Below are 917,677 nucleotides of genomic sequence, written 5' to 3'. Positions count from 1 at the left end.
GCCCGGCTGGCCGGCCTCATCGAACTGCACGGCGACACCGCCCGCCCCGGCTGGCGGCTGCGCGCCTGGGACCGGGACGACTCCGCCGTGCTGCGCGGCTGGGTCGCGCTCTTCGACGCCTGGTCGCTCGTCCACGCCGCACCCGAGGGCATCGAGGCCGGAGCGGTCGCCGAGGCCGTCGAGGCCGTGCCCCAGGTGCTCTCCCTCCTCCAGCTCTCCGCGGGCCCCGTCGCCGTACCCGCCCTCCTGGACCTCCTCGCCCAGCGCATCGCCGAGCTCCAGGAGGAGCGCTGCGAAGTGCCGTACGGGGCGGGCCGCGCACCCGCCGAGAGCGCTCCCACCGCCCGCCGCCCCGCGTCCGCCCGGGACCGCGGCGCCGACCTCGACGCCCTGCTCCTCGACTGGGCCCTGGAAGGCCTCGCCGCCGTCGGCGCGCTGACCCTCGGCAACGGCCACGCCACCCTCACCCCGCTCGGCAACTGGGCGGTCTGGGTCAAGCTGGAACAGATCTGCGTCGCCGCCCAGAGCCCGGCCGGGAACATCGAACAGTCCGCCGCCGACATGCTCCTCGGCTGCGCACGGCTCACCCCCGGACCGGCCCGCGACGAATACCGCGCCTGGCTCGCCGCCCGTACGGTCGGCAGCGCCGTCGCCGAACTGCTCGCCGTCGCCCGGGGGAGGACGCGCTGCTGCGCGGCCTGGCCTTCGAGGCGCTGCGGGTCGTCGGCGCCCCCGCCGAGCCCGAGGTCCGCGCCGTGGTCACCAACCCGTCGCTGCGGCCCTACGCACTGCTCTGGCTCGCCGAGTACGAAGGGGCCGACCCGGACGACGCGCAGGAGATCCTCAGCCGTGAGGAAGCCACCTGGCTCTGGGTCGACACCGCCGCCGCCGTCGCCGACCACGGCGAGACCGGCCTGCTGGTGCGCCACCTCGACTCCGCCGTCCAGGGCACCGTGCCGGCCCTCCTCGACGAGGTCAGAGCCGTCGGCCACCCGCGCACGGTCCAGGTCCTGGTCGCCCTGGCCGCCGCCCACCCCGACCCCGCCCTGGCCAAGGCCGTCCGCCGGGCCGCGTTCCAGGTCCACACCGGCGGAGTTTGAACCCCGCGCCGCCGCCGGGGCCCGCCGGACCCGGGGGCGCCCGGCGGGCCAAGGCCGAACACCCCTACCCGGCTGCCCCCGGCGCGTACGTACCGAAGCTCCACACATTGCCCTCGGCATCCCGCGCCATGTAGTCCCGCGAGCCGTGGTCCTGGTCGGTCGGCTCCATCAGGATCTCCACGCCGAACGCCCGGGCCCGGGCGCAGCGCTCGTCCACCTCGTCCACCACCACGTACACCCCCGCCGGACCCGCACCCGCCATCGCCCGGGCGAAGACCCCGTCCCTGCCCTTGGAGCCGAGCATCACCCTGCCGTTGCCGCAGGAGAGCTCGGCGTGCACCACGCTGCCGTCCTCGTCCTCGTGTACCGCTTCCTCGGTGAAGCCGAAGCCCTGCGTCAACGTCCTGATCGCGGCCTTCGCGTCGTCGTACAGAACCGTCGGATACATCGTCGGGACACCCTGCGCCGCACCCGCCATCGCACTCACCTCTCCTGTGATCTGCGTCTCAGTCTTCCACCGGGCGCCGACCATGCCCTCCCGAAGGCGTTCGCGCCGGTCGGGAGGGGTGCGGCTCAGGCGAAGGTGTCGCACTGCCCCATGTCGCCGCTGCGGAACCCGGTGGAGAACCACTGCTGGCGCTGCGCGGACGAACCGTGCGTCCAGGACTCCGGGGTCACCCGGCCCTGGAACCGCTCCTGGATCCGGTCGTCACCGACCGCCGCCGCCGCGTCCAGGCCGTCCCGGATGTCCGCCCGGGTCAGCTCCGTGATCAGGGGCCGGCCCGTCGACCCGTCCGGTGTCGTCGTCGCGTGGTGCGCCCAGACGCCGGCGTAGCAGTCGGCCTGGAGCTCCACCTTCACCGCGTTGCTGTCCGCGCCCTGCCGCCCGTCCTGCGACCGGCTCAGGGTTCCCATCTGGTTCTGCACATGGTGGCCGTACTCGTGCGCCACCACATACGCCTGGGCGAACGGGCCGCCGCTGGAGCCGAACTTCGTCCGCAGCTCGTCGAAGAAGCCCAGGTCGAGATAGACCTTCCGGTCGCCGGGGCAGTAGAAGGGCCCCACCGCCGAGGTCGCCGACCCGCACGCCGTGCCGACCCGTTCGCTGAACAGGACCGTCGGAGCGGCCCCGTAACTGCCGCCCCGCCGCTGGAACTCCTGGCGCCAGAAGTCCTGCACGCTGTTGACCACCGCCACCGTCCGGCAGTCGTCCCGGCTGTTGGCGTCCTGGCCCTTCCGGCAGCTCTCCTGCACCTGCGCCGCCGACGAGGAGGCCGCACCGGGCTCCGTATCGCCGGAGGAGAGGCCCAGCTGGTCGGGGCCGACGCCGAAGAACAGTCCCAGGAGCAGGGCGATCACGCCCACGATGCCACCGCCCACGGTGGCCCGGCCGCCCGGGATACGGCTGCCCCGCACGTCCTGGACCTCGGATGTGTCCAGATCGGCGTCGTCGTCGAACTGCACAGGTGTACCTCCATCGCTTGGGCGGGGACCGGGGCGGCACCCTGCGCCGAGTATCGGACGGTTACCCCCGGCGGGCATGCGGAAAAGCAGTTGCACACCGCCCGTAGAATGGGGGCTATGGCCCTTCTCCTTGTGCATTAGCGGCGTCGAGAGACCTCCGCCCTCGTCCCTCCGCCGTCCAACCTGCCCTGGAGTTTTTCCGTGATCACCGCCTCCGGCATCGAGCTGCGCGCCGGCGCCCGCATCCTCATCGAGTCCGCCTCCTTCCGTATCGCCAAGGGCGACCGCATCGGCCTGGTCGGCCGCAACGGAGCGGGCAAGACCACCCTCACCAAGTGCCTGGCGGGCGAGGGCACCCCCGCCGGCGGCACCATCACCCGCTCCGGCGAGGTCGGCTACCTCCCGCAGGACCCGCGCACCGGCGACCTCGACATCCTCGCCCGCGACCGCATCCTCTCCGCCCGGGGTCTCGACGAGATCCTGCGGAAGATGCGCGAGAACGAGGAGCGGATGTCCAACGGCAAGGGCGCCACCCGCGAGAAGGCGATGAAGAAGTACGAGCGCCTGGAGACGGAGTTCCTCACCAAGGGCGGGTACGCCGCCGAGGCCGAGGCCGCCACCATCGCCGCCGCGCTCAGCCTGCCCGACCGGGTGCTCGGCCAGCCCCTGCACACGCTCTCCGGCGGTCAGCGCCGCCGTGTCGAGCTGGCCCGGATCCTCTTCTCGGACGCCGACACCCTGCTCCTGGACGAGCCCACCAACCACTTGGACGCCGACTCGATCGTCTGGCTGCGCGAGTACCTGAAGTCCTACCGCGGCGGCTTCGTCGTGATCTCCCACGACGTCGACCTCGTCGAGACCGTCGTCAACAAGGTCTTCTACCTCGACGCCAACCGCTCCCAGATCGACGTCTACAACATGGGGTGGAAGCTCTACCAGCAGCAGCGCGAGGCCGACGAGAAGCGCCGCAAGCGCGAGCGCCAGAACGCCGAGAAGAAGGCCGCGACCCTCAACGCGCAGGCCGACAAGATGCGCGCCAAGGCCACCAAGACCGTCGCCGCCCAGAACATGGCCAAGCGTGCCGACCGGCTGCTCTCGGGCCTGGAGGCCGTACGGGTCTCCGACAAGGTCGCCAAGCTCCGCTTCCCCGACCCCTCGCCGTGCGGCAAGACCCCGCTGATGGCGGAGGGCCTCTCCAAGTCCTACGGATCGCTGGAGATCTTCACCGACGTCGACCTCGCCATCGACAAGGGCTCCCGCGTCGTCATCCTCGGCCTCAACGGCGCCGGCAAGACGACGCTGCTGCGCCTGCTCGGCGGCGCCGAGAAGCCCGACACTGGCCAGATCATCGAGGGCCACGGCCTCAAGCTCGGCTACTACGCCCAGGAGCACGAGACCCTCGACCCGGAGCGCACGGTCCTGGAGAACATGCGCTCCGCCGCCCCCGACCTCGACCTCGTCGCGGTCCGCAAGACGCTCGGCTCGTTCCTCTTCTCCGGCGACGACGTCGACAAGCCCGCCGGGGTGCTCTCCGGCGGCGAGAAGACACGGCTCGCGCTGGCGACCCTGGTCGTCTCCTCCGCCAACGTGCTCCTCCTCGACGAGCCGACGAACAACCTCGACCCCGCCAGCCGCGAGGAGATCCTCGGCGCGCTCCGTACGTACAAGGGCGCCGTCGTCCTCGTCACCCACGACGAGGGCGCGGTCGAGGCGCTCCAGCCGGAGCGCATCATCCTGCTCCCGGACGGCGTCGAGGACCTCTGGGGTGCCGACTACCGGGACCTCGTCGCCCTCGCCTGACCCTTCTCCGCAGGCAGACCCGGCAGGGGGCGGCGCCCCTTCCGGCCGGGTCCCCGATCCCCTCCGGATAGATCATTCGGCCTACGCGTGATCCACCATCTGCGTGAGGGCGTCTCGTACCTCGGTGGTGCGCCTGGCACTCACCCGCCGCGCGCCCCTTTCCGGGGCCTTGTTCCCCGTACGGCCCTGACCTGCCGGTTCTCCCGCCGGTAGACCCCGTATGCCCTCATGACCTGCCGGAATGCGGCATTCCGTTCGTGTCCGGACGTTCTCCGGTCCGGAATCCGGTCGCACCGACCTTGCCGAATGGGTGGCCAGGAAGCGCGGGAGGGGTGATCATGAGAGTCCAGAGCGCACTTCCCATAGAGGAGGCACGGGTGGCCGAGACTCTGAAGAAGGGCAGCCGGGTGACCGGCGCCGCGCGTGACAAGCTCGCGGCAGACCTGAAGAAGAAGTACGACTCCGGTGCGAGCATCAGGGCGCTGGCCGAGGAAACCGGTCGCTCCTACGGGTTCGTCCACCGGATGCTCAGTGAGTCCGGAGTGACGCTGCGAGGTCGCGGCGGAGCCACACGAGGCAAGAAGGCCGCTTCGGCCTGAGTGCCCCTGAGGCGTCGAGGGCTCATCGGAATTCGGGGTGGCCACCCGGCTGACCATGAGGTCGTCCGGGTGGTTACTGTTCAGTCACTTAGTTTCTGAGTGCTGACCGCACCCGATCCGGAGGCGCCCCATGACCTCGCTCGACCCTGTTCTCGACAAGGACGGCGTACGGCTCACCGTCGAAGACGCGGTCGCCACGGTGACGCTCACCAACCCGGCCAAGCGCAACGCCCAGTCTCCCGCTCTGTGGCGGGCGTTGACCGAGGTCGGGCGGGTGCTGCCCGGCGATGTCCGCGTCGTGGTGCTCCGCGGCGAGGGTAAGTCCTTCTCCGCGGGCCTCGACCGGCAGGCGTTCACCCCCGAGGGGTTCGACGGCGAGCCGTCGTTCCTCGACATGGCGCGCGGCCCGGCGGCCGAACTCGACGCGACCATCGCCGAGTACCAGGAAGCGTTCACCTGGTGGCGCCGTAACGACCTCGTGTCGATCGCGACCGTCCAGGGCCACGCCATCGGCGCCGGCTTCCAGCTCGCCCTCGCCTGTGATCTGCGGATCGTCGCCGAGGACGTGCAGTTCGCCATGCGCGAGACCAGCCTGGGCCTCGTCCCCGACCTCACGGGCACCCACCCCCTGGTGAACCTCGTGGGGTACGCCCGCGCCCTCGAGATCTGCGCCACCGGCCGGTTCGTCCACGCCGAGGAGGCCGGGCGCACCGGCCTCGCCAACCTCGTGGTCCCCGCCGACCAGCTGGACGCGGCCGCCCGCGACCTGGCCGCCGCACTGCTCTCCGCCCCCCGCGACGCCGTCGTGGAGACCAAGGCCCTGCTGGGCGGCGCTCTCTCGCGGACGTACGAGGAACAGCGCACCGCCGAGCGCGCCGCCCAGGGCCGCAGGCTGCGCGACCTGGCGGGCATCACCGACTAAGGGGTGCCGGCCGGCACCTCCACCACGTCGGTGACCAGCACCGACACCGGCAGGCCGTCCGCCGCGGCAGCCGACACCGCCGAGCGCACCGACCGGGCCACGTCCAGGGCCCGGCGGTCGCCGGCCGTCGCCACCTCGACCCGGATGTGGTCCTCGGCGGTGTGCACCGCCGGGCCCATGACCCGGGTCAGCGAGACGACACCCGGCACCGCGGCGGCGGCCTCCGCCACCGGCCCCGCGGCCTCCGCGACCGGGACCGACGGGGAGGGCGCGTCGGGCTCCGTCACCTGATCGGGTGCATCGTCCTCAAGCAATGCCGTCACCCGCAGGTCCACCTCCGCGACCTCCAGCCCGAGCCGGGTCACGGCCGCCGAGACGAGCGCCGCGCGCAGGTCGGCCGCCACGTCGGGCAGCGGGCGGTCGCCCGCCGCGCGGAACTCCGCCTCGATGCTCACCGGCCCGGGCGGCAGCGCGCTCGGCGGCGCCGGCGGCACGGCCGGGCCCGCCTCGGCGGCGCCGCCCGGCTCCGCCCGGGTATCCGTGCCGAGGGCCGCCCGGGCCGGCCCGATCCGCAGGCTCCCCAGCACCGCGCCCTCCACGGCCGCCCCGCGCAGTACCGAGGCCGCGGCCGTCTCCGCGATCCAGGCACCGTCCACGGCACCACCCAGGGGGAGCAGTCTGCCGAGGCCCAGGCGTTGCCGTACCGCAGCTGTCCATCCGTCGGCCCTCTGCGGGCTCCGCTCCGTCGTCATTGCCCCAGCCTGCCCCATCCACGGCGCGGGACCGGGCAAGCGCACTTAACGTGGGCAAAGGAAGTCCCCACCCCGCCCCGAAGGGAAGAGCGGCGATGACTGAGACACCCCAGCGCAACAGTCCCGACAGCGGTTCGGGCAAGTCCCCCCTGAGCAAGCGCGGCGGAGGCGATCCCGGCACCCGTGGCCGCACCACCATCGCCGACGGCGTCGTCGAGAAGATCGCCGGAATGGCCGCACGCGACGTGGTCGGCGTCCACGCCATGGGCAGCGGCCTGTCCCGGACCTTCGGCGCGGTCCGCGACCGGGTGCCCGGCGGCGGCAAGTCCGTCACCCGCGGTGTGAAGGCCGAGGTCGGCGAGTCCCAGGCCGCCCTCGACCTGGAGATCGTCGTCGACTACGGCGTGGCCATCTCCGACGTGGCCCGCGACGTGCGCCAGAACGTCGTCGCGGCGGTGGAGCGCATGACCGGCCTCGAAGTGGTCGAGGTCAACATCGCGGTCAGCGACGTCAAGCTGCCCGACGAGGACGACGACGAGGACGACGGCGATCAGCAGCAGCGCGTCCAGTAGGTTCCGGGTTCCCGCCGAAAGGCAGTTGAGGAGAGACGATGAGCATGGCTGTCGCCGGTCTGTTGACCGGCATGGCACTGGCCTTCGCCGGATATTTCGGCGGGTTCGGAGCCTTCGTACTGGTGGCCGCGCTGGGCGCGGTCGGCTTCATCGCCGGCCGTTTCCTGGACGGTGACCTGGAACCCGGCGACTTCTTCCGGAGTCGCGAGCGCGGCGACCGGCGACGGTGACGGCGGTGACCGGGCGAGTCACCGCCGCCGAGCGGGGCGAGACCCGGATCGCCGACCGGGTCGTCGCCAAGATCGCCGCACAGGCGGCGAAGGAAGCCGTCGACGATCGGCCCCCGGACGGCGCCTCCCCGCGCGCCACGGTCACCGTCCACCGGGACGCCGCCCGCGTGCGGATCACCCTGGAGCTCGGCTACCCGGGCGACATCGGCCGCCAGTGCGGCGCCGTACGGAGCAGGGTCGCCCAGCGGGTGCGGGCGCTGGCGGGCATGGAGGTGCCCGAAGTGGCCGTCCAGGTCGAGCGGCTGCACCCGGCCGCGAGCGGAGCACAGGGGAGGGTCCGATGACCGAACCCGGCGACCCCACCGGCTCCACCCGGCGGATGCCGACGGTGGACCAGGCCGACGGCGGGCCGCGCCCGCCCGAACCCGGCACACCCTCCACCCCCGACCGGGTCCCCACCCTGGAGCAGGGCGGCGGCGGCCGGGCCGGCCGCTTCTGGTCCGCACGCCGCGTACCGGCCGCCCTGCTGGCCCTGGTGCTCCTGGGCGCCGCCGGGCTGTTCCTCTACGACATCGCCGCCGTCCGGGCCGGGCACCCGGCCATGCAGTGGCGGCGCTCCCTCGCAGACGGCCTCGCCGAACGGCACCTCGACGATGTCGCGGTGCTCATCGGGTCGGGGGTCGCCGCGCTGATCGGCCTCTGGCTGCTTCTGCTCGCCCTCACCCCCGGGCTGCGCGATCTGCTGCCGATGCGCCGCGACCGCGCCGACGTACGCGCGGGACTCGACCGCACCGCCGCCGCACTGGTCCTGCGGGACCGGGCCGTGGAGGTGCCCGGGGTGCAGTCCGTCCGGGTCCGGATGGGTCGGCGCAAGGCCAAGGTGCGGGCCCTCTCGCACTTCCGGGCACTCGACGACGTACGCGAAGACCTGGACACCGTGCTGGCCAGGGCCGTCGGGGAGCTGGGCCTGGCCAAGCCGCCCGGCGTCTCCGTCCGGGTGCACCGACCGGCGAAGAAGGGATGAGCGGTATGCGCTCCACCGTCAACCGGGTCCTGCTGGCCCTTGCCGGGCTCGTGCTGATCGTCGTCGGCGGCGCGGTGCTCGCCGTCGGCCTCGGGGCCTCCCTGCCGTCCTGGTGGCCCTGGGACGGCAAGAACGATGTGCTGCTCAGCACCGCCGACCGGGGCCGCTGGCGCGACGAGGGCTGGTGGTGGCCGACCGTGATCGCGGTCCTCGCCGTCCTGGTCGTCCTCGCCCTGTGGTGGCTCCTGGCCCAGCTCCGGCGTGGCCGTCTCTCCGACGTCCTGGTCGACAGTGGCGACGGTGAAGGCGCGCGGGTACGGGGCAAGGCGCTGGAGGGCGTGCTCGCCGACGAGGCGGGCGAGGTCGACGGGGTGGCCCGCGCCCAGGCGGCCCTGACCGGCCGCCGGACCGCGCCGCAGGCCCGGATCCGGCTGCTGATGGAGCCGCACGCAGCCCCCGGGCAGGCGCTGAACGCGGTGGCCGACGGAGCGCTGGCCCACGCCCGCGAGTCGGCGGGCCTGGACGAGCTCCCGGCCGAGGTACGGCTGCGGGCCGTCAAGCACCGTGCGGAACGGGTGTCCTGACGGCCCGTGGACCTACGGGAACGACCTGCCCGTGGACGTACGGGAAGGCAGACGTAGTGGACGTAGGGGAATGATCTGCCCGTGGGCGTACGGGAGTGACCCCGGGCGCTCAGAACCCGCGCCGCGACCCGCCGTCCACCGGCACCATGATCCCCGTCAGGTACGAGGCGGCGGGGGAGAGCAGGAAGGCAGCGGTCTTCCCGAACTCCTCCGGCGTCCCGTAACGCCCCAGCGGGATCCGTGCCTCGTTGGCCGTACGGGCCGCCTCGGCATCGCCCGAGAGCGCGTCCAGCTCGCGGACCCGGTCGGTGTCGATCCGGGCGGGCAGCACCCCGACGACCCGGATGCCGCGCGGCCCCAGCTCGTCCGCGAGCGACTTGGCGAAACCGGCGAGACCCGGGCGCAGCCCGTTGGAGATGGTCAGTCCGCCGATCGGCTCGTGCACCGAACCGGAGAGCACGAGGCCGATGACACCGCCCTCGCCCAGTGCGGCGGCGGCCGTCCGGGCGAGCCGGACCGCTCCGAGGAACACCGTTTCGAACGCCGTCTGCCACTGGTCGTCGGTGTTGTCGGCGGCGAGGCCGGGCGCGGGCCCGCCGACGCTGATGAGTACGCCGTCGAGTCGCCCGAACCGCTCCTTGGCCGTGTCCACCAGCCGCTGGGCGGCGGTCGGGTCGGCGTTGTCGGCGGCGATGCCGGCGGCGTCCGGCCCCAGCTCGGCGGCGGCCTCCTCGACGCTCTTCTCGTCCCGGCCGGTGATGATCACCTTCGCCCCGTCGGCGGCCAGGGCGCGGGCCGTGGCGTTGCCGAGGCCCCGGGTCGCGCCGGTGACGATGTACACGCGGTCCTTCAGTCCAAGATCCATGGCCCTATCCTGCCGGGTCCACCCCGGCGAGGTCGACAGCGGAGTTGACCAGTCCGATATGGCTGAACGCCTGGGGGAAGTTGCCCAGCTGCCGGCCGGCCGCGACGTCGTACTCCTCGGCCAGCAGCCCCACGTCGCTGCGGAGCTCCAGCACATGCTCGAACAGCTCCCGTGCCTCGTCGTGGCGGCCGATCCGCTGCAACGCGTCCACCAGCCAGAACGAGCAGGCCAGGAACGCCCCTTCGTCGCCGGGCAGCCCGTCGACGGAGACGCCCTCGGTGCTGTAGCGGCGGACCAGCCCGTCGCTGCCCAGCTCGTCGCGGACCGCGTCGACCGTGCCGATGACCCGGGGGTCGTCCGGCGGCAGGAACCCGGTCCGGACGATCAGCAGCGTCGAGGCGTCCAGCTCCTTGGACCCGTAGGACTGGGTGAAGGTGTTCCGGACGGGGTCGTACCCCTTCTCGCAGACCTCGGCGTGGACGGCGTCCCGCATCGCCCGCCAGCGGTCCGCGTCACCGGGGAGTTCGGGGTTCTCCTCCAGCGAGCACACCGCCCGGTCGGCGGCGACCCACGCCATCACCTTGGAGTGCACGAAGTGGCGCCGGGCGCCGCGGATCTCCCACAGCCCCTCGTCCGGCTCCCGCCAGGTCGACTCCAGGAAGCCGAGCAGGCTGAGCTGGAGGTTCCAGGCGTGCGGCTTGTCGTCCAGACCGGCCACCCGGGCGAGCCGGAGCGCGTCGATCACCTCCCCGTACACATCCAGCTGGCGCTGGCGGACGGCCGCGTTACCGGTGCGCACCGGGCGGGAGTTCTCGTATCCGGCGAGCCAGGGCAGCTCCATCTCCGGGAGCCGGCGCTCGCCCGCGAGCCCGTACATGATCTGGAGGTCCGCCGGGTCCCCGGCCACGGCCCGCAGCAGCCAGTCGCGCCAGGCCGCCGCCTCCTCCAGATAGCCGGCCGACACCATCGCCCCGAGGGTGAGCGTGGCGTCCCGCAGCCAGCAGAAGCGGTAGTCCCAGTTCCGTACGCCGCCGATCTCCTCCGGCAACGAGGTGGTCGGGGCCGCCACGATGCCGCCGGTCGGGGCGTACGTCAGCGCTTTGAGGACGATCAGCGAGCGCAGCACCGCCTCGCGGTACGGCCCCTCGTACGTACACCGTTCGGTCCACTTCGCCCAGTCGTGCAGCGTGTGCTTCAGCGCCTTGTGCGGGTCGATCAGCTGGGGCCGCGGTGAGTGCGAGGGGTGCCAGGTCAGGACGAAGGCCACGCTCTCGCCCTCGGTGACGGTGAACGAGGAGCAGGTGCTGAACTGCTGGCCCCAGGTCTTGACCGGCGGTTCGCTGCGCAGCCAGACGGAGTCGGGCCCGGCGACCGCGACCCGGTGGCCGTGCGACCGGCGCACCCAGGGCACCACCGATCCGAAGTCGAAGCGCAGTCGCAGCACGGAGCTCATGTCGACGGTGCCGCTGACGCCCTCGACGATCCGCATCACATCGGGGGCCTTGTCGCGCTGCGGCATGAAGTCGATGACCTTGACCGTGCCGGTCCGGGTCTCCCAGAACGTCTCCAGCACCAGCGAATCACCCGCGTAGCCGCGCCGGGTGCAGGTGTCCGTCGGCCCGGCGCCCTGCGGGGCGATGCGCCAGTGGCCGTTCTCCTCGTCGCCGAGCAGGGCCGCGAAACAGGCGCCGGAGTCGAAGCGGGGCAGGCAGAGCCAGTCGATCGAACCGTTCCTGCCGACGAGCGCGGCGGTCTGGAGATCGCCGATCAGGGCGTAATCCTCGATGCGTGGGGTCACGTTCTGGCGTGTTCCCGAACCGGGCCCTCGTCAACCAGCCCTTCGGTGTGCCGGAGCTCTCAGACCCCCAGGCCCGAGGGCGCTCAGGCGCTCGCGGGTGCGGGCTGCCCGGAGACGTCACCGGCCGGTTCGCCCTGTGCGGCGGCCTCCTCGCGATCGCGCTTCTCCCGCCGTACGAGGATGATCCAGCCGACCGGTACGGCGGCGACGAACAGCCACCACTGGACGGCGTACGCCATGTGCGGGCCGATGGAGCTGTCGTCGGGGTCGGCGATCTGCTCCGGCAGCCCGCCCGCGGGCTGGGGGGCGGTCTGTTCGATGTATCCGCCGAGGACCTCGCGGGAGAGCAGATGCGCCTGCTGCTCGCTGTTGATCAGCATCACCTGCCGGTCCGGCAGCCCCGCCAGGTCCTTGATGCCGCTGCTGCCGGTCGTCTCGTCGGCCTTGAGCCGTCCGGTGACGGTCACTTCGCCGCGGGGGGCGGGCGGCACGTCCGGGTACGACGTCTGGTTCGGCGCGGCGGGGACCCAGCCCCGGTTGACCAGGACGGTGCCGCCGTCCCGCAGGTCCAGCGGGGTCAGCACATGTACGCCGATCTTGTCGTCCTCCGACGTACGCCGACGGACCACCACCTCGTGCTCGCTGTCGAACGTGCCGGTCGCGGTCACCGCCCGCCAGTAGTCGGCGCGCGGGACGGTGTGCCCCGGGGAGGTGAGATCGGCGACCGGGGCCGGATCGGCCTTCAGGTTCCGCGAGATCAGCTCGTTCTGCGCGACCCGGTGCTGATGGCGGTGGAACTGCCAGAACCCCAGCTCGACCATCGTCGGCATCAACACGAGAGCCAGCAGGGTGAGGATCACCCACTGCCGGGTCAACAGGAAGCGGTACACCCCATGACCGTACAACCGGGGTCATGGGGTGCGGCACTCAGGGGTGGGCGCCGGTCCTGCCCGGCAGTGGGGGTTTCCCTCACACTTTGTCCACGATGCCCGCCTTCCCCTCGGCGCGGGCGCAGTGGGCGCCGCAGTACCAGCGCCCGTCGGCCTCGACGCCCTGGCCGATCACCTGGACCCGGCAGTGCTCGCAGATCGGCGCCATGCGGTGGATGGCGCAGGAGAAGCAGTCGAAGACGTGCACCGCGCCCTGCGCGTGCACCTCGAAGGACATGCCGTAGTCGTTTCCGCAAACCTCACAACGTGCCATGCGCCACAGGGTGGGACGCCCGGTGGCGACGGGCGAGCGGACTCCGGGCGAGTCGCGCCCGGTTCACTCCGATGACGGTGGCGGCGCCTGGTGCGGAAGGACGGCCCCGTCGGCGGGCGCCACATCGCGCAGCAGATGGGTGAAGGCGCTCTCCTCCAGGATCGGCGTGCCGAACGACTTCGCCTTCTGCGTCTTGGACGTCGCCGCGTCCGGATCGTTGGTCACCAGCAGACTGGTCAGCCGCGACACGCTGGTCGCCACATGCAGCCCCGCCTCCACCGCCCGGTCCTCCAGCAGCTCCCGGTCGACCGAGGTGTCCCCGGAGAACGCCACCCGCATCCCCTGCTTGAGCGGCTTCTCCTTCTCGTACCGCCCCGGGTTGGGATACGGGCAAGCCGGCCGCTTGCGCGAGGGCCGCCAGCTGTTCGGCTGCCGGAAGGTCTGATACCCGACGCGCGGGGCGACGGGGGAGTCCGACCACTCGGTGAGCGGCCGGCACTCCAGCAACGGCAGCCGCACCCCGCCCCGGGCCGCCGCGTGCAGACTCGGCCGGAACGCCTCCGCCAGCACCCGGGCGTCGTCCAGGGCGTGGTGCGCGTGCTGCTGCACGACGCCGAAGTGCGCGGCGAGCGAGGCCAGCTTGTGGTTGGGCAGCGGCAGCCGCAGCTCCTTGGCGAGCGCGATCGTGCAGAGCCGCTGCTCCACCGGGGCGACCACGGAGGCGCGGGCGTACTCCCGGGCGATCATCGACCAGTCGAACGCCGCGTTGTGCGCGACGAGCACCCGGTCCGCGAGCCGCGCCGACAACTCGGCGGCGACCTCGGGGAAGAGCGGCGCACCCTCCAGCACATCGCTGGTCAGTCCGTGGATCCAGACGGGACCGGGGTCCCGCTCCGGATTCACCAGCGTGTACCAGTGGTCCTCGACATTGCCCAGGGCGTCCAGCCGGTAGACGGCGGCGGACACGATCCGGTCGTCCCGGGCGAGGCCGGTGGTCTCCACGTCGACGACCGCGTACCCCTGGGGGTAGGCGGTCGGCCACGGTGCGGCTGTCTGGCGGTCGTCGAGCATGGTCACAGAGAATACGGGCCGGGACTGACAGGGCCCTATTCGGTGGCGCCTGGTGGTGGGTCAGGGGAGGCGGATGAGCCTGCGGTTCAACAGATGCGCGAAGTCCTGTTCGGGGGCGCCCCGGACCTGGGACATCGCCCGCAGTCAGTCCGTGAGCAGGCCCACCGCCTCCTCCTGCCGCGCCTCGACCAGCCCGTTGCGGATCAGCCGGTACGCCAGCCGCTGGAGCAGGGCTGTCTGCTCCTCACGGGTCAGGTCGACGCCCTCCCCCTCGACGACGCGCGTTCCGGAAATCCTGCGGCCCGGTCCATTGGCAGAAGGTGCCAAAGACTGCTGACACCAGATCTCGCATACTTGTGGGTAACAACGTCTAGCCCTCGCCGACCGGCGGCCCTACGGTGCTCGCATGGAGCCGAACCTGCCCGATGTCGTGCTGTGGTCAATACCGGCCTTCGTGCTGCTCACCGTGATCGAGATGGTCAGCTACCGCCTCCACCCGGACGAGGACGCCGCCGGGTACGACACCAAGGACGCCACCACCAGCCTCACGATGGGACTCGGCAGCCTCGGGTTCGACCTGCTGTGGAAGATCCCCATCCTCGCCATCTACATGGGCGTCTACGAGCTGACGCCGCTGCGGGTGCCCGTGCTGTGGTGGACCGTCCTGCTGATGCTCCTGGCCCAGGACTTCTTCTACTACTGGTCCCACCGCGGCCACCACGTCATCCGGATCCTGTGGGCCTGCCATGTGGTCCACCACTCCAGCCGGAAGTTCAACCTCACCACCGCGCTGCGCCAGCCCTGGACCTCCGCCACCGTCTGGCCCTTCTACCTGCCGCTGATCGCCTGCGGGGTACACCCGGCGGCGCTCGCCTTCTGCCAGTCGGCCAACCTCGTCTACCAGTTCTGGGTGCACACCGAACGCGTCGGCAAGCTCCCGCGCCCCTTCGAGTACGTGCTGAACACGCCCTCCCACCACCGCGTCCACCACGCCTCGCAGGGCGGCTACCTGGACCGCAACTACGGCGGCATCCTGATCGTCTGGGACCGGATGTTCGGCTCGTTCGCTGCCGAGACCGAGCGGCCCGTCTACGGGCTCACCAAGAACATCGCCACCCACAACCCGCTGCGCGTCGCCACCCATGAGTACGCCGCCATCGCCCGGGACGTCCGGGCCGCCGGGAGCTGGAGCGAGCGCGCCGGGCGCGTCTTCCGGGGGCCGGGCTGGCAGCCCGCCCCGAAGGCCGGGGCCCTGGCCACGGGGGCCGCCGGAGCCGTCGTGCCCGTGCCCGCACCCGAGCCCGTACGCGTCGGAGCCCCCGCCGCCCCCACCTCCGTACCCGCTGCGGCCCCTGCCCCCGCCCCGGAACACACCCGATGAGCGCCACCGCGTCCCGCCCCGCCCCGTCGGGGACGGCAAGGTCCGGGCGATTCGCTCGGCCGCTCCTCGGCGCCTTCCTGCTCGCCGCCGCCGTCGACCTCGCCGCGCTCCTCGCCGGTCTCGACACCGTCCACCTCGTCGCCAAGCCGCTGCTGATGCCGCTGCTCGCCGCGTACGCCGCCGTCCGGGGCGGGCCCCGACTGCTCATCGCCGCCCTGTTGTTCGGGTGGGGCGGTGATGTGTTCCTGCTCGCCGACAACGACCTGGCGTTCCTCCTCGGCATGGGCTCCTTCGCCGTCGGCCATGTCTGCTACCTGACGCTGTTCGGGCGGGGCCGGGCGCGTGGGTCGCTGGCCGCCGCGGTCGCGTACGCCGTCGTGCTCGTCGTCTTCCTCGTCCTGATCTGGCCCGACCTCCCGGCCGAGCTGCGCGCCCCGCTGACCGGCTACAGCCTGCTGCTCACCGCGATGGCGTGGCGGGCCGGTGTCCTCGGCCGGTACGCGGCGGCCGGTGGGGCGCTCTTCCTGCTCTCCGACGCCCTCATCGCCACCGGCATCGCCGAGTGGCCGCAGCTGCCCGCCCCCGGCTTCTGGGTGATGCTCACCTACATCGCCGCACAGCTCCTGCTGGCCCTCGGCGTGCTCACGGCGGGGGCGAGGGGCGGGGCCGTGGGGACCGGGGCGTACCGTGACCGGGGTATCAGCACCTGAAGACCGGCAAGGACCTCCCCGTATGCGCGCCACCGTGATCCACGCTCCCCACGACATCCGGGTCGAGGAGGTGCCGGACCCGGCGGTCCGGCGGCCCACCGACGCGGTGGTGCGGGTCCTCAAGGCCTGCATCTGCGGCAGCGACCTGTGGGCGTACCGGGGCGAGGCCGCCCGGCAGCCCGGCCAGCGCATCGGGCACGAGTTCCTCGGAGTCGTCGAGGAGGCCGGGTCCGGGGTCGAGGGCTTCGCCGTCGGGGACCTGGTCGTCGCCCCGTTCGTCTGGTCCGACGGCACCTGCTCCTACTGCGCCGAGGGCCTCACCACCTCCTGCCCCGAGGGCGGCTTCTGGGGCTCGGTCGGCTCGGACGGCGGGCAGGGCGAGGCCGTCCGCGTCCCGTACGCCGACGGCACCCTGGTCAAGCTCCCCGCCGACGCCGCCTCCGACGGCCGGCTGCTCACCGCCCTGCTGGCCCTCTCCGACGTCCTGGGCACCGGCCACCACGCCGCCGTCGGCGCGGGCGTCACCCAGGGCTCCACTGTCGCGGTCGTCGGGGACGGCGCGGTCGGGCTGTGCGGGGTGATGGCCGCCAAGCGGCTCGGCGCCGAGCGGATCATCGCGCTGGGCCGGCACACCGCGCGCACCGACATCGCCCGCCGTTTCGGCGCGACCGACGTGGTCGCCGAGCGCGGTGAGGCCGCCCTCGCCGCCGTACGGGAGCTGACCCGCGGCGAAGGCGCCCACAGCGTCATCGAGGCGGTCGGCACCGAGCAGTCGATGCGCACCGCGCTGGACATCGTCCGCGACGGCGGTTCCATCGGCTATGTCGGCGTCCCGCACGGCAGTGCCTCCGGCGTGGACCTGGGCGTGATGTTCGGCCGGAACATCGCCCTGCGCGGCGGTGTCGCCCCCGTGCGGACGTACATCCCCGAGCTGCTCCCCGATGTGCTGGACGGCACGATCGACCCCTCGCCCGTCTTCGACCTGTCGATCGGCCTCGACGAGGTGCCCGCAGGCTACGAGGCGATGGACGCGCGGACCGCGCTGAAGGTGCTCATCACCCCGTAGCGCCCGACGCGCCTCCACGTCGAGGGCGCATGGCGAGGGCCCGGGGAGAACGTCCCCGGGCCCTCGTGCATCGCCAGGTCATCCGCCTACCAGCGGACCGCGTCCAGCGCGTCGACCACTCCGGCCCCGTAGAAGCCGTTGTAGTTCTTGCCGCCCTCGCAGACCGCGTCGATGACCCCGTCACCGTTGTAGTCGTACGGCTCGCCGCACGCCTTCGCGTCCGCCTGGAGGCCCAGCAGCACCTTCACCGCGGCCGGTGAGGCGTAGGGGTGGCGGGACTTGATCAGAGCCACGACGCCCGCGACGTGCGGGGAGGCCATCGACGTACCGGCCTTGTAGCCGAACTTGCCGCCCGGCAGCGTCGAGAGGATCAGCCCGTTGACGGCCGGCGGCTCGGGGGTCTGGTAGATCGTCGAGTCGCCGCCCGGGGCCGCGACGTCGATGACGCCCTTGCCGTAGTTCGAGTACGAGGACTTCAGACCCTTGGCGCCCGTCGCGGAGACGGTCACGACGCCCGGCAGCATGGTCGGGATGTCGGGGCAGACCCGCGGGTCGATGGTCCGCGTGACCGCCTCGCCGTCGTTCGGGCTGGTCCGGTCCTCGATCGCGCGGGACGACAGGTCGTGGCGGGCGTTGCCCGCGGCGGCGACGTTGACCGTGCCCTTGCGCTCGGCGTACTTGACGGCGCGGGTCAGGGACTCGACCAGCGCGCCCTGGTCCGGGTCGTTCTTGCAGGCGAACAGCCACGGGTCGGTGTAGTAGCTGTTGTTCGTCACGTCGACGCCGTGCTCGGCCGCCCAGAGGAAGCCGCAGACGACGGCCTCGGTGTAGAAGGAGCCGTCCGGGGTGGAGACCTTGATGCCGGAGACCTTCACACCCGGCGCGACACCGGTGACCCCGAAGCCGTTCTTCGCCGCGGCGATGGTGCCCGCCACATGCGTGCCGTGGTCGCTCTCGCCCGCCGCCGGCCGCCAGGAGCCGTCGGTGGTGTCCGGAGCGCCCGTGACGCAGTTGACGGAGGCGGCCCGGTCGAAGTTGGGCGCCAGGTCGGGGTGGGTGTCGTCCACGCCGGTGTCGATGACGGCGACCGTCACCTTCTTCGAGCCGAGCGTCTTCTGGTGCGCCTTGTCCGCCTTGATCGCGGGCAGCGACCACTGCAACGGCTCCAGCGGATCCTCGTCCGCCGTCGCCTGCGCGGCCGCGGCCGCCGCCTGGGCCTCGGTCAGCGGTTGCGCTATGGCACCGACGTCCTTGGTGGCCTGGGGCACGATCGGGTTGGTCCGGGTCGCCCCCGCCGACTGCACCCCCCGTACGCGGCGGATCGTTTCGCCGAAGGCCGGGTTCTGCGAGTGGGCGACGATCACGCCGATCTTGTCGTACGAGATGACGACGGTGCCGCCGGCCCGCTGGACGGCCTTCTCCACCTGCTGGACGGCGGCCCGGCCGCTGCCGGTGTTGACGACGTAACTCAGCTTCGGACCGTCGGTGCGCGGGGTCGCGGTGGCCGGTGCGCCGGTGGGCGCCGCCGTGGCCGTCGCCCCGGGCAGGAAGCCGAGTGAGGCGACGAGCGCGAGTCCGACGGGCAGCGCGAGCGCGCGGGTCCGTCTCGATGCCAGATGAGCCATGGGTTCTCCACATCATCCGTGCCGGTCGACCGGACACCTGGCGTGTTCGGTCGCGTACATGACGAGTGAAGCTATCGCCGATCTTCCACGCACATCAACGATTTGGGGCAAGTGAGTTCGAAGAGTGCACCTGTGCGGCCGAATGTGTACAGGCAACTTCAGGCCACCGGGACGGGGAGGCTTCCGGTCACCGGGATGAGGCCGAGAAGGCGAAAGATCCGGTGAACCGCTTCGTCGCGCCCTCCGTGCCGTTGTCCAGGAGGCACGTCACCGTTTCCCGGTACCGAGGCCTCCGTATGACACCCACCGTCCCCCAGATCACCGCACCCGCGTCGCGAGGAGATTCCGTGGCTACCGATGCACCGCCGCCCGAGGGCCGTTCCGACACCAGCCCGGCCCAGCCCACCACCGAGGCGTACAACGCGGTGCAGGCGAGTGCCGAGTTCGCCGACCTGCGCCGCTCGTTCCGTTCCTTCGCCTTCCCGCTCACCGTCGCCTTCGTGACCTGGTACCTGCTCTACGTCCTGCTCTGCAACTACGCGGGCGGCTTCATGGCCACCAAGGTGGTCGGCAACATCAACGTGGCGCTCGTCCTCGGCCTCGCCCAGTTCGCCACCACCTTCCTCATCGCCGTGCTCTACTCCCGGCACGCCGCCACCCAGCTCGACCCGAAGGCCGAAGCGATCAAGTCCCGTATGGAGGCCGACGTATGAGCGCCGCCCACACCCTCTATCCGACCGTCCAGCTCGCCGCCGACGGGGCGGGCGAGCACCGGCCGCTGATCATCACCCTCTTCGCGGCCTTCGTCGTCGCGACCCTCTTCATCACGGTCTGGGCGGGCCGCCAGACCAAGAGCGCCGCCGACTTCTACGCGGGCGGCCGCCAGTTCACCGGATTCCAGAACGGGCTCGCGGTCTCCGGCGACTACATGTCCGCCGCGTCCTTCCTCGGTATCGCGGGCGCCATCGCCCTCTTCGGCTACGACGGCTTCCTCTACTCCATCGGCTTCCTCGTCGCCTGGCTCGTCGCCCTGCTCCTGGTCGCCGAGCCGCTGCGTAACTCCGGCCGCTACACCATGGGTGACGTCCTCGCCTACCGGATGCGCCAGCGCCCCGTCCGTACCGCCGCCGGTACGTCCACCATCGTCGTCTCGATCTTCTACCTGCTGGCCCAGATGGCCGGCGCCGGCGTCCTGGTCTCGCTGCTGCTCGGCATCACCAGCGACTTCGGGAAGATCGTCATCGTCGCCCTGGTCGGCGTACTGATGATCCTGTACGTCACCATCGGCGGCATGAAGGGCACCACCTGGGTGCAGATGGTCAAGGCCGTCCTGCTCATCGCGGGCACCCTGCTCATCACCTTCCTGATCCTGCTGAAGTTCAACTTCAACATCTCCGACCTGCTCGGCACCGCCGCCAGCAACAGCGGCAAGGGCGCCGCCTTCCTGGAGCCCGGCCTGAAGTACGGCGCCACCGGCGTCTCGAAGCTGGACTTCATCTCCCTCGGCATCGCCCTGGTCCTCGGCACCGCCGGCCTGCCGCACATCCTGATCCGCTTCTACACCGTGCCCACCGCCAAGGCCGCCCGGAAGTCCGTGAACTGGGCGATCGGCATCATCGGCGCCTTCTACCTGATGACGATCGTGCTCGGCTTCGGCGCCGCCGCCATCCTCAACCCCGACGACATCATCGCCTCGAACAAGGCGGGCAACACGGCGGCGCCACTCGCGGCCCTGGAGATCGGCGGCGGCTCCGGCTCCACCGGCGGTGCCATCCTCCTCGCGGTGATCTCCGCCGTCGCCTTCGCCACCATCCTCGCCGTGGTCGCCGGACTCACCCTCGCCTCCTCCTCCTCGTTCGCGCACGACATCTACGCCAACGTGATCCGCAAGGGGAAGGCCACCGAGAAGGAGGAGGTCCGCGCCGCGCGCTGGGCCACCGTCGCCATCGGCATCGTCTCCATCGCGCTCGGCGCACTGGCCCGCGACCTCAACGTGGCCGGTCTGGTGGCCCTCGCCTTCGCGGTCGCCGCCTCCGCCAACCTGCCGACGATCCTCTACAGCCTCTTCTGGAAGCGCTTCACCACCCAGGGGGCCCTCTGGTCCATCTACGGCGGCCTCTCCTCCTCCGTCCTGCTGGTGCTCTTCTCGCCGGTCGTCTCCTCGAAGCCGACCTCGATGTTCCCGGGTGTCGACTTCGCCTGGTTCCCCCTGGAGAACCCTGGCCTGATCTCGATCCCGCTCGGCTTCCTGCTCGGCTGGCTCGGCTCGGTGATCGGCAAGGAGAAGCCCGACACCGACAAGTACGCCGAGCTGGAGGTCAAGTCCCTCACCGGCACCGGAGCGCACTGAGAGAGCCACCGGGAGAAGGAGTTCACCGAGCCGTTCGGTGCATCACCCACCCCCTGTTCCGGGCCGCGTCGTAGAGTCCTACGACGCGGCCCGGCCGCACCTCGTGGCAAACGGGCCCCTGCGATGTCAGCCGTCTCACGTAGGCTCGGAGGAGTCAGCATCCACGACACCGAAGGGGGGAGGAGAGCCACCGTGCTCATCGACACCTATGACAGGGTCGCCACCGACCTGCGCGTGTCTCTGACCGACAAGTGCAATCTGCGGTGCACCTACTGCATGCCGGAAGAGGGCCTGCAGTGGCTCGGCAAGAGCGAGCTGCTCTCCGACGACGAGATCGTCCGCCTGATCCGCATCGCGGTCACCACGCTCGGCATCACCGAGGTCCGCTTCACCGGCGGGGAGCCCCTGCTCCGCCCCGGCCTCGTCTCCATCGTGGAGCAGTGCGCCGCGCTCACCCCGCGCCCCCGCATGTCGCTCACGACCAACGGCATCGGACTCAAGCGGACCGCCGCCGCCCTCAAGGCCGCGGGCCTCGACCGGGTCAACGTCTCGCTGGACACCCTGCGCCCCGACGTCTTCAAGACCCTCACCCGCCGTGACCGCCACCAGGACGTCCTGGAAGGCCTCGAAGCCGCCCGCGAGGCCGGCCTCACCCCGGTGAAGGTCAACAGCGTCCTGATGCCGGGACTCAACGACGACGAGGCCCCCGAGCTGCTGGCCTGGGCCGTCGCCAACGATTACGAGCTCCGCTTCATCGAGCAGATGCCGCTGGACGCCCAGCACGGCTGGAAGCGCGACGGCATGATCACCGCCGGTGACATCCTCGACTCCCTGCGCACCCGCTTCACCCTCACCGCCGAGGACGACGAGGCCCGCGGCTCCGCGCCCGCCGAGCGCTGGACCGTCGACGGCGGCCCGCACCGGGTCGGCGTGATCGCCTCGGTCACCCGCCCGTTCTGCCGCGCCTGCGACCGCACCCGGCTCACCGCCGACGGTCAGATCCGCACCTGCCTCTTCGCCCGCGAGGAGACCGATCTGCGCTCCGCCCTGCGCTCGGACGCGCCGGACGCGGAGATCGCCCGGCTCTGGAAGGTGGCCATGTGGGGCAAGAAGGCGGGCTCCGGACTGGACGACCCGTCCTTCCTCCAGCCCGACCGCCCGATGTCGGCGATCGGCGGCTGACGCTCAGCCCGTCCCGGGCCCGGAATCCCAGTCGGCCAGCGCCACGACGTCCTTCAGGAAGCCCCGTACACCCAGGAACTGGGACAGGTGCTCCCGGTGCTCGTCACAGGCCAGCCAGGTCTTGCGCCGGTCGGGGGTGTGCAGCTTGGGGTTGTTCCAGGCGAGCACCCAGACCGCGTCCGCCCGGCAGCCCTTGGCGGAACAGATCGGGGCACCGGCGGCGCTCTCGGCGGATGTCTCGGGGAAGATCACGGGGCCCAGCCTAAGTCAGGCGCCGTGCGCACCCGACGGGCGCATCCCCGGCCGGAGAAACGGCGACGCCGGGCAGCCACGGGGGGAGCTGCCCGGCGTCGGTCCATCGCTCCGACGGGGGATGCGGAGCGCCCTCGAAGTATGTCACGGGCACCGGGGTGCGGTGCACCGGAACGTCATGATTGATCTGAGCTTTTCCTGAGCTTCGCGGGACACGCGGGCTCAGCTGTGCTCCTGTGACGGCGGCACCCGCCCGGCCCGCCCGTCGGGGCCCGCGGAGTCGGTGGAAGCGGTGGCCGGAGCGGCCTCCACGGCGGGTCGCACCGGTGCGGTGAGATACGTCGACGGCAGCGAAGGGACGTTCTCCCGGCCCGCGTTGGCGATGACCACCGCCACGTACGGCAGCAGCACCCCCAGGGCGAGCGCCACGATCGCGACATGCCGCTCCACGTTCCACAGCACCGCCGCCAGGACCACCGAGACCGTACGCACGGACATCGAGATCACATAGCGCCGCTGCCTGCCGCGCACATCGTCGGCCAGCCCCTGACGGGCCCCCGTGATCCGGAAGACCTGCACCTCGTCGCTCTTCCGCAGCATGTGTTCCACCACCAGATCTCTGTGCCGGACGCTCCCGGACCGGGCCGCATCCACGGTACGCCGGGCCCTCGCCGTAGCGAAGACCGGGGCGGCGCCCCCACCGCCGCCGGACGGCGCCCCACCCGTACGGCCCTGTCCGGGGTGCGGCCCGCCGCCGGCCGTCCAAGACTGGCCGGACGCGCACTCCGCGCCGCACGAGGAGGCGAAAATGAGCTGGTTGTGGGCAATCATCGTGGGCTTGGTGCTCGGTGTGATCGCACGGGCGATCCTGCCGGGCAAGCAGGACATCCCGCTCTGGCTGACGATCGTGTTCGGTATTCTCGGCTCCATCCTCGGTAACGCCGTGGCCGGCTGGCTCGGCGTCGGGGACACCAAGGGCATCGACTGGATCCGCCATCTGCTCCAGCTGATCGGTGCGGTGGTCGTCGTCGGGGTCGGAGACAAGCTCTGGCAGTCCATCCGGGGCAACAGAAGCAGAGCCTGACCCGAGGGACGCACAGCACAGCACCGCGGCCGGACACGCGAGGAGACGCGTGTCCGGCCGCGGCGCTGTTCAGTGCTGCGGCGCGGTGCCTCAGCCGGCCGGGACGACCTCGACCGCCGCCAGGTTCTTCTTGCCCCGGCGCAGCACCAGCCAGCGCCCGTGCAGCAGCTCCCCGGCCTCCGGCGCGACCTCACCGTCGGCGACCTTCACGTTGTTCACGTACGCGCCGCCCTCCTTGACCGTGCGCCGGGCGCCCGACTTGCTCGGCGCCAGACCGACCTCCACCAGGAGGTCCACCAGCGGAGCCAGCTCGGCGACCCGGGCATGCGGCACCTCGGAGAGGGCCGCGCTCAGCGTCGCCTCGTCCAGCTCGGCCAGATCGCCCTGGCCGAACAGCGCCTTCGACGCGGCGATGACCGCCGCGCACTGCGCCCCGCCGTGCACCAGTGTGGTCAGCTCCTCGGCCAGCGCCCGCTGTGCCGAACGCGCCTGGGGCCGCTCCTCGGTCAGCTGCTCCAGCTCTTCCAGCTCCGCACGGCTCTTGAAGCTGAGGATGCGCATGTAGCGCGAGATGTCCCGGTCGTCCACGTTCAGCCAGAACTGGTAGAACGCGTACGGCGTGGTCATCTCCGGGTCCAGCCAGACGGCACCGCTCTCGGACTTGCCGAACTTGGTCCCGTCCGCCTTCACCATCAGCGGCGTCGCCAGCGCGTGCACGGTGGCCCCCGGCTCCAGCCGGTGGATCAGGTCGATGCCCGCCGTGAGGTTGCCCCACTGGTCGCTGCCGCCCTGCTGGAGGACACAGCCGTAGCGGCGGTACAGCTCCAGGAAGTCCATCCCCTGGAGCAGCTGGTAGCTGAACTCCGTGTAGCTGATGCCCTCCTGCGACTCCAGCCGGCGCGCGACCGAGTCCTTGGTGAGCATCTTGTTGACCCGGAAGTGCTTGCCGATGTCCCGCAGGAACTCGATCGCGGACATCCCCGCGGTCCAGTCCAGGTTGTTGACCATCGTCGCCGCGTTCGGCCCCTCGAAGGTGAGGAAGGGCTCGATCTGCTCCCGCAGCCGCTGCACCCAGGCCGCGATGGTCTCCGGGTCGTTCAGCGTGCGCTCGGCGGTCGGGCGCGGGTCACCGATCTGACCGGTGGCCCCACCGACCAGGGCGAGCGGGCGGTGCCCCGCCTGCTGGAGGCGGCGCACGGTGAGGACCTGTACGAGGTGCCCCACGTGCAGGCTCGCCGCGGTCGGGTCGAAGCCGCAATAGAAGGTGACGGGACCGTCCGCGAGAGCCTTGCGCAATGCGTCCTCGTCAGTGGACTGGGCGAACAGCCCGCGCCACTTCAGCTCGTCGACGATGTCCGTCACGGTTCCGGTGCTCCTTGCGTTACGTAGGGATGTACGGGTCAGTCTAGGCGGGTCACACCCCCTGGCTGACCGAGCTCATGTTGAAGTCCGGGACGCGCAGCGCGGGCATCGCGGCCCGGGTGAACCAGTCGCCCCACTCGCGCGGCAGCGTCTTCTCCGTACGCCCGGCCTCCGACGCCCGCGACAGCAGGTCCACCGGCGACTCGTTGAACCGGAAGTTGTTCACCTCGCCGACCACCTCGCCGTCCTCGACCAGGTAGACGCCGTCCCGGGTCAGCCCGGTCAGCAGCAGCGTCGCCGGGTCCACCTCCCTGATGTACCAGAGGCAGGTCAGCAGCAGTGCTCGCCCGGTCGTCGCGGCGACCATCTCCTCCAGCGACCGCTCACCGCCCCCGTCCAGCACGAGGTTGTCGATGGCCGGGGCCACCGGCAGCCCGGTGAGGGCGGCGGTGTGCCGGGTCGTCGTCAGCCGCTCCAGCTTCCCGTCCCGGAGCCAGTCCGTCGGGGCCAGCGGCAGACCGTTGTCGAAGACCGAGGCGCTGTCGCCGGAGGAGTGGGCGATCACGAAGGGCGCGGCCTCCAGACCCGGCGCGTGCGGGTCGCTGCGCAGGGTCAACGGGATCGGGGCCAGCGTCTCGCCGAGCCGGGTGCCGCCGCCCGGCCGGGAGAAGACCGTCCGGCCCTCCACGGCGTCCCGTGCGGTGGACGACCAGAGCTGGTAGATCAGCAGGTCCGCCACGGCGGTCGGCGGCAGCAGCGTCTCGTACCGCCCGGCGGGCAGGTCGATCCGCCGCTCCGCCCAGCGCAGCCGCTGCGCCAGCTCGGCGTCCATCGCCGCCGGGTCGACGTCCTTGAAGTCCCGCGTCGACCGGCCCGCCCACGCGGAACGGGTCCGGTCCGGCGACTTGGCGTTCAGCTCCAGCGTCCCGGTCGGCTGGTCGTGGCGGAGCCGCAGCCCCGTCGACGTGCCCAGGTAGGTGGAGGTCAGCTCGTGGTTGGCGAACCCGTACAGCTCGCGTCCGCCCGAGCGGGCCCGGGCGAAGGCGTCACCGAGGGCCGGGGCGAAGTCCGCGAAGACCTCCGAGCCGGTCTCGGCGGGCGCGTCCGTGAAGTCCAGGGACGACGGCACCCCGCTCACCAGCGGCTGCGCGTCCTCCGCCGGACCCGCGCCCCGGGCGGCGGCCTCGGCGGCCCGCACCAGCGGCTCCAGGTCGTCGGCGGTCACGGCGGACCGGGAGACGACACCGGACGCCGTGCCCTGGGCCCCGTCGACGGTCGCGATGACGGTGAGGGTCCGCCCCCGGGTCACGCCGTTGGTGGTGAGCGCGTTGCCCGCCCAGCGCAGATTGGCGGAGGAGTGCTCGTCGGCGATGACCACCAGGCCGTCCGTGGTGGACAGCTCCAGAGCCCGCTCGACGATCGCGTACGGCTTGCTGACGCGGCTCATCGTCCGGCCTCCTGCGTCGTGTTGAGGATGTTCACGCCTCGGAAGAGGGCGGAGGGGCAGCCGTGGGAGACCGCGGCGACCTGGCCCGGCTGGGCCTTGCCGCAGTTGAACGCGCCGCCGAGGACGTACGTCTGCGGGCCGCCGACCTTCTCCATGGAGCCCCAGAAGTCCGTCGTCGTCGCCTGGTAGGCCACATCGCGCAGCTGCCCGGCGAGGCGCCCGTTCTCGATGCGGAAGAACCGCTGTCCGGTGAACTGGAAGTTGTAGCGCTGCATGTCGATCGACCAGGACCGATCACCGACCACGTAGATCCCGCGCTCCACCCCGCCGATCAGATCCTCCGTCGACAGCCCGCCCGGATCCGGCTGCAACGACACGTTCGCCATGCGCTGTACGGGGACATGGCCCGGCGAGTCCGCGAACGCGCACCCGTTGGAGCGGCCGAGCCCCGTGAGCTTGGCGATCCGGCGGTCCAGCTGGTAGCCGACGAGCGTGCCGTCCTTGACCAGGTCCCAGGACTGCGCCTCGACGCCCTCGTCGTCGTACCCGATGGTCGCGAGGCCGTGTTCGGCGGTGCGGTCACCGGTCACGTTCATGACGGGGGAGCCGTACGTCAACCTGCCCAGCTGGTCGAAGGTGGCGAACGACGTCCCGGCGTACGCCGCCTCGTAACCGAGCGCCCGGTCCAGCTCGGTGGCGTGGCCGATCGACTCGTGGATGGTCAGCCAGAGGTTCGACGGATCGACGACCAGGTCGTACGTCCCCGCCTCGACGCCCGGCGCCCGCATCTTCTCCGCCAGCAGCCCGGGGATCTGCTCCAGCTCGGCGTCCCAGTCCCAGCCGGTCCCGGTCAGATACTCCCAGCCGCGCCCGGCCGGCGGGGCGATGGTCCGCATCGAGTCGAACTCACCGGTCGCGGAGTCCACCGCCACGGCCGTGAACTGCGGCTGGATACGCACCCGCTGCTGCGTGGTGACGGTCCCGGCGGTGTCCGCGTAGAACTTGTTCTCATGGACGGTCATCAGGGACGCGTCCACATGCGCCACCCCGTCCGCGCCCAGCAGCCGCCCGCTCCACTCGGCGAGCAGCGCCGCCTTCTCCTCGTCCGGTACGGAGAACGGGTCGACGTCGTACGCCGACACCCAGGTCCGCTCGCCGTGCACCGGCTCGTCCGCCAGCTCCACCCGCCCGCCCGTCTCCCACCACCGCCCCTCAGCGGAAGCGCTTCGCGCGCTCCTGCCGGACCCGGCCGCCGCGATCACCTTCGCCGACAGCTTCGCCATCGCCACGGCCTGCGAGGCCACCTTCGCCGCCGCGTCCATCGTCAGATCGACGCCCGATGCGAACCCCCAGGCACCGTCGTGCACCACCCGCACCGCGTACCCGAGGTCCGTACTGTCCGAGGCCCCGGCGGGCCGCGCGTCCCGCAGCCGCCAGGTCGCGCTGCGCACCCGCTCCAGCCGGAAGTCGGCGTGCGTGGCGCCGAGAGCGCGCGCCCGCGCGAGCGCCGCGTCGGCCAGCGCGCGCAACGGCAGGGCCAGGAATGACTGATCTACCTCGTGGGGCACAGGGAGTTCCCTTCTCGATACACGACCGCAGTGAACCATGCGGAAGGCGGGGAAAGCCGGGGATATCGCCGACATGTGTGCCCGGCACGCAACCGTGTGGACTGTAGGAACCCCACAGCACCCCGGACAAGCCACTGTCAGGGCCCGATTCCTCGATCGGCGCACGGTACCGATAGGTTTTCGACGTACCAGACCGTCAAGGAAAGGGTGATCCGTTGAGCCGCTCGGTTCTCGTCACCGGAGGAAACCGGGGCATCGGCCTCGCCATCGCCCGCGCCTTCGCCGACAACGGCGACCAGGTAGCGATCACCTACCGCTCCGGCGAGCCGCCCCAGGCCCTCACCGAGGCCGGTGTCCTCGCGGTCCGCTGCGACATCACCGACGCCGAACAGGTGGAGCAGGCCTACAAGGAGATCGAGGAGAAGCACGGCCCCGTGGAGGTGCTGGTCGCCAACGCCGGCATCACCAAGGACCAGTTGCTGATGCGGATGTCGGAGGAGGACTTCACCTCCGTCGTCGACACCAACCTCACCGGCACCTTCCGGGTCGTCAAGCGCGCCAACCGCGCCATGCTGCGCGCCAAGAAGGGCCGTGTCGTCCTGATCTCCTCCGTCGTCGGCCTCCTCGGCTCGGCGGGCCAGGCGAACTACGCCGCCTCCAAGGCCGGACTCGTCGGGTTCGCCCGGTCGCTGGCCCGTGAGCTCGGCTCGCGGAACATCACCTTCAACGTCGTCGCCCCCGGTTTTGTCGACACCGACATGACCCAGGCGCTCACCGAGGACCAGCGCAAGGGCATCGTGTCCCAGGTGCCGCTGGGCCGCTACGCGCAGCCCGACGAGATCGCTGCCGCCGTGCGCTTCCTCGCCTCCGACGACGCGTCGTACATCACTGGAGCCGTCATCCCCGTTGACGGCGGATTGGGCATGGGTCACTGATCACCATGAGCGGAATTCTCGACGGCAAGCGCATCCTCATCACCGGGGTGCTGATGGAGTCGTCCATCGCGTTCCACGCCGCGAAGGTGGCCCAGGAGCAGGGTGCCGAGGTCATCCTCACGGCCTTCCCCCGCCCGACCCTGACCGAGCGCATCGCCAAGAAGCTGCCCAAGCCGGCCAAGGTCATCGAGTTGGACGTGACCGACCAGGAGCACCTGGACCGGCTGGAAGGCCTGGTCCGCGAGGAGCTCGGCTCGCTGGACGGCGTCGTCCACTCCATCGGCTTCGCGCCGCAGGACGCGCTCGGCGGCAACTTCCTCAACACCCCGTTCGAGTCCGTCGCCACCGCGATGCACGTCTCGGCGTTCTCCCTGAAGTCGCTGGCCATGGCGTGCAGGCCGCTGATGAGCGAGGGCGGGTCGATCGTCGGCCTCACCTTCGACGCCCAGTACGCCTGGCCGCAGTACGACTGGATGGGCCCGGCCAAGGCCGCGCTGGAGGCCACCTCCCGCTACCTCGCCCGCGACCTGGGCAAGGACGGGCTGCGCTGCAACCTGATCTCCGCCGGGCCGATCGGCTCCATGGCCGCCAAGTCCATCCCGGGCTTCTCGGAGCTGGCCGACGTCTGGAACCACCGCGCCCCGCTCGCCTGGGACATGTCCGACCCGGAGCCGGCCGGCCGCGGCATCGTGGCGCTGCTCTCCGACTTCTTCCCGCGGACGACGGGCGAGATCATCCACGTCGACAGCGGCGTGCACATGATGGGCGCCTGACCCGCCTACCACCCCTGCTGTACGGCCCCCGGCCGCGTGCCCCCTCCCGGTTCATCCGGGCGGCACGCGGCAGGGGGCCGTTACCGTGTGCGCCCGCTCCGGTCGAAAAGTCGGCCGATCCACCGCAGAATGTGGAGGAACCGGACTTCTGGTCAGGCTGCGGGAGGGAGATCGCTGTGCGCCCCACGCGTCGCCGCACCCGTCTCCTGCTGGCCGCGTCGGCGGCCGTCGCCGCACTCGCCGTACCCCTGGGAGTCCATGTGGCCAGTGGCGCCGACTCCGGTACGGCGGTGGCGCCCCCGGAGCCCGAACCGGCCGGCTCCGAGTGCCGCACGACGATCGAGGGCTCCCGGGCCGTCGCGTACTGCCACAACCCCTACCCCTCCACCGACCTGGTCCAGCTCCACACCGAGTGCGTCCGCTGGTGGGACGTCGACGCGGACGGCGCGGCGGTCGCGGTGGCTCCGGGCCGGACCGTACGGCTGGAGGACCGCTGCTGGAAGGAGATCGCGACGGCCTGGGTCAGCCACCGGCCGGCGCCGGTCTGAAGAGGCCGGGGGCTAGACCCGGTCCGCCAGGCAGTTCAGCGCGTGGCTCGCCGCCTCGGCCGCCGCCGTCTCCGCGTCGCCCGCCCGGATCGCCTCTACCAGTCGCGCGTGATCCATATGGTTCTCCGGGCGCAGCTCGGGTCCCACGTCACCCCGTAGGTAGTCGCGCAGCAGATCCCCGAGGTCCGCGTAGAGCTCGGTGAGGACGTCGTTGTGCGAGGCGGCGACCACGGCCAGGTGCAGGGTCGCGTCGGCCGCGACGAACGCCTCCGCGTCCCCCGAGGCCCATGCCTCCTCCCGCCGCGCCATCAGGGTGTCGAGTTGCCGCAGATCGCGCTCGGTGCGGCGGACGGCGGCCAGCCGGGCGGCCGAGGACTCCAGCGTGGAGCGCAGCTCCGCGATGTGGCGCGGGTCGGCGGCGGCGAAGCGGCGGTGCATGACCCCGGCCAGCTCACTCGTGGCGATGACGTAGGTGCCCGAGCCCTGCCGGATGTCCAGCAGCCCGTTGTGCGCCAGGGCCCGGACCGCCTCGCGCACGGTGTTACGGGCCACCCCGAGCTGTTCGACCAGTTCCGGCTCGGTCGGGATCCGCGAGCCGACCGGCCACTCGCCCGAGGTGATCTGGTTGCGCAGCTGCGCGATCACCTGGTCGGCGAGGGCCGAACGCCGTGGAGACGTGAGCGTCATGGTGCTCCTTGCTCGTGAGCCGTGAGGTCGGGTTCCGGAGGATTCTCCCAGGGGAACCGGCGGGGCCGCGGGATTGGACAACCAATCATCCCATGATTCTATGATGGCCCTATGCCGGACGACGAGACCCAGACCCAGACCCTGAACCGGGGCGGCGCCGCGCGCACCCCCGCCGGCCCGCCGGCCCCGCGGCTCCCCGGAGCCGCCGAGGCCCCGGCCCCTGGCTGCTGCGGCTGATCGCCGTCGGGCTCGTCCTGGCCGCCCTCAACCTCCGCCCCGCCATCACCAGCCTCGGCGCCCTCCTCGAAGAGGTCCGCGACGGGCTGCACATGAGCGGCAGCGTGGCAGGCGTCCTCACCTCCGTGCCGCCGCTCTGCTTCGCGGTCTTCGGGGTCATGGCGCCCCGCCTGGCCCGCCGCTTCGGCGCGGGCGCCGTCGTCTGCGCGGGCATGGCGGCCATCGCGGCGGGCCTGGTGATCCGCCCGTACATCGGCTCCACCGCCGGGTTCCTGGCCGCCAGCGCCCTGGCCCTGATGGGCATCGCCGTCAGCAACATCCTGATGCCGGTGATCGTCAAGCGCTGGTTCCCCGACCGCGTCGGCACCATGACCGGCCTCTACTCCATGGCCCTGGCCCTCGGCACCGCCCTCGCCGCCGCCGTCACCGTGCCGCTCACGAGCGCGATGGGCGGGAGCTGGCAGTCCGGGCTCGCCGTCTGGGCCGTGCTCGCGGCTCTCGCGGTGCTGCCCTGGATCGTCCTCGTACGGGACCGTACCCCGGCGCCCGGAACCCCCGCGCCGGACCGGTCCGCGCCCGGTCAGGCAGCCCGTCCCGCCGACGCCCCGGAGCTCCGGATCACCCGCAGCCGGACCGCCTGGGGCCTCGCCTGCTTCTTCGGGCTCCAGGCGACGGCCGCGTACATCACCATGGGGTGGATGCCGCAGATCTTCCGCGACGCCGGGGTCTCGGCCGGCACGGCGGGGGTCCTGCTCGCGGTCACCATGGCGATGGGTGTGCCGCTCGCCTTCGTCATCCCCCGCGTCGCCGGGCGGCTCAAGCAGCAGGGCCCCATCGTCGTCGTCCTCGGCCTGTGCGGCCTGATCGGCTACGGCGGGCTCTACCTGGCCCCGGCCGCCGGAGCGTGGGTCTGGGCGGTACTGCTCGGCGTCGCCAACTGCGCCTTCCCGCTCGCCCTCACCATGATCGGCATGCGCTCGCGGACCGGGGCGGGCGTGGTCCGGCTCTCCGCCTTCGCCCAGTCCACCGGCTATCTGCTCTCGATCCCGGGCCCGTTGCTCGTCGGTGTGCTCTACCAGCACAGCGGCGGCTGGGGGCTGCCGATCGCCCTGATGGCGGGCCTGATGATCCCGCAGATGGTGGCCGGAGTGCTCGCGGGGCGGGACCGGACCGTCGAGGACGAGTGCTGAGATGCGAGACTGGCTCCATGCCAGTGCTCGATCCGCAGCCCAAGAACGGTCAGAAGAAGCTCCTCCTCGTCTTCGGGGCGATGCTTCTCGTCACGGTGGTCATCGGTGTGATCGCCACGATCGCCTCCCCCTGACGCCCGGCGGCCCCGCCCATGGTGGTGCTGGCCCCCCTGTCCCTTAGGGGGCCAGGGTCAGGGTGAAGTGGGTGGATCACCGGATGGGACCGGCAAGGCCCGTTCCGTAGGTTCTTCGGTGACGAACCGAACACCCACGGAGGCGGACATGCCGGTCCCTGCACACCCCAGGCCCTACCGACCGGCCGCCTCCCGCCGGCCTGCGGTCCGTCCACCGGCCGCCGACCGGGTGGAGATACGGCTGCCCTGGTGGGCCGTGGCGCTTCCGGCCCTGGCGTTCGCCGCCCTGCTGATCATGATCATGAGCCCGGGAGAGGCGCAGGCCGCCACCGCCGAACCCGCACTCGGACAGCTGATCGAGCGCACGCTCCACCTGCTCGCCCCCTGATCCACTCCTCGTGGCGAACACACCCCGGACCAGCACGTCAACCTTCCGGATGAGCCCGTCAACACCCTGCGCCAGAGGCCGCGTTTCATGCGAAGCTGAGGTGTATGAGCGTCGAGACACCTCGCAGGATCGTCCTTCTCAGGCATGCCAAGGCGGAATGGTCGCAGTCCTCCGATCATGAGCGCCCCCTGGCCGAGCGCGGTCGTAAGGACGCGCCCGTGGCCGGCCGCAGGCTCGCCGACTCCGACATCGACTTCGATCTGGCGCTGTGCTCCAGCGCCGTGCGGACCCGGGAGACCTGGAAGCTGGCGGTCCACGAATTCGCCCAGCGCCCCAGGACCGTCTACGAGGAGAGGCTGTACGAGGCCTCTCTCGGCGAGCTGATCGCCCTCCTCAACGAGACCCCGGACGAGGTCCGCAACCTTCTGGTCATCGGCCACAACCCCGGCATGCACGGGGCCGCCGACGCCCTCTCCGGCTCGGCGGAGGGCGACACCCTGGCCCGGATGACCCGGGACGGCTTCCCGACGGCGTCCTACGCCGTGGTGGAGTTCCCCGGCTCCTGGAAGAGCGTGGAGCACGGGGCGGGCCGCCTCACCGAGTACTGGACGCCGAACGACTGAGCGGCGCCCCTGCCGACGTACGGCTGACCATGTGAACGCGCGGGGCCCCGGCACGGGTGGTGTGCCGGGGCCCTCTTCCGTACGCCGTCCAGACCGGCGGCCGCGCGCCGCGCGGCCGCCGGCATCAGTCGACGAGACCGTCCGCCGCCTCGACCTCCTCGCGGGTGATGCCGAGCAGATAGAGCACGGTGTCCAGGAACGGCACGTTCACCGCCGTGTGCGCCGCCTCGCGGACCACGGGCTTGGCGTTGAAAGCCACCCCGAGCCCCGCCGTGTTCAGCATGTCCAGGTCGTTGGCCCCGTCGCCGATGGCCACCGTCTGCGCCAGCGGCACCCCCGCCTGCTCGGCGAAGCTCCGCAGCAGCCGGGCCTTGCCCGCCCGGTCCACCACATCGCCGATGACCCGCCCGGTGAACCTGCCGTCCACCACCTCCAGGGTGTTGGCGGAGGCGAAATCGAGGCCGAGCCGTTCCTTCAGATCGTCCGTGACCTGGGTGAAACCACCCGAGACGACGCCCACCTGGTAGCCGAGGCGCTTCAGCGTACGGATCAGGGTGCGGGCCCCCGGCGTGAGCCGCACCTCGGCGCGCACCTTGTCCACCACCGAGGCGTCCAGCCCCGCCAGCAGCGCGACCCGGGCGTGCAGCGACTGCTCGAAGTCCAGCTCGCCGCGCATCGCCTGCTCGGTGACCTCGGCGACCTTGTCCTCACAGCCCGCGTGGGCCGCGAAGAGTTCGATCACCTCGTCCTGGATGAGCGTGGAGTCCACATCCATGACGACCAGCCGCTGTGCCCGCCGGCTCAGCCCGGCCGAGACCACCGCGACGTCCACGCCGATCTCGGCGGCCTCGGTCGCCAGCGCGGTCCGCAGCTCCGCGGTCTCCGTCCCCGACACCGCGAACTCGACGGCGGTGACCGGGTACTTCGCCAGCCGGAAGATGCGGTCGATGTTCCCGCCGGTCGAGGTGATCGTGGCCGCTATGGCGGCGGTCGACTCCGCGGTGAGCGGGTGTCCCAGCACGGTCACATGGGAACGGCCGTAACCACGCGGCCGGTTGTCACCCGTGCCCGAGATGATCTCGGCCTGCAGCTTCAGGGATTCGGCCCAGCTGTGCACGGTCGCCCGCAGATCGCCCTCGGTGGTCCCGCCCGCGGTGGGGGAGGTGACCAGGGCGCAGAGCACGATGCGGCCCCGGGTGACGACCTGCTCGATGTCCACGACGTCGACGGAGTACGCGGCGAGGGTGTCGAACAGCCCTGCGGTGATGCCGGGACGGTCCTTGCCGAAGATCTTGACGAGAAGGGTGGGTGCGTTGTCCACGAGGGAAGGGGACTCCTCGCTGTCCCGGGCGGGCTCGCCGCCGGTCCGAGGGGAGCTGGGGAGCTCGGGGGAGGGGGGAGGCTGAGGTGGCTGAGATGCGCTCATGGTGTTCCCACCGTATCGGTCCCAGGGCCGCGCCCGGCTGTCCGTCCCGAGTGCCGGACGGAGGACGCGAAGGGTTTCCGCCGGCTGTCCCCTTTGTGTAGTGATGGCACCGCTTCTCCGCTTCGGGGCCCCTCTTCACCGGCCCGACTTTCGGATAAGGGACTGCTCCTGGAATAGTTCCCCACGATGTTCAGCATCCCTAGACTCCCTGCGACGGGGGTAACACGGGGGACAACTAGTGGGGCGCGGAGTGCCGGAACTCGTACTGGAATTGAATGGCAGCACCTGGACGCTCGATCCGTCCAGGCCGTACACCCTGGGGCGTGACCCACAGGGGGACCTGACGATCGACGACGCCAGGGTCTCGTGGCGGCACGCCACGATCAGCTGGGGCGGCCGGAGTTGGTTCATCGAGGACCACGGCTCCACCAACGGCACGTATGTGCAGGGGCAGCGGGTCCAGCGGACGGAGATCGGGCCCGGCTCCGCCGTCCGCCTGGGCAACGCCACCGACGGCCCGCGGCTGAACCTCACCGCTGGTGCCGGTGCCCACGGCGGCCAGCCGGCCGCCGCCCACCAGGCCCCCGCGCAGCAGCAGCACGCGCAGCCGGGCGCGGCCTGGCCCGGACAGCAGGCACCCGCCCAGCACCAGGCCCCGCCCCAGCAGGCGTGGCAACAGCAGGCACCGGAGGCCCCGCAACAGGCCCCGTACCAGCAGGTTCCGCACCAGCAGGGCCCGGTCCGGCCGGCCGCCCCGGCCCACGGTGGCGGATCCGCCCACGGCGGTGGAGCGGGGGCGCCGCCCGTCTACGGCGACCGCAGCCCGACCACGTTCCACCAGCTGGCGCTCGGCCGGGTCATGCGCATCGGCCGTGCCCTGGAGAACGAGCTGGTCGTCTCCGACCTCCAGGTCTCCCGCAACCACGCCGAGTTCCACGCGACGCCCGACGGCCGGTTCGAGATCCGTGACCTCGGCTCGCACAACGGCACGTACGTCAACGGTCTGCCGCTCCAGAAGTCCGGCTCGGCGCTCATCGGCCCGAACGACATCGTCGGCGTCGGCCACTCCACGTTCCGCCTGGTCGGCGACCGGCTGGAAGAGTTCGTCGACACCGGCCAGGTCTCCTTCTCCGCCCGCCACCTCACGGTGACGGTCGACGGCGGGAAGCAGATCCTCAAGGACGTCTCCTTCGGTGTCCCGGAGAAGTCGCTGATCGCGGTCATCGGCCCCTCCGGCTCGGGCAAGTCCACCCTGCTCAAGGCCCTCACCGGCTACCGGCCCGCCGACGAGGGCGACGTCCTCTACGACAACCGGAACCTGTACAAGCAGTTCGCCGAGCTGCGCCAGCGCATAGGTCTGGTCCCGCAGGACGACATCCTGCACAAGGAGCTGACCGTCACCAAGGCCCTCAAGTACGCGGCCAGGCTCCGCTTCCCCGCGGACACCACCGAGGCCGAGCGCCAGGCCCGGATCACCGAGGTCCTCGCCGAGCTCAAGCTCGACATCCACAAGGACAAGAAGATCACCTCGCTCTCCGGCGGCCAGCGCAAGCGCGTCTCGGTCGCCCTGGAGCTGCTGACCAAGCCGTCGCTGATCTTCCTGGACGAGCCGACCTCCGGTCTCGACCCGGGCATGGACCGCGATGTCATGCAGCTGCTGCGCGGCCTCGCCGACGACGGCCGTACCGTCCTGGTCGTCACGCACTCCGTGGCCGAGCTGGCCATCTGCGACAAGCTGCTCGTGATGGCGCCCGGCGGCGCCGTCGCGTACTTCGGGCCGCCGGAGGAGGCGCTGAACTTCTTCGGCTACAGCTCCTGGGCCGACGTCTTCTCCGCCTTCGAGAACTACCGCGACTACGACTGGGCGGGCCGCTGGCGCGGTTCGCAGCACTACCAGATGTACGCCGCCGACATCGACGCCGTCGCCGCCCAGTCCGTCCACATGCCGCCGCCCCAGCAGATGCGGCCCCCCAAGCCGCAGAGCTGGGGGACACAGCTGTGGACCCTGGTCCGCAGATACACCTCCGTCATCGCCTCCGACAAGGCCTTCCTCGGCCTGATGGTGGCGCTGCCCGCGGTGATCGGTGTGCTGGCCGCGGTCATCCCGGCCGACTTCGGACTGGCTCCGCCCACGCCGCCGACCCAGTTCAACGGCAAGGCCGGAATGATCCTGCTGATCCTCGCGGTCGGCATCTGCCTGGCCGGTTCCGCCAGCTCCGTGCGAGAACTGATCAAGGAACGCGTCATCTACGAACGGGAACGGGCCACCGGCCTCTCCCGCTCGGCCTATCTGGTGTCCAAGGTGATCGTGCTCGGCGTGATCACCGCCTTCCAGAGCGTCATCCTCTGCGGTATCTGCTTCGCCGCCCGTGAGCTGCCGGCCGAGGGGCTGTTCATGCCTCCGGCCGTCGAGATCTGCATCTCCATCGTGGCCCTCGGGTTCACCTCGATGATGTTCGGCCTGATGATCTCCGCGCTGGTCAAGACCTCCGAGATGACCATGCCGCTGCTGGTCATGTTCGCGATCGTCCAGCTCGTGTTCACCGGGGTCCTCTTCCAGGTGTACGGGACGCCCGGCCTGGAGCAGCTGACCTGGCTGATGCCGTCCCGCTGGGGTGTGGCCGCCGCAGGCACCACGCTGGACCTGGCCAACCTGATGCCGCCGTGGGACCCGGCGAACCCGACCGACCTGGACCCGCTCTGGGAGGCCTCGGCGACCCAGTGGGGGATCAACATCTTCGTGCTGCTGGTGCTCGGCCTGCTCTGCGCCTTCGCGGTCGCCCGGCTGCTGCGCCGCCACGAGCCCGAGGTCATGCGGAAGTAGGGCACGTACGGAACCCGCGTACGGAACGACGCCGAGGCCGGCACCCCGTGGGGTGCCGGCCTCCGGCATGGGTACGGCTCAGCGGCGGAGCCGGGCTCAGTACGCGCTGTTGACGTTGTCCATGGAGCCGTAGCGGTCGGCCGCGTAGTTGCAGGCGGCGACGATGTTGGCGACCGGGTCGTACAGGTCCTTCTTGGTGCCCTTGACGTGGTACCGGTCGAAGGTCGGCTGGATCACCTGGAGCAGCCCCTTGGAGGGGATGCCGTTGCGGGCGTTGATGTCCCAGTTGTTGATCGCCCAGCGGTTACCGCTGGACTCCCGGATGATGTTGCGGTGGATCCCGTTGTAGGAGCCGGGGATGCCTTCCTTCTTCATGATCGACATCGCCTCGCGGATCCAGCCGTCCAGGTTGTTGGCGTAGACGGGCTTGCGCGCGGTGGAGCGGTTGGCGGCCTCGGCGCCGCGCTTCTTCGCGTCGGCCTTGGCCTTGGCGGCCTTCTCGGCCTTGGCCTTCGCGTCGGCGGCGGCCTTGGCCTTCGCGGCCTTCGCCTTGGTCTCGGCGGCGGCCTTCGCCTTGGCGGCGTCGGCGGCCTTCACGAGCTGCTCGGCGGTGGAGTGCTGCGCGATAAGGCTGTCCTGCACGGTCTTGGCCTGCGCGGAGCCACCGGTGAAGGCGACGGGGGCGGCAGCGGCGGCTGCCTGCGGGGAAACCTCGGCCTCGGCGTTCGACGGGACGAGAGAGAAGGTCAGGGAGGCGACGGCCAGGGCCGACACACCGGCCACGGAGATCTTCTGGACCTTGTTCAGACGACGGAGACGATCGGGGATGCGAGTCGCAGACATGTAGGGCTACCTCTTCGAATGCTCAGGTGTCCTCACGGAGGACGAGACCGGAGGCGGCGATGGCACCTCCGTCGGGGACGAGAGCAATTCTTAGCGGCAGCAAAATCTGGTGGCAAAGGTGTGACGTACGAAGCCGGGTAGTGGAACAGGGTCCCGTTCGTCCGAAATAACCCCCGCTCATGCCCACCCAAATCGCCCTTTTGGGTCCACTACGGATGTTCGTAAGTGACGCACGCCCTATGCCCGGGCTCACATCGGTGGCGCGGCAGGCTCACCGTTCGTTGCTGGAGCAATCCGGAGTGTCACGTTCCTCATCCGGCAGGATGAGGTGGACGTCCCCGAACTCGTGCCAGAGGTAGCGCCGCTCCAGCGCCGCCTCGTACCCACGGCGCAGCGCCTCAGGCCCGGCCACCGCCTCCAGCATCAGCAGGTGCGAGGCCTCCGGTTCGTGCAGCCCGGTCAGCAGCCCGTCGACCACCCGCACACCCCGGCGCGGCGTCACCACCAGATCCGTCCAGCCCGCCGCCGCCCGCACCACCCCGTCGCGGTCCGCCGCAGACTCCAGCGCCCGCACCGCCGTCGTCCCGCCCGCGACCACCCGCCCGCCCGCCGCCCGCGCCGCGTTCACCAGCCACGCCGAGGTGGACGGCACCGAGAAACGCTCCGGGTACGGCGGCTCGTGCGCCTCGGCCGACGCCACCCCCGTATGCAGGGAGAGCGGGGCGAACTGCACCCCGTGGCTCACCAGCTCCGCCACCAGGACGCCGGTGAAGGGCCGGGCCGCGCTCGGCATCTCCGCCGAACCGCTCCCGTCGGGCGTCTGGACCGCGAACACCGTCCGGTAAGCGGACAGGGGCTGGTCCCGCTCCGTGTACGCGTACCGGATCGGCCTCCCGTACCGCCGCAACAGCTCCGGCACCCGGTCCGGGACCCGTGCCCACCACAGCCGCGCCCCCACCGCGGGCCCCAGCGGCTCCTCCAGCACGAGCTCCCGCCCGCCCGGCAGCCGCACCACCGCACCGGCGGGCCCGCCCGGGCGCGGCGCGGTGGCCCCCGAGGAGCCGGGCGCCCGCAGCTCCACCGCCCACCGCCCGTCCTCGCCCCGCGTCGAGAAGTGCACGACGACCCGGTCGCCGCCCACCCGCCCGTTCACCGCGGCCGGCAACGTCGCCGATGTGTTCACCACCAGCACGTCCCCGGCCCGCAACTGCTCCGGCAGCTCCCGGAACGCATGGTGCGACACGGCCGTCCCCCTGCTCACCAGCAGCCGTACGTCATCACGCCCCGCCCCCCGCTGCTCGGCCGGCACCCGGGCCGACAGCTCCGCGGGCACCCGCAAGGCCTCCAGGGGCGAGGCCCCGGGCCCGGACGGAGCGCCACCGCCCCCGTCCCGCCCGGCCGCCCCCACCGCCGTCACCGCGCACCCCCGTCCGCCGCCACCGGCTCCACCAGCAGCGCCGGAGCCGCGAACCGCCCACTGGCCGGCCGCTCCCGCACCAGCCGCAGGAACGCGGGCACCACACTCCCGGGCGAGGGCCGGGGCTCCTCGTCGTCCGGCACGGCGGCGGCGTACAGATCCGTCGCCATGTCCCCCGGATCGACCGCCCACACCCGCAGCCCGGGCTCCTCCACACCCAGCACCGCGGCCAGCTGGTCCAGCGCCGCCTTCGACGCCCCGTAACCGCCCCACGTCTCGTACGGCTCCGCCGCCGCGTCCGAACTGACCAGCACCACCGCCCCCGCGGCCGACTCCCTGAGCAGCGGCAGTGCCTCCTGCACGAGGCCGAGCGCGGCCACCACATTGGTCTCCAGCGCCTGCCGCAACCCCTCCAGCGGCTGCGCCTCCAGCCGGACCAGCGGCTCGGCGCCCAGCACACTCGCGTTGCCCACCAGCAGATCGAGTCCGCCCAGCTCCCCGGCGGCCGCGACCAGCTCCGCCCGGTGCGCGGCGTCCGTGACATCCCCGGGCACGGCCGCCACCCGCGTCCCGTACCGCTCCCGCACCTCCCGCGCCGCCGCCTCCAGCACCCCGGAGGTCCTGGCGTCCAGCACCAGATCCCACCCCTGCCGGGCCAGCGCCTCGGCCAGCGCGCGCCCCAGCCCCTTCGAGCCACCCGTGATCAACGCGACCGGCATCGTGACCGCCTCCCCGCTCCACATCGGCTTCCACCGGGGTCGTCCCCGGCGCCCCCAACGTAGGAAGCCCTGATCACCCCGCGCCTCGCCCAGGAGCCGCACCAGCACCCGGCACTTCGGCCTAGGACCGGGGAGGACCTAGGACCTGGGACCCGGTACGGCCCGCGACCGGCCTAGGCCTCGCGCCCTCCGGCAGCCGTCCTCGGCCCGATACGGCCGCCGCACCCCCGCCGGTACGGTGATCCCATGAGTCATCGCCCGCCGTCGGCCCTCGCCGCGGTGAGTGCCGCGCTGCTCGCCATGAGCCGGCACCTCGAAGTGGGGGACGTCCTCAAGACGATCGTCGCCTCCGCCCGTGAGCTGCTGGACGCCCAGTACGCGGCGCTCGGCGTCCCGGACGACCACGGCGGCTTCGCCCAGTTCGTGGTCGACGGGGTGAGCGAGGAGCAGTGGAAGGCCATCGGCCCGCTGCCCCGGCAGCACGGCATCCTCGCCGCGATGCTGCACCAGGCGAAGACCGAGCGGCTCGCGGATGTCCGCAAGGACCCCCGCTTCGAGGGCTGGCCCGAGGCGCACCCCGACATGTCCGACTTCCTCGGCCTGCCCATCACGGACGGCGACGAGATCATCGGCGCGCTCTTCCTCGCCAACAAGATGTGCCCCAAGCCCGACGGCGGCTGCGGCTTCACCGCCGAGGACGAGGAACTGCTCTCGATCCTGGCCCAGCACGCCGCGATCGCTCTCACCAACGCCCGCCTCTACGAACGCAGCCGCGAGCTGACCATCGCCGAGGAGCGCTCCCGCCTCGCCCACGAGCTGCACGACGCGGTCAGTCAGAAGCTGTTCTCGCTGCGGCTCACCGCCCAGGCCGCCGCCGCCCTCGTCGACCGCGACCCGGCCCGTGCCAAGGGGGAGCTCCAGCAGGTCGCCGTCCTCGCCGCCGAAGCGGTCGAGGAGCTACGGGCCGCCGTCGTGGAGCTGCGCCCCGCCGCCCTCGACGAGGACGGACTGATCGCCACCCTCCGCACCCAGATCCAGGTCCTGGACCGGGCCCACACGGCTGAGGTCACCTTCGGGAGCAGCGGCGTACGCGCGCTGCCCGCCGCCCAGGAGGAGGCGCTGCTCCGGGTCGCCCAGGAGGCCCTGCACAACGCCCTGCGCCACTCAGGCGCGGAACACGTCGACGTCACCCTGACCCGGCGCTCGGCCGCGACCGTCCTGCTCATCACCGACGACGGCATCGGGTTCGACCCCACCGCCGTCCGCCGGGCCGGCCGTCACCTGGGCCTCGTCTCCATGCGCCACCGGGCCAAGAGCGTCGGCGGCCGCCTCACCGTTGTTTCGGAGCCCGGAAAGGGCGCCACGATCGAGATGGAGGTCCCCGGTGGCTGACAAGATCATCAGGGTGCTGCTGGTCGACGACCACCAGGTGGTCCGCCGCGGACTGCGCACCTTCCTGGAGATCCAGGACGACATAGAAGTGGTCGGTGAGGCGTCCGAGGGGTCGGAGGGTGTGGCCCGTACCGAGGAGCTCCGGCCCGACGTCGTGCTCATGGACATCAAGATGCCCGGCACCGACGGCATCGAGGCGCTGCGCAGGCTCCGCCAGCTCGACAACCCGGCCAAGATCCTCATCGTCACCAGCTTCACCGAACAGCGCACGGTGGTCCCGGCCCTGCGCGCCGGAGCCTCCGGTTACGTCTACAAGGACGTCGATCCGGACGCCCTGGCCGGCGCCATCCGCTCGGTCCACGCCGGACACGTCCTGCTCCAGCCGGAGGTCGCCGGCGCACTCCTCGCCCAGGACGACGCGGGGGGTGGTACGGGCCGGGGGAGCACCCTCACCGAACGCGAGCGCGAAGTGCTCGGCCTGATCGCGGACGGCCGCTCCAACCGGGAGATCGCCCGCGCCCTCGTCCTCTCCGAGAAGACGGTCAAGACCCATGTGTCGAACATCCTGATGAAACTCGATCTGGCGGACCGCACGCAGGCGGCGCTGTGGGCGGTACGCAACGGAGCCGCGGGCTGACCCGGGCTGAGATTCATACTGTCGGGTGGATGTCACCCGAACGGCGCATCCTTCTCGGCCTCACGGTGTTCTCCAGGGCATGCTGCGGCGGCTTGCCGCAGCCTCTCTAGGAGGATCCTGAAGTGAAGAACCTGAAGAAGGCCGCCGCCGTCACCATGATCGCCGGTGGGCTCATCGCCGCCGGCGCCGGCGCGGCCTCCGCGACCGGCCACAGCGGTGCCGACGCCCACGGCGTGGCCGTCGGCTCCCCGGGCGTCGCCAGCGGCAACCTGGCCCAGGTCCCGGTCCACATCCCGGTGAACGCGGTAGGCAACACGGTCAACGTGATCGGCCTCCTCAACCCGGCCTTCGGCAACCTCGGCCTGAACCACTGACACCCAGGCACAAGAGCCGGGCGCCCCCGGATTCCCCGAGGACGCCCGGCTTCCCCACGCACCAGCCCGGCTGTCCCCTCTTTCAGCCCGCTTAGCCCGCTCGGCCCTTTCAGTCCGGTCGGCCCCCCTTTCAGCTCGTCCGACGCCCCTCCCGGCCCGTGGGGCACCCCTTTGAGCCCGTCCGGCGCTTGAGGACGGAACCCCGACGAAGGGCCCCCGAGGCAACGAAGCCCCCTCGCACGGCGCATCCAGCCCATCCGGCTCCCTCCCAGCCTGTCCGGCGCTTGAGGACGGAACCCCCGCGTGGGGGCACCCCGCACCGGAACAGGCCCCCCGCCCAGGGGCAACCACCCAGCCCGTCCGGCACCTGAGGACAGAGGCCGGCCCTAGCGCCGAACCTCCCCGCCCTCCACATACGCGTTGTAGGCAGCGACAAGCGCCCGCCGAGCCACCCGCTCCACCGGCCGCAACGCCGCCCCCCGAGCCGCGATCTCCGACGCGCTCACCGCACCCCCGTGCCCGCTCTCGTACGCGACCGAGACCAGCAGCCCCACCCGCTGCGCCAACTCCAGCACCCGCACCGCCCGCGGTGGATACCCGGGCGCCAGCACATCGCGCCCCCGGCCTCCCTCCGCCCGCGCCCGGTACGCGTCCACCGCCGCCTCCGCCACCGGACCGGAACCGGCCACATCCAGCCGGGCCAGCGCCGCCGTCGCCTCGCGCAACGCCTCCGCCAGCTCCCGCTCCGCCTCGCCCAGCGACGGCACGTCCGCAGGCGGCGCCTCCCGTACCGGCAGCACCCGCCACACCACCTCGACGTGCAGATCCCCCTCCGGCCCCACCTCGCTCACCTCGGGCACCAGCCCGTACGCCACCCCCGAGACGACCACCGCCTCCTCCGCCTCCAGCGCCCGCGCGTTGAAGTCGGGCGGACCGGACAGCCCCAGCGGATGCCCCGGCACCGGCAGTGCGACCCGGAAACCCGTCGCCCCCAGCGCCCGCAGCCGCCCGAGCGCCAGCGTGAGCCCCACCGGCCCCGCCTCACCCGGCACCCCCTCGACGCGGTGTACCGCGTCCTCCCCGACAATCGCCGACGCCGCGTCGTCCGGCGAGACGAGTCCCGCCACAAGCGCGTTACCCCAGGCGGCCAACAACCCTGAACGTGGTTCCACAAGCATGGAGACAGCCTAGAGAACGGCCCGGGATCCCATCGGGGACGGAACGGGACCGGACCTCACGGCCGGACCGCTCGCGCGGTGGCGTAGGTTTTCTCCTGGGACTGTGCCCGCCGGCACGCGACGATCTCGACGAGACTGCATGGGGAGACAACGCGCTCATGAGCGATGTACTGGAGCTGGTGGACGTATCCGTGGTCCGCGACGGACGCGCTCTGGTGGACGACGTCTCCTGGTCGGTCAAGGAGGGGGAGCGCTGGGTCATCCTGGGCCCCAACGGCGCCGGCAAGACGACGCTCCTCAACCTCGCGTCCAGCTACCTCTTCCCGAGCAGGGGAACGGCCACCATCCTCGGTGAGCAGCTGGGCGGCGTCGGCACCGACGTCTTCGAGCTCCGCCCCCGGATCGGCATGGCGGGCGTGGCGATGGCCGACAAGCTGCCCAAGAAGCAGACCGTCCTGCAGACGGTGCTGACCGCCGCCTACGGCATGACCGCCACCTGGCACGAGAACTACGAGGCCGTCGACGAGGAGCGCGCCCGCGCCTTCCTGGACCGCCTCGGCATGACCGAGTACCTGGACCGCAAGTTCGGCACGCTCTCCGAAGGAGAGCGCAAGCGCACGCTGATCGCCCGCGCGATGATGACCGACCCCGAGCTGCTGCTCCTCGACGAGCCCGCCGCCGGACTCGACCTCGGCGGCCGTGAGGACCTGGTCCGCCGCCTCGGCCGCCTCGCCCGCGACCCGTACGCCCCCTCCATGATCATGGTCACCCACCATGTCGAGGAGATCGCCCCCGGCTTCACCCACGTCCTGATGATCCGGCAGGGCAAGATCCTGGCGGCCGGACCCATGGAGACCGAGCTCAGCTCCCGTAACCTCTCGCTCTGCTTCGGCCTGCCGCTTGTCGTCGAGCACACGGGGGACCGTTACACCGCCCACGGCCTGCCGCTCTCCTGAAGCCCTGGGGCGGCCGCCGGGGTAATCGCGGGGGCGCGTACCGCAGTTGGCGAGAGTTGACCACCCCTGCGCCCTGTCGGTGACGCACCGACGGTCCTACGATGACCATGTGGACATCGACGCGTGGGTGTGGTGGCTGATCGTCGCGGCGGGGCTGGGCATCCCCCTCGTCCTGACCGCGATGCCCGAGTTGGGGATGTTCGCCGTCGGGGCCCTGGCCGCTTCGGTCGTCGCCGCCCTCGGCGGCGGCATCGTGGCCCAGGTGCTGGTCTTCGTCGGGGTCTCCGTGGCGCTGATCGTCGTCGTCCGCCCGATCGCCGCCAGACACCGGGCCGGGCAGACGGGGCACGCCAGCGGTATCGACGCTCTGAAGGGCCGTCAGGCGGTCGTGCTGGAACGGGTCAGCGCCGCCGGCGGCCGTATCAAGCTCGCAGGCGAGGTCTGGTCGGCGCGCTCGCTGGACGAGGAACAGGTCTACGAACCGGGCCGTCAGGTCGATGTCGTGGACATCGACGGAGCGACGGCCGTCGTCATGTGAGCGAACCGCGCACGAGCCGGGCCGAGTTCTGCGAGACTCCAAGTCGATCATGTCGATCATCATGAGATCCGTCGGCAACCGAAGGGCACGAGAGACACGATGCAACCGATCATCATCGTCCTGATCATTCTGGTGGTGCTCGTCTTCATCGCCCTGATCAAGACGATCCAGGTCATCCCGCAGGCCAGCGCCGCCATCGTGGAGCGCTTCGGCCGCTACACGCGCACCCTGAACGCGGGTCTGAACATCGTCGTCCCGTTCATCGACTCGATCCGCAACCGGATCGACCTCCGCGAACAGGTCGTGCCCTTCCCCCCGCAGCCGGTGATCACCCAGGACAACCTGGTCGTCAACATCGACACCGTCATCTACTACCAGGTGACCGACGCCCGCGCCGCGACCTACGAAGTCGCCAGCTACATCCAGGCGATCGAACAGCTCACCGTCACCACCCTCCGCAACATCATCGGCGGCATGGACCTGGAGCGCACCCTCACCTCCCGTGAGGAGATCAACGCGGCCCTGCGCGGCGTCCTCGACGAGGCGACCGGCAAGTGGGGCATCCGCGTCAACCGCGTGGAGCTCAAGGCCATCGAACCGCCCACCTCCATCCAGGACTCGATGGAGAAGCAGATGCGCGCCGACCGTGACAAGCGCGCCGCCATCCTCACCGCCGAAGGCATCCGGCAGTCCCAGATCCTCACCGCCGAAGGTGAGAAGCAGTCCGCGATCCTGCGTGCCGAGGGCGAGTCGAAGGCAGCGGCACTCAGGGCCGAGGGTGAGGCCCAGGCCGTCCGCACGGTCTTCGAGGCCATCCACGCGGGGGACCCGGACCAGAAGCTGCTCTCGTACCAGTACCTTCAGATGCTCCCGAAGATCGCCGAGGGCGACGCCAACAAGCTCTGGATCGTGCCCAGCGAGATCGGAGACGCCCTCAAGGGCCTCAGCGGAGCCTTCGGCAACCTCGGCGGCGGCGCCCCCGGATTCAACACCGGCGGCGAGGGAGGCAACGGCGGCGACGGCGGCAACGGAGGAGGGGCCGGCGTGGTCAACCCCCGTGGCGCAGCAGTCGAACGCCGCGAAGAACCCCCGGTCTACTGACGCGCCACCACCTTCGTGCATGATCAGTGAGGCCCCTCGACCTTCATGGCGGGGAGGCATCACTGACCATCGAAGGAGATGGCCTTGTCCATCTGGGAAATACTCGCCGTCTTCGCGGCGGGCGTCGGTGCGGGCACGATCAACACGATCGTCGGCTCAGGCACCCTGATCACCTTCCCCGTCCTGCTCGCCACCGGCCTCCCGCCGGTGACCGCCACCGTCTCCAACGCACTCGGCCTCATCCCCGGCTCCATCAGCGGAGCCATCGGCTACCGCAAGGAGCTGGCCGGTCAGCGCCGCCGCATCCTCAAGTTGGGCGTCGGAGCGGCCGTCGGCGGTCTCACCGGCGCCACCCTCCTGCTCGCGCTGCCCTCCACCGCGTTCGAGACGATCGTCCCGGTCCTGGTCGCCATGGCCCTCGTCCTGGTGATCCTGCAACCACGCATCAGCAAAGCCGTGCAGCGCCGCCGTGAACGCACCGGCATCCCCGCCCGCCCCGACGGCGGCCCGCTCCTCTTCACCGGCCTGACCCTCGCCAGCGTCTACGGGGGCTACTTCACGGCAGCCCAGGGGATCATCTACCTCTCCCTGATGGGCATGCTGGTCGACGACACGCTCCAGCGCCTCAACGCCGTCAAGAACGTCCTGGCCGCCGTGGTCAACAGCATCGCCGCGCTGTTCTTCCTCTTCGTCGCGGACTTCGACTGGACGGCGGTCGTCCTGATCGCCGTCGGCTCGGCCATCGGCGGCCAGATAGGCGCCAAGGTGGGCCGCCGCCTCAGCCCCACCCTGATGCGCGCCCTGATCGTCGTCGTCGGCACCGCGGCCATCGTCCAGCTGCTGCTCCGCTGACACACGTGGGCCCGCCTCCGCACAGGGACGGGCCCACGCACACATCATCGGACGTACGCCGATTACGCCAAGCCTCTACGCGGCCGCAGCGGCCCGGTCCAGCCACTCCGGCAGCTCCGCCCGGTCACCGGCCCCCATCGCCAGCAGCATCGCCTCGGCGGGGGAGGGGACGAACGGCTGCTTCAGCAACGGCATCCCCGCCTGCTCCGGCGTCCGGGCCGCCTTGCGGTGGTTGTCCTCGGCACAGGAGGCCACCGTGTTCAGCCAGGTGTCCTGTCCGCCCTGGGCCCGCGGCACCACATGGTCGACGGTGGACGCCCGCCGCCCGCAGTAGGCACACCGGTGCTGGTCCCGTATCAGCACACCCCTCCTGGACCACGGGGCCTGTCTTCGGAACGGCACCCGTACGTACCGGCAGAGCCTGATCACCCGGGGCGCCGGAATGTCCACGGCGGCACCACGCATACGGAGCTCGGGATGCGACTGCTCGACGACGGCCTTGTCCGTCAGGATCAGGACCACCGCACGGTTGAGCGTCACTGTCGACAGCGGCTCGAAGCTCGCGTTGAGAACCAGCGTGTCACGCATCCTGCCCACCTCCCGTGTGCCGCCCGCCCCCTGGCAGGCCCGGATCAACTCTGGCTGGGCAGGCCGCGATGGACAACGCAATAAAAAATGCCCTGCTCTGATCTCTCCAAGACCAGAGCAGGGCAAACAACAGGCGAACTAATCGGCGGCCGGGGCCTCGTACTCACCGATCAGCTGAGCACGCCCCAGCGTGTGGAACCGCAGGTTGAAACCGACCACCGCGGGCGAGGAATCGCTGTCGATCCCGAGCGTCCCGGTGTCCACCGCGTAGACCGTGAACACATAGCGGTGGTTCTCCCCGGCGGGCGGCGCGGCCCCGCCGAACTCCTTCGCCCCGTAGTCGTTACGGACCTGGACAGCCCCCGCGGGCAGCCCGTCGAACGCACCGCTGCCCGCACCCGCCGGCAGCTCGGTCACCGACGCCGGGATGTCGAAGACCACCCAGTGCCAGAACCCGCTCCCCGTAGGAGCGTCCGGGTCGAAACACGTCACGGCGAAGCTCTCGGTCTCCGCCGGGAAACCCTCCCACCGCAGATGCGGCGATGTGTTCCCGGACGCAAGCACCTGAGCATCACCCAGCACGGCACCCGGTGCGACATCCTTGCTCGTCACGGTGAACGCCGGGACCTCCGGGTGGAAGTCGTGCGGCAGCGGGGCCCTCTTCGGCTCGGTCACGTCTCGTACCTCTCCTGATCGGCTCATCTGCTGCGGGCGGCGCACCGGCCACCCGCCGACAGGTCCCGGGCGGGTTCACCCCACCCGGCCCCCTCCGACCCTAGAGCCCTAGAGCCAGTTGCGCTGTCCGCCGACCTGGGCCAGCCACTGATTGAGGTACGCCGCCCAGTCGGTCTGCTGGAAGTCGTTCAGCCCGACCTTGAACGCCCGGTAGGAGTCGCTGCTCTCGCTGAACAGCCCGCCCTTCTTGTCCATCTCCAGCACCACGTCCATCTCACGGTCGTCCGCGACGAACGTCAGCTCGACCTGGTTCAGCCCCCGGTACTGCGCGGGCGGTACGAACTCGATCTCCTGGTAGAAGGGCAGCCGCTGACGCGAACCACGGATGTGACCGCGCTCCATGTCCGCACTCCGGAAACGGAACCCCAGCTGCCCGAAGGCGTCCAGAATCGCCTGCTGCGCCGGCAGCGGGTGCACGTTGATCGGGTCCAGGTCACCGGAGTCCACCGCGCGGGCGATCTCCAGCTCGGTGAAGACCCCGATGTCCATGCCGCGCAGATGCTGACCGGCGAACATCGTGACCGGTGTCTCCCAGGGGATCTCCAGACCGAACGGCACCACGTGCACCGCCCCTGCCTGTACCTCGAAGGCCCCGCCCAGCCGAACCTTGGCGAACTCGATGTTCTGCTTGGTCTCCTGGTCACCGCTCTCGACCTCGACCAGCGCCCGCAGCCCGACCGAGAGCCCCTCGATCTGCTGGGGCACCGACCCGCCCTGGATCCGCACCTCACCCTGAACGACCCCACCGGGGACGACATTCACCTCGGTGAGTTCGGTCTCCACCGAGGCACCCCCGGCACCGAGACTCGCGAGCAGCCGCTTGAAGCCCATGTTCACTCCTTCTTGGTCCTGACCCCTAGATACGCGCCATGACCGTAGCCGGTTCCCGCGTCCGCCCTCCCAGTACCCTCGGACGGCATGACCAAGGGCTCCGACCGCACACCACTGACGCGCGACTTCTTCGACCGTTCCGTCCTGGACGTCGCCCCCGACCTCCTGGGCCGCACCCTCGTCCGCCACAGCGACGAGGGCATGATCGAGGTACGTCTCACCGAGGTGGAGGCGTACGCGGGTGAGGCGGATCCCGGCTCGCACGCCTTCCGCGGCCGCACGGCCCGTAACAGCGTGATGTTCGGACCGCCCGGCCATACATACGTCTACTTCACGTACGGGATGTGGCACTGCCTCAACCTGGTCTGCGGCCCGGAAGGCCACGCCGGCGGAGTGCTCCTCCGCGCCGGCGAGATCAACGTGGGCGCCGGCCTGGCCCGCGTACGACGGGTCTCGGCCCGCAATGACAAGGAACTGGCCAAAGGCCCGGCCCGCCTCGCCACCGCCCTGAACGTCGACCGGACGCTCAACGGCAGCGACCTCTTCGCCGGCCCCGCCCCCGCACTGTCCGTGCTGCACGGCACCCCGCCCCCGCCTGACCAGGTACGCAGCGGCCCCCGCACCGGAGTCGGCGGCGACGGCGCGCACCAGCCGTGGCGCTTCTGGATCGAGAGCGACCCCACGGTCAGCCCGTACCGCGCCCACGCTCCCCGTCGCCGCCGGGCGAAGTGACGGACCATGAGCGACTTGACGGGCCTGAGACGGACGCCTAATGTAGTCCGAGCCACTTGACACGGGTACAGCTGTCGGCACGGTCCATCGGACCGGATCGAGCAACCCGAAGAGGCCAAACCACTACCTACGACTCACCCTGGCGGGTGTGAATTCGGCATGCCTGTAATTCACTCGACAGACTCGATTATGAGCTGCCAAGGGAATGGGCTAACGTAGTGGACACGCCGAAAGGCAAGGCCCTCCACAGGCCACCGGAAATCGAATTCGGACCGGTAAACGGAACGAAAAAGAGTCTGGTAAAGTTGGAACTGCCGGAAAGGGAAAACGCGAAAGCGAAGAACCTGGAAAGCAACCCGCTTGACCCGCTTCGACCGGGAATCGGACACGAAAGAGTCTGATAGAGTCGGAAACGCAGGACAGCGAGACAGAGAAACACGAGGGGAAGCGCCCGGAGGGCCCCGGTGATACGGGACCGAAGGAAGCGTCCGTTCCTTGAGAACTCAACAGCGTGCCAAAAGTCAACGCCAGATATGTTGATACCCCGGCCTGCTTCGGCAGGTTGGTGGTTCCTTTGAAAGTCCTACTGGCTCACTTCGGTGACGGTAGGCGATTACACAGCGAGGACGCTGTGAACAACGGGTCTTATTCCGACCGGTTGTTCCGCTCTCGTGTGTGTGCACCCGATTACGGGTAAACATTCACGGAGAGTTTGATCCTGGCTCAGGACGAACGCTGGCGGCGTGCTTAACACATGCAAGTCGAACGATGAAGCCTTTCGGGGTGGATTAGTGGCGAACGGGTGAGTAACACGTGGGCAATCTGCCCTTCACTCTGGGACAAGCCCTGGAAACGGGGTCTAATACCGGATAACACTCTGTCCTGCATGGGACGGGGTTAAAAGCTCCGGCGGTGAAGGATGAGCCCGCGGCCTATCAGCTTGTTGGTGGGGTAATGGCCTACCAAGGCGACGACGGGTAGCCGGCCTGAGAGGGCGACCGGCCACACTGGGACTGAGACACGGCCCAGACTCCTACGGGAGGCAGCAGTGGGGAATATTGCACAATGGGCGAAAGCCTGATGCAGCGACGCCGCGTGAGGGATGACGGCCTTCGGGTTGTAAACCTCTTTCAGCAGGGAAGAAGCGAAAGTGACGGTACCTGCAGAAGAAGCGCCGGCTAACTACGTGCCAGCAGCCGCGGTAATACGTAGGGCGCAAGCGTTGTCCGGAATTATTGGGCGTAAAGAGCTCGTAGGCGGCTTGTCACGTCGGATGTGAAAGCCCGGGGCTTAACCCCGGGTCTGCATTCGATACGGGCTAGCTAGAGTGTGGTAGGGGAGATCGGAATTCCTGGTGTAGCGGTGAAATGCGCAGATATCAGGAGGAACACCGGTGGCGAAGGCGGATCTCTGGGCCATTACTGACGCTGAGGAGCGAAAGCGTGGGGAGCGAACAGGATTAGATACCCTGGTAGTCCACGCCGTAAACGTTGGGAACTAGGTGTTGGCGACATTCCACGTCGTCGGTGCCGCAGCTAACGCATTAAGTTCCCCGCCTGGGGAGTACGGCCGCAAGGCTAAAACTCAAAGGAATTGACGGGGGCCCGCACAAGCAGCGGAGCATGTGGCTTAATTCGACGCAACGCGAAGAACCTTACCAAGGCTTGACATATACCGGAAAGCATCAGAGATGGTGCCCCCCTTGTGGTCGGTATACAGGTGGTGCATGGCTGTCGTCAGCTCGTGTCGTGAGATGTTGGGTTAAGTCCCGCAACGAGCGCAACCCTTGTTCTGTGTTGCCAGCATGCCCTTCGGGGTGATGGGGACTCACAGGAGACTGCCGGGGTCAACTCGGAGGAAGGTGGGGACGACGTCAAGTCATCATGCCCCTTATGTCTTGGGCTGCACACGTGCTACAATGGCCGGTACAATGAGCTGCGATGCCGCGAGGCGGAGCGAATCTCAAAAAGCCGGTCTCAGTTCGGATTGGGGTCTGCAACTCGACCCCATGAAGTCGGAGTTGCTAGTAATCGCAGATCAGCATTGCTGCGGTGAATACGTTCCCGGGCCTTGTACACACCGCCCGTCACGTCACGAAAGTCGGTAACACCCGAAGCCGGTGGCCCAACCCCTTGTGGGAGGGAGCTGTCGAAGGTGGGACTGGCGATTGGGACGAAGTCGTAACAAGGTAGCCGTACCGGAAGGTGCGGCTGGATCACCTCCTTTCTAAGGAGCATCTAGATCCCTTCGGGGATCCAGAGCCACTACGTCGGCAAATGTTCGACGGTGGTCAGCTCATGGGTGGAACGTTGACTATTCAGTACCGGGTGGTTCATCCGGGTCGTGAGTACTGCCCTTCGGGGCGTGGAAAGCGGACCGAGTGAATTCCGGGTACTGGGCACGCTGTTGGGTGTCTGAAGGTATGGCCGTAAAGGCTGCCTTCGACGTCGGCCTCAGTGAACTCGTCCGCAAGGACGGGGTGATGGGTGGCTGGTCGTTGCTTGAGAACTGCACAGTGGACGCGAGCATCTGTGGCCAAGTTTTTAAGGGCGCACGGTGGATGCCTTGGCACCAGGAACCGATGAAGGACGTGGGAGGCCACGATAGTCCCCGGGGAGCTGTCAACCAAGCTTTGATCCGGGGGTTTCCGAATGGGGAAACCCGGCAGTCGTCATGGGCTGTCACCCGCTGCTGAACACATAGGCAGTGTGGAGGGAACGAGGGGAAGTGAAACATCTCAGTACCCTCAGGAAGAGAAAACAACCGTGATTCCGGGAGTAGTGGCGAGCGAAACTGGATGAGGCCAAACCGTATGCGTGTGATACCCGGCAGGGGTTGCGCTTACGGGGTTGTGGGATCTCTCTTTCATAGTCTGCCGGCTGTGAGACGAGTCAGAAACCGTTGGTGTAGGCGAAGGACATGCGAAAGGTCCGGCGTAGAGGGTAAGACCCCCGTAGCTGAAACATCAACGGCTCGTTTGAGAGACACCCAAGTAGCACGGGGCCCGAGAAATCCCGTGTGAATCTGGCGGGACCACCCGCTAAGCCTAAATATTCCCTGGTGACCGATAGCGGATAGTACCGTGAGGGAATGGTGAAAAGTACCGCGGGAGCGGAGTGAAATAGTACCTGAAACCGTGTGCCTACAAGCCGTGGGAGCGTCGCTGTATGTGCTTGCACATGCAGTCGTGACTGCGTGCCTTTTGAAGAATGAGCCTGCGAGTTAGCGGTGTGTAGCGAGGTTAACCCGTGTGGGGAAGCCGTAGCGAAAGCGAGTCCGAACAGGGCGTTTGAGTTGCACGCTCTAGACCCGAAGCGGAGTGATCTAGCCATGGGCAGGTTGAAGCGGAGGTAAGACTTCGTGGAGGACCGAACCCACCAGGGTTGAAAACCTGGGGGATGACCTGTGGTTAGGGGTGAAAGGCCAATCAAACTCCGTGATAGCTGGTTCTCCCCGAAATGCATTTAGGTGCAGCGTCGTGTGTTTCTTGCCGGAGGTAGAGCACTGGATAGGCGATGGGCCCTACCGGGTTACTGACCTTAGCCAAACTCCGAATGCCGGTAAGTGAGAGCGCGGCAGTGAGACTGTGGGGGATAAGCTCCATGGTCGAGAGGGAAACAGCCCAGAGCATCGACTAAGGCCCCTAAGCGTACGCTAAGTGGGAAAGGATGTGGAGTCGCAGAGACAACCAGGAGGTTGGCTTAGAAGCAGCCACCCTTGAAAGAGTGCGTAATAGCTCACTGGTCAAGTGATTCCGCGCCGACAATGTAGCGGGGCTCAAGCGTACCGCCGAAGTCGTGTCATTCCAGCATGTACCCCCAACGGGGGCTGGGATGGGTAGGGGAGCGTCGTGTGCCGGGTGAAGCAGCCGCGGAAGCGAGTTGTGGACGGTTCACGAGTGAGAATGCAGGCATGAGTAGCGATACACACGTGAGAAACGTGTGCGCCGATTGACTAAGGGTTCCTGGGTCAAGCTGATCTGCCCAGGGTAAGTCGGGACCTAAGGCGAGGCCGACAGGCGTAGTCGATGGACAACCGGTTGATATTCCGGTACCCGCTTTGAAACGCCCAGTACTGAATCAGGCGATGCTAAGTCCGTGAAGCCGGCCCGATCTCTTCGGAGTTGAGGGTAGTGGTGGAGCCGATGAACCAGACTTGTAGTAGGTAAGCGATGGGGTGACGCAGGAAGGTAGTCCAGCCCGGGCGGTGGTTGTCCCGGGGTAAGGGTGTAGGACGCACGGTAGGTAAATCCGTCGTGCATGATGTCTGAGACCTGATGCCGAGCCGATTGTGGTGAAGTGGATGATCCTATGCTGTCGAGAAAAGCCTCTAGCGAGTTTCATGGCGGCCCGTACCCTAAACCGACTCAGGTGGTCAGGTAGAGAATACCGAGGCGTTCGGGTGAACTATGGTTAAGGAACTCGGCAAAATGCCCCCGTAACTTCGGGAGAAGGGGGGCCATTCCTGGTGATAGCACGTGCTGCTTGAGCTGGGGGTGGCCGCAGAGACCAGCGAGAAGCGACTGTTTACTAAAAACACAGGTCCGTGCGAAGCCGTAAGGCGATGTATACGGACTGACGCCTGCCCGGTGCTGGAACGTTAAGGGGACCGGTTAGTGCACTTTCGGGTGTGCGAAGCTGAGAACTTAAGCGCCAGTAAACGGCGGTGGTAACTATAACCATCCTAAGGTAGCGAAATTCCTTGTCGGGTAAGTTCCGACCTGCACGAATGGCGTAACGACTTCTCGACTGTCTCAACCATAGGCCCGGTGAAATTGCACTACGAGTAAAGATGCTCGTTTCGCGCAGCAGGACGGAAAGACCCCGGGACCTTTACTATAGTTTGATATTGGTGTTCGGTTCGGCTTGTGTAGGATAGGTGGGAGACTTTGAAGCGGCCACGCCAGTGGTTGTGGAGTCGTCGTTGAAATACCACTCTGGTCGTGCTGGATGTCTAACCTGGGTCCGTGATCCGGATCAGGGACAGTGTCTGATGGGTAGTTTAACTGGGGCGGTTGCCTCCTAAAGAGTAACGGAGGCGCCCAAAGGTTCCCTCAGCCTGGTTGGCAATCAGGTGTTGAGTGTAAGTGCACAAGGGAGCTTGACTGTGAGACCGACGGGTCGAGCAGGGACGAAAGTCGGGACTAGTGATCCGGCAGTGGCTTGTGGAAGCGCTGTCGCTCAACGGATAAAAGGTACCCCGGGGATAACAGGCTGATCTTCCCCAAGAGTCCATATCGACGGGATGGTTTGGCACCTCGATGTCGGCTCGTCGCATCCTGGGGCTGGAGTCGGTCCCAAGGGTTGGGCTGTTCGCCCATTAAAGCGGTACGCGAGCTGGGTTTAGAACGTCGTGAGACAGTTCGGTCCCTATCCGCTGTGCGCGTAGGAATATTGAGAAGGGCTGTCCCTAGTACGAGAGGACCGGGACGGACGAACCTCTGGTGTGCCAGTTGTCCTGCCAAGGGCATGGCTGGTTGGCTACGTTCGGAAAGGATAACCGCTGAAAGCATCTAAGCGGGAAGCCTGCTTCGAGATGAGTATTCCCACCCTCTTGAAGGGTTAAGGCTCCCAGTAGACGACTGGGTTGATAGGCCAGATGTGGAAGCCCTGTAAGGGGTGGAGCTGACTGGTACTAATAGGCCGAGGGCTTGTCCTCAGTTGCTCGCGTCCACTGTGTTGTTCCCGGGTTGCGAACAGTTATCGCACCGGTTGAACAGTTTCACTACTTAATTGAAGAGTGTGCTTGTTCGCTAGAACCCGATAGGGTTTCGGTGGTCATTGCGTTAGGGAAACGCCCGGTTACATTCCGAACCCGGAAGCTAAGCCTTTCAGCGCCGATGGTACTGCAGGGGGGACCCTGTGGGAGAGTAGGACGCCGCCGAACAATCTTTCAAGGACCCCTGGTCCCAGCGTTCAACGCTGGGACCAGGGGTCCTTTTGTTTTTGTCGAAGCGCGTCGGACCGTCGGCTGCGCGAGAATGTCTGTGGTACCCGAAGACAGGAGTCACACCCATGTCCACCAACTCTCCCGACGATCGTCCGGAGCGCGAGCCGCGTCGCCGGGACGGTGGTGATCGGGGCGGTTACCGCGGTGGTCGTGACGACCGGTCCGGTTCCGCAGCGCCTCGCCGCGACAACGACCGTGGCCCGCGCCGTGACGACAGCCGGCCGACCGGTGGCGGCACCGGTGGAGGCTTCCGCCGTGACGACCGGGACCGCGACCGGGATCGTGGACCGCGTCGTGATGACAGCCGTGGCGGCAGCACCGGTGGTGGTTTCCGGCGTGATGACAACCGCGGGGGCAGCTTCGGGGGCGGCTTCCGTCGTGACGACAATCGGGGTGGTGGCTCCGGTGGTGGTTTCCGTCGTGACGACGACCGTGGTGGCCGTCCCAGTGGTGGTGGGTTCGAGCGTCGTGATGACCGCCGCGTGGGCCGCGTCGTGACGATGATCGCCCCAGCGGCGGCGGATTCCCCCGTGATGACCGTGGCGGCAAGGCCGGCGGTGGCTTCCGGCGCGATGACCATCGTGGCGGTGGTTCCGGCGGCGGGTTCCGTCGCGATGACGACCGTGGTGGCCGTCCCAGTGGTGGTGGGTTCGAGCGTCGTGACGACCGCCCGCGCGGGCCGCGTCGCGATGACGACCGCCCCGGTGGCGGTGGCTTCCGACGCGATGACCATCGTGGTGGCGGCTCCGGCGGTGGCTTCCGTCGTGACGACCGCGACCGTGGCGGCAACGCCGGTGGTGGTTTCCGTCGGGATGACCACCGTGGTGGCCGTCCCAGTGGTGGTGGTTTCCGTCGCGATGACGACCGTGGTGGCCGTCCCAGTGGTGGTGGGTTCGAGCGTCGTGACGACCGCCCGCGCGGGCCGCGTCGTGACGATGACCGTCCCGGTGGTGGCTTCCGCCGTGACGACAACCGGGGTGGCACCACCGGTGGTGGTGGGTTCCGCCGCGATGACCGGGATCGTGGGCCTCGTCGTGATGACGATCGTGGTGGTTACCGCGGTGGCCAGCAGCGTGACGACAGCCGTGGTGGCCGGCCTGCCGGTGGCGGCTTCGAGCGTCGTGATGACCGGCCGCGCGGGCCGCGTCGCGATGACGACCGTTCCGGTGGTGGTGGCTTCCGGCGCGATGACCACCGTGGTGGCGGCTCCGGTGGTGGGTTCCGACGTGACGACCGCGACCGTGGCGGGGATCGCGGTGGTTACCGTGGCGGGCAGCGCGACGACCGTGGCGGGTTCCGTGGCCGGGACGACCGGGACCGGGACAGGGACCGCGAGCCGATCAAGCGGCTGCCCATCCCCGACGACGTCACCGGTGACGAGATCGACAAGGACGTGCGCCAGGAGCTCATGAGCCTGCCGAAGACCCTTGCCGAGGATGTCGCGCGCAACCTCGTCATGGTGGCCCGGCTCATCGACGAGGACCCGGAGGAGGCGTACGCGTACGCCCGTATCGCTCTGCGGCTGGCCTCGCGCGTCGCTGCTGTGCGCGAGGCGGCCGGGTTCGCCGCCTATGCGACGCAGAAGTACGCGGAGGCGCTCGCCGAGTTCCGGGCGTCCCGGCGGATGACCGGGTCCGTGGACCTGTGGCCCGTCATGGCGGACTGCGAGCGCGGCCTCGGCCGGCCCGAGCGGGCGATGGCCATGGCCGGTGAGCCCGAGGTGCAGAAGCTGGACAAGGCCGGCCAGGTCGAGATGCGGCTGGTGGCCGCCGGGGCGCGCCGGGACATGGGGCAGATCGATGCCGCCATCGTCACGCTGCAGAGCCCCGAGCTCGCCTCCAACTCCATCCAGCCGTGGACGCCGCGACTTCGCTACGCGTACGCGGACGCTCTGCTGGAGGCCGGCCGCGAGGACGAGGCCCGTGAGTGGTTCGGCAAGGCCCTGGAGGCCGACAAGGACGGGTCGACCGACGCGTCGGACCGGCTGGCCGAGCTGGACGGGGTCGAGTTCGTCGACGCCCTGGGTGACGAAGAGGTCGTGGAGACCGTCGAAACCGTCGGAACTGTCCCGTCCGTCGAGGGAGATGACGAGGGCGATGACGAGGGCGAGGATGACGACGACGAGCGTGGCGATGAGGCGGCCAAGGCCTAGCCGCTGAGCTGAGCCTGAGCAGGCGCGAGGCAGCGTAAAGGGGCGGTACTCCCGAGGGAGTGCCGCCCCTTTCCCGTGTCCCCGGTCCGGCTTGTCAGTCGATGGTCAGGCTGCGCATGACCAGCCCCGACGCCGGTTTCGGTCCGAAGGACGTCGACTTGCGGGGCATGGTGACGCCCTGCCTCGCCAGGTCCCGGACGACTTCCTCGCGTACCGGATGCATGAGCACCGCCGTGGCGCCGAGGCGTTCGGCCTGTTCGACGGCGGCCTCGGTGTCGTGGATGTAGCCGATGTGCTCGGGGGCGTCGGGGATGCGCCAGACGTCGTCGAGGAGCGCCGAGTGGAGGACCGTCGCGTCGAGTGTGCGCCATGCCTCGGGGCGGTCCGTCCGGATCGTGCGGGCGAGCAGGGCCGGGTCGGGGCGGTCCACCAGGTGGAAGCCGCCGTCGCCGGCGAGCAGGAACGCGTTGCCCTCCGCCGCCGCCCCGGCCAGGGCGTCCAGTGCGCGGGGAAGCGGGCCTTCGACCGTGCGGACCCGGAAGAGGCCCGTGAGCCCGTCGAGCGCCCGGGCCACCGGCAGGCCGCGCAGCAGTCGGTGGATCGCGCGGACCTGGAGCGGGTGGCGGGCGGTGTCGACGAGGAGGACGAGGCCGAAGTCCCACGGGCCCGGGGCGGTCTGTTCGCGCTGGAGCCGGAGGTAGGTGGCCCAGCGGTGGTGGCCGTCGGCGATCAGGGCCTGGTGGCGGGCCAGGTCTGTCTCGATCGCGGTGCGGTCGGCCGGGTCGGTGACGGCCCAGAGACGGTGGTGGAACCCGTCCTCCGTCGTGGTGGAGAGCAGCGGGGCGCTCTCCGCCGTGCGCTGGATGACCGCCGCGGCACCGTCCTCGGCCCCGTCGCCGCGGTAGGTCAGCAGCAGCGGTTCCAGGTGGGCCTGCATCGTGCGCATCAGCTCCGCACGGTCCGCGACGATGTCGTCCATGACGTCCTCGTGCGGCAGCACGATCCCGTCGGCGGCGGGGGAGAGGGCCAGGGCGCCGATCAGGCCCCGCTGGAGGATCTCCTCGTTGCGCTGCTCGTAGACGTACAGCGTGGGCGCCGGGTCCGGGGCGATCACGCCTTCGGCGAGCCAGCGCTCCAGCGTCCTCGCCGCCTGCCGGTGCCGGGCCTCGGCGGTGTCGGCCTGGGGGAGGATGAGGCGCACGATGTTGTGCGGGTCCGCCGATTCGAGGTGGTGCAGACCGTCCGGCCTGACGACCACGTCGTACGGGGGCGAGGTCACCGCGGCCAGGCTGCCGACCCGCTCGGGGACGTAACGCAGTCCGCGGAACGGGATCAGCCGCAGCCCCTGCTCGTCGGGACCTGAAGTGTTCATTTGAGCATCGTAGGTGTGCATGGGGCATGCGCGATGATCGGGGGAGAGACGTGGATGAGGAGCGGAGTCATATGAGCCAGAGCCAGAGCCAGCAGCGCGACAGGAACCGGCCCGCCGGGAGCGGCACGGCGCTGAGTGAGGCGTACGACACGGCCCTCCTCGACCTGGACGGGGTCGTGTACGCGGGCGGCGAGGCGATCGTCCACGCCGTCGAGTCGCTGTCCACCGCGCGGGACGGCGGGATGCACCTCGCGTACGTCACCAACAACGCCCTCCGCACGCCGGACGCGGTGGCGGAGCACCTGACGGAGCTGGGCGTGCCCGCCGAGGCCGCCGATGTGATCACCTCGGCCCAGGCGGTCGCCCGGCTGATGGCGGACCAGCTGCCCGCCGGGTCCCGGGTGCTGGTGGTCGGCGGCGAGGGGCTGCGGGTCGCCCTGCGGGAGCGCGGGCTGGTGCCGGTGGAGTCGGCGGACGACGACCCGGTGGCCGTGGTGCAGGGGTACGGCGGGCCGGATCTGGCGTGGGGGCGGTTCGCCGAGGCGAGTTACGCCGTCGCTCGCGGGCTGCCGTGGTACGCCTCCAACACCGACCTGACCATCCCGGGCGCCCGGGGTATCGCGCCGGGCAACGGTGCCGCCGTGGAGGTCGTTCGCATCGCCACCGGCGCCGAACCCCAGGTCGCCGGAAAGCCGTTGCCGCCGATGCACCGGGAGACCGTGCTGCGGACCGGGGCGAAGCGGCCGCTCGTGGTGGGGGACCGGCTGGACACGGACATCGAGGGCGCGTTCAACGGGGGCGTGGACTCGCTGCTCGTCCTGACCGGGGTGACGGACGCCGCCCAGCTGCTCGCCGCGGAGCCGCGCCACCGGCCGACGTACGTGGACCGGGATCTGCGGGGGTTGCTCACCGGGCAGCCCGAGGTCACGGCACAGGGGGCCGAGGGCGCGTTCCACTGCGGTGGGTGGACCGCAGGTGTACGTGACGGGGAGGAGCTGGTCCTGGAGGGCGAGGGCGATCCACTCGACGGGCTGCGGGCGCTCTGCGGCGCCGCGTGGACCTTCGCCGGGGACGGGGCGTTCGGGCTGGACACGGAGAAGGCCGTCGCCGCGCTCGGGCTGTAGCCGGCGCCTCACGGAGGCCCCGGGCTAGGCGCCCCGGAAGGAGGATAGGCTAACCTAACTTGGCGGTGGTCGGTGGTTCTTCCGGCCCTGATCCGCCGGACACCCCCTGCCTCCGGGAGAACGACCATGCAGCGCCTCACCGCAGAATCGGTGACCCTCGGCTACGACCAGCGGGTCATCGCCGAGGATCTCTCGGTCGAGATACCCGACAACTCCTTCACGGTGATCGTCGGGCCCAACGCCTGCGGCAAGTCGACCCTGCTGCGCTCGCTCGCCCGGATGCTGAAGCCGAGCCGGGGGCAGGTGCTGCTGGACGGGCAGATCATCCACCAGCTGCCCGCGAAGAAGGTCGCGCGCACGCTGGGGCTGCTGCCGCAGTCCTCCATCGCGCCCGACGGCATCACGGTCGCCGACCTCGTCGCCCGGGGCCGCTACCCCCACCAGGGGCTGCTGCGGCAGTGGTCGCCGGAGGACGAGCGGGTGGTCCGGGAGTCCATGGAGTCGACCGGGGTCGCCGCGCTGGCCGAGCGTTACGTCGACGAGCTCTCCGGCGGTCAGCGGCAGCGGGTCTGGATCGCCATGGCCCTGGCCCAGCAGACGCCGTTGCTGCTGCTGGACGAGCCGACCACGTACCTCGACATCCAGCACCAGATCGATGTCCTCGACCTCTGTGCGGAGCTGCACGAGACGCGGGGGCGCACGCTGGTCGCCGTGCTCCATGATCTGAACCATGCCGCGCGGTACGCCACGCACCTCATCGCGATGCGGGACGGGGAGATCGTCGCGGAGGGGGCGCCTTCGGATGTGGTGGACGCGCAGTTGGTGGAGCGGGTGTTCGGGATGCGGTGTCAGGTGATCGACGATCCTGAGACCGGGACGCCGTTGGTGGTGCCTGCCGCCCGGAAGGCGCGTCAGGCTGCCGCCTGAGGGTGGCGCCCTCGCCGGGCGCTCTGTCCTCGATCGCCGGACGGGCCTGATCCGTGCCGCCGCAGGTGCCGGAGGAGACGCGTGCTACAGCAGTGATCTCAGCTTCAGCAGGTCCCGGAAGCCCGCCTCCAGGCGTACGCGGCCCGAGGCCCACGCCTTCGCGAAGTTCAGGTCGCCGTCGACCAGGGCGACCAGGTCGTCGCCCGTCATCGCCAGCCGGATCGCGGCCTTCTCGCGGGGCGGGCCCTCCACCGTGTCCTGCACCTGGATCCGGCCATCGGCCAGGCGGCCGGTGAACGTGATGTCGAGGTCCTTGATATGACAGCTCAGCGAGCGGTCGAGTGCTGCGGCGCTGCGTACGTCGCCGTCGGCCGTCGCGAGGTTGTCGGAGAGTCTGTCGAGTGCGCTGCGGCACTCCGCCATGGTCGCCATCGTCCTCGACGGTACACCGGCCCGTCGCGGTAGCGTTTCGGCATGAGCGACTGGACGCCGGAGGCGGGAACCCCGCCCGTGAGCACGCCCGAGGAGCCGGACCTGCCGCAGGACGGGCCCGTGGCCGACGCGCCCTCCTTCGACCCCGCCGAGCCCGCGCCCCTGGGCGTCGAGCGCACCCCCACCGGCCGGGCCGAGGTCGATGCCCTGCTGGAGCGGCTGGCCGACGCGGACCACCTCCCGGCGGACGGGCACACCGAGGTGTACGAGGATGTACACCGTGGCCTCAAGTCCGCGCTGACCTCGCTGGACGCCCGTCCGGCCGCCGCACCCGGGCCGCCCAGGCCCGGACCCACAACCGCGTACGACAACACGCACGACCACAGGAGCTGAACCGAACGTGGCAGGAGTGGCACGTCGCCGCCTCGACGCCGAGCTGGTACGCCGCAAGCTCGCCCGATCGCGCGAGCACGCGAGTCAGCTGATCGCCGCGGGGCGGGTCACCGTCGGCCGGACCACCGCGACCAAACCCGCCACCCAGGTCGAGACGGCCGCCGCGATCGTGGTCACCGAGGACGACGACGACCCCGACTACGTTTCGCGCGGCGGCCACAAGCTGGCCGGGGCGCTCGCCGCCTTCGTACCACTGGGGCTGGCCGTCGAGGGGCGGCGGGCACTGGACGCCGGGGCGTCGACCGGCGGGTTCACCGATGTGCTGCTGCGGGCCGGGGCCCGGCAGGTCGTCGCGGTCGACGTCGGGTACGGGCAGCTCGCCTGGTCGCTCCGGTCGGATGAACGGGTCGTCGTCAAGGACCGTACCAACGTGCGGGAGTTGACGTCGGAGGACATCGACGGGGAGGCGGTCGACCTGGTGGTGGGGGATCTGTCCTTCATTCCGCTCGGGCTCGTGCTGCCCGCCCTGGCCCGGTGCGCCGCGCCCGACGCGGACCTGGTCCTCATGGTCAAGCCGCAGTTCGAGGTGGGCAAGGAGCGGCTGGGCAGCGGCGGCGTGGTGCGGAGCGAGGAGCTGCGTGCCGAAGCGGTACGCGAAGTGGCGCGCCGGGCCTGGGGACTCGGGCTCGGAGTGCGCGGGGTGACGGCCAGTCCGCTGCCCGGACCCTCGGGGAACGTCGAATACTTTCTGTGGCTGCGGGCCGGCGCACCTGAGCTGGATCCCGCGGATGTCGACCGTGCAGTGGCGGAGGGGCCCCGTTGACGACGAATATGACGACGAATGCGGCACGAACAGTCTTTCTCCTGGCGCACACCGGCCGCCCGGCGGCGATCCGCAGCGCGGAGCTCGTCGTGCAGGGGCTGCTGCGCAACGGGCTCGGCGTACGCGTCCTGGCGACCGAGGCGGCCGATCTGCCGCTCCCGGACGCCGTGGAGACGGTCACCGACACCTCACCGGCCGCTGTGGACGGCTGCGAGCTGCTGATCGTCCTCGGCGGTGACGGGACGCTGCTGCGCGGCGCGGAGTTCTCCCGCGCCTCCGGCGTACCGATGCTCGGCGTCAACCTGGGCCGCGTCGGCTTCCTCGCCGAGGCCGAGCGCGACGACCTCGACCGGGTGGTCTCGCGGGTCGTCACCCGCGACTACGAGGTCGAGGAGCGTATGACGATCGATGTCCTGGTGCACGCGAACGGGGACGTCGTCCACACCGACTGGGCGCTCAACGAGGCGGCCGTGCAGAAGGTGTCGCCCGAGCGGATGCTCGAAGTCGTCCTGGAGATCGACGGCCGGCCGGTGACCGGGTTCGGCTGCGACGGGATCGTCTGTGCGACCCCGACCGGTTCGACCGCGTACGCCTTCTCGGCGGGCGGGCCCGTCGTCTGGCCCGAGGTCGAGGCGCTGCTGATGGTCCCGATCAGCGCCCACGCCCTGTTCGCCAAGCCCCTGGTGACCTCCCCGACCTCCGTCCTCGCCGTCGAGGTCCAGCCGCACACCCCGCACGGGGTGCTGTGGTGCGACGGGCGCCGGACCGTGGAGCTGCCCGCCGGGGCGCGGGTCGAGGTGCGGCGCGGGGCGGTGCCTGTACGGCTGGCGCGGCTCCACCAGGCCTCCTTCACGGACCGGCTGGTGGCCAAGTTCGCCCTGCCGGTGTCGGGGTGGCGGGGCCTGCCCCACTGACCGTTCCGACGGCGTCCCACGGCCTCCGCGATCCCCGGGAGAGTGAATCCGGGAGCGGGGGCCGTCGCGCGTGCGCCTCGGAACCTCGTAAGGTCATGTCCGTGTTGGAGGAGATGCGGATACGGTCGCTCGGAGTCATCGACGACGCGGTGGTGGAGCTGTCACCCGGTTTCACCGCGGTGACGGGTGAGACCGGCGCGGGCAAGACCATGGTCGTCACGAGCCTCGGGCTGCTGCTCGGCGGGCGCGCGGACCCCGCCCTCGTACGGGTCGGGGCCAAGGCCGCGGTCGTCGAGGGCAGGATCACGGTGTCCGAGGGCGACGCGGCGGCGCTGCGGGCCGAGGAGGCCGGGGCGGAACTCGACGACGGTGCGCTGCTGATCAGCCGTACCGTTTCGGCGGAGGGACGTTCACGGGCCCATCTCGGCGGCAGATCCGTGCCGGTGGGGGTCCTCACCGAGCTCGCGGACGAGCTGGTCGCCGTGCACGGGCAGACCGACCAGCAGGGCCTGCTCAAGCCCGCGCGGCAGCGGCAGGCGCTGGACCGGTACGCCGGGGACGGTGTGGAGGTCCCGCACGCCGAGTACGCGGCGGCCTACCGGCGGCTGCGTGCCGTGGCGGCCGAGCTGGAGGAGCTGACCACCCGGGCCCGGGAGCGGGCCCAGGAGGCGGATCTGCTGCGCTTCGGGCTGAACGAGGTCGCCGCCGTGGAGCCGTTGCCGGGGGAGGACACCGAGCTGGCCGCCGAGGCGGAGCGGCTCGGGCACGCGGAGGCCCTCGCCTCCGCCGCCTCCCTCGCGCACACCGCGCTGGCGGGCAACCCCGAGGACCCGGAGGGCGTCGACGCCACCACCGTGGTCGCGGCCGCCGGGCAGGCGCTGGACGGGGTCCGGGCCCATGACCCGGCGCTGGCCGCGCTGGCCGACCGGATCGGGGAGATCTCCATCCTGATCGCCGATGTGTCGGGAGAGCTGGCCGGGTACGCCGACCAGCTGGAGGCCGATCCGCTGCGGCTGGCCGCCGTCGAGGAGCGCCGGGCCGCCCTCACCACCCTGACCCGTAAGTACGGCGAGGACATCGCGGCCGTGCTCGCCTGGGCGCAGGAGGGCGCGGGCCGGCTCACCGAGCTGGAGGGCGACGACGAGCGGATCGGCGAGCTGACGGCCGAGCGGGACGCGTTGCGCGCCGAACTCTCCGTGCTGGGACAGGCGTTGACCGACGCCCGTACGGAGGCAGCCGCCCGGTTCGCCGAGGCGGTGACCGAGGAGCTGGCCTCGCTCGCCATGCCGCACGCCCGGGTCTCCTTCGCCATCCGGCAGACCGAGGCGGCCGACGAGGCGTCCGGCATCGACATCGGCGGGCGGAGCGTCGTCTACGGTTCCTCGGGCGCGGACGAGGTCGAACTGCTGCTCGCCCCGCACCCCGGCGCCCAGCCCCGGCCGATCGCCAAGGGTGCTTCGGGCGGTGAGCTGTCCCGGGTGATGCTCGCGGTGGAGGTCGTCTTCGCGGGCTCCGACCCGGTGCCGACGTACCTCTTCGACGAGGTGGACGCGGGCGTCGGCGGCAAGGCGGCGGTCGAGGTGGGGCGGCGCCTGGCCAAGCTCGCCCGGTCCGCGCAGGTGGTCGTCGTGACCCACCTGCCGCAGGTGGCGGCCTTCGCCGACCGGCAGCTGCTGGTCGAGAAGACCGTGGACGGCTCGGTGACCCGGAGCGGGGTCACCGTCCTGGAGGGCGAGGACCGGGTCCGGGAGCTGTCCCGGATGCTGGCGGGCCAGGAGGACTCCGAGACGGCCCGTGCCCACGCCGAGGAGCTGCTGGCGACGGCGCGCAAGGACGGTTGACGAGATGGGCGGGGCCGGCCGGGGGCGCCCCTGACCGGCCCCGTCCGCGTATCTACGCTTCCTCCATGGGGACGAACGTGAGCAGGGCCGTCGTTGTCGCGGGTCTCGTCGGTGCGGGCGTGTACGCGGTGCTCAGCCGCCGTACGGACCCCGCCTGGCTGCGGACCAACCACGCCGGCCGGACCGTCACCCTGTACGCCGGACCCGCGGCCGTACTCGGTGGGGCCGCCGGGACCGCCGCCGCCCCGGGACCGGTCCGAGAGCGTGCGGCGGGGGTGCTCGCCGTGCTGGCCGCCGGGGGGTGCGGGGCGTACGACGACCTCGTGGGCGCCGGAGACCCACGCCGGGGGTTCCGGGCCCATCTCGGGGCGCTGCGCGGCGGCGAGGTGACCAGCGGGGCCGTGAAGCTCTTCGGGATCGGGGCGGCGGGGGTGCTCGCCGGAGTGCTGATCGAGGAGCGGGCGGTGGACGGGGTGCTGACCGGGGTGGCGATCGCGGGGACCGCCCATCTGGTGAACCTCGTCGATGTGGGGCCGGGGGCGGCCGTGGGTTCCGTGGTGCTGCTGGGAGCGGCGGCCGGGATGCCGGGGGCCGCCGCCGCGGCCGTGCTCGCCCCCGTCGATCTGGGGCAACGCACCATGCTCGGGGACACCGGGGCCCATGGGCTGGGGGCCGCGCTGGGGGTCGCCCTGGCCCGGCGCGGTGGACGTCTCGGGGGCCGTACGGGGCGTGCCGCCCTGGCCGCCGGTCTCGTGACGGCCGCGGCGAACGGGGAGCGGGTCAGCGCACTCGCCCGACGCGCCTCGGGGGTACCGCGGCGTGTGGCGGGGGCTCGGGAGCGCTGAGGCGCGGCGCTGCCGATGCCGATGCAGCGTGACGGGGCCCTGGGGGTGCCGGCTGAGTGCGGCGAGGGTTCCGGGGCGGCTCCCCCGCGCGACGGGGGTCCGGGAACGCCGGTGTTGGCAACTTCATGCCTCAGGATTCACCCTTGAGGGTGGTGCCATTCGGTCGGTTGTCTCCGCGCGCCCGGGAGCAACGTTCCGGCAGTGCCGCAACGCGCGTACGGACTGGCATCCTTGGCGCTGTACTTACCGCCGACTCGGGGACCCCGGGGAGCCAATCAACGTGTCACAGCTGCGTACGGTCCAAGTCCTGGGCGGCGGCAGTGCGGGCAGCAGCGCGCACGTCAGTTCGCTGGCCGCGGGGCTGGTGGCGCGCGGGGTGCAGGTCACCGTCTGCGCCCCGCCCGCGGTGGACCACGCCTACGACTTCGCGGCGACCGGGGCCCGCTTCCTGCCGGTGCCCCGGCGCAGCGACCCGGCCACCGTCGCCGCGCTCCGGGCCGCCTGCGCGGGGGCCGACGTGGTCCACGCCCACGGGCTGCACGCCGCCGCCCGCACCGCCCTCGCCCTGAGCGGGCGGACCGTGCCGCTGGTGATGACCTGGCACACCCGCCGGTACGCCGAGGGCGCCCGCCGCCAGATCCTGCATCTGCTGGAGCGAAGAGCCGTACGGGCTGCGGCCGTTGTCCTGGCTCCTTCGTCCGACCTGGTGGACCGGGCGCGGACGCGGGGGGCCCGGGACGCGCGGCTCGCCCCGGCCGCCGCCCCCGTGCCGCGCTCGGCCGGGAGCCTGCACGACGGCAAGGCGCGGGCCGAACTCGGCGCGGTGGAGCGGCCGTTGCTGATGGCCGTCGGCAGCCTGGTGCCGCACCACGGCTTCGGCACCCTGCTGGACGCCGCCCGCATCTGGCGCGGACTCGACCCCGTACCCCTGTTGGTCATCGCGGGGGAGGGGCGCGAGAGGTCCGCCCTGCAACAGCGCATCCGGGACGAGGAGTTGCCCGTACGGCTGATCGGATGCCGGGACGATGTGGGCGAGTTGATCGCCGCCGCCGACCTGGCCGTGCTGCCCAGCCGCTGGGAGGGCCGCTCCCTGCTGGCGCAGGAGGCGCTGCGGCAGGGGGTGCCGCTGGTGGCGACCGAGGTCGGAGGTGTGCCCGAACTCGTCGGTGAGGCCGCCGAACTGGTGCCGTTCGGCAACGCGGAGGCGCTCGCCCGTACGGTCGCCCGGCTGCTGGGCGACCCCGAGCGGTGCGCGCGGCTGGCCGAGGCCGGGCGGGAGCAGGCGGCGGGCTGGCCCACCGAGGACGACACCATCGCCCATGTGCTCAGCGTGTACGACGAGTTGGCGCAGCCGCTGCCTTCGCGTACCTAATTCGTGTGGCGGCGGGCCCGCAGCGCCAGGCTCAACGCCAGCACCGTCTGCGGGTCGTCCAGGTCCGTGCCGAGCAGTTCGCCGATCCGGGCGAGCCGGTTGTAGAGCGTCTGGCGGTTGAGGTGCAGCTCGCGCGCGGTCTCCGCCTTGCGGCCCGCGTGCGCCAGATAGGCCTGGAGCGTCGGCAGCAGCGGCGGGCGCGAGGTCCGGTCGTGCTCGCGCAGCGGACCGATCGCCCGGTTCACGAACGCCGCCAGGTCCGGGTGGTCCCGCAGCCGCCACAGCAGCAGGTCGATGTCGAGTCGCCGTGCGTCGTACCAGGGCCGGTCGTCCAGGCCCTGCGCCGCCGTCGCGGTCTCCGAGGCGTGCCGCAGCCCCGCGCCCGCCGCCGCCCAGCCGCCCGCCACACCGACCACGACCACCGGCGGCTGCGAACCCGCCCGGTCGAGGCCGGCCCGCTCCACGCCCGCCCGCAGCGCCGCCGCCACCCGGTCCGCCACCGCCGTGCGCTCGCCCTCCGACCGCAGCCCGAGCAGCAGCGGCACCCGCCCCTCCACCGGCCGTACGCCCAGCAGCACCGGTACGCCGACCGAGGCCAGCTCCTCCAGCACCGCGCGGGCCAGCAGCGCCCAGTTGCCCGACGGGGACAGCTCGGGCGCCAGTCGCATCACGACGGGCAGGAGCGGGGTGTCCCCGGGCCGGAAGCCGAGCACCCGGGCCTGCGCCGGCGCGTCCTCCGGGGTGATCCGGCCCTCCGCGAGATCGGTGAGGAAATCGCCCCGGCCCCGGGCCGCCAGCTCCTCCTCCTGCCGGGCCTGCATCAGGACCACCGCGAGCAGCCCCGCCGCCCGCTCGGCCGCCATCCGGTGCACGGTCGCCAGCGGTCCCGAGACGGCGAGCAGCACCAGCCGGGCCCGTACGGCACCGGTGTCCGGACCACCGCCCGGCACATCCACCAGGACCGCACCCACCGGCGGCGACTCCCGGGCCGCCCGGTCGCCGCGCATGCCCTCCCAGACCTGGAGCGGATCCGCGCCCACCGGACCCGTGCCCGTGGACGCCGCGTACAGGAGCTGCCCGTCCGGCGTCTCCAGGAAGACCGGGTTGGCGGTGAAGTCGGCGAGGATGCCGAGGACCTGCGGCACCCCGCCGCCGTCCAGCAGCGCCCGGGTGGCGCGCCGGTGCACTTCCTCCGCCTGCTGGAGCAGGGCGTAGTGCCCGTTGACGATCTCGGTGTGCACCTCCTCGGTCACCGCGACGAACGGCACCTCGCGGTGGAGCTGCACCAGCGGAAGCCCGGCCGCGCGGGCCGCGTCCACGATGGAGGCGGGCAGCCTGCTGAAGCGCGGGCCCAGCTCCACCACCAGGGCGGCGATGCCCCGGTCGGCGAGGCGGCGGACGAACGCGCGCTGCTCGGCGGGGCGGGTGCCGAGGCCCAGGCCCGTGGTGAGGAGCAGCTCGCCGCCCTTGAGGAGCGAGGCGATGTTGGGCACCTCGCCCGCGTGCACCCAGCGCACGGTGCGGTTCAGCCGGTCCGCGCCGGCCACAACTTCCGGGAGGCCCGCACGCAGCCCCGGCAGCTCCAGTGCCCGCTGCACGGTGATTCCGCTGTGGCTCTCCACGTACCCGGCCCGCTTTCCCCTTGTGCCACGCCCGTACCCCGGGCGGTCGTCCTGTTCAGGACGCTACCGCCAGGGGCCAGGGGTGCGCATGGCAGGGGAGGGGTGGGGACCGCTGGGCCAGGCGGCCGTGGAGGCTCCGGAGGGGATGCCGAAGGACGGGTCCGGCACTTCCGCAGGGGAGATCAACGCGCGAGCCCGGTGTCCGAGGACGGCGTCGCCGACCGGCGCCCGCGCCGCGCCAGGAGACCGGTGATCCCCGTGCGGACGAACTCGCGCGCCCGCAGAGCGCGTCGGGCCCGCCAGTCGCCGGACACGGATGTGCCCTCCGAGCCGTCCGTCCCGTATCTGCGCCGGTGGATGTCCTCCACGACCGCTGTAGGTGCTCCCAGGGAGCGCAGTTCGTCGAGGGCCTCCCGTTTGGTGATCAACCGACCGCTGCGGAGGGTCACCGACGCTCTCGCGAAGGTCAGCATCCCCAGGTCCACCCAGACGTCCTGGAGCCACAGGTCCGCCTTGGCCTCGGCTGTCACGGGCAGCCAGTAGTCCTCCAGCTCTCCACCGATGAACTCGGTCAGCTCCCGATCGCTCACCCCGGGTAGCAGGTCAACCGGTGAGGGTCCGCGCAGGACGACCGCACCCAGAGCCAGTTCGCGTCGGCTCACAGGGGTGACGGGGCGCTCGAACCACTCGTCCATGGCCCAGGTCGGATGCGCCCGCGCGGCATCGGACGTGTCCCCCCGGGGCAGGTAGGCGCAGTGCAGGGTCCGGGCAAGGGGGACGTCGTCGATCAATCGCCTGTGGACGGCCCGCAACTCCTCTTGCCGGCCGTCAGTGAGTTCCGTGCCGACCAGCGCCACCAGATCGAGATCGCTGCGCTCCACCTGATAGTCCCCGAGAGCCAGCGATCCGTGTGCCCACAGGGCCACCAGGGGCACCACGGCCTCGATGTCGGACGTGAAGCGTGTGAGCAGAGACCTGACCTCGCCGGGGAGGTCATTCATCGGGGTCCTCCAGCACTGCCTCGTCTCCGTCCCGGACGCTCTGCCCTACCTGCGCGACCACCGCTGTGCTCACGGGGCCGCCACCCCCGCGTCTCCCCAGGCGGCCCCGCCGGCCGTCAGAACGCCGGGACCGCCCCGGCCACGCACTCGGGCGCTGACCGGGGCGGTCCCGTGCACGGAGAGGGGAGCCGCCTCAGCCCACGTACGCCCCGCTCGCCGTCAGCCGCAGGGCCGTGTCGATCAGCGGGACGTGGCTGAACGCCTGCGGGAAGTTCCCCACCTGGCGCTGGAGGTTGGAGTCCCACTCCTCGGCCAGCAGACCCAGGTCGTTGCGGAGCGCCAGCAGCTTCTCGAACAGCTGGCGCGCCTCGTCGACCCGGCCGATCATCGCGAGGTCGTCGGCCATCCAGAACGAGCAGGCCAGGAAGGCGCCCTCGTCGCCCGCCAGACCGTCGACGCCCGCCTCATCACCCTCGGTCGGGTAGCGCAGGATGAAGCCGTCCTCCGTGGACAGCTCCCGCTGGATCGCCTCGATGGTGCCGATGACCCGCTTGTCGTCCGGCGGCAGGAAGCCCATCTGCGGGATGAGCAGCAGGGAGGCGTCCAGCTCCTTCGACCCGTAGGACTGGGTGAAGGTGTTGCGCTCCTTGTCGTAGCCGCGCTCGCAGACGTCCCGGTGGATGTCGTCGCGCAGCTCGTACCACCGCTCCAGCGGGCCGTCGACCTCCCCGGACTCGACCAGCTTGATCGTCCGGTCGACGGCGACCCAGGCCATCACCTTGGAGTGCACGAAGTGGCGGCGCGGACCGCGCACCTCCCAGATGCCCTCGTCCGGCTCCTCCCAGTGCTTCTCCAGATACTCGATCAGCTTGAGCTGGAGGCCCATCGCGTAGTCGTTGCGGGTCAGGCCGGTCATGTGCGCCAGGTGGAGCGCCTCGGTCACCTCGCCGTACACGTCCAGCTGGAGCTGGTTGGCGGCGCCGTTGCCGACGCGGACCGGGCCGGAGTTCTCGTAGCCGGGCAGCCAGTCCAGCTCCGCCTCGCCGAGCTCGCGCTCGCCGGCGATGCCGTACATGATCTGGAGGTTCTCCGGGTCGCCCGCCACCGCCCGCAGCAGCCACTCACGCCAGGCGCGGGCCTCTTCGCGGTAGCCGGTGCGCAGCAGCGAGGAGAGCGTGATCGCGGCGTCCCGCAGCCAGGTGTAGCGGTAGTCCCAGTTCCGTACGCCCCCGATCTCCTCGGGGAGCGAGGTGGTCGGCGCTGCGACGATCCCGCCGGTCGGGGCGTACGTCAGCGCCTTCAGGGTGATCAGGGAGCGGACGACCGCCTCCCGATAGGGCCCGTGGTACGTACACTGGTCGACCCATTCACGCCAGAACAGCTCGGTCGCCTCCAGGGACCCCTCGGGGTCGGGGAGCGCGGGCGGCTCGTGGTGCGAGGGCTGCCAGCTGATGGTGAAGGCGACCCGGTCGCCGGGTCCGACAGTGAAGTCGGAGTAGGTGGTCAGGTTCTTGCCGTAGGTGTCCGCCTCGGTGTCCAGCCAGACGGAGTCCGGCCCGGCGACGGCGACCGTACGGCTGTCCACCTTGTGCACCCAGGGGGTCACCCGGCCGTAGCTGAACCGCATGCGCAGCTCCGAGCGCATCGGCACCCGGCCGCTGACGCCCTCCACGATCCGGATGAGCTGCGGTGCCCCGTCTCGCGGTGGCATGAAATCGGTCACCCGGACGGTGCCGCGCGGTGTGTCCCACTCCGATTCCAGGATGAGGGAGTCACCGCGGTAGCGGCGCCGGTCCGCGGAGAGCGGCTCGTCCCCTTCCGGCCTCGCGGGACCCAGACGCCAGAAGCCGTGCTCCTCGGTGCCCAGCAGTCCCGCGAAGACGGCGTGCGAATCGAAGCGGGGCAGGCACAGCCAGTCGGCCGTGCCGTCCCGGCAGACCAGGGCGGCGGTCTGCATGTCTCCGATGAGTGCGTAATCCTCGATGCGCCCGGCCACGTGCGTCTCCAGTCGAACGGCCATGTCGCCCCGTCCGGGGCGCTTACTGGGGTCTAGGGGGTCGTGGGGTAAAGGGTCTTTCACCCTGGAGGAACCGACGAGTTCCCGGACCGGTAGCGGGCCAAATGGTGCCGCCGCCCGGCCGTCTCGGCAGCGAACGTCCGAGCAGGATACGACGCGGTACGAAGATCCGCGCGACGGTCCCGGCAACATCTCTGAGCTGATCGGGTGGGACGTGAAACGACTGGGGTGATGCTGTGACGCCCCTGTGCAGGGTGTGGCCGGAAGCAGCCTCCCCCCGTCGCTGTTACCCTGGTAGCCCGTGGACCGGTGGTCGTATCCGACAGCGGACGAGGCCCCCGAACCGCAGCGACGGCACCCCGGAATCCCCGGTTCGGCGGCCGGTACGCACCTCACAACCGCGACCACGGGAGCCCCCTTTGGCTATGCAGCCCACATCCACGACGACCAAGCACATCTTCGTCACCGGGGGTGTCGCCTCCTCCCTCGGCAAGGGTCTGACTGCCTCCAGCCTGGGTGCCCTGCTCAAGGCACGTGGCCTGCGGGTCACGATGCAGAAGCTCGACCCCTATCTCAACGTCGACCCGGGCACGATGAACCCCTTCCAGCACGGTGAGGTGTTCGTCACCAACGACGGCGCCGAGACCGACCTGGACATCGGCCACTACGAGCGCTTCCTCGACGTCGACCTCGACGGATCAGCCAACGTGACGACCGGCCAGGTCTACTCACAGGTCATCGCCAAGGAGCGGCGCGGCGAGTATCTGGGCGACACCGTGCAGGTCATCCCGCACATCACCAACGAGATCAAGCACCGCATCCGCCGCATGGCCACCGATGACGTGGACGTCGTCATCACCGAGGTCGGCGGCACGGTCGGCGACATCGAGTCGCTTCCGTTCCTGGAGACCGTCCGCCAGGTCCGCCACGAGGTCGGCCGGGACAACGTCTTCGTCGTGCACATCTCGCTGCTGCCCTACATCGGCCCCTCCGGCGAGCTGAAGACCAAGCCGACCCAGCACTCCGTGGCCGCTCTGCGCAACATCGGTATTCAGCCGGACGCCATCGTGCTCCGCGCCGACCGTGAGGTCCCGACCTCCATCAAGCGCAAGATCTCGCTGATGTGCGACGTCGACGAGGCCGCGGTGGTCGCCGCGATCGACGCCAAGTCGATCTACGACATCCCCAAGGTGCTGCACACCGAGGGCCTGGACGCCTACGTCGTCCGCAAGCTGGACCTGCCCTTCCGCGATGTGGACTGGACCACCTGGGACGACCTCCTGGACCGCGTCCACAACCCCGACCACGAGGTCACCGTCGCCCTGGTCGGCAAGTACATCGACCTGCCCGACGCCTACCTCTCGGTCACCGAGGCCATGCGCGCCGGCGGCTTCGCCAACAAGGCCCGCGTCAAGGTCAAGTGGGTCACCTCCGACGACTGCCGCACCGCCGCCGGTGCCGCCGAGCACCTCGGCGACGTCGACGGCATCCTCATCCCCGGCGGCTTCGGCGAGCGCGGGGTCGACGGCAAGGTCGGCGCCATCCGTTACGCCCGCGAGAACAAGGTCCCGCTGCTCGGCCTCTGCCTGGGCCTCCAGTGCATCGTCATCGAGGCGGCCCGCTCGCTGGCCGAGATCCCCGACGCCAACTCCACCGAGTTCGACGCCGCCACCTCCCACCCGGTCATCTCGACCATGGAGGAGCAGCTCGCCTACGTCGAGGGCGCGGGCGACCTCGGCGGCACCATGCGGCTCGGCCTCTACCCGGCCAAGCTCGCCGAGGGCTCCCTGGTGCGCGAGGCGTACGCCGGTGAGCCGTACGTCGAGGAGCGCCACCGCCACCGCTACGAGGTCAACAACGCCTACCGCGGTGAGCTGGAGAAGAAGGCCGGACTGGTCTTCTCCGGCACCTCCCCGGACAACAAGCTCGTCGAGTACGTCGAGTACCCCCGCGAGGTCCACCCCTACCTGGTCGCCACCCAGGCCCACCCCGAGCTGCGCTCCCGCCCGACCCGCCCGCACCCGCTCTTCGCCGGTCTGGTGAAGGCGGCCGTCGCGCGCAAGGTCGGCGCGGGCGAGTAGTCCCGAGGCATTACGGTTGGCCGGGGTACGGATCCTGTTCGCGGATGCGTACCCCGGTTTCTCGTTTTGTACGTGGTACGTGGGAGGACGCAGTGGGTATCCAGGACACGCCCGAGGAGTGGCAGGTCACCGCGACCACCACCCCCTTCACCGGCAACAAGACCAGCGTCCGCACCGACCAGGTGGTCATGCCCGACGGCTCCGTCCACGGCCGGGACTACCAGGTCCACCCCGGCTCCGTGGCGGTCCTCGCGATCGACGAGGACGACCAGGTGCTCGTCCTACGCCAGTACCGCCACCCGGTCCGCATGCGGCTCTGGGAGATCCCCGCCGGACTGCTGGACGTCCCCGGCGAGAACCCCCTGCACGCCGCGCAGCGCGAGCTGTACGAGGAGGCGCACGTCAAGGCCGAGGAGTGGCGGGTGCTGACCGACGTCTACACCACCCCCGGCGGCTGCGACGAGGCCGTACGGATCTTCCTCGCCCGCGGCCTCTCCGAGGCGGAGGGCGAGCGGTTCGCGGTCTCCGAGGAGGAGGCCGACATGGAGCAGGCCCGTATCCCGCTGCCCGAGCTGGTGCGTTCGGTGATCGCGGGGGACCTGCACAACAACTGCCTGGTCGTCGGGGTGCTCGCGCTCACCGCCGTCCGCGCGGGCGACGGCGTGGACTCGCTCCGGCCCGCCGAGGCGCCCTGGCCTGCCCGCCCGTTCGAGGTCTGACGGTCCGTCCGCTCCTCCCGGCCGCCCTCGGCCCTCCTCCGATCGGACGGTCGTAAGAAATGGCGATCGTAAGAAATGCTGATCCGATCGGGGGATGTTCCCCTCGGCTCCGCCCTGCTCCGCAGTGATCCACACCACCGCTGAACTACGCTCGAAAGGCCCCGCCGGAGTTCCGGCGGGCACCGCGTGCAGCGAAGTGGAGCGTGGCCCGTGACCGATCAGGCGGTGGACACCAGCGGCCCGGCCGGGACCGTGGGGACCGAGGAGCCGTCCGGCGCCGCCCCGCCCCGATTCTTCGGCCGGGAACGGGAGTTGAAGGCCCTGCGGGCGGATATCGCACGCGCGGGGCTGGACACCCTGGCCGGCCGCAAGACACCCCGCGCCCGGGTCCTCCTCATCGCGGGCCGCCCCGGCTCCGGCCGCAGCGCACTCGCCGCCGAACTCGCGGGCGCCCTCACCGGTACGGGCACCGCTCCGGCCGACGCCTCGGGACCCGAAACCGGAACGGGCGCGCTGCCGTGGGCCGTTCCCGGTACGGGCTCCGGCGACTACCCCCACGGGGTGCTCCGGGTCGGCCTCACCGAACCCGGCGGCGAGCCCGTCCCCACCGAACGCACCGCCGGCGAGATCCTCTCCCTGGTCGGCGTCGGCGTCCCGCCCGGCGCCGACCAGGACGAACTCTCCGAGATGGTCCGCGAGGCCCTCGCCGTACGCCGTGTCGTCCTGCTCCTCGACGACGCGGCCGACGCCGAACAGGTCGACCCGCTGCTCCCGGAGAACCCGGACTGCCTGGTCGTCGCCACCGCCACCGGCCCGCTGACCGGAATCCCCGACGTGCGGCCCTGCACCATCGGCGGCCTGGAGGCGGGCGCCGCCGTCCAGCTGCTCGCCCGCGTCATCGGCCAGGTCCGCATCACCGTCGACCCGCGCACCGCCGAGACCCTGGCCGAGGAGTGCGGGGGACAGCCCGCAGCGCTCGCCCTGATCGGCGGCTGGCTCGCCGCCCACCCCATGGCCTCCGTCGCCGACGTCACCAAGCAGCTCCACGAGCTGCCCGACACCGGTGACCAGCAGCCCACCGGCGCCCGCCCGCTGGCCCGCGCCTTCCGTCTCGTCCACGACTCCCTCGCACCGGCGGCCGCCCGGATACTGCGCCTGCTCGCCCTCGCCCCCGCCGGGCTGGCCGACGCCCACACCGCCTCCGCGCTGGCCGGCTGCTCGGTCTCGGCCGCCGAGAAGACCCTGGACGACTTCGTCCGGCTCGGACTGCTGCGGACGGACGGCGCCGCCCACCCCCAGTACAGCATCCCCGGCTGCCTCGCCCCGATGCTGCGCGCCCTCCTGGAGGACCGGGACCGGCCCGCCGAGATCCAGCTGGCTCGCGCCCGGATGCTGGAGCGGACCGTGCGCCGGCTCCAGGCCTGCCGCGCGGTCACCGAACCGGAGGGCACCACCGCCCACCGCAAGCTCGCCGGGCTGCCCCGCTCCCTGCGCTTCCCCAGCGCCGAGGAGGCGGGCGTCTGGCTCCTGTCGCGCCAGCCCGCCCTGCTCGCCTCGGCCCGCCTCGCGGTGGCCGACGGCGAGCTGGACACCCTGGCCCGCCGCCTGGTCGCCTCTCTGGTGCGGGCGCTGGCCGCGCACCGGGGCACCGAGGCCGCCGCACCCGAGCTGTACGGGCTGCACGGCCTGGTCCTGGACGTCGCCGAACGCCGCAACCTCCCCCGCGAACAGGCGGCCGCCCTGCTGAACCTCGCCGACCTGGACGCCCGTACCGGCCGTCCCCGCGACGCCCTGGCCCGCTACCGGGCCGCCCTGGACGCCGGACGGGCCGCCGGCGACCTGTACGCGACGGGCCGCGCGATGGAATCCGTAGGCAGTACGTACGCCGAGCTGGGCGACTACCACCGGGCCTCCGACTGGTACGGCCGGGCGCTCGCCCAGCGCCTCACCCAGGGGGAGCGGGCGGACGAGGCACGCCTCTACGGACGGCTCGGCGCCGTCCACAGCTACGCCGGGCGGTACGGCGAGGCGCTGCGGAACTGGCGGGCCGCCGCGGCCGGACACCGCAGGCTCGGCGACCTGGCGGCCCAGGCGCGGGCGCTCAGCGAGGCGGCCCGGGTGCAGGAGTACGCGGGGCGGCCGCACGACTCGTTGCAGACCTGCCGGGAGGCGGCCGAGCTGGCCCGTCGCGTCGATGACGTGCGGCTTCAGGCGGCGCTCCAGCTGCGGCTGGCCGACACCCTGGACCGGCTCGGCGACCCGGCGGCGGCCCGGCTGCACCGGGCGGCTGCCGACAGATTGCTGGGCGAGGAGGGTTCTGCCTACGAAATCCGCAGTGCTTCGACGGAAAGTTAATGCTTTGTAAGGCTAGACAGCGGGAAGTCCTTCATTAGACTGGCTCTGCCGCGCTCGTTCGTGGCGTCTCCATTTATGATGTGTATGTCCGGGTCTGTTCTGCCGTGCCCGGATTACCCTCCGAGCCAAGGACCGTGATCCACGTGAAGGTCGGCATCCCCCGCGAAGTCAAGAACAACGAGTTCCGGGTGGCGATCACCCCCGCCGGAGTGCATGAGCTCGTCCGCCACGGCCACCAGGTCGTCATCGAGAAGGACGCCGGTGCCGGCTCGTCCATCCCGGACCAGGAGTACGTCGCCGCCGGTGCGCAGATCCTGGGCACCGCCGACGAGGTCTGGGCCACCGCCGACCTGCTGCTGAAGGTCAAGGAGCCGGTCGCCGAGGAGTACCACCGCCTCCGCAAGGGTCAGACCCTCTTCACGTACCTGCACCTCGCCGCCTCCCGCGAGTGCACCGACGCGCTGCTGGCCTCCGGTACCACCGCCATCGCCTACGAGACGGTCGAGACCGCGGGCCGCGCGCTCCCGCTGCTCGCCCCGATGTCCGAGGTCGCGGGCCGTCTCGCCCCGCAGGTCGGCGCTTACCACCTGATGCGCTCGGTCGGCGGCCGTGGCGTCCTCCCCGGCGGCGTCCCCGGCACCCACGCCGGCCGCGCGGTCGTCATCGGTGGCGGCGTCTCCGGCTGGAACGCCACCCAGATCGCCGTGGGCCTCGGCTTCCACGTCACGCTGCTGGACCGCGACATCAACAAGCTGCGCGAGGCCGACAGGATCTTCGGCACCAAGGTGCAGACCGTCGTCTCCAACGCCTTCGAGCTGGAGAAGGCCGTCGTCGAGGCAGACCTCGTCATCGGCGCCGTGCTGATCCCCGGAGCCAAGGCCCCGAAGCTGGTCACCAACGAGCTCGTCGCCAAGATGAAGCCCGGAAGTGTACTTGTCGACATTGCAATTGATCAGGGCGGGTGCTTCGAGGACTCGCACCCGACCACCCACGCCGAGCCGACCTTCCAGGTCCACGATTCGGTCTTCTACTGCGTCGCCAACATGCCCGGCGCGGTCCCGAACACCTCCACGTACGCGCTCACCAACGCCACGCTGCCGTACATCGTGGAGCTGGCGAACCGTGGCTGGGCCGACGCCCTGCGCCGCGACGCCGCACTGGCCAAGGGCCTCAACACCCATGAGGGCCAGGTCGTTTACCGCGAGGTGGCCGAGGCGCACGGCCTCCCGCACGTCGAGCTGGGCACCCTGCTCGGCTGACGGGTCAACACCTCCCGTCAACATCGCGCGTCCGGCCGGACCTTGCCGAGCAAGGTCCGGCCGGAGGTGTATCGGGCCCTGTGAGGCCCTTGTGCAACTCGCCTCGAACGTAACCCTTTACCCGTTTCGTGCTGCGGCGAAATGTGCGGCTTGGTCGCTGTGCACCCTTGACAGCGAGGTGTTCGATTGCCGACACATCGGGCCGGGTCCGGCGGATTGTGTTGCTGCGGACGGGTGGCACGCCATAGAGTCGCCAATCGTCGGCATGGTGCCACGCTGACCTATCGATAAGTTTCCTGGTCACGTCCAAGGAGGTAAGACGACTTGTGAATGAGTCGACAATTACTCCCGGGGGTGGTCAACCAGGGATGCCTGCACGGGGTCTGAGCCCGATCGGGCTCGAAGCTGTCGGCTCCGTCGCTGTCCGCACCTTCGCCACCCAACAGCACATGACGACAGCCCCCCAGATGATGGACGGCCTACACGTGAACGCCACGGCCGGCAACGAGAGTGGCCGGAACACCGACCGCTTCGCCGACTTCGCCGAGGTGCCCGAGGGGCACTTCTACGACCCCGACGCCGAGTACGAGCCCGACCCGGAGTACGCGGCCACGCTCGCGCCCGACGCCGCGCGCCAGCGCCGCGAGCGCATCGGCCCGACCGGACGGCCCCTGCCGTACTTCCCGATCCCGGGCCCCCTGACCGACCACGGCCCCGCGAAGATCATCGCGATGTGCAACCAGAAGGGCGGCGTCGGCAAGACCACGTCGACCATCAACCTGGGTGCCGCGCTCGCCGAGTACGGACGCCGCGTCCTGCTCGTCGACTTCGACCCGCAGGGCGCCCTCTCGGTCGGCCTCGGGGTCAACCCGATGGAACTCGACCTGACCGTCTACAACCTGCTCATGGAGCGGGGCATGGCGGCCGACGAGGTCCTGCTGAAGACCGCCGTCCCCAACATGGACCTGCTGCCGAGCAACATCGACCTCTCGGCCGCCGAGGTGCAGCTCGTCAGCGAGGTGGCCCGCGAGTCCACGCTCCAGCGCGCCCTGAAGCCGCTGATGGCCGACTACGACTACATCGTGATCGACTGTCAGCCCTCGCTCGGCCTGCTCACCGTGAACGCCCTGACGGCCGCTCACAAGGTCATAGTGCCGCTGGAGTGCGAGTTCTTCGCGCTGCGCGGGGTGGCACTGCTCACCGAGACCATCGAGAAGGTCCAGGAGCGGCTCAACCCCGAACTGGAACTCGACGGCATCCTCGCCACCATGTACGACTCCCGTACGGTGCACAGCCGCGAGGTCCTGGCGCGCGTCGTCGAGGCCTTCGACGAGCACGTCTACCACACGGTCATCGGGCGCACGGTCCGTTTCCCGGAGACCACGGTCGCCGGTGAGCCCATCACCACGTACGCCTCCAACTCGGTCGGTGCCGCCGCCTATCGCCAGCTCGCCAGGGAGGTGCTCGCCCGGTGTCACGCCGAGTGAGTCTGCCGGGGGCCGACGAACTGTTCCGTACGACCGGGGGAGGGATGGGCCTCCAGTCCTCCTCCCCGGCGGACCGGCGACGCAAGGCGAACGGCGAGCCACGGGTGCCCGCACCGGCAGGGGAGAGCGACCCCTCGGGCCAGGGCGGCGCTCCCGCCGAGAGCCATGAGGAGCACGCCTCCGCCGACACCGACGGCGCCGACCCGCGCGGCCGGGGCGGGGAGGGTGACCGCCAGGCCGCCGCTGCCGCCCCCGCCCCGCCCTCCGGCGACCGGCCGGCCTCCGCCGCCCCGGCGGAGCAGTCCCCGGCCGTCCAGCAGCAGCGCAGGCGCGGTGGCGGACGCGGCGCCAACCGGCGGCCCAGCGGCCGGGAGCGACACGACGAGAAGATCACGGTCTACGTCTCCGCCGAGGAGCTGATGGACCTCGAACACGCCCGGCTCGTCCTGCGCGGCGAGCACGGCCTCGCCGTGGACCGCGGCCGCATCGTCCGCGAGGCGGTGGCGGTGGTCCTCGCCGACCTGGAGTCCCGGGGCGACGCGAGCATCCTCGTACGGCGGCTGCGCGGCCGCTGACCGGTCCCGCCGGTAGCCTGCCGGATGGGGTCCGCCCACCGGCGGGACCCGTCCGCGCCCCGCCCCACCCCTGGACCACCATGCCGCCGCCCCACGACCCCGCCGCCCCGCGCCGCCGTGCCCTGGGGCGGGGGCCGGGGGCGGTGGTGCCGCCGGCGGAGCCTCTGGAGGCGTCTGCGGAGGCGGAGGAGGCGGCTCCGGAGCCCGTGGAGGTGCCGGAAGCCGTTCCCGTACCGGAGGTCCCGGAAAGCGCGCCGGAGCCCGTACAGGCCGGGTCCGAGCCCGTACGGGAGCCGGAGGTCCTGCCCGGCCCGGAGGCCCCGCCCGAGCCCGAGGAAGCGCCGGAAGCGTCCGACGACAAGCGCTTCACCGTCCGCCTGGTGAACTTCGAGGGGCCCTTCGACCTGCTCCTCCAGCTGATCTCCCGGCACAAGCTGGACGTGACCGAGGTCGCGCTCTCGAAGGTCACCGACGAGTTCATGGCGTACATCCGCGCCATGGGACCGGACTGGGACCTCGACCAGACCACCGAGTTCCTCGTCGTCGCCGCCACCCTGCTGGACCTGAAGGCCGCCCGGCTGCTGCCCGCCGCCGAGGTGGAGGACGAGGCGGACCTGGCGCTCCTGGAGGCGCGGGACCTGCTCTTCGCGCGGCTGCTCCAGTACCGGGCGTACAAGCAGATCGCCGACATCTTCAGCGGACGCCTGGAGGCCGAGGCCCGCCGTCACCCCCGTACCGTCGGCCTGGAGGACCACCACGCGGCGCTGCTGCCCGAGGTCGTCATCAGCATCGGGCCCGAGGGGTTCGCCGAGCTGGCGGTCAAGGCGATGCAGCCGAAGCCGAAGCCCCAGGTGTACGTCGACCACATCCACGCCCCGCTGGTCAGCGTGCGGGAGCAGGCGGGCATCGTGGTGGAGCGGCTGCGCGAGGCCGGGGCGGCGATGAGCTTCCGGGTGCTCACCGAGGACGCCCCCGACACCCTCACCGTGGTCGCCCGCTTCCTGGCCCTGCTGGAGCTGTACCGGGAGAAGGCCGTCACCCTGGACCAGGACGAGGCGCTGGGCGACCTGATGGTGGCCTGGTGCGGCGGGGCGGACGCGGAGCCGGTGGTGACGGACGAGTTCGACCAGGAGCTGAACGGGACGGCCGAGCAGGAGGAGGACGTACGGGATGAGTGAGCAGCCGAGCCAGGGGGACGGCGGGAGCGCCGTCGCCTCCCTCGACCTCAAGCCCGCCCTCGAAGCGGTCCTCATGGTCGTCGACGAGCCCGCCACCGTCGACCAGCTGGCCAAGGTGGTCCAGCGGCCCCGCAGAGCCGTGGCGGACGCGCTGCGGGAGCTGGCCGACGAGTACACCGTGCAGCGCCGGGGCTTCGACCTGCGGCTGGTGGCGGGCGGCTGGCGGTTCTACACCCGCCCCGAGTACGCGGCGGCCGTCGAGGGCTTCGTCCTGGACGGCCAGCACGCCCGGCTGACCCAGGCCGCGCTGGAGACCCTGGCGGTGGTCGCCTACCGGCAGCCGGTGAGCCGCTCCAGGGTCTCGGCGGTGCGCGGAGTCAACTGCGACGGCGTCATGCGGACCCTCCTCCAGAGGGGCCTGGTGGCCGAGGCGGGCGCGGAACCCGAAACAGGTGCGATCCTGTACAGGACGACGAACTACTTTCTGGAGCGAATGGGCCTGCGCGGCCTGGACGAGCTCCCGGAACTCGCGCCCTTCCTCCCCGAGGCGGACGCGATCGAGGCTGAGACGCTAGAGGGTGTGCCGTCGTTCGATCCGGACGCACCGGACACCCCGGATACTCACGCAGACGACAAGACGGAATTTTGATGCGAAGCAGTGGCAGGAACAGCGGAAGCGGCGGCAGCGGCCGGAGCGGCGGCGGCGCGGGCGGTGGCGGCCGCAGCGGCGGCGGCTCCTTCCGCCAGGGCCAGGGCGGCGGTGGCCAGGGTGGCCGCCCCGGCGGCCAGGGCGGCGGCGGACGCGGCGGCAGCGGCCAGGGCGGACGGCCCGGAGCCTCGGGTGGCCGCCCGGGCGGCCAGGGCGGACGGCCCACCGGCCAGGGCGGACGGCCCACCGGCCAGGGCGGACGCGGCGGCTCGCAGGGCGGGCGTCCCGGCGGCCAGGGCGGGCGCTCCCAGGACGGGCGTCCCAGCTACCAGGGCAGCCGTGACGAGGAGCAGCGTCCCCGCCGTCCCCGCCCCGAGGAGCGCCGCTACGACGTGGGCAACGACGCCCCCGGCGCCCGGTCCGAGCAGGACGGCCCCCGCAAGGGCCGCGGCTCGGCGGCCCGCGGCGGTGCCAAGGGCGGCCCGAAGTCCGCACAGGGCGGCTCCGGCCGCACCGGCGGTTTCCGCCGTGCCGCTCCTTCGCGCCCGCGTGAGCTGGACGCCAAGATCGAACAGCGCAACCGCGACCGGTACGCGAACAAGCCCGAGATCAACCTCCCCAAGACCCACCCGGGCGCCGAGCAGGAGGGTGAGCGGCTGCAGAAGGTCCTCGCCCGGGCCGGTATGGGTTCGCGCCGCGCGTGCGAGGAACTGATCGAGCAGTCCCGGGTCGAGGTCAACGGCGAGATCGTCGTGGAGCAGGGCATGCGGGTCGATGTCCACCAGGACGAGATCAAGGTCGACGGCCTGACCGTCGCCGCGCAGTCCTACCTGTTCTTCGCGCTGAACAAGCCCGCGGGCGTCGTCTCCTCGATGGAGGACCCGGACGGCCGCCAGTGCCTCGGCGACTACGTGACCAACCGCGAGACGCGGCTGTTCCACGTCGGCCGTCTCGACACCGAGACGGAGGGCATCATCATGCTCACCAACCACGGTGAGCTGGCCCACCGCCTCACCCACCCGAAGTACGGCGTGAAGAAGACCTACCTGGCCGCCATCCAGGGCCCCCTGCCGCGTGACCTCGGCAAGCGGCTCAAGGACGGCATCCAGCTGGAGGACGGCTACGCCCGCGCCGACCACTTCCGCGTCGTCGAGAACACCGGGAAGAACTACCTGGTCGAGGTGACCCTCCACGAGGGCCGCAAGCACATCGTGCGCCGGATGCTGGCCGAGGCCGGCTTCCCGGTCGAGCGCCTCGTGCGGACGTCCTTCGGGCCGATCCCACTGGGCGACCAGAAGTCCGGCTGGCTGCGCCGCCTCACCAACACCGAGGTCGGCATGCTGATGCGCGAGGTCGGTCTCTGACAGCGCTCCCCAAGGCCCGCGGCCGGTTCCGTTCGGAAAGTTCGAACGGAACCGGCCGCGGGCCTTTCGCTGCCCCCGTCCGCCCTTTATAGTCAGAGTGACCATAAAGAAGGAGGCGGGCCCGTGAGCCTCGCGGACATACTCGATCCCCTGCAACAGCCCCTGGTGACCGTCCTGGACACCCCGGTCAGCTGGACCGAGGTCCTGGGATTCGGCAGCGGGGCGCTGTGCGTGTGGCTCGTGGCCCGCCAGCACATCGCCAACTGGCCGATCGGCATCGCCAACAACGTCTTCTTCATCCTGCTGTTCGCCCAGGCCGGCCTGTACGCCGACGCGGGCCTCCAGATCGTCTTCATCACCCTCGCCGCGTACGGCTGGTGGACCTGGACCCACGGGGGTGGACCAGGCTCCTCCGTCCTTCCGGTGCGCAGGACGACCCGCACCGAATGGACCTGGCTGCTCGCGGCGGGGGTGGTGGGGACCGCCGGGCTCACCCTGCTGCTCACCCGGGCCACCGACTCCACCGTCCCGTTCTGGGACGCGCTGACGACCTCGCTGTCGCTGACGGCGACGTACGGGCAGTGCAGGAAGCGGCTGGAGTCCTGGTGGCTGTGGATCGCGGCGGACCTCGTCTACATCCCGCTCTACGCGCACAAGGGGCTGTATCTGACCTCGCTGCTGTACGCCGGGTTCCTCGCGCTCTGCCTCGTCGGCCTGCGGAGCTGGCACCGCGACCTGACCGCCCGCAACGCCCGCCCGCTGGAGGTGGCCACGGCATGAAGGCTCACGAACACGGCCTGGTGCTGGGCAAGTTCTACCCGCCGCACGCGGGCCACCACCACCTCGTCCGGACCGCCCAGGACCACTGCGAGCGGCTGACCGTGCTGGTCTGCGCCGCCTCCGTGGAGTCCGTGCCGCTGGCCGACCGGGTCGCCTGGATGCGGGAGGTGCACCCGGACGTCACCGTGGTCGGCGCGGTCGACGACACACCCATGGACGTGACCGACCCGGCGGTCTGGGACGCGCACATGGCCGTCTTCACCGCCGCCGTGCCCGGGCGGGTCGACGCGGTCTTCACCTCGGAGGCGTACGGGGAGGAGCTGGGCCGCCGCTTCGGCGCCGCGTCCGTCCTCGTCGACCCCGACCGGGCCCTCTTCCCGGTCTCCGGCACCGCCGTGCGCAAGGACCCGGCCGGCTGCTGGGACTTCCTCCAGGCACCCGTCCGGGCCGCCCTCGCCCGCCGGGTCGTCGTCCTCGGCGCCGAGTCCACCGGCACCACCACCCTCGCGCGGGCCCTCACCGGCCACTACCGCGCCCGCGGCGGGGTCTGGGCGGGGACGGGATACGTCGCGGAGTACGGGCGCGAGTACAGCGAGCACAAGCTCGCCGCCCTGCGCGAGCGGTGGCCCGGGGCCGCCTGGGAGGACGTCACCTTCACCACCGACGACTTCCCCGTCATCGCCGAGGCCCAGAACGAGCGCGAGGAGGCCGCCGCCCGCACCGGCTCCCCGGTCCTCTTCTGCGACACGGACTCCTTCGCCACCACCGTCTGGCACGAGCGGTACGTCGGCGGGCGCAACCCGCTCGTCGAGGAGATCGCGGACCGCGCGGCCCACCATCTGTGGCTGCTCACCGACCACGAGGGCGTCGCCTTCGAGGACGACGGGCTGCGGGACGGCGAGGAGCTGCGGCCCTGGATGACCGACCGCTTCCGCGCCGAACTCACCCGCACCGGACGCCGCTTCATCGAGATCACCGGCCCGCCCGAGACCCGTCTCGCCGCGGCCGTCGCCGCCGTGGACGAACTCCTCGCCACCGGCTGGGACTTCGCCGCCCCCCTCCCGGAGAAACGATGAGCACCGGCGTGCCCGAGGGGTACGACCCGCACGCCTTCCCGCCGTTCGCGGTCACCGTCGACCTCGCGGTCTTCACCGTCCGGGATGCGGCGCTCCATGTGCTGCTGGTGGAGCGCGGGGAGGACCCGTTCCGGGGGCGCTGGGCGCTGCCGGGCGGCTTCGTCCTGCCCCGCGAGTCCGCCGACGAGGCCGCCCGCCGCGAGCTGGCCGAGGAGACCGGCCTCGGCCCCGACGCCGTCGGCGCCCTCCACCTGGAGCAGCTGCGCACCTACACCGACCCGGACCGCGACCCGAGGATGCGGGTCGTCTCGGTCGCGTACGCCGCACTCCTGCCGGATCTGCCCGAACCGCGCGGCGGCGGCGACGCGGCGAGCGCGCGGTGGTGGGCGGCGGGCTCCACCGGACCGCTCGCCTTCGACCACGGCCGCATCCTGGACGACGCCCGCGACCGGATCGGCGCCAAGCTCGAATACACCTGCCTGGCCACGGAGTTCTGCCCGGCCGAGTTCACGCTCGGGGAGCTCCAGCAGGTCTACGAGACGGTGTGGGGCGTCGAGTTGGACCGCCCCAACTTCCGGCGCAAGGTCCTGAACGTGCCGGGCTTCGTCCAGCCGGTCGACGGCCCGCCGCGCCGCACGGGCGGCCGGGGCAAACCCGCCGCGCTGTACCGGGCGGGCGGCACCGCCACTCTGCACCCGCCCCTGCTGCGCCCGCAGCCCGCCTACGTACCCCTCTCGCGCCCGGAAGGACGAACGCCATGACCACAGCCACCCGAAGAATCACCAAACAGGCGGCCACCGGCTCACTCACCGGGCTCGCGCTCGGCGACGCGCTGGGCTTCCCCACCGAGTTCGACGACGTGCCCGCCATCCTCGCCAAGTGCGGCCCCTGGCGGCACATGGAGCTGCCGACCCCCGCCATCGTCACCGACGACACCCAGATGACGATCGCGCTGGGCCGGGCCATCCGCACCGCCATGGACAGCGGACTGCTCACCCCGGAGCGGCTGGTGGACCCGGTACGGAAGGAGTTCGTCGCCTGGTACCACTCGCCGGAGAACAACCGGGCCCCCGGCAACACCTGCCTCACCGCCTGCCGCCTGCTGGAGACCGCCCCCGTCTGGCAGCAGGCGAGCCAGACGCGCTCCAAGGGCTGCGGCGCCAACATGCGGGTCGCCCCCGTCGGCCTCGTCCCCGGCCTCAGCGACGAGCAGCGCGCCGGCGCCGCCCAGCTCCAGGCCGCCCTCACCCACGGCCACCCCGCCGCCCTGGCCGCCTCCGACCTGACCGCCCGCGCGATCCACCTGCTCGCCCAGGGCGCCGAACCGCTCGGCCTGATCGGCCAGTTGCGCAGCTACGCCTACGAGAACACCGGCCGCTACCACACGCGCTGGCTCGGCGACCTGTGGCGGTACGCCGGGGACACCTCGCCCGAGGCGTACATCAGCCGGGGCTGGTACGAGTGCCAGGCCGCTCTGGCCACCCTGCAGGAGGCCCTGCGCACCCCGTCCCCGGAGACCGACCCGTGCGAGCGCACCGGCGACGGCTGGATCGCCGAGGAGGCCCTCGCCACCGCCCTGCACTGCTTCCTGCTCTTCCCCGAGGACCCGCTCACCGCCCTGCGCCGCGCCGCCTGCACCCGGGGCGACTCGGACTCCATCGCCTGCCTGGCGGGCGCCTTCGCCGGGGCCCACCTGGGCGCGGGGGCCTGGCCCCAGGAGTGGTCGGAACGCATCGAGTACCGGAGCGACCTGCTCTCCCTGGCGGCGCTCTGGGACGCTTGAGTCATGAGTACCTCACTCCTCACCCTGGCGAGCGCCGGTCTGCCCGTCGCCGATCTGCGCCCTGACCTCGCCCACGCCCCCGGCCCGCTGGTCTTCGCCACGGTCTCCGGCGCCCACCTCTACGGCTTCCCCTCCCGGGACTCGGACGTGGACCTGCGGGGGATCCACGTCCTGCCCGCCGAGGACCTGGTGGGGCTGCACCAGCCGGAGGAGACCCGGAGCCGGATGTGGGAGCGGGACGGGGTCGAGATGGACCTCGTCACCCACGATCTGCGGAAGTTCGTCCGCCTGATGCTCCGGCCGAACGGCTATGTCCTGGAGCAGCTGCTCTCGCCACTGGTGGTGCACACGAGCGGCCTCCACACCGAACTGGCGGCCCTCGTCCCCGGCGTACTGACCCGCAACCACGCCCACCACTACCGGGGGTTCGCCGGTACGCAGTGGAGGCTGTACGCGAAGACCGGTGAGCTGAAGCCCCTCCTCTACACCTTCCGGGCGCTGCTCACCGGCGTCCACCTGATGCGGAGCGGGGGCATCCAGGCCCATCTGCCGACGCTGCTGGGGGAGGTCGACGCCCCCGCGTACCTCCCGGGCCTGATCGCGGCGAAGGCGGAGGCCGAGCACATGACGGCGACGGAGGTGGACGGGGAAGCGGTGGCCCGGGACATCGAGGGGCTGCACCGCGTCCTGGACGAGGCGCAGGACCGCTCCCGGCTGCCGGAGACCGCGACGGCGCTACAGGATCTGCACGACCTCGTCGTACGCGCGAGGCTGGCGCCCTGACGACCGGACACCCGTCCCTTCAGACCGACGCCCGCCGGACCCGTACGAGAAAGTCCTCCACCGCCGCCCGGTCCGGCCCGGACGGCAGCGGTGAGACCGCCGCCGCCTCGTCGTTCTCCTCGGCCAGGCGGTTCATCCGGCGCTCCACCTCCGGCCAGGGCACCTCGCCGCGCTTCACCGCCAACAGCTCACCGCGCGCCGCGCCGGCGTCGATGTGCAGCTCGCCGGTGCGCAGCAGGTCCCGGCCGCTCGTCAGCAGCCGCAGCAGGTGCATCGCGTGCTTCCAACGCGGTGCTCCGTACTGCCGTACGTCGGCCTCCAGCTTCTTCCGCTGGCCCAGCGCGTAGCGGACGAACGTGGCGTGGGCCAGGCGGGAGAGGAACGCGCCACGCAGGGCGATCAGTTCGCGGCCGGTGTCGTCGGCGTACTCCACCAGCGGGGAGTGCAGGCACTCCAGCACGTTCGGGTTGGCCCGCAGCGCCAGCTCGCAGAAGCGCTCCAGCTCCCAGGAGAACTGCTCGGGGGCCGGGCCCTCGATGTGCGTCGGGGGCTTGTCCAGGTGCCAGAACAGCGGGGTGGGGGCGACGAACACCCCCCGTCGGTCGGTGTCGCTGTCCTCCGTCGCCAGACCGAAGGCGCGGGAGCCCATGACACACGCGTAGACCGTGTGGTCGCGTACGAGGGCCTCGTCGGCCGGAGTGATCATGGCCGAGAGGTTACGGGGGCGGCGGGCGGTCCCGCCCGCGCATTTCCGCCGCCCGCGCGGGAGGCCCGCCCCGGCCCTCAGCCCAGCCGGATCTCCCCGCCCGAGACGGTGATCTGCTCGGCCGGCAGCGGGCGGGTCGCCGGGCCGGCCTCGACCGCCGCGTCCGTGAGGGAGAACTTGGAGCCGTGGCACGGGCAGTTGATGGTGCCGTCGCTGACCGTCGAGACGAGGCACTGGGCGTGCGTGCAGATGGCGGAGAACGCCTTGAACTCGCCCTCCTCCGGCTGCGTCACCACCACCTTCTGCTCCTTGAAGACGGTGCCGCCGCCGACCGGGATGTCGCCCGTCGCGGCGAGTTGCTGCCCGCCGCCGGGGGAGGCCCCCGGCGTCGCCGCCTCCGACGCCGTACCCGACGCCGTACCCGTCGGCGTACCGCTCGCGTCCCCTCCGCCGCTCTCGCCGCCGGACGACCCGCAGCCGGTCACCAGGGCGGCGGCGCCCGCCGCGCCCGCCGTCAGAACAGTCCTTCGCCGTGCGTTCGCGTTCATGGGCTCTCCAGTTGTCGTGGGGTGATCCGTGCCCGCCATCGTGGTGCCGGGGAGCGCGCAGGTGAAGCAACCGGGCGGACCGGGGACACTTCCTGTACAGTCGTCCAGGAAATCGCCCCTGGGAGGCCGACCCTCATGCACATCGCAGCTCAGATCCTGGTCGCGCTCGTCGCGCTGATCCACGCCTACTTCCTGGTCCTGGAGATGTTCCTCTGGGACACCGACCGGGGCCGCAAGGCCTTCGGTACGACTCCCGCCTTCTCCCGGGAGAGCGCCACCCTCGCCGCCAACCAGGGCCTCTACAACGGATTCATGGCCGCCGGTCTGGTCTGGGGGCTCATCGCCGCCGACCCCGTCGCCTTCCAGGCGCAGGTCTTCTTCCTGAGCTGCCTGATCGTCGCCGGGGTCTACGGAGCCGCCACCGTGAGCCGGAAGATCCTCTACGTCCAGGCCGTGCCGTCCGCGCTCGCCCTCGGCGCCGTCCTGCTCGCCGGCTGAGCGCCCATGACCCCCGCGGTCACCGACGGCAGCGCCGACCCCCGCACCGCACGGACCCGCGCCAGACTCCGTGCGGCCCTGCTCGCCGCCTGCGAGCACCGGCCACTCGAACAGGTCAGCGTCGCGCAGGTGGTCCGGGGGGCCGGGGTCGGGCGTGCCACCTTCTACCTCCACTACGACGACCTGCAGGCCCTCGCGGTGGACGCCTGCGCCGAGGTCGTCACCGAGGCGGTCGACGCCCTGCACGCCTGGGACGGCGCACCGCCGGGCCCCGACGCACCCCCGGCCCCGCTCGCCGCCCTCCTCGCGTCCGTCCGCAGCCGGGCGCCCGTCCACCGCAGCCTGCTCCGCGAAGGCGGCGGCGGGCCCCTCGGCGAGCTGCTCCACCGGGAGCTGCGGCAGCGCAGCCTCGACGAGCTGACCGCCCGCCGCCCGGCGGAGACCGGCCACGACCTCACCGCGAGCGCCGTCGCCGGGATCTTCACCGGGGTGCTGGCCGACTGGGTGCACGGGCGGGTCACCGCGGAGCCCGACCAGCTCGCCGGGCGGATCTGGCGCATGCTCCTCGCGGTCCACGCCACCGCCCGTCTCACCCAGAGAGCGCGGTAACCGGGCCCGGCACCTCCCCTCTAGGGTGATCGGGAGCAGCGCTGACGTGAACGAACAAGGAGTACGACGTGGCGGTACGAGCGGTCCGAGGCGCCGTCCAGCTGGAGCGGGACGAGGCCGGACACATGGACGAGCGGGTCGGTGAACTGCTCACGGCCGTCCTGGAACGCAACGAGCTGGTCGCCGACGACCTGATCAGCATCTGGTTCACCGCCACCCCGGACCTGCACAGCGACTTCCCGGCCGCCGCCGCGCGCGGCCTCGGCATCGTCGACGTACCCCTGATCTGCGCCCAGGAGCTGGACATCGAGGGCGCCATGCCCCGCGTCGTCCGCCTCCTCGCCCATGTCGAGACCTACCTCTCGCGCGCCGAGATCAGCCACGTCTACCTCGGCGCCACCGCCGCCCTGCGCAAGGACATCGCCCAGTGAGAACCGCCCTCGTCATCGGAACCGGGCTCGTCGGCACCTCCGCAGCCCTCGCGCTCTCCGGCCGCTCCGTCCACGTCCACCTCGTCGACCACGACCCCGAGTCGGCCCGCACCGCGGCCGCGCTCGGCGCCGGTACGGACGAGCCGCCCGCGGGCCGGTCGACCTCGCGGTCATCGCCGTACCGCCCGCCCACACCGCCACCGTCCTGGCCCGCGCCATGCGCGACGGGGTGGCCCGGGGCTACCTGGACGTCGCCAGCGTCAAGGGCGGCCCCCGCCGCGAGCTGGAGGCGATGGGCCTCGACCTCACCCCGTACATCGGGACCCACCCGATGGCGGGCAAGGAGCGCTCCGGGCCGCTCGCCGCCACCGCCGACCTCTTCGAGGGGCGCCCCTGGGTCCTCACCCCGACCCGGGACACCGACACCGAGGTCCTCAACCTCGCGCTGGAGCTGGTCGCGCTCTGCCGGGCCGTCCCCGTGGTCATGGACGCCGACGCCCACGACCGGGCCGTCGCCCTCGTCTCCCACACCCCGCAGCTGATCTCCTCCATGGTCGCCGCTCGGCTGGAGGAGGCCGACGAGAGTGCCGTACGCCTCTGCGGCCAGGGCATCCGCGACGTGACCCGCATCGCCGCGTCCGACCCCCGGATGTGGGTGGAGATCCTCTCCGCCAACCCCGGCCCGGTCGCCGATGTGCTCGCCGGGGTCGCCGCCGATCTGGAGGAGACGGTGACCGCGCTGCGCGGGCTGCACTCCGCCGACGAGGAGAGGCGGCGCGCGGGCACCGACGCCATCGAGGACGTCCTGCGCCGGGGCAACGCGGGCCGCGTCCGGGTCCCCGGCAAACACGGCGCCGCCCCCGCCGCGTACGAGACCGTGGCCGTCCTCATCGGCGACAAGCCGGGCGAGCTCGCCGCGATCTTCGCCGACGCCGGACGGGCCGGGGTCAACATCGAGGACGTACGCATCGAGCACGCCACCGGGCAGCAGGCCGGTCTGGTGCAGATCATGGTGGAGCCGAGCGCGGTGCCCGTGCTCGCGGCGGCCCTGACCGAGCGCGGCTGGTCGGTCCGCAGCTGAGGCCGGTGGGGGAGAGGCGGCCGTCGTGCCGCGGCCGCCTCCGCCGTACGGGGTACAAGGGCGCGCCCGGCACTCGGTAACCTGGTACGAGGCCGTCTTCAGGCCCGTCCGCCCCCACCCCGTGTACCAGGAAGGTGTCCACCGCCGTGGAAACCGCAAGCTCCGCAGTGATCGTCGCCATCGACGGGCCCTCCGGCACCGGCAAGTCGAGCACTTCCAAGGCCGTCGCCGCCAAGCTCGGCCTGAGCTACCTGGACACGGGCGCGCAGTACCGGGCCATCACCTGGTGGATGCTGAACAACGGCATCGATGTGACCAGCCCCGCCGAGATCGCCACCGCCGCCGCCAAGCCCGTGATCGTCTCCGGCACCGACCCGACCGGCCCGACGATCACCGTCGACGGCGAGGACGCCTCCGGTCCGATCCGCACCCAGGAAGTCACCTCCAAGGTCAGCGCCGTCAGCGCCGTCCCCGAGGTGCGCACGATCATCACCGAGCTCCAGCGCTCCATCGCCGCCGGTGCCGAGGGCGGCATCGTCGTCGAGGGCCGGGACATCGGCACCACCGTGCTGCCCGACGCCGACCTGAAGATCTTCCTCACCGCCTCCCCGGAGGCCCGCGCCGCCCGCCGCAGCGGAGAGGTCAAGGGCTCCGACCTGGCCGCCACCCGTGAGGCCCTGATCAAGCGGGACGCCGCCGACTCCGGCCGTAAGACCTCCCCCCTCGCCAAGGCGGACGACGCCGTCGAGGTGGACACCACCGAGCTGACCCTCCAGCAGGTCATCGAGTGCGTCGTCACCCTCGTCGAGGAGAAGCGGACCGCCGCGTGAGCGACGCCACGGGGGCGCCCACCCTGCGCGGAGCGGCGGTCGGGCGGAGGATCGGCATCGGTCTGATGTACGGGCTGTGGAAGCCGCGCGTGCTCGGCGCGTGGCGCGTGCCCGCCGCCGGACCCGTCATACTCGCGGTGAACCACTCCCACAACATCGACGGACCGATGCTGATGGGGACCGCACCCCGGCCGGTGCACTTCCTGATCAAGAAGGAGGCGTTCGTCGGCCCCCTCGACCCGTTCCTGCACGGGATCGGCCAGATCGAGGTGGACCGTACGACCGTCGACCGCACCGCCATCAGCCACGCGCTCGGCGTGCTGGCGGACGGCGGGGCGCTCGGGATCTTCCCCGAGGGCACCCGGGGCGAGGGCGACTTCGCCTCGCTGCGGGCCGGACTCGCCTACTTCGCGGTACGGGGCGGGGCGCCCATCGTCCCCGTCGCCGTCCTGGGAAGCACCGAGCGGCGCGGACGGTTGATACGAGGGCTGCCCCCGCTGCGCAGCCGGGTCGACGTCGTCTTCGGTGACGCGTTCGACGCGAGCGCCGGTGACGGGCGGCGTACCCGCAAGGCGCTGGACGAGGCGACGCTGCGGATCCAGGCGAAGCTCACCGCCCACCTGGAAAGCGCCAAGCGCCTCACCGGGCGATAGGCGAGACTTGACCTGACTTGAGTAGTGGACCGCGGTGATCGTGGTCCATCGATGATGATGCAAAGAGGAACGGACTTCATGAACGACCAGATTCACTCCGGCGGCTCGGACCACGAGCACGGAGAACTTGGCGATGCCGAGTACGCGGAGTTCATGGAGCTCGCCGCGCAGGAGGGCTTCGACCCCGAAGAGGTCGAGGGCGCCCTCGGCGAGGCCGGTCACGGCCCGCTCCCCGTGCTCGCGGTCGTCGGCCGCCCCAATGTCGGCAAGTCGACCCTGGTGAACCGGATCATCGGCCGCCGTGAGGCCGTCGTGCAGGACAAGCCCGGCGTCACCCGCGACCGCGTCAGCTATGAGGCGGAGTGGGCGGGCCGCCGCTTCAAGGTCGTCGACACCGGCGGCTGGGAGCAGGACGTGCTGGGGCTGGACGCCTCCGTCGCCGCCCAGGCGGAGTACGCCATCGAGACGGCCGACGCCGTCGTCTTCGTGGTCGACTCCACCGTCGGCGCCACCGACACCGACGAGGCCGTCGTCAAGCTGCTGCGCCGGGCGGGCAAGCCCGTCGTGCTCTGCGCCAACAAGGTCGACGGCCAGAGCGGCGAGGCGGACGCCACCGCCCTGTGGTCGCTCGGCCTCGGTGAGCCCTACCCGGTCTCCTCGCTGCACGGCCGCGGCACCGGCGACATGCTGGACGCGGTCCTCGAAGCCCTGCCGGACGCCCCGGAGCAGAAGTTCGGCACCACGCTCGGCGGCCCCCGCCGCATCGCGCTGATCGGCCGCCCGAACGTGGGCAAGTCCTCCCTGCTGAACAAGGTCGCGGGCGAGGACCGGGTCGTCGTCAACGAGCAGGCGGGCACCACCCGCGACCCGGTCGACGAGCTGATCAAGCTCGGCGGCATCACCTGGAAGTTCATCGACACGGCCGGTATCCGCCGCCGCGTCCACCTCCAGGAGGGCGCGGACTACTACGCCTCGCTCCGTACGGCGGCCGCCGTGGAGAAGGCCGAGGTCGCCGTCATCCTGATCGACTCCAGCGAGTCCATCAGCGTCCAGGACCAGCGGATCATCACCATGGCCGTGGAAGCCGGGCGCGCCATCGTCGTCGCCTTCAACAAGTGGGACACCCTCGACGAGGAGCGCCGCTACTACCTGGAGCGCGAGATCGAGACGGAGCTCGCGCAGATCGCCTGGGCCCCCCGCGTCAATGTCTCGGCGCTCACCGGCCGGCACATGGAGAAGCTCGTCCCGGCCATCGAGACCGCGATCGAGGGCTGGGAGACCCGCGTCCCCACCGGCCGGCTCAACGCCTTCCTCGGCGAGATCGTCGCCTCCCACCCGCACCCGATCCGCGGCGGCAAGCAGCCGCGCATCCTGTTCGGCACCCAGGCGGGCACCAAGCCGCCGCGGTTCGTCCTCTTCGCCTCCGGCTTCCTGGAGCACGGCTACCGCCGCTTCGTGGAGCGCCGCCTGCGCGAGGAGTTCGGCTTCGAGGGCACCCCGATCCACATCTCGGTCCGCGTCCGCGAGAAGCGCGGTCGCAACAAGTAGCACCGACGGGTACGAGAGAGCCCCGGCACCCCCTCTGCGGGACGTGTGCCGGGGCTCTGTCGTCTATCTGCTCTCAGGACTCCCGGGAGCCCGGCGGAAGCGCCGCCGGCCGGGGGCGTCCGGCGTGCCGGCCCACCCGCTGCCAGGACCCGAGGGTCCCGGTGGTGTGCTGGCTCTGGACGCCGCCGGTCCCGGTGTGCCGGCTCGGGGCGGCCGGGGAGGGGTGGCCGCTGAGCGGCGCCCGGGAGGCGAAGAGCCCGGCGCCGAAGGCCGGGAAGCGGAGGTTCTCCTCACCGCTCCGGTCGCCCGGCAGCGCCCGGAACGAGCGCCGGTACTCGGAGTACAGCGCGTCGTAGATCGGGGTGGCGGACGTGCCCACCGATGGCTCCTGCGAGGGACGCATGGCAGGAATCTGGCTCTGGTGCTGGCGGGAGGGGTCGTATGAGTGCACGTAGGTGCCAACGACCTCGTCGCCCGTCGGATGCGGCCCCGCCGGAGAAAAGGCTGTTCGGCGGGGGTGCCCGGACGGGACGGACATGATCAGGTCCCGGCCAGCGGCATGGACGCGGCGACCAGGACCCCGTTGACCGCGGCCTTCTCCAGGGCGTCCCGGAGCAGGTCCTCGCGCGGCTGCTGGCCGATCGTCCCGGCCGGGGCGGCGAAGACGAGGACCGTCTGCGACTTGTTGACCGCCGCCCGCCAGCCGTCGGTCACCTGGAGCGGCTGGTGGGCCTGCCACCAGGCGACCGGGTTCCCGCCGCCGGAGCCCGGCTGCAGCACGGCGTGCAGCTGGCCCACGGCGAGCAGCACCGACCAGCCGGGCAGCGGCGCCGGGAGTGCGGTCAGGTCGGGGGCCGGGTGGAAGCCCTGCTCCAGCAGCAGCTGGAGGAACGCGTCGCCCCCGCTGCCGTCGGTGCCGGGCCGGGCGACCGGTCCGGTCGGTTCGACGACCAGGGCCGGGCGGACATCGTCCTCGATGAGAACGAGACCGCTGGTGATGCCGAGGACGGCCTGTTCGGGCATGCGCCCCTCCGTATTCTTCTGCTCGCTGCCGGTGATGCTGCGCACCGCGCCCTGGAGCTGGTCCTCCGCGACCTTGACGACCTGCGAGGGGATGCACGTCGCGTGGGCGAACGCGAGCACGGCGGTCTCGTCCCCGATGAACAGCACCGTGCTGGTGCGTTCCTGGTCGGAGTCGCCGGGGGTGCGGCAGGAGGTGCAGTCGTAACTGCCGGGGGTGTCGTCGCCGACGAGCAGCCGGTCGGCTTCGTCGTCGCCGATCTCGGCGCGTACGTCCTGGCTGACGTCGAGCATGCGCGGCACGGGTGGCTCCTCGAACTCGGTGCGTGGGCCGGGGGGTTCCCGGCTCATGAAGAGACAACGCGGCATCCGTGGCCGGGGTCACGCACCGGCGGGGACGGAAGTACAGACCAGGTCGACACATCGCCATATCGAGGAGTCGACTTCCGTGTCCCGGGAGGCGGTGCGGAGCGGGCGGGGTGTATTCCCGGGAAGTTTTTGCCCGGGCGCAGGCAACCTCCCGGCTTTCCTTCACGTCAAGCACCGAGGAAAGCGTCGCCGAAGCGGGTGGCGGGCAGGCGTCCGGGGAGTGGACCGGCCGCTCCCGAAACATGTCCGAACCAGCGGGCGCCGGCGGTGAAACGGATGCAGTGATTCCAGGAACCCGCTGGTCAGCCATGGTTCCGGGGAGGCGGCCGGGCCACCGGATATCGCGACGGATTCCACAGCGGAATCCAGCCGGAATCCACCTGGATTCCGGAGGCATCCCGGGGGTGAATCGCCGGGACGTACAGTCGGAAGAGACCGGCCGGACCAGGGGGAAACAGCGGAGCCATGCACATTTCATTTCTTCTGCACAATGCGTACGGCATCGGGGGAACGATCCGTACGACCTTCACACTCGCCCGTACGCTCGCCGAACACCACGATGTCGAGATCGTGTCCGTCTTCCGGCACCGCGACACCCCCGTGCTCGGCGCACCCGAGGGCGTGACGATGAGCCACCTCGTCGACCTGCGGAAGAAGAGCGCCACGTACGAGGGTGACGCCGCCGAACACGCCCGCCCCGCGACGGTGTTCCCGCGCGGCGACAGCCGGCACAAGCAGTACAGCCGCCTCACCGACGCCCGGATCGCCGCCCATCTCCAGGGGCTCGAAGCGGATGTCGTCGTCGGCACCCGCCCCGGCCTGAACGTCCACATCAGCCGGCAGACCCGCCGGGGCCCGGTGCGCGTCGGACAGGAGCACCTCACCCTCGACAACCACGGCTACCGGCTCCGGCGCGAGATCGCCCACCGCTACACCCTCCTCGACGCCCTCACTACCGTCACCCGCGCCGACGCCGAGGACTACCGCAGCCGGATGAGGCTGCCGGGCGTGCGGATCGAAGCCATCCCCAACGCCGTTCCCGAGCCCGTCTGTCCGCCCGCCGGCGGCGACCTGAAGTGGGTCGTCGCGGCGGGCCGGCTGCACCGGGTCAAGCGCTACGACCTGCTGCTGCGGGCCTTCGCCCAGGTCTGCGCGGTGCGCCCCGACTGGCGGCTGCGGATCTACGGCGGCGGGGACGCCTCCGGCAACGAGGAGGCGTCGCTGCGGGCGCTCATCGACCAACTGGACCTGCACAACCATGTGTTCCTGATGGGCTCGGTCAACCCGCTGGAGGCCGAGTGGCCCAAGGGGTCGATCGCCGCCGTCACTTCGGACCGCGAGTCCTTCGGCATGACCATCGTCGAGGCGATGCGCGGCGGACTCCCCGTCGTGGCCACCGACTGCCCGCACGGACCGGCCGAGATCATCGAGGACGGCACCGACGGCCGCCTCGTCCCCGTCGGTGACCCCGACGCCGTCGCCGCCGCGCTGCTCCAGCTGATCGAGGACGACGGGCTGCGCCACCGGATGGGCCGCGCCGCGCTCTCCGCCTCGGAGCGCTTCGACCCGGCGCGGATCGCGGAGCGCCACGAGAGCCTGTACGCCGGACTCGTCGCCCGCGCCGCCGGGGGCCGGGGCCACAGCCCCCTGCGCACCGCGCTGTACCGCACCCGGGGCACCGTCCTCGACGGGGCGTACGCCCTCCGCTACAGGGCCGCCGACGTGCTCCGCAAGGGGAAGACCGCATGACCGCCACCACCGTACGGGCCGACTGTGCCGCCGATCCGGCCGGAACGCTCACCTTCGACCTGGCCCCCGCCATCGGCCCCGAGGCCGTGCTCCTGCTACGGCGCCGGGGAGCGGCGGGCACCACGGTCCGGCTCCCGCTGAGCCGCACCGCCCCCGGCCGGCTGCGGGCGGTGCTGGAGCCCTCCACCGAACTGCCCGAGGGGCGCTGGGACGCGTACGTCGAGGAGCCCGGCTCCGACCGCACCCTGACCGTGCGGCCGGGGCTGCGGGACCTGCGCGCCCTGGTCGACCGCACCCCCGCCACCGGCACCGCCACCATCAGCTCCCGGGTGCCCTATCCCACCCTCGACGGCCGCCTCGCGGTGCGCTGCTGGTTCCGCGCCCCGCACGCCGAGGCCGGGGCCGTCCGCGTCGGCCCGTCCGGGATGAGCGCCGAGGGCGTGCTGTACGGGGTCGAGGCGGGGGAGGGGGCCGTGGTCGAGGCCCGGCTGCCGGGGAAGCCCGCCCGGGTCCACCGCGTCCCGCTCACCGCCTCCGGCGAGCCGGGCGGCACCTTCTCCTTCACCCTCCCTTACGCCCCGCTGGCCACCGGCCCCGTGGCAGGGGACCAGCTCTGGCAGCTGTGGCTCGTCCCGTCGGAGGACGCGGACGCGGTCAGGATCTCGCGCATCCTCGACGACGTCTGGTCCCGGGACAAGTCCTTCGTCTACCCGAGCCGCCCGGCGGCCGACGGCGTCCGGGCCACCCCCTGCTACACCGCCGAGAACGACCTCTGCGTACGCCTGTCGACCCGGCCCGCCAAGAGCTGAGCGACTTGCGGACAGAGACTGTCCGCAAGCCCTGGCAGGCTCGTCCCCACGTCGGAGACTTCGGCACGGCTGCTGCGCCTGCTCTCACTGCTCCAGGCCCACCGGGACTGGTCCGGTGCCGACCTGGCCGAACGGCTCGGTGTCACCCCGCGCACCGTCCGCCGGGACGTCGACAGGCTGCGCGAGCTCGGCACCCGGTGAACGCCAGCCCCGGCACCGGCGGCGGCTACCAGCTCGGGGCCGGGGCCGAGCTGCCGCCGCTCCTGCTGGACGACGAGGAGGCCGTGGCGGTCGCCGTGGGGCTGCGTACGGCGGCCGGCCACGGCATCGAGGGCATCGGCGAGACCTCCGTACGCGCGCCGGCCAAGCTGGAACAGGTGCTGCCGAACCGGCTGCGGCGCCGGGTGAGCGCGCTCGGCGCCTTCACCGTGCCGATGCTGCGCGGGGCGGACACCTCCACCGTCGACCCGGCCCTCCTCGCCGAGCTCGCCGGAGCCTGCCGGGACAGCGAGCGGCTCCGCTTCTCCTACCGCTCCCACGGCGGCTCTGACTCCCGCCGGACCGTGGAACCCCACCGGCTCGTCTGCACCGAGCACCGCTGGTACCTGGTCGTGCTCAAGGCCCCGGTCGAGGAGGCGGCCCGGCGCATCTCGCCCTCCGCCGGGGTGCTGGAGCCCGTCGACGAGCGGACCTGCCGGCTCACCGCCGGGGCGCCCGACCTGGACGTCCTGGTGATCCACGTGCTGCTCATGGGGATCGACTTCGAGGTGGTGGAGCCGCCCGGACTCGTCGAGGTGATGGTCCGTGCCAGGGACCGGCTCGACCGGGCGCTCGACGGGGAGAAAGTGTGAGGGAATATAAGAGAGGTATAAGGAAGCATGAAATTCAGGTGCTCCGGCCATTCGGGTGATGGACTGCCCGGTGGTAAAAGCAGCAGGTCACCCCGGGTTTTTCCGGATGTCGTGCACCGTCCCCGCCGCGAGCCGCTTCGAGGGCGGCCCTGCGATTTCGCACCCGCATTCCGGGAGGGCCGTTCGAGTGAATGAGCCGGGATATATGTGTGTAGGGATGCTGTGACACAAGCGTGACCGCGACGGCATACGAGGGTGCGGGGGGCGGCCCCGGGGCCCGGCCTTCCGTCCTGGTCCGCCGCCGCCTACGGTGAGGGGTATGGCCTCTGAACCGACCCCTCCCGCACAGCCGGACGATGCCCCCGAGACGTACGTCGGCCTCGGCGCCGACACCGCCGAGCAGCTGGCGAGAAGCCGTGGCTGGGACACGGTCCGGGCGGTCCCGCCGGGCGCGTTCCTGACGATGGAGTTCCGCTCCGGACGCATCAACTTCCAGGTCGAGGACGCCACGGTGACCCGCTGCTGGGTGGGCTGACCCTCGCCCGTGCCCTGATACGACCAGGCCCCGACCACCATGGTGGTCGGGCCTGGTCGTAGGACAGGAGTGCGTTCCTAGCCGCCCGTCATCGGACGCGCCGGGCTCGTGGCGCCCCGGGGCCGTGGTCCGGGTGTGCGGGCGGGCGGCGGGTGCCCGCCGGGGCCACAGGCGGCCGCTCCGGGCAGGCGGTGGGCACCGCGTGCGCCCGCGCCCGGGCCCCGGGCGCCACATGTGCGGCGTGAGCGCCCGCACCGGCCGCGAGGGCCGCCCCCTCGGCGGCGATCGCCTGGGGGCGGAGCACCGGCTGCGGCACGATCTCGTGGGTGCGCACGGGACGGCCCGCCCGGCGCCGCGCGCGCCACCGCTCGCGTACATCGAAGATGTAGCTCTCCGTCCGGGCGATCAGCGGCTCGAACCAGGGCAGCGCCAGCAGGATGAGCAGCCCCGCCGCCCAGCCCAGCACCACATCGCTGAGCCAGTGCGTGCCGATGTAGACGGTGGTGAGGCCGACGCCCAGCGAGACCGTGGCGGAGACCGCCGACAGATAGCGCCGGGCCCGGGGCGTGGTGGCCAGATAAGCGAGGATTCCCCAGGTCACGACGGCGTTCGCGGTGTGCCCGGAGGGAAATATATCGCCGCCGGCGAACATCTCGGCCGAGCCGATCTGCGTCGCGTAGTGCGGGCCGAGCCGCCCGAGGCCCAGCTTGACCGCGCCCACCGTCACGTTGAGCAGCAGCAGCGAGGTGCCGAGGACCAGCAGCGGCCGCAGCGTGTGCTGACGCCAGGAGCGCCAGCCCAGCCAGCAGGCGACCATCACCGCCGTCGGTCCGCGCTGGCCGAGCACGACGTAGTAGTCGAGGAAGGCGTGCATTTCGGGCCACTGCTGGTAGGGCCGGAACAGCATGACCTTCCAGTCCAGGGCCACCAGCCAGGACGTCACGAGCACGGCGAAGACGATGGCGAGATAGAACGCCAACGTCCCGCCGAAGAGGGCGATGCGGTGACGGCTCATCCGCGGTGCCACTATCTTCGGCGGTTCCGGCTCCCGGTCCAGGCGGGCAAAGATGTCGGTACGCACCCAATCGACGTTACAGCGAGTGAGTGTGTGTGCAGGCCAATCCGGCCGCTTTGTGATGACGATGTGATGTGGAATTTGTCTCAGGGCGGTGACTTTTTCCGGGCTCGGAGGGGAATCTCCGTGATCCCGCGTCCCATTTCCCCGGGGTTCCGTTCGGAAACATGTTTGATCTTCCGGTCGATTTCGTACACAGGAATCCGCGGGAATTGATCCGGCCGTTCGGGGAGGCGCACACCGCCGGACCCGGCTCCGGCGGGGCCCCACGGGAGGGGTGTGAGTGGCGTACGCCACACTGTGTGGCGGCCGGCGTATGAGGTGGGCCACGTGTCACCAGGTCGAACTCGCGTACGCTGACGGCGCACTCGCCCGTCGATGCCGGGCCCCGGGAGACACCACTGACCACGTCCCCGCCGGTCCGCCGAGCGCGAGGAACCCATCGGGAGGTACGTAGATGTCCGGGACGACCACGGCCGGAGTCCGGCTGCGCCGAGCTGCCGAGGGCGCCAACCGCTGGGTCGTCCTCGTCGTCCTCTGCCTCAGCCTGCTGGTGGTCGCCCTCGACGCGACCGTGCTCCATGTCGCGGTCCCCTCGGTCACCGAGGACCTGCGCCCGAGCGCCACCGGACTCCTGTGGATCGTCGACGCCTACCCCCTCGTCTGCGCTTCGCTGCTCATCCTCTTCGGCACGCTGGGTGACCGGATCGGCAGACGGCGGGTGCTGCTCATCGGTTACGCGCTCTTCGGCGCCGCCTCGCTGCTCGCCGCGACCGCCGGCACCCCCGCCGTCCTCATCGCGGCCCGCGCCCTGCTCGGCGTCGGCGGCGCGATGATCATGCCCGCCACCCTGTCGATCCTGCGCCAGGTCTTCCCCGACCGGCGCGAGCGGGCCATGGCCATCGGGGTGTGGACCGCGGTCGCCGCGGTCGGCGCCGCCACCGGACCGGTCGTCGGCGGCTTCCTGGTCGAACACTTCTGGTGGGGCTCGGTCTTCCTGATCAACATCCCGCTGATGGCGGTCATCCTGCCGCTCGGCCGCTGGCTGCTGCCGGAGTCGCGCGGTGCCGAGGACGGCCCGTGGGACGTGCTGGGCGCGCTGACCGCCGCGGCCGGGGTGCTCGGAGTCGTCCTCGGCGTCAAGCGCCTGGGCGGCGGCGCGGGCCTCCTGGACCCGGTCTCACTGGGCCCGCTGGCCCTCGGGCTCGCGCTCCTGGTCCTCTTCGTACGCCGCCAGAAGCGCCGTACGCACCCGCTGATCGACATCTCCATGTTCGCCCGCCCGGCCTTCTCCACCGCCGTCGGCTGCATCGTGCTCGCCATGCTGGCCCTGGTCGGCCTCCAGCTGATCGCCGTCCAGTACCTCCAGCTGGTGCTGGGGCTCAGCCCGCTGGAGACCGGGCTGCGGCTGCTGCCGCTGACCTTCGCCGCGATGGCCGCCGGCGCCACCGGCTCGTACACACTGCGCCGGGTGGGCCCCCGCAGGATGGTCGGCTGGGGCTTCGTCCTGACGGCCTCCTCCGTGCTGCTGCTCACCTCGATGGGCCACCACGACCGGCCCGCCCTGCTGACCTGCGCCTTCGTCGTGCTCGGCTTCGGGCTCCAGACGACGCTCTTCGGGGCGTACGAGTCGATGCTCAGCGACGCCCCCGCCGAGCGGGCGGGCGGGGCCGCGGCGATAGGGGAGACCTCCTACCAGCTCGGCGCGGGCCTGGGCATCGCCCTCCTCGGCAGCGTCATGAACGCCGCGTACGCCCCCGGCCTCGCCTCCCTGCGGGAGAAGGGCGTACCCGCCCGCGCGGGTGTGGAGGCCTCCCACTCGCTGGGCGAAGCCTACCAGGTGGCCGGGCAGCTCGGCGGTCCGATGGGGGAGCTGCTGCGCTCCACGGCCCGGCACGCCTTCGTCGGCGGGCTGCATGTCACGCTCTTCGTCAGCGCGGGCCTGCTGCTGCTCGGCGCGCTCGCCGCCCTGCGGCTGCCGAAGGCGATGGACTGCCCGCCGAAGGAGCTCTGCCCGCTGGGAGACCGCCCGGACTCCGGGCCGGAGACCTCCGAGCGCCGGGCCGCCGAGCCCAAGGCCCTCGACCGCACGCCCACCGCGCCCCCGGCCCCCGTCGCCGTCCCGGCCCCCGCGCCCGGGCGCCAGGCCCCGCGCCTGAGGCTCCCCGCGCGGCGCGAACCGGCCGAGGCGAGCGGCTCTGGACGAGCGGCACACTGAGCCGTAACGTCTCCACGACGCTCTGACTACCACTGCTAGTTTTCGGAGGGCCGCGGCCGACCCCCGCCCCTCCGGACACCGTGCGAGCCGCCGGAGGCACCCTCATGTCCAGCACCGATTCCGCGAAGCCGTCGAAGCTCCCGCCGTTCGACGCCACCGACCCCCTCGGCATCGACGATCTGCTCGGCCCCGACGACCTGGCGATCCGCGACACCGTCCGCACCTGGGCCACCGACCGGGTCCTGCCGCACATCGCCGAGTGGTACGAGAAGGGCGAGCTGCCCGGCATCCGGGAGCTGGCCCGGGAGCTCGGCGCGCTGGGCGCGCTCGGCATGTCCCTCGACGGGTACGGCTGCGCCGGGGCGAGCGCCGTCCAGTACGGGCTGACCTGCCTGGAGCTGGAGGCCGCCGACTCCGGGATCCGCTCGCTCGTCTCGGTACAGGGTTCGCTCGCCATGTACGCGATCCACCGCTTCGGCTCCGAGGAGCAGAAGCAGCGGTGGCTGCCCGGCATGGCGTCGGGCGAGATCATCGGCTGCTTCGGGCTGACCGAGCCCGACCACGGCTCCGACCCGGCCGGGATGCGGACGTACGCCGAACGCGACGGCGAGGACTGGGTGCTCACCGGCCGCAAGATGTGGATCACCAACGGCTCGGTGGCGGGCGTGGCGATCGTCTGGGCGCAGACCGACGAGGGCGACGAGGGCCGCGGCATCCGCGGCTTCGTCGTACCGACCGGCACCCCCGGCTTCTCGGCACCCGAGATCCACCACAAGTGGTCGCTGCGTGCCTCGGTCACCAGCGAACTGGTCATGGACGGCGTGCGGCTCCCCGCCGACGCGGTCCTCCCGGACGCGCGGGGGCTGCGCGGCCCGCTCAGCTGTCTGAGCCACGCCCGGTACGGGATCGTCTGGGGCGCCATGGGCGCGGCGCGGGCCAGCTTCGAGTCGGCCCTCGACTACGCGAGGACCCGGGAACAGTTCGGCCGGCCGATCGGCGGCTTCCAGCTCACCCAGGCGAAGCTGGCGGACATGGCCGTGGAACTGCACAAGGGCATCCTGCTCGCCCACCATCTGGGCAGGCGCATGGACGCGGGACGGCTCCGTCCCGAGCAGGTCAGTCTCGGCAAGCTCAACAACGTGCGGGAGGCCATCGAGATCTGCCGTACCTCACGCACGATCCTCGGTGCCAACGGGATCTCCCTGGAGTACCCGGTGATGCGGCACGCGACGAACCTGGAGTCGGTGCTCACGTACGAGGGCACCGTGGAGATGCACCAGCTGGTGCTGGGCAAGGCGCTCACCGGTCTCGACGCCTTCCGGTGACCACGACACGTCCGCAGGGGCGTGCCGACCGGAGGCGCTGACCGGAGCTGTCCGGCGAGCGCCTCGCTCAGCTCTGGTTGAAGAAGCCGTCGGTCTTGCGGCCGGCGGCCTCACCGGCGACCACCTGGGTGTCGGCCGGGGAGAGCAGGAAGACCCGGGTGGCCACCCGGTCGATCGAACCGCGCAGGCCGAAGATCAGCCCGGCGGCGAAGTCCACCACACGCTTGGCGTCGGCGGGGTCCATGGCCGTGAGGTTGACGATCACCGGGACGCCGTCCCGGAACAGCTCACCGATGGCCCGCGCGTCCCGGAAGCTGTCCGGGGTCACCGTGGCGATCCGGCGGTCCTGCTCCTCGGCCGCCTCGGCCGCCACCTGCACCCGCGGGTCGGTGACCCAGGCCTGGTTGCCCGTGCCCGTCTCCGTACCCTCGGCGTACTCGTCGTCGTAGTACCGCTCGTCGTTGTCCTCTACGAGCCCCAGCCACGCACTCGCCTTGCGCACCGATCCCATGGACGCCTCCTCTCAACCGCGGTTCCTTGGTGTTCCGCATCTCTTTCGTATCCCTATGGTCGTCCATGATGCGGATACCGCGCCAAGTGGATAGTCGCCGCACAGGTGATTCGTGACGGTACTGGTGCAGAAGATGTGGCGGTTCGTCAAGGATCCTCCTGCGTAAGGCCTGCCCCGTTGGGAAAATATGATGCGCCCGTCCGTACGGGTGACATGGGGACGTACGGGTGAACGGGTCACTCGATACGATGCACGGCGCTCAGGTGCGCGAGTGGCGCGCACCGGCTGGAACGGCTCGCGGGGGATCGTCGTGTTCGGAATCGTGAGGCCCTGTACCCATCGGCTCTCGGAAGGTCTGCGGACCGAGTGGATGGCCCATCTCTGCGGTCTCTGCCTGGCCCTGAGGGCGGATCACGGACAGTTCGCCCGGATCGTCACGAATTACGACGGTCTGATCGTCTCGGTCCTGACGGAGGCTCAGACGGGCACCACCCCGGCCGGGTGGCGCACCGCCGGGCCGTGCCCGCTGCGCGCCATGCGGACCGCCCCGGTCGCCATGGGGGAGGGGGCCAGGCTCGCCGCCGCCGTCTCGCTCGTCCTCGCCTCCGCCAAGGTGCGCGACCACGTCGCCGACCGGGACGGGCTGTTGGCCCGCCGGCCGGTCGCGGCGGCCGCGCGCAGGGTGGCGGCGGGCTGGGACCGGGCGGGCGCCCGTACGGGGGCGGCGCTCGGCTTCGACACCGCTCTCCTGGTGGACGCGGTCGACCGGCAGACCGGAATCGAGACCCTCGCCGGGCCCGGTACGCCCCTGCTGACGGTCACCGAACCCACCGAGACCGCCACCGCGGCGGCCTTCGCGCACACCGCCGTTCTCGCCGGGAAGCCGCGGAACGCCGCCCCGCTCGCGGAGGCCGGACGCCTCTTCGGGCGGCTCGCGCATCTGCTGGACGCCGTGGAGGACCGGGGAGCTGACGCCGCGTCGGGTGCCTGGAACCCGCTGACGGTCACCGGCACCCCGCTCGCCGAGGCGCGCCGGCTCTGCGACGACGCGCTGCACGGCGTACGGCTCGCACTGCGGGAGGTGGAGTTCACCGACGGCACGCTCGTCCACGTCCTCCTCGCCCATGAGCTGCGGCGCTCGGTCGACCGGGCGTTCGGCACGTCGTCCTGCTCGCACACGGGGCTCGAACTGCCGGAGGGCTCCTTCGGGCCGCCGCCCGGCAATCCGTACGGTCCCACCCCCGGCAACCCCTACGGCCCGACCCCCGGCGGTCCGGCCTCCCCGCCCCGGCCGCCGCGCGAGCGGCGCGGGCTGATCGCCGGGTGCCTGGTGTGGGCCGGGCTCGCCTGCACCTGCCAGATGTGCTGCGGGAGCTTCGAGGACCCGTGGAGCCGGGAGCGGCGGGAGGCGCCGTGCAACAGCTGCGGCGACTGCTGCGAGGCGTGCAGCTGCTGCGGCGACTGCGGCGACGGGTGCTGCTGTTGCGGCGAGTCCTGCGGGTGCGACTGCTGACCCCGCGGGACCCACCGGCCCCGGGCTACTTCGGCTCGGGGCCCTTCAGCTCCGGCGGCGAGATCCGCGATGTCTCGATCGCGGACTCGGTGGTGCCCCACTTCTCCAGGATCCGGTCGTAGGTGCCGTCCTTCTTCAGCTGGTTGACCGCCGCCTGGAAGGCCGGGGTCAGCGGGCTGCCCTTCTTGAAGGCGAAGCCCACGTCGAGGCGCTTGTACTCGTCGAGGAAGCGCAGCCCCTCCTGCTGGCTCACGGCGTAGCGCAGTCCGTTGATGGTGGACATGTTCACGTCGGTGCGGCCCTGCTTGAGGGAGAGCCAGACGGCCGTCGGGTCGGCGTACGTCTTGACCTCGTAGGGCTTCTTGCCCTTCTCCGCGCACCGGGGGAGGTTCTCCTGGAGCGTCACCTCGAAGGTGGTGCCCGCGCCGGTGGAGATGTCCAGGCCGCACAGGTCCGTGAGGTCGGTGACCTCCTTCAGCTTGCTGTCCTCGCGGACGGCGAAGCCCTGGCCGTCGTTGATGTACGTCACGAAGTCGACCGTCCTGCGGCGCACGTCGGTGACGCCGAAGTTTCCCGTACCCAGGTCGTACTTCCCGCTGCCGAGCGCCGGCAGGATCGCCTCGAAGGACGCCACCTCGCGCTTCAGCTCGATCCCCAGCACCTTGGCCACGGCGTCCGCGAAGTCGATGTCCGCCCCGGCGAGCGTGGTGCCGTCCTTCTCGTAGAAGGCGCCGGGCGGGGAGCCGGTGGCGGCGGCGATCCGCAGGGTGCCGGCCTTGCGGACCTCCTCGGGCAGCAGCTTCGCCGCGGCCTCGTCCTTCTTCACCGAGGACACCACGTCCGTGGTCGGCGTGTCCCCCTTGCCGGCCCCGCCCTTGGCAGTGCTCGCCCCGGGCTCCGCCGGGTCCGCGCAGCCGGTGAGGGCAAGTGCGGCGACGGTGATCAAGGCGAAGAGGGCGCTGTGGCGCGATCTGGGCATGGCTCTGTCTTCTCCGGGTTCGTCAGGGTATGCCGACCGGCCCCAGGCCCGGAAGGGCACGGAGCGGCGGCGACGGGTTCAGCGCTGTGTGAGCGCGGATCACTGGTGCGTGAGCGCGGGAAAGTACGGCGGAGCGAGGGGAGGGTGACGCGGTGTGGTGGAGGTGAAGTCACGCGAGGAACGGTGCTCGAACGCCTTCAGGCCAGGCGTGAGCAGGGAAAACCGGAAAGCAGAGGGTCAGCTCAACAGGAAGAGGACCACACGCGACCGAAGTCGATGTGGGAGCGGGTGACCAGCCACTGCTGCGAATGCATGGGGCCAGTGGAACAGGCATCCGGGTGCGCGTCAACTGACGTGAGACATACGGCTCAGAGTGTGGACAGGCTTGACAACGTCCCGAGTTCACCGCTTACCTCGGAGGCGGACCGGCGCTGAGGGGCCCGGTCCGCGTGTGGTTCTCCGGTGTGAAGGTACGCCCCGTGTTCGATCTCAGCATCCACGGAGCCCTCGCATGCCCCCGCAGACCGATCTGCTGCCTCCCTCGTCCTCCGCTCCGCCCCCGTCCGCAACGACGGCGACAGCGCGGTGCCCCGTATCGTCCCCGTACGCCGAACGGGCCGCTGGGCAGCGGCAGTTGCCGTCCTGGCCCTCCTCGCGCTGGCGCTGGACTCGGTCATCCGCAACGAGGCCTTCCAGTGGGACGTGGTGGCCTCCTACTTCGCCACCGCGACCGTCCTGCGCGGGCTCTGGCTCACCCTGTGGCTCACCGCGGTCGTCATGGTGCTCGGCTTCGCGCTCGGGGCGCTCCTCGCCGTGCTGCGGCTCTCGGGCAACCCCGTTCTCCAGGCGGTCAGCTGGGGGTACGTCTGGCTCTTCCGGTCCACGCCGATCCTGGTCCAGCTGCTGTTCTGGTTCAACATCGGCGCCCTGTACCCGCAGATCTTCGGCGTCTCCACGGTCACCCTCCTCGGCCCGGTCGCCATCGCCGTCATCGGGCTGACCCTGCACGAGGCCGCGTACGCCGCCGAGGTCGTCCGCGGCGGGATCCTCTCCGTGGAGCGCGGCCAGGTGGAGGCGGCCCAGTCCCTGGGGCTCGGGCCCTGGCGCCGCTTCCGGCGGATCGTGCTGCCGCAGGCGATGCGCTCCATCGTCCCGCCGGCCGGGAACATGCTGATCGGCACCCTCAAGGGCACCTCCATCGTCAGCATCATCGCCGTGCAGGACCTGCTCTACTCCGTCCAGCTGGTCTACCACCGCACGTACGAGGTCATCCCGCTGCTCCTCGTCGCCACCCTCTGGTACGCGGCGGTCACCTCCCTGCTGAGCATCGGCCAGCGCTATGTGGAGCGCTACTACGCCCGTGGCACGGCGGGCGTCCGATGAGCGCGGCACCCACCCTCGTGGTGATAGGCGGCGGTCCGCGCGGCACCGGCGTCATCGAGCGCATCGCCGCCAACGCCCTTGAGCTGTACGGGGATCGGCCCCTGGACGTCCATCTCGTCGACCCCTACCCGGCCGGCGGCGGACGGATCTGGCGGCCGGACCAGTCACCGCTGCTCTGGATGAACTCCATGGCCGAGGACGTCACCATGTTCACCGACGAGACGGTGGAGCTGGCCGGACCGGTCGTGGCGGGCCCCGCCCTGCACGCCTGGGCCGAGGACGTCCGCGCCGGGCGCGTCACCCCCGACTCCGAGCCCGCCGTCCTCGCCGAGATACACGGCCTCACCGGCCAGGACTTCCCCAGCCGGCGGCTCCAGAGCGCCTATCTGCGCTGGACCTACCAGCGCGCCCTGGCGGCCCTGCCGCCCTCCGTCACCGTCCACGAGCACCGCACCACCGCCCTCGCCGTCACCGGACCGCGCGGCTCCCGCCAGCGCGTGCGCCTCAAGGACCGCACCGAGCCGCTCCTCGCCGACCTCGTCGTCCTCACCGTGGGCCATCTGGACGCGGAACAGGAGCCGGAGCAAGCCGAGTTGAGCCGTTTCGCGGCGCGGCACGGGCTCGTCCACCTGCCGCCCGACTTCACCGCCGACACCGACCTCACCGCACTGCCCGCCGGCGAACCGGTCATCGTCCGGGGCTTCGGCCTCGCCTTCATCGACCTGATGGTCCTGCTCACCGAGGGGCGCGGCGGCCGCCACGAGAACGGCGTCTACGTGCCCTCGGGGCGCGAGCCCGTGCTGTACGTGGGATCGCGGCGCGGGGTCCCGTACCACTCGAAGATCGGCTACCCCTGGACCGGTGAACGCCCGCCCCTGCCCCGTTACTTGACCCCGGCCTGGGCCGACGGACTGCTCAGCCGCCCCGGCCCCCTCGACTTCCGGCGCGATGTGTGGCCGCTGGTCGCCAAGGAGCTCGGTCACGCCCACTACCACCGGCTGTTCACCGCCCACCCCGAGCGCACCGCCCTGGACCCCGAGGTCTTCGACGCGAAGTACGCCGCTGCCGACCCCGGCTCGCCCGAACTGGCCGACCTGGTCGCCGGTGCCGTACCCGACCCCGCCGACCGGCTGGACCTGGACGCACTCGACCGGCCGCTGGACGGGGTGACGTACGAGAGTGCCGAAGCGCTTCAGGAAGGGCTGCGCGACTACATCACCGCCGATCTGACCCGCCGTCACGACCCGCGCCACAGCGCGGATCTGGCGGTCTTCCTCGGGCTGCTCTCCGCCTACGCCCAGCTCATCCGGCTCGGCGACATCGGCGACTGGTGGCACGGCTTCTTCAGCTACCTCGCCTCCGGCCCGCCGGGACCCCGGCTGGAACAGCTCCTCGCCCTCTCCCGGGCCGGCGTCGTCCGCTTCCTCGGGGCCTCCGTCGCCGTCGAGGCCGACGAGGAGCGCGGCGTCTTCCGGGCGAGCGCCGCCACCGTGCCCGGCGAGCACACCGAGGCCCGCGCCCTGGTCGAGGCCCGCCTCCCGGACCCCTCGCTGCGGCACACCGCCAGCCCGCTGCTGCGCACCCTGTACGAGGGCGGGGCCGCCGTCACCGAGACGGGGCTGCTCTCCGTGGACCCGGGCGACAGCCGCATCGTCGACCGCGAGGGCATCCCGCACCCGCGCCGCTTCGCGCTCGGCCCGTTCACCACGGCCCGCAACAGCGGGGCCTTCACCCGCCCCCGTACCGGCGGACCCGCCTTCCGGCAGAACGACGCGGCGGCCCGCGCCGCGCTCTCCTTCCTGCGCGACCTCTCCTGTCACGGCCGCCTCGCCTCCTGAATCCGCCGCAGACCTTCCCGTACCACCGCTCCCAAGGAACCCCGCCATGTCGCTGACCAGCGATCCACCCATCGATCCAGCCGCCGGGACCCCCGACGGCCCGCCCCCCGGGAGAACCGCCGGCCCCGGCACCGACTACGGGGAGCTGACCGTCGTCCCGGCCCGCCACCCCTGGCGCTGGGTCGCCGTCGCCGTGACCGCGGTCCTGGTCGCCCAGTTCGTCAACGGGCTGGTCACCAACCCGGGGTGGGAATGGGACGTCTTCGCGCGGTTCTTCACCGCGCCGGTCATCCTCAAGGCCGTCTGGCTCACCCTCCAGCTGACCTTCTACGGCACGGTCCTCGGTTTCGCGCTCGGCATCGTGCTGGCGTTCATGCGGCTGTCGGCCAGCCCGTTCCTGCGGACGGTCGCGTACGGCTACATCTGGGCTTTCCGGTCCATCCCGCTCATCGTGCAGCTGCTGTTCTGGTTCAACCTGGCCTATCTGTACAAGGAGTTGACGTTCGGCATCCCGTTCGGGCCGGGCTTCTTCACCTTCGACACGATGAACCTGGTGGGCGCGGTCAGCGCGGCCGTCCTCGGGCTCGCCCTGCACCAGGCGGCGTACGCGGCGGAGATCGTACGCGGTGGCGTACTGGCCGTCGGCGGCGGGCAGCTGGAGGCGGCGGCCGCCCTCGGCATCCCCAAGTTCCGGCAGCTGCGCCGGATCGTGCTCCCGCAGGCGATGCGCTCCATCCTGCCCAACGCGGCCAACGAGATCATCTCGCTCTTCAAGGGCACCTCGATCGTCTCCGTCATGGCGATCGGCGAACTCTTCTACCAGGTGCAGGTCGTCTACGGCCGCAGCGGCCGCGTCGTCCCCCTGCTGATGGTCGCCACCGCCTGGTACATCCTCCTGACCACCGCCCTCTCGATCATCCAGTTCTACGTCGAACGCCACTACTCCAAGGGGGCCGTGCGATGAGCGCACCCAGCGAAGCCATGGTCGAGATCCGCTCCGTACACAAGAACTTCGGCTCCCTGGAGGTGCTGCGCGGCGTCGACCTGTCCGTGCGGCCCGGCGAGGTCACCGTCATCCTCGGCCCCTCCGGCTCCGGCAAGTCCACCCTGCTGCGCACCATCAACCACCTGGAGAAGGTCGACCAGGGCTGGATCAGCGTCGACGGCACCCTCGTCGGCTACCGCAGGGACGGCAACAAGCTCTACGAACTCCGCGAGCGCGAGGTGCTGCGCCAGCGCACCAAGATCGGGTTCGTCTTCCAGAACTTCAACCTCTTCCCCCACCTCACCGTGGTGGAGAACATCATCGAGGCGCCCGTCTCCGCGCTGCGCCGCCCCCGCAAGGAGGCCGTCGAGGCGGCGGAGAAGCTGCTCGCCCGGGTCGGGCTCGCCGACAAGGCCTCCGCCTATCCCGCCCAGCTCTCCGGCGGCCAGCAGCAGCGCGTCGCCATCGCCCGCGCCCTGGCGCTGGAGCCCAGGCTCCTGCTCTTCGACGAGCCGACGTCCGCACTGGACCCGGAGCTCGTCGGCGAGGTCCTCGACGTCATCAAGGACCTGGCGCACGGCGGCACCACGATGATCGTCGTCACCCACGAGATCGGCTTCGCCCGTGAGGTCGCCGACACCGTCGTCTTCATGGACGAGGGCCGGATCGTCGAACAGGGCACGCCCGCCGACGTCCTGGACCACCCGGCCCAGGAACGCACCAGAGCGTTCCTCTCCAAGGTTCTCTGAACCGCCCTTCCCGCCCCACCCATCCGCACCGTCCACGAGGAGTACGTACGTGTCCGTCCGCCGCAGCATCACCCTCGCCCTCGCCACCCTCACCGCCACCGGACTGCTCACCGCCTGCGGCAACTCCGACGCCTCCACCGACGTGGCCGCCGCCAAGGGCAAGAAGGACACCGGGATCAACACCGGTCCCGACCAGGACCGCCTCAGAGGCAAGAAGGTGGACGCCGTCGCCGACCTCGTACCCGAGGCGATCCGCAAGCGCGGCACCCTGAAGATCGGGGCGAGCGCGGACGCCGTGCCGCCGCTCGGCTTCTACGCCACCGACGACAGGACCCGGATCGGCTCCGAGATCGACATCGCCACCCTCGTCGCCGACACCCTGGGGCTGAAGCCGGAGTTCGAGCAGGTCTCCTGGGAGAACCTCTTCGTCGGCCTGGACAGCTCCAAGTTCGACGCCGTCCTCTCCAACGTCACCGTGACCGAGGAGCGCAAGGAGAAGTACGACTTCGCCACCTACCGCCTGGACAACATCGCCTTCGAGGCCAGGAAGGGCTCCGGCTGGAAGGTGAACGGCCCCGCCGATGTCGCCGGCAGGACGATCTCGGTCTCCTCCGGCACCAACCAGGAGAAGATCCTCGTCGAGTGGAGCGAGGAGAACGTCAAGGCCGGGCGCAAGCCCGTGGAGATCAAGTATTTCCAGAAGGAGAACGACTACTACCTGCCCCTCCAGTCGGGCCGCATCGACGCCCACCTCGGCCCGAGCCCGTCCGCCGCCTACCACGTGGCGACGGCCGGCCAGAGCGAGATCGCCGGACAGATCTCCGGGGCCGGCGGCGGCCTCCAGGGCAAGATCGCCGCGACCACCAAGAAGGACAGCGGCCTGGTCAAGGCGTACGCCGCCGCGATCGACCACATCATCGAGGACGGCTCGTACGGCAAGGTCCTGGGGCGCTGGGGCCTGACCGGCGAGGCCGTGGAGAAGTCCGAGATCAACCCGCCCGGCCTGCCCAAGGCCAAGAGCTGACCCGCCCGGGCCGCGCGGGACCGGCACCGCCCCGCCGCTCCCGCGAGGCCCGGCAGGTCTCCCTCCACGGGGCCTCGCACCGCCGATGACCAGGACCGTTCCGCGAGGCCCCCGCCCGACCGTCGACCCGAGAGGTCCCGCGATGTCCGCCCGTACACCCCTCCACCTGGCCGCCGAGATCGGCGGCCCGCCGCACTACGACGCCGGCCACTACCTCCGCCTCGCCCGGCTGGCCGAAGGCGGCGCCCTCGACTACGTCACCCTCGGCGACTCCTTCGCCCGCCCCGGCCTCGACGCGCTGGCGGTCCTCGCCCGCGTCGCGCCCGCCACCGACCGCATCGGCCTCGTCCCCACCGTCACCACCACCCACACCGAACCGTTCCACGTCTCCTCGGCCGTCGCCTCCCTGGACTGGGTCAGCAACGGCCGGGCCGGCTGGCACGCCGACGTCTCCACCACCGAGGCGGAGGCCCGCCTCTTCGGCAGACGCCCCGCCGCCCCGCCCGCCGCCCTCTGGCAGGAGGCCGGAGAGGTCGCCGATGTCTCCGCGCGGCTCTGGGACAGCTGGGAGGACGACGCGGAGATCCGGGACACCGCCACCGGACGCTTCATCGACCGGGAGAAGCTGCACTACGTCGACTTCGAGGGCGCCACCTTCACGGTGAAGGGCCCCGCCATCGTGCCGCGCCCGCCCCAGGGGAACCCCGTCACCGTCATCGACGCCGTCGGCGCGCCCTCCAAAGAGGCCGCCGCCCGGCACGCCGATGTCATCCACATCCGGGCCACCGGCCCCGAGCAGGCCGCCGCGCTCCGGGACGAGCTGCGCGCCAAGGCCTCGGCCCACGGGCGTGACCCCGACGCCCTGCGGGTCCTGGTCGCTCTCACCGTCGACCTCGGCGATGTCGAGAGCGCTCCCGAGCCCGGACTGGAGAGCGGACCCCAGCTCGCCGGGCGCGGCACCTACTTCCGGGGCGGCCCGGTCGACCTCGCCGACCTCATCGCCCAGTGGCACCGGTCGGGCGCCGCCGACGGCTTCCACCTCACACCCATCACCCCCGAGCGCGACCTCGAAAGGATCGTCAACGGCACCGTCGCCCTCCTCCAGCACCGCAGCCTCTTCCGCACCTTCCATCCCGGCGGAACCCTGCGCGAACACCTGGGGCTGCCCCGCCCCGCCAGCCGCTACGCGACCGCCAGAGCCGCTTCGAAGGAGGCCTGACCGTGGTCCGCACCATGCATCTGGCCGCGCACTTCCCGGGCGTCAACGCCACCACCGTGTGGGCCGACCCCCGCTCCCGCAGCCAGATCGACTTCTCGTCCTTCGTGCATCTGGCCAGGACGGCGGAGCGCGGCAAGTTCGACTTCTTCTTCCTCGCCGAGGGGCTGCGGCTGCGCGAGCACAACGGCCGCGTCCACGACCTCGACGTGGTCGGCCGGCCCGAGTCGCTGACCGTCCTGAACGCGCTGGCCGCCGTCACCGAACGGCTCGGCCTCGCCGCCACCGTGAACGCCACCTTCAACGAGCCCTACGAACTCGCCCGCCGGCTCGCCACCCTCGACCACCTCAGCGCGGGGCGCGCCGCCTGGAACGTGGTGACCTCCTCCGACGCCTTCACCGGGGAGAACTTCCGCCGGGGCGGCTATCTGGACCGCGCCGACCGGTACACCCGGGCCGCCGAGTTCGTCGCCACCGCCCGCGAGCTGTGGGACTCCTGGACGCCGGACGGCGAGTCGCGCCCCTTCGCGCACGAGGGCGGACAGTTCACGATCTCCGGCGAGTTCACCGTGCCCCGCTCCCCGCAGGGCCACCCGGTGGTGATCCAGGCCGGGGACTCCGGCGAGGGCCGGGAGTTCGCCGCCTCCGCCGCCGACATCATCTTCACCCGGCACGGCACCCTGGAGGCGGGCCGCGACTTCTACGCCGACGTCAAGGCCCGGCTCGCCGCGTACGGGCGGAAGCCCGACGACCTCAAGATCATGCCCGGGGTCACCGTGGTGGTCGGCGACACCGACGCCCAGGCGCAGGAGCAGGCGTACGAGATCCGCCGTCAGCAGGTCTCCCCGCAGAACGCGATCCTCGCCGCCGAGCAGCTCTGGGGCACCGACCTCTCCGCGTACGACCCCGACGGGCCGCTCCCCGCGATCGACCCCGTCATCGGCTCCGGGCTCGTCAAGGGCCGGGTCCTGCACGGGGACCCGTTCGCCGTCGTCGCCCGGTGGCGTGCGATCGCCGAGGCCAAGGGGCTCTCGCTGCGGCAGACGGTCATCGAGACGACCACCCGGCAGTCGTTCATCGGCTCGCCGCGGACGGTCGCGGCGGAGCTGACCGCCTTCGTCGAGGAGCGGGCGGCCGACGGCTTCATCCTCGTACCGCATCTCACCCCCGGCGGTCTGGACGACTTCGTCGACCGGGTCGTCCCGCTCCTCCAGGAGAGCGGGGCATTCCGCTCCGAATACTCCGGCTCCACGCTGCGGTCGCACCTCGGCATCGCGGAGCCGGTGTGGAAAGGTTGATCGCATGAGCACGGACGCACAGCAGCACCAGCAGGCCGGGGAGCCGGACGCCGTCCAGGAGTGGCAGCGGTGGCACGAGGAGCGGGTCCTCGCGGTCGCGGCCCTCTACGGCCCCCTCTCGCTGACCGGAACCCACTGGCTCTCCGATCACCCGGAAGGGCGAATTCCGGCCGTCCCGGGGCAGTGGCGCGAGGACGGCGACGAGGTGGTGCTGACGGCCACCGCGGAGGACGGCATCGTTGTCGACGGCACGCCGCTGACCGGCGAGGTCCGGCTCTCGGCGGACCGCGGCCCCATCGACGACTCCCGGGTGGCGCAGGGCGGACGGCGGCTGGTGGTGCTCCGCCGCGAAGGGCTCTGGGCGGTACGGGACTTCGACCCGGCGGCACCCTCCCGGCGCGCCTTCTCGACCATCGACGCCACCCCGTACGACCCGGGCTGGGCGCTGCCGGGGACCTTCCGCCCGTACGCCGAGGAGCGGGCCGTACGGGTGCCCAACGCGGACGGGGCCGAGCGGGGTCTCGGGCTCGGCGGGGAGATCGCCTTCACGGTGGGAGGGGACGAGCACACGCTCCAGGTCGCCGTCGAGCCGGACGGTTCGCTGTGGGCCGTCTTCGCCGACGCCACCAGCGGGAACGGCAGCTACCGCTTCCGCTTCCTGCGGCCCGGGGCGCCCGCCGGGGACGGCAGCGTGAACGTCGACTTCAACCGCGCGCTGCTGCCGCCGTGCGCCTTCGCCGATCACTTCATCTGCCCCTTCCCGCCCCCGGGTAACACGCTCACCGTGCCGGTCCCGGCGGGGGAGCGGAACCGCCTGGACGCCTGAGCCGCGCACCGCACCGGCCTCCGGCGGCCCGACGGCTGCCGGGGGCCGGTGTGCGTGGGGCGCCCGTGGCCGAAAGGGATGCTTGCGCCTCCTGTCCGGACGCCTCGATACTCCCGTCAGCGATTGTCAGGGGCACGGCAAATCCGGAATCCGGACAGGCCCCCGACTGCGCCTCACGGGCCCGCCACCCCACAGGAGGGCCCCCGATTCCCCTCGGAGGAACCCGAAGTGAGGATCAAGCGCACCAACCCCCGCCGCAACCACGCGAGACGCATCCGTACCACGGCCGTCCTCGCCGGATTCGCCGCCGTCGCGGCGTTCACCGTTCCCACCGCCAGTGCCGAACCCACCGGTACGTTCAGCGCCACCCAGCTCTCCACCGTGAGCGACGCCGTGCTCGGCGCCGACATCGCGGGCACCGCCTGGAACGTCGACCCGAAGACCAACCGCCTCGTCGTCACGGTCGACAGCACGGTCACCCAGGCGGAGATCGCCCAGATCAAGAAGGCCGCGGGCGCCAACGCCTCCGCCCTCACGATCGAGCGCACCCCCGGTAAGTTCAACAAGCTGATCTCCGGCGGCGACGCGATCTACTCCAACACCGGTCGCTGCTCGCTGGGCTTCAACGTCCGCAGCGGCTCCACCTATTACTTCCTGACCGCCGGTCACTGCACCAACGGTTCGAGCACCTGGTGGGCCAACTCCGCCCGCACCACCGTGCTCGGCACGACCGCCGGCTCCAGCTTCCCGGGCAACGACTACGGCCTCGTGCGCTACACGAACACCACCATCCCCAAGGACGGCACGGTCGGCGGCCAGGACATCACCAGCGCCGCCAACGCCACCGTCGGGATGGCCGTCACCCGCCGCGGCTCCACCACCGGCACCCGCAGCGGATCGGTCACCGCCCTCAACGCCACCGTCAACTACGGCGGCGGCGACGTCGTGACCGGCATGATCCGCACCAACGTGTGCGCCGAACCCGGCGACTCCGGCGGCCCGCTCTACTCCGGCACCCGCGCGATCGGTCTCACCTCCGGCGGCAGCGGCAACTGCTCCTCCGGCGGCACGACCTTCTTCCAGCCGGTCGTCGAGGCGCTGAACGCGTACGGCGTCAGCGTCTACTGACGGGCGCACCGGGTATCCCCACCGGCGCACGGGTTCCCCGGCCCGCGCACCGGACACGCCCGGAGCTGTCCGTGCCCACGAGCCCCCGTCCGGAACCGCGGACGGGGGCTCCCGCGCGCCCCCGGCTCCTGAGAGGACGTCACCACGACCGGTCGCACGGGAAGCGCCGACAGCAGGGGGTACCCGCTCCGTGAATCGCATCGGGATCACCGGTCACCGCGCCATCCCCGCCGGCCGCCCGGGCCCATGTGCTCGCCGGACTGCGGGCCGCCCTGTGCGGACTCGACGGCGCCACCGAGGCGCTCTCCAGCCTGGCGGTCGGCGCGGACCACCTCTTCGCCGGCCTCGCCCTCGACTGCGGTGCCGAGCTGACCGCGGTCAGCCCCAGCGGCGACTACGAGGCGGCCCAGCTGCGGAGCGAGCTGCTGGGCGAACTGGCCCGGCGACTCGGCGAGGAGCATCCGCTGACCCAGGTCGCCCGGGACGAGCGGCGCTTCCGTCGGGAGCTGGAACCGCTGGCGGTGTGAGGGCGGGCGGGGTTTCCGGCGGGTGCTTCCGGCGCGAGCCGGAACGCCGACGGGGTGAGAGCGGCCGGGGCCGTCGAGGCGGCCCCGGCCGGGCCGGCCGGGGCGTGGCGGTGGCCGGCCCGGCGCCGAGGCGGCCCGGTGCGGCCCGGGTCACCCCGGAGCCGTGGCGGGCAGCGGCTCGCCCGGGGGCTCCCGCTCGTCCAGCAGCCAGTTGAGGATGCGGGGGAGCGCGTCGAAGTGCGCCGCCGCCGGTTCCAGTACGGCGGTGGCGCCCGGGATCTGCCCGGCGAGCCAGCGGGAGCGGCCCACCGGCGAGAACACGTCCTTCACCCTGTGCCAGAGCAGCACCCGGCCGTTGATGTGGGCCGGATCGGACCCCAGGGGCTGCGGAACGCGATCGCGTCATCGATCCAGCCGTACGCCGAAGTGCGCAGCCCCTCCCTGTAGTTGCGCAGCAGCATGGATCGGATCCCCGCGTCGTTGACCACCATCCGGTCGGAGTCGGTCAGCTCCCGGCGCAGATCGGCCAGGAGCCCGGACCGGGGTCTGCCGGATCTGCGCCGAGCGGACGATGAAGGACTCCGCGAGGGAGTCCGGGTCGGCGGCGGCCGTGGAGTACGCGAGCACGTTGGACGCGGCCATCCCGTCGAACCAGTCGAGACCGGCCGCGCCCCAGGGTGCCAGGGTGACCGGAGCGGCGGTACGGGTGACCCGCTCGGGCAGCAGCGCCGCGCAGGCCAGTGCGGGCGGGGCCCCGCCGGAGCGGCCCACGACGGCGAACCGCTCCAGCCCCGGCGAGTCGGCGATCGCCCGGACGCCCTCCACCCCATCGCTGACCCGGCGTCCCCCCTGCCGGTCGCTGCCGCCGTACCCCGGACGGCCGTAGGTGATCAGTTGCGTACGGCTACCGGCGCGCCGTCCGCCGGTCCTCCGGAGGCAGGAACTGTGAAGGTCCCGAGACGCTTGTGGCGGACGATTTCCGTCTCGATCCGGACGGGTGCGTACAACATGCGGACGGTCAGGGGTGAATACCGGACAGGACTAGTCCTCACCCAGGGGCCGCCGACGGTTGCACCGGGTGTTCGCGAACGGAACCGACATGGCATGACCACGGGTAAGTGAACATCGCGCGGGCGAAGCGTCACTGTCGTGTGCACGTCCGGAAGTCGACCTTGTGTGCCCCTGACGCCCTCGGAATAGTGGGCGCCCCATCCTCCGTGTACGGGCACCCCACATGTTCCGTGCACGGCCCCACAGGAGGTCGAAGTTGAAGCATCGACGCATATCCAGGAAGCGCACGATGGTGGCCGGATCGGCCGCGGCCGCCCTGGTCGTAGCGGGTTTCACGTTCCAGAGTGCGAACGCCAGTGACGACGTGCCCCAGTTCACGGCCAAGACGCTCAACGCGGAGGCGGCCGGAAAGCTCGCCACCACCCTCGACCGGGACCTGGGCGCGGACGCGGCCGGCTCGTACTACGACAGCAGGACGAAGGCCCTCGTCGTGAACGTCGTCGACGAGGCCGCCGCCGAGCAGGTCCGCCAGGCGGGCGGCAAGGCCAGGGTCGTGGAGAACTCCCTCGCCGAGCTGAAGTCCGCCCGGCAGACCCTCACCGACAAGGCGACGATCCCGGGCACCTCCTGGGCCGTCGACCCGGTGAGCAACAAGGTGCTCGTCACCGCCGACCGCACGGTCGACGGCGCGGCCTGGAAGAAGCTCTCGGCCGTGGTCGAGGGTCTCGGCGGCAAGGCCGAACTGAACAAGACCGAGGGCGAGTTCAAGCCGCTGATCGCGGGCGGCGACGCGATCTGGGGCTCCGGCTCCCGCTGCTCGCTCGGCTTCAACGTGGTCAAGGACGGCGAGCCGTACTTCCTGACCGCCGGCCACTGCACCGAGTCGGTCACCAGCTGGTCGGACACCCAGGGCGGCTCGGAGATCGGGACCAACGAGGGCTCCAGCTTCCCGGAGAACGACTACGGCCTGGTCAAGTACACCTCGGACATCGCGCACCCGAGCGAGGTCAACCTCTACGACGGCTCCACCCAGGCGATCACCCAGGCGGGCGAGGCGACGGTCGGCCAGCAGGTCACCCGCAGCGGCTCCACCACCCAGGTGCACGACGGTGAGGTCACCGCGCTGGACGCCACGGTCAACTACGGCAACGGCGACATCGTCAACGGCCTCATCCAGACGACGGTCTGCGCCGAACCGGGCGACAGCGGCGGCGCCCTCTTCGCGGGCGACACCGCGCTCGGCCTGACCTCGGGCGGCAGTGGCGACTGCTCCTCGGGCGGCACGACGTTCTTCCAGCCGGTCCCTGAGGCGCTCGCCGCCTACGGCGCCGAGATCGGCTGACGCGACACCGCACGGCAGTGAGGAGAGGCCCCCGGCGCGCGCCGGGGGCCTCTCCTCCGGTGATGGTCAGGCGGCCTGCGCCAGGCTGCCGGAGTCCGTCCTGGCCGGGGCGATGCCGAAGATGTTCACGGCCTGGTAATACGTCCAGGCGGTGCTGTTGCACGAGTTCCGCTTCGCTCCGGAGTAGGCGGCGCACACGCGCTTGAGGTCCTCGTGGAAGGCGGAGTCGATGCGGGCCTTGTTGGCGGAGAACGTGCCGGCGGCCTTGTAGTTGCGGTAGCCGAAGTCGTGGCGGGCGCAGGCGGTCTGGAAGGGGAAGCCGAAGGGGTTGTCGGGGGAGCTGCTGCAGTAGTCCGTCGACCAGTCGAAGCCGTAAGCGGACCAGGCGCCCCGGTTGTTGCGGGCCGCGTTCCAGGAGTTGTAGCTGGAGGCGCTCGTCTGGGTCCAGGAGCTGAGCACCTGGGGCTTGTCGGCGGGGGCGGCCGAGGCGGAGGGGGCGGTGATCAGGGCGAGCGGGAGGGACAGGGCGGCTGCGGCGAGCGGAGCCATGAATCGACGACGCATGAGCGACCTCCGTGGGGGTGGGAAGGAGTTGACCTGGCCGTGCTCCTCGTCGGGTGGTACGAGGCCGCTCCAGGATGTCGTCATGCACCTGTCATGCCTAGCCGTTGCGCCGACCTGTCATCAGGAATTGGGGTGGACGTCGGACGGGGCCGCCACCAGGGCGGCCCCACGGATGGATCATCGCGGAGGAACGGGGCGAAGGGGAGGGGGCCGGTTTCAGACCGCCGTCGACCCGCCGGAGCCCGGTGCCGGGGTGGCGGCCGTGGCGGTGGTGCCCGCCGCATCGCCTTCCGCCCGGTGCCGCATCGACAGCAGCAGGGTCAGCGCCGTACCCGCGACCGCCCAGGCGGAGAGCACCAGCAGCGGGCCGGTGGCCGCGTTGCCCCGGAAGTAGGCGATCGAACGGGCCACCCAGGTGCCCGCGCCCGGCGGGAGGGCCGGGCCGATCGCCCGCCAGAAGTCCGGGAGCATCGGGAGCGGGAAGGCGCCGCCCGCGCTCGGGTTGCCCGCGATGACGATGATCAGGACGGCCAGTCCGATACCGACGATGCCGGTGAGGGCCTCCAGCGCGAGCGTGATCATGCCGACCGAGAAGACGACCAGTGCCCCGAGACCGGCCAGGCCCCAGACGCTGCCCGGCAGCGCGCCGAGGATCGGGCCGATGATGATCGCGCCGCCGATGCCGCCCGCGATCGCGTACGCCGCCATCACCATGGTCCGGATCAGCGCCCGCTGCCGGTTGGCGGGCTTGGTGCCGGCGCTGATCGCCAGGATCGAGGCGCAGAGGTAGCCGCCCACGCACCAGCCGACCACCAGGTAGAAGGATGACAGTCCGTCGAAGTCGTCGGCGGAGGCCGGTGCCACGTCCACGGTCCGTACGGTCCGCTGCTGGGGGCCCTCGACCTGGGTGAGAATCCGCTCCAGGGCGCTGGACAGGACGGTCCCGCCGCCGGAGGCCACCAGCAGGGTGTCGGTCCGGCCCTCCGGCGAGACGATCAGGGCGCCGTCGATGTCACGGTTCATGATCTGTTCGCGCGCCTCGGCCTCGCTGCCCACCGTGCGGGGGTCCAGCGGCCCGCCGGGAAGGCCGTCCAGCCGGCTGACGAGCTGCTGCGACATCTGCTGCGGGGCCACCACCCCGAAGGCCACATCCGTCGGCTTCGGCTTGTGCAGCGCGCCGACGTAGGAGGCGATGAACAGCAGCTGGAGTCCGAGTACGCCGATGACGAGCAGGGCGGCCCGTGGAGTGACGGCGTTCTTCACCTCGTCGACGAAAGTCATGCCCCCACCGTCCGGGTGGGACGGTGTTCATGCAGGCGGGGCGGGGCTGAATGGCGTAGGGGCGGGTGCGGTGCCGGTCGGGCGGGCGCGGTGCCGGTCGGTGATATGTCCCGCACACTGGATATCGTACGAATGTTCGAAGCTGGTCTATGGTGGAGAGCAGGGGGGTGGTGAGTGGCAGAACGGTCGGAACGGTCCAGGAGGTGCGCATGTCCGGTTTTACGCATCTCCATACCGCCTCCGGGTTCTCCCTGCGGTACGGGGCCTCGCACCCCGAGCGGCTCGCCCGGCGCGCCGCCGAGCGGGGGATGGACGCCCTCGCGCTGACCGACCGCGACACCCTCGCGGGGGCGGTCCGGTTCGCCAAGGCATGCCAGGAGGAGGGCGTCGAGGTCCGGCCGGTCTTCGGGGTGGACCTCGCGGTGGCCTCGTACGGCTCGTACGGGGGCGGGGCCGGCCGGGACGCCGCGCGCCCGCGCACCCCCGCGCGGGGCGGTGCCTTTGTCGATGAATCCGCACCCCGGGCCACCTTCCTCGCCCGGGACGGCGCACACGGCTGGGCCGAGCTGTGCCGTCTCGTGACCGCCGCCCACGCCCGGGGTGCCGGCTCCCGGCCGCTCGACGTCACCGGCCCGCCGCTGGCCGGGCGGGAAGCGCTGCCCGCCGACGGGCTGACCGTGCTGCTCGGGCCCGCCTCCGAGGTGGGCCGGGCGCTCGCCGCGGGCCGCCCCGACCGGGCCGCCGCACTGCTCGCGCCCTGGCGGGAGATGTACGGCGACGACCTGCGCCTCGAAGCCGTCGACCACGGCCGCCCGGGCCCCGGGGCCGGATCGCTGCGGCTGGCCGCCCGTACCCTCGGCTTCGCCGCCGACCAAGGCGTACGGGCCGTGCTGACCAACGCCGTCCGGTACGCCGACCCGGGGCAGGGCCCCCTCGCCGACGTCCTCGACTCCGCCCGCAGGCTCGTCCCCCTCGACCCGCGCCGCTCGCCCCTGGACAGCGGTGAGCGCTGGCTCAAGGGCGAGGACGCGATGCGGGAGGCCGCCGAGCGGATCGCCTCCGCCGCCGGTCTCGGGCAGGGCGCCGCAGCCCGGCTGCTGGCGGAGACCCGGCGCACCGCCGACGCCTGCCGGGTCGACCCCGCCGCCGACCTCGGCCTGAACGGCATCCACTTCCCCGAGCCCCACCTGGTCGGGGCCGGCCGGCGTACCGCCCAGCGGGTGCTGGCCTCCCGGGCCGCCGCCGGGATGGTGCTGCGCGGCCACGACCGCGAGCGCGCGTACTGGGACCGGATGCACGAGGAGCTGGACATCATCGCCCACCACGGCTTCGCCTCGTACTTCCTGACCGTGGCTCAGGTCGTGGACGACGTGAGGGAGATGGGTGTCCGGGTCACCGCACGCGGCTCCGGCGCCGGCTCCCTGGTCAACCACCTCCTCGGTATCGCCCACGCCGACCCGGTGGAGCACGGGCTGCTCATGGAGCGCTTCCTCTCCAAGCGCCGCTTCGTCCTGCCCGACATCGACATCGACGTCGAATCGGCCCGCCGCCTCGACGTCTACCGCCGGATCATCGAACGCTTCGGACCCGAACGCGTCGCCACCGTCGCCATGCCCGAGACCTACCGGGTCCGCCACGCGATCCGCGACGTCGGCGCCGCCCTCTCCATGGACCCGGCCGAGATCGACCGGCTCGCCAAGGCGTTCCCGCACATCCGGGCCCGCGATGCCCGCGCCGCGATGGAGGAGCTGCCCGAGCTGAAGGAGGTCGCGCGGAACCAGGACCGGTACGGGCGGCTCTGGGAGCTGGTGGAAGGGCTGGACGCACTGCCGCGCGGCGTCGCCATGCACCCGTGCGGGGTACTGCTCTCGGATGCCGGGCTGATGCGCCGGACGCCGGTGATGCCCACCAGTGGCGAGGGTTTCCCGATGTCCCAGTTCGACAAGGAGGACGTGGAGGACCTCGGGCTGCTCAAACTCGATGTGCTGGGCGTACGGATGCAGTCGGCGATGGCGCACGCCGTCGCCGAGGTGGAACGCGCCTCGGGCGCGGTGGTGGACCTGGACGCCGTACCGCCGGGCGACCCGGAGACGTACCGGCTGATCCGTACCTCCGAGACGCTGGGCTGCTTCCAGATCGAGTCGCCCGGCCAGCGCGATCTGGTCTCCAGGCTCCAGCCCGCCACCTTCCACGACCTGGTCGTCGACATCTCGCTGTTCCGGCCCGGGCCGGTCGCCGCCGACATGGTGCGGCCGTTCATCGAGGCCCGGCACGGCCGTGCGCCGGTCCGCTACCCCCACCGTGACCTGGAGAAAGCGCTGAGCGGCACCTACGGTGTGGTCGTCTTCCACGAGCAGATCATCGAGATCGTCGCCATCATGACCGGCTGCGGTCGCGGTGAGGCCGACCGGGTGCGGCGCGGACTCTCCCACCCCGAGTCGCAGGGGCTGATCAAGGTCTGGTTCGCCCGGCACGCGGCGGCCCGAGGGTACGACGCCGAGGTGATCGCCCGGACCTGGAAGATCATCGAGGCGTTCGGCAGCTACGGCTTCTGCAAGGCGCACGCCGTCGCGTTCGCCGTACCGACGTACCAGTCGGCCTGGCTCAAGGCGCACCACCCGGCCGCCTTCTACGCCGGGTTGCTCACCCACGACCCAGGGATGTACCCGAAGCGGCTGCTGCTCGCGGACGCGCGGCGGCGTGGCGTGCCGGTGCTGCCGCTGGATGTGAACCGGTCGGCGGTCGCCCATAGAATCGAACTGGTGTCTGATGGTGAGGGTGGGCGGGACGCCTGGGGGCTGCGGCTCGCACTCTCCGACGTCCACGGCATCAGCGAGGCCGAGGCCGCCCGGATCGAGGAGGGGCAGCCGTACACCTCGCTGCTGGACTTCTGGCAGCGGGCCCGGCCAGGCCGCCCGGTCGCCGAACGGCTCGCGCAGGTCGGCGCGTTGGACGCCTTCGGCGCCAACCGCCGCGATCTGCTGCTGCACCTCTCCGAGCTCCACCGCGCCCACCGGGGCTCCGGTCCGGGCGCCCGGGGCGGGCAGCTCCCGCTGGGGGACGGACACCGTACGGGCTCCGTCGGGCTGCCCGATCTCAACGAGGCGGAGCGGCTGAGCGCCGAGCTCGGGGTGCTGAGCATGGATGTCTCCCGCCATCTCATGGGGGATCACCAGGCCTTCCTGGACGAGCTGGGCGTGGTCTCCGCCAAGCGGCTGCGCGAGGCCCGGCACGGGGAGACCGTGCTGGTCGCGGGGGCCAAGGTGGCCACCCAGACGCCGCCGATGCGCTCCGGCCGCCGGGTCGTCTTCACCACCCTGGACGACGGCAGCGGCCTGGCCGACCTGGCGTTCTTCGAGGACAGCCACGCCGCCTGCGCGCACACCGTCTTCCACTCCTGGCTGCTGCTGGTACGCGGAGTGGTCCAGCGGCGCGGCGCGCGCAGCCTGAGCGTGGCGGGCGCGGCCGCCTGGAACCTCGCCGAACTGGCCGAACTGCGGCGCACCGGCGGACTCGACGCGGTGGCGGCGCGGCTGGCGGAGGAGGGGGAGGAGGGGCCGGAGAAGGGCGCGGACGAGGAGGCGCCCGGGCCCGGCCGTCGTATACGGATGGAGACCGGTTACGAGATGAACCCCTGGGCCGACCTCCAGCCACCCGGCGAAGGGACGCCCACCGGAAGGAAGTTGTGGCACCGGTCGCAGGGGAGCGCGGGATGACGGAAGAGCCGGGAGGAGTGCTGAGGGGGTGCGTGGTGGTGGAGGAGCCGGGAGGAGTTCCGGGGGAGCACGGGGTGGTGGAAGAGCCGACAGGCGTCCTGTACCTGCGGTTCCGCAGGAGCGCCGGCGGGCCGCCCGACAGCGCCGGCTACACCGGACTGCTCGCCCTGCTCGGCGCGTTCACCCCGCTCGTCGAGGCCGCGCCGCCCGACGGGGCGCTCGCCGATGTGGGCGGCGCGCTGCGCTACTTCGGGCGGGACGCGCAGGGCCTGGCCTCGGTGATCCGGGTCAGGGCGCTCGCCCTGCACGGCGTGGACTGCGCGATCGGCGCGGCGGCCAACCCCATGGTGGCCCGGATGGCGGCCCGGCGGGCGGCGCCCGGGACCACCTTCGTGGTGGGCCGGGGCGAGGAGGCGGCCTTCCTCGCACCGCTCCCGGCCGCGGCCCTGGACGGCGTCGGGGCCGCCACGGCGCGCACCCTGTGCGGTTACGGGCTGGACTCCGTCGGCCGGATCGCTGCCGCACCACTCGCCACGCTCCAGCGCGTCACCGGCGTACGGACCGGGCGTGAGCTGTGGGAACGGGCGCGGGGCATCGACCGGACCCGGGTCACCCCGAACGCGGCCGCCCGCTCGCTCGCCGCCGAACGCTCTTTCCCCCGCGACGAGTTGTCCCTTGAGCAGCACCGCCGCGCGCTCCTCTCGCTCACCGAGGAGCTGGGGGCGCGGCTGCGGGGCGAGGGGCAGGTGTGCCGGTCGCTGGCGGTCTCGGTGCGGTACGCGGACCGGACCGGTTACGCGACGCTGACCCGGAGCCGGACGCTGGGGGAGGCCACCGCGCACTCGGCCGCGCTGACCGGGCTCGCCTACCGGATCCACGAGTCCTTCGGGCTCCAGCGGGCCCGGGTGCGGGGGATCGCGCTGCGGGCGGAGGGGCTGGTCGACGCCGGCCGGGCCTCCCGCCAGCTGACCTTCGACCCGGCGGACGAGCGGTCGCGCCGGATCGAGGAGGTGGCGGACCGGCTGCGGGAGAGGTTCGGGCCCGGTGCGGTGAAGCCGGCCGGACTCGCGGCCTGAATGGCGCGGTCGACGCCTGTGCCCGGCCTACGGTGAGTCCGCGCCATTTTTTACCGACGCGTAACTTCCCACCCAACCTTACTCGTGCGTAATTTGGCATGAGCACACAAAGCTTGTGGTCCGGGCCACAGGGCGCACCGCCATCGCACCTCCCTTGAGCCGCAAGGAGACCACACGATGCTGCCCTGGTTCCGTGCTGCGCGCGTTCCCCGCACGCGCAGCGTCTTCGCCGCCTTCCTCCTGGCCGTGACCCTGCTGGTCGCCCCCACGGCGACCGCGACCGCGGCTGCCCCCACCGCTGCGGCGGCCACTTCCCGTGGCTGGAACGACTACTCCTGCAAGCCCTCCGCCGCCCATCCCCGCCCCGTCGTCCTGGTCCACGGAACCTTCGGGAACTCGATCGACAACTGGCTGGTCCTCGCCCCCTACCTGGTCAACCGGGGCTACTGCGTCTTCTCCCTCGACTACGGCCAGCTCCCCGGCGTGCCGTTCTTCCACGGCCTCGGCCCCATCGACAAGTCCGCCGAACAACTCGACGCGTTCGTCGACAAGGTGCTCGCCTCCACCGGAGCGCCCAAGGCCGACATCGTCGGCCACTCCCAGGGCGGCATGATGCCGAACTACTACCTGAAGTTCCTGGGCGGCGGCCCCAAGGTCAACGCCCTCATCGGCCTCGCCCCGGACAACCACGGCACCACGCTGCTCGGCCTCACCAAGCTGCTGCCGTACTTCCCCGGCGTCGAGAAGTTCATCAGCGACAGGACCCCCGGTCTCGCCGACCAGGTCGCCGGATCCCCCTTCATCACCAAGCTCACCGCGGGCGGCGACACCGTACCCGGCGTCCGCTACACGGTCATCGCCACCAAGTACGACCAGGTGGTGACCCCGTACCGCACGCAGTACCTGGACGGACCGAACGTACGCAACGTCCTGCTCCAGGACCTGTGCCCGCTGAGCCTCTCCGAGCACGTGGCGATCGGGACCGTCGACCGGATCGCCTTCCACGAGGTGGCCAACGCCCTGGACCCGGCGCGCGCGACCCCGACCACCTGCTCCTCGGTGATCGTCTGACGCACGACGTGCAACGGGGCTGAGGCCGCTGTCCGGTGGGGCGGACAGCGGCCTCAGCCCGGGTGCCATGGCCGACCACGCGTGGGTCAGCGGCCGTGACGACCGCCGGAGGCGGTGGCCCGGCGACGCTGCGAGGAGAACAGCACGGCCGCACCGACGGCGAGCGCGGCGGCCCCGCCCATGGCGAGATAGGTGCTGCTGCTCGAACCACCGGTCTCGGCGAGCACGTCGTCCTGCCCGGCGGCGTCGGCCCGCGGCGCGTTACCCTCGGCGGCGCTCTTGGGCTCGGTCTCGGCGACCGGAGCGGCGGTGTTGACCTTCGCGCCGGTGTTCGCGTCGTCGTCACCGTGCCCGTTGTGCTCCACGGAGGACTTCTCGGCGCCTTCGGTGATGGCGTCCTCGGAGGGAGCGGAGGGGGCGGGCGCGGGAGCACTTTCCTGAGGCTTGGGCGCCTCACCAACAGGCTTCTCCTCCTGGCCGCCCCCACCGGCACCGCCCGCCCCGCCGCCGAAGACCACGTCGGAGCAGGCGTAGAACGCCTCGGGGGAGTCGGAGCGCTGCCACACCGTGTAGATCAGCTGCCGCCCCGCCGCCTCCGGAATGGTCCCGTCGAACACGTACGAACCGTCCACCAGCGCCGGGTCGGTGGCCTGGGCGAAGGGCTTCGCCTCCAGATCCGACCAGGCCAGCGGCTTCGTCGGGTCGTAGCCCGGCTTGGTCAGGTACAGCTCGAAGGAGCCCTTGTGCGGGGCGGTGGCCCGGAACGTGAAGGTGTGCTTGCCCGCCTTCACGGGGGAGGCCGGCCAGTCGGCGCGCGGCAGGTCGAGACCCTTGAACTTGTCGTTGGCCGCACTGCACAGCTTGCCGTCCGGGATCAACTGCTGGTGCTTGCCCGCCGCGTTGGCGATGTTCACCCCGTTCCAGTCGTACAGAGCCTGCGTCCCGCCCGCCGCGACCGCCGCCTTGCACGCCGCCGACACCGGACTCTCCGGCCCCTCCGCGAAGCACGCCGACACCCGGCTCACCGGGTCGGTCAGCGAACCGTGGGCGACCGCCGGAGTGGCGGTGATTCCGGCCAGCGCGAACGGTGCGAAGCCGAGGGCGACGACCCCGGCGGCCTTACGACGAGCGGTCATGGAGGGTTCTCCTTCACAGCGGCACAACGGTGGGGCGCCGGGCCCTGAATCCGTCCCGGCGATCAGCAAGCTAGCCGCTCGGAAGGGCCAAAAACCCTGCTCGGACGGGGTGGAGGGGATCCTTATGGCCGCTTTAAGGAGGGGTTAGGCAGGGGCTCAGGAAGGGGGCGCCGAGGAGAGGGGCGGGTCGGGGAGATCCATCGGGACCGCTCCTGAGCGCCCGCCTCTTGGCCGTTTCCCGGTCCGCCACGCATGGAGCGCCGGCCCCCAGCGGTGCAGGGGCCGGCACTCCACGTGCCGGAGGCTACGGAGCGACGCAGCCGATCGAGCCGACCGGGAAGTTGTTGCCGGTCGATGTCGCGGTGAAGCCGAAGGTGACGCTGCCGTCGGGTGCGATGGTGCGGTTGTGGTCGACGTTCCTGACCGTGAGTGTGCCGTCGGAGCCCGTGGTCAAGGAGCCGTTCCAGGCGCTGTTGACCTTGGTGCCCGGGCCGGGCTTCCACTGCACGGCCCAGCCGTCACGCGCCCTCGTGTCGTGGTTCATGACCTCGACGGAGCCCTGGAAGCCGCCGTTCCAGGAGTTGGTCACGCTGTAGACGGCCATGCACCCCGTGTGCGGGTCGGTGGGCGTGGGGCTCGGGGGCGGGGTCGGGGTGGGCGTCGGGTTCGGGGTGCCGTTCGCGCCACGGATGCCGGTGACCTCGCCGTTGCCGCCGTCGAAGACGATGTCGGAGCAGGAGAAGAAGTTCTCCTGGCTGTCCGAGCGCACCCACTGGATGAACATCACCGCGTTGCCCGAACGGCCCGAGGGCAGGCCGAGGTTCCAGTAGTAGTGGCCGTCGTCCGTGCCGGGCCCGCCGGACTGCGGCGGGTCGGTGACGGTCCCGATCAGTTCCAGATCACCCCATCCCAGCGCGGTGCCGGGTGAGTAGCCGGGCTTGGACAGGTACACCCGGAAGGAGCCCGGATGCGCCGCCCAGTTGCTGTGCTTGACCCGGATCGTACTGCCGGACGTCAGGTGCGTACGGGGCCAGTCGGAGCGGGGGGCGTTGTAGCCGGTGAAGTTGTACGGCGACCGGTCGCCGGCGCTGCACAGCTTCCCGTCCGGGACGTAGCCCGGCCCCCGCCCGCCCGCGTTGGAGTCGAGCACGGCGAACCAGTTGTACAGGGCGTTCGCGCCGCTCTCGGCGAGTGCGGCCTTGCACGCCGGGTTCGTCGGGTCCAGGGCGCCGGTGCCCGTCCTGGCATCGAGCATGCAGAGATAGGTGCGCGATCCCGGTGTCATCGTGACGCCGTGGGCCTGCGCGTCGTTCTGGCCCATTAACGTCAGGCCGATTCCGCCGAGGAGGGTCGCGAGCACCGCCACCAGTGAGGTGAACAGCTTCTTCCGTCGGGCCATGAGGTCTCCTGTGCCTGTGTGGGGATGGTCTTCCGGCCGTGTCTCCCGCCGCCCGGGGCCCGGCGTCGGCCCGAACAGCGTCAGGCCGGCGTCGGCAGGGGTGATGAGGGGGCGGTGCACGGCACGGGGCGCGGTGACGCTCGCATGCGGAGCCTTTCTGCGGGGACGACCGGAGGGGCGGCCACGGAAGGGATGCGCCCGGCGCGCGGATCTGGGAGCGCTCCCATCCGGTGGTACTTACGGACTGTAAGAGCGTTGCCGTGACCCTGACAACCCATCGTGCGTGATGCGTCACTCGGATCGGTCTGAAGCTGGGAGCGCTCCCATCCGTCCGGCGGCTCACCGTGGGCGGAACCGGAGCCTCCGGCCGCCTCCTGCCAACGGGGGATCCGGGGCTGTCAGTGGTGGCTGGGAGTATCGACGCATGACGACGATCGACTGGGACGCGGCGGCCGGATCCTTCGACGAGGAGCCCGACCACGGGCTTTACGACCCGGCGGTGCGCGACGCGTGGGCCGGGCGGCTGGAGAGCTGGCTGCCCGCCACCCGCAGTGACGTGCTGGACCTGGGATGCGGTACGGGGAGCCTCTCGCTGCTCGCCGCCGGCCAGGGCCACCGGGTCACCGCCGTCGACCGCTCGCCCGGGATGGCCGAGCTGGCCCGGGCCAAGCTCGCCGGGACCGGCGCCGAGGTCCTGGTCGGGGACGCGTGCCTGCCGCCGGTGGGGGAGCGGGTGTTCGATGTGATCCTCGCCCGGCACGTCGTCTGGCTGCTGCCCGATCCGGCGGCCGCCCTGCACCACTGGTTCGGGCTGCTGAAGCCGGGCGGGCGGCTGGTCCTGGTCGAAGGGGTCTGGGGCGGCGTCGGCCTCCCCGCAGCCCGGATCACCGCCCTGCTCGCCCCGCACACCGAGCGCGTCCACCACGAGGACCTGGCCGGTGACGCGCGACTGTGGGGCAAGGAGGTCGACGACGAGCGGTACGCGCTGGTGGCCCGCGCCGAGCCGCCCCACCGCCACACCGAGGTCGTCGACGTCCATCTCATCCTGCGCCGGGGCCCGGACGTCCTGCTCGCCCGCCGAGCCGGCACGGGGTACGCGGACGGGCTGCTGCACATGCCTTCCGGTCATGCGGAGGACGGGGAGGACGTCCGCGAGGCGATGATCCGGGAGGCCGCGGAGGAGATCGGTGTCGCCCTGGATCCGGACGAGGTGCGGGTCGCGCTAGTGATGCAGCACCGGGGACCCGGCGGCGGGGCGCGGATGGGCTGGTTCTTCGTAGCGGAGTACGACGCGGACCACCCGCCGCGCAACGCGGAGCCGGAGAAGTGCTCCGAGTTGGACTGGTTCCCGCTCGACGCCCTGCCCGACGACATGGTCGCGTACTGCCGTGCGGGCCTCGACGGTTACCGGGCGGGTGAGCACTTCATGATCCACTGGCACGAGGACGGCGACCCGGTCGCCCACCGGCCGGACGGCCCTCGCCGGGCCGTGGCGCTGCCACCCGCCGCCGAGCGGACCGGCCGGGTGCACCACATCGAGTTGTGGGTGCCCGACCTCGCGGGTGCGGAGCGCCGGTGGGGATGGCTGCTGACCCGGCTCGGCCACCTCCCGTACCAGAGCTGGGCGGACGGCCGCAGCTGGCGGCGCGGTGAGAGTTACGTGGTCGTGGAGCAGTCCCCCGATCCGTCCGCCGACCATCACGACCGCCGCCGCCCCGGCCTCGACCACCTGGCGTTCCACGTCGCGGACCGGGCCACGCTGGACGCCCTGACGGCCGAGGCACCCGCGTACGGCTGGCGGCTGCTCCACCCCGACCGTCACGCGTACGCCGGGGGTGAGGGCCACTGCGCCGCCCGTCTGGAGGACGAGGCGGAGCTGGTCGTGGGGTCCGTGCCTCGCCCCTGAAGGCCGCCAAGGGGGAAGGGCGGTCAGGCCAGCAGGGCCGTCAGCCCCTCCGCCCGGGCCAGTTCCTCCAGCTCGTCCAGGGCCCGGGCCGCCGCACCCGCCGCCCCGGGATCGCGTGCGGACAGGCCGCTCGCCTCGAACTCGTCCTCGTCCAGCCGGAGTACGGAGGTGCCGTCCGCCGACACCCACAGGTCCAGGTCCAGATCCTCGACCGCCAGCACCCCGTCGGCCAGGACCGCCGGCCGGGTGATGTCGCAGTACCAGCCCTTCAGCTGGCCGCCGGCGGTGCGGACCTCCTTCACCGCGAACCACCGGTCCCGCCAGTAGTGCTCGGTGAAGACATCACCCGGCTCGAACCGGACGAAGCCGAAGTCCCGCACCCCGGGGGCGGCCCATGGCGCGCGGACGGTGACGCGGGTGCCGTCGTCGCGGACCAGCTCCGCCGGATACCTGATCTTGGTGCGGCCCGCCTTGGTCAGGGCGACGACCACCCCTTCGGACCGTGGGGCCCGTGATTCAGCCGAGAGTGCGGGCATGGCGGATCTCCGTAGCGCAGATGGCGTAGCCGAACCCCTTGTTGATGGCCAGCATCGGGCCGTTGTCCGTGTCGTTGGCGGTGTAGGCGTCCGTGCAGCCGGCCGCCCGCGCCCGGTGCAGCGAGTCGTTCTTCGCCAGCTTGGCCAGACCCCGTCCCCGGAAGGCCCGCAGGGTGCCGGTCATGTGGGTGGAGTACGTTCCGCTCCCGTCGGTGCCCGCCGCGCTGAACGCCGCCACCTGACCGTCCACCAGGACCACCGTGGTGAGCGCGGCGTCGAAGGTCGGGTGGCGCCAGGTGTTCGTCAGCCAGTCCTCGTAGTCGTCCAGCTCGGTGGGGATGTCGGTGGGCTCGTCGGCTGTCACCTCGGCGTCCGCCGTGAAGAGCGGCCGGGGATCGTCGGCGAAGTCGGCTCCCGACCTCAGCTCCACACCCGCCGGGACCTCCTGGAGCGGGGGCAGGGCGTCGCCCGCCAGGTCCAGGTGCTGGAAGTGGGCGGAGCGGCCCGGCCGGTAGCCCCGGGCACGGGCGAACCCCAGGCTCTCCGGTGTGTCGAGCACCCAGGCGTGCACGACCGTGGCCCCGGCCTGCGCCAGATGTTCCTCCGCCGTGCTCAGCAGCAGCGAACCCGCCCCGCGGCCGGTGTGGCCGGGCAGGACGTGCGGGGTGCAGGAGCCCTGACCCGGCTCCGTGCTCTCGTGGGCGATACCGGCCTGCGCGGTCCCGATGATCTCGCCGTCCCGTTCGGCCACCAGCAGCCGGTAGTGCCGGTCCGGATGGGCGTGGGCCAGATCGTGGGTCACCTGCTCGGGCGTGGACAGCAGGTGGGGGAGCGCCGCTCGCCGGACGCGGGTCCACGCCTCCGCATCGGACGGCCGGAACTCGCGCACAATCACAGTCATGCGGCGGAGGTTACGCGCGGCCCCGCCGCGACCGCCTCCCCTTTTTCCCGCCGTGGGCGCGCCCGTGGGGGACAATCGGCCGGTGACTGAGAAGCCCGTGACTGAGAAGATCGTCCTGGATCCGGACTCCGGCATCGCCCCGTACGAGCAACTGCGCACCCAGCTCTCCGAGTTGGCCCGTTCCGGTGTGCTCCCGGTCGGCCACCGGCTCCCGACCGTACGCGGCTACGCCGAGGAGCTGGGTCTTGCCGCCAACACCGTGGCCAAGGCCTACCGCGCCCTGGAGGCCGACGGGGTGATCGAGACCCGGGGCCGCAACGGGACCTTCGTCGCGGCCGCCGGGGGAGCGGCCGAGCAGAAGGCGGCCGCAGCCGCGCAGAGTTACGCGGAGGCCGCCCAGCGGCTCGGGCTGCCCCGGGACCGGGCGCTGTCGCTCGCCCAGGACGCGGTCCGGGCGGCGTACGCGCGCTGAGCTGACCCGCGCTTTCACGCGCCCCGCCCCCTCACGCGCCGCGTGCCCCGGGCCCGCCCCACGCGCCGCGCCTTCCTCATGCGCCGTGTGCCCCGAGCCCGCGCCCCACACGCCCCCGCGCCCGAGGGCGCTCCCGTACCGGCTGCGGACCCCGCACCGACGCGGGCCCCGAGCGCACTCCCGTACGGCGCGGATCCGGACCGGGCGAGCGCCGGTGCCAACCGCAGATCCCGCACCCGCCCCCGTACCGCCTACAGATACAGCCCAGCGTCCGCCCCCGCGTCCTGCTTCGGCACCGACGCGGGGCCGATGCCCCGGCGCAGGGCGTACAGCTCCGCGAGTGAGCTGCCCTCCCGGCTCACGCCCTCCTCCGTGCCCAGCCACGCCACCGACTCCTGGCGGGTCAGCGGGCCCACCTCGATCCGGGCCAGGCAGCGCCCCGGCCGGACGACCGCCGGATGCAGCCGCTCCAGATCCTCGTTGGTGGTGACCCCCACCAGCACGTTGCGGCCCTGGCCGAGCAGACCGTCCGTCAGGTTCAGCAGCCGGGACAGCGCCTGGCCCGCCGTGTGCTTGGCCTCGCCCCGGATCAGCTCGTCGCAGTCCTCCAGGAGCAGCAGCCGCCACCGGCCCTTCGCCGTGCCGTCGTCCTCGCCGATCGCGATGTCCATCAGATAGCCGACGTCGTTGAAGAGCCGCTCCGGGTCCAGCACGCAGTCGACCTGGCACCAGTCGCGCCAGGAGCGGGCCAGGGTGCGCAGCGCGGACGTCTTGCCGGTGCCGGGCGGCCCGTGGAGCAGGAGGAGCCTCCCCGCGATGTCGTCCGGGGTGACCTTCATCAGCCGGTCCATGGCATCGGCCACGGGTGCGGTGTAGTTGGGGCGCACCTCGTCCCAGCTGCCGGCGCTGATCTGCCGGGTGGTGCGGTACGGACCGCGGCGCGGGGAGACGTACCAGAAGCCCATGGTCACGTTGTCTGGCTGGGGCTCCGGCTCGTCCTGGGCACCGTCGGTCGCCTGCCCGAGGACCCTCTCCGCCAGCTCGGGGCTGGTCGCCGTGACCGTGACGTCCGCGCCCCGGTTCCACCGCGAGACCAGCAGGGTCCAGCCGTCGCCCTCGGCCAGCGTGGCGCTGCGGTCGTCGTCACGGGCGGCCCGCAGCACCGAGGCCTGCGGGGGCAACAGGGTCGCCGCGGCCTTGACCCGGTCGAGGGAGGAGCTGTGGGAGTAAGGCTGCTCGCCCGTCGCGAAGCGGCCGAGGAAGAGCGCGTCGACGATGTCGGAGGGGGAGTCGCTGTCGTCGACGGTGAGCCGGATCGGCAGAGCGGACTCGGGGTTGGCAGACATGGCGCCCATGATCCGGCACGGGGCCACCCCACGCACCCAGGTTTCACCGGCCCGGCATCCCCGTCCCCTGCCGACGCGCCGTCACCGTACCCACGCCGGAGGTGACGCCACGGCACCGGCGCGTCAAGGCGCGTCCGTTGAACTCCTGGGGGCGGGCGGAAGCACTCGCCAGTTATTTTTGGCATGAACACTTCCAGCGAGCCGGGTGCGCTGCTACTACGGAGTAACGCAGTTACCCCTGCTCAAGGAGTCCCCCCATGAAAATGTCCAGACTCGTGGCGTTCTCGTCCTCGCTCCTGCTCGGTGCCGCCCTCGCCCTGACCGGTGCGGGGATCGCGAACGCCGACTCCTCCGCCCAGGCCGTCGACTACGTCGCCCTCGGCGACTCGTACTCCTCCGGGGTCGGGGCCGGCAGCTACGAGAGCTCCAGCGGCGACTGCAAGCGCAGCACCCGCGCCTTCCCCCGGCTCTGGGCCAACGCCAACTCCCCCGCCAGCTTCGCCTTCACCGCCTGCTCGGGCGCCAGGACCAATGACGTCACGAGCAGTCAGCTCGGGCCGCTCAACGCCTCCACCGACCTCGTCTCGATCTCCATCGGCGGCAATGACGCGGGCTTCGCCGACGTCATGACGACCTGTGTCCTCCAGTCCGAGGCCACCTGCCTCAACCGCATCGCCACCGCCCGCGCCTACGTCGACTCGACCCTGCCCGCCCGGCTCGACTCCGTGTACTCCGCCATCAAGGCCAAGGCCCCCTCCGCCCGGGTCGTCGTCCTCGGCTACCCCCGCTTCTACCAGCTCAGCGGCGGCTGCGTGGCCGGCCTCAGCGAGAAGGAGCGCTCCGCCATCAACGGCGCCTCCGACCATCTCAACGCCGCCACCGCCAAGCGCGCCGCCGACCACGGCTTCACCTTCGGTGACGTCAGGACGACCTTCGCCGGGCACGAGATCTGCTCCAGCAACTCGTGGTTGCACAGCGTGAACTGGCTCAACATCGGTGAGTCCTACCACCCCACCGCCGCCGGACAGTCGGGTGGGTATCTGCCGGTCTTCAAGTCGGCGGCCTGACAGGCTAGTTGAAAAGAGAACCAGCTTGCTGAGCGGGAGGCCCCGGCAGCCGGGGCCTCCCGCTCCGTCGAACAGGCCATCCGAAGTGTCCGAAGTCGCCCTGGAATCGGGCGGATTCGGCAACTGGTCGTCAACCTCCGTATAGGTGTGCTGGTCCCGCAGGCGGGATACCCGTGTGTCACCGTGGGGCGATAGGGTTAACCTGCCCGGACCGGGTGCCCTCGTACGGGTGGGGAGTGACATGGAACAGATAACGGTGCGGAGCAGGCCGCGAGTGCCTGCCATCACATGCGGAAGCGGTGCGACCAGTACGCGCCTCGACCGCCATCTCGCGGTGCTCGGCGGCCCTGTCGTCCCGCAGCGCGAGTCGGCGGAGGCGACGCTGCTGATGCGCGAGCTGACCTCGCGTGATGCCGCGCACACCCGCCGGAGCAGGAGCGCCCGTGTGTCGCTCTTCGCGCCGCTGCGGCGACTGCGGCGCTCGCTCTTCGGCAGCCGCCACTGACCGGCGCCGCCTCGATCACCGGGCCGGCCCACCGCTCGGGGCGGCCCACCTCCTGAGGCCTCCTGCCGCAGGGGGTGGCTCAGGCGATCACTCCGTCCCGGCGCAGCACCGATGCCTGTTCGTCCGTCATCCCCAGGGCTCGCAGCAGCGCATCGGTGTGTTCACCCAGCGCCGGAACGGCACCCATCCGAGGTTCCGGGCCGCCCGGCAGCGTGATCGGCGGCAGCAGCGCCCGCAACGGCCCGACCGGTGACTCCACTTCCCGCCACCGGTCCCGCGCCGTCAGCTGCGGGTGCGCCGCCAGGTCGGTCACCGTGTTCAGCCGGGCGCAGGCGATCCCCGCCGTCTCCAGCGCGTCCAGCGCCTCCCGACCCGTCAGCCGCGCCAGCGCCCGCCCCACCACCTCATCGGTCCGCTTCCGGTTCGCCGTGCGCGCGGTGTTCGTCGCGAACTCCGGATCGTCGGCCAACTCCGGCCGTACGAGCACCTGCTCGGCCAGCCGCCGCCACTCCCGGTCGTTCTGCACGGAGAGCAGCACCTGCTCGCCGTCGGCCGTGCCGTAGGCGTCGTACGGCGCGATCACCGAGTGCGCGAGCCCCGTACGCGGCGGGGGCGGGGCCCCGTGCATCCCCTGGTGCAGCGGGTGCCCCATCCACTCGGCCAGCGCGTCCAGCATGGCGACCTCCACCGGCCCGCCCCGCCCGGTCGTAGCTCGCCGGACCAGCGCCGCCAGCACCCCGGAGAACGCGTACATGGCCGCCGCGATGTCCGCCGCCGGAATGCCCGCCTTCACCGGCTGATCCGCGGTGCCGGTGACGGAGACCAGGCCCGCCTCGCACTGCACGAGCATGTCGTAGGCCCGCTTGTGCGCGTACGGTCCGCTCTCCCCGTAGCCGGAGATGTCCACGGCCACCAGCCTCGGGTGCGCCGCACAGAGCGTGGCGGCGTCCAGCCCGAGCCGGGCCGCCGCGCCCTGGGCCAGATTCTGTACGAACACATCCGCCCCGGCCACGAGTTCACGCACCACCGCCAGCCCGCGCGGGTCCTTCAGGTCGACCGCCAGGGACTCCTTGCCCCGGTTGCACCAGACGAAGTGCGAGGCGAGACCGCGCGCCGCCGTGTCGTAGCCGCGCGCGAAATCGCCGCCGTCCGGGCGCTCCACCTTGATGACCCTGGCCCCGAGATCGGCGAGCTGACGGGTGGCGAAGGGGGCGGCGACGGCCTGTTCGACGGCCACCACGGTGATGCCGTCGAGGGGGAGTGGCGAGGTATTCATGGCCCCGTGCTTACCCTGTGACCGGCGCGTCTGCCACTCCCGCCCCTCACCGCACGCCCCCGGGAAGCTCAGAGCAGCGCGAACTGCCCCTCCGGCCCCTCCTCCTGGTGGCCCAGCACCGAGGCGGGCCGCCGTGCGGACGCCGGGACCGGCACGACCCCGGCCGCCCGCAGCTCCTCCCGGGAGATCAGGGGCACCTCGGCCCGCTCCAGCCGGGCCCGCAGCGCCGCCTGCCGGGGCCGCAGACCGTCCAGGAGCGTCAGCACGGAGATGAGCTCCAGCAGCTCCGAGGTCCACTCCGGGGTCCACCCGCGCGCCCCGACCGCGTCCAGCCCGTCGGCGTCCGCGCCCTCGGGAACCGCGCCCACAGCTGCCGCCGCCCGGCGCTCGAACCACAGCTCCAGCACCCGTACGCCGCTCACCGTGAACTCCCATGCCCCCGCCTCCACCGGCGAGATCCGGCCGTCGCCGATCACCAGGGCCCCGGCCTCCGCGTCGTACGCGATCCCGGTGGGCCGGACCGGGAGCGCCGCCCGGACGTAGGGCCTGCGCCCGCCCGGCAGCCGGGGCCGCTCCCCGCCCCGGGCGCCCCGCAGCTGCACCCGCGTCAGCTCCCGGCCCAGCTCCACCCCGGCCGCCCACACCTCGGCGTCGGCGGGCAGCGGGACCCGGCAGCCGGACGGGGCGGGCAGGGCGGCGGCCACGATCCAGGCCAGCACGGACTCGGGCCGCACCTCCGGCCCCAGCTGCGTACGCAGGACGTCCAGCAGGCCGGGTGCCAGGTTGGGTTCGGTGGCGTCGGGCCGCCGGTACAGCGGCCGGATCCGGCCCGGGCGGCCGGCGGGGGAGTGCCCGTCGGGGAGCAGATGGGTCACCGACAGGGCGGGCCCGGCGGTCTGGGGGACGTAACCGTGTTCGACCGCGAAGAGCTGCCGCTCGTCGCCGACCCGCCACAGCTCCGGGCGGGCCGCGTCGATCAGCCGGTGGTCGGGGAGCAGCCACTGCTCGTCGAACGGGCCGTGCAGGATGCGTACGGGGTCAGGGCAGGCGCCCGGTTTACGGGCGAAGCGGCCGGTGCCCGTGGTGGTCCCGGCGCCGCTCCCGCCGGTGGACCGGCCGGGCAGCGCGGCGGCCGGGGTGTGCGGCGTACGGGAGCGGCTCGGGCGGAACAGCCGCTCCTGCTCGGTGCCTTCGGCGGCGGCCAGGCGCTCCCAGCGAGCCCGGAGGGCGGCGGGATCGGGGCCGCTCACCCAGGAGCGGCCGGTTCTCAGGGGGCGCACCGACCACGGCATCAGCTCGTCCAGCTCCACGGCCGTGGTGTCCTCGCCCGATCCGGCCGCCGCCGTCGCCGTCCTGCGCGCTGCCACCGAGCCGTCCTCCCGTGTCCGCCGTGACCCTTCGCATCGTAACGGCGGGCGGTCCTCGCGTGGGGCCGGGTCAGTGGGCCTCCACCGTCACGGAGAACGAGAAGCGGTCGCCCCGGTAGCGGATGCGGGCCACATCCACCACGCGCCCCTCCTCGTCGTACGTCACGCCCGTGTAGTGCAGGATCGGGCTGAGCAGCGGGACCTGGAGCAGCTCTGCGGTGACCGGGTCGGCGAGCCGGGCCTCCACCGTGTCGGTGATCCGGGAGATGCGCACCCCGACGACATCCCGCAGGACCTTGGTCATCGGCCAGCGTTCGAGGTCGGCCACATCGATCCGGGCGGCGATGTCGGGGCGCACCGCGTTCTCCGCCCAGTTGGTCGGCTCGCCGCTCTCGCCGTCGCGGCGCAGCCGCCGGTAGCTGACGACCTCGTCGCAGTCCGGGAAGAACTCGGCGAGGTCGCCCGGCACCGCCACCGCCCCATGGCCGAGAACCGTCGTCGCCTCCCCGGACTGCTGCGCCACGATCGCGTCGACCGAGCCGAGCAGCCGGACCGGGGAGACCCGCCGGGCGCGCGGCTCTATGAACGTGCCGCGCCGCCGGTGCCGGCTGATCAGCCCCTCCGTCTCCAGCTCCTTGAGCGCCTGGCGCATGGTGAGCACGCTGACCCCGTAGTGGGCGGCGAGCTGCTCCTCGGTGGGCAGCCGGAGGGAGGCGTCCTGCGGGCGGCCGAGTATGGAGGCCCGCAGCGACTGGGAGACCTGGTACCAGAGCGGCAGCTTCCGGTTGAGGACGAGCGAGTCGGGTGCGAAGGCGGCCGGGTGCGCCCGGCCGACGGGGGTCACCCCGGCCTCCGCGTCCCCGGGCAGTGCCCGGTTCACCCCGGCCCCCGCCAGGGACTCCGCGTCGCCGCGCGCCCCCGCCCCGGCAGCCCGCGCCCCGGTCGTCGTCTCATGGCTCTCCGTCACGTCGTCGTCCCCGTCCCGTCCCTCCGGGCCCCTCCGGCCGCCTGGCCCGTCTCTACGGCCGGAAGTTGCGGCTCAGACCCTGCCACACGTCGTCGTAACCGCGCTGCAGATGGTCGGCCCCGGCCGCCTGCGGGGTCGCGATGACCGGCCAGCGCGTCTCGAACATGAAGGCCAGGCCGTCCTCGATCTTCTGCGGCTTCAGCTCCGCGGCGCTCGCCCGGTCGAAGGTCTCCCGGTCCGGTCCGTGGGCGGACATCATGTTGTGCAGCGAGCCGCCCCCGGGGACGAAGCCGTCCGCCTTCGCGTCGTACGCGCCGTCGATCAGCCCCATGTACTCGCTCATCACGTTCCGGTGGAAGTACGGCGGCCGGAAGGTGTCCTCGCCGACCAGCCAGCGCGGCGCGAAGACGACGAAGTCGACACCGGCCAGGCCGGGGGTGTCGGACGGCGAGGTCAGCACCGTGAAGATCGAGGGGTCGGGGTGGTCGTAGCTGATCGACCCGATGACGTTGAAGCGGCGCAGATCGTAGACGTACGGGGCGTGGGTGCCGTACCAGGCGACCACGTCGAGGGGGGAGTGGTCGTACGTCGCCGACCAGAGGTTCCCGCAGAACTTGTTGACCACCTCCACCGGCCGGTCCTCGTCCTCGTACGCCGCGACCGGGGCCAGGAAGTCCCGTGCGTGCGCGAGCCCGTTGGCGCCGATCGGCCCCAGGTCAGGGAGGGCGAACGGGCGGCCGTAGTTCTCGCATACGTACCCGCGAGCGGTCCCGTCCAGCAGCTCCACCCGGAAGCGGACACCGCGCGGGATCAGCGCGACATGGCCCGGTTCGGCGCGCAGCAGGCCCAGTTCGGTGCGGAGCAGCAGCCCACCGCGCTCCGGGACGATCAGCAGCTCGCCGTCGGAGTCGCTGAACACCCGGTCGGTCATGGAGGAGTTGGCGTGGTAGAGGTGCACCGCCATGCCGGTGCGCTGGGTGGCGTCGCCGTTGCCGCCGAGGGTCCACAGCCCGCCGACGAAGTCCGTGCCGGGTGCGGGGTCGGGGAGCGGGTTCCAGCGGAGCCGGTTCGGGTCCGGCACGGACTCGGTGAAGGGGGCCGTGCGCAGAGTGCCGTTGTCGGTCCGGGTGAAGGCCGGGTGGGCGGCGGAGGGGCGGATCCGGTAGAGCCAGGAGCGGCGGTTGTCGGCGCGGGGCTCGGTGAACGCGGAGCCGCTCAGCTGCTCGGCGTAGAGCCCGAGGGGGGCGCGCTGGGGTGAGTTGCGGCCGTGCGGCAGCGCCCCCGCGACCGCCTCCGAGCTGTGCTCGTTGCCGAAACCGGAGGAGTACGTCAGCCCCTCCGCCGTCTTCCTCGCCTGGTTGATGCCGCTCATCCCGCACTCCCGGTGACCGTGAAGCCCTTGGATCCGCCGGACAACGAATCCTATGGGACACCGTAGGAATAGGAGGCGGGCGCGTCAACGGCCTGGATCACGCCATTCGGGGTGTCGGACGGCGCCCGGGGGGCTTGCGGACCGCCCCGGGAAGGTGCACGGCATCATGGGGTCCGTGCCCCACCCGAACCCGAATCTCCGCCGCGCCCCCGTACAGCAGCGCAGCGCCGACCGGCTCGCCCGGATACTCGACGCCTGCGCCGGACTCCTCGAAGAGACCGGTTACGAGCAGCTCTCCACCCGTGACGTCGCGTTGCGCGCCGAGGTGCCCATCGGCTCCGTCTACCGCTTCTTCTCCAACAAGCGGGCCCTTGTCGACGCCCTCGCGCTGCGCAACCTGGACCTCTACGCCGAGCGCATCACCGACCGGCTCGGCCCCCTCCCCGCCGACGACTGGCGCGGGGCCATCGACGCGGTGCTGGACGAGTACCTCGCGATGAAGCGGACCGTGCCCGGCTTCGCCCTGGTCGACTTCGGGCCCCCGTCGCCCGCCGAGGACACGGCGGACGACGCCAACCGCCGGCTCGCGGGCCGGCTCACCGAACTCCTCGCCGGACATCTCGGCCGCCACCCCGGCCCGGAACTGCTGCGGGCCATCCTGGTCAGCGTCGAGGCGGCCGACGCGCTGCTCCAGCTCGCCTTCCGTACGGACCCCGCGGGTGACCCGGCGATCGTGGCCGAGACCCGGACGCTGGTACGGGCGTACCTCGCGCAGATCCTGGACTGAGGGGTCCGGGGCGTCGGGAGGCCGGAGGGCCTGGAGTGCCTGTCAAGTACCCACCCTCCAGGGCCTCCCCGACATGCGTACCGGTCGGTATGCTCACTGTGCCGTCAGCGTCGTACACGCGGTCGGCGCCGCCACCGCCGTCGCCCCGGGGAGGGCCCATGTCCCGCGCATCCCGTACCGCACCGCGTATCTGCCCCCTCTGCGAGGCCACCTGCGGCCTCACCCTCACCATCGAGGGGACCACCGTCACCGGTGCGCGCGGCGACCGCGACGACATCTTCAGCCGCGGCTTCATCTGCCCCAAGGGGGCGTCCTTCGGAGGGCTGGACGCCGACCCCGACCGGCTGCGCGTCCCGCTCGTGAGGGGCGAGGACGGGGAGCTGCGGGAGGCGACCTGGAGCGAGGCGTTCGACCGTGTCGCCGCCCGCGTACCGGCCCTGGTCGAGGCCCACGGCCCGCAGGCGGTCGGGGTGGTCCTCGGCAACCCCAACGTGCACACCATGGCGGGCTCCCTCTACCCGCCCCTGCTCCTCGCCGCCCTGCGCACCCGCAACGTCTTCACGGCGAGCACCCTGGACCAGATGCCCAAGCACGTCTCCAGCGGGCTCCTCTTCGGAGACGCCAACGCCATCCCCGTACCGGATCTCGACCGCACCGACCACCTCCTCCTGATCGGCGCCAACCCGCTGGAGTCCAACGGCAGCCTCTGCACCGCCCCCGACTTCCCCGGCCGCCTCAGGGCGCTGCGGCGGCGCGGCGGCACCCTCACCGTCATCGACCCGCGCCGCACCCGCACCGCCCGCCTCGCCGACCGGCACGTGGCGATCCGGCCGGGAGCGGACGCGCTGCTGCTCGCCGCGATGGCCCACGTCCTGCTCGAGGAGAAGCTCGCCGACCCCGGCCCGCTCGTCGAATTCCTGGAAGGCGCGGACGAACTCGCCACCGCCCTGGCCGACTTCACCCCGGACGCGGTCGCCGCCGCCTGCGATGTGGACGCGGCCACCATCACCGCCCTCGCCCGGGAGCTGGCCGCCGCCCCCACCGCCGCCGTCTACGGGCGGATCGGCAGCTGCACCGTGGAGCACGGCACCCTCGCCAGCTGGCTGGTGGACGTCCTCAACATCCTCACCGGCAACCTCGACCGCCCCGGCGGCGCGCTGTTCCCGCTCTCCGCGACCGCTCGCGCACCCCGCCCCGCCGCCCCCGGCAAGGGCCTCGTTCCCGGCAAGGGCTTCGCCCTCGGGCGCTGGGCGAGCCGGGTCTCCGGCCACCCCGAGGCCAAGGGCGAACTCCCCATCGCCGCACTGGCCGAGGAGATCGAGACCCCGGGGGAGGACCGCATCCGGGCCCTGGTCGTCCTCGCCGCCAACCCGGTCCTCTCCGCGCCCGACGGCGACCGGCTGGACGCGGCGCTCGCCGGCCACCTCGACTTCATGGTCAGCGTCGACCCGTATCTGAACGAGACCTCCCGCCACGCGGACGTCGTCCTGCCACCGCCGCCGCCCGCGCAGAGCGCCCACTTCGACTTCGCGTTCAACTCCTTCGCCGTGCACAACCAGGTCCGCTACACCCCGGCCCCCGTACCGCTGGAGGACGGGCGGCTGGACGAGAGCGAGATCCACGCCCGGCTGATCCTCGCGGTGAGCGGGATGCACGGCGCCCCGCCCTCCGCCGTCGACGACCTCGCCGTCACCACCGCGATCACCAAGGCGGGCGCCCCGGCGGAGCTGGCCGACGAGCTCACCGGCGACAGCGGCCCCGAGCGCCGCCTCGACCTCATGCTGCGGCTCGGCCCGTACGGTCTGACACTGGAGCAGCTTCTCGCCCACCCGCACGGCATCGACCTCGGCCCGCTGAAGCCACGGGTCCCGGAGATCCTGCGCACCCGCTCCGGCCGCGTCGAGCTGCTTCCCGCCCCGATCGCCGCCGACCTGCCCCGCCTGCGCCGGGCGCTGGGCGACCGGCCCGCCCCGCTCGTCCTCGTCGGCCGCCGCCATCTGCGCTCCAACAACAGCTGGATGCACAACGTCGGTTCGCTCAGCGGCGGCTCCAACGTCTGCACCCTCCAGGTCCACCCCGACGACGCGGCCCGGCTCGGGCTCGTGGACGGGGCCACCGTACGGATCGAGTCGGCGGGCGGCGGGATCGAGGCCCCCGCCGAGATCACGGACACCGTACGCAGCGGAGTGGTGAGCCTCCCGCACGGCTGGGGCCACAGCCGCCCCGGGACCCGGATGGCGGTCGCCGCCGCCCACCCCGGCGCCAACGTGAACCAGCTCCTCGACGGCACCCTCCTGGACCCGCTCTCCGGCACCGCCGTACTGAACGCCATTCCGGTGACGGTGACCCCGTCCCCATAACCCCCTCCGTAACACCACTGCGTTGACCTGGGGTTTTGCTCGTATTGCTCACGCGTCAACGTCTTGTTAACCCTTCGAGGGGGCCCCTAACGTCGTCCGGACCGCCGAGACCGGTGGGAGTTCAAGGATGAACGTTAGGTATCCCCCATGCTGACAATCCTCGGCTTCGCCATGATCGCGACCTTCCTGGTCCTGATCATGACGAAGAAGATGTCGCCGATCGCGGCGCTGGTACTGATCCCCGCCCTGTTCTGTGTCGCCGTCGGGCAGGGGGCGAAGCTCGGCGACTACGTCATCGACGGCGTCGGCAACCTGGCGCCGACCGCCGCCATGCTCATGTTCGCCATCGTCTACTTCGGCGTGATGATCGATGTCGGCCTCTTCGACCCGGTCGTCCGGGCCATCCTGCGGTTCTGCAAGGCGGACCCGATGCGGATCGTCGTCGGTACGGCGGTGCTCGCCGCGATCGTCTCGCTGGACGGCGACGGCTCCACCACGTTCATGATCACCGTCTCGGCGATGTATCCGCTCTACAAACGCCTCAAGATGAGCCTGGTCGTGATGACCGGTGTGGCGGCCACGGCGAACGGCGTCATGAACACCCTGCCCTGGGGCGGCCCCACCGCCCGCGCCGCGACCGCGCTCAAGCTGGACGCCTCCGAGATCTTCGTCCCCATGATCCCGGCGCTGGCCGTCGGACTGCTCGCCGTGTTCCTCCTCTCGTACGTGCTCGGTCTGCGCGAGCGCAAGCGCCTGGGCGTGCTCACGCTGGACGAGACGCCGGTACGGGAGCCGGAGCGGGAGACCGTCCTGGCGGCGGCGGGCGGCACAGGCGAGGACCGGCCGCGCAAGGGTTCCGCCGCCTCGGGCACCGGCTCGGCGGACCTCACGGACGACGCGGACGAGGAGGAGTTCAAGGGCCTCGACCCGAACCGGTCCACGCTGCGGCCCAGGCTCTACTGGTTCAACGCCGGTCTGACCGTCGTCCTGCTGACGGCCATGATCATGGACCTGATGCCGATCCCGGTCCTCTTCCTCCTCGGCGCCGCCCTCGCCCTCACCGTCAACTTCCCCCACATGCCCGACCAGCGCGCCCGGATCGCCGCCCACGCCGAGAACGTCCTCAACGTCTCCGGCATGGTCTTCGCCGCCGCCGTCTTCACCGGCGTCCTCACCGGCACCGGTATGGTCGAGAGCATGGCCGACTGGGTGGTCGGGGCCGTCCCCGACGCGATGGGCCCGCACATGGCCATCGTCACCGGGCTGCTCAGCCTGCCGCTCACCTACTTCATGTCCAACGACGGCTTCTACTTCGGCGTCGTCCCCGTCCTCGCCGAAGCGGGCGCCGCCCACGGCGTCTCCCCGCTGGAGATCGCCCGCGCCTCCCTGGCCGGCCAGGCGCTGCACATGTCCTCGCCGCTGGTCCCCGCCGTGTACGTCCTCGTCGGCATGGCCAAGGTGGAGTTCGGCGACCACACCCGGTTCACCGTCAAGTGGGCGGTGCTCACCTCACTGGTGGTGCTCGGGGCGGGCATCCTGTTCGGCACGATCTGATGACCCCCGTACCCCTGGACACTCCCTGATGTCATCCGCACCGCGACCCGGACCCGGCAGGGGCTGGCTGCTGCGCCTCGTCATCGCCTTCGCCTTCGCACAGGGGGCGGTGTCGATGGCGCGGCCCGCCGTCTCCTACCGGGCCCTCGCGCTGGGAGCGGACGAGACGGCCGTCGGCGTCATCGCCGGGGTCTACGCCCTGCTGCCGCTGTTCGCCGCCGTCCCGCTCGGCCGCCGCACGGACCACGGGCGGTGCGCGCCCCTGCTGCCGGTGGGCGTGGTGCTGATCTCCGGCGGCTGCGCGCTGAGCGGTGTGGTCTCCTCGCTGCCCGCGATGGCCGCGTGGAGCGGGGTGATGGGCCTCGGCCACCTCTGCTTCGTGATCGGCGCGCAGTCGATCGTGGCACGGCAGTCCGCCCCGGCCGAACAGGACCGCAACTTCGGCCACTTCACCATCGGCGCCTCGCTCGGCCAGTTGGGCGGCCCGATCGCGGCGGGAGCGCTGATCTCCGGGGAGAGCGGTGCTCTGGGGCGTACGAGCGCACTCGCGCTCCTCGTCTCGGCAGGGGTCTGCGCGGTCGCGCTCACCTCGCTGTGGCGCATCGAGCACCGGCGTACGCCCGGCGCCGGGCCTGCCACCAGGGCAGGGGCGGCCAAGGTCCCGGTCACCACGATCCTCGGCGCGCGCGGCGTCCCGGCCGGGATCTTCATCAGCATGGCCGTCCTCTCCTCCACCGACATCCTCACCGCCTACCTGCCGGTGGTCGGCGAGCACCGGGGGATCGCCCCCGCCACCGTCGGGCTGCTGCTCAGCCTGCGGGCCGCCGCCACCATCGCCTGCCGTCTGGTGATGACCCCGATGCTGCGGCTCCTCGGCCGGACGGCCCTGCTGACCATCAGCTGCCTGCTGGCCGGCCTGCTCTGCGCGGGGATGGTCCTCCCGGTCCCCGTGCCGGTGCTCGCCGTCATGCTGGCCGCACTCGGGTTCTGCCTCGGCGTCGGCCAGCCGCTGTCGATGACCACGGTGGTCCAGGCCGCCCCCGCCGAGGCCCGGTCCACGGCCCTGGCCCTGCGGCTGACCGGCAACCGGCTGGGCCAGGCCGCCGCCCCGGCCGCGGCGGGCCTGATCGCGGGTACGGCGGGGGCGGCGGCCCCGTTCGCGCTGCTCGGCGCCCTGCTGCTGGCCGCGGCGGGGCTGGGCCTGCGGAGCGGACGGGCGGCCCGGGCCTCCTCCGTACGACCGCCGGAGCCCATGCCCGTACGAGAGCGGCAACAGGAGCGGGACGACAACGCGCCCCTGGCCGACCGGAACCGCTCCTGACGCACCGCTCCACCAGAGCCCGTACGCACCCGCCCCACCTCCCCGGTACGCACCCGGCCCGCCCAACCCCGCACGCCCCACACATCTCCAACGCCCCAACCTTCGCGCGAGTCATTCCCACACCCCGCCCGGTGGGCTAACTTCCCCCACAGCCGCTCCCCACCGCGACGTACACCTCGTACACCTTCATCCCGGGGACACTCCATGACGCACGCCATCTCCCTGCACCACGTCAGCAAGAGCTACGGCCGGGACCGGCGGGCCGTCGACCGGTTCACGCTCTCCATCGACCCCGGCGAGTTCGTCGTGCTGCTCGGCCCCTCCGGCTGCGGCAAGTCGACCGTGCTGCGCATGATCGCGGGGCTGGAGGAGATCAGCGAGGGCGAACTGCTCCTCGACGGCGAGTTCGCCAACCACCTCCCGCCGCGCGAACGCGGGATGGCGATGGTGTTCCAGAACTTCGCGCTGTACCCGAGCATGACCAACCGCGCCAACATCGGCTTCCCGCTGAAGCTGGAGAACCCGCGCGAGGACAACACGGCACGGATCGAGGCCACCGCCCGGATGCTCGGCATCGAGCACGTACTGGACCGCTACCCGGCCCAGCTCTCCGGTGGCGAGCGCCAGCGCGTGGCGATGGGCCGGGCCATCTCCCGCAGGCCCTCCGTCTTCCTGATGGACGAGCCGCTCTCGAATCTGGACGCCAAGCTCCGCAACCATCTGCGTGCCGAGATCGCCCTGCTCACCAGGGAACTCGGCGTCACCACGGTGTATGTGACGCATGATCAGGCGGAGGCAATGTCCCTCGGGGACCGCGTGGCCGTGATGCGCGGCGGGGTCCTGCAACAGGTCAGCCCGCCCCGCGAGGTCTACGCGCTGCCCGAGAACGTCTTCGTGGCCGCGTTCATCGGCACCCCGCGGATCAACCTCCTCCAGGCCGTCGTGCACGCCCCGTTGGAGGGGCGGATGTCGATCGACCTCGGCCGCCAGCGGCTCGCCCTGCCCGAACCCCTCAGCCCCGACCACCAGTTGCTCCGCATCCAGCAGGGCCGCCGGATCATCGTGGGGCTGCGCTCGGAGGCGGTCCGGATCGCCCCGCCCAGCCACGCCCGCCCCGGCGAGGTGGCGCTCAGCGGGATCGTGGAGCACGTCGAGTACCAGGGGCACGAGGCACTGGTCCACCTCGACACCGGTTCGCGGGCCGCCGTCGTCCCGGATCTCGAATCGGCCCAGCCGCGCGCCATGCCCCGCCGCCGCAGAGCCGCCGCGGGCCGTTCCGGAGCTGGTGCGCAATGGGCCCTCGGTGTCCTGGACCGGCTGAAGGGGGGGGCCGGGGCGCGGATCAGCGGCCCGGTCGTCACCCTCGACGACCCCGCCCCGGACCCGGTGGCGCTCCGCACCCCCGACCGGCCCTCCGTCATCTCCGGCGACCTGGTGGTGCGCACCGGCCCCGACATGCGGCTGCGGACCGGCGGCCAGGTGCCGCTGCTGGTGGACCTGGCCCACCTGTACGTCTTCGACCACTACGGCCGCCGCATCTGCCCGCTGCCGCAGGACGTGCCCGGGCTCGACAGCTGAGGTCTCCTCGCCGGCGCGGGGGCGTGCGCCTCCCGGCGTGACGCGCGTGACCGGCGTGACGGGTGTCTCCGGAAGCTCCCTGGCGCCCGAAAACTAACGGCGCTAGTTTGGGTGGTGGGGGACAGCGCGTCGGCGCTCCGCACAGCCCGTCCGGGAGGAAACAGCCCATGAAGGCCCATGACCAGATGTACATCGGCGGCGCGTGGCGGCCCGCCGTCGGCCAGGACACGATCGCGGTCGTGAACCCGGCCGACGAGCAGCTCATCGCTCACGTACCGGCGGGCACGGCCGAGGACGTCGACGCGGCGGTGCAGGCCGCGCGCGCCGCGTTCCCCGGCTGGGCCGCCACCCCGCCCGCCGAGCGCGCCGCCCGGCTCTCCGCGCTGAGCGACGCGCTGGCCGCCCGCAAGGACGAGCTGGCCGAGACGATCACCGCCGAGCTGGGCGCGCCGCTGCCGCTCTCGCAGATGGTCCACGCCGCCGTGCCGGTCATGGTCGCCGCCTCGTACGCCGAACTGGCTGCCTCCTACGCCTTCGAGGAGAGGATCGGCAACTCCACCGTGCTGCTGGAGCCGGTCGGCGTCGTCGGCGCGATCACCCCCTGGAACTACCCGCTCCACCAGATCGTCGCCAAGGTCGCCCCCGCCCTCGCGGCCGGCTGCACGGTCGTCCTCAAGCCGGCCGAGGACACCCCGCTCACCGCCCAGCTCTTCGCCGAGGCCACCGAGGCCGCCGGGCTGCCCGCCGGGGTCTTCAACCTGGTCACCGGCCTCGGCCCGGTCGCCGGGCAGGCGCTCGCCGAACACGAGGGCGTCGACCTCGTCTCGTTCACCGGATCGACCGCCGTCGGCAAGCAGATCGGCGCCACCGCCGGAGCCGCCGTCAAGCGCGTCGCCCTCGAACTCGGCGGCAAGTCCGCCAATGTGATCCTCCCCGGCGCCGACCTCGCCAAGGCGGTCAACGTGGGCATCGCCAACGTGATGACCAACTCCGGCCAGACGTGCAGCGCCTGGACCCGGATGCTGGTCGACGCCGAGCGGTACGACGAGGCCGTGGAGCTCGCCGCCCACGCCGTGCTCAAGTACGCCCCCGGGGAGCGGGTCGGCCCGCTCGTCAACGCCAAGCAGCAGGCCCGGGTGAGCGGTTACATCCGCAAGGGCATGGAGGAGGGCGCCCGCCTCATCGCGGGCGGCCCCGACGCGCCCCTGGAGACCGGCTACTACATCAGCCCCACCGTCTTCGCCGATGTCACCCCGGAGATGACCATCGCCCAGGAGGAGATCTTCGGCCCGGTGGTCTCGATCCTGCGCTACGAGGACATCGACGACGCTCTCCGTATCGCCAACGACACCGTGTACGGGCTCGCTGGAGCCGTGTGGGCGGCCGACGACGAGGAGGCGGTGGCCTTCGCCCGCCGGATGGACACCGGGCAGGTCGACATCAACGGCGGCCGGTTCAACCCGCTGGCCCCCTTCGGCGGTTACAAGCAGTCGGGCGTGGGGCGCGAGCTGGGGCCGCACGGTCTGGCGGAGTACCTCCAGACCAAGTCGCTCCAGTTCTGATCCCCGTAACCCCGTTCGCAGAGGAGCCTGTCCGTGGTCCGCGCCGCCGTACTGCCCGCCGTCGGAGCTCCGTTGGAGATCACCGACATCGTCCTGCCGGATCCCGGCCCCGGCCAGGTGCGCATCGCGCTGGCCGCGGCGGGGGTCTGCCACTCCGACCTGTCCCTGTCCAACGGCACCATGCGGGTCCCGGTGCCCGCCGTCCTCGGCCATGAGGGCGCCGGTACGGTCCTGGCGGTCGGCGAGGGCGTCACCCATGTCGCCCCCGGTGACGGCGTGGTCCTCAACTGGGCTCCCTCCTGCGGTGCTTGCTTCCACTGCGGGATCGGCGAGGTCTGGCTCTGCGCCGACGCGTTGAAGGGGACCGCCAACCTCCACGCCCGTACGGCCGACGGCACCGGACTCCACCCCGGCCTCAACGTGGCGGCCTTCGCGGAGGAGACCGTCGTCGCCGCCAACTGCGTCCTCCCCGCCCCCGACGGCATCCCCCTCACCGACGCCGCCCTCCTCGGCTGCGCGGTCCTCACCGGCTACGGCGCGATCCACCACAGCGCCCGGGTCCGCGAGGGCGAGAGCGTGGTCGTCCTCGGTGTCGGCGGCGTCGGCCTCGCCGTGCTCCAGGCGGCCCGGATGGCGGGCGCCTCGCGGATCATCGCGGTCGACGTCTCCCCGGCCAAGGAGGAACTGGCCCGGCAGGCGGGGGCCACCGACTACGTCATCGCCTCCGCCACCACCCCGCGCGAGATCCGCAAGCTGACCGGCGGCCAGGGCACGGACGTGGCGGTGGAGTGCGTCGGCCGGCCCGCGACCATCCGGGCCGCCTGGGAGTCCACCCGGCGTGGCGGGCGTACGACGGTCGTCGGGATCGGCGGCAAGGACCAGGAGGTCACTTTCAACGCCCTGGAGATCTTCCACTGGGGCCGGTCCCTCACGGGCTGCGTCTACGGCAACAGCGACCCGGCCCGCGATCTGCCGGCCCTGGCCGACCACATCCGCGCGGGACGCTTCGACCTGTCGATGATGGTCACCGAGCGCATCGCCCTGGACGGCATCCCGGCCGCCTTCGACAACATGATCGCGGGCAAGGGCGGCCGGGCGCTGGTGGTCTTCTAGGACTCAGTAGTCCGTCGTCCGGGAGGTCGAGGCGGTCGGTCCCAGCAGCCGGGCGTCCATCTCGCCCTCCTCGAACAGCCGGGAGGCCGGGCCCACGATCAGCGGGTCCGGCACCCCGACCACCTCCGGGTCCTTGCCCGGGTAGTCGAAGCGGTCCAGGACGTGCCGCATCGCCTCCAGCCGGGCCCGCTTCTTGTCGTTGCTCTTCACCACCGTCCACGGCGCGTCGGCCGTGTCGGTGTGGAAGAGCATCAGCTCCTTGGCCTCGGTGTACTCGTCCCACTTGTCCAGCGAGGCCAGGTCGACCGGGCTCAGCTTCCACCGCCGTACGGGATCGATCTGCCGGATCATGAACCGGTTGCGCTGCTCGTTGCGCGAGACGGAGAACCAGAACTTCACCAGGTGGATGCCGTCCCGGGCGAGCATCCGCTCGAAGCCGGGCGCCTGGTGCATGAACTCCAGGTACTCGCGGGTCGTGCAGAACCCCATCACCCGCTCCACCCCGGCCCGGTTGTACCAGGAGCGGTCGAACAGCACGATCTCCCCGGCGCTCGGCAGATGCGCCGCGTACCGCTGGAAGTACCACTGGGTCCGCTCACGCTCGGTGGGCTTCTCCAGGGCCACTATGCGGGCACCACGGGGATTGAGATGCTCGGTGAACCGCTTGATCGTGCCGCCCTTGCCCGCCGCGTCCCGGCCCTCGAAGAGGATCACCAGCCGCTCGTCGCGCTCCTTCACCCAGTGCTGGAGCTTCAGCAGCTCGATCTGCAGGGCGCGCTTGGCCTTCTCGTAGTCGCGGCGCCGGAGCTTGTGCGCGTACGGGTAGTCCTCCCGCCAGGCGTCCCGGGCATGGCCGTCCGGCTCCACCAGGACCGGGTCGTCGTCGCCGCTGTCGGCCACCTGGAAGCCGTCGAGGTAGGGCCCGCCGTGGCGGGCCGCCTGTGCGGCCTCCTCGCGGGCGGTCCTCTTCCTCGCCCCGTCGCGACCCTTACGGTCGCCGTGCGCCCCGGTCTTCCGCGTCATGACGGTTTCCCTCCACCGGCCCAGCCGGATTTCCGCGTGTGGGCCCAGTCTGCTGACGGCTCCGGGAGACCGCCACCCCTGCCAGGCAGAGCAGCCCGCCGAGCACCCCGAGCGGGGTCGGCACCTCGTCCAGCAGCAGCCACGCCATGAGCACCACGATCGCCGGGACCGCGTACGTGGTGGCGCCCATCCGGCCCGCCGTGGTGCGGGCCAGCGCGTAGCCCCAGGTGGTGAAGGCCAGCGCGGTCGGGAAGACGCCCAGGTAGATCATGTTCAGCGTGGCGGACATCGGGGCGTCGGCGGCCTCGGAGACCAGCACCCCGGTGAAGGGCAGGCAGGCGACGGCGCCGATCAGGCAGCCGAAGGTGTTGATCTGGAGCGAGGAGCCGTACGCGAGCGCCGGCTTCTGGCTCACCACGCCCAGCGCGTACACCACGGCGGCCAGCAGGCAGAGCGCCACGCCCAGCACGGACGAGGTGCCGTGGCCGGACATGGCGAGGCCGACGACGACGGCGCCGGAGAACGAGATGCCCATGCCCAGCAGCAGCCGTCGGGGCAGCCCCTCGCCGAGCATCCGGGCGCCCATCAGGGCCATCAGGATCGGCCCGACGTTCACGAGCATCGCGGCCGTCCCGGCGTCGACCTCCTGCTCGCCCCAGTTGAGCGCCACCATGTAGAGCCCGAACCACAGCACCCCGGAGGTGACGATCCCGCGCCAGGCGCCGCGCCCCGGCAGCCCTTCCCGGCGTACGAGGAGGATCGCCCCGAGCACCAGGGAGCCCGCCAGCAGCCGCCCGAGGGCCAGCGCACCGGGGGAGTAGGCCTCGCCCGCACTGCGGATGGAGACGAAGGCGGAGGCCCACAGGACCACGGTGGTACAGGCGGCGGCGGTGGCCCGCCAGGATCGGGCGGGGGTGGCCTGGGCCGCGGGGGTCGTCGTCATGGCCACGACGGTAAAGCCGAAAGGCTTCGGCCCCTACCGAATTGCGCCGGACCGTCAATCGGCGGGCCCACAGCCCTTCCGGCCCGTGCGCGCCCTTCCGGCCTGTGCGCGCACTCTCATCCCGCGCCCGCTCCCAGCCGTTCCGTGCAGCCTCCCGGCCCGCCCGCGCACTTCCAGCCCGTCCGGCACCCGTCCGGCCCGTCCGGCTTTCGAAGGCGGAACCGGTGCTCGGGGCGGGCGGCGACCAGGCGTTCCGGACTCGGAAGGGGCGCACGGTGCCACCACGGCTTTGTCCTCGAACGCCGGACGGGCTGGAACAGCCCCCGGTCTCCGGCCTGAGCACGCCGGACAGCGCCGGGCCGCAGCCAGATGCTCGCCGGCGGTGGACGGACCGAGCGAGGCGTACCGGGCCGGCTGCCCGGCCGTACGGCCCGCCGGGCGCGGAGAAGGGCTCATGGGCCCGGGGTGCGTCAAGGGCGGTTCGGCGCCCGCCGAGCCTTCTCCGTGGGCCGCGCATACTCCTCGTACTGGACCGCCAGCCCGTCCAGTAGCGCCCGCAGGCCCGTCTCGAAGGCCCCCTCGTCGACCTGCCGCCGATGGTCGGCCAGCAGGTGCGCCTGGCCCAGGTGCGGGTAGTCCGCCGGGTCGTACGCGCTCTCGTCGTCCACGAACCCCCCGGCGAACGACCCCAGCGCCGACCCGGTGATGAAGTACCGCATCAGCGCCCCTATCCGGGTGGCCTGAGCGGGCGGCCACCCCGCCCCCACCATCCCCCCGAACACCGCGTCGGCGACCCGCAGCCCCGCCGGCCGCCGCCCTGGCCCGCGGGCGAGGACCGGCACGATGTGCGGGTGCGCGGCGAGGGCGGCCCGGTAGGAGAGCGCCCAGTCGTGCAGGGCCTCCCGCCAGCCGCGCGGGTCCGACTCCTCGAACATCGACAGATCGACCTGTACGGAGACGGTGTCGGCGACCGCGTCGAGGATCTCGTCCTTGTTGCGGAAGTGGTTGTAGAGCGATGGCCCGCTGACCCCCAGCACGCCCGCCAGCCTCCGCGTGGAGACCGCGTCCAGCCCTTCGGCGTCCACGAGCGCGCTCGCCGCCTCGACGATGCGGTCTCTGCTCAGGAGGGGCTTGCGCGGTCGGGCCATGCGGCTCATAGTAGGCGCTGCGGACCAGAAACTAGCAGTGCTAATTAAGTGGCGTGCTGAAGCGGCGCGCGAGAAGTGAGGTGGCGCGCGATGAACCTGGAGCTCAGCGAGGAGCAGGAAGCCGTCCGGCGGCTGGCCGAGGAGTTCGTGGCCCGCGAGGTCGCCCCGCACGTCATCGCCTGGGACCGGGCCGAGAATGTCGACAGGTCGATCGTGAAGAAGCTCGGCGCGCTCGGCTTCCTCGGCCTCACCGTCCCCGAGGAGTACGGCGGCTCCGGCGGTGACCACCTCACCTACTGCCTGGTCACCGAGGAGCTGGGCCGCGGGGACTCCTCCGTGCGCGGCATCGTCTCCGTCTCGCTCGGCCTGGTCGCCAAGACCATCGCCTCCTGGGGCGACGAGGAGCAGAAGCGGCAGTGGCTGCCCCGGCTCACCTCCGGCGAGGCGATCGGCTGCTTCGGCCTCACCGAACCCGGCACCGGCTCCGACGCCGGGAACCTCGCCACCAGGGCCGTACGCGACGGCGGTGACTATGTCGTCAACGGCACCAAGATGTTCATCACCAACGGCACCTGGGCCGATGTGGTGCTGCTCTTCGCCCGCACGAACGACGCCCCCGGCCACCGAGGCGTCTCCGCCTTCCTCGTCCCCGCCGACACCCCGGGCCTGACCCGCCGCACCATCCACGGCAAGCTCGGCCTGCGCGGCCAGGCCACCGCCGAACTGGTCCTGGAGGACGTCCGCGTACCGGCCACCACCCTCCTCGGCCCCGAGGGCAAGGGCTTCACCGTCGCCATGTCGGCCCTCGCCAAGGGCCGGATGTCGGTCGCGGCGGGCTGCGTCGGCATAGCCCAGGCCGCCCTGGACGCCTCCGTGCGGTACGCCGGTGAGCGCGAGCAGTTCGGAAAGGGCATCGCCGGACACCAGCTCGTGCAGGAGCTGCTCAGCGACATCTCCGTGGACGTCGAGGCGGCCCGGCTGCTCACCTGGCGGGTCGCCGACCTCGTCGACCGGGGCCGGGAGTTCGCCACCGCCGCCTCCCAGGCCAAGCTGTACGCCTCCGAGGCCGCCGTCCGCTGCGCCAACAACGCCATCCAGGTCTTCGGCGGCTACGGCTACATCGACGAGTACCCGGTCGGCAAGCTGCTCCGCGACGCCCGCGTGATGACGCTCTACGAGGGCACCAGCCAGATCCAGAAGCTCATCATCGGCCGCGCGCTGACAGGCGTCTCCGCGTTCTGACCGCAGCCGCAGCCGCAGCCACCCGCCCGCCGCCCCGGCTCGTACGCGTGTCTGAGTAGCCGACTGAGTACGGGCACGGATGTGGCGTGCACCACGTCGGCGGATGCTGGGCCCATGAGTGACACGACATCGGTCAAGCAGCAGAGCACCGCCGCCTTCTACGGCCAGGCCGTCGCCTCCTTCCTGGTGGCGATGGGCGCGGTGGCCCTCGGTATCTTCTTCCTCGACGCCGACGCCTGGGTGCGCGGCTTCCTCGCCATCGGGGTGCTCTACCTCGTGACGTCCTGCTTCACGCTGGCCAAGGTGATCCGGGACCGGCAGGAGGCCGGGCAGATCGTCAGCCGGGTCGACCAGGCCCGGCTGGAGAAGATCCTCGCCGAGCACGACCCCTTCCAGAAGCTCTGACATCCGTACCGCCCCCGAGCTGCCCCTAAGCGCTTGCTCAGGTTCGGGGTATGGTGTTCGTCCTGTTGACGGAGAGGGGCCCTGGGCGATGAGTACGGCGGAGGAGACGAGCGGCGACGACGCTCCCTGGGGCGAGGTCACCCCCGAGGCGGCCAGGCGGCTCCTCGTCGCCGCGGTCGACGCCTTCGCCGAGCGCGGGTACCACGCGACCACCACCCGCGACATCGCCGGCCGCGCCGGGATGAGCCCGGCCGCCCTCTACATCCACTACAAGACGAAGGAAGAGCTGCTCCACCGGATCAGCAAGATCGGCCACGACCGGGCGCTGTACGTCCTCCAGGCCGAGGCCGACCGGGACGGCACGGCCGCCGAGCGGCTCGCCGGAGCCGTACGGTCCTTCGTCCGCTGGCACGCCGAGCGCCACACCACCGCCCGCGTCGTCCAGTACGAACTCGACGCCCTGGGCCCCGAGCACCGCACCGAGATCGTCGAACTCCGTCGCAGGAGCGACGCGGTGGTGCGCCGGATCATCAGCGAGGGTGTGGAGGCGGGGGAGTTCGACGTCCCCGACGTCCCCGGCACCACCCTCGCGGTGCTGTCCCTCTGCATCGACGTGGCCCGCTGGTTCAACGCCCAGGGCAGCCGCACGCCCGACGAGGTCGGCGCGCTCTACGCCGACCTCGTGCTGCGGATGGTCGGGGCCCGCACGGCCCCGGACCCGACGTAGCGGCGGGAGAGGTCAGAAGTAGTAGCGGGACACCGACTCGGCGACACAGGCCGGCTTCTCGCCGCCCTCACGCTCCACGGTGACGCGTGCGGTGATCTGTACGCCGCCCCCCGCCTCCTCGACGTTCGTGAGCACCGCCGTGGCCCGCAGCCGTGAACCGACCGGGACGGTGGAGGGGAAACGCACCTTGTCGGTCCCGTAGTTGATGCCCATCTTCATGCCCTCGACCCGCATGACCTGCGGCACCAGCGCGGGCAGCAGCGAGAGCGTCAGATAGCCGTGCGCGATGGTCGTGCCGAAGGGTCCGTTCGCGGCGCGCTCCGGGTCCACATGGATCCACTGATGGTCGCCGGTCGCCTCGGCGAACAGGTCGATCCGCTTCTGGTCGACCTCCAGCCAGTCGCTGTGTCCGAGCTGCTCGCCCACTCCGTCGCGCAGCTCCTGTGCGGACGTGAAGATCTTCGGCTCTGCCATGTTCCGGGTCCCTGCCTTCCGGCTCGCCGCGCCTTCCGGCGCAGATGTCTAAGCGCTTGCTCAGCATCGTGGTGCGGTGGCCTCCTGTCAACGATCGGCGGCGGTCCACGGCGGGGGAGCAGTAGGGTTTCAGGAGTGCCACAGATCCCACAGACACTCCACGAACTCTCGGTCGGCCAGCTCTCGGCGCGCAGCGGCGCCGCGGTCTCCGCGCTGCATTTCTACGAGTCCAAGGGCCTGATCAGCAGCCGCCGCACCGGCGGCAACCAGCGCCGCTACTCGCGCGACGCCCTGCGCCGCGTCGCCTTCGTGCGGGCGGCGCAGCGCGTCGGCATCCCGCTGGCCACGATCCGGGACGCACTCGCCGCCCTGCCCGAGGAGCGCACCCCGAACCGGGAGGACTGGGCCCGCCTCTCGGCGGCCTGGCGCCGGGAACTGGACGAGCGGATCGAGCAGTTGCACCGGCTGCGCGACCATCTGACCGACTGCATCGGCTGCGGCTGTCTGTCCCTGGAGAACTGTGTGCTGTCCAACCCCGACGACATCTCCGGCGAACGGATCACCGGCTCGCGCCTGATGCCCGAGCGCAGGCAGGACCTGGAGGCGGAGGGGGAGCGCGGCTGATCCAGGGTGCGTCCGGCGGACCTTGACCGGGTCCGCCGGACGCACCCTAGGACGCCGCGCGCGGATCTCCGGCCGCCGTCTGCCGTAACCGCACCGCCGCGGTGACCAGTTCGGCGTTCGAGCGGGCGGGGCGGCCGTCCGGCAGCAGCGTCACGTCCTCCGCGCCGATCCGGGTGTCCAGGCCCAGCCGGAAGGCCAGCGCGGCCACCGGCCACGCCCCGCCGTCCTCCCCGTGCAGCAGCACCGGGCGGCCGTGCGCGGCGCCCACCTCGGCCAGGAGCAGCCGGGCCGAGCCGGTCGCCGTCGCCGGGTCCGTGTCGGTGACCTCGGCCAGCACCCGCAAGGCCCGGGGCGCCAAGGGCGAGCGGCGGAAAAGGCGGTGCCCCTCCGTCCCCGACCAGAGCCCCGCCTCCACGCCCACGCCCCGCTCCAGCAGCGCGGCCGCCAGCTCCTCGGCGCCCGGCTCGTGCCAGTTGACCGAGGCGTGGTCGGGCAGCACCGTCCACGCCCGCACCCGCTCCACCCGGCGCCGCGGATCCGGCTCGGCCCAGGCGCCCGTCGTCACCCCGACCGGGACGCGCACCGCCGCTCGTATCGCCGTCAGCGTCGCGGCCACCACCCGGGGCGAGAGCGTGTCCTGCCCGCAGGGGGTCCGCGGATGCACATGGATGTCGGTGGCACCGGCGGCGACGGCCTCGGCCGCCGACCGGGCCAGGGCTTCGGGGGACAGCGGCACGGCGGCCGAAGCCTCCGCACCGCGCCGGCCGTTCAGGCAGACCTGGATCATGTCCCCGATGGTGACATCCACCACTGACAACGCCACTGACAACTCCGCCGGCAACGCCATCGGCGCCATCGGTGACGTCCGCCCCGGAGAGAACGTCCTACGCCGCTGCCGCCGCGGCGAGCCTCCGGTGCCGTACCAGCCGGGCCCTCGCCAGCGTGCGGTCCGTCAGCACCGGCTGCGGCACCGCGATCCCGCACGCCGTGCACACCGGACCGGACCACGGCTCGTGCCCGCGCTCCCGCTCCTGCCGCCACTCGATCCCGGTGTCCGCACAGACCGGGCAGGCGGAGCCGGGGCCGGAGCCGAGCGCCGCGATCAGCCGGCGCAGCACCTCGGCGAGCGGCTCGCTGGGGTGGACCTCCGGGTCCGCGCAGCGGGCCACCCCGTGGCCGCCCCATGTCCGGCGGTGCCAGTCGTCGAAGGCGCCGGGCCGCCGCAGGCCCTCGTGCTTCTCGCGCCGCCGCCGCTCGGCGAACCCCGCCTCGTAGGCGAGCCAGATGGCCCGCGCCTCCTCCAGCTCCTCCAGGGCGCCCAGCAGGCGCGCCGGATCGGGGGCCCGGTCCTCGGGATCGATCCCGTGCCGGGCGCACAGATGGTCCCAGGTCGCCCGGTGACCGTACGGGGCGAACCTCTCCAGACACTTGCGCAGTGAGTACCGCCGCAGGGCCAGATCACCCAGCGGATCGCGGACCTGTCTCGCAAGACTCCGGAAACCGGCCATGCCTGCCACCTCCGTCGTTCGTCCTTCGGCGTCAAGGAGTGGACGTACGCCTGCCCGTTTCGGCTCCATCGAAAGATGGAAACCGCCCATTGGCTGAGACTCCCCATGTCGGGCGGGGGTCACGGACAGAAGCGGAACGGCGCACGGACGGGTGGTGAGAGGGCGCGCGGGTGTGCGGGGGCTTGTGCTGCCCCGGCGTCCGGAGGCTGTTCGCACCCACCGCTGACCAGGGAGAACTGGTGACTGAGCCCCCGGACGGGTGCGCTTGGCCGTCCCTATGACAGCCGCCTCCCTCCGCCTCGAAAAGGTCACGCCCGACACCGTGCTGGACGCCTGTCGGCTGGAAGTCGCCCCCGAGCAGCGGAAGTTCGTCCCGCCGGTCGCGCGGTCCTTGGCCGAGGCCTGTGTGCACCCCGAGGCCGCCTGGCCCCGGCTGATCCACGACGGCGACCGCATCGTGGGCTTCGTGACGGCCTTCTCCGACGCGCGGTTCGGCTACGACGCCGGTGTGCCGGACGCCCCGCCGCGCTCCGGCCTCCGGCGGCCCGCCGTCGCGGCCGGGGAGCGGGGCCGGGGGTACGGACGGTTCGCGGTGGGGGCGGTGAACGAGGAGATCCGCCGGCGGGGCGGGACGGTCTCGACGGTCACCTGGCACCCCGGGGAGGGCGGCCGGAGCAGTTCTCCCTTGAGCTCGGCCACCGCAAGGGGGGCCTGACGGACGACGGCGAGTACCTCGCCGACCGCGACCTCGCCGGCTGAACCCGGCGACGGGCCCCGCACTACCCCCCGTACCGCAGATACCTCCGCCGCTTCGCCCGGAACGCCGTCAGGTCCGCCTGCCACGCCGCCACCACCGCGTCCGTGTCCGCCCCGGCGTCGATCATGGTGCGGACCCTGGTGTTCCCGGTGAGCTTGTCGATCCAGTTGTCCGGGCGCCAGGCGAACCCGCTCCACGTCCGCTTCGCCGTGACCAGCAGGCCGATGCCCGTGCGCACCGGGTCGAAGACCTCCCGGTCCTGGACGTGCACCTGCACCCCGCCCACCGTCTTCCCCTCGAACTTGGAGAACGTCGGCGCGAAGTACGCCTCCCGGAAGGCGACCCCCGGCAGCCGCAGCGCGTTGGCGGCGGCCGCCCAGCGGTGGTCGATGCCCTCCGCGCCCAGCAGCTCGAAGGGGCGCGTGGTGCCCCGGCCCTCGGAGAGGTTCGTGCCCTCGAAGAGGCAGGTGCCGGGGTAGACGAGGGCTGTCTCCGGCGTCGGCATGTTCGGACTCGGCGGCACCCACGGGAGTCCGGTGGCGTCGAAGAAGTCCGAGCGCCGCCATCCCGACATCGTCACCACCTCCAGCCGCACCGGATTCTCGTGCAGGAACTCCGCGTTGAAGAACAGCGCCAGCTCCGCCACCGTCATCCCGTGCGCCTGGGCGATCTCCCGGCGGCCGACGAACGTGGCGAACGCCGGGTCCAGCACCGGACCCAGCGCCGCCCGCCCGGTCACCGGGTTGGGCCGGTCCAGCACCACCAGCCGCTTGCCCGCGAGCGCGGCCGCCTCCATGCAGTCGTACAGCGTCCAGATGTACGTGTAGAAGCGCGCGCCCGCGTCCTGGATGTCGAAGAGCACCGTGTCCACGCCCGACGCGGTGAAGATGTCCGCGAGCTCCTGCCCGCTCTTGAGGTACGTGTCGTAGACCGGCAGCCCGGTCGCCGGGTCGTCGTAGCGCCCCTCCGAACCGCCCGCCTGCGCGGTCCCCCGGAAGCCGTGCTCGGGGCCGAAGACGGCGGTCAGGTTCACCCGGGAGTCCGGGTGCATCACGTCGACGATGTGCCGTACGTCGGCGGTGACCCCGGTCGGGTTGGTGACGATGCCGACCTTCCGGCCCCTCAGCAGCCGGTAGCCGTCGGCCGCCAGCCGGTCGAAGCCGGTACGCACCCGTGTGCGCCCGTGCCCGGGGCCGCGTACGGAGGCGGTGGCCGCTGCTCCACCGGTACCGGCCGCCAGCGCTCCCAGAGCGCCTCCGGCGGCCAGCACACCACGTCGGGACAGACTCATTCCGCTACCTCCATGATCGCGCCGACTGTCATGGCCACGCACGCTAGCGCGACCGCAGGCCGCACGGAACGACCCGGGCCGCGCCGATTCCCCGAGCCGGACCGCCACCCCGCCGACCTGCCCCGGGGGCCTTCCCGGCCCTTCCCCGATCACATACCGACCGGTTAGTCTGCCGGTGCGGAGGGACCGGACGCAGGTGGACGGAAGGCGGTACGACGATGAGCACGGCGGATACGGTGCGAGGCGCCGGCGTAGTGGTCACAGGGGCTGGAGGCGGCATCGGCGCCGCCCTGGCCCGCAGGTTCGCCGAGCAGGGCGCGCGGGTCGTCGTCAACGACCTCGACCCCGCGCGCATCGAGCTGCTCGCGGAGGAGATCGGCGGGACCGCCGTCGCCGGGGACGCCTCCGGCATCGTGGAGGCGGCCCGAGACGCGCTGGACGGCACGGTGGACATCTACTGCGCCAACGCCGGACTCGCCTCGCCCGGTGACGCGTTCGCCGACGAGGAGGTCTGGGCCGCCGCCTGGGACGTCAATGTGATGGCCCACGTCCGCGCGGCCAGGGCCCTGCTGCCGCAGTGGCTGGAGCGCGGCAGCGGGCGCTTCGTCACCACCGCCTCCGCCGCCGGACTGCTGACGATGATGGGCGCGGCCCCCTACAGCGTCACCAAGCACGGGGCGGTGGCCTTCGCCGAGTGGCTCTCGCTCACCTACCGCCACCGCGGCATCAAGGTTCACGCCATCTGCCCGCAGGGCGTACGTACGGACATGCTCACCGCCGCCGGTTCGGCCGGTGAGCTGGTGCTCGCCCCCGGAGCCATCGAGCCGGACGCGGTCGCCGACGCGCTGTTCGACGCGATGGCGGCCGACCGCTTCCTGGTCCTGCCGCACCCCGAGGTCGCCGGGTACTACCAGGCGCGCGCCACCGACCCCGACCGGTGGATGGGCAGCATGAACCGCCTCCAGCAGAAGTGGGAGGCGAGCGGCGCATGACCGACGCGGGTTCCACCCCTTCCCGTTACGCGGCCAAGCCGTGGCTCGCCCTCCTCAGCGACGCCCAGCGGGCCCCGATCACCCCCGCCCCGACCGTGCTGCACGCCTTCCGGGACGCCGTCGCGAGGGCCCCGAAGACCACCCGGCCCTCGCCTACTTCGACGGGCGCCTGACCTACGCCGAGACCGACGCGCTCTCCGACTCGGTGGCCGGACACCTCGCCGCCCGGGGCCTGCGGCACGGCGACCGGGTCGCGATCATGCTCCAGAACAGCCCGCACTTCGTCCTCGCGCTCCTCGGCGCATGGAAGGCGGGGGCCACCGTCGTACCGCTCAATCCGATGTACAGGTCCGGCGAGGTCGGGCACGTGCTGAAGGACGCCGGGGTCACCGCCCTCGTCTGCTCGGACCGGGCCTGGGCGGCGTATCTGCGGGAGACCGCCGAGGCCGCCCCGGACCTCACCATCGCGCTGACCGCCTGCGAGCTGGACCTCCAGAGCGTGGACGACCCCCGTGTGCTGGGCTTCGAGCGGCTCCCCGCCCCGGCCCCGACGACCTGGCCGACGACCTGCTGACGGTCGCCCGGGCCGGCCACGCGCCCCCGGACGGCCGGGAGCTCACCGCCGGGGACGTGGCGCTGATCAGCTACACCTCCGGGACCAGCGGCATCCCCAAGGGCGCCATGAACTCCCACGCCAACATCATGGTCAACGCGGAACGCCAGCGCACCGGCCACCCCGTGGCCGAGGGCTCCGCCTACTTCGCGCTCGCCCCGCTCTTCCACATCACCGGCATGGTCTGCGAGCTCGCCGCCTGCATCGCCAACGCGGGCACTCTGGTCCTGGCCTACCGCTTCGAGGCGGGCGTCGTCCTCGACGCCTTCGCCGCCCACCGCCCGGCCTACACGGTCGGCCCCTCCACCGCCTTCATGGCCCTGGCCGCCCACCCGGACGTCACGCCGGACCACTTCGCCTCCTTCCAGGTGATCTCCTCCGGCGGCGCTCCGCTGCCGCCCGCGCTGGTGGAGAAGTTCCGCGCCGGCTTCGGCCCGTACATCCGCAACGGCTACGGCCTCACCGAGTGCACCGCCCCCTGCGCCTCGGTCCCGCCCGAGCGCGAGGCCCCGGTGGACCCGGGCTCCGGCACCCTCTCCGTCGGCGTGCCCGGCCCCGACACCGTCGTACGGATCCTCGACGAGACGGGGCGGGAGGTGCCCTTCGGGGAGCAGGGCGAGATCACGGTCCGCGGCCCCCAGGTGGTCTCCGGCTACTGGAACCTCCCCGAGGCCACCGAGGCCGCTTTCCCGGACGGCGAGCTGCGCACCGGCGACATCGGGTTCATGGACGCGGCGGGCTGGCTCTACGTCGTCGACCGCAAGAAGGACATGATCAACGCCTCGGGGTTCAAGGTCTGGCCCCGTGAGGTGGAGGACGTCCTGTACACCCACCCGGCGGTGCGCGAGGCGGCCGTCGTAGGCGTGCCCGACGCGTACCGGGGGGAGACCGTACGGGCCTATGTCAGTCTGCGTCCGGGCGCATCCGTGGAACCGGGTGAGCTGGGGACGTACTGCAAGGAAAGGCTCGCGGCGTACAAGTATCCGCGCGAGGTGGAGATCCTGAGCGAGCTGCCGAAGACGGCGAGTGGGAAGATCCTCAGGCGGGAACTGCGTTCCTCCCGTTAGAACCTCGTCGGAACAGCGAACGCACGGTATGAAAGGCAGGTGGCGGCTCATGGTCAAGGCGACGGAGCAGAACGGCACTCCCGTCCCCCAGAGGCTGCTGGCCGCCGCCACCCGGCTCTTCGCCGAGCGCGGGTACGACCGCACCTCGGTCCAGGAGATCGTCGAGGCGGCGGGCGTCACCAAGGGGGCGCTCTACCACTACTTCGGCTCCAAGGAGGACCTGCTCCAGGAGGTCTACGCCCGGGTGCTGCGGCTCCAGCAGGAGCGGCTGGACGCCTTCGCGGGCGCGGAGGCCCCCGTCGAGCAGCGGCTGCGCGACGCGGCCGCCGACGTGGTCGTCACGACCATCGACAACCTGGACGACGCCGCGATCTTCTTCCGCTCCATGCACCACCTGAGCCCCGAGAAGAACAAGCAGGTACGGGTGGAGCGCCGCCGCTACCACGAGCGGTTCCGGGCGCTGATCGAGGAGGGGCAGCGGAGCGGGGTGTTCTCCACCGCCACCCCCGCCGACCTGGTGGTCGACTACCACTTCGGCTCGGTCCACCACCTCTCCACCTGGTACCGCCCGGACGGCCCGCTCAGCCGCCAGGAGGTCGCCGACCACCTCGCGGATCTGCTGCTGCGGGCCCTGCGCCCGTAACACCGGCCTGCTCGACAGCGCCCTGTTCAGAGCCGGTTGAACACGTCCAAACGCCGATATGTGTTCGTTAATGGAACTGACATGTCCGCTTTCCGCTCTTGACGGAACACGGTCACCTCATTGACCATCGGTCACGCATCGCACCGGCCGACGGCCATGCGGTGCGCACCACCAGCTCCAGGACCCGGCCGTACGTTCCACGCGGCCGGGTGCCCCCGCACGTTCCGTCAGTCCCCGAACGGAATCCGGAGCCCCACCATGAGACCGAACCGCCTCACCCTGCGCAGATCCCCGGCGGCCGTCGCCGCCGTCGCCCTCGCGGCCCTCCTCGGGAGCGCCGCGCCCACCGCGCAGGCCGCACCGGCGACGACCACGGCGCCGGCCGCCGTCGCAGCGCCCGACATATCCCTGGCCAACGTCAAGGGCCACCTCACCCAGTTCTCGACGATCGCCGCGAACAACGGCGGCAACCGCGCCCACGGCCGCCCCGGCTACAAGGCGTCCGTCGACTACGTGAAGGCCAAACTCGACGCGGCCGGATACACCACGACCCTCCAGCAGTTCACCTCCAGCGGCGCCACCGGCTACAACCTGATAGCCGACTGGCCCGGCGGCGACCCGAACAAGGTCGTCTTCGCCGGGGCCCACCTGGACTCCGTCTCCTCCGGCGCCGGGATCAACGACAACGCCTCCGGCTCGGCCGCCGTCCTGGAGACCGCCCTCGCCGTCTCCCGCACCGGCTACCAGCCCGACAAGCACCTGCGGTTCGCCTGGTGGGGTGCGGAGGAGCTGGGGCTGATCGGCTCCAAGTTCTACGTCAACAACCTGCCGTCCGCCGAGCGTTCGAAGATCTCCGGCTACCTCAACTTCGACATGATCGGCTCGCCGAACGCGGGCTACTTCGTCTACGACGACGACCCGGTCATCGAGAAGACCTTCAAGGACTACTTCGCCGGCCTCGGCGTACCCACCGAGATCGAGACCGAGGGCGACGGCCGCTCCGACCACGCCCCGTTCAAGTCGGCGGGCGTCCCCGTCGGCGGTCTCTTCACCGGCGCCAGCCGCACCAAGACCGCCGCCCAGGTGCAGAAGTGGGGCGGGACGCAGGGTCAGGCCTTCGACCGCTGCTACCACACCTCGTGCGACACCACGGCGAACATCAACGACACCGCCCTGGACCGCAACAGCGACGCCGCCGCCCACGCGATCTGGACCCTCTCCGCGGGCTCCACGGGCGAACCGCCCGCCGGCGACGTCTACACCAACTCCACCCGGGTCAACATCCCGGACGCCGGGGCGGCCGTGACCTCCACGATCACGGTCTCCGGCCGGACCGGCAACGCCCCCGCCGCCCTCCAGGTGGGCGTGGACATCAAGCACACCTACCGCGGCGACCTCGTCATCGATCTGCTGGCACCGGACGGCACCGCCTACCGGCTGAAGAACTCCAGCAGCGGCGACTCGGCGGCCAACGTCAACACGACGTACACCGTCAACGCCTCCGCCAAGGCCGCCAACGGCGGCTGGAAGCTCCGGGTGCAGGACCTCTACCGGTCCGACACCGGCTACATCGACAGCTGGAAGCTCACCTTCTGACCTTCCGGCGCTCGGACTGTGGCCCCCTCCCCAGGAGGGGGCCACACACGGTTCACAGGTACCGCTTGATCTCCCGCCGGGCCAGCGACCGCTGGTGCACCTCGTCTGGCCCGTCCGCCAGCCGCAGCGTCCGCGCCGACGCCCACAGCTCCGCCAGCGGGAAGTCCTGGCTCACCCCGCCCGCACCGTGCAGCTGCACCGCGGAGTCCAGGATGTCCACCACCGCGCGCGGCGTGGCGATCTTGATCGCCTGGATCTCGGTGTGCGCCCCCTTGTTGCCCACCGTGTCCATCAGCCAGGCCGTCTTCAGCACCAGCAGCCGCAGCTGCTCCACCGTCACCCGGGCGTCGGCGATCCAGTTCTGCACGACACCCTGCTGGGCCAGCGGCTTGCCGAACGCCGTACGTTCCACCGCCCGGCGGCACATCAACTCGATGGCCCGCTCCGCCATCCCGATCAGCCGCATGCAGTGGTGGATCCGCCCCGGCCCCAGCCGCGCCTGGGCGATGCCGAATCCGCCGCCCTCCTCACCGATCAGGTTCGACGCGGGCACCCGTACGTCATGGAAGACCACCTCGGCGTGGCCGCCGTGGGAGTGGTCCTCGTACCCGTACACCCGCATGGCGCGGCGCACCTCAAGACCCGGGGTGTCGCGCGGGACCAGGATCATCGACTGCTGGCGGCGGATGTCGGCGCCGTCCGGGTCGGTCTTGCCCATCACGATGAAGACCGCGCACTGCGGGTTCATCGCCCCGGAGATGTACCACTTGCGCCCGTTGATGACGTACGAGTCGCCGTCCCGCACGATCCGGGTCTCGATGTTCGTCGCGTCCGACGACGCCACCTCCGGCTCCGTCATCGCGAACGCGGAACGGATCTCCCCGGCCAGCAGCGGCTCCAGCCACCGCTTCTTCTGCTCGTCGGTGGCGAACTGGAGGAGGACCTCCATGTTCCCGGTGTCCGGGGCCGCGCAGTTCAGCGCGGTCGGCGCGAGGTGCGGTGAGCGGCCGGTGATCTCGGCGAGCGGCGCGTACTGGAGGTTCGTCAGCCCGGCCCCGTACTCCGCGTCGGGCAGGAAGAGATTCCACAGCCCCTGCCGCCGCGCCTCCGCCTTCAGCTCGTCCACGACCGCCGGGGTGTCCCACGGCGAGGTGAGCAGCGCCCGCTGTTCGTGGTCGGTCTTCTCGGCCGGGTGGACGTACTCGTCCATGAAGGCGAGCAGCCTGCTCCGCAGCTCCTCGGTACGGGCGTCGAATGCGAAGTCCATGGGGTTCAGCCTTCCTGGAGAGTGGTGAGGCCGTGCTCGATGAAGACCGGGACCAGATCGCCGATCTGATCGAAGCCCGCGCCGACGGTCTGGCCGAGGGTGTAGCGGTAGTGGATGCCCTCCAGGATCACGGCGAGCTTGAACCAGGCGAACGCGGTGTACCAGGAGATCGCGGAGGTGTCCCGGCCCGACCCGGCGGCGTACCGCTCGATCAGCTCGGCGGGGGAGGGGTGCCCGGCGGCGCCGCTGGTGGTGGAGACGGGGGAGCGCGGCAGATCGAGGTCGGAGCTGTACATCACGAGGAGCCCGAGGTCGGTCAGCGGGTCGCCCAGGGTGGACATCTCCCAGTCCAGGACGGCGTTGATGCGGTCGTCCGGGCCGAGCAGCACGTTGTCCAGGCGGTAGTCGCCGTGGACGACGGTGGGCGCGGGGGAGACCGGCAGCTCCCGGCCCAGCGAGGCGTGCAGCTCGTCGATGCCGGCCAGATCGCGGTTGCGGGAGGCGTCCAGCTGCTTGCCCCAGCGCCGCAGCTGCCGGTCCAGGAACCCCTCCGGCCGCCCGAAGTCCCCGAGCCCGACGGCTACCGGGTCCACCGCGTGCAGGTCGACCAGCGTGTCCACGAGCGCGAGAACGGCGCCCCGGGTGCGCTCGGGACCCAGGGGAGCGAGCTGTTCGGCGGTGCGGTACGGGGTGCCCTCGACGTGCTCCATGACGTAGAAGGGCGCACCGAGCACCGCATCGTCCTCGCAGAGCAGCACCGGCTCCGGCACCGGCACGGCGGTGGGGTGCAGGGCGCTGATCACCCGGTGCTCGCGCTTCATGTCGTGCGCGGTGGCCAGCACATGGCCCAGCGGCGGCCTGCGGACCACCCACCGGCCGGTCCCGTCGGTGACCGTGTACGTCAGGTTCGAGCGGCCGCCCTCGATCAGCCGCGCTTCGAGGGGTCCGCTCACCAGCCCCGGCCGTTCGCGGTCCAGATGGCCGCGCAGCAGCTCCGGGTCGAGACCTGGTGGGGGGACGGGACTCATGGGGCGTACCTCCGGGGCGATGGAACGAGGCGGTCGGGCGAGGCGGTCGCCTGCTCGTGACCACGATCGCTGACCATGATGCCGACCAGTCGGTATGTCGTCCAGTGAACTCCCGTAATCGGGCGGCGGAAGTGACACCGGACTCTGGTCGGAGGTCTCATCCCTGAATAAAGTTCATGTATGCGTACCGACGTGGTCATCGAAGAGGTCCGGCTCACCCCGATCCTCGTCGCCGATCCACCCCTGCTCAACGCCCAGGGTGTCCACCAGCCGTACACGCCCCGGCTCATCGTGGAAGTGGTCACGCGGGGCGGGGTGACCGGAGTCGGGGAGACCTACGGGGACGGGAAGTACCTGGACCCCGCGGGCGCGCTCGCCCGGGCGCTTCCCGGCCGCACGGTCACCGATCTGAACGCGCTGTTCGCCTTGGCCGAGGAGGTGTGCGGCGACACACGGCAGGCGGACCTCCGCGTGGAGGCGGGCGGGCTGCGCGGGGTCCAGAGCGCCGACAAGATCCGCCTCTCCGTCGTCTCCGCCTTCGAGGTCGCCTGCCTGGACGCTCTCGGCAAGGCGCTCGGCCTGCCCGTGCACGCGCTGCTCGGCGGGAAGGTCCGCGACACCGTCGAGTACAGCGCGTACCTCTTCTACCGCTGGGCCGGCCACCCGCAGGACGGCGAACGCGACGACTGGGGCGCGGCCCTCGACCCGGCGGGCATCGTCGCCCAGGCCCGGCGCTTCGCCGACACGTACGGCTTCGGCTCCTTCAAGCTCAAGGGCGGCGTCCTCCCGCCCGACGAGGAGATCGCCGCGATCCACGCCCTGGCCGAGGCGTTCCCCGGCCGCCCGCTCCGCCTGGACCCCAACGGCGCCTGGTCCGTCCCCACCTCGCTGTACGTCGCCGAGCAGCTCAAGGGCGTCCTGGAATACCTGGAGGACCCCACCAGCGGCACCCGGTCCATGGCCGCGGTCTCCGCCGCCACCGACGTCCCGCTGGCCACCAACATGTGTGTCACCACGCTCGCCGAGGTCCCCGAGGCCTTCGCCGCCGACGCCGTACAGATCGTCCTCGGCGACCACCACTACTGGGGCGGCCTCCACCGGACCCGCGAACTCGCCGCGCTCTGCCGCACGTTCGGCGTCGGGCTCTCCATGCACTCCAACACCCACCTCGGCATCAGCCTCGCCGCGATGACCCAGGTCGCCGCCACCGTGCCGGACCTCGCGTACGCCTGCGACAGCCACTACCCCTGGCAGACCGAAGATGTGATCACCGGACGCCACACCTTCACCGACGGCCGGCTCACCGTCTCCGACACCCCCGGCCTCGGCGTCCAGCTGGACCACGACCGCCTGGCCGCCCTGCACCGCCGCTGGCTGGCCGACGACGGCACCCACCGCGAGCGCGACGACGCGGCGGCGATGCGCAGGCGCGACCCGGAATGGGTGACACCGGCGATCCCGCGCTGGTGAGGGGCGGGGAGACTCTCCGCCAGGCCTCCTCGTCCCACTTCTGCGGGGGCGTAACCGCCGCCCGGGTGGTCGAGGCGTTCAACCACCTCCCGGCCCACCTCTGGGCCGCTCCCGACGGCCGTCCCGCTCCGCGGGGACGACCAGGCCGCCCTCACACGGGTGGGCACCCTCGTACGCGACCTCGGCCACCCCCCCCTCACCGTCGGGCGGGCCGGAGCGGGCTGCCTGTCCGGAGACCACCACCGCCTTCCTGACCGGCCTCCGGCACACCGGCCACGCCCCCGCACCTGGCTGCCGTCCCGCACCGCCGTACGGCCCTGAGTTGCGACGACCCCGGCCTGCGCCGAAGGTCGAGGGATGAAGGCGATCAGCTACAGCGCGTACGGCTCGGCCGATGTCCTGGAGTACGGCGAGCGGCCCGACCCCAAGGTCGGCCCCGACACGGTCCTGGTGAAGGTGCGGGCCGCCGCCGTCAACCCGGTCGACTGGAAGGCCCGCGAGGGCTACCTCCAGGGCGGCCTCGACGCCGTCTTCCCTGTGGTCCCCGGCTGGATGTCTCCGGGGTGGTCGTGCAACCGGGCATCGCCGTCGACGAGTTCGGGGTCGGGGACGAGGTGATCGGCTACGTCCGGGAGGACTTCCTCTCCCGCGGTACGTTCGCCGAGTACGTCGCCGCCCCCGTACGCACCCTCGCCCGCAAGCCGCTCAGGCTCAGCTTCGAGGAGGCCGCGGGCCTGCCGCTGGCCGGGCTCACCGCGTACCAGGTGCTGCACCGCACCCTGAAGATCCGCGACGGCGACACCGTCCTCGTCCACGCGGCGGCGGGCGGCGTCGGCTCGCTCGCCGTACAGCTCGCCCGGCACACCGGCTGCCGGGTCGTCGGCACCGCGAGCGCCCGCAACCACGACCACGTACGGAGCCTCGGCGCCGAACCGGTGGAGTACGGGGACGGCCTCGCCGACCGGCTGCGGGAGCTGGTCCCCGAGGGCTTCGACGCCGCCTTCGACACGGTGGGCGGCGAGGCGCTGCGGGTCTCGGCCGAGACGCTCGCCGAGGGCGGCCGGCTCGCCTCCATCGCCGACAACGAGGTCTTCTCCTACGGCGGCCGCTACGCCTTCGTCCGTCCCGACGCCGCCGACCTGACCCAGCTCGCGGAGCTGGCCGAACAGGGCATCGTCACCGTCCATGTGGACCGGGTCTTCCCGCTGGAGCAGGCGGCCGAGGCGTACCGCCTCAACCAGGAGGGACGCACCCGCGGCAAGATCGTGGTCAGGGTGGACTGGGACAGCTGACGCCCTGGGGACCGGGACGGCCGACGCCCGGGGACCTGGGACGGCCGACGCACTGGGACCGGGGCTGCTGAGGCCGTGGGACCCGGGCACGCTCAGAACAGCATCGCCGCCGCGAACACCGCGAACGCCACCGTGCACAGCACCGCCGTCAGCGCCCGGCGCGGCGCGAGCGGCTCCGGCCGTGCCACGCCCATGCGCTGCACCCGCCGGTGCGCCACCGCCAGGAACCCCAGCCAGGCCGCCACGGTCAGCGCCAGGGCGACCAGCCCGGCCGGGGTCGCACCGCTGTGCAGCGCCTGCCGTCCGGCGAGCAGCGCCACCACCGTGGCGGACAACGTCGTACGCCGCCAGGCGAGCCGGGTCCGCTCCGGCTGGAGCCCCGGATCCCGGTCCGCCACCGCCGTCACCGGCCCTCCCAGCCGAAGAGGACCACCACCACCATCGCCACGGCCACGACCGCCACCACCATCCCCAGCACCGTCGGGAACCGGGAGACCGGCAGATCCTCCCCCCGCCGCATCGCCCGCTCGCACCGCACCCAGTGGTTGACCGCCCGCAGCGCACACAGCACCCCCGCCGCGAGCAGCCCGAGAGCGAGCCCGGCCCGCACGCCCCAGGCCAGCTCCGGCAGGAACTGGTCCACGGCGAAGCCCCCGCCGATCAGCGCCAGCGCGGTCCGGATCCAGGCGAGGAACGTCCGCTCGTTGGCCAGCGAGAACCGGTAGTCGGGGGTGTCCCCCTCGTCCCGGATCCGCTGCGGCGCGAACCACAGCCGTACGCTCTGCGCGATCTTGTTCACAGGGGCACCTTACGAGCTCAGAGGGCCCGGAACCCCTTGAGCCGCCGGTACGCCTCCACCCCGTCCGGCACCCACGGCCACTCGCCGAGACGCTCTTCGAGCTCCGCGTCGTCCAGGAAGGTGTGCCAGGCGACCTCCTCCGGCTGCGGGGTCACCGGAAGCTCGCAGCGCACCTGGTAGACGGCCGACCACCAGGTGTGCCGGCCGCCGGAGTAGAGGAACCGGAACAGCGGCTCGGGCTCCGGCAGCCCCGAGACGCCCAGCTCCTCCTCCGCCTCGCGCAGCGCCGCCTCGTCGTAGGACTCGCCCGCGCCCACCACCCCGCCGACGAACATGTCGTAGTGCGAGGGGAAGAGCAGCTTGTCCGCCGTGCGGCGGTGGACGAAGAGGCGGCCCCCGGCGTCGCGGGCCTCGATGAAGACGCAGCGGTGGCGCAGGCCCCGGGCGATCGCCTCGCCGCGGGGTGCCTGGCCGATGACCTCGTCGTTCTCGTCGACGATGTCCAGGATCTCGTCAGAAGGCCTCATGCGTTTCATCCAACAGCACCCGGGTGGTTGACGTGGCAGCGGCCGGTCCCCAAGATCTGACGCACGGGTAACTTGTCTCCCGGCTGCCCCTTCCCGACAGGATGGAACCCATGGCGTACGACGCTGATGTGATCGTGATCGGGGCAGGCCTCGCCGGACTCGTGGCCACCGCCGAGCTGGTCGACGCCGGCCGTTCCGTGATCGTCCTGGACCAGGAGCCCGAGCAGTCCATCGGCGGGCAGGCCCACTGGTCCTTCGGCGGTCTCTTCCTCGTCGACTCGCCCGAGCAGCGGCGGCTGCGGATCAAGGACAGCCGGGAGCTGGCCCTCCAGGACTGGTACGGCACCGCCGGGTTCGACCGCGAGGAGGACCACTGGCCGAGGAAGTGGGCCGAGGCGTACGTCGACTTCGCGGCCGGGGAGAAACGCTCCTGGCTGCACCAGCAGGGGCTGCGCATCTTCCCGGTCGTCGGCTGGGCGGAGCGCGGCGGCTACGACGCGACCGGACACGGCAACTCCGTACCCCGCTTCCACATCACCTGGGGCACCGGGCCCGGCGTCGTCGCCCCCTTCGAGCGGCGGGTCCGCGCGGGCGTCGCCAAGGGGCTCGTCCAGCTGCGGTTCCGCCACCGTGTCACCGGTCTCGCGCGCACGGCCGGTGCGCTGGACACGGTCACCGGCGAGATCCTGGAGCCGAGCGGGGCCGAACGCGGCACCGCCTCCGGACGGGAGGTGACCGGGGCCTTCGAGCTCAAGGCCCAGGCGGTGATCGTCACCTCCGGAGGCATCGGAGGCAACCACGACCTGGTCCGCTCCCAGTGGCCCGAGCGGCTCGGCACCCCGCCCGAGAAGCTGCTCTCCGGCGTCCCCGCCCATGTCGACGGGCTGATGCTGGGCATCGCCGAGGAGGCGGGCGCCCACCACATCAACCGCGACCGGATGTGGCACTACACGGAGGGCATCGAGAACTGGAACCCGATCTGGTCCAAACACGCCATCCGCATCCTGCCCGGCCCCTCCTCCCTCTGGCTGGACGCCCGGGGCAAGCGGCTGCCGGTCCCGCTCTTCCCCGGCTTCGACACGCTCGGCACCCTCGAACACATCATGAAGTCCGGCCACGGCTACACCTGGTTCGTCCTCAACCAGCGCATCATCGGCAAGGAGTTCGCCCTCTCCGGCTCCGAGCAGAACCCGGACCTGACCGGCAAGTCGGTCCGCGACGTGATCGGCCGGGCCCGCGCGGACGTGCCCGCACCGGTCAAGGCGTTCATGGACCACGGCGCGGACTTCGTCGTCGAGAAGGACCTGGACGCGCTGGTCCGGGGCATGAACGCGGTGAGTGGCGACGGTCTGATCGACGTGGAGGAGCTGCGCCGAGAGATCACCGCCCGCGACCGGGAGATCGCCAACCCCTTCACCAAGGACCTCCAGGTCACCGCGGTCCACGGCGCCCGCGCCTACCTGGGCGACCGCCTGATCCGCACGGCGAAACCGCACCGCATCCTGGACCCGGCGGCGGGCCCGCTCATCGCCGTACGCCTCAACATCCTGACCCGAAAATCTCTGGGCGGCCTGGAGACGGACCTCTCCTCCCAGGTCCTGACCGCGGACGGCACCCCGCTGTCCGGCCTGTACGCGGCGGGCGAGGCGGCCGGTTTCGGCGGCGGCGGAGTCCACGGCTACCGCTCGCTGGAGGGCACGTTCCTCGGCGGCTGCATCTTCTCGGGCCGAGCAGCGGGAAGGGCGGCGGCGAGAGCGGTTTCCTGACAGGACCCCTACGGCGCGTTCGATCTCCTCCGGCTGTGGAGGAGCGGGGCCCGGGGCGGCACCCCGGAGCCTCACCCGGCCGAAGGCGCCGCCCGCACACCGCGGGGCCTCTCACCCGGAGGAGGCCCCGTCCCCGTCCAGCCGCTCCACCACCCGGAACCGCTCGGCCACGATCATCGTCCCGTCATCCACCGTGAACGACGGATCGCCCATCGCCTCCCGCATCTCCTCCCCGTGCCAGAACGCCTCGTGCCCCGCACGCCATTCGGCCACCGACCGGTACCCCTCGCCCTCGTCCAGTGCGTGCTGGAGACCGACCTCCCCCAGCGGCAGCACCCGCACCTCGGTCAGCTCCACCACCGCCACCTCCCGCCCCTCCGAGTCGATCAGCGCGGACCGTTCGCCCACCGGCGGAAGCTCCTCCTGCTCCAGCTCGTACTCGGCCAACAGCCCGGAGGTGGACACCTTCTCGCCGGAGAGGACCGCCGCCACCAGCCGGTCGCGCAGCGGGCCGGGAAAGGCCAGGAGGAAGGGGCTCAGCGGTTCACGGGGTTCCATGCCTCCAGTGTGTCAGGCGTCACTCCGCACCCGCCCATCCCGCCCGCACGCTGCGCAAACGCCTGATCACCCGCAACGAATTCCAGTCAACTATGCGGAAGGGGAGATGAGTTGACGGCGGCCTCCCCTTGACTCGGAGCATTCCCTGCCGCTTTGCTGTGCGCGATCATCCGCTCGCACACCGCGTCGAAAGAAGTCAGCGGCATGTCCCCGCCTCCGCCGCCCCTGGGCCGCTCCCGCCGCCGGGACGGCCGCTCGGACCACGCCTTCGACCCGGCCCTGGACGACCGCGAACTGGTCGACGCGCGGAGCCAGTTCACTCAGGGGCGATGGGGTGACGCCCGGGCCCTGCTGGTGGCCACCGGGAACGACTGGGACCGCCGGGGGCACCGCCTCCTCGCCCTGGCCGAGGTCCCCTCCGCCGCGGGCTGGGCCGGTGACTGGCTGCTCGCCGAACCCGAGAGCGCGGACGCCACCACCCTCCTCGGCTGCGCCTTCGTCGTACGGGCCCTGCGCCCCAAGGCCAAGCCCGGCCATGCCGGCCGGGCCCGGCAGGCCTGCCTCGCCGCCGCCCGGCTCACCCCCGACGACCCCACCCCGTGGCTCGCCCTGCTCCTCCTGGACCGGGGCCGCGACGGTGGCGGGGACGAGACCGGCAGGCTCTTCGAGGAGGTCCGCTCCCGCCACCCCGAGCACCACCACGCCCACCACGTGATGACCGCGCAACTGGCCGAGAGCCACCCCGACAGCGGCCAGGACCCGCTCCACGAGGTGTACGACTTCGCCGCCTGGGCCGCCGAACAGGCCCCGGCCGACTCGCCGCTGGCGGTGCTCCCGGTCGTCGCCCACGCCGAGCGCTACCGCGTACTGGTGGCGGCGGGCAGCGAGCCCGACGACCCGGTGGCCTCCGGGCACTGGTCGGGGCGGCGGGCCCGGCAGGTGATGAAGGCCGCCTTCGACTGGTGGCTGGAGTGGGAGCGCGAGGACCACCCCCGCCACCGCGTCGACCTCAACTTCCTGGCCCACGCCAAGGTCTGCGAGGGCCGGACCGCCGAGGCGGCCGCGCTCTTCCACCGCATCGGCCCGCACGCCACGGCCGCCCCCTGGTCGTACGCGGGCCGCGACCCGTACACCGCGTTCACCGCGGCCCGCGACCACGCACTCGGCACCCCCTGAGCAACGGCTCGCCGGGCACAGAGCGGCTGGCACCGAGCACCGAATGACCGAGGACCCAGAACCGAAGAAGGGACCACCCCCGCCATGTCGACGGGCAGTTCATTTCCAGGCAGGACCCGGCAGACCGGTACCACCCGGCTGACGGGCGATACCGGCGGGATCAACACCTACAAGGGTGAGGAACGCGCCCTGCGGGCGAACCGCCTCGGCACCCCAGGCCTGCTGCTCTCCGTACTCGCCGCCAGCGCCCCGCTGATGGTGGTCGCCGGGGTGATGCCCACGGTCTTCGGCGTGATGGGCATCGTCGGCCAGCCCCTGCTCTACGTCATCCTCGGCGCCGTCCTGATGCTGTTCAGCGTCGGCTACGCGGAGATGAGCCGGCACGTCCACAACGCCGGCGCCTTCTACGCGTACATCGCCCGGGGCCTCGGCCCCACCGCCGGCGCCGGCGCCTCGCTCGTGGCGCTGGTGGCGTACAGCGCGATGCAGGTCGGCATCTACGGGATTCTCGGCTTCGAGGTCTCCGTCATCTTCTCCACGTACCTCGGCATCGACGTCCAGTGGTGGATACCCGCGCTGGTCTCGGTCCTCGTGGTCGGCGTCCTCGGCTGGCTGAAGATCGACCTCAACGCCAAGGTGCTCGGCGTCCTGCTGGTCATCGAGTGCCTCCTCGTCGTGATCTTCGACATCGCCGCCGTCTCCGAGCCGGGCCCCGAGGGCCTCTCGTTCCAGGCGTTCAACCCCGAGACCCTCACCGGCGCCGGGCTCTCCACCGCGCTCTGCTTCTGCATCGCCGCGTTCGTCGGCTTCGAGCAGGCGCCGGTCTACGCCGAGGAGACCAGCCGCCCGCAGATCGTGGTCTCCCGGGTGATGTTCCTCGCGGTGGGGTACGCGGCGCTGTTCCTCGCCATCAGCTCCTGGGCCCTGACGGTCGCCGCCGGACCCGGCTTCATCGCCGACACCTCCCTCAAGGAGGGCCCCGGCATGCTGTTCGGCCTGACCGAGGAGCGGCTCGGCGCCACCTTCACCGACGTCCTGCACATCCTCTTCGTCACCGGCATGTTCGCGGCGCTCCTCAGCTTCCACAACGTCGTCGCCCGCTACGCCTTCGCCATGGGCCGCGAGGGCCTGCTGCCCGCCCGCTTCGGCCGCACCAACCGGGCCAGCGGCGCCCCCGGCACCGGCTCGCTGCTCCAGTCCGTCATCTCCGTCGTGATCGTGCTCGCCTTCGCCTTCACCGACGACAACCACATCGGTGACCCCACCGTCCCCGTCCTGCGCCTGTTCACCTGGATGGGCAACGTCGGCGCGTTGGGCGTCATCCTGCTGATGGCCGCCGCCTCCTTCGCCGTCATCGCCTTCTTCGTCAAGCGCGGCGCGGGCCGCGCCCAGGCCCCGCGCCTGGTCGCCTCCGGCCTGGCCGGGATCGCGCTCCTGTCGATCGCCCTCTTCACCGTCCGCGACTTCGACGTCCTCGTGGGCTCCGGCTCCGGCTCGGTCCTCAACTGGCTGCTGCCCGGCGTGATCGTCCTCGCCCTGGTCGGCGGCCTGGTCTACGGACTGGTCCTGCGCAAGGTCAAGCCCGAGGTGCACGCCCGCATCGGTCTCGGCAATGAGGCGTTCCAGCTGGAGAAGGCGGCCGAGAGCGAGGCCACCCGCCGCTGAACACCCCGTAACCCCTGTCTCCGTACGCACGGAAGCGCCCGCCCCGGTGGACTCCACCCGGGCGGGCGCTTCTCCTCCGCGGGAGGCCGCTACAGCAACAGCGACAGCAGCAAGATGAAGGCCATCGCGACCACCGAGATGATCGTCTCCATCACCGACCAGGTCTTCACGGTCTGGCCGACGTCCATCCCGAAATACTCCTTCACCAGCCAGAACCCGGCGTCGTTCACATGGCTGAAGAAGAGCGAACCGGCGCCGACCGCGAGGACCAGCAGGGCCGCGTGCGCGGTCGACATGTCGGCCGCGAGCGGGGCGACCAGACCGGCGGCGGAGATCGTGGCGACCGTGGCCGAGCCGGTGGCCAGGCGGATCGCGACGGCGATCAGCCAGCCGAGCAGCAGGGCGGGGATCGACCAGTTCTCGGAGAAGTCCAGGATCATCTGGCCGACCCCGGCGTCGATCAGCGTCTGCTTGAAGCCACCGCCGGCGCCGACGATCAGCAGGATCCCGGCGATCGGGGCGAGCGACTTCTCCACGGTCCCGGCGAGCTTGCCCTTGGTGAACCCGGCGGCCCGGCCGAGGGTGAACATGCCGAGCAGTACGGCGGCGAGCAGGGCGATCAGCGGCGAGCCGACCACGTCCGTCACCCGCTGGACGCTGTTCTCCGGGTCGTCGACGACGATCTCGACGAGCGCCTTGAGCAGCATCAGTACGACCGGCAGCAGGATCGTCACCAGCGTGGCGGCGAAGCTCGGGCGGCGGTCCAGCTCCTCGGACGGCCGCTGCGGGATCATCTTCTCCGGCGGCTCGATGTCCACCCAGCGCGCGGCGTAACGGGCGAAGACCGGACCGGCGATGATCACGGTGGGGATGGCGACCAGCACACCGAGCGCCAGCGTCACCCCGAGGTTGGCGTCCAGGGCGTCGATCGCGACCAGCGGGCCGGGGTGCGGCGGGATGAGCCCGTGCATCACGGAGAGGCCGGCCAGTGCCGGGATGCCGATCCGCATCAGGGAGAAGTTGCCGCGCTTGGCGACGAGCAGCACCACCGGGATCATCAGCACGATCCCGACCTCGAAGAAGAGCGGCAGCCCGATGATCGAGGCGATGAGGACCATCGCCCAGGGCATCGCCCCCCGGCTCGCCTTCGCCAGGATGGTGTCGACGATCTGGTCGGCCCCGCCCGAGTCGGCGAGCAGCTTGCCCAGGATGGCGCCGAGCGCGATGAGGACGCCGACGCTCGCGACGGTGGAGCCGAGACCCGCGGTGAAGCTGGCGATCGTGTCGGCCGGGGCCGCTCCGGCGAAGGAGCCGAGCGCCAGCGAACCGATGGTCAGCGCCAGGAACGCGTGCATCTTGAGCTTGGTGATCAGGAGAACGATGACGGCGATGCCCGCCAGGACGGCGATGCCCAACTGCGCGTTGCCTGCCGAGGTGATCGGTTCGGCGGCGTCCGCTGCCAGCATCTCGACGCTGAGACTGGTCACGGTGATGGTCCTTAACTGTCGAGTCGTCGCAGAGCGGCGACGGCCCGCTGGGTGATTTCCGTAGGGGTGCCGGACACGTCGACGTCGACCCCGGCCTCATCGGCCTGGAGCGGCTGCAACGTCGCGAACTGCGAGTCGAGGAGCGCGGTGGGCATGAAGTGGCCCTTGCGGTCCGCCATCCGCTCCTCGATCAGTGCCCGGTCGCCGGTCAGATGCAGAAAGAGGGCGTCGGGCGCCCCGGCCCGCAGCCGGTCCCGGTAGGACCGCTTGAGGGCCGAGCTGGAGACGACCCCGCCGAGCCCCGCCCGCCCGTGCGCCCACGCACCGATGGCGTCCAGCCAGGGCCAACGGTCGTCGTCGTCCAGGGGGGTGCCGGCCGACATCTTCTCGATGTTGGCCGGGGGGTGGAAGTCGTCGCCCTCGGCGTACGGAACGCCGAGTTCGGCGGCGAGCAGGGGACCGATCGTGGTCTTGCCGGTTCCTGCTACGCCCATCACCACGACGACGTGGGGGGTGCTCATGGGTGCCTCGCTGTCTTCTTCGACATCGGTCCGTCGCGCTACTGAAACCCATTAGGTACGACTTATTCAAGAGTCTGTGACGTATACGTCGTACTTTTAACTCCCGGGTGCCGCCCCGTAGGCTTGCCCCATGACCGCACAGAGCCCGGGGCTGCATACCCATGTGCTGGACACCCTGGGTCTGGAGATCTCCTCCGGCCGGTGCCCGCCGGGCAGCGTCCTACGCACCGACGAACTGGCCCAGCGCTTCGACGTCTCCCGTACGGTGGTCCGCGAAGTGGTCCGGGTCCTGGAGTCCATGCACCTGGTCGAGTCCCGCCGCCGGGTCGGGGTGACCGTACGTCCCGCCGAGACCTGGAACGTCTACGACCCCCAGGTCATCCGCTGGCGCCTGGCCGGCTCCGACCGCCCCCGCCAGCTGCGCTCCCTCACCGTGCTGCGCTCGGCCATCGAACCGGTCGCGGCCTCCCTCGCCGCCCGAAACGCCACCGCCGAGCAGTGCGCCGAGCTCACCGAACGTGCCCTCGGTATGGTCGCCACCTCACGCGGCCAGCAGCTGGAGGGCTACCTCGAACACGACATCGCCTTCCACCGGATCGTCCTCAACGCCTCCGGCAACGAGATGTTCGCCCGCCTCGGGGATGTCGTCGCCGAGGTCCTGGCCGGCCGCACCCACCACCAGGTGATGTTCGAGGACCCCGACCCGGCCGCCGTCACCCTCCACGTACGCCTGGCCGAAGCGGTCCGCGAGGGGGACCCGGAGGCCGCCGAGCGCATCACCAGGGAGATCGCGGTGGGCGCCCTGCACGAGCTGGACGTGCTGGCTCCGTAGCAGGCCTCCCAAGGCGTACGGTGGTCCGCGATCGATCTTCACGAAGCGCGGGAGCAGGGAGAGCAGGGTTATGCCACAGCAGGTGCAAGCGGTCATCGCTCCAGGGAAGAACGAGCCGGTGCGGGTGGAGACGATCGTCATCCCCGACCCCGGTCCCGGAGAGGCCGTCGTGAAGATCCAGGCGTGCGGCGTCTGCCACACCGACCTGCACTACAAGCAGGGCGGGATCAACGACGAGTTCCCCTTCCTCCTCGGCCACGAGGCGGCGGGCGTCGTGGAGTCGGTCGGCGAGGGTGTGACGGACGTCGCCCCCGGTGACTTCGTCATCCTCAACTGGCGTGCGGTGTGCGGGCAGTGCCGTGCCTGTCTGCGCGGTCGCCCCTGGTACTGCTTCGACACCCACAACGCCAAGCAGAAGATGACGCTGCTGGACGGCACGGAGCTGTCGCCCGCCCTCGGCATCGGTGCCTTCGCCGAGAAGACCCTCGTCGCCTCCGGCCAGTGCACCAAGGTCGACCCGGAGGTCGCCCCCGAGGTGGCCGGTCTCCTCGGCTGCGGCGTGATGGCGGGCATCGGCGCCGCCATCAACACCGGCCAGGTCGGCCGCGGTGACTCGGTCGCCGTCCTCGGCTGCGGCGGTGTCGGCGACGCGGCGATCGCCGGAGCCCGGCTGGCCGGGGCGGCGAAGATCATCGCGGTCGACATCGACGACCGCAAGCTGGAGACGGCGAAGAAGATGGGCGCCACCCACACCGTCAACTCCCGCTCCACCGACCCGGTCGAGGCGATCCGTGCCCTCACCGACGGCAACGGCGCCGACGTCGTCATCGAGGCCGTCGGCCGCCCGGAGACGTACGAACAGGCCTTCTACGCCCGCGACCTCGCCGGAACGGTCGTCCTCGTCGGCGTCCCCACCCCGGACATGAAGCTCGAACTGCCGCTCCTGGACGTCTTCGGCCGCGGCGGCTCGCTCAAGTCCTCCTGGTACGGCGACTGCCTGCCCTCCCGCGACTTCCCGATGCTCGTCGACCTGCACCAGCAGGGCCGCCTCGACCTCGCCGCCTTCGTCACCGAGACCATCGGCCTGGGCGACGTCGAGCAGGCCTTCGCCCGCATGCACGACGGCGACGTCCTCCGCTCGGTGGTGGTCCTCTGATGGCCGCCCGCATCGACCACCTGGTCACCTCCGGCACCTTCGCCCTCGACGGCGGCGAGTGGGACGTCGACAACAACGTCTGGATCGTCGGCGACGACAACGAGGCGATCGTGATCGACGCCGCCCATGACGCCGCCGCCATCGAGGCCGCGCTCGGCGGCCGTACGCTGCGCGCCATCGTCTGCACCCACGCGCACAACGACCACATCGACGCCGCCCCGGCCCTCGCCGAGGCCACCGGCGCCCCGATTTGGCTCCACCCGCACGACCTCCCGCTCTGGCTCCGGACCCACCCGGAACGGACCCCCGACGGCCCCCTGGCCGACGGCCAGGAGATCACCGTCGCGGGCACCACCCTCACGGTCCTGCACACCCCGGGCCACGCCCCCGGCTGTGTCTGCCTCTACGCCCCCGAGCTGGGTACGGTCTTCACCGGTGACACGCTCTTCCAGGGCGGTCCCGGTGCCACCGGCCGGTCCTTCTCGGACTTCCCCACGATCATCGACTCGATCCGGGACCGGCTGCTCACCCTCCCGGGCGACACCAAGGTCCGCACGGGTCACGGCGACCCCACCACGATCGGTGCGGAAGCGCCGCAGCTGGACGACTGGATCAAGCGCGGCCACTGAGCACCGCGTACGTCACCCCTCCGGCCAGGCGGAGAGCCGCAGCCCGCTCGCGAAGCGGCGCGGCTCCCCGCTGACCGGATCGGTGAACTCCAGCCGCCGCGCCACCAGCTGGAGGGGCCGGGAGAAGTCCTCCACCGCCCCCTCCGGCTCCACCACCGGATACAGCGGATCGTGGACGATCGGCACCCCCAGAGCGTTCATGTGGACCCGCAGCTGATGCGTCCGCCCGGTGGCGGGCGCCAGCCGATAGCGCCCCAGCCCGCCCCGCCGCTCCACCAGCTCCACGTAACTCTCGCTGTTCGCCTCACCCGGCTCCTCCCGGGCGGCGAGCACCCCGCGCTCCTTCACGATCCGGCTGCGTACGGTCCGCGGCAGGACGAGCTCCGGATCGTACGGGGCCACCGCCTCGTACTCCTTGCGCACCAGCCGGTCCCGGAACAGCGTCTGGTACGCGCCCCGCTCCTCCGGCCGCACCACGAAGAGCACCAGCCCCGCGGTCAGCCGGTCCAGCCGGTGCGCGGGCTGGAGCGCGGGCACCCCCAGCTCCCGCCGCAGCCGGGCCACCGCGGTCTCGGTGATGTGCCGCCCCCGGGGTGTGGTCGCGAGGAAGTGCGGCTTGTCCGCGACCACGAGATGCGCGTCCCGGTACACGATCCCGATGGGGAAGGGAACCGGCTCCTCGGCCGCGAAGTCCCGGTGGAACCAGAGGCTCCGCCCGGCGGTGTACGGCTCGTCCCCCCGTACAGCTCTCCCGTCCGCCCCCACGAACCGCCCCGCGTCGATCATCGCCGCGACCCGCTCGGCCCCGATCGCCCCGCCGAACCGCTCGGCCAGATACTCCCCGACGCCCGCCCGGAGCCCACCGGGATCCTCCGGCAGCCGCACACGTACGGCATCGATCCCGTCCCGCTGGGGGAGAGGAGCGGCGGACGCCTTCCTGCGGCCTCTCATCCTCGCCCCTTTCCCGCTGAACCCGGTGACGCAAAAGAGCCCCACCGAAGTGGGGCTCCTGCTGGTGTCCGAGGGGGGACTTGAACCCCCACGCCCGATAAAGGGCACTAGCACCTCAAGCTAGCGCGTCTGCCATTCCGCCACCCGGACAAGGTGTCTGTCTCGCGGGCCCTCGCCCGTTCCGACGTGGAAAACCATAGCAAACATTCGAGGGTGCTCGATCACGCCCCGATGGCTGTGAACGGTGCGTGACGGGGGGTGCACGGCCTTGGGTGTGGGCCGTGGGCGCGGGAGGATGGAGGGGAGCACCACAGCGACAGCGGAAGGAAGCAGCGTGAGCGAGAGCAGCACGGGCAGCACCGTCGGCGGCGGCAACGCCGAGAGGGAGGTCGTGGACCTCTGTCGTGACCTGATCCGGATCGACACCAGCAACTACGGCGACCACTCCGGCCCCGGTGAGCGGCTCGCCGCCGAGTACGTCGCGGAGAAGCTCGCCGAGGTGGGTCTGGAGCCGCAGATCTTCGAGTCGCACAAGGGCCGTGCTTCCACCGTCGCCCGGATCGAGGGGGAGGACCCCTCCCGGCCCGCCCTGCTCATCCACGGGCACACCGATGTCGTCCCTGCCAACGCGGCGGACTGGACGCACGACCCGTTCTCCGGGGAGATCGCGGACGGCTGCGTCTGGGGCCGGGGCGCGGTCGACATGAAGGACATGGACGCGATGACCCTCGCGGTCGTACGGGAACGGATGCGCACCGGCCGCAAGCCCCCGCGCGACATCGTGCTGGCCTTCCTCGCGGACGAGGAGGCGGGCGGTACATACGGGGCCCGCTACCTCGTCGACCACCACCCGGGGCTCTTCGAGGGCGTCAACGAGGCGATCAGCGAGGTCGGCGGCTTCTCGTTCACCGTCAACGAGAACCTGCGCCTCTACCTGGTGGAGACGGCCCAGAAGGGCATGCACTGGATGAAGCTCACCGTGGACGGCACCGCCGGGCACGGTTCGATGATCCACAAGGACAACGCCATCACGGAGCTGTCCGAGGCGGTGGGGCGGCTGGGGCGGCACAAGTTCCCGGTGCGTGTCACCAAGACGCTGCGGCACTTCCTGGACGAGCTCTCCGACGCGCTCGGCACCGAGCTGGACCCGGAGAACATGGACGAGACGCTCGCCAAGCTCGGCGGCATCTCCAAGCTGATCGGGGCCTCCCTCCAGAACACCGCCAACCCCACCCAGCTCGGCGCGGGCTACAAGGTCAACGTCATCCCGGGCCAGGCCACCGCCCACGTCGACGGCCGTTACCTGCCGGGGTACGAGGAGGAGTTCCTCGCCGACCTGGACCGGATCCTGGGCCCCCACGTGAAGCGCGAGGACGTGCACGCCGACAAGGCGCTGGAGACCACGTTCGACGGCGCTCTGGTGGACGCCATGCAGACCGCGCTGGTCGCCGAGGACCCGATCGCCCGGGCCGTGCCGTACATGCTCTCGGCCGGCACCGACGCCAAGTCCTTCGACGACCTGGGCATCCGGGGCTTCGGCTTCGCCCCGCTGAAGCTGCCGCCGGAGCTGGACTTCGCCGGGATGTTCCACGGCGTGGACGAGCGCGTTCCGGTCGACGGTCTGCAGTTCGGCGTGCGGGTGCTCGACCGGTTCATCGACAACTGCTGACCGGGCCCGCACGAACCGCCGACCGGTCGGGTACGTAATTCGACCGCCTGTGCGTACGTGACCGAAAGGGTGAAACGCGGCGTTCACGCGTAGCCCCGCCCTGCCCTCCTCGTTACAAGGTTTGCGGTCCGCGGCTGGGACCGCGCTTTCCAACTAGGAGGAATCATGATCAAGAAGGTCGTCGCAGTTGCGGCTGCCACCGGTGGCCTCGTTCTCGCGGGTGCGGGCATGGCTGCCGCCGACGCGGGCGCCCAGGGTGCGGCCATCGGCAGCCCCGGCGTGCTCTCCGGCAACGTCGTCCAGGTCCCGGTCCACGTGCCGATCAACCTGTGCGGCAACACGGTCTCCGTGATCGGGCTGCTGAACCCCGCCTTCGGCAACACCTGCGTCAACGCGTGACGTTGTGCGTCAGCCCGTAAGGGCTTGAGCTCGGTCGGTCCCGGAGTGCGTGCCATGCACTCCGGGACCGTTCGGCATTCGGCTCCCGCACGGTCATGTCCGGGGGTTTTTCGGAAGGCAGAAGGCAGGAAACGAACCTATGCGACAGGTCACTCGTAAAGGCCTGATCACCATGGCGGCGGCGGGCGGGGTCCTCGCGCTCAGCGGCGGCTATGCTCACGCCGACGCCGGAGCGGCCTCCGCGGCCACCGGATCGCCGGGCGTGCTGTCCGGTAACTCGGTCTCGGTCCCGATCGACATCCCGGTCAACGTCTGCGGCAACTCGGTCACCGTCGGCGGTCTCATCAACCCGACCTTCGGCAACGACTGTGAGAACGGGTCGGCGGCGTCCGGCCAGGGCTCCGGAGCGCAGAACCGTATCGGCGGCGGCTCCTCCGACGGGGCGCAGTCCGGCAACGGGGCGCAGGCGGGGAACACCACCGCGACGGACCGGCACGGCGAGCCCGGCACGGGCCGTCACCGGGCCGGCGGCGCGGGCGCGGAGGGGGTCGCCCAGGGCTCGCCCGGCATCCTCTCCGGCAACGCGATCCAGGCGCCGGTCAGCGTCCCCGTGAACGTCTGCGGCAACAGCGTCTCGGTGATCGGGCTGCTGAACCCGACCTTCGGCAACAGCTGCTCCAACGACGCCGAGCCGCCGCCCCCGCCGCCGGAGGAGCCGGAGAAGCCCCCGGTCACCCCGGAGAAGCCGGTCGTCCCGCCGGTCGAGCCGCCGGCCAACCAGCCGCCCGAGCCGAACGTCCCCGTGACCCCGCCCGGGCCGGAGGAGCAGCTCGCGCACACCGGTGCGGGGGGCATGGAGATGCTCATCCCGGCCAGCGCCGGACTGCTGCTCGCCGGGATGGGATCGGTGCTCTACCGCCGCTCCCGCAGCGCCGCCTGATCCGGGCGCGCACACCGGGCAGCACAGCAGGACGCAACACGGACGGGCCCCGCGCCGGCGGGGCCCGTTCCCTGTCATGAGGTGGCGCGTATCCCTGTCACCAGGTGGCGCGTAGCTGACGGATGATCCGTCGGCGCAGCCGCACCCTGCGGCTGCCGTCGCGGCGCAGCGTCAGGCGGTCCAGCTCCCAGTGTCCGTACTCGGCGTGGTCGGTCAGCAGTCGGGCCGCTTCCTTGCGGGAGACCCCGCGCGGCACGTACACGTCGACAAATTCGTATTCCGGCATCGCATCTATTGTGCGGGCAGAGCCCCGGTACGGATAGCGTCTGCACTATGTCTGATGCTGCGCAGCCCACCGCTGCCGAGGTACGCGCCGCCGCCGAGGCGGTCAAAGCCGCGATCGACCGTCACCTCGACGCGGTCGAACGCCGTACCGGGGACGACGACCCCGCCGTCTACGAAGCGTTCAACTCACTGGCCGCTGCGGCCGAGGTCTACGACGAACTCCTCTACGACCGCCACGACGAGGTCACCCCCTTCGAGATCCCCGGCGCGGACGACTCCCTGCCGCCCTACGCCGGACCCGCCGAGCCCAGCGCGCTGAGCGTGCTGATCCGGCGCGACTACGCGGTCGCGGAGCCCCCGCGGCTGCTCGCCCAGGCCCAGCGCCTCGCCGGCATCGACGCCGGACCCGGCGCGGCCGGTGCCACGGCCCCGGTGGTCGGCACCAGCGTCCATGCCGCGCTCGGTGTGCTCTTCGGGGAGTACGAACCGGACGAGATCGCCTCCCGGCACAAGGAGTTCGGCCTGGAGGAGGGGGACTCCACCCTCTGGGTCTCGGCAGCGGAGGCGCTCCCCGAGCCCGGGGAGTGGCTCGGCGCCCCGTTCGAGGACGCCGACCCCGAGCTGGTGGTGTGCCGCTTCGACGTCAGCGCCGTCTTCGACGAGGAGGAGCTGGACGACGAACTCGACGAGCCGGCGGCCGGCCGCGCCTGACAGGGCAGTGGGCCCCGGCGCGCCGCGCCGGGGCCCACTGCCCTGTGTCGCTCAGGAAGCGGCGTCGGGCGTCGGGAGCGCTTCGAGGAGCGGCCGCAGCCGGGTCGTCCGCTCCTGGGCCGGAACCTGCGCCACCGCGTGCGGAAGCGCCTGGTCCACCCCGTGCACCACGGACAGATGCCGCTCGCCCCGGCCGAACGCGGTGTACACCCACGGCCGGCTCAGCCCCGCCGCCGCGTCGCCCGGCAGCACCACCACCGCGGCGGGCCAGCGCATCCCGGCCGCCTGATGGGCACTGAGCGCCCAGCCGTGCCGCACCGCCGACTCCACCCGCTCCTGCGGTACGACGACGGGGACGCCGCCGCAGTCCAGATGCAGCCCCTCGGCGTCGGCCGAGCGCACAACGCCGGGCACCGCACGACCGGGTGCGGGGACATGGATCACGCGGTCGCCCGGGTCGAACCCGCCGAACCGGCCCGGCCCCGGGTTGAGCCGCTGCTTGAGGGCCTCGTTCAGCACCCGGGTCCCGGCCGCCCCGCCATGGCCCACCGTGATGACCTGGGTCTCCGTGGCGGGGATGGAGAAGGCCCGGGGCACCGAGTCGGCGACCAGCTGCACCGTGCGGTGGACCGCCTCGCCCGCATCGCGGACCGGGACGATCACGACCTCCTTGCCGGGTGCATGCACCTGGGTCAGCTCCCCGATACCGATGCCCGAGACCAGCTCGCCGATCGGGCCGGGATCCGGCGTACGGGAGACGACCTGCGGGCACGCCCGTGCGGCCAGCACATCGGCGAAGACCCGCCCGGCGCCCGCCGAACCCAGCACACCGGGGTCACCGCTCAGCACCAGCCGCACGCCGTCCGCCAAGGCCTCGACCAGGACGGCCGCGCCCTCCACGTCCAGCTGCGGGGCGTCCAGCACGACCAGCAGGTCCAGGGCGAGCGCCCCGTCCTCGTCGCGGCCGGGCCCCTCGGTGCCGGAGAGCAGCCCGGCCAGGGTGACCGCAGCGTCCGGGGCACCGACCGCGTCCGTCAGCCGGCGGCGGCCGTCCTCGCTGTGGGTGGCGCCCAGGGCCCGCAGCCCCATGCCCTGGGCTGCCGCGATCAGGGCGGCGGGCTCGGCCCGGGCCGCCTCGCCGCCGCTGTGCGCGACGAGCCCGGCGGTGGCCGCCGTACGGATCAGCTCGGCGGCCGAGGGGGAGGGTGCGGCGGCCGCCGCCTCCGCCCAGTCAGCGCCCTTCTCGCAGGCGTTCATGAGGCGGGCCAGGCCGTCGGCGAGGCTCTCCTCGGCCAGTGCGTAGCGGTCCAGCCCCAGCAGCACCTGGACCGGCTCCGGGGTCTCGGGCTCCTCGTCCTCCGCCGGGGCCTCGGCCTCTCCGTCGAACCCGGCCTCCGCGCCCTCCTGGAAGACCAGGGCGGCACCCTCCTCCACGGCGTGGCGCACGGCCTCCTCCGGGTCGCTCACCGCACGCTCGGCGAGCGCGGCCCGGACCGCCTCGGCGTCCAGCGCCGTGTGGCCCTGGAGGGCGGCCCGCTCCAGCAGCCAGCCGACCAGGGCCGCCGTGCGGCGCTCGTCGTCCGGGCCGCACGCGGAGCCCAGCAGGGCCCGGGCGAAGCCGTCCGCCTGCTCGGGCCGCACGCCCGGCACCGCCAGCAGCTGCCAGGGGTCGGCGCGGAGCAGCCCGGCGGCCTGCTCGCCCAGGGTCCCGGTGGCGGGGCGGGCCAAGGCCTCGGGGACGCCGCCCTCGGTGAGGACCGCCCGCACCGCGTCCACGGCCTCGGGCGGGGCTGCCCGGTCCACGGCGGGTGCGGCGGCGGCCGGAGCGGGGCGCTGGGACTGCCCGGAGGGGGCCGGGGCGGGGCGGCGGGGCGCGGGTGCGGCGGCGGGGGAGTCGAAGAACTCCGTGCCCGCCTTCTCGCCGCTCTCCACAGCCCGTACCGCCGCGAGCAGGTCGGCGGCGGTGCCGCTCAGCCTCGCACCGGCGGCGACGGGGCCCTCCTTCTCGGCCTTGCGCTTCGCGATCTTCTCGCGCAGCTCACGCTGGGCGGCCAGCTCGGCCTGCGCCTCGGAGAGCGCGGCGGCGACCGGCGCGTCGCCCTCCCCGCCGGTGGACGTGTCACCGGCGGGTGCGTCACCGGCCGGCGGGTCCTCCGCAGAGACCTCCGCGTCGGAGGTGTCCGCTGCGGGCTGCCCGGAGTCCACCGGCTCCCCGGCCTCCGCGAGCCCGGCGCCGGCGGCCCCGGTCTCCTGAGGCCCGGCGTCGGGCGCTTCGGTGTGCGCGGGGCCTTCGGCGTCGGCGGCGGCCGGGGGCTCGGCGCCCTCCGGTGTGTCCGTGCCGACGGTGCCGGGGGTCTCCCCGGGAAGCGCAGTCACAGCGTGCTCCAGTCCTGGTCGGGATAGCGGTGCACGGGCGCCGACACATCGTCGAGCGCCTGGCAGATCTCGTAGGGAAGACTAAGCGCCTCCACTGACAAAGCCTCCGCGAGCTGCCCGGCGTTGCGCGCTCCGACGATCGGGGCGGCCACCCCGGGCCGGTCCCGCACCCAGGCCAGCGCCACCTGGAGGGGGCTCGTCGCAAGCCCGTCGGCCGCCGTCGCCACCGCGTCGGTGATCCGGGCCGCCGCGTCGTCCAGATACGGCTCCACGAACGGGGCGAGCCGCTCGGAGGCGCCCCGGGAGTCGGACGGGGTGCCCTGGCGGTATTTGCCGGTCAGCACGCCACGCCCCAGCGGCGAGGAGGGCAGCAGCCCGATCCCGAGGTCCAGCGCGGCGGGCAGCACCTCCCTCTCGATGCCCCGCTGGAGCAGCGAGTACTCCATCTGCGTACTGGCCAGCCTCGTGCGCACCCCGGGCGCGGCGAGCTGCCAGGTGGCGGCCTTGGCCAGCTGCCAGCCGCAGAAGTTCGACACGCCCGCGTACCGGACGCGGCCGGAGGAGACGGCCAGGTCCACCGCCTGGAGCGTCTCCTCCAGCGGGGTCTCCGGGTCGAAGGCGTGGACCTGCCACAGGTCCACGTAGTCCGTGCCGAGCCGCTCCAGCGAGGCGTCCAGGGCGGCCAGCAGATGCCCGCGCGAACCGTTGACGCGGCGGTAGGGGTCGGGGACGTTGCCCGCCTTGGTGGCGACGACCAGATCCTCGCGCGGCACCAGGCTGCCGACGAGCCGCCCGAGCAGGTATTCCGCCTCCCCGTCCCCGTACACATCGGCGGTGTCCACCAGGGTGCCGCCCGCGTCCCAGAAGGCCTTGAGCTGGTCGGCGGCGTCGTGCTCGTCCGTGTCCCGGCCCCAGGTGAGGGTGCCGAGCCCGATCCGGGACACGCGTAGGCCGGTGCGGCCGAGATGCCTCTGCTCCATGGGCGCTGAGATTACTGGCCAAGGCCCCACGGGGTGCAGGCCTGTGGACAACGGGAGGTCGCGGGGGCCTGCCGGATCGCCGCCACCCGCGCTAGAGTCCCCAGGAAGGGACGTTACTGATCAGTAAGGGGAGCGGCTATGCGGCTCGGCATCAATCTCGGTTACTGGGGCGCGGGCATGGACGGCGACAACCTCGCCGTCGCCCAGGAGGCCGACCGGCTCGGCTACGACGTCTGCTGGGCGGCCGAGGCCTACGGCTCGGACGCGCCGACCGTGCTGACCTGGGTCGCGGCCCAGACAGAATCCATCGACGTCGGCTCCGCGATCATGCAGATCCCGGCCCGCCAGCCCGCGATGACCGCGATGACCGCCGCCACCCTGGACTCGCTCTCCGGCGGCCGCTTCCGGCTCGGCCTCGGCGTCTCGGGCCCGCAGGTCTCCGAGGGCTGGTACGGCGTCAAGTTCGACAAGCCGCTGGCCCGCACCCGCGAGTACGTCGAGATCGTCCGCAAGGCGATGACCCGCGAGCGCCTCTCCTACGAGGGGCAGCACTGGACGCTGCCGCTGCCCGGCGGCCCCGGCAAGCCGATCAAGCTGACCGTCCACCCGGAGCGCGAGCACATCCCGCTCTACATCGCCGCGATCGGCCCCAAGAACCTGGAACAGACGGGCGAGATCGCCGACGGCGCCCTGCTGATCTTCCCCTCCGCCGAGCACCTGGAGGAGACCGCGCTCACCTATCTGCGCGCGGGCCGCGAGAAGGCCGGGAAGACCATGGAGGGCTTCGACGTCTCCCCGACGCTGCCGCTCGCCATCGGCGACGACGTCAAGGGCCTCGCCGACATGTTCCGCCCGTACACCGCCCTGTACGTCGGCGGCATGGGCAGCCGGAAGCAGAACTTCTACAACCAGCTCGCGCAGCGCATGGGGTACGAGAAGGAGGCCGCCGAGATCCAGGACAAGTACCTGGACGGGGACAAGGCCGGGGCGGCCGCCGCCGTTCCGCACCAGCTGATCGACCAGACCACGCTGCTCGGCCCCGTCGAGAGGATCGCCGAGCGGATGCAGGCGTACGCCGCCGCCGGGGTCACCACGCTCAACCTCGCCCCCGCCGGCTTCACCCTGGAGGAGCGGCTCACCGCCCTGCGCGCCGGCACGGACGCCTTGGAGCGCTCCGGACTCGCGTAACGCCCGCGGGCAGCACTACGGCCGTGGTGGGGGCTCGGGGGTCTTCCCCGCCACGGCCGTCACCCGGAACAACGCGCCGTACGCCCCAGGGTTACGCCGGGCGGCGCGGCGGTCCCCTTACCCTCACCGCCGTTGCTCCGGTTGCCGACTGCTCCCCGGCACATTTGACTGCTGCTCTGCGCACTACTGCCCCGTGGCGTCCGCCTCGCGGGGACCGGTACGGAGGTGGCCGTCATGCTCTCAGCCCGCAGCCTTTTCCAGGAGATCCTGGACGACGACGAGGCCTACCGGCTCTTCTGCTCCATCGCCGCCAGCGGGGAGTCCCAGGGCGGCTGGGAGAACGCCCGGATCGCCGCCCTGGTCCCCGAGAGCCGCCGCGCCCTGGCCCCGAGGATCGTGCGGCACGGCGCCGACGAGGACAAGCACGGCCGGATCTTCAACGCCCTCCTGAAGAAGCGCGGGCTGCGACCGGCCGACATCCCGCCGGAGACCGACTACACGATGCTCCTGGAGCAGCAGGGCATCGGCCTGGCCCACTCCCGGCTGCGCGGCGAGGAGCGGCTCACCGAGCGCGACATCATCACCTACCTGGCCCACAGCAGGATCACCGAGCAGCGCGCCTCCGAGCAGATGCGGCTGCTGCGCCGCTACTTCGCCGACCGCCCCGACATCGGCCGTGCGGTGCGGATGATCTCCGACGACGAGGACAACCACCTCGCGTACTGCCACGAGGAGCTGCTGCGGCTCGCCCGGGAGGGCCACGGCCGCACCATCCAGCGGATCATGCGCGAGTGCGCCCTGGCGGAGATCCGGGTCTACCGCGACGTCAGCCTCGCGGTGATGGACCACATGGGACGGCTGCTGGGCTGGCCGCGCCCCAAGGCCGCCGCGCTGGCCGCCGGGATCCACGCGGTGTACGCGTACGAGCGGCTGGTCGGCTGGCGGCGCATGGTGAGCCTGGAGATGCCCCAGCGGCGCGACGCCCTGGGCGGCCGCGCCGTACCGGAACCGGAGTACGCGTAAGCCTGTACGAGCATGCGTGAGCTTCAGGACGACGCGCCACCACCAGGACGACGCGCCACCACCAGGGTGACGCGTGACCTTCAAAGCGATGCGTGCCCTTCAGGGTGACGCGTGCCCCATGAGGGCCGCGCGTCATCTCAGGGGTCGCGTGTGAACCTCACAGCCACCCGCGCCGCTTGAACTGGCGGTGGAGTCCGAACACCACCAGGGCCATGAACGCGACGACGGCCGGGTACGCCCACACCCACGCCAGCTCCGGCATGTGGTCGAAGTTCATGCCGTAGATGCCCGCCACCATCGTCGGGACGGCGGCCATCGCCGCCCACGCCGAGATCTTGCGCATGTCGTCGTTCTGCCGCACCCCCATCTGCGCGAGATGGGCCGAGAGGATGTCCGACAGCAGCCGGTCCAGCCCCTCCACCTGCTCGTTGACCCGCGTCAGATGGTCGGCGACGTCACGGAAGAAGGGCTGCGCCTCCTGGTGGACGAACGGCACCCCGGCCGCCGCGAGCCGGGTCATCGGTGCCGTCAGCGGGCCGGTGGCCCGGCGGAACTCCAGGACCTGCCGCTTGAAGGTGTAGATGCTCGCCGCCGTGTTCGAGGAGTCGCCGGTCCCGCTCGGGGCGAAGACCTCGGTCTCCAGCTCCTCCAGGTCCACCTGGAGCTCACCGGCCACCTCGATGTAGTGGTCCACCACCGCGTCGCTGATCGCGTACAGCACCGCGGTCGGCCCGTGCGCCAGTATCTGCGGGTCCGCCTCAAGGCGGCTGCGCACATCCGCCAGCGGGGCGCTGTCACCGTGCCGGACCGTCACCACGAACGAGTCCCCGATGAAGATCATCAGCTCGTCCGCGCTCACCGTGTCGCTCTTCGACTCGTAGGCGACCGGCTTCAGCACCGCGAACAGGGAGTCGTCGTAGACCTCCAGCTTGGGGCGCTGATGCGCGCGCAGCGCGTCCTCGACCGCGAGCGGGTGCAGCCCGAACTCGTGGCGTACCAGGTCGAACTCCTGCTCGGCCGGCTCGTGCAGACCGAGCCAGAGGAACGCGTCGTCGGATTTTCGCGCCCGGTCGAGGGCGGCGGGGATGTCGTCGGGCCCATCGGTCCGGCGGCCGTCCTCATAGATGGCACAGTCCACGATCATTTCGGCATCCTTGGGAGGTTGAGGACCACAACGTACAAGGTGGGCGGGGTCGGCTCACCGCAGCCTCCTGCCCCGTGGCAGCCGTCCTCGCACCCGCGCCCGTGAGACATCTAGGCTGACGGGTATGCCCACGCTGATCCTCGTACGCCACGGACGCTCCACCGCCAACACCGCCGGAGTGCTCGCGGGCCGCACCCCCGGGGTCCTCCTCGACGAGCGCGGCACCGAGCAGGCCGCCGCCCTGCCGGCGCGGCTGTCCGCGCTCTCCCTCGTCGCCGCTGTCACCAGCCCCCTGGAGCGCTGCCGCCAGACGCTGCAGCCGCTGATCGACGCCCGGCCCGGGCTGCCCGTGCACCCCGAGGAGCGGATCAGCGAGTGCGACTACGGCGACTGGTCGGGCCGCAAGCTCGCCGAGCTCTCCGACGAACCGCTGATGTCCGTCGTCCAGCAGCACCCGTCCGCCGCGGCCTTCCCCGGCGGCGAGTCGATGCGCGCCATGCAGGCCCGCGCCGTCGACGCCGTACGGGACTGGAACGACCGTGTCGAGGCGGAGCACGGTGAGGACGCCACGTACGTCATGTGCTCGCACGGCGACATCATCAAGTCCCTCGTCGCCGACGCCCTCGGCATGCACCTGGACCTCTTCCAGCGCATCCATGTGGACCCCTGCTCGGTCACCGCGATCCGCTACACCCGGCTGCGCCCCTTCCTCCTGCGGGTCGGCGACACGGGCGATCTCACCCCGCTGGCGCCGCGCGAACAGTCCGTCGGAGCGGACGCCGCGCCGTCCGGTGCGGGTGACACCACGTCGGACGCGGCGGTCGGGGGCGGCGGGGGCGCGCCGTGATCTCCGCTGGCAGTAGGGTGGACGCGCCGTAGCGCCGCTATCCACCCCCAACGATTCTCAAGGGAGACAGGACGTGTCCCGTCAGGTGTTCCTCTACGACCCACCGGACCGATTCGTGGCCGGTACGGTCGGGTTGCCTGGCCGCCGTACGTTTTTCCTCCAGGCCTCCTCCAAGGGGCGGGTCACCAGCGTCGCCCTGGAGAAGACCCAGGTGGCCGCCCTGGCCGAGCGGATCGACGAACTGCTGGACGAGGTCGTCCGGCGTACCGGGGGCAGCTCGCCGGTGCCCGCCGTCGCTCCCACCGACGTCACCGACACCGCCCCCCTGGACGTCCCCGTCGAGGAGGAGTTCCGGGTCGGCACCATGGCCCTGGCCTGGGACGGCGACGAGCAGCGCATGATCGTCGAGGCGCAGGCCCTCGTCGAGCTCGACGCGGACTCCGAGGACGACCTCGCGGAGGCCGAGGAGAAGCTTCTCCAGGACGAGGAGAACGGCCCGCCGATGCTCCGGGTCCGGCTCGACGGCGCCCAGGCCCGGGCGTTCGCCAAGCGCGCCCTGGACGTCGTCAACGCAGGCCGCCCGCCGTGCCCGCTGTGCAGCCTGCCGCTCGATCCGGAAGGACACGTATGCCCGCGCCAGAACGGATACCGTCGCGGAGCCTGACGGAGACCGAGCTGCTCACCCTGCTCACCGAGGGCACACTCACCGTGCTCGGGCAGGTCGGCGGGGCCTCCAACGCGGTGCTGCACTGCACGGTCGCGCACGAGGGCGAGGAGCTCACCTGCGCCTACAAGCCGGTCGCGGGCGAGCAGCCGCTGTGGGACTTCCCGGACGGGACGCTCGCGCAGCGGGAGGTGGCCGCGTACGAGGTCTCCCGGGCGACCGGGTGGGGCCTGGTGCCGCCCACCGTGCTGCGGGACGGGCCGTACGGCGAGGGTATGTGCCAGCTCTGGATCGACGGGCCCGGACCCGGTGAGGAGCCGCCCGAGCTGCTGGCCCTCGTCGAGGACGACGAGCCGGGCGAGGGCTGGAAGGCCGTGGGCTTCGCCGACGTGGGGGAGGGCAGGACCGCGCTGCTGGTGCACGCGGACGACCCCCGGCTGCGGCGGCTCGCGGTGCTGGACGCGGTGATCAACAACGGTGACCGCAAGGGCGGCCATCTGCTGCCGGCCCCCGGCGGGCTGCTGTACGGCATCGACCACGGGGTCACCTTCAACGCGGACGACAAGCTGCGCACCCTCCTGTGGGGCTGGGCCGGCGAGCCGCTCACCGAGGAGGCGCTGCTGGTCCTCGAACGGCTCGCCTCGGAGCTGGCGGCGGGGAAGCCCCTGGCCACCCGGATGGCCCAACTCGTCACGGCGGCCGAGCTGGAGGCCCTGCGGGCGCGGGTGGCGGGGCTGCGCGACGGCGGGGTGCACCCGAAACCGGGCGGCCAGTGGCCGCCGATCCCGTGGCCGCCGGTGTAGCGGACCCCGGCAAGCCTCGGTGAACGTCCTGGCCGTACAGCCTCTCGAAGGTTTACCGCAAGAGTGTCTCTTCGGACAGGAATCCGGATCCGGTTCGTATCCGGAAGCATCGTCCGGTTACGCTCATGACATGCATGCCTGGCCCGCTTCTGAGGTCCCCGCCCTGCCTGGCAAGGGCCGCGACCTTCGGATCCACGACACCGCGACCGGCGGACGGATCACCCTTGACCCCGGTCCCGTCGCCCGCATCTACGTCTGCGGCATCACGCCGTACGACGCGACCCACATGGGTCATGCGGCGACCTACAACGCGTTCGACCTCGTTCAGCGCGTGTGGCTCGACACCAAGCGGCAGGTTCACTACGTCCAGAACGTGACCGACGTGGACGATCCGCTCCTGGAGCGGGCCGTGCGCGACGGTCAGGACTGGACCGAGCTCGCGGAGCGCGAGACGGCACTCTTCCGCGAGGACATGACCGCCCTGCGGATGCTGCCCCCGCAGCACTACATCGGAGCGGTCGAGGCCATACCGGGCATCGTGCCCCTCGTCGAACGGCTGCGGGAGGCGGGCGCCGCCTACGACCTCGAAGGCGACGTCTACTTCTCCGTCGACGCCGACCCGCACTTCGGCGAGGTCTCCGGCCTCGACGCGGCGGCGATGCGCCTGCTCTCCGCCGAGCGTGGCGGCGACCCCGAGCGCCCCGGCAAGAAGAACCCCCTCGACCCGATGCTCTGGATGGCCGCCCGCCCGGGCGAGCCGAGCTGGGACGGGGCCTCCCTGGGTGAAGGCCGCCCGGGCTGGCACATCGAATGCGTCGCGATCGCGCTGGACCACCTCGGGATGGGCTTCGACATCCAGGGCGGCGGCTCCGACCTCGCCTTCCCGCACCACGAGATGGGTGCCTCGCACGCCCAGGCGCTGACCGGCGAGTACCCGTTCGCCAAGGCGTACGTCCACGCCGGCATGGTCGGTCTCGACGGCGAGAAGATGTCCAAGTCCAAGGGCAACCTCGTCTTCGTCTCGGCGCTGCGCCGCGAGGGCGTGGACCCGGCGGCCATCCGCCTCGCCCTGCTCTCCCACCACTACCGCGCCGACTGGGAGTGGACCGACCAGGTCCTCGCCGACGCCGTGGAGCGCCTCGCCCGCTGGCGCGCCGCGGTCTCGCGCCCCGACGGGCGGTCGGCCGACGCCCTGGTCGAGGAGGTCCGCGAGGCCCTCGCGGACGACCTGGACACGCCCTCGGCGCTGGCCGCCGTGGACCGGTGGGCCGAGCTCCAGAGTGCGGAGGGCGGTACGGACGAGGGGGCGCCCGGCCTCGTCTCCCGTACCGTCGACGCCCTGCTGGGGGTCGCGCTGTAGCACGGAGGACGGCCCGCCGCCGCCCGCTCCGACCACCCGGACCGGCCTCGGACTTCTCTACGAAGTTCGGGGCCGGTCCCCTTTTGTCCGTAGTCACATGCTCGAAGTTGCGCTAAAAGCTTCCTATGCAATCAACAACGCGCATCAGAGCGGCGGCAGTTGCTGTGGCGCTCGGGCTGTTCGCCGCCCTCGCCGGGCCCGGCAACGCCCGTGCCGAGCAGGCCGCGCCGGAGGCCACCACGGTCGGTGACGTGACCGGGTTCCGTGCCCAGGGGGCCGTGTACCGGCTGAGCGCCGGGCCCGCCGAGGCCCGCGTCAGCTTCGTCTCCGAGGAGACCTTCCGCATCGAACTCGCCCCCGACGGCGACTTCACCGACCCCACGGGCGACGACATCGTCCTGCCGCGGGGCAAGGCGCCCCGCACCCGCTGGAAGGACCGCGGCGACCGCTACGAGCTGTCGACCGACGAGGTCACCCTGCGGGCCTACAAGAAGCCGCTGCGCTTCGCGCTCCACCGGGCCGACGGCAGCCGAATCTGGTCCGAGGCGAAAGGGCTGAGCTGGACCGGCGACACCACCGTCCAGACGCTGGCCCGGGGCGCCGGGGAGCAGTTCTACGGCGCCGGGATGCAGAACGGCCGGGGCAACACCTCCCACCGCGACAAGACCGTCGAGGCCGCCGTCGATGACAACTGGAACGACGGCGGCCACCCCAACTCCGTACCCTTCTACCTCTCGACGGCCGGGTACGGCGTCTTCCGCAACACCTACGCGCCCAACACCTACGCGTTCACCGACCCGGTGACGACCAGCGCGAAGGAACAGCGCTTCGACGCCTACTACTTCGCCGGCGACGGTGCCAAGGACGTCATCGGTCAGTACACCGACCTCACCGGGAAGCCCTTCCTCCCACCGGTCTACGGCATGGAGGTGGGCGACGCCGACTGCTACCTCCACAACGCCAACCGGGGCGAGCGCCGCACCCTGGACGCGCTGAAGATCGCCGACGGCTACGTCGAACACGACATGCCGAACGGCTGGATGCTCGTCAACGACGGCTACGGCTGCGGCTACGAGGACCTGGAGGAGACGGCCCGGGGACTGAAGGACCGCAAGATGCAGCTCGGCCTCTGGACCGAGGACGGCATCGAGAACCTCGCCGCCCAGGTCAAGGCCGGACAGCGCGTCGCCAAGCTGGACGTCGCGTGGGTCGGGGAGGGCTACAAGTTCGCCCTCGACGGCTGCAAGGACGCCTACCAGGGCATCGAGGACAACAGCGACGCCCGGGGCTTCACCTGGGCCCCCGAGAGCTGGGCGGGCGCACAGCGCTGCGGGGTGCAGTGGTCCGGCGACCAGTCCGGCACCTGGGAGTACATCCGCTGGCAGATCCCCACCTACGCGGGCGCCACGATGTCCGGACTCGCCTACACCACCGGTGACATCGACGGCATCTTCGGCGGCAGCGCCAAGACGTACACGCGTGACCTTCAATGGAAGATGTTCCTCGGTACGACGATGACCATGGACGGCTGGGCCCCCATGGACAAGCAGCCCTTCCGCCACGGGGAGCCGTACACCTCCATCAACCGCGACTACCTCAAACTCAAGGAGTCGCTGCTGCCCTACCAGTACAGCTACGCCCACGAGGCGACGGAGACCGGTGTCGGTATGGTCCGACCACTGGTCCTCGAATACCCCGACGACCCGAAGGCGGCGACGGAGGCCGCGAAGTACGAGTTCCTCTCCGGCGAGCACTTCCTGGTGGCACCCGTCTACCAGGACACCACCGAACGCCGGGACATCTACCTCCCCAAGGGCACCTGGATCGACTACTGGAGCGGCCGCACCTACCAGGGCCCCACCACCATCGGCTCCTACAGCGCACCCCTCGACACCCTGCCGCTCTTCGTGAAGGCGGGCGCGGCGGTCCCGATGTGGCCCGGCATCCGCTCGTACCGCGATCGCACCGCCGACTCCCCGCTGGCCTGGGACATCTACCCGCAGGGCACCAGCTCCTTCACCCTGTACGAGGACGACGGCGTCACCCGGCAGCACCGGGACGGCAGGTACGCCACCCAGCGCGCCGATGTCCGCGCCCCCGTGCGCGGGCCGGGCGATGTCTCCGTCACCATCAACGAGAGCCGGGGCAGCTTCACCGGCAAACAGGCCAGGCGCCCCTACGAGTTCACCGTGCACACCGGCTCCGAGCCCCGCTCGGTCACGCTGGACCGGACCCTGCCCCGGCTGACCTCCGAGGCCGCCTACAAGGCCGCACAGCAGGGCTGGTTCTACGACCGGGACGACCGCGGCGGTGTGGTGCACATCAAGACCGCACCCCTGCGCACCGACAAGAAGTTCACCGTCAAGCTGAGCGGCGCCAGCGCGGTCGGCGGCAAGAAGGCTTCCGCGTCAGCTGTGCTCTCCGCCCCCACGGGCCAGGAGGCCGGAGCGGGAACGCCCGGCCAGGTCCAGGTCGACATCACCGCGGGCAGCGCCGACCTGACGGACGCCGCGGTCACCCTCCAGGTCCCCGCGGGCTGGAAGAGCGCCACGGCGAAGGTCCCGGGCCGGATCCCGGCGGGCGCCACCCGCCGGGTCGCGGTGGAGGTGACCCCGGCGAAGGACGCGGAGGTACGCGAGACCCGGCTCACCGCCCTCGCCCGCTACCGGGCCGCCGGGGACGCCCGCACGAGCGAACAGCGGCTCGCCCTCTCCGTTCTGCCACCGCCGCCCACCGGCCAGGCCTGGGCGAGCGACCTGGTCTGGCTCTCCGAGACCAACGGCTACGGGCCGGCCGAACGCGACCGCTCCAACGGGGAGTCGGGCGCGAACGACGGGCGGACGCTGACGCTCGCGGGCACCACGTACGAGAAGGGCATCGGCACCCACGCCGACTCCGACATCGCGATCCACCTCGGCGGCCGCTGCACATCGTTCACCGCCGACGTGGGAATCGACGACGAGATCGACGGCTATGGAGAGGTCGCGTTCTCGGTGGAGGGTGACGGCAGGGTGCTGTGGACCTCACCGAAGCTGACCGGAGCCTCGGCGACCGTGCCGGTGGACGTGAGACTCGACGGCGTACGGCAGGTTCGCCTGAAGGTCACCGACACCGACGGGTCCAGGACGGGGGACCACGGCGACTGGGCGGCGGCGAAGTTCCACTGCGCCTGAGCCCCGGAACGCCGGAGGGGGTGTTGTACGGGAAGCCATCCCGTACAACACCCCCTCCTCCCGCCCGTCACTCCTCGTCGGGACTCTCCCCGGACGCCTCGTCAGGGCCCTTGTCCTCGGGCTTCTTCCCCGGACCCTGACCTGACTGGCCCTGACCCGGCTGACCCTGGCCCGGTCCGGCCTCCGGGCGGGGCGGCTTCGGCGGCCGGGTGCGGCCGCCGGCGGGGTCCCGCAGATACGCCGAGTCCCCGCTCTCCGTCGCATGGCCGCCGGGACCCGGCCCGCCGTCCCGGCGCCGCAGATACCGCTCGAACTCCCGGGCGATGGCCTCGCCGGACGCCTCGGGCAGCTCCGCGGTGTCCCGCGCCTCTTCCAGCGTCTGGACGTACTCCGCGACCTCGCTGTCCTCCGCCGCCAGCTGGTCCACGCCGAGCTGCCAGGCCCGCGCGTCCTCCGGCAGCTCGCCCAGCGGGATGCGCAGCCCGATCAGGTCCTCCAGCCGGTTCAGCAGGGCCAGCGTCGCCTTGGGGTTCGGCGGCTGCGACACATAGTGCGGCACCGCCGCCCACAGGCTCACCGCCGGCACCCCGGCATGGGTGCACGCCTCCTGGAGGATGCCGACGATGCCCGTCGGACCCTCGTACCGGGTCTCCTCCAGGTCCATCGTCCGCGCCAGATCCGCGTCGGAGGTGACCCCGCTCACCGGCACCGGCCGGGTGTGCGGGGTGTCACCGAGCAACGCGCCCAGGATGACGACCATTTCGACGCCCAGCTCATGGGCGAAGCCGAGGATCTCGTTGCAGAACGAGCGCCAGCGCATCGACGGTTCGATCCCGCGCACCAGGACGAGGTCCCGGGGCTTCTCCCCGCCGACGCGCACGACCGAGAGACGGGTCGTCGGCCAGGTGACCTTCCGTACCCCGTTCTCCAGCCACACCGTGGGGCGGTTGACCTGGAAGTCGTAGTAGTCCTCGGCGTCCAGCGCCGCGAACACCTCGCCCTTCCACTCCCGGTCCAGGTGGCTCACCGCTGTGGAGGCGGCGTCACCGGCGTCGTTCCAGCCTTCGAACGCGGCCACCATGACCGGGTCGATCAGCTCGGGCACCGACTCGAGCTCGATCACCCGGGCCTCCTTCCGAAGTCTCCATACGTACGGAGCAACCTTACGGCTTCGGGACCCTCGGACCGCAGCCCGTTTGCACGGCCGGGTGAACCTTGCCAGCAGGAGTGGATCATCGGGCCGAACAGTGCATCAGCCCGGATCCGCCCTCACTGCCAGAGCGTGGAAGGCGCCTCCCGCCGGACCACCGGCGCGATCTCCTCCGCGAACCGCTGGAGTGTCTCCAGCTGCTCCGGCCGGCTCAGCCCGAAGCCGTCCACGGTGATCGACTGGAGGTCGTGGCGGTAGACCGTGTGCCACCCGAGGATCTTGTCGATGATCTGCTGCGGGGAGCCGATCAGCTGCGGGCCGCCCTCGATCGCGTCCTCGATGGTGCGGAACGGGGTATTGTAGCCGGCCTTGCCCGCCAGGTGCGGCTTGAACGACTGCCGCACCCGCGCCTCGTACAGCTCCTTGTACTGCCCCACGGCCGCCTGCGAGCTGTCCGCGATGAGCAGTCCGCCGGAGCCCGCCGCCACCCTGGCGTCCGCCGGATCGTGCCCGTACGCCTCGAACCGCTCCCGGTAGTGCGCGATGAGCTTCGCGTACGCCTCGCGGGGCTGGATGGCGTTGGCGGTGAAGAGCGGGTCCCCATGGACCGCCGCCAGCTCGGGGGAGTTGAGGCTGGTGGCCGAGCCGTGCCAGACGCGCGGGAGACCGTCGTACGGACGCGGCACGGTCGTCACGTTCTTCAGCGGCGGACGGAACTCGCCCTCCCAGTCGACGCCTTCCTCGGTCCAGAGGCGGCGCAGCAGCTCGTACTTCTCCCTCTGGAGGTCCCACTGCCGCTCCTCGTCGAGACCGAAGAGGTCGAAATGGCCCGCCTCGGCGCCCTTCCCGACGACCAGTTCGATCCGGCCCCGGGATATCTGGTCGAGGGTCGCGAAGTCCTCCGCCACCCGGACCGGGTCGAGGATCGCGACCACGGTCACCCCGGTGAGCAGCCGGATCGTGGTCGTACCGGCCGCGATCGCGCCGAGCACCACGCTCGGGCTGGAGGAGAGGAACGCCCCGGCGTGCCGCTCGCCGACCGAGTAGGAGTCGAAGCCGAGTTCCTCCGCCACCGACGCGGTGGCGATCACTTCCTCGAACCGGTCGGCGGGGGAAGGGAGTTCGCCGGTCAGCGGGTGGCGGTCATGGCCGATCAGGGAGAGCACCGAGAATCTCATGACCTCCACTCTCCTCGCGGCACATTGCGCGCGTGTGGCAGGAGTGTGGCGCGTGCCGGGGGCGGCGTACCCTGCGGGGACGCCGCCCCCGGGTGGATCAGTCGCGGTCGGCCAGCAGCTTCTCGACGCCGTCGCGGACCTCGTCCGTCGCCAGGCCCCGGATCGTCAGCGTGGTCCGGCGGCGCAGCACGTCGTCCGCCGTCTCGGCCCACTCGTGGTCGCGGGCGTAGGCGACCTGCGCCCAGATCTCCGGGGCGTCCGGGTGGACGCGCTCGGCCAGCTCCGGGCTCTCGTTGGCCAGGCGCGCGATGTCGAAGGCGAGCGAACCGTAGTGCGTGGCCAGGTGGCGGGCGGTGTCCGGCGCCATGCGCGGGCCGGGGGCGGGGCCGTCGATGAGCAGCCGGTGCGCGACCGCGTTCGGGTTGGCGATCCCGGGCAGCGGCAGCTTCTTCGGCAGCCGGTTCATCGGCTCCATGTCCTCGGCCAGCGGGTGCCCGGGCAGGGCGGCCAGCTTGTTCATGACCGTACGGCCGATGTGGCGGAACGTCGTCCACTTGCCGCCCGCGACCGACAGCATCCCGCCGCGGCCCTCCGTGACGACCGTCTCGCGCTTGGCCTTGGAGGTGTCGCCGGGACCGCCCGGAAGCACGCGCAGACCGGCGAAGGAGTAGGTGATCAGATCGCGCGAGAGCTGCTGGTCCTTGATCGAGAAGGCCGCCTCGTCGAGGATCTGCGCGGTGTCCGCCTCGGTCACCGCGACGTCCGCCGGGTCGCCCTCGTACTCCTCGTCCGTCGTGCCGAGGAGCAGCATGTCCTCCCACGGCAGGGCGAACGTGATCCGGTACTTGTCGATCGGGGTGGCCAGCGCCGCCCGCCACGGACGGGTCCGCTTGAGGACCAGGTGGGCGCCCTTGGAGAGACGGATGGAGGGGGCCGCGTTCGGGTCCTCCATCTTCCGGAGGTGGTCGACCCACGGGCCGGTCGCGTTGAGCACGAGGCGGGCGGTGACGCCGAACTCCGTACCGTCGACGCTGTCCTTCAGCTCGGCGCCGGTGACCCGGCCCCGGGTGAAGCGCAGGCCCGTGACGGCCGCGTGGTTGAGGACGACCGCGCCCGCGTCGACGGCCGCGCGGACCGTCATCAGCGCCATCCTGGCGTCGTTCATCTGGTCGTCGCCGTAGACCGCGACGGCCTTCAGGTTGTCGGTGCGCAGCTCCGGGACGTCGCGCGACGCCTTGGCCGGGGAGATGACGTGGCCAACGCCGTCGCCGAACGCGGAGAGCGCGGAGTAGGCGAAGACGCCCGCGCCGAGCTTGGCCGCGCCGTGCGGGCCGCCCTTGTAGACGGGCAGGTAGAAGGTGAGCGGGTTGGCCAGGTGCGGGGCCACCTCGCGGGAGACCGCGCGGCGCTCGAAGTGGTTCTCCGCCACCAGCTTGACCGCGCCGGTCTGGAGGTAGCGCAGACCGCCGTGGAGCAGCTTGGAGGAGGCGGATGAGGTGGCGCCGGCGAAGTCACCGGCGTCCACCAGAGCCACCCGCAGCCCGGACTGCGCGGCATGCCAGGCGGTGGAGATGCCCAGGATGCCGCCGCCGATGACCAGGAGGTCGTACGTCGCCCGGGACAGCTGCTCCCGGGTTTCGGCGCGGCTCGGCAGGGAGCCGGAGGCCGGGTGCGTTCCGAGGGCGGGAACGCTCTGCAGGGTGGTCATGGTGAATGCTCCTCGTCAGCTTTCTTCGTCCTCGACCCAGCCCATGGTCCGTTCGACGGCCTTGAGCCAGCTCTTGTACTCGCGGGCACGGGTGTCCGCGTCCATACGGGGGGTCCACTCGGCGGCCCGGCGCCAGTTGGCGCGCAGCGCGTCGGTGTCCGGCCAGAAGCCGACGGCCAGGCCGGCGGCGTAGGCGGCGCCGAGGCAGGTGGTCTCGGCGACCATGGGGCGCACCACCGGCGCGTCCAGGAAGTCGGCGAGCGTCTGCATCAGCAGGTTGTTGGAGGTCATACCGCCGTCGACCTTGAGCGCGGTCAGCTCGACCCCGGAGTCCTTCGTCATGGCGTCGCTGATCTCGCGGGTCTGCCAGGCGGTGGCCTCCAGGACGGCACGGGCGATGTGCGCCTTGGTGACGTAACGGGTGAGACCGGTGATCACACCCCGGGCGTCGGGACGCCAGTAGGGGGCGAACAGTCCGGAGAAGGCGGGCACGAAGTAGGCGCCGCCGTTGTCCTCGACCGAGGAGGCCAGCGTCTCGATCTCGGCGGCCGACTTGATCAGGCCCATCTGGTCGCGCATCCACTGCACCAGCGAACCGGTGACCGCGATGGAGCCCTCCAGGGCGTACACCGGGGGCTTGTCGCCGATCTGGTAGCCGACGGTGGTGAGCAGCCCGTTGTACGAGTTCACCGGGGTGCCGCCGGTGTTCATCAGCATGAAGGTGCCGGTGCCGTACGTGGACTTGGCCTCGCCCTCGGCGAAGCAGGTCTGGCCGAACAGGGCCGCCTGCTGGTCACCCAGCGCGGAGGCGACGGGCACGCCGTCGAGGATGCCGCCCTTGGCGTGGCCGTACACCTCGGCGGAGGAGCGGATCTCGGGGAGGACCGCGGCCGGGATGCCGATGGAGGAGAGGATCTTCTCGTCCCACTCCATCCGGTGCAGGTTCATCAGAAGGGTGCGCGAGGCGTTGGTGACGTCGGTGACGTGGACGCCGCCGTCGGTGCCGCCGGTCAGGTTCCAGATGACCCAGGAGTCCATGGTGCCGAAGAGGATGTCGCCGGCCTCGGCGCGCTCGCGCAGCCCCTCGACGTTGTCGAGGAGCCAGCGGACCTTGGGTCCGGCGAAGTACGAGGCGAGCGGCAGCCCGGTCTCGCGGCGGAAGCGGTCCTGGCCCACGTTGCGGCCGAGCTCCTTGCAGAGCGCGTCGGTACGGGTGTCCTGCCAGACCAGCGCGTTGTGCACCGGCTCACCGGTGTTCTTGTCCCACAGGAGGGTGGTCTCGCGCTGGTTGGTGATGCCGATCGCCTTGACGTCGGCGGAGGTGATGCCGGCCTTGACGATGGCCCCGGCGACGACCTCCTGTACGTTCTCCCAGATCTCGGTCGCGTCGTGCTCGACCCAACCCGGCTTCGGGAAGATCTGCTCGTGCTCCTTCTGGTCGACGGAGACGATCCGGCCGTCCTTGTCGAAGACGATGCAGCGGCTGGAGGTGGTGCCCTGGTCGATGGCCGCGATGAACGGGCCGGTGCCGTGGGTGCCGGTGGTGTGTGCGTCGGTCACGGTGTGCTCCCGGAAGTCGGTGGATGAGAGGGGTTACGGCGCTGATACCCGCGTGGGCTAGGCGAAGGCCAGGTTGTAGAGCCCACCGGCGAGGGCGCCGCCGATGAGCGGACCCACGATGGGTACCCACGCGTAGCCCCAGTCGGAACCACCCTTGTTCGGCAGCGGCAGCACCGCGTGCACGATGCGCGGGCCGAGGTCGCGGACCGGGTTGATGGCGTAGCCCGTCGGCCCGCCGAGCGAGAGGCCGATACCGACGACGACCAGGGCGGTGATCAGGGCGCCGAGCGTGCCGAGACCGTTTCCCTCGTTGTTCAGGCCCTGGGTCAGGATCGCCAGGACCAGCACCATGGTGGCGATGACCTCGGTGACGACGTTCTGCACACCGTTGCGGATCTCCGGTCCGGTGGAGAAGATGCCGAGCACCGGTCCGGCCTTGGGGGCGGAGACCTGGTCGACCATGCCCTCTTCGGCGGACTTGGTGCCGACGATCTCGGGGTCGGTCAGGTGGGCGTGGAACTGCCCGTAGTACACCGCGTAGACCAGGACGGCGCCGATCATCGCGCCGAGCAGCTGCGAGCCCAGGTAGAGGGGCACATCGCCCCACGGCGTGCCGCCCTGGATGGCGAGGCCGAGGGTGACGGCGGGGTTGAGGTGGGCGCCCGAGACGCCGCCGGCCAGGTAGGCGCCGGTCAGCACGGCGAAACCCCACCCGAAGGTGATGGCCAGCCAGCCCGCGTTCCGGGCCTTCGAGCGCTTCAGCGTGACGGCGGCGACCACACCGCCGCCGAGCAGGATGAGTATGGCGGTACCGATGGTCTCGCCGATGAAAATGTCGGAGCTGGACACCCGCGACTCCTTTGTCCTTAGTCCAGGGGGAGCGGAACACCGGTCCCTTGGTGTTCCACGCCCCAGGTGGGTATCCACAATCCGTGGGCAGCCCACCTGTGAGGGCTTGACCGGCCCTTGGCACTGTCCCACCCTAACGCGTATTGCCGTTAAGCGTTCGACAATGCCGACCGTTGAACGGCAGTGTTTCCCTCGAGTGAAGGAAGCGTCAAGGGTTCTGTGGCCGAGGACTCGGTGCGCGACGCGATCGTTACCCCACGATGCGCCCGGGTGCGCGCGGGCGCACCCGGGAGCTCGCGTGCGGACACGCGCCAGGCGTCACGGAGGTGGTCTCCGGGCCGTCGTGGAGCGGCCCGGCTCTCAGGGGCGCCCGGTCCTCAGAAGCGGCCGGCGCCCAGGTCGCGGGAGACCGCCCGGGCGCAGTCCCGTACGGCCGCGATCAGCTCGGGGCGCAGCGCGCCGCCCGGTGCCACCCGCTCCACCGCGCCCGTCACCGCCACCGCGCCCACCGGCATCCTGCGCCGGTCGTGGATCGGGGCGGACACGGCGGCCACCCCTTCCCAGGTCTCCTCGGCGTCGGCGGCCCAGCCCTGGGCGCGGATCAGGTCCAGCATCGCCTCGAACTCGTCGGCGGCCGTGACCGTACGCGCGGTGAAGGAGCGGCGCTCCGCCTCCATGACCTCGCTGTGCGCCACCGGGTCGTACGCGGACAGCACCTTGCCCAGCGCCGTGGAGTGCAGCGGCTGCATCGCCCCGACCTCCAGCACCTGGCGGCTGTCGTCGGGCCGGAAGACGTGGTGGACGATGAGTACGCCGTGCTGGTGGAGCACGCCGAGGTGGACGCTCTCGCCGCTGGAGCGGGCCAGGTCGTCCGTCCAGACCAGGGCGCGGGCCCGCAGCTCGTGGACGTCCAGATAGCTGTTGCCCAGCCGCAGCAGCTCGGCGCCCAGCTGGTAGCGCCCCGAGGCGGCGTCCTGCTCCACGAAGCCCTCCAGCTGGAGGGTGCGGAGGATTCCGTGGGCGGTGCCCTTGGCCAGTCCCAGGGAGGAGGCGATGTCGGACAGCCCGAGCCGCCGCTCGCCGCCGGCCAGCAGACGCAGCATCGCGGCCGCCCGCTCCAGCGACTGGATGTTCTTGGCCATCGCGCCGTACTCCTCCACCTCGGTTCGACAATGCTGAACACTATCGGTCGATGCCGACCTGTGCCGGACTCCGGGGAAAGTCTCCTCCCGACGGCCCGCCGCGCTCGCACCCGCACAGCATGCAGTCCGCCTCATGGACGGACCGACCACGCGTCGAGGTGTCCGGCTACGCTGACGGGGTGCGCCTTCCCCAAGAAGGACGCAAAGCCGACAGCCGTCGCATCCCTGGGAGATCATCCATGGCCTCGTTGCCGACACCCGCCCCGACAGCCGGACCCGCGCAGCAGCCCTGCGTGAGGCGCTCGCCACCCGGGTGGTGGTGGCGGACGGTGCGATGGGCACCATGCTCCAGGCGCAGGACCCGACGCTCGAGGACTTCGAGAACCTCGAAGGCTGCAACGAGATCCTCAACATCACCCGCCCCGACATCGTGCGCTCGGTCCACGAGGAGTACTTCGCGGTCGGCGTCGACTGCGTGGAGACCAACACCTTCGGTGCGAACCACTCCGCCGCCAACGAGTACGAGATCGCCGACCGGATCTTCGAGCTCTCCGAGTCCGGCGCCCGGATCGCCCGCGAGGTCGCCGACGAGTTCGCGGCGAAGGACGGCCGCCAGCGCTGGGTCCTCGGCTCCATCGGCCCCGGCACCAAGCTGCCCTCGCTCGGCCACATCACGTACGACGTCCTGCGCGACGGCTACCAGCAGAACGCCGAGGGCCTCCTCGCGGGCGGCTCCGACGCCCTGATCGTCGAGACCACCCAGGACCTGCTGCAGACCAAGTCCAGCATCATCGGCGCCCGCCGGGCCATGGAGGCCCTCGGCATCGAGGTGCCGCTGGTCTGCTCCCTCGCCTTCGAGACCACCGGCGTCATGCTGCTCGGCTCCGAGATCGGCGCCGCCCTCACCGCCCTGGAACCGCTGGGTATCGACTTCATCGGCCTGAACTGCTCCACCGGCCCGGACGAGATGAGCGAGCACCTGCGCTACCTCGCCCGCCACTCCCGTACGCCCCTGATGTGCATGCCCAACGCCGGCCTGCCCGTCCTCACCAAGGACGGCGCGCACTTCCCGCTCGGCCCCGACGGCCTCGCCGACTCCCAGGAGACGTTCGTCCGGGACTACGGCCTCTCCCTCATCGGTGGCTGCTGCGGTACGACCCCGGCCCACATGAAGGCCGTCGTGGAGCGGGTCCAGGGGCTCACGCCCACCGAGCGCGACCCGCGCCCCGAGCCCGGCGCCGCCTCGCTCTACCAGACCATTCCCTTCCGCCAGGACACCGCCTACCTGGCGATCGGGGAGCGCACCAACGCCAACGGCTCCAAGAAGTTCCGCGAGGCCATGCTGGAGGCCCGCTGGGACGACTGCGTGGAGATGGCCCGCGACCAGATCCGCGAGGGCGCGCACATGCTCGACCTCTGCGTCGACTACGTGGGCCGCGACGGCGTCGCCGACATGAGCGAGCTGGCCGGCCGCTTCGCGACCGCCTCCACCCTGCCGATCGTGCTCGACTCCACCGAGCTGCCCGTGCTCCGCGCCGGCCTGGAGAAGCTCGGCGGCCGGGCCGTGCTGAACTCGGTCAACTACGAGGACGGTGACGGCCCCGACTCCCGATTCGCGCAGGTCAGCGCCCTGGCCTCGGAGCACGGCGCCGCCCTGATCGCCCTCACCATCGACGAGGAGGGCCAGGCCCGCACCGTCGAGCACAAGGTCGCCATCGCCGAGCGGCTCATCGAGGACCTCACCACCAACTGGGGCATCCACGAGTCCGACATCCTCATCGACACCCTGACCTTCACCATCTGCACCGGCCAGGAGGAGTCCCGCGGCGACGGCATCGCCACCATCGGGGCGATCCGCGAGCTGAAGAAACGACACCCGGACGTCCAGACCACCCTGGGCCTCTCCAACATCTCCTTCGGCCTCAACCCGGCCGCCCGGGTCGTGCTGAACTCCGTCTTCCTCGACGAGTGCGTCAAGGCGGGCCTGGACTCCGCGATCGTCCACGCCTCCAAGATCCTGCCCATCGCCCGGCTGGAGGAGGAGCAGGTCAAGGTCGCCCTCGACCTGATCTACGACCGCCGCGCCGAGGGCTACGACCCCCTCCAGAAGCTCATGGAGCTGTTCGAGGGCGTCAACATGAAGTCGATGAAGGCGGGCAAGGCCGAGGAGCTGATGGCCCTCCCGCTGGACGAGCGGCTCCAGCGCCGCATCATCGACGGCGAGAAGAACGGCCTGGAGGCCGACCTCGACGAGGCGCTCCAGGACACCCCGGCCCTGGACATCGTCAACAACACGCTGCTCGAAGGCATGAAGGTGGTCGGCGAGCTGTTCGGCTCCGGCCAGATGCAGCTGCCGTTCGTCCTCCAGTCCGCCGAGGTCATGAAGAGCGCGGTGGCCCACCTGGAGCCGCACATGGAGAAGACCGACGACGACGGCAAGGGCACGATCGTGCTCGCCACCGTCCGCGGCGACGTCCACGACATCGGCAAGAACCTCGTCGACATCATCCTCTCCAACAACGGCTACAACGTCGTCAACCTCGGCATCAAGCAGCCCGTCTCCGCGATCCTGGAGGCCGCCGAGGAGCACCGCGCCGACGTCATCGGCATGTCCGGCCTCCTGGTGAAGTCCACCGTGATCATGAAGGAGAACCTCCAGGAGCTGAACCAGCGCAAGATGGCCGCCGACTTCCCGGTCATCCTCGGTGGCGCAGCGCTGACCAGGGCCTACGTGGAGCAGGACCTGCACGAGATCTACGAGGGCGAGGTCCGCTACGCCCGCGACGCCTTCGAGGGCCTGCGCCTGATGGACGCGCTCATCGGCGTCAAGCGCGGGGTGCCGGGCGCGGCCCTGCCCGAGCTCAAGCAGCGCCGGGTCCCGAAGAAGGACGTCACGGCCGTGCTGGAGGTCGAGGAGCCCGAGGGCTCGGTGCGCTCGGACGTCTCCACCACCAACCCCGTCCCCGAGCCGCCGTTCTGGGGCACCCGGGTCATCAAGGGCATCCCGCTCAAGGAGTACGCCTCCTGGCTGGACGAGGGCGCCCTGTTCAAGGGGCAGTGGGGGCTCAAGCAGGCCAGGACCGGCGACGGGCCGACGTACGAGGAGCTGGTGGAGACCGAGGGGCGCCCGCACCTGCGCGGCTGGCTGGACCACCTCCAGTCCAACAACCTCCTGGAAGCCGCCGTCGTCTACGGCTACTTCCCCTGCGTCTCCAAGGGCGAGGACCTGATCCTCCTCCACGAGGACGGCTCCGAGCGCACCCGCTTCACCTTCCCGCGCCAGCGCCGCGGCCGCCGCCTCTGCCTCGCGGACTTCTTCCGCCCCGAGGAGTCCGGCGAGACGGATGTGATCGGCCTCCAGGTCGTCACCGTCGGCTCCCGGATCGGCGAGGCCACCGCCGAGCTGTTCGCCGCCAACTCCTACCGCGACTACCTGGAGCTGCACGGCCTCTCCGTCCAGCTCGCCGAGGCCCTCGCGGAGTACTGGCACGCCCGGGTCCGCGGCGAGCTGGGCTTCGCGGGGGAGGACCCCGCCGACGTCGAGGACATGTTCGCCCTGAAGTACCGGGGCGCACGGTTCTCGCTCGGCTACGGGGCCTGCCCGGACCTGGAGGACCGCGCGAAGATCGCCGACCTCCTGGAGCCGGGCCGGATCGGTGTGGAGCTCTCCGAGGAGTTCCAGCTCCACCCCGAGCAGTCCACCGACGCTCTCGTCATCCACCACCCCGAGGCGAAGTACTTCAACGCGCGGTAGCCGCCCCTTCACCCTGTGGCTCCGCGTCGTTCGCGCGCCGTGGCCTGACAGGTCGTACACTGGTCGGTCCAGTGCAGGCCGGTCGCCCTCCCATCCGGGAACGGCGGCCGGCCTTCTCGTCCCTTACGGAAGGTGTGCCGGATGACGAGTACGGTTCCCGCGTCCCTGACCCGCACGGCCGAAGGCGCCACCTTGCAGGCGGTCCTTCTCGACATGGACGGAACCCTCGTCGATACCGAGGGCTTCTGGTGGGACGTCGAGAAGGAGGTCTTCGCCGACCTCGGACACCGGCTGGAGGAGCCCTGGCGGGACGTCGTCGTGGGCGGCCCGATGACCCGCAGCGCCGGCTACCTCATCGACGTCACCGGTGCCGACATCTCCCTGGACGAGCTGTCCGTGCTGCTCAACGACCGCTTCGAGAAGCGCATCCGGGACGGCGTGCGGCTGATGCCGGGCGCCGAGCGGCTCCTCGCCGAGCTGGCGGCGTCGAAGACCCCCACCGCGCTCGTCTCGGCCTCGCACCGCCGGATCATCGACCGGGTGCTGGACTCCGTGGGCCACCACCACTTCGCGCTCACGGTCGCCGGTGACGAGGTCACCCGCACCAAGCCGCACCCCGAGCCCTATCTCACCGCCGCAGCGGGCTTCGGCGCCGACCCGTGGCGCTGCGCCGTCATCGAGGACACCGCGACCGGGGTCGCCGCGGCCGAGGCGGCGGGGTGCCGGGTGGTCGCCGTACCCTCCGTGGCGCCCATCGCACCCGCTGTCGGCCGGGCCGTCGTGAGTTCGCTCGAAGAGGTCGACCTCCCCTTCCTGCGCAAGCTCATCACCGGCACAGGCTGAAGAAACCGTGTGCGTTCCGGCAACTTTCCGTGGATGTGAATCAGCCACAGTCGATCTGTGTACAGAGGGGGGACAGGTGAGCTTCCTCACCTGAAAGCCCTCCATGGCCGACCGTCATCGGTCGATCTGTCCGGAATGGCGATCAAATATCGCCCCCTGCGGAGGCCGGGGGAGGGCGGCCCGCTCCTCACGCGGTCGGGGTGGTCACCGGCGGCTACTAACTTTGGTTCCTCACCCACCGTGATGAGGGAGAACGCCCGTATGAACCGCAAGACCCTGGTGCTGCCGGCCGTCGTCGGCCTGCTGGCCCCCGTGCTCGCCGCCTGCGGCAGCGCGGACAGCGGCGCCGGTGGCGAAGGCGCCATCGTCGTCGGCACCACGGACCAGCTCGTGGCCTCCGAGGAGAACCCCGCTCCTCTCGACCCGGCCATCGGGTACGAGGCAGGCGTCTGGAACGTCCTGCGGCAGACGGTGCAGACCCTGACCACCGTCCCCAACGGCGGCGGCGAGCCGGTGCCCGAGGCCGCCCGGAGCTGCACCTTCACGGACACCGCGAACGAGAGCTACCGCTGCACCCTGCGCGCCGGCCTCGAGTTCGCCGACGGCACCCCCGTCACCGCCGAGGATGTGAAGTTCTCCATCCAGCGGGTCATCGACATCAACTCCGACAGCGGACCGGTCGGGCTCCTCGCCAACATCGACACCATCGAGACCAAGGGCGACGACCAGGTGGTCTTCCACCTGAAGACGCCCGACGCCACCTTCCCGTACAAGCTCGCCACCCCCGCCGCCGGCATCGTCCCCGAGGGGAAGTACCCGGCGAAGGAGGCGCGCGACGGCTTCCAGGTCGACGGCTCGGGGCCGTACACCATGAAGCCGCAGACCCAGGACGGCCGGGTCACGCGGATCACCTTCACCAAGAACCCCTCCTACCAGGGCGAGCTGAAGGTCCTCAACGACAAGGTCGACATGGACCTCTTCCCCGACGCCGAAGCCATGGGCGAGGCGCTGGAGGAGAAGAAGATCCACATGATGACCCGGGCCATGTCGCCCGAGCAGGCCCGCGACATGCTGGCGAAGCCGAAGGAGGGCATCGAGCTGACCGAGATGCCCGGCCTCGCCATCAGCTACCTCGGGTTCAACACCAAGGACCCGGTGGTCAGCAAGGCCGTACGGCAGGCCATGGCGCAGATCATCGACCGTGGCGAGATCGCGGGCAAGGTGTACGGCACCACCGCCGAGCCGCTCTACTCGGTGATCCCCTCCAGCATCACCGGCCACACCAACGCCTTCTTCAACAAGTACGGCGAGCCCAGCACCGCCAAGGCCGCGCAGACCCTGGAGAAGGCCGGGATCAAGACGCCGGTGAAGTTCACCCTGCACTACACCAACGACCACTACGGCTCCGCCACCGCCAAGGAGTTCAAGGCGCTCCAGGGCCAGCTGAACGGCTCGGGCCTCTTCGACGTCACCGTCCAGGGCAAGGAGTGGTCGAAGTACCGCCCGGAGCAGAAGCGCGGCGACTACGCGGCGTACGGCATGGGCTGGTTCCCCGACTTCCCGGACCCGGACAACTACACCGCCCCGTTCCTGGACAAGAACAACTTCCTCAACTCGCCCTACCGGTCGCAGGAAGCGCAGAACGTCCTGATCCCCAAGTCGCGCCGAGAGGCCGACCGCAGCGCCGCCGCCACGACGTACGAGAAGCTCCAGGACATCGTCGCCACCGACGTCCCCGTCCTGCCGATCTGGCAGGGCAAGCAGTACGTCGCCTCCCGCAGCGGGGTCGCCGGGGTCGAGAGGTCCGTCAGCGCCACCTCCGAACTCCAGCTCTGGGAGCTCAACAGGACCAGCGCCTGAGCACCGCCGAAACCGCCCGGCCCGCACCTCCTGACAACAGGAGGTGCGGGCCGGACGGCTTTCGACCGGCGGTCGCTACTGCGCGCCGGGGCGCACCAGGCCGCTCTCGTACGCGTACACCGCGGCCTGCACCCGGTCGCGCAGGCCCAGCTTCGTCAGCACATGGCCCACATGCGTCTTGACCGTCGTCTCGCTGACGAACAGGTCCGCCGCGATCTCCGCGTTGGACAAGCCCCGCGCCACCAGCTTCAGGACCTCCACCTCACGGTCCGTCAGCGTGTGCAGGGCGTCCGGGACCGGGTCCTCGCCGGAGGGCAGATGGTCCGCGTACTTGTCGAGGAGGCGGCGCGTGATGCTCGGGGCGAGCATCGCCTCGCCCGCCGCCACCACCCGGATCGCCTGGACCAGCTCATTGGCCGGCGCGTCCTTCAGCAGGAAGCCGCTCGCCCCCGCCCGCAACGCCTCCACCACATACTCGTCGAGGTCGAACGTGGTCAGCACCAGCACCTTCGCCGGGCCGTCCTTGCCCGGGCCGGTGATCTGCCGGGTCGCCTCCACCCCGTCCATCCGCGGCATCCGGATGTCCATCAGCACCACATCGGGCTGGAGCGCCCGCACCTGGTCGATGGCCTGCAGACCGTCACCGGCCTCACCGACCACCGCCAGATCGCCCTCGGCCTCCAGAATCATCCGGAAACCCGTGCGCAGCAGCGGCTGGTCGTCGACCAGTAGGACGCGGATCGCCACGGAAACTCCTTAACGGCCCTCAAGAGCCACGGGTCGGCCGGCCTCGGCCCGGTCGGAGCCCATTCTGCCCTGGTCATCCTCGCCCGACTCCGCCGGGCGGACCGACAGCGGGTATACCGGGGGAGTCCCCCCGAACTCCGGACAGACCGCCTGGTGATCGCACCAGCCGCACAGCTTCGTCGGCCGTGGCCGCCAGTCACCGGTCTCGGTGGCCAGCGCGATCGCCTCCCACAGCGCGAGCAGCTTGCGCTCCACCCGCTCCAGATCCGCCACCACCGGGTCGTACGTCAGCACATCGCCGCTGCCCAGATAGACCAGCTGGAGCCGGCGCGGCACGACCCCCTTCAGCCGCCAGATCACCAGGGCGTAGAACTTCATCTGGAAGAGCGGGCCCTCGGCATACTCCGGCCGCGGCGCCTTCCCCGTCTTGTAGTCGACGATCCGCACATCACCGGTGGGCGCGACATCGATCCGGTCGATCACGCCGCGCAGCCGCAGCCCGGACTCCAGCTCCGTCTCGACGAACAGCTCGCGCTCGGCCGGCTCCAGACGCGTCGGGTCCTCCAGCGAGAACCACCGCTCCACCAGCCGCTCGGCCTCACCCAGCCAGCGCGACAGCCGCTCACCCTCGGCGTCCCCGGCGAACAGCTCACCCAGCTCCGGCTTCGCCTCCAGCAGCCGCTCCCACTGGCCGGGGACCAGCGCCCGCGCCCGCGGTGCCGTACGGTCGGCCGCCGGGGCGTCGAAGAGCCGCTCCAGCACCGCATGGACCAGGGTGCCCCGGGTAGCCGCCTCGCTGGGCTTCTCCGGCAGTTTGTCGATGACCCGGAAGCGGTAGAGCAGAGGGCACTGCATGAAATCGCTCGCCCGCGACGGCGACAGGGATGTGGGCGGCTGCGGCGGCCGGGGCACGGAGGTCATGTCTCAAGACCCTACGGCCCGCCACTGACAGCCGGCGGCATACCATCGATGGCAGACCCTCGCAGACAGCATCATCGTGGCGCAGGCCACGTACCGAACCGAAGGGACCACGTGGACAAGAGCGGCGACAGCGGGCGGCCGCAGCCCGGCGCAGGGGGAACGGACCCCGGCGCCGCCCCCGACGACGGCAAGCCGAAACGCCCCGCTGATCCGGGCGGCGGCCTGCTCATGGGCCGCCCCTTCGGTGTGCCCGTCTACGTCGCGCCCAGCTGGTTCGTCGTCGCCGCACTGATCACCTGGGTCTTCGGCGGCCAGCTGGACCGGGTGCTGCCCGAGCTCGGCGGCGCCCGCTACCTCGTCGCCCTCTTCTTCGCGATCGCCTTCTACGCCTCCGTGCTCGTCCACGAACTGGCCCACACGGTCGCCGCCCTGCGCTACAAGCTCCCCGTCCGCCGCATCCAGCTCCAGTTCTTCGGCGGCGTCTCCGAGATCGAGAAGGAGACCGAGACCCCCGGCCGCGAGTTCATCCTCGCCTTCGTCGGGCCCCTCCTCTCCCTCGTCCTCGGCGGTGTCTTCTACGGCGCGATGCAGTTCGTGGAGCCCGGCACGGTGCCCGGTGTCCTGATCGCCGGGCTGATGATCTCCAACCTCATCGTGGCCGCCTTCAACCTGCTGCCCGGTCTGCCCCTCGACGGCGGCCGGATGCTCCGGGCCATCGTCTGGAAGATCACGGGCAAGCCCATGAGCGGCACCGTCGCCGCCGCCTGGGTCGGCCGGGGCCTCGCCGTCACCGTCCTCATCGGGCTGCCGCTGCTCACCCACACCGGGGCCGTCGGCAGCGCCAACGAGGAGATCGGCGGGGTGGAGACCGTCATGGACGCCCTCCTCGCCGCGATCCTGGCCGGCATCATCTGGACCGGCGCCGGCAACAGCCTGCGCATGGCCCGGCTCCGCGAGCACCTGCCCGACCTGCGGGCCCGCACCCTCACCCGCCGCGCCGTCCCCGTCGAGTCCGCCACCCCCCTCTCCGAGGCCCTGCGCCGGGCCAACGAGGCGGGCGCCCGCGCGCTGGTCGTCGTCGACGGACAGGGCAACCCCAAGGGCGTCGTCCGCGAGGCCGCCATCGTCGGCGTCCCCGAGCACCGCCGCCCCTGGGTCGCCGTCAGCGGCCTCGCCCAGGACCTCACCGACGGCATGAAGGTCCCCGCCGAGCTCGCGGGTGAGGCCCTCCTGGACCGGCTGAAGGCCACCCCGGCCACCGAGTACCTGGTGATCGAGGAGACCGGCGAGATCTACGGAGTCCTCTCCACCGCCGACGTGGAGCGCGCCTTCGTCAAGGCCATGGCCCGCCCCGAGTCCTGAAGGACCCGGAAAAGGGCCCCCGAAACACCGGTACGCTGGTCACATGTCTGAACCGACCGGTGCCGCCCGCCGACGTGGGCCCTTCAAGGTCGGGGACCAGGTACAGCTCACCGACCCCAAGGGACGCCACTACACCTTCACGCTCGAAGCCGGAAAGAACTTCCACACCCACAAGGGTTCTTTCCCGCACGACGAGCTGATCGGTGCTCCCGAGGGCAGTGTTGTCCGAACCACGGGAAACGTCGCCTATCTCGCGCTGCGCCCCCTGCTCCCCGACTACGTCCTCTCCATGCCCCGCGGCGCCGCCGTGGTCTACCCCAAGGACGCGGGCCAGATCCTGGCCTTCGCCGACATCTTCCCCGGCGCCCGCGTCGTGGAGGCCGGCGTCGGATCCGGCTCCCTCTCCACCTTCCTGCTGCGCGCCATCGGTGAGCAGGGCATGCTGCACTCCTACGAGCGCCGCGAGGACTTCGCCGAGATCGCCCAGCAGAACGTGGAGCGCTACTTCGGCTCCCCGCACCCGGCCTGGCAGCTGACCGTCGGAGACCTCCAGGACAACCTCTCCGACACCGACGTCGACCGTGTCGTGCTGGACATGCTCGCTCCCTGGGAGTGCCTGGAGGCCGTCTCCAAGGCCCTGGTGCCCGGCGGCATCCTCTGCGCCTACGTGGCCACCACCACCCAGCTCTCGCGCACCGTCGAGTCCATCCGCGAGATCGGCTGCTTCGCCGAACCGCAGCCCTGGGAGTCGATGATCCGCAACTGGCACGTCGAGGGCCTGGCCGTCCGCCCCGACCACCGGATGATCGGCCACACCGGCTTCCTGGTCACCGCCCGCCGGCTCGCGGACGGCGTCGAGCCGCCGCTGCGCCGCCGCCGCCCCTCCAAGGGCGCCTACGGCGAGGACTACGAGGGACCGGGCAGCCAGAGCCGCGGAGGCTCCGCCGCCGACCGCGGCTGACCCGCCCGACGAACCCGCGCCGCCGCGCAGCTCCCCGACCGACCGGGGAACTGCGCGGCGGCGCCTTCGCGTTGCCGCCGGGGCGCGCGCCCCGGCGCTGAAACCGGCGCACACCCCGCCGTTCCCACGGCGTGTGAGGTGTGGCACGATGCTGGCCACCCCTCGGGGGCGGGCCCGCCCCACCCCGGGCTCCCAGGAACCACATGGAGACACACCGCGTGCAGACCTCCGCGCTCCCGGACCTCGCGCACACCGCCACGAAGCCGGTGCACTGGCTCGCCACGGCCGTGGCCATGGCCGGCGTCGTCGCCCTCGCCGGGCTGCTCCAGCCCCGTACGGCCACCGCCACCGCCACCGCCCCGGAGAAGCGGACCACCACGCCCGCGGCCGCCCCGGACCCGGCGGAGGTGGGGTTCCCCCTGGAGTGCGGCGGGGCCGGGACCACCGTGGCGAAGCAGGCCCCCGGAGACCTGGACGGTGACGGGCGGCCGGAGACCGTCGCCGTGGTCCACTGCGCCGCGGGCTCGGGGACGCCGCCGAGCGGCATCTACGTCCTGACACAGACGGGCGGGACCGCACCCAGGGTCGTGGCGACCCTGGTGGACCCCGCCGACAAGAAGACCGTCGGTGACTTCGCCGTACGCGAGGGGCGCGTCTCGGCGACCCTGCTGGGCTACTCCTCGCTGGAGGTGCCACGCTGCTGTCCCGACCAGGAGGAACAGGTCTCCTGGCGGTGGAAGGGCAACGCGTTCGTCCGCACCTCCGGAGACCTCGCGCGCGCTGTGTGACCGTACGGTCAGGCCGCGTCCGGCCCGTACACCTCGACGTTGTCCTTCACGCGCCGCACATGGATGCAGTCCCCGGGGCACTCCTTGGCCGAGTCGACCACGTCCTGGAGGAGCGGCAGCGGCACCGGAGTGGTGGCCCCCGGGTCCTGGAGGAGCTCGTCGTCGCCGCTCTTCACATAGGCCAGGCCGTCGATGTCCAGTTCGAAGACCTCCGGCGCGTACTGCACGCAGATGCCGTCGCCCGTACAGAGGTCCTGGTCGATCCAGACCTCCAGGTCCTGCGTGTCACTGTCGCCCGGCGAGTCCTGCTGCACGGTCATGTGTCCTGCCGTTCCTGCGTATCCGGACCAATTGGAGCCAGCCCTGACGGGTGTTGAACGCTTCGACGATACAACCGGCGGCTTTCCGATGCCGAAGGGTGGGTATTCCCTTGGCGTGAGGGAGAGCGCAAGGGTGAAGATCGGACACACCCCGCAGTCTTTGTGATCTAGGGGTTTCAATCACCACCCACCCAGGTAGGGTCAGGAAGCGTCCAGCTCCCCATGGAGGAGGTGAGGACCGTGGCAGCCCACGACGACGACATCAACCGCGGCATCCGGCCCGCGCGAGGGTCAGAAGACCCGGCCGGCCAGGTTGCCTATCTCGAGCAGGAAATCGCCGTCCTGCGACGTAAGCTCGCCGACTCTCCGCGTCATACGAGGATTCTCGAAGAGCGGATCGTCGAGTTGCAGACGAATCTGGCAGGCGTGTCCGCACAGAACGAGCGGCTCGCCAACACGCTCCGCGAGGCGCGTGACCAGATCGTGGCCCTCAAGGAGGAGGTCGACCGGCTCGCACAGCCGCCGGCCGGCTTCGGTGTCTTCCTGCAGGCCAACGAGGACGGCACCTGCGACATCTTCACCGGGGGCCGCAAGCTCCGGGTGAACGTGTCCCCCAGTGTCGAACTGGAGGACCTCAGGCGTGGCCAGGAGGTCATGCTCAACGAAGCGCTCAACGTGGTCGAGGCCATGGAGTTCGAGCGGGCCGGGGACATCGTCACCCTCAAGGAGATCCTTGAGGACGGCGAGCGCGCCCTGGTGGTCGGGCACACCGACGAGGAGAGGGTGGTGCGGCTCGCCGAGCCGCTGCTGGACATCACCATCCGCTCCGGTGACGCCCTGCTGCTGGACTCCCGGTCCGGTTACGTCTACGAGGTGGTCCCCAAGAGCGAGGTCGAGGAGCTGGTCCTCGAAGAGGTTCCGGACATCGACTACGACAAGATCGGCGGCCTGGGCGACCAGATCGAGCTGATCCGCGACGCGGTCGAGCTCCCCTACCTGCACCCCGACCTCTTCAAGGAGCACGAACTGCGACCGCCGAAGGGCATCCTGCTCTACGGTCCGCCCGGCTGCGGCAAGACGCTCATCGCCAAGGCCGTCGCCAATTCGCTCGCCAAGAAGGTCGCCGAGGTGACCGGGCAGCCCGCGGGGAAGAGCTACTTCCTCAATATCAAGGGCCCCGAGCTCCTCAATAAGTACGTCGGTGAGACCGAGCGGCACATCCGTCTGGTCTTCCAGCGTGCGAGGGAGAAGGCGAGCGAGGGCACCCCCGTCATCGTCTTCTTCGACGAGATGGAATCCCTCTTCCGCACCCGCGGCAGCGGCGTCAGCTCGGACGTGGAGAACACCATCGTCCCGCAGCTGCTCGCCGAGATCGACGGTGTGGAGGGTCTGGAGAACGTCATCGTCATCGGCGCCTCCAACCGCGAGGACATGATCGACCCCGCCATCCTGCGACCCGGCCGACTCGATGTGAAGATCAAGATCGAGCGTCCGGACGCCGAGGCCGCGAAGGACATCTTCGCGAAGTACCTGACTCCGTCGCTCCCGCTGCACTCGGACGATCTGGCCGAGCACTCCGGCTCCCGGCCGGCCGCCGCCCACGCCATGATCCAGTCCGTGGTGGAGCGGATGTACACGGAATCCGAGGAGAACCGCTTCCTCGAGGTCACCTACGCCAACGGCGACAAGGAAGTCCTGTACTTCAAGGACTTCAACTCCGGCGCGATGATTCAGAACATCGTCGACCGGGCAAAGAAAATGGCCATCAAGGCATTCCTCGAAGAGCAGCAGAAGGGTCTGCGCGTCTCCCATCTCCTCCAGGCCTGCGTGGATGAGTTCAAGGAGAACGAGGACCTGCCCAACACCACCAATCCGGACGACTGGGCCAGGATTTCCGGTAAGAAGGGTGAGCGGATCGTCTTCATCCGCACACTCGTCACCGGAAAGCAGGGCGCGGACACCGGGCGCTCCATCGACACGGTGGCCAATACCGGCCAGTACCTGTAATACGCCGACCGGCTGCGGATGCCTGGAGGGGCATCCGCAGCCGGTCGTTTTCCCCCGTTCCGGCCACACCGGAACAATGTCGTAATTGATCTCCCCACCGGCGCAGAGGCGCTCTAGGCTCTGCGGTACCGCCGAGTCGCGCAGTGCGGTGACGGGCACCGCATACGCACCGGACAAGCAGCGGTACTTGAGCGTCGCTCCCGGACGGGACCGACGCCGGGCAAGGAGGGCCGCATGACCGTACGGCGAGTAATGGGCATCGAGACGGAGTACGGGATCTCCGTCCCCGGCCACCCCAACGCCAATGCCATGCTCACCTCGTCCCAGATCGTCAACGCCTACGCGGCGGCGATGCACCGGGCGCGCCGCGCCCGCTGGGACTTCGAGGAGGAGAATCCGCTGCGCGACGCGCGAGGCTTCGACCTCGCCCGTGAGACCGCCGACTCCAGTCAGCTCACCGACGAGGACATCGGCCTGGCCAATGTGATCCTCACCAACGGCGCCCGGCTCTACGTCGACCACGCGCACCCCGAATACAGCTCACCGGAGATCACCAACCCCCTCGACGCGGTGCTCTGGGACAAGGCCGGCGAGCGGATCATGGCCGAGGCCGCCGAGCGGGCGGCCGCCATCCCCGGCGCCCAGCCGATCCACCTCTACAAGAACAACACCGACAACAAGGGCGCCTCCTACGGCACGCACGAGAACTATCTGATGAAGCGGGAGACGCCGTTCTCGGACATCGTGCGCCATCTGACGCCGTTCTTCGTCTCCCGCCAGGTCGTCACCGGCGCGGGGCGGGTCGGCATCGGCCAGGACGGCCATGAGCACGGCTTCCAGATCAGCCAGCGCGCGGACTACTTCGAGGTCGAGGTCGGCCTGGAGACCACGCTCAAGCGGCCCATCATCAACACCCGGGACGAGCCCCACTCCGACGCGGAGAAGTACCGCCGGCTCCATGTGATCATCGGCGACGCCAACCTCTCGGAGATCTCGACCTATCTGAAGCTGGGCACCACGTCCCTGGTGCTGTCCATGATCGAGGACGCCTTCATCAACGTCGACCTCGCCGTCGACCAGCCCGTCCGCACCCTGCACCAGGTCTCGCACGACCCGGACCTCCGGCAGCTGATCACGCTCCGCAGCGGCCGGACACTCACCGCCGTCCAGCTCCAGATGGAGTACTTCGAGCTGGCCCGCAAATACGTCGACGAGCGGTACGGTGCCGACGCCGACGAGCAGACCAAGGACATCCTGACCCGCTGGGAGGACACGCTCAACCGGCTGGAGACCGACCCGATGAGCCTGGCCGGGGAGCTGGACTGGATCGCCAAGCGGGAGCTCATGGAGGGTTACCGCCGCCGCGACTCGCTGGACTGGGACGCCCCCCGGCTGCACCTGGTCGACCTCCAGTACGCCGACGTACGGCCCGACAAGGGGCTCTACAACCGTCTGGCGGCCCGTGGGCGGATGAAGCGGCTGCTGGACGAGGACGACGTCACCAGGGCCCGTACGCAGCCTCCGGAGGACACCAGGGCCTACTTCCGGGGCCGCTGTCTGGAGCAGTATGCCGACGACGTTGCGGCCGCCTCCTGGGACTCGGTCATCTTCGACCTGCCGGACCGCGACTCGCTCCAGCGGGTGCCCACCCTGGAGCCGCTGCGGGGGACCAAGGAGCACGTCAAGGACCTCCTGGACCGCTGCCGTACGGCGGAGGAGCTGGTCCGGACGCTGTCGGGCGGCTGAAAGGCGTCCGGGCGGGGAATCAATCACCCGAGGCCCGGACGTTGCACAACCACCGGGCCAAATGTCGGACCTCGTGGGTAGGGTCTGATCAAGAGCTTGATTGCTTCGAACCGAGCGGGGTGAGCTACATGGCGACCAAGGACACCGGCGGCGGACAGCAGAAGGCGACGCGTTCCACCGAGGAGGTCGAGGAGCAGGCGCAGGACGCGCAGGCGTCCGAGGACCTCGCGGAGCGCCAGGAGAAGCTGAGCGACGACGTCGACTCGGTGCTGGACGAGATCGACGACGTCCTCGAAGAGAACGCCGAGGACTTCGTCCGCTCCTTCGTTCAAAAGGGTGGACAGTAGTTCACGAGTGTGAACGCCTGGTAGCGCTCCGGGCGACCGTGGAACTCGGGGGAGACGGGGTGACGGCGCCCGCCGCGGCGGGCGCCGTCACCCCGCTCGCCGACCGGTGGAGCCCCCTCCGGTTCGCGAGTGCGGGATCGACGCAGATCCCTCCGCCGAACATGTGGATCACTGCCCCGGGACGGGTAGGGTCCGTGGCGTACGTTGCTTCAACTGCAATTCGGCCATCGGCAAGTTGGGGGATGATCCTGACTCTCTTGCGCAGGGCCATCGCATACCTGGAGGGAAACGCGTGGAAGCCAACACTCGTAGCACCGGGCGTCTACCAGCTGCCTTCCTGACGCCGGGTTCGTCCTCGTTCATGGACTTCCTGTCCGACCAGTCGCCCGAGATGCTCCCGGGCAACCGGAGTCTGCCGCCGCTTCAGGGGGCCATCGAGGCACCGCACGGGACGACCATCGTCGCGGCGTCCTTCCCCGGTGGCGTCGTCCTGGCCGGTGACCGGCGCGCCACCATGGGCAACATGATCGCGCAGCGCGACATCGAGAAGGTCTTCCCGGCCGACGAGTATTCGGCGGTGGGCATCGCCGGCACCGCCGGACTGGCCGTGGAGATGGTCAAGCTGTTCCAGCTGGAGCTGGAGCACTTCGAGAAGGTCGAGGGCGCCCAGCTCTCCCTGGAGGGCAAGGCGAACCGGCTCTCCACCATGATCCGCTCCAACCTCGCCATGGCCATGCAGGGCCTCGCCGTGGTGCCGCTCTTCGCGGGGTACGACGTGGACCGCGACAAGGGCCGCATCTTCTCCTACGACGTCACCGGTGGCCGCTCCGAGGAGAACGGCTACGCCGCCACCGGATCCGGGTCGATCTTCGCCCGCGGCTCCATGAAGAAGCTCTACCGCGAGGACCTGACGGAGGAGCAGACCCTCACCCTGGTCGTGCAGGCGCTGTACGACGCCGCTGACGACGACTCGGCGACCGGCGGCCCGGACGTGGCCCGCCGGATCTACCCGATCGTCACCGTCATCACCGACGAAGGCTTCCGGAGGCTGGGCGACCAGGAGTCCGCCGACATCGCGCGCTCCATCCTGGAACGCCGCCTGGAGCAGCCCGACGGCCCGCGCGCCGCGCTGCTCTGACCCGGACTCCGAGCCTTCCGAGATGCACTCGTCACTGACAGAAAGGGACGGATAGCCGGTGTCGACGCCGTTCTATGTCTCACCCCAGCAGGCCATGGCCGACCGGGCGGAATACGCCCGCAAGGGCATCGCCCGTGGTCGCAGCCTCGTTGTGCTGCAGTATGCCGACGGCATTGTGTTCGTCGGCGAGAACCCGTCCCGCGCGCTGCACAAGTTCAGCGAGATCTATGACCGGATCGGCTTCGCGGCCGCCGGCAAGTACAACGAGTACGAGAACCTCCGCATCGGCGGTGTGCGCTACGCGGACCTGCGCGGATACACCTACGACCGTGACGATGTGACAGCCCGCGGGCTGGCCAACGTCTACGCCCAGACGCTCGGCACCATCTTCTCCAGCGCGGCCGAGAAGCCGTACGAGGTGGAGCTGGTCGTCGCCGAGGTCGGCACCGCCCCTGAGGGTGACCAGATCTACCGGCTGCCGCACGACGGTTCGATCGTGGACGAGCACGGCTCGGTCGCGGTCGGCGGCAACGCCGAGCAGATCAGCGGCTTCCTGGACCAGCGCCACCGCGACGGCATGACCCTCGCCGAGGCGCTCAAGCTGGCCGTCCAGGCGCTCTCCCGCGAGCCGGGCGGCGGGGAGCGGGAGATCCCCGCCGAGCGCCTCGAAGTCGCGGTGCTGGACCGTACGCGGCCCCAGCAGCGCAAGTTCAAGCGGATCGTCGGCCGCCAGCTGACCCGGCTCCTCGACGCGGAAGCGGCGGGCGCCACCCCGACGGACGCCCCGTCCGACACCGAGGAGACCGACACCCCCGACTCCACGGAGACCGGCACCGGTACGGACACCGGCACCGCCCCCGGCTCCACCGAGGAGTAGTCGGCTCACACATGACGGATGCCCCCGGGCTCGGCCCGGGGGCATCCGTCATGCCCGGGAGGGGGCGGCGGTGCCGTGGAGCCCCGTACGACCAGCCGCACCGGCAGGCTGTCCGTCTCGGCAGGGCGGCCGTCCAGCACCGCGAGCAGCGCCGCCATACCGCGCTCCCCGACCTGCTCGGCGGGCAGCTGCACCGTGGTCAGCTCCGGTTCGACGGCGGTGGCCAGCGCCAGGTCGTCGAAGCCGGTGACCGAGAGGTCGTCCGGGACGCGCAGCCCGAGCCGGCGGGCCGCCTTGCAGGCCCCGGCCGCCAGGATGTCGTCGTCGCAGACGACCGCCGTGGGTCGCTCCCCGGTGACGGCCAGGGCCTGTTCGGCGGCCTCGCGCCCGGCCCGTACGTCGAGGGGGGCCCGTACCGTACGCACCGTGGCGCCCGGGACCGCGCCCACCGCCTCCCGTACCGCCTGCGCCCGGACCGCGAACGTCCAGGTGTCCACGGCGGACGCCAGATGGACGAAGCGGCGGTGGCCGAGGCCCAGCAGATGCTCCGTCAGCTGCCGCATGCCGTCGGCGATGTCCAGGTTCACATGGGCCGCCGCATCCGTCCCCGCCGGGTCGCTGTCCAGCATCACCAGCGGCAGGTCCGCCCCGTGCAGCGCGCCGAGCGCGTCGGAGGCCATGGAGGAGGCGATCACCCCGTCCAGGGCGGCGCGGGCCGAGGCGAACGGGTCCCGGGCCGGCCCGGTGCCGTCCGGGGAGGGGTAGAGCACCACGCCGAAGTCGTGCTCGGCGGCCACGGCGGCGGCCCCGGTGTAGACCCGGGCGAAGAACTCGTTGGTGAGCGCCGGGACCACCAGCAGCGCGGTCCTGGTGCGGCCGAGCCGCAGATTGCGGGCGGCCAGATTGGGCCGGTAGCCGAGCTCCGCCGCACGGTCCCGGACCCGCTGGGCCGTGGCCTCGGACACCCGGCCCGGCCACTTCTCCCCGAGCACGAGCGAGACCGTCGCCTGCGAGACGCCCGCCGCACGGGCCACGTCGCGGCTGGTGGGCCGGGGCGGGACGGGCTGCTGGGGGTCGGTCACTCGGGCCTCCGTGCGGGGTTTCCGTGGTGCCGCGAGGTGGACCCGCGGACTGCGGACATGGTACGTATGAGCCTCGACGTTATACGTAAAACCTCGGGTGGCGGCAGCCGTCCGGCGGAAAGGGGCGCAGATGGCCGCGGGGTATCTGGACATCCTCCGGGCGCGGCATGCCGCCCGGCTGCTGACGGGCACCCTGGTGGGGCGGCTGCCCAACGGCACCGCCCACATCGCGATCGTGCTCTTCACCCGCGCCGAGGGCGGCAGCTACACCCTGGCCGGCGCCCTCGCCGCCGCCTACGGGCTCGCCACCGCCGTCGGGCAGCCGCTGCTCGGCCGGGCCGTCGACCTGTACGGGCAGCCGCGCGTCCAGCTCCCCGCCGCCGTGCTCTCCGCCCTCGGCATGGCCCTGCTGGCGTTCGTGGGCCTCGGCTCGCTCCCGCTGGCGTACGCCGCCGTCATCGTCGCCGGAGTCGCCACACCGCCCCTGGAGGGCGGGCTGCGGGCCCTGTGGCCCAGCGTGCTGAAGCGCGAGGACCAGGTGCACCGGGCATACGCGATGGACGCCGTGGCGCAGGAGATCATGTTCACCGTGGGGCCGCTCCTGGTGACACTCCTCGTCTCGCTCTGGTCCCCGGCCGCCGCTCTGCTCGTCATCAACGCCATCGGCGTCCTGGGCGCGTTGTCGGTCGTCCTCTCGGAGCCCTCCCGCACCTGGCGCTCCGCACCCCGCGAGGCGCACTGGCTCGGCGCCCTGCGCTCGCCCGGACTCCTAGCCCTGCTCGGGGCGTTCTTCTTCGTCGGTCTCGCGCTCGGCTCCATCACGGTGGCCGGTGTGGCCTACGCCGACGACCACGGCCGCGAGTCGGTGTACGGCTGGCTGATGGCCGCGCTCGGCCTCGGCGCCCTCATCGGTGGCCTCGGCTACGGGGCACGGCAGTGGGCCGGTGCGCCCGAGCGGCGGCTCCGCGTCATCGTCGGCCTCCTGGCCCTCGGCTACCTGCCGCTGACGCTCACCCCCTCGGTCCCCGTCATGACCGCCCTCGCCGCCCTCGCCGGAGTCTTCCTGGCCCCCGCCATCGCCTGCTCGTTCATCGTGGTGGACCGGCACGCCCCGCGCGGCACGGTGACCGAGGCGTTCTCCTGGCTCGTCACCACCTTCGGCGTCGGCGCGGCAGCCGGAACGGCCGTCGCGGGACCCGCCGTCGAGATCGGCTCCACCGCCTGGAGCTTCGGCGTGGCGGGGGTCGGCGGAGTCCTCGCCCTGGTGGTCCTGCTGGCCACGGGGAAGGTCCTCGCAGCTCCCGTACGCGACCCCGCCGTCGTGACCGGATCGGAAAATGATCGAAACGGTGCTGTCAAACCCGGTTTCAGCACCGGCCGTAAGGCGTAATGTTCAGTCATGGACCGCCGCATTTTCGGGCTGGAGAACGAGTACGGCGTCACGTGCACGTTCAGGGGACAGCGCCGACTGTCACCTGACGAAGTGGCGCGCTACCTCTTCCGCCGTGTTGTGTCATGGGGCCGCAGCAGCAATGTCTTTCTGCGGAACGGCGCCCGCCTCTACCTCGACGTGGGATCGCATCCGGAATATGCAACCCCCGAATGCGACAACGTGACCGAGCTGGTCACGCACGACAAGGCCGGCGAGCGCATTCTCGAAGGCCTGCTCGTCGACGCCGAACGCCGCCTGCACGAGGAGGGAATCGCGGGCGACGTCTATCTCTTCAAGAACAACACCGACTCGGCGGGAAACTCCTACGGGTGCCACGAGAACTACCTCGTCGCCCGGCACGGAGAATTCTCCCGGCTCGCGGACATCCTCATCCCCTTCCTCGTCACCCGGCAGCTCATCTGCGGGGCGGGCAAGGTGCTCCAGACGCCGCGCGGAGCCGTCTACTGCGTCAGCCAGCGTGCCGAGCACATCTGGGAGGGCGTCAGCTCCGCGACCACCCGCTCCCGGCCGATCATCAACACCCGTGACGAACCCCACGCCGACGCCGAGCGGTACCGCCGCCTCCACGTCATCGTCGGAGACTCGAACATGTCCGAGACGACCATGCTGCTCAAGGTCGGCGCCACCGACCTGGTGCTCCGCATGATCGAGGCGGGCACGGTGATGCGCGATCTGACCCTGGAGAACCCGATCCGGGCCATCCGCGAGGTCAGCCACGACCTCACCGGCCGGCGCAAGGTGCGCCTGGCCAGCGGCCGCGAGGCCTCGGCCATCGAGGTCCAGCGGGAGTACTACGAGAAGGCCGTGGACTTCGTCGAGCGCCGGGGCATCCGCACCGGCACCGTCGACCAGGTCCTGGAGCTGTGGGGCCGCACCCTCGACGCCATCGAGGCCGAGGACCTCGACCGGATCGACACCGAGATCGACTGGGTCATGAAGTACAAGCTCATCGAGCGGTACCGCGCCAAGCACAACATGACCATGTCGAACCCGCGGGTCGCCCAGATAGACCTCGCCTACCACGACATCCACCGTCGCCGCGGTCTCTTCTACCTCCTGGAGCGGAAGGGCCAGACCGCCCGCATCTGCAACGACCTGAAGATCTTCGAGGGCAAGTCGGTGCCCCCGCAGACCACCCGGGCGAGGCTGCGCGGCGACTTCATCCGCCGGGCCCAGGAGCAGCGCCGGGACTTCACCGTCGACTGGGTCCACCTCAAGCTCAACGACCAGGCGCAGCGCACGGTGCTCTGCAAGGACCCGTTCCGCTCCGTCGACGAGCGCGTGGAGAAGCTGATCGCGGGCATGTGACAGGCCCTGGGGGCGCACCTCTCGGCCGGCCGTCGTGCGACAGGGCCCCGTACGTTCCTCGTACGGGGCCCTCTCCACGGCCTAGAGTGGTCGGACTCAACCACAGTGCCCCCTGAGATCTGAGGAACCAGTGCGCCGAATTGCCGGCCTTCTCGTCGCCCCCCTCCTGCTGCTGTCGGCAGTGGCCTGCGGCAGCGACGACAAGGCCTCCGACTCCGCCTCGTCCAAGAACGGCGTGCCCGCGATCACCGCAGGCGCGAAGTTCGGCGAGAAGCCCACCCTCTCCAAGGGCAAGGGAGACCCGCCCAAGGAGCTGAAGACCGAGGTCATCAGCGAGGGCGACGGTGCGAAGCTCAAGAACGGCGACGCGATCCAGGTCAACTACCTCGGTCAGTCGTGGGACTCCGACAAGCCGTTCGACAACAGCTTCGACCGCAAGCAGCCCTTCGACCTGACGCTCGGCGCGGGCATGGTCATCCAGGGCTGGGACAAGGGCCTCGTCGGCCAGAAGGTCGGCAGCCGCGTCCAGCTCGTCATCCCGCCGGAGCTCGGCTACGGCGAGCAGGGCCAGGGAGACATCAAGCCGAACGCCACCCTCGGCTTCGTCGTCGACATCGTGAAGGCGACCCAGATCCCGGCCTCCGCCAAGGGCAAGGAGGTCGCCCAGGACAACATCGACCTGCCCAAGGTCGGGACCAACGACGACGGCAAGGCGCCGAAGGTCACCATCCCCAAGAGCGACCCGCCGAAGAAGCTGGCCTCCAACTACATCCTGGAGTCCGACGGTGAGGTCATCAAGGAGACCGACAGCGTCGTCGTGAACTACGTGGGTCTGATCTGGAAGGATGCCAAGGAGTTCGACTCCACCTACGCCCAGGGCAAGACCCAGACCTTCCCGCTGGCCCAGGTCACCCTCAAGGGACTCAAGGAGGGCCTGATCGGCAAGAAGGTCGGCAGCCGCGTGCTGCTCGTGATCCCGCCGGACCAGGCCTTCGGCGACCAGCAGCAGCAGGCCATTCCGAAGAACTCCACGCTGGTCTTCGCCGTGGACGTCCTGGCCAAGATGTAACGCCCGCTGACCAGGGTGCAAGACTGTCCCGGTTGTCCAGTTCATCATTTAGAGGAGCAGTTCAGTGAGCATCGAGAAGCCCGAGATCGACTTCCCGGGTGGCGAGCCGCCGGCCGACCTGGAGATCAAGGACATCTGGGAGGGCGACGGCCCCGTCGCCAAGGCCGGGGACAAGGTCAAGGTCCACTACGTGGGCGTGGCCTTCTCCACCGGTGAGGAGTTCGACGCCTCCTGGAACCGCGGCGCGCCGCTGGCCTTCCAGCTCGGTGTCGGCCAGGTCATCTCCGGCTGGGACCAGGGCGTGCAGGGCATGAAGGTCGGCGGCCGCCGCCAGCTGACCATCCCCGCACACCTCGCGTACGGCGACCGCGGCGCGGGCAGCGCGATCGCCCCGGGCGAGACGCTGATCTTCGTCTGCGACCTGGTCTCGGTCTGATCCGTTCCGGACCCGCGTGAGTGAGGGCCCCCGCCATACCGGTGGGGGCCCTCACCGCTGCCCGGTGCACCATCCCGCTTTGGTCCCGACACCCCGGGGCGGTACGGTCGACGGTCGTAGAGCACAAGAGAAAGGGCGTCGATGGCGATTGCCAAGGCCGAGCGGTTGATGAACCTCGCGCTGTGCCTGCTGGGGACCCGGCGCCCGCTCAGCAAGCGCGAGCTGCGCGGCTCCATCGAGGCGTACCTCGAAGCGGGCTCCGACGACTCCTTCAACCGGATGTTCGAGCGCGACAAGGATGATCTGCGCGAGCTCGGCCTCGTCATCGAGACCGTCGAGAACCTCGACGGCGACACCGGCTATCTGGCCCGCCGGGACAGCAACCGGCTGCCCCCCATCACCCTGGACGCCGAGGAGGCCGCCGCCCTCGGCCTCGCCGCCAAGGTCTGGCAGCAGGCCCGCCTCGCCGGGGCCGCCAGCGGCGCCCTCCAGAAGCTCCGCGCGGCCGGTATGCCCGAGGCCGAGGACGCGTACGAGGTGCACAGCGCCCTCGAACCCCGTATCCCCGTCCACGAGGCAGCCTTCGAGCCCCTGATGCTCGCCTGCCGCGACCGCCGCCCGGTCACCTTCGACTACCGCAAGGCCAACTCCGCCGCCCCCGTCCAGCGCCAGGTCGAACCCTGGACCCTCGAATGCTGGCGCGGCCACTGGTACCTCGCGGGCTGGGACCGGGGCCGTGGCGCCGAGCGCGTCTTCAGGCTCTCCCGCATCACCGGCAAGGTCCGCTCCCGCGCCGGGACGTTCACCGCCGAGGTGCCCGACGTCGTCACCGTCCGCGAGACCGTCGAGAGCTGGGCCGGCGAGACCGCCACCCGGACCGCCCGGATCAGGCTCCGCGCCGGATCCGGCTACCCGCTGCGGGCGCGGGCGATATCGGTCCATGAGCGCGGCGACGGCTGGGACGAGCTGGAGATCCCGTACGGACACGGGCTCGACGCCTGGCTCGTCGAGTTCGGGCCGGACGTCGTCGTGGAGGAACCCGCCGATCTGCGGGCCGATGTGGTGGACCGGCTCCGAGCCGTGGCCAAGGACTAGGGGACCGAGACGATGGCCACGAACGCGATCGACCAGACCCGCCGGATGCTCTCCCTGGTGACGTACCTCCGCGAGCGCCCCGGCGCCCACGTCCAGGACGTGGCCCGGGCCTTCGGGATCACCGAGGACGAGCTGATCTCGGACCTCGACGTGCTCCCCATGTGCGGGACCAGCTTCCGGGGCGGCGACCTCCTCGACATCGACACCGACGGCGACCGGATCTGGTGGCACAACCCGGACGACGTCGCCGAACCGCTCCGGCTCGCTGCCGACGAGGCCACCGCCCTCCTCGTCGCCGCCCGCGCGGTGGCGACCCTGCCCGGACTGCGCGAGAGCGACCGGGAGGCCCTGCTCCGGGCCACGGCCAAGCTGGAGACGGCGGCGGGGGAGTCCGGCGCGGCCAGCTCCCGGCTCTCGGTGACCTTCGAGGCGGAGGGCGGTGTCTTCGCCGACGTCGACCGGGCCATCTCCGAGCGCCGACGCCTCTGGCTGCGCTACTACTCGCCCGCGCGCGACGAACTCACCGAGCGCGAGGTCGACCCCATCCGGCTCTTCGCCGTCGGCCACACCTATATGGAGGGCTGGTGCCGGCTCTCCGAGGCCCGCCGGACCTTCCGGCTGGACCGGGTCGCCGAGATCCGCCTCCTCGACGCCCCCGCAGCCCCGCCGGAGCTGGAGCTGCGGGACCTCTCCGAAGGGCTGGTCCAGCCCGCGGCAGAGGACCCCGAGGTCGTCATCGAGGTCGGCACCGGCGGCCGCTGGGTCGCCGAGTACTACCCGCACGATTCCGCCGAGGAACTCCCCGACGGCGGCCTGCGCATCACCCTGCGCACTCCCGACCCGGCGTCGCTGCGCCGTCTCGCCCTGCGCCTCGGCGGTGAGGGCCGCATCGTCTCCCCGCCGGAGCTCGCCGAGAGCGCCCGGACGGCGGCCCGTGAGGCGCTCGCCGCCTACGACACGGTCTGACCGGGCCCGGAGCGGAGAACGAGATGCACCCGACGTACCTCATGCCCGTCACCCCGGCCGGAACCGCCACCCGCACGGAACCGGCCGCGATGGCCAACGGCCGCACCGGACCGGCCGCGATGACCGACAGCCGTGGCGGACCGGCCGCCACATCCACCGGCGTGGCCACCGCCCGTACCGGGCCGGTCCCGGTCCCGGTCCCCGTGGCCGCCGCCGTGCGGTTCAGAGCCGCCTGCCCCGACTGCCGTGGGCGCTTCGAGCTGGCGGCGGGTGCGCTGCGGCTGGCGATCGGCGCCAGCCGCCGTACGACCTTCTACACCTTCACCTGCCCGGGGTGCGCCGCGCAGGTCCGCAAGCCCGCCGGGGAGCGCATCATCGAACTGCTCACCGGCGGCGGCGTACGGACCCTGCGCCTGCACGCCATCCCGTAGTCCCCGCGCCCGTAGGAAGAGGCACCGCCGCATGTTCTGGCCCATGCTCGCCATCGCCCTGGGATTCCTGGGGGTCGCCGTCCTCGGCGTCCTCGCCATCAAGGTCTTCGTCGAGGCGCAGCGCCTCGGCCGACAGGTCACCACCACCACCGAGCGGATCAACCAGGCGTCGGAGGACCTCGAACGGGCCGCCATCCGTCTCGCGGCCACCGGCGACAGCCTGCGATAACGGGTCTGCGGCCTGATGTTCGACGGCACCGAGGGGTACGCTGCAGGGGACGGCCCCGGCAGGGAGGTGCGGGCCGCAAGCCGCAGTACGCACGGGCATTGCCTCGCGTTCACCCCTGCGGGTTACGATCGCTGCCAAGCGCAACGATCGGACGCATGCCCGGTCGAACGGGTAGCGAGCCCATCCTCCAGCCGCCTCAGTGAGAAGGAAGTCGCACATGATCGGCAATCTGAAGCCCCTCGAGATCGTTCTGATCATCGCCGTCATCCTGCTGCTCTTCGGTGCCAAGAAGCTTCCCGACATGGCGCGTTCGCTCGGCAAGTCGGCCCGCATCCTCAAGAGCGAGGCCAAGGCGATGAAGAAGGACGACGCGGCGACCGCCACGCCGACGACGGAGACCGTGGCGGACCCGGCCCCCCCGCAGCCCACCACCGCGCGCACCATCCAGGCCTCTCCGGGGGACGTCACCAGCTCCCGCCCGGTCAACGAGACCAACCCCACCACCCAGAGCTGACCGCTGACGCGCTCCGCCGACAGCCGCCGCACGAGACGAGGGAAGTGGGTTGCTCAAGTCTGCCCGCAAGCAGGAGAAGGACGACGAGGGGCGGATGCCTCTCCTCGATCACCTGCGTGAGCTGCGTAACCGGCTGCTGAAGGCCGTGCTGGCGATCGTGATCGCCTTCATCGGAGCCGCCTTCTTCCACAAGGAGATCTTCGAGTTCCTGATGAAGCCGATCCTCGACTCGGTCGGCTGCAAGAACGGCATGGACACGATGGTCAACGGCCGCCCCTGCGCGGAGATGACCACCAACGGCCTGCTGTCGCCTTTCACCATCGCGCTGAAGGTCTCCCTGATGTCGGGTGTCCTCCTCGCCACGCCTGTCTGGCTGTACCAGCTCTGGGCTTTCGTCGCCCCCGGGCTCCACCAGAAGGAGAAGCGGTACTCCCTGGGCTTCGTAGCGGCAGGCGTCCCGCTGTTCGCTGCCGGTGCCTACCTCGCGTACGCGATCCTGCCGCAGACGGCCGAGATCATGCTCGGCTTCACCCCCGCCAACGTGACGAACCTGCTGCCGCTCGACGACTTCCTCGACCTGATCACCCGCATGGTGATCGTTTTCGGTCTCGCTTTCGAGCTGCCGCTGCTGCTCGTCGCCCTCAACATGACCGGAGTCCTCTCCGGTTCCCGCATGTTGCGCTGGTGGCGCGGGATGATCGTCGGCCTGACCATCTTCGCCGCCTTCGCCACCCCCGGCGGCGAGCCCATCTCGATGCTCCTGCTGGCCGGCCCTCTCTCGCTCCTCTACTTCATCGCCGTGGGCTTCTCCCTGCTGAACGACAAGCGCCGCAAGCGCAACAGCCCCGACGCCGAGCTCAGCGACGACGAGGCCTCCGAGCTGGATCTGACCCCCGAGCCGGTCGGCGGGATCGAGCCCGTGGCGGCCCCGCGCAGGGCGCTGCCGGAGCAGGCTTCGGGCGAGTCGGACGGCTCCCGTTCGCACCGGCTCAACGGTTACGACGACATCACCTGACCTTGTAGGGTCCCGAAGGGTGACCAGCGAGATCACCCTCTTCGTCAATCCCACCGCAGGACGCGGCCGGGGCGCGCGCGCCGCGCAGCCGGCCGCTTCCGCGATGCGGGACGCGGGATTCTCCGTCCGTACGGTCCTCGGCGAGGACGCGGACGACGCCCTGCGCCGGGCCCGCGAGGCCGTGGCGGCGGGGACCGGGGCGCTGATAGCCGTGGGCGGGGACGGGCTGATGTCCCTCGCCCTCCAAGCCGTCGCGGGGACGAGTACGCCGCTGGGCGTCGTCGCCGTCGGCACCGGCAACGACTTCGCCCGCGCGCTGGGCCTGCCGATCCGCGACCCGGCCGCCGCCGGAGCGCTGGCGGCCCGGGCGCTCAAGGAGAGCGGCCACCGGGACATCGACCTCGGACGCGTCGGGGAGCGCTGGTTCGGCTCCGTCCTCGCCTCCGGCTTCGACTCCCGGGTCAACGACCGGGGCAACCGGATGCGCTTCGTCGGCGGCCGGTTCACATACGACCTCGCCATCCTCGCGGAGCTGGCCGCCTTCGCCCCGATCCCGTACCGGATCCGGCTGGACGGGGGAGAGGCCCGCGAGATCGAGGCCACGCTCATCGCGGTCGGCAACGGCACCACGTACGGCGGAGGCATGCGGATCTGTGCCGGGGCGGAGATGGACGACGGCCTCTTCGACGTGACCGTGGTGGGGAAGTGCTCCCGCGCCACCCTCCTCAGGGTGTTTCCGAAGGTCTACCAGGGCACCCATCTGAGCCACCCCGCCGTCTCCGTGCACCGGGTCTCCTCGATCGAGCTGGCGGCGGCCGGTGTCACGGCGTACGCGGACGGTGAACCGCTGGGCGCGCTGCCGCTCACGGCGACCTGCGTGCCCGGTGCCGTACGGGTGCTGGCAGGGCGGAAGGCCGAGGGGATTTAAAGATCCGGCTGACTGTCAGGGGTGACGGGTAGGCTCGTACGCAAGATGACAGAGGACCTCTCACCAGCTGAGCGATACCAGGCATCCCGCGCCCGTGCGGCCGAGATGGCGACGGCACTCGGGCCCTTCCGGGAGATGTACGAGTTCGGACTGGACCCGTTCCAGATCGAGGCGTGCCAGGCCCTTGAGGCGGGCAAGGGGGTGCTGGTCGCGGCCCCGACGGGGTCGGGCAAGACGATCGTCGGCGAGTTCGCCGTGCACCTGGCCCTGGAGCAGGGCCGCAAGTGCTTCTACACCACGCCGATCAAGGCGCTCTCCAACCAGAAGTTCGCCGATCTGGTCAAGCGGTACGGCGCGGACAAGGTCGGCCTGCTGACCGGCGACAACAGTGTCAACTCCGAGGCGCCGGTGGTCGTGATGACCACCGAGGTCCTGCGGAACATGCTGTACGCGGGGTCGCAGTCGCTCTCCGGCCTCGGCTATGTGGTCATGGACGAGGTGCACTACCTCTCCGACCGCTTCCGGGGCGCGGTGTGGGAGGAAGTGATCATCCACCTGCCGGAGTCGGTGACTCTGGTGTCCCTGTCGGCGACCGTGTCCAACGCCGAGGAGTTCGGCGACTGGCTGGACACCGTGCGCGGCTCCACCGAGGTGATCGTCTCCGAGCACCGGCCCGTGCCGCTCTGGCAGCACGTCATGGCCGGACGCAAGATGTACGACCTCTTCGAGGAGGCCACCGACCACGGCGGCCGGGGCGCCGGACGCCGCGAGGTCAACCCGGACCTGGTCCGGCTCGCCCGTACGGAGAACCAGAACGGCTACAACCCCCGCGACCGCCGCCGGGGCAAGATGGTCCGCGAGGCCGACCGCGAGCGCGAGCGGCGCCAGCGCAGCCGGATCTGGACGCCCGGACGGCCCGAGGTCATCGAGCGGCTGGACAACGAGGGGCTGCTCCCGGCCATCACCTTCATCTTCAGCCGGGCCGGCTGCGAGGCCGCCGTCCAGCAGTGCATGTACGCGGGGCTCCGGCTCAACGACGAGGACAAGCGCCGCCTGGTGCGCGAGATCGTCGAGGAGCGGACGGCCTCCATCCCCGGCGAGGACCTGCACGTCCTGGGGTACTACGAGTGGCTCGAAGGGCTGGAGCGGGGCATCGCCGCGCACCACGCGGGCATGCTGCCGACCTTCAAGGAGGTCGTCGAGGAGCTGTTCGTACGAGGGCTGGTCAAGGCCGTCTTCGCCACCGAGACCCTGGCGCTCGGCATCAACATGCCCGCGCGCTCCGTGGTCCTGGAGAAGCTCGTCAAGTGGAACGGTGAGCAGCACGCCGACATCACCCCCGGCGAGTACACCCAGCTCACCGGCCGGGCCGGGCGGCGCGGCATCGACGTCGAGGGCCACGCGGTGGTCCTGTGGCAGCGCGGCATGGACCCGACGGCGCTGGCCGGGCTCGCGGGGACGCGGACGTATCCACTGCGCTCCAGCTTCCGCCCGTCGTACAACATGGCGGTCAACCTGGTGCAGCAGTTCGGGCGGCACAGGTCGCGGGAGCTGTTGGAGACCTCGTTCGCCCAGTTCCAGGCGGACAAGTCCGTCGTCGGGATCTCGCGGCAGGTGCAGCGCAACGAGGAGGGGCTGGAGGGCTACAAGGAGGGCATGACCTGCCACCTCGGCGACTTCGAGGAGTACGCGCGGCTCCGCCGCGACCTCAAGGACCGGGAGACGGAGCTCGCCAAGCAGGGCGCGGCGCAGCGGCGGGCGGCGGCGGCCTCCTCGCTGGAGAAGCTGAAGCCGGGCGACGTCATCCACGTACCGACCGGGAAGTTCGCCGGTCTGGCCCTGGTGCTGGATCCCGGTCTGCCCGCCGGGCGGGCCAACGGGCACCGCGGGTTCGACCACCACGACGGGCCGCGACCGCTGGTGCTGACCGCCGAGCGGCAGGTCAAGCGGCTGGCCTCGATGGACTTCCCGGTGCCGGTGGAGGCGCTGGACCGGATGCGGGTCCCGAAGTCGTTCAACCCGCGCTCGCCGCAGTCACGGCGCGATCTGGCCTCCGCGCTGCGGACGAAGGCCGGGCACATCGTGCCCGACCGGCACCGCAGGGGGCGGGCTCCGGCTGCCGACGACCGCGAGATCGCCCGGCTGCGGACCGAGCTGCGCGCCCACCCGTGCCACGGGTGCGACGAGCGCGAGGACCATGCGCGGTGGGCCGAGCGGTACCACCGGTTGCAGCGGGACACGCGGCAGCTGGAGCAGCGGATCGAGGGTCGGACGAACACGATCGCCCGGACCTTCGACCGGATCGTCGCGCTCCTGACCGAGCTGGACTACCTCCGGGGTAACGAGGTCACGGAGAACGGGCGGCGGCTGGCCCGGCTGTACGGGGAGCTGGACCTGCTCGCCAGCGAGTGTCTGCGGGAGGGGGTCTGGGAAGGGCTCAACCCCGCTGAACTGGCTGCCTGTGTCTCGGCGCTGGTCTACGAGGCACGGCAGGCGGACGACGCGGTGGCGCCCAAACTGCCGTCCGGGCCCGCCAAGGTCGCCATGGGCGAGATGGTGCGGATCTGGGGGCGGCTGGACGCGCTGGAGGAGGACTTCAAGATCAACCAGACGGAAGGGGTCGGGCAGCGCGAGCCCGATCTCGGCTTCGCCTGGGCGGTCTACATGTGGGCCTCAGGCCGCACGCTGGACGAGGTGCTGCGCGAGGCGGAGATGCCCGCGGGCGACTTCGTACGGTGGTGCAAGCAGGTGATCGACGTGCTGGGGCAGGTGGCCGCGGCGGCTCCTCGGGAGGGGAGTGCGGGGGCGAGCTCTGTGGCGCGTAATGCGCGGAAGGCGGTTGACGGGGTGTTGCGGGGGGTTGTGGCGTACAGCTCTGTGGGCTGACATGGGGTGCCGCGGGAGCAGCGGGGCGGGGCGGTGGGTCGTCTGCGGCGGGCCTCTTCCCCCACCGTCCCCTTCCCGAGACCGGTACGCTGCCCCTGACCCCGCTCCTCAAGCTCCGGAGGGGCTGAGAACGGCGGGGGCCGTCACGTGTTGCGGCTTCTCATCGCGGCTCCGGCGCAGACCAGGCCCAACAGCACCGTCAGTCCGCCGACGATGATGTTGTTGACCACGATCCCGGTGTCCGGGCTGCTCCCGACCACCCAGGTCGACACGATGACCCACGCACCGATCGCGCACATCGCCCAGCTCAGGCCGTACATCCGCTCGGGCATCACGGTGAAGCCCAGGGCCAGGACGGCGATGGCGATACCCATCACGAGGTTGTGCGTCACCAGGGCGGGCTGGCTGGCCGTGAAGTGGAGCACCCACGGGGAGACGGCGCAGTAGAGGCCGACGAGGAACACCGGCGCGTCCACCAGGGCCACATCGCGGCCGCCCATCATCCTGTCGTACCGTGCGCGCATTTCGGAGGCGTCGGGGTGGCCTGACAGGTCACCCCTGACGTGGCTCCTGGCGTCTGAGACGTTGCTCATGAGATCTCGTCTCCTTCGGTCCTGCGGGCCCCGACGCCATACGGAGTGTGCGCCAGGCACCCATATGTCCATTCTGCTCTTATTTCCCCCTTATGTGTACCCGGGTGGCGCTCCTGCCCAGATGTCCCGCGAGGGCGGGCGGCTCCGGTGTCGCAGCACCCGCCGAGGAGCATGCCGTGAGGTCAGGGCAGAGCGAAGGGCGGTGGGCCGCCATCCCCTGTGGCCCACCGCCCTGCGTCACACCCCTGCGGTTACTTCGGGGGCATCAGGACCGAGTCGACGATGTACACCGTCGCGTTGGCGGTCTGGACGTTGCCGCAGACGACCTTCGAGCTGTCGTTCACGGTGTACTCGGTGCCCGAACCGGCCGTCGTCAGCTTGCTCTTCTCCAGCGTGTCGAAGGAGCCCTTCTCCAGCTGCTTCGGCGTCAGCTTCTCGCCCACCACGTGGTAGGTGAGGACCTTGGTGAGCTCGGCCTTGTCCGCCAGCAGCGCGTCCAGGTCGGCCTTCGGGATCTTGGCGAACGCGTCGTTGGTGGGCGCGAACACCGTGATGTTCTCGGCGTTGTTGAGCGTGTCGACCAGGCCGGCCTGCTTCACGGCGGCCACCAGTGTCGACAGCGCCGGGTTGTTCGAGGCGGCCGTCGCGACCGGGTCCTTCGCCATGCCGTCGAACGAGCCCGCGCCGTCCTCCGGCACGGACGCACAGCCCGGGCCGAACGGCTTGTCCATGGTCATGGAGTCGTCGGCCGAAGCGCTCTTCGAGGCGGCCGCACTCGGGGTGGAGCCCGCCGCCGAGTCCTTGGAGGAGTCGTCCGAGGAGCAGGCGGTCAGGGCCAGCGGCAGCACGGCTGCGGTGGCCACGGCGACGGCGGTGCGGCGGAAGCGGAGGGTGCTCATGGTGTTTCTCCTGAATCGATGGTCGTGAGGGGGAGGGACTGGAGGGGAGGAGGTGCTCAAGGGAGAGACGGGTGCGGAGGGGCGCGGCGCGGAACCGGCGCCGGCGTTCCGTGGTCCGTCTCCCAGCCGCGGGAGACGGACCCGGTGCCGGAGCCGGTCGTCCGACCAGGAGCCGCCTCGCTCCTGCGGCCGGCCCGGCGTCCCCGACCGATGGCGGCGCACCGCACGAACGGCTCCCCGGCCGTCCGTGCGGCGCTGCCGCCGCCGACCGCACCGCAGACCGGATCCCCCGACGGGGCGGACCGCCGGCCCGCCCCGCCCGCCGCGGTGTCCGGCGCCGGCCGGTACACGTGGGGCGCGGAGGGCGAGGGGGCGGCGGCACACCGGGCTCCGGGCCCGGTGGCCCGGCCGCCGGGCGCGGCCAACTCGGCGCGCGCCGGGCGGGACCGCCGGGACCCGAGGGCCCCGTCCGTCCGCGAGGTGTTCCGATCTGCTCTCACGCAAGGGATTCGGCGCGGGGCTCCCCGCGGATTGGTCCGACGGGTGCATTCACTCGATCGAGGTACTTCCGATCATCGACCAATCCTTCCGGCCACCTGCGACGAATGCAGTTCGAGGAGCGTCTCCGTACTGCTCCGAACAGCGCAGGAGAACCGGAGGGAGCCGGGATGGCACGGGAGCGGCGGCGGACAGCCGTGGTGGGCAGCGGAGTGGCGGGACTGACCGCCGCGCACGTTCTGCGGGGGGCCCACGACGTCACGCTGTACGAGGCGGACGACCGTATCGGCGGCCACGCCCACACGCACGAACTGGGCGCGTCCGACGGCCGGGTGCACCGCGTCGACTCGGGCTTCATCGTGCACAACCGGCGGACCTACCCCCACCTGTTGCGGCTCTTCGACGAACTGGGCGTCGCCACCCAGGAATCGGAGATGTCGATGTCCGTACGGTGCGAGGGGTGCGGCCTGGAGTACGCGGGTGCCCGCGGGCCCGCCGGGCTCTTCGCCCAGCCGCGTTCGGCCCTGCGCGGCCCGTACCTGCGGATGCTCGCCGAGGTGACCCGCTTCCACCGCGCCGCCCGCGCGCTGCTGGAGCTCCCGGAGGGGCCGGCCACCGACATGACGCTGGGGGAGTTCGCCCGGCGCGGCCGCTTCTCCCCGTACTTCCGCGCCCACTTCCTCACCCCCGTGGTCTCCGCCGTCTGGTCCTGCGACCCGGTCACCGCCCTGCGCTACCCGGCCCGCTACCTCTTCGCCTTCCTGTCCCACCACGGCATGCTGACCGTCGGCGACTCCCCGGTCTGGCGGACGGTCACCGGCGGCTCGCGCGCGTACGTGGAGCGCGTCGTCAAGCAGCTCACCGCCGTCCACACCGCGACCCCGGTCCGCGCCATCACCCGCCACGCGGACGGCGTCGACCTCACCACCGAGGACGGGACGACCACGCCGTACGACGCCGTCGTCATCGCCACCCACCCCGACCAGGCGCTCCGGCTGCTGGCCGACCCGACCGACGCCGAACGGGAGACGCTCGGCGCCTTCACGTACTCCCGCAACCCCACGCTCCTGCACACCGACCCCACGCTGCTGCCCCGCAGCCGGGGAGCCAGGGCCTCCTGGAACTACCTGATGCCCTCCTGCGCCGCCGACGCCGACCGGGTCACCGTCAGCTACGACATGAACCGGCTCCAGCGACTCGACGCGCCCGAGACCTTCGTCGTCACGCTGAACGGCTCGGACCGGGTCGACCCCGATGCCGTACGGGCCCGCATGGTCTACGAACACCCCGTCTACACCCCGGAGTCCGTGGCCGCCCAGGCCCGCCTGCCCGCCCTCTCCGGGCCCGTCACCGCCTTCGCGGGGGCGTACCACGGCTGGGGATTCCACGAGGACGGCTGCCGCTCGGGGGTCGAGGCCGCCGCGGCCCTGGGGGTGGAGTGGTGAGCGGCCCCGAGGGTGCCCTGTACCCGTGCACCATCACGCACGTACGGACCCGGCCCGGCAAGTACGCGCTGCGGCACCGGACCTACCTCTGGCTCATCGACCCGGACGCGCCGCCCCGGCTGCCGCGCGCCCTGCGGCCCCTGGCCCGGTTCGAGGCGCGGGACCACTTCGGCGGCACCGCTCCCACCATCCGGGCCGGGCTGAGCCGGTTCCTGGCGGCCCGTGGGGTCGACCTCGCCGACGGAACCGTCACCATGCTCACCCAGGCCCGCGTCCTCGGCCATGTCTTCAACCCGCTCACCGTCTACTGGTGCCGCCGCGCCGACGGCTCCCCGCTCTGCGTCGTGGCCGAGGTGCACAACACCTACGGCGAACGGCACGGCTATCTGCTCCACCCGGACGGGAATGACCGCGCCACGACCGGCAAGGAGTTCTACGTCTCGCCGTTCTTCCCCGTCGACGGCGGGTACCGGATGCGGCTGCCCGAGCCCGGCGACCGGCTGGACCTGAGCGTCCATCTGGAGCGCGACGGCGGCCGCCCGTTCACCGCGACCGTACGGGGCACCCGCCGCCGGGCCACCCCCCGGGCGCTGGCCCGCCTCGCCCTGCGCCACCCCTTCTCCACCCTCGCCGTCTCCCTCGCCATCCGGCTGCACGGCATCCGGCTCTATCTGCGCGGTCTCCCCGTGCAGCCCCGTCCCCAGCACCGCCCACAGGAAGGCATGCAGTGACCGCGCCCACCCATCAGCTGCCGGCAGACCGGACCCCCGACCCGGCAGAACAGACCGCCGATCCCGCGGGACACACCGCCCCCGCACCGGGGCAGGTCCCCGCGCCCAGGGGCCACACCCCCGCACCGGCCGGAGAGCTGAACCCCGCCACCGACCCCGAGCGCTGGCCCGACATCGTCAGCCGGCCGCGCGCCTCCCGCGCCCGTACCGCCGTCGCCCGACGCATCGTCCGCCACGCGCTCGCCCGGCTGCCCCTGCGCGTCCGGCTCGCGGGTGGGCAGGACATCGGCCTCGGCGGGCCGCTGATGGACATCCGCGACCCCGACGCCTTCTTCGGGCGGATCGGCGCGAGCGGGCTCATCGGGTTCGGTGAGTCCTACATGGCCGGTGAGTGGGACGCCCCCGACCTCGTGGCCGTCCTCACCGTCCTCGCCGACAACGCCGCAGAACTGATCCCCGCCCCGCTCCAACGGCTGCGCTCCCTCTGGGCGCTGCGCAAGCCCGAGGCGCAGCTCAACACCCCCGAGGGGTCGCGGGACAACATCAGCCACCACTACGACCTCTCCAACGACCTCTTCGCCCTCTTCCTGGACGAGACGCTCTCCTACTCCTCCGCCGTCTTCCGCGGCTTCCCCGCCGAGCAGGCCCTGCTGCCCGCCGCCCAGCACCGCAAGATCGACCGGCTGCTGGACGCCGCCGGGGTCGGCGAGGGGACCCGGCTCCTGGAGATCGGCACCGGCTGGGGCGAACTCGCCATCCGGGCCGCCGCCCGTGGGGCCCGCGTCACCACCGTCACCCTCTCCGCCGAACAGCGCGAACTGGCCCGTACGCGCATCCTCGAGGCCGGGTTCGAGGACCGGGTCGAGGTCCGGCTCAGCGACTACCGCCAGGTCACCGGCGAGTACGACGCCGTCGTCAGCGTCGAGATGATCGAGGCGGTCGGCGAGGAGTTCTGGCCCGTCTACTTCCGGACCCTGGACCGGCTGCTCGCCCCCGGCGGCCGGGTCGCCCTCCAGGCCATCACGATGCCGGACGACCGGCTGCGCGCCAGCCGCTCCACGTACACCTGGATCCACAAGTACATCTTCCCGGGCGGACTGCTGCCCTCCACCGAGGCGATCGAACGGGTCACCACCGAGCACACCCGCCTGCGGACCGCGCAGCGCATCGGTTACGGCGCGCACTACGCCGAGACGCTGCGCCTGTGGCGCGAACGGTTCACCGAGCGGTCCGCCGAGGTCGACGCCCTCGGCTTCGACGCCGTCTTCCGCCGGATGTGGACCTTCTATCTGGCCTACTCGGAGGCGGGCTTCCGCTCCGGCTACCTCGATGTGCAGCAGCTGCTCCTGACCCGCGACCCCGCCGACCGGACCGCCCACGAACCGGCCGACGGCCCGACCCAGCAGGAGACCCCGTGACCACCACCGCCCCCCGGCCCCCCGCGAAGCCCGCCGCCCGCCGCACCCCCGCCGGCGCCGCCCAACGGCTGGAACCCCTGGCCGAGCGGCTGCTCGGCGGCGGACTGCCGGTCCGGGTGCGGATGTGGGACGGCAGCGAGGCCGGACCCGAGGACGCGCCCACGGTCCACGTACGCTCCCGGCGCGCGCTGCGCCGCCTGCTCTGGGAGCCGGGTGAACTCGGCCTGGCGGAGGCGTATATCACCGGGGAGATCGACCTCGACGAGGATCTCGGCGACGGGCTGCGCGCCATGCGCCGCGCGATCGACGAACGCGGCCTCACCCCGCCCGCGCCCGGCCTCGCCGACCGGCTCAGAGCCGCTGGCACCGCCCTGCGCCTCGGCGCCGTGGGACCCCGCCCGCCGGTGCCCGCGGCCCGGGCCGGGCTGCGCGGGGCGCTGCACAGCAAGGCCCGGGACCGGGCGGCGATCAGCCACCACTACGACCTGTCCAACGCCTTCTACGCGCTGCTCCTCGACGAGACGATGGCGTACTCCTGCGGCTACTGGACCAGCGACGCACCCGGCTACGGCCCCGCCGACGCGCAGCGCGACAAGCTGGAGCTGATCTGCCGCAAGCTCGGACTGCGGCCCGGCGCACGCCTGTTGGACATCGGCTGCGGCTGGGGCTCACTGACCCTCCACGCGGCCCAGCACCATGGTGTCCGGGTCACCGCCGTCACGCTCGCCGCCGAACAGGCCGCGTACGTCCGGGGGCAGGTGGCGGAACGCGGTCTGGAGGAGCTGGTCGAGGTCCTCAACATCGACTACCGCGACATCGCGGAGCGGCCGGAGACCCGGGGCACGTACGACGCCGTCTCCACCGTCGAGATGGGCGAGCACGTCGGCGACGCCGAGTACCCCGCGTTCACCCGTATCCTGCACGACTCCCTGCGCCCCCAGGGCCGGGTGCTGGTCCAGCAGATGTCGCGCGGGGCCAACGCGCCCGGTGGCGGTGCGTTCATCGAGTCGTACATCGCCCCGGACATGCACATGCGGCCGGTCGGGGAGACCGTCGGGCTGCTGGAGGGAGCCGGGCTCGAAGTACGGGACGTGGAAGCGCTGCGCGAGCACTACGTCCTGACCGTGGACGCCTGGCGGCGGACGCTGGAGGAGCGGTGGACGGACTTCACCGACCTGGTGGGGGAGGAGACCGCGCGCGTCTGGCGGCTCTATCTCGTCGGCGGCGCCCTCGCGTTCGAGGAGCGGCGCATGGGCGTCGACCAGATCCTGTGCGTACGGCCTGACCGTGCCGGGAAGGCCGCGATGCCCGCCACACGGCGTGACTGGTACGGGACTTCGGCGGCGGACCGGTGAGCGGCTTCGCCTGGGCCGCGTTCGCGAGCGGGCTCGCGGGCGCGGCCGGCGCCGCCCTCGCCGTCATGCTGGTCACCTTCGCCATCGCGCTGAGAAAGGGCGTCCACCGCATCGTCGACGTGGCCTGGGGCATCGGCTTCGCCGCCGTCGCCCTCGTCTCCTACGGTCTCTCGGCCGGTGAGGGCGACGACGTACGGCGCCTGGTGGTGACCGTCCTGACCGTGGTCTGGGGGCTGCGGCTCGCCGTCCACATCGGACGGCGCGGGCGCGGCCACGGGGAGGACCCGCGCTACGAGAAGATGCTCGCCAAGGCCCCCGGCAACCCCCAGCTCTACGCCCTGCGCAAGGTCTACCTGCTCCAGGGCGCGTTGGTCTGGCTGGTCTCGCTGCCGGTCCAGGCGGCGCAGTATCTGACCGGGCCTCTGGTGTGGTGGGCCTGGGCGGGGGCGGTGCTGTGGGCGGCCGGGCTGGCCTTCGAGGGGATCGGGGACCACCAGCTCGCCCGGTTCAAGGCCGACCCCGCCAACAAGGGGAAGATCATGGACCGGGGCCTGTGGTCGTGGACCCGGCACCCGAACTACTTCGGCGACTTCCTCGTCTGGTGGGGCCTGTTCCTCTTCGTCTGCCAGGCCCCCGCTGCCGCCGCCGCGACGGTCGTCGCCCCGCTGGTGATGACGTTCCTGCTGACCAAGGGCAGCGGGGCGGCCCTGCTGGAGCGCCATATGGCCGACCGCCCGGGCTTCGCCGAGTACCAGGCCCGGACCAGCGGGTTCTTCCCCCGGCCGCCGCGGCGCGGGTGAGACCGGCGGGGCCCGCACACACAGGTGTACGGGCCCCGCCCGTGCCTCAGTCCAGCCCGCGCGCCTTCTCGAACCGGGCCCGCGCCTCGCCCAGGTCCACCACCGGCTCCGGGTAGTCCAGCCCTTCCACCTTCCAGGGCTCGTGAATGGCAGACCCCTTCACCTCCGCCAGCTCCGGCACCCACCGGCGTACGTAGTCGCCGTGCGGGTCGTAGCGCTTGGCCTGGGTCACCGGGTTGAGGACCCGGTTGGGCCGGGTGTCCGTGCCGGTGCCCGCGACCCACTGCCAGTTGAGCTGGTTGTTGGCGATGTCGCCGTCGACCAGCAGCTCCAGGAAGTGCCGGGCGCCCACCCGCCAGTCCACGTACAGCGTCTTGGTGAGGAAGCTCGCGGCGAGCAGCCGGCCCCGGTTGTGCATCCACCCCTCGTGCGCCAGCTGCCGCATCGCCGCGTCCACCACCGGATAACCGGTCTGTCCGGTCTTCCAGGCGGTGATCTCGTCCTCGTCGGAGCGCCAGCTGTCGTGGCGGGGCCGGTAGTCGGACCAGGAGGCGTCGTGGCGGGCGGCCAGGACCTGGTGGTGGAAGTCGCGCCAGGCCAGCTGCCGGACGAACGCCTCACCGCCCGGGCCGCCCTTCTCCTGGGCACGGGTGGCCAGTTCGGCGGCGGAGACCGTACCGAAGTGGAGGTGGGGGGAGAGCCGGGAGGTGGCGTCCCCGGCGAGATCGTCGTGGCCGTCCGCGTAGTCGGCCAGGTCGCCGTTGAGCCAGGACGTCACCAGCTTGCGGCCCGCCTGCTCGCCGCCCTGGGCCAGGCCGGGCGAGACGTCCTTGACGTCGTCCCGGATGGGAAGGGGGTCGGACGAGAGCTCGCCGTCCGGCAGCTGGACCGTGCGGGGTGCGGTCAGTGTGCCCCGTACCCCCGCCGCCTCCCAACGGCGGAAGTACGGGGTGAACACCGCGAAGTGGTCCTTGCCCGTCGGGACCACCCGGCCCGGAGCGAGCGCGGTGACCACCGCGTCATGGATGCGCAGGTCGCAGCCGGTGTCCGCCAGGGCGGTACGGAGCTGCTCCTCACGCCGTGCCGCGTACCCGCTCACGCCGGCGGCCAGGTGCACGGCCCCCGCCCCGGTCTCCTCGACCAGCCGGCGCACTTCCTCGGCCACCGAGCCGGTACGGACGACAAGCCGCCCGCCGCGTCTCCGCAGCCCGTCGTCCAGGTCCGCCAGGCAGTCGGCGAGGAACGCGAGCCGGTTGGGCGCGTCGAAGCCGGTCCGGTGGACGGCGTCGTCCCGGACGAAGAGCGGGACGACCCGGTCCGCGTCCCGCAGGGCGGAACGCAGCACCGGGTTGTCGTGCAGACGCAGATCGGAGGTGAACAGCACCACCGCGACGTTCATGGAACGGTTGCTCCTTGCAGAGGGGGCGGGGGCGATCGGTCAGGCGGTCGGGAAGTCCATCAGGGCCACCGGGTCGGAGGTCGGTTCGGCCGATCCGCCCGCCGGTTCGACCGTGATCCCCATCCCCGAGGCGTGGTCCACCGGCCCGTCCAACAGCACCGCGTCGTCGCTCGCCGAGGGTTCATCAGACCGGCCGAGCGCATGGTGCCCTCGTCGTTGAACCACAGCTGGTAGACCTTGCCGCTCGGCGGCCGGTCCATCCCCGAGGCCAGGAAGACCGCCCGGTTCTCCTGCTGCGAGACGACGACGGTGCCGCGCGCGCCGCCGGTCAGCTCGCCCGAGCTGGTCTTCGCGTCGGGTGCGGCGAGCACCTGGGCCAGCTGCTCGCTCTGTCGCTGGGCCTGGTTCGCCTCCTGGCGGGCGTCCTGCGCCACCTGGTTCTGCCACACCGCCACCCCGCCGAAGGCGGCCGCCGCCGCGATGCAGGCGGCCAGCGCGTAGGTGGTCAAGCGGCCGGTACGGCCGCCGCCCGTACGTCCTGATCCGCCGTGCGACGGCACTTCCTGGCGCACGGTCGTGATCTCCGCCAGCACCCTCTCGCGCAGCTCGCGCGGCGGCCTCTCGGCGACGGCGAGACCGAGCCGGGCGGCCGTGGCCGACAGCTCCCGCACCTCCTGGGTGCAGGCCTCGCAGTCGCTCAGATGCCGCTCGAACTCGCGGCGCTCGTCCTCCGGCAGCGCATGCAGGCATAGGCCCCGGTCAGCGTGTGCAGTTCGGCCGTGCTCATGCGCTCACCCCCAGGCAGTCGCGCAGCCGGATCAGGCCGTCGCGGAGTCGTGTCTTGATGGTGCCCAGCGGCACGGTGAGGAGTTCCGCCACCTCACGGTAGGTCAGCCCCCGGTAGTAGGCCAGGGTCACGGACTGCCGCTGGAGTTCGGACAGGGTCCGCAGACAGCGGCGTACCTGCTCTCTCTCCAACCGTGTCTCCACCTGTTCGGAGACCTCGTCGAAGGCCGGCGTCCGGTCCAGCAGCGCCGCCTTGTGCTCCCGTGCAGCCGATGCCTCCGCCGAGCGGACCCGGTCGACGGCCCGGTGGTGGGCGAGGGTCAGCACCCAGTTCATCGCGCTGCCCCGGGAGGCCTGGAAGCGGGGGCGGTACGCCACACCTCGACCAGGACCTCCTGGGCGACCTCCTCCGACTGGGCCGGGTCGCGCAGCACGCTGCGTACGAGGCCGAGCACAGGCCCGGAGACCGCGTCATACACCCTGGCGAACGCGTCCTGGTCCCCCCGCGCGACCAGCACCATGAGTTCCTGCAGGTCAGGCTCTGGCGAGGGCACCCCGCTGATCTGTACGGCTTGGTTCACGCGGGTTTCCTCCCGGGACGTCATCGGTTCCGGAAATTGATTCGGAGCCAGTGGCCGTCCGGATTGGTCCGATGCCCGCGATCTTTCCAGAACCGGTCCCGCCCGGCTGTACGACGCAGCGGCGCGTTTCAGCCGCACCGCTCCCGCGGCCGGTCCGTGCCCCGCCGGGCGGCGCGCAGGGCGAGAAAGACCAGCAGCCCGAAGGGCGAGAGCAGGATCGTCAGCACCAGCAGCGGGCCCATCAGCCATGGCGAGAGGCCGAGCTTCCGGCTCTGGAGGAACATCCACTGGCCGACCAGCAGATCCCAGGCGATCACCTGCGCCCACAGGGCCCCGGCGCCCTCGGCCAGCGCCGTCAGCTCCTGGAAGGTGCCGAGGTCCGGAGTGCTCACCGCCGTCCAGAGCTCGGGGAAGACCTGAACGGCCAGGACGGTGTAGACGGTGAGGAGCGGCAGGACCGTCAGCGGTGAGGAGACGACCCGGGTGGTGACCGACCAGGCCGGGACGGAGATCATCAGCAGCCAGAAGGGCGCGGCCAGATAGAACGTGATGTCGAAGAGGGTTCCGGTCATGCCGTGAACTCCTTGCTGTCGGAAGCCGGTTCGGTCTCTGCGTGTACGGATACGGGCTCGGGTGCGGTGGTGCGCAGCGCGGCCCACACCCCGGCCGCCACCGCCGCCAGGAGCGCCCCGGCGGCCATGAGGGTTGCCGCGTCCGGGTGGACGAGGGGCTGCCCCCGCAGCGCCTGCCAGAAGGTCAGCGCGACGAGCCCCGCGTACCCGAGGGCCACCACCCGGACGAGACGCAGCCGCACCCCGGCATCGTGCAGCCGGGCGGACCGGGGCGCGAGCACCACCAGGGCGATCAGGAACAGCGGGATGAGCTGGAGCGCGTGCATGCCCACGAAGTGCGGGATCCGCAGGTCGCCGCCGGTCGTGGACCAGCCGGTCAGCGGCATCGCGGGCCCGCCGTCCGGCACGCCGACGGAGTGGGCGCCGATCACATCGGCGGTGTCCAGATTCCCGGCGGCCCGCTGCTCGGCGGTCGGCTGCGCCATCAGGAAGCCGACGGCCGCGCCCGCCAGGGCGATCAGCACACCGCCACGGATCGCCCAGGCCGTCGCCCGGTCGGCGAGCGGAGCGCGTAGCAGCAGGACGGCGATGACCAGGGTGGCCGCCCACAGGACGGCGACGGTGAGCCCCATCACCGTGTACAGGGTCTCGTCGAACGCGGTCTCGGCGTTGAAGTGGCTGCGCTTCCCGCGGATGACCTGCCCGGTGATGATCACCATCTCGACGAGGCTCGTGAGAACGACGACGTTCCCCGCCCACCAGCCGGTCCGACGCCCCCAGGTCGTCTGCGCCAGCATCCAGGCCAGCGTCAGGCCGTAGGCGGCGAAGGAGACGAAGAACTTGAACGGCTTCGCCCAGATCGGGGCGCCCACCAGGAGCCGGTCGTCGACCACGAGGCCGACGGCGGAGACGAGTGCCCAGAGGGCCATCAGGAAGGAGAGGACGACTAACGGGCGATGCCAGGAACGCCATGACGACATGAGGGACCCCCTGTGTGCTGTGTGCTTGCTCTGCCTCTACATATGGATAGTGGCGCTTACCGCTATCCGGTAGGGGTACTATCTATGATGGCGGTCTGATCTGGCAAGGGCGGAAGGGCGAACACGCGGTGCGCATCGGCGAGTTGAGTCGCAGGTCCGGGGTTCCGGTACCGACGATCAAGTTCTATGTACGGGAACGGCTTCTGCCCGCAGGGGAGCTGACCAGCCCCAACCAGGCGGACTACGGCCCCGGACACGAACGGCGGCTGCGTCTCATCCGGGTCCTGCTGGAGGTGGGCGGCCTCTCGCTCGCGGCCATCGGCGAGGTGCTGGAGGCCGCGGACGACCCCGCGCAGCCGGTGATCAAGGTGCTGGGCCGGGCGTCGGAGGGCGTCCCCCCGCTCGGCGACGGCGAGGCCGGGCCGGAGCTGGAACAGGCCCGGGAGGAGGTGGCCGGCCTGCTGCGGCGGCGCGGCTGGCAGGTCGAGGAGCGGGCGACGGCCGCCGAGTCGCTGGCCGGGGTGATCGCCGCGCTGCGCCAGGTCGGCCACGGCGGGTTCGCCGACCTGATGGACGTCTACGCGGACGCGGCCGAGTCGGTCGCCCGGGCCGATCTCGACTACGTCCAGCGCCGGGTGGCCCGCGAGGAGCTGGTGGAGAGCGTGGTCGTCGGGACGGTCCTGGGGAGGCGATGTTCGGGGCTCTGCGCAGGCTGGCCCACGAGGATGTCTCGGTCCGGCGCTACGAGTCCGGAGTGGCCGGCGGGGGTGCTTCAGACGCCTGACGTCCGGCCGGGGCCGGCGGGCATGCGCGGACCCCGCCCGCCGAGGACGGCGGACGGGGTCCGGGTGCCGGGGCGGTCCTACGCGGCCGCGCCCGGACCCTCCTGCTCGCGCTCCACCTGCTCGTTCCACTCGCGCTTCACCGCGCGCCAGGCGTCGTCGTTCTGGCCGAGACGCCAGTAGCCGGAGATCGACAGCTGGGCGAGCGGGATCTGCCGCTCCACGCGCAGATAGCGGCGGATCTCCTTCACGAAGCCCGCCTCGCCGTGCACGAACGCCTGCACCTCGCCCTCGGGGAAGTCCAGCCCCTTCACCGCTGCGGTCAGCAGCTCGCCGACCGGCCGGTCGCCGCGGTGCAGCCAGGTCACCTCGACCCCGTCGGGCGTCACGATCTTCTGCTCCTCGGAGGAGTCCGGCACCTCGACGAAGGCGTGCACCAGGGCGCCCGCCGGCAGCTGCTCCAGCGAGGCGGCGATCGCCGGGAGGGCGCTCTCGTCACCGGCCAGGAGATGCCAGCCGGCCGAGGGCTGCGGGGCGTAACCGCCGCCGGGGCCGAGGAAGGTGACCTGCTCGCCGGCGCGGGCGCGCCGCGCCCAGGGGCCCGCGAGGCCCTCGTCGCCGTGGACGACGAAGTCGACGGCCATCTCCCGGGCGACCGGGTCCCACGAGCGGATCGTGTACGTACGCGTGGTGGGCCACAGCTCGCGCGGGTGGCTCTCGCGGATGGCGGCGATGTCGAACGGGTGCGCGTAGTCCGCGCCCTCGGGCGCGAAGCACAGCTTGATGTAGTGGTCGGTGTAGCCGTCCAGGGAGAAGTCGGCGAGCCCTTCGCCGCCGAGGACCACGCGCACCATGTGCGGTGTGATCTGCTCGGTGCGCACGACCTGCGCCCCCTGGGCCTTGGGTCCTTGCCGGGCCGGCCGCTCTGCCACGAGGTACTCCCTGGGTTGTGACGTACGGGCACGGTCGTCGGTGGACGGGGACGTGCGGCGTACGAATTCGGCGCACGGGGCCGGACGCCTCCGGCCCCGATGACTTAGGTATGCCTAAGTTAACACCTCAGGCCTGGAGTGTGGTGAGGAGTCGCTGAAGTGCCCCGCCCAGCCCCCACCGGCCGGCAAGCGCTTCCAGGGCGGCCGGGTCGCGCGGCTCGCGGGGGAGCGCCGGGTCGAAGTCGGGCAGCGGCACGTCCTGGGCCACCCGCACGACCTTCGGCGCGACCGCCACATAATCCCGCGCCTCGTCCAGTCGCTTGCGCTGCGAGGGGGTGAGCTTCGCCTCGGGGTCGTCCACCGCCGCCATGATCCCGGCCAGGTCCCCGTACGCGTCCAGCAGCTTCGCCGCCGTCTTCTCGCCGATCCCGGGAACGCCCGGGAGCCCGTCGCTCGGGTCGCCGCGCAGCAGGGCCAGGTCCACATAGCCCGCGCCGTCCACCCCGTACTTCTCGCGGAGCCACGCCTCATCGGTCATCTGGAGCGTGCCGACCCCCTTGAGGGGATAGAGCACCCGCACCTGCCGGGCGTCGTCCACCAGCTGATAGAGGTCGCGGTCGCCGGTCACGATGTCCACGGGTCCGGTCGCCCGGGCGGTGAGCGTGCCGATCACATCGTCCGCCTCGTACGGCGTGACGCCGACGCGGGCGATGCCGAGCGCGGCCAGCACGTCCTCGATGATCGGGACCTGCGGCGAGAGCGTGTCGGGGACCTCCTCCTCGTCGCTCTGCCCGGCGGGCGTCTCGACGGCCACCCGGTGCGCCTTGTACGTCGGGATCAGGTCCACCCGCCACTGCGGGCGCCAGTCGTTGTCCCAGCAGGCGACCAGCTCGTCCGGCCGGTGGTCCTGCACCAGGCGGGCGATGAAGTCGAGGAGTCCGCGCGCGGCGTTGACCGGGGTCCCGTCGGGTGCGCGCACCGAGTCGGGGACGCCGAAATAGGCGCGGAAGTAGAGGGAGGCGGTGTCGAGGAGCATCAGGCGTCGCGTCACGGAACCGATGATGCCCCACGCCACTGACAGTCGCCGTCGATGGCTCCCGGTGACCGGAAAACGCCCACGACGGTGACCTGGATCACTCTTGTGTTTGGTCTGTGTAAGTACGGGCAGGCGCGGCACCGGAGCGGACCACGTCCCGTTTTCAACTGGTGTACGTGCCATGCGGACCGACCCCGCACCGCTCCACGGTCTGCCGGCGGGGGTGGCAGACCGTTTCTCAGTTCAATCCGTGAGGTGTATGTGTCCAGGCTGCAAGCCGAGAACTTGTACAAAGTGTTCGGCCGACGACCCGATGAAGCCGTGCGAAAGCTGGAGAGCGGCACCGACCGCGACGAGCTCCGCGCCGACGGAACGACCGCAGCGGTGATCGACGCCTCCTTCACGGTGGATCCGGGCCAGATCTTCGTGGTGATGGGCCTGTCCGGCTCGGGCAAGTCCACGCTGCTGCGGATGCTCAACGGGCTGCTCGAACCGACCGCCGGACGCGTGCTCTTCGACGACCAGGACCTCACCGCCCTGAGCCCCCGCGACCTGCGGAACGTGCGCTCCACCAAGATCAGCATGGTCTTCCAGCACTTCGCGCTCTTCCCTCACCGCAGTGTCCTGGACAACGCCGCGTACGGCCTGGAGGTCCAGGGTGTACCCCGTTCCGAGCGGATCAGGCGTGCCACCGAGGCGCTGGAGCTGACCGGCCTCGCCGGCTGGGAGGACTCCTGGCCCGACGAGCTCTCCGGCGGGATGCAGCAGCGCGTCGGCCTCGCCCGCGCCCTGGCCACCGACGCCGACCTGCTCCTCATGGACGAGTCCTTCAGCGCACTCGACCCGCTGATCCGCCGTGACATGCAGGACCAGCTCCTGGAACTCCAGAAGCGGCTGAAGAAGACCATCGTCTTCATCACCCATGACCTCAACGAGGCCATGCGCCTGGGCGACCGGATCGCCGTGATGCGCGACGGACGGATCGTCCAGCTCGGCACCGCCGAGGACATCCTCGTCACCCCGGCCAACGACTACGTCGCCTCCTTCACCCAGGACGTCGACCGCTCCCGGGTCCTCACCGCGGGCGCCATCATGGCCGAACCGCACACCGTCATGGGCTCCACCACGGCCGACGGCAAGGAGCTGCGCACCCCGCAGGACGTCCTCGCGGCCGCCCCTGCCACGGTCTCGGAGTCCACACCGATCATCGAGCTGTTCACCCCCTGCTCGCAGAGCGGGGACCCGGTGGCCGTGACCGACGCCAAGGGCAAGCTCGTCGGTGTCGTCCCCAGCTCCCGGCTGCTCGCCGTCCTCGGCGACCCGATGACGCCCACCGAGGCCCCCAAGGACTCCGGAGAGCCGCGCGAGACGCTCTCCGACAACGATGCCGCGAAGAAGGTGGCCAGTGTTTAGGCTCCCTCTCGGCGAATGGGTCGACTCCGCCGTCGACTGGCTCCAGACCCACCTCGCCTGGCTCTTCGAAGCGATCAGCTCTGTCGTCAGCGGTATGTTCGACGGCATAGCCGCCGTACTCTCCGCACCCCACCCGCTCCTCTTCGCGGGCATCGTCGCGATCATCGCCTGGTGGCTGCGCGGTCTGCCCGCCGGGCTGCTGGCCTTCGTGGGCTTCGCCCTCATCGACTCCGTCGAACTGTGGGCGGAGGCGATGGACACCCTCACCCTGGTCCTCGTCGCGACCCTGGTCACGCTGCTCATCGCCGTACCGCTCGGCATCTGGGCCTCCCGGTCCAGGACCGTCAGCGCGGTGGTCCGGCCGGTCCTCGACTTCATGCAGACCATGCCCGCCATGGTCTACCTGATCCCCGGCGTCATCTTCTTCGGCGTCGGCGTGGTCCCCGGCATCATCGCCACCATCATCTTCGCGCTGCCCCCGGGCGTCCGGATGACCGAGCTCGGCATCCGCCAGGTCGACGGCGAACTCGTCGAGGCGGCCGAGGCCTTCGGCACCACCTCGCGCAACGCCCTGCTGCGCATCCAGCTGCCGCTCGCGCTGCCCACGATCATGGCGGGCATCAACCAGGTCATCATGCTGGGCCTGTCCATGGTGGTCATCGCGGGCATGGTCGGCGGCGGCGGCCTCGGTGGCTCCGTCTACCGCGCCATCGGCAACATCGACGTCGGTCTCGGCTTCGAGGCGGGCATCTCCATCGTCATCCTCGCCATGTACCTGGACCGGATGACCGGTGCGCTCGGCCGCGAGGTCTCCCCGCTGGGCCGCCGCGCCGCCGCGAAGGCGCAGGCGTCCGTCGAGGGCTGGAAGATCTGGGCCTACCGCCCGCAGCCCGTCGTCGCGGTCGCCGCCATCGTGGCCCTCGCGCTCGTCGCGGGCGGCATGGGCATCTTCGGCGGCTCCGCCAAGAACACCGCCTCCGGCGCGGAGGCGAAGGTCGGCGACGGCAAGAAGATATCCATCGGCTACATCCCGTGGGACGAGGGCATCGCCTCCACCTTCCTCTGGAAGGAGATGCTGGAGCAGCGCGGCTACGAGGTCGACGTCAAGCAGTACGAGGCCGGCTCGCTCTACACCGGCATGGCCAACGGGCAGATCGACTTCCAGACCGACTCCTGGCTCCCCACCACCCACGCCAGCTACTGGAAGAAGTACCAGGACCGCCTGGAGGACATGGGCGCCTGGTACGAGCCCACCTCGCTGGAGCTGGCCGTTCCCGCGTACATGAAGGACGTCCGGTCGATGGACGACCTGAAGGGGCGCGCCTCCGAGTTCAAGGGCCGGATCGTCGGCATCGAGCCGAGCGCCGGTGAGATGGGTCTGCTCAAGGACAAGCTCCTGCCGGGCTACGGCCTGGACAAGGAGTACAAGCTCATCGACGGCTCCACGCCGTCCATGCTGGCCGAGCTGAAGCGCGCGTACGCCAAGAAGGAGCCGATCGTGGTTCCGCTCTGGTCGCCGCACTGGGCGTACAACGACTTCGACCTCACCAAGCTCAAGGACCCCAAGGGCCTCTGGGGCGAGGGCGACGGCATCCACACCCTGGCGCGCAAGGGCTTCACCGAGGAGAACCCCACGGTCGCCAAGTGGCTCAAGGACTTCAAGATGAGCGAGGAACAGCTCACCAGCCTTGAGGCCGAGATCCAGAAGGCCGGCTCCGGCAAGGAGCAGGAAGCCGTCCGCACCTGGCTCAAGGACAACCCGGGCGTCGCCGACAAGTGGTCGCCCGCCCCGAAGGGCGCCCAGGCGGCCGGTGGTGACGACGAGCGCAAGCGCCCGGTCGAGGTCGCCTGGTTCCCCTGGGAGGAGGACATCGCCGCCACATACCTGTGGAAGGCGGTCCTGGAGGAGCGCGGCTACAAGATCAACCTCAAGCAGTTCGAGGTCGGTCCGATGTACGCCGCCATGTCGCGCGGCCAGATCGACGTGCAGTTCGACGGCTGGCTGCCGTACACCCAGAAGAACTACTGGGACAAGTACGGCGACAAGCTGAGCAACCTCGGCTCCTGGTACGGGCCGACCTCCATCGAGGTCGCGGTCCCCGACTATGTCAAGGACGTCAAGAGCATCGAGGACCTCAAGGGCAAGGGCTCCGACTTCAAGGGCCGGATCGTCGGCATCGAGCCCGGCACCGCCACCATGGAGAACCTCAAGACGAACGTCCTGCCGCAGTACGGCCTGGACAAGGAGTACAAGGTCCTGGACTCCTCCACGCCCGGCATGCTCGCCGAGCTGAAGAGGGCGTACGCCAAGAAGGAGCCCATCGCCGTCCTGCTCTGGACCCCCCACTGGGCGTACAACGAGTACGGCATGACCAAGCTGAAGGACCCCAAGAAGGCGTTCGGTGACGGCGACCGGCTGCACACCATCGCCTCCAAGGAGTTCCCGGAGCAGTACCCGCAGCTCACGAAGTGGTTCAAGGACTTCGAGCTGAACGAGAAGCAGCTCGGCGGTCTGGAGAACGAGATCCAGAAGCGCGGCGCGGGTCACGAGGAGGAAGCCGTGAAGGCCTGGATGGACGAGAATCCGGGCATCGCGGACACCATGGCACCCCAGTAGGGGCCGCCGGGCAGGAAAAACGCAGGTGAGGGGTGGGTGCCGCCGTGGGGCGGGGCCCACCCCTCCCGGCTGTCCGGGGGCCGATAACCGGACGTCTCGCGTAACCATGTGCGTAAGGTGCTGGCAGCCGGGAGGATGGCTGAGGCGGGAGGGAGCCGGTTCATGGACGACAAGGACACACCGCGGGTGGGTGCCGCGGTCCGCCGTCGGCGCCGCACCCTGGGCCTCACGCTGGCCGTGGTCGCCGAGCGCAGCGGGCTCTCCGTGCCCTTCCTCAGCCAGATCGAGAACGAGCGCGCCCGCCCCAGCGCCCGCTCCCTCGACCGGGTCGCCGAGGCGCTGGAGACCACCACCTCACGGCTGCGGGCCGCCGCCGACTCGGCGCGCGCCGTCGATGTCGTACGGGGCGAGGAGGGCGACGGCGTACGCCGGGTGGTGCGCGGGCGCCACCAGCTCAGCGCCCTGGAGTTCACCGGCGAGCAGGACCTCGGGCGCGAGTTCCAGCACCGCAACGACGAGCTGATGTACGTCGTCGAGGGCGCCGCCGAGGTCGAGGCCGAGGGCCAGGCGTACCGGCTGGAGCGCGGCGACACCCTGTTCCTCTCCGGCGGCGTACGCCACCGCTGGCGGGCCACCCGGCCCGGCACCCGGCTGCTGCTCGTCGCGGTCGCGGAGCACATCGACGCCACCTTCGACCCCCGCCGCTGAGGGCCGGGAGTGCCCACCGTGCCCGCGGGTGTCGTCTCCCTCGTCCCGTCCCTCACCGAGGCCGTCGCCGCCACCGCCCCCGGACTGCTCGTCGGTGTCACCGACTGGTGCAGCCACCCCGCCGGTCTCACCGCCGCCCGGATCGGCGGCACCAAGAACCCGGACGTGGCCGCGGTCACGGCCCTCGCCCCGGATCTGGTGATCGCCAACGAGGAGGAGAACCGCGCACCCGACCTCGCCGCGCTCCGGGAGGCCGGGCTGCACGTCCTGGTCACCGAGATCCGTACCCTGGAGCAGGCCTTCACCGAGCTGGACCGGGTCCTCACCACCGGCTGCGGTCTGACCCGCCCCCGCTGGCTGGACGAGGCCGAGGCCGCCTGGGCGGAGCTCCCCGCACCCTCCGCGCGTCCGCGTCCCGCCGTCGTACCGATCTGGCGCCGCCCCTGGATGGTGCTCGGCTCCGACACCTTCGCCGGTGACCTGCTGGCCCGCCTGGGGGTCCACAACGTGTACGCGGACCACGCCGAGCGCTACCCGCGCATCCCCGTCGACGAGCTGAACGCCTCCGGCGCCGAGCTGGTCGTCCTGCCCGACGAGCCCTACCGCTTCACCGCCGACGACGGGCCCGAGGCCTTCCCCGGCCTGCCCGCCGCCCTCGTCGACGGCCGGCTGCTCACCTGGTACGGGCCGTCGCTGCTGCGGGCGGCACAGGAGCTGCCGTCAGCGCTCCGCTGACCACCCCGCGCACGGTCCGGGCCCCGGCCACCGCCCACGCCACCACCAGCAACACATACAGCGCCACGGCCAGCCAGGTCAGGGCGTCCAGACCCGTGTGCCGGGCCAGACCGGCCGCCCCCGTCACACACGTACCCACGGGGAACGTGAACGCCCACCACGTCATCGCGAAACCCATACCGTCACGCGTCGCCCTGATGACCATCGCCCCGGCCAGCGCCAGCCACAGCAGCGCGAAGCCCATCACCGGAACCCCGTAGAGCACCGCGAACGCACCGAACGCCGAGGCGTAGGACCCCGCGACCGCGCCCGGAGCGGCGTCGGCCAGCTGGTTGACGGCCGTCGTGGACTGGCCCAGCGGCCCCAGCACCAGGAACAGGGTCGGGGTCAGCGCGAGGGGCAGCGGGCCGTGGTGGAGGAGCCGGGCGAAGACCAGCGGCAGCACCACCAGCGTGGCCAGCAGGGAGAGCCCGAACATCGCGTAGCAGGCCAGCAGCAACGCCTCCCGCCCCTGCCCGGCCGCCACGTGGGGCACCAGCAGCGCCCCCTGCGAGGCCGAGACCATCGGGGCGACCAGCGGCAGCAGCCAGACCGGCGACGCGGTCCCGGGCGCCGGACGGTGCCGTACGACCATCAGATACGGGACCACGACAGCGGCCAGCAGACCGATCGCCGTCCCCACGACGAACAGCACCACGTCCACGGCGAGCGCGGCCCGTACGCCGAGGACATCCACGCCCACGGTGAGCGTGGCCCCGCCGACCGCGAGCAGTGCCATGGCCAGGCACCCGTAGAAGGGGGCGACGGCCGGGTCCAGGAGGTGGGCGCGGGCCTGGTCGCGGTGGTGGAGCCAGTGGCCGGCCCGGGCGGTGAGGACCGTGGCGAGCAGGACGGCGGAGAGCGCCCACACCACCGTGCACGCGCCGCGCAGCCCGGGCACGTCCCCCGGGAGCGCCGCCCCGGCGCTCGCGACGATCGCGGTGCCCATGACGCTCGCGTACCAGTTGGGGCCGATGTACCGCAGGGACGGCAGCCGCCGCGCACGGTCCGTCCGGTGGGGGAGGCGGGCGACCACAGGGAGTGGTGCAGAGGTCCGGGTCTGCGGAAAGATGGCCATGCCACGATTCTTCGCGCGCCCGCCCGGGTCCACCAGGGACTCCGTTCCTATGAGGTCATAAGCTGGCTTTATGCCCAGCGACGACCAAGCCCCCCGCGCCCCCCTCTCCCACCGGGTCCCCGACCTCGGAGCGCTGGAGCTGCTGCTCGCCGTCGCCCGGCACGGCAGTCTCGGACGGGCCGCCAAGGACGTCGGCATCACCCAGCCCGCCGCCTCCAGCCGCATCCGCTCCATGGAACGGCAGCTCGGCGTCGCCCTGCTCGACCGCTCCCCGCGCGGCTCCCGGCTGACCGGCGCGGGCGCGCTCGTCACCGACTGGGCGCGCCGGGTGGTGGAGGCCGCCGAGTCGTTCGACGCGGGGGCCCAGGCGCTGCGCGACCGGCGGGACTCCCGGCTGCGGGTCGCGGCCAGCATGACCATCGCCGAGTACCTGCTGCCCGGCTGGCTGATCGCCCTGCGCGCCGAGCGCCCGGACACGGCCGTCTCGCTCCTCGTCGGCAACTCGGCGGACGTCGCCCGGCGCCTCGTCACCGGCGAGGCCGATCTGGGCTTCGTCGAGGGCCTGTCGATACCGGAGGGCCTGGACGGCACCGTCATCGCCCACGACCGCCTCGTCGTCGTGGTCGCCCCCGGCCACCCGTGGGCCCGTCGCCGCACCCCGCTGCTCCCCGACGAACTGGCCGCCACCCCGCTGATCCTGCGCGAGCGCGGCTCCGGCACCCGGCAGGTCCTGGACGCCGCCCTCGCCGTCCACGGGGGCCTCGCCCAGCCACTGCTGGAGCTCTCCTCCACGACCGCCGTGAAGGGCGCGGCGGAGAGCGGCGCCGGACCCTGCGTGCTGAGCGAGCTGGCCCTCGGCGAGGAGCTGTCCTCCCGCCGCCTGGTCAAGATCCCGGTCGCCGGGGTACGGCTGCGCCGCCAGCTGCGGGCCGTCTGGCCGGCGGGCCACCGCCCCACCGGACCGGCCCGCGACCTGCTCTCCCGCACCGGCCGGGACGCCGTGGCCGCCGCCCCGTGAGCGGCCCGTCACCGCGTCGATCGGCTCCCGAGCCCGCCCGCTGAGCTCAGAGGAACGTCTTCCCCTCGCCCCGGTAGGTCGGAACGGTCGCCGTGATCCGGTCGCCCTCGATCAGCTGGAGCGCGTCGAACCGCTCGCACAGCTCACCGGCCTTGGCGTGCCGGAACCAGACCTTGTCGCCGATCAGCAGGTCGTCGGCGGGGGAGCCCAGCAGCGGTGTCTGGACCTCGCCCGCGCCCTCCTGCGGGTCGTAGCGCAGCCCTTCCGGGAGGTACGGAACGGGGGAGCGGTCCGCCCCGGCCGCGCCGGAGGCGGGGTAGCCGCCGCCGAGCACCGTCACCACGCCCACGCCCGGCCGACGCACCACGGGCTGGGCGAACAGGGCCGCCGGGCGGGCGGTGAACGAGGTGTAGTTGTCGAAGAGGCGGGGCACGTACAGCCCCGAACCCGCCGCGATCTCGGTCACCGCGGCCTCGGCCGCCGTGTGCTGCACGCTGCCGGTGCCGCCACCGTTGACGAACTCCAGGTCCGGGGCGACCGCGCGGACCGCCCGCACCACCTCGGCACGCCGGGCCGCCAGCTCCTTGCGGGCGGTGGCCTGCATCAGCCGGATCGCCCGGGACCGGAAGGGCCGCCCCGCCAGCGAGTCACCGACCCCGGCGACATGGCCCTCGTACGCCATCAGCCCGACCAGCCGGAATCCCGGCCGACGCGCCACCGAGCGGGCCAGCTCGGCCAGTTGGGCGGGGGAGCGCAGCGGCGAACGGAGCGCGCCGATCCTGATCCGGCCCCCCAGCAGCTGGAGCGAGGTGTCGAGCTCCAGACAGACCCGGATCTCCTCCCGCCCGCCGGCCCGGGAGGCGTCGATCAGCTCCAGCTGGGAGTGGTCGTCCACCATCACCGTCACCGCGGCGGCCAGCTTCGGATCGGCGGCCAGCTCGGCGAAGGCGGACCGGTCTGCCGAGGGATAGGCCAGCAGGACGTCCTTGGCCCCGGCCCGCGCCAGCCAGAGCGACTCCGGCAGCGTGTACGACATGATCCCGGCGAACCCGGGGCGCTGGAGGACCCGCTCCAGCAGGGTCCGGCACCGTACGGACTTGCTCGCCACCCGGATCGGCTTCCCGCCCGCCCGGGCCACCAGATCGTCGGCGTTGGCATCGAAGGCGTCCAGATCGACGATCGCGATCGGGGCGTCGAGATGGGCGGTGGCCCGGTTGTAACGGGTCCGGTCAGCGGCGCGGGCAGTCATGGCCGCAGCTTGCCAGAGAGCGCTACCCCTGGGTAGGGGACGTTCGGGGCAGATCCGCCGAGGCCGGGCGCCCTGTTCCCCGCCGTGCGCCCGCAGCCCGTAGAGTGACGGGCACACGAGCACCAACGCGCCTGACGGTGGCGGTGATCCGTGGTCGGTACGGGGACGTGAACCAGGGGGCCGGATGAGTACCGAAGCGCAGCGCGCTCCCGTACCACCCCGCCCGACGACCCCACCGACCCTGGCGGTCCCACCCCCTGCCTCGGCGCCGCCCGGCCCGGCCGCCCCGCAGGCACCGGGAGCCGCGTCCGGCCCAGCGGCCCCGCCGGCCCCCCGCCGTCCACAGACCCCACCCGCACCCCCGAGCACGGCACACACACCCCCGCCGCCCGCCTCCGCCCCCGCTGACCCGTACCCCACGCACCCCGGCTCCGGGCCACCTCCCGCCTTCACCGTGCAGAGGCGCAGGCCCGTCGGTGCAGTCGACCTGGGTCCGGCGCCGGGAGCCGTGCCGCCGCCCCCGGGCGCGTACCGCGTACCGGCCCGTTACGGCTACCCCGAGACGCCCGTGGAGACCACCACCCGGCTCCGCCCCGTCCCGCCCCGGCAGCGGTGGCGGGCGCCCGTGGCCGCCGCCTGTGTGGTGCTCGGGCTCGGGCTGATCGGCGGGGCCGCCACCGGGGCCTGGCTCACCGGTGACTCCTCGGCCGAGCCCACCCGGACCCCGTACACCGAGGGCCGCACCGTCTGGCACAGGGTCCCCGTGGACACCCTCTTCCCGCCCACGCTCAAGGGCACCGGTGCCGGGCCCGGCGGTACCAACCGCAACTGGACCCGGCTCTCCGTCGCCCCGGACAGCGGCTGCTCCACGGGTCTCGACCCACTGCTGCGCACCACCCTCCGGTCCGTCGGCTGCGAGCGGATGATCCGGGCCACCTACACCGATGCGACCCGCTCCGCCGTCACCACCGTCGGCATGGTCGTCACCGAGGCCGACGCCGCCGGTATGCAAGCCCTGAGCACTCGGTTCACCGAGCAGAAGCTCGCCGCGCGCAAGGACCTGATGCCACGCACGTACGCCCCCGAAGGCACCGTCGCCGCCGGCTTCGGCGACCGGCAGCGGGCCAGCTGGACCGTGCGGCCGCTCACCGAGCTGCCCGTCGTCGTCTTTGCCGTCTCCGGCTTCGCCGACGCGCGGACCGTCGCCGAGCCCCAGACCGCCGACGCGGCGACGGAGACTCCCGCCACCACGGACATCGCCCAGGCCGGGCTCGGCCACGAGGCGAAGGGCCTCGCCGACCGGGTGGAGCGAGGGCTGCGCAGGACCGTCACCGATCTCGTGGAGCCGCCCGCATGACCCGACGACGACCCCACCGCGTCCTCGCCGCGGTCTGCGCCGCCGCCGTCCTCGCGCTCACCCCCGCACCCCCCGCCCACGCCGACGCCATCCGCGACCAGCAGTGGGCCCTGGCGGCGATGCACACCGACCGCGCCTGGCAGACCACCCAGGGCGGGGGCATCACCGTCGCTGTCCTGGACACCGGGGTCGACGGCACCCACCCCGACCTCGTGGGCCAGGTGCTCCCCGGCAAGGACCTCGTCGGCTTCGGCGCCACCGAGGGCGACGCCTCCTGGGCCCTGCACGGCACCGCGATGGCCGGGATCATCGCCGGGCGCGGCAACGGCCCCGGCCGCGCCGACGGCATCCTCGGCATCGCGCCCGAGGCCACGATCCTGCCCGTCCGGGTGATCCTGGAGTCCAAGGACCCGGCCCGCGCCAAGGCCCGCAAGACCCGTGGCACCGCGCTCGCCCAGGGCATCCGCTGGGCCGCCGACAACGGCGCCGACGTCATCAACCTCTCCCTCGGCGACGACAGCGAGTCCGCCCACCCGGACCCGGGCGAGGACTCCGCCATCCAGTACGCCCTCTCCAAGGGCATCTCCGTGGTCGCCTCGGCCGGCAACGGCGGCGAGAAGGGGGACCGGATCTCCTACCCGGCCGCCTACCCCGGCGTGATCGCGGTCGCCGCCGTCGACGAGTACGGCACGCACGCCGCCTTCTCCACCCGCCGCTGGTACGCCACGGTCAGCGCGCCCGGCGTGGACATCGTCGTCGCCAACCCGGACGGCCACTACTACATCGAGTGGGGTACGTCGGCGGCGGCCGCGTTCGTCTCCGGCGCCGTCGCCCTGGTCCGCGCCGCCCACCCCGGCCTCGCCCCCGCCCAGATCAAGAAGCTCCTCGCCGACACCGCCCGCGACGCCCCCGCCGAAGGCCGCGACGACGCCCGCGGCTACGGCATCGTCGACCCGGCGGAGGCCATCGAGGCGGGCTCCCGGCTGCGCCCCGGCGACATCGGCGCCCAGACCGCCACGGCCGGCCACCGCAAGAAGTTCTTCGGCCCGGGCCCGACCCCGCCGCCCGTCGCCGACGACCCGGTCAACTGGGCCGCCCCCCTCGCGGGCGGCCTCGGCGCGGCCCTCCTGGCGGCGGCGGTCGTCCTGTGGCGCGGCCGCAACGCCCCCGGCCGCCGCTGAGGCCCCCACCAGAGGTGTGCCCGCCCTGGTCCGGCCGCCGTTGAACCCCCGGCTCGACGGCCCGCCGAACGCCACACCAGGCGGGCGCCCGCCCCACCCGGCCACCCCTGGCCCCGGGGCCCCGCGCCCAGGCACTACCCTCGTCCCGTGGCGCTCAAGAACATCCCGGACTCCGGTTTCTCCGACGACGACGGCTCGGCCTCTCCCGCCCTGACCAGCGCACTCGACGCCTGGTCGAAGGACCGCACGGCCGTCGGCCCGGTCCTCGCGGCCCTCCGGGAGGCCCGCCTCCTGGTCCCCGTCGTCGCCGTCCTCGGTGAGCTGGAGGAGGACGAGAACGGGCTGCGGCGCGAGAAGACGAGCGACATGGCCGTGCCCACCCTCAAGGCCGGCGACCGGCGCGCGCTGCCCGCCTTCACCTCGACCGACTCGCTGGCCCGCTGGGACCCCGGGGCCCGCCCCGTCGCCGTACCGCTGCACCAGGCCCTCCAGGCCGCCGCGCACGAGAAGGCCGACACCGTGGTGCTGGATCTCGCAGGGCCCGTCGCCTTCGAGCTGAGCGGGCAGGCGCTCCTGGCCCTGGCGGAGAACCGCACCAGCACCGACCCGCTCCAGGACCCGGCGGTGATCGACGCCGTACGGGAGGTCGTCGCCGCCGAGCCCGCCGTGCTCCGCGCCCACCTCGGCCCAGGCCGTGCCGACGGCACCCTCGCCCTGGTCCTCGCCCCGGACGCGGTCCCCGCCGAGGCGGCCCGCCGGGTGGCCGAGGCGCTCTCCGGCAGCGAGGCGCTGAGGGCCCGGCTGGTCGGCGGTCTCGACCTGGCGCTGCTCCCGGCCGGTACGGATGCCCCGGGCGAGCCGCTGTTCTCCCGCTGAGCCGGGCCGCCCTTCCCGGCTCCGACGCGCGAGACGCGCTCGACACCGTGAGAATTGTCGGTGAATCGGACGAAACCGAACACATCGACCTTGCTCGCGAGGTGGTTCCATGAAGACGCGGATTGCGGCGTCAGAGTTTCTCGGCACCCTGCTGCTGGTGTTCTTCGCCGTGGGGTCCGCGGTGGTCGCCGTCGAATACATCGGGGCGGTGGGCATCGCGCTCACCTTCGGCTTCACTCTTCTCGCGCTCGCCTACGCGCTCGGTCCGATCTCCGGGTGCCATGTGAACCCGGCGGTGACGCTGGGCATGCTGATGGCCCGCCGGATCGACCTCCGCAGCGCCGTCGAACGCTGGGTGGCGCAGTTCCTCGGTGCGATCGTCGGCGCCGCCCTGCTGTTCCTGCTGGCCAAGCAGATCCCGGGGCTTAAGACCAGCGGAGAGTTCGGCAGCAACGGCTACGGGGACCGGTCGGCTGTCGGCATCAACACCGGGGGTGCCTTCCTCGCCGAGGTGGTTCTGACGTTCCTGCTCGTCTACGTCGTCCTCGCGGTGACCCACAAGGTCGCGGTCACCGGCTTCGACGGACTGCCGATCGGCCTGGCGCTCGCCGCGATCCACCTGGTCGGCATCCCGCTGACCGGTACGTCGGTCAACCCGGCCCGCAGTCTGGGCCCGGCGCTCTTCGCGGGCGGCGCGGCCCTCTCCCAGCTCTGGCTGTTCATCCTCGCGCCGCTCGTCGGCGGAGCGATCGCGGCCTATGCCCACCGGCTGACCCACCCGTACCCGAACGTGCTGCCCCAGGAGACCGAGGACGCCGTCTGATCCCGATCCCCGCGCGGAACACACGTGAGCCCGCCGCCCCGACAAGGGGGCGGCGGGCTCACGTACGGACGGAGAGGGTGCCTAGCCGTAGACCGGGCCCGTGTACTTCTCGCCGGGGCCCTGGCCCGGCTCGTCCGGCACCAGCGAGGACTCGCGGAAGGCGAGCTGGAGCGACTTCAGGCCGTCGCGCAGCGGGGAGGCGTGGAAGGTGCTGATCTCCGTGGTGGAGGCGTCCAGCAGTCCGGCCAGCGCGTGGACCAGCTTGCGGGCCTCGTCGAGGTCCTTGTGGTCCTCGCCCTCCTCGGTGAGGCCCAGCTTCACCGCCGCGGCGCTCATCAGGTTGACGGCGACCGTCACGATGACCTCGACGGCGGGGACCTCCGCGATGTCGCGGGCCATGGCGTCGAAGCCGGGGTTCTCACTGCTGGTGGGGGTCGCGTCGCTCATGCCCACACGATAAGGCCCGGCGGGGGCGGCCCCGTCCCCGGGAGCCCCGCGGACGCGGGATTAGCGCACCCGCGACCGGGCTGCTAACCTTGTGTAACGACCGGCCGGACATCTATGTGCCCGGCCCACAAGTGGAGGCTCCGATCTCCCACCTGACCGTCCTCACCGGACGGCGGGTCACCGGTCAGGCGGTCCCCATCGTTCCGTACGGACGATGGAGCCGCCCGATGCGCCCCGCGGTTGACCGCGGCGGTGTTCCGGTAGTTCCAGGAGCCCCGCCTGTGTCCCGTCCGGGGCATTTTTGCTGTTCCGGCTCGGTTGGTCGTGAGACACACACGTAACGCGGCTGTCCGCCAGGCGGTCGCGTGGTGCTACCGAGGAGGATCCATCAGCGCCGAGCCCCGCATCAACGACCGGATTCGCGTTCCCGAGGTCCGACTTGTCGGTCCCAGTGGCGAGCAGGTCGGGATTGTTCCGCTTGCCAAGGCCCTGGAGCTCGCACAGGAGTATGACCTCGACCTGGTCGAGGTGGCGGCGACAGCCCGTCCGCCCGTGTGCAAGCTCATGGACTACGGGAAGTTCAAGTACGAGTCGGCCATGAAGGCCCGTGAGGCGCGCAAGAACCAGGCGCACACGGTCATCAAGGAGATGAAGCTCCGGCCGAAGATCGACCCGCACGACTATGACACCAAGAAGGGTCACGTCGTCCGGTTCCTCAAGCAGGGCGACAAGGTCAAGATCACGATCATGTTCCGTGGTCGTGAGCAGTCCCGCCCGGAGCTGGGCTTCCGACTGCTCCAGCGTCTCGCTTCGGACGTGGAGGACCTGGGCTTCATCGAGTCCAACCCGAAGCAGGACGGCCGGAACATGATCATGGTTCTGGGCCCGCACAAGAAGAAGACCGAAGCCATGGCCGAGGCCCGTGAGGCCCAGGCCGCCCGCAAGGCGGAGCGTCAGGGCACGACCGACGCACCGGCCGAGGGTGACACCGCTGAGGCTCCGGCCGCAGCGGCCGAGGCTCCGGCCGAGACACCTTCCGAGGCGTGACCTTCGGGGGCCGCCATCCAGGCGCCCCCGGGTCCCCCCGGAACCCCATAGAGATCTGACGCCCCTGCAGTCCGGTGCCCCGCACCGTGAGGGGCGCCACTGACGAGGAGAGAACGGCGCGATGCCGAAGAACAAGACGCACAGCGGTGCCAGCAAGCGCTTCAAGATCACCGGCTCCGGCAAGGTGCTCCGCGAGAGGGCCGGCAAGCGCCACCTGCTCGAGCACAAGTCGTCCAAGAAGACCCGCTCGCTGACCGGCACGGTCGTCGTGGCTCCGGCCGACGCCAAGAAGATCAAGAAGCTTCTCGGCAAGTGAGGCTCGGCCTCCGGCGCACACCGGAGGCACGACCTCGATCACACCGGGACCAATTCGTTTCCGGGCCGTGTGAGGACACCCACGGCCCCGCTACAAGGAGTTAACAAGTGGCACGCGTCAAGCGGGCAGTCAACGCCCACAAGAAGCGCAGGGCGATCCTCGAGGCCGCCAGCGGCTACCGCGGTCAGCGCTCGCGTCTGTACCGCAAGGCCAAGGAGCAGGTCACCCACTCCCTGGTCTACAACTACAACGACCGCAAGAAGCGCAAGGGCGACTTCCGTCAGCTGTGGATCCAGCGCATCAACGCCGCTGCCCGCCAGAACGGCATGACGTACAACCGCCTCATCCAGGGTCTGAAGGCCGCCAACATCGAGGTGGACCGCAAGATCCTGGCCGAGCTCGCGGTCAACGACGCCAACGCGTTCGCCGCTCTCGTCGAGGTCGCCCAGAAGGCCCTCCCGAGCGACGTCAACGCCCCGAAGGCCGCCTGATCAAGGCGTCACCTTCCAGGTACGTGAACCGGACCCGCAGGCGCACGCCGTCTGCGGGTCCGGTGCGTTGCCGCTGACCCCACCGCCGTACGCAGAGAGGCTCGCCGCCGACCATGGGCACCCCCGAACTGATCTCCCCGCGCTCCCCGCGCGTCGCCGCCGCCCGCCGGCTGGCCCGCCGCACCTTCCGCGGCAAGGAGCGCAGGTTCATCGCCGAGGGGCCCCAGGCCGTACGCGAGGCCGCCGCCCACCGGGGCGGCGACGGCGAGCCGACCCTCCTGGAGCTCTTCGCCACCCCCGAGGCCGCCGACCGGTACGCAGACATCGTCGACGCCGCCCACGCGGCCGGGGCCCGGGTGCACCTGGCCGGCGCCGACGTCCTCGCCGACGTCTCGCAGACCGTCACCCCGCAGGGCCTCATCGGCGTCTGCCGCTTCCTGGACTCCCCGTTCCAGGAGATCCTCGACGCGAAGCCCACCCTGGTGGCGGTTCTGGCCAACGTCCGCGACCCCGGGAACGCCGGTACGGTACTGCGCTGCGCCGACGCGGCCGGTGCCGACGCCGTGGTCCTGACCGACGCCTCGGTGGACCTGTACAACCCCAAGTCCGTACGGGCGTCGGTCGGTTCGCTCTTCCATCTGCCCGTCGCCGTCGGCGTCCCCGTCGACCAGGCCGTGCAGGGGCTCCGGGACGCCGGGGTGCGCATCCTCGCCGCCGACGGGGCCGGGGACGACGACCTGGACGACGAGCTGGACGCGGGCACCATGGGCGGCCCCACCGCCTGGGTCTTCGGCAACGAGGCCTGGGGGCTGCCCGAGGAGACCCGGGCGCTCGCCGACGCCGTCGTCCGCGTCCCGATCCACGGCAAGGCGGAGAGCCTCAACCTGGCCACCGCGGCCGCTGTCTGCCTCTACGCGTCCGCCCGCGCCCAGCGGCCGCGCCACGTCCCCGAGGCGTGACTCCACGCCTCCCGACGGCCCGTCACCGATCGGTCCCGGCCATTCCGCTTTCCCGCCCACCGGCGCACTCCCACCGCGCGCCCCCGCAGGGTGTCGCCGGTTCACCGACGGCTAGTAGGGTGACGAACTCGGGGGCCCACTGCACCGGTTCGAGAGGTGGGGATACGGGATAATGGCTGTCGGCATGAGCTCGCCGCGACCGGCGCACACCGCTGCCGGGAGCGCGGACGGCACCGGCATCGGACACGTGGACGCCCTCTCCACCGGCATCGACCCCGACGACCTGCCCGACGGGCTCGTCGTCGCCGACGAGAGCGGCCGTGTCGTCTGCTTCAACGCGGCGGCCGCCCGCATCACCGCCACCCCCCGCGCCCGCGTGATCGGCCGCCCCCTGGAGCTGGCCCTCCCGCTGGAGGACCTCAAGGGCAAGCGCTGGTGGCCGCTGACCGACCCGTACGGCGGTCTGGCCACCCGTAACGGGCAGCCCGAGCGTAACCTCCTGCTGCCCGGCGGCCGTGAGGTCCTGGTCTCCGCCCGTTACGTACGCGAGCACCCGCTCGGTCCGGTGCGCCGGGTCGTCGTCTCGCTGCGCGGCACCGAGGCCCGGCGGCGTACCGAACGCAGCCACGCCGAGCTGATCGCCACCGTCGCCCACGAGCTGCGCTCCCCGCTGACCTCGGTGAAAGGGTTCACCGCCACCCTGCTCGCCAAGTGGGAGCGCTTCACCGACGACCAGAAGCGGCTGATGCTGGAGACCGTCGACGCCGATGCCGGCCGGGTCACCCGGCTCATCGCCGAGCTGCTGGACATCTCCCGGATCGACTCCGGCCGGCTGGAGCTGCGCCGCCAGCCGGTCGACATCACCGCCGCCGTCGCCCGCCACATCCAGGCGCTGATCACGGGCGGCCAGGCCGTCGACCGATTCCTCGTCCGCACCCGGGGACCGCTGCCCGATCTGTGGGCCGATCCCGACAAGATCGACCAGGTCCTCGGGAACCTCCTGGAAAACGCGGTGCGCCACGGCGAGGGAACCGTCACGATCGAGATCGCCCCCGCACCCGCGCCGGGCGGCTGCGACGAGATGGGAACGGCTGTGACCGTGAGCGACGAAGGCCCCGGCATCCCCGAGGAGTCGATGGGCCGTGTCTTCACCCGCTTCTGGCGGGGGAGCAAGCGCGGCGGCACGGGCCTGGGCCTCTACATCGTCAAGGGCATCGTCGAGGCGCACGGCGGCACGATCACCGTGGACCGGGGGCCCGGCGGCGGGGCCGAGTTCCGATTTATTCTGCCGGTGAGCATGCCCGCCTATCTGAAGTAGAGGGGTTTGCGTAGCAATCAGGCAGGGTGGTGGTGGGCGACGGGAGGGCTGAGCGGCCCACGGGCGCCCCGACCGTCCTGCGGCCCTTAGACTCGGTCTTTGGCACCTTTGCGTCCTGCGGTCGTCGAGCCGGGTCGCGCCACCAGCCAATCGGAAGCACGGGAAGAGATGTCGGCACCGAACAAGTCGTACGACCCAGTCGAGGTCGAGGCACTGAAACCGGAAGAGATCGAGCGCATGCGGGACGAGGCGTTCGCCGCCTTCGCCGCCGCCGGCGACCTCGACGCGCTCGCCCAGGCGAAGACCGCGCACACCGGAGGTACCTCGCCCCTGTCGCTCGCCAACCGCGAGATCGGCGCCCTGCCCCCGCAGGCCAAGGCCGAGGCGGGCAAGCGCGTGGGCCAGGCCCGCGGCGCCGTCTCCAAGGCCCTGGCCGCCCGCCAGGCCGAGCTGGAGGCCGAGCGCGACGCCCGGGTGCTCGTCGAGGAGGCCGTGGACGTCACACTGCCCTACGACCGCACCCCGGCCGGCGCCCGCCACCCGCTGACGACCATCATGGAGCGCGTCGCGGACGTCTTCGTGGCCATGGGCTACGAGATCGCCGAGGGCCCCGAGGTCGAGGCGGAGTGGTTCAACTTCGACGCCCTGAACTTCGTGCCCGACCACCCGGCCCGGCAGATGCAGGACACCTTCTTCGTCCAGGGCACCACGCCCGACGGCAAGGCGACCGAGGGCGACGAGTCCGGTGTCGTACTGCGTACGCACACCTCGCCCGTCCAGGCCCGCTCGCTCCTGGAGCGCAAGCCGCCCGTCTACGTGGTCTGCCCCGGCCGGGTCTACCGCACCGACGAGCTGGACGCCACGCACACCCCGGTCTTCCACCAGATCGAGCTGCTCGCCGTCGACGAGGGCCTCACCATGGCCGACCTCAAGGGCACCCTGGACCACATGGTCCAGGCGCTCTTCGGGCCGGACATGAAGACGCGGCTGCGACCGAACTTCTTCCCGTTCACCGAGCCGTCCGCCGAGATGGACATGGTCTGCTACGTCTGCCGCGGCGAGTCCGTCGGCAACCCGGACCGACCCTGCCGCACCTGCGGCAGCGAGGGCTGGATCGAGCTGGGCGGCTGCGGCATGGTCAACCCCAAGGTGCTCACCGCCTGCGGTGTCGACCCCCAGAAGTACAGCGGATTCGCCTTCGGGTTCGGCATCGAGCGGATGCTGATGTTCCGCCACAACGTCGAAGACATGCGAGACATGGTCGAGGGTGACGTCCGGTTCACCCGGCCGTTCGGGATGGAGATCTGATGCGCGTCCCGCTTTCCTGGCTGCGGGAGTACGTCGACCTGCCGGCGACGGAGACCGGCCGTGACGTACAGGCCAAGCTCGTCTCCGTGGGCCTGGAGGTCGAGACCGTCGAGCAGATCGGCGCGGGCCTCAAGGGCCCCCTGGTCGTCGGCAAGGTCCTGACCATCGAGGAGCTGGAGGGGTTCAAGAAGCCCATCCGCTTCTGCACGGTCGACGTCGGCACCGCCAACGGCACCGGCGAACCGCAGGAGATCGTCTGCGGCGCCCGTAACTTCTCGGTCGGCGACAAGGTCGTCGTGGTCCTCCCGGGCGCGGTCCTGCCCGGCGACTTCGCGATCGCCGCCCGCAAGACGTACGGCAAGACCTCGCACGGCATGATCTGCTCCACCGACGAGCTGGGCATGGGCGACGACGGCACGCACGGCATCATCGTGCTGCCGCCCGAGCACGAGGTCGGCACCGACGCGATCGAGCTGCTCCAGCTCGTCGACGAGGTCCTCGACATCGCCGTCACCCCCGACCGGGGCTACTGCCTCTCCATGCGCGGCGTCGCCCGTGAGACCGCCATCGCGTACGGGCTGCCGCTGCGCGACCCGGCGCTGCTGGACGTGCCCGCGCCCAACGCGTACGGCTACCCGGTCCAGATCTCCGACCCGATCGGCTGCGACCGCTTCACCGCCCGCACCGTGACCGGTCTCCAGCCCGAGGCCCGCTCCCCGATCTGGATGCAGCGCCGCCTCCAGAAGGCCGGGATGCGGACCATCTCGCTGGCCGTCGACATCACCAACTACGTGATGCTGGAGATCGGCCAGCCGCTGCACGCCTACGACCGCAACCGGGTCGACGGGCCGATCGGCGTGCGCCGCGCCACCCAGGGCGAGAAGCTCACCACGCTGGACGGCACCGTCCGCGTGCTGGACGCCGATGACCTGGTCATCACCGACAACCGCGGCCCGATCGGCCTCGCGGGCGTCATGGGCGGCGCCAACACCGAGATCGCCGACGCGGACGGCGAGCACGCGCTCACCACCGAGGTCGTCATCGAGGCCGCGCACTTCGACGCGATCTCGATCGCCCGCACCGCGCGCCGCCACAAGCTCTCCTCCGAGGCGTCCAAGCGCTTCGAGCGCGGTGTCGACCCGCAGGCCGCCGCCGCTGCCGCGCAGCGCACGGTGGACCTGCTGGTCCTCCTCGCGGGCGGCACCGCCGAGGCCGGGGTCACCGAGATCACCTCGCCGCACGCCCCGCGCACCATCGCCATGCCGGCGAACCACCCGGACAAGGTGGCCGGTGTGGAGTACGGGCGCGAGACCGTCGTCCGCCGCCTCCAGCAGGTCGGCTGCGACGTCTACGGGCAGGACGAGCTGATCGTCACCGTCCCGTCCTGGCGGCCCGACCTGAACGAGCCGAACGACCTGGCCGAAGAGGTCATCCGCCTGGAGGGCTACGAGAACCTGCCCTCCACCCTGCCGACGCCCCCCTCCGGCCGCGGCCTCACCGACCGCCAGCGGCTGCACCGCCGCATCGGCCGGGTGCTGGCCGCAGCCGGATACGTCGAGGCGCTGAGCTACCCGTTCACGGGCGACGCGGTCCTGGACCAGCTCGGCCTGGCGGCGGACGACGCCCGTCGCCGTACGGTCAAGCTCGTCAACCCGCTCTCCGACGAGGAGCCGGCGCTGCGCACCACGCTGCTGCCGGGCCTCCTCGGCGCACTGCGGCGCAACGACGGCCGGGGCAGCCACGACCTGGCCCTCTTCGAGACGGGTCTCGTCTTCCGGCCGACCGGCGAGGAGACGCAGGCCGTCCGGCTGCCCGTCGACCGCCGTCCCACCGACGAGGAGATCGCCGGACTGAACGCGGCCCTGCCGCGTCAGCCGCGCCGCGCCGCCGTCGTCCTCGCGGGCGCCCGCGAGCAGGCCGGCTGGTGGGGCAGGGGCACCCCGGCGACCTGGGCGGACGCCGTCGAGGCCGCCCGGTCCATCGCGGCCGAGGCCGGTGTGGAGGTCACCGTCCACGCCGGCCAGCACGCCCCGTGGCACCCGGGCCGCTGCGCCGCGCTGTACGTCACCGTGAACGGCGAGGAGACCCTCTTCGGACATGCGGGCGAACTCCACCCGCGCGTCATCAAGGCGCTCCACCTGCCCGAGCGGACCTGCGCCGCCGAGGTCGAGCTGGACGTCCTGGAGCGGGCCGTCGACGGAGCGCTCCAGGCGCCCAGGATCTCCACCTTCCCGGTGGCGACCCAGGACGTGGCGCTCGTCGTCGCCGGGGACGTCCCGGCCGCCGACGTGGAGCGGGCGCTGCGCGAGGGCGCGGGTGAACTCCTCGAATCGCTGCGGCTGTTCGACGTCTTCACCGGGGAGCAGATCGGCGAGGGCAACAAGTCCCTGGCGTACGCGCTCCGCTTCCGCGCCGCCGACCGCACGCTGACCGTGGAGGAGGCCTCGGCCGCCCGCGACAGCGCGGTGGCCCTGGCCGCCGAGCGTACGGGCGCGGTGCTGCGCGGCGCGTAGCACGCCCAGGGCGTTGAGAAGGGGCGTATCCGGCCACCGGATACGCCCCTTCTCCGTCCCGCCGGGCGGAGGGACCGCACGCGGACCGGACACGGAACCGGGAGGAAGCGCGGTTCCGGGCCCCGACCCGCAGCCACCCTCCTTCGTCGTTGGGCAGTGGGTCGTGCGATCCGGCGCCCGTCCGCACGGCCACGGAGCGTCGGGCAGGCCGGCGGTGCGGACGGACGCGGGTGCGGGTCGTCAACCGTTACGAGGGGGAGCCGACGACCCGGCCGCCTCTTGCGAGGAACTCATTCAACCGAGCCCCACCCCGGCGTGGCAGGGTGCGCAGCCCGACGGTTCGGGCATTCCGTTCACACCCCGTGTGAAACGTGCTGGACTAGGCTCATTGCGCCACGCACCTGGGGGGACCATGGAGCCGAATGTCCTGCTCGAATCCCTGATCGACGAGGCCGGGATGTCCCGGGCGGGGCTCGCCGGTCACGTCAACCGGGCGGGCCGGACGCGGGGCCTGACCCTGCGGTACGAACACACGGCGGTCTCCCGCTGGCTGAAGGGTCAGCGCCCGCGCGGCCAGGTGCCGGACCTGATCTGCGAGGTGCTGGGCGGCCGGCTCGGCCGCCCGGTCGCGCTGGACGACATCGGCATGGGCGTCTTCGGCGGTTACGGCACCGAGAGCGCACCGCACAGCGCCTCCCTCTCCGGCTTCGTCGACCGGGCCACGGCGCTCTGGCGCTCGGACGAACAGCAGCGCCCCCACCTGGCCACGGTCCCCGCCGTCACCGGCACCACGGCGGTGATGCCGGTCTGGGAGTGGGAGAACCCGCCGGAGGACACCGACGTCTCCCGCCCGGGCCCCGGCCGGGTCAGCGCGGCCGACATAGAGACACTACGGTCGGCCCGCGACCACTACGAGCAGATGTACCGCAAGGCGGGCGGCATCGCGACCAGGCCCCGGATCGTCCGCTTCCTCAACGCCGAGGCCGCGCCCCTGCTGCGCGGCGGCTACAGCGACGCGCTCGGCCGCCGGCTGCACCGGGCGACGGCCGCGCTGGTGGCGGTGGCCGGCATCTGCGCGTACGACTCCGACGCCCACGGCCTGGCCCAGCGCTACTTCCACCAGGCGCTGCGGCTCGCCAAGTCCAGCGGTGACCGGGCGCTGGGCGGCTATGTGATCGCCCTGCTGACCACCCAGTCCCTCTTCCTCGGCGACCACCGCCGCTCCATCGCCTTCGCCGAGGCCGCGCTGCGGGCCGCCGGGGACCACATCACCCCGGCGCTCGCCGCCGACCTCCACGCCATGCAGGCCAAGGCGTACGCCCACCTCGGCGACGCGGCGGCGGCCCGGGCCTCCATCGGGCGGGCCGAGGCGCAGGCGGGCCGGATCCACACCGGGCGCGAGCCGGACGAGACCGGGTACGTCCAGCCGGGCCTGGTCGACGTCCAGGTGGCGGAGGCGCTGCTCAGCCTCGGCGATCTGCCGGCGGCGCGGGAGCACGCGGCCTCCGCGGTGCGCGCCCCGGCGCACGACCGGGGGCGCGTGCACCGCCTGGCGATGCTCAGCCATATCGAACTGCTCCAGGGCGAGCCGGACCGGGCGGCCAGCACCGCGGCCGAAATGGCCGAGCGCGCCCGGGGCATGGAGTCCCAGCGGCTGCGCGACCGGCTACGCCAGGTGCGGCGGGAGCTGGCGGAGAGCGGCTGCGCCGACGCCGTACAGACGGCCGATGTGATCGGCGGGGCGCTGCGCGTGCCTCTGTGAGCTCCGCCGCGCTCCCGCCGCTCGTTCCGCTTCGCGGCCGACCCTGCTGGCATGTTGCCCCCCAACATGTCGAAAGGCGGCAGAACCGTGCAGTGGACGAACTTAAACGAACAGAATGTGTATCAGAACCGCTGGTTCCGGGTGAACCTCGCGGACGTGGAGCTGCCCGACGGCAGCCACCTCGACCACTACGTCATCCGGCTGCGGCCCGTCGCCGCGGCCACCGTCGTCAACGCGGCGGACGAGGTGCTGCTGATCTGGCGCCACCGGTTCATCACCGACAGCTGGGGGTGGGAGCTGGCCGCCGGGGTCGTCGAGGACGGCGAGGACATCGCGGCGGCTGCGGCCCGCGAGATGGAGGAGGAGACCGGCTGGCGTCCGGGCCCGCTGCGCCCGCTGCTCACCGTGGAGCCCGCCAACGGCCTCACCGACGCCCGCCACCACCTCTACTGGGCGGAGGAGGCGCGGTACACGGGCCCGCCGCAGGACGCCTTCGAGTCCTCACGCCGTGAGTGGATACCGCTGAAGCTCATCCCGGACATGATCGCCCGGGGCGAGGTGCCGGCGGCGAACATGGCGGCGGCGCTGCTGATGCTGCACCACCTGCGCCTCTGAGCGGCTCCGTACGCACGAGGAGCCGGCCCCGGTGTGTCCGGGACCGGCTCCAGGCAAGCGAGAGCGGCGCCGCCTGACCCCCTCGCCGACGGCCGTTCCGGCCGAGAGGGATGAGGCCTGGGGCGCATAGGGCTTCGAGGGCTCGGCGTGACGGTTCTGACGGATGGGCAGAGCTCGACCGGGTCGGCAGGTGCGTGGATCATCCCCGCGTGCCGGACGGGTCCGCCACAAGTTGATACATCAACTGTCTGGGGTTAGGGTGAGGCCATGGCCGACGGAGACCCGTCGTCCCGATCGTGAGCAGGCCCGCAAGGAGGAGACATGGCGGTCGAAGTGAGCGACGTGCCCCAGGCGAACCGCTACGAGGCCCGCGTCGACGGTGAGGCCGAGCCGGCGGGCTTCGCGCAGTACATCCGTACGGCGGAGCTCATCGCCTTCGTGCACACCGTGGTCGAGCCGGCCTACGAGGGCAGGGGAGTGGGGTCCGCGCTGGCCCGGACCGCCCTGGACGAGGCGCGGGCGGCGGACCTGCGGGTCCTGGCCACCTGCCCCTTCTTCGCGGGCTGGATCGCCCGGCACCCCGAGTACCAGGAGCTGCTCTACCAGTCCCGCAGCAAGGTCAGCGACTGAGGAACCGGCCCGGGGGCGGGACGGCGGTACGAGCCGCGCGTCCGAGCGGAACGGGAGGATCCGCGGTGGGCCCCGGTGCGGCCCTGCGGGACGCCGCGGCGGGTGTCGCGGCCGAGCCCGCCGTCCCACGTACCACCCGAGAGGCGGAGTCGATCACATGTCCCTCGCAGTGCGGTTCTCCGAGTACGGCACCCCCGATGTGCTGCGCGTCGTCGATGTCCCCCCGCTCACGGCGGGCCCGGGACAGGTGCGGCTCGCGGTGCGGGCCGCAGGCGTCAACCCGGTCGACTGGAAGATCCTTTCCGGTGGGATGCGCCGGATGATGCCCCTCGACCTTCCGGGCGGCCTCGGCTCCGATGTGGCCGGAGTGGTCGACCAGGTCGGCGAAGGCGTGACCGCCTTCGCCGTCGGTGACGAGGTGCTGGGGGCCTCTGTGACCCTTCCTACGCCCGGTCGGCGCTCGCCGACCCCGCCGCCCTGGTGGCCCGGCCCGCCTCCGTTCCCTGGGAGGTCGCCGCGACTCTGGCCGGTACCGGGATCACCGCCTGGCAGGTTCTCGACGAGCTCCAGGTCGCCGAGGGGGAGACGCTGCTGATCCACGCCGCGGCCGGTGGCGTGGGGACGTTCGCCGGCCAGGTGGCCCTCGCGCGCGGCGCCCGGGTCATCGGCACGGCGGGCCAACGCAACCATGAGCTCCTCCGCTCCTTCGGCGTCGAGCCGGTCACCTACGGCACGGGTCTCGTCGACCGGGTACGCGCCGTCTCCCCCCGAGGGGTCGACGCGGTCCTCGACGCCTCGGGCCGTGGTGAGATCCCGGATTCGATCGAGCTCGCCGGCGGTCCGGAGCGCGTTCTCTCCCTGGTTGCCTTCGACGCCGCGGACACCGGAATCCGGATCCACGCCACCGAGCCGGGAGCCGGGGGGTCCGAGGCGCTGGGCGGCATCCTCGACCTCATCGGGGAAGGGCGGCTGCGGGTGCCCGTCGCGGGCACCTACCCCCTGGAGAGGGCCGCCGAGGCGCTGGCGGTGAGCCGGGCGGGGCATCTGAGCGGCAAGCTCGTCGTCGTACCGGCGTAGGGCAGGTCCGGGCGGGGCGCCGCTCCGTTCGGGAAAAGGGGCGCGGCACCTCGCCGTGTCGCCGTCCCGGCCGTCCTCGGAGCGGTTTGTCTTTCCCCGTACGGACCCCGGTGAGCCGGGCGCTCCCGTCTCCACATGCACCACCAGCCGCCGTACCGCCCTCCCGGACACGCACCGTCGGTCCGCCGGGCCGACCGCACCCGACAGCCGGAAAGGACCATCACGATGGACGCTCCCGTGACCGAGAAGCCCGACTTCTCCGGGCTGAGCGCGATGTACATCAACTGCACCCTGAAGCGGTCTCCCGAACTCAGCCACACCCAGGGCGTGATCGACCGCAGCGTTGCCATCATGGAAGCCAACGGCGTGAGCGTCGACCAGATCCGCGCCGTCGACCACGACATCGCCACCGGCGTCCGCCCGGACATGACCGAGCACGGCTGGAACACCGACGAGTGGCCCGCGCTCCTCCGCCGGGTCCTCGCCGCCGACATCCTGGTCATCGGAGGGTCGATCTGGCTCGGTGACAACAGTTCCGTCACCCGGCGGGTGATCGAACGGCTCTACGGCTACTCCGGCGTCCTCAACGAACAGGGACAGTACGCCTACTACGGGCGGGTCGGCGGCTGTCTGCTCACGGGCAACGAGGACGGCCTCAAACACTGCGCCATGAACATCCTCTACAGCCTCCAGCACATCGGTTACACCATCCCGCCCCAGGCCGACGCCGGCTGGCTGGGCGAGGTCGGTCCGGGCCCGTCCTACCTCGACGAGGGGTCCGGCGGACCGGAGAACGACTTCACCAACCGGAACGTCTCGTTCATGACGTACAACCTCCTCCACGCCGCGGCCATGATCCGCGACTCCGGAGGCATCCCCGCCTACGGGAACCAGCGCTCGGCCTGGGACGCCGGCTGCCGCCCCGACCACGCCAACCCCGAGTACCGCTGACCCCGAGTACCGCTGACCCCTTTCGAAGGCCCTACCGAGGATGTGAGACGCGATGACCGCACAAGCCGCCACGAACTGGCCGATCCTGAGAGTCGCCGACTGGACCGCGACCCGCGACACCCTGCACATGTGGACCCAGATCGTGGGCAAGATCCGCATGGCCCACGCCCCCATGGTCAACCACTGGTGGCAGGTCACGCTGTACGTGAGCCCCCGTGGCCTGACCACGTCGACCATCCCGTACCGCTCCGGGGCGTTCGAGATCGAGTTCGACTTCGTCGGCCACCGGCTCGAGGTCCGCAGCAGCGACGGCGGCGCGGCGGGCTTCCCGCTCCGGCCCATGGCGGTGGCCGAGTTCTACGCCCAGGTGCTGCACACACTCGGCACCCTCGGGATCGAGGCGCCGATCCATCCGCACCCCAACGAGGTCGAGCCGGCGATCCCCTTCGCCGAGGACCGCGAGCACGCCTCCTACGACGCCGAGGCGGCGAACCTGTTCTGGCGCCAACTGCTCCAGGCGAACCGGGTGATGGGCGAGTTCCGGTCGCACTTCATCGGCAAGGTCAGCCCGGTGCACTTCTTCTGGGGCGCGATGGATCTCGCCTGCACCCGCTTCTCCGGCCGCGAGGCGCCGCCGCACCCCGGTGGCGCACCGAACTGCGGGGACTGGGTCATGGTCGAGGGCTACTCCCGCGAGCTGTCCAGCTGCGGATTCTGGCCCGGCGGCGGTGAGGAAGGGGCCTTCTACGCCTACGCCTACCCTGAGCCCGACGGGTTCGCCGACCACCCGGTCGGCCCCGAAGGCGCCTATTTCAGCTCCGAGTTCAAGCAGTTCCTGCTGCCCTACGAAGCCGCCCGCTCGGCGCCGGACCCCGACCGTGCGGTCAGCGAGTTCCTGCACACCACCTACGAGGCCGCCGCGGTGCACGGGAAGTGGGACCGGGCGGCGCTGGAGGACGACCCCTTCCGGTGGGACGGGACCTCCACACCGCGCTGGTCGCCCACGTAACCCCAAGCCTTCCGGACGGTGCCGGGCAGCCCGGCGGCCTCCTTCCGCCCCGTCGCTCTCCGTGGGGCGGAAGGAGGCCGGACGGTCACCGAGAACCACGGCGGCCGGGCGGAAGGGATCAGACCATGCTGTTGCCGCTGGCTGTCTCTTCGGGCCGGACGAGCTCCTGGACCACGTCCCAGTGCTCCACGATGCGCCCCTCCTCCAGGCGGAAGATGTCGACGATCACCGTGGGCCGGGACCCCAGCCGTGCACGAGGCTGTGGGTGAAGACCAGATCGCCCTGCGCGGCCACGCGCTGCGGTTCCCAGGAGAACCCTTCAAGGCCGGGCACGGCGGCGCGGAGCGTGCCGAGCCCGTCGGGCATCTGGGGGCTGTGCTGCACGTAGGGCTCGGCCCAGTAGCGGTCGAGTGCGGTGAGGTCCTTCTCGACGAAGAGTTCGCGCATCGCGGTGGTGACGGTCCCGATGTTGCGCCGGGCCTGGTCGTCGTCCTTCATGCGCCTGCCTCCTTGATGGTTCCGACGAAGTTGTGGAGGACGCCGTCGACGGTGACGTTGGAGTACACCGTGGCGTTCGCGAAGTCCTCCAGGTGCGTCACGGTGGCCCCGCTGCTCTCGGTCCAGGAGTTCAGATAGAGGCCCTCCCGGATCTCCCTGAGGTCGAGTCGCACGGTCTCGGTGTGGCCGTCGGGTGCGAGCCCTCCGCCCTCCTCCACCACGAAACTGCCCTGAGACGCCGAGTCGAAGGTGAAGTCCACCTTGAGAGGCCCGATGTCGAACCGGAAGCTCTTGCCGACCAGGGGGTGGGACATGGCGGTTCCCTTCTTCGCCTGCACCGTACTTTTGTTGATATGTAAACAATAAAACGGCAAGGTTGATGTGTCAACTAACTGCTCCGGGGTGGTCGGGCGCCCGTGATCGCGCGGACCCCGCCGGCCCCGCCACGCTGCTGCCCAGGGGTGTGCGATCTCGCGCCGACAGGCCATGAGCAGGGAAGGAAGGCCCGCGATGGACGCTGCGCACATCGCATGCGGAATCGACAGCTTCGGCGACCTGCCCCGGGACGGGCGGGGGGAGGTCGGCACGCACGCTGAAGCGATCCGTGCGGCGGTGACCGAGGCGGTCCTGGCCGACGAGGTCGGTATCGACGTGGTCGCGCTGGGGGAGCACCGCCCCCCGAGTTCCCCATCTCCAGCCCCGAGACCGTGCTCGCGGGCATCGCGACCGTCACCGAGCGCATCCGGCTCGCGTCGGGTGTCACGGTGCTGTCCTCGGACGACCCGGTGCGCGTGTTCCAGCGGTTCGCCGCGGTCGGTGCGCTGTCCGGCGGGCGCCCCGAGGTGATTCTCGGACGCGGCTCGTTCACCGAGTCCTTCCCGTTGTCCGGGTACGGCCTGAAGGACTACGAGCCCGCAAGCCCGGGGCGGCCTGGCTGAGCGCGTGCGCCCGGCTGTCCCGGCCCGTCGACGCCGCGGAGCGCGGGGAGCGGCCGGGGGAGGCGTCGACGACCTCGATACGCTTGGTCCATGAACGCGACACCGCGCTGGCTGACCCCGGAGGAGCAGGCCGCCTGGGACGGTTTCATCCGCATGCAGGAGAAACTCATCGGGCGTCTCTCCCGTTACGTCCAGGCCGACTCCGGCATGTCGGCCGCCGACTTCATCGTGCTGGCCAAGCTCACCGAGGCCGGTGGACGGATGCGCTTCATGGACCTCACCAAGCTGGTGGAGTGGGAGAAGAGCCGGATGTCCCACCAGGTGGGGCGTATGGCGAGGCGAGGGCTGGTGGGCAAGGAGGAGTGCCCCGACGACGGACGGGGGTCCTTCGTCGTCGCCACCCCGGCCGGATACCAGGCCATCGAGGAGGCCGCGCCCGTGCACGTCGAACATGTGCGACGGCTGTTCATCGAGGCCCTGGCCGAGGACGAGTTGGCCGCACTCACCAAGATTTCGGGCCGGGTCATCGCCCACCTGGAGAAGCAGGCCGACTGAGGCGCAGAGGCCTTCGCCCACCGTGCGGTGACCTGCCCGGCGGGGCCGGCCGCAGGGGCGCCGACCCCGCCGGTGGGACGGTCAGTAGGCGTAGAAGCCCGATCCGGTCTTCCGGCCGAGGCGCCCCGCGTCGACCATCCGCTGGAGCAGCGGGGGAGCGGCGTACAGCGGCTCCTTGTACTCCGCGTACATCGAATCCGCGACCGAGGCGACGGTGTCCAGGCCGATCAGGTCCGCGAGCTTCAGCGGGCCCATCGGGTGGGCGCAGCCCATCTCCATGCCGTTGTCGATGTCCTCGCGGCTCGCGATGCCCGACTCGAACATCCGGATCGCCGAAAGCAGATACGGGATCAGCAGCGCGTTGACGACGAAGCCGGACCGGTCCTGGGCGCGGATCGGGTGCTTGCCCAGCACGTCCTGCACGACGGCCTCGGCGCGCGCGATCGTCTCGTCCGACGTGGTCAGCGCCGGGATCAGCTCCACCAGCTTCTGGACGGGCGCCGGGTTGAAGAAGTGGATGCCGATGACCCGGTCCGGACGCGAGGTCGCCACGGCCAGCTTCACCAGCGGGATGGAGGAGGTGTTGGAGGCGAGGATCGCGTCCTGCCGGACCACCACCTGGTCCAGGACCTGGAAGATCTCCGTCTTGACCTGCTCGTTCTCCACGACGGCCTCGATGACGAGGTCGCGGTCGGCGAACTCCCCGAGATCGGTGGTGAAGCTCAGCCGGCCGAGGGTCTCGTCCCGCTCCTGCTCGGTGATCTTGCCGCGTTCGGCGGCCTTCGAGAGGGAGTTGTGCAGCCGGGTGCGGCCGATCTCCAGCGCCTCACCGGTGGTCTCGGCGACCTTCACCTCGAGGCCGCTGCGCGCGCACACCTCCGCGATACCTGCGCCCATCTGGCCACAGCCGACCACCCCGACGCGTGCAATGTCGGCCATAGAGTCCGTCACCTCGTGCCTTTCGCTGTACTCCGCAGTGCAGGATCCCGTCTGGTTCCGGTGCCCGCCTCGACCCCATGACGTTACTCCGCGAGCCCACCCCGGTGACCTGCGGGTCATACGGCTACGGAAGGGCATCATCCTGTTACGTGGAGCGAGGGGGGTGATGGCCGACGTGAAGGGACGAGTGTGGCGTATGCGACGTACAGGGATGACCCGGAGGGCGCTGGTGGTCGGTGCGGCCGGACTGCTGGCGGCGGTGACGACGGGGAGTGACGCGGTGGCCGCGCGGACGAGCCGGGCCGTACGGGGAGGAGGCGGCGGCGAGGACCTCTTCGCGCGGGGTGAGCTGCGCGGCGTGTGGATCGCCACGGTCGCCAACCTGGACTGGCCCTCGAAGGCGGGCCTGACGGCGGCGGCCCAGCGGACGGAACTGATCGCCCACCTGGACCGGGCCGTCCGGCTGCGGCTCAACGCGGTGGTGCTCCAGGTCCGCCCCACGGCGGACGCCCTGTGGCCCTCCCCGCACGAACCGTGGGCCGACTGCCTCACCGGGGTCCAGGGCCAGGACCCGGGCTGGGACCCGCTCGCCACCGCTGTTCGCGAGGCGCACGACCGGGGCCTGGAGCTGCACGCCTGGTTCAACCCGTACCGGGTGGCGAACCACACGGACCCCACCCGCCTCGCCGCCTCCCACCCGGCCCGGCGCAACCCCGGCTGGGTCCTGCCGTACGGCGGGAAGCTCTACTACAACCCTGGCCTGCCGGAGGTCCGCCGCTTCGTCCAGGACGCCATGCTGGACGCCGTCCGCCGCTACGAGATCGACGCGGTGCACTGGGACGACTACTTCTACCCGTACCCGGTGGCGGGCCAGGAGTTCAAGGATGACGCCGCCTACGCCCGGTACGGCTCCGGCTTCCCGGACAAGGCCGCCTGGCGCCGCGACAACGTGGACCGGCTGGTGCGCGAGATGGGCGAGCGGATCCGGGAGACCCGGCAGGGCGTCCGGTTCGGCATCAGCCCGTTCGCCGTCTGGCGCAACAAGACCACCGACCCGCTCGGCTCCGACACCCGGGCGGGCGTCGAGACCTACGACGACCTGCACGCCGACACCCGTAAGTGGGTCAAGCAAGGCTGGATCGACTACATCGCCCCGCAGATCTACTGGCACATCGGCCTGGCGGCCGCCGACTACGCCAAGGTCCTCGCCTGGTGGGCCGCGACCGTACGGGGCACAGGCGTCGGCCTGTACGTCGGGGAGGCGCTGTACAAGGCCGGTGACCCCGCCCAGCCAGCCGCCTGGCAGGACCCGGCGGAACTCTCCCGCCACCTCACCCTCGCCCGCGACCACGAGGAGGCGGGAGGCCACATCTTCTTCTCCGCCAAGCATGTGGCGGCGGACCGGATCGGCGCGATGGCGCGGGTGGTCGCCGACCACTACCAGGACGTGGCCCGCGCGCCACGCTGACCCGCGCCGGTGAGGGGCCGGGGCCGCTCGGACCCCGGCCCTCTCTACTGCGGCTGCCAGCCCCGGGGTGCCTCGATGTGGCGGTCCGTACCTCCCAGCCTATGACCGTACCGAACCGGTCTCCCGGGCCGCGCGCCGCTCGGCCCGGCTCCGGCGCCCCGTCCGCTGGGTGGCCGCGATGCACACCAGCACCGCCACCGCCGCGAGGGGAGCCGCCGCCGAGACCTCCTCGCCGAGCAGCAGGACGGACCACGCCAGCGTCAACAGCGGCTGCGCGAGCTGGAGTTGGCTGGCGCGGGGGACACCGATCTCGGCCATGCCCTTGTACCAGACGTAGAGGCCGAAGAAGGTCGATCCGGCGGCCACCCAGACCAGGCCGAGGACGCCGTGCGCGGTGAGGTGGACCGGCTCCAGCGGCAGAGCCACCGCGGTGCCCGCCACCGCGAACGGCAGGCACAGGATCAGCGCCCAGCCGATCACCTGCCACCCCGGCATCACCCGCGCCAGCCGGCCACCCTCGGTGTAGCCGGCCGCGCAGACGAGCAGCGCGCCGAACAGATACAGGTCGCCCGAGGTCAGGGAGCCGCCACCCTGCTGCACGGTGAAGCCGATGACGACGGCCGCCCCGGCGAGGGCCGCGACCCAGAACGTGACGGACGGGCGTTCGCCGGTACGGAGGGACCCCAGTACCGCCGTCGTCAGCGGCAGCAGCCCCACCACCACGGCCGCGTGCGAGGTGGTGGAGGTCTGGAGGGCGAGGGTCGTCAGCAGCGGGAACCCGACCACCACACCGCCCGCCACCACCGCGAGCCCGCCCCAGTGGCGGCGTGCGGGCACCGGCGCCCGGACGGCCAGCAGAAAGCAGCCCGCGATGAGGGCGGCGAGCGTGGAGCGCAGGGCGACGAGGGACCAGGGGCCGAAGCTCTCCAGGCCCCAGGCGGTGGAGGGGAAGGTCAGTGAGAAGGCCACGACGCCGAGTGCGGCGAGCAGCGTGCCACGGCGGGCGGGCGCCCGGGGGGTGTGCTGCGGCGCACCCGGGGCCGGGGCGGGGACCGGTTCCGGGGCCGTGGCCATGCCACGGGTCGGCGCCGAGACCGCGGTCGGCGTCGGTGAGGTCTCCATACCGGTGGTGACCGCTATCGGCCCCGACGTAGTAGCGCTATCCTCTGCTCTCATGCAAGAGCGTAGCAGCGTCACCGAACTGGTCACTTCCCTGCGGGGTGAGCTCAACCGCTACTCACCCGGTGGAAAGCTGCCGTCCAGCCGTGCGCTCGTCGAACGCTTCCGGGTCAGCCCCGTCACCGTCTCCCGCGCCATCGCGCAGCTCGCCGCCGAAGGGCTCGTCACCACCCGCCCCGGCTCCGGCGCCTTCCGGGCCGAACCCCGCGCCGAAGTGCCCGCCCCCGGCGACACCTCCTGGCAGGAGGTGTCGCTGAGCGGCGACGGCGGACCCGAGGTCGTGCCCCGTACGGTCGACGCCTCCGGGGTCCTGGCCACCCTCGCCGCACCGCCACCCGGCACCATCGAGTTCAACGGCGGCTACCTCCACGCCGACCTCCAGCCCGAACGGGCCCTCTCCGCCGCCCTCGCCCGGGCCGGCCGCCGCCCGGGCGCCTGGGGCCGCCCGCCCACCGACGGGCTGCCCGAACTGCGGTCCTGGTTCGCCCGCGAGATCGGCCCGGCCCTCTCCGGCGCCGACGTCCTCATCACCGCAGGTGGCCAGAGCGCCCTGGCCACCGCGCTGCGGGCCCTCGCCCCGCCCGGCGCCCCGGTCCTCGTGGAGTCGCCCACCTACCCCGGCATGCTCGCGGTCGCCCGCGCCACGGGGCTGCGCCCGGTCCCCGTTCCGATGGACGCCGACGGGGTCCGGCCCGAACTGCTCGCCGACGCGTTCCGCGCCACGGGCGCCCGGGTCTTCGTCACCCAGCCGCTCTTCCAGAACCCGACCGGGGCCACTCTCGCCCCCGCCCGCCGCCCCGAGGTCCTGGCGATTGCCCGTGCGGCCGGGGCGTTCGTCATCGAGGACGACTTCGCCCGCCGGCTCGTCCACGAGGACGCCGGACCGCTCCCGGCACCGCTGGCCGCCGAGGACCCCGACGGGGTGGTCGTCCACGTCTGCTCGCTCACCAAGGTCACCTCGCCCAGCCTCCGGGTCGGCGCCCTGGCCGCCCGGGGCCCCGTCCTCGAACGCCTCCGGGCCATCCAGGTCGTCGACAGCTTCTTCGTACCGAGGCCGCTCCAGGAGGCCGCGCTCGAACTCGTCGGCTCCCCTTCCTGGGGCCGCCACCTGGCCTCGGTGGCGGGGGAGCTGCGGACCCGCCGTACGGTGATGGCCGCCGCCCTCCGCGCCGAACTGCCCGCCTTCGCCCTGCTCCACGTCCCGGCGGGCGGCGGCAGCCTCTGGCTCCGCATCCCGGCGACCGGCGCGGGCACGGGTCCCGACGAGGCGGCCGTCGCCGCAGCCGCCCTCCGCGCCTCGGTCGCCATCGCCCCGGGCAGCCCGTACTTCTGCGCCGAACCCCCGGCCGGCCACGTACGGCTGAGCTTCGCGGCGGTCTCGGGGGCGGCCGAGATCGCGGAGGGCGTACGCCGGTTGCGTACCGCGTGGGAGGGGGTGCGGGGGTGGGGGAGCCCGGCGGGTTGCGGGGCGCGGGTGCGTCCGGCGGCTGATCGCGGCCCCGGTACGTGTCCGGCGTGCGACCGGCCCCACAGCCGCCCGGCGGCCGATGGCGTCGGGGTCGCCTTCTGCCTCTCGCCCCAGCTCCGGTGCCCGGCCCACGGTCTGGCGCCCACCGCCACCGCGCCAGGCCCCCACGGCACGCGGTGCCCCTCACCACCGCGCCCGGGCCACGCGGCCTCCGGCCCAAGCTCCAAGGCTTGGTCCCACGGCCTTCGCCCCCGGCTCACGGTCGTTGGCGCCCGGCCCGCGCCCTGAGGCCCACCGCGACCAACCACTGCCCACGGCCTGCGGCCCATGATCCTCCGCCCCCGGCCCACGGTCTGCGCGCCCGGCCCACGACCGCCACCGGCCACTGCCCCCGGCCTCCCGCTCCCGCCCCACCCACGCCCCCCGAACCGATGCCCTCTTGACCGGACACGCGTTCGGCACCACCATCCGGCCATGACGCATCCGGCCATGACGCAGCGGGTCACCCTGGTCGCGGCGGCGCGTACCTCGCCGCGCCTGGCCGAGCGCTTCGACGACGACCGGCCCCTCGACCACGCCGGCTGGCACGAGGTGCAGCTCGTCGCCCACACCCTCGTCGCGCTCGGGGCTGCCGAGCTGCGGTACTGCTCGCCCACCCCACGCAGCCGCGCCACCGGCGACGCGCTCGGCTACGCGCCGATGGCCCAGCCCGCCCTGCGCGACTGTGACATGGGCCGCTGGCGCGGGATGACCCTGGCCGAGGTCGCCGCCCGGGAACCGGCCGCCGTGGAGGCGTGGTTCGCCGACCCGGGCGGCTCCCCGCACGGCGGGGAGTCCCTCCTCACCTTCATCGGGCGGGTCGGGAGCTGGCTGGACACCCGCCCGGCCTGCGACGGGTTCATCGTCGCGGTCGCCGAACCCGCCGTGGTCCGTGCGGCCCTCGTCTACGCGCTGAACGTGCCGCCGACGGCGTACTGGAACATCGATGTCCGCCCGCTCTCCACGATCACGCTCGCCGGTTCGCCCGGCCGCTGGAGCCTGAGCCTGGAATCCGGCATCCACTGACCCCAGGCCGGTCCCCGACACCGACCTCGACCCCGCCCCCGACCCCGACCCCGGTCGGCACCTGCCCACCCGGCCACCCACCTACCCTTCCCTCCCGTCCGACCAGTCGGTACGTTGCAGGGACGCCGGTCCCGCGACGTACCGAAGGAGCCCACGTGACCCGGATCCACGGCCACTGCGACGACCGGTTCGCCGGGGTCCGGGACGCCTTCGAGGAGAACTTCACGGCCCGCGGCGAACTGGGCGCGGCGGTCACCGTCCTCGCCGGCGGCGTCCCCGTGGTGGACCTCTGGGGCGGCTGGGCCGACGAGGCCCGCAGCCACCCCTGGGAGCGGGACACCCTGGTCAACGTCTGGTCCACGAGCAAGGGCCCCACCGCGCTCTGCGCCCACATCCTCGCCGACCGGGGCCTCCTCGACCTGGATGCCCCCGTGGCCGCGTACTGGCCGGAGTTCGCGGCGAACGGGAAGGAGGCCGTCCTCGTACGCCATCTTCTCTCGCACCGCTCCGGGGTCGCCGGGATCGACGTACCGCACACCCTCGACGAGCTGTACGACTGGGAGCTGACCTGCGCCCGGCTCGCCGCCACCGCACCCATGTGGGAGCCGGGGACCCGGTCCGGCTACCACGCGATCTCGTACGGGTTCCTCGTCGGCGAGGTGGTCCGCCGGGTCACCGGCGTGCTGCCGGGGGAGTTCCTGCGGCAGGAGATCACCGGCCCGCTCGGCATCGACTTCACCTTCGGCCTCCCGGAGAAGGAGACCCACCGGCTCGCCGAACTCGTCCAGGAACGTACCGACCGCGCCGCCCAGGCCGCTCTCCTGGCCCGGATGGAGCCGGTCGCCGTCGCCTCCCTGCTCAACCCGCCCACCGGCCGGGCCGCCGCCAACACGCCCGCCTGGCGCGCCGCCGAGATCCCCGCCGCCAACGGCCACGGCACCGCCCGCGCGGTCGCCGCGCTCTACGGCATCCTCGCCGGGCGCGGCACGATCGACGGCCGCCGCATCCTCTCCGAACGGGCCGCCGAACGCGTCCGCGAGAGCCAGGGCGCCTGCCGCGACCTCGTCCTCGGCGACGCCTTCGCCCAGGAGACGGAGATCGCCCTCGGTCTCTGGCTGAGCGGCCCCAACCGCTCCTACGGGCCCAACCCGCGGGCGATGGGCCACGACGGCGCGGGCGGCTCCTGCGGGCTGGCCGACCCGGAAGCGGGGATCGCCCTCGGGTACGTCATGAACCGCATGGGCTCGGGCGTGGCCGACGATCCCCGCAAGACGGCCCTGGTCGAAGCGGTCTACGCGGCCCTCGGGGACACGGCCCGGGGGTGAGCGGAACGCAACATTCCACACCGCCGACCCAACCCGGGTTTCGCCTGCGGTTGCCAGGAATGTGAGGATGTCACCATGACAACCAAGGTCTACTTCGACATCACCATCGACGACGCGCCCGCAGGGCGGATCACGTTCAACCTGTTCGACGACGTCGTCCCCAAGACGACGGAGAACTTCCGCGCGCTCGCCACCGGTGAGAAGGGCTTCGGCTACGCCGGCTCGTCCTTCCACCGCGTCATCACCGACTTCATGCTCCAGGGCGGGGACTTCACCCGCGGTGACGGCACCGGCGGCAAGAGCATCTACGGCGAGAAGTTCGCCGACGAGAACTTCAAGCTCAAGCACGACCGCGTCGGCCTGCTCTCGATGGCCAACGCCGGCCCGAACACCAACGGCTCGCAGTTCTTCATCACCACGGTGCTCACCCCGTGGCTGGACGGCAAGCACGTGGTCTTCGGTGAGGTCGCCGACGAGGACAGCCTGGCCCTGGTCCGCAAGATCGAGGCGCTCGGCTCCTCCAGCGGCCGCACCCGCGCCAAGGTCACCATCGCCGAGTCCGGCGTTCTCTGACCGGAGCGGGCCTCCAGGCCCGGCACTCCCGGAACACGGGAAGCCCGGCCGACGCGATGCGTCGGCCGGGCTTCCCGGTATCTCAGCCGCTCGCGGTCAGTTCGCCTGGGCAGCGCGCTCCGCGTTGCGCTCCTTGATGCGGGCGGCCTCCTTGCGGACCTCCGCCTGAGTGGCCCGCTCCTTCTGGAGCCACTCGGGCATCTCGTCCTTCAGGGCGTCGATCTGCTCGGTGGTGAGGGCATCGGTGACCCCGCCGCGGGCGAGCCCCGCGATGGAGATGCCGAGCTTCACCGCGACCACCGGACGGGGGTGCGGCCCGGTGCGGCGCAGCTCCACCAGCCAGGCGGGCGGGTCGGTCTGGAGGGCGTTGAGCTCGGTGCGCGAGACGGCACCCTCCTGGAACTCGGCGGGGGTGGCCTGGAGGTACACACCCAGCTTCTTCGCCGCGGTGGCGGGCTTCATGGTCTGGGCGGTCTTGTGCGACGTCATGGGTCCAGGGTATCGACCATGGGACATACCTCCGACCACTCACCGCCGACCGGGGCGGGCCGGTGGCGACCCGGCCGGTAGCCTGGTTCCGTGACAGGCTCGGACACCCCCTCATCCTTCAGGCTCGCGTACGTCCCCGGCGTGACGCCCACCAAGTGGGTGAGGGTCTGGCACGAGCGGCTGCCCGGCACCCCCCTGGAGCTCGTCCAGGTCCCCGCGGCCGAGGCCTCGCGGCTGCTGGCGGACGGCGGGGCGGAGGCCGGTCTCGTACGGCTGCCGGTCGACCGGGACGTCCTCAGCGCGATCCCCCTCTACACCGAGACGACCGTCGTCGTGATCCCCAAGGACCACGTCGCCACGGCGGCCGAAGAGGTGACGCTCGCCGACCTGGCCGACGAGATCGTCCTGCACCCCCTAGACGACCTCCTCGACTGGGACAGGCTTCCCGGCCGCCCCGCGCTCGAGCGCCCGGCCACCACGGCGGACGCGATCGAACTGGTGGCGGCGGGCGTCGGCGTCCTCCTCGTCCCGCAGTCCCTGGCCCGCCTGCACCACCGCAAGGACCTCACCTACCGCCCGGTCCTGGAGGCCCCCGAGTCCCGCGTCGCCCTGTCGTGGCCGCAGGAGGACCCGACTCCGGACCTGGTGGAGGAGTTCATCGGAATCGTCCGGGGGCGCACGGTCAACAGCACCCGGGGCCGCGTCGCCACCCCGCCGCAGCCGTCGGCCAAGGAGAAGGCGAAGGCCAAGCGGGCGGCGACGGGCACCGGCTCCGGCCGCAAGCCCGCACCCGGCGGCAAGCAGTCCGGTACGGGCCGCCGCGCGGGCGCGCCCAAGGGAGGCAGGTCCGGCCAGCCGGGTGCCAAGACGCCCGGCAAACGCGGAAAGCCGCGCGGCCGGTAGGCCGGGGCCGCCCCCGGCCCCGGTGCGCGTACCCCGTTACGTCGAGGCCCTCCGCTCCCGTACGCGTGCCCCGGCACATCCGCCCCCTCGCTCCCGTACGCAAACCCATGCACCACCCCGGCCCACCTCATCGCGACCCACCCCACCCCCGCCATCCCTTCGCATCCGTGTCCCGACGTTCCGTCCGGCCGATCCCGTGGACGGCGTCCCAGCAGCTCAGGGCCCGGCACCGGCTTCGCGGCGACGCCGGGCCCAGCAGGCCGCCGAGGCGGTCGCGCCGCTCGCGGTCGTCAACCTCGGCCTGAGCATCGCGCAGGCGACGAAGGTCCAGGGCTGGCTGAAGCGCTCGTACGGCTACACCGGCGCGATCGACGGCACCGCCGTACCGGGCACCCGGGCCGCGTGCAAGCGCCTGGCCGACCTCCTCTGATCCGGTAGGGAGCAGCCTCTCCCGGGGGGCTTCGGCCGGTGACGAGAGGACCGGGAGGGGCGTCGCGACGGGGGTCGCCGATCGCACGGTCCACGGGGGAGCGGACCGTTCCGCGCTCTTCATGACGGCCCGTTCGGAGAGGCCGTCGCCGAGGTGGTCCTCACCCCGCTCGCCTGCGCCGTGCTTGCCGCACCGGCGCTGATCGCCCGCCTGAGCTGGTCCTTCGACCCGCGGTTGACCCTGGCTTGGGCCGGACTCTTCGGTCTCTTCCTCTGACGGCCCCAGCGATCCGCCGCGCCGCCTCCGCCGGTGTGAGGTGCGTCGTGTCGACGACCTCCGCCTCGCTGTGCAGCCACGTGCGGGCCGCCTCCGCGTACGGCTCCAGGTACTTGAGGCGGAATGCGGAGGGGCCCATGTCGGTGTCCCCCTCGATCCGGGTGCGGAGCGTGTCCTGGTCGGCATGGAGCACGAAGTGCCTTACCGGGATGCCGTGTTGGGCGAGGCCCGCGCTGATCTCGCGCCAGTACGCCTCGACCAGGACCGTCATGGGCATCACCAGGGTGCCGCCGGTGTAGTCGAGTACGTGGCGGGCGGTCTCGACCACGAGCGGCCGCCACGGCGGCCAGTGCTGGAAGTTGTCCGTCCCGGGCAGCCCGGGCTTGATGTCCATGAGCGTCTCGCCGACCTTCTCGGCGTCGAACACCCGTGAATCCGGGATCAGTTGCCGGACCAGTGCGCTGGTCGTCGTCTTGCCCGCGCCGTGGGTGCCGTTGAGCCATACGATCATGGGCCCACGCTATCGCCGTACGAAAAGGCCCGGGCGAGTCACCGGGCTCTGCCGACGGCACGCCGGAACCTAGCGCGGAGGGCGCGCGCCCAGGCGACGTCGGCTGCTTCGTCGGAGAGCCGTCATCCCGCGCCGCGCCGGTCCGCTGCTCCGCGTCCCTGTGCGCGTCTCCGCGGAACGCGACGGCGTCCTCCCCGATCCCGACCACCTCCGGGAGGGTGTCCAGGGCCTTGTCGGACTGCTCGTGCGGCAGGGTGAGACAGATGTACGAGACGCCGCTCCGGCCGACCGGTGATCAACCTGCCTCCGGGTCTGCCGATCGGACGGAGTACCGGAACCAGCCCGCAGGCGCGGTGAGGAGGGCCCCGGTCAGCCGGCGGCGAGGAGTGCGAGCGTGTCGATCACACGGTTCGAGAAGCCCCACTCGTTGTCGTACCAGGCGACCACCTTCACATGGCGGCCGTCGACGCGGGTGAGCGCCGAGTCGAAGATCGACGAGGCGGGGTTGCCCGTGATGTCGGACGACACGAGCGCGTCGTCCGAGTATTCGAGTACGCCCGCGAGCGGGCCCTGCGCCGCGGCGCGGTACGCCTCCAGCACGTCATCGCGCGTCACGTCGCGCGCGACGGTCGTGTTGAGTTCGACGATCGACCCGACCGGGACCGGTACGCGGATCGAGTCGCCCGACAGCTTGCCGTCGAGGTTCGGCAGCACGAGGCCGATCGCCTTGGCGGCGCCGGTCGTGGTCGGCACGATGTTGACGGCGGCCGCGCGGGCGCGGCGGGCGTCGCGGTGCGGGCCGTCCTGGAGGTTCTGCTCCTGCGTGTAGGCGTGCACCGTCGTCATGAAGCCGTGCTCGATGCCGGCCAGATCGTCCAGCACCTTGGCCAGCGGCGCGAGCGCGTTGGTCGTGCAGGAGGCGTTCGACACGATCGTGTGGGCGGCCGGGTCGTACGCGTCGGTGTTGACCCCGAACGCGAGGGTGACGTCGGCGCCGGTCGCCGGTGCGCTGATCAGCACCTTCTTCGCCCCCGCGTCGAGGTGCGCACGGGCGGCCTCGGCCGAGGTGAAGCGGCCGGTCGCCTCCAGCACGATGTCGACGCCGAGCCGGGCCCACGGCAGCTGCGCCGGTTCGCGCTCGGCGAGCACGGTGATGCGGTGGCCGTCCACGACCAGGGTGTCCCCGTCGACGGTGACCGGGCGGCCGAGCCGTCCGGCCGTGCTGTCGAAGGCGAGCAGCCGCGCCAGCGTGCCGGGCTCCGTGAGGTCGTTGACGGCGACGACCTCCAGGCCGCTGTCGCGCTCCAGCAGCGCGCGCAGCACATTGCGTCCGATGCGGCCGAATCCGTTGATGGCGATGCGGGTCATGAGTGGTGGTGTCCCTTCCGGTCCCTGCGGGTTCGCCACCAGGTTCTCGCGCGCCGTCCGCCGTCGACAGCGGCGTGATCGCCACGGTCCGAAAGGATCGCGCCAGGCTCTAGTCGCCCGGGGCGAAGGTCCGCCGGTACTCGCTCGGCGTCGTCCCGAGGATGCGCTGGAAGTGCAGCCGCAGATTGGCGCCGGTGCCGAGACCGACGTCGGCGGCGATCTGTTCGATGCCCCGCTCCGAACGCTCCAGCAGCTCACGGGCCACGTCGATACGGGCCCGCATGACCCACTGCATCGGCGTGTACCCGGTGTCCTCGACGAAGCGCCGCGAGAGCGTACGCGGCGAGACCGCCGCGTGCCGGGCGAGGGTGTCGAGGGTGAGGTGCTCGGCGAGCCGGTGCAGCGCCCACTCCCGGGTGGCGGCGAACCGCTCGCCGAGCGGTTCGGGCACACTGCGCGGCACGTACTGCGCCTGACCGCCGCTGCGGTAGGGGGCCGCCACCAGCCGCCGCGCCGCATGGTTCGACGCGGCGACCCCCAGATCACCCCGGAGGATGTGCAGGCACAGGTCGATACCCGAAGCGGCCCCGGCCGAGGTCAGCACGGTGCCCTCGTCGACGAAGAGGACGTTCTCGTCGACCCGGACGAGCGGGTGCCTCGCCGCGAGCGCCCGTGTGTAGTGCCAGTGCGTCGTGGCCCGCCTGCCGTCGAGGAGCCCCGTGGCGGCGAGCGCGAAGGCCCCCGTGGAGATGGCCGCGAGCCGGGCGCCGCGACGGTGGGCGGCGATCAGCGCGTCGACGACGGCCGGCGGCGGGTCGTCACGGTCCGGGTGCCGGTAGCCGGGTACGAAGACGATGTCGGCCCACACGAGCGCCTCGACCCCGTGGGCGACGTCGTACGACAGCCCGTCCCCACCGGCCACGAGACCGGGCGCCGCCCCGCACACCCGCACCTCGTACGGCATGCTCGCACGGGTCGTGAACACCTGTGCGGGGATCCCGACATCGAGGGGCTTCGCGCCTTCGAGCACGAGGACGGCGACGTGGTACGGGGGTGAGCCGGGCACGGGGAAGAGGGTACGCGGGGCGGGGGCACCGGCCCCGTTCCGCACACCGGGCACTGATTGCATAAAAGTGCAGCGCTGCGTATAGTCATGCCATCGACGAGGAGGGTTCCGATGGTGGTACGCGCAGCGGTGGCAGGGGCGAGCGGATACGCCGGCGGTGAGCTGCTCCGCCTTCTGCTGGTGCACCCCGGCGTCGAGATCGGGGCCCTCACCGGGCACTCCAACGCCGGGCAGACGCTCGGCTCGCTCCAGCCTCATCTGCGGCCGCTGGCCGGACGGGTGCTGGAGCCCACCACCGCCGACGTCCTCGCCGGGCACGACGTGGTCTTCCTCGCCCTGCCGCACGGGCAGTCCGCCGCCGTCGCCGAGCAGCTCGGGGACGAGGTCCTCGTGGTCGACATGGGGGCCGACTTCCGGCTGAAGGACGCGGGGGACTGGGAGAGGTTCTACGGGTCCCCGCACGCCGGGACCTGGCCCTACGGGCTGCCCGAGCTGCCGGGCGGGCGGGCCGGGCTCGCCGGGTCGAAGCGGATCGCGGTGCCGGGGTGCTATCCGACCGCCGTGTCCCTCGCGCTCTTCCCGGCGTACGCGGCGGGGCTCGCCGAGCCGGAGGCCGTCATCGTCGCCGCGTCCGGCACCTCCGGGGCGGGCAAGGCGGCCAAGCCCCATCTGCTCGGCTCCGAGGTGATGGGCAACATGACCCCGTACGGCGTCGGCGGCGGTCACCGCCACACGCCCGAGATGATCCAGAACCTCAGCGCCGCCGCCGGGCAGCCGGTCACCGTCTCCTTCACGCCCACCCTCGCCCCCATGCCGCGCGGCATCCTCGCCACGTGCAGCGCGAAGGCGACGCCCGGAGTGAGCGCGGAGGGCCTGCGGGCGGTGTACGAGAAGGCGTTCGCGGACGAGCCGTTCGTGGACCTCCTGCCCGAGGGGCAGTGGCCCGCCACCGCCGCGGTGTACGGCTCCAACGCCGTACAGGTGCAGGTCGCCCACGACGAGGCCGCCGGACGGATCGTCGTCATCTGTGCCATCGACAATCTCGCCAAGGGCACCGCGGGCGGCGCCCTGCAGAGCATGAACATCGCCCTCGGGCTCCCCGAGGACACCGGGCTCACGACGATCGGAGTCGCTCCGTGAGCGACGAGCGCGCAGCCGCCGGGCTGCGGAGGGCCAGGAATGCCGCGCCGCCGCGCAGCGCGGCCGGAGAAGCGAACAAGGAGATGCAGTGAGCGTCACGGCAGCACAGGGATTCTCGGCGGCGGGCATCGCCGCGGGGATCAAGGAGAGCGGTAACCCGGACCTGGCCCTCGTGGTCAACAACGGGCCTCGTCGCGCCGCCGCGGGCGTCTTCACCTCCAACCGCGTCAAGGCCGCGCCGGTGCTCTGGTCCGAGCAGGTCCTCAAGGGCGGCGAGGTCACCGCCGTCGTCCTCAACTCCGGCGGCGCCAACGCCTGTACGGGACCCAAGGGATTCCAGGACACCCACGCCACGGCGGAGAAGGTCGCCGAGGTGCTGGAGGGGCACAGCGCGGGAGAGGTGGCCGTCGCCTCCACCGGGCTCATCGGGCTCCTGCTCCCCATGGACAAGCTCCTCCCCGGCATCGAGAAGGCCGCCGCCGCCCTCAGCGAGCACGGTGGCGAGAAGGCCGCCATCGCCATCAAGACCACCGACACCGTGCACAAGACGGCCGTCGCGGGCGGCGAGGGATGGACCGTCGGCGGCATGGCCAAGGGCGCGGGCATGCTCGCCCCGGGCCTCGCCACCATGCTCGTCGTCCTCACCACCGACGCCGATGTGGCAGCCCCACAGTTGGACGCCGCCCTGCGCGAGGCCACCCGGACCACCTTCGACCGGATCGACTCCGACGGCTGCATGTCCACCAACGACACCGTGCTGCTGCTCGCCTCCGGCGCCTGCGGCATCACCCCGGAGCAGGGCGAGTTCGCCGAGGCCGTCCGGGCCGTCTGCGCGGACCTCGCCCGGCAGCTCATCGGGGACGCCGAGGGCGCCTCCAAGGACATCCGGATCGAGGTGATCAACGCGGCCACCGAGGACGACGCCGTCGAGGTCGGCCGGTCCATCGCCCGTAACAACCTCCTCAAGTGCGCCATCCACGGAGAGGACCCCAACTGGGGCCGTGTCCTCTCCGCGATCGGCACGACGAAGGCGGCCTTCGAGCCGGACCAGCTCAACGTCGCCATCAACGACGTCTGGGTCTGCAAGAACGGCGGCGTGGGGGAGGACCGCGACCTCGTCGACATGCGCTACCGGGAGGTCAAGGTCACCGCCGACCTCGCGGCGGGCACCGAGTCCGCCGTCATCTGGGCCAACGACCTCACCGCGGACTACGTCCACGAGAACAGCGCGTACAGCTCATGAGCGCCGCGCGGAAGCACACCGCACTCCCGAAGGCGCAGATCCTCATCGAGGCGCTGCCCTGGCTGACCCGGCACAACGGCAAGACCGTCGTCATCAAGTTCGGCGGCAACGCCATGATCGACGAGGAGCTGAAGGCCGCCTTCGCCCAGGACGTCGTCTTCCTGCGCCAGGCCGGTCTCAAGCCCGTCGTCGTGCACGGCGGCGGCCCGCAGATCAGCGCCCAACTCGACAAGCAGGGCCTGGTCAGCGAGTTCAAGGCCGGGCTGCGGGTCACCACCCCCGAGGCGATGGACGTCGTACGGATGGTGCTCGCCGGACAGGTCCAGCGCGAGCTGGTCGGCCTCCTCAACCAGCACGGCCCCCTCGCCGTCGGCATGACCGGCGAGGACGCCCACACCATCACCGCCACCCAGCACCGGCCCACCATCGACGGCGAGTCCGTCGACATCGGCCGGGTCGGTGAGATCACCGCCATCGACATCGGGGCCATCCAGGCGCTGCTGGACGACGGCCGTATCCCGGTCGTCTCCTCCATCGCCCGCTCCGCCGACGACCACCACGTCTACAACGTCAACGCCGACACCGCGGCCGCCGCGCTCGCCGCCGCCCTGAACGCCGAGACGCTGATGGTCCTCACCGATGTCGAGGGTCTGTACGAGGACTGGCCCCACAGCGACGACGTCATCAGCCGGCTCACCGCCACCCAGCTGGAGAAGCTGCTGCCCGAGCTGTCCAGCGGCATGGTCCCCAAGATGCAGGGCTGCCTGCACGCCGTACGCAACGGCGTCGAGACCGCCCGTGTCATCGACGGCCGGGTCCAGCACTCGATCCTGCTGGAGATCTTCACCGACGAGGGCATCGGCACGATGGTCGTGCCGGACGCCCCCATCGACGTACACACAGGGCCTGAACAGGGGGAATCATGACCGGCACCGGAACCGACACCGGACTCACCTCGCGCTGGCAGGGCGCGCTGATGGACAACTACGGTACGCCGCAGCTGTCGCTCGTCCGCGGTGAGGGCGCCCACGTCTGGGGCGCGGACGGCACCCGGTACCTCGACTTCGTCGGCGGCATCGCGGTCAACGCCCTCGGCCACGCCCACCCCGCCGTCGTCGAGGCCGTCTCCACCCAGATCGCCTCCCTCGGCCACGTGTCGAACCTGTTCGTCGCCGAACCGCCGGTCGCCCTCGCCGAGCGACTGCTCCAGCTCTTCGGCCGCCCGGGCCGGGTCTTCTTCGCCAACTCCGGCGCCGAGGCCAACGAAGCGGCCTTCAAGATCGGCCGGCTCACCGGGCGCACCCACATGGTCGCCACCGACGGAGGCTTCCACGGCCGGACCATGGGCGCGCTCGCCCTCACCGGCCAGCCCGGCAAACGGGAGCCGTTCCTCCCCCTGCCCGGTGACGTCACGCATGTGCCGTACGGGGACGTGGACGCGCTGCGCGCGGCCGTGACCACCGACACCGCGCTCGTGGTCATCGAGCCGGTCCAGGGCGAGAACGGGGTCGTCGTCCCGCCCAAGGGCTATCTGGAGGCGGCCAGGGAGATCACCCGGGCCACCGGCACCCTGCTCGTCCTGGACGAGGTCCAGACCGGGATCGGGCGGTGCGGCCAGTGGTTCGAGCACCAGGCCCACCAGGGAGTGGAGCCGGACCTCGTCACCCTCGCCAAGGGGCTCGGCGGCGGGCTGCCGATCGGCGCGACCGTCGCGTTCGGCCCGGCCGCCGACCTGCTGAAGCCGGGTCACCACGGCACCACGTTCGGCGGCAACCCGGTCGCCTGCGCGGCCGGACTCGCCGTCCTGGACACCCTCGCCGCCGACGGAGCCCTCGACCAGGTCAAGCGGCTCGGCGAGAGGATCCGCGACGGCGTGGAGGCGCTGGGACACCCGCTGGTCTCCCATGTCCGTGGCAGCGGCCTGCTGCTGGGTATCGTGCTCACCGGACCCCTCGCACCGCAGGTGCAGCAGGCGGCCCAGGGAGCCGGCCTCCTGGTGAACGCACCCGCCCCCGACGTCGTACGGCTCATGCCGCCGCTGATCATCGGTGACGCGGAGGTGGACGCGTTCCTGGAGATCCTGCCGAGCGCTCTCGACGCGGCACACGGGGACGGACGATCCGGAGCATGACCCTCCGGAGAATGAGGCGACGACGATGACCGAGGCGCAGCAGGAGACCGACCACGGCGGGCCCTCCGTGCCGCAGACCCGCACCGCCCGCCACCGCCGGATCGTGGACATCCTGAACCGGCAGCCGGTCCGCTCGCAGAGCCAGCTGGCCAAGCTCCTCGCCGACGACGGGCTGAGCGTCACCCAGGCGACGCTCTCCCGCGACCTCGACGAGCTGGGCGCGGTGAAGATCCGCAACACCGGCGGCGAGCTGATCTACGCGGTGCCGAGCGAGGGCGGATTCCGCACCCCGCAGGCGCCGCTGGGCGGCTCGGCCAAGGAGGAGCGGATGCGCAGGCTCTCGGCCGAACTGCTCATCTCGGCGGAAGCCTCGGCCAACCTGGTGGTGCTCCGTACGCCGCCGGGCGCCGCCCAGTTCCTCGCCTCGGCCATCGACCAGGCCGAACTGCACGACATCCTCGGCACGATCGCGGGCGACGACACGCTGATGCTCATCAGCCGCGACCCGAGCGGCGGCCAGGCGCTCGCCGATCACCTGCTGAGGCTCGCTCAGAACGACCGCTGAACCGTTCCGTTCAGTACCGCGTGATCGCGGTCGGGCCCGAGCTGGTCCCGACCGCGATGTGCGGCCGCCGCTCCGGGGCCGCCCAGGCCAGGATCTCGGCCATGGCCTCCGCCGGGACCGAGACGCACCCGGCCGTCGCCCCGCGCCCGTCGACGTGCAGGAAGATCCCGGCGCCCCGGTTGCGTACGGGCCTCTCGTAGTTGAAACCGATGACCAGCGCGCGGGCGTACTGCGTGCCGTAGGTGACCAGGTGCTCGGCCTCGTCCGCCCGGCAGTCGGCGGGGCGCGGTTCCACCCAGCGGTTGTACGCGCGCGAGGCGTTGTCCTGGCACCACCAGGAGTCGTCGTTCACCTTGCGGTAGGGATAGGTGGTCCCGGCCGGGGCGTCCTCGATGCCGAAGGCGTAGGGCAGGTCGTACAGGCCGGTCGGCGTGGTGCTGGTGCCCTGCTCGCGGGTGGCGCCCTCGGCCAGCCCGTTCGCCCCGAACCTCGCGGGCGCGGACCCGGCCGCCACCCACCGGCCCCCGCGCCGCTCCCACCAGGTCACCGTGCCGGTGGTGGAGGCGGTGTCCGGGGCCTCGGCGGTGATGAGCTGGGAGCCGCCACCGGTGTCCGCCAGCCGGTCCGGGAGCGACGGGGTGTCGGAGGGCCCGGCCCCGAGGGAGCCGAGGGCCAGGGTGAGGAGTACGGCGAAGGTCAGCAGAGGTCGGCGCATGCTCCGGACCGTACGGCGGCCGGCACCGCCGCCCCACCGGACCTGCTCCGTACGGCCCAGCGGCCGCCCCGCCCGAGGTGTGCCGACGCCCGGCGGGCCCACCGCGATCCGGTGCGCCGGCCGGTACGTGGCCCGGTCCTGGTGGGCCGTCAGCGCCACGGCGTCCGCCGCCGGAACCTCCCGCGGGGCGCGTTCCGGCAGGGACCGGGCGAAACCGCCCCCGGGTGCGGCGCGACAGCAGCAGGATCAGCTCGGCGAAGGGGGAGCAGTTCGCTCCCGGGCAGCCCGGCCGGCAGCACCCGGGCCCGGTCACGCACCGGCCCCGCCCGGCCGGAGCACCGCACCACCAGCAGCGAGCGCAACTCCGGTGCGGTCCGGGCCTCCTCGCGCACCCGCTCCACGGCCCTCAGGGTCTCCCCGTCGCATCCGTCCACCGTGTCCCCCGCCCCGTGATCAGGTGCCGATGCCAGAGGCCTTCCGGTCAGACAGCGGCGGCTTTTCTCGCCGTGTAAGCCACCCACGCCGCTCTGACCTGGTCTTTTGACAAAGCATACGGAGTACCGCATAGTTATACCCATCAGTGATTGCACCGTAAGGAGAAACCCGTGACCGAGCGCGTCGTACTCGCCTACTCGGGCGGCCTGGACACCTCCGTCGCCATCGGCTGGATCGCCGAGGAGACGGGCGCCGAGGTCATCGCCGTTGCCGTGGACGTCGGCCAGGGCGGCGAGGACCTGGACGTCATCCGCAAGCGCGCGCTCGCCTGCGGTGCCGTCGAAGCCGAGGTCGCGGACGCCAAGGACGAGTTCGCCGAGGAATACTGCCTCCCGGCGATCAAGGCCAACGCCCTCTACATGGACCGCTATCCGCTGGTCTCGGCCCTCTCCCGGCCGACGATCGTCAAGCACCTCGTCGCCGCAGCCAAGAAGCACAACGCCGGGATCGTCGCCCACGGCTGCACCGGCAAGGGCAACGACCAGGTCCGCTTCGAGGCCGGTATCTCCGCGCTCGGCCCCGACCTCAAGTGCATCGCCCCGGTCCGCGACTACGCGATGACCCGGGACAAGGCGATCGCCTTCTGCGAGGAGAAGAACCTCCCGATCGCGACCACCAAGAAGTCCCCGTACTCCATCGACCAGAACGTCTTCGGACGGGCCGTCGAGACGGGCTTCCTGGAGGACATCTGGAACGCGCCGATCGAGGACATCTACGAGTACACCTCCAACCCCGCCACCCCGCGCGAGGCCGACGAGGTCGTCATCTCCTTCAAGGAGGGCGTGCCCGTAGCCATCGACGGCCGCCCCGTCACCGTCCTCCAGGCGATCCAGCAGCTCAACGAGCGGGCCGGCGCCCAGGGCATCGGCCGGATCGACATGGTCGAGGACCGGCTCGTGGGCATCAAGTCCCGTGAGGTGTACGAGGCGCCCGGCGCGATCGCGCTGATCACCGCCCACCAGGAGCTGGAGAACGTCACGGTCGAGCGCGAGCTGGCCCGCTACAAGCGGCAGGTGGAGCAGCGCTGGGGCGAGATGGTCTACGACGGCCTGTGGTTCTCCCCGCTGAAGCGGGCGCTGGACGGCTTCATCAACGAGGCCAACCAGCACGTCACCGGCGACATCCGGATGACCCTGCACGCGGGCCGCGCCGTCGTCACCGGCCGGAAGTCCGACGAGTCGCTGTACGACTTCAACCTCGCCACCTACGACTCGGGCGACACCTTCGACCAGTCCAAGGCACAGGGCTTCATCGAGCTCTTCGGCCTCTCGTCGAAGATCGCCGCGAAGCGCGACCTCGCCTGATCCCTCTCGTTGTACAGCCGCCTCCCCGTCCGCACGCGGCAGGGAGGCGGCCGCATATCCGCACCCGGGCCCACGCCTTGGCCTTCGCCTTAGCTTTTTTGAGGAGCACGCAGTGAGCAGCAACAACGGTGACGTCCGGCTCTGGGGCGCGCGTTTCGCCGACGGACCGGCCGAGGCGCTGGCCAAGCTGTCGGCCTCCGTCCACTTCGACTGGCGGCTCGCCCCGTACGACATCGCCGGCTCCCGCGCCCACGCCCGCGTCCTCAACCAGGCGGGCCTGCTCACCGAGGACGAGCTGACCCGGATGCAGGACGGCCTCGACCGGCTCGAAGCCGATGTCGCGGACGGCTCCTTCACCGGCACCATCGCCGACGAGGACGTCCACACCGCCCTGGAGCGCGGGCTCCTGGAGCGCCTCGGCCCCGACCTCGGCGGCAAGCTGCGGGCCGGCCGGTCGCGGAACGACCAGATCGCCACCCTCTTCCGGATGTACCTCCGCGACCACGCCCGGATCATCGGCGGCCTCATCGCCGGCCTCCAGGGCGCGCTGGTCGGCCTCGCCGAGGCCCACCCGGACGTGGCGATGCCCGGCCGCACCCACCTCCAGCACGCCCAGCCGGTGCTCTTCGCCCACCATGTGCTCGCCCACGTCCAGTCGCTGTCCCGGGACGCCGAGCGGCTGCGCCAGTGGGACGAGCGGACGGCCGTCTCCCCGTACGGCTCCGGGGCGCTCGCCGGGTCCTCGCTCGGTCTCGACCCGGAGGCGGTCGCCGCCGACCTCGGCTTCGAGCACGGTTCGGTCGGCAACTCCATCGACGGCACCGCCTCGCGGGACTTCGTCGCCGAGTTCGCCTTCATCACCGCGATGATCGGCGTCAACCTCTCCCGGATCGCGGAGGAGGTCATCATCTGGAACACGAAGGAGTTCTCCTTCGTCACCCTCCACGACGCCTTCTCCACCGGCTCCTCGATCATGCCGCAGAAGAAGAACCCGGACATCGCCGAGCTGGCCCGGGGCAAGTCCGGCCGCCTCATCGGCAACCTGACCGGCCTGCTCGCCACGTTGAAGGCGCTCCCGCTCGCGTACAACCGCGACCTCCAGGAGGACAAGGAGCCCGTCTTCGACTCCTGCGACCAGCTCGAAGTCCTGCTCCCCGCCTTCACCGGCATGATGGCCACCCTCACCGTCAACCGGGAGCGCATGGAGGAGCTGGCCCCGGCCGGCTTCTCGCTCGCCACCGACATCGCGGAGTGGCTGGTCCGGCAGGGAGTGCCGTTCCGGGTCGCGCACGAGGTCGCCGGCGCCTGCGTCAAGGAGTGCGAGCAGCACGGGATCGAACTCGACCAGCTCACCGACGAGCAGTTCGCGAAGATCTCCGAGCACCTCACCCCGGAGGTCCGCACCGTCCTCAACGTGCGCGGCGCCCTCGCCTCCCGCGACGGCCGGGGCGGAACGGCCCCCTCCGCCGTCGCCGTACAGCTCGCCGAGGTGAAGAAGGACCTGGAGGCGCAGAACGCCTGGGCCACCGCGCGCCGCTAGCCGCACCGTGCGTGCCGGGGTGCGCCCGGCGTACGTACGGTGACGGCGGACCCATACGTACGGTGACGCCGGACGCGTACGTACGGTGTCGTCGCAGGTGTACGAAAGGTGTCGCGGGCTACGTTGACCGGGGTAGGAGTATCCGCAACCGACCCCGAGGAGCCCGCGATGCCCTTCACCGCCCTGGCCACCGCGACGACCCCGACCGCCCACATCGGACTGGGCCTCGCAGCCGTCGGGAGGCCCGGATACATCAACCTCCACCGCGACCGGGACTTCTCCGACGGCCGGGACGTGGAGGACCTGCGCGCCCGTACGCACGAGCTGCTGGACGCGGCGTACGCGCAGGGCGTCCGGTACGTCGACGCCGCCCGCTCCTACGGCCGCGCCGAGGAGTTCCTCGGTGAGTGGCTGGACGCCCGGCCCTCCTTCACCGACCTCGTCGTCGGCTCCAAGTGGGGGTACACCTACACCGCCGACTGGAGCACCGACGCCGAGGCCCACGAGGTCAAGGACCACAGCCTCGCCACCTTCGAGCGCCAGCGCGCCGAGACCCGCGAACTCCTCGGCGACCGACTCGACCTCTACCAGATCCACTCGCTCACCCCGGACAGCCCGGCCCTCGCCGACAAGGAACTCCACGAGCGCCTGGCCGCCCTCGCCGCCGACGGGGTCGCCGTCGGCTTCTCCACCAGCGGCCCCCACCAGGCCGACGCCATCCGGGCCGCGCTCGCGCTCACGGTCGACGGCAACCCCCTCTTCCGTACGGTCCAGGCCACCTACAACGCCCTGGAGACCTCGGCCGCCCCCGCCCTCGCCGAGGCCCACGAGGCCGGGCTCACCGTGATCGTCAAGGAGGGCATGGCCAACGGGCGCCTGGCCGGGGACGAGGCGCCCGCGGTGTTCCGCGAGATCGCCGCCGACGCGGGGGTGGGCGGCGACGCGGTGGCCCTGGCGCTCGTCCTGCACCAGCCCTGGGCCGGGGTCGTCCTCTCCGGAGCCGCCACCGTCAACCAGCTCGCCGGGAACCTGCACGCGGCCGTCGTCGACCTCGACGAGGAGCAGCGGGAGCGGCTGGAAGCCCTGGTGGAGGAGCCGGAGTCGTACTGGCGCCACCGCGCGGCCCTGCCCTGGCACTGATCCGCCAGGCCCCAGGAGCTCGTCAGCCCGTCAGGACGACGAGCTCCTGGGTCGCCCGCGTCATCGCCACGTACCGGTCGACCGCCCCCTCGACGCCCTCACCGAACGCCTCCGGGCCGACGAGCACCACCAGATCGAATTCGAGGCCCTTCGACAGCTCAGGCGTCAGTGACCGCACCCGGGACGTCCCCCGGAACGTCGGATCGCCGATGACACAGGCGATCCCCTCCGCGTGCGCGGCGAGCCAGGTGTCCAGGACCGACGCCAGGTCGCCCACGTGCCCGTGCACGACGGGCCGACCGCCGGAACGGATCGACGTCGGCACATTGGCGTCCGGCAGCACGGCCCGGATCACCGGCTCGGCCTCCGCCATGACCTCCTCCGGCGTCCGGTAGTTGACGGTCAGGGAGGCCAGAGCGACCCGGTCGAGACCGACCCGCTCCAGCCGCTCCCGCCACGGCTCGCTGAACCCGTGCCGGGCCTGGGCGCGGTCCCCGACGATGGTGAAGCTTCGCGACGGGCACCGAGCCAGCAGCATCTGCCACTCGGCGTCGGTCAGCTCCTGCGCCTCGTCCACGACGATGTGCGCGAACGGCCCCGCCAGCCGGTCCGGTTCGGTGCCGGTGGAAGCGGCCGGGTCGACCAGGGTGTTCTTCATGTCCTCGCCGCGCAGCATCACCAGCGCGCCCTCGCTGTCCACATCGGCGTCGACCAGGGTCTCGTCCGCGAGGATAGCGTCGATGACCTGGGCCATGCCCGCGCGTTCGGCGGCCACGGCCGCCTCCTGCCGACGTCTGCGCCGCCACGCCTCCGGGTCGCCGACCCGCTGCCGCGCCGCGTCCAGGACCGGCAGATCGGAGACCGTCCAGGCCTGCGGGTCCGCGCGCTGCAACAGCCGCACCTCGTCCCGGGTGAGCCAGGGGGCGGCCATGCGGAGGTAGGCGGGGACCGACCACAGGTCCCCGACGAGCTCGGCCGCGTCCAGCAGCGGCCACGCCCGGTCGAAGACGGCGGCCAGCTCCCTGTCCTGCCCGAGCGCCTTGCGGAGGAGATCCGGGGAGACGTCATCACCGTCGTGCTTCTCCACCAGCAGCGTGAGCAGCTCCTCCCAGACCTGGTCACGTGCCTCGTTGTGTACGGCGCCGGGTCCGGCCGCCTCGAACGCCACGGCCCAGTCGGCGGCGGTGAGCCGGAGACCGGACCAGGGCGTGGTGACCGTCAGGGTTTCGGTGGGCGGCTCCTCGTAGAACCGGACGGCCGCCTCGACCGCCCGCACCAGCTCCGCCGACGCCTTCAGCCGGGCCACCTCCGGGTCGGCCTCGGCCGCCGCCGTGGCGCCCTCCTCCACCAGGTCCCGCAGGGTGCACGTCCGGACGCCCTCCTCCCCGAGGCTCGGCAGGACATCGGCGACGTACCCGAGGTAGGGCCGGGACGGCCCGACGAACAGGACGCCGCCCCTGCGGTGGGCGAGGCGCGGGTCGGCGTACAGGAGGTAGGCGGAGCGGTGCAGGGCGACGACCGTCTTTCCCGTCCCTGGGCCGCCGTCCACCACGAGCGCGCCCCGGGAGCTCGCGCGGATGATGGCGTCCTGGTCGGCTTGGATGGTGCCGAGCACGTCCCGCATCCGCTCCGACCGGTTGGAGCCCAGGCTCGCGATGAACGCGGACTGGTCGTCGAGTGCGGCATGCCCGGCGAAGGCGTCCGGGGCGAACACCTCGTCCCAGTAGTCGCTGATCCGGCCGCCCGTCCAGCGGTAGCGGCGGCGGCTCGTCAGGCCCATCGGGTGGGCGTGGGTGGCGCCGAAGAAGGGCTCGGCGGCGGGGGAGCGCCAGTCGACCAGCAGCCGGCGGCCCTCGCGGTCGGTGAGGCCGAGCCGGCCGACGTAGACGGGGCCGGAGCCGTCCTCGGCGACCATGCGCCCGAGGCACAGATCGAGGCCGAAGCGGCGCAGGGTGCGCAGGCGGGCGGTGAGCCGGTGGATCTCGGCATCCCGGTCCATCGCCTGCCGACCCGTGCCGCCGGGTGCCCGGCGCTCGGCGTCGAGGCGGCCGGTCAGCTCCGCGATCGACTCGTCCAGGGTGCGGCCGATGGCCGCGAAGTGCTGCTCGTCGGCGGCGATCAGGGCCGGGTCGGCCTTGGGGGAGAGGCGGTCGGGGAGGTGGAATGCGCTGGTGGGGAGGGGGTTCACGGCGTTCGTTCCGTTCCGTTCCGGAGTGTCGGCGTGGTGGGTGGTGGGTGGTGGGGGCGGTGCGGGTCCGGCCGGTTCGCCCCACCGGTGCCGGGGGCCGTAGCCAGGCAGGCCCAGCCGGTTCACCCCCCTGCCGGCGCTCCGAACCACCGGGACAGCGCGCCGGCCAGCTCCCCCTGCTCCTCGCCCACCCACGCCACATGCCCGTCCGGCCGCAGCAGCACGGCGGGCGCGTCCAGCTCCTCCGCCGGGTCGACTACGTGGTCGACCCGGTCCGCCCAGCCCGCCACCGACAGCGCGCCGGTCCCGTCGAGGAGCAGGCCGTGGCCCCTGTGCATCAGCTCGTAGAGGCGGCCACCCCGCTCAAGCCGCACGTCCCGCAGTCGCCGGCCGAGCAGCTCGTGGCCCTCGCCGAGGTCGTAGCGGATGTCCACGGCGGTGATCATGCCGGTCATGTACGCGTTCACCTCCTCGAAGTCCAGCAGCCTCGCGAACAGCTCCCGCAGCGCGGTCGCCCCCGGACTCGTCCCCAGCAGCGTGATCTGCGCGCGGGTGTTGTCCAGCACGCGGGCGCCCACCGGGTGCCGTTCGGTCTGGTAGCTGTCCAACAGCCCTTCCGGCGCCCATCCGTTGACCTCGGCGGCCAGCTTCCACCCGAGGTTGAACGCGTCCTGCACCCCGAGGTTGAGCCCCTGCCCACCGGTCGGCGGGTGGATGTGCGCGGCGTCCCCGGCCAGCAGCACCCGCCCCACCCGGTACCGCTCGGCCTGCCGGGAGGCGTCCCCGAACCGGGAGAGCCAGCGGGGTGAGTGGACGCCGAGGTCCGTACCCGCGAGCGCCCGCAGCCGCTCCTTGAACTCCTCCAGGGTCGGCGCGGCCGCCCGGCCCTCGGAGACCCCGGCGGCGGGCACGATGACGCGGTGCGTCCCGTCCCCGTTGGGGATGGTGCCGAACCGCAGCTGGGTCTTGCGGACCTCCGCCACGACGGCGGCGACCACCTCCGGGTCCTCGGCGATCTCCATGTCACCGAGCAGCGTCTCGACCGTGGCGGGCTCACCGGGAAAGGCGATGCCCGCCTCCTTGCGCACCACGCTGCGGCCCCCGTCGCACCCGACGAGGTAGCGCGAGCGCAGCCGCGCCCCGTCCGTCAGCACGACGGTCACCGCCTCCTCGTCGGCGGACTGGCTGACCCCGGCCACCTCGCAGCCGGGCCGGAGCTCGGCCCCGAGCTCGGCGGCCCGCTCGCGGAGCAGCCGCTCGGTGACCGGCTGGAGCGTGGAGAGGCCGTACGGGTGCGCCGTGTCCAGCCGGTCCGGCCACGGCTTCTGGATGCCCCCGAAGAAGCCGCCGACCTGGAACGTCTCGCTCACCGCGAGGAACCGGTCCAGCAGCCCGCGCTGGTCCATCACCTCGACGCTCCGCACATGCAGACCGCGCCCCCGGGTCTCCCGGGTCGGCTCGGCCAGCTTCTCCAGTACGACGGTCCGCACCCCGGCCAGCCGCAGTTCGCAGGCCAGCATCAGGCCGGTCGGTCCACCGCCGGCCACGATCACGTCGATCATCACAGTTCCGCTTCCGTCGACGTCGAATTCCCGAAGCCCGTCCTCCGTGACCCGGCTTCGGCCGTCGATTCTGCGGCATATGGGGGGTCTTGCGGCAAGACCCCCCATGCGCTATAAGTTAAAAGTGGCAAGGAGTGGGTTCGCCTCCTGCCGCCCCCACTGCTCGAAGGGCATGCTCGAAGAGCATCAGCTCCTCGCGGCGCCCGTCACGCACCCCCGCCTCGCCCCTCTGGGCTGCCGCGTTCCCGTCGGTGAGACGTTGATGTCTCACATGGGCTAAGCTCGTCTCATGACTCTCGACCGTGAGCAGGTGCTGCGCAGCGCCGCCGCCCTGCTGACCCATAAATCGACCGCCACCATGGACGAGGTCGCCAAAGCAGCCGGGATCGGGCGCGCCACCCTCCACCGCCACTTCGCCGGAAGGGACGCGCTGGTGAGGGCGCTGGAGGATCTCGGTGTCCGGGAGTTCGAGGCGGCCCTGGACGCCGCCCGACTCGACGAAGGCACCTCCGAGGAGGGGCTGCGCCGCCTCATCGCGGCCGTCGAACCCGGCGCCGGCCTGCTCGCGTTCCTCGTCACCGAGAACCAGCTCTTCGAGGGCGACCAGGTCAACGAGGGCTGGAACCGGGCCGACGCCCGGGTCTCCGCCTTCTTCCGCCGCGGCCAGGAACGCGGCGAGTTCCGTATCGACCTGACCCCCGCCTGGCTGACCGAGGCCCTTTACGGGGTCATCGGAGCCGGCGCCTGGGCCGTGCAGGCGGGGCGGGTCGCCAGACAGGACTTCCCGTACATGATCGTCGAGCTGCTGCTCGGCGGAGCCCGCCGGAGGGTGGAGCAGTGACCAGCATCGACCAGCACCCGAAGACCACGGACGACGTGCGCCGCCCCGGACGGTGGATCGCGCTCGCCGTGCTCGTCCTCGCCGTGCTGCTGGTGGCCGTCGACGCGACCGTCCTCGGCCTCGCCACCCCGTTCCTCAGCGAGGACCTCGCCCCCACCGGCAACCAACTGCTCTGGATCGGTGACGTCTACTCCTTCGTCATCGCCGGCCTCCTCGTCTCGATGGGCTCCCTCGGCGACCGCATCGGCCGCAAGAAGCTGCTGCTGATCGGTGCCGTGGCGTTCGGCGCGGTCTCCGTGCTCAACGCGTACGCCACCACGCCCGAGATGATGATCGTGGCCAGGGCGCTCCTCGGTGTCGCGGGCGCCACCCTGATGCCCTCCACCCTCGCCCTGATCCGCAGCCTCTTCCACGACCCGCGCGAGCGCAGCCTCGCCATCGGGATCTGGGGCGCCATGGCGTCGGCGGGTGCGGCGGTCGGGCCGGTGGTCGGCGGCTTCCTGCTCGAACACTTCTGGTGGGGTTCGGTCTTCCTGATCAACCTGCCCGTGATGGCCGTCCTCGTCGTCGTCGGCATCAAGCTGATCCCGGAGTCGAAGAACCCGGCGCCCGGCCCGTGGGACATGCCCAGCGTGGGGCTCTCCCTGGCCGGCATGATCGGGATCGTGTACGCCATCAAGGAGACGGCCTCGCACGGGGTGGGCTGGGGCCCTGGAGCGGCGGCCGTGCTCGGCGCCGGTGCGCTCACCTGGTTCGTCCGCAGGCAGCTCCGCCTGCCCGCGCCCCTGCTGGACATGCGGCTCTTCCACCACCGGGGCTTCTCCGGCGCGGTCCTCGCCGACCTGCTGACCATCCTCGGCCTGTCGGGACTGGTCTTCTTCCTCTCCCAGTTCCTGCAACTGGTCCAGGGCCGGGGGCCGCTGGAGGCAGGACTCGCCGAACTGCCCGCCGCCGTCGGCGCGGTGACCGCCGGTCTGCTGGCCGGGTTCGCCGCCCGCCGGTTCTCGGTGCGCTCGGTCGTCGCCGGCGGACTCGGCGCGGTCGGGCTGGCGCTTGGCACGGTGACCCTCCTCGACCAGCACACCGGCTACCCGCTGCTCGGCTCCATGCTGCTGGTCGTCGGCGTCGGCGCCGGATTCGCCTTCACCGTCACCGCCGACGTCATCCTCTCCAGCGTTCCGCAGGAGCAGGCCGGTTCGGCGTCGGCCGTCTCGGAGACGGCGTACGAGCTCGGCGCCGCCCTCGGCATCGCCCTGCTCGGCTCCATCGTCACCGGCGTCTACCGGGGCTTCCCGACCCCGGCGGGCATCCCGGCCGATGTCGAGTCGGCGGCCCACGAGTCGCTCGGCGGGGCGGTCGAAGCGGCCTCCGCCCTGCCCGCCGCCCAGGCGGGTCCGCTGATCTCGGCGGCCCAGGAGGCGTTCGTGGACGGTATGCGGTCCGCCGCGGGTGTCGGGTCGGCGGTGCTCCTCGCGGCGGCGGTCGCGGCCTGGTTCCTGCTGCGGGGCCAGAAGCTGGAGGACGGGATCGAACACCCCTAGGAGGTCGTCACGCGGAAGGGCCCGCACCCGGTGAGACCGGGGTGCGGGCCCTTCCGCTTACAAGGCTCCACAGGGTCAGGCGGCCTTGGCCTTCGTCGCGTACATGTCCACGTACTCCTGGCCGGAGAGCCGCATCACCTCGGACATCACCGAGTCGGTCACCGCCCGCAGCACATAGCGGTCGCGGTCCATGCCCTCGTACCGGGAGAACTCCATCGGCTCGCCGAAGCGCACCGTGACCTTGCCCGGCCGGGGCAGACCCGCGCCGCCCGGCTGGAGCTTGTCGGTGCCGATCATGGCGAACGGGACCACCGGGGCGCCCGTCATCAGCGTCAGCCGCGCGATCCCCGTACGACCCCGGTAGAGCCGGCCGTCGGGGGAGCGGGTGCCCTCCGGGTAGATCGCGAAGGCCTGGCCCTCCTCCAGGACCCGGCGCCCCGTCATCAGCGCCGCGACCCCGCCCCGGCCGCCGTCCCGGTCCACCGGGATCATGCCGCAGCCGGTGAAGAACCAGGCCATCAGGCGCCCCTTGAGCCCCTTGCCGGTCACGTACTCGTCCTTGCCGATGTAGAACACCGGCCGGTCGCAGCAGACCGGCATGATCATCGAGTCGATGAAGGTGAGGTGGTTGCCCGCGAGGATCACCGGCCCGGTCCCGGGGATGTTCTCCACGCCCTCCACCTGTGGGCGGAACATCAGGCGCAGAATCGGTCCGAGCACTGCCTTGATGACCGTGAGACGGGACAACGGTTCCTCCGGTGTCGTGGCCGGGCCGGCCGGGGCGAGTGAAGTGGTGCGGGGGTGGTGCGCGGTGGTGTCCGGTGGTGCGAAGTGTTGGACTGTGCAGGTGAGGACGATACTCGCGGGTATGCACTGATCGCACATCGGGCTCACGGAGTGGATACGCGATGTTGACGTGTGTTTCCGCCGTGTTCGCCCCCGATCCGCCCCGCGGACCGGCCCGGCTGCCTACGATCGGGCCCCGCCCGACAGATGTCAGGACAGCACCGAGCGAGGAGCATTCATGACGGAGCGTGTGACCGGCACTCCCGGACGGCGGGCCCTTCTGGGCGCGGCCGTCCTCTCCACGGCGGCCCTCGGCCTCCCGGGCACGGCACAGGCCGCCGAGCGGGGACGGGGCGGCCACGGCTCGCTGCGGGACCTGCCCGTACCGACGGTCATCGGCCACCGCGGAGCCAGCGGCTACCGCCCCGAGCACACCCTCGGCTCCTACCAGCTGGCCCTGGACCTCGGCGCGCACATCGTGGAGCAGGACCTCGTGCCGACCAAGGACGGCCACCTCGTCTGCCGGCACGAGAACGACATCACCGGCACCACGGACGTCGCCGACCACCCCGAGTTCGCCGGCCGCAAGGCCACCAAGAAGATCGACGGCGTCAGCTACACCGGCTGGTTCACCGAGGACTTCACCCTCGCCGAGCTCAGGACCCTGCGGGCCAAGGAGCGCATCCCCGGCAACCGCCCCGACAACACCCTCTACGACGGCCGCTGGACCATCCCCACCTTCGAGGAGGTCCTGCGCTGGGCCGATCAGGAGGGCCGCAAGCGGGGAAAGCCCGTCTGGCTGTACGTGGAGACCAAGCACCCCACGTACTTCCGGAGCCTGGGCCTCGGCCTGGAGGAGCCCCTCGCCCGGCTGCTGCGCCGCTTCGGCCGGGACCGCAAGAACTCCCCGCTCATCCTCCAGTCCTTCGAGCCCGGCTCGGTCCAGCGCCTCGCCCGGCTGGTGGACACCCCGCGCATCGTGCTGCTCTCCGGCCCGACGACCCGCCCCTGGGACTTCGTCGAGTCCGGCGACCCGCGCACGGTGGCCGACCTCGTGACCCCCGCCGGGCTGAAGTGGATCGCCTCCTACGCCCAAGGCATCGGCCCCACCCTCGACCTCGTCATCCCCAAGGACGCTTCCGGCCGCCTCACCAGGCCGACCACGCTGGTGAAGGACGCGCACGCCCGAGGCCTGCTCCTGCACCCGTACACGCTGCGCAACGAGAACAGCTTCCTGCCCGCCGACTTCCGGCGCGGCACCGACCCCAACGCCTACGGTGACGTCTTCGGCGCCGCCGCCGCGTACTTCGCCACCGGCATCGACGGCATCTTCTCCGACCAGCCGGACACCGCCCTGCTCGCGGCGGCGGACTTCAACGGGCGCTGAGCCCCCTCGTACGGGCCCGGCGTCAGCCGCCGGGCCCGTACGTGCCCCGGTCGAGTGGTGCCGGACGTGCGGGACAACCGGCCGTACCACCACCACGTTTCCCCGGGCATGACGCTTCTCGATCATGAACCCCGCCGGACCGCCGGCACCGACACCGCACACGTCGTCCACGCGTTAGCACCCCTGGTCCGCGCGGAGGCGGGGGCGGAGGCGCCCGCCTCCGGCCTCGACCCCGCCGACCTCGAACAGACCGTATGGCTGCGGCTCCTGGAACGCCCCGCCCCTGCCGTGCCGCCCACCGACCCCGCCCGTTGGGTCCGCGCCACCGTCCGCGCGGAGGCCCGCCGGGGACGCCGCACCCTCAGGCGGGAGCGCCCCTACGCCGGAACGGAACCCGCCGCTCCGACCGCCGGTTCCCCGGAACGGGCCGCGCTCGGGGCCGCCGAACGCCGGGCGCTCCGCGCCGCGATGGCCCGGCTGCCCGCACGCTGCTCCCGGCTGCTGGAGGCGATGCTGGCGCCGACCGACCCGACCTACCGCGAAATCGCAGGGGAGTTGGGTATGTCACAGGGGAGTTTGGGCCCGATCCGTTCCCGTTGCCTTGGATGTCTGCGCAGAATGCTGGCGGCGGAGGTTGTCGCCCCTGAAGTGCGGGGAAGAGGGCGGTAGGCAACCGGGCGGACAGGTGAGCGGGAGGCGTGCACACATGGGCATGAGCGTGATCATCTCGGCGGCGACGACACAGGACGTGGAGCAGATCTTCCGGCTCCAGTACCTCTGCTTCCAGCGCGAGGCCGAGCTGTACGACAACTACCGGATCGACCCGCTCGTCCAGACCCTCGACGCGGTGCGCGGCGAAGTCGCCGACGACCTCGTGTTCGTGGCCCGCCTCGGCGACGAAGTCGTGGGCTCGGTACGCGGATTCACCGACCCGGACGGTACGGGCCAGATCGGCAAGCTCTGTGTCCACCCCCGGCTCCAGGGGCACGGGCTCGGCACCCGGCTGCTGAACGCGGCGGAGGCGGCCCTGGCGGCCGACCGCGCGGCCACCCGCTTCCGGCTGCACACCGGACACCGCAGCGAGAGCAACCTGAGGCTGTACCGGCGGGCCGGCTACGCCCAGGTCGGCAACGCCACGGGGACGGACGGCGTCCGGCTCATCCTGCTGGAGAAGGAAGCGGCGGCCCAGGAGTTCGTGGCCAGCGCCTGATTTCCGGGTCCGGCCGACGAGCGACCGTGCGGCCGGGCCTCAGGCCCGCTTGGCGCGCCGCAGCCAGATCATCCCGGTGACCGGCAGGATCACCGGGATGAACAGGTACCCCATCCCGAAGTCCGACCAGACGGTGGAGTCGGGGAAGGCGGAGGGCTCGGCCAGCGTCCAGGCGCCGACGATCAGGACGCCCAGCAGCTCGGCGGCACAGCACGCCAGCGCCGCCCGGCGGGCCTTCTCGCCCCCGCGTACCAGCGAGTACGTGATGAACCCGTAGACGACGGCGGCGACGGCCGAGAGCGAGTAGGCGAGCGGCGCCCGGTCGAAGCCCCGGATCACCTCCACGATGGAGCGCGAGGCCGCCGCGACCGTGAACACCCCGTAGAACCAGACGAGCACCCGGCCGGGACCGGTGCCCAGCTCGAAGGCCGGCTTCGGTGCCGTGTCCACCTCGGGGCGGTCGGTGTCACTCACGTCAGTTTCCCCAGATGTCGTAGAGCCGTACTTCGAGGACCGCCAGCACCAGCGCGCCCGCCGCCACCGTCACCGAACCCCAGCGCGTCCGCTCGGACAACGAGAGGACACCGGCCGCCGGCACAGCCGCGAACGAGCCGATCAGATAGGCGATGAACACCGCCATCCCCTGCTCCGGCCGCTCCCCGCGCGCCAGCTGCACGATGCCCACCACCAGCTGGGCCAGCGCCAGGACGGTCACGACGGCCATCCCGATGAAGTGCCAGTCCTTCGTCGGCTGGTCCTTGTAGGCGGCGTGTCCGCACCAGGCGGCGAGGGCGAGCGCGGTCACGGCGACCGCGACCGTCAGGGCGTCAAGCATGTAGCGAGGGTATTACGGCCGCGCGGCCTGCCCGCGTGCGGGCCCGCCCTGCCCCGGCCCGGCGTGGGAGATCGTGGCCTTGGCCACAACGCCCACCCGCACCGGCCCCGCGGGCGACCGCCCCCAGGGCCGTACGACCTCCGCACCTACCCCTATGAGTGCAGGTCAGGGGCTTGTGGCCGTACGCCGTCGAGCCGGCCCGCGACGCCGCCGCCGACCATCCACGACTGTCCGGAATGCGGACAGTCAAGTTCGTACCGAGGCGTACGTCTGTTTTACTGGGGCGCATGACCACGACGAGCAGCCGCACCCTTGCGACCGAGGCGATCAGTACGCCCGGTGCTCGTTGTATGTGTCGAATGCGCGCCTTCTGAGGGCCCCGCCTGAGTCTCACGCCCCGAAGCGAGACCGAGCCCGCGCCGTTCGCCTGCTGTGGAACGAGCCGCCCGAGCATGTGCTGTGCCCCGGCCGACCGCCGTACACAGCCGTGCTGAGACGTGAACCGGCCGACCAGCCCGAACCAGTCTCTTCAGACGTTTGCCCCGTGCCCGGCGGACACCCGCGCCGCGCACTCGACAGTGACGGAAACCCCTGTGATCACCACGACGGGCCTCACGAAGGTCTACCAGTCGCGCGACCGTGAGGTCACCGCACTCGACGGAGTCGACCTCCACGTCCGTGAGGGCGAGATATACGGCGTCATCGGACAGAGCGGCGCCGGGAAGTCCTCCCTCATCCGCTGCGTCAACCTGCTGGAGCGGCCCACCTCCGGCACGGTCACCGTGGCCGGCCAGGACCTCACCGCCCTCGCCGGGCGGGGCCGCCGGGCGAGCGCGGAGCTGCGCGCGGCCCGCACCCGCATCGGCATGGTCTTCCAGCACTTCAACCTGCTGGACTCCCGCACCGTCCGGGACAACGTCGAGCTCCCGCTGGAGATCCTCGGCGTCTCCGGCCAGGAGCGTACCCGCAAGGCCAAGGAGCTCCTCGACCTGGTCGGCCTCGCCGACAAGGCGAAGGCCTACCCCAAGCAGCTCTCCGGCGGCCAGAAGCAGCGGGTCGGCATAGCCCGCGCCCTGGCGGGCGACCCCAAGGTGCTGCTGTCGGACGAGGCGACCTCCGCCCTCGACCCCGAGACCACCCGCTCCATCCTCCAGCTGCTGCGCGACCTCAACCAGCAGCTCGGCCTGACCATCCTGCTGATCACCCACGAGATGGACGTCGTCAAGACGATCTGCGACTCCGCCGCCCTCATGCAGCGCGGCCGGATCGTGGAGTCCGGCACGGTCGGCGGACTGCTCGCCACCCCCGGCTCCGAGCTGGCGAGCGAGCTGTTCCCGGTCGGCGGGAGGGCCTCCGGACCCGACCGCACGGTCGTGGACGTCACCTTCCACGGGGAGGCCGCCTCCCAGCCGGTGATCTCCCAGCTCTCCCGTACGTACAACATCGACATCTCGATCCTCGGCGCCGCGATGGACACCGTCGGCGGCAAGCAGATCGGCCGGATGCGCATCGAGCTGCCCGGCCGGTTCGAGGAGAACGTCGTCCCCATCGGCTTCCTGCGCGAGCAGGGCCTCCAGGCCGAGGTCGTCGAGGACGAGAACGGCCCCCGGGCCCGCGCCGCGACGACCGTCCCCGAGCAGGCGCCCGCCGCGATCACCAAGGAGGCCGTCAAGTGACCTGGTCCGAAATGCAGCCCCTCCTGACCCAGGGCACCTTCGACACCCTCTACATGGTGCTCTGGTCGGCGCTGGTCACCGTCATCGGCGGACTGCCGCTCGGCGTCCTGCTCGTCCTCACCGACAAGGGGGGACTGCTCCGGAACACCGCGGTGAACAAGGTCATCGGCGTCATCGTGAACATCGGCCGCTCGCTGCCGTTCATCATCCTGCTGATCGCCCTGATCCCTTTCACCACCTGGGTCGTCGGCACCTTCATCGGCCCCACCGCGATGATCGTCCCGCTCGCCGTCGGCGCCATCCCGTTCTTCGCCCGGCTCGTCGAGACCGCGATCCGCGAGGTCGACCACGGGCTCGTCGAGGCGGTGCAGTCGATGGGCGGCTCCACCCCACCATCGTCCGCAAGGTGCTCCTGCCGCAGGCCCTGCCCTCGCTCGTCTCGGGTGTCACCACCACCCTCATCGTGCTCATCGGCTACTCCGCGATGGCCGGCGCGGTCGGCGGCGAAGGGCTCGGCTCCAAGGCCGTCACCTACGGATTCCAGCGCTTCGACAACCAGTTCATGCTGATCACCGTCGCGCTGCTGATCGTCATCGTCACCGTGATCCAGCTGATCGGCGACGTCACCGTCCGGCTGCTGGCCCGCCGCGGCCGTACCGCCTCCTGAAGGCCCCTCGAACCTTCCGTCCCCATCAAGCCCGAACTCCTTGTCCGGGCGCACCACCACAGTTGAGAAAGAGGCACTTTTCGTGCGCAAGAACATCAAGATCACCGCAGCTGTCGCTTCCGCCGCCGCCCTCGCCCTGGGCCTCAGCGCCTGCGGTACGGACTCCGACCCGGCCTCCAAGAGCGAGAGCGGCGCCAAGGCCGACACCTCCAAGGCCCTGGTCGTCGCCGCGTCCCCGACGCCGCACGCCGACATCCTGAACTTCGTCAAGAAGAACCTGGCGGAGAAGGAAGGCCTCAAGCTGGAAGTCAAGGAGTTCACGGACTACGTCCTGCCGAACACCGCCACCCAGTCCGGCCAGGTCGACGCCAACTTCTTCCAGCACAAGCCCTACCTGGACGACTTCAACGCGAAGAACAAGACCACCATCGTCCCGGTCGTCAACGTGCACCTGGAGCCCCTCGGTCTCTACTCCAAGAAGATCAAGGACCTCAAGGACATCAAGGCCGGCCAGACCATCGCCGTCCCCAACGACACCACCAACGGCGGCCGCGCCCTCCAGCTGCTCGCCGAGAACGGCCTGATCACGCTCAAGGACGGCGTCGGCACCTCCGCCAAGCTGAGCGACATCACCGACAGGAAGGGCCTGGAGTTCAAGGAGCTGGAGGCCGCCACCGTGCCCCGCGCCCTGAACGACGTGGACGCCGCCGTCATCAACGGCAACTACGCCCTGGAGGCCAAGCTCTCCCCGGCGAAGGACTCGCTCGCGCTGGAGAAGGCCGAGGGCAACCCGTACGCCAACTTCCTCGCGGTGAAGGCCGGCAACGAGAAGGACCCGCGCGTCGAGAAGCTCGCCAAGCTCCTCAACTCCGACGAGGTCAAGAAGTTCATCGAGGACACCTACAAGGGCTCCATCATCCCGGCCTTCGGCGCCCCGGCCACCTCCTGACCCCGCCAAGTCCTGACCCCGGTCCGGAACTTGACCGACGGAGCCCCGCCCCTTCCCCCTGAAGGCGCGGGGCTCCGTCGTGCGGACCCGCCCATGCGCACCGGGGACCCGATGCTGCATGCTGTGCTTTTACCCGGTCTTCGCTTTTACCCGGTCTTCTGCATGGAGCTGCGCATGACTACCACCTTTCCGTCCGTCTCCATCAGCACGGACAGGTTGGTGATGCGCCCCTTCGAGATGGCCGACATCCCCGCGTACATCGAGATGATGAACGACGAGGCGGTCACCGCCTGGACCGACGGACCGCACCCCTACACCCAGGTCGACGCCGAACGCTGGGTCCGCAGAATCGCCCCCGGGGAACGCACCTCGGGCCGTGGCATCGCCCTCGCCGTCACCGAGTTCCTCACCCAGCGGCTCGTCGGCAGCGTCCAGCTCCTCAACACCGACTGGCGCACCCTGGCCGCCGAGGTCCGCTACATCACCGCCCCCTGGGCGCGCGGCGAGGGTTACGCCACCGAGGCCGTGCTGGCGGTCGCCGAATGGCTCTTCCGCGACCAGGGCTTCGAACGCCTCGAACTGCGCACCCCCGCCGACAACACCGCCTCCCAGCAGGTCGCGCAGAAGCTCGGCTGCATCAGCGAGGGCGTCCTGCGCAACGCCCGGATCGCCCGCACCCGGACCGAGAACGGCACCGACGGCGGCTGGACCGACATCCGTACCGACCTCATCGTCTGGGGGCTCCTCCCCGAGGACCTCGAAGGCGTCGCCGAGGAGCTGGCCGACGCGGGCGGCTACGGCACGTACAACGACTGGAAGTGACCTGGCGGGCCCGTCCGCCGCCTTGCCCGAGGCCCCCGGCCGGCCCCCGGTCCGGACCAGGTACTCTCACCCCTGCCCGCCACGCAGGGCAGATCCCGCCCCCTCCGACACCCCAGGAGACAGACGACGATGGCCGACCGGGTCACGGTGATCGGCTGGGACGGCTCGCCACTGACCAGAGCGGCCACGGCCGCACTCTCGGCCGCCACGCTCGTCGCGGGCGCCGCCCACCACCTCGCCCTGCCCGAGGTGCCCAAGAGCGCGGAACGCATCCGGCTGGGCAGCGTCGACCTGGCCGCCCGCCGCATCGCCGGCCACCGCGGCAGCGCCGTCGTCCTCGCCGACGGCGACCCCGGCTTTTTCGGCGTCGTCCGTACCTTGCGCGCCCCCGAACACGGCCTCGAAGTCGAGGTCGTCCCCGCCGTCTCGGCCGTCGCCACCGCCTTCGCCCGGGCCGGAATGCCCTGGGACGACGCCCAGATCGTCGTCGCCCACCCCCGCACCCTGCGCCGCGCGGTCAACGTCTGCCGGGCCCACCACAAGGTCGCCGTCCTCACCTCACCCGGCGCGGGCCCCGCCGAACTGGCCCTCCTCCTCGAGGGCGTCCACCGCACCTTCGTGATCTGCGAGGAGCTCGGCACCGACCGCGAACGCGTCACCGTCCTCACCTCCGACAAGGCCGCCGACCACACCTGGCGCGACCCCAACGTCGTCATCGTCGTCGGCGGCGGCCCCGAGACCACCGCCACCGGCGCCTGGTTCGCCGGCCGGGAACCCGCCTGCCCCCAGGGCATCCGGGGCTGGGCCCTGCCCGCCGGGGCCTACCGGGAGGCAGGCGCCGAACGCATGCAGGAGTCCGGTGAGGGGGAGTCCCCGAACCTGCGCGCCGCCCAGCTCGCGATCCTCGGCCCCCGCACCGGCGACCTGGTCTGGGACATCGGCTGCGGCAGCGGCGCCCTGGCCGTCGAAGCGGCGCGCTTCGGCGCGGCCGTGCTCGCGGTGGACGCCGATCCGGGAGCCTGCTCCCGTACGGACGCCGCCGCCCGCGCCTTCGGCGTCCCCCTCCAGATCGTCTGCGGCCGGGCCCCGCACGTGCTGGAACGGCTGCCCGAACCCGATGTCGTACGGGTCGGGGGCGGCGGTGTCCCGGTGGTCCGGGCGGTCGTGGACCGGCGCCCGGAGCGCATCGTCACGCACGCCTCCACCCGGGACGAGGCCGAGGCCCTCGGCGCGGCCCTCACCGGCAACGGCTACACCGTCGCCTGCTCGCTGCTCCAGTCCGTCGACCTGGACACCGAGGTCTGGACCGAGCGTGAACGGTCCGTCGTGTTCCTGCTCTCCGCACGGCGTTCGGATGTCTCCCCCTGACCTTTCCGCCCGGTACGGGAGGTAGGCTGGCCGATTGTTGTACCGCGCCCGGACGTTCGTCGCTTCGTTCGTCAATGTCCGGAAAAGTGGACTGTTTTGGTCCGCTCCGTGGTACGGCGCCAACCGGGGGACGCGCGACGTGGCGCAGTCCACAGCGAGCCGTGGCGGAACCGCCTGTCGCGGCGGCGAACGGCCGCGAGAATAAGAAGAGGTCCGCGGGCGTTTCGTGCCGCGCGGCGAGCCCGCTCGTTCTCCATGACGAGCACCGGCGTGCCGCGGTCTCGGCGTCCCGGGCGAAGGGCCGAAGGAGCACTGACGATGGGCGAGGGGTACGCATGACTGACACCGGCCAGATCCCGGGCGAGGGACTGCCGGAGAAGGCAGGCATGGTGGAGCAGCCGGGCATCCCCGCCCCGGACGCGTACACCTTCCTCGACCCCTCCGAGCACGCACCCGAGGACGACGACCTCCTGCTGATGCCGGCCTCCCAGGGGGCGTGGAGCGACCCGCAGACGGTGCAGCCCCCGGCAGCTCCGCAGGCGGCCACCGTCGCACCGGCTCCGGCCGCGGAGCAGTACCAGGCCCAGCAGCAGCCGCAGTACGCGACGCAGCCGCAGCTGCCCGCACAGGGCCAGGAGGCCCAGGCCCCCGCCCAGGCGGAGCACGGCACGCACGAGTCCGGCGGCCGCGACACCGGCTCCGTCGACCTCAACGGCGTACGGATCCCGGCCCCCGCTCCCGTCCAGACGCCCGCCCAGGTCGGCGCCCCCGTACAGGCACCCGCCCCGGCCCGCCGCCCCCTGCACCGGGGCCCGGCGTCGGCCGAGGCCCCGTCGTACGGCGGCGGGACGCAGGGCGGCGTGGTCCGCTCGCTGGCCGACCGGGGCCCCGCCGGAGCGGTGAGGACAGCGCCCCCGGCCCGCCACGCGAGCCCGCCGGTGACCGCCCCCGAATTCGTCCAGGCCCCGGCCGGAGAGGCCCCGGTGCTGCCGGGCCCGCAGCTGGGCGAGATCCCGCCGCAGGGCGCGTCCCCTTGGGGTCCGCCGCCGCAGCCGGAGGCCCCTGCGGCCGAGCCGGAGGCTCCCGAGGCTGTGGAGTCCCCTGTCGGGGCGGTGCCGGTCGCGGTTGTGGAGCCTGAGGTGGCTGCCGAGGCCGTGGAGCCGGTGGTGGTGGCGGTGGAGACCGTGGCGCCTGAGGTCGCGGTTGCGGCCGAGCCGGTCGGCGTGGCCGAGGCGCCGGTCCAGCCGGAGGCGCCGGCTCCCGTCGAGGACGGGCAGCCGGTCGCGCCGGAGGCTCCGGCCCAGCCCGAGCAGGCGGCTCCGCAGCCGCCGCGGCCCGAGGAGGCAGTCGAGGCCGAGGCTCCTGCCGGGCCGGTGGCCGTGGCCGAGCAGGTCGTTGCCCCCGAGCAGGTCGTCGCTGCCGGGCCGGAGCAGCAGGTTCAGGCCGAGCAGCAGGATGCTCCGGTCCAGGTGGAGACGGCCGCTCCGGCCGGGACGGTCGCTTCGCTCCCCGTGGAGCAGCCGGTCCGGGCCGAGGCGACGGTCGAGGCGGAGCAGGTCGTTCCGCAGCCCGAGCCGGTGGAGCAGGCGGCCCCGGCAGAAACGGTCGTCCCGGTGCCCGCCGCCGAGGAGGCTCCGGCCGAGCCGGTCGCCGCCGAGCAGCAGGAAGCTGTGGCCGAGGCTCCGGCGGAAGCGGCGGTCCCGGCGGAGCTGCCCGCCGAAACGCCCGTGGAGGCGACGGAGCCGGCCGCCGATACTCCGGCCGAGCCCGGACCGCAGTCCATCCCGGTGGACGCATCCGTGCCGGAACCCCAGGCTCCCGTGCAGCAGCAGGCCGAGGCCGCTGAACCGGCCCCGGCCCCCGCGCCGGAGCCCGTGGAGGCCCCCGTGCCCGCCGAGGCGGACCCCGTACCGGCAGTGGCGGCTGCGCCCGCCCCGACCACGCCCGAACCGGAACCGGAGCCCGTACAGCCGCCCCCCGCCGCCCCCCTGCCGGAGCAGGCAGCCGCGACCGACACCCAGGACACCACCCACGGCAGTGCCGAGGACGGCACCGGCCCCGAGGTCATCGAGACCCCGGAGCTGGACGAGGAGCCGGTCGGGCCCGCGGCGGAGGCGGCCCCGCAGGAGCCGTTCACCCCGCCCGCCCCCGGATACGACGACGCCGAGCGCGAGGCGGTGCTCCGGGTCATGCGCGAGCGCCGGGACATCCGCAACGGCTTCCGCAGCGACCCGATCCCGCACGAGGTCCTGCTCCGGGTGCTGGAGGCCGCGCACACCGCGCCGAGCGTCGGCCACTCGCAGCCCTGGGACTTCGTGGTGATCCGGTCCGCCGAGACCCGCCGCTCCATGCACGAACTGGCCCAGCGTCAGCGCGAGGCCTACGCCAAGTCGCTCCCCAAGGGCCGGGCGAAGCAGTTCAAGGAACTGAAGATCGAGGCGATCCTCGACACCCCGGTCAACATCGTCGTCACCGCCGACCCCACCCGGGGCGGCCGGCACACCCTCGGCCGCCACACGCAGCCGCAGATGGCCCCGTACTCCTCGGCGCTCGCCGTGGAGAACCTGTGGCTGGCGGCCCGCGCCGAGGGTCTCGGCGTCGGCTGGGTCAGCTTCTTCGACGAGCGCGAGATGGTCCGGGCGCTGGGTCTGCCGGAGCACCTCGAAGTCGTGGCGTACCTCTGTGTCGGTTACGTCGACGAGTTCCCCGAGGAGCCGGAGCTGCTCCAGGCGGGCTGGTCCAAGCGCCGCCCGCTGTCGTGGGTGGTCCACGAGGAGACGTACGGCCGCCGCGCGCTCCCCGGCGAGGAGCCGCACGACCTGCTCCAGGAGACCATCGCCGCCATCCGCCCGCTGGACGCGAAGGCGCTCGGCGAGGCGTGGGAGCGCCAGAAGCGGATGACGAAGCCCGCCGGGGCGCTCGGCATGCTGGAGATCATCTCGGCGCAGCTGTCCGGTCTCTCCCGGATGTGCCCGCCGCCGATCCCGGAGCCCGCGGCTGTCGCGATCTTCGCCGGTGACCACGGGGTGCACGCCCAGGGCGTCACGGCGTGGCCGCAGGAGGTCACCGCCCAGATGGTGGCGAACTTCCTGGGCGGCGGGGCCGTCTGCAACGCGTTCGCCGCGCAGGTCGGCGCGGAGGTCTGCGTCGTCGACGTCGGCGTCGCCACGGACCTGCCCGCCACCCCTGGTCTGCTGCCCCGCAAGGTGCGCAAGGGCACGTCGGACTTCACCACGGGCCCCGCCCTCACCCGGGACGAGGTGCTGGCGGCGATCGAGGTGGGCATCGAGACCGCCCGCGACCTGGTGGCGGCGGGCAACAAGGCACTGCTCACGGGTGAGATGGGCATCGCCAACACCACCGCGTCGGCCGCGCTGATCTGCGTCTACACCGGGACCGACGCCTCCGAGGTGACGGGCCGGGGGACCGGCATCAACGACGAGATGCACGCCCGCAAGGTCGATGTCGTACGCCGCGCACTCGACCTCCACCAGCCGGACGCGTCCGACCCGATCGGCGTGCTCGCGGCGGTCGGCGGCCTGGAGCACGCCGCGATGGCGGGCTTCCTCCTCGGCGGAGCCTCTCTGCGTACGCCGGTGATCCTGGACGGCGTGAGCGCGGGGGCAGCGGCCCTGGTGGCCCGGGCCATCGCCCCCGAGGCCCTGGCCGCCTGCATCGCGGGCCACCGCAGCGCGGAACCCGGCCACGTGGCAGCCCTCAACAAACTGGGCCTGCGCCCCCTGGTCGACCTCGACCTCCGCCTGGGCGAGGGCACGGGCGCGCTGCTGGCGCTTCCGATCGTGCAGAGCGCGGCCCGGGCGATGCACGAGGTGGCGACGTTCGACGCGGCGGGAGTGACGGAGAAGTAGGACCCCGCCCCTCTGCGGCTCACCCTTTCCAGCCCCTCGGGCGCCGGTGCTCCAGCCCCTCCGGCGTTCGAGGAGCGGGGTCCGGGCCGGAGCCCCGGTTTCGGGAAGGGGCGGGGAGGGGACAGCCCGCCGCAGGCGCCCCACCCCCGCTGTCCCCCGCCCCCCACCCCGTATCGTGTGTCCCACCCAGCACACCCCCTTTCCGCACGTCACAGCCGCTCCACCGCCGCAGCGGCCCTACGCAGCACCCCGTACGAGGAGCCCGCACCACCATGGCCGAGCACGCAGACCACGCAGGTCACGCCGAGAGCGCCGAGCGCACCGACAGCGCCGACCACCCCGCGTACCCCGTAGGCCTGCGCCTCCACGGCCGCCGCACCGTCGTCATCGGCGGCGGCCAGGTCGCCCAGCGGCGCCTGCCGCAGCTCATCGCCACCGGCGCCGACATCACCCTGGTCTCCCCGTCCGCGACGGCCTCCGTGGAGGCCATGGCCGACGCCGGGGAGATCCGCTGGGAGCGCCGCCGCTACCAGGACGGCGACCTCGCCGACACCTGGTACGCCCTGGTCGCCTCCTCCGACACCGCTGCCAACGACGCCGCCTCCGCCGAGGCCGAGCGCACCCGCACCTGGTGCGTGCGGGCCGACGACGCCGAGGCCGCGACCGCCTGGACCCCGGCCACCGGCCGCATCGACAACATCACCGTCGCCGTCCTCAACGCCACCCCCCAGGGCCGCGACCCCCGCCACTCCGCCGCTCTCCGCGACGCCATCGTCGAGGGTCTGCGCGAGGGCACCATCGCCGCCCCGCACCACCGCACCCGCGCCCCCGGCGTCGCCCTGGTGGGCGGCGGTCCCGGCGACCCGGACCTGATCACGGTGCGCGGCCGCCGCCTCCTCGCCGAGGCCGACGTGGTCATCGCGGACCGCCTCGGCCCCCGCGACCTGCTGGACGAACTGCCCCCGCACGTCGAGGTGATCGACGCGGCGAAGATCCCGTACGGCCGGTTCATGGCCCAGGAGGCGATCAACCAGGCGCTGATCGAGCACGCCAAGGCGGGCAGGGCCGTGGTCCGGCTCAAGGGCGGCGACCCGTTCGTCTTCGGCCGGGGCATGGAGGAGGCCCAGGCGCTGGCGGCCGAAGGCATCCCCTGCACGATCGTTCCCGGCATCTCCAGCACCATCTCCGTTCCCGGAGCGGCCGGTATCCCGGTCACCCACCGGGGTGTGTCCCATGAGTTCACCGTGGTCAGCGGCCATGTCGCGCCCGAGGACCCGCGTTCGCTGGTCGACTGGGAGGCGATCGCCCGGCTGCGCGGCACCCTGGTGCTGCTGATGGCCGTGGACAAGATCGGCGCCATCGCCGCCGCCCTGATCGCCCACGGCAAGGACCCGGCCACCCCGGTCGCCCTCGTCCAGGAGGGGACCACCGCTGCCCAGCGCCGGGTCGACGCGACCCTCGCGGACGTCGGCGAGCGCGCGGTCACCGAGGAGGTGCGCCCGCCCGCCGTGATCGTCATCGGCGACGTGGTCGCGGTGGGCCCGCACTCGGCGCCGCAGTCGGCCGACCCGTCCGCCGAATGAATCCGGCCCCCACCAAGTAACCCGCGGTTACGCATCCCATCCCAGGCGTTGGCACCGCAGACCGGACAAGGCAGTATCACCCTGTGGCAGATCTCATCACCATCGATGACCCCGACGACCCGCGCCTGAGCGACTACATCGGACTGACCGACGTCGAGTTGCGGCGACGCCGCGAGCCCGCCGAGGGCCTCTTCATCGCCGAGGGCGAGAAGGTCATCAGGCGCGCCCGGCACGCCGGCTACGAGATGCGGTCCATGCTGCTCTCCGCCAAGTGGGTCGACGTCATGCGCGACGTCATCGACGAGGTCCCGGCCCCCGTGTACGCCGTCGCGCCCGAGCTCGCCGAACGCGTCACCGGCTACCACGTCCACCGTGGGGCGCTCGCCTCCATGCAGCGCAAGCCGCTGCCCACCGCCGACGAACTCCTCACCACCGCCCGCCGGGTGGTGGTCATGGAGTCGGTCAACGACCACACCAACATCGGCGCGATCTTCCGCAGCGCGGCGGCCCTCGGCATGGACGCGGTCCTGCTCTCCCCGGACTGCGCCGATCCGCTCTACCGCCGCTCGGTCAAGGTCTCCATGGGCGCGGTCTTCTCCGTCCCGTACGCCCGTCTCGAAGCCTGGCCGAAGACGCTGGAGACCGTACGGGGAGCGGGCTTCCGGCTCCTCGCCCTCACCCCGGACGCCAAGGCCACCAGCATCGACGAGGCGGCCCCGCACCGGCTGGAGCGGGTGGCGCTGATGCTGGGCGCGGAGGGGGAGGGGCTGTCGACGAGGGCGCTGATGGCCGCCGACGAATGGGTCCGCATCCCGATGGCGCACGGAGTCGACTCACTCAACGTGGGCGCGGCGGCCGCAGTCGCCTTCTACGCGGTGGCGACGGGCCGCCCGGAGAGCTGAGACAGGGCCGCTCAGGGCTGCGCAGGGCTGCTCGGGGCGCGAGGCCAAGCCTCAGCGCGACTCGGCCTGCCACTGGCTCCGCTCGGACACCAGCGCGTGCGACACCTGGTCCGGCCGGTTCGGAAGCTCGCTCCCGCCCAGCCCGCTCGCCGGCCCCTGGCACCCTTGCGCGGCCGCGATCCCCAGCGCCACCAGCAACGTCACCACCACGAACACCACCAGCCGCTGGCGCAGCAGCCGGGGATTGGCCGGACGCCGTCCCGCCGAGGTCGTACGGGCCCCGGTACGCGTCCCCGGCCGCCCGTTCGTCGCCCCCGGCCGCTTCCCGGAACCCGTCGTGGAGCGCGGCACCCGCTGCGGCCGGGACCCACCGGTGCGCGGCGCGCCCCCGCCCCCCGAACGCGAGGGTGCCGGACGCCGGCCCTGCTGCGGGCGGCCCGCCGAGGAAGGTCCCTCCGCGCGACGGGTGTGCTGCTCGGTGTACGGGCCGTCGAGACGGCCGGTGGCCCGGTCCGCCTCCTGCGCCGAGCGCTGGGCGGGCGGCCGGCTCTCGTGCAGGCCCTGCGCCTCGCGCGCCGCGATCTCCTTGAGCCGCATGGACAGTTGGAGCGTGCTCGGCCGCTCCTCCGGGTCCTTGGCGAGACAGGCGCGGATCAGGGGGCCAAGGCGTCGTGCACCCCGTGGAGCTGTGCCTCCTCGTGCACCACGCGGTAGAGCATCACCTCGGAACTGCCGTGCCCGAAGGGGGAGTCGGCCATCGCCGCGTACGCCAGGGTCGCGCCGAGCGAGAAGACGTCCGTCGCGGGGGTCACCGCCGCGCCCCGGACCTGCTCGGGCGCGAGGAAGCCGGGCGACCCCACCGCCGTACCGACATGGGTCAGGGTGCTGGCCCCGGTCGCCCAGGCGATGCCGAAGTCGATGATGCGCGGACCCTTGGGGGAGAGGAGGATGTTCGACGGCTTGAGGTCCCGGTGGACCACGCCCGCCTCGTGCACCGCGACCAGTCCCTCGGAGAGCGCCGCGCCGATCGTGGCCACCTCGGCGGCGGCCAGGGGCCCTTCCTCGGCGACCTTGTCGTGCAGCGAGGGGCCGGGGACGTACTGCGTCGCGAACCAGGGGCGGTCCGCCTCCAGGTCGGCGGCGACGAGCCGGGCCGTACAGCCGCCCCGGATCCGCCGCGCGGCAGACACCTCGCGCGCGAAACGGGACCGGAACTCCTGGTCCTCCGCCAGATCGGGCCGGATCACCTTGAGCGCCACCCGCTGGCCGCGCCGGTCGGAGCCGAGGTAGACCACGCCCATGCCGCCCGCGCCGAGCCGTCGGTGCAGCCGGAACGAGCCGACGAGACGCGGGTCCTCGCGCCGGAGCCGCATCATCGCCATCGTCTGCCCATCCCCGCTGCCTGGTCCGCCTGACGAGGCACAGCTTACGTACCCCGCGCCCGGTGCGCTCAGAGGCCGCGCCCTCGCACGGGATTCGATTGTCCGTGCCCGGTGGGAGAGGTGAAGGGCGGTCAGAGGGTGCCGGTTCCGGGCCCGTCGGCCTCGGCAGTGCGGCAAAGGGCTCTCGAACAAGGGGTGTTGGATCAAGCCATGGTGGCCGGGATGAGTCGGTTGAGGAGGGTGTGGATACCACCCGGACGTACACGGTGACGGCCCTCAGGGGCTGCCACGAACCCCGATGCACCCTCCTTCGGAGGGTGGAGGGAGTGAGTGAAGTCACCCGGCGGGACCCTCCCCGGGGGTGGTGGCCCCCCTGTGTCCCCTCCGGGATGACCCCAAGGCCGCAGGGGCCGTCTCCACCCAGGGGAGTACGCCGACCGCCGGTGGCTCATCCTCCGGGAGGCCCGGGAATCGGTACGCGGGCATGACGCCGCGTGCTCACCGGTTACCTAATGTTGAGGTTAAGCGGCGGGCGCAGCACTCGTCCCCCGAGGTCACACGCCCGTCGCTCCACATCAGGTCAGGAGAGGAACCATGTCGGACACGGCAGCGCGGACCATGATCCGCACGCAGGGACGCAGGGCCTACGCCTCGTTCGGCGCCCGCCCGACCGGCACCCGTCACCCGTTGGTGGCGACGGCCATGGTTCTCCCCCTGGCGGCCCTGCTCGCAGTCGCCTTCGGCGGCTGGGACGCGGTGGTCACACAGGCGTCGTCCGTGGCTGTGATGCTGGGGCGCTGAGCGGCGCCCGGGGTCCGGAAGAGCGGTCCGGACCCGGGTATCGGGCCAACAGCCCCGTGGGGACGGGGGTGCGGCGGACGGCAGCGTTTGTCCGGTCAGCTGGGGAGCTGACCGGGCATCGCGCTGTCCGGACCCATGGCGTACGGCGGCGTCTCCTGCGGCCACGCTCCCTATGGGCAGGGACACGCCGGTGCGAATCGGTATGAACCGGGCGGGGCCCGCGCGGGCGCCCCGCGTGGCGGCTCCGACGCCCCGCCTGCCCGGCCGCCCGGCGGCTCTACCGCTCTCGGCACCGCCCTCCGCGTACGCTCAGCAGGGACCGGCGGCAGGGCCGGGACCGACCGTCGCCGGGGGAGCCGTTGCGTACCACCTCAACCTCAGCCGACCACGACCCGACCACCCCGACGCCACCCCGCACGGATTCAGTGACCCCGGTGCCGGCGGCTGCCGACGCATCCGCCCCGACCGCGTCCGTCCCCGTGCCGCCCGCCGCCGAGCCGCTCGCCGCCGAGCCGCCCGCCCCCGTGCCAGCCGCCTCCGCCCCGGCCCTTCCCGTGCTGTCCGTCCCCGTGCCGACGGCTGCCGACGCATCCGCCCCGACCGCGTCCGCCGCCGAGCCGCCCGCCTCGACGTCGCCCGCCCCCGCGCCAGCCGCCTCCAATCCGCCCGCCTCCGTTGCAGCGGCTGCCGTACCAGCAGCCCTCGTGCCGCCCGCCGCCGAGCCATCCGCCCCCGAGCAGGTCACGTCTCTGCCGACGTCTCCCCATCCGGCGGCCCATGAGCGATCCGTCCCCGAGCCGGTCGTCGACGACCCGGCCGCCCCCGAGCCCCTCATCCGCCGGCTGGGCGCCCTCGCCCACCGTCTCCACCACCCGCCGGGAACCCCGCGCGCGACCCCCTGTGCCTGCGCGCCACCCCAGCTCCTGGCCGACCGGCCGGACGGCACCGTGGTCCGCAGTGGTCCGGTCGTGGCCAAGGCTCATGCCGCCGACATCGACCGCGACGCCCTGGCCGCCCGCCTCGCGCTGGCGTCTGCGCCGCAGCTGAGCGGCATCCTTCTCGCGCCGCTCACCGGTCCTGGCCCGGCCGTCACGCCGGGGACCGCCCCCCGGCCCGTCACCTTCTGGCCGTACGGCACCCCCGTCGACCCCAAGGCCCCCGACGCGGCCCCCTGGGCCGACGCCGCCGTCCTGCTCGCCCGCCTCCACCGAACCGTTTCTCCGCTTCCGCTCCCGACCCCGCCGATGCGCGGCCCCGTCAAGGCGGCCCGGGCGGTCGCCCGGATGGTGGCCGCCCTCCCCGGCGGCGGTGCCGCCCTCCCCGTACTGGCCGCCTGGGATGCCCTGCCGGCCTGGGCGCGGGGCGAGGCCGTACCGCCCGCCGCGCGCTCGCGCTTCCTCTGCCACGGGGACCTGCACCTGGGGCAGCTCGTCCGTCATCCCGTCCCGGGCGGGCCCTGGTTGCTCATCGATGTGGACGACGCGGGGCAGGGGGACCCGGCCTGGGACCTGGCCCGGCCCGCCGCCTGGTACGCGGCCGGGGTGCTGGCCCCGGAGGACTGGCTGCTGTTCCTGGACGCCTACCGCTCCGCCGGGGGGCCCGCAGTGCCCGCCGAGGGGGACCCCTGGCCGCAACTGGACGTCCCCGCCCGCGCGCTGACGGTCCAGACGGCGGCCGTCGCCCTCGCCAAGTGCGCGGCGGAGGGCCGGGAGCCGGACGAGATGGAGCAGCTGATGATCGATTCCTGTGCCCGAATCGCTACGTTCCCGCCCGAGTTGGCGGACGGGTGCGCGTCGTAGGCTGAACGCACCGTGGCCGGACAGGCTTTCCGGCGGCGGCACAACGAGGGCGAGGAGTCGAGCCGAATGATGCAGTGTCCCAAGTGTCATGCGCAGATGCAGACGTACAACCGCAACGGCGTCCAGATCGAGCAGTGCAGCGGCTGCCGGGGGATATTCCTGGACTACGGCGAGCTGGAGTCGCTGACCCGCCTGGAGTCGCAGTGGGCCCAGCAGGCCCCGCCCCCGCCGCCCGCCCCTCAGGCCTACCCGCAGGCGGCTCCGCCGGCCCACGCCCCCGCCTGGGGTGCCCCGCAGTACGGCCAGCAGCACGGCGGGCACTACGGCCACCGCCGCCAGAAGGGCTTCGGCCGGATGCTCTTCTCGTCCTGACGGCGCACAGGCCCCAGCACGAAAGAACCCCCGGCCGTGGAGACGGCCGGGGGTTCTCGGTGGTGCGCGATACTGGGATTGAACCAGTGACCTCTTCCGTGTCAGGGAAGCGCTCTCCCGCTGAGCTAATCGCGCAGGGCAACCCTGCGTTTACTGCGTGCGCGATACTGGGATTGAACCAGTGACCTCTTCCGTGTCAGGGAAGCGCTCTCCCGCTGAGCTAATCGCGCGGGGATCCTCGCGGACCGATGATCCTTGCGGATCAGTGGACGATACTGGGATTGAACCAGTGACCTCTTCCGTGTCAGGGAAGCGCTCTCCCGCTGAGCTAATCGTCCTTGGAGGTGGAGACGGGATTTGAACCCGTGTAGACGGCTTTGCAGGCCGTTGCCTCGCCTCTCGGCCACTCCACCAGGGATGGGGGTTCGGGAAGATCCCCCACCTTCTGCGAGCGGACGACCAGGTTCGAACTGGCGACCTCAACCTTGGCAAGGTTGCGCTCTACCAACTGAGCTACGTCCGCTTGTCTTTCCCGGACCGCTTGCGCGTCCCGGCGACGTGTTGAACTCTAGCGGATTCCCGGGCCAGTACAAAAACGCGTTTGCGCAGATGGTCGCCGTAGCGCCGCCGTACCGTCGCCCCGGCGCAGGTCATCGCGGGCGGTTCTAGACTCAGCAGGGTGTTCCCCCTCGCTCCCATGGCCCGCTTCGGCGGCCTCGTCGCCTCCGGTCTCCAGGATGTGACCGACGACCCCGCGGCTCTCGACTCGTCCGGCTTCTGGGCGGTATGCGCAGACTTCGAGGGCCGTACGGTCTGCGCCCGCTTCTCCTCCGTACGACGGGAGGAGGTGCCCGCCCCGGTGCCCGGAGCCTGGCGCGGGCCCGCCGCCGGGGGTGGACGACCTCGCTGGACCGTGGCGCCTACACGGCGGGCGTACGGCGGATCCGTGCGTACATCGCCGCGGGCGAGGTCTATCAGGCCAACCTCTGCCGGGTCCTCTCCGCGCCGCTGCCCGACCCCGGCCGGGCCGATGTGGACGCCCTGACCGCCCTGCTCGCGCGCGGCAACCCGGCGCCGTACGCAGGAACGATCCGCCTGCCCGGCCACGGGGTCGAGGTCGCCACCGCGTCCCCCGAGCTGTTCCTCCGCCGGGACGGGCGGACCGTCGAGTCCGGGCCGATCAAGGGGACCGGGCGCACCGAGGGCGATCTGCTGGAGAAGGACCACGCGGAGAACGTGATGATCGTGGACCTGGTGCGCAACGACCTCGGTCGGGTCTGCGCCACCGGCAGCGTCACCGTCCCCGACCTCTGCGTGGTGGAGAAGCACCCGGGCCTCGTCCACCTCGTCTCCACCGTGCGGGGCGAGCTGGCGGTGGGGGCGGGATGGCCGGAGCTGCTCACGGCGGCGTTCCCGCCCGGCTCCGTCACCGGGGCGCCGAAGTCCAGCGCGCTGCGGATCATCGAGGAGCTGGAGCGGGCGCCGCGCGGACCGTACTGCGGTGCGGTCGGCTGGGTCGACGCCGACCGGAGAACGGCCTCCCTGGCGGTGGGCATACGGACGTTCTGGATCGACCGGACCGGCCCCGCGCCGCTCCTGCGCTTCGGCACCGGCGCCGGCATCACCTGGGGCTCCGACCCCGAGCGCGAGTGGGACGAGACCGAACTGAAGGCGTCGCGACTGCTCGCGGTAGCGTCGGGCAGGTTCGAGCAGACCGGGTTCGAGCAGACAGGAAGGACCGTTTCATGAGGATTTGGGTCAACGGCGGGCTGCGGGACGCCGATGATGCCCGGCTGTCAGTGCTGGACCACGGGCTGACCGTGGGCGACGGCATCTTCGAGACGGTCCGCACCAGCGAGGGCAGGCCCTTCGCCCTCACCCGCCACATCGACCGCCTCACCCGGTCCGCACGCGGCCTCGGCCTGCCCGACCCGGACCTGGACGAGGTCCGGCGCGCCGCGACGGCGGTCGTCGACGCCAACCCCGTACCGCTGGGGCGGCTGCGGATCACGTACACCGGCGGCCTCTCCCCGCTCGGCTCGGACCGGGGCGACGCCGGGCCCAGCCTGATCGTCGCGCTGGACGGGGTGAGCCGCCGCCCGGACACCACCGCGGTGATCACGGTCCCCTGGACCCGCAACGAGCGCGGCGCCCTCACCGGCCTCAAGACCACCTCGTACGCCGAGAACGTCGTCGCCCTCGCCCGGGCCCGCGAGCGAGGCGCCTCCGAGGCGCTCTTCCCGAACACGGCCGGCCGGCTCTGCGAAGGGACCGGGTCCAACGTGTTCGTCGTGGTGGACGGCCGCATCCACACCCCGCCGGTCGCCTCCGGGTGCCTCGCCGGAATCACCCGCGCGCTGGCCGTGGAGTGGACCGGGGCCGAGGAGAGCGACCTGCCGATGGAGGTGCTCGCCGAGGCCGACGAGGTCTTCCTGACCTCCACGCTCCGCGACATCCAGGCCGTGCACCGGGTGGACGACCGGGAGCTGGCGCCCGAGCCCGGGCCGGTGACGGCCAAGGCCATGCGGATCTTCGACGAGCGGGCCGGGAACGACCTGGACCCGTAAACGCTTTCCCATGGGGCCGGAAAAGCGCGTGACGTGGGACCGTCCAGGGGATACAAACCCTTTGATGACCACGACACTCCGGCCGTCCGGGCCGCTTCAGCAAGGCGCCGACGGCGCGCGGGCGCGCAGCTACGACGTGTGCGACAACGGCCGCCCCGTCGGCGCCGTGTCGATCAGCACCGACGACGCGTTCGGCGCCTCGGCCGGGGTGGTGCGCTCCCTGAGCGTCGACGAGGAGCGGCGCAGGCGCGGCCGGGGCACCATCGCCGCGCTCGCCGCCGAGGAGGTGCTGCGGGGGTGGGGCTGCACGCATGTGCGGACCGAGGTACCGGCGGAGAGCGAGCCCGCCCGGCGCCTCGCGGCCGCCCTCGGCTACACCGAACGCAGCCGCAACATGGTCAAGACCCTCGGCCCGGAGACCGCGCCCCTCCCCGAGGGTCTCACCGCACGCCCGATGAGCGAGCGGGAGTACGCGGAGTGGCTGCGCGACGCGGTGCGGGCGTACGCGCAGGAGTGGGTGGAGAGGGGCGTACCGCCCGAGCACGCACGGCTCAAGTCCGAGGCCGACCACGCGGGCAACCTTCCCGACGGTCTGGCCACCGAGGGCGTGCGGTTCCGGGTGCTGGTCCACGGCGGCGCGGTGGTCGGCCATGTCTGGCTGGCGCTGAGGGAGCTGGAGCCGGGCACGACCGCCGGGTTCGTCTTCGACGTCGAGGTGCGTGAGGAGCACCGGGGCCGCGGCTTCGGGCGGGCCCTGATGCTCCTCGCCGAGGACGAGACCCGCTCCTGGGGCCACGACCGGCTCGGCCTGCACGTCTTCGCCTCGAACACCCCGGCGCTGCGGCTGTACGAGTCCCTCGGCTATGCGACGACCCGGTACAACCTGGCCAAGGCGCTGTAGGCGCTACGCCAGGGAGCCGGGGCGTCAGCCCTGCGCGGCGAGCAGCCGGTCGATGATCTCCTCGATCCGCTCGCGCAGCCCTTCCTGGCTCTTGCCGCCGTCCAGCCGCTCGTCGCCGATCACATAGGTGGGCGTGCCGGTGACCCCGATCGCCTTGCCCTCGGCCTGGTCCGCGTCGACGATCAGCAGATGGCGGCCGTCGATGAGCGCGGTGTCGAACTCCTCAGCGTCCAGGCCCAGTTCACGGGCCACATCGAGGAGCACCGGCTCCCCGCCCTTCGCGAGCTGCTCGGTCCTGGACAGGAGCGCCTCGGTGTAGGGCCAGTCCTGCCCCTGGGCGGCGGCCTCCTCGGCGGCCTGGGCCGCGGCGTAGGCGTGCTTGTGCTTCTCCAGCGGGAAGTGCCGCAGCCGGATCTCGACCCGGTCGCCGTACCGGGCGCGCACGGCACGCACATCGCTGAGGGCCCGGTGGCAGTCGGGGCATTCGAGATCGCACCAGAGGTCGAGGACGACCGGTGCCGCAGGGGTGGAATCGCTCATGGAACCAGTCTTTCAGGCCGGCCGGGCAGCTCCCAATCCGCACCCGTGACCACGGTGTCCACGGCACCTGGGGAGGAGCCCGGCCCTGAAATGTCCCTGAAGTGGACCGGCGCCGTGGCCCCGATGCCGGTCGTCGGTGCAGGATGGAGGGGACGTTTCCCCGTGCGCCTGGAGGCCCCGATGCTTGCCGAGACCATCTGTTCCGCGGCGTCGGCGGCGGGCCTGGGCATCGCCGCGGTCACCGCCTACCGCAAGCGGTTCCTCACCGCGACCAGGATCGCCGCCTACTCCCTCGTGCCGGTCGGGCTCGTCCTGACCGGGGTCGTCCAGTGGGTCTCGGGCATCGCGTTCAAGCCGAGCGTCTGGATCGGCTTCGGTGTGCTCGGCCTCGCCTGGCTGCTCTTCATGACCACCCGGGCCGTGGAGCGCCGCAGCGGCACGACCCGTGCGGAGCGCAAGGCCGCCCGGGCCGCCGAGCGCAACGAGGCCGTTGCCCCGGGCGCCTCCGCGCCCTCGCTCGGCGCCGGCGGCCAGGCCCGGCCGGCGACAGCGGCGGCGGCACCGAAGCCGAAGAAGAGGCAGGAGGCCACCGCGCCCGGCGACGACTTCAGCGACATCGAGGCGATCCTGAAGAAGCACGGCATCTGACCACGCGCGGCACCTGAGGGGCCCGCTGTCCGAGCGTCGCGGCAGCCGCCACACGCGCGGTTTCGGCGGGTCGGGTCCGAATGCCTGACGGCGTCTCGGACGCCGGAGCGAATTCCGGGGACCACGTGACGGTGAACTCCCGCTCCAATGGGGAAGGTTGATCGCCAACCGGGTCCCCGGTGAGTCATGATCGCCCGGAGATGGTGGACACATCCCGGGGCGAAGCCCCCGCACCCCCTGCCGAAGAGCCCCGTGGCTGCCTCTTCGCGCTCTCCCAGCCACCCCTGATGATCTTTCTGACGGTCATCGGGAGCCTGCTGCTGATGGCGGCGCTGCATGACCTGTTCCTGTTATGACCCGGCCTCCCGGCGCCGGGCCCGGTAGGCGGCGACGTGGAGCCGGTTGCCGCAGGTGCGGCTGGAGCAGTAGCGGCGGGAGCGGTTGCGCGAGAGGTCGACGAAGGCGCGCCCGCAGTCGGGCGCCTCGCAGCGCCGCAGCCGTTCCTGCTCGCCGGCCACGATGATGAAGGCCAGGGCCATACCGCAGTCGGCCGCGAGGTGGTCGGAGAGCGAGGCGTCCGGGGCGAAGTAGTGCACGTGCCAGTCGTAGCCGTCGTGGTCGGTGAGCTGGGGTGTGGTCCCCGCCGCGGCGACGAGCCGGTTGACGAGGTCGGCCGCGCTACGTGCGTCGGGCGCCGCGAAGACCTCGGCGAAGTGGCTCCGGACGTCCCGTACGGCACCCAGGTCCTTCTCCCCGAGGGTGCCCACGCCGCTGATGTGGTGCCGCTCGGCGAACGCGTACAGCGCCGCCAGATCGGCGAGCCCGTCCTCGTGACCGTCCACGAGTCCGTCCGTCGGGCCGTCCTCGGGCGGCTCGCTCTCCGGTGCGGTGTTCACCAGATCGACCACCGTGTCGAGGGCGATCCGGGTGTCGTGAGGGATCAGCACGCTTCGCTCCCTGGCCTTCCGGCGGGCGGGCGCCTGCCGGTGGCGGCTGACTCTACTGGCTCGCCCCGCCGCTTCCCGGTCCGGTGCGGGCCCGTGGGGGAGCGGGGGCCCGTTCTGGTCACCGGCGCGCTCCCGGGGCCGTGGCGCACGCACCGGCGCCGTCGCCGCGGTGGTTTCCGCGGCGACGGCGCCGGTGTCTGCCTTATGTGGTTGTCCGCGCGACGCCGTCTCCCCGAGTCGGACGGCGCCGGGCAGCTGTCGGCCTGGCTCAGCTCTCGGCCAGGATGTGGGAGAGCTCCGTGTCGAGATCGAAGTGACGATGCTCGGTGCCGGGCGGAACCGCGGCGTCGGTCCTCTTCAGGAACGACTCCAGGGCTCTCGCCGGAGCTTCGAGCAGGGCTTCGCCCTCTGGGGAGCTCAGTGCGATGCAGACGACGCCTTGACCGTGACTACGGGATGGCCAGACGCGGACGTCTCCGGTGCCGGTGGGCCGGTGCAGCCCCTCGGCAAGGAGGTCACGGGCGAAAACCCATTCGACCGTCTCCTCCGCTCCGGTGTGGAAGGTGGCGTGCACGGCATAGGGATCGGCCGTGTCATACCGCAGGCCCGCGGGTACAGGCAGTGAGGACTCGCTCGACACAACGAGGCGCAGGTGCAGCTCGCAGCTGACCGTGGTGTTCATAAGCGCCAGGGCCTTTCGCTCAGTGTGCGCTCGGGGATTCGCACGTCGGCGAAATCGACATGCCACCTACGGTGGCGTTGTAAACCCCTCTGACCCATTTGTGATGCTTCGGGTCCCTCGCCCGGCGGTGTGTAACTTTGAGTCATGCGCCCATTCAAGTGACGACGGTGGGTCGGGTAGGTTGAGCTCCATGAACGCGGAGAGTGACGAGCGGATCGAGGTCGCCGGGAAGGCGGCCCCGGAGTCCGCCGCGGGGGGCACCACCAAGGTGGAGCGTGAGCTGGGATCGCGGGCGCCGGCCTTCATCAAGGCGTCGAGACCGCTCCACCTGAGCTGGCAGGTCGGCGTCTTCGTCGTCGGCCTCGGTGTCGTGGTGGCCGGGGTGCTGATGCTGGTGCTGCCGGGGCCCGGCTGGCTGGTGATCTTCGGCGGCATGGCGATCTGGGCGACCGAGTTCGTCTGGGCCCAGCTGGTGCTGCGCTGGACGAAGCGCAAGGTCACCGAGGCCGCCCAGCGGGCGCTGGACCCCGAGGTCCGGCGGCGCAACATCATCCTCACCACGTTGGGGCTGGTGATCATGGCGGTGCTGGTCGGGATCTACGTCTGGAAGTTCGGCCTCGCCCTGCCGTGGACGGTCGACGAGTAGCGCCGGGGACGGTCCGGAAGCAGCGCTGACATGGGGTAATGTTTGCGGTGCGCCCGGGCGATTAGCTCAGTGGGAGAGCGCTTCGTTCACACCGAAGAGGTCACTGGTTCGAACCCAGTATCGCCCACCCGGACAGAGGCCCCCGAGACTTCCGAGTCTCGGGGGCCTCTGCGTTCCCCGGCTCCGGACCCCCGCGGGGGTCCGGAGCCGGGCACCGCTCACCGCATCCGGCCCAGCACGTCCTTCAGCTTCCGGGCGTCGCGCAGCCGCTGCTCGTACGTGGCTCCCACGGCCAGCAGCAGCAGTCCGGCCAGCGCCGGGGGCAGCCAGCGCGGCAGGGCGCCGGCCACCTGGACGACGTACGGCGCCAGCTCGTGCAGGGTGTCCAGGGCCAGCACCGCACCGCCGAGCAGCAGCAGCGCCTGGAGCCGGTACTTCGCTCCCAGCAGCGTGACCACGAGTGCCGCCACCCCCAGCAGCAGCGGCCGCAGCCAGTCGGGGTCGGTCCAGGCCACGGCCAGGCTCGGCAGCAGCGTCGCCGCGAGCCCGGGCCCGTACGCCGTCCAGGAGGACGCCTCGGGGTCCTCGCGCCGCCGCAGTACGCCGACCACCAGGGCGGGCACCGTCACCGGCAGGGTGTACGCCTCCGGGGCCGACACGTCCGAGGCCGCCAGCCGGACCCAGGTCGCCGCCACGAACAGGACCGCCGCCAGGTATCCCGCCACGGGCCGCCGCTCCGGGCGCACCGCCGCCCCCGCCGCCAGCACCCCGCAGAGCGCGAGCACCAAGGCCAGGAACGGCGCCCGGCCCACCGCGAGACCCACGGCCACCAGCGCCCCCAGCGCCCCGGTCAGCTCCACCGGCAGCGCCACCGGGCGCAGCCGCAGCCGCGCCCCCAGCAGCACCGTCAGCGCGGGCACCAGGAGCAGCAGCGGCGCGGCCTCGTGCGGGTCGAGGCCCAGGGACCCGGCCACGCACCCCGTCAGGGCGGTACCCCACACCACCGAGGCCACCGCGAACACCGCCCGCTCCACCACCGCACGCGTCCGCAGCGCCGCCCCCGCGAACAGCACCACCAGCGCCCCGGACACCGCGTACGTCGCCGCCTCCGTCGCCAGCGACAGCAGCCCCACGCTCACCGCGCCGACGGCAGCGGCCACCAGCGCGGTCACGGCCACGGCGGACCGGCCACCGCCTGCCGCTCCCGTGACACCGGCGGACGCCTCGCCACCACCGTCCGGGACCCCACCGGCGGACGCCCCGGAACCATCGCCCTCGGCCGTCCCGGCACCGGCGGAGACCCCCGCACCCCGCACCGCCACCACCAGCAGCCCCGCCACCAGCACCGTCTCCAGGGCCACCGCGACCGCGTACGGCACGCCCATCGTCGCCGCCGCGAGCAGCAGCGTTCCCCAGCCGAGGGCCAGCGCCCCCGCGCCCGCCGCACCGCGCGCCTTCGCACCCGGCGTGGCCAGCGGAGCGGCGACCCGGGCCGCCGACGGCCACCACCGGTACGCCGCACCGAGCAGACCGGCCACCACCGCGAGCACCACCGGAGCCGTGGCCGTCTCCGACCACCCCATCGCCGCTCCCAGCGCGCCCCGGAACCCGTCCGGCGCCCCCGCCCACACCTCGGCGACCAGCCGCACCGGCCCCAGCAGCACCGCCGCCACCGGAGGCAGCGCCCACACCAGCGCGCCGGTCACCACCGCGCCCGCCGCCGCCAGCACCCCGCGCCCGGCGCCCCGTGGCACCCGGGCCCGTACGACGGACAGCAGAGCGAGGCCGCAGAACAGATACACCGGAACGTGCCAAGGGCCCGGCACCGCCGCCCGCACCACGCCGCCGACCGCCGCCACCGCCGCCAGACCGGCCACCGCCCCGCCCAGCTGCGCATAGCCGCTCGGGGCACGCCACGCCCCGGCCAGGGCCGCCAAGGCCGCCGTCAGCAGCAGGGCGCCCGGCAGCACGGCACCGGGCGGACCGTCGGCCGTCAGCGACTCCCCGAGCCCCGTCAGCAGCGCGGCCGACCCCATCACCGCCAGGCCGATGCCCGCCGTGACCCGTACGCCGAGACCCTTGGCCCACAGGGCGATCGCCCCGTCGAGAGCGGCCGTCACCAGCAGCGCCCAGCCGACCACGATCACCGGGGCACCGGCGGCCCAGGCCCCCAGCAGCAGCGGCCACTGGGCGAGGAACACGGCCGCGGGCAACGGCAGGTGCAGCTTGCCCAGCGCCAGGCCGTAGGCGGTCCAGAGCGCGGCGAGCACCGCCGAGGCCACCGCCGTGAACGTGAGCCCGTCGGCGTCCGGCACCGCCACCGCGTGGACCGCGTAGACGTCCAGCAGTGTGAGCACCAGGGCGAGCGCAGCCAGCGCCTCCGCCGTGGCCGCGAGCTTCCGGCGCAGCAGGACCGCCGGGGCCGCGAGCGCGGCCAGAGTCACCAGCGCCAGGACGGCCGACCGGCCGCCGATGCCCATGGAGCCCCAGCTGACGAGGGTGAACGCGAGGGCCGCGACCGTCAGCAGCAGACCGCCCAGCGTCAGCAGCACGTTCTGCGCGCTGCGCGGCGGCCCGGACGGCTTCGCGGCGTGGGACGCCGCCGGCCACGCCTGCCCCGGCGCCCAGCCGTGGCCGACGGGCGGAGCGCTCCAGCGCGGTCCGTTCGGTGCCTGCGGCTGCGGCTGCAACGCGCTGACCAGCCAGGCACGGCGGGTCAGCAGCTGGGCCCGGCGGGTGTCCAGCTGAGCCAGTTCTCGGTCGAGGAGCGCCAGTTCCTCGGCGGGCGGCGGCACATGTTCCATGTACGGGAGTGTGGCCCCGGCCCTCCGCCTCGTACATGCGCTCGGATACTCAGTTTTCGCGTTTCAGCGTTTCCGCGCCTGTGCGCGTGCCTCGTGCGCCCCGGGGACGGCCCGGCCGGAAGCGGTTTGAACGAAGGCCGCCGGGCCCTGTATGGTTCAACCCGTTCCCGGGCGATTAGCTCAGTGGGAGAGCGCTTCGTTCACACCGAAGAGGTCACTGGTTCGAACCCAGTATCGCCCACCGGGGAAAGCCGGTCCGCCAGCATCACGGCGGACCGGCTTTCGCGCGTTTCAGGCCGCCGCCGCGGGCAGTTCCGGGCGCAGCGGCCACGCCGGATCCACCGGCTCCGGCGCCCCGCTCTTCGCGAACCACGCCTCCAGGCCGCGCGCCTGCGCCGCGTGCCAGGTGGCCTGGAGGGTGTGCAGCTCGGCCGGGGAGAGCCGCTCCAGCCGGGAGGAGAAGCGCCGGCATATCGCGCGTACCAGCTCCAGCGAGGCCGAGGCGTCCGCCGCCGCGTCGTGGGCGCCGTCGAGGGGCACCTCGTACAGCCGGCACAGATCCGTGAGCGTGCGACGGCCCTTGCGGTAGCGGTCCAGGTGTTTGTCCAGGACCCGGGGGTCCACCACCCGCAGCGGCACATCCGCCATGTACCCGGCCAGCGACGAGGCCCGGTGCCGCTTCAGCTCGCGGTCCAGCAGGGTCAGGTCGAACGGTGCGTTCATCACGACCAGCGGGCGGCCCGTGGCGCACTGCTCGGCCAGTGAACGGGCGATCTCGTCCATCACCGGCGCGGGCCAACGGCCGTTGCGCTGAAGGTGATCGTCGGTCAGACCGTGGATCTCGGTCGCCCCCGCGGGCACCGGGATCCCCGGGTTGACCAGCCAGCGGGTGACGCGGACGCGTCCGCCCGTCGTGTCCTGCGCGACGAGAGCGGCCGAAACGATCCGGTCCTGCTCGACGTCCACGCCTGTCGTCTCCGTGTCAAAGGCGGCCAGCGGCCCTTCGAACCAGTGCATCATCCCCGAACTCCTCGCACCTGCGCGGCAGATGGAGTGATTCCTCTGCCCGATATCGGTGATACCCGTGCTGTTTGCCTGATACGCCGTTTGCGGGCGTTCTCCTGCGGTGACAACACAGGTGGGAGACAGGGAAGTTGCTCCCCCCATCTCGGCCGACGCCACTTCTGACGTCCTGGCCGAACCACTTCTGACGGCACGTCCGGAAGGCATACGGAGCCATGGCGCTCGCGCAGCCCGACCCCGGGGGGCCGCCCGCCCGCGCCGATGCGTTCGGGCCGGTGGATCAGCGCACCGCACCGCTGCGCGGCTCCCTCGCCACCACCGCCTGCATGGAGACCCTTCAGGTGGGCTACCTGCACGCCGTCGCCGCGGCGGCGGGGTGCTCGCTCTCCCAGCCCTTCCCCGACAACGGCATCGACTGGCACGTCAGCCACGGCGCCGCCGCCCACACCGTCGACGACGAAGTGACCATCAAGGTGCAGCTCAAGTGCACCTACCAGATACCGCCGCACCCGGCGGGCGGGGAGTTCTCCTTCACCCTCGACAACGCCCACCTGGTCAAACTGGCCCGCACCCCGGTCTCGGTCCACAAGATCCTGGTGGTGATGCTCGTGCCCCGCAGCCAGGACGAGTGGCTGAGCGCCGGGCCCGGCAGCCTCGATCTACGTCACTGCTGCTACTGGACCAACCTGGCCGGCCACGCGGTGACGGGCCGGTACCGGACCACCGTGCGTATCCCGACCGCACGGATCTTCGACGACCGCGCGCTCTGCGACATCATGGCCCGGGTCGGGGCCGGAGGGAGACCCTGATGCACCGGTCGATGGACGAACCCACGGGCCCGGCGGAACTGTTCGGTGCCCGGTCGCACCCCGCCGTGAGCAGGGAGTACGCCGACCCGGGCGGCGACGGCACCCCGCTGCCCGACCCGGCCGTGCTCACCGCGCTCCTGCACCGGTACGGCTGGCGGCGGCTGGGGGAGCGGCCGGGCGCTACAGCCGCTGGTCCCCGCCCGGACCGGGCACCGGCGCCAGCCTGCTGGTCCCCGCGAACGCCGCCTTCCCCGACACCGAGGACCTGCTGGCCGAGGCGCTCACCGCGCTCTCCCGCAGCGCCGCCCCCTCCGCCCGGGACATCCTCGTCTCGCTCGCCGTGCCCAGCGACGAGGTCCGCTGGTGGCGCGAGGTCCCCGAATCGGCGGCCGGGGCGGCGGGCGCCTCGGGCTGGGCGGAGGCGGAGGAACTGCGGACGGCGGCCCGGCAGATCCTCCTCGCCGGGGCGCTCGCCGCCCGCGGCCGGGCCGGCTACCACGGGGCCCGGCACCGCAGAAAGGCCCGGGCGGCGCTGGCGGGCACCCTCATCGGGCCCGCGCCGGGCGGCCGCAGGCTCACCGCGTTCGTCCCCGTCGGCTCCGGGCGCGCCGTCGCCGTACAGCTCTGCCACGCCCTGCACGCCACCCGCGAGGCCGTGGACTACCAGCGGGCCACCGGCGGCATGGAGGCCTTCGACAGCGCGGTGGCGGCGGGCGTCAGCCGGGAGCTGACCGAGGCGCTGGTGACCCTGGTGCGCGGCAGTGAGGGGGCCGCGATCGACGTGCGGTGGGCGCCCGCCGCCGGAACCCCGGACGGCTGCCCGGCCCGCCCCGCACCCGTCGAGTTCTCCCCGGGCGACCTGCCCGCCCTGCGCTCCGCCGGGGCCCGCTACCTCCGCGAGGAGCCCGCCGTCCCGGTCCGGATCACCGGCGCGGTGGTCCGGCTGCGCCGCTCGGGGCCGCGCGGCGCCGGGATCGTACGGCTGCGGGTGCTGGCGGGGGCGGAGGTCGCGCACGTACGGGTGGAGCTGGACGAGGAGGCGTACCGGATCGCGGGCCATGCCCACCTCGTCGGGCTGCCGCTGCGGATGGAAGGGCGGCTGGAGCGGCGGGGCGGCTTCCGGCGGCTCACCGGGGCCTCGCAGGTCGCGCCCGTGCAGGTGGACGAGGCCGAGCGCGACCGGCTGATGAAGTCGCTCCAGGAGAACGTGGACCTCTTCGAGGAGGCGTGCGCGGGGGAGGAGCCCTGACGAGGGGGAAGCCGTTCGCATCGGGGGCGTACGGCTCGGTACGATCCATGGTGACCGGCCCATCACGTTGGTCATCCCCCTCAGTCAGGAGAGACCGGTGTCAGACGTCCGTGTGATCATCCAACGCGATTCCGAGCGGGAAGAGCACGTGGTGACGACGGGCACGACCGCCGGTGAGCTCTTCCCCGGTCAGCGCACCGTCGTCGCCGCGCGCATCGGCGGCGAGCTGAAGGACCTCTCCTACGAGCTGAAGGACGGCGAGTCCGTCGAGCCGGTGGAGATCTCCTCCGAGGACGGCCTCGACATCCTGCGCCACTCCACCGCGCACGTCATGGCCCAGGCCGTGCAGGAGCTGTTCCCCGAGGCCAAGCTCGGCATCGGCCCGCCGGTCAAGGACGGCTTCTACTACGACTTCGACGTCGAGAAGCCGTTCACCCCCGAGGACCTCAAGGCCATCGAGAAGAAGATGCAGGAGATCCAGAAGCGGGGCCAGAAGTTCTCCCGCCGCGTGGTCTCCGACGAGGACGCCCGCGAGGAGCTGGCGGACGAGCCGTACAAGCTGGAGCTGATCGGCATCAAGGGCTCCGCGTCCTCGGACGACGGCGCGGACGTCGAGGTGGGCGGCGGTGAGCTGACCATCTACGACAATCTGGACGCCAAGACCGGCGAGCTGTGCTGGAAGGACCTCTGCCGTGGTCCGCACCTGCCGACCACCCGGTTCATCCCGGCGTTCAAGCTGATGCGCAACGCCGCGGCCTACTGGCGCGGCAGCGAGAAGAACCCGATGCTCCAGCGCATCTACGGCACCGCCTGGCCCACCAAGGACGAGCTGAAGGCGCACCTGGAGTTCCTGGAGGAGGCCGCCAAGCGCGACCACCGCAAGCTCGGCAGCGAGCTGGACCTCTTCTCCTTCCCCGACGAGATCGGCCCCGGCCTCGCGGTCTTCCACCCCAAGGGCGGCGTCATCCGCCGGGCCATGGAGGACTACTCGCGCCGCCGCCACGAGGAGGAGGGCTACGAGTTCGTCTACAGCCCGCACGCCACCAAGGGCAAGCTCTTCGAGAAGTCCGGCCACCTGGACTGGTACGCCGACGGCATGTACCCGCCCATGCAGCTGGACGACGGGGTGGACTACTACCTCAAGCCCATGAACTGCCCGATGCACAACCTGATCTTCGACGCGCGCGGCCGCTCCTACCGCGAACTGCCCCTGCGCCTCTTCGAGTTCGGCACGGTGTACCGGTACGAGAAGTCGGGCGTCGTGCACGGCCTGACCCGCTCGCGCGGCTTCACGCAGGACGACGCGCACATCTACTGCACCAAGGAGCAGATGGCGGAGGAGCTGGACCGCACGCTCACCTTCGTGCTGAACCTGCTCCGCGACTACGGGCTCACCGACTTCTACCTGGAGCTGTCCACCAAGGACCCGGAGAAGTACGTCGGCTCCGACGACACCTGGGAGGAGGCCACCGAGACGCTCCGCCAGGTCGCCGAGAAGCAGGGCCTGCCCCTGGTACCGGACCCGGGCGGCGCCGCGTTCTACGGTCCGAAGATCTCCGTGCAGTGCAAGGACGCCATCGGCCGGACCTGGCAGATGTCGACCGTGCAGCTCGACTTCAACCTGCCGGAGCGCTTCGACCTGGAGTACACCGGCCCCGACGGCTCCAAGCAGCGCCCGGTGATGATCCACCGCGCCCTGTTCGGCTCCATCGAGCGCTTCTTCGCCGTGCTCCTGGAGCACTACGCGGGCGCCTTCCCGGTCTGGCTCGCCCCGGTCCAGGCCGTCGGCATCCCGATCGGCGACGCCCACATCCCCTACCTCCAGGAGTTCGCCGCCAAGGCGCGCAAGCAGGGGCTGCGGGTGGATGTGGACGCCTCCTCGGACCGGATGCAGAAGAAGATCCGCAACCAGCAGAAGGCCAAGGTGCCCTTCATGATCATCGCTGGTGACGAGGACATGGCCAACGGTGCCGTCTCCTTCCGCTACCGCGACGGTTCGCAGGAGAACGGCATCCCGGTCGACGAGGCCATCGCCAAGATCGCGAAGGCCGTCGAGGACCGCGTACAGGTCTGATCCCGCTGCCGGTCACGGCCCCCGGAGCGCTAACCCCGCTCCGGGGGCCGTTTCTCGTCCTCCCGCGCGAACACCTGGATCAGCCAGGACGAGAACGACCCCGTCACCGCCCCCAGCAGCGCCAGGCCGCACGCCATCACCCCCGCCGCGACCACCCGCCCCCAGAACGTGACCGGGGTGGCGTCCCCGTAACCGACCGTCGTGAGCGTCGCGCACGCCCACCACACCGCGTCCCCGAACGTGCGGATGGAGGCGCCCGGAGCCCGGTGTTCCAGGTGGTAGACCGCGAGTGAGGCGGCGAAGCCGAGCAGGACGGCGGTCATGCCCGCGTACGCCATCACGCGCGCGTACAGATCCAGCCTCGGCCGGTCGTGGCGCCGCTGCACCGCCTGGTAGACCTGCACCATCCGCAGGGGCCGCAGCAGCGGCAGGAGCAGGACCACGGTGTCCAGCCAGTGGACGCGCGGGAAGCGGGAGCGCAGACGGCTGAGCCGCAGCCGCGTCACATAGTCGACGAGGAAGAGCAGCCAGGTCGACCAGACCAGGGTCAGCGAGATGTCGTGCCACGGCTGGGCGTCGTGCGGGGCCAGCACCCGGACCGCGTACCCGGTCAGGAAGAGCAGCCCCGCGACGAACAGCGGCACCTCCGTGCGCTGCTCCCAGCGGGTCAGCCGCGCGGTCGCCTCGGGGCCGGGTCGGTCGCTCATCGCCTCAGCATCGCGGGCGGGCGTGCGGCGTGGCCCCGGCGACACGCTCCCCGCGGGTGACGCAATATGCTGATCGGCATGACGAGTGAGCCGGAGCAGCAGATCGGCGTGGGGACGCCCGACGCGTTTCAGCGTCTGTGGACGCCCCATCGGATGGCGTACATCCAGGGCCAGGACAAGCCGAGCGGCCCGGGCGCCGAGGACGGCTGCCCGTTCTGTTCGATTCCGGCGAAATCCGACGAGGACGGCCTCGTGGTGGCGCGCGGCGAGCAGGTCTACGCGGTGCTGAACCTCTACCCGTACAACGGCGGGCACCTCATGGTCGTCCCCTACCGGCACGTCGCCGACTACACGGAGCTGGACGGTCCGGAGACCGTGGAGCTCGCGGACTTCACCAAGCGGGCGATGGCGGCCCTGCGCGCCGCCTCCGGGGCGCACGGCTTCAACATCGGGATGAACCAGGGCTCCGTCGCCGGCGCCGGGATCGCCGCCCATCTGCACCAGCACCTGGTGCCGCGCTGGGGCGGGGACACCAACTTCATGCCGGTGATCGGCCACACCAAGGTGCTGCCGCAGCTGCTGGGTGACACCCGGGCGATGCTGGCGGACGCCTGGCCGGCCGGCTGAGTATCCGAGCGGGTACGGGGCCCCACGGGCACGATCCGTGGGGCCCTTTCCCGTACGTGCGGTCATGCGTCGTAGACGTCCGCCTTGCGCGGGGACGGGTCCTGGACGAGGCCGCTCAGTATCATCGACCGGTTGTCGAAGCGGTCGGTGTCCACGCCGTTCTCCGCGAGGACCCGCATCGCCGCCGAGTGGACCACCCGCAGCACCGGCGTGGCCGCGCGCATCGCGTCGTCCGCCATGAAGCGGTGGTTCCACGGCTTGGCGGCCCAGGCGTGCCGCAGTCCGAAGGGCTCCGGGAGCACTATCTTCCCGCCCAGGTAGTCCAGCAGCGGCGGATACCAGGTGAAGGGTGCCCGCAGCGCGAGCCGGACGACCTCCCTCGCCTCCACCACCGGCAGCTGGATGTCCCGGGTCTCCCAGAACCTGACGGTCTTGTTCACGGTCTTCGTCCGGTTGGCCGGCTTGGCGAAGAACAGCCCGTGCACCGGGCCCAGCACGTGGCCGGTGACCTCGATGCGGAGTGTCTCGTGGAGCACGGTCACCGTGATCATCATCGTGATGACGAGCTGACCGTCCCAGAGGGTGAACTGCACACCCAGGTAGTGCCGGTCACCGCTGCCGAACTGCTGGTGGTTGCAGATCCGCTGTATCTCGTGCGGCTTCACCTGGAAGGTCGCCACGTCCTCGCCGTCGGGGCGGGAGACGGAGTCGGCGTTCTCGCCGATGGGGGAGACGATCCAGTGCTTCACGGACGGCTTGGGGAAGCCGCCGGTGTTGAGCGGGCCGCGCTCCAGCATCTTCAGCTGGTCGTGGATGATCCGGATCAGATCCCAGCTGCGGAACTGGTGGATCTCCTTCGTCGGGTCCTTCGGCGTCAGCTCCTCGGCCAGCTGCCAGCTGCCCCACCGGGTGCCCATGCCGAGGATGCCCTTGGGGCCGGCGTAGAAGACCGCGTTGGACTGCTGTTCGGCGGAGAGCTTCTCCAGCCCCTGGCGCAGCGCCTCACGCGCGGTCTCGTTGGGGTTCTTCGGCACCGCCTCCGGGATCTTGGCGATCACCCCGGTGCCGGACAGCAGCCCGCCCCAGCGGGCCCGCAGATCCTGGGCCGAGGTCTCCGCGATCCGCTTGGCGAGGAACCAGCCGATCAGCGGGGCCACGATCGCGGCCCGGACGTAGAGCGGCCAGAAGCCGTCCGTGGGCAGCTTCCACAGGAGGACCAGCGCACCGACCCCGAACGCGGCGAGCAGCACCGTGCCGACCGCCCGGAACGCGCCGTCCGTCGACTTGGCGAGGGCGTCCTTGATCCGGAAGGCGATGACCCAGGCGATCATCCCCGGCAGGAACAGGAAGCCGAACACCGCGGTCACCAGCGTCAGCCGGGTGTCGCGCGCCTTGCGGAGGTTGGTCGCCGACAGGCAGTGCTCCACCACCGTCTGCGGATCGGTGCCGAAGGACTGGATCAGCGCCGCGCGGGAGCCGCCCAGCATCCGCTCCTGGACGGCACGGGAGAACGCCTCACCCAGATTGGGCTTGAAGTAGTCGGACTTGAAGAGCTTGGAGGCCCCCGGCTTCACCGTGGACTTGTGCCAGTCGCTGTTGGCGTCGAGGATCACGTCCACCGGGCTGTCGCGGTAGGCCGCCGAGGCCAGGGCGTTGGTCGCCACCGACTGGCCGCCGGACCCCTGGATCGGGATCTGCGCCCCCGGTGAGAAGTCGAATACGTCGTCGGCCACTCTCTGTCGCCCCCACTCGCCGCACGGTCTGCTCCTGCGGTGTGCCCAACTACCGTACGCGGCATACCTTCTGAGCTGCGCCCACAGCGTATCGTCCATGGCCGCGCACCGCCCGCCACCCGAGGGAACGCGGGCGGTGTTTGCGACCGTGCGCCGGTCACGCGCCGGGTGATCCGTTCCCCTGCTCCGCGCGCACCCGGTCGGCCAGTTGCGGCGGCATAGCCTCGAACCGGGCGTGCCTACGGTCGAAACGTCCGGTGCCGTGGGTCAGGGAGCGCAGGTCGAGTGGGTACCGGCCGATCTCCCAGCCGGCCCCGGGCCTGGGCGAGCGCCTCCTCCTGCTCCGGCGCGGGCGGCAGCTCGGCCCGCTCCCCGGAGGAGTGGTCCGGGGTCCGCCGGGTGAGCAGCCCGGTGAGTCCGGTGAGCGGGGCGTGTCCGTCGGCTCCCTCGGGGCCCAGCACGGGCAGGTGGAGAGGGAGTACGGCATCGGGGTCGTCGCCTCCGAACGTCTCCGCGCAGATCCGGGTCATCTCCTCGAAGGAGGTCCGCGCGGTGTCGAGATGGGTGACGACGATCGCCCGGGGCATCCCCACGAGCGCGCACTCCTCCCACACGGCCCGGGTGGTCGCGGCCACGGACTCGGCCTCCTGGGCCGCCGAGACGACGAAGAGGGCCGCGTCGGCCGCCCGCAGACCGGCCCGCAGCTCCCCGACGAAGTCGGCGTACCCGGGGGTGTCCAGCAGATTGACCTTGCAGCCTTCCCACGCCACCGGCACCGGCGAGAGGTGGACCGAACGCCGTCGCCGCCGCTCCATCTCGTCGTGGTCGGAGACGGTCGCCCCGTCCTCGACCCGGCCCGCCCGGTTGAGCGCCCCCGCCGTCAGGGCCAGGGCGGTCCTTCGAGCTTGGCACCCGGGCGGCGAGCCGTCCATACGTCGGACGCGGGGCGCGGGCCGGCCCGTGACACCCCTGCGGGCGGGTGCCCGTCCGGTGAAGGGCACCGGTCGTGACTACGATGGGCCAGCCGGTGGCCGAAGGGGTCGCTCGGCCAACCGAACCCTCGGGAAAGCCATGCTGAACAAGTACGCGCGTGCATTTTTCACGCGTGTCCTCACCCCGTTCGCCGCCCTGCTGCTCCGCCTCGGGGTCAGCCCCGACGCGGTCACTCTCATCGGCACGGCCGGAGTGATGGCAGGTGCGCTGGTCTTTTTCCCGATGGGGGAGTTCTTCTGGGGCACCATCGTCATCACCATCTTCGTCTTCTCGGACCTCGTCGACGGCAACATGGCCCGGCAGGCCGGGATCTCCAGCCGGTGGGGCGCGTTCCTCGACTCCACGCTGGACCGGGTCGCCGACAGCGCGATCTTCGCCGGGTTCGCCCTCTGGTACGCGGGCAGCGGAGACGACAACGTCCTGTGCGCCGTCGCCATCTTCTGCCTGGCCAGTGGCCAGGTGGTCTCGTACACCAAGGCGCGCGGCGAGTCGATCGGCCTGCCGGTCGCGGTGAACGGGCTGGTGGAGCGCGCCGAGCGGCTGGTCATCTCGCTGGTCGCCGCGGGCCTCGCAGGACTGCACAAGTTCGGCGTCCCGCACATCGACGTCCTGCTCCCGGTCGCGCTGTGGATCGTCGCCGTGGGCTCCCTGGTCACACTGGTCCAGCGCGTGGTGACCGTACGCCGCGAGTCCGCCGAGGCCGACGCGGCCTCCGCCGCCGGCGGACCGGCCGACCGATGAGCGCGCTCAAGGGCCGGATCACCGACGGGCTGTACGGGCTCGGCTGGGGCGCGGTGAAGAAGCTGCCCGAACCCGCCGCCACGGCCCTCTTCCGCACCATCGCCGACCGGACCTGGAAGCGGCGCGGCAAGAGCGTGCTGCGCCTGGAGTCGAACCTGGCGCGGGTGGTCCCGGACGCGAGCCCGGAGCGGCTGGCCGAGCTGTCCAAGGCCGGGATGCGCTCGTACATGCGGTACTGGATGGAGTCGTTCCGGCTGCCCACCTGGACCCCGGAGCGCATCAGGGCGAGCATCGACGTCCAGGACGCCCACCACCTGACCGAGGGCCTGGACGCCGGGAAGGGCGTGGTCATCGCCCTGCCGCACCTGGGCAACTGGGACCTCGCCGGAGCCTGGGTCACCACCGACCTGAAGGTCCCCTTCACCACCGTCGCCGAACGGCTGGAGCCCGCCACCCTCTACGACCGGTTCGTCGCCTACCGCGAGGGTCTGGGCATGGAGGTCCTCCCGCACAGCGGCGGCGCGGCCTTCGGCACGCTGGCCCGGCGGCTGCGCGCCGGCGGCCTGGTCTGCCTGGTCGCCGACCGGGACCTCTCCGCCTCCGGCGTGGAGGTGTCGTTCTTCGGCGCCACCGCCCGGATGCCCGCGGGCCCGGCCCTGCTCGCCCAGCAGACGGGCGCGCTGCTGATGCCGGTGACCCTCTGGTACGACGGCACGCCGGTGATGGGCGCCCGCGTCCACCCGGCGATCGAGGTGCCGGAGGAAGGCACCCGCGCCGAGAGGACGGCCGCGATGACGCAGGCGCTGGCCGACGCCTTCGCGGGCGGCATCGCGGAGCACCCGGAGGACTGGCACATGCTCCAGCGGCTCTGGCTGGACGACCTGGAGCCCCGGGGGGAGCGCGCATGACGGCCGAATTCCGGGGAGGGCGCATGAAGACCGGGCTCCAGGGAGCGGACGTGACGCCCGAAGCCCTCGGAGGACACATGAGGAACGGACCCCCGGGAGAGCACACGTGAAGATCGGCATCGTCTGCCCGTACTCCTGGGACGTACCGGGCGGCGTGCAGTTCCACATCCGGGACCTGGCCGAGCACCTCATCGGCCTCGGCCACACCGTCTCCGTCCTGGCCCCGGCCGACGACGAGACCCCGCTGCCCCCGTACGTCGTCTCGGCGGGCCGGGCCGTCCCGGTCCCGTACAACGGCTCCGTCGCCCGGCTGAACTTCGGCTTCCTCTCCGCCGCCCGGGTCCGCCGCTGGCTGCATGACGGCACCTTCGACGTCATCCACATCCACGAGCCGACCTCCCCCTCGCTCGGCCTGCTCGCCTGCTGGTCGGCGCAGGGACCGATCGTGGCCACCTTCCACACCTCCAACCCGCGCTCCCGGGCGATGATCGCCGCGTATCCGATCCTCCAGCCCGCCCTGGAGAAGATCAGCGCGCGGATCGCCGTGAGCGAGTACGCGCGGCGCACCCTGGTGGAGCACCTGGGCGGGGACGCCGTGGTCATCCCGAACGGCGTCGACGTCGGCTTCTTCGCCGACGCCGAGCCGAAGGCCGAGTGGCAGGGCCAGACCCTCGGCTTCATCGGCCGCATCGACGAGCCCCGAAAGGGGCTGCCGGTCCTGATGAAGGCGCTGCCCGCCATCCTCGCCGCCCGCCCGGAGACCCGGCTGCTGGTCGCGGGGCGCGGGGACGAGGAGGAGGCGGTGGCCTCGCTGCCGGAGGAGCTGCGCGAGCGCGTGGAGTTCCTCGGCATGGTCAGCGACGAGGACAAGGCCCGGCTGCTCCGCAGCGTCGATGTGTACGTGGCGCCGAACACGGGCGGCGAGAGCTTCGGCATCATCCTGGTCGAGGCGCTGTCGGCGGGGGCGCCGGTCCTCGCCAGCGACCTGGACGCCTTCGCGCAGGTGCTGGACCAGGGCGCGGCGGGTGACCTCTTCGCCAACGAGGACGCCGACGCGCTGGCCGCCGCCGCGATCCGGCTGCTGGGCGACCCGGAGCGCCGGGCCGGACTGCGGGAGCGGGGCGAGGCCCACGTACGGCGCTTCGACTGGGCGACCGTGGGCGCCGACATCCTCGCGGTGTACGAGACGGTGACGGACGGGGCCGCCTCGGTGGCGGCGGACGAGCGGTCGGGGCTGCGGGCCCGGTTCGGACTGGCGCGGGACTGAGGAGCCCGCACCGGGGCGCGAGCCGCCCGGTGCGGTCGGAGGCCTCCGGCCGATGGCGGGGCCGGGGTCGGCCCTTGCGGTCGGGGCCTCCTGCCGGAGGCGGGACCGGGGCCGCCGGTTGAGAGGACCGGGTCCCGGCGACGGTAGCGTGTGGGACCGTGACCGTAACCCTCATCGTCTGGATCGTCGTCGCCCTCGTCGCGATCGGCGTCTACCTCAGCTGGACCGCCGGCCGCCTGGACCGTCTGCACTCCCGGATCGACGCCGCCCGCGCCGCCCTCGACGCCCAGCTCCTGCGCCGCGCCTCGGTCACCCAGGAGCTGGCCACCTCCGGCGTCCTGGACCCGGCCGCCTCCATCGTGCTGTACGAGGCCGCGCACGCCGCCCGGCAGGCCGAGGAGGACCACCGCGAGGTCGCCGAGAGCGAGCTGAGCGCCGCCCTGCGCGCCGTCTTCGGCGAACCGGCCCAGGTGGAGGCGGTGAAGGAGGTCCCCGGCGGGGAGGACGCGGCCACCGAACTGGCCGCCGCCGTACGCCGCGTACCGATGGCCCGGCGCTTCCACAACGACTCCGTGCGCGCCGCCCGGGCCCTGCGGCGGCACCGCACCGTACGGCTGTTCCGGCTGGCCGGGCACGCGCCCTTCCCGCTCGCCTTCGAGATGGACGACGCCCCACCGGTGGCCCTCGCGGACCGCCCCGGCACCTGAGCCGGGAGCGGATACAGGGCCAAAACGATCCACGGCCTCCCTATTGGCCCTTGCTGTGGACCGGTCCCACAGCGTTTGCTCGGCGATGCAGTAATTCAGCGTCCTTCACCGAGTGAGGTCCCGTGTCCACGCTTCCCAGCACCCCGCAGTCCGCCGAGTCCCCCGCCACCGGCACCGCCCGCGTCAAGCGCGGCATGGCCGAGCAGCTCAAGGGCGGCGTGATCATGGACGTCGTCGACGCCGAGCAGGCGAAGATCGCCGAGGACGCGGGCGCCGTGGCCGTCATGGCTCTGGAGCGGGTCCCGGCCGACATCCGCAAGGACGGCGGCGTGGCCCGGATGTCCGACCCCAACATGATCGAGGAGATCATCGGGGCCGTCTCCATCCCCGTCATGGCCAAGTCCCGCATCGGCCACTTCGTCGAGGCCCAGGTCCTCCAGTCCCTCGGTGTCGACTACATCGACGAGTCCGAGGTCCTCACCCCGGCCGACGAGGTCAACCACAGCGACAAGTTCGCCTTCACTACCCCGTTCGTCTGCGGCGCCACCAACCTGGGCGAGGCCCTGCGCCGCATCGCCGAGGGCGCGGCCATGATCCGCTCGAAGGGCGAGGCCGGCACCGGCAACGTCGTCGAGGCGGTCCGCCACCTGCGCCAGATCAAGAACGAGATCGCCCGTCTGCGCGGCTTCGACAACAACGAGCTGTACGCCGCCGCCAAGGACCTGCGTGCCCCCTACGAGCTGGTCAAGGAGGTCGCCGAGCTCGGCAAGCTGCCGGTCGTGCTGTTCTCCGCCGGTGGTGTCGCCACCCCGGCCGACGCCGCGCTGATGCGCCAGCTCGGCGCCGAGGGCGTCTTCGTCGGCTCCGGCATCTTCAAGTCCGGCGACCCGGCCAAGCGCGCCGCCGCCATCGTGAAGGCCACCACCTTCTACGACGACCCCAAGGTCATCGCGGACGCCTCCCGCAACCTGGGCGAGGCCATGGTCGGCATCAACTGCGACACCCTGCCCGAGTCCGAGCGCTACGCCAACCGCGGCTGGTAACCACTGATGAGCGACACCCCTGTGATCGGCGTCCTCGCACTCCAGGGCGACGTACGGGAACACCTGATCGCCCTGGCCTCGGCTGACGCCCAGGCCAGGCCGGTCCGGCGCCCCGAGGAGCTCGCCGAGATCGACGGCCTGGTCATCCCCGGCGGCGAGTCCACCACCATGTCCAAGCTGGCCGTCCTCTTCGGCATGATGGAGCCCCTGCGCGAGCGGGTGAGGGCCGGGATGCCGGTCTACGGCACCTGCGCCGGGATGATCCTGCTGGCCGGGAAGATCCTCGACCCGCGCTCCGGCCAGGAGACCGTCGGCGGCATCGACATGATCGTGCGGCGCAACGCCTTCGGCCGGCAGAACGAGTCCTTCGAGGCCGCCGTCGAGGTCGACGGCGTCGAGGGCGGTCCGGTGGAGGGCGTCTTCATCCGCGCCCCCTGGGTGGAGTCCGTCGGGGCCGAGGCCGAGGTCATCGCCGAGCACGGCGGCCACATCGTGGCCGTACGGCAGCGAAATGTCCTCGCCACGTCATTCCATCCCGAACTGACCGGCGACCATCGTGTGCACGCTCTGTTCGTGGAGATGGTGCGCGCGGTGAAGTGAGCGGACCCCGGTAGGATCTCTCGGGTTCGACTCGATTTTGGTGACGCGAAGGAGAAGGCAGATGTCCGGCCACTCTAAATGGGCTACGACGAAGCACAAGAAGGCCGTGATTGACGCCAAGCGCGGCAAGCTCTTCGCGAAGCTGATCAAGAACATCGAGGTCGCGGCGCGCTCCGGCGGCGTGGATCCCGATGGCAACCCGACCCTCGTCGACGCCATCCAGAAGGCGAAGAAGAGCTCCGTCCCCAACAAGAACATCGACTCCGCGGTCAAGCGCGGCGGCGGTCTCGAAGCGGGCGGCGCCGACTACGAGACGATCATGTACGAGGGTTACGGCCCCAACGGTGTCGCGGTGCTCATCGAGTGCCTCACCGACAACCGCAACCGTGCCGCCTCCGACGTACGTGTCGCGATGACCCGGAACGGCGGCTCCATGGCCGACCCGGGCTCCGTCTCATACCTCTTCAACCGCAAGGGCGTCGTGATCGTCCCCAAGGGCGAGCTGGGCGAGGACGACGTCCTGGGCGCGGTCCTCGACGCCGGTGCCGAGGAGGTCAACGACCTCGGTGAGACCTTCGAGGTGGTCAGCGAGGCCACCGACATGGTCGCGGTGCGCACCGCGCTCCAGGAGGCGGGCATCGACTACGACTCCGCCGAGGCCAACTTCCTGCCGACCATGCAGGTGGAGCTGGACGAAGAGGGCGCGCGCAAGATCTTCAAGCTCATCGACGCGCTGGAGGACAGCGACGACGTGCAGAACGTCTTCGCCAACTTCGACGTGTCGGACGAGGTCATGGAGAAGGTCGACGCCTGAGGCGCGATCCGGGCACGGCTCGGTGCGACCTGACGACGGGCCGACGGGGACACCCCGTCGGCCCGTCGTCTTGTCGGATGCGACGGATTGTCAGCGCGAGCCGATAGCCTGCGGGAACAGATGAACGAGTGGGCAGGGCGAGCATCAAGGACAGGGGGCTCCATGCGGGTTCTGGGCGTTGACCCGGGGCTGACCCGGTGCGGTATCGGCGTGGTCGAGGGGGTCGCGGGCCGCCCGCTGACCATGCTCGGCGTCGGCGTCGTGCGCACCCCGGCCGACGCGGAGCTCGGCGACCGGCTCGTCGCCATCGAACGCGGTATGGAGCAGTGGCTGGACGAGCACTCCCCGGGTTACGTGGCGGTGGAGCGGGTCTTCGCCCAGCACAACGTCCGTACGGTGATGGGCACCGCCCAGGCCAGTGCGGTGGCCATGCTCTGCGCCGCCCGCCGGGGCATCCCGGTCGCCCTGCACACCCCCAGCGAGGTCAAGGCGGCCGTCACCGGATCGGGCCGAGCCGAGAAGGCCCAGGTCGGAGCCATGGTGACCCGGCTGCTCAGGCTGGACGCACCCCCCAAGCCCGCCGACGCCGCCGACGCCCTCGCCCTCGCGATCTGCCACATCTGGCGGGCGCCCGCGCAGAACCGCCTCCAGCAGGCCGTCGCCGCCCACCGCACCCCGGCCGCCTCCCGTACGCAGACCACGCCCGGCATCTCCCGTACGCCCGGCGCGACCCGCACGCCGGGCAGGGCACCCGCGTCCCGTACACAGGCCACGCCTCGTACCCCCGGAGCGTCCGGCACGCCCGCCACGCCCAGCACCCCTCGCACGCTGAAAGGCCCCACTGCATGATCGCCTTCGTCTCCGGCCCGGTGGCCGCCCTCGCCCCGACCACGGCCGTCATCGAGGTCGGCGGCGTCGGCATGGCCCTCCAGTGCACCCCGCAGACCCTGACCGGCCTGCGCGTCGGCCAGGAGGCCAAGCTCGCCACCTCCCTCGTCGTCCGGGAGGACTCCCTCACCCTGTACGGCTTCGCCGACGACGACGAGCGCCAGGTCTTCGAACTGCTCCAGGCCGCCAGCGGCGTCGGCCCCCGGCTCGCCCAGGCCATGCTCGCCACCCACAGCCCCGACGCGCTCCGCCTCGCCGTCTCCACCGGGGACGAGAAGGCCCTCACGGCCGTCTCCGGCATTGGGAAGAAGGGCGCCCAGAAGCTGCTGCTGGAGCTGAAGGACCGGCTCGGCGAACCGGTCGGCGCGCACATCGGCCACCAGGGCGTCGGCACCCCCGTCACCTCGGGCTGGCGCGACCAGCTCCAGGCCGCGCTCATCGGCCTCGGTTATGCGACCCGCGAGGCCGACGAGGCCGTCAGTGCCGTGGCGCCGCAGGCCGAGGCAGCTGTCGCCGAGGGCGTGGCACCCCCCGTGCCGCAGCTGCTGCGGGCCGCCCTGCAGACTCTCAACCGCGCACGCTGACCGGCACCGAACCACCGAAGAGGCCCTTGATGAACTGGGACGAGACCGGACCCGAGACCGACGAGCCCACCGGGCCCGTCTTCGACGACCGGTTGGTCGACGCGGACGCGGACGGTGAGGACACCGCGGTCGAGGCGGCCCTGCGCCCCAAGGACCTGGACGAGTTCGTCGGCCAGGAGAAGGTCCGCGAACAACTGGACCTCGTCCTCAAGGCGGCCCGCGCCCGCGGCGCCACCGCCGACCACGTGCTGCTCTCCGGCGCCCCCGGCCTCGGCAAGACCACCCTCTCGATGATCATCGCGGCGGAGATGAACGCCCCGATCCGGATCACCTCGGGCCCCGCCATCCAGCACGCCGGCGACCTCGCGGCGATCCTCTCCTCCCTCCAGGAGGGCGAGGTCCTCTTCCTCGACGAGATCCACCGCATGTCGAGGCCCGCCGAGGAGATGCTCTACATGGCGATGGAGGACTTCCGCGTCGACGTCATCGTCGGCAAGGGCCCCGGCGCCACAGCCATCCCCTCGAACTGCCCCCGTTCACCCTGGTCGGCGCCACCACCCGGGCCGGACTCCTGCCACCCCCGCTGCGCGACCGCTTCGGCTTCACCGGCCACATGGAGTTCTACGCGCCCACCGAGCTGGAGCGCGTCATCCACCGCTCCGCCCGGCTCCTGGACGTCGGCATCGACATCGAGGGCGCCGCCGAGATCGCCGGACGTTCCCGGGGCACCCCCCGTATCGCCAACCGCCTGCTCCGCCGGGTCCGGGACTACGCCCAGGTCAAGGCCGAGGGCACCATCGACCGGGAGATCGCGGCGGCGGCGCTCAAGGTGTACGAGGTTGACGCCCGCGGACTCGATCGGCTGGACCGTGCGGTGCTCGGCGCGCTGCTCAAGCTCTTCGGCGGCGGACCCGTCGGCCTGTCCACCCTCGCGGTCGCGGTGGGGGAGGAGCGGGAGACCGTCGAGGAGGTCGCCGAACCCTTCCTCGTAAGGGAAGGACTGCTGGCCAGGACCCCGCGGGGCCGGGTCGCCACCCCCGCGGCCTGGGCACATCTGGGACTGGTCCCGCCACAGCACGGAGCAAAGGGACAACAGGGCCTGTTCGGGGCGTGATGGGTCACAGGTTCGCGTATACAGGAACCCGGGTGCCATGCTGGGCGTTGTTCCAACGATGCGGACTCGCTTAGACTCCGCCGATGCCGCCCTTAACGGTCGGTGTACCCACCCCCGTATATACAGGCCGCATTCCAGCGCGGTCGTGCGAAGGAATTCCCGTCCCGTGGATATCTTGACTCTCCTCCCCTTCATCGTGCTCATCGGGGCCATGTTCCTGATGACCCGCTCCGCCAAGAAGAAGCAGGCGGCGGCCGCGCAGATGCGCAACGACATGCAGCCCGGCACCGGCGTCCGGACGATCGGGGGCATGTACGCGACCGTCAAGGAAGTCCACGACGACACCGTGCTCCTCGAGGTCGCCCCCGGCGTGCACGCCATCTACGCGAAGAACGCGATCGGTGCCGTCCTGGACGACGCGGAGTACAACCGCATCGTGCACGGCGATGACGAGGAGCTGGACGCGGACGGCACCGTCGTCCCCGACGACGCCTCCTCGCTGACCGGTGAGCCCGACGCGGAGAAGGCGGACATCGCCAAGATCGACCTGGGCAAGGACGAGACGGCCGACGACGCCGAGACCGAGGACGCCGCGGCCAAGGACGTCAAGGACGCCAAGAGCGAGGGCAAGACCGACGGCGAGTCCGGCACCAAGTAGTTCTCACGATCCCGGGGACGTCGCGCGCCCACCGGCGCGCGGCGTCCCCGGGACCGTGCAGGTCGTCTGCGGGGGCGGGTCCCCACAACACTTCGTGGCCGCTCGGGCGCGTACCCGGCGCGGGGCGGTTGGACAGGGAGAAACAAGAAGGTGGCAGCACCCAAGAAGGGCCGAGGGCCGTCCGGCGGTCAGGGGAGGCCGGGGCGTTCCCTGGTCATGATCTTCATCGCCATGGTCGCGCTCACCGGCGGGATGTTCCTGTCCGGGCACACCACACCACGACTGGGCATCGACCTGGCCGGCGGGACGTCGATCACGCTGGAGGCGCAGAACCAGCCCGGCAAGCCCAACGCGATCAACCCGACCAACATGGACACCGCGGTCGGGATCATCGAACGGCGTGTCAACGGACTGGGCGTCTCCGAGGCCGAGGTCCAGACCCAGGGCGATCGCAACATCATCGTCAACATCCCCAAGGGGACGGACTCCAAGCAGGCCCAGGCGCAGGTCGGTACCACCGCCCAGCTCTACTTCCGGCCCGTTCTGACGGTGGCGGCGAGCGGCCCCGAGCAGCCCGCGCCCTCCGGCGCCCCGACCCCCTCGGGCAGCGCCACGCCGAGCGGCGAGGCCACCCCGAAGGCGGACGACAAGGGTGAGGAGGCCACCGGTTCGGAGGGCACCCCCTCCCCGAGCGCCACCAGCCAGGGCCGCGCGGTCACCGAGGGCCTGAAGAAGGCCCCCACCCCGACCCCCACGGACTCCGGCGAGCCCAAGCCGTCCGACACCCCCGAGGCCTCGCCCTCGGCGGACCCGGCGACGGCGAAGCTCCAGGAGGAGTTCGCCAAACTCGACTGCACCGACCCCGAGCAGCGGACGGCGGCGGGCAAGAACGCCCTGCCCACCGACTCCATCGTCGCCTGTGGCTCGAACGTCCCCGGCAGCTACGAGAAGTACATCCTCGGTCCCGCCGAGGTCTCCGGCAGCGACGTCGACGACGCCAAGGGCGCCATCGACCAGCAGACCGGCGAGTGGATCGTGTCGATGGAGTTCACCTCCGCCGGCGCCAAGAAGTTCCAGACGATCACCAGCCGGCTCTCGCAGCAGCAGCCGCCGATGAACCAGTTCGCGATCGTCCTGGACGGCGAGGTCGTCTCCGCACCCTCGGTGCGCACGGCGCTCAGCAAGAACGCCCAGATCTCCGGCAGCTTCAACCAGCAGTCCGCCGAGGACCTCGGCAACATCCTCTCCTACGGCGCGCTCCCGCTGACCTTCAAGGAGGTCAGCGTCACCACCGTGACCGCCGCCCTCGGCAGCGAGCAGCTCAAGGGCGGTCTGATCGCCGGCGCCATCGGTCTCGCGCTCGTCGTGATCTACCTGGTCGCCTACTACCGCGGGCTGGCGTTCATCGCCCTGCTGAGCCTGCTGGTCTCCGGCATCCTGACGTACACGATCATGTCCTTGCTGGGCCCGGCCATCGGCTTCGCGCTCAACCTCCCGGCGGTCTGCGGTGCCATCGTCGCGATCGGCATCACAGCGGACTCGTTCATCGTCTACTTCGAACGTGTGAGAGACGAGATCCGCGAGGGCCGCACGCTCCGCCCCGCCATCGAGCGCGCCTGGCCCCGCGCCCGGCGCACCATCCTGGTCTCCGACTTCGTGTCGTTCCTGGCGGCCGCGGTCCTCTTCCTCGTCACCGTCGGCAAGGTCCAGGGCTTCGCGTTCACGCTCGGTCTGACCACGCTGCTGGACGTCGTCGTGGTCTTCCTCTTCACCAAGCCCCTGATGACGCTGATGGGCCGGACCAAGTTCTTCTCCCGGGGCGGCCCCTGGTCCGGTCTGGACCCGAAGCGGCTCGGCGCCCAGCCGCCGCTCCGCCGCTCGCGCCGTGTCGGCGCTTCCACCGAACCGAAGGAGGCGTGAGATGTCGCGACTCGGCAATCTCGGCGCCCGGCTCTACCGAGGCGAGGTCGGTTACGACTTCATCCGCAACCGGAAGATCTGGTACGGCGTCTCGATACTGATCACCATCACGGCCATCGTCGCCGTGGCGGTCGGCGGCCTGAACATGGGCATCGAGTTCAAGGGTGGCGCGGTCTTCACGACCGACACCAAGGCCAAGATCTCCACCGCCCGGGCCACGGAGGTGGCGACCGACGCCTCCGGCCACATGGCCATCGTGCAGGAGCTCGGCAACGGCGGCCTGCGCATCCAGATCACCGAGGTCGACACCGCCAAGGCCAACGAGATCAAGGAGACCCTCTCCGACGAGCTCGGTATCCCGGCCCAGGAGATCAACGCGGACCTGGTCGGGCCCAGCTGGGGTGAGCAGATCGCCAACAAGGCCTGGACCGGTCTCGCGGTCTTCATGGTCCTGGTCGTGATCTACCTGGCCATCGCCTTCGAGTGGCGGATGGCCGTCGCCGCCCTCATCGCCCTGATCCACGACCTCACCATCACGGTCGGTGTCTACGCACTGGTCGGCTTCGAGGTCACCCCGGGCACGGTGATCGGTCTGCTGACCATTCTCGGTTACTCCCTGTACGACACGGTGGTGGTCTTCGACAGCCTCAAGGAGGGCCAGAAGGACATCACCAAGCAGACCCGCTTCACGTACAGCGAGATCGCCAACCGGTCGATCAACAGCACGCTGGTCCGCTCCATCAACACCACCGTGGTGGCGCTGCTGCCGGTGGCCGGCCTGCTGTTCATCGGTGGCGGTGTCCTCGGTGCCGGCATGCTGAACGACATCTCGCTGTCGCTGTTCGTCGGCCTCGCCGCCGGTGCGTACTCCTCGATCTTCATCGCCACGCCGCTCGTCGCCGACCTCAAGGAGCGCGAGCCGCAGATGAAGGCCCTGAAGAAGCGGGTCCTCGCCAAGCGCGCGGCCGCCGCCGCCCGGGGCGAGTCCCCCGAGAGCGACGGCCCCGAGTCCCGGTCCGACGAGACCACCGAGAGCGCCGAGACCGCGGGCGCCGTGGTGGGCCAGCGTCAGCAGCCCCGCGGCCACGGCCGCACCCCGGGGAAGCGTTGATGACCAGCACCACCGGTTCCACCAGGGAGCTGCTGCTCAGCCGGATCCGCGATGTGCCGGACTACCCGAAGCCGGGCGTGGTGTTCAAGGACATCACCCCGGTGCTGGCGGACCCGGTGGCCTTCACGGCGCTCACCGACGCCCTCGCGGAGCTGTGCGTACGGCACGGCGCCACGAAGATCGTCGGCCTGGAGGCGCGCGGCTTCATCCTGGCCGCGCCCGTCGCCATCCGGGCGGGCATCGGCTTCGTGCCGGTCCGCAAGGCCGGGAAGCTCCCCGGAGCCACGCTCGCCCAGGCCTACGAGCTGGAGTACGGCAGCGCGGAGATCGAGATCCACGCCGAGGACCTCGCCGCCGAGGACCGGATCATGGTCATCGACGACGTCCTGGCCACCGGCGGCACCGCCGAGGCCTCGCTGGAGCTGATCCGGCGGGCCGGAGCCCAGGTCGCGGGCGTCTCGGTCCTCATGGAGCTGGGCTTCCTGTCGGGCCGGGCCCGGCTGGAGCCCGCCCTGCGGGGTGCTCCGCTGGAAGCGCTGATCACGGTCTGAGGACCCCTGAGCGAGGAGGGCGGGCACCCGGGAACATCCGGGTGCCCGCGCTTCGTTCTCCAAGCTCTCACCGTCCCCGGGCGAGGACCCGCCGGGGGATCGTTACCATGGGCTCTCCGGGTACCCCGGATCCGCACGAGGAGCGCTCTTGCCAGACGAGGCCCAGTCAGCCGCCGCCCCGCAGCCCGACAAGCCCGTGGCGTCCCCCGCCACGCCCGGGAAGGCCGCGCCCTCGAACGCGCCGAAGCCCGCGCCCCCGGAGCCCGAGGCGGCACCCGCGCGCCCCCAGGCCCCCGCGAAGTCCGCCGGACCGACGGAACCGGCCACGCCCGCGAGCCGGCCGCCGAAGGCGCAGCCCGCCGAACCGGCCGCCGCACCGCAGCCGAAGCCCCCGGCCCCCGCACCCCCGGCGCCCGTGAAGCCCGCCGTCCCGGCCGGATCCGCCCCCCGCTCCGGCGGCTCCTCCAACCGGGTGCGAGCCCGCCTCGCCCGACTGGGCGTACAGCGCTCCAGCCCGTACAACCCGGTCCTGGAACCCCTGCTGCGTACGGTCCGGGGCAACGACCCCAAGATCGAGTCGGCCACCCTCCGCCAGATCGAACGCGCCTACCAGGTGGCCGAGCGCTGGCACCGCGGCCAGAAGCGCAAGAGCGGCGACCCGTACATCACGCACCCGCTCGCCGTCACCACGATCCTCGCCGAGCTGGGTATGGATCCGGCCACCCTGATGGCCGGGCTGCTGCACGACACCGTCGAGGACACCGAGTACGGCCTGGACACCCTCAAGCGCGAGTTCGGCGACCAGGTCGCCCTCCTCGTCGACGGCGTCACCAAGCTGGACAAGGTCAAGTTCGGGGAGGCCGCCCAGGCCGAGACCGTACGCAAGATGGTCGTCGCCATGGCCAAGGACCCCCGGGTCCTGGTCATCAAGCTCGCGGACCGCCTGCACAACATGCGCACCATGCGCTACCTCAAGCGGGAGAAGCAGGAGAAGAAGGCCCGCGAGACGCTGGAGATCTACGCCCCGCTGGCCCACCGGCTGGGAATGAACACCATCAAGTGGGAGCTGGAGGACCTCGCCTTCGCGATCCTCTACCCCAAGATGTACGACGAGATCGTCCGCCTCGTCGCGGAGCGGGCCCCCAAGCGCGACGAGTACCTCGCCATAGTGACCGACGAGGTCCAGTCCGACCTGCGCGCCGCCCGGATCAAGGCCACCGTCACCGGCCGCCCCAAGCACTACTACAGCGTCTACCAGAAGATGATCGTGCGAGGCCGCGACTTCGCCGAGATCTACGACCTGGTGGGCATCCGCGTCCTCGTCGACACCGTCCGCGACTGCTACGCGGCGCTCGGCACCGTCCACGCCCGGTGGAACCCGGTGCCCGGGCGGTTCAAGGACTACATCGCGATGCCCAAGTTCAACATGTACCAGTCGCTGCACACCACGGTGATCGGCCCCAGCGGCAAGCCCGTCGAGCTCCAGATCCGTACGTTCGACATGCACCGCCGCGCCGAGTACGGCATCGCCGCCCACTGGAAGTACAAGCAGGAGGCCGTGGCGGGCGCCTCCAAGGTGCGCACCGACGTCCCCAAGAACACCGGGCGAGGCCAGGACACCGTCAACGACATGGCGTGGCTGCGCCAGCTCCTGGACTGGCAGAAGGAGACCGAGGACCCCAGCGAGTTCCTGGAGTCCCTGCGCTTCGACCTCTCGCGCAACGAGGTCTTCGTCTTCACGCCGAAGGGCGACGTGATAGCGCTGCCCGCCGGCGCGACCCCCGTCGACTTCGCGTACGCCGTCCACACCGAGGTCGGCCACCGCACCATAGGAGCACGCGTCAACGGGCGGCTCGTCCCGCTCGAATCGACCCTCGACAACGGCGACCTGGTGGAGGTCTTCACCTCCAAGGCGGCCGGCGCCGGACCCTCCCGGGACTGGCTCGGCTTCGTCAAGTCGCCGCGCGCCCGCAACAAGATCCGCGCCTGGTTCTCCAAGGAGCGCCGCGACGAGGCCATCGAACAGGGCAAGGACGCCATCGCGCGGGCCATGCGCAAGCAGAACCTGCCGATCCAGCGCATCCTGACCGGCGACTCCCTGGTCACCCTCGCCCACGAGATGCGCTACCCCGACATCTCCTCGCTGTACGCGGCGATCGGCGAGGGTCATGTCGCGGCGGCCGGTGTCGTGCAGAAGCTGGTGCAGGCGCTCGGCGGCCACGACGAGGCCAACGAGGACCTCGCCGAGGCCACCCCGCCCTCCCACGGCCGCAGCAAGCGCCGCGCCAACGCGGATCCCGGCGTCGTCGTCAAGGGCGTCGAGGACGTCTGGGTCAAGCTCGCCCGCTGCTGCACGCCGGTCCCGGGCGACCCGATCATCGGCTTCGTCACCCGGGGCAGTGGCGTCTCCGTCCACCGCGCCGACTGCGTCAACGTGGAGTCGCTCTCGCAGCAGCCCGAGCGGATCCTCGAAGTGGAGTGGGCGCCCACCCAGTCCTCGGTCTTCCTGGTCGCCATCCAGGTCGAGGCGCTGGACCGCTCCCGGCTGCTCTCCGACGTCACCCGGATCCTCTCGGACCAGCACGTCAACATCCTGTCGGCGGCCGTCCAGACCTCCCGCGACCGGGTGGCCACCTCGCGCTTCACCTTCGAGATGGGCGACCCGAAGCACCTGGGCCACGTCCTGAAGGCCGTGCGCGGCGTCGAGGGCGTCTACGACGTCTACCGGGTCACCTCGGCCCGCAGGCCGTAACAGCGGCAACGGAGAGGCCCCGGTACGCGATCGCGTACCGGGGCCTCTCCGACAGCCGTATCAGCCGCCGAACTCCTCCAGGCCCTTCAGAGCCTGGTCCAGCAGCGCCTGCCGGCCCTCCAGCTCCTTGGCCAGCTTGTCCGCGCGGGCGTTGTTGCCCGACGCACGCGCGGTGTCGATCTGGCCGCGCAGCTTGTCCACGGCAGCCTGGAGCTGACCGGTCAGACCCTCGGCGCGGGCCCGCGCCTCCGGGTTCGTCCGGCGCCACTCGGACTCCTCGGCCTCCTGGAGCGCCCGCTCCACCGCCTGCATCCGGCCCTCGACCTTCGGGCGGGCGTCACGCGGTACGTGGCCGATGGCCTCCCAGCGCTCGTTGACGGCCCGGAAAGCGGCGCGGGCCGCCTTCAGGTCCTTCACCGGCACCAGCTTCTCGGCCTCGGTGGCGAGCTCCTCCTTGAGCTTGAGGTTCTCGCCCTGTTCGGCGTCGCGCTCCGCGAAGACCTCGCTGCGGGCGGCGAAGAAGACGTCCTGGGCACCGCGGAAACGGTTCCACAGGTCGTCCTCGGCCTCGCGCTGGGCGCGGCCCGCCGCCTTCCACTCGGTCATCAGGTCGCGGTAGCGCGCGGCCGTGGTCACCCAGTCCGTGGAGCCGGACAGCGCCTCGGCCTCCGTGACCAGCTTCTCCTTGGCCTTGCGGGCGTCCTCGCGCTGGGCGTCCAGCGCGGCGAAGTGGGCCTTGCGCCGCTTGGAGAACGCCGAGCGGGCGTGCGAGAAGCGGTGCCACAGCTCGTCGTCCGACTTGCGGTCCAGGCGGGGGAGACCCTTCCAGGTGTCCACCAGCGCCCGCAGCCGCTCACCGGCCGACCGCCACTGCTCGCTCTGCGCCAGCTCCTCCGCCTCGGCGACCAGCGCCTCCTTGGCGTGCTTGGCCTCGTCGGTCTGCTTGGCCTTGAGGACCTTGCGCTCCTCGCGGCGCGCCTCGACCGTCGCCACGAGCGCGTCCAGACGCTTGCGGAGTGCGTCCAGGTCGCCCACCGCGTGGTGCTCGTCCACCTGCTGGCGCAGATGGCCGATCGCGGTCGTCGCGTCCTTCGCCGACAGGTCGGTGGTCTTCACCCGCCGTTCGAGGAGGCCGATCTCGACCACAATGCCGTCGTACTTGCGCTCGAAATAGGCCAGAGCCTCCTCGGGGGAACCGGCCTGCCACGATCCGACGACCTGCTCGCCGTCGGCTGTACGCACGTACACGGTGCCCGTCTCGTCGACGCGGCCCCACGGGTCGCTGCTCACAGCGCCTCCTCCACCTGATGCCTGCGAAGGGGTTCGCCCCCCGGGCATCGTCCACAGTTTCCTCGGGCGGGCCTCGCCCGCCCTGCACAACGCCAATCTAGGCGACCGGCCGCCCGGCTGTCCGCACTCAGCGCGGCTGAAATTATCCGCTCCCGCCCGGCGGCCCAGGGCGCCGGAGCTGCCCCGGGGCCGTACGGCCGGGTCAGTCCTTCTTCACGGTCGCCTTCTCGATCTCCACGGCCTTCTTCGGCGCACCGTCGCCCGCGCCGCCCTCGACACCCGCGGCGCCGACCTTCTCGACGGCCTTGAGCGAGGCCTTGTCCAGCTTGCCGAACGGGGTGTACGTGGGCGGCAGCTTGGTGTCCTTGTAGACCAGGAAGAACTGGCTGCCGCCGGTGCCCGGCTGGCCGGTGTTGGCCATCGCCACCGTGCCCGCGGGGAACGTCACCGTGCCGTCGCCGCCCGCCTCGCCGAGCGCCTTGAGGTTCTCGTCGGGGATGTTGTAGCCGGGACCGCCGGTGCCGTCGCCCTTGGGGTCGCCGCACTGGAGGACGAAGATGCCCTGCGTGGTGAGGCGGTGGCACTTCGTACCGTCGAAGTAGCCCTTGTCGGCGAGCGCCTTGAAGGAGTTCGCCGTGTGCGGGGTCTTCGCCGCGTCCATGGAGAACGCTATGTCGCCCTGGCTCGTCCCCAGCGACATCGTGTACGTCGCCTTCTTGTCGATCTCCATCGGCGGCTCGGGAGCCTTGCTCTCGCTCTCCGAAGGCGTCGGCTCAGGGCTCTGGCTCGCGGCCGCCTCGGTCTTCTTGTCGTCCTTGCCGTCGTCCTTGCCCGCCACGATGAACGCGCTCACACCGACGACGGCGACCACGGCCACCGAGGCCGCGACGATCGCGGTGATCCGCCGCGTCCTGCGCCGGGCTTCCTCCCGGCGCTTCTGCTGGCGCTCGAACTTCTCCCGGGCGAGCTGCCGCCGCCGCTGTTCGCTGCTGGACACCGGTTGGGCTCCTTGTACGTCGTGAGATCGGGGCTGGGCTGCCCGTACCGTATATGGGTTACCTGTGTCATGAGGAGCGCCGGTAGGCTCTGATCTGCTGCATCCTCCGCTGCGGCCGCATCCTCCGGACGAACATTAAGGACGATCGTGCTCATTGCCGGGTTCCCCGCCGGGGCCTGGGGGACCAATTGCTACCTGGTCGCCCCCGCCGCCGGTGAGGAGTGCGTGATCATCGACCCGGGCCACCAGGCCGCCCAGGGTGTCGAGGAAGCGCTGAAGAAGCATCGGCTCAAGCCCGTCGCCGTCGTGCTCACCCACGGCCACATCGACCATGTCGCCTCGGTCGTCCCCGTCTGCGGCGCCCATGACGTCCCCGCCTGGATCCACCCCGAGGACCGCTACATGATGAGCGATCCGGAGAAGGCGCTCGGCCGCTCCATCGGGATGCCGCTCATGGGCGAGCTGACCGTGGGCGAGCCGGACGACGTCAAGGAGCTGACCGACGGGTCGAAGCTGACCCTGGCCGGGCTGGAGTTCGGCGTCTCGCACGCGCCCGGCCATACCAAGGGGTCGGTGACGTTCGGGATGCCCGAGGCCGCGGACATCCCGCCGGTCCTCTTCTCGGGCGACCTGCTCTTCGCCGGCTCCGTCGGACGCACCGACCTGCCCGGCGGCGACCACGCCGAGCTCCTCGAGTCGCTGGCCCGTGTGTGCCTGCCGCTCGACGACTCGACCGTGGTGCTGTCCGGCCACGGCCCCCAGACGACCATCGGCCGCGAGCGAGCCGCCAACCCGTTCCTGAACGGTCTGGACGCGTCGCCGCGCCGAGGACTGTAGAAGACGAGAGACGTATCCACGTGAGCACCTTCCAGGCCCCCAAGGGCACGTACGACCTGACCCCGCCGGACTCCGCGAAGTTCCTGGCGGTGCGCGAGGCCATCTCCGCGCCCCTGCGGGACTCCGGCTACGGCTACATCGAGACACCCGGCTTCGAGAACGTGGAGCTGTTCGCGCGCGGTGTCGGTGAGTCCACCGACATCGTCACCAAGGAGATGTACACCCTCACCACCAAGGGCGGCGACCAGCTGGCGCTGCGCCCCGAGGGCACCGCGTCCGTCCTGCGCGCGGCCCTGGAGGCCAACCTCCACAAGGCCGGCAACCTCCCCGTCAAGCTCTGGTACTCCGGCTCGTACTACCGCTACGAGCGCCCGCAGAAGGGGCGCTACCGCCACTTCTCGCAGGTCGGCGCCGAGGCCATCGGCACCGAGGACCCGGTGCTGGACGCCGAGCTGATCATCCTCGCCGACCAGGCGTACCGCTCGCTCGGCCTGCGCCAGTTCCGCATCCTGCTGAACTCCCTCGGAGACAAGGAGTGCCGCCCCGTCTACCGCGAGGCGCTCCAGACCTTCCTGCGCGACCTCGACCTCGACGAGGAGACCCGCCGCCGCATCGAGATCAACCCGCTGCGCGTCCTGGACGACAAGCGGGCCGACGTACAGAAGCAGCTCACCGACGCGCCCAAGCTCCGCGACTACCTCTGCGACGCCTGCAAGGCGTACCACGAGGAGGTCCGCGCTCTGCTGACGGCGGCCGGAGTCGTCTACGAGGACGACGAGAAGCTCGTCCGGGGCCTCGACTACTACACCCGCACGACCTTCGAGTTCGTCCACGACGGCCTGGGCTCCCAGTCCGCGGTGGGCGGCGGCGGCCGTTACGACGGCCTCTCCGAGATGATCGGCGGCCCCGCGCTGCCCTCGGTCGGCTGGGCCCTCGGTGTGGATCGCACGGTCCTCGCCCTGGAGGCGGAGGGCGTCGAGCTCGACCTCCCCGTCACCACCAGCGTCTACGCCGTCCCGCTCGGCGAGGAGGCCCGCCGGGCGCTGTTCGCCGTCGTCACCGAGCTGCGCCGCGCGGGCGTCCCCGCCGACTTCGCCTTCGGCGGCCGTGGCCTGAAGGGCGCGATGAAGAGTGCCAACCGCTCGGGCGCGCGCTACACCCTGGTGGCGGGCGAACGCGACCTGGCCGAGGGCGTCGTCCAGCTCAAGGACATGGAGTCCGGCGAGCAGGACGCGGTGCCGCTGGCCGGGGTCGTGGCGGAGCTGACGAAGCGCCTCGGCTGACCGAGCCGTGAACGGGGCGCGGGCGGCAGGACCCCAGGTCCCACCGCCCGCGCCTTTCGCGTCCGCTCACAGCAGCCGTGGCACATCGACCTCGTAGCGCGGCGGTCCGGTCGCTGACGCCCAGCTTGCCGAAGACCCGCAGCAGATGGGTTGTCACCGCCGACTCGCCGATGAGCAGCCGCCGCCCGGTCTCCGCGTCGGTGCACCCCTCCGCCACCAGCCGCAGCACCTGCGGCCCCCGCTCCGAGAGCCGGGGCAGCTCCGGCGCCTCGCGCGACCGGTCCACCAGCCGGGTCGCCACCGTCAGCGCGAGCACGGTCTCGCCACGGGCCGCCGCCCGAGGATCAACGCCGCACCCCTTGTCCCGTACGGACGGGGTCAGGGCGGCGGAGACGAACTGGAGCACAGGAACGGCAGGATGACCACCGAACCCGCGCTCCGGCCCGGCCCGGGCAGGCGGCTGATCGCGATGCCGAGCAGGGTGCGCGCCGCCGTCCTCCGCCGGGCGGCCGGATCGAAACCGGTGGGCGGCTCGTCCAGCACCAGGAGTCCGGGGGAGCCGATCACCCCGAGCGCCCCATCGAGGCGCCGCCGCTGACCGCCCGGGAGGGCCTTGGCCCGGGAACCCGCCTTCGCCTCCAGGCCGACCGGGGCGATGGTCTCGTCGGGGTCGCGCGGGTGCGGGTAGGAGCGGGCGAAGGGCCGGACCGTCTCCCGTACCGTCAACTCGGCGGGTGCCGAACCATCCTTCCAAGCGATCCCGACCCGGGATCGTTGACGGCGGCCGGCCGTCGCGGGGTGGGCGCCGAGGACCTCCATACGGCTGCGTCCCGGTCCCGCTGCCCCTGGAGCACATCCACGCAGGCGCTCCTCCCGGCACCCTTCGGGCCGAGCGGTCCGGACACCTCACCCCGGTGGATGTCCAGGTCCAGGCCGTGCGGGGCGCTCACACCGCCGTATCGCTCACGCGGTCCGCGCACGTTCACAACTAGTTCCGTCAGGGCCCCGGGCGTTCCGCCGCGCCGCCGGTTCCCTGCCCACCGGACGTACACCTTTATGTCCATCGAACGGTTGACCGGTGCAGGGGTGCGGCACAATGACCTTGCCCGGCTGACCACTCGGTGATGGAACGGCGATATGACGACTGCTGCGGTAGACCACGACCTCTCCTCCGACCAGGGCGAGGGCGGCGGCAAGCGCACCTTCGGGGCCGGACGGGGTCTCGCCCTGCTCCTGATGATCACCGGCGCGGCCGGTCTGCTGGCCTCCTGGGTCATCACCATCGACAAGTTCAAGCTGCTGGAGGACCCGTCCTTCACACCGGGGTGCAGCCTCAACCCGGTTGTCGCGTGCGGCAACATCATGAAGAGCGATCAGGCCTCCGCGTTCGGGTTCCCCAACCCGATGCTCGGCCTGGTCACGTACGGCATGGTCATCGCCATCGGGGTGGGCCTGCTCGCCGGCGCCCGCTACCGCAACTGGTTCTGGCTCGGCCTCAACGCGGGCACCCTCTTCGGGGTCGGCTTCTGCACCTGGCTCCAGTACCAGTCGCTGTACAACATCAACTCGCTCTGCCTCTGGTGCTGCCTGGCCTGGGTCGCGACGATCATCATGTTCTGCTACGTGACCACGCACAACATCAAGCACCGCATCCTCCCCGCGCCCGCCTGGCTGCGCAGCGGGCTGACCGAGTTCCACTGGGTGCCGCCGGTGCTCTGGATCGGGATCATCGGGATGCTGATCCTGACGCGCTGGTGGGACTTCTGGACCAGCTGACCGGAGCCCGCCGCCCGGGGCGTTGTCAGTGGGGTCGCATAGGCTTCATGACGTGGAGCCCGACCTCTTTACCGCAGCCGCCGAAGACCGCCAGGAGAAGGACCCATCCAGCAGCCCCCTCGCTGTCCGGATGCGTCCCCGTGTCCTCGACGAGGTCGTCGGCCAGCAGCATCTGCTGAAGCCGGGCTCGCCGCTGCGCCGGCTCGTCGAGGGGAGCGGCGGTCCGGCCGGTGCCTCGTCGGTGATCCTCTGGGGCCCGCCCGGCACCGGGAAGACGACTCTGGCGTACGTGGTCAGCAAGGCCACCAACAAGCGCTTCGTGGAGCTCTCCGCGATCACCGCGGGCGTCAAGGAGGTCCGGGCCGTCATCGAGAGCGCGCGCCGCGCCACCGGTGGCTTCGGCAAGGAGACCGTCCTCTTCCTGGACGAGATCCACCGCTTCTCCAAGGCCCAGCAGGACTCCCTGCTCCCCGCCGTGGAGAACCGCTGGGTGACGCTGATCGCCGCCACCACGGAGAATCCGTATTTCTCGATCATCTCGCCGCTGCTCTCGCGCTCCCTGCTCCTCACCCTGGAGCCGCTCACCGACGACGACCTGCGCGATCTGCTGCGCCGGGCGCTCACCGACGAGCGCGGGCTCGGCGGAGCCGTCACCCTGCCCGAGGACGCGGAGGCACACCTCCTGCGCATCGCGGGCGGCGACGCGCGCCGGGCGCTGACCGCCCTGGAGGCGGCGGCCGGTGCGGCGCTCGCCACACACGAGGCGGAGATCACGCTGGAGACGGTCGAGGCGACCGTCGACCGCGCCGCCGTGAAGTACGACCGCGACGGCGACCAGCACTACGACGTGGCCAGCGCGCTCATCAAGTCGATCCGCGGCTCCGACGTGGACGCCGCTCTGCACTACCTGGCCCGGATGATCGAGGCGGGGGAGGACCCCCGGTTCATCGCCCGGCGGCTGATGATCTCCGCCAGCGAGGACATCGGCCTCGCCGACCCCACCGCGCTGCCCACGGCGGTGGCGGCCGCCCAGGCCGTCGCCATGATCGGCTTCCCGGAGGCGGCGCTCACCCTCAGCCACGCCACGATCGCCCTGGCGCTCGCGCCCAAGTCCAACGCGGCGACGCTCGCGATCTTCGCCGCGCAGGAGGACGTCCGGAAGGGTCTCGCGGGCCCCGTCCCGGCCCATCTGCGCGACGGCCATTACAAGGGCGCGGCCAAGCTCGGCCACGCCCAGGGCTATGTCTATCCGCACGATGTGCAGGGCGGTATCGCCGCCCAGCAGTACGCCCCGGACGCGGTCAGCGACCGGCTGTACTACACCCCCACCCGGCACGGCGCCGAGGCGCGGTACGCGGACGTGGTGGAGCGGGTCCGCGAGCGCCTGGGCCGTGGCGGCGGTGCGGACCCGTCCTGACGTACGGGCGGTGGCTCCGGGATCAGGACGCGGCCGCCTCGAAGAGGGTGTGCATCGCCCGCCGCAGCTCGGTGACGTCCCGCACCGGCTCCGGGAACTCGAAGCGGGCGTCGAAGCACGACCCCTTCTCCTCCACGAAGCGCACCCGCAGCCCGAAGCGGTCCAGCGCCACCGGCACGGCTGTGGGCCGGTGGGAGGAGCAGGCCCGCGCCGTCCGCTCGCCGAGCAGCCCGCACAGCGTGCGCATCCGGTCGTCGTGGGCGGAGTGCAGATGCTGGAGCAGCTCCGCCTCGTGGCCGGCGAGCGGGTCGGGGGCGGTGTCCCGGAAGTCCTCCGCCTCGATGTCCTCGGCGCCCCAGAGGTCGTCCACGTACGCCTCGCCGAATTCGAGGCGCAGCATCATCCGGCCCGGTGCCGCTACGCCGGGTACGGAGGTGAGCCAGCCGGAGATCCAGGCGCGGCCCCGGATGCGGTGCGGTACGGAGACCGGGGCGACGTCCGTGATCTCCAGCACGGCGGTCAGCTCGTCGCCCTGGGCGTGGGTCGCGGCCCGAACTGCCGGGGAATCCGCGGGGAATTCGAGGAACAGGTCGCCCTCCGGCCCGACGCTCCGGCTGTCCGGAACCAGCGGTTCGGCACGGGCCAGATCCAGCCCCGGTACGACGAGCAGCGCGGAGCAGGTACTCTGTACGAGAGTTCGTGTGCGCTCGGCTGCTGACGGCATCCGAGTGTTTTCAAGCCCGCTGGGACGCGGCTGACCACGATCAGATCGGCCTTCCGTCGTAGCAGCACCTTCAGGTGTGCTGCCGCTGTCTGTGCTGTCCGTGACGTGAGTGGTGTTCCCAGGGCGAGACATGCGATCTCCTTGAGTAAGGTAAGCCTAACCTAACCTACAACGGAGGTCTGGAGAACGTGCCTAACCAGTCGCGTCCCAAGGTCAAGAAGTCGCGTGCCCTCGGCATCGCTCTGACGCCCAAGGCTGTCAAGTACTTCGAAGCTCGTCCGTACCCGCCGGGCGAGCACGGCCGTGGCCGCAAGCAGAACTCGGACTACAAGGTCCGTCTGCTGGAGAAGCAGCGCCTGCGTGCGCAGTACGACATCAGCGAGCGCCAGATGGCGCGCGCCTACGACCGTGCCAAGAAGGCCGAAGGCAAGACGGGCGAGGCGCTGGTCGTCGAGCTCGAGCGCCGTCTCGACGCCCTGGTCCTGCGTTCGGGCATCGCCCGCACCATCTACCAGGCCCGTCAGATGGTCGTCCACGGCCACATCGAGGTCAACGGTGGCAAGGTCGACAAGCCGTCCTTCCGCGTGCGCCCCGACGACGTCGTCCAGGTCCGCGAGCGCAGCCGCACCAAGGTCCCCTTCCAGGTGGCCCGCGAGGGTGGCTACGACACCGACGGTGAGACCCCGCGCTACCTCCAGGTGAACCTGAAGGCCCTGGCCTTCCGCCTGGACCGGGACCCGAACCGCAAGGAGATCCCGGTGATCTGCGACGAGCAGCTCGTCGTCGAGTACTACGCCCGCTGATCCAGGCGTAGCCGCTCTCACCAGCGCTCCGGCCCGCCCCTCCCTGTCATCCGGGAGGCGGCGGGCCTTCGCGTTCCCCCGGCGGCACCACCACCCTCCGCCCCGGACGTGTCGCGCTGCCCCCGGGCCTCGCCACCGCCCCCGCCGAGCGCCCGCTCCACCGCCGCGGCCCGGTCCAGCCGCCTCCCGGCCCGCAGTCCCGCCTCGTACGCCGCGTCCCCCAGCTCCCGCCGCACCTGCTCCTCGCACTCCATGCGCGGCCGCCCGAAGTGCACCGAGCCGAACAGTGGCGGCCCCACCGACGGCCAGATCCGCTCCGCCGCCCCTTGCAGCACCGCAGCCTCCCCGGCATCGCCCTCCACCGCCGTCACCAGTGCCAGCAGCTCCAGCGACAGCGCCGTGACCAGCAGGTCGTCGAAGGTCCGGCCGATCGACAGGCACTCCCCGAGCATCCGCCGAGCCCGCTCCGGCAGCCCCCGCCGCAGCGCCGCATAGGCCAGGACGTAGAGCGCGTACGCCAGCGCCCACCGCTCCCCGTGGTCCTCGCACAGCTCCCGGACCTCCTCGCAGATGTCCGCCGCCGCGGCCAGATCTCCCTGGAACGCCACCGCCATGGCCAGCTCCACCTGGGCCATCACCACATTGCTGTTCAGCTCACCGATCTCCCGGTAGCGGCCGAGCGCGTCGCGCAGCAGCACCTCGGCGCGCTCCGGGTCGTCCGTGACGACCGCCAGGCAGCCCGTGCGGTGGACCGCGTACGCCATCGCCGTGGCGTCCCCCGACCGCTCGGCCTGCTCCCGGCACTCCTGGAGCGCCGAGACCGCCCCGACCGCGTCGCCCTGGAGCACCGCCACGTACCCCAGCACCCACAGCACCTTCAGCCGTGAGGAGTCGTACGGGGTCGGCTCCTCCAGTACGTGCTCCAGCCAGTACCGGCCCTCCGACAGCCGCCCGCACCCCGCCCAGTAGAACCAGAGCGAACCCGCCAGATGGTGCGCCAGGTGGACCTCGTCGGGGCTCTCCATGGAGCACTCCATCGCCCGCCGGAGATTGGGCAGCTCGCTGTCGACGCGGGCCGCCACCTCCGCCTGGCGCGGCGAGAACCAGTCCAGCTCGCACCAGGTCGCGAGCCCCAGGAACCAGTCCCGGTGGCGACGCCGCATCCGCCGGGTGTCCCCGGCCGCCGCCAGCCACTCGGCGCCGTACTCGCGCACCGACTCCAGCAGCCGGTAGCGGGTGCCGGCCACACCGTCCGCACGCTCCACCACCGACTGGGCCAGCAGCGCCTCCAGTACGTCGAGGACCGAGTCGGCCGGCAGACCGGCGCCGCCGCAGATGTACTCGGCGGCCTCCAGGTCGAACTGCCCGGCGAAGACCGAGAGCCGCGCCCACAGCAGCCGCTGCTCGGGCGTGCACAGCTCATGGCTCCAGCCGATCGCCGTACGCAGCGCCCGGTGGTGGTGCGGGGCGCCCCGGCTGCCGCCCGTCAGCAGCCGGAACCGGTCGTCCAGGCGCAGCAGCACCTGGTCCACCGAGAGGGCGCGCAGCCGCCCGGCGGCCAGTTCGAGCGCCAGCGGGATGCCGTCGAGGCGGTGGCAGAGCTCCAGGGCGGCGGCCCGGTCCCCGGCCGTCGGCTCCCGGTCCGGCCGCACCGCCCGGGCCCGCCCCCAGAACAGCTCCACCGCGTCCTCGTCGCACAGAGGGGCGAGGGGGAACGTCACTTCACCGTCCACCAGGAGCGGCCGGCGCCCGGCCGCGAGCACCCGCAGCCCCGGCGCCCGGCGCAGCAACTCCCGTACGAGATCGGCGCAGCCGTCGACGAGGTGCTCGAAGCCGTCCAGCACCAGCAGCGCCCGGCGCTCACGGAGGTGGTCGACGAGCACGGCGCGCGGGGCCCTGCCGGTGTGGTCGGTCAGCCCCAGCGCCTCGACCACGGCGTGCTCCAGCAGGCCGGGGTCGTGGACGGCGGACAGCTCGGCGAGCCAGACCCCGTCGCAGTACCGTTTCTCCAGGAGCGCGGCGACCCTGCTGACACACCGGGTCTTGCCCACGCCCGCCGCTCCGACGACGGTGACGAGCCGGGACTCCTCCAGCAGCCCGTCCAGCGCGGTCAGTTCGTCCTCGCGGCCCACGAACCGGGTCAGCTCCGCCGGGACGTTGCCGCCCGGGGCGGTGGAACGGGAGTCCGGATCGTCCGGGTTCGTGGAAGGGTGCTGCAGGCGTCGCATGAAACACGCAGGGTACTGGCCTGGAAGCTCTCCGTACAATCGGGTCGCCGAACTCCCGCCCCGCTCGCGGAGAATGCCCCAGGGCCCGCCGGGAATGCGGTAGGGGAGCCGACGCGCGGCGCGATAGGCTCGTGGGACGACGATCGGGCGCGCGGGCGGGAGCCGGCGGCACCGATGGAGACGAGCCCCCGCAGGGGCCGAATGACAAGCAGACAAGCGACGAGCAGAGAGCGGTGCACAGTGTCCGGTGGAGAGGTGGCCGGGATCCTCGTGGCCGTCTTCTGGGCGATCCTGGTCTCGTTCCTCGCCGTGGTGCTGGTGAGGCTCGCCCAGACGCTCAAGGCGACCACCAAGCTGGTGGCGGACGTGACCGAACAGGCCGTTCCGCTGCTGGCCGACGCCTCGGCGACGGTGCGGTCCGCACAGACCCAGCTGGACAAGGTCGACGCCATCGCGAGCGACGTCCAGGAGGTCACCTCCAACGCCTCCGCGCTCTCCACCACCGTCGCCTCCACCTTCGGCGGCCCGCTCGTCAAGGTCGCGGCCTTCGGCTACGGCGTACGGCAGGCCCTCGGCCGCCGCACCGCCCCCGAGCCCGAACCGGAACCGGCGCGGAGCCGCTCCTCCCGCCGCACGGTGATCGTCGGCCGGACCGTACCTTCGGCGCGCGGACGTAAGCGCGAACGCCGAAACACCCGCGGACAGGAGGACTGATCCAGCGATGTTCCGCCGCATGTTCTGGTTCACCACCGGCGCAGCCGCCGGTGTGTGGGCCACCACCAAGGTCAACCGCAAGCTCAGGCAGCTGACGCCCGAGAGCCTCGCCGTGCAGGCCGCGGACAAGGCGATCGAGACCGGCCACCGGCTCAAGGACTTCGCACTCGACGTCCGCGAGGGAATGGTCCGGCGCGAAGCCGAACTGGGCGGCGCCCTGGGCCTGGAGGCACCGGTCGACCCCGACCTCCCCGTGCAGCGGCACTACGCCGTCGAGGCGGCCGAGCCCGCCGCCCGCCCGAACACGTACCGCAAGCTCCCCTACAACTCGGACAACCGGAATGAGGACCACTGATGGAGTCGGCTGAAATCCGCCGCCGCTGGCTGAGCTTCTTCGAGGAGCGCGGTCACACCGCCGTGCCTTCGGCGTCGCTCATCGCGGACGACCCGACTCTGCTGCTGGTCCCCGCGGGCATGGTCCCCTTCAAGCCGTACTTCCTCGGCGAGGTCAAGCCGCCCGCCCCGCGCGTCACCAGCGTGCAGAAGTGCGTGCGTACGCCGGACATCGAAGAGGTCGGCAAGACCACCCGGCACGGCACCTTCTTCCAGATGTGCGGCAACTTCTCCTTCGGGGACTACTTCAAGGAAGGCGCCATCCAGCTCGCCTGGGAGGCGCTGACCAACTCCGTCGAGGACGGCGGCTACGGTCTCGACCCCGAGAAGCTCTGGATCACGGTCTACCTCGACGACGACGAGGCCGAGGCCATCTGGCGCGACAAGATCGGCGTCCCCGCCGAGCGCATCCAGCGCCTGGGCAAGAAGGACAACTTCTGGTCCATGGGCGTCCCCGGACCCTGCGGTCCGTGCTCCGAGATCAACTACGACCGCGGCCCCGAGTTCGGCGTCGAGGGCGGCCCCGCCGTCAACGACGAGCGCTACGTGGAGATCTGGAACCTGGTCTTCATGCAGTACGAGCGCGGCGCCGGCGACGGCAAGGAGGACTTCCCGATCCTCGGGGACCTGCCGTCGAAGAACATCGACACCGGTCTCGGCCTCGAACGCCTCGCCATGATCCTCCAGGGCGTACAGAACATGTACGAGACCGACACCCTGCGCGTCGTCATGGACAAGGCCACCGAGCTGACCGGCGTCCGCTACGGCGCCGAAAAGGGCACCGACGTCTCGCTGCGCGTCGTCGCCGACCACATCCGTACGTCGGTGATGCTCATCGGCGACGGCGTCACCCCCGGCAACGAGGGCCGCGGCTATGTGCTCCGCCGCATCATGCGCCGCGCCATCCGCAACATGCGGCTGATGGGCGCCACCGGATCGGTCGTCAAGGACCTGGTCGACGTCGTGATCGACACGATGGGGCTCCAGTACCCGGAGCTGATCACCGACCGCAAGCGCATCGAGACGGTCGCGCTCGCCGAGGAGGCCGCCTTCCTCAAGGCCCTCAAGGGCGGCACCAACATCCTGGAGACCGCCGTCACCGAGACCAAGGCCGCCGGCGGCCAGGTCATCGCCGGCGACAAGGCGTTCCTGCTCCACGACACCTGGGGCTTCCCGATCGACCTGACCCTGGAGATGGCCGCGGAGCAGGGGCTCTCCGTGGACGAGGACGGCTTCCGCCGCCTCATGCAGGAGCAGCGCGACAAGGCGAAGGCCGACGCCCGCGCCAAGAAGACCGGGCACGCCGACCTGTCCGCCTACCGCGAGGTCGCCGACAACTCCGGTGCCACCGAGTTCACCGGCTACACCTCCACCGCCGGCGAGTCCACCATCGTCGGCCTGCTGGTCGACGGGGTGCCCTCGCCCGCCGCCACCGAGGGCGACGAGGTCGAGGTCGTCCTCGACCGCACCCCCTTCTACGCCGAGGGCGGCGGCCAGCTCGCCGACACCGGCCGCATCCGGCTCGACACCGGCGCCGTGATCGAGATCCGCGACGTCCAGAAGCCGGTCCCCGGCGTCCACGTCCACAAGGGTGTCGTCCAGGTGGGCGAGGTGACCGTCGGGGCCCCGGTCTTCGCCTCCATCGACTCCACCCGCCGCCGGGCCATCGCCCGCGCCCACAGCGCCACCCACCTCACCCACCAGGCGCTGCGCGACGCGCTCGGCCCGACGGCCGCCCAGGCCGGCTCCGAGAACTCGCCGGGCCGCTTCCGCTTCGACTTCGGTTCGCCCGCCGCCGTTCCCGGCACGGTCCTCACCGACGTGGAGCAGAAGATCAACGAGGTCCTCTCGCGCGAACTCGACGTCCAGGCCGAGGTCATGTCGATCGACGAGGCCAAGAAGCAGGGCGCCATCGCCGAGTTCGGCGAGAAGTACGGCGAGCGGGTCCGTGTGGTCACCATCGGCGACTTCTCCAAGGAGCTGTGCGGCGGCACCCACGTCCACAACACCGCCCAGCTCGGCCTGGTCAAGCTGCTCGGCGAGTCCTCCATCGGCTCCGGCGTACGCCGTATCGAGGCGCTCGTCGGTGTGGACGCGTACAACTTCCTCGCCCGTGAACACACCGTCGTCGCCCAGCTCCAGGAGCTGGTCAAGGGCCGTCCCGAGGAGCTTCCGGAGAAGATCGCGGGCATGCTCGGCAAGCTGAAGGACGCCGAGAAGGAGATCGAGAAGTTCCGCGCGGAGAAGGTCCTCGCGGCCGCCGCCGGGCTGGTCGAGTCCGCCAAGGACGTACGCGGCGTGGCTCTGGTCACCGGCCAGGTCCCCGACGGCACCTCCGCCGACGACCTGCGCAAGCTGGTCCTGGACGTGCGCGGACGCATCCAGGGCGGCCGCCCGGCCGTCGTGGCCCTGTTCACCACGGCCAACGGCCGCCCGCTCACCGTCATCGCCACCAACGAGTCCGCCCGCGAGCGCGGCCTCAAGGCCGGTGACCTGGTGCGTACGGCCGCCAAGACGCTCGGCGGCGGTGGCGGCGGCAAGCCCGACGTCGCCCAGGGCGGCGGCACGAACCCGGCCGCCATCGGCGACGCCGTCGCCGCTGTCGAACGCCTCGTCACCGAGACGGCGTGACGAGCGCGATGACGCGGATGCGCCGGGGCCGACGGCTCGCCGTCGATGTGGGGGACGCCCGGATCGGGGTCGCCTCGTGCGATCCCGACGGGATTCTGGCCACGCCGGTGGAGACCGTGCCGGGACGCGATGTCCCGGCCGCCCACCGGCGGCTCCGCCAGATAGTGGAGGAGTACGAGCCGATCGAGGTCATCCTGGGGCTGCCGCGCTCCCTCGGTGGCGGGGAAGGCCCGGCGGCAGCCAAGGTCCGCGACTTCGCCCAGGCGTTCGCCCGTTCGATCGCCCCCGTTCCGGTGCGGCTGGTGGACGAGAGGATGACCACAGTGACGGCCGCTCAGGGCATGCGCGCCTCGGGCGTGAAGTCCAGGAAGGGCCGGTCTGTCATCGACCAGGCTGCCGCTGTGGTGATCCTTCAGAACGCTCTGGAGTCCGAACGGGCGTCAGGCAATCCCCCGGGCGAGGGCGTCGAAGTGGTTGTCTGATCGCGATACGGTAACGTTCCGCGCGATGCGTCGGTGGTTCGAACAAACACCGCACAGCGAAGCGAAGAGACGGAACGTCGTCTCGCGGCTCTAGGGGATCGATGACTGAGTATGGCCGGGGCCCCGGCTCCGAACCGTGGCATCCCGAGGATCCCTTGTACGGGGACCAGGGATGGGGAGGCCGTCAGGCCGCCCACGGCCAGGGCCAGTACGGCGACCAGCAGCAGTCCTATCCGCAGGACCCGTACGCCCAGAACCACCAGCAGCATCAGGGCCCCCAGCAGTACCAGCAGCACCAGTACGACCAGCAGCAGTACCCGCAGTACGAACAGCCGCAGCAGCACCAGCAGCAGTACGGTGCGCAGCACCAGGACCCGTACGGCCAGCAGTCTCCCGCCCAGCCGCCGTACGACGGCGGCTGGGACTCCGGCCAGCAGGCCGCCGTGCCGTACGGGGCCGGGCCCCAGGACCCGTACTACGCCCAGCAGCAGCCGGCCGGCTACGGCGAATCGCACGACTACTACGGCACGCCCGAGGCCTACCCCCCGCCGCAGCCCCCGGGCCGCCGGGAGCCCGAGCAGCAGCGGAAGCCGTCGACGGACTGGGATCCGGACGAGCAGCGGGAAGAGACGCATCCTTTCTTCACCGGCGCCGACGAGCCCGCCGGCCGTGAGCCCCGCGACGACGACGATGACCCGGACGACGACGCCTCGCGCTCCGCACGCCGGGACCGCGGCGACGGCGAGCGACGGGGCGGCAAGGGCAAGAAGAAGAGCCGCAACGGCTGCGCCTGCCTGGTCGTCTCCCTGGTCCTGGTCGGCGGCCTCGGGGGAGTGTCGTACGTCGGCTACACCTACTGGAAGAAGCAGTTCGGCGCCCCGGCCGACTTCGCCGGATCGGGCAGCGACGAGCAGGTCGAGGTCGAGATCCCCGAGGGGGCGCTCGGCTACGACATCGCGAACATCCTGCGCAAGCAGGGCGTCATCAAGTCCTCCGACGCCTTCGTCGCCGCGCAGAACAGCAACCCCAAGGGCCGGTCGATCCAGGCCGGCGTCTACCTCCTGAAGAAGGAGATGTCGGGGGCCAGCGCGGTGGAGCTGATGCTCGACCCCAAGAGCCAGAACGCCTTCGTGATCCCCGAGGGCACCCGTAACGTCACGGTCTACGCCAAGATCGACGAGCGGCTGGGGCTGGAGAATGGCACCACGGCGAAGATCGCCAAGACCAAGGCGGAGTCGCTGGGCCTGCCCGACTGGGCCGACGACAACCCGGATGTGAAGGACCCGCTGGAGGGCTTCCTGTACCCGGCGGCCTATCCGGTCGCCAAGGGGTCGAAGCCCGAGGACGCGCTGAAGCGCATGGTCACGCGGGCGAACAAGGAGTACGACAAACTCGACCTGGAAGCCGTCGCCAAGAAGCACAATCTGGACGGGCCGTGGCAGGTCATCACGGTCGCGAGCCTGGTGCAGGTGGAGGGCAAGACCCACGACGACTTCCGGAAGATGGCCGAAGTCGTCTACAACCGCCTCAAGCCCACCAATACCGAGACGAACCAGCTGCTTCAGTTCGACTCGGCGTTCAACTACCTCAAGAAGCAGAGCAACATCAAGATCAGCGAGTCCGAGATCCTCAGCAACAAGGACCCGTACAACACCTATACGCAGAAGGGCCTCACCCCGGGCCCCATCAGCAACCCCGGTGCCGATGCGCTCGGCGCGGCGCTCAACCCCACGACGGCCGGCTGGCTGTACTTCGTCGCGACCGACGGTCAGCACAAGACCGAGTTCGCCAAGACCTACGACGAGCACCTCAAGCTCAAGGAAAAGTTCGATGCCATCGGTTGAGACCCGCCGGGCCGCAGTCCTCGGCTCGCCCATCGCCCACTCCCTCTCCCCGGTGCTGCACCGTGCCGCCTACGCCGAGCTGGGCCTCGACGACTGGTCCTACGACCGGTTCGAGGTCGACGAGGCGGCGCTGCCCGACTTCATCGAGGGGCTGGACCGCTCCTGGGCCGGGCTCTCGCTGACCATGCCGCTCAAGCGGGCGGTCATCCCGCTGCTGGACGAGATCAGCCCGACCGCCGCCTCGGTGGAGGCCGTCAACACGGTCGTGTTCACCGGGGACGGCCGACGGGTCGGCGACAACACGGACATCCCCGGCATGATCGCCGCCCTGCGGGAGCGCGGGGTCGAGAAGGTCGAGTCCGCCGCCGTCCTCGGCGCCGGCGCCACCGCCTCCTCCGCCCTCGCCGCGCTCGCGGTGATCTGCGCCGGGCCGGTCACCGCCTACGTACGCAGCCGGGAACGCGGCGACGAGATGCGCGGCTGGGGCCGGCGCCTGGGCGTGGACGTCAGGGTCGCGGACTGGGCCGAGGGCGCCCGCGCGCTGAAGGCGCCGCTCGTCATCGCCACGACCCCGGCGGGGACGACGGACTCCGTGGCCGCCGACGTACCGCGGCATCCGGGCATCCTCTTCGACGTGCTGTACGACCCGTGGCCGACCCCGCTGGCCGCCGCCTGGTCGGCGCGCGGCGGCACCGTCGTCGGGGGACTGGACCTCCTCGTGCACCAGGCGCTGCTCCAGGTCGAACGGATGACGGGCCGGAGCCCGGCCCCGCTGGCGGCCATGCGGCGGGCCGGGGAAGCCGCGATCGCCTCCCGCTGACACGTTCGACCTGATGAAGTGGTGTCCGGTTCCTGGACCGGCGGCCGGACACCGAGCACAGTCGTGGGAGGATCGACGGCGGCGGGCCGGGGCCGCGCACCCGGTCGTGCCGTCGGATTTTCAGGCGCGAGCATGAGGGAGCACCTTTGAGCAGGTTGCGCTGGCTGACCGCGGGCGAGTCGCACGGCCCCGCACTGGTGGCGACGCTGGAGGGCCTTCCCGCCGGCGTCCCGGTCACGACGGAGATGGTCGCCGAGGCGCTCGCCCGGCGACGGCTCGGTTACGGCCGGGGTGCCCGGATGAAGTTCGAGCAGGACGAGGTCACCTTCCTCGGCGGCGTACGGCACGGTCTGACCATGGGTTCCCCGGTCGCCGTCATGGTCGGCAACACCGAGTGGCCCAAGTGGGAGCAGGTCATGTCGGCCGACCCGGTCGACCCCGACGAGCTGGCCCAGCTGGCCCGTAACGCCCCGCTGACCCGGCCCCGCCCCGGCCACGCCGACCTGGCGGGGATGCAGAAGTACGGCTTCGACGAGGCCCGGCCGGTCCTGGAGCGCGCCAGCGCCCGGGAGACCGCCGCGCGTGTCGCCCTCGGGGCCGTCGCCCGCTCCTACCTCAAGGAGACCGCGGGCATCGAGATCGTCAGCCACGTCGTGGAGCTGGCCGCCGCTAAGGCGCCCTACGGGGTCTACCCGGTCCCCGCCGACGTGGAGAAGCTGGACGCCGACCCGGTCCGCTGCCTGGACGCCGACGCCTCCAAGGCGATGGTGGCCGAGATCGACCAGGCCCACAAGGACGGCGACACCCTCGGCGGGGTCGTCGAGGTGCTGGCGTACGGCGTGCCCGTCGGGCTCGGCTCGCACGTCCACTGGGACCGCCGCCTCGACGCCCGGCTCGCCGCCGCGCTCATGGGCATCCAGGCCATCAAGGGCGTCGAGGTCGGCGACGGCTTCGACCTGGCCCGGGTCCCCGGCTCCCAGGCGCACGACGAGATCGTCGCCACCGACGACGGCATCAAGCGCACCTCCGGCCGCTCCGGCGGCACCGAGGGCGGGCTCACCACCGGCGAGCTGCTGCGGGTCCGCGCCGCGATGAAGCCCATCGCCACCGTGCCGCGCGCCCTGGCCACCGTGGACGTCGTCACCGGCGAGGCCGCCAAGGCCCACCACCAGCGCTCCGACGTTTGCGCCGTCCCGGCCGCGGGCATCGTCGCGGAGGCGATGGTCGCCCTGGTCCTGGCCGACGCGGTCGCTGAGAAGTTCGGCGGCGACAGCGTGGCCGAGACCCACCGCAACGTCCAGTCGTACCTCGACCACCTCCAGATCCGATGACCGGCCCCCTGGTCGTCCTCGTCGGCCCGATGGGCGTCGGCAAGTCCACCGTCGGCGAACTGCTCGCCGCCCGGCTCGGCACCGGCTACCGGGACACCGACGCGGACGTCGTCGCCGAGGCCGGCAAGCCGATCGCGGAGATCTTCTACGACGAGGGCGAGGAGCACTTCCGCGCCCTGGAGCGCCGGGCGGTCGAAGCGGCGCTCGCCGGACACGCGGGCGTCCTCTCCCTCGGCGGCGGGGCCGTCCTGGCCGAGACGACCAGGGAGCTGCTGGCCGGCCGCCCGGTCGTCTACCTCTCCATGGACGTGGACGAGGCCGTCCGCCGCGTCGGGCTCAACACCGCCCGCCCGCTGCTCGCGGTCAACCCGCGCCGGCAGTGGCGCGAGCTGATGGACGCCCGCCGCCCCCTCTACGAAGAGGTCGCCACCGCGGTCGTCACCACCGACGAACGCACCCCCGAAGAGGTCGCCCAGGCGATCATCGACGTACTGGAACTGCCGGAGGGCGAAGCGGCCCCCGGCGTGGAGAACACCGGCATGACAGAGCAGGGCCCCACCCGCATCCAGGTCGCAGGCTCGGCGGGCACCGCCCCGTACGAGGTCCTCGTCGGCCACCAGCTCCTCGGCGAGCTGCCCCAGCTCATCGGCGACCGCGCGAAGCGGGTCGCCGTCCTGCACCCCGAGGCGCTCGCCGAGACCGGCGAGGCGGTCCGCCAGGACCTCGCCGACCAGGGGTACGAGGCCATCGCCATCCAGCTGCCCAACGCCGAGGAGGCCAAGACCGTCGAGGTGGCCGCCTACTGCTGGAAGGCGCTCGGCCAGACCGGCTTCACCCGCACCGACGTCATCGTCGGCATCGGCGGCGGCGCCACCACGGACGTCGCCGGGTTCGTCGCTGCCAGCTGGCTGCGCGGGGTGCGGTGGATCGCGATCCCCACCACCGTGCTCGGCATGGTCGACGCGGCCGTCGGCGGCAAGACCGGCATCAACACCGCCGAGGGCAAGAACCTCGTCGGCGCCTTCCACCCGCCCGCCGGGGTCCTCTGCGACCTCGCGGCCCTGGACTCGCTGCCGGTCAACGACTACGTCTCCGGCATGGCCGAGATCATCAAGGCCGGCTTCATCGCCGACCCGGTCATCCTCGACCTGATCGAGGCCGACCCCGAGGCCGCCCGGACACCCGCCGGTCCGCACACCGCCGAGCTGATCGAGAGGTCGATCCGGGTCAAGGCCGAGGTCGTCTCCAGCGACCTCAAGGAGTCCGGACTCCGCGAGATCCTCAACTACGGCCACACGCTGGGCCACGCCATCGAGAAGAACGAGCGCTACAAGTGGCGCCATGGTGCAGCCGTCTCCATCGGCATGGTCTTCGCCGCCGAGCTGGGCCGCCTCGCCGGACGCCTGGACGACGCCACCGCCGACCGGCACCGGGCCGTCCTCCGGTCGGTGGGCCTGCCGCTCACCTACCGGGGCGACCAGTGGCCCAAGCTGCTGGAGAACATGAAGGTCGACAAGAAGTCCCGCGGCGACCTGCTGCGCTTCATCGTCCTGGACGCCCTGGGCAAGCCCACCGTCCTGGAGGGCCCCGACCCGGCCGTGCTGCTCGCCGCCTACGGGGAGGTCTCCGCGTGACCCGCAGGGTCTTCGTCCTCAACGGCCCCAACCTCGGCCGCCTCGGCTCCCGCGAACCCGACGTCTACGGGGCCACCTCGTACGCCGGACTCGTCGAGACCTGCACCGCGCTCGGCAAGGAGCTCGGCTTCGACGTCGACGTACGCGAGACGAACGACGAGGGCGAACTGATCCGCTGGCTCCACGAGGCGGCGGACGGTTCGGTCCCGGTCGTCCTCAACCCGGGCGCCTTCACGCACTATTCGTACGGCATGCGGGACGCGGCCGCCCAGCGCACCGCCCCGCTGATCGAGGTGCACATCTCCAACCCGTACGCCCGCGAGGAGTTCCGGCACACCTCCGTGGTCGCCCCCGTGGCCACCGGCACGGTCGCCGGATTCGGGATCGGCTCCTACCGGCTCGCCCTGCGTGCCCTCGCCGACGAACTGACGGACTGACAGCCGCCGGGTGCTCACGGGCACCCCGTGCCTCCCGGGCCGTTCACCCTGAGACGGTCCGGGAAGGTACGGTAGCCGTCCCATCAGCGTCAGTCGCGGTTACGAGACGGAGTGGCACCGGATGCAGCACGCAGTGGGGGCCCCGCTGCCGCCGCCCCAGGGACCCGGGAACGGGCCCGCGGGCTGGTCGCACCAGGCCCAGCACCCCGGCCACCCCGGACCGCCGGGCCAGCCCCCGATACCCCCGCCGCCGCCCGGCCAGGCCCCGCACGCACCGGCCCAGGCCCAGCAGCCCCCCGCCCCCGGCCAGGCCGCGCAGTACGGCTGGAGCGGCACCGGACCCACTCCGCCGCCCTCCGGGGGCCAGCCCACCGGGCACGTCCAGCTGCCCCCGGGCGGCCCCGTGCCGCTGCCCGCGCCCCCCGTCGAACCCGGCACCGGCGGCGCCACGCTCGCCGTGCTGCTGATCGGCCCGGCGGGCGCAGGCAAGACCACCGTGGCCCGGCTCTGGGCAGCCCGCCGCCGGGTGCCCACCGCCCATGTCTCCCTGGACGACGTCCGCGAATGGGTCTGCTCCGGCTTCGCCGACCCGCAGGCCGGCTGGAACGACCACTCCGAGGCCCAGTACCGCCTGGCCCGCCGCACCTGCGGCTTCGCCGCCCGTAACTTCCTCGCCAACGGCATCTCCTGCATCCTGGACGACGCCGTCTTCCCCGACCGCCCGGTCGTCGGCCTCGGCGGCTGGAAGCGCCATGTGGGCCCCGGGCTGCTGCCCGTCGTGCTGCTGCCCGGCCTGGAGATCGTCCTGGAGCGCAACGCCGCCCGCAGCGGCAACCGCAGGCTCTCCGACGAGGAGGTCGCCCGCATCCACGGCCGGATGGCCGGCTGGTACGGCTCCGGGCTGCCGATCATCGACAACTCGACGTACGACGTGGAGACCACCGCCCGCGTCCTCGACGACGTGCTCGCCCGCTCCATCGCCTCCCCGCCCACCTGGTAGCCCGGGCCTCTCCGGGGAAACAACCGCCTACAGGGCGCCGCGGACGCATACAAGGGGTGCCGCAGCGCCCGGCCCCCGGTCGGATGCGCCGGCCGAGCGGGGAGCCGGATTCGTTCGTACGCTCGGAGCATGTCTGAGGTGCACGCCGTCCGACGCGGGCTGCTCCGCGACCGGTGCGCCGCCGCGGGGTCCGCGGCCGCCCTGGTCTCCCGCCCCGCCAACGTCCGCTATCTCGCGGGCGGAGCGCCACCCGGCGCCGTGCTGCTGCTCGGCCCCGGCGAGGACGTTCTGCTCTGCCCCCGTGCCCCCGTCGGCGAACCCGGCCACGGGCGGCCCGACGAGGCGCTCCGCGTCGATGTGCTGCCCGTCCCGGACGCGGACCCGGTGGTCGAGGCCGCCGGGCTGGCCGCCGCTTCGGGCGCGGACTCGCTCGCCGTGGAGGAGCACGATCTGACCGTGGCCCGGCACCGCGCCATGGGGAAGGCCGCACCGGGCCTCCGGCTGGCCGACCTGGGCTTCACCGTGGAGCAGCAGCGGATCGTCAAGGACGAGGAGGAGATCGGCTGTCTGCGCATCGCGGCGGAGATCACCGACCAGGCCCTCGGCGAGCTCCTCGAATCGATCCTGGTCGGCCGAACCGAGCGCCATCTCGCGCTGGAGCTGGAGCGCCGCCTGGTCGACCACGGGGCCGACGGCCCCGCCTTCGCCACCTCCGTGGCCACCGGCCCCAACTCCGGCCAGGGGCGGCACCGGCCCTCCGACCGTCGGGTCGAGGAGGGGGATTTCCTCTCCGTCCGGCTGGGCGCGGACTACCACGGCTACCGCTGCGAGATCGGCCGGACCTTCGTCATCGGCACCGCCCCGGCCCAGTGGCAGATCGACCTCTACGACCTCGTTTTCGCCGCTCAGCGGGCAGGCAGAGAAGCCCTGGCACCGGGCGCCGCCTACCGTGACGTGGACCGTGCGGCCCGCCATCCGCTGGAGGCCGCGGGGTACGGCGAGGGCCTCCAGCCGAGGACCGGGCACGGTGTGGGGCTCGAAATCGAGGAGGACCCGCAATTGGCACCGACAGCCATGGGTAAACTGGACGCTTGTGTGCCGGTCACCGTCGAACCGGGGGTCCACCTCCCGGGCCGGGGCGGTGTCCGGATCGATGACACGCTCGTCGTGCGCCCCGAGGCGGACGGCGGACCCGAGCTACTCACCATGACGACCAAGGAACTGCTCGCGCTCTAGCGCGCATCCCCGGTCGTTCCACCAGCTTCAGTCCAGGAGATTCCGCAACCGTGGCTTCCACGAACGACCTCAAGAACGGCCTGGTGCTCAAGCTCGACGGAGGCCAGCTCTGGTCCGTCGTCGAGTTCCAGCACGTCAAGCCCGGCAAGGGCCCCGCCTTCGTGCGCACCAAGCTCAAGAACGTGCTCTCCGGCAAGGTCGTCGACAAGACGTTCAACGCCGGTGTGAAGGTCGATACGGCCACCATTGACCGCCGCGACATGCAGTTCTCGTACATGGACGGCGAGTACTTCGTGTTCATGGACATGGACACGTACGACCAGCTCATGGTCGACCGCAAGGCCGTCGGCAACGCCGCCAACTTCCTGATCGAGGGCTTCACCGCCTCCGTCGCCCAGCACGAGGGCGAGGTGCTCTACGTCGAGCTGCCCGCCGCGGTCGAGCTGACCATCCAGCACACGGACCCGGGCGTCCAGGGCGACCGCTCCACCGGTGGCACCAAGCCGGCCACCCTGGAGACCGGTTACGAGATCGGCGTGCCGCTCTTCATCACCACCGGCGAGAAGATCAAGGTCGACACCCGCACGGGCGACTACCTCGGCCGGGTGAACAGCTAACCGTGGCTGCCCGGAACAAGGCCCGCAAGCGCGCCTTCCAGATCCTCTTCGAGGCGGACCAGCGCGGTGAGTCCGTGCAGAGCGTCCTCGCGGACTGGGTCCGGCACTCGCGGACCGACGACCGTCAGCCGCCGGTCGGCGAATTCACGATGGAGCTGGTCGAGGGGTACGCGCAGTACGCGGACCGGATCGACGACCTCATCGTCACCTATGCCGTGGACTGGGAGATCGACCGCATGCCGGTCGTCGACCGCAGCATCATCCGGCTCGCAGCCTACGAGCTGATCTGGATGGACGAGACCCCGGACGCCGTGGTGATCGACGAGGCGGTCCAGCTCGCCAAGGAGTTCTCCACCGACGACTCCCCGTCGTTCGTGAACGGCATGCTGGCCCGCTTCAAGGACCTCAAGCCGAACCTCCGCCGGGAGCAGTAGCCCCGCAGGCGGGCCGCTCGGCCACGCACGCCACGAAGGGCCCACGGTCAGCCGACCGTGGGCCCTTCGGCGTATGCGCCGCCCGTACGGACAGAAACGCCGGGCCGGCGGGAACCCGAAGGCTCCCGCCGGCCCGGCGGCACGTTTCTGCTGACGGGCCCGCAGCGGGCGGCGGACCCTGATCTCCCGGTCCCGGTCTCAGCTCTCGTCGTGGGAGACCGCGCGACGCGCGTCCGCGTCCAGCACGCCCCAGCTGATCAGCTGCTCCGTGAGCACGGAAGGCGACTGGTCGTAGATCACGGCGAGGGTGCGCAGGTCGTCCTGGCGGATCGAGAGCACCTTGCCGTTGTAGTCACCGCGCTGGCTCTGGATGGTCGCCGCGTACCGCTGGAGCGGACCGGCCTTCTCCGGCGGGACGTGGGCGAGGCGCTCCAGGTCCAGGACGAGCTTCGGCGGCGGCTCGGCGGCCCCTCCCGGAGTCGTACCGGGCAGCAGCTCCTGCACCGGCACCCCGTAGAAATCCGCCAGCTCGGCGAGGCGCTGCACGGTCACGGCGCGGTCGCCGCGCTCGTACGAACCGACCACGACGGCCTTCCAGCGGCCCTGTGACTTCTCCTCCACGCCGTGGAGGGAGAGGCCCTGCTGGGTGCGGATGGCACGGAGTTTGGCCCCGAGCTGTTTTGCGTATTCGCTGGACATATGGCTCCCCGGACGCTGGAACAGTGTGCGGCTCCGCCGCGTGGCTGGTAACTCACTGTGAGGTTACGCAGCGTTACTTGGATGCGTCAAGCCGAATGGTCCGGACCGGCACCTCCAGGGGGCGGGGCCAAGGCCTTACGCAAGCCCTGGTAACGTGGATGACGTAATTTCGACGTCCTTTAAGGTCCGTCCCGTGAGGCGGAGAAGGAGGTCCGTTTCTTATGGACGCACAGCACGACGACACCGGCAACGCGGCGCGCCCCGTTCTCGAGGCCCCCGACATCGCCCGTGTTCTGACCCGTATCGCCCACGAGATCGTCGAACGCGCCAAGGGCGCCGACGACGTGGTCCTGCTCGGCATCCCGACGCGAGGCGTCTTCCTCGCCCGCCGGCTCGCCGACAAACTCGAAGAGATCACCGGCCGGAAGATGCCGGTCGGCTCCCTCGACATCACCATGTACCGCGACGACCTGAGGCTGCGCCCGGCGCGCGCCCTGGCCCGTACCGACATCCCCGGCGAGGGGATCGAGGGAAAGCTCGTCGTCCTGGTCGACGACGTGCTCTTCTCCGGCCGCACGATCCGCGCCGCACTCGACGCGCTCGGCGACATCGGCCGCCCGCGCGCCGTGCAGCTCGCGGTCCTCGTCGACCGCGGTCACCGCGAACTCCCGATCCGCGCCGACTACGTCGGCAAGAACCTCCCCACGTCGCTGCGGGAGACGGTCAAGGTCCAGCTCGCCGAGGAGGACGGCCGCGACGCCGTGCTGCTCGGCGTCCAGCAGGCCGCTCCCGCGGACGCGCAGTAGCCCGAACCCTCCCGTACGGCCCTTCGGGGGACGTACGGCTGGCTCCTGCGCGCCCGCATGCCTTCAACACTCCTCCAGCCACCGGAGAACCCCAGATGAAGCGCCACCTCATCTCGGCCGCCGACCTCACCCGCGACGACGCCGTCCTGATCCTCGACACCGCCGAGGAGATGGCCCGGGTCGCGGACCGGCCGATCAAGAAGCTCCCCACCCTGCGCGGCCGTACCGTCGTCAACCTCTTCTTCGAGGACTCGACCCGGACCCGTATCTCCTTCGAGGCCGCCGCCAAGCGGCTCTCCGCCGATGTCATCAACTTCTCCGCCAAGGGGTCCTCCGTCTCCAAGGGCGAGTCCCTGAAGGACACCGCGCTGACCCTGGAGGCGATGGGCGCCGACGCCGTCGTCATCCGGCACGGAGCCTCCGGCGCCCCCTACCGGCTCGCCACCTCCGGCTGGATCGACGGGGCCGTTGTCAACGCCGGCGACGGCACCCACGAGCACCCCACCCAGGCCCTGCTGGACGCCTTCACCATGCGGCGCCGCCTCGTCGGCGCCGACGCCGGACTCGGCCGGGACCTCGACGGCCGCCGGATCACCGTCGTCGGCGACATCCTGCACAGCCGTGTCGCCCGCTCCAACGTCCACCTGCTCACCACCCTGGGCGCACACGTCACCCTGGTGGCCCCGCCGACCCTGGTGCCCGTCGGTGTCGAACAGTGGCCCTGCGACGTCAGCTACAGCCTGGACGACGTGCTCGCCAAGTCCGACGCGGTGATGATGCTGCGTGTGCAGCGCGAACGGATGAACGCCGCCTACTTCCCGACCGAGCGCGAATACTCCCGCCGCTACGGCCTGGACGGCCAGCGCATGGCGAAGATGCCCGAGCACGCCATCGTCATGCACCCAGGACCGATGGTCCGCGGCATGGAGATCACCGCCGAGGTCGCCGACTCCGACCGCTGCACGGTCGTGGAGCAGGTCGCCAACGGCGTCTCCATCCGGATGGCCGTCCTCTATCTGCTGCTCGGCGGCTCCGACACCGCCCTGTCGGCTCCTGCCCGTCCCGAGAACCCCGCCCGTACCGAGGAGACCAAGTAACCATGAGCAAGATCCTTATCCGCGGTGCGCGGATCCTCGGCGGCGAGCCGCAGGACGTGCTGATCGACGGCGAGACCGTCGCCGAGGTGGGCACCGGCATCGAAGCCCCCGACGGCGTCACCGTCGTCGAGGCGGCCGGCCAGATCCTGCTGCCCGGCCTCGTCGACCTCCACACCCACCTGCGCGAGCCCGGCCGCGAGGACTCCGAGACCGTCCTCACCGGCACCCGGGCAGCGGCGGCGGGCGGCTTCACCGCCGTCCACGCCATGGCCAACACCTTCCCCGTCGCCGACACCGCCGGAGTCGTGGAGCAGGTGTGGCGCCTGGGCAAGGAGTCCGGCTACTGCGACGTCCAGCCCGTCGGCGCCGTCACCGTCGGTCTGGAGGGCAAGCAGCTCGCCGAGCTCGGCGCGATGCACGACTCGGCCGCAGGGGTGAAGGTCTTCTCCGACGACGGCAAGTGCGTCGACGACGCGGTGATCATGCGCCGCGCCCTGGAGTACGTGAAGGCCTTCGACGGCGTCGTCGCCCAGCACGCCCAGGAGCCGCGCCTCACCGAGGGCGCCCAGATGAACGAGGGCATCGTCTCCGCCGAGCTCGGCCTCGGCGGCTGGCCCGCCGTCGCCGAGGAGTCGATCATCGCCCGCGATGTCCTCCTCGCCGCCCACGTCGGCTCCCGGGTCCACATCTGCCACCTCTCCACCGCCGGTTCGGTGGAGATCGTCCGCTGGGCCAAGTCCAAGGGCTGGAACGTCACGGCGGAGGTCACCCCGCACCACCTCCTCCTCACCGACGAGCTGGTCCGCTCCTACAACCCGGTCTACAAGGTGAACCCGCCGCTGCGCACCGAGGCCGACGTCATGGCCCTGCGCGAGGCGCTCGCCGACGGCACCATCGACTGCGTCGCCACCGACCACGCCCCGCACCCGCACGAGGACAAGGACTGCGAGTGGGCGGCGGCCGCCATGGGCATGGTGGGCCTGGAGACCGCGCTCTCCGTCGTCCAGCAGACGATGGTGGACACCGGCCTGATCGACTGGGCGGGCGTCGCCGACCGCATGTCGTTCCGCCCCGCGGCCATCGGCCGCCTCGAAGGACACGGCCGTCCCGTCTCGGCGGGTGAGCCCGCCAACCTCACGCTGGTCGATCCGGCATACCGTGGAGCCGTGGACCCCGCGGGCTTCGCGTCCCGCAGCCGAAACACCCCCTACGAGGGGCGTGAGCTGCCGGGCCGCGTCACCCATACCTTCCTGCGGGGCCGTGCCACGGTCGTCGACGGGAAGCTCGCGTGACAACACTGACCCCCCTGTACCTCCTGGCCGCCGAGCAGAAGTCGGCGGAAGTGACGGACTGGTCCGCCCGCATCGCCTGGGTGGTCGGCCTGCTGGTCTTCATCGGCCTCGTCTACTGGCTGATGCGCCAGGGCTGGAAGTGGCGCGGAACCCTCCAGTCCGACCTGCCCGAGCTCGCGGCCGCCCCCGAGGGCTTCGCCGACGACGAGGTGCTCCTGACGCTCACCGGGCGCTACCACGCCTCCACCACCGCCGGGCAGTGGCTGGACCGCATCGTCGCCCACGGCCTCGGCACCCGCAGCCGCACCGAGCTCACGCTCACCGCACGCGGCCTGAACGTCGTACGCCCCGGCGCCGAAGACTTCTTCATCCGGGCCGAGGCCCTGCGCGAGGCCCGCCTCGACAAGGCGCTCGCAGGCAAGGTCCTCCCCGAGGGCGGCCTGCTGATCATCACCTGGGCGCACGGCGAGACCCGGATCGACTCCGGCTTCCGCTCCGACCACGCGGCCGAGCACCAGGCCTGGGTCGACGCCGTCAACCATCTCACCAGCACCACTACGGAAGGCACCGCACGATGACGATCTCCACCCGGGGGGCCCAGGCTCCCGCCGTCCTTGTCCTGGAGGACGGCCGTGCGTTTCACGGTCGTGCTTACGGGGCCGTGGGGGAGACCTTCGGTGAGGCCGTGTTCTCGACCGGGATGACCGGTTACCAGGAGACGCTGACGGATCCGTCGTATCACCGTCAGGTGGTGGTGATGACGGCCCCGCACATCGGGAACACCGGTGTGAACGACGAGGACCCGGAGTCGGCCCGGATCTGGGTGTCGGGTTACGTCGTCCGTGACCCTGCGCGGAAGGCGTCCAACTGGCGCTCGCAGCGGTCGTTGGACGAGGAGCTGGTGGCGCAGGGCGTCGTCGGGATCAGCGGTGTCGACACCCGCGCCCTCACCCGTCACCTGCGGGAACGCGGTGCGATGCGGGTCGGGATCTTCTCCGGCAACGCGCTCCAGGACGAGGGCACGCTGCTGGCGAAGGTGCGTCAGGCCCCCGAGATGACCGGCGCGGATCTCTCCGCCGAGGTGGCCACCAAGGAGACGTACGTCGTTCCCGCGATCGGGACGAAGAAGTTCACCGTCGCGGCGGTCGACCTCGGCATCAAGGGCATGACCCCGCACCGGATGGCGGAGCGGGGCATCGAGGTGCACGTCCTGCCCGCGACCGCGACGCTGGAGGAGGTGTACGCGGTCAGCCCGGACGGCGTCTTCTTCTCCAACGGCCCTGGTGACCCGTCCACCGCCGACCATCCGGTCTCCCTCATGCGGGGTGTTCTGGAGCGCTCCACTCCGCTGTTCGGGATCTGCTTCGGCAACCAGATCCTCGGCCGGGCCCTGGGCTTCGGCACGTACAAGCTGAAGTACGGCCACCGTGGGATCAACCAGCCGGTGCAGGACCGCACGACCGGCAAGGTCGAGGTCACCGCGCACAACCACGGCTTCGCCGTCGACGCGCCCCTGGACCGGATCTCCGACACGGAGTTCGGCCGCGCCGAGGTCTCCCACGTCTGCCTGAACGACCAGGTGGTCGAGGGCCTCCAACTGCTGGACCGGCCCGCCTTCAGTGTCCAGTACCACCCCGAGGCGGCCGCCGGCCCGCACGACGCCGCCTACCTGTTCGACCGTTTCGTCTCTCTGATGGAGGGCCAGCGTGCCTAAGCGCTCCGATATCCAGTCCGTCCTGGTCATCGGCTCGGGTCCGATCGTCATCGGCCAGGCCGCCGAGTTCGACTACTCCGGTACCCAGGCGTGCCGGGTGCTGAAGGCGGAGGGGCTGCGGGTCATCCTGGTCAACTCCAACCCGGCCACGATCATGACCGACCCCGAGATCGCGGATGCCACGTATGTGGAGCCGATCACACCGGAGTTCGTCGAGAAGATCATCGCGAAGGAGCGCCCCGACGCGCTCCTGCCGACCCTCGGCGGCCAGACCGCACTCAACACCGCGATCTCCATGCATGAGCAGGGCGTCCTGGAGAAGTACGGCGTCGAGCTCATCGGTGCCAACGTCGAGGCGATCAACAAGGGCGAGGACCGCGACCTGTTCAAGGGCGTCGTCGAGGCCGTGAAGGCGAAGATCGGCTACGGCGAGTCCGCCCGGTCCGTGATCTGCCACTCCATGGACGACGTCATCGCCGGCGTCGACACCCTCGGCGGCTACCCCGTCGTCGTCCGTCCCTCCTTCACCATGGGGGGCGCCGGCTCCGGCTTCGCCCACAACGAGGAGGAACTGCGCCGCATCGCCGGCCAGGGCCTCACGCTCTCCCCGACCACCGAGGTGCTCCTGGAGGAGTCCATCCTCGGCTGGAAGGAGTACGAGCTGGAGCTGATGCGCGACAAGAACGACAACGTCGTGGTCGTCTGCTCCATCGAGAACTTCGACCCGATGGGCGTCCACACCGGCGACTCCATCACCGTCGCCCCCGCCATGACGCTGACCGACCGCGAGTACCAGCGGCTGCGCGATGTCGGCATCGCGATCATCCGCGAGGTGGGCGTCGACACCGGCGGCTGCAACATCCAGTTCGCCATCGACCCGGCCGACGGGCGGGTCATCGTGATCGAGATGAACCCCCGCGTCTCCCGCTCCTCGGCGCTGGCGTCGAAGGCGACCGGCTTCCCGATCGCCAAGATCGCCGCGAAGCTGGCTGTGGGCTACACGCTGGACGAGATCCCGAACGACATCACCGAGAAGACCCCGGCGTCGTTCGAGCCGACCCTCGACTATGTGGTGGTGAAGGCGCCGCGGTTCGCGTTCGAGAAGTTCCCCTCCGCCGACTCCACCCTCACCACCACGATGAAGTCGGTGGGCGAGGCGATGGCGATCGGCCGGAACTTCACCGAGGCGCTCCAGAAGGCGCTGCGCTCGCTGGAGAAGAAGGGCTCGCAGTTCGCCTTCACCGGTCCGGTGGGGGACAAGGCGGAGCTTCTCGCGGAAGCGGTACGGCCGACCGACGGCCGCATCAACACCGTCATGCAGGCGATCCGTGCCGGAGCCACCCAGGAGGAGGTCTTCGACTCGACGAAGATCGACCCGTGGTTCGTGGACCAGCTGTTCCTGATCAAGGAGTACGCGGACGAGCTGGCCGGTGCGGACAAGCTGGAGCCCGAGTTGCTGGCCGATGCGAAGCGCCACGGGTTCTCCGACGCCCAGATCGGCGAGATCCGCGGCCTGCGCGAGGACGTCGTCCGCGAGGTCCGCCACGCGCTGGGGATCCGGCCGGTCTACAAGACGGTGGACACCTGCGCCGCCGAGTTCGCGGCGAAGACGCCGTACTTCTACTCCTCCTACGACGAGGAGTCCGAGGTCGCGAGCCGCACCAAGCCCGCCGTGATCATCCTCGGCTCCGGCCCCAACCGCATCGGCCAGGGCATCGAGTTCGACTACTCCTGCGTCCACGCCTCCTTCGCCCTGTCCGACGCCGGGTACGAGACCGTGATGGTCAACTGCAACCCCGAGACCGTCTCCACGGACTACGACACCTCCGACCGGCTGTACTTCGAGCCGCTCACCCTGGAGGACGTGCTGGAGATCGTCCACGCCGAGTCCCTCGCCGGACCCATCGCCGGCGTCATCGTCCAGCTCGGCGGCCAGACCCCCCTGGGCCTGGCCCAGGCGCTGAAGGACAACGGCGTCCCCGTGGTCGGTACGTCCCCGGAGGCGATCCACGCCGCCGAGGACCGGGGCGCCTTCGGCCAGGTCCTCGCCGAGGCCGGACTCCCCGCACCCAAGCACGGCACCGCGACCACCTTCGCCGGGGCCAAGGCGATCGCCGACGAGATCGGCTACCCCGTCCTCGTACGCCCCTCCTACGTCCTCGGCGGGCGGGGGATGGAGATCGTGTACGACGAGACGCGCCTGGAGTCGTACATCGCCGAGTCCACCGAGATCAGCCCGACCCGGCCGGTGCTGGTGGACCGGTTCCTCGACGACGCGATCGAGATCGACGTCGACGCGCTGTACGACGGCCGTGAGCTGTACCTCGGCGGCGTCATGGAACACATCGAGGAAGCCGGTATCCACTCCGGCGACTCCGCCTGCGCCCTGCCCCCGATCACGCTGGGCGGGTTCGACATCAAGCGGCTGCGCGCCTCCACCGAGGCCATCGCGCGCGGTGTCGGGGTGCGCGGGCTGATCAACATCCAGTTCGCACTGTCCGGAGACATCCTCTACGTCCTGGAGGCCAACCCCCGCGCCTCCCGTACGGTCCCCTTCACCTCCAAGGCCACCGCCGTCCCGCTCGCCAAGGCCGCCGCGCGCATCTCGCTCGGCTCCACCGTCGCCGAGCTGCGCACCGAGGGCCTCCTGCCGAAGACGGGTGACGGGGGGACGCTGCCGCTGGACGCGCCGATCTCCGTCAAGGAAGCCGTCATGCCGTGGTCCCGCTTCCGGGACATCCACGGTCGTGGCGTCGACACGGTCCTCGGTCCGGAGATGCGCTCCACCGGCGAGGTCATGGGCATCGACTCCGTCTTCGGCACCGCGTACGCCAAGTCGCAGGCCGGGGCCTACGGGCCGCTGCCCACGTCCGGGCGGGCGTTCATCTCGGTGGCGAACCGGGACAAGCGGTCGATGATCTTCCCGGCCCGTGAGCTGGTCGCGCACGGGTTCGAGCTGATGGCCACCTCCGGCACGGCCGAGGTCCTCAAGCGCAACGGGATCAACGCCACGATCGTGCGCAAGCAGTCCGAAGGGGAGGGGCCGAACGGTGAGAAGACGATCGTCCAGCACATCCACGACGGCGAGGTCGATCTCATCGTCAACACCCCCTACGGCACCGGCGGCCGCCTCGACGGCTACGAGATCCGCACCGCCGCCGTCGCCCGGTCCGTCCCCTGCCTGACCACCGTCCAGGCACTCGCCGCGGCCGTCCAGGGCATCGACGCCCTCAACGGCGGCGACGTCGGCGTCCGCTCCCTCCAGGAACACGCCGAGCATCTGACGGCGACGCGCGACTAGCAGCCCAGCAGGGGGACACCGGAAACGGTGTCCCCCTCTCTGTGAGGACACCCCTTCATGTACAAGTTCTTCTTCCGGCTGGTCTTCAAGCGGATGGACCCCGAGCAGGCCCACTACACCGCCTTCCGCTGGATCCGCCTCGCCGCCCGCATCCCCGTCCTGCGCACCTTCGTCGCCGCCGCTCTCGCGCCCCGCTACAAGGAGCTGCGCACCGAGGCGCTCGGCCTGCGGATGCCTGGTCCCTTCGGGCTGGCCGCAGGCTTCGACAAGAACGCCGTGGCGATCGACGGCATGGCGATGCTCGGCTTCGACCACATCGAGATCGGTACCGTCACCGGTGAACCGCAGCCCGGCAACCCGAAGCAGCGGCTCTTCCGCCTCGTCCCGGACCGTGCGCTGATCAACCGCATGGGCTTCAACAACGAGGGCTCCGCCGCCGTGGCCGCCCGTCTCGCCTCCCGCAACCCGGTCTTCCGCACCACGGTCGGCGTCAACATCGGCAAGACCAAGGTCGTCCCGGAGGCCGAGGCCGCCGCCGACTACGTGAAGTCCACCGAGGCCCTGGCCGCCCACGCGGACTACCTGGTCGTCAACGTCTCCTCGCCCAACACCCCGGGTCTCCGCAACCTCCAGGCCACCGAGTCGCTGCGCCCTCTGCTGACCGCCGTCCGCGAGGCGGCCGACCGCACCGTCACCGACCGGCGCGTACCGCTGCTCGTCAAGATCGCGCCGGACCTCGCGGACGAGGACGTGGACGCCGTCGCCGACCTCGCCGTGGAGCTGGGTCTCGACGGGATCATCGCGACCAACACCACCATCGCCCGCGACGGACTCGGCCTGAAGTCCGCCCGCGAACTGGTGGGCGAGACCGGTGGCCTTTCCGGCGCACCCCTCAAGGAGCGCTCCCTGGCGGTCCTGAGCCGTCTGTACGCCCGTGTCGGGACCCGCATCACCCTGGTGGGTGTCGGGGGCGTCGAGAGCGCCGAGGACGCCTGGCAGCGCATCCTGGCCGGTGCCACCCTCGTACAGGGTTACAGCGCCTTCGTCTACGAGGGTCCTTTTTACGCACGCGCGATCCATAAGGGCCTCGCCGCCCGGCTCGCCGCGTCTCCCTACGCCACCCTCGCCGAGGCCGTCGGCGCCGAGACCCGGAAGAAGGCCGCCCTGTGACCCCCGAACCCTTCGGCGCGCGGCTGCGCCGTGCCATGGACACCCGCGGGCCGCTCTGCGTCGGCATCGATCCGCACGCCTCCCTGCTCACCTCCTGGGGGCTGAACGACGACATCGCGGGCCTTGAGCGCTTCACCCGGACCGTGGTGGAGGCGCTGGCCGACCGGGTCGCCGTCCTCAAGCCGCAGTCGGCGTTCTTCGAGCGGTTCGGCTCGCGGGGCGTCGCCGTACTGGAGAAGGCCGTCGAGGAAGCGCGGGCCGCCGGTGCGCTGGTGCTGATGGATGCCAAGCGCGGTGACATCGGCTCCACCATGGGCGCCTACGCGGCGACCTACCTGGACAAGGACTCCCCGCTCTTCTCCGACGCGGTCACCGTCTCCCCGTACCTCGGGTTCGGCTCGCTGCGCCCGGCCCTGGACGCGGCCGCCGTCTCCGGTGCCGGCGTCTTCGTCCTCGCCCTCACCTCCAACCCGGAGGGTGCCGAGGTCCAGCGCGCCACCGCCGCCGACGGCCGCTCCCTGGCCCAGCTGATGCTGGACCACATGGCGGCGGAGAACGAGGGGGCCGCCCCGCTCGGCTCGGTCGGCGCGGTGGTCGGGGCGACGCTCGGCGACGCGGGGGTCAACCTGGCGATCAACGGACCGCTCCTCGCGCCCGGCATCGGTGCCCAGGGGGCGACCCCGGCGGATCTTCCGGCGGTCTTCGGCGACGCGGTCGGCAACGTCGTGCCCAGCGTGAGCCGGGGCGTGCTGCGCCACGGTCCGGACGCGTCAGGGCTGCGCGAAGCGGCCGGACGGTTCGCGGACGAGGTCCGCGGCGCCGTCTCCGGCAGTTGACCCTGGCACGTTTACCGGCTGCTGACGAGTTACTGACCGGAAACCCGGTGGTTATGCGGCAAATGTCCTGGTCGGCCAAGGCTGACCAGGACTTTTCGTCTGTTCTCGCTGACTACAGCGGCCTTGGCCGCTAGTCTCCGTCCAGAGCAGCCGAGCACAGTGTGTTCGTCGCTCACCTGGTGGAGGGCGTCCAGCTTCCCCACCGGTCCGTATCCGACAGATCGACATCCGAGGTGACGTAGGCGTGGCTCTTCCGCCCCTTACCCCTGAACAGCGCGCAGCCGCGCTCGAAAAGGCCGCCGCGGCTCGCCGGGAGCGGGCCGAGGTCAAGAATCGACTCAAGCACTCCGGCGCCTCCCTCCACGAGGTCATCAAGCAGGGCCAGGAGAACGACGTCATCGGGAAGATGAAGGTCTCCGCCCTCCTGGAGTCCCTGCCCGGCGTCGGCAAGGTCCGCGCCAAGCAGATCATGGAGCGTCTCGGCATCTCCGAAAGCCGCCGGGTCCGGGGGCTCGGCTCCAACCAGATCGCGTCCCTGGAGCGTGAGTTCGGCGGCAGCGCCGCCTGACGTCCCGCCCGGCGTTCTCAGGCACCCCTGGGAACCTGGATAATCGCTCCATGGCTGCAACAACCCGGGGGACGTCCCCCGTACCCCCGGACGTACGTCCGCGGCTGACCGTGCTCTCCGGCCCCTCAGGGGTCGGCAAGAGCACGGTCGTCGCTCATATGCGCACCGTGCACCCCGAGGTCTGGCTCTCCGTGTCGGCGACGACCCGCAAGCCCCGCCCCGGGGAGCGCAACGGTGTCCACTACTTCTTCGTGGACGACGAGGAGTTCGACAAGCTCGTCGCCAACGGTGAGCTGCTGGAGTGGGCCGAGTTCGCGGGCAACCGCTACGGCACACCGCGCCGCGCCGTACTGGACCGCCTGGAGGCGGGCGAGCCGGTCCTGCTGGAGATCGACCTCCAGGGCGCCCGGCTGGTCCGCCAGTCCATGGACGACGCGCGCCTGGTCTTCCTGGCCCCGCCGAGCTGGGAGGAGCTGGTGCGCCGGCTCACCGGCCGGGGCACCGAGGCGCCCGAGGTGATCGAGCGCCGGCTGACCGCGGCCAAGGTCGAACTGGCCGCCGAGGCCGAGTTCGATACGACGCTCGTCAACACCTCCGTCGAGGACGTGGCCCGTGAGCTGCTAACGTTGATGCTTCAGGCTTAGATCTCTTTGATCTTTGATCTTTACCCCCTTCGGAAGGCAGAGAGTGTCCTCTTCCATCACCACGCCCGAGGGCATCATCAACCCGCCGATTGATGAGCTCCTCGAGGCCACCGACTCGAAGTACAGCCTGGTCATCTACGCCGCCAAGCGCGCGCGTCAGATCAACGCGTACTACTCGCAGCTCGGCGAAGGTCTCCTTGAGTACGTCGGTCCGCTCGTCGACACCCACGTGCACGAGAAGCCGCTGTCGATCGCGCTCCGCGAGATCAACGCGGGCCTGCTGACCTCCGAGCCCATCGAGGGCCCCGCTCAGTAAGCAGGACAGCACCTCGCACCCCCATCAGGCCCGGCGGCCCGCCCGCCGGGCCTGAGGTGTGTCCGGGGCCGGGTGGCGGCGGGCTCCGTGCGGTGAGGCAGCATGGGAGCTACGTTCTTACGTTGCCGAGTGCGGGGAGACGCAGTGGACAAGCCGAAGGTCGTCCTGGGGGTCAGCGGGGGCATCGCCGCCTACAAGGCGTGCGAGCTGCTGCGCCGGCTGACCGAGTCCGGGCACGATGTACGGGTCGTCCCGACCGCCGCCTCGCTGCACTTCGTCGGCGCCGCCACCTGGTCCGCGCTCTCCGGCCACCCCGTCTCCGACCAGGTTTGGGACGATGTCCACGAGGTGCCCCACGTCCGGATCGGGCAGAGCGCCGACCTCGTCGTCGTCGCCCCGGCCACCGCCGACATGCTGGCCAAGGCCGCCCACGGGCTCGCCGACGACCTGCTCACCAACACGCTCCTGACCGCCCGCTGTCCGGTGGTCTTCGCCCCCGCCATGCACACCGAGATGTGGGAGCACCCGGCCACCCAGGAGAACGTGGCCACCCTGCGCCGCCGGGGCGCCGTCGTCATCGAGCCCGCCGTGGGGCGGCTCACCGGTGTCGACACCGGCAAGGGCCGGCTGCCCGATCCGGGCGAGATCTTCGAGGTCTGCCGCCGGGTGCTGGCCCGTGGGGTCACCGAGCCCGACCTCGCGGGCCGCCATGTGGTGATCAGCGCGGGCGGCACCCGCGAGCCCCTGGACCCGGTGCGCTATCTCGGCAACCGGTCCTCCGGCAAACAGGGGTACGCGCTGGCGCGCACCGCCGTGGCCCGGGGCGCCCGGGTCACCCTCATCGAGGCCAACACCGGGCTGCCCGACCCGGCCGGGGCCGATGTCGTACGGGTCGGCACGGCCGTCCAGCTGCGGGAGGCCGTCCTGAAGGCGGCCGCCGACGCGGACGTCGTCGTGATGGCGGCGGCCGTGGCCGACTTCCGGCCCGCCGAGTACGCCACGGGCAAGATCAAGAAGAAGGACGGCGAGGAGGCACCCGCCGTCACCCTGGTCCGCAACCCCGACATCCTGGCCGAGGTCGCCGCCGAGCGGGCCCGGCCGGGTCAGCTCGTGGTGGGGTTCGCCGCCGAGACCGACGACGTCCTCGCCAATGGCCGGGCCAAGCTCCGCCGCAAGGGATGCGATCTGCTCGTGGTCAACGAGGTGGGGGAGCGCAAGACCTTCGGCTCCGAGGAGAACGAGGCCGTTGTCCTCGGCTCCGACGGAACGGAGACCTCCGTGCCGTACGGACCCAAGGAAGCGCTTGCCGACACGGTCTGGAGCCTCGTTTCGGGAAGGTTCCAGGAGATGTGACAATCAACCTCCCGGGCGAGCCAGAGTGGTTCATAACGGGGTGAAACCATCGTTCGTGGCAGTGGATTATCCTTCAGGTGTCCGGTGTGTCACGGGCTGTCGCGCTCCAAAGGGCGAGACGCATGCCCCGCCCACTGGACGTGACCGATAAAGTGGTCCACGGTACGTGCCGAGCGCAGCTCTCGGGTGTACCACCCATGATCAGCCAGCAGCCGCTGCAACCCCAGGGAGCGATGTGTCCCGCCGTCTCTTCACCTCGGAATCTGTCACCGAGGGTCACCCCGACAAGATCGCTGACCAGATCAGCGACACGATCCTCGACGCGCTCCTGCGCGACGATCCCGCTTCGCGCGTCGCCGTCGAGACCTTGATCACCACCGGTCTGGTGCATGTCGCGGGCGAGGTCACGACCAAGGCCTACGCCGACATCCCCAACCTCGTGCGCAACAAGGTGCTGGAGATCGGCTACGACTCCTCCAAAAAGGGCTTCGACGGTGCCTCCTGTGGCGTCTCGGTCTCCATCGGCGCGCAGTCCCCGGACATCGCGCAGGGCGTCGACACCGCGTACGAGAAGCGGGTCGAGGGCGATGAGGACGAACTCGACAAGCAGGGCGCGGGCGACCAGGGCCTGATGTTCGGGTACGCCTGCGACGAGACCCCCGAGCTCATGCCGCTCCCGATCCACATCGCCCACCGCCTCTCGCGGCGCCTGTCCGAGGTGCGGAAGAACGGGACCATCCCCTACCTCCGCCCCGACGGCAAGACCCAGGTCACCATCGAGTACGACGGTGACAAGGCGGTCCGTCTGGACACCGTGGTCGTCTCCTCGCAGCACGCCAGCGACATCGACCTGGACTCGCTGCTCGCGCCCGACATCCGCGAGTTCGTCGTGGAGCACGTGCTCACGCAGCTCGTCGAGGACGGCATCAAGCTGGACACCGACGGCTACCGCCTGCTGGTGAACCCGACCGGCCGCTTCGAGATCGGCGGCCCGATGGGTGACGCCGGCCTCACCGGCCGCAAGATCATCATCGACACCTACGGCGGCATGGCCCGCCACGGTGGCGGCGCCTTCTCGGGCAAGGACCCGTCCAAGGTCGACCGCTCGGCGGCGTACGCGATGCGCTGGGTAGCCAAGAACGTAGTGGCCGCCGGGCTCGCCACCCGCTGCGAGGTCCAGGTCGCCTACGCGATCGGCAAGGCCGAGCCGGTCGGTCTCTTCGTCGAGACCTTCGGCACCGCCGCCATCGACACGGAGAAGATCGAGAACGCGATCGGTGAGGTCTTCGACCTCCGCCCGGCCGCGATCATCCGTGACCTCGACCTGCTCCGCCCGATCTACGCCCAGACCGCCGCGTACGGGCACTTCGGCCGCGAGCTCCCCGACTTCACCTGGGAGCGCACCGACCGCGTCGACGCCCTCCGCGCCGCCGCCGGTATCTAGCAGCACCGAAACAGCACCGAAGCATCACCGCAGAGCTCATGGCGGCGGGGCCCGGACACCGAACGTGGTGGCCGGGCCCCGCTGCTCTGCGTCCGGCCGCCGCTGTCGGTGCGGTCCGGGCCTGTCAGTGCCGTCTGGTAGGAATTTGGCTGTGAGCAGCGAGAACGAGCAGTCCGCCGAGCCCGGTGCCGGGGCGCCGGAGCAGCTTGCGCTGATCCGGGAGACCGTCCGCCAGGCCAAGGTGCCGCGCGCCAAACCGCGCACCTGGCGCGGCGCCCCGCTGGCCAAGGAGCTGCCCGTGGCCCGGGTGCTGGTCAACAAGGGCGTTCTCCACCTCGACCAGTTCTTCGACTACGCGGTCCCCGAGGAGCTGGACGCCGATGCCCAGCCGGGCGTTCGCGTACGGGTGCGGTTCGGCGCCGGGCGCCACAACGTGCAGGGCGGGCGGCGCGAGGGCGGCGGCCTGATCGACGGGTTCATCGTGGAGCGCCGCGCCGACTCCGACTACCAGGGCACGCTGGCCGCCCTCGCCTATGTGGTCTCCCCGGAGCCGGTGCTCGGGCCCGAGCTGCTGGCCCTCTCCCGCGCGGTGGCCGACCGGTACGCGGGCAGCCTCGCCGATGTCCTCCAGCTCGCCGTTCCGCCCCGCAACGGCCGCGCCGAGTCCAAGCCCTCCCCGGAGCCGCTGCCGCCGCCCCCGCCCCCGGAGCCGGGCACCTGGGAGCGGTACGGCCAGGGCCCCGCCTTCCTCCGCGCCCTGGCCGAGGGCGGTGCGCCCCGCGCGGTCTGGGCGGCGCTGCCCGGCCCTCACTGGCCCGCCGAGATCGCCCGCGCCGTCGCCGCCACGCTCTCCTCGGGGCGCGGCGCGCTCGTCGTCGTCCCGGACGGCCGGGTCGCCGCGCGGATCGACACCGCCCTGACCGAGGTGCTCGGTGCGGGCCGGCACGCCCTGCTCACCGCCGACTCCGGCCCCGAGAAGCGCTACCGGCAGTGGCTCGCGGTGCGCCGGGGCTCGGTGCGGGCGGTCGTCGGCACCCGCGCCGCCATGTTCGCCCCCGTCCGGGACCTCGGCCTGGTCGCCGTCTGGGACGACGGGGACTCCAGCCACAGCGACACCAACGCCCCCTTCCCGCACGTCCGCGAGGTCCTGGAGCTGCGGGCCGCCCAGGGCCGGTGCGCCTTCCTGCTCGGCGGGACGAGCTGCACGGTCGAGGCCGCTCAGCTGGTGGAGAGCGGCTGGGCGCTGCCCCTGCTCGCGGACCGGGAGCAGCTGCGCCGGGCCGCGCCCCTCATCCGTACGGTCGGCGACGGCGAGCTGGCCCGGGACGGCGCCGCCCGGTCCGCCCGGCTGCCCAGCCTCGCCTGGCAGACCGTGCGCGACGGCCTGCGCAGCGGCCCGGTGCTCGTCCAGGTGCCCCGCCGGGGTTACGCGCCCCGCCTCGCCTGCGAGCGCTGCCGCACCCCCGCCCGCTGCCGCCACTGCGCGGGCCCCCTGGAGGCCCCGGACCAGCAGGATCTGAACTGCGCCTGGTGCGGGCAGGCCGAGCGCGCCTGGCAGTGCGCGGAGTGCGGCTCGACCCGGCTGCGCGCCCAGATCGTCGGCGCCCGCCGCACCGCCGAGGAGCTGGGCCGCGCCTTCCCCGCCGTGCCCGTCCGTACGTCGGGGCGCGACCACATCCTCGACGCGGTCCCGGCCGCCCCCGCTCTGGTCGTCTCCACACCCGGCGCCGAGCCCGTCGCCGAGGGCGGCTATGCGGCGGCGCTGCTCCTGGACGGCTGGGCCATGCTCGGCAGGCCCGACCTGCGGGCGGGGGAGGAGGCGCTGCGCCGGTGGACGGCGGCGGGCGCACTCGTACGCGGGCAGGAGGAGGGCGGCACGGTGGTGATCGTCGCCAAGCCGACGCTACGTCCGGTGCAGGCGCTGGTCCGCTGGGACCCGGCCGGCTTCGCCCGGCGTGAGCTGGCGGACCGGGCCGAGCTGCGTTTCCCGCCGGTCTCCCGGATGGCGTCGGTGACCGGCCGCGCCGAGGCCCTGGCGTCTTTCCTCTCCACCGCCGAACTGCCGCCGGAGGCCGAGCTGCTGGGGCCGGTGCCGGTCCCGTCGGCCGAGCCGGGGCGCCCGCGCAGACCGTCGGACGCGCCCCCGGGCGAGAGTTGGGAGCGCATGTTGATCCGGGTGGTGCCCGGGCGCGGGGCGGCGCTCGCGGGCGCGCTCAAGACGGCGCAGGCGGCACGAACGGCCAAGGGCGGGGGAGAGCAGGTGCGGATCAGGATCGATCCGCCGGACATCGGGTGAGTGCCCGGGGGAGTGAGGGGCGGCGGGCCGGGGAGACCGCCGCTCCGGTTAACTACGGCCCTGCGGTCAGCCGTTGCGCGGGCCCGGGAAGACGCCGGGACGCAGCTCCTCACGGACCGGCTGCGAGCTCACCGACGGCTGCGGCGGCATGGAGCGGGCCGCGGGGACCGAGGGCACCGGGGCCATGGCCCCGCCGGAGGACGGTCCCGGCAGGCCGGGGCCCATGGGGACCGGGCGGGGTGCCGTCGTGTTCTCGGCGTTCGCCTCGGTGGCCGGCTGGGCGGCGGCCCGGCGCGTGCCGTAGCGGCGGTGCACCGCCTGCTTGGTGACCCCCAGGGCCGAGCCCACCGCGTCCCAGGAGAAGCCGAGTGAGCGGTCGAAGTCCACCGCCGCGGTGACCAGGGTCTCGACGCTGTCCCGCAGCTCCTGGGCGAGGCGGACGGTGGGGGCCGGGGCCCTGCCGTAGACGACGAAGCCCGCGGAGGGGCCGGAGCGGCGCGGGCGGTAGACGTTGCCCAGCTGGGCGGTGAGTGTGCGCAGCGCGTCCACCTGCCGCCGGACCCGCTCGATGTCCCGCACCAGGAGATGCAAGCTGGCCCGCGCTTGGGCGTCGTGGGTTGCGTGGTCGGCCATGAAGAAGCCTCTCGAACCGGCGTTGAAAGGGATCGGGCCGCATCGGGGCGGCCCGCTTCGGTCAATCTCCTTTGACCAACGCCCGAGCCGGGTGTGTGGTCACGCTATCGGGGCGTATGTGCATATGCACGGGGCGTGCGCGGCGCACGTGCGCCCCCCGACCGCCCGCTGGTCGTAGCAGCTGAGCGCCCTGATCTCCGGGCGGGCGGAAGCGGCTGAGCCCGCCGTGCGCCCCGGAGGCCACCCCCTAGACTGGTGTGCTGCTCGTCACCGTACGTCCTGGCCCCGCAGCGCCCGAGAGCCCGCAGGGGCCCGAGAGTCCGAGAAGCCCGAGAGGCAGTCAGCCACCCATGAAGCTCGTCTTCGCCGGCACCCCCGAGGTCGCCGTCCCCGCCCTGGACGCCCTGATCGCCTCCGACCGCCACGAGGTGGCCGCCGTCGTGACCCGTCCCGATGCCCCGGCCGGGCGCGGCCGCCGCCTGGTGGCCAGCCCGGTGGCCGAGCGGGCGGCGGAGGCCGGGATCGAGGTCCTCAAGCCGGCGAAGCCCCGGGACGAGGAGTTCCTCGCTCGGCTGCGGGAGATCGCGCCGGACTGCTGCCCGGTCGTCGCCTACGGGGCCCTGCTGCCCAAGGTGGCCCTGGACGTGCCCGCCCGCGGCTGGGTCAACCTGCACTTCTCGCTGCTGCCCGCCTGGCGCGGTGCCGCGCCCGTGCAGCACTCCGTGATCGCCGGGGACGAGGTGACCGGCGCCTCGACCTTCCTGATCGAGGAGGGGCTGGACTCCGGCCCGGTCTACGGGGTCCTCACCGAGGAGATCCGCCCCACCGACACCAGCGGCGACCTGCTCACCCGGCTCGCCTTCGCCGGTGCCGGGCTGCTCGCCGCCACCATGGACGGCATCGAGGACGGCACCCTGCACGCGGTGCCCCAGCCCCACGAGGGCGTCACCCTGGCCCCCAAGATCACCGTGGAGGACGCCCGGATCACCTGGTCGGCCCCCGCCCTCCGCGTCGACCGGGTGGTACGCGGCTGCACCCCGGCGCCCGGCGCCTGGACCGTGTTCCGGGGCGAACGGCTCAAGCTCATCCAGGCGACGCCCGTGCTGGACCGCACCGATCTGGCGCCCGGCGAGCTGTCGGCGGCGAAGAACAACGTCTACGTGGGCACCGGCTCGCACGCCGTCGAACTGCTCTGGGTCCAGCCGCAGGGCAAGAAGCCGATGAAGGCCGCCGACTGGGCGCGCGGCGTCCGGATCGTCCACGGCGAGCTGCTGGGGTCGTAGGGCCTCCCGTAGGAGGGGGCCGGAGAATCTGCGTACGGGGGCACCGTGGAGCTCCTGTGCGAGAAGGCGTCGAACCTCCCGTACGGGAGCCCGGGGGCGGCGACGTACGCTGGGAGGGTTCGACCCCCTCACCCTCTGCGGAGCACCTTTCACGTGAACGACCAGCCGCGTCGCCGTCCCGCCAAGCCCCACCGCCGCCCTCAGAAGGACCCCGTCCGCTTCCTCGCCTTCGAGGCGCTGCGGGCCGTCGACGAGCGGGACGCGTACGCCAACCTCGTGCTGCCCCCGCTGCTGAAGAAGGCCCGCGCCAAGGGCGACTTCGACGGGCGGGACGCGGCGCTGGCGACCGAGCTGGTCTACGGGACGCTGCGCCGCCAGGGCACGTACGACGCGATCGTCGCGGCCTGTATCGACCGGCCGCTCCGCGAGGTCGACCCGCCGGTCCTCGACGTACTGAACATGGGTGTCCACCAGCTGCTGGGCACCCGCATCCCCACCCACGCGGCCGTCTCCGCCAGTGTGGAGCTGGCCCGGGTGGTGCTGGGCGAGGGGCGGGCGAAGTTCGTCAACGCGGTGCTGCGCAAGGTCACCGCCCACGACCTGGACGGCTGGGTGGAGAAGGTCGCGCCCTCCTACGAGCAGGACGCCGAGGACCACCTCTCCATCGTCCACTCGCACCCGCGCTGGATCGTCTCGGCGCTCTGGGACGCCCTCGGCGGCGGCCGGGCCGGGATCGAGGACCTGCTGGAGGCCGACAACGAGCGGCCCGAGGTGACGCTGGTGGCCCGCCCAGGACGCTCCACCACCGACGAGCTGGTCACGGCGCTCGGCGACGAGAACGCGCTGCCGGGCCGCTGGTCGCCGTACGCCGTGCGGATGGCCGAGGGTGGCGAGCCCGGTGCGCTCACGGCGGTCCAGGAGGGCCGGGCGGGCGTCCAGGACGAGGGGAGCCAGCTGGTGGCCGCCGCGCTCGCCGCCGCCCCCGTGGAGGGCCGGGACACCCGCTGGCTGGACGGGTGCGCCGGTCCCGGCGGGAAGGCCGCCCTGCTGGCCGCCCTCGCCGCCGGCCGGGGCGCGACCCTGCTCGCCGCCGAGAAGCAGCCGCACCGGGCCCGGCTGGTGGAGCGGGCGCTCGCCGGCAACCCGGGTCCGTACCAGGTGGTCACCGCCGACGGCACCCGTCCGCCGTGGCTGCCCGGCACCTTCGACCGCATCCTGATGGACGTGCCGTGCTCCGGCCTGGGTGCGCTGCGCCGCCGTCCGGAGGCCCGCTGGCGGCGTCGCGCCGAGGACCTGGAGAGCTTCGCGCCGCTCCAACGCGGGCTGCTGCGCGAGGCGTTGAAGGCCGTACGGGTCGGTGGCGTCGTCGGCTACGCGACCTGCTCGCCGCATCTCGCGGAGACCCGGGTGGTCGTCGAGGACGTGCTGAAGGGGCGCGGCGGTGAGCCGGTGGCGGCCGAGTGGGTCGACGCCCGGCCGCTGATGCCGGGGGTGCCCGCGCTCGGGGACGGGCCCGATGTCCAGCTGTGGCCGCATCTCCACGGGACGGATGCCATGTATCTCGCTCTGCTGCGCCGAACCGGCTGAATACCGCCCCGTCAGCGGGCTGTCCCGGACGGCAAAGGAAAAGTAAAGCACAGGCAAAATGCGCAGAATGTGCGAACTGTGATGGCCGGCTGAGCCTTTGGCGACCGCCGAGGCGAGCAACCGGCCCGGAACGTGGCAGGCTTGGGTCATGGCGCAGATCAACCCCAGCATCCTGTCCGCCGATTTCGCGCGTCTCGCCGAGGAGGCGAAGGCCGTCGAAGGCGCGGACTGGCTCCACGTCGACGTGATGGACAACCACTTCGTGCCCAACCTGACCCTCGGCGTGCCGATCGTCGAGGCGCTCGGCAAGGCCACGGACACCCCGCTGGACTGCCACCTCATGATCGAGGACCCCGACCGCTGGGCCCCCCAGTACGCGGAGGCGGGCGCCGGTTCGGTCACCTTCCATGTGGAAGCCGCGGCGGCGCCGGTCCGCCTCGCTCGGGAGATCCGGGCGAAGGGGGCCCGGGCGTCCATGGCGCTCAAGCCCGCGACGCCGATCGAACCGTACGAGGACCTCCTCCCCGAACTCGACATGCTGCTGATCATGACGGTGGAGCCGGGCTTCGGCGGCCAGGCCTTCCTGGACATCATGCTGCCGAAGATCCGCCGCACCCGGGAGCTGATCGGCAAGCACGGCCTCGACCTCTGGCTCCAGGTCGACGGCGGGGTCTCCGCCTCCACGATCGAACGCTGCGCCGAGGCGGGCGCCGATGTCTTCGTCGCGGGATCCGCCGTCTACGGGGCCGAGGACCCGGCCGCGGCGGTGCGGGGTCTGCGGGCCCAGGCGGAGGCGGTCACGGCCGCCGCGCCCTGGGCGTGCGGCCACTGAACAAAGGGCAGATGAACGCGGCCCGACGGGGCCGATCAAGGATCGCCGGATCTGACAGGATGACGGCGTATCGGGCGTGTGAACAGCAGTGAGGAGATCGCGGTGTCTGGCATCTCGGCGGGTCGGTCAGCCATGCGGATGGGACCCGCGGAGCTGGTGCAGGCGGCGGCCATGGCCCGCCGGTTCTACCTGGAGGGCAAGTCCAAGATCCAGATCGCCGAGGAGTTCGGCGTCAGCCGCTTCAAGGTGGCCCGGGTCCTGGAGACGGCCCTGGAGCGTGATCTCGTACGGATCGAGATCCGGGTGCCGGCCGAGCTGGACGCCGAACGCTCCGACGCGCTCCGGGCCCGCTACGGGCTGCGCCACGCGGTCGTCGTCGAGTCCCCGGCCGAGGAGCAGGAGGACGCCCCCGACCCGGAGAACCTGGGCGAGGTCGCGGCCGACCTCCTCGGCGAGCTGGTGGCCGAGGGCGATGTGCTCGGCCTGGCCTGGGGCCGCTCCACCATCCACATGGCGGCGGCGCTGGACCGGCTGCCGCCGTGCACGGTCGTCCAGCTGACGGGGGTCTACGACGCGGGCACCGCCGAGCGCGGCTCCGTCGAGGCGGTCCGCCGGGCCGCCCAGGTCTCCGGCGGCGAGGCCCACCCCATCTACGCCCCGATGCTGCTGCCCGACCCGGCCACGGCCGCCGCGCTGCGGGAGCAGACGGGCATCGCCCGCGCCTTCGAATACTTCGACAAGGTGACGGTCGCCGCGGTCTCCATCGGTTCCTGGGAGCCGGGCATCTCCACGGTCCACGACATGCTCTCCGACAAGGAGCGCGCCCACTACGCCTCCCTCGGCGTCGCGGCCGAGATGTCCGCGCACCTCTTCGACTCCGACGGCCGCAGGGTCGGCCGCGACCTGGGAGAGCGCTGCATCACCGTGGAGGCGGACCGGCTGCGCCGGATCCCCGAGGTGGTGGCGATCGCGGGCGGGCTGCGCAAGGCGGCGGCGATCGGTGCCGTACTGCGCTCGGGTCTGGTCACCAGCCTGGTGACGGACACCGCCGCGGCCGACTACCTGCTCACCGAGTCGGCGGCCGGAGTCCGTCCGGCGCTGGAGCGGGCGGACCCGGACGGCGAGTGACAGAAGACCATGTGAGGAGGCCGGGCACCCCCAGGGGTGCCCGGCCTCCTCACGTGACGCCTCGGCTCCGGTCCACGTAACGCCTCAGCCCTGACGCGGGGCCTCCGCCGGGCACGGCGCCGCCTCCGCGTGGTCGGGCGCTATCCCCAGCACGGTCTCCTCCAGATACTCCTGGGGCTCCTCGTACTGGCCCACGTCGGCCGGGTTGTAGCGCGGGGTCTGGCGCGACCAGTCCAGGTTCCCCCGCATCCAGCTGCGCATCCCTTCGAGGTAGGGCACCAGCAGGCCCGTCAGCTCCGGATACATCTCCAGCAGCTCGTCCTCGGCGGTCAGGAACCGCTCCGTCTCCAGCGCCAGCCGCTCCGCGACATGGTCCAGCGCCTGCTGCTCGCCCAGGCCCCGGTGGTGGCGGACCAGGTGGACGAGGTTGTGGATCTCGCCGAGCACCTGCTCCTTCTCGAAGGAGTAGACGTCGTTGGCCCAGCACACATGGTTGCAGGAGGCTTCCAGGGCGGTGATGAACCGGGGGTCGTTGTGGAGCGACTCCGGGGCCTCGGTGCCGGTGACGATCTCTATGAGGTCCATGCAGACATGGATCGCCCCGGTGTGCCGCCGCTTGGCGATGTACGTCTCCTCCGACGGCACCACGTCGTTCGCGCGGTTGCCCGCCTCCCAGGTGGTGGCCGTCGTGAGGTAGGTGATCAGATGCCAGGCGAACCTGGTCCGCCAGTGGGGCGCCGCGCTCGGCGTCGTACGTTCCCACAGGTCCATCAGCGCTATCACGGCGGCCGGCAGCTCCTCGTCCGGCAGGGGCTCCGGAGCGGTGCCGTCCACGACGGCGCGCATCCGCTCCACCACGGCGCGCACCCGCTCGGGGGAGCGGCCGAGATGGCCGTCGTCCAGCTGGTCGTCGACGAGGAAGAGCCAGACGAACCAGTCGGCCACCAGATCGAGGTGTTCCGGGCCGGCCGTCGGGTAGACCATGCCGACGAACGCGCCGAAATCGGCTTGTTCGAAGCGGTTCATCGCGGACTCGCGGTGCACCAGGCCCGTCTGTCTGATCCAGGTGGCCAGGTGACCGCGTGTGTGCCCGACGTGCGGGTTGGTCCGCTGGGGGAACGGGCAGTAGATGTCCGGCAGTTCGCTGTCCACAGGCGGATCTGGATCCTCTCCGGTCATACGGTGTGCCGAGGCCGCCGATGTGCCGGAGCGGCACCTCGGACACCCCCGAGACCTGCGGCTTTGAAGCTACCTGACCCCTTGTCACCGGGTCCAGAGATGGTGATCACGAATGAATCGAATCCTGTTCGGGTAGGGTCCGTGGGTAAGGCAGGTTCCACTTGCCCGGGCCCCCGGCCGCCTCCTTGGAGGCCTCCAAGAATCTTTTGGAGGAACAGACGAACGCGGGGGTCTTTTGCTGTGTCTTCGTGGAAACGACCTGCACCGTTTCGTATGAAAAAATGAGTGTTATGCGCTTTCTTGAGCCGGGCACCGGTCGCTACACAGACTCCTCCGTGGTTCCGTACGACCTCACGTACGACGACGTCTTCATGGTCCCGGGCCGTTCCGCCGTCGGATCCCGCCAGTCCGTGGACCTCTCCTCGCCCGACGGCACAGGGACGACGATCCCGCTCGTGGTTGCCAACATGACCGCCATCGCGGGCCGCCGGATGGCCGAAACCATCGCCCGCCGCGGCGGGCTCGTCGTGATCCCCCAGGACATCCCGATCGAGGTCGTCACCGACGTCATCACCTGGGTCAAGACGCGCCACCTCGTCCTGGACACCCCGATCGAGCTGGCCCCCGGCCAGACCGTCGCCGACGCGCTCTCCCTGCTGCCCAAGCGGGCGCACGGCGCGGGTGTCGTCGTGGACGAAGACCGCCGCCCGGTCGGCGTCGTCACCGACCACGACCTCACCGGCGTCGACCGCTTCACCCAGCTCTCCGAGGTCATGTCCAAGGACCTGGTGGTCCTGGACGCGGACATCGACCCGCGCGACGCCTTCACCAAGCTGGACGGCGCCAACCGCAAGCTGGCCCCCGCCGTGGACCAGGACGGCCGGCTCGTCGGCATCCTGACCCGGAAGGCCGCGCTCCGCGCCACCCTCTACACCCCCGCCACCGACGACCAGGGGCGGCTGCGCATCGCCGCCGCCGTCGGCATCAACGGCGATGTGGCGGGCAAGGCCAAGCAGCTCCTGGACGCGGGCGTCGACACCCTCGTCGTGGACACCGCCCACGGCCACCAGGAGTCCATGATCGCCGCGGTGAAGGCCGTACGGGCGCTGGACCCGCGGGTCCCGATCGTCGCGGGCAACATCGTCGCCGCCGAGGGCGTACGCGACCTGATCGAGGCCGGAGCCGACATCATCAAGGTCGGCGTCGGCCCCGGCGCCATGTGCACCACCCGGATGATGACCGGCGTCGGCCGGCCGCAGTTCTCCGCCGTCCTGGAGTGCGCCGCCGAGGCCAAGAAGCACGGCAAGCACGTCTGGGCGGACGGTGGCGTCCGCCACCCGCGCGATGTCGCCATGGCGCTCGCCGCCGGCGCCTCCAACGTGATGATCGGCTCCTGGTTCGCGGGGACGTACGAGTCGCCCGGCGATCTCCAGCAGTCCGCCGACGGGCGCTACTACAAGGAGTCCTTCGGTATGGCCTCCGCGCGCGCCGTGAAGAACCGCACCTCCGACGAGTCCGCGTACGACCGGGCCCGCAAGGCCCTCTTCGAGGAGGGCATCTCCACCTCGCGGATGTTCCTCGACCCGACCCGCCCGGGCGTCGAGGACCTGATCGACTCGATCATCGCGGGCGTCCGCTCCTCCTGCACCTACGCCGGTGCGGCCTCCCTGGAGGAGTTCGCCGACAAGGCGGTCGTCGGCGTCCAGAGCGCCGCCGGATACGCCGAGGGCAAGCCGCTGCACGCCAGCTGGAGTTGATCCCGCGGACTCCGTGACACCCCCGCCCCTTCCGGTGATTCCTGCCGGGAGGGGCGGTGCCGTACACGGCCTCCGAGGTGGCCGGGATCCCGCTTCAACTCTGTTGCAACATAAGTAATATGAAGCGCTATCAGCTGCCTCCCTCTCTGCGGTAAGGGATCTCATGTCCTTCTTCACTGACCTGGCCCATCAGTACATCGACGGCGAGTGGAGGCCGGGGAAGGGGTCCTGGGACATCATCGACTTCAACCCCTTCAACGGGGAGAAGCTCGCCTCGATCCCCGTCGCCACCGCCGAAGAGGTCGACCAGGCCTACCGCGCGGCCGAGAGCGCCCAGCAGGCGTGGGCCGACACCAACCCGTATGCCCGGCGCGGGGTCCTGGAGAAGGCGCTGCGCATCGTCGAGGAGCGCGAGCCGGAGATCGCCGAGGCCATCGTCGCCGAACTCGGCGGCACCCACCTGAAGGCCGGCTTCGAGCTGCACCTGGCCAAGGAGTTCCTGCGCGAGGCCATCCAGCTCGCCCTGCGCCCGGCCGGCCAGATCCTCCCCTCGCCGACCGAGGGCAAGGAGAACCGGGTCTACCGGGTGCCCGTCGGCGTCGTCGGGGTCATCAGCCCCTTCAACTTCCCCTTCCTGCTCTCCCTCAAGTCCGTCGCCCCCGCCCTGGCCCTCGGCAACGCGGTCGTCCTCAAGCCGCACCAGAACACCCCGGTCTGCGGCGGCACCCTGCTGGCCAAGGTCTTCGAGGACGCCGGACTGCCCGCCGGGCTGCTCAACGTCGTCGTCACCGACATCGCCGAGATCGGCGACACCCTGCTGGAGCACCCCGTACCGCAGGTCATCTCCTTCACCGGCTCGGACAAGGTCGGCCGCCACGTCGCCACCGTCTGTGCCGCCAACCTCAAGCGCGCCGTCCTCGAACTCGGCGGCAACAGCGCCCTGATCGTGCTGGACGACGCCGATGTGGACTACGCGGTCGACGCCGCCGTCTTCAGCCGCTACGTCCACCAGGGCCAGGTCTGCATGGCCGCCAACCGGATCCTGGTCGACCGGGCGGTCGAGGCCGAGTTCACCGAGAAGTTCGTCGCCAAGGTCGCGTCCCTCACCGTCGGCGACCCGGCCGACCCGGCCACCCAGATCGGCCCGCTGATCAACTCCTCGCAGGCCGAGTCCATCTCCCGGCTCGTCGACGAGACCGTCGCCGCCGGCGCCACCGCCCTGCTCCACGGCCGGGCCGACGGCAACGTGGTCAGCCCCTCCGTGCTGACCGGCCTCCCCGCCGACTCGCCCGTCCTCCAGCAGGAGATCTTCGGCCCGGTCGCCCTGCTCGTCCCCTTCGACGGTGAGGACGAGGCCGTCCGCATCGCCAACGACACCCCCTACGGGCTCAGCGGCGCCGTCCACACCGGCAACATCGAACGCGGCGTGCGGATCGGGCAGCGCATCCACACCGGCATGATCCACATCAACGACGGCACCGTCCACGACGAGCCCATCGTCCCCTTCGGCGGCGAGAAGGGCTCGGGCCTCGGACGGCTGAACGGCGAGTCGATGGTGGAGGCCTTCACCACCCAGAAGTGGATCTCCGTCCAGCACGGCCGCTCGCAGTTCCCCTTCTGACGGCCTGCGCCGCCGCACCGGGCGCGCCCCGGGCGGCGGCCCGTGGTCTACTGCGGGAGGCGGCACCCGCCGCCTCCCGCCGGCCAGACCCACCGCAGAGAAGTGAACCGCCCGACGTGCGCCTGAACGACCTCGACGAACGCATCGTCCACGCCCTCGCCGAAGACGCCCGGCGCTCCTACGCCGACATCGGCGCGATCGTCGGCCTCTCCGCCCCCGCCGTGAAACGCCGCGTCGACCGGCTCCGCGCCGAGGGCGCGATCACCGGCTTCACCGTGCGCGTCGACCCGGCCGCGCTGGGCTGGGAGACCGAGGGGTTCATCGAGATCTACTGCAGCCGCAACACCTCCCCGGAAGCGATCAGGCAGGGCCTGGCCCGCTACCCGGAGATCGCCGCCGCCTCCACCGTCACCGGCGACGCGGACGCGGTCGTCCAGGTCTTCGCCGCCGACATGCGCCACTTCGAGCAGGTGCTGGAGCGGATCGCGGGGGAGCCGTACGTGGAGCGTACGAAGTCGGTGCTGGTGCTCTCACCCCTGCTGCGCCGCTACTCGGCCGAGGCCCCGCCGGCCTGACGGGTGCCGGGCGTTCCCAGGCCTGCCGCGGCCGGAAACCGGTGGCGCACATCACCCCCCTGACCTGCGGTGATGCCTGACGCAACGGATCGCCGCCCGGCGTCCTCGCCGCGCAACGAATCGACGGTCGGTGCGCAACAATCGCGCCTTGTCCGGGGCCTTCGGCGCCACGTACCTTCGATACGTCTCCCCACCCCGCCCGCACCGTCCGAGGTCAGCCATGCCGTCGTTGCGTACCGCCCTGCTCCAGAGCTCCGGCCGGCCCGGTGCCATCGCCGAGAACCTGAGGACGCTGGACGAGGCCGCCGCGCGCGCCGCCGATGCGGGCGCCCGGCTGCTGGTCGCCCCCGAGCTGTTCCTGACCGGGTACGCCATCGGTGACGCGGTCCCCGAGCTGGCCGAGCCCGTCGACGGTCCGGGCGCCCGGGCCGTCGCCGAGATCGCCGTACGCCACGGCCTCGCCGTCCTCCACGGCTACCCGGAGCGCGACGGAGAGCGGATCTTCAACGCCTCCCAGCTCATCGGCCCCGACGGCACGTCGCTGGCGAACTACCGCAAGACCCACCTCTTCGGCTGCTTCGAGCAGGAGTGGTTCACCCCCGGCGAGCAGACCGTCGTCCAGGCGGAGCTGGACGGCATCCGGATCGGTCTGCTGATCTGCTACGACGTCGAGTTCCCGGAGAACGTACGGGCGCACGCCCTGGCCGGCACCGATCTGCTGCTGGTGCCCACCGCACAGATGCACCCGTTCCAGTTCGTCGCCGAATCCGTCGTCCCCGTACGGGCCTTCGAGAACCAGATGTACGTGGCGTACGTCAACCGCACCGGTCCGGAAGGCGAGTTCGAGTTCGTCGGGCTGAGCTGCCTGGCCGGGCCCGACGGCACCGTACGCACCCGCGCCGGCCGTGGTGAGGAGCTCGTCGTCGGCGAGGTGGACCCGGAGTTCCTGGCCGCGTCGCGCGCCGCCAACCCCTACCTGAACGACCGCCGCCCCGGTCTGTACGGCTCCCTCGGCTGAGCCCGCCCCCCCAGAACTTTCCTCTTCAGTCATCGCGCAAGGAGTCCGTACCCCATGACGTCCACGGTGCCCAACGCCGTCCAGCACACCGACGCGGCCGCCCCGCCGATCACGATGTTCGGGCCGGACTTCCCGTACGCGTACGACGACTTCCTCGCCCACCCGGCCGGGCTCGGCCAGATACCCGCGACCGAGCACGGCCAGGAGGTCGCCGTCATCGGCGGCGGGCTCTCCGGCCTCATCGCCGCGTACGAGCTGATGAAGATGGGCCTCAAGCCCGTCGTCTACGAGGCCGACCGGATCGGCGGCCGGCTGCGCACCGTCGGCTTCGACGGCTGCGACCCCTCGCTCACCGCCGAGATGGGCGCGATGCGCTTCCCGCCGTCCTCCACGGCGCTCCAGCACTACATCGACCTGGTGGGCCTGGAGACCCGGGCCTTCCCCAACCCGCTCTCCCCGGCCACCCCCTCCACCGTCGTCGACCTCAAGGGCGAGTCGCACTACGCCGAGACCATCGACGACCTGCCCCAGGTCTACCGCGATGTGGCGAACGCCTGGAGCGCCTGCCTGGAGGAGGGTGCCGACTTCTCCGACATGAACCGGGCGCTGCGCGAGCGCGACGTCCCGCGCATCCGCGAGATCTGGGCCACGCTCGTCGAGCAGCTGGACAACCAGACCTTCTACGGCTTCCTCTGCGCCTCCGACGCCTTCAAGTCCTTCCGGCACCGCGAGATCTTCGGCCAGGTCGGCTTCGGCACCGGCGGCTGGGACACCGACTTCCCCAACTCCATCCTGGAGATCCTGCGCGTCGTCTACACCGAGGCCGACGACCACCACCGCGGCATCGTCGGCGGCAGCCAGCAGCTCCCGCTGCGCCTGTGGGACCGCGAGCCGCAGAAGATCGTCCACTGGCCGCTGGGCACCTCGCTGGCCTCCCTGCACGGCGGCGAGCCGCGCGGCGCCGTGACCCGGCTGACCCGGACGGCGGGCAACCGCATCACGGTCACCGACGCCACCGGCGACATCCGCACCTTCCGCGCCGCGGTCTTCACCGGCCAGTCCTGGCTGCTGCTCTCCAAGATCGACTGCGATGACGCGCTCTTCCCGATCGACCACTGGACGGCGATGGAGCGCACCCACTACATGGAGTCGTCCAAGCTGTTCGTGCCGGTGGACCGGCCGTTCTGGCTGGACAAGGCCGTCGACGGCCAGGGCAACGCCACCGGGCGCGACACCATGTCGATGACGCTCACCGACCGGATGACCCGGGGGACGTACCTCCTGGACGACGGCCCGGACAAGCCCGCCGTCATCTGCCTCTCCTACACGTGGTGCGACGACAGCCTGAAGTGGCTGCCGCTCTCCCCGCGGGAGCGCATGGAGGTCATGCTGAAATCGCTCGGGGAGATCTACCCGAACGTCGACATCCGCAGCCACATCATCGGCAACCCGGTCACCGTCTCCTGGGAGAACGAGCCCTACTTCATGGGCGCGTTCAAGGCGAACCTGCCCGGCCACTACCGCTACCAGCGGCGGCTGTTCACCCACTTCATGCAGGACCGGCTGCCCGAGGACAAGCGCGGGATCTTCCTCGCCGGGGACGACATCTCCTGGACGGCGGGCTGGGCCGAGGGCGCCGTGCAGACCGCGCTGAACGCGGTGTGGGGCGTCATGCACCAGTTCGGCGGGGCGACCGACCCGACCAACCCGGGCCCCGGCGACGTCTTCGACGAGATCGCGCCGGTGGAGCTTCCGGAGGACTGAGCCCCGAGGAAGGCCGGCGCGGGCGTCAGCGGCTCGGGGTGAGCAGGAAGCGCACTACGAGCCCGGCGCCCGCGTCGGTCTGCTGCCGCAACTCCTCGGCCAGTGCGGGGAGTCCGCGCAGCCGCCAGAGCACCCGCGCCGCCGACCAGGCGGCCTCGCGGGCCCGCTCCAGGCTCCACGCACTCACCAGGTGGGTCAGCGGATCCGCGATCGTGAGCAGCTCGGCGCCGGGCATCAGATCGTCGTGGATCCGCTCCTCCAGCAAGGCGAGGAGATCACCCACGCGCTCGAACTCCCCCTCCAGCGCGGCCGGTTCGCAGCCACGCGTACGGCAGGCGTCCACCACGGCCAGGGCCAGGTCGTGGGCCACATGCGCATGGAGCCCGGCCAGGGCGAACTGCACCGGACGTACGTCGGGGTGGCGCCGGTAGGGGAGCAGCGGCCGCCAGCACTCCGGCGGCCGCCCGCCCGCCTCCGCCGTGGAGAGGGCCGACAGATAGCGCTCCGCGAGCCGCGCCTCCAGGGTGGAGGCGGCCTCCTGAGCCGTGCCGCCACGGTGGGCCCCGCCCCCGCCCCCTATCGTCGGGCTCCCGCCCACCGTCCTCAGATACGCCCGGTGGAAGACGGTGCCACCGCCCCCGGGCGGCCACCGGTGGCGGAGGGCACGCATCCGCTGGATCGCCGTGTCCGTCTCCGCCACGCGGGTGCCGGGGCCGGCCGGTTCCATGAACTGTTCGGTCTGCGCCATGTGCGGAGCGTGGCAGCCATGGGCTCGGCGCGGCGCTGTCCGGCCGAAGGTTCATCGGAACGGACGAACGGCGGGTGCCGGAGAGGGGGTTCGAGGAGTGCCGGGCAGACGTGCGCAGCGCCGCACCACCTACCGGGCACGCCGTCGCGCCGCCCGTCGGCACGGCCTGCCGGCCGTGGCGATCGGCGCCACGACGGTCTGATCGAGGCGGGGCAGGGCGACCGCCGCCGCATCACCGCCGTACCGGAGCCGTCGCCTCCGCCGGTCCTCCAGCCGCTGCCCGCGGCCCCGACGCCCACCGCCCCTGTACGGCCCACCGCATCGCCCACCACCGCCCCGGTCCCGCCGCCCCGTCACCGTCGCCCACAGCCTCCCGTACGAGCGCTGCCTCCACCACGACGCGTCCGGCCGCCCCCGCACCGGCCCCCAGGAACCGCCTCTTCCGCCACCCGGGCTCCCAGGTCCTGGAGTGGGTGCGGGCCGACCCCGGCGACCCGCGCCGGAGCCACCCCGCGCGCCGCCAACCCGAAGGCCAGGGTCCGCTCTCGGCGCGGTCATCGACACGAGCCGCAACGGCAACGGTGCGCCCCCCCGGCCAGTGGTGCGACCCCGAGGGCCGGGCGCCGGGACAGCCCCCGACGACGCAGACCGGCCAGGACCGGATCGACGCGTGTCTGTGGGTGAAGCTGCCAGGGGAGTCCTACGGCTGCCCGGCCGCACCGGGCGCCTTCTCCCCGGAGTACGCGCACGGGCTGGCCACCGGCTGAGCCTCGTGCGGCTCAGCGCCCCTCGGTCTGGTCCGGCTTCTCGTCGTACGCCGACGTCCCCGCGTCCAGCAGCGGTTCCTGGGTCTTGAGGTGGGCCGGGGCGAAGGCGCGCAGCACGTGGTAGCCGGTGATCACGACGAGGGTGCCGAGGGCGATTCCGCCCAGCTGGAAGTTGTCGGTGATCTTCAGGGTGACGCCGCCGACGCCGATGATGATGCCCGCGGCGGCCGGCACGAGGTTGAGCGGATTGCGCAGGTCCACCCGGCCGTTGAGCCAGATCTGCGCACCGAGCAGGCCGATCATCCCGTACAGGATCACCGTGATCCCGCCGAGCACCCCGCCCGGGATCGCCGCGACGACCGCGCCGAACTTGGGGCAGAGGCCGAAGAGCAGGGCGAAGCAGGCCGCCGCCCAATAGGCCGCCGTCGAGTAGACGCGGGTCGCGGCCATCACGCCGATGTTCTCGGAGTACGTGGTGTTCGGCGGGCCGCCCACGGCGGTGGAGAGCATCGACGCCGCGCCGTCCGCCGCGATGGCGGTGCCGAGCTTGTCGTCCAGCGAATCGCCGGTCATCTCGCCCACGGCCTTCACATGGCCCGCGTTCTCCGCCACCAGCGCGATCACGACGGGCAGGGCCACCAGGATCGCCGACCACTCGAAGGCCGGGGCGTGGAAGGACGGCAGCCCGATCCAGTCCGCCGCGCCCACGCCCGAGAGGTCCAGGCGCCAGTGGTCCACGGCCTCCGCGCCGCCCGCCGGCGAATGGATCTTGCCGAACACCAGGTCCAGCACCCAGGAGAGGACGTAGCCGAAGACCAGCCCGAGGAAGATCGCGATCCGGGAGAGAAAGCCGCGCAGACAGACCACGGCCAGGCCGGTGAAGAGCATCACCAGCAGCGCGGTCCACTGGTCCTGCGGCCAGTACGTCGACGCGGTCACCGGGGCCAGGTTGAAGCCGATCAGCATCACGACCGCACCGGTCACCACGGGCGGCATCGCCGCGTGGATGATCCGCGCGCCGAACCGCTGGACCGCGAGGCCCACCAGGAACAGGACGGCGGCGACCACCAGCACCGCACCCGTGACGGTCGCGCTGTCACCGCCGCTCGCCCGGATGGTGGCCGCGACCCCGACGAAGGAGAGCGAGCAGCCGAGGTAGCTCGGCACCCGGCCCTTCGTCGCCAGCAGGAAGATGGCGGTCGCGACACCGGACATCATGATCGCGAGGTTCGGGTCGAGGCCCATCAGCACCGGGGCGACGAACGACGCCCCGAACATCGCCACCACGTGCTGGGCGCCGAGCCCGAAGGTACGGGGCCAGGAGAGCCGCTCGTCGGGGCGGACCACCGCCCCGGGCGCGGGTGTCTTCCCGTCGCCGTGCAAGGTCCAGCGCACGCCGAGGCTCATGGTTGCTCCCTGAAGGTCTGCTCGGTGTGCCGGCCGGTCTGCGATCCGGTGTTCGGTGTTCACCTGCGGAAAAGATCAGCGCCATGGTAGTGGTGCGTCCGGGAGTCCCGCCGCCGGGGAGGGTTCGGCCCCGGACGGGCCCTGCTTCCGGGGGCTCAGCCCCCGGGACTCAGCCTCCGGACGGGCTCGGCTCCTGGGCGGGCGGGCTTAGCCCCTGGGACTCAGCCTCCGGACGGGCTCGTCGTCGTCGCACCGCCCACCGACGAGCCGGAGCCGGTGCCGGTGCCGGTGCCGGAGCCAGTGACCTTCCGGTCGCCCGCCCGCAGCACCCCGGCCCCCACCACCAGGCCGAACGCCAGTGCGGTCACCACGCCGAAGGACGCCACCAGCGAGGTCGTCTCCGCCAGCGCACCGATCGCGGAGGGGGCGATCAGGCTGGACGTGTACGTGATGGTGGCGACGCCCGCGATGGCCTGGCTCGGGTTCGGCCCGCTCCGGCCGGCCGCCGCGAAGGCCAGCGGCACCACGACCGCCACGCCGAGCCCCAGCAGCCCGAAGCCGCCCATCGCCGCCGCGGGGGAGGGCGAGAACACCACGAGCAGCCCGCCGAGGGTGGCCAGCGCCCCTCCCGTCCGTACGGTCCGCACCGCGCCGAACCGGTCCACGATCCGGTCCCCGGCGAGCCGCGCCACCGCCATCGTCAGGGCGAACGCGGTGGTGGAGGCGGCCGCGACCCCGTCCGAGCTGCCCAGGATGTCCCGCAGGTAGACGGCCGACCAGTCCAGGCTGGCGCCCTCCGCGAAGACCGCGCAGAACCCGACGGCCCCGATGATCAGCGCCGACTTCGGCGGCAGGGTGAAGCGCGGCGGCGGCTCCTCGTCCGGCTCGCTGCGCAGGTCCAGCACGCCCTGGCAGGCCAGCAGCCCCAGCGCCGTCAGCACCAGCGCGGCGAGCGTGTGGTGGAGCCGGGCGTCGGCGCCGATGTGGGCGGCGACCGTGCCCGCCGCCGAACCGATCAGCGCGCCCACGCTCCACATCCCGTGCAGCCCCGACATGATCGACTTGTCGAGACGGTTCTCCACCTCGACGCCCAGGGCGTTCATCGCCACGTCGGACATCCCGGCCGTGGCCCCGTAGACGAAGAGGACTGCGCACAGGGTCAGCAGGTTCGGCGCCAGCGCGGGCAGGATCAGCGCCAGCGTCCACAGGGCGAGCAGCCCGCGCAGAGCGGTGCGGGCGCCGAAGCGATGGCTGATCCGGCCCGCGAGCGGCATCGCCATCGAGGCGCCGATCGCCGGGAAGGCGAGGGCGAGGCCGAGCTGGCCCGCGCTCACCCCGGCGTGGTCCTGTATCCAGGGCACCCGGGTCGCGAAGCTGCCGGTCACCGCCCCGTGCACCGCGAAGACGGTGGCCACGGCGATCCTGGCCCGCTTCACCTGCTCCGTGCTGTGGACCGCGGCGGCGGTCGGTTCCATCGTCATGCGGCTGTGCCCTCCCCTGGAAAAGCCGGTCTGCGTCGCGAGGCAGCCGGACTGCGTCGCGTAAACTATCAGGAACCCTGCCTGATAAATAGTTCTTTCGGGTCGCTCCCGCAGCCGACCCGGGAAAGAGGCTCCGCAGTGGTCTGGAAGGATCCCGGTATGCCCGCATCACCGAGCACGGCTCGGGCCATCAACGACCGCCTCGCCCTGCAACTGCTCCAGCAGGACGGCCCGTTGACCGCCACCCAGCTCAAGACCCTGACCGGACTCTCCCGCCCCACCGTCGCCGACCTGGTCGAACGGCTCAGCAGCGCCGGTCTGATCCATGTCGTCGGCGAGTCCGGTGCCGTCCGCCGGGGCCCCAACGCCAAGCTGTACGGGATCGTCGCCGACCGGGCTCATCTCGCCGCCCTCGACGTGCGCACCGGCAGCGTCTCCGTGGTCGTCGCCGACCTGCTCGGGGCCACGCTCGCGGAGGCCACCCTGCCCATCGCCGACGACACCGGCACCGGACCCGCCGTCGAACAGGCCGTGGCCCTCCTGGAGCGCACCGCCCGCGAGGCGGGGTCCGTACCCCTGCACAGCGTCGGCATCGGGGCCCCGGGCCTGATCGACCCGGCCACCGGCGAACTGCGCGACAGCTCCGGACTGCCCGCCTGGCACCGGGCCCTGGTCCGGGTCCTCCAGCAGCGGCTGCCGGCGGCCGTCCTCGTCGAGAACGAGACCAACCTGGCCGCCGTCGCGGAACACCGGGCCGGGGCCGCCCTCGACCGTGAGACGTTCGTCCTGATCTGGCTGAGCCAGGGCATCGGGGCCGCCGTGATGCTGGACGGCAGGCTGCGGCAGGGCGCCTCCGGCGGTGCGGGGGAGATCGGCTTCCTGCCGGTGCCCGGGGTGGCCGGGCTGCCCTCGGCGGTCGACTGCGAGGGCGGGTTCTACTCCCTGGCCGGTTCGGCGGCCCTCGGTGAACTCGCCGCCCGCCACGGCATCGAGACACCGCCGGAAACGCTGTCGGAGGACGCCGCCGTGGCCGCCGTGCGCACGGCGCTGGCGGCGGGGGAGCGGGGTGAGCCGTTCCTCGACGAGCTGGCCGGCCGGCTCGCCCTCGGGGCCGCCGCCGTCGTCTCGGTCCTGGACCCCGGCTGCGTCCTCCTGGCGGGCGCGGTCGGCGAGGCCGGGGGCGCCCCGCTCGCCGCGCGGGTCGAGGAGCGCCTCGCCCGGATGTCACCGCTGCGCACCGAGGTCCGGGCCGGTTCGCTGGGGGACGGGGCGGTGCTGCGCGGGGCGCTGATCGCCGCCCGGGACGCGGCCCAGGAAGCGCTGTTCACGCCGGGCGGCTGAGGGAGGCGTACAGCTCGGCCCGTACGGCTGTGGGCGCTCAGCCCGCCCGCCGGTGCCGCCGTGCCAGGAACTCCTCGAACGTCACCGTCCCCACCGCGTGCTCCGGGCTCAGATGGCCGCCGCTCCGGTACCCCGCGTACGCCTTCCCCGCCAGCCGCACCGGCACCACCCGCCGCCTGCGCCCCGTCGCCCGGAGGTAGACCCCGGCCAGGTCGCTCACCTCCCGGACCTCGGGGCCGCCCAGGTCCGGCACCCGCCCCGCCGGAGCGCCGAGCGCCAGGGCGGCCAGCCGGTCGGCGACCTCGCCGCTGTCGACGGGCTGGACCGACACCCTGGCGGGCACCGGCAGCACGGGGAGCCTGGCAGCGCCGGAGACGATGGAGAGGACCAGGTCGTGGAATTGCGTGGTCCGCTGAATGGTCGCGCCGATCCCGGAGTCCTCGATCATCCTCTCGACCCGGTGCTTGACCGTGTAGTAGCCGAGCGGCACCCGGTCCACGCCCACGATCGAGACGTGGACCAGATGGGGGACCCCGGCGCGCTTCGCCGCGTCGATGAGGTGGCCCGCCGCCCGGTCGTCGCCGCCGCGCGGGGAGGTGGCGCAGTGCACGATCGCGTCCGCCCCGTCGACCGCCGCGTCCAGCCCCTTGCCGTCGCGCAGATCGACGGCGTACGAGGGGGAGCGGCGGCTGAGGGCGCAGACGTCGGCTCCCCCGGTGCGCAGCCGTTCGGCGACCTGACGGCCGAGCGTTCCGGTGGCGCCGGTGACCAGAATCGTCGTCATGGAGCCAGCCTGCCGGAGGCCGGTTCCGGTCGCGGCGGGAGCGCGGGAAGCCCCGGCGGTGTGCGCCGGGGCTTCCTGGGGGGTGGCAGGCAGTGAGCGGAGGCGATCCGCTCACCGCCGTACAGCTGGGACGGTGGGCGGGGTGTGATCCGCGCTCACCGCCGTGCAGCCGCTGCTAGCAGGCGCCGAGGTCCTTCCAGACGCCCCACTCGCCGGTGGTGCCGGGCTTCTCGCCCTTCGTCCACCACGAGGCCTTCCACTGGCGGCCGTCCTGGCTGACGGTGGAGCCGCCGCCGTACTCGGTGGCCGCGTTCCACGCCGGGGCCGTGCAGGTGCCGCCCGGCTGCGTCGGGGTCGGCGTCGGCGTGGGGCCGGTCGGCGTGGGGGTCGGGGTCGGGTTGGTGCCGGTGCCGGGCTCGACCAGCTTGGTGCCACGGGCCAGGTCACCGGCGAGGGAGTAGGACTTCCCGCCGAAGGTCACGGTCCAGTTGGACGGCGTGGAGGTCGGCAGGTAGTAGACGAAGTCCAGCTCCACCGAGGCACCGGGGGCCAGCGTCTGCCAGGCCGGGAGCTTCAGGGAGACCCGGTTGTAGGGGCCCTTGAGCCCGCCGATGTTGTTGGCGGCCGTGTGGTCGCTGCGGATGATCGACGTGCCGAAGCCGGACTGGTCCTTGGCGTTGGCGGGGGCGGAGGTGGAGTAGTCGAACTGGAACTCCGTGCCGCCGGGCAGCGTGGCCTGGGTGCGGTTGGTGATCTTCAGCTTGGGGCTGATCGGGTAGTTGGAGTCACCGAGGGCGAACTGGTTGAAGGAGACGTCGATGTTCAGCGCCTCGGTGGGCAGGGTGACCGTGGAGCGCTTCGCGCCGTACGGGGCCGCCGACTTGAAGGCGTCGTACATCGCGGTCGTCAGCGTGTTGCCGGTCTCGTACTGGCCCTTCGTGGCGTTCCACTTGTAGTCGCCCGCGAGCTCCCAGATCATCGTGCCGCCGATGCCCTTGTCGACCACGTACTGGGCCTTGCGCTGCACCGACTGCTCGTCCTCGGTGGAGAGGAAGACCTTCTTCTGGGCGTTCCACAGCCACGGGGCGACCAGCGTGGAGTCGTACTTGCGGACGTAGGTGCCGGTCAGCTGGGTGTTGGCGGGGAAGCCGTAGCTGGCGAGGTAGTCGCCGGCGATGCCCTTCTCCAGGTTCTTGGCGTGCCACATCGGGTTGGAACCGGCCGGCGATTCCTTGCCGTTGTCGTCCTTGTCGTGCCACAGGTTGTCGATGCCGACCGCGCCGTCACCGCACTTGGTCAGCCCCGCGCCCGCCGGGCAGGTGGTCGTGGCGGCCTTGCCCCACAGGCCGTCGGTGCCGCCCTGGACGTTCTTGAAGCCGCGGGTGTAGTAGGGCAGGCCGATGTTGATGCGGCCGGCCGGCATGGAGCCGCGGAAGTAGTGGTAGGCCCAGTCGGTGTTGAGGTAGCCGACCCCGCCGTACTGCGAGGTGGTGTACACACCGGCCTGCGCCAGCTCGTTGTCCTTGCCGTCGTCGAACAGCTGGGCGTTCGGGCCGACGTACTCGTTCCAGGCGCCGTGCAGGTCGTAGGACATGATGTTGACGTAGTCCAGGTACTTCTGCATCTGGTACGTCTCCATGCCCCGCAGCAGGTAGCCGGAGGACGGGGCGGCGACGGTCAGCAGGTAGTGCTTGCCGTCGGCGGCGCCCGCGCGGTCCAGCTTCTCGCGCAGGGTCTTCATCAGGGCGTCATAGCCCTTCACCAGGCCCGCGCGGCGGCCGTTGGCCAACGCGTGGTCCATGGGGTTGCCCGCGTCCTTCATGGACGTCGCGTACTCGTAGTCGATGTCGACGCCGTTGAAGCCGTACTTCTTGATGAAGGTGACGGCCGAGTCGGCGAAGGTGTTGATGCCCGTCTGGTTGACCGAGCCGTCGGCGTTGGTCGCCATCGAGTAGAAGCCGCCGGAGTTGACGCGCTTGCCGTCCGGGCCGAAGTAGCCGCCGGTCTCGGCCCAGCCGCCCACGGAGACCAGGGTCTTCACGTTCGGGTACTGCTTCTTGTACTTGGTCAGCAGGTTGAAGTGCCCCTTGTAGGGGAGCGACGGGTCCATCTCGGCGCCCGCCACACCGGGCCAGGTCATCCCGGTGGAGGCGTTGTCGGCGCCGTCGGGGCCGACCGAGAGCTTGTTGGAGCTGTCGACGTGCGCGAAGGCGTAGTTGAGGTGCGTGACCTTGTCCCAGGGGATGTTGGGGACCAGGTAGGCGTCCCTGCCGTCCTTGCCGGTACGCCAGTTGGTGAAGTAGCCGATGACGCGGCGCTGGTGGTCGGCGCCCATCTTCTCGCGTCCCTCACCGTCGTAGACGGTGCAGTACGGGACGTCGACGCCGGAGGTCTTGTACAGCCCGTCGGGGCGACAGGACTCGTGGTCGGTGGCGGCGGCCGACGGGGTGGCGGCAAGGGAGGTCATCAGGAGGCCGGCGACGGCGGCGCCGGCGGCGATGAGCGTGGCTCTCGCTCGGGTGGGGGACAGCATGTGGACGTTCCTCCTGGGGAGGTCGGCAGAACACAACTGGCTGAAAGGGGTGGGTCGTGTCGGGGTCCCGGTGTGCGCACACCGTGGGACCGAACCTCGGAGGTGACGCAGAGATTAAGAGGACTAGACCAGTGCGTCAATAGGTCTGGACCTTTAGCGGGCAACTTTCTCGATGACTACGTTGTCGGGATTTCGCCGACTTCCCACCGACGGGATCGCGCCAGGTATCCTGTGACTCAGCCCACATCGCTCACTCGCATGGCCGAGGAGCGTCCGTGGCAGACTGGTTCCGTATCAGTAGCAGCGCACTCCGGGGTCGGTGCAATTCCGAACCGGCGGTTACAGTCCGCGACCCGTCCGCAGCCAGCGGCCGGTTGACCAGGTGAGATTCCTGGACCGACGGTTAAAGTCCGGATGGGAGGCAGTGCGCGGCGGTTCGTCATCGGATACGCCGCCGTAGGCGGACGCATGGCCGGGATTCTCTCCGGACCCCTGTGTCCCTTCTTCGGTTTCCGGCGTTTTCCCTGGTGAGCCGCTTCATCTGTCGTCATCGACAGGCCCCGGAGTCCGTGCCCGAAGAGGCAGGAGGACCCGGTGGCCACCGCAGCCGACATCAGCGCCATGGGCCGAGCCATCACGCTCGCCGCCCGCGGTCTCGGCTCCACCAGCCCCAATCCGGTCGTCGGATGTGTCATCACCGACGCCTCCGGAGCCCTGGCCGGTGAAGGCTTCCACCAGCGCGCCGGAGGGCCGCACGCCGAGGTGCACGCCCTGCGCGCGGCCGGCGAGCGGGCCCGGGGCGGCACCGCCTACGTCACCCTCGAACCCTGTAACCACACCGGCCGCACCGGCCCCTGCGCCCAGGCACTCCTGGACGCCGGGATCAGCCGCGTCGTGTACGCCGTCGGCGACCCGGACCCGCAGGCCACCGGCGGTGCCGAGACCCTGCGCGCGGCCGGGGTCCAGGCCGAACAGGGCCTCCTCGCCGAGCAGGCCGAGGCGGGCAACGCCGCCTGGCTCACCTCGGTGCGCCTGGGCCGCCCGTACGTCCTGTGGAAGTACGCCGCCACCCTCGACGGCCGTATCGCCGCCGCCGACACCACTAGCCGCTGGATCACCTCGCCCGAGGCGCGCGCCGACGTCCACCGGCTCCGCGCCGAGGCCGACGCGGTGGTCGTGGGCTCGGGCACCGCCCGCGCCGACGACCCCCAGCTGGGCGTACGCGGCATCGACGGCGCCACCCAGCCCCTGCGGGTCGTCGTCGACACGAACGCCACGGCCGTGCGGCCCGGCGCCCGGGTCCTGGACCCCACCGCGCCCACGCTGATCGCGGTCGCCGAGGACGCCCCGGCCGGCCACCTCCCCGAGGACACCGTCCTGCGGCTGCCCCGCGCCGCCACCGGCCCCGGCCTGGACCTCGACGCCCTCCTCGCCGCCCTCCACGGGCGCGGCGTCCGCTCCGTACTCCTCGAAGGCGGCCCCGCCCTCGCCGGAGCCTTCGTCGCCGCGGGAAAGGTCGACAAGGTCGTCGGCTATCTCGCCCCGGTGCTGCTCGGCGCGGGCCCCGCGGCTCTCGGTGACGCCGGAATCACCACCATCTCCCGCGCGTTGCGCCTCGATGTGACCGAGACGGTCCGCATCGGCCCCGATCTGCGCATCACCGCCGCCCCCGCCCCTGCTCGGAAGGGAAACTGAGTGTTCACCGGAATTGTCGAAGAACTGGGTGAGGTCACCGCCGTCGAGGAGCTCGCCGACGCCTCCCGCTTCCGGCTGCGCGGCCCCGTCGTCACCGACGGCGCCAAGCACGGCGACTCCATCGCGGTGAACGGCGTCTGCCTCACCGTCGTGGAGACCGGCGAGGGCGAGTTCACCGCCGACGTGATGGCCGAGACCCTGAAGCGCTCCAGCCTCGGCGCCCTCACCACCGGCTCCCGCGTCAACCTGGAGCGCCCGATGGCGCTCGGCGGCCGGCTCGGCGGGCACATCGTCCAGGGGCACGTGGACGGCACCGGCACCATCGTGGAGCGCACCCCCTCCGAGCACTGGGAGATCGTCAAGGTCTCCCTGCCCCCCGAGCTGACCCGCTACGTCGTCGAGAAGGGCTCCATCACCGTCGACGGCGTCAGCCTCACCGTCGTCGAGGCGGCGCGGGACCACTTCACCATCAGCCTCATCCCCACCACCCTCGCCCTGACCACGCTCGGCCACAAGCAGCCCGGCGACCCGGTCAACCTGGAGGTGGACGTGATCGCCAAGTACGTGGAGCGTCTGCTCGGGGACCGGTCCGGCTCCGTGCAGGGCCTGCTGCCGGGCGACCGGGCCGCCGGCCAGGACCTGCCTCTCGGAGGTCAGGCCGGGCAGGACCCGCGATGAACGCCGTCTCCTGGCTCAACTCCGAGGCCTTCACCCTCTTCGGCCAGCACATCAAGTGGGCCGACATGATCGGCAACCTGATCGGCCTGACCGCCCTGGCCCTCGGCTGGCGCCGCTCCATCTGGACCTGGCCCGCCCAGCTGCTCGCCGGCGCCATCCTCTTCACCGCCTTCGCCTCCGCGCACCTCTCCGGCAGCGCGGGCAAGCAGCTGGTCGTCATCGTCGTCGCCCTGTGGGGCTGGCACGCCTGGCAGCGCGGCAAGCAGCAGGCCCAGGACGGCTCCCTCGCCGTCCGCTTCGCCACCTGGCGCGAGCGCGGTGTGCTGATCGGCGCCGCCGCCATCGGGACCCTCGCCGTCGGCGGACTGTTCACCCTGTTCCCGTCGCTCTCCTGGGACCCGTGGCCGGACGCGTACATCTTCGTCGGCACGATCGTCGCGATGTACGCGCAGGCCAAGGGCATGGTCGAGTTCTGGTTCGCCTGGCTCCTGGTCGACCTCGTCGGCGTCCCCCTGAACTTCGCCAACGGCTTCGCCTTCTCCGGCTTCGTCTACATCATCTACGGCGCCCTCGTCCTGTGGGGCATGCGCGACTGGTGGCTGCGTACGCGGACACCCGCTCTGGAAGGAGCCACGGCATGACTGCTCAGCCCACCTGGCTGCACCCCGGCCACGACCCGCTCGCCGAGGACCTCACCCTGGATCCGGTGGAGCAGGCCATCCGTGACATCGCCGCCGGCCGGCCCGTCGTCGTCGTCGACGACGAGGACCGCGAGAACGAGGGCGACCTCGTCATCGCCGCCGAGATGGCGACCCCCGAGATCGTCGCCTTCATGATGAGCGAGTGCCGCGGACTGATCTGCGCCCCCATGGAGAGCGACGAGCTGGAGCGGCTCGAACTCCCGCAGATGGTCGCCGACAACACCGAGTCGATGCAGACCGCCTTCACCGTCTCCGTCGACGCCTCCGCCGCCCACGGCGTCACCACCGGCATCTCCGCAGCCGACCGCGCCACCACCCTGCGGATGCTCGCGGGCGGCACCGCCGGACCGGGCGACTTCGTCCGCCCCGGCCACGTCTTCCCGCTGCGCGCCCGCTCCGGCGGCGTCCTCGTCCGCAACGGCCACACCGAGGCGGCCGTCGACCTCGCCCGGCTCGCCGGACTGCGCCCGGCGGGGGCCATCGTGGAGATCGCGGGGGAGGACGGCACCATGCTGCGCCTGCCCGAGCTGATCCCCTTCGCCCGCAAGCACGGTCTGACGATCATCTCCATCGAGGACCTGATCGCCTACCGCCGCAGCGCCGAGCCCACCGTCCGCCGCGAGGCCGCCACCCGGCTGCCCACCGCTTTCGGCGACTTCACCGCGTACGGCTACCGCTCCACCGTCGACGGCGTGGAACATGTCGCGCTCGTCCACGGCGACATCACGGAGAACGGCGGCGAGGACATCCTCGTCCGCGTCCACTCCGAGTGCCTGACCGGCGACATCTTCCAGTCCCAGCGCTGCGACTGCGGACCCCAGCTGCACGCCTCCATGCGGCGCATCACCGAGGAGGGCCGGGGCGTCGTCGTCTACCTCCGCGGCCACGAGGGGCGCGGCATCGGCCTGCTCTCCAAGCTGCGCGCGTACGAACTGCAGGAGCGCGGCGTGGACACCCTCGACGCCAACCTGGAGCTCGGCCTGCCCGCCGACGCCCGCGACTACGCGGCGGGCGCCCAGATCCTCCGGGACCTCGGCGTACGCAGCCTGCGGCTGATGACCAACAACCCCGACAAGACCGCGGCCGTCCTGCGCCACGGCCTCGCCGTCACCGGCCGGGAACCGATGCCCGTCCAGGCCGGCGAGCACAATCTGCGGTACCTGCGCACCAAGCGCGACCGCATGGGCCACGACCTGCCCTGGCTGGACGGCGCCCCCGCGTCGCCCTGCGCCAACCAGTAACGATCACCCCGTATCCAGCAACAGGAGAACCATGAGCGGCAAGGGTGCACCCGAACTGTCCGTACGCAACTGCGCCGACCTGCGGGTGGCCGTCGTCGCGGCCCAGTGGCACGAGAAGGTCATGGACGGCCTCGTCGACGGCGCCCTGCGCGCCCTGCACGAGCTGGGCATCGACGAGCCGACGCTGCTCCGCGTCCCCGGCTCCTTCGAGCTGCCCGTCGTCGCCAAGGTGCTCGCCGGCCGCGGCTACGACGCGATCGTCGCGCTCGGCGTGATCATCCGGGGCGGCACCCCCCACTTCGAGTACGTGTCCCAGGGCGTCACCGTGGGCCTCACCCAGGTCACCGTCGACACCGGCGTCCCCGTCGGCTTCGGCGTACTGACCTGCGACACCGAGGAGCAGGCCCTCGACCGGGCGGGCATCGAAGGGTCCAACGAGGACAAGGGGCACGAAGCGGTCACCGCCGCCGTCGCCACCGCGGCCACGCTGCGCACCGTCAGCGAACCCTGGCGCTGAGTGGGCCCCGGCGACCCCGTATTCTGAGGACCATCATGGCGAACAAAACCTTCGAAGAGCTCTTCGCCGAGCTCCAGCTCAAGGCCGCCGAAGGCGACCCCTCCACCTCGCGCACCGCCGAACTGGTGGACAAGGGCGTGCATGCCATCGGCAAGAAGGTCGTCGAGGAGGCCGCCGAGGTCTGGATGGCCGCCGAGTACGAGGGCAAGGAGGCCGCCGCCGAGGAGATCTCCCAGCTGCTGTACCACGTCCAGGTGATGATGGTCGCGCGCGGGATCTCCCTCGACGACGTCTACGCCCATCTCTGAGCCCGCCCCGAGCACCGCACGTCACAGCCCCTTTCCCTCCCTCCGCACAAAGGAACCTGACCTCATGCTGCGCATCGCCGTCCCCAACAAGGGTGCACTCTCCGGCTCTGCGATGGCCATGCTCCATGAGGCCGGCTACCAGCAGCGCAAGGAGTCCAAGGAACTGGTCCTGGTCGACCCTTCGAACGAGGTCGAGTTCTTCTACCTCCGCCCCCGGGACATCGCGATCTACGTCAGCTCCGGCAAGCTGGACATCGGGATCACCGGCCGGGACCTGCTCCTGGACTCGGGCGCCGACGCCGAGGAGATCCTCCAGCTCGGCTTCGCCCGCTCCACCTTCCGCTACGCCACCAAGCCCGGCACCGCGGCGGGCCCGCAGGACTTCGACGGCATGACGATCGCCACCTCGTACGAGGGCATCGTCGCCGCCCACCTCAAGGAGGCCGGGGTCAAGGCGTCGATCGTCCACCTCGACGGCGCGGTCGAGACCGCGATCGAACTTGGCGTCGCCCAGATCATCGCGGACGTCGTCGAGACCGGCACCAGCATGCGCAACGCCGGACTCGAGGTGATCGGCGACCCGATCATGACCTCCGAGGCCGTCGTCATCCGCCGCGACGGCGCCCCCACCGACGACCCCAAGGTGCAGCAGTTCCTCCGCCGCCTCCAGGGCGTCCTGGTCGCCCGGTCCTACGTGATGATGGACTACGACTGCCGCGTGGAGCACCTGGAGCGCGCCGTCGCCCTCACCCCGGGCCTGGAGTCGCCGACCATCTCCCCGCTGCACCACGAGGGCTGGGTCGCCGTCCGCTCCATGGTCGCCGCCAAGGAGGCCCAGCGGATCATGGACGACCTGTACGAGCTCGGCGCCCGCGCCATCCTCACCACGGCCATCCACGCCTGCCGCCTCTGAGCGCCCGGGGGCGCCCCGCCCAGGGCGCCCTCAGGCCACCGCACACCCCCGCGAGAGAAGACCCGATGTCCGCGCCCCGGCCCGAACTCCCCACCCTCCCGGTCACCTTCCGGCCCACCCTCACCCGGGTGGTCCTGCTGAGCGTGGGCCTGGCGATGTTCCTCGTCATCACGGTCATCGCCCTGATGCTGGAACGGCTCAACCCGGGGGAGCGGATCACCTTCATCTTCGTCGCCGCGCTCTTCCTCGGCGTCCTGGCCCTGCTCAGCAGGCCCAGGGTCACCGCCGACGACACCGGGGTCACCGTCGTCAACATCACCCGGACCCGCAGGCTCGCCTGGGAGGAGATCCTCCGCGTCAACCTGCGCTCCGGCGACCCCTGGGTCTTCCTCGACCTCAGCGACGGCACCAGCATGCCCGCCCTCGGCATCCAGCCCGGTATCGCGAAGGAGCAGGCCATCCGCGACGCCCGCGCCCTGCGCGCCCTTGCCGAGTCCCGGTCGGCCGTCGGCGACGACACCCCCTGACCGGCGGAGCACCCGCGCCGCGCGCGGCCGGGTTGTCTACTCTGGTGGGCGGCGGCGCTCCGTGCGCCCCGCCCCGCCCGATCCACGGCCCCACCCGGGCCCGCGGGGCCTTCCTGCGACCCAAGGAGTGACTCCCTCCAGCAATGGACGGATCGTCCGGTAGTACCTGCGCCGCCCCTTCCCCGGAGGCGGCGGCCTCATGACCACCCCCCTGCTGCTCCTCGCGGCGGCCTTCCTCCTCATCCTCGCCAACGGATTCTTCGTGGCAGCCGAGTTCGGGCTCGTCACCGTGGACCGGCCCGACGCCGAACGCGCGGCCGCCGAGGGCGATCGACGGGCTCGCACCGTCGTCGACGCCCTGCGCGAACTCTCCTTCCAGCTTTCCGGCACCCAGCTCGGCATCACCATCACCTCGCTGGTCGTCGGCATGCTCGCCGAACCGGCCCTCGCCCAACTGCTCGCCGGACCCCTCACCGCCACCGGACTGCCCGCGGGCGCGGTCCCCGGTGTCGGCGTCGTCATCGGGATGCTGCTGGCCTCCGCCGTCCAGATGGTCGTCGGCGAACTCGTCCCCAAGAACTGGGCGGTCTCCCGGCCACTCCAGGTGGCCCGCTTCGTCGCCGGGCCGCAGGCGCGCTTCGCCACCCTGCTGCGGCCCGTCATCACCGCGCTCAACACCCTGGCCAACCGGCTGGTGCGGCTCTTCGGGGTGGAGCCCACCGACGAGCTGGCCTCCGCCCGCACCCCGGGCGAACTGGTCTCCCTGGCCCGCCACTCCGCCGAGGCCGGCACCCTGGAACAGGACACCGCCGACCTCTTCGTACGGACGCTCTCGCTGGCCGGGCTCACCGCCCAGCACGTGATGACCCCCCGGGTGAAGGTCAGTGCCCTGCACTCCTCAGCGACCGCCGAGGACGTCCTCAACCTCACCCGCGCCACCGGCCTCTCCCGCTTCCCGGTCTACCGGGACCGCATCGACGAGGTCGTCGGCATGGTCCACCTCAAGGACGCGCTCGCCGTCCCCGCCCACGAGCGGCTGCGCACCCCGGCCGGCCGGATCGCCGTCGCCCCGCTCCTGGTGCCCGGGACCCTGCCGGTGGAGCGGCTGCTGCGGCGGCTGCGCCACGAGCAGCCGATAGCCGTGGTGGTCGACGAGTACGGCGGCACCGCCGGGGTCGTCACCCTGGAGGACATCATCGAGGAGCTGGTCGGCGAGGTCCGCGACGAGCACGACGCCGAGGGCTCCGACCGCCCCGACCTCACCTCCGCCACCGGCGAGGACGGCCGCCCGGTCTGGGACGCCGAGGGCAGCTGCGGGGTCCACACCCTGCGCCGGGCGGGCCTGGAGCTGCCGGAGGGGCCGTACGAGACCGTCGCCGGGCTCGTCGCCGACCTGCTCGGCCGCATCCCCGCCCCCGGCGACCTGGCCGAACTCCCCGGCTGGCGGATCACCGTCCGCCAGGTCGGCCACAACCGCGCGGAGAGGGTCCGCTTCACCCAGCTCCCCGGCCCGCAGCCGCGGCAGCCCGCCCCGGTCCCGCCGGAGTCCGTCACCGTCCCGCCGGAGCCCGCCCTGCTGGAGGCCGTGCGATGAGCCTGCTCCAACTCCTCTTCGCCGCCCTCCTCGTGCTGGCGAACGGCTTCTTCGTCGGCGCCGAGTTCGCCCTCGTCTCCGTCCGCCGCAGCCAGATCGAACCGCTGGCCGCCCAGGGATCCGGCCGGGCCCGCACGGTCCTGTACGGGCTGGAGAACCTGCCGCGCATGATGGCCGCCGCCCAGTTCGGCATCACCGTCTGCTCCCTCACCCTCGGAGCCGTCGCCGAACCGACCGTGGCCCGTCTCCTGGAGCCGGTCTTCCACGCCGCGCACCTGCCCGAAGGGCTCATCCACCCGCTCGGCTTCGCACTGGCGCTCGCGCTCGTCGTCGTCCTGCACCTGGTCATCGGCGAGATGGTCCCGAAGAACCTCGCGATGGCCGCCCCCGAGCGCACCGCGCTCCGGCTCAGCCCCGGCCTGGTCGCCTTCGCCCGGCTCTGCCGGCCGGTCACCACCGCGCTGGGCGCCTGCGCCGGCCTGGTGCTGCGGCTCTTCGGCGTCGAACCGAAGGACGAGGTGGAGGCCGTCTTCACCAGCGAGCAGCTCAACCGCCTGGTCGGGGACTCGGGCCAGGCCGGGCTGCTCGGCCCGGACGCCCAGGAGCGCCTGGAGGACGCCCTGGTCCTGGGCAGCCGTCCGGTCACCGATGTCCTGCTGGAGCGGGGCGGCCTGGTGACCGTGGACCCGTCGGTGACCCCGCGCCTGGTGGAGGAGCTGACGGTACGGACCGGCTTCTCCCGCTTCCCGGTCTGCGCGGAGGGCGGGGGAGGCCCGTTCATGGGCTACCTGCACGTCAAGGACGTCCTGGAGCTGGAGGACGCCGACCGCGCGGTCCCGCAGCAGCTCTGGCGCCCGATGACGACCGTGCGGGCCGAACTCCCCCTCGACGACGCCCTGACGGTGATGCGCCGCGCCGCCACCCACCTGGCCCAGGTCGCGGACGGCTCGGGCCGCGTCCTCGGCCTGGTGGCGATGGAGGACGTCCTGGAGACGCTGGTGGGTGAGGTCCGCGACCCGGCGCACCGGGTGGTGCCGGTGCCCCTGCGCACGGTGGACGCGGCGGGGGCGGAGGACCGGGCCCTGGCCTCGTGAGGGGTACGGGGCCGGGCGGGGCGGATGCGAGGCGTACGGGGTCGGACGTGCCCGGGAATCTCCGGCCGGCCCGACCCCGTACCGCCCGGTCCTGAGGTCTCACACCCCGCCCGGCTCCTGCTTCCCCCGGCCCACCGGACCGCGCCCGGACAGGACTTCGCCGTACGCCTGCATCAGATCCGGCAGCCGTAGCGTCGACAGGTCCTCCCGGCTCAGCGTCCCGGTGTATCCGGAGAGCCGCAGATCGCGGTAGGCGCAGCTCTTCTCGTACAGCGTGCGCAGGAAGCGGCCGTTGCCCAGCTCGTCGATCCAGCCCTGATCCACCACATGGCCGCTGATGGAGCGCAGCTCGTCGACCGCCTCCTCGTCCCACACGTCGTCGTTCTCGGCGGCCAGCACGGCGCCGATCGCGGTGAGTTCGAGCGGGCGGTAGCTGGGGAAGTCGACCCGGCTGGTGAAGCGGGAGGAGAGCCCCGGGTTGGTGGCGAGGAGGCGGTCCATGCCTTCCGGGTACCCCGCGAGGATGACGACGAGGTGGTCCCGGTTGTCCTCGGCCCGCTTCAGGAGGACCTGGAGGGCTTCGTCGCCGTACGCATCGCCCTTGCTGTAACCGGAGTTGGCCAGGCTGTACGCCTCGTCGACGAAGAGCACCCCGCCGAGCGCCGAGTCGATCAGCTCATTGGCCTTCACCGCGGTCTGCCCCAGGAACTCGCCCACCAGATCGGCCCGTTGGGCCTCGATCAGATGGTCGCCGCCCAGCAGCCCCAGCGCGTAGAAGATCCGGCCGAGGATGCGGGCGACCGTGGTCTTGCCGGTGCCGGAGGGGCCGGAGAAGACGAAGTGGCGCTTCGGCGGCTGGACCGGGAGCCCCTGATCGGCCCGCAGCCTGGCCATGTTGAGCTGCGCGGAGAGCGCCTTCACCTGCCGCTTCACCGGTTCCAGGCCGACCATGCGCTCCAGCTGGGCCAGCGCCTCGGCCAGCAGGACCGGGTCGCTCGGTCCGGCCGGGAAGGGCGGCGGCTTGCGGGTCTTCGTACGGCGGGCACCCACGACCGGCGCGGCCGGGGAGAGCACCGGGTCCTCGCCGTCGCCGAGCAGCCCTGCGTCACCGATGGACCACGGTTCACGGCCATCCACCAGATCCGTGCCCAGCGCCGCGTCGCCGTCCGCGAGGGCCTCCGCCCCCGCACCTCCCGCGCCCCCCGCACCGAAGCCGGTCAGCATCACGGCGGCCAGGTCGGCGGACTCGTCGTACCCGTCGCCCTCCACGAGCGCCGCGAGGCGGGCCGAGGTGTCCATGAACGCCGGGTCGACCCGGTGCACCGCCCGGTACAGCGGCAGCGCCGCGGCACTGCGCCCGGTGCCCTCATGGGCCCGCGCCAGCCAGTAACGCAGCTCCTTGCGCTGCGGCTGCTCGCTGCGACAGCGCATCAGGGCGGCCGCGAGGAGCGGTTCGGCCTGCCCGTACATCTCCAGCCGGACCCGGGCCATGCCCCCGAAGAGCCCTGCCTCTATGCCCAGCATCGGATCGTCGACGAGCTGCTCGGTGTACCGCACCAGCTGCTCCCAGTCCTTGACCAGGTACGAGCGGCAGGCGTGCAGGAACCGCACCTGCGGGTCGGCGTCCACGGGCGGCAGTCCCGCCAACGCCCGGTCCAGCTCCGGCACATGGCGCCCGTCCAGCCAGTGCGAGGCGTGGGCGAGCAGCAGATCGCGCGGGCTCTCCAGCAGCGGCTGCACCCACCAGCCCAGCCAGTACCAGGAGTTCAGGGGCCGACGGTGCCGGGCCCGCTGTTCGCCGAAGCGGTCACGGTGCCGGTACATACGTAAGAGCGCGGTGGCGGTGTCGATGCGCAGCGCATGGAGGCCGAGCCAGCCGTCCGCCATGCCGGGATCGATCCGTACCGCAGCTCTGAACTCCTCCTCGGCCTGCGGATAGGCGCCCATGGTGTAGGCGTCCATGCCACGCAGCCAGGCGAGGTCGGCGGGGGCCTGTGCGCCCTGTGTGCCGATGTCCATCAGGTCCCCCACACAAAACCGTTCCCCCAGGATGTCCCGCCCGCACAGCATGCCCACCTGAGCGTGCCGAATCACTGCGCGGAGGAGGGGAATTGACCGCACCGGGGTGCATCGTACCTGCGCACAGGGGAGGGGGCCGGTCAACGGCGGATCATGCGGGCGGTGACCGAGGGTGAAAGGATCGCTCTGCGTGGTCGCCGGACGGCGGTGCGCGCACAGGACGAAGCCCCCGATCACGGGGGAACAACCGGGGGCTTCGCGTCTGCGGGGGCTCCGAAAAGCCGCACATTGAGAACGTAAGACCAGTACGGCCCCTCGGTCAAGCCGAGTTGAGGCACTTCTGAGCTAATTCCGACCGCTCAGTACGGAGGGGTGCGCTGCCTACCGTCCGTGACGAAACGGTTCGCTCCCGCTGTCACCCCGGACCCCTCCAGCCACGCGTATCCCTCGGGCAACTGGCCTACCAGCACACCGGCGTACGGGCGTGAAGGGTCCTCGGCGAAGTGCGCCTTCTCGGCGGCGGTCCACCCGTCCCAGAACTCCGTGAGCCCCGCGCCGTCCCGCGCTCTCCCGCGCCCCCAGGAGGTCTCCCGCTCCAGCTCCATCCAGCAGAGCGCCGCCAGCCACGGCCGCACCTCCCGGCGGCCCGCCCCGACGCCCTCGACCACCACCACCGGGGCAGGCTCCAGCGTCCGCGCCGGGCCGAAGCGCCGCTCGGTCCAGTCGTACGGCGCGAACCGGGCGGCCTCGCCGCGCGACAGCGGCAGGAGCACCTGGTCCCGCAGCCGCCCCACCCAGCCGAACAGCTCCTCGTGGGTGGCGAGATCGTCCAGATGGAGCACCGGCGCACCGCCCAGCGCCTCCGCCAGCCGGGCGGCGAAGGTGCTCTTGCCCGACCCCGCGTGCCCGTCCACCGCGACGAGCCGGACCGGCCCGCAGGAGGGGGCAGCGAGCGCAGGGCGTCGGCGTGGCGGGCCAGGTCGTTCATGGCCCCAGAGTACGGCCGGGGGCCGATGAGCCCGGCCCGCCGCAGGTCACGCCAGTGGTCCAGACCCATATTGGTGGCGCGGCGCAGGCCGAATCACTGGCCCGACCGAGCCGCGGGACGGGATAGTTGGGCCCACCGATCGGCATCCGCAGCCCCACTCCCACCCATGACCGGGGGTCTCGCCCATGACCAGTCCGACCTCACGCAGGACCGTCCTGACCGCCGCACTCGCCACAGCGGCAGCCGCCGGCACCGCCGGATCGGCCGGACCCGCGGCGGCCGCATCCGCACCGTCGCCCTCCGCACCCCAGGCAGCCGCATCCCTCGTGGACAACCACTTCTGGCACACGTACACCGACTGGCGCTGGGGCTCCGGTGACGGCACCCGGGTCCTCGCGGGCACCCGCCCCGGCCTGGCCATCGCCACCCCCGCCGGCCGCACCGACTACACCGACCCCCACACGGGGAGAACGGCCGCCTGGGAGTACGCCGCCTGGACCTCCCCGCTCCACCGCTCCGCCGTCCCCGCCACCGAGCTGATCACCTCCTGGAACGCCCGTACCCCCGCGGGCACCTGGATCGCGGTCGAACTGAGCGCCGCCTACACCGACGGCACGGCGACCCCCTGGTTCGTGATGGGCCGCTGGGCCTCGGGCGACGGCGACATCCGCCGCACGTCGGTGGACGACCAGGGGGACCCGTACAGCTCGGTCTGGACCGACACCCTCTCGGTGGACGACGCGGCCGGCGGCGTACGGTTCGTCTCGTACCGCCTCCGCCTCACCCTGTACCGAACCCCCGGCAGCCGCCTCACCCCACGGTCTGGCGCGTCGGCGCGATGGCCTCCGACATCCCCGACCGCTTCACCGTCCCGGCGACCACCCCGGCCCACGCCCGCGAACTGCGCGTCCCGCGCTACTCGCAGAACGTCCACATCGGCCAGTACCCCGAGTACGACAACGGCGGCGAGGCCTGGTGCAGCCCGACCTCCTCGCAGATGATCATCGAGTACTGGGGCCGCAAGCCCACCGCCGAGGAGCTCGCCTGGGTCCGGCCGGGCCTGCCCGACCCCCAGGTCTGCCACGCCGCCCGGTACACGTACGACTACCAGTACGGCGGCTGCGGCAACTGGCCCTTCAACGCCGCCTACGCCGCCACCTACCGCGACCTGAACGCGGTCGTCACCCGCCTCGGCTCGCTCACCGACCTGGAGCGGCTGGTCCACGCCGGAATCCCCGTCATCACCTCGCAGTCCTTCCTCCAGGAGGAGCTGCCCGGGGCGGGCTACGGGACGGCGGGCCACCTGATGGCGGTGGTCGGCTTCACCCGTGAGGGCGATGTGATCGCCAACGACCCCGCGTCCCCGGACAACGAGGCGGTACGCCGCGTCTACCGGCGGCGCGACTGGGAGAACATCTGGCTGCGCACGAAGCGGTACGACGCGAGCGGCCGGGTCAGGAGCGGCACGGGCGGGGTCTGTTACGTCTACTGGCCGTCGGGGCCGACACCCGGTCAGCGCCGTGTGCTGCGCTCGCTCGGCCTGCTGTGACTCCGTCAGGAACGAGGACGACGAGGAGTCGTACGCGATCGTCCGGCGGCCCATGGACACCACCCGCGCCCTGAGCAGCCACCTGGTCCTGTCCCACGTGGTCGCGCACCCGGCGGGACCCCGGCCGCAGCCGTAAGCGAGGCCACGGTGAGGCGCCCGGCCGGGTGGTCCCGGCCCGGGCGCCTCGTACCGGACACTCAGGCGGCACGCCGTCGGCGGGCCGCCCCCATCACCGCGTCGACCACCAGGAACCCGGCCAGCGTCACCCCCAGGACCGGCAGCGCCCAGCCCAGGGCGATGACCGCCGGGATGCCCAGGACCAGGACCGGCAGCGGGAGCCGCCGCCACGCCCCGCGCTCCGGGGCCCTGCCGGCGAGGGCCTGGCGGTCGTCGCGGGTGGGGCGCCGCTGCCACCACATGCGGTAGCCCCAGACGATCACCGCCGTCAGGCCGAGGGCGAGGAGCGCCAGCACGATCTGGTTGACGACCCCGAACAGCACGCCCATGTGCCCCTGCACGCCGAGCTTGCTCAGTTTGGACAGGGCGGGGTGGTCGGCCCAGTAGGTGCGCGCGGTGATCTCGCCGCTGGTCGTGTCCACGGCCACCCGGTCGTAGTGCACCGGCCAGACGTTGTCGTTCTGCGCCACGGTCCAGGCGCTCGCCGCGTCCGCCGCGGGCGTGACCACCACCGTGCCGCCGAGGCCCGCTTCCCGTGCCGCCGTGAGGGCCGCGTCGAAGCCGGCCGGATCGGGGTCGGCCGTCGCTCCGCCGGAGCCGCCGTGCTCCGCGTGTTCCGCGTGGTCCCCGGCCGGAGCCTCCTTGCCCGGGAGCGCCGTGTCGAGGGCCGGGGCGTTGCCGTTCGCCGCGTCCAGGAGCCGCCCGAACCGCTCACCCGCGTGGTTCGACCAGGTGAGCCCGGTGGCGCTGAGGAACAGCAGCCCCAGCGCCAGCCACACCCCGGTCGCCGCGTGCCGGCCGCGCGTCCGGCGCACCCCTCGGGCCTTGCGGTCCGGCAGCAGGACACCCCGGGCCGACTTCGCACGCTGTCCCCGGCTGCGCCCGAGCCACAGGACGAGGCCGCCCAGGACTGTCACCCCCAGCCAGCTCGCGGCGACCTCGGAGTACAGGCGGCCCGTCTCGCCGAGGTTGAGGTTGCGGTGGAGGTCGTCCAGCCAGGTCGTGAGCGGCGTAGACCCGAACCAGGTCGTCAGCTCCCCCCGTACCTCGGCGGTGTACGGGTCGACGAACACCGTCCGCTGCTTCTCGCCCAGCTCCGGCACCGCGAGCACCACCCGGGTGGTGTCCTCGGGGCCCGGCGGGGTGACCACCGACGCCACGGTGCCCCCGGGATGTGCCGCCCGCGCGGCGGCGATCTGCTCGGCCAGCGGACGGGGCGCCTCCCCGACCGTCCCGACCCGCAGTTGATCGCCGTACATGAGCTGGTCGAGTTGGGGCGTGAAGGTGTACGCCAGCCCGGTCAGCGCGGCCACCAGCAGGAAGGGGGCGACGAGCACACCGGCGTAGAAGTGGAGCCGGACCAGGAGGTGGCGTACGGCCTCCCAGGATGGGGCCGGACGGGGCGGGTCGGTGCCGGGTGGCGTGAGCGTGTCCGGTCCCGCGGAGCCGTCCGGCCCGTCGGAACCGGGTTTCGTGACGCCGTCCGGTCTGTCGGCATCCGGCTCGCCCGGCGCGGCGACGCCGGCCGGATCGTGGTCGTTCTGCGGTATTTCTTCGGTTCTGTGAGACATGGATGCTCCTCGGAGGGCAGGCCGCAAGGAGACTCCGTGGACCTGCCGGTGGGGGACCGGGTCCTGCCCGGGCGGTGGGAGGCGCTTGCCGCCGCGACCCGATGGCTCCCGCTCGCACGCCTGATGGCGCCGGGTCACTTCCGGCGCTCGCGGCTGCTGGGTGGGGAGACCGTCAGGCCACAGCCGCCGAGGGCGGCCCACGGCGGTGGCAGGACCGGGCGAGGAGCGCCCCGAACCTGATCCGCACGACCACCGGCGGCGCCGGGCGCGACCGGGGGAGGCAGGGGAGCGAAGGGGCGGACCGGAGGGCGATACGGGGGACGACCAGGGCCGCGAGGCGCCGCAGCACCCGCTCCCCGTGGATCACGCAGAGGGCCGTTCCGAGGGTGGCCGCCGCATGGGCCAGGGTCATCCCGGCGTCCATGCCGTGTCCGCCGCCGTGGCCGCCGGAGTGCCCGGCCATGGAGTGCTCGCGTCCGGCCGCCATCACGGAGTGCTGGGCGCCGCCGGACGCCGACGGGAGGAAGTGGAAGGCGCCGTGCAGGGCGAGCTGTGTCCCGCCCAGCACCAGCGTCACGACGTCGAAGCGGCGACGCGGGCCGCCGAGGAGCAGAGCCCCTTGCACGCTGAGCGCGAGGAACAGAAGTGCGAGCACTCCCGGGCCGGGCAGGTGCCCGCCCGCCGCGACATGGCTCACGGCACCGAGAGACAGGCAGGCGGAGCCGCAGAGCAGGCCCCTGGCCGCTCGCGTCGGCCGGCCGCCCCGTGCACGCATGGAGACAAGGCAGCCAGCCTCTTCGCGTGCTCCGGCCCGGGGTTCTCCGTCACGGTCTCTTCCCATGGGGCAGTAGTCGGCCAGGTGGCCGAAAAAGTTCCCATACCTTCGGGCAGAAGTTCTCCCGGACGTACCGGCGAACGCTGCCGCCGTACGGAGACCGCGTGGACCCCGAGCTGATGCGGCCGCCCTTGGCTCGGACGGCGGTGCGGCGGCGGGACAGCCGGGTTCATCGAAGCCCCCGGCGGCAGCCTCGCCGGGCCGCCAGACCCCACTCCGCCGCCTGCGGCTCATGGCTCCGCACACCAGGGGCCGGTCCGGCCGTGCCGTGCGGAGGCCGCCGGAAGCTGGTCAATCACTTCCCGGCCCTGGCAACGCCACCTTCATGTGCGGAAGTTCGGCGGCTACGTCGAAGGGGTGGGGTGCCCGCTCGGCACCCCACCCCCTGCTCCGCGTGTCCCGCGAGCGGCTAGTCGATCGCCTTGATCAGTTCGCCGTTCGTGGTGTCACCGCTCAGCTCCCAGAAGAAGGTGCCTCCCAGGCCCTGGTCGTTCTTGTAGTCCATCTTGGTGCCGATGGTCTCCGGGGTGTCGTAGCTCCACCAGTCGTTGCCGCAGTGGGCGTACGCCGTACCGGCCACCGTGCCCGAGACGGGGCAGCTGCCCTTGAGGACCTTGTAGTCCTCGATGCCCGGCTCGTACGTCCCCGCCGCCGCACCGGTCGCGCTGCCGCCCGGCTCGGTCTGGGTGACGCCGGTCCAGCCGCGGCCGTAGAAGCCGATGCCGAGCAGCAGCTTCTCCGACGGGATGCCGAGCGACTTCAGCTTGGAGATCGCGGCGTCGGAGTTGAAGCCCTCCGTCGGGATGCCCGGGTAGGAGGTCAGCGGGGAGTGCGGGGCCGTCGGGCCCTGCGCCGCGAACGCGCCGAAGAAGTCGTACGTCATCGGCAGGTACCAGTCGAGGTGCTTCGCCGCCCCGGCGTAGTCCACCGCGTCGATCTTGCCGCCGTCGGAGCCGTCCGCGGTGATCGCCGAGGTGATCAGGTTGTCGTTCCCGAAGGCCTTGCGCAGCTCGCCCAGCAGCTCGCCGTAGGCGTCCCGGCCACTGGTGTCACAGGTCAGGCCGCAGGCGTTGGGGTACTCCCAGTCGATGTCGATGCCGTCGAAGACATCGGCCCACCGCGGGTCCTCCACCAGGTCGTAGCAGGACTTCGCGAACGCGGCCGGGTTCTGCGCGGCCTCACCGAACCCGCCCGACCAGCTCCAGCCGCCGAACGACCAGAGGACCTTGATGTCCGGGTGGAGCTCCTTGAGCTTGCGCAACTGGTTGAAGTTGCCGCGCAGTTCCTGGTCCCAGGTGTCGGCGACCCCGTCTACCGACTCCTCGGCGGTGTAGGCCTTCTCGTAGTCGGCGTAGGAGTCGCCGATCTGGCACTTGCCGCCGGTCACGTTGCCGAAGGCGTAGTTGATGTGGGTGAGCTTGTCCGCCGAACCTGACGTCACGATGTTCTTGACGTGGTAATTGCGGTCGTACGTGCCCCAGTTGGTGAAGTATCCGATCACCTTGTCGCCGGCCGCCGTGGGGGCGGCCTCGGCGGCGGCCGTGGCCGGCTGGGCGGTGGGGACCGCGCCTGCCGGGGACGTACCTGCGACGCCGAGCAGGGTGGCGCCGAGCGCCGCCGTGCAGGCGGCCGCGGCGAGCGCCCGGAGCCGGGCGCGGGGACGGTGCAGCTTGAGCATCGTGGCTCCTCGTGGGGGAGGGCTGGTGCGTGGGGGGTGCTGGCCGAACTCCGGGCCGTACGCGCCCGGTTTGGCATGAACGCGGTGAGGCGTTCGCCTGGAACCGTAGAAGGACTAGACCAGTCGGGTCAATGGTTCGGACCAATCCGCTGATCATCGGAAACGCCCCCGACCCCTCTGACCAGCCCGTCACCCCGTGACGTAGGGCATCCGATCGGGCATACTCAACCCGCCACAGCCGGTGCCCCGCGCCCCCCGAGACCCGGGAGGGCAGGATCGGCTGGGCAGTCTGTCTTTCCCGGCCCGACTCCGGGAGATCACCCGGCGGCGCCTCTCACACCCCGAGCGCGTGACCGCCGCAACGCCCGACAGGGAGGAGAGCGCCGTCATGTCCGACCGTGCCCCGCAGCCGGTGGAACGCCGTCTGCCCACCGAGGAGTCCCGGCAGCTCGTCGCGCTCGTCCGCGACATCGCGTCCAAGGAGATCGCTCCCCGGGCGGCCGATGAGGAGGACGCGGGCCACTTCCCACGTGAGGTCTTCACCCTCCTCTCGGAATCCGGCCTCCTCGGACTTCCCTACGACTCCGCCCACGGCGGCGGCGACCAGCCCTACGAGGTCTACCTCCAGGTCCTGGAGGAGCTGGCCGCGGCCCGCCTCACCGTCGGCCTCGGCGTCAGCGTCCACTCCCTGGCCTGCCACGCCCTCGCCGGATACGGCACCGCCGAGCAGCAGGCCGCGCACCTCCCCGCGATGCTCTCCGGCGGTCTGCTGGGCGCCTACTGCCTCTCCGAGCCGGCCTCCGGCTCCGACGCCGCGTCCCTGCGCACCAAGGCCGTACGCGACGGCGACGACTGGGTCATCACCGGCACCAAGGCGTGGATCACCCACGGCGGCGTCGCCGACTTCTACACCGTGCTCGCCCGCACCGGTGTGGACGGCCCCCGGGGCATCACGGCCTTCCTCGTCCCCGGTGACGCCGAGGGCCTGAACGCCGCGCTCCCCGAGAAGAAGATGGGGATGAAGGGCTCGCCCACGGCCCAGCTCAACTTCGACGGCGTACGGGTCGGCGACGACCGCCGCGTCGGCGAGGAGGGCCAGGGCTTCGCCATCGCCCTGTCCGCGCTGGACTCCGGGCGCCTGGGCATCGCCGCCTGCGCCGTCGGGGTCGCCCAGGCGGCCCTGGACGAGGCCGTGCGGTACGCCACCGACCGGCGACAGTTCGGCCGACCCATCGCGGACTTCCAGGGGCTGCGGTTCATGCTCGCCGACATGGCCACCCAGATCGAGGCCGGCCGGGCGCTCTACCTGGAGGCGGCGCGGCTGCGCGACGCGGGGGAGCCCTTCTCCCGGCAGGCGGCCATGGCCAAGCTGTTCTGCACGGACGCGGCCATGCGGGTGACCACCGACGCCGTCCAGGTGCTCGGCGGCTACGGCTACACGCTGGACTTCCCCGTCGAGCGACTCATGCGCGAGGCCAAGGTGCTCCAGATCGTGGAAGGCACCAATCAGATCCAGCGCATGGTCATCGCGCGCCACCTCGCGGGTCCGGAGACCCGCTGACCCGCAGGGGGGTGTCCGACCAGACGGGCAGGGCCGCGGCCCGGTTCCACTCCGGGTCGCGGCGGCCCGGCACGGTCCGGCCGCTGCTCTGCCAGTGCCGCAGCAGCGCGCTGTAGATGGGCGGATCGGCGGGCGAGGCCATCGGGGAGTTCCCGGCCGGCCGGGGCAGCGGCTGCGGAACCGATTCTTCGGGGGCCGGGGGAGCGAGCCGGCGGCGCCCCGAGCCGACTGGTGAGTGCAGCGTCGTCATACGGGGTGAACGCGCCGGGGCGGGCGCGGGTCACTGCCGTCGCGAACCGAGTGCCAGTTCGGCGGGTGCCCTGGAGCCACCCGCCCGGGGCGTCCTCCAGGGCCGGCGGCAGCGGCTCAGGCGGCCTCTCGCCGCAGCCGGTCCACCCGCAGCGGGCGGGAGCCCGGACCACCGGCGTGGGAGAAGGGCTGCATCCGCCAGTCGAGTCCCTGGGGGAGCGTCAGCAGCAGCGCGGCCTCCTGCTCCTGGGGGTCCAGCGTCTCGTCGGCGGGCCGGGCGTCCGCCGCGACGCGGCCGGTACCGGAGCAGACGGTGAGCACGAACGGGTTCCACGGGGTGGGGCACCGGGCGTGCTCCGGCAGCACGTCCTCGTCGGCCAGCAGCGCGATCGGCTGGGCGCAGTCCGGGCAGACCACCCGGAACATCTCGAACATGTCGTACACGTCGGCGCCTTCGTCCTGGTCGGGATCGACAGGCTCCGGTTCGGTACGTCCGGTGAGCTTGATGCTCTGCATGGGATCTTCCCCCCTCGGGTGGGCCGGCACAGCGCCACGGCCTCGACCACAGCAAGCACTTCCCTCCGTGTGCGGCCGATAACCGCGAGGGGGCCTGCTACCGACCCGTAGGTCTGTGGTCTTCGTCACACGCCCCCCGCAGGTGCCGTTCCGAGACCCCGCGCGACTGTGCCGACAGGCACCTGGGGCCATAGGTTGATCCGCATGGAGGAGCTGGACCGTCAGATTGTGGAGTTGCTCGTCAAGGACGGGCGGATGAGCTACACCGACCTGGGCAAGGCCACCGGCCTGTCCACCTCGGCCGTTCATCAGCGCGTTCGCCGGCTGGAGCAGCGCGGGGTGATCCGCGGCTATGCCGCGGTGGTCGACCCCGAGGCCGTCGGGCTGCCCCTCACCGCGTTCATCTCGGTGAAGCCGTTCGACCCCAGCGCGCCCGACGACATCGCGGAGCGGCTCGCCGGGGTGCCCGAGCTGGAGGCCTGCCACAGCGTGGCCGGGGACGAGAACTACATCCTCAAGGTGCGCGTGGCGACCCCGCTGGAGCTGGAGCACCTGCTCACCCGGATCCGCTCGCTGGCCGGCGTCTCGACGCGTACGACCGTCGTCCTGTCCACCCCGTACGAGGCGCGGCCCCCGCGCGTCTGAGGGGGGCCACGCGCCTGCCGGGACCCGGCAGGCGCGAGACTGGTCCCATGACCGAGAGCACCGCCCCCCAGAGCCCCCCCGACCACCGCACCCTGCTGCTGCGCGGGGGAGACGTCCACAGCCCGGCCGACCCGTTCGCCACCGCGATGGTCGTGGAGCGCGGGCATGTCGCCTGGGTGGGCTCCGAAGGGGCCGCCGACGCCTTCGCGAGCGGCGTCGACGAGGTGGTCGACCTGGAGGGCGCCCTGGTCACCCCGGCGTTCACCGACGCCCACGTCCACACCACCGCCACCGGCCTGGCCCTCACCGGCCTGGACCTCTCGGACGCCCGTACGCTCCCCGAAGCCCTCGGCCTCGTCCGTGCGTTCGCGAACCGGCACGCCGCCACCGACGTCCTGCTCGGCCACGGCTGGGACGCCGCGCGGTGGCCCGAACAGCGGCACCCCTCGCGCGCCGAACTCGACGAGGCGGCCGGCGGCCGGGCCCTGTACCTGCCGCGCATCGACGTGCACTCCGCCGTCGTCACCACCGCCCTGCTGGACCTCGTCCCCGGCGTCACCGCGATGGCCGGCTACCACCCCGACGCGCCGCTGACCGGCGACGCCCACCACGCCGTACGGGCCGCCGCACACGGTGCGCTCACCCCCGCCCAGCGGGGTGCCGCCCAGCGCGCCGCACTCGACCACGCCGCCTCCCTCGGCATCGGCACCCTCCACGAGTGCGGCGGGCCCGAGATCTCCGACGAGGACGACTTCACCGCGCTCCTGGCCCTCGCCGCCGAACGGCCGGGCCCCCGGGTCTTCGGCCTCTGGGCGGAGGAGATCGCCGACGAGAAGGGCGCCCGCCGCATCCGGGAGCTCGGCGCCATCGGAGCGGCCGGCGACCTCTTCGTGGACGGGTCCCTCGGCTCGCACACCGCCTGCCTGCACCAGCCGTACGCCGACGACCCGCAGACCGGCACCGCCCACCTGGACGCCGCCCGGATCGCCGCCCATGTCACGGCCTGCACCGAGGCCGGCCTCCAGGCGGGGTTCCACGCCATCGGCGACGCGGCCGTCTCCGCCGTCGTGGAGGGCGTCCGGGCCGCCGCCGAGACGCTCGGCCTCGCCCGGGTCCGCGCGGCCCGCCACCGGGTGGAGCACGCCGAGATGCTCACCCCCGAGACGATCGCCGCCTTCGCCGAGCTGGGCCTCACCGCCTCCGTCCAGCCCGCCTTCGACGCCGCCTGGGGCGGCCCGGAGGGGATGTACGCCCAGCGGCTCGGCGCGGAGCGGGCGGCGACCCTGAACCCGTACGCCGCCCTCCTGCGGGCCGGAGTGCCGCTCGCCTTCGGCTCCGACAGCCCGGTCACCCCCCTCGATCCCTGGGGGACCGTGCGGGCCGCCGCCCACCACCGCACCCCTGAGCACCGCATCTCCGTCCGGGCCGGGTTCACCGCCCACACCCGGGGCGGCTGGCGGGCCATCGGCCGCGACGACGCGGGGCTCCTCGTGCCGGGCGCACCGGCCGACTACGCCGTCTGGCGGACCACCGAACTCCTGGTCCAGGCGCCCGACGACCGGGTCGCCCGGTGGTCCACCGACCCCCGCTCCGGCACGCCCGGCCTGCCGGATCTCACGCCCGGCGCCGAACTGCCCGTCTGCCTGCGGACGGTGGTCTCCGGACATACGGTCTACGTACGACCGAACGAGTGACGTCGGGCGATTCCGTACCGCCGATCGATGGCTCGGTCACGCGTTCACGACCTGCGGATCTCCGGCACTGACCAGGCATTTTGGGCAAAAGCCGCAGGTCGCGCGGGTGTTGACAGAACGCGCCCACGGGCCGGTAGGTTCGGCCGGGTCCACCACAGGACGTCCGACCGGTTAAACCTCCACGCAGTCGTCGAACGCCGCTGGGTCATGGGGTGGTGTGCCGCACCGGCGCACCACCACTGACAGCCAGGTTCAGCGCCCGCGCCTCGGGGGCGAGGGAAGGTTTCAGCCGGACGGAGGGTGCGACCCGGGTGGGGCCCGGACGTTCAGTAGACAACGGCTCTCGGTCGACCCGCAGCCAGCGGGTCCCAGGTCGGCCCGAAGGGCGCCGGGCCCCGATCCGCAGTTCCGTCCGCGGTTCTGTCCCCAGTTCCGGCCATCTGCCCGGCCTGTGCCACACGCCCGCGCGACCGGGGAGAACTCCGGTGGCCTCGCGCTGGATATGGTGTCCCCCTGTGTACGGACTCTAAGGGGCAGTAGTGAACGACGGCGGTCAGAGGCAGTTCGGCCCGCTCGGCAAGGTCCTGGTGATCATTCCGACCTACAACGAGGTCGAGAACATCAGGCCGATCGTCGACCGGGTGCGCACGGCCGTGCCGGATGCCGACATCCTGGTGGCCGACGACAACAGCCCCGATGGCACCGGAAAGGCGGCCGACGAGATCGCGGCCGCCGACGGCCAGGTCCACGTCCTGCACCGCAAGGGCAAGGAAGGGCTCGGCGCCGCCTACCTCGCGGGCTTCGCCTGGGGTGCCGAGCACGGCTACGGCGTCCTCGTCGAGATGGACGCCGACGGCTCCCACCAGCCCGAGGAGCTGCCCCGGCTGCTCACCGCCCTCAAGGGCGCCGACCTCGTCCTCGGCTCCCGCTGGGTGCCCGGCGGCCGGGTCGTCAACTGGCCCAAGAGCCGCGAGGTCATCTCCCGGGGCGGCAGCCTCTACTCCCGCCTCGCCCTCGGCCTCTCCGTCCGCGACGTCACCGGCGGCTACCGCGCCTTCCGGACCGAGACCCTCCAGGGCCTGGGGCTCGACGAGGTCGCCTCCCAGGGGTACTGCTTCCAGGTCGACCTGGCCCGCCGCTCCGTCGAGGCCGGCTACCACGTGGTCGAGGTCCCCATCACCTTCGTGGACCGCGAGGTCGGCGACTCCAAGATGAGCCGGGACATCCTCGTCGAGGCGCTCTGGCGGGTCACCGGCTGGGGCGTCACCTCCCGCGCCAACAAGGTCCTGGGCCGCAAGAAACCCTGACCCGGCGGCGTACGGGGCGGTCCATGATCACCCCCTTACGCCGCTTCCACCTCCTTACGGGCACACTGGTGGCATGACGACCGGCACCCCGCCCCCGATCCGTCCCCGGCGCTCGCGCGTCCGTAGATTCCTGCCGCTGGCCCTGGCCGCCTGGCTGGTCCTGGAGATCTGGCTCCTGACCGTGGTCGCCTCGGCCGCCGGCGGCCTCACCGTCCTGCTGCTCCTGGTCGCCGGAGCGGTGCTCGGCACCGTGGTGATCAAGCGCGCCGGGCGCCGCGCCTTCAAGAACCTCACCGAGACCCTTCAGCAGATGCCCGGTCAGCCCGGCGCCACCGAGGCCCCGCAGGTCACCGGCGGAAAGGCGTCCAAGGGCAACGGGCTGCTGATGCTCGGTGGCCTGCTCCTCCTGATCCCCGGCCTGATCTCGGACGCGGCCGGTCTCCTTCTGCTGGTCCCGCCCGTCCGTACGGTGATCAGCCGCCGGGCCGAGCAGTCCCTGGAGCGCCGGATGCGGGCCGCGTCCCCGGGGGGCCTCTCGGACGCCTTCCAGCAGGCCCGGATGCACCGGCCGGACGGAAAGGTCGTCCAGGGCGAGGTCATCCGCGAGGACGGCAACCAGCCCCCCTCCCGCCCCTCCGGCTCCGACGACGACTTCCAGGGACCGCGCCCGCCGCTCACTCCCTGACGTCCGCTACCCCGGGGGTCGCCGACGAAGAGTTCGATGAGGTTGAACGGCGCACGCTCGACACGGCGGAGGTCCAGGGGCGCGAGGGCGTCCGCGCGGAACCGGGACGCTTTCTCCGGCCACGCCAAGAGCCGCGGGCCGTGACACATGTCCTGTGTCACGGCCCGCGGCTCTTGTGCTGTGCTGTTGTCGCGCTCAGTGCGGTGGCGCTATGCGGTCAGGCAGACTTCCTGCTGTCCCGCGGGTGCACGGCGATGTTCATGGCTCCGGAGCGCAGAACCGCCAGCCTCTCGGCCAGCACCTCCTCGAGCTCCTCACGCGTGCGCCGCTCCATGAGCATGTCCCAGTGCGTACGCGCAGGCTTGCCCTTCTTCTCCTCGGGGCCATCCCCGTCCACCAGGAGTGCCTGGGCGCCGCACGCCTTGCACTCCCACTCCGGCGGAATCTCCGCCTCCACCGAGAACGGCATCTCAAATCGATGTCCGTTCTGGCATGCGTACTCCACCGCCTGGCGCGGGGCCAGATCGATGCCGCGGTCCGTCTCGTAGCTGGTAACCACAAGTCGCGTGCCGCGAAGAGCTCGCTCACTCATGAATCGTGCCTCCCGGGCTTGTCGCCCACAGGACAAAATGTCGCTGTCGTCGTCATCCGGTCAACGTCCGGTCGCTGGCAAAGATTCCCGTCGCCGGTCATGCGTCGCCCGTTCGTGCCGCTGCTTTGTCTTGGGTCGAGTACCCACCCTTGCCCGGTTTGTCACCTCTGTCGAGCGTTGTCACCCAACGGTTGAGCTGCTCACACTCGCAGTGACGGTCCTCCGGGCAGGCCAAAGACGTATACTACCGCCCTTTCACTTCAACGTCTAAATCCGCTCCGGCACGGGATTGCCCGCGGCCGTGATCGCACGCCGTACGGGCACCCGCGCGAGCAGCACCGCGCCGAGGGCGAAGAACACGATCAGCGAGATGATCGCCTCCCGGTAGCTGCCGGTCAGCTGGTACGCCAGACCGAACACCAGGGGCCCCAGCCAGCTCAGACCGCGGTCGCTCATCTCGTACGCCGAGAAGTATTCGGCCTCCTTGCCGCGCGGCACCAGATGGGAGAAGAGCGAGCGGGACAGCGCCTGGCTGCCGCCCAGCACCAGCCCGATGGCCGCCGCGAGAACGAAGAAGAAGACGGGCGCGTCGGCCGGCAGCACATAGGCGGAGACCAGGATCGCGGTCCAGACGACCAGCGAGCCCAGGATCGTGCGCTTGGCGCCGTACACCCGGGCGAGCCGGCCCATGCCGAGCGCCCCCGCCACCGCCAGGATCTGCACCAGCAGCACGGCGACGATCAGGGTCGTCTGGTCGAGGCCCAGCTCCTCGGAGCCGTACAGCGAGGCCTGGGAGATCACCGTCTGGATGCCGTCGTTGTAGACCAGGTAGGCGAGCAGGAACGAGAGCGTCAGCGGGTGGCGCCGCATGTCCTTCAGGGTCGCTCTCAGCTGTTTCCAGCCCGAACCCACCGCCCCCTCGCCGTCCGGTGCCACCCGGCGGTCGCGCAGCCTGCGCAGCGGTACGAGGGTGAACGCGCCCCACCACACACCCGCCGACGCCAGGCAGATCCGTACCGCGTCGGACTCCGCGAGACCGAAGGACTCGTGGCCGGTGTACAGGATCAGGTTGAGAACGAGCACCAGCGCGCCCGAGGTGTAGCCGAAGGCCCAGCCGCGCGAGGAGACCGCGTCGCGCTCCTCCGGCTCGGCGATCTGCGGCAGATAGGCGTTGTACAGGACCATCGACACGGAGATCGACGCGTTCGCCACGATCAGCAGGAACGCGCCCAGCAGGTAGCGGTGGCCGTCCAGGAAGAACATCCCCGCTGTCGCCGCGGCACCCGTATAGGCGGCCGCCGCGAGCAGCGGCTTCTTACGGCCCGTACGGTCCGCCGCCGCGCCCACGATCGGCATCAGGACGACGGCCACCACGATGGAGGCCGAGACGGAGTACGCGAACAGCGAGCCCGCGCGCACCGGTATGCCCAGCGGGTGGACGAAGCCGTCGGGGCCGGCCGCGGCCTTGGCGATCGACGTCAGATACGGGCCGAGGAAGACGGTCAGCACGCTGGTGGAGTAGACGGAGCAGGCGAAGTCGTAGAAGTACCAGCCGCGCTGCTCGCGCTTGCGGGCCGCCGCCGGCCCGTCGCCCGGCGGATTTCCGGCCGGATCTGTCGTTCCTGCGGTTCCGGTGCTCAACCCGCGCCCCCTCGGTTCTCGCGTGCGGACGCGGACGGGCCCGGCGTCAGGCCCAGGCCCCTCGCTCGCTCAGCACCGTACGCAGCGTCTCGATGTGATCGGTCATGATGCCATCCACCCCGAGGTCCAGGAGTGCCGCCATCCGTTCGGGCTCGTTGACCGTCCAGACGTGCACCTGGAGCCCGAGCGCGTGCGCCGTACGGAGGAAGCGGGCGTCGACCACCGGGATGCCGCTCTGCCGCTCGGGGACCTGCGCGCAGACCGCGCCCGCCCGCAGCGGGGCCGGGATCCCGTACGAGCGCAGCCGTAGCCCCAGGACGCCGCGCACGCCGTACGAGGTGGCCAGGCGCGGGCCCGCCAGACGGTGCGCGCGGGCCACCCGGGCCTCGGAGAACGAACCGACGCAGACCCGGTCCCAGGCGTCCGTCCTGCGGATCAGCTCCAGGAGGGGTGCCAGGGCCGGTTCCGCCTTGACGTCCACGTTCCAGCGGGCCTCGAGGAACTCCTCCAGCAGTTCCTCGAAGAGGGGGAGGGGCTCGGTTCCCCCGACCCTGGCGCGGCGCACCTCGCTCCAGGGCAGCGCCGAGATCCGGCCCGTGGCGTCGGTGACCCGGTCCAGCGTGGAGTCGTGGAAGGCGACGAGACGGCCGTCCGCCGTGGTGTGGACGTCGGTCTCGAAGTAGCGGTAGCCCGCTGCGGCCGCCCGGCGGAAGGCGGCCGCGGTGTTCTCCACCCCGTCCGCCGCACCGCCGCGATGGGCGAAGGCAATGGGTGTCGCGTGATCCAGATAGGGGTGGCGGCTCGGTTTCACTGCGGCAGTATGGCCTGCCCGGATGGAGGGGTGGCAACGGGGCCCGGTCCGGCGGGAGTCGCGGGGGTGACCGGCGGCGTGGCGGGTGCGGGAAGTCCGAAGACCCGCAGGAAGAGCTGGGCCAGCGGCCCGATCGCCAGGGCGTACAGGACCGTACCGGCCCCCAGTGAGCCGCCCAGCAGGAAGCCGGTGACGACGACGGCCACCTCGATCGCCGTACGGACCAGCCGGATGGAGCGGCCCGTGACCCGGTGGAGCCCGGTCATCAGCCCGTCGCGCGGACCGGGGCCGAAGCGGGCCGCGATGTAGAGCCCGGTCGCCACCCCGTTCAGCGCGATGCCCAGGACCATCACCGGGATGCGGAGCCCGTAGCCGTCGATGTCGCCGACGAGGGCGAGCGTGCCGTCCATGGCCAGGCCGACCACGAAGACGTTGGAGACGGTGCCGAGCCCGGGGCGCTGCCGCAGCGGTATCCACAGCAGCAGCACGATCGCGCCGACGATGATCGAGACGACGCCGATCGAGATGCCGGTCAGCTCGGTGAGGCCCTGGTGCAGGACGCCCCACGGCTCCAGACCGAGTTCCGCGCGGACGAGGAGCGCCGAACTCGCCCCGTACAGCGTCAGACCCGCGTACAGCTGGACCAGCCGCCGGGGGAGGTGGGTGGTGCCACGGGCGGAGGTGCTGGACACGTATTGCCTCCTGGTGTGGTGGTGGTGGACTGCTGCGTGTCACTCTGTGGCAGGGGATCGGCCACCAGGTATGGCCAATTCGAGGAAGGTGGACTGATTTCGATGGTGCAGTGGACTTCGACCGTGGGAGCGGCTCAGCTCGCCCGGCAGCTCCAGGCCCAGCAGCCCCGGCCCACCGGCCCCGCAGGACGGAAGCCGCCCGCCTACCGTGCGCTCGCCGACGGCGTACGCCTCCTCGTCCTGGAGGGCCGGGTCCCGGTCGCCGCCCGGCTGCCCGCCGAACGCGAGCTGGCCCTCGCCCTCTCCGTCAGCCGCACCACCGTCGCCGCCGCCTACGAGGCGCTGCGCGCGGAGGGGTTCCTGGAGTCACGGCGCGGCGCGGGCAGCTGGACCGCCGTCCCGGCCGGGAACCCGCTGCCCGCCCGGGGTCTGGAACCACTGCCCCCGGAGTCGCTCGGCTCCATGATCGACCTGGGCTGCGCCTCCCTGCCCGCCCCGGAGCCCTGGCTGACCCGGGCGTTCCAGGGCGCGGTGGAGGAGCTGCCTCCGTACGCCCACACGCACGGCGACTACCCGGCCGGGCTGCCCGCGCTCCGCCGGATGATCGCCGACCGCTACACCGCGCTCGGCATCCCGACCATGCCCGAACAGATCATGGTCACCACCGGGGCGATGGGCGCCATCGACGCCATCTGCCACCTCTTCGCGGGCCGCGGTGAACGGATCGCGGTCGAGTCCCCTTCGTACGCCAACATCCTCCAGCTGATGCGCGAGACGGGCGCGCGCCTCGTCCCGGTCGCCATGGAGGAGGGCATCGGCGGCTGGGACATGAACCGCTGGCGCCAGGTGCTGCGGGACTCCGCGCCCCGGCTCGCCTATGTGGTGGCCGACTTCCACAACCCGACCGGTGCGCTCGCCGACGAGCAGCAGCGCCGGGACCTCGTCGACGCCACCCGCTCCGCCGGCACCGTCCTGGTCGTCGACGAGACGATGACCGAACTCCGTCTGGACCCCGACACCGCCATGCCGCGCCGGGTCTGCGCCTTCGACCCGGCCGGCAGCACGGTCCTCACCGTCGGCTCGGCCAGCAAGGCGTTCTGGGCCGGGATGCGGATCGGCTGGGTCCGGGCGGCCCCGGACGTCATCCGCTCCCTGGTCTCCGCCCGCGCCTACGCCGACATGGGCACCCCGGTCCTGGAGCAGCTCGCCATCAACTGGCTGATGGGTACGGGGGGCTGGGAGCAGGCGGTCGAGATCCGCCGGGACCAGGCGCGCCAGAACCGCGACGAGCTGGTCGCGGCGGTGCGCCGGGAGCTGCCGGAGTGGGAGTTCGCGGTGCCGCGCGGCGGGCTCACCCTCTGGGTGCGTACGGGCGGCCTCTCCGGCTCCCGGCTGGCGGTGGCGGGCGAGCGCGTCGGCGTACGGGTGCCTTCGGGACCGCGGTTCGGGGTGGACGGGGCGTTCGAGGGCTATGTGCGGCTGCCGTTCACGGTGGGCGGCCCGGTCGCGGAGGAGGCGGCGGTGCGGCTCGCCGCCGCGGTGGAGCTGGTGCGTTCGGGCGCGGGTGCCGGGGCGGACGCACCACGGAGCTTCGTGGCCTGAGGGGCCTGAGGGGCCTGAGGGGCCTGCGGGTACGGGAACGCTTGCGGGCGGGGAGCGGGCTGTCCGGCCCGTCTCCCCGCCCGCTGCGCCCTCCCTGCGGCCCGGGGCTCATCCCTCCGCGATCGCCGCCTGAGCCTTGGCGAGCTGCCCGGTCGGCAAGGCCTCCACGGCCACCGGAACCTGAGCGGTGTCCTCGCCGTCGCGGGCACCGTCGGCCGGTGCCTCAGGCTCGGGAGCCGGCCGCGCGGCGGCGCCCGGCCGCTCCGGCAGCACGTCCAGCACCGCCTGCCGGTGGGCCTCGCTCGTGGCGTCGTCGTACGGGTCCGGGGTCGCCGGGACCTGGAGGCGCAGGACCGGCCCGGTGCCCAGCCGCGCGTACCCCCGGCCGGCCGGGACCTCCGGCGGCGGGGTGGTGTTCGGCTCGGCGCCCAGCACGGCGGTGATCTGCTCGCGGGACGCGGGGCCGAGGACGACGCGGGCCCGGGTGTGTGTCCGTACGGTCTCCGTGAGGCCCTCCAGGGCGTCGAGCTGGTCGGCCAGGACCACCGTCACCCCGGCCGCCCGGCCGTGCCGCAGGGGCACCTGGAGCAGCTCCAGCGGGTCGGTCCGGCCGTCGGCCGCCGCGAGGTGACCGAGGACGCCGGGACGGTCCAGCAGGATCCAGAGCGGGCGCTTGACGTCCTCGGGGACGGGGTGTCCGCCCTGCCGCGCCCGGTTGGTGAAGATCAGGCGCCGCTCCGTCTCGTGCGCCGCCCACTCCAGGGTGGCCAGCGCGCCGCCCAGGCCGGATTCGACGGCGAGGACCCCGGTGAGCCCGGTGAGGGCGCCGTACTCGCCGGTCCCGCTGCCGTCGATGACGAGGACGTCGCCCTGCTGGAGGGCCTGGAGGGCGATGGAGCGGACCAGGGTGGTGGTGCCGCTGCCGGGCTGTCCGACGGCCAGCAGGTGGGGCTCGGTGGAGCGGTTGCCGGTCCGCCAGATGACGGGGGAGGCGTCCACGGTCGTGTCGCCGTCGCGGACCGGGACGGTGCGCCGGACCGCGTCGGGGTCGGTGAACCCGAGGACCGTCTCCCCGGGGGCGGTGACGAAGCGCTGGGCGGCGATCGAGGTCGACAGGGGGGCCGGGACGGTCATGACGAGGCGGTTGGCCTCCTCGTCCCAGGCGAAGTGGTACTCGCGGCCGCGCCCCGACTTCGTGTGCAGCAGCTGTTCGATCCGGGACCGCGCGGCGGCCTCGCCGTCCGGGAAGTACGCCGGGTAGGAGACCCGGAGACGGGTGAGGCGCCCGTCGCCGTCGAAGGCGTACCCGTCGAAGGCCTTCTCCCAGTCGCCGCCGTGGGCGAAGAGCGGGTCGGGGTCGTCGGGCACCGAGAAGTACGGCACGAGCGCCTCGTACAGGGCGCGCAGGCGGGTGGACTCCGCCTCGTCCGGGCCGGTCTTCACGGGGGTCCGCTCCCGCCCCTTCCACGCGGCGGCGCCCATCACCGTGATCAGGGCCAGGATCGGCCCGTACGGCACGAGCGCCACGGCGAGTACGCAGGCCGCGGCGAGGAACAGCTTGGGACCACGCCGTTCCTTGGGTGTCGCGGCCCACTTCTGCCGGCCGGACACGGCCAGCAGCCGCAGACCACGCAGGATCGTGATCAGCGGATGGAGCACATCGGTGGCGCTGTCGGCGGCCGTGCGCGCGATCTCTCTGCTGCGAGTGATCGAAGCGCTGCCGCTGCTCAGAATGCGGGGGAGTGGTCGCCGGGCCACAGCTGTCTCCTGAAGGGGTGGGAGCGGTTGCGGAGCGTCAGAACTTGATCCCGCCCAGCAGACCGGCGAGGCTCGCCCCGCCTGCCGTGATGCTCGGCGCGATCGCGGTGCCGGCCAGGTAGAAGCCGAACAGCGCGCAGACGATGGCGTGGGACGCCTTGAGCCCGTCCTTCTTGAAGAACAGGAAGACGACGATGGCGAGCAGTACCACGCCCGAGATGGAAAGGATCATGAGCGGATCTCCTGGTTGAGGGGACAGTCACCATGAGTCCTTCCAGGATCACGCGAAGTATCTATGCGATAAAAGGTGCAATGGAGTGAATAAGTATCATTTTCACTTGATTGGCCGACGGGAACCTGTGGTCCGCGCGCGGTATGTCGCGGTCCGTGCCGGGCAGGAACCCCCCCGCGGTGATCTTTTGCCGTCACCGGGCCCGGTCATGTCCGACCCGGAGCAGTACCCTGTCGGTTCACTCGTACGGCCCCGTGCCGTACACCCCCCGGTCAACGGCGGCGGCGAGAGCCGGCGCACGGCAGAGGAAGGCGGCCCGCGCGATGAGCGAAACCCCCGATCCCGAGGTGGTCGAGCTGGCGACCAAGGTCTTCGGCCTGGCCCGCACCGGCGAGACCGAGGCGCTCGCCGCGTACGTCGACGCGGGCGTCCCCGCCGACCTCACCAACGACCGGGGCGACTCGCTGGTCATGCTCGCCGCCTACCACGGGCACGCCGGAGCGGTCGCCGCCCTCGTCGCCCGCGGCGCCGACCCGGACCGCGCCAACGACCGTGGCCAGACCCCGCTGGCCGGAGCCGTCTTCAAGGGCGAGGACGCCGTCATCGACGCCCTGCTCGCCGCAGGCGCCGACCCCGCCGCCGGAACGCCGTCCGCGCGGGACACGGCCCAGATGTTCGGCAAGGCCGACCTGCTGGAACGCTTCGGTGCCCGTTGAGACGCGGGCGGGCGCGCCTGCGGGCATGTCCGCCGAGGGGTCCGCTGACCGGTCCGTCGTAAATGTGGTCGCGGTGGCGAAATGGCTGGGTCATCATGACGTCGCGGGTCCGTTTCGGGCCACCGACGAGAGGCAGAGGAAGATGGTCTACACCAGGCACAAGACGGCGGTCGGCCGATCATGTCGCTGCGCGGCGTAGGAGTGTCCCCGGACACCCCCTCGTGCCCCCGGGGCACGGGGCACTGCACAGTCCCGGTTGCGTCGACAGCTTGATGTGAGGCTTTCTCCCATGTTCGATCCGTTCATAGCGCCGAGCGGGACCCTGCTCGGCCTGCTGCAGAGGGGCCGTGGCGACGGCACGCTCCACGCGCTCGCCGCACCGCGCCCCGAGGCCCTCGCGGCCCTCAACCACTGCGTCGTGAGCGACCCCCGTCACGACTGGCAGGTGGAGAATCGCTCCCTCTACTACGCACGCCTGTATCTGGATCTCGACGGCGGCATCGAAGAGATCGAGCGCCACCTCGGCGACCCCGACGACCACACGGACACCGACGACTCCCGTACCGGCCTCGCGCTCTCCGTCCTCGGCCACCTCGCCTCCTACGGGCGCGACGACGCCCTGGCGCTGCTCCGCCGCTACGCGGCCACCGGAGCCAACTGGGCCTGGGCCCTGGACGAGCTGGCCCTGCGCGACGACGACGCGGGCCTGCGCTCCCTCGCCCTGCCCGTCCTGGGGCGTTTTCCGGCCACCGAGGAAGGCGCCGCCGAACTCGCCGCCGCCGTACGCGACTCCTTCGAGCCGCGCCCCTGGCGGCTCTGGGCCGACGACCCGCGCGAAGCGGTCGGCGCCCGGGTGCGGGCCGCCACCGAACAGGGCTCGTTCGACCGATGGCAGCGGCAGCTGCGCCCCGGCGGCCCGCGCCCCGGCTGGAGCGTCCAGGCCGTCTTCGACTGGGCCCAGCAAGCCCTGGAACGCGGCAGCGAACTGCACGTCCCCGCAGCCCGTTGCCTCTCCGCCGTCGCCGGACCCGACGACCGTTTCCAGATTATCGAGGCCGCCCGCGACGGCTCCGACGGCGCCCGCTGCGCCGCCCTGCACTACCTCGCCGAGGCGGCCGACCCCGCCGTCCTCGACCTCATCGAGTCCGCCGCCCTCAGCCCCTCCCGCACCGTCGCCGACGCGGCCGTCGCCGCCTTCGAGCGGATGTGCGGGGACGAGGCCGTGGAACGCGCCCGGCGCTGGGCCAGGCGCCCCGACGCCCTCGGCGCCTCGGCCGCCGGAATCCTCGCCTGCCGCGGCACCGCCCAGGACGCTCCCCAAGTCCTCGGCGCGCTGCGGGAGGCCGTACGCGGCGACGGCCCCGACGCCCCCCGGCTCTGGACCCTCGTGGACGGCACCGGCCGCCTCGGCATCGCCTGCGCCGCCCCCGTACTGCGCCACGTCTACCGCGAGACGTCCTCCTCGCACCTGCGGGGCCGGGCCGCCCGGGCCCTCGCCGCCACCGATCCGTCCTTCGCGACCGGCTTCGCGGTGGAGTGCCTGTGGGACTGCGAGGAGACCACCCGCGAGGTGGCCGCCCTGCACGCCGAGACCGGGGACATCCGCGTCGCCGAACGGCTGCGCCGCCTCGCCGCCGACCCGGCCGAGGAGGCCGAGGTGCAGACGGCGGTGCGGAGCCGGATCGGACCGGACGCATCGGCGCTCTGACCGTGAGACTCGCGTAGGAGAGGGCGTTGTCAGACCCCCCACCTACGCTTCCCACCATGGACATCAACGAGTGGTGGGGGCTCGTCGGACAGGCCCGAGAGGCCGCGGGGGACCGGGCGGACGACCGGGACCCGCCCGACGATCCGCTGCCGGGCGCGCTGACCGGTGTGCTCGCGGCCCTGGAGCCCGTGAGGATCGTCGACTTCGCCGTGACGGCGTACGAGGTGACCGCGTCGGCCTATCGGTGGCCCCTGTGGAACGCGGCGTACCTCATCGAGGGCGGCTGCGGTGACGACGGCTTCACGGACTTCCGCGACGGGCTCGTCCTGCTCGGGCGGGAGGTCTTCACCCGTGCGGTGGCCGACCCGGACTCGCTGGCGGGGCTGCCCGTGGTGGTCCGGATGAGCCGAGGGGAGAGCGGCTGGATCGGCTACGAGTCGCTGGCCGGGCAGGTCAAGGAGGCCTACGCCCGGGCCGGGGGCGCGGCCGACGGATTCCACGCGGCCGTGGAGGCGGCCGACCGGGGCCGAGCAGGCACCGGGGAGCCGGGCGGGGAGAACTGGGACGCGGAGGACGCCGACGCCGCGCGCCTCCACCTGCCCCGGCTGGCGGCACTTTTCCAGGACCAGGGGGTGTCCGGCGGATCCTGACCGGATCCGCGACGCCTGGCACTTCCCGGAGCTCTCGGCTTCGCCGGAGCAGGGCAGGCCCCATCCCTCGCAGCATTGCCGCAACGCCCGAACCACTCCGCGACGAGGAGGTTCCAGCGCCCTGCGACGCACCGCACCGGCCCCCGTGGCCTGTCCGGTCCTGATCCGCCGGACACCCCTCGGGGCCGTCGTCTCTCCCTGCGGGTCCGCTCCCGCCGGAAGAGAATGGCGTCATGACCGGACGCTGGGAGTTCTGGATCGACCGGGGCGGCACCTTCACCGACGTCGTGGGCCGCCGCCCCGACGGCCGGCTGGTCACCCGCAAGCTCCTCTCGCACGACCCCGGCCGCTACGACGACGCCGCCGTCGCCGGAATCCGGCTGCTCCTCGGCCTCCGCGACGGTGAGCCCGTGCCCGCCGACCGGGTCGCCGCCGTCCGGATGGGCACCACCGTCGCCACCAACGCCCTCCTGGAGCGGCGCGGCGAGCCGACCGTCCTGCTCGTCACCGAAGGGTTCCGGGACGCGCTGAGGATCGCCTACCAGAACCGCCCCCGCCTCTTCGACCGCCACATCGTCCTTCCGGAGGCCGTCCACGAGCGCGTGATCGAGGTCCCCGAACGTATCGACGCCGAAGGGCACACCGTACGAGCCCTGGAGCTCGACGCCGTACGCGAGCAGTTGCGCGCCGCCCGCGCCGACGGGCTGCGCAGCGCCGCCGTCGTCCTGATGCACGGCTACCGCCACCCCGCCCATGAGCGGGCCGTCGCCGAAGCGGCCCGCGAGGCCGGGTTCACCCAGGTCAGCACCTCCCACGAGGTCAGCCCGCTGATCAGGCTCGTCCCGCGCGGCGACACCACCGTCGTCGACGCCTACCTCTCACCCGTGCTGCGCCGGTACGTCGACGAGGTCGCCGCCCGGCTGGAGGGCATCCGGCTCCTCTTCATGCAGTCCAACGGAGGGCTGCGTGCAGCCGCCGCGTTCCGGGGCAAGGACGCCGTCCTCTCCGGCCCGGCAGGGGCGTCGTCGGCATGGTCCGTACGTCGCAACAGGCCGCACACGACCGTGTGATCGGCTTCGACATGGGCGGCACCTCCACCGATGTGTCGCACTACGCGGGCGAGTTCGAACGCGAACTCGGCACCCAGGTCGCCGGGGTGCGGATGCGCGCCCCGATGATGAGCATCCACACCGTCGCGGCGGGCGGCGGCTCCCTGCTCCACTTCGACGGCCGCCGCTACCGGGTCGGCCCCGACTCGGCGGGCGCTGAACCCGGCCCCGCCTGCTACCGCCGCGGCGGCCCCCTCACCGTCACCGACGCCAACGTCATGCTCGGCCGCATCCAGCCCGCCCATTTCCCCGCCGTCTTCGGCCCGGACGGCGACCTGCCGATCGACGCCGGCCTCGTACGGCAACGGTTCACGGAACTCGCCGACGAGATCGGGCGCGCCACCGGGGACCGGCCGGCCGAGGCCGAAGTGGCGGCGGGCTTCCTGGAGATCGCCGTGCTGAACATGGCCAACGCCGTGAAGAAGATCTCCGTGCAGCGCGGCCACGACATCACCCGCTACGCCCTCACCGGCTTCGGCGGCGCGGGCGGCCAGCACGTCTGCGCCGTCGCCGACGCGCTGGCCATCGACACCGTCCTCATACCCCCGCTCGCCGGGGTGCTCTCCGCGTACGGCATCGGCCTGGCCGACGCCACCGCGATGCGGGAGCAGTCGGTGGAGGCGGAACTCGACGAGACCGTACGGGAACGGGCCGACCGGCTCGGCGCGGAGCTGGCCGACCGGACCCGGGACGACCTGCGCGCCGACGGAGTGCCCGATTCCGCGATCACCGCGCGCGCCCGGATCCTGCTGCGGTACGCGGGGACGGACGCGGCGCTCGCCGTGGCGCCGGGCTCGGTGGCCGCGATGAGCGAGGAGTTCACCGCCGCCCACCGCACCCGCTTCGGCTTCACGATGGAGAAGCCGCTCGTCGTCGAGACCGTAGCGGTGGAGGCCACGGGGACCAGCGGGGAGCACGGCTCGCACCACCGGGACCCCGCACCCCGCGAAGGCGCGCTCCAGCCCCGTGACACCGTGACGATGTACGCCGAGGGCCGGGAGCGGCAGGTCCCCCTCTACCGCCGCGAGGACCTCCACCCCACCGACACCGTCCCCGGGCCCGCCGTCGTCGCCGAGGACGACGCCACCACCGTCGTCGACCCCGGCTGGCAGGCGGCGGGCAGCGACACCGGGCACCTGGTGCTCACCCGGGCCCGCCCCCGTCCGGAGCGGACGGCCGTCGGCACCCGCGTGGACCCGGTGATGCTGGAGGTCTTCAACAGCCTCTTCATGTCGATCGCCGAGCAGATGGGCGTCCGCCTGGAGAACACCGCCCACTCGGTCAACATCAAGGAGCGCCTCGACTTCTCCTGCGCCCTCTTCGACGCCGACGGCAACCTGATCGCCAACGCCCCGCACATCCCGGTCCACCTCGGCTCCATGGGGGAGTCCATCAAGGAGGTGCTCCGCCGCAACGAGGGCACCCTGCGCCCCGGCGACGTGTACGCCATCAACGACCCGTACCACGGGGGCACGCACCTGCCGGATGTCACCGTGGTGACCCCCGTGTTCGAGGCGGACCGGCTCCGCTTCCTGGTCGCCTCGCGCGGCCACCACGCCGAGATCGGCGGCACCACCCCCGGCTCCATGCCCGCTTTCAGCCGGACGATCCACGAGGAGGGCGTGCTCTTCGACAACTGGCTCCTCGTCCGCGACGGCCACCTCCGTGAGGCCGAGACCCGCGAACTGCTCACCTCCGCCCCGTACCCCTCCCGCTCCCCGGACACCAACCTCGCCGACCTCCGGGCGCAGATCGCCGCCAACGAGAAGGGCATCGCGGAACTCCGCCGCATGACCGACCAGTTCGGGGCCGATGTCGTGCAGGCCTACATGGGGCACGTGCAGGACAACGCCGAGGAGTCCGTACGCCGGATCGTCGCCCGGCTCCACGACGGCTGCTTCCGCTACGAGACCGACGCCGGGGCCGTCATCCAGGTGGCGCTCACCGTCGACCGCGACGCCCGCGGCGCCGTCCTCGACTTCACCGGCACCTCGCCGCAGCAGCCTGGCAACACCAACGCCCCCCGCTCGGTGGTGACGGCCGCAGTCCTCTACGTCTTCCGCACCCTCGTGGAGGAGGACATCCCGCTCAACAGCGGCTGTCTGAAGCCGCTGGACGTGCGGATTCCGGCAGGCTCGATGCTTGACCCCGCCTACCCGGCGGCGACCGTCGCGGGCAATGTGGAGACCTCCCAGGCCGTCACCGGAGCCCTGTACGGAGTGCTCGGCGGCCAGGCCGAGGGGTCCGGCACCATGAACAACCTCACCTTCGGCAACGACCGCGTCCAGTATTACGAGACGGTCGCCAGCGGCTCCGGCGCGGGCGACGGTTTCGAGGGCACCGACGCCGTGCAGACCCATATGACCAACTCCCGGCTCACCGACCCGGAGATCCTGGAGTGGCGGCTGCCCGTACTCCTGGAGAGCTTCGCGGTCCGGGAAGGCAGCGGGGGAGCGGGGCGGTGGCACGGCGGCGGGGGCGTGGAGCGCCGGATCCGCTTCCTGGAGCCGGTCACGGTGGCGCTGCTCTCCGGGCACCGCCGGGTCCCGCCGTACGGAGCGGAGGGCGGGGAGCCGGGGGCACTCGGCGAGCAGCACATCGAGCGGGCGGGCGGCGGCGTCGACCGGCTGGAGGGGTGCGACACCGCCGAACTGGCCGCCGGTGACGTGCTGGTGGTGCGGACGCCGGGCGGCGGTGGCTACGGGCCCGCGGGGGCGTGACCGGGGGCGCGCGGCGCCGCTCGGAAGCCGTGACACAGCCGCCCCGCACCGGTCGCATAAACGCCGTTTCGACCGTTGTCAGTGCGAGGACCTAATCTGTCCCTCGTGACTTCGCCTGCCGACACGGAAAACGCTGCGCCGCAGCTCAGCGCGGGGCCGAGGCCTGCCCGGGCCCGGCCGCCGACGAGGGGCTCTCGCGGCGGCTGCGCGCGCTGGCGTGCACGGCCCCGCTGCACGACCTCGATGTGCGCAAGGCGAATCTGGCCGGTGAGTACACGGTCTACGCCATGGCGGAGGTGGCTCTCGCGGCGATCGACCACGTCACGCTCAACATGGACTTCGACACCGGTGCCGACCACGACCAGATAGTGGCCAGGCTGCTGCCCCGCGTCGGCGCCCAGGCCCCCGACCGCCCGGTCGCCGAGCACGAACGGGTCGCCCGCTGGGTCCTGGAGAACCTGATCAACGTCGGCAGCGTAGACCGCGGCTTCCGCGCGGTCTACGGCACCTTCGGCCCCGACGGCGTCTACGTCCGCCGGGACTACGACTTCAAGCTGATCGAGGAGGTCCCCGGCTACGGCGGCACGGTCTACCTCCGCGCCACCGACGAAGCGGTCAACGTCCTCGTCGGCGCCCTGGACACCGATGTCACCAGCGCCCAGATCGCCGCCGAGGTCAAGCTGGAGGTCCTGATCAGCCGGGGCCGTCTCGCCGACGCCCAGCTCGCCGCCGAACAGGCCCGCTACCGGACCGTGCAGTACGCCGAGACGCTGCGCCGCACCCTGGAGGCCACCCGGCGCAACGTCCGCGCGGTCGACTGGCTCACCACCGTCCCGGACATGATCGCCGAAGCCCTGGACCATGTGGCCGACCGCTACCGCCACGAGAACGCGATCCTCACCAACATCCGCAAGGCGCGCGACGAGGCCGAGGACCCCGAGCGCAAGCGCCGGGCCGCCGAGCTGGTCGACATCGTCAAGGACTGCATCCGCCGCCACACCCAGCTCCAGTCCCGGCTGCTGGAGGCCGGGCCGCTCTTCCGCGCCGAGCAGGACCGGCAGGCGTTCGCCACCCCGACCGCCCACGCGGGCCTCGATCTGTACGGGCAGCTCCTCGCCCCGCTCCTCCCGCTCCCCGTCGAACAGTCCACCCGCGCCACCGACGCCTTCTTCACCCACGGCACCGGCCTGCGCACCCCCACCTCGGTCCGCGTCGGCGACCTCGTCGACATGCTGCTGACCCCGCCGCTGGAGCGGGAGCACCTCGGTATGGAGATGCCCGAGCCGGAGCTGATCGCCACGCCGGACGACAGCCGCTTCAGCGACGCCCAGCTGAGCAGCGCCATGGCCCTTCTCGACCTGGAGCACGACGCCCCGCGCAGACTCTCCGGGCTGCTCGCCGAGGCCCGCCGCAGCGACTCCGAGCTGCCCTACCTGGTCGCCCTGCTCGCCGTCCACGCGGCCAGCCCGCCGGTCGGCACCGCCTACCGCCAGGGCGAGCGCCGCCTGCTGTTCGCGGTGGACGACGGCACCGAGCTGGACGACCCCGAGTTCGGCGGCGCCGACCTCATCGTGGGCACCGCCCTGCTGGACGCCGCCGGAATGGCCGCGGACCGCAAGGAGGCCTCATGACCGGCCCCGTCCGTCCCGCGCACCCCCACCTGTCCCGTACCGAGGAGTCCCAGCCGTGAGCGACCACGACGCCGAGCACCCCGACGCGTGGACCGAGCCCTCCGCGTACGCCGCCTCCTCGACGACGTACGCGGGCTCCTCCACGGCGTACGCGGGCGACGCCACGCAGCCGCACACCGCCGAGCCCACCGGCCAGGGCTCCGTCACCCCGGCCGACGCCGCCGACGCCGCCCGGCTGGTCTCCTTCGGGCTCCAGCCCAAGCTGCTGCCCGCCCGTGACGCCGAATACGCCGACCTGCTCCGCCGCTACCGGGAGGAGAGCGCCTTCGCCCGGCTCGCCGACGCCGTCGCCACCGGGCTCGGCCTCATCGTCCTGGAGGTCTCCCCGCGCGCCGGGATGGCCGTCACGGCGGGCGAGGACTCCGTCTTCGCCGTCCGCATGGGCGACTACGCCCGCCGCGCCTCCTCCGACGCCGCCGACCGCTTCCTCCACGGCCTCGCCCATCTGGCCGTCGCCGCCCTCGCCTTCCCCCGCCCCGAGGACCTCGCCGACGACGCCTACATCGGCCGCATCACGGTCAACGGTGTCGACGCCTTCGTGCGCCAGGCCTGCCGGCGTCTCGAGGAGCGCGCCGAGGAGCAGGGCGACAACACCGACCCCGCCACCGACGCCCCCGGCCTCGAATCCGGCTGGCGCGTCTACGCCCGGCGCAGCTCCACCGGGGCCACCAAGGACGCCCGCCGCCTCGCCGGATCCACCACCGGCATCATCGGCAAGGCCGTCGCCTTCCTCACCGAATCCGGCTTCCTCCAGCGCACCGGCGACGACGCGGGCGGCGCCTACCGCACCACCGCCCGCTACCAGCTCCAGGTCCGCGACATGGCGGGCAGCGCCGCCATGGCCGAGCTGCTGGAGCTGGGGGTCGTCCCCGTCACCGACGGCTCCGCCACCCTGCTGCCGCCGTCCGACCCCGACGACCTGGAGCTGGCCGCCGACGCGGGCCTGCCCTTCCACTCCTCCTGACCCCGCCCGCACCGCCCAGCACCACCACCGCTTCTCCGAACGACGAGAGTCCGCCGCCATGTACGAGTTGTCCCGGGTCCGCCTCTACTCCATCGGGCCTGCCGGTGCGCGCTACGCCGACACCGTCCTCGACCTGCGCGGCGTCGGTGAGCCCGTCCCCGACCCGGCGCCCGCCCAGGCGGAGTTCTTCGAGGAAGAGCCGGTCGGACCGCCGCGCCGCCCCGCCCCGGCGGGCGTGCTCTTCCTGGAGAACGGCGGCGGCAAGTCCGTCCTGCTCAAGCTGATCTTCTCGGTGATGCTCCCGGGCCACCGCAACACCCTCGGCGGCGCCAGCTCCGGCGTGCTCCGCAAGTTCCTGCTCGCCGACGACTGCGGCCATGTCGCCCTGGAGTGGCAGCACACGCTGACCGGTGAGTGCGTCGTGGTGGGCAAGGTCAGCGAGTGGCGGGGGCGGCAGGTCTCCAACGACCCGCGGAAGTTCGCGGAGGCGTGGTACTCGTTCCGGCCCGGGCCCGGGCTCAGCCTGGACAGCCTGCCCGTCGCGGAGGCCACCGCCGTCGGCCGCCCGGCCGATGGGGTCTCCGGAGCCCGTGGCAGGCGCCGCACCATGAAGGGGTTCCGCGACGCCCTGGTGGACGCGGGCAAGTTCTACCAGCACCTCGACGTCCACTGGGAAGAGATCCACGACCGCTGGAACGAACACCTCGGCGACCTCGGACTCGACCCCGAACTCTTCCGCTACCAGCGCGAGATGAACGCCGACGAGGGTGAGGCCGCCGGGCTCTTCGCGGTCAAGAAGGACTCCGACTTCACCGACCTGCTGCTCCGCGCCGTCACCGACACCCGCGACACCGACGGACTGGCCGACCTGGTCAGCGGCTTCGGCAACAAGCTGGGCCGCCGCGCCGAGCTGACCGCCGAACGCGACTTCACCGCGGGCTCGGTGGAGCTGCTCAACCGGATCGTCGAGGCCACCGGGATCCGCGCCCGCACCCGCGACATCCACGCCGCCGCCGAGCGCCGCACCCGCACCCTGGCCCGCCGGCTGAGCGCCCGCGCCGCCGAGGAGCGCGGCCGCACCGCCGAGCTGGCCGAGCGGGTCACCGCCGCCGCCCACACCGTCACCGAGGCCGAGTCCACTCGAGGTCACCGCTCCCTCATCGCCGCCGAACTCGCCTACCGCCACGCCTCCCTGGCCTTGGCCGGAGCCGAGAAGAGCGCCGCCGCCGGACGCAAGGAGCTGGCCGAGGCCCGCACCCTGCACGCCGCCTGGCAGGCCGCCGAAGCCGTCCTGCGCCACCGCGCCGCCGCCGACCGCTCCGCCCGGGTCGCCGTCGCCATCCGCGAGGCCGAGCGCGACGCCGCCCCCGCCCTCGCCGCCCGCGCCACCGCCGCCGCCGACCTCGTACGGGCGCTGCACACGGCGGCCGAGGACGGCGAGCGCGTCGCCAACGAGCAGGAGGAGCGCTCCGACACCCTCCAGGACACCGGCGAGCGCGCCCACCGCGACGCCACCGTCGCCGCCACCGAGGCCCAGCGCGCCCGCAGCGAGGCCGGCCATCTGCGCCAGCGCCTCGCCGAGGTGGAGCAGGAGACCACCGAGGCGGTCCAGGCCGGCTGGCTGGACAACACCGAGCCCGACGCCGACCCGGCCCGCGCCGCTCTGGCCGCCAGCGACGCCGAACAGTCCGCCGTCGCCGCCTGGGACACCGCCCGCGAGGCCGCCCGCACCGCCGCCGACCACGCCCGTGAGGCGGCGGCCGCCGAGAGCCGCGCCGAGCTGGCCGCCGCGCGTGCCGCCGATGGAGCCAAGGCGGCGGAGCAGGGTCACGAGGACGAGCTGAGGGCCGCCGAGTCCATCGCGGCCGACCCGCGCCTCGCCGACCTGCTCGGCCTGCCCTCCGGCACCGGCGTCCCGCACCCCCGCCGGGGGGCGGCCGGGGAGACGGCGGGCGGGGCACAGCGGGACACTGCCCGCACCGGCCCCCAGGGCGACGGCACCGCCACCGAGACCGCCCCGGAGGGGGCGGTCGCCCTCGCCGACCAGCCCGGCTCGGCCCATCAGCCGCTCACCGCCAAGGAGTTCGACCGCAGCGCCGACGAGCTGCGCGACCTCCTCGACCAGTCCGTCACCGCCGCCGAGCGCCGCCTCTTCGACCTGCGCACCGCGGCGGCCGACGACTCCCGCATCCTCGGCGCCCTCGGCGAGGGCGGGCTGCTGCCGCCCGGCCCCGACGTCCTGGCGACCGTGGAGTATCTGGGCGAGCACGGCATCCCCGCCCTGCCCGGCTGGCGCTATCTCGCCCAGGCCGTCGACCCGGCCGACCACGCCGCCGTCCTCGCCGCCCGCCCGGAGCTGGTCGACGGCGTTGTCATCACCGACCCCGACGCCCACACCCGCGCCCGCGAAGTCCTCGGCAGCGCGGCCCTGCTGCCCCGCTCGGCCGTCGCCGTCGGTACCGCGGCCGCCCTCCTTGCCCCCGTCCCGGACCCGGCCACCGGCTCCGACGCCCAGCACGACGGTGTCTTCCTGGTCCCGCCGAACCCGGCCATGCACGACGAGCACGCCGCCGACGAGGAGCGCCACGCCCTGCGCTCCCGCGCCGCCGCCCGGGACGAGGACATCCGCGCGCTCGCCGCCCGCCTCTCGGGCGACCGTGCCCTCGCCTCCCGCATCGCCTCCTGGCGCGCCGACTGCCCGCCCGGCATGCTCGCCGAGCTGGCCGAGGCCGCCGCCACCGCCCGTACGGTCGCCGAGAGCGCCGAAGCCGCCCTCGCCGAGGCCCGCACCGCCCTCGCCGAGGCCGACGAGGCCGCCGCCGAGACCGCCCGGGTCCGCGAGGAGAGCCAGGAAGCCGCCCAGCGCGCCCGCCGGGTCGCCGACGCGCTGGCCGGGCTCGCCCACCGGCTGCGGGAGCGGGCCCGCTGGCAGGTCCGGCTGCGCGAACTGGTCGACGAGGCCGCCGAGTCCGAGGCCCGCGCCGCCGTCTGCCTCGACCTGGCCCGCTCCGCCGACGAGGACCGCCGGGCCGCCCAGCGCGCCGGGGACGACGCCCGCCGCACCGCCCGCGCCCTGCGCGCCGAGCGCGCGGAGATCGCCGGAGCCCCGGAGGTCCTCCCGGAGCCCGACGGGACCAAGCCCCGCACCGCGCTGCCCACCCTGCGCGAGGCCTACCGGGCCGCCTCCCAGCTGTACGAGAAGGTCGGCGTCGGCGCCGACCTGCGCGCCGAACAGGCCCGCGCCGAGAGCGATGAGAGCGCTGCCCTCGCCGAGCTGGACCGCCTCACCAACAAGGTCCGCACCCGCGCCGCCCAGCTCCTCGAAGGCACCGACGGAGCCGACGGACCCTCCCGCCAGGCAGCGGCGGCCCGCGCCGAATCCCACGTACAGCTGCTGGAGACCCGGGCCTCCACCGCCAGCGAGCAGCTGGGCCGGTTCCGTGGCGAGGCCGAGCGGCTCGCCCCCGACGACGAGCGACCGCACCACACCGAGCTGCCCGAGGAGCTGGTCCCGGCCGACGCCGAGCAGGCCCAGGCGTTCCTGCGCACGGCCACCGGTGAACTGGCCGCCGCCACCGCCGCGTTGGACACCGCCCGCGCCGCCCACAGCGAGCTTCTCCACGCCCACCGCACCGCCGAGGACTCGGCGGGCGGCTTCGACGAGACAGCGGCCCTCCTGCGCGACCTGCTCCGCGACCACGGTACGGAGGACGGCACCGAAGGCCCCGATCCGTACCCCGGCACCTTGGAGGAGGCCCGCCGGTCCGCCGCCGAGGCCCGCCGCTCCCTGCGCGGCTGCTCCACCGACCTCTCGGCCGCCGAGAGCGCCGTGCGGGAGGCGAGCGACATCCTCGTACGGCACGCCAACTCCACCCGCTACGAGCAGGTCCGCACCCCCGCCCGCCAGCAGATCCGCGAACTGCCCGCGTCCGCGCTGCCCGAGCACGCCCAGAAGTGGGCCGACGCCTTCGCGCCCCGGCTGCGCGTCCTGACCGACGAGCTGGTCCAGCTGGAGCGCAACCGCGACTCCATCGTCGACCGGCTGCGCGGCCTGGTCGAGTCGGCGCTCGCCACGCTCCGCTCGGCGCAGCGGCTCTCCCAGCTCCCCGAGGGGCTGGGGGAGTGGTCGGGGCAGGAGTTCCTCCGGATCCGCTTCGAGGAGCCCGACCAGGCGACTCTCACCGAACGTCTCGGCGAGGTCATCGACGAGGCGACGCACGCCGCCCTCAAGAAGAACTCCGACCTGCGCCGGGACGGCATGTCCCTGCTGCTGCGGGGTGTCGAGGCGGCGCTGCGACCCAAGGGCATCGCGGTGGAGATCCTCAAACCGGACGCCGTGCTCCGCGCCGAGCGGGTCCCGGTCGGACAGATGGGCGACGTCTTCTCCGGCGGCCAGCTCCTCACCGCCGCCATCGCCCTCTACTGCACGATGGCGGCGCTGCGCAGCAACGACCGGGGCCGCGACCGCCACCGGCACGCGGGCACCCTGTTCCTGGACAACCCGATCGGGCGGGCCAACGCCACGTATCTGCTGGAGCTCCAGCGCGCGGTCTCCGACGCGCTCGGCGTGCAGCTGCTCTACACGACCGGCCTCTTCGACACGACCGCGCTCGCCGAATTCCCCCTCGTCATCCGGCTGCGCAACGACGCGGACCTGAGGGCCGGGCTGAAATACATCAGCGTGGAGGAGCACCTGCGCCCCGGGCTGCCGCAGCAGGACCCGGAGGGCGAGACGGTCCACGGCGAGATCACGGCGACCCGCATGTTCAAGCGGAGCACCCAGCAGACCGCGGAGCCGCAGCCGGAGGCTTGACCCCCGGCTCCTGCGGGCCCGATGAGACATTCAGGCCCGCAGGCAGGCCTCACGCCGGGAGAGGTACGAGAGAGAGGGGCCCGCAGGCCGCGCCCTCACGCCCGGGAGAGATCGCCGGCGCTCCGGCGGCCGCGTATCCTGCCGCCCGCCTCGTCCCGCTCGGCCGCCCGCGCCGCCCGCTGGGCCCGCCGCCGCTCCCGGCGCATCTGCCGGGCGGTGCTGCTCGGCTCGGACACCACGCCGTACCGCTGGTTCCACACCTGCCGGGTGACCCAGACGTCCAGCACCGCCCAGGTGGCGACCACCGTGCTCGCCACACTGCTGAGCACCATCGGGAAGGCCAGCCAGGAGCCGGTCAACGTGCTCAGGAAGGCGACCATCGCCTGGATGATCGTCAGCGACATGACGAGAACGGCCCGCACCGCGGCCGTCCGCACCGCGTCGGGCATCCGCCGCTTCCTGGCCGGCTCCTCCACCCACAACTGCCGCGGAACCCGCGCCCCGTCCGCGGCGCCCGCTCTCGCGGTGCCGACCGGTGCTCCGGCGCTCCCGCGCTCCTGCGTGCTCAAGGTCCTTCAACTCCCCACCACTGTCCGACTCCAGGGTGGCTGCCCGGCTCGCGCCGGTTCTACGCTGGCGGATGGACTCCGTACCGCCGCGCACGCCCCCGCCCTGCGTCTACCCCGTACATATGGACGAACCACCCGCTCCGAAGATTCCCGCTGAAAGCGGCCTCTCGGCCCCAGAACGCTATGGATCGAATAATTCCAGCCAACTGATCCGGGCTCGAACTCAAGGGATCGGTGGGGATCCTCTGTCGCTTTCGCGAATTTCATCTCCGGGAATACCGGGACAACTCATGATCAAAGCCTGGCCGGACGGCCGAAAATCATCCGGACGTGCCTTCGAGTTGTCTCGGTGTCAGTAGTAGGCTCGCGCCGTTTATTGACGCAGGACGGACCCTCGCCCCCGATGGTCCGATGCGCGCCGGTGTACGGACGGCGAACGTCGGGGCAGGGCCGAGGGACGACCGGGAGAAGACCACCCCCGCGGTGCGGGGCCGATCTGGGGGAGGCCATGCGCTTTCGCGGGAAGTCCATCCGCAGGAAGATCGTGGCGTTGCTGCTGGTGCCGCTCGTCTCCCTCACGGGCCTCTGGGTCCTCGCCACCTACGTCACCGGCCGCCAGGCGAGCGAGCTGATGAGCGTCAGCACCACCGTCGACAAGGTCGCCGGCCCCCTGGAGGAAGCGGTCCGGGTCGTCCAGGCCGAACGACGCCAGACCCTGGTCTTCCTGGCCGACCCCCGCGCCTCCGACGCCCTGCCGCTCCTGCTGAGCCAACGCGCCGACACCGACCGGATCGTGGCGCAGGTCAGGGACAGCGCCCGGCAGAACGACGTCCGCGAGGCACTCGACACCGAGGCCCGCACCCGTCTCGACGCGATCCTGAGCGCCGTCGACGGCCTGGGCTCCCTGCGCGAATCGGTCGAGAAGCGCACCATCGGCCGGGCGAAGGCGCTGGACTTCTACAACGGCCTCGTCGACCCCGCGTACCGCTTCCTCAACGGTCTCCACACCACGGAGAACGGGTCGATGGACAAGCAGATGCGGGCGCTGGTCGGGATATCCCGGGCCCGCGAGATGCTGTCGCGCGAGGACGCGCTGGTCGCATCGGGCCTCATCGCGGGCCGCTTCACCACCGCCGAACTCCGCCAGATATCCGGACTGGTGGCCCAGCGCCGGCTCCTCTACGACATCAGTCTCGAAAACCTCCCCGCCACCGAACGCCGCCGCGTGGAGCAGTTCTGGAGCAGCCCGGACGCCGAACCGCTGCGCACCGCCGAGGACACCCTGATCGCCGCCGGGCCCACCAAGCGCCCCGGCGCCGTCGACACCGAGCGCTGGCAGCAGGCGGCCCCGCCCGTCCTCGACCGGCTGGCCGACGACTCCACGGAGATGGGCGACCGCTTCCAGGACCGCGCGGAACCGGTCGGCCACCGGGTCCTCGCCCAGGCCGGTATAGCCGGGGTCCTCGGCTTCCTGGCCCTGATCGTCTCGATCTTCGTCTCCGTACGCATCGGCCGCGAGCTCGTCCGCGACCTCTCCCGGCTCCGCAAGGACGCCCACGAGGTCTCCGGGGTACGCCTCCCGAGCGTCATGCGCAGGCTGGCCGCGGGCGAACAGGTCGACGTCGAGACCGAGGCCCCGCACCTCACCTACGAGCGCGACGAGATCGGCCAGGTCGGCCAGGCGCTCAACACCCTCCAGCGCGCCGCCGTCGAGGCCGCGGTCAAGCAGGCGGACATGCGGCGCGGCGTCTCCGAGGTCTTCGTCAACCTCGCCCGCCGCAACCAGGTCCTCCTCCACCGCCAGCTGACGCTCCTGGACACCATGGAGCGCCGCACCGAGAACAGCGACGAGCTGGCCGACCTGTTCCGCCTGGACCACCTCACCACCCGGATGCGGCGCCATGCCGAAGGGCTCGTGATCCTCTCCGGTGCCGCCCCTTCCCGCCAGTGGCGCAAGCCCATCCAGCTCATGGACGTGGTGCGGGCCGCCGTCGCCGAGGTCGAGGACTACGAACGCATCGAGGTCCGGCGGCTGCCCCGGATCGGCGTGGGCGGCCCCGCCGTCGCCGACCTCACCCACCTCATCGCCGAACTCCTGGAGAACGCCACCGTCTTCTCACCCCCGCACACCGCGGTCCAGGTGCACGGCGAACGCGTCTCCAACGGCTTCACCCTCGAAATCCACGACCGCGGCCTCGGCATGCCCCCCGAGGTCCTCCTCGACGCCAACCTGAGGCTCGCCGAGACCCCCGACTTCGAGCTCTCCGACACCGACCGCCTCGGCCTCTTCGTGGTCAGCCGGCTCGCCCAGCGCCAGAACGTCCGGGTCTCCCTGCAGAAATCGCCGTACGGAGGCACCACGGCGGTCGTGTTCATCCCGGCCGCCCTCCTCACCGACGCCCCGGACACCCACGGCACCGGCTTCCGCCTCGACCGCCGCGCCGAGCGGGCGATCGGCAGCGGCCGCACCGACGGCGACGCCCCGCCCGCGGGCAACACCCCCGGAGGCGACCGCCGGGTCAACGGCCGCTCCGCCGTCCTCTCCCCGGTCCCCACCGGGCTCACCGGACCGGCGGTCCTCGACGGCCCGGTCGAGCTGGAGGGCCCGGTCGGCCCCCTGGACCTGGCCGGCGACCCGCTGGACCGCGCCTCGGACCCGGCCCTCGATCCGGCCCTGGGTCCCGTACTCGACGGCGTATCCGACCTGGAAGACACCGAGAGCGAGCGCGGCGGCATCTTCCGCGCCCGCGACCTGCGCCGCGACGACGGCCGGGACCCGCGCGGTGACGACGGCCGGGACCGGCGCCGGGCGGACGACGGCAAGGCGCGCCGGGGCGACGCCGGTGACGCCCACCGGGCCACCGACCGTGAACAGCACCAGCAGGCCCGCGACCACGGCGAGGGCCTCACCGCCGACGTCCGCCCGATGCGCCCGGCACCGCTGCCGCGCCGTACACCGCCGACCCTGGTCACCGACCGGGGCCGCCGCGTGGACGACCGGGACCCGGAGGCCGCCACCGCCGCCGAGCCGCCCACGACCGCACCCCGCACCCCGACCGGCCCGGTCGCGCACACCACCCCCTGGGCCGCCCGCGCCGCACACCGCAGGCCCGCCCCGCTCAGCACCACCGAACCACCCCGCACCCCTGAACCACCCCGCACCACCGAGGCGCGCCCCGAGAGCCCTCAGGCGCCGGCCGCCCCCGACACCGTGGGCGGTCTGCCCCGGCGGGTCCGGCAGGCCAGCCTCGCCCACCAGCTCCGCGAGGAGTCCGCCGACCGGGCTCCGCACCGGGCGCCCGCCGACAAGGTCGACGACTACGACCGGGACGCGGACGAAGTACGCAACCGCATGGCCTCACTCCAGCGCGGCTGGCAGCGCGGTCGTCGGCAGAACGCCGAGGACGCACACGACGCTGCCGGCCCCGAGGGAACAGCACCAGGAACCACTCCGGGAGGGGACGGTCGATGACCGCACCGAACGCCGCAGCACCCAACCCCGCACGCCACGGCTCGGGCGAGCTCAACTGGCTGCTTGACGAACTCGTCCAGCGCGTCGCCAGCATCCGCAAGGCGCTGGTGCTCTCCAGCGACGGGCTCGCCACCGGCACCTCACAGGACCTGACCCGGGAGGACAGCGAGCATCTGGCCGCCGTCGCCTCCGGGTTCCACAGCCTCGCCAAGGGCGTGGGACGCCACTTCGACGCCGGCCGGGTGCGCCAGACCGTCGTCGAGCTGGATGAGGCGTTCCTCTTCGTGACGGCGGCCGGGGACGGCAGCTGTCTCGCCGTCCTGGCCGACGCGGACTCCGACGTGGGCCAGGTGGCGTACGAGATGACGCTGATGGTCAAGCGCGTGGGGGCCCACCTGGCCAACGCCCCACGGACGACCGGTCTGCCCGCCGGAGGGTGAGGGCCGGGCATGAGCGCTGACTCCCCCCGGGGCACGAACCCCGGACCCACGGACCCCGGATCCGCAGGACCCGGGGTCACCGGCCCCGGATCCCCGGACGCGACCGCAGACCCCCAGTCCTCGCGGTGGTACGACGCGGAGGCCGGGCCGGTGGTCCGCCCGTACGCCATGACCCGGGGGCGCACCAGCAGCGCCTCCCGGCACCGGCTGGACCTGATCGCCCTCGTCGTGCCCGAACCGGCCGCCGAGGACCCCGGCCGGGACCAGACGCTCGCGCCCGAACACGTCACGATCGTCGAACTCTGCAGCGACATGCCCCAGTCGATCGCCGAGCTCGCCGCCGAACTCGATCTCCCGGTAGGGGTGGTACGGGTCCTGGTCGGCGATCTCGTCGAGGACGAGCTGGTGCACGTCACCCGTCCCGTTCCGCCGGCCGAGCTGCCGGACGTGAACATTCTTCGCGAGGTAATCAATGGCCTTCGGGCGCTCTAGCCGCGCCAAGCAGCGGCCCGTCGAGCCCGTCACCCTGAAGATCCTGGTGGCGGGAGGGTTCGGCGTCGGCAAGACGACCGCGGTCGGCGCGGTCAGCGAGATCAGACCGCTGCGTACCGAGGAGCGCCTGAGCGAGGCGGGCCGCCCGGTGGACGATCTGGAGGGGGTCGAGTCCAAGACCACCACCACGGTCGCCATGGACTTCGGCCGGATCACGCTCCGCGAGGACCTGGTCCTCTACCTCTTCGGCACACCGGGCCAGGACCGCTTCTGGTTCCTCTGGGACGAGCTGGCGCAGGGCGCCCTGGGCGCGGTCGTCCTCGCCGACACCCGGCGTCTGGAGGACTGCTTCGCCGCGGTCGACTACTTCGAACGCCGCCGGATCCCGTTCGCGGTGGCCGTCAACTGCTTCGAGGACGCGGGGAAGTTCCCCGCCGAGACGGTGCGGGCCGCGCTCGATCTCGACCCCGAGGTCGCGGTGCTGCTGTGCGACGCACGGGACCGGTCCTCGGTACGTGACGTCCTGGTCGCGGTGGTCGAACACGCCCTGGAGCGTGCGGCGCGGGACCGCCAGCCCGTCGCCACCTGACGGCCGACAGCTCTACGCACACGGCCCGTACCCCCGCCGACAGGGGTACGGGCCGCATGGCGTCCGGCGGGCCCGGGCTGTGAGTGTTCTGCCGCTGTGACGAACCGTCAAGTCAAGTGCGGGCAAAGGTGTTCTCACCGGGCCGCGATCACCGCCGAACCGTGCCCGAACAGCCCCTGGTTGGCCGTGATGCCCACCCGCGCCCCCGGTATCTGCCGGTCCCCGGCCAGACCGCGCAACTGCCAGGTCAGCTCGCACACCTGGGCGATCGCCTGGGCGGGAACGGCCTCGCCGAACGAGGCGAGCCCCCCGCTCGCATTGACCGGGATCCGGCCGCCCAGCGCGGTGACCCCCTCCCGCACCAGCTGCGCGCCCTCACCGGGACCGCAGAGCCCGATGTCCTCATACCACTCCAACTCCAGCGCGGTGGACAGGTCGTAGACCTCCGCCAGCGACAGATCCTCCGGCCCGGTCCCCGCCTCCTCGTACGCCGCCCGGGCGATCGAGGACCGGAAGGTCTCCGGCGACGGCTCCACGGCCACCGCCGAGTCGGTGCCGATGTCCGGCAGATCGAGAACGGTCCTCGGGAACGTCGGCGTCACGGTGGAGACGGCCCGGATCCGCACCGGATCGGTCACCCCCCGCCGCCGCGCGAACTCCATGCTGCACAGCACCAGCGCGGCGCCCCCGTCGGAGGTGGCGCAGATGTCCAGCAGCCGCAGCGGATCGGCGACGACCGCCGAGGCGGCGACGTCCTGAGCGGTCACCGGAGTCCGGTAGCGGGCGTACTCGTTGAGCGCCCCCGCCGCCGCGTTCTTCACCTTGACCAGCGCGAAGTCCTCCGGCGTATCCCCGTACAGCGCCATCCGGCGGCGGGCGTACAGCCCGAAGTAGGCCGGGTTCGTCGCCCCGAGCACCCGGAAGCGCAGCCAGTCCGGGTCGTCCGGCCGCTCCCCGCCCGCCGGGGCGAAGAACCCTTTGGGCGCCGCGTCGGCCCCCACCACCAGGACCACGTCCGCCATCCCCGCCAGGATCTGGGCGCGCGCGGTGTCGATCGCCTGCGCCCCCGACGCACACGCGGCGTACACGGAGGTGACCCGCGCCCCCTGCCACCCCAGCGCCCGGGCGAACGTCGCCCCGGCCACGTACCCCGGATAGCCGCCCCGGACGGTCTGCGCGCCGACCACCGACCCGACCTCGGGCCACCCGATGCCCGCGTCGGCGAGAGCGGCGCGCGCGGCGACCCGCCCGTACGTGACGAAGCCGCGCCCCCACTTGCCCCACGGATGCATCCCGGCCCCGAGGACGGCCACGTCCCCGGTCACGACAGGGAGCCCTGCACCGCGACGGGCCGCCAGTTCCACGTCGTGTGTACGGCGTCGGCCGCCGGGTCCTCGTCCAGGACACCCGGCACCACCTCCACCACCGAGCCCACCGGCAGATCCTCCACGCCCACCCCGGGCGCCGCCTGCCCCAGCACCACCACGCGCTCGGCCGCCAGCTCCACGGCGACCAGGGTGTACGGCGTCCAGGGCACCGCGGGATCGCTGACGTACGGGGGAGGGGGCCGGTGGCGTCCGTCGGTGCAGGACCAGACGGTGCCCCGCTTCGACAGCGGCACCTCCTCCAACTCCCCGCCCGTGCAGCGAGGATTGCGGCAGTGGCCGTCCTCGCGGGGGAAGTGGACCGACCGGCAGCCGGAACAGCGGGTGCCCAGCAGCCGGAAATCCTCCTCCGCGGTGTCCTCGGTGAACCAACCGGCCACCACGGGTATGCGCGTACGCGGCAAAGCCCCTCCCAGGCACTGGATCTGATGGAACGTCAGAAGTGTGCCACGGGCGGCGGTCCGGGGCGAGAGGAGCGGCCACGGCAGCCGCTCCGCACCCGGCTCAGCCGTTCTCGGCCAGCCACTTCGCCGCGGTCTCCGCCAGCTCGGCGTCCCGGCCCGCGAGCATCATCCCGATCATCTGCGCGTCCCCGCGCAGCGACCACGCCGGATGCCCGAACGTCGCCGGGTTGTTCTTCTCGATCAGGAAGTGCGCGGGCCAGGCCGTGCCGTACCCGATCAGCGGCAGCGCCGCCAGATACCGCTTCCGCCCCCGCGCCAGCCCGTAGGCGGTGATCGCCAGGCCGGTGAGCGTGCCGGTCAGATGCACCCAGCGGGTGGCGGCACGGGAGTGCATCGCGACGTAGTAGGGCCAGAATTCCTCGTACGTATCGAACCTCTGCTGTGACATACGGGCACCGTAGTCGCCCGATCGGCAACCGAACACGCCCCTTCCGCGTCCGAAATGAAGAACGGGCGGCCGGAGCCCACGGGGGTGGTCCCGGTCGCCCGTTCCCTCAGAGCCTGCCGACCGACCGGCGGTCCACCGGGAAGTCGAAGTAGGTGTCCGGGAACAGCTCGGGCCCGTGGGTGAAGTGCCACCACTCCTCGGGCAGGTTCCCGAACCCCACCTCGGTCAGAGTCCGTTTCAGGAACTGCCGGTTGGCGCGCTGCACGCCCTGGATCCGGGGATCGTCGGTGTGCGACAGGGTGTCGAAGCAGTCGTAACCGGTGCCCATGTCGACCGAGTTGTCGGGGAACCGCTCACCCTTCGGCGCGAAGCAGGGCGTCAGCCGCTCGCCCGGACGGTACGGCCTGGTCGGCGCGGCCGGCAGCCGGACCAGCGTCAGGTCCACCGTGCTGCCCCTGCTGTGCCCTGACTTCTCCGCGATGTAACCGTCCTCGAACAACCGGCCCTTGTCGACCAGCGGATAGAACTCCCCCTTCATGGACCGGTCGCCGAGATCCTTCGCCCAGCGCACGAAGTGGTCCACCGCCCGCTGCGGCCGGTAACAGTCGTACACCTTCAGCGAGTACCCCTGGCGCAGCAGCCGCTGCTGCGCCAGACGCAGCGCACGGGCGGCGGGCCGGGTCAGGATGCAGACCGGCTGCCGGTAGCCGTCGACGCGCTCACCGAGGAAGGTGTGCGCCGTGGTGTAGCGCATCTCCTGGATGATCGTCGGATCCACCGAACGCAGCGCCACGAACCCGTCAGGCGCCTTCGGTTCGGAGCGGGCGTCTGCCGCAGCCGATCCGGGCCGGGCCTGAGCCGGCGCGGGGGAGACGCCCGCGGTGGCGAGCAGAGCGGTGGCGGCGGCAACGGTGGCCAGGGCGCGGAGAGCGGTACGCATTCCTGTCATGGGCACACCGTCTATCAGCTTCGCCGCCCCCGCGGAAGGACGATCGGATACAGTCCGCCCGTGTCCGAGCCCACCGACAGCCCCGCCCCGACGACCGGTCGGCAGCCGACCCCGTACTTCAGGGACTCCCACTGCTCCACCTGCGGAGCCCCGTACCCCGCCCCGGCTGCCCCCGGCACTTGGCCCCGCACCTGCCCGCGCTGCGGTACCACCGCCTACCGCAATCCGCTCCCGGTCGCCGTGGCCCTGCTCCCCGTGACCGGCCCGGACCCGGCCGGACTCGTCGTCATCACGCGCACCATCCAGCCGCAGAAGGGCGGCACGGCGCTCCCAGGGGGCTTCATCGACCACGCCGAGGACTGGCGCCACGCGGTCGTCCGCGAACTGCGCGAGGAGACCGGGATCGAGGCCGACGAACACAGCGTCCGCCTCGCCGACGCCCTCAGCTCCGCCGCCGGCCACCTCCTGCTCTTCGGCCTCCTCCCGCACCGGCCCCTCGCGAGCCTGCCGCCCTCCGTCCCCACCCATGAGACGTCGGGGTACGAGATCCTCCACGCGCCGCGCCCGCTGGCCTTCCCGCTGCACACGGAAGCGGTGAACGCCTGGTTCGCGGGCCGCTACGGCTGAGGCGTACGGGGCTCCGCCCCAGAGGTCCCGCCCCAATGGATCAGAGGCTCCGCCCCAGAGGATCCAGAGGCCCCGCGCCAAAAGATCCGCCGATCGCGCCTCCCCGAAGCGCCCCGCTACCCCTCCACCCCCCGAACCCGCACCGGAAGCCCCACCGCCCCCGCCCCCTCGCCGCCGTCCCGCGCCACCACGACTTCCTCGCCCTCCCACCGCGACGCATAACGCTCCACCTCGGCCTCGGCCCACCCGTCACCCGGGTCCCGGACCACAAGACCGCCCCCGGTGCGCCCCGGCGCCGGAGCCCACACCTCCAGCTCCAGGTCACCGTCCGCGTCCCGCACCGGAATCACCGCCCCCGCCCGCGCCAGCACCGGAATGCGGGAGAGCGGCGCGTCGACCACCACCGGCCCCGGCCCCTCGTACGCCCGCCCGGTCGCCGTGTCGTACCAGCGCCCCCGGGGCAGCCGCACCACCCTCCGGTCCGCCCCGCTCTCCAGCACCGGCGCCACCAGCAGCGCATCGCCCAGCAGAAACGCGTCCTCGCACCCCCGCAACGCCCGGTCGCCCGGCGCCGCCCACCACACCGGCCGCACGTAGGGCGCCCCCGAGAGCCGCGCCACATGCGAGAGCGTCACGAAGTACGGGTGCAGCCGCTCCCGCTCCAGCAGCGCCGCCCGCGCGTGCTCCAGCACCTCGGGCCCGAACTCCCACGGCTCGCGGCGCCCCGCGTCGATCGCCGCATGGGTCCGGAACAGCGGCAGATACGCGCCCAGCTGGAACCACCGCAGATACAGCTCCGGCGACGGGAACCCGTCGAACCCGCCCACATCCGGACCCGAGTACGGCACCCCGCACAGCCCGAGACCCAGCACCAGCGACAACGAGGCCCGCAGCCCCGGCCACCCGGTCGACACATCACCGGACCAGGTGCCCCCGTACCGCTGCATCCCCGCCCACCCCGACCGCGAGAACAGGAACGGCCGCTCCTCAGGACGCAGCCGGAGCAGCCCCTCGCACCCGGCACGCGCCATCGCCAGCCCGTACACGTTGTGCGCCTCACGGTGGTCGCCGCCCGCGCCCTCCAGGACGTGCCGGGCCGAACGCGGCAACGACGTATCCCCGAACGCGGCGAACGACACCGGCTCGTTCATGTCGTGCCAGACCCCGGAGAAGCCCTGCGCAAGCCGCTCCCCGTACAGAGATCCCCACCATTCCCGCACAACCGGATCGGTGAAATCCGGATAGACACAGGCCCCGGGCCACACCTCGCCCACCACCACCCGCCCCCGCGCGTCCCGGACGTACGCCCCACGCTCCCCGAGTTCCACACCCGCGTCGAACACCGCGTCCCCGGGCGCCGCCTTCACCGCCGGATCCACGATCGACACCAGCCGTACGCCCTCGTCCCGCAGCTCCTTCGCCAGCTCGGGCAGGGCGGGGAACCGCTCCCGGTCCACCGTGAACACCCGGTGCGCGTCGTAGTGGTCGATGTCGAGGTGCAGCACCGACAGCGGAAGCCCCCGCTCCCGGTACCCGGCCACCACCCGCCGCACCTCCCGCTCACTCCCGAAACCCCACCGGGCGTGCTGCGGCCCCAACGCCCACGACGGCGGCACCGCCGGCGCACCCGTCAGCGCCGTCCACCCCCGCAGCACCCGCGCCGGCGTCCCCGCCACCACCCAGCACCGCAGCGGCCCGCCCTCCATCCGCACCTCGCACGTCCCCGGCCGGTCGTGCCCGGAGCCCGCGCCCTCCTCGCCCTCGCGCACCACGACCCGGCCCGCCCAGGTGTTGTCGTGGAACGCCAGATGGGTGCCCGCGTCCGACACCACCACCTGCACCGGCATCGTCAGATACAGCGGATCGTCCCCCGGACCGAACCGCCCGCCCGGGTCCGTGTTCCACAGCCCGTACGCCCCGTCCCGCAGCCGGGGCCCCGACGCCCGCCCGCCGAGCCCGAAGAACCGCGCGTCCGCCGGCACCTCCGACCGCTGCACCCACCGCACCGCACCCCCGCCCACCGGTTCCCACCAGCGCGGCGGCAGCTCACGCCGCAGCAGCACCCCGCCCGGCGTCCGCAGCTCCACCGCACCGGTCCGCGACACCACCACCGTCAGCCGCTCGGAGACCACCTGCCAGCCGCCGTCCTTGTCCGGCTCCAGCACCGCCCGCGGATCCGCCCCGGGCACCTCACCCGCCAACGCGTACGACGGCAGCGGATCCGCCCCGTCCCACGCCCAGAACACCGCACCGCCCACCGCCACCCGGATCCGCAGCTCCGAACGGGCGAACCGCACCACACCCCCGCCCGGGCCCGGCTCCGCCCCCACCAGCGCACCGGGCACCCGGGCCCGCTCCGCACCGCGCGGGGCAGCGCACGCGCATCCGCCGACCGCCGCCGCCACGCCGCGCGCACCGTGCGCAGCCCCCGTACCGAACCGACCAACCTCACCCGACGTACCAGGTCACGACCGTCCATGGCGCACACCCTGCCACCCGCCCGGACCGCAGAACCCCCCGTTCAACTCCCGTTCACCCGCTCCGGCCGAAGAATCGAAGCCCCCCTCACGCCGGCCCACTCTGGTGCCGAAGACGATCACATGGCATCGTCCGTGTCAGCCGCTCACGCGCACACCCCAGCCCGTGCGCGCCGACACGCCACCCGCGTACCCGTCCAGCCAGGGAGCCGCCCCATGACCTCAGCCACGCCCGACGCCCCCCTCTGGCAGCCCAGCCCCGAGCGCGTCGAAGCCGCGGCCGTGACCCGCTTCCAGACGTGGGCCGCGAGCCGCTTCGGCGCCCCGGCCGACGGCGGGTACGAGGCCCTGCACCGCTGGTCCACCGACGAGCTGGACACCTTCTGGCAGGCCGTCGCCGAGTGGTTCGACATCCGCTTCTCCACCCCGTACGACAGCGTCCTCGGCAACCGCACCATGCCCGGCGCCACCTGGTTCCCCGGCGCCACCCTCAACTACGCCGAACACGCCCTGCGCACCGCCGAGGACCCGGCCCGCGCCGACAGCCCCGCCCTCCTGCACGTCGACGAGACGCACACCCAGGTCCCCATCAGCTGGGCCGACCTCCGCCGCCAGGTCGGCGCGCTCGCCGCCGAACTCCGTGCCATCGGCGTCACCCCCGGCGACCGCGTCAGCGGCTACCTGCCCAACATCCCGCAGGCCGTCGTCGCCTTCCTCGCCACCGCGGCCGTCGGCGGCGTCTGGACCTCCTGCGCCCCCGACTTCGGCGCCCGCAGCGTCCTCGACCGATTCCAGCAGATCGAGCCCGTCGTCCTCTTCACCGTCGACGGCTACCGCTACGGCGGCAAGGAGCACGACCGTACGGAGACCGTCGCCGAACTCCGCCGCGAACTGCCCACGCTCCGCGCCGTCGTCCACATCCCGCTGCTGGGCACCGACGCCCCCGAAGGCGCCCTCGCCTGGGCCGCCCTCACCTCCGCCGACACCGAGCCGGTCTTCGAACAGGTCCCCTTCGATCACCCGCTCTGGGTCCTCTACTCCTCCGGCACCACCGGCCTGCCCAAGGCCATCGTCCAGTCCCAGGGCGGCATCCTGCTCGAACACTTCAAGCAGCTCGGCCTCCACTGCGACCTCGGCCCCGAGGACCGCTTCTTCTGGTACACCTCCACCGGCTGGATGATGTGGAACTTCCTCGTCTCCGGCCTCCTCACCGGCACCACCGTCGTCCTGTACGACGGCAGCCCCGGCCACCCCGACGTCAGCGCCCAGTGGCGGGTCGCCGAACAGACCGGCGCCACCCTCTACGGCACCTCCGCCGCGTACGTCATGGCCTGTCGCAAGGCCGACATCCACCCGGGCCGCGACTTCGACCTCTCCCGCATCCAGTGCGTCGCCACCACCGGCTCCCCGCTCCCGCCCGACGGCTTCCGCTGGCTCCACGACGAGGTGGCCGACGACCTCTGGATCGCCTCGGTCAGCGGCGGCACCGACGTCTGTTCCTGCTTCGCCGGAGCCGTCCCCACGCTCCCCGTGCACATCGGCGAACTCCAGGCCCCGTGCCTCGGGACCGACCTCCAGTCCTGGGACCCGGCGGGCAAGCCCCTCATCGACGAGGTCGGTGAACTGGTCGTCACCAACCCGCTCCCGTCCATGCCGATCCGCTTCTGGAACGACCCCGACGGCAGCCGCTACCACGACAGCTACTTCGACATGTACCCCGGTGTCTGGCGCCACGGCGACTGGATCACCATCACCGACCACGGCTCGGTGATCATCCACGGCCGCTCCGACTCCACCCTGAACCGCCAGGGCGTCCGCATGGGCTCCGCCGACATCTACGAGGCCGTCGAACGGCTCCCCGAGATCCGCGAGTCCCTCGTCATCGGCCTCGAGGAGCCCGACGGCGGCTACTGGATGCCGCTCTTCGTCCACCTCGCCGAAGGCGCCACCCTCGACGACGACCTGCGCGCCGCGATCAAGGCGACCATCCGCGAGAACCTCTCCCCGCGCCACGTACCGGACGAGGTCATCGAGGTCCCCGCCATCCCGCACACCCTCACCGGCAAGCGCATCGAGGTCCCGGTCAAGCGCCTGCTCCAGGGCACCGAGCTGGCCAAGGCGGTCAACCCGGGCTCCGTCGACAACCTGGACCTGCTCCACTTCTACGCCGAACTGGCCGCGAGCCGCCGCCGCTAGGCCGCCTGTCAGTCCCCCTGGTTACGCTGAGTGAGCAAGATTTCACCGCGCACAGGGGGACACATGGCGCAGCAGGAAAACACCAAGCGCACCATCAAGCCGAACACCAAACGCAGCCCGAAACACGGCACCGCGAGCACAACCCTGCGTCGCACACTGCGCCGCGAAGCCCCCAGCACCGTCGGCCTCCTGGTCGACGAGCAGGACTTCGCGGCCATGCGGCGCTACCGCACCTTCCCCTTCGACGACCACGCCGCCTATCTGCACCAGGTCGAAGGCCTGCTCAAGTCCATGACCGCCCAGGGCATGCACACCACGGTGGCGCTCTTCGACCCCGAGGACTACGCCGAGTTCTGCGCGGAGTCCGGACTCGACGCGGACACCGGCGCCAGCCGCAGCCGCTTCACCGCCGAGATCGCCGCCGCCGGAGCCACGATCGCCTACACCGGCCAACGCCTCACCGACCTCATCCCGCTCCTGGTCTCCCGCGCGGTCCGCCAGGCCACCTGGGAGTACGCCACCCTTCTCCTCGCCGACCTCGGAGCCTGCGCGGACTGCGGCCAGGACATCGGACGAGCGGCCTTCGACCGGGCTTCCCACCTTCTGACGCGCCTGCTGGAGACGGCCGGACCGGGCACCCACCACCTGGTCTGCTCCACCCCGACGGATAACGACCAGCTCCTGGCAGTGCTCCACACCCACCGCGACGCCACGGGCCCGGTTCGCCTCGACGCCTCGGAAGGAGCGGAGTTCGCCACCGTGCTCGCGGTGGCGATCGCCCTGGAGACACCCGGGGGAGTGGTGCTCCGCACCAGCACCCCCGACAGCCCCGACCGCGTCCACGGCTGGCGGCTGACCCACGGAGCCCTCGCCCCGCTCACCGCCGGCGAGGTCTTCAACGCCTACTGCACCGACGCCGACACCGGGGAGCCCGTCTCCCCGGAATCCGGCGTGGAGTATTGCGCGGGGTTCGACATCGGAGCCGACCCGGCGGAACCCCACCGCTGACCGGACACACAGCAGGAGGGGCTCCCCGCCACCAGGCGGGAAGCCCCTCCGACAGCCGGCTCGCCGCGACTACTCGCCGGACAGCACCGCCTGAGCCGCGCTGCGCGCCTCGTCGGCGGAGTCGGCCGAACGGGCGGCGTTGGCCGCACGCTCGCACTGGGCCAGCGTGTACTTGGCCAGCGTGGCGCGCACATAGGGGATGGACGCGGCACCCATGGAGAGCGAGGTGACGCCCAGACCGGTCAGCACACAGGCCAGCAGCGGATCCGCGGCGGCCTCACCACAGACACCACAGCTCTTGCCCTCGGCACGGGCCGCCTCGGCGGACAGCGCGACCAGATCGAGCAGCGCCGGCTGCCACGGGTCCTGGAGCCGCGACACCGCGCCCACCTGACGGTCGGCCGCGAAGGTGTACTGCGCCAGGTCGTTGGTGCCCAGCGACAGGAACTCCACCTCCTGGAGGATCGACCGCGCCCGCAGAGCGGCGGACGGAATCTCCACCATCGCGCCGAACTTCGCCTGCAGCCCCGCCTCACGGCACGCGTCCGCGAACGCCTTGGCGTCGATGCGGTCGGCCACCATGGGCGCCATGACCTCCAGGTACACCGGCAGACCCTCGGCGGCCTTCGCCAGCGCGGTCAGCTGGGTACGCAGCACCTCGGGGTGGTCCAGCAGGCTGCGCAGCCCCCGCACACCGAGCGCCGGGTTCGGCTCGTCGGCCGGCGTCAGGAAGTCCAGCGGCTTGTCGGCACCGGCGTCCAGTACGCGTACGACGACACGCCCCTCGGGGAACGCCTCCAGCACCGCTCGGTAGGCCTCGACCTGCTTCTCCTCGGAAGGAGCCTGCTTGCTGTCGTCCAGGAAGAGGAACTCGGTGCGGAACAGCCCGACACCCTCGGCCCCCGCCTCGACCGCCGCGGGCACATCGCCCGGACCGCCGACATTGGCCAGCAGCGGCACCTTGTGCCCGTCCGAAGTGGCACCCGGACCGGTGGAGGAGGACAGTGCGGCCTTACGAGCAGCCGCGGCGGCCTCCATCTCCGCGCGCTTCTCCGCGCTCGGGTCGACGAAGATCTCGCCGGTGCTGCCGTCCACCGCCACGACCGTGCCCTCGGCCAGCTCACCGGCGCCGGGCAGAGCCACCACGGCCGGAACGCCGAGCGCCCGGGCCAGGATGGCGCTGTGGCTGGTCGGCCCGCCCTCCTCGGTGACGAAACCGAGCACCAGGGTCGGGTCGAGAAGCGCCGTGTCGGCCGGCGCCAGGTCGCGCGCGATCAGGACGTACGGCTCGTCGCTGTCCGGCACCCCGGGCATCGGTACACCGAGCAGCCGCGCCACGATCCGGTTCCGTACGTCGTCCAGGTCGGCGACCCGCCCCGCCAGGTACTCACCGGCGTTGGCCAGCAGCGCCCGGTACGCGGCGAACGCGTCGTACACCGCGCGCTCGGCGGTGCTGCCCACGGCGATCCGCCGCTCGACATCGGACATCAGCTCGGGGTCCTGCGCCATCATGGCCTGCGCCTCGAGCACGTGCTGTGCCTCGCCGCCCGCCAGGTTGCCGCGCGCGACGAGATCGGCGGCCACGGCCTCCACCGCCTGCCGGGCACGCCCCTGTTCGCGCCCCGCCTCCTCGGTGGGAATCGATTTGGCGGGCGGCTCCAGCACCGCCGTACCCATGTGCCGAACCTCGCCGATGGCCACACCGTGGCTCACGCCGACGCCTCGCAGCGTTGTCTCCATTTCACCCGTCTCCGGTTGTGCGGCGACCGTGTCGCCGCGGTGGTTGTGCAACTGGCCTGTCACTGCGTCCGAGGTGTCACTGCCAGCCGAACAGCGTGTCGCCGACCTTCACGTCCCCGTCCTCACGGACCTCGGAGAGCGACTCGGCGGTGGCCTCCAGGGCAACGATCGGGCAGATGGGTGACTTGCCGGCCGCCTCGACGCCGACCGGGTCCCAGCGCACGATGCTCTGGCCCCGGGTCACCGTGTCCCCCTTGTTGACGAGCAGCTCGAAGCCCTCGCCGTTCAGCTGGACGGTGTCGATACCGAGGTGCGTCAGAACCCCGTGCCCGTCGGCGTCGACGACGACGAACGCGTGGGGGTGCAGGGAGACGACGATGCCGTCGACAGGCGATACGGCCTCGGAGGGCTCGCGTACGGGGTCGATGGCGGTGCCGGGACCGACCATCGCGCCGGAGAAGACCGGGTCGGGAACCGCGGTGAGTCCGATGGCGCGTCCAGCGAGAGGGGACGTCACGTTGGTCATGGGGAGCCTCCCAGGGGGTGGAGATTCAGGTGTCGCCGCCGCGGCTGATGTGGGGACGGCGTACTGCTCAGCAGAGTAAGTCATATGAAGTCCCGGTTCCGCCCGAGACCGCCCGGTTGACAGGTCTAGGGGTACACCGCAAGCGATTTGCCTCGATCCCCGGCGGCCTGTACTGTCGTACTCCTGCCTGACCCCAACGCGACTTTGAGTCGGGGGTCGGCGGCGACCTTTAAGCCCAGATCCTAACCCTTAGCCCTCCTTCGGCATGCCCGCGGGACGTGGTCAAGGAAGCAGAAAAGGCCTGATAGAGTCGGACTCGCCGAAAGGGAAAGACGCGAAAGCGAATTACCTGGAAGCAGAAATAAGCAAAACCGCTTGACCCGCTTCGACCGGGAATCGGACACGAAAGAGTCTGATAGAGTCAGAAACGCAGGACAGCAAGACAAAGAAACACGAAGGGAAGCGCCCGGAGGGCCCCGGTGATACGGGACCGAAGGAAGCGTCCGTTCCTTGAGAACTCAACAGCGTGCCAAAAGTCAACGCCAGATATGTTGATACCCCGGCCTGCTTCGGCAGGTTGGTGGTTCCTTTGAAAGTCCTACTGGCTCACTTCGGTGACGGTAGGCAATTACACAGCGAGGACGCTGTGAACAACGGGTCTTATTCCGACTGGTTGTTCCGCTCTCGTGTGTGTGCACCCGATTACGGGTAAACATTCACGGAGAGTTTGATCCTGGCTCAGGACGAACGCTGGCGGCGTGCTTAACACATGCAAGTCGAACGATGAAGCCTTTCGGGGTGGATTAGTGGCGAACGGGTGAGTAACACGTGGGCAATCTGCCCTTCACTCTGGGACAAGCCCTGGAAACGGGGTCTAATACCGGATAACACTCTGTCCTGCATGGGACGGGGTTAAAAGCTCCGGCGGTGAAGGATGAGCCCGCGGCCTATCAGCTTGTTGGTGGGGTAATGGCCTACCAAGGCGACGACGGGTAGCCGGCCTGAGAGGGCGACCGGCCACACTGGGACTGAGACACGGCCCAGACTCCTACGGGAGGCAGCAGTGGGGAATATTGCACAATGGGCGAAAGCCTGATGCAGCGACGCCGCGTGAGGGATGACGGCCTTCGGGTTGTAAACCTCTTTCAGCAGGGAAGAAGCGAAAGTGACGGTACCTGCAGAAGAAGCGCCGGCTAACTACGTGCCAGCAGCCGCGGTAATACGTAGGGCGCAAGCGTTGTCCGGAATTATTGGGCGTAAAGAGCTCGTAGGCGGCTTGTCACGTCGGATGTGAAAGCCCGGGGCTTAACCCCGGGTCTGCATTCGATACGGGCTAGCTAGAGTGTGGTAGGGGAGATCGGAATTCCTGGTGTAGCGGTGAAATGCGCAGATATCAGGAGGAACACCGGTGGCGAAGGCGGATCTCTGGGCCATTACTGACGCTGAGGAGCGAAAGCGTGGGGAGCGAACAGGATTAGATACCCTGGTAGTCCACGCCGTAAACGTTGGGAACTAGGTGTTGGCGACATTCCACGTCGTCGGTGCCGCAGCTAACGCATTAAGTTCCCCGCCTGGGGAGTACGGCCGCAAGGCTAAAACTCAAAGGAATTGACGGGGGCCCGCACAAGCAGCGGAGCATGTGGCTTAATTCGACGCAACGCGAAGAACCTTACCAAGGCTTGACATATACCGGAAAGCATCAGAGATGGTGCCCCCCTTGTGGTCGGTATACAGGTGGTGCATGGCTGTCGTCAGCTCGTGTCGTGAGATGTTGGGTTAAGTCCCGCAACGAGCGCAACCCTTGTTCTGTGTTGCCAGCATGCCCTTCGGGGTGATGGGGACTCACAGGAGACTGCCGGGGTCAACTCGGAGGAAGGTGGGGACGACGTCAAGTCATCATGCCCCTTATGTCTTGGGCTGCACACGTGCTACAATGGCCGGTACAATGAGCTGCGATGCCGCGAGGCGGAGCGAATCTCAAAAAGCCGGTCTCAGTTCGGATTGGGGTCTGCAACTCGACCCCATGAAGTCGGAGTTGCTAGTAATCGCAGATCAGCATTGCTGCGGTGAATACGTTCCCGGGCCTTGTACACACCGCCCGTCACGTCACGAAAGTCGGTAACACCCGAAGCCGGTGGCCCAACCCCTTGTGGGAGGGAGCTGTCGAAGGTGGGACTGGCGATTGGGACGAAGTCGTAACAAGGTAGCCGTACCGGAAGGTGCGGCTGGATCACCTCCTTTCTAAGGAGCATCTAGATCCCTTCGGGGATCCAGAGCCACTACGTCGGCAAATGTTCGACGGTGGTCAGCTCATGGGTGGAACGTTGACTATTCAGTACCGGGTGGTTCATCCGGGTCGTGAGTACTGCCCTTCGGGGCGTGGAAAGCGGACCGAGTGAATTCCGGGTACTGGGCACGCTGTTGGGTGTCTGAAGGTATGGCCGTGATGGCTGCCTTCTTTCCGGCCCCGGTGAACTCGTCCGCAAGGACGGGGTGATGGGTGGCTGGTCGTTGTTTGAGAACTGCACAGTGGACGCGAGCATCTGTGGCCAAGTTTTTAAGGGCGCACGGTGGATGCCTTGGCACCAGGAACCGATGAAGGACGTGGGAGGCCACGATAGTCCCCGGGGAGCTGTCAACCAAGCTTTGATCCGGGGGTTTCCGAATGGGGAAACCCGGCAGTCGTCATGGGCTGTCTCCCGCTGCTGAACACATAGGCAGTGTGGAGGGAACGAGGGGAAGTGAAACATCTCAGTACCCTCAGGAAGAGAAAACAACCGTGATTCCGGGAGTAGTGGCGAGCGAAACTGGATGAGGCCAAACCGTATGCGTGTGATACCCGGCAGGGGTTGCGCTTACGGGGTTGTGGGATCTCTCTTTCATAGTCTGCCGGCTGTGAGACGAGTCAGAAACCGTTGGTGTAGGCGAAGGACATGCGAAAGGTCCGGCGTAGAGGGTAAGACCCCCGTAGCTGAAACATCAACGGCTCGTTTGAGAGACACCCAAGTAGCACGGGGCCCGAGAAATCCCGTGTGAATCTGGCGGGACCACCCGCTAAGCCTAAATATTCCCTGGTGACCGATAGCGGATAGTACCGTGAGGGAATGGTGAAAAGTACCGCGGGAGCGGAGTGAAATAGTACCTGAAACCGTGTGCCTACAAGCCGTGGGAGCGTCGCTGGCAGCACTTGTGCTGTCAGTCGTGACTGCGTGCCTTTTGAAGAATGAGCCTGCGAGTTAGCGGTGTGTAGCGAGGTTAACCCGTGTGGGGAAGCCGTAGCGAAAGCGAGTCCGAACAGGGCGTTTGAGTTGCACGCTCTAGACCCGAAGCGGAGTGATCTAGCCATGGGCAGGTTGAAGCGGAGGTAAGACTTCGTGGAGGACCGAACCCACCAGGGTTGAAAACCTGGGGGATGACCTGTGGTTAGGGGTGAAAGGCCAATCAAACTCCGTGATAGCTGGTTCTCCCCGAAATGCATTTAGGTGCAGCGTCGTGTGTTTCTTGCCGGAGGTAGAGCACTGGATAGGCGATGGGCCCTACCGGGTTACTGACCTTAGCCAAACTCCGAATGCCGGTAAGTGAGAGCGCGGCAGTGAGACTGTGGGGGATAAGCTCCATGGTCGAGAGGGAAACAGCCCAGAGCATCGACTAAGGCCCCTAAGCGTACGCTAAGTGGGAAAGGATGTGGAGTCGCAGAGACAACCAGGAGGTTGGCTTAGAAGCAGCCACCCTTGAAAGAGTGCGTAATAGCTCACTGGTCAAGTGATTCCGCGCCGACAATGTAGCGGGGCTCAAGCGTACCGCCGAAGTCGTGTCATTCACACATATAGGGCCAACGCCTGTGTGGATGGGTAGGGGAGCGTCGTGTGCCGGGTGAAGCAGCCGCGGAAGCGAGTTGTGGACGGTTCACGAGTGAGAATGCAGGCATGAGTAGCGATACACACGTGAGAAACGTGTGCGCCGATTGACTAAGGGTTCCTGGGTCAAGCTGATCTGCCCAGGGTAAGTCGGGACCTAAGGCGAGGCCGACAGGCGTAGTCGATGGACAACCGGTTGATATTCCGGTACCCGCTTTGAAACGCCCAGTACTGAATCAGGCGATGCTAAGTCCGTGAAGCCGGCCCGATCTCTTCGGAGTTGAGGGTAGTGGTGGAGCCGATGAACCAGACTTGTAGTAGGTAAGCGATGGGGTGACGCAGGAAGGTAGTCCAGCCCGGGCGGTGGTTGTCCCGGGGTAAGGGTGTAGGACGCACGGTAGGTAAATCCGTCGTGCATGATGTCTGAGACCTGATGCCGAGCCGATTGTGGTGAAGTGGATGATCCTATGCTGTCGAGAAAAGCCTCTAGCGAGTTTCATGGCGGCCCGTACCCTAAACCGACTCAGGTGGTCAGGTAGAGAATACCGAGGCGTTCGGGTGAACTATGGTTAAGGAACTCGGCAAAATGCCCCCGTAACTTCGGGAGAAGGGGGGCCATTCCTGGTGATAGCACGTGCTGCTTGAGCTGGGGGTGGCCGCAGAGACCAGCGAGAAGCGACTGTTTACTAAAAACACAGGTCCGTGCGAAGCCGTAAGGCGATGTATACGGACTGACGCCTGCCCGGTGCTGGAACGTTAAGGGGACCGGTTAGTGCACTTTCGGGTGTGCGAAGCTGAGAACTTAAGCGCCAGTAAACGGCGGTGGTAACTATAACCATCCTAAGGTAGCGAAATTCCTTGTCGGGTAAGTTCCGACCTGCACGAATGGCGTAACGACTTCTCGACTGTCTCAACCATAGGCCCGGTGAAATTGCACTACGAGTAAAGATGCTCGTTTCGCGCAGCAGGACGGAAAGACCCCGGGACCTTTACTATAGTTTGATATTGGTGTTCGGTTCGGCTTGTGTAGGATAGGTGGGAGACTTTGAAGCGGCCACGCCAGTGGTTGTGGAGTCGTCGTTGAAATACCACTCTGGTCGTGCTGGATGTCTAACCTGGGTCCGTGATCCGGATCAGGGACAGTGTCTGATGGGTAGTTTAACTGGGGCGGTTGCCTCCTAAAGAGTAACGGAGGCGCCCAAAGGTTCCCTCAGCCTGGTTGGCAATCAGGTGTTGAGTGTAAGTGCACAAGGGAGCTTGACTGTGAGACCGACGGGTCGAGCAGGGACGAAAGTCGGGACTAGTGATCCGGCAGTGGCTTGTGGAAGCGCTGTCGCTCAACGGATAAAAGGTACCCCGGGGATAACAGGCTGATCTTCCCCAAGAGTCCATATCGACGGGATGGTTTGGCACCTCGATGTCGGCTCGTCGCATCCTGGGGCTGGAGTCGGTCCCAAGGGTTGGGCTGTTCGCCCATTAAAGCGGTACGCGAGCTGGGTTTAGAACGTCGTGAGACAGTTCGGTCCCTATCCGCTGTGCGCGTAGGAATATTGAGAAGGGCTGTCCCTAGTACGAGAGGACCGGGACGGACGAACCTCTGGTGTGCCAGTTGTCCTGCCAAGGGCATGGCTGGTTGGCTACGTTCGGAAAGGATAACCGCTGAAAGCATCTAAGCGGGAAGCCTGCTTCGAGATGAGTATTCCCACCCTCTTGAAGGGTTAAGGCTCCCAGTAGACGACTGGGTTGATAGGCCAGATGTGGAAGCCCTGTAAGGGGTGGAGCTGACTGGTACTAATAGGCCGAGGGCTTGTCCTCAGTTGCTCGCGTCCACTGTGTTAGTTCTGAAATAACGAACGGCCGTGTTTTTGTCCGGTGTTCTAATTTCATAGTGTTTCGGTGGTCATTGCGTTAGGGAAACGCCCGGTTACATTCCGAACCCGGAAGCTAAGCCTTTCAGCGCCGATGGTACTGCAGGGGGGACCCTGTGGGAGAGTAGGACGCCGCCGAACAATTTTTCCGGGAAAGCCCCGCACCCTTGTGGTGCGGGGCTTTCCTGCGTTCCGGACCCGCGGCGGTCCCGTCTCCGCCCACCCCTGTGCAGGTGTCGGCCGAGGCTGAGGGTAAGGTCGGGGGGCATCATTCGCACGTTCCTCACAGGAGGCTCCCGGGTGGAGGTCCAGGAGACTCGGGTCCAGACGGACCGGGTCCTCACCATCCCCAACATCCTCAGCATGGCTCGCCTTGTCGGGGTACCGCTCTTCCTGTGGCTGATTCTCCGCCCCGTGTTCGGCGGCCCCAACAGCGACGGCTGGGCGCTGCTGGTGCTGATGCTCAGTGGCATCAGCGACTACCTCGACGGCAAGCTCGCCCGTCGGTGGAACCAGATCAGCAGTCTCGGCCGACTCCTGGACCCGGCTGCCGACCGGCTCTACATCCTCTCGACGCTCCTCGGCCTCACCTGGCGCGAGATCCTGCCGCTCTGGCTCACCGCCGCTCTGCTGGCCCGGGAGCTGATGCTGCTCGTGATGGTGGCCATCCTGCGGCGCCACGGTTATCCGCCGCCGCAGGTCAACTTCCTCGGGAAAGCTGCAACTTTCAACCTGATGTACGCGTTCCCCTTGTTGCTGCTCAGCGATGGGAGTGGTTGGCTGGCTACCGTGGCCGCCATTTTCGGATGGGCGTTCGCAGGATGGGGTACAACCCTGTATTGGTGGGCAGGGATCCTTTACGTGGTCCAGGTCCGCCGGCTCGTCAAGGCGGATGCAGTAGCCGATTGAGCTCGTTGACGCGGTGCCGTGCAGTGTGGCCGGCCCGCGGTGTGATGTCTTGAATGTGACGCCCCGACGGGCGAACTCGGCTGACCGTCGTCTCTTCTAGGAGGACGTTTCCGACATGAAGGCCGTCGTGATGGCTGGTGGCGAAGGCACGCGCCTGCGCCCCATGACCTCGAGCATGCCCAAGCCGCTCCTGCCCGTGGCCAATCGGCCGATCATGGAGCATGTACTGCGGCTTCTCAAGCGGCATGGGCTCAATGAAACTGTAGTGACCGTCCAGTTCCTGGCCTCCCTCGTCAAGAATTATTTCGGGGACGGCGAGGAGCTCGGGATGGAGCTCACCTATGCCAACGAGGAGAAGCCACTCGGCACCGCGGGGAGCGTGAAGAACGCCGAGGAGGCGTTGAAGGACGACACCTTCCTCGTCATTTCCGGTGACGCGCTCACCGACTTCGACCTCACCGACCTCATCGCCTTCCACAAGGAGAAGGGCGGACTCGTCACGGTCTGTCTGACCCGGGTCCCCAATCCGCTGGAATTCGGCATCACCATCGTCGACGAGAACGGCCAGGTCGAACGCTTCCTGGAGAAGCCGACCTGGGGCCAGGTCTTCTCGGACACGGTGAACACGGGCATCTACGTGATGGAGCCCGAGGTCTTCGACTACGTCCAGGCCGACACCTCCGTCGACTGGTCGGGTGATGTCTTCCCCCAGCTGATGAAGGAAGGCAAGCCGATCTACGGCTATATCGCCGAGGGCTACTGGGAGGACGTCGGTACGCACGAGAGCTATGTGAAGGCCCAGGCGGACGTCCTGGAGCGCAAGGTCGACGTGGAACTCGACGGCTTCGAGATCTCGCCCGGTGTGTGGGTGGCCGAAGGCGCGGAGGTCCACCCGGACGCCGTCCTCCGTGGGCCGCTGTACATCGGGGACTACGCCAAGGTCGAGGCGGACGTCGAGATCCGTGAGCACACCGTCGTGGGCTCCAACGTCGTCGTCAAGACCGGAGCTTTCCTCCACAAGGCCGTGGTCCACGACAACGTCTACATCGGACAGCACAGCAACCTCCGGGGCTGCGTGGTCGGCAAGAACACCGACATCATGCGGGCGGCCCGGATCGAGGACGGTGCTGTCATCGGTGACGAATGCCTGGTCGGCGAGGAGTCGATCATCCAGGGCAATGTGCGGGTGTATCCGTTCAAGACCATCGAGGCCGGTGCGTTCGTCAACACCTCGGTGATCTGGGAATCCCGTGGGCAGGCGCATCTCTTCGGGGCGCGCGGTGTCTCCGGAATCCTGAACGTCGAGATCACCCCTGAACTGGCGGTCCGGCTGGCCGGCGCCTATGCCACGACCCTGAAGAAGGGGTCGACGGTCACGACCGCCCGTGACCACTCCCGAGGGGCCCGCGCTCTCAAGCGAGCCGTCATCTCGGCGCTCCAGGCCAGCGCCATCGACGTACGCGACCTGGAGAACGTGCCGCTGCCCGTGGCCCGGCAGCAGACGGCGCGAGGCAGTGCCGGCGGCATCATGATCCGTACGTCACCTGGGGTGCCCGACTCGGTGGACATCATGTTCATCGACGAGCGGGGTGCCGACCTCTCGCAGGGGCAGCAGCGCAAGCTGGACCGGGTCTACGCCCGCCAGGAGTACCGCAGGGCCTTCCCCGGGGAGATCGGGGACCTGCACTTCCCGTCCAGCGTCTTCGACTCGTACACCGGCTCCCTGCTCCGCAACGTGGACATCGCGGGCATCGCCGACTCCGGGCTCAAGGTGGTCGTGGATGCCTCCAACGGGTCCGCCGGGCTAGTTCTGCCGAGCCTTCTTGGACGGCTCGGGGTGGACGCTCTGACCATCAACCCGGGACTCGACGAGTCGCGGCCCACCGAGTCCGCCGAGACGCGTCGGGCCGGCCTCGTACGGCTCGGGGAGATCGTGTCCTCGGCACGGGCAGCCTTCGGCGTCCGGTTCGACCCGGTCGGTGAGCGGCTCTCCCTCGTGGACGAGCTGGGCCGGATCATCGAGGACGACCGTGCTCTGCTGGTCATGCTGGACCTCGTCGCCGCCGAGCGGCGCAGCGGACGCGTCGCCCTACCGGTGACGACCACGCGCGTCGCCGAGCAGGTGGCGGCGTACCACGGCACCCAGGTGGAGTGGACGACCACCTCGCCCGACGACCTGACCCGGGTGGGACGGGAAGAGACCACCATCTTCGGAGGAGACGGGCGCGGCGGGTTCATCGTTCCCGAATTCAGCAGCGTCTTCGACGGGACCGCGGCTTTCGTCCGGCTCATCGGGCTCGTGGCCCGGACCCAGCTCACCCTGAGCCAGATCGACGCCCGTATCCCGCGGGCCCACGTCCTGCGCCGTGACCTCGCGACGCCGTGGGCGGTCAAGGGCCTCGTCATGCGCAGCGTCGTCGAGGCGGCCGGGAACCGCAGCGTGGACACCACGGACGGCGTCCGGGTCGTCGAGGCGGACGGACGGTGGATCATGGTGCTGCCCGACCGGGCGGAGGCCGTCACCCATCTGTGGGCGGAGGGCCCGGACGACGCCTCGGCGCAGGCGCTCCTCGACGAGTGGTCCGCCGTGGTGGAGAGCGCGGGCGAGTGACCTGGTGAAGGCCGGTGCACCGCAACTCCCCGACAGGGATGTGCGGTGCACCGGTGTTGCCGGTGGGGCCATTCGGCGGCAGCCGTGGTGACGTGCGACGATGTGCGGCATGTCGCAGCAGCCCCCCGATCGGAGCACACCCTCGCCGCCCGCACGTCCCGACGCCTCCATGTCGCTGCTGAACAACGTGATGGACCACAGCCTCGACGAGGGTTACGCGGAGGCCTCCGCCCGCCGCAGGGCCGACGGGAGCGCGGGGCTGCCCCGTACGCTCAGGTCGAAGCTCGGCCTCGCCGCCGGTCTCGTGGTGGCCGCCCTGGTGGTCACCCTCGGCGCCGCCGAGGCGCGGGTGTCGGCGCCGGTCGTGGCGAAGGAACGCGAAGAGCTGATCGACCGCATCAACGCCGAGACCCGGGCGGCCGACACACTGGAGTCGGACGTCGACAAGCTCCGCAGCGATGTCGGCGAGCGGCAGCGCAAGGCCTTGGAGCGGCACGGCGGGGACCAGGGGGAGCTGGTGGCCCTGCTGTCCGGGGCGACCCCGGTGGAGGGCCCCGGGGTGAAGCTCGTCGTGGACGACGCCAAGAACACCGATCAGGGCGGCGGCGGGCCCCGTGAGTCGTCGAGTTTCGCCGACACCGGCCGGGTGCGTGACCGGGACATGCAGCGGGTCGTCAACGGCTTGTGGGAGTCCGGTGCCGAGGCCATCGCCATCAATGGGCAAAGGCTGACGGCACTGTCGGCGATCCGCGCCGCGGGCGACGCCATACTGGTCGACAACAGGCCGCTCGTACCGCCCTACACAGTGCTCGCGGTGGGGGACGGGAAGAGTCTCGCCGCCGCGTTCCGGGACAGCGCCGACGGCCAGTACCTCAACGCGCTCAAGGAGAGCTTCGACATCCGCACCACCTTGTCCGATCAGGCGGAGGTGCGGCTTCCGGCCGCACCGAGCCTGATCGTCCGAACAGCAGAGCCGAAGGCCGCCGGCAGTGATGCGGCAGAATCAGGGAAGGGCACATCGTGATCGCCGTACTGGGCCTCGTCGTGGGAGTCGTGGTCGGACTGTTGGTCCGGCCCGAGGTTCCGGCGGTGGTCGAGCCCTATCTCCCGATCGCCGTGGTCGCCGCACTGGACGCGGTCTTCGGCGGTCTGCGGGCCATGCTGGACGGCATCTTCGTCGACAAGGTCTTCGTGGTGTCGTTCCTCTCCAACGTCGTGGTCGCCGCGCTGATCGTCTTCCTCGGCGACAAACTGGGTGTCGGTGCTCAGCTCTCCACCGGCGTGGTGGTCGTGCTCGGTATCCGGATCTTCTCCAACGCCGCCGCGATCCGCCGGCACGTCTTCCGGGCTTGAGGCCGATGAACAACGACGAGAACCCTCGCAGCGAACAGCCGGAGCGGCCCGACGCCGGTGCCTCCCCGGCCCCGGACGCGCCCGTGCAGCCGCCCGCGACCGCAGAGGAGGCATCCGGACGCCAGAGGCTGCTCGCGGGCCTGTGGCCGCCCCGGGTGAGCCGGGCCCAACTCATCGTCGCCGTGCTGCTGTTCGGGCTCGGCCTGGGGCTGGCCATCCAGGTGCGGTCCACCAGCGACGACAGCACGCTGCGCGGCGCGCGCCAGGAGGACCTGGTCCGGATCCTCGACGAGGTCGACGACCGCACCCAGCGCCTGGAGGACGAGAAGCAGCGTCTGGACGCCCAGCGCACCGAGCTGGAGAACAGCTCGGACCAGGCCGAGGAGGCCCGTAAGCAGACGCTGGAGAAGGAACGCCAGCTGGGGATCCTCGCGGGTACGGTGGCGGCCCACGGCCCCGGCATCACGCTGACGATCAGCGACCCGTCGGGCGCGGTCGCCGCCGACAAGCTCCTCGACACCATCCAGGAGCTGCGCGCGGCCGGGGCCGAGGCCATCGAGGTCAACGGCGTCCGGGTGGTGGCCAATACGTACTTCGCCGGAGAGGGCGGTGACATCCAGGTGGACGGCAAGAAGATCGAAGCACCGTACGAGTTCAAGGTGATCGGCAAGCCGCAGGACCTGGAACCCGCCCTCAACATCCCCGGCGGTGTGGTGCAGACGCTGGAGAAGGAGCAGGCCACGGCCGTCGTGGAGCGTTCCGACGACATCGTCGTCGACGCCTTGCGAGCGGCGAAGCGGCCTGACTACGCTCGGTCGTCGTCCCCGTGATCGCGCCGGGCCGGAGGGCCGGTGGACGAGGGCGGGAGGTTGCGGGGGGTCGGCGCACCGGATTGGTGGTGCGTGGTGGAAACTGTCGGGTGGATACGGACGTTGTGAAGATGTCCGGGTCGGCAGGTGTGTTCATTCAGGGTTCGTCCTGCCCCACGGGCGGGTCTATGTCGGTCAAGGGGAATCGCCCGTGAAGTTTTTTGCGAAGTTGTTCGGGAAGAGCGCGCGCGAGGACAGCAACAGTGCTGCCCGCCACCGCGCTCCGCGCCACGGCCAGGGTGAGGAGCAGGAGGCGGAGCGTCCGCTCTTCCGCGACGAACTGCCCGGTGACGCCACTCAGGCCGGAATCAGCGTGTCGTCCGTTGACCCTGCCGGTGCCGGAGGCATAGGTTTCGGCGAACCATCAGCCTCGAGTGCGGGTGGAGGGTTCACCCCGGAGGGCTCGTCGATGCAGGTCTGCACGAGGTGTGGCCACCGCAATGCGGAGGCCGGCCGATTCTGCTCCAACTGTGGCGCGCCGCTGCGAGGCGGTGTCCCCGAGCGCGCCTCGGAGACGACGTCCACGATCTCCATCTCCGGTCTTGAGGCGTACGAGGCCGAGGCGACGGGCCAGACGGCTCTGCCCTCGCTCTCCCCGGAGGCCCAGGCAGCCGTCGACGCGCTGCCCGGAGGCTCGGCGCTGCTGGTCGTGCGCCGCGGCCCCAATTCCGGCAGTCGTTTCCTGCTGGACAGCGATCTCACGACCGCCGGCCGTCACCCGCAGAGTGACATCTTTCTCGACGACGTGACCGTGTCGCGGCGTCATGTGGAGTTCCACAGGGGTCCGGACGGTAGCTTCACGGTGGGTGACGTCGGCAGCCTCAACGGCACCTATGTCAACCGTGAGCGCATCGATTCGGTCCTGCTCTCCAACGGCGACGAAGTCCAGATCGGAAAGTACCGCCTGGTCTTCTACGCGAGCCCGCGGGGCGTGTGACCAGCCCCCGGATCCGTCCGGGGGGACCCCCAGGAAGGCCCATGCTGCGAACACCGACAGGCGGTGCCGGTGACGGCACCGCCACCGCGGACGCGCGCTGGGTGAGCATCGGAACGGTGCTCACCCGACTGCGCGAAGAGTTTCCGGAAGTCACGATCTCCAAGATCCGCTTTCTGGAGGCCGAGGGGCTCGTGGAGCCGCAGCGGACTCCGTCCGGGTACCGCAAGTTCGCGCCCGGCGACGTGGAGCGGCTCGCGCAGGTCCTCCGTATGCAGCGGGACCACTATCTGCCGCTCAAGGTCATCCGCGAGCACCTGGACGCCCTGGCCCGGGGGGAGCAGCCCGCGCTGCCCTCACCGGGCGCCCAGCGGGATCTCGGCGACGGTGTGTGGGAGTCCGGCCCCGGTGCGGCGACCGCCGCGCGGATCGGGCGCGCCGAGCTCCTGGCGGCCGCCCAGGTCGACGAGGAGCAGCTGGCGGAGTGGGAGTCCTACGGGCTCATCGTCCCGGCTCCCGAGGGGGGCTACGACGCCGAGATGGTGACCGTGGCCAAGCTGGTGGCGGACCTGGGGCGCTTCGGCCTCGAACCGCGCCATCTGCGCGCCATGCGCGCCTCCGCCGACCGCGAGGCGGGATTGGTGGAGCAACTGGTCGCACCGCTGCGCCTGCACCGGAATCCGCAGACCAGGGCCCACGCCGAGGCCACGGCGAACGAGCTGGCCGAGCTCTCCGTACGGCTGCACGCGGCGCTCGTCCAGAGTGCTCTGCGCACCCGTCTGCACTGACCTCGGGGGAGCCCGACTACCCAAACATGGCGAGCACGTCCTAGGGTTGCTGTGTGAACGAGCTCGACGTTGTCGGTGTCCGGGTGGAAATGCCCTCCAACCAACCGATCGTTCTCCTGCGTGAAGTGGGAGGCGACCGGTACCTCCCCATTTGGATCGGTCCTGGGGAGGCGACCGCCATTGCCTTCGCCCAGCAGGGCATGGCTCCGGCCAGGCCGCTGACCCATGACCTGTTCAAGGATGTGCTCGAGGCCGTGGGCCAGGAGCTCACCGAGGTCCGCATCACGGACCTTCGCGAAGGGGTCTTCTACGCGGAGCTCGTCTTCGCCAGCGGGGTCGAGGTGAGCGCCCGGCCGTCCGACGCCATAGCGCTCGCCCTGCGGACCGGCACGCCGATCTACGGCAGTGACGGTGTGCTGGACGACGCGGGCATCGCGATCCCCGACGAGCAGGAGGACGAGGTGGAGAAGTTCCGCGAATTCCTCGACCAGATCTCACCGGAGGACTTCGGTACGAACAGTCAGTGACCCGTCCCGCAAGGGTGTCGTCAGCGCATCCGACAAGCCTTTCCCGGAAGCGAGACACGGGAAACCGCCCTCAGGGTGATTATCACTCGGCGTGCCGAGTGTGGCGATCGTTGACGCACCCCCAGTGACTGCCTACCTTCGAGTGGGCAGGTCAAGGACGGAGGTCGGCGTGAGAAGCAGCGGCGACGGTACGGCGGCGGGTGGGCCGTATCCGCAGCACGGCAGTGGAGCCGACCACACCATCAGGCAGCCGGTTCAACCGGCGGCGGTGGCAGCGGGCGGCGGGGCAGCGGCGAGCGGTGCCGGCGACATCGGCTATCGCGGACCGACGGCGTGCGCGGCGGCGGGGATCACCTACCGCCAGCTGGACTACTGGGCGCGCACGGGGCTGGTGGAGCCGAGCGTGCGGCCGGCCTACGGGTCGGGGACCCAGCGTCTCTACAGTTTCCGGGACGTGGTCCTCCTCAAGATCGTCAAGCGGTTCCTGGACACCGGGGTCGCGCTCCAGAACATCCGCACCACGGTCCAGCACCTGCGGGCCCGGGGGTTCCAGGATCTTGAGCGCATGACGCTGATGAGCGACGGGGCCACGGTCTACGAGTGCTCCTCGCCCGACGAGGTCGTCAGCCTCCTCCAGGGCGGTCAGGGCGTCTTCGGGATCGCCGTCGGTGTCGTCTGGCGGGATGTGGACGCGGCGCTCTCCCAGCTCCACGGCGAGCGGGTCGACACCGGTGAGACCCTCATCGGCAACAACCCGGCCGACGAGCTGGCCCGGCGCCGCAACCGCGCCGGTTGAGCGGCTGAGGGCACAGGACGGTACGTGACGGGGCGGCCCGGCACTCCGTGGAGTGCCGGGCCGCCCCGTTGTCAGTGGCATAGGGCAGCATCGGAGGTGTGAGACCCGCGCCGACCATCCTCCACCTGGACATGGACGCCTTCTACGCCTCGGCGGAGCAGGCAGCCAAGCCCAGCCTGCGCGGAAAGGCGGTCGTGGTGGGGGGCCTCGGCCCTCGCGGGGTCGTCGCCACCGCCTCGTACGAAGCACGCCTCCTGGGCGTCCACTCCGCGATGCCGACGGCTCAGGCCCGGCGGCTCGCGCCGAACGCCGCCTATCTGGTGCCGCGCTTCTCGCTGTACCGGGCGGTGAGCGAGCAGGTGATGGAGCTGCTCGGGCGGCTCTCGCCGCTGGTGGAGCCGCTGAGCCTGGACGAGGCCTTCGTCGACCTGGAGGCGGGCGGGGTCGCGGACGACACGGTGTCGGCCCGCAGGACGGGGGAGCGGCTGCGTAGGGCCATCCGGGAAGTGACCGGGCTCAGCGGATCGGTCGGTCTCGCCGGTTCGAAGATGCTCGCCAAGATCGCCTCCGAGCAGGCCAAGCCGGACGGCCTGGCGCTGATAGTGCCGGGCACCGAGCGGGAGCTGCTGGCCCCCATGTCCGTACGGACCCTGCCGGGCGTCGGACCCGCCACCGGGGACCATCTGAGACGCGCCGGTATGACCACCGTCCACGACCTCGCCGAGGCGGGCGAGGCCGAGCTCGTACGGCTGGTCGGCAAGGCCCACGGTCACGGTCTCTACCGGATGGCGCTGGGGCTCGACGACCGGCCGGTGGTCGCGGAGCGGGACGCCAAGTCCGTATCGGTGGAGGACACCTTCGATGTGGACCTGCACGACCGGGTGCGGGTGCGCGCGGAGGTGGAGCGACTGGCCGTGCGGTGCGTGGAGCGGCTGCGGTCCGCCGACCGGTCGGGGCGCACGGTGGTGCTCAAGGTGCGCCGCTACGACTTCTCCACCCTGACCCGCTCCGAGACGCTCAGAGGCCCACGGACGACCCCACGGTGGTCCGTGAGGCGGCCGCGAGGCTCCTGGAGGCCGTCGACACCACCGGGGGCGTACGGCTGCTGGGTGTGGGTGTCACGGGGCTCGCGGACTACACCCAGGAGGACCTGTTCGCGCAGGCGGCGGATGCCCGGGAGCTGGCGGCGCGGGCGGAGGAGGAGGCCGATAGGCCGGCCGTGGACGAGGCCGGACCGGTGGAGGAGGAGCCCGAGCGGGAGAGCGCCGAGCAGCTCGCCGCCCGGCGCTGGCCCGCCGGACACGACGTACGCCACGCGGTGCACGGACACGGCTGGGTGCAGGGGAGCGGGGTGGGCCGGGTGACGGTCCGGTTCGAGGAGCCCGGCGGGCCGGTCGGCCGCGTCGTCACGTTCCGCATCGACGACCCCGAGCTCAGCCCGGCCGACCCGATGCCGCTGGTCCGCGACCCGGTCGACTACTCCTCCTGGCCGGCCAGCCTGCCGAAGTCGCGATCGGGGCCGGTCCCGGCCGCCGGCGGGGAGTCCAGGCCGTAGTGGCGGTAGAGCTGCAGCTCCTGTTCGGGGGAGAGGTGACGGCCGACGCCGAAGTCCGGGGCGCCCTTGATCAGCGCGCGGTCGAACGGGATCCGCAGCTCGTCCTCGACGAATTCGCTGGGTTCCAGCGGGACGAACGCGTCCCTGCTGAACAGACCCGTGCGGACGGCCGCCCACTCGGGCACACCGGTCGCGTCGTCGAGATAGACCTCGTCCACCGTTCCGATCTTGGCGCCCTTGCGATCGAACGCCTTGCGGCCGATCAGGCGGCGCGGGTCGATGTCGGTCTGCACGGTGCCTCCCACTGGTCGCACTGGCTCAAGGGGGTCCCGTGTCACCGCGAGGTGATCCCCTGTCGCTCCACCAGCACCAGACAAGTGCAGAACGGTGGCGTCGGCCACTCGAGGGCTCCCCGGGGATGGCCGCTGGTAGGCTGGCAGATGGCTGCTGACCCCGTGCGGGAGAGTCCTCCGGTGCAGAATCCGGAGGCGCCGAAGGAGCAAATCCTCCCCGGAATCTCTCAGGCCCCCGTACCGCACGGACGAGGTCACTCTGGAAAGCAGGGCGGGTTCGTGCGGCGTATGCCGGGGCGGGCTCGACCCTCACCGACGGTGAAAGCCGGTGCGCCCCCGGGCGGGCCGGTGAAGCTCTCAGGTTGAGATGACAGAGGGGGAGGCCGTTCGGGCACCCGCGCCGTGGTGCCCCTCGCAGGTCGTGACAGACCAGGAGGCCTCCACCATGACCCCCCGTCGCACTCCGCTCTCCCAGCTGGAGCAGGGCATTCCGTTCGAGCAGCGCCACATAGGGCCCGACGCCGAGGCCCAGGCGAAGATGCTCGCCCAGGTCGGCTACGGCTCCCTCGACGAGCTGACCGCCGCCGCGGTGCCCGACGTGATCAAGAGTGCGGAGGCCCTGAACCTTCCCTCGGCCCGCACCGAGGCAGAGGTGCTGGCCGAGCTGCGGTCGCTGGCCGACCGCAACAAGGTGCTCGCCCCGATGATCGGCCTCGGCTACTACGGCACCTTCACGCCGCCCGTCATCCTGCGCAACGTCATGGAGAACCCCGCGTGGTACACGGCCTACACGCCGTACCAGCCGGAGATCTCCCAGGGGCGCCTGGAGGCCCTGCTCAACTTCCAGACCATGGTCGCCGACCTGACCGGCCTGCCCACCTCCGGCGCCTCCCTCCTCGACGAGGGCACCGCGGCCGCCGAGGCCATGGCGCTCGCCCGGCGCGTCGGCAAGGTCAAGAACGGCGTCTTCCTGATCGACGCCGACACCCTGCCCCAGACCATCGCCGTGATCCAGACCCGCGCCGAGCCGACCGGTGTCGAGGTCGTCGTCGCGGACCTCAGTGACGGCATCCCCGCCGAGATCGCCGAGCGCGGCGTCTTCGGCGTCCTGCTCCAGTACCCGGGCGCCTCCGGTGCTGTCCGCGCCATCGAGCCCGTCATCCAGCAGGCCCACGAGCTGGGCGCGATCGTCACCGTCGCCGCCGACCTGCTGGCCCTCACCCTGCTCACCTCGCCCGGAGAGCTCGGTGCCGACATCGCGGTGGGCACCACCCAGCGCTTCGGCGTGCCCATGGGCTTCGGCGGCCCGCACGCCGGCTTCATGGCCGTACGCGAGAAGTTCGCCCGCTCCCTGCCCGGCCGCCTCGTCGGTGTCTCCGTGGACGCCGACGGCAACAAGGCCTACCGCCTGGCCCTGCAGACCCGCGAGCAGCACATTCGCCGCGAGAAGGCCACCAGCAACATCTGTACGGCACAGGTCCTGCTCGCCGTCATGGCCGGGATGTACGCCGTCTACCACGGCCCCGACGGACTGCGCACGATCGCCCGCCGCACCCACCGCTACGCCGCGATCCTCGCCGAGGGCCTGCGCGCCGCCGGCGCGGACGTCGTGCACGGCGACTTCTTCGACACCCTGACCGTCCGGGTGCCCGGCAAGGCCGCGGAGATCGTCGCGGAGGCGCGCGAGCGCGGGGTCAACCTCCGCCGTGTCGACGCCGACCAGGTCTCCATCGCCTGCGACGAGACCACTAACCGGTCCCAGCTCTCCGCCGTCTGGGCCGCCTTCGGCGCCGACGCCGACATCGAGGCGCTGGACGGCACGGCCGCCGACGCGCTGCCCGAGGCGCTGCTGCGCTCCGACGGCATCCTGACCCACCCGGTCTTCCACCAGCACCGCTCCGAGACGGCGATGCTGCGCTACCTGCGCAAGCTCGCCGACCGCGACTACGCGCTGGACCGCGGCATGATCCCGCTCGGCTCCTGCACCATGAAGCTGAACGCGACCGCCGAGATGGAGTCCATCACCTGGCCCGAGTTCGGCGCGCTGCACCCCTTCGCCCCGGCCGAGCAGGCGCAGGGCTTCCTCACGCTCATCCGCGAGCTGGAGGAGCGCCTGGCCGAGGTCACGGGTTACGACGCCGTCTCCATCCAGCCGAACGCCGGCTCCCAGGGCGAGTTCGCCGGTCTGCTGGCCGTCCGGGCGTACCACCGGGCCAACGGCGACGACCAGCGCACCGTCTGCCTGATCCCCTCCTCGGCGCACGGCACCAACGCCGCGAGCGCGGTCATGGCGGGCATGAAGGTCGTCGTGGTGAAGACCGCCGACGACGGCGAGGTCGACATCGCGGATCTGCGGGCCAAGATCGAACAGCACCGCGACGAGCTGGCCGTGCTGATGATCACCTACCCGTCCACGCACGGGGTCTTCGAGGAGCACGTCGCCGACATCTGCGGCGAGGTGCACGACGCGGGCGGCCAGGTCTACGTCGACGGCGCCAACCTCAACGCGCTGGTCGGGCTCGCCAAGCCCGGCAAGTTCGGCGGCGACGTCTCCCACCTGAACCTGCACAAGACGTTCTGCATCCCGCACGGCGGCGGCGGCCCCGGCGTCGGCCCGGTCGGCGTCCGCGCCCACCTCGCCCCGTACCTCCCCAACCACCCGCTCCAGCCCGCCGCGGGCCCGGAGACCGGTGTGGGACCGATCTCGGCCGCCCCGTGGGGCTCGGCGGGCATCCTGCCGATCTCGTGGGCGTACGTCCGGCTGATGGGCGGCGAGGGGCTCAAGCGCGCCACGCAGGTCGCCGTGCTGGCCGCCAACTACATCGCCAAGCGCCTGGAGCCGCACTTCCCGATCCTGTACAACGGCCCGGCCGGACTGGTCGCGCACGAGTGCATCGTCGACCTGCGGCCGATCTCCAAGGCGACCGGCGTCTCCATCGACGACGTCGCCAAGCGCCTGATCGACTACGGCTTCCACTCGCCGACCATGTCGTTCCCGGTGGCCGGCACGCTGATGATCGAGCCGACCGAGAGCGAGGACCTCGCCGAACTCGACCGGTTCTGCGACACCATGATCGCGATCCGGGCCGAGATCGAGAAGGTCGCCTCCGGCGAGTGGAGCGCGGACGACAACCCGCTGGCCAACGCCCCGCACACCGCCGCCGCGCTCGGCGGCGGCTGGGACCACGGCTACAGCCGCGAGGAGGCCGTCTTCCCGGCCGGGGTGTCCGCCGCCGACAAGTACTGGCCGCCGGTCCGCCGTATCGACGGCGCCTTCGGCGACCGCAACCTGGTCTGCTCCTGCCCGCCGCTGGAGGAGTACGACAACTGACGCCTGCGGGCTGACGTCTGACATGCGTCGGGGCCGGTACGGGGATCTCCCCGGGCCGGCCCCTTCTCCGTACAGCGTGTTCCTCCGTCCGCCCTCAGGCGGCTTTCACCACGCGGCCCGCCGCCAACAGCCGGTGCGGGGCGATGATCTGCCCGTCCGGCAGCAGCTCGCCGGTGTCCTCGAAGAGCAGGACGCCGTTGCACAGAAGGCTCCAGCCCTGTTCCGGGTGGTGTGCCGTCAGACGGGCCGCCTCCCGGTCGGGGGAGTCGGCGGTGGGGCAGGGTGGCTGGTGCTGGCACATGGATGCGTTCTTTCGCTGCGTCGAGTCGAGTGTCCTGCGGCTTGATGAGAGGTTCACGGCCGCCCCCGTATCAGTCGGTCCGGTCCCAGTGTTGCCCTACGAGGGTGATTCCGCAGGGATTTCGCCGCAGCTCCGTTACTCCTCTCTTGACGCATCACCCGCGCGGACGGTTCACCGCAACTGCACTGTCACTTCGGGTGGTTCGGGGTGGCCGGACCGGGCTAGTCCGAGTGGGTAAGAGGGAGCCCCCGCAGTGACCCGTCCCGCCAAGGGGCGTTCGGGTCACCACGGGGGCCGGTCACCCCTCGGCCGTCGGTCAGGCGGAGCTGAGCAGCGGGCCCGGCGCCACCCGCAGGGTCATGACGGGCAGCAGATCGGCGACCCGGTGCGGCCGGTGGGCCGCGATGCCCGGCGGCGCCGGTGCCAGGGGCACCAGGACGTCGGCCGGGGCCAGCACACCGCCGGCCGCGTCGTCCTCCGTGTCGTCGTGCAGCCAGAGGGTGAGCATGTACAGCTCCGGGATGGAGAGAAGTCTCGCCTGGTACGCCGTCGGCGAGGCCTCCGCCTGGCGGACCGCGAGCTCCGTCGAGGCGAGATAAGGGCCCTCGAAGAAGTGCGAGAAGCTCCAGCCGTCCGGCGTGAGCATGGTGTCCGCGGCGGCGATCGCCCGGCCTTCGCTCCGGATCAGGAAGCGCCAGGCCGCGAGGCGGGTTCGGGGTGCGGTCCTGGTCGGAGCGATCCGGTCCAGCACGTGCACGGGAAGGGGCAGTTCGGGGCTGAGCGGTCCCTGGACGGACCGGAGGGCGGAGGTGCGCGCCTCGCGGACCGCGGTGGGGGAACCGAGGGCGGCGAGAACGCTGCGCAGGGCGGGCGCGGGGGCCGAGGGGACATGCAGCGGCATAGTGGGTCGCCTCTCACTTGGAGACACGGTGATGCGTGGGCGGGTGCAGACGGCGCTGTCGGCGTGCGGGGCGAGAGGAGGCCGGTGACGGGCCGGACGACGGGCCGGTTGCGTCAACTCTCTGCCTCGTCAGGCGGAGTTTATACGACACGTGTTCACTCAGTGTTTCCACTAGCTGCCGGGGATATTTCGCGCAAGGCGACATCCGGACTTCGGAATGAGGGTTTCCTGGCGATTTGATCGGCCGTTTTCTGCGCTCGTCTGCGCCTCTTTCGATGGCGCGGTAGGCCGAAACTCGTCGGTGTTTCCGCCACGCACTATCCGGGCGAAAATGCCGCTCGCCGTGTGCCCCGGGAATGTGCCCCCGGTCTCCATCATCCAGCCTAGCGGGTTTCCGGTGGTCCGTGGGGCGTTACGGATCACTCCCACGGGGCATTATCGATCGTGATGCGAGCGGCCCGGTCGGCGGGCCGACCACTGGAGGAGGGACCCCTCGATGGGGGAGAAGGTCGTGGCGGGAGCCGTTGACCTGTCCGATCGGCAGGCATACCGCACCAAGCTCAACCAGTGCCTGGAAGGGCTGGGCAGACTGCTGGCGGAGCGGAGGTTCGACCGTCCCCGAAACCTGATGGGGCTGGAGATAGAGCTGAATCTCGCGGGTTCCGACGGTCTGCCCCGGATGATGAATCAGGAAGTGCTCCAGCGCATCGCGAGCCGGGATTTCCAGACCGAACTCGGGATGTTCAACCTGGAAGTAAATATCGTTCCGCACCGGCTCGGCGGCCGGGTATTCGATCAGCTCTCGGAGGAGTTGCGGACCGGTCTCGCCTACGCCCACCGCAAGGCCGGCGAGGTGGACGCGGGGATCGTCATGATCGGAATCCTGCCTACGCTCGGCGAGCACGACGTGGTCTCGGCGAATCTCTCGGACGTGGACCGCTACACCCTGCTCAACGACCAAATGGCAGCCGCCCGCGGCGAGGATTTCATCCTGGATATCGAAGGCGTGGAGCACCTGGTCTGCTCCTCACCCTCGATCGCCCCCGAATCGGCCTGCACCTCGGTCCAGCTGCACCTCCAGGTGACGCCCGCCCGGTTCGCGGATGTGTGGAACGCCGCGCAGGCGATCGCCTCCGTCCAGATCGCGCTGGGCGCCAACGCCCCGTTCCTCTTCGGCAAGGAGCTCTGGCGGGAGTCGCGGCCCCCGCTGTTCCAGCAGGCCACCGACGTACGGCCGCCGGAGCTGGCGAACCAGGGGGTGCGGCCCCGGACCTGGTTCGGGGAGCGGTGGATCTCCTCCGCGTACGAGCTGTTCGAGGAGAACCTGCGCTACTTCCCGCCGCTGCTGCCGATCTGTGAGCAAGAGGAGCCGCTGCGGGTCCTGGACGAGGGCGGGGTGCCGGAGCTGGCCGAGCTGGTCCTCCACAACGGGACGGTCTACCGCTGGAACCGACCGGTGTACGACGTGGCCGACGGCGTCCCGCACCTGCGGGTGGAGAACCGGGTCCTGCCGGCCGGGCCGACCGTCACGGACGTGATCGCCAACGCCGCCTTCTACTACGGGCTGGTGCGGGCGCTCGCCGAGGAGTCCCGGCCGGTGTGGAGCAAGCTGCCGTTCGAGGCCGCGGCGGAGAACTTCACCGAGGCCTGCCGCCACGGCATCGAGGCCGAGCTGCTCTGGCCGCGCTCCGGCCGCGCCGGCGGGCTGGCGAAGATCCCCGCCGTACAACTCGTACGGGAGGAACTGCTCCCGCTGGCCGCGGCCGGTCTCGACGCCTGGCAGATCGAGGCCGCCGACCGGGACCGCTACCTCGGGGTCATCGAGGAGCGCTGCAAGCGGCGGGTCAACGGGGCCTCCTGGCAGGTCGCCACGTACCGCCGGGCGCTGGAGGCCGGTCTCGGCCGGGAGGCGGCACTGGCGGCGACCACCCGGCGTTACGCGGATCTGATGCATGCGGGGGAGCCGGTGCACACGTGGCCGGTGGGGTTTCCGGCGCCTTGAGACGGGGGCGTGCGGTGGGGTGACTGGGTGGCGGGACAGGGGTGTGCGGGGCGGAATTCCGTGCGGCGCCGTGCGACCGGGCCGAGAGCGCCCCCCGGCCCGGACGCCGCACTCACTCCTGGGCGGCGCGGCCGTTCTGTCCGGCTGCCATGATCGCCTGGAGGATGACGGCCTGGATCTCCACCGGGTCGCTCACCTCGTACCCGTCGCCGCCGGTGACCCGCGCGATCTCGGCCACCTCCTCGCGGTCGGCGTCCGGGCCCACCGCGATGGCGATGACCGGAACGGGACGCTCGGGGTCGGTGAGCTCCTTGAGCTCGGCGTTCAGCGCGCTCCGGGAGATGCCGTCGTCGTCCTGGTCGGAGCCGTCGGTGAGGATCACCAGGGCGTTGAACTTGCCCTTCACATAAGTCGACCGGGCCTCCTTGTACGACGCCAGCATGGTGTCGTACAGCCCGGTCGCCCCGCCCGGCACGGGTTGCAGCCCCGCGAACGCCGCCGAGAGCCTCTCGCGGTGGGTGGAGCCGCCCTGGGCCGGGTCGCCCAGTCGGCGGGTCTCCATGAGCTTGCGGTAGTCCTTCTCGCCGTCCAGCGTGGTGGCGAACTCCCACAGGCCGATCTCGTCGTCCGGGGTGAACTGGCCGAGCGCCTGGATGAGCGACTCCTTGGTGACGTCCATCCGTGACTGGCCGCGGCCCGGCACCGGTGTGGACATCGACCCCGAGGCGTCGACGACCGTGGTCAGCCGGGCGCTCTGGACGGTGATCGTCCACATCCCCAGCATCTCCTGGAGCGCCTTTGCCGACGGCGCCTCGGCCGCCGAAGCCGCGTACGGCTGAGGGGACTTGCCGCCCGCCGACGTGACCGTGGCGTCCTCGGCCGCTCCGTCGGCGGGCCGGAACCCGTACCGGGCGAAGGCGGCCTGTTCCGATATGAGGACCGCCTGGTTGCGTTTCGGGTTGCCGTCCTCGGCGCCCGAGGCGCTGCGCGCGAGGGTCTCCAGCACCTGGGCGTCGCTGTCCGACATCCGCTCGGCCAGCACCTTCGCGGTCTCCGCGACCCTGGTGTCGCTGTCCCCGCCCTGCTGTGCGGACGAGCCGCCGATGCTGGTGAGAGCGAGGAGGCCGGTGGCGCTGCGCGCCGGGTCGGCCGAGCCGAGGCGGATCTTGTCCGCGGTGAGGGCGGCGGTGACCACCTCGGCCCAGGAGTACGTCTTCTTGGGCCAGCCCAGACGCTCCGACGCGGACGGCACCACGGCGAGGGCCACCGGGGAGGAGGCCACCGAGTCCGAGGGGGAGATGGGGGTGCCCGTGCCGAGCCCCTCGGCCCGGTCCAGCCAGAGGTCGGAGTCGGGCAGCCAGACCTGGAAGTCCGGGGTCTCGCCGCCGCCCGCGAGCGCGTCGGCCACTTTGTAGGAGTCGCGGGCCACCACGTCCACGTCGAGACAGTGGCCGTCGGACCTCACCTCGTCCGCGCGGGCCTGCTCGGCGATGGACCGGACCGCCGGTGCGATGTCCGGGGAGGCGGCCAGGGACAGGTGCACGGCGGAGTCCTCGCAGGATTCGGAGAACGACAGCAGGCCGCCCTTGACCGCCACCCCTGTCCCCGTCGCCACCGCGAGGACGAGCAGCGTGGCGATGACGACGGTGCGACGCCCGCGGCGAGCGGACGCCTCCCCGCGTTCTCGCGGCGCGTAGGCGTCGGGCAGGCTGTGACGTCCCATGTCGGTGGTGCCCCCTGAAGACGAACGGTGAACGGTGAACAAGGAGAAGGGGGACCTCGCCACCGGTGATGGTGGTCGTCCCCCGGCCTGTCGCGCATGATCTTCGTACCCGCATTCGAGACCCTAGCGGGACGGTGGGCGGGATGAGACGCGATTGCAGAACAGAAGGCAGGTGTACTGGTGGAGGTAGGTCGCGTGGCTGATTCTTATCCCCAAGAGGGCGTACCGCGAAGGCTCTTGCGGTCGGAGACGATCCTGGTCCTGGCGCTCTCGCTGGGCGCGAGTGCGGTCTCCGCGCTCATCAGTTTTGTCGGATCGCTGACGAAACCGGGGGGTTTGAAGGATCAGGCGGCGACGCTCAACGGTTCGTACGCCCCGGGCCGTCCATGGCTGGATCTGGCATGGCAAATGTTCGGGATCGCAACGGCCCTGGTGCCGGTGGCCCTGGTGGCGCACCTGCTGATCAGGGAAGGCGCGGGTCTACGGACCATCGGATTCGACCGGACCAGGCCATGGTTCGACCTCGGTCGCGGAACGCTGATCGCGGCGGGGATCGGCAGCGCCGGGCTCGCCTTCTACCTGGTCGCCAGGGCGAGCGGCTTCAACCTCACCGTCGTACCGGAGTCGCTGCCCGACGTCTGGTGGAAGTTTCCCGTACTGATCCTCTCCGCGGCGCAGAACTCCGTGGTCGAGGAGGTCATCGTCGTCGCGTACCTGCTGCGGAGGCTGGACCAGCTGGGCTGGACACCGATGGCCTCGCTGGCGGCCAGCTCCGTGCTGCGCGGCTCGTACCACCTGTACCAGGGCATCGGCGGGTTCATCGGCAACATGGTGATGGGCGTCGTCTTCGTGCTGCTGTACCGGCGGTGGGGGCGGGTGGGGCCGCTGGTCGTCGCGCATACGCTGCTGGACATCGGGGCGTTCGTCGGTTACGCGCTGCTCGCGGGGAAGGTGGACTGGCTGCCGACGCCGTGAGAGGGGCGGGTGCGGGTGGTCCCGTACGCCGCCCCTCCGGGCTCTCGGGAGACGGCCCGGCCGCACTGTCAGCAGGACGTCGGCAGCTTGCCTTCAGAAGGATTTCGGCGGCGCGCGTTCGGAAGGACGTCCGCGGGGCCCTCAGAAGCACGTCGGCGGCGCGTTCAGAGGGATGTCAGCAGCTCGCCGTCGATGACGGTGACCGCCGACCCCGTCAGCAGGGTGCGCTCACCGCGCAGGGCGGTGCGTACGAGCCCCGAGCGGGCGGACGCCTGGAGCCCGGTCAGGTCGTCCCGGCCGAACCGGGCCGACCAGAACGGGGCCAGCGCGGTGTGGGCGCTGCCCGTCACCGGGTCCTCGTCGATGCCGACGCCGGGGAAGAAGCCGCGCGAGACGTAGTGGTAGCCGCGGGCGGGGTCCTCGGCGGCGGCCGTGGCGATGACGCCGCGCCGAGAAAGGGTCACGAGGGCGGCGAAGTCCGGGGTGAGAGCCCGTACGGTCTCCTCGTCGCGCAGCTCCACGAGCAGATCGCCGATGTGCTCACCGGTGTCGTGGACCGAGACCGGCTCCGCTCCCAGTGCCTCGGCGAGCCCGGGCGGCGCGGTCTCCTCGCGCAGCGGGGCGGTGGGGAAGTCGAGGGTGAGGGAGCCGTCCGGGTGGGCGGTGGAGGTGAGGATTCCGCAGCGCGCGGTGAAGCGTACGGTGCCGGTGGCCCGCCCCGTGGTGTGCAGGACGTGTGCGGTGGCGAGCGTGGCGTGCCCGCACATGTCGACCTCGGTGGCCGGGGTGAACCAGCGCAGCGCCCAGTCGGCCTCGCCGCCCGGCGGCAGCGGATGGGCGAAGGCGGTCTCGGAGAGATTGACCTCGGTGGCGATCTCCTGGAGCCGTTCGGCGTCCGGGAAGCCGGCGGAATCCAGCAGGAGGACCCCTGCGGGGTTGCCGGAGAAGGGGCGGTCGGTGAACGCGTCGACGATACGAATCCTCATGGGGCGACCGTAGAGCGGCGGTGCGGCCACGGGCCAAGGCCAATCGAGGGTCACTGGCCCTCTTGCCCGGATGTGCGTCGGCACTTCTTCAGGGGCAGGCGGCGCTGCCGCCGTGGCCCGCGCGGCACCGGTGGGTGTCGAGTGACCAGGTGGGGTGCAGCCGGGGCACCGGAGGTGCAGGACCGGACCGTTGCCGGAGACCCGGTGGCGCCGGTGCTCGCCGTGGGTACGGCGGTTCGCGCACGCCGCGCTGTGGCGGGCGTCGTCGCAGGCGCGGCGGGTCACCCGGGCGCGGCGGCCGATGTCCGCCTGCGGGATCTTCACGTCCATGATCAGGAGATTCTGACGAGGCCTGTCAGTGCGAGACGACAGAGCCGGCCACCAACGGTTGTCCCTGGCCGGCATGGATCTGAAAGCCGTCGTCCTCCACTGACACGGACAGCCGGCGATCATCCTTCGGCGGCTACCGATCAACGATCACTGGCACAGGCCACCTTCGGCCCATCCTGGCAGCGCCTTGCCAGACGATAGTTTCCGATATATCGTTGACGCATCGCGACAGATCGACGATGGAAGGAGCGTAGCGATGCGTTCACACGGATACGAGCAAGAGCATGAGCACGGACCGGGGCACTACGGGCCCGGTCATCACGGTCGGGGCGGTCATGGTGGCCGTCGCGCCGCATTCGGGCCGTTCGGGCCGCCCTTCGGTGGCGGGCCTTTCGGTGGCGGGCGCGGACGGGGTGGAGGCCGGGGCAGGGCGCGGCGCGGTGATGTGCGCGCGTCGATCCTGGCCCTGCTCAAGGACCGGCCGATGCACGGTTACGAGATGATCCAGGAGATCGGCGAGCGCAGCGGCGGGGCCTGGAAGCCCAGCCCCGGTTCGGTCTACCCGACGCTCCAGCTGCTGGAGGACGAGGGGCTGATCGTCAGCGCGAGCGAGGGCGGCAAGAAGCTGTTCACGCTCACCGACTCCGGGCGCGGTGAGGCCGAGTCCGGGCCCGAGGCCCCCTGGGAGGAGGCCGGGCGCGGTGCGGACTGGGAGGGCGTGAACGAGATCCGTCAGGCCGGATTCGGTCTGATGGAGGCGTTCGGGCAGGTCTGGAAGACCGGCTCCGCCGAACAGCGGCAGAAGGCGCTGGCCGTCATCAACGACGCCCGCAAGAAGCTGTACCTGATTCTCGCCGACGAGCACTGAACAGGTGAGTCCGCCCCCGACGCCGTAGGGGCCCGCAGATGACGGGCCCCTACGGCGTTCGTGCGGTGGCCGTCAGGGCGTGACCAGGCCGTCTAGTCTGCGCAGGGACTCCTGGAGCGCCGCCGTCGCGGAGTCCGTGAGCTTGCCGCCCATCAGGGAGACCGCCGCGCCGGTGAACTCGCCCTCGATGCGGACTGTGGTGGCGCCCCCGTCCGGCGACGCTGCCAGGGTGTAGCGCATGGCCAGCTTGACCCCCATCGGGCCCGTGCCCCGGGTCGTCAGCAGCCGGCCGTCCTCCAGCTCGTCGACCGACCACACCACTTCGGCGGGGAAGCCCATGAGCTTCATGTTCTCCTCATAGGTGGCCCCGAGCTCCAGAGGCGTCGGGCCGCCCTCGGGGAAGCTGGTGTGGGTCGCGTTCCACTGGCCGTACGACGAGAAGTCCGTCAGCTGCGCCCAGACCTTCTCGGCGGGTGCCTCGATACGCGCCTCCGCGCTGACTTCGGCCATGCGACCACCTCTGGTTCGTCCGGTTCGGTGGAGCGGAACGTAACGGCGACGGCTCCAACATTCAATGCTGATGCACCGTCAGATGTGCTGGGGTCGCCGGGTTCCGCCAGATCTCCGCCGCGTCGAAACGGTCCGACGCGCGCGGGTGCGGGCCTTCGTCGTGGCAGTGGAACGCCGCCCAGAACAGATCGGCGGGCAGGGCGTCGTCCGGCGCGTACACGCGGTAGACGTACCGCATCCCGTCCTGGGCGAGCAGAGCGACATTCCAGAACACCCGTGGTCCCCTCCGTCCGGAGCCGATGTGTGCGGTTACGTGTCGTGTGCCATGAGTGACGTGCGCGCGGGGGGTGCTGGTTGCCCGGGGGAGTGCGGCGCAAGGCGGCGCGCCCCCCTGAGAGCGATGGTTGTACGCCATGGCGCGATCTCATCCGCAGGGATGAGGGTGCGCTCCGGTGTGCCCAACTTGGGTGGGACGCACGAATGGGCCGCTCCGCCGATGCTTCGCGGGCCGGGGGCTGATGGGGTGGAGTAGTGCAGAACCGGACGCCGCGGATCCCCGAACAGCCCGCCCCGAACCCCGTCGGAGCCGACGCCGGACTCACCGTAGAACTGGCCTCGGTGGTGACGGGTGCGCGCAGGCGTGCGCTGCGCGACGGTGACCGGCAGATCGACACCGCCCACCTTCTGCACTCCCTCATCGAGAGCGACCCCGAGGTCCGCGAGGCCTTCGACGGCGGGCCCCGGCTGGCGAAGGTGCTCGGCTACCTGGTGCAGCGCAGCATCGGTTACGGGCTCCGCTGGCAGGGGTCGGTCGAGGACTCCGGGGGCGTCCCCGTCGTGCGGGACCCGGCCTCGGAAGGCTGGTCGCCGTCGGCCGTCATCGCGATGGAGGCCGCGCTGCGCCGCGCCGAACTGCGTGGCGAACCGCGCGCCCGGGGGCTGGACCTCCTTGCCGCACTGGCCGACGACGGGGAGTCCCGTGCGGTGGAGGTGCTGGGCCGGGCGGGCGTGGACGCGCGGTGGCTGTCGGCGCGTGCGGTGGAGCGTACGGCCGAGGTGTCTCCGCGGGTGTGACGGGGGGAGTGCCCCGGTGCGTGGGTGAGGTGGTGGTGCCTGTGGGCGCGGTGTCGTGGCGCGTCTGACCGGGCGGGTGCCCCAGGGGTTGTTTCGTTTCGGCTGGCTGGGTGGGTGCCCGGGGGTGTCTTGGTTCGGCGCGGCCGGCGGGTGTGTACGCGCCCGGGGTGCGGTGGGGGTGACGCGGCTGCGTACGGTCTGACGAAGGGTGCGCACGAGGCGCGCGTCTCGACAGGCGTCACGGAGGTGACGGTGCTGTCGGCTGCTGTCATGATGTCCCGATGCACGCGTCTCGGGGTACTCAGAAACGAAGCGCCGGCCTGGGGCTCGCCCTGCTCTCGGCCTTCGCTTTCGGCGGCTCGGGGGTCGCCGCCAAGCCGCTGATCGAGGCGGGTCTCGACCCGCTCCACGTGGTGTGGCTCCGGGTGGCGGGCGCCGCCGTGATCATGCTGCCGGTCGCCTGGCGCCACCGGAATCTGGTACGTGAACGGCCCGCCCTGCTCGCCGGGTTCGGGCTCTTCGCCGTGGCCGGGGTGCAGGCCTGCTACTTCGCCGCGATCTCCCGTATCCCGGTCGGGGTGGCGCTCCTGGTCGAGTATCTGGCCCCCGCGCTCGTCCTCGGCTGGGTCCGGTTCGTCCAGCGCAGGCCCGTCACCCGGGCCGCTGCGGTCGGCGTGGTCCTGGCCGTCGGCGGCCTCGCCTGCGTCGTCGAGGTCTGGGCCGGGCTCAGCTTCGACGCCCTCGGGCTGCTGCTCGCCCTCGGCGCCGCCTGCTGCCAGGTCGGCTACTTCGTCCTCTCCGACCACGGCGGCCAGGAGATCAAGGGCGGTGACGGACGGCGCGCCGAGCCTCCGCACCCGCTCGGCGTCATCGCGTACGGACTGATCGTCGGCTCCCTCGTCCTCACCGTCGTGGCCCGCCCCTGGGGCATGGACTGGTCGCTCCTCGGCGGAACGGCGGGGATGAACGGCAACGGGGTCCCCGCCTGGGCGCTGCTCGGCTGGATCGTGCTGATCGCCACCGTGCTCGCGTACGCCAGTGGCGTCGTCTCCGTCCGGATGCTCTCGCCACAGGTCGCCGGGGTCGTCGCCTGCCTGGAGGCGGTCATCGCGACCGTGCTGGCCTGGGTGCTCCTCGGCGAGCACCTCTCCGCCCCGCAGCTCATCGGCGGCTTCGTCGTCCTGACCGGTGCGTTCATCGCGCAGTCGGCCGCGCCGAAACCGCCGTCGGGGCCTGTCGCCGCGGGGGCGGGGTCAGCGGCCGCCGCGACCGAGAGCGAGTTGTCCGCCGGGCGGACGTCGCATTAGTGTGCCGCTCATGCATCTGACTGTGCTGCCGCCGCCTGCCGCCTAGCGCGGGCGGCCACTCCGGACGAAGACCGGGCTCGGGCAGTCCCCGAGCGGTTCGTCGCTGCCCGCGTGCGGAGCCCAGCGACCACCACCCTGTCCTCCTCAGGAGCAGTCCCATGTCCCTTCCCGCTGTTTCCGCGCTGCCCGTCGGGCGGAGCCTGCTGTATCTCGTCGTGGCCGGAGTCGCCTGGGGCACCGCCGGTGCGGCCGCCTCACTGATCTTCCGGGTCAGCGATCTCGGCCCTCTCGCCCTGTCCTTCTGGCGCTGCGCCGGAGGTCTCGTCCTGCTGGCGGGGGCGCTCGCCCTGCGCCCGCGCCGCGCACCGCGGGTTCCCGAGCCCCGGCGCCGCCGGCTGCTGCGCATCCTCGGCACGGGCGTCGGCCTCACCGTGTTCCAGAGCGCCTACTTCGCGGCGGTCGAGGTCACCGGCCTCGCCGTCGGCACCGTCGTCACGCTCGGCGCCGGGCCCGTCCTGATCGCCGTCGGCGCGCGACTGATGCTGGGCGAACGCCTCGGCAGGGGCGGCCTGGCCGCCGTGACCGGCGCGCTGACCGGTCTGGCCGTGCTGGTCCTGGGCGGCGAGGGCGGCGATGTCGTCCCGGCCGGGGTGCTGCTCGCGCTGCTGTCCGCCTCCGGGTACGCGGCGATCACCCTGCTCACCCGCTGGCTCGGGCGGGACGGTGGTGGCGGTGACGCGCTGACCACCAGCGCCTGGGCGTTCGGGATCGGAGCGGTCGGGCTGCTGCCCATGGCGGCTGTCGAGGGGCTCGTACCGCACACCGCCGAGACCGGGCAGGTGCTGTGGCTGCTCGTCTATGTGGCGGCGGTGCCCACCGCCCTCGCGTACGCGCTGTACTTTGCCGGGGCCGCCGCCGTCCGCTCGGCCACCGTCTCCGTGATCATGCTCCTGGAGCCGGTGAGCGCCGCGCTCATCGCGGTGACCGTCCTGCGGGAGCGGCTGACGGCGGCCACCGTCGTCGGCACTCTGCTCCTGCTGGCCGCCGTGGCCGGGCTGGCCCTGGCCGAGGCGAGGGGCGCAGCGGTCATGCGCCGGCGGGAGGCCGAGGCGGTGGTGGTGTAGCGGGGAGGGGCCTGGAGCTTGGTGCCGGGGCCCCGGGCCCTGCCTTCCCCCTGGGCGCGGCCGGGGTCAGAGCGCGCGGAGGTAGTCCGGTACGTCGACGGCCGGGTCCAGGTCGTCCGCCGGGACCGGGTCCGCGTAGCCCCGGGTGACCGGCACGATCCCGGTCCAGTGGGGGAGGGCGAGGTCCTCCGGCTCGTCGTCGGGGCCTCCGGCGCGGACCTTCGCGGAGACCTCGTCCAGGTCCAGCCGGATCACCGCCGTGGCGGCCAGCTCCTTGGCGTTGGCCGGGCGCGCGTCCCGGGAGCGGCCCGGGACGGCCTGGTCGACGATCGCGTCGAGGGCGATGCGCCGCTCCTCGGGGTCGGTCACGGCGGTGGCGGTGCCGTGCACCACCACGGAGCGGTAGTTCAGCGAGTGGTGGAAGGCGGACCGGGCCAGCACCAGGGCGTCGATATGGGTGACGGTCAGGCAGACCGGCAGCCCCGGGTCCGCCGCCCGGGTGTTCCGCAGCGGGCGGGAGCCGGTCGACCCGTGGACGTACAGACGTTCCCCGACCCGGCCGTACATGGTCGGCAGCACGACCGGTGCCCCGTCCCGGACGAAGCCGAGGTGGCAGAGGTAGGTCGCGTCGAGTATCGAGTGGACCAGCTCACGGTCGTAGGAGGCGCGTTCCTTGGCCCGGGTGGGCACCGTGCGGTCGGTGGGCGTATAGGGCGCGGCGCCGGGGTCCGTGGCGGTGGCCGGTGCGGTGTCCTGCATGGCGTACTCCATTAGGCGATCCTATTGCACTAGTGCATACTGTTGTTTGTGCTAGGAGAGTATCGGATCGGTGGACGGCGCGCATCGGAAATCGCCGCCAGTGTGGAGCGCGGGGTCGGTTCCGGAGACCTTCCGCCCGGCCATGTGCTGCCCCCGATGCGGGAGTTGGCGGCGCGTCTGGAGGTCAACCCGAACACGGTGGCCGCCGCCTACCGGACACTGCGCGAGCGCGGGGTCATCGAGACGGCGGGCCGCCGGGGGAGCCGGGTGCGGCCGCGGCCGGCCAGCACCGCGCGCGGCTCCCTGCGCATCGAGGCGCCGCCGGGCGTACGCGACCTCGGCGAGGGCAACCCCGATCCGGCGCTGCTGCCGGCGCTCGGCCCGGCGCTCGCCGTGGCCGCCGCGGTCGACGCCCAGCACCCCGGGCTGTACGGGGAGGCGCCCGTGGTCCCGGAGTTCGCCGCCTACGCGCGTACCGCGATGGACGCCGACGGGGTGCCCGGAGGGCCCGTCGCGGTGGCCTCGGGCTCCCTCGACGCCATCGAGAGGGTGCTCGCGGCGCATCTGAGGCCCGGCGACGCGGTGGCGGTGGAGGACCCGGGGTGGGGGAGCGTGCTCGACCTCGTACCGGCGCTCGGGCTGCACGCCGTACCGGTCGGGGTGGACGACGACGGGCCCCTCGTCGCGGATGTGGAGCGGGTGCTGCGGGCCGGGGCGCGGGCGCTCGTCGTCACCGACCGCGCGCAGAACCCGACCGGCGCCTCGGTCAGCGCCGACCGCGCCCGGGAGCTGAAAGCCGTGCTCACCCGCCACCCCGACGTACTGCTGATCGAGGACGACCACGGCCACGCCATCGTGGACCTGCCGCTCCACCCGCTGGCCGGGACCACGGACCACTGGGCGTTCGTCCGCTCGGCGGCCAAGGCGTACGGGCCCGACCTCCGGGTCGCCGTGCTCACCGGCGACGCGGTCACGGTCGACCGGGTGGCGGGCCGGCAGCGGCTGGGGCCCGGCTGGGTCAGCCGGCTGCTCCAGCGCGCGGTCCTCCACCTGTGGACCTCGGACGCCGTCGACACCGCCGCCGTGGCCCGGTCCTACGGGGAGCGGCGCGACGCCCTCGTGCACGCTCTGGCGGAGCGCGGGGTGACGGCGTACGGGCGCAGTGGGATGAACGTGTGGGTGCCCGTCAGTGACGAGACCGGGGCCATCGCCCGGCTGCTCCACGCGGGGTGGGCCGTGGCCCCCGGAGCGCGCTTCCGGGTACGCACGCCCCAGGCGGTGCGGCTCACCGTGTCCCGGCTGGCGGCGGCGGACATCGGCCCGCTGGCGGACGCGGTGGCGGCGGCGGCCGGACCCGCGCGGCCGGTGACGTACGGCTGAGGTGCCTCGGGCGGCACCCGTGGGTCGGTCGCGCACGGCGGGGGCGCTTCGGGCCGTGCCTGCTGGTCGCCTGCGACGGCGGTGTGTTTCGGGCAGGGCCCTCCTGGTGCGTACGGCTGCCGCGCCGTTCCCGGGCGCTTGCCGTGCGCACGGCCACGTAAGGCCGACGCGCCAGGCCCGGCCGCCTGCCGTACGCACGGTCACATACGGCTGAGGCGCTTCGTGCGGCCGTCCTCCGTACGGGGCCGTGTACGGGGCCGCGCGGAGGACGGCGGGCGGCTCTGGGTGAGGGCCGCTCCGGCCAGCACGATCGCCGCGCCCACCGGGGTGTTCCAGCTCAGCCGCTCGCCGAGCAGGGCGACGCCGGCCGCCGTGGCGATCACCGGGATGAAGTACGTGACCATCTGCCCGGTCGTCGGGCCGACCTCCTGGACCAGCCCGTACTGGAGCAGCACCGCCAGCCCCGTACCGAGCGCGCCGAGCGCCAGGACCGACAGCGTGGGCAGCAGCGGAAACGCGTCCGGGGCTGACGTGAACACCGGCGTCACCACGGCCAGTTGCAGCGTCCCGATGAAGAGCTGGCTGCCGGTGAGCGTCAGCGTCGAGGAGCCGGTCCCGGCCAGCGTACGGCGGACGTAGATCCAGCCGACCGCGTAACTGAACGAGGCCAGCAGCGCCATCCCCGTACCCGGCAGGTCCAGGCCGGAGAAGCCCTGCCAGGCGCCCAGGACCGTCAGCACCCCGAGGAACCCGACACCCAGCCCCGCGACGCGGCGGCGGGTCGGGCGGTCCTCGGAGAGCGCGACCACCGAGAGCGCCATGCCCCACAGCGGTGAGGTCGCGTTGCAGATCCCGGCGAGGGTGGACGGGATCGTCAGCTCGGCGTAGGAGAAGAGGGAGAACGGCAGCGCGTTGAGGAAGAACGCCGCCACGGTGATGTGCCCCCAGGTCCGGGCCGAGCGCGGCAGCCGCTCGCGGCGCACCGCCATCGCGACGGCCAGGACGGCGGTCCCGGCCAGCAGCCGTCCGAGTGTGACCTGGAACGGTGCGAACCCCTGGGTGCCCACCTTGATGAGCAGGAAGCTGAACCCCCAGATGAGGGAGAGCGCGGCGAACCGGATCCGCCAGTCCACGGCCGGGTGCCGGGCGGCGGGGGCGGGTGGGAGAGGAGGAACGGAGGCGGCCGGAGGGACGGCGGGCTGCTGGCAGGGGGCGCTCATGGCTCAACGATGACGAACAGCACTGCTTAGGACAAGCGAGAGTTTCTGTGCTCGTCCGCGTAGCATCGCTTACATGTCGAACGGGGAGCGGACATGCTGAGCCGGGAGCGGACATGCTGAATCTGGAGCGGCTACGCACCCTGGACGCCCTCGCGCGGCACGGCTCGGTGAGCGGAGCCGCCGGGGGGCTGCATGTCACCACCTCGGCGGTCTCGCAGCAGATGGCCAAGCTGGAGCGTGAGGTCGGGCAGCGACTGCTCGCCAGGAACGGGCGCGGTGTCCGGCTCACCGACGCGGGCCTGCTGCTCGCGGACCACGCCGCGCGGATCCTGTCGCAGGTGGAGCTGGCCCAGGCCGACATCGAGGCGCAGCGCGGCGAGGTGGTCGGCGAGGTGACGCTCTCCGCGTTCCCCACGGCCGCACGCGGACTGCTGCCCGCCACCCTCACCGCCCTGCGCACGGACCACCCTGAACTGAAGGTGCGCACGACGGAGTTGGAGCCGGAGCAGGGGCTCCAGGCGGTGCTCCGGGGCGATGTCGACGTGGCCGTGGCGCTCGACTGGAGCAACAAACGACTGCCCGTTCCCGGCGGCCTGACCAAGGCAGAACTCCTCGACGACGCACCGGACATCGCCATGCCGGCCGGACATCCGCTGGCCGACCGGGCCGAAGTGGAGCTGGAGGACTTCGCGCAGGACGAGTGGGTCTCCTGGCCCGAAGGTGAATTCTGTTACGAGTGGCTCATGTTCACCCTGCGCTCCCGGGGCATCGAACCACGCATCTCCCACCTGGCCGGGGAGCACCACACGCAACTCGCCCTGATCGCCGCCGGTTTCGGCGTCTGCGTCGCGCCGAGGCTGGGGCGTGGTCCCGTTCCCGAAGGGGTCTCCCTGGTGCCCGTGCGGAAGACCATGCGCCGCCACATCCACGCGGTCTGGCGCACGGACGCCGACCGCCGCCCCTCCGTACGGGCCGCGGTCGACGCGCTGCGGGCGGCGGGGAGACGGGTGGCGGTCGGAGCCTCTGCTGCTGGGTGACCGCCGGGCCAGGCCCGGAGCCTCCGCCGGGGGACTACCGGGACAGGTCCGGAGCCTCCGCCGGGGGCTGACGGGACAGGTCCGCCAGCTTGCGGAAGTCCCACGAGGTGATGGTGTCCGGGGTGAGCCGCAGCCAGGCGTGCCGCCCGTCGTGGGGCATCTCCTCCATCCCGAAGTATTTCGCGGGGAACAGCCGTTCCGGTACGTCGAGTCCGGGGCACGGCTCGCCCGTGCGCGGGGCCTCGCCGACGAACTCCGCCGTGCCGGACAGCTCCACGCCGCGCAGCTCGTCGTACTCCACCCCGTCGTCGACCACGACCGCGATCCTGGGGTCCTTGCGCAGTTGGGACCAGCGCAGGCTGCGGGTGATGGAGTACAGCCAGAGCGAGGAGCCGTCCCAGACGAACCAGAGCGCGCCGATGTGCGGCGGGCCGTCGGCGGCGAGGGTGGCGACCCGGCAGGTGCGCTGCTCGCCGAGGTAGGCGTCCCGCTCCTCGGGGGTCATCATGATCCGGCGACCGCGGCGCTGGGTGTCGGTCATGAGGGTTCCTCCCCTTGTCATCTGACGAACTGTCAGAAAGCATGGGGCCTCTTTCCGCGCGGCGCAATGCCGCTCGCCGCGCGGCGGTCACCGGACCGGAGAAGGCCCAGAAGGAGGGGAGCGCCGTGGCGTCCAGGGAATCCCAGGAACGGCTCGCCGCGCTGTCGGCCCCCGACACCACCGTACTGCTGACCGTCGAATGCCAGCAGGGTGTCGTGGGGCCGGAGAGCGCCCTGCCCGAACTCGCCGCGGCCGCCCGCTCCTCGGGCGTCCTCGACAACATCGCCCGGCTGGTCGCCGCCGCCCACGAGGGCGGGGTCCAGGTCATCCACGCCGTCGCCGAGAGCCGCCCCGACGGGCGCGGCGCCAACCGCAACGCCCGGCTCTTCCGCGCCGCCGCCCGGCTCCCCGTCCAGCAGCACGCCGGCACCACCGCCGTACGGGTCGCGGCACCGATCCAGGTCGCGGACGAGGACCTCGTCGTACGGCGGCTGCACGGGCTCTCGCCGCTGGCCGGGACCGATGTGGACGCCCTGCTGCGTAACCTCGGCTGCCGCACGCTCGTCGTCACCGGGGTCTCGGCCAACGTCGCGATCCCCAACGCCGTCTTCGACGCCGTCAACCTCGGCTACACCGCCGTCGTCCCGTCCGACGCGATCGCGGGGGTGCCCGCCGAGTACACCCCCGCCATGATCCGCAACACCCTCGCCCTGGTCGCCACCATCACCACCACGGACGACATCCTGGGCCGCTGGAAGGCGCCCCGCAGGCGGCCCGGAGCTACGCCAGGGTGATCGAGTCGCCCGTCACCGTGATCTTCCGCACGGGCAGCGCCTGGGTGGCGGGCCCGCCGGTGGGGCTGCCGGTCGCCGCGTCGAACGTGGAGTTGTGGCAGGGGCAGGTGATGACGTTGTCCACCACGTCCTTGACCGCACAGCCCTGGTGGGTGCACGTGGCCGAGAACGCCTTGAACTCCCCGGCACTCGGCTGGGTCACCACGACCTTCTGCGCGGTGATGACGACTCCACCGCCCTCGGGGATGTCCGCCGTCTTCGCCAGGACGGCCCCGCCCCCACCGCCGCTCCCCGGCTGTTCGACCGACTCCGCGCCGCCCGACGCGTCCGAACCCCCGCACGCGGTGAGTGCGGCGGCCGCCCCGGCCGCCCCCACCGCCAGGACGACGGTGCGGCGTTCGAGGAGGGTCCGGCGCTCCTGGGCTGCGCTCATCGTGGCATTTCCCTTCATCGGTATCCATGAATGTGTCTTCGGCCATGGGTACGGAGAGGGGGGCCCGGGCGTTCAGCGGACGGGCGCGGAGCCTGCGCCCGGGTGCGGGAGGGGCGGGGCGACCGCCCCTCCCGCCGGGTCAGTGCGCGTCGACCAGTACGCGGCCGTCGGCCGGGGTGCGTGTGGCGGCGCGGCCGGCGTAGGCGGACTCGACCCGGGACCGCTCGGTCGCGTTGGGGACGGAGTTCTTGCAGCTGATGCCCGCGCTGGAGCCGGACATCAGCTGGGAGCAGGGGCCGGGCTTGGTGTCCGGCAGGCCCAGGTTGTGGCCGATCTCGTGGGCGGCGATGCGGGTCTTGTCGTGCCCTTCGGTGACCGCGAGGCTGCCGAGCTCCACCCGGGCCTGGCCGCCCGGACGGACCGGGCCGAGCGTGGCCTGCGGCCAGCCGTTGGTGGCGATGATCTGGATCTCGGCGCGGGTGCCGGGCTGGGCCTTCGCCAGCTTCACATTGCCGACGTTCGCGTTCCACGCGGCGACTCCGGCGGTGATGGCCGCCTCCCAGCCGGTCGCCCGGGTGGCGTCGTAGTAGAGAGTGGTCACCGCCGCGGCGCGCGCCGGTGCGGCCGGTGAGGGCGCGGACGCCGCGTGCGTCGCCGGGGCCATGATCATGGTGATGGCCGCGGCGGTGCCGGCTGCCGCGAACCACTTGGAGTGGCGCATGAGTTGGTCCTTTCGCTGGGCTGGTCCTTGCAGGGGGCCGGTGCCTGCGGGGAGGCGGGCGGGCCCGGGCCGGATCAACGGTTGTCGGTGGCCTGTCAAGTTGTCGCGGTCGGAAGTATGCGCGCGTTCCACCGGTCCTGACCCATGCCGATCGGCCATAACGTGAGTGGATGTGGCCATAAGGCCGCGGCCGGTCAGCCCGACCAGACGCAGCGGGCCTCAAAGGCGTCCCGGGCGAGGCCGAGCGGCAGGGGGCGCGCGCTGAAGAGGGGGGATTCACGGTGCGGGGCCAGCAGATGTCTCCCGAGCAGGGGATCGCCCGCGAGTCTTCGCATGACCACGCCCTCGCGCGCCCGGGATCACATTGGGAGCTGGGCCAAAGGCCCACCGATCCGTTGCCTGCGGCACATGATTGCCGCAGGCGACGGGCTTGTCGCCTGACGACGCTCCGCGGGTGTTTTGACCGGTCAGTTCAGAAGAGGTCGAGCTCTGCAGACTCGGCTGCACCCAGTAATCGGCATTCTCCGGTATTTCCGTCAACGCGCAGGTAGCCCGTACCTACAGCTATGCCCCGGAGGTCTCCGGCACGGGGATAGGCAGCTGACTGGCAGTCGAAAGAGAAGTCGCCTCCCACTCGGGCGCGTTCCCCTTCGACGCGCGCGAGGGCCATGCCTTCGTGGCTGGCCTGCTGCTCCAAGAAGTTCTGGGTCAGCACCGGAGCGTCTTCGACGCTCAGCGTCAGTCTGTCCTCAGGGGAGAGAAGTTCCGCCATGGCGAGAGGCCGGCATGTCAGCCGATGAGGCCAGCGTCCGGCCGCTGATTGAGGTGGCCGGACGCTGCGTCTCCGCCTGGATCTCGCGACCTGCGGATTGTCTTCCCCTGGAGCTAGTCAGCCAAGACCAACTCGTCAGGGCCATCCATCCCAGCCGTCCCGACTACCGCCCGGCAGAACTCCGCGGGAGGGCAGTAGCGGTGCTCCGTGATGTAGTGGATGACGAGGTTGGGGGCCGAGTAGACAGTGCCGTCGGTGTCCTGAGCGCGGATCTCAGCAGAGCCGAGCCACACCTGGGTGTCGAAGGCCGGACCACCAAGGATGACGGGCCGCTCGGTGGAGCAGAACTCGCAGTCGTGAACACCGCGCGTCTGGTTGTCGTAGGCACTGCTGAGCGCCTTCATCGCATCGATCACACGGTCGTCCACGATCCCGGTGCGGTAAACACGATCGGGTCCCAACCAGCCGATGTTGAGCATCTCCTGGTCCGATGCGTCGTACACGTAGGCGGTCATGTCGGGGTAGTAGGGCATAACCACTCCTCAGCGTGGGTTGCAGTCTTCTCGGCAGAAGGGCCATGTGCACGGGTCCCATGTCGGGGTCGAGAGCTGGTTGCGGTAGAACTCGGCCGCGGCTGGGCTGCCTGGCCGTGTTGCGCCATGATCAGCGCTTGGCCGACATGGCCGGCGGCAACGATGAGTCCGGGGCGGGTGACGGTCTTCACCTACGACAACCAGAACCGGGGCACCGCGATGGTGAACGCTTTCACCTCCTTGGTCCCCAGGACAATGTTCCTCCCCCCGTTGACGACCACCTTCGTGAACCTGATGTCGCACGAGAAATCCAGTAACGTCCCGAGGCGAGCGGATAATGCGCACCCGGGTACGCGGGTGGCAAGGAGATGGCCATCAGGGCGCAGGGATGGTTGCCCATCGCCTCGTTGGCCGACTGACCTGTCCGCCCTCTCCTGCCGGAGTGCCCTCTGTCGGCCCGGAAGGGCGGTGTCGCGGGTCTGGGCGGGACGGGGGGCAGAGGCGCGCGGCCCGTCACCCGGGGCGGGGCGGCGGGCCGAAGGATCGTTCGGTACCGGTCGTACGCTGGGAGGACGAGCACCCAGACCGGCCCTTGAGGGTCCGGCGGGTTCAGGCGACAACCCGCCGAAGGCTAGCTGGAACTTACTCCAGATCACGCGGACCCGGCAGCGGAAACGCCTGTCCATCTGCTCGGCCGTCACGTTGAATGTCCTCGGTAGCGATCATGGAGGATCGGGGGATGACGGTGAAATACGGCATACGCGCTGTGGCGCTCGCGGCCGTTGTGATGTGCGGGCTGACGGGATGCGGCAGCGAGAGCGAGCCGCTCACGGAGAAGGGGGTCGAGGAGGCATTGCTGTCCGAGAAGACGCTCCCGGACGGCTACAAGCTGCGCCACGCGCCCGCGATGGAGGACTTCGCCGCAGGGGAGAACGACTGCCGCAACTGGTCGGGCACGAAGTGTCCCGGCTTCGTGGCGTCGGGGGGCACAGGACTGGAGGGGGTGGAGGCCGTTGAGGCGTCCGGTCGCGGCAGCACGGCGGGCGTCAGTATCTGGGCCTTCGACACACCAGGGAACGCCGAAGCCGCCCTCAAGGGCATGGAGTCCACGCACAAGCAGCGGATCGGCCTGGAGATCAGCAGCGGGGCGGATCAGACCACGGCCTCACACTCGGTTCTGACGCCGTTCCCGTGGAAGCACTACACCTCCCACGTGGACATGCGCGTCGGGGCGACGATCATCACGGTCGGGGCCCAAGTGAAGACGCCCGAGGACGTCACCGACCTCGCCCGGTACACCGCCGACCACATCAGGAAGAAGCAGAGCGAGGACTGACCCCGCACGGCCCGTCGGCCTCCGCTCTGCCCCATTCTCCGACGTTCCCCGGCAACCCCGGGTGATGCGGCGGGTGATGAAGTCCTCTTCCCGTTCCGTGCGCTCGCTCTCCTGCCTGTCGGCCGATGACGGCCAGGTGCGCAGAAGGTGGCGGATCCTCTCCGGGGCATCCGGTGGTTTCGCTGGTGGTGATCTTCGTGAACCTCTCCGGAAGCGGTCTCGTCGGTATGTGCCTTCGAACGGTGGTGGGTGGGGGCCCCGCCCGATCCCCCTTCACGGAATGGGCACCTGCTGCGCCCCTGCGTCTTTCGGGCCTCTCGTTGTCGGGCCGGGGGTCCGGTCCGTAGCGGAGCTGCCGGCTGACCGCGGTCCGCAGAGAGGCCGTCGCCACTCACCGCGCCACCTGGACCACGCAGCAGCACACCCGCCCCGAGATCCAGGCCGCTGCCGTACGCCGGCTCCGCGAACCCGGAGAACGCTTCGTTGACGGCCACCAGGCCCTTGAGGCGCTCCCCGCCAAGGCGGCCCGGACCGCGTAGGGCCGTTGCCGGGGGCCAAGTCCGGAAAAGGGACAGGTCAGCCCGGAAGCGCGCTGTGGCGCACTTCCGGGAGCGGCCAGGCCACCCTGTGTGCGAGCCAGCCTCGGTGCCGGGGCGTCTGGGAGGGTGCACGATCCTGCGCGGTCCCCAGGGGCTTTCCCTGAGCGGACGACGGGTTCTCAACGGGTTTCGACGTGTTTTCCCAGTTCAGGAGAGGGATTATTCGGGGTGACGTGTCCTCCGCCATCGTTGATCGTTTACGACTCTGTCCAGATCGACGGGCTCCCCTTGTGCACAGCTGGCAGGGCCGGTGCAGCCTGGCCTACGAGGAGGAGTTCGACATCGGTGTGTCCGACGAGGATGAGGAGAAGCTGCTCACCGTCCAGGACTTCTTCGATCACGCGCACGCCGCCCTGGACAACCGGGGAGTGACGTCCCCCGAGTTCTAGGCAAGGCAGTTGTCCGGACCGGAGTTGCCCCTCCGGCCCGGACGATGACCGGCTCCCGCGCCTGACGCTTCGAGCACGGTGAACTCACCGCCGACGAGCGGGACTCCTCTTCAGCTGCGATGTGGATGGCTCCTGGCTGTGGCTGACGGCCGTTGCGTCAGGTGCGGAGGGTGCGGAAGAAGGCTTGGATGTCGTCGACGAAGAGGTCGGGTGTCTAGGAGGCGGGGGAGTGTGCGCCTTCGGTGTGGTCCCGGAAGAAGACGGGGCTGTCGTCGGTGGGGCCGAGGACTTTGCGGACCAGCGGGTCGCTGTAGAACAGCGAGGAGGCCATGGGGACGGCCGAGGTATCGCCCCAGCCGGGGTTGTCGGCGTGGGTGAGTTCTCAGTAGACGTCGCCGGCTGCGGGTCCGGCCCGGGTGAACCAGTAGAGGCTGGCGGTGATCAGGACGTTCTCGCGGCTGATCGGCGTGGCGGGGTTGGCCCACTGCACGAACTTTTCGCCGATCCAGGCCAGTTGCAGGGCCGGTGAGTCGGTCAGGCCCTAGCTCAGAGGGAGAATCAGGACGGCCGCAGCGGGTGAAGGGCCCAGGGTACGGGCCTGGTCACTGGCGGGGGATCGCTGACGCGGTTCGTGTCCACCGGCGTTCGACCTGGTCGATCTCTGCGGGTGCGACATTGTCGACTGCTGCGTTTGCGCGGTGAGGCTCGCTGCTGACGGGGATACAGAATCTTTCGCTGAGTTCACCGTCGGCTCCCGGTCTGAGACGACCGGTGAGGGTCGGTGCGTACGTGCGCACGTATCCCTTGCAGGCCGAACAGGATAAGAAGCTCAACCACGCCGCCGTCGGCGCTGCCCAGCCAGTGGGGCAGGGACGTGTCGAACTCGGCTGCTTCACCGGGCGGCAGTGTCAGGTCGCGCTCGCCGGTCACGAGCCGCAGGCGTCCGCTGAGCACGTAGAGCCATTCAAAGCCTTCGTGGGTCTGCGGGGTCGGTTCGAGTGGTTCCGGCTGGGCGGGGATGATCATCTTGAACGCGTGCACACCGCCCGGTCGCCGGGACAGGGGCACGAATGTCATCCCGAACCGCCTGATCGGCTTGAGGTGGATCCGGGGGTCGCCAGTGCGCGGGGCACCGACGAGATCGTCCAACGGAACGTCGTAGGTACGGGCCAGCGGCAGCAGCAGTTCCAGGCTCGCCCGGCGCTGCCCGCCCTCCAGCCGGGACAGGGTGCTCTCCGACACGCCGGTCGTTGCCGAGAGCTCGGCGAGGGTGATGCCGCGGTCACGACGCAGCGCACGCAGCCGTGGCCCCACCGCGTCGAGCACGTCTTCATCCGTCTTGGGATCCATGGGGCCATCTTGCCATTACCGCAAGTTTGCGTGCCAGTTTCTGGTACGCCCGGCAAGACTGAGCGCCTTCTGACACAAGGAGTTCCGATGAGCACCACCGGTGCGGTCGCCTTCGGGGACGGCATCTACGCGCCCGGACCGGCAACTTGCAACCCACAACCGAACGCTCGCCTCACCGAGACGGTGACGGGCCTGCCGCCCGGTGACGCGTTGGACGTCGGATGCGGCTACGGCGGCGACGCGCTGTGGCTCGCCGGCCAGGGGTGGCAGGTCACCGCCGCCGACATCTCGGCCGTGGCGGTCGAGCGGCCTGCCGCCCTCGCCCGCTCACACTGCCTGGGCGATCGCGTCACCACCGTGCGACACGACCTGCACAGGTCTTTCCCGCCCGGCGGGTTCGACCGTTCTCCGCCCACTACCTGCACACCCCCGGTGCCCTGGGCCGGGTAACCGTCCTGCACTCGGCCGCGCACGCACTGGGCCCGGGCGGGCGGCTGCTGGCAGTCGACCACGGCTCGGCCGCGCCGTGGTCGAGGAATCAGGGCGCTGACACCCGGCACCCGAGCCCACGGAAGGTCGCCGCCGGTATCGATCTGGCCCCGAGGACATGGACGGTCGAGCGGGCCGGCACCCCCCGGACCGCGACCGGACCAGGCGGGCACACCGCCGAGGTCACCGACCACGTCCTTCTCATCCGCCGCACCGCCTGACACGGCGGCAGGCCCCCAATAAGGAAGGCGACCACTGTTGCCCAGCACCACACGCCGCGATGGCCGTGGCGACACCCCGCCGCCCTGGCCGGAAGCAGTGAGGTCGAGGTCTTGCCCGGCTTTCTCGACTGCCTCCGAACCTCGATCGCCACGAAGGCGACGGCGCCCCCGAGCCGCAGGTGCGAACAGCCGTGGTTGGGCAGGTCGGGCACGAACCTGCCCGACCACCTGACGTACGTCGAGCGGTCAAAGTTCCTCGGGGACGACGTCCCCGACCGGCAGGCGACGTTCCGCGCCGCGCCGACGGACAGCGTGGACGATGTCGTCGCCCGCTACCGAGACGCGGTCAGGCGCGCGAACGACGTTCTCGACGGGTGCCGTTCTCGGCGCTCCGGTCCCCCGACCCCGGCCGGACCGCCCCGCTCCCCGCATCCGCTGGACACTCACCCACCCGATCGAGGAGACCGGCCGGCACGCGGGCCACGCCGACATCCTCCGCGAACTCTCCGACGGCATGACCGGCCGCTGACCCACCCCCTCCAGGACGGAAACACGTGATCACAGAACCACGACCATTGCCACGCCGCTCCCTCCGTTCGGCGCACACGGCGGCAACCGTGATGCTCACCCTCCTGCTCACGATCGCCACCACAGCCTGTTCCACCCCCGCCTCCACGCCGACCGCCGGTGGAGGTGTTCCCGCCTACGCCGCCGCCACCCAGGACGATCCCCGGTTCAAAGACTCCTTCCAGCACAAGTTCGCCGACGTCGACGGCGTCCGTATGCACTACGTGACGGGCGGCAGCGGCACACCGGTCGTGCTGATACACGGCTGGCCACAGACCTGGTACGGCTGGTGGCAGATCATGCCGAAACTCGCCGAGCACCACACCGTCTACGCCGTCGACCTTCCCGGACTGGGCGACAGCACCGGCTCACCGACCGGCTACGACAAAGCCACGCTGGCCCGGTACGTGCACAAGCTGATCTCCGACCAGCTCGGGGTGCGTGATGCCCGTGTCATCGGGCACGACCTCGGTGCCGCAGTGGCATTCCAGTACGCCAGCCAATTCCCCGACGACACCACCCGCCTCGGCTACCTCGACCTGCCGCTGCCCGGGCCCGCGATCGATGCAAGTACCTACCGCTCACTGAGCTGGCACATCGCCTTTCACTCCCAGCGACGAGTCCCCGAGGCGGTCGTGGATGATGATGTCCGCGAGTACCTGGCACTGTTCTATCCCCAAGTCTCCTTCGGCGGAACGGCGTTCGGCGGCACCTCCGACCGGTCCCCGTTCACCGGCGCCGAGATCGACGAGTACGCACGAACTTATAGTCGGCCCAAGGTCCTGGCGGGCGGCTTCGAGCTCTACCGCGCCCTCGACAAAGATGTCCGCGACACCGTGGCAGCAGCACCCGTGCGTGTCCCGACCCTGCTCATGGCCGCCGAAGGGCAACTCGAAGCGATCCAGGGCACAGTCGCCCCGCGCGTGACCAACATCGTGCGGGCGGTGGACGTGCCGAACGCCGGGCACTGGCTCGTCGAGGAGAACCCTCGGTTCGTGACCGCCGAGCTATTGCGCTTCCTCGACGGGTGACCACGCCACCAAGGCGGCACCGCAACGGGCCCTGACATCCTCTCCCCGCCGAACCGCACGGCCGAACCGGTCTCGAGCAGAAGCCCGTGAGACCGGCGCACCGGACGTAACTGCCTCAGCAAATGCCGGATTTACCGCGGCAGTGCCGCAGAGGCAGGGCGGGCGTGACGATCGAACCGGCGACCGGACTCGGGAGCGGGGGCGCGTTGCGGTTGCTGCCGGGGCGGTCAACCCGTTGGTCGGTCAGGTACTTGACGCCCCCGGCCTTCTGCACCGACGGCCGGTTCCCGACCTGGCGCCGTTAGTGGCTGATCACGACTTTGCCGAAACGTGGGCCGTGCGCGAAATGGCCGAATGCCTGTGGGGTGTCGGAGAAGGGGAAGACTCGATCGATCACGGGGCGGATGCGGTGTTGGGATAGGACGCGGTTCATCTCTTCCAGGTCGCTACGGCTTCCGACGCCGATCGCGCGGAGTGTGGCGAAGCGGAGGGAAAGGGGCATCAGGTCCATGCCCTGTCCGGCGCCGCCGAGGTGGCCGACCAGGGAGATGGTGCCGTGCAGAGCGAGGGCCTCGACGGACTGGGGGATGGTGGCGGCACCGCCGACTTCGACGACGAGGTCGACGCCACGGTCATCGGTGAGCGTGCGGACTACGGAGCCTCAGTCAGGGGTCTCGGCGTAGTTGACGGCGTCGGAGGCGCCGAGTTCGAGCAGTCGCTCGGCCTTGGCCTCACTGGAGGTTGTGGCGATGGTTCGAGCGCCGGCAGCGAGGGCGAACTGCAACGCGAACAGCGACACACCGCCGCTGCCCTGCACCAGCACGGTGTCGCCAGGCCCGACGCCGGCCACGGCGGACCAAGCGGTCAACGCCGCGCACGGCAGCGTCGCGGCCTCCTCGAAGCTGAGGTGCCCGGGCATCGACACCAGGGCATGCTCGTCGACGACGGCGTAGTCGCTGAGCCAGCCGTCGATGTCGGTGCCGTACATTCGGCCCACCTTCCGCACCGGGCCGCCGAACCATGTCGGGTTGAACGAGTTGACCACACGGTCGCCGACCTGGAACCGGGTGGTCTCCGGCCCCACCGCCTCGATCACGCCGGCGGCATCGGAGAGCTGGATCAGGTTCGGCAATGGCGGGAACGGATACAGCCCGTTGGCGATCACCATGTCACGGCTGTTCAGGGAGGTGGCCTTGACGCGGACCAGGACTTGCCCGCGTCCGGGTGCGGGGGTGGGTCCCTCAACCCATTCGAGGGCGCGGTCGGTGTTCAATCGGTATGACTGCATGGTCTCGACGCTAGGCTGCTCGCGCTGGACGACCAGTATCCTGGAGTCCAAATTTTGCAACTGATCGTCCAGGGGCGAGGCGTCATGGATCTCGTCGACACCGTGCTCAGCACCATGAGCATCAGACCGTCCCGGTACGCCCGGCTCAGTGTCGGCGCACCGTGGGGCATCTCCGTGCGGTCGCCCGGCTACGCCCGGCTGCTGCTGGTCGCGGAGGGCTCATGCTGGCTCGGTACGAAGGCGTTCGACGAGCCGCAACTGCTCGTCGCCGGTGACTGCTACCTGGTTCAGAGCAACGTCGAGTTCACACTCCAGGACGCGCCGGGCCGCGCCCTCGTAGACTGCGACTCGCTGTCTGAGACCCACATCGCCGAGCACAGCGGCGAGGGTGAGCGGACGGTGATCCTCTCCGGCCGGTTCTCCTTCGACATCGCCGCCGCGGGACCGCTCTTCGACGCTTTGCCGCCCTTGCTGCGCATCGATCTCGGCAACGCCGCCGGCCGGTCACTTCGTGCCACCTTCGACCTCCTCGACGCCGAAGCATCCGAGGGCGGCGGCAGTTCCGCCCTGATCGCCAGCCGACTCGCCGATGTGCTCTTCGTGCAGGCGATGCGAGCCTGCTGCGCCTCCATCGACAGCGGCAGCGTCAGCTGGCTCGCCGCGCTCCGTGACCCTCAGCTCTCGGCCGCCATGAATGCCATGCACGCCGACCTCACGCATACGTGGACCGTCGCCGAACTCGCCCGTATCGCCGGTATGTCCCGCTCCGCCTTCGCCGCCGCATTCCATGCCAAGGCCGGGGAGACGCCGCTGAGCTACCTCACCTCATGGCGTCTCTACCGGGCCAAGACCCTGCTGCGCGATACCCCGTTGAGCGTCCAGGAGATCGCCGTGCGGGTGGGCTACGAGACCGGCACCGCCCTCAGCCGCGTCTTCACCCGCCGTGAAGGTGTCTCCCCTGGCGCCTGGCGCAGAGAGCGGCGACGTCTGCACGCCGCTTGATCCAGGACCGGCACCATGGCAGACGGTCGAACGCTGCTTCAGCACAAGCACAAGCACAAGCACAAGCACAAGCACAAGCACAAGCAGAACTGAGCCGTGGCCACCCCCTATGACAGACGGGCCCCACCACCACAGAGCCCTGATCACACTCGCCTGTCTGCGACCGGCTTCACGCCGGCATTTCGGGGCAATACCCCGAAGGGCCGTCCCGTAATTGATGACCAGGCGTTACGGGGTAGTGCGCGGGCTCGTATGCAAGGAGAGGTTCACCTGCCGCCCGACTTGATCCATGGCCATTTCCCGATGCAGACCACGACAGGGGCGACGAGCATGGTCAGCAGCTACAGGCCCACGCTCGCTGGAGAGTAGATGTAGTAGCGCCAGTGCTCCGGCAGGGGCGACGGCGCGAGTAGAAGCAAGAGCAGGGTGGCCCATGTGGCCAGCACGGCGGCCGCCATGCGTGCTGCGGTCATCGTTCTGCGCGGCGGGTTCGACAGCAGTGCGAGCACCAACCGCCCGGCCCGCAGCCGGGGTTCGTAGCGGCTGAACCGGCCCGCGATCCGGCTCATGGCCACCGCGAACGCCTCCCGCCACCGGGCGGGATCTATGCCGTGGCCTGCAGCCACCGTCTCATCGTCAGTCCACACAACTCACCATGAGACGGTGGCCGCACCCCTGCGGTGTCTCCTGTCAGTCCCGGACGAGACAGAACGGGTGACCTGCCGGATCCGCAAAGATGCGCCAACTCCTTTTCCCGTCCCCCTCATCGAGCAGTGAGGCGCCCCGATTGAGGACGTCTTCCTGAGCTCGGTCCAGGTCCTTGGCTCCCAGGTCAAGGTGGAACTGCTGAGGTCGAGCGGGATCCGGCCACCGCGGTGGTTGGTGGTTCTCCACCCGCTGGAAGGCCAGCACGAGCCCACCGTCCGTGTGAAGCGTCGCCCAGCTCTCGCCGAGCGACCACCGCGGATCCGGCTGGTTCACCACACCGCCGAGAAGCGACTGGTAGAAGCGGGACAGCTCAACGACATCGGCACAGTCCAACACCACACACTGCAGCTTGGCGATCATGAAGGGCAGCGTCTCACGACGCCTGATCACGATCTGCAAATGGAGCACTAAGTCGTTTCGATGAGGTCTTCGAGCCGTGGTCCGGGGTCTGTTCGCAAGGGTTCGCCGGGCGTACGCTCCGGCCCATGAGACGTACAGCAGCGTTCCCCGCACACCATCGCGTGCCGGACCTCGGCCGGAGCTTCGCCCCCGCCTTCTGAAACGCCACGTGCATGTGGTGGTCTCAGTCGTTGTCGCTGTGGGGGAGCCCGTCGTCCAGGACGATGCGGATGGTCTGGCCCTCGCCGTCGACACCGGTGAGCTCGGCGGCGATGCGGTTGTAGGCGGTCATAGCCAGGTCCCAGTCCGCCTCCGGCGGCGTGGTGGGTGTCCCACAGCTCGATGAGCAGGGCGATGAGGGAGCGGCCGGACAGGACGGTCTGGATGCGGCCTTCCTTGACCTCCTCGACCGAGGGTGGGGTGCGGAGGTGGTCGTGGTCGACGGCCAGGGCGCCCTCATCGGCGCGTTCCGCGACAAGGTCGGTTTCGGCTGCGCCTGCCCCGCTATCGTCGACCGCTCACGCCTGGCCTTGCGGCGATGATCCGCCCGGAAGAGAACGCCGCGACCAGCGCGAGCTTCCTGAGCCGGCGATCACCTCCGGCCTCTTGAGCCGTGTCCCGCATGGCGGTTCGTGGGTCCTACCGGCAGAAGGAGCGACTGCTGGTGGGGTGCGTCCGATGATCCTTTTCGTTCCGAGTTACGGGCGGTTTGTGCTGGTTGGCACCGGCGGAGCTGGGAGGCTTCCAGCACGCCAGGTCGCTATGGCACCGGCTGACACGATCAGTCCCATGCCGGCGAGCACCGGTGCGGAGAGACTCTCGGCGAGGGCGAGGGCACCGATGAGTGCGCCCATCACCGGGTCGAGGGAGAACAGCGTCGCGACCACTTTGGCACCGGCCATCTTCACGGCCTGGAAATCCAGGGTGAAAGCGAGCGCCACCCCCACGACGCCGGAGACGGCGACCAGGCCCCAGTCGGATCCGTTGACGCTTGGGACGGCGGGAAGGGAGAAGGGGAGGAGCAGGATCGCTGATATACAGACCGCCACGGTCAGTCCCTCCAATCCGGAGGACGCCCTGCCCACGCGCTGCGCGAAGAGGGTGTAGCAGGCAAGGGCCAGCGCGGAGAGCAGCCCGAAGGCGATTCCTGCCCACGCGACTGTCCCGCCGGGCTCCGTGACCAGGACCACGCCCACCAGACCGACGGCAGGCAGAAGCGCTTCGCGCCAAGCGCGCGCCGAGGCGACCGCCACGACGAACGGTCCGAGGAACAGCAGTGTCGCCGCCACGCCGAGTGGGAGGCGGCCCACCGTGGAGTAGTAGGCCACGTTCATGACGGCCATCGAAGCGCCGTAGACGACCATGCCGGCCCAGTCCTGCCGCGTGTGGCCACGGACCCTCGGACGCACCAGCACCATCAGGACGAGAGCAGCGCAGAGCTGCCGCAGTCCGGCGACGGCGGGAGCGCCCAGCCGATCGAAGAGTGTCGAGGCGAGTGCTGCCGAGGCTTGCACGCTCAGGCAACTGACGAGGACCAGGCCCGCACCGAGGAACGCTCGGGTACGGGCAGGTCCCTCGCCGGTCAGGTTGTTCATGTGCGCACCTCCGGTCTGAGGCGAGAGGCACCCGCCCCTCCCGGTCTCACTGAAACGACCGTTTCACTGTAACGCTCGTTATGCTGGAGGGCATGGACCAGGACACCGCCGCGGCCATGGCCAGACCGTCCGCCAGGGACCGATTGCTGGACGCAGCCGACGAGCTCTTCTCCCGGGACGGCATCGCCCGCACCAGCGTCGATCAGGTGCTGCACCACGCCCACGTCGCCCCCGCCACGCTCTACGCGCACTTCGGGGGAAAGGACGGCCTGGTCGCAGCCGCGCTGCAACGGCGTCTGGACCGCTGGGAACAGGTATGGCAGGAAGCCGTGGACGCCGCGCCCACACCCGCCGAGAAGCTCCTGGCCTTGTTCGATGCCGTCGCCGCCTACCGGGATCTGTACACCCCGGGCCGCGGGTGCGCCTTCCTCGCGACCAGCACGGAACTGCCCGACCTCGACCACCCCGCTCGCGCCGTGATCGAGGAGGAGTCCACGCTCCTCGTCACACGGCTGAACCAGCTGGCGGAGACCGTCACCACCGAGGACCCCGCCGCCCTGGCGGGCAACGTACTGCTCGCGTACGACGGAGCCATGGCCGGCCTCCAGCGAGGACGGACGCCGGACCCTCTCGGCCACGGCAAGGCGCTGGCGAGGTGCCTGATCCAGAACGCGATCCAGGCCGAACGTTAAGAGGCCATCTCATTCGGCGAGTCCGCGGTAGCGGATGAGAGCGCGGGCGATGCCGGTGAAGGCGAGAAAGCGGTCGGCTCTGCGTTCGCAGCGTCGGTGGAGGCGGCGGCAACCGGCGAGCCAGGCCATGGAGCGTTCGACGGTCCAGCGGTGGCGGACCAGTCGTTGCGAGGATTCGGCTCCTTGCGGGCGATGCGGTGGGTGATGCCGCGTTCGCGTAACCACTGCCGCAGGTGGGCGTAGCCGTACCCCTTGTCGGCGTGGAGTTTTCCAGGCTTGCGCCGTCGGCGTCCACGGCGTGAGCGGATCGGCGGGATACCCCCACCAGCGGGATCTGGGCCTGGCTGTCGTGCAGGTCGGCCCCGGAGATGCCGACGGATATGGGCAGACCCGATGCCTGATCGTTACGGGTCCAAAGGTGAACCATCAGCTTGGGAAGCTGCGATCAGCTGAGGCTGATGTGGCTATTGACCTGAACGAACGGTCAAGACAGGGCCGGCCTCGTCGAACGCGGAACGGTTCACACCGTGGTACCCCGCTGTTCCCTGCTCGATCTGGTGCGCTTGTGGTGCGGCCGTGATGCCCACACCGCGGCCGCTACCTTCTGATCCGAAGCTCTGGAGAGATCGGTCAGCAAGGGCCATGCGGGTCGCTCAGCAGTTGGGGGCCGAACACATCGCACTCCACAAGCGGTTCCTCACACGCCTCCCGGCGTGACCTCAATCCGCTGACCTTGGGCGACTGACGAAACACCCCGGACGAATTGAGACGCTCTTCAAAGCGTGTATCGCATGTCTGTCCCCACTCCGGTCACGCTGCTTTCGTGTCCTCACCGGCCAGAAAGGGATGCAGCAGCGTGAGCAGGGCGCGCGGCCGGTGCAGCGGGATGATGTGGCCGCAGTCATCGATGACGTGTCCGGTGAGATCGTCGGTGACCGGACGGAGTTGGCGTTCCAGCGCGGCACCGACAGGCCGGGCGCCCAGCGCCATCGTGGGCACCGTGAGGCGGGCGGTGGCGACCGCCTGCTCGATCTGTACCGCACTCTCGGGCAGGGCCCGGTAGTACGAGAACGCGCCGCTCAACGCTTGGCGGCCGGTGTAGGCGCGGACGAAGGCGTCCCGGAGAGCGGGGCGTACCCCGTCGCCGAGCGTGCCGGCGCGCAGGAACCAGTCGATGTAGGCGGCCTCGCGGCCCTCCAGAACGGTCTCGGCGAGGCCGGGCTCCGCGGAATGGAAGCCGAACCACCACGGCGGCCCGTCGGCGAGGAAGTCTTCGGCGCCGGGCAGCCTGCCCAGAACGGACTCCATGGCGACCAGGCGCCGGACGAGACCGGGGCGGCGCAGGGCGAGGAGGAAGGCCGGGGCGGTGCCCGCGTCGATGGCCACCACCGCTGCCGAGGACTCGCCGAGCGTGGTGAGAAGCGCTGCGATGTCCTCGGCCAGGGTGCCCGCTTCGTACCCGGTGGCGGGCCGACTGCTGGCGCCGAACCCGCGCAGATCCGGCGCTATGACCCGGTAGTGGCCGGACAGGTCGGCCATGACGTCCGTCCAGAGCTCCCAGGTGTGGGGGAAGCCGTGCAGCAGCAGGACTGCCGGGCCCGACCCGGCGAGGGCGACATTCAGTTCGACACCGTTGGCGAGGACGCGTCGCAGTTCGGGCATGGGGGCTCCAGGTATGCGGTGAGAAAGGGTGACCAGGTCACGCTAGGGAACTATCCTGGTCAGCCCAAGACGGCACTTTCCTTTCAGGTGGTGAGCTCCGGGTGACCGCATCGAGGTCCGGCGAACCCGGCGGGCGGCCCGGTGAGCGTGGTGATCTGCTGGATCCGCGCTGCCCGACCCGCCAGTTGCTCGGCCGGATCGGCACCAAGTGGACATCGATGGTGGTCAAGGTGCTGGCCGAGGAGGCGCCGGACGAGGTTCGTTTCGCGGAACTGCGGCGCCGCATCCCGGGCATCTCACAGAAGATGCTGTCCGTCACTCTCCAGAGCCTGGTCCGCGACGGCCTGGCCGGGCGCCGCGTGGAACACACCGTGCCGCCCGCCGTCCACTACAGGCTCACCGGGCTCGGCCTCTCCCTCGAAGTACCGCTCTCCGCCTTGCGGGTCTGGGCCGAGACACATATGCCGGAGATCGACCGCAACAACCAGCTCGCCGCCGAGACACCGCCCGACTAGGACCGTGTCCTACGTGGTGAGGCGGACGAGTCGCTGGTAGCAGCAGAGGGCGGCGGCGAGGCCGAGAGAGGCCAGGAGCTCTCGGGGATAGTGCTCGTAGCGGGGGCTGAGTCTGCGGTAGCCGGAGAGCCACGACATCGTGCGTTCGATCACCCACCGTCGGCGGCCCTTGTCGTTCGCTTGATTCGATGCCTGTGCGCGCGATCCGCACTCCGATACGTTTGCCTCGTAGCCGTTTCCGGAGGTCCGGCGAGGTCGTAGGCCCTGTCCGCGTGCAGGCGCTGGGGTGTGAAGTGGGGTCGGGTCTCGTTGGGTGACCCTCGACCATGGGCTTCAGCCCTTCGCTGTCGTGGGTGTTGTCGGCCGAGATGCCGACGAGAACGGGCCATCCGTTCGCGTTCGACAGGATGTGCATCTCGGAGCTCGGCTTGCCCCACGGTGCCAGGTCCTGTGTGCTCGCCCCCTTTTGGGCCCTGACGTGGGCGGTCGACTTCGATATGCCGAAGGGGAAGAAGATCCGGACGGTGGATCTGTCTCCCTCGGTAGCTGAGGAGCTGCAGCGCCACACGAAGCGTTCCCGCCGGTGGGGGCGGAGCTGCCGTGGTGGGAAAGCCGGAGAATGAGAGGAGGAAGTTGCTCCTGCTGCTCACCACGCGCTTCGGTAACGCCATCGCGGTGAACGCCTGGAACACCCACACCTGGGGCACTCTTCGTCGACGATCACCCTCGGTTACTATGCTCACTTCATGCCGGAGGCCGGCAGCAAGGGGCGCGGCGTCATCGACGGCCTGCTGGGGGAGAGGGGAGACCGGCTCATCAGCCGAACCTCCCCAGATACTTCCCGGGGTCATTGACCGGAAATTTCGGCGTCGATGCTCCACATAAGCGTTCCGCGAAATGCAAGGCCGAGAAGATGGGTGGCCCGGGAAAGTGCTGGAAGAAGTCGTAGCGACCCGGTATGTCACGCCCTTGCGGGAGGGTGGGTCGCTCCCGGGGATCGTCGAGGCCGACGACCTCGGTACGTACGTCATGAAGTTCACCGGAGCCGGCCAGGGCCGCAAGACGCTCGTCGCGGAGGTCGTCTGCGGGGAGCTGGGGCGGCGACTGGGGCTGCGGGTGCCGGAGCTGGTGACCATCGAACTCGACCCGGTCATCGGTCTCGCCGAGCCGGACCAGGAGGTGCAGGAGCTGCTCAAGGCGAGCGGCGGGCTGAACCTCGGCATGGACTACCTGCCGGGATCGCTCGGCTTCGACCCGCTCGCCTACGAGGTGGGTACGGCCGAGGCGGGGCGGGTCGTCTGGTTCGATGCGCTGATCAACAACGTCGACCGCTCGTGGCGCAACCCCAACATGCTGGTCTGGCACGGCGACCTCTGGCTCATCGACCACGGCGCCACCATGATCTGGCACCACAACTGGCCGGGCGCCGAGGCCTCGGCGGCGAAGCCGTACAACGCCTCCGACCATGTGCTGGCCCCCTTCGCCCCGGACATCGCGGCCGCGGCGGCCGAGCTCGCCCCGCTGGTCACCGAGGAGCTGCTCACCGAGGTGGCCGCCGACATCCCGGACGCCTGGCTGGCCGACGAGCCCGGGTTCTCCTCCTCCGACGAGCTGCGCCGCGCCTATGTGGCGCCGCTGCTGGCGCGGGCCGCCACCATCCACGAGCGGATCACCCTGGACGCGCCGACCGCGAACCGGCCCTCCCAGGCCCCGGGCTGGCTCACCGAACGCCTGCCACCACGGCCACAGCCGTCCGGCGGCGACGGAGCCGCGGCAGCCGCCCGTACCGGCCGGGAGGGTGGCCGATGACGCGCCGCGATGTCTTCGAGTACGCGCTCCTGCGGGTCGTCCCCCGGGTGGAGCGCGGGGAGTGCTTCAACGCGGGGGTGCTCGTCTACTGCCGGGCCCACTCGTTCGTCGCCGCCCGTACGCACCTGGACGAGGCGAAGCTGAAGGCGCTGGACCCGGACGCCGACGTCGCGGGCGTACGGGCCGCCCTCCGCGCTGTGGAAGGGGTCTGCGGTGGCGGGGAGGGGGCCGGTCAGGCGGCCGGGGACGACGCGGGGCGGCGCTTCCGCTGGCTGATCGCCCCGCGCTCCACGGTCGTCCAGCCCGGTGCCGTGCACAGCGGGCTCACCACCGACCCGGCCGCCGAGGTGGAGCGGCTTCTCGACCTGCTGGTGCGCTGAGCGTCCTGGGTGCGGGGCCGCTCGGTGCGCCGAGTCCGGTACGAGGGGGCCGCCGCCCGGTGTGACGTGCGGCCCCTGGAGCCGCGCGCCGTTGACACCGGGTGCCAGGGCTTCTAGCGTCTCGACTGCTGAAGGTACTAAGCGGTTGCTCAGCCATCGGGTCTCTCTGTCAGGGAACGGCCACGACGTCCGCTGAGCCGCTATCCAAGGGCGAGGAGAACCAAGCATGTCCACCACCGAGCAGCGCGTCGCCATCGTGACGGGAGCGGCGCGGGGCATCGGCGCCGCCACCGCCGTACGCCTGGCGGCCGAGGGCCGCGCCGTCGCCGTACTCGACCTCGACGAGGCGGCCTGCAAGGACACCGTCGAGAAGATCACCGCCGCCGGGGGCCGCGCGCTCGCCGTCGGCTGCGACGTGTCGGACAGCGCCCAGGTGGAAGCCGCCGTCGCGCGGGTCGCCGCCGAGCTGGGTGCCCCGACGATCCTCGTGAACAACGCGGGCGTCCTCCGTGACAACCTGCTGTTCAAGATGAGCGAGTCCGACTGGGACATCGTGATGAACGTCCACCTCAAGGGCGCGTTCCTGATGGCGAAGGCCGTCCAGGCGCACATGGTGGAGGCCAAGTTCGGCCGGATCGTCTCGCTGTCCTCCTCCTCGGCCCTCGGCAACCGCGGCCAGGCCAACTACTCCGCCGTCAAGGCGGGGCTCCAGGGGCTCACCAAGACCCTCGCCAAGGAGCTCGGCAAGTTCGGCGTCACCGCCAACGCCGTCGCCCCCGGCTTCATCGTCACCGAGATGACCGCGCAGACCGCCGCCCGCGTCGGCATGGGCTTCGAGGAGTTCCAGGCTGCCGCCGCCACCCAGATCCCCGTCCAGCGCGTCGGCCGCCCCGAGGACGTCGCCAACGCCATCGCCTTCTTCGCCGGTGACGACGCCGGCTTCGTCTCCGGCCAGGTCATCTACGTGGCCGGCGGCCCCCTCAACTGACCCGAAGGGCAGCGAACGACATGACGGTGCAGGACAGCGGAAAAGTCGCCCTCATCACGGGCGCGAGCCGGGGCATCGGCTACGGGGTCGCCGAGGCGTTCGTCGCGCGCGGCGACCGGGTGGCCATCACCGGACGCGGTGAGGACGCCCTCAAGGAGGCCGTGGAGCGGCTCGGCGCCGACCGGGTCATCGCCATCCCCGGCAAGGCCCACGACGAGGCCCACCAGGCGGCTGCGGTCGAGCGGACCATGGAGGCGTTCGGCCGGGTCGACTACCTGGTGAACAACGCGGGGACCAACCCGGTCTTCGGCCCCATGGCCGAGCTGGACCTCAATGTGGCCCGCAAGGTCTACGAGACCAACGTGATCTCGGCGCTCGGCTTCGCCCAGCGGACCTGGAAGGCCTGGCAGAAGGAGAACGGCGGGGCGATCGTCAACATCGCCTCCGTCGCCGGTGTCGCCCCCTCGCCGTTCATCGGCGCCTACGGGATGTCGAAGGCGGCCATGATCAACCTGACCGCCCAGCTGGCGCACGAGTTCGCGCCGGTCGTCCGGGTCAACGCGATCGCCCCCGCCGTGGTCAAGACGAAGTTCGCCGAGGCGCTCTACGAGGGCCGTGAGGCGGAGGCGGCCGCCGCCTATCCGCTCGGCAGGCTCGGTGTGCCCGAGGACATCGGGGGCGCCGCGGCCTTCCTGACCTCGCCACAGTCCGACTGGATCACCGGGCAGACCCTGGTGGTCGACGGGGGGATTTTCCTCAACGCCGGCGTGGGCTGAGAGAGGCCTGAACCGGTTTGGCCCTGATTGACTCAAGTGCCCCGCTGGACCGACGGGTTGCTCCGGCGGGGCGCTGCGGTATGGTCTGCCGACCCATGGCTGATCGAGGAGCGTGCACGTGTTCTACCGGGCCAGTCTGCAGGCCGCTGCAGCCCTAGCATCTCTTTCTCTGCTGGCAGGCTGCGGTCTTCTTTCCGACAGCGGATCGGAAGGGAACCAGAAGATAACCGTCGGGACGACGAGCTCCCCGTCGACCCTGGACCCCGCCGCGGCCTGGGACGGTTCCTGGGAACTGATGCGGAACATCTACCAGACCCTGGTGAGCTTCCCCACCGGCAGCACGAGCCCCGAGCCGGACGCGGCCGACACCTGCACGTTCACCGACGCCACGAGCATGGCCTACCGGTGCACGCTCAAGAAGAACCTGAAGTTCTCCAACGGCGAGAAGCTCGACGCTCAGGCCGTGAAGCACTCCATCGACCGCGTCGTGAACATCCACTTCAAGGGCGGCCCTGCGGGCATGCTCGGCTCACTGGACCGGATCGAGACCAAGGGTGACGACACCGTCATCTTCCACCTCAACAAGTCCGACGCCACCTTCCCGTTCATCCTGGCCACGCCCGCGATGTCGCTCGTCGCTCCTGCCGACTACCCCAAGGACAAGATCCGGGACGACGGAAAGATCACCGGCTCCGGACCCTACCTCCTTGACTCCTACGAGGCCGGTGTCGCCGCCGAGCTGACGAAGAACCCCGATTACAAGGGCTTCGCCAACCGGAAGAACAACGCGGTCACCATCCGGTACTTCGAGAAGTCCGGCGAGATGGTGAACGCGCTCAAGTCCAAGGACATCGACGCCACCTACCGCGGTCTGACCGCCGAGGAGGTCGTCGGCCTGGAGAACAAGAAGGAGGGCGACAACGGCCTCCAGATCATCGAGACCACCGGCGCCGACATCCGCTTCCTGGTCTTCAACCCGAAGGACCCGGCCGCTGCCAAGCCCGCCGTCCGCAAGGCCATCGCCCACATCGTGGACCGCGACGCCCTGGTCGCCAAGGTCTACCGGGGCACTGCCGAACCCCTCTACTCGATGATCCCCAAGGGCATCTCCGGGCACACCACCAGCTTCTTCGACACCTTCGGCGACCCGGACGTGAAGAAGGCCAAGGAGATCCTCACCGAGGCCGGGATCACCACTCCGGTGAAGATGACCTTCTGGTACACCACCGACCGGTACGGCTCCTCCACCCAGCCCGAGTTCGAGGAGCTGGAGCGGCAGCTGGAGAAGACGAGCCTCTTCGACATCACGCTGGAGAGCGCCCCCTGGAAGACCTTCCAGGAGGGCTTCACCCAGGGCGAGTACCCGGTCTTCGGCCGTGGCTGGTTCCCGGACTTCCCGGACCCGGACAACTTCATCGCCCCGTTCGTCGGCGAGGAGAGCGTCACCGGAACCCCGTACCGCAACAAGGAGATCACTCAGCAGCTCATCCCGGCCACCCGGCAGGAGAGCAACCGGGGCGCGGTCAGCAAGCAGTTCGAGCGGGCCCAGCAGATCCTCGTCGAGGACGTCCGGCTGCTGCCGCTGTGGCAGGGCAAGCTGTATGTGGCCTCCGGCGAGGACATCGGCGGCGGCGAGCGCGCGCTGGACCCGCAGACCGTCATGCAGATGTGGGAGCTGTACCGCAAGGCCAGCTGGTAGCGGGTAGCAGGTGTGCGGGCCCGGGGAGCAGGTCTCCCCGGGCCCGTTGTCAGTGGCGGGCGGTAGGTTCTGGGATCAAGAACCTGTTGCTCACCGGAGGTTGTGGACGTGACCGATATCGACCTGCTGCCCGAGTCCTGGCGCGGCGTCCTCGGCGAAGAACTGCAGAAGCCGTACGTCAAGGAGCTGGCGGACTTCGTCGAGGAGGAGCGGTCCAAGGGGCCGGTGTATCCGCCGCGCGAGCAGGTCTTCGCCGCCCTGGACGCCACACCGTACGAGAAGGTCAAGGTCCTCGTCCTGGGCCAGGACCCGTATCACGGCGAGGGCCAGGGGCACGGGCTCTGCTTCTCCGTGCGGCCCGGCGTGAAGACGCCGCCCTCCCTGCGCAACATCTACAAGGAGATGCAGGAGGAGCTGGGCCTGCCCGTCCCCGACAACGGCTATCTGATGCCCTGGGCCGAGCAGGGCGTTCTCCTGCTGAACGCGGTGCTCACCGTGCGCGGCGGCGAGGCCAACTCCCACAAGGGCAAGGGCTGGGAGAAGATCACCGACGCCGTGATCCGTGCCGTCGCCGAGCGGCCCGATCCGGCCGTCTTCGTCCTCTGGGGGAACTACGCCCAGAAGAAGCTCCCCCTGATCGACGAGGAGCGGCACGTCGTGGTGAAGGGCGCCCACCCCTCCCCGCTCTCCGCGAAGAAGTTCTTCGGCTCCCGGCCCTTCACCCAGATCAACGAGGCCGTCGCGGCCCAGGGCCACCAGCCGATCGACTGGCGCATCCCCGGCCTCGGCTGAGAGCGACCGGGCCGCCGCCCGTGCCTGAGCGGGATTGCGGACCACCGGCGCTAGCGTCGGAGGGACCGCGACCGGCTTGACGGGCAAGAGGAGACCGCAGTGGTGGAGCAGCAGGAGGCGTCGTCCGAGGACGCCGTCATGACCAGGATCGGCCAGGCGGTCATGCTGCTCCACGGCGGTGACCGGGAGGAGGCCCGCAACCGCTTCGCCCTCCTCTGGTCGGAGCTGGGCGCCGACGGCGACGGCCTGCACCGCTGCACCCTCGCGCACTACATGGCGGACACCCAGGACGACCCCGGGGACGAGCTGGCGTGGGACCTGCGGGCCCTGACGGCCGCCGAGGGGCTGCTGAGCGGCGACCGGACCGGCGGGGACCGGGACGGGGACTCCCTGGCGGTCCGGGCGTTCTACCCCTCGCTGCACCTCAACCTGGCGGCGGACTACCTCAATCTCCAGCGCCCCGACGCGGCCCGCATCCACCTGCGCCAGGCCCGCGACGCGGCGGACGCGCTGGAGGACGGTGGCCGTGGGGCGTACGGCGGTCACAGCAGGCGCAGCCGTCACGGCGGTTCCAGCAGTCCCAGCGGTCGCAGCGGTTACGACGGGGGAGTGCGGGCCGCGATCGAGAGGCTGGAGCTGCGGATGCTGGGGATGTGAGGCCGGGGGATGCGGGGACGTGAGGCCCGGGCGCCGACCCGGATGCCGAGCCGGTCCCGGGAAGCCCGGCCGCCCCTGGCCGGAGCGTCGGCTTCAGCGCCCGTACGTCTTCTCACAGATGCGGGCCTCCCTGCCGGCCGGGGGCCAGCCGCCGTACCCCCGGCCGAGCGCGCACACGTCGTGCAGGCTGCCGCCCCGCACCTGCGGCAGGGCCGGCAGCACGCCGGAAGGGACGACCGGGACCTGCCGGGGCGGTGTCCGGCGCGGCGGTGGCGCGGCCCGCTCCGACGGCCGGGGCGCCGGTGGGGGTCCGGCCCGCCGGGCTTCCGAAGGGGGAAGCGGTGCGGGAGAGGCGGGCCGGCCCGGTGACGGGCTCGGCTCCACGATGGTCTCCAGCGCCTCGCGCCCCGGCGGCTGCACGACCTGCGGGAACACGTCCTGGGCCGCTCGGCCGCTCTCCGCCGCCGGAGGGTGCGGCAGGCCCGCCTGCGGATCGACGGTCACGCACCCGGAGACGGCGGTCACGGCCACCCCGACCAGGAGTTTCGTGGTGAATCTGGTTCGCTGCACGCGGGTAACTCTGCGGTGCGGACGACCGCTCGGGCAGCCCGTGGGCCAGGAATGGCCCGCACGAGTGACCCCGTCAGCACAGCGCCACGGCCCCGCCCCGCAGTGCCCCCGGGGCGTTCGGCTGTGTCGATGGCGGGTTCGGAGCATCCTGAGGAAGCCGTCCGGTCACCCCGGACCATGATCACCACCCTGGCCAGGCATTTCCTCCCCGGGCGGCCCGGAGCGGGCCGGCAGGCGCCCCGTATGCTGCCGGGACCGGAACACCAGCACGGCACGGCGAGAGGGAGACCCCTGTGAAGGTCGGTTGCATCGGGCTCGGCGACATCGCGCAGAAGGCGTACCTGCCGGTGCTGAGCGCCGTACCGGGGGTCGAACTGCACCTCCAGACCCGGACGCCCGCCACTCTCGACAGGGTGGGCGACACCCACCGCATCCCGGCCGGCGCCCGGCACACCACCCTGGACTCGCTGCTCGCCGAAGGGCTCGACGCGGCGTTCGTGCACGCCCCGACCGCCGTCCACCCGGAGATCGTGGGACGGCTCCTCGAAGCCGGGGTCGCCACCTATGTCGACAAGCCGATCGCGTACGAGTACACCGAGTCCGAGCGGCTGGTGAACCTCGCCGAGGAGCGGGGGGTCAGCCTCGCCGTCGGCTTCAACCGCCGCTTCGCGCCGGGTTACGCGCAGTGCGCCGAGCACCCGCGCGAGCTGATCCTGATGCAGAAGAACCGCGTCGGGCTGCCCGAGGACCCCCGCGCCCTGGTGCTGGACGACTTCATCCATGTCGTCGACACCCTGCGCTTCCTCGTTCCCGGGCCCGTCGACCACACCACCGTGCGCGCCCGGATCGTGGACGGGCTGATGCACCACGTGGTGCTCCAGCTCTCCGGCGACGGCTTCACCGCGATCGGCATGATGAACCGGCTGAACGGGTCGACCGAGGAGATCCTCGAAGTCTCCGGCCAGGACACCAAGCGCCAGGTCCTCAACCTCGCCGACATCGTCGACCACAAGGGCCGGCCCAGCGTCCGCCGGCGCGGCGACTGGGTGCCGGTGGCCCGCCAACGCGGCATCGAGGCGTGCGTCCACACGTTCCTGGACGCGGTCCGCGCGGGCCAGGTGCTCAGCGCGAGGGACGCTCTGGCGACCCATGAGCTGTGCGAGCGGATCGTCCGGGACTCCCTGGAGCAGGCCTCCTCCTGAGCACCCGCACCCCCTCGGCCGCGCACAGGGCGGCCAGCGCCGCCAGAGCCCCGTACACCGCCCAGTCGCCGAAGCGGCCGTAGATCGTGGTGCCGCGCGTCAGCGGTACGTCGTACACGGCGGCCGCGCTCTCGTCCGTACCGAGCGGCTCTCCGATCCGCTCCCCGCGCGGCCCGTACACGGCACTGATCCCGGTGAGCGTCGCGTGCACCATGGGCCGGCCGTTCTCGGCGGCCCGCAGCGCCCCCAGGGAAGCGTGCTGCGCAGGTGCCCAGCTCTCCTGGAAAGTGGAGGTGGCGGACTGCGCGACGAGCACCTGGGCGCCGTCGCGGGTCAGCCGCCGGCTCATGTCGGGGAACGCGGACTCGAAGCAGACCAGCGGCCCGATCCGCAGCCGCCGGTCGCCGTCGGGCAGGACCATGACCACCTGCCGGTCGCCGCGCAGCCGGTCCTCGCCCGCCGCTTTGCCCACCGAGGTCGCCCAGCCGAGCAGGGACCGTGCCGGGACGTACTCACCGAACGGCACCAGGCGCATCTTGTCGTACCGGTCCCCGGTCGGCCCGTCAGGACCCACCAGCACCGCCGACTTGAAGATCCCGCTCCGGCCCGATCCATCCGTCTGCCGGGCATCCACATTGACCAGCAGACCGGCGCCCGTCCCCCGGGAGAGCGCCGCGAGCCGCCGTGCGGTCTCCGGGGCGTGCCAGGCACCCGCCCCGATGCTGCTCTCGCCCCAGACGACGAGATCCACGTCCCGGCCCGCCACCGCACGGGTCAGCTCCTCGCCCCGGGCCAGCCGCCGTTCGACGCTGCCGGGGCCCGCGACGACACCCGGCTGTACGACGGCGATCCTGGCGGTCCCCGAGCGCCCCGGCTGCGGTGCCCAGGCCCACATCGCGGTCACGGCCAGGGCGCACACCACCAACAGCACCCCGCCCGTCGTCCTGGCCCCGGTCCGGGCGATCGTCACCAGGACCAGAGCGGTGTTGACCGCCACCACCAGCAGGCTCACCAGCCACACCCCACCCACCGACGCCACCCGCAGCGCCGGGGCGACCTCCCACTGGCTCGCGCCGAGCAGCCCCCAGGGCCCGCCGAGCCCCTCCCAGGAGCGGACCGACTCGATCACCAGCCACCCCGACGGCACGGCCACCACCGCGGCGGCGGCCCGGAGTGCGGAGGGCGCGCCGCCGAGCAGCCGCTGGACCAGCACGCCCCAGGGCGCCCACAGCAGTCCGAGCAGCGCGGCCAGCAGCACGATGAAGACGTGCAGGCTCGGCATCAGCCAGTGGTGGACGGCGATGACGAAGCCGGTTCCGCCGGTCCAGCCGTCCAGCGCCGCCCGCCGCGGTGTCTCCGCCGAGCGGATCAGCAGCAGCCAGGGGACGAGCGCGACATAGGCCAGCCACCAGAGGGACGGCGCGGGGAACGCCAGCGCGGGCAGCGCCCCGGCGAGCAGTGCCGCAGCCCCCCGGACCCAGCCGGAGGCCGGAAGCGACCACCGGACGGGGTTCCCGGCGTCCGACGGGGACCCCTCGGCCTGCGGCTGCCCGTCGGACGCCGGAACCCCTCCGCCCCGCATCCGCATGCCGTGCCCTCCTCGTCCCGCGCGGGTGAGCAGCCGCGTGGTCTGCCAGGTCAGCTCTCCGTACCCAGTGTGGGGGAGGAGATCCCCACCCGACACAGGACAGCCCCCGGCCGAGGGGTGCGGTTCAGGCCACTCCGGGGGCGCGGCGCCACTTCTCGTGGACGGTGACGGTACGGATCCGCCAGCCCGGGTCCCTACGGTGCAGCTCGAAGGTGTACCGCCCGCCGGAGACGAAGTCCGGGGCGGTGTCACCGGCCGGGCCCGCCTCGCCCTCTCGTGCCAGGCGCATCGGGTTCAGGTAGTCCGCCCGGACCCGCGCCCGGTCGCCCGGGTAGCCGCCCAGGTCCTGGAGGTCGATGCGCCGGTTGACGATCAGGTGCTGGGGGATCGCGAAGAGGCGCATCGTCCCGGTGAGCCAGCGCGCGATCTCCTCCGCCGGACCCTCCACCCCGCCCGCGCCCGTGTAGTCCGCGCGGCCGTCCGGGGTGAACAGGGCTTCGTACGCGGGCCAGTCGCCGTCGTCCACGGTCACGGCGTACCCGGTGATCACATCATCGATGGCGAGCCGGTCCATCACGGTCGCGAGTGCCACACGCTGTGTCATCGGTCAAGTCTCGGTCAAGCCGCCCGCCACGCCAAGGGGCCTGCGGCCTCGGGAAGGCGGCGACGCGAAGCCGTCCCGAAGGGGTTTCCCCCCGCCCGGAAGCCGCCGAGCTCCCGCGAACCGACCACGACCACCGGGGGAGATCATGAGTGGTCGTGGGCCCGAGCGTATGCGCCGGGCAGACGCCCCGGTCAGTCGTGGTTGTGGGTGGAGGAGGTGTCGTCCGGCGGCACGGTCCGTCCGCCGTCGCTCCCGCTGACCACCACCACGACCAGCGCCACCATGACCCCCACCACCGCGAGCCGGCCGCCCAGGCGCAGCGCCCAGCCGGTCCGGGAGGGTGCGGCACCGGGCGAGAGGGGCAGCTCCTCGGAGCGGCGGGCCGGGCGCAGCAGCCGGACGAGCAGCAGGGCGGCGATCGGCAGCTGGAGGAGCCAGACACTGGTGCGGAACCAGCCGTCGTACCAGACGTTCGTCCCGTACAGCAGGGTGTGCCAGACGCTCAGCACGTAGACCACGATCACGAACCGGTGCAGGACGCGCCAGGTCTTCGGGCCGATGCGGTGGCGTACGTAGAAGAGCAGGCCGAGCGGGATCGCGAGGTACAGCGCCGCCTGGCCGATCGGGATGGCGATCTGGCCGGTCCCCGAGGTGTAGCCGCCCGGGACGAACGTCTCGACGAAGGCGGTGCCCAGCGCGGAGTTCCACGCGTCGGTGGAGTGCCGGAACAACTCGGCGCCGAACAGCAGCGCGTGAGCGGTGATCAGCGCGATGGTGTTGAGGCTCGTGGTGCGGTGCAGGCGCTCCAGGCGGGGGCCCGAGAGCGGCAGGCGCGAGGGGCGCTGTCCGGAGAGCAGGAGGCCGAGGACGACCGTTCCCCAGGCCCAGAGCAGCGCGGACCAGCCGAACGCCTGGCTGAGGAAGTACATCCAGAAGCCGCCCGCGTCGGCCATGAACGGCATCACGGAGACCGTGGAGGAGGTCTTGTTGCGGATGCGTATGTAGAGCAGGACGAAGACGGCCGCCGTCACCAGGAGCGCCACGAGCCCGTCGGGCCAGGAGGCGCGCAGATCGGAGCGGAGGGTGGTGCGCTGTGCGGTACGGGGCCGGCGTGGACCGGGTGGACGGGTCTCCGGCGACGTGATCTCGGATGACGCGGTGGGGACTTCGGCGGCCGCTGCCAGTTCGGGTGCGGGGGGCTGGTTCGTCATGCGGCCTCTTCGGGGACGTCGGCTGGCGGGGCGGATGCGCCGGCCCCGGGCCACGAGGCGTGTGCGGGCGCGTTGTTGGAGCAGTCGGCGGGGGAGAGGCGAAAGTTCCCCGAGTGTCGTGTGATATGAATCACACCTGTGGCGCCTGGGGCAAACGGGGTGAACTCCCCTTGTTTCCGCATCTGCTGGTCTTCTCCGCGAGGCGGGTGCGGCTGGCACGATGACCGTCATGGGAGCCGGAACCGCACTCCGCCTCGCCCGCACCGTGCTGTTCGCGGTCGTGTGCGTCGCCGTGTCCGGGCTCGGCCACGCGCTGATGTCCGGCGGACCGCTGCCCCTGCCGTCCCTGGCGGCCGTCCTCGTACCGGTCGCCGCCGCAGGCTGGTGGCTCGCCCGCCGCGAACGGAACGCGCCGGTCACCGTCTCGGCTCACGTCCTGGGCCAGTTGGGGCTGCACGCCTACTTCACCGCCTCCGCCACGGGCGGCGCGCACCATGCGCACGGGGCGATGTCCCACGCCTCCCCTACGGGCCCGGCGGGGGACGTCTCGCACCGGATGGAGCTGCTGGCGGCCTTCGACGCCTCCGTCTTCACCACCGGCATGGCCGCCTCCCACGCGGCCGCCGGGCTGGTCTGCGGCTGGTGGCTCTGGCGCGGCGAGGTGGCCCTCGCCCGGCTGGGCCGCTGCCTGGCGCTCTCCGTCCAGGCCCCGCTGCGGACGGCGTGGCGCCTCTGGTCGGCGACGCCCTTCTCCGGCGTCTCGCCCGTTCGGCCGCGCACCCGCCGCCGCCCGGGCCGCCGCCCCCAGGACCTCCTCGCCCTGCACGCCATCTCCCGGCGCGGTCCGCCGCTTCCCGCCCTCTCCCTGTGACCCCCAGCCGCCCACCCGGTTCCGCGAGACCCGGTGGCGGTACGGGTGTGCGCTCGCGCCCACACCCGTAACAGGCATGCCGGTACCGCCGGACCCGCCCCCAGGGCCGTCCGCGCGGCCGGCCACGCGGAGCCGTGCGGCGACCACGCCACGGCTCCGCCAGGACGCGAAGGACCGCTGTGACCCTTACTGCCACCCCCCTCCTCCCCGCCGGGCCGCCCGTCACCCCGGTGCCCCGGCCCCGGGCGTACGCCACCCGCCAGAACGACGTACAGATCACCGACTGGGCCCTCGCCGCGGGCGGCGGTGACCGGGAGGCCGCCGACCGCTTCGTCCGGGCGACCTACGAGGACGTCCGCAGATTCGTCGCCTACCTCAGCGCCGACGTCCCCGGCGCCGACGACCTCGCCCAGGAGACCTATCTGCGGGCGATGAGCGGACTGGCCCGGTTCGCCGGACGCTCCTGCGCCCGCACCTGGCTCCTCTCCATCGCCCGCCGCGTCGTCATCGACCGCCACCGAACGGCCGCCGTACGCCCCCGGACCGCCGACACCGCCGACTGGCAGGGCGCTGCCGAACGGGCCCAGCCGCGCCACCTCCCCGGCTTCGACGAGTCGGTCGCGGTCTTCGACGCCCTGGGCCATCTGGACCCGGCGCGCCGCCAGGCCTTCGTCCTGACCCAGGTGCTGGGGCTCTCCTACGAGGAGGCGGCGGACGCGGCGGGCTGCCCCGTGGGTACGGTGCGCTCCCGTGTGGCCCGCGCCCGCCGGGAGCTGGCCGGGCAGTGGCGTACGGAACCGGGGGAGCGGGTGACGGTGGCCGCCGGTTCAGCCCCGTAGCTCCGAGGCCGCCTCCGCCCGGGGCTCCGACCGGCCCCGGGCGGTACGGCGGACCAGCGGCAACACCGGCAGCAGCAGGCACTGGAGGCAGACCGCCACCCAGAACGCCCGCGCCGAACCGGCCGACTCCGCCGCCGCGTACAGCTGCCCGCCCACCACCCCGCTGGCGAACCCCCCGATGCCCGCCGCCAGCCGCTGGCGGCCGAAGACGGTGGCCGGAGGCGAGGACGAGCGGGCCAGCGCCTCCAGGTCGTTCTTCAGGAAGAGCACGATCTCACCCAGACAGAGCAGCGCCCCGCCCACCGCGATGCCCACGTAACCGCCCCCGGCGATGGCCGCCATCCCCGCCGCCATCGCCCCGAACCCCCACCGCAGCGCCGCCGGATAGCTCAGGGCGGCGATCCACTCCGCCAGCAGCGGCTGGGCGACGACGAGGAGGGCCGCATACCCCATCAGGACCACGCCGTAGAAGCCCGCCGACGTCCGGGGGACCGCGTAGAGCGCCAGGTAGTGCTGGAAGAACATGAACGCGTAGACGCTCAGCACCGTGACGAGGAACGGCGAGAGACCGGACCGTGCGGGGCTCCTCTCCGGAGCCCCGGCCGCGACCGTCTCCGCGCGAACCTCCTCGCGCGGCAGGAACGCGTGCCCCACCCCGACCAGCGCGAACAGCCCGGCGACGCACGAGAAGAGCACCCCGGGGGAGCCCAGCACCAGCGGGGCGGCGGCCGGAGGGCCGAGCGCCATCCCCGCGTTGAACGCCGAACTGCTCGCCGACAGCAGCCGAGGCCGGTCCGCGTCGGGTGAACCCGCCACCAGATAAGCCTTGTTGGCCGGGAGGTAGAGCGCCGCGCCGGCCGACACCAGCAGCAGCGCGCCGATCGCCAGGACGGGACTGGTCAACCCCGGTACGAACGCGGCGAATCCGGCCGTACGCAGGGCCAGTGCCAGCAGCATCGAGGGCCGCAGCCCGATGCGCGCGGCCACCGGCCCCGCCACCACGCCCCCGGCGAACTGGATCAGCGAGGCCACCGCCAGGACGAAACCGACCGTGCCGAGCCCCAGGCCGAGCCGCTGGTGCAGCAGCACCGACATGTACGGCAGCACGGCGAAGCTGCCCAGCGTGATCAGGAACGAGCCCGCCAGCAGGAAGACCTGCGGCCCGGTGAACCGCCTGTGCGCCGGCATCCGTTCAGCGCTCACCCCGCCCTCACGGCGCGTCCGCGATCACCGGTCGCACCCGGACCGCCGCGCTCCACGCCCGGTGCTGGGCCAGCTCCGCCGTCGCCGCCTCGGCCAGCACCATGCCCGTACACCCCCGCTGGTCGCCCACGTGCGGCAGGTGCTCGCCCGGTTCGCGTACGGGGTACCACTCCACCGACCCCGGGAAGGCGGCGAGTTCGTCGAGGCCGTGCCAGCCCTTCAGCACGCCCGGCCGGTCCGCGTAGACGAGGACGAAGCCGTACGCGGGGCCCTGACCGCCTTCGAGCGGGGCGTCCAGCAGAGCCGGGCGGCGGCCGAGCGCCTCGTCCATCATCGCCGTGTACACATTGGTGGCCAGCGACCGGCAGAGCACCTCACCCACCAGCGCGCCCCCGATCCGCCGGTTGATCTCCACCAACTCCGGCCCCTCGGCGGTGAGAATGAACTCCACATGGGCGAACCCCCGCCGGTGCCCGGCCACGTCGAGCACCTGCCCCACCCACGCCTCGATCCCGTCCCGCTCCCCGTCCGGCAGCGCCACCGGGAAGGCCGCGGCCTCCTCCCGTACCACCGCCGACCGGGACGTCTGGCGGCTCAGTACCCCAGCAGCCGGGTGGTCCCCTCCCAGCTCAGCGTCTCCGCGCTGTACAGCGGCCCGGCGAGGAAAGACTCCGCGAACAGGCCTCCCTTCAGCGGCTGTCGGTCCGCCTCGGCCAGCGCCCGGTGCAGCGCCTCCTCGTCGGGCACGATCCACACCCCGCGCGAGGAGGTGCCCGCCGAGTCCTTCAGCACGGCGGGCAGCCCGACCGTACGCAGGACCGCGTCCACGCCCTCCGGCCCGGGCGGTACGGCCACGGCGGCCGACCGGCTCAGCCCCCGCGCGTGCAGGGCCTCCCGGACCCGGCGCTTGTCCCGCAGCAGCCGGACCGCCTCCGGGCGCGGGCCTGGCAGCCCCAGCTCGTCGGCCAGTTCGGCGGCCGGGACGCTCCACGTGTCCGTCGTGTTGATCAGCCCGGCCAGGGACGGGACGCCGGCCAGCGCCCGGCGGACCGCATCCGGGTCGTCGGTGTCGACGTCCACCACGTCCAGCGCGTCGGCGGGCAGGGTGGCCAGCTCATGCCGGTACACCGAGCGGTCACCGGTGAGCAGGCAGAGCCGGTGGCCGGTCTCCTCGGCGGCCTCGGCCATCCTGCCGAGCCCGAAGGACAGGGACTCCAGAGCGGCGATCGTCACGGCTGCATCTCCACGGTCGGTACGGGGGCGGGGGCGCCGCCCTGTTCGGGCAGGCGGGCGGCCTCGGGAGCGGCGCGCCGGCCCCACTCCATCACCGACCACGGCGGCCGCAGTGCCTCCAGCGACGTGATCGGGCGGGGCCGCAGACCTGCCGGGTCCAGCGCCTCGGCGTGGCGGGTGAACACCCGCTCGGCGTAACGGTGTCCGGTGTCCGCGCCCAGCACCAGATGCATACGGCCCGGGTCGCGCGCCGCCTCCCAGGAGGCCGCCAGGTGGGCCGCCCCGGTGGAGAGTCCGGCGAACACCGCGTGCCGGCGCAGCAGTCCGACCGCACCGGCCATCGCATGGCGGAAGTCCAGCCAGTGGACGGTGTCGTACAGCTCGTGGTGGACGTTCCCGAACGGGATGGAGCTGCCGATGCCCGCGATGATCGCCTCCGGGTCGCTGAACTGCTCGCTGGCGAAGGTGACGCTGCCGAACGGCTGGATCCCCACCAGCCGCACCGCCCGCCCCGACTCCCGTAGCGCGCGGGCCAGTCCACCGGTCGAGGCACCCGTGCCGACCGCACCCACCACGGTCAGCGGACCCTCGGGCAAGGAGGCGTCGAGGAGTTCGGCGAACTCCCGGTACCCCTCGTGGTGCACGGCGTCGTGGTACTGCCGCATCCAGTGGAAGTCCGGCCGCTCGGCCAGGAGTTGCCGCACATGGCGCACGCGCAGCTCCTGGTCCAGCCGCAGGCTCTGCGACGGCGGCATCTGGTCCACGGTCGCGCCGAGGATCTCCAACTGGGCGAGCATCGTGGCGTCGACGGTGGTGGAGGCCACGATGTGGCAGCGCAGCCCGTAACGGTGACAGGCCATGGCGAGCGCCACCGCGTAGATCCCGCTGGAGCTGTCGACCAGCGTCTGACCGGGCACCACCCGGCCCCGGCGCAGCAGCGAACGGACCGCGCCGAGCGCCGCGTACACCTTCATCGTCTCGAACCGGGCCAGCACCACCTCACCGTGCAGCCGGATCAGATCCGGGGTCTTCACGGCTTCGGTGATGTGCTCGTGCACGGTCGCGGTGGCGGCGGACTGCTGCTCCCCGGGCCTCACTTGCGCCTGCCCCGGACGATGAGCCGGTCCGAGTGCTGGTCGTACCCCGAACCGTCGAAGCCGCCGAAGCACTCCACGTCGGCGAAGCCCGCCTCCTCGAGGAGGGCGTGCAGTTCGGCGGCGGAGTAGAGCCAGGAGTGGATCGAGGCGGTGCGGGCCGAACTCCCCCGCACCAGCGTCCAGTCGGTGCGCAGCCGCCGCCAGCTGTCCAGGACGGTGTCGCGCTGGACGACGTACGCGCCGTCCGGCAGGTCCACCACCTTCGGCCGCCCGATCCAGCCCGCCAGCACCTCCTTGCCCATCACGTCGACCAGCAACCGCCCGCCCGGCGCCAGGCTTTCGTACGCGTTGCGGAGCACCTGGAGGTTGTCCTCGGCGGCCTCGAAGTAGCCGAACGAGGTGAAGACGTTCAGCACGACGTCGAAGGCGCCGGGCTCCGCGTACGTGAGCATGTCGGCCCGCTCCAGGCGGACATCCGCCCCCGCCGCCTCGCAGACGTTCCGGGCCCGCTCCAGCATCGAGGGCGAGAGGTCGACGCCGGTCACCGCGTATCCGCGCGCCGCCAGCGGCACCACGAAGAGACCCGGTCCGCAGCACAGGTCCAGCACCCGTGAACCCGGTGGGAAGTCCAGCAGGGGCGAGGAGGCGACGAGGGCGGCGGCGGACTCGGCCCGGGCCGGTGGGAACATCGTCGAGGCGAAATCGGACCAGAGCGCGTCGTCCTCGTACCACTGCATGCCTGTCGGCCTCCTCCCGGCCCGCGTGGGGCCGTCGTGCCGCCGCAGCTGTTTCGCCGGGCTCGTCCTCCAGTAGTCGGCGGTCCGGCCCGGGAAGTTCCCGCGGCCCGCCCGTGCGGGGTGCCCTACGATCACCGGCAGAGGCGGCCCGGACCGCCCGGGAGCGGAGCGGTGAGACGATGACCTGGAGCGAGGTGCCGGTGGACACCGGACCGGCGGCGGGAGCCGTCCTGCTGAGCGGCATCCCCGGCAGCGGAAAGTCCACGGTGGCCGCCGCGCTCGCCGACCGGTTCGCCGCCTCGGCCCATATCGAGGTGGACGCCCTCCAGGAGCTGATCGTCAAAGGCGGGCGGTGGCCTTCCCCGGAGCGGGACGAGGAGGCGGACCGGCAGATCTTCCTGCGGGCCCGCAACGCCTGCCTGCTGGCGGACAGTTTCGTCAGCGCCGGGTTCCTGCCGGTCATCGACGACGTGGTCGTCCGCCGGGCCCACCTCGGCTTCTACCGCCGCCAGGTCGCCGTCGGACCGCTGCACTTCGTGGCTCTCACCCCGGGCGCGGCGAAGGCGGCCGAGCGCAACCTCGCCCGGGACAAGACGCTCACCACGGACTGGTCGTTCCTGGACGAGGCGATGCGTGACGAGCTGGCCGATGAGGGAATCTGGATCGACAACGCGGAACTGACGGTCGAGGAGACCGTCGACGCGGTCCTCGCGGCGACGGGGCTCACGGAACGCTGAACCGGCGTTGTCAGACCCTCGCCCTACGGTGGTGACATCTATCCGCGCTGCTGGCTGCTGCGCTGCTGGATCGGCCCCGCCCGGCTGCTCCCGGGCGGGGCATCCGTCCGTGTGTCAGCCGGCCGACTCACCCGCGTGCGGGCTCAGCACACCCGCCGAGACGAGGATGAAGATCAGGATGCCGAGGGCCACCCGGTAGAAGACGAACGGCATGAAGCTCTTGGTCGTGATGAACTTCATGAACCATGCGATGACGGCGTACCCGACGAAGAACGCCACCAGGGTCGCGAAGATCGTCGGGCCCCAGGAGACATGTCCCTCGCCCACGTCCTTCAGCTCGTAGACGCCCGAGGCCAGCACAGCGGGGATCGCCAGCAGGAACGAGTAACGGGCGGCCGACTCACGGGTGTAGCCCATCAGCAGACCACCGCTGATGGTCGCGCCCGAGCGCGAGACACCGGGGACCAGCGCCATCGCCTGGCAGAAGCCGTAGATCAGACCGTCCCGGATGCCCAGGTCCTTGAGCGTCTTGCGCTCCTTCACCGCGCGGTGCTTGCCGCCCACCTCGTCACGCGCGGCCAGCCGGTCGGCGATGCCGAGGACGATGCCCATGACGATGAGCGTGGTCGCGATCAGCCGCAGGTCGCGGAACGGGCCCTCGATCTGGTCCTTGAGCGTGATGCCCAGCACCCCGATGGGGATCGACCCCACGATGACCAGCCACCCCATCTGGGCGTCGTGGTCGCTGCGCATCTCCTTGTCCGTCAGCGAGCGGAACCAGGCGGACACGATCCGTGCGATGTCCTTGCGGAAGTAGATCAGCACGGCGGCCTCCGTACCGATCTGGGTGATCGCGGTAAAGGCGGCCCCCGGGTCGTGCCAGCCGGCGAACGCGGCGGTCAGCCGCAGATGGGCGCTGGAGGAGATCGGCAGGAACTCGGTCAGTCCCTGAACGAGTCCCAGGACGAATGATTCGAACCAGCTCATGGGGCTTTGGCCATCCCGGAAATGATCGTGCATCGGCCAGGGACGACGGGGCCCATCGGCAGAGTGCGGCGTGCGGAGTACGGAGTGCGGTCGAGGACGTCAGGAAGATCGAGGTCGCGGGCAGCGTATCGCCTGAAGGTGAACGCCAGGATGATCACAGCGGTCATCCACGTGCCGACGCCCGCTCAGTCCACCGGCGGGTCCTGGCCGAGCCGATGACGTTTGCGCCAGGCCACCAGCGCCCCGCCGAGACCGGAGACCACGATGAACCCCATCGCAGCCAGGAAGAGGGGCGAGGTCGGCGAGGCGGCCTCGCTGCCCGCTATGACGTACGCCGCCGTGTTCGGGATGGAGCCCAGACCGGTGGCCAGGAGGAAGGGCGGACAGCCCATGCGGGAGGTGGCGGCGCAGTAGTTGGCGGCGGCGAACGGGATCCCGGGGAAGAGGCGGAGCGCCAGCACCGAGCGGAAGCCGTGCCGGCTCAGCACCCCGTCGGCGGTCGTGAGCAGCTTTCCGCGCAGCAGGGTGCGCAGCGCGTCCTGACCGAGGACCCGGCCCAGCATGAACGACACGCCCGCGCCGAGCACCGTGCCCGCCAGGGCCGCCGCCAGCCCCAGCTGCGTGCCGAAGAGCGCCCCCGCCGCGAGGTTGAGCAGCGGGCGCGGCACGAAGGCCACGGTCAGTGCCCCGTACGCGAGTCCGAACAGCATCGCCGCACCGCTGCCGGTCAGCTGCTCCGGCCAGCCCGAAGCCAGCAGCTGCTGTGGTTCGAACAGCAGCATCGTGGAGGCGGCGCCCAGCAGCACCGCGACGAGCAGCGAGAACCGGGACCAGGGCGAGAGCAGCGCCCTCGAACGACGAAGGGCCGTGGCGCCGGCGGGCCGGGTGGTGGGGACAGGGTCGAACATTCGGGGAGACTAACCGAAAACGGTGTGTGATCGCCGTAATGTGCGTCGCGTGGACCCCGCCGCAGCCCCCGCCCCCGCCGTACCGGACAGCCCGCTCGCCGACACCGTCCTCGCCCGGCTGACCGAGCTGTACGCCCCGGCCGCCGACCCCGTACGGGCCGAGGGCGCCGCCGCGTACATGAAGCACATCGCCCCGTTCCTCGGCATCCCCACCCCGCAGCGCCGGGCCCTGTCCAAGGCCGTACTGGCGGGCACCGGGCGGCCGGACGAGCGGGACTGCACGGCGATCGCGCTGCGCTGCTGGCGGCTGCCGGAGCGGGAGTACCACTACTTCGCCGTCGACCACCTCCGCCGCTACGTCTCCTGCTGTTCCTCCGGCTTCCTGCCCGTCCTGCACCACCTCGTCACCACCATCCCCTGGTGGGACACGGTCGACACCCTCGCCGCGCATGTCGCGGGGCCCCTGGTCGCCGCCGACCCGGCCCTCGGCCGTGCGATGGACCGGTGGATCGACGACGACGACCTGTGGGTCGCGCGGACCGCCCTGCTCCACCAGCTCCGCCACAAGGAAGCCACCGACGCCGACCGCCTCTTCCGCCACTGCCTGCGCCGCGCGGACCACCCGGACTTCTTCATCCGCAAGGCGATCGGCTGGGCGCTGCGGGAGTACGCCAAAACCGACCCCACCGCCGTACGCGACTTCGTCGAGGGCGCCCGGGACCGCCTGTCACCGCTGTCGGTGCGCGAGGCGCTCAAGAACCTGAGCCCCGCCTGAAGAGGCGGCCGTTCGCGGCACGGGCAACTCACCTCACCCCGTGTGGTCAGGCCGGCGACGGAACCCAGAGGGTGTCCGATCAAGATCCGGGTCTCCTGCGGCACCTCACGCTCGGCGGCGCGCCGAGCGCTCAGCCGGACGTCCGGATCATCGAAGGAGCGGCTGACCTGGCGCAGCACGAAGGGAAGCCGGGTGGAGGCCTGCGGCCCGAAGAACCGCGCGCCGCACCGGGCGAGCGGTGCCCTCTGCGCCGCTGGGGTCCGAGCGATCCCAGCGACCCACCGGGTCTCCCCGTCATCGGCCGGTGGACGTGCTCCCGCCGAAAACCACTCGACGCGACCGCCGCGCCGGGCCAAGATCAGGGCATGTTCCGGTACGCCTTCCTCGCAGCGCAGTCCGCAGTCGCGGACGCGCCGAAGGCTGCCGTGAACGCCGTGGCCGCCGAGGCACTCGCCCCGGCCGCAGCAGCGGTCATCGCAGAGGCAGCGGCGTTCACCGCTGCCGAGGCGCCCATCGGCGGCGCCCGAAGCTGACCCTCCCCCGACAGTCCGGCGGACCCCGCAAGGGGAGGGTCGGCGGGGCCCTGGGGTCTTCTCCTTCTCAGCTTCGAGTTCTCAAAGGAACGAGCCATGTCCAAGACGGCTTACGTGCGCACCAAGCCGCACCTCAACATCGGCACCATGGGCCACGTCGACCACGGCAAGACCACCCTGACCGCCGCCATCACCAAGGTCCTCAGTGAGCGGGGCTCCGGCTCCACCTCGTACGTGTCGTTCGACCGGATCGACCGGGCCCCCGAGGAGGCCCAGCGCGGGATCACCATCAACATCGCGCACGTCGAGTACGAGACCGACACCCGGCACTACGCGCACGTCGACATGCCCGGCCACGCCGACTACGTGGTTCGTCTACCCTGTCATGGCATCGACTCAGGGACGGACGCATGGAAGAGATCGATCTGTATCTCCGTAAGAGCATTATCGTGCGGGAGGGTACGAAGGCCCTTACCTTCCGCACGCAGGAGGAGCGGGGGCGTGGCTGGGCTGCACGTAACGGCTACACAGTGCGCAAGGTGTGGAAGGACAACCTGAGCGCCTGGACGGACACCAAGCGGCCGGACTTCGACAAGGCTCTTACCGCCCTCCGGCGTAAGGAGGTTCCGGCCCTCTGGTGCTACGCCGTAGATCGATTCGACCGCAAGGGCGCAGGGTCGGTCATCCGCATTCTCGACGCGGGCGCCCGGCTCATCTTCGACTACGAGCGGCTCGACAGTGCGGATCCTCGCGACCGTGAACGCATCATCAGCGACGCTGAACGGGCGAAGGCGGCGTCAGACCTCCTCTCGCACCGAGTACGCGACACGAAGCAGGGGCAGCGTCGACGTGGGGAGTGGGTCGGAGCTGCACCGTACGGCCTCCGGAAGGACAAGAGCGGCAAGCTCCACCACGGAGCGCACTGGGGCAAGATCATCCGGGTACTGACCGAGGTTGCGGAGGGGCGTGCTCCCCGATCCGTCGCCCGACGCATGACGACTGACAAGATCCCGTCACCGAAGGGTGGACAGTGGGGAGCATCGACGGTGCGTCGCATTGTCTACAACCCGGTATACGAGGGCTGGCAGGTAGTCGCTCTGTCGCGCGCCTACACGTGGCCGGTGGCTTACCGGAACGAGGATGGCGAGCGCGTACGAGTCTTCGCCGACGGCGTAGAACCTGTGCCCGCGGATCTGGTGGCGAAGGCGCGTCGCGTCCACGCCGGCCACCAACGTGGGGCCCTCGGCCCTCGTTCCGGTAAGGCCACACACCTGTTGACGGACCTTCTGCGCTGCGCCGGCTGCGGAGCGCGGATGCCCACGAGCGGTCGCTCCTACGTCTGCAACAGCCACGCTATGGGCAAGCTGTGCCCGGCCCCTGCGTCCGCCATGCGCCAGCTCATCGAGGAGTACGTCTACGGCGAGTGGCTGCACACCGTTAGCCGTGCCGACGTCGAAGCAGGCGACCCGTTGATGATCGCCGTAGCGGAGCGATGGGCAGCGCTGACCGCCCCGGAGGAAACCGAGGAGGCACACGAGGCGTTGGCGGCCGTCAAGGCTGCGGAGGCCGCGCTCGAACGACTGGCCAACGACCGGGCCAAGGGCCTCTACGACGGCGCGATGGGGAAGCACTTCCCACGCCTCGTCACGGAGGCTGAAGAGACACTGACCAACGCGCAGACTCGCTACGGTCAGTTCAGTGGTGGCGTTGTCGATCTGACGATGTTCGACGATACGGAGATGCTGGCGGAAGCATGGTCCGCCGCTGACCTCCCCATGCGGCGCGACTTGATCCGGGTAGCCGTCGACAGGATCACGGTCACACAAGCACCGCGACGAGGCGGCACCTTCAACGGTGACGCTCGCTGCGCCATCCGATGGGCCGCACCCGAGGAGACGTAGCCCCAGACACGACAATGCCCCCGTCGAAGGACTGACGGGGGCTCTCTGCTGCGCTACTTCGGAGGCGTGCTCCATGGGCCGGCAGGCGGTCGCTCAGGGAGTCGTGCACCGGGGCGCCGAAGGTACCAACGGATGAACTCCCGGATCACCTGAGTGCGGGGACTACGCCCGTCAGGGTTCATGGACTTGGCAGCGTCTAGGAAGGGGTCCCACTCATCAGCGGCGGGCACGCGAACGCTCTTGGGCGTCTCGTAGGTGCGTCGATCGGTCATAGGGTCACCTTACCCATCTTGTCACTACAACCGCAACCAAATCTGTAGGGACAAGACGCTTGCGTTTGTCCCTACAAGGGGTCTAGCTTTGTCCCTACAAGAACACGGCAAAGCGAAACCCCCGCCGGTCCTGGCAGACGATGACGGGGGCTCGCTCCTGAAAGCAGGAGTCATCATGGCACACACCTTCCTCGTCACCGGCAGCGCCGACCACGACGACCTCACTGCGGCGGCCTTCGACGTCTGCGACCAGTTCGGCGTCAGCGTGGCCGTCGCCGACGACTCCACCAACGTCAGCCGCTACGCCGCCCTCGTCGTCTACGGCCCGTCGCTGGCCGACCCCGCGTCGAAGGTGGGGACGTCGGTGATTATGGAGGCGCTGGCGGAGCTGCACGACGTGCCCGTGATCTTCCCCCAGGGTCTCCGCGAGTATGACTCGTGCGAGGGCTGCGACCAGACGCAGACGATCGCGACCGTGCGCAACGAGGACGGAGCCGTGATCTGCCGCGACTGCGCGGGAGAGACGTCGGGCTGCGCCCAGTGCTTCACGACGGACGAGGGCACTGAGCCCGTCTACGTCGCCGGTGTGTGGGTGCCGCTCTGCGCGGGCTGCGCCAAGATCACGAAGGCGCTCCACCCGTCGGAGTGGAACGGCGCGGAGAGCGTCGACGAGCCTGACGCGGTGATCCTCTTCGGCGTCGCAGCCTGACGCTAACCCTCCGTGACGATTGCCCCGCCTCCAAGAGGAGTCGCGGGGCTTCGTCGCGTTCGGGGGCGGCTCCTCGTCGACGTCCCGCGCTTCCTCCATGGCGCAACAAGTAAGGGGCAACGGTAGGCCAGCCCCTTACGTCATGTGCCGCCCTCCGGTGCCCCGGACAGACTGCGAACAAACTGCAAGCCTCTGACCTGCGACAGGTCCGTTTGAGGCCCCAGAAATTTTCTCTCTAACACGCGTTAAGGAGAAAGGAAAATAGCCTTCAGCCTGTCAAATTGGCCAGACTGACCCAGCGGGCGTCGGAAGCCCTTCTCGACGTCGGCCGACGAGAGTGGCGGAGGCGGAGCGACGAGGAGCCGCCCACGGAGGGCCCTGAGCGGCCCCGTGAGACCCTGCGGGTACCCCGAGGCTGCTTCGACCTCATTCGAGACGGAGATAGGCCAGCAGAGAGGCGCACAGGGCGTCGCACCCGATCGGCCCGCGTGCGACGCAAAGCGGGCCCCGCTGGTTACAGAGCGCCACCGTAGATGGTAAATCGTTGGCAAAGTGTTTGTAACGGGATCTTCGCCGACCTCACAAATCGCGATTCCCGCCCCATAACAAAGATGAGCCAGGAAATCTCGCGCGTGCGCGAGGTGGCCTTCACCCTGGCGAGATGTCCCGCCCCATAACTAAGGGGAGAGGGTACTCACCCCCATGAACAGCGGAGGCGGCTCCAGGCTGTAGGCCGGACCCCTCCGCACATGCCACGCTCCGTCGGGTTCGGCCTTTCCCCGACGTTGTAGCGTGCGGCCCCGGCGTCGACGCCGTTGGTACGAGCGGGAACTCTCTCCCTCGCTCTCCGACGTGATCCGCCGGGGCATAAACCTCATGAAGACCCTGCCTTCGGGCGGGGTCTTCTTTATTTGCCGTCATTGGCAGGACGCCAGCCCTTTAGACCGACAGGACACACCCAGGAGAACCCATGTACGGAACCAGCGACGTCCCGGGCCGCCCTATCCGGCAGTGCCCCGGCTGCGCACGGACGCTCGTCGTCGACGAACGCAACTTTCACAAGGACAGCCTGTGTGCCGACGGCTTCACCCGGAAGTGCGCCGCCTGCCGAAACGAGGCGGAGCGGATCCGCTACAGCCTGGAGGCGTCCCAGCGCGCCAAGGCGAAGCGTGAGCGACGCGCGGAGCGGCGCGCGTACTTCGAGAGCATCGGCCGCTACGACGCCGCCTGAGCGGCCACACAGGCACCCCTGAGCCCCTACCGGACACGACCGGTGGGGGCTTCTTCGTATCCGAACACCGAGAGAGGTCCCCATGCCCCCACGAAGGAGGGCGACGCCCGCCAGCCCGTGGCACGTTGTCCCAGAGATCAAGCGCACGGAAGATGCGCTGGAGCACACGGAGAAGCGCCTCGCTGCTCTGCCTGCCGCCCCGTCACCCGAGCACGCCCGTAAGGCGGTCGTGGACGCCGCTGTGGCGGCCCTGCGCGGCAACGGGACGCCGATCCCCGACAACATCGGCCAGAGGGCCGCAGACGCCTACACAGCAGCGCTCGTACCCGCGTTGGAGCGAGAGGCCCTGACGTCGGCCGTCGCCTCGCTCAAGCGCCATGTTGTCTACCTCCGCACCGTGCACGCAGGGCCGGTACTCGCCAGCCTGGCGGAGCGCCTGGACGCCATCACCGCGGAAGTCCGCGACATCATCGCCGCCCACGGTCGCTTGGTCGACGGTGAGGCAGCGATCGACGCCGGGCCGGAGGCGGTGGAGGCATTCACCCGGCTGCGTCAGCTCGTCAAGGACGTCGACGCCCTCCGGGCCACGCAGCGCGACGTACTGCGCGACGTGGTGGACCCGGGCGTCTTGAACTCCATCTACGCCGCCGGCGACGAGCAGTTCACCGACGTGGCCCGCTCCCCGCTCCCTGCGGACGTACAGCGCGTCATCAGCGGCGCGCGACGGCGCAACGTCGCCTTCCTGATCTGGGCCACGGAATCCGGGCGCCACCACCTGCCCGCATCCGTCGACGAGCTGACCGCAGAGGCCGGCGAAGCCGTCGACATCGGGAGCGCCGATGACGGCACGTCCCGCAGCAGCTTCAACCACTGACCACCGAGAGGTATCCCATGCAGTTGATCACCGAGTACGCCAATCCCCGGGATCTTTCCGGCTACGCCCGCGAGGCGCTCCGGGACCGGGAGGAGAACACGTTCACCCTGTCGCGCTGGCTTCCGAGCGACACCATCGAGGATCTGGAGTACCGCTTCGAGACCGGCGGGGGCGGCCTCACGGAGGCGGCGAACTACCGGGCGTACGACGCGAGTTCGGACATCGGTACGCGGGAAGGCGCCGCGCGAGTGTCCGGGCAGCTCCCGCCCATCAGCCGGAAGATGCCGGTATCCGAGTACGAGCGGATCCGCAGGCGAGCGGCTGCGACGATGCACGCGGACATCCAGGACAAGATCTTCGGCGACACCGAGACCCTCGTAAACGCCATCGCCGCACGCGTCGAGCTGGCCCGTGGTGAAGCGATCTTCAACAGCACCGTCACCCTGAACGAGAACAACGTTCAGGCCGGCGTCGAATTCGGCCGCCTGGCGGAGCACACGACTGCCACCGGGGTCAACTGGACCGACACAGAGACCTCCACCATCTTCGACGACCTGGAGGCGTGGCGGGATCTGATGCTGGACAACACCGGCAAGGTTCCGCGGTGGGCGCTGATGCCCTCGCGCATCGCGCGCGTCATGCGGTCGAACGCTCAGTTGTGCCGCATGAGCACGACCGACTACACCGCCCCGTCGGTGCTGTCCCTGGACGAGCTGAACGCTCTCCTCTTCAAACACGAGCTTCCGCAGGTGACCACCTACGACGCCCGTGTGGTGTTCCAGGGCACCGCTCAGCGCATCACGCCGGCCGACAAGATCGCCCTTCTCCCGGAGACCGGCGACGAGCTGGGCAAGACCCTGTGGGGTGTCCCGGTGGAGGCGAACGACCCGCGCTACGGCCTGGCCGGAGGGGAGCAGGGCGGCATCTACGCCGGTGGCTACATGAACGAGGACCCGCAGACCGTATGGACCCGGGCTACCGCCATCGTGCTTCCCGTGGTGGGCGCTCCCAACCTGTCGCTGACGGCGAAGGTCATCGGGGTCTGACGTTCGTCAGCACCCCCAACTACTCAGAGAGGCTAGACATGTCGGAACAGAACGAGCAGAACGAGCAGGGCCCCGCACCGCTGGAAGGTGACGCCCTGGCGCTGGCCAAGCTCAGGATCGGCGTAGCTGCCGGTCTCACCATCGCGCAGGCTGAGCGACTCCTCGGAACGGACGAGGAGGCGCTCACCGCTGATGCCGCAGGGCTCGCCGCTGAGCTGAACCCCACGACCCCGGCTCCGTCGGTGCCCCTAGTGGGTGGGCCCCGGGGCGCTGACGTCGGGCACAGGAGCGGCACTCTCGACCACGGGGCCCACGTGTACCGGGTACGCCATGGGCTGAGCTGACGACGAGCGACTGACCGAAGACTGTTGGGCCCACGTGAGTCGACTTGCGTGGGCCCCTTCCGTGAAAGGAGTTCACCCGTGCCCATCGGAGGAGCGCGCGGCCCCAAGCCGCAGCCGCACAAGCCCCGCAGCCGGCACCGCACGGACGAGGCGGCAGAGTGGACCTACCTGCCTCCCGAGGGCTGCCAGGACGAGCCCCCGAGCCTGCCCAAGGGGCGAGCGTGGGCCGACCACGAGATAGACCATTGGAACGAGCTGTGGTCCTCTCCCGTCGCGGAAGCGTGGGATGAGCAGATGTCGGGCCTCGTCGCTGCGTACGTGATCGCCGTGTCAGCCACACTGACAGGCCGAGTGTCGGCCCAACTCGTCGGTGAGACAAGGCAGTTGGCCAACGACCTGTTGCTGACGCCTGGCGCTATGGCACGCGCCCACTACCGCATCGGTGAGCCACCCACGAGCGCTCATGGTGCGTCGCTCCATAGCCTGCCTGTTGGCGCATGAGCAGCCGACGAGCAGCACGCGCGCAGCGTGCGGCCGACGAGGCGCGAGGCGTGGACACGCGCACGGGTGAGGTGGCGTCGCCCTACGCGTGCCCGTCTCGCCTCCTGGCTCCCGCCATCGTGGAGGAGTGGTTGACCGCCGACGAGATCGGCAGGCTGACCGAGACCGACGCTCTCATAAGGACACGTCGACGATGGGCCGACGCTCGCGACGAGTACACACGCAGCGTCGACGCAGACGCTCGACACCTGCGGGCCAGGGCGGCGCAGCTCTGCGGCCCAGTGAGCCGCCCCGTGTGGGCGAAGGATGCTGGGCAGCCCTGGCACATGCGCTGACCTGCGGCGATTCCATGATCACCCCAGGGGGGTGATCCCCTGATCTTGACCATGAAGACCGACAGAGTGCTGGTTCTCGCTCCGAATCTGGGACGCAGTTTGGTCTACGGCGCCCCGCTGAGCGGCCCATTGACGGCCCGTGAGCGCCCATCTGGCGCTCTTCCGGGTCTCCCGGGCGATCCATCGTGCGCGGTCGACGATCAAGCGACCTGCGGGATTCGTTCGCAGAAAGTGTGACGCAAACCGAGAACGTGCAGGTAGACGCGCTATAGCCGTTACACGGTTTGCGCTATAGAACATCGGAGACCCCATGAGACAGCCCGCATACACCATCTGCCGTCGTCCCGGATGCACCCTGCCGCGCGGGTACCGACGCGTTGCCGGCGACAGGATCCGACGCAACTCGCACTGCACGCAGGCGTGTGTGGCGTGGGAGCGTCGCGCCCGGCGTGCTCTGGAAACCGGAGACGGCGACGAAGCGGTTGAGCTTCTGCGCCTGGCTGCCCTCCTTGACGCCCGCACCCATCCCGGTGAGGCCGTTCCGGACGTGTTCCTGAACGGCGGCCGTACGGCCGCCTGACGGCCTAGAACGGCCCCGCAGCAGCACAACCGCATAGACCCCATTCGCAGGCCCCGGAGGACGCTCCGAGGGCCTTTTTTCATGCCCTCCGGAGGGCCAATGAGCAACACCCGAGACCACATCTGCGAGCGCGATGGGTGCCGCTTCCATGTGGAGCTAGTCCTCGTCGCCGATATGCCCTTGCCGGCCACGCATTGCGGTGACGCCTGCCGAGACTTCGAGTGGCTCCGCCGGGGCCTGGAGGCGATGGAGCAGACCCCCCGAACCCTGGCCATGGTCGCCAACCTCCGGGAAGTCGGGCGGATGCTCGACTCCCGCAGCGACCCGACCGACGTTGACGCCCTCTTCGACTTCCGGGTGACGAGCGGCGGTGATCTGCTGTGAGTGATCTCGACATCGTCGGCGGGGCAGCCGTCGACGTCGTCCCCGTCATCCCCCAGTTCCACACCAAGCTGAAGGCGCTCGTCCTCCCGGTCGCCGACCGGGTGGGCGAGGACGCCGGCCGGAGGCTCGGTGAGGCTATGAGCCGCTCCCTGTCTCAGAACCTCACGATCAACATCCCGTCGGCCATCAACCACGCCGGCCAGGCAGCTCAGGCAGCTTCACGACGTCAGGGCGAATCCAACGCGGGGGCCTTCGCCGGTTCCATGCGTCGCCACCTCCAGGTGGCGTTCCGCAGCATGCCCCACCTGGACGTCCGAATCACCGCCACGGGCGCAGACGCCGAACTAGCCCGTCTCCGGTCCAAGCTGGAGCAGCTCAGCAACAAGCGGGTCGGCATCGACGTGTCCGCCACGGCTGCCCGTGCGGAGATTGAGCGCATTGAACGGGAGCTGGAGCGGCTCGGAGCGTCCCACCCGAACGTCCGCGTGAGGGCCGACACCGCAGCAGCCCGAGCCGCCCTCGTCGCCCTTCGCGAGGAGATTGATTCGGTTGACCGTCGCCGAATCGACGTCCCTGCGAAGGTCGACACATCGCAGGCCACGGCTGCGCTGCTCAACCTCGGCATTCAGATAGCCGCACTCACCGCGATACCCCTCGGTCCGACTCTCGCGGCGGGGCTAGGGGCCGTCGTAGCGATGTCTGCGGCTGCGGGGGCGGGTGTCGGAGCTGTCGCCCTGGCGGCTGTCCCTGCCGTCAAGGGCGTGATGGAGGCTATCCAGGCCAAGACGGCTGCGGAGGACGAGGCGTCCAACGCGACCGACAGAAGCGCCCAGGTGACCACCCGGGCCGCACAGCGGGCTCTTCAACTCGCAGGCGCGCAAGCATCCCTTGCCTCCGCGCACCGCAGTGCATCGCGCTCCATCGCATCAGCAGCTCGCGGGGTGGAGAACGCAGAAGCGGCCGTCGCCGACGCAGTGCAGCGAGCCGCGGATCAGCGCAAGACATCAGCGGATGCCATCAAGCGGGCGCAAGAGGGCCTGGCCGACTCCCACCGGCGGCTTCGCGATGCTCAGCAATCACTCACGGACGCCAACCGCTCCGCGGAGGACGCGCAGAAGTCCCTCACCCAAGCTCGTGCCGACGCTGCTCAGAAGCTCCGGGATCTCAACGACGAGCTGACGAACGGCGCACTGGACCAGCGGGAGGCGACCCTCCGCGTTCAGCAGGCACAGGAGGATCTCAACCGCACCAAGGCTGACGCCGCAGTCGGTAAGGCGACCCAACTCGACCTGGAACAGGCGCAGTTGGCCTACGACTGGGCCACCGAGCGCGCCAAGCAGCAGAAGAAGGACTACAAGGCCCTTCAGAAGTCCGCCGAAGAGCAGCGGAAGGCCGGCGTCGAAGGCAGTAAGGCCGTCCAGGATGCAGCCGACCGGCTAGCACTTGCCCAGCGCAACGTGGCCGACCGCACAGAGGCCATTGCCGACGCTCAGAAGGGCGTCCGTGCGGCTGCCGTGGCCGTTGCCGACGCCCAGTCGAAGGCGGCTCGCGATCAGACCGACGCCGCGAAGGCGGTAGCCAAGGCTCAGCGTGGCGTCGCCGACGCAGTGCAGTCCGCCGCTGACGCTCAAGTGTCGGCCGCCGAGTCGATCGCCAACGCGGAGCGCGGTCTAGCCTCCGCCCGACTCTCCTCGTCGACGAGCACGGCCACGGCGAAGACCAAGGCGGACGAGTACCGCGAGGCGCTGGCGAGGCTGACCGGCCCGCAACGGGACCTGTTCACCAGCATCGCCGGACCTTCCGGCCTGGTGGAGGCATTCAAGGCTTGGTCCCGGGCGCTCCAGCCCGAGGTTCTGCCGCTGTTCACTCGCTCCGTCGACAGTGCGAAAGCATCCCTGCCCGGCCTTACGCCGCTGGCGTTGGGTGCGGCTGACGGTATCGAGACGCTCCAGAACAAGGCGTCAGCCGAACTCAAGACGCCTTTCTGGAAGTCCTTCAAGGATGACCTGGCCGATAACGTTGAGCCTGCCGTTGTCGGGTTCGGGGTTGCGTTCGGAAACGTGATCGCCGGTATTACCGGCATCATCGACGCGTTCTTGCCTCACATGGACGGCATCGCCTCCAACTCGGATCGCATCACCGAGCGGTTCGCGAAGTGGGGAACGAACCTAAAGGGATCGCCCGACTTTGATAACTTCCTCAAGTACGTAAAGGACACAGCACCGGGCGTTGCGGAATTCCTCGGTGACGTTCTCAAGGCGGCGCTTGACGTTTCCAAGGCCGTTGCCCCGTTGTCGACGACCGCCATAGCGGCGATCGGCCCGGTATTCGTGGCGGTCTCGTGGCTGGCACAGAACAGCCCGGAACTGATCGTCGGATTGTGGGGAATCTACGCCGCACAAAAGGCAATCGCCATCGGCATGACGGCATTCGCAGCAGCGATGGCGGCGTATAACAGCGTTATCCTGCTGTCGACGATCGCAACAGCCGGCTTCGGCAGCGTACTCGCCGTCACCGGAATTGGCCCGATCATCAAGGCAATTCTGATCGTCGTAGGGTTGCTCGTCGCTGGATTCACGCTCGCCTACAAGAACAGCGAGACCTTCCGCAACATCGTCGACGGGGCGTGGGCCGGAATCAAGGCCGCCGTCGACGTCGCTTGGAACCAGGGACTCAAGCCCGCGTTCAACGGGATCTGGATCGGCCTCAAGGCGATCGGAACCGCAGCCATGTGGCTGTGGGAGAACGCCCTTTCGCCGTTCTTCGCCTTCATCTTCAAATGGGGGAAGATCCTGTTCACGGCGCTAGTCGTCGTGTTCCTGGCTCCCGCCCTGATCGCTGCGAAGGCTCTCGGAGCCATCGGGATCTGGCTGTGGGAGAAGGCACTCGGTCCGTCCTTCAAGCAGATCGGTTCGGATGCGACGTGGCTGTGGCAGAAAGTCCTACGCCCCGTCTTCGGATGGATAGGCGACAAGGCTGTCTGGCTATATGAGAAGGCGATCAAGCCCGCGTTCAAGTGGATCTGGGACCGGTTCAAGCTCGCCGGCGACGGTGCACAGTGGCTGTGGGAAAAGGCCATCCGGCCTATCTTCGGCTGGATTGGTGACCGGGCTGAGTGGCTGTACGGCAAGGGCATCAAGCCACACTTCGACAATATCAAGTCAGCCATGCGTCTCGTCGCAGACTCCTTCGGGAAGGCGCGCGACGACATCAGGACGGCGTGGAACGCAATCTCGGGCATCGCGAAGAAGCCCGTGAAGTTCATCATCGACAAGGTCTACAACGAAGGGATTGTGCCGCTCTGGGAGCGTGTAGCCAGCATTACCGGAGCCGACCCGCTGAAGCCCTTCAAGGGATTCCACACCGGCGGCATCATGGACGGCTACTCGCCGGGACGTGATGACCGTGTCATCGCCGTTGGCGGTGGTAAGGCGATCATGCGCCCGGAGTGGACGCGAGCAGTAGGCGCAGACACCATCAACTCGTGGAATGCGGCAGCCCGTTCCGGCGGCGTTGGCGGCGTTCAGCGAGCGATCTCCAACGGAATGCCAGCGTTCAAGGACGGTGGCATCGTCGGGTGGTTCAAGGACAAGGCCGGCGACGTCGGTGACTTCCTCTCGGGAGCCGCTGACTTCGTGAACCCGTCGAAGCTCTTCGAGAAGGCTAAGGGCTACCTGTCCAGCAAGATGGAGCCCATCCTCGAAAATCCTTGGTCCCGCCAGGTCGCAAAGCTCCCTCTCAAGATGCTCTCTGGCCTCAAGGACACCGCTCTTGGCGTCTTCGGCTTCGGGGGCGGGGGTAGCGGCCCGTGGGCCAAGCCGGTCAACGCTGGCTACGGCACGCCGTTCGGTAAGAAGGGCTCGATGTGGTCCTCCGGGGCTCACACCGGTCTCGACTTCCCGGCAGCCGTCGGCACGGCCGTCAAGGCGGTTGCTGACGGCAAGGTCGCCATGGCCAAGTCGGGCGGCCCGTACGGCAACCACATCATGCTCAATCACGGTGGTGGCCTGACGTCGCTGTACGCGCACCTGAACAGCATCCTGACGACCGTCGGCGACTCGGTGAAGCGGGGCCAGAAGATCGGCACCGTCGGCGCCACCGGCAACGTCACCGGCCCCCATCTCCACCTGGAGGCGCGGGTCAACGGCAAGGCTGTTGACCCAATGACCTACCTCTCCGGGGGCGGGGGTGCAGGCGGCAAGGGCGTCGAACGCTGGAGGCCCGTCGTCAAGGCGGCCCTGGCAGCGACCGGCAACCCCGCGTCGTACGCGGACCTGACGCTGCGCCGGCTCCGGCAGGAGTCAGGCGGCGACCCCAACGCCGTCAATAACTGGGACATCAACGCCAAGAACGGCACCCCGTCGGTAGGCCTGATGCAGGTCATCAAGCCGACCTTCGAGGCGTTCGCTGGCATGTTCCGCAAGCAGGGCCCGTTCAAGTACGGCGTCTCTGTGGACCCCATGGCGAACATCTTCTCGTCCATGCGCTACGCCAAGTCGACGTACGGGTCACTCCCGTCGGCCTACGGAAGGCCGGGCGGCTACCCACGCCTCGGCGAAATGGCGTGGGTCGGCGAGCAGGGTCCGGAGCTGCTGGAGTTCCTCACCCCGACGCGAGTGCACAGCAACGCCGACTCCGTGGCGCTCGCCCGTGCAACGCAGAGCATCCCGGGGCAGGGCGCAGCAGCGCCGGTCATCAACGCCGACGTCCACGTCTACGTGGGCGATCGGGAGATCACGGACATCGTGCGGGTGGAGGTCGACGCCCGACAGGACGCGGTATCCACCGCCTTGGGTACCGGTCGCTACCTCTGACCACGAAGCACACACGGGCCGCTCTGCCGACATGGCGGGGCGGCCGACGCGTTACCCCTATCGCCGTCCAGGAGAGCCGACATGGCGCCCTGGGCGGCCTCCTACTTGAGAGGCCGAACCATGGACTACACCAAGAACGTCAAGCCGCAGATGTCCGTCACCTGCGGGCACTGCAACGCCCCCGTGGATCAGACGGAGGGCCGGGGACGGGTCAAGCGCTATTGCTCGCCCGAACACGGCAAGTCGTACCGACGGCGGATGCGGTCGTTGGGCTTCGACGTCTAAAGATCATGAGATCCCCGTCTGACATCTGTGCTCCTCCGCCCCATTACGTAGGTGACAGCACACCGAGGCGGAGGAGAGCACACCATGATCACACCTGAGAGCCTGGAGTTCGTCGGCCTGCTCGGCACGGACACGGGTCGGGTCGCCATCGTCGACCCCTGCTACGCCTCACGGGTCGCTGACGCAGAAGAACGTGAGCCGGGCAGCGCGGAGTACATCGACTTCGAGTGGGCCACCGTGACGCCGACGCCGCCGGGGGACGGCATTTACGAGGTGTTCAACGTGCGTGACGAAGAGGGCCGGGTCGTCGGGATCTACGTTGACCTGGCCGGCGAGTACGCCGACGCCGACACGGAGGCCCCGGAGCCGCTGGAGGTGGGGGCGTGAGGGAGCAGAAGACCTGCACGGCCTGTTGGGAGCTGAAGCCTGTTGAAGACTTCAGGCCGGGCAGCGGAATGAAAGGGCGGGCTACCAAGTGCCGCCAGTGCGACCCGAGAGACGAGCCGACGCCTAAGAGGTCCTAACAAAGGCGTTGGACGTGTCGGTGAGTGATGAGGCAGGTGGCGAGGCCGAGGAAGGCTTCGTGGATGTCGTCGCGTCGTTCCCATCGGACACGGAGACGCCGGAATCCGTGCAGCCAGGCGATGGTCCGCTCGACGACCCATCGGTGGACGCCGAGGCCGGAGCCGTGCGGGACACCGCGTCGGGCGATGACCGGTCTGATGCCCTGAGCCCAGACGAGGCGGCGGTATTTGTCGTGGTCGTAGCCCCGGTCGGCCAGCAGCATGTCCGGTCGCCGCCGTGGCCGGCCGACCAGGCCGGCCACGGACGGGACCTTGGCGAGCAGGGGCATCAGCTGAGTGACGTCGTTGCGGTTTCCGCCGGTCAAAGACACCGCGAGCGGGATGCCCTGTCCATCGACGAGAACGTGGTGCTTGCTGCCCGGCCGTGCGCGGTCGACCGGGCTCGGTCCGCTTTTGGGCCGCGTCGGGCGGCCCGGACATGGCTGGAGTCGATCACCGCCCGCGACCAGTCCAACTGCTTCGCCGAGCGCAGCTTCTTGAGCAGGACCACGTGCAGCCGGTCCCACACGCCGGCATCGTTCCAGGCGGCGAGCCGTCGCCAGCACGTCATGCCCGAGCCGAAGCCGAGCTCCTGGGGCAGGTACTCCCACTGGATCCCGGTGTGGAGCACGAACAGGATCCCGCACAGAGCCTGCCGGTCGGGTACCCGCGGCCGCCCCGCCACCAGCTTCGGCGCCGGGACCGGCAGCAACGGCTCGACCAGCGACCACAGTTCGTCCGACACGATCCACGGCCGGGAGTTCCTCTTCGCCACGAACGGACCAACGAGCAGCCAGGCCGACAGTCACATGATCAACAACTTCTGTTAGGACCTCTAAGCGTGGTACCGCGCGGATCTCCTCGAACCCACTTGCCACGCGTGCCGTCAGATGCCGGTACAACGAGACGCTTCGGGCCAGGGGAGTTCCGGCGAAGGCATGCTCCAGGTGCTTTCGAGTGCAGGCGGTGACGCAGTACAACGCCGACCGGGCCACGAGGGATGGGCTCAGCGGGACGTGTAAGGACTGCCGCGCGAAGCTCTACGCAGCCCGACGACCGTCGAACGTCACTCCGCGCCCCAAGCTGCCTGAGCCCTCGAAATCCGCCACGACGTACAGCCGCATGCTGTTCAACGCACAGATGATTAAGGCAGGAACACCCGAAAGGGTCTGCACTCGCTGCCACGAAGTCCGCGACGCTGCACAGTTCCCGGACCCAACGGGAACGCCGAAGGACTATCATCCGCGCTGCCTGATCTGCTGACCGCGAAAGCCCCTGTCTCCTCACCGGAGGCGGGGGCTTTCTGCGTTAGGGGCGCTTCTTCGAGACAAACGAGCCGAGACCTGGCGTCGTCACGAGGAGTCCCTCCTCGCGCAGGGCAGCGACGGCCTTGCGCACGGTACCGCGAGCTACGCCGAACTCGGCTTCGAGCTTGACCTCCGAGACGAGCGCATGCGGGGCGTACTCGCCGGCGTCGATCCGTCGACGGACCTCGTCAGCTATCTGCTCCCACTTCGGACGGGTCGGATCCCACTCCATGTCGCTCATCTGCCGGACGGTACGTATCCCACCCTACTAGGGCATAGAGATGCATAGGCATACCTATGCATGGACAGGTGTGTACAGGTCGGCGTAGCGTGGGTCACACAAAGCACCCCGGCGACCGCGCGAACGGCCCCGGGGCTTGGCCGACCTGACAAAGGCAGGACGACATGCCAGACCTTACCCAAGCGGTTCAACTGTCCGACCCCCTGCGGACCCTGGAGCCGGTCCCGTTCTTCGCCTGCGACGTCTGTGCGTCGCTGGGGCGTCAGCGGGAGGCAGCCCGGAAGCTGGGAGACCTCTCCACGGTCTCGGACTGCAACATCGAGATCCGTCGGCACCCTCACGAGGGGGACCGATGAGCCGCGCCGTGTTCCGCAGCCTCGTACACAGGATCGCCGCCCACCCCGACATCCCGCTGACGTACACGGCTAGCTGTGAGTCGTGCTCGTGGAAGGCTGAGCCGTCGGCCGATGGGGAGGCCGTCGACGTGGCGTGCATGGGGCATAGCGGACGGAGCAACCACCGGCAGTTCACCCGGACCGCTACGGGACGGGCGTTCGTCGTGCGTGAAGGGGAGGACCCGAAGCCTCCGACTCCCTAGACCGCACGCTGTAGCTCGTCACAGCACGCGTGCGGGAGCGGGCGGGCCCGTGGTCGACATACCTGGCCCGTCCGTTCCAACCCCGAGCCCCGTCTTCCACCCCCAGGGAGGCGGGGCTTTTGTGTTGTTGCAGGTCCAGCCGCTGCTAGAGTCTATGACAGGGTACGCAAGCCACGTACATCAAGAACATGGTGACGGGAGCGGCGCAGCTGGACGGGGCGATCCTCGTCGTCTCCGCTCTCGACGGGATCATGCCGCAGACCGCCGAGCACGTCCTGCTGGCCCGTCAAGTGGGCGTCGACCACATCGTCGTAGCCCTCAACAAGGCCGACGCGGGCGACCCCGAGCTGACCGACCTGGTGGAGCTGGAGGTGCGCGAGCTGCTCTCCGCGCACGGGTACGGCGGCGACACCGTCCCCGTGGTCCGGGTCTCCGGGCTCAAGGCGCTGGAGGGCGACCCGCGGTGGACGGCGGCGATCGAAGGGCTGCTGGACGCCGTCGACACGTACGTGCCGATGCCGGTGCGCTACACCGACGCGCCGTTCCTGCTCTCCGTGGAGAACGTCCTGACCATCACCGGCCGGGGCACGGTCGTCACCGGGGCGGTGGAGCGCGGCACCGTCCGCGTCGGCGACAAGGTCCAGGTGCTGGGCTTGGAGACCGAGACGGTCGTCACCGGTCTGGAGACCTTCGGCAAGCCGATGGAGTCCGCCGAGGCCGGGGACAACGTGGCGCTGCTGCTGCGCGGTGTGGAGCGCGACCGGGTCCGCCGCGGCCATGTCGTGGCCGCGCCCGGCAGCGTGGTGCCCAGCCGCCGGTTCACCGCGCGGGTCTACGTCCTGTCGACGAAGGAGGGCGGCCGGTCGACCCCGGTCACCACCGGATACCGGCCGCAGTTCTACATCCGCACGGCGGACGTCGTCGGTGACATCGACCTCGGCGAGGCGGCCGTCGCGCGCCCCGGCGACACGGTCACCATGACCGTGGAGCTGGGCCGTGACGTCCCGCTGGAGTCCGGCCTCGGCTTCGCGATCCGTGAGGGCGGCCGGACGGTCGGCGCCGGGACGGTCACCGGCCTGCTCTGAGGGCCGCCGCCGCCCGTCACCCCTGGACCCGGGGGTGACGGGCAGAGGTGTGCGGAGGCGACAATGGAGGGGTGAACGAGCCGATACCCGTCATCCGCGAGGTGGACTGCGGCACCGCCCGGCTGCTGCCCGACGTGGACCGCGACCGGGCCTGGCTGCTCACGGTCGACGACGCGCCCCAGTCCTACGTGGACCTCGACGACCCGGCGTACCTGGAGTTCGAGTACGTACGGCGCCTCGCGCACGTCCTGGACTGCGCCGCCCCCGCCGGCGCCCCGCTGGACGTCCTCCACCTCGGCGGCGGGGCGCTCACTCTGCCCCGGTACGTCGCCGCCACCCGCCCCGGCTCGCGGCAGGACGTCGTCGAGGCGGACCGCGAGCTGCTGCGGATGGTGCGGGAGCACCTGCCGCTGCCCGACGGCAGCGCCATCTCCGTGCACGCCGCCGACGCCCGGGCACGGCTGGAGGCGGCACCGGCCGCGTCCGCCGATGTGATCGTGGCCGATGTGTTCGGCGGCTCCCGGGTCCCGGCCCACCTCACGTCGGTGGAGTACGCGCGGGCTGCCGGGCGGGCGCTGCGGCCGGACGGGATCTACGCCGCCAACCTGGCGGACAGCGCGCCCTTCGCCTTTCTCCGGTCCCAGCTCGCCAACTTCGCGGCGGTCTTCGCGGAGCTGGCGCTGATCGGTGAGCCGGCGGTGCTGCGCGGGCGGCGGTTCGGCAATGTCGTGCTGCTCGCCTCGCACACCCCGATCGACACGGCGCCGCTCACCCGCCGCTGCGCCGGCGACGCCTTTCCGGCCCGGGTCACCGAGGGGCAGGCGCTGGTCCGGCTCATCGGCGGGGCCCGCCCGGTGGCGGACGCGGACGCCGTCGCCTCGCCCCGGCCGCCGGACGGCGCCTTCACCATCGGCTGAGCGGCACGGCGCCCGCCCTCCGGCCCGGGGGACAGCGTTCCCGGGCCGGAGGGCGGGCATCAGCGGTGTGAGCGGTGTCAGCCGGTCGGCTTGTCGGCCGTGAGGCGGACCGTGCTCAGGATCTGCTGGATGGTGGTGTCCGGCAGCTCGCCCTCGACACCCTTGGGACCGTAGAGGACCCAGGTCGAGAACTCGTCGTTGCCGTTCTTGAACGAGAAGGCGATCGACTTGCCGTCGGTGTCGCACTTCTCCTTCTTGGCCAGACCGGTGGCGGTGGCGGTCACGACGCTGCCGGAGAGACCCGACTTGGTGGTGAACGGCTTGGCCGGGTCGATCTTGATCTTGTCCTTCGAGTCGCTCTGGGCGTACGCCGCCCATACCCAGGTGCCCGCCTCGGCCCGCGCGGCCTCGTCGGAGTTCTTCGCCCCGCGCGCCCCCTTCGTCCCGACGCCCGCCAGCTCGGTCTCCTCCTCGCGGCCGTCCTTGTCGGAGTCGTCGACGCACCATTTGCTCTTGTAGTAGGCGGGCGCCGAGAAACCGGCGACGGGCTTGCCCGTGGGGTTCTTGGCGTCCTCGAAGCCCGCGAACATGCCCGAGCTGGAGACCTCCCAGTCGCCGGGCACGTCGAACTGCGTGCCCCACTTCGGGTTGGTGACGACCTTCCAGCCCGGGATGAGGGGCTTGGGGTCGTTCTCGGAGCCGCGCGGGTTCTCCACCGGAGCGGAGCTCGCCTCCTCCGACACGCTCGGCTTCGCGCTGGGGGAGGCGGACTTCTTGTCGTCGGCGACGGTCGATCCGCCGTCGTCGTCCTTGTTGTTCATCACGATGACGCCGGTGACGACGGCGGCCACGACGACAGCGGCCGCCGCGACGACGGCGATGACGGCCGTCTTCTTCTTGCCGTCGTCCGGCTTGGGGCCGCCGGGCGGACCCGGCACCGCGTACTGCGGGACGGTCGGCTGCTGGTACGGATTGGGCTGCCCGTAGCCGGGCTGTCCGTACCCGGGCTGCTGTCCGTAGCCCGGGTGACCGGGCTGCCCCTGCTGCCCGGGTGGGTACCCGGGCGCGCCGGACTGCCCCGGCTGCTGGTCCTGCTGCGGATATCCCGGTTGCTGATAGGGATTCGGCTGCTGGTACCCCGGCTGCTGGTACGGGTTCTGATTCGGGTCCTGCGGGTTCTGCTCGCCCCCGGGCGGCTGCTGTCCTGGCCACATGGCCAGTAACCATAGATGGGTGGCGTGTGCACTGCTACGCCCGCCCCTGTCCCAGTGCTGTCCCGGTGCTGTCACAGGGGGGTGCCCGAACCGGGGACGGGGATGGCCAAATCAGGCTACTCACGAGTAACCTTCGGTCCATGAGCGCTGAACAGATGTCCGTCGGCGAGATGCTCGTCGCGACGGTCCCGATGGCCCGGACCCTCAACCTCGAATTCCTGGAGACGACCGCCGAGCGCGCCGTCGTCCGGCTGCCGGACCAGGCGGACTACCACAACCACGTGGGCGGACCGCATGCCGGAGCCATGTTCACGCTCGCCGAGTCCGCCAGCGGCGCCATCGTCATCGCCGCCTTCGGCGACCAGATGTCACGGGCCGTGCCGCTCGCCGTCAAGGCCGAGATCGGCTACAAGAAGCTGGCCATGGGCGAGGTCACCGCGACCGCCACCCTCGGCCGCCCGATCGCCGACGTCGTCGCCGAGCTGGACGCCGGGCAGCGCCCCGAGTTCCCCGTCGCCATCGAGATCCGGCGCGCGGACGGCGCGGTCACCGGCGAGATGACCGTCGTCTGGACCCTGCGCCCTAACAGCTGACGCCCACGGGCGCATGTTCCCGGGGCCGCCGCCCCTCCGGTCGGGGAGGGAGCGGCGGCTTGGGCATGTATGTCTCCGGCCGGGGTTCAGCCCCCGTGCGCCGCGCGGTGGGCCTTGGCCAGCTCCACGTAACCGGCCGCGTTGAACCGGATGCCGTCCAGCTCCTCCTCCGTGAGCGGCCGCCTCACCTTGGCGGGCACACCCGCGACCAGCGACCCCGGCGGCACCCGCATCCCCTGCGGTACGAGCGCCTGCGCCGCGACCAGCGATCCGGCGCCGATGTGCGCGCCGTTGAGCACCGTGGCGCCCATCCCCACCAGGACGTCGTCCTCGATGACACAGCCGTGCAGCACCGCGTTGTGGCCGACCGAGACCCGCGCGCCCACGGTGAGCGGGAAGCCGGGGTCCGTATGGACACTGCAATTGTCCTGGATGTTGCTGTCCGGGCCGAGCGTGATCGGGCCGCAGTCGGCGCGCAGCACCGCCTGGTACCAGACGCTGGAACCGGCGGCCAGCGTCACCTCCCCGATCACCACGGAGGTCGGGGCCACGAACGCGTCCGCGTCGATGTCCGGCTCCTTGCCGCCCATGCCCGTGATCAACGCCTGTTCCGCCATGGCCTGCTCCTCGGTGGTCCGGTGTGCTGCTCCTGGGGCCTGCGATCGGGATCGGGCCGCCTCACACGGTAGGCGACGGCTCCCCGCGTACGCCGGGGGTAGGGCGAACATCACAGGTCACCGCACGGATCGCCGCCACCCGCGCCGACTACCGTGAGCCCGTGCCGAAGAACCGAAACACGTTCTCCTTCCTCGCCCGCCCCCACCGCCGCGTCGCCTCCTGGGCGGTCCACCGCATCTGGGCGTGGGCGCAGGGCGCGGGTGCCGTCACCGCCGCCCGCCCCGGCCGGCTGCGGTTCGGCGGGATCGGGGAGGGGACCCGGCTCGCCTTCCCGCAGGGCACCGTCTTCGGCGAGCCGTGGATCCAGCTCGGCGGACACTGCGTCATCGGCGAGCAGGTGACCCTGACGGCCGGGATGATGCCGGACCTGGACCTGGGGCCCGAGCCCATCCTGACGCTGGGCGACGGGGTGGTGCTGGGGCGCGGCAGCCATGTCATCGCCGACACGACGGTGACCATCGGCTCGGACACGTACTGCGGTCCGTACGTCTACATCACCTCGACCAACCACAGCTACGACGATCCGCACGAGCCCGTGGGCAAGCAGTGGCCCCGGATGGAGCCGGTGGAGATCGGCCCCGGCTGCTGGATCGGCACCGGCGCGGTGATCCTGCCCGGCGCCCGGCTGGGCCGCAACGTGGTGGTCGCGGCGGGCGCGGTCGTCCGGGGCGAGGTCCCCGACCACGCGGTGGTCGCGGGGGCCCCGGCCCGGATCGTACGGAGCTGGGACCCGGAGCAGGGCTGGCAGCCGCCCCTGCGCACGCCGGCCCCCGTGCCCATCCCGGAGGGCGTCACGTCCGAGCAGCTGCTCGCGCTGGCCGACCTGGAACAGGCGCCGGACGCCCCGTGAGGCACACCGCCTGCCGTGAGACGGCCAACCGGCCTCCCAACGCGCGCTGTTAGCGTGACCGTATGCGCGCACCCATCGGCACCTTCGAGGATGCCTCCCCCGCCTCGGAACGACTCGACCTGCTGCCCGCCCCCGTCGCGGCGGCCCTCGTCGCCGGGTGGGGCGACATCACCGCAGACCGGCTCATCCACGTCGACACCGACCCGGCCGTCGCCGACACCGCCGTCTTCGTCGAACACCACGGGGCGGACCTGCTGGACACCTCCGCGAACTGCGTCGTCCTGGCAGGCAAGCGCGGCGGGGAGACCACCCTCGCCGCGTGCGTGGTGCTCTCCCGCACCCGGGTCGACGTCAACGGCGCGGCGCGCAGGCAACTCGGGGCCCGCAAGGTGTCCTTCGCCGCGATGGACACAGCGGTCGGCGAGAGCGGCATGGAGTACGGCGGCATCACCCCGATCGGCCTCCCCGCCCACTGGGCCCTCCTGGTCGACCCCGCCGTGGTGGACGAGGAGTGGGTCCTGATCGGCAGCGGCAGCCGCCGGGGCAAGCTCATCGTCCCCGGCAAGGCGCTCGCCGCCCTCCCGGGCGCGGTGGTCGTGGAGGGCCTGGGGGTCTGAGGCCGCCTACCGGTGCTCCGTGAGCCACCCGGAGGCGAAGCCGACGCCCGCCCGCAGCCGCAGGAGCCTGCACGGTGCGGACCCGGGCAGAGCCGTCCGTACGTCACCGGGGCCGACGGCCTCCTCGAAGGCGGCGCCCCGGGCCCCGAAGTCGCCGTCGTGCGGGGCGGCATCCTCGTACGCCCACCACTGCCGCATGCCCGCGGGGTCACCACACAGCGGCAGATGCGCAGCGGAGGGCCGGGTCTGCGGTAGTCGCCCAGGTGGAAGGCGGTGCAGGTGGCGTAGCCGGGTGCCGGGCAGGAGATCCGGGCGCCGGCCTCGTAGAGCCGGGCGGGCGGGGAGTCCTCCCCGAGGTCGCAGTCCGGCCGGTTCCCGGCGAGCAGTTTCCCGGCTGCGGGCCGATCGCGGCGAACGAGGTCTGCGGGTGGCCGCTGCGCTCGGCCCCCGCCGCCGTCCGGCCGGTCTCGGCCAGGGCGCCCACCGAGGGGGCGGGGGTGGTCGCCGGGTCACCGGGGCGCACACCCGGCGCGGACAGCGCGGCGGACAGCCGGTCGCCGTCGCGAGGATCGCTCACGGCGGGGAGCCTTCCCCGCCCCGGGCGCCGCCCACACCCCTACCCCAGGCGCGGAATCTCGATCGCCGGGCACCGGTCCATCACCATGTCCAGCCCCGCCGCCCGCGTCCGCTCGTACGCCTCCGTGTCCACCACGCCGAGCTGGAACCAGACCGCCTTCGCCCCCACCGCCACGGCCTCGTCCGCGACCCCGCCCGCCAGCTCGCTGTTGACGAACACGTCCACCACGTCCACCGGGAACGGGATCTCCGCCAGCGAGGCGTACCCCTGCTCCCCGTGCACCGTCTCGGCCTTCGGGTGCACCGGCACCACGCGCTTGCCGAAGCGCTGGAGCACCTGCGCCACCCCGTAGGCGGCACGGGAGCGGTTGCCGGAGAGGCCCACCACCGCCCATGTGTCACCCGAGTCCTGAAGAATCCGCCTGACCGTCTCTGCCTCTGTGCTCATGCCGGGACAACGGACGGCCACCGCCCGCCATTCCCGCCGGGAGGCGCCGGCGCCGCGCCGCATAGGGTGGACGGATGCAGGAGCAGTACCGGACCGTCGCCCGCGCGGGTGTGCACGAGAGCGAGATCAACCGATCGCGCTTCCTCTGCTCCCTCGCCCCCGCCGCCACCGAACAGGAGGCGCAGGACTTCGTCGCACGCGTCCGCAAGGAACACCCCACAGCCACCCACAACTGCTTCGCGTACGTGATCGGCGCCGACGCCTCCGTACAGAAGGCCAGTGACGACGGCGAACCCGGCGGCACCGCGGGCGTCCCGATGCTCCAGATGCTGACGCGCCGCGAGGTGCGGTACGTCGCGGCGGTCGTCACCCGCTACTACGGCGGGGTCAAGCTCGGGGCGGGCGGGCTGATCCGTGCGTACGGGGGAGTGGTCGGTGAGGCCCTCGACGCACTCGGCACCATCACCCGGCAGCGCTTCCGGCTGGCCACGATCCGCGTCGACCACCAGCGGGCCGGAAAGCTGGAGAACGACCTGCGGGCCACCGGGCGGGACGTGCGCGAGGTGAGGTACGCGGAAGGCGTGACCATCGAGATCGGGCTGCCCGACGCCGACGTCCCCGCCTTCACCGGCTGGCTGGCCGACGCGACCGCCGGCTCGGCCACGCTGGAGCTGGGCGGCGAGGCGTACGGGGACGTGTGAGGGCTCGCCGCCCGTGAGACGGGTCCCACGGGCGGCGAATTCCTGATCGATGCGGGATCGGGGCCCTGCGGCGTTAGCGTGGTCCGTGCCGGCGGCGGGATCACGGGACGCCCCGGCGGTGGCCCAGGGGCGGAGGACGACGTACATGCAGCTCACAACCGGTGGAGCGATCGCGTGAGGATGCTGCACACCTCGGACTGGCACCTGGGCCGGTCCTTCCACCGCGTCCCCCTCATCGACGCCCAGGCCGCCTTCCTGGACCACCTGGTGGCCACCGCCCGGGCCCGCGAGGTGGACGTGGTCCTCGTCTCCGGCGACGTCTACGACCGGGCCGTCCCGCCGCTCACCGCCGTCGGTCTCTTCGACCGGGCGCTGCACCGGCTCGCCGCCATCGGCGTGCCCACCGTCATGATCTCCGGGAACCACGACTCGGCCCGTCGGCTCGGCGTCGGCGCCGGACTCCTCGACCGGGCCGGGATCCACCTGCGTACCGACCCCGAGAGCTGTGCCACCCCCGTCGTCCTCACCGACGCACACGGCGACGTCGCCCTCTACGGCCTGCCCTACCTGGAACCGGCCCTGGTGAAGGACACCCTCCGCGCCCCCAAGGCCGGGCACGAGGCGGTCCTCGCCGCCGCCATGGACCGGGTCCGCGCCGACCTCGCCGCCCGCCCCGCCGGAACCCGCTCCGTCGTCCTCGCGCACGCCTTCGTGGCGGGCGGCGAACCCAGCGACAGCGAACGCGACATCACGGTCGGCGGGGTCGCCGCCGTCCCCGCCGGAGTCTTCGACGGTGTCGACTACGTGGCCCTCGGCCACCTCCACGGCTCCCAGCGCGTCACGAGCCGCGTCCGCTACTCCGGCTCCCCGCTCGCCTACTCCTTCTCCGAGGCCGACCACCGCAAGACCATGTGGCTGATCGACCTGGACGGCAGCGGGAACATCGCCGCCGAGGAACGGATCGACTGCCCCGCCGAGCGCCCCCTCGCCCGGCTCCGCGGCCGCTTGGACACCCTGCTGGAGGACCCGGCCCTCGACCGCCACGAGCCCGCCTGGGTCGAGGCCACCCTCACCGACCCCGTCCGCCCCGCCGAACCCATGGCACGCCTCAGCGCCCGCTTCCCGCACACCCTCAGCCTCGTCTTCGACCCCGAGCGGCCCCCCGAGGACCCGCTCGCCTCCTACGCCCAGCGCCTCAAGGGCCGTGACGACCACCAGATCGCGGAGGACTTCGTGGCCCACGTACGCGGCGGCAGCGGTCCCAGCGACCCCGAACGCACCGTGCTGCGCGCCGCGTTCGACGACGTACGGGTGGACGAGAGCGCGCGCGAGGTGTCCCGTTGAGACTGCACCGCCTCACCCTCACCGCCTTCGGCCCGTTCGGCGCCACCCAGGAGGTCGACTTCGACGCGCTCTCCTCGGCCGGACTCTTCCTGCTCCACGGCCCGACGGGCGCCGGGAAGACCTCGGTCCTGGACGCCGTCTGCTTCGCCCTGTACGGGGCCGTCCCCGGCGCCCGGCAGAGCCCCGGCGCCACCCTCCGCAGCGACCACGCCCCGGCCGGCCTGCCCACCGAGGTCACGCTGGAGCTGACGGTCGGCGGACGCCGCCTCGAAGTCACCCGCAGCCCCGCCCAGCCGCGCCCCAAGAAGCGCGGCGGGGGGTTCACCCAGGAGAAGGCCCAGAGCCGACTGCGCAGCTACGACCCCGGGCGCGGCTGGCAGGCACTCAGCAAGTCGCACCAGGAGATCGGCGAGGAGCTGGCCCAGCTGATCGGCATGAGCCGGGACCAGTTCTGCCAGGTCGTCCTGTTGCCCCAGGGCGACTTCGCCCGCTTCCTGCGCTCCGACGCCGAGGCGCGCGGCAGACTCCTCGGCAAGCTCTTCGACACCCGCCGCTTCGCCGCCGTCGAGGAGCGCCTCGCCGAGCTGCGCCGGGGCGCCGAGGCCAAGGTGAAATCCGGCGACGAGCAGATTCTCGCCCTCGCCCAGCGCATCGCCCAGGCAGGTGGCCCTGCGGCGGCCGAGGCCGTGCCGCCCGCCGACCGGCCGGGCGAACCGGGCCTGGCCGAAGCCATCCTGGAGTGGGCCGCGATCGCCCGCGGCGCCGCGCGGGAACACCTCGACATCGCGCACGCGGTGGTGGCGGAGGCGGAGAGCCGCCAACTGACCGCCCGCCGCGCCCTGGACGCCGAACGCGAACTGGCCCGCCTCCAGCAGCGGTACGCGGAGACCCTGCGGCGCGCCGAGGCGCTGGAGCAGCGGCGCCCCGAACACGACCGCTGCCAGGAGCGGTTGGAGCGGGCCCGCAAGGCGGACCGGGTCGCTCCGGCGCTGGAGCTGCGCGAGGAGGCCGAGCGGGCTCACCGGGCCGCGAGCGACGTACTCGACGGGACCCGGGCCCTGCTGACCCCGGAGCTGTCCGATGCGGGCGCCGACCAACTGGCCGAGCTGGAGCGGAGGTTCCGGCAGGAGCTGGGCACGCTCGAAGCGGCTCGCAAGGCCGAGGTGCGCAGCGCGCGGATCGACGAGGAGCGTGTGCGGCTGAACCGGGACGCCCGCGCCGACGACGAGATCGTCCGGGAGGCGGAGGCGTGGCTCACCGGCTGGGACGCCGCCCGCGCGGAACTCACCCAGCGCATCGAGACGGCACAGGAGGCCGCCACCCGCGCCGAACAGCTCGCCGGACAACTGGCCCCGGCCCGACGCCGACTGGACGCCGCACACCGTCGTGACGGGCTCGCCGCCGACGTGCAGGACGCCCGGGAGAAGCTCGCCGCCGCACGTGAACAGGCCCTGGCCGCCCATGAGTCCTGGCTCGGACTGCGCGAACGCCGGCTCCGCGACATCGCGGCGGAGCTGGCCACCGGACTGGTCGCGGGCAAGCCCTGCGCGGTCTGCGGTTCGGCCGAACACCCGGCCCCCGCGAGCCCTGGCGACGGCCATGTGGACCGGGCCACGGAGGAGGAGGCCCTCGCCGGCCACCGGTCCGCCGAGGAGGCCCGCGCCCGTGCGGAACAGCAGCTCGGACTCGTACGCGAACGGCATGCGACGGCGGAGACGGAGGCCCGGGGGAGGACTCCGCAGCCCCCACGGTCGCTGCACTCCACTCCCTCGTCGACCGGTTGAGCGACGAACACACCGAGGCCCACCGCCTTGCCGCCGGGACGCACGCCGCGCGTGAGGCGCTCGCCGCAGCCGAGCGCGAGCACGCCACGAGGGTGGAGCAGCGGCAGGAGGCCCGCAACAGGGCCGCCGCCCGCACCTCCGAGCGCGAGGCACTCGACCGCGAACAGGCCGGGCTGGAGGAGCAACTCGCCGTCGCCCGGGGCGAGTCGGCCTCCGTCGCCGCGCACGCGGACCGGCTGACCCGCCGGGTCGCGCGCCTTGCCGACGCCGCCGAGGCCGTACGCGCCGAACAGCACGCGGCCCAGCGCCGGAAGGAGGCCGACGACCGGCTCTCCGACGCGGCGTTCAGGGCCGGGTTCGACACCCCGCAGGCCGCCGCCGCCACCCTTCTCGACGCCGCCGCGCAGCGCGACCTCCAGCACCGCATCGACGTCTGGCAGGCCGAGGCGGCGGCCGTCGACGACCGCCGTAGCGAACAGGACGTGCGCGAAGCCGCCACCCGCCCGCCGGCGGACCTCGCAGCGGCCGAGAGCGCCCACGAAGCGGGGGAGTGGCTGCTGCGCGAGGCCACTTCGGCACGCTCGGCCGCGCGCGACCGGTGCGCGGAACTCGACCGGCTCTCGTGGACGGCGGCCGAGGAGGTCCGGCGGCTGGGGCCGGTGCGCCAGGAGTACGAGCGGGTCGCCCGGCTCGCCGGTCTCACCGCGGGGACCTCCGCCGACAACGAACGCAAGATGCGCCTGGAGGCGTACGTCCTCGCCGCCCGCCTCGAACAGGTGGCGGCGGCCGCCACCGCCCGGTTGCAGCGGATGTCCTCCGGCCGCTACACCCTCGTCCACTCCGACGCCCGCAGCGGTGGCCGCCGGGCCGGACTCGGCCTCCACGTCGTGGACGCCTGGACCGGCAGCGAACGGGACACCGCCACGCTCTCCGGCGGGGAGACCTTCTTCGCCTCCTTGGCCCTGGCGCTCGGCCTCGCCGATGTCGTCACCGAGGAGGCGGGCGGCGTACGCCTGGACACCCTCTTCATCGACGAGGGCTTCGGCAGCCTGGACGACCAGACCCTGGACGAGGTACTCGACGTGCTGGACTCGCTGCGGGAGCGGGACCGCAGCGTCGGGATCGTCAGCCATGTGGCCGATCTCCGCCGCCGTATCCCGGCCCGGCTCGAAGTGGTCAAGGACCGGCACGGATCGACGGTGCACCACCGCCTGTGAAGCCCTCGCCGGTTCAGCGGCCGATCGCGCGGCGGGGGAGCGGCGAGGAGTAGACGACGCTGGTGGTGACCGAACCGAGGGCGCTGATCCGGCCGGTCACCTCCTCCAGGTGGCGCATGGAGCGGGCCGTGACCTTGAGGACGAAGCAGTCGTCGCCGGTGACGTGGTGGGCCTCCACGACCTCCGGGGTGGTTTCCAGCAGGTCATGGAACGGCTTGTAGTTGCCGTGCGGATAGCGCAGCCGTACGAACGCGAGGACCGGCAGCCCCAGCCGCTCGGCGTCGACCACCGCCGCGTAACCGCTGATCACCCCGGTCTCCTCCAGGCGCCGCACCCGCTCCGTCACGGCGCTCGGGGACATGGCGACGGCGCGGGCGAGTTCGGCGAAGGTGGCGCGGCCGTCGCGCTGGAGGACATCGAGAATGCGCCAGTCGGTGGCGTCAGGGGAATAGTCGGTCACACCACCGAGAGAACATGGAGAACCCCGGCCGATCAAGGGGAGCGCCGGGGAATTCCTCTTCCCGGCCCCGGTCGACGGTCATAGATTCATGGTCATGTCCTCCCTGACCACGGCTTCCGCCGCCCCAGTCACCCCAGCCGCCAACTCCGTCCTGCGGGTCCCGCACGCCTCCCCGGCCGAGGCGGTCGCCCACTTCGGCGCCTCGCTCGCCTTCCACGCCGATGTCTCCGACGTCGCCGCCGCGCTCGCCGCCGACGGAGACCCGGGGTTCGTCGTGGTGGACTCCCGCTCCACCGCCTCCTGGGACCAGGGGCACATCCCCGGTGCGGTGCACCTGCCCACCGCGCTCATCCCCGAACAGGCTGCCCGGCTGCTGGACCCGGCCGTCCCGGTCGTCACGTACTGCTGGGGGCCGGGATGCAACGGCGCCACCCGCGCCGCCCTGGCTCTCGCCCAACTCGGCTACCCGGTGAAGGAGATGCTCGGCGGCTTCGAATACTGGGCGCGCGAGGGGCTCGCCTTCGAGAGCTGGGAGGGCGGTGAGCGGCGGGCCGCCGACCCGCTCACCGCGCCGGTCGACGACGCCGACTGCGGCTGCTGAGAGGCGGACCGGCCCCGGCTCCGTCCATCGGCCGGGGCCGGTCCGGGGCAGGACGGCCACCGACCGGCAGCCGGGGCCGCAGGAGAGGTCAGAGCCGGGACAGCTCGTCCACCAGGTCGTCCAGGCCGAGCGACCCCTGGGAGAGCGCCGCCATGTGCCAGGCCTTGAGGTCGAAGGCGTCACCGTGGGCGGCCCGCGCGTTCTCCCGGCCGAGCAGCCAGGCCCGCTCGCCCAGCTTGTAGCCGATGGCCTGGCCCGGCATCGAGAGGTAGCGGGTCAGCTCGCTCTCCACGAAGTCGGCCGGACGGCCGCTGTGGCTGCCGAAGAACTCCTGAGCCAGGGCGGGCGTCCAGCGCTCACCGGGGTGGAACGGCGAGTCCGCCGGGATCTCCAGCTCCAGGTGCATACCGATGTCCACGATCACCCGGCAGGCCCGCATCATCTGCGCGTCCAGATAGCCCAGCCGCCGCTCCGGGTCGGGCAGGAAGCCCAGCTCGTCCATCAGCCGCTCCGCGTACAGCGCCCACCCCTCGGCGTTCGCGCTGACCATGCCGACCGACGCCTGGTAGCGGGAGAGGCTGTCGGCGACGTGCGCCCACTGGGCGAGCTGGAGGTGGTGGCCGGGAACGCCCTCGTGGTACCAGGTCGAGACCAGGTCGTACACCGGGAAGCGGGTCTCGCCCATGGTGGGCAGCCAGGTGCGCCCGGGGCGGGAGAAGTCCTCGGAGGGGCTGGTGTAATAAGGCGCCGCCGCGCCGCCGGGCGGGGCGATGTGGGACTCCACCTTCCGTACCCGCTCGGCCAGTTCGAAGTGCGTGCCGTCCAGCGCCTCGATGGCCTCGTCCATCAGGCCCTGGAGCCACTCGCGGACCTCTTCGACCCCTTCGATGTGCGTGCCGTGCCCATCGAGGTGGGCGAGCGCCTCCCAGGGGCCGGCGCCCGGAAGGATCTTCGCGGCCTCGCTCGTCATCTCGGCCAGCAGCCGGTGGTACTCGGACCAGCCGTACGCGTACGCCTCGTCGAGATCCAGGTCCGTACCGTTGTAATGGCGCGACCAGCGAGCGTAGCGCTCCCGGCCCACCGTGTCGGGTGCCCCCTCGATCGCCGGGGCGTAGACGTCGCGCATCCAGTCCCGCAGGGCGGTGACGGAGTCCGTCGCGAGCCGGGCGGCCTCGTCCAGCTCCTCGCGCAGCGCCTCCGGTGCCGGGGCGACGAACTCCGTGAAGAACGCCGTGCTCCCGCCGGCGCCGCTCCACTCCGTGAGCTGCCCGACGAAGGTGGCGGTCGCGCGCGGTCCGGCGTACAGCTTGCGCTCCAGGCCGAGCGCGAGCGAGTCCCGGTACCCCTCGTACGCGGCCGGCACGGCACGCAGCCGTTCCGCGACCGCCGCCCAGTCGTCCGCCGTCTCGGTGGGGGTGACCGTGAAGGCCGAGATGACGCTGTGGGCGGGGGAGTGCAGATTGGAGACGGTCCGCAGCCCCTCCTCCGCCTCGTGCACGGCGAGTTCCGCCGTCAGCCGCTCCCGCAGGAGCCGTCCGCAGCGGCGTTCCTCGTCGCTCTCGGCGCCCGGCTGCCGCTCCGCGTCGTCCAGCTTCAGCAGTGTGGCGCGGAGAAGGCCGGCGACCGCCTCCTGACCGGCCGGTGAGAAGTCGGGCAGGCGGCGCGAGCTTTCGCGGACGCCCAGATAGGTGCCCGTGATGGGGTCGAGTTCGATGATTGCGTCGACGTAGGCGTCGGCGACCTGACGGGGCAGCGCACTGCTGGAGGTGTCTGACATGCCGCCATCCTCCAACGGCGGGCCCTTTTCCGTCACCTCCGGCGAAGGGCGTGCGTCCGAAAGACGATCACGGCCGACGACCAGGGAGGACCGGTGCGACGGTGCTCCAAGGAGGGTCGGCGCACCGGTGTTCACGGGCGGTCCGGCTCGCCGGGCGGCAGCAGCGGCCCGCACTCCCACTGCTGGAAGATCAGCCGGGTGTCCACCCGGGCCACCTCCCGGCGCGAGGTGAACTCGTCCAGGACCAGCCGCTGGAGATCCGCCGCGTCGGCCACCGCCACCTGCACCAGATAGTCGTCGGGGCCGGTGAGATGGAAGAGCGCACGGGACTCCGGAAGGGCCCGGATCCGGTCGACGAACGGGCCGATCAGCTCACGGCGGTGCGGGCGGACCTGCACCAGGAGCAGCGCCTGGAGACCCCGGCCGAGCTTCGCCGGATCCAGCCGCAGTTGATCGCCGAGGATGACCCCGGAGCGGCGCAGCCGGGTCACCCGGTCCAGGCAGGTCGAAGGAGCCACCCCGACCTCGGCCGCCAGCTCCCGGTAGGTGGTCCGTGCGTCGTTCTGCAACAGCCGCAGAATGTGCAGATCCACCGGATCCAGAGCGACGGAGTCAGCCATATGGCGAACGTAACACGGAGTCTGGCCGCGACTGGCCGGTAACTGTTCAGAGTGTTGTCATGGACAACGAAGTCTCGACGACGCCCCCCGCCCCCACCCCGTCCAGGGCGCTGGCCACCGAAGCCGTGCACGCCGGACGCGACGACCTCGCCTCGCTCGGCCTGCACGCCCCTCCGCTGGACCTGTCCACCACCTACCCCTCCTACGACTCGCGTGGCGAGGCCGAGCGGATCGACGCCTTCGCCACCACGGGCGCCCGGCCGGACGGCCCGCCCGTATACGCGCGCCTCGACAACCCGACCACCGCCCGGTTCGAGACGGCGCTCGCCCGACTGGAAGGGACCGACAGTGCCGTCGCGTTCGCCAGCGGCATGGCCGCTCTCACGGCGGTCCTGCTGGCCCGCGCGAGCATAGGGCTGCGGCATGTCGTCGCCGTCCGGCCGCTCTACGGATGCAGCGACCACCTGCTGGGCGCTGGGCTGCTGGGCACCGAGGTGACCTGGACCGACCCGGCGGGCATCGCCGACGCCATCCGCGCGGACACGGGCCTGGTGATGGTCGAGACCCCGGCCAACCCCACCCTCGCCGAGATCGACATCCGCGCCGTCGCCCACTCCTGCGGCTCCGTGCCGCTGCTCGTCGACAACACCTTCGCCACCCCCGTCCTCCAGCGCCCCGTCGAACACGGCGCCCGGATCGTCCTGCACAGCGCCACCAAGTACCTCGGCGGCCACGGTGATGTGATGGGCGGGGTCGTCGCCTGCGACGAGGAGTTCGCGGCGACACTGCGCCAGGTGCGGTTCGCCACCGGCGGGGTGCTCCACCCGCTGGCCGGATACCTGCTGCTGCGGGGGCTTTCCACCCTTCCGGTCCGCGTACGGGCCGCCGCCACGAGCGCCGCCGAGCTCGTCCGCAGGCTCACCGCCGACCCGCGGATCGCCCGGGTCCACTACCCGGCGATCGGCGGGGCGATGGTCTCCTTCGAGGTGTACGGGGACCCGCACGCCGTGATCGCCGGCGTACGGCTCATCACCCCCGCCGTCAGCCTGGGCAGCGTGGACTCGCTGATCCAGCACCCGGCCTCCATCAGCCACCGCATCGTGGACGAGGGGGACCGGCAGGCTTCCGGCGTCGGGGACCGGCTGCTGCGTATGTCGGTGGGGCTGGAGGACGTCGAGGACCTCTGGGCCGACCTGTGTCAGGCGCTCAGCGCCGCGCCCGTTCCACGGCCTCGGGCGCGGCAGGCCGAGCGGTCCGCTCGTCCGGCGCACGCGTCGGCTCCGGAGCGCTCTTCAGCCGTGCGGTGATGACCAGGGTGCCCTCCTCGATCTGGTAGTCGAGGGGCAGCTCCAGGGCGCGCATCGCGGCGACCATGCCGGTGTTACGGGACTGGGTGACGGCGTACACGCTGTCGCAGCCCGCCTCCTCGGCCAGCTGCACCAGCCGGCCGAGCAGCTCCGAGCCGATGCCCCGGCGCTGCCAGTCGTCCTCGACGAGGAGGGCCACCTCGGTCTCGTCGCCGTCCCACAGGAGGTGGCCCAGCGCCACCAGCTTGCCGGAGGTGGTCTGGACGGCCAGGGTGCGGCCGAACCGGGGGCTCAGCAGGTGGTCCAGATAGCGGTCGGCGTCGCCCACCGGGCCGTGGTAGCGCAGGCCCAGGGTGCCGGCGGAGCACCGGTCGTGCATGGCGCGGGCGGCGGCCAGGTCGCTGCGGTCGGCGCGGCGCACGGTGATCTCGTTGCCCTCGGGCAGCGTGAGGATGTCCTCGCTACGGGGCACCCGCGGGCCGAGCCGGGCGTCCAGCTCCACCAGGGCGCGGGCCCGGGCGAACTCGGTCGGGGTGAACGGCAGATAGGGCCGCTCCACGGCGATGACCCCGCCCGACGGGTCGCGCAGCCGCATCACCGTCTCCTCCAGCACACCCTCCACCGGGGCGCTCTCCCCGGTCGGGCGGCCGGTGACGGAGACGGCGGGCAGCGAGTGGATCGTGCACCGGCCGAGCAACTGGCGCAGCGCGAGAGGCAGTTCCGCCGCGTCCAGCGCCGTCCGGGTGGCCAGCGAGAGGACCCGGGTCGGGGTGTCGACCAGATCGTGGGTGTCGGCCCGTTCGATCCAGGTGGCGGTGCCGCCCGCGGCCGAGATCTGCCGGGTCAGCTCCGGAGCCGGGAGCGAGGCGGGCGCCCGCAGCAGGAACTCGTCGACCGTCCCGTCCGCGAGCGGGTGGGTCTGGAGCGTCAGGATGTCGATACGGAACCGGGCGAGCACCAGGCACAGCGCGGCCAGACTCCCCGGGGCGTCACGCACGGTCGTCCGCATCCGCCACAGCACCGTCTCCTCCGCCCCGGCCCCGTCGATCGGGTCGGTGGCCCCGGCGGGCGCCGGATCGGACGTGCCGCGATCCTTCGGCGGGGGAGCGTTGCTGTGGCGCCGCGCCCACCACGTGTGGAACGTCGCCGTGGCCACCAGGGCCACGGCCGACGCCACGAGCAGGTAGGGCCCTTCGGGCTGGTGCCCGATCAGGTTGGCGATGGCGTCGGCCACGGCGACCGCGGTGAAGAGCGCGGCCAGCTCGATCAGGTCCCGCCGCCAGTGGTGCGGGCGGCGGGCGGTCTTCGAAGACGTCACATCAGTCATATCCTTACTGTGAACGTATGGTGTTGCCTGATCACGAACACCTTGTGACTGATGGGTTAAGTGTGGATCTGTTCGCCTATCGTCGGTTTTCAGCCGTATTTCTCACTCCTTGAAAGCCTTCGACAGACGCGCGGCCTGCCGGACGGTCTGCGAGGCCCCCTTGCGCCCGGCCGTCCCGGCCAGCCCGGCGATCGGCTCGATCCCCTCCGTACCGCACTGCTCGGCGCACTCCGCCGCCACGGCCAGCAGGTCCCCGATGCCCCGGGGCGCCTTCTCGTACGCCAGCAGGGTGGGCAGCACCGAGGCCAGCACCCCCAGCACGGTCCGGTACGCACCGGTCGCGGCCGCCGTCCTGGCGGAGTCGGCCAGCCGGTTGACCTTGACCAGGTCGTGGTCGACGAGGACCCCCAGCTCACGCCCGAGCAGCGCGGTGTCGAGCCGTCCCTGCGCGGCCACCACGAGGAGCGCGTCCACGGCGGATATCCGGTCCTCGGGGTGCCGGGATCCCAGCCCGTAGGCCAGGGCGAGGTGCACCGCGACACCGGCCTCGCCGCCCGCCTCCATCAGCGGCGGCAGGAACCAGGCCCCGCCCCGGGGCCCCTCGTCGGCGTTGCGCAGCAGATCCGGCATCAGCCAGGCCGCCAGGGTCTCCCCGTCCTCGGGCAGCGTGGCGATCCAGTGCGAGCACTGCTCGGCACCCCAGTGGTAGCACTCCCGCGTACTGGGCACATGGGCACGGCCCAGCCAGTGGAAGGAGCGGGGGAACTCCTGCTGGATCAGCGGCCGTTCCTTGGTGGCGAGCAGCACGTGCCGTACCCCGGAAGCCGACCGCTGCCACCAGTTGCCCGCCGAGGGCCGGTCATCGGCCAGCCCGTGGCGCAGGACCGGGACCATCGGCTCGTCGGCCCGTATCCAGGCGGCCAGCCGGTCCCCTTGCGGTGTGCCGAGCGCCGCCGCGGCCTCGGCGGCCCCCGACGCGCCGCTCCGCCGCACGCGCAGCAGCGCCTGCGAGAAGTCGGCGGTCCCCGGGGCGACCCCGAGGCGCTGATACGTCCGCAGCCTCTCGACCAGCTCCGCCGCGTCCAGCGAGCCGGTGTGCCAGGTCGGCGTGGCGAGCAGGAAGGGCACCCCGCCGGAGCGCACCGCACCGGCCGCCTCCCACGCCCGGGCGAGCAGCACCCCGTTCAGCGCGGCATGGGGGCAGCTCCCCGTCCCCGTCCAGCGTTCCTTCCCCCAGGTGACGTCCTTCTCGGAGATCCGCCCGAGGAGCGAGCCCACCACCAGGGCCAGCGCGTCGCTCGTCGTCACGTACGCCGGCTCGGGCCGCCGGTCGATTCCGTGTTCGATGAGCCACACCCCGGCCAGGGCCTCTTGGAGCGCCTCCGCCAGCTCGGCCCGCTCGGTGCGGGCCACGCGGACCAGCCCGTCCAGCGTGCGCTCGAAGGCGGAGACCCCGGATGCCGCCGCCAGGGCCCCGGGAGTGGAGCCCTGCCAGGAGGAACGGGACTTCACCTGGGCCGCCACCTCCTCCACGAGCTCCGCCACGGTCTGCGGTGCCGGATCGAGGCGGGACAGCACCGGCACGGGGGGCAGCAGCTCCTCGTACGGGCCGTCCGCCGGCGCCTCCTCGCCCGCCGTCCCGAACAGCGCGCTGACCGCTTCCCGGTGCAGCGGCCCCAACCGGGCGGCCGCGAAGGAGAGCTCCTCCCGCAACGGCGCGTCGTCGGCCGGGAGATGGCGCGCGATCAGCTTGAGCGCCCGCTCCTGAAGCGCGGTGTCCTCGTTCCCGAACGCCTCGGCGACCACCGGAAGCAGCTCACCCGCCGTCCCGGCATCCCGGCTCAGCACCTTCCCCAGCAGGATCAACTGGCCGCGTACCAGCTTCTTCTCCCGGCGGAAGAGCACCGAGCCCGACACCTCCGCGAGATCCCGGGTGGACAGCTCACCCCGGGCATCGAGACGTGTGAGGACGTCCTGCGCATGGGAGGCCACCACCGAGATGGCGTCGGCGGCCATCCCCATCCAGTCGCGGAGGTGGCTTCTCTCCTCGTCCTCCGTGAGGTGCAGCTGCTGGAGCACCGCGAGGAAGAACCGCTGGTCACCGTTCTTGCCGCCGCGTACCAGGCGGGTGACACACCGTTCGGCCAGCTGCGACCGGTCCAGCACCCCTTCCTCGGCGAGTGCGCAGAGCGCGGCCGGCCAGTGGTCCGACGAATCCGGTGTGTCGTACCAGCCGACCTGGGACGGCAGCTCCGGCAGCTCGAAGAGCCGGGGTGCCAGCACGGCGACGTGCGGGTCGGAGCGCAGGATGCCGATGAGCGGCACCCGGTTGCCGGACCTGCCGTTCCACCGCGCCGAACTGATCCGGTCCGACCAGCCCTCCACGACACTGTCCGTCGTCGGGATCGGGCATCCCGCCATCCGCGCCAGCTCACTGATGAACGTGAACTCCGCCTCCGAGTCCATCGCGCGACCCGCCAGCCGGTGGGCCAGGTCGCCCAGCCAGACCGGATCGCGGTCGCCCAGCGCCACGAGGATCAGCGGGTACGGGGACCGCGACCAGCTGCGCAGATCACGGCCGCCGATCCAGGTGGCGCAGCCCGCCGCGCCCGTGTGGCAGCCGGCCCCGGCCACCAGGAGGGCCTTGCGGATCCTGTCCTGGCGCTGCCACTCCCAGTCCCGGGCCTCCTTGCGCAGCTCCTTCAGCTCGGCCAGCGCCGCCCTGCGCCCGGCCCGGTCCAGCTCGAGCACCAGCGGTGGAACCGCGTGGTGGTTTCCGTTGCGGACAGCGCTGATCAGGTCGTCGCTCATCGCACGCCTCCGGCGACCGTCGCGCCGCGCCGGACCATCGTCACGGCCAGGGCGTGTTTGCACGGGCCCCGCTTCCCCCGGTAGTCCGCCCACCACTGACAGGTGCAGGTGAGCCGCCCGTCGCTCTCGCGCACCTGGTAGCGCCGGTCCCCGGAGGCCACGGACGCCAGCGCGCCGTCCAGCGACACCGCCCCCGCACCGGCCAGCTCGCGGGCGGCGACCAGACGCGGGTTGTGGCGCTCCGCCCGGTCCGCGTCGTAGGGCAGCTCGCGGTGGAAGTAGGCCGCGTCCGCCAGGTCGTAGCCGACCCGGCCCGCCGTACCGAGCCGGGTGAGCGCGGCCCGTACCCTCTCGACACCCAGCCCCGACTGCTCGGCCAGGGAGGCCGGTTCGATCGTGGGCTCCCAGGCGAGCAGCACGGAGACCAGCTCGGCGTCGGCCGCCGCCTCATCGGTGGCCAGCGCCTCCAGCACACCGCCCTCACCGGAGAACCCCCGCGAGGAGTCGGGGGAGAGCGTCAGCGTGAGCCGCATGCCCGGCAGGACCACCTCCCACGCGCTCGCCACCGGCGCACCGTCCACCACCGGAGGCCCGTACACCCGCAACGCCGTCGCATGGCGCAGCACCCGCTGGAGGGCCACCAGCCGCTCGGGCCCCGGCAGGCACACCGCGCCCGGCACCGGCCGGGTCGTCGGCCGCAGCCCGGCCCCGGAGGCCACCACCCACTGCGCGCCCCGCCCCGCGCTCCCCGAACCACGCGGCAGGGAGCGCAGGAACGCCACCGCCCGCGCCGCCGGCAGCTCGGCCCGCAGATCGAACCCGGCCGAGGCCACCTGCGCCTCCGCGAACCCCCGCAGCCACCGGTCCGGCAGCGGCACCTTCTTCTCCACCACCGGCCCGTCCAGCGTGGTGACCGCCAACTCCTCAGGACCCACCCGCAGATGCAGCGGGTCGTCCGCCGTTATCCGGGAAAGGGCCTCCCGCAGCGGATCGTTCACGTCCACATTGGTCGTACCGTGGCCCGTCCGCTCCCCGTCCAGCCCCTCCTGGAGCACATCGAGGCGCGCGTACACCCCGCAGCAGCCGGAGAACGACTCGAAGCGCAGCCGGTCCCCGTTCCCCGTCACCACCGGGTCGAGAGAGGAGGGCAGGGTGCGCTGGTAGTAGCGGGCGGCGGCCACATCGGCCACCGCCAGCAGCCCCCGGGCCGCGATGCGCGGGGCGGAGAGGAATCCGGCGAAGAACCGCGGATGCGCCTCCGCCCCGCGCGGGGTGAGACCGCCTGCGGTCTCCAGACCGAGGGCGGCTCCCACCTGCGAGGACTCCAGGGCGGACGGGCGTGCGTAGGCCAAGGCCTGAACGGATCGGGTCATGGAGAGAACGGTAGGACCCACCACTGACAACGAGCCCTGGGCAACCGTCCGTGCAGGTCGGAGGCGCTCCCCGGGCACCCGGTCGGCCCGGGGAGCGGGCGCCCTCCGCGCCCTCACTGACCGACGCGCCCCGGCCGCAGCACCCGTGTGAACAGCACCGCGCCGCCCTCCGCCCGCAGACGCACCGTCAGCTCGGCGCTGTCCCCGTCGATCTCGACCTCGCCGAAGAACTGGGGCGACTCCATCGGCGACACATTGGCCCGGTCAGGAGCCCGCACGAAGACCCGGTCCGGCCCGAACGTGCCGTCCAGCGCGTTGGCCGGAAATCCCCCTGCCGCCAGCGGACCCGAGACGAACTCCCAGAACGGTGCGAAGTCCTTGAACGCCGCCCGCTCGGGGCGTAGTGCTGAGCCGAGGTGTAGTGCACATCGGCCGTCAGCCACAGTGTGCCGGTGACCTTGCGGTGCTTGATGAACCGCAGCAACTCCGCGATCTGCAGCTCCCGCCCGAGCGGAGCACCCGGATCGCCCTGCGCCACCGCCTCGAAGTCCGTGGCCCCGTCCGGGACCACCAGGCCCAGCGGCATGTCCGCAGCGATCACCTTCCACACCGCGCGGGACTCGGCGAGGGCGCGTTTGAGCCACCGCAGCTGCTCGGCACCGAGGATGCCGGTCGTGTCCTCGGCCTGCCGGCCGGGGGAGTTGCGGTTGCGGTGCGAGCGCATGTCGAGGACGAAGACGTCCAGCAGCGGCCCGTGGTGGACGGTCCGGTACATACGGGACCGCCGGGAGGAGCCGTGCGGCGCCGACACGGGGAAGTATTCGCCGAAGGCGCGCGCGGAACGGGCCGCGAGGATGTCGACGTTCTTCTCGGTGTAGCGCTCGTCGTCGAGGATCTGGCCCGGGTACCAGTTGTTGCGCACCTCGTGGTCGTCCCACTGCACGACGGAGGGGACCTGTGCGTTGAAGCGCCGTACGTTGCCGTCGAGGAGGTTGTAGCGGAAGTTCCCCCGGTACTCGTCCAGCGTCTCGGCGACCTTGGCCTTCTCCTCGGTCATGACGTTGTGCCACACCCGGCCGTCGGGCAGCGTCACGCTCGGCTGGAGCGGCCCGTCCGCGTAGACGGTGTCCCCGCTGCACAGGAAGAAGTCCGGGTCGAGGCGGCGCATCTCCTCGTACACCCGGTAGCCGCCGATGTCCGGGTTGATGCCCCACCCCTGCCCCGCGATGTCCCCGGACCACAGGAAGCGGACCCCGTCACGGCGCCGGGCCGGAGCGGTACGGAAGGTTCCGTACACCGGTCTGCCCGTACGGCGGGGGTCGTGCGGGTCGGCCAGGGTGACGCGGTAGTGCACCTGCTCGCCCGCCGGAAGGCCGTACAGCGGAGTCGTGCCGGTGAAGTCCGTCCCCGGGCCGATCAGCGGCCCGTACCAGCTCCGGGCGCGGCGGAAGGACTCGCTCGCCGAGGTCTCGACCACCATCCGGGCGGGCCGGTCCGACCGCACCCACACCAGCGCTGACGAGGCGGTGACGCTCCCCACCTGCACACCCCAGGCCGCCTCCGGCCGCCCCGCCAGGGCCAGGGCGGGAGCCGCACCCACGGCCATGGGCAGGGCGGCCGCCGCCGGGACGAGCAGCGAGCCCCGCAGAACGGTACGGCGGCCGGGCGAGGGGATACGCGGGCGGTGCGGCATCGGAGCGCCTCCAGGGCGGTGGGCGGAACGGGCGGGCGGAGGCCGCAGCCGGAGCCGGTCTCCGCCCCCATGCCTAGTGGGCCGCGGAGGCCGCCTCCCCAACGCCGGGTGAACATGACCGGTCCAAGGCGCCCTCAGAGACGGCCACGTGCGCGCGGGGCTGCCTGCGCCGCCGCGAGCAGTTCGACGCCCCGGGAGATCTCACCCACCCCCAGATGCGCGTAGCCGAGCACGAGCGCCACCGAGCCGTCCTCGGGCCCCGCGTCCCCGCAGTCGCTCAAGGGCCGCAGCGCGACGCCCGCCCCGGCCGCACGGCTCAGGAACGCGCCCTCGGGGCCGTACCGCCGGGGCAGCCGCGCGATGATGTGGAGCCCGGCGGCGATGCCGCTGACCGCCGTACCCGGGAAGTGCTCGGCGAGGGCGGACACCAGGGCGTCCCGGCGCTCCCGGTACGCGCGCTGGCAGCGGCGCAGCTGGCGGTCGTAGGCGCCGCGCACGATGAAGTCCGCCAGCACCGCCTGGTCGATGGCGGGATTGCCCAGGTCCATGGTCCGTTTCCGGGCGATGATCCGGTCGGTCAGCGACGCGGGGGCGATCAGCCAGCCCAGCCGCAGCCCCGGAGCCAGCGACTTGCTCACCGAACCGGTGTACACGACCCGCTCCGGGTCGAGCCCCTGCAGAGCACCCACCGGAGCCCTGTCGTAGCGGAAATCCCCGTCGTAGTCGTCCTCCATCACCACGGCGTCCGCCTCCCGCGCCCAGTCGAGCAGTTCACGGCGCCGCTCCGCGGAGTAGGCGATTCCGGTGGGGAACTGGTGCGCCGGAGTGGTCACCACGGCGCGCACGCCGGAGCGCCGCAGCGGCCCCAGCGCCACCCCCTCCGCATCGAGGGGCAGCGGCGTCGCGCCCAGGCCGGTCGCCGCGAACAGGGACGCGTGCTCCGGGCTCCCCGGGTCCTCCACCCCGACCGAGGCCAGGCCCTGCTCGCGGAGTACGAAGCCGAGCAGCGTCGTCGCCTGCGCCACCCCCGAGCAGACCACCAGCCGCTCGGGATCGGCCACCACCCCGCGCCGCCGGGCCAGCAGTCCGGCCAGCGCCTCCCGCAGCTCCGGCAGCCCGCGCGGATCCGGATAGCCCAGCGCGCTGTGCGGCAGCCGGCCGAGCACCGTCCGCTGGGTGGTGGCCCACGCGGCGCGCGGGAAGAGGGCGAGGTCGGGGACGCCGGGCCGGAAGTCCACCCGTGCGCCCGGCGTACGCGGCGCCAGATCCCGTACGGAGTGCGCCGCCGCGCGCACTCCGCCGCTCACCCAGGTCCCCGCGCCCCGTCCGCTGCGCAGATAGCTCTCGGCGGTCAGCTGCTCGTACGCCTCGGTGACCAGCCCGCGCGAGACCCCGAGATCCGCGGCGAGTTCCCGGCTGGACGGCAGCCTCGTCCCCGCGACGAGACGGCCCGAGCGTACGGCCTCCCGCAGCGCGGACCGGAGCGCGCGCCCCCGCCCGCGCGCCGGGGCGGCAGCGGCGGGCAGCAGCAACTCCCAGGCCGGAGAGGTGGAATCGAGACCGCCGGACCGGCCGGGGCCGTCCGCGTCGGTCGGATTGGTCCCCGAAGACGTCATGGAAGTGGACCTTAAACCGGTCCGGTGCCGGACCTAGCGTCACCGTCATGAACGCGAACTCTCTGCGCGGGGCCCTTCTGGCGGCCTTCGCCTGTGTGCTGGTGGGAGCCTCCTTCACCGCCAACAGCGTCCTTGGCGACTATCCGTACGCGGGCGGCCAGGCGCTCCGCTACGGCCTGGCCGCACTGCTCCTGGCCGCCCTGCTGCGGCGGGGCCCCGACCCCGTCGCCGTACCGCTGCGAAGGCTCTCCGGGCGCCGGTGGCTGCGGCTCGGTCTGCTCGCCGCCGTCGGCATGGTCGGCTTCAACCTGGCGATCCTGGCGGCGCAACGGACCGCGGAGCCGGCCGTTCCGGGCGTCTTCGTCGGCTGCGCGCCCATCGTCGTCGGCGTCCTGGTCCCTCTTCTGGAGAGCCGCCGTCCTTCCCGTACCACCTTGTACGCCGCCGGGCTCGTCGCCGCCGGAGCGTTCACGGTCCAGGGCTGGGGCCACACCGATCCGGCGGGCGTCTGCTGGTCGGTGGGTGCGCTCGCGGGCGAGGTCGGCTTCGCGGTGCTGGCCGTACCGGTGCTGAGGCCGCTCGGTCCGAAGCTGCTCGCGGCGACGGTCTGCGCGATCGCCGCCGTGCAGTCCGCGCTGCTCGGCCTGGTGCTGGACGGTACGGCGTTCCTGCGGGCGCCGACCTCGGCCGAGACGACGGCGCTGCTCTGGCAGGCCGTCGTCGTGACCGTGATCGGCTTCGTCTGCTGGTACACCGGCCTGCAACGCATCGGCGCCGAACGGGCCACCCTCTTCTCCGGCCTCATCCCGGTCTCCGCCGCGCTGACCGCACCGCTCGTCGGAGCGGGGGCGTACGGCATGGCGCAGGGCGCGGGGAGTCTGCTGGTCGCCGCCGGGGTGGCGCTCGGCTCGGGAGTCCTGGGGCGCCCGCGCCCCGCCCCCTCAGCGGCTGGTGTCGAGGATGACGCGGGCCACCAGCGCCGGGTCGTCGTTCATCGGGACGTGCCCGCAGCCGGGCAGCCGGACGAGCCGGGCCTCCGGGATCACGTGCTTGGCGCGGATCCCCTGCTTCCGGAGCAGGATGCGGTCGCGGGTGCCCCAGGCGACGGTGACGGGGATGCCCTTCACGTCGTCGGTGAAGGAGACGCTCCCGCCGGCGGCCAGCGTCTGGTGGAAGCCGGTCGCTCCCCGCAGGGCCAGGGTCTCGGCGACGACGGCCTCGGGTGAACGCCTGCCGGGCCGGGCGTAGATGGTGCTGGTCAGCGCCGTACGGCCGGCCGCGCTGCGGGAGAGCCGTTCGATCGCGGGCACCGGGAGGGCCAGTGCGGCGCGGCGCATCGCCCGCAGGGTGGTGAAGGCGTAGCGGCGCTCGGGCTCGTTCCAGAAGCCCGCGGGGGAGAGCGCGGTCACCGAGCGGACCAGCTCCCTGCGCCCCAGCTCCAGGGCGAACAGGCCCCCGAGGGAGTTGCCGGCGATATGCGGGCGGTCCAGGTCCAGCGCCGAGAAGAGGGCCTCGAAGACCGAGGGGAGCGCCTCCAGGGTGTACGGGACTCCGTCCGGCAGAGCGGGAGACGCGCCGAAGCCGGGCAGGTCGACGGCTATGACTTCGCGCTCGGCGGCCAGGATGCGCGTCACCGGGTCCCAGGCCTGGTGGTGGTGGCCGATGCCGTGGAGCAGGACCAACGGTTCACCCGCACCGGTCCGTTGGTACTCCACCGAGACCGGACGGGGGCCGTGCGCGGAATCGACGGTGAAGGAGACCGTGGTGGTCATGGAGCTGCTCCCTGGAGTGGGTAGACATCGCGTCAACAACAATTACCGTCCGGTAGCTTGGAGTTCAAGGGCTCCGGCGATTCCCGCTGGACACCACCTGGCGGGTCGGCTGGGATGGGCCGGTGACAGCCGACCCCGCCACCGAAGTCTTCGAGGAGCACCGGCCCGTCCTCACCGGCGTCGCCTACCGCATGCTCGGCCGGGTCGCCGACGCCGAGGACGTGGTGCAGGAGGCGTGGCTGAGATGGTCGTCCGTGGCCCAGGAGGGCATCCGCGAGCCGAGAGCCTTCCTGGTACGCATCATCACGCGGCTGGCCATCGACCGGCTGCGCCACCTCACGTCCCGCCGCGAGGCGTACGTCGGCCCCTGGCTGCCCGAACCGGTCGTCACCGGTTTCGGGGGCTCCGGGCCGACCGCGCCCGACGCGGCGGAGCGGGCCGTCCTCGCCGACTCCGTCTCCCTCGCCGTACTCGTCGTCCTTGAGTCGCTCTCCCCGCTGGAGCGGGCGGTCTTCGTGCTCCGGGAGGCCTTCGGCTTTCCGTACGCCGAGATCGCCGCCACCCTCGACCGCACCGAGGCGGCAGTCCGCCAGCTAGCCGGGCGCGCCAGGCGCCACGTGGCGGAGCGCAAACCGCGCTACGACGTCGATCCGGCCGAGCGCCGCGACCTCACCGAGCGGTTCCTGGCCGCCGCGTCCGGCGGCTCCGTCGAACAGCTGATGGCCCTCCTCGCGCCGGACGTCCGGCTCGTCAGCGACGCCGGGGGCAAGGCGAAGGCGGCGCTGCGGGTCATCGAGGGCGCCGGCAGGGTCGGACGGTTCCTCGCCGCGGTCGGCCAGGAGGTCGGGCCGGAGTGGGACGTGCGGATCGCGGAGTTCAACGGCGGGCCCGGTGTGGCGTGCTTTGTCGGAGGAAAGGCGGACACTTTCTTCCAGATCGAGATGCGCGACGGGATCATTCAATGCATCTATATCGTTCGTAATCCGGACAAGCTCGCCGGACTCTCCGCCGCCTGATCACGCCTGCTTTCCGGCCAGGGGTGATCCGGATGAACCCGCTCCACGGCCGACCGGCCGACGCCCCGCCACCGGCCCGGTGGTGGGGCTTCATGCTGCGCGCTGCCCACGGCACCGCGAACGTCTTGTGAACGCTCTGCGCCAAAGTCCCGTTTCGTTCCGTCGCGGAATAAGGATTGGTCTTGACCAAGGGGATGCGCCACCCTAAGGTCACCTTAAGACAGGAACCTTTAATAAATAGCGTCGCGGAAGAGTCGCTGGGCGATTGCGGAGGACTTGGTGGGGACCACGCAGCTGGAATCGGTGCAGGAGCCGAAGTACTGGCACCTCAAGACCGTGCTCAGTGAGGCACTCGACTCGGACTTCGCGGTGGGTGAGATCCTGCCCAACGAGCGGGACCTCGCGGCACGGTTCGGAGTCGCGCGTGCCACGCTCCGGCAGGCTCTGGAGCAGCTCGAACTCGAAGGCCGGCTGCAGCGCCGCCGAGGCGTCGGCACGACCGTCGCCCCGCCGCGGGTGGGCGTCGCCGTCTCCACCGCCCAGCACGAGTGGACCGGCGGTGTGGCGGGCGAGGCGTGGCAGCCGGTCGACTGCGCCCATGAGGCCGCTCCCGGTGCGGTGGCCGCGATGCTCGGCACCGGCACCGAGCCCGTTCATGTGGTGCGCCGTATCCGCGACACCCACGGCCAGGCGGTGGCGGCCGAGCTTCTCTACGTACCCGCCTCCTCGGTCCCCGACCTCTCCGCGATCGACGCACCGTCCGGCACCGTTCGCGCCCGAGCCGTGCTGCGCGAACTGCACCGGCTGGGCCTGGAGGGCCAGGACCGTTCGGTGGAGCTGGGGTCGGCGCGCGCGGACGACGCCAGGGAACTCGACCGGCTCCCCGGCGCCCCCGTCCTCGTCGTCACCACCCGCTACTTCGCGGCGGGCGGTACGGCGGCCGTGTCCATCGCCACCTACCGGGCGGACACCTGCCGGCTCACCTTCGGGGACTCCGGCGCGCTGGAGATCAGCCACGACGAGCAGCAGGAGCGCCAGGCGTCCTGAGGCGTTCCTCCGGGAGATCCCCTGACTCGTTCCGGGAGCCCTGTGCTCCCTCCGGGAACAGCGCCACCTGATGGCGGCCCCGCCGGGCGACCGGTCCGGGCCGCCATTCGCGTATCACCGGCCCCTTCCGGGGGTGCGCCCAACGGGCCTGCCCGCCGTCAGCGGCGGGCCGTCACCGCGCCCTCGACCGCGAACAGCTGCTCCTCGACATGGTCCAGCGCCAGCCGCAGCGCCCCGGTCGCGACCGCGGCCTCACCCAGCAACGACAACGTCACCCGCGGCGGGCGCAGACAGTAGCGGGCCAGCTCCTCGCGCAGCGGCTCCAGCACCCCGTCCAGGCCGGCGGCCCAGCCACCGACCACCACCAGCTCCGGGTCCAGGGCCAGCACCAGGGCCGCCACATCGTGCACCAGCCGCTGGAGGAACCGCTCCACGGCCGCCTGCGCCTCCGCGTCACCCCGTCTGGCCTTGGCGAAGACCGCGGCCACCGCCTGCTCGTCCAGCGGCTCCAGCGGGGTCCCCGTGGTCGACAGCAGATGCTCCGGCGTCACCCCCCGGCCCAGCAGGTGCAGAGCGCCGATCTCCCCGGCCGCCCCGCCGAACCCCCGGTGCAGACGTCCGCCGATCAGCGAACCGGCCCCCGGGCTCAGCCCCGCCAGCACGAAGACGATGTCGTCGGACTCGGTGGCCGCGCCCTTCCAGTGCTCGGCGACGGCGGCGGCGTTGGCGTCGTTCTCCACGAGGACCGGACAGCGGAACGACCGCCGCAGCCGCTCCCCGAGCGCGAGCCCCGTCCACCCCGGCAGCGCCGTGCCCAGCCGCACGGTCCCGTCGGCCTCCACGATGCCGGGACTGCCGACGCCCACGGCGCGCAGACTGCTCCGGGCCACCCCGGTGCGGCGCAGCAGATCCGCGATCACGGCCCTCATCTGGTCGAGTCGCTCGTCCGCACAGGCCGTCTCCGACACCGTGCGCGAACCCGCCCCGGTCACCCGGCCGTCGAGTCCCGACAGCAGCGCGGAAACCCGGTGCGGGCCGATCTCGACGCCCAGCAGATATCCCGCCTCGACACGGAAACGGAACCGGCGGGCGGGCCGTCCCTGACGCCGCGCCTCACTCTCGTCGGGCAGCGCCTCGACCACCAGACCGGCCTCGAACAGTCCCTCGACGACGCCCTCGACCGTCGGCCGGGAGAGTCCCGTGATCCGGGTCAGGTCCGTCAGCGTCGGCGAGCCGGCCCCTCTCAGGGCGTGCAGTACCACCGCTGAATTGATCCGCCGCAGCAGCGACGGATCTCCCCCGGTCAGCCGGCTCACGGTGTGTCCTCCCAGCTCGTGCGCATGTCTGCCGGATCGTACTCGCTGCTCGCAGGCCCTGCGAGCAGCACCGCGAGCCGGTATCGAGCCGCAACCTGCGTCGGCCACGAGCCACCGGACCGCACGCGCCGCCCGACCCCGGGGGCAGGGCAACGGCTGTCGGTGCCGGACGGTTTACTGACGGTATGACGACCGCACACCATCTCCGCCTCATCGACGGGATGCGCACCCGGGAATTCCCCCAGGAGCGCGTGCCGTCGGTCTCGGGAGTCAGCGGACCCGGCTATCACACGGCATTCCTGCGCACCGACCACGAACCCTGGGGCGACGACGAGCCGGTCGGCCCCGAGCACCGGGCGCAGTGCCTCGCGGACCACGACGCGCTGCTCACGCTCCTCTCGGCCCGCTGGGGCGAACCGCAGCTGATGAGCCTGTGGAGCGCGCAGGAGCGGATGATGGCGGGCGAAGTGATACCCGAGCCCTGGGCGGATCCGGTGGCCGGCTGTGAGTACGTCAGACTGTGGCAGGTCGAGGAGCGTTGGATCGCGATAGGGCTGGTCCTGGAGGACCAGGGGCCCGGCTGCGAACTGACGGTGCTGGTGACCATCGTGGACCCGCCCTGACCCGGACGGCGGAAACCGGCGGGCGGTCAGGGACGAGGGACGGGCCCGGAGTCGACGAGCGGTCAGAGCCTCAGCCCGGAAGGTCCGGTGCCGTCGCGCGTACGGCCTCACGCAGGCGGGCGTACTCCTCGGCCATGGTGTCGACCGTCCAATGGGCGTTGAGACCGCTGGGGTTGGGCAGGGCCCACACCTGGGCGCCGCCGATCCCGCGCTCCTGCCGGCCGATCCGGGCGCGGGGCTCCCCGAAGGCCGTGCGGTACGCGGTGATCCCGACGACCGCGAGCCACGCCGGCGCGAGCCGTTCCACCCGCTCGGTGAGGGCCGCCCCGCCCTCCCGGTACTCGTCCGCGCTCAGTTCGTCCGCCCGGGCCGTCGCCCGCGCCACCACATTGGTGATGCCGAGGCCCAGGGGCAGCAGCTCGGACTGTTCCGAGGGCAGCAGCCGCCGGGGGGTGAAGCCCGAGCGGTGCAGGACCGGCCAGAAGCGGTTGCCGGGGTGGGCGAAGTGGTGGCCCGTCGCCGCGGTCATCAGGCTCGGGTTGATCCCGCAGAAGAGCACCCGCAGACCGCCCGCGGCCACATCGGGGACGGTGCGGTCACGGGCGGCGTTCAGCTCTTCGGGTGTCATGCGGTGCGGCCGGCGCCGGTCAGAGGATCGAACCGGGGGCGTACGCCGCGGCCTGCGGGTGCTGCTTGGTGATCTCCTCGATCCGCGACACGAGCACCGCCACCTGGTCGCCCGCCGCACCCGTGAACGAGAGCTTGTCCGCCATCAGCGCGTCCAGCTCCGCACGGTCCAGCGGGATGCGCTCGTCGGCGGCGAGCTTGTCGAGCAGCTCGTTGCGTTCCGCACCCTGCTCCCGCATCGCCAGGGCGGAGGCGACCGCGTGCTCCTTGATCGCCTCGTGGGCCACCTCGCGGCCCACCCCGGCCCGCACCGCGCCCATGAGGACCTTGGTGGTCGCCAGGAAGGGGAGGTAGCGGTCCAGCTCGCGCGCCACGACCGCGGGGAAGGCGCCGAACTCGTCCAGCACCGTCAGGAAGGTCTCCAGCAGACCGTCGAACGCGAAGAACGCGTCCGGCAGCGCCACCCGGCGGACCACGGAACAGGACACATCGCCCTCGTTCCACTGGTCACCCGCCAGCTCGCCCGTCATCGAGGCATAGCCCCGCAGGATCACCATCAGGCCGTTGACCCGCTCGCAGGACCGCGTGTTCATCTTGTGCGGCATCGCGGACGAGCCGACCTGGCCCGGCTTGAAGCCCTCGGTGACCAGCTCGTGCCCGGCCATCAGCCGGATGGTCTTCGCCACCGACGAGGGCGCAGCGGCGAGCTGCACCAGGGCGGTCACCACGTCGTAGTCGAGGGAGCGGGGGTAGACCTGGCCGACCGAGGTGAACGCCTCGGCGAAGCCCAGGTGTCCGGCGATGCGCCGCTCCAGGTCGGCGAGCTTGTCCGCGTCACCGCCCAGCAGGTCCAGCATGTCCTGCGCCGTGCCGACCGGGCCCTTGATCCCGCGCAGCGGATAGCGGGAGAGGAGGTCCTCCAGCCGGCCGTAGGCCACCAGCAGCTCGTCAGCGGCGGTCGCGAACCGCTTGCCGAGCGTCGTCGCCTGCGCGGCCACGTTGTGGGAGCGCCCGGCGATCACCAGCTCGCGGTACTCGGCGGCCAGCTTGCCGAGCCGGGCCAGCACGGCCACGGTGCGGTCGCGCATCAGCTCCAGCGAGAGGCGGATCTGCAGCTGCTCGACGTTCTCCGTCAGATCCCGGGAGGTCATGCCCTTGTGGACCTGCTCATGACCGGCGAGGGCGTTGAACTCCTCGATCCGGGCCTTCACGTCGTGCCGGGTGATCTTCTCGCGCTCGGCGATCGACGCCAGGTCGACCTGGTCGAGTACGCGCTCGTAGTCGGCCAGCGCGGCCTCCGGCACCTCGATCCCGAGGTCCTTCTGAGCGCGCAGCACCGCCAGCCACAGCTGACGCTCCAGCTTCACCTTCTGCTCGGGGGACCAGAGGACGGCCAGCTCCGTGGAGGCGTAGCGGCCGGCCAGGACATTGGGGATGCGAGGCTTCGCAGACACAGCAGTCACGTAAAGGGAGTCTACTGTCGGTTTCTGCAGGCCAGCGCCGCGGGCCTCTTTGTGGCTTGCTACGAAACCCGGCGTACGCGACCGGGCCGCGTGCCCCGGCCACGCAACCCGATGACGAAGGCCGGTCACGAGGACGCGGGGGGTGCGCCCTCCTCGGACGAGGCCCGGCGCCACCCCGTCACCGGCCCGGGGGACTCCGCGTCCGCGGGCGTGATCCAGAAGCCCGAAGCGGTCGCGGTGTCGAACTGGGCGCCCCACCGGCCGTCGCCGGAGGACCGGCCGGTGAGCCGGCGGCCGATCCAGGGCCCCAGGTGGCGGCGGGCGAAGCGGATGTCGTCGGCCCGCCGGTTCGCCCAGCGCGGCGGAAGGGAGGCGGGGACCGGCGCCTGCCAGTCGAGTTCGGGCGGGAGTCCCAGCGTCTGCCAGACCGCCTCCGCCACCCGCCGGTGCCCCTCGGCGGCGAGGTGCAGCCGGTCGGCGTCCCACATGCGCGGGTCGCTGAGCGAGGGCGCGGAGTAGAGGTCGACCACCACGGCTCCGTGCCGGCTCGCCAGGTCGTCGATCAGGGCGAACAGCGCCTCCATCCGGGGACGGAACCGGTCGAAAACCGGGCCGTTGCGCCCGGGGCTGCGCATCAGCACCAGCTGCTTGCAGGACGGGGCCAGCCGTTCCACGGCCTCCTCCAGCCGCCCCCTGACCATGCCCATGTCGCACTTCGGGCGCAGCGTGTCGTTCAGCCCGCCGACGAGGGTCACCACATCGGCCTGCATCGCGGCCGCCGCGGCCACCTGCTCGTCGACGATCTGCCTGATGAGCTTTCCGCGTACGGCGAGGTTGGCGTACCGGAAGCCGGGGGACCGGGACGCGAGCCGGGAGGCCAGGACATCGGCCCAGCCCCGGTAGCTGCCGTCGGGGAGCAGATCCGACATGCCCTCGGTGAAGGAGTCGCCGACCGCGACGAGACTGGTGTAGGAGGCATTCAATTCCATGGCCCGGTGATTCTATCGCGTGAGAGCTCCCGTACCGTCCGGCCGGTACGGGAGCTCTCACGCAGCCGGTGCGGGACCGGCCGCGCAGGCGATCAGCGGGACTGCGCCCGGCCGACCAGTTCGCGCAGGACGTCCTCCATCGTGACCATGCCGACCAGCCGGTCCCCCTCGTCCAGGACCGCCGCGAGATGGGTCCGGCTGCGCCGCAGTGCGGTCAGTACGTCGTCCAGCGGGGTCGCGGCCCGCACCCGGGCGATCGGCCGCAGGGCCGACACCGGGAACGGCGCGTCCCGGGGCGTGGCGTCCAGGGCGTCCTTCACATGGAGATAGCCCAGGATGCGGCCCTCGCTGTCCATCACCGGGAAACGGGAGAACCCTGACACGTGCGAGAGCCGCTCCAGCTCCTCGGGCGTGGTGCCGACCCGGGCGTACAGCACCCGGTCCACCGGCATGACCACATCCCGTACCGGACGCCGTCCCAGCTCCAGGGCGTGGTGCAGCCGCTCCGCCGAGCGGTCGTCGACCAGCCCCGCGTCGCCGGCGTCCTTCACCAGCCGGGCCAGTTCGTCGTCCGAGAACGTCGCGGAGACCTCGTCCTTCGCCTCCACCCGCAGGAGCTTGAGCAGAGCGTTGGCGAAGGCGTTGATCGCGAAGATCACCGGCCGCAGCGCACGGGCCACCGCGACCAGCGGCGGGCCCAGGAGCAGCGCGCTGCGCGCCGGTTCGGCCAGCGCGATGTTCTTCGGCACCATCTCGCCCAGCAGCATGTGCAGGTACGTCGCCACGCCCAGCGCGATCGCGAAGGAGAGCGGGTGCACCAGCCCGTCCGGCATCCCCACCGCGTCGAAGACCGGCTCCAGCAGATGGGCGATGGCGGGTTCGGCCACGATGCCCAGCACCAGGGTGCAGAGCGTGATGCCGAGCTGGGCGGCGGCCAGCAGCGCCGAGACGTGCTCCAGCCCCCAGATGACACTGCGGGCCCGCTTGTCGCCGGCCTCGGCCTGCGGCTCGATCTGGCTGCGGCGTACGGAGATCAGGGCGAACTCGGCGCCCACGAAGAAGGCGTTGAGCACCAGGGTCAGCAGACCGATGAAGAGCTGGAGGACGATCACCGGCCCTCCTCCGCCCGCTGCTCCTCGGCACCGGGCGGCGGTGCGTGCAGCAGTGCCCGCGCGGCCCGGCGGCCCGTGGCGTCCACCACGTCGATCCGCCACCCCGCCAGCTCCACGGTGTCGTCCACCGTCGGGATCCGCCCGAGCTCGGCGGCGATCAGCCCGGCCAGCGTCTCGTAGGGCCCGTCGGGCACCCGCAGGCCGATCCGGCCCAGCTGATCGGTGCGGGCCGCACCGTCGGCCGACCACAGGGTGCGGCCGTCGGCGTCCTCACCGGAGGCCGCCAGGTCGGGCGTCTCGTGCGGGTCGTGCTCGTCGCGTACCTCGCCGACGACCTCCTCCACGATGTCCTCCAGCGTCACCACGCCTGCCGTACCGCCGTACTCGTCGATCACCACCGCCATGGCGAGCTTCCCGGACAGCTGGTCCAGCAGCCGGTCCACGGTGAGCGTCTCCGGTACGAGCAGGGGTTCACGCAGCATCTCCGAGACCCGCTTACGGGGCCGCTCGTCGGCGGGGATCGCCAGCACGTCCTTGATATGGGCCACGCCGACCACGGTGTCCAGGCTGCCCCGGTAGACGGGGAACCGGGACAGCCCGGTGGCGCGGGTCGCGTTGGCCACGTCCTCGGCCGTCGCCCGTACCTCCAGCGCGGTCACCTGGACCCGAGGGGTCATCACGTTCTCCGCGGTCAGCTCCGCCAGATTCAGGGTTCGTACGAAGAGTTCGGCGGTGTCGGCCTCCAGCGCCCCCTCCTTCGCGGAGTGCCGGGCCAGGGCGACCAGCTCCTGCGGGCTGCGGGCGGAGGCCAGCTCCTCGGTCGGCTCCAGGCCGAAGCGGCGCACGATGCGGTTCGCCGTGTTGTTGAGGTGGCTGATGAAGGGCCGGAACACGGCGGTGAACACCCGCTGCGGGGTGGCGACCGCCTTGGCCACCGAGAGCGGCGATGAGATCGCCCAGTTCTTCGGGACCAGCTCGCCGACGACCATCAGGACCACCGTGGACAGGGCCGTACCGATGACGAGGGCCAGCGTCGAGGCGGCGGCGGGAGGCAGACCGGCGGCCTCCACCGGGCCGCGGATCAGCTTGGCGATCGACGGCTCGGAGAGCATGCCGATCACCAGGTTGGTGACGGTGATCCCGAGCTGCGCGCCCGAGAGCTGGAAGGTCAGGCTGCGGACGGCCTTCAGGGCGCTCGACGCGCCCCGGTCACCGCGTTCGACGGCCTGCTCCAGCTCGCCGCGCTCCACCGTGGTCAGCGAGAACTCCGCCGCGACGAAGGCACCGCACGCGACACAGAGCAGCAGGGCGACGAACAGCAGAAGCACTTCGATCATCGGTTCACCTCCGTCCCATGATCGGGCAGGGGCGGAAGGATCGCGCGGTATCGGCTACTGGGGGGCTCGCCCATGGGCGGACGCTCACACCTTTCGGCAGATGGCGGGTGGGGGACGGACGAAGGGCCCATCGTAGAGCGTCTGCCCCGCCGCACCCCGCCCTACCGCGTCACTCCGTGAGGTGCTTCACCCAGCGGCTCCACTGAGGCTGCGGACCGTAACCCGCCGCCCGCCAGGCGTGCTGCGCCAACTCGTTGCGGTCCAGCACCATGGCGTCGGCGCGGCGTCCGCCGAGGGCCGCGAACCGTTCCTCCGCCGCCGCGAGCAGGGCGCCGCCCACACCCCGGCGGCGCTGCTCCGGATGGACGGCGAGCCGGTAGAGATGGCAGCGCCAGCCGTCGAAGCCCGCGATCACGGTGCCCACCAGTGTTCCGTCCCGCTCGGCGAGGATCAGGGCGTCCGGGTCCCGTTCCACCAGACGCGCGACCCCGTCGCCGTCGTCGCTGATGCTGGTGCCCTCCGCGGCCACCTTCCAGAACGCGAGCACCCCGTCCAGATCGGCCGCGGTCGCGGACCGTATCGAAAGATCGTCCATGGCGGCCATCCCACCACCCGCCGGCCGGGTAGGTCGATCGCTTTCCCGTGCCTCCCCTTGCCGGTGCTAGCGGGCCCGCGCTAGCGTGGAAGGGTGCCCAAGACTCAGCTGAACGTTCGAGTGGACGAGGCCACCGCCGAGGCCGCGCGGCAGCGCGCGCTCCAGAGGGGGATGAGCGTGAACCGCTACATAGAGGAGCTCGTCAAGCAGGACGCCGGCGAGGTGGGACACACCTTCGTCGAGGCCGCCGCCGACTTCATGAAGCAGTACGAGTCGGTCTTCGCCGAGGAGTTCGGCCCGGAGCGCGAAGGCACCCGTTGAACCTGCGGATCGACCTCTCCTGGCTGCTCATGGTCGCCGAGCACAAGACCCCCGGTGACCCCCAGGTCGTCGACTGGGGCGCCCTCGTCGCCGCGGTCGCCCGCCACGAGGCGGAGATCTTCGGCAGCGCCGTCTACAGCGACCCGCACGCGCGGGCGGCCGCCCTGTTGCAGCTGCTGCTCCATGTCCCCGCCCTGGAACGTTCGAACGCCATGTTCGCCTCGGCCGTCGCGTACGGCTATCTGGTCGCCTCCGGGCTGAAGGTCATCACCTCGCCCGAGCAGGTGCGCGATCTGGCCCTCCTGGTCAAGCAGGGCAAGGCGGACGTACGCGCCATCGCGGACGAGCTGCGTCAGTGGAGCGTCTGAGACGCGAGCACGCTCAGTCCGGGTTGAACGGCTTGCGGGCCACCCCCAGCACGCAGGGCGACGTGGGCAACCGCACGCCCTTCTCCGGGATCCGCAGCCTGCGGTACGTCCCCAGCTCGAAGCCCGCCGCCTCGATGGCGGCCAGCGGGTCCCGGGCCGTATGACAGCCGCCGAAGAGGAGCGGCCACACCGTCCGGTCCGCCGTGCGCTGGGCGGCCGCCAGGGCTCTGCCCGGTGCCAGTCCGTGTTCGAAGAACCGCAGTTCACCGCCCGGACGCAGCACCCGCCTGATCTCGGCGAGCGCCTTCGGCAGGTCCCGCACCGTACACAGGACCAGTGAGGCCACCGCCGCGTCGAACGCCTCGCTCTTGACCGGCAGCGCCTCCGCCGCACCCGGCACCACATCCACCGGCACCTCGGCGCGCAGCCCGGCGCGGACGGCGAGCTGCCGCAGCGAACGCTCCGGCTCCAGCGCCACGACCTCCGACACGGTCCCCGGATAGTGGGCGAAGTTCAGCCCGTTGCCCGCACCGATCTCGATGACCCGGCCGGAGACCCCCGCCACCAGCTCCTCGCGGTACGCGGCGACGCCGCCCCTGAGGTCGGCCGTCACACTCAGCCGGGCGTAGAAGCGGGCGAAGACCGGGTGGTGCACGGCGTCCGGTGGGCGCTTCCTGCTGCGCAGCTGCATGACGGACCTCCGGGAGGGAGCGGGCGTACGGCTCTCCCCAACGATCCTCCCCCGTACGGACCGGTACAGGCGTGTCCGTACGGGGGAGGGGCGGCCGTACGCGACCCGTTCCGCTCCCTACGCCACAGGCCGCTCCCGCCGTCACAGCGACGGCACGGTCCACGTCCCCCCGAGCTCCGGCGCCAGCCAACCGGCCGCCCTCGCCGCGAAGTCGGCGCCCGCCAGCGCCCCCGCCCCGGCCGGTACGGCCCCCAGCAGCGGGGCGCCGGCCGCCACCGGCAGGTCCTCGATGTTGCAACGGGAGGCGAGATCGGGGTGGTCCGGCATGCTGCCCACCACGACGCCCAGGCACTCCAGCCCACGCGCCCGCAGCGCCTCGGCCGTGAGCGCGGTGGCGTTCAGCGTGCCCAGGCCCGCGGGCGCCACCACCAGCACCGGTGCCGACAGCAGCTGTGCCGCGTCCGCCAGGGTCGCGCCCTCGTCGTCGAACCGGACGAGCAGCCCGCCCGCCCCCTCGACCAGCACCAGATCGTGCTCGGTGGCCAGCTTCCGCGCCGCCTCGGCCACCTCGTGCGGCCGCACCGGGGTGAGCCCCGCCCGCCGGGCCGCCGTTGCCGGGGCCAACGGCTCGGGGAACCGGGCCAGTTCGACCGCGGTCACCTGGTCACCCGCCAGCCGCGCCACCTCGGCCGCATCGCCCGGCTCGCCGGGCGCGAGCCCGGTCTGCGCGGGCTTGAGCACCGCGACCCGGCGCCCCCGCGCGGCAGCCGCCACGGCAGCGGTCACCACCGTCTTGCCGATCTCCGTCCCCGTACCGGTCACCACGAGAATCGTCATCTCAGCCCTCCCGTGCCGCGGCGCACACGGCCCGGCAGATCCGTCGTACGTCGTCGTCCCCGGTGACGTACGGCGGCATCGTGTACACCAGATCGCGGAACGGCCGCAGCCACACGCCCTCGCGCACGGCCGCCCGGGTCGCCGCCGCCATGTCCACCTCGTGGTCGAGTTGGACGACCCCGATCGCCCCCAGGACGCGTACGTCCACGACCCCCGGGACCGCCGACGCGGGCGCGAGCCCCGCACGCAGCCCGGCGCCGATCCGCGCCACCTCGCCCTCCCAGTCCTGCCCGAGCAGCAGGTCCACCGAGGCCGAGGCGATCGAGGCGGCCAGCGGGTTGCCCATGAACGTCGGGCCGTGCGCCAGCACCGGCACCTCGCCGCGCGAGATCCCCTCGGCCACCCGCGAGGTGCACAGCGTCGCCGCCATCGTGAGATAACCGCCGGTCAGCGCCTTGCCCACGCACATGACATCCGGCGAGACACCGGCGTGAGCGGCGGCGAACAGCTTCCCCGTCCGCCCGAAACCCGTGGCGATCTCGTCGAACACCAACAGCACGTCCGACGCGTCGCACGCCTCGCGCAGCACCCGCAGATAGGCGGGGGAGTGGAACCGCATCCCGCCCGCTCCCTGCACCACCGGCTCCACGATCACCGCGGCGACCTCGTCGGCGTGGTCCGCGATCAGCTCCCGCAGATGGGTCACATAGGCGGGGTCCGGCTCCGCGTCGAAACCGTCCGGCGGGGCGTCGGCGAAGACCTGCCGGAGCAGCGCCCCCGACCACAGCTCGTGCATCCCGCCCTCCGGGTCGCACACCGACATCGGCTGCCAGGTGTCGCCGTGGTAGCCGCCGCGCCAGGTCAGCAGCCGGCTCTTCTCCGGGCGCCCGGCCGAACGCCAGAACTGCAGGCACATCTTGACCGCGACCTCGACCGAGACGGACCCCGAGTCGGCCAGGAAGACATGCTGGAGCGGCTCAGGGGTGATCTCCACCAGCCGGGCCGCCAGCCGGACGGCGGGCTCATGGGTGAGCCCGCCGAACATCACATGGCTCATCCGGTCCAGCTGGCCGCGCGCGGCCTCGTTGAGGACCGGGTGGTTGTAGCCGTGCACCGCCGACCACCAGGACGACATGCCGTCCACCAACTCCCGCTGCCCTTCGACGGGTTCGGCGAGTTGGAGCCGCACGCCGGAGGCCGACTCCACGATCAGCGGCTGCTGCCGACCTGGCATCGGACCGTAGGGGTGCCAGACGTGCGCGCGGTCCAGCGCCCGCAGTTCGTCCGGGGCGTACGGTTTCGGCTCGGCGGGCCCGCCGCGGTCGGGGTCGTACGGCTCAGGCATTGGGCGCGAGATCCGTCCCCGCACCGCGCCGGCGGACCGCGACCAGATCCGTACGCGCCGCGCCGGCCGGGGCGCTCTCCCCGGCTTCGGCGGGCGCCGGCTCGCCATGGCCACCGCACGGCCCGCAGCCGCCGCCGGACGCTCCGTGCGCACCGCAGCCAGCCGTCTCCGGGGCGTCCTGCGAACCGCAACCGCCCCCGGCGAGCGCGTCGGACCGGTGACGCGGCAGCGTGGTCGTGCCCTGGCCCTCCACCTCGAACCCGGCGTCCGCGATCATGTCCAGGTCCGCCTGGCCCGCCTGGCCCTCGCTGGTCAGGTAATCACCGAGGAAGACCGAGTTCACCAGGTGCAGCGCCAGCGGCTGCATCGACCGCAGATGCACCTCGCGGCCGCCCGCGAGCCGGACCTCGACGTCCGGGCAGACGAAGCGGACCATGGCGAGGATGCGCAGGCAGCGCTGCGGGGTGAGGTTCCACTCCTTGGCCAGCGGCGTTCCCTCGAAAGGGATCAGGAAGTTCACCGGCACCGAGTCCGGGTCCAGGTCGCGCAGCGCGAAGACGACGTCGACCAGGTCCTTGTCGCTCTCGCCCATCCCGGCGATCAGCCCGGAACACGCCGAGAGCCCGGCGGCCTGGGCCTGCTGCACGGTCTCCACCCGGTCCGCGTACGTGTGAGTGGTGGTGATCGCCCCGTACGTCTCCTCGGACGTGTTGAGGTTGTGGTTGTACGCGTCGGCACCCGCCGAACGCAGCCGGTCGGCCTGCCCGTCGGAGAGCAGACCGAGACAGGCGCAGACCTCGACGCCCTCGTGTCGCTCCTTGATGGCCTCGATGGTCTTGGTGACCCGGTCCACGTCCCGGTCCGTCGGGCCGCGCCCGCTCGCCACCAGGCAGACCCGCTTGGCCCCGCCCGCGACCCCGGCGGCGGCCGCCCTGGACGCCTCGTCCGGCTTCAGCCAGGTGTACTTGAGGATCCCGGCCTGGGAACCCAGCCGCTGCGAGCAGTACGAGCAGTCCTCGGGGCAGAGCCCCGACTTCAGGTTGACCAGGTAGTTGAGTTTGACGCGCCGCCCGAACCACTGGCGGCGTACCTTGCCCGCGGCGGCCACCACGTCGAGCAGGTCGTCGTCGGAGGTCGCCAGCACGGCGAGCGCTTCTTCGCGGGTCGGCAGTTCGCGCCGCAGCCCCTTGTCCACCAGCGTGTTCAGCAGGTCCATGAAAGATGATCCTGGCTTACGGCACCGCCTCCAGCCAAGGAGGAACCAGACAGGAGACGTGGGTGCGGGTGTGTGTATTGCCACACCCTGACCTGCTGCGCACCCCGCTAGGGTCTGTGAGCTGCCTACAAAAGGGACCGTCCTATGTCCTTCGCCCCGCCCTCCGCCCCGTTCGACTGGATCGACGACGAGGCCCGCCGCCGGGCCGAGGCCGGGCTCGTCCGGGTCCTGCGCCCGAGGAGCGCGGAAGCCGGGCTCCTGGACCTGGCGAGCAACGACTACCTGGGCCTCACCCGGCACCCTGAGGTGGCCGCCGCGGCCGCTGCCGCAGCCCACCGCTGGGGCGCGGGCGCCACGGGGTCCCGGCTGGTCACCGGCACCACCGAGCTGCACACCGAACTCGAACGGGAACTCGCCGACTTCTGCGGCTTCGAGGCGGCCCTCGTCCTCTCCTCCGGTTACGCGGCCAACCTGGCGGCCCTCACGGCACTGTCCGGGCGCGGCTCGCTCATCGTCTCCGACGCGGGGAACCACGCCTCCATCGTGGACGGCTGCCGGCTCTCCCGCGCGGAGACCGCCGTCGTCCCGCACGCCGACCCGGACGCCGTGGCCAAGGCGCTCCGGGCCCACGGAGGGCGGGCGCTCGCCGTCACCGACTCGGTCTTCTCGGTGGACGGGGACGCGGCCCCGCTCTCGGCGCTGGCCGAGGTCTGCCGCGCCGCGAACGCGGCCCTCGTCGTGGACGACGCGCACGGCCTCGGCGTCCTCGGCGACGGCGGACGCGGCGCCCTCGCCGCAGCGGGACTCGCGGGCGGTGAGGGGACCGTCGCCACGCTCACCCTCTCCAAGTCGCTGGGCAGCCAGGGCGGTGCGGTCCTCGGCCCGGCCCGGGTCATCGGCCATCTGGTCAACACGGCCCGTACGTTCATCTTCGACACCGGCCTCGCCCCGGCGGCGGCGGGCGGCGCGCTGGGGGCCCTCCGGCTGCTGCGCCGGGAACCGGAACGGGCGGCCAGGGCCCGGGAGGTCGCCACCACGCTGTACGGGCGGCTCACCGCCGCCGGGCTGACGGCGGTCCGCCCGGACGCTGCGGTCGTCTCCGTACGGGCACCCTCCGCCGACGCGGCGGTGACGTGGGCGGCGGACTGCCGGTCGGCCGGAGTGGCGGTCGGATGCTTCCGGCCGCCGTCGGTGCCGGACGGCATCTCCCGGCTGCGGCTGACCGCACGGGCGGACCTCACCGAGGAGCAGATCACCGGCGCGGTGGCCACGATCGTCGCGACCGCTCCCCGGGAGGCCCTGGCTCCGCTCAGCTGATGTGCTGCCGGTCCAGCCCGGCGACGAAGGTGGTCCAGGCCGTCGCGGAGAAGCGGAGCGGCGGCCGGTCCACGTCCTTGGAGTCGCGTACGGCGAGGAGCGGGCCGCCGGGCTCGGGGCCGTACAGCCGGGCGGTCTCCACGCAGTTGTTCATTCCGGTGGAGCGGCTGCTGCGGTGCCACAGCAGTGGTTCGGCGGTGGGTGACAACGGGTGCGGTGCGAGACGGTCGGACATGGTGCCCCCCTCGGGCAGAGTCGGACGTCCTGTCGGGTTGTCGGGTTAGCGGAAGCCGCGGCGGATCGCGGCGACGAGCTCCAGCGAGTGGTCCGGCGGCAGTGCGTGTGTCTGCAAGGTGCGGAAGGCCGAGCTGTACGCGTCGAGGTCTTCTTTCCGCTCCAGATAGAGGCTACTCGTCAAGTGGTCAAGAGCGACCACATCCAGATCAGAAATGTTCGGAAAGGAGAAGATGACGAAAGGGGAAGTGAGTCCGACATACCCGCCGACCGAGAAGGGCAGCAACTGGAGTTCCACGTGCGGGAGTTGGGCTACCTGGTTCAGATGGTGCAGCTGATCCCGCATCACCTCGGGCCCGCCCACCTCCCGGTGCAGCACCGCCTCGTCCAGGACGGCGGTGAACCGCAGCGGCGGCTTCGCGCGCAGCACCCTCTGACGGGTCAGCCGCACCTCGACCAGGGAGTCGAGGTCGTCCGGCGGCAGGCCCTCCAGCGAGGCCCGGGTCACCGCCCGCGCGTAACCGGCGGTCTGGAGCAGCCCCGGCACCACCGAGGTCTCCAGGGTCCGCACCGTGCTCGCCTGCGACTCCAGGCTGATGAAGTCCCGGTACTGGGGCGGGATCAGGCCCCGGTAGGCGTGCCACCACCCCGAGCCGCCGCCGCCCGCCGACCCGGCGAGCACTTCGAGCAGGGCGCGCAGCTGGGTGTCGCGCACCGCGTAGACGTCGAGGAGGCGCGTCACGTCCCCGGGGCTGACGCCGCTGGCTCCGGTCTCGATACGGCTCACCTTCGACTGGTGCCAGCCGAGCAGGCGCGCGGTGTCCCGGCTGGTCAGTCCGGAGGCGTGCCGCAGACTCCGTAACTCCTCGCCGAGCTTCCGTCGTCGGACGACGGGGCCGTGCAGCATCCAGGTCTCCTCGCGCTGTGCGGACGGAACGGGTCCGACATGCACCGCAAGGTTCGGTCCCGCAAGGGGGTCAGTGTGCCCGTCGTCCCGGTTGCGCGGGCCCGAATTCACCGCTTCGAGCGACAGATATATGCATATCTTGGCCGAACATCGTTACAGCGAGCTTCAACAGTGGCAGTCTGGCGCGAAGCACCATCCTGGCCGACTGCCGGTCGGCCAGGGCGCGAAAGGGACGGCGTCGCCATGGCAGACCATCAGGAAGCAACCGTCACCCTGCCGAGCGATCCGGCCTCGGTCTCCTCGGCCCGCAGATATGTGGCCAGGACGTTGGCCGAGTGGGGCCTCTCCGAGGACACGGATCTCGCCGACACCATCCGGCTGATCATCTCCGAACTCACCACCAACGCCGTCCAGCACACCTTCGGCCAGTCACCCACCTTCACCGTGGATCTGCGCCTGGAACGCGACGAGGAACTGCGTCTGGGCGTGACGGACAGTCACCCTCGGTGGCCTCAGCGGCTGCCCGCCGCCGTACGGCAGGACAACGGGCGCGGCATGGTGATCATCCGGGCGCTGGCCAAGGAGTACGGCGGACGGCTCACGGTCGTCCCGACGGCGGAGGGCGGCAAGACGGTCTGGATCACGCTGCCCTGGGTGGTGTCGGTCCAGGGCTGACGACAGGGGTCGCGAGGGCCACCGCGGTTCAGGGGACGGCCGTGGTTCAGCGGGCCGCCACGTCAGGGGGTGCCACGGCTCAGCGGGCCGGTGCCCGACGGCGGTCGCCGGCACCAGCTCCTCGACCAGCGGGGGCTCCACGGTGACGCCCAGGGGCGGCGGGTCCGCCACCGCCGGGCCGCAGGTGTGGGTCAGTGCCAGGTCCGCCTCGCGCGCGGTGGCCGCCGCGACACCGCCCGGCGGCTCGCACTCGGTGACCCCCGGATCGACCTCCGGATTGGGCCCGCCGGAACGCGCTCAGGACCGGCGGAAGCAGATGGACCCCGGCCGTCGTGAACGTCCCCACCCGCAACCTGCCGCCCGACAGCCCGGCCGGCCCGTGCCGCGCTTGGTCCAGCCCGTCCAGCACCCGCCTGGCCCGGCCCGCCGGCAGCTCACCGGCGGCCGTCGGCCACGCCCCGCGATGGTGGCGTACCAGCAGCGTCGCCCGGCCTCGCGCTCCAGCTCGGCCGGCTGCCGGGAGAGCGCGGGCGCGGTGCCGCCCAGGTGGGCGGCGGCCCGCGTGATCGATCCGGTCCCGGAGACCGCCACCAGTGCGGCGAGCCGCGTCGGGTCGTGGATGAGGCGTTCCCTCAGGCAGACCCAGAAGACCGCAAGTACACGCTGAAGGCTCCGCAGGTCCGGGCTGGACCCCGTGGACGCACAGGCGATCGCCTTCGCCGGGGTCGCCCGGCGCTGGTGACCGGGCCCCCTCCTGCGCCGAGGGGCGCCGGGGCCCTTGCGGGCGGGGGCGGCAGCTGCGCCCGTACCGCCCGCAAGGGAAGAGCGTCCGGTCGGTGGGTCAGCGGACCCGTCCGTACCAGACGCTCTTGGACCAGATTTTCGCCTTGCGGACCACGTCCCCGGATTTGGGGGAGTGCCAGATCTTCCCGCCCCCGGCGTAGATGCCCACGTGGTAGACGCTGCGGCCGGAATGGAAGAAGACCAGGTCGCCGGGTTTCCGCTTCGACGAGGAGATCCGGCTGGTCTTGTTGTACTGCTGCTGTGCCGTGCGAGGGAGTTTCTTCCCGGCCTTCTTGAACGAGTAGACAGTCAGCCCCGAGCAGTCGAAACGGCTGGGACCTGTGGCTCCGTACTTGTAAGGAGCGCCCTTCTTCGACGCGGCGATCTTGAGCGCCTTCGTCGAATGGGTGGCGGCCTCGGCATCGTTGACCAGACCTGGTGCCAGCATCGAGGACGTCACGGCCAGGGTGAGTACGGAAGCCGTACCGACCCGGGCGAACAGAGACGGGACATGAACCTGCGCAGACATGCGCAACCCTTCGTCAGCCGCCTGTGAAGGATGACCTGTCGGGTTCGGGCTGGCGAAGTTGCCCGGCCGCTTGACGCGGCTTCACCCCGAGGGCTTCCCGGTCTCCCGGTCGGCCCGTTGTGCTCGGGTCCTCCACTCCTGCCGATCCACTCCTGTCGACCAGTCATCCGGGAAGCGGCAGGACTCGGCGTCCACCCGGACCGCCCCGCCGCGGCGGCGGGGGCTTGTCGTCCCAGGGATCTTGACTCACGAAGTGCCGGATTTCCGAGCTGAAACAGTGATTTGTGAGTCTCCTCACCACTGAACCGTTCGGGTGGACGGGGCGGATTCGCGCCCGCCGACGAGCCCGGCGCACACCCTCGTACCAGCGACGAAAGGGAGCATTTCGAGTACAGCCCGCACGCCGAACGCAAGTTGAGCCGTCGCTCGCGCGGGTGATGGCCTACGCCGAACGAGCGAGGGAAATCGATCGCGGAACCGGGCGTGTCGCACGGCGCGGCGACCGGCCCGCTCCCGTGACGCGCTCCCGGCGCGCGGCGCGGCTCAGTTCGGGTTGGGCGGCACGGCGACCCTGCCCGCCCGCCGCTCGCCGTCCAGCACCCGCAGGGCCCGTACGAGCGTCGCCGCGTGGATCTGCCGCTCGCCGCGCTCGTGCATCAGGGCGAGCGCGTCGCGCAGGGCCGCCGCCCCGGAGGCCAGGGCCTGAGCCGCCCGCAGCGCGCTGTAGGTGTCGCCGCCGTGTGCGGGGTTGATCCGGCCCACCTGGTCCAGGGCCGCCAGATAGCAGTCGATGAACTCGCCCTCGGCGCGGGTCAGAGCGGGCAAAGGCGGGAACTCCGGTGGCTCCATGAGCGGTTCACCTCACGTCGTGCGGCGGCTGGGAGAGCGTGCGGTTCTGCACGACGTGGTCCACCAGCCCGTAGGAGCGGGCGGCCTCAGCGTCGAGGATGGTGGAGCGTTCGTTGTCGGCGGTGACCCGCTCGGCGGTCCGGCCCGTGTGGCGGACCAGCATGGCCGTGAACAGCGCGCGGGTGCGCACCAGTTCGTGCGCGTGGATCTCCAGGTCGGACGGCCGGCCCCGCAGCGGCTCCGCCAGTGCGGGTTGCTGGATGACTACCCGCGCGCCGGGCAGGGCATGTCGCCGTCCCGGTGCCCCGGCCGCCAGGAGGGCGGCCGCACAGGAGTCGGCCTGCCCCAGGCAGAAGGTCTCCACGTCGCACGTCAGGTACCGCATCGTGTCGTAGACCGCCGCCATCGCCCCGAACGAGCCGCCGGGGCAGTTGATGTAGAGCGACACCGGCCGGTCCGGATCGGCGTGCTCTAAGCGCACGAGCTGCGCGATCAGGTCGCTCGCCGCGGTGTCGTCGACCCGCGTCCCGAGAAGGATGATCCGTTCGGAGAGGAGCTTGGAGTACGGGTCCTGGGTCCGGGGCCCGTACATGGTGCGCTCGGTGAACTCGGGCAGTACGTGGCGGACGGCGGGTCGGATCATGGCGGAGCCCCTCTCCTGGATGCGCGACGGAAGGCAGGGGTGGCGCAGGCCTGCCCCGCACTCACGCCCCGTCAAAAATGTACAGGACGTACAGAAGAGAGCGGTGGCTTTCCCGTTCGCGGCATCCAGGAGGGGTCGGTGGGTGCCTATTCGCAGCCGATTCCGTCACCGTCACGGTCGAGATGAGAGGCGTACCCGGGCTCGCCCCTCCTGATGGGGGCGGCGCCCGCGGCCCGGACGGCGGCGCAGTTCTTGTAGTACGTGTACGCCTCACCCGGGTCGTCGTCATCGTCGTGGACCGGGTCGGGCGCCTCGGCGGCAGGCTCCGGTGGCGGAGCGGTGACGGTCACCCGCACCTTCTTGATCTTCGTGACCGTCGGGGCCGGCTCCGGGGTGGCCGTCACCGTGACCTTCGCCGTCTCCGTCACGGTGACGGTCACCGTCGGCCCCGGCTCCGCCTTCACCGCCGCCGTCTGCACGGCCTCCGGCTGCTCGCCGGTGGCGCCGATCCCGATGCCGAGCAGGAACAGCACACCGGCGGCGGGGAGGACGACGCGCTTACGGGCCCAACGCGGCCCGGTGGAAGGGGCCGGCGGCGGGACGGTGACACCCGGTCCCCAGTCCGCTTGGCGTGACGGGTGGTGCGGGTCGTTCCAATCCATGGGTCCCCCAAGGCAGTTCGTGGAGGTGCGACGCTAGTGAGTCGGGTGCACCGGCTGGAGCAGAATGTTCCGTTGGTGACGGAGTTGTGACCAGAAAGCGGGGGAGTGGTGGCCCCGACCCGCTCTGCCGGGCTGCCGCCGGTCGGGTCGTGCGGATGCCGCGAGGCTCCGTGGCGGCTGCCTGCGCGCCTTAAGCTGGGGCCATGGCTTACGAGATTCCGGTGACGCAAGCACGGGCGGAGCTCGCCGACCTGATCAACCGCGTCGTCTACGGCGGTGAGCGGGTCGTCGTGACGCGGCACGGCAAGCCGCTCGTCGCACTGGTCTCCGCCGCCGACCTGGAGCGGCTCGAAAGGCTGGACGCGGAGGAGGCGGCCGAGGAGCAGGTGATCAGCTCGGTCTCCTCGATCGGCTCCACCGTCTCGGCCCCCGGCGAACGTCAGCGGTTCGGGATCGCCGCCCACCACCCCGGTCAGGGCGAGTCGGGAGCCTGACCGCCGGCGGGTGCGGCGGTCGTACGCCGCCTCCCCGCGACGAGCACCGCCGTCAAGCCGAGCACCGCCGTCAGGCCGAGCACCGCCGTCAGGCCGAGCACCGCCGTCAGGCCGAGCGCCGCCCAGAGGGCGAGCGTGAGGACGGGACCGCCCGCCGCGCTGCCGTCGAAGAACGCGACCGTGCGCAGCAGTGACCCGCCCACGCCCCGCGCAGGCCCAGCAGGGTGCTCGCCGCTCCGGCCCCCGATTCCCGCCAGGACCGGCGGCAGCACGCTCGCGCCGAGTGCGCTGCCGCGCGGGTCCCCGGAGGGCGCGGCGGCCGCATCAGTGAGCCGGCCCTGGGGGCCTTCCGGTGCCGCCGCCGTCACCGCCTCACGCGACAGCTGGGCGACCACGGGGCTCGCGGCCGTCGCGGTGAGCACGTGCGGGCCCTCCGGTCCGGCGACCACGGCTCCGTATACGACCCGGTCCTCGCTCGACGCCCGGCGCCGCCAGGTCCTCGACGGAGCGGCGCGCTGCTTCGCCCGCAGCGGATTCCACGGCACGTCCATGCAGGACGTCCTCAAGGAGGTGGGCCTCTCCGGCGGTGCGGTCCACCGCTGCTTCCCCGGCAAGGAGGACATCACCGAGGACATCACCGCGGAGACCTTCGCCGCCATCCGCGACGCGTTCGAGGAGGCCCGCCGGATGTCGCCGCCGCCCGCCCCGGACGTGCCGCTGAGCACCGTCCTCGGCCGGGTGCTGTCCGGGGAGCTGTACCGGGCCGGAGCGCCGGACCTTCGCCGCCCCTCGCCGTGCAGCTCCGGTCCGAGACGCTGCGCGACGGGCCCCGCGCGGCGCAGCTGGACGAGGGGTACGCCACGATGCGCGCCGGGTGGACCAGGCCGGTCGAGGTCTGCCGGGACGCCGGGCTCCCGGGCGGCGACGTGGTGGCCGGCCCTACGGCGCGGACGATGATCGCCACCGCCCAGGGCTTCATCGTGCGGGAGGCCCTCTTCGGGGACGTGCACCCCGAGACGCTGGAGAGCGGCTTGCGCGGCCTGATGCCCATGGGTCCGCAAAAGCCCAGTTAACGCAATGGAAAAACTTCCGCCCTAACGTGCAATACCTGGTCGCGAGAGCCGGGTTCCCCGTTCAACAAACTGTTGAACGGGGATAGGGTCCCGCTGCGCCCGGAGGCCGGTACCGGGCGGTAGACGATGAGGTGAAAGCGTGCAACTGACCCCGCACGAGCAGGAACGCCTGCTCATCCATGTGGCCGCCGATGTGGCGGACAAGCGCCGGGCGCGCGGGCTGAAGCTCAATCACCCCGAGGCCGTCGCCCTCATCACCGCCCATCTGCTCGAAGGCGCCCGGGACGGCCGCACCGTCGCCGAACTCATGGCGTCCGGCCGCCAGCTCCTCACCCGGGACGAGGTCATGGAGGGCATCCCCGAGATGCTCCACGACGTCCAGGTCGAGGCCACCTTCCCGGACGGCACCAAGCTCGTCACCGTCCACGACCCGATCGTCTGACGGGGCACGCCGATGATTCCCGGAGAGATCCTGTACGGGGACGGGGGCATCGCCCTCAACGAGGGGCGTCCCGTCACCCGCCTCACCGTCCTCAACGCCGCCGACCGCCCCGTCCAGGTCGGCTCCCACTACCACTTCGCCGAGGCCAATCCCGGGCTGCACTTCGACCGGGACGCCGCCCACGGGCTGCGGCTGCACATCGCGGCCGGTACGGCGGTCCGCTTCGAACCCGGCATCCCCGTCGGCGTCGAACTCGTCCCCCTCACCGGCCGGCGCGTCGTCCCCGGCCTGCGCGGCGAGACCGGAGGTGCCCTCGATGGCTGACATCAACAGGGCCGTGTACGCGGACCTCTTCGGGCCCACCACCGGCGACCGCATCCGGCTCGCCGACACCGACCTCTTCGTGGAGATCGAGGAGGACCGCTCCGGCGGCCCGGGAAACGCGGGCGACGAGGCGGTCTTCGGCGGCGGCAAGGTGATCCGCGAGTCCATGGGCCAGGCCCGCACCACCCGGGCCGAGGGCGCACCCGACACCGTCATCACCGGCGCGGTCGTCATCGACCACTGGGGCATCGTCAAGGCCGACATCGGCATCCGTGACGGCCGCATCACCGGCATCGGCAAGGCCGGGAACCCGGACACCATGGACGGGGTCCACCCCGACCTGGTGATCGGCCCCGAGACCGAGATCATCGCGGGCAACGGCAAGTTCGTCACGGCCGGAGCGGTCGACGCGCACGTCCACTTCATCTCGCCGACCCTTCTGGACCAGGCGCTCTCCAGCGGCATCACCACCCTCGTCGGCGGCGGCACCGGACCCGCCGAGGGCACCAAGGCCACCACCATCACGCCGGGCCCCTGGCACCTTGCCCGGATGTTCGAGGCGCTGGAGACCTACCCGGTCAACATCGGGCTGCTCGGCAAGGGCAACACGACCTCCCGCGACGCCATGTACTCCCAACTGCGGGGCGGAGCGCTGGGGTTCAAGATCCACGAGGACTGGGGCGCCACCCCGGCCGCCATCGACGCCTGCCTCACCGTCTGCGAGGAGACCGGCGCCCAGCTCGCCATCCACACCGACACCCTCAACGAGGCCGGGTTCGTCGCCGACACCCTCGCCGCCATCGCCGGACGCTCCATCCACGCGTACCACACGGAGGGCGCGGGCGGCGGGCACGCGCCCGACATCATCACCGTGGTCTCGGAGCCGTACGTCCTGCCCAGCTCCACCAACCCGACCCGACCGCACACCGTCAACACCATCGAGGAACACCTCGACATGCTGATGGTCTGCCACCACCTCAACCCGGCCGTCCCCGAGGACCTGGCCTTCGCGGAGTCCCGTATCCGGCCCTCCACCATCGCGGCCGAGGACATCCTCCACGACCTCGGCGCCATCTCGATCATCTCCTCGGACTCGCAGGCCATGGGCCGCATCGGCGAGGTGATCCTGCGGACCTGGCAGACCGCCCACGTCATGAAGAAGAGGCGCGGGGCGCTGGCCGGGGACGGGGCCGCCGACAACCACCGGGTCCGTCGCTATGTCGCCAAATACACCATCAACCCGGCCGTCGCCCAGGGCCTGGACCGGGAGATCGGCTCGGTGGAAAGCGGAAAGCTCGCCGACCTCGTGCTCTGGGACCCGGCGTTCTTCGGGGTCAAGCCGCAGACCGTGATCAAGGGCGGTCAGATCGCGTACGCGCAGATGGGCGATGCCAACGCCTCCATCCCGACACCGCAACCGGTCCTGCCCCGGCCTATGTTCGGCGCACTGGGCCGGGCGGCCGCACGCGGCTCCTTCAACTTCGTCACCGAGACGGCGATCGAGGACGGCCTGCCCCAAAGGCTCGGCCTGGAGAAGGAGTTCCGGGCCATCACCAGTACCCGGGGCGTCACCAAGGCGGACATGCGGGAGAACGACGCGATGCCGCACGTCCACGTCGACCCCGACAGCTTCGCCGTCACCATCGACGGCGAACCGGTCGAACCCGCACCGGCGGCGGAACTGCCCATGGCCCAGCGCTACTTCCTCTTCTGAGCCGGGGCCGAGCCATGTCACGCGCAGCCCTGCTCGTCCTCGCCGACGGCCGCTTCCCCGCCGGTGGCCACGCCCACTCCGGCGGCGCCGAACCGGCCGTCACCCAGGGTCGCATCCGCGACGCCGACGACCTCGCCGCCTTCTGCCGGGGCCGCCTGCACACCACCGGGCTCACGGCCGCCGCCCTCGCCGCGGCGGCCGCCCACGGCCTCGACCCGCTCGCGCTGGACGAGGCCGCCGACGCCCGTACGCCCTCACCCGCCCTGCGGGCCACCGCCCGCAAGCTGGGCCGGCAGCTGATGCGGGCCGCCCGCGCCACCTGGCCGAGCCCCGGACTCGACGCGCTCGCCTCGGCCCGGCCGCGCGGCGCCCACCAGCCCGTCGTCCTCGGCCTCACCGCCCGGGCGGCCGGGCTGGGCCCCGAGGACGCCGCGCACTGTGCCGCGTACGAGACGGTCAGCGGCCCGGCCACCGCCGTGGTCCGGCTGCTCTCCCTCGACCCCTTCCACGCCACCGCCGTACTCGCCCGCCTCGCCCCGAGCTGGACCAGGTTGCCGCGCAGGCCGCGGAGGCCGCCCGGCACGGCATCGACGCCCTGCCCGCCGCCTCGGCCCCGCTCCTCGACATCACCGCCGAGGCCCACGCCGCCTGGCCGGTCCGCCTCTTCGCGTCCTGACACACCACCCACACCCCGACAGGAGCCCCCATGCACCTCGGCCACACCCACGACGGCCCCGCCGCGGTCGGCGCCGACGCCACCCGCCCCGACGGCACCCGGCGCGCCCTGCGCATCGGGCTCGGCGGCCCCGTCGGCTCCGGCAAGACGGCCACCGTCGCCGCCCTCTGCCGCGAGCTGCGCGACCGGCTCTCCATCGCCGTCGTCACCAATGACATCTACACCCGCGAGGACGCCGCCTTCCTCCTGCGCAACGCGGTTCTGCCGCCCGAGCGCATCCAGGCCGTGGAGACGGGCGCCTGCCCGCACACCGCGATCCGCGACGACATCTCCGCCAACCTCGAAGCCGTCGAGGACCTGGAGGACGCGGTCGGCCCACTCGACCTGATCCTCGTCGAGTCCGGCGGCGACAACCTCACCGCCACCTTCTCGAAGGGGCTCGTCGACGCCCAGGTCTTCGTCATCGACGTGGCGGGCGGCGACGACATCCCGCGCAAGGGCGGCCCCGGTGTCACCACCGCCGACCTCCTGGTCATCAACAAGACCGACCTCGCCCCCTACGTCGGCTCCGACCTCCAGCGGATGGCCCGCGACGCCAAGGAACAGCGCGGTGAACTCCCCGTACTGTTCACCTCGTTGACCTCCGCCGAGGGTGTCGGGCCGGTCGCCGGCTGGGTGCGGGCGCAGCTCGCCGCCTGGACCGCATGAGCGTCCGCGCCACCGCCCGCCTCCGCGCCGAACCCGACGGCCGGGGCTCCACCGCGCTGCCCGTCCTGGAGTCCGCCGGGCCGCTCGCGCTGCGCCGCACCCGCTCACCGCTCCCCGGCCACGCCCGGGCCACGGTCGTCGGCGCCATGAGCGCGCCCCTCAACGGCGACCGGCTGGCGATCGAGGCCGAGGCCGCCGGCGGCGCACGCCTCACCGTCGACGCGGCGGCGGCCACCGTGGCGCTGCCGGGCGCGCGGGCGGACGGCGAGCCGTCCACGTACGCCATCGGTCTGAACGTGGGGGAGGGAGCCACCCTGCGCTGGCTCCCCGAACAGCTCGTCTCCGCCCACGGCAGCGACCTGCGCCAGACCACCCGCGTCGAACTCGCGCCCACCGCGCGGCTTCTGCTGCGCGAGGAGCAGATCCTCGGCCGCCACGGCGAACCCACCGGCGCCCTCACCACCCGGCTCACCGTCCGCCGGGCGGGCCGCCCGCTCCTGGACCAGCAACTCGCCTACGGGCCCGGCGCGCCCGGTGGCTGGGACGGCCCCGCGGTCCTCGGCGGCCACCGGGCGGTCGGCCAACTCCTCCTGGCCGACCCGTCCTTCGAGGACGCCCCGCTCCCCGCCCGGCTCCTCGGTCCCACCGCCGCCCTCACCCCGCTCGCCGGATCCGCGGTCCTGGTGACCGCGGTGGCCGCCGATGCCCGCCTGCTGCGCGCGATCCTGGACGAGGCGATGCACGAGCTGCTGAACGGGCTCACAGCGGACACCGGTGACGGCTGGGTCCGCTGAGCGGACTTCCTTCACCGGTTATGGGTTCGGTAAAGAAACAGGTGTACGCCCTGGCCCCGGGAACCCCACAGACGAAAGGATCCCCGGAACGCTCCGATGGAGACCACGCCGCCACCGGCGGCGCATCGGAGGACGATGGGGGAGGTTCCACGTGGGACGCACAGCAGTGCTCGGCGCGGCCGGCGCGCTGATCGCGGGCACGCTCGTCGCGGGAGCGATAGCCGCGCCCGCCGCCAGCGCCGACGGCCGGCACCACGGCCGGGCGGACGCCGAGGCGCGCGGAGTCAGGATCGCCGCCGAGCGGGCGGGCAGGACCGGGATCGACTGGAAGGGCTGTCCGGAGGACTGGGGCCTGGCCGCTCCCATCCAGTGCGGCTGGGTGACCGTGCCGCTGGACTACGCGAAGCCGTACGGCAAGAAGATCAAGCTCGCCGTCGACCGGCACGTCAGCACCGGCACCAAGGGCGAGCGCCAGGGCGCCCTGGTCTACAACCCGGGCGGGCCCGGTGGTTCGGGGATGCGCTTCCCGACCCGGGTCACCACCAAGAACCCGCTCTGGGCCAAGACCGCGAAGGCGTACGACTTCGTGGGCTTCGACCCGCGCGGGGTGGGCCGCTCGGCGCCCATCTCCTGTGTCGACCCGCAGGAGTTCGTCAAGGCGCCCAAGGCGGACCCGGTCCCCGACAGCGAGGCCGACAAGCGCGCGCAGCGCAAGCTCGCCCGTGAGTACGCCGAGGGGTGCGGCGAGCGCAGCGGCGCGATGCTGCCGCACATGACCACCCTCGACACCGCACGGGACCTCGATGTCATCCGGGCCGCGCTCGGGGAGAGGAAGCTCAACTTCCTCGGCGTCTCCTACGGCACCTACCTGGGCGCCGTCTACGGGACGCTCTTCCCCGCCCACGTACGGCGCATGGTCGTCGACAGCGTGGTCAACCCGGCGCGGGAGAGCATCTGGTACCGGGCGAACCTGAACCAGGACATCGCCTTCCAGCTGCGCTGGGACGACTGGAAGACGTGGGTCGCGCGGCACGACTCCGTCTACGGCATCGGCGACACCCCGCAGAAGGTCGAGAAGGAGTGGCTGAAGCTCCGCGCGGCCGCCAAGAAGGAGCCCATCGGCGGGGTCGTCGGACCGGCCGAGCTCATCGGCTTCTTCCAGAGCGCCCCGTACTACGACTCCGCCTGGGCGCCCACCGCGAAGACCTGGAGCGCCTACCGGGCCGGCGACACCCAGGCGCTGATCGACGCCGCCGCCCCGACATGGACGACCTCGCGGGCAACGCCGCCGCGGAGAACGGCAACGCGGTCTACAACGCCGTGGAGTGCGCGGACGCCAAGTGGCCCACCGACTGGCGCACCTGGGACCGGGACAACACCCGGCTGCACCAGAAGTACCCGTTCATGACCTGGGCCAACGCGTGGATGAACCTGCCCTGCGCCACCTGGCCGGCCAAGCAGCGGACCCCGCTGGACGTGAAGACCGGCAAGGGGCTGCCGCCGGTCCTCATCGTGCAGGCCACCCGGGACGCCGCCACCCCTATGAGGGCGCCGTCGAACTGCACAAGCGGTTCAAGGGCTCGCGGCTCATCACCGAGCAGGGCGCCGGGTCCCACGGCGTCACCGGGCTGGTCAACCCGTGCGTCAACGAGCGGGTGGACACCTACCTGCTGACCGGGAAGACCGACCGGCGCGACGTGACGTGCACCCCGCACGCCACGCCGAAGCCGTAGGCAGGCCATGAGGCGTACGGCCGGGCCCCCCGCTCAGCGGCCGCCCCGGTCGTACGCCTCCAGCCACGCGTCCTCCGCCGCATAGCCGAAGAGCGCCTCCCCGTAGTTCCGCGCCATCTTCGGGAACGCCTCCCGCCAGTCCCGCCCCGCCAGCTCCCCGGCCAGCCACTCGACGGTCTCCGGCAGCGACTCCACGTACCCCGTCACCGGCCGGTAACCGAGCTCCCGCTCCGCCGCCGTCATGTCGTACACGACGGGGTGCGCCCCGCTCCACGGCGTGTCGCCCACACCTCCCTCGGGCGCCGGGCCGTCGACCAGGACCGTCTCCGTCTCCCGGCCGAGCACCTCGTCGATCGCCGTCCCGATCTCGGCGACCGTCGGCGCCTGCGGGTCCGCCGCGTTGAGCACCCGTGAGCCGGGGCGGCGGGCGGCGAGGCGGATCAGCTCGGCCGCGTTCGCGACATGGAGCGGGTGGAAGCGGCTCTCGCCGCCGTACGCGAGCACCCGGCGCCGGCGCCCGTCCAGCAGCCGCTTCACGAAGTACAGCTCGCGTGGTGTGCGGCAGTACGGGCCGTGGACCGCGCCCGCCCGCAGCAGGGTCACCGGCAGCGCGTCGCCCACCGCCAGCAGCTCACGCTCCAGCAGCACCTTCCGGGTCCCGTACGTCGCCTCGCCCGGCTCCACCGTCCGCCGGCTCTCCGGCAGCGGCACGGGATAGCGCGGAAAGCCGTCCGCTTCGGACTGGGTGTCGAAGCTGCGGCCGCGGTCGTCCTCGTACACCGCACCGCTGGAGATCACGACCGCCGAGCCGGCCCGCCCGGCGAGTGAGGCCAGCTGCCGTGCGTGCGTCCCGTCGAACGCCACCAGGTCGACCAGGACGTCACAGCCCTCGCCGAGCGCCTTCTCCAGCGCGCCTTCCTCGTCCCGGTCGAGGGCGAGCGTCCGGACCCCGTCGTCCCACCGCTCGTCCCGGCCGCCGCCGCGCGATACGGCGGTCACCTCCCAGCCGTCCCCGGCGAGCGCGCTCACCGCGGCCCGCCCGATCTGTCCTGTCGCTCCGAGCACCCACGCGTGTCCCTGGTTCATGGTCACGACGCTAGGGGGAGCCGGCCGGGCCGGACCAGCCCGCTCTGCCGGTGGCGAATTCGCCGTCAGCGTCGCAGCTTGGGGAACTTCCTCGGCGGCGCGGCCTCCTGCTCGGCCGCCTTCACCTTCGCCGCGTACTCGTCCACGTACTCCTGGCCGGAGAGTTCGAGGATCGCGGACATGATCTCGTCCGTCACCGCCCGGATCGCGGCCTTCTGGTTCTCCATGCCCGCGTACCGCGAGAAGTCCAGGGGCTCACCGAACCGGATCGCCACCTGCTTGATCTTCGGGATCTTCTGGCCGGGCGGCTGGATCTCGAACGTACCGAGCATCGCGCACGGCACCACCGGCACCTGCGCGGTGAGCGCCATGACAGCCACCCCGACCTTGCCCTTGTAGAGCCGGCCGTCGTGCGAACGGGTGCCCTCCGGGTAGATCCCCAGCAGCTCGCCCTTGCTCAGCACGCCCAGGCCCTCGCGGATCGCCGCCTGCCCGGCGTCCTTGCCCGACCGGTCCACCGGGATCTGGCCCGCGCTGCGGAAGAACGCGGCGGTGAGCTTGCCCTTGATCCCCGGACCGGTGAAGTATTCGGCCTTCGCGAGGAACGTGATGCGCCGCTTGATGATGGCGGGCATGAGGAAGTGGTCGGAGAAGGAGAGATGGTTCCCGGCGATGATCGCCGCGCCGTCCTCCGGGATGTTCTCCAGACCCTCGATACGAGGGCGGAACAGCACCCGCAGCACGGGGCCCAGCACGACATATTTCAGGACGTAATAAAACACCTTGTGGGTGCACCTCGCTCTGCCGGGCCGGCGTCAGGGCTGCGTTCTGCCAGGTCATGGTCGCGCCGGGGACCGTCAGTGTAGGTCCCCGGCAGCACCGTGTGACCGTGGCGAACCGGTCCTCCGGCTGGTACCCCGCCGCCGGGACCGTCAGGCGTGTCCGCCGCCGGTCAGGTGTCCCGGGTCGCCAGCATGCCGAGCGTGCACAGTCCCAGCACCACCCAGCCGAACCAGAGCCAGCCACTGCTGCCCAGCGCCACCGTGTACGCCGTCACCGTGACCAGCGCCCCGACGGTCAGATAACCCATGGTTTTCGTCGATCCGGACATGCGCGTCCCTCCTCGTCGGCCGCGCGGCCGTTCACCCCATGGTCACCCCGATGGCGCCCTCCGCGCTACTGTCGCGCCTGCAACGACGCGAGATAGGCGTTGTACGCCTCCAGCTCCTTGTCGCCGTCGCGGTCGGCGGCCCGGTCCGAGCGCTTCGCCGCACGCTGCTCGGAGTGGTACCACTGGTACACCAGGGCGATCAGCACCAGCACGGAGGGGATCTCGCTGAAGGCCCAGGCGATGCCGCCGGCCCAGTTCTGGTCGCTGAGGGCGTCGATGCCGAGGGAGGCGGGCGGGTTCTCGTACGTCTTGACCATCGGCGTGGTCGCCATCATCAGCGCGATCCCGAAGAAGGCGTGGAACGGCATCCCGGCGAACAGCTCCAGCATCCGCATCACATAGCCGGGGCGGTGCGGGCCCGGGTCGACGCCCATGATCGGCCAGAAGAAGACCAGGCCAACCGCGAGGAAGTGCACCATCATCCCGATGTGGCCGGGCTTGGAGCCCATGAGGAAGTCGAAGACGGGCGTGAAGTACAGCGCGTACAGGCTCGCGATGAAGAGCGGGATCGTGAACGCCGGATGCGTGATGATCTTCATGTACCGGCTGTGCAGCAGCTTCAGGAGCAGCTCGCGCGGCCCGGTCCGGCCGCGGGCGGCGGGCGGCAGCGCGCGCAGCGCCAGCGTCACCGGGGCGCCCAGGAGCAGCAGGATCGGCGACAGCATGCTGATCACCATGTGCTGCACCATGTGCACGCTGAACATGACCATGCCGTAGTCGTTGAGCTTGGTGCACATCACCAGCGCGATGCTCAGTACGCCCACGGTGAAGAAGACGATCCGGTTGACCGGCCAGCCGTCCCCGCGCCGGCGCAGGCGCACCACGCCGTACCCGTAGAGGGCGAGCGCCAGGACGCAGCCGGTGAGGAAGAACGGCTCGGGTGAGAGCTCCAGCCCCCGTCCCAGCGTGAACGGCGGCAGATCCATGTTCATGCCGTGCCCGCTGTGATCCATCTGTCCACTCCCGATGGGGACACGTCCCCGTTTCGTGCCGGTTGTCCGGTACAGCGTAGAACTGCCCCCGGCCGCGTTCGCGGCCGGGGGCAGTTCTGGACGGCGTGTCCCTAGAGCACGCACTCCGCTTCGGCGTACCGCTCGGCCGGGACCGTCTTCAGCGTCTCGACCGCCTCCGCCAGCGGGACCATCACGATGTCGGTGCCGCGCAGCGCGGTCAGCATCCCGAACTCGCCCCGGTGCGCCGCCTCCACCGCGTGCCAGCCGAACCGGGTCGCCAGGACCCGGTCGTACGCGGTCGGCGTGCCGCCGCGCTGGACGTGGCCGAGGATGACCGGGCGGGCCTCCTTGCCGAGCCGCTGCTCCAGCTCCCCGGAGAGCTGCGTGGCCACTCCGGCGAACCGCTCGTGTCCGTAGACGTCCTTGACGCCCTGCTCGAACTGCATGGAGCCCGCACGGGGCTTGGCGCCCTCGGCGACCACCACGATGGCGAACTTCTTGCCCGCCGAGAAGCGCTTGCCGACCAGCGCGGTCAGCTCGTCGATGTCGAAGGGGCGCTCGGGCACGACGATGGCGTGCGCGCCGGCCGCCATCCCGGAGTGCAGGGCGATCCAGCCGGTGTGACGGCCCATGACCTCGACGATCAGAACCCGCTGGTGGGACTCGGCGGTGGTCTTCAGCCGGTCCAGCGCCTCGGTCGCGACACCGACGGCGGTGTCGAAGCCGAAGGTGACGTCGGTGGAGGAGATGTCGTTGTCGATGGTCTTGGGGACACCGACGATGGGCAGCCCCGCCTCGGACAGCAGGTTGGCCGCCTTCAGCGTGCCCTCGCCGCCGATCGGGATGATGGCGTCCAGACCGAGGTCGGCGACATGGCCGCGGGCGCGCTCCACACCGTCCCGCAGATGGGCCGGCTGGACCCGGGAGGAGCCGAGGATCGTGCCACCGCGGGCCAGGATGCCGCCCACCGCGTCAAGGTCCAGCTTGCGGTAGTCGGCCTCCAGCAGGCCCTTCCACCCGTCGTGGAAGCCGATGACCTCGTCGCCGTGGTCCACCACCGCGCGGTGCACGACGGAACGGATGACGGCATTGAGGCCGGGGCAGTCGCCGCCGGAGGTGAGTACGCCAATGCGCATGGCCCGGAAACCTTTGCAACGTTGAGTCGACGACCGGACCACGTCGTCCGGTTGGATCCCCGCCACCCTACCGGCGCAGGGTGGCGGGACCGAACCGTCCGTCCGCCTGCTGGACTCCGCTCAGCCGAGCGGAAAACCCCTCATCAGGCGGGCTGTGTCGCCGATGCGATCCGCTCCGCGCGCAGCGCCTCGTACCACCGGTCGTCCGTGGGCGGCAGCGCGTTGACGTCGAGGGCCAGTTTCAGCAGGTGGTCGGCGATCTGCGGGTTGCGCGCCATCACGGGGCCGTGCATGTACGTCCCGAAGACCGTGTCGTTGTACGCGCCCTCCGTGCCGTCCCCCGTCCCGTTGCCCCGGCCGAACCGCACCCGGGCGAACGGCCGTGCGGTGGGGCCGAGATGGGTGACGCCCTGGTGGTTCTCGAACCCGGTCAGCGCTTCCAGGCCGAGCTGCGGGTCGATGTCCGCCAGTACGTCGCCGACGCACCGGGCGCCCTCGCCGCGGGTGGAGACCACGTCGAGGAGGCCGAGGCCCTGCTCGCGCTCACCGAGGTCGTTGACGAACTCGTGGCCCAGGATCTGGTAGCCCGCGCAGACCGAGAAGATGATCGCGCCGTTGGAGGCGGCCCGGCTCAGCCCACCGTCGCGGCGCAGCCGCTCCGCCGCGAGGCGCTGGGGCCGGTCCTCGCCGCCGCCGATCAGATAGATGTCGCCGGACGTCGGCACCGGCTGGTCGCTGCGCACGTCGACGCGCTGCACGTCCAGACCGCGCTGCCGGGCCCGCCGCTCCACGACCAGGGCGTTCCCCTGGTCGCCGTAGGTGCTGAGCAGGTCGGGGTAGACCCAGACCAGACGCAGACCGTTGTTGCTCATGCTTCGTCCTCTCCGGAGGTGGCCGGGGCCGGGGTCAGTTGCCGACACGACGGCGCAGATCCTGGAAGGCGGTGTAGTTGGCGATGACCTCGATACGGCCGGGCGGGGCGTACTGCACGGCCTCGTCGAGGTTCTCGCAGACCCGGAAGTCGAGACCGGCGACTTCGAGGCGGACCGCGAGGTCCAGCTTGCGGTCGCCGAGCACGAAGATCGGGTGACCGGCCAGCTGGGTGTAGTCGACGTCCCAGAGCCAGGAGGTGTCCGTGCCGTCCGCGCCACGGGCGTTGACGGAGAGGATCACCGGCGTCGGCGGCGGGTCGATCAGCGAGAAGGTCTCCAGCCAGCCGGCCGGGTTCTTCGCCAGCAGCAGGCGCAGCTCACGGTTGTGGAAGGTGACGACGTCATAGCGTCCGGCCACCGCCTGCACCTGGTACATGCGCTCCAGCGCGACCTGTGGCGGCACACCGAAGACGGCGGCGACGGCGGCCGAGCTGGTGGCGTTCGCCTTGTTGGCGCGGCCGGGCAGCTGGAGGTGGATCGGCCAGGCCGAACCGTGCGGGTCCAGGACGTAGTCGCCGTTGAGCGCCCAGCTCGGGGCGGGGCGGCGGAAGCCGCACTGCCCGCAGAACCAGTCGTCGCCGGGGCGCTGCATCACACCGCCGCAGGACGGGCAGGACCAGGCGTCGTCCTTCCACGCCTGACCGGCCGCCACCCACACCACATTGGCCGAGGAGGAGGCCGCCCAGACGACCAGCGGGTCGTCCGCGTTGGCGATGATCACGGCCTTCGAGCCGGAGAGGCCCTCGCGCCAGTGCTCGGCCATCATCCGGGTCTCGGCCGCGCGGTCCAGCTGGTCGCGGGAGAGGTTGAGCAGCGCGATCGCCTTGGGGGTGGTGTCGCGGGCGACACCCGCCAGATACTTCTCGTCGACCTCGATCACGCCGAACTTCGCGTCCGAGCCGCCGGCCAGCGCCGAGGTGATGCCCGCGGGCATGTTCGCGCCGAGCGCGTTCGACACGACGGGCCCCGCGGCCCGCAGCGCCTCGGCGATCAGCCGGGTGGTCGTCGTCTTGCCGTTCGTCGCCGACACGAGGATCACGTCCAGGTGCTGCGCCAGCCGCCCCAGCAGGTCGGGGTCGAGTTTGAGCGCCACCCGGCCGCCGATCACCGATCCGCTGCCCCGCCCCGCGGCGCGTGACACCGCCGCCGCGGCCTTGCCCGCCGTCACGGCCAGCTTGGCCCGCGGCGACAACGGCTCCGTGTTGCCTGCCATCGTCCTAGATCCTCCTTGCATCGGTCCGCGCCCAGCCTATCGATGTCCGGCGCGGCGACCGCACCGCGGCACCACGGGAACTCCCCGGTGGCGGCGGAACGTACGCTTGCCGCCATGCGAAACCGCCCGATCCCCGGCAGTTCCGGACTCATCCGTGAGATGAGTCTGCTCGGCGACCCGTTGCTCCACCGTGCCTGTGAGGACGTGACGGAGTTCGGCCCGTCGCTCGCGAGGCTGGTCGAGGACATGTTCGCCACGATGTACGCCGCGCAGGGTGTCGGGCTCGCCGCCAACCAGATCGGCGTCCCGCTCAGAGTGTTCGTCTACGACTGCCCGGACGACGACGACGTCCGTCATCTGGGACATGTCGTCAACCCCGAACTGGTCGAGGCGGACGGACTCACCGTACGCGGACCCGAGGGCTGTCTGTCACTTCCGGGTCTGGAAGCGGGCACGGAACGCTTCGACCACGCGGTGGTCGAGGGCTTCACGATGAAGGGCGAGCCGGTGCGGATCGCGGGGACGGGGTGGTTCGCCCGCTGCCTCCAGCACGAGTGCGACCACCTGGACGGCATGGTCTACACCGACCGGCTGACCGGGCTGCGGCGGTCCCGGGCGCTGCGGGCCGCGCGCCGGGCACCGTGGGCGCGTAAGGATGACCTCCAGGGCCTGTAGGCAAACTGCCGTCTGCCCTAGAACCCCGGGCCGCCCTTGACGTCGCGGTCGCCCGCCTCCGCCAGCCGCCCCCACAGCAGGTCGGCCAGGCTGCGCACCAGCCGCTCGCGGGAGCAGGGCCGGTCGGCGAGCCACCAGTCGCCCGCCGCGTGCATCATGCCGACGATGCCGTGGCCCCAGATGCGGGCCATCTGCTCGCCGTCCGGTCCGAGGTCGACGCGTTCCACGATGACCTGGCCCAGCTCCTCGCCGAGCCGGCGCAGCAGCGGGGCGGAGTGACGGCCGACGTCGAAGCCCTGCTCGGAGGAGAGGGCGCTCTCCGCGGAGGCGGCGGAGTCGGCCGCTCCGTCGGCGGGATGCATCAGGAAGCGGTAGACCTGCGGGCGGGCCTCGATCGCGGCGAGATAGGTGTCGAGGGTGGCCTCGATCCGCGCGCGGCGCTCGGCGGGGGCGTCCAGGGCCGCGCGCAGCGCGCTGAGGAGGGCGTCGGTGTGGCGTTTGGCCAGTGCGCGGTAGAGGCCGCCCTTGTCCCCGAAGTGGCGGTAGAGGATGGGTTTGGTGATCCCGGCCTCGGCGGCGATCGCGTTCATCGACGCCTGCGGGCCGTCCCTGAGCACCACCCGGTCCGCCGCTTCGAGCAGTTCGCGGCGGCGGGCCTCGGCCGCCGTCCGCTGCCGCTCGGCGCCGCGTGTGCTCTCCATGTCGTCTCTCCCACCCCTGGCCCTGCGATTTCTTCACGTCTGCTTCTTCGCGCCTGCGCAACGTAACACCACGCCCGGCGCCCCTGTCGATCAGCTCCGGGGCGGTTGACAGCGGCTACTGTCCGGTAACAGACTGCGGTTACCGCAAGTAACGCATGCTTTTCACGGCAGTGCATGGAGGGGAACATGGCCGAGTTCACACTCGATCTCAACGACGACCAGAAGCAGGTCCGTGACTGGCTGCACGGCTTCGCGGCGGATGTGATCCGCCCCGCGGCCTCCGAGTGGGACGAGCGTGAGGAGACGCCCTGGCCCGTCATCCAGGAGGCGGCCAAGGTCGGCATCTACTCCCTCGACTTCTACGCCCAGCAGTTCTTCGACCCTACGGGGCTCGGCATCCCCATGGCCATGGAGGAGCTCTTCTGGGGCGACGCGGGCATCGCCCTCTCCATCGTCGGTACGGGCCTGGCGGCCGTCGGTGTCCTCGCCAACGGCACCGAGGAGCAGATCGGCACCTGGATCCCGCAGATGTACGGCGACGCGAACGACGTCAAGGTCGCCGCCTTCTGCTCCTCCGAGCCCGACGCCGGCTCCGACGTCGCCGCCATGCGTACGCGCGCCGTGTACGACGAGGCGAAGGACGAGTGGATCCTCAACGGGACCAAGACCTGGGCGACCAACGGCGGCATAGCCAACGTCCACGTGGTGGTCGCCGTCGTCGACGCCGACCTCGGCTCCAAGGGCCATGCCTCGTTCATCGTGCCGCCCGCCACCCCCGGCCTCTCCCAGGGCCAGAAGTTCAAGAAGCACGGCATCCGGGCCTCGCACACCGCCGAGGTGGTCCTGGAGGACGTCCGCGTCCCCGGCCACTGCCTGCTCGGCGGCAAGGAGAAGCTGGACGAGCGCCTCGCCCGCGCCCGGGAGCGCGCCAGGTCCGGCGGCGAGCGCGTCAAGAACGCGGCCATGGCCACCTTCGAGGCCTCCCGCCCGGCCGTCGGCGCCATGGCCGTGGGCACCGCCCGGGCGGCGTACGAGGTGGCCCTCGACTACGCGAAGACGCGCAGCCAGTTCGGCCGCCCGATCATCGACAACCAGGGCATCGCCTTCCAGCTCGCCGACATGCGCACCCAGATCGACGCGGCCCGGCTGCTGGTCTGGCGCGCCTCCTGGATGGCCACCACCGGCAAGCCGTTCACCTCGGCCGAGGGCTCCATGTCGAAGCTCTACGCCAGCGAGACCGCCAAGAAGGTCACCGCACAGGCCATCCAGATCCTCGGCGGCAACGGCTTCACCCGCGAGTACCCGGTGGAGCGGATGCACCGGGACGCCGCGATCTACACCATCTTCGAGGGCACCAGCGAGATCCAGCGCCTGGTGATCGCCCGCACGCTCTCGGGCATGCCGATCCGCTGACGTACACGCCGGAAGAAAGGGGCCCGGCCGTCCATGGACGGCCGGGCCCCTTCATGCCGTCGCTCAGCCCGGCAGCTGTGCCTCGATCGCCGACACGACCTCCGTCGACTCCGGCTCGCTGCGCGGGCGGATGCGCGCCACCGGCTCACCGGCCGGGGAGATCACGAACTTCTCGAAGTTCCACTGGACGTCCCCGGCCTCGCCGTCCGCGTCCGCCAGCTTCGTCAGCTCCGCGTACAGCGGGTGCCGGCCGGCCCCGTTGACCTCGATCTTCTCCAGGAGCGGGAAGGTGACGCCGTACGTCGTCGAGCAGAAGGTCTCGATCTCCTCCGCGCTCCCCGGCTCCTGCCCGGCGAACTGGTTGCACGGCACACCGAGCACGGTCAGCCCCCTGTCCCCGTACGTCTGCTGCAACCGCTCCAGGCCCTCGTACTGCGGGGTGAGCCCGCACTTGGACGCCACGTTCACCAGCAGGACGGTCCGGCCGCTCCAGGCGCCCAGGGTGGTCGGCTCACCGGCGAGGGTGTGCAGCGGAATGTCGTGCAGCGTCATGAAGCTCTCCCTGATCATCGCGTGCGTGGTGCCCATTGTGCCGCCCGCCGCTCATGGGGCGACGAGCTCCTTGTAGTAGAAGGTGGTCGGCTTGAGGCTGCCCGCCGGATCGGCCGCGTATCCCGGAACGGAGCCGACCTCCGTCCACCCGGCCTTGCAGTAGACCTGTTCGGCCAGGCTGCCGCTCTCGGTGTCCAGGATCAGCAGCGTGATGCCCTCCGCCTGCGCGTACGTCTCCACGGCGTCCAGCAGCGCCCGCCCGAGCCCCTGGCCGCGGGCGGCGGGGCGGACCATCAGCTTGGCGACCTCCGCGCGGTGGCGGGCGTTCGGCAGCGGCGCCCGGACCAGGGCGATCGTCCCGGCGACCCGGCCGCCCTCCCGGGCGATCCAGATGGAGACCTCCCCGGACTCCACGGCGCCCGCCCGCTCCCGCCACCAGACGGCGGCCCTCTCCCGGTCCAGCGGAGCCAGGAAGCCCACCGATGAACCCTCCTCGACGGTCTCGACGAGCAGCTCGGCCATCCCGTCGGCGTACGTGACCAGCTCGGGGCCGGTCACGTGGACGATCTCGGTCATGGGTACGGGGTCCTTTCCAGCGGAACGGTCACGGTGCGAAGGTCGGGCGCACCGGTCAGGGCTGCCCGATACGGCTCCCGATGAGGGAGGATCTCCCCTGTGCAGTCTCCCGAACCATTCCCTGAACCGCTGCCCGCACTCGACCGCGAGGAGCATTCCGGTGAATCCCCGTCCCGACGCCTGATCCGCTGCCGCCTCTGCGGCCGCCCGCTCACCGGCACCGACTCCCGCCGCACCGGTCTCGGTCCCTCCTGCGACGCCAAGCTGCACCCCGCGCCGCCGGACATCCGCACCCGGCGCCACGAGGTCGACCAGGACACACTGCCGGGCACCTGACAGGGGGCGTACTACAGCCGCCGGAACAGCCCCTCCTGCACCACCGACACCAGCAGCTGCCCCGAACGGTCGTAGATCCGGCCGCGCGCCAGACCGCGCCCGCCCGTCGCGATCGGCGACTCCTGGTCGTACAGGAACCACTCGTCAGCCCGGAACGGCCGGTGGAACCACATGGCATGGTCCAGCGACGCCATGTCGAAGCCGCGCGGGCCCCACAGCGGCTCCACCGGGATGCGCACCGCGTCCAGCAGCGTCATGTCGCTCGCGTACGTCAGCGCGCACGTGTGCACCAGCGGGTCCTCGCCCAGCGGCCCCACCGCCCGCATCCACACCGCGCTGCGCGGGTCGGCGTCCTTGATCTCCTCCTGCGTCCAGCGCAGCCGGTCGACGTACCGGATGTCGAAGGGCTGGCGCCGGGCCATCCGCTCGAACGCCTCCGGCAGCCCGCCCAGGTGCTCGCGCACCTCATCGGCGACCGTCGGCAGCTCCTCCGGGTCCGGGACGATCCGGGCCGGCGGCAGCTGGTGCTCGAAGCCGGCCTCCTCGGGGCGGTGGAAGGAGGCCGTCAGGTTGAAGATCGTCCGGCCCTCCTGGACGGCGGTGACCCGCCGGGTGGTGAAGGACCGGCCGTCCCGGACCCGCTCCACCTGGTAGACGATCGGCACCCCGGGGCGTCCCGGCCGCAGGAAGTAGGCGTGCAGCGAGTGCACCGGCCGCTCCCCGTCGGTGGTGCGGCCCGCCGCCACCAGCGCCTGGCCCGCCACCTGTCCGCCGAAGACCCGTTGGAGGGACTCCTCGGGGCTGCGGCCGCGGAAGATGTCGACCTCGATCCGCTCCAGGTCGAGAAGGTCGACCAGGCGCTCGGCCGGATTCGTCATGCCGTACCTCTCCACTCCGGTGTCAGGGCGTTCCTCACAGCTGGCCGGCCTTCGTGACGCGGATGACCGCCCGGCCCTCCTCGTCGGACGCCGCCAGGTCCACCTCGGCCTGGATGCCCCAGTCGTGGTCGCCCGCCGGGTCCGCGAACGCCTGCCAGACCCGCCACAGCCCGTGCGCCGGGTCCTCCTCGATCTTCAGCAGCTTCGGGCCGCGCGCGTCGGGACCGGTGCCGATCTCCTCGTGCGCGTCCCAGTACGCGTCCAGCGCCTCGCCCCAAGCCTCCTCGTCCCACCCGGCCTCGCCGTCCAGCTCGCCCAGCGCACCGGCCCGGTCCAGCGCGGCCAGCTCCACCCGCCGGAACATCGCGTTGCGCACCAGCACCCGGAAGGCGCGCGGGTTCGCCGTGACCGGCTTGACCTCGTCCGCCTTCTCCTGCGCCTGCTCGGCCGTCTCCACCTCGGGGTTGGCCAGCTGCTCCCACTCGTCCAGCAGACTGGAGTCCACCTGGCGCACCATCTCGCCGAGCCAGGAGATCAGGTCCTGGAGGTCCTCCGACTTCACGTCGTCCGGGATCGTGTGCTCCAGCGCCTTGTACGCGCTCGCCAGATACCGCAGCACGATGCCCTCGGTCCGGGCCAGCTCGTAGTGCGAGGTGAACTCCGTGAAGGTCATGGCGCGTTCGTACATGTCCCGGATCACCGACTTCGGCGAGACCGGGTGGTCGTTCACCCACGGGTGGCTCGTGCGGTACACGTCGTAGGCGTGCCACAGCAGCTCGCTCAGCGGCTTGGGGTACGTGACCTCCTGGAGCCGCTCCATCCGCTCCTCGTACTCGACCCCGTCGGCCTTCATCTGCCCCACGGCCTCACCGCGCGCCTTGTTCTGCTGGGCGGCCAGGATCTGCCGGGGATCGTCCAGCGTCGACTCGACGACCGAGACCATGTCCAGCGCGTACGACGGGGAATCGGCGTCCAGCAGGTCGAACGCGGCCAGCGCGAACGTGGAGAGCGGCTGGTTCAGCGCGAAGTCCTGCTGGAGGTCGACCGTCAGCCGCACGATCCGCCCCTCGGCGTCCGGCGTCTCCAGCTGCTCCACCACCCCGCCGTCCAGCAGCGAGCGGTAGATCGCGATGGCCCGGCGGATGTGCCGCAGCTGCGCCCGGCGCGGCTCGTGGTTGTCCTCCAGCAGATGCCGCATCGCCTCGAAGGCGTTGCCGGGACGGGCGATCACCGCGAGCAGCATCGTGTGCGTGACCCGGAAGCGGGAGCTCAGCGGCTCCGGCTCGGACTGGATCAGCTTGTCGAACGTCGACTCCGACCAGGCGACGAAACCTTCCGGCGCCTTCTTGCGGACCACCTTGCGCTTCTTCTTCGGGTCGTCGCCCGCCTTCTTGACGGCCTTCTCGTTCTCGATGACGTGCTCGGGGGCCTGCGCCACGACGAACCCGGCCGTGTCGAACCCGGCCCGCCCGGCGCGCCCCGCGATCTGGTGGAACTCCCGCGCCCGCAGGGTCCGCACCCGGGTGCCGTCGTACTTGGTGAGTGCCGTGAACAGCACCGTACGGATGGGGACGTTGACACCGACGCCGAGCGTGTCCGTACCGCAGATCACCTTCAGCAGACCGGCCTGGGCCAGCTTCTCCACCAGGCGGCGGTACTTGGGCAGCATCCCCGCGTGGTGCACCCCGATGCCGTGGCGCACATAGCGGGAGAGGTTCTGGCCGAACTTGGTGGTGAAGCGGAAGCTGCCGATCAGATCGGCGATCCTCTCCTTCTCCTCCTTCGTGCACATGTTGATGCTCATCAGCGACTGCGCCCGCTCGACGGCCGCCGCCTGCGTGAAGTGCACGATGTAGACCGGCGACTGCCGGGTGTCCAGCAGCTCGGTCAGCGTCTCGGTGATCGGCGTGAAGCGGTACTCGTAGCTCAGCGGCACCGGGCGGGTCGCCGAGCGCACCACGGAGGTGGGGCGGCCGGTGCGCCGGGTCAGGTCCTTCTCGAACATCGAGACGTCGCCGAGCGTCGCCGACATCAGCACGAACTGCGCCTGCGGCAGCTCCAGCAGCGGGATCTGCCAGGCCCAGCCCCGGTCCGGCTCGGCGTAGAAGTGGAACTCGTCCATCACGACCTGGCCGATGTCGGCGTACTTCCCGTCGCGCAGCGCGATGGAGGCCAGCACCTCGGCCGTGCAGCAGATCACCGGGGCGTCCGCGTTGACCGAGGCGTCACCGGTGAGCATGCCGACGTTCTCGGTACCGAAGAGCTTGCACAGATCGAAGAACTTCTCCGAGACCAGCGCCTTGATCGGCGCGGTGTAGAAGGTGACCTTGTCCTGGGCCAGCGCGGTGAAGTGCGCGGCCGCCGCCACCAGGCTCTTGCCCGAGCCGGTCGGGGTGGAGAGGATCACGTTCGCCCCGGACACCACCTCGATCAGCGCCTCCTCCTGAGCCGGATACAGCGTGATGCCCTGGCTCTCGGTCCATGACGAGAAGGCCTCGAAGAGGGCGTCGGGGTCGGCGGTCTGGGGAAGCTGGTCGATGAGGGTCACGCCCCCATCTTGCCTGTCTTCGGACCGGATGAGGGAACCGGCGGGCAGCACCAAGATCATGGGCGATACGCTGCGCACTCAACCAGCCCGCGCCATACCGGTGATGGGCGCATGACGCACTGGGGGCGGAAGACACCATGATGGGACCGGCGCACTCTCTGTCAGGGGCAGCGGCCTGGCTGGGGGTGGGTGCGGCGGCCGCCGCCACGGGCCACACGATGCCCTGGCCCGTCCTGGTCGTCGGAGCGCTGATCAGCGCGGGAGCCGCCCTCGCCCCCGACCTCGACCACAAGGCCGCGACCATCTCACGCGCCTTCGGGCCCATCTCCAAGGCGCTCTGCGAGATCACCGACAAGATCTCCTACGCCGTCTACAAAGGCACCAAGAGCAAGGCCGACCCCCGCCGTACCGGTGGCCACCGCACCCTCACGCACACCTGGTTCTTCGCCGTCCTGATGGGCGCCGGCTGCTCCTTCGCCGCCGTCACCGGCGGACGCTGGGCGGTCCTGGCGATCCTCTTCGTCCACCTGGTGCTCGCCGTCGAGGGCCTGCTCTGGCGGGCCGCCCGGGTCTCCAGCGACGTGCTCGTCTGGCTGCTCGGCGCCACCAGCGCGTGGATCCTCGCCGGGGTCCTGGACCAGCCCGGCAACGGTGCCGGCTGGCTCTTCGACGCCCCCGGCCAGGAGTACATGTGGCTCGGCCTGCCCATCGTGCTGGGCGCCCTGGTCCACGACATCGGGGACGCCCTGACCATCTCGGGGTGCCCGATCCTGTGGCCCCTCCCGATCGGCGGCAAGCGCTGGTACGCGCTCGGCCCGCCGAAGTTCATGCGGTTCCGGGCCGGCAGCTGGGTCGAGATCAAGATCCTGATGCCCGCGTTCATGCTGCTCGGGGGCGTGGGAGGGGCAGCGGCCCTCAACTTCATATGACCCGTCGGCCGTGTCGCGGACACGCGTACGTATGGCGCACCGGCCGTGTCACGGGCGGGCGGCCCGCCCTCTGTCTCCGGTGCTTCCCCGGCGAGTGACCCGCCCGGCGTCTCTTCGGCGGGCGCACCGCCCGCGCCCGTAGCACCATGGCCGCATGCTGCTCGCCGAGCTCGCCCAGGTCTCCCTGGAGGTCGCCGCCACCTCCGCCCGGTCCCGGAAGGTGGCGCTCCTGGCCACGCTCTTCCGGGACGCCGGACCCGACGACGTGCCCGTGGTCATCCCGTACCTCGCAGGTCGGCTGCCTCAGGGCCGCATCGGCGTCGGCTGGCGGAGCCTGGGGGACCCCGTGGAGCCCGCCGCCGAGCCCACGCTCACCGTCACCGGCGTCGACGCCGAGCTGACGGCCCTCGCCGCCATCTCCGGCACCGGCTCCCAGGCCCTGCGGCGCGAGCGCCTGCGCGCCCTGTTCGCCGCCGCCACCGAGGACGAGCAGCACTTCCTGAAGGCCCTGCTCACCGGGGAGGTCCGCCAGGGTGCGCTGGACGCCGTCGCCGCCGACGCGCTGGCCCGGGCAGCCGAAGCCCCGCCCGCCGACGTCCGCCGGGCCGTGATGCTCGCCGGATCGCTCCAGGAGGTGGCCCGGAGCCTCCTCGCGGAGGGCCCCGGAGCACTCGCGGACTTCCGCCTCACCGTGGGGCGGCCCGTCCAGCCGATGCTGGCCCACACGGCCGCCTCCGTCACCGAGGCCGTCGACAAGCTGGGCCCCTGCGCGGTGGAGGAGAAACTCGACGGCATCCGGGTCCAGGTGCACCGGGACGGCGACCGGGTCCGCGCCTACACCCGGACCCTGGACGACATCACCGACCGGCTGCCCGAAGTGGTCACCGCCGTCACCGCGCTGGAGACCGGGCGCTTCATCCTGGACGGGGAGGTGATCGCGCTGGGGGACGACGGGAGGCCGCGCCCCTTCCAGGAGACCGCCGCCCGGGTGGGCTCGCGCCGGGACGTGGCCGCCGCGGCCGCCGGCGTACCGATCGTGCCCGTCTTCTTCGACGCCCTCTCGGCCGACGGCGAGGACCTCCTCGACCTCCCCTTCGCCGAGCGCCATGCCGCCCTGGCCCGGCTGGTCCCCGAGGCCCTGCGCGTCCGCCGCGTGCTCGTGCCCGACCCGGCGGACGCGGACGCCCGCCGGGCCGCCGAGGCGTTCCTCGCCGAGACCCTGGAGCGCGGTCACGAGGGCGTCGTCGTCAAGGACCTGGCCGCCGCCTACAGCGCGGGCCGCCGGGGCGCCTCCTGGCTCAAGGTCAAGCCGGTGCACACCCTGGACCTGGTGGTGCTGGCCGCCGAATGGGGGAGCGGGCGGCGCACGGGCAAGCTCTCCAACCTCCACCTGGGTGCCCGCCGCCCCGACGGCACGTTCGCGATGCTCGGCAAGACCTTCAAGGGGCTCACCGACGCCCTGCTGGAGTGGCAGACGGAGAAGCTGCGCGAACTGGCGACCGGCGAGGACGGACACACCGTGACCGTACGTCCGGAGCTCGTCGTGGAGATCGCCTACGACGGACTCCAGCGCTCCACCCGCTACCCGGCGGGTGTCACCCTCCGCTTCGCCCGGGTCCTGCGCTACCGCGAGGACAAGACCGCGCAGGAGGCGGACACGGTGGAGACGGTCCTCGCACGGCAGCGGTGAGCCGCGCCCCGGGGTGGCAGGGCGCGGCTCAGGCGTCGGGGGTCAGTGCTTGATGACCTTCGACTCCGTGTGCTCCTTGATCTGCTCCGGCGTCAGATAGGCGTCGGTGTACTCGAAGTCCCGCAGCGTCGCCGGCTTGCGCGACTGGAACCCGGTCCGTACGAAGTCGTCACCCGCGATCGCGTTGAGCATCCAGTTCGTCATGACGCGGGTCTTGGCGACATTCGTCCGCAGCGCCGACCAGTGGTAGCCGCGCGCCACCGCCTGCGCGGGCAGCCCGTGCAACTCGACGCCCAACGGCTTGGAGACCGCGTCCTTGCCACCGAGGTCCACGACGAGACCCAGGTCCTTGTGGACGTAGTCCTTGAGCGGCTGGTTGCGCAGCGAGGCGATCAGGTTGTCCGCCATCACCTTGCCCTGGCGCATGGCGTGCTGAGCCGTCGGCGGGCAGACCGCCCCGTCGCCCTTCGCCAGGTCGGGCACCGCCGCCGCGTCGCCGAGCGAGAACACCCCGTCCTCACCCGGCAGCTTCAGCTGCGGTGTCACGGCGAGGCGGCCGCGTACGGTCTCCGCGCCCAGCGTGGCGATCAGCGGGCTGGCGGCCACCCCGGCGGTCCAGATCAGCGTCCGGCAGGGCAGCACCCGGCCGTCGGTGAACGTGACCTCCTCCGCCCCGGCCTTGGCGATGGAGACCCCGAGCGACACGTCGATGTTCCGCTTGCGGAGCACGTCCAGCGCGGCCCGGCCCAGCTTGTCGCCGAGCTCCGGCATCAGCTTGGGCGCGATGTCGATCAGGTGCCACTTGATCAGCTTCGGGTCCAGCCGTGGGTAATGCCGGATCGCGTTGGTGGTGAGGCGCTGGAGGCAGGCGGCCGTCTCCGTACCGGCATAACCGCCGCCGACCACGACGAACTGGAGCCGCGAGGCCCGCTCCGCCTCGTCGTGGCTGGCGTCGGCCAGATCCAGCTGGGCGATGACGTGGTCGCGTACGTACGCCGCCTCCGCCAGCGTCTTCATCCCGCGGGCGTGGTCCAGCAGCCCCGGGATGTCGAACGTCCGGGTCACACTTCCGGCGGCCAGCACGATGTAGTCGTACGGCTCGTTGACGACCTCGTCGGTGATCTTCTTGATCACACAGACCTTGGCCTTCGTGTCCACGCCGATCGCCCCGCCGGGGATGATCCGGGTGCGGTGGCGGCGGCTGCGGCGCAGGGAGACCGCGACCGACTGGGGGGTGAGCACGCCGGAGGCCACCTGGGGCAGCAGCGGCAGGTAGAGCTGGTAGGAGAACGGCGTGACGAGCGCGATCTCGGCCTCGCCCGGAGCGAGCCTGCGCTCCAGACGTTGTACACATTCGACACCTGCGAAGCCGGCGCCGACGACGAGAATCCTGGGTGGTGCCACGGTCTGCGTCCCTTCTCGGGCTTGCGTGGTTCTGCGCTCGCCTGCCCCGTATACCGGCCGATGCACTCCTCATCCTCACCGGATGCCACCGGGTCCGCCTCCTGGCGGGGGTCAACGGGGGCCGCTCACCGGGGTGGGCCGGCCGCCGGCTCCCGCAGCAGCACCCCGGGACCGCAGCGCTCGCGGGCCGTACGGGCGGGCCCGGCTGGCTGGGGAAGGGGCGGCCGACCGGGGAGTCGTTCACCCGGCCGAGGGCCGCCGCCCGCCGGACCGCGTGCTCCCAGGGGGTGACGGCGTCCGGGAAGCGCCCCCGGTCCAGGGTCGTGTTCTCGGCAGTCAGGGGTGCGCCGGTCTCCCGCTCCATGGAGGGGGCCCCGCCTCCTCCGGCCGCGAGGGCGGCGGGGAGTCCGGTCACCGAGAGGCCGGGCAGCGGGAGTTCGGCCGCCCGCATGCGAGGATGCTGCGGTGACCACACCGCCTTCCCCGCCCGTGGCCGACACCCCGCCCTCCGGCGAGGGGCTGGGCCAACGCGCCGCAGCCGTCCTCGTGTTCGGCTCCTCGGCCGCGGTCCTGGTCGTCGAGATCGTCGCGCTCCGCCTGCTGGCCCCGTACCTCGGCCTCACCCTGGAGACCAGCTCCCTGGTGATCGGCATCGCCCTCACCGCGATCGCGCTGGGCTCGTGGCTGGGCGGGCGCGTCGCCGACCAGGTCGACCCGCACCGGCTCATCGGCCCGGCGCTCGGGGTGTCGGGCGTGGTCGTCGCGCTCACCCCCCTCCTCCTGCGCACCACCGCCGAGTGGGCGGCTCCGGCGCTCCTGCTGGTCGCGGCGGGCACTCTCCTCGTGCCCGGGGCGCTGCTCTCCGCCGTGACCCCGTTCGTGACGAAGCTGCGGCTCACCAGCCTCGCCGAGACCGGGACGGTCGTGGGACGGCTCTCCGGGGTCGGCACCTTCGGCGCCATCGTCGGCACGGTCCTCACCGGTTTCGTCCTGGTCTCCCGGCTGCCCGTCAGCTCCATCCTGATCGGGCTGGGAGCCCTGCTGGTGATCGGCTCCGTGCTGGTCGGCCGGCGGGCGGGCCGCCGGCGCCGGGCCTCCGCCGTGGCGCTGGCCACCGTCGTGGCCGGTTCCCTCGCCACCGCGCTCGCCCCCGGCGGCTGCGACGCCGAGACCCGCTACCACTGCGCCCGCATCGTCGCGGACCCCGAGCGGGCCACCGGCCGCACCCTGGTCCTGGACGGCCTGCGCCACTCGTACGTCGACCTCCAGGACCCGACGTACCTCCGGTTTGGCTATGTGCGCGCCATCGCGGCCGTCGCCGACACCGCGTTCCCCGCGGGCGAGCCGCTGGCCGCCCACCACATCGGAGGGGGCGGCCTCACCTTCCCCGCTACCTCGCGGCTGTACGCCCCGGCACCCGCAGCCTCGTCTCGGAGATCGACGCCGGGGTCGTCCGCATCGACCGCGAGCAGCTGGAGCTGGGGGCGTCCGGCGGCATCGACGTCCGGGTGGAGGACGCCCGGCTCGGCCTCAAGCAGCTGGGGACCGACAGCCGGGACCTCGTCGTCGGCGACGCCTTCGGGGGCGTCAGCGTGCCGTGGCACCTCACCACCGCCGAGGCGCTGAGGGACGTCCACCGGGCGCTCAGGAAGGACGGGCTGTACGTCGCCAACCTCATCGACCACGGCCGGCTCGCCTTCGCCCGCGCCGAAGTCGCCACGCTCGCCGAGGTGTTCGGGCATGTCGCCGTCATGGGCGCCCCCGGGGACATCGGCCTCGATCCGGCCGCGACCCCCGTGGGCGGCAACATGGTGGTGCTCGCCTCCGACCGGCCGGTCGACGCCCCCGCGATCCAGAGGGCGCTGGACGCCCGGGAGACCGGCTGGAGGATCGCCACCGGCGACACCGTGACGGCCTGGGCCGGTGACGCCCCGGTCCTCACCGACGACCACGCACCCGTCGACCAGCTCCTCCAGCCCCACCCCACGCGGACCGTACAGTGAGCGCCCGGCGGTCCTATCCGTGCCAGGACCGCCACAGCGCCGCGTAAGCGCCGTCCGCCGCCACCAGCTCGTCATGGCTGCCCAGCTCGCTGATCCGGCCGTCCTCCACGACCGCGATCACATCCGCGTCGTGCGCGGTGTGCAGCCGGTGCGCGATCGCCACAACCGTACGGCCCTCCAGCACCCGGGCCAGCGACCGCTCCAGATGACGGGCCGCCCGCGGGTCCAGCAGCGAGGTCGCCTCGTCCAGCACCAGCGTGTGCGGGTCGGCCAGCACCAGCCGGGCCAGCGCGATCTGCTGCGCCTGCGCCGGGGTCAGCGCGAAGCCGCCCGAACCGACCTCCGTCTCCAGCCCGTTCTCCAACCCCTTCGCCCAGCCGTCCGCGTCCACCGCGGCCAGCGAGGCCCATAGCTCGGCGTCCCGCGCACCGTCCCTGGCCAGCAGCAGGTTGTCCCGCAGCGAGCCGACGAAGACATGGTGCTCCTGGTTGACCAGGGCCACATGCTCCCGGACCCGCTCCGCCGTCATCCGCGACAGCTCGGCCCCGCCCAGGGTCACCTCGCCGGTGCGCGGGGCGTAGATCCCGGCCAGCAGCCGGCCCAGCGTCGACTTGCCCGCACCCGAGGGCCCGACCAGGGCGAGCCGGGTGCCCGGAGCCACGTCGAGGGACACCTGGTGCAGGACGTCGACGCCCTCCCGGTACCCGAACCGCACCTCGTCCGCCCGCACGTCCCGGCCGTCCGGCCCTACCTCGGCGTCACCGGCGTCCGGCTCGATCTCCCGCACGCCGACCAGTCGCGCCAACGACACCTGGGCCACCTGGAGTTCGTCGTACCAGCGCAGGATGAGGCCGATCGGGTCGACCATCATCTGCGCCAGCAGCGCGCCCGTGGTCAGCTGCCCGACCGTCAGCCACCCCTCCAGGACGAACCAGCCGCCGAGGAGCAGCACCGCGCCGAGGATGGTCACGTACGTCGCGTTGATGACCGGGAAGAGCACCGAGCGCAGGAAGAGCGTGTACCGCTCCCACGCCGTCCACTCCGTGATCCGCCGGTCCGACAGCGCCACCCGGCGCGCGCCGAGGCGGTGCGCCTCCACGGTCCGCCCGGCGTCCACGGTCTCGGCGAGCATCGCGGCGACGGCCGCGTAACCGGCGGCCTCCGAGCGGTACGCCGAGGGCGCGCGCCGGAAGTACCAGCGGCAGCCGGTGATCAGCACCGGCAGCGCGATGAGCACGGCCAGCGCCAGCGGGGGAGCGGTCACGGTCAGCGCGCCGAGCAGCAGCCCGGCCCAGACGACCCCGATGGCCAGCTGCGGCACGGCCTCGCGCATCGCGTTGGCCAGCCGGTCGATGTCCGTGGTGATCCGGGAGAGCAGATCGCCGGTCCCGGCCCGCTCCAGCACGCCGGGCGGCAGCCCCACCGACCGTACGAGGAAGTCCTCGCGCAGATCGGCGAGCATCTCCTCGCCCAGCATCGCCCCGCGCAGCCGCATGGACCGGGTGAACACCGTCTGGACCACCAGCGCGAGCGCGAAGATCGCGGCCGTGCGCTCCAGATGGAGGTCGGTGACCCCGTTCGAGAGGTCCTCGACCAGCCCGCCGAGCAGATACGGTCCGGCGATCGACGCGATGACCGCCACGGTGTTGGCGCCGATCAGGAGGGCGAAGGCCTTGCGGTGGCGCCGCAGCAGCTGCCGTACGTAACTCCGTACGGTCGTGGGGGTGCCCACGGGCAGGGTGGTGGCCGACTCCGGGGCGGCCGGGTCGTACGCCGGTGGTGCGACGCCGATCATGCCCTCTCCTCGATTTCCTGGGTCCTGGTGTTCATGGCGGGGACCGTGACGCTGCCCGCCGCCGCTTCCTCGTCGGTCTCGCGGGTGACGACGGCCCGGTAGCGCGGTTCGGTGCGCAGCAGGTCGCGGTGGGTGCCCACGGCGACCACGCTCCCCTCGTGGACGAGGACGACCCGGTCGGCGACGTCCAGCAGCAGCGGGGACGAGGCGAAGGCGACCGTCGTACGGCCCCGGCGCAGCCCCGCGACCCCGGCGGCGACGCGCGCCTCGGTGTGCGAGTCGACGGCGGAGGTCGGCTCGTCCAGGACCAGCGCCTCCGGGTCGGTGATCAGCGACCTGGCCAGTGCGAGGCGCTGGCGCTGGCCGCCCGAGAGCGACCTGCCCCGTTCGGTGATGCGGGTCCGCATCGGGTCCCCGTCGTTGTCCGGGGAGGCCTGGGCCAGGGCGGCGAGCACATCGCCGCACTGGGCGGCCTCCAGCGCCTGTCCGGCGGTGACCAGGCCCGAGGACGGCACGTCCAGCAGCTCCTGGAGCGTGCCGGAGAGCAGCACCGGGTCCTTGTCCTGGACCAGGACGGCGGTACGGGCGGTGTCCAGCGGGAGTTCGTCCAGCGCGACGGCGCCGAGCAGCACGGACGGCGCCTTCTCCTCCACGGCGCTCCCGTCGCCGGTCTGGGCATGGCCGCCGAGGCGCTCGGCCAGCCGTCCCGCCTCGTCCGGGTCGCCGCAGACGACGGCGGTGAACTGCCCCTGGGGAGCCATCAGCCCAGTGGCGGGGTCGTACAGGTCGCCCGACGGGACGCCCGCCTCCGTGGCCGTCCGGTCGGTGCGGCGCAGCGACAGCACCCGTACGGCGCGCTGCGCGGACGGCCGGGAGAAGGAGTAGGCCATCGCGATCTCCTCGAAGTGACGGAGGGGGAACAGCAGCAGCGTGGCCGCGCTGTAGACCGTGACCAGCTGACCCACGTCGATGCGGCCCTCGCGGGCCAGCGTCGCCCCGTACCAGACCAGGGAGATCAGCAGGATCCCCGGCAGCAGCACCTGCACCGCGGAGATCAGCGCCCACATCCTGGCGGAGCGCACGGCGGCCTTGCGGACCTCCTGGGAGGCGCGGCGGTAGCGGCCGAGGAACAGCTCCTCACCGCCGATGCCGCGCAGCACCCGCAGCCCGGCCACGGTGTCCGAGGCCAGCTCGATCGCCTTGCCCGCCTTCTCACGCTGCTCGTCGGCGCGCCGGGTGGCACGGGGGAGCAGCGGCAGCACGGCGAGGGCCAGCACCGGCATGGCGAGGGCCACGAGGACGCCGAGGGCCGGGAGGTAGATGACCAGCCCCACGCAGACCACGACGAGCGCGATGGCGGCGGCCAGGAAGCGGGAGAGCGCCTCGACGAACCAGCCGATCTTCTCCACGTCACCGGTGGAGACGGCGACGACCTCACCGGCGGCGACCCGCCGGGTCAGGGCGGCGCCCAGCTCGGCGGTCCTGCGCGCCAGGAGCTGCTGCACCCGGGCGGCGGCCGTGATCCAGTTGGTGACGGCGGTCCGGTGGAGCATGGTGTCGCCCACCGCGATGAGGACGCCCAGGGCCACGATGAGGCCGCCGGCCAGGGCCAGGCGGGCGCCGGAGCGCTCGATGACGGCCTGGACGGCGACGCCGACGGTGAGCGGGAGCCCCGCGATGCTCAGCTGGTGGAGCAGTCCCCAGCCGAGCGACTTGAGCTGTCCGCCGAGCTGATTGCGCCCGAGCCAGTACAGGAAGCGGGGGCCCGACCGTACATCGGGGTCGCCGGGATCCGAATACGGAAGATCGCGAATCTGCATGACGTCCCAGGGCTCGGTATGCGCGAGGTCCGTGCGGACCTCGGAGTGACGGGGTGACCAAACGGTGCAAGGTTCGCTTCCCGTCCTCCTTCGGGGCAACCGGTTTTCCGCACCCCGGAGGCCGCCCCCCGGGGTCCCGTGCCGAGCCGCCCGGGACCCCGAGGCCCTTACGCGGCCGGCTTGTCCGAGTCCATCCCGGACCTGGCCTTCTTCCACGCGCCCCGGGTGAAGTCCGGTATGGGCAGCGGGGCGCCCTTGGCCTTGATGGAGAGGTGGCTGAGCGGCACGGGGGCCGTCCAGACGGCGGCGTCGTACACGTCGAAGTCCGGGACCAGTCCGAGCCGCATGCACTGCATCAGCCGGAACACCATGATGTAGTCCATCCCGCCATGGCCGCCCGGCGGATTGGCGTGTTCCTTCCACAGCCAGTGGTCCCACTCGGCGTACTTCGTGAAGTCGTCCCACTGGTGGTTCGTGTTCGTGGGCTCCAGGTAGATCCGCTCCGGGTAGTCCTCGAAGACGCCCCGGGTGCCGCCGAGGCTGTTGATACGGGAGTACGGGTGCGGCGTCGACACATCGTGCTCCAGCCGGATCACCCGGCCCTTGGCGGTCTGCACGAGGCTGATCGTCCGGTCGGCGCCGATGTACGACTCCTTCCAGCTCGGGTCGCCCGGCGGCATGTGCTCCTTGCGGTACGCGGCGAGGCCGAGGGCGGGGGTGCCGATGCTGGTGATGGAGACGGCCCGGTCGCCCCGGTTTACGTCCATGTAGTTGGCGACCGGCCCGAACCCGTGGTTGGGGTAGAGGTCGCCGCGCAGCCGGGTGTGCCAGAGCCGCCGCCACGGGCCCTCGTAGTAGTCCGGGTCGAACATCAGCTCGCGCAGATCATGGTTGTACGCCCCCGCCCCGTGCAGCAGGTCCCCGAAGAGACCCGCGTGCGCCATCCGGAGCACCCGCATCTCGTTCTTGCCGTAGCAGCAGTTCTCCAGCTGCATGCAGTGGCGCCGGGTGCGCTCGGAGAGGTCGACGAGCTGCCAGAGCTCCTCCAGCCGCATCGCGATCGGACACTCCACGCCGACGTGCTTGCCGTTCAGCATCGCCGCCTTGGCCATCGGGAAGTGCAGCTCCCAGGGCGTGGCCACATAGACGAAGTCGATGTCCCCGCGCCGGCAGAGGTCGACGTAGTCGTTCTCCCCCTTGGCGTAGACGGCGGGGGCGGGCTGCCCGGCGGCCGTCACCCTGGCGGCGGCCTTCTCCGCCTTCTCCCGGACCGGGTCACAGACCGCCACGACCCGGACGCCGGGGACCGCGAGGAAGAGGCCGATCATGCTGTCTCCCCGGTTGCCGAGGCCCACGATGCCGACCCGTACGGTCGACCGCCGCTCGAAGGGGACGTCGGTCATCGTGCGTCCCTGGCGGACGGGGGCGGCTGTCGCGGCCTCCACGGCTTCCGGTGTCACGGGTCCGGCGGCCGACGCGCTGCCTCCCGTGAGGGAGCTCAGACCGAGTCCGGCGCCCGCCACGCCCGCCGTGGTCCACAGCACCGAACGGCGGCTGGGGTCCTGCCGGTCGGTGTCATCGCCGGTGTGCTGCGGGGGGAGGTCCTGCGGTGTCCGTCCGGGCCGGGCGTCGTCGTTCATCGAGCCTCCAGGTGGGGTGTGGGGGTTCTGGACGTGCGCGAGCGGGGCCCGCGTCCCGTACGGGTGTGAGCGACCCCGGGACCGGGCCTCGGTAAGGACCCTGGAGGGTGAGGATGATGGTGCGCAAGGGAGCCAATTGGACTCTCGTACTCAAACCATGGACTTTTCTTCCGGGCACGCGAACGCCCCGACTGGTTCAACCAGTCGGGGCGTCTGACCTGCGCTGTCGGTCCCTTCGGACGTTCAGTGGCCGGCCGGGCGGGTGGCGCGTTCCAGCGCGATCAGGGCCGAGTGGTACGGATGCCCGGTGGACCGCTCCATGCCGATCTCGCACATGCGGTTGGCCGACAGATAGGTGTCGTACGTACGGGAGTTGACCTCGGCCGCCTCCTTCGCCGTGGCCGCGTCGGTCAGCTCCTTGTGCAGCATGCCCCGGTCGCCCGCGAACGCGCAGCACCCCGCTCCGTCCGGGACGGTCACCTCCTCGGCGCACGCCTCGGCCAGCACCCGCAACTGCTCGGTGTCGCCCAGGTGTTCCATGGAGCAGGTCGGATGGACGACGGCCGATCCGGTCCTCTCGGACACCGTCAGCTCCGGCAGGAGTTCACCGGCCGCCCAGACGAGCGAGTCCACCACGGTCAGCTCCCGGTGCAGGGCCCGGTTGTCCTCGGTGAGGTAGGGCACGACCTCCTCGGCGATACCGAGCGTGCAGGAGGACGCGTCCACGACCAGTGGCAGGGCCCCGCCGGCCGTCCAGCCCCAGGCAGCCTCGACGATGCGGTTCGCCATGACCCTGTTGCCCGCGTCGTACCCCTTGGAGTGCCAGATGGTCGCGCAGCACGTGCCCGCGACGTCCTCGGGGATCCACACCGGCTTTCCGGCCCGCTGGGACACGGCGACCACGGCCTCGGGGAGGGAGGGGGTGCGAATGCCGTCGGGCCCGGCCTCCGGCCCCTTCTCCGGTCCGGCGAAGATGCGGTTCACACAGGCCGGGTAGTAGACGGCACTCGCCCCCACCCGTGCGGTGCGCGGCAGATGCCGGGCGGCGGAGCCGGGCAGTTGGGGCAGCCACTCCGGTACGAGGTCGGGGCGGACGGCCTTGCGGGCGAGCCGCGTCACGGACTCCAGGAGCCGGTCGCCGCCGCGCTCCCCGATGGCCTTCCCCGCCGCCACCGCGAGCCGGGCCGAGGCCTCCACAACGCGGAAGTTCTTCGCGGTGAGCGCGGCGATCCGCTCCTCGCGCGGGGAGTGCCTGAGGTGGCGGAACCCCTTCATCATCGCCCCGGTGTCGATGCCGACCGGGCAGGCGAGCTTGCAGGTGGAGTCCCCGGCGCAGGTGTCCACCGCGTCGTACCCGTAGGCGTCGAGGAGTCCGGCCTCCACCGGGGAGCCGTCCGCCTGGCGCATCATCTCGCGGCGCAGCACGATGCGCTGGCGCGGAGTGGTCGTCAGCTCCTCGCTGGGGCAGGTGGGTTCGCAGAAGCCGCACTCGATGCACGGGTCGGCGACCGCCTCCACCTTCGGAATGGTCTTCAGCCCCCGCAGATGGGCGCGCGGGTCGCGGTCGAGGACGATCCGCGGGGCGAGCACCCCCTCGGGGTCGATGATCTGCTTCGTCCGCCACATCAGCTCCGTCGCCCGCGCGCCCCACTCCCGCTCCAGGAACGGCGCGATGTTGCGGCCGGTGGCGTGCTCCGCCTTGAGCGACCCGTCGAAGCGGTCCACGACGAGCGCGCAGAACTCCTGCATGAACGCGTCGTACCTCTCGACGTCGTCGGGGCGCGCCGCGTCGAAGGCGAGCAGGAAGTGCAGATTGCCGTGGGCCGCGTGACCGGCGACCGCGGCGTCGAAGCCGTGGCGCGACTGGAGCTCCAGCAGCGCCGCGCAGGCGTCGGCCAGCCGGTCCGGCGGGACCGCGAAGTCCTCGGTGATCAGCGTCGTACCCGAGGGGCGGGAGCCTCCGACCGCCGTCACGAACGCCTTGCGCGCCTTCCAGTACCCGGCGATCGTCCCCGCGTCCCGGGTGAACGCGTTGGTGACGGAGACGGCCGGAACGACCAGGTCCAGCCCCCGCATCACCCCGGCCGCCGCCTCCTCGTACGCCTCCTGGCCCGCCGCGTCCGGGGCGCGGAACTCGACCAGCAGAGCGGCCGTCTCCCGGGGCAGCGCCGCCCAGTCCGCCGGGACGCCCTTCACGCTCACCGAGGCGCGCAGGGTGTTGCCGTCCATCAGCTCCACCGCGATGGCCCCGGCCTCGTTGAACCGGGGGACGGCGGCCGCGGCGGCGGTGAGGGAGGGGAAGAAGAGCAGGGCGCTGGTGACCCGCCTGTCCAGCGGCAGGGTGTCGAAGACGGTCTCGGAGATGAAGCCGAACGTGCCCTCGGAGCCGACCATGAGCCCGCGCAGGATCTGTACGGGCGTCTCCCCGTCGAGAAACGCGTCCAGCCGGTAACCGTTGGTGTTCTTGATCGCGTACTTGGTACGGATCCGGGCCGTCAGCTCCTCGTCCGCCTCGATCTCCGCCTTGAGCTCCAGCAGTCCGGCGCACAGCCTCGGCTCCGCCCGCGCCAGCTCCTCGTCGGCGGCGGGGCCGGCGGTGTCGACGACGGTGCCGCTCGGCAGGACGAAGGTGAGCGAGGCGAGCGTGCGGTAGGAGTTGCGGGTGGTGCCGGCCGTCATGCCCGAGGCGTTGTTGGCGACGACCCCGCCGACCGTGCAGGCGATGGCGCTCGCCGGATCGGGGCCGAGCAGCCTGCCGTACCGGGCGAGGGTGGTGTTGGCCCGCAGGACGGTGGTGCCGGGCCGGATGCGGGCCCGCGCCCCGTCGTCCAGCACCTCGACGCCGGTCCAGTGGCGGCGTACGTCGACGAGGATGTCCTCGCCCTGCGCCTGGCCGTTGAGGCTGGTCCCGGCGGCCCGGAAGACGACCTCGCGGCCCTTGCCGTGGGCGTACGACAGGATCGCGGAGACGTCGTCGATGGACTCGGGGACCAGCACGACCCGGGGGAGGAAGCGGTAGGGGCTGGCGTCGGAGGCGTACCGCACGAGGTCGGAGACCTTCCAGAGCACCTTGTCCGCGCCGAGCAGGGCGGTCAGCTCGGAGCGCAGGGGCTCGGGGGTGCCGGACGCGCTCCGGTCGGTGACCCGGTCGATGGCGGGTGCGCGTTCCGTACGGGGACGGAGGGCATCCGGGTCGGGCTCGAGCAGCGGCATGTCGGCGTCCCCTTCGACGTCCGGTACGGTCCTGGTGGCTCGTACCCCGGTCTCAGCAGTGGCGCTCCGGCATTCCGTCGACCAGAGCGGAGAGCAGCCCGCCGAGCACCTCGCGCTGCCCGGCGGTCAGTGGAGCCAGGATCTCCTCCGCGGCGGCCCGGCGCGCGTTGCGCAGGGAACGCAGCGTGGCGCGCCCCTCGTCGGTGATCTCGATGCGGACCACCCGGCGGCTGTCCGGATCCGGGGCGCGGCGGACCCGCCCGCTCGCCTCCAGGGCGTCGACCAGCGTCGTCACGGCGCGGGGGACGACATCCAGGCGCTGGGCGAGATCGGCCATCCGGGGTGCCGCGTCATAGCTCGCGACGGTCCGCAGCAGCCGGAACTGGGCCGGGGTGATGCCGATCGGCTCCAGCTGGCGGCTCTGGATGCGGTGGAGCCGCCGCGTCAGCCGCAGCAGCTGCTCGGCGAGCATGCCGTCGGGGTCACGGTCCCGGTCAGGGTGGTGGGACCGCTCGGCGGCGGCCGGCGCATCCGTGGCACCGACGTCGGGGGAATCTGAGGCGTCCATACGGGAACAATATCAGGACCCCGTTCATTGTGAGTATAGGTAACAATGAGCTAAGCTCTGGACGCCGGATGGGTCCGGCCGTTCCTCACGCCCCACGAAGGAGCCCATGAAGCCCGACGAACTCACGTGGACGCCCCCACCCGATGCCCGCACCTCCGACCGGACGCCCGGCGAGGTGCGCCGCATCCTCCGCCTCTTCCATCCCTACCGGGGCCGGCTCGCCGTGGTCGGCCTGCTGGTCGGCGCCTCCTCCCTGGTGTCGGTCGCCTCGCCGTTCCTGCTGCGCGAGATCCTGGACACCGCGATCCCGCAAGGGCGCACGGGGCTGCTGACGCTGCTGGCGCTCGGCATGATCGCCACCGCCGTGATGAACAGCGTCTTCGGCGTCCTCCAGACCCTCATCTCGACGACGGTCGGCCAGCGCGTCATGCACGACCTGCGCACCGCTGTGTACACCCAGCTCCAGCGGATGCCCCTCGCCTTCTTCACCCGGACACGCACGGGCGAGGTCCAGTCCCGCATCGCCAACGACATCGGCGGCATGCAGGCGACGGTCACCTCGACCGCGACCTCGCTCGTCTCCAACCTCACCGCCGTGATCGCCACGGTCGTCGCGATGCTCGCCCTCGACTGGCGCCTCACCGTCGTCTCGCTGCTCCTGCTGCCCGTCTTCGTCGCGATCAGCCGCCGCGTCGGCCGGGAGCGCAAGAGGATCACCACCCAGCGCCAGAAGCAGATGGCCGCCATGGCCGCCACGGTGACCGAGTCCCTGTCGGTCAGCGGCATCCTGCTCGGCCGCACGATGGGCCGCTCCGACTCCCTCACCAAGGGGTTCACCGAGGAGTCCGAGCGCCTGGTCGACCTGGAGGTGCGCTCCAACATGGCCGGCCGCTGGCGGATGTCCACCATCGGCATCGTGATGGCCGCCATGCCCGCCGTCATCTACTGGGTGGCCGGCCTGACCTTCCAGCCGGGCGGGACGCCCGTCTCCATCGGCACGCTGGTCGCCTTCGTCACGCTTCAGCAGGGGCTCTTCCGCCCGGCGGTGAGCCTGCTCTCCACCGGTGTGCAGATGCAGACCTCCCTCGCCCTCTTCCAGCGCATCTTCGAATACCTCGACCTCACGGTGGACATCACCGAGCCGGAGAGGCCCGTCCGGCTGGAGAAGATCCGCGGCGAGATCGCCTTCGAGGGCGTCGACTTCCACTACGACGAGAAGAGCGGCCCCACGCTCGGCGGTATCGACGTGACGGTCCCGGCCGGCAACAGCCTGGCGGTCGTGGGCCCCACCGGCTCCGGCAAGTCCACGCTCAGCTATCTCGTGCCCCGGCTCTACGACGTCACCGGCGGCCGGGTCACCCTCGACGGGGTCGACGTCCGCGATCTGGACTTCGACACCCTGGCCCGAGCGGTCGGCGTGGTCTCCCAGGAGACCTACCTCTTCCACGCCTCCGTCGCCGACAACCTGCGCTTCGCCAAGCCGGAGGCCACCGCCGAGGAGATCGAGGCCGCGGCCCGTGCCGCGCAGATCCACGACCACATCGTCTCCCTGCCCGACGGGTACGACACCCTCGTCGGCGAGCGCGGCTACCGCTTCTCCGGCGGCGAGAAGCAGCGCCTGGCCATCGCCCGCACCATCCTCCGCGACCCCCCGGTGCTGATCCTCGACGAGGCGACCAGCGCACTCGACACCCGCACGGAACACGCCGTGCAGGAAGCGATCGACGCCCTCTCCGAGGGCCGCACCACCCTCACCATCGCCCACCGCCTCTCCACCGTCCGCGACGCGGACCAGATCGTGGTCCTGGACGCCGGCCGCATAGCCGAACGCGGCACGCACGAGGAGCTGCTCGGCCGGGACGGGCGCTACGCCGCCCTGATCCGCCGCGACTCCCACCAGGCCCCGGTCCCGGCGTCCTGACCGTGCGCCGCGGGCGGCCGCACCCCGATGCAACCCGCGCACGGCCCGTCCGGCACCCCGGTTCCCCACACGCAGCGGCGCCGCCGCTCCCGTGGGACGGGGAGCGACGGCGCCGGGCGGAGCGATGGTCAGACGAGCCAACCCACGAAGTGGACGATGCCGGCCAGCAGGTTGGTCAGGAAGTTCATCTGGTGCTTCTCCTTGTGCGTGATGCATGTGTGGGACGTGCGCGGTCGCGGTCTGCAGCCCGTTGACTGCGCTCTGCAATCATCATGCCCGCCGGGGAAGATCAGCAACGAATCCCCATACGATCACGCGTTCCAGCGAACATCCGATCCCTTGTTCGTGTGTTCTGGTCGTGCGGTACGGCGTTCGTGTCGCCCGAGCCGACGCCGCAGCCGGGCTACCGGCCCGGGGGAGCGGACCGGGTTACCGTGCCCGCATGGTGAACGAGTCCCCGGACGTCCGTCCCCGTCGCAGACTCCGCCCGACCCGCCGCGGAAAGATCGTGCTGATCGTCGCCGCGCTGCTCGTCGTGTCGGCCGCCGTACTGATCCCGCTCTCCCTGCTCGGCTCGGACGAGAAGAAGAAGCAGGAGCGCCCGCAGTCCACGCTGGTGATCCCGGAGGGCTGGCGCGCTTCGCAGGTGTTCGAGGCCGTCGACCGGGCGCTCGGCCTGAAGTCCGGCTCCACGGAGAAGACCGCGGCGGCGGTGGATCTGGAGCTGCCCGAGCCGGCCGAGGGCAACCCTGAGGGGTATCTCTTCCCAGCCACGTATCCGATCGACTCCGCGACCGAGCCGGCGGGCCTGCTGCGCTACATGGCGGACACCGCCCGCAAACGGCTCGGCGCGGACCACATCACCGCCGGGGCGCAGCGCAACAACGTCACGGTCTACGAGACGGCCACGATCGCCAGCATCGTCCAGGCCGAGGCCGACACCGCCTCCGACATGGGCAAGGTCGCCCGGGTCGTCTACAACCGGCTGCTCAAGGACATGCCGTTGCAGATGGACTCCACCATCAACTACGCCCTCAAGCGCTCCACCCTGGACACCACGACCACCGACACCCAGCTGGACAGCCCGTACAACAGTTACGTACGCAAGGGGCTGCCGCCGACGCCCATCGGCAACCCGGGCGAAGAGGCGCTGCGTGCCGCGATCAGCCCCACGCCCGGCCCCTGGCTCTACTTCGTCACGGTCGCGCCCGGGGACACCCGGTTCACCGACAGCTACGACGAACAGCGGAAGAATGTCGAGGAGTTCAACCGCAACCGCCGCGCGGCCACGGGCTGACGCGAGTCCCTGTCACACGGCCGCCGCTCCGGCCTTCTGCGTACGGTCCACGTCACCGGTCCCCTCCAGCAGCCGGAGCACCGACCGCACGGCGGTGCGGCCCGCCCGGTTGGCTCCGATGGTGCTGGCGGACGGCCCGTACCCGACGAGATGGACGCGTCCGTCCCGTACAGCCTGGGTGTCGTCCACCCGGATGCCACCGCCCGGCTCGCGCAGCTTCAGCGGTGCCAGGTGGTCCACGGCGGGCCGGAAGCCGGTCGCCCAGAGGATCACGTCCGCCTCGACGCTCCGGCCGTCGTCCCAGGCCACCCCGGTCGGCGTGATCCGGTCGAACATCGGCAGCCGGTCCAGCACCCCCTGCTCACGGGCGCGCCGCACGGCGTCGGTGACCGCCAGCCCGGTCACCGACACCACGCTCTGCGGCGGCAGCCCCTTGCGGACGCGCTCCTCCACCATCGCCACGGCCGCCCGCCCCCACTCCTCGGTGAACGGCTCGTCGCGGAAGACCGGTTCACGCCGGGTCACCCAGAACGTCTCGGCGGCGTACTCGGCGATCTCCATCAGATGCTGCGTGCCGGAGGCGCCGCCGCCGACCACGACGACCCGCTGACCGGCGAACTCCTCGGGCCCGGGGTAGTCCGCCGTGTGCAGCTGGCGCCCCCGGAACGTCTCCTGCCCGGGGTAGCGCGGCCAGAACGGCCGGTCCCAGGTGCCGGTCGCGTTGATCAGCGCGCGCGGGGCGTACCTGCCCTCGGACGTCTCCACGAGCAGCCGCCCGCCGCTCCCCTCGCGTACGGCACTCACCTCGACGGGCCGGTGCACGCGCAGCTCGAAGCGCTCCTCGTACGCCGTGAAGTATCCGCCGATCACCTCGGACGAGGGCCGGTCGGGGTCGGCGCCGGTCAGCTCCATGCCGGGCAGCGCGTGCATCCCGTGGACCTTGCCGTACGTCAGTGAGGGCCAGCGGAACTGCCAGGCGCCGCCGGGCCGGGGCGCGTGGTCCAGCACCACGAAATCGCGGTCCGGCTCCAGACCGACACGGCGCAGATGGTGGGCGGCGGACAGCCCCGCCTGCCCGGCGCCGATCACGACCACGTCCAGCTCGCGCACCCCAGTAATGTTCACGTTTCTACTAACTCGTGGGGCGTCCGGGATCTTCCCGGGCGCCCCACACGGTTCAGCGCCCTCCGGCCGGCGGCAGCGGCGCCCCGCCGGGAGCCTAGACCGCCCGCGAATCGGCGCCAGGTGCCCCCAGGCGCGGGGACGCCGGAACGGTCGACAGCAGTCCGCGCCGCGCCAGCTCGGGCGTCACGCCCTCACCGAACCAGTACGCCTCCTCCAGGTGCGGATAGCCCGAGAGCACGAAGTGCTCCACGCCGAGCGCGTGGTACTCCTCGATCCGGTCGGCGACCTCCGCATGGCTGCCCACCAGCGCGGTCCCGGCCCCGCCCCGCACCAGGCCGACGCCCGCCCAGAGGTTCGGCGCGATCTCCAGCTTGTCCCGCGAACCGCCGTGCAGCGCCAGCATCCGCTGCTGCCCGACCGACTCGCTCTTCCCCAGCGCCTGCTGCGCCGCCGCGATCGTGTCCGCGTCCAGATCGTCCAGCAGCCGGCCGGCGGTGGCCCATGCCTCCCTCGACGAGTCGCGCGAGATGGTGTGCAGCCGGATGCCGAACCGGACCGTACGCCCCTGCTCCTCCGCGAGCGCGCGAATCCAGTCGATCTTCCTCTTCACCTGGGCCGGCGGCTCACCCCAGGTCAGATAGACATCGGCATGGGCGGCGGCCACCGGACCGGCGGCCGCCGAGGAGCCGCCGAAGAAGATCTCCGGCAGCGGGTCCGGCGGCAGTGCGGTCAGCCCGCCCTCCACCTGGTAGTGCTCGCCGTCGAAGTCGTACGGCTGCCCGCTCCAGGCACCCCGCACCACCGACAGGAACTCCGCCGTGCGCGCGTACCGCCGGTCGTGGTCCAAGTGGTCGCCGAACCGCCGCTGTTCGGTCGAATCGCCGCCGGTCACCACGTTGAGCAGCAGCCGTCCCCGGGTGATCCGCTGATAGGTGGCGGCCATCTGGGCGGCGAGCACCGGCGAGATGACCCCCGGCCGGAAGGCGACGAGGAACTTCAGCCGCTCGGTGTGCTGGGCGAGCGCCACCGTGGTCAGCCAGGCGTCCTCGCACCACGTACCGGTCGGCGTCAACACGGCTTCGAAGCCCAGCTGTTCGGCCGCCTTGGCGATCTGCGCCAGATACTCGATGTCCGGGGCGCGGACCCCGCTCGCCGGGGTGATCCGGTCGCGCCTGATCCCGCCGTCGGTGTACGCGTGCCGGTCCACGAGCGTCCGGCCGTCACCGCCGGTGGGCAGGAACCAGTGGAGATGGACGTTCATGAGGAGGCCTTTCCGTAGGAGCGGGGTGCGGTGGAGGACGGCGGGGGGTTCCGGTTGAAGCGGGTGTCGACGTAGTCCTTGAAGTCGAACCGCCTGGGGATCAGCTTGAGTTCGGCGAACGCGTCGGCGATCTGCTGCTCGGAGGCGATGACGGCGTCGTCGATCGCCACGGGGACGCGGGTGCCGTAGGTGAGCTTCACAGCGTCCAACGCCACCTCGTAGGGGAGCCCGGTCTCCCTGGCCCATGCCTTCGCCCACGCCTCCGGGTGTTCGAAGACCCAGTTCTGCGCCCGCTCCAGCCGGACGAGCAGATCACCGAGGGCCTTGCGGTTCTCCGTGATGCTCGGGCAAGAGAGGGGGATGAGGGGTGTCATACGTCCGGGTGCGCGACGGCGGCCGGTTCCTGCGGCTGGTCGGCCCCCGCCCCTGCGTCGGCCGCGCCGCCGTCCTCGACGCCGAGCTCGTTCAGCAGCCGTGAACGCAGGCCGGTGAAGCCGGCGGAGCCGACGCCGCGCGGGCGTTCCAGGCCGACATGCGTGTCGTACGCGATGCCGCCGTCCCGCATCACCAGCACCCGGTCGGCCAGCAGCAGCGCCTCATCCACGTCATGGGTGACCAGCAGGACCGCGCAGCCGCGCCGCTGCCAGAGCTCCGCGACGAGCTGCTGCGCCTTGATCCGGGTCAGGGCGTCCAGCGCGCCGAACGGCTCGTCGAGGAGGAGCAGATCGGGCTCCCGTACCAACGCACGTGCGAGAGAAACGCGTTGGGCCTCGCCGCCGGAGAGCGTCTTGGGCCAGGCGCCCGCCCGGTCGGTCAGCCCGACCTCCGCCAACGCCTCCTCCGCCAGGGCCCGTTCGGGCTTCCCGGGCAGCCCCAGCAGGACGTTGCGCCAGACCCGCTTCCAGGGCATCAGGCGCGGCGCCTGGAAGGCCACGGCGCGCCGCCGGGGCACCAGCACGGTCCCGGCTATCTCGCGGTCGAGTCCGGCGAGCACTCGCAGCAGGGTCGACTTCCCGCATCCGCTGCGTCCCAGCAGGGCAGTGAACTCCCCGGCTTCCAGGGTGAGATCGAGACGGTCGAGGACGGCACGCCCGTCGAAGGCCCGGGTGAGCCCTTCGACCCGTACGGCGGCTTCGGGTGCCCCGGCGGGGGAGGGGGCCGGGGCGGTCACCGGCCGGTGAAAGTCGGTCGCCATGGCAGCAGCAGCCTTTCGAGGGTCCGGACGATGACGTCGGCGGTGAGGCCGAGGGAGGCGTACACGACGAGGCAGGCGACGATCCCGTCCGTCCGGAAGAACTCCCGGGCCTGGTTCATCAGGAACCCGATCCCGGCATCGGCGTTGATGGACTCGCCGAAGACGAGCGCGAGCCAGGCGGTCGCGAGTGAGTACCGCAGCCCGGTCATGGCCCCGGGCAACGCCCCCGGCAGCACCACATGGCGTACGAGACCCCACCGGTTGAGACCCAACGACTCACCGGACTCGATGAGTTGGGCATCGACACCGCGAATACCGGCATACACGTTCAGATACAGGTGAAAGGCGACCCCGAGCGCGATGAGCGCGACCTTGGGCGCTTCGCCGATCCCGAGCCAGATGATGAACAACGGGATCAGCCCCCCCAGGGGACGGTGCGGAGCATCTGTACGGTCGCGTCGACGAGGTCCTCGCCGAGCCGCGAGAGCCCCGAGACCAGCGCGAGCGCAGTCCCGGCGACCCCGCCGAGCACCAGCCCCACGGCCACCCGCTGGAGCGAGACGCCCATGGCGGCCGGAAGGGTCCCGTCGGCGATCAGACCGCCCCTCGCACGGGCGATGATTCCGGGCGAGGCAAGCACATCGGGGTGCAGCACTCCCGCTGCGCTGAAGACCTGCCAGAGCGCGAGCAGCAGCAACGGCCCCACGGTGCGCCGCAGCCACCGGGGCGCGGACCGCGCCCGGCGCACGGACGCCGGGACGACCGGCTCCAGCTCGGGAGGCGTACGGCTGCTGCCGGGGGCTGGGGCCTTCTCCAGGCCGGCGGACGGATCGGGCGGTGCGTGGCTGATGGTCATGGGGGCTCCACGGAGGTCGTCTGGAGGCGGTGATCGGCGACGCTGGCCACGGTTCACCCCTCCGCCCGGCCCTCACGGCGACGGCTGTGCCCGGACCGAAGGACCCGAGCGGACCGGCGACGTCAGTGCCCGGACCGAAAGGCCCGAACGGACCGGCGATCTGGCCACGGGGACCCTGGGGTCCGGGCGCCCCGGGCACGTCAGGAGACCGTCGGACCCAGGGGACCGCTGGGCCAGAGGGCGTCGGGGCCCCGGTCTGCCGACAGACCGAAGCGGCCCGGACGGGTGCGTGACCGGAAGGGCGAAGGCGCGGCCGATGGGGCAGGAGCGGGCGAGGAAAGCCCGGTCAGAAGAGGCGCGAAGGGCGCTGAGGGAACGTCAGCAGCCGCGACGACACGCGGCGGATGCCACCCGCAGCAGGTCGATGTGACCGCGCGAGGTGAGCAGAGCTGATCGGAACATGGCGATGAACGTAGTCATCCCGTCAGGACACGGTCAATGGCGTCTCGGAGGGTGGACGTGTGATCTCGCTGTCCGGAAGGGAAGATGGACCCATGTCCGATTCCTTCACCACCACTGTCCTGCACATCACCACGGGTACGACCGAGCGCGTCCTGGACCTGACCCGGGAGTGCGAGGAGTTCCTCACCCGGGCGGCGTCCGGCCGGGACGGCCTCCTGAACATCTTCGTCCCCCACGCCACCGCGGGCATCGCCGTCCTGGAGACGGGCGCGGGCAGCGACGACGACCTCCTCGCCGCCCTCCACCACCTGCTCCCGGCGGACGACCGCTGGCAACACCGCCACGGCAGCCCGGGCCACGGCCGCGACCACGTACTCCCCGCCCTCGTCCCGCCCCACGCCACCCTGCCGGTGATCGGGGGAGTGCTGGAGCTGGGCACCTGGCAGTCGGTGTGCCTGGTCGACACGAACGTTTCTAAAGACAACCGTCAGGTGCGGCTGAGCTTCCTCAGCTGACCAAGATCGTTCAGCGGGGCGTGGCCGCCGATTCTCCGTACGATGCGCGCTCGAACGGAGAGAAGAAATGCGCGGTACGGACCTCAACACGATCGAACGACCCTACGACGGATGCGGCAAGTGCCTGCTCGGAGTGCGGCGGCTGTCGCGCGTGAAGCTGGCGACGTCTTCGCCTGAGCGCCAGCGCGAGAACGTGCTCACTGCCGCCGCCTCCGTCGGGGCCCACATCATCGGCTGGGCGGACGACTGGGAGGTCTCCGGCGCCACGGACCCCGTGACCCGCCCCAGCCTGGGCCCGTGGCTCCGTGACGAGAAGGGCCCGTACGACGGCCTGGTCGCGGCAGCGGTGGACCGGCTCGGCCGCAACGTCGTCGACTGCCTGAACACCGGCTACAAGATGCGGGACGAGAAGAAGATGCTCGTCACGTACGGGCACGACGGTGCCTGGAACCTCGACGACCCCGCCGACGAGAACCGTTTCACCATGGAAGCCTGGGGCGCGCAGATGGAACTGCGCGCGATCCAGCGCAGGAACCGTGACGCCACCGTCAAGACCCGCGCAGCCGGCCGCCCGAAAGGCAAGCCGTCGTACGGCTTCCAGTACGTCCGGAAGGTGATGGGAGGGAAGATTGACCTGGTCGAACTGCATCCGCATGCCTCGGAAGTACTGCGGAACGTCGCCCGCCGCATCCTGGCCGATCCTGACAACGTCACCTGCAGTAGCGAGGCCGCACGTCTCAATCGTGCCGGGGAACTCTCACCTGCGGATCACCTGGCCGTGATGTACGGCAAGCCGGCAGGGGGCCGACCGTGGTCTCCCCAGAGCCTGAAGAACATCCTTCTGTCAGAGGCCACCCTCGGATACCTGATGCACCGCAACAAGCCCGTCCTCGGCAGGGGGGACGGTCACCCTGTACGGCTCTGCGAGGGGCTGTGGGACCGGGCCACACACGAGGCGCTCAGGAGCGCCATCCTGTCCCGAAAGGCTCCCTGGACCCGCCGATCCAACCGCGAATACCTGTTGACCACGGTCGCCCTGTGCGGGCAGTGCCATACGCGTCTCTATACCCAGACGTCGAAAGACGCCCCACCGCGCTACACGTGTACGGCGCGGAACAAGGGCTGGCTTCAGGCGCAGCACTGCCGACCCGCACCGCTCATCAATGCTCATCTTCTTGACGCCTACGTCGAGGAGTGGTTCCTCCGGGAGCTGGGTGACGGCATGATCTACGAAACGGTGTACGACCCGGGCAATGGCATCGCGGAACGCGTGGCGGAGACCCGAGCCAGCCGTGAACGGCTGCGAGCCGACCGTGAAGCCGGGCTGTACGACGCCCCGGACGACGCCGCGTGGTTCCGGGACCGGTATGCCGCGCTGGGGCGGGAGCTGGCCGCTCTGGAGGCTGAGCCACGGCGGGCGCCTGGTATGGTCCGGCGGCCGACCGGCGAGACGGTCGCCGACCGTTGGTTCCGTGCTGCGGATGTACAGGCTCGAAAGGAAATCCTGATCGATTTCGGCGTACGGGTGACGCTCTTCCCGGCCAGTGCTCCCGTTCGCTGGGCGCCCGGTTTCCTTCACGGTCCCGAACAGGACCCGATGACCCTGCTTTAGGGAAGGCGTCCCTGGGTGGCGCTGAGCGCGCTGTCCGGGGACGTCACCGTCGGGCTGTCGGCGGTCGATCAGTGGCATGCATCCATACAGGCTGATGCCGGCCGGTGCAAGCCGACCTTCTCCGGGATTCTCTGGGCGTGATGTACAGCGACGAGGTGAGTGATGTGACTCAAGCGGGGGAGCGGTGGATGCGTGACAAGGCAGTGGCAGAACTGCAGGTCGAGACGACCACCGTCGATGTGCAGTGGTTGATCAAGTCCTGCGATCGGCAGATTGATCGAGCGATCGCAGAGGCATTGCCGACGGAACGATGTCTCGGTGCTGCCGAATCGGGCGAGTTGGGACGGAATCTCTTGGTCGACGAGGTAATGGTGCGAATCGCAGACGCAGAGGCCGTGTTTATCGGCCGAGAGGGGATCGAGGAGGGAGTGGGTGAGTCGTGTCCTTGTCGAGGTGGCGGAGACGCTGAATCGAGCGAGCCGTACGGATGCGTCTGCGGCTGCCACTTCGGCGGTATATGCCGTAAGTCAATCATGCGGATCAGTCGAGGAGAGGCTCCGCAGGCGGCGTTCCTGTTCAGCCTTCAGGCCGTGCCAGAGATCGGACCTGTTTTCATGCGTTCGACATCCTGGGCGCTGAGTCTTTGGCTTCGAGATCTTGTTCGTAGCGGTGCTTGGCGGAATGGGGTGGTGGGGGCACAGGTTCAGCTTCGTCGAGCGGACGTCCGCACGCGGTCAGGCGTCGAGGTGGCTCTTGCTCAACCAGTAGGACAACGCCTCTCTTGGGGAGACACCGCAGCGCTATTCGACTTGGCCGCATAGCGCGAGTCTCGCAGACTTAAGGGAAGGGCGTAGAGCCTCCTCTGCTCCAAGCGTGACAATCGTCCGACCAGATGAGACAGCGGACAGTCTGACTTCACAATATTCGCTTTCACGACCACGGTCGCGGGCCGGATCGACCGCGGAGACAGTCGATCCGGTACTGCGCCTGGCTCCTCCACTCCGGGTTGCGTGCTGCGCCGCATACGTCACCATGCGCAGCTCACGGGCGTGCGCAAGGACGGGGTAGCCCTCCCACGCCGTCACGTCGTACCCGTACACCGCACAGAAGCGGATGTACTCGCGTGCGCTGACGGCGCCCGTGGTCTTCGCTCGCACGGCGGTGGACACGAGATCCCACTCCGGGGGCCCGAAGAGCGTTCCAGGTCCATCATCAGGACCCCACCGGCCGTGCGGACGATGTTGCCGGGCCAGGCCTCACCGTGCACGGCCCGATCGGGGAGACCGGGCCGGCCGCTCCGCCCAGGCCGCTAGGAGGTCGCTATGCAGGGCATGCAGCCACTGCTTGTCGTCGTCGCGGATCGTGGTGGCCGAGTGCAGCCGTTCGCCGACCCTGACGAAGGGATCGAGATACCCCAGCTCGATCGCTGGCGTGGTCAGGGAGTGGAGCCTCGCGAAGAGTTCAGCGATATCCTCGACCGAGCCGTGCTGCTGCGGCGGCAGTTCCGCCCAGAAGGTCACGGGCCTGCCGTCCACCTCTACCAACTGCTCCACGTCGACCAGGCGAACGGCCGGCACGTTCTCCCGGGTGAGCCAACGTGCGACGCGCACCTCGCGGGCCGCCGCAGCGCTCTCTCCCTCCCGGGCGATCCGTACGATCACCCGCTGACGAGGTAGTCGCCATATCTGGTTCTCGGCCAGGCGGAGAGGCTCGGCTCCGTCGGAGTCCAATCCGACCGCCGAACAAGCCTGCTTCGGGACGTGACGTGCAGGTTCGGATGCCGAAGGAGTCATGCGGAAACCGTAGCGGCGATCCGATCTCGCAGCGCTGAAGCCTGCCGAGCGCTGCCGCCTGGCGAGGGTCACCCTTGGCCATGAGCAGGGAGGCCAGCTTCGTCCGCGAGATTGCACGAGCCCGGCCGTAGGCGTCCGTGTGTCCGTTCACCGCTGTGCTGAATCGGCGCGCTGCTCGGCCCGGGTCCTGTCTAGCGAGGGTTGGGAGATCGAAGAGGGAATGAGCCGTGTCCCCGTTGTGCTGCGCTTCGTCGTAGTAGGAACGCTCGACAAGGCCCTTAGAACTCATCTCATTTGGACGACTCAGCAAAGCATTTCGACATGGTGAGGGTCGCTGAGCGGTTGGTGCTGGACAGGGTGTGGGATTCATCCGTGTCGAGCAAGTCTCCTTCGCAGGCAGCGGCATGTACGACGAACTTCTCCGCACACAGAGAGTCGTCCACGCGGTGTAAGGCACAGAACGGTGGCGGGTGCTGGCTCCGGTCACCAACCACGGTGAGACTGGTATGGCACCGCTGGGCGAGTCGTTGCAGCTGCGGGAGGAGACCAACGGGTCGGCCTGTAGACGGGCGCTGGCAGGAGACGGAAGCCCCGGACGGATATGACGTGCCGAACCTCGTCGTATTCGGGCCCCTCGTGATAACCGAGGGGAACGCGAGCGCTGCTGTGTCAGTCACCGCCGCAAACACCAGAACTCATATGAGCTCCTGGGAGCGGCTCGGGATGTTCCGCCGGGCCGCTCCTGTGTGTCTCAGGAAGTGGCCCGCCATGCGGGAGTACCTCGTGTGGCAGGTGCGCTGTGCCGAGCAGCGCGCCCGCAAGCTCCGAAGCGGTTTGTCAATCTTGCGTCAGCTTCGGCTGGGCGCCAGGATGGCGGCCCAGACTCCGTTCGGTGTCTGGGCCGCCGGGGTTTGTCGGGCGTGCTGGTGTCGTCGCGTCAGGGGGTGGGCGCCGAGGAGGCGGTGGGGGCGGGGCCGCCGGGTGTTCCCTGGCCGTCATTGGTGGCGTTGGGATCGACTGCCATCGTGATGTTGCCGATGACGCCGCGCTCGATGTGCTTCTTGTCGTAGTTGAGGTTGAGCAGGCCGCCCTGGGTGCCGGTTCCCGGGTAGATGGAGTCGTTGTCGAGAGGCATCCGGGTGATGGTGTTCGCAGAGTAGGGCTCGGTGTTTTCGGTGGCCTTGACCGCCTCTTCGGAGAAGTAGAACTGCCCGGTGTGACAGGTGCGTCCGCCGGTGTAGCCGTCGGGAGTACGCGAGCCGCCGGTGTGGACCTTGGTGTGGACGTGGACGGCGCGACCGGCATACCAGCCGGGGAAGACGGTGCGGAAGGTGACGAACCCCTGGGCGTCGGTCATCTGAATGCCGCGCAGCCACGTGAGGTCGTCGGTCGGCGTGGCATGACCCACAGGCCCGCCCGGATCGCCCGGACTGCCTGGGCCGTCCGGAGGCGCCGTCGGCGTTCCGGTGGGCGGCGGGCCGGGAGGCGTTCCACCGCCGCCTCCGTTGCCGTTCTGGATGTAGCCGGAGTAGACGCCGGAAGCGTCGCAGTGCCAGATCTCTATGGCGGAGTTACGGATGGGCCGGCAGGTCACGCTGTCCACTACGCGCAGAACGAGGAGGAGCGGGATACCGGTGCGGTCCTCGACCACGTCTTTCCGGAAGAGCTCGTAGTCGATGTAGTAGGGGCCCTCCATCTGCTCCGTGGTCAGCGACATGCAGGTGCTGGACGCGGAGGCGGCCGTCTTCACCGAGTCGAGGATGCCGGTGTCGGCGGTGTTGCGGCCGGCGGCGTTGGCGACGGCGGCGCCGCTGATGGCTACTACGCCGACTGCTCCGCCCAGAAGGAGCATGCGGCGGCGGGACACCCTTTGGGAGACGAGAGCGTTGTCAGGCTCTTCGGGAGAGCTTTCAGGGATGATCACGGCAGTACCTCTCTGTGTTGGCCGGGCTTCCGTGTGCGTCACCGGCCGGCACGTCCCCGGGCCGGCCGTGCGCTCAGCCGGTTGTCAGGGCGGTGTCGTCGACGACGAAGTTGGTTGCGAGGTACGCGTCCTCGACGCCGGTGAACTTCAGGGTCACCGTCTGGCCCGCCAGTGAGGACAGGTCGAGGGACGTCTTGGCGTAGCCATTGGCTGCGTCGGCGTTCGAGTAGGTCGCGAGGGTCTTCGATCCTGCGGTGAGCGCCAGCTTGTCGTACACGCCGGCGTATATCTCCGCAGTGTCGATGTGCAGGTAGAAGGTGAGGGTCGCCTTGCAGGCGGCGGGGATCGTCACCGTCTGGGACAGGGTGTCGGTGTGTGCGGAGCCCCAGCCGTTGAGCCAGGCCGTGTAGGAACCGCCGTGGGCCGGTTCGCGGACGTCGTTGTTGATGACGTCGCTGTTGGTCCAGCCGGTGTTGCCGGACTCGAAGCCCGGATTGGTGAGCAGTTGGGCCGAGGTGCAGCTACCGCCCCCGCCGGTGCTGATCGTCCAGGTGAACGCCGCGGTGCCGGTGGTTCCGGTGGAGTCGGTCACCGTGACGGTGGTGGTGTAGGCCTTGGCCGTGGTGGGCGTACCGGAGATGATGCCGGTCGAGGCGTTGATCGACAGGCCGGCGGGCAGGCCGGAGGCGCTGTAGGTGAGGGAGCCGCTGTTGGTGCTGCTCGCCTGGACCTGGAGGCTGACGGGAGTGCCGACGGCCGAGGCCTGGCTGCCGGGGTTGGTCACCGTGACGCCGCTGGTCGGCGGGGTGATGTGGCTGCCCACGTTGATGCCGGCGAAGGCGTTGCCGACGGCCGCGTACTGGGCGGAGTTGGTGCCGTAGAGCGCGGATGCGGCGTTGAGGGCGGCGGTGCGGGCGCCGGCGTAGTTGGTGCTGGACGTCATGTACGTCGTCAGCGCCTTGTACCAGATCTTCAGGGCGGCGTCGCGGCCGATGCCGGTGACGGCGACACTGTCGGCGGTCGGGCTGTTGTAGGCCAAGCCGTTGATCGTCTTGCTGCCACTGCCCTCGGAGAGCAGGTAGAACATGTGGTTCGCGGGGCCCGAGGAGTAGTGGACATCGAGGCTGCCGAGGCCGGAGTACCAGCTGTCAACCGAGTTCCCGTCCTTGCTGGGCTTGTCCATGTAGCGCAGCGGCGAACCGTTGCTGTTGATGTCGACTTTCTCCCCTACGAGGTAGTCGCCGACGTCGGTGCTGTTGTCGGCGTAGAACTCCACACCCGCGCCGAAGATGTCCGAGGTGGCCTCGTTGAGTCCGCCGGACTCCCCGCTGTAGGTGAGGCCCGCTGTGTTGGAGGTGACGCCGTGGCCCATCTCGTGGGCGGCTATGTCCAGCGAGGTCAGTGCGTGGGTGTTGCCGGAGCCGTCGCCGTAGGTCATGCAAAAGCAGCTGTCGTCCCAGTACGCGTTGGCGTAGGCGCTGCCGTAGTGGACGCGGGAGTAGGCGGCGACGCCGTCGTTGCGGATGCCGCTGCGTCCCAGGGTGTTCTTGAAGAAGTCCCAGGTCTTCTGCGCGCCGTAGGCGGCGTCCGCACCCGCGGTCTGCGTCTGGGAGCCGGAGCCGGTGCCCCAGACGTCGTCGGCGTCGGTCATCAGCGTGCCGGTGCCTGACGTGGCGTTGTTGAGGCTGTAGGTCTTGTGGCTGCCGCGCGTGGTGTCAGTGAGCTGGTACGTCGAGCCGGACCGGGTCGTGTCCAGGGTCACGGAGCCGCTGTACTGGGTGTTGCCGGTGCCCGTCTTGATGTCCTGGTGGCGGGTGATCTCCTTGCCGGTGTCCGCGTCGCTGATGACGTGCAGGCGGCTTGGGGTGCCGTCGTCCTGCAGGCCGCCGATCACGGTCTCCCAGGCAAGTCTGGGGGTACCGCTGCCGGCCCAGACGACCTTGCGGGCGCTTTCGGCGGCGGGCTGCCGGGCGTCCAGCGCGCGAGCCGTTTTGAGCGCCTTCGCCTCGGCCTGCGCCTTGGTCAGCGTGGCGCTGGTGGAGGCGACACGGATGTGATGCTTGGTGTTGAAGGTCGTGGCTACCGTGCCGGACGCCTTCGAGGCGGGTGCCGTGTGCACGACCAGGTCGCCGCCGAGAACGGGCAGGCCGGAATAGGTGCGTTCGTAGCGCGTGTGCAGGGTGCCGTCGTTGTCCTTCACGACGTTCTTGACGACCAGCGCCTCCTTGGTGCCGAGGCCGAGGGCGCGGGCGGTGTCGGCTGTCTTGTCCTGGGCTTTGCGGACGAGCGCCTTGCCCTGGGCCGGGGTGAGTTCGGCTTCCAGGGCGCCGTGGCGCAGGCCTCGGGACTCGCTGTGGGCGCTCCGGTCATCCGCGGTGGCGGTGGTCGCGAGGCTGCCGGCGAGGCCCGCTGTCAGTGCGAGGGCGGCGAGTACTGCCGTGAGTCTGGTGGGTTGCACTTCTGCTCCGGTTACTCAAAGGGGGGTGGGGACGGGCTGAGTATGGGTGTGGGCATGCCATGGATGGGACATCTCATCTTCCATAGGACCGGTGTTATGGATTGCCTCGGCAGAACCCTTCAACTCAGCTGCTCTGCCTGCATATGCTGGGAAAATGCAGCTTGAGCTGAGGCATCTGGAAGCTGTCCTCCAGGTGGCGGAGGCGGGCAGCCTGGGACGTGCCGCGGCGCGGCTCGGGGTGTCCCAGCCCTCCCTTTCCGCGCAGTTGCGCCGTATCGAACGGGTCGCAGGCGGGGATCTCTTCGTCCGCAGCAGGTCCGGCGTCGAACCGACACCGCTGGGCGATTTCGTACTGTCGGCAGCCCGCCGGGTGCTCAGCGAAATGGACGCCCTGACTGCCGGAACGCGAGCCGCCGCTCCGCACCCGGCACTGCGGCTCGGGTGCATCCTGCTCGTCCTGGTGGACCAGTTGTTGGGGCACCTGGAGGCGGAACTGCCAGGCCACGAAATCGACATCACCATCGAGGAGTCGGCGACCGTGCTCGTCCGCAGGCTCGGAACCGGACAGTACGACGCGATCCTGTTCGGGGAACTCGCGGATCACGAGGTACCACTCCCCGACGGTGTGGCGGTACGCACCCTTATAGCGAAGGAACCTGCATGCGTGCGCCTGTCGAACTCCCACCCGCTGGCCGGGCAGAAGGAAATCGAACTTGCCGACCTGGCGGGTGAGACCTGGACAACGCTGACCGATGACGGGGACGGAGGACCTGAGGCCATGGATGATGCCTGCCGACGGGCCGGATTCACGCCCAAGCTGCGCTACCGGATCGCCGACCGCCAAATGCGATGGGAACTGATCGCCGCCGGACGGGCTGTATCCCTGTGCCAGCCCACCTCCCCGTACGTCGAGGGCACGGTGCTTCGGCCTCTGGCCGGCGACCCGGTCACCGGCCGTATCCGCCTCGCCTGGAACCGGGCCGCCGTATGCGAACAGCGCGCCGCCCAGATCTATCAGGCAGCGGCCCGCGCATACCTCGACAGCATCCCGACCAACGCGACGTTCCAAGCGTGGTGGGAATCCCGGCCGGAACTGCACCCGACGCTCGACCAGGTCTGATGTTAATCTGCCGACGCGAACGGCCCACTCGCTGAAGGTTTAGAAGTCATCTCATTTGGATGGCTCGGTATTCTGTGGGTCATGGTGGGGATCGTTGAGCGTCTGGTGCCGGATGAGTTGTGGGAGTTGTTCCAGCGGGTGGTACCGGAGGTGCCGTCACGCCCGCAGGGTGGCGGCCGGCGTCGGCACGGTGACCGGGAGGTGCTGGCGGCGATCGTCTTCGTGGCCACGTCGGGTTGTACCTGGCAGCAGCTGCCTTCGGCGTCATTCGGCCCGTCTGGAGCGACTGCCCACCGGCGGTTCTCGGAGTGGTCGAAGGCCAGGGTGTGGGCCAAGCTCCACCGCCTGGTCCTCGACGAACTAGGCGCCCGAGGCGAGCTGGACTGGTCGCGGTGCGCGATCGATTCGGTGAACATGAGGGCTCTGAAAAGGGGGACCTGACAGGTCCGAATCCTGTCGACCGGGGCAAGTACGGCTCGAAGATCCACTTGATCACGGAACGGTCAGGTCTGCCCATATCCGTCGGCATTTCCGGGGCCAACCTCCACGACAGCCAGGCCCTGATCCCGCTCGTGAAGGGCATCCCGCCGATCCGCTCGCGCCGCGGCCGACGGCGGCGCAAGCCCGGCAAACTCCACGCCGACAAGGGCTACGACTACGCTCACCTGCGGCGATGGTTACGCGAGCGAGGCATCACCCACCGCATCGCCCGCAAGGGAGTCGAGTCGTCGCAACGGCTGGGCCGCCACCGCTGGACCGTGGAACGCACCATGGCCTGGCTCGCCGGCTGCCGACGCCTTCACCGACGCTACGAACGCAAAGCCGACCACTTCCTCGCCTTCACCAGCATCGCCTGCACCCTCATCTGCTGCCGCAGACTCACCAAATGAGATGACCTCTAAAGGTTGTTGCAGAACGTCTGGGATAGGGCATTCCTCTTGTATGGGTGGGGTGTTGCGGGCTGAGCCGTTGTGGGTGGAGACGTTCACCGGGTTGCGGATGGGCCGGTTCGAGAAGTTGGTGAAGGCGGTACGGGAGCGGGGAGGAAACGGTCCTGGTGGAGGGCGCCCGTGGTGCCTGCCGCTGGCGGACCGGGTCCTGCTGGTGGCCGTCTATTACCGCACCGACCTCACGATGCGGCAGCTCGCCCCGCTCTTCGGGGTCTCCCCGGCCACCGTCTGCCGGGTCATCCAGCGCCTGCGGCCGCTCCTGGCGATCGAGCCGGCGCCGCGGCCCGTCGCGGACGTCGAACGGTTGTGGATCGTGGACGGAACCCTCGTCCCGGTCCGTGCCCGTACGGTCGCCGCGTCCTCCCGCAACTACCGGTTCTCGGCGAATGTACAGGTCATCATCGATGCGGACAGCCGCCTGGTGATCGCCTCGGCCCGCCCCGTCCCCGGGAACAAGGCCGACGCCCACGCCTGGCGGGAATCGGACCTGCCCGCCATCGCGGCCGGGACCACGGTCATCGCCGACGGCGCCTACCTGGGAACCGGACTGATCGTCCCGCACCGCAGAAGATCCGGACGCCCACTCCTGCGCGGCCAGGAGGAGGACAACGCCGAACACCGGCGCGTCCGAGCCCGCGTCGAGCACACCTTCGCCCGCATGAAGAACTGGAAGATCCTCCGCGACTGCCGCCAGAAAGGAGACCGTCTCCACCACGCCGTCCAAGCCGTCGCCACCATGCACAACCTCGCCATGACCGGCTGAACCGGCAGGTCAAACACCACCCCGGCCTGCCCACACCCACCCTTCTGCAACAACCTTTAGGTCATGTCTCCTAACTGCGTAACCAGACGATCACTGCCGCCAGCACGGTGCTGAGCGGTAGACAATCGCGAGTTTGTCGTAGCGCGTGGCCAGGCCCCGCCACTGTTTGAGCACGTTGAAGGATCGCTCGACGACGTTCCTGCGCTTGAAGGTCTCCGACTGCAGCGAGTGCGGGCGGCCTCCGCCGTGGCCCTTTCGTTTGCGGTTGGCTTGCTGGTCGGCGCGCTCGGGGATGACGGCGCGGACACCTCGCGCTGCGAGGGCTGCACGGATCTGCTTGGACGAGTACGCCTTGTCGCCGAGAAGTGCTGCTGGTGTGGTCCGGGGTCGGCCGGGACCGAGCCGGGGTACGCGGATGTCGCCGAGCAGGGGAGGCAGGACCTGACCGTCGTGGATCTGCCCTTCTGAGATGGCGACGGCCAGAGGGCGGCCACGGCCGTCAACAATGTGGTGGATCTTGGTCGTCAGTCCGCCACGGGATCGGCCAATGCCGTGTGCCGCAGGCTCAGATCCGGATGTTCCCACACCCCCGCGGGTGAGGGTCTGGGGCTCCGAGGAAGGCCGGGTGGTGTTTGTGGCGTGCTGGTGAGCGCGGATGATGGTCGAGTCCACCGAGACCGTCCAGTCGATCTGGTCGTGTGCGTCGGCGCAGGCGGTCAGATGTGTCAGCACCCTGTCCCAGGTCCCGTCGGTAGCCCACTTCCGGTGGCGTTTCCATACCGTCTGCCAGGGCCCGAACGCGTCCCGGGGCAGGTCCCGCCAGGGGATGCCGGTGCGGTAGCGGTAGATGATGCCCTCCACGATGCGACGGTGATCTGCGAACGGGCGCCCCACCTTCCCGGCGTTGTCGGGCAGGTGGGGCACCAGTCGGTTCCATTGCTCGTCGGTCAGCAGGCGCGTGCGCCTGCTCCTGCTCACCGAGGCCGGTATGCCGTGACCAGGACTGAGACGGTGACGCGGTGTGGGAGGACGCCGGATTGAAGCAGATCATCGTCATGGAGGTGCCGCGCGCTGGGCGTCATCCCCACCAGGTCGACAGCTTCCTGGGTGGTCAGCGAGGAGGTGTATTCGATGTGCTGTGTCTCGGTCGCCTCGAAGAGCGGGTTCAGCGCCTGGTGCAGACGCCGTTCCTTGTGCGGGTCGATCGTGAGCATCGCGGGCACGTTGCTCCGGAGCTCGGCCATGTGCTGGTGGGTGGGGCGGACCACGATCAAGCGGCCGGACCGGCGAAGTACACGGTGGAACTCGGCCGGATTGCGGGGGGCGAACACGTTCAGCATCACATCGGCCGCCTGGTTCACCAGCGGGAAAGGGCGGAAGACGTCCCAGCTTGCTGCAGCGGCCCGCTCATGGGCGCGGGCGGCCGAGCGGAGCGCCCGTACCGAGGCGTCCAGTCCCAGGCCCCGCGCTTCGGGGAGCTGATCGAGAACTCCGGCCAGGTAGTAGCCGGTGCCGCAGCCGGCGTCGAGGACCTTGCCGTGCTCGGGCAGGGCCGCAGCCGTGAGATGGGCCAGGGTCCGGCCGATCGCGGCGTACTTGCCGGAGGCTAAAAACCGGCTTCGGGCCTGCGCCATGGCGGCGTCATCCCCGCTGGTCGCACGTGCGCCCGTCAGGAGGCTGACGTATCCCTGGCGGGCAATGTTGAAGGTGTGGCCCACCGGGCAGAGCACGGCGCCGGGAGCAGGGTGGAGGTCGGCACTGCACGTCGGGCAGCGCAACAGGTCGACAAGATGGGCGAGGGCAGGCGGAAAAACGGCAGGCATGAGGCGCTCCTGGCAGCAGGGAGAAAAGGGACCGTGCCTGCGCGCACTCTCGGGAAACCGCCGTCGCAGAAGAACGGGGTCGGCGTCCGCTTCGGGAAAGAAGCGGACGAAGAGAGGGTCACGAAACAGGCACACCTACGAGGGCGACGCCCTATGGCGTCGCCCTCAGCGCCTCGTGATTACAGAGCCTGGTCTGCCGGGGTCCTCATACCCACACCCTACGTCGCCGTCGACCATGTCGTGGCTGGGCGATAGGGAGCCATGACCTAGATCAAGAGAGCCGGTCATGCAGATCACGACGATGTGCCATGCCACCTGAGGATTCTCCCGAGGAGTGCTGGAGCACTAAGTCCATAGCCTTAACGAGTTCGTCGACGCCGATGATCGCGGCAATGCGTAGCTCGTGGACAAGCAATGTCGCAGAGGTCACGGCGACTAGGTCCGCGCTGACCTCCGTTGCCTCACCGTCCGAAGCGGGGCCGTTGGAGAAGACGGTGACATCTTCGTAGTTGGCCTTGATCCGCAGGCGGTAGAGGTAGTCAGCCATGGTCGCAGGCCGGATGCCACTGGTTACGGTGTCCCGCTCCGCCGAGGTCAGCCTGACACTCTTCGGCTCGGGCGCGGGCTTTCGGCCCGTCGCGGCCCGGGTCTCCTCGTTGAGGCGCCATTGCTTCTTTTTGGCATTGAGCTTTTCACGCCGCCTCTTGGCGAGGCGGTCCTCGACAAGCAACTGGCGGGTGGAGCGCAAGGCCTTGGCTGCGATGTCCCAGGCTTGTTCGCCCTGCCACGCTACCCACGGGTGCAAATCGAAATCTAGGGAACGCTTGGGGCCGCCGAGGATCCCGTCCGCGTCAGCAAGTCGGGTTCCTGGAGCCGTCGCCGCGAGAGTCCACGGCGCGATCTGCAGACTGCGAGTGGTCCACAGATCCACGTAGCGCCGCTTCGTAGGCTCGTGCATCTGCGGACGCTCGCCACCTTCGGCCACGATCAGGGCCTGGGCGGCCCCGTAGAGGACGTAATAGGACTGAACAGCTCCCCAGCTGTTGGCGAGCCGGATAATCTCGGAGTCTCCGGCCAGTGCGTGCGTGTGCTCCAGCAGGCGAGCGGTCGCCCATGCGCGACGCAGGCATGCCAGCACTTGTTCTCGGTTGCAGGGACGCGATGGCACATCAGCCCTGAAAAGGGCTGGTGCCGCAGATTCATGAAGGCTGGCGACAGCGTCTTGCGCTCTGCTGTCGCCGAGCGCAAGTTCACGGAACGCGCGGATGTATGAGGCGTGGGTGCGGAAGCTGCGGGTCTGCTCGCTGTCGACCGGCGGGGGAGTAGAGACGATACGTGCCACGCTTCAGTATCGCCTGCCCGACGGCTCGCCGCTGGCGATTCTGATCCGGGGAGAGCGCGCCTATGCCTGGTGCTGAGGCGACCCGACCAACCGGTCTCGCGCACCGGTATGCCGCGGGTGCTCGGGTCTTCCCAGGCACAACCGTCAGAGCCCCCTTGGAGGCGCTCAGTCTATGAACTAATTCCGACGGTAGAAGCAGATGTGCAGCCGCCGTCGGTCGTGCCTCACAACCAGTTCGACACCCGGCCCCCCCCTCTAGCAGGTCTTCTGCTGGACGCCGGAGCAGTGGGAGCAGTCATGCGGAGGGGCGATACCGACAAGTGTGACGTATGTACGCTGGCGAATGGGACGACATCGTGATCTCGTATCGCCCCATTACCTGTGCCGGTACGGCTCCACCGGGGAAGAAGGCCCGGTGTCTCTGATGACGGTGTGCCATCTGGGTCCAGACCATGCGGCCAAAGCACACGGAAGAAACGTCTGGAGTCGTGCGCGACTACGGAAAACGCTCCCATGGAGAACGGAGACCGATGTCGGCAGCTTGCCGAGCCAAGGTTTCGGCGCTAGCACGATCTCCGGCCTTCAGTCGCAACTCAGCCAGCTGTCGAAGCGCCAGTGCATCCCCGGCGTCGGCTGCCTAGTACGTGAGTCTCTCGGCGCCAGTCCGCGCCGGTCCCCTTCAGGGAGGCGAGAGCGGCGTCCAGCCGGAGGGTGGCTTCCCGGGCCACGGGCGCCATCGCATCGAGTCCGGTCAGCGTGACCATGGTGTCGGGATCGACGGTCTGCACGACCACCTGGTCGCCCTCGGCGCGCACGACGACATTGCACGGCAGCAACAGACCGATCGAGCGGTCGGCTTCCAGGGCCTGGTGTGCGAGGGGCGGGTTGCAGGCGCCGAGGATCAGGTAGGGCTCCATGTCATGCCCGAGCTTCGCCTTCAGCGTGGCCTGCACGTCGATCTCCGTCAGGACCCCGAAGCCCTGCTCGGCCAGTGCGTCACGGACCTCGCGCTGAACCTGCTCGAACGACCCCTTCACGCTCACGGTGCGGTCGTAGCCCATTGCCTGCCTCCATGTTCGCGGGAGCGGTCGGCCGGCGACAGGGCCGGACCGCAGTACGGATGACTGCTGCCACCCAAGTCGAAATATACCCCCGGGGGTAAAGGTGTTACGGTGGATTACATACCCCTGGGGGTAATTTTCGTACGGAAGGAGCATCGCGGTGTTTTTCGTGGACGTGATCGAGCTGAAGGGTCTGGGCAACCGCAGCTATCTCGTCGGCGGCCCGGCGGCCGCGGTGGCCGTCGATCCGCCCCGGGACATCGATCAGGTGCTGGCAGCGGCCGCCCGGCGCGGGGTCCGTATCTCGCACGTGGTGGAGACCCATATCCACAACGACTACGTCACCGGCGGACTGGAGCTGGCCCGGATCACGGGCGCCGTCTACCTGGTGCCCGCCGGTGCGCACGTCTCCTTCGCCCGCACTCCCGTGCACGACGGGGACGCGGTCGACATCGACAGCACCGCCGGCCTGGACCTGGCGGCGATTGCGACTCCCGGACACACTCCGCACCACACCGCGTACGTGCTGCGGGAGGCGGGCCGGCCGGTGGTTGCGTTCACCGGTGGATCCCTGCTGATCGGTACGGTCGGTCGTCCCGATCTCGTCGAACCCCGCCTGACCGAGGAGTTGGCGCGGGCCCAGCACGCCTCGGCGCACCGCCTGGCCGAAGCGCTGCCCGACGAGACGGCCGTGCTGCCCACCCACGGGTTCGGCAGCTTCTGTTCCTCCGCGCAGGCCGACGGCGACAGCACGACGATCGGCAAGGAGAAGGCGGCGAACGCGGCCCTGACGGTGGACGTGGACACATTCGTCGCCGACCTGCTCGCCGGCCTGGAGGACGTGCCCGCCTACTACGCGCACATGGGCCCGGCCAACGCGGGCGGGCCCGACCCGGTCGACATGACTCCGCCTGCGGTCGCCGATCCTCAGGAGATCGCTACCCGGCTCGCGGCCGGGGAGTGGGTCGTGGACCTTCGCAGCCGGATCGCCTTCGCCGAGGGGCATGTAGCGGGCTCGTTCAACTTCGAGCTGGGCGGCAAGCTCGCGACGTATCTGGCCTGGATGATTCCGTGGGGCAAGCCGGTCACCCTGCTCGCCGAGAGTGCCGAGCAGCTGGCGGCGGCCCAGCGGGAGCTGGTCCGCGTCGGCATCGACCGGCCGGCCTCCGCCGCGACCGGTGGCCCGGCGCAATGGCTGCGAGGAGGGGAGCGCCCTGCCTCGTTCGCTCGCGCCACCTTCGCCGAGCTGGCAGGTCAGGACATGGACGAGGTCGTGGTGCTGGACGTGCGCCGCGACTCCGAGCGCGCCGAAGGCTGGATAGCCGGCTCGGTGCACATCCCGATCCACCAGGTGCACCAACGCATCGGTGAGGTGCCGGACGGGACGGTGTGGGTGCACTGCGCGGGCGGAATGCGCGCGGGCATCGCTGCCTCCCTGCTCGATGCCGCCGGACGGCGGGTGGTGGCCGTGGACGACGGCTTCGGCGCTGCCGAGAAGGCCGGGCTGACCGTCTTGACCGGCTGACCAGGCACCAGGCCGGCGCCCCCGCAGGGGGGGGCGACGAAAGATGAGGCGAGTATCTGATGTTCCTCTTCCGTAAGAGCCGGAAGCGCGTGTCCGTCGACGAGGCGCAGGCCATCACCGGCGGCGATCAGTCCGATGCCGTTCTGCTGGACGTGCGCGAGAAAGACGAGTGGAAATCCGGGCATGCCCCCAACGCTGTGCACGCCCCGCTGACCGGCCTGGCCACGGGTGGGGCACTGCCCGCGACCGCGCAGGGTCGGGCGCTGGTGGTGATCTGTCGCAGCGGGCACCGCTCGCAGCAGGCCGTGAAGCTCCTGGCCGAACGGGGCGCGGACGCGGTGGACGTGGAGGGCGGCATGAACGCGTGGGCCGCCGCCGGGTATCCGGTCGCCGACGAGCACGGGAACAGCGGCTCGATAGCGTGAGCACCCTCATACTCGCCCTCGTCGCCGGGGCTGTCATCGGACTGGCCCTCGGCTCCCTGGGCGGTGGCGGCAGCGTCCTCGCCGTCCCCGCCCTGATCTACCTGCTCGGCTTCTCCCCGGCCTCGGCCACCACCGCCAGCCTGATCATCGTCACCGCGACCTCCGCCACCGCCCTGTACGCCCACGCCCGCGACGGCAACGTCGCCTGGAAGACCGGCGCCCCGTTCGCACTCGCGGGCATCGTGCCCGCCTTCCTCGCCGGGGTCGCCTCCGGGCACCTGCCCGCCGCCGTACTCACCGCAGCGTTCGCAGCCATCGCCGCCCTGGCCGCCCTGCGCATGCTGCGCCCCACCGGATCGGCGCCGCCCGAGCGGATACGTCCGGCCAAAGCGGCCGCCACCGGAGCCGGGCTCGGCGCCGTCACCGGGTTCCTCGGCGTCGGCGGTGGGTTCCTCGCCGTCCCCGCCCTGGTCAGCACCCTCGGGCTGCGGATGAAGCAGGCAGTGGGCACCAGCCTCCTGGTCATCACCGTCAGCTCCCTGGCCGCCCTCACCGCCAGAACAGGGGCTGGAGGAGCCGTGCGCTGGGAGGTGATCGCCCCCTTCACCGGAGCGGCGATCCTCGGCGCCTGGGACGGAAAACGCCTGTCCACCAAGATCAGCGGGCAGCGCCTCCAGCGCATCTTTGCCTACGTTCTGCTGGCGGTGGCGCTCTGGATGCTCATAGACGTCGTCATCTGAGCCGAGCGGTGAGCACCATCACCGCCGCGCTCCGGTCGGCCTCATCAGGCCAGGGACAGGAACAGCTTCTCCAGCCGGGCGCGCATCTCATCCCGGTCCTCGCCGGAGCGACTGCCGTCCTCCATCTCGGTGAGGCACTGCTGGAGCCCGGTGGCGATGATCGCGAAACCCGCCCGGTCCAGAGCCCGGGACGCAGCCGCCAACTGCGTCACGACCTCCTCGCAGTCCCGCCCCTCCTCGATCATCCGGATCACCCCGGAGATCTGCCCCTGCGCCCGGCGCAGCCGGTTCAGAACCGCTTTCAGCTCCGCGCCCGCCAGATCAAGCTCCATCATCACTCCTCATCACATACCCCCAGGGGTAAATATACTCCCCCCGTGTGGGAGCCCCGCCGACAGCAAAGGATGACACCCGCCATGACCACGCCCACCGCACTCAGTACCGGTGAAGCCCGCATCCGCCTGCACGAACTGACCGTCATCGACGTCCGCACCCCCGGCGAGTACGCCGCAGGTCACCTGCCCGGGGCCCTGAACATCCCCCTGAACCACATCCAGCGCGCCCTGTCCGACATCCGCGACGCTGCACACCGCAAGGACGTACTGGTCGTCTGCGCATCCGGTGCCCGCTCCGGAAACGCCTGCAAGATCCTCGCCGAGAACGGCATCACCACCTCGACCCTCTCCGGCGGCACCGGAGCCTGGGCTGCCGGCGGCCACGAACTCCACCGTCCGCAGGGCTCGGCCCGCACCGTGTGGGGCATGGAGCGCCAGGTCCGTCTCACTGCCGGTGCCCTCGTCCTGCTCGGCCTTCTGCTCGGCGTTCTCATCCACCCGGCCTTCCAGATCCTGTCGGCCGGCATCGCTGCTGGGCTGGTCTTCTCCGCGCTCACCAACACCTGCGGCATGGCAGCGATCCTCGCGAAGCTCCCGTACAACCGACCCCGCGCCCTGGACTTCGACCGCACGCTGGCGGAACTGCGCAGCCGCTGACCGAGCACGACGGGGAACGGGGCGGCATGCGCTCGTACCCGTTGCTCCGTATTGATGTGGGTGCTTTGACCGAGGAGGGGTCATGCGGCCCTGCCCGGTACCGATCAGCCCACAGCGCACCCAGTCCTACCGCTCCTGGGTCGGTCAGAGAGAGGTGGGGACCGACCGGCCCTGGCCCGGCACGGTGCCCGGTGCCAGCCTGGGAGAAGTCAATCCTTCGAAGAAGGGTGGTGGGCATCATGCAGGCGCCGCTGGTGGTGGGGGTCGACGGCTCTGAATCCAGTCTCCAAGCGGTGGACTGGGCCGCTGACGAGGCCGCGCGTCATGCGACTCCGCTGAGGATGGTGTACGCCTCGCTCTGGGAGCGGTACGAGGGAGCGGTACCGACGGGCGGCCTGGAACGGCCGGCGGGTCGTGTTCTCGCCGAGAACATCCTCGGCGCCGCTGCCGAGCGTGCACGGCTCCGCGTGCCCGCTCTGGCGGTCTCCACCGACGTCCTCGCCGAGGACGCCACCAGCGCCCTTCTGAGAGAGGGCGCCTCGGCCTCGGCAGTTGTCGTCGGTTCACGGGGACGAGGTCAACTGGCCTCCGTGTTGCTGGGCTCGGTGAGCCTCGTGGTGGCGGCCCGCAGCGTGTGTCCCGTGGTCGTGGTGCGTGGGGACGAGGTAGCGCTTGCCTCCCGACACGAACGTATCCTCCTGGGGGTGGGCGGCAGGGATGTCGGGGCTCCTGCGGTGCGCTTCGCCTTCCATGAGGCGGCCACTCGCGGGTGCGCACTCCACGTGCTCAAGACGTGGCGCCAACCTGCCGGGAGACCTGCCGAGCACCAGCTCGTCACCGGCGATCCGGCAGACTCGGCGGAAGCACGCGCCGCCGCCCTCCTCGACAAGGCACTCGAAGGACCGGCCCGGGAGTACCCGGATGTCCCGGTGAGCAGGGCCACCCCGGAGGGGCCGGCCGCCAAGATCTTGGTCGAGCGATCCGCCGCAGCCGACCTGCTGGTCGTCGGAGCACGACGTCAGGGAAGCTTCATCGGCCTCGAGCTCGGCAGGGTGGCCCACCGAGCGCTCCACCACGCTGCGTGCCCCGTCGTCGTCGTGCCCCAGCGCGTCAACGATGCTGCGACGACAGATGCCTGAGTCCCCACACCGCACCGCCCTCCGCGCTGCGGCCGCTCCCGTCTCTGGCTAGCGTGAAGCGCAGGACCCGCTCGGAGGCAGAAGCCGAGGAGTAAGGAGCCAGCGATGTCCTCAACGCCACCTCCGGCCAAAGGCGACCTGGGCCGACGCATCGCGGCACGCCGCCTGCAGCTCGGACTGTCACGGCAGGACGTGGCGCTGCGGGCAGGGGCCGCGCCCGGTTACATCGAGTACGTCGAGGAACAGCCCGCCACGCCGGGCGTCGGCTTTCTGCTCAGGCTTGCCGACGCGCTGGAGACCACGGTTCAGGAACTGTCAGGGGGTGCGGGCGACCTGCCGCCCGCCGTTGGCCGCGGAGCCCGTAGAGCTCGGATGGTCGAACTCGACGAGGCCACGTGCTGGACGCGGCTGGGAGACCACGGCGTAGGTCGGGTTGCCCTGACTCTGGAGGACGGACCCGTCGTGCTGCCGGTCAACTACCAGGTGCTGGACGGCGAGGTCATGTTCAGGACGGGAGACGATTCCCCGCTCGCTGCTGCCGCGGACACGGAGATCGCCTTCGAGGCCGACCATTTCGACGACGCCTTCAGTAGAGGCTGGAGCGTGTTGATCGTGGGAACCGTTCGACCGGTTGCGGATGATGATGCGTCCCAGCAGCTCAGGGAATCGGCATTCTCGACTCCCTGGGCAGGACAAGAGCGTGAACACGTGATGCTCCTGGGGGCCAGGCGCATCACGGGGCGGAGGATTCTCGTCCCCGATGCCCCGGGAGACGCCTGCTGATGCGGCCCGTGCGGCCCTGGTGCTTCGGTCTGGCTCGAAGCCAGGGAGATGCTGCCCACGGCTGAGGTCAGTCATACGGGCACTACGGCCACCGGCGCTGAGGCGTGGTGGATCACAGCATGGGCGACGTGGCCGATGTGGGGACCCACATGTCGGCTGCCGCGCCGTCCGACCACGACCAGCTCGGCTCCTCGGGACGCCTGGACGAGCTCACTGGCCGGCGGAGCCATGACCAAGGTCTCGGAGACGCTGACCTGCGGAAATTTCTCCCGCCAGGGGCGCAGCATGTCGTTCAGGTCTTGTGCGGCGTGCTGACCGACTCCACTGCCCACGCTGGGGTCGAGGATCGCTGCGTATGTGTACGTCGCCGGGAGAGACCAGCTGTGTACTACCTGCAGTCCCGAACTTGCGCGGGCCGCTTGTTCGAAGGCGAAGGCGAGCAGAGGGTCGCAGGGGTGGGAGACGTCGATACCCACGACAATCCCCGGGTTGCCGGCAGAGGCTTCCTCGGTGGGGGAGGCGGTATCGGTCCCTTCCGGACGTACGAGGACGACCGGGCTCCGCGTCTTCGCCACGACACCCAGAGAAACCGAGCCGATCAGGAAGCCGACAAGTGATCCGAGCCCCCGTGAACCCAGCGCGGTGACCACCGATTCGTCCGCGGCGCGCGTCAGCTCGTCGATGGCCCGCCCCTGGACCAGTTCCGTGGTCACCTCCAGACCGGGGTGGTCCCGGCGGGCCCGGTCCGCGGTCTCCTGCAGCAGGGCTTCGTACCGTTCGACGAGTGACTGTGTGAAGGTCTGCGGTATCTCCGGGGTGACCGGCCACTCCTCCACGTGTACGAGATGTAGCGGGGCGTCGCGCAGCATGGCCTCACGAGCGGCCCACCGCGCTGCCGCGAGACCCTCGGGGGATTCGTCCAGGCCGACAGTGACGTGGCGTGTCATGACAGTGCCTCCTCGGTGTACGGGGCTCCTGGTGCGGAAGTCTGTGACCAGCTTCCCGCCGTGATCCCGAAGGTGGGGAGGGCCGACAGGTCTCGATCGGGACCGAACGGCCCATGTCTGCCATGCGCCGCGGTGGAACCGTGGTGAGGGCAGGTCTCTGGACCATTCCGAGGAGGAGTCATGACCAGCACAGCTCCCCGCCCTGTCGAACTCGGGCCCCTTGTCGTCGGTGTGGACGCGTCGGCCCCGGCGCGCACGGCGGCGCTGTGGGCTGCGGAGGAAGCGGACCGTCGTGGTCGGCCCCTTCATGTCGTCCATGCTGCTGACACCGACCACCGCATGCTCTACGCGGGTGTGGAAGCCATCCAGGCGATCCGCGAGGCGGGCAGGGACCTGCTGATCGATACGGCGGAAGCAGTGGGCCACCGATACCCCGGCCTGACGGTGACGCGAGAGTTGAGTCGTCTGAGCCCGGTGAGCGGGCTGCGCGCGGCGGCTGGTGAGCGGGGCACCATCGTCGTGGGCAGCAGAGGCCTGGGCGGCTTCGATGCCCTGATGCTCGGGTCTGTCGGCTTGGGGCTCGTCGCTCGGACCGAGGTTCCCGTGATCGTTGTGAGGGGCGAGCCGGACCGGCCTGCGACCGGTGTGATCACAGCTGCGGTGCGCGGCTCGTCCGACCTCGACTGGCTGATGCTGGCAGCCGCCGAGGCTCAGGTCCGCAAGGCTTCCCTTCGCTTGCTGAGCGTCTGCAACGTCCTGGCTCAGGTCGGTGCGGTCACCACCATGCTCGACAGCCTCGGCGAGGTCGCCGAACAACAGGTGCACGAGGTATCGGCGATGGCGATACGGATACGGGAGACGTGTCCCGATCTCACGGTCACGCACCACGTCGAGACGGGGACCAGTGTGCCCGGAATCCTGGTGGAGGCCTCGAAGCACACCGATCTGATGGTTCTGGGCAGCCGTCGCCACGTGCTGGGCCTCGGTCCGGCGCTCGGCAGGGTCAGCCATGCCGTTCTCCATCACGGGCACTGTCCCATCGAGATCGTCCCCCCTCAGTACGTGGACCCGGGCGACCAGGAGTGACTCCGCACCTGCGGGGCGGGTCGGCCTCGCCCCCGGGGGTGCGCCCCACCGGTGCTGATGATCTACCGCCTACGTACGCGCAACCACGGAGACTCCCATGACGTCGCGGCACTACGTGATTCCGTTCGCGGAGCTCGGCCGACAGGACATCCCGAGCGTCGGCGGGAAGAATGCCTCGCTCGGTGAGCTGACCGCACACCTCGGCGCCGCAGGTGTGCGCGTCCCGCCCGGATTCGCCACGACTGCTCAGGCGTACGAGGAACTCCTGGCCGCGCACGGCCTGCGCGCCTCCATCGAGGACCAGATCGCGCGTCTGCGTGACGGCACCCCGCTGGCAGAAGTCGGGCGGGCCATCCGCGCGCTGATACTCCGCGAACCACTGCCCCCGTCGCTTCCCGGCGAAATCGTCGCGGCATACGAGGATCTCGCTCGCGGCACGGGCGGCGAGGCCCCCTCCGTAGCCGTGCGCAGCAGCGCCACTGCCGAAGACCTGCCCGAGGCCAGTTTCGCCGGTCAGCAGGATACGTACCTCAATGTGCGCGGGCCTGAACAGCTGCTCGAATCCTGCCATCGCTGCTTTGCCTCGCTGTTCACCGACCGTGCCATCGACTACCGGGAACGCATGGGCTTCGACCATCTGTCCGTCGCGCTGTCGGTGGGTGTCCAGGTCATGGTCCGCGCAGACCTGGCCGGCGCAGGAGTGATCTTCACCCTGGACCCCGAGACCGGATTCCCCGACGTGATCGTGGTCAGTGCGGCATGGGGACTCGGCGAGACGGTGGTGAGCGGGCAGGTGGATCCTGATGAGTACACCGTCTTCAAGCCCAGCCTCAAGAACCCCTCCCTGAACCCGCTGATCGATATGCGGGTGGGCGCCAAACGTCGCAAGACCGTGTACATGGACAGCGGACTCACTCACACCGTGGACACGACTCCGGCCGAACGGGCACAACGGGTGCTCGGCGACGACGACATCCGCCTCCTCGCCGGATGGGCCAGAGCTGTCGAGGAGCACTACGGCTGCCCGATGGACCTGGAATGGGCCAAGGACGGAGTCACCGGAGAGCTCGCGATCGTCCAGGCCCGCCCCGAGACCGTGCAGTCCCGACGGCGCCTCACCGCGATCCGTGAATGCCGGCTGGAGGCTGACCCCGGCCGGCCACTGATCGAAGGTACAGCCGTCGGGGAGGCGATCGGACAGGGACCGGTCGTACGGCTGACCGCCCCGGTCGCCCGGGAGGCGTTTCCCGAGGGCGGCGTCCTGGTCACCTCTCTCACCGACCCGGACTGGGAGCCTGTGATGAAGCGTGCCTCGGCGATCATCACCGATCACGGCGGACGCACGTCCCACGCTGCCATCGTCAGCCGGGAACTCGGAGTCCCGGCTGTCATCGGCACCGGCTCGGCGACGCGTGTCCTGACGCAGGGGAGCGACGTCACGGTGTCCTGCGCGGAAGGAGACCGCGGGCGCGTCTACGACGGTCTGATCCCGTACGAGGAGCGCGAGACCGATCTGTCGGCCGTCGCGAAGACGCGTACGCGCATCATGCTCAATCTCGCCGACCCGTCCGCCGCCCTGAGGTGGTGGCGCCTTCCGGCCGACGGGGTCGGGCTCGCCCGGCTGGAGTTCATCGTCGCTCATCAGGTGAAGGCCCATCCCATGGCGCTGCTTCACCCGGAGGAGCTCGACGCGGACGACCGCCGCGGCATCGAGCGACTCACCGAGGGATACCAGGACCGGGGTGCGTACTTCGTCGACCGGCTTTCCCGGGGCGTCGCCCGGATCGCCGCATCGCGCTGGCCCGACCCCGTGGTGGTGCGTACCAGCGACTTCAAGACCAACGAGTACGCGCGACTGCTCGGAGGCCGCCCCTTCGAGCCGGACGAGGCGAACCCGATGATCGGCTGGCGGGGGGCCAGCCGCTACTACAGCGACGGATACCGCGAGGGATTCGCCTTGGAATGCCGCGCCTTGCGCCGGGTCCGCGACGAGATGGGCCTGACCAACGTCGTCGTCATGATTCCGTTCTGCCGGACGCCCGGCGAGGCCGACCGGGTGCTCGACGTGATGGGCGAGCAAGGCCTCAGGAGCGGCCACAACGGGCTGAAGGTCTACGTCATGGCTGAGATACCCTCCAACATCATTCTTGTTCGGGACTTCTCCGAACGGTTCGACGGCTTCTCCATCGGAAGCAACGACCTGACCCAGCTGACGCTCGGCGTCGATCGGGACTCGGAAGCGCTCGCCCATCTGTTCGACGAGAGCGGACCGGCTGTCACGCGCAGCATCGAGCGCCTGGTGGCCGGCGCGCATGAGGCCGGTCGTGGAGTCGGTCTGTGCGGTCAGAGGCCCAGTGACGATCCGGCTTTCACCGAGTTCCTCGTGAAAGCCGGTATCGACTCGATCTCTGTGGCTCCGGACAGCTTCGCGATGGTGAAGCAACACGTGGCGCGCGCCGAGAGCACCCGCACACAGGGGGACGTTCCCTCGGAGATACAGGATTAGGTGTCTGACATGCCTGGCACACGACTGCTGATCGCCTACGGAAGCAAGCACGGAGCGACACAGGGAATCGCTGAGGAGCTGGGAGAGGAACTCCGCTCCAAGGGGGTCGACGCGGTGGTGATACCCGCCGACCGTGTCAACGATGTGAGCGACTACGACGGTGTGATTCTCGGGGGCGCTGTCTACGCCGGACGCTGGCACGTCGAGGCCCGCCGATGCGCCCGCCGCCATGCGGACGAGCTGAGGAGGCGGTCCGTCTGGCTCTTCAGCAGCGGTCCGGTCGACGATTCGGCCGAGCGGCGCGATATCGCGCCGGTGCGCGGGGTCGCCCGCTGGATGCAGCGTCTCGGCGCCCGGGAGCACATCACGTTCGGTGGAGCGCTCACAGAGCAGACGCCCGGCCTGATTGCCCACAGCATGGTCCGGCACGGGAAGGGCGGCGACTTCCGCAACCCGGAACGCATCCGCCGGTGGGCCGATCACATCGCATCCCAACTCGGCTCGTCCAGCTGATCTGTCGCGCGGTGCTGGGCCGTTGCGAGGCAGGAGGACAGCATGGTGAAGGGCACCGACTACGAGCCGTCTGGTGACGACGGCCGCTCCACGGCTCTGCCATCCGTGCGGCCCTTCGGCTCGTCCGACGAGGTCACGCGACGGGGCCGGCGATGACGCAGACACCGACCGGAGGCCAGGGCAATGCCTTTCCCACCCCGGGCGAGGCATTCGATCCCAGCGAGCCCGTTCCCCGTCTGCGACGTGAACTCTCCACCGGTCCCGAGGGGCTCTCCGCGCGCGAGGCCTCGCGGCGCCTGGCTGTCCACGGCCCCAACGAAGTGCGGTCCAAGGCGCGTTCCTCCATCATTCGCGACGTGTCAGCTCAGCTGGCCCACCCTCTGGCCCTTTTGCTCTGGGCTGCCGCGGCCCTCGCCTTCGTAGCCGGACTGGGCGTGCTGGGCTGGGCGATCCTCGCCGTGATCGCGGTCAACGCCGCCTTCGCGCTGCTCCAAGAACGTCAGGCCGAACGGGCCGTCGAGACCCTCGCCCACTACCTGCCCGAACAGGCCTTCGTCGTGCGGGACGGCAGGACACAGCAGATCGAGGCCCGGGACCTTGTTCCGGGCGACGTGATCCTCCTGGAGGAAGGGGGCAAGATCCCGGCCGACGCGCGGGTGACCGAGGGCGGAGTCGAGGTCGACCTCTCCATGCTGACAGGGGAGTCCGCGCCCGTGGAGAGGACGGATGCCGCCGGTCGGGCGGGGGCTCCGCTCATCGAGGAACCCAACCTCGTATTCAGCGGGACGACCTGTCTGGGAGGGCAGGCCCGGGCCACGGTCTTCGCGACGGGGGACCGCACGGAACTCGGACGTATCGCGGCACTCAGCCAGCGTTCCCGACGTGAGCCGAGTCCTCTGGAACAGCAGGTCAAGAAGGTGGCTTGGCTCATCGCCGCTGTAGCTGTCGCGATGGGAATGGTCTTCCTCGTCGTCGGGGTGGCCGTCGGTTTGCCTCTCACCGACTCCTTGACGTTCGCGATCGGCCTCCTGGTCGCCAACGTACCCGAAGGCCTGCTCCCGACGATCACGCTCGCACTCGCGGTGGGCGTACGGTCACTCGCCCGCCGGGGAGCGGTGGTGAAGCGGCTGAGTGCTGTGGAGACCCTGGGCTCCACGGACGTCATCTGCACCGACAAGACCGGCACACTGACCCTCAACCGAATGCGGCTGCAGGCGGTGTGGACCCCTGCTCATGGCGCCTCGCCCGGCCCATGGGCGGCTGAGCTCGCGCACACCGCCTCGCTGTGCACCACTGTCACCCGTACGGAGAAGGGGGCCCTGCAGGGCGATCCCACGGAGAAGGCCCTCGTCGAAGGTGCGGCCGACCGGGGCATGCCCCTGGACCTGGCCGAGCGTGACGCGGGGCGGCAGTCGCTGTTCCGGTTCGACCCACGGCTCCGGTTGATGTCGGTCGTTCAGAGGAGCGAGAGGACCGTGCCTTTCCGGGTCGTGGTCAAAGGAGCCCCCGAAGCCGTGCTGCCCCAGGTCCACGCCCAGGCGGACGTGGCGCCGGCACGTGAGGCCGCGGAGAGCATGGCGAGGAAGGGCATGCGCGTCCTCGCGGTCGCGGGCCGGGAGTGCCCCATGGGCGCGGAAGCCCCGTCGCAGCGCGAGGACGCCGAATCCGAGCTGACGCTGCTGGGGCTGGTCGGGCTCTACGATCCACCGCGCACGGAGGTTGCCGAGGCCGTACGCCGTTGCCACGAAGCAGGGATCCGCGTGCTCATCGTGACCGGCGACAACGGTGCCACTGCGGCTGCCGTGGCTCGTGAAGTAGGGATAGGAGTTCCGCGTCTGCACGTCGTAGCCGCCTCCGAATCGATCACCGACGAGGAGCTGGACCGCCTTCTGGTCGAGGACGACGTGGAAGTGGTCTTCGCGAGGTCCTCGCCGGAGACGAAGCTCAAAGTGGCCGACGCCCTGCGTGCCCACGGCCGGATCGTGGCGATGACGGGGGACGGCGTGAACGACGCACCGGCTCTGCACCGAGCCCACATCGGTGTGGCCATGGGCAAGTCAGGCACCGACGTGGCTCGTGAGGCCGCCACCATGGTGCTGACCGACGACGACTTCGCCACCATCGTCGCCGCGGTCGAATCCGGACGACGTGTCTACGACAACGTACGCAAGTTCATCGTCTACATCTTCGCGCACACCACACCCGAGGTGGTGCCGTTCCTCGTGTTCGCGCTGTCGGCCGGAGCCGTCCCGCTCCCGCTCACCGTGCTGCAGATCCTCGCCATCGACCTGGGCACCGAAACCCTGCCCGCACTGGCCCTGGGCCGCGAACGATCCGAGCCCGGCACCATGAAACGCCCGCCCCGACCGCACCGCCAAGGAGTCATCTCCCGTGACATGCTGATACGCAGCTGGGGCTACCTCGGTCTCGTATCGGCGGCCCTGGTCATGGGAGCGTTCTTCTACGTGCTCTGGCGCTCGGGCTGGATCCCCGGAGCACCCACCGGCGACGGGGCGGCCCTCCACCACGCCTACACCATGGCCACCACAGCCACCTTCGCCGGCATCGTCACCTGCCAGGTCGGCACCGCGATCGCGGCCCGCACCGACCACGCCGCCCTACGGGACATCGGCCTGTTCACCAACCCGCTGCTACTGGCAGGCATCGCCTTCGAACTCGTCTTCACCGCAGCCCTCGTCTATCTCCCACCGCTCCAGGACCTGTTCGGCACGGCTGCGCTGCCCTGGGACGTCGTCGCGCTGGTCGCCACCTTCCCCTTCATCGTCTGGGGAACGGATGAGATGCGACGCGCACGCAGGCGTCACAGCCGGCCGGACGCGGGATCGGCAGAGCCGGTCGGCCCGGTACGCTCCTCCGGCCGGCCATGATGCCTCCGTGACGCGAGCCGCTCCCGCACCTGCGCGGTGACCTCCTCCAGCCGCGCCGAGGACCGTGGCACCGGTGGCACAGGCTCTTCGACGCGCCGGGCGTCCGGCGGCAGTTCGGCGAGGTCGGCTTCGAACCGTGCACGGGCCGCGCCCAGATCATCGGGCGGCCCGCTCCGCACCCCGTCACGCATGACCGTCCGAAGCAGCGGCTCCGTGTCTGCGGGCGGCTCTTCGGTCTCCAGGCCGATGACGTCCTGGAGACCTGGACCACGGAACACCTGCTTGGGCGCGGGAGCGGTGACCTTGGCCGAGGAGAGCTTCATGACCGGTGTGCCGTCGTACTCGACCAGCTTGTACGCAGCGTCGAGATAGGGCGCGTCGGCGGCGACACCGACGCGTGTACCCAGGGCGAAGACGTCAATGGGTGCTCCGCCGCGCACCAGGGCGTCGACCCCGTACTCGTCCAGACCTCCACTCGCGATGATCCTCACGTCTCGCAGCCCGGCCGCGTCAAGCGTCTCGCGGGCCCTGCGCGCGAGCAGCCCGAGATCGCCGCTGTCCAGCCGGATGCCACACCCCGGGCCGCGCGCCAGGTCCGAAAGGACCCGGGCGGCGGTCTCCACCCCCCGGTCGGTGTCGTACGTGTCGACCAGGAAGGTCAGGGGCCCCCGGTGAGTTCGGGCGAAAGCCCGAAAGGCCTCTTCCTCGGAGCGGAAGCACTCGATGTAGGAGTGAGCCATGGTGCCGGACGCGTCGATACCGTACCGGGCCGCGGCGGCGACGTTGCTGGTGCCCGCGAAGCCCACCATGGCGCACAACCGGGCGGCTTGGGAGCCTGCTTCCGGACCGTGGCACCGCCGCAGGGAGAAATCGACGAGTGGACGTCCCGCCGCCGCAAGGACGCACCGTCCGGCCTTGGCGGCGACCGCCGTCTCATGACAGACCAACGACAAGAGGTACGTCTCCACCAACTGGGCCTGCGGCAGCGGGGCGGTGACCTCGAGCAACGGCTCTCCTGCGAAGACCAGCCGTCCCTCGGGAACAGCCCGGACCTGGCCGCCGAAAGCCAGTCCTCGCAGCGGCGCGAGGTCCTCGGGCGGGAGGTGGAGCACGGACGCGAACTCGTTCGCGTCCGACGCCTCGACCCGGAACCCGGAAAGGTAGTCGAGTGCGGGTTCTAGCCCCGCCGCGACGAGGAATCCCCGTCCGGGAGGCAGGTTTCTCGCGAAGAGGCTGAACGTGGCAGGTGCCTGCATGCCCTCATGCACGTAGGACAGGGCCATCGTGACCTCGTACAGATCTGTCGTGGTCACCTGGGACATGCTTCGAGCATGCGCCTCCCATCAGAGGTGTGCACGGCGGCACGGGTGCCGGTCACCGGGTTTCGGCGGCGGTCAGCTCGCACCGAACGTCGACCACTCCTGCGCATGCCCGTGCTAGACGGGCTGCCACCGGGATCAGGCGTGCCTCCCTCACCACGCCGGACATTGTCACGACGCCCGCATCGGCCTGGACGCTCACCTTCTGCTGCGATACAGGGAAGAGCCGCGCGACCACCTGCTCCCGTACGTCCTCGGCGATCTCGTCGTCGGGCCTGAGGAAGACCTTCAGCAGGTCCGACCTGCTGACGATGCCCCTGAGGACGTCCCCCTCGACGACCGGCAGGCGTTTCACTCCGCGGGTCGCCATCAGCCGGGCGGCCTGTGGCAGAGTTGCGTCCGGGCCGATGGTCAGGGCCGGCCGTGTCATCAGGTCCTCGGCGGTCAGGGAGCCTGCCTTGGCTGTGGCGTCGAGGCGGTGCATCTGTTCCAGGAGGCCAGGACTCCGCTCGTGGAACTCCTCCTTCGGTAGCAGGTCGGCCTCCGAGACCACCCCCACGACATGGCCTTCCCCTTCGACGACCGGGAGAGCACTGACGGACCACCGCGACATCGCGGTCACGATGTCCTTGAACGACGCCGTCCGCGCGACTGCGATGACCTTCCTCGTCATGACGTCGGCCACGGTGTACGGGTGTGGAGTCATGATCCTCTCCTGTAAGACGGCCGCAGGTCAGCGGTGTGAACGCGTGGGGCCGGGCCGTTATCGCATTCGGTCATCGGACCAGCACGGCTTCTCCGGAGCGTGGGACGACGGCGGTCCAGCCGAGCTCGTCGGAAATACGGGCGCGCAGCGTCTCGGCGGCCGACGGCTCGCCGTGTACCACGTACGTCGTGTGCGGGGGCGGGGCGCCGCGCAGCCAGTCGAGGATCTGACTCCCGTCGGCGTGTGCCGAGAAGTGCGGAACATCTGCCACTTCGGCGCGGACGGGGATGTACTCGCCGAACATCTTGAGCGCGGGTACGCCGTTCACCAGGTCTCTGGCGCGGGTTCCGGCTGCGGCGAAGCCGACGACGACGACGGTGTTGCGCGGGTCGGGCAACAGCCGGCGCAGGTGGTGCAGGACTCGGCCGCCTGTGGCCATTCCGGCCGAGGAGACGATGACGCACGGGCCGTGCGTGCTGTTGATGGCGATGGACTCCTGGACCGTGCGGGCCGCCAGGAACGGGTCAGGGCTCAGAGCTCCCGCGCCTTGGTCCATAACGTCCGGTCTGAGCTCCGGCGACCGGTCCCGCACCGCTTGCCGGTAGACGTCCAGCGCCGCGAGGGCCATGGGGCTGTCGACGTACACGGGTACCGCTGCCGGCAGGACGCCGGCCGCGCGTAGCTCGACGAGCTCGTGGAGGACGACCTCGGTCCGGTCGATGGCGAAGGCAGGGATGACGACGGTGCCACCTCGTGCGAGGGTGCGTCCTATCGTCGAGGCGAATGCAGCGCGACTCTCGGTGGGGGCGTGCCGGCGGTCGCCGTAGGTGCTCTCCACCAGCAGTACGTCGGCGCCGGAGAACGGCTCCGGGGGAAGCAGCAGAGGGTGACCCGGGCGTCCCAGATCGCCGGACACCGCCAATGCGTGACCGTCCTCCAGGGTGAGACGTGCCCAGGCGGAGCCAAGGATGTGGCCTCCGCGGTGCAGTGTGAGGCGGGTGCCCGCCATGATCTCGACGTCGCTGCCGACCGCCACGGGATCGAAGAAGCTCAACGTCTTCTCCACGTCGGCGTCGTCGTACAGCGGCTTGGCGGGGCGGTGTTTGGACCAGCCGTGGGTGTTCGCGTGCTGGGCCGATTCCATCTGCAGCCTGGCGCTGTCGCGCAAAACGATCTCGGCGAGCCGTGCCGTGTCGGCGCTCATGAGGATCGGGCCGCGGAAGCCCTGCCGGACGAGGCGGGGGAGATACCCGCAGTGATCGAGATGGGCGTGGGTGACCACGACCGCGTGGATGTCGGCCGGGGGCCGGGCGAACTTCTCCCAGTTGCGGCGGCGCAGATCGGCGAAACCCTGGAAGAGCCCGCAGTCGACGAGGATGCGGGCGTGGTCGCTCTCGATCAAGAACTTGCTGCCGGTCACGGTGCTCGTGGCACCGAGGAACGTGAGCAGTGCCGCACGGGAAGCCGGGGAGACGGGTGGCGGCGTCGGCTGCGACATGGAGTTCCCCTTGCTGTCGGTGCGGGGCGCACTCCCACTGTCCCATCGGTACTCCAGGACATCAGGGCCTGGCAGGGGCTCTGATGGGTACCGACCGGCCCATGCGGGCCACTGGTCGGCGGAGTCAGTCTGGAAGCGACTCCGTGGAACTGAGGCAAGGAAGAGGCCATGCCATGAAGGCACTCGTCTTTGAGGAACCGGGCCGCACGACCTGGCGGGATGTTCCCGATCCGGACATCGAGGACGCCGCCGATGTCATCGTGCGTGTCGAAGCGGTCACTATCTGTGGTACCGATCTGCATATCGTCAAGGGTGACGTGCCCGAAGTGACGCCGGGGCGGGTGCTGGGCCACGAAGCGGTGGGCACCGTGGTGGAGGCCGGCGGCGATGTACGGACCGTACGGCCGGGGGATCGGGTGCTGGTCTCCTGCATTTCTGCCTGCGGGAGGTGCCGCTACTGCCGGGAAGCCCGCTACGGACAGTGCCGGGGCGGAGGCGGCTGGGTGCTCGGCCACACCATCGACGGCACACAGGCGGAGTATGTCCGTGTGCCGTTCGCCGACCTCTCGGTCTATCCGCTACCCCATTCCGTCGACAGCGTCGACGCCGTCCTCCTGGCGGACATCTTCCCCACCGCCTACGAGGTCGGTGTCCGCAACGGCGGCGTGAGCCCGGGTGACACCGTCGTCGTGGTCGGCGCAGGCCCGATCGGTCTGGCCGCCATCGCCACCTCCCGTCTCTACTCGCCCGAGCGGGTCATCGCGGTCGACCTCGCGGACGCCCGGCTGAAGGCGGCCCGATCTCTCGGCGCCGCAGCCACCGTCCGTGCCGACGAGGAGCCTGGGCAACTCGTCGCGGACCTCACGGACGGGCTGGGGGCTGATGTGGTCATGGAAGCGGTCGGCGTACCAGAGACCTTCGAGACGTGCACCCGGATGGTCCGGCCCGGCGGCCGGGTCGCCAACATCGGTGTTCACGGCAAACCTGCCACCCTCCACCTGGAGGATCTCTGGATCAAGGACGTCACCATCACCACAGGACTGGTGGACACCGCATCGACTCCCATGCTGCTGCGGATGCTGGCGAACGGCAGGCTGCCATCGGCCGAGTTGGTCACGCACCGGTTCGAACTGGAGGAGATGGAGGAGGCGTATGACGTGTTCTCCCGGGCGGCGGACACCGGAGCCTTGAAGGTCGCCCTCCATGCCCCGCAGTGACCCACGGATGCCTCACCTGCCGCCGTCACCCTCCGAGGAGAGCGGCGCGGGAACCGCGACCGGTGCCGCTCCCGGCACACGCGGCGTCGTCTTCGACACCGACGGTGTGCTGCTCGATTCCGCTTCCCTACACGCCGCTGCCTGGAAAGTCGCGTTCGACCACTGCATCGAGAAGCTGCGGCCCGACGACCTGCGACAGCCTCCCTTCGACGCGGATGCGGAGTACCGACGCCTCGTGGACGGCAAAGCACGGCTTGACGGAGCCCGCGCCTTCCTGGAGGACCGAGGCATCGTGCTGCCGGCGGGCGCACCGGACGACCAGCCCGGCTGCACCAGCATCTGGGCGGTCGCCGCCGCCAAGGAGCAGGCCTTCACCCATATGCTCTCGACCCGGGCGGTTCCCGTATTCGACGATGTGGCTCCCGCGCTGCGATCCCTTCGCGCCAAGGGAGTTCGGTGCGCCGCAGCCTCCGCCTCACGGCATGCCGGGGACCTGCTGGAGGCGGCAGGCATCATCGGCTTTTTCGACGCCGTGGTCGACGGCAGGGACGTCGCACGCCTCGGGCTTCCCGGCAAACCGGATCCCGCGCTGTTCCTGGAGGCCGCTTCCCGGATGGGGCTGCGCCCGGCCGAAGCCGCAGTGGTCGAGGACGCGGAGGCGGGGGTGGCCGCGGGCCGCCGTGGCGGCTTCGGTCTCGTCGTCGGGCTGGACCGGACACCGAGCGCCGGCAGGGCCGTCGCGCTGCACACCATGGGGGCGGATGTCGTGCTGCGCGACCTTGCCGCTCTCGTCGACGAGCTTCGGGCGGAACGTCCATGAACGACGCCTGGAGCTGGAACTACTCCGCCTATGACCCGCACACGGAGCGGCTGGTCGAGGCCCTCTGCACCGTCGGCAACGGCAGATTCGCCACGCGGGGCAGCGCTCCGGAATGCGCGGCGGACGACGCGCACTATCCGGGGACCTATCTGGCCGGCTGCTACGACCGCCTCTCATCCACCGTCGCCGGGAGGACGGTGGAGAACGAGGACCTGGTCAACCTTCCGAACTGGACGCTGGTGCGCTATCGCTGCCTGCCCGAAGACGGACCACCCGGGCAGTGGCTCACGCCGGACTCCGCCGAACTGAGACGTTGCACCACGCATCTGGACCTACGAGCCGGTGTCCTCACCCGCCGTCTGCTCTACCGAGACGGTGCGGGGCGCGGTCTGCGCGTCACCCATCAGCGGTTCGTCCACATGGGAACCGATTGCCTGGCCGCTCAGCGCAGCGCGTTCAGAGCCTACGGCTGGGCCGGTCGCCTCGAGGTCGAGTCGATTCTCGACGGCGCTGTCACCAATGCCGGAGTGGAACGCTACGGCGACCTCGACGGGCAGCACCTCACCGAACACCGCAAGGGAGCGGAGCCCGGGGGAGTCGCCTGGCTCACCTGCCGGACTGTCCAGTCGGCCGTCCACCTGGCTCTCGCCGTCCGCACCACCTCCAGCCCGGCACGACCTGCCGAGTACGTTCACGCCGCCCGTGCTGCCGTGCAGCGGTTCATGCTCCCGGTTTCCCCCAGCAGTTCGGTGACGGTCACCAAGACGGTCGCCCTGCACACCTCACTCGACCGCCCCGCCGGTGACCCGCTGGCCGCAGCGCTGGAGTGCCTCGCCCACGCCCCCGTTTTCGGCCGACAGCTCCGGTCGCACAGGTCTGCGTGGCAGCGCATGTGGAACCAGGCGGAGCTGCACGTACCCGGGGAGAGCGGGCACGTGCTGCGCCTGCACCTGTTCCATCTGCTGCAGACCCTGTCGCCGCACACGGCGGAGCTCGATGTCGGAGTGCCGGCCCGCGGGCTGCACGGAGAGGCGTACCGGGGCCATGTGTTCTGGGACGAACTCTTCGTCCTGCCCTATCTCACCCTTCATTTCCCCGAAGTCGCCCGAGCGATGCTCATGTACCGCCACAGGCGGCTGCCCGCAGCCCGAGCGGCTGCCCGACGTGCCGGGGCGCGTGGAGCCATGTACCCCTGGCAGAGTGCCAGTTCCGGCCATGAAGAAACCCAGGCGATGCACCTCAATCCCGTCTCCGGCCGGTGGCTGCCGGACCATTCGCACCTCCAGCGCCATGTGGGGTCCGCGGTGGCGCTCAACGCCTGGCGGTACGCACAGGCGGCGGGTGATCCAGGGTTCCTCCACGCGGCCGGGGCGGACATCCTGCTGGAGGTGGCCCGGTACTGGGCGAGCACGGCGGCCTTCGATCCCGGCCGTGGCCGCTACCGGCTGCGGGGGGTGGTCGGCCCCGACGAGTACCACGACGCGTATCCGGGCGCGGACCGGCCGGGCATCGACGACAACGCCTACACCAACGCGATGGCCGCATGGGTCCTGGCCCGGGCCCTGGAGGTCTTCGACGCCCTGCCCGATGCCAGGCGTGAGGAGCTCGCGGAGCGACTGGCGATCGACGCGGAGGAGCATGCGCGCTGGGAGGACGTCTCCCGCCGCCTTTACGTGCCCTTTCATGACGGTGTGCTGAGCCAGTTCGAGGGTTTCGGGGACCTGAAGGAACTCGACTGGGAGCGCTATCGGCGCCGCTACGCCGATATCCGGAGACTGGACCGGATCCTGGAGGCGGAGGGTGATTCGGTCAACAACTACCAAGCGTCCAAGCAAGCCGACGCTCTCATGCTCGGCCATCTCTTCCGGCCCGCCGACCTGACCGCTCTCTTCGGCCGTCTCGGCTACCGGCTCGACGACGAGATCTGGAACGGGACAGTCGCCTATTACCTGCCGCGCACCAGTCACGGGTCGACGCTCAGCAGTCTGGTGCACGGCTGGGTACTTGCACGTCAGAAGGGCCCGGAGGCCTGGAGGTACGTGGAGGAGGCACTTCTGAGCGACGTGGCCGACCTTCAGGGCGGGACGACCGGCGAGGGCATCCATCTCGGTGCCATGGCGGGCACACTTGATCTGGTCGAGCGAGGCATCACGGGTCTGGAAGCCGGTGAGGAGGGTCTGCGTATAGACCCCGTGGCCCTCAGAGAGATTCCTCGATTCTCCTTCACTTTGTGCTTCCGGGGACACAGTGGGGTGCGGATCCGGCTGCTCCCTGGGCGCATCGGCATCAGCGTTCCCTCTCCGCCTCAGGGTCCACTCGTGGTGCTGCTCCCGGAGGGCAGAAGGGTAGCGGTGCTGCCGGGGAGGGAGCACTGGTTTCATCTGCCGCTTCAGGAATCCCCGAAATGAGCGTAGACAGCACCGGGCGAGTGCCGTTGTCAAATGATCTCCAGAATCTCCGTGACGGGTCGTCTCGGCGTTTCCGGGCCTGACGGCCCATACCCGAACCGGATGATCATTTGCACGAAGCCCATCGTGGAGTTCGGGTCACGCGTCAGGTGCCGAAGCTCGGGCCATTCCAGGGGCTGCGAGATCACGGAGGTCGCAAGCCCGTCGAGAGTGGCCTGCAGGAGGATCCGCTCCATGGCCTGACCTGCCCTGAGCCAGTCCGCAGCGAGGTCTGACCTCGTCCCCAGCAAGGCGATCTGCGGTCGCTCTTCGAAGGTGGCGGACGCCCGGTCCCGTGAGCTTCGTGGCACGTCGAAATCCCGCACCGGGGCCGTCACCCCGTGCTGACGTGGACCGAAGGCGTACGAGGGGACGCCCTCGGTGTCCGGGCCCTCCCCGGCTTTGCCCGTGCGGGTCCACGTGATGATCTCGGCTCTCATGGCTTCGTTGGCTGATTCGTAGAGCTCCGCGTCGTGTACCAAGTCCAGGACGGCGTCGGCGTGCCAGACTCCGGGAACGATGAGCCGCGCCCCCTCCAGGAGTGCGGCCGCGCTCAACTCGTCCAGGATCTCGGGTGCGACCGCCTCTTCGGCGAACGGATATCGACTGGTGTGCCGTCGCCGCACGGCAGGATGCAGGTCGGCCAGTTGAGGGTCCGTGTTCCCGGAGTCCTCCAGCCTGACGTCAGCGAGACGCCATGGGTCGCGGTGGTCGGGACTAAGCTGGGCAAGGGGCTTCCAACCGCGGTGTGCCGCGGCTACCCGCAGGTTCAGCAGCGCTGCCCCGCATCCGATGTGCAGGCCACGGTGGTCGGGGTCGCCGACGGGCATTGCCCGATCAGGGTCTCCGTACAGAGACAGGAGGTTCGTCCCGGAACGGTGGACGAATTTCCAGGGTTGCGCGTTGTGCATGGACGGCGCGGTCACGGCCTCCTCGACGAGCGACGGGACGGCGGCGGTGATGCGTTGCTCGATCGACAGCATGATCTTCCTGTCTCGTGTCGGTCATGGCCCTCGTGCTCCGAAGAGGGGGCGCCGGAGCCTGTCTAGGGTGGATCAGGAAGCGGTTTCCGGTCTCTTCGGGGAATGCGTGCCGTCGGTCTCTACCGAGATGCGGTTCACCACGGCGACGACTCCTTCGGTTCGAGAGGTGAGCGCGAGGGCGATTCGGATCAGGCTTTGCTGCGGCAGTCTGCCCGTGAGAACGACGACACCGTCGAGCACGTGCACCTGCACGGCATCGGCCTGTACCCGCAAGATTTCGCCGAGTATGCCGTCCCGGATCCGCAGCACCACCTCGGCGTCCGGCCGGAGAAAGAAGCCCAGGAGGTCACGTCGGGTCACCATGCCGACCAAGCGCTCCTCATCGTCGATGACAGGGAGCCGCTCACAGCCACGACGGGCCATGAGCCGGGCGGCCTCCGCCGCCGTCTGCTCCGCGTAGACGGTGACAGCCGGAGAGGACATGATTCCGCCGACCGTGGCAGCCGACCGACTCAGCAAGTCACTCGCCGAGACCAACCCCACGACGTGATCGTCCTCGCCCACCACCGGGACGCCGTTGATGCCGTGCCGTGCGAACAGGCTGGCGACGGTCGCTGATGGCGTCGCCGAGCTGACCGTGAGCACTTCGTCCGTCATCAGGTCGCCTACTCGGAGATGTCGCATCCTGCTGCGCCTCCACTTATCCCCACAGCGCGGAGCGCTTCCGGTACCACCTTCGAACACCGCCGCATGCCAATTGGAGGGGCCGAACGGTCCCGTCCGGAGGCCGACCGGTTCCCCGTGTCTTCCTCCCGCCGGGGGACGCCTGCGGCATGGGTCCTTCGGTCCCCGGGTTTGCACCCGGCGGCCCCTCTCGAGAAGGAGACCGGCTGTCAGCCTGGAAGAGTCACCCCATTCGGTGTGAGGCGCGCTCCCGTAAAGGGGACTCGTCGGGGTGTTCATTGCCAGGATGGCGATCATCGGAGCACGCTATGAGCAGCGCAGAGATTCGTCAGGAAGTCGTGGTGGGTGTCGACCCTCGAGGGGACTGGCACCCCGCCGTCACCTGGGGCGCCGACGAGGCTCGCCTCCGCGGGCTGCACCTTCGCCTAGCCCTGTCCGTCCCTCCTTTGCACGACACCCAGCGCGTCGACGATGCCCCGCACCACTGGACACTCTCTAGGGAGGGCCGACGGACCCTGGAGGCCGCGATCTCCTGGACGCAAGGACGATGGCCCGATATCGAGATCACCGGTTCGCTCCTCGACGGTTTCCCAGGGCGACAACTGGCGCTCCTTTCCCACCGTGTGCGTCTGGTAGTGCTGGGTTCCCGGCATCTGCACCGTGCCGAAGAGATTCTCAGTTCCGCCTCGGTGGTCATTCCGCTCACCGCTCAGGCTCGCTGCCCAGTAGTCGTCGTGGGCGACCCTCCGGGCGCCGGCAGTCCGGATGCGTCCCGTCTCGTGGTGGGCGTCGACGGCAGTGAGCCGTCCAACGCCGCCCTGGCCCTCGCTTTCGAGGAAGCCGCTCTCCGAGGATGCGCTTTGTACGCCCTAGCCGTCTGGCAGCCTCCGGTCTTCTCGCTTCGTACCGGGGACACGCTGTTCCACAACCAGCGCCGTCTGCTGTACGAGACAGTCGCGAGGTGGGAGAAGCAGTATCCCGACGTGCCGGTGCACCACGATGTGCAGATCGGCTCCCCGGTCGAGGTCTTGGCAAAAGCGGGTGAGCACACACAGGGCATCGTGGTGGGGCGGCGAGGTGAAGGCGGCTATACGGGGATGAGGCTCGGATCCGTCGTGCACGGACTTCTGCACCGGGCCCACTGCCCTGTGGTCACGGTCCCTGCCTTGTGAGCGGACCGTCATGTCTTCTGCGGAGGATCGAACGGACGTCGGTCTTCGCCGTCGGACGCCGGGGCTCACCCGAGCCGAGGCAGCACATCGGCTTGTCGAGGTGGGGCGGAACGAAGTCGCCGTCCGAAAGGCGCGCCCGCTCTACTCCAGGGTCCTCGCCCAGCTCGGGGACCCGCTGGTGATGGTGTTGATCGCAGCCGTCGCCCTGACCCTGGCGATCGGTGATCACGCCGATTCCGTGGTCATCGGACTCGTGATCGTGGTTAACACCACGGTGGGTGTCGCTCAGGAGATACGAGCCGACAATGCGGTGGCGGCTCTGTCCGCGCTCTCCGCGCCCCACGCCCGGGTCCGTAGGGAGGGGACGGACCACGACGTTCCCGCCGCCACCGTCGTGCCCGGAGACGTCCTCCTCCTGGCCGAGGGAGACATTGTCGCCGCCGACGCCGCGCTCGACGAGGCGGCCGCACTGTTGGTCGACGAATCCATGCTCACCGGAGAATCCGTTTCCGTGGACAAGGACACGGGAGCGCCGCTGCATGCCGGAACCGTCGTTGTCCGGGGCAGAGGCGCCGCGACCGTCACCGCCACCGGGGGAGCGTCCGCCCTCGGTCGCATCGCCGCCCTCCTGGACGACCGGCGTCGGCCCACGCCCCTGCAACTGCGGCTCGCCTCCCTTGGACGCGTGCTCGCCATGGTGACGCTGGTCCTGTGCGTGCTGGTTCTCGCGCAGGGACTCATACGAGGGCTGCCCTTGGGCACGATGGCAGTGACCGCGATCAGTCTCGCTGTCGCCGCGGTGCCGGAATCGCTTCCCGCCGTCGTCACCCTTGCCCTGGCTCTCGGCGCACGACGTATGGCAGCCCGCCATGCGCTGGTGCGGCGGCTCCCCGCAGTAGAGACGCTCGGCTCGGTATCTGTGCTTGCCACCGACAAAACCGGGACGCTGACCGAGGGGCGCATGGTGGTCCAGCACGTCTGGACGCCCCACAGCACCGTCGAACTCAAGGGGGTCGGCTACGAACCGGAGGGGGACATTCTGGCCCGTGGGCGGGCCGCGAGTCCGGCAGAACGGCATGAGGCACAGGAAGTGCTCACAGCGACGGCCCTCTGCAACGACGCCGTCCTCAGGCCCCCCTCATCCGCGTCCCCCGGCAGCCGCTGGGAGGCTCTCGGTGATCCCATGGAGGGCGCTCTCCTCACGGCCGCGCTCAAAGTGGGGTGCTCAGACCGCACAGAGCTGGTCTCCACCCACCCCAGAGTTGCGGAGGCACCGTTCGACAGCGTCCGCAGGAGGATGAGCACCATCCACACGGTGCCTTCCGGAGGCGTTCTGGTGTGTCTGAAAGGGGCTCCCGAAGCCGTCCTCGTTCCTTCGGTTCTCACCGACTCCCCAGAGACCCTGCGTCTGGCGCGCGCGGAAGCGGCACGGTTCGCGGAGGACGGGTACCGCGTGCTCGCAGTCGCCTCAGGCCCCCGCCAAAAGACGCCGAAACCGGTCATGGCCGGGGAGACAGACCTCCGGCTGCTCGGCCTGGTGGCATTGAGTGACCCACCGAAACCACACGCGACCGCCACGCTGGCTTCGTGCAGGGCCGCGGGGATCACACCGATACTCGTCACCGGTGACCACCCGGCCACAGCGCGTGCGGTGGCCGACCGCGTCGAACTGCTCGGAGCGCAGAATGCTGCCGATCACGTCGTCACCGGCGAGGACGTGGCCTCAGGAAGCGTGCCCGACCTCACGGCGGTGCGAGTGTTCGCCAGGACGGACCCGCAGCAGAAGTTGGACATCGTGGCCGCCTGGCGTGCCCGCGGCGCGATCACCGCGATGACCGGTGACGGCGTCAACGACGGCCCGGCACTCCACCAGGCCGACATTGGCATCGCCATGGGCGGACGCGGCACCGAGGTCGCCCGCCAGGCGGCGGACCTCGTGCTCACGGACGACGAGCTGTCGACCGTGGTCGCCGCGGTCGAAGAGGGGCGCCGGGTGTTCGACAACATCCGGCGATTTCTCGTCTACGGTATGGCGGGCGGTGCGGCGGAGATACTCGTCATGCTGATCGGACCACTCCTGGGCCTCCCCCTGCCCCTGAGCGCCGGACAAATCCTCTGGATCAACCTTCTGACCCACGGGCTGACCGGCGTGGCCATGGGAGCGGAGCCGGCTTCCCCGGGAGTGATGCGACGTCCCCCGCGCCGGGCGGACCAGCACATTCTGGGAGGGGGTGCCTGGCAACAGTTGTCGCTGACAGCAGCTGTCGTCACCGTAGTCAGTCTCAGTGCCGGGCTTGCGGCTCGGGCCTGGGACGAGCCGTGGCAGAGCGTCCTCTTCCTGGCCCTCCTCGCCGCCCAGCTGGGAGTGGTCATCGGCCTCCGGGACCGGCCCATGACGGCGGAGAACCCGTTCCTCCTGGTTTCCGTCCTGGCCTCCGCGCTGCTGGCCGCGGCCGCGCTCTACCTCCCGCCGCTGGTTGCCGTACTGGACACGGAGCCCTTGGGGTGGAGGGCCGCCGCCCTGGCGATCGCCTGTGCCCCGGCAGGATTCCTTGCGGCCAGGCTCGCGCGCTTCGGCTTCCGCTCCGGGAATGCGCGACACCTCCACCAGCGTGGAGCCGAACAGGCCCGACATGAGGAGATCGAGCCCGAGAGTTAGATTGGAACCGCGTTGGATTCGCGCCCGTACGTCGCTCTCGCGGCCCGTCGGAGGTGCTCCATGGCCGATGTCGGTAACGGCGATCACCGGCTCCCTCGGCTGAAACTGGACGAGCTGCTCGACGAGCTGCAGGTACATATCGACCAGGTTCGGGGAGCCCGGGACCGGCTGAACGGCTTGCTGGACGCTGTCATGTCGGTGGGACGGGAATTGGCTCTTCCCCAGGTCCTGCGTGACATCGTCGAAGCCGCCGTCTCCCTCGTCGATGCCGAGTACGGAGCCCTCGGTGTGGTGGGGAGCGATCAAAAGCTCGCTGAGTTTCTTCCTACCGGTATCGACGGCGAGACATGGCGACAGATCGGCGGCCTCCCCACAGGACACGGAATCCTGGGCGAATTGATACGCCACCCGGAACCGCTGCGGTTGTCCGAACTCTCCGACCATCCGGCGTCTGCGGGATTCCCGCCGCACCATCCGCCCATGCACTCCTTTCTGGGAGTCCCCATCCGCGTGCGCGATGAGGTGTTCGGCAACCTCTATCTGACAGAGAAGCGTGGGGCTTCTGATTTCGACGCGGAGGACGAGGCTGTTGTGTCGACCTTGGCTGTCGCCGCAGGAATAGCCATCGAGAATGCCCGCCTCTACGAGGAGAGACGCATCAGAGAGAGGTGGCTCGCAGCCAGTTCCGACCTCACCCGTGCCCTGTTGTCGGGCGAGGACGAGACAGAGGTTCTCGAGGAGATGCTGGCTCAGGCGGTCGACATAACAGGGGCGGATCTCGGTGTCTTCTACCTCATCGGTCCGGCGGGGGAGATGACCGGTTCGCTGGCTCTGGGAGAGAAGGCCGAGTCTCATCGGGGCGTCGTCCTCCCGAGCAGTCGGGGCACGCTCGCCGCCGCAGCGCTTGCTGAAGACGGCCTGGTCACGGTCGAGGACGTCAGTAGTGACCCGCGAGTGCAGGTGCAGCCTGAGCGGTGGGCCGGCTTCGGGCCCGCGGTAGCCGTCACGGTGGGGACCAAGGAACGGCTGAGCGGGGTCATGATTCTCGGACGCGTCCTGAACAGGCCGGCGTTCGCGCACGCGGAGATCACAGCACTGCCCGGATACGCTGGGCAGGCAGCCTTGGCACTCGAACTGGCCGACCACCGAAGCGACTCCGAGCGGATGAGTCTGCTGGCCGACCGTGAGCGGATCGCCAGAGACCTGCACGATCTGGCCATTCAACGCCTGTTCGCCACCGGAATGACGCTGCAGAGCGCCCGTCCCCTGGTGGAGCACCCGGAAGCGGCAGAGAGACTGGCCCGTGCCATTGACGATCTGGATACCACCATCAAGATCATCCGAACCACCGTTTTCGGTCTCAGAGAGCGTGAAACTCCGGGACAAGGGTCGAAGCTTCGCTCCCGACTGGTCCAGACAGTGGACGCTGTCACCCCCGCCCTCGGATTCGCACCCGCCCTCCGCATGGAAGGGCTGATCGACACCGAGGTCCCGCGAATGGTGGCCGACCATGCGGTCGCGGTCGTGGCCGAAGCCCTCAGCAATGTCGCCCGACACGCGGGGGCACGCCGGGCTGAGGTCTCGGTCATCGCCGACGACGGCGTTCTCACGGTGACGACGAGCGATGACGGGGTCGGTTTGCGCGTACCCGACGATCGGGGGCGCGGCGGCATCTGCAACCTCACGGAACGGGCTGAGCGGTTGGGAGGCACTCTTTCTGTCCGCGCGAAGCCGCATCCACGGAAAGGCACCGTGCTGGAATGGCGGGTACCTCTTTCCCCACCCACACCTGACTGACGTGAAGCCGCTCACCGAGCCCGGAGGGCGCACTCACTGCCCGCGCTGCCGATGTTCCCGGGCCTCGGCTGAAATGACAGCTGCCTGCACCCGCCGCTCGACCCCGAGCTTCCCGAGCAGACGGGAAATGTGATTCTTGACGGTCTTCTCCGACAGATACAGCCGCTTGGCGATCTGCCGATTGGTCAGTCCTTCGCCGATGAGATCGAGAACGGAGCGCTCGCGCTCGGAGAGGACAGCGAGCCGCTCGTCCTCCGGGGGCGCATCCGCCTCGGCCTCGCGCAGGGACCGCATGAGCCTGGCAGTGGTCGACGGGTCGAGCATGGACCGTCCTGATGCCACGGTACGGACGGCCGACACCAGATCCGAACCGTTGATCTGCTTGAGCACATAGCCGGCCGCGCCCGCCATGATCGCGTCGAGAAGCGCGTCCTCGTCGTCGAACGAGGTGAGTATCAGGCACACGAGGTCGGGCATGCGTGATCGCAGTTCCCGGCAGACAGCGATGCCGTTCCCGTCGGGCAACCTGACATCGAGTACGGCTACGTCGGGTCTCAGCGCCGGCCCGCGGGCCAGGGCTTGGTCCGCTGTGGACGCCTCGCCGACGACAACGAGATCCTGCTCGGCCTCCAGGAGGTCCCGCAGTCCACGGCGAACGACTTCGTGGTCGTCCAGAAGGAAAATGCGCGTCACGGCGGTGTCGGTGTGAGTTGGTGTATCGCCCATCTCCGGTCCTTGCCATCGGATGCGACTGCTGAGCCCTTTTGCCATTGTCCCAGGAGGGAAGGTTGGGGTGCACGCGGTGGACCGGCCCGTCGATCTCCGACGGCCGATAGGGATGCGGCTACCCGAGATCCATCCTGACGTCCACGACTCCTTCGACCGCCCGGGCGGCCTTGGCCAGGACGGGCACCATGGAACGGTCCGCCACAGAGCCCTTCAAGGTGACCACGCCCTCCTCCACCGTGGCGTCGAGATCCGACGGTGGGGAGATCGGTTCGAGTACCTCTCTTCTGATCTCGGCGAGGAGATCCTCATCCGGTCTGAGGAAGACCTTGAGGAGATCGCCTCGGCTGACGACTCCTTCCAACATGTCCTCCGCGTTGACCACCGGAAGACGTTTGACGTGTTTGCGCGCCATAATGCGGGCCGCCTCGGCGAGTGGGGCGTCCGCGTGCACGGTGACTGCCGGGCTGGACATGAGGTCCTCCACCAGCACCGCGGCGGCCTTGAAAGCTTCGTCGAGTTGCGCGGCGGCAGGCGGACCACTCCCACGAAGGGCTTCCTTGTGAAGCAGATCTGCTTCCGAGACCACTCCGACGACACGTCCTTCGCCCGCGAGCACCGGCAGCGCACTGACCTTCGACTCCGCCATCAGCTCCACCACCTGTCGGTAGGAGGCGTGGCTGCCGACGGCGACGGGGGCATGGGACATGACGTCACTGACTGTGTGCGGAGTGACGGACACGATGACCTCCTCCTTTCCACTGTCCAGTCTCTGACGTCCCCCGGGCGCGCGGCAGGGGCCGACCGGCCCCTGCCGCGCGCCGGTCGGCTATCGGCTCGCTCCGGTCGCGGGGACGAGGGTGCTTGCTTCCCTCCGAAGCATCGCGGGGGTACGTCGACTTTCGAGGCCGCCTCTGCCGGATCGCCCGTCCGGGTTGTCACGGGCTGTCGGCGAGGCAGGGAGGCGAGATGCGGGAAAACGCTCTTACCCGGCTCCGACAGGACGAAGAGGCATGAGATGAGCGAAGAGACCTCTGGAGGCAACCGGGGCGGCACCTCTTCAGGGCCGGTCCCCGATGGCGGGCGTCGTTCTCGCAAAGGGGCAGCGGTGGTCGCGGTTGCGCGTGCTGGGGCCGTCGCCGTCGGGCTTGTCACTGCCTACTACCTGCTGCCTCTGGACCAGCGACTCACGCCCGGTACAGCGGTGCTGTTGACATCCGGCCTGCTCGCCGTCCTGCTGGTGTTCTGCTGGGAGGTTCGAGCCATCACACGTTCCCCCTTTCCACGTCTGAGGGCCGTCGAGGGCCTGGCTGCGACGCTTGTGCTCTTCCTGGTCCTCTTCGCGGCCTCCTACTACCTGCTGGAGCGCTCCGAGCCTGGATCGTTCAGTGAAATGCTGAACAGGACGGACGCCCTATACTTCACTCTGACGACATTCGCCACTGTCGGCTTCGGCGACATCACGGCACGCTCCCAGACGGGACGGGTGCTGACGATGGTGCAGATGGCAGGAGGGCTGCTGCTGGTCGGCGTCGCCGCTCGGGTGCTGGCGAGCGCCGTACAGGCAGGGTTGAGCCGGCAGCACCGGGAGCTGATCGAGGCGGCTCGCGCCGGTACCGAGCAAGGGAGGAATCCCGAAGTGTGACCGTGACGGTGCCCCGCCGCCTTGCCTTGCCGACGGGCCCTCCAGAGATGATCATGCGGCTGATGGCGCTCTCAGCGATGCGCGTGCGGGACGCTGTCGACTGGTTCAGGCTTCGGCGGAGCGGCCAAAGGACATGTCACCTACATCGGCGCGAAAATCTGATCAGATGCGCTTTTGGTTGTGTGTGCTGATGAGGCGGATGCCGTACGTGGCTGCGCCGATGAGGAGGACGGCGGCTCCGGTGAGCACGGAGGACGGCGGCAGGGCGAAGGCCAGGACGAGGCAGCCGGTCAGCCCGGTGACTGGGATGATCCGGGCCGGGCGGCCTTCGGCGGGGGTCAGGGTCCAGGCGGAGGCGTTGGCGATGGCGTAGTAGGCGAGGACGCCGAAGGAGGAGAACCCGATAGCTCCGCGTACGTCGGTGGTCGCGGCGGCCACGGCGACGACGGCGCCGACGAGGAGTTCGGCCCGGTGGGGGACCTTGAAGCGTGGGTGGACGGCGGCCAGGGCGTGGGGGAGGTGGTGGTCGCGGGCCATGGCCAGGGTGGTGCGGGAGACGCCGAGGATGAGGGAGAGCGGGGAGCCGAGGGCGGCGACGGCCGCGCCGACGCGTACGACGGGGACGCGGTGCGGGCGGAGTCGGCCAGTGCGGCGAACTGCTCGGACAGGCTGGTAAGAACCTCGGGCTTGAGCTTGTAGTAGGTGAAGCGGCCGCACGGCTCGGTCTCCACGATCCCGGCCTCGCGCAGCACCTTCATGTGGTTGGACAGGTTGGTCTGCCTGGCCCCGGTCTCCTCGACCAAGTGCGTCGTGCAGAGCGTCTCGCGCGCCAGCAGGGTCACGATCTGCAGGCGGAGCGGATCGCCCAGCACCCGGATCACATCAGGATCGACTGAAGTCAGCATGCACTGATACTGTCACATCATCACTCGCTGATACCAGTGGGGGCTGAAGTCATTGGCGGCTGGGTTCCGCCCTGCGACGAGAAAGAACGATCACCATGGCCGACAAGCCGTCCGTCCTGTTCGTCTGCGTCCACAACGCCGGCCGCTCCCGGATGGCCGCCGCGTGGCTGACCCACCTGGCCGGCGACCGCGTCGAGGTCCGCTCCGCCGGCTCCAACCCGGGCGCCGCCGTGAATCCGGCCGCAGTCAAGGCCATGGCCGAGGCTGGCATCGACATCTCCCAGGAGACGCCGAAGATCCTCACCGTCGACGCGGTCCGCGAGTCCGATGTCTGCATCACCATGGGCTGCGGAGGCACCTGCCCCGTCTTCCCCGGCAAGCGCTACCTCGACTGGAAGCTCGAGGACCCCGCCGGCCAGGGTGTCGACGCCGTCCGCCCGATCCGCGACGAGATCAAGACCCTCGTCGAGGGCCTGATCGCCGAGATCGCCCCGGCGAAGCCGGAGGCGGCGGCGTGAGCGAGATACGTGACGTCGTCATCACTGACTCCGGCCCCGTCGGCGCACCGCCGTGCTCTGCACCGCCCGCGCCCAGCTGAAGCCCTCGCTGTTCGGCAGCAGCGTCATCGTCGGCGGCTCCCTCGCGACCACCACCGAGGTCGAGAACTTCCCTGTTTCCCCGACGGCGTCGACGGGCCGGTCCTGATGGAGAACATCTCGGTCGGTCCTGACGGAGTTCGGTGGACGCGAACCGGGACAATCCGGACCGTTGGGTTCGTCTGAGCTTCCTCGGCTGAACAAGATCGTTCAGTTGGGGTGTGCCGGCTGATTCTCCGTACTGTGCGCGCGCTTGAGCGGAGAGAAGACCTGCGCGGTGCGGACCTCAACGTGGTCGAACGAACATTACGACGGATGCGGCAAGTGCCTGCTCGGAGTGCGGCGGCCGTCGCGCGTGAAGCTGGCGACGTCTTCGCCTGAGCGCCAGTGCGAGCATGTGCTCACGGCCGCCGCCGTCGGGGCCTACACCATCGGCTGGGCGGACGACTGGGAGGTCTCCGGCGGCCGGCCTGCACGCCGCCGTGTGGTTTCCGGGACTGGTGTGCCGCGCCGGGACGGGAGCTCGACGCTCTCGAGGCTGAACCATGGCGGCAGCCCGGCATGGTCCGGCGGCCGACCGGCGAGACGGTCGCCGACCGTTGGTTCCGTGCAGCGGATGTACAGGCGCTAAAGGGAATCCTGATCGACTTCGGCGTACGGGTGACGCTCTTTCCGGCCGGTGCTCCCGTTCGCTGGGTGCCCGGTTTCCTTCACCGCCCCGAGCAGGGCTGAGCTGGGGATGGCACTCGGCCGGCATCGACCGGTTGAGAGCGGCGGCGACGCTGCGCGCCTGCTCTCCACGCCCCGCGGTTGGAGGAGGCCGCGGCCCGGATGCGGGAGGCATGGCAGACCTCGCCGACGAGGTGTGGTTACCGGACAGAGCTGCCGTCGCCGAAGGGAATCGGGCGTCTGCGCCAAGGGTGACGGATCCCCGTTCGGCCGGTCGGCGCCCTTCCGTGCCGCCAGACTCCGAGGAGGGAACGCTCCGGCGGAGCGTGGGTATGGGTGATACGGGGCGGGCGTGATCGAGCAGGGTAGGACCGATCGTGCCGCCCCGGGGGAGACGGGGCTGAGTTGACCGATCACGGTGTCCATCGCGCACACAAGGCAACGGGAGGCGGGCCGGGTGGGCGACGGTCCGGCAACGACCAACGCCGGGACACCGGGCCGGTGCGTGCGGTGCCGCGGCATGTGGCCTGCGTGATGGACGGCAACGGCCGCTGGGCCCAGCGGCGTTCGCTTCCACGGACGGCGGGCCATCGGGCCGCCGAGGCCACCGTCATCGACATCATCGAGGCGGCCCGGGCGGCCGGAGTCGAGTGGCTCAGCCTGTACGCCTTCTCCACCGAGAACTGGAACCGCCCCGGCACCGAGGTCGACTACCTGATGCGCCTGGTCCGCCGCGTTGTGCGCAAGCACGCACCCCTGCTGCTCGCCCGCGGCATCCGCTGCCGTTTCCTCGGAGCCGCCGACCCACGCATTCCCCGGGAGCTGGCCCAGGATTTCGACGACCTGGCGACGCTGACCGCCGACAACCGGGGGATGACGCTCACCGTCGCCTTTGACCACGGCGGGCGCCGAGACATCGTCGAAGCCGCCAGATCGCTGATCCGTAACGGGACGCAAGCCGACGACGTGACCGAGCGGCTTTTCGCGGACCACCTGCCGTTTCCCGACACCCCCGACGTCGACCTCGTCATCCGCACCTCCGGCGAGCAGCGGATCTCCAACTTCATGCTCTGGCAGGTCGCCTACGCCGAGTGGGTCTTTCCCGACGTGCTCTGGCCGGACTTCCGGGCCCCTGACTTCCTCACCTGCCTGCACACCTACCGGTGCCGTGACCGCCGCTTCGGCGGCATCCCGCCCCGTATGAACGGAGACCTGTCATGACGACCGGAACCACCGGAACCGCCGACGATGCACCCCTGCTCGCCATGCAACCGCCGTTCCGCGCCTTCTTCGACGACCCGCGCTGGGCGCTGGCCATCATCCGCGCCACCGTGCTGGAGGCTGCCCACCCGCAGATCGGAGCCGCTCTCGCCGACAACTCCACCTTCGTCGCCCACCCCTGGCGCCGACTGCGCAACACCTTCCTCAGCATGCGGCGCATGTTCGACGCCGACCCAGCGGTACGAGACCGGGAGGCTGCCCGGCTCAACAGGCTCCACGCCCGCATGAGCGGCTCCGACTCCCGCGGCCGCGCCTACGACGCCATGGACCGCGCGACCCGCGCCTGGGTGGTCGCCACCCTCTTCGAGAGCGCCGTCACCATGTGCCGGCTCAGCGGCCAGCCGCTCGACCAGACCACGATGGAGCGGCTCTACGGTGAGTACCGTGCGTTCCTCGCCGCGCTCGACGGCGACGCCGGTGAACTGCCCGAGGACCTCAACGACTTCTGGCGCTACTTCGACAGGGTCGTCGAGGACGATCTGGAGAACACCGAGGCCGCCCGCCTCATCCTTTACCGGCTCTTCGACCACCTGCCCGCCCCGGCACTGCTGGACGGCACGCCGGCCCTGTGGGCGGCCGGCCGCGCTGTCGTCGGTCCCCTCCTCGGCGCGATCACCGTCGCCTCGCTCCCCGAGCCCTACCGGCGCAAGGCCGGCCTGGCCGAGATGCCGGGAGCCCCGACCCTCATGCAGGGCGCCTACCTCGCCGCCGGCCTCACCCGGTTCCTGCCCGAGGGCTGGATCAATGCCGAAACCATCATCGAGACCCTTTCCCTCTCGACCGACAGCGACGACCCCCGCGCCCGGACCGTGACCGCGCTGCGCGCCCGCATGAAACAAGCCTCGGCCCTGCTCCGCCTCCTCACACCACTGAGCGGCGAGGCAGGCACCGGCCCGGACCCCGCTACCTCACAGGCCACGGGAGGAGGCCAACGCTCGGCGGAGGAGTTCTTCCGTCAGGTGCTGGACCAGACCGGCGACGGCTACCTCGACTGGCCCGACCTCGCCGCCATGGCACGCGAACTGGCCACCCGACTCGACCTGGACGAACCCGAGGAGACCCGGCTCTACGACGCCTTCGCCGCATGGTGGCGCGAACTCCAGGCAGCCCTCGACACGGACGGTGACGGCCGCGTCAGCGCCGACGAGTACGCCGCAGCCGTCCCCTCCCTCGCCGGGCCCGCGCTCATCCGCGTTGCCGAGGTGCTCTTCGACGCGACCGACAAGGACGGCAGCGGCACAATCGACGCAGACGAACACCGGACGCTCTTCCGCACCGCCTTCCACCGCGACATCACCGTCACCGCCGGCACCTACGGCCGCAGCGCCTTCGTGGGCGACTTCCTCGCCTTCATGGCAGGCCAACGCAGGAACACCGCGTACGACGCCCTGCTGGCCGACGCCTGACGAACTCGTGCAGGTCGGCGGCCACGGCTGCAGGTCGCGCAGCTGGCGGGCAGTAGCGGTGGCGGATTCGCCCCCCGGGGGGCGAGGCGTAACGCATCCGGCGGGGCGGTCCACGAGCTGCGCCCCGGCTCCAGCGCGCAGACGCTCGGTGCCGCGGCCCGGGCGTCCGACAGCCCCGGGCGAGGGCGGCGTAGAGCCCTCTGCGGTCGGAGCGCATGTTCAGACGAAGGCCGCTTCTGTGTACGGCGGATACCGAACCGAGTGGTCGAGTACGACGCAGCGTTCGATGACGTGCGTCGAAGATCAAGTTAGGCGCCGATCAGCTCACGCACGGTGGCCATGTCGCTGAAGGGGAGCAGTTCGCCCCGGATGCTCTGGTGCGGTTCGCTGCCCTTGCCCGCGATGAGCACGATGTCGTCCGGCCCCGCCTCTGCCAGCGCGGCGGCGATGGCCGGGCGGCGGTCGGTCAGCCGCTCGAACGGCGTCCCGGTCGACACGATGCCCATCGCGATCTGCTCGAGGATGCCCTCAGGGTCTTCGAAACGGGGGTTGTCGGAGGTGAGAACACACAGGTCGGAGTGGGTGCCGGCGATCGCGCCCATCTCGGCGCGCTTGGTGGTGTCGCGGTCGCCGCCACAGCCGAACACGGTGATGACCCGGCCCCGGGCGAAACCCCGGATGGTGGTGAGGACCTTGTCGAGGGAGTCCGGCGAGTGGGCGTAGTCCACGATCACCGAGGTGCCCTCGGAGGTGTGGAGGCGCTCGAAGCGGCCGGGGATCTGTGGCATCCGCTCCAGCGCGTCCACCAGCCCGGCCAGACCGTGGCCCAGGAGGTGGCACGCGGCCACCGTGGCCAGCGCGTTGGAGACCGAGAACCGGCCCGGCGACGGAATCGCGGCCGGATACTTGCGACCGTCGTGGTGCAGGGTGAACCGGGAGCCCGAAGCGTCCACGGTAAGGTCGCTCGCGCGGTAGTCCGCGTCGCCGTCCAGCGCGTACGTGGTCACCGCGCCGGGCATCAGCTTCCGGATCCCGGCACCCACCGGGTCGTCGGCGTTGACCACGGCGCGTCGGCAAAGGCCCTGGAAGAGGCGGAGTTTTGCGTCCCGGTAGTTCTCCATGGTGCCGTGGTCGTCGAGGTGGTCCAGGGTCAGGTTGGTGAAGACGCCGACGTCGATGAACGTCCGGTCCAGGCGGTGCGTCAGCAGCCCCATCGATGTGGCCTCCAGGACGACGCTTCCGCACGCCCGGTCGCGCATGTGCCCCAACAGGTACTGGAGATCAGGCGATTCCGGAGTGCTGAGTACCGAGGGCGGCATCGGGATGACCTCGTCCCCGATCCGGCTGCCCGCGGTGCCGATCACTCCGACCCGGGCCCGCTCAGCGAGCCGCAGCACCGACTCGGTCATGTACGAGACGGATGTCTTGCCGTTGGTGCTGGTGATGGCGATCAGGACCATCGCCCGGCCCGGTTCGCCGAAGTAGCGCGAGGCCACCACCGCCGCGGCCTTGCGGACGTCGGGGACGCGTACGGCACACACGTCGCCCAGTGCCGTGGGCAGGGGTGGCGCCTGTTCATCGACGAGTACGGCGACCGCGCCGCGCGCGACGGCCGGGGCGACGGCGTGCGGGCCGCCGGCGGCATGGCCGGGCACCGCGGCGAAGACGGAACCGGGGGTGACCCGGTCCGCGTCGAACGTCACGCCGGCGGTGACGTCCGTGCGGTCGGGGGTTCCCCGCAGCGCATGGTGGTCCTGTCCGGCCATGAGGTCGCTCAGCTTCACGATGATCCCTTCGAGTGCGGCGTCGGCCGGTTGGTGTGCCGTCGCCGGGAAGCGGCACGGGCGGGTGCGCCGTGGGCCGCGTGGTGCTGTGGAGCCGATCGTGGAACGCACGCCTCCGGCGGACGCCGGAGGTGACGGGGGCTCCGGCGCTCGGCGCGCCGGAGAGGTGGTGTCGGTGGTGGGGGGGCGTGAAACGCCGGATTCCGCTGCCGGGAGCGGGCGCGAAGATCGCTAGCCGTGGCCGTGCAGCGCGGTACGGCCCGTTTCGGGCGCCGCGTCCGCGGGCGCCGGGGGCACGGCCGCGCGGGCGGCGAACGGGGGCAGCGCGGGGCAGGCCCGGTGCGGGCACTCACTCGGCTCGGCGCTGTGTCCCATGGGCCGCGTGTACGGGGTGGAGGGAACGGGCCCCGTTCCGCGTCGGTCTCCCCAGCGGCACCTGTGACCCGGTGACCTCGGTGATGCCCGACGCAGGGCCGGATCCGGTGGGTCACCCGGCTCGGCGGGCCCGGGGACGGCAGGCGGTTCTGCCGGTGATCTGTCCTCCAATGACCCTGTCCACGGCCGCCCCCAGCCTGAGGGGCCAGCATCCTCACGACGCGGCTCGGTGAGCAACTTGCCGAAGGCGCCCGGGCTCAACCCGGTAGAAGTGGCTGCCCGGAACGGCGCGCAAGCTGTGCTCACACCTGGCGCCGGCGAGGTCACCGCAGAGCAAGATCACTTATGGGACAGCCCTCAGTGTCGGGCCCTGTCCTCAAACAAGTGCCCGCGTTTGCTGAAACGCGGTGCGTGCTGTGGTGGCCGCCGTTCGTCGCCTTCGTGATGAGTGGCAGCGAAGGCAAGGCACAGTCGCGGCGCACGTCCCGGGTCTGTCCTCGCCCGGCGATGCGCTCCTCAGCGGAGTTGAGAAGGCTGGCGAGGGCAACGAGCCCACCCGCCCTTGCTCGCGCCGCCAAGGCTTCCATCGCCGAAGCCGACAGGCGAGGGCTATCCTCGGGTTGCCTCAACGGAGTTTGGTGGATACGAACAGGGACAACCCGGAGCGTCGGGTGCGGCTGAGCTTCCTCGGCCAGTGAGCTGCTCTGATGTGACTGTAGAGGGATCCTCCGGCCGTACCCACTGGTTAGCCCCAGTGGGCGCCAGGTGAGCGTGTCACACCTGATAGCAGATTCTGCGTCTGCTGGTGGTACACGACTCGCGTGGTTACTGACCAGCGGAAACGGTCGGGATTCGACCGCACTGCAGGCGGCTGGGCCGCGTATGGCCCGGATCTTGGGCAGAGGACGGTGGGCCCCTGGCCGACAGCCCGTGGCGCTGGCGAGGCGGAACACAAGGGAGGGGCGGGCCGACAGGTCTCCACAAAGGAGACCTCGGTCCGAAGGGTTACGAGAGAGGAACTCGTCAGGGCTTGGACCGCGGAGCGGGCAACCCACCGACTGATCGCCGCGTCCTAAGCGTGAAGCTCCCTCATCCTGGCCATCTCTCGGACCAGGCGGACCTCGGAAGCGGGGCGCACGCCTGCTGCGACAGGTGGTCATCCACCCCGGTGCGCGGGTTCCGAACCATTGCCTTGAGCCTCCACCGCTTCCCACACGCGCTGGTCCTCGCGCAGAGAGCCGACATCGCGCTCCAAGGGGGTGCGGCTCACCGCTGTCGCCAGGTTCTCCAGGGCGTGCTTCTGCAGGTCTGCCTCGCTCCGTAGCGCCGGGCTCCGGCCACCGGCTTCTTCCCATGTCCGGAGGGCCTTCTCCACGCGTGCCCAGTCCGGGTCCCTGTGCTCGCGCACATCGGCTGCCGCCTGCTCCGTGTCCGATTCCAGGGCTTCGGCCAACTCCTCCACCTCGGGAGTGGAAGGGTTGTCGTCGTGCGGGACGCGGCTCTCCATGAGCGTTGCTGCTCTGTCGAAACCTTCGAGCGCCTTCTGAGCGTCCTTCGCCTCTTGCGCGGTCAGGCCCCTGGGGCGGACCGGTTCCTGTTGTGCCCGGTCGTATGCCTCTTGCCAGGCGGCGCGGGCTCTTCTGCTCGCCAGTTGGGCGCTGCGCATGTCGGCACGGCGGTCCGCGGTCGGTTCGGCGAAGTGGCGGAGCACTGCCGCCGCGTGGCGGCCGTTGGCGGCAAGCCAGTCCGCCAGCCGCTCCCGTAGCCGGGGCGTCTCCCACGCGGGAAAGACCGCGTAGGCCAGCATGGCCAGGGCTCCGCCCAGCAGAGTGAGGGCCATCCGCTCCGGAACCGTCTGTTCCCATTCCTGACCGCCCATGCCGAGCAGGAAGACGACGTAGGCGGCGGCGAAGCACTGGGAGTAGGCGTAGCCCGTACGGATCAGGGTGTACGACAGGCCCGCCGAGACCACCGCCAGCGCACCGAAGAGACGGGCGTCCGGGCCCAGGGCCTCCACGGCCCCGGTGGCGAGCGCGACACCTACCAGAGTCCCGGCGAGACGGGCGACCGCACGCGCGTACGTCCGGTGGAAGTCCGGGCGCATCACCATGACCGAGGCGATGGGCGCCCAGTAGCCGTGCCCCAGGGGCAGCTGTGCGGCGATGAGGTAGCCGAGCGTGGCCACCGCCGCCAGACGAACGGCATGCCGGAAGACGGGCGAGTCGCGTCGGAGCTCACGGCGGACCGCCCGTGCGACGACCGGAACAAGCCGGAACATGGTCGGGCGCTCCAGGAACTCGACGCGTGCGCCTCCGTGGCGTACGGGCGTCCCTCTGCGTACGTTGCCGCACTCCGCGATCTCCAGCGCCTCCCCGAGCAGTTCCCTGAGTCTTTCGGCGGCCTGCCTCGCCGGACCTTCGAGCACCTCGTGCTCCGTGCCTTCTCGCAGGAGCTCCGATGTTCTTGGCGGTACCTCGACGGGGGTGCCTCGCCGGATCGACCGGGCGGCCGCATCCAGCACCTCAGCGGCCGCGTCGAGCAGTTCCCGCGCGCGGTCCCGCCCGGGACCCTCGGCCGGGGCGCCGATGTCCGGGTCGGCCAGCGCGGCGATGGCCGGCACCATGCGCTCGGCAACTCCTCGCGGACCGTGCAGGGCGACGGGGCGCGTGCGAGCCTGAGACGGCGTCACGGCCGCCGCGTCCCGGGCTGTCATCAAGGGCTCGGGGTCGAAGCCGGCCGTCGGGTCGTGCCGGAGCCGACGGGCGTAGTCCGCCACGGCGGCCAGAGCGTCGGCGAGCGCGTCCCGATGCGCCCCCCATCGGCGGATCGGGAACAGCAGGATCAGTACTGCCTGCACCACTCCGCCGAGCGCGATGATCCCGGCGTGCTCCAGGGCCCGTCCGGCGCTCGTGGGCAGGGTAATGGTCACCAGCATGCTGCCGACGGTCGTCGCCGCGACGATCCCAGCGGTCGATCCGACGGCCCACGCCAGCCCCGCCACGAAGGTCCAGAGGGCCAGCAGCGGAAGGAACGTCACGAGGTGCCCCGCCGCCAGGTACCCCGCCAGGGTGCTGAGAGCCAGCCCCGCGCCCGCGCCGAGCGCGATCACCTTGCGTGGGCGCCAGGCGCGCTGGAAGGTGGCCCCGCCCGCGGAGAAGGCGCCGAGGGCGGCGGATGCGGCATACGCGGGGGAGCCGAGCCACAGCGCCGGCCCGACGAGGAGCGCCACACCGACGGCCGCGCGCAGCGCGAGCAGGGGCTCCAGGCGCGTCTCCTCGATGCTGAGCCCGGATCGGAGGACGTCCCTCAAGGCCCTCGGCCACGTCATGGGTGCGGGCCCAGCCGGAAGATCGTTTCAGCTCGCGTCGGCCGGATCGCCGGAGCCACCATCATGTTCATCTCGTCATCGCCGAGGAGAGGGGCGGGACAGGCCGTGTGCCGTCGCCACCGGTGCGTGTGCATCGTGCCTGCGGCTAGCCACCGTGCTCGCCCTGGAGCATGTGGCGACGTTTCTGTTCGCGCGTGGAATAGGCCGCTGCTCGGATCGCCTCGTCGCTCTCCAGCCCCGACCCCAGTGCGCCGCCCACTGTGGCAATCGAAGCCACGAACCATGACAGCGTGCAGTAGTTCTGCGCGTTCAGCGGATGCCGGGTCGCGGAGGCGAACACGTGGCCGTTGAGTACGAAGAGCGCCCACACGAAGCTGACGAGCATCAGGCCGACGTAGCAGACGACTGCCCCGATGCTCACGGTCACCAGGGTCGACGTGTTGTAGAGAACCGACCGCTGTCTCGCCTCCGGCGATCCTTCCGTTGTGCGATGCCACAGGTTCGCGTCCACGATCAGCCAGCCGATCATGAGCCCGACGGAACCGACCGTGGCGACGACGAGGCGTGGCGTGCCCAGGGAGGTGGCCAGGCTCCAGACGGTGTCGTCCACCGTGGCGATGGCTCCCGTGGCGAGTGCGGCGGCCAGGGCTTTGGACAGGCCCGGCACCAGCCGCCACGGCCGGTTGGCGCGGACCATGCCGACGAGCAATTTGACGTAGCCGCGCGGGCCGTCGGCGACGTAGCGCAGATCGGCGAGCTCCTCCTCGTCGACAGGGCCCGGGCGGATGGGCGCGAGGCGGCCGGCGAAGGGGCCGAGCGGCGGTCGGCGACAGGCAGCTCGCTCACATCCGGGGGACCGCGAAGCGGCCAGGCTGAGCACGGCTTCCTCCACGACCCGCCGTGCCTTTCCCTGCAACCGCCAGCCCCCCAGGGACGGAAGGGAAAGCAACGCCGTCCCGTGTTCGTGGCTCAGATCCACGACGACCCTTCGCCTGTGCGAGTGCAGCGGAAGGTCGGTGAGGGCCACGACGATGTCCCAGTTCTCCGTATTTCCGTCCTCCACGATCCGGCGTATCAACGTGGACGGGTCCTCGGCGTCCGCAGTGAAGGGTCTGCTGACCACCTCGACAGCGAACCGCCTCTGCCGACCGGACTTCTCGGCGAGCCGGGCGGGAAGGGTCCGTGCCAGGCGCTTCGCGACCACGGTCGGCGCGTCCGGGTCCGCGAGGAGAACGACCACCGTGACGACCTGCGACGACGCTTGCATGACTGCATCCTTCTCGTTGTCCGTCCCCGCGACCGCAGATGCCCACAGAATGCCTCCGGCGTGGCATCGGCCACGCGATGACACGCTGGCGCCGGCCGGCCGGTACGGGCGGAGCGGCCGGATTCCCGTCGTTCTGCCCGTACGGGGCCTGCTCTCCGTGACGGGTGATCAGCCCTCTCGGACCATCGTCAGGAGCTTGCGAGCCGGGCCGCGAGATAGCGTGCGGTGGCGCTACGACGGGCTTTCGCGACCTTGACCGGCGGGCCCGCCGCGACCACCCGTCCGCCCGCGTCGCCGCCGCCCGGCCCGAGGTCGATGACCCAGTCGGCGGTGGTGATCGTGTCCAGGTCGTGCTCGACGAGGACGACCGTGTTGCCCGCGTCGACGAGGCGGTGCAGCTGGCGCAGCAGCAGTGCGACGTCAGAGGGGTGCAGGCCCGCCGTCGGTTCGTCGAGCAGGTAGAGCGTGTGGCCACGACGGGCCCGCTGCAGTTCGGTGGCCAGTTTGATGCGCTGCGCCTCACCGCCGCTGAGCTCCGTGGCGGGCTGTCCCAGCCGCAGGTACCCCAGTCCCACCTCGCGCAACGTCTCCAGACTGCGGGCGGCGGCCGGGACGGCGGAAAGGAACTCGGCGGCGGCGTCGACGGACAGCCCCAGCACTTCCGCGATGTTCTTGCCGCGGTAGGTGACTTCCAGCGTTTCGGCGTTGTACCGGGCGCCCTGGCAAGTCGGGCACGGTGCGTAGGTACCAGGCAGGAACAGCAGTTCCACCGCGACGAATCCTTCGCCCTGACAGGTCTCGCACCGCCCTTCGGGCACGTTGAAAGAGAACCGGCCGGCCGTGTAGCCGCGCGCCCTGGCCTCGTCCGTCGCCGCGTACAGCTTGCGCACCGCGTCGAACATCCCCGTGTACGTGGCAAGGTTGGACCGCGGAGTACGCCCGATGGGCCGTTGGTCGACCCGGACCAGCCGGTCGAACGACTCGACCCCAGACGCGTCCTGCACGTCTACCTCCAGTCGTGCCTCGTCAAGATCCTCGGGCCCGAGTCCGAGGTGGCTTCGTACGACCTCGGCGAGCACCTGCGTGACCAGCGTCGACTTTCCGGAACCGGACACACCCGTCACCGCCGTCAGTACGCACAGCGGTACCTCCACGGACACGTCACGCAGATTGTGGCGGGACACGCCGCTCAGGTGCAGCCAGCCGTGCGGTGTGCGCGGCCGGTGTTCGAGTGGCTCGGCGCGCCCGAACAGATACCGGCTCGTGGCCGACTCCTCCACCTGCTCAAGACCGGCGACGGGGCCGCTGTACAGCACGCGCCCGCCGCCCTCACCGGCGCCGGGTCCGATGTCGACCACCCAGTCCGCCCGCCGTACGACGTCCATGTCGTGCTCCACGACGAACAGTGAGTTGCCCGCCGCCTTGAGGCGCTCCAGCACGTCCAGCAGCGGTTCCGCGTCAGCCGGGTGCAGGCCCGCGGAGGGTTCGTCGAGGACGTAGACGACGCCGAACAGCCCCGAGCGCAGTTGTGTGGCGATCCGTAGGCGTTGCGCCTCGCCGGGCGACAGGGTCGTCGAGCGGCGCCCGAGGCTGAGATATCCCAGGCCCAGGTCGAGCAGTACGGCGACCCGCGCGACCAGATCGCCGCAGATCCGGACCGCGACCTCGGTCGTTTCCCCGGACCGGGCGGTGGAAGTGGTGGCGTCGGCCTCGGACCGCCGTGCGACGGGCCGCAGCAGCGCCGCGACCTCGGTGAGCGGCATCGCGTTGACTTCGGCGATGGACCGTCCGGCGAAGGTCACGGCGAGCGCCTCGGGACGTAGTCCGCTGCCGTGGCACTCGGGGCATGGCACGCTCCTGACGAACCGGAGCGCCCGTTCGCGCATCTTCTCGCTCTTGGAGTCGGCAAGGACGTGCATGATGTGCTTACGGGCGCTCCAGAACTTGCCCTGGTAGCCGTAGTCGACGCGGTCCTCCTCCGGCTCGATGTAGACGGAGGGCTGTTCGTCCGTGTACAGCAGCCAGTCCCGGTCCTTCTTCTTGAGCCTGCGCCACGGTCGGTCGATGTCGATCCCCAGGCCATTGACGATGCTGCGCAGGTTGGCCCCCTGCCAGGCGCCCGGCCAGGCGGCGATCGCCCCCTCTCGGATACTCAGCGAGTGGTCCGGGACAAGGAGGTCCTCGGCGACATCGTGGACAACGCCCAGTCCGTGGCACTCCGGGCAGGCCCCGGCCGCGGTGTTCGGTGAGAACGACTCGGCGTCCAGCCGTGCGGCCCCGGGCGGATAGGTGCCGGCGCGGGAGTACAGCATGCGCAGCAGATTGGACAGTGTGGTGATGGTGCCGACCGTCGAGCGCGAACTGGGCGCCCCGCGTCGCTGCTGCAGGGCCACCGCCGGTGGCAGTCCGGTGATCTCCTGCACGTGCGGTGCACCGACCTGCTGCAACAGCCTCCGGACGTACGGTGCCACGGACTCGAAGTAGCGCCGCTGCGCCTCGGCGTAGAGCGTGCCGAACGCGAGCGAGGACTTGCCGGACCCGGAGACGCCCGTGAAGGCGACCATCGCGTCCCGCGGAAGATCGACATCGATGTTCCGCAGGTTGTTCTCGCTGGCACCCCGGACCCGCACGAAGGGGTCTACCTCGTCCATGTCCACCCTTCCTGAGTACCTGATCGTGCAGGGAACCGCGCGACGGGAGCCGGCGGGCGGTTTCCTTTCCGACTCTGAGGATCCAAGGATCAGCGCCGAGGTGGGGACCGGTCCGCCTCCGGTTGAGGTCTCTCAGGGCCTGTGGTGCGGTCGCGGACGAGGTTGCCGGCATTCTCGCGGTGCTCGTGCACGAGGCGAATGGCCATGGCGCCTTCACCGGTGGCCGAGGCAACTCGTTTGACCGAGCCGCTCCTCACGTCGCCGGCCGCGAAGACCCCGGGAAGGCTGGTCTCCAGCAGCAAGGGAGCACGGCCGAGTGCGTCCCACCGGGTCGCGTCGGCAGCAGCCCGGGCGTCAGCCCCCGTCAGGACGAAGCCCTTCTCGTCCAGGGCCAGGGCTCCCCTCAGCCACTCCGTGCGCGGGCGGGCCCCGATGAACACGAACAGCGCGGCGGCCCGCAGCGGGCGGCGCTCACCGCGTGTGTTGTCCTCGACGCTCAGCGACTCCAGTTTGTCCTTCCCGGAGACGCCCCGGACTTCGGTGTGGAGGAGCACCTCGATCTTCGGATGACGTTCGACCTGGTCCACCAGGTAACGGGACATGTCCGCGTTGAGGTCGCCGCCCCGGACGAGGAGGTGGACTCCGGACGCGTGTTGCGCCAGGAACAGCGCCGCCTGGCCGGCGGAGTTGCCCCCGCCGACCACCGCGACCGGGTCCGCCTCGCAGAGACTCGCCTCGTGCACGGTCGCCGCGTAGTAGACGCTGATGCCCTCCAGCCGCTCGATGCCGGGCACCTCGAGCCTGCGGTACCGGACACCCGAGGCGAGCACCACGGCGCCCGCCCGGACGTGGGACCCGTCTGTGAAGGTGACCACGTACGCGTCGTCCTGCGATGTGAGCCTGTTGACCTGGGCCGGCACCATGAGGCGGGCACCGAATTTGTGGGCCTGGAGCACCGCGCGTTCGATGAGCTCGCCTCCGGAGATGCCCGACGGGAAGCCGAGGTAGTTCTCGATGCGGGACGAGGTGCCTGCCTGGCCTCCGGTGGCCACGGCGTCGACGGAGATCGTGGTGAGGCCGTCGGAGGCGCCGTACACGGCTGCGGCGAGTCCCGCGGGGCCCGCGCCGACCACCACCACGTCGCACTGGGCGTCCTTCGCCGTGGGGGCGGGCAGCCCGATGAGCCTGGCGAGTTCGGCGTTGCTCGGATTGCGCAGCACTCGATCGCCCTTCCAGAGGACGACCGGAGTTTCGTCGGGGCGGACGGAGAATCGACGCAGCAGCGCCTCAGCTTCCTTGTCCCTCTCCAGATCCAGCCAGCGGTGGGGGAGCCTGTTGCGGGCAGCGAACTCCCGCAACCGCCGCGTGTCCCGCGAGTAGCACGATCCCAGGATGCGGAAACCTGCGCCGAGGCCGATGAGGAGATACCGGCGGCCCAGGCAAGCCCGGAGGATCAGGTCACCGAGTACGGGGTCGCGGCCGATCAAGGTGCGCTGGCGTTCCACCGGCACGGCGAGGATCTCGCCGGCCTCACGGACCACCGCGGTGTCGAAGGCGGCCTGCCCCTCCAGCATTCCCAGCTCACCCAGGAACCTGCCGGGTCCGTGCAGCGCCATCGTGCGCTCCTCCCGATCGCCGTGGTCCTGAAGGATCTCGACCGTGCCGCTGAGGATCGCGAGGAACTCCCGGAACGGCTCTCCCTCCCGGTACAGCACCTCGCCTTCCGTGGTCCTGCGGCGCTCGCCGTGCGGGGTCAGGTTCTGAAGCTGTTCCGGTGTCAAGCGGGGGAACGCTCCGTACCGGTCCGGTGTCTCACGGACCGCACCATTCCCGTGCTGCGCCGTGCTCATCAGACCAGAGCCTCGTGAACGTAGCACCAGCGCCAGTCCTCTCCCGGTTGGAAGGACTGGACGATGGGGTGCCCGGCACTGCCCGCGTGCCGTCGGGCGTGTTTGAGGGGTGAGGAATCGCAGCAGCCGACGTGCCCGCAGGTGAGGCAGAGGCGCAGGTGCACCCACGGGGAGTGCTCCCTGAGGCACTCCTCGCAGCCCTGCGGGGTGCGCGGCGTGACGGGCCGCACCATTGCCAGGTGCGGATCCGGAATCGTGGCCATGACGTTCTCCTCCCAAGTGGTGCGCTATCGCGTGGTTTCGGGAAGCCCTTGTGGTGGCCGGGCCATGGTGACTCACTGCCCCGCAGTGGCCTGCCGGCCTTCCAGGGCTTGTTCGACCCACTGCCGCAGGACGTGGGCCGGTGCCGCTCCGGCCTGTCGGGCGACCGTCTCGCCGTGGTCCTGGACGAGCAGCGTGGGCACTGCCTGGACCTCGAACCGCTTGCTGACTTGTGGGTTCTTGTCGATGTCGACCTTGACGAGCTTGATCCGTCCGGCGAGGTCGCGGGCGACCTGTTCGAGGGCGGGGCTGACCATGCGGCAGGGGCCGCACCAGGTGGCCCAGAGGTCCACGACGACAGGTTGGACGGCCTTGTCGGCGACTTCGGTGAAGTCGTCGTCCCCTGCGTCGACGACCCAGGGCAGCGGCTGCTTGCAGTGGCCGCATCTGGGGCGTCCCTCGGCGGCAACAGGAATGCGGTTGTCGCGCCCGCAGTGCGGGCAGGTCACCGTCGTTGTCCGTGTGGTGTTCACGCTGCCCTCGCTTCCCGGGCCTCTTCCGGCGGGTCGTAGGTGACCACCAGCTCTCCGTGCGCGGCGTCGACACGAACGGTCGCGCCGTCCTGGACGTCACCACGCAGAAGGGCACGTCCGACCAGCGTCTCCACCTCGTGGGAGATGTACCGCCGCAGCGGCCTGGCCCCGTACACCGGGTCGTAGCCCTGGTGGGAAATCACCTCTCGCGCCGCATCGGTGAGTTCTACGTCGATGCGGCGTTCCGCCAGCCGCTGCCGCAGTTCGTCGAACTGAAGCTCCACGATCCTTTCGATCTGCCGCTCGCCCAGCGGCTTGAACAGCACGATGTCGTCGACGCGGTTGAGGAACTCCGGGCGGAAGTGCCCGCGCAGCTCGCCCATCACCAGCGCGCGGGCGTCGGGCTTGATCTCACCCTCGGCGGTGGCACCGTCGAGAAGGTGCTCGGAGCCGATGTTGGACGTCATGATGATCACGGTGTTGCGGAAGTCGACGGTGCGGCCCTGGGCATCGGTGATGCGGCCGTCATCGAGGATCTGCAGCAGAGTGTTGAAGACGTCGCTGTGAGCCTTCTCGATCTCGTCGAACAGGACGACCGAGTACGGCTTGCGGCGTACGGCCTCGGTGAGCTGGCCGCCTTCCTCGTAGCCGACGTATCCGGGTGGTGCGCCCATGAGCCTGCTGACGGTGTGCCGTTCCTGGTACTCGCTCATGTCGAGGCGGACCATGTTGTCCTCGGAGTCGAACAGCGCCCGGGCGAGAGTCTTGGTCAGTTCGGTCTTTCCGACGCCGGTGGGGCCGAGGAAGATGAAGGAACCGATGGGCCGGCGAGGGTCACGGATGCCGGAGCGGGCGCGGATGATGGCGTCGGCGACGAGCCTGACGGCCTCGTCCTGGCCGACGACACGCTCGCGGAGGATCTCGTCGAGGCGCAGCAGCTTGTCGCGCTCGCCTTCCTGCAGGCGGGCGACCGGGATACCGGTCCAGGCGGCGACGATCTCCGCGATCTCCTCTTCGGTGACCACCTCGCGCAGCAGACGGTTCTGTCCCTGCCGGGTGGCCAGTTGCTCCTCCTCCGCCGCGAGTCGGCGCTCCAGGTCCTGGAGGCGGCCGTACCGCAGTTCGGCGGCCCGGTTGAGGTCGTAGGTGCGTTCGGCCTCCTCCGCGTCGTGGCGGACCTGCTCCAGTTCCTGGCGCAGTTCCTGCACCCGCCGGATCGCCTGCCGTTCGGCCTCCCACTGGGCGTGCTTGGCGTCGGCCTCACCGCGCAGGTCGGCCAGTTCCTTGCGCAGCTCCTCCAGGCGGGCGTGGCTCGCGGGGTCCGATTCCTTGGAGAGAGCGGCTTCCTCGATCTCCAGGCGGGTGACGCGGCGGGTGATCTCGTCGAGTTCGGCGGGCATGGAGTCGATCTCGGTACGCAACCGGGCACAGGCCTCGTCGACGAGGTCGATGGCCTTGTCGGGCAGGAATCGATCAGTGATGTAGCGGTGGCTGAGGGTGGCGGCGGACACGAGTGCGTTGTCCTGGATCTTGACGCCGTGGAAGACCTCCAGGCGCTCACGCAGTCCGCGCAGGATGGAGATGCTGTCCTCGACACTTGGCTCGCTGACCAGGACTTGCTGGAACCGTCGCTCCAGCGCAGCGTCCTTCTCGATGTGTTTGCGGTACTCGTCGAGGGTGGTGGCGCCGATCATGTGCAGTTCGCCGCGGGCGAGCATCGGCTTGAGCATGTTCCCAGCGTCCATGGCCCCTTCGGCGGCGCCCGCACCGACGACGGTGTGCAGTTCGTCGACGAAGAGCAGGATGCCGCCCTGTGCGGCCTTGACCTCGCTGAGCACGGCCTTGAGGCGTTCCTCGAACTCGCCCCGGTACTTGGCGCCGGCGACCAGGGATCCCATGTCGAGGGCGAACACGATCTTGTCGCGGAGTCCCTCGGGGACGTCGCCGCGGACGATGCGCTGGGCGAGGCCCTCGATGATGGCGGTCTTGCCGACACCGGGGTCTCCGATGAGGACCGGGTTGTTCTTGGACTTCCGGCTCAGGATCTGGGTGACGCGGCGGATCTCGGCGTCCCGGCCGATGACCGGGTCGAGCCTGCCCTCCTTGGCCTCGGCGACGAGATCGCGGCCGTACTTCTCCAGCGCCTCGTAGGCCACTTCGGGGTTGGCGGAGGTGACCCGCTGATTGCCGCGGACCTGGGTGAGTGCGCCCAGGAACGAGTCCCTGGTGATCCCTGCCTGGTTGAGCAGACGTCCAGCGGCTGTTGATGCCCCCTCTTCGGCCAGGGCGAGCAGGAGGTGCTCCACGGACACGTACTCGTCCTTGAGTCGTTTGGCCTCCCGTTCGGCGGCGTCCAGCAGGCCGGCAAGGCGCTGAGTGACGAAGACCTGGCCGGGTGCCGCACCGGAGCCGGTGACCTTCGGGCGGCGGGACAGTTCCTCGCGCACGGCCGCGCGCAGTTCCGCCGGATCGCTTCCGGCCTGCTCCAGCAGGCGTGGGATCAGACCGTCCTCCTGATCGACGAGTGCGAGCAGCAGGTGTTCTCCGTCCACTTCGGTATGCCCCATGCGGCCGGCCGCGGACTGGGCCTCCTGGAGGGCTTCCTGGGATTTCTGTGTGAGACGGTTCATGTCCATGGGGGTGTATCACTCCTCGTGCCGCGGCCGCGCAGGGCGGTTTCGAGCAGGCTGATGCGGTCGAGCAGGTCGAGCACCAGTCCGATGGATGCGTAATTGAGGCAGAGTCCGGAGCGCAGCCGCTGGACGCGGGCAAGTACCGCCGGGGCGTCGCGGTCGAAAACCAGGCGGCCGACCGCATCGCGTTCGGCGTCGACAAGCCCGAGGGCGACGAACCGGCGGACCAGATCCGGATGGAGACGCGATCGGCGGGCGACGGCCTCCAGCGAAAGGCATGGGACGGGAACGAGCGCATAGCGGACAGTCGTCGGAGCCGTGGCGGCGTGGGCGACGGGCTGATCCGGGCGGTCGCCGGGACCGGACCGGGCGGTGCCCGCCGCTCCCGTGGGTCGGTCGGTCATCGCGTCCTCCTGGGGTCGAACGAGGAGGTCGCGGCCAGCTCCTCGAACAGTTCACGCTCCCGGTCACCCAGAGTGGGCGGCACCATGACGCGGAGTTCGGCGTACAGGTCGCCGCTCGCACCACGTGGGTTCGGCATGCCCTCGCCGCGCAATCGCAGCCGACGGCCGCTGGACGAGCCGGCGGGCACGGTGACCTTGGCCGTACCACCGCCGGGGGTGGGCACCGGCACGGTCGCGCCCAGGGCCGCCTCCCACGGGGAGACCGGGACGTGCACATGCACATCGCGGCCGTCCAGCCGGAACTGGGGATGGGACCGGATGCGCACCCGAAGGTGCAGGTCGCCCGCGGGTGCGGCACCACTGCCCCGCCCGCCTTCCCCCGCCAGCCGGATGCGCTGCCCGTCGGTGACGCCCGGCGGGACGTCGACCTCGTAGCGCCGCGGCTCACCGGAGGGCCCGGCGAGTGCGACGGTACGGCGGCCACCCTTGTACGCCTCTTCGACGGTGAGTAGCAGTTCGGCCTCCTGGTCGGCGCCCGGGACGCCCGCGGAGTCGGCACCTGCACCTGCACCGAAGAGGGAGCCCAGCAGGTCCTCGATGTTCACATCCTCGGCCGAGAAGTCCTCGCCGAAGCCGGTGGTGTACCGGGCGCGGGGGCCGCCTGCGCCTGTGGTCCGCCGGGTACGGAATCCGCCGCCCGCGCCGGCCGCGACCCGTTCGTCGTAGTCTTCGGGGATCTTGCGGAAGTCCTCGCCGAAGCGGTCGTAGCGTGCCCGGGTCTTCGGATCGGACAGAACGCTGTACGCCTCGTTGAGGTCCTTGAAGCGTTCCTCGGCCGACGGGTCCTTGTTGACGTCGGGATGGTGTCGGCGGGCGAGCTTGCGGTAGGCCTGCTGGATTTCGTCCTGGCTCGCGGTCCGCGACACTCCCAGCACTTCGTAGAAGTCCCGTGCCATGGCCGGTCACTCCCGCTTCGCGACGGTCACGGAGGCGGGCCTGAGCTGCCGATCGCCGTCGCCGTAGCCCGGGCGCAGCACCTGCACGACGGTGCCCGGCTCGATGTCGGGGTCATCGACCACACTGACCACCTCGTGGTGGGCCGGGTCGAAGGCCACTCCGGTCTCCGCGTGCCGCGGGTAGCCGAGCTGTTCTAGGACGCCCACCGCTTGGTCGCGGACTGCCCGGACGCCCTCCACGACCGCACCTGAGTCGGCGTCGGCGTGGGAGAGGGCGAGTTCGAGGTTGTCCAGGACGGGCAGGAAGGCGGCGGCCGTACGCGAACGCTCGACCATCCGCTCCCGCTCCAACTCCCTCGCATGACGCTTGCGCAGGTTGTCGAGATCGGCGAGGGCGCGCCGCCACCGGTCCTCCAGCTCCCGCACCGCGGCTGCGTGCTCGTCCGCCGCGGATGCGGGGCCGACCGCGTCGGCTCGCGCTTCGTCCGCCGTCGCTTGCGGCCGGAGAGCCGGGCCGGGGTGATGCGGCTCCTCGCCAGGAGGGCTTACGGCGTCCTTCGGAGCCGGTCCGACCGACGCTGCCCGGTCAGGTTCTTCGGGAAGGCGGGTCATGGCGGCCTCAACCCTTGTCGAACTCGGCGTCGATGACGTCATCGTCGCCGCTGCCACCGCTCGGGGGAGCATCGGCGGAAGCGCCCTGACCCGGGTCGCCCGTAGCGGCGGCACCCGGCTGGGCAGCCAGTCCGGCGTGGATCTGCTGGAGTTCGGAGGCCAGTGGCCGCACGCGCTCCACGCCGGCCTCTTCCTTGACCGCCGCCCGGGCATCGGAGATGAGCATCTCGGCCCGGGCCCTTTCGTGCGCGGGGGCCGCGTCACCGAGTTCGGCCAAGCGCTTCTCGACCTGGTACGCGACAGCGTCGAGCTCGTTGCGGGCGTCGACGGCTTCGCGGAGCTCCCGGTCCTGGCCCTGGTTCCGCTCGGCCTCCTGCACCATGCGCTCGACCTCGCCACGGTCCAGGTTGGAGCTTTCGCTGATGGTGATGCCTTGTTCCTTGCCGGTGTCCCCGTCGCGCGCCGTGACATTGAGGATGCCGTTGGCGTCGATGTCGAAGGTGACCTCGATCTGCGGTTCACCTCGCGGCGCCGGCCGGATGTCGGTGAGCTGGAACCGGCCGAGCACGCGGTTGTCGGCAGCACGCTCGCGCTCACCCTGGAGGACCACCACATCAACGGCCGGCTGGTTGTCGTCGGCGGTGGAGAACGTCTCGGTACGCCGTACCGGGATGGTGGTGTTCCGCTCGATGATCTTCGTCATGACTCCGCCGCGCGTTTCGACGCCCAGGGACAGGGGCGTGACGTCGAGCAGCAGGACGTCCTTGACCTCACCCTTGAGCACTCCGGCCTGAATCGCGGCGCCCAGGGCCACGACCTCGTCGGGGTTGACGCTCATGTTGGGGTCCTTGCCGCCGGTCAGCCGCCGGACCAGGGCCTGCACGGCGGGTATCCGGGTGGAGCCGCCCACGAGGATGACCTCGTCGATGTCGCTCTCGCCGACCTTGGCGTCGGCCATGGCCTGCTTGACCGGCTCCAGGCACCGCTCCACCAGATCGCTGGTGATCTGTTCGAAAGTGGAGCGCATGACGGATTCGGTGAGGTGTTTGGGGCCCGACGCGTCGGCGGTGATGAACGGCAGGCTGACCTGCGTCTGGGTGACAGAGCTGAGTTCGGTCTTGGCCTTCTCCGCCGCCTCGAACAGCCGTTGCAGTGCCTGCGGGTCGTTCCGCAGGTCGATGCCGTTCTCCTTCTGGAAGCCGTCCGCGAGATGGTCCACCAGGCGCCGGTCGAAGTCGTCGCCGCCCAGGTGGCTGTCCCCGGCGGTGGAACGCACCTCCACCACGCCGTCGCCGACGTCGAGGATGCTCACGTCGAAAGTTCCGCCGCCCAGGTCGAAGACGAGGACGGTCTCGTGCTCCTTCTTGTCCATGCCGTACGCGAGAGCGGCCGCCGTCGGCTCGTTGATGATCCGCAGCACCTCCAGCCCCGCGATCCGGCCGGCATCCTTGGTGGCGGTGCGCTGGGCGTCGTTGAAGTAGGCGGGCACCGTGATGACCGCCTCCGTGACACGCTCGCCCAGCTGCTTGGAGGCATCTTCGGCGAGTTTGCGCAGCACCTGTGCGCTGATCTCCTCCGGCGCGTACAGCTTGTCACGCACCGCGAAGCGGGCCGCCCCGCCGTCGCCCTCGACGACGTCGTACGCCACCGCCTTCGCCTCGTCGGAGATCTCGTCGAAGTGCCGGCCTATGAACCGCTTGGCCGAATAGATGGTCCCTTTGGGGTTGAGGATCGCCTGGCGCCGGGCCATCTGGCCCACGATGCGCTCCCCCGTGTCGGTGAAGGCGACCACCGACGGTGTCGTCCGATTGCCCTCGGTATTGGGAACCACGGACGGCTCACCGCCCTCCCACGCGGCGATCACCGAGTTGGTGGTGCCGAGATCTATACCCACTGCCCTGGCCATGAGGAACTCCTCCCGGTGCTGCGGCTTGCGCCGTTTGCCGGTTCGCTGTCGTTCTCCAACGGAGAAGACCTCCACGGAGGGCCGCGCCCCGCCCGGGCTCTCACACACCTGGACCGAAACGTCCTGAGCGGGGCTACCGACCTGTAGCGACGCTCTGCCTCGGATATTCCGCTACTTCTGGCTACGTGTACGCGGAGGCTTCCGAACGCTCCCAGCATGTCGAGCCGTTTTGCTCCGCGCCTGCGCCTGGCGGGACCAAAACACATGAGCCCTCTCGCTCTGCACGTACTAAGGTGAAATTACGGATATTACGCACGGAGTGGCCTCACGGGCAGTGACCCGGAACAGCGTTCGTCCGGCCCTTCGACAGCTCGGGAACGGTACCCATGGTGAAGCGTCGGCCGCACATCCTGATCAGCCACTCCCACAGGAAGGGCAGCCGGTCAGCCGTCGGCCACCGACAACCGACCGCAATCGCTCGGAGAGGGCCGCAGCCGTCTTCTTCCGGCGGCCGCTCCCTCCAGCAACTGACGGCGTTGCTCCGCGACCTCTTCGCGACCTGGGACGAAAACGAGATCCTGCGCCTGGCCATGGACCACGTCGCCACCGCCGGGCCATATATCGCCGAGGCTGGTTACCTGCTCGATGCCGGCGGCGACCTGGTCCCCAGCGCGGGGAACCGCCAGGATCACGCCCTCATGGTGCAGCCGAGAGTACGAGACCTGGCGGGGCAGGACGGCTCTGTGGCCGTACCCGGCAGGCATGGGGGTCAGGCCCTGGGGCTGCGCGGACTCGATGGCCTGCACGGATACCTCGTGGTGACGTCCCGCTCCCCGCCTACCGGAACCGAGCGGTTCCTGCTCGCCACGCTCGTCCGGCACACGGCTGCCGCGCTCTCGGTCGCCTTCGCACAGCGCCGCCGCCGGGAGGAGGCAGGGGAACTGCATGACCTGAGGGAGGAACGTGCGGCACTTCAACGGCAGCTGGTCACCGTCGTGGGGGAGCTGGCGTACCGGGAGTCTGTACATGGGCTCACGGCCGACGTCGCAGCCTCGGGCGGTGACGATGTGGCCGTCACCCGCGCCCTGCACGCGCTGACGGGACTTCCCGCCCTGGTCGAGGACCGCTTCGGCCGACTCAGGTCCTGGGCAGGCCCCCAGCGGCCCGACCCTTATCCGGAGCCGGATCCCGTACGCCAGACGGCACTGCTCAACAAGGCCGCCCGGGAGGCGGGGCCGACGCGGATCGAGGGCCGACTGATCGCTCTGGTGCGCGCGCACGGCGAGATCCTGGGCATGCTGGCTCTGGTCGACCCCCTGGGCGAGGCGGACGAGCACGCGGTGCTCGCGTTGGAACAGGCCGTCATGTCGCTCGCCCCGGAGCTGGCGCACCTGCGCAACCAGGCCGAAGTCGAACTGAGGCTGCACCGTGAGCTGGCCGACGACCTCCTGGCAGGAACGGATGAGACCAGCGCCTACGCCAGGTCCGAGGCCGTCGGTCACGATCTGCGCCGCAGCCACTACATCGTCGTGGTGCGGTGGTCGGACCGGGACGCGGACGACTCCTTCGCGCAGGTCGTGGGCAGGGCGGCCTCCGCCGTGGGCATGCGCTCGCTGCTGACCCGAGGGGTCGAGCACGTGGTCCTCCTCGCTGATGAGCGGCCGCACGCCGGAGCGCTGTACGAGGCAATCGCCCAGGACACGGGCGCGCCGTCCGGGAGCATCGGCGTGAGCGCGCGGTGCGACTCCCCCGACGACTTCCCTCAGCACTACCAGGAGGCGCAGCGCGCCCTGGAAGTGCTGCGCCACTCCCGCAAGCAATACGGGATGACGTTCTTCGACCAACTCGGTCTCTATCGCATCCTGGGACCCGGCAACAATCTCCGGGAACTGGAGGCGTTCGTCCACGAGTGGCTCGGGAAGCTCATCGATTACGACGCGGGAAACAACTCGGCCATGACGGAGACCCTGGCCCGGTACTTCGACTGCGGCGGCAACTACGACGAGACAGCCGCTTCTCTTTCCATCCACCGCAGCACATTGCGCTACCGGCTCCAGCGCATCCGCGAGATCAGCGGCAACGATCTCGCCAACGTCGAGGACCGGCTCAACCTTCCGGTGGCCACGCGAGTATGGAAGATCGTCCTGGGCGGATCCGGCTGATGGATCACACCGGAGCACACCGACGGCATACCTCAACCGCCCCGGTGTGCGGGAACCTGGCCGAGAGCGGGGAAACGTGAGTATGGCTACTCATGTGGCGGATGTCGGCGCACGGCATCGTTCGGATCATCAGCACATCGGCCACCACACCGGGCATTCCGGTATCCCCTGGAGATCCACCATGGACAAGAATCCTCGTTCGCTGCCTCTGACTCTCCGCCACTACCTGGTCAACCCGCTGGCTCTGGGGTATCTGGGCGTTGTCCTTGCGGTGTGCGTGTGGGTGACCATCGACACCGTCTCCGCGTCCTCCTCCGGAGACGCCAGCTTCGCCGGGTTGTGGGCGGTCCTGGCCACCGCACCGACCTCGATGCTGTTCCTCGTGGCCGGTCCCGTCGGACTGATAGGCATTCCCATCGGTGCCATCGTCCAGGCCACCGCGCTCGGAGCCCTGCACCGCTCCATCACCGAACGCCGGGCCGGCGCCACGGACGTCGGTGTGAGCAAGGCCTGACCTCCCCGCGCGGTCAGCACTGACGCCCCCTGGTCACGCCGTGCCTCGGCTCGTCTCAGCCGCGATCCAGAAGAGCCCGGGTCTCGACATTGATCTGCTGGGCCTCTCCCGTGGGGATGACCACGACGGGGACACGGGCGCCGGGCTCACTGACGATCTCGGGGCGTTCGGCGACCAGTGGTCGCAGGCCGCCCGTGAGGCCGAGCACGGACAGGCCGGCGCACACCTCCTCACGAACCTCGGGCTGATCCTCGCCGATCTCGCCGGTGAAGACGAGAGCGTCCAGGCGGCTCAGGGATGCGGCCATCCCGGCGATGCCGCGTCGGCACTGGTGGGTGAAGACGTCCAGGGCGAGTGCGGCGCGCTCGTCGCCTGCCGTCCGGCTGCGGACCAGGTCCCGCGTGTCGCCCGATGTGCCCGACAGGCCGAGCAGACCGGACCTCCGATTCAGAACGTCCTCGATCTCGTTCGCAGGTAGATTCTTCCGTGTGAGCAGCCAGGTCAGGGCGCCAGGGTCGACGCTGCCGCTGCGACGACTCATCACCAGCCCCTCCAAGGGCGTGAAGCCCATCGTCGTGTCGACACTGCGCCCGTCGCGGACCGCGCAAGCGGAGCAGCCACCCCCGAGGTGCACCATCACCAGGTGCAGCTGCTCGGGGCCGCGGCCGAGGAGTTCAGATGTCCGGGCCAGCGCCCAGGCGTAGGAGAGGCCGTGGAAGCCGTAGCGGCGCAGTCCGTACGTGTGGCGCCAATCGGCAGGTACCGCGTACTCCCTTGCCGCGGCGGTCAGGCCGGAGTGGAAGACGGTGTCGAAACAGGCGACATGGGGAACTCCCGGCAGCAGATCCCGGGCCGCGTCCACCACGGTCAGTGCTTGCGGGACGTGCAAGGGCGCGAGGTCTGCCACCTGGGTCAAGCGGGCACGGACAGCGTCGTCCAGCAGAGTATGGCTGCGCAGCTCCGGTCCCCCGTGGACGATACGGTGTCCCGCAGCTGCAGGAGGCGGTCCTTCCTTCAGCAACTGCCGCAGCGCCTGGGTCGCTCCTTTACTCGGCGGGGACTCACTGTGGTGTTCGTTGAGGACGTGGCCACCGTCGCCGAAGACCGTCAGACGCAGGCTCGATGACCCGGCGTCAGCAACCAGTACCGGGCTGGTTCGTGTACGCACACTCCGATCCTCTCCGTCGTTCCGCGAACATCCCTCGAAAGAGGATTCATGACTGTCGTGATGGGCTCCCTCACTCCGGCACTGGGTACCCGATCAGTCAACGCAGAGAACGGGACGATCCGCCGAGGGAGTCGCCTTCCGGACCAGCGGAGCCTGGACGAGCTACACGATCCTGGAGCCTCCGCCCCGCCCGGGAAGTGACGCGTCACCCTGGCCGTCCTCACGGGGTCTTAAGCGGGCTGCTTCTCCGCGACCACATCGATCAGCTCGATCGTGGGCTCCTCGAAGAGCTCACCCGATTTCTGGCTGAGCGCCTGCGCGACCGCGCCCGACAGGTGTGCTTGGCGCCCGTCGTCGTCGGGGAAAGCGTCGAAGATCCCGAACGACGAGGGTCCGAACTGGATTCCGAACCACCTCACCGTCCCGGGCTCCCCCTCAACGATTGACAGCCCCTGATTCAGGAAGTCGCGGACGTCGTCCTCCCTGCCGGGGAGTGCTTGAAGCCGTACCAGGACCGCTTTGCTGACCTGCGTAGCCATCTGGGGTCTCCTAAACTTCCACTTGCCCGATTCGCGTAACCGCAACGTTTGAGCCGCCGGCGCCGACTCAGGGAGCCGTCCGCAATGACGTCATCGCCATGTCGGTCATGGCTGGCTCCTCCCATCCAGGCCCCTTACCGAGATGTTGGATTGCACCCCAAGGAATTCCTGGACCCCTCAACCCTCACCCGGTGTCCTCCCACCTGCAAACGCAGCCCAGAGGCGAAACATCTGATTCATGGACCAACTGCGATTTGTGGCGGAAATAGGCTGCTCCAATGACCTCTCCGACTCCGAACGGGGCTCGAGCGCGTTCCGCTGTAGCTCAGGGTCGGGACGACGCCCCGGCATGACGCCGACGAATCGCCCGCGTGGACGGCACGCCCACCCTGTGCCGTCGCCATGGACGGAGGGTGCTCGACTCATCTGATGTGTTTCGGGACGCCCCTTCGATCCTGCCGAGGTCAGAAGCCCCGGAAGACCCCGCCGTCGGAGGCGTTCTCGAAGTCCTCCCAATCCATGTTGGCGAGGGAGAGATTGTTCTCGACGGACCACAGTTCTGTGGCTACGACTCGGAGTCGGCCGTGCTCCTGCCCGGCCTCACCCTCCCCGCTTTCGTCGTTCTCGTCGGAGAGCAGGAGGGCCAGCAGCGGCATCTCCGGCGCCGTGAGAGCTGTCTTGTCGGCCACGATGAGAAGATCGGTGTCCAGCTCGCCTGCCGCCGACAGGATCTGTTCGGTCGTCAGATCACGATAGGCGAGATCATCCACGGGGTGGACGTCCGCCAGGAAGCCGTCCTGACTCGGTGTCGTGACGATCGTGAGCAGGGCTTGCCAAGCGGTCGGGTCGGAGAAGTCGGTGCGGATCAACAGGGTCTCGTCCGTGTCCGGCAGGCTCTTCACGAGTCCTCCCTGTGCGGGCGGGTTCGTGGCAGCGGCCGGCTCGGCCACCGGCTCCCCGTCGCGCCAGACGACGGTGCCGTCGGCACGGCACAGGACCACTCCGCCCTCCTCGACACGCAGTTCGTCGGCTGGTCCGCCCAGCGGCGGGCGGTCGTCGCCGAGAACGCGCAGCATGCCGTCCTCGTCGAGCCGTAGTCCGGGCTCGGCCGTCTCGCCGAGGTGCGCGTACCAGAGCCAGGTCTGGTCGGCCCCGAACAGAACGAGGCGGCGTTCGTCCCAGTGTCCGAGCACGGTGTTTCCGTCGGGGGAGGTGAGGGAGTGCCGTCCGAGTGTCTGTCCTCGGCGCAGCACGGCACCCCGCGGGGCGTCGGCCGTGGGTCCGTGGCATGCCGTGTGTGTGCCGGTTGACCACACCGGCCGGCCGTCCTCGTCATGCAGTTCGGCACGGCCGTCATCACCGACGACGAGCCGGCGGGCTCCCGAACCGGACGGGCCGGAGCTCCACACCGGGACACCATGGGTGTTGCGGACGGAGAGGACACCGTCCTCGGAGAGCTCGGCCCATCCTCCGTCCACCCATCCCGTGCCGGTCGACCACACAGCCCGGCGCTCGGTGTGGCAGTACAGGGTCAGGTCGCCGTTGCCCTGGTGAGCCAGGGTGTGCGTACCTGCGGGAGACGTCAGGGACTGGTTGCGCAGGCGCCCTCCCGCCTCCAGCGCGGGCCCACCGAACGCGTAGGGCTCTCCCGGGGGGACCGGTCCATGCGGGCGCTGGGTGCCCTCGTGCCACAGGACGGTTCCGGCGGAGTCGACCAGGCACAGCATCAGGCTTTTGGATTTCGAACCACCCGCCAGGTGCCGGCGCCAGGTGAGCACGGTGTCTTCCTGTTCGAACCAGTCGACCAGCGGACGGGTCAGCGCGTAGCTCCTACCCCCGCTCTTCCCGTACTCGCAGACCCGCAGCCAGCCGTCCTGCTCGCGGGCCACTGTCCGCCGCGTCTTCCCCTCCTTGACCAGATAGGTGTCGCCGGTGATGGCAGCTGCGGGCGCCGTGTCCCCCAGCGGCGTAGGGTCGGTGAGTCCGGTGCGTATGTTGCCCAGGCGGACGTGTGTGCGGTCCAGGAGTTCCAGTTCTCCGGCGTCCGTGAGGGTGAGGTACTGGGCCCCGGGCGCGGCGAAACCGGAGCGCCAGACCGTTTCGTCGTCCTGCCCGCCCTCGACGACGACCTCGTACCCGTGTCCGAGAAGCAGTTGTCCAGTTGCGCCCGCACGCCAGACGACCTGATCGCGGTCGGTGTCGGTGACCACGGCGACACCCTCCGAGTCGCACCGCAGCACGAACCTCTCCGAGGGGGAAATCAGCTGGACGTCGGGGTAAAGACGTTCGAACATGGGCAGTTCACGCACAGGAATCCTCTTCTCCTACCGGGCGACGCCAGGTCATGGTGGCGCCGGTGAAGCGAATTCTGCCGGACGCCACTGACAACGGGCCTGGTTGGCCCGACGGCCCTGCCCTGACACCCCTGCCGCACACCCTGAGCTGCCCCGAGTTTCGTAGAGATCCGGTGATCTTGGTTCAGGCGGGCCGCGGGGTCTGCTCCTTGCTTCGCCGGAGGGCTCCCTCGTACTCGGCGGGCGAAACGTAGTCGAGCGCGGAGTGAAGACGTTCTCCGTTGTACCAGGTGATCCATTGGAAGATCGTCCGTTCGACCCGGTGACGTCCTTCCAGGGGTGCTGCGTCTCTATGAGTTCGGCCTTGGAGGTGCCGTTCAGTGCCTCGGCCATCGCGTTGTCATACGAGTCCGCGCCCGACCCGACGGAGGCGAAGGCACCGATGTCTGCGAGCCGGTCGGTATACCGAATTGACACGTATCGCGACCCGCGGTCGCTGTGACGGATGAGGTCGGAGCCCCTCGTGATCCTCGGCCTCCACAATGCCATTTCCAGTGCGTCCAGCGGCAGTTCCGTTCGGGCCCAGCATCGCGAAGACGGCCTTTAGGCAGTCGGTCAGGGCGGTCATGCCTCTCGAAGATGCTTGCCGAGAATCGTTCGTGCCAGCATCGAGCGCCTTTCCTGTCGACGGCTGGCCGGGGTCCTCGTTGTCCATGGCATGGAGGTGGGGCGGCAACTGGTGCCAGACGGGTTGTTGGGAGCTTTTCCTTCGCGTGATCCCCGGGGCGCGTGTCCGATGACTAACAAAACGTCCGCCGAACTGACCGAAGAATCCGTCCCAACCTGGCGAATGGAAACGAACATATCCCCTACATCGGCGTGAGCATCTGATCAGATGCCCTGCTGGTGGTGTGTGCTGACGCGGCGGATGCCGTACGTGGCTGCGCCGATGAGTAGGACGGCGGCTCCGGTGAGCACGGAGGACGGCGGCAGGGCGAAGGCCAGGACGAGGCATCCCGCCACGCCGGTGACTGGGACGATCCGCGCCGGGCGGCCTTCGGCGGGGGTCAGGGTCCAGGCGGAGGCGTTGGCGATGGCGTAGTACGCCAGCACGCCGAAGGAGGAGAACCCGATCGCCCCGCGTACATCCGTGGTCGCGGCCGCCACGCCGACGACGGCGCCGACGAGGAGCTCGGCCCGGTGAGGGACTTTGAAGCGCGGGTGCACAGCGGCCAGGGCGTGGGGGAGGTGATGGTCGCGGGCCATGGCCAGGGTGGTGCGGGAGACGCCGAGGATCAGGGAGAGCAGGGAGCCGAGGGCGGCGACGGCCGCGCCGACGCGTACGAGGGGGACGAGCCAGTCGGCGTCGGCCGCCCGGGCGGCGTCCGTGAGCGGGGCTCCGGCGGCGGCGAGTTGGTCGGGGCCGAGGACGAGGAGGACGGAGACGGCGACGAGGGCGTAGACGACGAGGGTGATGCCGAGGGCGATCGTGATGGCCCGAGGAATGGTGCGGGCCGGGTCGCGGGCCTCCTCGCCGAGGGTGGCGATGCGGGCATATCCGGCGAACGCGAAGAACAGCAGCCCGGCCGCCTGCAGCACACCTGCGACCGTGGCGTCCGAGCCGATCCCCAGGCGGGCCGTGTCCACCCCGTCGGACGTCAGGGAGGCGGTCGCGACGGCGGCGAGCACCGCCAGGACGACCGCCACGATGCCGCGGGTGAGCAGGGCGGACTTCTGGATGCCCGCGTAGTTGACGGCGGTCAGGGCCACCACGGCGGCCACCGCGATCGCGTGGGCATGGCCCGGCCAGACGTAGGAGCCGATGGTCAGCGCCATCGCCGCGCAGGAGGCGGTCTTGCCCACGACGAACGCCCAGCCGGCCATGTAGCCCCAGAAGGGGCCGAGTCGTTCGCGCCCGTAGACGTAGGTACCGCCCGAGGCCGGGTAGAGGGCGGCGAGCCGGGCGGAGGAGGTGGCGTTGCAGTAGGCAACGACCGCGGCCAGGGCCAGTCCGAGCAGCAGGCCGGATTCGGCGGCGCGGGCGGCCGGGGCCAGCGAGGCGAAGATTCCGGCGCCGATCATCGACCCCAGCCCGATCATCACCGCGTCCGGCACGCCAAGGCGCCGCCGGAGTTCGTCCGGGAGCCCGACTGCGGGCGGAGGCATGCTGCTCACGGCGTTCTCTCCTTGCCGAATGCGCACCGCGGACAGTTCCGCGGTGCGCGGGCACGATAAGCGATCGACCTGAACAGCACCCGGCTTGCCCCGCCTGTGGGCCGGGGTACGGGTGTCGAGCGGGTCGCGCCTGGGCCTTCTTCGGCCAGCAGCTGGACCAGCTCGTCGGGGCACCCCGGTTGGTCACGAGCTGCAGTAGCCGCCTGCTGGAGCCTCTTCGGCAGATGCGCCGACCGTGGCGGGGGTGCCGAGCTGGACGAGAGGCGGGGTGGGCGCGCAGCAGCCTTCGCTGTCGGTTTCCCTGGTGTCGGAGGTGTCGAAAAGGCCGGCTCCGCCGCAGACTCCGGTCTCGGGGAGGGCGAGTTCGACGCGGTCGGCGGAGGCGAGGTCGCCGGCGATCGCGGCGGCTACCGAGCGGACCTGCTCGTAGCCGGTCATCGCGAGGAACGTCGGGGCGCGGCCGTAGGACTTCATCCCGACGAGGTATACGCCGGGTTCGGGGTGGGAGAGCTCGCGGTGGCCGTGGGGGTAGACGGTGCCGCAGGAGTGCTGGTTGGGGTCGATCAGCGGCGCGAGCTCGGCCGGGGCCTGGAGGCGCTCGTCGAGGTCCAGGCGCAGTTCGTTAAGGAAGGACAGGTCGGGGCGGAAGCCGGTCAGCACGATCAGCTCGTCGACGGAGTCCAGGCGGCGGCCGTCCTCGCCGACGAGGGTCAGGCGGCCGTCGGTGTCGCGTTCGACCGCTTCGGTGCGGAAGCCGGTCACGGCGTCGGCGTGGCCCTCGTCGACGGCGGCCTTCGCTGCGAGGCCCAGGGCGCCGCGGGCGGGGAGCTGGTCGGCTTCGCCGCCGCCGAAGGCGGAGCCGGAGATGCCCCGGCGCAGGATCCAGACGCCCTTGGTGCCTGTGCCGTCCTTGGACTTGGCGAGGTCGGCGAGGTAGGCGAGGGCGGTGAACGCGGAGGCGCCGGATCCGATCACGGCGGTGCGCCTGCCTGCGTAGCGGGCGCGGGTGGCGGGGTTCTTGAGGTTCGGGACGCGGTAGGTGATCCGGTCGCTCGCCGCGTGTTCCCCGAGGGCGGCCAGGCCGCTGCCGCCGGCCGGGCTGGGCGTGGCCCATGTGCCGGAGGCGTCGATGACGGAGCGGGCGAAGATGCGTTCCTCGCGGCCGTCGGCGTGGGTGAGGTGCACGACGAAGGGCTGCTGCTCGCGGTCGGCGTCGACGATGCGGTCGCGGCCGGCGCGCGAGACGCCGGTGACCATGGCGCCGAGGCGGACCCGGTCGCCGAGGGCGTCGGCGAGCGGCTGGAGGTACTGCTCGGCCCAGTCGCCGCCGGAGGGATAGGTGTCCGGGTCGGGGCGGGTCCAGCCGGTGGAAGCGAGGAACTTCTCGGCAACCGGGTCGATGACCTCGCCCCAAGTGGAGAACAGGCGCACGTGTGCCCAATCGCGCACTGCGGCGCCGGCCTGCTGGCCGGCTTCAAGAACGAGGGGTTCGATGCCCTGATCGAGCAGGTGGGCGGCGGCGGCCAGGCCGGAGGGGCCTGCTCCGATCACGGCGACGGGCAGCTCGGGGGTGGCGGGCGCGTTCACGGTGGCTCCTTGCGTGGTTCGACATCTGTCGATGGCTTGCGCGGCCCAGCATCACACCTGTATTGATGAGCGTCAACATAGACGTCTATCGAATTACGCAATGGTTCACGGAGCACAGCGACGTCGATGTCATCGGTGGCGGCCGGTCGGATTCGCCGCCGCCCGCGCGCTGCTGGGTCGCGGGCTGCGGCCGATGGTGGTGGAGGCGTCCGACCGCACCGGCCGGTGCTGCCGGGTCTGACGGAGTTGGCCCGGCAGGCGCTGCATGCTGCCGACTACCGCAGCCCAGCGCCCGTCACCGGCGGCCGACTGGTGGTGGTCGGGGCCGTAAGTTCCGCGGCGCAGATCGCCGCCCCGTGAATTCTCGGCCGGGACCTGCACTTCTGGACGGCCCGCACCGGCCTGGACGCCGCGCCCCTCGGCCGGCTTCTGGTGCGCCCGCCGGGGCAGCCCGTTCGAACTCGCTGCGCGGTGTCGGCCGGGAGGCGGAGCAGGTCGCCCGGCGCGTGGCCGCCCGGCTCGTGTGCCGATGGCGACCCTCCCCAGGCTGGTTCGACGTGTGTCAACATAGGCTTATGTCGAATGTGCAGGAGCTGCCGCTCCTCGACCCCACGGGTGGCCAGGGTGTGGTGCCGTGCTGCCCGCCGCTGACCGAGCGCCCCATGAGTGCCACGGAGGCCGAAACCGCGGCGCGGATGTTCAAGGCGCTCGGTGACCCGGTGCGGCTGCGGCTCTTCTCCGCCGTCGCCTCGCACGAGGGAGGGGAGGCGTGTGTGTGCGACATCTCCGACGTCGGCGTCTCCCAGCCCACCGTTTCCCACCACCTGAAGAAGCTCAAGGAGGCCGGTCTGCTCACCTCCGAGCGGCGCGGCACCTGGGTGTACTACCGGGTCGAGCCCTCGGTGCTTGCCGCGATGGGCCAGTTGCTGGCCATGCCGGCCGCGGCCTGACAGTCGTACGGAAAGGCGGCGGGCGCAATGGGCGGGGTACTGAGTGCCGTGGTCGTGCCACTGGCGGCGGAGCACGCCGAGCAGATGCTGGCGATCTACCAGGCGGGTGTCGACGAAGGGAACGCCACCTTCGAGACCGCCGCCCCGGCGTGGGAGGCGTTCGACGCGGCGAAGCTGCCCGAGCACCGCTTCGCCGCCGTCGAGGGGAACGGGAAGGTGCTGGGGTGGGTCGCGGCGAGCCGGGTTTCCGACCGGTGCTCGTACGCGGGGGTGGTCGAGCACTCCGTCTACGTCCATCCGGCGGCCCGCGGCCGCGGGATCGCTTCCACCCTGCTCAGGGCGCTGATCGAATCGACCGAGCGGGCCGGTATCTGGACCGTCCAGTCCGGGATCTTCCCCGAGAACGCCGCCAGCCTCGCCGTGCACGAGCGGGCCGGCTTCCGGGTCATCGGCACGCGGGAGCGGATCGGGCGCCATCACGGCGTCTGGCGCGATGTCGTCCTTGTCGAGCGCCGCAGCCCGGCCATCACGTGAGCGTCAGCTCGACTGTACGGTCTTATGTGCGGCGTCGCGGGCAGGGCGACCGACGCCGATGAGTGTGGCTGACGCCGGGCCGGTCCGGTCGCCTGAGCCGAGCCGCTCCAGTATCCGATCGGCTGAGTGGCCAGCATGTCATCGGTGGCGGCAGGGTTCGCCGGTGCCTGGTCAGCGGTCGTAGCCATCAGCGATTCCATGATCGCGACGCTACATTTTCCCCGGAGCGCTGAACCACCGGAATGGACTATTCACTGCAACTCGTCCTGGGTGTGAGCCGGAACGCCGACCACCGTCATCCTCAGGGCCGCCGCGGCCTCACGACATCCGCCCCGGCCCGACGCGGCGACTGCTGACGACCGCTCGCCCCCCGCGGCCAGCTGGTCGATTCACGAAACCGCACTGGATTATTAGGACGTCGGGAAGGAAGGGCGCGTCCAGTTGCTCGTGGCGCTGATGACCGCACGGGCTCGCCAGGTGCCCGCGTCGGCCTCGACCCGGAGCGTCGCGGCGCACGGCGCCCGCGCGGGCGCCGTGCAGGATGGTCAGGCGCGTAGCGCTTCTCGTAGTCGGCGAGGTAGTCGAGGCCGCGTCAGCGCAGGTGGTAGCCGGCGGTAAGTCCTGCCCTGGCCGCCGCCGACCACCACATCCGTGTGCTGGGTCACGGGGCGGTCGTCACCGCGCCCGGGGCGAACTTCCGTCGCCAGGCGAGCGCGACGTAGACCAGGCCGATCAGGACCGGGACCTCGATGAGCGGTCCGACGACGCCGGACAGCGCCTGGCCGGAGGTGACGCCGAAGGTGGCGATGGCGACCGCGATGGCCAGCTCGAAGTTGTTGCCCGCCGCGGTGAACGCCAGGGTCGTGGTTCGGTCGTAGGCCAGGCCCAGGCCCTTGCCGAAGAGGAACGTGCCGAAGAACATGACGGCGAAGTAGACCAGCAGCGGCAGCGCGATCCGCACGACGTCCAGCGGCTGCGAGGTGATGGTCTTGCCCTGGAGGGCGAAGAGGATGACGATCGTGAACAGCAGCCCGTACAGCGCCCACGGGCCGATCTTCGGCAGGAACTTCGCCTCGTAGGTGTCGCGGCCCATCTTCTGCTCCCCGATGCGGCGGGTGAGGAAGCCGGCCAACAGCGGGATGCCGAGGAAGATGATCACGTTCAAGGCGATGTGCCAGACGGACACGTCCAGGCCCTGGCCGTCGCCGAGGTTCATCCACCGCGGAAGGAGGTCGAGGTAGAACCAGCCCAGCAGTCCGAACGCGAGTACCTGGAAGACGGAATTCAGGGCGACGAGGACGGCGGCTGCCTCGCGGTCGCCGCAGGCCAGGTCGTTCCAGATGATGACCATGGCGATGCAGCGGGCCAAGCCGACGATGATCAGGCCGGTGCGGTACTCGGGCAGGTCCGGCAGGAAGATCCACGCCAGGGCGAACATCACCGCCGGGCCGACGATCCAGTTGATGACCAGCGAGGAGACCAGGAGCTTGCGGTCGCTGGTCACGCGGTCGAGCCGGTCGTAGCGGACCTTCGCGAGGACCGGGTACATCATCACGAGCAGGCCGAGGGCGATCGGCAGGGAGATCCCGCCGATCTCGATCTTCGCGAGCGCGTCGTTCATCCCCGGGATCAGGCGGCCCAGGCCCAGGCCGACGGCCATGGCGAGCAGGATCCACACCGCGAGGTAGCGGTCGAGGGTTGAAAGCTTCCTTACGATCGAGTCGCCGCCCCCACCGCCCTTCGGAGCGGAGGCGGTGGTGGGCTCGGTGGCGGTCACGGGCAGGCCCTCTTGTTCTCGGCGGCGGTGCGGGCCGAGGCAGCGAGCTCGGCGAACTGCTCGGACAGGCCGGCCAGGACCTCGGGCTTGAGCTTGTAGTAGGTGAAGCGGCCGCACGGCTCGGTCTCCACGATCCCGGCCTCGCGCAGCACCTTCATGTGGTTGGACAGATTGGTCTGCTTGGCTCCGGTCTCCTCGACCAGGTGCGTCGTGCAGAGCGTTTCGCGCGCGAGCAGGGTCACGATCTTCAGGCGGAGCGGATCGCCCAGCACCCGGATCACATCAGGATCGACTGAAGTCAGCATGCGCTGATACTCTCACACCACTATCTGCTGATACCAGCAGGGGCTGAAGTCATTGGCGGCTGGGTTCCGCCATGCGACGAGAGAGCGATCACCATGGCCGACAAGCCGTCCGTCCTGTTCGTCTGTGTCCACAACGCCGGCCGCTCCCAGATGGCCGCCGCGTGGCTGACCCACCTGGCCGGCGACCGCGTCGAGGTCCGCTCCGCAGGCTCCAACCCCGGCGACCGGGTCAACCCGGCCGCCGTCGAGGCCATGGCCGAGGTCGGCATCGACATCTCCGCCGAGACGCCGAAGATCCTCACCGTCGACGCGGTCCGCGAGTCGGACGTCTGCATCACCATGGGCTGCGGCGACACCTGCCCCGTCTTCCCCGGCAAGCGCTACCTCGACTGGAAGCTGGAGGACCCGGCCGGCCAAGGCGTCGAGGCCGTCCGCCCGATCCGCGACGAGATCAAGACCCTGGTCGAGGGCCTGATCGCCGAGATCGCCCCGGCGAAGCCGGAGGCGACGGCGTGAGTGGGATACGCGACGTCGTCATCATCGGCTCCGGCCCCGCCGGATACTCCGCCGCGCTCTACGCCGCCCGCGCCCAGCGGCGGGCCCCTGCTTTCGGTTAGCGGCATCTTCGTCGGTGGCTCTCTCACGACCGCCACCGAGGTCGAGAACTTCGCCGGTCTCCCCGACGTGGTTTCCGGGACGGGTATGCCAAGCCGGGACGGGAGCTCGCTACTCTCGAGGCTGAGCCATGGCAGGCGCCTGGCCTGATCCGGCGGCCGACTGGCGAGACCGGTTGCGGACCGTTGGTTCCGTGCTGCGGATGGACAGGCGCGAAAGGAGATCCTGATCGACCTCGGCGGACGGCTGACGCTCTTTCCGGCCCGCGCTCCCCTTCGCTGGGTGCCCGGTTTCCTTCACCGCCCCGAGCAGGACTGAGCTGAGGATGGCACCCGGCCAGCATCGACGGGTTGAGAGCGGCGGCGATGCTGCGCCTGCTCTCCAACGCCCCGCGGTTGGAGGAAGCCGCGGCCCGGATGCGGGAGGCATGGCGGACCTCGCCGACGAGGTGTGGATACCGGACAGAGCTGCCGTTGCCGAAGGCGCCCGAGCTCAACCCGGCAAAAGTGTCTGTCCGGAACGGCGCGCAAGCTTTGCTCGGACCTGGCACCGGCGAGGTCACCACAGAGCAAGATCAGTTATGGGACAGCCCTCAGTGTCGGGCCATGTCCTCGATCAAGTGCCCGCGTTTACTGAAAACGCGGTGCGTGCCGTGGCCGCCGTTCGTCGGCTTCGTGATGAGTGGCAGCCAGAGGTAGGGCGCGGTCGCGGCGCACGTTCCGGGTCTGTCCTCGCCCCGCGATGCGCTCCTCAGCGGAGGTGAGAGGGCTGGCGAGGGCAACGAACCCACCCGCCCCTGCGCGCGCCGCCAAGGGCTTCCATCGCCGAAGTCGATAGGCGGGGCTATCCTCGGGGTTGCCTTAACGGAGTTTGGTGGACACGAACAGGGACAACCCGGAGCGTCGGGTGCGGCTGAGCTTCCTGGGCTAGCGGGACGGGAAAGGGGGAGTCCCGGCGTAGCGTGATCGTCTGCCACATGGAGTGTCCATGTGCCCGGTCGGTCCGTGCGAGGGGCCCCGGCCGGCGAGCGAAGGGACCGTGATGAGCGAACTGACGAAACCTGTGATCGAGGTGCCGGAGGGCGATGCGCCCACCGAACTGACGATCCGGGACCTCGTGGTCGGGGACGGCGCCGAGGTGCGGCCGGGCAGGGTCGTCCAAGTCCACTACGCAGGGGTGACGTTCGCGTCCGGGAGGGAGTTCGACTCCTCCTGGGAGTCCGGCCGGCCGTTCAAGTTCGCCGTGGGCGGCGGCAGGGTCATCAAGGGCCTGGACCGGGGGGTGAGGGGGATGAAGGCCGGCGGCCGACGCGAGATCATCGTTCCCCCGCGGCTCGGTTACGGCAAGCAGTCGCCCTCCGCCTCGATCCCGGCTCACTCGACGCTGATCTTCGTCGTGGACCTGCTCACGGTGGTGGGCGGGCCGCCGGGGAGGGGCCCGGCCTGACCGTACCCCGTCCGTCAGGCGGTGGTCCCCGCCGAGGCCCGGGCGCCGTCAGGGATCGGGGAGGGGGCCGTGCCCTCGGTGGTCGCGGCTTCCGGCCGGACGCCGACGCCGAGCTTCTCGAGGATCTTCTTCTCGATCTCGTTGGCGAGGTCGGGGTTGTCCTTGAGGAAGTTGCGGGCGTTCTCCTTGCCCTGGCCGAGCTGGTCGCCCTCGTACGTGTACCAGGCGCCGGCCTTGCGGACGAAGCCGTGCTCCACGCCCATGTCGATCAGCCCGCCCTCACGGCTGATGCCCTGCCCGTAGAGGATGTCGAACTCCGCCTGCTTGAACGGCGGCGCCACCTTGTTCTTGACGACCTTGACCCGGGTCCGGTTGCCGACCGCGTCGGTCCCGTCCTTCAGCGTCTCGATCCGCCGGATGTCCAGACGCACCGACGCGTAGAACTTCAGCGCCCGGCCACCGGTCGTGGTCTCCGGCGAACCGAACAACACCCCGATCTTCTCGCGCAGCTGGTTGATGAAGATCGCCGTGGTCCTCGTCTGGCTGAGGGCGCTGGTGATCTTACGGAGGGCCTGGCTCATCAGACGGGCCTGGAGACCCATGTGGGAGTCGCCCATCTCGCCCTCGATCTCCGCACGGGGCACCAGGGCCGCGACGGAGTCGATCACGATCAGGTCGATCGCGCCGGAGCGGATGAGGATGTCGGTGATCTCCAGCGCCTGTTCGCCGTTGTCCGGCTGGGACAGGATGAGATTGTCCGTGTCCACGCCGAGCTTCTTGGCGTACTCCGGGTCCAGCGCGTGCTCGGCGTCGATGAACGCCACCGAACCGCCGAGCTTCTGCGCGTTCGCCACGGCGTGCAGCGTCAGCGTCGTCTTACCGGAGGACTCCGGCCCGTACACCTCCACCACACGGCCACGCGGCAGACCGCCGACGCCCAGCGCCACGTCCAGGGCCGTCGATCCCGTGGGGATCACCTCGATGGGCTCGTCGGGCCGCTCACCGAGGCGCATCACCGCGCCCTTGCCGAACTTCCGCTCGATCTGTGCGAGCGCGGTGTCCAGCGCCTTCTCGTGGTCGGTTCCTGCCATGTGGTTCACCCGGTCCGATGGAGAGGCCCGCCGCACGTCGGAGAACGTGGGGCGTCTACTGCCGACAACGGACGTTTCGGAGATCCGAAAAACGAACATCCGATCGATTTACGTGTCCAGTGAAAGGTACCAAACCTAGGGAACCGGGACGGGGCGGCGCGCAAAGGGCGGCCCGGACACCGTCCGAGCCGCCCTCGCCGTGCGGAAGGGCTGAGGGGCCGGTGCGCGTACGCACCGGCCCCTCAGCCGGAGTGATCAGACCAGGTCGAACCGGTCCAGGTTCGTGACCTTGGTCCAGGCGGCGACGAAGTCCGTCACGAACTTCTGCCGCGCGTCGTCGCTCGCGTAGACCTCGGCGAGGGCGCGGAGCTCGGAGTTGGAGCCGAAGACCAGGTCGGCACGGGTGCCGGTCCACTTGACCTTGCCGGACGCGTCGCGGGCCTCGAACTCGTCCTGCGCCGACGACGTCGACTTCCAGGTGATCCCCAGGTCCAGCAGGTTCACGAAGAAGTCGTTCGTCAGCGTGCCCGGGCGGTCGGTGAGGACGCCGTGGGTCGAGCCTCCGCTGTTGGCGCCCAGCACGCGCAGACCGCCCACCAGGACCGTGGTCTCCGGGGCGCTCAGCGTCAGCAGGTTGGCCCGGTCCAGCAGCAGGTACTCGGCCGGCAGGCGGGTGCCCTTGCCGGCGTAGTTGCGGAAGCCGTCGTACGCGGGCTCCAGGGCGGCGAAGGACTCGACGTCCGTCTGGTCCTGCGTGGCGTCGACCCGGCCCCCGGTGAAGGGCACCTCGACCTCGACGCCGGCGTCCTTGGCCGCCTGCTCGACCGCCGCGTTGCCCGCGAGGATGATCAGGTCGGCCAGGGACACCTTCTTGCCGCCCTTGGCGTCGAAGGACTCCTTGACGCCTTCCAGGGCGCGCAGGACCTGGGCCAGCTCGTCCGGGTCGTTCGCCGCCCAGCCGCGCTGCGGCTCCAGACGGACCCGGGCGCCGTTGGCGCCGCCGCGCTTGTCGCTGCCGCGGAAGGACGCGGCCGAGGCCCAGGCGGCCGAGACCAGCTGCGCCACCGTCAGGTCCGTGGCGAGCACCTGCTCCTTGAGTGCGGCGGTCTCCGCGGCGTCCAGCGGCTCCTCGGTGCGCGCGGGCAGCGGGTCCTGCCACAGCAGCACCTCGGACGGGACCTCGGAGCCCAGGTAGCGCTGGACCGGGCCCATGTCACGGTGCGTCAGCTTGTACCAGGCGCGGGCGAAGGCGTCCGCGAACTCCTCCGGGTTCTCGTGGAAGCGCCGCGAGATCTGCTCGTACGCCGGGTCGAAGCGCAGCGACAGGTCGGTGGTGAGCATCTGCGGCTTGTGCTTCTTCGACGCGTCGTGCGCGTCCGGGATGGTCGCCTCCGCGTCCTTGGCGACCCACTGGTGCGCGCCGGCCGGCGACTTGGTCAGCTCGTACTCGTAGGCGAAGAGGTTGTGGAAGAACTCGTTGCCCCACGTGGTCGGGGTGCTGGTCCAGGTCACCTCCAGACCGCTGGTGATGGCGTCCCCGCCCTTGCCCGTCTTGTACGAGCTCCGCCAGCCGAGGCCCTGCTCCTCCAGCGGGGCACCCTCGGGGTCCGCACCGACGCTCTCGGCCGGGCCCGCGCCGTGGGTCTTGCCGAAGGTGTGGCCACCGGCGATGAGGGCGACGGTCTCCTCGTCGTTCATCGCCATCCGGCGGAAGGTCTCGCGGATGTCGCGGGCGGCCGCGATCGGGTCCGGGTTGCCGTTGGGGCCCTCGGGGTTGACGTAGATCAGGCCCATCTGGACGGCGCCGAGCGGGTTCTCCAGCTCACGGTCGCCGGTGTAGCGCTCGTCGTCCAGCCAGGTGGTCTCGGGGCCCCAGTAGACGTCCTCCTCCGACTCCCAGACGTCCTCGCGGCCGCCGGCGAAGCCGAAGGTCTTCAGGCCCATGGTCTCCAGGGCGACGTTACCGGTGAGGATCAGCAGGTCGGCCCAGGACAGCGCCTGGCCGTACTTCTTCTTGACCGGCCACAGCAGACGGCGGGCCTTGTCCAGGTTGCCGTTGTCCGGCCAGCTGTTCAGCGGGGCGAAGCGCTGCTGACCGGCGCCCGCGCCACCGCGGCCGTCGCTGATGCGGTACGTGCCGGCGCTGTGCCAGGCCATCCGGACCATCAGCGGGCCGTAGTTGCCGAAGTCGGCGGGCCACCAGTCCTGCGAGGTGGTGAGCACCTCGGCGATGTCCCGTTTCACCGCGGGCAGGTCGAGTGCCTGGAACGCGGCCGCGTAGTCGAAGTCCTCGCCGAGCGGGTTCGCCACGGCGGGGTTCTTGGCGAGGATCTTCAGGTTGAGGCGGTCCGGCCACCACTGGCGGTTCCCCCCGCCCTGAGTGGGGTGCGGCGCGCGGCCGTGGGCCACGGGGCACCCGCTCGCCTGCGCCTCGGGCACCTCAGGGATGGCCGTCTCAGGCGAATCCGGGGTGACGGGATCGAAGACATGCGACTCGTGGTTGTCGGTCATGAGAAATCCTTCCGGACCCGGCGGGTCGTGGAGCGCTGAACGGGGGAGGAGGATTCGGGCCGTGCAGAAGGGGCACGCTGGGGGCAGGGTCTCGCCGCGGGCCGTTCGAACGCCTCGCGGATCACCGGACCGACGGGTCCCGGGCGATGCGACGAGGACGGCGGGCGGCGTTGCGCTCTCGACCGGCGGTGTCCCGTCACGTGTCTCTGCTGCCGTACCGGATTCTTCCTGTCTCTTGGATGTCGCCGGGATCGATCCTACGATGGACTTCGTCCAAGTCAAGAAGTGCGCTAAAACGATAACGACCAGGCTCGGCGTGTCGGACCCTCCGGGGCCGCACGCCCCCCGCGGACCGGAGCAGGTGAGACAGGATGAGCGACCTCCTTCAGAGGCTGCGGAGCCGTGGCTGGCGGTTGACCTCGCAGCGACGTGTCGTCGCGGAGGTCCTCGACGGCGACCACGTGCACCTCACGGCGGACGAGGTGCATCTTCGGGCCGCCGCCCGACTGCCCGAGATCTCCCGTGCGACCGTCTACAACACGCTGGGAGAGCTCGTCACGCTCGGCGAGGTGCTGGAGGTCTCCACGGTGGGCCGGGCCAAGCGCTACGACCCGAACGCGCGGAACCCCCACCAGCACCTGGTGTGCTCCGGCTGCGGCACGGTCCGCGACGTCCACCCGGTCGGCGACGCCCTCGGCGACCTGCCCGAGACCGAGCGGTTCGGGTTCACCGTGGGTTCGGCGGAGATCACCTACCGGGGGGTGTGCCCGGACTGCGCCTGATGGTGGCCGGATCCACGCCCTGTGCGGATCCGGTTGCGTGCCGGTGTTCGTAGGTCCGTGCTGTCCTCGTTCTGCTGGGTCGGCCCGTCGTCGTCAGCGGTCGCGAGGTGGCCGGCGGTACGCATCCGTCCGCTGACGGGCGCCGAGGAGCCGAGACGGACAAGCCTGCCTGGACGGACCTTCGGGACGGTCTGCGTTACCTACGGCGCCACTCGGTGCTGACTCCGCTGCTGGCCGTCATAGGCCTGAGCGACCTGTGCTTCTCCGGGCCGGTGAGCCTGGCGTTGATCGTCCTGGCCGGCCAACGGGGCTGGGGGAGCCTCGTCGGTGGGGTGGATGCCTGGCTCCTTCGGTGTCGGCGGGGCGCCGGGTGCCGTAGCGCTGACCGGTCGGCCCCACGTACGGCGGGCGGGCATGGCGTCGGCAGTTCTGTCCGCCCTGACAGCAGGGGCGCCGACGCTGCTTCCCGTGGCGCCCGGCCTGGCACGGGCGACCGCCCCGGCGCTCCCGCACGGCTTGCCTTGCATCGACGCCTTGCCAGTCCGCTGTAGGCCCTCTCCACGAAGGAGTCCGGTCGCCCCGTCGGTCGCCGCAGTGCGTGGCGGCCGGGAGGTCCCGGGGGGCAGGCCGGCACACTGGCGACGTACGACGCGGGACGGCCGGAGGCGGTTCGCGGCAGGTGCGCCGGTCGTACGGTTCGTCTGGCTGCGCGCACCCGGCGGCAGGTGGCCGGGCGCCCCAACCGAGCTGATGCCCCATGGCGTCGCCCGAGGTGGTGCCGCGATACTGCGCGGGACCGACCGTTCCGCTCTGCCGAAAGGGCCCACGTGACACACCAGTTCCCCGCAACCACCCGGCTCGGCCTGGGTGGTGTGACGCTCCTGCTCGTCCTCGCGGGCTCCGCCCTGCCCGCCACCGCGTCCTCCGCCGGGACCGCCCGCAGCGCCGCGCCGCCCACCGTCGAGGAGCAACGCCTGGACCGGGCCGCCCCGCAGGAGATCCTGCGCCGCAGCGGATTCGACGCCCTCGCCCCGCGCTTCGCCCACGACCTCAAGAGGTCCCGTAGTTACGCGCAGGCGGAGCGATCGGTGGCCCGGCACGGCTCGGCGCTGTGGCGGCGTGCCGTGGACCGTGCGCAGGGGCGTGGACCCGCCACGGGTGATCTGAGCCGGGGCGATGACCGTCCGCTGTACTGGGCCCGGCTCGCGCTCAGCCGCGAACTGCGCGCCTGGACACCCCGGTTCGGGCTGGACGAGCGGCAGCGCAAGGCCCTGCACACCGCTCTGGAGACCTCCTCGCGCGGCCAGGACGACATACGCCGTCCGGGCCGTCAGGTGAAGCGGGTCCTCGTCACCGGCTTCGATCCGTTCACCTTGGACAGGGACGTCCGGATCGGCAACCCGTCGGGCGCGAGCGCGCTCGCCCTGGACGGCACCCTGGTGCAGACCTCCGAGGGTCCCGCCCGGATCGAAACCGTCGTCTTCCCCGTGCGCTGGGCCGACTTCGCCGAGGGGACCGTGGAGCGGGCCCTCGCCCGCCAGCTGCCGCATGTGGACCTGTTCACCACCGTCAGCCAGGGCCGCCAGGGCCGGTTCGACGTGGAGCGCACCAACGGCGCCTGGCGTGGCGGCTTCCCCGACAACGAGAACGTGGCGTCGACCGGAACGGTGCCGGTCACCGACCCCGCCTCGCAGCCGCAGTGGACCTCCACGACCCTCCCGTACCGCACGCTGACCGAAGCGGGGACGGGCCGTTTCCCGGTCTACGACAACACCGAGGTCACCGAGATCCCGGCGGGCGCCACCCAGCCGGTGACCAGGCCGGACGGGCCCACCCCGGGATCGACCGCGCGAGCCGGGGGCGGCGGCGACTACCTCTCCAACGAGATCGCCTACCGGGTCACCCTGCTGCGCGACCGGCTGGGGCTGTCGAAGCTGCCGGGCGGCCATCTGCACACCCCGGTCCTGCAGTTCGGCGCGGGGAACACCGACCCGGCGACGGGCGGGGTCACCGACCCGGAGTTCGAGCGCAACCGCTCGGACATCGTGCGCCAGGTGCGGGAGCTGGTGAAGAGGGCGGTGGGAACGGCCGGTTGAGAACCCTGGTCGCGCCCGCCGATCGCCTGAGGGCCCCGGCCGCGGCTCGTCTGCGGGTGTCAGGCCCGGGGCAGCGCCGTCGCCTCCGAGCCGCGTGGCCTCCTCGTCGGTGCGGTAAGGGAGGGTTTCGCAGCCACGGCGGGACCGGCCGTCCAGCCGATGAGGTCCGGCGCGGTGACCAGCTCCGAGGCGAGCGGCGGCAGCAGTACGTCGATCATCGCGGTGCGGCACGCGATCCCCGGCCTGCTGCTGCCGCCGACCGGCACGCTCACCGGGTACGTCGGCGGCGCGCACCTGCTGGTCCCATGGGTCCGGGGGTCCGGGCGGGTTCTAGGCTCTGACAGGTAAGGAGCCGCTCCCACGGGAGCGCGGGGCTGACGGGAAGGCACACGGACATGACCGGCAAACGGGACCGCTGGGCGGAACTGACCGGCGGAGAGGCCGGGGAGTCGTACGCCCGGCGTTTCGCGCGGCTCGCCGCATCGGGGCAGGACGTCCACGGCGAGGCCACGTTCTGCGCCGCTTTGCTGGAGCCCGGCGCCCGGGTGCTCGACGCCGGCTGCGGCACCGGGCGGATCGCGATCCGGCTTGCCGAGCTGGGCCATCACTGCACCGGCGTGGACGTCGACGCCTCGATGCTCGCCGTCGCCCGCCGCGAGGCCCCCGCACAGGAGTGGCTCCTCGGGGACCTGGCCCGTACGGACACCCTCGGTCTGGAACCGGACTTCGACCTGGTCCTCGCCGCCGGAAACGTCATCCCTCTCCTGGCCCCGGGCACCGAGGCGGCGGTGATCGGGCAGCTGTCGGCCGCACTGCGGCCCGGCGGTCTGCTGGTCACGGGCATGGGGCTGGACGCCGCACACCTGCCGCTGCCCGAAGCGCCCTTCGGGCTGGCGGAGTTCGACGGATGGTGCGCGGGGGCCGGACTGACCCTGCGGCAGCGCTACGCCACCTGGGGGGAGCCCCTTACGTCCCGGGAGGCGGTTACGCCGTCAGCGTGCACGCCCGCCCGGACGGGGGCTGAACCCCGGCGGCACGGAATGCGGGCGGCGGCGTCCACAGACTCTGGTCCGGACCGGTGAGTTCTCGGGCCGGGGACAGTCTGCCCAGGTATGAAGACCCACACGCTCACCACCGCCGATGCCGATCTCGTGTACGACGTCCACGGGCCGCTCCCCACCACCGACGGGCACCCCCCGTTGCTCATGATCGGGCAGCCCATGGACGCCACCGGCTTCGCCGCGCTCGCCGCCCGGTTCCCCGACCGGACCGTGGTCACCTACGACCCGCGCGGGCTCGGCCGCAGCGTCCGCAGGGACGGCCGGGCCGACCACACCCCCGAGACCCAGGCCGATGACGTGCACGCCCTGATCCAGGGACTCGCTGCCGGTCCGGTCGAGATGTTCGCCAGCAGTGGGGGAGCGGTCACCGCACTCGCGCTCGTGGCCAGATACCCCGGTGATCTGACCGTCCTGGTCGCCCACGAGCCGCCGCTCATCACCCTCACGCCGGACGGTCCGGCCGCCGTGCGGGCCCGCGCCGCCGTCCGGGAGGCGTACGAGAAGCGGGGCTGGGGGGCCGGAATGGCCGCCTTCGTGGCCATGACCTCCTGGGAGGGCGAGTTCACCGACGCGTACTTCGACCGGCCGGAGCCCGACCCGGCCGCGTTCGGGATGCCCACCGAGGACGACGGATCGCGCGACGATCCGCTGCTGTCCGACCGGTCCTGGGCGGTCAGTGACCATCGGCCGGACGTCGAGGCGCTCACCGGTGCCGCCACCCGCGTGGTGATCGCGGTGGGGGAGGAGTCCGAGGGCGTCCAGACCGGGCGTATCGCTGTCGCGACCGCCGAACTGCTCGGGCAGCGGGCGACCGTGTTCCCGAGCCATCACGGTGGATTCCTCGACGGGGAGTTCGGCTACCCGGGGAAGCCGGACGAATTCGCCCGCCGTCTGCGTGAGGTACTCGACGGCGCCGCGTGACGTATCGCGTGATCGCTGCCGGTCGGGGTAGCCAGAGGCTATGAGCACCGACAGAACACCCACCGCCCCCGACGGATATGTGCAGCCGGAACTCGACGTCCAGGCCCTCACCGAGGTCCTGGACGGCGAGTACGCGGCAGTCCGCGATCTGGTCCGCACCAACCTGGTGACGTACGCCTCGGTCCTGGAAGAGGCCGACGAGCTCTCCATCGACGCGTTCCGCGAACGGGTGCGCGAACTCGTGGTCGGGATGGCGGCGACGGGCCAGACCGGCATGGGCTTCCCGAAGGAGTACGGCGGAGGCGGTGACGTCGGGGCCTCGATCGCCGCGTTCGAGACGCTCGCCTTCGGTGATCTGTCGGTGCTGGTGAAGGTCGGCGTCCAGTTCGGGCTCTTCGGCGGCGCGATCCTGCACCTGGGCACCGAACGCCACCACGACACCTATCTGCCGGACCTGATCACCGGGGAGCTGATGGGCTGCTTCGCGATGACCGAGACCGGGCACGGCTCCAACGTGCAGGCCCTCGGTACCGTCGCGCGGTACGACGCCGCCGCCCAGGAGTTCGTCATCACCACCGAGGGCGACCAGGCCCGCAAGGACTACATCGGCAACGCGGCCCGCCACGGTGAGCTGGCGGTCGTCTTCGCCCAGCTGGAGGTGGGCGGGGAGTCCCGGGGCGTGCACGCCCTGGTCGTGCCGATCCGGGCCGGCGGGGAGGCGGCGCCCGGCGTCCACATCGAGGACGACGGCCGCAAGATGGGCCTCAACGGCGTGGACAACGGGCGCATCCGCTTCGACGGCGTGCGGGTCCCCCGCGAGGCGCTGCTCAACCGGTTCGCCGACGTCACCCCGGAGGGCGTCTACGAGAGCACGATCGACAACCCCGACCGCCGCTTCTTCACCATGCTCGGCACCCTGGTCCAGGGCCGCGTCAGCGTCGGCGGCGCCGGGGTCAACGCCGCCAAGGTCGCCCTCACCATCGCCACGAAGTACGCCCTGCGGCGCCGGCAGTTCGCGGCGGGCTCCCAGGAGGAGGAGCAGCTGCTCCTCGACTACGGGATGCACCAGCGCCGGCTGCTGCCGCTCATCGCGCAGACGTACGCTCTCCACTTCGCCCAGGACGTCGTACGCACGCAACTGCACGACGTCTTCTCCGGCGCGGAGGACGACCCGCAGGGGCGGCGCCTGCTGGAGGCCCGGGCCGCCGGGACCAAGGCGCTCGGCACCTGGCACGCCACCCGGGTGATCCAGGAGTGCCGCGAGGCGTGCGGCGGCGCCGGCTATCTCGCCGTCAACCGGTTCGCCGCCCTCAAGGCCGACAGCGACATCTTCACCACCTTCGAGGGCGACAACCACGTCCTGCTCCAGCTCGTGGCCAAGGGCCTGCTCACCGACTACGCGAGCGAGTTCGAGGACCTGGACCAGCTCGGCATGGTCCGCTACGTCACCGGCCTCGCCGTCGACACGGTCATCGAGAAGACCTCGGCCCACAAGCTGCTCGAACGGGTTCGCGATCTGCTGCCGGGCGGCGACGAGTGGGACCAGGAAGCCGGCCTGCTGGACTCGGAGTACCAGCTGGCCATGTTCCGCTACCGCGAGGAGCACATGCTCGCCGGGGTGGCCCGCAGGCTCAAGGCGGGGGTCGACCAGAAGCGCGACCCCGGAGCGGTCTTCTCCGAGGCGCAGGACCACGTCATCGCCGTCGCCCACGCGCACGTCGAGAGGCTGGTCCTGGAGGCGTTCGTCGACACGATGCGTACGCTGCCCGAGGGCGGCAACAAGGTCGCGCTGGGGCTGCTGTGCGATCTGTTCGCCCTGTCGACGATCGAGGCGGACCGGGCGTGGTTCATGGAGCACGGCCGGCTGACCGTCCAGCGGTCCAAGGCGATCACCCGTGAGGTGAACGACCTCTGCCGCAAGGTCCGCCCCCTCGCGGGCGACCTCGTGGACGCGTGGGGCATCCCGTCCGCCATGCTGCGCGCCCCGGACCTGGTGGGCTGACCCGCCGACGGCACCCGCCGACGACGCCCGAGGCCGGGCCCGGTCCGCCGGGCCCGGCCTCGGTTCAGTCGGTGAACAGCTGGGTCGCCTTGCGGACCAGCTCGTACAGCCCGTACGCGAGCGGGGTGCCCACCCACAGCCAGGTGAAGACGATCAGCGGCCGCCGGTCCTTGACCCCGGGCGGCCTCGGCCCGCCGGTGCCGTCGTCCACATCAGGCGGACTCTGACTGCTGGCGTCGGACATCGGGCGCTCCCTTCTCCGGTGTGGCGGCGTCGAGATGGTGGGACGGGTGGACCGGGCGCACCAGCTCGTTGGCGGCGAAGCCGATCACGAGCAGGCCCATCATGATGACGAGCGACGTCCCGTACAGCTCCGCGCCGTGCTTTCCGGCCTCCTCCTGCCGGTCGGCGATCCAGTTCACGATGAGCGGCCCCAGCACACCGGCGGTGGACCAGGCGGTGAGGAGGCGGCCGTGGATCGCCCCGACCTGATAGGTGCCGAAGAGGTCCTTGAGGTAGGCGGGGATCGTCGCGAAGCCGCCTCCGTAGAAGGAGAGGATGACCAGCGCGCACAGGACGAACAGGGGCTTGGACGAGTCGCCCACCAGGGCGATGAGCGCGTACATGACGACGCCCGCACCGAGGTAGACGCGGTAGATGTTCTTGCGCCCGATCAGGTCGGAGGTGGAGGACCAGCCGATGCGGCCGGCCATGTTGGCCGCGGAGAGCAGGGCGACGAATCCGGCAGCGGCGGTCGCCGACACGGGCGTGGAGGTGTCCGCGAAGAAGTCCGCGATCATCGGCGCGGCCTTCTCCAGGATGCCGATCCCGGCGGTGACGTTCATGCAGAGCACGACCCACAGCAGCCAGAACTGCGGGGTGCGCAGCGCCTGCCGCGCAGACACCTGGGGCCCGGCCGGCGCCGCGGGAGCACCGTCCGCCGCCCGCTTCTCGCCGGCCGGGCGTGGCACCCGTACGAGAAGGACGCCGAGCAGCATGAACACGGCGTAGGACAGTCCGTGGACGAGGAAGGCCAGCGCGATGCCGGAGCTGTCGCTGCCGAAGGACTCCAGCATCTGGGCCGACCACGGTGAGGCGATCAGCGCACCGCCGCCGAAACCCATGATGGCGATGCCCGTGGCCATGCCGGGCCGGTCCGGGAACCACTTGATCAGCGTCGAGACGGGCGAGATGTAGCCGATCCCGAGACCGATGCCGCCGACGAAGCCGTACCCGAACACGATCAGCCAGAACTGCTCGGTCGCGGCGCCGAGCGCGGAGAGCAGGAAGCCGGAGGAGAAGCAGACGAGGGCGACCGTCATGGCCCAGCGCGGCCCTCGGCGCTCCACGAGTGTGCCGCCGAAGGCGGCGGAGAGGCCGAGCATGACGATGCCGAGCTGGAAGGGGAGCGCGCTCTGCGTGCCGCTCAGGCCGAGCGCGTCTTCCAGCGGCGGTTTGAACACGGACCAGGCGTAGGCCTGACCGATGGAGAGGTGGATCGCGAGAGCGGCGGGCGGCACCAGCCAGCGACTCCAGCCCACGGGGGCGATGGGGGGACTCATGGGTCCCCAACCGTACTGAGTGGGAAAGTGATTGAGAAGGTAGTTGTTTAATCTTTCACCTTGTTCGTTTTACGTGACGGTGCGGCGCCCGTGCCTCGCACGGGTGGACCGGCCGGACCTGCGGTCACTTCCCGCTCGTCGCGCCGGGGGAGGGCTACCCCCGGGACGCCGTAGCCGCCAGCACCAGCGCCACGCAGTGTGCTTCCAGCCGTTCGCGCGGTACGTCGAGCGTGCCGTGCAGCCATCCCGCGAAGAGGCTCGCCAGGCCGCCGACCAGGGCGTGCGCGGCCATCCGGCGTTCGATGTCGTCCCCCGCCCGGGAGAGCTGGCCGCCGACGAGGTCCGTGAACACCGGCATGAGGCGGTGGCTGTGGGCCCCGAGCACCGGGTCCGCGAAGGGCTCCAGCAGGAGCAGCCGGCCCTTGTGCGGCGCGTCGAGCACGAGGGCGACGAAGGCGGAGACGGCGGCCCGGGCCCTGACCTCCTCCTGCCGCGGGTCGCTGAGCGCCACGGCCTGCTCCAAGGCGTTCCTGGCCTTGTCGGCGACCCGCTCGAAGGCGGCGAGGAGCAGATCGTCGCGCCCGGTGAAGCTCTCGTAGAAGTAGCGGTCGGTGAGGCGCGCCTGCCGGCAGACGGACCGGACCGTGACGGCCGCGCACCCCTCCTCGCCGGCCAGGCGCTCGGCGGTGTCCAGCAAGGTCAGCCGACGGGCCGCGCGACGGTCGGCGAGCTTGGTGCCGCCCCAGCTCCGCTCTGCCAACTCGCCTTCCTCTCCGCTCTGTTGCCTGCCGACCCATTGACGACGGCTGTCCTCACACTTTACCTTTCCATGTGATGACAGGTGTCCTCAGAAGTGGAGGCGCACATGGAAACAACAGGTCACGGCCCGACGGTGGGTGGTGCGGGCCCGGTCGGCCCGAGAACCGTCGAACCGCTGGGCCCCGATTCCCTCACCTGGCGGTGGTTCGGCGACTGGAGGGGTCTCCTCCTCGCCCCCTGGGCCGGGTCGATGCAGAACATGCACCCCGAGCTGGGCGCGGGCGTCGCCGAGCACTCGCGCTTCTTCGAGGAGCGCTGGGAGCGCCTCTTCCGCTCGCTGTACCCGATCGGCGGAGTGGTCTACGACGGCCCGCTCGCCGCCCGTACGGCCCGCGAAGTGCGCGGCTACCACGCCTCGATCAGCGGCGTCGACCAGCGGGGCCGCCCGTACCACGCGCTCAACCCGGACACGTTCTACTGGGCGCACGCCACGTTCTTCATGCTCACCGTGCAGGTGGCCGAGCGCTTTGGCGGCGGGCTCACGGAAGTCCAGCGGCGCACGCTTTTCGACGAGCACGTCCGCTGGTACGCGCTGTACGGCATGTCCATGAAGCCGGTCCCCGGCAGCTGGGAGGAGTTCCAGCGGTACTGGGACCACATGTGTGCCGACGTCCTGGAGGACAACCGGCCGACCCGGGACGTCCTCGACATGCGACGTATCGCCAGACCACCCCTCCTGCGGCTGCTTCCCTCGCCGCTGTGGGCCCTCGCCCGCATCCCGATGGTCCGGCTCACGCTGTGGATGACGGTCGGCATGTATCCGGAGGTCGTACGCGAAAGCCTCGGGCTCCGCTGGACGCCCCACGATGAACGGCTGCTGCGCGTGGTGGGCCAACTGGTCCACCACGTCTGGCGGTTCGTTCCCGAGCGGCGCCGCTTCCACCCCCGCGCCCGCGCGGGCTGGGACCGTGAGCGGAACCGGCCGGCTCCCGGCCTGGTGGAGACACCGGCCCGGAACCTGCCGCCCGGGGAGCGGCGCGGGCTTCCCCAGCACTACGTACCGGCTGCCCCCGTGCCGGGCCGGTGGTCGGCGGGGAAGAGGAAGTGGCCGAGCAGGAGGAGATGAACGTTTCTTCCGGAGCCGGAGCCGGAGCCGGAGCCGGAGCCGGAGCCGTAGCCGTAGCCGGGGTCGGAGCCGGAGCCGGGGCATGGTGTGCGGCGAGGGAGCGACGGGCGATCGGCGGAGACGTGACCGCCATCGCGGAAACGGCCTTGGAGTCGGCACATGCGAAACGAAATGCGCTTTCCGTTGCCGCACTCCGCACAACGATCGCTTCCGCCGGGAGGAATGCTGCATCCGGGTGAACCGCAGAGGGGGCGAGGGGCGGCGGCGATACCCGCTACGAGGGGGAGGGGCGGATCGGTGAGCGCCCTGCCGGTCAGGGTGTCGGGCCGGTCCGCGGGCTCCACGTCGGCGGACCCGCTCCCTCCGAAGGCCGCGCCCTCCGCACCGTTTGCGGAGCCAGGAGCATCGGGTTTCAGTGGGTGGGACCGTCCATTCGCTCATCTGGAGCTGGCATGTCGATGGCTTTCGGATCTCCCTCCGGTCCGCCGGACCCGTTCAGCGACCTGCTGAATCGCTTCTTCGGTATGTCGCCGGCCTCGTCGCCACCGGCCGTGCAGCGCGTCCCCATCGGCCGGCTCCTCACGGAGCCCTCGCGGGAACTCCTGGACGCCGCAGCCCGCAGAGCCGCCGAGGACGGCACGTCCGACCTCGACACGGAGCACCTCCTGTGGGCCGCCACCCAGGTGGAGCCCACCCGCAGGCTGCTCGCCCAGGCCGGGGTCGATCCCGAGCGGCTCGGCGACCGGATCGCCGAGGTGCTGCCCAGGGAGTCACAGGAGCCGTCCTCCGAGCCCGGCCTCACCCCGGCGGCCAAGCGGACCCTCGCCCTCGCCCACGCCAGGTCGCAGGCGGCCGAGGTCTCCTACATCGGGCCCGAGCACATCCTCGGCGCCCTCCTCGGCGACGCCGACTCCGGCGCCTCCCGGTTCCTGCGCGCCCAGGACCTGGACACCTCCAAGCTGAACGGCATGACCGACGGGACAGGCCGCAGGCCCGGCGCAGCCGCCGCCGGACAGCAGCCGTCCACCACCCTGGACGAGTTCGGGCGGGACCTGACCGAGGAGGCCCGGGCGGGCAGGCTGGACCCCGTGGTCGGCCGGGCCGACGAGATCGAGCAGACCATCGAGATCCTGTCGCGGCGCTCCAAGAACAACCCCGTCCTCATCGGCGAGCCGGGCGTCGGCAAGACCGCCATCGCGGAAGGGCTCGCCCAGCGCATCATCGCGGGCGAGGTGCCCGACACGCTGAAGGACAAGCGGGTCGTCTCGCTGGACCTGTCCGGCATGGTGGCCGGAGCCCAGTACCGCGGCCAGTTCGAGGAGCGGCTGAAGAAGGTCATCGAGGACGTCCAGGAGGCGAGCGGCGAGGTCATCCTCTTCATCGACGAACTCCACACGGTCGTCGGAGCGGGCGCGACGGGCGAGGGCTCCATGGACGCGGGCAACATGCTCAAGCCCGCCCTCGCACGCGGCGAGCTCCATGTGGTCGGTGCGACGACGATCGACGAGTACCGCAAGTACGTCGAGAAGGACGCCGCCCTGGAGCGCCGCTTCCAGCCCGTCCTGATCCCGGAGCCCACCGTCGAGGAGACCGTACAGATCCTCGAAGGGCTGCGGGACGCGTACGAGGCGCACCACCAGGTCCGCTTCGCCGACGGGGCGCTGACGGCGGCCGCCGAGCTGTCCGACCGCTACATCAGCGACCGGTTCCTGCCCGACAAGGCCATCGACCTGATGGACCAGGCCGGTGCCCGCGTACGGCTGCGCAGCGCGAACCGCTCCACCGAGGTCGTCAGCCGGGAGGACCGCCTCGCGAAGCTTCGCCGGGAGAAGGACCAGGCCGTCGCCGCCGAGGAGTTCGAGCGGGCCAAGGCGCTCAAGGAGCAGATCGCCGAGGTCGAGGGCGAGCTCGCCGGGATCGAGGAGCGCCGAGAGGGCGTCGTCTCGGTCACGGCCGCCGACATCGCCGACGTCGTCTCCCGCCGCACCGGCATCCCGGTCTCCCAGCTCACCGCAGGTGAGAAGGAGCGGCTCCTCAAGCTGGAGGAGGAGATGCACGCCCGCATCGTCGGCCAGGACGAGGCCGTCACCGCCGTCTCGGAAGCCGTACGCCGCAACCGCGCGGGTATGGGGGACCCGAACCGGCCCGTGGGCTCGTTCCTCTTCCTCGGCCCCACCGGCGTCGGCAAGACCGAGCTGGCGAAGACCCTCGCCGAGCTGCTGTTCGGCGCGGAGGACCGGATGATCCGGTTCGACATGAGCGAGTTCCAGGAGAAGCACACGGTGGCCCGGCTCGTCGGAGCGCCGCCCGGATACGTCGGTTACGACGAGGCGGGCCAGCTGACCGAGAGGGTGCGGCGCAACCCGTACAGCGTGGTGCTGTTCGACGAGGTCGAGAAGGCGCACCCCGACGTCTTCAACACGCTGCTCCAGATCCTCGACGACGGGCGGCTCACGGACGGCCAGGGCCGTACGGTCGACTTCCGCCACTGCGTCGTCATCATGACGTCCAACATCGGCGCCCACCGCATCCTCGCCCACGAGGGCGACGCCGCCGAGCTCAAGGACGAGCTGATGGAGGACCTGCGGGGGCGGTTCCTGCCCGAGTTCCTCAACCGCATCGACGACATCATCGTCTTCCACAGCCTCACCGAGGACGACCTGTCCGAGATCGTGGAGCACCTGCTGGACCGCAGCAAGCACCGCGTCCACGCGCAGGGCCTGACGCTGGACGTCACCGAGGCGGCCAAGAAGCTCCTGGTGGCCCACGGTTACCAGCCGGCGTTCGGCGCCCGTCCGCTGCGCCGCACGATCCAGACGGAACTCGACAACCGCATCGCCTCCCTGCTCCTCGGCGGCGAGGCCGAACCGGGCGACACGATCGTCGCCGACGTGAAGGACGACTCCCTGCACTGCACGATCCGTACGGGCGGCGGCGCCGGTGCCGGGAGGACGCGCGGGGCCGACGAGGTACCCGCGGCGACCGACAACCACGACGGCAAGGAGTGACCGATGGCTCACCACCACCACAAGAGGAACGAAGAGGTCGAGGGCGACCCCGACACCGGCCACAGCCGTGGCATGCCCCGCCGCCCGGACGAGAGGCGACTCGACGAGCGCCTGGAGAAGGACCGCGAGGAGGTACGCCGTCCTCCGGAGGACGACACCCGGGCCGACTAGCCCGTCCCGGGAGCGGGTTCAGCGCACGGGGGCCGTCCGGCCGAGGGCGAACCGGGCGGTGCCCGGCCGTCCCTCGACCAGGTCGGCGGCCAGTTCGCCGATGGCGGGCCCGAATTTGAAGCCGTGGCCGGAGAAGCCCGCCAGCACGGTGACCGGACCCTGCCGGTCGATGACGAAGTCCTCGTCGGGTGTCGTGGTGTAGAGGCAGGTGAGCGGGGTCGGCTCGGTGCCGGCCACGCCGGGCAGCCACTCCTCGGCGTAGGCGCGGAGACGTTCGACGGCCGCCGGGTCCGGCGTACGGTCGCGGTGGTCCGGGTCCACGACCGGCCCGACGCCGTGCAGCCCGATCTTGACGCCGTCCACGCTGCCCAGCCCGTACAACCCGCCCGGCACGCTCCACCCGGCGCCCGGGTGGTGGATGAACGAGGGCCAGTCCAGCGCGTCCGGGACCGGGAAGTGCACCGGCTGCTCCTGGGTGACGCGCATCGGCGGCAGGCCGCTCACCACGGCCGGCAGGAAGCCGGGCGCCCAGCCGCCCACGGCGACCACGACCGCGTCCGCCGTCAGCCCCTCGTCGGCGTCCGTGACCGCGGTGACCCCGCCCCCGGCCCGCCGGATCTCCGTCACGCGCACTCCGTGCCGCACCTCGGCGCCCCGCTGCCCGGCCGCCTTGAGCAGGGCGGACACGGCGCCGTCGGCGTGCACCCGACCGGCGTCCGGGTGGAACAGCGCGGTCGTGTCGGCCCGGAGCCCCGGCCACCGCTCGGCCACCTCCCCGGGGGACAGGCGCCGCGCGGGCCGCCCCGCCCCGGCGAGCACATCGGCCAGCCGCTCCACCGCCTCGGGCAGACCGTGGTCGACCGCCCCGGTGAGCGTGAGCACCGGTTGCCCGCTCTCCTCCTCCAGCCGTCGCCACAGGGGCAGCGCCCGCAGCGCCAGCTCCGTGTACGAGGGCTCCGCGTAAGCCAGCCGGAAGATCCTGGAGGTGCCGTACGAACTGCCCCGGTCGTGGCCCGGCCCGAAACGTTCCAGCACGGTGACCCGGTGGCCGCGTACCGAGAGGCGCCAGGCGGCGGCCGCTCCCATCAGCCCGCCGCCGATGACGAGAACCCGAAGAGCCATGAGGGTGTGTTCCTTTCGCATGCCGGACGCTGACGTCCACAGGGTGAGCACGGGACCTGGGGGAGTGGTGGCGCGTCACGCCAACGAGCGCGTGAGCCAAGCCACTTCGCCGTTCTCCTCCACGGAGACGCGGTCCCGTTCGAACCCGAGCTTCGCCAGGACCCGGAGCGACGGGGTGTTCCACGTGCCGACGGTCGACCAGAGCCGTTTCCGCCCGGTCGCCACGGCGGCGTCGACCACCGCGCCGGCCGCTTCGGTGGCGTAACCACGTCCGTGCACGCGCCGGCACAACTCGTAAGCGATCTCCGGCTCTTCCAGGGTGGTGCGCCCGATGATCAGCCCGCAGTAACCGATGAAGTCGCCCTCGTCGCGCCGCTGGACGGGCAGCAGGGCGATGCCCGTCCTCTCCGTCGCGGCGAGCAGCTCCCCGATGGACGTCCGGCTGCGCTCGACCGTGTAGGTTCCCTTGCCGCGTTCGGAGAGGAGAGCGCTGAAGTCTGCGGCGTCCGACTCGGCCCACGGCCGCAGGATCAGCCGCTCGGTCTCCAGGTGGCTGGCCATCGTCTCGTACGGGGTCATGCCCCTACTCTGCAGCACGGGCCGGCGCGGGCGCTGTGGGGGTACGGGGCCGCGACCGACGCGTGCGCCGCGCCACCGCGCGTACTCACCGACCTGGCCCGGGGTGGCTGCCCGACGGCCGCCCCGGACTCCGGTGCGGCGTCGCCTTCGCCGCCCGGGCGGTGCCGGCCTCTCCACGGGAGGGCCGGCACCGCGGCGGGTCAGGCCGGCCAGGTGCCCGTGACGCGTCGGGTCGCCTGGGCGCCCGAGCGCTCCACCGCGGCCTTGACCACGGCGAATATCGCGCCCTGTACGGCGGCGGCGAGGAGGATCTGCTTCCACGGGCGGTCCTCGTCGAGGGCGTCGGGGGCGTCGCCCTCGCCTTCGATGAGCTTCCACGTCTGCTTGAACGCGGCGCTCGCGATCAGGCCGCTGACCGCGCCCAGGGCGAGGCCGACGGGCTTGTACGCGATCTTGGACGCTTTCATCGGTTACGCCCCCGGCTGCGGCGGATCAGCAGGAAGGCGACCAGCAGCGCGCCGCCCGCGAGGAGCGGGGTGCGGTTGGCGCGGGCGGCCGTCGCGGCCCGGTCCGCCTTCTCCAGCAGCGGGTCGGGGGTCCTCTCCGCCGCGTACCGCCGGGCCTGGGCCGCGCTCTCGCGCACCTGCGCGGCGGCCTGCGCCGTCTTCTCCAGCACGGCGTCCGGCGTCTTGTCCTTCACCAGCTGAGCGGCCTGGTCCGTCTTCTCGCGGATCTGACCGGAGGCCACCGCGGCCTTCTCCGCCGCCTGTTCCTTGACCACCGCGGCCTTCTCCGCGGCCTGCTCCCGGATCGCCGCGGTCTTCTCGGCGGCCTGTTCCTTGACCACGGCAGCCTTCTCGGTCGCCTGTTCCCTGACCGCCGCGGTCTTCTCGGCGGCCTGCTCCTTCACCGCTGCGGTCCTCTCCTTCGCCTGCGCCTTGACGTCGGCCTTGGCCGCCAGCGCCTCGACGGTCTGCCCGAGTTCGTCGCGCGTCCGCTCGACCTGCTCACGCAACTCCTCGGGGGTGGGCGTACCCATCTTGTTCTGCGATTCGTCGTTCATCGGTGAGCCTTCTCCTTGACCTCGGCCAGATCGGCCTTGACGCTGTCGATGGTCTGTTCGGGTGCGGGGGTGCCCGCCCGGTCGATCTGCCTCTTCCCGGCCAGGGCGGCCACACCGGCCACCGCCGCAAGCACCGCCGTGACGATGAGCGCCGCCGCCCACAGGGGCAGCGCCAGGGCGAGTGCGGCGATGCAGGTCGCCACCAGCGCCTGGGCCGCCAGGATGCCGACGAGGCCCGCGGCGCCGAAGAGGCCGCCGCCCTTGCCGAACCGCTTGCCCTTCTGCGCCATCTCCGAACGTGCCAGCTGCATTTCCTCGCGGACCAGCTCCGAAATCTGCTGCGAGGCACGCGAAACCAGTACCCCCACGGGTTCGCCGGCGGGGCCCGTGGCGCCCGTGGTGTCGATGCTTCGGGCGTCCCGTTCTGCTGTGCTCATGATGAGGTCACCTTGCTCTCCTCGACCGGTCGGAGTCGTCACGGGGATGGGGGCCGTCGCGGCGGAACATCCTCGTCCGGATGTGTACGCCGTCGTGGTCCGGCTACCCAGCAACGGCGGCGGCACCCGTCCGCGCAGCGCGGACCCCGCTCACTGCTCCATGAGCCGGCGGTCCCCGTCGCTCCGGGCGCGGGTGTCACGCGGCTTCACGTACGGTTCGCCTCCGAGGGGTGCCCGTCGGCGGACCAGCTCCGCGTCGAACTCCAGCACCAGCAGGGCGGGGACCAGCGCCAGCACCCCGCAATACGCCGGCGCGGCGGCCCGGTCCGCGAGTTCGCCGTCCTTGAACTCCCTGAGGGTGCCGCGCGGCCCCGCCGTCCAGGACCGCCGTGGCAGCTCGGCCGGGCGGCCCGGCGCCCACTCCTCCACCTGCTCATCGCCGGAAGGTCCCGGTCCCGGCGTACCGCAGACAGCTGCCGCTCCGCAGGTGTGTTCCGTGCCAACTCGGGTAGACGCAGCCACATGCAGGCGGGATTCCGCGGCAGCGTCTGGGGCAGGGAAGGTCCGTAATGTCGATATCCATGGAGACCGCGACCGGGACGGCCGCGTCGGCGGGACTCGCACCGGCGGTACTCCCGCAGATCGACGATCCGCAGAAGATCGCCCCGAAGGACGCCCGGGCGCTGGGCACGCTCTTCTTCGAGCAGCTGCAGGTGCTCGAAGAAGGCACCCACGAGTACCAGTACGCGCGCAACACCCTCATCGAGATGAACCTGTCGTTGGTGCAGTTCGCCGCGAAGAGGTACCGCAACCGCGGCGACGGCCAGATGGAAGACATCATCCAGGTCGGCACCATCGGCCTGATCAAGGCGATCGACCGCTTCGAGCTGTCGCGCGAGGTCGAGTTCACCTCCTTCGCGATCCCCTACATCGTCGGTGAGATCAAGCGCTTCTTCCGCGACTCGACGTGGTCCGTCCACGTCCCCCGCCGCCTTCAGGAGCTGCGGGTCACCCTGGCCAAGGCCAAGGAGGAGCTCACCTCCACCCTGGGCCGCGACCCCGGCGTCGCCGAACTCGCCGAGCACCTGGGCATCGCCGAGGACGAGGTCATCGACGGCCTCATCGCCTCCAACGGCTACACCGCCGGCTCCATCGACCTCCCGCTCGGCGGAACCGAGCAGGGCGCCTCCGACAGCGGCACCAGCTACGCCGACATCACCGGCGACTGCGACCCGGGCATGGAACTGGTCGAGAACCTCCACGCACTGGCCCCGCTGCTGGAGACCCTGGAGGACCGCGACCGTGAGATCGTCCGGATGCGCTTCGGCCAGGAGATGACCCAGGCTCAGATCGGTGAACATCTGGGCATCTCCCAGATGCATGTGTCCCGGTTGCTCTCCAGGCTCCTCGCCACGTTGCGGGAAGGCATGCTCACCCAGAACTGAGCCACCGGAACCAGGCTGTCGACAGCCCAGGTTCTCGACGGCGCCCAGGTGGCCGACAGAACAGAACCCCCACAGCGACCGACTGTGGGGGTTCTTCCCGTACGGAACGGAGTCCTACCAGCCCGAGGGGCCGGCCGCATCGCCCTGCGGACGGTCCAGCAGCGAGATCTCCACGCGGACGCGCTTCCCCACCGGTTCGCGGCGCACCTCGAAGCTCTCGCAGACCGCGAGCACGATCTCCAGTCCGTGCTGCCCCATCCGCGTCGGATCGGCCTGCCGGCTGGTGGGCAGCACCGAACCCGTGTCCCACATCGTGACGCTCAGCACGCCGTCGCCCGCTTCGAGATCGAGGAGGCACGGGCCAGGCGCGTACTTGCAGACGTTCGTGGCCAGCTCGCTCACCACCAGCTGCGCGACATCCATCGCCCGCGCCGACACGGGCAGACCGCGCAGCGACCGCGCGTCCGTCAGAAAGTCCCGGACGAAGCCCCGGGCCCGCGCGATCTCGCCCGAACCCATGTCGTACGCGGCGCTGCCCCGCATGTTGCCCGTACCCACCGTCTGCCGGTCCTGTTCGGTCCCTCGGTCCGCCATCAGCAGTTCCATGTCATTCCCCCGTCGGTCAGCTGCACCACACAGCCCTCAAACGCAACCCGCCTACCCGCCACCACACGTTTCAGTCCAGGCAATGTCGGCTTCGCGCCACCGGAACGCCGCCGGCCGTACTCCGGGACCCAAGGGGCCGGAGGGAGGGCCGATCGGCCCTCCCCCCGGACAGGCCCGCCCGTGATGCTGGTTCCAGCGGCCGGCCGAGGGGCCGGTTCGCACGGACGTACGGAGGCAGACCCGTGAAGAAGGCCGTAGTCGCAGGGGTGGACGGTTCGCCGGAGAGTCTGGCGGCGGCCGAATGGGCGGCGCGCGAGGCGGCCCTGCGGGGACTGCCCCTGCGCATCGTGCACGCCTGGCTCTGGCAGCCGCTGGACATCCCGCTCGTCCAGAACCGGGAGGCGGAGGCCCAGGCCGCCCGTGCCGTGCTGCGGGAGGCCGAGGAGCAGGTGACCGGCAGGTACCCCGAGCTGTCCGTCTCCAGCCGGGTGCTGCCCGAGACGGCGGTCGTGGCGCTGCTGGCCGAGGCCGAGCGGTCCGCCCTGCTCTGCCTGGGCACCCGCGGCCACGGGGCCCTGCTCGGCTTCCTCCTCGGCTCCTACGGTCAGCAGGTGATCGCCGGGGCCAACGGTCCGGTCGTCTCCGTACGCGCCTACGACGGTGAGTACCCGGTCCGGGAGAACGGTGAGGTCGTCGTCGGTCAGCAGGGGAGCCCCGAGGAGAGCGCGGATGCGCTCGGCTTCGCCTTCGAGGCCGCTTCCGTACGAGGCGTCCCGCTGCGGGCGGTCCGCGCCTGGAGCCTGCCGCCCGCCTACACCTGGAGCGCCTCCCTGGCCCTCGCCGACGCCGCGGGAGGGCTGGAGCCCTTCGAGCGCAAGGCGCTCCAGGAGGCCCTGGCCCCGTGGCGGGACCGGTTCCCCGAGGTGCAGGTCACCGAGCACGTCGAGATGGGGAGCGCCGGGCAGGTCCTGGTGGAGGAGTCGGCCGAGGCCCAGCTGATGGTGGTCGGCAGGCGCGCCCGCCGGGCCCCGATCGGCACCCGGATCGGCTCGGCCGCCCACGCGGTCCTGCACCACGCCCGCTGCCCGGTCGCCGTCGTCCCGCACGCCTGACCCCGGGCCCGCGCCCGTCGGCCCGTCGCACCCGGGAACCCGCCCCGTCTCCCCACGGGCGGGCTCCCGCGTCCGGACGACGGCCGGGGCCGCCCGCCGACGGGTCCGGCCCGTCCTGCCTCCCACCGCATGACGGCAGCCCCATAGAGTGGCGCGGAAGGTGACGGGGCGGAGGGGAAGAGGGCGCTGTGGGGGATGAGCAGCCGTTGTCGCGGATGCCGCAGATGCGGCTGGACGAGCTGCTGGAGGAGTTGCAGGCGAGGATCAACGCGGCCAGGGGAACCCGGGACCGGGTGCACAGCCTGCTGGAGGCCGTCGTCTCCGTAGGCCGCGAACTCGACCTCTCCCAGGTGCTGCGGCGCATCGTCGAGGCCGGTGCGCACCTCGTGGACGCGCAGTACGGCGCGCTCGGCGTGATCGGGCCCGACGGGCGGAGCCTGTCGCAGTTCCTCACCTCGGGCATGACACGGGAGCAGCGGGAGCGGATCGGACCCCTGCCGGCCGGGCACGGCCTGCTGGGCGAGCTGATCCGCCACCCGGAACCCCTGCGCCTGAGCGAACTGGGCACGCACGAGGCCTCGTTCGGGTTCCCGGAGCACCATCCGCCGATGCGTACGTTCCTCGGCGTGCCGATCCGCGTGCGCGACGAGGTCTTCGGGAACCTCTACCTCACCGACAAGCGGGACGGTCTTGACTTCGACGCGGAGGACGAGTCGGTGATCACGACCCTGGCGGTGGCGGCCGGAGTGGCCATCGACAACGCCCGTCTGTACGAGAGCTCGCAGCGCCAGCACCGCTGGCTCCGGGCGGGCGCCGAGATCACCAACCACCTGCTGTCGGGCGACGCCCGCCAGGACGTGCTGGAGCTGATCGCGCGCCGGGCCGGGGAGATCACCGGTGCCTCCGTGGCGGAGGTGTCCGCACCCGTCCCCGGCACGGACGACCTGGTGGTGGAGTTGTCCGTCACGCTGTCGGGGACCGACGGCGGCCGCCAGGGGCTGACCCTTCCGGTCGACGGAACCCTGGCCGGTGCGGCCTCGGCGGCGGGCGCCCATGCGGTCTCCACCTGCCTGGGCAAGGACCCCCGCTTCCGCACCGGCCCCCACAGCGCCGCCGGCCAGGGTCCCGCAGTCGCCGTGCCGCTGGGTGCGGCCGGAGCGGCCGTCCTGCTGCTGGTCCGGGAGGTCGGCGAACCCGCCTTCACGGAGGCGGAGCTGGAGCCGCTGCTCGCCTTCGCGGGACAGGCGGCACTCGCCCTGGAACTGGCCGTACGGAGACGGGACGCCGAGCACGTCGCGCTCCTGGAGGACCGGGACCGGATCGCCCGCGATCTCCACGACCTGGCGATCCAGCGCCTGTTCGCGACCGGTATGACGCTCCAGAGCACCGCCCGGCTGATCGAACACACCGGAGCGGCCGAGCGGGTGGCCCGGGCCGTCGACGACCTGGACGAGACCATCAAGATCATCCGGTCCACCATCTTCGGCCTGCGCGCCCGCGACGAAGGCCCCGCCTCCACCCTGCGCGCCCGCGCCTCCCGCACGGTGGGGGACGCGGTCACCTCCCTCGGCTTCCCGCCCCGGCTCAGCATGGAGGGCCTCCTCGACACCGACGTACCCCTCGATGTGGCCGAACACGTGGTGGCGGCGCTCGGCGAACTCCTCAGCAACGCGGCCCGCCACGCCCACGCCACCCGGGTCGAGGTCAGCCTGAAGGCGACGGCCGACGAGGTACGCCTGACGGTCGCCGACAACGGCAGGGGCATCCCGGAGCGGAGCCGCCGCAGCGGACTGGACAACCTCGCCGAACGCGCCCGCCAGGTCGGCGGGGCCCTGGAGCTGTCCACGCCCGACGGAGGTGGCAGCCGGCTGCTCTGGCGCGCCCCGCTGCGCTGAGAGGCCGGCCGGGGAGGGCCGATCGGCCCTGTTCACCGGCGCCGGCCGTACGGCACGATCGTGACGGCCCACCGAGGTGGGCACGGACGAGAGATGACGGAGCATGTGATGACGGACAGCGGTACGGGCGCCGACGGGAAGACCCCGGTGACGGTCTTCCTCCTCGACGACCACGAGGTGGTGCGCCGGGGCGTGCACGACCTGCTGGACGCCGAGCCCGATCTGACCGTCGTCGGCGAGGCGGGCACCGTTGCCCAGGCGCTCGCCCGGATCCCGGCCCTGCGCCCCCGGGTCGCGGTCCTGGACATCCGGCTGCCCGACGGGGACGGCGTCAGCGTCTGCCGCGAACTCCGCTCCCGGATGCCCGAGCTGGCCTGCCTGATGCTGACGTCCTTCGACGACGAGGAAGCGCTGCTGGACGCCATCGTGGCGGGCGCCTCCGGCTACGTGCTGAAGCAGATCACCGGCACCGACCTCGTCCAGGCCGTACGCACGGTCGCCTCCGGCCGGTCGCTGCTGGACCCGGGCGCCACCGCCCGCGTGATGGCCCGCCTCCGCGGCGACGCGGCCCAGGACGACCGGTCCTCGGGAGTCGGCGCGCTCACCGCCCGGGAGCAGGACATCCTCGCGCTGATCGGCGAAGGTCTCACCAACCGCGAGATCGGTCTGCGGCTCCACCTCGCGGAGAAGACGGTGAAGAACAACATCTCCCGCATCCTGGCCAAGCTCGGCGTCGAACGCCGCGTCCAGGCCGCGGTCCTGGCGACGGAGGCACGAAGGCAGGGCTAGCGGGTGCCAGGCGTCGCGGGCCCGGCCAGGATCCGCCGGACACCCCTGGGAGCGCGTCCGGCTCGGAGCCCGTACGCGACCGTGCCGTACACGACGAAGGCCACCGCTCCCGTGACCAGGACGCCGGGCAGGGACGGACGGGCCGTCACCGGCCCGGCCCGGCGCCGGCGCTCGCAGCCGGGGCGGACCATGAGCGGCGTGACGACGAGTGGGACGACCCGGCATCCGGCCGGGGCCGTGAAGAAGGGCGCGGCCGGATGCCGGGTCGCGGGCATGTCGTAGTCCTCCATGAACGCGGCTACCGGCGCGCCGATTCCGGCCAGGGCCTTGGCGGTCACAAGCGTGCAGACGGCGCCGGTGCCAGGACGCCTTCCGGCCGCCGTCGAGTGCACGGGGCGGGCGCGGGCGGCGGCGGCCGCCCGGGTGAATGCCGGGCCCACCCGTTTTGGCGGCCCTCCCGGCGTGGCAAGGCCACGGAGTGCTTCGGAGGTGAGGTACGCCCCGGCGACGGATTCCGTGCGGGTCGCGCTCACTGACCTACGACGCGCTCCGGCACCCCCGCCTCCCGGCGACAGCGATCTTGTACGGCGAGGAGTTGAGCCGCCCCATGCCCGAGGAAAGCCGGTACGCCGATGACCCCGACACGGCAGCGGACTTCCGGCGCCTCCTGGAGCTGCCCGGCGGGACCACGAGGGAGCGGCTGCGCGGCGAGATCATCTGTGCCTGGCTGCCCATGGCCCACCGGCTGGCCGCCCGCTACCGCAACCGCGGCGAGACGCTGGAGGACCTGCGGCAGATCGCCGCGGTCGGTCTCGTCAACGCGGTCGACCGCTACGACCCCGAGATCGGCCGCGCCTTCGCGCCCTTCGCCGTTCCCACCATCACCGGGGAGATCAAACGGCACTTCCGGGACCGCATGTGGTCGGTGCACGTCCCCCGCCGCATCCAGAACCTCCGCAACGCCGTCCGCCTCGCCCACGCCGAACTGGCCACCCTGGGCATCACCCCCTCGGCCGCCCGGATCGCCGAGCACACCGGGCTGAGCGAGGAGGACGTACGGCAGGGGAGCGAGGCGCTCCACGGCTTCAGCGCTCTGTCCATCGACGCGGAGACCGCCCCCGACGGGAGCGAGCTGCTCCTCGGGGACCGTCTGGGGGCGGTGGACGAGGCGTACGACCTGGTGCTCGACCGCGAGGCGGCGAAACCAGGCATCCGCCGGCTCGCCGAGCGCGAGAGACGGGTGCTCTACCTGCGGTTCTTCGCCGGGATGACCCAGAGCGCCATCGCCGCCGAACTGGGCCTCTCGCAGATGCACGTATCCCGGCTGATCACCGAGTCCTGCCGCCTGATCCGAGAGAGCGCCGGCGAGCAGCCCGTGGAGCGGCGCATTCTCACGTGACAGCCGTTGGTTCCGTTCCGGATGCGACGATCCAGGAACCGGCGGACGTCGTCATCGTCGACGGCCTGCTGCGGCTCCCGGCCGCCCCGGCCCAGCGGTTCCACCGCCACGGCGGAGCGTTCCGTCAGACGACTTCCCTGAGGGCCCCGGCGCGGACGCGCTCGCAGGAGCGGCTGATCAGACGGGAGACGTGCATCTGGGAGATGCCGAGGCGTTCGGCGATGCCGAGCTGGGTCATGTCGCGGAAGTACCGCAGATAGAGAATGGTCCGCTCGCGCTCCGGCAGCCTGCGCAGCTCCGGCTTGACGGCCTCGCGGTCGACGGCGACGTCCAGCGCGTGATCGCAGGAGCCCAGCCGGTCGGCCAGGGGGACCCACCGTCGGCACCCGCCGGTTCGGCATCCAGGGACAGGGCGCTGTAACTCTCCAGGGCCTCCAGGCCGAGCAGCACGTCCTCCTCGGCGAGGCCCGCCTCCGCCGCGATCTCGGCGCAGGTCGGGGCCCGGCCACCGAGCCGCTGGGCGAGATCGCGGCGCGCGGTGCGGACCCGGTTACGGAGGTCCTGGACCCGGCGGGGCACGTGGACGTCCCAGGTGTGATCACGGAAATGCCGCTTGACCTCACCGGTCACGGTCGGCACGGCGTACGTCTCGAAGGCCTTGCCCCGGTTGGGGTCGTAGCGGTCCACCGCCTTCACGAGCCCCATCGCGGCCACCTGGCGCAGGTCGTCCATCGACTCACCCCGGCCGCGGAAGCGGGCGGCCAGCCGGTGGGCCATCGGCAGCCAGGCGCAGATGATGTCGTCCCGCAGTGCGTCCCGCTCGGTTCCCGGAGGAAGGTCACTCAGCCTCCGGAACGCGACGTCCGTGGGCGGGGAGCCCGCGTCCGAGCGGAACCCGGGGGAAGGTGCAGCCTGCATGGTGGTCACTCCTCGACGGCGAAACGCTGACGATGCCGCTCGGTCGCCGCAGGAGTACACGTAACCGGATAGACGCGGCCCGGGACTCCCACGGGCGCCTCATGTCCGAAGCACGATTCATCACATACCCGTATCAGTAGCAGCCAAACGTGTGAAATTGCGTTACTGAGGCCGGTGCTCCGGTCATCCACGGCCGTCGCGGTGTAGGGGCGGATTCGTCAGGAGCACCCGCCTCGGCTGAGCCGCCCCGGGCGGAGCCGGGCCGGTGAGCGGCCCCCGATCCGCCGGCGTCGAACGGCGCACCGGCCCGAGGGGACACCGGCCATGCCGATCACGACCGAGGCCCGGCCCGTGCGGGGCGCGCCCCGCTGGGCCAGTCTGCTGGTGCGCGACCTCCCCGCCGCGCAGGCCGCCTGCGCCGCCGTGCTCGACCGGAAGTTCGACGACTCCGGCATTTCGACGACTCCGACGTGCCGGGCGACGATCCGCCCCCGGTGGATCGTCCACTCGCGGGTGGACGACGCCGCACGGGCAGCGGGCCAGGCGGACCGGGCGGGCGGAAACCCTTCCCGGCGCCCGGTGTACGAAGCTCCCGAGTACGTCGTCCCGGAACCGGAAGGTGCGCTGTTCACCGTGGCCGAGGACCCGGGACCGACACCTGACCCTGCCCTGACCTCGGGCCCGGTGGCTGCCCGCCGAAGGCTCACCCCGGCCCGCAGGTTCCGCCTTCAGGCCGGCAGAGACCCGAACGGGCTGTCGTCCAGGCGGGCGAGCAGCTCGGCGACGTCCCGGAAGACCGCGTCCGCCCCCGCCGCCTCCAGGTCCGCCCGCGGAATGCCGCCCGACAGCAGCGCCACCGACCGCACCCCCGCCCGGGACGCCGCCTCCATGTCCCACACCGTGTCCCCCACGAACACGGCCCGCTCAGCCCCCGCACCGGCCAGCTCCAGGGCCAGTTGTACGGGTTCCGGGGCGGGCTTGCCCTCGTCGACGTCGTCCGAGCTCGCCGTGTCGTGGATGGCCTCGTCCGCGTCCACCGCCCGCCGCAGGGCCGTCAGCTCCGGCCCGCTCGCCGAGGTGGCCAGGACGACCCGCCAGCCGCGCCCGGCCAGGGTCCGCAGCAGATCGCCCGCGCCCTCGAAGGCGGGGAGGCGGTCGACGTACGTCCCGTAGAGCACCTGGTGCGCGGAGCTGATGGCTGAGTCCTGGCCGGGGTCCCGGTCCGTTCCCAGCAGCCGCTCGATCAGATCGCCGGAGCCGAGGCCCACTGCCCGGTGGATGTCCGGCATCGGTACGGTGTGCCCGGCCTGCCGGAACGCCTCCCACCACGCCACCACGTGCAGATGGTTGGTGTCGGTGAGCGTGCCGTCCACGTCGAAGATCGCCGCGCCTGCCGTCATGTCGCCCCTGGTTCCTTCGCTGCCGTGTCCCTCATGTGCGGCCGGAGGTATGTGCGGTCCGGAGGGCGGTCAGGCCTCCCGGCCTCCGCCGTCCTCCTCGTCGGCCACGTGCACGGCCGCCTCCTCGGCCGACGCGGCGCCGCCGTCGATGCCGACGTCCTCGGCGAAGACGTCGGTGTTCCGGCCGGTCGGGTCGTCCGCCGCGGTGAGCCGTCCGGCCCGCGCGTCGCCGTCGATCCGCTCCTGAGGCTCGCCCTCGCCGTCGGTGACGTCGCCGATGCCGTCACCGACGGGCGGTTCGACATCCGCGACCTCCTGGGCGAGCCGCTGGTCGAGGGATTCGCCCTCGCGCTCCTCCGCGCCCGTGGTGCCGAACCTGTCCACCCCCAGAGGACGTTCGGGAGGGGAGTACCCCTCCTCCAGCTGGTCGTCCAGATCACGCTCGCCGAGCGTGTTCTCCAGGTCCAGCTCGTCGTTGGGCGGGTCCTGGCCGTCGTCGTCCTGCGGCTGGTACACATCGTCGCCGCGTGCTTGGTCGCTCATGCGTCCTCCTCTGCGTAGGGCTCATCTGCTGTACGGAAGGTCAGCGCCCGAGGGCCTTCCGCAGCTCCGCCTTGTTCATCGAGGAGCGCCCGTCGATGTTCTTCTTCCGCGCCTCCGCGTAGAGCTGGTCCTTCGTCGGACCCTGCGCGCCCCGGTGGGAGCGCTCACCCCCGCGCTCGTAGGCGGACTTCGGGTCCTTCGTCGACGTCCTGCTCGCCGTCCTCGATTCACCGGACCGGGCCCGTTCCTTGTTCACGGTCCGGGCGGCGATCTCCTTGGCGCGCTTCTCGGAGGTCCCCCGCTCCTCCTGGCTCTCCTTGATGTGCTCGTACTGGCGTTCACGCTTCGCGCTGGATCCAGCAGGCATGAGGTACTCCTTCTCCGTCTCGATCCCCCGAGGGGCGCCCACCCGCGTTTCCCCTACGAGCCCCAATAAACAATGCCGTGAGGAAAGGGGCACGCCCGTCCCGGGGTTCCGCGTCCACTGGAGTGACGCCAGTTCCACAAAAGGCTGGGGCCGCAAAGGAGCGGTGCTCATCGCCCGAACGGCGCCGAGGGCTGCTTTCCCAACCCGTCGGCGCCTCAGTTCCGCGTACGCCGGATACCTTGTAGGAGGAGTACCCAGGGTCCGGACCTTAAACATGTGGTCCGGTCGGTGAACGCGGGTCGGTGAAATCCTTACGCTTGCATGAATCGTGTTCGGCTGGGCACAGTTACAGGGCAAGAGGTCAGGAAGCGGCCGGCTCTCTTCCGTCCGCATTCCTCCACGTGAGCCGTGCTGTCACCGGGTCACCCCGTGATACCTCTCCCTTCTGTATTCGGCATTATCCCGGGCATGCGCGATGCGCCGCTGATGACGTGTCGGCGTATGTCCGTCGTCTGTCCAGAGAATGCTTTCCGCGCCCGTCCGACCCCAGCGGGTGCCCTTGATGGTGAGAGAAAGGCAGAGCGCGATGCTGATGGCACACCCCGCGGTACTCGAGGAACTTCTGCGCCGCTACGAAGAACTCCGGGCACAGCGCGGCCGAGGCGGCGACGGGGTGGCCCGCAGGCTGGAGGACGTGAGCTACACGCTGTGCGTCTCCACCGGGACCCGCGAGATCGCCGATGCGCTCGCCGCCGCCCGTGAGCAGCTGAGACGCCACGCCCCGAAACGGGACACCCCGGCCGGCGCCACCTCGGTCCCCGCCTGACCATCCCCGATCCCCGCGGACGCCCCTGCCCGAGCTATCAGGGGCGGGGGCGCAGCCGCGGCCCGCCCGGAGGCGTGCCCCCCGAGATGGATCCGACGAGCTGCGCGCAGAGGTCGCGGAGCTTGATGTTGCGGTGCTGAGAGGCGCTGCGCAGCGTCTGGAGCGCCTCCTCGGGGGTGCAGCGCCGCTGGTTCATGACGATGCCGGCCGCCTGGTCGATCACCGTGCGTGACCGGAGCGCCGCCTGGAGGTCGGCGGTGAAGGTCTGGGTGTCGGAGAGCCGCTGGGCCAGGGCGATCGCCCCCGTCGCCTGGGCGGCCAGGTCGCGCAGACCGCCGAGATCGGCCTCCTCGAAGCCGTTCACCTTCGGCGAGTACAGATTCAACGCGCCCGCGGTGTGGGAGTGGGCGGCGATCGGGAGCGAGAACGACGACCTGGTCCCGGCGGCGACGGCGAAGGCCGGATAGCCGTTCCAGCGGCCCTCCAGCTGCATGTCGCCGACGCTGACCTCGTGCCCCTCGCGCAGGGCTTCGAGACAGGGGCCGTCGTCCTGCCCGTACTGCGCCTCGTCCAGTGGCGGTGCGCTGATCCCCGCGCTGACCACGGTCAGCGGCCGGTTCTCCCGCTCCAGCGTGATGCCGCAGCCATCGGCGCCCGGGGCCTTCACGAGCGCGCTCTCGGCCAGCGCCTGGAGGAAATCGTCCAGCGTGTCGCTGTCCAGGAGGAGGGAGACGAGGTCAAGCGTCCCGGGCGTGAGGGCGTCGGTCATGGTCGCTCCCTTCCGGGCCGGAGCCCTTGCCGCCAGCATGGCACGATACGGGAAGCCGCGTCGCGGCCCCAACGGAGACGGAGCCGGGCCGCACCGTAGGGAGAAGCCGGCGAAGAGGCCGATGGAGAACCCGACGAAGAACCCCGTGTCCAGGGGTGTCGAAGGCGTAGGCGGCGGGCAGGCGCAGAACTGAGGTCAGGAAGCGGCCTTCCCGCCGGCCTGCCTCCACGGAGTATCACGATGCCTCTGCTCAGCTATCGCCTGGACGAATCCCACCTGGTCGTCGAGTTGTGCGAGGTCGTCGACCTCGACAACGAGTCGGCGATCGAACAGGAGCTCCTCACGCTGCTGCCGTGCTGCGGCCCGAGCACGGTCATCGTCGACGTCCTCACGCCCCTGCTCACCCCGCGTGCCCTGGGCATGCTGCTGCGCGTGCGCGGGGAGGCCGAACAGCGCCGCGTGTCGATCGCGGTGGTGGCCAGGTACGAGACGACGCGCGAGGTCCTGAGCGCCGCGGCGCTCAACCGGGTCCTGCGCGTGGCGTACAGCCTCCAGGGAGCCGGACTCCGCAGCCGGGGATGCCGACCGGGCACCGGCGCACCCCGCAGGGGAGGACTGCGGCAGCTGCTGGAGCAGCGGATCACCCCCTCGGACCCGGCCCCGCCGCCGCCCCGCGCGGTCGGACCGTACGCCGACACGTCCCTGCCTCGCTTCCCCCGGAGGCGGTGACGGCACAGGGCGTCAGACCCCGGACGCCCGGCGGCACTTTCCGGCCGCGTCGGCCGGTGGTTGCCGGTGCCGGGCCGACCGTGGCGGCCGAGAGGGCATAATGAAGGGCTGGAGGTCAGGAAGCGGCCCTTGAGATTTCTCCCTGCCTCCTTGGAGTTTCCGTGAACCGCTCTCTCCCGCGTCGTGCTGCCGTCACGGCCCCCGCCACCGGTGCTGCCGGCCCGGTGTGTACGCCCGGTGGGGCGGTCCGGAGCCGCCCGTCCGCGACCGGGCGCCGCACTCTCCACAGAGAGCCTCACACCTTCCGCAGAGACCGGCCGACGCCCGCCCCCGTGACGACCGGGCCGTCCGCCGACCTGTCCGACGACCGTCGCGCGACGCCGGGCCGGACCCTCCCACGCAGGACCGTCAGCAGTCCCGTGACGACCGCCGGTGGCGCGCCCGCCCTCGCACGGCCCTCGGTCACCCACGTCTGAAACCCCCGCCGCACGCCCGGAGCCTGTCCCAGGCCACCGGTGCGTCGGTGGAGGTTGCCCTGTCCCAGCGGCCCCGGACTGCGCCGCGCCAGCTCTGCCCCGCCCTTTCGGGAGGCGGGTCACCGCCCAGAACGAGATGATCATGACTGACAGGCCCGTGGCCGAGGCGCCGGACACGACCGCGCTGCTCCTGGAGACGAAATCGCTGGACGAATTCCTCCACGCACTCGCCCGCAGCGCCCTGGCCCTGGTGGAGACGGCCGACGGATGCGGCATCACCCTGGAGAGGCAGGGGCGCCCGGTCACCGTCTCCAGTGCGGGAGCCTCCGCCACGAAGCTGGACGAGGCCCAGTACGGGCAGGACGACGGCCCCTGCCTCCAGGCGATGCGGACCGGGCTGGAGGTCAGCGTGCCCGACACGCTCCGGGAGAGCCGCTGGGCCGACTACCCCGCCTACGCCGCGGTCTGCGGCGCCCGGTCCTCGCTCTCGCTGCCCATCGCCCCGCACAGCCACACCGCCGGGGCCCTCAACCTGTACGCGCCGCTCCCCAACGCCTTCGACGACGCCGACCTGACGGCCCTGCGGCTGCTCACCGCACAGGCCACCGGCGCCATCGCCCTGGCCCAACGCATGGCCGACACCGAGGAGTTCGCCGCCGATCTGGAGGCCGCGCTCCAGTCGCGTACGGTCATCGACCAGGCGATCGGTGTGGTCGTCGGCCAGCAGCGCTGCACCCCGGAGAAGGCCTTCGAGGTCCTGCGCACGGCGTCCCAGCACCGCAACGTCAAGCTCCGGGTGCTCTGCGCCGAGCTGATCGCCAGCATCACGGGCGAGACTCCCCCCGAGGCGCGCATCCAGCCCCGGGGGTGACGTGCCGTCGGGGGACGGCACGCCGGATCAGGCCGCCGGGCAAGGGGCATCCGCCTGCCTTACCGCCGGCCGCCGCATCCGGCTCTCCCTCTCCACCTCGTACCGGCCCCTGGTCCGGCCGGTTCCGGAGCCGGCCCTGCTCACCGTCCACGAGGACGGCGCCGCCGCGGAACGTCCCCAGGAGCCTGGTGGACCACCACTCCGCCCTCGGCATCGTGAAGGACCGGGGCCGCCCGGAACGGAAGCCGCGGCGGCCCCCGGTGCTCAGGCGGCCCAGTGCTTCGGCCGCCGCAGCGCCCCCGGGATCCTGGTCGCCGCGTCGCCCCGGGCCGCGTCGAGCTGCGGCTGGGTGAGGAAGAGGGCGCCGGACAGATCGGCGCCGGACAGGTTCGCGTCGCGCAGGTCCGCGCCGATCAGGTCGGCGTCGCGCAGATCGGCGCCGGAGAGGTCCGCGGCGATCAGGCAGGCGCCGCGCAGGGTGGCCCCGCGCAGCCTCGCGCCGCGCAGCCGGGCGCCGAAGAGGTCGGCGCCCCGGTGGTTCTTCTTCCTGCCGGGGACGGCGGCGCGGGCCAGCTCACCGGCGCGCAGGAGGTGGGCGTTCACCTCGGCGCGGAGGGCCGGTACGTCGGCGGCGAGGAGGGTGTCGGCGCTCTCCCGGGTCAGTGCGTCGACCCGGTCGTAGGCGGCGCGCAGGTCGCTGTGGACCGCCTTGGCCGCCGCCAGGTCCAGGGCCTCGGCGACGTACCGCAGCAGCTCGTGCAGCTGCCGCATCACGGGGAAGACCTCGTACATCGAGCGGGCGGAGTCCGGCTCCGCACGCCAGCTGCGGCCCCCGAAGGTGACCTGGGAGACCTTCTGGCCCGCCCCGAAGCAGTCGAACACCGTGCAGCCCTGGTAACCGCTCTCGCGCAGCCGCTCGTGGATCCCGCAGCCGAAGTCCTCCTGGAGGTTGGAACACGGGGTCCCGGCGCCCTTGTCCGCGGCGAAGTCCGCGGAGCGGGCGAAGGGCAGCGCCACACAGCACAGGCCGAAGCAGTCCCCGCAGGCGGCCCGCAGGTCGGAGTGGCCGGCGCGCGGCGTGGGGTGGGACAAGGCGGTGGTTCTCCTGACGGGGCGAGGAGGTCGATGGGCGAAGTGCCCATTGTCCCTCCGGACTGCCGGAGACCCGGCGCGGGGGAGGGAGGCCCGGGTGAGCCGTGTCTCACCGGCGCCCCGCGACTTGTCTATGCAACGAGTTGCATAGAAGGATCGCGGTATGGCGCTCGAACACGCGATCCTCGTCTCCCTGCTGGAGCAACCCGGCTCCGGCTATGAGCTGGCCCGGCGGTTCGAGCGGTCCATCGGCTACTTCTGGACCGCCAGCCACCAGCAGATCTACCGCGTCCTGGCCCGGATGGAGGCCGACGGCCGGCTCACCGTCCACGAGGTCCAACAGCGAGGCCGGCCGGACCGGAAGGACTACTCCGTCGCCGCCCCCGGCCGCGCCGCCCTCGCCGAGTGGCTGCACAAGCCGATCGAACCCGAGAGCCTGCGCCACGACCTCGCCGTCAAGATCCGGGGCGCCGCCTTCGACGACCCGGCCGCCCTGATCCGCGAGGTGGAGCGCCACCGCCAGGTCCACCGGGACCGGCTCGCCCACTACCTCGCCGGAGAGGTGCGCGACTTCACCGGGCCCGAGGCGCCCGCACCCCCGGATGCCGGCCAGGAGCTCCAGCACGTCGTGCTGCGCGGCGGCATCGCGTACGAGCGTATGACGGTCGCCTGGCTGGACGACGTAATCGGCACCCTCCACCGGCTCACCGGGCGAACTCCGGGCCCCGGCGCCTGAGACGCCGCGGGCGCCACCCGTACCACCGAAGAACCCTCACCACCCTCCCGGAAGGCAACCTCCATGGCTGAGTCCGCGTCCCTGCTCTTCAACCCCCGCACCTACGACCCCCAGCACTTCGACCCGGAGACCCGCCGGCTGCTGCGCGCCACCGTCGACTGGTTCGAGGAGCGGGGCAAGCGCCGGCTGATCGAGGACTACCGCTCCCGCGCCTGGCTCGGCGACTTCCTCGCCTTCTCCGCGAAGGAGGGCCTCTTCGCCGCCTTCCTGACCCCGGCCTCCGCCGCGGGCAACGCGGACCAGCGCTGGGACACCGCCCGGATCGCCGCGCTCAACGAGATCTTCGGCTTCTACGGGCTCGACTACTGGTACGCCTGGCAGGTGACCATCCTCGGCCTCGGCCCGGTCTGGCAGAGCGAGAACGCCGAGGCCCGCGCGCGGGCCGCCGAACTCCTCGCCCAGGGTGAGGTGTTCGCGTTCGGTCTCTCCGAGAAGACGCACGGCGCCGACATCTACTCCACCGACATGCTGCTGGAGCCGACCGGCGACGGCGGCTTCCTGGCCTCCGGCTCCAAGTACTACATCGGCAACGGCAACGCCGCCGGTCTCGTCTCCGTCTTCGGCCGCCGCACCGATGTCGAGGGCCCCGACGGCTATGTCTTCTTCGCGGCCGACAGCCGCCACGACGCCTACCAGCTGGTCAAGAACGTCGTCGACTCCTCCAAGTTCGTCAGCGAGTTCCGCCTGGAGGACTACCCGGTGGCGCCCGCCGACATCCTGCACACCGGCCGCGCCGCCTTCGACGCCGCGCTCAACACCGTCAACGTCGGCAAGTTCAACCTCTGCACCGCCTCGATCGGCATCTGCGAGCACGCGATGTACGAGGCCGTCACCCACGCGAGCAGCCGCATCCTCTACGGCCGACCCGTCACCGCCTTCCCGCACGTGCGCCGCGAGCTGACCGACGCCTACGTCCGGCTCGTCGGGATGAAGCTGTTCAGCGACCGTGCCGTCGACTACTTCCGCTCCGCCGGACCCGACGACCGCCGCTACCTCCTCTTCAACCCGATGACGAAGATGAAGGTGACCACGGAGGGCGAGAAGGTCATCGACCTGATGTGGGACGTCATCGCCGCCAAGGGCTTCGAGAAGGACAACTACTTCGCCCAGGCCGCCATCGAGATCCGGGGCCTGCCGAAGCTGGAGGGCACTGTCCACGTCAACCTGGCGCTGATCCTGAAGTTCATGCGGAACCACCTGCTGAACCCGGCGGAGTACCCGGCCGTCCCCTCCCGCCTCGACGCGGCCGACGACGACTTCCTGTTCCGGCAGGGCCCGGCGCGCGGTCTCGGTGCCGTACGGTTCCACGACTGGCGCCCCGCGTTCGACGCGTACGCCGAGGTGGCCAACGTCGCCCGCTTCCGTGAGCAGGCCGACGCGCTCTGCGCCTTCGTGGAGACGGCCGCACCCGACGAGGAGCAGAGCCGCGACCTGGACCTCCTCCTCGCCGTCGGCCAGCTCTTCGCCCTCGTCGTCCACGGCCAGCTGATCCTGGAGCAGGCCCGGCTGACCGGCCTGGACGAGGAGCTGCTGGACGAGCTGTTCGCCGTCCTCGTACGCGACTTCTCCGCGCACGCCGTCGAACTCCACGGCAAGGACTCCGCCACCGGGGCGCAGCAGGAGTGGGCGCTCGGGGCGGTCCGGCGTCCGGTCGTCGACACGGCGCGTTCGGCGCGGATCTGGGAGCGCGTGGAGCAGCTGTCGGGGGCGTACGAGATGGCCGAGTAGCCGGCCGGGTCACTCCGGGATCGTCATCCTGCGGGTGACGCGCAGGGCCGAGGAGAGCAGCTCGGCCCTGACCTCGCTGGTCCGGTACATCCGGTCCGAGCGGAAGGAGATGCCGAGCGAGCCGACCTGGTCGCCGCAGTACACCCGTACGGCGATGCAGGTCGTGCCCCGCCGGTACTCCTCCCGGTCCATGGCGAGCGGTGCCATCGGCGGCGCCTCCAGCTCCCGCATCAGCTCCTCGCGGTGCGTGATGGTGTGGGACGTGAGGCCGGCCAGGGGGTGGCGGGAGAGGTAGTTGGCGCGGGCCTCCTCGTCCAGCCCGCCCAGCACGCTCTTGCCCAGCGCGGTGGCGTGCCCGGCGTCCTCGAAGCCCACCCAGAGGTCGACCCGGGGCGCCCGCGGGCTGTCGACGATCTGGACGACCCGGATCTCCCCCTCGTCGTACAGCGTCAGGTAGGCGGCGGCGGAGAGGCCGTCGCGCAGGGAGGTCAGGAGCGGGCGCAGGCGCTGGGTCCAGATCCCCCCGCCCCCGACGGCGTCCGGTGCCGGGCCCCGGTCGGGCACGGCGAACGCTCCGTCGTCCAGCTTCCGGAGATAGCCGTCCTGGACCAGCGCCCGCAGATGCTCCTCGGCCAGGGCCGACGGCAGCTCGGCCTCCCGGGCCAGCCGCTCGGCGGGCGCGCCGGCCGGATGCGCCCCAGCGGCCTCCAGCAACCGGAGGTCCCGCTGGACGGACACGGTGGGCTCGGGGCAGGCCTGGTCACCCATGCCACCAGCATGGACCCGGCGCCGGAGCGCGGCATCTCGGGTACGGAAAGCCGTGGTGGGCCGTGGTTCGGGGCCCCTCGGAGCCGTGGTGCGGGCAGCGCGTGAGCGGAGCCCGCACCACGGTCCGTGACCTCAGGTCACCGGTTCACCCGGTCACGGAGAACGCCGGGGACGTGCCCGTGAACGGCGTGATCTTCCCCAGCAGGCTCTTCGCGTCCCCGTGGTGCACGATCCGGTACGTCCCGGGAGCGGTGTCGGGCCCGATCTCCCAGGTGACCGTGGCCTTCGACGTACCGGTCACCCCGTTGGTCCGGGTCCACCGGTACGTGGTCTCCCAGTCACCGTCGTCCAGTACCCGCACCCACTTCCCGGCCTCCTGGCGCTGGACCTCCAGGAAGGTCCCGCCCCGGCGCACGTTGTTCTTCGGGTGTCCGGTCGCGAACTCGACGGTCGCCGTGGCGCCGCGGGCGTACGAGGAGGCCGGAGCGGTGAGGACCGAGCCGAAGGACTTGCCGAGCGGCGGGTTGTCGTACACCACGCCCGTCTGGAAGGTGAACTGCCGGGCCGACTCGTCCGGCGGTGCCGTGCCCCGGCCGATCGGGGTGCCCTGGCGCAGCGAGGCCGCGACCTTGGCGTACTCCTGCTGGTAGGCGGGGAGCGTGTTGCGGCCGTAGAGCGTGGAGCCGCCCTCGTAGTTCTGGGTGTCGTACTCCTCCGGCGTCGTCACGTACTGGCTGTAGGAGTTGGCGTACCCCTGGAGCAGCACCCGCTCCAGCGGGACCCCGAGCTCCTGGGCCACGGTCCGGCGGACCCGGAGCCCGGCCGTGATCGTGAACTCGCCCGGGCCCGCCACCAGGTACAGCTCCCCGATCTTCATGATCTGGAGCGGCAGGATCTTCGGGGTCACCGGGTGGACGTTGCTCAGCAGCCCCGTGGGGACCAGGCTCGCCTTCGGGTACTGGCAGGTAGCCAGCCAGGACGGGGTGTCGATCCGCAGCGCGTCGATGATGGACGCCACCGGGGTACGCATGCCCTCCTCGAAGCCGGGGATCGCCGGGCCGTCCTCCACACTGCCCGCGAGCGTCGAGGCGCCCACGACGGCCGGGCAGGTCCGCTGCTCCTTGCCGTCGGTCGTGTACGCGCCGCGTACGGTGACGTTCTCCATGTCGACATAGGTGAGGCGGGCGTCGACCCCGCCGGTCACCGGCCGCGCACCGGCGTACACCTCGCGGGCCTTGTCCAGCTGGCGCTCACCGATGATCCGCGCGTTCTCGAACTCGTCCTCGGTGGGCCCCGATCCGGGCTTCAGATTGAGGTTGGGGGACATGTCCCCGGCGTTGGTGTTGGGGAACGCGGCGACGAAACCAGGGGTGTTGTCGAGATAGCGCACACCCTCGTGGCCGTGCTCCCAGGCGTAGGCGGCATAGCCCTTGTTGTCGGGGCTGATGAGGGTGTTCTTGTTGGTGATCGAGGTGTTGTGGGTGGCGAACCAGCTGATCGCGCCCGCGTCCTTGTCGCCCTGCCGGAACCGCAGCACGGTCATCGCCGGGTCGATCCCGCCGGGGAAGGCCGCCCGGTCGGACGCCGGATTGCGGTCGAATGCCTCGCGGGAGCGGTTGACGCTGGCGTTGGTGAGGGTGCCGGTGCCCAGGCTGATCGTGCCGGGCTTCAGGTCGTCGTGGGCCTTGGCGACGGACTCGGCGATGCCGTCGACGATCGCCCGGTAGGTGCTGCTCTGGAAGCCGAGCACGGAGAGGTTGTACGCGACGTGGTGGGAGTAACCGCCGGGGCCCGAGTGGGTGTGGGTGGCGGAGAGCAGCACGTTCTCGTCGCCGTACAGGCTGCCGTACCGCTCCTTGAGGCGGGCGATGACGCCCTGCTGCACCGACTGGAAGATCATCGCGAGGTCGGCGTTGACGTAGACGACGCGCTTGCCGGTCGCCCGGTCGACCACGACGTACGCGCGCGACCGCTGGCGCTGGTGGATGCCGGACGTCTTCTGGTCGAAGCTGGAGTAGCCCATCATCCCGGTCTCGGCGGCCTCCCCGGTGACGTCGGCGATGCCGCGCCCGATCAGGTAGTCCGCTTCCGCGGCGGCGGTCGGTGCGGCCGACGCGGGGGAGGGGGCGCCGAGAGCCACGGCTCCCAGAGCGGCGGCGAGGACGAGGGCGGAGAGCTTACGGGGGGAGCGTGAGCGGCTGGGTGATGGGGGCATCGGACCTCCTGGGGCGGGAGACGTGCGGGAGCCCGGGGCCCGGTCGGTGGCTCACCGACAGGGGCGGGACCCGGAGCGCTGCCCCGACGGTAGAGGTGTGTGACCTGCGTCGCATAGATCTCTACCGGCCAGTAAATGAGGATTCCTCAGAAACCCTGCCCGGACTGGTGGGTTGTGCCCCCGAAGGCCGGGAATGCGCCCCACTCAACCGGCAGGCGCGATGGTCACCTTGACGTGTTTCATGATCGGCTGGTCGCTCTGCGTGCTGTAGTCGCCGAGTGCGCACAGCACGTTCATCTCGGGCATGTACCCGGCCGCGCAGCCGCGCGGGATGTCGTACGGGATCGCCAGGTAGCCCTTCAGGTGCCGCCGGCTGCCGTCCTTCGCGGTGCTGGTGATGTCGACCGGCCCCAGGTCGGTGATACCGCGTTCGCGCATGTCGGCCCGGTTCATGAAGACGAGTGTGCGCAGGTTCCCGATCCCCCGGTAGCGGTCGTTGTCCGAGTAGATCGTGGTGTTCCACTGGTCGTGGGAGCGCATCGTGCCCAGCGCCAGCGTGCCGGCGGCGGGCACCACGTCGGGCAGGGCGGCGGTGGAGAACTCGGCGCGCCCGGACGGGGTGAGGAAGACCAGCTCACGGGCGGGCTGCCGGATGCGGAAGCCCAGCGGCAGCCGCACCCGCCGGTTGAAGTCCTCGAAACCGTCCAGGGCCTTGGCCATGGTGTCGCGGATGCGGTCGTAGTCCTCGACGTACCAGTGCCAGGGCGTCGCGCTGCCGGGCAGGGCGGCGCGGGCCATCCCGGCGACGATGGCGGGTTCGGAGAGCAGGTGCGGCGAGGCCGGGCGCTTCATGCCGATCGACAGATGGACCATGCTCATCGAGTCCTCGACGGAGGTGGACTGCACGCCCTTGCGCTGATGGTCCTTCTCGGTCCGGCCGAGGCACGGCAGGATCAGCGCCCGCTGGCCGTGGACGAGGTGGCTCCGGTTGAGCTTGGTGCTCACCTGGACGGTGAGGTCGCAGGAGCGCAGCGCCTCGAAGGTGGCCGGGGTGTCGGGAGCCGCCATGGCGAAGTTGCCGCCCATCGCCACGAACACCTTGATCTCGCCACGCCGCATCGCCTTGATCGTGCCGACGGTGTCCAGTCCGTGCGCGCGGGGCGGGTCGATCCCGCACGCCTCGGCGAGCCGGTCCAGGAACGCGTCGGTGGGGCGGTGGTCGATCCCGCAGGTCCGGTTCCCCTGGACGTTGCTGTGTCCGCGTACGGGGGAGGGGCCCGCGCCCTCCCGGCCCAGGTTGCCGCGGAGCAGCAGCAGGTTGACGATCTCCCGTACGGTGTCGACGCCGTGCTCGTGCTGGGTGAGCCCCAGGCACCAGCTCACGATGGAGCGGTCCGCCTCGCCGTACACCCGTGCCGCCTTGAGGACATCGGCGCGGCCGAGCCCCGACTGGGTCTCGATCTCCTCCCACGGCGTCGCCTCGCACAGCGCCCGGTACTCCGCGAACCCCGTGGTGTACCGGTCGATGAACTCCTGGTCCAGCGCCCTGGGATCGGACGCCGACTGCTCCAGGACCGCCTTCGCCATGCCCCGCAGCAGCGCCATGTCCCCGCCGATGCGCGGCTGGAGGTTGAGCGTGCTGGTCGGCGTCGACTTGAAGAGTGCCATGTCCATGAAGTCGTGCGGGACGATGGTGCGGGTGGCGGCCGCCTCCACGAGCGGGTTGACGTGCACGATCTGCGCGCCCCGCCGGTGGGCCTCGGCGAGGGCGGTGAGCATCCGGGGTGCGTTGGAGGCCGCGTTGACCCCCAGGATGAACAGCGCGTCGGCGCTCTCCCAGTCCTTGAGGTCGACCGTCCCCTTCCCCGTACCGAGGGACGCCGTCAGCGCCCGGCCGCTGGCCTCGTGGCACATGTTGGAGCAGTCCGGCAGGTTGTTGGTGCCCAGTTCCCGGGCCATCAGCTGGTAGAGGAACGTCGCCTCGTTGCCGAGCCGGCCGGAGGTGTAGAACGCCGCCTGGTCCGGATCGTCCAGGTCCCGCAGCGCGGCGCCGACGACCTCGAAGGCGTCCTTCCAGCTGATCGGTACGTAGTGGTCCGACGCGGGGTCGTAGACCATCGGCCCGGTCAGCCGGCCCTGGTTCTCCAGGTCGTGGTCGCTCCACCGGGACAGCTCGGTCACCGAGTGCGCGGCGAAGAACTCCCGGCCCACCCGCTTACGGGTCATCTCCCAGGTGACGTGCTTGATCCCGTTCTCGCAGATGTCCAGGTGCAGGCCCTTGAGGTCGTCCGGCCAGGCGCACCCGGGACAGTCGAACCCGCCGTCCTCATGGTTCATCCTCAGGATCGCCCGCGGACCGTCCACCGGGGACCGCTCGCGCGCCAGGAACCGGGTGACCCCCTCCGCCGCGCCCCAGCCGGCCGCCGGGTGGTCGTAGGGGCGGAATCGCGGCTCGTCCTCGGGGACCGGGCCGACGCTGTGCTCCGGAGGGTCGTCCTGTTCGTCGTGGTGGGTGCTCACGGTTCTCGGCCTTTCGACCCGGCCGCATACAACCAGCGGCTTTTCGGGCATGAGGTGACGAAACGGCGCTCCCCGGCAGGCTATGCAGCGGCCTCCCCCGACGCCACCCGGCCTGCGGCGGAGCGCGGAGGACGGCCCGGGGGAGAAGGACGACGCTCGCACGGGAGTCGACCCACCGATCCGCCGAGGTGATCCCGGTTGAGCCGCGTGCCCCGCCGCCCCGCGCTCTCCGCCGTCCCCCGGCTCGTCGTCGCGGCGGTCCTCGGTGTGGTCGCCGGGGTGGTCACCGGTCTGCTGAGCCATGCGCCGCTCGGCGTCCTCGCCACCACCAGCAACCTCGTCACCGGGATCGTCACGGGCCGACCGGAGCCCCGCCGCCCTGCCCGGCCCGCTGGTAGGCCGCCCAGAGCGCCGCGTACCCGCCCCCGGCGGCCAGCAGCTCACCGTGCGTGCCCTGCTCCGCCACCCCGCCGTCCCGCAGGACCACGACCCGGTCGGCCAGACGCGCCTGCTCCAGCCGGTGCGCGACCACCACGGAGGTCCGGCCCTCGGTGACCCGGGCCAGGGCGCCCTGGAGGAGGGCGCGGGTCCGCGGACCCGATTCGGCGGTGGCCTCGTCCAGGACGACGACGGGCGGGTCGGCCAGCAGGACCCGCGCCAGCGCCAGGTGCTGCACGGACCCGTCGTCGAGGAGGGCGCCGCCCGGGCCGAGGACGGTGTCCAGCCCGTCCGCCAGCTCCAGCGCCCAGTCGGCCCCGGCCTCGCGCAGGGCGTGACGGAGCCGCCCGTCGCTGGCGTCGGGGCGGGCCAGCCGCAGGTTGTCGGCCAGGGTGCCCCCGAACAGGTGGACCTCCTGGGTGACCAGATAGCGGGCCGGCGCGTCGGGACCCTCCGCGCCTCCCACCGTGACGCTGCCCCGGTCCGGGGTGCCGATGCCCGCGACGAGCCGGGCCAGCGTGGACTTGCCCGAGCCGCTGGCACCGACGAGCGCGAGGCTGGTGCCGGCCGGGACGTGCAACGAGACCTCGCGCAGGGCGGGGCGGGTGCCGTCGTACGCGTACGAGACGCCCTTGACGTCGATGTCCGGGCGCCCGGACCCCCGCGCCTCGCTCCCGGGGCGTACGGGGCGGCCCTCCAGGTCGGTGATCCCGACCAGGCGCGACAGCCCCACCGTGGCCCGCTGGATGTCGTCCAGGCTGCCCAGGAGCGCCCCGACCGGGCCGAAGAGCCGGTGGAAGTAGAGGGCGGCGGCGGTGGCGGCGCCGAGGGTGACGGCCCCCGAGCCGAAGAGCCGGAAGCCCGTCACCAGGACTGCGGCGAGACCGAGGAACTCCGCCGCGTTGAGCAGCCCCGTGAACCGGTTGCGCAGCTTCACCCCGTCCCGCTGCCTCTCGATCGCCCGGGTGCTGCGGTCGGCCAGGTCGCCGAGGTGCTGGTCCTGGGTGCGGTACGCGACGATGGACCCGGCTCCCCGTACCGCCTCGATGACCGACTGCCCGCGCGCCGACTCCAGCCTCCGGATGTCCCCGTACACGCGGTGCGAGCGGCGGAGGAACTGCCGGGTGGCGTAGACGTGGACGGGCAGGCAGACGAGCCCGGCGAGTGCGAGGCGGAGGTCGAGGACGGCGAGTCCCACCAGGCTCAGACCGATGGTGAAGCCCGCGTTCGTCACCTCGGGGAGCACGTCGGACGCGGCTTCCGAGACCGCCTCCACGTCGCGGGTGACCCGCGAGACGACATCGGAGCTCCCGCCGCTCTCCAGGGTGTTGACCGGGAGATGGACGGCCGTCTCGAAGACGTCCTCGCGCAGCTCCGCCAGCACCTCCTGCACGAGCGCCACCAGCATCCGGCCGCCGGCGTAGGCGAGGGCTGCCCCGACGGCGGTGGCGGCCACCAGGGCGGCGCCGAGGGCCAGGACCCGGCTCCGCCCGGCCCCGTCGGCGACGGCGTCCACGATCCCGCCGAGCACCGGCGGAGTGGCGAGCGTGGCCGCGGTACCGCCGAGCAGGGTGAGGAGGGCCGCCCCGAGCCGGCGGCGGCGCGCGGCGAGGCGGCGCAGGATCTCCGCGCGGGTCCGGCGGGCGTCGGCGACGGGGAGAGTGGTACCGGGCGCAGCGGTCTGCTCGGGTGTCACCGGGGGAGTCCGTTCGGTTCGTGGCCGTCCTCGTCGCTTGCGTGTCCGTCGCCGCCGGGTTCGCCGAGTCGGACCACCCGGTCGCAGGCGGAGAGCAGGATCGGGCCGGCGGTGATCAGGAGGATGGTGGACGACAGGGAACGCAGCCCCTCCGCGATGCGCTGTTCCGTCACCGGGTCGACGGCGGTTGCGGGCTCGTCGAGGACGACGAGGTCCGCGTCGGTGTGCAACGCCCGTGCCAGCAGGAGCCGTTGCCGCTGGCCACCGGAGAGTCTGCGGCCGTGCTCGCCGACCTCGGCCAGGTCGCCCCCGACCTGCTCGCGTACGTCGTCGACCATCGCCGCCGCCGTGACGGCCGGGTCCACCGTGCCGCCCCGGGGGACCAGGTTGGCGTGCAGGGTGCCGGAGAAGACGGCGCCGTGGTGCGGCGGGGCGAGGACCCGGGCGCGCACCCGGTCCGGACCCAGGTCGACGGCGTCCACCCCGCCGATGAGGAGTTCGCCGCGGGGCAGGGGGACCCGGTAGCCGAGCCGGTCGCTGAGCGCGCGGGCGTGGGCGGGGTGCTGGGGGACGACGCCGACGAGGGTGCCGGGGCGCAGGTCCAGCGGCTCGCCGTGGCCGGGCGGGTGCCAGCGGAGCGTGCGGGAGCCGGGTTCGGGAGCGCCGTCGGTGGACAGCGGTTCTATCAGGGGCGGTTCACCGATCAGTTCGCCGAGGCGGCGGGCGGATGCCCGCTTGTGGATCCAGTTCGAGGCGAAGGTGCCGACATGGGCGAGAGCGCCCTGGAGGAACTGGGCGAGCCCCAGCACCGTGACCAGCTGGCCGATGGTGATGTGCCCGTCCAGCGCCAGGCAGCCGGACGCTGTCGCCAGCGCCGCGAGGAACACCCCCGACAGCAGCAGACTGAGACCGCTGTACGCCAGGACCGACCGCGAGGCGGCGACGGCACCGCGCCGCGAGGTGTCGCTCGCGGTCCGGTAGCGGCGGGCGGCCTCCGCCCGGGCGTTCATCCCCGCCACCACCCGTATCCCCGTGATCAGATCGGTGGCCACCTCACTGGCCCGCGCCGCCGACCCCTGCTCGGCCAGCCCCCGCGCCTCCAGCGGCATCGAGACCCGCCGCATGACGACCAGCATGAGGACGGTCCCCGCGATGACGCCCACGCCCAGCGGCACGGAGATCAGCAGCAGGGCGACCGACGCCGTGAGGATCGCGGTGAGGGTGGACGCCTGCTGGACCACGCTCCACGAGACCCCCGCCACCCGGTACGTGTCGGAGGAGACCAGCGAGAGCGCCTCGCCGGAGCCGGGGCGGCGACGCAGCGACAGCGGGTCCAGCAGCCGGGCCATCGCGCGCTGCCGGAGCTCGTGCTCCCCGTAGCCGTACACCGTGACCATTGACGACGACGCGCGCTGGTACGACAGCGACAGCACGACGAACACCCCGCCGAGCGCGGCGAGCCACCAGAGCAGTGCGGCCCGGTCCGCCGGCGCCATCGCCCGGTCGATGACGACGCCGATGAGGACGGGCACCAGCGCCTCGCACAGCTGGTGGACCATGAACGCCACGGTGGTCAGGCCGATCCGCAGGCCCCGCCCGTCGCGCAGCAGCGCCACCCGGAAGAGGGCCGCGACGGAGCCTTCTGCCGGCTGTCCCGCGTGGGTCATCGGTGGCCCCCCTTGTACTGGCGAGCCAGCAGCCAGGCCAGATAGGCCCCGCCGACGCACACCGTGACGACACCCACGGGCAGGTCCACCCGCTGGGCGATGAAATCGGCCGCTACCAGGACCGCCGCGCCGGTGAGCGCCGCCGGGGCGATCCGTAGCGTGGTGGAGCTCCGGGTCAGCCGCTGGGCGATCTGCGGTGCGGCGAGGGAGATGAACGCGATCGGCCCGACGGCCGCCGTCACCAGCGCGGTGAGCGCCACCCCGGTCACCGTGGCGGCGAGCCGTACGCGCTGGGCGTTCACCCCGAGCGCCAGAGCGGTGTCGTCCCCCATCTCCAGGTGGACCAGGGGCCGCACCACACCGACCGAGCAGATCAGCAGGGCGGCGAACACGACCGCCGTCACCCGCAGTTGTTCGAAACCGAGCCCGCTGAGGGAGCCCGCGCCCCAGGTGGCCACCAGCATCGCCTTCTCCGGGCTGACGGCGAGCAGCAGCATGGAGGTGAGGGAGGAGAGGAACGCGCCGACGGCGATACCGACGATGATCAGCCGGAAGGGCCGCACACCGCCCCGGTAGGCGAGCACATACACCAGGAGCGCGGTCGCGGCCCCGCCGATCAGCGAACCCGTGGCGACGGCCAGGTAGTTGGCGGTGCCGAGCACGAGCATGACCACACTGGCACCCGCGTACGAACCGGAGGCGAAGCCGATCACGTCCGGGGAGCCCAGCGGGTTCTTCGTGAGGGACTGGAAGAGCGCCCCGCTGACCGCGAGGGCCGCTCCGCAGACCACCGCGAACAGCAGCCTGGGCAGCCGCCAGACGACGACCAGTCGCGTACGGGGCTCGGCGTCCGGGTCGAAGAGCGCGGCGAGCACCTGGGCCGGGGTGAGCTGGATGGAGCCGAGGGCGAGGGTGAGCACACCCAGGGCCGCCACGACCAGGAGAAGGGCGCCGCAGACGAGCACGGACCGCCGCTCCAGGCGCAGCGAGGCCCCGCCCCGGCGCAACGCCCAGGTGGCCTGCTTGAAGTCGGGCCTTCCGGCGAGGGGTTGAGCGGTCACAGGGCGCTCACCTTCCGGCGCCGGACCAGCGCGATGAGGACGGGCGCGCCGACAAGCGCGGTGACCAGGCCGACCCGCAGCTCCCCGGACGGCAGGACGATCCGGCCGACGACGTCGGCGGCGAGCAGGAACGCGGGGGCGGCGACGACCGTGACGGGCAGGATCCACCGCTGGTCGGGCCCCACGAACCAGCGCACGATGTGCGGCACCATCAGCCCCACGAACGAGATGGGACCGGCGACGGCGACGGCGGTCCCGGCCAGCAGGGTGACGGCGAGGATCAGGATCACCCGGGTGAGCGCCAGGCGCGTCCCCAGGGACTGGGCGAGGTCGTCGCCCAGGGCGAGCGCGTTGAGGGAGCCGGCGCTGAGCAGCCCCAGCACGAGACCGGCCCCGATGAGCGGCAGCGCGATCGGGAGGATGTCCAGCGAACGGCCGCCGATGGAGCCGACACCCCAGAACCGCATGACGTCGAAGGTGGCCGTGGACTTGAGGACCATGGCGGAGGTGAAGCCGCCGCACACGGCGGTGAACGCGACACCGGCCAGGGTGAGCTTGACCGGCGTTCCCCGGTCCGCGCCGATCGACCCCAGGGTGTAGACGAGCACGGTGAGTCCGAAGGCGCCCCCCAGCGCGAACCAGATGAACTGGCTCGCCGCGGTGAATCCGAGCACCGCCACCGCGAACGTCACCGCCAGGCTCGCGCCCGCGTTGACGCCGAGGATGCCGGGATCGGCCAGGGGGTTACGGGTGAACGCCTGGATCAGCGCCCCGCTCAGGCCCAGCGCCGTACCGGTGACGAGTCCGATCACCGTGCGCGGCACCCGCAGTTCGCGGACCATCACGTGCTCGTCGGAGTTGTCGAAGTGCAGCAGCGCGTCCCAGACCGTGCCCGGCGCGATGGACCGGGCGCCGACCATCACGCTGAGGACGGCCGTCACGCACAGCAGGGCGAGGGCGGCCAGCAGGATCAGCGGGCGGTGCCGGTGGCGCCGGCGGACCGGACCCGCGGTCGCGCGCGGGTCCGGTCCGGCCTGGCCCGGGGCCGGGGGTGATGCGGTGGCGGTGGTCATCGTCATCCCTGACAGGCGCGGCGGATCAGGAGCCCGCACCGGTGCTGCCCTTGCCCGCGACGGCGTCGGCGAGCATCGGCACATAGCGTTCGAGACCCCACGGGATGGAGAGCACGGTCGGTCCGCTCGTCGCCATCGCCAGCTGCGGGTCCTGGACGAAGGCGTAGTGCTTGCCGGCGATCGGCTTCCAGCGGGAGAAGAGCGGGTCCTTGAGCGAGTACGTGACCTCGGCGGGGGCGTTCGCCCAGGCCACGACCACATCGGCCTCGACGGTGTCCAGCTTCTCCAGGCTGACGCCGCCGTACCAGTTGGTGCCCTTCGCGGTGGCGGCGATCGCGCTCATCGACGGGGTGTTCCGGAAGCCGATCTCCGTCAGCAGCCGCACCCGGGCATCGTAGTCGAGATAGAGGCCGACCTCCGTCGACCCTGGGGTGAGGGCGACCGCGTAGGTGAACGTCCTGTCCTTGAACTCCGGGTGGTCCACGGCGACCGCGGCCAGCTGACCGCCGACGTCCTCGACCAGGTCCTCGGCCTTCTTCTCCTCGCCCATGGCCTTGCCGATGGTGCGGGTCATCTCCTGCCAGGTCCCGCCGTCCCAGGGCTTCTTGAGATAGGGGAGCGTGGGGGCGATCTCGGCGAGGCGCTTGTAGTCGACGTCCGAGATGCCGGAGTACAGGCCGACGATGAGGTCCGGTTCGAGGGAGAGGATCTGCTCGAAGTCGATCTCGCCCGCGTCACCGTACTTCAGCGTCTCGGGGAGGGGCCCGCCGAGCTTCTCGACCTGGGTGCGGAACCAGGGGGTGTACCCGTCCTTGTCGCCGCCCCACTGCTCGTCCACGCCGACCGGTACGGTGCCGAGCGCGGCGACCACGTCCAGCGACATCCAGCTGAGCGCGACGACGCGCTTGGGCTTCGCCTTGATGGTCGTGGTGCCGTGGGCGTGCTCGATGTCCACGGGGAAGCTGCTGGAGGCGCCGTCGGCCTTCGCCTCGGCCGGAATCTTCCCGGACCCACCGCTGCCGCAGCCTCCCAGGACGAGTACGGCGCCGATGGCGAGCGCCAGGACACGGGCCAGCGGGCCCGTCCGGCGTCCGGCCGGAATGGATGGGGACACGGTTCTCCTCGGATCTGGACATCGCGGGGCGGGGTTAGGTAACCCTTGCCTCGCAGAACGCTAGGAGGACAGAGGATCGAGGAGGGTCGCGAACGGGCCAGGGTGCGTCGCGAATCGGCCATGCGGGGGAGTGTGGCGTGTGTCAGTGACCGGCGGGCGCGAGCGCCGACTGCTCGCGCAGATAGGCGGTCGGGCTCGTCCCGGTCACGCGGCGGAAGGCCGCGGAGAACGCGCTCGTCGTGGAGTAGCCGCAACGGTGCGCGACCAGGTTGACCGGGCGGCCCTGGGCGAGCAGGGCCGTCGCCGCGGACATCCGTACCAGCGCCCGCCACCGGGTGAACGGCATCCCGACGTCCCGGCCGAACGCCCGCGTGACCGTCCGCACGCTCAGCGCGTGCCGGGCCGCCCACTCCTCCAGCGACAGGTCGCTCTCCGGGTCCCGCATGAGGTCCTCGGCCATGGCCCGGATCCGAGGGTCCTCGGGGACGGGGACCTCCATCGCCGCGTGCGGGTCCTCCTCCAGCATCTCGATGATGAGCCGCTGGGCCCGCAGCCGCCGGTCGTCGGGCATCGCATGGGCATCGAGGTGCAGCAGCATCTCCTGGAGCGCGCGCCCCACCCGCAGGGAGCGCGGGGAGGTCCAGTGCGGCGGGATCGCCGCCCTGGTCACATAGGTGTAGCAGCTCACGCTCCCCGGGTCGGGGTGGGAGGCGTGCGGGGTGCCGGGCGGCATCCAGACCCCCTGCCCCGGTACGAGGCGGCGCACCGTGTTCCGGGTGTGCAGGGTCGTCGAGCCGACGTGCGGCCAGACCAGGAGGGCGTCGTCGTGGGTGTGCACACCGCCGGCGGACGACCCGGCGGGCACCGGGCTGTCGAGGACCGCAGTGGTGAGCAGGTACGGCGTCTCCACCACGGGCCCGCCGACCGACGGCTCGGACCAGCGGAGCAGGGTCGTCGAGAGCGTCTCTCCCCGCCCACGACCGGGGGCCATCACCGAAACCGACATGCAGGTTAGGCTAGCCTAAGTTCTACCTCGCCCCCTTGGAGGGGCCTCCGGGGAGCTGCTCCCCCCGGTGGGTGCGAGCCTTCGTCGCGGCCACCGCCGCCCGGCGCTCAGCCCCCGACGAACTCCCCGTCCCTGGCGACGATCCGCCCACCCCGCACCACCAGCTCCCGCCGCGGCAGGTCGACCACGACCTGGGGCAGGCACTCGCCCCGTACGAGCAGGAAGTCGGCCGGCGAACCGGGCCTCAGGTCCGCCCGCGCCAGGCCGAGGAGCCGCGCCCCGTCGTCGGCGCCCGCGCGGAAGGCCGCCTCCAGCTCCTGGTCCAGGCGCGCGTCCTGGACCCGGGCCAGCAGATGGGCGCGGTGCAGCATGTCCGCGTCGCCGAACGGGCTCCACGAATCCCGCACACCGTCCGAGCCCAGACCCACCTGCACCCCGTGCTCACGCAGCCGCTCGATGGGCAGCACCAGGTCCGAGGAGGGCGCCACCGTCGTCAGTGAGATCCCCGCCTCCGCCAGCCCGGCCGCCAGTGCGTCGAGTTCGCGCTCCGGCAGCCCCGGGACGCAGAACACATGGCTGACGGTCACCTTGCCCTGGAGGGAGAGCGCGCGGGTGCGGGCGATGATCGCCCGCAGGGACTCCAGACCCGTCCCCGCCCGCTCGTGGAGATGGATGTCGACGCCCACGCCATGACGGTCGGCGATGGAGAAGACGACGTCGAGCTGCTCGTCCAGCGCCTCGTCGAAGCCGATCGGGTCGATGCCGCCGACCCGGTCGACCGCCCCGGTCCGCACGGCCTCCTCCAGCAGCTCCCCGGTGCCGGGGGTGCGGACGACTCCGTGCTGGGGGAAGGCCACGATCTCCACGTCGAGCGCGTGCCGCAGGGCCCGGCGGGCCGCCCCGACCCCCTCGACGCCGGCCAGGCCGAAGGCCGGTGCGACATCGACATGCGCTCGCATCGCCCGGGTGCCCCGGGTGACGGCGTGGCCCATGAGGCGCTGGGCGCGCTCCTTCAGGGGCGTACGGAGGGCGTGGTGGAGCTTGACGTCCTCGGCGGTGTACCCGGCGATGGAGCTCGCCGGGTTACGGGTCACCCATGGCTCGCCCCACGCCGTCTTGTCCGGGTGGATGTGGGCGTCCACCAGTGTCGGCAGGGCGATCCGACCCTCGCCGTCGACGACCCGGGCACCGCTCGGCGCGGGGGAGTCCGTGAAGACTCCGTCGACGACCGTGAGGTCCTCCGTCCTCTCCGCTCCGTAGGGCCGTACGTTCCTGAAGACCGTGGCCGACTCGCTGTGCATCAGGATCTCCTCAGATGGTCGGGGCCGGCGGTGTGTCACACCGGGAGACCGGAGCGCACCACGTGCACCGGCTTCGCGAGTGCCGTGACATCGGCCAGCGGGTCGCCGTCCACGACGAGGACGTCCCCGGCGAAGCCCCGTGCGAGCCTGCCCGCCGTCGAGCCGAGCCCGAGGAGCTTCGCCGCCCCGGTGGTCGCCGTACGGATCGCGTCCAGGGCGGAGAGCCCGGCCGAGCGCATCAGCTCCACCTCGCGGCCGATGGGGTCGACCGTCCCACCCGAGGAGTCCGTGCCCGCCGCGAGCGGTACACCCAGCTCGTGCGCGGCGAGCACCGCCCGCTTCAGGACCGGCAGATACGCGCGGCCCCGCTCCGCCAGCACCGGGTCGGCGGACTCGGCGAGGCCCGCGATCGCGGTGAGGGTCGGGGTGAAGTACGTACCCCTGCGGCGCATCTCACGCAGTGTGCGCTCCCCGACGAAGGCCCCGTGCTCCAGGGAGCGGATCCCGGCCGTCACCGCGTCGTGGCAGCCCTTCTCGCTGTAGCTGTGGCAGAGCACGCCCTTGCCGCCGCGCCGGGCCGCCGCGACGATCGCGGAGAGCTGCTCGTGGTCGTACACCTGGGCCAGCGGGTCCTGTTCCGGCAGCCCCGCACGCTCGTTCACCCGGGTCTTCACGGTGTCGGCACCGCGGGCGAGGTTCACCTCGACGACCCGGCGCAGTGCCTCGGGCGAGCGCACACCGTCGCGCAGGCGGGCGAGGGGCGCCAGATCGGGGTCGGCGAGGATCGTGTCGCCGAGGTCGGGGGTGACGAAGATGCCCGCGGCCCGCAGCCGGGGCGCCCGCTCGGGGGCCTGCCGGGCCAGCTCCCGTACGGCGATGTCCTGGTAGAAGTTGGTCGAACCGCTGCGTGCGCTGGTGGCGCCCTTGCGGACCGCGTCGCGCGCCTCGGTCGCCGTGTTGAGGTGGATGTGCGCGTCGATGAGCCCCGGCAGGACCCACCGGCCGTGCGCCCGCAGAACGGCGTACCCGGCGGGGACGCGGACGTCGCCGCGGCGTCCGGCGGCCCGGACCACGCCCCCGGTGATGACGACGACCGCGTTCTCGGTGACCTCACCGGTCGCCGGGTCGAGCAGTGTGCCGCCCTCGACGACCAGGTCACCGCCGCGCCCCGGGCGGTGCGCGGCGGAGGGGACCACGGAGGCGGCGGACGCGCCGGAGGCGCTCGCGGCCAGGACGGCCGAGGTGCCGGCCAGGGCCGCGGCACCGGCGAGCACGCCGCGCCGGGTCAGTCGGCCGGGCGGGGGCGGGGTGGACTCGACGCACATGGGAGCTCCTTCGGTCACGGGACGCGTGGGGAGCTCTTTGTATACCAGGGGCTCCACAGGTGGGGGAAGGGGCGATTCCGCACGCGTAAGATCCGGCATAAGTGTCGATATCGTCCGGATCCTGGATAGTGGGGAGAGGGTTCGATCCTTGCGGGATTCCTCGCGGTATACCAAGCTAGAGGGCGTCGGACAGGGACCTCAGCGCGACCGCCCGGCTGTCCCGCACATGCAGCAGCGTGCTCGCGGCCGCCGACTCCTCGTCGCCCGCCGTGATGCAGCGGAACATCACCGCGTGCTGTGCGCGCATATGCGCCGGCTCCTCACGCAGCCCGAACAACAGCTGGAGCTGGCCGCTCAGTTGCTCCATCGTGCGGCTGAGCATCGGATTGCCGCTCAGCGCCACGATCTCGTCGTGGAACGCGGTGTGCGCGGCCACCTCCCGTGCCCCCTCGTCGTCCGACGCGGCCTGCTCGGCCCGCTCCAGGGAGTCCCGCAGGGCCGCGAGGCCCTCCGGTTCGCCGGGCGCGGCCCGCGCCACCCGGCGGGCGGCGAGGCGGGAGGCCTGGACCGCGAGCGGTTCCCACACCTCGTACAGATGGTGCACATCGGCCCGCTCCAACAGCCGCACCCGCACCCCGCTGTGCGGCAGCAGTTCGAGCAGGCCCTCGGAGACCAGGGCGCGCAGGGCCTCGCGGACCGGGACCCGCGACATCCGCAGCTCCTCGGCGATCTCGCGCTCGACCAGGCGGGCGCCCTGCGGATAGCGGCGGTCCACGATCCGCCGCCGGACCGCGTCCCGCGCCCGGACGCTGAGCGAGATGCGCTCCGCGGCCGTTGCGCCGTCCCCGCCGGTGCCGTCCCGCTCCGTACTGCTGCCCGTCACGTGGCCCGTCCTCCGCTCGGCGCGTTCCCGGAGAGGATACGTCGGGCCGGGGAGGAGCCCCCGCAGGTCCCGGGCGCGTCAGCGGCGGGCCAGCACCCGTACGCCGTCGGCCGGGGGCAGGTACGGCAGGCCGAAGTAGGCGAAGAGCGCCGGCTCGTCCTCGGCGGGCAGGACGTCGTCCGTTCCGATCGAAGGGCCGTCCTTCACCTTGGCCTTGGCGTGGGCGACCTTGACGTAGTCCGGGCCCACGACGGCCTCCGCCAGTGGTACGAAGACCAGCCGGTGACGGGTCGGCAGGCCCACCACGATGGTGGCGAACGCCGGGGCGTCCGTCCCGGTGTCGACGTAGACGGACTCCAGGGACCCGATCCTGCGCCCCTCTGCGTCGACGACGTCACGCGTACGCCACTCACGGATGTCTGCGCTCTCGATCACGGTGGAACTCCTCGGGGTCGGCCAGGTCTCGGGTAGGGGTCTCGGCCCGGTGGCCGCCCCCGCGAGGACGGCCACCCGGCTCTCCCCTCCACCTGCCCCGCAACCTCCCTTGTCAGCGCGGTCCGCGCCGGTGGATTCGCTCAGACCGCCGTGGTGCCCGGCACCCGCCCCTCGGGCAGGAACAGCACCGAGTTGATGTACCGGGTCCGCTGCGGCACGAAGGCCCGGCGCAGCAGGCCCTGATGGACGAGGTGCTCCGTCCTCGCCTGGTGGGCCGGCAGGTCGAACCCGGCCAGCGGGATCCAGCGCCGCCCCGCCAGCACCCACCCCGCGTACCCCTGGCCGGTGAGCAGGTCGACCGCCGGGGCGATCGGGCCGAGCCGGCTCTCCAGCTCGACGAGCAGCGCCGGGCGGTCCCGCCGCAGCAGCTCCGCCGCGCCCCGCAGCGCCGCCACCTCCGCGCCGTCGACGTCCACCTTCACGAAGCCGACACCGTGCAGGTCCAGGCTGTCGATGGTGAGGGACTCCACCTCGACGCAGTGTGCGTGGATGTCGCGCCGCTCCAGCGAGGAGACCCCGCGGTCGCCGTGGTCGCCCTCCGGGAACCAGAGCCGGACCGTGGAACCCGCCCGGTCCGTCGCCGCCCCCTGGACCACCCGGGCGTTCGACGGCAGCGTACGGCGCAGATGGTCGGCCAGATGCGGTACGGGCTCCACGGTGACGACCCGCGTACAGCGCCGGGCGAGCCGGCGCGACCAGGGGCCGTACCAGCCGCCGATGTCCACGGCGGTGGAGCCGGGCGGGCAGAAGTCGGCGAGCCGGCGCAGCTCCGGCTCGAAGCGCGGGTAGAGGGCGACGGCGGCGGAGCCGACGAAGCCGGTGGGCAGCCGGGATGCCACCGCCGCGGCGAACGTGGTCACGTGGCCGAGGCCTTCAGGTGCGCCAGGTATCTCTCGTGGGCGTCGGCCTCCACCTTGCGGCCCGAGGAGGGCAGCAGATGCGGGATGCCGTCCAGGATCGGGTAGCTCAGGCGCAGCCGGGGGTTGTAGAGCGCCTCCTCGTCGGTCAGCAGGGCCAGCGGGCCCTTGTCCAGGGGGCAGGCCAGGATGGCGAGCAGCGGGTCGTCGGGGTTCATGGAGACTCCCTCGGTGGTGGGGTGGGGGACAGGGGGCGTGCGGTGGTCAGGACGGGGCCGCCTCGGCGGGTGGGTCGTGGCGCGGCATGGCCAGCAGGACGGTGAGAGCCAGCGCCGTGCCGGCCAGCCGCAGGGTCAGCAGCAGCGGATCGTCGGGCAGGGACTCCCCGAAGGCGAGCGTCCCGAGGACCGCCGTGAACAGACAGGTCACCGTGGTGCACACCGGCACGATCAGCGAGGCCCGGCAGCGCTGGAGCGCCGTCTGGGACATCACCAGACCGGCCACGGCGGTGAAGAGCAGCAGATACGGGTAGGGCGAGCCGAACAGGGAACGGGCCGCCTCGCCGAGGTCGGTGGTGGTCAGCCGGCTGGAGGTGCCCTTGACCGCCAGCGAGCTGACGCCGTACAGCAGCCCGACCGCCACCCCGTAACCGATGCCGCTGGTCGGCACCCGGTGGCGCTTGCCGGCCCGGCTCTCCACCCGGATGTAGAGCCAGACGCCCGCCGCCAGCGCCGGGACGCAGACCAGGAGCACCAGCATCCAGGGGGCGCCCGCGCTCACCACGTCCTCGCCCTCGCGCACCGAGGCGACGACCATCAGCAGCGCCACCAGGACACCGCCCAGGGCGTACCGTTCGCGCCCGGTCGACTCCTCGCCGAGCACGGCCGAGGAGAGCAGGAGCAGCAGCACCAGGCCGGAGACGAAGATGCCCTGCGCCGCCGCGATCGGCAGCACCCGGTAGACGATCAGCTGGGCCGCGAAACCGGCCGCCAGCGACAGCGCGCCCACGATCCACAGCGGGCTGGTGAGCAGGACGAGGATCACGCGCAGCGGCTTGCCCGCGGAGAGCGCGGGCAGATGGCCCAGGGCCCGCTTCTCCACCACGAACCCCACGCTGTACAGCAGGTTGGCCACCAGCGCGGCCCCCACACCCCACCACATCGCGCTATCGCCGCCGAGCGTGGGCCAGCAGGATGGACGCCGCACCGGGCACCGCACAGGCCGCCCGGTCCACCAGCCGCAGCGGGCGCGGCACCCCGTGGAAGGGCGCGCCGGTGATCTTCACGTCCTCGAAGCCGGAGGCCGTCAGGAAGGAGCGCAGCGCGCGGGCGGTGTAGAGCCGCAGATGGCCCACCACCTCGGAGCCGGGCCTGCCGTGGATCCCGCGCAGGCTGACCTCGGAGAAGACCGGCTGCACCCCGGCCAGCAGCAGCGCCCGGTTGTACCAGGCGGCCAGGTTCGGCGTGGACAGCATCAGATGGCCGCCGGGCTTCAGGATCCGCCGCAGCTCGTCCAGCGCCTGGTCCGGGTCGACCAGGTGCTCCAGGATCTCGCTGAACAGCACCGCGTCCGCGCACCCGTCGGCGAGCGGCAGCCCGCCGTGCTCCAGCTCGCCCCGGACCACCGAACCCATCCGGGGCCGGGCGCGGCGCAGCGCGTCCTGCGACCAGTCGACGCCGATCAGCCGGTGCCCGGCGAGGATCGGCGCGGCGGTGGCGGCGGCCGTCCCGTCGCCGCACCCGACGTCCACGACGACCTGGCCCGTACGCCCGTCGAGGGCGGCGGCCAGCAGCCGTGCCTGGCGTCGGCTGCGCCCGTCGCCGGAGGCCACGGGGACGGCCGGGTTCTCGTAGAAGTCCCGCAGCCCGGGCGGGGGAGAGACGGTGCCGGTCACGGGGCCTCCGAGGATGTCGCGGCCAGATGACGGGAGAACAGGCCGAGCAGCGCCTCGCCGTCCGCGTCGCCCAGCAGGGTCCGCGACCAGCGCAGAGCCAGATGCAGCCGGCCGGCGGTGGACGCGGTGGTGAACGTCAGCCCTCTCGGCATCCGGGCCGGCGCGGAGATCCACAGGGCGGCGGACCTCCCCGCGTCGCCGAAGTCCAGCGAGTAGGGGATCCGGCCGATGTTGCTGAGCAGCGTCGTCGAGGTCCACGGCCCCGCCAGCACCCGCAGCGCCCGGGTGTACGCCGCTCGCGCGGCGACCGGCAGCAGTGGGGCGGTCAACAGCGACGCCGAACGCCCCAGTTGAGGCCGCGGCCGCGCCTTCAGAGCGCGGGTGCGCTCGGCGGTGAGGCGCAGCAGCGCCGCGATGTCCCGGCCGGACGCCACCTCCGCCGTGTCGAAGCCGACCTCGACCAGCCGGGTGCCGTTGCCGATCGGCATCTCCGGCCCCGGGTGCGGTCGTCGACCGGCATGGTGATCCGCAACGGCCGCTCGGTCGCCCCCTGCTGCCGGTTCCAGTCGGCCACCGTCAGGGCGGTGGCCACCATCAGCTGGTCGTTCACCGTGTAGGGCGCGCCTGACTTCCGCCGGGGCACCGGGAGTTCGGCGAGGAGCTGTCCGTTGCCCGGTGCCTTGTCGGGGGTGCCCGCCGCCACCCGGGCCGGCCGCGCGAAGGCGGACGGACCGGAGTGCGGGGGCGGTGGTGCGTCGGCCGGGCGGGCCGGGGCGGACGGCTGGGGCGCGGACCGCCCGCTGTAGATCTCGGCGGCGGTGGCCACCAGCCGCAGACAGGCGGGCCCGTCGAGTGCGGTGTGGTGCACGGCGAGCACCAGTACACACCCCTCCCTGTCCGGCTCCTCGACCACATCGGCCCGCAGCGGAGGGGAGACGGTGAGCGGTGGGGCGGTGGTGAGGGACGCCGCCCGCGCCCGGTCCAGTGCCCCGGGCGCGGGCGGCAGGAAGGTGACCGGTTCGCGGTCCGGGCCCTTGGTCAGCTCCCACTCGTACCGCCGCGCGAGCGGACCGCGCGGCCGCTCCCGCATCAGCGCCCGCGGATGCCGAGCCAGCGACGCGGCGAACGCGGCGCGCAGCCGGTCCTCCTCGACCCGGCCGGGCAGATGGATCTCGATGTGGATCGTGCTCGGCTCGGCGTCCTGCGCGCAGTGCCGGTCCACCTCGTCGACGACGGGGAACGGTATCCGGGGCAGCCGCCCGGCCGTCTCCGGCCGGGCGGGGTGCGTGGCGGTCATCCGTTGGGCCCTCCGCCGCCGGGCGGAGCCGCCGGGCCGCCCGGACCGTGTGCGGGCGGGTCGGTGTGCGGCCTCTTGGCGTCGGCGGAGAGGGTCCGGCCGGACGGCGCCGCCTGCTGCTGCGGGACCGTCGCCTCCGGGTCGCCCTCACCGGCCGTCGCGGTGGCGGGCTCCGCACCCCGGCTGGCCCGTCGCCTGCCCCGGGCCGGGGCGGACCCGACCGTGACCAGTGCGGCGAACAGGGCGATCAAGGCGAGGAGTTGGGCCGTCGCCCCGAAGGCGCCCTTGTCCGTGGCGGTGTACTCCCCGGTGCCGATGGCCGCGACGACCCCGGCCCCGGCCATCGCCGCGAAGGCGATGGGCGCCAACAACGACGAACGGAAGTGGGCGAGCACGGCGAGCACGGGCACCACCAGGGCGACCGGACCCGCGATCACGACGCCCACCAGGGTCAGCGCCACGGTGCCCAGGATCAGCCCGGGAGCCGGCGGAAGCGCCTGTTCCTCGCGCTCGTACGCGTTCTCCGCCGGGCCGGAGCCCTTCCGCCGGAAGACGGCCAGCCCCACCAGCACCAGGAACAGCACCCCGGCCCCGATCAGTCCGGCCCGGTAGATCAGCGCGGGCTCGTACTCCAGGGTGACCGTGCCGCCCTCGCCCTCGGGGACCAGCCACGCCTGCTGCCAGCCGTCGATCCGCAGCGGCGTCAGCTCCTTGCCGTTCAGCGTGGCCTTCCAGCCCTTGTTGTGGTTCTCGTGGAGCTGGAGGTACGAGGCCTCACCGGCGCCGACCGTCAGCGTGCGGCGGTCACCGTCGCTGTCCTTGACGTCGACCGTGCGGGCGGTGGCCGCCGGGGCCTTCGTCTCGCCCGTGGAGAGCGTGACATCGGTGATGGCGAGCGGACCGGCGTCCCCGGCCTCCACGGTGTGGGTCGAGGCGCCCAGCTCCACCTCGGAGCGCTCGGAGCAGAGCGAGACCGCGATGGGACGGCGCTGTGTCAGGTCCCTGATCCGGCCCTCGGCTCTGGTCTCCATCAGCGTGCCGCCGATGGAGAGGACCGGCCCCTGACCGCAGGGCAGGCTGAACTTCTTCTCCGGGGCGGGCTGCGGTGAGCGGAACTGCTCCAGCGCCGGGATGTAGACCTCGCTCAGCCCGACCGGCAGCTGCAACTGGCCGCCGGCGAAAGGGTTGTGCACGGTGAGCGGTGCCTGGCGCGAGATGGTGATGTCCATCCGGTCGGTGGTGATGGGCGAGAAGCGGGCCATGCCGTTCTCGTCCACCGCCGCCACCGCCGTGCCGTCCGGCGAGCTGATCTGGACCTGCTCGGGCCGGGTGGAGATCCCACCGGCCGCCGCGAACACGATCTCCCCGATCTGGGTCTTCTCCGGCCAGGACAGATGGAGTACGGGACGGTCGCCCGCGATCCACGCCGTGGTGAGGTCGCCGTCCGTCAGGTTGCGCGCGCTGAGGTTGGTGCCGAGGCGGGCCGTCGAGTCGGCGCTGACCAGGATCTTGTCGCGCTCGCCCGTCAGGTCGAACAGCAGCTTGTCCAGCGCCTCGCCCGGCACGGGCACCGCGCTCGCGGCCACCTTGTACGTACCGGCCTGGCCGGCCGTGAACTGGCGGTGCAGCCCGGTCTCCGCGGCCACCGCGGAGAGACCGCCCGGGTCGCTGCCGCGCTTGAGCGAGTAGACCGTCGCGTCTGCCCCCTCACGCGGTGCGTCGGAAGGCAGCTCCAGCATCCGGGTCACCTGCACCCCGGGGATGGCGATGTCGGTGAACCCGGCGCCGGTGAGACCCGGGCGTCCCTGCTGGGACTTGAGGATGGTCACCTTCAGCCACGAGGCCGGCCCGGCGGGCGCGGCCACCTCCTGCGGGGAGCCGTCGGGCCGGAGCGGGCTGTCCTTGTGGCCCCGGTCCGTCTCGACGCGCACCTCGGTCGCCGCCGCCCGGACATTGCCGCTGGGCAGCGGGGTGAGCCGCAACGAGCCCGGAAGCTCCTGCGAGCCGGAGAAGTCGACCCGTACCCACTCGCCCTCGGGGGAGGCGGCGGAGCCCTCCGCCCAGGCGGTGTCCGGGTTGCCGTCGAAGGCGTTGGCCGGGTCGTACTGCGGCAGATGGAACAGCCAGTTGCCGATGGACGAGGCACTCACCGACTTCGCGCCGCGGAGCACCGCCGTGGTCTGGTGCTCCTTGCCCTCGGTCGGCAGGATCTGGCGCGGCTCGGCACCCGGGTCCTGCTCCGACTCCGGCGCGTTGCGCTCATCGGCCGTATAGGTGTGCGACGTATTGGTGTTGACCAGGCCGAACCGGGTGTCGGCCCGGCGCAGCCCGTCACCGGCCACGTAGAGCGACGGCCTCCCGACGCCCGGGTGGGCGTCACCGGCCAGCACGGTGGGCCGGCCGGCCAGGGCGCCGCTCGCCGAGAGCGGCAGCAGGGACTCCGGTCCGCCGCTGACGACGGCGGTCGAGGAGACCGGTGCGATGCTCGCCCGGCCGGGACGCCCGGTGCTGGCGGGCGGTTCGTAGATCTCCACCGCGCTCTGGCGCGGGTAGAGCCCCTCGACCTGGATGGGCGTGCCGTCGGCGATCCGGCCGCCGGTCATCACCGGACCGAAGCCGGTGACCCGCTTGTAGCCGGACGCCTCCAGGGTCCGCTTGACCGTGGTGGTGGGGACGTACCCCAGCTGGTCCGGGTCCAGGTCGTTGCGGACCACGACGTAGTGCAGCCCCGCCCGGTTCAGGTACTCGCTCAGCCCGGGGACCTGGCCCCCGGACGTCAGTGCCTGCTCCACGGCGTCCATCGCCCGCCGGTTGCCCGGGGTGCCGAAGGGGACGTAGTCGCGCTGGGCGTACGGCGTGTCGGCCAGCACGTCCAGCGGCTGGTCGATGGGGGAGCCCCAGGTGTAGATGCCGTGCGCGGTGGCGGGCACGACCAGGGCCCGGTCGTTCGCCGAGTTCTCCTTCAGCCAGCCCGCGGCCTTCGCCCAGTGGTCCGGGATCTCCTTGAACGAACCCGGTTGCAGGATCGACCCGTTGACGTAGGGCCAGGCCAGACCCGGCAGTACGAGCACGGCGACGATCACCGGAGCCAGCCGGCGCGCCCGTACGGGCACCCGCTCGTCGCGCTCCGCCCGGAGCGAGGCCACGGCGGTGAGGTGCGCCAGACCGAGCGCCAAGGCCAGACCCAGGCCCGTCTGGAACTTGTAGATGTTCCGGAACGGCACCAGCCAGGTGTCCAGCCACTCCTGCACGGTCCCGTGGAAGAGACCGCCCAGCGCACCGCCGTACCCGGCGAGCGTGATCAGCGCGACGGACAGCACGGTCAGCACCAGCCAGCGGCGCTCCGGCAGATCGCGCCGGGCCAGACCGGCCAGGCCCAGGGCGGCGGCCAGTGCCGAGCCCAGGATGGTGACGGTCGCGGTGGCGACGGTCCACCCGGCGGGCAGCCATGCCTCGCCGAAGTTCAGATAGCCCACCCAGTTGCCCGCGCCGCGCAGCACCTCGGTCGCCGACATGGTGCTCGTCGTGGTGAACGAGGACTCCACGTACGGCATGAAGTTCTCACCGAAGGTGCCCAGCAGCAGCAGCGGAACGATCCACCAGGCGGTCGCGAGGATCACGCCCGGGATCCACCAGAGCAGCAGCGCCCGCTTGCGCGGACCGGCGGGCCGGGAGAGCAGATAGAGCCCGACCGGCAGCAGCGAGGCCAGCGTGGACGCCGCGTTGACCCCGCCCATCAGCGGGATCAGCAGCGCGGAACGGGCCGCGGCGATACGCGGCGCCAGGCGCGGGTCGGTCAGCGGCAGCAGCACCCACGGCAGCAGCGCGCCGGGCAGAGCGGCGGCCGAGGTCGACCCGACGACGATCGTGTACGTCGGCCACAGCGCGTACACGAGGGCGCCGAGCAGCCGGGTCGCCGGGGAACCGACGCGCAGCCGCTCCGCCAGCCGCAGCGCACCCCAGAAGGCGGCCGCCACGATCAGCGAGAGCCAGAGCCGCTCCGCCAGCCAGGTCGGCACCTTCAGCAGATCGGCCAGCCCGTAGTACGGCAGCATCGGCACGAGGTACCCGATGTACTGGTCGGCGATCCCGCCGAACCCGGAGCGGCTGTGCCACAGCTCGCCCAGGTCGCCGAGGAACCGCCCGGGATCCACGACGACACCGAGCTTCGTGTCGAACGTCATGCGTCCCGGCGACACCGCCAGGAACGCCACGAACACCGTGGCCCAGAACCCCAGCAGCCAGCGCCGTGAACGGGGCGCCGGGTCGTCGACCGGTCTCCCGGGCGGTGGGTCGCCGCCGTCCGGGACCTGGTGGGGTGGGTGGTGGACTGCGCTGGTCATGAACACCGCCGGAGAATGAGGAGGAGGTTCCAGGTGGCGAATTCCCGCAGTCCGGGCACCCGGGTGACGAGTTCGGGCAGGACCGGCCAGTACCGCGACCGCGCGGACACCACGTCCACGTCGGTGCGGCCCCGCACATGGCGCAGCGTCGGGCCGACGCCGATCCTGAAGAGGTTCTCGCCGAGGCGGTGCTTGGCCGGGTGGCCCGTGCGCCGCTCGTAGCGAGCGCGGGCGCGCTCGGCGCCGGCGTAGTGCCAGGGGGCCCACTCGTGGCCGCCCCACGGCGAGTACCAGTTGGTGAACGAGACGTAGATCAGCCCGCCGGGGCGGGTGACGCGCGCCATCTCGCTGAGGAAGGTGTGCGGGTCCGCGACGTGCTCCAGCACGTTGGAGGAGAAGGCGACATCGGCCGCCCCGTCCGCCAGGGGGAGCAGATAGCCGTCGGCGACGACCGTGTCCCGCGGCCCCTGCGGCTGCCGGTCACCCAGCTCCCCGGGGTCCGGCTCGAAGAGGTAGCTGTGCGCGCCGCGCCGCCGGAACTCGCGGGTGAAGTAGCCGTTGCCGCCGCCGATGTCGACGACGACCTTCCCCTCCAGCGGCACATGGCGCTCGACCTGGTCCGCCGCGTCCCTGGCCAGCAGGGTGTAGACGGTGGCCGGGTCCTCCCCCTCGCGCAGGAAGGCGCGGAACAGGGTGAGGGAGCGGCGGAAGGACGGGTCTCTCACGGGCGGGCACCCGTCGGCCAGGACCGTGTACCGCTGATCGCCTCGGCGGCCACGGCCTCCAGCTGGGTCACGCTGCTGCTCCACCGGTAGGCTGCGGCCCGCTCGCGCGCCGCCTTCCCCATCGCCTCGCGGCGCTCCTCGTCCAGCGCCAGCGCGCACCAGGCCGCGGCGAAGGACGACTCGCCCCGGGCGAGGATGCCCGTGACCCCGTCCTCGACGGAGTCGCGCAGTCCGGGGACGTCGAAGCCGAGCGTCGGGGTCGACCGGGTCCCGGCCTCCGTGACGACGAGCCCCCACCCCTCGACGGCCGCCGGGTGCAGCAGCATCCAGGACGCGCAGAGCAGCCGGTGCTTCTCCGCCTCGGACACATGCCCGGCGAACTCCACATCGGGCCCGGCGAGCCGTTCCAGCTTCTCCCGCTCGGGACCGTCGCCGACGATCACGAGCCGGCCTCCGGTGACCGGCCGTACCCGCTCCCAGAGCTGGAGCAGCAGATCGACGCGCTTGTAGTCGACCAGCCGGCCGAGCGCCAGGAAGAGCGGGGTCGCGGACCGTTCGCTCTGCGGCAGCGGCTCCTGGACGCCGTTGTTCACCAGCCGGATGCGCTCGTCCGGAACGCCCAGCTCCCGCAGGGCGCCCGCGGTGGACGGCGAGACGGCGATCATCAGATGGTCCCGGTAGGCGCGGGAGAGGGCCCAGTGTTCGAGCTGACGCCCGGCGCGGGCCACCGGCGCCGGGAACCGCATCTCCCACAGATCGGTGTGGACGTGGTTGACCAGGCACACCGTCGGACCCCGGTGCCACAGGGGCGCCAGGTACGGCATGCCGTTGCAGACCTCGACGAGCAGATCGCAGCTGCCGACCTGCCGGGCGAACGCGGAGCGCGCGCCGAGGTAGTGCCCCAGCTGCGAGCCGGCGGAGACGACCCGGTAGGGCCGGCGTGCGGCCTGCCCGCCGCAGAGGAGGGTGACGTCATGCCCCCGTTCGGTGAGACCGAGGGCGAGCTGGTCGACGAGCAGCTCGGAGCCCCCCGCGGCCGGGTTGCCCAGGTCGCGGTGGGCGAGGAAGACGATGCGTCTCGGGGAGGCGGAAACCCTGGGGGAGACCTGGCCCTGACCCTGCGGCGCGGCTGCGGGAAGCAGCGGGGGAGGTACGTGCTGGGGCATGGGTGCTCCAACTCGGCTCGGGGGCGGGGGACTCGTGGCGGGGCTTGAGGAACACGGAGAGGGGGCGGAGAGAAAGGGGAGGGGCCGGGGCACTACGGGAAGGGGACGAGCGGATTCGGGTACGGGTACGGAGAACGCGGCTGTGGGGCGCGCGAACAAGGGAGGGGAGACCGGGGGCCGTGCTGTGGTGGGGATAGACAGTTTTCGGCACGGGTTCGCCCCCGGCTACTCACCGATGCGACAACTTGCCGGTAACTCAGGTGGGCAAGTTCGTCATCATGTGAGCATTCGAGGCCTCCGGCTCCGTTCTGCGCCCCCGGATGACGAGCACGATGCCCACGGTCGCGAGTACGAGGCCCAGTCCGACCGCCCCGGCCGGCGCGGTCCCGGAGAGCAGCGCCAGCCGGTCGCTGTCCGCCGACGCCAGCTCCACCTGCTGGCGCTGGGTGTCCTCGGTGAACTCGACCCGCCTGCTCTCCAGCAGCGTGACGGCGTCCTTCGACGAGCCCGGTGCGCGCAACGTCTTCTTCGGGCCGATCGCCGCGTTGATGATCCGCCCGGTCCGCTGGTCCACGACCAGCTCGATCCCGCTGTTGGAGTACCACTCCTCGGCGAGGATCTGGGGCGTACGGGGCTTGCCCACGAGCACGCCGGGCACCTGCCGCACCCCGGTCCGGGTCGGCTCCACCGTGCCCTTGAACGCGTACCCCTCGTACCCCTGCACCTTCTTCCGGCCGGCGTACTCCAGCCGTACGACGCCGCCGAGCGTCCCGTCCCACCAGCGGTAGGCGCGTCTTTCGACATCGAAGGGGAACTTCAGATACGCCTCCCCGTCGAAGGCCGGGGTCTCCTCGCAGCAGTGCACGGGCTCATTGGTCGACCGGTCGGTCACCCAGCGCTCCACGGTCCACTGGAGGGCGTCGCGGGGGTCGGAGGCGGGCAGGGTCCCCTCGTGGTCGACGGAGGTGGAGACGTCCCACACGGCGTTGCCGCTCTTGACGCTGTCGGCCACGTCCCCGCGCACCTGGCGGGTGATCGTGATCTCCTTGCCCTCGACCGTCTCGACCTTCGAGGTGTCGAAGTAGCTGCCGGTCCCGGTGAAGACCGTGGTCGTATCGATATCTACAGGGGTGCGCTTCGCCTGCGGCTGGACATACCAGACGAGCAGCGGCGCGAGGACGAGCAGAAAGACCCCTGCACCCAGCAGAAACAGTGACAGAGGTGAAGCATTGCGGTGCATCCGGGCACTCCTGGGTCGAATCTCTTCGCGGGAGGTGCACGGGCCCCGGGCCGGTCAGCCCTTGATTGGCGTGAACAGTAAGCAAGCCCTTGACGGCATGTCAATGGACTGTCGACACTGTGTGCCAGCCGGAGGGGCCCGGCCTTACGGAGCAGGGGATCGACTCCAGCAAGGAGCTGACCCGATCATGCGCAGACTCATCACCGCCGCCGCCACCGCCCTGGTGGCCGCGGCGCTCGCCTTCGGTGCCGCCTTCGGCATCGTGGCGCTTCTCGACGCCACACCCGAGCAGCCGAACACCCCCTTGATCAGCTACGACACCGCGCCGGCGGGCTCGTGAAGCCTGGCGCCTGGCAGGAGGTGCCCCGGTCGAAGGTGGAGCGGTTCGCCTCCATCGCCCTGGCCGAGGCGCCGGCGATCGCCCAGATGATCCTCACGGAGATCCGGCAGGACTACCCCTACCTCCAGCTGGTCGAGGACGAGTCCGGCGAGCCGATGGCGCTCGTCGGCATCCGGCGCGCCATCGAGGGGTTCGTGCGCCATCTCGGCGCCGGGGCCGCCCACCCCCGGGTGCCGCCGGAGGTGTTCCAGGAGTTCGGCCGGGGTGAGGGGCTGCACGGCCGCAGCCTCGACTCCCTCCAGGCCATCTACCGGCTCGGGGTCCGGCTCACCTGGCGCAGGTTCGCCGAGATCGGCCAGCAGGTCGACATCGCCGCCCCCGCCATGTACGAGCTGGCCGAATCGGGATTCGAGTATCTGGACGGCCTCGTGGAACAGTCGGTACTGGGTTACGCCGAGGCGGCGGCCCGCCGCGCCAGCGAGCGGCTGCGCCTCCAGCGCCAGCTCATCGACCTCCTGCTGGTGGAGCCCCGGGGCGATTCGGCCAGGACGCTCGCCGAGCGGGCCGCCCGCGTCGGCTGGGAGCTGCCGGAGACCATCGCGGTGGGCGTGCTGATGCGCCCCGCCCGGGAGGCCGTGGCCCCGGCGGTGGGCCAGGGGATCCTGCTGGAGATGGAGAGCGAGCAGCCGCGCATCGTCATCCCCGAACCGGAGACGGCGGGCCGGGCGGAGACCCTGCGCCGGGCCACCGCCGGCTGGTCCGGCGCGATCGGTCCGCCGGTGCCGCTGGCCTCGGCGGCGACCTCGCTTCGCTGGGCGGAGACCGCGGTCCAGCTGATCAAGAAGAACCTGCTGCCGCAGGGTGAGGTGCTGCACTGCACCGAGCGCACCGAGGAGCTGGTGCTCCTGCCGTCCCGGGAGCTGATCGACGCGGCCGCCCGCCGCTGCCTCGCCCCGCTGGACGGCCTCGGCCCGACCGCCGCCAGGCGGCTGGCCGAGACCTTGCTCGCCTGGATCGAGACGCCCGGCGGCGCGCCCGAGGTGGCCCAGCGCCTCGGCGTCCACCCGCAGACGGCGCGCTACCGGCTGCGCCAGATCCGTGAGCTGTGGGGCGACGCGATCGACGACCCGGACCAGCGCTTCGCGATGCTGCTGGTCCTCCGCTCGCAGCGGCTGCGGGGAGCACTGGCGCAGGGGGCGGGGTAGCGGCCCCCCGCGCCTGCGGGCTCAGACCGGGGTGACGTACGCCCCGGCGATCCCGCCGTCCACCAGGAAGTCCGTCGCGTTGACGAACGAGGAGTCGTCGCTCGCCAGGAACGCCACGGCGGCGGCGATCTCGGCCGGCTCGGCGAACCGGCCCACCGGGATGTGCACCAGACGCCGCGCGGCCCGCTCCGGGTCCTTGGCGAACAGCTCCTGGAGCAGCGGGGTGTTGACCGGCCCCGGGCACAGCGCGTTGACCCGGATGCCGTCCCGCGCGAACTGCACCCCCAGCTCGCGCGACATCGCCAGCACCCCGCCCTTGGACGCGGTGTACGAGATCTGCGAGGTCGCCGCCCCCATCCGGGCCACGAACGACGCCGTGTTGATGATGGAGCCCCGGCCCTGGGCGCGCATGTACGGGATGGCGGCCTTGCAGCAGAGGAAGACGGAGGTCAGGTTGACCTCCTGCACCCGGCGCCAGGCATCGAGGCCGGTCTCCAGGATGGAGTCGTCGTCGGGCGGCGAGATCCCGGCGTTGTTGAAGGCGATGTCGACCGAACCGTAGGTGTCGAACGCCGCCTTGAAGAGCGCGTCGACCTGCTCGGCGTCGGTGACGTCGGTACGGACGAAGAGCCCGCCCGCCTCCTCGGCGGCGGCCTTGCCGCTCGCCTCGTCGACATCGGCGCAGACGACCTGGGCACCCTCGGCGGCCAGCCGCCGCACGGTGGCCAGGCCGATGCCGCTGCCGGCTCCGGTGACGACGGCGGTGCGGCCGACCAGGCGGCGGCAGACAGGGGAAGTGTCGGTCATGGTGCTCAGGCCTCCGTGCTGATGAAGATGTTCTTGGTCTCGGTGAACGCGGCCAGGGCGTCGGGCCCGAGCTCACGGCCGAGACCCGACTGCTTGTAGCCGCCGAAGGGGGTCGAATAGCGCACACTGGAGTGCGAGTTGACGGAGAGGTTGCCCGCCCGCAGGCCCTGGCCGACGCGGAGCGCCCGCCCGATGTCCCGGGACCAGACCGAGCCGGCCAGTCCGTAGTCGGTGGCGTTCGCCAGGCGCAGGGCCTCCTCCTCGCCGTCGAACGGCAGGACCACCGCGACCGGCCCGAAGACCTCCTCGACGGCCACCGGGGCATCGGCCGGGACCCCGGTGAGCACGGTCGGCGGATACCAGAACCCGGGCCCCTCCGGGGAGTTGCCGAGAATCGCCTGTACGCCGTCGGCGCCCCGGTCCCCGTCGACGTAGCCCCGCACCCGGTCCAGCTGGGCGGCCGAGATGAGCGGCCCCATCTGGGTCTTCTCGTCCGCCGGGTCGCCCACCACCACGGCCGCGACGGCCGGGACCAGCAGCTCCAGGAACCGTTCGTACACCGGCCGTTCGACCAGGATGCGGGTCCGGGCGCAGCAGTCCTGGCCCGCGTTGTCCAGGAAGGACATCGGGGCGGCGGCGGCCGCCGCCGCCACATCGGCGTCGGCGAAGACGATGTTCGGGCTCTTGCCGCCGAGTTCGAGGGTGAGCCGCTTCACGCGGTCCGCGCACCGGGTCATGATGTGTTTCCCGGTCCGGGTGGAGCCGGTGAACACGATCTTCGCGACGCCCGGGTGGTCCACCAGGGCGCTCCCGGCCACCGGACCCTCACCCGGCAGGATCTGGAACAGCCCTTCGGGAAGACCTGCCTCCAGGGCGAGTTCGGCCAGCCGGAGAGCGGTCAGCGGGGTCGTCTCGGCGGGCTTGAGGAGGACGGCGTTGCCTGCGGCGAGCGCCGGGGCCAGACCCCAGGCGGCGATCGGCATCGGGAAGTTCCAGGGCGCGATGACCCCGATGACGCCCAGCGGCTCCAGGACCGTGAAGTCGATGCCGCCCGCCACCGGGATCTGCCGGCCGAGCAGCCGCTCCGCGCCGCCCGCGCTGTAGTCGAGGAGGTCGCGGACGTTGCCCGCCTCCCAGCGGGCGTTGCCGATGGTGTGCCCGGCTTCCCGCACCTCCAACTGCGCGAGTTCCTCGATGTGTTCGTCGACGGTGGCGGCGAAGCGGCGCAGCAGCCTGGCCCGGTCGGCGGGTGCGGCGGCGGCCCACGGGCGCTGTGCCGTGGCGGCGCGGTGGACGGCCGCGTCCACGTCGGCGGCCGATGCGGCGGGCACGGTGGCGATGACCTCGGCGGTCGCCGGGTTCAGGACGTCCAGGGCGGACGCTGCGGAGTGCTGTGACACGTACGGACCTCGATCGGGGAGCAGGGGGTGGTCAGAGGCGTTCGAAGGAGCGGCGCAGCTCCCAGTCGGTCACCGCGGAGTCGTACGCGGCCAGTTCGACCTTCGCCATGTTCAGGTAGTGCGCGACGACCTCCTCGCCGAACGCCTCCTTCGCGATGGGGCTGGCCTCCCACAGTTCGGCGGCCTCACGCAGGGTCGTCGGCACCTCGTCGTACCCGGCGGTGTAGGCGTTGCCCGTACACGCCTCCGGCAACGGCAGCCGGTGCTCCACCCCGTAGAGACCGGCGGCGACCAGTCCGGCGACGGCCAGGTGAGGGTTGACGTCACCGCCGGGCAGCCGGTTCTCGAAGCGCATGGAGCGTCCGTGGCCGACGACCCGCAGGGCGCAGGTGCGGTTGTCCACGCCCCAGGCGACGGCGGTGGGGGCGAAGGAGCCGGGCTGGAAGCGTTTGTAGGAGTTGATGTTGGGCGCGTAGAGGAGCGAGAAGTCGCGCAGGGCGGCGAGCTGGCCGGCCAGGAAGTGGCGCATCAGCTCGGACATGCCGTCCGGCCCGTCGCCCGCCATCACGTTCTCGCCGTTCTCGTCGGTGAGCGAGAGGTGGATGTGGCACGAGTTGCCCTCGCGCTCGTCGTACTTGGCCATGAAGGTCAGCGAGACACCTTCCTGGGCCGCGATCTCCTTGGCGCCGGTCTTGTAGACGGCGTGCTGGTCGCAGGTGGTCAGTGCCTCGTCGTAACGGAAGACGATCTCGTGCTGCCCGGGATTGCACTCGCCCTTGGCGGACTCGACGGTGAGCCCGGCCTGCTGCATCTCGTTGCGGATGCGGCGCAGCAGCGGCTCGATGCGGCCCGTGCCGAGGATCGAGTAGTCGATGTTGTACTGGTTGGCCGGGGTCAGCCCGCGGTAGTCGCGGTCCCAGGCCTCCTCGTAACTGTCCCGGAAGACGATGAACTCCAGCTCCGTGCCGACCTGTGCGGTGAAGCCGAGCGCGGCCAGCCGGTCCAGCTGGCGCCGCAGGATCTGGCGCGGCGCGGCCACGACCGGGCTGCCGTCGTGCCAGGCGAGGTCGGCGATCAGGAGGGCGGTGCCCTCGTGCCAGGGGACCGGGCGGAGCGTGGCGGGGTCGGGGACCATGCCGAAGTCGCCGTAGCCGTTCTCCCACGACGACATCGCGTAGCCGTCGACGGTCTGCATCTCGGTGTCCACGGCCAGCAGGTAGTTGCAGCCCTCGGTACCGTGCTCCAGCACCTCGTCGAGGAAGAACCCGGCTGCGAACCGCTTCCCCTGGAGCCGGCCCTGCATATCGGGGAAGGCCAGCACCACAGTGTCTGTCGACCCGTCCGCGACGCGTGAGCGGAGCTCGTCGACGGTGAGCGGGGGTGTGCGGTCTGCCACGGGATTCCTCCTTGGGTGAACCGGGAGGCTTAAGGTATGACAGAGAACCATTGCTTGGGAAGGGGATCCGCGAGTGGTCACCAGAAGGAGAACCGACGGGGCCCGTCCGGCGGTGGCGGAAGGCACCCCGGAGGCCGTCGAGGCGGCGGGCGGGGAGGCGGCCGAGCCCGGCTCCGGTCCGCTCGCCTCCGTCCTGCGCCCCGTCCGCGCGGGCAACGGCTTCGAGGAGACCCTGGAGCAGGTGCTGCAACTGCTCCGCCTCGGCCTGGTCCCGCCAGGCGACCGGCTGCCCGCCGAACGCGAGCTCGCCCAGCACCTGGGCGTCAGCCGGGTGACCCTGCGCGATGTGCTCAAGGTCCTCCAGGACCAGGGCATGGTGGAGAGCCGGCGCGGCCGCTACGGCGGAACGTTCGTCCTGCCGCGCGCCGCCACCGCCGACGGCAGCGACGAACTGCGGCGCCGGGTGGCGGCCGTCGACGTGGAGGACACGCTGCGCTTCCGCGAGGTGCTGGAGGCCGGGGCCGCCGGGCTCTGCGCCGGCGGACTCCCGGCCGACGGCGCCGACCGGCTGCGGGCGGCCCTGGAGGCCACCCAGGGCGCCCGGCTGGAGGACTACCGCCGCCAGGACACCCTGCTCCACCTCACCCTCGCCGAACTCTCCGGCTCCCGCTCGCTCGCCGCCCGGTACGCCTCCGTACGCGCCACCCTCAACGAACTCCTCGACTGCATCCCGCTGCTGGTGCGCAACCTGGAGCACTCCCAGCAGCAGCACGCCGCTGTCGTGGGGGCCGTACTCGACCGGGACCCGGAGAAGGCGCGCGCGATGATGCGCGAACACTGCGCCGGTACGGCGGCGCTGCTGCGCGGTTTCCTGGCCTGAGAGGGCCGGGGCCGACCTGCGGCGTCGGCCGCGGAGGCTGATCCGTAACCACTCTTTAACGCAGGCCCCTTGCCATGCGCGCCGACGTTCCACAAAGGTGTGCCGACGAACCTTTGATCGAAGCAGTTCCATCGACGACGTCGACAGACATCTGGAGCGCCTCATGGCTCAGGGAACCGAAACACCCGCCGGACCACCCGATTCCACGGGCCCGGGGGCGCCCGGCTCGGCCGCGTACCTGAACCGCCGGACCCTGAGGCGAGGCAGCGCCGGCTGGCTGCTGCTGACCGGACTCGGCGTCGCCTACGTCGTCTCCGGCGACTTCTCGGGCTGGAACATCGGCCTCTCCAAGGGCGGCTTCGGCGGACTCGCCGTGGCCATGGTCCTGATGGGCGTCATGTACGCCTGTCTGGTCTTCGCCCTGGCCGAACTCTCCGCCATCCTGCCGACCGCGGGCGGTGGTTACGGCTTCGCCCGGCGCGCGCTCGGCACCTGGGGCGGCTTCCTCACCGGCACGGCCATCCTCATCGAGTACATCCTCGCCCCCGCCGCCATCTCCCTCTTCATCGGCGACTACGTGGAATCGCTCGGCCTGTTCGGGCTGACCTCCGGCTGGCCGGTCTACCTCGCCTGCTTCGCGATCTTCATCTCCATCCACCTCTGGGGCGTCGGCGAGGCGCTCCGGTTCAGCCTGGTCGTCACCGCCATCGCGGTCGCCGCCCTGCTGATCTTCGCCGTCGGCGCGTTCACCGAGTTCGACGCGGGCCGCCTCAACGACATCCCGGCCGACCCCACCGCCTTCGGCTCCAACTCCTGGCTGCCGTACGGGCTCCTCGGCATCTGGGCGGCGTTCCCGTTCGGGATGTGGTTCTTCCTCGGGGTGGAGGGCGTACCGCTCGCCGCCGAGGAGGCCAAGGACCCCGTCCGCTCGATGCCGAAGGCCCTGGCCATCTCGCTCGCCGTGCTGGTCTTCCTGGCGCTCATCACCTTCGTCTCCGCCACGGGGGCCCAGGGCGCCGACGCCATCAAGGAGGCGGGGAACCCGCTCGTGGTCGCCCTGCAGGGCAGCGGCGAGCCGACCGTCCTGAGCCGGTTCGTCAACTACGCGGGCCTGGCGGGCCTGGTCGCCTCGTTCTTCTCGCTCATCTTCGCCGGCTCCCGTCAGCTCTTCGCCCTCTCCCGGGCCGGCTACCTGCCGCGCTTCCTCTCCCTCACCAACCGCCGCAAGTCCCCCTACCTCGGACTGCTGATCCCCGGCGTCATCGGCTTCACCCTGGCCGCCTGGAGCGGCAACGGCGGCCGGATGCTCAACGTCGCCGTCTTCGGGGCCACCATCAGCTACGCCCTGATGGCCCTCTCCCACATCGTGCTGCGCCGCCGCGAGCCCGACCTGCCCCGCCCCTACCGCACCCCCGGCGGCGCGCGCACCTCGGGTGTCGCCTTCGTTCTGGCATGCTCGGCGCTGGTGGCGACCTTCCTGGTGGACCGGGACGCGGCGTTCATCGCGCTCGGTGTCTACGCGGTGGCGCTCGCCTACTTCGCCTTCTACAGCCGCCACCGGCTGGTGGCGGCGGCCCCGGAGGAGGAGTTCGCCGCACTGGCGGCGGCGGAGGCCGAACTCAGGCGCGAGTGACCGCCCGCGCCTCCTGATCCGTAACGAGACAACCGAAGGAGCCGTCCATGTCCCGGCCCGTCATCGGCATCAGCACCTACCAGGACCCCGCCCGCTGGGGCGTCTGGGAGATGCCCGCGGTGCTCCTGCCCGCCGCCTACCCCCGCCTGGTCCGGGCGGCGGGCGGACTGGCGGTGCTGCTGCCGCCGGACGAGGCCGCGGACGCGGCACGGGAGACGGTGGCGGCCCTGGACGGGGTGGTCATCGCCGGGGGCGCGGACGTCGAACCGGCGCGCTACGGAGCCACCCCCGACCCCCGCACGGGGCCTCCGGCCCGGGAGCGGGACGCCTGGGAACTCGCCCTCATCGAGGCGGCGATCGACCAGGACGTGCCGCTCCTGGGCATCTGCCGGGGCATGCAGCTGCTGAACGTCGCCCTCGGCGGCACCCTGTACCAGCACCTGGACGGCCACACCGGTGGTCACGCCGTCTTCGGCGGCCACCCGGTGGACCCCGTCCCCGGCACGGCGTACGCGGCGGCCGTCCCGGAGCAGACCACCGTGCCCGCCTATCACCACCAGGCCGTCGACCGCCTGGGCGCGGGCCTGATCGCCTCCGCCCACGCCCCCGACGGAACGGTGGAGGCCCTGGAACTCCCGGACCGCGAGAGCCTGGTGCTCGGGGTCCAGTGGCACCCGGAGATGGGCGACGACCCCGCGTCATGACCGCCCTGGTCGAGGCGGCCCGCCGCCGCTCGCGCACCCCCGGAGACCGGCGGGCCCCGGTGTCAGCGCAGGGTGTCGGGGAGGTGCGGTGACCCGGTGCCAGGAGTCCCGCGGCCTGGGCCCGAGAAGCCCGGGCTGCTGAAGTCGGGACCCGCGTAGGCGGGCGGGGTGAAGCGCGGGCTGTCGCCGGGCGCCTCGGCGGGGTGGCCCGCCTCCGCCAGCTCCTGGAGCAGGAACGGCCGGATCGCCCGGTCGCGCAGGGCGGTGCGCCAGGCCTCCCGGGCCCGGCCCAGGTCGGCCGAACGGTCCACCCCGCGCGGTGGGACGGGCGCCGACTGGAGCGCGGCGGTGCGGTAGAGGGCGACGATGCTGATCAGGGAGGTGACCGCCGCGATGGCGAGGCTGATCCAGCCGACCCGCACCAGGGTGTCGGCCAGGGCGCCCAGGCCGCGGGTGAGGCGGAGCCCGTACCCCAGCAGGAGGAAGGTCGCGGCGGCGACGCCGGCCAGGATCGGGGCCAGCACCGCGAGGACCGCCAGTGCCCCGGCGCCCGCCCGCTCCTGGCTCCCCGGCCCCGAGAGGGGGGACGCGCCGCTGTCGTGGTGCCGGGCGTGCAGCTGGCGCCGCAGGGCCGTGTAGGCGCGGTACTCCGCCGCGGCGGCCGGAGCCGTACGCCCCACCGAGGCGAGGGCCCGCATCCGCAACTGGCCGCCACCGGCGCCGGATTCCGCCAGCAGCCGCTGGATCTCCGCCGAGGCGAGCACCTCGTCGACCACCTGCGCGTAGTCGGATCTGTCCTCGTCCCCGAGCGGGGAAGGCCTGCCCATACTGTCCCTCGATCGATGTGTCGCTGTGGGGCGCCGCAGGTCCCCGTGGGTTTCCTGCGGCCCCCGAGCCGTGGTTGCGGCGGAGTGCTACAGGTGCTGCGCGACGGCGGGCATCAGGTCCTGGAACGTACGCCCGTCGGCCGCGGCCCCGATGGCGGTCATCTGCCACCCGGAACCGGCCCGCTGGACCTTGGCCATGATCTGCGCGGTGTGCCGCCCGCCGCCGGTCAGGGTGTACCGCGCCAGCTCCTGGCCGGTGCTCTCGTCGACCAGCCGGCAGAAGGCGGCCTCGACCTCCTCGAAGGTCTGTCCGGTGAACGAGTTGACCGTGAAGATGATCTGGTCGACGTGGGCGGGCACGCGGTGCAGGTCGACGACGATGGACTCGTCGTCACCGCCCTCGCCCGCACCGCCGACCCGGTTGTCGCCGGTGTGCTGGACCGAACCGTCGTCGCTGGTGAGGTGCTGGAAGAAGACGACGTCCTGGGGGTCCTTGCCCGCGAAGAGCACGGCCGAGGCGTCCAGGTCGATGTCGCGGGCGGTCAGCCGGGCCAGGAAGCCCTTGCGGGGCGCGGACTTCCAGCCCAGTCCCATCCGGACGACGCCGAGTTCGCCGCCGCCGGACTTGGTGAGGCTGACCTGCTGGCCCTTGGAGAGGTTGATCGTCATGCTTCCGCCTTCGCTGGTTTCGGTGGGGTGTTCTGTCCGGACCGCTGGAGCGCGGTCAGAGAGCCACGCCGAAGTCGGCGACGATGCCGCTCAGCCCGGAGGCGTAACCCTGCCCCACCGCACGGAACTTCCACTCGGCGCCGTGCCGGTACAGCTCGCCGAAGACCATCGCCGTCTCGGTGGACGCGTCCTCGCTGAGGTCGTAGCGGGCGATCTCCGCGCCGCCCGCCTGGTTCACCACACGGATGTAGGCGTTGCGGACCTGGCCGAAGCTCTGGCCGCGGCCCTCCGCCTCATGGATCGAGACGGGGAACACGATCTTGGCGACCGTACCCGGCACCGCGGAGAGGTCGACCTTGACGATCTCGTCGTCCCCCTCGCCCTCACCGGTGAGGTTGTCGCCGGTGTGCTCCACCGAACCGTCCGGGCTCTTGAGGTTGTTGTAGAAGACGAAGTGCTCGTTGGAGAGGACCTTGCCTGCCTCGTCGCAGAGCAGCGCGCTCGCGTCGAGGTCGTAGTCGGCGCCGGTGGTCGTACGGACGTCCCAGCCGAGGCCGACGAGGATCGCGGACAGCCCCGGGGCCTCCTTGGTCAGCGAGACATTTCCGCCCTTGGCCAGGCTCACGCCCATGGTGTTACTCCCTTGTGTGGTGACGGGTGCGCAGCTGCCGCCCACCGCCACGGGTGACGGTGCGGACACGCTGCGGCTACACCACAAAATCTACAACACTGTAGATTTTCCGGGCCAGGCGGGAAGCGGTCAGGCGTCGGCGGAGGTCCGGCGGCTGGATACGATTTCCCGGCGCCCGGCAGCTGGACGGCAGGGATCGGGCGGCTGAGGAAGCAGAGCGAGAGGGGGCCGGACGGTGGACACCGAAGGAGCCGGTGACGAACGGGAAACGCCCGCCCGCAGGCGGGGCCAGGGCGAGCTGGAGGCCCAGGTGCTGTCCGTGCTGGGCGGGGCGACCGAACCGGTGACCGCCGCCTGGGTGCTGCAACGGCTCGGCAGCGGCCTCTCGTACAGCACCGTCATCACCATCCTCACCCGGCTGCACGCCAAGCAGGCGGTCACCCGGAGCGGGCCGGGGCGCCCCGTGCTGTGGCAGCCCGTGGCGAACGAGGCCGGCCTCGCCGCGCTGCGGATGCGCCGCCTCCTCGACAAGCAGAGCGACCGGGACGCGGTGCTCTCCAGCTTCGTCTCCGTCCTCTCGGCGGACGACGAGGAGCTGCTGCGCTCGCTGCTCGCGGAGAGCGGCCCTGGAGGCGATCACGGCGGCTCCGGGAGCGGCCCCGGCGGTCCCGGGAGCGGCCCCGGCGGACCGGGCGCCGCGCCGACGGACCGGCCGGGGGGCTGAGGATGGGCGTCTTCGTGTATCTGCCCCTGGTCCTGCCCCTGACCGCGTTGCCGATCGCGCGGCTGGCCGAGCAGAACCTGCACCCACGGAGAGCCGCGCGCCTGCTGACCACCGTCGCCGTGATCCTCGCCTCCTGCAGCCTGATCTGTCTCGCCCTGCTGGTGGTGGTCGGCACCGCGCAGCTGCCCGGCAACCCGCTGCCCGACGGCTGGTCCGACGATGAGGTGCGGGAAGCCGTGCCGCACGACGCCTTCGCCGGCAAGGCCTCCATCCTGGCGCTCGTCGCCGTCACGATGGCCTGCGGCTTCACCGTCCACCGCCACTACCGCTTCCGCGCCCGCGCCCACCGCACGCTCGCCGGCCTGCCGGGCGGCGGCGACCTGGCCGTCCTGCCCGACGCGGTGCCGTACGCCTACGCGCTCCCCGGCTCGCCGGGCCGGGTCATGGTCTCCACAGCCATGCTCGCCGCCCTCGACCCGGCGGAGCGCACCGCGCTGCTCGCCCACGAACGGGCCCACCTGGACGGCCGCCACCACCGGCTGCTGCTCGCGACCCGGCTGGCCGGGTGCGTCAATCCGTTGCTGCGGCCCCTTCGGTCGGCCCTCGTCTACTCCACCGAGCGCTGGGCGGACGAGGAGGCGGCCCGGGCCACCGGCGACCGCCGGCTGACGGCCCGCGCGGTCGGCAAGGCGGCGCTCATCTCCGGCCCGGGCCCCCGGGCCGCCGCTGTCGCCCACTTCGCCGCCGCGGGCCCGGTGCCCCGCCGGGTGGCCGCCCTGCTGGGCCCGGTGCCACCGGACCGGGGCTGGCCGCCCGCGCTCACCCCGGCCGGTGCCGCCGCGTTCGTCGCCGCCGCCGGGACGACCGTCTCCGCGCTCTCCGCGCTCAACGCCGCCGTCGCGCTCTTCCTCGTGCTGGAGGCGGCGACGACACCGCTGTGACACCCGCCGGTGCCCGGCCCGCCGGATCGCTCCGGCGGGCCGGGCCCGTCAGGTCAGGACGAGGTGTCCAGCGCGGCCAGCGCCTGGGCCCAGCGGGCGTACTTCAGGTTGGCCAGATCTGCCACCGTCTTGACGTTGAAGGCCTCCTGGAGCAACTCGCCGTCGCGGTCCGAGACCCCCTTCAACGCCGAGACGGGAGCCGCGAGGATCGTGGCCAGGTCCTTGTCCGCGTAAGCCTTGTCGAGAACCTTGTCCAGGTCGATCTGGGCCACTGCTGCCTCCTGTGAGTCCTGCTCCTCCGCCATGACGGCGGGCGGCCCCGGGCGGGGCCGCCAGCAGAACTGCGCGGACTCGCGGACGAGTTCCCCCGTGGTTCCGGAGCCGCCGAATTCGAGCCACCCGGCGACTGGCCTCGACAGGTCTACGTGGCTGTAAAGTTCGTGAGCCCGACGCTAAGGAGCTTTGCGTTGTCTGCCAGTCCGGGCCCTTCGGGGCCCTCGGAGTCCGAACATCCGGCTCCACCGTATGCCGAACCGGCCTCGCACGCGGCAGGTGAGCGATGACCGCCGCACTGCTCGGCCTCCTGGCGGTGTTCGTCCTGACCGCCGGCACGGGCTACTTCGTGGCGCAGGAGTTCGCCTATGTGTCCGCCGACCGCCTGACCCTCTCCCGGGAGGCCGCGGCCGGTGACAAGCGGGCCGCCAGGGCCGTGAAGGTCCTGGAGCGGCTCTCCTTCATGCTCTCCGGCGCCCAGCTCGGCATCACCGTCACCGGCCTGATCGTCGGCTTCCTCGCGGAACCGTCCGTCTCCGCACTGCTGAAGCCGGCGCTGGACGGCACCGGCCTCCCCGGCGGAGTGGTCTCGGCGATCTCCGTGACGCTCTCGTTCGTCGTGGCGACCGTCATCCAGATGGTGCTCGGCGAACTCGCCCCCAAGAACCTCGCCCTCGCCGTACCGGAGCGGCTGGCGAAGTCCCTGGCCGCCTCCACGCTCATCTATCTGCGGATCGTCGGCCCGGTCATCCATGTCTTCGACAGCGCGGCCAACCGGCTGCTGCGCCGCCTCGGCATCGAACCGGTCGAGGAGCTCCACCACGGCGCCACGCTGGAGGAGCTCGGCCATCTGATCGGCGAGTCCCACGAGCAGGGCGAGCTGCCCGCCGCCACGGCCGAACTCGTCGATCACGCACTGGAGTTCTCCGAGCGCACGCTGGGCGAGGTCATGGTGCCGCGTGCCGATGTCGCCTTCGTGCGCCGCGACGCCATGGCGCTGGAAGCCGTCCAGCTGATCGCTCGCCACGGCCACTCGAACTACCCCGTGCTCGGCGACCACCCCGACGACCCGGCCGGAGTGCTGGGCGTACGGGAGCTGATGGGGCTGCCCGCCGACGGTCTCGACCGCGCCACGGCCGGGGAGCTGGCCCGCCGTCCGCTTCTGCTGCCGGAGATCCTGAAGCTCCCGGCGGCGGTCGCGCAGATGCGTGAGCGGGACGACGAGTTCGCCGTCGTGCTGGACGAGCACGGCGGTGTCGCGGGCATCGTCACGTACGAGGACATCGCCGAGGAGCTGGTCGGGGAGATCGCCGACGAGTCCGACGCGGTCGACGAACCCGCGGTCGCCGACGGGTCCGGCTGGGTGGTGGACGCGGGGCGCCGTCTCGACGAGATCGAGGAGGCCACCGGCATCGGGCTGCCCGAGGAGGGCGACTACGACACCCTCGCCGGACTGATCATCGACCGGCTCGGCCGCTTCCCCACGGTCGGGGACCACCTCACCGTCTCCGGCGTGCGGATCACGGTCCGCACGCTCGACCGGCACGTGGCCGAGTACGTCCGCATCGAACAGGAGCCGCAGACATGAGCTTCCCCATGGCGCTCTTCGTCACCGTTCTGCTGCTGATCGGCAGCGGCTTCTTCGTCGCCGCCGAGTTCGCCCTGGTCGCCGCCAAGCGGCACCGCATGGAACAGGCGGTCCTCGCCGGGCAGCGCGGCGCCAAGGCGGCCCTCGCCGGGATGCGCGAGCTGTCCCTGATGCTGGCGGGCGCCCAGCTCGGCATCACCATCTGCACCCTGGGCCTGGGTTCCGTCTCCAAGCCCGCCATCTCGCACGAGCTGGACCCGCTCCTGGAGCGGCTCGGCCTGCCCGCCGGGCTGAGCTACGGCATCGCCTTCGCCCTGGCGATGGTCGTCGTGGTCTTCCTGCACATGGTGGTCGGTGAGATGGCGCCCAAGTCCTGGGCCATCGCGCACCCGGAGCGCTCCGCGATGCTCCTGAGCCCGGCGTTCCGCGCCGTGGTCAAGCTCGTACGCCCGCTGATCCGGGTGCTCAACGCGGTCAGCAACGCGCTGGTGCGGCTCTGCCGGGTGACTCCGCGCGACGAGCTGACCTCCGTGCACAACCGCGACCAGCTGACGCACCTGATCGAGGAGTCCGAGCGCCTCGGACTGATCAGCAAGGGTGATTCAGGACTGGTGACGCGGTCGCTGACCGAACCGCAGACTCCGGTGGCCGAACTCCGCATCCCCGTGGAGCGGATCGTGACCGTACCGGCGGACGCGGACCTCGACCGGATCCTCGCCGTCGCCTCCGGAGCCGGCCGCACCCGTCTGCTCGTCACGGAGGGGGAGCGGGTGCTCGGATCCGTCCACGCCCGCGACGCCCTGGTCGCCCGGGCCGGGGGCCGGGACGTGCAGGCTCGCGCACTGGCCCGTCCGGTGCCCGAACTGGCGCCGGACGAGACGGCCGCCCACGCGGTGGAGCGGTTGCGTGAACGCCGCGCGACGATCGCCGTCGTACGCGACGAGCAGGGCCGGCTCTCCGGACTGGTCAGCCTGGACGATCTCCTCGCCCGGCTGCTCCACCCGTCGACGACGCCTTAGGGCGTTTCCCGCTCGGTCGTCTCCCCGCGGATCACCCGGGGGGACGGCCGGTCGGGGCCGCCGTCCTCGTCCTTCATCGCCTGCTTCTCGCTCTTGAGGATGCGCGCGGCCTTTCCGGCCGACCGCACGAGATCGGGCAGCCTCTTCACGGCCAGCACCGCCACGATCACCAGGAGGAGGATAGTGAGCTCGCCGATCCCGAACATGGTCGCTGCTTTCTCTGGGGCGGAGCTGACAAGAGGTCATCCGGATGCCTGATGGCCCGGCGGAGTCGAATCTACAGGGCTGTAGAGCATTAGTTCGCGGGTTGCGGGATCAACCGGCGGGCAGCACCCGCACCGTGGCGTCCGGGAGCCGTCCCCACCAGTGCCCGTACGGCCGGTAGACCTGCGGTTCCCGCCCGGCGGGGAACCCCACCAGCGACCGGGCCTCGGCGGCGAGCCCCTCCCAGGCCTCGTCGGACAGAGGGCGGAACGCGGTCGCCTCGATGCCCCCGGCGGCCGGGCGCCAGACCCCGGCCACGTACCCGTCGACCGGCAGCGTCGGCAGCACACCCCCGTTCGCGCGGATCACGGTCCTGCGGTACGCCTCCGGCAGGACCCGGCCGCGATCCGCGTACGCCGGCAGGACGCTGTCCCACATCGCCATCAGCCGCGGCGGCGCCGGCTCCGCCCCCTCCGGCCGCGGCGCCCCCGGCAGGTCGAACAACTCCTCACCCTCCTGCCACGCCAGCCGGTCCAGCTCCCCGGCAAGGCCCGCCAGCGCGGCCCGCGTCCGGGCCCGGGTGACCATGGCGAACTGCGCCACGTCCGCGACCGAGGCGGGCCCGAACCCGGAGAGACAGCGCAGCACCAGCGTCTGCAGGGACGCGGCCGACGCCTCCGGATCGGTGCGTACGGGGCCGGGAGCACTTCACCGTGCTGCTCTCCCGAGCCGCCCGCCGGCGCGTCCCGGGCGCGGCGCCGGGACGATGCGGAACGCGGTGTTGAGGACATGGTCGATCACATCGCGCGAGGGCTTGTCCGTGAGGTCGGTGAGCAGCCGGGCCAGGGTGTTCAGGAGGAACGGGGAGTTCATGACGTACCGGTTGAGCACGGGCTGGAACCCCGAGCGGCTGAAGACCACGTCGGCGGCCGCGTTGCCGAGGCGGTAGTAGCGGCCCCAGCGGCGGTTCATCTCCACCGGGTAGCCGCGCAGCACCTGTTCGCGCCGTGGGCCCTCGGGGTGGGCCAGGGCGAGCGCGGCGGTCTCCGCGGCGGCCTCGCCCGCCTCCAGGGCCTGGCCGATGCCCTCGCCGTTCCACGGGCTGACCATGCCGCCGGAGTCGCCGACCAGCAGGAGCCCGCGCGCGTACAGCGGATGGCGGTTGAAGCCGAGCGGCAGCGCCGCGCTGCGGACCGGGCCCTCGGCGTTCTCCTCGCGCAGCCCCCACTCCTCGGGGGTCCGGGCCAGCCACTGGTCCAGGGTGGCCCGCAGGTCCGCCTTGCCGTGCCGGCGGTGGGGGAGCGCCCCGAGGCCCACGTTGACCCGCCCGTCGCCCATCGGGAAGATCCAGCCGTACCCGGGGAGGTACGGCCCCCCGTCGGGGAAGCGGAGGTCGGCCCAGAGCTCCAGGTACTCCTCCCGCGAGCGGTCCGGGCTGCGGTAGTAGCGGCGGGCCGCCGTGGCGATCTGCCGCCGGGGGTCCCGCTCCAGACCCAGGGCCAGGGCGAGCCGTGCGGAGGCCCCGTCGGCGGCGATCACGACCGGGGCGCGGAAGCCGACGGGCCCCGGTACCTCCGGGGAGTCGGACACCGCGGCGACCCCCGCGACCCGGCCCGCCCGGTCCGTCAGCGGCCGCTCCGCCTTCCAGCCGCTGTACAGCCGCGCCCCCGCCGCCACGGCGTGGTGCGCCAGGATGTCGTCGAAGTCATGGCGGCTGCGGGAGAGCCCGAAGTCCGGGTAGCGGCCCAGCGCGGGCCAGTCGATGTGCACCCGGTGCTCCCCGGCCACCCACCGCATCCCGCGCGAACGCGTCCAGCCCGGCGCGGAGATGTCGACGCCCATCCGGATCAGCTGGTGCACCGCGCGCGGGGTGAGGCCGTCGCCGCACACCTTCTCCCGGGGGAAGCGGGCCTTCTCCAGCAGGACCACGTCCACGCCCGCCCGGGCCAGGTGGTAGGCGGCCGACGAGCCGGCCGGCCCCGCCCCCACCACGACCACCTGGGCGTCCTCACCCGCACGTCCGTCCGCCGGTGCCGGATCCGGTGCAGTCTCCCGCGTCACAACGCCTTCTCCCGCATCAGAACCCCTTCCACGGACGGCCGGTGCTGAGCCGGGGTGACGGCCCCGGGCAACCGACATCATCGACCAGGAGCGGCTGCGGGGGAACCAGGCATCGGCGTTCGGTGGACGGCGGCTTTCGATCTCCACGGCTCAGGGCGGAACCAGGCCCCGGCCCCCGGGCGGCGCGACGGACTCCGGCGCGAGCACATGGCCGGGCACGGGGGGGCGTCTCAGCTCCCGTCCCCCCGCGCGGCCACAGCGACCTGGTGCAGGGTCCGTCCCGTACGGGCTGAGCGGGCGTGGTAAGGGTCCGGCGAGCCGGGGCGGTCGCGTACGGCGAGGCGGTCGTCGGCCTTGATCAGCAGCCATGCCTCCTGGCCGCCGCTCCCCGGCTCGTCGCCCACCCGGAACCGGGTGAGCGCGAACTCGCCGTGCAGCTTGGACCCGTGGAGCCAGAACGTGGCATGGCCGAGCGCCAGCGACTCCGCGAAGGGGACGGCGTCGCCCTCCCGGTCGTGGCCGAGCGGTTCGTAGGTGCCCTGGTCCCAGACGATGACCGTGCCGCTGCCGGACTCGCCCCGCGGGATGACCCCTTCGAACTCGCGGTACTCCAGCGGGTGGTCCTCCGTCTCCACGGCCAGGCGCCGGTCGCTGGGGTTCTCCGAGGGGCCGCGGGGGACCGCCCAGGATTTGAGTACGCCGTCGACCTCCAGGCGGAAGTCGAAGTGCATGCGCCGCGCGTCATGGATCTGCACGACGAAAGAGGGTCGCGGTACGCCGTCGAAACGGGGCCGCGGTACGCCGTCGTTCCGCATGCCGTGCTCCCTCCGCCCGCACCGCCCGGTGTGGCTCGGCCGCGTCGCCGGGGTCGGTGTCTCCACTCTGCCGCTGCCCGGAGGGAACCGCACGCCGGGCCCCGCCGCGTTCAGGTGCATATGCCAAAGGCATGGTCCGTTCGCCCTCCGGTCTGGACCAGGTTATTGACGGCTCTTGCGGCACTCCCTTAAATCAAGAATTGAAATATGCGCCGGAGGCGTTCGCCCCAACCGTTCACCTCTCGGTGTCGATCTGTCATGCACATGTCCCCCCACGAAGCGATGTGATGACCGTGCACCTCCCGCACAAAGCCCTGCCCACGCACTCCCGGCGCCGCCGCACCGCGCTCTACGCGGCCTCCCTGCTCTGCTGCTCCGCCCTCCTCGCCACCCTCCCCGGCGGGGCCTCCGCGGCGCCCGCTCCCGCGCCCGCCCCCGGCGCGGCGGCCGTCACCTTCGAGGACAACTTCGACGGACCGGCCGGCGCGGCGGTCGACGGCTCCAAGTGGCAGCTGGAGACCGGCGACAACGTCAACAATCACGAGCGGCAGTTCTACACCGGGGGCAACGACAACGCCGCCCTCGACGGCCAGGGCAACCTGGTGATCACCGCCCGCAAGGAGAATCCCGGCAACTACCAGTGCTGGTACGGCACCTGCGAGTACACCTCGGCCCGGCTCAACACGGCGGGCAAGTTCGCCGCCGCCTACGGACATGTCGAGGCCCGGGTCAAGGTCCCGCGCGGCCAGGGCATGTGGCCCGCGTTCTGGATGCTGGGCGACGACTTCGGCAACGTCGGCTGGCCGCAGAGCGGTGAGATCGACGTGATGGAGAACGTCGGCTTCGAACCCGGCACCGTCCACGGCACCCTGCACGGCCCGGGCTACTCCGGCGCCGACGGCATCGGCGCCGGCTACACGCTGCCGGACGGGGCCGCGTTCGCCGATGACTTCCACACCTTCGCCGTCGACTGGGCGCCGGACTCCATCACCTGGTCCGTCGACGGCAATGTCTTCCAGCGGCGCACCCCCGCCGACCTCGGCGGCAAGGAGTGGGTGTTCAACAAGCCCTTCTTCCTCATCCTCAACCTCGCGGTCGGCGGCTACTGGCCCGGCGACCCCGACGGCTCCACCCCCTTCCCGTCGCAGCTCGTCGTCGACCACGTCCGCGTGACCACCAACGACTGACCGCCGCCGACCGCGGGCGGTCCGCACGGACGAGGGACCCGATCCGTCGGCTGCGGTGAACCAGCAGCCCCGGTGCCTGTGCGCGGGGTCCTCCACGCACAGGCACCGGCCTCATCTGCTCGACCCCGACGGACGGAGAAATCATGACCGACACCCCGCCCCCGAGAACCGGAATCCTCGGGCGGCTGCGCAAGCTCGCCCTGCCGGGCCTGTCACTCGTCGCCATGGCCGCGTTCCTCAGCCCGGGCGCGCCCGCGAGCGCCGTCGAGATCGCCGCCGTCGGACAGATCACCGGCATCGGCGGCAAGTGCGTCGACGTGGCCGGTGCCTCCTCGGCCAACGGCACCGCCGTGCAGCTGTACGACTGCAACGGGACGGGCGCCCAGCAGTGGGACGTCCGCTCCGACGGCACGATCAGGGCGCTCGGCAAGTGCCTCGACGCCAAGGACGGGGCCACCGCCGACGGCACCCTCGTCCAGCTGTGGGACTGCAACGGGACGGGCGCTCAGCGCTGGGGCATCTCCGCCGCCCGCGACATCGTCTCCGTCCCCGCCGACAAGTGCCTCGACGCCACCGGCAACTCCTCCGCCGACGGCACCCGCCTCCAGCTGTGGACCTGCACCGGCGCCGCCAACCAGAAGTGGACGGCCCCGGCAGGCGGGGGCAACCCCGACCCGGGCGGCCCCCCGATGGCCGTCGCACCCTACCTCTACAACGGCTGGGGCAGCCCGCCCTCCCCGACGACCGTGATGAACGCGACCGGCGTCAAGTGGTTCACCCTCGCCTTCGTCCTCAGCAACGGCTACTGCAATCCCCAGTGGGACGGCGGCCGCCCGCTCACCGGCGGTGTGGACCAGCAGACGATCAACACCGTACGGGCGGCCGGCGGCGATGTGATCCCCTCGTTCGGCGGCTGGAGCGGCAACAAGCTGGAGAGCTCCTGCGGCAGCGCCGGTGAGCTCGCCGCCGCCTACCAGCGGGTGATCAACGCGTACGGGCTCAAGGCCATCGACATCGACATCGAGGCCGCCGCGTACGACTCCCCGACCGTCCAGCAGCGCACGGTCGACGCCCTGCGGACCATCCGCGCCGACAACCCGGGCATCAAGCTCTACATCACCTTCGGCACCGGCCAGAACGGCCCCGACACCAGCCTCATCAACCGGGCCGCCCAGGCCGGGCTCACCATCGACAGCTGGACCATCATGCCGTTCAACTTCGGCGGCAACGGCCAGAACATGGGCACGCTCAGCGTCCGTGCCGCCGAAGGCCTCAAGACGGCCGTCAAGAACGCCTACGGCTACAGCGACGACCAGGCCTACCGGCACACCGGCATCTCCTCGATGAACGGCACCACCGACGTCGGCGAGACCATCACCGTCGCCGACTTCCGCACGATCCTCGCCTACGCCCAGCAGCGGCACCTGGCCCGGCTGACCTTCTGGTCCGTCAACCGCGACCGCCCCTGCACCGGCGGCGGCGCCGACACCTGCTCCGGTGTCGGCCAGCAGCCCTGGGACTTCACCAGGGTCCTCGCGCAGTACCGGGGCTGACCCCCGGCCCGCCCGTCCGAGGGCGGCCCAGAACGGTGGACGGCGGCAGAGGTGCTCCTGCCGCCGCCCACCCCTTCCCCCGCACGACGCGAGAAGCGGAATAGCATGATCCTCATGGAACAGCGCACACTCGGCAGGACCGGCCGTGACGTCTCGGTCGTCGGACAGGGCACCTGGCAGCTCGGAGGCGACTGGGGAGAGGTCGAGGAGAGCGACGCCTTCGACGTCCTCGACGCGGCCGTCGACTCCGGCGTCACCTTCTTCGACACCGCGGACGTGTACGGAGACGGCCGCAGCGAACAGCTCATCGGCCGCTACCTCAGGAACCGCCCCGACGCGAACGTCTTCGTCGCCACCAAGATGGGCCGCCGCGCCGACCAGGTGCCGGAGAACTACGTCCTGGACAACTTCCGTACCTGGAACGACCGTTCCCGCGCCAACCTCGGGACCGACACCCTCGACCTCGTACAACTGCACTGCCCGCCCACCGGCGTCTACTCCTCCGACGCCGTCTACGACGCCCTGGACACCCTGGTCGACGAGCAGCGGATCGCCGCCTACGCGGTGAGCGTCGAGACCTGCGCCGAGGCGCTGACCGCCATCGCCCGCCCCGGCGTCGCCAGCGTGCAGATCATCCTCAACCCGTTCCGCCTCAAGCCCCTGGACGAGGTCCTTCCGGCGGCGGTCGCCGCGGGCGTCGGCATCATCGCGCGCGTCCCGCTCGCCTCCGGGCTGCTCTCCGGCAAGTACACCAAGGACACCGTCTTCGGCCCCGACGACCACCGCACGTACAACCGGCACGGGGAGGCGTTCGACCAGGGCGAGACCTTCTCCGGCATCGACTACGCGACCGGGATCGCCGCCGCCGCCGAGTTCGCCGAACTGGCCCCCGAGGGCGCCACCCCCGCGCAGACCGCGCTGCGCTGGATCATCCAGCAGCCGGGCGTCACCAGCGTCATCCCCGGCGCACGCTCGGTGGAACAGGCCCGCGCCAACGCGGAGGCCGCTTCCCTGCCGCCGCTGCCGGAGTCCACGCTGGACGCCGTACGGGAGCTGTACGACCGCTCTATCCGCGCGGAGGTCCACGGCCGCTGGTGACCGGCGGCGGGACTCAGCCGTCCTGCTCGTCGTCCTCTTCGCCCTGATTCTGCTGCTGCCCCTGCTCCTCCGGCTGCGCTCCGCCGTCCTGGACCTCCTGCGAGGCCGGGCCGGAGGAGGGGCCCGGGGTGGGGGTGTCGGCCGAGCTGGAGTCCGGCGAGAACAGGACCATCCCCAGATAGACGGCCGCCAGGAACGTGGCCGTACCCGCGATGGCGCTCGCCACCCTGGGGCGCCGGCGGATCGCCTCCCGCGTGCTGCGGCGGCGGGCCGGGACGGACCGGGACGTGGTGGAGCGTCTTCGACCCGTCGGCTGTGGCAGCCGGTACGTCGACGGGCCCACGGGGGTGGCCGGGGCCGCCGGCGAAAGGGCGGGGGAGGGGGCGGCCCGGCGGGACGCGGGCTTCGGCATCGGCAAGGGCTCCGGGCGGCCGCGCCAGGCGTCGGTGCGGAACCAGTCGGAGACCTGCTGTGCCGTGGGCCGCTCCTCGGGCTTCTTGGCCAGCAGGCCCAGGAGGTACGAGTCGAAGGCGGCCGAGATGTCCACCCCGCGCTGCCGCAGGGGGACCGGCGGGGTGTCGACGTGCTGGTACAGCGTGGCGGTCGCCGTGTCGGACTTGAACGGCGGTTCTCCGAGCAGCAGTTGGTAGACGACACAGCCGAGTGAGTACATGTCGGACGCGGAGTCCGCCGTACGTCCCAGAGCCCGCTCGGGCGCCAGATAGAGGCTGGTGCCCACGATGTGACCGGCCGTCGTCAGCGCCGTCGAGGGGTCGTCGACGAACTGGGCGATGCCGAAGTCGCCGATCTTCACCGAACCGTCCGCGTCCAGCATCAGGTTGCCCGGCTTGATGTCCCGGTGGACGATGCCCTGGCGGTGCGCTGCGGCGAGACCGGCCGCCGCCTCGCCCGCGATCCGCGCGACCTGCTCGGGACGGACCCGCTCCTGGGCGGCCAGCAGATCACCGAGGCTCTGCCCCTCGACCAGCTCCATCACCAGGAAGAAGCGGTCCTCCCAGGCCCCGAAGTCGAAGACGGCCACCAGGTGCGGGTGGCTCAGCCGGGCGGCGGTCTGGGCCTCCAGCCGGAACCGGGCGGTCGACGAGGCGTCCGCCTGGTCCCCCAGCAGCAGCTTCACCGCGACGGCACGGCCCAGCACCTCGTCCGCCGCGCGCCACACCTCACCCATGCCGCCACGGCCGATGGGGATATCAACCGGTACCGACCAGCTACCAGCACCTGTTCACCTATCTCGAATCGCGGCCCGCTCCGACTGCCGGTCCACCGCGCGGCGGCCTGCTCCCTGAGGGACCCTGCACGGCGGAGTGAACGACATGATCAGGATATCGGTCCGCGGGGCCGCCGGTGTCCCGACGGCCCTTCGCCGAGGCACGGCTGACGGCCCGGCACCTCTCAGGAGCCGTCGCCCGGACCCGCCTCGCCCAGCAGCCAGTTGTACGCGGCCTCCGCCGTGAAAGCCGACTGGCCCTCCGCGAACAGCAGATCCGCGTCCTTGAACGCCGGGTCGGAGGCGGTCGCGGGCACATAGGGGACGGCGATGCACCGCATCCCCGCCGCGTGCGCGGCCGCGGCGCCCGGCGGCGCGTCCTCCAGCACCACGCAGTCGGCCGGCTCCGCCCCCATCCGCCGGGCCGTCTCCAGGAACACGTCCGGCTCCGGCTTCCCGTGCGCGACCTCCTCCGCGGAGACGTACAGCGGGATGTACGCGTCCAGGCCCGTGACCGCGAGCACCGCCCCGATCGCCGCCCTGGAGGAGCCGGAGGCCACCGCCATCGGCACCCCGGCGGCGTGCAAGCGCTCCACGAAGAGGCGCATCTGCCCGAACACCTCGGTGGAGGCTCCCGCCAGCTCCAGGTAGAGCGCGTTCTTCCCGGCGAGCAGCTCGTCCACCGGGGCGTCGATCCCGTACTCGGCACGCAGAGTGGTCAGGGTCTCCCGGGTGCCGATCCCGATGAAGCGGGTGTGGTCCTCCCAGCCGAAGCCGCTCACCCCGTACCGGGCGAGCAGCCGGCGCCCGGCCTCGTAGTAGTTCGGTTCGCTGTCCACCAGCGTTCCGTCGAGATCGAAGACGACATGGGGGCCGGGTCGGGAGGTCATGGCCTCCAGCATGCCGCAACGGACCCGGCCGGCCGGGTCAGCCGGTCCGGCCGGCCGCCGCCCGCCCCACGGCTTCGACCAGCGGCAGCACCCGGTGCGCCACCCGCTCGCGCAGCGCCACGTCCGTCCGGGTCCGCACGACGCCCGGCAGCTGGATCAGCCGCTGGATCACGTCCTCCAGATGCCCGTTGTCCCGGGCCACGACCCGGGTCAGCAGATCCCCGCCGCCGGTGGTCGAGAACGCCTCGATGATCTCCGGGACGGCCGCCAGCGCGTCCCCGACCTCCACCAGGTGTCCCTGGGTGACCTCCAGGTGGACGAAGGCGAGGACGGGGTGGCCGAGGGCGGCGGGGGAGAGGGCCGGACCGGTGCCGGTGATGACCCCGTCCCGCTCCAGCCGGTCCAGCCGTGCCTGGAGGGTGCCGCGGGCCACCCCGAGGATGCGCGCGTACTCCCGCACGCTGGTACGCGGCTGTTCGATCAGCAGCCGCAGGATCCGGGTGTCGAGAGCGTCCACGGCCATGGTCCGTCGGCCTCCTTCTGGTCCGTCCGATGCCGTCCCGACTGTACCGATGGCCCAGCGCGTGTCCCACATGGGAAGGAAAGGGAGAGCCGGGGGGTCGGATCCGCTTCCCCGGTCGGCGCCTCGGAACTCCTGGTGAAGAGTTGATTACGGATTCCGGCCGCGTGGATGCGGGATACGGCAAGAAGTCCAGGAGCTGCTCCTTCCGGCACAGCACAGCCGGTGCACCATCAGACCGAACCGGGTCCGGGCCCGGTTCGTCGCGAAGGTGGCGTGGGCGCTCCCCTTCCTGGTCGCGCTCACCCGGCTTCTCGGCCGCACGCTGCGGACGGCCGAGGTCCTGGCGCTCGCGGTCGCCGTCGCCGCCTTCTCCTTCCTCTTCATCGGCGCACTCGGGCAGCGCCTGCCCTCCCGGGTGGTCCAGTGGCCCCCTCCTGGCCCATCAGGCACGGAAGGGTTTGTGCCATTGGCCCATGGTTTCTGCCTCCGTTTGATCCATAGGCCCTCCGGGTGCTCTGATGGTCCTGTCGATGGCGCTGCGGATCTCCGCGGCGCCTTTTTCATGCCGAACGCGCGGAGCCCACGGGAGCCGCGGAAGGGGAGCAGTGTGCTGAAGAGGGTGTTCGTGGCGCCGGACCCGGGGAGGGTGCGGCTGCGGTTCGCGAGCCGGGCCGTCATCGGGATCGGACTCGCGGTCGCGCTGTGCGGGCTCGTCGGGCACTCGCTCGTCGCGGCCGTCACCGGCGGCCTCGCGGCGCTGCTCGCCCTCTTCACGGTCACCGACGCCACCGTGCGGCAGCAGGCCGCCACGACCGCGCTGCTCCCCGCAGCCGGGCTCCCCGTCCTCGCCCTCGCCGCCGTGCTGCACGACCAGCCGGTCGCCCGCGACCTCACCTTCCTCGCCGTCATGGGCGCGGGCGTCTACGCCCGGCGCTGGGGGCCGCGCGGGCACTCGCTGGGCGTCTTCGCGTTCATGACCTTCTTCGCCGCCCAGTTCCTGCACACGGTGCCCGAGCAGCTGCCCGAGCTGTACGCCGCCGTCCTGTTCTCCCTCGGCGCCGCCTCCACCGTCCGCTTCGGCTTCTGGTGCTACGAGCGTCGGCTGCCCCCCGTGGCCGTGCCCGCCCCGCCGGAGGGGCGCGGGCTGGCCCGCGTCACCACCCGGCAGGCGGTGCAGGCCACCCTGGGCGGCGCCTTCGCGCTGGGTCTGGGCCAGGTCCTCTCCGACCAGCGCTGGTACTGGGCCGTCGGTGCCACCTGGTGGGTCTTCGTCAACACCACCTCACGCGGCGAGACCCTCGTACGCGGCTTCCGCCGGGTCCTGGGGACCGTGATCGGTATCGCCGCAGGCTTCTTCGTCGCCATCCCTCTCGACGGCGCCGGGACGCCGACCGCCGCCATCGTCGCGGTCTGCGTCTTCGGGATCTTCTACACCGCGGCGGTCTCGTACAGCTGGATGATGTTCTTCGTGACCGTCATGGTCGGCGTGCTCTACGGGGTCCTGGGCGTCCTGGACGCCTCCCTGCTCTGGCTGCGGGTCGCCGAGACGGCCGTCGGCGCGCTCGGCGCGGTGCTCGCTGTGCTGGTGATCCTGCCCGTCACGACCCACGCCATCACCGACGCCTGGATCCGCAAGGCCCTGCGGTGCGTCCACGCCTGCACGGCCGAGGCGGCCGAGCGCCTCGCCGGCTCGCTCGGCGCCGACCCCGGCCCCCGGGTCGCCGAACTCGATGTGCTGCTCGGCCGGGTCCGGCTCTCGCTCGCCCCGCTGGTGCACCCCCTGAGCCCGCTGAAGGCCCGCAAGGCGCGGGCCCGGCAGGTGCTGGCCCTGCTGGACGACTGCGTACGCGAGGTGCGCGGGCTCGCCTCCATCGCCGCCGACCCGGCCGCCTCGCACGACGCCCGGCTCTCGGCCGCCTGCTCCCGGGTGGAGGAGGCGGTGGAGGAGCTGCTGCGCCAGGAGAGCCGTCAGGCGCGGGGGGCCGAACGCGCGGGCGTGCAGCCCGGCGCCGTCCTGGATCACCCCGCACTGGCCCACCTGCACGGCCTGGAGCGGGCGCTGGGCGACCTCGCCGCACCCCTGCACAGCTCGCCCCGGGCCCCGATCGCCGCCTGAGCCCGCCCCTTTCCCGCCGCCCTGGGATTGGTCCAGACCTCAGATGGGGCGCCTGCTACCGTCGCCCGGAAGATCACGGCGACGGTGAAGTGGGGTAGTGCGATGGGCGGCAGCAGCACCGGGCGGGCATTCATGGGGTCGTTCACCTCGGCGGGCGGCCTCGGCGTCACCGTCGCGGAGGTCGACCGGAACACCGGAGCGCTGACCGTGCTCGGCTCCTCCGACGCCCTGCCCGACCCTTCCTTCCTCGCGCTCGGACCTGGCGGCAGGGCCCTGTACGCCGTCGGCGAGAGCGCCCCGGGCTCCGTGGCCGCTTTCGACATCAGCGGCGACGTACCGGCCCTCCTGGGCCCCGTACGCCCGGTCGACGCCGACGGACCCACCCACCTCGCGCTCGCCGCGGGCCACCTGGTCACCGCCAACTACGGATCGGGCAGCGTCACCGCCCTGCCCGTGCTCCCCGACGGATCGCTCGGCGAGGTCTCCTCGGTCGTCCGGCACGAGGGCGGCGGCCCCGACGGCGAACGCCAGGAGGGCCCGCACGCCCACCAGGTGCTGCCCGACCCCTCGGGCCGCTGGGTGGTCAGCGTGGACCTCGGCACCGACTCGGTACGGGTCGGCGCCCTGGACCCCGCCACCGGAGCCCTGGAGCCGCACGACGAGAGCACCCTGCGGCCGGGCACCGGACCGCGCCACCTGGCCTTCCACCCTTCGGGCCGTTACGCCTACGTGCTGAACGAGTTGGTCACGACCCTCACCGTGTGCCGCTGGGACGCCGAGGCGGGCCGGATGGAGCCGCTGGGGGAGGTGCCGGTGCTGCCCGAGTCCGAGCCCGGGTCCGCAGACCCCTCCGTACGGGCCTACCCGTCCGAGGTGGTCGTCGCGCACGACGGGCGCTTCCTGTGGACCGCCAACCGGGGCCACGACAGCATCTCGGTCCTGACGCTGGACGAGACCGGCGAGAAGGCCGCCCTGGTGGCCACCGTCGGCTGCGGCGGGCGCTGGCCCCGTGACCTCACCCTCGACCCGGGCGGCCAGTGGCTGTACGCGGCCAACGAGCGCTCAGGCAACGTCAGCTGGTTCGCCGTGGACGCGGAGACGGGCATCCCGCGGCACGCGGGCTCCGTCGAGATCCCGGCGGCCTCCTGCGTCGTCCTCGGCTGACCCGGCGGCGTACAGCCGGCCGGGCAGCCGTACAGACAGCCCGAAAGCGGGAAGGCCGGGCAGCCGTACAGACAGCCGGAAGGCCGCGGCCCGGACCGGAGGATCAGGTGCGGATCCGTCCGGCCCGGGCCGCGGCCTTCGTACGTCCTGGGCTTCCGTGCGTCGGTGCCGCTTCCGCGAACCCGGGTCAGTGCGCCTGGGCGCCCTGGGGGGTGGCGGGGCTGATGCCCAGCGCCGTGGCGTAGAGGGACAGCACGAGCTTGCCGATCGCGGGATAGGCGCCCAGCGGCTCGGCGGTCGCGCAGCCCGCCTCCTTGGCGGCGGCGTCCAGCAGACCGGGGTCGACCTCCGGGCCCACCAGGTACGGCGCCAGCGCGAGCTGCGCCGAGCCGGAGCCCTGGAGCTGCTGCGCGATCGAGGCGACGGAACCCTCCACGTCCAGCGCGGCGGCCATCACCGGCACCGCCAGCCGGGCGGCCAGCAGCATGCCGGTGATTCCGGCGGCCTGCACGGCCTCCTCGCCGCCCACCGTGGCCAGCACGATGCCGTCGGCGGCGGTGGCGACGGTGAACAGCCTGGCGCGGTCGGCGCGGGCCAGCCCCGCCTCCGAGAGCCGTACGTGCAGGGCCTCGGCGAGCAGCGGGTGCGGGCCGAGCACGTCGGTCAGCTCCACCTGCGTGCCGCTGTCCATCACGGCCTGTCGTATCCGCCGGATGAGCTCGCTGTCGGGACCCGCGAGCAGCGGGACCACGATGGCGGCCGGCCCGGTGGGCTCGGTGGCCTCACGGCCGACGGCGACGGCCTGCTCGTAGCGCTGGACGCGCTCGGTGGCGGAGTGGGTGAGAGCGGTGGCAAGAGTGGGGTACTCGGCGTCGTCACCGTCGAGATAGCCGATCCGGGCGTTGAGGCCGGGCAGCTCGGAACGGGCGATGCTGATCACTTCCTCGGCCAGACCGCGCGTGACCGAGGAGGGGGTACCGGGAACGGCGAGAACGAGCGCGGCAGCGCCCTCAGGTGCGACCACGGGCTCCGGGCGGCGGTGCCGTCCGGACTGGCGAGGTCGCGGCATTCGTACAGGCAGGCCGGAAGCGGGCCCAGTGGGGGTGCTCATGGCGCCGCATGCTACTGGTTTTGGATGCTCCTCTGTTCGGGGAGGGTCCGGTCGCGCGTTAACTATCCGCTTATGTCCGATGAGTGGCCTACCGGTGAAGTATCCGCTTCTGTCGGCCTGTCCACCGGCCCGTCGGCCGGTGCGCCGCCGGGTTCCCGCTCGCCGTTCCGTACGTCCGCCGCCCCGCCTCCGGAGCGTTCGCCTCCGGTCGGTACGAACAGCATCGTCGGGTGGTGCGGAAGCCGCAGACCGTCCACGGCCAGGGCGCGCGCGATCCGGAGTGCGCCGGTCAGCGGATCGCCCGTACCGGTGGTCACACGGGCCTGCGGTACCAGCCGCGCCAGCTCCTCGCGCACCGGTCCGAGCAGGGGCTCGCCCATCCGGAACAGCCCACCGGTCAGGGCCACTTCGCCATCGCCGCCGGCCTCGGACCCGGCCGCAGGACAGACGGCGGCGGCCGCCTCGGCGATATGCGCCGCCGCCTCACGCAGAATGCCCGCCGCGACCTCGTCCGCTCCGGCGCACGCCGCCACCTCCGGGGCGAACGAGGCGAGCACGGCCGGGCGGTCGGAGCGCGGATAGAGCAGCCCCGGCAGCTCCTCGGCGGGACCGAACACTGCATGCAGCCGGGCCAGCAGGGCGGGGGAGCCGCCGCGCCGCCCGTCATGGGCGCGCATCGCCGCGTCGAGTCCCGCCCGGCCGATCCACGCCCCGCCGCCGCTGTCACCCAGAAGATGACCCCAGCCGTCGGCCCGCTGCCACGCCGTGAGGTCCGTACCGAGCGCGATCATGCCCGTGCCGCCGGCGACGACCGCCCCGGGACGCTGCCCCACCGCCCCCGCGTACGCCGTCACCGCGTCGGCGGCCAGCGCCATCCGGCGCACACCGAGCGCTTCCGCGAGCGCACCGGGCAGCTCCGCCCGCAACCGCCCGCCGAGCGTGGCCATTCCGGCAGCTCCGATCGCCAGCGCGGCGACCTGTCCGGGGGAGTCACCCGAACCGCTGAGACCGGCCCGTTCCAGCAACTCCGCCACCACGGGCAGCAGCTGTTCCAGCAGATGGGCCGCGTCGATCCCCCCGGCCCCCGTCCGCACCGGCTCGGCACAGACCGTCGTGAACAGCGGTCCGTCCGCGTCCACCCGGCCGAGCGCCACCCGCAGCCCCGACCCGCCGGAGTCGACCCCCAGGACGTACGCCCCAGGGGCCCGGGACGCGGCGCCGGTCACGGCAGACGCCAGTCCACCGGCTGCGCCCCCTGGCGCTCCAGCAGTTCGTTGACCCGGCTGAACGGCCGCGAGCCGAAGAACCCGCGGTCGGCCGACATGGGGGAGGGGTGCGAGGACTCGATCGCCGGGAAGTCGCCCAGCTGCGGGCGGAGATTGCGGGCGTCGCGCCCCCACAGCACCGACACCAGCGGGGTGCCCCGGGCCACCAGTGCCTTGATCGCCTGCTCGGTCACCTCTTCCCAGCCCTTGCCGCGGTGCGCGGCGGGCCGCCGAGGCGCGGTGGTCAGCGCCCTGTTGAGCAGCAGAACCCCCTGCCGGGTCCACGGCGTCAGATCACCGTTGGACGGCCGCGGCAGGCCGAGATCCGAGTGCAGCTCCCGGAAGATGTTCTCCAGACTGCCGGGCAGCGGCCGGACATCGGGGGCCACGGCGAAGCTGAGCCCGATCGCGTGCCCGGGTGTCGGGTAGGGGTCCTGGCCGACGACGAGGACCCGCACCTCCTCGAACGGCTGCTGGAACGCCCGCAGTACGTTGGCCCCGGAGGGCAGATACGTACGTCCCGCGGCGATCTCCGCGCGGAGGAAGTCACCCATGGCGGAGATGCGTTCAGCGACGGGTTCGAGGGCGTCGGCCCACCCCGGCTCAATGATTTCTTTCAACGGTCGTGCTGCCACGCGCCGCACTCTACTGGTGATACGACCACTCCGATCAACTGCCGTCGGCCGGGGGCCGCCTCGCCTCGGCCACTCGGTCGAGAGCCACCGCCCTGACGCAGAGCACGTCCGGCAGATGCGAGGCGAGCTGCTGCCAGCTGTCGCCGTCGTCCGCGCTGGCGTACAACTCGCCGTTGCGGTTGCCGAAGTAGATCCCGGCGGGATCCGCGTCGTCCGTGCAGAGCGCGTCGCGCAGCACCGTGCCGTAGTGCTTCCCGCCCGGCAGCCCCACCGTGAGCGGCTCCCAGCTGCGCCCCGCGTCCCGCGTCCGGAAGACCCGGCAGCGGTGCTCCGCCGGGACCCGGTCGGCGTCGGCGTTGATCGGGAAGACGTACGCCGTGTCGCCGCGGTGCGGGTGTGCCACGGCGGCGAACCCGAAGTCGGAAGGCAGATCCGCGCCGATGTCGCTCCAGCTGTCGCCTCCGTCGTCGCTGCGGAACACCCCCCAGTGGTTCTGGAGGTAGAGCCGGTCCGGGTCGGCCGCGTCCCGGGCGACCTTGTGGACGCACTGGCCGAACTCCGGGTCGGGGTCCGGCAGGAAGACCGCGGAGACGCCCTTGTTGGCCGGGGCCCAGCTCTCCCCGCCGTCCGCCGTCCGGAACACCCCCGCCGTCGAGACCGCGACCAGCACCGCACGGGCGTCCCGGGGGTCGGTGAGGATGGTGTGCAGCCCCTCCCCGCCGCCGCCCGGCACCCACTTCGACCGGGTCGGATGCTCCCAGAGCGGGCGGACCAGCTCGAAGGACTCGCCCCGGTCCTCGGAGCGGAACAGCGCGGCCGGCTCGGTGCCCGCGTAGACCACGTCCGGTGCCTCGGGGCCGGCCGGCTGCAACTGCCAGACCCGCTCCAGTGACGCCCCGGTGAACTCGGGGAACTTCACCGCCGGACGCTGCGGCTCCACCCAGCTCTCACCCAGATCGTCGGAGTGGAAGACGGACGGCCCCCAGTGCGCGCTGTCCCCGCCCGCCAGCAGCCGGGGCGTGGCCCCACGGGTGTCGACGGCGACCGAGGAGATCGCCTGCGCGTTGAAGTGCGGCCCCTCGATCTGCCAGGTGCCCTCGCGTCTGCGGCCGATGAAGAGGCCCTTGCGGGTGCCCACGGTGAGGAGTACGTCGGTCATGGCGGAGACCTCCCGATACGCCGTTGTGCCGGATGTGAGCCAGTCTGCACCCGACCACTGACAGTGGCTCGCGGACGCTCCCCGCGTGCCCGGTCATGGCCCCCCGCGTGTGGCTCCACCGCCCGTCGCACGTACCTCGCGGCGACCGCCGTCTTGACCGTCGCCGGGCGGCGGACCTAGCGTTCAGCTGCCGTAGAAAGCGCTTGCGGCCTGCCGGCGAGCCCCGAGACCCTGGAGCACCCGTGGTGACCTTCGAAGGACTGCCCGGCGCCGTCGCCGTCTCGCACCTGACCGTCTACGACTGGCCCGCCGCCGACGGCCTGCGCGGCGGCACCCCGCACCTGCACCTCACCTGTTCCGAGGGGTACGTCGTCGTCGGCGGCACCGGCGCCGTGCAGACTCTCACCGCGACCGGGTTCCGGCAGACGCCTCTGGAGCCCGGGGCGCTCGTCTGGTTCACGCCGGGCACCATCCACCGGCTGGTGAACGAGGACGGGCTGCGTGTCGTGGTCCTCATGCAGAACAGCGGGCTGCCCGAGGCCGGTGACGCCGTCCTCACGCTGCCGCCCGCCCTCCTCGCCGATCCGGACGTCTACGGCGCGGCCGCCTCGCTGCCCCCGGACGGCACGGAGGCCGAGCGGGAGCACGCCGCCCGCGCCCGGCGGGACCTCGCCGTGGAGGGGTTCCTCGCCCTGTGCGAGGCGGCGGAGGCGGGCGATCCGGAGCCCTTGTCCGCGTTCCACCAGGCCGCCGCCGCGCTCGTCCGGCCCCGTGTCGAGGAGTGGCGCACCCGCTGGGAGCAGGGCGCCGGTCTGGCCGCCGTCACGACCGCTGCCCAGCTGGACGCGCTGGGGCGGGGCGAGTGTGACCATCTGGCGGAAGCCCGCGTGCGGGAGCAACGGCCGGTGGAGCGGGGGCGGTTCGGGATGTGCGGCCGACTGGACGTCTACCGGGTCTGAGCCCGCGCCGCGTCGGCGGCGGGCGCGGCCGTTCGCGGGCAGGTCAGCAGACCCGTGATGCTGCCGGCGTCCTCCTGGATGTCCCGGACATGGACGAAGCCGATCCGGCCCGGCACCGCAGCCGTGCGGTGTTCCCGGCGGCCACGGTCGCGTGCACCTCCCTCGGTCCGAGAGTGCCGAACCCGTGCCCGAGGAGGGCGAGCGCCAGCTCCGTACCGAGGCCCCGGCCCCACGCTCCGGGGCGAGCGCGTAGATGATCTCGTGCCCGCCGGACGCCTCGGTCGGCTTGATCTCGGCATGCCCTACGAACTCGCCGCCGGCTCCGACCGCCCAGACCTCGAAGCGGTTCCCGGCGTAGACCTCGGTGAGGATCCGGCCGGAGAGCGGCCGGTCCTCGGCCTCGGTGGCCGGCCCGTCGCCCATCCACCGGGAGACCGAGCCGTCCTGGAACAGGGGGACGAACTCCTCCTCTTCGGCGGGCGTGTACGGGGTGACCAGGAGGCGGTCGGTGCGCGGCAAGGGGTTCGGCAAGCGGTTCACAGGGCGTGAAGCCACGGGCGGCCCCAGCCCCGCGCGACCGAGCTCCGCCGGTCAGAGGGGTGCCGCCCGGCTGGGATGCTGGAGGCGCACACACCGTAGAGGCGGGAACGAGAGGGAGCGGACGATGGGCAGCGGGATCACGGACCCCGACGGTCACGATGTGCCGGTGGCGGTGGTCCCCGGGGAGGCCGGCCCCGACCCCCGCGTCTCCGTGACCCTGTCGCCCCCGGCGGGCGAGCTGCGCTGGTCGTGCACCCCGGCCGCCGCCCGGGAGCTGGCCGCCGCGCTGGTCCGGGCGGCCGAGGAGACGGAGAACGCCTCCGCCGACGGGCCCGTCACCGTCCCGGCGGGCGAGCTGCGCCGCGGTGACGTACGGGACGGTGACCGGGCCATGACCGTGGACGGCGTACGGACCGGCGGGTCCACGGCCCACGTCACCTGGAGGTCCGGTGCGGGCCGCACCTGGAGCCAGAGTTACGACGTCAACACCGCGATCACCCTCCGGCGCCGGCTGCCCGGCAACCGCTGAACCCCGGGGCCGCAGGTCCGCCCGCTGTCGTGCAGCCAGGAGGGGCAACTCCGGTCTCCGGCCCGCCTTCCGCCTCGGTAGGCTGGCCGCGATGTTCACCAAACAGGGCCCCACCCTCCGCGAACTGGCCGTCCAGGCGCTCTCGTCGACCGAGCGCGGATACGACCTCCTCGCCCCGAAGTTCGACCACACGCCCTACCGGACCCCGGACCACGTCCTCGACAGCGTCACCCGCGCCCTGGAGCGGCTCGGCCCCTTCGGCACCGGCCTCGACGTCTGCTGCGGGACCGGCGCCGGTGTGGGCGTCCTGCGGCAGGTGTGCCGGGAGCGGGTGGCCGGGGTCGACTTCAGCGCGGGCATGCTCGCCGAGGCCCGTGCGGCGCTGCCGCCGATGGAGGGCGGACCGGCGGTCGACTGGGTACGGGCGGACGCCCTGGCACTCCCTTTCGCCCCCGCCTTCGATCTGGCCCTGAGCATCGGCGCGTTCGGCCATTTCCTGCCCGCGGACCGCTTCGGGCTCTTCGCCGAGGTGTACGGGTCGCTCCGGCCGGGCGGCCGGTTCGTCTTCCCGATCGGCGCCCCGCCGGCCGTGGGGTCGCGCGCCTACTGGTCGTTCCTCGGTTTCGATGCGGTGATGCGGGTGCGCAACGCCCTGTGGCGCCCGAAGTTCATCATGTACTACCGCACGTTCCGGCTCTCCGACGTCCTGGACGACCTCACCGACGCGGGGTTCAGTGTGCGGCTGATGGCCCTGGCCGACCTGGGGCAGCGCCCCGACGGCTCCCCGCGCGCCCGCCTGGTGGTGGCCACCCGGGAGTGACGCGGCGGGGTCTCGGCCACCCTCGCCGCGCGCTGCCGCCAGCAGCCCCTGCCAGCCGGGGATCTTCGTCGGTGCCCGCCCCAGCGAACGCCCCGGAGCCTCCTCCGCGCGCTCTGTCGACAGCCGGCCGTCCCACCTCCACCGGCCGCAGCCCCCACGCCCGCAGCACCGCCGGCGGCTCCTCGGCGGCCGGCCGCCGGGCGAGCAGCGGCGCGTCCTCGATCAGCGAGGCGACGGTCTCCTTGGCGCAGGACCGGTTCGAACCGATCACCCCGGTCGGCCCCGCTTGATCCACCCCGCCACATACTCACCGGGCGAGGGCACCCGCCCCGCCGCGTGCGTCACCGTCCCGCGCACCGGGTCGAAGGGCGGGCCGGGCAGCTCCACCCCGCGGTAGCCGGCGGCCCGCAGCACGAGCTGGGCCGCCGCGTCCTCGTACACACGGGCGACTGGTTTCAGCAAGGCCTGAGCGGTGTGGACCCCGCTGGGTCCGGAACCGACGACGGTGACACGGAGCAGGGCGCACCTCTTCCCGGAGAGTGCTTCCGGCATCGCACCGACGGCCGGGACGCGGAACGCCCGCGACCGGGGCACGGCCAGGCGGGCCGCGCCGGGCGTCACGTCATCATCGCGCGCATCCGGTTGATCTCCACCGTCTGCTGGGCGACGACATCGCTCGCCATCTCTTCGACGAACACGTCGTTCCCCTCGGAGAGCGCCTCCGTGGCCATGGTGATCGCCCCCTGGTGGTGGGTGATCATCAGCTCCAGGAAGAGCTGGTCGAAGGCCTTGCCCTTCGCCGCGCGCAACTCCTTGAGCTGGGCCTCGGTCGCCATACCGGGCATCCCGCCATGGTCGTGGGGTTGTTTGCGGTCCTCGCCACCGTTCCTTTTCAGCCAACCTTCCATCGCGCCGATCTCCGGCCCCTGGGCTGCCGATATGCGCTCGGCGAGCCTCTTCACCGGCGTGGACGAGGCCCGGTCCGGTACGAGTCCGGTCATCACGAGCGCCTGCGCGTGGTGCTCGATCATCATCTGCGCGTAACGGAAGTCGGCGGAGTTCGCGGTGTCCCTGCTCGCCTCCTTCGCCGCCTCCTCGGCGGTGAGCGTCCGGGCGGGCTCGCCCGGTCTGCCGGGGGCCACCACGCCCGGACCCGCGTCCTTGCCCGCGGCCGGTTTCGTATCGCCGCCGTCTCCGTCGCAGCCGCCGAGGGCGAGTACGGCGGCTACCGCCGCTGCCGCCAGGGCGGTTGCGCGCGGACGCGTGGGCGGACGGTGGTTCAGCACGGCGACCTCCTGTGCCACGTGGGGGTGTTGCACACCGTTCCTAGCACGCTCACGCGGGGGCGAAGATCGAAAACTTCATTACGTCTCTGTTGCCATCTATTGATGTGTACATGAGAGAGACGATACTGCCGGAGTCCGTGAACCGTTCGAACCCCGGACGGATACAAGGGAGGACGCAGTGATCTCGTTGCACACCACCCGCGTGCGGCGCAGACGTCTGGGCGTGGCAGCAGCCGCGGCCGGGCTCTTCGCCGCGCTGCTGACCGCCGCACCCGCAGCGGCGACGCCCGATCCGGGCGACGCCCCGCTCCAGCGCGGCTCCGTGACCACCAGTCAGCAGGCGGAGGCCCGCGCGGCGATCCGCGGCGGCGACATACCCGGCGTGGACGAGATCGTCCACAGCTCCAACATCAAGCACCTGACGAACGCCCCGAAGGGCGCCCTGAAGGGCACCAACACGGACCTCGCCTTCCAGGGCAAGTACGCCTACGTCGGCAACTACGACGGCTTCGTCATCTACGACATCAGCAATCCGAAGAAGCCGAAGACGGTCACCGAGGTCCTCTGCCCCGGCTCGCAGAACGACATCTCGGTCTCCGGGAACCTGCTGTTCCTGTCGACCGACTCCTCACGCAGCGACGACTCCTGCTCCAGCACCACCCAGCCCGCCACGGAGAAGTCCTCCTGGGAGGGCATGAAGATCTTCGACATCAGCAACAAGCGCCACCCCCGGTACATCGCGGCTGTCGAGACCGCCTGCGGCTCGCACACCCACACCCTCGTGCCGGACGGCAAGAAGAACATCTACATCTACGTCTCCTCGTACTCGCCGAGCGAGGCGTTCCCCGACTGCCAGCCGCCGCACGACGGGATCTCCATCGTCAAGGTGCCGCTGAAGGCGCCTCACAAGGCCAAGCTCGTGAACTTCACGAACCTGTTCCCGGACGGCGGCAATCCGGGTGCGCCCGAGAACCCGGGCGTCTCCAAGACGACGGGCTGCCACGACATCACGGTCCTGCCCTCCAAGGACCTGGCCGCCGGTGCCTGCATGGGTGACGGCCTGCTGTTCTCCATCAAGAACCCGGAGCGCCCGAAGATCATCGACCGGGTCCAGGACAACGTGAACTTCGCGTTCTGGCACTCGGCCACCTTCAACCAGGGCGCGAGCAAGGTCGTCTTCACCGACGAGCTCGGCGGCGGTGGCGCGGCCACCTGCAACGAGCAGATCGGCCCCAAGCGGGGTGCCGACGGCATCTACGACATCGTGGGCAAGGGCGACCAGCGCAAGCTGGTCTTCCGCAGCTACTTCAAGATCGACCGCCACCAGGCCGACGTCGAGGTCTGCGTCGCCCACAACGGATCGATCATCCCGGTGAAGGGCCGCGACCTGATGGTCCAGGCCTGGTACCAGGGCGGCATCTCGGTCTGGGACTTCACCGACTCGGCCAAGCCGAAGGAGATCGCCTTCTTCGAGCGCGGCCCGGTCACCCTCGACCAGGTCACCACCGCCGGCCCCTGGTCGGCCTACTACTACAACGGGCACATCTACTCCAGCGACATCGCCAAGGGCTTCGACGTGCTGAAGCTGACCGACCGGCGCACCGACCCGGCGGAGCGGGTCAAGATGGACCAGCTCAACGTGCAGACGCAGCCGGACTACTTCGCCCGCTGATCCAGCGGCAGGAGGGGGCTCGCTCCGTCCCGCACCGACAGGGCCGGCGTCCGCCGGGTGGGAAGAACCGCCCGGTGGTCGCCGGCCCCCGTGCGTATGCGGGGCGCGGGCTGTTCATTGACCGATGAGCCGGGCCGGGACATGCTGTATGCCGCGCCTGGATCCGGCGACGCGGGGGATCGCCGGAGTCAGGTGTGTTTCCCGGGCCGGGGCCGGTCCGGGGCTCAGGCGGGGGTACGGGCGTTGCCGCCGGTCGCGGCGGCCCACTCCACGAGCAGCCGCTGGTACTCCGCCTCGTCCTGCGGGGACAGGTAGCCGCCCGAGCGCTGCCACAGGCCGCGGATGGCCGCGTTGATCTCTGTGGCGGAGCGCGTGGAAACGGGCGACGACGACATCGGGGACATGCATACAAGGCTACGGCCCCGATCCGATGATCCGACCCTTCGCGCGACGGGATATCCCTCACACAGCGGGTGTTCGGGACGGGATATCGGTCACACTCCGGGCTCCCGAGCCCGCCGGGCCGCGCTCCGGGCGTATCCGGCGACGGTGAACGCCACCACCGCCACCCCCAGCAGCACCCCGCCCACCACATCGGTCAGCCAGTGCACCCCCAGGTAGACCCGGGTCACCGCCACCCCGATCACCGAGACCACCGCCACGGCCACCGCACCGGCCCAGAGCGCCAGGCCCGCCCCGTACAGCCGCAGCAGCCACAGGAGCAGCCCGCAGCTCACCGCGGCCGTCATGACGTGCCCGGAGGGGAAGGCCGCGAAGTGTGCTGTGTCCACCGGGTCGGGCCAGCGGGGGCGCTCGCGGTTCACGGCGGCCTTCAGCCCCTGCTGGAGGAGAGAGCCGAGCAGACTGGCCGCGGCCACCCAGAGGGCGAGCAGCCGCGCGCCGTGCCACCACAGGGCGATCACGGCCGCCGCGACCAGGGCCCGCATCGTCCATGGGTCCCAGAACCAGTCCGTCAGCACCCGGTTGACCCGGACCAGCCCCGGGTCGCCCACCGCGTGCCGGTGCAGGCTCTCGGCGACCGCACGGTCCAGGGAGATCAGGGGCTGCCACTGCGCCGCGACCAGGGCGAGCAGCACCACGAACAGGGCGGTGCCCGCGGTTCCCGCTGCCAGGGCGGCCACCGGGCGTGGGGAGGCGGTCGGCCGGATGGTGTGGGGGGAGTACATGGGGCGATCCTCGCGGACGCGACCACGGCGAGGCCAGCGCGGAGCGCGGAGTTCCACGGGGCGTGTCGGACCGGGGGCGCCGGGAGGGCGAAGGCCAGGGCCGCATGGCGGACCCGGGCGCGCGTCGAAGGCGGCACGGCCGACCCGGCCGCGCGGCCCCGGACCTGATGGCGGACCCGGGCGCGCGCCCATGGCGGCACGGCCGGCCTGGCCGCGCGGCCCCCTGGTCAGCCCAGCGCGCGCAGCCCCGGGACGAAGGCCACCACGAGCGGGACGACCGGGACCAGCGCGGCCGCAGCCGTCAGGCGCAGTCGGCGGCCCGCCGTCAGCCGGTCGACCGGGGCCAGCAACCGGTTGACGCGCAGCGGCACTTGGGCGTCCGGGGTGGGGCAGGGGCCGAAGACCCCACGGTCCTCGTTGAGGCCGACCAGGGCGAGCGCGGTCGTCAGCCGGCCGAAGCGGCGGGAGGCCACGTCATCGGCGGCCAGCTCCACCAGCCGGTGCATCTCGTCGCGGAACGCGGCGAACACCGGGATCTGCGGAAAGCCGATGGCCAGCGCCGACGAGCAGTGCAGCAGCCAGTCGTGGCGGGCCCGTGCGTGGCCCTGCTCGTGGGCGAGCACGGCATCCAGCTGACGGCCCTTCAACCGCCCGAGAGCGGCGGTGGTGATGACCAGTTGGGGCGCCGCACCGGGCAGCCACCAGGCGTCCGGGCGCTCGCCCTCCAGCACCACGAGCCGGTCGGGACCGGGCTCCTCGCCCGGCATCAGGGGGGAGCGGACCAGCAGCTCCGCCCGGCGCTGCCTGCGGCGGCGCCGCGCCCGCCCGACCTCCCGCAGGAGCATCGCGCCGCTCCACAGGCCCCCCAGCGCCAGCAGCACCGCGATCACCGCCGACCAGGGGCCGTACGCGGCCAGGGCGTACGCCTCGACCACGGCATGCGGTGCGGGGGCGAATACATGGCCGCGTACCGCCTGCCAGGCGGCGGCCGCACTGAGGACCATGGAGAGCGCGAACGACATGAGCACCCCGGCCACCACGCACTGCCACACCCACAGAGCCACCACCGGTTCCCGCTCCGGCCACCGGGCCCGGGCCATCAGGCGCGGGGTCACCAGAGCGGTCAGTGCACCGAGCAGCAGCAGCGCGAGGGAGACCAGCATGGCGTCAGCCTATGAGGGGCGGGCGATCCACGGGTACGGCTGTGCCCGGCAAGTGACGTAGACCACGGTTTGGAAGGGCTCTGTCTCGCGATCTGTCTCACAGAGTGAGAAGCATGGCGAACATGGCGATGCCCATGGTCAGACGGCAGGCCGTCGTCAGCTCGTTTCCCCCGCCCGCCGCCGCGCCGCCCATGGCGCCGCCCCCACCGCCGCGTACGACCCCTTCCGCCGTGCTGCCCGCGAAGCTCGCCACGCCCGTGCCCGCCGGAATGAGATGTCCGGCGGAGCGCAGCACATACAGCGCGTAGTAGGCGAGGAGCGCCCCCGTCAGCAGCGGGACGCCCCCCGCCCCGGCCGCCGCCCCGTGCCCGGCATGGCCGCCCGCGCCCGCCGCCCCCGGGGCCATCGCCACGGCCATGTAGACCATCGCCAGCGAACCGATCAGGTGGTGCAGATGGTGGGCGCCGCGCCGGGCCGACCGGAGCGCTTGCAGCGCGGCGGCGCCGAACACCACGCCGTACACCGCCCAGGTCCCCTCCGGGAGCGTCAGGACCGCCGCGGGCAAGGCCATCGCCGCCATGCCGAACCCCATCAGCGCCTCACCGCCCGCGGTCCGCCGTTCCCGCGGGGTGCCGGTGCGGGTGCGCAGCAGGCAGTAGGCGCCGCTCACCGCGCACAACGCCACCATCAGCCAGCCGGCCAGGACCCCTCCGTGCACGGCGAACCTCCCCCCTCGGACGTACAGCCGGACGTACGGCGCCGTGGAGCGACGTACGGCACCGCTGTAGTCGATGCCCGAGCGCGGTCCGTCGAACCCGGCGCGCAGGGGCGTGAAGGGGGTGCGCCGGGGCCCGGAAGGGGCGCTCCGGGTCGCGTTACTCTCGACCCGCACGCGTGCACGGCACGTGGAGAGCAGCAGAGAAACAGCAGAGAACGGAGCGTTCCACCATGGACACCGCCACGCCCCCCGGCTCGGCCCGCCTGACCTTCCGCGACGCGACCGACGCGGACGCGCCCGCGCTGGTGGCGCTCATCGAGTCCGCCTACCGCGGCGACTCCAGCCGCGCCGGCTGGACCACCGAGGCCGATCTCCTGGAGGGGCAGCGGACCGACGAGGACGGCGTGCGCGCGGTCATCAACGCTCCCGGGGGGCGACTGCTGGCGGTGGAGCGCGACGGTGAGCTGATCGCCTGCTGCCAGCTCGAACACCGTGGCGAGGCAGCGTACTTCGGGATGTTCGCGGTCCGTCCCGGCGCGCAGGGCGGCGGCCTCGGCAAGGTGATCATCGCCGAGGCCGAGCGCACGGCCCGGGAGAGCTGGGGTGTGGCCGAGATGCACATGACGGTGATCTCGGCGCGCGAGGAGCTGATCGCCTGGTACGAGCGGCGCGGCTACCGGCGTACGGGGCAGCTCACGCCGTTCCCGTACGGCGACGAGCGCTTCGGCGTCCCGCAACGCGACGACCTGGCCTTCGAGCTCCTGGTCAAGAACATCGCCACGGCCTGAGAGGGGCCGGGGGCCTCACGCGGTGAAGCGGCCCGTGCGGCGGATCTCGGGGAAGTCGGTGGTCGCGCCGTCCAGGTTCAGCGCCCGGGCGAGCCGCAGCTGGTCCTGGGTGTTCACCACCCAGCCGATCACCTTGACGCTCTCCGCGTGGGCCAGCTCCACCACCTCCAGCGTGAGCCGGCGGATGTTCAGCGCCAGCGTCGCCGCGTCCGCCGCCTTGGCCCGCTCCACGATGTCCCCGCTCCAGCGGCTGGCGATGAGGACCGTACGCACCCCCGGGACCAGCCGGGCGATCTCGGTGACCGCCTCGTCGTGGAACGAGGAGACCTCCACCCGCGCCACCAGATCGCGCGCCAGGATCACCTCCGCCAGCGCCCGGGCCGCCGCCACGTCCTTGATCTCGGCCTGGAGCGGGGCCCGCACCGCGTCCAGGACCTCCTCGAAGACCGGGATCCGCTCACCCTTCCCGGCGTCGAGTTCCCGCAGCTCCGCCAGGGTCTTGCCGGCGATCGGCCCGGTGCCGTCGGTCGTACGGTCCACGTCGGCGTCGTGCATCACGGCGAGCGCGCCGTCCTTGCTGAGATGGAGATCCAACTCGATGGCGTCCATCCCCGCCTCCTCCGCGCGGACGAAGGAGCGCAGGGTGTTCTCGGGCTCTACGCCCATCACTCCACGGTGACCCAGGGTGAGAAAGGACAAGGCGACCTCGTTTCCGGCGGCGGCTGACCGCCAACTGCTCCTGCCCGCACGGAGATTACGGACGGAGATCCGGCATGACGGCACTGGGGAGGGTAACGGCCGGGGCCGCGGATGTCTGCCGCTGCGCGGGCCGGGTCGGCCGGACACCGGAACGACTGATGGAACTGTGTGCCTACCTGGCGTACGACAGGAAAAACAGCGGTGACCATAGGGGTTCGACAGGATAATTTCCGGAGCTTCACTTGTGCGAAGTAACCCCGCGCGGCTACGGTGGCTGAACGCGAGGTTCTCCCGTGGAGGAAGTGTTATGACGGAAATTCTTGTGCACGATGCCACTGATGGCGCGATAGCTGCTGCCCCACGGGTGATCGAGCACCCGGCGTGGCCCGTGCTCAGGGATGCCGTCGAGGAGATCCGCCCCTGGCAGTCCAAGGACGGCTCCATCGACTTCGAGGCCGAGGACGCCCCGTCCCCGGCCACCGTCGAGCGCGTCCTGGAGCGCGTGATCGGCGCGGTGGAGGAGCTCTCCCCGCTGCTGCCGCACGATGCCGCCTACCACCGTGCGCTCGTCACCGACCTGCGCCGCTGGGCCGCCGACGGCTTCCGCGTGCCGGACTTCCTGGACTCGCTGCTCGCCTTCCAGCCCGCGCAGAACCGCGTCGACGGCCTCCAGCACCTGGTCGTCTTCGCGATGTACACGCAGAACGGCAACCCGGACCGCAACCTCGAAGCGGTCGTGCTGAAGATGGTCTGGCCCGAGTGGCTCGCCGGCCTCGAAGCCACCCGCTACGACAACCCGCTCTTCTGCGGGATCACCTTCGAGGACTTCACCACCGGTTACGACACCAACTCCGCGGTCCTCTTCCCGGAGACCATCGCCGTGCGCGAGGCCCCCGAGCGCTTCACCTGGGGCGGCATCTTCTGCGACCGCGAGGCCGCCCGCTTCCGTCGCGTCACCGAGGCCTCCGTGGAGCTGCTCGGCCTGGAGCTGCCCGAGGACATCCGCGAGATGATCGGCGACCAGAGCCGCTGCGAGCAGGCCTTCGTCCTGTGGGACATGGTCCACGACCGCACCCACAGCCACGGCGACCTGCCGTTCGACCCGTTCATGATCAAGCAGCGCCAGCCGTTCTGGATGTACGGCCTGGAGGAGCTGCGCTGCGACCTCACCGCCTTCAAGGAGGCCGTGAAGCTGGAGGCCGAGGGCAACGCCCACGGCCGCGACGTCCAGTACGCGATCCTCTTCGACCGGATGTTCCGCTTCCCGGTCACCGGCGAGCGCGTCCGCAACTACGACGGTCTCGGCGGGCAGCTGCTCTTCGCCTACCTCCACAAGCACGACGTCGTCCGCTGGACCGACAACACGCTGAAGATCGACTGGGAGCGTGCCCCGCAGGTCACCAACCAGCTCTGCGCCGAGATCGAGAAGCTCTACCGCGACGGCATCGACCGCCCCAAGCTGGTCCACTGGTTCGCCGCCTACGACCTGGTCGCCGAGTATCTCGCCCCGCACCCCGGATCCACCTGGGCCAAGGGCCCCGACGCCCTCGACCTCACACAACCCCCTCGCAAGCTCGTCGACGACGTGCTTCCGGACGAGTTTCCCCTGAGCATGTTCTATGAGGCGCTCGCCAAGAAGCTGAAGCACGTGATTGCCTCCACCAAGGGAATTACCGCCGCGAGCGCCGAGCAGGCAGCCGCGTGAACGCATCTCCCGAGGAGGCGGTGGCCATGAACGGAATCGGTAAGGGCGAGGGGACGGGTGTGCTCGAAGGCGCTGTGATCGCGGTCGCCGGAGCGGCGGGGCCCGCGGGGCGCGCGACGCTGCTGCGCCTCGCGGAGGCCGGCGCGACCGTCGTCGGCTGCGACGCCAACCCGGAGCGGCTCGCCGAGGCGGTGGACGCCGCCCGCTACGCCCACGGCGGCGCGACCGTCACCGGGGAGACCGTCGACCTGTTCGACCTCGACGCCGCCCGGGACTGGGCCAAGCGGACCGAGGCCGAGTTCGGCCGGATCGACGGCCTGGTCCACCTCGTCGGCGGCTGGCGCGGCAGCCCCAGCTTCCAGGAGACCAGCCTCGCGGACTGGGACACCCTGGAGAAGCTGCTGATCCGCACCGTCCAGTCCACCTCGCTCGCCTTCCAGGAGCCCCTCCAGCGCAGCGACAAGGGCCGCTACCTGCTGATCAGCGCGGCCGGCGCGGGCAAGCCCACCGCGGGCAACGCCGCCTACTCCGCCTCCAAGGCGGCGGCCGAGGCGTGGACCCTGGCGCTCGGGGACGCCTTCCGCAAGGCGGGGGGCGACGACGGCCCCGCCGCCGCTGCTGCGATCCTGGTGGTCAAGGCACTGGTGAACGACGCCATGCGCGCCGAGCGCCCGAATGCGAAGTTCGCCGGCTTCACCGACGTCACGGAGCTGGCCGAGGCCATCGCCGGCGTCTGGGACAAGCCCGCCCCCGAAGTGAACGGAAAGCGCCTGTGGCTGACCCCGCAAACGTGAGGACCGACGCGCGCCGCCACCACGACCCGCAGGTGCGCGGGTTCGCCAGCGACAACTACGCCGGCGCGCACCCCGAGGTCCTCGCGGCCATCGCCCTCGCCAACGGCGGCCACCAGGTCGCCTACGGCGAGGACGACTACACCGGCCACCTCCAGCGCGTCATGCACAGCCACTTCGGCCCCACCGCCGAGGCCTTCCCGGTCTTCAACGGCACCGGCGCCAACGTGGTGGCCCTCCAGGCGCTCACCGACCGCTGGGGCGCGGTCATCTGCGCCGAGTCGGCCCACATCAACGTGGACGAGGGCGGCGCGCCCGAGCGGATGGGCGGCCTCAAGCTCCTCACCGTACCCACGCCGGACGGCAAACTCACCCCCGAGCTCATCGACCGGCAGGCGTACGGCTGGGACGACGAGCACCGGGCCATGCCGCAGGTCGTCTCGATCACCCAGAACACCGAGCTGGGCACCGTCTACACCCCCGACGAGATCCGCGCCATCTGCGACCACGCCCACGGGCACGGCATGAAGGTGCACCTCGACGGGGCCCGGATAGCCAACGCCGCCGCCTCCCTGGACGTCCCGATGCGGACGTTCACCAACGCGGTCGGCGTCGACGTGCTCTCCTTCGGCGGGACGAAGAACGGCGCCCTCTTCGGCGAGGCCGTCGTCGTGCTCAACCCCGACGCCGTCCGCGCGATGAAGCACCTGCGCAAGCTCTCCATGCAGCTCGCCTCCAAGATGCGCTTCGTCTCCGTCCAGCTGGAGGCGCTGCTCGCGAAGGATCTGTGGCTGCGCAACGCCCGCCACGCCAACGCCATGGCCCAGCGGCTCGCCGAGGGCGTCCGCGCCGTCGACGGCGTGGAAATCCTCTACCCGGTCCAGGCCAACGCCGTCTTCGCCCGGCTGCCGCACGCGGTCAGCGAGCGGTTGCAGAAGCGCTTCCGCTTCTACTTCTGGGACGAGACCGCCGGTGACGTCCGCTGGATGTGCGCGTTCGACACCCGGGAGGACGACGTCGACGCCTTCCTCCAGGCGCTGAAGGAAGAGATGGCGCGGTAGCAGGAGTCCTACCTACGCATGAGTATGCGGCCGACCGGAAATCAATTGATCTCCGGTCGGCCGCTTCGTACGCTCCAGGGTCATGGAGATGATCCAGCAGCATCCGGAGATCGCCGCCTATCTGGCAGCCGACGAGGCCATCGACCACGAGCACCCCGTGGTCAGGGAAGCCGTGGCCGCCCTGGCACACGACGGTGACGACGCATACACATACGCCCGTACCGCCTTCGCTTACGTACGCGACGCCATCCCGCACTCCGCGGACTCGGGCGATCCACGCGTCACCTGGCGCGCCTCCGACGTTCTCGCCACCCGCAACGGCATCTGCTACGCCAAGTCCATTGCGCTCACCGCGCTGCTCCGGGCCCGCGCCATCCCGGCCGGGCTCTGCTACCAGCGGCTCACCGCCGACGACGGGACGAACCCGGTGGTCCACGGCCTGGTCGCGCTGCGCCTCCCCGGCCACGACCGCTGGGCCCGGGTCGACCCCGGGGCAACAAGCCGGGCGTCGACGCGCAGTTCTCCCTCGGGCCGAGCGGCTGGCCTGGGCGGTACGGGAGGAGATCGGGGAGGTGGACTATCCGACCGTCCACGCCACGCCCCGGGAGCGATCCTGCGCGCGCTGCGGCACGCCCGGGACCGCGCCGAGCTCTGGCGGAACCTCCCCGCACAGCTCTGAGCCCCGGCGGCACCCGCCGGGGGCTCGGAGGAGGCATCCGGTCAGCCGAGCTCGCGGACCTGGGCCGGGGTCGGGGCCGTACCGCCGAGATGGGCCGGGACCCACCACGTGTCACTCGCGTCCTTCGGGCGCACCGGGTACGCCCGCTGGGCGGCCTCCAGCAGCTCCTGCACGCGCTCCCGCAGCCGCCGGGTGATCGCCCCGCGTACTGGTCCGCGGGCGCCTCCACCGGCTCGCCGACCCGGATGGTGATCGGGATGTGGCTGCGCTTGAAGTTGCGCGGCCGTCCCTTGGTCCAGATCCGCTGCGTGCCCCAGAGCGCCATCGGGATCAGCGGGACCCCGGCCTCCTGGGCCAGGCGCGCCGCACCCGACTTGAAGCTCTTCAGCGTGAACGACTGGGAGATGGTGGCCTCGGGGAAGACGCCGACGATCTCACCGGAACGCAGCGACCGCAGCGCGTGCGCGTAGGCGTCCTCGCCCTGCTTCCGGTCGACCGGAATGTGCTTCATCCCGCGCATCAGCGGACCGGAGACCTTGTGCCGGAAGACCGACTCCTTCGCCATGAAGCGGACGAGCCGCTTCTGCGGCAGAGCGCCCAGGCCGGTGAAGATGAAGTCGAGGTAGCTGATGTGGTTGCTGACCAGCACCGCGCCACCGGTCTTCGGGATGTGCTCCGAACCCTGAGTGTCGATCTTCAGGTCGAGCGCCTTGAACAGTGTGCGAGCGGCGCCGATGACCGGTCGATAGACGAGTTCTGCCATCTGGAGAAGACCCTTCTTCAGTGCCTGGGGAGGGTTCTCCCGGCGGAAGTTACGCAGCCGTAGGTTTTCGGCATTGTGGCGATGGTGCCCCATGCGCGGGCCCGTGGCCAGTCCCGGTCGGCCCGGGGCGCGAGATTCTCGTCACGTGCGCGCCCCCTCCAAGCTGCGGGAATGTCCAGCGCCCGGCCGGTGCTGACTCCTTGTGACGAGCTCTGATCAGGAGGCGACCGTGGACGGCGGAACACCCGGGCAGCGTCTTGACGCGGCCCAACTCGGTGCGGAACTGGGCGAACGGGCGACCCTCGTCCAGTTCTCCACCGCCTTCTGCCAGCCGTGCCGGGCCACCCGTCGCACGCTCGTGGACGTGGCCGCCATGGTCGAGGGGGTCGCCCACATCGAGATCGACGCCGAGGCGCATCTCACGCTCGTACGCGACCTCGGCATCACGAAGACACCGACCGTGCTCGTCCTCGACCGCGCGGGCCACGTGGTCCGTCGCGCGTCGGGGCAGCCCCGTACCGCCGACGTCGTGGCGGCGCTGGGACGCGCCATATGACGGACCGTGACGCATCTCCCACATGGCGGTACACACTTGACTGCGCCCACCACGCATCGTCAGTCTGACGCTATGCCGCCAGAACTCCTTCTCTACGGCCGGGTCCATGTGGACCTCGCACGCCACGCGAGTGCGCGCTGTCCGGGTGCCTGAGCAACCACGGCCCCGTACGCCCCTCCCGCAGAAGGACACCTCCATGACGGCATCGCCCGAACTCGCCTCCTCCCGCACGGCCTCGCCCGAACTCCTGCGCTCCGTCTTCCGCCGCCATGCCGCAGGCGTCGCGGTGATCACCGCGACCGGCGACCGGCCGGTCGGATTCACCGCCACATCGCTCAACTCGGTCGCCGCCGAGCCCCCGCTGATCTCCTTCGGCATCGGGACGTCCTCCTCCAGCTGGCCGGTCCTGGCCGAGGCCGAGCACGTCGGCGTCCACATACTCGGCGAGCACCAGCAGGAGCTGGCCGCCACCTTCGCCCGCAGCGGCGCCGACCGCTTCGGCCCGTCCACCGACTGGAGCAGCGGCCCCGAGGGCGTTCCGCTGCTGGCCGGCGTCTCCGCCTGGCTGGTCTGCCGGGTCGTGGCCCGCATCCCGGCGGGCGACCACCGGATCGTGATCGCCGAGGCCGTGGCCGGCGACCCGTCGGGGGCCGGCCGGCCGCTGGTCTACCACCAGGGGCGGTTCACGGCTCTGCGAGACTGAGGGCGAGCGGCCGAGGGCGGTGCGGGGACGCTTCCACCGTTGGCAAGGTCACAGTGGCGAGCGCTTGCTCAGGGGTGAGCGACTGGGTGTACTGGCGAGTAATATCGGCCGGGAGCCCGGTCGGCCCGACCGGAAACGGCCCTGTAAGGCGCCTATGCTGCGTGCAACAAGGCAGCCCAGAAATGACGATGCAGTAGGAGAGCCGGCGTGAGCTTGAGGATCGTTGTCTGTGTGAAGTACGTGCCCGACGCGACCGGTGACCGGCATTTCGCCGATGACCTGACGCTGGATCGTGAGGATGTCGACGGTCTGTTGTCGGAGCTGGACGAGTACGCGGTCGAGCAGGCGTTGCAGATCGCGGGTGCGGCGGATGGTGCGGAGGTCACCGTGGTGACGGTGGGTCCTGAGGATGCCAAGGACGCGTTGCGCAAGGCGTTGTCGATGGGTGCGGACAGGGCTGTTCATGTCGAGGACGATGGTCTGCACGGCACGGATGTGATGGGGACGTCGCTGGTGCTGGCGAAGGCGGTGGAGAGGGCCGGTTACGACCTGGTGGTCTGCGGGATGGCCTCGACCGACGGTGTGATGGGTGTGCTGCCGGCTCTTCTGGCCGAGCGGTTGGGTGTTCCGCAGGTCACGTTGTTGTCGGAGGTCGCGGTCGGGGGTGGTGTGGTGACCGGGCGTCGTGATGGTGACACGGCCTCGGAGCGGCTGGAGGCGTCGTTGCCGGCGGTGGTGTCGGTGACCGATCAGTCCGGTGAGGCGCGTTACCCCTCGTTCAAGGGGATCATGGCGGCGAAGAAGAAGCCGGTGGAGTCGCTGGACCTGGATGATCTGGGGCTGGAGGCGGACGAGGTGGGGCTGGCGGGTGCGTGGACGGCGGTCGACTCGGCGGCCGAGCGTCCGGCGCGTACGGCGGGCACGATCGTGAAGGACGAGGGTGAGGGCGGCAAGCAGCTCGCCGAGTTCCTCGCGGGCCAGAAGTTCATCTAGCCGCCCGCACGGCCACCCGCCCCCCCTTCCTTTCTGTCGTCTCTTTCCTCTTCCTGTCTGGAGTGCGTTGTCATGGCTGAAGTTCTTGTTCTGGTCGATCACGTGGACGGTGCGGTCCGTAAGCCCACCCTGGAGCTGCTGACGCTGGCGCGGCGTCTGGGTGAGCCGGTCGCGGTGGCTCTGGGTGTGGGGGCGCAGGGGACCGCGGGTGTGCTGGGTGAGCACGGTGCGGTGAGGGTGCTGGCCGCGGAGGCTGCGGAGTTCGCGGACTATCTCGTGGTTCCGAAGGTGGATGCGTTGCAGGCGGCGTTCGAGGCGGTGTCGCCGGTGGCGGTGCTGGTGGTGTCCTCGGCCGAGGGCAAGGAGATCGCCGCCCGTCTCGCGTTGCGGACCGGGTCGGGCCTCATCACCGACGCCACCGATCTGGAGGCCGGTGAGCAGGGCCCCATCGCCACGCAGGCCGCGTTCGCTGCCTCCTACACCACCCGGTCCCGTGTCTCCAGGGGTGTTCCCGTCATCACGGTCAAGCCGAACTCCGCCCCGGTGGAGCCGGCCCCGGCGGCCGGTGCGGTCGAGGCGCTGCCGGTGTCGTTCAGTGAGGGTGCGACGGGGACGAAGGTGACCGCGCGCACGGCGCGTGAGTCGACGGGGCGTCCGGAGCTGACCGAGGCCGCGATCGTGGTCTCCGGTGGCCGCGGGGTCAACGGGGCGGAGAACTTCCCCCTGATCGAGGCCCTCGCCGATTCCCTGGGTGCCGCGGTGGGCGCCTCGCGTGCCGCCGTCGACGCGGGCTGGTACCCGCACACCTCCCAGGTCGGCCAGACCGGCAAGTCCGTCTCCCCCCAGCTCTACATCGCCTCGGGCATCTCCGGCGCGATCCAGCACCGGGCCGGGATGCAGACCTCCAAGACCATCGTCGCGATCAACAAGGACGCCGAAGCCCCGATCTTCGACCTCGTCGACTACGGCATCGTCGGCGACCTCTTCACCGTCGTCCCCCAGCTCACCGAAGAGATCAACACCCGCAAGAACTGACACCCCGAACAACACCCACCACCCAGCAACACCCCCGCCCTGGGCCGCACGGTGCACCCCACCGCGCGGCCCAGCGCCGTTCCGGGCGACCATTGACGCAGGTCGAGTGGCCTTATAACTTCACTATACGGATTGTTGATTCCGGGAAGCGGAAACGGCGAGAGCGTGGAGGATACGGTCATGGGTCAGCAGGAGAAGGTGGCGACGAGCCTCGCGGGCACGGTCAGCGAGGAGATCAGCGCCTCCCTCACGGCGGTCGACGCGGAGCTCGCGCGCCGCTATCCCGGAGACCCCGGCACCCGCCAGCCCGTGCACACCGTCTACGTCCCCGGTGATGTCTTCGAGCCCGGCACCCTCCGCTCCTGGGGCGACCAGGCGCTCGCCGCCCTCGACGAACACGCCCCCGACGCCGCGTCGTTCGCCGCCGTCCTCGGCATCCCCGAGGAGCTGGCCGGGCCGGTCCACGACCGCGTGCGCGCGAAGCTGGAGCGTGAGCCCGTCGAGGACCTGCGCATCGACTTCGAGGACGGCTACGGCCCCCGCCCGGAGGCGGAGGAGGACGAGGCCGCCGCCCGCGCCGCCCGCCTGGTCTCCGAGGCGTACGCGAACGGCACCGCCGCCCCGTACATGGGCATCCGGATGAAGTGCATGGAGGCCGGCGTACGCGACCGGGGGATCCGCACCACCGATGTCTTCCTCACCGGGCTGATGGCGGCGGGCGGGCTCCCCGAGGGGCTCGTGCTGACGCTGCCGAAGGTGACGTACCCCGAGCAGGTCACCGCCTTCGTCCGGCTCCTCGACGCCTTCGAGAAGGCCCACGGCCTCGACGCGGGCCGCATCGGCTTCGAGATCCAGATCGAGACCAGCCAGTCCATCCTCGCCGCCGACGGGACCGCCGCCGTCGCCCGCATGATCGACGCGGCCCAGGGCCGGGCGACCGGACTGCACTACGGCACCTTCGACTACAGCGCCTGCGTCGGCGTCAGCGCCGCCTACCAGGCCAGTGACCACCCGGCCGCCGACCACGCCAAGGCGGTCATGCAGGTCGCCGCCGCAGGCACCGGCGTACGCGTCTCCGACGGCTCCACCAACGTGCTGCCCGTCGGCCCGACCGCTCAGGTCCACGAGGCCTGGCGGCTCCACTACGGCCTCACCCGCCGCGCTCTGGCCCGTGCGTACTACCAGGGCTGGGACATGCACCCCGGGCACCTGCCGACGCGTTACGCGGCCGTCTACGCCTTCTACCGAGAAGGGCTGGAGCCCGCCGCCGCCCGGCTCGCCGCGTACGTCGCCAAGGCCGGCGGTGACGTCATGGACGAGCCCGCCACCGCCAAGGCCCTCAGCGGCTATCTGCTGCGCGGCATCGACTGCGGCGCGCTGGACACCGCCGAGGTCGCCCGGCTGACCGGCCTGACCCGCGCCGACCTCGACGCGTTCGCCTCGCCGCGCCGGGGCGACCTGACCGTCACGGCTCCGTAGGGCCCGTCAGCAGGCGTTACGCCCCGGCGGTGGCACGGAAAGTCCAGCCGGGGCGTGCAGGCATGTGACGGACAGGGTCCGCCGGCCGCCGCGTACCGGCAGCGCCCGCGCGGGTGACCGCCGCCGCAGACGCCTTCGGCCCGGTTGGACGGGACCACGGGGCCGGGTCATGGCCGGCGCCGCACGGATCATGGGTGCGCGCCTGTTCTGGACGTCCCGCCCGCTGCCGTACCGGCCCGGGAAGAGGGCGGCGCATCGCGGTCCGCGCTCCACCGGGTCGGGGCGAGCGGGAACGGGGGGCGCCACGGAGGCGACGGCCCGCCGTCCGGGCGAGCCGGAGCGTTCCTTACGGGCCCGGGGCCGTCAGCGTCCGACGTCAGGAACCGCCCCCGCCGATCCGGCGGCACCACGGCCCCGGGAGACTCGGTGGCCACCTCGACGGCCCCGACGGGCCACGGCCTCAGCCGTCCCTGCGTGCGGTGGCCCCCGTACGGGCGCGGTAGGCCCGCATCTTGTGCCGGGCCCCGCACACGTTCATGTCGCACCACTGGCCGTTCGACGACGGAGCCCGGTCGTAGAAGACCCAGCGGCACTCCGGCGCCGCGCAGGCCTTGAGCCGCGTCGCGTGACGCCCGGTCAGGCCGTCCCGCAGCAGGGCTTCGAGCACCGTTCGTACGATCTCCGCCACCGGCCCGTCCTCCGCCACCGGCCCTTGGGCGGCCGGGCGCAGGGCGAGTGTGCCGTCCGGGCGCACGACCGGGGCGCCCGCCACGGAGCGGATCAGCCGGTTGAGAGCGTCGAGGGCCTCGGGTGAGGTCCGCTCCACCAGGAACGCCCGTACGGTCTCCCGGGCCTCCATGAGCGCCGCCCGTTCGGGCGGGGCGACCGCCTGCGGATAGCCGTGTGCCCGCAACCAGCCGCCCGCCGTCTGCGGCCGGGCGAACTCGTCCCCGCCGTGGAGAAGGGTTGCCGTGTTGCAGAACGCCTCGACCGGTTCGAGTTCCGCGGGTGCCGGGTTCCGTCGCATGATCCCCACTTTACCAACGTTACCTACAAGAGGCGTCCTCTGGTAACGTCGGAAGTCCGGCAGGTTCTGTACCCGGCAAACAGGAGGCGTGTCATGAACGGACGGCTCACCAGGACATTCGAGACCCCGGGCGGGGAGGTCCGCTGGGACGTGCTGGGGGAGGGCGATCCGGTCGTCCTGCTCCACGGCACCCCGCTCTCCTCGCGCATCTGGCACGAGATCGCACCGGCGCTCGCCCAGGACCACCAGGTCTACGTCTTCGACCTGCTCGGCTTCGGACAGTCGGAGCGGCGCGAGGGGCAGGATCTCCGCCTGCCCGCGCACACACGGGTGTTCACCGGGCTCCTGGACCACTGGGGGCTGGAGAGTCCGAGGGTGATCGCCCACGACATCGGCGGGGCGGTGGCGCTGCGGGCGCTGCTGCTGGAGGGCGCGCGGTACGCCGATCTCACCCTGGTCGACTCGGTGGCCTGCGGCGACTGGGGGACCGGGCTGTTCCGGCTCGTACGGGAGAACGTCCACGTCTTCGAGCAGCTGCCCGTCTACGCCCACGAGGCGCTGGCCGAGAGCCACTTGCGCTTCGCGAGCCACTCCGGCTACCGGCCGGACGTCCTGGCCGCCCACCTCGACCCGTGGCGCGGCGAGCAGGGCAGGGCGGCGTACTACCGCCAGTACGGGCAGCTGGAGCAGGCCGCCACCGACGAGTTCCGCCATCTGCTGGGGTCCGTACCGGTGCCGACCCGGATCATCTGGGGGCGGGAGGACGGATTCCTGCCGCCGCCCTTCGCCGAGCAGCTGCACGCGCTGATCCCGCACTCCGAGCTGCACTGGCTGGAGGGGGCGGGACACGCGACCCCGGAGGACGCGCCGGCACGGCTTCTGGCGCTGCTGAAGCGGGAGTTCCGCGCGGGGACCTGACGGCCTTGACCGGACTCAGGCGTCCGTTCCGCACGCGGCTCGGCGGGACCCGGGCAGTATCGCGCGGGTCCGATCGCGGCCTGGTGGGCCTCAGGCGGGCGGTAGTTCGCCCGAACCGCGCGGGATGAGAGTGGTCGGCAGCTCCACCCGGGCCGGGGCGTGGTCGGCGCCGTCGAGGCGGCGGAACAGGTGCTCGGCCGCGGTCCTGCCGACGGCCGCCGCGTCCTGCGAGATGACGGTGATGCCGAGCAGATCGGCCAACTCGATGTCGTCGAACCCGACCAGCGCCACCGGCCGTTCCTGCTCCGCGATCACCCGGACCGCCGTCACCGTCACCCGGTTGTTCCCGGCGAAGAGCGCGGTGACCGGCTCGGGCCCGCCGAGCATCGCCTCGGCCGCCGCCCGGACCCGGCCGGGGTCGGTGGTGCCCAGCGAGACCCAGGAGTCCTCGACGGTGATCCCCGCGTCCGTCATGGCCGTGTGGTAGCCGCGCAGGCGCTCGGTGGCGGTGTGGATGCGGGGCTGGTCGCCGATGAACCCGATCCGGCGGTGGCCGTGCGCGATCAGGTGGGCCACGCCCTCCCGGGAGCCGCCGAAGCTGTCGGAGAGCACCATGTCCGCCTCGACCCGGCCCGCCGGGCGGTCCACGAAGACCGTGGCGATGCCCGCCTTGATCTCCGGCTCCAGATAGCGGTGGTCGTCGCCCGCCGGGATCACGATCAGACCGTCCACCCGGCGGGCGCACAGGGCCAGGACGAGCTCCTGCTCCCGCTCGGGGTCCTCGGCGCTGGAGCCGTTGATGAGCAGGGCCCCGTGCGCGCGGGCCACCTCCTCCACGGCCCGGCTCAGCGGGCCGTAGAACGGGTCCGCCAGATCTTCCAGGACCAGGCCGATCGAGGCCGTACGCCCCTTGCGCAGCACCCGGGCGCTGTCGTTGCGGCGGAAGCCCAGGGCGTCGATCGCCTCCTGCACGCGGCGCTCGGTGTCGGGCGTGACGCCGGGCTCGCTGTTCACCACCCGGGAGACCGTCTTGAGGCCCACTCCGGCACGGGCGGCCACGTCCTTCATGGTCGGCCGGTTGCCGTAACGGGTCTCGGAATGGCGGGTGGTCCGGTCCACAGTGCGCTGTCCTGTCGTCGAATACGGGCGGGGGCGTCGGTTTACGGTGTGGGGCGGGTCGGCGGTAGCCGATTCGGGCGGTGATCGGGCGGCAAACGGGCACCTCCGGACGGCCCGCGGAGCCTGTTGCGGAGACGAACGGAGGCTGTGGCTCCGAGCATAGGCCCTGGACAACGTTGTCAACCCCAGGGAGACTGTGCAGACTATTGACTGAACCCGCAGGTCCCGCCCTTCACTCATCCGGAGAAGCCACACCGATGCATACCGACCTCGTCGCCGCACTCGACATCGGCGGCACCAAGATCGCCGGCGCGCTGGTCGACGGGGACGGAAACCTCCTCGTACGGGCGCAGCGGCCGACGCCCGCCCGGGAGGGTGCCGAGGCGGTGATGGGTGCCGTGGACGAGGTGCTCGGCGAGCTGACGGCCTCGCCGCTGTGGGACCGCGCGGGCTCCGCGGGGATCGGCAGCGCGGGCCCGGTCGACGCGGGCGCGGGCACGGTCAGCCCGGTCAACGTCCCCGGCTGGCGTGACTTCCCGCTGGTGGAGCGGGTGCAGAAGACGATCGGCGGGCTGCCCGTCGCGCTGGTCGGCGACGGGGTCGCGATGACGGCGGCCGAGCACTGGCTCGGGGCGGCGCGCGGTTACGACAACGCGCTCTGCCTCGTCGTCTCGACGGGCGTCGGCGGTGGCCTGGTCCTTGGCGGCACGCTGCACCCGGGCCCCTCCGGCAACGCCGGCCACATCGGCCACATCAGCGTCGACCTGGACGGCGACCCGTGCCCCTGCGGCGCGCGCGGCTGCGTGGAGCGGATCGCCAGTGGCCCGAACATCGCCCGCCGGGCCCTGGAGGGCGGCTGGCGCCCCGGCCCGGACGGCGACACCACGGCCGCCGCCGTGGCCGCCGCCGCGCGCGCCGGTGACCTGGTCGCCCTCGCCTCGTACGAGCGGGCGGCCCAGGCGCTCGCGGCCGGCATCGCCGCCACCGCGACCCTGGTCGAGATCGACATCGCGGTGATCGGCGGGGGAGTGGCGGGCGCGGGCGAGGTGCTCTTCGCGCCGCTGCGCCGCAGCCTGGGCGACTACGCGACGCTCTCGTTCGTCCGGGGCCTCACGGTCGCGCCTGCCGTGATGGGCACGGACGCGGGGCTGGTCGGCGCGGCGGCTGCGGCGATCGCGCTGGGCTAGGGCCTGTCCTCAGACTGCCGTCCTCGCCCGGAGGGCGGCCGCGCGGCCTCCGGTGGGTGTGATCGCAAGGCCCCTACCCGCTTCGGTGGGAGCCCCGTTCGTCAGGCGGGGCACCTACGGGAGGCTGTCGGGCGCCCTGTTCGTCGGGCGGGTCACTCACCGGAGGCAGTCGGGCGCCCTGCTCGTCAGGCAGGCCACCCACCAGAGGCAGCCGGACGGTCCGTACGTCGGGCGGAGCACCCCACGGTCCCTCGGACGACCTACTCGTGAGGCGGGGCGCCCACCCGCAGGCAGCCGGTCGCCTTGGTCGTCAGGCAGGGCAGCCCACAGACCGCTGCGCATACCTCGCCCGTCAGGCAAGGGAGCCCACCCCAGTCCGTCGGGCACCCCACAGCTGGCAGAAGCGCCCCGCCCGTCGGGCACTCCCTCGGGACCTCATGGCCCGTCAGTCGGCCTGTCAGCGCCCCGCGTTCGCGGGCTGCTGCGGTACGACCACCAGGAAGACGTCCTGGTCCAGATTCATCACGACCTCCGCCGCCAGACCCTCGCCACGGCGGGCGGCCGCGAACTCCTCGGCCGCACGGCTGCCGCGCGGATCTCCTGCCGGGAACTGTTCGAGAATTGTCCGCCGCACGGCGCACCCCCAGTTGTCCTGTGCCGCCAGCCCATGCCGTAGGCCTGGTTATTAGCTGTTCAACGAGCGTTGTCCGTCATGGATACGGGTGCCCCCGAATTCGGCTTCGTACCATCGGGCCTTCATGCCGGTCCGGATCCCCCCATCCCGGCAACGCCGTCGCCACCGCGGGGTTTCCCCGGCAGGGTGTTGCGGGCAAGTCGCAGGGGGCTACGAAGGGGGGAACCGTGATCGTCTGGATCAACGGTGGGGTCTGCAAAAGGCCAGGTCGGCGTCCCACCTGCTGCTATGGGCTCCGAAACCTGGCCCTGCTTGGCTTCAGCTAGTCGTGGCCAGCCCTGATTAGCAAGATCTGTCTCCCATCCGTCTCCCATGGGAGACGGATGGGAGACAGATCTTTGGGAGTCCCAGATCCGGGACCGTTCGGTCGACCAGGGGCGCGTGGGCCATCGCCGCCGAGGGGACTTGGGCCCGCCAGGCTGAACCCGGGGGCCACCGCCATATCGGTGTCTACGCCAAGGGCCCTTCCTCAGCGGCGCGCAGGTCACACCCGACCGCCGTAGTTCCCGGCGGGGTCTGCTGGCCCCCTCTCAGGACTTCACGAGCTCTGTTTCCGGTCGCTGTTCGGGAATCGCCTGGTTGAGCCGCTCGCCCTCGATGTCGAGGTCGGGCAGGACCCGGTCGACAGTGCGGGGCAGCCACCAGGCGGCGCGGCCCAGAAGGTGCATGACCGCGGGCACCAAGGCCATGCGGACGACGAAGGCGTCGATGAGAACGCCGATGGCGAGGGCGAATCCGATGGACTTGATCACGGGGTCGTGCATGAACACGAATCCGCCGAAGACGGCGGTCATGATGATCGCCGCCGCGGTGACCACCCGGGCGTTGTGGCCGACGCCGCTGATGACTGCGTGGCGCGCCTCGGTTCCGTGGACGAAGTCCTCCCGCATCCGCGAGACGAGGAAGACCTCGTAGTCCATGGCCAGACCGAAGAGGATCCCGATCAGGAGGATGGGCAGAAAACTCACCAGCGGGCCAGGGGTGTCGAGGCCGACCAGCTGCGACAGATGCCCTTCCTGGAAGATCGCGACGGTGATACCGAAAGTGGCACCGATGGTGAGCAGGAAGCCGAGGGCGGCTTTCAGCGGTACCAGGACCGACCGGAAGACGAGCATCAGCAGCAGGACCGACAGCCCCACGACGAGCAGCAGATAGACCGGCAGGGCGGCGGCAAGCTTCTCCGACACGTCGATTCCGACGGCGGTCACCCCGGTCAACGCGATGTCGGCGTCCTGAACGCCCGCCACCCGGTCGCGGATCGCGTGCACGGTGTCCTCGGTCGCGGCGGCGGTGGGCCCCGTCTTGGGGATCACGGCCAGCAGGGCGGTCGTGCCCCGCTCATTGAGCTGCGGGGCGGCGACGGCCAGGACGCCGTCGGTGTCCGAGATCAGCGCGGTGGCCTCCTTGGCCGCCTGTGCGGTCGCCTGCGCGTCGGCCGCCGAGACGACGGCGACGAGGCGACCGTTGAAGCCTTCGCCGAACCCCTCGGTCGTCAGGTCGTAGGCCTCGCGGTTGGGTGAACCGGCCGCTTCGGTGCTCGCGTCGGGCAGGGCCAGACGCATGTCCTGTACGGGGAGGGCGAGTGCGCCGAGGCCCACGACGCCCACGAGGAGGACGGGGACGCGCAGCCGTGCCACGACCCGGCCCCAGCGGAAGCCGAAGGACGTTCCGGTACCGGCGGACGAGGGCGCGGGGTCCTGCGTGCGCCGCGCGCGGGGCAGGACACGGACGCCCGCGAATCCGAGGACGGCCGGCAGCAGGGTCAGGGAGACCAGTACCGCGAGGGCGACCGTGGCGGCTGCGGCGAGACCCATGACCGTCAGGAAGGGGACGCCGGCGACCGCGAGTCCCGCGAGCGCGATGACGACCGTGGCACCGGCGAAGACGACAGCGGATCCGGCCGTACCGGCAGCCCGCCCGGCGGCCTCCTCCCCTTCCATGCCGTCCGCGAGGTACTGCCGGTAGCGGGAGGTGATGAAGAGCGCGTAGTCGATGCCCACGGCCAGGCCCAGCATGAGCGCCAGAATGGGCGCCGTGCTGGTCAGTTCGACGATGCTGCTGAGGGAGAAGAGACCGGCCATGCCTGCGGCCACCCCGACGAGGGCATTGAGCAGCGTCATCCCGGCCGCCACGAGCGAGCCGAACGTGAGGACCAGCACGAGCGCCGCCACACCGACACCGATGATCTCGGTCGAGCCGATCTCGGGGGCGCCCCGCATGATCTCGCCCCCGTGTTCCACCCGGAGCCCCTCGGCGGACGCGCCTGCCTCGGTGAACGACTCCCGCTGCGCGTCGGTGACGCTGTCGGCTACCGAGTCGAACTGCACCTGGACCAGGGCGTAACGTCCGTCCGGCGAGAGCGCCCGGGCCTCGAACGGGTCGATGGCCGCGAGGACACCGGGCACCTCGGCCGCTTCCGCGACCACCGGGGCCACGGCGGCGGGAGTGAGCTTCTCACCCTCGGGTGCGGCCACGATGATCGTGCCTGTCGCACCCCCCGCCTGCGGGAACTCCCGGGCGAGCGAGTCCAAGGCCTGCTGGGACTCGGTGCCGGGTATGGAGAACTCGGTGGTGGCGGGTGCACTGAAGGCGATCGCGCCGCCACCGAGCAGCGCGAGCAGCAGCAGCCACAGGGCGAGTACCCGCCCTCGACGGCGGAAGGACAGCCGGCCGAGCCGGTACAGGAGAACAGCCATGCGAAGCGGCGCCTTTCTCTTCGGTTGCACAGCCTGTCTCAGCTGTGAGGATGCCCGAGGGTTCTGCGCGCCCCTCGGATCAGTTCGTCGCGCATCACGTCGGGTGGGACATCGACGCCGCCGGCGACCGCTACCGCCACCCCGCCGATCACCATGCGGGCCGAGACGAGTGCGCCGGGCTCCCGCGAGCGGCCCGCCAGCGCGTCGGCGAGCCGGTCGACAGCAGGAGGGATGACCGCCAGAGCGGGATGTCCGAGCATCTGCGGCAGCTCCGCGAAGATGATCTTGAGTTCCAGGTGGAACAGCAGCGCGAGGCCGACATATCCCGTCACGGCCGGTTCCACCGCGTGCGAGCCTTCCAGAGCGTCCAGTTGGCCGTTGAGGGCGGAGAGCCCCTCGGCCGGCGGCGTCAGCAGTTCGGTGAGGATCGCTTCCTTCTCGGCGAAGTGGTAGAGCAGGGAGGCCTTCGAGCACGGCACCTCAGCCGCGATGTCCTGCAACGAAGCCCCCTTGAAGCCGTGGTGGGCGAACAGGCGCAGGGCGGCATCGAGAATGTGACGACGCATCTCGGAACGCGGACGAGGCATGCGTCATGGTAGCTGACCGATCGGTCAGGGTCGGGCGAGGTCATGCCCCTGGGGCCGATGAGTGGGATGCGCCGTTCAGTCGCGGTTCGCGGGCGGGCGACGGTGGAGATACCGCAGCCCCTGTTGCGGCGCGGCCCGGGCGCCGGGTTCCAGCCGAGGGGCCAGGGCGGATCTGTTTCGCACCGGAGCAGGCAGTAGCACGCCAGGACGTAGCCGAACTGGCGCTCGGTGAGATAGCCGAGGTGGTGGGTGGGGTCCAAGGCGGTTCCGGTGAGCATCCGTTCGGTGAGGTCGCCCAGAGGGAGGACGGAGAACCTCTGTACCGACTTGGTGAAGGTGTAGGCGGCGTTGGCGGTGAAGAACCCCATGCCGAGGAAGACCGTCACCAGGTCGGTCAGCCTCTCGTGGTCGACATCGAGACCCTGGGTACGGTCCTCGTCGAGCAGACGGACATGGCCGAGCTCGTGGGCGATGATGGCCGTGAGCACAGCCGGTTGCCCGGCCTCGCGGAGGTCCAGCTCGATCACGGCGTGACCATCGGCTTGGTGGTGCCTGCCGACCGTCCGGTGCCTGCGGCCGCCGCTCCGCAGGGCAACGGACGCTTCGTCGGCGCGGTCGAAACGCCGCACGCGTACGTCACCGGGGTCGCCCCCCATCACCATGCAGACCCGCCCGACCGGCTCCTCGACCTGTGCCGGGATGCCGGCGAAGTCCGCAGGGACGGGGCCCGAGGACGGGAGCACCGTCTGACGCCGGTCGACGTATACCCGTACAGGCTGATCCTGCACACCTCCGTATGCGTCTCAGGTCGCACCGGACCGCGACGTCAGGCCGATGCGGCAGGGTGCCGCCCGCCCGGACGATGAGCCCATGCCCTCAGCGATCACCGGTCTCCCGCTGTCCGTCCCGGAAGCCCTCACCGTGTTCGGCGCCATCACCCTCGTACTGGCCCGCTGGCTTCCCGACCGCCTCCGCGGCCCGGCCGCGCTCGCCGCCGGCGCCCTGCTCGTGGGGTCGGTGACCGTCCTCGTCGTCGGGGAGCTGCGATGGCAGATGGTTCCGGTGGTGGCCGCGGCGGCCGTCGCGGCGCCGTTCGCGCTCGTCCCCATGGTCCGGCGGCGTACCGGGCGCACTCCGTGGCGTGCCCGGTGGTGGCTGGCTCTGCCGGGGTCCGCGGTGTGCGCCGCCCTGATCGCCTCGGGCCCGGTCTCCGCGTGGGCCCTGCCCGTACCCGAGTTCCCCGAGCCCTCAGGACGTTTCCCGGTCGGCACCCAGGTCCTGGAGTTCTCCACGCGCCCCGAAGGAGACGGCCGGGACGACGAGGGGCGCACGCTGGTGACACAGCTCTGGTATCCCGCCGGGCGGAGCGCCCCGGACGCGCCGCGGATGCCGTACCTCGGGCGTACCGAGGCCGAGTCGCGCACGGTGTCCTCGGCGCTGGCCGGCTACGCGGGGGTCCCCGGCTTCCTGCTCGACGGTCTGCCGCACGCCCGGAGCCACGCGGTGCCCGGCGCGCCCGCCGCCCCAGAGGGCGGACGCTTCCCGGTGGTGCTGTTCTCCCCCGGACTGGGCGGAGTGCGTACGCAGAACACCGCCTGGGCGGAGGAACTGGCAAGCCACGGCTACGTGGTGGCCGCGGTCGACCACCCCTACGACTCCGCCGCCGTGGTCCTCGCGGACGGCCGCACGCTGCGTACGCGGGTCTCCGCGACCGGCGACCCGGAGGAGGACGCGGCACGGGCGGAGGGCTGGACACGCACCCGCGCCGCGGACCTGCGCACCGTGCTCACCAGGCTGACGCGCATGGGCCGGGGGGAGGCCGACGGCATCCTGGCCGGACGCCTCGACACCGGCCGGGTGGCGGTGACCGGTCACTCTATCGGGGGCGCGGCCGCTCTGCAGGCGGCCCGCCAGGACCGGCGGTTCGACGCGGTCATCGACCTGGACGGCTTCCCGCACGGCCCCACCGGGGGGCACCTCGGGCAACCCGTACTGGCGCTGACCCAGGAGATCGGCCCCGGGACCGACCCGGACTACCTGCCGCGGCTCACCCGCGTGCTGGAACTCGGCGCCGCGACCAACTACCGGCTGACCGTGCCCGGCACGGCGCATCTCACCTTCACGGACGCCCCGCTCTACCTGCCGCCGGTATCCGGGGTGGTCGGTTCCCTGGGCCGCACGGAGGGTCACCGCATCACCGCCGCCGCCTCGCTCTCGTTCCTCGACGCCGTGCTCCGGGGCGCCCCGACCGACCTGCCCACCGCCCTCGCGGCCCACGGGGAGGTGACGGTCCACCGGCCGAAGCCGCACGCCGTCCCCCAGGGAACTCGCTGATCGTCGGCATACCGCTGCGCCGGCAGGTCGTCGGAGCGTGCGCCTTCGCCCAGGGGCGGAGCGGCCTCCGGATCCTCAGCAGGTGAGGCCGGACCCCGGTGCCACGTCGAGGATGCCGGTGATGCGTTCGTACCGCTGCACGCGCGCGGCCACGGACTGCGGGTTGCCGCCGTCGCACTCCAGGGCTCCGTTGAGCGAACGGATCGTCTCACCGAACCCGGCGCCGCCGACCATCGCCTCGTGCGAGGTCATGGTGCCGGGGCCGTTCTGGGTGTTCCAGTACCACAGCGCTGTCCGCCAGGCGACGGACGGATCCCGCTCGACCAGCCACGGATCGTTCAGCAGGTCGAGTCCGAGGGCGTCCCCGGCGGCCTTGTAGTTGAAGTTCCAGCTGAACATGATCGGGCCCCGCCCGTAGTACGCCTCCCGCCCCGCCGGGCAGCCGAAGGGCTGGGTGTCGTCGCACTTGCGCCAGTAGTTGGCCTCGTTGATCTCCTTGACGTACTTCAGCCCCACCGACTCGAAGTCCGCGTGCGTCAGGAACGCGGCCGCCTCCCTGGCCCGGGTCTGCGGCGTCCCGGTGTTGGCGAAGTGCGGGTAGGCGTGCAGCGCGTCGATCAGGCCCTGGTAGGTGTAGAAGGGGTGGCGGTCCGGGAAGATCTCGTCGAACCGCTCCGGGCTGATGACGAAGTCGGAGACACCTCCGGTACAGGCGCCCCGGTCGGACCAGGCGGACCCGGCACCCGGATTCTCGTTGCGGGACCACCACTTCGCGGTCCAATTGCGTCCGTGGTGCGAAACGGTGTCTCCGGCGCGGTAGTCGACCGAGGCGCTGTGGAGCGGGGCGCACGGCTCGGCGCCGGGTGAGGCGGCCGACGCGGCGGGGGTCGCGGTCAAGAAGCCGGTGGCGAGCGCGGCCAGGGCCGCCGGTACGGTCAGGAACCTCTTGATCCGATGCAGGGCTGCTCACTCCTTCGGCGCGGCGCACCGGGTACCCGGCGGGCCGACGGGACGGACCATCACCCAAGCGTGATTGGTCTGGACCTGTCAAGACGCCCTCCTGTGTGTCTCGTCAGGAGTTCTCCCTGCCTGTCCGTCCCGTGCCGATGGTGTTCATCGCCCGTGCACGCGAACTCGGGGCTGTCGGCCGCCCGGTGGCTGCCGGGCGGCCACATGAGCGGACCACGCTCACCCGGGACCTGACAGCCGCTCGAAGAGGAGACTTGCGTGACTCGCTCCACCATCGTCCGGGCGCTTGCGCTGACCGTGACGTCGGCCCTGGCGACTGCGACTCTCGCAGCGCCTGCCCATGCCCGCGCCCATGCCAACGCCTATGGTCGTACCGTCATCGATCTGCCGGCCGTCACACCTCGCGCGGAGACGCAGGTGCTGCACGACGACGAAGCGGGTGGCAGCGCCGACGCGGACGATCCCGCCATCTGGCGGAACACCGCCGCACCCGGCCGCAGCCTCGTCATCGCGACCGCCAAGGAGGGCGGGCTGCGCGTCTACGACCTGAAGGCCCGGACACTCCAGTCCCTGGCCGCGCCACCGGCCGCCGGACCCGACGATGCTCCTGGCCGCTTCAACAATGTGGACCTCGTACACGGCCTGAGGCTGTCCTCGGTCCGGGCCGACCTGGCCGTCGTCAGCGACCGGGGTCACGACCGGCTGCGCTTCTACCGCATCGACCGTGACCGCGTCGGCGGCCCGCTGACCGACGTGACCGACCCCTCCGCGCCGCCCGTGTTCTCGAAGAACCAGGCCGAGATCAACGACCAGCGGACCGCCTACGGTCTCGCGACCTGGACGGATCCCTCGTCCGGCAAGTCTTTCGCCCTGGTCAGCCGCCGCGAGCGAACCGGCATCACGCTGCTGGAACTGCGCCCGACGAAGGCCGGAAAGGTCACCTACCGCACGGTGCGGACCCTGAACCTTCCCGCCACGTTCCGGCTGCCGAACGGCACATCGTGGTCTCCCTGCGGCGAGCCCGGCGAACTCCCACAGGTCGAAGGCATGGTCGTCGACCCTGACAACGGCACCCTCTACGCCGGTCAGGAGAACGTCGGGATCTGGCGCCTGCGCGCCGACCTGACCGGCGGCCGCCCGAGACTGATCGACAAGGTCCGTGAGTACGGCGTCCCGGGGGTCTACGACGAGGAGACCGAGGAGTGCACGCCGGGAGACGACCCCGGCTACGGCGGATCCAAGCTCTCCGCGGACGTCGAGGGCCTGACGCTGATCACCGAGTCCCACGGCGGCGGTTACCTGCTCGCCTCCAGCCAGGGCGACAACACCTTCGCCGCGTACGACCGGCGGGCGAAGGGCGAGAACGCGTACGAGGGCGGGTTCCGGGTCGCGCCCGCGAACAGCAGGCTCGACGGCTCCGAGGAGTGCGACGGCGCGGCAGCGCTCAACGTGCCCCTCGGCTCCCGGTATCCGAACGGTCTGCTCGTCGTGCAGGACGGCCACGACGCACCGGGCGAGGAAGACCGCCCCGCGACCAACTTCAAGTTCGTCGACCTCGGCACGGTCATGAACGCCCTGCACGACTGACGGTGCCGGAAACCGGGCTCCCCCGGAAGCCGCCACCACGCTCCCGACGAAGACGGCCTCCTCCCTCACCCGGGGAGGTCGTCCGGCTCGGCTGTGTGCCCCTGTAACGGCGGCCAGGACTCCGGCGGGGCGTTCGCCGAGGTTCAGGGCGCGGGCGGTGATCGTGACGGGGGAGCGGCGGATCGCGTGGTCGGTGGAGTCCGTACCCGGGGCGGTGGCCGCGTGGAGGAGATCACGTACGTCGAGTCGATCACCGGGACCGTGCGGCCATCGCGGTACAGGACCAGGTCCAGGCGCGCCCCTCTCCGGCCGTATCGAGCGGCCGGAGAGCAGCAGTTCGGCCGACCGGACGGCGGATGCCGAGGCCGGCTGCCGTTTTCGGCCGCACGGGCCGCGATCAGCTCGGGACGCGGGGCCGGAGCCGGTCGGGATGGTCGGAATCGGACCTGACGACACCCGGGGCAGCGGCCACGACCGATCCGGGTTCCGCCGCATCACGGTCGCCACCGGTCAGTGACTTGCTCATCCCCGGCGCCTGCCAGGCGGTCCGGATGAAGCCCCGCCGTATCGACCGCAAGACCGGCAAGATCACCATTGCCACCGTCTATGCGGTCACCAGCCTGCATGAGCTGCCCGGTGTGGAGGGTACGTACAGCGAGGTGACGATACCAATGGAGGAGCGGATCGTGGGGTATCTCCAGGAGGTGTGGGAGAAGGAAGCGGTGAGAGCCGGGCTGTGGACACCGCCTTCTCCCAACCGTCTCCCAGACGATCACGCGACATCCACTCCGCCGCTGGTCAGCGGCCTTCCCACTCTGGAGTACTAGTGATTGTCGTCTGGATCAACGGTGCGTTCGGCGCGGGCAAGACCAGCGTCGCGGGCGAACTGATCGATCTGATCCCGAACAGCACCTTGTACGACCCGGAACTCACCGGGGCCGGACTGCGCGGGCTGCTGCCCCAGAAGAAGCTGGCCGAGGTGGACGACTTCCAGGACCTCAGGATCTGGCGGCGGCTGGTGGTGGACACGGCGGCTGCTCTGCTCGCGGAGGTGCCCGGAGTGCTGGTGGTGCCCATGACGCTGCTGAGGCAGGAGTACCGGGACGAGATATTCGGCGGGCTCGCCTCCCGCCGCATCCCGGTCCGCCATGTGCTGCTCTCACCTGAGGAAACGATCCTGCGCAGGCGGATAGCGGGCCGGGTGGAGTACCCCGGCGACCGCGAGCAGAGCGAGCGGGTCAACCGGTGGGCGTACGACCACATCGGCCCCTACCGGGACGCCCTCGGCTGGATCACCGAGGACGCCCATGTCGTCGACAACGGCGCCCTCACCCCGCGCGAGACCGCCGAGCGGATCGCCGAGGCCGTCCGCACCGGCGCCGCCGGACCGTGCGAGATCGTCCAGAGCCCCCGGCCGACCGCCGCGACCGTCGCTGCCGGGGTGCTGCTCTTCGACGAACAGGACCGGGTGCTCCTCGTAGACCCGACGTACAAGCCCGGCTGGGAGTTCCCCGGCGGGGTCGTGGAGGAGGGCGAGGCCCCGGCACAGGCCGGGATACGAGAAGTGGCCGAGGAGACCGGGCTCCGCCTCGACCGGGTCCCCACCCTGCTCCTCGTCGACTGGGAGCCGCCCACTCCGCCCGGCTACGGCGGGCTGCGTTTCCTCTTCGACGGTGGGCTGCTGCGCACCGAGGACGCCGGCCGGCTGCTGCTGCCCGGCTCCGAGCTGCGCGGCTGGCGCTTCGTCACGGAGCGAGAGGCGGCGGAGATGCTGCCCCCGACCCGCTACGAACGGCTGCGCTGGGCTCTGCGGGCGCGCGAGCGGTCCACGGTGCTCAATCTGGAGGCGGGCGTCCCGGTCGGCTGACGGGCGGCCCACCCGTACGGGCACGACTTGCCGGGTTCGCGGACAGAGTGGTGGTCCCCGAGCGAAATCCCGGCATGAGCATTGGTGAGCAGCCGTCCGATGTCCTGGCGCCCGCCACGGTGCTGGAGTTCTCCGACGACCTGCCCTACGTGGACATCACCCCGTTGCACGGCTTCCTGGAGGCCCGCCTGACCGAGGCAGCCGCCGCGCGGGAGGAGGGCAGCGACCCGCACTTGCCGGTCACCAGCTTCCGGGACGTCACGCGGTCCCCGTGCGTTACCCTGGCCGACGAGCTCAGCGCAGGGGAGCAGGTGGCCCTCACCGGGCAGGCCGACCTGCCCGGTGAGACCCAGACCCGGCGCCAGAACACCGGCCACGGCTGGAGCCAGCTCGTCACCGCCGCGGAGCGCCTCTCCTGCCACCCCGGCCATCTGCCCCGCTGGCGCACGCTGCCCCACATGTTCGCCGAACACGCCGAGTTCGTGGCGGCGGCCGAGATTGACCGCAGGATCAGCGACAGCAACGAGGCCACCGGCGCCCATCCGTAACGGCTCCTCACGCCGCTTCGGCCGCCGCCCGCATGACCCGCGCCACGTCCTCGGTGAGCGGGTCACCGTGGCCGAAGCAGACCGTACGGGCCTCCAGCGCGGCCAGCCGCCGGAACGTGCCCCGCGCCGACGCCCGGTCCACGTTCATCACGCCGAGCATCACCTCCCCGACACCCGCCACGCAGTCCCCGGTGAACAGCACCCCGTGGCGCGGCAGATGGAGAGCGATGGACCCAGCGGTATGCCCGGGCGCGTGCACCACCCGGGCGTCACCGCCGAACGGCAGCACCTCGCCGTCGGCCACCTCGCGGTCGACCCGGGTGGGCGGCGGATCGGGGACCGTCAGCCCGCGCTCGTACAGCGGCCGTTCCCAGTCGAGAAGGTCCGGTTCCGGTACGGGGACCTCGCCCCGGATCACCGGCGCGTCCAGCGGGTGGGCGAGGATCTCGGCGCCGTGGCGGTCGGCCAGTTCCTGGGCGGCGCCGTAGTGGTCACGGTGGCCGTGGGTGAGGACGATACGCCCGATCCGGCCAGGATCGAGGCCAAGCCCCCGTACCGCATCCTCGATCGCTCCCGCCGCCCCGATGTCACCGGCGTCGATCAACGTCAGGTCGGCCCCATCAGCCCAGAGATAGGCCTGCCCGATCCGGAAGCGGAACATGTGCAGGCGGCGGGGGAGCACTTCGACGAGGTCCATGCCGCGAACGTACGCAGCCCCCCGCACCCGCCGTACGGAGCTACGCTTCCGGCGACTTAGCCGAGGGCGTAGCGGGCGGTACGCATGCCCCTGCCGGCCGTCGGCAGGGGCATGCCCCCGGGTGTCACACCTTCTTCGACTCCGCGTAGTTGCGCAGGAACAGCGCCTCGGTGACCGACATCCGCTCCAGCTCCTCCGGCGACACGCTCTCGTTCACCGCGTGGATCTGTGCCTCGGGCTCGCTCAGGCCGATGAGGAGGATCTCCGCCTCCGGGTAGAGCGACGCGAGGGTGTTGCAGAGCGGGATGGAGCCGCCCATACCGGAGGACTGCATCTCCTGGCCCGGGTAGGCGTCGCGCATCGCGTCCGCCATCGCCGTGTACGCCGGGCTGCTCATGTCGGCGCGGAACGGCTGGCCCTGGCCCACCTGCTCCACCGCGACCCGCGCGCCCCAGGGGGCGTGCGACTCCAGGTGGGCGGTGAGCAGCTTCGCCGCCTCGGCGGCGTCCTGGCCGGGCGGTACCCGCAGGCTGATCTGGGCCCGCGCGCTCGCCTGCACGGACGGTGTGGCGCCGACGACCGGCGGGCAGTCGATGCCGATGACGGTGACGGCGGGGCGCGCCCAGATCCGGTCCGCGACCGTGCCCTGGCCGATCAGCTCCACGCCGTCCAGCACCTTGGCGTCCTGCCGGAACTCCCCCTCCGGGTACTGGAGTCCGTCCCAGTCCGCGTCACCGCTCAGGCCGTCGACCGTCGTCGTCCCGTTCTCGTCGCGCAGGGAGGCGAGCAGCTGGATCATCGCGGCCAGCGCGTCGGGGGCGGCGCCGCCGAACTGCCCCGAGTGCAGGTTGCCCTCGAGGGTGTCCAGCTGCACCCGCAGCATCGTCATCCCGCGCAGCGTCGCCGTGACCGTCGGCAGCCCGACGCGGAAGTTCCCGGTGTCGCCGATGACGATCGTGTCGGCCGTCAGCAGCTCCGGGTGCGCCTCCGCGTACCGCTCCAGACCGCCGGTGCCCTGCTCCTCGGAGCCCTCCGCGATCACCTTCACCGAGACCGGGACGCCGCCGTTGGCCTTGAGAGCGCGCAGCGCGAGCAGGTGCATGATGAACCCGCCCTTGCAGTCCGCCGCACCCCGCCCGTACCAGCGTCCGTCGCGCTCCGTCAGCTCGAACGGCGGGGAGAGCCACGCCGACTCGTCCAGCGGCGGCTGCACGTCGTAGTGCGCGTAGAGCAGTACGGTCGGGGCACCGGCCGGGCCGGGGAGGTATCCGTAGACCGACTGCGTGCCGTCGGGGGTGTCGAGGAGGGCGACGTCCGTGAAGTCCTCGGCGCGCAGGGCGTCCGCGACCCAGTTCGCCGCGGCCTCGCACTCGCTCCTGGGGAACTGCGCCGGGTCCGCCACCGACTGGAACGCGACCAGCTCGGCGAGCTCAGCCCGGGCGCGGGGCATCAGCGAGGCGACGGTCTCGGAAATCGGGCGGGCGGTCATGGGCACGCTCCTCGTGGGTGCGACGTTATGGGTAGGGCACGGTGTGTACGCGCCCGTCCGCGACGCCGTTGATGCGGTGCCGCGATGCAGGACGAAAGCATGGTCGATCCTCCCACAGAGGGGCTCGGCCACCACGCGCCGTAGGATGCCGTGAGCAGCTTGGGGCCACTGGTCGGATCGGGAGCAGAAGCACATCGTGAGCAGCGAGAACGCAGACGCCGGGCGGGAAAACGAAGAGTCGTCGGCGGTGTGGGACGTCGTCGTCGTCGGCGCCGGACCGGCCGGCGCATCGGCGGCGTACGCGGCAGCCGTGGCGGGCCGGCGGGTCCTGCTGCTGGAGAAGGCGGAACTGCCGCGCTACAAGACCTGCGGCGGCGGCATCATCGGGTTCTCCCGGGATTCCCTGCCACCGGGGTTCGAACTGCCCCTGAAGGACCGCATCCACGCCGTCACCTTCTCCCTCAACGGGAAGCTCTCCCGCACCCGCCGCTCCCGGCGCATGCTCTTCGGGCTCATCAACCGCCCGGAGTTCGACGCCGGGCTGGTCGAGGAGGCGCAGAAGGCCGGCGCCGAACTGCGCACCGGCGCCTCGGTGGTGCGGGTCGAGCAGCACGGGCCCGCCGTGCCCGACCGGCGTACGGTCGCGGTGGTGCTGGCAGGCGGAGAGACCGTGCTGGCGCGGGCGGTCGTCGGCGCGGACGGCAGCGCGGGCCGGATAGGAGCACATGTCGGGGTCAAACTCGACCAGGTGGACCTCGGCCTGGAGGCGGAGATCCCCGTTCCGGCGACGGTGGCGGAGGACTGGGCGGGGCGGGTCCTCATCGACTGGGGCCCGATGCCCGGCAGTTACGGCTGGGTCTTCCCCAAGGGCGACACCCTGACCGTCGGGGTGATCTCGGCGCGCGGCGACGGCGCGGGCACCAAGCGGTATCTGGAGGACTTCATCGCCCGCCTCGGCCTCGCCGGGTTCGAGCCGTCCATCTCCTCGGGCCATCTGACCCGCTGCCGCAGCGACGACTCCCCGCTCTCGCGTGGCCGGGTCGTGGTCTGCGGTGACGCGGCCGGGCTGCTGGAGCCGTGGACCCGGGAGGGCATCTCCTTCGCGCTGCGTTCCGGCCGGCTCGCGGGTGAATGGGCCGTCAGGATCGCCGAGGCGCACGACGCGGTGGACGCCCGCCGCCAAGCCCTCAACTACGCCTTCGCCATCAAGGCCGGTCTCGGCGTGGAGATGGGCGTGGGCCGCCGTATGCTCAAGCTCTTCGAGCGCCGCCCGGGGGTGCTGCACGCCGTGCTGACCGGTTTCCGCCCGGCCTGGAACGCGTTCGCCGGGATCACCCGGGGCACGACGTCGCTCGCCGAGCTGGTCCGTACGCACCCGCTGGCCCAGCGGGCGCTGAGCGCGATGGACCGCTGACGGGCGAAACGCGGGGCGCGGGGGCCGCGGCGGTGCTCGTCCATGGGCTCTACCACCGCCCCGGACACTTCGCCCCGGTCGCCGACGGCCTGCGGGCGCGGGGCGTCGAAGTGGTCGTTCCCGAGCTCCACCGGGGCTCCCTGGCGGCTGATACGGCAGCGGTCCAGGCCGCCGTGGACGCACTGGACCGGCCCCCGCTGCTGCTCGGCCCCTCATACGGCGGGTCGGTGGTCACCGGAGTGCGCGGGGCGTGCCACATGGTCTGTCTGGCGGCCTTCGTACCGGACGTGGGCGAGAGCGCGGCCGCTCTCGGCGGGGCCTCCGCGCAGCTGCGTGAGGCGGTCGTGCCGGGGGAGGGGCCTGACGGTACGACGCATCTGGACCCCGGCCTGGCGGCCGACGTCCTCTACGACGACTGCCCCGCGTCCCTCGCCGCCCGCGCGGTCGGCCTGTTGCGGCCGCAGGCCCCGGGGTGCGGGCGGGGCGTCCCCGTGCACCACAGCTGGAAGCTGATCCCCTCGACGTATGTCGTCTGCGCCGGGGACCGGGCGATCGACCCCGCCCTGCAACGGACGCTGGCCGCGCGCTGCACCGGCGTACGCGAGTGGCCGACGGGTCACTCCCCGTTCGTGTCCCGGCCCGCGCTCGTGGTGGACCTGGTGGCGGAGCTGCTCGGCGGGGTCAGCCCTCGAACGTGAGGCGGAAGACCGGGTGGTCCGGGCAGGCCGCCAGGAGTTCGGCGTCCGTGGACTTCGCGGTGACGCCCTGGAAATACTGGTTGACCTCCCAGCCCCATCGCTTCAGATAGGCCCGGAGGATCTCTGCCTTCGCCGTGTCGTCGGCGATCTCCTCAGCGGTGAAGACCCGGGTTCTGCGCCCCACCCGCAGCTCACCGCCGCCCGCGACGCGCATGTTCCGCACCCACTGGGAGTGGCCCCGGGCGGAGACGAGGTACTGGGCGCCCTCGTAGGAGTGCGGGTTGACGGGGATGCGCTGCATCCGGCCGCTCGTCCGTCCTCGTACCGACATCTCGGCGGAGCCCAGGAGACTGATGCCGTGCCGGGCGAGACGGCCGATGACGTTGTTGAGACGGGTGGCGGTGGCACCGGCCCGGAGGTAGTACGGCTGTGGCTGCGACATGGCGATCCCCGGAGGCGTGGAGTGGCGGAGTGGTGACGTGGGCGAGGTGGTACCCAGTGGTGGGAGAGCGGTGCTCTGGTTTCGTGAGCGGTGCTCTTGCTTGAGATCAGTGTGCACGGAACCGGTGCTCCAAAGCAAGAGCACTGCTCTCGTTGCGGTTCGGTGCTCTGAACGCGTGGCAGACTGATCACCATGAGCACCATCCGAGGGGCCAGGGAGCGCGCCCGCAGAGAAGTGACCGCCGCCATCAAGGACGAGGCCAGAAGACAGCTGGCGGCGGAGGGCGCGGCCAAGCTCTCCCTGCGCGCCGTCGCCCGCGAGCTGGGCATGGCCTCCTCGGCGCTCTACCGCTACTTCCCCAGCCGCGACGACCTCCTCACCGCGCTGATCGTCGATGCGTACGACGCCATCGGGGAGGCCGCGGAGACCGCCCGCGCCACCGCCGACCGGGTCCGCCCGCGCCCCGCCCCGTACGCCGACCGCTGGGTCGCCGTGGCCGGCGCCGTACGGGAGTGGGCGTTGGCCCACCCTCATGAGTACGCCCTGATCTACGGCTCACCCGTCCCCGGCTACAGCGCCCCCATGGACACGGTGGGCCCCGCCTCCCGGGTCGGCATGGTCCTCATCGGCCTCATCCGGGACGCGTTCCAGGACGACGGGCTGGCCCTGCCGCCGCTCGCGCGGGGACTGCGGGCCGAGGCCGAGCGGCTCTCCGCCGACATCGCCCCGGACCTCCCGCCCGCGGTCGCGCCGGCCCTCGTCGCCGCCTGGGCCCAGCTCTTCGGCCTGATCTCGTTCGAGCTCTTCGGCCAGTTCAACCGGATGGTCGAGGCGCGCGAGGAGCTCTTCCGGCAGGCCGCGGGGGAGCTGGCCCGCTCGGTCGGTCTGCGGGGGAGCCCGGCCACCGGCTGAGTCGCGGGACGCGCTGTTCTACGTAGCGGAGTCGGCGGAGCCGGAGCGGACCTGCCTGTTCGGGGTCGGGCCGCCCAGGCGGCGGCCCTCCCGCCGGGGGAAGCGCCACAGGACGTGGACGACCCGCGTGGCGAAGGCCAGGGCGGCGGCCACGGTGGCGAGGCCGAGGATCACCGTCCGCGCCGGGCGGCCGAGGTCGAAGAGGAGCAGGGCGGGTGCGGAGACCGCCGCGTAGGTGAGACCGGCCAGGACGGCGGAGCTGACCAGCGCGTAGCCGATCTCGACCGTCACGGCGTCCCGCTCCACCTGCGTCCGCCGTTCCCCCATGGCCGCAGTGTCACAGCCCCGACAAGCGCCCGGCAAGCGTGCGGCCGCGTGCCTGGCCCGCACCGGCCACCGGACCCCATGCCCGTGCCTGGCCCGCATCGGACAGTGGACCCCATGCCCGTGCCTGGCCCGCACCGGCCACCGGACCCCATGCCCGTGCCCGGCCCGCACCGGACGGTGGACCTCCATGCCCCGTGCCCGCACCAGCCGCAGACCCCGCCCCTCGCGCCCGGCCCGCCCTGTACCGGGGCCCATGCCTCGCGCCTGGCCGCCGCCAGCCCCCATCCCGCCGTCCGCCCCCCCCGGACCCCGCCCCAAGCTCACCACGTAACCGCCGAGTTGTCCGTCCAGAGCCTTGCCACCGAGCGGTCGCCGCGCAGGGTGACGGCGGTGAGGGGCAGGCGGTTCCAGAGGGTGAGGTAGAGGCCCTCCGCCGTCCCGCTCAGCTCGCAGTCCACCCGGTCGGCGCTGCTGTCGGTGTCGGCGGCCGCGCCCGCCTTGGTGCCGGCGAGAGGCGTACGTACAGCCTGCGGCGGTTCCTCCGAGATCCGTACGGTCCACATCGCGTCCGTGTCCACGGCCCGCACCCGCAATGTGCGTGGGGTGGAGGAGCGGACCCGGCTCTTGGGGCGGGCGTGGAAGCCGGTGAGGAGTTCGTCGATGCCGTCGGCCGCCCGGTCGGCGGCCACCGTCGTCAGCGGTCCGCCGAGCGCCGACTCGGCGTCGACCCGGTGCACGGTGGTCTCGTTCAACTGGCGGCGGGACCAGAACGCCAGGGGTGAGGGGGCGGGCAGGAAGGTCCAGCACTCCAGGTCGGCGGGGGCGGCCTCCAGTGAACGGACCAGGTGGCGGTGGCCCGTCCGGAACCAGTCGAGGAGTTCGGCGCCGTCCAGGTCCGGTTCGCCGCCGTCGGGGTGGGGCGTGGTGTGGCCCTCGGTGATGAAGCCGGCGGCCCAGCGGTGCACCATGCCGGTGTGGCGCAGCAGGTGGCGTATCTGCCAGCCGGGACAGGTCGGGACGGACGCCCCGGGGCCCGCCTGTTCGGCGGCCGCCGCGAGGAGCCGCCCTTCCTCGGACAGGGACGCGATGTGCTCCGTGATCTCCATGGCCGGGATTGTGCCAGGGGGCGGGAACCCGGCCTCCGTTCAGGCGTGCGTCGCGTTGCGGGCCCCGTACCCGAGGACGGAGGCCCCGGCGGCCAGCAGGGCCACCGTGGTCAGCGCGACCGGCAGCGAGAACCCGTCGGCCAGGAAGCCGATCGCGGGCGGGCCCAGCAGCATGCCCCCGTAGCCCAGCGTCGAGGCGGCGGCCACCCCGCTCGGTCCGGCCAGTTCGCCCGCCCGGCCCACGGCGACCGGGAAGATGTTGGCCAGCCCGAGGCCGGTGACCGCGAATCCGGCCAGCGCGAGCCAGACGGTCGGGGCCAGCGAGCCCAGCAGCATCCCGGCCGCGGCGACGGCACCGCCGAGGACCAGGGTGCGGGTCTGGCCGAGCCGTTCCAGGAGCATCGTCCCGGTGAGCCTGCCGATGGTCATCGTCAGGGCGAACAGCGCGTATCCGGCGGCGGCGATTCCGGGGTGGGCGTCCAGGTCCTGCTCCAGGTGGAGCGCCCCCCAGTCGGCCAGTGCCCCTTCCCCGTACGCCGTGCACAGGGCGATCACGCCGAAGAGCAGGACGATCCGGCGGGCTCGCGGGTCGAGCTTCCGCTGGGGCTGGGGCCGAGGCTGAGGTGCGTGCGGCTCGGGTGCCGGACGGGCCGGGCGGTGGCGCAGCAGTGCGGGCCCCGCCAACGCGGTGACGAGCAGGCCGATTCCGGCCAGCAGGAACAGGTGTGCCGAGGCGGAGAGGCCGCCCGCGACCAGCCCCCCGAGTCCGGCGCCGACCATGCCGCCGAGGCTGAACGCCGCGTGGAAGCTCGGCATCACCGGCCGGCGGAGCTGGGCGACCAGGTCGACGGCCGCGCTGTTCATCGCCACGTTCATGCCGCCGTACGCCGCTCCGAAGACGAGCAGGACGAGGCCGAGCGAGAGTGCCGAATGGGTCTGCGCGGGCAGGGCGATGCTCAGCGGGAGCAGCACCCCGCAGGCCACGGTCACGGCGTGGCTGCCGTAGCGGCGGCAGAGGCGACCGGTGAGCATCATGGTGATCACGGCGCCCGCGGAGACGCCGAGCAGGGCGAGGCCGAGGGTGGAGGCGGAGGCGCCGGTCTGCTGCTTGATGGCCGGGATACGGACCACCCAGCCGGCGAAGAGGAAGCCGTCGAGGGCGAAGAACACGGTCAGCGCGGTACGGAGGCGGGCCGACGAGGGTGGGGCGGTGTCTCCGCCAGGTCCCCCCGGTAGGGCCGTCCGCAGTTTGTTTAGTTGCGGCACAAACTCAGCATAGGGGTGGGCGGACGCCGGACGCAACAGAGCTGACGGAGGCGTGTGCCACCCGTCCCGGAGTCCCCGGCAACCCATCCCCCGGCGGGCTCCTTCCGCGTCCGGGCCACCCCCGGATCATGGGAGACTCGCCCTCATGAACGGCAAGGCGACCACCACCCGGACGAAGCTGGAGAGGGGCCGCAGCGCGCTCGGACCCGCCCTGGAGCTGGTCCACACCGGGCGTGCCCCCACACGCGCCGTCCTCACCTCCGAGCTGGGCGTCACCCGGGCCACCGCCGGGGCGGTCGCCGCCGAGCTGGAGGCGCTGGGGCTGATCCGGGTCGACTCCAGCCCCGGTTCCGCGGCTGGCTCGCAGGGCCGCCCCTCGCACCGGCTCTCCGTCCTGGAGGCCGGCCCGGTCGTCCTCGCCGCCCAGGTCCACGCCGACGGCTTCCGGGCCGCCCTCGTCGGGCTCGGCGGCCGGATCGTCGCCACGGCACCCGGCTGCGTCGCCGTGATGGCCGACCCCGCCCAGGTACTCGGCGAGGTCGTGGCCGCAGGGGCGGAGCTGCTCCGCGAGAGCGGGCTGCGCTGCGTCGGCGCCGGGCTCGCCGTCCCCTCGGCGGTCGCCGAACCCGAGGGCACCGCCCTCAACCCGCTGCACCTCGCCTGGCCCGCGGGCTCGCCGGTCCGGGACATCTTCGCCGCCTGCGTACGGGACGCGGGCATCACGGGCCCCGCCTTCACCGGCAACGACGTCAACCTCACCGCGCTCGCCGAGCACCGGCACGGGGCCGGACGCGGCGCCCAGCATCTCCTCTGCGTCGCCACCGGCCACCGGGGCGTCGGCGGGGCCCTGGTCCTCGACGGCCGTCTTCACAGCGGGAGTTCGGGGCTCGCGCTGGAGGTCGGCCATCTCACCGTGAACCCCGAGGGGCGCCCCTGCCACTGCGGTGGACGCGGCTGCCTCGACGTGGAGACCGACCCGCTCGCCTTCCTCACCACCGCGCGCCGCGACCCGGGCCCGGAGGAGTCGCTCCTCAAGCAGGCGGGCGACCTGCTGCGCACGGAGTACGGGGACGCCGACGTACGCAACGCGGCCGAGGCGCTCATCGACCGCCTGGGGCTGGGCCTCGCCGGGCTCGTCAACATCCTCAACCCGGACCGGATCATCCTCGGCGGCCTCCACCGCGACCTGCTGGAGGCGGACCCGGAGCGGCTGCGGGCCGTCGTCGCCGACCGCAGTCTCTGGGGCCGCAGCGGCAGCGTGCCGATCCTGTCCTGCACGCTGACCCACAACAGCCTGGTCGGCGCCGCCGAACTGGCCTGGCAGCCGGTCCTCGACGACCCGCTCGCCGTCCTCGCCTGAACCGGGTGCGGCGGCGCG

784 protein-coding genes, 8 tRNA genes, 6 rRNA genes, 63 pseudogenes and 3 riboswitches (1 of these 864 cut by a window edge) are annotated in these 917,677 nt (G+C 71.5%); of the genes and pseudogenes, 496 read left to right on the top strand and 365 right to left on the bottom strand.

What is annotated here, in order from left to right:
• Positions 1–1,100, top strand: a pseudogene (locus D6270_RS06405) (hypothetical protein) (it extends 231 nt beyond the left edge of the window).
• Positions 1,101–1,164: 64 nt separating this feature from the next.
• On the opposite strand, the gene D6270_RS06400 reads toward D6270_RS06405, so the two are convergent.
• Positions 1,165–1,578, bottom strand: coding sequence for a VOC family protein (locus D6270_RS06400; protein WP_109166323.1), 414 nt, complete (start codon positions 1,576–1,578; stop codon positions 1,165–1,167).
• A 95-nt stretch (positions 1,579–1,673) separates the two neighbouring features.
• Positions 1,674–2,564: a KPN_02809 family neutral zinc metallopeptidase gene (locus D6270_RS06395; RefSeq protein ID WP_109166324.1), complete on the bottom strand. Its 891-nt coding sequence runs from the start codon at positions 2,562–2,564 to the stop codon at positions 1,674–1,676.
• 201 nt (positions 2,565–2,765) lie between these two features.
• Here D6270_RS06395 and D6270_RS06390 point away from each other — a divergent pair, with 201 nt between their 5' ends.
• From D6270_RS06390 to D6270_RS06380, 3 genes are all read left to right on the top strand, one after another.
• Positions 2,766–4,364, top strand: a complete 1,599-nt coding sequence (locus D6270_RS06390) for an ABC-F family ATP-binding cassette domain-containing protein (RefSeq protein WP_109166325.1) — start codon at positions 2,766–2,768, stop codon at positions 4,362–4,364.
• A 377-nt stretch (positions 4,365–4,741) separates the two neighbouring features.
• Entirely contained in the window at positions 4,742–4,963 is a 222-nt protein-coding gene (locus D6270_RS06385) for a helix-turn-helix domain-containing protein (protein WP_006123601.1), read from the top strand.
• 130 nt (positions 4,964–5,093) lie between these two features.
• Entirely contained in the window at positions 5,094–5,885 is a 792-nt protein-coding gene (locus D6270_RS06380) for an enoyl-CoA hydratase/isomerase family protein (protein WP_109166326.1), read from the top strand.
• Here D6270_RS06380 and D6270_RS06375 read toward each other — a convergent pair.
• Entirely contained in the window at positions 5,882–6,637 is a 756-nt protein-coding gene (locus tag D6270_RS06375) for a hypothetical protein (protein ID WP_109166327.1), read from the bottom strand. The two genes, D6270_RS06380 and D6270_RS06375, sit on opposite strands and share 4 nt — an antisense overlap.
• A gap of 95 nt (positions 6,638–6,732) precedes the next feature.
• On the opposite strand from D6270_RS06375, the gene D6270_RS06370 reads away from it, so the two are divergent.
• Genes D6270_RS06370 through amaP form a run of 5 tightly spaced genes read left to right on the top strand, consistent with a single transcriptional unit; the run spans position 6,733 to position 9,047 of the window.
• Entirely contained in the window at positions 6,733–7,209 is a 477-nt protein-coding gene (locus tag D6270_RS06370) for an Asp23/Gls24 family envelope stress response protein (protein WP_109166328.1), read from the top strand.
• A 38-nt stretch (positions 7,210–7,247) separates the two neighbouring features.
• The gene (locus tag D6270_RS06365) at positions 7,248–7,439 is read left to right on the top strand and encodes a hypothetical protein (protein ID WP_109166329.1); all 192 of its coding nucleotides are present in this window, start codon (positions 7,248–7,250) and stop codon (positions 7,437–7,439) included.
• On the top strand, positions 7,436–7,783 hold the full coding sequence (locus tag D6270_RS06360; RefSeq protein ID WP_109166330.1) for an Asp23/Gls24 family envelope stress response protein: 348 nt from the start codon (positions 7,436–7,438) through the stop codon (positions 7,781–7,783). The genes D6270_RS06365 and D6270_RS06360 overlap by 4 nt, the downstream gene beginning before the upstream one ends.
• Positions 7,780–8,463 carry a DUF6286 domain-containing protein gene (locus D6270_RS06355; RefSeq protein ID WP_109166331.1) on the top strand — a complete coding sequence of 228 codons (684 nt, stop codon included), beginning with the start codon at positions 7,780–7,782 and terminating at the stop codon, positions 8,461–8,463. Before D6270_RS06360 ends, D6270_RS06355 begins: the two co-directional genes overlap by 4 nt.
• A complete protein-coding gene (gene amaP, locus D6270_RS06350; RefSeq protein ID WP_109166332.1) occupies positions 8,460–9,047 on the top strand; it encodes an alkaline shock response membrane anchor protein AmaP in 588 nt (195 codons plus the stop codon). Before D6270_RS06355 ends, amaP begins: the two co-directional genes overlap by 4 nt.
• 109 nt (positions 9,048–9,156) lie before the next feature.
• Here the strand turns inward: amaP and D6270_RS06345 are convergent, their stop codons facing one another.
• The 6 genes from D6270_RS06345 to D6270_RS33915 all read right to left on the bottom strand — a co-directional run bounded on the left by D6270_RS06345 (position 9,157) and on the right by D6270_RS33915 (position 14,311).
• The gene (locus D6270_RS06345) at positions 9,157–9,912 is read right to left on the bottom strand and encodes an SDR family oxidoreductase (RefSeq protein ID WP_109166333.1); all 756 of its coding nucleotides are present in this window, start codon (positions 9,910–9,912) and stop codon (positions 9,157–9,159) included.
• A gap of 4 nt (positions 9,913–9,916) precedes the next feature.
• Positions 9,917–11,710: a glycoside hydrolase family 15 protein gene (locus D6270_RS06340; protein WP_109166334.1), complete on the bottom strand. Its 1,794-nt coding sequence runs from the start codon at positions 11,708–11,710 to the stop codon at positions 9,917–9,919.
• Between the two features lie 83 nt (positions 11,711–11,793).
• Positions 11,794–12,600 carry an SURF1 family cytochrome oxidase biogenesis protein gene (locus tag D6270_RS06335; protein WP_109166335.1) on the bottom strand — a complete coding sequence of 269 codons (807 nt, stop codon included), beginning with the start codon at positions 12,598–12,600 and terminating at the stop codon, positions 11,794–11,796.
• Positions 12,601–12,679: 79 nt separating this feature from the next.
• Positions 12,680–12,913 carry a metallothionein gene (locus D6270_RS06330; RefSeq protein ID WP_109166336.1) on the bottom strand — a complete coding sequence of 78 codons (234 nt, stop codon included), beginning with the start codon at positions 12,911–12,913 and terminating at the stop codon, positions 12,680–12,682.
• A 63-nt stretch (positions 12,914–12,976) separates the two neighbouring features.
• Positions 12,977–13,990, bottom strand: coding sequence for a DEDDh family exonuclease (locus D6270_RS06325; RefSeq protein WP_109166337.1), 1,014 nt, complete (start codon positions 13,988–13,990; stop codon positions 12,977–12,979).
• A 138-nt stretch (positions 13,991–14,128) separates the two neighbouring features.
• Positions 14,129–14,311, bottom strand: coding sequence for a hypothetical protein (locus D6270_RS33915; protein ID WP_385430479.1), 183 nt, complete (start codon positions 14,309–14,311; stop codon positions 14,129–14,131).
• Between the two features lie 79 nt (positions 14,312–14,390).
• On the opposite strand from D6270_RS33915, the gene D6270_RS06315 reads away from it, so the two are divergent.
• The 3 genes from D6270_RS06315 to D6270_RS06305 are packed head-to-tail and all read left to right on the top strand — an operon-like array spanning position 14,391 to position 17,141.
• Entirely contained in the window at positions 14,391–15,365 is a 975-nt protein-coding gene (locus D6270_RS06315) for a sterol desaturase family protein (RefSeq protein WP_109166338.1), read from the top strand.
• A complete protein-coding gene (locus tag D6270_RS06310; RefSeq protein ID WP_109166339.1) occupies positions 15,362–16,075 on the top strand; it encodes a lysoplasmalogenase in 714 nt (237 codons plus the stop codon). Before D6270_RS06315 ends, D6270_RS06310 begins: the two co-directional genes overlap by 4 nt.
• Positions 16,076–16,097: 22 nt before the next feature.
• On the top strand, positions 16,098–17,141 hold the full coding sequence (locus tag D6270_RS06305; protein WP_109166340.1) for a zinc-dependent alcohol dehydrogenase family protein: 1,044 nt from the start codon (positions 16,098–16,100) through the stop codon (positions 17,139–17,141).
• An 86-nt stretch (positions 17,142–17,227) separates the two neighbouring features.
• On the opposite strand, the gene D6270_RS06300 is transcribed toward D6270_RS06305, so the two are convergent.
• Positions 17,228–18,766, bottom strand: a complete 1,539-nt coding sequence (locus D6270_RS06300) for a S8 family peptidase (RefSeq protein ID WP_109166341.1) — start codon at positions 18,764–18,766, stop codon at positions 17,228–17,230.
• Between the two features lie 347 nt (positions 18,767–19,113).
• On the opposite strand from D6270_RS06300, the gene D6270_RS06290 reads away from it, so the two are divergent.
• From D6270_RS06290 to moaA, 3 genes are all read left to right on the top strand, one after another.
• Positions 19,114–19,479 carry a DUF485 domain-containing protein gene (locus tag D6270_RS06290; protein ID WP_109166342.1) on the top strand — a complete coding sequence of 122 codons (366 nt, stop codon included), beginning with the start codon at positions 19,114–19,116 and terminating at the stop codon, positions 19,477–19,479.
• Entirely contained in the window at positions 19,476–21,116 is a 1,641-nt protein-coding gene (locus D6270_RS06285) for a monocarboxylic acid transporter (RefSeq protein WP_109166343.1), read from the top strand. Before D6270_RS06290 ends, D6270_RS06285 begins: the two co-directional genes overlap by 4 nt.
• A 192-nt stretch (positions 21,117–21,308) precedes the next feature.
• The gene (gene moaA, locus D6270_RS06280) at positions 21,309–22,298 is read left to right on the top strand and encodes a GTP 3',8-cyclase MoaA (RefSeq protein WP_109166344.1); all 990 of its coding nucleotides are present in this window, start codon (positions 21,309–21,311) and stop codon (positions 22,296–22,298) included.
• A gap of 3 nt (positions 22,299–22,301) precedes the next feature.
• Here the strand turns inward: moaA and D6270_RS06275 are convergent, their stop codons facing one another.
• Both D6270_RS06275 and D6270_RS06270 read right to left on the bottom strand, forming a co-directional pair.
• Complete coding sequence (locus tag D6270_RS06275; RefSeq protein WP_109166345.1) at positions 22,302–22,550, bottom strand: hypothetical protein; 249 nt, start codon at positions 22,548–22,550, stop codon at positions 22,302–22,304.
• Between the two features lie 222 nt (positions 22,551–22,772).
• The gene (locus D6270_RS06270; protein ID WP_109166346.1) at positions 22,773–23,150 is read right to left on the bottom strand and encodes a DUF3099 domain-containing protein; all 378 of its coding nucleotides are present in this window, start codon (positions 23,148–23,150) and stop codon (positions 22,773–22,775) included.
• A gap of 208 nt (positions 23,151–23,358) precedes the next feature.
• Between D6270_RS06270 and D6270_RS06265 the strand changes: the two genes are divergently transcribed.
• Positions 23,359–23,634: a GlsB/YeaQ/YmgE family stress response membrane protein gene (locus D6270_RS06265; protein WP_109166347.1), complete on the top strand. Its 276-nt coding sequence runs from the start codon at positions 23,359–23,361 to the stop codon at positions 23,632–23,634.
• Between the two features lie 90 nt (positions 23,635–23,724).
• On the opposite strand, the gene tyrS is transcribed toward D6270_RS06265, so the two are convergent.
• Genes tyrS through D6270_RS06250 form a run of 3 tightly spaced genes read right to left on the bottom strand, consistent with a single transcriptional unit; the run spans position 23,725 to position 28,011 of the window.
• Positions 23,725–24,996 (bottom strand): tyrosine--tRNA ligase, encoded by a 1,272-nt coding sequence (gene tyrS / locus D6270_RS06260; protein ID WP_109166348.1) that lies wholly within the window; start codon positions 24,994–24,996, stop codon positions 23,725–23,727.
• Positions 24,997–25,048: 52 nt separating this feature from the next.
• The gene (locus tag D6270_RS06255) at positions 25,049–26,443 is read right to left on the bottom strand and encodes a metallopeptidase TldD-related protein (protein ID WP_109166349.1); all 1,395 of its coding nucleotides are present in this window, start codon (positions 26,441–26,443) and stop codon (positions 25,049–25,051) included.
• Positions 26,440–28,011: a TldD/PmbA family protein gene (locus D6270_RS06250; RefSeq protein ID WP_109166350.1), complete on the bottom strand. Its 1,572-nt coding sequence runs from the start codon at positions 28,009–28,011 to the stop codon at positions 26,440–26,442. The genes D6270_RS06255 and D6270_RS06250 overlap by 4 nt, the downstream gene beginning before the upstream one ends.
• Before the next feature lie 215 nt (positions 28,012–28,226).
• Between D6270_RS06250 and fabG (D6270_RS06245) the strand changes: the two genes are divergently transcribed.
• The 3 genes from fabG (D6270_RS06245) (at position 28,227) to D6270_RS06235 (ending at position 30,267) form a co-directional block, all read left to right on the top strand.
• Positions 28,227–28,946: a 3-oxoacyl-[acyl-carrier-protein] reductase gene (gene fabG / locus D6270_RS06245; RefSeq protein ID WP_109166351.1), complete on the top strand. Its 720-nt coding sequence runs from the start codon at positions 28,227–28,229 to the stop codon at positions 28,944–28,946.
• A gap of 5 nt (positions 28,947–28,951) precedes the next feature.
• Positions 28,952–29,719 carry an enoyl-ACP reductase FabI gene (gene fabI, locus D6270_RS06240; RefSeq protein ID WP_109166352.1) on the top strand — a complete coding sequence of 256 codons (768 nt, stop codon included), beginning with the start codon at positions 28,952–28,954 and terminating at the stop codon, positions 29,717–29,719.
• A 176-nt stretch (positions 29,720–29,895) separates the two neighbouring features.
• On the top strand, positions 29,896–30,267 hold the full coding sequence (locus D6270_RS06235; RefSeq protein ID WP_109166353.1) for a hypothetical protein: 372 nt from the start codon (positions 29,896–29,898) through the stop codon (positions 30,265–30,267).
• 12 nt (positions 30,268–30,279) lie between these two features.
• On the opposite strand, the gene D6270_RS06230 is transcribed toward D6270_RS06235, so the two are convergent.
• Positions 30,280–30,954, bottom strand: coding sequence for a FadR/GntR family transcriptional regulator (locus D6270_RS06230; protein WP_093693184.1), 675 nt, complete (start codon positions 30,952–30,954; stop codon positions 30,280–30,282).
• A gap of 111 nt (positions 30,955–31,065) precedes the next feature.
• Here D6270_RS06230 and D6270_RS06220 point away from each other — a divergent pair.
• The 4 genes and pseudogenes from D6270_RS06220 (at position 31,066) to D6270_RS06210 (ending at position 33,526) form a co-directional block, all read left to right on the top strand.
• Positions 31,066–32,381 (top strand): annotated as a pseudogene (locus D6270_RS06220) (CynX/NimT family MFS transporter).
• Between the two features lie 17 nt (positions 32,382–32,398).
• The gene (locus tag D6270_RS33620) at positions 32,399–32,515 is read left to right on the top strand and encodes an SGM_5486 family transporter-associated protein (protein ID WP_093693186.1); all 117 of its coding nucleotides are present in this window, start codon (positions 32,399–32,401) and stop codon (positions 32,513–32,515) included.
• A gap of 148 nt (positions 32,516–32,663) precedes the next feature.
• Positions 32,664–32,903: a hypothetical protein gene (locus D6270_RS06215; protein ID WP_109166355.1), complete on the top strand. Its 240-nt coding sequence runs from the start codon at positions 32,664–32,666 to the stop codon at positions 32,901–32,903.
• A 104-nt stretch (positions 32,904–33,007) separates the two neighbouring features.
• Positions 33,008–33,526, top strand: coding sequence for a SixA phosphatase family protein (locus D6270_RS06210; protein WP_109166356.1), 519 nt, complete (start codon positions 33,008–33,010; stop codon positions 33,524–33,526).
• Between the two features lie 124 nt (positions 33,527–33,650).
• Here D6270_RS06210 and serB read toward each other — a convergent pair whose 3' ends face one another.
• Positions 33,651–34,952 carry a phosphoserine phosphatase SerB gene (serB, locus tag D6270_RS06205; protein ID WP_109166357.1) on the bottom strand — a complete coding sequence of 434 codons (1,302 nt, stop codon included), beginning with the start codon at positions 34,950–34,952 and terminating at the stop codon, positions 33,651–33,653.
• 238 nt (positions 34,953–35,190) lie between these two features.
• Here serB and D6270_RS06200 point away from each other — a divergent pair, with 238 nt between their 5' ends.
• Positions 35,191–37,776 carry an ABC transporter ATP-binding protein/permease gene (locus D6270_RS06200; protein ID WP_109166358.1) on the top strand — a complete coding sequence of 862 codons (2,586 nt, stop codon included), beginning with the start codon at positions 35,191–35,193 and terminating at the stop codon, positions 37,774–37,776.
• A gap of 96 nt (positions 37,777–37,872) precedes the next feature.
• On the opposite strand, the gene D6270_RS06195 is transcribed toward D6270_RS06200, so the two are convergent.
• From D6270_RS06195 to D6270_RS06185, 3 genes are all read right to left on the bottom strand, one after another.
• Positions 37,873–38,619 carry a transglycosylase SLT domain-containing protein gene (locus tag D6270_RS06195; RefSeq protein WP_109166359.1) on the bottom strand — a complete coding sequence of 249 codons (747 nt, stop codon included), beginning with the start codon at positions 38,617–38,619 and terminating at the stop codon, positions 37,873–37,875.
• A gap of 271 nt (positions 38,620–38,890) precedes the next feature.
• On the bottom strand, positions 38,891–39,952 hold the full coding sequence (locus D6270_RS06190) for an S-adenosylmethionine:tRNA ribosyltransferase-isomerase (RefSeq protein ID WP_204117151.1): 1,062 nt from the start codon (positions 39,950–39,952) through the stop codon (positions 38,891–38,893).
• An 80-nt stretch (positions 39,953–40,032) separates the two neighbouring features.
• Complete coding sequence (locus tag D6270_RS06185; protein WP_109167569.1) at positions 40,033–40,755, bottom strand: SDR family NAD(P)-dependent oxidoreductase; 723 nt, start codon at positions 40,753–40,755, stop codon at positions 40,033–40,035.
• Positions 40,756–41,001: 246 nt separating this feature from the next.
• Between D6270_RS06185 and D6270_RS06180 the strand changes: the two genes are divergently transcribed.
• The 3 genes from D6270_RS06180 to D6270_RS06170 all read left to right on the top strand — a co-directional run bounded on the left by D6270_RS06180 (position 41,002) and on the right by D6270_RS06170 (position 43,158).
• Positions 41,002–42,147: a GAF domain-containing sensor histidine kinase gene (locus D6270_RS06180; protein WP_109166360.1), complete on the top strand. Its 1,146-nt coding sequence runs from the start codon at positions 41,002–41,004 to the stop codon at positions 42,145–42,147.
• Positions 42,140–42,784 (top strand): response regulator, encoded by a 645-nt coding sequence (locus D6270_RS06175; protein ID WP_109166361.1) that lies wholly within the window; start codon positions 42,140–42,142, stop codon positions 42,782–42,784. Before D6270_RS06180 ends, D6270_RS06175 begins: the two co-directional genes overlap by 8 nt.
• A gap of 122 nt (positions 42,785–42,906) precedes the next feature.
• Positions 42,907–43,158 carry a chaplin gene (locus D6270_RS06170; RefSeq protein WP_093693195.1) on the top strand — a complete coding sequence of 84 codons (252 nt, stop codon included), beginning with the start codon at positions 42,907–42,909 and terminating at the stop codon, positions 43,156–43,158.
• Positions 43,159–43,544: 386 nt separating this feature from the next.
• Here the strand turns inward: D6270_RS06170 and D6270_RS06165 are convergent, their stop codons facing one another.
• Positions 43,545–44,336: an Rv1486c family protein gene (locus tag D6270_RS06165; protein ID WP_109166362.1), complete on the bottom strand. Its 792-nt coding sequence runs from the start codon at positions 44,334–44,336 to the stop codon at positions 43,545–43,547.
• A 158-nt stretch (positions 44,337–44,494) separates the two neighbouring features.
• Between D6270_RS06165 and D6270_RS06160 the strand changes: the two genes are divergently transcribed.
• The 4 genes from D6270_RS06160 (at position 44,495) to D6270_RS06145 (ending at position 47,783) form a co-directional block, all read left to right on the top strand.
• Positions 44,495–45,292, top strand: coding sequence for an ABC transporter ATP-binding protein (locus D6270_RS06160; RefSeq protein WP_109166363.1), 798 nt, complete (start codon positions 44,495–44,497; stop codon positions 45,290–45,292).
• A gap of 109 nt (positions 45,293–45,401) precedes the next feature.
• The gene (locus tag D6270_RS06155; RefSeq protein WP_109166364.1) at positions 45,402–45,830 is read left to right on the top strand and encodes an NfeD family protein; all 429 of its coding nucleotides are present in this window, start codon (positions 45,402–45,404) and stop codon (positions 45,828–45,830) included.
• Positions 45,831–45,929: 99 nt separating this feature from the next.
• A complete protein-coding gene (locus D6270_RS06150) occupies positions 45,930–46,931 on the top strand; it encodes an SPFH domain-containing protein (RefSeq protein WP_109166365.1) in 1,002 nt (333 codons plus the stop codon).
• A gap of 78 nt (positions 46,932–47,009) precedes the next feature.
• Positions 47,010–47,783, top strand: coding sequence for a sulfite exporter TauE/SafE family protein (locus D6270_RS06145; RefSeq protein WP_109166366.1), 774 nt, complete (start codon positions 47,010–47,012; stop codon positions 47,781–47,783).
• A gap of 75 nt (positions 47,784–47,858) precedes the next feature.
• Here D6270_RS06145 and D6270_RS06140 read toward each other — a convergent pair whose 3' ends face one another.
• The 3 genes from D6270_RS06140 to D6270_RS06130 form a co-directional block, all read right to left on the bottom strand.
• Positions 47,859–48,371: an HNH endonuclease gene (locus tag D6270_RS06140; protein ID WP_030586321.1), complete on the bottom strand. Its 513-nt coding sequence runs from the start codon at positions 48,369–48,371 to the stop codon at positions 47,859–47,861.
• A 138-nt stretch (positions 48,372–48,509) separates the two neighbouring features.
• Positions 48,510–49,046 carry a YbhB/YbcL family Raf kinase inhibitor-like protein gene (locus D6270_RS06135; protein ID WP_109166367.1) on the bottom strand — a complete coding sequence of 179 codons (537 nt, stop codon included), beginning with the start codon at positions 49,044–49,046 and terminating at the stop codon, positions 48,510–48,512.
• Positions 49,047–49,154: 108 nt separating this feature from the next.
• Positions 49,155–49,937 (bottom strand): sporulation protein, encoded by a 783-nt coding sequence (locus D6270_RS06130; protein ID WP_109166368.1) that lies wholly within the window; start codon positions 49,935–49,937, stop codon positions 49,155–49,157.
• A gap of 87 nt (positions 49,938–50,024) precedes the next feature.
• Here D6270_RS06130 and D6270_RS06125 point away from each other — a divergent pair, with 87 nt between their 5' ends.
• The 7 genes from D6270_RS06125 (at position 50,025) to D6270_RS06095 (ending at position 58,770) form a co-directional block, all read left to right on the top strand.
• Complete coding sequence (locus tag D6270_RS06125) at positions 50,025–50,669, top strand: DNA-3-methyladenine glycosylase (RefSeq protein ID WP_109166369.1); 645 nt, start codon at positions 50,025–50,027, stop codon at positions 50,667–50,669.
• 700 nt (positions 50,670–51,369) lie between these two features.
• A 16S ribosomal RNA gene (locus tag D6270_RS06115) occupies positions 51,370–52,895 on the top strand.
• A gap of 307 nt (positions 52,896–53,202) precedes the next feature.
• Positions 53,203–56,327, top strand: a 23S ribosomal RNA gene (locus D6270_RS06110).
• 111 nt (positions 56,328–56,438) lie between these two features.
• Positions 56,439–56,555, top strand: a 5S ribosomal RNA gene (gene rrf / locus D6270_RS06105).
• The 16S, 23S and 5S rRNA genes sit together here, the layout of an rRNA operon.
• Before the next feature lie 207 nt (positions 56,556–56,762).
• Positions 56,763–57,116, top strand: a complete 354-nt coding sequence (locus D6270_RS33615) for a hypothetical protein (RefSeq protein WP_264081501.1) — start codon at positions 56,763–56,765, stop codon at positions 57,114–57,116.
• The gene (locus tag D6270_RS33610; protein WP_158650482.1) at positions 57,113–58,030 is read left to right on the top strand and encodes a hypothetical protein; all 918 of its coding nucleotides are present in this window, start codon (positions 57,113–57,115) and stop codon (positions 58,028–58,030) included. The genes D6270_RS33615 and D6270_RS33610 overlap by 4 nt, the downstream gene beginning before the upstream one ends.
• Positions 58,027–58,770: a tetratricopeptide repeat protein gene (locus D6270_RS06095; RefSeq protein ID WP_109167571.1), complete on the top strand. Its 744-nt coding sequence runs from the start codon at positions 58,027–58,029 to the stop codon at positions 58,768–58,770. Before D6270_RS33610 ends, D6270_RS06095 begins: the two co-directional genes overlap by 4 nt.
• A gap of 94 nt (positions 58,771–58,864) precedes the next feature.
• Here D6270_RS06095 and D6270_RS06090 read toward each other — a convergent pair whose 3' ends face one another.
• Positions 58,865–60,142 carry a DUF1015 family protein gene (locus D6270_RS06090; protein WP_109166370.1) on the bottom strand — a complete coding sequence of 426 codons (1,278 nt, stop codon included), beginning with the start codon at positions 60,140–60,142 and terminating at the stop codon, positions 58,865–58,867.
• A gap of 71 nt (positions 60,143–60,213) precedes the next feature.
• Here D6270_RS06090 and D6270_RS06085 point away from each other — a divergent pair, with 71 nt between their 5' ends.
• Together D6270_RS06085 and D6270_RS06080 are read left to right on the top strand one after the other, a co-directional pair.
• On the top strand, positions 60,214–61,266 hold the full coding sequence (locus tag D6270_RS06085) for an HAD-IIA family hydrolase (RefSeq protein ID WP_109166371.1): 1,053 nt from the start codon (positions 60,214–60,216) through the stop codon (positions 61,264–61,266).
• Between the two features lie 126 nt (positions 61,267–61,392).
• The gene (locus tag D6270_RS06080; RefSeq protein WP_109166372.1) at positions 61,393–62,193 is read left to right on the top strand and encodes an ABC transporter ATP-binding protein; all 801 of its coding nucleotides are present in this window, start codon (positions 61,393–61,395) and stop codon (positions 62,191–62,193) included.
• A gap of 84 nt (positions 62,194–62,277) precedes the next feature.
• Here the strand turns inward: D6270_RS06080 and D6270_RS06075 are convergent, their stop codons facing one another.
• Entirely contained in the window at positions 62,278–62,625 is a 348-nt protein-coding gene (locus tag D6270_RS06075) for an SCP2 sterol-binding domain-containing protein (RefSeq protein WP_109166373.1), read from the bottom strand.
• 42 nt (positions 62,626–62,667) lie between these two features.
• On the opposite strand from D6270_RS06075, the gene D6270_RS06070 reads away from it, so the two are divergent.
• The 6 genes from D6270_RS06070 to D6270_RS06045 all read left to right on the top strand — a co-directional run bounded on the left by D6270_RS06070 (position 62,668) and on the right by D6270_RS06045 (position 68,813).
• Positions 62,668–63,018, top strand: coding sequence for a hypothetical protein (locus tag D6270_RS06070; protein ID WP_109166374.1), 351 nt, complete (start codon positions 62,668–62,670; stop codon positions 63,016–63,018).
• 7 nt (positions 63,019–63,025) lie between these two features.
• Positions 63,026–63,841: a TlyA family RNA methyltransferase gene (locus D6270_RS06065; RefSeq protein ID WP_109166375.1), complete on the top strand. Its 816-nt coding sequence runs from the start codon at positions 63,026–63,028 to the stop codon at positions 63,839–63,841.
• A gap of 8 nt (positions 63,842–63,849) precedes the next feature.
• Positions 63,850–64,755 carry an NAD kinase gene (locus tag D6270_RS06060; protein ID WP_109166376.1) on the top strand — a complete coding sequence of 302 codons (906 nt, stop codon included), beginning with the start codon at positions 63,850–63,852 and terminating at the stop codon, positions 64,753–64,755.
• Between the two features lie 95 nt (positions 64,756–64,850).
• Positions 64,851–66,596 carry a DNA repair protein RecN gene (recN, locus tag D6270_RS06055; protein WP_109166377.1) on the top strand — a complete coding sequence of 582 codons (1,746 nt, stop codon included), beginning with the start codon at positions 64,851–64,853 and terminating at the stop codon, positions 66,594–66,596.
• A 65-nt stretch (positions 66,597–66,661) separates the two neighbouring features.
• Positions 66,662–67,441, top strand: a complete 780-nt coding sequence (locus tag D6270_RS06050) for a hypothetical protein (RefSeq protein WP_109166378.1) — start codon at positions 66,662–66,664, stop codon at positions 67,439–67,441.
• 280 nt (positions 67,442–67,721) lie between these two features.
• Complete coding sequence (locus D6270_RS06045) at positions 67,722–68,813, top strand: glycosyltransferase family 4 protein (RefSeq protein ID WP_109166379.1); 1,092 nt, start codon at positions 67,722–67,724, stop codon at positions 68,811–68,813.
• On the opposite strand, the gene D6270_RS06040 is transcribed toward D6270_RS06045, so the two are convergent.
• The 3 genes from D6270_RS06040 to D6270_RS06030 form a co-directional block, all read right to left on the bottom strand.
• Positions 68,810–70,435 carry a PucR family transcriptional regulator gene (locus D6270_RS06040; protein WP_109166380.1) on the bottom strand — a complete coding sequence of 542 codons (1,626 nt, stop codon included), beginning with the start codon at positions 70,433–70,435 and terminating at the stop codon, positions 68,810–68,812. The genes D6270_RS06045 and D6270_RS06040 overlap by 4 nt on opposite strands.
• A gap of 182 nt (positions 70,436–70,617) precedes the next feature.
• A complete protein-coding gene (locus tag D6270_RS06035) occupies positions 70,618–71,436 on the bottom strand; it encodes a hypothetical protein (RefSeq protein ID WP_109166381.1) in 819 nt (272 codons plus the stop codon).
• A 193-nt stretch (positions 71,437–71,629) separates the two neighbouring features.
• Complete coding sequence (locus tag D6270_RS06030; protein ID WP_109166382.1) at positions 71,630–73,432, bottom strand: glycoside hydrolase family 15 protein; 1,803 nt, start codon at positions 73,430–73,432, stop codon at positions 71,630–71,632.
• 446 nt (positions 73,433–73,878) lie between these two features.
• On the opposite strand from D6270_RS06030, the gene D6270_RS06025 reads away from it, so the two are divergent.
• The 14 genes from D6270_RS06025 (at position 73,879) to D6270_RS05960 (ending at position 89,542) form a co-directional block, all read left to right on the top strand.
• A complete protein-coding gene (locus D6270_RS06025; protein ID WP_109166383.1) occupies positions 73,879–75,534 on the top strand; it encodes a CTP synthase in 1,656 nt (551 codons plus the stop codon).
• 92 nt (positions 75,535–75,626) lie between these two features.
• On the top strand, positions 75,627–76,253 hold the full coding sequence (locus tag D6270_RS06020; protein WP_109166384.1) for an NUDIX domain-containing protein: 627 nt from the start codon (positions 75,627–75,629) through the stop codon (positions 76,251–76,253).
• 210 nt (positions 76,254–76,463) lie between these two features.
• Positions 76,464–78,608 carry a tetratricopeptide repeat protein gene (locus D6270_RS06015; protein WP_109166385.1) on the top strand — a complete coding sequence of 715 codons (2,145 nt, stop codon included), beginning with the start codon at positions 76,464–76,466 and terminating at the stop codon, positions 78,606–78,608.
• 143 nt (positions 78,609–78,751) lie between these two features.
• Positions 78,752–79,867, top strand: a complete 1,116-nt coding sequence (gene ald / locus D6270_RS06010) for an alanine dehydrogenase (RefSeq protein WP_109166386.1) — start codon at positions 78,752–78,754, stop codon at positions 79,865–79,867.
• A gap of 368 nt (positions 79,868–80,235) precedes the next feature.
• Complete coding sequence (locus tag D6270_RS06005; RefSeq protein WP_018488026.1) at positions 80,236–81,354, top strand: ParA family protein; 1,119 nt, start codon at positions 80,236–80,238, stop codon at positions 81,352–81,354.
• Positions 81,351–81,929, top strand: coding sequence for a hypothetical protein (locus D6270_RS06000; RefSeq protein ID WP_204117227.1), 579 nt, complete (start codon positions 81,351–81,353; stop codon positions 81,927–81,929). Before D6270_RS06005 ends, D6270_RS06000 begins: the two co-directional genes overlap by 4 nt.
• A gap of 80 nt (positions 81,930–82,009) precedes the next feature.
• The gene (locus D6270_RS05995) at positions 82,010–83,107 is read left to right on the top strand and encodes a segregation and condensation protein A (protein ID WP_109166388.1); all 1,098 of its coding nucleotides are present in this window, start codon (positions 82,010–82,012) and stop codon (positions 83,105–83,107) included.
• Entirely contained in the window at positions 83,100–83,756 is a 657-nt protein-coding gene (scpB, locus tag D6270_RS05990) for an SMC-Scp complex subunit ScpB (RefSeq protein ID WP_109166389.1), read from the top strand. The genes D6270_RS05995 and scpB overlap by 8 nt, the downstream gene beginning before the upstream one ends.
• Complete coding sequence (locus D6270_RS05985) at positions 83,756–85,120, top strand: pseudouridine synthase (RefSeq protein ID WP_109166390.1); 1,365 nt, start codon at positions 83,756–83,758, stop codon at positions 85,118–85,120. The genes scpB and D6270_RS05985 overlap by 1 nt, the downstream gene beginning before the upstream one ends.
• Positions 85,121–85,243: 123 nt before the next feature.
• Positions 85,244–85,900, top strand: coding sequence for a nicotinamide riboside transporter PnuC (gene pnuC / locus D6270_RS05980; RefSeq protein WP_109166391.1), 657 nt, complete (start codon positions 85,244–85,246; stop codon positions 85,898–85,900).
• Positions 85,897–86,976 carry an AAA family ATPase gene (locus D6270_RS05975; RefSeq protein ID WP_109166392.1) on the top strand — a complete coding sequence of 360 codons (1,080 nt, stop codon included), beginning with the start codon at positions 85,897–85,899 and terminating at the stop codon, positions 86,974–86,976. The genes pnuC and D6270_RS05975 overlap by 4 nt, the downstream gene beginning before the upstream one ends.
• Positions 86,973–87,737 carry an NUDIX hydrolase gene (locus D6270_RS05970; RefSeq protein WP_109166393.1) on the top strand — a complete coding sequence of 255 codons (765 nt, stop codon included), beginning with the start codon at positions 86,973–86,975 and terminating at the stop codon, positions 87,735–87,737. The genes D6270_RS05975 and D6270_RS05970 overlap by 4 nt, the downstream gene beginning before the upstream one ends.
• On the top strand, positions 87,734–88,759 hold the full coding sequence (locus tag D6270_RS05965; protein ID WP_109166394.1) for an ADP-ribosylglycohydrolase family protein: 1,026 nt from the start codon (positions 87,734–87,736) through the stop codon (positions 88,757–88,759). Before D6270_RS05970 ends, D6270_RS05965 begins: the two co-directional genes overlap by 4 nt.
• A 3-nt stretch (positions 88,760–88,762) precedes the next feature.
• The gene (locus D6270_RS05960; protein ID WP_109166395.1) at positions 88,763–89,542 is read left to right on the top strand and encodes a nucleotidyltransferase domain-containing protein; all 780 of its coding nucleotides are present in this window, start codon (positions 88,763–88,765) and stop codon (positions 89,540–89,542) included.
• Between the two features lie 19 nt (positions 89,543–89,561).
• Here D6270_RS05960 and D6270_RS05955 read toward each other — a convergent pair whose 3' ends face one another.
• Complete coding sequence (locus D6270_RS05955) at positions 89,562–90,248, bottom strand: nucleotidyltransferase domain-containing protein (RefSeq protein ID WP_109166396.1); 687 nt, start codon at positions 90,246–90,248, stop codon at positions 89,562–89,564.
• Between the two features lie 77 nt (positions 90,249–90,325).
• Positions 90,326–90,796, bottom strand: coding sequence for a Rieske (2Fe-2S) protein (locus D6270_RS05950; protein WP_109166397.1), 471 nt, complete (start codon positions 90,794–90,796; stop codon positions 90,326–90,328).
• Between the two features lie 135 nt (positions 90,797–90,931).
• Here D6270_RS05950 and D6270_RS05945 point away from each other — a divergent pair, with 135 nt between their 5' ends.
• The 7 genes and pseudogenes from D6270_RS05945 to der all read left to right on the top strand — a co-directional run bounded on the left by D6270_RS05945 (position 90,932) and on the right by der (position 96,446).
• Positions 90,932–91,294: a DUF1304 domain-containing protein gene (locus D6270_RS05945; RefSeq protein WP_109166398.1), complete on the top strand. Its 363-nt coding sequence runs from the start codon at positions 90,932–90,934 to the stop codon at positions 91,292–91,294.
• Between the two features lie 6 nt (positions 91,295–91,300).
• Positions 91,301–91,903, top strand: coding sequence for a TetR family transcriptional regulator (locus D6270_RS05940; protein ID WP_109166399.1), 603 nt, complete (start codon positions 91,301–91,303; stop codon positions 91,901–91,903).
• A 68-nt stretch (positions 91,904–91,971) separates the two neighbouring features.
• Positions 91,972–92,334, top strand: a complete 363-nt coding sequence (gene aroH / locus D6270_RS05935; protein ID WP_018515490.1) for a chorismate mutase — start codon at positions 91,972–91,974, stop codon at positions 92,332–92,334.
• Positions 92,331–93,415: pseudogene (locus D6270_RS05930) on the top strand (prephenate dehydrogenase). The gene aroH and the pseudogene D6270_RS05930 overlap by 4 nt, the downstream one beginning before the upstream one ends.
• 134 nt (positions 93,416–93,549) lie before the next feature.
• Complete coding sequence (cmk, locus tag D6270_RS05925) at positions 93,550–94,245, top strand: (d)CMP kinase (protein ID WP_109166401.1); 696 nt, start codon at positions 93,550–93,552, stop codon at positions 94,243–94,245.
• Positions 94,242–94,898, top strand: coding sequence for a lysophospholipid acyltransferase family protein (locus D6270_RS05920; RefSeq protein ID WP_093685832.1), 657 nt, complete (start codon positions 94,242–94,244; stop codon positions 94,896–94,898). The genes cmk and D6270_RS05920 overlap by 4 nt, the downstream gene beginning before the upstream one ends.
• Positions 94,899–94,976: 78 nt before the next feature.
• Complete coding sequence (der, locus tag D6270_RS05915) at positions 94,977–96,446, top strand: ribosome biogenesis GTPase Der (protein WP_109166402.1); 1,470 nt, start codon at positions 94,977–94,979, stop codon at positions 96,444–96,446.
• Between the two features lie 73 nt (positions 96,447–96,519).
• On the opposite strand, the gene D6270_RS05910 is transcribed toward der, so the two are convergent.
• Positions 96,520–96,849, bottom strand: coding sequence for a hypothetical protein (locus tag D6270_RS05910; RefSeq protein ID WP_109166403.1), 330 nt, complete (start codon positions 96,847–96,849; stop codon positions 96,520–96,522).
• A gap of 137 nt (positions 96,850–96,986) precedes the next feature.
• Positions 96,987–97,769: a DUF8842 C-terminal domain-containing protein gene (locus D6270_RS05905; RefSeq protein WP_109166404.1), complete on the bottom strand. Its 783-nt coding sequence runs from the start codon at positions 97,767–97,769 to the stop codon at positions 96,987–96,989.
• Positions 97,770–98,300: 531 nt separating this feature from the next.
• On the opposite strand from D6270_RS05905, the gene D6270_RS05900 reads away from it, so the two are divergent.
• From D6270_RS05900 to D6270_RS05885, 4 genes and pseudogenes are all read left to right on the top strand, one after another.
• Positions 98,301–99,584, top strand: a complete 1,284-nt coding sequence (locus D6270_RS05900; protein ID WP_109166405.1) for a glycosyltransferase family 4 protein — start codon at positions 98,301–98,303, stop codon at positions 99,582–99,584.
• Positions 99,581–100,393: a transferase gene (locus tag D6270_RS05895; RefSeq protein ID WP_109166406.1), complete on the top strand. Its 813-nt coding sequence runs from the start codon at positions 99,581–99,583 to the stop codon at positions 100,391–100,393. The genes D6270_RS05900 and D6270_RS05895 overlap by 4 nt, the downstream gene beginning before the upstream one ends.
• An 18-nt stretch (positions 100,394–100,411) precedes the next feature.
• Positions 100,412–101,244, top strand: a pseudogene (locus D6270_RS05890) (helix-turn-helix transcriptional regulator).
• Positions 101,245–101,563: 319 nt separating this feature from the next.
• A complete protein-coding gene (locus D6270_RS05885) occupies positions 101,564–101,779 on the top strand; it encodes an I78 family peptidase inhibitor (RefSeq protein ID WP_109166407.1) in 216 nt (71 codons plus the stop codon).
• 77 nt (positions 101,780–101,856) lie between these two features.
• Here D6270_RS05885 and D6270_RS05880 read toward each other — a convergent pair.
• A pseudogene (locus D6270_RS05880) lies at positions 101,857–102,860 on the bottom strand (phosphatase PAP2 family protein).
• Positions 102,861–103,311: 451 nt separating this feature from the next.
• Between D6270_RS05880 and D6270_RS05875 the strand changes: the two are divergent.
• Both D6270_RS05875 and D6270_RS05870 read left to right on the top strand, forming a co-directional pair.
• A complete protein-coding gene (locus D6270_RS05875; protein ID WP_109166409.1) occupies positions 103,312–105,072 on the top strand; it encodes an MFS transporter in 1,761 nt (586 codons plus the stop codon).
• Positions 105,073–105,176: 104 nt separating this feature from the next.
• Positions 105,177–106,397 (top strand): acyl-CoA dehydrogenase family protein, encoded by a 1,221-nt coding sequence (locus D6270_RS05870; RefSeq protein ID WP_109166410.1) that lies wholly within the window; start codon positions 105,177–105,179, stop codon positions 106,395–106,397.
• A 67-nt stretch (positions 106,398–106,464) separates the two neighbouring features.
• Here D6270_RS05870 and D6270_RS05865 read toward each other — a convergent pair whose 3' ends face one another.
• Positions 106,465–106,908, bottom strand: coding sequence for a cell division protein SepF (locus tag D6270_RS05865; RefSeq protein ID WP_109166411.1), 444 nt, complete (start codon positions 106,906–106,908; stop codon positions 106,465–106,467).
• A 310-nt stretch (positions 106,909–107,218) separates the two neighbouring features.
• On the opposite strand from D6270_RS05865, the gene D6270_RS05860 reads away from it, so the two are divergent.
• Positions 107,219–108,421, top strand: coding sequence for a DUF5685 family protein (locus D6270_RS05860; protein ID WP_109167572.1), 1,203 nt, complete (start codon positions 107,219–107,221; stop codon positions 108,419–108,421).
• Between the two features lie 25 nt (positions 108,422–108,446).
• Here D6270_RS05860 and D6270_RS05855 read toward each other — a convergent pair whose 3' ends face one another.
• Positions 108,447–109,400, bottom strand: coding sequence for an ABC transporter substrate-binding protein (locus D6270_RS05855; protein WP_109166412.1), 954 nt, complete (start codon positions 109,398–109,400; stop codon positions 108,447–108,449).
• A 594-nt stretch (positions 109,401–109,994) separates the two neighbouring features.
• Here D6270_RS05855 and D6270_RS05850 point away from each other — a divergent pair.
• The 10 genes and pseudogenes from D6270_RS05850 to D6270_RS32810 all read left to right on the top strand — a co-directional run.
• Positions 109,995–110,783, top strand: coding sequence for an amino acid ABC transporter permease (locus tag D6270_RS05850; protein WP_413251962.1), 789 nt, complete (start codon positions 109,995–109,997; stop codon positions 110,781–110,783).
• Positions 110,780–112,621: an FAD/NAD(P)-binding protein gene (locus D6270_RS05845; RefSeq protein ID WP_109166414.1), complete on the top strand. Its 1,842-nt coding sequence runs from the start codon at positions 110,780–110,782 to the stop codon at positions 112,619–112,621. The genes D6270_RS05850 and D6270_RS05845 overlap by 4 nt, the downstream gene beginning before the upstream one ends.
• Positions 112,622–112,667: 46 nt before the next feature.
• Complete coding sequence (locus tag D6270_RS05840; protein ID WP_109166415.1) at positions 112,668–113,585, top strand: amino acid ABC transporter permease; 918 nt, start codon at positions 112,668–112,670, stop codon at positions 113,583–113,585.
• A gap of 17 nt (positions 113,586–113,602) precedes the next feature.
• Entirely contained in the window at positions 113,603–114,355 is a 753-nt protein-coding gene (locus tag D6270_RS05835; protein WP_109166416.1) for an amino acid ABC transporter ATP-binding protein, read from the top strand.
• A gap of 49 nt (positions 114,356–114,404) precedes the next feature.
• Positions 114,405–115,379 carry an ABC transporter substrate-binding protein gene (locus tag D6270_RS05830; protein ID WP_109166417.1) on the top strand — a complete coding sequence of 325 codons (975 nt, stop codon included), beginning with the start codon at positions 114,405–114,407 and terminating at the stop codon, positions 115,377–115,379.
• Between the two features lie 142 nt (positions 115,380–115,521).
• Positions 115,522–116,598, top strand: a complete 1,077-nt coding sequence (locus D6270_RS05825; protein ID WP_109166418.1) for an LLM class flavin-dependent oxidoreductase — start codon at positions 115,522–115,524, stop codon at positions 116,596–116,598.
• A 14-nt stretch (positions 116,599–116,612) separates the two neighbouring features.
• Positions 116,613–117,893 carry an NtaA/DmoA family FMN-dependent monooxygenase gene (locus D6270_RS05820; protein ID WP_109167573.1) on the top strand — a complete coding sequence of 427 codons (1,281 nt, stop codon included), beginning with the start codon at positions 116,613–116,615 and terminating at the stop codon, positions 117,891–117,893.
• 4 nt (positions 117,894–117,897) lie between these two features.
• Positions 117,898–118,719, top strand: a complete 822-nt coding sequence (locus D6270_RS05815) for a DUF1684 domain-containing protein (protein ID WP_109166419.1) — start codon at positions 117,898–117,900, stop codon at positions 118,717–118,719.
• A 228-nt stretch (positions 118,720–118,947) separates the two neighbouring features.
• On the top strand, positions 118,948–119,847 hold the full coding sequence (locus D6270_RS05810; RefSeq protein ID WP_109166420.1) for a S1 family peptidase: 900 nt from the start codon (positions 118,948–118,950) through the stop codon (positions 119,845–119,847).
• Between the two features lie 190 nt (positions 119,848–120,037).
• Positions 120,038–120,251 (top strand): annotated as a pseudogene (locus tag D6270_RS32810) (hypothetical protein); the annotation flags it as partial.
• Between the two features lie 273 nt (positions 120,252–120,524).
• On the opposite strand, the pseudogene D6270_RS05800 reads toward D6270_RS32810, so the two are convergent.
• Positions 120,525–121,274, bottom strand: a pseudogene (locus D6270_RS05800) (alpha/beta hydrolase); the annotation flags it as partial.
• Between the two features lie 334 nt (positions 121,275–121,608).
• Between D6270_RS05800 and D6270_RS05795 the strand changes: the two are divergent.
• A complete protein-coding gene (locus D6270_RS05795; RefSeq protein ID WP_204117152.1) occupies positions 121,609–122,727 on the top strand; it encodes a S1 family peptidase in 1,119 nt (372 codons plus the stop codon).
• 66 nt (positions 122,728–122,793) lie between these two features.
• Here D6270_RS05795 and D6270_RS05790 read toward each other — a convergent pair whose 3' ends face one another.
• Both D6270_RS05790 and D6270_RS05785 read right to left on the bottom strand, forming a co-directional pair.
• Positions 122,794–123,291: a phospholipase gene (locus D6270_RS05790; RefSeq protein ID WP_204117228.1), complete on the bottom strand. Its 498-nt coding sequence runs from the start codon at positions 123,289–123,291 to the stop codon at positions 122,794–122,796.
• Positions 123,292–123,507: 216 nt separating this feature from the next.
• Positions 123,508–124,572 (bottom strand): DUF3533 domain-containing protein, encoded by a 1,065-nt coding sequence (locus D6270_RS05785; RefSeq protein ID WP_109166424.1) that lies wholly within the window; start codon positions 124,570–124,572, stop codon positions 123,508–123,510.
• Between the two features lie 209 nt (positions 124,573–124,781).
• On the opposite strand from D6270_RS05785, the gene D6270_RS05780 reads away from it, so the two are divergent.
• From D6270_RS05780 to D6270_RS05770, 3 genes are all read left to right on the top strand, one after another.
• The gene (locus D6270_RS05780; RefSeq protein ID WP_109166425.1) at positions 124,782–128,288 is read left to right on the top strand and encodes a DNA polymerase III subunit alpha; all 3,507 of its coding nucleotides are present in this window, start codon (positions 124,782–124,784) and stop codon (positions 128,286–128,288) included.
• Entirely contained in the window at positions 128,285–129,364 is a 1,080-nt protein-coding gene (locus D6270_RS05775) for a DNA polymerase Y family protein (RefSeq protein WP_237492467.1), read from the top strand. Before D6270_RS05780 ends, D6270_RS05775 begins: the two co-directional genes overlap by 4 nt.
• Before the next feature lie 177 nt (positions 129,365–129,541).
• Positions 129,542–130,435: an esterase/lipase family protein gene (locus D6270_RS05770; RefSeq protein ID WP_109166427.1), complete on the top strand. Its 894-nt coding sequence runs from the start codon at positions 129,542–129,544 to the stop codon at positions 130,433–130,435.
• Between the two features lie 86 nt (positions 130,436–130,521).
• Here the strand turns inward: D6270_RS05770 and D6270_RS05765 are convergent, their stop codons facing one another.
• Both D6270_RS05765 and D6270_RS05760 read right to left on the bottom strand, forming a co-directional pair.
• Positions 130,522–131,571: a lytic polysaccharide monooxygenase auxiliary activity family 9 protein gene (locus D6270_RS05765; RefSeq protein ID WP_109166428.1), complete on the bottom strand. Its 1,050-nt coding sequence runs from the start codon at positions 131,569–131,571 to the stop codon at positions 130,522–130,524.
• Between the two features lie 304 nt (positions 131,572–131,875).
• A complete protein-coding gene (locus D6270_RS05760) occupies positions 131,876–132,970 on the bottom strand; it encodes a lytic polysaccharide monooxygenase (protein WP_109166429.1) in 1,095 nt (364 codons plus the stop codon).
• Positions 132,971–133,394: 424 nt separating this feature from the next.
• Between D6270_RS05760 and D6270_RS05755 the strand changes: the two genes are divergently transcribed.
• Positions 133,395–134,876, top strand: a complete 1,482-nt coding sequence (locus tag D6270_RS05755) for a trifunctional class I SAM-dependent methyltransferase/NUDIX hydrolase/VOC family protein (RefSeq protein ID WP_109166430.1) — start codon at positions 133,395–133,397, stop codon at positions 134,874–134,876.
• Between the two features lie 23 nt (positions 134,877–134,899).
• On the opposite strand, the gene D6270_RS05750 is transcribed toward D6270_RS05755, so the two are convergent.
• Positions 134,900–135,412, bottom strand: coding sequence for a ribonuclease FAU-1 family protein (locus D6270_RS05750; RefSeq protein ID WP_109166431.1), 513 nt, complete (start codon positions 135,410–135,412; stop codon positions 134,900–134,902).
• A complete protein-coding gene (locus D6270_RS05745) occupies positions 135,393–136,313 on the bottom strand; it encodes a GNAT family N-acetyltransferase (RefSeq protein WP_109166432.1) in 921 nt (306 codons plus the stop codon). The genes D6270_RS05750 and D6270_RS05745 overlap by 20 nt, the downstream gene beginning before the upstream one ends.
• A 97-nt stretch (positions 136,314–136,410) precedes the next feature.
• Here D6270_RS05745 and D6270_RS05740 point away from each other — a divergent pair, with 97 nt between their 5' ends.
• Positions 136,411–136,785: a GntR family transcriptional regulator gene (locus tag D6270_RS05740; protein WP_093685873.1), complete on the top strand. Its 375-nt coding sequence runs from the start codon at positions 136,411–136,413 to the stop codon at positions 136,783–136,785.
• 251 nt (positions 136,786–137,036) lie between these two features.
• On the opposite strand, the gene D6270_RS05735 is transcribed toward D6270_RS05740, so the two are convergent.
• A complete protein-coding gene (locus tag D6270_RS05735) occupies positions 137,037–138,131 on the bottom strand; it encodes a DUF5925 domain-containing protein (RefSeq protein ID WP_109167574.1) in 1,095 nt (364 codons plus the stop codon).
• Between the two features lie 257 nt (positions 138,132–138,388).
• Here D6270_RS05735 and D6270_RS05730 point away from each other — a divergent pair, with 257 nt between their 5' ends.
• On the top strand, positions 138,389–139,198 hold the full coding sequence (locus D6270_RS05730; RefSeq protein ID WP_109166433.1) for an SGNH/GDSL hydrolase family protein: 810 nt from the start codon (positions 138,389–138,391) through the stop codon (positions 139,196–139,198).
• A 241-nt stretch (positions 139,199–139,439) separates the two neighbouring features.
• On the top strand, positions 139,440–139,703 hold the full coding sequence (locus D6270_RS05725) for a hypothetical protein (RefSeq protein ID WP_026242095.1): 264 nt from the start codon (positions 139,440–139,442) through the stop codon (positions 139,701–139,703).
• Between the two features lie 79 nt (positions 139,704–139,782).
• Here the strand turns inward: D6270_RS05725 and D6270_RS05720 are convergent, their stop codons facing one another.
• The 4 genes from D6270_RS05720 to hmgA form a co-directional block, all read right to left on the bottom strand.
• On the bottom strand, positions 139,783–140,979 hold the full coding sequence (locus D6270_RS05720) for a CaiB/BaiF CoA transferase family protein (protein WP_109166434.1): 1,197 nt from the start codon (positions 140,977–140,979) through the stop codon (positions 139,783–139,785).
• A 68-nt stretch (positions 140,980–141,047) separates the two neighbouring features.
• Positions 141,048–142,346: a type ISP restriction/modification enzyme gene (locus D6270_RS05715; RefSeq protein ID WP_109166435.1), complete on the bottom strand. Its 1,299-nt coding sequence runs from the start codon at positions 142,344–142,346 to the stop codon at positions 141,048–141,050.
• Positions 142,347–142,416: 70 nt separating this feature from the next.
• Positions 142,417–143,190, bottom strand: a complete 774-nt coding sequence (locus D6270_RS05710) for a GntR family transcriptional regulator (protein ID WP_109166436.1) — start codon at positions 143,188–143,190, stop codon at positions 142,417–142,419.
• Positions 143,191–143,365: 175 nt separating this feature from the next.
• The gene (gene hmgA / locus D6270_RS05705; RefSeq protein ID WP_109166438.1) at positions 143,366–144,685 is read right to left on the bottom strand and encodes a homogentisate 1,2-dioxygenase; all 1,320 of its coding nucleotides are present in this window, start codon (positions 144,683–144,685) and stop codon (positions 143,366–143,368) included.
• Positions 144,686–144,851: 166 nt separating this feature from the next.
• On the opposite strand from hmgA, the gene D6270_RS05700 reads away from it, so the two are divergent.
• The 7 genes from D6270_RS05700 (at position 144,852) to D6270_RS05670 (ending at position 154,960) form a co-directional block, all read left to right on the top strand.
• Positions 144,852–145,472: a TetR/AcrR family transcriptional regulator gene (locus D6270_RS05700; RefSeq protein WP_109166439.1), complete on the top strand. Its 621-nt coding sequence runs from the start codon at positions 144,852–144,854 to the stop codon at positions 145,470–145,472.
• Between the two features lie 158 nt (positions 145,473–145,630).
• On the top strand, positions 145,631–147,832 hold the full coding sequence (locus tag D6270_RS05695; RefSeq protein ID WP_109166440.1) for a molybdopterin-dependent oxidoreductase: 2,202 nt from the start codon (positions 145,631–145,633) through the stop codon (positions 147,830–147,832).
• Positions 147,833–147,979: 147 nt separating this feature from the next.
• Positions 147,980–149,386, top strand: a complete 1,407-nt coding sequence (locus D6270_RS05690) for a CitMHS family transporter (RefSeq protein WP_109166441.1) — start codon at positions 147,980–147,982, stop codon at positions 149,384–149,386.
• Positions 149,387–149,414: 28 nt separating this feature from the next.
• Complete coding sequence (locus tag D6270_RS05685; RefSeq protein ID WP_109166442.1) at positions 149,415–150,707, top strand: MFS transporter; 1,293 nt, start codon at positions 149,415–149,417, stop codon at positions 150,705–150,707.
• Between the two features lie 204 nt (positions 150,708–150,911).
• Positions 150,912–152,285, top strand: a complete 1,374-nt coding sequence (locus D6270_RS05680; protein WP_109166443.1) for an ABC transporter ATP-binding protein — start codon at positions 150,912–150,914, stop codon at positions 152,283–152,285.
• 167 nt (positions 152,286–152,452) lie between these two features.
• Positions 152,453–153,847, top strand: coding sequence for an aldehyde dehydrogenase family protein (locus tag D6270_RS05675; RefSeq protein WP_109166444.1), 1,395 nt, complete (start codon positions 152,453–152,455; stop codon positions 153,845–153,847).
• A 33-nt stretch (positions 153,848–153,880) separates the two neighbouring features.
• Positions 153,881–154,960 (top strand): Zn-dependent alcohol dehydrogenase, encoded by a 1,080-nt coding sequence (locus D6270_RS05670; RefSeq protein WP_109166445.1) that lies wholly within the window; start codon positions 153,881–153,883, stop codon positions 154,958–154,960.
• A 3-nt stretch (positions 154,961–154,963) separates the two neighbouring features.
• Here D6270_RS05670 and ppk2 read toward each other — a convergent pair whose 3' ends face one another.
• From ppk2 to D6270_RS05655, 3 genes are all read right to left on the bottom strand, one after another.
• Entirely contained in the window at positions 154,964–155,983 is a 1,020-nt protein-coding gene (gene ppk2, locus D6270_RS05665) for a polyphosphate kinase 2 (RefSeq protein ID WP_202418859.1), read from the bottom strand.
• Positions 155,949–156,932 (bottom strand): DMT family transporter, encoded by a 984-nt coding sequence (locus D6270_RS05660; protein ID WP_376205596.1) that lies wholly within the window; start codon positions 156,930–156,932, stop codon positions 155,949–155,951. The genes ppk2 and D6270_RS05660 overlap by 35 nt, the downstream gene beginning before the upstream one ends.
• Positions 156,933–157,396: 464 nt before the next feature.
• Positions 157,397–158,074, bottom strand: a complete 678-nt coding sequence (locus D6270_RS05655) for a TetR/AcrR family transcriptional regulator (RefSeq protein WP_109166447.1) — start codon at positions 158,072–158,074, stop codon at positions 157,397–157,399.
• A gap of 90 nt (positions 158,075–158,164) precedes the next feature.
• Here D6270_RS05655 and D6270_RS05650 point away from each other — a divergent pair, with 90 nt between their 5' ends.
• From D6270_RS05650 to D6270_RS05640, 3 genes are all read left to right on the top strand, one after another.
• Positions 158,165–159,316, top strand: coding sequence for an acyl-CoA dehydrogenase family protein (locus D6270_RS05650; protein WP_109166448.1), 1,152 nt, complete (start codon positions 158,165–158,167; stop codon positions 159,314–159,316).
• A gap of 114 nt (positions 159,317–159,430) precedes the next feature.
• Entirely contained in the window at positions 159,431–159,721 is a 291-nt protein-coding gene (locus D6270_RS05645; protein WP_015607581.1) for a YiaA/YiaB family inner membrane protein, read from the top strand.
• 88 nt (positions 159,722–159,809) lie between these two features.
• A complete protein-coding gene (locus D6270_RS05640; protein WP_109166449.1) occupies positions 159,810–160,448 on the top strand; it encodes a TetR/AcrR family transcriptional regulator in 639 nt (212 codons plus the stop codon).
• Between the two features lie 12 nt (positions 160,449–160,460).
• On the opposite strand, the gene D6270_RS05635 is transcribed toward D6270_RS05640, so the two are convergent.
• Entirely contained in the window at positions 160,461–160,922 is a 462-nt protein-coding gene (locus D6270_RS05635) for a MaoC family dehydratase (protein WP_109166450.1), read from the bottom strand.
• Positions 160,923–161,057: 135 nt separating this feature from the next.
• On the opposite strand from D6270_RS05635, the gene soxR reads away from it, so the two are divergent.
• Complete coding sequence (soxR, locus tag D6270_RS05630; RefSeq protein WP_109166451.1) at positions 161,058–161,546, top strand: redox-sensitive transcriptional activator SoxR; 489 nt, start codon at positions 161,058–161,060, stop codon at positions 161,544–161,546.
• 46 nt (positions 161,547–161,592) lie between these two features.
• Here soxR and D6270_RS05625 read toward each other — a convergent pair whose 3' ends face one another.
• Positions 161,593–162,333, bottom strand: coding sequence for a 3-keto-5-aminohexanoate cleavage protein (locus D6270_RS05625; protein WP_161031723.1), 741 nt, complete (start codon positions 162,331–162,333; stop codon positions 161,593–161,595).
• Between the two features lie 97 nt (positions 162,334–162,430).
• The gene (locus D6270_RS05620; protein ID WP_031123776.1) at positions 162,431–163,054 is read right to left on the bottom strand and encodes a hypothetical protein; all 624 of its coding nucleotides are present in this window, start codon (positions 163,052–163,054) and stop codon (positions 162,431–162,433) included.
• Between the two features lie 277 nt (positions 163,055–163,331).
• On the opposite strand from D6270_RS05620, the pseudogene D6270_RS05615 reads away from it, so the two are divergent.
• Positions 163,332–163,813 (top strand): annotated as a pseudogene (locus tag D6270_RS05615) (GNAT family N-acetyltransferase).
• Between the two features lie 20 nt (positions 163,814–163,833).
• Here the strand turns inward: D6270_RS05615 and D6270_RS05610 are convergent.
• The gene (locus D6270_RS05610) at positions 163,834–165,102 is read right to left on the bottom strand and encodes an exo-beta-N-acetylmuramidase NamZ family protein (protein WP_109166452.1); all 1,269 of its coding nucleotides are present in this window, start codon (positions 165,100–165,102) and stop codon (positions 163,834–163,836) included.
• A gap of 218 nt (positions 165,103–165,320) precedes the next feature.
• Between D6270_RS05610 and D6270_RS05605 the strand changes: the two genes are divergently transcribed.
• The 4 genes and pseudogenes from D6270_RS05605 (at position 165,321) to D6270_RS05590 (ending at position 170,013) form a co-directional block, all read left to right on the top strand.
• Positions 165,321–166,094: an SDR family oxidoreductase gene (locus D6270_RS05605; RefSeq protein ID WP_109166453.1), complete on the top strand. Its 774-nt coding sequence runs from the start codon at positions 165,321–165,323 to the stop codon at positions 166,092–166,094.
• Positions 166,091–167,774: pseudogene (locus D6270_RS05600) on the top strand (AMP-binding protein). The gene D6270_RS05605 and the pseudogene D6270_RS05600 overlap by 4 nt, the downstream one beginning before the upstream one ends.
• A 49-nt stretch (positions 167,775–167,823) precedes the next feature.
• Entirely contained in the window at positions 167,824–168,417 is a 594-nt protein-coding gene (locus tag D6270_RS05595) for a TetR/AcrR family transcriptional regulator (RefSeq protein WP_109166454.1), read from the top strand.
• Positions 168,418–168,675: 258 nt separating this feature from the next.
• On the top strand, positions 168,676–170,013 hold the full coding sequence (locus D6270_RS05590) for a M28 family metallopeptidase (RefSeq protein ID WP_109166455.1): 1,338 nt from the start codon (positions 168,676–168,678) through the stop codon (positions 170,011–170,013).
• 52 nt (positions 170,014–170,065) lie between these two features.
• On the opposite strand, the gene D6270_RS05585 is transcribed toward D6270_RS05590, so the two are convergent.
• Entirely contained in the window at positions 170,066–171,280 is a 1,215-nt protein-coding gene (locus D6270_RS05585) for an acyl-CoA dehydrogenase family protein (RefSeq protein ID WP_109166456.1), read from the bottom strand.
• A 5-nt stretch (positions 171,281–171,285) separates the two neighbouring features.
• On the bottom strand, positions 171,286–172,308 hold the full coding sequence (locus D6270_RS05580; protein WP_109166457.1) for a phosphotransferase family protein: 1,023 nt from the start codon (positions 172,306–172,308) through the stop codon (positions 171,286–171,288).
• A gap of 180 nt (positions 172,309–172,488) precedes the next feature.
• Here D6270_RS05580 and D6270_RS05575 point away from each other — a divergent pair, with 180 nt between their 5' ends.
• Positions 172,489–173,778: an enolase C-terminal domain-like protein gene (locus D6270_RS05575; RefSeq protein ID WP_109166458.1), complete on the top strand. Its 1,290-nt coding sequence runs from the start codon at positions 172,489–172,491 to the stop codon at positions 173,776–173,778.
• A gap of 357 nt (positions 173,779–174,135) precedes the next feature.
• A pseudogene (locus D6270_RS05570) lies at positions 174,136–175,070 on the top strand (NADP-dependent oxidoreductase).
• Positions 175,071–175,162: 92 nt separating this feature from the next.
• On the opposite strand, the gene D6270_RS05565 reads toward D6270_RS05570, so the two are convergent.
• The 3 genes from D6270_RS05565 to D6270_RS05555 are packed head-to-tail and all read right to left on the bottom strand — an operon-like array spanning position 175,163 to position 176,396.
• On the bottom strand, positions 175,163–175,477 hold the full coding sequence (locus tag D6270_RS05565; RefSeq protein ID WP_109166460.1) for a DUF202 domain-containing protein: 315 nt from the start codon (positions 175,475–175,477) through the stop codon (positions 175,163–175,165).
• Positions 175,474–175,869 carry a YidH family protein gene (locus D6270_RS05560; protein ID WP_109166461.1) on the bottom strand — a complete coding sequence of 132 codons (396 nt, stop codon included), beginning with the start codon at positions 175,867–175,869 and terminating at the stop codon, positions 175,474–175,476. Before D6270_RS05560 ends, D6270_RS05565 begins: the two co-directional genes overlap by 4 nt.
• A 17-nt stretch (positions 175,870–175,886) precedes the next feature.
• The gene (locus tag D6270_RS05555) at positions 175,887–176,396 is read right to left on the bottom strand and encodes an NUDIX domain-containing protein (RefSeq protein ID WP_109166462.1); all 510 of its coding nucleotides are present in this window, start codon (positions 176,394–176,396) and stop codon (positions 175,887–175,889) included.
• A gap of 110 nt (positions 176,397–176,506) precedes the next feature.
• Here D6270_RS05555 and D6270_RS05550 point away from each other — a divergent pair, with 110 nt between their 5' ends.
• Complete coding sequence (locus D6270_RS05550; protein ID WP_109166463.1) at positions 176,507–178,162, top strand: FAD-binding dehydrogenase; 1,656 nt, start codon at positions 176,507–176,509, stop codon at positions 178,160–178,162.
• 111 nt (positions 178,163–178,273) lie between these two features.
• On the opposite strand, the gene D6270_RS05545 is transcribed toward D6270_RS05550, so the two are convergent.
• On the bottom strand, positions 178,274–178,720 hold the full coding sequence (locus tag D6270_RS05545) for an ASCH domain-containing protein (RefSeq protein WP_109166464.1): 447 nt from the start codon (positions 178,718–178,720) through the stop codon (positions 178,274–178,276).
• A gap of 204 nt (positions 178,721–178,924) precedes the next feature.
• Here D6270_RS05545 and D6270_RS05540 point away from each other — a divergent pair, with 204 nt between their 5' ends.
• Both D6270_RS05540 and D6270_RS05535 read left to right on the top strand, forming a co-directional pair.
• Positions 178,925–179,896 (top strand): hypothetical protein, encoded by a 972-nt coding sequence (locus D6270_RS05540; protein WP_109166465.1) that lies wholly within the window; start codon positions 178,925–178,927, stop codon positions 179,894–179,896.
• A gap of 84 nt (positions 179,897–179,980) precedes the next feature.
• Positions 179,981–181,561 (top strand): APC family permease, encoded by a 1,581-nt coding sequence (locus D6270_RS05535; protein ID WP_109166466.1) that lies wholly within the window; start codon positions 179,981–179,983, stop codon positions 181,559–181,561.
• Positions 181,562–181,650: 89 nt separating this feature from the next.
• Here the strand turns inward: D6270_RS05535 and D6270_RS05530 are convergent, their stop codons facing one another.
• Positions 181,651–183,048 carry a GntP family permease gene (locus tag D6270_RS05530; protein WP_109166467.1) on the bottom strand — a complete coding sequence of 466 codons (1,398 nt, stop codon included), beginning with the start codon at positions 183,046–183,048 and terminating at the stop codon, positions 181,651–181,653.
• 11 nt (positions 183,049–183,059) lie between these two features.
• On the bottom strand, positions 183,060–183,569 hold the full coding sequence (locus D6270_RS05525) for a gluconokinase (protein ID WP_109166468.1): 510 nt from the start codon (positions 183,567–183,569) through the stop codon (positions 183,060–183,062).
• A 130-nt stretch (positions 183,570–183,699) separates the two neighbouring features.
• Here D6270_RS05525 and D6270_RS05520 point away from each other — a divergent pair, with 130 nt between their 5' ends.
• From D6270_RS05520 to D6270_RS05510, 3 genes are all read left to right on the top strand, one after another.
• On the top strand, positions 183,700–184,401 hold the full coding sequence (locus D6270_RS05520) for a FadR/GntR family transcriptional regulator (protein ID WP_109166469.1): 702 nt from the start codon (positions 183,700–183,702) through the stop codon (positions 184,399–184,401).
• Between the two features lie 70 nt (positions 184,402–184,471).
• Positions 184,472–185,557, top strand: coding sequence for an S-(hydroxymethyl)mycothiol dehydrogenase (locus D6270_RS05515; RefSeq protein WP_109166470.1), 1,086 nt, complete (start codon positions 184,472–184,474; stop codon positions 185,555–185,557).
• The gene (locus tag D6270_RS05510; RefSeq protein ID WP_109166471.1) at positions 185,557–186,186 is read left to right on the top strand and encodes an MBL fold metallo-hydrolase; all 630 of its coding nucleotides are present in this window, start codon (positions 185,557–185,559) and stop codon (positions 186,184–186,186) included. Before D6270_RS05515 ends, D6270_RS05510 begins: the two co-directional genes overlap by 1 nt.
• 12 nt (positions 186,187–186,198) lie before the next feature.
• On the opposite strand, the gene D6270_RS05505 is transcribed toward D6270_RS05510, so the two are convergent.
• Complete coding sequence (locus tag D6270_RS05505) at positions 186,199–187,137, bottom strand: RluA family pseudouridine synthase (RefSeq protein WP_109166472.1); 939 nt, start codon at positions 187,135–187,137, stop codon at positions 186,199–186,201.
• Positions 187,138–187,199: 62 nt separating this feature from the next.
• Positions 187,200–187,287: transfer RNA gene (locus tag D6270_RS05500), tRNA-Leu, on the bottom strand.
• Positions 187,288–187,471: 184 nt separating this feature from the next.
• Here D6270_RS05500 and D6270_RS05495 point away from each other — a divergent pair.
• The 3 genes from D6270_RS05495 to D6270_RS33780 all read left to right on the top strand — a co-directional run bounded on the left by D6270_RS05495 (position 187,472) and on the right by D6270_RS33780 (position 190,145).
• Positions 187,472–188,806 carry a M20/M25/M40 family metallo-hydrolase gene (locus tag D6270_RS05495; RefSeq protein ID WP_109166473.1) on the top strand — a complete coding sequence of 445 codons (1,335 nt, stop codon included), beginning with the start codon at positions 187,472–187,474 and terminating at the stop codon, positions 188,804–188,806.
• A 165-nt stretch (positions 188,807–188,971) separates the two neighbouring features.
• Positions 188,972–189,205: a chaplin ChpH gene (gene chpH, locus D6270_RS05490; protein ID WP_109166474.1), complete on the top strand. Its 234-nt coding sequence runs from the start codon at positions 188,972–188,974 to the stop codon at positions 189,203–189,205.
• Between the two features lie 139 nt (positions 189,206–189,344).
• The gene (locus D6270_RS33780; protein ID WP_109166475.1) at positions 189,345–190,145 is read left to right on the top strand and encodes a chaplin; all 801 of its coding nucleotides are present in this window, start codon (positions 189,345–189,347) and stop codon (positions 190,143–190,145) included.
• A 97-nt stretch (positions 190,146–190,242) separates the two neighbouring features.
• Here D6270_RS33780 and D6270_RS05480 read toward each other — a convergent pair whose 3' ends face one another.
• Positions 190,243–190,431: a DUF5703 family protein gene (locus D6270_RS05480; protein ID WP_003970138.1), complete on the bottom strand. Its 189-nt coding sequence runs from the start codon at positions 190,429–190,431 to the stop codon at positions 190,243–190,245.
• Positions 190,432–190,478: 47 nt separating this feature from the next.
• Between D6270_RS05480 and D6270_RS05475 the strand changes: the two genes are divergently transcribed.
• Positions 190,479–191,141 carry a hypothetical protein gene (locus tag D6270_RS05475; RefSeq protein ID WP_109166476.1) on the top strand — a complete coding sequence of 221 codons (663 nt, stop codon included), beginning with the start codon at positions 190,479–190,481 and terminating at the stop codon, positions 191,139–191,141.
• A gap of 51 nt (positions 191,142–191,192) precedes the next feature.
• On the opposite strand, the gene D6270_RS05470 is transcribed toward D6270_RS05475, so the two are convergent.
• Together D6270_RS05470 and D6270_RS05465 are read right to left on the bottom strand one after the other, a co-directional pair.
• The gene (locus D6270_RS05470; protein ID WP_109166477.1) at positions 191,193–193,517 is read right to left on the bottom strand and encodes a helix-hairpin-helix domain-containing protein; all 2,325 of its coding nucleotides are present in this window, start codon (positions 193,515–193,517) and stop codon (positions 191,193–191,195) included.
• Positions 193,514–194,497, bottom strand: a complete 984-nt coding sequence (locus D6270_RS05465) for an aldo/keto reductase (protein ID WP_109166478.1) — start codon at positions 194,495–194,497, stop codon at positions 193,514–193,516. Before D6270_RS05465 ends, D6270_RS05470 begins: the two co-directional genes overlap by 4 nt.
• 138 nt (positions 194,498–194,635) lie before the next feature.
• On the opposite strand from D6270_RS05465, the gene D6270_RS05460 reads away from it, so the two are divergent.
• Together D6270_RS05460 and D6270_RS05455 are read left to right on the top strand one after the other, a co-directional pair.
• Positions 194,636–195,685: an LLM class F420-dependent oxidoreductase gene (locus D6270_RS05460; RefSeq protein ID WP_109166479.1), complete on the top strand. Its 1,050-nt coding sequence runs from the start codon at positions 194,636–194,638 to the stop codon at positions 195,683–195,685.
• Positions 195,686–195,919: 234 nt separating this feature from the next.
• The gene (locus tag D6270_RS05455) at positions 195,920–196,708 is read left to right on the top strand and encodes a hypothetical protein (RefSeq protein ID WP_109166480.1); all 789 of its coding nucleotides are present in this window, start codon (positions 195,920–195,922) and stop codon (positions 196,706–196,708) included.
• A gap of 157 nt (positions 196,709–196,865) precedes the next feature.
• On the opposite strand, the gene corA is transcribed toward D6270_RS05455, so the two are convergent.
• Complete coding sequence (gene corA / locus D6270_RS05450) at positions 196,866–197,852, bottom strand: magnesium/cobalt transporter CorA (RefSeq protein ID WP_109166481.1); 987 nt, start codon at positions 197,850–197,852, stop codon at positions 196,866–196,868.
• A gap of 124 nt (positions 197,853–197,976) precedes the next feature.
• On the opposite strand from corA, the gene D6270_RS05445 reads away from it, so the two are divergent.
• From D6270_RS05445 to D6270_RS05425, 5 genes are all read left to right on the top strand, one after another.
• Positions 197,977–198,699 (top strand): histidine phosphatase family protein, encoded by a 723-nt coding sequence (locus tag D6270_RS05445; RefSeq protein ID WP_109166482.1) that lies wholly within the window; start codon positions 197,977–197,979, stop codon positions 198,697–198,699.
• Between the two features lie 73 nt (positions 198,700–198,772).
• The gene (locus D6270_RS05440; protein ID WP_109166483.1) at positions 198,773–199,363 is read left to right on the top strand and encodes a DUF3090 domain-containing protein; all 591 of its coding nucleotides are present in this window, start codon (positions 198,773–198,775) and stop codon (positions 199,361–199,363) included.
• Positions 199,327–200,166 (top strand): SCO1664 family protein, encoded by an 840-nt coding sequence (locus tag D6270_RS05435; protein WP_109166484.1) that lies wholly within the window; start codon positions 199,327–199,329, stop codon positions 200,164–200,166. Before D6270_RS05440 ends, D6270_RS05435 begins: the two co-directional genes overlap by 37 nt.
• 130 nt (positions 200,167–200,296) lie before the next feature.
• Positions 200,297–201,526: a cysteine--1-D-myo-inosityl 2-amino-2-deoxy-alpha-D-glucopyranoside ligase gene (gene mshC, locus D6270_RS05430; protein WP_109166485.1), complete on the top strand. Its 1,230-nt coding sequence runs from the start codon at positions 200,297–200,299 to the stop codon at positions 201,524–201,526.
• A gap of 125 nt (positions 201,527–201,651) precedes the next feature.
• Positions 201,652–204,699, top strand: coding sequence for an NPCBM/NEW2 domain-containing protein (locus tag D6270_RS05425; RefSeq protein ID WP_109166486.1), 3,048 nt, complete (start codon positions 201,652–201,654; stop codon positions 204,697–204,699).
• Positions 204,700–204,766: 67 nt separating this feature from the next.
• Here D6270_RS05425 and D6270_RS05420 read toward each other — a convergent pair whose 3' ends face one another.
• The 6 genes from D6270_RS05420 to D6270_RS05395 all read right to left on the bottom strand — a co-directional run bounded on the left by D6270_RS05420 (position 204,767) and on the right by D6270_RS05395 (position 212,286).
• Positions 204,767–205,822 carry a PAC2 family protein gene (locus tag D6270_RS05420; RefSeq protein ID WP_109166487.1) on the bottom strand — a complete coding sequence of 352 codons (1,056 nt, stop codon included), beginning with the start codon at positions 205,820–205,822 and terminating at the stop codon, positions 204,767–204,769.
• A gap of 146 nt (positions 205,823–205,968) precedes the next feature.
• Positions 205,969–207,027: an LLM class flavin-dependent oxidoreductase gene (locus tag D6270_RS05415; protein ID WP_109166488.1), complete on the bottom strand. Its 1,059-nt coding sequence runs from the start codon at positions 207,025–207,027 to the stop codon at positions 205,969–205,971.
• A 97-nt stretch (positions 207,028–207,124) separates the two neighbouring features.
• Positions 207,125–208,735 carry a glycerol-3-phosphate dehydrogenase/oxidase gene (locus D6270_RS05410; protein ID WP_109166489.1) on the bottom strand — a complete coding sequence of 537 codons (1,611 nt, stop codon included), beginning with the start codon at positions 208,733–208,735 and terminating at the stop codon, positions 207,125–207,127.
• Positions 208,736–208,750: 15 nt separating this feature from the next.
• On the bottom strand, positions 208,751–210,295 hold the full coding sequence (glpK, locus tag D6270_RS05405) for a glycerol kinase GlpK (protein ID WP_109166490.1): 1,545 nt from the start codon (positions 210,293–210,295) through the stop codon (positions 208,751–208,753).
• Positions 210,296–210,352: 57 nt separating this feature from the next.
• Positions 210,353–211,144, bottom strand: a complete 792-nt coding sequence (locus tag D6270_RS05400; RefSeq protein WP_109166491.1) for an MIP/aquaporin family protein — start codon at positions 211,142–211,144, stop codon at positions 210,353–210,355.
• A 377-nt stretch (positions 211,145–211,521) separates the two neighbouring features.
• Positions 211,522–212,286: an IclR family transcriptional regulator gene (locus tag D6270_RS05395; RefSeq protein WP_109166492.1), complete on the bottom strand. Its 765-nt coding sequence runs from the start codon at positions 212,284–212,286 to the stop codon at positions 211,522–211,524.
• Positions 212,287–212,525: 239 nt separating this feature from the next.
• On the opposite strand from D6270_RS05395, the pseudogene metH reads away from it, so the two are divergent.
• The 3 genes and pseudogenes from metH (at position 212,526) to D6270_RS05380 (ending at position 218,743) form a co-directional block, all read left to right on the top strand.
• Positions 212,526–216,040: pseudogene (metH, locus tag D6270_RS05390) on the top strand (methionine synthase).
• A 141-nt stretch (positions 216,041–216,181) separates the two neighbouring features.
• Entirely contained in the window at positions 216,182–216,883 is a 702-nt protein-coding gene (locus D6270_RS05385) for an HAD family hydrolase (protein WP_109166494.1), read from the top strand.
• A 261-nt stretch (positions 216,884–217,144) separates the two neighbouring features.
• Positions 217,145–218,743: an ABC transporter substrate-binding protein gene (locus D6270_RS05380; protein ID WP_109166495.1), complete on the top strand. Its 1,599-nt coding sequence runs from the start codon at positions 217,145–217,147 to the stop codon at positions 218,741–218,743.
• Between the two features lie 75 nt (positions 218,744–218,818).
• Here D6270_RS05380 and D6270_RS05375 read toward each other — a convergent pair whose 3' ends face one another.
• Both D6270_RS05375 and D6270_RS05370 read right to left on the bottom strand, forming a co-directional pair.
• Complete coding sequence (locus tag D6270_RS05375) at positions 218,819–219,490, bottom strand: response regulator (protein ID WP_030570198.1); 672 nt, start codon at positions 219,488–219,490, stop codon at positions 218,819–218,821.
• Between the two features lie 9 nt (positions 219,491–219,499).
• Positions 219,500–220,345 carry a RecB family exonuclease gene (locus D6270_RS05370; RefSeq protein WP_237492491.1) on the bottom strand — a complete coding sequence of 282 codons (846 nt, stop codon included), beginning with the start codon at positions 220,343–220,345 and terminating at the stop codon, positions 219,500–219,502.
• Positions 220,346–220,522: 177 nt separating this feature from the next.
• Between D6270_RS05370 and D6270_RS05365 the strand changes: the two genes are divergently transcribed.
• The 3 genes from D6270_RS05365 to D6270_RS05355 all read left to right on the top strand — a co-directional run bounded on the left by D6270_RS05365 (position 220,523) and on the right by D6270_RS05355 (position 223,522).
• On the top strand, positions 220,523–221,773 hold the full coding sequence (locus D6270_RS05365; RefSeq protein ID WP_093691600.1) for a site-2 protease family protein: 1,251 nt from the start codon (positions 220,523–220,525) through the stop codon (positions 221,771–221,773).
• A gap of 43 nt (positions 221,774–221,816) precedes the next feature.
• Positions 221,817–222,734: a tRNA (adenine-N1)-methyltransferase gene (locus tag D6270_RS05360; RefSeq protein ID WP_003970161.1), complete on the top strand. Its 918-nt coding sequence runs from the start codon at positions 221,817–221,819 to the stop codon at positions 222,732–222,734.
• A gap of 218 nt (positions 222,735–222,952) precedes the next feature.
• The gene (locus D6270_RS05355) at positions 222,953–223,522 is read left to right on the top strand and encodes a hypothetical protein (protein WP_109167578.1); all 570 of its coding nucleotides are present in this window, start codon (positions 222,953–222,955) and stop codon (positions 223,520–223,522) included.
• 8 nt (positions 223,523–223,530) lie between these two features.
• Here D6270_RS05355 and D6270_RS05350 read toward each other — a convergent pair whose 3' ends face one another.
• Entirely contained in the window at positions 223,531–223,842 is a 312-nt protein-coding gene (locus D6270_RS05350; protein WP_109166497.1) for a ferredoxin, read from the bottom strand.
• 240 nt (positions 223,843–224,082) lie between these two features.
• Here D6270_RS05350 and arc point away from each other — a divergent pair, with 240 nt between their 5' ends.
• From arc to prcA, 6 genes and pseudogenes are all read left to right on the top strand, one after another.
• Positions 224,083–225,849: a proteasome ATPase gene (arc, locus tag D6270_RS05340; RefSeq protein WP_109166498.1), complete on the top strand. Its 1,767-nt coding sequence runs from the start codon at positions 224,083–224,085 to the stop codon at positions 225,847–225,849.
• A gap of 234 nt (positions 225,850–226,083) precedes the next feature.
• Positions 226,084–227,595, top strand: coding sequence for a depupylase/deamidase Dop (dop, locus tag D6270_RS05335; protein ID WP_109166499.1), 1,512 nt, complete (start codon positions 226,084–226,086; stop codon positions 227,593–227,595).
• A gap of 128 nt (positions 227,596–227,723) precedes the next feature.
• Positions 227,724–227,942, top strand: a complete 219-nt coding sequence (locus D6270_RS05330) for a ubiquitin-like protein Pup (protein WP_003970166.1) — start codon at positions 227,724–227,726, stop codon at positions 227,940–227,942.
• 154 nt (positions 227,943–228,096) lie between these two features.
• A pseudogene (locus D6270_RS05325) lies at positions 228,097–228,283 on the top strand (endonuclease domain-containing protein); the annotation flags it as partial.
• The gene (prcB, locus tag D6270_RS05320) at positions 228,235–229,080 is read left to right on the top strand and encodes a proteasome subunit beta (RefSeq protein ID WP_109166500.1); all 846 of its coding nucleotides are present in this window, start codon (positions 228,235–228,237) and stop codon (positions 229,078–229,080) included. The pseudogene D6270_RS05325 and the gene prcB, both read left to right, overlap by 49 nt.
• A 58-nt stretch (positions 229,081–229,138) precedes the next feature.
• Positions 229,139–229,957: a proteasome subunit alpha gene (gene prcA, locus D6270_RS05315; RefSeq protein ID WP_109166501.1), complete on the top strand. Its 819-nt coding sequence runs from the start codon at positions 229,139–229,141 to the stop codon at positions 229,955–229,957.
• Between the two features lie 5 nt (positions 229,958–229,962).
• Here the strand turns inward: prcA and D6270_RS05310 are convergent, their stop codons facing one another.
• Entirely contained in the window at positions 229,963–231,039 is a 1,077-nt protein-coding gene (locus D6270_RS05310) for a LacI family DNA-binding transcriptional regulator (protein ID WP_109166502.1), read from the bottom strand.
• A gap of 130 nt (positions 231,040–231,169) precedes the next feature.
• On the opposite strand from D6270_RS05310, the gene D6270_RS05305 reads away from it, so the two are divergent.
• From D6270_RS05305 to D6270_RS05250, 12 genes are all read left to right on the top strand, one after another.
• Positions 231,170–232,429 (top strand): MFS transporter, encoded by a 1,260-nt coding sequence (locus D6270_RS05305; RefSeq protein WP_109166503.1) that lies wholly within the window; start codon positions 231,170–231,172, stop codon positions 232,427–232,429.
• 9 nt (positions 232,430–232,438) lie between these two features.
• A complete protein-coding gene (pafA, locus tag D6270_RS05300; RefSeq protein WP_026242080.1) occupies positions 232,439–233,800 on the top strand; it encodes a Pup--protein ligase in 1,362 nt (453 codons plus the stop codon).
• A 130-nt stretch (positions 233,801–233,930) separates the two neighbouring features.
• Positions 233,931–234,869, top strand: a complete 939-nt coding sequence (locus D6270_RS05295) for an FKBP-type peptidyl-prolyl cis-trans isomerase (protein WP_109166504.1) — start codon at positions 233,931–233,933, stop codon at positions 234,867–234,869.
• A 64-nt stretch (positions 234,870–234,933) separates the two neighbouring features.
• The gene (locus tag D6270_RS05290) at positions 234,934–235,305 is read left to right on the top strand and encodes an FKBP-type peptidyl-prolyl cis-trans isomerase (RefSeq protein WP_109166505.1); all 372 of its coding nucleotides are present in this window, start codon (positions 234,934–234,936) and stop codon (positions 235,303–235,305) included.
• 141 nt (positions 235,306–235,446) lie between these two features.
• Entirely contained in the window at positions 235,447–236,400 is a 954-nt protein-coding gene (locus tag D6270_RS05285) for a helix-turn-helix transcriptional regulator (protein WP_109166506.1), read from the top strand.
• Positions 236,401–236,412: 12 nt separating this feature from the next.
• The gene (locus tag D6270_RS05280) at positions 236,413–237,366 is read left to right on the top strand and encodes a helix-turn-helix transcriptional regulator (RefSeq protein ID WP_030570235.1); all 954 of its coding nucleotides are present in this window, start codon (positions 236,413–236,415) and stop codon (positions 237,364–237,366) included.
• A 119-nt stretch (positions 237,367–237,485) separates the two neighbouring features.
• Positions 237,486–237,797, top strand: a complete 312-nt coding sequence (locus D6270_RS05275) for a hypothetical protein (RefSeq protein ID WP_204117229.1) — start codon at positions 237,486–237,488, stop codon at positions 237,795–237,797.
• 31 nt (positions 237,798–237,828) lie between these two features.
• On the top strand, positions 237,829–238,026 hold the full coding sequence (locus D6270_RS05270; RefSeq protein WP_109166507.1) for a hypothetical protein: 198 nt from the start codon (positions 237,829–237,831) through the stop codon (positions 238,024–238,026).
• 217 nt (positions 238,027–238,243) lie between these two features.
• On the top strand, positions 238,244–238,540 hold the full coding sequence (gene tatA, locus D6270_RS05265; protein WP_109166508.1) for a Sec-independent protein translocase subunit TatA: 297 nt from the start codon (positions 238,244–238,246) through the stop codon (positions 238,538–238,540).
• A 49-nt stretch (positions 238,541–238,589) separates the two neighbouring features.
• Complete coding sequence (gene tatC / locus D6270_RS05260; protein WP_109166509.1) at positions 238,590–239,555, top strand: twin-arginine translocase subunit TatC; 966 nt, start codon at positions 238,590–238,592, stop codon at positions 239,553–239,555.
• A 19-nt stretch (positions 239,556–239,574) separates the two neighbouring features.
• Positions 239,575–240,483, top strand: a complete 909-nt coding sequence (locus D6270_RS05255; RefSeq protein ID WP_109166510.1) for a diacylglycerol kinase — start codon at positions 239,575–239,577, stop codon at positions 240,481–240,483.
• A 45-nt stretch (positions 240,484–240,528) separates the two neighbouring features.
• Complete coding sequence (locus D6270_RS05250; RefSeq protein ID WP_109166511.1) at positions 240,529–243,369, top strand: DEAD/DEAH box helicase; 2,841 nt, start codon at positions 240,529–240,531, stop codon at positions 243,367–243,369.
• Positions 243,370–243,512: 143 nt separating this feature from the next.
• On the opposite strand, the gene D6270_RS05240 is transcribed toward D6270_RS05250, so the two are convergent.
• Together D6270_RS05240 and D6270_RS05235 are read right to left on the bottom strand one after the other, a co-directional pair.
• Positions 243,513–243,962 (bottom strand): SPW repeat protein, encoded by a 450-nt coding sequence (locus tag D6270_RS05240; RefSeq protein WP_109166513.1) that lies wholly within the window; start codon positions 243,960–243,962, stop codon positions 243,513–243,515.
• Positions 243,963–244,213: 251 nt separating this feature from the next.
• Positions 244,214–244,861, bottom strand: coding sequence for a fasciclin domain-containing protein (locus D6270_RS05235; RefSeq protein WP_109166514.1), 648 nt, complete (start codon positions 244,859–244,861; stop codon positions 244,214–244,216).
• A gap of 668 nt (positions 244,862–245,529) precedes the next feature.
• Between D6270_RS05235 and D6270_RS05230 the strand changes: the two genes are divergently transcribed.
• The 5 genes from D6270_RS05230 (at position 245,530) to D6270_RS05210 (ending at position 251,108) form a co-directional block, all read left to right on the top strand.
• On the top strand, positions 245,530–246,804 hold the full coding sequence (locus D6270_RS05230) for an NAD(P)/FAD-dependent oxidoreductase (protein WP_109166515.1): 1,275 nt from the start codon (positions 245,530–245,532) through the stop codon (positions 246,802–246,804).
• Positions 246,801–247,535 carry a DUF1365 domain-containing protein gene (locus D6270_RS05225; protein ID WP_109166516.1) on the top strand — a complete coding sequence of 245 codons (735 nt, stop codon included), beginning with the start codon at positions 246,801–246,803 and terminating at the stop codon, positions 247,533–247,535. Before D6270_RS05230 ends, D6270_RS05225 begins: the two co-directional genes overlap by 4 nt.
• 137 nt (positions 247,536–247,672) lie before the next feature.
• Positions 247,673–248,953 (top strand): SAM-dependent methyltransferase, encoded by a 1,281-nt coding sequence (locus D6270_RS05220; RefSeq protein ID WP_109167580.1) that lies wholly within the window; start codon positions 247,673–247,675, stop codon positions 248,951–248,953.
• Positions 248,950–250,308, top strand: a complete 1,359-nt coding sequence (locus tag D6270_RS05215) for a class I SAM-dependent methyltransferase (protein ID WP_109166517.1) — start codon at positions 248,950–248,952, stop codon at positions 250,306–250,308. Before D6270_RS05220 ends, D6270_RS05215 begins: the two co-directional genes overlap by 4 nt.
• A complete protein-coding gene (locus D6270_RS05210; protein WP_109166518.1) occupies positions 250,305–251,108 on the top strand; it encodes a DUF1295 domain-containing protein in 804 nt (267 codons plus the stop codon). Before D6270_RS05215 ends, D6270_RS05210 begins: the two co-directional genes overlap by 4 nt.
• A gap of 46 nt (positions 251,109–251,154) precedes the next feature.
• On the opposite strand, the gene D6270_RS05205 is transcribed toward D6270_RS05210, so the two are convergent.
• From D6270_RS05205 to D6270_RS05185, 5 genes and pseudogenes are all read right to left on the bottom strand, one after another.
• The gene (locus D6270_RS05205) at positions 251,155–252,507 is read right to left on the bottom strand and encodes a cryptochrome/photolyase family protein (protein WP_109166519.1); all 1,353 of its coding nucleotides are present in this window, start codon (positions 252,505–252,507) and stop codon (positions 251,155–251,157) included.
• A 39-nt stretch (positions 252,508–252,546) separates the two neighbouring features.
• Positions 252,547–253,294: pseudogene (locus D6270_RS05200) on the bottom strand (anti-sigma factor domain-containing protein).
• Positions 253,291–253,898 (bottom strand): annotated as a pseudogene (locus tag D6270_RS05195) (sigma-70 family RNA polymerase sigma factor). The pseudogenes D6270_RS05200 and D6270_RS05195 overlap by 4 nt, the downstream one beginning before the upstream one ends.
• A 104-nt stretch (positions 253,899–254,002) precedes the next feature.
• Complete coding sequence (locus D6270_RS05190; protein WP_109166522.1) at positions 254,003–254,446, bottom strand: ABA4-like family protein; 444 nt, start codon at positions 254,444–254,446, stop codon at positions 254,003–254,005.
• Positions 254,443–255,375: a hypothetical protein gene (locus D6270_RS05185; RefSeq protein ID WP_204117230.1), complete on the bottom strand. Its 933-nt coding sequence runs from the start codon at positions 255,373–255,375 to the stop codon at positions 254,443–254,445. The genes D6270_RS05190 and D6270_RS05185 overlap by 4 nt, the downstream gene beginning before the upstream one ends.
• 179 nt (positions 255,376–255,554) lie before the next feature.
• Between D6270_RS05185 and D6270_RS05180 the strand changes: the two are divergent.
• Positions 255,555–256,210: pseudogene (locus D6270_RS05180) on the top strand (MerR family transcriptional regulator).
• A 78-nt stretch (positions 256,211–256,288) separates the two neighbouring features.
• Here the strand turns inward: D6270_RS05180 and D6270_RS05175 are convergent.
• Both D6270_RS05175 and D6270_RS05170 read right to left on the bottom strand, forming a co-directional pair.
• The gene (locus D6270_RS05175) at positions 256,289–257,140 is read right to left on the bottom strand and encodes a siderophore-interacting protein (RefSeq protein WP_109166525.1); all 852 of its coding nucleotides are present in this window, start codon (positions 257,138–257,140) and stop codon (positions 256,289–256,291) included.
• A gap of 127 nt (positions 257,141–257,267) precedes the next feature.
• Positions 257,268–258,176, bottom strand: a complete 909-nt coding sequence (locus D6270_RS05170) for a 5'-3' exonuclease (RefSeq protein WP_202418897.1) — start codon at positions 258,174–258,176, stop codon at positions 257,268–257,270.
• A gap of 261 nt (positions 258,177–258,437) precedes the next feature.
• Here D6270_RS05170 and D6270_RS05165 point away from each other — a divergent pair, with 261 nt between their 5' ends.
• From D6270_RS05165 to D6270_RS05150, 4 genes are all read left to right on the top strand, one after another.
• Positions 258,438–259,589: a quaternary amine ABC transporter ATP-binding protein gene (locus D6270_RS05165; RefSeq protein WP_109166527.1), complete on the top strand. Its 1,152-nt coding sequence runs from the start codon at positions 258,438–258,440 to the stop codon at positions 259,587–259,589.
• Positions 259,582–262,206: an ABC transporter permease/substrate binding protein gene (locus tag D6270_RS05160; RefSeq protein WP_109166528.1), complete on the top strand. Its 2,625-nt coding sequence runs from the start codon at positions 259,582–259,584 to the stop codon at positions 262,204–262,206. The genes D6270_RS05165 and D6270_RS05160 overlap by 8 nt, the downstream gene beginning before the upstream one ends.
• Before the next feature lie 162 nt (positions 262,207–262,368).
• Complete coding sequence (locus D6270_RS05155) at positions 262,369–262,914, top strand: helix-turn-helix domain-containing protein (RefSeq protein ID WP_109166529.1); 546 nt, start codon at positions 262,369–262,371, stop codon at positions 262,912–262,914.
• An 18-nt stretch (positions 262,915–262,932) separates the two neighbouring features.
• Positions 262,933–263,649: a helical backbone metal receptor gene (locus D6270_RS05150; RefSeq protein WP_109167581.1), complete on the top strand. Its 717-nt coding sequence runs from the start codon at positions 262,933–262,935 to the stop codon at positions 263,647–263,649.
• Here D6270_RS05150 and D6270_RS05145 read toward each other — a convergent pair.
• Positions 263,588–264,766 (bottom strand): TDT family transporter, encoded by a 1,179-nt coding sequence (locus D6270_RS05145; protein WP_109166530.1) that lies wholly within the window; start codon positions 264,764–264,766, stop codon positions 263,588–263,590. The genes D6270_RS05150 and D6270_RS05145 overlap by 62 nt on opposite strands.
• A 70-nt stretch (positions 264,767–264,836) precedes the next feature.
• On the opposite strand from D6270_RS05145, the gene D6270_RS05140 reads away from it, so the two are divergent.
• Positions 264,837–265,784: a LysR family transcriptional regulator gene (locus D6270_RS05140; protein WP_109166531.1), complete on the top strand. Its 948-nt coding sequence runs from the start codon at positions 264,837–264,839 to the stop codon at positions 265,782–265,784.
• 46 nt (positions 265,785–265,830) lie between these two features.
• On the opposite strand, the gene D6270_RS05135 is transcribed toward D6270_RS05140, so the two are convergent.
• Complete coding sequence (locus D6270_RS05135; protein WP_109166532.1) at positions 265,831–267,033, bottom strand: amino acid deaminase/aldolase; 1,203 nt, start codon at positions 267,031–267,033, stop codon at positions 265,831–265,833.
• A 508-nt stretch (positions 267,034–267,541) separates the two neighbouring features.
• Here D6270_RS05135 and D6270_RS05130 point away from each other — a divergent pair.
• From D6270_RS05130 to D6270_RS05115, 4 genes are all read left to right on the top strand, one after another.
• Positions 267,542–268,390, top strand: a complete 849-nt coding sequence (locus D6270_RS05130) for a hypothetical protein (RefSeq protein ID WP_225976776.1) — start codon at positions 267,542–267,544, stop codon at positions 268,388–268,390.
• Positions 268,387–269,571 carry a type VII secretion-associated serine protease mycosin gene (gene mycP / locus D6270_RS05125; protein WP_109166533.1) on the top strand — a complete coding sequence of 395 codons (1,185 nt, stop codon included), beginning with the start codon at positions 268,387–268,389 and terminating at the stop codon, positions 269,569–269,571. Before D6270_RS05130 ends, mycP begins: the two co-directional genes overlap by 4 nt.
• Positions 269,572–269,718: 147 nt before the next feature.
• Positions 269,719–270,447, top strand: coding sequence for an SseB family protein (locus D6270_RS05120; protein WP_109166534.1), 729 nt, complete (start codon positions 269,719–269,721; stop codon positions 270,445–270,447).
• Between the two features lie 109 nt (positions 270,448–270,556).
• Positions 270,557–271,270, top strand: a complete 714-nt coding sequence (locus D6270_RS05115) for an MIP family channel protein (RefSeq protein WP_109166535.1) — start codon at positions 270,557–270,559, stop codon at positions 271,268–271,270.
• A gap of 81 nt (positions 271,271–271,351) precedes the next feature.
• Here the strand turns inward: D6270_RS05115 and D6270_RS05110 are convergent, their stop codons facing one another.
• Positions 271,352–271,717: a DUF1844 domain-containing protein gene (locus tag D6270_RS05110; protein WP_109166536.1), complete on the bottom strand. Its 366-nt coding sequence runs from the start codon at positions 271,715–271,717 to the stop codon at positions 271,352–271,354.
• A 324-nt stretch (positions 271,718–272,041) separates the two neighbouring features.
• Between D6270_RS05110 and infC the strand changes: the two genes are divergently transcribed.
• From infC to D6270_RS05040, 14 genes are all read left to right on the top strand, one after another.
• Entirely contained in the window at positions 272,042–272,764 is a 723-nt protein-coding gene (gene infC, locus D6270_RS05100; protein ID WP_109166537.1) for a translation initiation factor IF-3, read from the top strand.
• 121 nt (positions 272,765–272,885) lie between these two features.
• Positions 272,886–273,080 carry a 50S ribosomal protein L35 gene (gene rpmI, locus D6270_RS05095; protein WP_003970213.1) on the top strand — a complete coding sequence of 65 codons (195 nt, stop codon included), beginning with the start codon at positions 272,886–272,888 and terminating at the stop codon, positions 273,078–273,080.
• A 107-nt stretch (positions 273,081–273,187) separates the two neighbouring features.
• Positions 273,188–273,571, top strand: coding sequence for a 50S ribosomal protein L20 (rplT, locus tag D6270_RS05090; protein WP_003970214.1), 384 nt, complete (start codon positions 273,188–273,190; stop codon positions 273,569–273,571).
• A gap of 113 nt (positions 273,572–273,684) precedes the next feature.
• Positions 273,685–274,530, top strand: a complete 846-nt coding sequence (locus D6270_RS05085; RefSeq protein ID WP_109166538.1) for a TrmH family RNA methyltransferase — start codon at positions 273,685–273,687, stop codon at positions 274,528–274,530.
• 172 nt (positions 274,531–274,702) lie between these two features.
• Complete coding sequence (locus D6270_RS05080) at positions 274,703–275,848, top strand: sensor histidine kinase (protein ID WP_109166539.1); 1,146 nt, start codon at positions 274,703–274,705, stop codon at positions 275,846–275,848.
• Positions 275,849–276,016: 168 nt separating this feature from the next.
• Positions 276,017–277,156 (top strand): phenylalanine--tRNA ligase subunit alpha, encoded by a 1,140-nt coding sequence (gene pheS / locus D6270_RS05075; protein WP_010070207.1) that lies wholly within the window; start codon positions 276,017–276,019, stop codon positions 277,154–277,156.
• Positions 277,156–279,669 carry a phenylalanine--tRNA ligase subunit beta gene (gene pheT / locus D6270_RS05070; RefSeq protein WP_109166540.1) on the top strand — a complete coding sequence of 838 codons (2,514 nt, stop codon included), beginning with the start codon at positions 277,156–277,158 and terminating at the stop codon, positions 279,667–279,669. Before pheS ends, pheT begins: the two co-directional genes overlap by 1 nt.
• A 412-nt stretch (positions 279,670–280,081) precedes the next feature.
• Positions 280,082–281,431, top strand: a complete 1,350-nt coding sequence (locus D6270_RS05065) for an NsdA family TPR-like regulatory protein (RefSeq protein WP_109166541.1) — start codon at positions 280,082–280,084, stop codon at positions 281,429–281,431.
• Positions 281,432–281,518: 87 nt separating this feature from the next.
• On the top strand, positions 281,519–282,046 hold the full coding sequence (locus D6270_RS05060) for an NUDIX domain-containing protein (protein WP_109166542.1): 528 nt from the start codon (positions 281,519–281,521) through the stop codon (positions 282,044–282,046).
• Positions 282,047–282,367: 321 nt separating this feature from the next.
• Positions 282,368–282,676: a GNAT family N-acetyltransferase gene (locus D6270_RS05055; protein WP_109166543.1), complete on the top strand. Its 309-nt coding sequence runs from the start codon at positions 282,368–282,370 to the stop codon at positions 282,674–282,676.
• A 157-nt stretch (positions 282,677–282,833) separates the two neighbouring features.
• Entirely contained in the window at positions 282,834–283,271 is a 438-nt protein-coding gene (locus D6270_RS32800; protein ID WP_225976775.1) for an alcohol dehydrogenase catalytic domain-containing protein, read from the top strand.
• Positions 283,157–283,753, top strand: a complete 597-nt coding sequence (locus D6270_RS32795; protein ID WP_225976774.1) for a zinc-binding dehydrogenase — start codon at positions 283,157–283,159, stop codon at positions 283,751–283,753. Before D6270_RS32800 ends, D6270_RS32795 begins: the two co-directional genes overlap by 115 nt.
• A gap of 225 nt (positions 283,754–283,978) precedes the next feature.
• Positions 283,979–284,704, top strand: coding sequence for a flavodoxin family protein (locus D6270_RS05045; RefSeq protein ID WP_109166545.1), 726 nt, complete (start codon positions 283,979–283,981; stop codon positions 284,702–284,704).
• Positions 284,705–284,756: 52 nt separating this feature from the next.
• On the top strand, positions 284,757–285,713 hold the full coding sequence (locus D6270_RS05040; RefSeq protein ID WP_109166546.1) for a DUF5996 family protein: 957 nt from the start codon (positions 284,757–284,759) through the stop codon (positions 285,711–285,713).
• 225 nt (positions 285,714–285,938) lie between these two features.
• Here the strand turns inward: D6270_RS05040 and D6270_RS05035 are convergent, their stop codons facing one another.
• On the bottom strand, positions 285,939–286,211 hold the full coding sequence (locus D6270_RS05035) for a nuclear transport factor 2 family protein (protein ID WP_225976773.1): 273 nt from the start codon (positions 286,209–286,211) through the stop codon (positions 285,939–285,941).
• On the bottom strand, positions 286,208–286,525 hold the full coding sequence (locus D6270_RS05030) for a MoaF-related domain-containing protein (protein WP_109166548.1): 318 nt from the start codon (positions 286,523–286,525) through the stop codon (positions 286,208–286,210). Before D6270_RS05030 ends, D6270_RS05035 begins: the two co-directional genes overlap by 4 nt.
• A 393-nt stretch (positions 286,526–286,918) precedes the next feature.
• Here D6270_RS05030 and D6270_RS33910 point away from each other — a divergent pair, with 393 nt between their 5' ends.
• Both D6270_RS33910 and D6270_RS05020 read left to right on the top strand, forming a co-directional pair.
• On the top strand, positions 286,919–287,149 hold the full coding sequence (locus tag D6270_RS33910; RefSeq protein ID WP_382777332.1) for an LLM class flavin-dependent oxidoreductase: 231 nt from the start codon (positions 286,919–286,921) through the stop codon (positions 287,147–287,149).
• A gap of 90 nt (positions 287,150–287,239) precedes the next feature.
• Entirely contained in the window at positions 287,240–287,704 is a 465-nt protein-coding gene (locus D6270_RS05020) for a MarR family winged helix-turn-helix transcriptional regulator (RefSeq protein WP_109166549.1), read from the top strand.
• Between the two features lie 81 nt (positions 287,705–287,785).
• On the opposite strand, the gene D6270_RS05015 is transcribed toward D6270_RS05020, so the two are convergent.
• Positions 287,786–288,643 (bottom strand): 3-hydroxybutyryl-CoA dehydrogenase, encoded by an 858-nt coding sequence (locus D6270_RS05015; RefSeq protein WP_109166550.1) that lies wholly within the window; start codon positions 288,641–288,643, stop codon positions 287,786–287,788.
• 196 nt (positions 288,644–288,839) lie between these two features.
• On the opposite strand from D6270_RS05015, the gene D6270_RS05010 reads away from it, so the two are divergent.
• Positions 288,840–290,111 carry a glycoside hydrolase family 10-like protein gene (locus D6270_RS05010; RefSeq protein ID WP_225976772.1) on the top strand — a complete coding sequence of 424 codons (1,272 nt, stop codon included), beginning with the start codon at positions 288,840–288,842 and terminating at the stop codon, positions 290,109–290,111.
• A 99-nt stretch (positions 290,112–290,210) separates the two neighbouring features.
• On the opposite strand, the gene D6270_RS05005 is transcribed toward D6270_RS05010, so the two are convergent.
• Positions 290,211–291,287, bottom strand: a complete 1,077-nt coding sequence (locus D6270_RS05005; protein ID WP_109166552.1) for a DMT family transporter — start codon at positions 291,285–291,287, stop codon at positions 290,211–290,213.
• Here D6270_RS05005 and D6270_RS05000 point away from each other — a divergent pair.
• The 4 genes and pseudogenes from D6270_RS05000 to D6270_RS04985 all read left to right on the top strand — a co-directional run.
• Positions 291,286–292,734: pseudogene (locus D6270_RS05000) on the top strand (PLP-dependent aminotransferase family protein); the annotation flags it as partial. The gene D6270_RS05005 and the pseudogene D6270_RS05000 overlap by 2 nt on opposite strands.
• 513 nt (positions 292,735–293,247) lie before the next feature.
• Complete coding sequence (locus D6270_RS04995) at positions 293,248–293,823, top strand: histidine phosphatase family protein (protein ID WP_109167583.1); 576 nt, start codon at positions 293,248–293,250, stop codon at positions 293,821–293,823.
• A gap of 155 nt (positions 293,824–293,978) precedes the next feature.
• On the top strand, positions 293,979–295,148 hold the full coding sequence (locus D6270_RS04990) for a serine hydrolase domain-containing protein (protein WP_109166554.1): 1,170 nt from the start codon (positions 293,979–293,981) through the stop codon (positions 295,146–295,148).
• A gap of 75 nt (positions 295,149–295,223) precedes the next feature.
• Positions 295,224–295,721 carry a peptidylprolyl isomerase gene (locus D6270_RS04985; RefSeq protein ID WP_109166555.1) on the top strand — a complete coding sequence of 166 codons (498 nt, stop codon included), beginning with the start codon at positions 295,224–295,226 and terminating at the stop codon, positions 295,719–295,721.
• Positions 295,722–295,817: 96 nt separating this feature from the next.
• Here D6270_RS04985 and D6270_RS04980 read toward each other — a convergent pair whose 3' ends face one another.
• Complete coding sequence (locus D6270_RS04980) at positions 295,818–296,210, bottom strand: DUF5997 family protein (protein ID WP_109166556.1); 393 nt, start codon at positions 296,208–296,210, stop codon at positions 295,818–295,820.
• Positions 296,211–296,300: 90 nt separating this feature from the next.
• Between D6270_RS04980 and D6270_RS04975 the strand changes: the two genes are divergently transcribed.
• Positions 296,301–297,113 carry a LysR family transcriptional regulator substrate-binding protein gene (locus tag D6270_RS04975; RefSeq protein ID WP_109166557.1) on the top strand — a complete coding sequence of 271 codons (813 nt, stop codon included), beginning with the start codon at positions 296,301–296,303 and terminating at the stop codon, positions 297,111–297,113.
• Positions 297,114–297,309: 196 nt separating this feature from the next.
• Positions 297,310–297,543, top strand: coding sequence for a hypothetical protein (locus D6270_RS04970; protein WP_109166558.1), 234 nt, complete (start codon positions 297,310–297,312; stop codon positions 297,541–297,543).
• 271 nt (positions 297,544–297,814) lie between these two features.
• Here D6270_RS04970 and D6270_RS04960 read toward each other — a convergent pair.
• From D6270_RS04960 to D6270_RS04950, 3 genes and pseudogenes are all read right to left on the bottom strand, one after another.
• Positions 297,815–298,330 (bottom strand): annotated as a pseudogene (locus D6270_RS04960) (AAA family ATPase); the annotation flags it as partial.
• 369 nt (positions 298,331–298,699) lie between these two features.
• A complete protein-coding gene (gap, locus tag D6270_RS04955; RefSeq protein WP_109166559.1) occupies positions 298,700–299,698 on the bottom strand; it encodes a type I glyceraldehyde-3-phosphate dehydrogenase in 999 nt (332 codons plus the stop codon).
• 109 nt (positions 299,699–299,807) lie between these two features.
• A complete protein-coding gene (locus D6270_RS04950) occupies positions 299,808–300,764 on the bottom strand; it encodes a GlxA family transcriptional regulator (RefSeq protein ID WP_109167584.1) in 957 nt (318 codons plus the stop codon).
• A 111-nt stretch (positions 300,765–300,875) separates the two neighbouring features.
• Between D6270_RS04950 and argC the strand changes: the two genes are divergently transcribed.
• The 5 genes from argC (at position 300,876) to D6270_RS04925 (ending at position 305,843) form a co-directional block, all read left to right on the top strand.
• Positions 300,876–301,904: an N-acetyl-gamma-glutamyl-phosphate reductase gene (argC, locus tag D6270_RS04945; RefSeq protein WP_109166560.1), complete on the top strand. Its 1,029-nt coding sequence runs from the start codon at positions 300,876–300,878 to the stop codon at positions 301,902–301,904.
• An 88-nt stretch (positions 301,905–301,992) separates the two neighbouring features.
• Positions 301,993–303,147 (top strand): bifunctional glutamate N-acetyltransferase/amino-acid acetyltransferase ArgJ, encoded by a 1,155-nt coding sequence (gene argJ / locus D6270_RS04940; RefSeq protein WP_109166561.1) that lies wholly within the window; start codon positions 301,993–301,995, stop codon positions 303,145–303,147.
• The gene (gene argB, locus D6270_RS04935) at positions 303,144–304,073 is read left to right on the top strand and encodes an acetylglutamate kinase (RefSeq protein WP_109166562.1); all 930 of its coding nucleotides are present in this window, start codon (positions 303,144–303,146) and stop codon (positions 304,071–304,073) included. Before argJ ends, argB begins: the two co-directional genes overlap by 4 nt.
• Positions 304,070–305,278, top strand: coding sequence for an acetylornithine transaminase (locus D6270_RS04930; RefSeq protein ID WP_109166563.1), 1,209 nt, complete (start codon positions 304,070–304,072; stop codon positions 305,276–305,278). The genes argB and D6270_RS04930 overlap by 4 nt, the downstream gene beginning before the upstream one ends.
• 25 nt (positions 305,279–305,303) lie before the next feature.
• Entirely contained in the window at positions 305,304–305,843 is a 540-nt protein-coding gene (locus tag D6270_RS04925) for an arginine repressor (protein WP_109166564.1), read from the top strand.
• 10 nt (positions 305,844–305,853) lie between these two features.
• Here the strand turns inward: D6270_RS04925 and D6270_RS04920 are convergent, their stop codons facing one another.
• The gene (locus tag D6270_RS04920) at positions 305,854–306,558 is read right to left on the bottom strand and encodes a L,D-transpeptidase family protein (protein WP_109167585.1); all 705 of its coding nucleotides are present in this window, start codon (positions 306,556–306,558) and stop codon (positions 305,854–305,856) included.
• Between the two features lie 605 nt (positions 306,559–307,163).
• Between D6270_RS04920 and D6270_RS04915 the strand changes: the two genes are divergently transcribed.
• The 3 genes from D6270_RS04915 to D6270_RS04905 all read left to right on the top strand — a co-directional run bounded on the left by D6270_RS04915 (position 307,164) and on the right by D6270_RS04905 (position 311,037).
• Entirely contained in the window at positions 307,164–308,357 is a 1,194-nt protein-coding gene (locus D6270_RS04915) for an argininosuccinate synthase (RefSeq protein WP_015607439.1), read from the top strand.
• A gap of 112 nt (positions 308,358–308,469) precedes the next feature.
• On the top strand, positions 308,470–309,897 hold the full coding sequence (gene argH, locus D6270_RS04910; RefSeq protein WP_109166565.1) for an argininosuccinate lyase: 1,428 nt from the start codon (positions 308,470–308,472) through the stop codon (positions 309,895–309,897).
• A gap of 168 nt (positions 309,898–310,065) precedes the next feature.
• On the top strand, positions 310,066–311,037 hold the full coding sequence (locus D6270_RS04905) for an aldo/keto reductase (protein ID WP_109166566.1): 972 nt from the start codon (positions 310,066–310,068) through the stop codon (positions 311,035–311,037).
• Between the two features lie 22 nt (positions 311,038–311,059).
• Here D6270_RS04905 and helR read toward each other — a convergent pair whose 3' ends face one another.
• Together helR and rox are read right to left on the bottom strand one after the other, a co-directional pair.
• A complete protein-coding gene (gene helR / locus D6270_RS04900; RefSeq protein ID WP_109166567.1) occupies positions 311,060–313,225 on the bottom strand; it encodes an RNA polymerase recycling motor ATPase HelR in 2,166 nt (721 codons plus the stop codon).
• Between the two features lie 122 nt (positions 313,226–313,347).
• The gene (gene rox / locus D6270_RS04895; RefSeq protein WP_109166568.1) at positions 313,348–314,787 is read right to left on the bottom strand and encodes a rifampin monooxygenase; all 1,440 of its coding nucleotides are present in this window, start codon (positions 314,785–314,787) and stop codon (positions 313,348–313,350) included.
• A gap of 289 nt (positions 314,788–315,076) precedes the next feature.
• Between rox and D6270_RS04890 the strand changes: the two genes are divergently transcribed.
• Together D6270_RS04890 and D6270_RS04885 are read left to right on the top strand one after the other, a co-directional pair.
• Entirely contained in the window at positions 315,077–315,628 is a 552-nt protein-coding gene (locus tag D6270_RS04890; RefSeq protein WP_109166569.1) for a TetR/AcrR family transcriptional regulator, read from the top strand.
• Complete coding sequence (locus D6270_RS04885) at positions 315,625–317,169, top strand: MFS transporter (RefSeq protein ID WP_109166570.1); 1,545 nt, start codon at positions 315,625–315,627, stop codon at positions 317,167–317,169. The genes D6270_RS04890 and D6270_RS04885 overlap by 4 nt, the downstream gene beginning before the upstream one ends.
• 75 nt (positions 317,170–317,244) lie before the next feature.
• On the opposite strand, the gene D6270_RS04880 is transcribed toward D6270_RS04885, so the two are convergent.
• Entirely contained in the window at positions 317,245–317,916 is a 672-nt protein-coding gene (locus D6270_RS04880; protein ID WP_109166571.1) for a lysophospholipid acyltransferase family protein, read from the bottom strand.
• Between the two features lie 277 nt (positions 317,917–318,193).
• On the opposite strand from D6270_RS04880, the gene D6270_RS04875 reads away from it, so the two are divergent.
• The 3 genes from D6270_RS04875 (at position 318,194) to D6270_RS04865 (ending at position 320,552) form a co-directional block, all read left to right on the top strand.
• Positions 318,194–319,342: a glycerophosphodiester phosphodiesterase gene (locus D6270_RS04875; RefSeq protein WP_109166572.1), complete on the top strand. Its 1,149-nt coding sequence runs from the start codon at positions 318,194–318,196 to the stop codon at positions 319,340–319,342.
• Between the two features lie 108 nt (positions 319,343–319,450).
• Positions 319,451–320,011 carry a sigma-70 family RNA polymerase sigma factor gene (locus tag D6270_RS04870; RefSeq protein WP_109167586.1) on the top strand — a complete coding sequence of 187 codons (561 nt, stop codon included), beginning with the start codon at positions 319,451–319,453 and terminating at the stop codon, positions 320,009–320,011.
• A 37-nt stretch (positions 320,012–320,048) separates the two neighbouring features.
• Positions 320,049–320,552, top strand: coding sequence for a GNAT family N-acetyltransferase (locus tag D6270_RS04865; RefSeq protein WP_109166573.1), 504 nt, complete (start codon positions 320,049–320,051; stop codon positions 320,550–320,552).
• A 39-nt stretch (positions 320,553–320,591) separates the two neighbouring features.
• Here the strand turns inward: D6270_RS04865 and D6270_RS04860 are convergent, their stop codons facing one another.
• On the bottom strand, positions 320,592–321,026 hold the full coding sequence (locus D6270_RS04860) for a hypothetical protein (RefSeq protein ID WP_109166574.1): 435 nt from the start codon (positions 321,024–321,026) through the stop codon (positions 320,592–320,594).
• Between the two features lies 1 nt (position 321,027).
• Positions 321,028–321,387, bottom strand: a complete 360-nt coding sequence (locus tag D6270_RS04855) for a hypothetical protein (protein ID WP_015607427.1) — start codon at positions 321,385–321,387, stop codon at positions 321,028–321,030.
• Between the two features lie 593 nt (positions 321,388–321,980).
• Between D6270_RS04855 and D6270_RS04850 the strand changes: the two genes are divergently transcribed.
• From D6270_RS04850 to D6270_RS04815, 8 genes and pseudogenes are all read left to right on the top strand, one after another.
• A complete protein-coding gene (locus D6270_RS04850) occupies positions 321,981–323,063 on the top strand; it encodes a methionine ABC transporter ATP-binding protein (protein WP_109166575.1) in 1,083 nt (360 codons plus the stop codon).
• A pseudogene (locus D6270_RS04845) lies at positions 323,060–323,730 on the top strand (methionine ABC transporter permease). The gene D6270_RS04850 and the pseudogene D6270_RS04845 overlap by 4 nt, the downstream one beginning before the upstream one ends.
• A gap of 82 nt (positions 323,731–323,812) precedes the next feature.
• Positions 323,813–324,679 (top strand): MetQ/NlpA family ABC transporter substrate-binding protein, encoded by an 867-nt coding sequence (locus D6270_RS04840; protein WP_109166577.1) that lies wholly within the window; start codon positions 323,813–323,815, stop codon positions 324,677–324,679.
• A gap of 174 nt (positions 324,680–324,853) precedes the next feature.
• Entirely contained in the window at positions 324,854–325,501 is a 648-nt protein-coding gene (locus D6270_RS04835; RefSeq protein WP_109166578.1) for a GNAT family N-acetyltransferase, read from the top strand.
• A gap of 129 nt (positions 325,502–325,630) precedes the next feature.
• Complete coding sequence (cbiE, locus tag D6270_RS04830; protein WP_109166579.1) at positions 325,631–326,869, top strand: precorrin-6y C5,15-methyltransferase (decarboxylating) subunit CbiE; 1,239 nt, start codon at positions 325,631–325,633, stop codon at positions 326,867–326,869.
• A 335-nt stretch (positions 326,870–327,204) separates the two neighbouring features.
• Positions 327,205–330,738, top strand: coding sequence for a nicotinate-nucleotide--dimethylbenzimidazole phosphoribosyltransferase (cobT, locus tag D6270_RS04825; protein ID WP_109166580.1), 3,534 nt, complete (start codon positions 327,205–327,207; stop codon positions 330,736–330,738).
• A 272-nt stretch (positions 330,739–331,010) separates the two neighbouring features.
• The gene (gene cobA, locus D6270_RS04820) at positions 331,011–332,321 is read left to right on the top strand and encodes a uroporphyrinogen-III C-methyltransferase (RefSeq protein ID WP_109166581.1); all 1,311 of its coding nucleotides are present in this window, start codon (positions 331,011–331,013) and stop codon (positions 332,319–332,321) included.
• An 83-nt stretch (positions 332,322–332,404) separates the two neighbouring features.
• Positions 332,405–333,223: a TrmH family RNA methyltransferase gene (locus tag D6270_RS04815; protein WP_109166582.1), complete on the top strand. Its 819-nt coding sequence runs from the start codon at positions 332,405–332,407 to the stop codon at positions 333,221–333,223.
• 51 nt (positions 333,224–333,274) lie between these two features.
• On the opposite strand, the pseudogene D6270_RS04810 reads toward D6270_RS04815, so the two are convergent.
• Positions 333,275–334,605 (bottom strand): annotated as a pseudogene (locus D6270_RS04810) (protein kinase domain-containing protein).
• 594 nt (positions 334,606–335,199) lie between these two features.
• On the opposite strand from D6270_RS04810, the gene D6270_RS04805 reads away from it, so the two are divergent.
• The 3 genes from D6270_RS04805 (at position 335,200) to D6270_RS04790 (ending at position 337,577) form a co-directional block, all read left to right on the top strand.
• Positions 335,200–335,406, top strand: a complete 207-nt coding sequence (locus tag D6270_RS04805; RefSeq protein WP_109166583.1) for a hypothetical protein — start codon at positions 335,200–335,202, stop codon at positions 335,404–335,406.
• A gap of 833 nt (positions 335,407–336,239) precedes the next feature.
• On the top strand, positions 336,240–337,205 hold the full coding sequence (locus tag D6270_RS04795) for a phosphotransferase family protein (RefSeq protein ID WP_225977026.1): 966 nt from the start codon (positions 336,240–336,242) through the stop codon (positions 337,203–337,205).
• Positions 337,206–337,271: 66 nt separating this feature from the next.
• A complete protein-coding gene (locus D6270_RS04790) occupies positions 337,272–337,577 on the top strand; it encodes a TFIIB-type zinc ribbon-containing protein (RefSeq protein WP_030574246.1) in 306 nt (101 codons plus the stop codon).
• Positions 337,578–337,637: 60 nt separating this feature from the next.
• Here D6270_RS04790 and D6270_RS04785 read toward each other — a convergent pair.
• The 5 genes from D6270_RS04785 to D6270_RS04765 form a co-directional block, all read right to left on the bottom strand.
• Positions 337,638–337,712 (bottom strand) — tRNA-Val (locus D6270_RS04785).
• A 23-nt stretch (positions 337,713–337,735) separates the two neighbouring features.
• Positions 337,736–337,807: transfer RNA gene (locus tag D6270_RS04780), tRNA-Val, on the bottom strand.
• 36 nt (positions 337,808–337,843) lie between these two features.
• Positions 337,844–337,915 (bottom strand) — tRNA-Val (locus D6270_RS04775).
• A 1-nt stretch (position 337,916) separates the two neighbouring features.
• Positions 337,917–337,990: transfer RNA gene (locus tag D6270_RS04770), tRNA-Cys, on the bottom strand.
• Positions 337,991–338,027: 37 nt separating this feature from the next.
• Positions 338,028–338,100: transfer RNA gene (locus D6270_RS04765), tRNA-Gly, on the bottom strand.
• 174 nt (positions 338,101–338,274) lie between these two features.
• Here D6270_RS04765 and D6270_RS04760 point away from each other — a divergent pair.
• The 3 genes and pseudogenes from D6270_RS04760 (at position 338,275) to D6270_RS04750 (ending at position 341,045) form a co-directional block, all read left to right on the top strand.
• Positions 338,275–339,326, top strand: a pseudogene (locus D6270_RS04760) (chorismate-binding protein).
• Entirely contained in the window at positions 339,323–340,144 is an 822-nt protein-coding gene (locus D6270_RS04755; RefSeq protein ID WP_109166586.1) for an aminotransferase class IV, read from the top strand. Before D6270_RS04760 ends, D6270_RS04755 begins: the two are co-directional and overlap by 4 nt.
• A gap of 64 nt (positions 340,145–340,208) precedes the next feature.
• Entirely contained in the window at positions 340,209–341,045 is an 837-nt protein-coding gene (locus D6270_RS04750) for a GNAT family N-acetyltransferase (protein ID WP_109166587.1), read from the top strand.
• A 24-nt stretch (positions 341,046–341,069) separates the two neighbouring features.
• Here D6270_RS04750 and D6270_RS04745 read toward each other — a convergent pair whose 3' ends face one another.
• Positions 341,070–341,585 (bottom strand): DsbA family protein, encoded by a 516-nt coding sequence (locus tag D6270_RS04745; RefSeq protein WP_109166588.1) that lies wholly within the window; start codon positions 341,583–341,585, stop codon positions 341,070–341,072.
• Between the two features lie 180 nt (positions 341,586–341,765).
• On the opposite strand from D6270_RS04745, the gene D6270_RS04740 reads away from it, so the two are divergent.
• A complete protein-coding gene (locus D6270_RS04740; RefSeq protein WP_109167588.1) occupies positions 341,766–342,233 on the top strand; it encodes a hypothetical protein in 468 nt (155 codons plus the stop codon).
• A gap of 200 nt (positions 342,234–342,433) precedes the next feature.
• Positions 342,434–342,589, top strand: a complete 156-nt coding sequence (locus tag D6270_RS32785; protein WP_164711272.1) for a hypothetical protein — start codon at positions 342,434–342,436, stop codon at positions 342,587–342,589.
• Here the strand turns inward: D6270_RS32785 and D6270_RS04735 are convergent.
• On the bottom strand, positions 342,584–343,180 hold the full coding sequence (locus tag D6270_RS04735) for a CGNR zinc finger domain-containing protein (RefSeq protein WP_109166589.1): 597 nt from the start codon (positions 343,178–343,180) through the stop codon (positions 342,584–342,586). The two genes, D6270_RS32785 and D6270_RS04735, sit on opposite strands and share 6 nt — an antisense overlap.
• 268 nt (positions 343,181–343,448) lie before the next feature.
• Positions 343,449–343,862 (bottom strand): SsgA family sporulation/cell division regulator, encoded by a 414-nt coding sequence (locus tag D6270_RS04730; protein WP_003959770.1) that lies wholly within the window; start codon positions 343,860–343,862, stop codon positions 343,449–343,451.
• Positions 343,863–344,052: 190 nt separating this feature from the next.
• Between D6270_RS04730 and D6270_RS04725 the strand changes: the two genes are divergently transcribed.
• Complete coding sequence (locus D6270_RS04725; RefSeq protein WP_109166590.1) at positions 344,053–344,508, top strand: TIGR02611 family protein; 456 nt, start codon at positions 344,053–344,055, stop codon at positions 344,506–344,508.
• 55 nt (positions 344,509–344,563) lie between these two features.
• Positions 344,564–344,635: transfer RNA gene (locus D6270_RS04720), tRNA-Val, on the top strand.
• 91 nt (positions 344,636–344,726) lie between these two features.
• On the opposite strand, the gene D6270_RS04715 is transcribed toward D6270_RS04720, so the two are convergent.
• On the bottom strand, positions 344,727–347,312 hold the full coding sequence (locus tag D6270_RS04715) for an SCO7613 C-terminal domain-containing membrane protein (RefSeq protein WP_109166591.1): 2,586 nt from the start codon (positions 347,310–347,312) through the stop codon (positions 344,727–344,729).
• Positions 347,313–347,481: 169 nt separating this feature from the next.
• Here D6270_RS04715 and D6270_RS04710 point away from each other — a divergent pair.
• Positions 347,482–347,553, top strand: a tRNA-Val gene (locus D6270_RS04710).
• 50 nt (positions 347,554–347,603) lie between these two features.
• Here the strand turns inward: D6270_RS04710 and D6270_RS04705 are convergent.
• A complete protein-coding gene (locus D6270_RS04705) occupies positions 347,604–348,332 on the bottom strand; it encodes a 3'-5' exonuclease (protein ID WP_109166592.1) in 729 nt (242 codons plus the stop codon).
• A 218-nt stretch (positions 348,333–348,550) separates the two neighbouring features.
• Between D6270_RS04705 and D6270_RS04700 the strand changes: the two genes are divergently transcribed.
• The 3 genes and pseudogenes from D6270_RS04700 to thrS all read left to right on the top strand — a co-directional run bounded on the left by D6270_RS04700 (position 348,551) and on the right by thrS (position 352,467).
• Positions 348,551–349,144 (top strand): DUF4365 domain-containing protein, encoded by a 594-nt coding sequence (locus D6270_RS04700; RefSeq protein ID WP_109166593.1) that lies wholly within the window; start codon positions 348,551–348,553, stop codon positions 349,142–349,144.
• Positions 349,144–350,393, top strand: a pseudogene (locus D6270_RS04695) (hypothetical protein). The gene D6270_RS04700 and the pseudogene D6270_RS04695 overlap by 1 nt, the downstream one beginning before the upstream one ends.
• Before the next feature lie 97 nt (positions 350,394–350,490).
• The gene (gene thrS, locus D6270_RS04690) at positions 350,491–352,467 is read left to right on the top strand and encodes a threonine--tRNA ligase (RefSeq protein WP_109166595.1); all 1,977 of its coding nucleotides are present in this window, start codon (positions 350,491–350,493) and stop codon (positions 352,465–352,467) included.
• Positions 352,468–352,496: 29 nt separating this feature from the next.
• Here thrS and D6270_RS04685 read toward each other — a convergent pair whose 3' ends face one another.
• Positions 352,497–353,174, bottom strand: coding sequence for a potassium channel family protein (locus tag D6270_RS04685; protein WP_109166596.1), 678 nt, complete (start codon positions 353,172–353,174; stop codon positions 352,497–352,499).
• 66 nt (positions 353,175–353,240) lie between these two features.
• Here D6270_RS04685 and D6270_RS04680 point away from each other — a divergent pair, with 66 nt between their 5' ends.
• Positions 353,241–353,801 carry an HIT family protein gene (locus D6270_RS04680; protein WP_109166597.1) on the top strand — a complete coding sequence of 187 codons (561 nt, stop codon included), beginning with the start codon at positions 353,241–353,243 and terminating at the stop codon, positions 353,799–353,801.
• A 62-nt stretch (positions 353,802–353,863) separates the two neighbouring features.
• On the opposite strand, the gene D6270_RS04675 is transcribed toward D6270_RS04680, so the two are convergent.
• Both D6270_RS04675 and D6270_RS04670 read right to left on the bottom strand, forming a co-directional pair.
• Positions 353,864–355,534 carry an AbeC-like domain-containing protein gene (locus D6270_RS04675; RefSeq protein WP_109166598.1) on the bottom strand — a complete coding sequence of 557 codons (1,671 nt, stop codon included), beginning with the start codon at positions 355,532–355,534 and terminating at the stop codon, positions 353,864–353,866.
• A gap of 305 nt (positions 355,535–355,839) precedes the next feature.
• Positions 355,840–356,535 (bottom strand): annotated as a pseudogene (locus tag D6270_RS04670) (GTP-binding protein); the annotation flags it as partial.
• Between the two features lie 70 nt (positions 356,536–356,605).
• Here D6270_RS04670 and pgsA point away from each other — a divergent pair.
• The 15 genes and pseudogenes from pgsA to D6270_RS04595 all read left to right on the top strand — a co-directional run bounded on the left by pgsA (position 356,606) and on the right by D6270_RS04595 (position 372,185).
• Positions 356,606–357,268: a phosphatidylinositol phosphate synthase gene (gene pgsA / locus D6270_RS04665; RefSeq protein ID WP_109166599.1), complete on the top strand. Its 663-nt coding sequence runs from the start codon at positions 356,606–356,608 to the stop codon at positions 357,266–357,268.
• Positions 357,265–358,176, top strand: a complete 912-nt coding sequence (locus D6270_RS04660; protein WP_109166600.1) for a phosphatidylinositol mannoside acyltransferase — start codon at positions 357,265–357,267, stop codon at positions 358,174–358,176. The genes pgsA and D6270_RS04660 overlap by 4 nt, the downstream gene beginning before the upstream one ends.
• 106 nt (positions 358,177–358,282) lie before the next feature.
• On the top strand, positions 358,283–359,443 hold the full coding sequence (locus D6270_RS04655) for a glycosyltransferase family 4 protein (RefSeq protein WP_109166601.1): 1,161 nt from the start codon (positions 358,283–358,285) through the stop codon (positions 359,441–359,443).
• A 158-nt stretch (positions 359,444–359,601) separates the two neighbouring features.
• Positions 359,602–360,150 (top strand): hypothetical protein, encoded by a 549-nt coding sequence (locus D6270_RS04650; protein WP_109166602.1) that lies wholly within the window; start codon positions 359,602–359,604, stop codon positions 360,148–360,150.
• 122 nt (positions 360,151–360,272) lie between these two features.
• On the top strand, positions 360,273–361,193 hold the full coding sequence (pdxS, locus tag D6270_RS04645) for a pyridoxal 5'-phosphate synthase lyase subunit PdxS (protein ID WP_003970325.1): 921 nt from the start codon (positions 360,273–360,275) through the stop codon (positions 361,191–361,193).
• Positions 361,194–361,199: 6 nt separating this feature from the next.
• A complete protein-coding gene (gene pdxT, locus D6270_RS04640; RefSeq protein ID WP_109166603.1) occupies positions 361,200–361,793 on the top strand; it encodes a pyridoxal 5'-phosphate synthase glutaminase subunit PdxT in 594 nt (197 codons plus the stop codon).
• 61 nt (positions 361,794–361,854) lie between these two features.
• Positions 361,855–362,607, top strand: a complete 753-nt coding sequence (locus D6270_RS04635) for a YebC/PmpR family DNA-binding transcriptional regulator (RefSeq protein WP_026242063.1) — start codon at positions 361,855–361,857, stop codon at positions 362,605–362,607.
• Between the two features lie 162 nt (positions 362,608–362,769).
• Complete coding sequence (gene ruvC / locus D6270_RS04630) at positions 362,770–363,456, top strand: crossover junction endodeoxyribonuclease RuvC (protein ID WP_109166604.1); 687 nt, start codon at positions 362,770–362,772, stop codon at positions 363,454–363,456.
• A complete protein-coding gene (gene ruvA / locus D6270_RS04625; RefSeq protein ID WP_109166605.1) occupies positions 363,453–364,079 on the top strand; it encodes a Holliday junction branch migration protein RuvA in 627 nt (208 codons plus the stop codon). The genes ruvC and ruvA overlap by 4 nt, the downstream gene beginning before the upstream one ends.
• 29 nt (positions 364,080–364,108) lie before the next feature.
• Positions 364,109–365,193: pseudogene (gene ruvB / locus D6270_RS04620) on the top strand (Holliday junction branch migration DNA helicase RuvB).
• Between the two features lie 166 nt (positions 365,194–365,359).
• Positions 365,360–365,851, top strand: coding sequence for a preprotein translocase subunit YajC (gene yajC / locus D6270_RS04615; protein ID WP_109166607.1), 492 nt, complete (start codon positions 365,360–365,362; stop codon positions 365,849–365,851).
• Between the two features lie 150 nt (positions 365,852–366,001).
• Entirely contained in the window at positions 366,002–367,771 is a 1,770-nt protein-coding gene (gene secD / locus D6270_RS04610; protein ID WP_109166608.1) for a protein translocase subunit SecD, read from the top strand.
• 1 nt (position 367,772) lies between these two features.
• Positions 367,773–368,882, top strand: coding sequence for a protein translocase subunit SecF (secF, locus tag D6270_RS04605; RefSeq protein WP_109166609.1), 1,110 nt, complete (start codon positions 367,773–367,775; stop codon positions 368,880–368,882).
• On the top strand, positions 368,882–369,433 hold the full coding sequence (locus tag D6270_RS04600; RefSeq protein ID WP_109166610.1) for an adenine phosphoribosyltransferase: 552 nt from the start codon (positions 368,882–368,884) through the stop codon (positions 369,431–369,433). Before secF ends, D6270_RS04600 begins: the two co-directional genes overlap by 1 nt.
• A 148-nt stretch (positions 369,434–369,581) precedes the next feature.
• Complete coding sequence (locus D6270_RS04595; protein WP_109166611.1) at positions 369,582–372,185, top strand: RelA/SpoT family protein; 2,604 nt, start codon at positions 369,582–369,584, stop codon at positions 372,183–372,185.
• Between the two features lie 60 nt (positions 372,186–372,245).
• Here D6270_RS04595 and D6270_RS04590 read toward each other — a convergent pair whose 3' ends face one another.
• Both D6270_RS04590 and D6270_RS04585 read right to left on the bottom strand, forming a co-directional pair.
• Positions 372,246–373,475 carry a DUF349 domain-containing protein gene (locus D6270_RS04590; RefSeq protein ID WP_109166612.1) on the bottom strand — a complete coding sequence of 410 codons (1,230 nt, stop codon included), beginning with the start codon at positions 373,473–373,475 and terminating at the stop codon, positions 372,246–372,248.
• Positions 373,476–373,677: 202 nt separating this feature from the next.
• Positions 373,678–374,472 (bottom strand): peptidylprolyl isomerase, encoded by a 795-nt coding sequence (locus D6270_RS04585; protein WP_109166613.1) that lies wholly within the window; start codon positions 374,470–374,472, stop codon positions 373,678–373,680.
• Between the two features lie 147 nt (positions 374,473–374,619).
• Here D6270_RS04585 and D6270_RS04580 point away from each other — a divergent pair, with 147 nt between their 5' ends.
• Both D6270_RS04580 and hisS read left to right on the top strand, forming a co-directional pair.
• The gene (locus tag D6270_RS04580; RefSeq protein ID WP_109166614.1) at positions 374,620–375,309 is read left to right on the top strand and encodes an MBL fold metallo-hydrolase; all 690 of its coding nucleotides are present in this window, start codon (positions 374,620–374,622) and stop codon (positions 375,307–375,309) included.
• Between the two features lie 20 nt (positions 375,310–375,329).
• Complete coding sequence (gene hisS, locus D6270_RS04575) at positions 375,330–376,592, top strand: histidine--tRNA ligase (RefSeq protein WP_109166615.1); 1,263 nt, start codon at positions 375,330–375,332, stop codon at positions 376,590–376,592.
• A gap of 94 nt (positions 376,593–376,686) precedes the next feature.
• On the opposite strand, the pseudogene D6270_RS32780 reads toward hisS, so the two are convergent.
• Both D6270_RS32780 and D6270_RS04565 read right to left on the bottom strand, forming a co-directional pair.
• Positions 376,687–376,932, bottom strand: a pseudogene (locus D6270_RS32780) (helix-turn-helix domain-containing protein); the annotation flags it as partial.
• 155 nt (positions 376,933–377,087) lie between these two features.
• Positions 377,088–377,593 (bottom strand): annotated as a pseudogene (locus tag D6270_RS04565) (ATP-binding cassette domain-containing protein); the annotation flags it as partial.
• A gap of 136 nt (positions 377,594–377,729) precedes the next feature.
• On the opposite strand from D6270_RS04565, the gene D6270_RS04560 reads away from it, so the two are divergent.
• A complete protein-coding gene (locus tag D6270_RS04560) occupies positions 377,730–378,368 on the top strand; it encodes a vitamin K epoxide reductase family protein (protein WP_109166616.1) in 639 nt (212 codons plus the stop codon).
• A 52-nt stretch (positions 378,369–378,420) separates the two neighbouring features.
• Positions 378,421–379,785, top strand: a complete 1,365-nt coding sequence (locus D6270_RS04555; protein ID WP_109166617.1) for a replication-associated recombination protein A — start codon at positions 378,421–378,423, stop codon at positions 379,783–379,785.
• A 22-nt stretch (positions 379,786–379,807) separates the two neighbouring features.
• Here D6270_RS04555 and D6270_RS04550 read toward each other — a convergent pair whose 3' ends face one another.
• Entirely contained in the window at positions 379,808–380,509 is a 702-nt protein-coding gene (locus D6270_RS04550) for a DUF2470 domain-containing protein (RefSeq protein ID WP_109166618.1), read from the bottom strand.
• A gap of 188 nt (positions 380,510–380,697) precedes the next feature.
• Here D6270_RS04550 and rpsD point away from each other — a divergent pair, with 188 nt between their 5' ends.
• Positions 380,698–381,312 carry a 30S ribosomal protein S4 gene (rpsD, locus tag D6270_RS04545; protein WP_015607373.1) on the top strand — a complete coding sequence of 205 codons (615 nt, stop codon included), beginning with the start codon at positions 380,698–380,700 and terminating at the stop codon, positions 381,310–381,312.
• A gap of 17 nt (positions 381,313–381,329) precedes the next feature.
• Here the strand turns inward: rpsD and D6270_RS04540 are convergent, their stop codons facing one another.
• The gene (locus tag D6270_RS04540) at positions 381,330–383,540 is read right to left on the bottom strand and encodes an ATP-binding protein (RefSeq protein WP_109166619.1); all 2,211 of its coding nucleotides are present in this window, start codon (positions 383,538–383,540) and stop codon (positions 381,330–381,332) included.
• Positions 383,541–383,795: 255 nt separating this feature from the next.
• On the opposite strand from D6270_RS04540, the gene D6270_RS04535 reads away from it, so the two are divergent.
• The 13 genes from D6270_RS04535 to nusB all read left to right on the top strand — a co-directional run bounded on the left by D6270_RS04535 (position 383,796) and on the right by nusB (position 397,113).
• Entirely contained in the window at positions 383,796–384,254 is a 459-nt protein-coding gene (locus D6270_RS04535; protein WP_109166620.1) for a DUF948 domain-containing protein, read from the top strand.
• A gap of 7 nt (positions 384,255–384,261) precedes the next feature.
• Complete coding sequence (locus D6270_RS04530; RefSeq protein WP_109166621.1) at positions 384,262–384,609, top strand: DUF6167 family protein; 348 nt, start codon at positions 384,262–384,264, stop codon at positions 384,607–384,609.
• Positions 384,609–387,278 (top strand): alanine--tRNA ligase, encoded by a 2,670-nt coding sequence (gene alaS / locus D6270_RS04525; RefSeq protein WP_109166622.1) that lies wholly within the window; start codon positions 384,609–384,611, stop codon positions 387,276–387,278. The genes D6270_RS04530 and alaS overlap by 1 nt, the downstream gene beginning before the upstream one ends.
• Positions 387,279–387,286: 8 nt before the next feature.
• Positions 387,287–387,760 carry a Holliday junction resolvase RuvX gene (ruvX, locus tag D6270_RS04520; protein WP_202418881.1) on the top strand — a complete coding sequence of 158 codons (474 nt, stop codon included), beginning with the start codon at positions 387,287–387,289 and terminating at the stop codon, positions 387,758–387,760.
• Between the two features lie 101 nt (positions 387,761–387,861).
• Positions 387,862–389,604, top strand: a complete 1,743-nt coding sequence (gene mltG, locus D6270_RS04510; RefSeq protein ID WP_109166624.1) for an endolytic transglycosylase MltG — start codon at positions 387,862–387,864, stop codon at positions 389,602–389,604.
• Positions 389,591–390,424 carry a shikimate dehydrogenase gene (locus D6270_RS04505; RefSeq protein ID WP_109166625.1) on the top strand — a complete coding sequence of 278 codons (834 nt, stop codon included), beginning with the start codon at positions 389,591–389,593 and terminating at the stop codon, positions 390,422–390,424. The genes mltG (D6270_RS04510) and D6270_RS04505 overlap by 14 nt, the downstream gene beginning before the upstream one ends.
• A gap of 146 nt (positions 390,425–390,570) precedes the next feature.
• Entirely contained in the window at positions 390,571–391,755 is a 1,185-nt protein-coding gene (aroC, locus tag D6270_RS04500) for a chorismate synthase (protein WP_109166626.1), read from the top strand.
• Positions 391,752–393,389 (top strand): 3-dehydroquinate synthase, encoded by a 1,638-nt coding sequence (gene aroB / locus D6270_RS04495; RefSeq protein WP_109166627.1) that lies wholly within the window; start codon positions 391,752–391,754, stop codon positions 393,387–393,389. The genes aroC and aroB overlap by 4 nt, the downstream gene beginning before the upstream one ends.
• Positions 393,386–393,826, top strand: coding sequence for a type II 3-dehydroquinate dehydratase (gene aroQ, locus D6270_RS04490; protein WP_109166628.1), 441 nt, complete (start codon positions 393,386–393,388; stop codon positions 393,824–393,826). Before aroB ends, aroQ begins: the two co-directional genes overlap by 4 nt.
• Before the next feature lie 121 nt (positions 393,827–393,947).
• Positions 393,948–394,826, top strand: coding sequence for a Pro-rich N-terminal domain-containing protein (locus D6270_RS04485; RefSeq protein ID WP_109166629.1), 879 nt, complete (start codon positions 393,948–393,950; stop codon positions 394,824–394,826).
• A gap of 129 nt (positions 394,827–394,955) precedes the next feature.
• The gene (locus D6270_RS04480) at positions 394,956–396,062 is read left to right on the top strand and encodes a M24 family metallopeptidase (RefSeq protein ID WP_109166630.1); all 1,107 of its coding nucleotides are present in this window, start codon (positions 394,956–394,958) and stop codon (positions 396,060–396,062) included.
• A gap of 50 nt (positions 396,063–396,112) precedes the next feature.
• Positions 396,113–396,679, top strand: a complete 567-nt coding sequence (gene efp, locus D6270_RS04475) for an elongation factor P (protein ID WP_093692847.1) — start codon at positions 396,113–396,115, stop codon at positions 396,677–396,679.
• A 2-nt stretch (positions 396,680–396,681) separates the two neighbouring features.
• Positions 396,682–397,113: a transcription antitermination factor NusB gene (nusB, locus tag D6270_RS04470; protein ID WP_109166631.1), complete on the top strand. Its 432-nt coding sequence runs from the start codon at positions 396,682–396,684 to the stop codon at positions 397,111–397,113.
• A gap of 198 nt (positions 397,114–397,311) precedes the next feature.
• Here nusB and bldD read toward each other — a convergent pair whose 3' ends face one another.
• Positions 397,312–397,812: a transcriptional regulator BldD gene (bldD, locus tag D6270_RS04465; RefSeq protein WP_006123181.1), complete on the bottom strand. Its 501-nt coding sequence runs from the start codon at positions 397,810–397,812 to the stop codon at positions 397,312–397,314.
• Between the two features lie 221 nt (positions 397,813–398,033).
• On the opposite strand from bldD, the gene pyrR reads away from it, so the two are divergent.
• The 14 genes from pyrR to D6270_RS04395 all read left to right on the top strand — a co-directional run bounded on the left by pyrR (position 398,034) and on the right by D6270_RS04395 (position 414,649).
• On the top strand, positions 398,034–398,618 hold the full coding sequence (gene pyrR, locus D6270_RS04460) for a bifunctional pyr operon transcriptional regulator/uracil phosphoribosyltransferase PyrR (RefSeq protein WP_018515203.1): 585 nt from the start codon (positions 398,034–398,036) through the stop codon (positions 398,616–398,618).
• A gap of 95 nt (positions 398,619–398,713) precedes the next feature.
• Positions 398,714–399,715 (top strand): aspartate carbamoyltransferase catalytic subunit, encoded by a 1,002-nt coding sequence (locus tag D6270_RS04455; protein WP_109166632.1) that lies wholly within the window; start codon positions 398,714–398,716, stop codon positions 399,713–399,715.
• A gap of 2 nt (positions 399,716–399,717) precedes the next feature.
• On the top strand, positions 399,718–401,007 hold the full coding sequence (locus D6270_RS04450) for a dihydroorotase (RefSeq protein ID WP_109166633.1): 1,290 nt from the start codon (positions 399,718–399,720) through the stop codon (positions 401,005–401,007).
• A complete protein-coding gene (locus D6270_RS04445) occupies positions 401,004–401,585 on the top strand; it encodes a PH-like domain-containing protein (RefSeq protein ID WP_109166634.1) in 582 nt (193 codons plus the stop codon). Before D6270_RS04450 ends, D6270_RS04445 begins: the two co-directional genes overlap by 4 nt.
• On the top strand, positions 401,582–402,721 hold the full coding sequence (gene carA / locus D6270_RS04440; RefSeq protein WP_109166635.1) for a glutamine-hydrolyzing carbamoyl-phosphate synthase small subunit: 1,140 nt from the start codon (positions 401,582–401,584) through the stop codon (positions 402,719–402,721). Before D6270_RS04445 ends, carA begins: the two co-directional genes overlap by 4 nt.
• Positions 402,714–406,022 (top strand): carbamoyl-phosphate synthase large subunit, encoded by a 3,309-nt coding sequence (gene carB, locus D6270_RS04435; protein WP_109166636.1) that lies wholly within the window; start codon positions 402,714–402,716, stop codon positions 406,020–406,022. The genes carA and carB overlap by 8 nt, the downstream gene beginning before the upstream one ends.
• Positions 406,023–406,079: 57 nt before the next feature.
• Positions 406,080–407,192 (top strand): quinone-dependent dihydroorotate dehydrogenase, encoded by a 1,113-nt coding sequence (locus tag D6270_RS04430; protein ID WP_109166637.1) that lies wholly within the window; start codon positions 406,080–406,082, stop codon positions 407,190–407,192.
• Complete coding sequence (gene pyrF / locus D6270_RS04425) at positions 407,189–408,028, top strand: orotidine-5'-phosphate decarboxylase (protein WP_109166638.1); 840 nt, start codon at positions 407,189–407,191, stop codon at positions 408,026–408,028. The genes D6270_RS04430 and pyrF overlap by 4 nt, the downstream gene beginning before the upstream one ends.
• Before the next feature lie 244 nt (positions 408,029–408,272).
• Positions 408,273–408,596 (top strand): integration host factor, encoded by a 324-nt coding sequence (locus tag D6270_RS04420; RefSeq protein ID WP_014157387.1) that lies wholly within the window; start codon positions 408,273–408,275, stop codon positions 408,594–408,596.
• 50 nt (positions 408,597–408,646) lie between these two features.
• Positions 408,647–409,240, top strand: a complete 594-nt coding sequence (gene gmk, locus D6270_RS04415; RefSeq protein ID WP_109166639.1) for a guanylate kinase — start codon at positions 408,647–408,649, stop codon at positions 409,238–409,240.
• A gap of 43 nt (positions 409,241–409,283) precedes the next feature.
• Positions 409,284–409,556 (top strand): DNA-directed RNA polymerase subunit omega, encoded by a 273-nt coding sequence (gene rpoZ, locus D6270_RS04410; protein WP_015607348.1) that lies wholly within the window; start codon positions 409,284–409,286, stop codon positions 409,554–409,556.
• Positions 409,557–409,700: 144 nt separating this feature from the next.
• Positions 409,701–410,909, top strand: a complete 1,209-nt coding sequence (gene coaBC / locus D6270_RS04405) for a bifunctional phosphopantothenoylcysteine decarboxylase/phosphopantothenate--cysteine ligase CoaBC (RefSeq protein ID WP_109166640.1) — start codon at positions 409,701–409,703, stop codon at positions 410,907–410,909.
• Positions 410,910–411,144: 235 nt separating this feature from the next.
• Entirely contained in the window at positions 411,145–412,353 is a 1,209-nt protein-coding gene (metK, locus tag D6270_RS04400; RefSeq protein ID WP_109166641.1) for a methionine adenosyltransferase, read from the top strand.
• Between the two features lie 151 nt (positions 412,354–412,504).
• Positions 412,505–414,649, top strand: a complete 2,145-nt coding sequence (locus D6270_RS04395; RefSeq protein ID WP_109166642.1) for a primosomal protein N' — start codon at positions 412,505–412,507, stop codon at positions 414,647–414,649.
• 66 nt (positions 414,650–414,715) lie between these two features.
• On the opposite strand, the gene D6270_RS04390 is transcribed toward D6270_RS04395, so the two are convergent.
• Positions 414,716–415,282 (bottom strand): hypothetical protein, encoded by a 567-nt coding sequence (locus D6270_RS04390; protein WP_109166643.1) that lies wholly within the window; start codon positions 415,280–415,282, stop codon positions 414,716–414,718.
• 350 nt (positions 415,283–415,632) lie between these two features.
• Between D6270_RS04390 and fmt the strand changes: the two genes are divergently transcribed.
• From fmt to D6270_RS04370, 4 genes are all read left to right on the top strand, one after another.
• Positions 415,633–416,565 carry a methionyl-tRNA formyltransferase gene (gene fmt, locus D6270_RS04385; protein ID WP_109166644.1) on the top strand — a complete coding sequence of 311 codons (933 nt, stop codon included), beginning with the start codon at positions 415,633–415,635 and terminating at the stop codon, positions 416,563–416,565.
• A 153-nt stretch (positions 416,566–416,718) separates the two neighbouring features.
• Entirely contained in the window at positions 416,719–418,152 is a 1,434-nt protein-coding gene (locus D6270_RS04380) for an RsmB/NOP family class I SAM-dependent RNA methyltransferase (protein ID WP_109166645.1), read from the top strand.
• Between the two features lie 148 nt (positions 418,153–418,300).
• Entirely contained in the window at positions 418,301–418,984 is a 684-nt protein-coding gene (gene rpe, locus D6270_RS04375; protein ID WP_109166646.1) for a ribulose-phosphate 3-epimerase, read from the top strand.
• Between the two features lie 132 nt (positions 418,985–419,116).
• A complete protein-coding gene (locus tag D6270_RS04370; RefSeq protein ID WP_202418839.1) occupies positions 419,117–420,112 on the top strand; it encodes a sugar-binding transcriptional regulator in 996 nt (331 codons plus the stop codon).
• Positions 420,113–420,196: 84 nt separating this feature from the next.
• On the opposite strand, the gene D6270_RS04365 is transcribed toward D6270_RS04370, so the two are convergent.
• Positions 420,197–421,264 carry a terpene synthase family protein gene (locus D6270_RS04365; protein ID WP_109166648.1) on the bottom strand — a complete coding sequence of 356 codons (1,068 nt, stop codon included), beginning with the start codon at positions 421,262–421,264 and terminating at the stop codon, positions 420,197–420,199.
• Positions 421,265–421,581: 317 nt separating this feature from the next.
• Between D6270_RS04365 and D6270_RS04360 the strand changes: the two genes are divergently transcribed.
• The 5 genes from D6270_RS04360 (at position 421,582) to D6270_RS04340 (ending at position 428,026) form a co-directional block, all read left to right on the top strand.
• A complete protein-coding gene (locus D6270_RS04360; RefSeq protein WP_109166649.1) occupies positions 421,582–423,048 on the top strand; it encodes a GuaB1 family IMP dehydrogenase-related protein in 1,467 nt (488 codons plus the stop codon).
• Positions 423,049–423,211: 163 nt separating this feature from the next.
• Positions 423,212–424,669 carry an aldehyde dehydrogenase family protein gene (locus tag D6270_RS04355; RefSeq protein WP_109166650.1) on the top strand — a complete coding sequence of 486 codons (1,458 nt, stop codon included), beginning with the start codon at positions 423,212–423,214 and terminating at the stop codon, positions 424,667–424,669.
• A 116-nt stretch (positions 424,670–424,785) separates the two neighbouring features.
• On the top strand, positions 424,786–425,244 hold the full coding sequence (locus D6270_RS04350) for an Lrp/AsnC family transcriptional regulator (RefSeq protein ID WP_109166651.1): 459 nt from the start codon (positions 424,786–424,788) through the stop codon (positions 425,242–425,244).
• A 220-nt stretch (positions 425,245–425,464) separates the two neighbouring features.
• Complete coding sequence (locus D6270_RS04345) at positions 425,465–426,262, top strand: carbon-nitrogen hydrolase family protein (protein ID WP_109166652.1); 798 nt, start codon at positions 425,465–425,467, stop codon at positions 426,260–426,262.
• A 54-nt stretch (positions 426,263–426,316) separates the two neighbouring features.
• Positions 426,317–428,026, top strand: a complete 1,710-nt coding sequence (locus D6270_RS04340) for a flavin monoamine oxidase family protein (protein ID WP_109166653.1) — start codon at positions 426,317–426,319, stop codon at positions 428,024–428,026.
• A gap of 25 nt (positions 428,027–428,051) precedes the next feature.
• Here D6270_RS04340 and D6270_RS04335 read toward each other — a convergent pair whose 3' ends face one another.
• Complete coding sequence (locus tag D6270_RS04335; RefSeq protein WP_109166654.1) at positions 428,052–428,774, bottom strand: DUF5995 family protein; 723 nt, start codon at positions 428,772–428,774, stop codon at positions 428,052–428,054.
• A 538-nt stretch (positions 428,775–429,312) separates the two neighbouring features.
• On the opposite strand from D6270_RS04335, the pseudogene D6270_RS32775 reads away from it, so the two are divergent.
• Positions 429,313–429,541: pseudogene (locus tag D6270_RS32775) on the top strand (glycoside hydrolase family 6 protein); the annotation flags it as partial.
• A 12-nt stretch (positions 429,542–429,553) separates the two neighbouring features.
• On the opposite strand, the gene D6270_RS04325 reads toward D6270_RS32775, so the two are convergent.
• Complete coding sequence (locus tag D6270_RS04325; protein WP_109166655.1) at positions 429,554–430,948, bottom strand: uracil-xanthine permease family protein; 1,395 nt, start codon at positions 430,946–430,948, stop codon at positions 429,554–429,556.
• 221 nt (positions 430,949–431,169) lie between these two features.
• Complete coding sequence (locus tag D6270_RS04320; protein WP_204117153.1) at positions 431,170–432,429, bottom strand: MFS transporter; 1,260 nt, start codon at positions 432,427–432,429, stop codon at positions 431,170–431,172.
• 159 nt (positions 432,430–432,588) lie between these two features.
• Between D6270_RS04320 and D6270_RS04315 the strand changes: the two genes are divergently transcribed.
• Positions 432,589–433,770: an ROK family transcriptional regulator gene (locus D6270_RS04315; protein WP_109166656.1), complete on the top strand. Its 1,182-nt coding sequence runs from the start codon at positions 432,589–432,591 to the stop codon at positions 433,768–433,770.
• Positions 433,771–433,807: 37 nt separating this feature from the next.
• On the opposite strand, the gene D6270_RS04310 is transcribed toward D6270_RS04315, so the two are convergent.
• Both D6270_RS04310 and D6270_RS04305 read right to left on the bottom strand, forming a co-directional pair.
• Positions 433,808–434,554 (bottom strand): SDR family oxidoreductase, encoded by a 747-nt coding sequence (locus D6270_RS04310; protein WP_109166657.1) that lies wholly within the window; start codon positions 434,552–434,554, stop codon positions 433,808–433,810.
• A gap of 175 nt (positions 434,555–434,729) precedes the next feature.
• Entirely contained in the window at positions 434,730–437,087 is a 2,358-nt protein-coding gene (locus D6270_RS04305) for a chitinase C-terminal domain-containing protein (RefSeq protein ID WP_109166658.1), read from the bottom strand.
• A gap of 301 nt (positions 437,088–437,388) precedes the next feature.
• Positions 437,389–437,519: riboswitch (FMN riboswitch) on the top strand.
• Between the two features lie 162 nt (positions 437,520–437,681).
• Between D6270_RS04305 and ribD the strand changes: the two genes are divergently transcribed.
• The 10 genes from ribD (at position 437,682) to D6270_RS04255 (ending at position 446,355) form a co-directional block, all read left to right on the top strand.
• Positions 437,682–438,782, top strand: a complete 1,101-nt coding sequence (ribD, locus tag D6270_RS04300; RefSeq protein WP_109166659.1) for a bifunctional diaminohydroxyphosphoribosylaminopyrimidine deaminase/5-amino-6-(5-phosphoribosylamino)uracil reductase RibD — start codon at positions 437,682–437,684, stop codon at positions 438,780–438,782.
• Entirely contained in the window at positions 438,783–439,460 is a 678-nt protein-coding gene (locus D6270_RS04295; protein WP_109166660.1) for a riboflavin synthase, read from the top strand.
• Positions 439,457–440,101, top strand: a complete 645-nt coding sequence (locus tag D6270_RS04290; RefSeq protein ID WP_109166661.1) for a nicotinamide mononucleotide transporter family protein — start codon at positions 439,457–439,459, stop codon at positions 440,099–440,101. The genes D6270_RS04295 and D6270_RS04290 overlap by 4 nt, the downstream gene beginning before the upstream one ends.
• On the top strand, positions 440,098–441,402 hold the full coding sequence (locus D6270_RS04285) for a bifunctional 3,4-dihydroxy-2-butanone-4-phosphate synthase/GTP cyclohydrolase II (RefSeq protein ID WP_109166662.1): 1,305 nt from the start codon (positions 440,098–440,100) through the stop codon (positions 441,400–441,402). Before D6270_RS04290 ends, D6270_RS04285 begins: the two co-directional genes overlap by 4 nt.
• Positions 441,403–441,433: 31 nt before the next feature.
• Positions 441,434–441,919, top strand: coding sequence for a 6,7-dimethyl-8-ribityllumazine synthase (gene ribH / locus D6270_RS04280; RefSeq protein WP_109166663.1), 486 nt, complete (start codon positions 441,434–441,436; stop codon positions 441,917–441,919).
• A 35-nt stretch (positions 441,920–441,954) separates the two neighbouring features.
• Entirely contained in the window at positions 441,955–442,227 is a 273-nt protein-coding gene (locus D6270_RS04275) for a phosphoribosyl-ATP diphosphatase (protein ID WP_018490177.1), read from the top strand.
• 64 nt (positions 442,228–442,291) lie between these two features.
• Positions 442,292–443,140, top strand: a complete 849-nt coding sequence (gene hisG / locus D6270_RS04270; RefSeq protein ID WP_109166664.1) for an ATP phosphoribosyltransferase — start codon at positions 442,292–442,294, stop codon at positions 443,138–443,140.
• A gap of 65 nt (positions 443,141–443,205) precedes the next feature.
• On the top strand, positions 443,206–443,667 hold the full coding sequence (locus D6270_RS04265) for a PH domain-containing protein (protein WP_109166665.1): 462 nt from the start codon (positions 443,206–443,208) through the stop codon (positions 443,665–443,667).
• 199 nt (positions 443,668–443,866) lie between these two features.
• On the top strand, positions 443,867–445,261 hold the full coding sequence (locus tag D6270_RS04260; RefSeq protein ID WP_109166666.1) for a hemolysin family protein: 1,395 nt from the start codon (positions 443,867–443,869) through the stop codon (positions 445,259–445,261).
• Positions 445,258–446,355, top strand: coding sequence for a hemolysin family protein (locus D6270_RS04255; protein ID WP_109166667.1), 1,098 nt, complete (start codon positions 445,258–445,260; stop codon positions 446,353–446,355). Before D6270_RS04260 ends, D6270_RS04255 begins: the two co-directional genes overlap by 4 nt.
• 99 nt (positions 446,356–446,454) lie before the next feature.
• Here D6270_RS04255 and D6270_RS04250 read toward each other — a convergent pair whose 3' ends face one another.
• Positions 446,455–448,374: an AAA family ATPase gene (locus D6270_RS04250; protein WP_109167590.1), complete on the bottom strand. Its 1,920-nt coding sequence runs from the start codon at positions 448,372–448,374 to the stop codon at positions 446,455–446,457.
• A gap of 359 nt (positions 448,375–448,733) precedes the next feature.
• Positions 448,734–449,362 (bottom strand): annotated as a pseudogene (locus D6270_RS04245) (uridine kinase).
• A gap of 185 nt (positions 449,363–449,547) precedes the next feature.
• On the opposite strand from D6270_RS04245, the pseudogene D6270_RS04240 reads away from it, so the two are divergent.
• Positions 449,548–450,911, top strand: a pseudogene (locus tag D6270_RS04240) (peptidase C39 family protein).
• 197 nt (positions 450,912–451,108) lie between these two features.
• On the opposite strand, the gene D6270_RS04230 reads toward D6270_RS04240, so the two are convergent.
• The 3 genes from D6270_RS04230 to D6270_RS04220 form a co-directional block, all read right to left on the bottom strand.
• On the bottom strand, positions 451,109–452,659 hold the full coding sequence (locus D6270_RS04230) for a PepSY-associated TM helix domain-containing protein (RefSeq protein WP_204117154.1): 1,551 nt from the start codon (positions 452,657–452,659) through the stop codon (positions 451,109–451,111).
• A gap of 172 nt (positions 452,660–452,831) precedes the next feature.
• Positions 452,832–453,356: a hypothetical protein gene (locus D6270_RS04225; protein ID WP_109166669.1), complete on the bottom strand. Its 525-nt coding sequence runs from the start codon at positions 453,354–453,356 to the stop codon at positions 452,832–452,834.
• A gap of 547 nt (positions 453,357–453,903) precedes the next feature.
• Positions 453,904–455,172, bottom strand: coding sequence for a glycoside hydrolase family 18 protein (locus D6270_RS04220; RefSeq protein WP_109166670.1), 1,269 nt, complete (start codon positions 455,170–455,172; stop codon positions 453,904–453,906).
• 388 nt (positions 455,173–455,560) lie between these two features.
• Between D6270_RS04220 and D6270_RS04215 the strand changes: the two genes are divergently transcribed.
• Positions 455,561–456,733: an acyl-CoA dehydrogenase family protein gene (locus tag D6270_RS04215; RefSeq protein ID WP_109166671.1), complete on the top strand. Its 1,173-nt coding sequence runs from the start codon at positions 455,561–455,563 to the stop codon at positions 456,731–456,733.
• 366 nt (positions 456,734–457,099) lie between these two features.
• On the opposite strand, the gene D6270_RS04205 is transcribed toward D6270_RS04215, so the two are convergent.
• Complete coding sequence (locus D6270_RS04205) at positions 457,100–457,498, bottom strand: hypothetical protein (RefSeq protein WP_109166673.1); 399 nt, start codon at positions 457,496–457,498, stop codon at positions 457,100–457,102.
• Positions 457,499–457,702: 204 nt separating this feature from the next.
• On the opposite strand from D6270_RS04205, the gene D6270_RS04200 reads away from it, so the two are divergent.
• From D6270_RS04200 to fxsA, 4 genes are all read left to right on the top strand, one after another.
• Positions 457,703–458,143, top strand: coding sequence for an Lrp/AsnC family transcriptional regulator (locus D6270_RS04200; protein ID WP_018490165.1), 441 nt, complete (start codon positions 457,703–457,705; stop codon positions 458,141–458,143).
• A 47-nt stretch (positions 458,144–458,190) separates the two neighbouring features.
• Positions 458,191–459,837, top strand: a complete 1,647-nt coding sequence (locus D6270_RS04195) for an amidohydrolase (RefSeq protein WP_109166674.1) — start codon at positions 458,191–458,193, stop codon at positions 459,835–459,837.
• A gap of 539 nt (positions 459,838–460,376) precedes the next feature.
• Positions 460,377–461,144, top strand: coding sequence for a polyprenol monophosphomannose synthase (locus tag D6270_RS04190; RefSeq protein WP_109166675.1), 768 nt, complete (start codon positions 460,377–460,379; stop codon positions 461,142–461,144).
• 73 nt (positions 461,145–461,217) lie between these two features.
• Complete coding sequence (gene fxsA / locus D6270_RS04185) at positions 461,218–461,829, top strand: FxsA family membrane protein (protein WP_109166676.1); 612 nt, start codon at positions 461,218–461,220, stop codon at positions 461,827–461,829.
• 217 nt (positions 461,830–462,046) lie between these two features.
• Here fxsA and D6270_RS04180 read toward each other — a convergent pair whose 3' ends face one another.
• The 4 genes from D6270_RS04180 to D6270_RS04165 all read right to left on the bottom strand — a co-directional run bounded on the left by D6270_RS04180 (position 462,047) and on the right by D6270_RS04165 (position 465,565).
• Entirely contained in the window at positions 462,047–462,421 is a 375-nt protein-coding gene (locus tag D6270_RS04180) for an RNA polymerase-binding protein RbpA (protein ID WP_003959706.1), read from the bottom strand.
• Between the two features lie 267 nt (positions 462,422–462,688).
• Positions 462,689–464,062: an MFS transporter gene (locus D6270_RS04175; RefSeq protein ID WP_109166677.1), complete on the bottom strand. Its 1,374-nt coding sequence runs from the start codon at positions 464,060–464,062 to the stop codon at positions 462,689–462,691.
• A 46-nt stretch (positions 464,063–464,108) separates the two neighbouring features.
• A complete protein-coding gene (locus D6270_RS04170) occupies positions 464,109–464,873 on the bottom strand; it encodes a glycerophosphodiester phosphodiesterase family protein (protein ID WP_109166678.1) in 765 nt (254 codons plus the stop codon).
• Positions 464,870–465,565 carry a membrane protein YczE gene (locus D6270_RS04165; protein WP_109166679.1) on the bottom strand — a complete coding sequence of 232 codons (696 nt, stop codon included), beginning with the start codon at positions 465,563–465,565 and terminating at the stop codon, positions 464,870–464,872. Before D6270_RS04165 ends, D6270_RS04170 begins: the two co-directional genes overlap by 4 nt.
• A gap of 102 nt (positions 465,566–465,667) precedes the next feature.
• Here D6270_RS04165 and D6270_RS04160 point away from each other — a divergent pair, with 102 nt between their 5' ends.
• Entirely contained in the window at positions 465,668–467,167 is a 1,500-nt protein-coding gene (locus D6270_RS04160; protein ID WP_109166680.1) for an SCO1417 family PLP biosynthesis transcription factor, read from the top strand.
• Between the two features lie 108 nt (positions 467,168–467,275).
• Here D6270_RS04160 and D6270_RS04155 read toward each other — a convergent pair whose 3' ends face one another.
• Both D6270_RS04155 and D6270_RS04150 read right to left on the bottom strand, forming a co-directional pair.
• A complete protein-coding gene (locus D6270_RS04155; RefSeq protein WP_109166681.1) occupies positions 467,276–468,925 on the bottom strand; it encodes a hypothetical protein in 1,650 nt (549 codons plus the stop codon).
• Between the two features lie 37 nt (positions 468,926–468,962).
• Positions 468,963–469,157 carry a hypothetical protein gene (locus tag D6270_RS04150; protein ID WP_003970432.1) on the bottom strand — a complete coding sequence of 65 codons (195 nt, stop codon included), beginning with the start codon at positions 469,155–469,157 and terminating at the stop codon, positions 468,963–468,965.
• A gap of 323 nt (positions 469,158–469,480) precedes the next feature.
• On the opposite strand from D6270_RS04150, the gene D6270_RS04145 reads away from it, so the two are divergent.
• From D6270_RS04145 to D6270_RS04110, 7 genes and pseudogenes are all read left to right on the top strand, one after another.
• The gene (locus D6270_RS04145; protein ID WP_109166682.1) at positions 469,481–469,873 is read left to right on the top strand and encodes an ankyrin repeat domain-containing protein; all 393 of its coding nucleotides are present in this window, start codon (positions 469,481–469,483) and stop codon (positions 469,871–469,873) included.
• Positions 469,874–470,162: 289 nt separating this feature from the next.
• Entirely contained in the window at positions 470,163–471,581 is a 1,419-nt protein-coding gene (locus D6270_RS04135) for a HEAT repeat domain-containing protein (protein ID WP_109166684.1), read from the top strand.
• Positions 471,582–471,637: 56 nt separating this feature from the next.
• Positions 471,638–472,231 carry a DUF4240 domain-containing protein gene (locus tag D6270_RS04130; protein WP_109166685.1) on the top strand — a complete coding sequence of 198 codons (594 nt, stop codon included), beginning with the start codon at positions 471,638–471,640 and terminating at the stop codon, positions 472,229–472,231.
• Positions 472,232–472,464: 233 nt separating this feature from the next.
• Positions 472,465–476,060: pseudogene (locus D6270_RS04125) on the top strand (hydantoinase B/oxoprolinase family protein).
• A 105-nt stretch (positions 476,061–476,165) separates the two neighbouring features.
• Positions 476,166–477,691 (top strand): annotated as a pseudogene (locus D6270_RS04120) (hypothetical protein).
• Positions 477,692–477,746: 55 nt separating this feature from the next.
• Positions 477,747–478,715, top strand: a complete 969-nt coding sequence (locus tag D6270_RS04115) for a hypothetical protein (protein ID WP_109166688.1) — start codon at positions 477,747–477,749, stop codon at positions 478,713–478,715.
• 58 nt (positions 478,716–478,773) lie between these two features.
• Entirely contained in the window at positions 478,774–483,528 is a 4,755-nt protein-coding gene (locus D6270_RS04110; RefSeq protein ID WP_151414654.1) for a hypothetical protein, read from the top strand.
• 95 nt (positions 483,529–483,623) lie between these two features.
• Here D6270_RS04110 and D6270_RS04105 read toward each other — a convergent pair whose 3' ends face one another.
• Entirely contained in the window at positions 483,624–483,977 is a 354-nt protein-coding gene (locus D6270_RS04105) for a hypothetical protein (RefSeq protein WP_109166689.1), read from the bottom strand.
• A 628-nt stretch (positions 483,978–484,605) separates the two neighbouring features.
• On the opposite strand from D6270_RS04105, the gene D6270_RS04100 reads away from it, so the two are divergent.
• Genes D6270_RS04100 through D6270_RS04085 form a run of 4 tightly spaced genes read left to right on the top strand, consistent with a single transcriptional unit; the run spans position 484,606 to position 489,090 of the window.
• On the top strand, positions 484,606–487,569 hold the full coding sequence (locus tag D6270_RS04100) for a sensor histidine kinase (protein WP_109166690.1): 2,964 nt from the start codon (positions 484,606–484,608) through the stop codon (positions 487,567–487,569).
• Positions 487,566–488,009: a roadblock/LC7 domain-containing protein gene (locus D6270_RS04095; protein ID WP_015607287.1), complete on the top strand. Its 444-nt coding sequence runs from the start codon at positions 487,566–487,568 to the stop codon at positions 488,007–488,009. Before D6270_RS04100 ends, D6270_RS04095 begins: the two co-directional genes overlap by 4 nt.
• A 9-nt stretch (positions 488,010–488,018) precedes the next feature.
• Complete coding sequence (locus tag D6270_RS04090) at positions 488,019–488,501, top strand: DUF742 domain-containing protein (protein ID WP_109166691.1); 483 nt, start codon at positions 488,019–488,021, stop codon at positions 488,499–488,501.
• Complete coding sequence (locus D6270_RS04085) at positions 488,482–489,090, top strand: GTP-binding protein (RefSeq protein WP_109166692.1); 609 nt, start codon at positions 488,482–488,484, stop codon at positions 489,088–489,090. Before D6270_RS04090 ends, D6270_RS04085 begins: the two co-directional genes overlap by 20 nt.
• A 134-nt stretch (positions 489,091–489,224) precedes the next feature.
• On the opposite strand, the gene D6270_RS04080 is transcribed toward D6270_RS04085, so the two are convergent.
• The 4 genes from D6270_RS04080 to D6270_RS04065 all read right to left on the bottom strand — a co-directional run bounded on the left by D6270_RS04080 (position 489,225) and on the right by D6270_RS04065 (position 492,276).
• Positions 489,225–490,415 carry a lipid-transfer protein gene (locus D6270_RS04080; protein ID WP_109166693.1) on the bottom strand — a complete coding sequence of 397 codons (1,191 nt, stop codon included), beginning with the start codon at positions 490,413–490,415 and terminating at the stop codon, positions 489,225–489,227.
• Positions 490,412–490,855 (bottom strand): Zn-ribbon domain-containing OB-fold protein, encoded by a 444-nt coding sequence (locus D6270_RS04075; protein ID WP_109167593.1) that lies wholly within the window; start codon positions 490,853–490,855, stop codon positions 490,412–490,414. Before D6270_RS04075 ends, D6270_RS04080 begins: the two co-directional genes overlap by 4 nt.
• A gap of 124 nt (positions 490,856–490,979) precedes the next feature.
• Positions 490,980–491,327 (bottom strand): Mpo1-like protein, encoded by a 348-nt coding sequence (locus D6270_RS04070; RefSeq protein ID WP_109166694.1) that lies wholly within the window; start codon positions 491,325–491,327, stop codon positions 490,980–490,982.
• 106 nt (positions 491,328–491,433) lie between these two features.
• On the bottom strand, positions 491,434–492,276 hold the full coding sequence (locus D6270_RS04065; RefSeq protein ID WP_109166695.1) for a M15 family metallopeptidase: 843 nt from the start codon (positions 492,274–492,276) through the stop codon (positions 491,434–491,436).
• Positions 492,277–492,336: 60 nt separating this feature from the next.
• Between D6270_RS04065 and D6270_RS04060 the strand changes: the two genes are divergently transcribed.
• Positions 492,337–492,903, top strand: coding sequence for an NUDIX domain-containing protein (locus D6270_RS04060; protein ID WP_109166696.1), 567 nt, complete (start codon positions 492,337–492,339; stop codon positions 492,901–492,903).
• 116 nt (positions 492,904–493,019) lie between these two features.
• On the opposite strand, the pseudogene D6270_RS04055 reads toward D6270_RS04060, so the two are convergent.
• Positions 493,020–495,382 (bottom strand): annotated as a pseudogene (locus tag D6270_RS04055) (glycoside hydrolase family 31 protein).
• Between the two features lie 214 nt (positions 495,383–495,596).
• On the opposite strand from D6270_RS04055, the gene D6270_RS04050 reads away from it, so the two are divergent.
• Positions 495,597–497,576, top strand: coding sequence for an acetoacetate--CoA ligase (locus D6270_RS04050; RefSeq protein ID WP_109166698.1), 1,980 nt, complete (start codon positions 495,597–495,599; stop codon positions 497,574–497,576).
• A 63-nt stretch (positions 497,577–497,639) separates the two neighbouring features.
• Positions 497,640–498,584 carry a DUF8829 domain-containing protein gene (locus D6270_RS04045; protein WP_109166699.1) on the top strand — a complete coding sequence of 315 codons (945 nt, stop codon included), beginning with the start codon at positions 497,640–497,642 and terminating at the stop codon, positions 498,582–498,584.
• A gap of 69 nt (positions 498,585–498,653) precedes the next feature.
• Here the strand turns inward: D6270_RS04045 and ptsP are convergent, their stop codons facing one another.
• Positions 498,654–500,324 (bottom strand): phosphoenolpyruvate--protein phosphotransferase, encoded by a 1,671-nt coding sequence (gene ptsP, locus D6270_RS04040; RefSeq protein ID WP_109166700.1) that lies wholly within the window; start codon positions 500,322–500,324, stop codon positions 498,654–498,656.
• 76 nt (positions 500,325–500,400) lie between these two features.
• Positions 500,401–500,850, bottom strand: a complete 450-nt coding sequence (locus D6270_RS04035) for a PTS sugar transporter subunit IIA (RefSeq protein ID WP_109166701.1) — start codon at positions 500,848–500,850, stop codon at positions 500,401–500,403.
• 715 nt (positions 500,851–501,565) lie between these two features.
• On the opposite strand from D6270_RS04035, the gene D6270_RS04025 reads away from it, so the two are divergent.
• The 13 genes and pseudogenes from D6270_RS04025 to D6270_RS03965 all read left to right on the top strand — a co-directional run bounded on the left by D6270_RS04025 (position 501,566) and on the right by D6270_RS03965 (position 516,917).
• Positions 501,566–503,091, top strand: a 16S ribosomal RNA gene (locus tag D6270_RS04025).
• Positions 503,092–503,397: 306 nt separating this feature from the next.
• Positions 503,398–506,522 (top strand): 23S ribosomal RNA (locus tag D6270_RS04020).
• A 77-nt stretch (positions 506,523–506,599) separates the two neighbouring features.
• A 5S ribosomal RNA gene (rrf, locus tag D6270_RS04015) occupies positions 506,600–506,716 on the top strand.
• A 159-nt stretch (positions 506,717–506,875) separates the two neighbouring features.
• Positions 506,876–507,484: a cardiolipin synthase ClsA gene (locus D6270_RS04010; protein WP_015607274.1), complete on the top strand. Its 609-nt coding sequence runs from the start codon at positions 506,876–506,878 to the stop codon at positions 507,482–507,484.
• Between the two features lie 115 nt (positions 507,485–507,599).
• Positions 507,600–510,095 (top strand): mannose-1-phosphate guanyltransferase, encoded by a 2,496-nt coding sequence (locus tag D6270_RS04005; protein ID WP_109166702.1) that lies wholly within the window; start codon positions 507,600–507,602, stop codon positions 510,093–510,095.
• Positions 510,096–510,204: 109 nt separating this feature from the next.
• Positions 510,205–511,119, top strand: a complete 915-nt coding sequence (locus D6270_RS04000) for a DUF881 domain-containing protein (protein WP_109166703.1) — start codon at positions 510,205–510,207, stop codon at positions 511,117–511,119.
• Positions 511,116–511,448 (top strand): small basic family protein, encoded by a 333-nt coding sequence (locus D6270_RS03995; protein WP_003970459.1) that lies wholly within the window; start codon positions 511,116–511,118, stop codon positions 511,446–511,448. The genes D6270_RS04000 and D6270_RS03995 overlap by 4 nt, the downstream gene beginning before the upstream one ends.
• A gap of 5 nt (positions 511,449–511,453) precedes the next feature.
• Entirely contained in the window at positions 511,454–512,278 is an 825-nt protein-coding gene (locus D6270_RS03990) for a DUF881 domain-containing protein (protein WP_109166704.1), read from the top strand.
• Positions 512,279–512,468: 190 nt separating this feature from the next.
• Positions 512,469–513,254, top strand: coding sequence for an FHA domain-containing protein (locus tag D6270_RS03985; protein ID WP_109166705.1), 786 nt, complete (start codon positions 512,469–512,471; stop codon positions 513,252–513,254).
• 41 nt (positions 513,255–513,295) lie between these two features.
• Entirely contained in the window at positions 513,296–514,039 is a 744-nt protein-coding gene (locus D6270_RS03980) for a transcriptional regulator FtsR (RefSeq protein WP_109166706.1), read from the top strand.
• Positions 514,040–514,092: 53 nt separating this feature from the next.
• Positions 514,093–514,566, top strand: coding sequence for a bifunctional nuclease family protein (locus tag D6270_RS03975; RefSeq protein ID WP_006123076.1), 474 nt, complete (start codon positions 514,093–514,095; stop codon positions 514,564–514,566).
• A gap of 169 nt (positions 514,567–514,735) precedes the next feature.
• Entirely contained in the window at positions 514,736–515,362 is a 627-nt protein-coding gene (locus D6270_RS03970; RefSeq protein WP_109166707.1) for a MerR family transcriptional regulator, read from the top strand.
• Positions 515,363–515,460: 98 nt separating this feature from the next.
• Positions 515,461–516,917, top strand: a pseudogene (locus D6270_RS03965) (DNA polymerase IV).
• Here the strand turns inward: D6270_RS03965 and D6270_RS03960 are convergent.
• Positions 516,839–517,210 (bottom strand): PRC-barrel domain-containing protein, encoded by a 372-nt coding sequence (locus D6270_RS03960; RefSeq protein ID WP_109167594.1) that lies wholly within the window; start codon positions 517,208–517,210, stop codon positions 516,839–516,841. The pseudogene D6270_RS03965 and the gene D6270_RS03960 overlap by 79 nt on opposite strands.
• A gap of 155 nt (positions 517,211–517,365) precedes the next feature.
• Positions 517,366–517,463: riboswitch (glycine riboswitch) on the top strand.
• Positions 517,464–517,655: 192 nt separating this feature from the next.
• On the opposite strand from D6270_RS03960, the gene gcvP reads away from it, so the two are divergent.
• Positions 517,656–520,541 (top strand): aminomethyl-transferring glycine dehydrogenase, encoded by a 2,886-nt coding sequence (gene gcvP / locus D6270_RS03955; RefSeq protein ID WP_109166709.1) that lies wholly within the window; start codon positions 517,656–517,658, stop codon positions 520,539–520,541.
• Positions 520,542–520,635: 94 nt separating this feature from the next.
• Here gcvP and D6270_RS03950 read toward each other — a convergent pair whose 3' ends face one another.
• A complete protein-coding gene (locus tag D6270_RS03950) occupies positions 520,636–520,842 on the bottom strand; it encodes a DUF5999 family protein (protein ID WP_109166710.1) in 207 nt (68 codons plus the stop codon).
• Between the two features lie 316 nt (positions 520,843–521,158).
• Positions 521,159–521,743: a hypothetical protein gene (locus D6270_RS03945; RefSeq protein ID WP_109166711.1), complete on the bottom strand. Its 585-nt coding sequence runs from the start codon at positions 521,741–521,743 to the stop codon at positions 521,159–521,161.
• Between the two features lie 496 nt (positions 521,744–522,239).
• Between D6270_RS03945 and D6270_RS03940 the strand changes: the two genes are divergently transcribed.
• A complete protein-coding gene (locus D6270_RS03940; protein WP_109166712.1) occupies positions 522,240–523,745 on the top strand; it encodes a glutamate-cysteine ligase family protein in 1,506 nt (501 codons plus the stop codon).
• A gap of 112 nt (positions 523,746–523,857) precedes the next feature.
• On the opposite strand, the gene D6270_RS03935 is transcribed toward D6270_RS03940, so the two are convergent.
• Positions 523,858–525,468, bottom strand: a complete 1,611-nt coding sequence (locus D6270_RS03935; RefSeq protein ID WP_204117156.1) for a VWA domain-containing protein — start codon at positions 525,466–525,468, stop codon at positions 523,858–523,860.
• A 195-nt stretch (positions 525,469–525,663) separates the two neighbouring features.
• On the opposite strand from D6270_RS03935, the gene D6270_RS03930 reads away from it, so the two are divergent.
• Positions 525,664–526,443 (top strand): CPBP family intramembrane glutamic endopeptidase, encoded by a 780-nt coding sequence (locus D6270_RS03930; protein WP_109166713.1) that lies wholly within the window; start codon positions 525,664–525,666, stop codon positions 526,441–526,443.
• Between the two features lie 164 nt (positions 526,444–526,607).
• Here the strand turns inward: D6270_RS03930 and D6270_RS03925 are convergent, their stop codons facing one another.
• Positions 526,608–527,429, bottom strand: coding sequence for a PhzF family phenazine biosynthesis protein (locus D6270_RS03925; RefSeq protein WP_109166714.1), 822 nt, complete (start codon positions 527,427–527,429; stop codon positions 526,608–526,610).
• A gap of 586 nt (positions 527,430–528,015) precedes the next feature.
• Between D6270_RS03925 and D6270_RS03920 the strand changes: the two genes are divergently transcribed.
• Positions 528,016–528,627, top strand: coding sequence for a PadR family transcriptional regulator (locus tag D6270_RS03920; RefSeq protein ID WP_109166715.1), 612 nt, complete (start codon positions 528,016–528,018; stop codon positions 528,625–528,627).
• 72 nt (positions 528,628–528,699) lie between these two features.
• Here the strand turns inward: D6270_RS03920 and D6270_RS03915 are convergent, their stop codons facing one another.
• Together D6270_RS03915 and D6270_RS03910 are read right to left on the bottom strand one after the other, a co-directional pair.
• Positions 528,700–529,137, bottom strand: a complete 438-nt coding sequence (locus D6270_RS03915; protein ID WP_109166716.1) for a type II toxin-antitoxin system Rv0910 family toxin — start codon at positions 529,135–529,137, stop codon at positions 528,700–528,702.
• A 61-nt stretch (positions 529,138–529,198) separates the two neighbouring features.
• Complete coding sequence (locus D6270_RS03910) at positions 529,199–529,411, bottom strand: hypothetical protein (RefSeq protein ID WP_109166717.1); 213 nt, start codon at positions 529,409–529,411, stop codon at positions 529,199–529,201.
• Between the two features lie 257 nt (positions 529,412–529,668).
• On the opposite strand from D6270_RS03910, the gene D6270_RS03905 reads away from it, so the two are divergent.
• The 3 genes from D6270_RS03905 (at position 529,669) to D6270_RS03895 (ending at position 532,642) form a co-directional block, all read left to right on the top strand.
• Complete coding sequence (locus D6270_RS03905; protein WP_109166718.1) at positions 529,669–530,211, top strand: Clp protease N-terminal domain-containing protein; 543 nt, start codon at positions 529,669–529,671, stop codon at positions 530,209–530,211.
• Positions 530,212–530,492: 281 nt separating this feature from the next.
• Positions 530,493–531,518, top strand: a complete 1,026-nt coding sequence (locus D6270_RS03900; RefSeq protein WP_109166719.1) for an EamA family transporter — start codon at positions 530,493–530,495, stop codon at positions 531,516–531,518.
• 158 nt (positions 531,519–531,676) lie between these two features.
• Positions 531,677–532,642 (top strand): DMT family transporter, encoded by a 966-nt coding sequence (locus tag D6270_RS03895; RefSeq protein ID WP_109166720.1) that lies wholly within the window; start codon positions 531,677–531,679, stop codon positions 532,640–532,642.
• Between the two features lie 66 nt (positions 532,643–532,708).
• Here D6270_RS03895 and D6270_RS03890 read toward each other — a convergent pair whose 3' ends face one another.
• Positions 532,709–533,401, bottom strand: a complete 693-nt coding sequence (locus D6270_RS03890) for a pyridoxamine 5'-phosphate oxidase family protein (protein ID WP_109167596.1) — start codon at positions 533,399–533,401, stop codon at positions 532,709–532,711.
• A 48-nt stretch (positions 533,402–533,449) separates the two neighbouring features.
• Between D6270_RS03890 and D6270_RS03885 the strand changes: the two genes are divergently transcribed.
• Positions 533,450–534,781 carry an aminotransferase class I/II-fold pyridoxal phosphate-dependent enzyme gene (locus D6270_RS03885; RefSeq protein WP_109166721.1) on the top strand — a complete coding sequence of 444 codons (1,332 nt, stop codon included), beginning with the start codon at positions 533,450–533,452 and terminating at the stop codon, positions 534,779–534,781.
• Positions 534,782–534,981: 200 nt separating this feature from the next.
• Here the strand turns inward: D6270_RS03885 and D6270_RS03880 are convergent, their stop codons facing one another.
• Positions 534,982–536,001 (bottom strand): DMT family transporter, encoded by a 1,020-nt coding sequence (locus D6270_RS03880; protein ID WP_109166722.1) that lies wholly within the window; start codon positions 535,999–536,001, stop codon positions 534,982–534,984.
• 113 nt (positions 536,002–536,114) lie between these two features.
• Here D6270_RS03880 and D6270_RS03875 point away from each other — a divergent pair, with 113 nt between their 5' ends.
• Positions 536,115–537,038: a LysR family transcriptional regulator gene (locus tag D6270_RS03875; protein ID WP_109166723.1), complete on the top strand. Its 924-nt coding sequence runs from the start codon at positions 536,115–536,117 to the stop codon at positions 537,036–537,038.
• 34 nt (positions 537,039–537,072) lie between these two features.
• Here the strand turns inward: D6270_RS03875 and D6270_RS03870 are convergent, their stop codons facing one another.
• The gene (locus D6270_RS03870) at positions 537,073–537,579 is read right to left on the bottom strand and encodes a pyridoxamine 5'-phosphate oxidase family protein (RefSeq protein ID WP_109166724.1); all 507 of its coding nucleotides are present in this window, start codon (positions 537,577–537,579) and stop codon (positions 537,073–537,075) included.
• Between the two features lie 125 nt (positions 537,580–537,704).
• On the opposite strand from D6270_RS03870, the gene D6270_RS03865 reads away from it, so the two are divergent.
• On the top strand, positions 537,705–538,373 hold the full coding sequence (locus D6270_RS03865; RefSeq protein WP_109166725.1) for a cysteine hydrolase family protein: 669 nt from the start codon (positions 537,705–537,707) through the stop codon (positions 538,371–538,373).
• Here D6270_RS03865 and D6270_RS03860 read toward each other — a convergent pair.
• The 4 genes from D6270_RS03860 to D6270_RS03840 form a co-directional block, all read right to left on the bottom strand.
• Positions 538,360–538,806 carry a Rieske (2Fe-2S) protein gene (locus D6270_RS03860; protein WP_109166726.1) on the bottom strand — a complete coding sequence of 149 codons (447 nt, stop codon included), beginning with the start codon at positions 538,804–538,806 and terminating at the stop codon, positions 538,360–538,362. The genes D6270_RS03865 and D6270_RS03860 overlap by 14 nt on opposite strands.
• A 139-nt stretch (positions 538,807–538,945) precedes the next feature.
• Complete coding sequence (locus tag D6270_RS03855; RefSeq protein ID WP_109166727.1) at positions 538,946–539,527, bottom strand: snapalysin family zinc-dependent metalloprotease; 582 nt, start codon at positions 539,525–539,527, stop codon at positions 538,946–538,948.
• Between the two features lie 472 nt (positions 539,528–539,999).
• The gene (locus tag D6270_RS03845) at positions 540,000–540,299 is read right to left on the bottom strand and encodes a hypothetical protein (protein WP_109166728.1); all 300 of its coding nucleotides are present in this window, start codon (positions 540,297–540,299) and stop codon (positions 540,000–540,002) included.
• A 113-nt stretch (positions 540,300–540,412) separates the two neighbouring features.
• Entirely contained in the window at positions 540,413–540,832 is a 420-nt protein-coding gene (locus D6270_RS03840; RefSeq protein WP_109166729.1) for a DUF7919 family protein, read from the bottom strand.
• Between the two features lie 739 nt (positions 540,833–541,571).
• Here D6270_RS03840 and D6270_RS03830 point away from each other — a divergent pair.
• Positions 541,572–542,168, top strand: a complete 597-nt coding sequence (locus D6270_RS03830; RefSeq protein WP_158650481.1) for a hypothetical protein — start codon at positions 541,572–541,574, stop codon at positions 542,166–542,168.
• Positions 542,169–542,997: 829 nt separating this feature from the next.
• Complete coding sequence (locus D6270_RS32445) at positions 542,998–543,156, top strand: acyl carrier protein (protein ID WP_158650480.1); 159 nt, start codon at positions 542,998–543,000, stop codon at positions 543,154–543,156.
• A gap of 741 nt (positions 543,157–543,897) precedes the next feature.
• Here D6270_RS32445 and D6270_RS03820 read toward each other — a convergent pair.
• Positions 543,898–544,506, bottom strand: a complete 609-nt coding sequence (locus D6270_RS03820) for a helix-turn-helix domain-containing protein (protein ID WP_109166731.1) — start codon at positions 544,504–544,506, stop codon at positions 543,898–543,900.
• Positions 544,507–544,593: 87 nt separating this feature from the next.
• On the opposite strand from D6270_RS03820, the pseudogene D6270_RS03815 reads away from it, so the two are divergent.
• The 3 genes and pseudogenes from D6270_RS03815 (at position 544,594) to D6270_RS03805 (ending at position 546,814) form a co-directional block, all read left to right on the top strand.
• Positions 544,594–545,216 (top strand): annotated as a pseudogene (locus D6270_RS03815) (class I SAM-dependent methyltransferase).
• Between the two features lie 319 nt (positions 545,217–545,535).
• Entirely contained in the window at positions 545,536–545,745 is a 210-nt protein-coding gene (locus D6270_RS33905; RefSeq protein ID WP_382775222.1) for a mycothiol transferase, read from the top strand.
• 91 nt (positions 545,746–545,836) lie between these two features.
• Complete coding sequence (locus D6270_RS03805) at positions 545,837–546,814, top strand: alpha/beta fold hydrolase (RefSeq protein ID WP_109166732.1); 978 nt, start codon at positions 545,837–545,839, stop codon at positions 546,812–546,814.
• A 301-nt stretch (positions 546,815–547,115) separates the two neighbouring features.
• On the opposite strand, the pseudogene D6270_RS03800 reads toward D6270_RS03805, so the two are convergent.
• Positions 547,116–548,102, bottom strand: a pseudogene (locus D6270_RS03800) (zinc-dependent alcohol dehydrogenase family protein).
• A gap of 84 nt (positions 548,103–548,186) precedes the next feature.
• Here D6270_RS03800 and D6270_RS03795 point away from each other — a divergent pair.
• A complete protein-coding gene (locus D6270_RS03795) occupies positions 548,187–549,104 on the top strand; it encodes an AraC family transcriptional regulator (protein ID WP_109166733.1) in 918 nt (305 codons plus the stop codon).
• 341 nt (positions 549,105–549,445) lie between these two features.
• Here D6270_RS03795 and D6270_RS32770 read toward each other — a convergent pair whose 3' ends face one another.
• Both D6270_RS32770 and D6270_RS03780 read right to left on the bottom strand, forming a co-directional pair.
• On the bottom strand, positions 549,446–549,730 hold the full coding sequence (locus D6270_RS32770; RefSeq protein WP_225976769.1) for a hypothetical protein: 285 nt from the start codon (positions 549,728–549,730) through the stop codon (positions 549,446–549,448).
• A gap of 64 nt (positions 549,731–549,794) precedes the next feature.
• A complete protein-coding gene (locus tag D6270_RS03780) occupies positions 549,795–550,172 on the bottom strand; it encodes a VOC family protein (protein ID WP_109167597.1) in 378 nt (125 codons plus the stop codon).
• Positions 550,173–550,534: 362 nt separating this feature from the next.
• On the opposite strand from D6270_RS03780, the gene D6270_RS32765 reads away from it, so the two are divergent.
• A complete protein-coding gene (locus tag D6270_RS32765; RefSeq protein ID WP_225976768.1) occupies positions 550,535–550,753 on the top strand; it encodes a hypothetical protein in 219 nt (72 codons plus the stop codon).
• 156 nt (positions 550,754–550,909) lie between these two features.
• On the opposite strand, the gene D6270_RS03770 is transcribed toward D6270_RS32765, so the two are convergent.
• The gene (locus tag D6270_RS03770; protein WP_225976767.1) at positions 550,910–551,806 is read right to left on the bottom strand and encodes an EamA family transporter; all 897 of its coding nucleotides are present in this window, start codon (positions 551,804–551,806) and stop codon (positions 550,910–550,912) included.
• Positions 551,807–551,898: 92 nt separating this feature from the next.
• On the opposite strand from D6270_RS03770, the gene D6270_RS03765 reads away from it, so the two are divergent.
• A complete protein-coding gene (locus D6270_RS03765; protein WP_158650479.1) occupies positions 551,899–552,498 on the top strand; it encodes a TetR/AcrR family transcriptional regulator in 600 nt (199 codons plus the stop codon).
• Positions 552,499–552,507: 9 nt separating this feature from the next.
• On the opposite strand, the pseudogene D6270_RS03760 reads toward D6270_RS03765, so the two are convergent.
• Both D6270_RS03760 and D6270_RS03755 read right to left on the bottom strand, forming a co-directional pair.
• Positions 552,508–552,889 (bottom strand): annotated as a pseudogene (locus tag D6270_RS03760) (transposase); the annotation flags it as partial.
• A 419-nt stretch (positions 552,890–553,308) separates the two neighbouring features.
• Positions 553,309–554,160, bottom strand: coding sequence for an alpha/beta fold hydrolase (locus tag D6270_RS03755; protein ID WP_109166735.1), 852 nt, complete (start codon positions 554,158–554,160; stop codon positions 553,309–553,311).
• Positions 554,161–554,261: 101 nt separating this feature from the next.
• On the opposite strand from D6270_RS03755, the gene D6270_RS03750 reads away from it, so the two are divergent.
• Entirely contained in the window at positions 554,262–554,675 is a 414-nt protein-coding gene (locus D6270_RS03750) for a winged helix-turn-helix transcriptional regulator (protein ID WP_109166736.1), read from the top strand.
• Between the two features lie 9 nt (positions 554,676–554,684).
• Here the strand turns inward: D6270_RS03750 and D6270_RS32760 are convergent.
• Positions 554,685–555,162, bottom strand: a pseudogene (locus tag D6270_RS32760) (transposase); the annotation flags it as partial.
• A 443-nt stretch (positions 555,163–555,605) separates the two neighbouring features.
• On the opposite strand from D6270_RS32760, the gene D6270_RS03735 reads away from it, so the two are divergent.
• The 7 genes from D6270_RS03735 (at position 555,606) to D6270_RS03705 (ending at position 561,776) form a co-directional block, all read left to right on the top strand.
• The gene (locus D6270_RS03735; protein ID WP_204117159.1) at positions 555,606–556,484 is read left to right on the top strand and encodes a HipA family kinase; all 879 of its coding nucleotides are present in this window, start codon (positions 555,606–555,608) and stop codon (positions 556,482–556,484) included.
• The gene (locus D6270_RS03730) at positions 556,481–556,864 is read left to right on the top strand and encodes a DUF3037 domain-containing protein (protein ID WP_109166737.1); all 384 of its coding nucleotides are present in this window, start codon (positions 556,481–556,483) and stop codon (positions 556,862–556,864) included. Before D6270_RS03735 ends, D6270_RS03730 begins: the two co-directional genes overlap by 4 nt.
• Before the next feature lie 226 nt (positions 556,865–557,090).
• Positions 557,091–557,852, top strand: coding sequence for a 3-oxoacyl-ACP reductase FabG (gene fabG / locus D6270_RS03725; RefSeq protein WP_018516146.1), 762 nt, complete (start codon positions 557,091–557,093; stop codon positions 557,850–557,852).
• A gap of 20 nt (positions 557,853–557,872) precedes the next feature.
• Positions 557,873–558,628 carry an SDR family oxidoreductase gene (locus D6270_RS03720; protein WP_109166738.1) on the top strand — a complete coding sequence of 252 codons (756 nt, stop codon included), beginning with the start codon at positions 557,873–557,875 and terminating at the stop codon, positions 558,626–558,628.
• A 118-nt stretch (positions 558,629–558,746) separates the two neighbouring features.
• Positions 558,747–560,327 (top strand): ABC transporter substrate-binding protein, encoded by a 1,581-nt coding sequence (locus D6270_RS03715; protein ID WP_109166739.1) that lies wholly within the window; start codon positions 558,747–558,749, stop codon positions 560,325–560,327.
• 108 nt (positions 560,328–560,435) lie between these two features.
• Positions 560,436–561,119, top strand: coding sequence for a uracil-DNA glycosylase (locus D6270_RS03710; RefSeq protein ID WP_109167601.1), 684 nt, complete (start codon positions 560,436–560,438; stop codon positions 561,117–561,119).
• Positions 561,120–561,218: 99 nt separating this feature from the next.
• Positions 561,219–561,776, top strand: a complete 558-nt coding sequence (locus D6270_RS03705) for a hypothetical protein (RefSeq protein ID WP_109166740.1) — start codon at positions 561,219–561,221, stop codon at positions 561,774–561,776.
• Positions 561,777–561,869: 93 nt separating this feature from the next.
• Here D6270_RS03705 and D6270_RS03700 read toward each other — a convergent pair whose 3' ends face one another.
• The gene (locus tag D6270_RS03700; protein WP_109166741.1) at positions 561,870–562,346 is read right to left on the bottom strand and encodes a hypothetical protein; all 477 of its coding nucleotides are present in this window, start codon (positions 562,344–562,346) and stop codon (positions 561,870–561,872) included.
• A 293-nt stretch (positions 562,347–562,639) separates the two neighbouring features.
• Between D6270_RS03700 and D6270_RS03695 the strand changes: the two genes are divergently transcribed.
• Positions 562,640–563,548 (top strand): Gfo/Idh/MocA family protein, encoded by a 909-nt coding sequence (locus D6270_RS03695; protein ID WP_109166742.1) that lies wholly within the window; start codon positions 562,640–562,642, stop codon positions 563,546–563,548.
• Here D6270_RS03695 and lnt read toward each other — a convergent pair.
• From lnt to D6270_RS03680, 3 genes are all read right to left on the bottom strand, one after another.
• A complete protein-coding gene (gene lnt / locus D6270_RS03690) occupies positions 563,469–565,136 on the bottom strand; it encodes an apolipoprotein N-acyltransferase (protein WP_225976766.1) in 1,668 nt (555 codons plus the stop codon). The two genes, D6270_RS03695 and lnt, sit on opposite strands and share 80 nt — an antisense overlap.
• A gap of 124 nt (positions 565,137–565,260) precedes the next feature.
• Positions 565,261–565,740, bottom strand: coding sequence for a nuclear transport factor 2 family protein (locus D6270_RS03685; RefSeq protein ID WP_109166743.1), 480 nt, complete (start codon positions 565,738–565,740; stop codon positions 565,261–565,263).
• Between the two features lie 191 nt (positions 565,741–565,931).
• Positions 565,932–566,951, bottom strand: a complete 1,020-nt coding sequence (locus D6270_RS03680; RefSeq protein ID WP_109166744.1) for a ferric reductase-like transmembrane domain-containing protein — start codon at positions 566,949–566,951, stop codon at positions 565,932–565,934.
• Between the two features lie 229 nt (positions 566,952–567,180).
• Here D6270_RS03680 and D6270_RS03675 point away from each other — a divergent pair, with 229 nt between their 5' ends.
• Together D6270_RS03675 and D6270_RS03670 are read left to right on the top strand one after the other, a co-directional pair.
• A complete protein-coding gene (locus tag D6270_RS03675) occupies positions 567,181–567,822 on the top strand; it encodes a hypothetical protein (protein ID WP_109166745.1) in 642 nt (213 codons plus the stop codon).
• Positions 567,823–568,001: 179 nt separating this feature from the next.
• Positions 568,002–568,661 carry a sigma-70 family RNA polymerase sigma factor gene (locus D6270_RS03670; protein WP_382775234.1) on the top strand — a complete coding sequence of 220 codons (660 nt, stop codon included), beginning with the start codon at positions 568,002–568,004 and terminating at the stop codon, positions 568,659–568,661.
• Here the strand turns inward: D6270_RS03670 and D6270_RS03665 are convergent.
• From D6270_RS03665 to D6270_RS03650, 4 genes and pseudogenes are all read right to left on the bottom strand, one after another.
• A complete protein-coding gene (locus D6270_RS03665) occupies positions 568,650–569,849 on the bottom strand; it encodes an MFS transporter (RefSeq protein WP_109166746.1) in 1,200 nt (399 codons plus the stop codon). The two genes, D6270_RS03670 and D6270_RS03665, sit on opposite strands and share 12 nt — an antisense overlap.
• 22 nt (positions 569,850–569,871) lie before the next feature.
• Positions 569,872–571,097, bottom strand: a pseudogene (locus D6270_RS03660) (ATP-grasp domain-containing protein).
• Positions 571,094–572,194 carry a pyridoxal-phosphate dependent enzyme gene (locus D6270_RS03655; RefSeq protein ID WP_109166748.1) on the bottom strand — a complete coding sequence of 367 codons (1,101 nt, stop codon included), beginning with the start codon at positions 572,192–572,194 and terminating at the stop codon, positions 571,094–571,096. The pseudogene D6270_RS03660 and the gene D6270_RS03655 overlap by 4 nt, the downstream one beginning before the upstream one ends.
• Positions 572,191–572,931: a class I SAM-dependent methyltransferase gene (locus D6270_RS03650; RefSeq protein WP_109166749.1), complete on the bottom strand. Its 741-nt coding sequence runs from the start codon at positions 572,929–572,931 to the stop codon at positions 572,191–572,193. Before D6270_RS03650 ends, D6270_RS03655 begins: the two co-directional genes overlap by 4 nt.
• Positions 572,932–573,110: 179 nt before the next feature.
• On the opposite strand from D6270_RS03650, the gene D6270_RS03645 reads away from it, so the two are divergent.
• Complete coding sequence (locus D6270_RS03645) at positions 573,111–573,668, top strand: AAA family ATPase (protein WP_109166750.1); 558 nt, start codon at positions 573,111–573,113, stop codon at positions 573,666–573,668.
• 114 nt (positions 573,669–573,782) lie between these two features.
• Here the strand turns inward: D6270_RS03645 and D6270_RS03640 are convergent, their stop codons facing one another.
• Entirely contained in the window at positions 573,783–574,655 is an 873-nt protein-coding gene (locus D6270_RS03640) for an undecaprenyl-diphosphate phosphatase (RefSeq protein WP_109166751.1), read from the bottom strand.
• Between the two features lie 185 nt (positions 574,656–574,840).
• Positions 574,841–575,563 carry a TVP38/TMEM64 family protein gene (locus D6270_RS03635; RefSeq protein WP_109166752.1) on the bottom strand — a complete coding sequence of 241 codons (723 nt, stop codon included), beginning with the start codon at positions 575,561–575,563 and terminating at the stop codon, positions 574,841–574,843.
• Between the two features lie 49 nt (positions 575,564–575,612).
• On the opposite strand from D6270_RS03635, the gene D6270_RS03630 reads away from it, so the two are divergent.
• The 13 genes and pseudogenes from D6270_RS03630 to D6270_RS03560 all read left to right on the top strand — a co-directional run bounded on the left by D6270_RS03630 (position 575,613) and on the right by D6270_RS03560 (position 590,534).
• Positions 575,613–576,338 carry a DNA alkylation repair protein gene (locus tag D6270_RS03630; protein ID WP_109166753.1) on the top strand — a complete coding sequence of 242 codons (726 nt, stop codon included), beginning with the start codon at positions 575,613–575,615 and terminating at the stop codon, positions 576,336–576,338.
• A gap of 365 nt (positions 576,339–576,703) precedes the next feature.
• Positions 576,704–576,871 (top strand): hypothetical protein, encoded by a 168-nt coding sequence (locus D6270_RS32755; RefSeq protein ID WP_204117160.1) that lies wholly within the window; start codon positions 576,704–576,706, stop codon positions 576,869–576,871.
• A 96-nt stretch (positions 576,872–576,967) separates the two neighbouring features.
• Positions 576,968–577,240, top strand: a pseudogene (locus D6270_RS03625) (GTP-binding protein); the annotation flags it as partial.
• A gap of 41 nt (positions 577,241–577,281) precedes the next feature.
• Positions 577,282–578,772, top strand: a complete 1,491-nt coding sequence (locus tag D6270_RS03620) for a recombinase family protein (protein ID WP_109166754.1) — start codon at positions 577,282–577,284, stop codon at positions 578,770–578,772.
• Positions 578,773–579,219: 447 nt separating this feature from the next.
• Complete coding sequence (locus D6270_RS03610) at positions 579,220–579,753, top strand: hypothetical protein (RefSeq protein WP_109166756.1); 534 nt, start codon at positions 579,220–579,222, stop codon at positions 579,751–579,753.
• Positions 579,754–580,723: 970 nt separating this feature from the next.
• A complete protein-coding gene (locus tag D6270_RS03605) occupies positions 580,724–580,984 on the top strand; it encodes a hypothetical protein (protein ID WP_109166757.1) in 261 nt (86 codons plus the stop codon).
• Between the two features lie 229 nt (positions 580,985–581,213).
• Positions 581,214–581,858, top strand: a complete 645-nt coding sequence (locus D6270_RS03600; protein ID WP_225976765.1) for a hypothetical protein — start codon at positions 581,214–581,216, stop codon at positions 581,856–581,858.
• A gap of 17 nt (positions 581,859–581,875) precedes the next feature.
• A complete protein-coding gene (locus tag D6270_RS03595; protein ID WP_109166758.1) occupies positions 581,876–582,904 on the top strand; it encodes a major capsid protein in 1,029 nt (342 codons plus the stop codon).
• 38 nt (positions 582,905–582,942) lie between these two features.
• Complete coding sequence (locus D6270_RS03590) at positions 582,943–583,248, top strand: hypothetical protein (protein ID WP_109166759.1); 306 nt, start codon at positions 582,943–582,945, stop codon at positions 583,246–583,248.
• Positions 583,249–584,763: 1,515 nt separating this feature from the next.
• Entirely contained in the window at positions 584,764–585,048 is a 285-nt protein-coding gene (locus D6270_RS03570) for a hypothetical protein (protein ID WP_109166763.1), read from the top strand.
• The gene (locus D6270_RS03565; protein ID WP_109166764.1) at positions 585,045–589,862 is read left to right on the top strand and encodes a peptidoglycan DD-metalloendopeptidase family protein; all 4,818 of its coding nucleotides are present in this window, start codon (positions 585,045–585,047) and stop codon (positions 589,860–589,862) included. Before D6270_RS03570 ends, D6270_RS03565 begins: the two co-directional genes overlap by 4 nt.
• 120 nt (positions 589,863–589,982) lie before the next feature.
• Positions 589,983–590,147, top strand: a complete 165-nt coding sequence (locus D6270_RS32440; RefSeq protein WP_158650478.1) for a hypothetical protein — start codon at positions 589,983–589,985, stop codon at positions 590,145–590,147.
• A gap of 84 nt (positions 590,148–590,231) precedes the next feature.
• Entirely contained in the window at positions 590,232–590,534 is a 303-nt protein-coding gene (locus D6270_RS03560) for a hypothetical protein (protein WP_109166766.1), read from the top strand.
• A gap of 133 nt (positions 590,535–590,667) precedes the next feature.
• On the opposite strand, the gene D6270_RS03555 is transcribed toward D6270_RS03560, so the two are convergent.
• Together D6270_RS03555 and D6270_RS03550 are read right to left on the bottom strand one after the other, a co-directional pair.
• Positions 590,668–591,485 (bottom strand): IS5 family transposase gene (locus tag D6270_RS03555; protein ID WP_397692470.1). Its coding sequence is split into 2 segments (ribosomal slippage): positions 590,668–591,122 and positions 591,122–591,485, totalling 819 coding nucleotides; the frame shifts between segments, so codons are not numbered across the junction.
• 533 nt (positions 591,486–592,018) lie between these two features.
• On the bottom strand, positions 592,019–592,249 hold the full coding sequence (locus D6270_RS03550; RefSeq protein WP_204117233.1) for a GntR family transcriptional regulator: 231 nt from the start codon (positions 592,247–592,249) through the stop codon (positions 592,019–592,021).
• A gap of 777 nt (positions 592,250–593,026) precedes the next feature.
• On the opposite strand from D6270_RS03550, the pseudogene D6270_RS03535 reads away from it, so the two are divergent.
• A pseudogene (locus tag D6270_RS03535) lies at positions 593,027–593,941 on the top strand (elongation factor Tu); the annotation flags it as partial.
• 71 nt (positions 593,942–594,012) lie between these two features.
• A complete protein-coding gene (locus D6270_RS03530) occupies positions 594,013–594,858 on the top strand; it encodes a spermidine synthase (protein WP_109166770.1) in 846 nt (281 codons plus the stop codon).
• Positions 594,859–594,935: 77 nt separating this feature from the next.
• Here D6270_RS03530 and D6270_RS03525 read toward each other — a convergent pair whose 3' ends face one another.
• Positions 594,936–596,072: a DUF8017 domain-containing protein gene (locus D6270_RS03525; protein WP_109166771.1), complete on the bottom strand. Its 1,137-nt coding sequence runs from the start codon at positions 596,070–596,072 to the stop codon at positions 594,936–594,938.
• 155 nt (positions 596,073–596,227) lie between these two features.
• Between D6270_RS03525 and D6270_RS03520 the strand changes: the two genes are divergently transcribed.
• A complete protein-coding gene (locus D6270_RS03520; RefSeq protein ID WP_109166772.1) occupies positions 596,228–596,665 on the top strand; it encodes a DUF4442 domain-containing protein in 438 nt (145 codons plus the stop codon).
• Positions 596,666–596,751: 86 nt separating this feature from the next.
• Here D6270_RS03520 and D6270_RS03515 read toward each other — a convergent pair whose 3' ends face one another.
• Positions 596,752–597,282: a gamma carbonic anhydrase family protein gene (locus D6270_RS03515; RefSeq protein WP_109166773.1), complete on the bottom strand. Its 531-nt coding sequence runs from the start codon at positions 597,280–597,282 to the stop codon at positions 596,752–596,754.
• 161 nt (positions 597,283–597,443) lie between these two features.
• Here D6270_RS03515 and D6270_RS03510 point away from each other — a divergent pair, with 161 nt between their 5' ends.
• Both D6270_RS03510 and D6270_RS03505 read left to right on the top strand, forming a co-directional pair.
• Positions 597,444–598,193 (top strand): acyltransferase, encoded by a 750-nt coding sequence (locus D6270_RS03510; RefSeq protein ID WP_109166774.1) that lies wholly within the window; start codon positions 597,444–597,446, stop codon positions 598,191–598,193.
• A 62-nt stretch (positions 598,194–598,255) separates the two neighbouring features.
• Positions 598,256–598,810: a YbaK/EbsC family protein gene (locus tag D6270_RS03505; RefSeq protein ID WP_109166775.1), complete on the top strand. Its 555-nt coding sequence runs from the start codon at positions 598,256–598,258 to the stop codon at positions 598,808–598,810.
• Between the two features lie 6 nt (positions 598,811–598,816).
• On the opposite strand, the pseudogene D6270_RS03500 reads toward D6270_RS03505, so the two are convergent.
• Together D6270_RS03500 and D6270_RS03495 are read right to left on the bottom strand one after the other, a co-directional pair.
• Positions 598,817–599,327: pseudogene (locus D6270_RS03500) on the bottom strand (AAC(3) family N-acetyltransferase); the annotation flags it as partial.
• A 99-nt stretch (positions 599,328–599,426) separates the two neighbouring features.
• On the bottom strand, positions 599,427–599,834 hold the full coding sequence (locus tag D6270_RS03495; RefSeq protein ID WP_109166776.1) for a CoA-binding protein: 408 nt from the start codon (positions 599,832–599,834) through the stop codon (positions 599,427–599,429).
• 74 nt (positions 599,835–599,908) lie between these two features.
• On the opposite strand from D6270_RS03495, the gene D6270_RS03490 reads away from it, so the two are divergent.
• The 3 genes and pseudogenes from D6270_RS03490 to D6270_RS03480 all read left to right on the top strand — a co-directional run bounded on the left by D6270_RS03490 (position 599,909) and on the right by D6270_RS03480 (position 604,880).
• A complete protein-coding gene (locus tag D6270_RS03490; RefSeq protein ID WP_109166777.1) occupies positions 599,909–600,535 on the top strand; it encodes a YigZ family protein in 627 nt (208 codons plus the stop codon).
• A 174-nt stretch (positions 600,536–600,709) separates the two neighbouring features.
• Positions 600,710–601,879: an exonuclease SbcCD subunit D gene (locus D6270_RS03485; protein WP_109166778.1), complete on the top strand. Its 1,170-nt coding sequence runs from the start codon at positions 600,710–600,712 to the stop codon at positions 601,877–601,879.
• Positions 601,876–604,880, top strand: a pseudogene (locus D6270_RS03480) (AAA family ATPase). Before D6270_RS03485 ends, D6270_RS03480 begins: the two are co-directional and overlap by 4 nt.
• Positions 604,881–604,893: 13 nt before the next feature.
• Here the strand turns inward: D6270_RS03480 and D6270_RS03475 are convergent.
• Positions 604,894–605,340 carry an Lrp/AsnC family transcriptional regulator gene (locus D6270_RS03475; RefSeq protein ID WP_109166780.1) on the bottom strand — a complete coding sequence of 149 codons (447 nt, stop codon included), beginning with the start codon at positions 605,338–605,340 and terminating at the stop codon, positions 604,894–604,896.
• Between the two features lie 88 nt (positions 605,341–605,428).
• Here D6270_RS03475 and D6270_RS03470 point away from each other — a divergent pair, with 88 nt between their 5' ends.
• The gene (locus D6270_RS03470) at positions 605,429–605,941 is read left to right on the top strand and encodes a rhodanese-like domain-containing protein (RefSeq protein ID WP_109166781.1); all 513 of its coding nucleotides are present in this window, start codon (positions 605,429–605,431) and stop codon (positions 605,939–605,941) included.
• Between the two features lie 88 nt (positions 605,942–606,029).
• Here D6270_RS03470 and D6270_RS03465 read toward each other — a convergent pair whose 3' ends face one another.
• Together D6270_RS03465 and D6270_RS03460 are read right to left on the bottom strand one after the other, a co-directional pair.
• The gene (locus D6270_RS03465) at positions 606,030–607,718 is read right to left on the bottom strand and encodes a DUF885 domain-containing protein (protein ID WP_109166782.1); all 1,689 of its coding nucleotides are present in this window, start codon (positions 607,716–607,718) and stop codon (positions 606,030–606,032) included.
• A 131-nt stretch (positions 607,719–607,849) separates the two neighbouring features.
• Positions 607,850–608,338, bottom strand: a complete 489-nt coding sequence (locus D6270_RS03460; protein ID WP_109166783.1) for an Lrp/AsnC family transcriptional regulator — start codon at positions 608,336–608,338, stop codon at positions 607,850–607,852.
• A gap of 59 nt (positions 608,339–608,397) precedes the next feature.
• Between D6270_RS03460 and D6270_RS03455 the strand changes: the two genes are divergently transcribed.
• Entirely contained in the window at positions 608,398–609,645 is a 1,248-nt protein-coding gene (locus D6270_RS03455) for a trans-sulfuration enzyme family protein (protein ID WP_109166784.1), read from the top strand.
• On the opposite strand, the gene D6270_RS03450 is transcribed toward D6270_RS03455, so the two are convergent.
• From D6270_RS03450 to D6270_RS03430, 5 genes and pseudogenes are all read right to left on the bottom strand, one after another.
• Positions 609,545–610,963: a GNAT family N-acetyltransferase gene (locus tag D6270_RS03450; protein ID WP_109166785.1), complete on the bottom strand. Its 1,419-nt coding sequence runs from the start codon at positions 610,961–610,963 to the stop codon at positions 609,545–609,547. The genes D6270_RS03455 and D6270_RS03450 overlap by 101 nt on opposite strands.
• A 111-nt stretch (positions 610,964–611,074) precedes the next feature.
• Positions 611,075–613,783: a DUF7824 domain-containing protein gene (locus tag D6270_RS03445; protein WP_109166786.1), complete on the bottom strand. Its 2,709-nt coding sequence runs from the start codon at positions 613,781–613,783 to the stop codon at positions 611,075–611,077.
• Positions 613,780–615,156: an SWIM zinc finger family protein gene (locus D6270_RS03440; RefSeq protein WP_109166787.1), complete on the bottom strand. Its 1,377-nt coding sequence runs from the start codon at positions 615,154–615,156 to the stop codon at positions 613,780–613,782. Before D6270_RS03440 ends, D6270_RS03445 begins: the two co-directional genes overlap by 4 nt.
• 113 nt (positions 615,157–615,269) lie before the next feature.
• Positions 615,270–616,849, bottom strand: a pseudogene (locus tag D6270_RS03435) (alkaline phosphatase D family protein).
• Positions 616,850–616,983: 134 nt separating this feature from the next.
• Positions 616,984–618,465: a MocR-like pyridoxine biosynthesis transcription factor PdxR gene (locus D6270_RS03430; RefSeq protein ID WP_109166789.1), complete on the bottom strand. Its 1,482-nt coding sequence runs from the start codon at positions 618,463–618,465 to the stop codon at positions 616,984–616,986.
• Between the two features lie 47 nt (positions 618,466–618,512).
• Between D6270_RS03430 and D6270_RS03425 the strand changes: the two are divergent.
• Positions 618,513–619,358 (top strand): annotated as a pseudogene (locus tag D6270_RS03425) (DMT family transporter); the annotation flags it as partial.
• Positions 619,359–619,406: 48 nt separating this feature from the next.
• On the opposite strand, the gene D6270_RS03420 reads toward D6270_RS03425, so the two are convergent.
• Positions 619,407–620,237: an alpha/beta fold hydrolase gene (locus tag D6270_RS03420; RefSeq protein WP_109166790.1), complete on the bottom strand. Its 831-nt coding sequence runs from the start codon at positions 620,235–620,237 to the stop codon at positions 619,407–619,409.
• A gap of 122 nt (positions 620,238–620,359) precedes the next feature.
• Between D6270_RS03420 and sigJ the strand changes: the two genes are divergently transcribed.
• Positions 620,360–621,253, top strand: a complete 894-nt coding sequence (gene sigJ / locus D6270_RS03415) for an RNA polymerase sigma factor SigJ (protein WP_109166791.1) — start codon at positions 620,360–620,362, stop codon at positions 621,251–621,253.
• Between the two features lie 279 nt (positions 621,254–621,532).
• Complete coding sequence (locus D6270_RS03410; protein ID WP_109166792.1) at positions 621,533–622,300, top strand: GntR family transcriptional regulator; 768 nt, start codon at positions 621,533–621,535, stop codon at positions 622,298–622,300.
• Positions 622,301–622,458: 158 nt separating this feature from the next.
• On the opposite strand, the gene D6270_RS03405 is transcribed toward D6270_RS03410, so the two are convergent.
• Positions 622,459–623,616 carry an ROK family protein gene (locus D6270_RS03405; protein WP_109166793.1) on the bottom strand — a complete coding sequence of 386 codons (1,158 nt, stop codon included), beginning with the start codon at positions 623,614–623,616 and terminating at the stop codon, positions 622,459–622,461.
• A gap of 185 nt (positions 623,617–623,801) precedes the next feature.
• On the opposite strand from D6270_RS03405, the gene D6270_RS03400 reads away from it, so the two are divergent.
• Positions 623,802–624,239 (top strand): hypothetical protein, encoded by a 438-nt coding sequence (locus D6270_RS03400; protein ID WP_109166794.1) that lies wholly within the window; start codon positions 623,802–623,804, stop codon positions 624,237–624,239.
• 70 nt (positions 624,240–624,309) lie between these two features.
• Here D6270_RS03400 and mug read toward each other — a convergent pair whose 3' ends face one another.
• The 6 genes from mug to D6270_RS03370 all read right to left on the bottom strand — a co-directional run bounded on the left by mug (position 624,310) and on the right by D6270_RS03370 (position 630,371).
• Positions 624,310–624,867 carry a G/U mismatch-specific DNA glycosylase gene (mug, locus tag D6270_RS03395; protein ID WP_109166795.1) on the bottom strand — a complete coding sequence of 186 codons (558 nt, stop codon included), beginning with the start codon at positions 624,865–624,867 and terminating at the stop codon, positions 624,310–624,312.
• A gap of 19 nt (positions 624,868–624,886) precedes the next feature.
• On the bottom strand, positions 624,887–626,320 hold the full coding sequence (gene purB, locus D6270_RS03390) for an adenylosuccinate lyase (RefSeq protein WP_109166796.1): 1,434 nt from the start codon (positions 626,318–626,320) through the stop codon (positions 624,887–624,889).
• 134 nt (positions 626,321–626,454) lie between these two features.
• Entirely contained in the window at positions 626,455–627,318 is an 864-nt protein-coding gene (locus tag D6270_RS03385; RefSeq protein WP_109166797.1) for an SGNH/GDSL hydrolase family protein, read from the bottom strand.
• Between the two features lie 92 nt (positions 627,319–627,410).
• Positions 627,411–628,430: a hemolysin family protein gene (locus tag D6270_RS03380; protein ID WP_109166798.1), complete on the bottom strand. Its 1,020-nt coding sequence runs from the start codon at positions 628,428–628,430 to the stop codon at positions 627,411–627,413.
• On the bottom strand, positions 628,427–629,767 hold the full coding sequence (locus tag D6270_RS03375) for a hemolysin family protein (RefSeq protein ID WP_109166799.1): 1,341 nt from the start codon (positions 629,765–629,767) through the stop codon (positions 628,427–628,429). The genes D6270_RS03380 and D6270_RS03375 overlap by 4 nt, the downstream gene beginning before the upstream one ends.
• A 169-nt stretch (positions 629,768–629,936) precedes the next feature.
• The gene (locus D6270_RS03370) at positions 629,937–630,371 is read right to left on the bottom strand and encodes a GNAT family N-acetyltransferase (protein ID WP_109166800.1); all 435 of its coding nucleotides are present in this window, start codon (positions 630,369–630,371) and stop codon (positions 629,937–629,939) included.
• 84 nt (positions 630,372–630,455) lie between these two features.
• Here D6270_RS03370 and D6270_RS03365 point away from each other — a divergent pair, with 84 nt between their 5' ends.
• Both D6270_RS03365 and D6270_RS03360 read left to right on the top strand, forming a co-directional pair.
• Positions 630,456–630,683 carry a hypothetical protein gene (locus tag D6270_RS03365; protein WP_014157595.1) on the top strand — a complete coding sequence of 76 codons (228 nt, stop codon included), beginning with the start codon at positions 630,456–630,458 and terminating at the stop codon, positions 630,681–630,683.
• A complete protein-coding gene (locus D6270_RS03360) occupies positions 630,680–631,051 on the top strand; it encodes a fic family toxin-antitoxin system, toxin component (protein ID WP_109166801.1) in 372 nt (123 codons plus the stop codon). Before D6270_RS03365 ends, D6270_RS03360 begins: the two co-directional genes overlap by 4 nt.
• Before the next feature lie 13 nt (positions 631,052–631,064).
• On the opposite strand, the gene D6270_RS03355 is transcribed toward D6270_RS03360, so the two are convergent.
• From D6270_RS03355 to bioB, 4 genes are all read right to left on the bottom strand, one after another.
• On the bottom strand, positions 631,065–631,742 hold the full coding sequence (locus D6270_RS03355) for a class I SAM-dependent methyltransferase (RefSeq protein ID WP_109166802.1): 678 nt from the start codon (positions 631,740–631,742) through the stop codon (positions 631,065–631,067).
• Positions 631,743–631,883: 141 nt separating this feature from the next.
• Positions 631,884–632,579: a dethiobiotin synthase gene (gene bioD / locus D6270_RS03350; protein ID WP_109166803.1), complete on the bottom strand. Its 696-nt coding sequence runs from the start codon at positions 632,577–632,579 to the stop codon at positions 631,884–631,886.
• 1 nt (position 632,580) lies between these two features.
• On the bottom strand, positions 632,581–633,924 hold the full coding sequence (locus D6270_RS03345; RefSeq protein WP_109166804.1) for an adenosylmethionine--8-amino-7-oxononanoate transaminase: 1,344 nt from the start codon (positions 633,922–633,924) through the stop codon (positions 632,581–632,583).
• Positions 633,917–635,140 (bottom strand): biotin synthase BioB, encoded by a 1,224-nt coding sequence (gene bioB, locus D6270_RS03340; RefSeq protein WP_109166805.1) that lies wholly within the window; start codon positions 635,138–635,140, stop codon positions 633,917–633,919. Before bioB ends, D6270_RS03345 begins: the two co-directional genes overlap by 8 nt.
• 144 nt (positions 635,141–635,284) lie before the next feature.
• Here bioB and D6270_RS03335 point away from each other — a divergent pair, with 144 nt between their 5' ends.
• On the top strand, positions 635,285–636,457 hold the full coding sequence (locus D6270_RS03335; RefSeq protein ID WP_109166806.1) for an 8-amino-7-oxononanoate synthase: 1,173 nt from the start codon (positions 635,285–635,287) through the stop codon (positions 636,455–636,457).
• On the opposite strand, the gene D6270_RS03330 is transcribed toward D6270_RS03335, so the two are convergent.
• On the bottom strand, positions 636,450–636,692 hold the full coding sequence (locus tag D6270_RS03330) for a DUF397 domain-containing protein (protein ID WP_109166807.1): 243 nt from the start codon (positions 636,690–636,692) through the stop codon (positions 636,450–636,452). The genes D6270_RS03335 and D6270_RS03330 overlap by 8 nt on opposite strands.
• Positions 636,693–636,737: 45 nt before the next feature.
• Positions 636,738–637,598, bottom strand: coding sequence for a helix-turn-helix domain-containing protein (locus tag D6270_RS03325; protein WP_109166808.1), 861 nt, complete (start codon positions 637,596–637,598; stop codon positions 636,738–636,740).
• 243 nt (positions 637,599–637,841) lie between these two features.
• On the opposite strand from D6270_RS03325, the gene D6270_RS03320 reads away from it, so the two are divergent.
• Positions 637,842–638,273 carry an ATP-binding protein gene (locus tag D6270_RS03320; protein ID WP_109166809.1) on the top strand — a complete coding sequence of 144 codons (432 nt, stop codon included), beginning with the start codon at positions 637,842–637,844 and terminating at the stop codon, positions 638,271–638,273.
• Here D6270_RS03320 and D6270_RS03315 read toward each other — a convergent pair.
• The 5 genes and pseudogenes from D6270_RS03315 to D6270_RS03295 all read right to left on the bottom strand — a co-directional run.
• A pseudogene (locus tag D6270_RS03315) lies at positions 638,250–638,894 on the bottom strand (LysR family transcriptional regulator); the annotation flags it as partial. The gene D6270_RS03320 and the pseudogene D6270_RS03315 sit on opposite strands and share 24 nt — an antisense overlap.
• A gap of 220 nt (positions 638,895–639,114) precedes the next feature.
• Positions 639,115–639,585, bottom strand: coding sequence for a C40 family peptidase (locus D6270_RS03310; protein ID WP_109166810.1), 471 nt, complete (start codon positions 639,583–639,585; stop codon positions 639,115–639,117).
• A 3-nt stretch (positions 639,586–639,588) separates the two neighbouring features.
• Positions 639,589–639,775, bottom strand: a riboswitch (cyclic di-AMP (ydaO/yuaA leader).
• A 353-nt stretch (positions 639,776–640,128) separates the two neighbouring features.
• Complete coding sequence (locus D6270_RS03305) at positions 640,129–640,434, bottom strand: hypothetical protein (protein ID WP_109166811.1); 306 nt, start codon at positions 640,432–640,434, stop codon at positions 640,129–640,131.
• A gap of 7 nt (positions 640,435–640,441) precedes the next feature.
• Positions 640,442–641,077: an ATP-dependent Clp protease proteolytic subunit gene (locus D6270_RS03300; protein WP_109166813.1), complete on the bottom strand. Its 636-nt coding sequence runs from the start codon at positions 641,075–641,077 to the stop codon at positions 640,442–640,444.
• Between the two features lie 146 nt (positions 641,078–641,223).
• Complete coding sequence (locus tag D6270_RS03295; RefSeq protein WP_109166814.1) at positions 641,224–641,739, bottom strand: excalibur calcium-binding domain-containing protein; 516 nt, start codon at positions 641,737–641,739, stop codon at positions 641,224–641,226.
• Between the two features lie 203 nt (positions 641,740–641,942).
• On the opposite strand from D6270_RS03295, the gene D6270_RS03290 reads away from it, so the two are divergent.
• A complete protein-coding gene (locus D6270_RS03290; RefSeq protein WP_109166816.1) occupies positions 641,943–642,233 on the top strand; it encodes a type II toxin-antitoxin system Phd/YefM family antitoxin in 291 nt (96 codons plus the stop codon).
• On the opposite strand, the gene D6270_RS32750 is transcribed toward D6270_RS03290, so the two are convergent.
• On the bottom strand, positions 642,212–642,868 hold the full coding sequence (locus D6270_RS32750) for a hypothetical protein (protein WP_391041041.1): 657 nt from the start codon (positions 642,866–642,868) through the stop codon (positions 642,212–642,214). The two genes, D6270_RS03290 and D6270_RS32750, sit on opposite strands and share 22 nt — an antisense overlap.
• On the opposite strand from D6270_RS32750, the gene D6270_RS32745 reads away from it, so the two are divergent.
• The 8 genes and pseudogenes from D6270_RS32745 (at position 642,783) to D6270_RS03245 (ending at position 649,697) form a co-directional block, all read left to right on the top strand.
• Entirely contained in the window at positions 642,783–643,190 is a 408-nt protein-coding gene (locus D6270_RS32745; RefSeq protein ID WP_239476909.1) for a TetR/AcrR family transcriptional regulator, read from the top strand. The genes D6270_RS32750 and D6270_RS32745 overlap by 86 nt on opposite strands.
• A 255-nt stretch (positions 643,191–643,445) precedes the next feature.
• Positions 643,446–643,748, top strand: a complete 303-nt coding sequence (locus D6270_RS03275) for an urease subunit gamma (RefSeq protein ID WP_109166817.1) — start codon at positions 643,446–643,448, stop codon at positions 643,746–643,748.
• Between the two features lie 12 nt (positions 643,749–643,760).
• A complete protein-coding gene (locus D6270_RS03270; RefSeq protein ID WP_109166818.1) occupies positions 643,761–644,072 on the top strand; it encodes an urease subunit beta in 312 nt (103 codons plus the stop codon).
• Positions 644,065–645,786, top strand: coding sequence for an urease subunit alpha (locus D6270_RS03265; protein WP_109166819.1), 1,722 nt, complete (start codon positions 644,065–644,067; stop codon positions 645,784–645,786). Before D6270_RS03270 ends, D6270_RS03265 begins: the two co-directional genes overlap by 8 nt.
• Before the next feature lie 14 nt (positions 645,787–645,800).
• Positions 645,801–646,462, top strand: a pseudogene (locus tag D6270_RS03260) (urease accessory protein UreF).
• Positions 646,463–646,492: 30 nt separating this feature from the next.
• The gene (gene ureG / locus D6270_RS03255; protein WP_109166823.1) at positions 646,493–647,170 is read left to right on the top strand and encodes an urease accessory protein UreG; all 678 of its coding nucleotides are present in this window, start codon (positions 646,493–646,495) and stop codon (positions 647,168–647,170) included.
• Positions 647,167–647,964, top strand: a complete 798-nt coding sequence (locus tag D6270_RS03250; RefSeq protein WP_109166825.1) for an urease accessory protein UreD — start codon at positions 647,167–647,169, stop codon at positions 647,962–647,964. The genes ureG and D6270_RS03250 overlap by 4 nt, the downstream gene beginning before the upstream one ends.
• 151 nt (positions 647,965–648,115) lie before the next feature.
• Positions 648,116–649,697, top strand: a pseudogene (locus tag D6270_RS03245) (alpha/beta hydrolase).
• Positions 649,698–649,730: 33 nt separating this feature from the next.
• On the opposite strand, the gene D6270_RS03240 reads toward D6270_RS03245, so the two are convergent.
• From D6270_RS03240 to D6270_RS03215, 7 genes are all read right to left on the bottom strand, one after another.
• A complete protein-coding gene (locus D6270_RS03240) occupies positions 649,731–650,783 on the bottom strand; it encodes an NAD-dependent epimerase/dehydratase family protein (protein ID WP_202419316.1) in 1,053 nt (350 codons plus the stop codon).
• A gap of 65 nt (positions 650,784–650,848) precedes the next feature.
• Complete coding sequence (locus tag D6270_RS03235) at positions 650,849–651,565, bottom strand: lysophospholipid acyltransferase family protein (protein ID WP_109166830.1); 717 nt, start codon at positions 651,563–651,565, stop codon at positions 650,849–650,851.
• A gap of 170 nt (positions 651,566–651,735) precedes the next feature.
• Entirely contained in the window at positions 651,736–651,894 is a 159-nt protein-coding gene (locus D6270_RS32740) for a hypothetical protein (protein ID WP_202419315.1), read from the bottom strand.
• Between the two features lie 65 nt (positions 651,895–651,959).
• Positions 651,960–652,907, bottom strand: coding sequence for a cytochrome c oxidase assembly protein (locus D6270_RS03230; RefSeq protein ID WP_109166831.1), 948 nt, complete (start codon positions 652,905–652,907; stop codon positions 651,960–651,962).
• A gap of 110 nt (positions 652,908–653,017) precedes the next feature.
• Positions 653,018–654,043, bottom strand: coding sequence for a 6-phosphofructokinase (locus D6270_RS03225; RefSeq protein WP_109166833.1), 1,026 nt, complete (start codon positions 654,041–654,043; stop codon positions 653,018–653,020).
• A gap of 143 nt (positions 654,044–654,186) precedes the next feature.
• Positions 654,187–654,915 (bottom strand): type 1 glutamine amidotransferase, encoded by a 729-nt coding sequence (locus D6270_RS03220; protein ID WP_109166835.1) that lies wholly within the window; start codon positions 654,913–654,915, stop codon positions 654,187–654,189.
• Between the two features lie 34 nt (positions 654,916–654,949).
• Positions 654,950–656,188 carry a MurT ligase domain-containing protein gene (locus tag D6270_RS03215; protein WP_109166836.1) on the bottom strand — a complete coding sequence of 413 codons (1,239 nt, stop codon included), beginning with the start codon at positions 656,186–656,188 and terminating at the stop codon, positions 654,950–654,952.
• Positions 656,189–656,302: 114 nt separating this feature from the next.
• On the opposite strand from D6270_RS03215, the gene def reads away from it, so the two are divergent.
• Positions 656,303–656,863 (top strand): peptide deformylase, encoded by a 561-nt coding sequence (def, locus tag D6270_RS03210; protein ID WP_109166838.1) that lies wholly within the window; start codon positions 656,303–656,305, stop codon positions 656,861–656,863.
• 17 nt (positions 656,864–656,880) lie between these two features.
• Here def and D6270_RS03205 read toward each other — a convergent pair whose 3' ends face one another.
• The gene (locus D6270_RS03205) at positions 656,881–657,564 is read right to left on the bottom strand and encodes a TetR/AcrR family transcriptional regulator (protein ID WP_109166839.1); all 684 of its coding nucleotides are present in this window, start codon (positions 657,562–657,564) and stop codon (positions 656,881–656,883) included.
• Between the two features lie 186 nt (positions 657,565–657,750).
• On the opposite strand from D6270_RS03205, the gene D6270_RS03200 reads away from it, so the two are divergent.
• Positions 657,751–658,977: an acyl-CoA dehydrogenase family protein gene (locus D6270_RS03200; RefSeq protein ID WP_109166840.1), complete on the top strand. Its 1,227-nt coding sequence runs from the start codon at positions 657,751–657,753 to the stop codon at positions 658,975–658,977.
• Positions 658,978–659,040: 63 nt separating this feature from the next.
• Here D6270_RS03200 and D6270_RS03195 read toward each other — a convergent pair whose 3' ends face one another.
• Entirely contained in the window at positions 659,041–659,529 is a 489-nt protein-coding gene (locus tag D6270_RS03195; protein ID WP_109167605.1) for a glutathione peroxidase, read from the bottom strand.
• Between the two features lie 51 nt (positions 659,530–659,580).
• Positions 659,581–660,105 carry a GNAT family N-acetyltransferase gene (locus D6270_RS03190; protein ID WP_109166842.1) on the bottom strand — a complete coding sequence of 175 codons (525 nt, stop codon included), beginning with the start codon at positions 660,103–660,105 and terminating at the stop codon, positions 659,581–659,583.
• 99 nt (positions 660,106–660,204) lie between these two features.
• On the opposite strand from D6270_RS03190, the gene D6270_RS03185 reads away from it, so the two are divergent.
• Positions 660,205–660,441 (top strand): DUF6011 domain-containing protein, encoded by a 237-nt coding sequence (locus tag D6270_RS03185; protein WP_204117162.1) that lies wholly within the window; start codon positions 660,205–660,207, stop codon positions 660,439–660,441.
• An 11-nt stretch (positions 660,442–660,452) separates the two neighbouring features.
• On the opposite strand, the gene D6270_RS03180 is transcribed toward D6270_RS03185, so the two are convergent.
• On the bottom strand, positions 660,453–661,319 hold the full coding sequence (locus tag D6270_RS03180) for an acyl-CoA thioesterase (protein WP_109166844.1): 867 nt from the start codon (positions 661,317–661,319) through the stop codon (positions 660,453–660,455).
• 34 nt (positions 661,320–661,353) lie between these two features.
• Positions 661,354–663,927, bottom strand: coding sequence for a DEAD/DEAH box helicase (locus D6270_RS03175; RefSeq protein ID WP_204117163.1), 2,574 nt, complete (start codon positions 663,925–663,927; stop codon positions 661,354–661,356).
• Between the two features lie 77 nt (positions 663,928–664,004).
• Here D6270_RS03175 and D6270_RS03170 point away from each other — a divergent pair, with 77 nt between their 5' ends.
• Together D6270_RS03170 and D6270_RS03165 are read left to right on the top strand one after the other, a co-directional pair.
• Positions 664,005–664,796, top strand: coding sequence for a metal-dependent hydrolase (locus tag D6270_RS03170; protein ID WP_109166848.1), 792 nt, complete (start codon positions 664,005–664,007; stop codon positions 664,794–664,796).
• A 154-nt stretch (positions 664,797–664,950) separates the two neighbouring features.
• Positions 664,951–666,486, top strand: a complete 1,536-nt coding sequence (locus tag D6270_RS03165) for an ATP-dependent DNA ligase (protein ID WP_109166849.1) — start codon at positions 664,951–664,953, stop codon at positions 666,484–666,486.
• 42 nt (positions 666,487–666,528) lie between these two features.
• Here D6270_RS03165 and D6270_RS03160 read toward each other — a convergent pair whose 3' ends face one another.
• Positions 666,529–667,890, bottom strand: coding sequence for an NAD(P)/FAD-dependent oxidoreductase (locus D6270_RS03160; protein ID WP_109166851.1), 1,362 nt, complete (start codon positions 667,888–667,890; stop codon positions 666,529–666,531).
• Between the two features lie 465 nt (positions 667,891–668,355).
• Here D6270_RS03160 and D6270_RS03155 point away from each other — a divergent pair.
• Positions 668,356–669,893 (top strand): annotated as a pseudogene (locus tag D6270_RS03155) (fused MFS/spermidine synthase).
• A gap of 13 nt (positions 669,894–669,906) precedes the next feature.
• Here the strand turns inward: D6270_RS03155 and D6270_RS03150 are convergent.
• The 5 genes from D6270_RS03150 to D6270_RS03130 all read right to left on the bottom strand — a co-directional run bounded on the left by D6270_RS03150 (position 669,907) and on the right by D6270_RS03130 (position 678,929).
• Positions 669,907–671,688 (bottom strand): ABC transporter ATP-binding protein, encoded by a 1,782-nt coding sequence (locus D6270_RS03150; protein ID WP_109166855.1) that lies wholly within the window; start codon positions 671,686–671,688, stop codon positions 669,907–669,909.
• Complete coding sequence (locus D6270_RS03145; protein WP_151414651.1) at positions 671,685–673,508, bottom strand: ABC transporter transmembrane domain-containing protein; 1,824 nt, start codon at positions 673,506–673,508, stop codon at positions 671,685–671,687. The genes D6270_RS03150 and D6270_RS03145 overlap by 4 nt, the downstream gene beginning before the upstream one ends.
• A gap of 167 nt (positions 673,509–673,675) precedes the next feature.
• Positions 673,676–675,148 (bottom strand): Gfo/Idh/MocA family protein, encoded by a 1,473-nt coding sequence (locus D6270_RS03140; RefSeq protein WP_109166858.1) that lies wholly within the window; start codon positions 675,146–675,148, stop codon positions 673,676–673,678.
• A gap of 243 nt (positions 675,149–675,391) precedes the next feature.
• Positions 675,392–678,361, bottom strand: a complete 2,970-nt coding sequence (locus D6270_RS03135) for an FAD-binding and (Fe-S)-binding domain-containing protein (protein WP_109166859.1) — start codon at positions 678,359–678,361, stop codon at positions 675,392–675,394.
• A 52-nt stretch (positions 678,362–678,413) separates the two neighbouring features.
• Positions 678,414–678,929, bottom strand: a complete 516-nt coding sequence (locus D6270_RS03130; protein ID WP_204117164.1) for a MarR family winged helix-turn-helix transcriptional regulator — start codon at positions 678,927–678,929, stop codon at positions 678,414–678,416.
• 106 nt (positions 678,930–679,035) lie between these two features.
• On the opposite strand from D6270_RS03130, the gene D6270_RS03125 reads away from it, so the two are divergent.
• Entirely contained in the window at positions 679,036–680,850 is a 1,815-nt protein-coding gene (locus tag D6270_RS03125) for an ABC transporter ATP-binding protein (protein ID WP_109166861.1), read from the top strand.
• Between the two features lie 442 nt (positions 680,851–681,292).
• Entirely contained in the window at positions 681,293–682,147 is an 855-nt protein-coding gene (mltG, locus tag D6270_RS03120) for an endolytic transglycosylase MltG (protein WP_109166864.1), read from the top strand.
• Positions 682,148–682,159: 12 nt separating this feature from the next.
• Here the strand turns inward: mltG (D6270_RS03120) and D6270_RS03115 are convergent, their stop codons facing one another.
• The 6 genes and pseudogenes from D6270_RS03115 to D6270_RS33900 form a co-directional block, all read right to left on the bottom strand.
• Entirely contained in the window at positions 682,160–683,257 is a 1,098-nt protein-coding gene (locus D6270_RS03115) for an NAD(P)-binding domain-containing protein (protein ID WP_225976763.1), read from the bottom strand.
• A 109-nt stretch (positions 683,258–683,366) separates the two neighbouring features.
• Positions 683,367–684,533 (bottom strand): LLM class flavin-dependent oxidoreductase, encoded by a 1,167-nt coding sequence (locus D6270_RS03110; RefSeq protein WP_109166866.1) that lies wholly within the window; start codon positions 684,531–684,533, stop codon positions 683,367–683,369.
• Positions 684,530–684,859, bottom strand: a pseudogene (locus D6270_RS03105) (ABC transporter substrate-binding protein); the annotation flags it as partial. The pseudogene D6270_RS03105 and the gene D6270_RS03110, both read right to left, overlap by 4 nt.
• A 44-nt stretch (positions 684,860–684,903) precedes the next feature.
• Entirely contained in the window at positions 684,904–685,728 is an 825-nt protein-coding gene (locus D6270_RS03100; RefSeq protein WP_109166868.1) for an ABC transporter ATP-binding protein, read from the bottom strand.
• Positions 685,701–686,584 (bottom strand): annotated as a pseudogene (locus D6270_RS03095) (ABC transporter permease). The gene D6270_RS03100 and the pseudogene D6270_RS03095 overlap by 28 nt, the downstream one beginning before the upstream one ends.
• Before the next feature lie 378 nt (positions 686,585–686,962).
• On the bottom strand, positions 686,963–687,046 hold the full coding sequence (locus D6270_RS33900) for a putative leader peptide (protein ID WP_350692898.1): 84 nt from the start codon (positions 687,044–687,046) through the stop codon (positions 686,963–686,965).
• A gap of 92 nt (positions 687,047–687,138) precedes the next feature.
• Between D6270_RS33900 and D6270_RS03090 the strand changes: the two genes are divergently transcribed.
• Together D6270_RS03090 and D6270_RS03085 are read left to right on the top strand one after the other, a co-directional pair.
• Positions 687,139–687,561: a YjbQ family protein gene (locus D6270_RS03090; RefSeq protein ID WP_109166870.1), complete on the top strand. Its 423-nt coding sequence runs from the start codon at positions 687,139–687,141 to the stop codon at positions 687,559–687,561.
• Between the two features lie 67 nt (positions 687,562–687,628).
• Positions 687,629–689,173 (top strand): recombinase family protein, encoded by a 1,545-nt coding sequence (locus D6270_RS03085; protein ID WP_109166872.1) that lies wholly within the window; start codon positions 687,629–687,631, stop codon positions 689,171–689,173.
• A 1,256-nt stretch (positions 689,174–690,429) separates the two neighbouring features.
• Here the strand turns inward: D6270_RS03085 and D6270_RS32735 are convergent.
• The 3 genes from D6270_RS32735 to D6270_RS03065 form a co-directional block, all read right to left on the bottom strand.
• The gene (locus D6270_RS32735; protein ID WP_239476911.1) at positions 690,430–690,834 is read right to left on the bottom strand and encodes a phosphotransferase; all 405 of its coding nucleotides are present in this window, start codon (positions 690,832–690,834) and stop codon (positions 690,430–690,432) included.
• 1,069 nt (positions 690,835–691,903) lie between these two features.
• Positions 691,904–692,818 (bottom strand): intradiol ring-cleavage dioxygenase, encoded by a 915-nt coding sequence (locus D6270_RS03070; protein WP_225976761.1) that lies wholly within the window; start codon positions 692,816–692,818, stop codon positions 691,904–691,906.
• 145 nt (positions 692,819–692,963) lie between these two features.
• Positions 692,964–695,348 (bottom strand): M4 family metallopeptidase, encoded by a 2,385-nt coding sequence (locus tag D6270_RS03065; RefSeq protein ID WP_109166876.1) that lies wholly within the window; start codon positions 695,346–695,348, stop codon positions 692,964–692,966.
• Positions 695,349–695,502: 154 nt separating this feature from the next.
• Here D6270_RS03065 and D6270_RS03060 point away from each other — a divergent pair, with 154 nt between their 5' ends.
• The 3 genes from D6270_RS03060 to D6270_RS03050 all read left to right on the top strand — a co-directional run bounded on the left by D6270_RS03060 (position 695,503) and on the right by D6270_RS03050 (position 698,181).
• Positions 695,503–696,468 carry a LysR family transcriptional regulator gene (locus D6270_RS03060; protein WP_109166877.1) on the top strand — a complete coding sequence of 322 codons (966 nt, stop codon included), beginning with the start codon at positions 695,503–695,505 and terminating at the stop codon, positions 696,466–696,468.
• Between the two features lie 81 nt (positions 696,469–696,549).
• Positions 696,550–697,358 (top strand): IS5 family transposase gene (locus D6270_RS03055; RefSeq protein WP_391041037.1). Its coding sequence is split into 2 segments (ribosomal slippage): positions 696,550–696,898 and positions 696,898–697,358, totalling 810 coding nucleotides; the frame shifts between segments, so codons are not numbered across the junction.
• A gap of 52 nt (positions 697,359–697,410) precedes the next feature.
• Positions 697,411–698,181 carry a transposase gene (locus D6270_RS03050; protein ID WP_109166880.1) on the top strand — a complete coding sequence of 257 codons (771 nt, stop codon included), beginning with the start codon at positions 697,411–697,413 and terminating at the stop codon, positions 698,179–698,181.
• A 70-nt stretch (positions 698,182–698,251) separates the two neighbouring features.
• Here D6270_RS03050 and D6270_RS03045 read toward each other — a convergent pair.
• From D6270_RS03045 to D6270_RS03030, 4 genes are all read right to left on the bottom strand, one after another.
• Positions 698,252–699,159, bottom strand: a protein-coding gene (locus D6270_RS03045) for an IS5 family transposase (protein ID WP_109166881.1) whose coding sequence is annotated in 2 segments (ribosomal slippage) — positions 698,252–698,289 and positions 698,289–699,159 — 909 coding nt in all. Because the reading frame shifts where the segments join, the coding sequence is not laid out codon by codon here.
• Complete coding sequence (locus tag D6270_RS03040; RefSeq protein ID WP_109166883.1) at positions 699,156–700,004, bottom strand: putative RNA methyltransferase; 849 nt, start codon at positions 700,002–700,004, stop codon at positions 699,156–699,158. The genes D6270_RS03045 and D6270_RS03040 overlap by 4 nt, the downstream gene beginning before the upstream one ends.
• Before the next feature lie 271 nt (positions 700,005–700,275).
• Positions 700,276–701,346, bottom strand: coding sequence for a hypothetical protein (locus D6270_RS03035; protein ID WP_158650476.1), 1,071 nt, complete (start codon positions 701,344–701,346; stop codon positions 700,276–700,278).
• Between the two features lie 593 nt (positions 701,347–701,939).
• Positions 701,940–702,407, bottom strand: coding sequence for a DUF302 domain-containing protein (locus tag D6270_RS03030; protein ID WP_225976760.1), 468 nt, complete (start codon positions 702,405–702,407; stop codon positions 701,940–701,942).
• Positions 702,408–702,567: 160 nt separating this feature from the next.
• Here D6270_RS03030 and D6270_RS03025 point away from each other — a divergent pair, with 160 nt between their 5' ends.
• From D6270_RS03025 to D6270_RS03015, 3 genes are read left to right on the top strand one after another with little or no spacing between them, the layout of a single operon-like run.
• Positions 702,568–703,932, top strand: a complete 1,365-nt coding sequence (locus tag D6270_RS03025; RefSeq protein ID WP_109166886.1) for an MBL fold metallo-hydrolase — start codon at positions 702,568–702,570, stop codon at positions 703,930–703,932.
• A 59-nt stretch (positions 703,933–703,991) separates the two neighbouring features.
• Positions 703,992–704,357 carry a rhodanese-like domain-containing protein gene (locus D6270_RS03020; protein WP_204117165.1) on the top strand — a complete coding sequence of 122 codons (366 nt, stop codon included), beginning with the start codon at positions 703,992–703,994 and terminating at the stop codon, positions 704,355–704,357.
• Positions 704,354–705,097 (top strand): sulfite exporter TauE/SafE family protein, encoded by a 744-nt coding sequence (locus D6270_RS03015; RefSeq protein ID WP_109166888.1) that lies wholly within the window; start codon positions 704,354–704,356, stop codon positions 705,095–705,097. The genes D6270_RS03020 and D6270_RS03015 overlap by 4 nt, the downstream gene beginning before the upstream one ends.
• A gap of 44 nt (positions 705,098–705,141) precedes the next feature.
• Here the strand turns inward: D6270_RS03015 and D6270_RS03010 are convergent, their stop codons facing one another.
• The gene (locus D6270_RS03010) at positions 705,142–705,429 is read right to left on the bottom strand and encodes a metal-sensitive transcriptional regulator (protein WP_010056191.1); all 288 of its coding nucleotides are present in this window, start codon (positions 705,427–705,429) and stop codon (positions 705,142–705,144) included.
• Between the two features lie 84 nt (positions 705,430–705,513).
• Here D6270_RS03010 and D6270_RS03005 point away from each other — a divergent pair, with 84 nt between their 5' ends.
• From D6270_RS03005 to D6270_RS02995, 3 genes are all read left to right on the top strand, one after another.
• Positions 705,514–706,089, top strand: a complete 576-nt coding sequence (locus tag D6270_RS03005) for a rhodanese-like domain-containing protein (protein WP_109166890.1) — start codon at positions 705,514–705,516, stop codon at positions 706,087–706,089.
• 230 nt (positions 706,090–706,319) lie between these two features.
• The gene (locus D6270_RS03000) at positions 706,320–707,228 is read left to right on the top strand and encodes a universal stress protein (protein WP_109166891.1); all 909 of its coding nucleotides are present in this window, start codon (positions 706,320–706,322) and stop codon (positions 707,226–707,228) included.
• A 105-nt stretch (positions 707,229–707,333) separates the two neighbouring features.
• The gene (locus tag D6270_RS02995) at positions 707,334–708,011 is read left to right on the top strand and encodes a helix-turn-helix domain-containing protein (protein ID WP_109166893.1); all 678 of its coding nucleotides are present in this window, start codon (positions 707,334–707,336) and stop codon (positions 708,009–708,011) included.
• A gap of 71 nt (positions 708,012–708,082) precedes the next feature.
• On the opposite strand, the gene D6270_RS02990 is transcribed toward D6270_RS02995, so the two are convergent.
• Positions 708,083–708,958 (bottom strand): universal stress protein, encoded by an 876-nt coding sequence (locus tag D6270_RS02990; protein ID WP_109166894.1) that lies wholly within the window; start codon positions 708,956–708,958, stop codon positions 708,083–708,085.
• 180 nt (positions 708,959–709,138) lie between these two features.
• Here D6270_RS02990 and D6270_RS02985 point away from each other — a divergent pair, with 180 nt between their 5' ends.
• The 4 genes from D6270_RS02985 to D6270_RS02970 all read left to right on the top strand — a co-directional run bounded on the left by D6270_RS02985 (position 709,139) and on the right by D6270_RS02970 (position 715,951).
• Positions 709,139–710,044, top strand: coding sequence for a universal stress protein (locus tag D6270_RS02985; RefSeq protein WP_109166895.1), 906 nt, complete (start codon positions 709,139–709,141; stop codon positions 710,042–710,044).
• 97 nt (positions 710,045–710,141) lie between these two features.
• Positions 710,142–712,550, top strand: coding sequence for a phosphoenolpyruvate synthase (gene ppsA / locus D6270_RS02980; protein WP_109166896.1), 2,409 nt, complete (start codon positions 710,142–710,144; stop codon positions 712,548–712,550).
• A gap of 9 nt (positions 712,551–712,559) precedes the next feature.
• On the top strand, positions 712,560–713,063 hold the full coding sequence (locus tag D6270_RS02975) for a flavodoxin domain-containing protein (RefSeq protein WP_010056200.1): 504 nt from the start codon (positions 712,560–712,562) through the stop codon (positions 713,061–713,063).
• Between the two features lie 152 nt (positions 713,064–713,215).
• Positions 713,216–715,951, top strand: a complete 2,736-nt coding sequence (locus tag D6270_RS02970) for a cation-translocating P-type ATPase (protein WP_109166897.1) — start codon at positions 713,216–713,218, stop codon at positions 715,949–715,951.
• Here the strand turns inward: D6270_RS02970 and D6270_RS02965 are convergent.
• The 3 genes from D6270_RS02965 to D6270_RS02955 form a co-directional block, all read right to left on the bottom strand.
• Complete coding sequence (locus D6270_RS02965) at positions 715,885–717,273, bottom strand: nicotinate phosphoribosyltransferase (RefSeq protein ID WP_010056202.1); 1,389 nt, start codon at positions 717,271–717,273, stop codon at positions 715,885–715,887. The genes D6270_RS02970 and D6270_RS02965 overlap by 67 nt on opposite strands.
• Positions 717,274–717,325: 52 nt before the next feature.
• A complete protein-coding gene (locus D6270_RS02960; RefSeq protein WP_073825129.1) occupies positions 717,326–717,976 on the bottom strand; it encodes a CBS domain-containing protein in 651 nt (216 codons plus the stop codon).
• 70 nt (positions 717,977–718,046) lie between these two features.
• Complete coding sequence (locus D6270_RS02955) at positions 718,047–719,474, bottom strand: MBL fold metallo-hydrolase RNA specificity domain-containing protein (protein ID WP_109166898.1); 1,428 nt, start codon at positions 719,472–719,474, stop codon at positions 718,047–718,049.
• 173 nt (positions 719,475–719,647) lie between these two features.
• Between D6270_RS02955 and D6270_RS02950 the strand changes: the two genes are divergently transcribed.
• From D6270_RS02950 to D6270_RS02940, 3 genes are all read left to right on the top strand, one after another.
• A complete protein-coding gene (locus D6270_RS02950) occupies positions 719,648–720,691 on the top strand; it encodes a zinc-dependent alcohol dehydrogenase family protein (protein ID WP_109166899.1) in 1,044 nt (347 codons plus the stop codon).
• A 106-nt stretch (positions 720,692–720,797) separates the two neighbouring features.
• On the top strand, positions 720,798–721,511 hold the full coding sequence (locus D6270_RS02945; RefSeq protein WP_225976759.1) for an HAD family hydrolase: 714 nt from the start codon (positions 720,798–720,800) through the stop codon (positions 721,509–721,511).
• The gene (locus tag D6270_RS02940) at positions 721,508–723,919 is read left to right on the top strand and encodes a glycoside hydrolase family 65 protein (protein WP_109166900.1); all 2,412 of its coding nucleotides are present in this window, start codon (positions 721,508–721,510) and stop codon (positions 723,917–723,919) included. Before D6270_RS02945 ends, D6270_RS02940 begins: the two co-directional genes overlap by 4 nt.
• 29 nt (positions 723,920–723,948) lie before the next feature.
• On the opposite strand, the gene D6270_RS02935 is transcribed toward D6270_RS02940, so the two are convergent.
• Together D6270_RS02935 and D6270_RS02930 are read right to left on the bottom strand one after the other, a co-directional pair.
• On the bottom strand, positions 723,949–724,941 hold the full coding sequence (locus D6270_RS02935; protein ID WP_109166901.1) for an Acg family FMN-binding oxidoreductase: 993 nt from the start codon (positions 724,939–724,941) through the stop codon (positions 723,949–723,951).
• Positions 724,942–725,013: 72 nt separating this feature from the next.
• Complete coding sequence (locus D6270_RS02930) at positions 725,014–725,598, bottom strand: CBS domain-containing protein (RefSeq protein WP_225976758.1); 585 nt, start codon at positions 725,596–725,598, stop codon at positions 725,014–725,016.
• A gap of 335 nt (positions 725,599–725,933) precedes the next feature.
• Between D6270_RS02930 and D6270_RS02925 the strand changes: the two genes are divergently transcribed.
• Genes D6270_RS02925 through D6270_RS02915 form a run of 3 tightly spaced genes read left to right on the top strand, consistent with a single transcriptional unit; the run spans position 725,934 to position 731,253 of the window.
• Positions 725,934–726,797, top strand: a complete 864-nt coding sequence (locus D6270_RS02925) for a universal stress protein (protein ID WP_109166903.1) — start codon at positions 725,934–725,936, stop codon at positions 726,795–726,797.
• Positions 726,798–726,807: 10 nt separating this feature from the next.
• Complete coding sequence (locus tag D6270_RS02920) at positions 726,808–729,456, top strand: HAD-IC family P-type ATPase (protein WP_109166904.1); 2,649 nt, start codon at positions 726,808–726,810, stop codon at positions 729,454–729,456.
• Positions 729,457–729,516: 60 nt separating this feature from the next.
• Positions 729,517–731,253, top strand: a complete 1,737-nt coding sequence (locus D6270_RS02915) for a sensor histidine kinase (protein ID WP_109166905.1) — start codon at positions 729,517–729,519, stop codon at positions 731,251–731,253.
• Between the two features lie 33 nt (positions 731,254–731,286).
• Here the strand turns inward: D6270_RS02915 and D6270_RS02910 are convergent, their stop codons facing one another.
• Complete coding sequence (locus tag D6270_RS02910; protein WP_109166906.1) at positions 731,287–731,979, bottom strand: response regulator; 693 nt, start codon at positions 731,977–731,979, stop codon at positions 731,287–731,289.
• 118 nt (positions 731,980–732,097) lie between these two features.
• Entirely contained in the window at positions 732,098–732,721 is a 624-nt protein-coding gene (locus D6270_RS02905) for a CBS domain-containing protein (protein ID WP_109166907.1), read from the bottom strand.
• Between the two features lie 276 nt (positions 732,722–732,997).
• Here D6270_RS02905 and D6270_RS02900 point away from each other — a divergent pair, with 276 nt between their 5' ends.
• Positions 732,998–733,624, top strand: a complete 627-nt coding sequence (locus tag D6270_RS02900) for a potassium channel family protein (RefSeq protein WP_109166908.1) — start codon at positions 732,998–733,000, stop codon at positions 733,622–733,624.
• Between the two features lie 162 nt (positions 733,625–733,786).
• Here D6270_RS02900 and D6270_RS02895 read toward each other — a convergent pair.
• Positions 733,787–734,248: pseudogene (locus tag D6270_RS02895) on the bottom strand (amino acid permease); the annotation flags it as partial.
• Positions 734,245–734,529, bottom strand: a pseudogene (locus D6270_RS02890) (ArsR/SmtB family transcription factor); the annotation flags it as partial. The pseudogenes D6270_RS02895 and D6270_RS02890, both read right to left, overlap by 4 nt.
• Positions 734,530–734,624: 95 nt before the next feature.
• Between D6270_RS02890 and D6270_RS02885 the strand changes: the two are divergent.
• From D6270_RS02885 to D6270_RS02860, 4 genes and pseudogenes are all read left to right on the top strand, one after another.
• Positions 734,625–735,047, top strand: coding sequence for an arsenate reductase ArsC (locus D6270_RS02885; RefSeq protein WP_109166909.1), 423 nt, complete (start codon positions 734,625–734,627; stop codon positions 735,045–735,047).
• A pseudogene (locus D6270_RS02880) lies at positions 735,044–735,245 on the top strand (thioredoxin-disulfide reductase); the annotation flags it as partial. The gene D6270_RS02885 and the pseudogene D6270_RS02880, both read left to right, overlap by 4 nt.
• Before the next feature lie 1,050 nt (positions 735,246–736,295).
• On the top strand, positions 736,296–737,015 hold the full coding sequence (uppS, locus tag D6270_RS02865) for a polyprenyl diphosphate synthase (RefSeq protein ID WP_109166910.1): 720 nt from the start codon (positions 736,296–736,298) through the stop codon (positions 737,013–737,015).
• A complete protein-coding gene (locus D6270_RS02860) occupies positions 737,012–738,481 on the top strand; it encodes an oxygenase MpaB family protein (protein WP_109166911.1) in 1,470 nt (489 codons plus the stop codon). The genes uppS and D6270_RS02860 overlap by 4 nt, the downstream gene beginning before the upstream one ends.
• A 308-nt stretch (positions 738,482–738,789) precedes the next feature.
• Here the strand turns inward: D6270_RS02860 and D6270_RS02855 are convergent, their stop codons facing one another.
• The 13 genes from D6270_RS02855 to dnaK all read right to left on the bottom strand — a co-directional run bounded on the left by D6270_RS02855 (position 738,790) and on the right by dnaK (position 757,041).
• Entirely contained in the window at positions 738,790–740,265 is a 1,476-nt protein-coding gene (locus D6270_RS02855) for a UDP-N-acetylmuramoyl-L-alanyl-D-glutamate--2,6-diaminopimelate ligase (RefSeq protein ID WP_109166912.1), read from the bottom strand.
• A gap of 231 nt (positions 740,266–740,496) precedes the next feature.
• Complete coding sequence (locus tag D6270_RS32435) at positions 740,497–740,640, bottom strand: hypothetical protein (protein ID WP_158650475.1); 144 nt, start codon at positions 740,638–740,640, stop codon at positions 740,497–740,499.
• A 1,156-nt stretch (positions 740,641–741,796) separates the two neighbouring features.
• Complete coding sequence (locus D6270_RS02850) at positions 741,797–743,968, bottom strand: FUSC family protein (protein WP_109166913.1); 2,172 nt, start codon at positions 743,966–743,968, stop codon at positions 741,797–741,799.
• A 145-nt stretch (positions 743,969–744,113) separates the two neighbouring features.
• The gene (locus tag D6270_RS02845; protein WP_109166914.1) at positions 744,114–745,235 is read right to left on the bottom strand and encodes a hypothetical protein; all 1,122 of its coding nucleotides are present in this window, start codon (positions 745,233–745,235) and stop codon (positions 744,114–744,116) included.
• 188 nt (positions 745,236–745,423) lie between these two features.
• Positions 745,424–747,886, bottom strand: a complete 2,463-nt coding sequence (gene uvrA / locus D6270_RS02840) for an excinuclease ABC subunit UvrA (RefSeq protein ID WP_225976756.1) — start codon at positions 747,884–747,886, stop codon at positions 745,424–745,426.
• Between the two features lie 89 nt (positions 747,887–747,975).
• Positions 747,976–749,736 carry an FAD-dependent oxidoreductase gene (locus D6270_RS02835; RefSeq protein ID WP_109166916.1) on the bottom strand — a complete coding sequence of 587 codons (1,761 nt, stop codon included), beginning with the start codon at positions 749,734–749,736 and terminating at the stop codon, positions 747,976–747,978.
• Entirely contained in the window at positions 749,736–749,999 is a 264-nt protein-coding gene (locus D6270_RS02830) for a UBP-type zinc finger domain-containing protein (protein ID WP_070202638.1), read from the bottom strand. Before D6270_RS02830 ends, D6270_RS02835 begins: the two co-directional genes overlap by 1 nt.
• Positions 750,000–750,071: 72 nt before the next feature.
• Positions 750,072–750,530 (bottom strand): thioredoxin, encoded by a 459-nt coding sequence (gene trxA, locus D6270_RS02825; protein ID WP_109166917.1) that lies wholly within the window; start codon positions 750,528–750,530, stop codon positions 750,072–750,074.
• Entirely contained in the window at positions 750,527–753,166 is a 2,640-nt protein-coding gene (gene clpB / locus D6270_RS02820) for an ATP-dependent chaperone ClpB (RefSeq protein ID WP_109166918.1), read from the bottom strand. Before clpB ends, trxA begins: the two co-directional genes overlap by 4 nt.
• Positions 753,157–753,567, bottom strand: coding sequence for a chaperone modulator CbpM (locus D6270_RS02815; protein ID WP_109166919.1), 411 nt, complete (start codon positions 753,565–753,567; stop codon positions 753,157–753,159). Before D6270_RS02815 ends, clpB begins: the two co-directional genes overlap by 10 nt.
• Positions 753,564–754,523, bottom strand: coding sequence for a DnaJ C-terminal domain-containing protein (locus D6270_RS02810; RefSeq protein WP_109166920.1), 960 nt, complete (start codon positions 754,521–754,523; stop codon positions 753,564–753,566). Before D6270_RS02810 ends, D6270_RS02815 begins: the two co-directional genes overlap by 4 nt.
• A gap of 6 nt (positions 754,524–754,529) precedes the next feature.
• On the bottom strand, positions 754,530–755,135 hold the full coding sequence (locus D6270_RS02805) for a nucleotide exchange factor GrpE (RefSeq protein WP_070202643.1): 606 nt from the start codon (positions 755,133–755,135) through the stop codon (positions 754,530–754,532).
• A 7-nt stretch (positions 755,136–755,142) separates the two neighbouring features.
• Complete coding sequence (dnaK, locus tag D6270_RS02800; RefSeq protein ID WP_109166921.1) at positions 755,143–757,041, bottom strand: molecular chaperone DnaK; 1,899 nt, start codon at positions 757,039–757,041, stop codon at positions 755,143–755,145.
• A gap of 386 nt (positions 757,042–757,427) precedes the next feature.
• On the opposite strand from dnaK, the gene D6270_RS02795 reads away from it, so the two are divergent.
• Together D6270_RS02795 and D6270_RS02790 are read left to right on the top strand one after the other, a co-directional pair.
• The gene (locus tag D6270_RS02795; RefSeq protein WP_109166922.1) at positions 757,428–759,203 is read left to right on the top strand and encodes a PucR family transcriptional regulator; all 1,776 of its coding nucleotides are present in this window, start codon (positions 757,428–757,430) and stop codon (positions 759,201–759,203) included.
• Between the two features lie 181 nt (positions 759,204–759,384).
• Positions 759,385–759,717 carry an SCO4225 family membrane protein gene (locus D6270_RS02790; RefSeq protein ID WP_109166923.1) on the top strand — a complete coding sequence of 111 codons (333 nt, stop codon included), beginning with the start codon at positions 759,385–759,387 and terminating at the stop codon, positions 759,715–759,717.
• 55 nt (positions 759,718–759,772) lie between these two features.
• Here D6270_RS02790 and D6270_RS02785 read toward each other — a convergent pair whose 3' ends face one another.
• The 6 genes from D6270_RS02785 to D6270_RS02755 form a co-directional block, all read right to left on the bottom strand.
• Positions 759,773–760,885, bottom strand: coding sequence for an acetate/propionate family kinase (locus D6270_RS02785; protein ID WP_204117166.1), 1,113 nt, complete (start codon positions 760,883–760,885; stop codon positions 759,773–759,775).
• A gap of 230 nt (positions 760,886–761,115) precedes the next feature.
• Positions 761,116–761,424: a putative quinol monooxygenase gene (locus D6270_RS33775; protein WP_109166924.1), complete on the bottom strand. Its 309-nt coding sequence runs from the start codon at positions 761,422–761,424 to the stop codon at positions 761,116–761,118.
• A 464-nt stretch (positions 761,425–761,888) separates the two neighbouring features.
• Positions 761,889–763,733, bottom strand: coding sequence for a DUF6924 domain-containing protein (locus D6270_RS02775; protein ID WP_109166925.1), 1,845 nt, complete (start codon positions 763,731–763,733; stop codon positions 761,889–761,891).
• Between the two features lie 169 nt (positions 763,734–763,902).
• On the bottom strand, positions 763,903–764,013 hold the full coding sequence (locus D6270_RS02770) for a hypothetical protein (RefSeq protein WP_234017903.1): 111 nt from the start codon (positions 764,011–764,013) through the stop codon (positions 763,903–763,905).
• Positions 764,014–764,609: 596 nt separating this feature from the next.
• Positions 764,610–765,884: an APC family permease gene (locus D6270_RS02760; protein WP_109167610.1), complete on the bottom strand. Its 1,275-nt coding sequence runs from the start codon at positions 765,882–765,884 to the stop codon at positions 764,610–764,612.
• 192 nt (positions 765,885–766,076) lie between these two features.
• Positions 766,077–767,480 carry an NAD(P)-binding domain-containing protein gene (locus tag D6270_RS02755; RefSeq protein WP_109166927.1) on the bottom strand — a complete coding sequence of 468 codons (1,404 nt, stop codon included), beginning with the start codon at positions 767,478–767,480 and terminating at the stop codon, positions 766,077–766,079.
• A 575-nt stretch (positions 767,481–768,055) separates the two neighbouring features.
• Here D6270_RS02755 and D6270_RS02745 point away from each other — a divergent pair.
• Together D6270_RS02745 and D6270_RS02740 are read left to right on the top strand one after the other, a co-directional pair.
• Positions 768,056–768,430 carry an ArsR/SmtB family transcription factor gene (locus D6270_RS02745; RefSeq protein WP_029181934.1) on the top strand — a complete coding sequence of 125 codons (375 nt, stop codon included), beginning with the start codon at positions 768,056–768,058 and terminating at the stop codon, positions 768,428–768,430.
• Between the two features lie 27 nt (positions 768,431–768,457).
• Positions 768,458–768,964, top strand: coding sequence for a GNAT family N-acetyltransferase (locus D6270_RS02740; RefSeq protein ID WP_109166928.1), 507 nt, complete (start codon positions 768,458–768,460; stop codon positions 768,962–768,964).
• An 89-nt stretch (positions 768,965–769,053) separates the two neighbouring features.
• On the opposite strand, the pseudogene D6270_RS32715 reads toward D6270_RS02740, so the two are convergent.
• From D6270_RS32715 to D6270_RS02720, 4 genes and pseudogenes are all read right to left on the bottom strand, one after another.
• A pseudogene (locus D6270_RS32715) lies at positions 769,054–769,164 on the bottom strand (MarR family transcriptional regulator); the annotation flags it as partial.
• A 219-nt stretch (positions 769,165–769,383) separates the two neighbouring features.
• A pseudogene (locus tag D6270_RS02730) lies at positions 769,384–769,550 on the bottom strand (pyridine nucleotide-disulfide oxidoreductase); the annotation flags it as partial.
• A gap of 75 nt (positions 769,551–769,625) precedes the next feature.
• Positions 769,626–770,741 (bottom strand): ACR3 family arsenite efflux transporter, encoded by a 1,116-nt coding sequence (arsB, locus tag D6270_RS02725; RefSeq protein ID WP_109166930.1) that lies wholly within the window; start codon positions 770,739–770,741, stop codon positions 769,626–769,628.
• Positions 770,738–771,046: an ArsR/SmtB family transcription factor gene (locus tag D6270_RS02720; protein ID WP_030329993.1), complete on the bottom strand. Its 309-nt coding sequence runs from the start codon at positions 771,044–771,046 to the stop codon at positions 770,738–770,740. The genes arsB and D6270_RS02720 overlap by 4 nt, the downstream gene beginning before the upstream one ends.
• A 93-nt stretch (positions 771,047–771,139) precedes the next feature.
• On the opposite strand from D6270_RS02720, the gene D6270_RS02715 reads away from it, so the two are divergent.
• The 3 genes from D6270_RS02715 to D6270_RS02700 all read left to right on the top strand — a co-directional run bounded on the left by D6270_RS02715 (position 771,140) and on the right by D6270_RS02700 (position 773,107).
• Positions 771,140–771,562: an arsenate reductase ArsC gene (locus D6270_RS02715; RefSeq protein WP_030329995.1), complete on the top strand. Its 423-nt coding sequence runs from the start codon at positions 771,140–771,142 to the stop codon at positions 771,560–771,562.
• Positions 771,559–771,663, top strand: a complete 105-nt coding sequence (locus tag D6270_RS32710) for an FAD-dependent oxidoreductase (RefSeq protein ID WP_225976754.1) — start codon at positions 771,559–771,561, stop codon at positions 771,661–771,663. Before D6270_RS02715 ends, D6270_RS32710 begins: the two co-directional genes overlap by 4 nt.
• A gap of 1,039 nt (positions 771,664–772,702) precedes the next feature.
• A complete protein-coding gene (locus D6270_RS02700) occupies positions 772,703–773,107 on the top strand; it encodes an FKBP-type peptidyl-prolyl cis-trans isomerase (RefSeq protein ID WP_109166931.1) in 405 nt (134 codons plus the stop codon).
• 14 nt (positions 773,108–773,121) lie between these two features.
• Here the strand turns inward: D6270_RS02700 and recA are convergent, their stop codons facing one another.
• Both recA and katG read right to left on the bottom strand, forming a co-directional pair.
• The gene (gene recA, locus D6270_RS02695; protein WP_109166932.1) at positions 773,122–774,198 is read right to left on the bottom strand and encodes a recombinase RecA; all 1,077 of its coding nucleotides are present in this window, start codon (positions 774,196–774,198) and stop codon (positions 773,122–773,124) included.
• A gap of 255 nt (positions 774,199–774,453) precedes the next feature.
• Complete coding sequence (gene katG, locus D6270_RS02690) at positions 774,454–776,709, bottom strand: catalase/peroxidase HPI (RefSeq protein WP_109166933.1); 2,256 nt, start codon at positions 776,707–776,709, stop codon at positions 774,454–774,456.
• A 371-nt stretch (positions 776,710–777,080) separates the two neighbouring features.
• Between katG and D6270_RS02685 the strand changes: the two genes are divergently transcribed.
• Both D6270_RS02685 and D6270_RS02680 read left to right on the top strand, forming a co-directional pair.
• Entirely contained in the window at positions 777,081–777,491 is a 411-nt protein-coding gene (locus D6270_RS02685; protein ID WP_109166934.1) for a Fur family transcriptional regulator, read from the top strand.
• Between the two features lie 827 nt (positions 777,492–778,318).
• Positions 778,319–779,587, top strand: a complete 1,269-nt coding sequence (locus tag D6270_RS02680) for a pyroglutamyl-peptidase I (RefSeq protein ID WP_109166935.1) — start codon at positions 778,319–778,321, stop codon at positions 779,585–779,587.
• Positions 779,588–779,646: 59 nt separating this feature from the next.
• On the opposite strand, the gene D6270_RS32430 is transcribed toward D6270_RS02680, so the two are convergent.
• Positions 779,647–779,859: a hypothetical protein gene (locus tag D6270_RS32430; RefSeq protein ID WP_158650474.1), complete on the bottom strand. Its 213-nt coding sequence runs from the start codon at positions 779,857–779,859 to the stop codon at positions 779,647–779,649.
• Positions 779,860–779,982: 123 nt separating this feature from the next.
• Between D6270_RS32430 and D6270_RS02675 the strand changes: the two are divergent.
• The 3 genes and pseudogenes from D6270_RS02675 (at position 779,983) to D6270_RS02665 (ending at position 783,571) form a co-directional block, all read left to right on the top strand.
• A pseudogene (locus D6270_RS02675) lies at positions 779,983–780,611 on the top strand (class I SAM-dependent methyltransferase).
• Between the two features lie 88 nt (positions 780,612–780,699).
• Positions 780,700–781,569 (top strand): alpha/beta fold hydrolase, encoded by an 870-nt coding sequence (locus D6270_RS02670; protein WP_109166937.1) that lies wholly within the window; start codon positions 780,700–780,702, stop codon positions 781,567–781,569.
• Between the two features lie 40 nt (positions 781,570–781,609).
• Complete coding sequence (locus D6270_RS02665; protein WP_109166938.1) at positions 781,610–783,571, top strand: acyl-CoA dehydrogenase family protein; 1,962 nt, start codon at positions 781,610–781,612, stop codon at positions 783,569–783,571.
• A 64-nt stretch (positions 783,572–783,635) separates the two neighbouring features.
• Here D6270_RS02665 and D6270_RS32425 read toward each other — a convergent pair whose 3' ends face one another.
• The 3 genes from D6270_RS32425 to D6270_RS02655 form a co-directional block, all read right to left on the bottom strand.
• On the bottom strand, positions 783,636–783,815 hold the full coding sequence (locus tag D6270_RS32425; RefSeq protein WP_158650473.1) for an MFS transporter small subunit: 180 nt from the start codon (positions 783,813–783,815) through the stop codon (positions 783,636–783,638).
• A complete protein-coding gene (locus tag D6270_RS02660) occupies positions 783,784–785,133 on the bottom strand; it encodes an OFA family MFS transporter (RefSeq protein WP_109166939.1) in 1,350 nt (449 codons plus the stop codon). The genes D6270_RS32425 and D6270_RS02660 overlap by 32 nt, the downstream gene beginning before the upstream one ends.
• 154 nt (positions 785,134–785,287) lie before the next feature.
• Positions 785,288–785,893 (bottom strand): TetR/AcrR family transcriptional regulator, encoded by a 606-nt coding sequence (locus D6270_RS02655; protein ID WP_109166940.1) that lies wholly within the window; start codon positions 785,891–785,893, stop codon positions 785,288–785,290.
• Between the two features lie 105 nt (positions 785,894–785,998).
• Between D6270_RS02655 and D6270_RS02650 the strand changes: the two genes are divergently transcribed.
• From D6270_RS02650 to D6270_RS32705, 3 genes are all read left to right on the top strand, one after another.
• Positions 785,999–787,018 (top strand): oxygenase MpaB family protein, encoded by a 1,020-nt coding sequence (locus tag D6270_RS02650; RefSeq protein ID WP_109166941.1) that lies wholly within the window; start codon positions 785,999–786,001, stop codon positions 787,016–787,018.
• A gap of 452 nt (positions 787,019–787,470) precedes the next feature.
• Complete coding sequence (locus D6270_RS02645; RefSeq protein ID WP_109166942.1) at positions 787,471–790,026, top strand: ATP-dependent Clp protease ATP-binding subunit; 2,556 nt, start codon at positions 787,471–787,473, stop codon at positions 790,024–790,026.
• Positions 790,027–790,029: 3 nt separating this feature from the next.
• Positions 790,030–790,197, top strand: a complete 168-nt coding sequence (locus tag D6270_RS32705; RefSeq protein WP_204117167.1) for a hypothetical protein — start codon at positions 790,030–790,032, stop codon at positions 790,195–790,197.
• A gap of 18 nt (positions 790,198–790,215) precedes the next feature.
• On the opposite strand, the gene D6270_RS02640 is transcribed toward D6270_RS32705, so the two are convergent.
• From D6270_RS02640 to D6270_RS33895, 6 genes are all read right to left on the bottom strand, one after another.
• On the bottom strand, positions 790,216–791,319 hold the full coding sequence (locus D6270_RS02640; RefSeq protein WP_109166943.1) for an FAD-dependent oxidoreductase: 1,104 nt from the start codon (positions 791,317–791,319) through the stop codon (positions 790,216–790,218).
• Positions 791,320–791,394: 75 nt separating this feature from the next.
• Positions 791,395–791,898 (bottom strand): GNAT family N-acetyltransferase, encoded by a 504-nt coding sequence (locus D6270_RS02635; protein WP_109166944.1) that lies wholly within the window; start codon positions 791,896–791,898, stop codon positions 791,395–791,397.
• Positions 791,899–792,098: 200 nt separating this feature from the next.
• On the bottom strand, positions 792,099–792,365 hold the full coding sequence (locus tag D6270_RS02630; protein ID WP_109166945.1) for a DUF4235 domain-containing protein: 267 nt from the start codon (positions 792,363–792,365) through the stop codon (positions 792,099–792,101).
• Positions 792,362–792,961 (bottom strand): DUF3618 domain-containing protein, encoded by a 600-nt coding sequence (locus tag D6270_RS02625; RefSeq protein WP_109166946.1) that lies wholly within the window; start codon positions 792,959–792,961, stop codon positions 792,362–792,364. The genes D6270_RS02630 and D6270_RS02625 overlap by 4 nt, the downstream gene beginning before the upstream one ends.
• Positions 792,958–793,398 (bottom strand): phage holin family protein, encoded by a 441-nt coding sequence (locus tag D6270_RS02620; RefSeq protein WP_109166947.1) that lies wholly within the window; start codon positions 793,396–793,398, stop codon positions 792,958–792,960. The genes D6270_RS02625 and D6270_RS02620 overlap by 4 nt, the downstream gene beginning before the upstream one ends.
• Positions 793,399–793,548: 150 nt before the next feature.
• Complete coding sequence (locus D6270_RS33895) at positions 793,549–793,827, bottom strand: hypothetical protein (RefSeq protein WP_385106640.1); 279 nt, start codon at positions 793,825–793,827, stop codon at positions 793,549–793,551.
• A gap of 152 nt (positions 793,828–793,979) precedes the next feature.
• On the opposite strand from D6270_RS33895, the gene D6270_RS02610 reads away from it, so the two are divergent.
• Positions 793,980–794,843: an RNA polymerase sigma factor SigF gene (locus D6270_RS02610; RefSeq protein WP_225976753.1), complete on the top strand. Its 864-nt coding sequence runs from the start codon at positions 793,980–793,982 to the stop codon at positions 794,841–794,843.
• 114 nt (positions 794,844–794,957) lie between these two features.
• On the opposite strand, the gene D6270_RS02605 is transcribed toward D6270_RS02610, so the two are convergent.
• Positions 794,958–795,449, bottom strand: a complete 492-nt coding sequence (locus D6270_RS02605; protein ID WP_109166949.1) for an ATP-binding protein — start codon at positions 795,447–795,449, stop codon at positions 794,958–794,960.
• Between the two features lie 242 nt (positions 795,450–795,691).
• Here D6270_RS02605 and D6270_RS02600 point away from each other — a divergent pair, with 242 nt between their 5' ends.
• From D6270_RS02600 to D6270_RS02590, 3 genes are all read left to right on the top strand, one after another.
• Positions 795,692–796,561 (top strand): universal stress protein, encoded by an 870-nt coding sequence (locus D6270_RS02600; protein WP_109166950.1) that lies wholly within the window; start codon positions 795,692–795,694, stop codon positions 796,559–796,561.
• A 188-nt stretch (positions 796,562–796,749) separates the two neighbouring features.
• Positions 796,750–798,456: a GAF domain-containing sensor histidine kinase gene (locus tag D6270_RS02595; protein ID WP_109166951.1), complete on the top strand. Its 1,707-nt coding sequence runs from the start codon at positions 796,750–796,752 to the stop codon at positions 798,454–798,456.
• Positions 798,457–798,564: 108 nt separating this feature from the next.
• Positions 798,565–799,245, top strand: a complete 681-nt coding sequence (locus D6270_RS02590; protein ID WP_109167611.1) for a response regulator — start codon at positions 798,565–798,567, stop codon at positions 799,243–799,245.
• Here D6270_RS02590 and D6270_RS02585 read toward each other — a convergent pair.
• Positions 799,242–799,685 (bottom strand): hypothetical protein, encoded by a 444-nt coding sequence (locus tag D6270_RS02585; protein ID WP_158650472.1) that lies wholly within the window; start codon positions 799,683–799,685, stop codon positions 799,242–799,244. The two genes, D6270_RS02590 and D6270_RS02585, sit on opposite strands and share 4 nt — an antisense overlap.
• A 167-nt stretch (positions 799,686–799,852) precedes the next feature.
• On the opposite strand from D6270_RS02585, the gene D6270_RS02580 reads away from it, so the two are divergent.
• Complete coding sequence (locus tag D6270_RS02580; protein ID WP_109166953.1) at positions 799,853–800,644, top strand: SigB/SigF/SigG family RNA polymerase sigma factor; 792 nt, start codon at positions 799,853–799,855, stop codon at positions 800,642–800,644.
• A gap of 124 nt (positions 800,645–800,768) precedes the next feature.
• Here D6270_RS02580 and D6270_RS02575 read toward each other — a convergent pair.
• The 4 genes and pseudogenes from D6270_RS02575 to D6270_RS02560 all read right to left on the bottom strand — a co-directional run bounded on the left by D6270_RS02575 (position 800,769) and on the right by D6270_RS02560 (position 803,872).
• Positions 800,769–801,562, bottom strand: a pseudogene (locus D6270_RS02575) (SigB/SigF/SigG family RNA polymerase sigma factor).
• 728 nt (positions 801,563–802,290) lie between these two features.
• The gene (locus D6270_RS02570; RefSeq protein ID WP_109166955.1) at positions 802,291–802,962 is read right to left on the bottom strand and encodes an HAD family hydrolase; all 672 of its coding nucleotides are present in this window, start codon (positions 802,960–802,962) and stop codon (positions 802,291–802,293) included.
• 69 nt (positions 802,963–803,031) lie between these two features.
• Positions 803,032–803,505, bottom strand: a complete 474-nt coding sequence (locus tag D6270_RS02565; RefSeq protein ID WP_109166956.1) for a DUF5709 domain-containing protein — start codon at positions 803,503–803,505, stop codon at positions 803,032–803,034.
• 40 nt (positions 803,506–803,545) lie between these two features.
• Positions 803,546–803,872, bottom strand: a complete 327-nt coding sequence (locus D6270_RS02560; protein ID WP_109167612.1) for a plasmid stabilization protein — start codon at positions 803,870–803,872, stop codon at positions 803,546–803,548.
• Positions 803,873–804,458: 586 nt separating this feature from the next.
• On the opposite strand from D6270_RS02560, the gene D6270_RS02555 reads away from it, so the two are divergent.
• Positions 804,459–804,698, top strand: coding sequence for a DUF5133 domain-containing protein (locus D6270_RS02555; protein WP_109166957.1), 240 nt, complete (start codon positions 804,459–804,461; stop codon positions 804,696–804,698).
• A 37-nt stretch (positions 804,699–804,735) separates the two neighbouring features.
• Here D6270_RS02555 and D6270_RS02550 read toward each other — a convergent pair whose 3' ends face one another.
• A complete protein-coding gene (locus D6270_RS02550; protein WP_109166958.1) occupies positions 804,736–805,467 on the bottom strand; it encodes a GAF and ANTAR domain-containing protein in 732 nt (243 codons plus the stop codon).
• 240 nt (positions 805,468–805,707) lie between these two features.
• On the opposite strand from D6270_RS02550, the gene D6270_RS02545 reads away from it, so the two are divergent.
• Positions 805,708–806,196 (top strand): STAS domain-containing protein, encoded by a 489-nt coding sequence (locus tag D6270_RS02545; RefSeq protein ID WP_109166959.1) that lies wholly within the window; start codon positions 805,708–805,710, stop codon positions 806,194–806,196.
• A gap of 618 nt (positions 806,197–806,814) precedes the next feature.
• Entirely contained in the window at positions 806,815–807,543 is a 729-nt protein-coding gene (locus D6270_RS02540) for a GAF and ANTAR domain-containing protein (RefSeq protein WP_376205861.1), read from the top strand.
• Between the two features lie 264 nt (positions 807,544–807,807).
• Here the strand turns inward: D6270_RS02540 and D6270_RS02535 are convergent, their stop codons facing one another.
• Positions 807,808–808,635, bottom strand: a complete 828-nt coding sequence (locus D6270_RS02535) for a pentapeptide repeat-containing protein (protein ID WP_109166961.1) — start codon at positions 808,633–808,635, stop codon at positions 807,808–807,810.
• A 163-nt stretch (positions 808,636–808,798) separates the two neighbouring features.
• Here D6270_RS02535 and D6270_RS02530 point away from each other — a divergent pair, with 163 nt between their 5' ends.
• Positions 808,799–809,371, top strand: coding sequence for a PadR family transcriptional regulator (locus D6270_RS02530; RefSeq protein WP_109166962.1), 573 nt, complete (start codon positions 808,799–808,801; stop codon positions 809,369–809,371).
• 63 nt (positions 809,372–809,434) lie between these two features.
• On the top strand, positions 809,435–811,159 hold the full coding sequence (locus D6270_RS02525; RefSeq protein ID WP_109166963.1) for an acyl-CoA dehydrogenase family protein: 1,725 nt from the start codon (positions 809,435–809,437) through the stop codon (positions 811,157–811,159).
• 9 nt (positions 811,160–811,168) lie between these two features.
• Here D6270_RS02525 and D6270_RS02520 read toward each other — a convergent pair whose 3' ends face one another.
• The 22 genes and pseudogenes from D6270_RS02520 to D6270_RS02410 form a co-directional block, all read right to left on the bottom strand.
• A complete protein-coding gene (locus D6270_RS02520; protein ID WP_109166964.1) occupies positions 811,169–811,927 on the bottom strand; it encodes an IclR family transcriptional regulator in 759 nt (252 codons plus the stop codon).
• A gap of 145 nt (positions 811,928–812,072) precedes the next feature.
• A complete protein-coding gene (locus tag D6270_RS02515) occupies positions 812,073–814,142 on the bottom strand; it encodes a neutral/alkaline ceramidase (protein ID WP_109166965.1) in 2,070 nt (689 codons plus the stop codon).
• A 204-nt stretch (positions 814,143–814,346) separates the two neighbouring features.
• A complete protein-coding gene (locus D6270_RS02510) occupies positions 814,347–816,713 on the bottom strand; it encodes an FdhF/YdeP family oxidoreductase (protein WP_109166966.1) in 2,367 nt (788 codons plus the stop codon).
• 301 nt (positions 816,714–817,014) lie between these two features.
• Entirely contained in the window at positions 817,015–818,796 is a 1,782-nt protein-coding gene (locus tag D6270_RS02500; protein WP_109166967.1) for an ABC transporter ATP-binding protein, read from the bottom strand.
• Positions 818,793–820,463, bottom strand: a complete 1,671-nt coding sequence (locus D6270_RS02495) for an ABC transporter transmembrane domain-containing protein (RefSeq protein WP_109166968.1) — start codon at positions 820,461–820,463, stop codon at positions 818,793–818,795. The genes D6270_RS02500 and D6270_RS02495 overlap by 4 nt, the downstream gene beginning before the upstream one ends.
• On the bottom strand, positions 820,460–821,524 hold the full coding sequence (locus D6270_RS02490) for a FecCD family ABC transporter permease (RefSeq protein WP_109166969.1): 1,065 nt from the start codon (positions 821,522–821,524) through the stop codon (positions 820,460–820,462). Before D6270_RS02490 ends, D6270_RS02495 begins: the two co-directional genes overlap by 4 nt.
• On the bottom strand, positions 821,521–822,603 hold the full coding sequence (locus tag D6270_RS02485) for a FecCD family ABC transporter permease (RefSeq protein WP_109166970.1): 1,083 nt from the start codon (positions 822,601–822,603) through the stop codon (positions 821,521–821,523). The genes D6270_RS02490 and D6270_RS02485 overlap by 4 nt, the downstream gene beginning before the upstream one ends.
• Positions 822,604–822,622: 19 nt before the next feature.
• Positions 822,623–823,711 carry an iron-siderophore ABC transporter substrate-binding protein gene (locus D6270_RS02480; protein ID WP_109166971.1) on the bottom strand — a complete coding sequence of 363 codons (1,089 nt, stop codon included), beginning with the start codon at positions 823,709–823,711 and terminating at the stop codon, positions 822,623–822,625.
• Positions 823,712–823,853: 142 nt separating this feature from the next.
• Positions 823,854–824,717, bottom strand: coding sequence for a helix-turn-helix domain-containing protein (locus tag D6270_RS02475; RefSeq protein WP_109166972.1), 864 nt, complete (start codon positions 824,715–824,717; stop codon positions 823,854–823,856).
• A gap of 107 nt (positions 824,718–824,824) precedes the next feature.
• Complete coding sequence (locus D6270_RS02470) at positions 824,825–826,057, bottom strand: amidohydrolase family protein (protein WP_376205878.1); 1,233 nt, start codon at positions 826,055–826,057, stop codon at positions 824,825–824,827.
• Complete coding sequence (locus D6270_RS02465) at positions 826,054–827,343, bottom strand: amidohydrolase family protein (protein WP_109166974.1); 1,290 nt, start codon at positions 827,341–827,343, stop codon at positions 826,054–826,056. The genes D6270_RS02470 and D6270_RS02465 overlap by 4 nt, the downstream gene beginning before the upstream one ends.
• 175 nt (positions 827,344–827,518) lie before the next feature.
• The gene (locus tag D6270_RS02460) at positions 827,519–828,226 is read right to left on the bottom strand and encodes a GntR family transcriptional regulator (RefSeq protein WP_109166975.1); all 708 of its coding nucleotides are present in this window, start codon (positions 828,224–828,226) and stop codon (positions 827,519–827,521) included.
• Positions 828,227–828,304: 78 nt separating this feature from the next.
• The gene (locus D6270_RS02455; RefSeq protein WP_109166976.1) at positions 828,305–828,661 is read right to left on the bottom strand and encodes a PRC-barrel domain-containing protein; all 357 of its coding nucleotides are present in this window, start codon (positions 828,659–828,661) and stop codon (positions 828,305–828,307) included.
• Positions 828,662–828,801: 140 nt separating this feature from the next.
• Positions 828,802–829,581, bottom strand: a complete 780-nt coding sequence (locus tag D6270_RS02450; RefSeq protein WP_109166977.1) for an FkbM family methyltransferase — start codon at positions 829,579–829,581, stop codon at positions 828,802–828,804.
• Entirely contained in the window at positions 829,578–829,796 is a 219-nt protein-coding gene (locus tag D6270_RS02445; RefSeq protein WP_109166978.1) for a Trm112 family protein, read from the bottom strand. Before D6270_RS02445 ends, D6270_RS02450 begins: the two co-directional genes overlap by 4 nt.
• A 46-nt stretch (positions 829,797–829,842) precedes the next feature.
• A complete protein-coding gene (locus D6270_RS02440) occupies positions 829,843–830,739 on the bottom strand; it encodes a hypothetical protein (protein ID WP_109166979.1) in 897 nt (298 codons plus the stop codon).
• Positions 830,740–830,743: 4 nt separating this feature from the next.
• Positions 830,744–831,472, bottom strand: coding sequence for a class I SAM-dependent methyltransferase (locus tag D6270_RS02435; protein WP_109166980.1), 729 nt, complete (start codon positions 831,470–831,472; stop codon positions 830,744–830,746).
• Positions 831,469–832,769, bottom strand: a pseudogene (locus D6270_RS02430) (condensation protein). Before D6270_RS02430 ends, D6270_RS02435 begins: the two are co-directional and overlap by 4 nt.
• The gene (locus tag D6270_RS02425) at positions 832,766–837,112 is read right to left on the bottom strand and encodes an alpha-(1->3)-arabinofuranosyltransferase domain-containing protein (RefSeq protein ID WP_109166982.1); all 4,347 of its coding nucleotides are present in this window, start codon (positions 837,110–837,112) and stop codon (positions 832,766–832,768) included. The pseudogene D6270_RS02430 and the gene D6270_RS02425 overlap by 4 nt, the downstream one beginning before the upstream one ends.
• Complete coding sequence (locus D6270_RS02420) at positions 837,109–837,837, bottom strand: class I SAM-dependent methyltransferase (protein WP_109166983.1); 729 nt, start codon at positions 837,835–837,837, stop codon at positions 837,109–837,111. Before D6270_RS02420 ends, D6270_RS02425 begins: the two co-directional genes overlap by 4 nt.
• A complete protein-coding gene (locus D6270_RS02415) occupies positions 837,834–839,003 on the bottom strand; it encodes a glycosyltransferase family 4 protein (protein WP_109166984.1) in 1,170 nt (389 codons plus the stop codon). The genes D6270_RS02420 and D6270_RS02415 overlap by 4 nt, the downstream gene beginning before the upstream one ends.
• Before the next feature lie 256 nt (positions 839,004–839,259).
• Positions 839,260–840,243: a cell envelope lipid trafficking protein PgfA gene (locus D6270_RS02410; protein ID WP_109166985.1), complete on the bottom strand. Its 984-nt coding sequence runs from the start codon at positions 840,241–840,243 to the stop codon at positions 839,260–839,262.
• A gap of 187 nt (positions 840,244–840,430) precedes the next feature.
• Here D6270_RS02410 and D6270_RS32700 point away from each other — a divergent pair, with 187 nt between their 5' ends.
• Both D6270_RS32700 and D6270_RS02405 read left to right on the top strand, forming a co-directional pair.
• Entirely contained in the window at positions 840,431–840,583 is a 153-nt protein-coding gene (locus tag D6270_RS32700) for a hypothetical protein (RefSeq protein WP_015607033.1), read from the top strand.
• Complete coding sequence (locus tag D6270_RS02405) at positions 840,580–841,788, top strand: PucR-like N-terminal domain-containing protein (protein WP_109166986.1); 1,209 nt, start codon at positions 840,580–840,582, stop codon at positions 841,786–841,788. The genes D6270_RS32700 and D6270_RS02405 overlap by 4 nt, the downstream gene beginning before the upstream one ends.
• Before the next feature lie 21 nt (positions 841,789–841,809).
• Here D6270_RS02405 and D6270_RS02400 read toward each other — a convergent pair whose 3' ends face one another.
• Genes D6270_RS02400 through D6270_RS02390 form a run of 3 tightly spaced genes read right to left on the bottom strand, consistent with a single transcriptional unit; the run spans position 841,810 to position 845,391 of the window.
• Positions 841,810–842,595: a 3-oxoacyl-ACP reductase gene (locus D6270_RS02400; RefSeq protein WP_109166987.1), complete on the bottom strand. Its 786-nt coding sequence runs from the start codon at positions 842,593–842,595 to the stop codon at positions 841,810–841,812.
• Between the two features lie 5 nt (positions 842,596–842,600).
• Positions 842,601–843,995: an aldehyde dehydrogenase family protein gene (locus tag D6270_RS02395; protein WP_109166988.1), complete on the bottom strand. Its 1,395-nt coding sequence runs from the start codon at positions 843,993–843,995 to the stop codon at positions 842,601–842,603.
• A 31-nt stretch (positions 843,996–844,026) separates the two neighbouring features.
• A complete protein-coding gene (locus D6270_RS02390; RefSeq protein ID WP_109166989.1) occupies positions 844,027–845,391 on the bottom strand; it encodes a glutamine synthetase family protein in 1,365 nt (454 codons plus the stop codon).
• Positions 845,392–845,503: 112 nt separating this feature from the next.
• On the opposite strand from D6270_RS02390, the gene D6270_RS02385 reads away from it, so the two are divergent.
• From D6270_RS02385 to D6270_RS02375, 3 genes and pseudogenes are all read left to right on the top strand, one after another.
• Complete coding sequence (locus D6270_RS02385; protein ID WP_225976752.1) at positions 845,504–846,271, top strand: FadR/GntR family transcriptional regulator; 768 nt, start codon at positions 845,504–845,506, stop codon at positions 846,269–846,271.
• A gap of 163 nt (positions 846,272–846,434) precedes the next feature.
• Positions 846,435–847,904 carry an ethanolamine permease gene (gene eat / locus D6270_RS02380; protein WP_109166991.1) on the top strand — a complete coding sequence of 490 codons (1,470 nt, stop codon included), beginning with the start codon at positions 846,435–846,437 and terminating at the stop codon, positions 847,902–847,904.
• Between the two features lie 47 nt (positions 847,905–847,951).
• Positions 847,952–848,700: pseudogene (locus D6270_RS02375) on the top strand (gamma-glutamyl-gamma-aminobutyrate hydrolase family protein).
• Here D6270_RS02375 and D6270_RS02370 read toward each other — a convergent pair.
• From D6270_RS02370 to D6270_RS02360, 3 genes are all read right to left on the bottom strand, one after another.
• A complete protein-coding gene (locus D6270_RS02370; RefSeq protein ID WP_109166993.1) occupies positions 848,671–849,435 on the bottom strand; it encodes a hypothetical protein in 765 nt (254 codons plus the stop codon). The pseudogene D6270_RS02375 and the gene D6270_RS02370 sit on opposite strands and share 30 nt — an antisense overlap.
• An 87-nt stretch (positions 849,436–849,522) precedes the next feature.
• Positions 849,523–850,104, bottom strand: a complete 582-nt coding sequence (locus tag D6270_RS02365; protein ID WP_109166994.1) for a TerD family protein — start codon at positions 850,102–850,104, stop codon at positions 849,523–849,525.
• A gap of 55 nt (positions 850,105–850,159) precedes the next feature.
• Entirely contained in the window at positions 850,160–850,735 is a 576-nt protein-coding gene (locus D6270_RS02360; protein ID WP_109166995.1) for a TerD family protein, read from the bottom strand.
• Between the two features lie 235 nt (positions 850,736–850,970).
• Here D6270_RS02360 and D6270_RS02355 point away from each other — a divergent pair, with 235 nt between their 5' ends.
• Both D6270_RS02355 and D6270_RS02350 read left to right on the top strand, forming a co-directional pair.
• The gene (locus tag D6270_RS02355) at positions 850,971–851,459 is read left to right on the top strand and encodes a BlaI/MecI/CopY family transcriptional regulator (RefSeq protein WP_109166996.1); all 489 of its coding nucleotides are present in this window, start codon (positions 850,971–850,973) and stop codon (positions 851,457–851,459) included.
• Between the two features lie 2 nt (positions 851,460–851,461).
• Entirely contained in the window at positions 851,462–852,400 is a 939-nt protein-coding gene (locus D6270_RS02350) for a M56 family metallopeptidase (protein ID WP_109166997.1), read from the top strand.
• Between the two features lie 53 nt (positions 852,401–852,453).
• On the opposite strand, the gene D6270_RS02345 is transcribed toward D6270_RS02350, so the two are convergent.
• Complete coding sequence (locus D6270_RS02345; protein WP_109166998.1) at positions 852,454–852,672, bottom strand: hypothetical protein; 219 nt, start codon at positions 852,670–852,672, stop codon at positions 852,454–852,456.
• Positions 852,673–852,959: 287 nt separating this feature from the next.
• Here D6270_RS02345 and D6270_RS02340 point away from each other — a divergent pair, with 287 nt between their 5' ends.
• Both D6270_RS02340 and D6270_RS02335 read left to right on the top strand, forming a co-directional pair.
• Entirely contained in the window at positions 852,960–854,261 is a 1,302-nt protein-coding gene (locus tag D6270_RS02340) for a hemolysin family protein (RefSeq protein WP_109166999.1), read from the top strand.
• A complete protein-coding gene (locus D6270_RS02335; protein WP_109167000.1) occupies positions 854,258–855,280 on the top strand; it encodes a hemolysin family protein in 1,023 nt (340 codons plus the stop codon). Before D6270_RS02340 ends, D6270_RS02335 begins: the two co-directional genes overlap by 4 nt.
• On the opposite strand, the gene D6270_RS02330 is transcribed toward D6270_RS02335, so the two are convergent.
• The 4 genes and pseudogenes from D6270_RS02330 to D6270_RS02315 all read right to left on the bottom strand — a co-directional run bounded on the left by D6270_RS02330 (position 855,277) and on the right by D6270_RS02315 (position 858,360).
• Positions 855,277–855,486 carry a twin-arginine translocase TatA/TatE family subunit gene (locus tag D6270_RS02330; RefSeq protein ID WP_109167001.1) on the bottom strand — a complete coding sequence of 70 codons (210 nt, stop codon included), beginning with the start codon at positions 855,484–855,486 and terminating at the stop codon, positions 855,277–855,279. The genes D6270_RS02335 and D6270_RS02330 overlap by 4 nt on opposite strands.
• A 109-nt stretch (positions 855,487–855,595) precedes the next feature.
• Positions 855,596–856,183, bottom strand: a pseudogene (locus D6270_RS02325) (DNA glycosylase AlkZ-like family protein); the annotation flags it as partial.
• Positions 856,184–856,192: 9 nt separating this feature from the next.
• Entirely contained in the window at positions 856,193–857,482 is a 1,290-nt protein-coding gene (locus tag D6270_RS02320; protein ID WP_385106659.1) for a geranylgeranyl reductase family protein, read from the bottom strand.
• A 293-nt stretch (positions 857,483–857,775) separates the two neighbouring features.
• Positions 857,776–858,360 carry a DNA polymerase ligase N-terminal domain-containing protein gene (locus D6270_RS02315; protein WP_109167003.1) on the bottom strand — a complete coding sequence of 195 codons (585 nt, stop codon included), beginning with the start codon at positions 858,358–858,360 and terminating at the stop codon, positions 857,776–857,778.
• Between the two features lie 287 nt (positions 858,361–858,647).
• On the opposite strand from D6270_RS02315, the gene D6270_RS02310 reads away from it, so the two are divergent.
• The 3 genes from D6270_RS02310 (at position 858,648) to D6270_RS02300 (ending at position 862,198) form a co-directional block, all read left to right on the top strand.
• Positions 858,648–859,547, top strand: coding sequence for a glycoside hydrolase family 16 protein (locus D6270_RS02310; RefSeq protein ID WP_109167004.1), 900 nt, complete (start codon positions 858,648–858,650; stop codon positions 859,545–859,547).
• A 143-nt stretch (positions 859,548–859,690) separates the two neighbouring features.
• Positions 859,691–861,100 (top strand): chitinase, encoded by a 1,410-nt coding sequence (locus D6270_RS02305; protein WP_109167005.1) that lies wholly within the window; start codon positions 859,691–859,693, stop codon positions 861,098–861,100.
• Between the two features lie 105 nt (positions 861,101–861,205).
• Positions 861,206–862,198, top strand: a complete 993-nt coding sequence (locus tag D6270_RS02300; protein ID WP_109167006.1) for an aldo/keto reductase — start codon at positions 861,206–861,208, stop codon at positions 862,196–862,198.
• A gap of 13 nt (positions 862,199–862,211) precedes the next feature.
• Here D6270_RS02300 and D6270_RS02295 read toward each other — a convergent pair whose 3' ends face one another.
• The 3 genes from D6270_RS02295 to D6270_RS02285 all read right to left on the bottom strand — a co-directional run bounded on the left by D6270_RS02295 (position 862,212) and on the right by D6270_RS02285 (position 864,839).
• Entirely contained in the window at positions 862,212–863,387 is a 1,176-nt protein-coding gene (locus D6270_RS02295; protein WP_239476971.1) for a serine/threonine-protein kinase, read from the bottom strand.
• Between the two features lie 224 nt (positions 863,388–863,611).
• On the bottom strand, positions 863,612–864,328 hold the full coding sequence (locus D6270_RS02290; protein ID WP_109167008.1) for an HAD family hydrolase: 717 nt from the start codon (positions 864,326–864,328) through the stop codon (positions 863,612–863,614).
• 25 nt (positions 864,329–864,353) lie between these two features.
• On the bottom strand, positions 864,354–864,839 hold the full coding sequence (locus tag D6270_RS02285) for an Lrp/AsnC family transcriptional regulator (protein WP_109167009.1): 486 nt from the start codon (positions 864,837–864,839) through the stop codon (positions 864,354–864,356).
• A gap of 607 nt (positions 864,840–865,446) precedes the next feature.
• Here D6270_RS02285 and D6270_RS02280 point away from each other — a divergent pair.
• Both D6270_RS02280 and D6270_RS02275 read left to right on the top strand, forming a co-directional pair.
• On the top strand, positions 865,447–866,955 hold the full coding sequence (locus D6270_RS02280) for an FUSC family protein (RefSeq protein WP_109167010.1): 1,509 nt from the start codon (positions 865,447–865,449) through the stop codon (positions 866,953–866,955).
• A gap of 102 nt (positions 866,956–867,057) precedes the next feature.
• Positions 867,058–868,119, top strand: a complete 1,062-nt coding sequence (locus tag D6270_RS02275; protein ID WP_109167011.1) for a lactonase family protein — start codon at positions 867,058–867,060, stop codon at positions 868,117–868,119.
• A 187-nt stretch (positions 868,120–868,306) separates the two neighbouring features.
• On the opposite strand, the gene D6270_RS02270 is transcribed toward D6270_RS02275, so the two are convergent.
• The 4 genes from D6270_RS02270 to D6270_RS02255 form a co-directional block, all read right to left on the bottom strand.
• The gene (locus tag D6270_RS02270; RefSeq protein WP_109167012.1) at positions 868,307–869,230 is read right to left on the bottom strand and encodes a sirohydrochlorin chelatase; all 924 of its coding nucleotides are present in this window, start codon (positions 869,228–869,230) and stop codon (positions 868,307–868,309) included.
• Between the two features lie 62 nt (positions 869,231–869,292).
• Complete coding sequence (locus D6270_RS02265; RefSeq protein WP_109167013.1) at positions 869,293–870,456, bottom strand: N-acetylglucosamine kinase; 1,164 nt, start codon at positions 870,454–870,456, stop codon at positions 869,293–869,295.
• Positions 870,453–871,130: a uracil-DNA glycosylase gene (locus tag D6270_RS02260; RefSeq protein ID WP_109167014.1), complete on the bottom strand. Its 678-nt coding sequence runs from the start codon at positions 871,128–871,130 to the stop codon at positions 870,453–870,455. Before D6270_RS02260 ends, D6270_RS02265 begins: the two co-directional genes overlap by 4 nt.
• Positions 871,131–871,164: 34 nt before the next feature.
• Positions 871,165–872,289: a WD40/YVTN/BNR-like repeat-containing protein gene (locus D6270_RS02255; RefSeq protein WP_109167015.1), complete on the bottom strand. Its 1,125-nt coding sequence runs from the start codon at positions 872,287–872,289 to the stop codon at positions 871,165–871,167.
• Between the two features lie 242 nt (positions 872,290–872,531).
• Between D6270_RS02255 and D6270_RS02250 the strand changes: the two genes are divergently transcribed.
• On the top strand, positions 872,532–873,248 hold the full coding sequence (locus tag D6270_RS02250; protein WP_109167016.1) for a cupin domain-containing protein: 717 nt from the start codon (positions 872,532–872,534) through the stop codon (positions 873,246–873,248).
• Here D6270_RS02250 and D6270_RS32695 read toward each other — a convergent pair.
• Positions 873,236–873,767 (bottom strand): annotated as a pseudogene (locus tag D6270_RS32695) (GNAT family N-acetyltransferase). The gene D6270_RS02250 and the pseudogene D6270_RS32695 overlap by 13 nt on opposite strands.
• Before the next feature lie 145 nt (positions 873,768–873,912).
• Here D6270_RS32695 and D6270_RS02240 point away from each other — a divergent pair.
• Complete coding sequence (locus D6270_RS02240; RefSeq protein ID WP_109167017.1) at positions 873,913–874,317, top strand: hypothetical protein; 405 nt, start codon at positions 873,913–873,915, stop codon at positions 874,315–874,317.
• 91 nt (positions 874,318–874,408) lie between these two features.
• On the top strand, positions 874,409–875,137 hold the full coding sequence (locus D6270_RS02235) for a class I SAM-dependent methyltransferase (RefSeq protein ID WP_109167018.1): 729 nt from the start codon (positions 874,409–874,411) through the stop codon (positions 875,135–875,137).
• A 24-nt stretch (positions 875,138–875,161) separates the two neighbouring features.
• Here D6270_RS02235 and D6270_RS02230 read toward each other — a convergent pair.
• Both D6270_RS02230 and D6270_RS02225 read right to left on the bottom strand, forming a co-directional pair.
• Positions 875,162–875,575: pseudogene (locus tag D6270_RS02230) on the bottom strand (NADP oxidoreductase); the annotation flags it as partial.
• Positions 875,576–875,754: 179 nt separating this feature from the next.
• Positions 875,755–876,441, bottom strand: coding sequence for a DUF305 domain-containing protein (locus D6270_RS02225; protein ID WP_204117235.1), 687 nt, complete (start codon positions 876,439–876,441; stop codon positions 875,755–875,757).
• Between the two features lie 160 nt (positions 876,442–876,601).
• Here D6270_RS02225 and D6270_RS02220 point away from each other — a divergent pair, with 160 nt between their 5' ends.
• Positions 876,602–878,095, top strand: coding sequence for an LVIVD repeat-containing protein (locus tag D6270_RS02220; RefSeq protein WP_109167019.1), 1,494 nt, complete (start codon positions 876,602–876,604; stop codon positions 878,093–878,095).
• Positions 878,096–878,319: 224 nt separating this feature from the next.
• Here the strand turns inward: D6270_RS02220 and D6270_RS02215 are convergent, their stop codons facing one another.
• The 4 genes from D6270_RS02215 to D6270_RS02200 all read right to left on the bottom strand — a co-directional run bounded on the left by D6270_RS02215 (position 878,320) and on the right by D6270_RS02200 (position 881,163).
• Positions 878,320–878,499, bottom strand: a complete 180-nt coding sequence (locus tag D6270_RS02215) for a hypothetical protein (RefSeq protein ID WP_109167020.1) — start codon at positions 878,497–878,499, stop codon at positions 878,320–878,322.
• A 90-nt stretch (positions 878,500–878,589) separates the two neighbouring features.
• Positions 878,590–879,282 (bottom strand): phosphatase PAP2 family protein, encoded by a 693-nt coding sequence (locus D6270_RS02210; protein WP_109167021.1) that lies wholly within the window; start codon positions 879,280–879,282, stop codon positions 878,590–878,592.
• A 227-nt stretch (positions 879,283–879,509) separates the two neighbouring features.
• Positions 879,510–880,445, bottom strand: a complete 936-nt coding sequence (locus D6270_RS02205) for a M56 family metallopeptidase (protein WP_109167022.1) — start codon at positions 880,443–880,445, stop codon at positions 879,510–879,512.
• A 97-nt stretch (positions 880,446–880,542) separates the two neighbouring features.
• A complete protein-coding gene (locus D6270_RS02200; RefSeq protein ID WP_109167614.1) occupies positions 880,543–881,163 on the bottom strand; it encodes a DUF5134 domain-containing protein in 621 nt (206 codons plus the stop codon).
• 230 nt (positions 881,164–881,393) lie between these two features.
• Here D6270_RS02200 and D6270_RS02195 point away from each other — a divergent pair, with 230 nt between their 5' ends.
• Positions 881,394–881,951, top strand: a complete 558-nt coding sequence (locus D6270_RS02195; RefSeq protein ID WP_109167023.1) for a GNAT family N-acetyltransferase — start codon at positions 881,394–881,396, stop codon at positions 881,949–881,951.
• Between the two features lie 15 nt (positions 881,952–881,966).
• On the opposite strand, the gene D6270_RS02190 is transcribed toward D6270_RS02195, so the two are convergent.
• The gene (locus D6270_RS02190; protein WP_109167024.1) at positions 881,967–882,650 is read right to left on the bottom strand and encodes a glycerophosphodiester phosphodiesterase; all 684 of its coding nucleotides are present in this window, start codon (positions 882,648–882,650) and stop codon (positions 881,967–881,969) included.
• 307 nt (positions 882,651–882,957) lie between these two features.
• On the opposite strand from D6270_RS02190, the gene D6270_RS02185 reads away from it, so the two are divergent.
• The 4 genes and pseudogenes from D6270_RS02185 to D6270_RS02170 all read left to right on the top strand — a co-directional run bounded on the left by D6270_RS02185 (position 882,958) and on the right by D6270_RS02170 (position 886,886).
• Entirely contained in the window at positions 882,958–884,355 is a 1,398-nt protein-coding gene (locus D6270_RS02185; RefSeq protein ID WP_109167025.1) for a DUF6421 family protein, read from the top strand.
• A 26-nt stretch (positions 884,356–884,381) separates the two neighbouring features.
• Positions 884,382–885,149: an SDR family NAD(P)-dependent oxidoreductase gene (locus tag D6270_RS02180; protein ID WP_109167026.1), complete on the top strand. Its 768-nt coding sequence runs from the start codon at positions 884,382–884,384 to the stop codon at positions 885,147–885,149.
• Complete coding sequence (locus D6270_RS02175) at positions 885,146–886,207, top strand: threonine aldolase family protein (protein WP_204117236.1); 1,062 nt, start codon at positions 885,146–885,148, stop codon at positions 886,205–886,207. Before D6270_RS02180 ends, D6270_RS02175 begins: the two co-directional genes overlap by 4 nt.
• 82 nt (positions 886,208–886,289) lie before the next feature.
• A pseudogene (locus tag D6270_RS02170) lies at positions 886,290–886,886 on the top strand (transglutaminase-like domain-containing protein).
• 41 nt (positions 886,887–886,927) lie between these two features.
• Here the strand turns inward: D6270_RS02170 and D6270_RS02165 are convergent.
• Positions 886,928–887,649 (bottom strand): annotated as a pseudogene (locus D6270_RS02165) (lysophospholipid acyltransferase family protein).
• Positions 887,650–887,878: 229 nt separating this feature from the next.
• On the opposite strand from D6270_RS02165, the gene D6270_RS02160 reads away from it, so the two are divergent.
• The 5 genes from D6270_RS02160 (at position 887,879) to D6270_RS02140 (ending at position 892,415) form a co-directional block, all read left to right on the top strand.
• Positions 887,879–888,205 (top strand): TlpA family protein disulfide reductase, encoded by a 327-nt coding sequence (locus D6270_RS02160; RefSeq protein ID WP_109167030.1) that lies wholly within the window; start codon positions 887,879–887,881, stop codon positions 888,203–888,205.
• A gap of 196 nt (positions 888,206–888,401) precedes the next feature.
• Positions 888,402–888,908: a flavin reductase family protein gene (locus D6270_RS02155; RefSeq protein WP_109167031.1), complete on the top strand. Its 507-nt coding sequence runs from the start codon at positions 888,402–888,404 to the stop codon at positions 888,906–888,908.
• A gap of 207 nt (positions 888,909–889,115) precedes the next feature.
• The gene (locus tag D6270_RS02150) at positions 889,116–889,901 is read left to right on the top strand and encodes an electron transfer flavoprotein subunit beta/FixA family protein (RefSeq protein WP_109167032.1); all 786 of its coding nucleotides are present in this window, start codon (positions 889,116–889,118) and stop codon (positions 889,899–889,901) included.
• 72 nt (positions 889,902–889,973) lie between these two features.
• A complete protein-coding gene (locus D6270_RS02145) occupies positions 889,974–890,936 on the top strand; it encodes an electron transfer flavoprotein subunit alpha/FixB family protein (protein WP_109167033.1) in 963 nt (320 codons plus the stop codon).
• Between the two features lie 180 nt (positions 890,937–891,116).
• Entirely contained in the window at positions 891,117–892,415 is a 1,299-nt protein-coding gene (locus D6270_RS02140) for a DUF6986 family protein (RefSeq protein WP_109167034.1), read from the top strand.
• A 460-nt stretch (positions 892,416–892,875) separates the two neighbouring features.
• Here D6270_RS02140 and D6270_RS02130 read toward each other — a convergent pair whose 3' ends face one another.
• Complete coding sequence (locus D6270_RS02130; protein ID WP_109167615.1) at positions 892,876–893,442, bottom strand: CGNR zinc finger domain-containing protein; 567 nt, start codon at positions 893,440–893,442, stop codon at positions 892,876–892,878.
• Between the two features lie 93 nt (positions 893,443–893,535).
• On the opposite strand from D6270_RS02130, the gene D6270_RS02125 reads away from it, so the two are divergent.
• Positions 893,536–894,360, top strand: a complete 825-nt coding sequence (locus tag D6270_RS02125) for an alpha/beta fold hydrolase (protein ID WP_109167036.1) — start codon at positions 893,536–893,538, stop codon at positions 894,358–894,360.
• Positions 894,361–894,450: 90 nt separating this feature from the next.
• Here the strand turns inward: D6270_RS02125 and D6270_RS02120 are convergent, their stop codons facing one another.
• The gene (locus D6270_RS02120; protein ID WP_109167037.1) at positions 894,451–895,479 is read right to left on the bottom strand and encodes a LacI family DNA-binding transcriptional regulator; all 1,029 of its coding nucleotides are present in this window, start codon (positions 895,477–895,479) and stop codon (positions 894,451–894,453) included.
• A gap of 257 nt (positions 895,480–895,736) precedes the next feature.
• Between D6270_RS02120 and D6270_RS02115 the strand changes: the two genes are divergently transcribed.
• Complete coding sequence (locus tag D6270_RS02115; RefSeq protein ID WP_109167038.1) at positions 895,737–896,666, top strand: ROK family protein; 930 nt, start codon at positions 895,737–895,739, stop codon at positions 896,664–896,666.
• A gap of 457 nt (positions 896,667–897,123) precedes the next feature.
• Here the strand turns inward: D6270_RS02115 and D6270_RS32690 are convergent, their stop codons facing one another.
• The 3 genes from D6270_RS32690 to D6270_RS02105 form a co-directional block, all read right to left on the bottom strand.
• The gene (locus tag D6270_RS32690; protein WP_204117168.1) at positions 897,124–897,300 is read right to left on the bottom strand and encodes a DUF8839 family protein; all 177 of its coding nucleotides are present in this window, start codon (positions 897,298–897,300) and stop codon (positions 897,124–897,126) included.
• A gap of 590 nt (positions 897,301–897,890) precedes the next feature.
• A complete protein-coding gene (locus tag D6270_RS02110; RefSeq protein ID WP_109167039.1) occupies positions 897,891–900,056 on the bottom strand; it encodes an MMPL family transporter in 2,166 nt (721 codons plus the stop codon).
• Positions 900,057–900,094: 38 nt separating this feature from the next.
• Positions 900,095–900,643: a TetR/AcrR family transcriptional regulator gene (locus tag D6270_RS02105; RefSeq protein ID WP_109167040.1), complete on the bottom strand. Its 549-nt coding sequence runs from the start codon at positions 900,641–900,643 to the stop codon at positions 900,095–900,097.
• Between the two features lie 404 nt (positions 900,644–901,047).
• Between D6270_RS02105 and D6270_RS02100 the strand changes: the two genes are divergently transcribed.
• Positions 901,048–901,509 (top strand): hypothetical protein, encoded by a 462-nt coding sequence (locus tag D6270_RS02100; protein WP_109167041.1) that lies wholly within the window; start codon positions 901,048–901,050, stop codon positions 901,507–901,509.
• A gap of 4 nt (positions 901,510–901,513) precedes the next feature.
• The gene (locus D6270_RS02095; protein ID WP_204117169.1) at positions 901,514–902,977 is read left to right on the top strand and encodes an alpha/beta hydrolase family protein; all 1,464 of its coding nucleotides are present in this window, start codon (positions 901,514–901,516) and stop codon (positions 902,975–902,977) included.
• 75 nt (positions 902,978–903,052) lie between these two features.
• Here the strand turns inward: D6270_RS02095 and D6270_RS02090 are convergent, their stop codons facing one another.
• Entirely contained in the window at positions 903,053–903,937 is an 885-nt protein-coding gene (locus D6270_RS02090; RefSeq protein ID WP_275426523.1) for a glycoside hydrolase family 19 protein, read from the bottom strand.
• 267 nt (positions 903,938–904,204) lie between these two features.
• On the opposite strand from D6270_RS02090, the gene D6270_RS02085 reads away from it, so the two are divergent.
• The 4 genes from D6270_RS02085 to D6270_RS02070 all read left to right on the top strand — a co-directional run bounded on the left by D6270_RS02085 (position 904,205) and on the right by D6270_RS02070 (position 907,948).
• Positions 904,205–905,533 carry a phytase gene (locus tag D6270_RS02085; protein ID WP_204117170.1) on the top strand — a complete coding sequence of 443 codons (1,329 nt, stop codon included), beginning with the start codon at positions 904,205–904,207 and terminating at the stop codon, positions 905,531–905,533.
• 551 nt (positions 905,534–906,084) lie between these two features.
• Positions 906,085–906,360 carry a hypothetical protein gene (locus D6270_RS02080; RefSeq protein ID WP_158650471.1) on the top strand — a complete coding sequence of 92 codons (276 nt, stop codon included), beginning with the start codon at positions 906,085–906,087 and terminating at the stop codon, positions 906,358–906,360.
• 2 nt (positions 906,361–906,362) lie between these two features.
• Entirely contained in the window at positions 906,363–907,400 is a 1,038-nt protein-coding gene (locus D6270_RS02075) for an NUDIX hydrolase (RefSeq protein WP_109167617.1), read from the top strand.
• Positions 907,401–907,474: 74 nt separating this feature from the next.
• On the top strand, positions 907,475–907,948 hold the full coding sequence (locus D6270_RS02070) for a hypothetical protein (RefSeq protein WP_109167045.1): 474 nt from the start codon (positions 907,475–907,477) through the stop codon (positions 907,946–907,948).
• Positions 907,949–907,955: 7 nt separating this feature from the next.
• Here D6270_RS02070 and D6270_RS02065 read toward each other — a convergent pair whose 3' ends face one another.
• Positions 907,956–908,645 (bottom strand): MBL fold metallo-hydrolase, encoded by a 690-nt coding sequence (locus tag D6270_RS02065; protein ID WP_109167046.1) that lies wholly within the window; start codon positions 908,643–908,645, stop codon positions 907,956–907,958.
• A gap of 124 nt (positions 908,646–908,769) precedes the next feature.
• Positions 908,770–910,134, bottom strand: coding sequence for a dipeptidase (locus tag D6270_RS02060; RefSeq protein ID WP_109167047.1), 1,365 nt, complete (start codon positions 910,132–910,134; stop codon positions 908,770–908,772).
• A 196-nt stretch (positions 910,135–910,330) separates the two neighbouring features.
• Between D6270_RS02060 and D6270_RS02055 the strand changes: the two genes are divergently transcribed.
• Both D6270_RS02055 and D6270_RS02050 read left to right on the top strand, forming a co-directional pair.
• Positions 910,331–911,548, top strand: coding sequence for a geranylgeranyl reductase family protein (locus D6270_RS02055; RefSeq protein ID WP_109167048.1), 1,218 nt, complete (start codon positions 910,331–910,333; stop codon positions 911,546–911,548).
• A 32-nt stretch (positions 911,549–911,580) separates the two neighbouring features.
• Entirely contained in the window at positions 911,581–912,246 is a 666-nt protein-coding gene (locus tag D6270_RS02050) for an alpha/beta hydrolase (protein ID WP_109167049.1), read from the top strand.
• Here D6270_RS02050 and D6270_RS02045 read toward each other — a convergent pair.
• Entirely contained in the window at positions 912,230–912,688 is a 459-nt protein-coding gene (locus tag D6270_RS02045; RefSeq protein ID WP_109167050.1) for a nitroreductase/quinone reductase family protein, read from the bottom strand. The two genes, D6270_RS02050 and D6270_RS02045, sit on opposite strands and share 17 nt — an antisense overlap.
• A gap of 192 nt (positions 912,689–912,880) precedes the next feature.
• Between D6270_RS02045 and D6270_RS02040 the strand changes: the two genes are divergently transcribed.
• Positions 912,881–913,600 carry a TetR/AcrR family transcriptional regulator gene (locus tag D6270_RS02040; RefSeq protein WP_109167051.1) on the top strand — a complete coding sequence of 240 codons (720 nt, stop codon included), beginning with the start codon at positions 912,881–912,883 and terminating at the stop codon, positions 913,598–913,600.
• Positions 913,601–913,618: 18 nt separating this feature from the next.
• Here D6270_RS02040 and D6270_RS02035 read toward each other — a convergent pair whose 3' ends face one another.
• The 3 genes from D6270_RS02035 to D6270_RS02025 all read right to left on the bottom strand — a co-directional run bounded on the left by D6270_RS02035 (position 913,619) and on the right by D6270_RS02025 (position 916,203).
• Complete coding sequence (locus tag D6270_RS02035; protein WP_109167052.1) at positions 913,619–913,927, bottom strand: DUF6332 family protein; 309 nt, start codon at positions 913,925–913,927, stop codon at positions 913,619–913,621.
• A 320-nt stretch (positions 913,928–914,247) separates the two neighbouring features.
• On the bottom strand, positions 914,248–915,033 hold the full coding sequence (locus D6270_RS02030; protein WP_109167053.1) for a maleylpyruvate isomerase family mycothiol-dependent enzyme: 786 nt from the start codon (positions 915,031–915,033) through the stop codon (positions 914,248–914,250).
• A 39-nt stretch (positions 915,034–915,072) separates the two neighbouring features.
• Positions 915,073–916,203 carry an MFS transporter gene (locus tag D6270_RS02025; RefSeq protein ID WP_109167054.1) on the bottom strand — a complete coding sequence of 377 codons (1,131 nt, stop codon included), beginning with the start codon at positions 916,201–916,203 and terminating at the stop codon, positions 915,073–915,075.
• 241 nt (positions 916,204–916,444) lie between these two features.
• On the opposite strand from D6270_RS02025, the gene D6270_RS02020 reads away from it, so the two are divergent.
• Complete coding sequence (locus D6270_RS02020; RefSeq protein WP_109167055.1) at positions 916,445–917,659, top strand: ROK family protein; 1,215 nt, start codon at positions 916,445–916,447, stop codon at positions 917,657–917,659.
• Positions 917,660–917,677: the final 18 nt, after the last annotated feature.

The sequence above is a fragment of the Streptomyces griseus subsp. griseus genome (assembly GCF_003610995.1).
Classification (GTDB): domain Bacteria; phylum Actinomycetota; class Actinomycetes; order Streptomycetales; family Streptomycetaceae; genus Streptomyces.
This window is presented reverse-complemented; position numbering and strand designations above follow the sequence as displayed.

What these genes read in the sequence shown, in the direction of transcription:
- D6270_RS06005 (WP_018488026.1), top strand. Translation starts at nt 80,236, where the DNA reads ATGCCTGCACGGGGTCTGAGCCCGATCGGGCTCGAAGCTGTCGGCTCC.
- D6270_RS04920 (WP_109167585.1), bottom strand. Translation starts at nt 306,558, where the DNA reads ATGCGCCGACCTCTGCTGACCTTCGCCGTACTCCTCACCCTGGCCCTC.
- D6270_RS02070 (WP_109167045.1), top strand. Translation starts at nt 907,475, where the DNA reads ATGAGCATTGGTGAGCAGCCGTCCGATGTCCTGGCGCCCGCCACGGTG.
- D6270_RS02920 (WP_109166904.1), top strand. Translation starts at nt 726,808, where the DNA reads ATGTCTTCTGCGGAGGATCGAACGGACGTCGGTCTTCGCCGTCGGACG.
- D6270_RS05330 (WP_003970166.1), top strand. Translation starts at nt 227,724, where the DNA reads ATGGCGACCAAGGACACCGGCGGCGGACAGCAGAAGGCGACGCGTTCC.
- fabI (WP_109166352.1), top strand. Translation starts at nt 28,952, where the DNA reads ATGAGCGGAATTCTCGACGGCAAGCGCATCCTCATCACCGGGGTGCTG.
- D6270_RS02105 (WP_109167040.1), bottom strand. Translation starts at nt 900,643, where the DNA reads ATGCCTCGTCCGCGTTCCGAGATGCGTCGTCACATTCTCGATGCCGCC.
- D6270_RS02530 (WP_109166962.1), top strand. Translation starts at nt 808,799, where the DNA reads ATGGCGCTCGAACACGCGATCCTCGTCTCCCTGCTGGAGCAACCCGGC.
- D6270_RS06285 (WP_109166343.1), top strand. Translation starts at nt 19,476, where the DNA reads ATGAGCGCCGCCCACACCCTCTATCCGACCGTCCAGCTCGCCGCCGAC.
- D6270_RS02625 (WP_109166946.1), bottom strand. Translation starts at nt 792,961, where the DNA reads ATGAACGACGAATCGCAGAACAAGATGGGTACGCCCACCCCCGAGGAG.
- D6270_RS05235 (WP_109166514.1), bottom strand. Translation starts at nt 244,861, where the DNA reads ATGAGCACCCTCCGCTTCCGCCGCACCGCCGTCGCCGTGGCCACCGCA.
- D6270_RS03755 (WP_109166735.1), bottom strand. Translation starts at nt 554,160, where the DNA reads ATGCCCGAACTGCGACGCGTCCTCGCCAACGGTGTCGAACTGAATGTC.
- carA (WP_109166635.1), top strand. Translation starts at nt 401,582, where the DNA reads ATGACGATCTCCACCCGGGGGGCCCAGGCTCCCGCCGTCCTTGTCCTG.
- D6270_RS04275 (WP_018490177.1), top strand. Translation starts at nt 441,955, where the DNA reads ATGGCGAACAAAACCTTCGAAGAGCTCTTCGCCGAGCTCCAGCTCAAG.
- D6270_RS04700 (WP_109166593.1), top strand. Translation starts at nt 348,551, where the DNA reads ATGGCGCTCGCGCAGCCCGACCCCGGGGGGCCGCCCGCCCGCGCCGAT.
- D6270_RS05545 (WP_109166464.1), bottom strand. Translation starts at nt 178,720, where the DNA reads ATGGAACCCCGTGAACCGCTGAGCCCCTTCCTCCTGGCCTTTCCCGGC.
- D6270_RS02700 (WP_109166931.1), top strand. Translation starts at nt 772,703, where the DNA reads ATGAGCGAACTGACGAAACCTGTGATCGAGGTGCCGGAGGGCGATGCG.
- D6270_RS06080 (WP_109166372.1), top strand. Translation starts at nt 61,393, where the DNA reads ATGCAGCGCCTCACCGCAGAATCGGTGACCCTCGGCTACGACCAGCGG.
- D6270_RS04485 (WP_109166629.1), top strand. Translation starts at nt 393,948, where the DNA reads ATGCAGCACGCAGTGGGGGCCCCGCTGCCGCCGCCCCAGGGACCCGGG.
- D6270_RS05735 (WP_109167574.1), bottom strand. Translation starts at nt 138,131, where the DNA reads ATGTCTGCCAACCCCGAGTCCGCTCTGCCGATCCGGCTCACCGTCGAC.
- D6270_RS02550 (WP_109166958.1), bottom strand. Translation starts at nt 805,467, where the DNA reads ATGACCGACGCCCTCACGCCCGGGACGCTTGACCTCGTCTCCCTCCTC.
- D6270_RS06125 (WP_109166369.1), top strand. Translation starts at nt 50,025, where the DNA reads ATGACCAAGGGCTCCGACCGCACACCACTGACGCGCGACTTCTTCGAC.
- D6270_RS05275 (WP_204117229.1), top strand. Translation starts at nt 237,486, where the DNA reads ATGACCGACAGCCGTGGCGGACCGGCCGCCACATCCACCGGCGTGGCC.
- D6270_RS03070 (WP_225976761.1), bottom strand. Translation starts at nt 692,818, where the DNA reads ATGCTCCTTCTGGGCGGAGCAGTCGGCGTAGTAGCCATCAGCGGCGCC.
- D6270_RS04725 (WP_109166590.1), top strand. Translation starts at nt 344,053, where the DNA reads ATGAACGCGGAGAGTGACGAGCGGATCGAGGTCGCCGGGAAGGCGGCC.
- D6270_RS03895 (WP_109166720.1), top strand. Translation starts at nt 531,677, where the DNA reads ATGTCCCTTCCCGCTGTTTCCGCGCTGCCCGTCGGGCGGAGCCTGCTG.
- D6270_RS04205 (WP_109166673.1), bottom strand. Translation starts at nt 457,498, where the DNA reads ATGCAGAGCATCAAGCTCACCGGACGTACCGAACCGGAGCCTGTCGAT.
- D6270_RS05540 (WP_109166465.1), top strand. Translation starts at nt 178,925, where the DNA reads ATGTCCCCGCCTCCGCCGCCCCTGGGCCGCTCCCGCCGCCGGGACGGC.
- D6270_RS03840 (WP_109166729.1), bottom strand. Translation starts at nt 540,832, where the DNA reads ATGCCCTACTACCCCGACATGACCGCCTACGTGTACGACGCATCGGAC.
- D6270_RS02350 (WP_109166997.1), top strand. Translation starts at nt 851,462, where the DNA reads ATGGGCGTCTTCGTGTATCTGCCCCTGGTCCTGCCCCTGACCGCGTTG.
- pdxT (WP_109166603.1), top strand. Translation starts at nt 361,200, where the DNA reads ATGAGCGACACCCCTGTGATCGGCGTCCTCGCACTCCAGGGCGACGTA.
- D6270_RS33775 (WP_109166924.1), bottom strand. Translation starts at nt 761,424, where the DNA reads ATGGCTACGCAGGTCAGCAAAGCGGTCCTGGTACGGCTTCAAGCACTC.
- D6270_RS02720 (WP_030329993.1), bottom strand. Translation starts at nt 771,046, where the DNA reads ATGCTGACTTCAGTCGATCCTGATGTGATCCGGGTGCTGGGCGATCCG.
- D6270_RS32740 (WP_202419315.1), bottom strand. Translation starts at nt 651,894, where the DNA reads ATGTCCGGATCGACGAAAACCATGGGTTATCTGACCGTCGGGGCGCTG.
- D6270_RS06210 (WP_109166356.1), top strand. Translation starts at nt 33,008, where the DNA reads ATGAGCGTCGAGACACCTCGCAGGATCGTCCTTCTCAGGCATGCCAAG.
- D6270_RS02360 (WP_109166995.1), bottom strand. Translation starts at nt 850,735, where the DNA reads ATGGGCGTGAGCCTGGCCAAGGGCGGAAATGTCTCGCTGACCAAGGAG.
- D6270_RS02145 (WP_109167033.1), top strand. Translation starts at nt 889,974, where the DNA reads ATGGCTGAAGTTCTTGTTCTGGTCGATCACGTGGACGGTGCGGTCCGT.
- D6270_RS03465 (WP_109166782.1), bottom strand. Translation starts at nt 607,718, where the DNA reads ATGTCAGACACCTCCAGCAGTGCGCTGCCCCGTCAGGTCGCCGACGCC.
- D6270_RS05085 (WP_109166538.1), top strand. Translation starts at nt 273,685, where the DNA reads ATGGGCACCCCCGAACTGATCTCCCCGCGCTCCCCGCGCGTCGCCGCC.
- D6270_RS05510 (WP_109166471.1), top strand. Translation starts at nt 185,557, where the DNA reads ATGGCCGCCCGCATCGACCACCTGGTCACCTCCGGCACCTTCGCCCTC.
- dop (WP_109166499.1), top strand. Translation starts at nt 226,084, where the DNA reads ATGACCGTACGGCGAGTAATGGGCATCGAGACGGAGTACGGGATCTCC.
- D6270_RS03190 (WP_109166842.1), bottom strand. Translation starts at nt 660,105, where the DNA reads ATGACCGAGATCGTCCACGTGACCGGCCCCGAGCTGGTCACGTACGCC.
- D6270_RS05505 (WP_109166472.1), bottom strand. Translation starts at nt 187,137, where the DNA reads ATGAGAGGCCGCAGGAAGGCGTCCGCCGCTCCTCTCCCCCAGCGGGAC.
- D6270_RS03990 (WP_109166704.1), top strand. Translation starts at nt 511,454, where the DNA reads ATGAACAACGACGAGAACCCTCGCAGCGAACAGCCGGAGCGGCCCGAC.
- D6270_RS02590 (WP_109167611.1), top strand. Translation starts at nt 798,565, where the DNA reads ATGACGGACAGCGGTACGGGCGCCGACGGGAAGACCCCGGTGACGGTC.
- D6270_RS06380 (WP_109166326.1), top strand. Translation starts at nt 5,094, where the DNA reads ATGACCTCGCTCGACCCTGTTCTCGACAAGGACGGCGTACGGCTCACC.
- D6270_RS03165 (WP_109166849.1), top strand. Translation starts at nt 664,951, where the DNA reads ATGCTGCTCGCCGAGCTCGCCCAGGTCTCCCTGGAGGTCGCCGCCACC.
- D6270_RS02115 (WP_109167038.1), top strand. Translation starts at nt 895,737, where the DNA reads ATGCATACCGACCTCGTCGCCGCACTCGACATCGGCGGCACCAAGATC.
- D6270_RS05575 (WP_109166458.1), top strand. Translation starts at nt 172,489, where the DNA reads ATGCGTACCGACGTGGTCATCGAAGAGGTCCGGCTCACCCCGATCCTC.
- D6270_RS02285 (WP_109167009.1), bottom strand. Translation starts at nt 864,839, where the DNA reads ATGGCCGTGGACGCTCTCGACACCCGGATCCTGCGGCTGCTGATCGAA.
- D6270_RS03250 (WP_109166825.1), top strand. Translation starts at nt 647,167, where the DNA reads ATGAGCGTCCGCGCCACCGCCCGCCTCCGCGCCGAACCCGACGGCCGG.
- D6270_RS03300 (WP_109166813.1), bottom strand. Translation starts at nt 641,077, where the DNA reads ATGATCCGACCCGCCGTCCGCCACGTACTGCCCGAGTTCACCGAGCGC.
- D6270_RS02125 (WP_109167036.1), top strand. Translation starts at nt 893,536, where the DNA reads ATGAACGGACGGCTCACCAGGACATTCGAGACCCCGGGCGGGGAGGTC.
- D6270_RS04905 (WP_109166566.1), top strand. Translation starts at nt 310,066, where the DNA reads ATGCCCTTCACCGCCCTGGCCACCGCGACGACCCCGACCGCCCACATC.
- D6270_RS06070 (WP_109166374.1), top strand. Translation starts at nt 62,668, where the DNA reads ATGAGCGACTGGACGCCGGAGGCGGGAACCCCGCCCGTGAGCACGCCC.
- D6270_RS04005 (WP_109166702.1), top strand. Translation starts at nt 507,600, where the DNA reads ATGAAGGCCGTCGTGATGGCTGGTGGCGAAGGCACGCGCCTGCGCCCC.
- D6270_RS02040 (WP_109167051.1), top strand. Translation starts at nt 912,881, where the DNA reads ATGAGCACCATCCGAGGGGCCAGGGAGCGCGCCCGCAGAGAAGTGACC.
- D6270_RS05595 (WP_109166454.1), top strand. Translation starts at nt 167,824, where the DNA reads ATGGTCAAGGCGACGGAGCAGAACGGCACTCCCGTCCCCCAGAGGCTG.
- D6270_RS02030 (WP_109167053.1), bottom strand. Translation starts at nt 915,033, where the DNA reads ATGGAGATCACGGAGCACATCGCGTCCCTGTCCGAGGAAGGGCGGCTC.
- bldD (WP_006123181.1), bottom strand. Translation starts at nt 397,812, where the DNA reads ATGTCCAGCGAATACGCAAAACAGCTCGGGGCCAAACTCCGTGCCATC.
- D6270_RS03200 (WP_109166840.1), top strand. Translation starts at nt 657,751, where the DNA reads ATGGCCGAGTTCACACTCGATCTCAACGACGACCAGAAGCAGGTCCGT.
- D6270_RS04980 (WP_109166556.1), bottom strand. Translation starts at nt 296,210, where the DNA reads ATGACGTCGCACAAGACCGCCCAGACCATGAAGCCCGCCACCGCGGCG.
- D6270_RS06090 (WP_109166370.1), bottom strand. Translation starts at nt 60,142, where the DNA reads ATGAACACTTCAGGTCCCGACGAGCAGGGGCTGCGGCTGATCCCGTTC.
- D6270_RS04250 (WP_109167590.1), bottom strand. Translation starts at nt 448,374, where the DNA reads ATGGACATCGGCACACAGGGCGCACAGGCCCCCGCCGACCTCGCCTGG.
- D6270_RS02630 (WP_109166945.1), bottom strand. Translation starts at nt 792,365, where the DNA reads ATGAAAGCGTCCAAGATCGCGTACAAGCCCGTCGGCCTCGCCCTGGGC.
- D6270_RS03085 (WP_109166872.1), top strand. Translation starts at nt 687,629, where the DNA reads ATGCGCGGTACGGACCTCAACACGATCGAACGACCCTACGACGGATGC.
- D6270_RS02365 (WP_109166994.1), bottom strand. Translation starts at nt 850,104, where the DNA reads ATGACGATCAACCTCTCCAAGGGCCAGCAGGTCAGCCTCACCAAGTCC.
- D6270_RS02520 (WP_109166964.1), bottom strand. Translation starts at nt 811,927, where the DNA reads ATGGGTGACCAGGCCTGCCCCGAGCCCACCGTGTCCGTCCAGCGGGAC.
- D6270_RS02650 (WP_109166941.1), top strand. Translation starts at nt 785,999, where the DNA reads ATGGAAACAACAGGTCACGGCCCGACGGTGGGTGGTGCGGGCCCGGTC.
- D6270_RS03385 (WP_109166797.1), bottom strand. Translation starts at nt 627,318, where the DNA reads ATGGAATTGAATGCCTCCTACACCAGTCTCGTCGCGGTCGGCGACTCC.
- D6270_RS03400 (WP_109166794.1), top strand. Translation starts at nt 623,802, where the DNA reads ATGACGACCGCACACCATCTCCGCCTCATCGACGGGATGCGCACCCGG.
- D6270_RS05605 (WP_109166453.1), top strand. Translation starts at nt 165,321, where the DNA reads ATGAGCACGGCGGATACGGTGCGAGGCGCCGGCGTAGTGGTCACAGGG.
- D6270_RS04685 (WP_109166596.1), bottom strand. Translation starts at nt 353,174, where the DNA reads ATGAGCGACCGACCCGGCCCCGAGGCGACCGCGCGGCTGACCCGCTGG.
- D6270_RS03370 (WP_109166800.1), bottom strand. Translation starts at nt 630,371, where the DNA reads ATGGCCGCCATGGACGATCTTTCGATACGGTCCGCGACCGCGGCCGAT.
- D6270_RS03150 (WP_109166855.1), bottom strand. Translation starts at nt 671,688, where the DNA reads ATGATCGGCGTCGCACCACCGGCGTACGACCCGGCCGCCCCGGAGTCG.
- D6270_RS05900 (WP_109166405.1), top strand. Translation starts at nt 98,301, where the DNA reads ATGCACATTTCATTTCTTCTGCACAATGCGTACGGCATCGGGGGAACG.
- D6270_RS33620 (WP_093693186.1), top strand. Translation starts at nt 32,399, where the DNA reads ATGCCAGTGCTCGATCCGCAGCCCAAGAACGGTCAGAAGAAGCTCCTC.
- D6270_RS06300 (WP_109166341.1), bottom strand. Translation starts at nt 18,766, where the DNA reads ATGGCTCATCTGGCATCGAGACGGACCCGCGCGCTCGCGCTGCCCGTC.
- D6270_RS03060 (WP_109166877.1), top strand. Translation starts at nt 695,503, where the DNA reads ATGCAGCTTGAGCTGAGGCATCTGGAAGCTGTCCTCCAGGTGGCGGAG.
- D6270_RS04070 (WP_109166694.1), bottom strand. Translation starts at nt 491,327, where the DNA reads ATGTCACAGCAGAGGTTCGATACGTACGAGGAATTCTGGCCCTACTAC.
- D6270_RS04855 (WP_015607427.1), bottom strand. Translation starts at nt 321,387, where the DNA reads ATGCTTGACGCCCTGACGGTCGCGGTCGCCGTGACCGCGCTCGCCCTC.
- D6270_RS05280 (WP_030570235.1), top strand. Translation starts at nt 236,413, where the DNA reads ATGGCCACGAACGCGATCGACCAGACCCGCCGGATGCTCTCCCTGGTG.
- D6270_RS03040 (WP_109166883.1), bottom strand. Translation starts at nt 700,004, where the DNA reads ATGCCTGCCGTTTTTCCGCCTGCCCTCGCCCATCTTGTCGACCTGTTG.
- D6270_RS06370 (WP_109166328.1), top strand. Translation starts at nt 6,733, where the DNA reads ATGACTGAGACACCCCAGCGCAACAGTCCCGACAGCGGTTCGGGCAAG.
- D6270_RS05110 (WP_109166536.1), bottom strand. Translation starts at nt 271,717, where the DNA reads ATGAGCGACGCGACCCCCACCAGCAGTGAGAACCCCGGCTTCGACGCC.
- argB (WP_109166562.1), top strand. Translation starts at nt 303,144, where the DNA reads ATGAGCGCCGCGCGGAAGCACACCGCACTCCCGAAGGCGCAGATCCTC.
- D6270_RS05845 (WP_109166414.1), top strand. Translation starts at nt 110,780, where the DNA reads ATGAGCGCGGCACCCACCCTCGTGGTGATAGGCGGCGGTCCGCGCGGC.
- D6270_RS03805 (WP_109166732.1), top strand. Translation starts at nt 545,837, where the DNA reads ATGCTCACCCTCCTGCTCACGATCGCCACCACAGCCTGTTCCACCCCC.
- D6270_RS04335 (WP_109166654.1), bottom strand. Translation starts at nt 428,774, where the DNA reads ATGGCGCAGACCGAACAGTTCATGGAACCGGCCGGCCCCGGCACCCGC.
- D6270_RS04390 (WP_109166643.1), bottom strand. Translation starts at nt 415,282, where the DNA reads ATGGCCGACCACGCAACCCACGACGCCCAAGCGCGGGCCAGCTTGCAT.
- D6270_RS05815 (WP_109166419.1), top strand. Translation starts at nt 117,898, where the DNA reads ATGAGCACGGACGCACAGCAGCACCAGCAGGCCGGGGAGCCGGACGCC.
- D6270_RS02370 (WP_109166993.1), bottom strand. Translation starts at nt 849,435, where the DNA reads ATGGGCAGGCCTTCCCCGCTCGGGGACGAGGACAGATCCGACTACGCG.
- D6270_RS05140 (WP_109166531.1), top strand. Translation starts at nt 264,837, where the DNA reads ATGCCCAGCGACGACCAAGCCCCCCGCGCCCCCCTCTCCCACCGGGTC.
- D6270_RS05610 (WP_109166452.1), bottom strand. Translation starts at nt 165,102, where the DNA reads ATGAGTCTGTCCCGACGTGGTGTGCTGGCCGCCGGAGGCGCTCTGGGA.
- D6270_RS03320 (WP_109166809.1), top strand. Translation starts at nt 637,842, where the DNA reads ATGGCAGACCATCAGGAAGCAACCGTCACCCTGCCGAGCGATCCGGCC.
- gap (WP_109166559.1), bottom strand. Translation starts at nt 299,698, where the DNA reads ATGACCCGCATCGCCATCAACGGATTCGGCCGCATCGGACGCAATGTG.
- D6270_RS06050 (WP_109166378.1), top strand. Translation starts at nt 66,662, where the DNA reads ATGGGGACGAACGTGAGCAGGGCCGTCGTTGTCGCGGGTCTCGTCGGT.
- D6270_RS04000 (WP_109166703.1), top strand. Translation starts at nt 510,205, where the DNA reads ATGTCGCAGCAGCCCCCCGATCGGAGCACACCCTCGCCGCCCGCACGT.
- D6270_RS04230 (WP_204117154.1), bottom strand. Translation starts at nt 452,659, where the DNA reads ATGTCTCACAGAACCGAAGAAATACCGCAGAACGACCACGATCCGGCC.
- D6270_RS03310 (WP_109166810.1), bottom strand. Translation starts at nt 639,585, where the DNA reads ATGTCTGCGCAGGTTCATGTCCCGTCTCTGTTCGCCCGGGTCGGTACG.
- D6270_RS05895 (WP_109166406.1), top strand. Translation starts at nt 99,581, where the DNA reads ATGACCGCCACCACCGTACGGGCCGACTGTGCCGCCGATCCGGCCGGA.
- D6270_RS06365 (WP_109166329.1), top strand. Translation starts at nt 7,248, where the DNA reads ATGAGCATGGCTGTCGCCGGTCTGTTGACCGGCATGGCACTGGCCTTC.
- D6270_RS04540 (WP_109166619.1), bottom strand. Translation starts at nt 383,540, where the DNA reads ATGCGACGCCTGCAGCACCCTTCCACGAACCCGGACGATCCGGACTCC.
- D6270_RS03915 (WP_109166716.1), bottom strand. Translation starts at nt 529,137, where the DNA reads ATGGCCGAAGTCAGCGCGGAGGCGCGTATCGAGGCACCCGCCGAGAAG.
- D6270_RS04340 (WP_109166653.1), top strand. Translation starts at nt 426,317, where the DNA reads ATGACGTCCACGGTGCCCAACGCCGTCCAGCACACCGACGCGGCCGCC.
- D6270_RS06160 (WP_109166363.1), top strand. Translation starts at nt 44,495, where the DNA reads ATGAGCGATGTACTGGAGCTGGTGGACGTATCCGTGGTCCGCGACGGA.
- pheT (WP_109166540.1), top strand. Translation starts at nt 277,156, where the DNA reads ATGCGCGTCCCGCTTTCCTGGCTGCGGGAGTACGTCGACCTGCCGGCG.
- D6270_RS02400 (WP_109166987.1), bottom strand. Translation starts at nt 842,595, where the DNA reads ATGACCGACACTTCCCCTGTCTGCCGCCGCCTGGTCGGCCGCACCGCC.
- amaP (WP_109166332.1), top strand. Translation starts at nt 8,460, where the DNA reads ATGAGCGGTATGCGCTCCACCGTCAACCGGGTCCTGCTGGCCCTTGCC.
- D6270_RS04200 (WP_018490165.1), top strand. Translation starts at nt 457,703, where the DNA reads ATGGAGGAGCTGGACCGTCAGATTGTGGAGTTGCTCGTCAAGGACGGG.
- D6270_RS05305 (WP_109166503.1), top strand. Translation starts at nt 231,170, where the DNA reads ATGGCCGCGGGGTATCTGGACATCCTCCGGGCGCGGCATGCCGCCCGG.
- D6270_RS04790 (WP_030574246.1), top strand. Translation starts at nt 337,272, where the DNA reads ATGATGCAGTGTCCCAAGTGTCATGCGCAGATGCAGACGTACAACCGC.
- D6270_RS04095 (WP_015607287.1), top strand. Translation starts at nt 487,566, where the DNA reads ATGACCGCACCGAACGCCGCAGCACCCAACCCCGCACGCCACGGCTCG.
- D6270_RS02335 (WP_109167000.1), top strand. Translation starts at nt 854,258, where the DNA reads ATGAGCTTCCCCATGGCGCTCTTCGTCACCGTTCTGCTGCTGATCGGC.
- D6270_RS02270 (WP_109167012.1), bottom strand. Translation starts at nt 869,230, where the DNA reads ATGAGCACCCCCACTGGGCCCGCTTCCGGCCTGCCTGTACGAATGCCG.
- D6270_RS05680 (WP_109166443.1), top strand. Translation starts at nt 150,912, where the DNA reads ATGACGCACGCCATCTCCCTGCACCACGTCAGCAAGAGCTACGGCCGG.
- hisG (WP_109166664.1), top strand. Translation starts at nt 442,292, where the DNA reads ATGCTGCGCATCGCCGTCCCCAACAAGGGTGCACTCTCCGGCTCTGCG.
- D6270_RS06270 (WP_109166346.1), bottom strand. Translation starts at nt 23,150, where the DNA reads ATGCTGCGGAAGAGCGACGAGGTGCAGGTCTTCCGGATCACGGGGGCC.
- D6270_RS02795 (WP_109166922.1), top strand. Translation starts at nt 757,428, where the DNA reads ATGGTGAAGCGTCGGCCGCACATCCTGATCAGCCACTCCCACAGGAAG.
- D6270_RS04890 (WP_109166569.1), top strand. Translation starts at nt 315,077, where the DNA reads ATGACTCTCGACCGTGAGCAGGTGCTGCGCAGCGCCGCCGCCCTGCTG.
- D6270_RS04145 (WP_109166682.1), top strand. Translation starts at nt 469,481, where the DNA reads ATGAGCGAAACCCCCGATCCCGAGGTGGTCGAGCTGGCGACCAAGGTC.
- D6270_RS06145 (WP_109166366.1), top strand. Translation starts at nt 47,010, where the DNA reads ATGGCCTTGTCCATCTGGGAAATACTCGCCGTCTTCGCGGCGGGCGTC.
- D6270_RS03925 (WP_109166714.1), bottom strand. Translation starts at nt 527,429, where the DNA reads ATGAGGATTCGTATCGTCGACGCGTTCACCGACCGCCCCTTCTCCGGC.
- D6270_RS05030 (WP_109166548.1), bottom strand. Translation starts at nt 286,525, where the DNA reads ATGTCCCACCCCCTGGTCGGCAAGAGCTTCCGGTTCGACATCGGGCCT.
- serB (WP_109166357.1), bottom strand. Translation starts at nt 34,952, where the DNA reads ATGAGCGCATCTCAGCCACCTCAGCCTCCCCCCTCCCCCGAGCTCCCC.
- D6270_RS03870 (WP_109166724.1), bottom strand. Translation starts at nt 537,579, where the DNA reads ATGACCGACACCCAGCGCCGCGGTCGCCGGATCATGATGACCCCCGAG.
- D6270_RS03520 (WP_109166772.1), top strand. Translation starts at nt 596,228, where the DNA reads ATGTCCGTCGGCGAGATGCTCGTCGCGACGGTCCCGATGGCCCGGACC.
- recN (WP_109166377.1), top strand. Translation starts at nt 64,851, where the DNA reads ATGTCCGTGTTGGAGGAGATGCGGATACGGTCGCTCGGAGTCATCGAC.
- mltG (WP_109166624.1), top strand. Translation starts at nt 387,862, where the DNA reads ATGACTGAGTATGGCCGGGGCCCCGGCTCCGAACCGTGGCATCCCGAG.
- D6270_RS02180 (WP_109167026.1), top strand. Translation starts at nt 884,382, where the DNA reads ATGAACGGAATCGGTAAGGGCGAGGGGACGGGTGTGCTCGAAGGCGCT.
- D6270_RS04805 (WP_109166583.1), top strand. Translation starts at nt 335,200, where the DNA reads ATGTCGGACACGGCAGCGCGGACCATGATCCGCACGCAGGGACGCAGG.
- D6270_RS05970 (WP_109166393.1), top strand. Translation starts at nt 86,973, where the DNA reads ATGAGCACCGGCGTGCCCGAGGGGTACGACCCGCACGCCTTCCCGCCG.
- D6270_RS06060 (WP_109166376.1), top strand. Translation starts at nt 63,850, where the DNA reads ATGACGACGAATGCGGCACGAACAGTCTTTCTCCTGGCGCACACCGGC.
- D6270_RS03680 (WP_109166744.1), bottom strand. Translation starts at nt 566,951, where the DNA reads ATGACGAACCAGCCCCCCGCACCCGAACTGGCAGCGGCCGCCGAAGTC.
- chpH (WP_109166474.1), top strand. Translation starts at nt 188,972, where the DNA reads ATGATCAAGAAGGTCGTCGCAGTTGCGGCTGCCACCGGTGGCCTCGTT.
- D6270_RS04930 (WP_109166563.1), top strand. Translation starts at nt 304,070, where the DNA reads ATGACCGGCACCGGAACCGACACCGGACTCACCTCGCGCTGGCAGGGC.
- D6270_RS02060 (WP_109167047.1), bottom strand. Translation starts at nt 910,134, where the DNA reads ATGACCGCCCGCCCGATTTCCGAGACCGTCGCCTCGCTGATGCCCCGC.
- D6270_RS02130 (WP_109167615.1), bottom strand. Translation starts at nt 893,442, where the DNA reads ATGCGACGGAACCCGGCACCCGCGGAACTCGAACCGGTCGAGGCGTTC.
- D6270_RS03295 (WP_109166814.1), bottom strand. Translation starts at nt 641,739, where the DNA reads ATGGATTGGAACGACCCGCACCACCCGTCACGCCAAGCGGACTGGGGA.
- D6270_RS05685 (WP_109166442.1), top strand. Translation starts at nt 149,415, where the DNA reads ATGTCATCCGCACCGCGACCCGGACCCGGCAGGGGCTGGCTGCTGCGC.
- hmgA (WP_109166438.1), bottom strand. Translation starts at nt 144,685, where the DNA reads ATGAGCGGCATCAACCAGGCGAGGAAGACGGCGGAGGGGCTGACGTAC.
- D6270_RS02715 (WP_030329995.1), top strand. Translation starts at nt 771,140, where the DNA reads ATGGCCGACAAGCCGTCCGTCCTGTTCGTCTGTGTCCACAACGCCGGC.
- D6270_RS04635 (WP_026242063.1), top strand. Translation starts at nt 361,855, where the DNA reads ATGTCCGGCCACTCTAAATGGGCTACGACGAAGCACAAGAAGGCCGTG.
- D6270_RS04430 (WP_109166637.1), top strand. Translation starts at nt 406,080, where the DNA reads ATGTACAAGTTCTTCTTCCGGCTGGTCTTCAAGCGGATGGACCCCGAG.
- D6270_RS02745 (WP_029181934.1), top strand. Translation starts at nt 768,056, where the DNA reads ATGTCGAATGTGCAGGAGCTGCCGCTCCTCGACCCCACGGGTGGCCAG.
- D6270_RS04215 (WP_109166671.1), top strand. Translation starts at nt 455,561, where the DNA reads ATGTCCGACCGTGCCCCGCAGCCGGTGGAACGCCGTCTGCCCACCGAG.
- D6270_RS03820 (WP_109166731.1), bottom strand. Translation starts at nt 544,506, where the DNA reads ATGGATCCCAAGACGGATGAAGACGTGCTCGACGCGGTGGGGCCACGG.
- D6270_RS02790 (WP_109166923.1), top strand. Translation starts at nt 759,385, where the DNA reads ATGGACAAGAATCCTCGTTCGCTGCCTCTGACTCTCCGCCACTACCTG.
- D6270_RS32785 (WP_164711272.1), top strand. Translation starts at nt 342,434, where the DNA reads ATGGTGGACACATCCCGGGGCGAAGCCCCCGCACCCCCTGCCGAAGAG.
- gcvP (WP_109166709.1), top strand. Translation starts at nt 517,656, where the DNA reads ATGACCCCCCGTCGCACTCCGCTCTCCCAGCTGGAGCAGGGCATTCCG.
- D6270_RS05675 (WP_109166444.1), top strand. Translation starts at nt 152,453, where the DNA reads ATGAAGGCCCATGACCAGATGTACATCGGCGGCGCGTGGCGGCCCGCC.
- D6270_RS02915 (WP_109166905.1), top strand. Translation starts at nt 729,517, where the DNA reads ATGGCCGATGTCGGTAACGGCGATCACCGGCTCCCTCGGCTGAAACTG.
- D6270_RS02305 (WP_109167005.1), top strand. Translation starts at nt 859,691, where the DNA reads ATGACCGACACCCCGCCCCCGAGAACCGGAATCCTCGGGCGGCTGCGC.
- D6270_RS03100 (WP_109166868.1), bottom strand. Translation starts at nt 685,728, where the DNA reads ATGGCGACCGACTTTCACCGGCCGGTGACCGCCCCGGCCCCCTCCCCC.
- D6270_RS04045 (WP_109166699.1), top strand. Translation starts at nt 497,640, where the DNA reads ATGGCGCAGCAGGAAAACACCAAGCGCACCATCAAGCCGAACACCAAA.
- D6270_RS03145 (WP_151414651.1), bottom strand. Translation starts at nt 673,508, where the DNA reads ATGCAGATTCGCGATCTTCCGTATTCGGATCCCGGCGACCCCGATGTA.
- D6270_RS06035 (WP_109166381.1), bottom strand. Translation starts at nt 71,436, where the DNA reads ATGAATGACCTCCCCGGCGAGGTCAGGTCTCTGCTCACACGCTTCACG.
- D6270_RS04530 (WP_109166621.1), top strand. Translation starts at nt 384,262, where the DNA reads ATGTTCCGCCGCATGTTCTGGTTCACCACCGGCGCAGCCGCCGGTGTG.
- D6270_RS03325 (WP_109166808.1), bottom strand. Translation starts at nt 637,598, where the DNA reads ATGCTGCACGGCCCCGTCGTCCGACGACGGAAGCTCGGCGAGGAGTTA.
- uvrA (WP_225976756.1), bottom strand. Translation starts at nt 747,886, where the DNA reads ATGGACGAGGTAGACCCCTTCGTGCGGGTCCGGGGTGCCAGCGAGAAC.
- D6270_RS03205 (WP_109166839.1), bottom strand. Translation starts at nt 657,564, where the DNA reads ATGGAGAGCACACGCGGCGCCGAGCGGCAGCGGACGGCGGCCGAGGCC.
- D6270_RS06085 (WP_109166371.1), top strand. Translation starts at nt 60,214, where the DNA reads ATGAGCCAGAGCCAGAGCCAGCAGCGCGACAGGAACCGGCCCGCCGGG.
- D6270_RS02930 (WP_225976758.1), bottom strand. Translation starts at nt 725,598, where the DNA reads ATGACGGACGAAGTGCTCACGGTCAGCTCGGCGACGCCATCAGCGACC.
- D6270_RS05640 (WP_109166449.1), top strand. Translation starts at nt 159,810, where the DNA reads ATGAGTACGGCGGAGGAGACGAGCGGCGACGACGCTCCCTGGGGCGAG.
- D6270_RS02815 (WP_109166919.1), bottom strand. Translation starts at nt 753,567, where the DNA reads ATGACCGACCGACCCACGGGAGCGGCGGGCACCGCCCGGTCCGGTCCC.
- D6270_RS02565 (WP_109166956.1), bottom strand. Translation starts at nt 803,505, where the DNA reads ATGAGCGACCAAGCACGCGGCGACGATGTGTACCAGCCGCAGGACGAC.
- D6270_RS03940 (WP_109166712.1), top strand. Translation starts at nt 522,240, where the DNA reads ATGGGGGAGAAGGTCGTGGCGGGAGCCGTTGACCTGTCCGATCGGCAG.
- D6270_RS04355 (WP_109166650.1), top strand. Translation starts at nt 423,212, where the DNA reads ATGTCCTTCTTCACTGACCTGGCCCATCAGTACATCGACGGCGAGTGG.
- D6270_RS02610 (WP_225976753.1), top strand. Translation starts at nt 793,980, where the DNA reads ATGGAGACCGCGACCGGGACGGCCGCGTCGGCGGGACTCGCACCGGCG.
- D6270_RS03860 (WP_109166726.1), bottom strand. Translation starts at nt 538,806, where the DNA reads ATGAGCGCAGCCCAGGAGCGCCGGACCCTCCTCGAACGCCGCACCGTC.
- D6270_RS05480 (WP_003970138.1), bottom strand. Translation starts at nt 190,431, where the DNA reads ATGCCGGAATACGAATTTGTCGACGTGTACGTGCCGCGCGGGGTCTCC.
- D6270_RS04755 (WP_109166586.1), top strand. Translation starts at nt 339,323, where the DNA reads ATGAGGATTTGGGTCAACGGCGGGCTGCGGGACGCCGATGATGCCCGG.
- lnt (WP_225976766.1), bottom strand. Translation starts at nt 565,136, where the DNA reads ATGCGGATGCGGGGCGGAGGGGTTCCGGCGTCCGACGGGCAGCCGCAG.
- D6270_RS05745 (WP_109166432.1), bottom strand. Translation starts at nt 136,313, where the DNA reads ATGACTGTGATTGTGCGCGAGTTCCGGCCGTCCGATGCGGAGGCGTGG.
- D6270_RS05190 (WP_109166522.1), bottom strand. Translation starts at nt 254,446, where the DNA reads ATGACCGGAACCCTCTTCGACATCACGTTCTATCTGGCCGCGCCCTTC.
- D6270_RS04345 (WP_109166652.1), top strand. Translation starts at nt 425,465, where the DNA reads ATGCCGTCGTTGCGTACCGCCCTGCTCCAGAGCTCCGGCCGGCCCGGT.
- D6270_RS05790 (WP_204117228.1), bottom strand. Translation starts at nt 123,291, where the DNA reads ATGCGTCGTCGATTCATGGCTCCGCTCGCCGCAGCCGCCCTGTCCCTC.
- D6270_RS05205 (WP_109166519.1), bottom strand. Translation starts at nt 252,507, where the DNA reads ATGAACGTCGCGGTGGTGCTGTTCACCTCCGATCTGCGTCTGCACGAC.
- D6270_RS02810 (WP_109166920.1), bottom strand. Translation starts at nt 754,523, where the DNA reads ATGGCACGGGACTTCTACGAAGTGCTGGGAGTGTCGCGGACCGCGAGC.
- D6270_RS06230 (WP_093693184.1), bottom strand. Translation starts at nt 30,954, where the DNA reads ATGACGCTCACGTCTCCACGGCGTTCGGCCCTCGCCGACCAGGTGATC.
- D6270_RS02965 (WP_010056202.1), bottom strand. Translation starts at nt 717,273, where the DNA reads ATGTCCCAGGTGACCACGACAGATCTGTACGAGGTCACGATGGCCCTG.
- pafA (WP_026242080.1), top strand. Translation starts at nt 232,439, where the DNA reads ATGGACCGCCGCATTTTCGGGCTGGAGAACGAGTACGGCGTCACGTGC.
- D6270_RS03345 (WP_109166804.1), bottom strand. Translation starts at nt 633,924, where the DNA reads ATGCCTGAGCCGTACGACCCCGACCGCGGCGGGCCCGCCGAGCCGAAA.
- D6270_RS03610 (WP_109166756.1), top strand. Translation starts at nt 579,220, where the DNA reads ATGGCACACACCTTCCTCGTCACCGGCAGCGCCGACCACGACGACCTC.
- def (WP_109166838.1), top strand. Translation starts at nt 656,303, where the DNA reads ATGCGAAACCGCCCGATCCCCGGCAGTTCCGGACTCATCCGTGAGATG.
- D6270_RS05955 (WP_109166396.1), bottom strand. Translation starts at nt 90,248, where the DNA reads ATGATCACTCCGGCCGACGAGGCCCTCGTACGCGACCACACGGTCTAC.
- D6270_RS32440 (WP_158650478.1), top strand. Translation starts at nt 589,983, where the DNA reads ATGGACTACACCAAGAACGTCAAGCCGCAGATGTCCGTCACCTGCGGG.
- D6270_RS32705 (WP_204117167.1), top strand. Translation starts at nt 790,030, where the DNA reads ATGGCTCACCACCACCACAAGAGGAACGAAGAGGTCGAGGGCGACCCC.
- D6270_RS04985 (WP_109166555.1), top strand. Translation starts at nt 295,224, where the DNA reads ATGACAACCAAGGTCTACTTCGACATCACCATCGACGACGCGCCCGCA.
- D6270_RS03490 (WP_109166777.1), top strand. Translation starts at nt 599,909, where the DNA reads ATGCAGGAGCAGTACCGGACCGTCGCCCGCGCGGGTGTGCACGAGAGC.
- ptsP (WP_109166700.1), bottom strand. Translation starts at nt 500,324, where the DNA reads ATGGAGACAACGCTGCGAGGCGTCGGCGTGAGCCACGGTGTGGCCATC.
- D6270_RS32700 (WP_015607033.1), top strand. Translation starts at nt 840,431, where the DNA reads ATGCGCAGACTCATCACCGCCGCCGCCACCGCCCTGGTGGCCGCGGCG.
- D6270_RS32800 (WP_225976775.1), top strand. Translation starts at nt 282,834, where the DNA reads ATGTCCCTCGCAGTGCGGTTCTCCGAGTACGGCACCCCCGATGTGCTG.
- D6270_RS02415 (WP_109166984.1), bottom strand. Translation starts at nt 839,003, where the DNA reads ATGCCCCAGCACGTACCTCCCCCGCTGCTTCCCGCAGCCGCGCCGCAG.
- D6270_RS02605 (WP_109166949.1), bottom strand. Translation starts at nt 795,449, where the DNA reads ATGGAACTGCTGATGGCGGACCGAGGGACCGAACAGGACCGGCAGACG.
- D6270_RS05415 (WP_109166488.1), bottom strand. Translation starts at nt 207,027, where the DNA reads ATGAGATTCTCGGTGCTCTCCCTGATCGGCCATGACCGCCACCCGCTG.
- D6270_RS06310 (WP_109166339.1), top strand. Translation starts at nt 15,362, where the DNA reads ATGAGCGCCACCGCGTCCCGCCCCGCCCCGTCGGGGACGGCAAGGTCC.
- D6270_RS02295 (WP_239476971.1), bottom strand. Translation starts at nt 863,387, where the DNA reads ATGGGTGAGGTGTGGCGCGCGGCGGACGAGGTGCTGGGCCGTGCCGTC.
- pgsA (WP_109166599.1), top strand. Translation starts at nt 356,606, where the DNA reads ATGCTGAACAAGTACGCGCGTGCATTTTTCACGCGTGTCCTCACCCCG.
- D6270_RS06345 (WP_109166333.1), bottom strand. Translation starts at nt 9,912, where the DNA reads ATGGATCTTGGACTGAAGGACCGCGTGTACATCGTCACCGGCGCGACC.
- D6270_RS02540 (WP_376205861.1), top strand. Translation starts at nt 806,815, where the DNA reads ATGACTGACAGGCCCGTGGCCGAGGCGCCGGACACGACCGCGCTGCTC.
- D6270_RS33780 (WP_109166475.1), top strand. Translation starts at nt 189,345, where the DNA reads ATGCGACAGGTCACTCGTAAAGGCCTGATCACCATGGCGGCGGCGGGC.
- D6270_RS02235 (WP_109167018.1), top strand. Translation starts at nt 874,409, where the DNA reads ATGTTCACCAAACAGGGCCCCACCCTCCGCGAACTGGCCGTCCAGGCG.
- D6270_RS05940 (WP_109166399.1), top strand. Translation starts at nt 91,301, where the DNA reads ATGACCCCCGCGGTCACCGACGGCAGCGCCGACCCCCGCACCGCACGG.
- D6270_RS04560 (WP_109166616.1), top strand. Translation starts at nt 377,730, where the DNA reads ATGACGACTGCTGCGGTAGACCACGACCTCTCCTCCGACCAGGGCGAG.
- D6270_RS04050 (WP_109166698.1), top strand. Translation starts at nt 495,597, where the DNA reads ATGACCTCAGCCACGCCCGACGCCCCCCTCTGGCAGCCCAGCCCCGAG.
- fmt (WP_109166644.1), top strand. Translation starts at nt 415,633, where the DNA reads ATGAAGCTCGTCTTCGCCGGCACCCCCGAGGTCGCCGTCCCCGCCCTG.
- D6270_RS03420 (WP_109166790.1), bottom strand. Translation starts at nt 620,237, where the DNA reads ATGACCACCACGGTCTCCTTCACCGTCGATTCCGCGCACGGCCCCCGT.
- D6270_RS02425 (WP_109166982.1), bottom strand. Translation starts at nt 837,112, where the DNA reads ATGACCAGCGCAGTCCACCACCCACCCCACCAGGTCCCGGACGGCGGC.
- D6270_RS03515 (WP_109166773.1), bottom strand. Translation starts at nt 597,282, where the DNA reads ATGGCGGAACAGGCGTTGATCACGGGCATGGGCGGCAAGGAGCCGGAC.
- D6270_RS03240 (WP_202419316.1), bottom strand. Translation starts at nt 650,783, where the DNA reads ATGAACCAGGGACACGCGTGGGTGCTCGGAGCGACAGGACAGATCGGG.
- D6270_RS05820 (WP_109167573.1), top strand. Translation starts at nt 116,613, where the DNA reads ATGCATCTGGCCGCGCACTTCCCGGGCGTCAACGCCACCACCGTGTGG.
- D6270_RS06255 (WP_109166349.1), bottom strand. Translation starts at nt 26,443, where the DNA reads ATGAGCCGCGTCAGCAAGCCGTACGCGATCGTCGAGCGGGCTCTGGAG.
- D6270_RS04705 (WP_109166592.1), bottom strand. Translation starts at nt 348,332, where the DNA reads ATGATGCACTGGTTCGAAGGGCCGCTGGCCGCCTTTGACACGGAGACG.
- bioD (WP_109166803.1), bottom strand. Translation starts at nt 632,579, where the DNA reads ATGACGATTCTCGTGGTGACCGGTACGGGGACGGAGATCGGCAAGACG.
- cobA (WP_109166581.1), top strand. Translation starts at nt 331,011, where the DNA reads ATGGCCGAGCACGCAGACCACGCAGGTCACGCCGAGAGCGCCGAGCGC.
- D6270_RS05650 (WP_109166448.1), top strand. Translation starts at nt 158,165, where the DNA reads ATGAACCTGGAGCTCAGCGAGGAGCAGGAAGCCGTCCGGCGGCTGGCC.
- D6270_RS03945 (WP_109166711.1), bottom strand. Translation starts at nt 521,743, where the DNA reads ATGCCGCTGCATGTCCCCTCGGCCCCCGCGCCCGCCCTGCGCAGCGTT.
- D6270_RS03560 (WP_109166766.1), top strand. Translation starts at nt 590,232, where the DNA reads ATGATCACACCTGAGAGCCTGGAGTTCGTCGGCCTGCTCGGCACGGAC.
- D6270_RS03090 (WP_109166870.1), top strand. Translation starts at nt 687,139, where the DNA reads ATGTCCGATTCCTTCACCACCACTGTCCTGCACATCACCACGGGTACG.
- D6270_RS32755 (WP_204117160.1), top strand. Translation starts at nt 576,704, where the DNA reads ATGTTCCGGTACGCCTTCCTCGCAGCGCAGTCCGCAGTCGCGGACGCG.
- D6270_RS04285 (WP_109166662.1), top strand. Translation starts at nt 440,098, where the DNA reads ATGACTGCTCAGCCCACCTGGCTGCACCCCGGCCACGACCCGCTCGCC.
- D6270_RS03980 (WP_109166706.1), top strand. Translation starts at nt 513,296, where the DNA reads ATGCTGCGAACACCGACAGGCGGTGCCGGTGACGGCACCGCCACCGCG.
- D6270_RS05240 (WP_109166513.1), bottom strand. Translation starts at nt 243,962, where the DNA reads ATGAGCAACGTCTCAGACGCCAGGAGCCACGTCAGGGGTGACCTGTCA.
- D6270_RS05950 (WP_109166397.1), bottom strand. Translation starts at nt 90,796, where the DNA reads ATGAACGCGAACGCACGGCGAAGGACTGTTCTGACGGCGGGCGCGGCG.
- alaS (WP_109166622.1), top strand. Translation starts at nt 384,609, where the DNA reads ATGGAGTCGGCTGAAATCCGCCGCCGCTGGCTGAGCTTCTTCGAGGAG.
- D6270_RS03010 (WP_010056191.1), bottom strand. Translation starts at nt 705,429, where the DNA reads ATGGAGCTTGATCTGGCGGGCGCGGAGCTGAAAGCGGTTCTGAACCGG.
- D6270_RS05870 (WP_109166410.1), top strand. Translation starts at nt 105,177, where the DNA reads ATGTCCAGCACCGATTCCGCGAAGCCGTCGAAGCTCCCGCCGTTCGAC.
- D6270_RS05005 (WP_109166552.1), bottom strand. Translation starts at nt 291,287, where the DNA reads ATGAGAGCAGAGGATAGCGCTACTACGTCGGGGCCGATAGCGGTCACC.
- D6270_RS03110 (WP_109166866.1), bottom strand. Translation starts at nt 684,533, where the DNA reads ATGAACGTCCATCTCCACTGGTTCCTGCCCACCGGCGGTGACGGCCGG.
- D6270_RS03875 (WP_109166723.1), top strand. Translation starts at nt 536,115, where the DNA reads ATGCTGAATCTGGAGCGGCTACGCACCCTGGACGCCCTCGCGCGGCAC.
- D6270_RS02095 (WP_204117169.1), top strand. Translation starts at nt 901,514, where the DNA reads ATGCCCTCAGCGATCACCGGTCTCCCGCTGTCCGTCCCGGAAGCCCTC.
- D6270_RS32745 (WP_239476909.1), top strand. Translation starts at nt 642,783, where the DNA reads ATGCAGGACGTCCTCAAGGAGGTGGGCCTCTCCGGCGGTGCGGTCCAC.
- D6270_RS05760 (WP_109166429.1), bottom strand. Translation starts at nt 132,970, where the DNA reads ATGGCCCGACGGAAGAAGCTGTTCACCTCACTGGTGGCGGTGCTCGCG.
- D6270_RS06265 (WP_109166347.1), top strand. Translation starts at nt 23,359, where the DNA reads ATGAGCTGGTTGTGGGCAATCATCGTGGGCTTGGTGCTCGGTGTGATC.
- D6270_RS03460 (WP_109166783.1), bottom strand. Translation starts at nt 608,338, where the DNA reads ATGGCTGACTCCGTCGCTCTGGATCCGGTGGATCTGCACATTCTGCGG.
- D6270_RS02300 (WP_109167006.1), top strand. Translation starts at nt 861,206, where the DNA reads ATGATCCTCATGGAACAGCGCACACTCGGCAGGACCGGCCGTGACGTC.
- D6270_RS06305 (WP_109166340.1), top strand. Translation starts at nt 16,098, where the DNA reads ATGCGCGCCACCGTGATCCACGCTCCCCACGACATCCGGGTCGAGGAG.
- D6270_RS04505 (WP_109166625.1), top strand. Translation starts at nt 389,591, where the DNA reads ATGCCATCGGTTGAGACCCGCCGGGCCGCAGTCCTCGGCTCGCCCATC.
- D6270_RS02440 (WP_109166979.1), bottom strand. Translation starts at nt 830,739, where the DNA reads ATGTGGTGGGGTGTGGGGGCCGCGCTGGTGGCCAACCTGCTGTACAGC.
- D6270_RS05755 (WP_109166430.1), top strand. Translation starts at nt 133,395, where the DNA reads ATGACGACGATCGACTGGGACGCGGCGGCCGGATCCTTCGACGAGGAG.
- ppk2 (WP_202418859.1), bottom strand. Translation starts at nt 155,983, where the DNA reads ATGACGCGGAAGACCGGGGCGCACGGCGACCGTAAGGGTCGCGACGGG.
- D6270_RS05445 (WP_109166482.1), top strand. Translation starts at nt 197,977, where the DNA reads ATGCCCACGCTGATCCTCGTACGCCACGGACGCTCCACCGCCAACACC.
- D6270_RS33905 (WP_382775222.1), top strand. Translation starts at nt 545,536, where the DNA reads ATGTCGTCGCCCGCTACCGAGACGCGGTCAGGCGCGCGAACGACGTTC.
- katG (WP_109166933.1), bottom strand. Translation starts at nt 776,709, where the DNA reads ATGACCGACAACCACGAGTCGCATGTCTTCGATCCCGTCACCCCGGAT.
- mshC (WP_109166485.1), top strand. Translation starts at nt 200,297, where the DNA reads ATGCATGCCTGGCCCGCTTCTGAGGTCCCCGCCCTGCCTGGCAAGGGC.
- D6270_RS32435 (WP_158650475.1), bottom strand. Translation starts at nt 740,640, where the DNA reads ATGGGACACAGCGCCGAGCCGAGTGAGTGCCCGCACCGGGCCTGCCCC.
- D6270_RS03605 (WP_109166757.1), top strand. Translation starts at nt 580,724, where the DNA reads ATGTACGGAACCAGCGACGTCCCGGGCCGCCCTATCCGGCAGTGCCCC.
- D6270_RS04135 (WP_109166684.1), top strand. Translation starts at nt 470,163, where the DNA reads ATGTTCGATCCGTTCATAGCGCCGAGCGGGACCCTGCTCGGCCTGCTG.
- D6270_RS03495 (WP_109166776.1), bottom strand. Translation starts at nt 599,834, where the DNA reads ATGAGCACAGAGGCAGAGACGGTCAGGCGGATTCTTCAGGACTCGGGT.
- D6270_RS04925 (WP_109166564.1), top strand. Translation starts at nt 305,304, where the DNA reads ATGACCGAGGCGCAGCAGGAGACCGACCACGGCGGGCCCTCCGTGCCG.
- D6270_RS03130 (WP_204117164.1), bottom strand. Translation starts at nt 678,929, where the DNA reads ATGGACGCCTCAGATTCCCCCGACGTCGGTGCCACGGATGCGCCGGCC.
- D6270_RS05945 (WP_109166398.1), top strand. Translation starts at nt 90,932, where the DNA reads ATGCACATCGCAGCTCAGATCCTGGTCGCGCTCGTCGCGCTGATCCAC.
- D6270_RS02240 (WP_109167017.1), top strand. Translation starts at nt 873,913, where the DNA reads ATGGGCAGCGGGATCACGGACCCCGACGGTCACGATGTGCCGGTGGCG.
- D6270_RS03880 (WP_109166722.1), bottom strand. Translation starts at nt 536,001, where the DNA reads ATGAGCGCCCCCTGCCAGCAGCCCGCCGTCCCTCCGGCCGCCTCCGTT.
- mltG (WP_109166864.1), top strand. Translation starts at nt 681,293, where the DNA reads ATGGTGAACGAGTCCCCGGACGTCCGTCCCCGTCGCAGACTCCGCCCG.
- D6270_RS05145 (WP_109166530.1), bottom strand. Translation starts at nt 264,766, where the DNA reads ATGGCCATCTTTCCGCAGACCCGGACCTCTGCACCACTCCCTGTGGTC.
- ruvA (WP_109166605.1), top strand. Translation starts at nt 363,453, where the DNA reads ATGATCGCCTTCGTCTCCGGCCCGGTGGCCGCCCTCGCCCCGACCACG.
- D6270_RS06180 (WP_109166360.1), top strand. Translation starts at nt 41,002, where the DNA reads ATGAGTCATCGCCCGCCGTCGGCCCTCGCCGCGGTGAGTGCCGCGCTG.
- D6270_RS04750 (WP_109166587.1), top strand. Translation starts at nt 340,209, where the DNA reads ATGACCACGACACTCCGGCCGTCCGGGCCGCTTCAGCAAGGCGCCGAC.
- D6270_RS05695 (WP_109166440.1), top strand. Translation starts at nt 145,631, where the DNA reads ATGTCCCGCGCATCCCGTACCGCACCGCGTATCTGCCCCCTCTGCGAG.
- D6270_RS05535 (WP_109166466.1), top strand. Translation starts at nt 179,981, where the DNA reads ATGTCGACGGGCAGTTCATTTCCAGGCAGGACCCGGCAGACCGGTACC.
- D6270_RS02330 (WP_109167001.1), bottom strand. Translation starts at nt 855,486, where the DNA reads ATGTTCGGGATCGGCGAGCTCACTATCCTCCTCCTGGTGATCGTGGCG.
- D6270_RS02315 (WP_109167003.1), bottom strand. Translation starts at nt 858,360, where the DNA reads ATGCGGAACGACGGCGTACCGCGGCCCCGTTTCGACGGCGTACCGCGA.
- D6270_RS02935 (WP_109166901.1), bottom strand. Translation starts at nt 724,941, where the DNA reads ATGCTGTCGATCGAGCAACGCATCACCGCCGCCGTCCCGTCGCTCGTC.
- aroB (WP_109166627.1), top strand. Translation starts at nt 391,752, where the DNA reads ATGACCGGCCCCCTGGTCGTCCTCGTCGGCCCGATGGGCGTCGGCAAG.
- der (WP_109166402.1), top strand. Translation starts at nt 94,977, where the DNA reads ATGAACGACCAGATTCACTCCGGCGGCTCGGACCACGAGCACGGAGAA.
- D6270_RS04875 (WP_109166572.1), top strand. Translation starts at nt 318,194, where the DNA reads ATGACGGAGCGTGTGACCGGCACTCCCGGACGGCGGGCCCTTCTGGGC.
- D6270_RS05520 (WP_109166469.1), top strand. Translation starts at nt 183,700, where the DNA reads ATGACCGCACAGAGCCCGGGGCTGCATACCCATGTGCTGGACACCCTG.
- D6270_RS05020 (WP_109166549.1), top strand. Translation starts at nt 287,240, where the DNA reads ATGAACGCGACACCGCGCTGGCTGACCCCGGAGGAGCAGGCCGCCTGG.
- D6270_RS05775 (WP_237492467.1), top strand. Translation starts at nt 128,285, where the DNA reads ATGACGGAAGAGCCGGGAGGAGTGCTGAGGGGGTGCGTGGTGGTGGAG.
- D6270_RS03950 (WP_109166710.1), bottom strand. Translation starts at nt 520,842, where the DNA reads ATGTGCCAGCACCAGCCACCCTGCCCCACCGCCGACTCCCCCGACCGG.
- tatA (WP_109166508.1), top strand. Translation starts at nt 238,244, where the DNA reads ATGATCGGCAATCTGAAGCCCCTCGAGATCGTTCTGATCATCGCCGTC.
- D6270_RS03135 (WP_109166859.1), bottom strand. Translation starts at nt 678,361, where the DNA reads ATGCCGCTGCTCGAGCCCGACCCGGATGCCCTCCGTCCCCGTACGGAA.
- D6270_RS03765 (WP_158650479.1), top strand. Translation starts at nt 551,899, where the DNA reads ATGGACCAGGACACCGCCGCGGCCATGGCCAGACCGTCCGCCAGGGAC.
- D6270_RS03890 (WP_109167596.1), bottom strand. Translation starts at nt 533,401, where the DNA reads ATGCAGGACACCGCACCGGCCACCGCCACGGACCCCGGCGCCGCGCCC.
- D6270_RS03290 (WP_109166816.1), top strand. Translation starts at nt 641,943, where the DNA reads ATGGCTTACGAGATTCCGGTGACGCAAGCACGGGCGGAGCTCGCCGAC.
- D6270_RS03650 (WP_109166749.1), bottom strand. Translation starts at nt 572,931, where the DNA reads ATGCAGTGGTACGAGGACGACGCGCTCTGGTCCGATTTCGCCTCGACG.
- D6270_RS06185 (WP_109167569.1), bottom strand. Translation starts at nt 40,755, where the DNA reads ATGCCGGTCGCGTTGATCACGGGTGGCTCGAAGGGGCTGGGGCGCGCG.
- D6270_RS03050 (WP_109166880.1), top strand. Translation starts at nt 697,411, where the DNA reads ATGGGTGGGGTGTTGCGGGCTGAGCCGTTGTGGGTGGAGACGTTCACC.
- D6270_RS03020 (WP_204117165.1), top strand. Translation starts at nt 703,992, where the DNA reads ATGTTCCTCTTCCGTAAGAGCCGGAAGCGCGTGTCCGTCGACGAGGCG.
- D6270_RS06130 (WP_109166368.1), bottom strand. Translation starts at nt 49,937, where the DNA reads ATGGGCTTCAAGCGGCTGCTCGCGAGTCTCGGTGCCGGGGGTGCCTCG.
- D6270_RS04660 (WP_109166600.1), top strand. Translation starts at nt 357,265, where the DNA reads ATGAGCGCGCTCAAGGGCCGGATCACCGACGGGCTGTACGGGCTCGGC.
- D6270_RS05525 (WP_109166468.1), bottom strand. Translation starts at nt 183,569, where the DNA reads ATGAGCACCCCCCACGTCGTCGTGGTGATGGGCGTAGCAGGAACCGGC.
- D6270_RS02185 (WP_109167025.1), top strand. Translation starts at nt 882,958, where the DNA reads ATGACGGAAATTCTTGTGCACGATGCCACTGATGGCGCGATAGCTGCT.
- D6270_RS05750 (WP_109166431.1), bottom strand. Translation starts at nt 135,412, where the DNA reads ATGCCCGCACTCTCGGCTGAATCACGGGCCCCACGGTCCGAAGGGGTG.
- D6270_RS05065 (WP_109166541.1), top strand. Translation starts at nt 280,082, where the DNA reads ATGGAGCCGAATGTCCTGCTCGAATCCCTGATCGACGAGGCCGGGATG.
- D6270_RS04265 (WP_109166665.1), top strand. Translation starts at nt 443,206, where the DNA reads ATGTCCGCGCCCCGGCCCGAACTCCCCACCCTCCCGGTCACCTTCCGG.
- D6270_RS05865 (WP_109166411.1), bottom strand. Translation starts at nt 106,908, where the DNA reads ATGGGATCGGTGCGCAAGGCGAGTGCGTGGCTGGGGCTCGTAGAGGAC.
- D6270_RS02740 (WP_109166928.1), top strand. Translation starts at nt 768,458, where the DNA reads ATGGGCGGGGTACTGAGTGCCGTGGTCGTGCCACTGGCGGCGGAGCAC.
- D6270_RS02620 (WP_109166947.1), bottom strand. Translation starts at nt 793,398, where the DNA reads ATGAGCACAGCAGAACGGGACGCCCGAAGCATCGACACCACGGGCGCC.
- D6270_RS05965 (WP_109166394.1), top strand. Translation starts at nt 87,734, where the DNA reads ATGACCACAGCCACCCGAAGAATCACCAAACAGGCGGCCACCGGCTCA.
- D6270_RS03645 (WP_109166750.1), top strand. Translation starts at nt 573,111, where the DNA reads ATGACCTGGAGCGAGGTGCCGGTGGACACCGGACCGGCGGCGGGAGCC.
- D6270_RS05725 (WP_026242095.1), top strand. Translation starts at nt 139,440, where the DNA reads ATGGAACAGATAACGGTGCGGAGCAGGCCGCGAGTGCCTGCCATCACA.
- D6270_RS05795 (WP_204117152.1), top strand. Translation starts at nt 121,609, where the DNA reads ATGTTCCGTGCACGGCCCCACAGGAGGTCGAAGTTGAAGCATCGACGC.
- D6270_RS06215 (WP_109166355.1), top strand. Translation starts at nt 32,664, where the DNA reads ATGCCGGTCCCTGCACACCCCAGGCCCTACCGACCGGCCGCCTCCCGC.
- mycP (WP_109166533.1), top strand. Translation starts at nt 268,387, where the DNA reads ATGACCCGACGACGACCCCACCGCGTCCTCGCCGCGGTCTGCGCCGCC.
- D6270_RS05960 (WP_109166395.1), top strand. Translation starts at nt 88,763, where the DNA reads ATGAGTACCTCACTCCTCACCCTGGCGAGCGCCGGTCTGCCCGTCGCC.
- D6270_RS05285 (WP_109166506.1), top strand. Translation starts at nt 235,447, where the DNA reads ATGGCGATTGCCAAGGCCGAGCGGTTGATGAACCTCGCGCTGTGCCTG.
- D6270_RS04315 (WP_109166656.1), top strand. Translation starts at nt 432,589, where the DNA reads ATGCCCGCATCACCGAGCACGGCTCGGGCCATCAACGACCGCCTCGCC.
- D6270_RS06355 (WP_109166331.1), top strand. Translation starts at nt 7,780, where the DNA reads ATGACCGAACCCGGCGACCCCACCGGCTCCACCCGGCGGATGCCGACG.
- D6270_RS02805 (WP_070202643.1), bottom strand. Translation starts at nt 755,135, where the DNA reads ATGACCCGCCTTCCCGAAGAACCTGACCGGGCAGCGTCGGTCGGACCG.
- D6270_RS02560 (WP_109167612.1), bottom strand. Translation starts at nt 803,872, where the DNA reads ATGCCTGCTGGATCCAGCGCGAAGCGTGAACGCCAGTACGAGCACATC.
- D6270_RS02970 (WP_109166897.1), top strand. Translation starts at nt 713,216, where the DNA reads ATGACGCAGACACCGACCGGAGGCCAGGGCAATGCCTTTCCCACCCCG.
- D6270_RS02975 (WP_010056200.1), top strand. Translation starts at nt 712,560, where the DNA reads ATGCCTGGCACACGACTGCTGATCGCCTACGGAAGCAAGCACGGAGCG.
- D6270_RS03030 (WP_225976760.1), bottom strand. Translation starts at nt 702,407, where the DNA reads ATGGGCTACGACCGCACCGTGAGCGTGAAGGGGTCGTTCGAGCAGGTT.
- D6270_RS02410 (WP_109166985.1), bottom strand. Translation starts at nt 840,243, where the DNA reads ATGCACCGCAATGCTTCACCTCTGTCACTGTTTCTGCTGGGTGCAGGG.
- D6270_RS06075 (WP_109166373.1), bottom strand. Translation starts at nt 62,625, where the DNA reads ATGGCGACCATGGCGGAGTGCCGCAGCGCACTCGACAGACTCTCCGAC.
- D6270_RS05580 (WP_109166457.1), bottom strand. Translation starts at nt 172,308, where the DNA reads ATGAGTCCCGTCCCCCCACCAGGTCTCGACCCGGAGCTGCTGCGCGGC.
- D6270_RS05115 (WP_109166535.1), top strand. Translation starts at nt 270,557, where the DNA reads ATGAAGACGCGGATTGCGGCGTCAGAGTTTCTCGGCACCCTGCTGCTG.
- D6270_RS03170 (WP_109166848.1), top strand. Translation starts at nt 664,005, where the DNA reads ATGATGGGACCGGCGCACTCTCTGTCAGGGGCAGCGGCCTGGCTGGGG.
- D6270_RS03640 (WP_109166751.1), bottom strand. Translation starts at nt 574,655, where the DNA reads ATGAGCTGGTTCGAATCATTCGTCCTGGGACTCGTTCAGGGACTGACC.
- D6270_RS05690 (WP_109166441.1), top strand. Translation starts at nt 147,980, where the DNA reads ATGCTGACAATCCTCGGCTTCGCCATGATCGCGACCTTCCTGGTCCTG.
- D6270_RS05635 (WP_109166450.1), bottom strand. Translation starts at nt 160,922, where the DNA reads ATGGCAGAGCCGAAGATCTTCACGTCCGCACAGGAGCTGCGCGACGGA.
- D6270_RS05395 (WP_109166492.1), bottom strand. Translation starts at nt 212,286, where the DNA reads ATGGCCAAGAACATCCAGTCGCTGGAGCGGGCGGCCGCGATGCTGCGT.
- D6270_RS04090 (WP_109166691.1), top strand. Translation starts at nt 488,019, where the DNA reads ATGAGCGCTGACTCCCCCCGGGGCACGAACCCCGGACCCACGGACCCC.
- D6270_RS05080 (WP_109166539.1), top strand. Translation starts at nt 274,703, where the DNA reads ATGGCTGTCGGCATGAGCTCGCCGCGACCGGCGCACACCGCTGCCGGG.
- D6270_RS05155 (WP_109166529.1), top strand. Translation starts at nt 262,369, where the DNA reads ATGGACGACAAGGACACACCGCGGGTGGGTGCCGCGGTCCGCCGTCGG.
- D6270_RS04745 (WP_109166588.1), bottom strand. Translation starts at nt 341,585, where the DNA reads ATGAGCGATTCCACCCCTGCGGCACCGGTCGTCCTCGACCTCTGGTGC.
- D6270_RS02925 (WP_109166903.1), top strand. Translation starts at nt 725,934, where the DNA reads ATGAGCAGCGCAGAGATTCGTCAGGAAGTCGTGGTGGGTGTCGACCCT.
- rpe (WP_109166646.1), top strand. Translation starts at nt 418,301, where the DNA reads ATGGCGCAGATCAACCCCAGCATCCTGTCCGCCGATTTCGCGCGTCTC.
- D6270_RS04035 (WP_109166701.1), bottom strand. Translation starts at nt 500,850, where the DNA reads ATGACCAACGTGACGTCCCCTCTCGCTGGACGCGCCATCGGACTCACC.
- D6270_RS05555 (WP_109166462.1), bottom strand. Translation starts at nt 176,396, where the DNA reads ATGAGGCCTTCTGACGAGATCCTGGACATCGTCGACGAGAACGACGAG.
- D6270_RS02670 (WP_109166937.1), top strand. Translation starts at nt 780,700, where the DNA reads ATGAAGACCCACACGCTCACCACCGCCGATGCCGATCTCGTGTACGAC.
- corA (WP_109166481.1), bottom strand. Translation starts at nt 197,852, where the DNA reads ATGATCGTGGACTGTGCCATCTATGAGGACGGCCGCCGGACCGATGGG.
- D6270_RS04150 (WP_003970432.1), bottom strand. Translation starts at nt 469,157, where the DNA reads ATGATCCTTTCCATCTCGGGCGTGGTACTGCTCGCCATCGTCGTCTTC.
- D6270_RS04325 (WP_109166655.1), bottom strand. Translation starts at nt 430,948, where the DNA reads ATGAGCCTCGGCGTGCGCTGGACCTTGCACGGCGACGGGAAGACACCC.
- D6270_RS04730 (WP_003959770.1), bottom strand. Translation starts at nt 343,862, where the DNA reads ATGAACACCACGGTCAGCTGCGAGCTGCACCTGCGCCTCGTTGTGTCG.
- D6270_RS02995 (WP_109166893.1), top strand. Translation starts at nt 707,334, where the DNA reads ATGTCCTCAACGCCACCTCCGGCCAAAGGCGACCTGGGCCGACGCATC.
- D6270_RS04085 (WP_109166692.1), top strand. Translation starts at nt 488,482, where the DNA reads ATGGCCTTCGGGCGCTCTAGCCGCGCCAAGCAGCGGCCCGTCGAGCCC.
- D6270_RS02640 (WP_109166943.1), bottom strand. Translation starts at nt 791,319, where the DNA reads ATGGCTCTTCGGGTTCTCGTCATCGGCGGCGGGCTGATGGGAGCGGCC.
- D6270_RS03470 (WP_109166781.1), top strand. Translation starts at nt 605,429, where the DNA reads ATGGTCATGTCCTCCCTGACCACGGCTTCCGCCGCCCCAGTCACCCCA.
- D6270_RS02045 (WP_109167050.1), bottom strand. Translation starts at nt 912,688, where the DNA reads ATGTCGCAGCCACAGCCGTACTACCTCCGGGCCGGTGCCACCGCCACC.
- D6270_RS05460 (WP_109166479.1), top strand. Translation starts at nt 194,636, where the DNA reads ATGCGGCTCGGCATCAATCTCGGTTACTGGGGCGCGGGCATGGACGGC.
- D6270_RS03305 (WP_109166811.1), bottom strand. Translation starts at nt 640,434, where the DNA reads ATGGAGCCACCGGAGTTCCCGCCTTTGCCCGCTCTGACCCGCGCCGAG.
- D6270_RS03665 (WP_109166746.1), bottom strand. Translation starts at nt 569,849, where the DNA reads ATGCCGGCGCACAGGCGGTTCACCGGGCCGCAGGTCTTCCTGCTGGCG.
- D6270_RS04865 (WP_109166573.1), top strand. Translation starts at nt 320,049, where the DNA reads ATGGGCATGAGCGTGATCATCTCGGCGGCGACGACACAGGACGTGGAG.
- D6270_RS03455 (WP_109166784.1), top strand. Translation starts at nt 608,398, where the DNA reads ATGGACAACGAAGTCTCGACGACGCCCCCCGCCCCCACCCCGTCCAGG.
- D6270_RS03795 (WP_109166733.1), top strand. Translation starts at nt 548,187, where the DNA reads ATGGATCTCGTCGACACCGTGCTCAGCACCATGAGCATCAGACCGTCC.
- D6270_RS03635 (WP_109166752.1), bottom strand. Translation starts at nt 575,563, where the DNA reads ATGTTCGACCCTGTCCCCACCACCCGGCCCGCCGGCGCCACGGCCCTT.
- D6270_RS03525 (WP_109166771.1), bottom strand. Translation starts at nt 596,072, where the DNA reads ATGTGGCCAGGACAGCAGCCGCCCGGGGGCGAGCAGAACCCGCAGGAC.
- D6270_RS04455 (WP_109166632.1), top strand. Translation starts at nt 398,714, where the DNA reads ATGAAGCGCCACCTCATCTCGGCCGCCGACCTCACCCGCGACGACGCC.
- eat (WP_109166991.1), top strand. Translation starts at nt 846,435, where the DNA reads ATGGCTCAGGGAACCGAAACACCCGCCGGACCACCCGATTCCACGGGC.
- D6270_RS04305 (WP_109166658.1), bottom strand. Translation starts at nt 437,087, where the DNA reads ATGCTGTCCCCCACCCGAGCGAGAGCCACGCTCATCGCCGCCGGCGCC.
- D6270_RS05770 (WP_109166427.1), top strand. Translation starts at nt 129,542, where the DNA reads ATGCTGCCCTGGTTCCGTGCTGCGCGCGTTCCCCGCACGCGCAGCGTC.
- D6270_RS03550 (WP_204117233.1), bottom strand. Translation starts at nt 592,249, where the DNA reads ATGGAGTGGGATCCGACCCGTCCGAAGTGGGAGCAGATAGCTGACGAG.
- D6270_RS05250 (WP_109166511.1), top strand. Translation starts at nt 240,529, where the DNA reads ATGACAGAGGACCTCTCACCAGCTGAGCGATACCAGGCATCCCGCGCC.
- D6270_RS02445 (WP_109166978.1), bottom strand. Translation starts at nt 829,796, where the DNA reads ATGAACCCCGACGACCCGCTGCTCGCCATCCTGGCCTGCCCCCTGGAC.
- D6270_RS05765 (WP_109166428.1), bottom strand. Translation starts at nt 131,571, where the DNA reads ATGACCGCTCGTCGTAAGGCCGCCGGGGTCGTCGCCCTCGGCTTCGCA.
- D6270_RS03685 (WP_109166743.1), bottom strand. Translation starts at nt 565,740, where the DNA reads ATGACACAGCGTGTGGCACTCGCGACCGTGATGGACCGGCTCGCCATC.
- D6270_RS05035 (WP_225976773.1), bottom strand. Translation starts at nt 286,211, where the DNA reads ATGAAGGACGACGACCAGGCCCGGCGCAACATCGGGACCGTCACCACC.
- D6270_RS03355 (WP_109166802.1), bottom strand. Translation starts at nt 631,742, where the DNA reads ATGCAGCTGCGCAGCAGGAAGCGCCCACCGGACGCCGTGCACCACCCG.
- D6270_RS04480 (WP_109166630.1), top strand. Translation starts at nt 394,956, where the DNA reads ATGTCTGAGGTGCACGCCGTCCGACGCGGGCTGCTCCGCGACCGGTGC.
- D6270_RS04600 (WP_109166610.1), top strand. Translation starts at nt 368,882, where the DNA reads ATGACCAGCACCACCGGTTCCACCAGGGAGCTGCTGCTCAGCCGGATC.
- D6270_RS05885 (WP_109166407.1), top strand. Translation starts at nt 101,564, where the DNA reads ATGGCCTCTGAACCGACCCCTCCCGCACAGCCGGACGATGCCCCCGAG.
- D6270_RS04260 (WP_109166666.1), top strand. Translation starts at nt 443,867, where the DNA reads ATGACCACCCCCCTGCTGCTCCTCGCGGCGGCCTTCCTCCTCATCCTC.
- D6270_RS03220 (WP_109166835.1), bottom strand. Translation starts at nt 654,915, where the DNA reads ATGAGCAACAACGGTCTGCGTCTGGTCTGGGTCTACCCCGACCTGCTC.
- D6270_RS03935 (WP_204117156.1), bottom strand. Translation starts at nt 525,468, where the DNA reads ATGGGACGTCACAGCCTGCCCGACGCCTACGCGCCGCGAGAACGCGGG.
- D6270_RS02835 (WP_109166916.1), bottom strand. Translation starts at nt 749,736, where the DNA reads ATGAGCACGGCGCAGCACGGGAATGGTGCGGTCCGTGAGACACCGGAC.
- D6270_RS02570 (WP_109166955.1), bottom strand. Translation starts at nt 802,962, where the DNA reads ATGACGGCAGGCGCGGCGATCTTCGACGTGGACGGCACGCTCACCGAC.
- D6270_RS05045 (WP_109166545.1), top strand. Translation starts at nt 283,979, where the DNA reads ATGGACGCTCCCGTGACCGAGAAGCCCGACTTCTCCGGGCTGAGCGCG.
- ruvC (WP_109166604.1), top strand. Translation starts at nt 362,770, where the DNA reads ATGCGGGTTCTGGGCGTTGACCCGGGGCTGACCCGGTGCGGTATCGGC.
- D6270_RS03675 (WP_109166745.1), top strand. Translation starts at nt 567,181, where the DNA reads ATGGGAGCCGGAACCGCACTCCGCCTCGCCCGCACCGTGCTGTTCGCG.
- D6270_RS02685 (WP_109166934.1), top strand. Translation starts at nt 777,081, where the DNA reads ATGAGCGACCTCCTTCAGAGGCTGCGGAGCCGTGGCTGGCGGTTGACC.
- D6270_RS03620 (WP_109166754.1), top strand. Translation starts at nt 577,282, where the DNA reads ATGGAAGAGATCGATCTGTATCTCCGTAAGAGCATTATCGTGCGGGAG.
- D6270_RS03505 (WP_109166775.1), top strand. Translation starts at nt 598,256, where the DNA reads ATGCGCGCACCCATCGGCACCTTCGAGGATGCCTCCCCCGCCTCGGAA.
- D6270_RS02860 (WP_109166911.1), top strand. Translation starts at nt 737,012, where the DNA reads ATGACGACCGGAACCACCGGAACCGCCGACGATGCACCCCTGCTCGCC.
- D6270_RS05055 (WP_109166543.1), top strand. Translation starts at nt 282,368, where the DNA reads ATGGCGGTCGAAGTGAGCGACGTGCCCCAGGCGAACCGCTACGAGGCC.
- D6270_RS05645 (WP_015607581.1), top strand. Translation starts at nt 159,431, where the DNA reads ATGAGTGACACGACATCGGTCAAGCAGCAGAGCACCGCCGCCTTCTAC.
- D6270_RS05785 (WP_109166424.1), bottom strand. Translation starts at nt 124,572, where the DNA reads ATGACTTTCGTCGACGAGGTGAAGAACGCCGTCACTCCACGGGCCGCC.
- D6270_RS33900 (WP_350692898.1), bottom strand. Translation starts at nt 687,046, where the DNA reads ATGTTCCGATCAGCTCTGCTCACCTCGCGCGGTCACATCGACCTGCTG.
- D6270_RS06400 (WP_109166323.1), bottom strand. Translation starts at nt 1,578, where the DNA reads ATGGCGGGTGCGGCGCAGGGTGTCCCGACGATGTATCCGACGGTTCTG.
- D6270_RS03780 (WP_109167597.1), bottom strand. Translation starts at nt 550,172, where the DNA reads ATGATCGCCAAGCTGCAGTGTGTGGTGTTGGACTGTGCCGATGTCGTT.
- D6270_RS05985 (WP_109166390.1), top strand. Translation starts at nt 83,756, where the DNA reads ATGCGAAGCAGTGGCAGGAACAGCGGAAGCGGCGGCAGCGGCCGGAGC.
- D6270_RS03195 (WP_109167605.1), bottom strand. Translation starts at nt 659,529, where the DNA reads ATGACGCTGCACGACATTCCGCTGCACACCCTCGCCGGTGAGCCGACC.
- D6270_RS03005 (WP_109166890.1), top strand. Translation starts at nt 705,514, where the DNA reads ATGACCACGCCCACCGCACTCAGTACCGGTGAAGCCCGCATCCGCCTG.
- D6270_RS02525 (WP_109166963.1), top strand. Translation starts at nt 809,435, where the DNA reads ATGGCTGAGTCCGCGTCCCTGCTCTTCAACCCCCGCACCTACGACCCC.
- D6270_RS05655 (WP_109166447.1), bottom strand. Translation starts at nt 158,074, where the DNA reads ATGGCCCGACCGCGCAAGCCCCTCCTGAGCAGAGACCGCATCGTCGAG.
- D6270_RS04360 (WP_109166649.1), top strand. Translation starts at nt 421,582, where the DNA reads ATGCGCTTTCTTGAGCCGGGCACCGGTCGCTACACAGACTCCTCCGTG.
- D6270_RS02665 (WP_109166938.1), top strand. Translation starts at nt 781,610, where the DNA reads ATGAGCACCGACAGAACACCCACCGCCCCCGACGGATATGTGCAGCCG.
- D6270_RS04100 (WP_109166690.1), top strand. Translation starts at nt 484,606, where the DNA reads ATGCGCTTTCGCGGGAAGTCCATCCGCAGGAAGATCGTGGCGTTGCTG.
- D6270_RS05015 (WP_109166550.1), bottom strand. Translation starts at nt 288,643, where the DNA reads ATGGCCGACATTGCACGCGTCGGGGTGGTCGGCTGTGGCCAGATGGGC.
- D6270_RS05875 (WP_109166409.1), top strand. Translation starts at nt 103,312, where the DNA reads ATGTCCGGGACGACCACGGCCGGAGTCCGGCTGCGCCGAGCTGCCGAG.
- D6270_RS02850 (WP_109166913.1), bottom strand. Translation starts at nt 743,968, where the DNA reads ATGACGTGGCCGAGGGCCTTGAGGGACGTCCTCCGATCCGGGCTCAGC.
- D6270_RS02080 (WP_158650471.1), top strand. Translation starts at nt 906,085, where the DNA reads ATGAAGCCCCGCCGTATCGACCGCAAGACCGGCAAGATCACCATTGCC.
- D6270_RS05625 (WP_161031723.1), bottom strand. Translation starts at nt 162,333, where the DNA reads ATGATCCAGGTCTGCCTGAACGGCCGGCGCGGTGCGGAGGCTTCGGCC.
- D6270_RS02580 (WP_109166953.1), top strand. Translation starts at nt 799,853, where the DNA reads ATGCCCGAGGAAAGCCGGTACGCCGATGACCCCGACACGGCAGCGGAC.
- D6270_RS03335 (WP_109166806.1), top strand. Translation starts at nt 635,285, where the DNA reads ATGTCCTTCGCCCCGCCCTCCGCCCCGTTCGACTGGATCGACGACGAG.
- scpB (WP_109166389.1), top strand. Translation starts at nt 83,100, where the DNA reads ATGAGTGAGCAGCCGAGCCAGGGGGACGGCGGGAGCGCCGTCGCCTCC.
- D6270_RS05465 (WP_109166478.1), bottom strand. Translation starts at nt 194,497, where the DNA reads ATGGAGCAGAGGCATCTCGGCCGCACCGGCCTACGCGTGTCCCGGATC.
- D6270_RS02215 (WP_109167020.1), bottom strand. Translation starts at nt 878,499, where the DNA reads ATGTCCCCGATGTCGTCGTCGCCCGTTTCCACGCGCTCCGCCACAGAG.
- D6270_RS05135 (WP_109166532.1), bottom strand. Translation starts at nt 267,033, where the DNA reads ATGACTGCCCGCGCCGCTGACCGGACCCGTTACAACCGGGCCACCGCC.
- D6270_RS02545 (WP_109166959.1), top strand. Translation starts at nt 805,708, where the DNA reads ATGCCTCTGCTCAGCTATCGCCTGGACGAATCCCACCTGGTCGTCGAG.
- D6270_RS05170 (WP_202418897.1), bottom strand. Translation starts at nt 258,176, where the DNA reads ATGCTCCTCGACACCGCCTCCCTCTACTTCCGCGCCTATTTCGGCGTC.
- D6270_RS05550 (WP_109166463.1), top strand. Translation starts at nt 176,507, where the DNA reads ATGGCGTACGACGCTGATGTGATCGTGATCGGGGCAGGCCTCGCCGGA.
- D6270_RS04370 (WP_202418839.1), top strand. Translation starts at nt 419,117, where the DNA reads ATGCGGATGGGACCCGCGGAGCTGGTGCAGGCGGCGGCCATGGCCCGC.
- D6270_RS03270 (WP_109166818.1), top strand. Translation starts at nt 643,761, where the DNA reads ATGATTCCCGGAGAGATCCTGTACGGGGACGGGGGCATCGCCCTCAAC.
- D6270_RS02340 (WP_109166999.1), top strand. Translation starts at nt 852,960, where the DNA reads ATGACCGCCGCACTGCTCGGCCTCCTGGCGGTGTTCGTCCTGACCGCC.
- D6270_RS05370 (WP_237492491.1), bottom strand. Translation starts at nt 220,345, where the DNA reads ATGCAGTGCCCTCTGCTCTACCGCTTCCGGGTCATCGACAAACTGCCG.
- D6270_RS06375 (WP_109166327.1), bottom strand. Translation starts at nt 6,637, where the DNA reads ATGACGACGGAGCGGAGCCCGCAGAGGGCCGACGGATGGACAGCTGCG.
- D6270_RS02510 (WP_109166966.1), bottom strand. Translation starts at nt 816,713, where the DNA reads ATGCCCGAAAAGCCGCTGGTTGTATGCGGCCGGGTCGAAAGGCCGAGA.
- dnaK (WP_109166921.1), bottom strand. Translation starts at nt 757,041, where the DNA reads ATGGCCAGGGCAGTGGGTATAGATCTCGGCACCACCAACTCGGTGATC.
- D6270_RS05230 (WP_109166515.1), top strand. Translation starts at nt 245,530, where the DNA reads ATGGCACGGGAGCGGCGGCGGACAGCCGTGGTGGGCAGCGGAGTGGCG.
- D6270_RS03225 (WP_109166833.1), bottom strand. Translation starts at nt 654,043, where the DNA reads ATGCGCATTGGCGTACTCACCTCCGGCGGCGACTGCCCCGGCCTCAAT.
- D6270_RS05835 (WP_109166416.1), top strand. Translation starts at nt 113,603, where the DNA reads ATGGTCGAGATCCGCTCCGTACACAAGAACTTCGGCTCCCTGGAGGTG.
- rpmI (WP_003970213.1), top strand. Translation starts at nt 272,886, where the DNA reads ATGCCGAAGAACAAGACGCACAGCGGTGCCAGCAAGCGCTTCAAGATC.
- D6270_RS03830 (WP_158650481.1), top strand. Translation starts at nt 541,572, where the DNA reads ATGACGGTGAAATACGGCATACGCGCTGTGGCGCTCGCGGCCGTTGTG.
- D6270_RS05435 (WP_109166484.1), top strand. Translation starts at nt 199,327, where the DNA reads ATGCCCGCGCCAGAACGGATACCGTCGCGGAGCCTGACGGAGACCGAG.
- D6270_RS02210 (WP_109167021.1), bottom strand. Translation starts at nt 879,282, where the DNA reads ATGTACTCCCCCCACACCATCCGGCCGACCGCCTCCCCACGCCCGGTG.
- D6270_RS02950 (WP_109166899.1), top strand. Translation starts at nt 719,648, where the DNA reads ATGAAGGCACTCGTCTTTGAGGAACCGGGCCGCACGACCTGGCGGGAT.
- D6270_RS03125 (WP_109166861.1), top strand. Translation starts at nt 679,036, where the DNA reads ATGAAGCCCGACGAACTCACGTGGACGCCCCCACCCGATGCCCGCACC.
- D6270_RS04870 (WP_109167586.1), top strand. Translation starts at nt 319,451, where the DNA reads ATGACGCTTCTCGATCATGAACCCCGCCGGACCGCCGGCACCGACACC.
- D6270_RS02110 (WP_109167039.1), bottom strand. Translation starts at nt 900,056, where the DNA reads ATGGCTGTTCTCCTGTACCGGCTCGGCCGGCTGTCCTTCCGCCGTCGA.
- D6270_RS06195 (WP_109166359.1), bottom strand. Translation starts at nt 38,619, where the DNA reads ATGTCTGCGACTCGCATCCCCGATCGTCTCCGTCGTCTGAACAAGGTC.
- D6270_RS02485 (WP_109166970.1), bottom strand. Translation starts at nt 822,603, where the DNA reads ATGACGATGACCACCGCCACCGCATCACCCCCGGCCCCGGGCCAGGCC.
- D6270_RS02290 (WP_109167008.1), bottom strand. Translation starts at nt 864,328, where the DNA reads ATGCTGGAGGCCATGACCTCCCGACCCGGCCCCCATGTCGTCTTCGAT.
- ribH (WP_109166663.1), top strand. Translation starts at nt 441,434, where the DNA reads ATGAGCGGCAAGGGTGCACCCGAACTGTCCGTACGCAACTGCGCCGAC.
- D6270_RS05515 (WP_109166470.1), top strand. Translation starts at nt 184,472, where the DNA reads ATGCCACAGCAGGTGCAAGCGGTCATCGCTCCAGGGAAGAACGAGCCG.
- secF (WP_109166609.1), top strand. Translation starts at nt 367,773, where the DNA reads ATGTCGCGACTCGGCAATCTCGGCGCCCGGCTCTACCGAGGCGAGGTC.
- D6270_RS03230 (WP_109166831.1), bottom strand. Translation starts at nt 652,907, where the DNA reads ATGGATCACAGCGGGCACGGCATGAACATGGATCTGCCGCCGTTCACG.
- D6270_RS02940 (WP_109166900.1), top strand. Translation starts at nt 721,508, where the DNA reads ATGAACGACGCCTGGAGCTGGAACTACTCCGCCTATGACCCGCACACG.
- D6270_RS02035 (WP_109167052.1), bottom strand. Translation starts at nt 913,927, where the DNA reads ATGGGGGAACGGCGGACGCAGGTGGAGCGGGACGCCGTGACGGTCGAG.
- D6270_RS03445 (WP_109166786.1), bottom strand. Translation starts at nt 613,783, where the DNA reads ATGAGCGACGACCTGATCAGCGCTGTCCGCAACGGAAACCACCACGCG.
- D6270_RS04835 (WP_109166578.1), top strand. Translation starts at nt 324,854, where the DNA reads ATGACTACCACCTTTCCGTCCGTCTCCATCAGCACGGACAGGTTGGTG.
- ppsA (WP_109166896.1), top strand. Translation starts at nt 710,142, where the DNA reads ATGACGTCGCGGCACTACGTGATTCCGTTCGCGGAGCTCGGCCGACAG.
- D6270_RS05620 (WP_031123776.1), bottom strand. Translation starts at nt 163,054, where the DNA reads ATGGCCGGTTTCCGGAGTCTTGCGAGACAGGTCCGCGATCCGCTGGGT.
- D6270_RS05585 (WP_109166456.1), bottom strand. Translation starts at nt 171,280, where the DNA reads ATGGACTTCGCATTCGACGCCCGTACCGAGGAGCTGCGGAGCAGGCTG.
- D6270_RS02475 (WP_109166972.1), bottom strand. Translation starts at nt 824,717, where the DNA reads ATGTCGGTTTCGGTGATGGCCCCCGGTCGTGGGCGGGGAGAGACGCTC.
- D6270_RS02845 (WP_109166914.1), bottom strand. Translation starts at nt 745,235, where the DNA reads ATGCAAGCGTCGTCGCAGGTCGTCACGGTGGTCGTTCTCCTCGCGGAC.
- cobT (WP_109166580.1), top strand. Translation starts at nt 327,205, where the DNA reads ATGACTGACACCGGCCAGATCCCGGGCGAGGGACTGCCGGAGAAGGCA.
- D6270_RS03330 (WP_109166807.1), bottom strand. Translation starts at nt 636,692, where the DNA reads ATGTCCGACCGTCTCGCACCGCACCCGTTGTCACCCACCGCCGAACCA.
- D6270_RS05410 (WP_109166489.1), bottom strand. Translation starts at nt 208,735, where the DNA reads ATGACCACCCTGCAGAGCGTTCCCGCCCTCGGAACGCACCCGGCCTCC.
- D6270_RS05040 (WP_109166546.1), top strand. Translation starts at nt 284,757, where the DNA reads ATGACCGCACAAGCCGCCACGAACTGGCCGATCCTGAGAGTCGCCGAC.
- D6270_RS05455 (WP_109166480.1), top strand. Translation starts at nt 195,920, where the DNA reads ATGCTCTCAGCCCGCAGCCTTTTCCAGGAGATCCTGGACGACGACGAG.
- D6270_RS03720 (WP_109166738.1), top strand. Translation starts at nt 557,873, where the DNA reads ATGACGGTGCAGGACAGCGGAAAAGTCGCCCTCATCACGGGCGCGAGC.
- argC (WP_109166560.1), top strand. Translation starts at nt 300,876, where the DNA reads ATGGTGGTACGCGCAGCGGTGGCAGGGGCGAGCGGATACGCCGGCGGT.
- D6270_RS03215 (WP_109166836.1), bottom strand. Translation starts at nt 656,188, where the DNA reads ATGGCAGGCAACACGGAGCCGTTGTCGCCGCGGGCCAAGCTGGCCGTG.
- D6270_RS06150 (WP_109166365.1), top strand. Translation starts at nt 45,930, where the DNA reads ATGCAACCGATCATCATCGTCCTGATCATTCTGGTGGTGCTCGTCTTC.
- D6270_RS02955 (WP_109166898.1), bottom strand. Translation starts at nt 719,474, where the DNA reads ATGTCGCAGCCGACGCCGCCACCCGTCTCCCCGGCTTCCCGTGCGGCA.
- D6270_RS04995 (WP_109167583.1), top strand. Translation starts at nt 293,248, where the DNA reads ATGACGCAGCGGGTCACCCTGGTCGCGGCGGCGCGTACCTCGCCGCGC.
- fabG (WP_018516146.1), top strand. Translation starts at nt 557,091, where the DNA reads ATGTCCACCACCGAGCAGCGCGTCGCCATCGTGACGGGAGCGGCGCGG.
- D6270_RS05385 (WP_109166494.1), top strand. Translation starts at nt 216,182, where the DNA reads ATGACGAGTACGGTTCCCGCGTCCCTGACCCGCACGGCCGAAGGCGCC.
- D6270_RS05425 (WP_109166486.1), top strand. Translation starts at nt 201,652, where the DNA reads ATGCAATCAACAACGCGCATCAGAGCGGCGGCAGTTGCTGTGGCGCTC.
- D6270_RS02155 (WP_109167031.1), top strand. Translation starts at nt 888,402, where the DNA reads ATGACGGCATCGCCCGAACTCGCCTCCTCCCGCACGGCCTCGCCCGAA.
- D6270_RS32425 (WP_158650473.1), bottom strand. Translation starts at nt 783,815, where the DNA reads ATGTCCGACGCCAGCAGTCAGAGTCCGCCTGATGTGGACGACGGCACC.
- D6270_RS04320 (WP_204117153.1), bottom strand. Translation starts at nt 432,429, where the DNA reads ATGACGATGGAACCGACCGCCGCCGCGGTCCACAGCACGGAGCAGGTG.
- D6270_RS05185 (WP_204117230.1), bottom strand. Translation starts at nt 255,375, where the DNA reads ATGGCCCTCTGGGCACTCGTCTCCGCCGTCGGCCTCGTGGTCGACGAC.
- D6270_RS03570 (WP_109166763.1), top strand. Translation starts at nt 584,764, where the DNA reads ATGAGCAACACCCGAGACCACATCTGCGAGCGCGATGGGTGCCGCTTC.
- D6270_RS04290 (WP_109166661.1), top strand. Translation starts at nt 439,457, where the DNA reads ATGAACGCCGTCTCCTGGCTCAACTCCGAGGCCTTCACCCTCTTCGGC.
- D6270_RS03845 (WP_109166728.1), bottom strand. Translation starts at nt 540,299, where the DNA reads ATGGCGGAACTTCTCTCCCCTGAGGACAGACTGACGCTGAGCGTCGAA.
- D6270_RS03920 (WP_109166715.1), top strand. Translation starts at nt 528,016, where the DNA reads ATGCGTTCACACGGATACGAGCAAGAGCATGAGCACGGACCGGGGCAC.
- fxsA (WP_109166676.1), top strand. Translation starts at nt 461,218, where the DNA reads ATGACGACCGGCACCCCGCCCCCGATCCGTCCCCGGCGCTCGCGCGTC.
- D6270_RS03770 (WP_225976767.1), bottom strand. Translation starts at nt 551,806, where the DNA reads ATGAACAACCTGACCGGCGAGGGACCTGCCCGTACCCGAGCGTTCCTC.
- D6270_RS04715 (WP_109166591.1), bottom strand. Translation starts at nt 347,312, where the DNA reads ATGGAACATGTGCCGCCGCCCGCCGAGGAACTGGCGCTCCTCGACCGA.
- D6270_RS03595 (WP_109166758.1), top strand. Translation starts at nt 581,876, where the DNA reads ATGCAGTTGATCACCGAGTACGCCAATCCCCGGGATCTTTCCGGCTAC.
- D6270_RS06025 (WP_109166383.1), top strand. Translation starts at nt 73,879, where the DNA reads ATGCAGCCCACATCCACGACGACCAAGCACATCTTCGTCACCGGGGGT.
- D6270_RS02465 (WP_109166974.1), bottom strand. Translation starts at nt 827,343, where the DNA reads ATGTGCGTCGAGTCCACCCCGCCCCCGCCCGGCCGACTGACCCGGCGC.
- D6270_RS06315 (WP_109166338.1), top strand. Translation starts at nt 14,391, where the DNA reads ATGGAGCCGAACCTGCCCGATGTCGTGCTGTGGTCAATACCGGCCTTC.
- D6270_RS02555 (WP_109166957.1), top strand. Translation starts at nt 804,459, where the DNA reads ATGCTGATGGCACACCCCGCGGTACTCGAGGAACTTCTGCGCCGCTAC.
- D6270_RS05995 (WP_109166388.1), top strand. Translation starts at nt 82,010, where the DNA reads ATGCCGCCGCCCCACGACCCCGCCGCCCCGCGCCGCCGTGCCCTGGGG.
- D6270_RS03265 (WP_109166819.1), top strand. Translation starts at nt 644,065, where the DNA reads ATGGCTGACATCAACAGGGCCGTGTACGCGGACCTCTTCGGGCCCACC.
- D6270_RS03430 (WP_109166789.1), bottom strand. Translation starts at nt 618,465, where the DNA reads ATGACGTCTTCGGGGACCAATCCGACCGACGCGGACGGCCCCGGCCGG.
- D6270_RS05360 (WP_003970161.1), top strand. Translation starts at nt 221,817, where the DNA reads ATGTCTGAACCGACCGGTGCCGCCCGCCGACGTGGGCCCTTCAAGGTC.
- D6270_RS04680 (WP_109166597.1), top strand. Translation starts at nt 353,241, where the DNA reads ATGCTGATCGGCATGACGAGTGAGCCGGAGCAGCAGATCGGCGTGGGG.
- D6270_RS05840 (WP_109166415.1), top strand. Translation starts at nt 112,668, where the DNA reads ATGTCGCTGACCAGCGATCCACCCATCGATCCAGCCGCCGGGACCCCC.
- D6270_RS03590 (WP_109166759.1), top strand. Translation starts at nt 582,943, where the DNA reads ATGTCGGAACAGAACGAGCAGAACGAGCAGGGCCCCGCACCGCTGGAA.
- D6270_RS04255 (WP_109166667.1), top strand. Translation starts at nt 445,258, where the DNA reads ATGAGCCTGCTCCAACTCCTCTTCGCCGCCCTCCTCGTGCTGGCGAAC.
- recA (WP_109166932.1), bottom strand. Translation starts at nt 774,198, where the DNA reads ATGGCAGGAACCGACCACGAGAAGGCGCTGGACACCGCGCTCGCACAG.
- D6270_RS06165 (WP_109166362.1), bottom strand. Translation starts at nt 44,336, where the DNA reads ATGCTTGTGGAACCACGTTCAGGGTTGTTGGCCGCCTGGGGTAACGCG.
- D6270_RS05475 (WP_109166476.1), top strand. Translation starts at nt 190,479, where the DNA reads ATGTCTGATGCTGCGCAGCCCACCGCTGCCGAGGTACGCGCCGCCGCC.
- D6270_RS02205 (WP_109167022.1), bottom strand. Translation starts at nt 880,445, where the DNA reads ATGCTGGTCTCCCTCGCGCTGCTGCTGCTCGGTGCACTGACCGCTCTG.
- D6270_RS02195 (WP_109167023.1), top strand. Translation starts at nt 881,394, where the DNA reads ATGGACACCGCCACGCCCCCCGGCTCGGCCCGCCTGACCTTCCGCGAC.
- D6270_RS04450 (WP_109166633.1), top strand. Translation starts at nt 399,718, where the DNA reads ATGAGCAAGATCCTTATCCGCGGTGCGCGGATCCTCGGCGGCGAGCCG.
- bioB (WP_109166805.1), bottom strand. Translation starts at nt 635,140, where the DNA reads ATGGACCTGCTGAACACGCTGGTGGACAAGGGGCTGCGGCGCGAACTG.
- D6270_RS02985 (WP_109166895.1), top strand. Translation starts at nt 709,139, where the DNA reads ATGACCAGCACAGCTCCCCGCCCTGTCGAACTCGGGCCCCTTGTCGTC.
- D6270_RS02310 (WP_109167004.1), top strand. Translation starts at nt 858,648, where the DNA reads ATGACCGTGCACCTCCCGCACAAAGCCCTGCCCACGCACTCCCGGCGC.
- D6270_RS04310 (WP_109166657.1), bottom strand. Translation starts at nt 434,554, where the DNA reads ATGACGACGATTCTGGTCACCGGCGCCACCGGAACGCTCGGCCGTCAG.
- D6270_RS03855 (WP_109166727.1), bottom strand. Translation starts at nt 539,527, where the DNA reads ATGCGCCACTCCAAGTGGTTCGCGGCAGCCGGCACCGCCGCGGCCATC.
- D6270_RS04160 (WP_109166680.1), top strand. Translation starts at nt 465,668, where the DNA reads ATGGTGCAGTGGACTTCGACCGTGGGAGCGGCTCAGCTCGCCCGGCAG.
- ureG (WP_109166823.1), top strand. Translation starts at nt 646,493, where the DNA reads ATGCACCTCGGCCACACCCACGACGGCCCCGCCGCGGTCGGCGCCGAC.
- D6270_RS04065 (WP_109166695.1), bottom strand. Translation starts at nt 492,276, where the DNA reads ATGACAGGAATGCGTACCGCTCTCCGCGCCCTGGCCACCGTTGCCGCC.
- D6270_RS04130 (WP_109166685.1), top strand. Translation starts at nt 471,638, where the DNA reads ATGGACATCAACGAGTGGTGGGGGCTCGTCGGACAGGCCCGAGAGGCC.
- D6270_RS03730 (WP_109166737.1), top strand. Translation starts at nt 556,481, where the DNA reads ATGACGCGCCGCGATGTCTTCGAGTACGCGCTCCTGCGGGTCGTCCCC.
- D6270_RS04220 (WP_109166670.1), bottom strand. Translation starts at nt 455,172, where the DNA reads ATGCTCAAGCTGCACCGTCCCCGCGCCCGGCTCCGGGCGCTCGCCGCG.
- pyrR (WP_018515203.1), top strand. Translation starts at nt 398,034, where the DNA reads ATGGACGCACAGCACGACGACACCGGCAACGCGGCGCGCCCCGTTCTC.
- D6270_RS02515 (WP_109166965.1), bottom strand. Translation starts at nt 814,142, where the DNA reads ATGCCCCCATCACCCAGCCGCTCACGCTCCCCCCGTAAGCTCTCCGCC.
- D6270_RS06330 (WP_109166336.1), bottom strand. Translation starts at nt 12,913, where the DNA reads ATGGCACGTTGTGAGGTTTGCGGAAACGACTACGGCATGTCCTTCGAG.
- D6270_RS04180 (WP_003959706.1), bottom strand. Translation starts at nt 462,421, where the DNA reads ATGAGTGAGCGAGCTCTTCGCGGCACGCGACTTGTGGTTACCAGCTAC.
- D6270_RS03900 (WP_109166719.1), top strand. Translation starts at nt 530,493, where the DNA reads ATGCACGCGTCTCGGGGTACTCAGAAACGAAGCGCCGGCCTGGGGCTC.
- D6270_RS05350 (WP_109166497.1), bottom strand. Translation starts at nt 223,842, where the DNA reads ATGACCGTGCAGCAGGACTCGCCGGGCGACAGTGACACGCAGGACCTG.
- gmk (WP_109166639.1), top strand. Translation starts at nt 408,647, where the DNA reads ATGGCTGCAACAACCCGGGGGACGTCCCCCGTACCCCCGGACGTACGT.
- D6270_RS05975 (WP_109166392.1), top strand. Translation starts at nt 85,897, where the DNA reads ATGAAGGCTCACGAACACGGCCTGGTGCTGGGCAAGTTCTACCCGCCG.
- ruvX (WP_202418881.1), top strand. Translation starts at nt 387,287, where the DNA reads ATGACGCGGATGCGCCGGGGCCGACGGCTCGCCGTCGATGTGGGGGAC.
- pheS (WP_010070207.1), top strand. Translation starts at nt 276,017, where the DNA reads ATGTCGGCACCGAACAAGTCGTACGACCCAGTCGAGGTCGAGGCACTG.
- D6270_RS02065 (WP_109167046.1), bottom strand. Translation starts at nt 908,645, where the DNA reads ATGGACCTCGTCGAAGTGCTCCCCCGCCGCCTGCACATGTTCCGCTTC.
- D6270_RS05010 (WP_225976772.1), top strand. Translation starts at nt 288,840, where the DNA reads ATGCGACGTACAGGGATGACCCGGAGGGCGCTGGTGGTCGGTGCGGCC.
- D6270_RS04195 (WP_109166674.1), top strand. Translation starts at nt 458,191, where the DNA reads ATGACCGAGAGCACCGCCCCCCAGAGCCCCCCCGACCACCGCACCCTG.
- D6270_RS05910 (WP_109166403.1), bottom strand. Translation starts at nt 96,849, where the DNA reads ATGCGTCCCTCGCAGGAGCCATCGGTGGGCACGTCCGCCACCCCGATC.
- D6270_RS05825 (WP_109166418.1), top strand. Translation starts at nt 115,522, where the DNA reads ATGTCCGCCCGTACACCCCTCCACCTGGCCGCCGAGATCGGCGGCCCG.
- D6270_RS02275 (WP_109167011.1), top strand. Translation starts at nt 867,058, where the DNA reads ATGGGCGGCAGCAGCACCGGGCGGGCATTCATGGGGTCGTTCACCTCG.
- D6270_RS04740 (WP_109167588.1), top strand. Translation starts at nt 341,766, where the DNA reads ATGCTTGCCGAGACCATCTGTTCCGCGGCGTCGGCGGCGGGCCTGGGC.
- mug (WP_109166795.1), bottom strand. Translation starts at nt 624,867, where the DNA reads ATGACACCCGAAGAGCTGAACGCCGCCCGTGACCGCACCGTCCCCGAT.
- D6270_RS03175 (WP_204117163.1), bottom strand. Translation starts at nt 663,927, where the DNA reads ATGATCTTGGTGCTGCCCGCCGGTTCCCTCATCCGGTCCGAAGACAGG.
- D6270_RS05270 (WP_109166507.1), top strand. Translation starts at nt 237,829, where the DNA reads ATGTTCTGGCCCATGCTCGCCATCGCCCTGGGATTCCTGGGGGTCGCC.
- D6270_RS05730 (WP_109166433.1), top strand. Translation starts at nt 138,389, where the DNA reads ATGAAAATGTCCAGACTCGTGGCGTTCTCGTCCTCGCTCCTGCTCGGT.
- D6270_RS02635 (WP_109166944.1), bottom strand. Translation starts at nt 791,898, where the DNA reads ATGACCCCGTACGAGACGATGGCCAGCCACCTGGAGACCGAGCGGCTG.
- D6270_RS05855 (WP_109166412.1), bottom strand. Translation starts at nt 109,400, where the DNA reads ATGCCCAGATCGCGCCACAGCGCCCTCTTCGCCTTGATCACCGTCGCC.
- D6270_RS05720 (WP_109166434.1), bottom strand. Translation starts at nt 140,979, where the DNA reads ATGAATACCTCGCCACTCCCCCTCGACGGCATCACCGTGGTGGCCGTC.
- D6270_RS02990 (WP_109166894.1), bottom strand. Translation starts at nt 708,958, where the DNA reads ATGACACGCCACGTCACTGTCGGCCTGGACGAATCCCCCGAGGGTCTC.
- D6270_RS04105 (WP_109166689.1), bottom strand. Translation starts at nt 483,977, where the DNA reads ATGCCCGACGCGGTGCGGACGGCCGCGGTGCGGGCCGTTCTCGTCATG.
- D6270_RS05700 (WP_109166439.1), top strand. Translation starts at nt 144,852, where the DNA reads ATGGGGTCCGTGCCCCACCCGAACCCGAATCTCCGCCGCGCCCCCGTA.
- D6270_RS02255 (WP_109167015.1), bottom strand. Translation starts at nt 872,289, where the DNA reads ATGACCGACGTACTCCTCACCGTGGGCACCCGCAAGGGCCTCTTCATC.
- D6270_RS02910 (WP_109166906.1), bottom strand. Translation starts at nt 731,979, where the DNA reads ATGGGCGATACACCAACTCACACCGACACCGCCGTGACGCGCATTTTC.
- D6270_RS32750 (WP_391041041.1), bottom strand. Translation starts at nt 642,868, where the DNA reads ATGTCCTCGGTGATGTCCTCCTTGCCGGGGAAGCAGCGGTGGACCGCA.
- D6270_RS05380 (WP_109166495.1), top strand. Translation starts at nt 217,145, where the DNA reads ATGAACCGCAAGACCCTGGTGCTGCCGGCCGTCGTCGGCCTGCTGGCC.
- D6270_RS04110 (WP_151414654.1), top strand. Translation starts at nt 478,774, where the DNA reads ATGTACGAGTTGTCCCGGGTCCGCCTCTACTCCATCGGGCCTGCCGGT.
- D6270_RS02495 (WP_109166968.1), bottom strand. Translation starts at nt 820,463, where the DNA reads ATGACCCACGCGGGACAGCCGGCAGAAGGCTCCGTCGCGGCCCTCTTC.
- D6270_RS05590 (WP_109166455.1), top strand. Translation starts at nt 168,676, where the DNA reads ATGAGACCGAACCGCCTCACCCTGCGCAGATCCCCGGCGGCCGTCGCC.
- D6270_RS06095 (WP_109167571.1), top strand. Translation starts at nt 58,027, where the DNA reads ATGAGCCTGCCGAAGACCCTTGCCGAGGATGTCGCGCGCAACCTCGTC.
- D6270_RS02760 (WP_109167610.1), bottom strand. Translation starts at nt 765,884, where the DNA reads ATGCCTCCGCCCGCAGTCGGGCTCCCGGACGAACTCCGGCGGCGCCTT.
- D6270_RS05780 (WP_109166425.1), top strand. Translation starts at nt 124,782, where the DNA reads ATGTCCGGTTTTACGCATCTCCATACCGCCTCCGGGTTCTCCCTGCGG.
- D6270_RS02140 (WP_109167034.1), top strand. Translation starts at nt 891,117, where the DNA reads ATGGGTCAGCAGGAGAAGGTGGCGACGAGCCTCGCGGGCACGGTCAGC.
- D6270_RS03440 (WP_109166787.1), bottom strand. Translation starts at nt 615,156, where the DNA reads ATGACCCGATCCGTTCAGGCCTTGGCCTACGCACGCCCGTCCGCCCTG.
- cbiE (WP_109166579.1), top strand. Translation starts at nt 325,631, where the DNA reads ATGGCCGACCGGGTCACGGTGATCGGCTGGGACGGCTCGCCACTGACC.
- clpB (WP_109166918.1), bottom strand. Translation starts at nt 753,166, where the DNA reads ATGGACATGAACCGTCTCACACAGAAATCCCAGGAAGCCCTCCAGGAG.
- D6270_RS03140 (WP_109166858.1), bottom strand. Translation starts at nt 675,148, where the DNA reads ATGAACGACGACGCCCGGCCCGGACGGACACCGCAGGACCTCCCCCCG.
- D6270_RS02020 (WP_109167055.1), top strand. Translation starts at nt 916,445, where the DNA reads ATGAACGGCAAGGCGACCACCACCCGGACGAAGCTGGAGAGGGGCCGC.
- D6270_RS02885 (WP_109166909.1), top strand. Translation starts at nt 734,625, where the DNA reads ATGGCCGACAAGCCGTCCGTCCTGTTCGTCTGCGTCCACAACGCCGGC.
- D6270_RS06140 (WP_030586321.1), bottom strand. Translation starts at nt 48,371, where the DNA reads ATGCGTGACACGCTGGTTCTCAACGCGAGCTTCGAGCCGCTGTCGACA.
- D6270_RS03180 (WP_109166844.1), bottom strand. Translation starts at nt 661,319, where the DNA reads ATGACGAATCCGGCCGAGCGCCTGGTCGACCTTCTCGACCTGGAGCGG.
- D6270_RS02830 (WP_070202638.1), bottom strand. Translation starts at nt 749,999, where the DNA reads ATGGCCACGATTCCGGATCCGCACCTGGCAATGGTGCGGCCCGTCACG.
- D6270_RS02645 (WP_109166942.1), top strand. Translation starts at nt 787,471, where the DNA reads ATGTCGATGGCTTTCGGATCTCCCTCCGGTCCGCCGGACCCGTTCAGC.
- D6270_RS02960 (WP_073825129.1), bottom strand. Translation starts at nt 717,976, where the DNA reads ATGACTCCACACCCGTACACCGTGGCCGACGTCATGACGAGGAAGGTC.
- D6270_RS03375 (WP_109166799.1), bottom strand. Translation starts at nt 629,767, where the DNA reads ATGATCGAAGTGCTTCTGCTGTTCGTCGCCCTGCTGCTCTGTGTCGCG.
- D6270_RS04550 (WP_109166618.1), bottom strand. Translation starts at nt 380,509, where the DNA reads ATGCCGTCAGCAGCCGAGCGCACACGAACTCTCGTACAGAGTACCTGC.
- rox (WP_109166568.1), bottom strand. Translation starts at nt 314,787, where the DNA reads ATGATCGACGTGATCGTGGCCGGCGGTGGACCGACCGGCCTGATGCTG.
- D6270_RS02660 (WP_109166939.1), bottom strand. Translation starts at nt 785,133, where the DNA reads ATGAGTCCCCCCATCGCCCCCGTGGGCTGGAGTCGCTGGCTGGTGCCG.
- D6270_RS02900 (WP_109166908.1), top strand. Translation starts at nt 732,998, where the DNA reads ATGAGCGAAGAGACCTCTGGAGGCAACCGGGGCGGCACCTCTTCAGGG.